Genomic DNA, 886,589 nt, shown 5'->3' with positions numbered 1-886,589 from the left:
ACACCGATATGCTCCGGCAAGCCGTAAGTAGGCTGTGAACCGGAGATTTCCGAATGGGGGAACCCACTATTCGTAATGGAATAGTGTCCATGACTGAATCCATAGGTCATGGACGGCAGACCCGGGGAACTGAAACATCTCAGTACCTGGAGGAAGAGAAAGCAAATGCGATTTCCCGAGTAGCGGCGAGCGAAACGGAAACAGCCCAAACCAGAAAGCTTGCTTTCTGGGGTTGTAGGACACTCCTTTGGAGTTACCAAGAAGAAAGGTAGGCGAATCGATCTGGAACGATCAGCCAGAGCAGGTAACAGCCCTGTAGCCGAAACCTTTCTTCCTCCGGAGTGGATCCTGAGTACGGCGGAACACGAGAAATTCCGTCGGAATCCGGGAGGACCATCTCCCAAGGCTAAATACTCCCTAGTGACCGATAGCGAACCAGTACCGTGAGGGAAAGGTGAAAAGCACCCCGGAAGGGGAGTGAAAGAGATCCTGAAACCGTGTGCCTACAAGTAGTCGGAGCCCGTTAATGGGTGACGGCGTGCCTTTTGTAGAATGAACCGGCGAGTTACGACTGTATGCAAGGTTAAGCCGTGAGCGGCGGAGCCGCAGCGAAAGCGAGTCTGAACAGGGCGAGTGAGTATGCGGTCGTAGACCCGAAACCGTGTGATCTACCCATGTCCAGGGTGAAGGTCAGGTAACACTGACTGGAGGCCCGAACCCACGCAAGTTGAAAATTGCGGGGATGAGGTGTGGGTAGGGGTGAAATGCCAATCGAACACGGAGATAGCTGGTTCTCTCCGAAATAGCTTTAGGGCTAGCCTCAGAATAGAAAGTCTTGGAGGTAGAGCACTGATTGGACGAGGGGCCCCTATCGGGTTACCGAATTCAGTCAAACTCCGAATGCCAGCGACTTTGTTCTGGGAGTCAGACCGTGGGTGATAAGGTTCATGGTCGAGAGGGAAACAGCCCAGACCGCCAGCTAAGGTCCCTAAGTGTGTGTTAAGTGGAAAAGGATGTGGAGTTGCTTAGACAACCAGGATGTTGGCTTAGAAGCAGCCATCATTGAAAGAGTGCGTAATAGCTCACTGGTCGAGTGACTCTGCGCCGAAAATATACCGGGGCTAAACACACCACCGAAGCTGCGGATTGATCTTACGATCAGTGGTAGGAGAGCGTTCTAAGGGCGGTGAAGTCAGACCGTAAGGACTGGTGGAGCGCTTAGAAGTGAGAATGCCGGTATGAGTAGCGAAAAAAGAGTGAGAATCTCTTTCACCGAAAGCCTAAGGGTTCCTGAGGAAGGCTCGTCCTCTCAGGGTTAGTCGGGACCTAAGCCGAGGCCGACAGGCGTAGGCGATGGACAACAGGTGGATATTCCTGTACCACCTCCTTTCCGTTTGAACGACGGGGAGACGCAGGAGGATAGGGAGAGCGCGCCATTGGATGAGCGCGTCCAAGCAGCAAGACGGCCGGATAGGCAAATCCGTCCGGTGGGAACGTCAAGCTGTGATGGGGAGGGAACTAAAGTACCGAAGCTCCTGAGTTCACACTGCCAAGAAAATCCTCTAGTGAGGAAAGAGGTGCCCGTACCGCAAACCAACACAGGTAGGCGAGGAGAGGATCCTAAGGTGAGCGGGAGAACTCTCGTTAAGGAACTCGGCAAAATGACCCCGTAACTTCGGGAGAAGGGGTGCTCCTCTGCCGAGGAGCCGCAGTGAAAAGGCCCAAGCGACTGTTTACCAAAAACACAGGTCTCTGCGAAGCCGTAAGGCGAAGTATAGGGGCTGACACCTGCCCGGTGCTGGAAGGTTAAGGGGATGCGTTAGCTTTTGGCGAAGCGCTGAACCGAAGCCCCAGTAAACGGCGGCCGTAACTATAACGGTCCTAAGGTAGCGAAATTCCTTGTCGGGTAAGTTCCGACCCGCACGAAAGGTGCAACGACTTGGGCACTGTCTCAACGAGAGACCCGGTGAAATTATACTATGCGTGAAGATGCGCATTACCCGCGACAGGACGGAAAGACCCCGTGGAGCTTTACTGTAGCCTGATATTGAATGTTGGTACAGCTTGTACAGGATAGGTAGGAGCCAGAGAAGCCGGAGCGCCAGCTTCGGTGGAGGCGCTGGTGGGATACTACCCTGGCTGTACGGACATTCTAACCCAGGACCGTGATCCGGTCCGGAGACAGTGTCAGGTGGGCAGTTTGACTGGGGCGGTCGCCTCCTAAAAGGTAACGGAGGCGCCCAAAGGTTCCCTCAGAATGGTTGGAAATCATTCGCAGAGTGTAAAGGCACAAGGGAGCTTGACTGCGAGACCTACAAGTCGAGCAGGGACGAAAGTCGGGCTTAGTGATCCGGCGGTTCCGCATGGAAGGGCCGTCGCTCAACGGATAAAAGCTACCCCGGGGATAACAGGCTTATCTCCCCAAGAGTCCACATCGACGGGGAGGTTTGGCACCTCGATGTCGGCTCATCGCATCCTGGGGCTGTAGTCGGTCCCAAGGGTTGGGCTGTTCGCCCATTAAAGCGGTACGCGAGCTGGGTTCAGAACGTCGTGAGACAGTTCGGTCCCTATCCGTCGTGGGCGTTGGAAATCTGAAAGGAGCTGTCCTTAGTACGAGAGGACCGGGATGGACACACCGCTGGTGTACCAGTTGTTCCGCCAGGAGCATCGCTGGGTAGCTACGTGTGGACGGGATAAGTGCTGAAAGCATCTAAGCATGAAGCCCCCCTTGAGATGAGATTTCCCTTACCTCTAAGGTAATAAGATCCCTCAGAGACGATGAGGTAGATAGGTCCGAGGTGGACGCGTGGTGACACGTGCAGCTGACGGATACTAATCGATCGATGACTTATCTAAATTGAAAAGCGGAAGCTAGACATACAACTATGATGTTTCGAGTTCGTTTGAATGTGCACTTATCCAGTTTTGAGGGTTCACCTCAACAATCCAAATGATGTGGTAGTAACGGCGAAGAGGTCACACCTGTTCCCATGCCGAACACAGCAGTTAAGCTCTTCAGCGCCGATGGTAGTCGGGTCGATCCCCGTGAGAGTAGGACGCTGCCACATTGTTTGTATATTATCATCATTTATGGGTAATATAGAAGATATTCCCACACTATCGCGGGGTAGAGCAAGATCGTAAACATCTTGAATTTGCTTCAATGTAGGTCTTGTGAGGAGCGTAAGCTTCTCCGAAACACCTTGCAACGCGACGAACAGTCGAACTGAAAAATTTTATGGGAACTACAAAAGAATTTCCCACACTATCGCGGGGTAGAGCAGTCTGGTAGCTCGTCGGGCTCATAACCCGGAGGTCGCAGGTTCAAATCCTGCCCCCGCAACCATAATATCCAATTAACTACGTCGATTTCACTTCTTTGCTAATTGGAAATAGGAGTCCTGTAAGGGCAACCATAATATCCAATTAACTACGTCGAATTAACTTCCTCAAGGAAGCCATTGTTCGACTTATTGTTATTACATAAACAGGTATTAAAGGTCCGGTAGTTCAGTTGGTTAGAATGCCTGCCTGTCACGCAGGAGGTCGCGGGTTCGAGTCCCGTCCGGACCGCCATTTGAATTGCATACATCAGCCTTAGGAAAATCTCCTAAGGCTTTTATTATGGATTTTTTTATTTACCTTCTTCAATTGGTATAATAATACTAATACATTAAAAGAGGTGGAGTTCTATGGATGAATTTTCATTTATTCAATCCATTCGTCCCTCTGCTTATCATCAGGAGTCTTTAATCAAAGGAATCAATGATGACGCTGCGGTGTTTGAACCGAAAGACAGGCAGGTTGTAACTTCCGTGGATACGATGGTAAATGGAGTGCATTTTTCCAAAGATACAATGGAACCTTTTCATATGGGGTTCCGAGCGCTTGCGGCTAACTTAAGCGATCTAGCGGCAATGGGAAGCAAACCGGCTTTTTATCTGGTATCCATTGTTGTTCCTGACCACTTTATTCAGCAGGAGCTTCATGAGCTTTATAGAGGTATGAGAGAGCTCGCTGAGGAGTACCGCATTGATTTAATCGGAGGAGACACGGTTTCTGGAAAAGAATTGACCATCTCCATTACGGTTATTGGTTATGTGGAAAAAGGGAAAGCCCGTTACCGTTCTCATGCGCAGCCGGGAGATCTTGTGTTTGCAACAGGCACGTTAGGAGATTCCCGCGGCGGCCTCGAGTGCTTATTGAAAGGATTTAACCCTTCTGAGAAGGGGATTATTTAGTAAAGCGGCACAGGCTGCCGGAAGCGCGGGTGGAATTCGCTGCTGCTTTAGCAGCTATCCCCGGGTCTGCTTAAATGACGTGAGTGATGGGATAGCGAATGAGGCGAATGAAATTGCTGAGGCGTCGCACGTCGATCTGCAACTTGACCTAAATAAAATTCCTCATTCGACGGCTTTGCGAACATTGTTTCCTGATGATTATCATCAGTGGATGCTCCGCGGCGGTGAGGACTTTGAATTGCTGGGTACTGTAGCGAAGGAAGATTGGGCGAGTGTACAAAAGGCGGCGGATGATTTAAAATTGCCAGTGCACGAAATCGGACACGTCGAAAAACCATCTTCCCAGAGTGGACAGGTTTTTCTTAATGAAAATGGACAAGTAACGACTTTGAAAAAAGCAGGATATACACATTTGCAGGGAGGAGAGAATTAGCTTTGGCCACGTTTGAAATCTACACATACTCTCCTGAAGAAACCATGGATCTGGCTGAGCGGCTGGGCGAAAAGCTCCTTCCGGGAGATGTTTTAACATTAGAAGGTGATTTAGGGGCCGGAAAAACAACCTTTACGAAAGGTTTGGGACGCGGTCTTGGAGTCAAAAGAACGATTAACAGTCCTACTTTTACTATGATAAAGGAATATCAAGGGAGGCTTCCCTTTTACCATATGGACGTTTATCGTCTCGAGGAAAGTGAGGAGGACCTTGGTTTCGACGAATACTTTTCAGGGGAAGGTGTCACGGTTGTGGAATGGGCGCATTTTATTGAAGAATACTTACCCACACAGCGGCTGGATATTGTGATTAACTCTATCAACGAATCGAAGCGGTTGTTCAAGCTTGAGGCTTCTTCCTCCCGTTATGAAGAGGTTTGTAAGGAGATAATAGGATGAATATTTTAGCCATTGATACGTCTAATTACGTAATGGGCATTTCGATTATGAAAGACGAAGTAGTACTTGGAGAGCTTGTTACGAACATAAAAAAGAATCATTCCATAAGGTTAATGCCGGCCATCGATGAGCTGATGAAGGAAACGAGTATGGCGCCTGAGGATCTGGATAGAATTGTCGTAGCTAAGGGACCGGGTTCCTATACAGGAGTAAGGATCGGCTTAACCACTGCGAAAACGATGGCGTGGGCATTGAATATCCCGGTCGTCGGCGTTTCGAGCCTTGAGGCAGCAGCAAGACAAGGCGCTTATTTTAATGGCTTCATCTGTCCTTTTTTTGATGCGAGAAGGGGACTTGTGTACACAGGTTTGTATGATTCTAAAATGAATGAAGTGAAGAAGGAAACCAATATAGGTATGCAGAATTGGCTGGAGGAGCTGAAAGGCTTGGATCGTCCGGTTTTGTTTATCAGCCAGGATATAGCGCTGCATAAAGAGCAGGTTAAAGAGATTCTAGGCAGCCAAGCCGTGATTCCAGAAGCGCCGTATCATTTTGCTCGGCCTTCACTAGTCGCGCTTGCCGGCAAAAATCAAAAGCCTGGGCCATTGCATGAGCTCGTCCCGAATTATCTGCGGCTGCCTGAAGCAGAAGCCAAGTGGCTCGCCCAGCAGGAGAAGAGCTGATGGCTTCAATCAGACCGATGGAAACAGAAGATATTGAAGAGGTTATGGATGTCGAAAAGGCATCATTTGCAGTTCCCTGGACAGAAGAAACGTTTCGTAATGAGGTGCTTGACAATCCTTACGCCCATTATTTTGTGATAGAGGAAGGTGGAAGGGTGTTTGGATACTGTGGTTTATGGCTGATCATTGATGAAGCTCATATTACCAACATTGCGATTCATCCGGAATTTCGAGGACAGAAATATGGCGAGGACTTGTTCCGCCGGACTTTTATGGAGGCCATTGAAGGCGGGGCGATCCAATTATCTTTGGAAGTCAGAGTCTCAAATACCGCGGCTCAGCATTTGTATAGAAAATTCGGAATGAAACCAGGCGGGATACGAAAACATTATTATACCGATAACGGAGAAGACGCGTTAGTTATGTGGGTGGGGTTAAAATGAACAAAGATCAATATTTACTAGCGATAGAAACAAGCTGTGACGAAACGGCAGTGGCCATTGTTAAAAATGAGCGGGAACTCGCAGCCAATGTGGTTGCTTCTCAAATTGAGAGTCATAAACGTTTTGGCGGTGTTGTACCTGAGATTGCTTCCCGTCACCATATTGAGCAAATAACAATTACGTTGGAAGAAGCGCTTACCGAAGCGAATCTTACCTTAGATGACATAGACGCCATAGCGGTGACTGAAGGACCGGGTTTAGTTGGAGCGCTGTTGATCGGCGTCAATGCAGCGAAGGCTGTCGCTTATGCCAAACAAAAGCCGCTCGTTGGTGTGCATCACATTGCCGGTCATATTTACGCCAATCGTCTTGAGAAGGAGTTTGAATTTCCGTTATTATCTCTCGTTGTTTCCGGAGGGCATACGGAGCTGATACTTATGAAAGAGCACGGCTCTTTTGAGGTGATCGGTGAAACACGCGACGATGCCGCTGGAGAAGCTTATGACAAGGTGGCACGAACGTTAAAGCTCCCTTATCCCGGGGGACCGCAGATCGATCAGCTTGCTCAAAAAGGCTCGGAAGTCATCGACTTTCCCCGGGCGTGGCTTGAGAAGGGCTCGTACGATTTCAGCTTCAGCGGGTTAAAATCAGCAGTGATCAACAAGCTCCATAATGCCAGCCAAAAAGGTGTAGAATACAAGCCGGAAGATGTGGCGGCAAGCTTTCAAGCAAGTGTGGTTGAGGTGTTATCCACAAAAACCTATAAAGCTGCCATGGATTATGGAGTGAAGCAGGTAATCGTCGCTGGAGGGGTGGCAGCAAACCGCGGCCTGCGGGCGATGCTTGAAGAAAAATTCGCCGGATCAGAGATCGATTTGATGATTCCACCGCTGCATTTATGCACGGATAACGCAGCTATGATTGCTGTGGCCGGCGCAGTTGCCTATCAACAGGGACACAGAGCGGGTTGGGATTTAAATGCAAATCCAGGCTTGGACTTAGAGCAGTACGGAGCAAGGAAGAACGAGTCTTTTCACCAATAGTGTCGAAAAAACCTTTATTTTCTGCCATTCTTAATTGAGAATGGCTTTTTTGTTAAGATTTCTTAAATGTAATGAAATGGCGCAGTGAAAGAAGTAGTATAAAAATTAGGAATACAAATTAAGGAAAGGGAGTGCTATAGGTGGAAAAGGCAGCCCTCTTAGTGATTGACGTGCAAAAAGCGGTCGTTGCAAATGCGTACAAACGAGAGGAAATCATCGGCCAGTTAAATGAAGTCATTCGTAAAGCAAGAGAAGAGAAGGTCCCTGTTATTTATGTGCAGCATGAAGATCCGGAAGGTCCTTTAGAAAGAGGAGAGTCCGGCTGGGAACTGCATCCTGAGCTTGAACAGCCGCTCCCATCTGAAGTCGTTGTCCACAAAAGTGTACCGAACGCATTCACCAAAACGAACTTACAGAAAACTCTTGAAGATATGGAAGTCACTCATGTGTATATCGGAGGCGCCCAGACCGATTATTGTGTTGATTCCACCTGCAGAGGCGCTTTTGATTTAGGTTATCACGTCACACTCATCACCGATGGCCATACGACCAATGACGCCGAGCACTTATCAGCTCCTCATATTATTGAGCACACTCAAAAAACGTTGAATAACTTCTGGGGACCCCAAGGATCCATTTCCTTGAAGAGCTCAGAACGGCTGCACTGGATGCAGGACAATAAATCAATCAAGTAAATAGAAAGAGAGCAGTTTCCTATAGGGGACTGCTCTCTTTCTATTTATACACAACCGTATATTTATTCAGTGGATAAGTTATGCACAACAGCTACGAAACAGGAAAGGAATCGCTGTCATTTTTGTGGATAAATGTATACTTAGTTGTGGATAATGTGTATAACCCTGTTGAGAATTATTATTTCAATGAAAGTTATCCACCTGGTCTGTGGATATAGCACACCAGACATACAATCTTATACACACTGCACATAAAAAAACCGTCTCAAACGAGGAGACGGATTAATCTTCATGCAGCTCTTCCCATTCTTCCATGAGCTGCTCGAGCTTTTCATTTAATTGGTGGTTGTCTTCTGTAATGGCAAGCGTTTGTTCATGATCTTGAAACACTTCCGGATCACAGAGGGCGGTGTCATTTTCTTCAAGCTTCGCTTCAATTGCTTCAATTTCACTTTCAATCTCAGCGATCCGGCGATTTCTTCGGCGGTTTTCCCGCTTCGCAGCTTTGTCCTGAGAAAAGGTATCCTTCGCCTGAGGCTCTTCTTTGTTCTTAGATTGCTCGTTTCTGTCTTGCTCCTCCAGCTTTTTCAGTTCGTACTCTTCCTGTTTCTTCGCAGCATAATAGTCATAGTCGCCGAGGAACATCCTCGTTTCATCCGGCTGCATTTCTACGACCTGGGTCGCGATTTTGTTAATAAAATAACGGTCGTGAGAGACAAACAACAGGGTGCCGGGATAATCGACGAGCGCTGCCTCCAGCACTTCTTTACTATCTAAATCCAGGTGGTTCGTCGGTTCATCGAGTACGAGAAAATTAGCTTTTTGCATCATCAGCTTGGCAAGGGACAGCCGCGCTTTTTCACCGCCGCTTAGAGCGGATACGGGCTTTAAGACATCTTCCCCGGAAAACAGGAAGTTGCCAAGCACGGTGCGGATATCTTTTTCATTCGTAAGCGGGTATTCATCCCAAAGCTCCTGAAGCACGGTTTTCTTCGGGTTTAAAATCGTCTGTTCCTGATCATAGTAACCGATCTCCACGTTCGTTCCCAGTTTAATATCTCCGCTGGACACCTGGAGCTGACCGAGAATGGTCTTTAATAGCGTCGTTTTCCCGACACCGTTTGGACCGACGAGCGCCACGGAATCGCCGCGGCTTAAGTCAAGGTTCAAATCGTGAAACAGGCTCGGTCCCTGCTCCTCGTATTGAAAGGCAAGATTCCTCAGCTTCAGTACGTCATTGCCACTTTTTTTGGCGACTTCAAAGCTGAATTTAGCGGACTGGCTGTCCTCTTTCGGTTTATAGAGCTTGTCCATTTTCTCCAGCTGCTTGCGTCTGCTTTGGGCACGCTTACTTGTGGTGGCGCGTACGATATTCTTTTGGATAAAATCCTCCATCCGCTTAATCTCTGCCTGCTGTTTTTCATAACGCTTCATTTCCAGCTCGAATTCCGCTTCCTTCTTCTGCAAGTAGTCACTGTAATTGCCATGATACTTTTTGGAGGATTGGAAGGCAATTTCATAAACGGTGTTTACGATTTTATCGAGGAAATAACGGTCGTGGGAGACGATGACAACGGCCCCGCTGTAATTCTGCAGGTAGCCTTCCAGCCAGGCGAGGGTATCGATATCCAAATGGTTCGTCGGTTCATCAAGAATGAGGACATCAGGAGCAGAAAGCAGAAGCTTCCCTAAAGCAAGACGGGTTTTCTGACCGCCGCTGAGGGTTGAGATCGGCGTGGCCCAATCTTTATCAGAAAAATTCAGTCCGTTTAAGACAGCTTTAATATCTGCTTCGTACTGATAGCCGCCCGAGGTCTTGAAGTTTACCTGCCTTTTATCATAATCACTGAGCAGCTGTTCGTACTTCTGCTGATCATTTAACAACACGGGATCCGCCATCTTTGCTTCCATATCCCGAAGTTCCGCTTCAAGCTTTTTCAAGCCGGCAAAGACCTGCTCCATTTCCTCAAAGATCGACTTGTCGGACTGGAGCCCGGTGTTTTGAGCTAAATAACCGATCGTCGTCTCTTTGGGTTTGAATATGTTACCGGAATCATGGCTGATTTCCCCGGCCATCATTTTGAGCAGCGTCGATTTGCCGGCACCGTTCCGGCCGACGATGGCGATCCGGTCATTCTTTTGTACTTCAAGCTTAATATCCGATAAAATTAACTCGGCGCCAAAGCGCTTCGTTACTTGATTTAATTGCATGAGAATCATGTCGTTTCACCTCAATGCCATAAGTGTATCTTATGTAGGAAGGAAGTAGCAAGGTTCGAGACTCCACTTTGTGAAATCTTTAACGACTTCCTGTTGATTTTTTGGTAGAATAAGAGTAGTCTTTCAGTTACCGAGATTGTGAAATTTTTTTGAACGAAGGAGTGAAGGAGATGGCTGATTTTACCCATTTCAACGAGCAAGGCCGGGCCAGAATGGTCGATATCTCTGAAAAAGGAGAGACCGTGCGGACAGCCGTTGCCCGCTCCAGTGTGCAAGTCAATGAAGTCATTTACAAAAAAATAACCACCAACGATATCGCGAAGGGCGATGTATTGTCTGTGGCCCAGGTGGCTGGGATTATGGCCGCCAAAAATACCCCGGACTGGATTCCTATGTGCCATCCGCTTCCTTTAAAAGGCGTCGATGTGACGTTCGACTGGGATACTGCACAGGGTGGGCCGGAGCTGTTAATCCGGGCTTCAGTTAAAACGAAGGGCAGCACGGGAGTAGAAATGGAAGCGCTAACGGCCGCGTCCGCAGCAGCACTGACGGTGTATGATATGTGTAAAGCTGTCGACAAAGGAATGGTCATCGGACCAACGTACCTGGAGGAAAAAACCGGCGGCAAAAGCGGCGATTTCAAGCGTCAGGACACATAGAGGAGGAGACGAAATGGATCTGGAACAAACTAAGATACCTCAGGCAACAGCCAAACGGTTACCGCTGTACTACCGTTTTTTAAACAATTTACATAGCCAGGGCAAAATGAGAGTCTCTTCGAAGGAGCTAAGTGAAGCCGTAAAGGTGGACTCGGCAACGATCCGCAGAGATTTTTCATATTTCGGAGCGCTCGGGAAAAAAGGCTATGGCTATAATGTAGAATACCTGCTTTCCTTTTTCAGAAAAACGCTCGACCAGGATGAGACGACCAAGGTTGCCTTAATCGGGGTCGGGAATCTGGGGACGGCATTCTTAAACTATAATTTTACGAAAAACAATAATACGAAGATCGAAGTCGCTTTTGACACGAACAAAGAAAGGGTCGGGCAGAAAGTCGGCGGCGTGCCCGTTGAACATATCGACGACCTGGAAAACAAGATCACCGATTTAACAGTGGCCATACTCACCGTACCCGCTTCAGCTGCCCAGGGAATAGCCGACCGACTCGTGGACGCTGGCGTCTCAGGCATCTTAAACTTCACCCCGGCAAGAATTACTGTACCGAACAGCGTGCGGGTGCACCATATTGATTTATCGATTGAGCTGCAGGCGCTCGTCTATTTCTTAAAGCATTACCCGCTCACCGGCGAGGAAGAGGAAGAAGAATAACCAAAAGGAGAACCGATTCGGTTGTCCTTTTTTTGTTTGAAACCCGAAATAAATGTCTAAACAATAGAAGGGACTATAGATGTGGAGGAACGGCTATGAAGAAACTTCCGAACAAATGGCTTGTTGTCGTATCGGTGCTGTTTGGGACATTTACGGTCATTTTAAACAACAGTATGCTGAATCCGACGCTGCCGCGGTTTATCGAGATCTTTGATTCCAATGCGGTGGCAGTCGGCTGGATCTTAACGATTTTTATGGTATCCATGGGAATGACGATGCCGCTGACCGGCTATTTTGGCGAACGATTCGGCAAGAAAAAGGTGTACATTACCGGACTTGCGATTTTCATTGCCGGTTCGTTATCCGGGTTTTTCTCACAAACACTCAGCATGGTGATCATCTCCCGGGCGATTCAAGGGATGGCGGGCGGCTTAATGATGCCGATCGCTATGGCGCTGATCTTTAATTCCTTTCCCCGGCACGAGCGGGGACTTGCGGTCGGCGTGTATGGGGTCGCAGCAATGGTTGCTCCGGCAATCGGCCCGACCATTGGCGGTGTGCTCATTCAATATTTGGACTGGCCGTGGCTGTTTGCCTTTAACATCCCGTTCGGTTTGATGGGACTCTTCTTGTCTGTGAATTTTCTTGAGCGGACAGAGACCGACCCTGAGAAAAAATTTGACCTCGGCGGCTTTCTCATCGTAACCCTTGGGATTGGAGCGGTGCTGTATGCGCTTGGCCGCGGCAAAACTCTAGACAGACTGACTGATCCGGTAAACTTGATCTTAATACTCGGAGGCATTGCCGCTGTCGTCGTGTTTGTCTTCTATGAAAACCGCCAGAAGGATCCACTGTTAAACCTGTCTGTGTTTAAGGTTCCGACTTATGCGGTTTCGATCGTGGCAACGTCATCGGCTTCGATCGGACTGTTCTCCGGGATTTTTCTTTTGCCGCTGCTCGTGCAAAACGTGTACGGCATGAACGAAATCATGACCGGTCTGTTGTTTTTACCAGCGGCTGCAGCGAGCGGCTTGTTTATGTCGATCGGCGGCCGGATCCTCGATAAAAAAGGGCCGAAGTTCGTCGTGCCGCCAGGACTTGCGATTATGGCTCTTTCCACCTTTGGCTTAGGCATGCTGAAGCTGTCGACGCCGTTCTGGTGGATCGTTGTATTAAACACGATCCGCGGCGTCGGCATGGGAATGGGCAATATGCCGGCAACGACTTCCGGTATGAATGCGATTCCTGAACAGCTTGTCGCTCAAGGATCCGCGATGAACAATATTATCAGGCAGGTGTCTTCTTCGTTAGGAATCGTATTTTTCTCGATCTATTACGAAGTGCGGCGCGCGCAGATCTCTTCGCTGCCTGATGTAGATATGCAGGCGGCCACTCTGCAGACGCTGAATGAAGCTTTTCTCGTTTCAGCGGTCGTGCTTGCGATTGCGATGCCAATTACGTTTATTTTAAAAGGTGTGGAAAAGGAACGCGGGAGCTGAGACTCCTGCTGCGTTTTTAATTTTGTGAGGACAGCTGGGAGAGAGTGTTTGCATAAAGGCTTGGAGTGTACCGATCTGACCAACAATAAGAAAAAACCTGCAGGAGAAGACTTCCTGCAGGTTATGATCCCTTATATTTTTCTTTCCACTCGCGGTGAAGAATGCCGTACAAATACATGTCATACGCTTCGCCGTCCCGGAGTATAAATTCACGGTGGGCACCTTCACGGGTAAAGCCGAGCTTTTCATACATTCGAATCGCGGCTGTGTTGTATTCAAATACAGTCAGCTGCAGCCGGTGCAGGTTCAACTCCTGGAACGCGTATTCCATAATAAGCTCCATGGCTTCTGTGCCATAGCCTTTCCCCTGGTTGAGCTCTTCACCGATGCCGATTGTCACCCAGCCGTTACGCTGTGACCAGAGGATGCCTTCAAGCTCGACGTAGCCGATAAACTTGTGGGCTTCCCGCATGGCAAAAAGAAAGTGGTTGTTATCCTTTGAAGCCTGATCGCGCCATTCCTGCAGAGTCGCAAAGGACTTCGGCTTCGGGGGCAGGGCATCAAAGCGTCTGAGGAAGCGGGAATCTGTATACCAGTTGGTTAAAATGTGTAAATCCTCATCGGACAGTGTCGTAAGCTTCAATCGTTCTCCGGCTAATAAATGGTGGGGCATACAGATTCTCCTTTGCTTCGTTATTTCATTGATTTCTGAATACGGATGTAGAGCTGCAGCAAGCGGATTGCGACCGCAATATTAAAGGTGGCAACCGCAGCCAGCAGCAGCGTGGTCACATTCCATATGGTTTCGTGGCCAGCCTGAGCGGCAATATACATAAAGCCAAGGGCTAAGCCAAAGTAAATGAAAGCCATATAGAGGGGTGAAATTCTCATACTACCAAAGGCCTCCAGTTAAGATGGTTTGCATTTGTTCCTGAATTTCGCGGATTTTTTCTTCCGGCAGATTAAACTGTGTCAGCACGACAAGCGAGTTCATCGCCATATGGGCAATAATCGGTGTAATAATTCGTTTTGTTTTTACATAAAGGAAGGCGAAAACGACACCCATGGCGAAATAAACAAAGAGATGGGTTACATCAAAATGGAAAAGCCCAAAGACGAGTGCCGAAATAATGACGGCCACAAAGAAATTCGTCCGTTTATAAAGCGAACCGAAAATAATTTTCCGGAAAATGATCTCTTCCAGAATCGGGGCAAACAGCACCGGGATAAAGATGAATAACGGGGCTTTACGGGCAATTTCCATTAAATTCATCGTGTTTTCAGAAGCGGAACTGATGCCGAACAAGCTTTCAATATAGGCGGCAATCATTTGTGAAAATAAGGCGAGAAAGACTCCGGCGACTGCCCACAAGGTAGTTGAGCCTATGCCGGCTTTGTCGCTTCGCATCGCTGCTTCCTTCATATCAGGACGTAAACTGGCTAGAGCAATAATCGTTGTTAACGCAAAAGTGATGACTGACCAGACGGCAAGCGCCTGATATTTATCGAGACCGGTACCGTTATAAAGCCAGCCGACTCCAACGATGGAAGAAAGCTGAGCAATGACTACATAACTGGCAATGATCCCCCAATAGCGTAATGGCATACATTCACGGCTCCTTTTCATAGTAAAAAAACCTATATAGATAAGAGGCGATTTGATTTTGTGCGCTCTTTTTCTTACTTTATGTATTCTATCACAACTTAAAAACCTGACGTAAGAATAAGGGTTTTCCATGGAAAAAAATATGTAGAAAATTTCGTTTGTTTTTACTTGAAAATCTAGAATGAATTGATTATTATAATAATTGTGTTAGCACTCTTAACTTGCGAGTGCTAACAAACGACAAAAACTGATAATACCTTATCGAGGAGGGTGTCCTAATTGTTAAAGCCATTAGGTGATCGTATTGTTATTGAGTTAATTGAAGAAGAACAAACCACTGCCAGCGGAATCGTGCTTCCTGATTCAGCGAAGGAAAAGCCTCAAGAAGGCAAGGTTGTTGCTGTTGGTACCGGCCGCGTGACAGACAACGGTGAAAAAGTAGCTCTTGAAGTATCTGCTGGCGATCGTGTGATTTATTCTAAGTTCGCAGGTACAGAAGTGAAGTACGAAGGCAGCGAATACTTGATTCTGCGCGAATCTGACGTACTTGCCGTCGTTCAGTAACTACTTAAGCACGTGTAAGACAATACATTGACATCGATACGAGATTGATAAGGAGGATATATAGTATGGCTAAAGAAATTAAGTTTAGTGAAGACGCACGCCGTGCGATGCTGCGCGGGTAGACACACTGGCAAACGCTGTAAAAGTAACCTTAGGACCAAAAGGACGTAACGTCGTTCTTGATAAAAAATTCGGTTCCCCGCTGATTACGAATGACGGTGTAACCATTGCAAAAGAAATCGAGCTTGAAGACAAATACGAAAACATGGGTGCACAGCTTGTATCTGAAGTAGCTTCCAAAACAAACGATGTTGCTGGTGACGGTACTACAACTGCAACGGTTTTGGCACAGGCTATGATTCGTGAAGGTCTTAAAAACGTAACTTCCGGTGCGAACCCAGTAGGCATCCGCCGCGGAATTGAAAAAGCGACAGAATTAGCAACTGAAGAGCTTCGCAAAATTTCTAAGCCGATCGAAGGCCGCGACTCCATTTCTCAAGTAGCTTCTATCTCTGCTTCTGACAACGAAGTAGGACAAATCATTGCAGAAGCTATGGAACGCGTAGGTAACGATGGTGTGATCACCATTGAAGAATCCAAAGGCTTCAGCACGGAGCTTGAAGTTGTAGAAGGTATGCAGTTCGACCGCGGATACGCTTCTCCATACATGGTCACTGACCAGGATAAAATGGAAGCGGTTCTTGAAGATCCGTACATTCTTATTACAGATAAGAAAATCAACAACATCCAGGAAGTTCTTCCTGTCCTTGAGCAAGTGGTACAGCAATCTAAGCCATTGCTTCTAATCTCTGAAGACGTTGAAGGCGAAGCTCTTGCAACACTTGTGGTGAACAAACTGCGCGGTACATTTAACGCAGTTGCTGTGAAAGCACCAGGCTTCGGCGATCGCCGTAAAGCAATGCTTGAAGACATCGCTACTCTTACAGGCGGTCAAGTCGTAACAGAAGACCTTGGTCTTGATCTGAAGAATACAACAATTGACCAGCTTGGACGCGCGTCTAAAGTGGTCATCACAAAAGAAAACACAACGATTGTAGAAGGTTCAGGAAACCCTGAACAGATTTCTTCCCGTGTTGCACAAATCCGTGCACAGGCAGAAGAATCCACTTCTGAATTCGATAAAGAAAAATTGCAGGAGCGCCTTGCTAAACTTACCGGCGGCGTAGCTGTCATCAAAGTCGGTGCTGCAACCGAGACAGAATTGAAAGAGCGCAAGCTTCGCATTGAAGATGCCTTGAACTCTACTCGAGCAGCTGTAGAAGAAGGTATCGTAGCTGGTGGTGGTACAGCACTTGTAAACATCATCAACTCTGTAGCCGGTCTTGAACTATCTGACGACGAAGCTACCGGCGCAAGCATCGTTCTTCGTGCACTAGAAGAGCCAGTTCGCCAAATCGTTCACAATGCAGGTCTTGAAGGATCCATCATCGTTGAACGTCTCAAAGGCGAAGCAGTCGGAGTCGGCTTCAACGCAGCTACCGGCGAATGGGTAAACATGGTTGATTCCGGTATCGTTGACCCAACAAAAGTAACACGTTCCGCACTACAAAACGCAGCTTCCGTAGCCGCAATGTTCTTGACTACTGAAGCAGTCGTTGCTGATCTTCCAGAAGAAGACAACGGCGCAGGCGGCGGCATGCCAGACATGGGTGGCATGGGCGGAATGGGCGGCATGATGTAATAACGCCCTAAATCCTTGCATCATAGGGTTTAAGAAAAATTGGATTTTGACTGGGATCAATACCGTTTACTAAATTTGCAAGCCTCTCAAGAGTTTATAAACTTTTGGGAGGCTTTTCTTTTGTCCTTAAATTTGTTAGAGATGCATGTGGCAAAGGGCTGAGTTTGAAATAATTGTTATTAAGTGACAAGGTTATCCCGAAACTGACTTTTCAAGTGTACGGCAGGATTGTGGAAGACTCAGTTTCGAGAGAACAAGTGTTAATTTAGAAAATGAAGGGGATATAGGTCTGATTATAGAAGGAATTTAATGAAGGGAGGAGAGGATGGAATTTAGCAATTAGGAGTTTAAGACGGAGCAGCAAAGCTAAAGAGGATATTATTATCACTTTGGAGGTGTTAGTAATGAAAGAAGGTGGTATTTTTGAAAATAAAACTTTCTAACCTAAGTAGTTCATTCTACGGTGAGGAGCAATATGGTGAAAGCAACTCAAATCATAAACTACATTATATGCACCCTTTTAAATATCTAATTCAAAAATATTATGAACAAAGGAGAACTGAAAATGAGAAAGCTCGTACTATTTCTACACGCATCGCTTGATGGTTTTGTAGAAGGGCCGAACGGTCAAATGGACATTGGCTGGATTTCCTACGATGCTGAATTGGAGAAACACGCGAAAGAAATTCTGAGTACTGCCGACACTGTTATTTGGGGACGTGGAACTTATCAGATGATGCACAATTACTGGCCATCTGTGTCTTCAAAACCATCTGCTTCGCAGCATGAACGGGATCATGCCGAGTGGATCGAAAAGACATCGAAAATCGTTTTTTCCAGGACCCTTGAGAAAGTTGAGTGGAACAATTCCAGACTGGTGAAAGTAAATGTAAAGGAAGAGATCAAGAACCTCAAACAGCAGCCAGGCAAGGATATGGTCATCCTCGGTAGTCCTAGGTTCGCACACTACCTTATGCAGCTTGATTTAATAGATGAGTATAAAATTACGGTTTCACCCGTCCTAATTGGCAGCGGGTTGCCGTTATTCCAAGGTCTCAAGGAGAAGATCAATCTTAAACTTATTGAAAACAAGACATTTGATTCTGGAGCCATAGGTCTCGTTTACCAGAAGGTTAGATGACCTTGTCTCCTAAAGTAGATTACACTAATCGAATTGCGTTTGCACAGAAAAGCAGCGGCAGTCTAGGTCTTTCGAGTTCCTAGTCCGTCGCTACATTTTTTTTACGAATCAATCTATTTCAGTTTGTCGGATGTTCTCGTTATGATTGGGCAGAATTATTTAATAAAGCAATCGGTGGCTTTTATTAGTTGGATATTTCTTAGTTGTATTGTTCTGGCAGGTCAAACAAGCTATCTTGACGAAACATAGACATATGAATTAGAAGATAGGAGGATGAACGATGGCAGAAATTTTATTGTTACACCATGTTTTAGGACGAACGAAGGGGATTGAAGCAATCGCTGATCAACTGAGAGATTCGGGGCATACTGTGCACGTCCCAGATTTAATTGATGGTCGCATATTTTCCTCGCTTGAGGAAGGCTTGGGCTTTGTTAAGGAAATCGGGTTTGAAGAAGTGAGGGCACGCGCCGTTCAGGCAGCCAGCGAGCTTCCACGCGATGTCGTGTATGCTGGTTTTTCACTCGGTGTCCCGGCAGCACAGCAGCTCGCTCAAACTCGTGAAGGAGCCAGTGGTGCTTTGTTTTTTCATGCATGTCTACCGACCTCGGAGTTCGAATCACAGTGGCCGATCGACTTGCCTGTGCAAATTCACGCTATGAATGCAGATCCTTTCTTCGTTGAAGATGGCGACATCAACGCTGCCCGTGACCTTGTCGATTCAGCCAATCACGCTGAACTTTTTTTGTACGAAGGTAAGGAACATCTCTTCACCGACAGCAGTTTACCGTCTTACGATGCAGAGGCGACGAAACTTGTAATCAAGCGGGTTCTCGACTTTCTAGCATAGTTGTTACTTTAGAGAAAGCACTTTTAAGATAAGAAAAATTTTCTTTCTTCTTACCATTACTTGCAAGCACGTGACAGTATTATGCTTTTAATGATTTTTTTATGGATGCTGACACTACTTATTAGAAAATGACACAAAAAAACTCACTATGATGAAAAGCCTCTCTACTAGTTGGGGGAAAATTCTTAGTCCAGAATATATCCGGAATCGAAAAGGCAAAGGGTAAAAAAGCTGGAATAGTAGTTTATATATCAGTATTCTCATAGTTATGGTAGTGATTTAATAAATAAGAAAGAACGGATAGATTTAAAATCAAACAGAGTCTCAACCCTTTAAAGAAGAAATAAATCTTAAGAAAAATGAAAATAGTATTTTACTAAACAATCCAATAGACTACTATGCGAGTGAATAGGCGGCATGATGTACACCTAAAACCTTTTCATCAGGAGAGTTATTATTCCTTCAACTAGAATTTAATAGTAAACATAAACTGAATAAGCTCTTCAATAGTTCAGAGACTTTTGAAGAGTTTATTTTCATCTGCAGATATCTAAACCATCTATGAATCATTACCTTTGCTCTCTTCTTAAATGAGGATAAATAAAGGAAAGAGAAAGACTAACCCCAATCCCTCATCTCAAACAAAAAACGGGCCGCTCTTCTTTATAAAGAGCGGCCCGTTTGTAAAATCTATTCTTCTTTCATTTCCGTTTTCAACTTCCGCAGCGGCTGTGGTGGGCAAGCCTTCTGGGTAAGACGGGAAACGATGATGATGGTAAGCAGTCCGCATACCATCGCAAGCGTACGGAATGGGAAGAGGACGACGCCGTCTTCGACCATTGGATACGGAAGAAATGCCGGCAATCCGAGAGCTGCTTCGCCTCCTCCTAAACGAAGGAAGAAGGAAACGCAAAGTCCTGCGATCGCTCCGTAGGTGTTGGCTTTTTTATCAAACAGTGCTGTCGTCAGCTGCGGGAATAACATACAGTAGACGAGGTCAGCACACAGATACCAGAGCGTGTACACACTGTCGATATTTAGGGCGACGATGGTTGCTGAGAGTCCAATAATGATAATAGATACGCGTATCGTACGCTTAATGTCTTTTCCAGTCGCTTTCGGTTTCACTAGCGGGCGGAAAATGTTCCATGCTGCCATGGAAGATGCGGAAAGAATGGAAGAGTCCATCGATGACATGACCGCTGCTGCTACGGCTCCGAGTGCGACGATTGCAATGCCGTATGGTGACATATAGTTGATGACGTAAGCGAGAATTTCGGAAGCGGCTCCAGGGCCTTCTGTTCCGTAGCTCGCCCAGTCAGCAGAGAAACCTGCGACACCGATCATAACGGCCGGTACGGCAAGAACAATACAGAGGATCCCGGCTGCAATGGAGAGCCACATCGCTGTATTTTCATTTTTCGAGGAAAGAACCCTTTGGAAATACACCTGCCAAGGAATACCCCCGAAAATGAGCAGCAATGCATAGTCCCACCAGTTCCAGTAAGAATTTCCCCAGTCCGGATCACTCCAGCCATTGAGCGGCGGGAAGAGATTCGTAAATCCGGCCATGCCTTCTTTGTAGGCTCCCCAAGCTTGACCGAGTCCACCGACTTCAGAGAGTGCAAATGGAACGACGAGGAATAGTCCGACGATAATCATGATGATTTGGGCTACGTCGGTGAGAGCAACGGACCACATACCTCCAACAAATGTATAGGCAATGGCAATAATAGCGGAGATGATGATGGATGTGGTGAAGTCCAGTCCGAGAATCAGGCCGAACGTTGTTCCAAGAGCAACGAGAATTGCAGCACTCCAGAATAGTTCTCCTAAGAGTGCAGGCAGGTAAAGAACCCCTGCAACTTTTTTTCCGAAACGTACTTCCAGTGGGTCGAGCATCGTCGTGAACTCGTACCTTCTCATTTTACGGGCGTAGAAAATACCTCCAATAATAAGGCTGAGTCCATACCCCCAAGGTGCCTGAGCCCAGACAATACCTGATGCGAACGTCGTCTCGGCTGTTCCTGCAATATATCCGCCGCCGACCCATGTCGCGGTCATCGTGAACATGGCGATCCACAGCGGCATTGATCGTCCGGCGACCATCATATCATTGGCGCTGTCCGATTTCTTCCCGGCGGTGATGGATCCGATGTAGAAGATGACAGCATAGGAGATAAACATAAATGCCAATGCTCCCCACTTCACATCGTTCCCTGTAAATCCTACATATAGTGCGACGATGAGAAGTAAACCTAAAAATCCCCATAATCCTGCTTTTTGAGCGTTAGTCTCCTGCTTTTTTTTGTCCTGCTCCCTGTCTGGCTTTGCAGATGGTTGAGGTTGCACGCAATCACTCCTTTGATTTATTTGTTTTGCTGCGAATCTGTTAAAAGGTAAACAGATCGATTTTAAAAAAGTAGAAACTCCACTAGAACCGGTTCTAGTTAATAAAATTAAAACGTTTAATAAATATTAAACAGTCAACGTCTATTACCTTAACGTAGAATAAATGTTTGTCAACTCACATTTCAGGGGGAATTGCGGCTCAGACTTATAGCGGCAAGGGATAGACAGAATTATAAAAAGTGAGAGAGGGAGCTGCGGTTCGACCAGTTTAGAGATTTTCGCAGTGCTGACACTAAAAAAGAATGAGCAGGAGTTGTTTACAACATAAAATCTCTATGATAGCATAAAAATTATTCAAAACGTTTTAAAAAAATTAAATAAAATAAACGAAACAACAAACGAGGAGGTACAATAATGAAACAAATGTTTATTAATGGAGCATGGGTAGACGCCCAATCCGGAAACTCAAGAGAGATCATCAATCCGTACAACCAGGAAGTTGTTGCGACTGTGGCTGAAGGGGATGCCGAAGATGCGAAGCTCGCCATCGCTGCAGCAAGAGAAGCTTTTGACAACGGCGAGTGGAAAGACACCCCGGGAGCGGAGCGCGGACAGAAAGTTCTCCGCATTGCAGAGCTGATTGAACGGGATAAAGAAGAACTTGCCGAACTCGAAACGCTCGATACAGGAAAAACAATGGAAGAGAGCCGCGCGGACATGGAAGATATCGCAGGAGTATTCCGCTACTTTGCAGGTCTTGCGGATAAAGATGGCGGCGAAGTGATTGAATCACCGATCCCGGACAGTCAAAGTAAAGTCGTTCGCGAACCGGTCGGTGTGTGCGGTCAAATCACACCTTGGAACTATCCGCTGCTTCAAGCAACATGGAAAATCGCGCCGGCATTGGCGGCAGGAAACACGATCGTTATTAAGCCTAGTGAAATCACTCCACTAACGACTGTTAAAGTTACAGAATTAATGGAAGAAACAGGGTTCCCTGAAGGAGTTGTCAATCTCGTGCTAGGAACGGGTGCAACCGTAGGCAACGAACTGGCAGAGAGTGAGAAGGTCGATCTAATTTCTTTCACTGGCGGGATTGAAACCGGAAAGAAAATTATGCAGACAGCGAGCGGAAACGTGAAGAAAATTGCGCTCGAACTTGGCGGGAAGAATCCGAACGTCGTATTCGCTGATGCGGATTTCGAAACAGCTGTCGACCAGGCGCTGAACGCCGTCTTTTTCCATGCCGGGCAGGTTTGTTCTGCAGGAGCGAGACTGATCATTGAAGATTCCATCCACGACCGTTTTGTGGAAGAACTCAAGGAGCGTGCGAAGCGGATTAAACTAGGGGACGGATTCAAAGAAGATACCCAGTCCGGACCGCTTATCACTGCTGAGCATCGTGACAAAGTCGAAAAGTATGTAGAAATCGGGAAGCAGGAAGGTGCGAAGCTGCTTGTCGGAGGAGCACGCCCGGAAGATCCAGAGCTTCAGGACGGCTTTTTCTACCTGCCGACGATTTTTACAGAATGCACGTCTGATATGAGAGTCGTACAGGAGGAAGTGTTCGGCCCGGTGCTAACCGTCGAGCGTTTCCAGACAGAAGAAGAAGCAGTGAATCTGGCAAATGATTCGATTTACGGACTTGCCGGTGCGGTGTTCACGACTGATATCGATAAAGCGGAACGTGCGGCAGCTAGTATGCGCATGGGTACTGTTTGGATCAATGATTTCCACCCTTACTTTGCACAGGCACCTTGGGGCGGATACAAACAATCCGGGATCGGTCGTGAGCTCGGCAAACCTGGACTAGAAGAATATACAGAAACGAAGCACATTTTCCGTAACGTGAAGCCTGAACCGATCCACTGGTTCAAGTAAACGATGACGATAAAATTTGATAAATTCTGAGGGGGTTCTACCTATGAGTGAAGCATACGATATTGTTGTAATTGGCGCCGGAAGTGCGGGATCGATCTTGGGCGACCGGCTGAGTGAAGACGGAAAGAAAAGTGTACTTGTATTGGAAGCGGGACGCAAAGACTATGCGTGGGACTTGTTGATTCAAATGCCTGCAGCGCTGCCGTTCCCTGCAGGGAAATCTCTCTATGACTGGAAATATGAGTCCGATCCTGAGCCTTACATGAATGGCCGCCGGATTAAGCATGCCCGCGGCAAAGTCCTTGGTGGTTCAAGCTCAATCAACGGCATGATTTATCAGCGGGGCAACCCGAAGGACTATGAGCGCTGGGGTGCTGACGAAGGCATGGACACGTGGAATTTCGCTCACTGCCTTCCTTACTTCAAACGTCTGGAGAACGCGCTCGGAACGGAAAAAGATGATCCCTACCGCGGCCATGATGGTCCCATAAAATTGGAGAAAGGTCCGGCGACGAATCCGCTGTTCCAAGCTTTCTTCAACGCAGCTGTCGAAGCGGGTCATTCCCGTACGGCTGATGTAAACGGTTTTCGTCAGGAAGGTTTTGGGCCGTTCGATAAGCACGTCTACAAAGGCCGCCGCATGTCCGCATCACGAGCATACTTGCACCCGGCGATGAAGCGCAGGAATCTTACGGTAAAAACGCGTGCATTCGTACAGCATATCGATATCGATGGCGATACAGCCCGTGGTTTGACGTATAAACGAAACGGAAAAGAGCACTACGTAAAAGCAGGAGAAGTCATCCTTTCCGGAGGTGCGATCAACACGCCGCAGCTTCTTCAAATTTCCGGAGTCGGTGATCCAGAACATCTTCGTTCAGTAGGCGTTACGCCGAAAGTAAACCTTCCTGGTGTAGGTGAAAACCTTCAGGACCACCTTGAAGTTTACGTTCAGCATTCCTGTCCGCTGCCAGTATCTGAGCAGCCGAACCTAAACAAAGCGCGGATGCCGTTGATTGGATTGCAGTGGTTACTAGGTCGGAAAGGGCCAGCGGCTACGAATCACTTTGAAGGCGGCGGTTTCGCCCGTTCGAACGACGATGTCGACTATCCGAACCTGATGTATCACTTCCTGCCGGTAGCTGTGCGCTACGACGGACAGAAAGCAGCAGTCGATCACGGGTTCCAGGTTCACATCGGACCGATGTACTCTGATGCCCGCGGCTCGTTAAAAATTCAATCGAATGATCCAAAAGCCCATCCAAGCATGGTGTACAACTACCTTTCAACGGAACAGGACAGACGCGAATGGGTTGAAGCTGTACGCGTGACTCGTGAAATCATGGCCCAGCCGGCGATGAAGCCTTATAATGGTGGAGAAATTTCACCGGGATCCTCCGTTCAGACCGAAGAGGAGATCCTCGACTGGGTTGCCGAAGATGCGGAAACCGCCCTTCACCCAAGCTGTACAGCAAAAATGGGACCGGCATCCGATCCAATGGCAGTCGTAGATCCGAAGACGATGAAAGTTCATGGTCTAGACAACCTGCGCGTTGTTGACGCTTCGGCTATGCCTTACGTTACAAACGGAAACATCCACGCTCCGGTACTCATGCTTGCAGAAAAAGCTGCGGACATCATTCGTGGTCAAAAACCGCTTGAACCTGAGCACCTTGAATATTACCAGCACGGAGTTCATCCAGCTGATGCCGGCACTGTAAAAGACTGATAACTGAATGACGAAACGATACGAAATCAGGGGCGTTGTGTATGCTCCTGATTTCGATTTATGGTATAGTAAGATCGGAAAGTGATAAAATTATATTAAATAAAATAAATGTTTAAAATAAAAGAACCAAAAGAAGTGGAGGCGGTTCTTTGGAAAAAAAGTCAGAAGAACTGATTGAAGAGGCGGAAGGAGCCGTCGTCAATTCGATTGCCGAAACGATGGACTTGTATGGAATCACTCCTTCAACAGGACGATTATTCGCAAGGATGTACTTCAAGCATCAGCCAATGACGCTCGATGACATGAAAGATGATCTTGGAATGAGTAAACCGAGCATGAGTATTGCTGTGCGGAATCTTCAGGAGATCAGCATTGTCAAAAAAGTGTGGCAGAAAAGCTCGCGCAAGGATTCCTTTATAGCGGAGAAGAACTTTTTTAAATATTTCTCTCACTTTTATGGAAACAAGTGGGAGCGGGAAGCCAAGCTGAACCTCTCTGCGATTGATTATGCAGAAGGGATTCTTCAGCAGGTGATGGACGACGAGGAAGCAGATGAAGAGACGATAGAAAGAGCGAAGGTTGATTATGAACAGCTTGAAGACTACCGGAAATACTGCAAGTGGCTCGAGCGGCTGGTCGATTCCATCGAGTCAGGAGAAATTTTCGACTTTTTGCCAGTGGAAGAAGCAGCTTCGGAGAAAAAGTAAATCAATGGAGAAATGAAAAGGGACGAGCGAGATCACTTTAATCGCTTTTCCCTTTTTTAGTAATAGAAGCATTATTAGGACAACAGCATTTATACATAAAATGGTTATCTTTTTAAAGCTCTTTTTCTCCTTGATCTTGACATTCTTTCTCGTGTTCAAACTTTTGCTTTTCCAATTCTAGTCTTTTTTCTTCGACCTCTAATTTCTTCTTTTTAAAGTCAAACTGGAGTACAAAATATAAAAAAATAAAAGTTAAACCAACAATTACCGAAATAAATAAAAACAAGTCCAAACGTATCTCCTCCTAGTATAAATAATTACTGAATCTGCCTTGCTTCTTTGTTCATTGAGTGTACGGATCCGTAATAAACACGAGCTATTATAGCTGAGCCCGTTATACTATTTACTCTACTTCTATAATACATAATTTTTTACAATCAAACTTCCAAAACCTACATTATTAATGCCTTATGCAAAATTTAACCAACTTTTTCTTATGATTAACCACCTCTGTTATCCAAAGGGATTGTGACTCCATTTTTAATAGTTTCGTCACTCTATCATGAACACTAATGGATTGCATATATTAAATGGATTAAAACATGAGATCAATGGTTCACTTTATCCCCACCTCCAACAGCCTATCCCTGATAAATCTTGCTATAATAGAAGAATAAATAACAATTCTTAATAAGGGAGGTGAATACTGTGAAAGATGTTCTAATCCAGTATATGAAACGTTTTTCCGACCTCAGTGAATCAGAATTAGTAAAACTGACAGAAGATGTTCCAGTTGCTGCTTTTAAGAAAGGAACGATCCTTTTACATCAAGGAGATGTTCCCCATAAATGCTATTTTGTTTTACAAGGGTGTGTCCGGCAGTACGCTGTCGATGCAAATGGAAATGAGAATACTTATAATTTCTTTACGGAAGAGCAAAGTGTAACGATCTTTAATCAGCATACTCCTGATAAAGTTTCTCCATATTCTCTTAGCTGTTTGGAAGACTGTACACTGGTTGCAGGTGATTTGTCTACAGAACAGGAAGCTTACGACATGCATCCGGTGTTAGAAGCGATGACTCGCAAAATGATTCAAGCAGATATGGGTGCTATGAGGGATGATTTCTCCTCTTTTATCTCTTCGACACCAGAAGAGCGATATCAAGCCTTGATGGCAAAAAGACCAGATTTAGTTGATCGTGTTCCCCAGTACCAACTCGCAAGCTACCTTGGAATTAAGCCGGAATCTTTAAGCCGTATTAAGAAACGGTCAGCAGCCAGCCACCTCAGGATTGTTGATTAGTAGTAGTCCATAGTCAATTTCCTTCCTTTCACCAATAACCATATACCAAAGCCTAATTCACCTATCAACATGGGAGCCATAAGAATTAATTCCAGCAGACCTGTAAAACTTTCCATCTGTGGCACGAAATTGTACATGAAATGAATCAGCGAGTAGCTGATGCCCGCTAAAATGACTAGAATGCTGATGACTTTTGGGATCTTTTTTGTATTCATTGTTACCAAGCCAACGGAGATAAGATGAAGCCCAAAAATGATTAATCCTAATGACCAGATGGCTTCAAAAGCTGTGAGTGAACTCATAGCCTGCAGGGCTGAAGTATCCGACGATATTCCTGACACTGATTGTTGACCAATACGAGCGGCTGTAAAAAGCTGTGCCACCGCAATCGCCAGAATTGCTGTGTAAAGTAATCGAAGCCCACCGGCTAATAAGGCGTAACTACGATGAAACGGCTTCAAGAACACATAAAAACCCCAGGCTACTACTACATCCGCAATGACAATGATCATCCATCCAAGTACCTCAAGACGAAACAACGATTGAGATGCTTGGATGTTTTTTAATGTAGTTACCGCATCTCCCTCAACGACCAATGAACTGTGAACATAGCCTTGGGCAAAAAAAGCCGCCAATGTCATGACCAGTAATGCGATCCCAGAAAAGATTGCTGCTTTCTGCTGCATGGTTTGGTGAGTTGTTCTCCTTGCTTTCATAAAACAACCTCCTCGAATTTGATTTCATAACTATTGTATTTTGTGTGAAGAAGAGTTTCATTGACTTAAATCAAGGAAGCTGAATTTTTTAGAGATTTTTTCAAAGGCATTTCATAAATGAATGGACATACGACCGGCAGGAACGTTTACCCTCCTTAAATAATAAATACACAAGGATAGAAGTTTGCTAGTTTCATTAAGAAAGAGGAGAGGAAGATCGAGCGCAAAAGGTTTTCTAGTTCAAAAAGTATTCTTGTCACAGCAAGTGAATTATGTATAAAATGAAACGACAGGTCATCAGATGTTTTATTACTTATTTTTTTGAAAGCGCTAACAGATTATGAATCTATGAAAGTTGAGGGATGTTCATGTTATTACTAGTCGCTTTGAGTGCAATTTTGGCTCCGTTCATTTTTTTAGTGCTCCTTCGAATGTCAGCTAAGAAGGGTATGTTCATAAGTGCGTTGATTGTTATTGCATTATCCTCATTCGTGTGGGGAATGAAAACGGATGCCATTGCCGCATCGGTTCTGCAAGGGGCTCATAAAACGTTGACGATCTTGTTTATTTTGTTTGGAGCCATTGTCTTGTTGAATACACTTCGCCATACAGGCGCGGTGAACCGTATTAATCAAGGGTTTAGAAATATATCAACAGATATGCGTGTACAAATTGTAATTGTAGCTTTTTTATTCGGGGCGTTAATTGAAGGTGCTGCAGGATTTGGTACTCCAGCAGCTGTAACCGGACCATTGATGGTTGCCTTAGGATTTACACCAATGGCAGCAGCGGCCATTGCTCTCATCGCAGATAGTTCAGCCGTGTCTTTTGGAGCGGTAGGAACTCCGATTCAAGTGGGGCTAAGTAATTTACCGGAGGCAGGGTTATCCTTTTATCAAGAGATAGGGGCTCAAATTGCATTTTTTGATTTATTTGCCGGTACGTTTATCCCGTTCATTCTCGTGGTCGTATTGACGGTATTCTTCGGGAAGAAAAAAGGTTGGAAAGATGCAATGGAGATGCTTCCATGGACTTTATTCATAGGACTAACTTACACTTTATCAGCATTTCTCTATGCTGTATTGTTCGGTCACGAGTTTGTTGCTATCTTAGCCTCACTTACTGGATTAGTCGTCGCAACATTTACAGCAAAGAAAGGGTTTTTACTGCCAAAGTCTTCGTGGCAGGATGCTCTTCAAGAGGATTTTGTCGTAGAAGAAAAAGCTTCCAGCATGGGATTGTTAACGGCTTGGGCTCCTTACTTGATGATTGTCGGGTTGTTGCTTATCACTAGAATTGTTCCTGACGTAAAAAATTTCACATTAAATTGGGTGGATTTGACGTGGACGAATATCCTCGGTGTCGATGAGATTACGTCCAAGTGGCAAGTCCTGTACTCCCCAGGCTCTGTGCTCGTGTTTGCTGCGGTGGCAGCGGTAGTGATTCAACGGAAATCTCTCCTTAATTTTTCAAAAGCGGCGAAGGAATCAATAATTTCTATGAAAGATGCAGCGTTAGCTTTAGCGGCCACATTAGCACTCGTCCAAGTATTTACAAACTCAGGGATGAATGCGAATGACCTGATCAGCATGCCTCAATACATAGCTCAAACCCTGGCTGGTGGATTCGGTTCCATGTGGGTGCTCGCAGCTCCATTTCTCGGAGAATTGGGTGCCTTTATTACAGGAAGTGCGACGGTGTCGACGCTGACGTTTTCCCCTATCCAATACAGTATTGCAGAAGAGACAGCGCTCGCGAAAGATACGATTCTCTCGCTGCAAGTGATTGGAGCAGCTGCGGGAAATATGATATGTGTTCATAATGTAGTGGCTGCAGGTGCTGTGGTTGGACTTTCAGGAAAAGAAGGCGATATCATTCGAAAAACGATTTTTCCAGCCTTGTTATACGGATTATTAGCAGGAATCGCTGCCTTATTCACAGCAGTTCTCTTTTAAGAGACCTTGTAAGTGAGGAAGAATGGCGGAATACATACTGATTGAGCGAAGAAAAGGGTCCGTGAAACCCCTCCTCATGCTTATAGTCGGAAAAGTGTAATGCTGAGTCTTTCCGGGAAAAGGGAGAAGAAGTTGGATAGATAGTAGACAGCTTTATTCTTTTGAAAAAGAGAAGCTCCTGTTAAGGACAAAAAGGAGGAAACATCAATGTCTGACCAAACCTCAGAAAATCAGGAAGCCATCAAGAAGATTAAAGACTTAATTAAAGATGAGAAGGTAGCGATGCTGACGACGGTATCGCCGGAAGGCAGACTCTTGTCCCGGCCGATGCATACGAAGGACGTAGAATTGGACAAGGAAGAGATCTGGTTCATTACCGAAAAGGATACAGAGAAATACCGGGATATCGAACGGAACCCTGCCGTTAACCTGGCTTATGCGGGGAACTCCTATGTGTCCATCAGCGGCACGGCTGAATTTGTCCAGGATGACAAGAAGAAGAAAGAATACTGGAATAAGATTGTCGAAAAAGTACTGAATACGTCTGCTGATGATCCGAATGTTGTACTGGTTAAAGTGACACCCGAAATCGCTGAATACTGGGAGTCCGGTATAAACGTGAAGACCGTGAAGGAATTCGTGAAAAAGATGGCCAGCAGTAAAACGATAGAAGAAAATAATGATTTAAAAGATACGGTCCACTTTGATGAAGACACGAAATAACTATCCTGCTGGGTAGAAAATGGGACGAACAGAGGCTCCACTTAAGCTGAATGCTTATGCGGGGCTTCTTTTTAACTTTTCGAAAAAATCAGTCGATTTTACATTGACTCCTCATTAAGTTTCATACATAATGATGTATTAATATAGAAGGTTCAACGGCGAAAATTGAAAGTAAGGATCACGGTGAACGAATTTTGATAAAACTGTGGAACGACTATGCTCTTCCGTCCTTTGAAGAAGGAAAGAAGGGCTTTTTTTACATAAAACTTGGATGGTGAATGATCAATGAGCAAGAAAAGGATCGTTGTCAAAATAGGGAGCAGCTCCTTAACCAATGCCAATGGAGGGTTAAGCACCGAAAAGCTACGTGAGCACGTAGATGCGCTTGCCCGTTTAAAGCAGCATGGGCATGAGGTGATTCTAATTTCATCCGGAGCGGTTGCAGCCGGATTCACAGATCTTGGCTATTCCTCACGTCCTGTTACGATTGCTGGAAAACAAGCAGCGGCAGCTGTCGGGCAGGGACAATTATTAAAAGGATATACGGAAGAGTTTAAAAGACATGGCATCGTTGCCGCACAATTACTGCTGACGAGGCAGAACTTCCTGCATAAAAAACAATATCAAAATGCATATGCAACCTTAGCTGAACTTTTAAAGCGTCATGTGATACCGATTGTAAATGAAAATGACTCCGTAGCCGTTGATGAACTGACCTTTGGTGATAACGACATGTTATCTGCGCTCGTCAGTGGTCTGGTGCATGCCGATTTTCTAATGATTCTCACAGATATCAATGGCATATATGAACAAAATCCACGAACACATCCAAATGCAAAAAAGTACACTTTCCTTCATGAGATCGAGGATCATTTAGTGAATGGTGCTGCTGGAGCCGGATCAAAAGTGGGTACCGGCGGGATGAAATCAAAAATAGAAGCCGCACGAACAGCCTTACGTTTAGGAGTGAAAGTATTCATTGGAGCGGGGTCAGGGGAGGAAAAACTGGTTGATATTCTCGCTGGAAAAGGGGATGGAACGTATATCGGTGACAGCTCTAAGTCCAGTATGAATCATGCGAAACAGTGGCTCTCGCTTCACTCCATTCCCAGAGGGAAAATTGAAGTGGATCATGGGGCGGAAACCGCGCTATTAAAGCACGGGAAGAGTCTTTTGCCTGCCGGGATCACGAACATTTTAGGTAACTTTAATATTCATGATGTCGTAGAGGTAGTGAACGTAAAGGGACAGCCGATTGGGAAAGGCAGTGTGAATTTCACTTCTACACAATTACTGGAAATTAAGGGGCTTTCAAGCACAGAGGCTATGAAAAAAGCTGATAGCAGCCAAAAGGTTGTGATTCATAGAGATTACTGGGTAAGTCAATGAGGAAAAAATCTGTGCAAGCTCATTCTGAGGGATTTTTTATGAAATGGGTGGAGGTTCTGTCCAGAATATCAAATGTTTTACCCAACAAGAAGGAGGCTCCTCATTAGTTGACCAAACTACTGAGGAGTCTCTTTCTTTGATTGTGCATCTATCGTTTTATATAAACAGCATGCTTCACGAATTAGAAGTGGAGGACTTTGATACAAAAGGATAAATCGGGTCACGTAAGAAAAACTCGTAGGTATTACCATCTACGATTCCGACGACCTTGTCACTGTTGTACAAGTCAATCATAAAACCAGCCATTTCTTTGGCCGTATGAAATTGAGGGACTGATTCATTGTAATTGAATTCCTCAACATCGATCGCTTGCTTAGCAAACTCCGTTTCTGTTGCCGCAGGTGCCAGTACTTTCGCTTTCAATTGAGCGCCTTTTGCTTCAAGCTCCTGGGCAAGACCTTCGGTAAAAGAGCTGACGAAAAATTTCGTTGCGCAATAAGTGACCGCATCCGCAACAATCGTGTAGCCGCCACCGGAGGACACGTTGATCAGCTGGGTGCCTTCCTTGTCCTGATAGTCACGAGCATAAAGGCTCGACAGAATCGTCAACGCTTCATTATTCAAGCGAAGCATTTTCTCGATTTTGGGAAGTTCCTGGTCACTGACCGCATCAAAATTTCCGAAGCCCGCATTGTTGATCCACGTTTCAATATCAAACTCTTTTAAGCTGTCGTACAATTTGTAGACTTCACTATTGTCAGAAAGGTCAGCAATACGGAGTTGTACATCCAGGGAAGAATCGATTTCATGAATGCTGGATGTTAACTCCTTCAGCTTTTCTTCTCTTCTCGCTGTAAGAATAAGGTTCTTTCCTTGCGCGGCGAAGGCTTTGGCTGTTTCATATCCAATTCCTGAACTTGCTCCTGTAATGACGGTGTATTTCATAACAGAGACCTCCTTTAAATTTGATAGGATGTAAGCTTACTTCTTAGGGTGCGCTTTAGTTGTGTCCGGATTAGTAGTGGTTCCACCGAACAACATCATCCAGTGGCAGCCTCGTTTTTTCAAATCCTGCTTTTGTCCCTTTGCCAAGAGAAATCAGCATGACAGGCTCATAGTCCTCTGGAACATCAAAGGCTTTTACGAACTCTGCTTCATCATACCCTCCCATTGGAACGGTATCATATCCTTTTGCTTTAGCCGCAAGCATAAGCTGCATAGCTACAAGTCCGCCGTCGATCATAGCAATGCGCGTCAATTTCGCTTCAGGAAAGTTTCCGTAGTTTTCAAGGATGCTGTTTACATACATTTCCTTCACATCCTCAGGCATGTTGCCTTTTTCAGCTATCTGGCTGTAGATTTGATCGGCATTTTTATAGGCCTTTTTATCGCCAAGTACAGCAATCACGACAGAAGCCTCAGTGATTTGCTGCTGGCCATTGGCAATAGGGGAGAGACGTTCCTTCTCCTTTTGATCCTCAATCACAAGAAATCTCCAAGGCTGCAGGTTGGAAGAGGACGGTGCAAGCATAGCGGTTTCCAGCAGTTCGCGGATCTCACTTTCATTGATTTTATAGTCCGGATCATATTGTCTAACGGATCGGCGCTCTTTTGCTATTGTTAAAAAATCGGTGTCTTCAAGTACTTTAGGCGCTTCGCTTGTTGTATCCAGATCTTTGACTTTATTTAAATATTCTTCTTTGCTCATGGATTTCTGAGTCATTAACCAGGTCTCCTTTATAAACTGTATTTAATACAAGAACAGTATAAGTTGATAACTGTTCTTTTGTCAACTACAGTTACTCGTTAAAAAAAAACGAAGCCATAAACGGTCGGTTTCGTTTTCAGCTGTCGAGAAAATCTCGGCAGCCAGATTTTTGGTTTCAATCAAGAAAAGCATGACAAAATGAAATGGAAATCGTAACGATGGAAGAACTTGTGCCAGAAAACCAAAGAAGTGAAAGGGAGTGAGAACGATCCGAAGAGTGATTCTTTATATCGGGAACATGGATTTATAGAATGAGAAAAGAGAAAGTGGAGCGTAGCTTTGCAGATTCAAAAGAACTGCATAAGTTGCGTTATGGCCGTTTGCGTGGAAAAGAAAAAGCTGAGGCCCGCTGGCTGTCAGCACATGAAAAAGATTGCACTCTATCGAGCAAAGGGGAGCGAGGTGAAGGAGAGTCTTTTTCTGTCTTTAAAACATACCAAGGGTCGAGGTACCTTCCACTCCTGCGGAAGAACGAGTGAGCCGAGATTGCCGAGCGTGGGTTTCGCGAGGAAGCTCGTCCGCGGAAAAGGAAGGGCCATCGCTCCTTTCGGTAAGAAAAACTTGTAGAAAACACGGGGTTCTCTACAAGCTGAAAATTAAACCAAAATGGTTTCGATTTATTTCTTCATGAGATCAGTTAAGGTTTTTTGTTCTAACCCTCCGAGAATCCACGTTTCCATTTCATCACGGAGTTCACAAAGCGCGTCCCTAGTGGAGGGGGCGAAGCATTCTTGGCTTTCCACACTTAAAAATTCTTTCGGAAACGTCTCCACCTTCATCGCTTCATAGACTTCTGCTAGAGTAATTTCACTCGGAGCTTTAACCAATGAATACCCACCGTCTCGTCCTTCTTTTGCTTGAATTAAACCGGCCTTAACAAGGTGGGTGAGAATCTTTCTTAAAAATTCAGATTTGGACTCAAGCTTTTCCGCAAGTTTACCACTGGGGCAAAGGCCTTCGTTATTGGCTAAAACAAGGAGAGCTTTAAGAGCCATGCCGAACCATCTTGTATTAGAAACTTTTTCTGCCATACGTTTCACCTCTTCGTTCTTCTCTATTTTGAGACATCTATAAAAGAAAGTCAAAGCTTCGAAGAGAAGGAAGGAGATAAGATGTTTCATTGGATTCCTTTTTCTTCCAACAAGTAATAGGCAGATCAATGAATCAGCGCTTGCTTACAACCCCTGCAGCAGCATACGATCCTGATCGCGGACCCGGTCAAACGCATTCACAAGCTCTTCCGGTACTAAGGTCCGCCCATAATCCCATGCATTTCGTTCAATTTCAGCTTGCAGAGCTTCTACTTCATCGTCTTCTCCATACCTCAGTGTTTTAAGATCGTGTTTATGTTTTTTGAAGGTTAAGTAGTAGCCGAGTTCATGGAAAACGATAATCTTTACGAGATTTTCCTCAGTTTCTTTCACCTTAATCTTGCTTATATATCCGTTTACTTGGAGGTAATTAAAGGTGAGGGTATTGGTAGATACGTTAAAGCTCATCGGAGCAGTCAATTTATTATTAATTTCATAGGTGATATCCAGGTTATGCTTCTGCACAATCTCATCAATGATTGTTTCAATATTCCATATGTACAGCATTGTCGTAAACACGCTCCTTTTTAATTTTTTCACGAGGATCACTTTTCCTATAATATACAGCCCCTTAAGGAAATTGAAAAGTGCTTCCAGCTTTTTACCCAAGAATTTTAGTAGTCCGGCAAATGGTTTACTTCTCTCTTGCTTTGAACAGATTACATAGCTTCCTATTATATTATGAAAATCATTCCGCTTCTGAAAAAAATGTTCTGAATCCATTTATTTAGACTTGCAAAATAATGTATAGGATTATATAATTCGTAATGATTACTATTTAATTAGACTATAGGAGTGAATTTTTGTGAAGAAGTTATTTTTTATGTTCTTACTGTTAATGGTTTTCGGAGTACTTAGTGCGTGTGCTTCCAATAATGAAGAGGATAAGTCTGCAGGCGAAGAGGGGGAAGAGGTACATAATAACGAAAACGGGGAAAAGCCAACGGTCGCCGTTTCGGTTGTGCCTGAAGCTACGTTTGTGAAGAAAGTCGCTGAGGATAAAGTCAATGTAGTGACCATGATTCCTCCTGGTAACAGCCCGGAAAATTATGAACCGACGTCTGAATTGATGAACGAATTTAGTGAAGCAGATGCGTATTTTTCCATTGGTGTTCCGACTGAGGAGGCAAACATTCTCTCTCAGAAAGACTTAAACAAAGATATGGAAGTCGTGAACTTGGCTGATGCAGCTGCTGAAAAGTATGAAGAACGTCAATTCCCTTCAGGAGAAAGAGATCCTCACGTATGGATGTCTCCGAAGCGGGTAGAAGTGATGGTCGACAAAATTACGGAAGAATTAGTAAAGCTGGACCCGGATAATGAGGATTTTTATAAGGAAAATGCAAGTTCTTATAAGGAAAAATTAGAAGCGGCTGACCAACAAATCAAGGAAACATTGAAACCAATGGAGCAGCGGACTTTCATTGTCTATCATCCTGCTTTTGGATATTTTGCTGAAGATTACAACCTGGAAATGGTTCCTCTGCAGGAAGAGGGAAAAGAGGCAGCTCCTAAAAAAATGGAGGAAATAATTGATCTTGCCAAGGAAAAAGATATAAAAACGATTTTTTATCAAGAGGAAATGAGCTCGAAACAGGCAGAGGCTGTTGCAGAGGCCATCGGCGGTCAAACGGAGCAAATTTCACCTCTGAATCCTAATTATATTGATAACCTGGAGAAGATGGCTGATACCTTCAAACGGGTGTTGGAACAATAAAATGAGAAACGTCATTGAGGTGAAAAACCTAACGGTAAGATATGATCAAGTGACCGCACTTGAGAATATTAACTTATCAGTTAAAGAGAATGAATTTCTGACGATCATCGGTCCTAATGGCGGGGGCAAATCTACTTTATTAAAAGCGTTGTTAGGACTGATCCCGATCAGCAAGGGGCAGATAACAACAAATGTGGATGGACGCGAGAAACGAGGAACAAAGCTTGGCTATGTTCCTCAATTCGCTGCGTTTGATCAATCCTTTCCAATTTCCGTATTTGATTTAGTACTGACAGGCAGGTTTCAAAAGAAAATCGGGCTTTTTCACAGGTATTCCAATATAGATAAGCAGGCGGTTAAAGATACTCTTCACCGGCTTGAGCTCGACCATTTAGCCAAGCGTCAAATAGGAGAATTATCCGGGGGGCAATTGCAGCGCGTGCTAGTAGCAAGAGCTCTTGTATCTCATCCTGCTATTCTATTATTAGACGAGCCGACAGCCAGTGTAGACAAAGCTTCCACTCAAAGCATTTACGACATCTTAAAGGATTTGCAAAAAGATATGACGATTATTGTTGTTTCTCACGATACGACTGTTGTATCCAGCTATACGGAAAAGGTGGCTTGCTTAAATAAACAGGTTTATTACCATGGCGATCCTGATATGCCTGAAGAAGCTGTACTTGCTGCCTACGGAAGTCATGTAGACTTGGTAACTCCCCATTCTCATCATGAACAGGAAAAGACACATCACAGCTTTGACAGGAGGGAGGGGTAGTATGTGGGAATCCATTTTTCACTATGCTTATCTTCAGAATGCATTGATTTCGGCTATTCTTACTTCCGTTGTTTGTGGGACGATAGGAACCATTGTTTTAGAAAAACGAATGCTGATGCTTACCGGTGGAATCGCACACGTTGCTTTTGGGGGGATAGGCCTTGGATATTTGGCCGGTTTTCCACCATTCATAGGAGCCGCGCTTTTTTCTGTTGGATCTTCTTTAGGTATAGGGCGGTTAAGTCGAAATGCCAAAAGAAATGCGGATATACTAGTCGGGTTAGTATGGTCAATGGGAATGGCTTTAGGTGTGCTGTTCATTTCATTTATGGACGGTTATCCCCCTGATCTGACTTCTTATTTATTTGGAAATATTTTAACTGTGCCGAGCTATGAGGTTAAAGCTATGATCGTCATTACGGTTTTAGTGGTTAGTGTCATTCTCGTCCTTTTTCACGCTTACAAAATTTATTTGTTTGATGAAGATTTTGCTAAGGTTCAAGGTGTGAAGGTAAATGTTTTGGAATATGTCCTTTTTATCCTGCTGGGGTTAGCCATTGTCGTTTTGATACAAGTCGTCGGGTTTGTCCTTATTTTTGCATTAATTACTTCTCCTCCAGCCACGGCCAAATTTTTTACTAAAAACCTGGGCGTTATGATGGCCGTTTCCGTAGGGATTTGTCTGCTGTTTACGATTGGAGGATTATGGTTGTCGTATTCTTTTAATATTCCATCAGGCGCGACGATCATTGTACTTTCCGGCTGCTGTTATTTCTGCGTATATTTCTTTAATAAAGTACTTTTATCTCGAAAAGCAGCTTGAGCTTTTGGCAGAAGTGAAAAACTCCAGGTAGAAAGATTATTCATCGATCTAACTATTGATTGGCAGCTCTACTGTTGAAAAGGGGTAAATAATGAGTGTTACTCAGCACAAAAAAGAAGCACCTGAAAATGTGAATTGCAAAGTCATTTCTGTTAGTGATACACGTTCAAAGGAGACAGACAAGAGTGGGAGATTCATTATAAATCTGCTAAAAGAATCCTTCCACACTATCAAAGATTATCAAATTGTACCAGATGATTATGAAGTCATTTTGGACGCTGTAAAGGCCGGGGCTTTAGATAAGAAAATTGACGTTATTCTAATAAATGGCGGCACAGGCATAGCTAAGCGTGACGTGACCATCGAAGTGGTCCAAGACTTAGTCGAGAAGCAGATTACCGGGTTTGGTGAGATTTTTCGTATGCTTAGTTATTTAGAGGATATTGGATCTGCAGCTATTCTGAGCAGAGCTGCTGCAGGTGTATATCTAGATACGGCTGTTTTTTCTATGCCGGGCTCTAGAGGAGCGGTCAAATTAGCAATGGAAAAACTCATCATTCCAGAGATATGCCACGTTGTAAGAGAAGTTCACCTTCATAGGAAAGAAAATAAATAAGGGAAAATTTCTGATAAGTCTTTAGTTTTCAGATCAGATTAAATCCCCCTCAATCGTTTGATTGAGGGGGATTTTCAGTTTGTCGAACAGTTACTCCCATTTTTATAGGAGAGGAAGGGGGGAGTTGCCTTGAGAGGAATAATAACAGCTTATAGAAAAACTATAGAGTTTCTCTACAAGCTGTAGTTTGTGTTCTCTTTCTTTTACTTCGTTTTCATTGGATTAAACTTAACAGGTTTCCATGTAATAATAGCCCCATGGAAGTGATGAGGATAATGGTATTTTCCTTCTTTAAAACTAATGTAAGGATCGATACATTTACTTATATCTGCTTCCTGGAAATTTTGATGAAGCAATTTACTGGAGCATTTTTTTATTAGCTCTGGATAAGAATCAAAGGTGTACTCTCTTTTTAAGGGGACTAATTCACAATCCGCACGAATTCCCAGCTCATAAAGCAGGTTGAGTAAATGAATATAATCTCTTCTTGGATGCTTGATGTTATAACCATATTGGTTTTCTAAATCAAGGTAATGGGGCTGTAAAGGACCTGTAGTCATTCCGATTAAACATCGCTTGGAAGCATGATTATTAATATTTATTAATGCTTGCTTGATTTCAAACATTCTATAAAAACAATTAATACCTAGGACGATGTCGTAAAGTCGGTTCCCGTGGAAATTCTCCCATTTTTCGTGTACGGTTAATAGATTTTTATCGTATTCTTGGGATTTTTCAACTAAATATTCCAAAACAGCTATCGAACTATCAACGACTGTTAAAGACTGGACTTGTTGAAGCATCGGAAAAGTATAATTTCCCCAGCCCGGCCCAATTTCCAGGACATGATCTTCACCGCTGATGAATTGAGAAATGCGGTGGAAAAATTGTGCTGCAAAAAGGTCAAAATCGTTGGATTCTTTCTTTTTGTGCATAAAGGTGCTCCAAAAAGATTCTTCAGCTTCATCACTTATCATTCTTTCTGGCAACTGGCCTTCCCAGTTTTTCATACCTTCTTGCCAAACGTCTTCGAAATTTATTTGGGGGATGATAGTTGGTTTCATTCGCTTCCTCCTTTTTATGCTGGTCCCAATACGGAGATTCTTATTCCGTGTAATTCACTATGAATGGCTGCATTCACACCATAGACTCGTTTCATTGTTTCTTTAGTAATGACTGCTTCTGGCGGGCCGGCGATCAACTTCTTTCCGTTGTCTACTAAAATGATAGAATCAGAGAATCTAGCCGCTAATTCTAAATCATGAAGGACAAGAATCACGGTATATCCTTCCTGTTTGGCAAGTGACTTAGCCAAGTTTAATACCTCAAATTGATAACGGATATCCAGCGCTGAAATGGGTTCGTCCATCATAACGATAGAGGTTTCTTGAGCTAGCACTCGTGCAATTGATGCTTTTTGCTTTTCTCCTCCGCTAATTTCATCTAAATAAGAATTTGATAAATCTGAGATTTCCAGACTGTTCAGGATTTTATTTACAATCTTAAGATCTTGTTCCCTTACTCCCCATGTTAGATGGGGTCTTCTTCCCAAGAGAGCATAATCCATTACGGTCATGGGAAAGGTTATACTTGTTAATTGGGGGACGATACCAATTAATTGTGCTCTTTCTTTTAATGAGCAGGAAAGAATATCTCGATCTTCAATGTAAACGGTATGTTTCTTAAGTGGATAAATTCCTGCTAATGATTTCAAAATGGTTGATTTTCCTGCTCCATTTGGACCGATAATTGTAGTAACTTTCCCTGTTTCAAAACAATGGGAGAACTCATCTACAACTGTCTTTCCTCCAATTTTGTTAGTTAGTTGGCGGGCTTCGATCATTATGCTTTAATACCCCCTATGCCCAATAATCTTTCTGTTTTCTCATTAGAAGGTAGATGAAAAACGGAGCCCCTAATACAGAAGTAATAATTCCCACCGGTATTTCTATCGGAGAAATAATCGTTCTGGCCAGCGTATCTGAAAGGAGCAGCAGAATAGCTCCGATGGTACTTGCACAAGGCAGGAGGAAACGGGTGTCTGTTCCTATAATCATCCTGCCAATGTGAGGAGCTACAAGTCCTATGAAGCCTATAATTCCGGTAAAGGCAATGGAGGCAGAGGCTATTAATGTGGAAAGTAATAAAGTCATTACCCTCAGCTTTTTTATATCTATACCTAAGGACTTTGCAATCTCCTCACCTGAAGAGAGGGCATTCAAGTCCCAGGAAAGTCTCCAAAGTATGAGGAAGGTGACTAAAACTAATGGAACTAAAAAATTTAACACTTCCCAGCTCGCCCCCCAAAACCCTCCCATTAACCAAACCATAAGGTCTTTTAATGCAGCATTTGAGGAGAAATATTGCAAGGAAGAGACCCCGGCTGAGAATAATTGTCCAATGGCTACCCCGGATAGAAGAAGTACAGTTGTTGATCCATTTTTTAAACGGGATATTCCATAAACGGCAAACACAGCTATACATCCAAATATGAAAGCATTCACTGCAATTACCCATCGTTCACTAGATACAATGTTAACCCCTAGGATGCTTGTACTAAGAACAATGGATAAAGCTGCACCAAACGCTGCCCCGCTGGAAACTCCTAAGGTGAATGGGCTTGCTAAAGGGTTGCGTAAAAGAGCTTGCATTAATACTCCGGCACAAGCTAGACTGATACCAGTAATGACTGTCATCAGTACTCGTGGTAGTCGAATGTGGAAAAAAATGTACTCGTTTGCGGACTGTTCTCCACTGGATAATATCTGCCATTGGCTAATCAGTTGGTCCTTCAAGTTTATTTCGACTGTGCCGATCCCTATAGAATAAATAAATGAGGCTAAGAGTAAAAAAGACAAGGCGAACAAGACTAGAAGCTTTTTCCTTGCAGCTTTTTTGTAGAGACGAGTTGAATCTAAATGCGCTGCGTTTTTGTCGGAGTTTAACATCGCGCTTAGTCTTCCTTAGGGGAATAATGCCAGGTTCCCTTGTATTCAACGCCCAGCCACTTCTCGAAATATTCTTCTAGATAATCAAACGGTTTAATATCCTGGAATTTTTTGGGGTATAAGTCTTTAGCTAATTGCAGGGCTCCGATAAATCTTTTGTTGGATCCTATTATATCTGTATGGTAAATGAAAATGTTTTTGGTTTTAGAGGCAGTTAACTGACTAACTGAGGTGTTGTCTATAATATTGTTATACACATCTTCAAACTCCTGATTATTTGAAGTTTCATATCCACCAAGCCAAGTCCCGTGTAATGTAAGTACATCTGGATCTTTCTTTAGAACGTATTCCTCATCCACTAAAACTGTTGTTGATGATTCTTGGCTGTTCCACTTTACGTCGGCAGCATCTTTCCCGCCAGCAAGGATCGTTGCATAGCCTTCTCCGACACCTGGATTTCCGGCTGTCGTCTGGCTCGGAAAAATACGATATCCTCCTTGAGAATTTAAAAAACCGACTGACAGAGCCATTACAGATTTTTTCTCCTTATCAGGAATTTCAGAGACGCGATCTTTTAGTAATGTCTCTAACCCCGTTTTCCACTCAATAAATTTAGCGGCTCTATCTTCCTTATTAAAGAGCTTTCCAAGCAGCCTTAATTCATCATTCATTTTTCCTGGGAGGTAATAGTCCAAGCGGATAACTGAAATTCCTGCAGGCTCTAATTGAGCTTCAAGAGTATTGTCTGGGCGGTTTGTATAGGTGAATACCACATCTGGATCCATACTAATGATCTTTTCAATATTGACTTCTGACGTTTCTCCTAAATCAGGAAGATCATCGTAATGTAAGTAAGGATTGTTTTCTAGAGTTGTGTCGCCTGTTGCGACCACATGGTTGTCAGCCCCCAAAATGGTTAATGCCTCTGCTATATTGCGATTTAATACGACAGCTTTTTCGATAGGAGCATCTACTGTAAATTCTTTACCGGCAGAGTCAACTGCAGTTATCGTATTTCCTGAATCTTTGTCTTTATTGTCAGTGGAAACCTTCTCTTCCTTACTATTACAAGCACTTAGAAATAATAAAATGAATAAAGATAATAAAGCGAATCTTTTCCACATTTATTGAAACTCCTTTCGCTGATCCATAGAATTTGCTTTGCAGCTTTACGTAAGCAATGGGGTCCATTGATGGACCCCATCTTTTTTTTCAATGTAACCCAATCCGGGAAATGGATAATGACAAACAAATAGCAGAATACCCTGCTCTTCTGCGAAATCTAAGACGGCTTTTCTAGTCTGTCGTCCTTTTTCAGGTGATTTTTCCAACCCAATATGAGAAGAGAGATGCCTGAGTGCTGCCGGGTCATTTAAAAGGTCTGATACGATGAACAGCCTTTGATTCTCCGAATATACCATTACAGAGAGGTGCCCATAAGTGTGTCCAGGAGTATGAAATAGTCTGATTCCTGGGTATAATTCCATGTCTTTGTGAATAAGGGTGATGGAATCTTCTAACATAGACAGAATGCTGTGTTCTTTAGAAGATTTATCCGCTGCCCACATTTCCCATTCTTCGACATGTAGATAATAAGTGGCATTGGGAAAGGCTGGCTTATCCTTTATGACGGCCCCGCCTATATGGTCTAAGTGTCCGTGGGTTAGAATGACTTCATCAATATCGTATCTGCTAATTCCGTGCTTATTTAAAGCTTGAATTAGCAAACCTGCGTCCTTGCATTCACTTCCAAACCCTGTATCTATTAGAATGTTTTTGTGATCTATTGAGATACAAATAAAATTCAAAGGGGCGTCAAACTCGGCAGGAAATTGGTGAGTGATATGGTCAGGAGTATTAGCGAAAAAAAACTCTTTAGTCACCGGCATTCCTCCGTCAGAAACCACCAAAGCATTTAATTCCCCTATACGTAAAGGATATGTTTTCATAGTTAAACCTCCTGTTCAAAATGAGAAAATACAATTTATTTAGATACTCTTTTTACAGTTTCTAATGTTTTTGGTACACCACTATACACATTGTTCTCCCTTTGAAAATACTCTCCATTAAAGGAATGACTGATTTTGCTAGTCAAGTCCTCATTGTTAAGCAAAAGTTCTATTAATAAAGGTACGTCAGTTGGATGCAGATCTTTATACCAAGTTCCTTTTGGATAGTCGATGACTACACATTTATCGTGGCATCGCCCGTTACAACGTGTGCGGGTCGTGTGTATTTTTTCGTCAAGCCCTTTAGCAGATATTTCTTCCCGAAGAGCGAGCGTTAATTCCTCAGCACCAGCCTTGTTACAGCTGCTGCCATTACAAATCATTAAGTGATGATTTGTATTGCTTAAATCCCATGTCGCCATTAAATAAACCTCCTAATTTCAGGGTAAATAGTAATGATTACGATTTATGATTAATGTATTACATTCTATCCTCATTTCAGGAGACATGCAACAGTTTTTAATCGCTATGAGCTGGATAGAACGTAATAAGGAGAATAGGGAAGCGCTGGTTATAGGTACTTTATTCTTGTTCTTAAGCCGATTAAGTGATAAATTAAGATCTAAAGGAATAAAACGTAATGATTACGATTTAGTATTTTGAATATAGTAGAGGTGTAAGTGAAACCATGAGTGATTATTTACTTAATTTACTAACTCGCCGGATTGTAAGTACGCTGCCTAAAAAACAGAAAGACATCTATACCTATGTAGTAAAGATTGAAGATGAAATAGCTGAAGAAGCTGCTACGAAAACAGAGTTTATGAACCGTCTCCAACATGACAATCCTCATGAGCTTGCAGCAGAACATTTTGGACTGACTTTATTTGAATTACTACAAATGATGAAAGAAATTGAGGAAGAAGTTGCTCGCCAGCTTATTCCGATGATGGAAGCTGTTGAGTGGATCGACTGCACCGATTTAGTTGGGGCTAAGTCGGAATTAAAAGAAAATCAAAAAGTATTTTTTGTACCACTTCCACAGTAAAGGAATGAGCCAGAATATTAAGGAGGGAACTAACATAGCTATCAAGATTTACAACACATTGACACGTCAAAAAGAGCTATTTCAACCGTTAGAAAAAGATAAGGTGAAGATGTATGTGTGTGGTCCGACTGTTTACAATTATATTCATATAGGTAACGCTCGTCCGGCGATCGTATTTGATACGGTGCGTCGCTATTTTGAATATTCAGGGTATACGGTTCATTATGTCTTAAACTTTACTGATGTTGATGACAAATTGATTCATGCAGCAAAGCAGCTGAACGAGGAAGTCACAGACGTCGCGAACCATTTTATTACAGCTTATAAAGAAGACGTCGGAGCACTCGGTGTAAAAGAAGCTGTCGATCATCCACGCGTCACGGAAAACATGGAAGGAATTATTCGTTTTATTCAAGGTTTAATGGACAAGGGATTTGCTTATGAGGTTTCCGGCGATGTTTATTTCCGTATTCGTTCGTTTGATCATTATGGTAAACTCTCACACCAATCTCTTAACGAACTAAAGTCGGGAGCAAGGGTTGAATTAGGAGAAAAAAAGGGAGATCCCTTAGATTTTGCCCTTTGGAAACGAGCGAAAGAGGGAGAAGTCTCTTGGAACAGCCCTTGGGGAAAGGGGCGTCCGGGATGGCATATCGAATGCTCGGCGATGGTCAAGAAATGCTTAGGAGATACAATTGATATTCATGCTGGCGGACAGGACTTAATCTTTCCTCATCATGAAAACGAAATAGCCCAATCCGAGGCGCATAATGGAAAGTCTTTGGCTCGTTATTGGATGCACAATGGTTATATCAATATTGATGAGGAAAAAATGTCTAAATCACTCGGCAATGTTATTTTGACCCGTGAACTAATGAAGAAACACGATCCGCAAGTCATCCGTTTTTTTATGCTGCTCGTTCAATACCGTCATCCGATCAATTTTAGTGATGAATTGTTAATAGAAGCCAAGAGTAGTTTTGAACGTATTAAAAATTCCTATAAGAACATTAAACATCGTAAAACGACATGTATGAGCCTAAAAGATGATCAACAACCTTGGCTGGAAAAAGTGCAGGCTTTTAAATCGCAGTTTATTAAAGAGATGGATGATGATTTTAATACGGCGAGCGCAATCACTGTATTGTTTGGATTAACTAAATCAGCAAATCTCTATCTTCAAGAACGACAAACACACAAAGATGTATTGGATGCTTTTGAGAGCACGTTTGAAGAACTGACCGGAGTACTCGGCCTGGATCTGGGTCTTCGGGAAGAGCGGGTGAATGAAAAAATTAACGCCTTAATTGAAGAGCGTAAGCAAGCCCGTAAGAACCGGAACTTTAAACGGGCTGATCAAATACGTGATGAACTAAAAGAACAAAACATTATTTTGGAAGATACACCTCAGGGAACACGTTGGAAAAGAGACACTCACGAATACAATGACTGTACGCCGGATCCCGGTGGCCAATTTTATGCAGCTGAAGAAGATGGTTTACAAGAGTAAATAGATTGTTTAAAATAAAGCGTAATGATTACAATTTGTGTTTTTGTAGAAATAACCACCTCAGATGAGTATATTACTTTTATGTAAGTAATAATTGCGAATTAGGAGGGCGGATCATGCTGGATGATTTATATCGAAAGATTGTAATGGATCATGCAAAATATAAACGGAATTTTGGGACACTGAACGAAGAAGGAGTTATTCATGAAATTCCTTATAAGAATCCTACATGCGGAGATGTCATGGTTTTATATTTGCGTGAAGGAGACAGTGGAATAGAAGAGTTATCATTCGAAGGCGAAGGGTGCAGCATTAGCATGGCTTCCTGCTCAATGATGACGGAGCTTTTGAAAAACCACACCGTCGAGGAGTGCCGCTATAAAAGACAAGCTTTTGAACGTTTAATTAGAAATGGTGAATTAGAGGATGAAGTCGATTTAGGCGACGCGGAGTCCCTTCAAGGAGTACACAAGTTACGCGCCAGGCACAATTGTGCGCTTATGCCTTGGCAGGCCTTTGATAAATGGCTAAAGGAGCAAGGACATGAATGAAATTGAATCCAGAATACCGGTTACAATCGTGACAGGATACCTCGGGTCAGGAAAGACTACTTTTCTTAACCACATCCTTAAAAACACAGAAGAAAAAGCTGCTGTTATTGTAAACGAGTTCGGGGATATAGGAATTGACGATCAGCTCATTGAGCAGACCAATGAAGAAATCATCGAAATTAATAGTGGCTGTATCTGCTGTAATGTTCGTAAAGACCTTATTGATACATTGTCCATGCTTTCTTTTTCCAAGAAAGAAAGCATGGTGGAGTATGACCGGGTTATCATTGAAACGACGGGACTTGCTGATCCTGCTCCAGTCGTACAAACATTTTTAATGGATAAGGATATGATTGAGGACTACGTTATTGACAGCGTCTGTACTCTGGTAGATGCTCAACATATTTCCAGGCATTTAGATCATCAAGGCGAAGCTTTGAGTCAAATTGCTTTCGCTGATACAGTGCTGGTCAATAAAATCGATTTGGTGGATCATGATCAGCTTGAACATCTGACCAAAAGATTAGAACGAATCAATCCTACAGCTTCCCTGTATTTATGCAGAAACAGCCAGATTTCTCTGGATAAAGTGTTGGATACTTATTCTTTTGATTTACAGGAAAAGATCAGTATTAATCCTGACTTCTTAAACGAAGACCACCATCATCATGAGGATGAAGTATCTTCCTTGTCTATCCGGGAAGACAAGCCGCTCAGTCTAAAAAAGCTTAATCTATGGTTTTCCTTTCTTGTCCAAATAGAGGGGGAACGGTTATACCGCTACAAAGGGGTATTGAATATAGAGGGGGAAGAAAAGCGTTATGTTTTCCAAGGTGTTCATATGCTTTTTGCAGGGGAAGCAGGGAGTGATTGGGGAAAGAGTTCTCGTCAAAGTGAACTTGTCTTTATCGGAAAGAATTTAGATAAAGACAGGCTTACAGAACAATTCAGAAAATGTGTGGCTGAATGAAAAAATTTTTGTATTTTTTAAATCGTAATGATTACTTTTAAAAGGGGGGTTCCATGAAAAAACATTACGATGTACTCGTTGTAGGAGCAGGTGCTTCCGGAATTGGCGTAGGAATTCTGCTGAAACAGATGGGGTGTGAAAGCTTCCGTCTTATCGACAGAGGAAAGATTGGCGAATCATTTCGAAGATGGCCGAAAGAAATGCGGTTTATCACTCCTTCTTTTCCATCACAGGGATTTGGCCAGACAGACCTGAATGCGGTAGCTCCGAAGACTTCTCCAGGTTACACACTAAATCAGGAGCACCCGACAGGAGAAGACTATGCAGAATACCTGGAATTACTCGTAAACCATTATGAACTGCCTGTAACGACTGACTTGGAAGTAAAAGAAGTGACCAAATTGGAATCCGGGTTATTCGAGTTGACGACTTCCAAAGGGACAATCACCAGCACGTTTATCATTTGGGCAGCCGGTGAATATCAATATCCGGATTGGGATGTGTTTCCGGGAGCAGAACTATGTATCCATAATAGTCAAATTCAATCCTGGGGAGAAATGGAAGATGATGACTATATCATTATAGGGGGCTACGAAAGCGGTCTTGATGCTGTATATCAGTTGAATCAATACCATAAAAAATCCCGGCTGTTGGCAAGAACCTCTACTTGGAAGCTTGACAGTAGTGACCCTAGTACAATTTTGTCACCTTATACGTTCAATCGTATCCGCGAATCACTTCCTGATAGAAGAATTAAAATATTTGAACATCACACCGTCCAGTCAGTTAGTAGAAAAAATGACATCTACTTTGTGCAAACAAGTGAAGGGGAAGAATTTACCACCTCTACGCCACCAATACTGGCAACAGGGTTCAAAGGAAGTACTTCGATCATTTCTCATTTATTTGACAGTGGCAGTCACGGGGAACCTTTAGTGAATAATCAGGATGAATCGACTCAATGTGAAGGCTTATTTCTATGTGGACCTGAGCTGCGTCACGACAGTCATGTGTTTTGTTTTATATATAAATTCCGCCAACGTTTTCCAGTAGTTGCTGAAGCGATCGGCTCTCAATTGAATTTGGATCTGGATATTCTGGATTTATATAAAAAAGAAAGCTTTTATTTAGACGATCTTACGGACTGTGGAGAGCGATGCGAATGCTGACAGATAAGAGTATTGAACCAGGAGGAACAATCGCATTGGCCGGGCTTGAATCTGTAGGGAAGTCAGCCTTGTTCAGACACTTAACAGGTGATCAGACTGGTGTAGAAACCAATGTCAAAGGGTCTACTGTAGTGATTTCTAAGGGAAGCATGAAAAGAGATTCCAGAATCAAAGTCGTGGATACACCAGGAATCCGCTTTAAAGATGACAGCATTACGACTCAAATGGCTTTAAACCAAATTAAACAGTTAGATGAAATTATTCTTGTGGTCAAAGCATCCAGTCTAAAAGAGGAGCTGCTTCTATTAGAAGAGCAATTGCAACTCAAAGGAAAAAAAGTCGTAGTTGTAGCTACTCACCGGGATAAGTTTCAGCCTAGTGAGGAAGATCAGCTTTTTATAAGGGACTTATTAAATGTTCCTATCGTTTGGTGTAACAGCCGTTCATTGAGTACGAATGAGCAGAATGAAATCTGGCAGGCTATCCAATGCTCTTCCAACTGGGAGCTGAACAATAATTTGTTATCATTTCTGCCTGCTCAACGAGAGGAGAAGCGTTCCAGCTGGCTGGAATCCTTGTTAAGTAAACAAGTGATTGGCCCTTTCCTGGCTTTAATCATGGTTTTATGTATGTTCGCGGGACCTGTATTTATCGCTTATTTACTGTCCAGCTATTTTCAACCTATCTCAGAAAGGCTTTTATTAAATCCTTTAAAAGAAGCTTTTATGAATTTCCCGGAATTTTTCCAAGTATTATTGATTGGCAAATATGGTGCTTTAACGCTCGGGTGGTACTCCTTTTTATGGGCTTTTCCTGTCGTTTTTCTAATCGGTTTAAGTGTGGCCGTAACAGAGGAGACAGGGGTTCAGGAACATATGACTCACGCGCTGAATCCATGGTTAAAGAAAATTGGTCTGACAGGGAGGGATTTGGTTCCCGTTCTTACTGGCTTTGGCTGCAATGTCGTAGCTGTCATGCAAAGCAGAAGCTGCAGCAGCTGCACAAGAGGAGCTTGTATTTCATTAATCTCCTTTGGGTCTGCCTGTAGTTATCAAATTGGAGCTTCGTTATCGTTATTTGGTTCAGCTGGCCATCCAGTTTTGTTTATCCCTTATATATTTGTTTTGTTTATTGTGGGGGCTGTCCATACAAGGATTTGGGAAAAAGGTTCCGCTCCTCTGACTCCTGTGCCATCCCTTCCATATTTGCAGTCTATTACGTGGAGAGGGATAAAGTTTCGATTAATGGGTATTTTGAAGCAGTTCTTAGGTCAAGCCATGCCCATTTTTATTATTATTTGTTTCATTGCTTCCCTGTTTCAATACATGGGAGTAATGAAAGGAATGGCTGCTCTCTTATCTCCTTTGTTAACACTGTTTTCGTTACCTGAGGAAGCTGCACCAGGTGTCGTGTTTTCTTTTTTTAGAAAAGACGGCATGATGGTCCTGAATGAAGGGCAAGGAGCTCTTCTTCAAACATTGGAAATATGGCAGATCTTTTTAATTGTGTACTTGGCTTCTACCTTATCTTCATGCTTGGTCACCCTCTTTTCTATATACAAGGAAATGGGGCTGAAACAAGCCGGCAGCGTATTGGTTAAACAAATGACAACATCGGTTGTCAGCACGCTCATCTTAGCTGTCTTTTTTTCTGCTTTATTTAAATAACTTTTAGGAGGAACAGAATGGAAAAGAAAATACCTGTAACCGTGTTGAGTGGATATTTAGGAGCAGGCAAGACAACACTTCTCAACCATATTTTAAATAACCGGGAAGGACTAAAGATTGCCGTCATTGTGAATGACATGAGTGAAATTAATATTGACGCTGATTTAGTAGAACAAGGGGGTCACTTCTCAAGGATCGAAGAAAATTTAGTCGAAATGTCCAACGGCTGCATCTGCTGTACTTTGAGGGAAGACTTACTGATTGAAGTCGAAAAGATTGCTAAGAACGGAAACATTGATTACATCGTGATTGAATCTACAGGAATCAGCGAACCTGTCCCTGTTGCTCAAACCTTTTCATATATCGACGAAGAACTAGGCATCGACCTTACGAAATATTGTCGTCTAGACACGATGGTTACGGTTCTGGATGCTTACCGGTTTTGGCATGATTATGAGTCCGGGGATCGTCTTCTGGATAGAAAACAAGCAGTCGGAGAAGAGGACGAGCGAAACCTTGCCGATCTGCTTATTGACCAAATAGAATTCTGCGATGTGCTTTTATTAAATAAATGTGACATGGTAACGAAAGATCAGCTCGATTCATTGACGAAAGTCGTTAGAACGCTGCAGCCGGAAGCTGAAATCATTCCTACCACCTACAGTGAGATTGAACTATCAAAAATTTTGGACACCCATCGGTTTAATTTTGAAAAGGCAAGCCAATCAGCTGGATGGCTTCAGGAATTAATGGCAGGTCCGGAGCATCATACGCCGGAAACGGAAGAGTATGGAATTCAGTCTTTTGTATATAAACGTCGGCTCCCTTTTCATTCCAAGCGTTTTTACGAATGGATCAGTCGGATGCCGACAGCAATTGTACGTGCCAAAGGGATAGCCTGGTGTGCGACAAGAAACAAATTGGCGCTTTTGCTCTCTCAGGCTGGACCATCGGTTTCTGTAGAGCCGGTTTCGTACTGGGTGGCATCACTCCCTAAAGAACAAAAAGATCGTACGATTATGCAAAACCCGGATATACTCAATGATTGGGATGTAGAGTATGGCGACCGAATGATCAAGCTGGTCTTTATAGGAGTAGAGCTTGACCAGGAGACAATCACAAAAGAGCTGGATCAATGTTTATTAACGCCTGAAGAAATGGATAGTGACTGGTCTGAATTGGAAGATCCATTTGTTTGGGAAGTGGGACCAGCCTACTAAAAGAAGAAGGTGTGGACATGATTTTATCAAGGCAGACCATTATCAAACATATAGAGGAAGGACAGCTGGTCGTCGAGCCTTTAGACTATGCTCACATTCAGCCAGCCTCTGTTGATCTCGAATTAGGCAGACATTTTATGGCAGTGGATGAACACACCACTGGTAAGCTTTCAATGAAGGAAAAAGCTTCCTACCGCGACATTTTTGTTGGTTCAGGAGAACCGATCATTATTCCACCGCATTCCTTTATGCTTGCGACATCGAAGGAGTGGGTGAAATTACCGAATCATCTTACAGCTTTTTTGGAAGGCAGAAGCTCCGTGGGAAGAATGGGATTATTCATTCAAAATGCTGGATGGGTCGATCCTGGTTTCGAAGGGCGGCTCACTCTGGAACTTTACAATTCTAACCGGGCTCCCATCGAATTGATAGAGGGACGGAGAATTTGTCAATTAGTGATTGCGGAGGTTGATGAGCCCACACAACCTTATAAGGGTAAATATGCTGGGCAAATGAGTACAACTGCAAGTGAAGTGTATAAAGATGAAGAGAATCATTTTTTTAGAAATAAATCGTAATTATTACATTTAAGGAGTGTTGAATAAAATGGCAAAGAAATCAAAAATTGCAAAAGAAAAGAAAAGACAAGAGATGGTGAAAAAATATGCGGAACTTCGTAGAGAGCTGAAAGCAAAAGGAGATTATGAAGCACTGAGAAAGCTGCCGCGTGATTCTTCCCCGACACGGTTAACAGGCAGATGTGAAGTAACGGGCAGACCTCGTGCGTATATGAGGAAATTTAAAATGTCACGCATTGCCTTTAGAGAATATGCTCACAAGGGTCAAATTCCTGGCGTTAAAAAAGCAAGCTGGTAACAGAAAGGGGTACAGTTATGTATCAATGGATCATCATAGGTGGAGGAATTCAAGGGTGCTGTGTAGCCACCCGCCTGCTTGAAGAGAAAGTGAACAAAGAAGACCTTTTAATCATCGACCCTTACCCGGATCCCATGCACATGTGGCGAACATTAACAAATAAAATTGGGATGCCTTATTTAAGGTCTCCTTCTGTTCATCACCTGAATGCCGATCCGTACAGCTTGGGTAAATATTCCCGTGCGAACGACTACGCGCAACCCTTTAAGGGAGATACGAACGTCCACGTTTGGACATGTTCAATCAGCACAGCTTAGACACAATGGAAAGTGTGGGGGTAAGCGAGTGTTGGAGACAGGGAACTGTAAACGGGATTTCAAGGGCTGATGATTTGTGGCAGGTCACCACCTCTGATGGTCAAAGCGTACAAGGGGAGCGAGTTGTGCTGGCTATGGGAGTGAATCAAAAGCCGCGCTACCCTGACTGGGCCAGTAAATTCGAAAGTACAGAGCTGTTAAGCCATGTATTTGAAATGGGAGAATCCCTTCCCCATGAAGGAGAGGTAGTTGTTGTGGGAGGGGGATGACAGCTGCTCATCTCGCCTTCACGCTGACAAATGTAAACTCTATTCAATCCGTTGCCTTAGTCAAGCGGCATCCTTTTAGGATTAAAGATTTTGACAGCGATCCTGGCTGGCTCGGTCCGAAATATTTAAAGAACTATCACCAAGTGGACTGTTATGAAAAACGACGAACGCTTATTAAACAAGCAAGACACACGGGTTCAATCACAAGGGAGCTTCACGTGAAATTAAAGCGGCAAATGAGAACAGGTAAACTTCATATTCATACAACGGAAATCGATCATGCTGCACCGATGAAGGATTCTGTTAAACTTGTGACGTCCAATAGAGAAACCATTATCGGAGACTATTTGCTGCTTGCTACGGGAGCCGAAGCAGACGTACCCGGAAAAGGTTGGCTGAAGCCAATCATTGACCAATTGAACCTTCCTTGTGCTCCTTGTGGTTTCCCTATTGTGAATTCTTCATTGGAATGGAAAGATGGGCTCTTTGTTGCTGGAGCTCTTGCTGAATTAGAGGTAGGACCTGTATCAAGAAATATTTCGGGGCTAGAAAAGCAGCAGATAGGATTGCGCAAACAGCATAGGGGGAGTAGAAATTGTCAGGTAAAGTACCAGTTACTGTGTTGAGTGGTTATTTAGGGTCAGGAAAAACGACATTATTAAATCATTTGCTGCACAATAAAGAGGATCGTAAAATCGCCGTCATCGTGAATGACATGAGTGAAGTGAATATTGATGCCAGTATGGTGAAGCAAGGCGGATTCAGCCGAACGGAAGAAAAATTGGTGGAATTACAAAATGGCTGTATCTGCTGTACTCTCAGAGAAGATTTAATTAAAGAAGTGGAGAAGCTCTCCCAACTTGATATCGATTATATTGTTATTGAATCGACTGGAATATCAGAACCGATTCCTGTGGCGCAAAGCTTTGTTTATGAGGATGAAGAGCTTGGAATTCATCTAGGTCAACACTGCCAATTGGATACGATGGTAACGGTTGTAGATGCAAATCGTTTTTGGGATGACTACCGATCAGGAGAAAGCTTGCTGGATCGTAATCAAGGAGCAGACGAAAGTGACGTAAGAGAAGTTATCGACCTGTTAATCGACCAAATCGAATTTGCCAATGTAATCCTTTTGAATAAAGCAGATCTAGTGAGTGAAGTGAATCGAGAGGAATTAAAAGCAATATTAAAACAATTGAATCCTGATGCACAGGTGATCGAAACTAGTTACAGCAAGGTTCCGCTGAACACTGTATTACATACAGGGTTGTTTGATTTTGAAAAGGCAAGTCAAGGCGCGGGCTGGATAAAGGAGTTGAATGAGGAACATGTTCCAGAAAGCGAAGAATACGGAATTGGCTCCTTTATTTATCGCAGGAAAAGGCCTTTCCACCCAGAACGCTGGATGAACTGGCTGGAAAAGTGGCCGGATGGAATTGTACGAGCTAAAGGGTTTTTTTGGCTTGCCTCGAGAAATGATATTTCCGGGTTGCTGTCACAGGCGGGATCGTCCCTTTCGATTCAAGGAGCGGGAAAGTGGATTGCCGCTTACCCTGAAGAGCAGCAAATGGAAGTATTAAAAGAGGAACCAGAAATAGCTGCGCGCTGGGATGAAGAATACGGAGATCGATTGACAGAGCTGGTATTTATCGGGATGAATATGGATGAAGAGCAAATCATTAAGGGATTGGATCAATGCCTGTTAACTAACGAAGAGATGATAAAAAACTGGAATGAAATGCATGACCCATTGCCTCCTTTTCAGGATGAGTCTTCCCTGGAATAAATAAATGGATAGCTGAACATGGGTGAGTTGTTACTGGAGAAAGTCCGGTAGTCAAAACGGTCTTACCCTTAGACAAAAGGTGGGAAGGGGGTGCGTCGTTAAGAGAGTTTATCTTTCAATGGAATCTCTGGTGAAATTCACCCCACCCTTAATCCTTATTTACAAATAAGGCAGTTAAATTGTGTCGAGTTTCTTTATTACTTCGATTAGTGAATGTGGCCGGCATGCTCCGATAACCTTTGGGCTAAATCTATGATTTCATCCCTGGCAGCTATCTGTTTTTCTTTCCAACTATTTTCAAGCATCGTAAAGCTTACTCCGGCAATAATTTCGTTTGCATGATTATATACTGGTGCAGCAATACAATAGAAGCCCATGGCCCCTTCTTGACTTTCACTTGCATAACCTTTTTCTTTTATCGTCTTCATTTCCTCCCAGAGGCTGTCTAAATTATCTAAGGTGTAAGGAGTTTTTGCTTCTAACTCATAAGGATATAGAGTTTTTAATTCCTCCAGGTCATATTTCGAGAGCTGGGCTTTACCTATGGCTGAGGCATAGGCAGGAAATTTCATACCTGGATAAGTAGCGAGACGAAGTGGGGAGCTGCCTTCTTTTTTAGCTAAATAAACAACATTTCCACCGTCTAAAATCCCTAATTGGATATTTTCACTTATTCGATCAATCGACTTTTCTGATTCTAAGTAAAACGATTGTAAGATATTAAATTGACGGAAATAAGCCGCACTAAGCCCGCCCAAGGATGGTCCTAATGAGTAGGTGTCTCCTTTTTCCTTCACAATCCACCCCAATGTCTCCAGCGTATTTAATAAAGAATACATGGTACTTTTATTAATCTCTAATTCTTTCGATATGTCGATTAACCGCAGCTTGGATGGCTGAGTAGCAATTAAATTAAGAATTCCATTGACTCGTTCTATGGCAGGTACCCAATATTTTTGTGCCATAGGATCCCCCCTTTATCATGATAGTTTAGTATAATAAACTTTGTGTTGTATTTTAACATATGGATGGAGAGACATAAAAAAGCATGGATGAAAACAGATAAGATGGTTTCACCCATGCTTTCTATGAATTTTACAATGGGACACTTTTAGTTAAGCTGGGTAAATAATCACTCCAACGAGGGTAATCACTATAATGACCAATGAAACAAGTGCTTCCCCTAACGTATACGTTTTAAAACCGCCACGGATGGAAAAACCGGAGAGTTTTGTAGTAATCCAAAATCCACTATCATTGACGTGACCGATACTGATTCCTCCAGATAATGCAGCCATTGCTATCCAGACTGGATGGACAATTCCTGAAGTAGCAGCACTTGCCATAATTGTCATTGCAGTAATACCAGCTACTGTTCCTGATCCTTGAGCTACGCGGAAAATAACTGCAATGAGATAGGTGATTAGTATGAGAGTGATGGGGGAGCTGGTGTTTTCCGACACCCCTCCAATTAAGGTTTTTCCTACCTCAGTCGTCTCAATGACCTTTCCAAGAGCACCTCCTGCTCCTGTAACAAGTAAAACAATTCCCGCTGTCTGCAACCCTAGAGAGGAGGCTTCGTCTTTCTCTTTTTTATCCATAGACTTAGATGCAATGACGTAAGCTAGAATCACACCGAACAGTAAAGCAACGATACGATTACTCAAGAAAGTAATAAAACCAGGGATTTCTGTTAGATTACTGACATATTCACCTTTGACTATGAAATCGAAAACGGTTCCGAGCAAAATCAAGATAATGGGTACAAGAATGGGCAAGAGAGACAGCAAGAAGCTTGGTCGTTGAGCCGGGCTCAATTGATCAGCTTTAGTCTTTTGTAATTTCATTTCTCCTTCCACATCTTTTTCATTATTCCACAATCCTTTATCTAAAATAAGGAAAAATACTTTCATAACAATTAATGAAGTAACCAGTCCGATAGATAACCCCGCGATTGTAATTACACCTAAATCCATATTCAGGATGCTGGCAGCTGCCAAGGGGTTCGGGGTAGGAGGGACTAAGGTATGGGCAGTGGCGGCACCTATAACTAATGCACCAATGGCATAAGGCAGCGGTTTATTTAATTCTTTCGCAATAGCTACCCCTAAAGGCACCAGGATAACAAAAGTAACATCAAAGAAAACGGGGATGGATAAAAAGAACCCTGTCAGACCTAGCGCATACATCGCCATTTTCTTAGGTGATTTTTCAATCATAGAATGGGCGATCGTGTGGGCTGCGCCCGAATCACTCATTAATTGTCCTATGATCACTCCAAAGCCGATGGGTAAACCAATTGCTCCCATCGTTCCACCGAAGCCTTCACCTATGGCATTCACCGTATCGACTAAACTTAGCTGCATGGCAATTCCCATATAAAGGCTACCGATAATCAAGCTAATTGCAGCATTGATTTTAAACAATAGAATAAGGATTAATATGATAGAAATAGTAATCAACAAATGCATGACAGCCATTGGCATATCTCCTTTTTGATTAGTAGTAAACGCTGTTGACACCAAGAAACCCTCTCTTGGTTATGTTTGCGCTTTCATTAGTTGTGTGATAAACCTCCCATCAACAGGCAATCCAAAGGGGGTTACCTATTGTGGGAGTGTTAGTTATGATCATTCTGTTGAAGAAACAAAGCTGATTGGCTGACCCTTTAGGACTTCTGCCAGCCCGGCTTCTTTATTTAGTTCAACTCCAAAGCCTGGTTGATCACTCACTTGTAATTTACCGTTCACGGGGATTGGTTCATCTTTGATTAACGGATAAAATTGTGGTTCAATTCGGTCAGCCTCAGGACTCATTACGATATATTCTGTAAAAGGACTATTTACTTTTGTAGTGACATAATGATGGCTGTAAACGCCACTTCCGTGAGGAATGACTAACTTGCCATAGCTTTCAGCCAGGTTGCCGATTTTTATTAGTTCTGTTAATCCGCCACACCAACAAACATCTGGCTGGATGATATCTAAATCACAATACTCAAGTAACAAACGGAAACCATATCGTGTGGCTTCATGTTCTCCTCCCGTCACCATGATGTTATTACCTGCACGTTTTTTCAGGTCTCTATAGCTCCAATAGTCATCTGGATTAAAACACTCTTCTATCCATTTGAATCCAGCTCGTTCAGAAGCTTCCATCAACTTTAACGAATAGGGAAGGTCGAGGGACATCCAGCAGTCCCACATGAGCCAAAAATCATCGCCAACTCGATTTCTCATGTCCTCGGCCATTGCAATATTCTTTTTCAATCCAGCTTCCCCGTCGGAGGGACCATATTTGAGAGGCATCTTTCCTCCGATAAAGCCCATTTCTTTTGCTAAATCCGGACGGGGACCTGTAGCATAAAACTCCAATTCTTTTCGCACTTTACCACCAATCATGGCATGAACGGGTTCTTCCCGCAGCCTTCCAAGCAAATCCCATAACGCAAGGTCTATAGCGGAAATAGCATTCATAACAAGCCCTTTTCTTCCATAAAACATCGTTGCACGATACATTTGATCCCACATTTTTTCCACTTGCTCTACGGGCTGGTCCAGAATAAAACGATCTAAGTGATTCATAATTATCCATGCCGCCGGGTATCCGCCTGTAGAAATACCAAAACCAACTTCTCCATTATCAGCTTCAGCCTCTACTACAATGGTCTTTAAGGCATTGATGCCAAAGCTTGTCCTCGTTTCTTTATACTCGGGGTAAATACTCATAGGGGTTGAAATTTGTTGAACAATCCAATGGTCCTTGTCTTGATCATGATAATCTCCACCGCCGCCTTCCACTACATAGGCTCGAATAGCGGTAATTTTACGTCCTGTAGTTCCCACGGACAATCCCTCCTAATTAATTCGTGTTATAAGATAAATAGACAACATGGGTTTGTAAGTATTCATTTAAGCCGTGCTTTCCATCTGCGCCGCCAATCCCTGATTTCTTCCAGCCTGCATGGAAACCTTGGATCGCTTCAAAATTTTCACGATTGATATAAGTCTCACCGAATTGCAGTTCTTTACTTGCTTTCATCGTCACATCCAGGCTTCTAGTGAAAATCGAAGAGGTCAGCCCATATTCACAGTCATTAGATAAGGCTATGGCTTCGTCTAAGTCCTGGAAAGTTGCGATAGGTAAGACGGGTCCGAATATTTCATCCTTCATTATAGCCATTTCATTATTCACATTTCCTAATACAGTCGGCTCATAGAAGTATCCTTTTTCTCTTTCTATGCGTTTGCCGCCTGTAAGTACTTTCGCGCCGTTCTCGACTGCTTCCTGTACCATCTTTTCCACTGATTCTAGAGATTCTTTATTTACAAGGGGTCCCATGTCTAAATCTGGATCTGAAAGAGGGTCCCCGCATTTAGTTTTTTGCATTTCATTCGTCACTTTTTCAATAAATTCATCCTTTACTGATTCATGGACATACACTCTCTCTGCGCAATTACATACTTGTCCGGAATTGATGACTCGGGATGCGACGATTGATTTGACTGCGAGATCTATATTTGCATCGTCCATAACAATGGCTGGAGCCTTACCACCAAGTTCTAAGGAGACTTTTGTAATGTTGTCGGCAGCTGATCGCATTACTTCAGAACCAGCATTATAGCTCCCTGTTAAACTAACCATCCCAACCTTAGGATTCTTGGCCAGCTCCTGGCCGATGGTTTTTCCACTACCTGTAACGATATTGATGACTCCTTTTGGCAAATTAACTTTGTCCAGGATTTTGGCAAACTCCATCGCATTGTTTGGAGAAATGTTACTTGGCTTCAGCACAACTGTATTTCCTGTAACCAAAGCCGGAGCTGCTTTACGAGCAATTAAGAAGAAGGGGAAATTCCAAGGAAGAATTCCTGCTGTTACACCGATCGGTTCTTTATGAACAAGGATATGTTCATCTTGTCGATCACTTTGTAAAATCTCTCCTTCAAAACGTCTGGCCCATTCAGCCATGTAATCGATATAATCTGCTGTAAATTCGACCTCTGTTTTAGCAAGCTCGATGGTTTTTCCCATTTCTTCAGAAATTGTTTCAGCTAAATCACTGACGTTATTTCTAATTTCAGAGGAGATCTTTTTCAAGTAGCCAGCCCTCTCGACAGCAGGGAGCTTTGCCCATTTCTTTTGTGCCTCTTCCGCAGAATCAATCGCTTTTTTAACATCTTCCAAACTACCTTTTGGTATTTCCGAAATAACCTCCTCTGTAGCGGGATTTATTACTTGATTTACCTCAGTGGAACTTGAATCAACAAACTCTCCATCAATGTACATTTGATATTTCTTTAGGGTTGATTTCATTTTTCTCCTCCTATTTAAATGGAATAATTAATGAACCGCTTACAATTTAACGTCTACATGAATATCCCGTAATACTTGGGAGACTATATCTTCGATTTGATCGATTTTTTCCTGACTTAAGGATCGTACGGGTGGCAATACATCGGTTGAAACTTCTATGCCCCTTAGCTTAATGGCCTCCTTTGCCACGTTCATAAATGGGGAGTCTAATTTATAAAGAAGGGGCAGCCTGGCTAAGTTTTTGTGAAAGTTAATCATTTGTTGGTAATCCCCTTGTTTGAAAGAATCATAGATCCCCACAGATAATTCAGGAGCAAAGGATGCCGTTAATGGGATAGAACCGTCTCCGCCTAGAGACAGAGTATTTAAAAAGTGATCATCATACCCTGAAAACACGGCAAAATCTTCTCTTTTCTTTTTAACTGACACTATTAATTCTCTTGTATGGCCAACCGATTGAACCGTATCTTTTATTCCTACAATATTAGGATAGGCTTGTGCCAGTTGTGAAACGAGTTCCGGAGAAAGGTCACGCCCGGTCAATTCAGGAAAGTTATAAAGGATAATAGGCAAATCAACATTTTCCGCTACTTCAGCAAAATGCTGGTAAAGGCTGTTTTCTGTAAGAGGAAAATAATAAGGGTTGATAACGACAACTCCGTCAGCACCTGCTTCGGATGCGTGGAGACTAAGTTCTATTGTTTCCAGAGTCCCTGGTGTCCCTGTCCCGATTAATACGGGAATTCGCCCATTTGTGTACTGGATGACAAATTCCGCTGCTTCTTTCCTTAATTCCTTAGACATTTGACTGAACTCGCCGCCGGAACCTAGAAAGAATAAGCCATCCACGCGGGAGTGAATTAAAAAATCTATTAAATTTCCCATCCCCGCTTTATCTAGCTGGCCGTTTTTATACAGAATAGTAGGGACCGGGGGGATGACCCCGTGAAATCTTGTTTTCATTTCGATGAACCTCCTAGATAGACATTTGTTATAAGTGCTGAGTATGCGCTTTCAAAATAAGGTGATACTAATTCACAACCTCCTTAGTTTAATATATAAAACCAAAGTTATAATACTGAACTTAATGTAACACAAAATTCAGTCTTTTATCAAACAGTTCTTTTAAATTTTTTCGGAAAAGGGATCAAATTAATAAGGAGGCAAAGAAGAGCAATCAGTCGAAAGGAGGGGAGATGAATCTGACTTTTACATTCAAATAGACTTTCAGTTAGTGGGGGAAAAGGTAGTAAAACTGGATCGGTTTCTTCTAAGGTTAAGAAGTTTGACTGATGATATAGAAAAACACAGCCGCCAAACATAGAAGCAGTTTTGTACCGTTTCACCCCCAGGCTTAAGTATCACATTAATCATCCGTGGCAGTGAACCACAGGAGAATGAAGTTTTTAACTAAATCACGTATAATTGTTCATAGAATTCTTATTATGATTCAACGGAAAGGACAGTTGGGATTGAGTACAAATAAATCTTTAGAGCGTTGTCTAATTCTAATTAATAAGCTCGCTGATTATCCAAAAGGATTGGGGATTACGGAATTATCCCATCATTTAGACATTCCTACAACTACGGTACACCGTATTGTTTCTACACTACTTAATTTTAATATGGTAAAGAAAGATATCAATACAGGGAAAGTATTACTAGGAATGCACATGGTTTATTTAGCTTCAAAAATTATTGATAGTATTGACCTTCGAGAATCAGCTAGACCATATCTAGAGGATTTGAGAGACAAAACGAATGAAGTGATCCATCTTTGTGTTCGGGAAAATGAAGAAGTCGTCTATATCGATAAAGTAGAAAGTAATCAAAAGGTAAAAATTGCTTCTAAAATTGGTTATCGTGCAAATTTACATTGTACTGGAGTTGGAAAAGCCTTATTGACTGGGTTGGAGGATGAAGAAGTAAGAAAAATATTAAAAAACAAAGGTATGACAAAATATACTGAGACTACAATCATCGATCCAGAACAAATGATCAAGCATTTACATGAAATTAAAAATAAAGGTTATGCCATTGATAACCTGGAGCACGAAGCAGATATAAGGTGTGTAGCTGCACCAATACTTGATTACACCAATAAAGTTATTGCAGCAATTAGTATTGCTGGACCAGAAACGAGGGTTACCAATCAAAAAATTGAGCAAGAATTAGCTCCATTAATCAAAGAAACAGCTCTCTCCATCTCAAAATCTTTGGGTTACATAAAGTGATTGCAATTTTCTGAATGTTGTTGACTTTCAAAAAAGTAAGCGTTAACATTTAAGGGAATCAACGTTCGATCAATTAAATTTCCGTTAAAAAACCTAAAATATTCAGCTTATTTAGGTTTTTTTAATACCACATAAACGGAAAGGCTTTCCGTAATACGGAAAATTTTTGATTCGGAATGGAATTATATGCTAAGAAGCCTAGAGAAGGGAGGCGCACGATAACTATTCGGTTATATTGAGTTATTTAAAAGAATCAACGATTTGGCGAATTATTTATTAGTGAATTTGAATTACTGGCTGACTTGTTTAATGAGAAGGTGAGATTGGTGAAAAAACAATTAACCCAAGGGAGGAAGATAATGATGAAAAGAGTATTATCTCTTATGTTAATCGTTCTATTGTTTGTAATTACTGGGTGCAATGCTTCCGGTTCAGCCTCAAGTCATAACAGTAATAAAGGCAGTATTTCTGATGGCCAAATAGAATTAATCGTTCCCTACGCAGCAGGTGGTGGCACAGATGCTGTAGCTAGATCTATCGCTAAAATAGCGGAAAAAAAATTAAATACTTCTATAGGAGTAGTTAATAAACCAGGTGGTGGTGGAGCTGTGGGTATGTCTGAAGGTGCTAACGCAAAACCAGATGGACACACGCTAACACTCGGAACAGTGGAGTTAACAACCCTCCCTCATTTAGGGCTAGCTAACTTTACATATAAGGATTTTACACCTGTTGCCCAACTGAATTTTGATCCGGCAGCTATTACCGTCCCTGCAGATGCACCTTATGATACTATTCAAGAATTTATTGATTATGCGAAAGAAAATCCTGGAGAAATTCGTGTAGGTGGCTCCGGAACTGGAGCGATTTGGCACTTAGCCGCGGAGTCTTTTGCTAAAGCAAACGGAATAGACTTAAAGTTTGTCCCATTTGATGGAGCGGCTCCTTCAATTACGTCATTACTTGGAGGGCATATTGAGGCGGTTTCAGTAAGTCCAGGTGAGGTCTTAACACAAGTAAAAGCTGGAAAATTGAAAACATTAGCAGTTATGTCTGATGAGAGATCAAAGGCACTTCCGGATGTACCGACTTTAAAGGAGGAAGGGGTTAAATCAGTAAATGTAGGAGCGTGGAGGGGAATTATTGCTCCAAAAGATACACCAGATGATGTAGTGAAAGAACTTGAAACCGCATTTTTAGAAGCCGCAGAATCTAAGGAATTCAAAAAGTTTATGGACAATAACGGATTAGGTATTAAGACGAGGAGCAGCGAAGAATTTAAGGAAGAAATGAGAGGAAGCAATGAATCATTTAAGGAATTAATTCAATCATTAGGTATTGCTAAGTAGTAAGAGGTGATGACGAGCTTGACTTAAATGGATCAGTTGTTCCTCTTCCTACCTGTTTATGTGAAAAAATATTATGAAAGTTGAATGTGGAGGACTTACTAAATGAAACCAAAAATTTACATTAACAAACCTATACCTTATGAAGTAGAACTTTATATTGCCACTCACTGTGATTATTATAAGCGAGATAAAAAATTAGATAGCACAGACAAACAATTTCTTGATGAATTTAAGCAGGTGGATGGCCTCTTAACCGCAGGGGAAAATATTGATGCTAGGTTATTAAACTCAGCCCCCGCCTGAAAGTAGTAAGTAATATGTCCGTTGGTTACAATAATTTCGATATAGTTGAAATGCGTAAGCGCAATATTTTAGGGACCCATACACCTCACGTTTTAGACAATAGTGTTGCAGATCTGGTATTTGGCTTAATGCTGTCCACAGCTCGGAGAATACCGGAATTAGACCAATATGTAAAGCAAGGGAGTTGGAAAGGTGGAGATGACTCCAACCTGTTTGGAATAGATGTCCATGGTTCCACTCTAGGTATTATTGGCATGGGACGAATTGGGAAAGTCGTAGCTCGGAGGGCAAAAGCAGGATTTAACATGAATGTAGTGTACCATAACAGAAACCAAAATCCTCAGATAGAAAATGAATTAGGAATAGCTTATCGAGAATTAGAAGACTTGTTAAGCGAATCTGATTTTGTATTACTGTTGGTTCCTTTAAATGAAAATACAAAAGAGTTTATACGCTTGGAGCATTTTAAATTAATGAAAAAGACGGCAATTTTCATTAATACTTCCAGAGGTCAAACAGTGAATGAAAAAGCATTAATCCAGGCGTTAAATGATAAAGAGATCCTGGCAGCCGGCTTAGATGTTTTTTATGAAGAGCCTCCAGCTTCGACCAATCCACTGTTAGAAATGCCAAACGTAGTATCGCTTCCCCATATCGGTACAGCTACTAGTAAAACAAGGGCTGATATTGCTATGTTAGCAGCTAAGAACTTAGTCTCTGTTTTAGAGGAAGGTTACTCAGAAAATATCGTAAAGGAGTTAAAACCAAACCGGTAGGATTAGATTATTGTATCAAACTATTTAAATGACTTAATAAATAACTTCTGTGCCTTCTCTTTAAGATTGTCTTTCTAAAATTATTCTTTCGCTGAAAAAAAGGGGGGAAATTGTGAAAAAGGAAAACACGATTATTAGTATAATAACAATTTTATTAGGTGGTTTTTTTTATTATTGTACGTTGGATTTTCCAGGTCCTACAGGTACGGAAACAGGGCCTGCTTTTATGCCGAGAATATACTCGATAATATTAATGGCATTGGGTACTATTCTTTTGGTTAAAAGTTTATTTTTTAAAAACGAAAATCCTAAACCAAAAGTTAAAATAATATTCTTGTATGTAGGCCTATTCCTCGTCTACGTTATTTCCCTCCCCTATATTGGGTTTTATGTCAGTACCGTTGCTTTTTTAATTTTTATCCTTTGGATTGGGAAAGTAAATAGAAAAGTTTATTTCATTTCTGTACCATTAGGGGCAGTTTTGTTTATTTATGTTTTTTTTCAACAATTATTAAATGTACCTTTGCCGCCAGGAATTTTAATATAAAGGAGGGATTAAATAATGGATATCATAATAACTGCAATTGGTAATTTTTCTGATTTCCACTCTCTATTAGCTATAATAATAGGTTGTGCGATAGGCATATCTATTGGAGCTCTTCCAGGCTTAACAGCAACTATGGGAGTGGCATTAATATTACCCGTTACTTTTAGTATGGAGCCCATTGCGGGGATTCTACTTCTCATAGGTGTTTATTTTGGGGCAATATATGGTGGTTCCATTGCAGCAATATTACTTAGAACACCAGGTACCCCATCTTCAGCAGCAACGGCTATTGCAGGGTATGAATTGACAAAAAGAGGGTTTGCCTACAAGGCACTCACTACTGCAACACTTTCCTCTAGTATTGGAGGAATATTAAGTGTATTCGTTCTAATATTTATTGCTCCACAATTAGCCAAATTCGCTTTAAACTTCAGCGCACAGGAAACCTTTGCTTTAGCGGTATTTGGTTTGGCTGTAATTACTAGTGTAGCAGGAAAATCTATGGTGAAAGGTTTAATTGTTGGAGCGGTAGGTCTTTTAATCTCCACGATTGGTACGGATCCAATGGGAGGCTTTCCCCGTTTCACTTTCGGAAACTATAATTTAACTGGAGGAATCAATTTTATTCCTGTAATGATTGGATTATTTGCGGCAGCTCAAGCTTTTCAATCATTGGAGGAGCTAATTTCAAAGCGGAATGTAATTCAAAAGGTGAAAAAAATATCATTAAAGTGGGAAGAGTTTAGAACTATTATTCTTACAATTTTAAGATCCACGGGTATTGGAACATTCATTGGAATGATCCCTGGGGCTGGTGGAGATATAGGGGCATTTGTTGCTTATAATGTAGCTTCAACCTTCGCTAAAAACAAAGATGAATTCAATAAAGGAAACTTAGAAGGTGTAGCTGCCCCGGAAGCAGCTAATAATGGTTCAACGGGCGGAGCCATGATCCCTTTATTGACTTTAGGGATTCCAGGTGATGCAGTTACAGCTGTGTTATTAGGAGCATTAATGGTGCAAGGAATTCAACCTGGCCCTCAGCTCTTTCAACAAAATGGAGAAATTGTTTATTCATTGTTTATAGGAATGATTTTAGCTAATGTAATGATCATGATTTATGGATTGCTTGGAATTCGTTTATTCGCTAAAGTACTAGCTATACCAAAAGCGATATTGACTCCTGTAATTTTAGTTTTATGTGTAGTAGGCTCATACTCCTTAGGGAATAGTATGTTTGATGTTTATGTCATGCTAATCTCAGGTATCATAGGTTATTTGATGCTGCGGTATGATTTTTCAGCATCACCTGTCATACTAGCTTTAATTTTAGGTCCCATGATGGAAGCAAGCTTAAGGCGGACATTAGTAATGAGTAATGGAAACATTTTTTCATTTTTTACAAGACCGATCTCCGCAATTTTATTAACACTAGCTATTATTGTTTTGGTGTTACCATTGATATTAAAATTATTTAAGAAGGATAAATTACTTAATGGCTCTGATGAATCCTCGAAAGCAATGTAGAGTGTCAATAAGGTCTTTTATTGATGAAAGCAGAAGGGAATAATCGCAAATTCAGACATGGGGTAAAACAAATACACGCAGGACTTCGAATAAATGTAACTATTATCTTTTAGGGCCTCAGCATCGATTTATGAAGGGATGCTGAGGTTTGATTTTTGTGTTAAATTTTGCCGATAATTGAATAATTGGAATAGATAGAAGGGAGCCCTAAGCAATACTATAAGTATTGCTTAGGGCTCCCAGTTACTACGTAAGTTTCATTATTTTTTTCAAAAGGGTGGAGAAGAGGGTCTTCCTTTTTTCAATATTAATTGTACTGAGGTACCTTCATCGCTTTACGCTGCTCATTTCTAATTGTTGCCTGGGCTGCTGCAAGACGTGCAGAAGGAACTCGGAAAGGGGAGCAGCTGACATAATCCATCCCTAAATCGAAGCAGAACTGAATCGATTCTTTCTCACCGCCATGCTCTCCGCAAATACCGGTTTTTAGTACAGGGTTTGCTTTTCTGCCTAGTTCCACGCCACTTTCCACAAGTTTGCCTACACCTTCCTGGTCTAATGATACAAATGGGTTTCTTGGTAGTACATTGTTTTCCACATAATGCTGAAGAAATTTTCCTTCTGCATCGTCTCGGCTATATCCAAAGGTGGTTTGAGTCAGATCGTTCGTTCCAAACGAGAAAAAGTCAGCTTTTTCAGCGATTTGATCTGCTGTAAGTGCGGCGCGGGGCGTTTCAATCATGGTTCCAATTTGGTAGTCGAATTCTTGGCCTGTTTCGTCTTTAGCTTGTTCAGCCATCTGATTGACCAGTTGACGCATTTCTTTTAGTTCGTTTACATGGCTGACCAATGGAATCATGATTTCTGGTTTTACTTTAATTCCTCTTTTCATTACGTTGGCCGTGGCATTAAAGATGGCCTTGACCTGCATTTCGTAAATTTCAGGATGGATCATGGCTAACCGGCAGCCCCTGAGCCCTAACATAGGATTCGATTCCTCTAAGAGCCTTACTTTTCGTAAAATGTTTTGCTTCTCTTGTAACTCGCTTGCGTCAGCGTTCTTCATTTGCAGCTTGGTTACTTCAATCAAAAGGTCTTCTTTATCCGGTAAAAACTCGTGAAGGGGAGGATCCAATAATCGTATCGTAATGGGATGTCCCTGCATCGTTTCAAAAATGGTCTCAAAATCCTGCTGCTGCATGGGCAGAAGCTTATCGAGAGCTTCTTTGCGTTCTTCCATAGTTTCAGAAAGAATCATGCTTTGCACCGTTGGGATCCGAGAGGAATCCATAAACATATGCTCTGTTCGGCAGAGTCCGATGCCGACAGCTCCAAATTCGAGTGCTTTTTGTGCATCGACTGAGTTATCAGCATTTGCCCTTACTCCCATTTTTGTTTCTTCATCGGCCCAGCTGAGCAGTAATTTAAATTCGTCCGAAAGCTCCGGTTCAATCATCGGAATTTCTCCAAGAAAGATTTCTCCTGTTGTACCGTCTATCGTAATGGTGTCGCCATGCTTTACAGTGGTAGATTCTACGTTGAATTGCTTGGAGTCTAAGTTAATCTTTAAGGATTCACAGCCGCATATACAAGCTTTTCCCATACCTCTGGCTACAACCGCTGCATGGCTTGTCATACCACCCCGACTTGTAATAGTAGCTTGGGAAGCCACGATTCCATGGATGTCCTCAGGTGTTGTTTCCGGGCGGACGAGGATTACTTTTTTCCCGTCTTTGGATAATACTTCGGCTTCATCCGCATCAAATACGACTTGGCCTGTGGCTGCTCCCGGGGAGGCGGGCAATCCGGCGGCTAACTTTGTCAAGTTGTGTTCAGGGTCGATGCGGTGATGAAGCAGCTGGTCGAGTTGATCAGGATCGACGCGTAAGAGAGCATGCCTTTTATCCATAATGTTTTCCCTTACCATTTCCACGGCGATTCGGATAGCTGCCTGGGCAGTCCGTTTACCTGTCCGAGTTTGGAGGATAAATAACTTTCCGCTTTCTACGGTAAATTCAATGTCCTGCATATCCTGGTAATGATTCTCTAACAGCTGACAGGTTTCAAGCAGCTGCTGATAAACATCCGGCATATCTTGTTCCAGCGAGGCAATGGGCTGAGGTGTTCGAATTCCTGCAACTACGTCTTCCCCTTGCGCATTAATCAAGTATTCGCCATAAAGTTCAGACTCCCCGGTGGATGGGTTGCGCGTGAAAGCTACTCCCGTACCAGAATCTTCACCCATATTTCCAAATACCATGCTTTGAATATTTACTGCTGTACCGAGATGACCGGGGATATGGTGAAGACGTCGGTACAAAACAGCTCGTTGGTTATTCCAAGAGTCAAACACCGCATTGATCGTAAGGAATAATTGTTCCCTTGGATCCTCTGGAAAGCTTTTTTTTGTATAGGTGAGTACAATGGTTTTGAATTCTTTGATCACTTGCTTCCAATCTTCAGCTGTTAGTTCTGTATCGGAATGGTAACCTTTTTCTTCGCGGGTATCTTCTAAGTGCCGTTCGAAGTAATAGTTATCTAAACCAAGCACAACATTACTAAACATTTGAATAAATCTGCGGTAGGAATCATAGGCAAATCGAGAATTGTTTGTAAGTTCAGCCATTCCTTCTACCGTTTCATCATTCATTCCGAGGTTCAAAACAGTGTCCATCATTCCAGGCATAGAATGTACGGCGCCTGACCGAACAGAAACAAGAAGCGGGTTTGTTGGATCCCCTAATCGTTTTCCGGTTTTTGCTTCGAGTGTTTGGAGGGCTTCGATCACCTGCATTTCTACTTGGGACGAAATGACCTGTCCTGCCTCGAAGTAAGCGTTACATGCCGCAGTAGAAATTGTAAAACCATAAGGAACCGGTAAGCCAATACGGGTCATTTCAGCTAAATTTGCCCCTTTACCACCTAGAAGTTCCTTTTCGCTGCTTCCAGCTTGATCAAACATGAACACAAATTTCTTATCCATTATGCAAAGCTCCCCCTTTTATTAAATAAGGCTAATATTAGATCAGCTGTCTCTTCTATTGCCTTATTAGAGACATCAATGATTGGACAACCGATTTTTTTCATTATGTTTTCAGCACACGTTAGTTCTTCAAGAATTCGATCGAGCGAAGCGTAATTGGAAGGCGAGGTAAATCCTAAATTTTTTAATCGTTGTTTGCGGATTTGATTTAATTTCTCAGGTGAAATGATCAACCCGACACATTTGTTTTTCGGGATCGAAAAAAGTTCTTGAGGAGGTTTGACCTCTGGGATGAGAGGCACGTTGGCCACCTTGAATTTTTTATTCGCCAGATACATAGAGAGAGGGGTCTTTGATGTTCTTGATACTCCAATAAGTACAATGTCTGCTTGTTTCAGCCCTCGTACGTCCTGTCCGTCATCATACTTCACGGCAAACTCGATCGCCTCCACTCTTTTGAAGTAGTTCTCATCTAACGTTCTCATTTTGCCTGGTTGACGATTGGGTTCCATATGAAATTTTTGAGTAAATGCATCCATCAGAGGATACATTAAATCAACAGCAATCACTCCTTCTTCTTCTGCCTGATGATCAAGATACTGCTTCAAATCCTGCAGGACGAGGGTATAAGCAATAATGGAATGACTGTATTTAGACGCTGTAATGACATTATTAATATCCTGTTTATCATCCACATAAGAAAAATGCTTAATCACTACATCCTGGCCAAAAAATTGACATGCCACAGCTTTTACCATTAACTCAGCTGTTTCCCCGACTGAATCTGACACGACGTACACCGTTTCTTGTTTAGTCACAATCAATCTCCCTATCTATAAGTAATAAATGAGGCAGCAGAAGACGAATGAAGTAAGCAATTTTTTGATATTCCTATAAGTTCTCCCTCCTTAGGTATGAATGAATATGACATACTAATAATTTTGATTCGCTTAATGTGACATACTATTTAACTGAATAGTATAGTATCATTATTTGTGACTTGTTACAACAAAAAGATCGATAATGTATGGAATTATTTTTTTATTGTAGAAGAAGAGAGGATAGAGAAATCTTATTTGTTTCAATCAAGAAAAGCACGACAAAATGAAATGGAAATCGTAACGATGGAAGAACTTGTGACAGAAAACCAAAGAAGTGAAAGGGAGCAAGACCGATCCGGAGAGTGGTTATTTATTTCGGGAAAATGGGTTTATAGAATAAGAAAAGAGAAAGCGGAGAGTAGTTTCGCAGATTCAAAAGAACGGCATGGGCTAACGTTTGCGTGGAAAAGAAAAAGTAAAGGTACAGGCGCTGATGGCAGCTGTCTGTCAGAACATGAAAAAGACTCTCCTCCATCTCTAGCTAGGGGGCTAGGTGAAGGAGAGTCTTTTTCTGTTTAAAGAATATCAAGCGAGGTCCTTCCACTCCTGCGTAAGAACGAGTGAGCCGAGATCGCCGAGCGTGGGTTTCACGAGGAAGCTCGGGCGCTCGTCCGCGGAAAGGGAAGGGGCGATCGCTCCTTTCGGTAAGAAAAAATCTTGTAGAAAAACACGGGGTTTCTCTACAAGTTGCGAACCTTTTAAAGGTTCACCTTTTTCGTGGCTGTCATGGTTTATAAGAAAAACAGCACAAAAGATTGGAGATAGATCTGCACCATCACATAAAAAGCAATCGCGTATTTATAGTTAAATAATAATCCATTTTTTATAATGCTCAGCCTGTTTACCGAACTCAAAATAATCGACGGTAAAATCAGTGGAGAAAGCATAATCGAAATCACGCTTCCTGACGTTATTCCAAGGACGACGATTTCTGGCGGGTAGGGCAGGTCCACGCCTTGCAGAATTCCAGAGACGAGTACAATAACCGTCAATGGACCAAGACCGATAAAACCTAAAATGATGACGACAAAAGGCAGAACCCACAGGAAGTTTAAGAAGGGTACCGCATCAGTGACATAAAAGAGACCATCAATAATGTATTTGCCATAGCCTGATTGGTTTACGGCATCAATTAAAAAACCGGCTGCTAATAAAATCGAGAACTGCTGGGCTTTGTCTGGAATGTTTTTAGCTGCATAGACTTTTCCGTTCTCGAAAATCGCCGGGATTCTTCTGCGAACGATAAAGTAGAGGAAGATCCAAGCTGTAATAACAATCGGGATAATAAGCAGCAGCTCTACTTTCCAAAGAGCATTGAGAACAAAGATGGAACCGAACAACGTGACAAATAGAAAGCCGAATTCGAGTGCATTTCGATGACCGTTCGTATCCTCTTCTTTCGACTTGGCAATTTTACTCAACTCCTCCTGGATGCCGGCGGTAAGATCTATTCCGTAATGACGTTCTTGAAAAGACGAGAAGAATACGGATAACAAGATACCAGCGAAGGAAATGACAAATCCCTGGAGAATGGATAAGGCTAACGATGCCCCCAGTGTATGAACAGCAAACACAAAGCTTGGAATGCTGATGACCCACATCGTTGTTAAAGAGAAGGCGCGGAGCAAGGCGGTACCTTTATAGTTTTCCCACGCTTCTCCTTTTTGACTGCTTAAGAAGTCATCGATCATGCTATAGACCATAGGAATAGCGCCAAATAACAGGAAGTACGAAATGATCTGGGTTATGACCATCATCCCAAAGTAAAATTTGCGGCTTGTATTGAGCAGGTTTTGAGCAAAGTTAATGACCGATTCAATGTATGGCTTTTCTTCTAATACCCAGCTGATCGCAGGAACGATGAGCAAGAGAGCAATCAATCCACTCATGACAGAAAATCCTGATACGGTTCCTTCTATAAGAGACGTACCTGCGGAAAGGTGAATGATTAAGGCAATGACCAGCAGCAAAAGCGAAATCCCGGCTTGTTTGACAGGCAGAAAGAAATAACCAAGTAAAAAAGCTGCCAGTCCGAACAGCGAGAGGGAGGTTGCAAGCACTTCAACTTCTGTAAAAGAAACAATAAAATGCATGATGACATATAAGCTGATAAACAAGGTATATCCTCGTTTTGCCATTTGTACCATAATTGAAGCTCCAATCCTCGTTCAAAGTAGTAACCGTACATATCGTAACATAGAGACCTTCCATTCGCTTCACTCGTGCATTTATAAGTTTAATAGGAGAAGAGATTGAAGATAGAGTTAATTACGATGAAGCGTTTTCAATGTCATCCTTACATGACAGTGTTAAGATAAAGCTATCAACAGAAAAGAGGTGTCTTTTTTGAAAAAAATCAAGTTAGGAAGCAGTGATCTGGAGGTAGGCGAGATTTCTTTAGGCTGCATGCGCATGAACAAACTAAGTAAAAAAGATGCATCGGAAGTCATAGAGAATGCGCTTGATTGTGGTGTGGATTTGTTTGATCATGCGGATATTTATGGCGGAGGGGAATCAGAATCCGTTTTTGCAGAAGCTATCAACATGAACGATGATGTACGTGAGAAGATGAAGCTGCAGACAAAGTGCGGAATCCGCAAGGGTTTCTTTGATTTTTCGAAGGAACATATCCTGGAATCTGTAGAAGGGAGTCTGCGCAGGTTAAAAACCGACTATGTCGACAGTCTTCTCCTGCATCGTCCAGACGCCTTAATGGAACCTGAAGAAGTAGCTGAAGCATTTACAAAATTAAAAGAGAGCGGAAAAGTACGTTATTTTGGTGTGAGCAACCAGAACCCAATGCAAATGGAACTGTTGAAAAAGTATTTACCGGAGGATTTGATCGTCAACCAGCTTCAGTTAAGTCTCGTACATACCCCTATGATTGACGCAGGTTTTAACGTCAATATGCAGAATGACCCTGCCGTTGTGCGGGATAGCAATGTGCTTGAATATTGCCGGTTGAACAATATCTCCATTCAGGCGTGGTCCCCATTCCAGCATGGCATGATTGAAGGGCCGTTTATCGGCAATGAAGCATTTCCTGAGGTAAACGCAAAGCTGCAGGAATTAGCAGAGAAAAAGGGAGTTACAGATTCAGCGATTGCGATCGCCTGGATTTTACGTCACCCGGCGAACATTCAGCCGGTGGTCGGCACGATGAATAAAGGCAGAATGCAGGACATTGCCAAAGCTTCAGCTATCGAATTAACGAGAGAAGAATGGTATGAACTTTACCTTTCAGCGGGGAATGACCTGCCTTAATTAATGCAGATGATAGACGCTTATCACTTTTTTTAAATACAACTGGAGGAGTTCATAGATTTCAAGGCGATTACCTTAATAGGTAGTCGCCTTTTGTCTTAGGCACCACCTATACAAGTAAGTAAGAAAAGCCATATATATAATTATAGACTTTAAGAAAGAGTGGTAATATGGCTTGCGTGATCATCGGTACAATCAGAATTAATAGTATAAGTGGCGGCGTTGTGAATTTTGGAGATGCGCTGTATATTTCCTCCGAAACGATAGAATTCGGACAAACAGGAAATAATACCAGCCCATTCACTCCAACTGGAGTAAATGACGGAGGAAGTGAAGCAGGTACCGATCCAAATATTACTTAGTAAATTCGGGTCACTTTTTAATAACACAGCAATTGTCAGAGAGTTATAGTTCCAAACAAGTTGGCCTCTTCCAATACCCTTGGTTGAGCCTTCTTTTGTTTTTATGTAGTCATTCCCTTTGATAGTTACATAGAGAACCGTAATCATCATTTCCTTGAGTCAAATCTGACTTATTTTAACCCTATATTGTTTTATATAAAATTCAGAATATTGATTATTATTAAAATATATATAAAGGAGGAAGCGGAGATGTCCTATACGGCAAGCTTACATTCATTCATAGAGGCTAATGGAGAGCACTATATTGCTCTGTTGAAAAAAATGGTTCAAGAGCCTAGTAAAGCTGGAGCAGAGGCAGGAGTGCAAAGAATTGTTGCTGAAAGGTTGGCCGGGAAAGGGTTTGAGGTGGACCAGTGGGAGCTCGATTATGAAACTCTTTCCAAACATAAGGAGTTTTGTGCATCTCGTTCAGACTTTAAAGGCAGCGAAAATGTCGTAGGTGTCCTGAAAGGAGATGGGGGAGGGAAGTCCATTATCCTGAATGGTCATGTAGATGTAGTTCCGGAAGGGGAGCAGGATCAATGGAGGATTCCCCTTATTCCGGGGAAGTGGAAGACGGGAAGCTTTACGGACGTGGTGCCACTGATATGAAAGGGGGAAACCTTGCTTCTCTGCTGGCGATGGAAGCCATTCAAGCCTCAGGTATCAAATTAAAAGGAGATGTGATTTTTCAAAGTGTAGTAGAAGAAGAATCCGGAGGTTCAGGAACGTTAGCTGCTATTGAACGTGGTTATCGTGCAGATGCAGCACTCATTCCGGAGCCCACAAATATGCGCATTTTTCCTAAACAGCAGGGTTCTATGTGGTTTAAAGTCCATGTGTATGGAAAATCCGCTCACGGGGGTACACGTTATGAGGGGGTAAGTGCCATACAAAAATCGTACAGGGTGCACGAAGCGCTTATCGACTTAGAAAGTGTAAGAAACCAAACTCTAGACAGCCCGCTTTATGAAGGAAATCCAATCCCAGTACCAATAAATGTTGGAGAAATTGAAGGTGGGAACTGGCCGTCCTCTGTCCCTGATCAAGTGACTCTAAAAGGTAGGATGGGGGTTGCTCCTGGAGAGTCAATGAGCAGCGCAAGACACCAATTTGAAAGCCACTTATCCCGACTTGCAGAGGTGGATTCCTGGTTTGAAGAAGCGCCTGTGGAGGTTGAGTGGTTTGGGGCGAGGTGGCTGCCGGGGGAGATTGAAGAGGACCATCCATTTTTAAGTATCTTAACGGATGTTTATCACTCTCAAACAGGAGAAGCTCCTGTTGTAAAAGCTTCACCTTGGGGTACTGATGGAGGGTTACTGACGGCCCTTGCCAATATTCCGACCGTAGTATTTGGTCCGGGTGAAACGAGTATGGCTCATTACCCTAATGAGTACATTGAAATGGATAAAATTTTTGCCACTGCCTTAATTATTGCGGAAACCCTATTGGAATGGTGTGAAGTTTCACGAGTAGAGGAGGGTGTTGGTAATGAATGTTGATGTATTGATTTTATTCTTGAACTGCATTTTGACTACGGTTATTTCATCAGTAGTGGTCATGTTCATTTTACGAAAACAGTACAAGCCCGCGATTCAACGACTTGAACGAGAACAAGAGGAACAAGCGGATTATCAAGATTCAAAATCGGTCAATGGTTAAATACTTTCTGGAGGTATCCAATAGATGACTACAGGTGTGTTTTTTGCTGTACTGGCAGTTTATATTTTAGTAGGCGCTGGAATTACCAGGCTGGTAAAAAGTAAAGATGATTTCTATGTCATGGGAGAAAAAGGGACGACCCTGTTAATTGTCGGTACATTAGCTGCTACCTATTTAAGCGCAGTAACCTTACTTGGGATATCGGGAACCTCTTATTCGGAAGGTCCCCTCGTGATTGCAGCTTTAGGGTCTTTCGGTGCCTGGTTAGGAACGTTAATTGCGGTGGTTTACATCGGTCGAAAGATGAAGGCGCTCGATTGCAAGACTATGCCTGACTTTTTCGATAAACGATTCAAGAATAAAACCGTAAGTGTGATCGCAGTATTAATCATGATTGTTGGGTTGTTAGGTTATGGAGTCATTCAACTGATTGGCGCAGGTCTTGTTTTAAGTGAAGTTACGAATATATCATTTCCTGTCATGATTGTTATTTTTACAGCGGCTTTATTGATCTTTTGTGCCCTTGGAGGCATGTATGGAGTTGTCATTACTGATACTTTGATGTTTTTTACCATGCTTGCCATTTCGGTTGTCATTGCTCCATTTATTATTGGAAAAGCAGGATTTGAAGAGATGAAGGCCCTGTCCGACACGATTCCGTTATATTGGACGATTGAAGGCGCAAAGGAACGTCCTTTAGGTTGGTCTATTTCCCAGTTTCTCGTCTGGATCCTGTTCTTCTCCTGTACTCCAGCTCTTGTATCACGTGTCTTCCCAGCTAAAAATGATTTTGTGATTTTGAAAGCTGCTGTCATCGGCGTTTTCTTTGCACCGTTTATGCAAGTGGTGGTCTTTATCGCTGCTGGAGGCATGCGTGTGCTTCAACCTGGAATTGAGAACACCGACAATGTGATGATTATTGGATTTTTAGAGCAAGTTCCTGATGTGTTAGGTGGAATTGGGCTAGCTGGGTTAATGGCGTCCATTATGTCTACAGCCTCTACGTTATTTGTTCTTGTTGGATTTGCTTTAGCTCGCGACTTGTATGAAAACTTGAGAAAAGAGCCCTTGAGTGAGAAAGATTCACTTAAGGTAGGTCGCTGGGCACAAGTAGTGGTAGGGATTGTGGTTTGTCTAATTGCTGTCAGCCGTCCTTCTGCAATTTACTGGATTTCGATATACGCCGGTGCAATCTTTGGAGTAGGCTGGCTACCGACGGTTATCGCAGGTCTTGAATGGAGGCGGATGAATAGTAAAGCGGCCATTAGCAGTATGCTCTCAGGTGTTGTTTCATTTATTGTTATTTCAGAATTAGCGAGCAGAGGGATCATTCATTTACCGGTTCACATCGATGCCTTAATGATTGCTTTCGCTATATCTACCCTTGTGCTGCTTGTGGTTGGCTTTGCAACCAAACCTGCTGCTCATGAGCTTGACTATTACAAAGAAATGAAGAAAGTTAACTCTTCTACTTCTACCATTAAGTCGTTTGCATCTGAGAAGAACGGGCTGGCTAAATTAAAGAAGCAGTACAAACAAACGATGGGAATTGCTGTGGCATTTATAGGGATATCCGTGGTGATATGGGGATTCTTTTTTCTAAAGCTTGGTTTATAAGGGGCGAGCATAATGAATGTGGAGAGATTAAAGCGTAGATTTAATAAAATGGCTGAGATTGGTGCGACTGAAAGAGGAGGAGTCCAGCGTCTCGCCTTAAGTGATTTAGATAAAGAAGCACGGGATCTTTGGATGAAGTGGGCTAGAGAAGCGAACTTCAATGTCCGCTTTGATGATTTTGGAAACATGTACGCACGGTTAAATGGTCGCTTTCCAGAGAAACGGCCGATTGTTCTTGGCTCACATTTGGACAGTGTACCTCAAGGAGGAAGGTTTGATGGTACGTTAGGTGTGCTTGTAGGGTTTGAGATTATGGAGAGTTTAAAGGAACGAGAGCTGGAGCTTCAGCACCCTGTAGAAGTGGCAGTTTTCTCAAATGAAGAGGGGGCACGCTTTCCCACTCCTATGTTAGGAAGCGGGGCAATTACCGGTGTTTTTACAAAGCAGCATGTGTATGATATGAAAGATAACAATGAGCTAAGGTTTGAGGATGAATTGAAAAGAATTGGATACCAGGGAGAAGAAACAAACCGTCTGAAGCAGGTAGAGGCCTTTATCGAATTGCACATTGAACAGGGGCCGGTCCTTGAATCGAGAACTATTCCTGTTGGGGTTGTAAAGGGGATTCAAGGATTATCGTGGCATCAAGTTCAGTTTAGTGGAGAGTCTGATCATGCTGGGACGACGCCATTGGATCATAGGAAAGATCCACTTCTCAGTGCAGTTAGAGCTGTTTATCGAATTAATAGCTGGGTGAACAGCTTGAATGATGAAACACTTGTTACATTTGGTAAATTCCATACAATGCCTGGTACAATCAATGTCATTCCAAGTGAAGTCACTTTTTCTATGGATATCAGGCATCCGGATCGATCGACTCTTCTTAATCGAGTGGAGGTGGCAAAAAGATTAGTAAGGGAAATAGCACTCGAAGATGACACGTTAAGCCTTTGTGAAGATCTATCCTTTATGCCTCCCGTCGATTTTGACCATTCCTTAATAGAAACTCTAAAGGAAAGCTGTGGTCATCAGGGGATCGAGTACTTAGAGTTGTTTAGTGGAGCAGGGCATGACGCCATGTATTTAAATCGCTTAGGCAGGACAGTTATGGTATTTACTCCTAGTACAGGGGGCAAAAGCCACTGCGAAGAAGAGGAAACGAGTTGGGAGGATATCAAGCTGGCCAGCGCAGCCATGGAACAAACCGTTGCTAAATTATCCTTATCACGTCAAGAAATAATTGACACTTAAGCCAATCTATATCTTTGCTATACTTTTTACTAGAAAAGGATATAGGTGATGAGATGCATGTAACCGAATTACAAGATAACCACTTATTTCGGGAAATCGTTGAACATTCGTTTGATGAGATTTTTGTAACGGATCATAAAGGAATTGTTTTGTATGTAAATGAAGCCTGTGAAAAGAATTACGGGATTGCAGCCAAAAAGTTATTGGGAAGAAATGTTGAAGATTTGGCTGATGAGCTTTTTACTCCTTCTGCTACTATTGAAGTCATCAAAAGAGAGCTTCCTGTAGAAATTATGCAGCGGACCACGAAGGGGAAGCGGTTGTTCGTCAAATCAAGACCCGTGTTCGATTCTACCACAGGGAACCTCATTAAAGTGATCAGCTATGCTAGAGACCTGTCGGATATGACAAAATTAAAGTCAAGAATTCACGCTCTTGAAAAACAATTGAAAGAGCATCAGCAGAATTCTCAGGAATCTGCTTTCACCGATGTTATTGCGGAAAGTAAAGGAATGCAGCAAGTGATCAAGTTGATGGGTAAAGCTGCTCGTACCGAAGCAACTTTATTGATCAGGGGGGAAACAGGCGTAGGAAAAACTGTGCTTGCAAAGAAAGTCCATGCGGTAAGTGATCGAAGTCAAAGTCTGCTTCACGAAGTGAATTGTGGGGAACTCCCTCAGCAAGTATTGGAAACTGAATTATTTGGAAACCCAGAGCACAGCTTAGAGGGACTGATACAACTTACGGATGGGTGTACGCTGTTTTTAGATGAGATTAGTGAGATGTCCTTAAGCTTACAATCCAAGTTATTAAGAGTGTTAGAAACGAAGCAGATTTTCACGAATAATAAAAACGTGAATATAGATATCCGGTTTATTTTTACGACTAACCAGGATTTAGAAAAACAGGTGAGGGAGGGACAGTTTAGAGAAGATCTTTACTATCGTCTCAATGTAGTGCCCATTGATGTGCCCCCACTAAGGAATAGAAAAGAGGATATTTATCCGTTGGCCCACCATTTTCTAAGGAAATTCAATGAAAAATATCACCAGCATAAAAAGATTTCACCTATTGTTATGAATGCATTTTATGAATATGAATGGCGTGGGAATGTTCGAGAAATGGAAAATCTTATTGAAAGACTTGTTATTACATCGGATACGAATGAAATCACGATCGATCAGCTTCCAACCATCATAAAAGCTGGATCGATCTCTCATGCGGATACATTGCCGGAGAAGCTGGAAGAATTAGAGAACTATTTAATTTTAGAAGCTTATGATCGATATGGGTCAAGTTATAAAGTCGCAGAAAGTCTTGGTATAAGCCAGTCGTCTGCAATAAGAAAAATCAGAAAATATATCACGGAGAAGGAAGCTGCTGCAGAACATAAGGGACGGTAGTCTAAAGTGTAAAATGATCAGCAGAAAGAATGTCCTTGAAAAAAGCACTTTCATTTTCTTGAAGAACCAAAACGAGGACAGGATATCCAAACTGTCCTCGTTTCCTTTTATTCTGCAGCCAATTCTTGTTGAGCAGCACTTTCTTCTGGTGCCTGTTCCACACGCTTAAGAAAAAAGGAAAGGACTAAACTAATCAGCCCGAAGATTAACATAGCAAAGTAGGCATCATTAATGCCCTGTATGGATGCTTCCATGATCATATGTTCTTTTGAGCCACTCACTGATCCGCTGCTTACCATCTCCTGCAGATGATCTTTTGTTCTGCTTGTCATAATCGTTACTAAGAGAGACGTTCCGATGGCACCGGCTACTTGTCTTGCGGTGTTGGAGATGGCGGTGCCGTGAGCGTTCAGGCTGGCAGGCAATTGGTTCAGTCCAGCCGTTTGAAGCGGCATTAAAAACAGGGCCATTCCAACTCTTCGTCCGGCATACATCAGGATGAGCGTTGTATAACTGATCGAGTCGGTCAAATTTGTAAAACTGTATGTCGTAGCCAGAACGATGGCAATGCCGATAATAGACAGCCATTTGACCCCAAACCGGTCAAATACTTTACCGATGGCAGGACTAATCAATCCCATCAATAACGCCCCAGGAAGCATGAGGGCGCCAGACTCCAAGGCCGTAAAGCCGCGTGCATTCTGCAAGTACAACGGCAGCAAAATCATGTCGGCATACATGACGACTGTAATCGTGCAATTAATAATGGTCGTCAAGGAAAACATGTTGTACTTAAATGCCTTAAGGTCAAGGAATGGTTCCTTTGAAGACAGCTGTCTTAATGAGAAAACAGCGACCATAACAAAGCCGACAACTAGTGAAACGATCACTTCCGTATTGGACCAGCCTTGCTGTCCTGCTTCACTGAATCCGTATAGAAGACCGCCAAATCCGATCGTAGATAAAAGCAAGCTCGTGAAATCCATTTTACTTTGGGTTGTTTCGGAAACATTTTTAAGAAATATAAATGCACAAATAATAATTACTACAACGAAAGGGATCATGCCGTAAAACAATACTTGCCATGGAAAATCATCAAGAATGTAGCCGGCAAGTGTCGGTCCGATTGCCGGAGCAAAGATAATCGCCAGCCCGACCGTTCCCATGGCCGTACCTCGCTTATGCGGTGGGAAGAGGGACAGCACTACGTTCATGAGTAACGGGATAATAATCCCGGTGGAAGCCGCTTGAATAAGTCGTCCGGTAAGTAAGACAGCAAACACAGGTGCCACCGCCGATACGATCGTACCAGTAAGGAAAATAAACATCGCAGAAAGAAACAGCTGTCTTGTGGAAAAGCGTTTCATTAAAAAGCCTGTTACCGGAATCAGAACCCCGTTAACAAGCATATACCCTGTCGTCAGCCACTGCCCTGTTGAAGCCTGAATATCAAATGCTTCCATTAAAGGCGGAAGCGCAACCGTCATGGTTGTCTGGTTAAATATCACAAAAAAAGCTCCCAAAATCATAATCGTTAAAATAGGGAGTTTCTTAATGGAATGTGTGTCTGTTGCAGCACTCAAGTCCATCCATCCTTTCATAACCACAGAAGATTTAATTTACACTATGTTGTATAGTAAACGTAATATAAACTAGATTATAGAACAGCCTACTATTGACTACAACAAACAATTATTTATCATGTGTTTATTAGTTTACAGAAATTTAAATTTTGTAGCTTAAATAGTTGATTTTTACAATCTTAGTGGAATAAAAGGGGAAGATTTTAGATGGATAAAAGAGTAGACCCTCGTGTGATCCGGACACGCCAGCTGCTGAAAGAGGCTTTTATCGAACTCTTGAAAGAAATGGACATTGAAAAAATCACTGTCAATCGTCTCGCAGAACGTGCCACAATTAATCGGGTGACGTTTTATTTACATTATCGGGATATTCCGGACATGCAGGAAAAGCTGGCAGATGAGATGGTTCAGGAGATTGCATGTGTATATGAATCCGCAAAACAGGAAGCTAACAAAACGACAGGATGGAAAGTGATCGAGAAAACTCTTGAGTATATAGCTGGAAATGCTGATTTTTATAAGGTTGTCCTTACTTCAAAGAACATCCCCATCTTTAGAGACCATTTATTAGCCTATTTAACAGAGAGGATTGTTTCGAGGATGGAAAGCAAGGATTCATACGCTCAAAAAGTCGGTATTGAACAAGATTTTTTAATTTGGTACGATTCCTCAGCCCTTATCGGGACGATCATTGCGTGGCTGAAAAATGACATGCCCTATACACCGGAATACATGGCTAAGCAATTTTATTTAATAAGGAACCGGGGAAGCAGTGTTGAGTATGGGAAAGACTAGCGTTCTGATGAATTGTTGAATTGGATATAGCACAGATAGCACGAGGGTTCTTATAAATGTAAAATATAATGACCTGAAAACCTTCGTACGAAATTTGATCGGCAGAGCAGCATGATCACAAAGATTGGTGTCGTTAAGCTCATTTGAGGGAATAACATTCAAATGGACGCAGAAACGTCAAAAATGATTCCTGTCTATTATTAGAAAGGAGAATCTCAATTGCATGCGTTTATTACTCCTCAAAACATTTATCACGGAGAAAACGCCATTGAACAACTACGGAAGATTTTACAAGATTTGCACGTTCAACAAGCCTTTGTATTAACCGATCCGATGTTGAAAAAATTAAAAGTGACTGAACCTCTTGAAACCATTTTGGAAGAAGAAGGAGTTCACTATCATTTATCTACCAATGTCGTTCCTGAACCGCCGCTTGCTACTGGAAATGAAGTGCTTCAGGAAATTCGGGAGACCGGGCCGGACCTTGTGATTGGAATCGGCGGCGGAAGCGCGATGGATCTCTCTAAAGCTGCGGCAGTGCTTGCAGAGCATGAAGGGACTGTGGAAGAATATCTAAATCTAACCGGGACGAAGGAAGTTCATTCTCCCGGTATCCCAACTGTACTAATCCCGACTACGGCTGGAACAGGTTCTGAAGTGACCGATATTGCTGTTTTTTCTTTAGAGGATACGAAAGATGTCGTGACGAACAAGTACTTACTAGCCAATTATGCTATTGTAGACCCGCAATTTACTTATTCACTTCCGGCAAAGGTGACGGCAGCAAGCGGGGTAGACGCTTTCACTCATGCGCTTGAAGCATTTACTTCCGTGAATGCGACACCAATGACAGATTCACTTGCATTAGACGCGTTGACACGGATTGTAGGGAATCTCCGCAGTGCGGTATGGAATCCAAAAGCGTATGAGGCACGTAAGGAAATGTCTCTTGGAAGTTTGATTGCAGGAATGAGCTTTTACAATGCAGGCGTGGCAGGAGTCCATGGACTTGCCTATCCACTCGGAGGTTTATTTAAAATTCCTCATGGTGAGGCGAACGCCGTGCTTTTACCTTATGTGTATCATCGGATCTGTCCTTCTTCCTTAGATAAAATGTATAAGCTGGGAGAGGTTTTTTCGATTTCCTATGAGGGGAAAGATAAAAGACAGGTCGCTTTGGAAGTCGTCCAGGCGCTGCATGAGTTGGTAAAAGACGTAGGACTTCCAACGTCGATTTCTGAATACAGCATCACAGAGGAAGACATTGAAGGCTTAACAATTAATGGCACGAAGCAGACAAGACTGCTTGCCCGCAGTCCGATGCCGTTTGATGAAAACAGCATTCGAAAAGTCTATCAACATTCGCTTCGGGGCTGGGAGTAAGACTTAATTTTAGAAACTAGAGGAGGAAAAAATCATGGGAGCAAATGAACGTCCGTTACATCTATTAAACTACATTAATGGGGAATGGCAGGGTGATAATCTGGAAACCTTTGATGTCATAAACCCAGCTACAAATGAATTAGTTGGGACGATGCCAAACGGGACAGAAAAAGATGTACTGGCAGCAATTGAAGGAGCCGATGCTGCATTTAAAGAATGGAAGAAGCTTTCTGCTGAAGAACGGGCCGCGTATTTAGAGAAAATGTACGCCCGACTGATTGAGAGAAAAGAAGAAATTGCTCAAGTCCTTACTGAAGAAAACGGCAAGCCTTTGAAGGAGGCTAGAGGAGAAGTCTTGTATGCGGCATCTTTCATTAAATGGTATGCAGAAGAAGGAAAGCGTGTCTATGGGCGTACTATTCCGTCGAAAGGCGAAGGTCAGCGCATTCAAGTGATTAAGCAGCCTGTTGGTGTTGTGGCAGCGATTACCCCGTGGAACTTTCCTGCTGCAATGATCACTAGAAAGCTCGCTCCTGCTCTCGCCGCAGGGTGCACTTTTATTGTTAAACCGCCAAAAGAAACTCCATTAACGGCAGCAAAGATTATGGAATGTGCAGAAGAAGCAGGTATTCCGCGCGGTGTGGTCAATATGGTTCTCACACCAAACGAAGCGTTCAGTGAAACGGTTCAGAAGAGTAAAGTCGTGCGCAAGCTGACCTTCACCGGGTCCACTGAAGTTGGTAAACTGCTGATGAAACAAAGTGCGGATACAATGAAAAATATTTCCCTGGAGCTCGGTGGGCAGGCACCGCTTATCGTATTAGATGATGCCGACGTAGAGACCGCTGTAGAAGGAACGATCGCATCAAAATTTAGAAATGCCGGCCAGACCTGTATTTGTGCAAACCGAATTTACGTGCAGTCCGGTATCTATGATGAATTCGTAGGTAAGCTTAAGGAAAAAGTTGCTGAATTGAAAGTAGGGAACGGCTTAGAGGAAGACGTGGACATCGGCCCGCTCATTAACCAAAAGGGGTATGACAAAGTAGTACGTCACGTAGAAGACGCCGTGGCAAAAGGCGCGGAAGTGCTTGTAGGCGGTAAAGGGCATCAAACCAGCGAACAAGATGCTCCTTTCTTTGAACCTACGCTGCTGATCAATGCAAAGGAAAATATGCTCTGTATGACAGAGGAGACGTTCGGCCCGGTCGTGCCTGTGCAAAAAGTGGAGTCTGATGAAGAAGCCGTCCGTCTCGCAAATGATACGCCGTTTGGCTTGGCTGCTTATTACTTTACGGAAAATATGAGCCGCGGTACGAAAATCGGCGAAGCTTTAGATTATGGAATTGTCGGCTGGAATCATGGTGCTCCATCCGCAGCCCAGGCACCTTTCGGGGGTACGAAACAAAGCGGCTTAGGACGAGAAGGCGGAGCGGAAGGTATCGAGCCTTTCCTTGAAACGAAGTATCTTTCCATTGGAATTAAATAAGTACATGGGAGGTACTGCTGGTCGAACTCCAAAGAGCATTAATTCACAGTAACTGTAGAGAGAAGGCACTATACGAATACTTCTAGTTAATTGGAATAAACCTTAATCTCTATCTAATAAAGGACTTGTTGAATGCTATATTCTCCAAGTCCTTTTTGTTATATAACTAATTAGCTGCATCGAGAATCGTATCATCTACTTCATCTATTCTATACATGATACGATACCATTAGATAAACCTAGGAGGAAATTACAATGACGAGAAAGCTATACTATGAAGATACTTACGTAACCGAATTTAAATCTAGAGTTGTAAAAATAGATGAGGATCATCACGGACTCTTTGTAGTACTGGAAGAGACAGCGTTTTACCCTTCAGGGGGCGGACAGCCTTATGACAAAGGGATGCTGGATGGAGTGGAAGTCATTGATGTGGAAGAAGTGGAGGGCGAGCTCCGTCATTATGTGAAGAAGGGGTTTCCGGCAGGTACAGAAGAAGTGGAAGGAAATATCGACTGGAAGCGGCGGTTTGACCATATGCAGCAGCATCTCGGGCAGCACATCATTTCAGCCGTTTTTGATGACCAGTATGAGATCCCGACCACTAGTTTTCATTTAGGAGAAGATACGGTGACGATCGATTTAAATACAAATAAGCTGTCAGGAGAACTTTTACAAGAGGCGGAGAAGCGGGTAAACGAAATCATTCGTCACAATCATCCGGTTGTAACTAAATGGATGTCTGTAGAAGAAGCTCAGGAGTATCCGCTTCGTAAACCACTTGCAGTAGAGGGCGATGTACGTCTTGTTATTATTCCTGAGATTGATTACAACGGGTGTGGAGGGACACACCCGAAGTCCACTGCAGAAGTAATGGCTGTAAAGTTTCTAGGTTGGACGAAGAGCAAGAAACAGGTCCGCCTGGAGTTTGCCTGTGGAGATCGGATTCTATCTAAATTTGAACAAAAACACCGAATTCTAACCGAAATGAAACAGCTTATTCCTAGACCGGAGGAGCAGTTGGTGGAAGAGGTGGACCAGCTGGTCAAAGTAAGCAAGGAAAAAGATAAGAAAATTACTGATCTTGAGGATCAATTGCTTCAGTACGAAGCGAGAGATATGATCTCAGTAAGCAATGGAGCTCAAGTAATAGAGCGCGTGTTTCAGGACCGCTCAATCAAGACGCTTCAGTCGCTTGGAAAAACGATTGTCGAAGAAGCGCCCCATGCTTATCTCATCCTTATAAGCGAACAGGAAGAACAGCTGCAATTTGTACTTGCCCGGGGAGAAGAGATCGATCGAAATATGAATGAAATTGCCAAGCAGACGATGCCGTTTATTCAAGGAAAAGGTGGAGGAAAACCGAACTTTGTGCAGGGGGGCGGTAAGCGAGTAATCGATGGAGCTGCTTTTGCTGAACAGGTAAAAAAACAATTGTAGGTTTCTGAAAGAGATGGTACTAATAAAATTCTTCTTTATAAGTTTTGAACAATAAATAATGACTTATCGATAACACTATCATTCATATATTTAAGGTTGTCTGGTGAAAGTAACACTCCAGACAACCTTTTTTTAATTAAAGAGTTATTTTAATAGATTGGCAATAGAGTTCGCTTTATCTTTTAATTTCGGAGCCAAATCAATCATTTTTTCCTTAGTGAGTCGATGGTAAGGTCCTAACAAACTGACAAATCCTATTAACTCATCTCTCTCATCCAGAATTGCAGCGGATATTCCATTTTCGCTTTCATCCCATTCTCTTAAAGTTAAACTAAAACCATATTTACGAATCCACTCTATTTCTTCTTTTAACTGGTTTGTTTCAGTAATGGTAAAAGAGGTGACTTGTTTTAAAGGTCGTTCCAGGATTAACTCAAGCTCCTCACTAGGTAATCGGCTCAATAGTATTTTTCCGTTGGACGTGCAATGTGAAGGCAAAAACTTGTTTACATAATTAATAGCCCGGATGCTGTAGGGGGCATCGATTTGATCTATGGTAAGCGTGCCGTTGTGTTTAGGGACACTTAAAAGGACTGTTTCATTGGTTTCATCTCTAAGCTTCTCAAGAATAGGACGCGCTCTTCGAATCAATGGTCCATACAAATTAGTTTTTGTAAATAAACGATAAGGTGCATATCCAAGTTGATATCCTTTGGTCACAGGATCTCTTTCTACATAGTCAAGGGATTCAAGGGTTTCCAGCAGGCGCCAGACAGTTGTTCGATTGAGGTCTGTTATTTCTGTGATTTGATTAATCATCATAGGAGTGGGACTGTCCGCGATAAGCTGGATAATAGTAGCGGCTCGAACGACAGATTGGATGGAATGATTTTTAGTAGTATTCATACTGAAATTATAGCGCACTCACTAAACCTTGTCATTAAAGGGCGTTTCACACACGCATAAACAAAAGTTCATAAATTTCAAAAAAGTATTGACCAACTTGAAAATACTGGTATATAATTTCTTCAAAAGTTCATTAAAAGAACAAATAGTTCATATTATGAACGGAAGAAGGTGTTTCGTTTGGTGTTGAAAACGCTTTATAAATAGAAAGCTTTCCTTCACTAATTTTAAAAAACACAATTTTATATGTGATGGCTGATCTCCTGGCATTAACGTTTAATGATTAAGTACGTAGGGGGAATAATAGTGAAGATGAAAGCTGCAGTAATGGAGTCTGTAGGTAGTCCGCTTCAAATTCAATGTGTTGATTTAAACAGCCCAAAAGCAAACGAAGTACTGGTGAAAATAGAGGCAACTAGCATCTGTCATAGTGATCTGAACGCATTAAACGACCCTGAAACTCCTACTCCGACGATTTTAGGTCATGAAGGTGCAGGTATTGTTCATGAAATCGGCCCGAATGTGAAACATGTAAAGGTAGGTGATAAAGTAGCCTTGAATTGGGTTCCTTACTGCGGTGTATGTGAGTATTGCACATCAGGGGATTTTCATTTATGCGAAGAGGCATTCGGACCAATGTTTAATGGAACTTTACTTGACGGGACAACTAGACTGAGCAGGAACGGAGAACGCATGTATCACCATTCTTTATTGTCCACATTTGCCGAGTACACTGTGGTTCCCGAGATGTCTTGTGTGAAATTACCAGATGATATGCCTCTTGCCCAAGCTTCGTTAATTGGCTGCGGTGTGGCTACAGGGTACGGAGCAGCTGTGAATGCGGCTCAAGTGAGACCAGGTACTACTGTAGCAGTATTTGGAATCGGAGGAGTAGGAATCAACGCTATCCAAGGAGCCGTTATTGCAGGTGCAGCTAAAATTATTGCGTGTGATGTTAAGCCAGGAAATCTTGAAATCGCTAAACAATTTGGTGCTACTCATACAGTTCACGTTGGAGAAGAAAAGGCAGATGAAGCGTTAAAAGAATTAACAGGGGGGATGGGTGTTCACTATGCTATTGATTGTTCCGGAAACACTAAAGCTACCGAAAGTGCATGGAACGGGGTTAGAAAAAAAGGCGTTGTAGTAGTCGTTGGTGCTTATAATGCTTCGATGATCGTCAACCTGCCGGCAGGAGGATTCCATCGTGTAGGTAAAGTATTAAAGGGGAGTTTTTACGGAGATATACAGCCTTTTCGAGATTTTGTTACCATTGCGAAGCTTTATTTAGAAGGTCGCTATAAATTGGATGAGCTTATCTTGAGCCGTATTCAACTCGAAGATATTAATCAAGTATTTGATTCTTTCCATGACCACAGCTGCGTGAATGTTGGCCGATCATTGATTGAGTTCAAAACGCAATCATTGATGCTCCCTAATGTAAGCGTTACCAAGAAAGTGGGCAGCTTCTATGCCTAAGTTGCGTCACGCCGTTTTCTGGCCGCCGTTTTTGCTGTTGATTGGAGCAGCTGTCCTCAGTCTTTTTAAGAAAGATGTGTTTGTTCAAGTAACGACTAGTGCAAATAACTGGGTCATTAATGAGATGGGGTGGTTGTTTAGTGTTGGCGGGTTATTGATGGTTGCTGGATGTGTGCTGGCTTATTTTTCTCCATTGGGCGATGTGAAAATTGGAGGAAAAGATGCGAAGCCAACTTTGGGGATGATGAGCTGGTTTGCTATCGCGCTTACGACCACAATCGCAACATTAACATTCTGGTCTTTGGTAGAGCCGGTTTATCACTTATCACAACCTCCGGCTTCTTTAGGGATCGAGCCTCATACTCCAGAGGCTGCAATGTTTGCTCTTTCAACAATGTATCTGCATTGGACGATCACACCATATGCGATTTATACCGTTCCAACCATTGTTTTTGCATTTTCTTACTATAATATGAAAAATCCATACAGTTTAAGTTCTCCTCTCGTTCCTTTACTTGGAAAAAGGGTGATGAGCGGGAAGGTTGGTAGTCTTGTAGATGGGATCTCCTTGTACACGTTAGCAACGGGAATGGCCGCTTCGATGGGAACAAGCATATTAAACCTATCAGGAGGGATCAATTACGTATCTGGGATTAAGAGTACCCCGGTCTTATGGGCAATTGTAGCTGGTGTAGTTATGTTTACGTTTGTAATTTCTTCCTCTACTGGTTTAATGAAAGGAATCAGATATCTTTCGAACATTAATATGAGAGCGTTCGTGCTGATTACTATATTTGTATTTATTGTCGGCCCAACAAGCTTCATGCTGAATGCAGGAACAGAAGCATTTGGAAATTTTCTTTCTAATTTCTTTGAAAAAAGTTTATTTACCGGAGAGTTATCCAAAGATTCTTGGCCGGGATCATGGACCACTTTCTATTGGGCGAGCTGGTTTGCCTGGGCAATGATTATTTCTTTGTTTCTTGGAAGAATTGCCTATGGTTATAAAGTGAAAACTGTGATTCTGGTAAATTTTGTTTTCCCTGCTATCTTTGGTGCCGTTTGGATAAGTGTCTTTGGAGGAACCGCTGTTTTTATGGATTTGAATGGTGGAGGGCTGACGGAACTTCTTACGTCCAGTGGTCCGGAAACTGTTTTGTACGGCGTGTTTGCAGCTCTGCCTTGGTCGAAACTAATCATTCCTTTCTTTATTTTTATCGTCTTCGTTACGTTTGTCACTGCCTGTGACTCAAACAATGCTGCTATGAGCGGCATCAGTTCACACGGGATTTCCCCGGAAAATCCTGAGCCTTCTACACTCATTAAAGTGGTTTGGGGAGTTACTGTCAGCATCATTTCGTGGACTATGATTAGCTTTGCTAATATTGATGGGGTTAAGATGCTGAATAACCTGGGAGGGGTGCCCGCATTGTTATTAGAATTAATTGTGTTTGGTTCTTTAATGAAAATTGCCAAAAATCCATGGGCGTATGACAAAACCAATTCTTATAGAGAAAATAACAACTTCATAGCGGAGGTGAGCGGAAAAGAGCAGACGAAAGAATACAAGGATGCGTCTATTTAAAGAAAAATCTATTTTCCAAATTATAGAGGAAAGGATGAGAAAAGAATGAGCGTGAAGAGCAAGAAATATGATGGTAAATTTGGTGAAGCATACGGTGGAGATCTGCCGAATGGAGTCCATATAAATGTGGTGTTGAGTGAAAGAGGAAGTAATGCTTATGCAGAAACGATTCGCTCATTGGCTAGTCCGTCCAAAGGACACGTTCCTTTTCTTGCCTGCTTAGGTGCAAATCAACTTGTAAGACCCACTACAATCGTAGTGAATAAAGTAACCCTTGAAGATGAAGAATATGGACGTTTTTTTTCCGGTGCGGCGCAGATCGGATTAAGCCAAGGAGTGCTGGACGCTGTTAAAGAAGGATATATTAGCAAAGAAGATATTGAAGATCTTGCATTGCTTGTTGCCTGCTGGGTTGATCCTGATGCCAAAGATGAAACTTCCATTCGTTTAAATTCAAGAAGGGCAATGTTTGATGCCATAGTCAAGGCGATCCAGCCGGTGACCGACACGTATGTACAACAACAACTTACTTTCTATGAAAGTGCTCGGAACAATTTCTATAAAGGCGATTGATTAAAGGGGGATAATTAATGAAAACCAGTACGGAGCCATTAAATCTATTAAACTATGTAAACGGTGAATGGACAGGTAAATACTCAGCAACCTTCTCTATCATCAATCCTGCTACAAAAGAAATAATTGGTACCATGCCTGATGGGACAAAGGAAGACGTACTTGGTGCTATTGAAGGAGCACAGGCCGCATTTGAAATATGGCGAAGATTCACTGCAGAAGATCGCTCCAATTATTTGGAAAAATTTTATCAGCGGATCATTGAAAGAAAGGAAGAGATTGCCCGAATCATTACTTTGGAGAATGGAAAACCATTGAAAGAAGCTAGAGGCGAAGTCTTATATGCTGCTTCCTTTGTTAAATGGTACGCAGAAGAAGGCAAACGAGTCTATGGAAAGACTATTCCTTCGAAAAGCAATGGTCAAAGGATTCAAGTTTTGAAACAACCTTTGGGAGTCGTTGCAGCCATTACTCCATGGAATTTTCCAGCAGCTATGATTACTAGAAAGATGGCTCCAGCCCTTGCAGCAGGCTGCACATTTATTGTGAAACCTCCCAAGGAAACTCCTTTAACAGCGGCAAAGTTAATGGAGTGTGCAGATGAGGCCGGCCTTCCAAGTGGTGTCGTAAATATGGTGGTCACACCAGATGAAGTGTTTAGTGAAACGATCCAAACAAGTGAGGAAGTTCGTAAACTAACGTTCACCGGTTCAACAGAGGTGGGAAGGCTGCTTATGAAGCAAAGTGCGGATCTAATCAAAAATATTTCCTTGGAATTGGGAGGTCAAGCTCCTCTTATAGTGCTGGATGATGCTGATATAGAAAAAGCGATTGAAGGAACGATGGCATCCAAATTCAGAAATGCCGGACAGACGTGCATATGTGCAAATCGTTTATACGTGCAGTCCGGGATCTATGATGCGTTTGTATCCAAACTAAAGGTTAAAATTGAGGAACTCCAGGTAGGAAATGGTTTGGAGGACAACGTAGATATAGGTCCTCTCATTAATCAGGCAGGTTATGATAAAGTAGTTCGTCACGTAGAGGATGCATTAAAAAGGGGAGCGAAGGCAGAAGTTGGCGGCAAAGGTTATCAAAATGACGTTCAAGATGCACCTTTCTATCCACCAACGCTCCTTCTGGAGGCAAAAGAAGACATGCTTTGCATGAAGGAAGAGACATTTGGACCCGTTGTACCGATCCAAAAAATAGAATCGGATGAGGAAGCCATTCGATTAGCTAATGATTCTCCGTTTGGTTTGGCCGCTTATTATTTCACAGAAAGCATGGCGCGAGGCACGAAATTCGCTGAGGCATTAGACTATGGAATTATCGGCTGGAATCATGGAGCTCCATCCACAGCTCAGGCTCCATTTGGAGGGATGAAACAAAGCGGCTTAGGAAGAGAAGGAGGATCAGAAGGTATTGAAGCCTTCTTGGAAACAAAATATTTATCTATTGGTATAGACTAAATGAAAAAAGGTTTCGCTCAAAATGGGCGAAACCTTTTTTTATCCATTGAGAATTTAATGGTTCTGTAAATATAAGTAAATTTTGTAAAGCGAAAAATTCAGGTTCACAGGTCCTTAATTCCTAGTAATTTCAAATATATGCGACATATTCAGCTGAATTCTCATTAATAATGAAAAAAATGACGATTCTTAGGAAGAATCTCCTAATTTAAACGTTTACACTAAGGTACATTCTCATAATAATCCATTAATCTTTCTCTCTTATAATTTTAGGTGTAAACCAAATGAAGGAGGGAAAAGTAGTGAAAAAGTTTCAAAAAGTGTCTGTCGTGTTTTTCATTTTTCTTCTTCTTGTTTCGAACTTATCACCATCAGTTTTTGCTGAATCGGGTCAAAAAGAAGAAACCGCTGATGTAAAAGCAACTTCTGAATATAGCCAGTATATTCAGAATGCAGATGGTGACCGTTTAGAGATTTCTGATGTCAACCCAGATCCAGTAACGCCGTTTCCTGGAGGGAGAGCGGGGTTGTATGACTGGGAGCAAGGGGAAACCTTAACGATTACTAGAGGGGAAGAAATCGCTGGCTGGGGAGTTACGCTCATTGTAGAGGATGGAAAATTAGTCAGCTACATCGACTATTACGGAAACCAGTTTTCTAGTGAACATCCGGATGGAAAAGCATTAGACGCAGGTGCAAGGTATATCAGCGGCATACATATTCCTGAAAATGGATATATTGTGTTTGTTGGAAATCCGACGACAGATAATTCAGGAAAAGATATGAGAAAAGAAGCGCTTGCCTTTGCCGAAAATCAATTAGGCAGGACGATCGAACTGAACGGGGTAGACATTCCTGAAAAAATTCCTGAAAAAAGGAAAACGTTAACCGATGAGACTTTATCCAAAGGCATCGATTATAAGGAAATGCAAATTTCCAATTTAGACAGCAGCGACATGAACGAAAGAATGAACATCGTGAAGGCTGACCTGAATAAGGATAATGTCCATATCACTACATCCTCTGCGTTAGATCGAGTAGTGGCAAGAGAAGAGGTTTTAAAACAAGCCCAGCGTGAGAAACTCCAGGGGACAGAAGTTGTCGCTGGTGTCAATGCTGATATGTTTAACATGCAGACAGGTATGAACATGGGACTGCAGGTGAAGGGACAATCCCTGTTAGTTAATCACTCATCCCCTTCGCAGGTAGAGATCCATCCCGTATTTGGAGTAGACGAAGATAATCAAGCCTTTGTTGATACTTTGTCTATGGAGGGGACGATCCAATATCAAGGAGATTATATCGACATAGACGGCTTGAATCGAAACGAGAATGCTCATAACAAGCTGATTCTTTATACACCAAAATTAACTCAATCAGGCAAGCTTGAATTTCAGGACCGAGATGGAGATTTTGTTAATGATGGGGCTCTTGCTGTTGTTAAAGGGATTAAAAATCCTGGCCAGTTAAAAGCGGGACAAACCTATCAAGGAACGATTGACAAGATTTATGATTCAGCAGAAGAAATTGAAATTCCAAAAGATGGTGTGATCATCGGAGGATTTAATGACAAAGCAGATGTCGTAAAGAGTACGATGCAAGAGGGTACGAAAGTTTCGTTTACCTTTAACCTTTATAAAGGGAAAGATCGTACGCTCGCCAACGATGTCGTCGTTGCTTCTTCAGGCTATAACTGGTTAGTGAAGGATGGAAAAGCTTTAACAAAAGAAGAACTTTTACAGAGTTATGGAAGCGCCCTAGTCACCGCCAGTAAGGCACGTACGGCGATTGGTGTGACAGAAAAGAATGAGGTGATTGCCGTAACCTTTGACCAGCCAAGTACACTTTTTGATGAGAGTGACGGCGTGAGTCTTACAAAAATGGCGGAAGAAATGGAGAAGCTGGGAGTTGTCAGCGCAGTCGGATTAGATGGTGGAGGCTCTACCGAAATGATTGCAAAGCGTGCAGGCTCTTCTAAACTATCGACTGTCAATCATCCAAGTGATGGAAGCTCACGCCCAGTTTCAAACGCTATCTTGTTTGCTTCTAACATAGGACGTTCACAGCATGTTGGACACATCTATGTAGATAAAGATATTACCATCTATAAAGGCGCACAATTTAAATTTGAAGCAAGAGTGACAGATGAGAACGGGCATACACTTCCTTCTGACTTTACTTCAGTGACATGGTCAACCGATGCGGGTGAGATCAATCCAGATGGTGTACTCACTGCTTCTGACCAATCCGTAGATGGGACAGTTACAGCGAAAGCTGGCGGTATCGAAGGAAAAGCAAACGTCCAAGTTACCGATACCATTGATAAGCTTGAATTCAAGCATAATGGAGACCTTATTGTCCAGAAGGGTGATGAAATTCATCTGGATTTAAATGCTTACTATAAAGGGAGCAAAATCTTAATTGATAACAAAGTTGCTGAATGGAAGGTCGATAAATCCATTGGGACGGTGAGTGATGATGGTGTCCTCACCATTACGTCTGAAAATGGTAAAGGGGAAATCACAGCTAAGATCGGAGACCAGGAAATCTCTTCATCTGTGATTGTCGGTTTAACCGAACAAATCGTCGATGATTTTGAAACGTATGATATTAGTGGATACCACTTATCAGGTTTCATGTTTGATAAAACACATTATGGAGGAATGGATAGCAATCCATCATTTTCCACTGAGCATGTGAAATCTGGTAACCGCAGTTTAAAGGTTTCCTATGATTCCAGCAAATGGGCAAGAAGGTATAATGGAACGATTAATATTGTTCCCCACTGGTATAAAGGCGATCATTGGACCGATGAACAAGCGGAAGAAATGTACCAGTCGTATAAAACTGATATCATGCCGAAGAAATTTGGTTTCTGGTTATACGGGGATGGAAAAGCCCCATGGGTACGTTTGATTTTTGACGTCAATGGTTCGAAAAAAACATTGGACTCGGTATGGAGAGTGGACTGGACCGGCTGGAAATACCTTGAGGTGGACATTCCTGAGTCGTGGGAGCTGCCGATTGTCTTTGACTACATGTATTCCGTTGAGACGAATAAGAACATCGATGATTATTCCGGAACGCTCTACTTAGATGATTTGAAATATATCTATACCGATCAGGAGCAGGATAATAACGGGCCGGAATTCTCAGACATCAAGCCATCTGCGAGCACCGTATATAAAGATAGCTTTGAAGTTTCCGCAACCCTGACTGATAATCTATCAGGAGTGAATCAAGACTCCATTCAGGCTTGGGTCGATGGTGAAAAAACAGATTATGAATATGATGCTTCAACAGGGAAAATCAGCCTGCAGGTGAAGAATTTAGCAGAAGGGGAGCATACCGTAAAGGTGGAAGCGGAAGACGAGGAAGGAAATCTATCTGTTCCAAGCCTTGAGCGGACGTTTACAGTAGATTTAAGTGAAGACACAACTCCGCCTGTCATTGATGATGTGGCCCCTGTTGAAGGTGTAAACGTTCAATCGAGAACACCTCGCGTATCCTTCAAGGGCAAAGACAGCCAAAGTGGAGTGAAAGAGGAAGACATTCATGTAATGATGGGTGATCAGAAACTGGATGTTTATTACGATGAGGCTACAGGAGACGGGTATGCACTTGGTAGTCAACCATTTAAAGATGGTCAGCATCACCTTACCATCACCGCAAAAGACGAAGCAGGAAACGAAATGGAGAAGGTGGATCGTACGATTACGATTGAGTCCCTTAAGCAGCCTGATGATCCTGATCATTTCCAGGTTTCCGTCATTCCTGATACGCAAGGGAACCGTTTTTCAGATGAAGTATATTCAAGAGTAGCTAAAGAAGATACACCTTTTGCCATTCATGTAGGAGATATTGTCGATACAGCCTTTAAAGACGAGTACGAAACCGCGGAAAAATACAAGGATATGCTTAAGAAACCATTGCTTATTGTACCGGGTAACCACGAATCTTTCCAAGGTAATCTTGATTACTACTATGAGTACTTTGGCAGCCCAACCTATCATTTGGAATATGGAAATACTTTATTTATTGGACTGAACACAGCTTACGGCCAAAGCATTTCCGTATCTGATTCCACGCAGTTCCATTACTTAAAGCAGGTTCTTGATAACAATGATAAGAAGAACGTCGTCGTGACGAACCATGTCTTGACGAAAGATGATTTCGAAACGAAGCATGAAATGAATCCAAAAGACGCCAAGCAGTTAGAAACAATTTTAGGAGATTATAAGAAGAATCATCCTGATTCGAATGTTCAAGTATTATTTGGCCATCTTCATACCCTTCAGGAATGGGAAGTGGATGGCGTGACCTACACGGTTACAGGGAACGCGGCCTCGAAGGGTTACGTTTCGAAGGAAGAAGGCAATCTCTTAGGTACAGGTCTATTAAAAGTAAGTGATGATCAGCTGAACTATAAGTTTAAGCCGTTGCTCACTGAAGTTTACATCGCAGATGACTCTCTTCGCAATAAAAAAATGAAAGTAGCAACGGGCACAAAACGATCTTTGAAATTGTTCGGGGATTTCCGGGAAGTAACGAGCAATTACATGGTAGAACTCACTCAATTCCCTAATGTCGAGGTTGAATGGAAGTCGAGTGATGAATCTGTTGTGAAGATTGATGATCAGGGAGAAATGAATGTCCTTAAAGATGGAACGGCTGAAATCACAGCGACAAGTGGTGAAAAATCAAGTACCATTACCATCGATGCCGTCGACCCTGAAGATGTATCGTTAGGAAAAATTATCATTCAAGGAGATGGAGAAATTACGGTTGGAGAAGAACAGCGTCTAGGTTTAACGGGAATTGATTTGTATGAGAATTCCTTTGCCCTTGATGGCAGTCTGGCTGATTGGACGTCCAGTAATGAGAACATTACGGTTAATGAAGAAGGCGTCATAACAGCTGAAAAAGCTGGAACGACAACCATTGAAGCTGATTATGGAAATCTAAAAGCTGCCACGTCCATCGAAATAAAAAGCTCTGAGAACGATGAAGACGACGGTGGTGAACATACAGGAGATAAACGGTTATCTGGTGATGACCGCTATGAAACAGCTGTAGAAATTTCAAAACAAGGCTGGAAGAAAGCAGATACAGTAGTGATTGCCCGCGGAGATAACTTTGCAGATGCTCTCGCTGGAGCACCACTTGCTTATAAAGAAGATGCGCCGATTCTTCTGACTTCAACGGACCGCCTTCTTACAAGCGTGAGAGAAGAAATCCAGCGTCTCGGAGCAACACACGCGATTATTCTGGGAGGAGAAAATGCTGTTTCCAGTTACACTGCGTACCAGTTGGAAGGAATTGGGCTGGATGTAGAACGAGTTCATGGAACCGATCGCTTTAAAACGGCAGCATACATTGCCGCCCGCTTAAATGGGAGTCCGGAACAAGCCATTGTAGTAAATGGACATAAGTTCCCGGATGCATTGTCGATTGCTCCCTACGCGGCTGAAAACGGTTATCCCATTCTTTTAACTGAGAAGGATCATTTGCCTGCTGCAACAAAGAATGTCTTACGCAGTGTGTCGCAAACCGTAGTGGCAGGAGGAGAAGGAGTCGTAAACAACGATGTCTTTAAGGAATTACCTCTAGGGAAACGCTACAGTGGCAAGAACCGATTTGAAACGTCTGCTGCTATTGCGAAAAACTTAAATAATACGGCTGAAACAGCCTTTGTCTCCACTGGCAATAACTTTGCGGATGCACTAGCCGGATCAGTGCTGGCAGCTAAATTTGATGGAGCATCCTTGTTAGTAAATAACGATCATGTCCCTGATAGCATAAAAGAAGCTTTTGATGATTTAGGCCCCACCAACATCTATATCTTAGGTGGACCAAACGCTGTAGGGGAAAATGTTGAAAAAGAACTTGGCTTTTCTGAACAAGAATAACGAACAAGCAGGCTGGAGCCAAACTCCAGCCTGTTTTTTTGTGTTCCTCATTATATAGTTTTGATGAAGGAAGTGTTCTAAATTCTTTTGTACGCTTTTTATCGAACTTATCTTCGTCAATTGTGAACAATTTTGGGATTTTTATGAAAAATAAAGAATAATTAGGAAGAACGTGATATGATTCTTTCATATCCTATTATTGCTTCAAGGATGTACATTTTTGAAAGCGTTTTATCAAACTAAAAGAGGTTGATGAAAAAGTGACAATGCAAGTGAAAGAAGCTTCCATTTTTGATCACATGGGAAACAAGATCATAACTGATGACCGGGAGATCGCGATTATCGCCAAAATGGAAGATCCAAAGATTGCTATATTGGGAAATGTGGTCAGTGATGAAGAATGTGAAGCGCTTATCGGTCTTTCCAAAGATCGAATGAACCGATCGAAAATCGGATCAAGGCATGAAGTGAATGACATGAGAACTAGCAGCAGTACCTTTCTTCCTGAGAACGAAGTTACGGCCAGGATCGAAAAGCGGATGGCGCAAATTATGAACGTACCCGTAACCCATGGAGAAGGAATGCACATTCTCAATTATCAACAGGGTCAGGAATATAAAGCCCATTACGACTACTTTAGAGCAAAAACGAGAGTAGTAAACAATCCAAGAATCAGCACGCTTGTCCTTTACTTAAATGATGTAGAAGAGGGAGGAGAAACCTACTTCCCGCATATGAATCTATCTGTTTCACCTCATAAAGGGATGGGCGTCTATTTTGAATATTTCTACTCCGATCCTGAAATTAATGAACGGACCCTTCACGGAGGCTCTCCGGTGACAGCCGGTGAAAAATGGGCAGCCACGATGTGGGTGCGGAGAAAGCAGTACAGGTAAAGAGACGGGATTGTGTTAAACACAAAGGAACCTTCCTAATAAATAAACTCCATTTATTCGCTTATTCAAACACCTTCAAAGCATTGGAGGTGTTTTCTTGTATGAAAACGTCTAATAAAGCTTAACTAGAGAGTATGATCCAGGCTGGGCTTTGTAGGACGCAGATCGTTCGTCCATTTGTAGAAATTTCCCAATGTTCCCTCTCCTGATGTATTGAAAATATACCCTTAATTTTTCATTATCCTTTAATGGTTAATCCTATTAAAATTAAACATATACAGGTAAGCATTCCTTTTAAATCTCTATTTTTGCATCTTGCTTTCCTATTCATCTCATAGTAATCTTGTGGTCTATTGAAAGGAGTGGGAGACCATGCCGAAAGTGGTCATCTTAGCTGAAAAGCCTTCCCAGGCCAAAGCTTATGCTGAGGCGTTTACGATACAGGAAAAAAATAAAACGTATATACAATTAAAGCCGGATGATACATTCCCCGCTGGAGCGACGATTACGTGGGGAGTCGGCCATCTTGTCGAATTAAAGGAACCTCATGAATACAAACCGGAATGGAAAAGGTGGAAGCTTGAGCAGCTGCCGATTGTTCCTGACCATTTTCTTGAAAAAGTTTCGAAAGGAAAGTGGGAGCAGTTCCAAGCCGTAAAAAAGCTGTTCCAGCAAGCAGATATAATCGTCAACGCAGCCGATGTCGACCGCGAAGGATCCAATATTTTTTACAGCATCCTCAGGTTAACCGGTGTTAAGGGAAAAAGAGTGCAGAGGCTGTGGATCAATTCTCTAGAAAAGGATGAAGTTCGGAAAGGGTTTAGGAGCTTACAGCCTAACGAAAAGGACTTGAGGTTATTTGATGAGGCAAAGGCCCGTCAAATCAGTGATTGGATGGTCGGGATCAACGCAAGCCGTCTGTTTACACTGCTTTTGCAGAAAAAAGGATTCCAAAACCACTTGACCATCGGCCGCGTGCAGTCTCCTACCGTTTACTTGATTTATCAAAGACATAAAGAAATTGAAAACTTTGTTTCAGAACCTTTTTATCAAATCGAGGGGCTGTTCCAAGCTGACAAAGGTTCTTATAAAGGCTTAGCTGAAATTAAGGATAAGGATAAAGCAAAAGTCCAGGCCCTGATGGACAAACATGATTTGAAGGAAGACGAGGATACGAAGGGAATTGTCCAAAGCATAGATAAAAAGACAAAGCATCAGAAAGCACCTAAGCTTCATTCGCTGTCCACTTTGCAAAGTGTAGCGAACAGACGCTGGAAATACACGCCATCGCACGTGTTAAAGACGGTGCAGAAGCTCTATGAGAAACGCTTTGTCTCTTACCCGAGGACGGACTGTAACTTTATAACGGAAAATGAGTTTAGTTATTTAGTTAAACATGTGAACCAGTACCAGGAGACTCTGAACGTTTCGTTTACCCCTGCTTCCCTTAAACCGAATAAACGGTATGTGAACAGCAGTAAAGTTCAGGAGCACTATGCGATTATCCCGACTAAATCGGTCCCCACACAAAAGAAGCTGAACGCATTAAGCCGTGAGGAGCGCAATATCTATCAGGAGATTTTAGCAACTACGCTTGCGATGTTCCACGGCGATTACGTGTATGAAGAGACTGTGATTTTTACAAATGTTCATGAACTTTTGTTTAAAACCACAGGAAAAAGAGAGGTAAAAAGCGGCTGGAAAGAGCTGTTTCCAAAGCCCGCAAAGCAAAAACAGGAGAAAGAAGCAATTCTGCCTGAGCTCCAAAATGGAGAACAGGTAGGGGCAGAGGTTCACATTAAAGAAAGCATGACGCAGCCGCCGAAACCCTACACCGAAGGTCAGCTGATCAACATGATGAAAACGTGCGGAAAGCTGATGGATGATGAGGAAGATGTAGAAATTTTAAAGGAAGTCGAGGGTCTCGGGACAGAAGCTACCCGATCCAGTATTATTGAAACGATCAAAACGCAGAATTATATTGAAGTGAAGAAAAATATCGTAGCGATCACAACTAAAGGGATCATGCTCTGTGAAGCGATCGAGGGAACGCTTTTATCCAGTCCTTCCATGACCGCAAAATGGGAATCGTATTTAAAGAAAATTGGAACCGGCGAAGGGTCTAAGCAAATGTTTATTAAGCAGACAAGTGAGTTTATCGACAAGTTAATTACAGAAACTCCAGGATCCATTCAACAGGTGCAAGTAAAAAGCACCGGGGAGAAAAATAACTCCAACAGTCCCATTGCGAAATGCCCTGCCTGTTCCAGCGGCATGATCATGGACCGGTATAAATTTTATGGCTGCTCCGCCTACAAAGAAGGCTGTAAAGTGACTTTTCCGAAGAGGTTAGCAGGCAAAGCGTTATCGAAAAATATGATCAAAACGTTGTGCGAGAAAAAACGTACGAAAGTGTTAAAAGGGTTCAAGGGAAAGAAGACGTTTAGTACAGCTTTAAAACTTGATGAGGATTATAAAATAAAATTTGATTTTGGAAAGCAGACCGAAAAATAATTTAAAAAGAGCAGTTCGCCAACTGCTCTTTTTTTTGACTATGAGAAGAATTAATCACTTGCCAATAACTCCATCAATTCCATCGCATTCGCTGTGTTTTCTGCATCTCTGCGTACAGCAGCAACCTTTTCTCCCTCATTGATCTCCATCCCGTCAAATAAGCGATTGTCTGGTACAACTACGCCGTATATATGGTCTGTTTGATTTTGTTCCGTAGTAGAATGAAGGAGCTTGTTATCTTGTACCTTCTTATTGGAGGATTCCAATTGTTCGAGCGGTTTGAACATGCCTCCCTGTACATGTTGTTCAAAAATGTTTTTATCCATAATGTACACATCTGGCCTTTCCGTTGCGAGAATCGCGACGCTTTTCTCTTGTCTTCCCCTATTCATGGCATCCCCCGACCCGCCAGGCAAGTAGTTAAGGGTGATTTTTACCCGTTGCCAATCAGGAAATTGAGCCAGCATGTTTTCTGAGAGCTGGTCTTTATCTGCTTCAGCATCGAAATAACCTCCGTATAACATAATAGATAGGTCTGCTGGAGGGAGGCTGGCCATGGCTTCCTGCTCCTGACGGTGATTGAGGAAGTTTTGGACAGCTATAATGCAGACAATGATCAAAACAACGGCGCCTAAGGTATGAAATTTATAATAATGAAAGAAATGGTCTGCTTTTCCCTGGAAGGATCGAAGTTCCTTCTGGGAATTGGAGCCGGGCTCCCTGTGCGACTTAATGACTTGATAGGCGTCATTAATTTTGTCTATATCAAAAGGTTTCGTCTTGTTGTCTTGATTTTTTTTATTAGCGTGCTCTCTTTTCACCCAGATCATGTATTGCTTATCGATTTCTTCATCTGAGGATTTCTCTGAAACTCCTAACGTTTTATAAGCCTCTTGAAGATCCAACTAAGACTCCTCGCTTTCTTTAGCTGACTTTTAGCAGCTCTTAAAAGGTAGTTCATTTATAAAGATAACGCAAATTGAAAACCTTTGCATTCTCTAAACAGGTTCATTTAGCGTGAAACATCATAATTTGAAGAGTATTTAAATAGCTGGTCCTAACTTTTAGCAAGTATAGAAGACCTCGCTATAGCTTTAACTATGGCGAGGTCTTTGTTTGAAGTTATATTTTCATTCCCACCTGAAAGTTCTGCTGGCAATGAAGAATGAGACCGTTAACCAGCCCGCTAACGTCAGCCAATGAGGCCAAAGCTCAAAAAATGAGGTTCCTACATTCATCGTTTCACGGAGAGCCGTGCTGAGATGAGAGATCGGGAGAATATTGACAAACGGCTGGAGGTATTCCGGCATATCGTTGATCGGGAAAAATACACCGCCTAAAAATAACATAGGAAAGGAGGCGAAGCCCGCAATAGGGCCGGCACTTTCCGGGTTTTTAGCAAGGCCGGCTATAATAAATCCGATGGCCATAAAGGCAAGCGTGCCCAGAATAACGAAGGTTAACAGTGCAAGCCAGGAGCCATTCACTTGAACATGGAAAAGCAGACTGGCAACAATCAGAACAAGTAAAGCCTGCAAACCATTTAATATCACCCGGGCCGTAATTTGTGCAGAAATAAATGTCGAGGCTTTAAGGCGCGTCCCTTGCATTCTACGGAGGATTCCGCGTTCACGCCAAGCAGAAATTTGGCCGGCGACGCCGTTCATATTATTATTCATAATCATCATAGCTACAATCCCTGGTACAAGGAAATCTATGTAACCGAGGTCCAATGACCGGACGCCTTTAGGTTGAACGGCTACAACTGGAGAGTAATTTTCAATGTTTTTACTGACTTGGTCTACCGCTGCATTGACGACAGTAAGTCCTAACTGTGAGGCTTGGGCATTCGTTTCATTGTAATAGACTGGCAGCTCAACCGGTTTCGATTGGCCGGATTGCAGACTTTCTCCGTAACCAGAAGGAATCTCCATTACGACCTGATAATCATCTTGTTTCAGTTCTTCCAAAGCTGCTTTGACGTCTTTCGTTTTATTCACTTCGATCGCTTGATTTTTCTTGAAGGTAGAGATCAGCTGCTGAGATTCCGGTGATCCATCATGGTCAATTACGTCCATGGAAATGGTAGTGCCGCCGCTGTTCCCGAGAAAGGATCCCAGAGTAAGCATTAGAATGATTGGAAAAAGCAGCGTAAAAAACAGAACCTGACGATTTCGTCCAAAAATCCTTAGCTGTGCTAAGGTTAACTGCCAATAAGCCTTCATTCTCGTAAGCTCCTTCCTGTCATATGTATAAAGACATCCTCTAAAGTTGCGGTTCTCGTCTGCAAGTCTTGTAGATTAATATTTTTTTCCTTGGATTGTTGAATTAAGTCAATCAGAGTCGCTTGCAGGTCGTTCGTATAGAGGACAAACCATTCCTGCCTTCGAGTGATCTGGGTAACTCCTTGGAAATCGTCAATTAACGACTCGTCCTCACCAGAGGCAAGCGTAAATTCAACAGCGCTATCTGATTGAAGCGCTCTGACTAAAGCCGTTGGCGTATCTAACGCAATTAAGTTTCCTTGATCCATAATTCCAATCCGGTCACACAAAATGTGTGCCTCATCCATGTAATGAGTGGAAAGCACAATGGTTTTCCCTTTTGCTTTCAGGTTTTCAATGATATCCCAAAGTGTTCTGCGCGCCTGAGGATCTAATCCTGTAGTAGGCTCATCAAGGAAAATAATTTTAGGATCGTGAATGATCGCTAAAGCAATCGCAAGACGCTGCTTCTGCCCTCCTGACAATCCTTTAATGCGATTCTTTTTCTTTTCCGTTAACAGCATCTCATCCAGTAACTCCGGAATCGATACGTGTCTTGGATAGAAGCTGGCATACAGTTCCATAATTTCATGAACGGTTAATAAATCAAATAAAGAAGTGGATTGGAGCTGGACACCAATGACTTCTTTTACATCGCCAATTTGTTTACGGATATCATATCCAGAAAGGGTGGCTGTTCCGCCATCCGGCTTTCGCAGACCGACAAGCATTTCAATTGTCGTAGTTTTCCCGGCACCATTTGGGCCAAGCAGACCGAAGACTTCCCCGGATTTGACGCTGAACTCAACGCCATTAACTGCGGTCAGCTCTCCATATTTTTTCACTAGTCCTTCTACCTGGATCATAGATTCTGCCATAATTTCAACTCCTTTCCTCTACACTATACTATGAATTCAGCAAAATTAGTTGAAGTGTTTTTTGTGTATCGTTCAATGGACTTGTCTTTTTCATAGAAAGGTGTAGTCTATCGCATTCTCAATTATTAACAGCAAGGTGTTGATTTTGAAGAGACTTTCTAGTGATCGATGAATTGAATAACTATTTCTTGTTGAATGTGCAACTAAAGACACAACTAGTCCGTAAATTTGTACAAAAGAAAGACAGACTTATCTACTGTTTTGAAAATAATAGAAAATAAAGTTAATTTCATGTTGAAAATAATGAACTATTCTTTTTATAATGAAAGCGCATACAAAATGAGTCGAAAGGCGTTTAGTGATGCTGAAAAATGTTTTGGACAGTGATAATCAAGCAATTAAATCTGTCATTCGATTAATTAAAGAAAAAGGCCCCCTTTCCAGGGTGGATATTTCTAAACAACTGAATATATCAAAGCCTACGCTTACCCGGATTATCGAGAAGCTGATGGAGGCAGATATTCTGAAGGAAAAAGGGCTTGCCGTTTCTACGGGAGGGAGAAGGCCCATTCTTCTGCAATTTAATGAAGATTGCAGCTATGCCATAGGCGTCGAACTGGGACGATCAGAAATAAAATTAGCTTTAACGAATCTTATTGGCCGCTGTCTTTTCTATTCCACAGCAACTGCAGCTTCAAATAGTTCGTTGACCACCATTTCTAAATTGGTTAAAACGTTGATGAAAGAAGCTATTAACGAAACAAACGTAAACCCTGCTTACATACTTGGAGTGGGAGTCGGAATGCCAGGTCCTTTCAATGAAAAACCGGATGGAACCATTTCTCCTCCTAATTTTTATGGACTGAGGGAAATTGCGCTTAAGGAGAAGTTAGAACAGGAATTACATTATCCAGTAACGATCGATAACGATGCAAATATTGCTGCACTAGCAGAAAAATGGTTTGGTGCAGGAGTGGACTCTTCCTGTTTTGCATTTGTGATGGCGGATGTAGGAGTCGGGACCGGGCTGGTCGTTAATCATGATCTCTATCGAGGGGAAAACGGAGAAGCTGGGGAAATTGGTCACTCAACGATTGATGTAAACGGGGAGCGCTGCGTGTGCGGAAACGTTGGTTGTCTTGAGACATTTGTGTCTATTCCGGCGATTCTAAAAAAACTAAAGAATCGTTTAGATGATGAGCGTACTGATTTATTTGCAGAGGAATTATCTTTAGAGTCTATCCCTAAAGCTCACCGCAATCATTCTTTGCTTGCAAAGGAAATACTGGAAGAAACAGGGTTCTATTTAGGGGTGGGAATAACGAATGTAATCAATCTTTATAATCCTGAAAAGATTATTATCGGAGGAAAGGTAGGGAAGCTTCATCCTTTGATTAGAGAAACCATAAGAAACCCCGTTAATGAACGTGTGATCGGATCTAACGGAAAACGTACCCCCATCGTTACTTCTACATTAAAAGGAGGGGTCGTCCAAGGGGCAGCTGCGCTGGTGATCCACCATACGTTTTTTCAATAGAAACCCAGTTGTGTAGAAAGGAGGACAAGGTGAGCTTCGTATGTTTATCTAAACGAGCTTTTAATAAATAATAAGGAGGGTTACATTTAGTGGGAAAGAATAAATGTTGTTATTGTGTGTGCCTGACCGGAATTAGCACGTTGCTATTTATGATCCTTTTGTGTATGATCCCGGCTCAGACATCAATCGTGACTGCGGCTACTCAGACAAATTTTTCTTCTTCCTTCGAAGAAAACGACCCCCAGCTTACGTGGGAAAACAGCGTGTTAGAAGATCCCTCAGGGAATAAGATGTCTTCAGGAGTAGACGGTAATATTCCGAGAGATTTAATTCAAGGTGATATTACTGACCATGTAACGAAAGTAACGGCAAGCGCAGAAAATCCACCTAACGAAATTGCAGCAAATTTAATTGATTATACTTCCCAAACGAAATGGTTAGCCTTTGAACCAACAGCATGGATTCAATTAGAGATGGATAAACCTATAGCAGTGGTAAAATATGCGCTAACATCTGCGAATGACTTCCCAGGAAGAGATCCGAAAGATTGGAAATTATACGGATCCAGCAATGGTAAGGACTGGGAGGAAGTCGATTCAAGGCAAGGTGAGGATTTCCCTGATCGTTTTCAACGTAAGCTGTTCGAATTTGCAAATGACCAGGCCTATCAATTTTACCGCTTTGAATTTACAGCGAACTCTGGAGATGGATTGACGCAGCTTGCAGAAATTGCTTTATCCAACGGAAAAGATAAACCTGCACCACCGCCTTCTGATATGAAAAGTCATATTGGTGATGGCCCTTCAAGCAGCTATACGGCAAAAATGAATGTAGGGTGGACTGGCTTACACGCCTTAACCTATCAAGGATCTCACCAATCTGACGACCGTGCCTATTCCTATAATAAGATATATGACGTGAACGTAAAGATTACACCGGAAACAGAGCTTTCCTATTATATCCACCCCCAGTTTATGGATAAGGACCAACTTGATTACTCCAGCACTTTCGTATCGATCGACCTCTTATTTTCAGATGGAACTCTCCTCAGTGATTATGATGCGAAAGATCAGCACGGCATAAAACTAACCCCCCGATCCCAAGGCAAATCAAAAACACTTTACCCGAATCAATGGAATTATAAAAAAGCTAACATAGGGAACGTCGTCAATGGAAAGACGATCGACAAAATTCTTTTGGCTTATGACAACCCAGAGGGCCCCGGGGTCTTTAAAGGAAGCATAGATGATATTAAAATCATCGCCCACCCTGAAGAGAAAAACTATTCCAGCCCTGTCGACTACGTAAACATCTTAAGAGGCACTAACTCTAACGGCACTTTTTCCAGAGGGAACAACTTTCCGGCTGTCGCTGTTCCCCATGGTTTTAACTTCTGGACACCGGTAACAAATGCAGGATCAACAAGCTGGCTGTACAGCTATCAGCAAAGCAACAATGAACAGAACCTCCCGGAACTTCAAGCTTTCTCGTTAAGTCATGAGCCAAGCCCATGGATGGGAGATAGGCAGACGTTTCAGGTGATGCCATCTGGGGAGAAAACTCCTACTGCTGATCGTGAGGAAAGAGCCCTGGCATTTAAACATTCCAATGAAGCAGCTAAACCAAGTTACTATGGAGTTACCTTTGAAAATGGAATAAAAACTGAAATGACCCCTACGAACCATGCGGCTATGTTTAAATTTACATTTAAAGAAGACCAATCCCATCTCATCTTTGACAATGTGACCAATGAAGGAGGTTTAAATCTTCAGGCTGATAACCAAACGTTAACCGGCTATTCAGACGTGAAAAGCGGTCTCTCCGCAGGCGCCACTAGAATATTTGTATATGCAACATTTGATCAACCTGTAGAGAAGAGCGGAAAGCTAAAAGGGAATAATAGAGACAATGTCGCGGGGTATTTTACTTTCGATACAGATAAAGAAAAAACGGTGAATATGAAAGTGGCTACTTCACTAATCAGCATCGAACAAGCTAAAAAGAACCTCGCTCAGGAAATTGGCAAGAAAGATTCTTTTGAAGCCATTCAAAAGAAAGCGGAAAATTTGTGGAAGGAAAAGCTGAATATTATTGAGGTTGAAGGGGCATCTAACGAGGAGTTAGTCACTTTATATTCTAATATGTATCGGCTCTTCCTATATCCGAACGCAGCTTATGAAAACACGGGTACTGTAAACCAACCTGAATACGAGTATGCAAGTCCTTTTTCAGAACCCGAAGGTGAGAGCACTCCTTTGGAAACAGGAGCAAAGGTCGTAAAAGGAAAGCCCTATGTGAACAATGGGTTCTGGGATACGTATCGAACAGCTTGGCCGGCGTACTCCTTATTAACCCCGCATGAAGCGGGGGAAATGATCGATGGTTTTGTTCAACAGTATAAGGACGGAGGCTGGATTTCAAGATGGTCGTCTCCCGGCTATGCGAATTTGATGGTAGGAACGAGCTCGGATGTAGCGTTTGCAGATGCCTACTTGAAAGGAGTTCGAAATTTTGACGTAGAAGCCTTTTATCAATCTGCCGTAAAAAATGCCTCGGTTGCCAGTGAGAATCCTAGTGTAGGCAGAAAAGGTCTGGAGACATCTATTTTTAATGGGTATACTAGCACGGCTACTGGAGAGGGCATGTCATGGGCGATGGATGGCTATATTAACGATTTCGGAATAGCCAACTTAGCTAAATCCCTGGCAGACAATGCCCGCAGAGGCAGTCAGGAGTATCATCGATATGAAGAAGATTACCAGTATTATATGAACCGGTCACAAAACTACGTCCACATGTTTAACCCAAACACGGGCTTTTTCATGGGAAAAGATCCGTCCGGAGATTGGCGATACACGGAAGACGACTTCGATCCTAAAGAATGGGGCGGAGATTATACCGAAACAAATGCGTGGAATATGGCTTTCCATGTTCCTCAAGATGGACAGGGACTCGCAAATTTGTATGGAGGAAGAAAAGCGCTCGCAGACAAATTGGATAAATTTTTTTCTACGCCAGAAACGGCTCAGCATCCGGGTCATTACGGTGGTGTGATTCATGAAATGCGTGAAGCGAGGGACGTGCGCATGGGGATGTACGGCCATAGTAACCAACCGTCTCACCACATTCCATATATGTACGATTACGCGGGACAGCCGTGGAAAACTCAGGAAAAGGTTAGAGAAGTGTTGTCCCGTCTTTATATAGGAAGTGAAATCGGTCAGGGGTATCCGGGGGATGAAGATAATGGGGAGATGTCAGCCTGGTATTTATTCAGTGCTGCCGGATTCTATCCTCTGCAGATGGGCATGCCTGAATACGCTATCGGTGCCCCGTACTTTGAAAAAATGACGATCCATTTAGAAAATGGTCATGACCTTGTAATTAAAGCTCCAAACGTAAGTGATAAAAATAAGTACATCCAGAATGTAAAATTAAATGGAAAAACGTACAATAAGCTTACTATCTCCCATAAAGACCTGACGGATGGTGCTACGCTTGAATTCAAGATGGGTGAGAATCCGTCAAGCTGGGGGACGAGTGAAAGAGCTCTTCCAACATCTATCACAGATACGGATACAAATGGAACATCTTTACTTCCTGAGCCAATGGATGATGAAACGAATGAATGGGTCAAGAATGGCGAAGCTGAAGTTAAAACTAGTGGCAAGGGTTCAGCGGAAAACTTATTGGATAACAATTCTGATACATCAATCTCATTACACGGTAAATTTCCCTGGATTCAATTCCATATTAAAAAAGGTACCCACAAAGCTAAGATGTACACGGTAACGAGTGCCAGCGAGGAATCTAAAGATCCCTCAAGCTGGGTGCTGTTTGGATCGAAAGACGCAAAACACTGGGAATTGTTAGATTTACGCCACAATGAATCCTTTCAATGGCGGCAATTCACTAAGCCTTTCCGTATTCAGAGACCAGGGGATTATTCCTATTACCGATTAGTAATGATGAATAATAACGGAGGTTCATCTACCTCACTCGCTGAGCTTGAGTTATTAAGTTATGACAAACTTACAGCTGAATTTTCAAAAGTAGACCAGTCATTAGAAAGCTTTGTATCCAACGGTAAATTACCTCGTTCATTAAAGAGCAAATTATCCAAGAGGTTAACGATAGCGGAGAAGCAATATAATAAAGGTCACGAATTTCGCGCTATGAAACATCTGGACCTCTTTATAAGAACAATAAATAAGGATAAAAAGGTTTCAAAAGAAGTAAAAGAGAAGCTCAATGGCGATGCAAACGCGCTAAAAGATTTGATAAAACGTCAATCGCCTCCATTCTGGAGACCAAAGCTATGGGATAAAGATCTGAAAAAGTTCAATTCCTCTCAGTTATCAAATATGCTGAAATCAGGGGATTTTAAATCTCACATGGAATTACACTTATTCGAGAAGTAAAACTTTGAGAATACAATACCAGGCAAAAGATAAAGACGGGAAGAGCCTTGCTAACAAATGTTAACAAGGCTCTTTTGTATACTTTATTAAGAACAAAAAAGTCAGAAGAAGTAGAAAAACAAACAAAACAATGGTAAAATATGTAACATAAATAGAGAGATGGGGTTGTGCTTTTGTCACTCATGTGAATAAACACTTGTTATGAAGGGATTAAATTCTCTTTGATCTACTTGAGACTATCCTACATCCAAAGAGTTCATTTGTTCTTAATGTCGAATGATGAAGCTTTGAGTTTATTCTCATGTCGAATACAGGAGGTTAAGGGTTTAATGATTCGAGTAATGGTTGTCGATGATCACGCTGTATTGAGAGATGGAATTGTTCATGTTATCAATTTAGAAGAAAATATGAAGGTAGTGGGGGAAGCTTCTGGCGGCGAGGAAGTAAAAGCGAAAGCTGCCCATGCAAAACCAGATGTCATTGTAATGGACATTCATCTTCAAGAAGAATGTGGTGTAGATATTACAGCTTATTTACAAGCCCATCATCCTGAGATTAAAGTACTTATGCTGACGGTGGCAGATGAAGATCATTATCTCCAGCGTTCCCTGGATGCTGGAGCAGCAGGCTACTTACTAAAGGAAATGACCAGTAAAGAATTAGTTTATGGAATCGTAAATGTTTGGAAAGGCCATTGTGTGATTCCACCCTCTATGACGAAGAATCTGCTTAAGAATTACAAAAATAGAAGGGATTCATACACAGGCGATCATCCGCTTACTCATCGTGAGAAAGAAGTGTTAATGGAATTAACCAAAGGATTAAGCAATAAAGAAATTGCTCGTACTCTTTTTATAAGTGATAAAACGGTAAAAATACACATTCGAAATATTTATAAAAAATTAGAAGTAAAAAGCCGCTCCCAGGTCATGCTGTATGCTATTCAGAAAAAGCTCATCCCTCCAATGAATGCCTGAGAGAATTGTTTTTGTAAGAAAGCCCTCTTTTGAGGGCTTTTTTTAATGTTGAATAAAGTACTAGTTCATCTAGTACCAACGGAATACGGGTGGGTATACGTCTTTTTAGTTAGTAAAATATTCCGAACGGATAATAGGTAGAATTTTCAGAATGATTAATAATGAGAATAAGGAACGAAGCAGTCAGTCAGGACGGAGGAGATTCATATGGCACGTTGGAAAGTATTAGATCGAATGATGCTTATTACTATTGTCGTCTGTCTCAGCTTAGTAATCGTTTCTCCCTATGTAATGAGCACACAGGCAGCTTTTACAGCTGGAGAAAATAGGACGATGTCCATAGCTGCTGCCCCTGTTTTTCCAGATACAGTGGAAAATAAAATTGTACATTTCAAGCAAACCATTGATGAAGCTGCTCGTATATACGAGCAGTTATTACATAAAAAAACGGGAGATTCCTTGATTGAAATATCCCAATCTTTTAACCAGCTGCAGACTGGATCTGAAACTTTTGTAGCTAAATGTAAGAATTTAGAAAAACAATACAATGAACTCCTTCATTTTTTTAGTGAATATGAAAATGTTCAAGCTCCTTTTTTAACTAAAGGAAGGCAGAAAATGAACATTCTATACAAAAAATACGAGAAGATGGATATTCAAATCCTGGAGGACAAAAGAGTTAGATGGGAAGAAAAGAAAAACAAGATTTTGAAAGAAATAGAAGAAGAAACAAAGAGAGTTAAGGGTGAAAAAGAAGAGAAGCTACAACATAAGAAAGATCAGAAAAGAGAAAAAGAACCATTAGATAAACCAGAGGAAAAGACAAAAACAGTGGATGCCCATCAAAAACCATCAGATAAGAAGAATTTAAAATCAAGAGGTCAAGAATTGAAAGAAGAGAAGAAGACAAAAACTGCGGATAAGCGGACTGAGGTTGGAGCTGAGAAAGAAGATACGACTCAAAACGCTAATGATCAGAAAAAGAAAGAAATTCAAGACGAAAAAACAAAGGAGAATTCAAATGAAAATCATGTGGAGATGGATGAAAAAAACCCTCTCTTTCCTTAGTGTTTTGTTAATTGTTATACTTGCAGTTTTTGTCATTGCGGTAAAAGCGAGCGGCGGGGAGCCAACAGTGTTTAACCATCAAATAAAGACGGTATTATCGGGTTCTATGGAGCCAGCTTTTCAAACAGGTTCAATTATTGCGATAGAGTTAACAAAAGATGCCCGCGAGTATTCAAAAGGCGATGTGATTACGTTTAAAGACAAGAATAAAAACCTGGTGACCCACCGTGTCGTGGAAGCGAAGCGGGTTAAACAAGAAGCGGTGTACAAAACAAAAGGGGATAATAACGACGGACCAGATTTAGATCCTGTTCTCTCAAAAAATGTAGTAGGAGAATACACAGGCTTTACGATTCCTTATGCGGGATATGTATTGAATTATGCCAGCTCCAAGACAGGTTCCGCTTTGTTAATGTTTGTCCCGGGTATGCTGGTGTTTTTATATGCAGTGATTTCTATAAGACATTCTATTATTGAATTTAAGAACGAACAGGAAACCGCCCCACCGAACCAATAAGCGGGATTACCTCTTATGTTCTATTACATAGGAGTGAAAAGATAAAAGGAGGAGTTTATATGAGTTTTTTCAAGAAAGTCAGCATGGGAATGGTAACGGCTTCACTAGGCTTATCTTTAATGGGAGGAGGGACTTATGCTTATTTTAGTGATACGGAGACCACCAATAACACATTCGGCCTAGGTACTTTAGATGTTTCTGTAGATCCGCAGGTGATTGTTGATATTGATAATCTCAAGCCGGGTGATCGTGTGCTTCGTGAATTTAAGCTGGGAAACGAAGGAACATTGGATATAAAGTCTATTAGTCTATTAACGAAATATAACGTATCAGATAGTAAGGGAGATAATGCTGGACAAGATCTTGGGAAACATATCCGTGTTAATTTTCTATGGAATTGGGACAAAGAAAGCGAGCCTGTTTTTGAAACGACGTTAAGCGAATTGCAGTCGATGGATCCTGATGTCGTGGCAAAAGATGTTTTTGATCCTTTATGGGAAAAGCATGGAGGTTTAGATGTTGGAGATGAAGATACGCTATGGGTGCAATTCGAATTCGTTGATAATGGCGAAGAACAGAACGTCTTTCAAGGGGACGATTTGAATCTGGAATGGAAGTTTAAAGCAACACAAACTGAAGGCAAGGACTACGAATAATGGATCATTGAAAATCTAAAAAGAGGGTGATTATCTTGAAGAAGAAAATAGTTTCATCGACGTTAGCACTCACACTTGCTCTGACGGGGCTCGGGGCTGGAGCAGGCACCGTACATGCAGAACAAAGCAAAGTAAAAATAAATAAGCAATATCAAACCCCTTCCTACATTATTGAGAAATGGGAAATGCCAAAGGTTCCATCAATAAAGAAGGTAACTCATTCTCCAGAAGACATTACATTTGCATTTCTTAACGCTCACAAAGATCAGTTTAAACTTAAAGGAAACATGCAGAATAAATTTAAAGTCGTGGAAACGAAGAAAGATAAGATAGAAGAAACGACCCATGTTCGTCTAGTTGAAGAGCACGAAGGTGTACCGATTTATGGATCTTCCCAAACGGTCTCTTTAAACGAGGATAAGCAAGTCAAAGCGTTCTTTGGCCAGGTAGTACCAAATTTGGATGAAAAAGACCTTAACGCGACCCCTGTACTTGCTGCTGATGAAGCAGAAGAAATTGCCAACGCTTCGATTCAAGAAAAAATAGGAGAAGTGGAGGCTTATGATGCTGAACCATCAGGGGGACTCTACTTTTATGAACATGATGGTGAATTCCATTTAACCTATGTCGTCAAGGCTTCAACTTCTACTCCTGAACCCGGTTATTGGCACTATTTTATCGACGCGATGACTGGAAAGATCTTAAACAGCTATAATGCCATTGATCACGTGAAGGCATTTGGTGAAGGTGTTCTTGGAGATAAGAAAATGTTCGAAGCTACGTATGCTGATGGAGCCTATCATTTATATGATTCAACGCGAGGAGAAGGGATAGATACTTTTGACGCACTACACCTTTCGCCCGACTGGTTTAACCTTTTTTCTCAGCTTTTAGGATATCACGGTGAAGAGGTAACCAGCGATCATAAGTTTTTCTCAGACCCTGCTTCTGTAGATGCTCATGTGAATGCTGCTAAAGTATATGATTACTATCAGTCTACTTTCGGCAGAGACTCTTTTGATGATGAGGGCGCAAGACTTATCTCATCGGTTCATGTTGGTGAGTCTTGGAACAATGCAGCTTGGAACGGTGTACAGATGATGTACGGGGATGGAGATGGAATCACCTTCCTTCCATTATCGGGAGGATTGGATGTCATCGGTCATGAATTGACTCACGCTGTAACGGATCGAACAGCTGACCTCGTATATGAAAATGAACCTGGTGCGCTCAATGAATCCTTGTCCGATATCATAGGTTCAATGGTGGACCGTGATGATTGGTTAATGGGAGAAGACATTTACACTCCTGGAGTGGAAGGAGACGGACTCCGTTCGTTGAAAGATCCTTCTTCTGTACCAAATCCGCTTGATCCAGAGAAAGGATATCCCGATCATTATAGTGAACTCTATACAGGGGACTTAGATAATGGTGGTGTGCATGTTAACTCTAGTATTAATAACAAGGCAGCCTATCTTGTATCCGAGGGCGGTACCCACTACGGTGTGAAAGTAAAAGGAGTGGGAAGAAAAGCAACCGAACAAATATATTACAAGGCGCTTACAGATTATTTAACGGCAACCTCGGATTTTAGTATGATGCGTCAAGCAGCCATCCAGGCAGCAGGAGATTTGTATGGAGAAAATTCAGAGGAAGTCACTGCTGTAGTAAAAGCCTATGATGCTGTAGGAGTGGAGTAAATCCGGCCCTAAAAGAATAATAGATTTTTTCTAGATGGAGGAACTAGTAAATTAGTTCCTCTTTTTTTATTCTTTCTCGAAGAGGGAGGTTCTCTGCAAGTTCAATAGCATAGAAAGCTTTTCGTGCCTCCGACAAATATTAGTCAAGGCGTTTGACTTTAAGGTAATATGATGATTCTATGGTAAAATATCCAATGTTTCTGAACTTAGAAGGTCGCCTATTTTGTAGAAAAAGAACTCCATGAATAAAGTTCAATTTATCATCCAGTTAAAAGGGTGAGTTCTCTTTACTGCAGCAATAGGTGAAGTGACATGCTAGACGTGAACTAAGAAGAAAAGAGAGTGAAAATCATGAATAAGATTGGTGTATTAACAAGCGGAGAAGACGCTCCAGGGATGAATGCCGCGATTCGTGCAGTCGTACGATCCGGCTTATATTATGGGAAAGAAATGGTTGGGATAAAATACGGTTTTGAGGGAGCCATCAATGGTAACATACAGGAAATGGATGCAGGCACTGTAGGTTCTATCCTTCAAAGAGGAGGTACCATCCTGCAATCGAGATTGTGTGAAGAGATCTCAACTGATGATGGACAGCGAAAAGCAATTGAAACATTAAAAAAGTCAGGCATTGATGCCCTTGTAATTATTGGTGGCAGAGAGGCATTACAAACGGCAAGAGAATTAGCGAATAAGGATTTTCCGTGTATAGGGATTCCAGCTACTATTGATAATGATATTCCTTGTATCGATGATTCCATAGGCTTTGATACAGCCTTAAATACGGTCATTGATTACATTGACCGTATCCGTGATACGGCTTCTTCCCACGAGAAAACATCGATCATAGAAGTGATGGGAAAGGATACCGGTGCCTTAGCATTATGGTCGGGCTTAGCTGGGGGAGCTGAGAATATTTTGATTCCTGAAAAGAAAGAAGACGCAGAGGATATTGTGGAACACGTGAAAAGCGGAGGCGGACGAACGAAAAGGTACAGCATCATTGTAGTAGCAGAAGGCATTGGCAGGGGAACCGATTTCAGCACCAAACTGAAAGAAGAAGCGGGTATTGATTCCCGAGTCATTGTATTAGGCCATACCCAGCGCGGCGGGGCTCCTACGGCTAGAGACCGGGCGTTAGCCAGTCGTCTAGGGGCTTACGCAATCGATTTATTGTTAAACAACGAATCGGGAAAATTGGCTGGATTTCATAATAATCAACTAGTGAACTATAACTTAGCGGAGGTTTTTACACAAAAGCCACGCATTGAGGAAAGTATGTATCATCTATCTAGAAGGTTATCTTTATAACAGAGAGTAAGCGGATCGTGATGCGTGAAGCTTGCAAGCAGTCATGGCAGTGTTACAGTTACAGTAGAAAATCATTCTTTTTAGAAAGGGTGGATATCATGAAAGTACTTGTCGTAGGGGCAAATGGTCAAATAGGTAAACACGTGGTTTCTTTAATTCAAGACAGTGAAGGTTTGGAAGCGAGAGCGATGATCCGCAAAGAAGAGCAGGCCGCTTCTTTTGAAAATCTAGGGGCGGAAACAGCAGTGGTCGATCTGGAAGATGACATCAAAACGATTTCAAAAGCAGCAGAAGGTGTAGATGCGGTTGTTTTCACGGCAGGTTCTGGTCCAAATACAGGGAAAGACAAAACGATTCTTATTGATTTAGACGGAGCTGTGAAGACAATGGAAGCGGCAAAAGCAGCAGGTGTGAAACGGTTTGTCCTGATCAGTTCATTTGATACGAGACGGGAAGCCATCCAGGCTGCTTCCGAATCCTTTGCTCCATATGTGGCTGCCAAGCATTATGCGGATGAATGGTTGAAGAGAGCGGACTTGGATTATACGATAATCCATCCCGGCAGACTTACTAATGACAAAGGAAAAGGTCAGGTTCATGCAGCGGTAGAAGTAGAGAGAAATGAAATTCCAAGGGAAGATGTGGCTGCTGTCATCGTAGCTTCACTAGAGAATGAAGCTTCCATAGGCAAGGAATTTCAAGTCGTGACTGGAAACACGAAGATTGAGGAAGCGGTCGCCTCTATTTAATAGCTGCATAAAGCATCAAAAAGGCAATCTGCCATCGTGGCAGGTTGTCTTTTTTATATCATATTGATCTCCAGTCATAGGTTTCACAGATGAGGGATTATCCTTCATTGTGATATAATATCACTCAAATGCTTCATAAAAAATACTGAGAAAAGCTTCAACTTACGAGAGAAAAGAGTTATGGATGAAAAGGTTTTAGTTTAAGCAAGGCGCTTAAACTTATTGAAATTTTTTGTACGGGAGAGGTCAAAATGAGCTCGAAATCGGATATGAAATTGTTCACTCTAAATTCCAACGCACCTTTAGCACGTGAAATTTCTGAAATTCTCGAGGTGCCATTAGGAAAAAGCTCGGTCGTCCGTTTTAGCGACGGCGAGATTCAAATCAATATTGAAGAAAGTGTGAGAGGAGCGGATATTTACTTAATTCAATCTACCTCTCAGCCTGTGAACGAGCACCTAATGGAACTGCTGATTATGATCGATGCTATGAAACGCGCGTCAGCAAGAACCATTAATGTTGTAATCCCTTATTATGGATACGCCAGACAGGACAGAAAAGCCCGTCCTCGTGAACCGATCACAGCAAAATTGATTGCGAACTTACTCGAAGACGCAGGGGTCTCCCGTGTCGTTACTTTGGATCTCCACGCTCCGCAAATCCAAGGTTTCTTTGATATCCCTGTTGACCAGCTGCTCGGTGTTCCAATCCTTGCAGAATACTACAAAGAACAAGGAATCGAAGACGTCGTGGTCGTTGCCCCGGACACGAGCGGTTTGAGCCGGGCAAGGAGAATGGCCAATATATTAGATGCTCCAATTGCTTTCATAGACAAACGACGACCTGAGCCCCATGCAGCTGAGGTCATGAATGTAGTTGGTTCTATCGAAGGCAGGAATGTCATTATTGTCGATGATATGATTGATACGGCGGAAACCATTATTCAAGCGGCCTCAGCTCTTACAGAAAGCGGGGTAAAGAATATTTACGCCTGCGGTACTCATGCGGTATTATCAGACCCTGCTGTCACTAAAATCGAGAATTCACCTGTAAAAGAACTTGTGTTTACTAACTCAGTTTACTTACCAGAGGAGAAGAAGATCGACAAAATGAAAACTCTATCTGTCGGGCCGTTGTTAGCGGATGCGTTATTAAGGGTGCAGCATGAGGTTTCAGTAAGTGCGCTGTTTAATTAAGACAATAAAGCTCGTGTCAGATGGCTTCTGCTTGTAAGCAGCGGCCATCTTTTTTTGTACGTAAAGTTAAAAGATCTTCACATGATAAGTGCCCCTTCTACCCATACTAAACGTAGGAGGAGTCTCATATGAAAATTGCTATCCTAACTTTAGGTTTTCTATTGTTCCAACCCTTTATGCATGTCAGTGCCCTATCTATAACTGATAATGGACAAGAAATTATACAAGTTGATCGACAAGATTTCTTGTTAAAATTAGAACCGTTCATTGATCAGGAAAAAACTCAGAAGTTTGTTGAAAAATTGGACAAACGAATTAGTGAGGATCCTGTTAATGCCAAGATAGGCGAGTCAGGAGAAATTATTTCAGGGGTAAACGGCTATAAAATCCACCAGAAGGAGTTAACAGAACAGCTATACGCATTTCTGTATAGTGGAAAGCAGGCGGAGATCAGAATACCGAAACTTGCTGTTCATCCGAAAGTAGATAGTGAACTGCTTGCTGAGATCCGTACGAAGCAGATCGGGCATTATGTCACTTATTTTAATTCCAACAATGAAGAACGCTCTCATAATATCCGGCTTGCCTCTGAAGCGCTTGACAGCCATGTTGTATTTCCAGGAGAGGTCTTTTCTTTTAATAAAGTAGTTGGAAAAAGGACGAAGGAAAAGGGCTACAGAAATGCCCCGGTCATTGTGAAAGGGGAAGTAACGGAAGGAATTGGTGGAGGCATCTGCCAGGTTTCTTCAACCCTGTTTAATTCAGTAGACAAAGCAGGGGTCAAAGTGATGGAGCGTTATTCCCACAGCAAACAAGTTCCTTACGTCCCGCCTGGCCGCGATGCTACAGTGAGCTGGTATGGTCCTGACTTTACCTTTAAGAATCAGTACAACCAGCCATTGCTGATTCGATCAAAGGTATATGGCGGTCAAATGAGTATTACGATCTACTCTTCTGAAGTGATTAATTATGATCCTCAAAGTGTGCCGGACGCCAATAAGAAGCTGCCTGAAGAAAGCGATCAATCGTCTGATCCTAAGTAACGATGGGTATTCTTGTACCATTAAACTAAAGGCTGCGTGGCAGTCAGAACTTATTTCTCATTTTCATATAACTTTTAATACGCCTTTCGTTCGTATGCTATGATATTCATTAATTGAAACGAACAAAGGAGGACCGCAGCGATGTTTACTTTAAGAAATGCGATACGTATGCGGTTAGAGGAAATCCAGGAAGAGAAAAAGCACCTGTGGGAAATGATTGATCAGCTCACTAATGAACAGCAGGAGCTCATCACACGTCTTGAACGCTTTGAGCAAAAAGGTGAAATCAAAGGAACATCGGAAGAGGATGAAACAAAGGTGAGCTCTGATCGTGGATCGGACGTGCTATCAGAAAAGCGAACAGGGTCCATGAAGGAAAATAGGAAATCCTTGAGCCCTGAATATGTCCTGCCTACAGACCCTGCGTCCTACTCAAAAGATGGCGCAAAAAGCATGAGCTACAAAGAATTAACGCAAATACTAGTGGCGTATGCAAAGAAACACCATAATCAGGTCGACCATGAAAAGTTCAAGCAGTACTTGAAGGATCACTATCATTTTACACCGGAAAACTTTTCCCATCTGGTTTGGCGGGCAAGGAAAGAGGATCCGCGGCTTCGAAGCTTAATCAGCGGAAATCGACAGGTGACGATATTAGAAAGCAGTAAAGAGAATGAATGAACGTCTGTATGAAAAACACCTCTCAAAGTCGTTGATACGACTCTGGAGGTGTTTGTTAATTTAATCACTTTATCGAATTTTTTCGCACCTCTGAATGGCTTTCCATTTGATCTGTTTTGTTTCTGTTGTAAAACCAGAGGATAATTTCGGTCAACACAATTAGAATGAGCGATAGACCAAACAAAGGCATGATTAATCCTAAAAAGGCCATCATAGCAATAAATCCTATAGAAACTCGCTTTGAAATTTGCGGCGGAGAGGATAGTTTTCCTTTCTTTTTTCGAGCCAGCCAGGTTTTCACTCCCATGAAAATGACGGTAAGAAAACTAAGGCACACTAAGAGATTAAGGACTTTATTCAACCAGCCAAATAGATGCCCTTCGTGAAGAGGAATCCCCCATGTAAACCATTTTTGTAAGATCCCGTAGTCTTCATAACCCACTGTAGAAATCATCTTGCCGCTGTATTGGTCAAAATAGGTGGTTACTTCTTGATATGGGCTCACATCGAGGCCTGTTACTCCACTATTGCTTCCTTTAGCAATGGTAAACACACCTTTTTCATCTTGGGGATATACGATAGAATATGGTTTTATTATCCCTTCTTTGTCTGCCTTTGCCATCAATGTCTCGATATTTATTCTTTGCGGTGCAGTAGTGCCTGAAGCTTCCGTTTCCTTCTTTGTGGCAGAACTAGGCTTCTCGTCTTTTCTGGTTGCCCAAGGAATTTCGTTTACTTCAGAGGTTGGTGGGTTCTGCTTCAATTCTGGAATTCCTATTGCCGGGTAATTATGTGCTGCAGTGTAGATCTTGTTTCCCATAACTGCAGACCACGGAAGCCCGGTGAAAATAATAATTAACATTGGAATTGTAATGATCGTTCCTATAAGGGCATGCCATTTTTTGAACTTTTGCCGTTTGTTCATTCGCTCTTTTCGCTTAAATACTTTTCCTTTAATAGTCATGTAGATCCCTGATAATAATAAGAAAACGGCCCAGCATGCGGCTAATTCCACTAAGTAGTTAACGAATGTGCCCCCTACGAATAGAGAACTATGGAAATTTCGCATAAAATTGGAGAACGTATATTTTGCATTCTGGCTGCCGACCATTTGATAGTGATCATCGAGAAATACATACTTTTGTTCTCCTTGATTATTGGTCAACGTCAAACGCAGGTTATAGGGATCCTCCAAGACGATGACTTTCGATAATGAATAATTTGGAAAACGGTCTTCCGCTGATGAAATTCCTTCATCAATAGTTAGCTGCTCTTCCTTTGTACTATTGTCAAAAAAGTAATGGTCATAGACAGCATTTTCAACATTGGTATAAAACAAGTAACCGATTCCGCTAAGCGTCAAAGTAATGAGCAGAGGTGTTATAAAAAGCGCAGCATAAAAGTGCCAGCGCCAGAAACGATTGTAAGTACCAGTATTCACTCTTTCCCCTCCATTATTGATTGATTGTAACGCGTTTATTTTATAGATTGTTTGTGAAGTTTGGATGAAGTTTTAAAAATATTGTCATTGCACATGTGCCTTTAGATCCTAGGACCTATAAAAGTGGAAAATTTCTTGTGAATACTTCGCAAAGATTTCAAATTTTTCATATATACTAATGTCGTTGGGCAAAGTTGAATGAAGGAAGGACAAGAAAACTTATATGACGAGAATCTCTTTATTAAGCTTCGTATGCCTTTTGTTTCTGCTTTCAGGCTGTAAAAATGAAACATTAAATCTCCCTGAACAAGCAGAAGACGCCGTACTAGTCTCTCATCTAAAAGACAGCGGGCTTTCATTCATAAATAAAGATACCGAAAGAGTGCTGGGCTCTGTGAAGTTGGATTCCGCCATTGCTGCTATGGTGAGGATTCACAAGTCTGAAATTGCATTTACAAGTAAAAATGAACATGTCCTATACTTATTAAATACTAAAAGTGGAAAGTTAAAAAAATGGGGAGATGTAGGTTCGGGAGTCAATGAACTCATATATAGCCCAGAGAACCACCAAGTGTATCTGGCCGATAGCGATAATAATCAAATTCAGGTTTTTGATACAGAGAGAGAAAAAGTAACCGTAAAGATCCCAGTAGGAAAGTTTCCTTTATCCATGACGATCGATCATAAGAAAAACCTTCTCTATGTACTCAACCAGCAGAGCTCTTCGATTCACGTTATTAATTTGAATACATATAAAGTGATCGATGAGTTTCCCACTCCTCATCTTCCTGAGGGGCTTCTATTAAAAGGGTCTAAACTATTCGTAGGTGGCCATGGTCCTGTTCACGGAAAATTAAACAAGTACGTATATATATTTGATCCATCTACAGGAGAAGAAGTTGGGGAAGTAAAGGTTGGTTTAATGCCCGTAAGTTTTTACAGTCCTTCCGACAGCTCTGAGGTCTATGTTGTTTGTCACGGGTCCAGTGAACTTTACAAATTTTCGGTGGCTGACCCTTCAGAAACCCATAAATTAAAAGTTGGGACGAATCCTTTTGAAGTGACGGGCAGCGATAAGCGGATTTACGTCTCCAGTATGGACAGTAACTCCTTGTCTATTATTAATAAAGATTCCTTTCAAATAACATCGAAAATTAATATCAGCGGGGGACCATTCTCAATTATTGAAGGGGGAATTGCTGATGAACATTCTGGTCGTTGATGATGAAGAAAATATGGTGCAGCTCATCAGTTCTTATTTAAAAGCACATCATTATCATGTGTATTCAGCAGGTGATGGCATTGAAGCAATTGATTTACTGAGGGAGAGAGCGATTGATTTAATTCTTCTTGACATAATGATGCCGAACATGGATGGCCTAACTGCCTGCCGGCAAATACGCGATTTTTCTAACATTCCCATTATTATGCTCACTGCAAAGAGCAACGAAGATGACCGTGTGACAGGTCTGAAAATGGGAGCGGATGATTACATTATAAAGCCGTTTAGTCCAAGAGAGTTAATGGCCAGAGTAGAAGCAGCTCTTAGAAGGACGCAAGGCTATAATAAAGGCAGTGAAGGAGTATTTCAGCGTGATGGGTTAACTGTTGATTTGAATGGTCATGTCGTTCAAGTAAATGGTTCAACGATCAATCTGACAAGGAAGGAATTTCTCCTCCTCTCCTTCCTGGTGCAGCACCGGGGCCAGGTTTTCACTAGAGAGCAGATATTAGATCACATATGGGGGTTAGAAAGTCTAGGCACTACCAGAACGGTGGATACCCATATTAAGACACTCAGGCTGAAATTAAAGACTGCTGGTGACTACATTCAAACGGTTTGGGGGGTTGGGTATAAATTCACTTAGACAGTTCATGAATGATATAGGATTGAAACAAAAGATTTGGCTGACTATCGCGGCTGTGTCGCTCATTACCGTTGTTATTAGTCTTGGGTTGACTTATTTTTTATATCAAAAATTTTATGTGGATGAACAAAAAGAACTGCTTTTTCTGCAAGGAAGAAACCTTGAAAAGATCTACATAAGTGAAGGAGAAGGAGAAGGCTTTCAGCAACGACTGAATTGGATCAACAATAATTCTAAAGCCCATACGATTTATACGAAGGATCCTATGAAATTAAGTGCAGCTCTTCCTTATGAAAAAAAACTGACGGAAACTCTTATCACTTTTAAAGAGAGACAGCAATTATTGAACGGACAAACCGTTACGATGGTTCGAAAACATCCAATGTTTGAGAAAGACATTTTAGCTGTGGCCATTCCGCTTAAGGATCAGGATGAACTTTCAGGTGCGCTTTTTTTGTACATGCCTCTCGAGGATGTGTATGGACCGTTTAAATCAATTCGGTTAATTTTAACAGCTGCTCTTTTAATTATTTTATTCGTTGTAGTTTGGGCAGGGAGGAAGATCGCAAGTCAAATCATTCAGCCGATTAAAAAAATGGAAACGATTTCGGAACGAATGGCGAATGGGGATTTTTCTAAGCGGATCGACACTACTTCTTCAGATGAAGTAGGGGCATTAGCTAAATCCTTTAACCGTTTAGCTGGTTCTCTAGAAGATGTTGAAAACCAGCGGAAAGAATTTCTTCAAAATGTTTCCCACGAACTTCGAACACCGTTAAGTTATATGCGGGGCTATACAGAGGCCATTTTAGAGGGAGTGGTGGACTCCGAAGAGGAACGACAAAGGTATCTTCAAATTATCCATCAAGAAACTGCACGTTTATCAAGGCTTGTCCATGATTTGCTTGATCTTGCCCAATTGGAAGGCGATTCCTACCCGATGAAGAAAGAACCTATTGCCTTTGCTCAATTAGTAGCTGATGTAGTGGAGCGGTTCAAACTTAGAATAGAAGAAAAAAATATAGATCTAAACTTACACCTTAATGAGGAGGCCATTATAGAAGGCGATTCAGATCGATTAGAACAAGTTGTCAGTAATCTGTTGGATAATGCGATCCGGTACTCAGAAGAAAATGCAAAAATTAATATTTCAGTGGACCTTTCCGGGGATGAGGTGACCCTGAGCCTTCAAGATACTGGGAAAGGCATTCCACAAAAGGATTTAGAAAATATTATGGATCGTTTTTATCGAGTGAATAAATCTCGAACAAGAATTGAAGGTGGGGTCGGCCTCGGTCTTGCCATCGTTAAGCAGATAATTTTGAAACACGAAGGGGACATTAGGATTCATTCAACGCCTGGGGAAGGAACGGTCATTGTTTTAACATTTGGTCCGCTTGATCTGGATAAATTCTAATAGGAAAGGGTTTTTTAAAATGAGAGGCATTGTTTTTGCACTTCTTGCCGTATTATTTATCTTGAGTGCGTGTGGAGGGAAAATAGAGACTAATATGTCAGAAAAGGTCCAGCCCTTTAGGTTTACGACTGAAGAACAGAAACAACTAAGTAATAAAGATTTAGAAGGCCAGTGGTGGGTTGCCGATACTATTTTTACAAGCTGTAAAACGGTATGTCCCCCGATGACAAGAAATATGGCTGCTCTGCAAAAGAAAGCCAAAAAGAAAGACTTGGATGTCCAATTTGTGTCGTTCAGTGTTGATCCTTCACATGACACTCCGAAACAATTGAAAAAGTTTGGGGATAAGTTTGGTGCTGATTATAGCAATTGGACGTTTTTAACGGGATACGATTTTAAAACGATTAAAAAATTCTCAATCAAATCATTTCGGAATTTAGTGGATCACATTTCAGGTTCAGATCAAGTCATGCATGGAACGAGTTTCTTTTTAATCAATCCAGAAGGGAAAGTCATAAAAAAATATAAGGGAACGAGCAATAAAGAGATGGATAAAATCATCAATGATTTAACAAAAGTCCAATAGAAAGTGGAGAGTCATTTTATAAAAAGGAAGTTAGTCGTATGGTTCTTTAGATAGCAGGCGTTAAAAGCTTCCATAGAAATTTCACTTACGCTTGTGGCACATCTAGTTTTGCAGGAACATGCAACCTTAACTCTCGGCTTCCCCTCCGTGTTGAATCATTTTGTGAAATAGTGATCATGATTAACTGGAAAGTTGAAGCTGATGCTTACATGAGAAATCCACCCCCTTACTTGAAAATGATTCTCAATATCATTATGATAAAGGTAATTACATAAAAGGGGAGCGAGAGCAATATGCATGATGTGATCATTATTGGTGGAGGACCAGCTGGGCTGTTCTCTGCGTTTTACAGCGGATTACGAAAAATGAAAACAAAAATCATCGAGAGCCATCCTTTTCTTGGTGGCAAAGTACACGTATATCCTGAAAAAATGGTGTGGGATGTCGGTGGTGTTCCGCCGCTTTCAGGTCAGCAGCTCATTGATCAACTCATTGAACAAGGAATGACGTTCGAGCCGGATCTTGCTCTAGGTGAGAAAGTGAATTCCATTGAGAAAGAGGATGGAGTGTTCAAAGTGTGTACGGATTCTAATCAAGAGCATTATTCAAAGACGGTGATTGTTGCAGTTGGTGGAGGGATTATTGAACCGAAAAAGCTTCAAATCCATGGTGCTGAGAAATTCGAGGTCAGTAACCTGCATTACACAGTGCCTTCGTTTCAACGATTTGTTGGGAAACGCGTTTTAATTTCTGGAGGCAGCCATTCGGCAATTGACTGGGCGAATGAACTGGCACCTCTTGCCGAGAGAGTCGAGTTAGTTTATCGAAAAGAAGAGTTAAAAGGGCATGAAGCGAGTATTGAGTTGTTGATTGAGCAAGGTGTACACTTGCATGAGCAGTCTTCGATTCAAGCCTTAACTGCAGCTCCTAGTGGGGACAGGATTGAGCAAGTAGTTCTTGAACATCCGTACGACGGTATTAAACAGGTGAAGGTCGATGAAGTAATCATCAGTCATGGTTTTAACCGGGATGCTTCTCTATTAAATGAAAGCCCTATTGACTTAGATCGCGTAGATGATTTCTTTATTAAAGGAACTCCTCTAAGTGCATCCTCTGTGCCGGGACTATATGCAGCAGGCGATATTCTTCATCATGAAGGAAAGCTTCATTTAATTGCCGGGGCGTTCCAAGATGCTGCTAATGCTGTCAATCTTGCCAAACAGTTCATTGATCCAGACGCAAATGCCCGTGCCATGGTTTCCTCCCATAATGAACGGTTAGATGATCACAATAAGAGGCTGAAAAAGCAGCGCATCGCTAATCTATAAAACAAGAAAAGACAGAAATGAGTAAAAACTCTGTAAACGGGTTTGTCGTATGAGGGTTAAGAAGTGTAGATGGGGTATAGAATTGGCTTTACTGGGGAATGTGTCCGTACTAGATTCAATGATCTTGACAATAAATATCGATAATGATAATCTTTATCAGTGTTAGAGAAAAAAAGAGTAGCCAAATAGCAGGCTACAATGAAAAAGTCGAATGTAGGAACCAACTATGCTTCTTTGGGTTCAAAAGTCTTGCAATCAGTTTCTTGTTGGGAAGAAGCTGTTTTGCCGGACTCACTAATAATAGAAATGGACGTTGCCCCACATTTTTCTCCATCTTCATTATGGACGCAATTCTTCACTTCACATAAAACATCTAAAGCCAATTCTTTCACCTCCTTATAATAACTATAACATACCTGCAACTACATAAAGAATTTGGTATATTTTGCAGAGGCAGGCTGATAAAGAAATAGGAAGAGCACCAGCGATATTGTCCTTAACTTTGCTTAGATTTGATTTTCTAACATATCCTTCATTTTAATGGTAGATTAGGCTTCATAGGTAAATATAAAAAAGACTGGTTAAGTCGCGTGAACGTGGCTTAACCAGTCTTTTTTTAAAATTTTCATACTAAAATTCAAGAAAATGTATGCGCTTTCAGTTATGATATATGAAAAGGAGGGGTGAACAAAAATGGAGCAAAACCCAGTTCATTATGATGGGCGTGGAAATTTAGATGAGAAGGTAATTCCAAAGGAGAAAGAAGTTCTTGAAATCACTGATGAAATGAGAAAAAATATAAGCGGAAACCCATTTGAATTAAAATAGATGCAGCTGGATTTGTCAGAAATGGCAAGTCCATTTTTTTGCGAACAAATAAATTGACCGGGAGCATTCGATCTTTTATGATAGTAAACGTGTTTTGATATCTTCAATTCAAAATATATAGCCAGACCAATACAAGATGGACCAGGGAAGGGGAAATAATTATGGCAAAAGTATTATATATCACAGCTCATCCACATGACGAAACAGCTTCTTTTAGTATGGCGGCTGCGACATCCTTTATAGATACGTATAAGAATGTAAACAAAGAAGACGAGGTTGTTCCTATTGATCTTTATAAAGAGAGCATTCCTCATATTGATGCGGACGTTTTTCAGGGCTGGGGCAAGTTGCAATCCGGGAAAGGCTTTGAAGAACTAAGCCTTGAAGAAAAAGAAAAGGTCAGTCGTTTAGCTGAGTTAAGTGAGCAGTTTATCGATGCCGATAAGTATGTTTTTGTTACACCTTTATGGAACTTTTCATTCCCACCGGTAATGAAAGCCTATATTGACGCTGTTGCTGTCGCAGGAAAAGCGTTTAAATATACAGAAGAAGGACCAATTGGACTTCTTACAGATAAAAAGGCGCTCCACATTCAAGCGCGCGGCGGCATTTACTCAGAAGGTCCGGCTGCTGGACTTGAAATGGGCCACCGTTATTTACAGACGGTCATGAATTTCTTTGGAGTGCCTTCATTTGAAGGATTATTTGTTGAAGGGCATGCGGCAATGCCGGATAAAGCCGAAGCTATTAAGCAGGATGGTATAGCACGTGCCAAAGATTTAGCCCATACATTTTAATGTAGAAAAAGGTTGTTGAGCCAGGCTCAACAACCTTTTTTTATGCTGCATTTTTCTTTTTGGAGTGACGATCATACTTGTTAGGATTCCTCATAATGACAATGAGGGAAAAGATACTTAAGATGCCCAGGAATAAGGCAGGAAATCCGCCAAGGTAGGAAAGGGTCCGAATTCCGCCTAAACCGAGCGTCGAGATGAAGATAAGCGCTACGGCACCGACGATAACCCCCCAAGTAATTTTGATAAACACCGGTGCTTCCTGAGAGCCTTCCGTTATTCCTGTTGAGCTGATACTTGCCATCGCGTTGGTCGTCGAGTCCGTTGCCGTGACAAAAGAAATCATAACCGCGACAAGATAAAGCAGGATGATTATCCCTGAGAATGGCAGCTGATCAAGCATGGCATAAGCCGCTGCTCCTGATCCTTGATCGGCAATGACAGCAGCTATATCTACCTTCCCGGTCATTTGGAAATTGATGGCTGTGCCACCTAGGACTGTCATCCAGATAACGCTGAAGAAACCGGGGATGACAAAGTTCATCATGATGACTTCTTTGACGCGGTATCCGTAGGCAATTCGTGCAAGGAATACAGCTGTCACTGGAGCCCAGGCCATCCAGTTTGACCAGTAAAATGTCGTCCAACCGCTCGCCCAGTCGTCGCTTGCGATTTCACCGGTAAATAAGGCTTTTTCAAAGAAGTGGGTGAGAAAGCCCCCGAAGGTTTCAGTTCCAGCACTGAACATATACACGGTCGGTCCGAGGATAATCAAGGCTGCGATAATGATGTAATACAGATAGATATTAAAATCCGCGAGAATTCGGATCCCTTTTAACAGACCTGTACTGGAAGAGATAATAAAAGCAATGGTACCGATGATCGTAATGATGATCCATAAGGTTTTGTCGTTATCGATGCCAAAGAGTGAATGAATGCCGCCTCCCATATTCATAACAGATGTCCCAAAGGAAGAGGAAATCGCAGCAGCAACGGCAAATAAAATCACCGCATCGACGACTACATTGATTTTGTCCTGGTTGTATTTTCTTAGTGCCGGTGATATTTGCGAACCTACACTAAAGGAACGTTTCATATTATAGTATGCGAATGCAAATACAATCGTAGGGAGTGAGTAGAAGGCGTAAGGGATAAATGTCCAGTGAAGATAGAGTGTTTCCATCGCAAATTTTGCCGCTTCTGTGGACATCGGCTCAATCCCGAGCGATTTTGGAGGGGAGGTTAAGTGAGAAATCGGCTCGGCTGTTCCCCAAAATAAGATGCCAGCAGCGATCGTTGTCGTTAAAGTGATAGCAAACCATGTTTTCCGCTTCAATAATGGTTTTGCTTCCTCTCCTCCGATTTTGATGTTTCCGAGCGGTGAGAAATAAGCAAGAATAACTAGAATCACACAAGTAACCCCGGCAAGGCTGAATACCCAGCCGATTTCGTGGGTCATAAAGTTTTGAGCTGCCGTCGTAACTTTTAAAAACCAGTCATAACTGACAAAGTTTAACACAATCGTAATCAATAACAAGATGAAAGCTGGTAAAAATACCGTTGGACGTATCATATGACTTTTTAGCTTATTCATATTTTTCCTCCTTGATTTTGAAACAATTGGGCTTCATAAACTAAGGATAAGCCCGGTTCGTATTGTTAGCGTTTTCATGAATCTGGACTAGCAGAAGGGCAAAGGACGTGCCTTCTCCTAGAAGTAAGTAAATAAAGAAGGCTGCTATCAAGCGGGGAAGGAACCTTCTACGCTTGACAGCCTTCTAATAGGGAAACAATTAATCTTCCAGTGGAAAGATCGTGCCTTTGTTCATAATGCCATTCGGATCAAAGGCTTTTTTCAACGTTTCCAGGATGTAATAGGAAGAACCGTATTCCTCCTTAATCCATGGTGTCCGGTGTTTGCCGACACCATGGTGGTGGACCATCGACCCGCCGGCATTAATGGTCTCTTCTACAATGATTTTGTTAATCGGGTAATGGTACTTCGTGATTTCTTCTTCAGGCTTGATATCAACCAGGTCATAATAATAAACGAAGTACATATTTGTGCCATTCATATAGCTGTGGGAGGAGTGGCCGCCGAGCATCGTAATATTCGGAATTTCTTCGCGGACTCTCTTAATGCAGCGGTCATAGATGTCGTGAATGACACCCCAGGATCCAGAAACTTCTGTTGTAAAACCGATGTTGTTGGTTTCCTTAATTTCTTTTCGTTCTTCAACGACTTTCGCCGGATCCCAGTTTAAGTTTTCAAACCAATTTTGGATGAGACTGCTGTCCACACGTTCACTCTCTCCGTATTTACTAACGATGTCCTCAATCGCTTGTCCGGTAGCTTCAGCAATAGGCTTTGGACCTTCTGCCATGAAGATCAGCACGCATTTGCCCTTAGAAAAATCAAAGTGATCCGCTCCGTCTTCCGGATCATACAGGCGGGCAACTGACGGACGATAGCCTTCCACCATCACTTCGCGTAAAATCTCAAACCCCGTTTTCATATCATCGAGCAGATACCCATAGTACTGGTTGTTCTCTGGTTTATATTTGAAAATCTTAACAGTGACTTCAGTGATGTAGCAGAGGGCTCCTTCGTTTCCGATGATCACATGGCGGATATCAGGACCAGCAGCCCGGCGCGGGATATTTTTAATTTTTGTAATTTCTCCATTTGGGAATACCGCTTCTACACCTACGACCATATCTTCAATACCGCCGTACAGTGTAGAAAGCTGGCCGATGCTTCGAGTGGCTACTAAGCCGCCCATTTGGGCAAGCGGTTTAGACTGTGGAGAATGACCGGTCGTTAAGCCTTGTTCACGCAATTGGTCTTCAAGTACTTCCAGTGGTACTCCGCATTTCACGGTGGCAAGCATGTCGTACGGATCGATATCAACGATGTTGTTCATGCTTGAGCCGTCAATGACTAAGGAGTTTTCTACCGCCGTTTCAAGGCCGCCTTCTGTAGCAGATCCCCCTGTCTTTGGCACAGCGTTAATGTTGTTTTCATTCATGTAGCTTAAAAGCTGGGAAACTTCTCCAGCGGTTTTGACCTTTACGACAGCTGCAGGGAGCGGCTGGGTATAAATACCGTGAATGGTTTCATATTTTCGGAAACGGTCGACGCTGTTATCTTTGAGCACAGCCTCGTCTGTAATGACTTGTTCCTCCGGTATGATCGCTTTTACGTCTTTCACGATTTGCTCTTTTGTTAATGGCATACATAAAACTCCTTTACATTTAGAATGGGTATGAAAATCGTTATCCGTTAAAAAAGGAATGCGCTTTTTTTAAGATTCCATCGGTGTGGTTCGAGATTTGCTGGTACACTTCCTCATTCATCTTTGTATAGAACTCGTGATTTTCCGGATGTGGGGAAAATGTATCATCTACGTCCACCATCTCTTCTATCGCTTCATGATAGCTAGGATAGATCTCCAGGGCGACAGCTGTGTTGATCGCAGCTCCTAAGCTGGCAGAGCCTTTGACCTTGTTTCTCATAGCCGGGAGTCCAAACACATCAGCAAACAACTGCATCATGAGATCCCCTTTGGCTCCACCGCCGGAAACAACGATCTGATCAAGCTCTGTATCTAGTTCTTGTATCATGTTGTCGACATTCGTCTTCATCGTCAGCGCAATGCCTTCTAAAATAGAGTGGTAGATATGTGCTCGCGTATGACGGCCGTCAAAGCCGAGCATCATTCCTTTTTTATACGGTTCATCTGCAGGGGAAAGCCAGTCCAGAACGGTCATCAGCCCATCACTTCCAGCAGGGACTTTTTCAACTGCTTCATTGTTTAAAAATTCCTCCGGGCTTAAGTGAAGACTTGCTGCTTTTTTGGATAATTCGTCTCCGAGAAGTTCTTTAAACCAGCTGACCGTCCACATGCCGCGTCTAATCCCTTCACTTTCATAAAGATATTCATTAGGGATGGCGGCAAAGTTCGTCCAAAAATGATTCGTCTCTTTAGGGTTCTCATGGCCGGTAATCATTCCAGCAATATATGTGCCTAAAGAAATTAAAGCGGTGCTTTCAGATAACACTCCTGCCCCTAAGGCTTCTACAGCTTTGTCATTTGCCGTTGCAATCACTGGAAGCTGTTCAGGCATCCCGGTCTCTCTTGCTGCTTCCTTTGTAATCTGACCTAAGACATTTCCGGGAAGTTTTAAATCAAACAGCATCTCACGGGGGATTTGGTAAGTGCGGAAGACTGCTTCATCTTCACTCCAGTCCCAAGTATCTGTGTCAATGGGCCACATCCCCTGGTAATTCCCAGCAGAATCATGAAGCTGCCCGGTCAGACGGTGGGTGATATAGCCGGATGAAGTAGTCACATATGAGACTTGTTCATCCAAATGTTCGTAGGGTTTTGACACGCGTCCATCCATCCAGCTCATAGCAGGGGAGGCGAGCGTGCCATCCTTTTTTAGAAGACAGCGGACGAATCGAATCGTACACAATCCAACTCCGATAATATCCTCTTTCCTGCCAGGGAAGCTCTCCATTGCCTGTTTACTTGCTTCACAAAGTGATTCCCATAAATCGTCATCCGGGTGTTCAACAATTCCCGGTTGAGGCAGGTTCATGGGCTTAAGGGGCTGTGTACCTTCGCTTACTACCTTTCCGTGTGTGTCGAAGATTACTACTTTTGTACTTTGGGAACCTCCGTCAATCCCGATAATGTAACGTTTTTTCATTGGTTTATCACTCCTTTCCGGTGAGATATGCGAAGCTAGCGGACGAGGTAGCCCCCATCAACAGCTAAAATATGGCCGTTCACATAGTCAGAAGCACGACTGGAAAGGAAGATGGCAGCACCCATTAAATCCATCGGTTCTCCCCAGCGGTTAGCAGGAGTATGAGCAAGCACTTTATTATTCGCCTCTGGATTATTTCTTGTTTCAGTGGTCAGCTCTGTCGCATAATAGCCAGGAGCAATCCCGTTAATTTGAATGTTATATTGGGCAAGTTCATCACAATACGCCTTTGTGAGCCCTGCTATGCCGTGCTTGCTTGCTGCATACGCCGGGGACCCTTGACCTCCGTGAAAGGAAAACATGGAACAGATGTTAATGATTTTCCCGCGGCGTTTTGGGATCATCGTTTTTGCAGCTTCGTGGCTGACTTCAAAAGCAGCTGTTAAATTGACTTGCAGCATAGGATCCCATTTTTCACGGCCAAAATCTTCAAAAGCAGCGACGGTATTCAGTCCGGCGCTGTTGACGACGATGTCAGGCGCGCCCAATGTTTCTACGCATCGCTCTATGACTCGTTTGGCTGCTCCATCTTCGGTAATGTCTACTTGCATAAATTCCATGTGTGTTCCTTCATTTTCAATTAAATCTTTCGTCGTACCATCATCCTCTGTAAGACTAGGGATGAAGATATTGGCCCCGGCTTTTGCCAGGGCGAGTGAAAAGGCTCGACCAAGACCGGAATTTCCTCCTGTAACAAGAGCGGTCTGTCCTTTCAAAGAAAAGAAATCCATTGAGAAATCCGTGATATCCATTTTCAGTACACCCCTCAGGTTGGTTTTATAGCACAAAAAAAGAGAGAAAAGCAGACTTCCCCAAGGGAAGTTACTTTTCTCTCCGCTCTAGTAACTTTAGCTGTTAATAGTATATGAGTCTATTGTCTGACTGTCAACCGCTGTTCTCCTCCTTAGCTTTGGGAGACGATTGTCCTTTTAACCCGTAAATCTTTTGTTGAAAGGACAAATAGGCTATAATGGCGTACAGAGAAACTACGGAATGAGGAGAAAATTATGAGGAAAAATGTGGAGCAGGCATTGGAAGAAAATCCGATTATTGCTGCAGTTAAAGATGATAAGGGCCTCGATGAAGCGATTCAAACGGAATGTCACGTGGTTTTTATATTAAACAGTGATCTCATCAATGTTGGCGAAATTGTGGAAAAGGTAAAGAATCATGATAAGCTGGCGTTTGTTCATATCGACCTGCTCGAAGGAACATCGAATAAAGAGGTTGCTCTTCAATTTTTAAAAGAAAATACAGATGTGGATGGAATTATCAGCACAAAAGCTCATATGGTTCATGCAGCCCGGGACTACGGATTCTATACGATTCACCGGTTTTTCTTAGTGGACTCGTTTTCCTTCCGCAGTATGGATAAGCAAATCGCTCAATCCAACCCCCACTTTATAGAAATTCTGCCAGGTATGATGCCAAAGGCCATCGGGTGGGTAAAGGAAAAAGTGAATATTCCGCTCATCGCAAGCGGACTTGTTTGCGAGAAGGAAGATGTGGTAAATGCCATTCAGGCAGGAGCCGTCGCGATTTCTTCCACAAATAATGTAGTTTGGTATTTATAAGAAGCAGCTGACATTTGTCAGCTGCTTCTTTTGCTTTGATGCAAAGGGGGATCCATCTATAAAGGATTTCTGAATGGAATTATTGAATAAAAAGGAGAATCACCTTTTGATCGATTAATCGATGGATCAATTCCATTAAAGGAGATGAAAAAGATGAAGGCAGTCATCCAAAATGAATTTGGGGATCCTCATGTCCTTACATTTACAGACGTGGAACGTCCTGAAATTGAAAAAAACGAAGTGCTTATTGAAATCGCCTATACTAGTGTCAACTATGCTGATATCAAAAAACGTGCAGGAAAGAAAGGAAAAGGTGTTTTTCCGTTTATTCTCGGCTTAGATGCGGCAGGGACAGTAGTAGAAGCATCTGCTGACTCTCACTTCTATAAAGGGGACCGGGTGATTGCTTTTCCGAGAAGTGGTTCCTATGCCGAGTATGCGGTGGCCAAGGAACAGTTAGTGTTCAAAATCCCGGACCAACTATCATTCGAACAAGCAGCAGCCCTGCCCACTGTATCAATGTTAAGCTACATTCTTCTTCATGAAATTGGCCAGGTGAAAGCAACGGACACCATCGTAATCCACAGTGCTGCTGGCGGTGTCGGCTCAATGCTTGCCCAATTTGCCAGAGCGGCCGGGGTGGAAAAAATTATAGGAACTGTCGGTAATTTGGCAAAAGAAGATTATGTTAAAAATTTAGGCGTGAACGTTGTATGCACGTATGACAACTTTGCTGAGGAAGTATTAAAACAAACCGATCATCGGGGAGCGCAAGTAATCTTTGACTCTGTTGCGGGGGAAGTGACCAGCAGGAGTCTGGATTGTTTAGCGCTCTATGGCACGCTTGTTCAATTTGGCAACAGCAGTGGAAAGGCAGGAACGTTCAAAACAAGTGATGTCCATAGCAGCTGCCGGAATATAAAGGGATTCAGCTTAGGCACAACAAGAAAACATGCCCCAGAACGATTGGCACCAGTTGCACAAAAAGTAGTGAAACGATTTGCTTTAAACGAAGTTGAGCTTCCTGTTGCACAGGTCTTTGATTTGAAGGAAGCTGAACTCGCTCATCAATTAATGGAAAGCCGTAATTATGCAGAGAAAGTTTTGTTAAAGGTATAAGAAGAGGGATTTAGAAACAGCATTCAGACAACTGGATAAGGAATATATTGTTAATTGGTAGGTAGTTTGTAATAATTGTTAGTAATCGATGGTTTTGGGGGGCATAGATGAAAGCAATTCGAGTGTTGCTGTACTATTTCATTGGTTTATTTGGAATCATTGGTGTAAGCATCATTCCCAAGGTAATGGAGGAGCATGGCTTTATTTCTCCAGTAGAATTCAGCCAAGCGTACTTTCATTTTTTAATCAGTCTGCCGCATCACGAGACGTGGGTGTACCACTTTGGAGAACGAAGTGAAGCCATCCTGCCTTACTTATTTCCACCCTATGTATATTCTATGAAGATATTTACCGGAGCTATTGCTTTTGGATTTGTAGCAGCATTATTATTAGGCATCGTGACGATGCTTTTACCAGCATGCTTTCGGAGAGTATTGATACGGTTATCTCAACTATTAGAAACCATTCCAGAACTATTATTTGCTTTCGGCCTTCAACTTTTCATTGTCTATATTTATAAGCAGACCGGTGTTTTACTTTTTCATTATGCCAATTATGAAAGAGAAATAGTGCTTCTTCCTACCTTTACGCTGTCGATCCTCCCTATGATTTCTTTTTATAGAATATTACTTTTTTATATGAAGGAGGAACAGCGGAAGGAGTATGTAGAGTTCGCGAGGAGTAAAGGGATCCGATCGTTTGCGCTGATTCTCAATCATATCCTCCGCAATTTGCTGCCGTACCTATATCAACATGGAAAGATCATTATTTGGTCGACGCTTTCCTCACTGCTGGTAGTGGAATACATATTTAATATTCACGGTCTGACGGCCTTTTTATTAGAAGATTTTCGGCCTATTGTTATAGCCGTAGCCCTTACTTTTCTTTTTACTCCTTTTTATATTTTGTTCTATGTCTTTCAAGAATGGGAGCAGAAGGAAGAATTCAAGCCAATATCTGTCGGCCCGGTATTCATGCCTTCATGGTCGATAAGAAGTGCCATCGCTCAATTAAACGGTAAGTCAGTAATCAGGACGGCAATGAAATGGATAAAGTCCATGCTGCGCTATTTAAAAAATAAAAAGGTACTTGGAGGACTCCTGTTTCTAGTTGGCTTTTCCTTATACAGCTTTATTTACTCAGCTTTAAAAAATAACGAGCTGACTCAGAAACGATTTCTATACGGTGAAGATGGAAAGATCTCAGATATTCCTCCACATCCGCCTTCTTCAGAATTTTTATTAGGTTCGGATCAATTTGGGTTCAGCATTGCCGATAAGATTGTCTTCGGAGCCAAATATACGATTCTCTTTGCAGCGGGAATAGCAGTTCTCCGAGTGATAGTCGGTTTCCTTCTTGCCATTCCCTATGCTTATTTTCTTCACGGGAAGTGGAAGCGAGTGATCGATCATATGGTGAATGTCTTGTACTTTCTGCCTTTAAGCATCTTAGCATATTTATTGCTTAAGCCTGTATTATGGGGATTTAAAGGGGACTGGCCGCTCGGTTATCATGAGCGTATGCTTTATGAAATCATTCTCCTCGCGTTATTAGCTGTACCTTTAGTTATGACTGCTATTGGAAATGAGATGAAGTTGATTTTGCAAAGGGAATATGTGACGAATTCCCATGTGCTTGGCGGGAGAGGCGTTCATGTATTCCGAAAACATGTCCTGCCGGAGATCGCCTCCAGGTTCGGCATCCTATTCGGTCGGCAATATATTCAAGTGTTACTCCTTTTTGTTCATTTAGGCTTGTTTCAATTGTTTTTCGGTGGAACTTTTGTCAACCCGCCTGACCCTCCCATGTCTGTATCGTTTGAATGGTCTGGTCTTTTAGGAGATGCTAAAAACCTTCTAATCACTGGCCCTTACTGGATGATCATTCCTGTGCTAGGTGCATTCATGGTCATTATTCTCACAATGCAGTTCATTGTAGAAGGGATCGAGGAAGTGCAAGCTGTACATTATCAAAAGACAAGGAAGGAGAATAAAAAAGAAGCCAACCGTACGTATTCATTAAGAAAATCGAACGATGAATCGTTTTTGTTTTATAACAAAAGCGGAACAGATGGGGATTAAACTTTTATCCGCTTTCTAGTGAATGAAGGAAAAAGAGTCTAAGATTAGAAATAAAAAGTACTTCACTATTGGAAGGGAGAATGAAGGATGAAGCAAATCATCGCTTTAGGCGGCGGAGGATTTTCTGAAGAACCGGAAAATCCACTTCTGGATGAATATATTTTGCACCAAGCTCAAAAAGAAAAGCCGAAGATCTGTTATGTGCCTACCGCCAATGGAGACTCGGATATTTGCATTTCATGGTTTTATGATTTCTTTAAGAAACAAAACTGTGAACCTTCTCATTTGTCCTTATTTAAACCACCTACACGAGATTTAGAAGGGTACGTGTTAGAGAAAGATATTATTTATGTCGGCGGAGGAAATACGAAAAATTTATTAGTTCTATGGAAGGAATGGGGCTTGGATTCAATCCTTAAAAAAGCATGGGAGCAGGGAGTTATTCTTGCCGGCATTAGCGCAGGATCCATTTGCTGGTTTGAAGATGCCATTACAGATTCCTATGGCGATCAACTGGAGCCTATCCGTTGTTTAGGGATGATAAGCGGGAGCAACTGTCCTCATTATGATGAAGAGGAAAAGAGACGGCCTGCTTACCATAAATTTATGGCCGAAGGGAAGGTAAAGCCCGGGATAGCAGCAGATGATGGTGTTGGTCTGCATTACATGGATCAACATCTGCACCGGATTGTAAGCTCGCGGCCAGAGGCAGGAGCGTACCACGTTTCTTATGAGGGTCAGAAAGTTAAAGAGGTACCGCTGGAGACGGATTATCTGGAGTGATAAACCTTTCAAGGATTATTTATTAGAACTGTCGAAGTAAACATAAATATATTCATTAAAGGAGGGATAGAATGATTCAAAAGCTCGGTCAAGTTATGCTTTATGTAGAGAATCAGGATGAAGCCGTCGACTTTTGGACGGATATAATGGGGTTCATGGTGATCGCTGATGAAAATGATGGTCAAGGAATGAGATGGATAGAAGTTGCTCCGTCTAAGGAGGCCGAAACAAGCCTTGTCCTGCACAATAAGGAATTGATTGCCAAAATGCAGCCGGAATTAAATCTTGGTACACCTTCACTCATGTTTTACTCCGAAGATCTTCAACCATTGCATCATAACTTGGTCCGTAGAGAAATCACGGTTGGAGAGATTGTAAACATGCCTTCTGGAAAAGTATTTAATTTTGCGGACTATGAGAATAATTACTTTGCAGTCATGGAAAAAAATGAAGACGTAAACAGCTGAAGAACTTTGTTAAAACTCTTCAGCTTTTTATTTCGCTTTGCAGCGTTTCAGTATAAAACCTTTAGGGACATGAGGTGATCTTATTTGTTAAACGAGGTTGGAAAGTTTGAAAGGGAAATAAGGATTAGAGACGCACAGCTCAATGATGCGCAGCCTATTCTGGAAATTCAACGAAGTGTCACTTCTGAAGAGAAGTATTTCATCACTGGTCTTAAGGAATTTAATAGAACAGTTGAGGATGTAGAATCATGGATTGATAAACTGCTTCAGAATGATAGAGAAAGAATATTAGTGGCTGACCTGGAGGGAGAAGTAATGGCATGGGCTGCTTTTCATTCGAACGATCGGAAAAAGCTAAAGCATACGGGCGCTGTTGCCATGATGGTTGGCGAACAGTTTAGAAATAAGGGCATTGGGAAGCAGCTGATAGAAGAACTATTAGAATGGGCCACTCATCATATTTTGATTGAAAAGGTATCCCTCGGTGTATTTTCAACCAATGAAAGAGCCATAGCCTTATATAAAAGCTTTGGATTTAAAGAAGAGGGGCGTAAGTTAAAAGAAATTAAGTTCGCAGAAGATCAATATGCTGATGATGTCTTAATGTATAAATTTGTTTAAGTTCCTGAGTATGTGAAGGATTCAGTTGCGTTATCTTTTGCGTTCGGCGGATCGAGGGGGGACAGAATGAACGAAGACTGGGAGAAATTTAAAGGGATGAAGGGCTGGCATTGGACAGGGATTTATGCAGGAAGAATGGATACGTTTTTTAAAAAGGATCTGAGTCTAATATGTGTAGACCCCGTCTTAGAGTTTAAGCATCCGTATTCCACAGGAATATGCTACTTTAAATTGGATTGGACTGAGAATGAACCCGGTGATCATCTGTTATTCGTTCACGCGCAAAAAACACCGGCACCAGTAAATTATGAGCAATCAGATCACCCGGAACAAAAGTATCTCATCTTGGATTCTGGTTTTTCTTGTGAACCCAATCTCGTAAAAAGATTGATTGGTTATGGTTTTGAAGATGAAGGGGGCATCTTTTTATCAGAGGTTGTGATGGAGCTTGAGGAACGCTTCATTACTATCAAAACCGGTGCAGTGATAGAAGTACATGTGACGGAAAAAAAGCCTGAGGGTTTGGGAGAATGCATCTTTTCTTCGTGAACAGCAGGATAAATGTCTCTTGGAAATATACGTGTTTAAACCTCCAACGAAAAGGAAACTAAGATGGAGTAGACTTTTCTTTTAAAGAGAAAATTCTCCAATAGGAGGGTAATCAAGATGAATATAATAAAAGGAAAACTTGGCCTGGGTACGGCACCTCTAGGAAATATGTACAAGGAAGTGTCTGAAGAAGAAGCCAGGAAAACAATCGATACCGCTTGGGACCAAGGAGTCCGCTATTTTGATACAGCTCCTTTCTACGGGGCAGGATTAGCCGAAATTCGTCTCGGAGAAGCTCTATCCCAACACAACCGGGATGATTATTTCTTAAGCACGAAAGTAGGCAGAGTCGTAGAAGAGGAAACAGAAGAAAAAGAAGGACTGTTTGCGTATGGACGCAAAAATAAAGTCAAAGATGATTACAGCGAAGATGGAACGCTTCGTTCCATCGAACAAAGTCTCGAACGTTTGAAAACGGATCGATTGGACTTTGTGTATGTCCATGATGTGTCCCCGGATTTTCACGGAGACGAGTGGGTTTCAAAATTTGATACAGCGAGAAAAGGAGCCTTCCGTGCTCTGACCCGCCTTCGTGAAGAGGGAGTAATAAAATCATGGGGTCTGGGAGTCAACCGGACAGAACCAATTGAAATTGCTTTGGAGTTGGAAGAAACCCGTCCAGATTTATGCTTGCAGGCGACTCATTATACGTTATTAAACCATGAACACGCACTGCTTAAGCTGATGCCGCGAGCCATCGAACAAAACGTCGGCATTGTCGCTGGTGCCCCTTACAGCTCAGGAGTGTTAGTGGGCGGAGATCATTACGAATATGAAAAGGCTCCCGGAGAAATTCTTTCAAAGACGGAGCGCATTAAACAGATCGCTGCAAAGCATGACGTAAGTATGAAAAGTGCCGCCCTTCAATTCTCCATGGCTCATCCTGCAGTAGCCGCAGTTATCCCCGGTACTACTCAAGCTGCCCATGTGAAAGAAGACGTGGCAGCCTTTAAGGAGAATATTCCAGCTGCTTTCTGGCAGGAATTAAGAGAAGAAAACCTTGTATCACCAAAGGCACCACTGCCAATAGATTAGTAGAGAAGGTCACCCTAGTATGGTGGCCTTTTCATATGAAAAGACGTTGATGGCAGGTCATACCCTTAACTGCCTGGTTGTTTATTTGATAAATTTGGAAAAAACGAAACCTTAACCCGCTATGGCCCGTACTTAAAGGAAGAAGGGGAGTGAAAAGGTGAAACCAGAGCGGCAGGATATGCCTGTTGTGTTTTATTACATTTTTTTAGTGCCTGCATTTCTATTCGTTTATTATTTATTTGATTCTTTTGGCGTGTTTTCTGTGATTATCGGCAGGTTCGTTGATTCGGAAGCTTTGAACCAGGAAGTGTTCCTTACATATAACTTAGTCTACTGGAGTATTTCTATCTTACTTACTGGAATTACGGCTTCTATTTTAGTTTTTGCCGGGTATGACCTGTATGGAAAATTTCGCAAATCACATGAATAATTTGTGCTCATTTCCTGCCGTAAGGATGGCTGGAGATGAGTTTTTTTGTGAATCACACAGGTTATTCTTCGATAGATCCTTACCGGAATGCTAAAGTACTACGGGCTCAATCCGAAGTGAAATATTCGTAAGATAAAAAATCAAGAGTCTGAAGGTTAAAATAATCTTTTAGAACAAAGGCTGCTCCGCCCATCGCACAAGCCGATTCACCCAATTGTGAAATTCGGATTTCTTCATAATTATTAATTTTAGAATGTAATTTATTTTTGATCTCTTCAACGACGTTGGGATTCTTATTGATTAAAGCTCCGTTTAGAACGATTCTCTGGGGATTAAAGATATTGATAATATTATTCAATCCATAGCTCAGGCTGCTTAAGTAATGATCGAATGGTTCTGCAAAACTCGGATGCTCGAGTAGTTCCGCAGGTGAGCTATTGTGGATTTTTTCCGGAAAATGATTCGATAATTTGTGTAATAACTCCTTCTCTGAGGCATACAACTCCCAGCATCCATGATTGCCACACGCACATGTCGGTCCATTAGGGTCAATGATCATATGGCCAACTTCTCCAGCAAAGCCTTGAAACCCTCGATAAATTGAAAAGTTATTAATAATTCCAAGCCCAATTCCTGAGAATAACGTGATGCAGAATAAATCAGAAATATTTTCAAAATAGACATGCTCTCCGTATGCACTCAAATTAGCATTGTTATCGATAAATACCGGTGTATGAAAGGTTTCTTCCAATCTTTCTTTTGCATGAACATTCGACCAATGATGTTTAGGGGTGAAAATGATTTGACTGTCATTATTAATGATTCCGTGGATCCCTACACAAACTCCTATTAAGCCTCTTGGCTTGTGTTTCTTATTAAATTTGTTGATTAAGGGTAATAGATGGATCTCTATTTCGTTAATTATCGTTTCAAAATTATTGTTAGTAATAGGTAAACAGATATGGTGAAAAGGGTTTCCTTTAAAATCTAAAAAAACGCCGCGGATCACTGTATCGTCAATATCGATCCCTATGCTGTAGCCTGCCTGGTCGTTCATTTCGAGTAAGATTGGCTTGCGTCCCAGTGTTACACTTTCTCCCACCTTTTGCTCCACCACAATTTCTTCTTGAATTAACTCATTGATTTGCACGGAAACGGTAGCTTTATTCAATCCTGTACGCCTCGATAAATCACTTCTGGAAAGAGATTTTTCTTTTAGGATGTGTTCTATTAAAATGCGGCGGTTCATCTGCTTTATGTAACTCGCATCTCCCTTACTCATTAGCTATTCAACTCCTTAGCTCTAGAATTTTTCAGTTAGGATAGATTTTAGCAAAACTTTAAATAAAGGACGAATTATAAAAAAGCGCGATTTGCTCTTGAAATATAAAACGCTTACATTTATCATAAACTCAATGATTTGTTTAGTAAACAAACTAATTATAATTTGGCAGAAAATGAAGACTTCTATTCCAAAAAAATGTGACCAGTCACTTTACATAATAAGCAGCACCCAGTCTTTGTTCATAATCTAGTAAGCTCTAACAAAAGTAATCCGTTCGTTTTGTCGTTTACACACGCTTTCGCGCTCTCTTTTTTTAAAACGGAGAAGCATTAAAATGATACAAGGAGGAAATAGTTATGGGTTGGATCGTTAGTAATCTCCCAATCATATCAGTAGTTATAGGAGTGGCATTGCTTTTATTCCTGAACATTCGCTTGAAATTCAATGGTCTGCTAGCATTACTGGTGGCCGCAATTGTCGTAGGTATATTAAATGGAATGAAGCTGACAGCGGTCGTTGAGTCGATCAAAGAAGGGTTCGGCAGTACGCTTGGTAGTTTGGCACTCGTTATCGGCCTTGGTGCTGTATTAGGGAAGTTGATGGTAGACTCCGGGGCTGCCCAGCGTCTAGCCACCACATTATTGAACAAATTCGGAGCAAAAAATGTGGAGTGGGCCATCTTAATCATCGGCGCCATCTTCGGGATTTCTGTCTTTTATGAGGTAGCTTTCATCATCCTGGCACCTCTTGTTATTAGTATAGCAATTGAGGCAAAAACCCCTTATATACGTTTAGGTGTTACGATGGTGGCAGCAGCAACGATGTCTCACAGCTTATTCCCGCCTCAACCAGGACCTACAGCTCTTGTTGATGCCTATGGTGCTGATATGGGAATGGTGTACATTTTAGGAATCATCGTATTCATTCCCTCTGTCTTATGTGCAGGGCTCATTTTACCTAGGTTATTGCGAAACATTGACCACCCGGTGCCGCCTCTATTGGAAAAACCAAAAGAATTTTCGGATGAAGAAATGCCTGGATTTTTAATCAGTTTATTTGTTCCTTTAATTCCAGCGATCATCATCACTGGTGCTACAATCTTCAATGTATTTATTAAAGAAGGTACATTTCTTTATGAAATTGTAAATTTTTTCGGAAGTGCTGAAATTAGTTTGCTGCTCGCAGTGTTAATCGCTATTTATTTATTCGGACTTCGAATAGGACGGAAAATGCCGGAGATTATGGAGTCATTCTCAGGGGCTATTAAAGGGATTGCTATGATCGTCTTTATTGTCGGGGGAGGAGGAGCTTTCAAGCAAGTCATTTTGGACACGGGTGTTGGTGATTATATTGCTGACCTCATGCAAAATACCAGCGTCTCTCCGTTAATCATGGCATGGTTTATAACAGCCCTGATTCGAATTGCTACCGGACAAGGAGTCGTATCCGCAATTACAGCTGCAGGGATCGTCGGACCGCTTGTTGATACGTTTGATGTAAGTCCTGTATTGATGGTATTAGCTACGGCAGCAGGAAGTAATACGATTACACACGTGAATGATGCCTCTTTTTGGCTGTTCAAAGAGTATTTTAACTTATCTATTAAGGAAACGTTTAAAACGTGGGGGCTTCTTTTGTTTACCAACTCAATTGTCGGTCTTGGTACAGTGTTGATTATTAGTTTATTTTTGTGAAAATTATACTTATATGGAGAGGTCCTAACCCATTTAGAACAAAATACATTAGTCGCGCCCTCTGACAAGTTTATGTCTCGGGGCGTTTTTTGTGGGTGTTAAAAATAGGATCGAAGTGCCTTACAATAACTCTTCAATACATTGCGATGAAAACGGATACAATTAGTTCGGTTGAGGTGATACTATGTTTTACAAGGAGGCGCAAAGAGTGATGATAAGCATCAGAAGTAAGAAAATTATTGATGAACTACTCAGTAATCCAAGTATTAAGAGTATCGATCTGGAAAAGAAATTAAATTTGACAAGCCGACAGCTTGGTTATAGTATCCAAAAGCTTAATGACTGGCTGATGTCAAACAGCCTTCCTGTAATAGAAAGAACAAGACAAGGTCATTTTCTTATTAGTGAAGATGTATTTATTGCCCTTCATGGTGAAAATTCTATGAAGCCTTCGCAAGTGCTAACGGAGCAGCAGCGTGTTTATATCTTAATTTTGATGGTCGTAAGCTCTCAAGAAGAACTTTCGCTCAACCATTTTACCTGCGAGCTGCTAGTCAGCAAGAATACAATTTTAAATGATTTAAGACAAGCGCAAGATTACTTGAATGAATATGAGCTCTCCATCCAATATACAAGAAAACACGGTTACCGCTTAAAAGGTAAAGAAATTCAAATAAGAAAACTATTTATTGGGATCATGCACGAAGTGTTGCAATTGAATAGCATTAAAGAAAAATTGAATGAAATTACCCAAATTAATGAAGGTGATATTCATAAATTCATAAAGCGTATTGAAAAAGTGGAGGACACATTAAATATAAAATTTACAGATGAAAAATTAGAAATGATGCCTTACATCATCATACTCATTCTTAGACGAGTAAACCAAGGAAAAGAGATCATCACAAATCCGATCAACTATGAAGATCTAGTAGATACAAAGGAGTATCAAGCTTCTGAAGAGATCTTTTGTGAATACCGGTCATTCCCGATTGCTGAGCGGTTGTTTATTACTTTACACCTTTTAACAACAAACGTTCATTCATCTGAATTAATCACAGAAGAACCAATACCTAACTTGATGCCCGCGATTAATGAAGTCCTTCATATGTTTGAAAAGAATGCCTGTATATATTTTCAAGATCGGCAGCAGTTATTAAACAGTCTTTTTCAACATATTAAACCTGCGTACTATCGAATCAAATACAATCTGACAGATACCACCCTTACGTTCCAACTGCCTGAGAGCAACGAATTTAAAGAATTAAACCATTTAGTTAAAAGGTCAATTGGATCATTAGAAAAGCTTATCGGAACCGAAATACCTGAAAGTGAAATCACCTATATTACGATGCTTATTGGCGGGTGGATGAAAAGACAGGGGAAAAGTATCGAAAAAAAAGTAAAAGCGATTGTCGTATGTCCTCAAGGAGTATCCGTCTCTAGGTTAATGTTTAATGAATTGAAAGAATTGTTTCCTGAATTTATTTTATTAGATTCCTTATCTATTCGCGAATTTGAAAATTATGACTTGGATTACGATTTAGTTTTTGCGTCAAGTTATTTAGAAACAGAGAAAAAGTTATTCTTAACGAAAGCATTTTTAAATGAAGAGGATAAGCGACGTCTTAAGAAACAGGTGATGCTTGAGACTAATGGTTATTTATCCAGTCAAATTGATATGAATGAAGTCATGGATATCATTAAAAGTCATTCAAGGATTGATGAAGAAGATGAATTATTAAAGGACTTACAAAATTATTTGAATCGGGACGATCAATCCTCCCTTAAACAAACGATAACTCCTAGTAGAATGAATCTTCTTGACTTAATAAGGAAGGATACTATTGTTCTTAAAAAGACAGTGGACTCGTGGGAAGAAGCACTAACAGTTGCTTCCAAACCATTAATTGATAATGGGAGCATTTCGGAGAGTTATTTAGAGGCTATGTTAAATAACAAGAAGGATCCCTATATTGTAATTAGTCCCCACGTGGCAATTCCTCACGCTTCACCTGAAGACGGCGTGCATGAACTAGCAATGAGCTTATTAAAGATAGAGGAAGGCGTAGATTTCCAGGGAGAAAGGATCCATTTGGTCTTTATCGTAGCAGCCATTGATCGAAAATTGCATATTCGGCCGCTTACTCAATTGACAAAACTTGTGACTAATGAAGATAGAAAAGCAAGAATTATTCATTCTCAAACACCTGAAGCAGTACAACTTAATTTACAACAAAACCAGAAATCATTTGAAAGGGGGTGAGAACAGTTGGATGTAATAGTTAACCCCAAGCTACGAGTAAAGGACTCAAAGGAAGCAATTGAACGATTAGGCGGGCAAATGTTAGATGCAGGATATGTGAAGGACAGCTATATCAATGCGGTTTTACAAAGAGAAGAAGTACTGCCGACGGGGTTAAAAACCGGGGAAACAAACGTAGCTATTCCGCACACAGATGTAACTCATGTGAATAGATCTGCTTTATGTATGGCTACTTTATTTGAACCCATAACGTTTCGTTTGATGGAAGACCCTGAACAGAAAATAGAAGTCTTCCTTGTGTTTCTTTTAGCAGTAAGTGAGCCAGAAGAACAGACCCAGTTACTAAAGAACCTAATTTCGATTTTTCAAAACAAGGAGCTGCTATCTGAAATGATAAATACAGACAACGAAAAGACGTTAAAGCAAAACTTACAATCTTCTTTAATCATGGTGTAAGCCCAAGATTATATAACATTTTACTAGGAGGAATGAAGGATGAAAACATTTAAGATCTTATCAGTTTGTGGTTCGGGGACGGTAACTTCATCGATGGTTGCAGAAAAAGTAAAAGAGGAAATGGAAGCGCGTGGTTTAAAAGTAACTACGAACGAAGGGAAGCCGACGGAAGCCTTAAGTTTTGCAGAAAGTGGGTTGTATGATTTGATCACGCATACAAGCCCTCTTCCTAAAGCTGACTATGGCATTCCGACCATTAGTTCAGTTAGCTGTTTGACAGGTATGGGAGAGGAAGAATTTTTTGATGAAGTAGAAGAAACGTTAAAGTCTCTGGAAAAGTAGCATTTCATTTAAAGAGTAAAGAAAGGAGTTTTCCATAATGCTTACTGCCTTGCAATCGTTTTTTGATGCTTTTGGAGCTCCAATCCTGGTACCGGTCATTATTGTGATCATTGCTTTTGTGCTAAAGGTACCTGCCAAAAAAGCTTTAATGGCTGGGTTATATGCAGGGATTGGCTTACAGGGGTTTATGTTAGTGCTCAATTCATTTACACCTATTATTTCTCCAGTTATTAAAAATATGGTGGAAATCACCGGGATAAATTTGCCTGCTTTTGACGTAGGTTGGCAGGCTACATCTATTGTAGCCTTCTCCACACAGCCGGGAATGTTATTCTTAGCCGTTGGTTTGATTCTGCAAACAGTCCTTTTCTTGGTGAAATGGACAGATGTTTTTCAGCCCTCTGATTTATGGAATAACTACTCTTATGCAATTTGGGGGTCAATGGTTTACATCGTCACAGATAGTATCATTTTATCTTTAAGCTGCATGATTCTCCTAAACTTGTACAGTCTGCTTATTGCTGAATTAATGGCGAGAAGATGGTCCACGTATTATGGCTACCCAAATGCCACCATTATTGCGATGCACAATATAGAAGCGACTATTTTTGGCGTAGTTACTGATCCATTACTAAATAAATTAGGTCTTCATAAAGCAAAGATTGATCCTGAATCTTTACAGAAGAGATTGGGTATCATCGGTGAGCCGATAACTCTGGGATTCTTCCTAGGTTTAATTATTGGGTTACTTGGAAACATAAATAGTCTAAATTCGATTGAGTCCTGGGGAAAGGTTGCGGTTGTAGGAATAGCTACTAGTTCTGTAATGGCTATTTTCCCAAAAGTCGCCGGGATTTTTTCACAAGCTTTTATTCCAATAACTGATGCTGCAAGAAAGTCTACTGCTAAAAAAGAAAAAGACTCCGGACGTGAATGGTATCTCGGAATAAATGATGCAGCAGGTTTTGGTGAACCAGCGACTCTCACATCAGGACTTCTATTAATTCCTTTTATGGTAGTGGTCGCGTTTATCCTGCCTGGCAATGAAGTAATACCGGTTGTAGATTTACTAGCGCTTCCGTTTATGGTTCAAGGGCTGGTCTCTATTACTAATGGGAATATGGCTAAAGTCGTCATCAATGGGATCATTTGGTTTGGTTTAGGTTTGTATATGTGTACTTACACCGCCCCGTTGTTCACAGATATTGCTACCAATGTAGGTATTAATTTACCTGAAGGCGCGCTTTTGATCACAAGCTTCAATATATTAGGAAAGCCATTAATGGGACTAATATTTTTGGCCTTTTTAAGTGCAAATCCAATATTTATCGGGATTGCAGTAGTTGCTTATTTTATCCTGTGGATTTTGTTTAGAAAGAATAAAACAGCAATATACAACTATCTGGATCGTCAAGCAGAGAAAAACAATCCGGAGATCAAAGAGGATGATATAGCATCAGAGGCTTAGCCATGTAAGGAGGAGAAATTATGAAAGGTAAAATGAAAGCATCAGTACTTCATGCACTGGGTCATTTTGAAAATGAACTTGTAGACATTCCGCAAATAAGTGAAGATGAAGTATTAATTAAGGTGAAATATTGCGGAATTTGCGGTTCTGATGTTCCCCGATCCTTGATTACTGGGGCAAGAAAATATCCGCTTATTCTAGGACATGAATTTTCAGGGGAGATAGCAGAAGTTGGAAGTAGAGTAGATGAGGTTAGAAAAAATGATAGAGTAGTTGTTGCTCCACTAGTTCCCTGTGGTGAGTGTGAACATTGCAGAGCAACAGACTACGGACTATGCGCTGATTATAACATAATTGGCACAGGAAGTAATGGGGCTTTTGCAGAATATGTTAAAGTTCCGAAAGAGCACGTGTTACCTATCCCAGAGCAGTTGGATTTTGAAAATGCTTCGGGAATTGAGCCTGCGACAATTGGTTATCACGGTTTACAAAAAGCAAATATTCAACCGGGTGAAACTGTGGTTGTAGTTGGCTGTGGATCGATTGGTCAATTAACCCTGCAATGGGCACATATATTTGGAGCCTCCACAGTTATTGCTGTTGATATCTCTGATGAAAAATTAGCCATGGCCAAAAAATTAGGTGCTGATATCACGATAAACGCGAAAGAAGTAGATCCGGTAGAAAGGATACGAGATTTGACCGGGGGCGGTGCTGAAGTTGTTGCCGAAACAGCGGGAAGTACGATTACCCAAGAGCAGGCAATCTTAGCTGCTAAGAAAAAAGGACGAGTTGTCTTTCTAGGAATCACGCATTCAGGACTGGAGTTAGCAGAAAAAACGATGGACCATCTGATGCGAGGTGAAGTAGTTGTTCAAGGGTCTTGGAATTCATACACTTCCCCTACCCAGGAATTGCGTGGAAAGCTGCTTTAGATTATTTAACTAAAGGGGAACTTAAATTTAAGCCTATGGTTTCCCATAAAATTGGAGTCTTTGAAACAGGGGAGTATTTACAAGGCATGGCAGATCGTACATTGCACTTTAACAAGGTGCTTGTTTCTCTTGAAAATTAATATACTCCTACGCTCAACACTTTAATTATTTAAATGAAAGGAGTGAAGCTAAAATGCTGGAAAATTTAAAAGAAGAAGTTTTACAAGCGAATTTGAGTTTACCTAAACATGATTTAGTTACTTTTACATGGGGAAATGTAAGTGGTATTGACCGCGAGTCCGGATTAATTGTGATCAAGCCAAGTGGAGTTAAGTACGAAGATTTAACGGCAGCAGATTTAGTCGTGGTTGATTTGGAAGGGAAGAAGGTCGAAGGAGAACTGAAGCCATCCTCTGATACAAAAACCCATGTAACTTTATATAGAAATTTTAAAGAAATCGGAGGTGTTGTTCATACCCACTCCACGTGGGCTACGACTTGGGCTCAGGCGGCATGCGATCTTCCTGCATTAGGAACTACTCATGCGGATCACTTCTTTGGTTCCGTCCCTTGCACAAGACATCTGACCGAAAAGGAGATAGCTCATGATTATGAGTTAGAAACGGGGCAGGTGATTGTAGAAACGTTTAATCATCGAAACATTAATCCGAACCATGTTCCTTCTGTTTTAGTCGAGAGTCATGGACCGTTTTCGTGGGGCGAGAATGCAAGTAAAGCTCTAAAAAATGCAGTTGTGTTAGAAGAAGTTTGTAAAATGGCTTACAATACATTTAACTTGAATTCTGAAAGGTCGGATCTTGATTACATGCTATTGAAAAAGCATTTTTTTAGGAAACATGGCAATAATGCCTATTATGGTCAATAATTTTTAAAAGACATGCGGCTGTCACGCCGCATGTCTTTTTTTAGTGAAGTCTACAATCCGTGTGTATATTTTTTATAGATATCGGTACCGTTTTTATCAAAATGATAAGTATCACTTGATAAAAATGATGTCCATAACTACTGCTCTGCTTCCTCATTTGCTACGCTCTAAATAACAAAAGCAAGGAGGAATGATTAATGAAAAAAACACTGCTCACGGGTTTATACGCCGGAGTGATTGGTGCAGTGGCAGCGCTAGCAGTTACTTATTTGTTAGGGACAGCAACGGGATTGTGGTTTGAGCAGCTTACGTGGTTCTCTATTGGTGGTGCAGCCATTTTGGCTAATATCATGGGTGCGCTTATTTTTTCGAAGTTTTTTAGAAAAACAAAAAGAGCTCGGGGGTACTATGCGTTGTTAACCTTGGGAGTTACTTTATTAATGACCATGAATGATCTGGCAAATCCACCAGCAGTAAAGTTCGGCATTATCGCGCATCCTGTGCATGCCGTAGTGGCTGTACTTACTATTTGGCTCGTGCCTGAATGGTTGAAAAGTGAAGATAAAACTGAGCGAAGTGTTCCAAGGCGATCCAATGTCGCAGAATAAAAAAGTAAAGCTGAATTTTCTTAATCTTGTGGTATCATGTGAGTAAAAGGATGAAGGAAGTAAATCCCATGTCAGGAATTAAACTGCCGCGAGAAACGGTTATGTTACTCCCCCCTTTGATTTCTTTGATTATGATCCCACAGCCTACGATTTACAACTATTTATTGTTTTTTATCTTCGCAGCCGCCCACATCATCAGCATCATGAATGAAAGACACCGCACATTTTATATCATTGTTCAACTCACTGTCATTGCCATGCAAGGAGCTTTTTTCAGTCCGTGGGAACTCATCTTTGGATTTTATCCTGCGATGGTGATGGGGATATACCCGACGTATCGTCAAATTACGAAGCTTACATTGCTCATGTTTGGATTCTTTTCAAGTGCTGCTTTGTTTTATTTTTCAACCACTTCTGACCATGTATTTCTTGGGTGGTATTCCCTCCTCCTGATGCTTTTCTGGCTTCCGTATATGGAAAAAATGCGGAGGAAATCGAAGGAAATGAGAATAAAGCTTCAGTGTGCGAACGGTGAAATTGAGCGGCTCATTAAGAATGAAGAGCGGCAGCGGATTGCCCGTGATCTCCACGACACACTCGGTCATACCCTTTCATTAATCACTTTGAAGAGTGAGTTAGTAGAGCGAATGATTGATCGAAATCCCAGCCAGGCTAGAGCAGAATCCCGTGAAGTTCAGCGAATATCGAGGTCTGTTTTGCTGCAGGTACGTGAGCTGATCAGCGATATGCAGACGATTGAGATTGATGAGGAGTGCAGTCGTGCCGTGCAGATTTGCAAATCTGCAGGAATCACCTGCCATTTGGAACAGCATGGACAACTGGAGTCCTCTCCAGTGATCCGCAATATTTTGAGTATGTGTGTAAGGGAATGTGTGACAAATGTAGTCAAACATAGTGCTGCGAAGGAATGTACCATTGTGATCAACAACAGCCCCGGAGCATGCACGCTTCAAGTGGAGGACGATGGAATTGGAATAGCGAAAAAGGATTATGGACAATTCGGCAGCGGTTTACTGGGCATGAAAGAAAGACTCCTTCTCATAGATGGACAGCTGGAAGTGTCTGGCAAGGAAGCGGAAGGGACTATCATAACGATTACTGTGCCTAAAGTTAAAAAATCAATGGTATCGGAGGGGATCCAGTGAAGCTTATCATTGCAGAAGACCAGGGAATCCTTCGAGGGGCCATCAGTCAATTACTGGCGCTGGAAGAAGATATCGAAATTATTGGCGAAGCAGAAAACGGGGAAGAGGCACTTCGATTGATTCGTGAAAAACCGGTGGATATCGCTTTGCTCGATATTGAAATGCCTTTAGTCAGCGGCTTGGACGTCGCTGAAAGATTAAATGAAGAAGGAAATGAGTGCCGGATCGCGATCGTGACTACTTTTGCACGAAGCGGCTATCTGCAGCGGGCAGTAAAAGCAGAAGTAAAAGGATATTTGTTAAAGGATATGCCTGTCTCCGACCTTGCCGAAGACTTAAGAAAAATTTATAAAGGGCAGCGTGTTTTCAGTCCTCACCTCACGTTTTCGATGATGGAAGAAATGAACCCGCTCACCAGACGGGAATCCACCATTCTCATTCACTTGAAAAATGGCGATTCAGTCAAAGAGATGAGTAACATTTTATATCTTTCTCCAGCAACGATCCGCAATTATATATCTGAAATCATCCAGAAGCTTGAAGCAAGAAATCGTATGGATGCCATCGCCATCGCTGAAAATAAAGGCTGGCTGACTAAAGAAACATTTTAAGATAAAAGAATTTTAAAGGAGGATGTACCAATGTATCAAACGATTGAAAGCTTTGTCAGTGAATATGAGCATGAACGGACGCTCACCTTGAATCTTTTAACGGCTTTAACCGATGCTTCCCTTTCCAAAGAAGTAGCTCCGGGCTATAGAACGCTCGGTTCGCTTGCCTGGCATCTCGTTCCTTCCGGAGGGATTCTTTCCCCAACCGGGTTGCGTTTTGAAACAACTGCTGAACAAAATGCGCCTGCCTCGGCTTCAGAAATTGCTCTGGCTTACGAGAAAACGTCTCAATCGTTAATAGATGCCGTGAAGAAGCAGTGGACGGATGCCGCTTTGCAGGAATCAGCTACCATTTACGGACAGGAATGGACGAAAGGATTCACACTTGCTGTCTTCTTGAAGCATGAAATTCACCATCGTGGTCAGCTGACGATTCTTATGCGTCAGGCCGGGCTCCCTGTTTCCGGTGTATATGGACCAACGAAAGAAGAATGGGCAGCAATGGGAATGGATTCACCAGGATAAAATGGAGATTTGGCAGTCTGTCTCAAAACCGGCAGGCTGCTTTGTCTGGTTTAAAAAACGAAGTGATGACTTGTTTTAGTGAGAATAAAATTTTGAAATAATTGGATATGAAATGATCCTTCATTCAGCTTACAATGGGAAGAAGAGGAGGGGAAATCATGTATTTGGGAGATATATGGATTCAAATTGTGATGCTGGGGATCCTCATACTTGTTTTTACCTTAATCTTCAAATGGTTATTTTCACGAAAACAGTAGAGCAGCTGGTGTCCGGGTTCATTTTTGCCATGCAAGGGGCTTTTATGGTATATTATCTTTAATCAAAACAAGAAGGGATGATGGGTGGCCGATGCGTAACTAATCTTATTTTTTATAAAGGTTGAAATCATATATTTCAAATCTTTGCGAAATAGGATTAGTCTGCCCCATTATCTATATACGGTTAAGCTATTAACGAATAGCTTGTTTGCTGTTGCACAGGTATGACTAATCCTTCCCAATGAATGGGGAGGATTTTTTTGTTCTCCCCTTTATGAAAGGAAGAGAATATGAAGGAACTAGTGAAATTATCCAATGTAAGTTATGAAATGTTGGAAGTGCCCTTACTTGACCAATTCAATGCAGCTGTTCAGCAAGGGGATGTTATTGGAGTCATTGGCAAAAACGGAGCTGGAAAATCAACACTGCTGCAATTATTGCATGGTGATCGGACTCCTTCAAATGGGCAAATTCAATGGCTAAGAAATGGCTTAGTAACTGTCATGGTGGAACAAGAAACCCAATCTCATTCTTTGGAAGATGCGATTCCCGGAGAAATGAAGCTGCTTGAGAAGTGGAACGTACCTTCTGTAGAGTATTCACAGTTAAGCGGCGGAGAGAAACTGAAAGCACGGCTGGCAAGAGGACTTGCTAAAGGAGCAGAACTCTTACTATTGGATGAACCGACCAATCATCTCGATGAATCCAGTTTAAACCAGCTTAAAAATGAATTTGCCCACTATCCAGGCACGATAATTTTAGTGTCCCATGACCGGTATTTTTTGGATGAAGTGGCGACTAAGATCTGGGCAATCGAAGAGAGGAAATTGATTGAACATAAAGGAAACTACTCGAGCTATATGGAGGTGCGAAAACAAAAACGGCTGACTCAGCAGCGTGAATACGAGAAACAGCAGAAAATGAAAGAACGGATTGAAGGACAAATGAACGAGCTGACGTCCTGGTCCAAAAAGGCTCATGCTCAGTCAACAAAACAAGAAGGGACAAAAGAGTATTACCGAAAAAAAGCGAAGAGTATGGATAAGCAAGTGAAGTCCAAACAAAAGCGTTTGGAAAAAGAACTGGCAAAAATCAATGCAGAGCCTGTAGGATCTGAGTATGATGTGCGTTTTTCATTACAAACTACAAACAAAACGGGTAAGCGTTTTTTGGAACTGAAAGATGTATCCAAATCGTTTCAAAACCGTCTTCTCTTTAAAGGCGTCAACTTGACCATTCAGCATGGAGAAAAGGCTGCTCTTACCGGCCCGAATGGCAGCGGAAAAACAACGTTATTAAAAATCATTATGCAGCTGGAGAAAGTGGAAGGGGAGATCTGGGTATCTCCCTCAGCAAATATTGGCTACTTAACACAGGAAGTCTTTGACTTGCCGCTTGAACAAACGCCGTCTCAGCTTTTTTATCAAGACTCTTTTGCGGAAAGGGGGAAAGTGCAAGCCTTAATGAAGCATTTAGGTTTTACGACCTCCCATTGGACTGAACCTATTGGAAATATGAGCATGGGCGAACGCGTCAAGTGCAAATTAATGGCTTATATAATAGAAGAAAAAGATGTACTCATTTTAGACGAACCTACCAATCACCTGGATCTGCCTTCCCGGGAACAGCTGGAAGATACACTGTCGGAGTATAAGGGCACAATGATCGTTGTCTCTCACGATCGATATTTTCTGGAAAAAACAACGCAGCACCGGCTTGTGATTACCGAACAACATATAGAAAAGCAGCTGGATGGAACCCCATCTCATAAAGAAGAAGGAGAAGAGCGACGCTTGCAGCTTGAAACTGAAAGACAGGAGATCTTAGGGAAGCTGAGCTTTATGACGCCGAATGATGCAGCCTATGCAGAACTGGATGAGAGGTTTAATGAGCTGACGAAACAAATAAATAAGCTTTCGTAAACGATTCATTTAGAAACTAAAAGCAGACCATCAAGGGAGAGGTCTGCTTTTTCATTTGATTTCTTATATGCTAAAAGCCGCAGGTATTCCGTAGTATTGGTTTTGTAAATAGTTGTGAAAGGACTCGGCATTTGGAATAATTGGAATTAATTCATGGTTTCTTGAAAGGAATTGGGATGAAGATCGAAGGAAGGAGCAAAGCAGATGGTCGTTGAATTGGAAAATGTATCACTTCGTCGAGGTGATCGATGGATATTAAAAAATATAAACTGGCACATTGAACAAGGGGAACATTGGGTGCTTCTCGGACTGAATGGTTCTGGAAAAACGTTTATTTTAAACTTGTTAAACGCCTATACGTTTCCAACGCAGGGAGAGGTGAATGTATTAGGTCTTCAATTCGGTAAAACGTACCTGGCGGAGCGTCTCCGAAAGCAAATTGGATTTGTTTCTTCTGCAATCCAGCAAAGGTTTCACGAAGGGGATAATGCGTTTCAAGTGGTCTTAAGCGGTGCATTTGCTTCGATCGGCCTTTATGAAAGACCCACAGAACAAATGAGAGAAAAAGCCATTCGGTTACTTGAAGAACTAGGATGCATGGAATATGCGAATCGGAATTACGAGACCCTTTCTCAAGGGGAAAAACAACGAGTATTAATCGCCCGGGCGTTAATGGCAGAGCCGTCTCTTTTAATTTTGGATGAACCGACAAATGGGCTTGATTTTATCGCACGCGAGAAGCTGTTGGGAGCCATTGAAGACCTTGCTGATCAAGCGAAGGCTCCAACGATGATCTTTGTTACTCATCACGTCGAAGAGATTTTACCCGTCTTTCCTAAGACGCTGTTATTAAAAGAAGGAGAAGTTTTTGCGAAAGGTCCAACAGATCAAATGATTACCAGTCAGCAGCTTTCCGGCTTTTTTGATTTACCGGTGGACGTAAATTGGGAAAACGATCGCCCGTTTTTGTCTAAGGTCAAATTCGAAAAGAATAAGCTGTATTAATGTGCCTCGCAAGCTAATCTTGAGAAAGGAGTTTCGTTCGTGACTGAATATACATACGACTCATTTGTAACCTCAGGAGATTTTACGTTACTGCGTCCGGTTTTTTTGACGATGCTTCTTTTCTCTCTCGGGCTTTTTTTCTTTATAGTCATTCCTAAACTGAGAAAACTCGTCAATGGCTTAGCAGTAACAGGGGTATCCATAGCTATGATCATCGTCTCAGCACAATTATTATACTTTAGTGGCATCATCGTGGACGAATTAGGGCTGGGCGGGGATATAACAGCTGCTAATCTATTTATTGCTATTTTAATCCTCGGAATGGCGAATCCGCTGCTATGGTTTTACACTTCTAAATAAAAAGCGACTTTCTAAATTAATGGTGAAATAGTGTTGAGATACCTGATCTAGTAGGGTATCTCTTAATCTTGTACAGGTCGTTTTTACCACTGTAAAAATAACAGCTTTACGACTTCGGCAAAACTCTTTAGAATGAAAGTATCAGAAATTTTAAAAAAATGACATGAAATTGTAATAATTATAGCAGCAGTCAATACGACAATGATCTTACTCTATGTTAAAGAGATGGCAAAGGTTGGTTCTTTAAGACTACCGACTACTTGAGGGAGAGATTGTTATGAGTGGTCTTTACAAAGTGTTAATTGTGGATGATGAAATGCTGATCAGGCAGGGCATCATTAATTATATTGATTGGGAGCAGGAAGGTTTTGAGATTGCCGGGGAAGCCTCGAATGGTATTGAAGCTCTGGAAGTCATGGAGGAAATCGAGCCTGATATCGTGATTACAGATGTAGTCATGCCTGGAATGGATGGAATTGAACTCGTAAAAGTGCTGAAAGAGAAGTATCCCAGTGTGGAAATTATCGTATTAAGCAGTTTTGAGAATTTTGATTACGTTCGTTCTACTTTTCAAAATGGTGTCGCAGATTATATTTTAAAGCCAAAGCTTAATGGCACGGAATTAATTAAAACGCTCCGGAGGATTCTGCCTCAACCATTGCCATTCAATGAAATGAAGCAAAGCTCTTCATCCTTAGAAGAACTGTTAAAAAAGAGGATGCTTGGTTCTTCGTTAACGAGCGGTGAAGAAGATGAATTACTCGAAGGGCTCCCTTACAGCCATTTCCGTTTTGCTGCCGCAACCGTTCTTGACGATCATGAAGCGGCTGATTTGGAAAAATGGAATCTCGAGTTAAGAGAGCGTGTGAATCATATTGAAGGCTTATTTATCCCTGTAAATGTAAGCGATACCACGATCGTTCTGCTTAATTTTAATTCAGACAAACTGTCTGATCTTCAACAAAGCTTGACCCGGCTTGCTGAAGACTATAGAAGAAGCGGTGCAAATATTTCCTCGTTAATGAGCGGATCGTTCACGTCCATTCAGGACTTAAAAACGGTATATGAAGACCAGTTGCTGAAACTGAAAGATTACTTATTTTATTTGGATGATCCCGTTCTCTTCTATGATTCTCTTCCGGTGTTGGAGAAACAACAAAAGTCGTTTAATTTAAGCCGGTTTATTGACAGCTTTAAGCAGAAAAAATTCGATGCAGCCATCTATTCCTTGGAAGAACACGTCAACCGTCTCATCCATGACTATACGATCGACATTTTTGAGTTTAAATCATGGCTTGAGAATATTATTTTCAACATTATCGTCTTATTAGGAAATATGAAATATGACGTAGATGAACTCGAGTCCTTAAAGTACCAGTACTTTGAGGAGATCAATGAAGCGAAGCATGCAAAAGGAGCCATCAGCTGTTTCCATGAGTTTCTGGAAAGAGTCAAAAGGATTGTCCAAGTAGAAACCAAAAAGAGCTGTCCGCCTAATATGCACCGGCTGCTTCAATACATTGATGAGCATTATGCAGAACCGCTTTCTTTAACGGTTTTGGCGGAAAATTTTCATTTTAATTCGTCCTATTTGTCCAGTTATTTCAGCACCCATCATAATGTTGGGTTTAGTGATTATTTAAATCAAGTACGCATAGAGAAGGCGAAGCAAATCCTGCAGTCTACTTCTGTGGCTGTCAGCCAGGTCAGTGACATGGTAGGATATTCAGAACCGAGTTATTTCTGTAAAGTATTTAAGCGGATGGAAGGATCGTCTCCTGGTCGTTACCGCAAGAAAACTCCAGCTATGAATTGAGGTCAGGCTATGGATAGGTTACTGGTTATCATTAGACGAAACAGCTTATTTCTCAAAATGTTTCTCGTGATGCTTCTTAGTATTGTAGCTGTTTCCGTTTTAATTACCTTCAGTACAATTCGTATGTCGAACAATTTATTTATGAATACCTTCAGCATTACAAACACGAAAGTACTGACACAAATCAAACAGCAGTTTGAAAACTTCAGCTATTCCGTTGTTTATACAGCGATGAATGTCGAGAACAATGGCACAATAAAACGAATGCTGACTAAGGAAAATTTAACATCTTTGGAAGCATCGAACTCTTTTTACACAATAGAAGAGCAGATGGAGCGGATGTATTACGACCATCCTAACGAAGCGAACATGATGATATTAGGGAAGAACGAACGGTTGTTTAATATGAAATACATGAACTGGCCGGTGCCCGCTGATACGTTAATTCATCACCGAATTACGCAGGAAACGAGAGCACATCCGAAAGAGATTCTCTATCAGTTTGTTCCGGCAGGCGAAATTACAAATGGCAAACCGATGATTGTAGCGACAAAGGCACTTATGGAGAGGTCTACTAACAATATCTATGGGTATTTATTTATTCCTATAAGGGAACTTGACTTGAGGACTTTTTATGAAGGATTCACGAGTAAAGGAAATGACGTGCTCGTCGTTAATGGCAGCGGGCAGATCATATCAAGCAATGACACGGATCTCATTGGTAAGAGAGAAAAGGAACTGCTTACACTTGCGCAAGACACGGAAGAGAACAGTCTGAAATATAAAAATGTCCACGTATTTGGCAAGGATTATATGTTGTTGACGGCTTCGTTACCTGCCCTGGATATGTATCTCGTGAACTTAGTTGATAAAGAAATGGTTCTTGAAAATTTAGTCGATACGAAAGAAATCGTTCTCATAAGCGCCGCTATAGTTCTGATCGCGGTCAGCATTGTATTTATCATTTCCAGACGGATTACGAATTCCTTAAGAAGACTAGTCAGACAGATTTCAAACATGGCGAAGTATGATTTCAATGTGCCCGTCGATGAAAGCGGAGGGTACGAAGCTCGAAAGATCGCCCATGCTTTTAACTATATGCTGAATGAACTGCAGGAGCACGTAGAAGTACTGCTGAAGACACAGAGAAACCAAAGAAAAGCAGAACTGGAAGCCTTGCAGCATCAGATTAATCCTCATTTTTTATATAACACCTTAACTTCTGTTAAATTTTTAGTGAAGGAAGGCAAGAAGCAAGAAGCATTTGACACCATCGATGCATTAATCCCGCTTTTACAAAATGCTTTAGGCAACGTTGATGAGACCATTTCCGTTGAACAAGAAGTAACCAATATCCATAATTATGTCCTCATTAACCAGATGAGATATGGGGATCGAATTAAAGTGAATTCGCTGATTTCCCCCGACTGTCTCCACTATCATCTGCCGAAGCTGGTCATTCAGCCTTTTATTGAAAATGCGTTTTTCCACGCCTTTACCGAGAAGAAACACGGCTATATTCAGATTATGATCGCCCAGCGGGACGACAAACTGGTCTGTGAAGTGATTGATACAGGGGATGGAATGAAAATTGATACTATGCGCCATAAAGGAAAGCGGCAGCTATTCAGTGGGCTCGGCGTACGGAATGTACATGAAAGGATTCAATTATTATACGGCCGTGACTATGGGGTGGAAATATCCAGTGAACTGAAAAAAGGAACAAAAGTAAAAATTATTCTGCCTTTGTTAGATGAAAATTCTAAAAATAATACCATAACTAAAAATAATCCCAAAAAACGTTTTCTTGATGGAGGGAACTTCTAAAGATAGTTAAATAAATTTCTAAAGATCGTTCTAACGGTCTTTTTTTTTGAGTGATAAGATTGAATCAAGCGTAATGATAGCGCTTACAACAATCAGGGGGGATATGAATGAGTAAGGTTTTTCAATTTAAGAAAAGTTGGATTTTATTAATTTCTATAGTCGCACTCCTTGCTTTGGCTGCATGTTCATCAGATGGTTCAAGCAGTGGTTCAGGTGGAGAGGAACCAGATAAGATTACGGCCTGGGCATGGGATCCGAATTTCAACATTGCTGCTTTGAATCAGGCTAAGAAAGCGTATGATGGCGATTTGAATTTGGAAATTATCGAAAATGCTCAGGATGACATTGTCCAGAAATTAAACACAGGACTAAGCTCGGGCACCATGAAGGGGATGCCAAATATCGTACTAATTGAAGATCAGCGGGCGCAAAGCTTTTTGCAATCATATCCAGATGCGTTCTACCCAATTGATGATTACATTAACCCAGATGATTTTGCCAAGTATAAGCTTGCACCTACGAGTCTTGATGGAAAGCAATACGGCTTACCCTTTGATACCGGGGTTACTGGACTATTTTTCCGTACGGATTATTTGAAAGAAGCAGGCTATACGAAAGAAGACTTAACGAATATTACGTGGCAGAAATACATTGAAATTGGAAAAGACGTCAAAAAGAAAACGGGTAAAGACATGATTTCTTTAGATCCAAATGACTTAGGACTTATTCGCGTGATGATTCAAAGCGCGGGTTCATGGTATGTGGAAGAGGACGGGAAAACAGTCAATCTAGTTGATAATGAACCGTTAAAGATGGCATTCAAAAATTATAAAGCGATGATGGAAGCGGATTTTGTGAAACCGAACTCAGATTGGAGCCAGTTTATCGCTTCATTTAACAGTGGCGATGTTGCGACGGTGCCAAGCGGAAACTGGATTGGACCTAGTATTGAAGCAGAGGATTCCCAAGCTGGAAAATGGGAAGTTGCGCCGATCCCTAAACTTGATATGGAAGGTGCGGTCAATGCCTCCAACCAGGGAGGAAGCTCCTTCTACGTATTGAATATTCCAGGAAAAGAAAAAGCGGCTAAATTCCTGGGTGAAACCTTCGGTGGAAACAAAGACTTCTATCAGGATCTTGTCACTGAAGTGGGAGCGCTTGGGACATATAAGCCTGCCGCAGATGGAGAGGCCTATCAATCTAAAAATGACTTTTTTAACGACCAACAGCTGATCGCTGATTTCTCTAAATGGACCGAAGAGATTCCAAGTGTCAACTACGGCATGCATACGTACGCGATTGAAGATATTTTGGCTGCAGAAATGCAGAATTATTTAAAAGGGAAAAAGCTGGAAGATGCCTTAACAGACGCTCAAGCCCAAGCGGAAGCTCAATTGAAATAAGGTGCACGTTCTTTCCGTAAAATTTAACGAGAAAACAGCAGCAAATTTTTAGGAAGAGAAGGACCTTTTTACTGCAATAACAAAGGGAGGGATTCTGAGAAAGGGACGTTTCCTTTCAAAGAATCCCTTTCTTTAAAAAAACCCTTCTCTTCCAGGTTAGGAGGATCGATGAATGAAAAAAACAGCGAAAAGCTTAAGTGTGCCTTACACAGCAAAAAAAGCACCGGCAGGCGGGCGTTTGAAAAAGAACTACATCGGATGGCTGTTTATATTAATCGCTACAATAGGAATCGGGTTGTTTTACTTTTATCCGATGATCCAAGCCCTGCTTCTTTCTTTCCAATCGGGTATGGGTGCGAACCTGGAATATGTAGGGCTGGATAATTACATCCGGCTGTTTAATGATCCGACCTTCATTGCAGCGTTAACAAATACATTTGTTTATTTGTTGATCCAGGTTCCAGTCATGATTGTTCTGGCTTTATTTTTTTCTGTGTTATTAAATGATGCTACGTTAAAATTCCGAGGGTTTTTCCGCACGGCTATCTTTCTACCGTGTGTGACTTCTCTTGTGGCCTACGCCGTCCTGTTTAAGTATTTGTTTGGTCTTAACGGTTTAGTGAATCGGTTTCTTATGGATTTATCGATTATTTCCGAGCCTTTGAACTGGCTGTCTGACCCTCTTTTAGCAAAAATTACGATCATAATAGCAATTACGTGGAGATGGACAGGCTACAATATGATCTTTTACTTATCGGCTTTACAAAACGTCGATCGCTCGATGTATGAAGCCGCTAAAATAGACGGCGCATCGGCAGTGCAGCAATTCTTTTATATTACAATCCCTATGCTGAAGCCGATTATTTTATTTACTTCGATTATTTCTACCATCGGTACCCTGCAGATTTTTGATGAAATCATGAATATTACCAATGGAGGACCAGGTAACGCTACGCTGTCTATCTCGATGTACATTTACAACCTCTCCTTTGAATACAGCCCTGATTTCGGATACGCGGCAACCGTTTCTTACGTCATTGTGATTCTGATTGTGATCCTATCCCTCATTCAATTTAAAGTGGCAGGTGATGATAAGTGAACATAGTAAAGAGAATAGCAACTTACGCGTTTCTAACGATTGCGGCGATTGTGTCGATTTTTCCATTCTTGTGGATGATCGTCAGCATGACTAATAAATCAGTCGATGTCACTCAGGGACGATTAATGCCGGGCACCTATCTTTTTGAGAATTTAAAAGTATTATTTGAAAATGTCCACATGGTGACGGCTTTAGTGAATTCGACCATCATTGCGGTGATCACTACTTTTCTTACCCTGTTAATTGGCTCGCTTGCCGGCTATGGGTTTGAAATTTTCCGGACACCGGGCAAGGACCGGGTCTTCAATATTCTCCTGCTGTCGATGATGATTCCATTTGCGGCGATCATGATTCCGTTGTACCGGTTGTTCGGGGGATCTCCTCAAGTCTGCCTTTTTTCGGGATTGATACATTGGCTGCAGCGATTTTACCAACGATCATCACAGCGTTTTTTATCTTTTTATTTCGTCAGAACACGAAAATGTTTGCAAGGGAATTAGTTGAAGCAGGAAGAATGGATGGATTAAGTGAAATTGGCATCTTCTTTAGAATCTATCTGCCGACAATGAAAACAACGTATGCAGCTGCAGCGATCATTGCTTTTATGAATAGCTGGAACAATTATTTATGGCCTTTAGTCGTCCTGCAGTCTCCTGAAAATCAAACGATTCCACTGCTCATTTCCAATCTGGGAGCAGGGTATACACCGGATTACGGGGTAATTATGAGTGCGATCGTGATTGCCACTCTGCCCACTGCTTTAGTTTTCTTCTTAATGCAGAAGCACTTCGTAGCCGGAATGATGGGCTCGGTAAAAGGCTGATCACTATTAAAATCTATTTGTTTATAGGAGGTAGGAACCTTGTCTCAACTTACTCACGATTGGGAAAATTTACAGGTGCTGCAACGCAGCCGCAAGTCTGAACGTGCTCATTTTATCCCATTTGAAGAAAAGGAAAGCGCCTTAACGTTCGATAGAAAAAAGGCTTCCTCATTTAAACTATTAAATGGGATGTGGAAATTTCATTATGCAGAAAGTCCTTTATCGGCACCCGATCAATTTTATAAGGAAAACTATGAAACTGGAAATTGGGATGATTTATATGTTCCTTCGTCCTGGCAGATGCACGGTTATGGGAGGCCGGCCTATACAAATGTTGTCTATCCATTCCCTGTCGATCCTCCTTATGTGCCGAGTGACAATCCAACCGGTTCTTATATCAGGGAATTCTGGCTTTCTGAAGAATGGATGGATAAACAGGTGACGATTCGTTTCGAAGGGGTGGACAGTGCTTTCCATCTTTGGCTGAACGGTAAGGAAATCGGCTATAGTCAGGGAAGTCGTACACCTTCTGAGTTTGACCTCACTTCCTATATGAGGGAAGGGCAGAATAAACTGGCTGTACGTGTCTACCAGTGGTCAGATGGTTCTTACATTGAAGACCAGGATATGTGGTGGCTCAGCGGGATATTCAGGGACGTATACTTGCTCGCTGCTCCTAATGTACATATCGAGGATTACTTTGTGAAAACGACTTTTGATGAAAATTACGAGCATGCGACGCTCCAGGTGGAAGCAGTCGTTGAAAATGCAAGTGATACCGATGTTTCCGGTTATAAGCTTGGGTATCAGTTACTGAATGAGAAAGGCAAGCTTACGCTGGATCAGGAAAGTGCCGGCATCTCCATTCCTGCCGGCAGTAAAAAAAAGCTCGTACAATCGTTTCAGGTCCACCATCCACTCAAGTGGTCGGCAGACGCTCCTTACTTATATCGCTTGCTGCTTTCCTTAACAAAAGACGGAGAGTTGAGTGAAGTCATCCCGTCTAAAGTAGGATTCAGATCCGTGGAGTTAAGAGATGGTTTGTTTTTAGTGAATGGAAAAGCAATCAAGCTGAAGGGGGTAAACCGCCATGATCACCATCCAGATTTAGGTCGTGCTGTCCCTTTGGAATGGATGGAGGAAGACGTGAAGCTGATGAAACAGTACAATATCAATGCTGTTCGGACGGCTCACTATCCGAATGATCCCCGATTTTATGATTTGTGTGATGAATATGGATTATATGTCATCGATGAAACTGACCTGGAATGCCACGGGTTTGATGTGATCGGTAAATGGGATGCTCTGAGCGATGATCCTGAGTGGGAAGCTGCTTACCTGGACAGAATCAAGCGGATGGTGGCCCGGGATAAGAACCACCCTTCGATCATTATGTGGTCGCTCGGAAATGAATCCGGCTTTGGCCGTAACCACGTGGCTATGGCAGAGTGGGTAAGAAAATTTGACGATACGAGACTTACTCATTATGAAGGTGAATGCCGCGCCATAACAAGGTCGGAAAGCAACTATGATCCCAAGAGAGACCCGGAAGCGTCTGATGTGTTTACAACGATGTACACCTCAGTGGAAGTCATGGACGCTCTCGGCCGGCGTGACGATTTAACAAAGCCTCACATTTTGTGTGAGTATGCACATGCCATGGGGAACGGTCCAGGAGGTCTCAAGGAATATTGGGAGACCTTTTACAACTATGATCGCCTCCAAGGCGGATTTGTCTGGGAATGGCTGGATCACGGCATCAGACAGGTCACTGCATATGGCCGGGAGTACTTTGCGTACGGAGGAGATTTTGGTGAAGAACCGAACGATTCCAATTTTGTCATCGATGGACTCGTGATGGCTGACCATACACCTTCTCCTGCACTGATAGAATACAAAAAAGTTATAGAGCCGGTGCTCGTGGAAACAGTGGATTTAGAAAAAGGAAAGGTGAAAGTCACCAACCGTTATGATTTTATTTCGCTTGATCATTTGCATGCTGTCTGGTCCATCCAAGCAGCTGGGAGGACTACGGCAAGCGGCGAATTGTCATTGAAGGACCTGGAAGCTCAGTCGAGTCAAGTGTTTGAATTGCCCTATGATCTCACCCAATTTCATGGGACTTATGAAGATCATTGGTTGAATCTTCATTTCACGCTTCGTGAGCCTGAAGCGTGGGCTCAAACCGGCCACGAGGTAGCCTGGGCACAGTTTGAACTGCCGGTCCAGAGAGGCGAATCTGTAGAGGATGCTGTTTCTACTTTTCGGCCACTAAAGGTAGAAGAATCCAACCAAAATCTAGTTGCTTTTGGCGAGGATTTTGTAGTCCGTTGGGAGAAACAGTCCGGGATATTAGCTGAATGGAACGTTCAGGGAATGGATCTGATTCGAACAGGCCCGAGTTTGAATCTATGGAGGGCACCGATTGACAATGATTTATGGGCACAAGTGCATTGGAAGGATATCCCTTCTATTAAAGAGTGGAAAGAATCAGGCCTGAACCGTCTTCAAGAGCGGATTGATTTTGTTACTCATCAATCTCTAGGAGAACATGAGCTTGAGGTTAAGGTGGGGGTTCGTGTGGCCCCGCCGGTTCTGGACTGGGGGATAGCCGCTACCTATACGTATGTGGTTCATGCAGACGGGGCAATGGATATCGACATAAAAGGTGAACCTTATGGAAAGCTTCCGCAGACCTTCCCGAGAATAGGTGTAAAGCTGGAAGTTCCAGCGATGCTTAATCATGTGACCTGGTATGGACGTGGTCCTGGTGAATCGTATGTAGACAGCAAAGAAGCAAACGCTGTCGGGGTGTGGAAGAAAAAAGCAGAGGAATTTTATACGCCCTATGTTTTTCCACAGGAAAATGGCAGCAGACACGAAGTCCGCTGGGCTGAGATGAGTAATCAGGCAGGAGCGGGCTTACAGTTCCAAGGAAAACCGAGTTTTGATTTCAATGCCCAGTATTATACACAAGAAAACTTGGAGCAAGCCAAGCATACTTACGACTTAGTCAAACAAGAGTTCTTAACAATTCTGATTGATGACAGGCAGCATGGTTTGGGTTCAGCTAGCTGTGGACCGGACGTTCTGGAGAAGTACCGGTTGAAAAGCGGACCTTTCCAGTTTGGGTTTCAAATGAAGCCCACTAAATAAAAGAACTGCCACTACTTCAAGACTTCACATCCAGACTGCCTGCTCCCTGTCCAGTACAGGATGGAGGCAGTCTTCCTTTGTATGCAGAATGGATCGTTAAGGAGGTGAACTTGCCGGTTTAAGAAGGGGATGCCAGTCTTTTGAACGAAACTCTTTGAAAAGGAGATAGACTGTCTATGAAATTGACACGTGTAGTTCGCCTGTTAACCTTATTGGCCATACTTTTTTCCATTGTCACTCCAGTCTCAGCTGACCGGTCTCCTGCTGTAAAGATCAAAGGCGGAAATTTGACGATGGCTCCCGGTGAATTCTCTGTACTTGAATTTTCGTCGAGGCATAAAGAATGGATGAAAGACTACTCCTGGGAAGTCAATAAAGAGAATGTAGTGGAAGTCGATGAAAAAACGGGAAGAGTGGATGCGCTTGGTACAGGAAAAGCGATCATTACTTTGCACGGAACTTTTAGAAATGGAAAGGTTTTTAAAGACCGGGCTCTCGTACGGGTTAAGAGCAGAGGAACACCCATAGTCGCACCGGTTAAAGAGCTTCAAAACAATAACCGGCCTGATTTCATGATGGGAGCAGATGTGTCCTCCTTATATAGAATTATGGAAGCTGACAAGTCCTTTTATAATCTTCAAGGGAAGAAGTCTCATTTGTTTGACATTCTCTCTGAAAACGGAGTGAATTGGGTTCGTTTGAGAGTATGGAACGATCCTTATGATCCCTTCGGAAATCCATATGGCGGTGGAAACAATAATTTGGATACGACCATCGCTTTAGCTAAACAAGCAAAAGAACGGGGGATGAAATTATTTGTCACCTTCCATTACAGTGATTTCTGGGCTCATCCCGGCCAGCAGATCAAACCGAAAGCATGGGAAGACCTGAACGGGCAGGAACTTGTGGATGCAGTCGGAGATTATACAACGGAATCCTTAGAAAAAATGAAACAAGCTGGTGTGTATCCAAATATGGTCGGGATCGGCAATGAGACGAACAGTGATATTTTAGAGCAGTCGTTTCACCTCACTTCAGAGGGCTACATGAACCCGCAGGCTGTAAACATCTTGAAAGCAGGAGCAGCAGCGGTCCGCAGGACAGATCCAAATGCGAATGATCCCGAAAAGAAAACGCTCGTATCTTTCCACTTAGCAAACGGAAATAATACGTGGCTTTATGAAAGTTTTGCAAAAGCCATGGAAAAAAATCATGTGGATTACGATGCGATAGGAGCTTCTTACTACCCTTCTTGGCACGGGACGTATGATGAAGTGTTATCGAACTTGAATCATATAACAGAAGAGTACGGAAAATATGCCTTTATTGCTGAGACTGCCTATCCTTGGTCAATTAAGCAAAACGCTGGAGATGATACGCCGCAAAATTTTAAGCCGGGGGACGTGAGTACGGTTGGTCTGGCTGCTTCGGTTCAGGGGCAGTCCACAGCACTCAGGGAAGTCCTTAATGTTGCCGCAAGTATTAAAGATAAGAAGGGCCTCGGTGCTTTTTACTGGGAGCCCGCATGGCTGCCTGGTAATACAACAGGCTGGGCCACTCCTTATGGAACAGGCTGGGAAACGGCCGGGTTGTTTGATATCAACGGTTATGCCCTTCCTTCCCTGAAAACTTTTCAATTAGTCCGAGGAAACCAGTCCGTACCAAAAAGTGCTGACGAGTATGAATACGGCTGGGAAACAGAAGTGGTAATTAATGAAGGCGGCAGTCTGGAGCTGCCGGCAAAGATCGCAGCTGTAAAATATAATGGCATGATGGGTGATACAAAGCGTACCATTACCAAACAGCCTGTAGAGTGGAACCAAAGGGATGTGGCCCAAGTCGATGTTCATACTCCGGGGGAATATATCGTCTTTGGCAGTGTGGCTGGTAAAAAACATCATGCATTTGCTCAAGTTATTGTAAGAGAATCAGATTCTGCCAAGGCGGATGCTCCAACGTTCAGTGTTCCGGATGGCAGCGACGTGAATGTCGTTGATGGAGACGGCTATTCTTATTCCACAAGAGAGGTGGTCAGAGGCGGCAGTTACATTAAGCTCTCGACGAAGACACCAAATGCAGGAATCTATTTTACGCTAGATGGAGCAAATCCAATTGATGGAACGGGAGCTACAAGGCAGCTCGTAGGGGCTCCTTATATCAAACCGTATGATTCGATCCGGGTCTATGCGGGACCTATTCAAATCTCGCAAAATGTTAAGGTTCAGGCAGCAGCAAAAAGAACCGGTTACCATTATGTTTCCGGACAGTGGGGTTCAGAAAAGGACATCCTTGACTACAGTCCGGTAGTAAGTCACAGCTATAAAGCTGTTTATGATTACCGGAATGACCTTCTGTTTAACGGAGGATTTGAAACTGGAAATTTAAAAGGATGGAAGTTAAAAAGTAACTCAGAGAATGCTCAAGTCATTACCCCGAATGATTACGTAACCTATGCCTATGCCGGGGATCACTCTTTTAAATTTTCCCTTGATCAAGGGGATAGAATGAGTTTAAGCCAGAATGTGCACAGGATTCCTGATGGCGAATACAAGCTTACGCTATACGCAAGAGGAGATAATCAAACGTCAGATCAGACAGAGATGCGGCTATCCGCGTTTACAAAAGGAAAACGATATACGAGCCATGTTGAGACTGCAGTCGTTCCAGGAGGTAAAATGATTTGGAGAAAGTATTCGGTTGAACATATCAAAGTAAAAAATGGGCAGCTGAAAATTTCATTCGATGCCAGGACAAGCAGTGCTTATACAGGTTATCTTGACCATGTTGTGTTAGAAAAAATGTAGGTGCAGCTGACTCCCTTGTTATTTGTTTAGGGAAAGCAAGGGAGGGCCTTCTTACGTTTAACCTAATTTAAAGGGAGAAAGGTGATCATATGGAGAAGAGATTTCAACCAGTGAGTACTAAGGTTCCAAATATGCTGCATGGGGCGGATTATAATCCTGAACAATGGGAACAGTATCCGGATGTATTAGAAGAGGATCTTCGATTGATGAAGCTCGCTAATTGCAACGTCATGTCTGTTGGTATTTTTTCCTGGGGAAAGATTGAACCGGAGGAAGGCGTTTTTCGTTTTGAGTGGCTGGACAACGTCCTCGACAAGCTTGCCGAGAACAATATCTATGCGTTTTTAGCTACACCGAGCGGAGCTCGCCCGGCATGGATGTCCGAAAAATATGAGGAAGTGCTTCGAGTGGGTGCGAATCGGGTACGGAATCTTCATGGGCTGAGGCATAACCATTGTTATACTTCTCCTGTCTACCGTGAAAAAGTTTCAATGATGAACAGCAAGCTCGCAAACCGCTATTCCAATCACCCGGCAGTGATAGGCTGGCACATCTCCAATGAATATGGGGGTGAATGCCACTGTGATTATTGTCAGGAGGCCTTTAGAGGCTGGCTGAAAAATAAATATAAAACGCTCGATCAATTAAACCACAGCTGGTGGACGACGTTCTGGAGCCATACATATACCTCCTGGTCTCAAGTAGAATCACCAGCTCCGCATGGAGAAACAATGGTACACGGCTTGAATTTGGATTGGAAGCGCTTTGTGACCGATCAAACGCTGGATTTCTACAAACACGAAATGAAGCCTTTGAAAGCGGTCAATCCAGACTTGCAGGTAACGACGAATTTTATGGAAGCTTTTGAAGGACTGAATTACGCAAAATTTGCGGAGGCACTGGATTTTGTCTCGTGGGATTCTTATCCAACCTGGCATGATCAGGAGGGGATATTGAACAGGCTGCATGGGTAGCGATGAATCACGATATGTTCCGCTCTATTAAAGATGGCCAGCCATTCCTGCTCATGGAAAGTACGCCAAGCCTAACGAACTGGCAGCCTGTAAGTAAGCTGAAGCGACCGGGAATGCATTTACTTGCTTCTATGCAGGCGGTGGCCCACGGTTCGGATTCAGTACAATATTTTCAGTGGCGCAAGAGCAGAGGCTCAAGCGAAAAATTCCATGGAGCGGTAGTCGATCATGTCGGAAAGGAAAATACAAGAGTCTTTCAAGATGTTGCTGAAGTAGGAAAAACGCTTGCACAGCTCGATTCCATTGTAGGGACGACGGTAGAGGCCGAGGCTGCCCTGATCTTTGATACGGAAAACAGATGGGCAGTCAAGGATGCACAGGGACCGAGAAACGAAGGCGTTCACTATGAAAAAACAGTTGCCGATCATTATCAAGCGCTTTGGAAGCAGGGAGTACCTGTCGATGTTATTGATATGGACAGAGATTTATCGAAGTACAAATTAGTCATTGCGCCGATGCTGTATATGACAAAGCCGGAGGTTGGGAAGAGGATCGAGAAGTTTGTGACAGAAGGCGGCACATTCGTTGCGACTTACTGGTCCGGAATTGTTGATGAAAATGATCTTACACATTTAGGGGGCTTCCCCGGCCCGCTTCGGAAAACGCTAGGGATTTGGTCAGAGGAGATTGATGGTTTATATGACGGCCAGACAAACGCGATTAGAGTAGAGGGAAATCGTTTAGGATTCAGCGGAGAATATACGGCTTATGAGTTGTGTGACTTGATTCATTTAGAAGGAGCGGAAGCACTCGCCTATTATCAGGAAGATTTTTATGCGGGCCGTCCGGCACTTACCGTAAACGAGTTAGGAAGTGGCAAGGCTTATTATGTTGCTTCCCGCAATAAACAGCCGTTCAATTTAGATTTCTTGTCTCATGTAGTCGAAGATATTGGGATTAAAAAAGCGATTGAAAGTAAACTGCCGGAAGGGGTGTCAGCCCATAGCCGCACAGATGGAGAAAATGAGTATGTGTTTCTTATGAATTTCGGTGCCGAGACGCAAGTCGTGGAACTTCCGGAGGAGCGGTTTACTGCACTGGTTAACGGAGAAGCGATTGATGGGAAGCTGGAGCTCCCCTCCTTAGGATTGTCACTTTTAAAAAAAGAAATCAAATAAAAAGGTTTTAGAGGGAGGGATTTCATGTTACAAGCAAAAAATGGAGAATTTTATTTAAATGATGAACCTTTTCAAATTCTCTCGGGGGCGATGCACTACTTTCGAACCGTACCGGAGCATTGGGAAGACCGTCTTCAAAAATTAAAAGCACTCGGTTTAAACACCGTCGAGACCTATGTGGCCTGGAATATCCACGAGCCGAAAAAAGGCGAGTTCAATTTTTCGGGCTTGGCTGATGTGGAGCGGTTTATTCAGGTCGCCGATGAGTTAGGTCTATATGTCATTATTAGGCCTTCTCCTTATATTTGTGCAGAGTGGGAGATGGGAGGGCTTCCTGCCTGGCTTTTGAAGGAAAAGGAGATCACCCTTCGCAGCAGTGATCCTGTCTATTTAAGTCATATCGCCGAATACTATAAGGTGTTGCTTCCGAAATTCGTTCCTTATTTATATCAAAATGGAGGGCCGATCATCGCCATGCAAATCGAAAATGAATATGGCGCTTACGGGAACGATCAGGTGTATTTAAATTTTTTAAAGGACGAATATGTGAAGCATGGCATGGATACATTTTTGTTTACTTCTGATGGACCGGAATTTATAAAACAAGGCTCTCTGCCGGAAGTGACGACGACGTTAAACTTCGGTTCTAAAGTGGATGAGGCTTTTGAACAACTGGAAAGGATGAAGCCCGGATCCCCGAAGCTCGTTGCTGAATTCTGGATCGGCTGGTTTGATTACTGGACAGGGGAGCACCATACGAGAGATGCGGAGGATACAGCCCGCGTCTTTAAGGAACTGATGGAGAAAAAGAGTTCAGTGAACTTTTATATGTTTCATGGCGGTACCAATTTCGGCTTCATGAATGGCGCCAATCATTATGATAGGTATTATCCTACGATTACCAGCTACGATTACGATAGCTTACTGACTGAAAATGGTGAGGTGACGGAAAAATATCGCGCAGTCAAACGGATACTCAGTGAATATACGAACGTTCCGGCAGACTATGAAAGCAAGCTTACATCTAAATCCTATGGCACCGTTTCTATGCAGGAATCTGTCAGTCTGTTTGATGCACTTCATCAAATCAGCAGCCGGATCGAACACCTTGCCCCTCTTGCCATGGAAGACATCAATCAATCATACGGCTATACGCTTTACCGTACGGAAATCAACCGGCACGGCGAATTAACAATGGGGATTGATGCGATCCAGGACCGGGGGTACCTCTACATTAATGGACAGTTTCAAAAGACGGTGTATAAAAATGATGAAGAAAAGGAAATGACTCTTTATTTTCCGGAGGAGAGCAACACGCTGGAAGTGCTGGTGGAAAATATGGGAAGGGCGAATTATGGCGAGCACTTAGCCGATAAAAAAGGATTAGTTTATAACCCTTGGCTAGGGGAGCAGTATTTTTTCAATTGGGAAATGTACGCAATAGAATTAAATACTCTGCCTGAAGATTTCATTGGTTCAGGGCAGCAAAGGTTCCCAAAATTTTTCCGGAGCACCTTTGATGCGGAGGGAGTTCATGATACCTTCGTCGATTGTGAAGGATTTACAAAAGGGAGTATATTTATCAATGGCTTTCATTTAGGAAGATACTGGAACCCAGCAGGCCCGCAGCAACGACTCTATCTGCCTGGTCCTTTATTAAAAGAAAAAAATAATGAAATTGTAATCCTTGAGCTGGAACATACGGATACGGAAAATATTCATTTGTATGATAAGCCTAAATTAAGTAAAAAGTAAGAAAGCGGGTCCATCTGAAGCTTGCAGAAAACCTTCGGGTTTTTTGCAAGCTTTGTAATTTGGATTTGTTAGTTTAATTATACCCATGTGGGGTAACTATATTATTGCAAGATAATTTTAGGAGGTGTAGGAATGTCTCACGAAAAATACCAATCGCTAATCCAGACTTTACATGATTGTATGGAAGCATGTAACCATTGTTACAATGCTTGTCTTCAGGAAAATGATGTGAAAATGATGGCGGAATGTATTCGGTTGGACAGAGAATGTGCAGATTTCTGCGGTTATTTAGAGCAAGCTTTAGGAAGAGGTACACCGTTTGCAGAAGAATTAGCCAGTGTTTGCGCCAGGATATGTGAAGCTTGCGGAAATGAATGCAAAAAGCATGATCATGAGCATTGCCAGAAGTGTGCGGAGGCATGCTTTACATGTGCAGATGCTTGTAAAGGTATTGCTTAACTACAGTCTCTATGAAACGATTCTGCCCAAACCAGTAAAGGGTTTGGGTTTTTATTTTTCTAACCTGCATGCTACAAGATGATCACCCCGATTAAAATTAAACCAATATAAAAGAGTTTTCGTCTGCTTGCTGTCTCGTTAAATAACAAAATCCCGATAATAGTGGTGGAGACAATAGATGCACCTGACCATATCGCATAAGCAATTCCAACTTCCATATATTGAACAGCAACTGTGAGGAAATAAATACATAAACCAAATAATAAAAAAGAGAGCAAGCTTGGGATCCACCGGCGGAAACCGGCGGATTTTTTTACAGTGATTTGGCCAGCAGCAGCTAATAATAAGGCAGTAATTAAATAAATCACGATGAAAACCTCCGTCGATTATACTCTAAATCCAAATGATTGACGTTTAGTCCAACTATTCCCGTCAAGATTAGAATGACTCCTATCCATTTATGAATCGAAATGGATTCCCCTAAAAACAATATGCCGATGACCGTGATGAGTAAAGTTCCTCCACCAGACCAGAGTGCGTTCATTAATCCGAGTCCATGGTTTTTAGTAAGTAGAATATACAGGACCAGGGCAAGAAAATAGCAGACGATGACCATGATACTTGCGCTTAGGTTAGTGAAACCATTACTGGTTTTCATCAATGATGCTCCCATAACTTCTAATACAATTGAAAGTCCAAGCCAGGCGTATCTTCTCTGCATAATCAGCTTCCTTCCAGATGAATAGACTGCTGTTATTTAGAGGATAACGCGTTTTGGTGAGATCATGTAATATGCGTTTTTTATTTTCACATAACCTATGGTTATACTTAATAGTAGAAGTGAATCTATGTAGTTGCTTTTTCACTTTGGCTAAGGATGATAAAAAGGAGGAGGAAGTTAATGCTGCTTCACAAATTGAAGTATTTTATCGAAGTCACGAGGCAGAAAAGTTTTACGAGGGCTGCAGAATCCTTGTATGTTTCCCAGCCGGCCTTGAGCAAACAAATGAAACAATTGGAAGAAGAGCTTGGTTTCCTGGTATTTAACCGTTCCGTAAGAGGGGTGGAGTTAACGGAGAAGGGGCGGGCGCTTTATACCGACCTTCTGCCGCTTTTTACTAAAATTGATCAAACCATTCATCAGTATCTGCACCATGATAAAATTCGCTTCGGCTCGACACCTTTTCTAAGCAGTTATTTTTTACACAACTATTATGACAAACTTCAGTATACGAACTTTCACGTGACCGTCATTAAAGATGACAGCAAGGATCTGCTTCCTCTTTTACAGGCACGGGAAATCGACGCAGCGATTATTCAAGGTGTTCCTTCGTCCCCTCAACTGTACTCCACTTTATTATTTCAAGATGACTTTTTAGCGGCTGTTCCGGTATCTTCTCCTTTGGCTGCCTATGAAGAAATAACGTTGGAACAATGTATGAGTGAAACGCAAATTATTCCGCCAGCCGGACCACTAGCCAAGCAGATTCAAGAATATAGGCGCAATAGAAATTTTAAAGGAAACATTTTGGAAACCCACTATCATGCGATGGCTGGATTCGTATCCTTAGGAATTGGGGTGGCTTACCTTCCAGAAATAATGGTTAAGCAAATTGAGTTTAAAGGGGTCGTTTTTTTACCAATAAAAGATAAACCGCTGACAAGAAACATGTATTTGTATGCGGTCACACCTTCTATGCTTGAGTTTTTACTAGGGAAGTTTCATAACAATGATTCATGATGGTTCAATCATTGCCATCCAATTTTTGCTCTGATGACTTAATAAAAGGACGGAGGATCTGGCTTAGAACTTTTAAAAAATTGGCATGAGGTGAAGTGATTGCTTTTTCCACCATAGGGAGATGAAGCGATTTTGTGACAAGATCAAATTGATGGTCATTTAAGTGTTCAAGCGCATTTCGTAAAGTCAGTGAGTAGTGATAATCTTTCAATAACTGCTTAGACAGCTTTTCATAATCGCCTTTTCTGCAAATATCAAGAGCTGCGTAAATCCCGCTTAATATAGAGCTAGTCTGGCCAAAGCCTAAAAAAGGTGTGAGGGCTCCCAAGCAGTTTCCCGTAAAAAACGTATTTCCAATGCGAGGGTAACGGCACCTTCCCACTGCATAATCGTTGATGGAATACTCTTTCTCAAAAGATAGTTCCTGGTTTAACGTCTTTGAAACCGCCGCTTTCGTTTCTTTCCAAAAGCTCTCTTTATTTGTCATCCATTGCTTTCCATATTGAGGATAAACTAAGGCCAAAGTTGCTTCAGATTCAGAGTGTGGGAGGAGGTAAGCCATTCCTTTCGGAGCGAATTGATTGTTAAACCACGTGTGTACTTCCGTCTTGATGAAATTTCCGTGCACAATGGCTATGGAAAAAGTGGATGTAAACGCCGTTTCAAAGGGTTGAATATGCTCCGTATCACAAGGATCTCCCGAAGCTAAAATGATAGGAGAGTATTCTTCAGCTAGCTCTTCGTGTGTGACGTGATGGTTGTAGTGAATCGTTGTGTGATTCAGCTGAGAAGCCATTTGCTTTTCGAAAGACTGCTCATGCGTGCCGCGCATATTAATAAAACCTAAGTTTCCTTCTATAAAAGCCGATTCATTTTTAGAATGAACGTGTATCTTTTGGATATTTGTCATAGGTCGTAAATGAAGCTCATGATTTTCGGAAAAATATTTCACGGCATCCTTAATAGGGGCATGAATAACAGGCGTCATTAATTCAGCAATAGTCACCTGAAACCCAGCCTCCCGTTGTTTTTCATATATATCAGCCGAAATTCCGTGTTTTTCCAGTGTTAAAGCACAAGATAGTCCGGCAAGTCCGGCTCCTATGATGGCAACTTTCATGAATCCTGCCTCCTTCACTCTAGTTTTTGTAAGCTAGGGGCTTTTATTCTTGTGGAAACTAAGTATATGAGTACTGAAGACATAAAAACAGCCTTCAACTCTTAATTTAAGTTGAAGGCTTGTGTTTTTGTCTTATTTCACTCTTACTTCAGAACTGATTTGCAGGTTGTAAGGATCTGTGTGTGGATTCAACTTGTAAAGGTCATCTACGGATAGTCCTTGATGAAGATTAGCAATGCTGTAGAACGTGCTGCCGGGACGGATGGTGTAGAATTCTTTGCTGTAGCCATCACTTCTGCTCACTCTAACTTCCTGTCCGGGATGAAGGTTTCGAGGTTCAATATTAGGGTTCAAGTCATACAAATCCTTCAAGGTTACTCCTGCATGAAGATTGGCAATACTTGTCAGCGTGCTCCCAGGAGTTACTGTATGAAATGCTTCTGCAGGCTGGTAATTGTCCGCTTTTTCTCCTGTTTGAAAGGTGATTTCCGTTCCTATTGCGATGTTAGTTGCATGTAAACCTGGATTCCATTCGTAGAGGTCATCAACCGTTACATTTTCATACTGCTGCGCGATGCTCCAAAGTGTATCTCCTTTATCAAAAGTTATTGTTGTCTTCTCCGCAGACACCGTGCCTGCCCCGAAGCCTATTGTCATTCCTAAGGCTAACAATGGGGCAAGGATTTTTTCTTTTTTCATTGTTTACCCCTCCTAATAGGAATTAAAAGATCTTACATATATTGTTTTTCGGTTTGTGCTGTAATCTAAACGTAAAATTCACGTAATAATTGAAACAATGATTTCATAAGGCGCCTGAATATCTGGATTTGGAGAGGAGATCAAAAGCTTGAAATCAATAGATGTGTCCTTTTTATGAGAAGCTGTGGACGAGTTCAGTCAGGCTTCTCATTTTTTATCTAATCGTCGGAATTGAAGGAATTATTAATTTTTTCTGAAAAATCTCTGGTAATAGAAAGAATTTTTCGTTAGGATAATAAATATCGAAATAGATTGTATACAATTTTTGAATACAATGGTGGGAAGCTTATGACAATGAAAAAAAATAATGAAGAATTAGCGTATGAAAAGGTGAAACGAGCCATCATGCTTAAGAAATTGCATCCGGGGCAGAGAGTAACTGAGGAATGGGTAAGCAATGAACTGCAAATGAGCAGAACGCCCATTCGTTCAGCTTTTAAGCGTTTGGAAAATGAAGGTTTAATCAAATTGGTCCCCAATAAAGGAGCGGTTGTTTATAATCCTTCTAATAAAGAGCTTGATGATGTGTTTCAGCTGCGCATCGTTCTGGAAAAATATGCGGCACAGTTAGCTGTTGCCAGCATGTCGCAAGCGGATGTGGTTTACATGGAGCGGTTATTAGAAGAAGAGGTGGAGGCATATCAAGCGAAAGACTTTGAAGCCTTTATGCGGGTCAATGGTTATATCCACGTCTATCCCGCTGAAATCTCCGGCAATAATTTTTTGCTTGAGGAAATTAAGAAGCTTAATCAATGGTCGGATGGTTACCTCATTTTAAAGGATGAATTTTATACGGTGCCTTTCGAAGAAGTAAAGTCGATTCCGGAGCATAATCGAATCGTCGATGCTTTTAGAAAAAAAGATGCGGAAGAGATGTGCGCGGCCATAAATGCCCATCTGTTATCCACACTCAAGGATTTATCAGAACGCCATTCAATATTTCAATAATTTAAAGGGGGAAGAGGTATGACCAAACATGCTTTTATTAAAACGTCTTTGCCAGGACCGATTGCAAGTGAGCTGCTCGAACGCCGGCACAACATTGTCCCTGATGCGGTGAGCTATGGGGTTCCGACATTTGCAAAGGAAGCCGAAGGAGCAAAAGTTACAGATGTAGACGGAAATGTGTTTATTGATTTTGCAGGAGCCATCGGAACGATTAATGTTGGACACGGTCACCCCAGGGTGAAAGAAGCACTGCATGATCAAGTGGACAAGTTCATCCATACAGGATTTAATGTCATGATGTATGAGCCTTATATTGCCTTAGCGGAAAAGCTTGCTGCCCTGGCACCAGGCGTTCATAAGAAGAAAGTCCTGCTGCAAAACAGTGGAGCGGAAGCGGTGGAAAATGCGGTGAAGGCTGCTCGTAAGTACACAGGAAGACAAGCAATAGTTACATTCTCAAATGGTTTTCACGGGAGAACTTTAATGACGATGTCCATGACTAGTAAGGTGAAGCCATATAAATTTGAATTTGGCCCCTTTGCTCCGGAAGTTTATAAGGCCCAGTTTCCTTATCCATATCGCCGGCCGCAGAGTATGGACGAAGCAGAATATACTGCATACATGATCGAGCAATTCCAAGATTTTCTCCTGAAAGAAGTCGCTCCTGAATCGATAGCAGCAGTGGTTATGGAACCTGTGCAAGGGGAAGGCGGCTTTATTGTGCCTGACAAAAAATTTGTTCAAGCGGTAAAAAGCTTATGTGAACAGCATGACATTTTATTTGTGGCTGATGAAATTCAAACCGGATTTGGCCGTACGGGAAAATATTTCGCATCTGAGCACTTCGATATCGTTCCCGATCTGATTACCGTCTCGAAATCACTTGGCGCAGGCACGGTCATCAGTGGTGTGATCGGCAGACAGGAAGTGATGGATGCGGCCAATGCTGGTGAATTAGGAGGCACTTACAGCGGTAATCCATTAGGGTGCCGCGCAGCGCTTGAAGCCATAGATGTCATTGACGAAGAAGGATTGAATGAACGAGCTTCTGATATCGGGCAAAAAGTAAAAAGTAAGTTCCGGAGTCTTGCAGAAGAGTTGGATTGTATCGGTGATATCCGCGGTCTAGGAGCCATGGTTGCCATCGAAATCGTCAAGGACAAGCAATCGAAGGCCCCAGCCAAAGAAATCACTGGGAAAATGATTGCCGACGCACAACAGCAAGGACTCCTCGTTCTAGGAGCAGGGGTGTATGGAAATGTCATTCGGTTCTTAATGCCGCTGGTGATTACTGATGAGGAATTAAATGAAGGATTAGATATTTTAGAAGCTTCGATAAGGAAAGTTTGGCAGGATGTGTCCCAATATTCCGTTTAAAATGGGAGGAATTTTCTTATGAAAGAAAAAGGAAAGCTGAAAAAGGTACTATCCCGATTTGATCTGCTATTTCTCGCTCTTGGTGCGATGCTCGGCTGGGGCTGGGTTGTATTATCTGGAACCTGGATTTCTTCAGCGGGATCCATCGGGGCAGTCATCGCCTTTCTAATCGGTGGATTGCTAGTTGTATTCGTTGGACTCAACTACGCTGAACTGGCTTCAGCTATGCCTAAAGTAGGCGGGGAGCATGAATATGTTCACCGGGCACTTGGAGAAAATATGTCGTTTGTCGCATCCTGGGCAATTACCTTAGGTTATGTATCGGTTGCGACTTTTGAAGCAGTCGCCTTGCCGACGGTTATTGATTACTTAATGCCTAATTATGAAGCTGGATATTTATGGACGATCGCTGGATGGGATGTTCATTTAAATTGGGTGCTGATTGGTTCCATCGGGGCGATCATCATCACAGCGATCAATTATATAGGCTTAAAACAAGCCGCTGTTATGCAAACCATCTTTACGTTAATGATTGTTGCGGTAGGTCTGTTATTAATCTTTGGTTCCGGCCTCCACGGGGAACCTGCTAACCTGTCTCCGTACTTTGTTGGAGGGATGGGCGGCATCATGTCAGTGCTCGTGATGGTCCCATTTTTATTTGTCGGTTTTGACGTTATTCCTCAAGTTGCAGAAGAAGCAAACCTTCCTCAGAGGCAGATCGGAAAGTTTTTAATCCTTTCTGTAATTGCTGCAGTCATTTTTTACTTAGCGATTGCAATTGGAGTCGGCCTGGGACTTAATCAAGGCCAGCTTGCGGATACTGAGCTTGCGACAGCTGATGCGATGGCGAGTCTGTTTGGGTCGGCGATGTTTGCTAAAATCCTGATCGTTGGTGGTGTGGCAGGAATTATTACCAGCTGGAACTCCTTCATAATTGGAGGCAGCCGTGTTCTTTATGCGATGGCTCAATCGGGAATGCTTCCGAGGTGGTTCGGCAGGCTGCACCCTAAGTATAATACTCCCTCCAATTCCATTCTTTTTATTGGTTTGCTTTCGATGCTTGCCCCGTTGCTTGGCAGGTCGGCATTAGTGTGGATTGTTGATGCCGGGGGATTGGGGATCGTTACCGCCTATTTCTTTGTAGCTCTCGCGTTTATTACCTTGAGAAAAAAGGAACCTGATTTGGCGCGGCCCTTTAAGGCAGCCAAGTCCCCGGTTTATGGATATTTAGCTTTACTTTTAAGCTTTGGGTTTATCGTGCTGTATCTGCCAGGTATGCCGGCAGCGCTGGTTTGGCCGTATGAGTGGATTATGGTCGCCGGCTGGGCTTTACTCGGGATCTTCTTCTTTATAAAAATGCAGAGCGGGGCTTACAAAGAAGCGGTAGAAGATAAATCAGAAGCCTTGTAAGCGAGTAATGAATGTAATAAAAGCGTCTAATTACAAGAGCGATTCCTAATCGAATCGTTCTTTTTTTAGTGACAATTTTAGATGGTTACCAAACAAACTTTTTGTTAGGATGAAAAAAAGTTTGTTGACAAATGATTATTCACAGCGTAGAGTTTATGTAGATTAAATATTCAAAAAAAACTAATATTTTCAGATTGGAAGAAGGTGAATCGGTTGGAACACATAAACGAAGAATTGGATTTTCTAAAATCGTTGATTAAAGGCATGGCCAATCATTTTGGGGAAAGTTGTGAAACTGTTTTATTGGATGTATCTAATCCTGAGGAATACGGCAGCGGTTTAATTGTGGCGATTGAAAATGGGCAGATCACTGGCCGGAAGGTGGGGGACACAGGAACCAATTTAGGCTTGGAAGTGTTAAGTGGAAAGGAGAATGACGGTGATAAACACAATTACATGACTCAAACGAAAGACGGAAAGATGCTGAGGTCGACTACGATGTACATACGAAATGATGAGGGAGTACCTATTGGCTGTATTTGTATCAATCTGGATATCACAGATCTTGTTATGGCGGAAAATACAATTAGACAATTCACGAGAACGGATGATATTAATACCGGAGTCAATGAGGTATTCGTAAATAATGTCAATGATGTACTAGAATTGTTAATTCAAGAGGCACAGGATTATGTAGGGAAGCCTGTGGCACGGATGAATAAAGAAGAAAAAATGAAAGGAATTCATTACCTGGATAGAAAAGGAGCTTTTTTAATAAAAAAAGCTGGAGAGACGATTTGTTCGTATTTCAGCATATCTAAATACACCCTTTATAACTATCTTGAGAAATCTCGTGAAAACGACTAAATCTTTAAAGAGCAGGTACCGGTCTTTTGAATGATTATCTTGCACGTATAATAATGCCCTGTTGTTGTGTTTTTTCCAGAATTTGTTGTTTCTAAATGGTTTCTTGACCTACATGAAAATAAAGGAGAGGAAATAATCATGAGTTCAGCGCAATTAACTTATTTATTAGTGTTTCTTGGTTTTCTCATTGCCATGATTGCTGTTGGGATTATCGTCAGCCGAAAAGTGAACAGCGGGGAAGACTTCCTCATGGGCGGACGGGGATTGACTACACCATTATTAATTGGGACGACTCTAGCCACGCTTGTAGGTACAGGATCGAGTATGGGAGCCGTTGGCTTTGGTTTCTCTAATGGCTGGGGTGGAGCTCTTTATGGTATAGGCGGAGCTCTGGGAATGTTTCTCCTGCTTCTCCTATTTGCGGACGTCCGAAAGTATAATTTCATGACTTTTTCTGAAGAGCTGAGCTTTTATTATGGTGCCAATAAATTTGTTAAAGGATTAACTTCCATAATTTTATATGTGGCATGCATTGGCTGGCTTGGTGCTCACATTATTGGCGGCAGTCTTTATCTGAGCTGGATTACAGGGGTTGATCCATTAACTGCTAAGCTGATCGTTGCAGTTGGCTTTGGATTATATACGCTTATCGGTGGATACCTAGCGGTTGTGTACACAGATGTTATCCAGGGAGTGATTTTATTTCTTGGATTTATTTTACTGACCGTACTATCGGTTATTAAAATCGGAGGCATCGGTGATCTCAATGCAAATGTTTCTCCTGAAATGAGTTCATTTTTAGGGCTGGAACAAATCGGTTTCATCCCAGCTTTATCCTTAGCGGTCGTCATTGCAGTAGGCGTGCTGGCCACCCCCTCTTACCGGCACCGGATTTATTCCAGCAATAATGAACGTACGGTTAGAAAAGGGTTTATCATAACTGGAATTCTATTTGCTCTTTTTTCTTTCTTCCCGGCCATTGTCGGTATGGCCGCCAATGTTTTGAACCCTGGCCTGGATTCAGGCTACGCGTTTCCTTATTTAGCTACTGAGGTCTTTCCTATTTGGATCGGAGCCGTAGTACTCATTGCTGGTCTCAGTGCCACCATGTCCTCAGGAAGTTCCGACTTCATTGCTGCTGTCACGATTCTTCTTAGAGATGTGGTTGAAGTTTTTACCGGGAGGCTTCCGAAGAAGGAAAATATGGTTTTATCTTCAAGAATTTCTCTAGTTCTTACCCTTTTGCTGGCTTTGTTTTTTACTTTATTCACCAACAATATCATCACCTATATATCTAATTTTATTTCCACAGTCATGTCAGGGTTATTTATTGCTGCTCTATTAGGAAAGTTTTGGGGCAGAGCAAACTGGCAAGGAGGAATTGCCAGTTTGATAGGAGGTTCACTCACGTCGTTTATTATCTTAAGCAATGAAAGTATGATGGCTTTTTGGGGGAATCCGATACTGCCTTCGCTTTTGATCGCTTTGGCCGCCAACGTAATCATCAGTTTGCTGTTTCCACCGCAGCAAATCACCAGAGAAGAATCCCTTCGATTGCTTGAAGAAGAAAGAACTAGATTAGATGAAGGAACTACGATTACACCCACAGACCATGTCGATGAAAAGTATGTAAAATAGGAGGTTTTCTTTATGCCTGGTACACCTTATATAGAAATTGATGAAAAAATTTTACGAGAAAATATTAGAGAAATGAGTCAATTAGCAAGCAGGAATCAAGTTGCTTTGAGACCCCACATTAAGACGCATAAGATTCCATCTATTGCCAAAATGCAGATTGCTGAGGGAGCAGTGGGGATCACGGTTGCAAAAATCTCAGAGGCAAAAGTAATGGCCAGTTATGGCATAGACGATATCTTTATCGCTTATCCAATCGTCACGGAGGACAAAGTGGAAGAGGTATGCGAGCTCAATAAAAACTTAAAGAATTTGCTCCTTGGTGTAGATAGTATCGAAGGAGCAAGAGCACTTAATCAAGGAGCCGAGAAGGCTCAACAGCATCTGCAAGTCCGATTAGAAATTGATAGTGGGTTGGCACGTACAGGAGTAGATCTTCATCAAGTTACCGAGTTAGCTGGAAAGATCAATGAGATGGAGTATCTGTCGCTGCAAGGAATTTTTACATTTAAAGGACCGGTATTCAAAGGGAAATCGACCACAGATTTACAGCAGGCTGGAATAGAGGAAGGTGAACTCATGGTAGAGGCAGCCGCTCAGCTGAAGCGGGCGGGTATTGAAGTAAAGGACATCAGTGCAGGCTCTACACCAACTGCTTCTTCTGTTTCTACAGTAAAAGGGGTTACAGAAATTCGTCCAGGAACTTACGTATTTAATGATTCCATGCAAGTGAAATTAGGAGTCAGTGATTGGCAGCATTGTGCTGCACAAGTGGTGACTACGGTGGTAAGCCGTCCCACTAATAAACGTGCGGTCATCGATGGGGGCAGCAAAACGTTTGCAACCGACGTACAGCCAGGTCATGCCCCGCTTAATTTAGAGGGTTTTGGCGAGATAATAAATTTCTCAGATTGTGTGTTTGCACGAATGAATGAGGAGCATGGAGTGATTCTAACCGAACATTCCAACCTTCAAATCGGAGACCAGGTTAGAATTATTCCCAATCATATTTGCAGTACCATCAACCTGCATAATTTTGTGTATTTGAATAATGGTGAAATGGAAGTAGAAAAAGTATCCATTGAAGCAAGAGGAAAGCTTCAGTAAAGGAGGGGGAAGATGTTAGATACACTCATTAAAAACGGTAAAATTATTGATGGCTCCGGTAATCCTTGGTTTTACGGAAATGTAGGGATTAAAAATGGGGAAATTGCATCTGTAGGAGCCAGTACTCCTGAAGCTAAGGAAATAGTGGATGCTGAAGGAAATATGGTTGCGCCCGGATTTATTGATGGTCACTGCCATTCGGATCTTATGATTCTTGATTATCCAGAAAGTGAAATTAAACTTCAGCAAGGGGTCACAACAGAAGTAGTCGGGAATTGCGGCTTGGCGCCAGTCCCCGTTAATCCACTGCACAAAATCGATCTGCAGAATTACGTTGAACCTGTGCTGGGAAAGGCGAATAAAGAATGGAAATGGCAGACGATCAGTGACTATTTCCACCAGCTGGATCAAAGCCTGCTGTCGGAAAATATCGCTTCTTATGTAGCACACGGTTCTTTACGGATCGCTGTTATGGGATTTGAGAACAGACCGCCAACTAAAGAAGAAATGAGAGAAATGAAGTTCATCTTGGAGGAAGGCATGAAGGCAGGAGCGATTGGATTGTCCATTGGACTTCTGTATTCTCCAGGGAGTTATGCAGCGAAAGAGGAACTGGCAGAATTATGTCAAGTTGTAGCCAGGTACAACGGGCTTTTTTCGACACATATAAGAGGAGAGGGAAATAATCTTATCCCTTCTGTGAAAGAAGTGATCTGGATTGCTGACAAAGCCAACGTTCCGCTCCATGTAAGTCATTTAAAAGCAGCCGGAAAACGAAACTGGGGCAAAGTGTGCGAGGCTATGGATTTAATTGAACAAGCGCGGAGTAACGGAATGGATGTCACGTGTGATGTGTACCCTTATTCTGCAGGATCTACGATGCTAACGACCTTGCTCCCCCCTTGGTCATTAGAGGGAGGATTAAATTCTGTATTAGGACGGTTAAAGGATCCGAAAGAAAGAATGAAGATCAAGCAGGAGCTTCTTCAAGAGCAGGAGGATTGGGATAACCTCGTTGTTTCTACCGGTTGGGAGAGTGTGATTATTTCCTCCGTCCATTCGCCAGGCTTAAAGAAATTTGAAGGTAAGACGGTGCTAGCGATCAGCGAGGAATCCGGTAAGAATCCAGTAGATCAAGCCCTGGACCTGTTACTCGAAGAAAATGGGAACATAGGAATTGTATTCTTTCATATGGATGAAACAGATATTAAGCACGTTCTTCGCTACCAAAACGCATTAATCGCGTCTGATAGTCTTACTTGCTATACAGGGAAACCACATCCCAGACTTTATGGAACATTTCCTAGAGTCTATTCCAAATATGTGAGGCAGGAAAGCATATTGACGGTTGAAGAAGCAGTAAGAAAAATGACTTCCTTTCCAGCCAGGAGATTCGGTCTTGGTAAACGGGGGTTATTAACCGAAGGCTATGCAGCCGATTTAGTCGTATTTGCTTCTGAAGAAATAAGCGATCAAGCCACCTATGCAGAACCGGCCCACTATCCTGAAGGCGTTGAATACGTTTTTGTAAATGGAAAACTAACGATGAAAGAGAAAACCCATACGTCATTAACGTGTGGCTGTTTTCTTCCACAAGCTTTGTGAGGTGATAAGAGATGATTAATGTAGAAGAAAAAATGAACGACTTGGGAATTCAGCTCCCTGAGGCGCCAAAACCAGGCGCCGTATATGTGCCAGCTAAAACCGTAGGAAACTTAATCTATACTTCCGGACAGGATTGCAGAGTCGATGGTACCTTGCTTTACAAGGGGAAATTAGGTTTGGATTTGACCGTTGACCAAGGCTATGAAGCTGCGAGACAGACCATGGTGAACTGCCTGGCTGTTTTAAAAGCGGAAATTGGAGATTTGGGCAGAGTGAAACAAATAGTGAAATTACTAGCGTTTGTAAATTCTGCTCCCGGGTTTGTAGAACAGCCTTACGTTATCAATGGGGCATCAGAATTACTGGAAGAAATCTTTGGCGATAAGGGTAAGCATGCTCGTTCAGCCATCGCTTCCAATGAGCTTCCCTTCAATACGCCTGTAGAAATTGAAATGATTGTGGAAGTGGAATAATGGAAAAGCCGTCTTAAGTTTTTCCTTTCCGTATTAGTAACCGGTTAATAAAAAAAGAGCGACTGTTTTAAATGGCAGATCTTGATACTCCGGCCCTTCTTATTCGTTTCGAGGATAATGAAGGGCCATTACTATTGCACACGAATGGTAAAGCGGCTGCGGGCTTCATGGCGTTCTATTGTTATGATCGGTTTCAGCTGAATAATGGTCATTTATAACATCTATATGCATGAATACTTGGTCTCTGCCATGGTAAATATGTTCATGCATGGCAGCCCGGGCCCGTTCCGCATCCTGTTCAGTGATGGCTTGTAATATCGTTTTATGCACTTCAAGTGAATGACGAAGCTGCCCCTCGTTAAACCAATAGAAAGAACGAAAGATCAGCGGTATCACAACTACCTTTGAGATATGGGAGTGAATGTGGTGGTTTTTCGATGCTTTTATGACAGCATCATGAAATTGGTGGTTAATCTCCAAAATCTCCTCAATGGTTATTTGGCCGGATGAAAGGTAATTAGTGATAGCTTGGTCATACAAAAGATTCGCTGATTCCATTTCCTCTATATCACGGGCAGTCCGGTGAATCGCTGCCTGAGAGGCGGCATACCCTTCCAGGAGAGTTCTTAACTCATAGATTTGCTGGACGTCCAGTTTTGTAAAATGACGGACACGCACGCCTCTTTTCATCGCTACAGTTAATCCTTCTGCTTCCAATTTTCTTAACGCTTCCCTGATGGGTGTGCGGCTTAACTTCAATTTTTCTGCAAGGTACTCCTCTGTTAAACGCATTTTTGGAGGGAATTCTCCATGCAAAATGGCCGTTTTAATATAATCATATGCATTCATGAACGAATCACCTCTTTTCTATTGTATACAAAAATCATAAAACGCTTCAATGTATGTAGCTGTCACCTGGTCATTTTCCTGTAAAATAAGGGCTTTAACAAAATAGTAATTAAGAAGGTTGAATTATTGTATACAACTTGTTAATCTTGAAGCACAATTTTCCTTAAACCCTTTTACCATCTAAAAAATGAAAGCGTTATCAAAAAATTGAAGACTTCATTGGCTGTATGACGAGAAAGGAAAGGGTGATACAGTTTGGAACAACCACGAGTGAAAGTTTTAGAGTTGGGGAGTTTAATTGCAGGTCCCTTTGCCGTCCGGGAGCCGAAATATCATTCAAGACTTCCAAATGAAAGAAAAGGAAAGGTTGAAGATTCCTGGCGTCGTACCAAAGATGAGTGGAACCCGGGGAGAAACGAAATGGCGTGGGCCGGAGTTAGGCAAACATACAGAAGAAGTTATGCGGGAATGGCTGGATTATGAGCCGGAAAGGATCAGCGAATTAAAAGAAAGAGGTGTCTTATAAGCGGGGGAAGAAACTCTTTCCGCCTTATTTTCTGCTTTTGTTTGTCTGAAAATTATGAAAAATAAGGAGTGATCTGTTCATGAATAAACCAAAGAAGGAACCTGTTAAGAACGGTAAGATATGGATAGTATTTGGCTTGCTGCTAGCGGTCATCACGCCGTGGTATTTTCCCACTGGGTCGTACAAGCCGTTGATTTTCGGCATCCCTTATTGGGCTTTTATTATTATCGGCGGTTCGTTTCTTCTTTCAGCTTTCGTTACCTATGTTCTTAAAAACCATTGGCAGCTGGAAGAAGATGATGAAGAGGAGGCGAAGTAAACGATGGAATTAGCGTTTGCCGGGTGGTCTGGAGTTTTCATTCTATTAATGTATGGTGCGGTTATGCTTGGGGTCGGTGTTTTTACTTATTTAAAAAACAGAAATGTTCACGAAAGTATGGATGAATATTATTTAGGGGGCCGCGGCCTGGGCGTCATGGTACTCTTTTTTACTTTCTTTGCGACACAATACAGCGGAAATACAGTCATCGGCTACCCTGCCACAGCTTACCGGCTCGGCTATGAATACCTTGTTTCTGTGCCTTACTTTATTATGATCATTGTAGTCTATTTGCTATTTGCGCCCAGAATGTATGTGATGGGGAAAAAATACAAGCTTTTGACGCCTGTGGATTGGCTGAATAAGCGGTTTAACTCCAAGTCTGTTTCTATTCTGGCTGCTTTTCTCATGCTCTATGCTCTCGGGAATTATTTACTGGAACAGTTCGTAGCGATCGGCCAAGGTGTCTCCGGATTAACAGGAGGAACGATTCCTTATCAAGTAGGTGTGGTGTTTTTTATCGTCATTATGCTCATCTATGGGTGGCTTGGCGGTATGAGATCTGTAGCCTACACGGATACGATGCAGGGGATTGCTTTATTATTCGGTGTCTTTATGCTTTTAATTGGATCGATTATTTACTTCGGGGGAATCCCGACCGCGTCCGACTATATGGAAGCTTATTCTCCTGAAAAATTGGGGTTCCAAAGGGGCCGGGGGTAGTGAATTGGTTTAGTTTACTTATATTAGTTGGAATTGGGGCCGCGGTGTATCCCCATGCGGTCCAGCGGATTTTTTCAGCAAAGAGCGAGAGGACGCTTAAGCGCTCATTCACCCGAATGGCATGGATGCCTTTTATTACAGCCGGGGTTGTTTTTCTTGTCGGGATTATTGGTGTGTCCGCCTTTCCTGATCTTTCTACGGCCCAGTCGGAACAAATCGTAGGAAAAATGGCCAGTGCTATCGCTAACCATAATCCGGTTTTTTATTGGGCTATGGTACTGTTATTTGGCGGTGTGATCGCGGCCATCGTTTCCACAGCAGACTCCGTCTTATTAACGTTTTCTTCGATCGTTTCGAAAGATTTGTATGGGGGAGTGATCAATCCCGAAGCCTCAGAGCAGAAGAAAATTTTAGCAGGCAAACTTGCAGGCGTGGCTGCTGTTGTGGTACTCGTCATGATCGCCTGGTTCCCTCCGGGGACTCTTTATCAGATTTTTGTGCTGAAATTTGAATTGCTTGTCCAAGTAGCGCCTGCTATGATCATCGGCTTGTATTGGAACAAACTACAAGCAAGAGCAGTTTTTGCAGGGATGATCGTTGGGACAATCTTAGCTTCTACACTGACTTTTGCTGGTATCACTTTCTTAGGCGTATTCAGCGGATTATGGGGTTTAACTGTCAACCTGATCATCTGTACTGTGGGTAGCCTGATTATGAGTGGATCAGCATCTGAATCAGAAGAGTGGGAAGAAAAAGTGGCAGAAATAAAATAAGGAGGAAGGCGTGATCCGAAGGAGGTCGCGCCTTTCGTCTGTCTTCAGGCTTTCATTAAATGCGAAGATCCATGCATTTACAAACTCTTTACTTGCATATATAAGTATATGCTTATATTATAATTATTGAGGTGGTGATGTCATGCAACGGACCGTTATTGAAATAGAAGAAGCGGCGCAGACGCTCAAGCTATTAGGAGACAAAACACGGTTAACGATTGTGGGTCTTCTTAAAGACAATGAATGCTGTGTCTGTGAGTTTGTTGAAGTTTTGAATATGAGTCAGCCTTCGATTAGTCAGCATTTGAGAAAATTAAGAGATACGAAACTGGTCAAAGAAAAAAGGAAAGGGCAGTGGATCTTTTATTCATTGAATACATCTCATGCCGCTTACCCTATTGTAGAGCAAGTATTAGAACATTTACCTGATCAGAGAGAAAAATTAGCGGCATTGGAGAAAGCCGGGCTGCGCATCCGGTGTGAATAGCAGGGAGGTTTAGTGGATTTGGCTATTTTAGCAACAGTGATTTTTATACTTACGTTAGTGTTTGTGATTTGGCAGCCAAGGAATCTTGGGATTGGCTGGTCGGCCTGTGGAGGGGCGGTAATTGCCTTGATCTTCGGGGTCGTCAATATGCATGATGTGTGGGCGGTGGCAGATATTGTTTGGAACGCCACGCTCGCATTTATCGCAATTATTATGATTTCTTTAATCCTTGATGAAATTGGCTTCTTTGAATGGGCCGCCCTTCACATGGCAAGAGTGGCCAAAGGGGACGGAAAGCGTATGTTCGTTTATGTCACTCTGCTCGGGGCGGTTGTGGCCGCTTTATTTGCTAATGACGGAGCCGCCTTAATTCTCACTCCCATCGTACTTGCGATGGTTAGAAATTTAAAATTCAAAGAAGCGATGATTCTCCCGTTTATAATGGCGAGCGGTTTTATAGCGGATACAACTTCGCTTCCGCTCATCGTTAGTAACTTAGTCAATATCGTTTCAGCAGATTTCTTTAATATTGGGTTTATTGAATATGCTTCACGAATGATCGTCCCCAATTTATTTTCTTTAGCTGCAAGTATTCTTGTGTTGTTTCTTTTCTTCAAAAAGAGTATCCCTGATCACTATGAATTGTCCCAGCTAAAAAGTCCAGGTGAAGCGATAAAGGATCACCGGATGTTTCGATTTTCTTGGTTCGTGCTTGCGATTCTGTTAATTGGTTATTTTGCTAGTGAACCGTTAGGAATCCCTGTATCAATCATTGCTGGGCTCGTAGTCGTCTTTTTCTTGCTGATGGCCAGGAGAAGTGCGGCTGTTAAAACAGCAGACGTTGTTAAAGGGGCTCCATGGGCGATCGTGTTTTTCTCACTGGGAATGTACGTGGTCGTTTACGGACTGCGTAACGCAGGATTGACGGACGTGCTGGCTCAGGTGATCCAGTGGACTTCTGAACAAGGGTTGTTTGCAGCGACAATATCCATGGGCTTTATTGCGGCAATCCTGTCTTCTGTGATGAATAATATGCCGACAGTTATGATTGATGCCCTGGCTATTTCGGGTACACATACTAATGGAACAATGAGAGAGGCATTAATTTATGCGAATGTGATTGGCTCGGATCTTGGACCGAAAATCACCCCTATTGGTTCCCTGGCTACACTTCTGTGGCTGCATGTTTTATCTATGAAAGGTGTCCGAATTTCCTGGGGTTATTATTTTAAAATCGGAATTCTTCTTACTGTTCCGACGTTGTTTATCACATTAACAGGCTTATACCTATGGCTGACCATTCTATAACATGACATGATAAAGGAGAATTGAAGATGACCGACAAACCAGTAATTTATTTTCTATGTACAGGGAATTCCTGTCGTAGCCAGATGGCCGAAGGATTTGGAAAAAAATATTTAGGTGACCAATTTGAAGTACTCTCAGCAGGGATTGAGGCTCATGGCCTGAATCCTAACGCTGTCAAGGCCATGGAAGAAGTGGATGTGGCCATCAGCGATCAGGAGTCTTCTGTGATTGATCGCGACATATTGAACAACGCGGCATACGCGATTACGCTTTGCGGAGATGCGAATGATAAATGTCCGATGACTCCGCCTCACGTGACAAGGTTTCATTGGGGGTTTGATGACCCTGCAAAAGCGGAGGGAACGGAAGAAGAAAAATGGGAAGTCTTTCAAAGAGTCCGCGATGAGATCGCTGCTCGTATACAATTATTTGCAAAAGAACAGAAATAATTGACGTGCATTGAACCACACTAAGGATAGAAAATTGAGAGCTCAATTACCAGGCAATGAAATGAGGAGGTTGATGATATGATTCACAAATCAATTATTCTTGGAACCGGTCCAGCCGGATTGACAGCAGCTGTGTACTTGGCGAGAGCAAATATGGAGCCGCTTGTCATTGAAGGACCTGAACCAGGCGGGCAGTTGACATTAACTACAGAAGTGGAAAACTTTCCAGGCTTCCCCGATGGAATCATGGGCCCGGAGCTTATGGATAATATGAAAAAACAAGCCGAGCGATTCGGTGCCTCTTTTAAAAGGGGATGGGTCACAGATGTAAATGTAGATCACCGTCCATTTAGACTAAGTGTAGATGGATTAGGAGAGCTGGAAACGCAAACGTTGATTGTGTCTACCGGGGCTTCTGCCAAGCTGCTGGAAATACCAGGGGAAAAAGAAAATATCGGCAAAGGCGTGAGTACCTGTGCCACTTGTGACGGATTTTTCTTTAGAGGCAAAAAAGTGGTCATTATCGGTGGAGGCGATTCTGCTATGGAAGAGGCGAACTTCTTAACTAAATTCGCAAGCGAAGTCCAAATTGTCCACCGACGTCATGAACTGCGAGCCTCTAAAATTATGCAGGACCGGGCGAAGGCCAATGAAAAAATCACGTGGGCCCTCAATAAAACCCCTGTTGAAATGGTTTCTGACGGAATGAAAATTTCCGGTCTTAAGGTCAAAGATAATGATAGTGGTGAAGAAGAACTGTTAGAGACTGACGGTATTTTCGTCGCTATCGGACATAATCCGAACACAGAATTCCTGAAAGGAAAGCTCAACATGGATGAGAAAGGGTATATTCTTGTGGATCCGGGCACGACGGATACGAATGTCCCCGGCGTTTTTGCCTGCGGAGATGTACAGGACCAGAAATACCGCCAAGCCATTACTGCGGCTGGTACAGGATGCATGGCTGCAATGGATACAGAACGCTTCCTTGAAGGCGAAGCATCTATTGATTGGAGTGAAACCTTAAACAAATAAGGTTTAAAAATGAAACAGAAATAATTTCAGGTTGTCGAGGTAAGTCTCGGCATCCTGATTTTTTATTGTTTCAAATGAAAGAGGAAGGATAATGACGATTCATCTCGAATGAGAGTAATAATTGGCAGAAAGGCCCAAGTGTTCAAAGGAGGAACGTATGAGAAACTATAAAATTGCAGTGATTCCTGGTGACGGAATTGGAAAAGAAGTCGTTCCAGTGACGATGGATGTACTTAACCATGCAGCCGAGTGTTTTCAAGATGCAGCCTTTACTTTTACGGAGTTTCCCTGGGGATGTGATTATTACCTGGAGCATGGAAAGATGATGGATGATGACGGCATAGAGCAGCTGGAGGAATTCGATGCGATTTTATTAGGGGCGGTGGGAGATCCTGAACGCGTCCCCGATCATATATCGTTATGGGGATTATTGATTAAGATCCGCCGGTCTATGGAACAGTCGTTGAACATCCGCCCTGCAAAATTTTTTAAAGGACTGGCTTCTCCGCTTGCCGATCCACGGGATTTCGACATTATGGTTGTAAGAGAAAATAGTGAGGGTGAATACAGTGAAGCAGGCGGACGCATACATAGAGGTCAAGATGAACTTGCTATTCAAAATGCAGTTTTTACCCGGAAAGCTTCAGAACGCGCGATCCGTTATGGATATCAGCTGGCAGGAGAACGAAAGGGAAAGTTAACGAGTGCTACAAAATCGAATGGCATTGTACATTCCATGCCGTTTTGGGATGAAATTTTTAAAGAAGTCAGTCAGGAATTTCCAAATGTGGAGGCGACTCAGCAGCACATAGATGCTTTAGCAGCTTTTATGGTTTCGAAGCCCCATGAATTTGACGTCATTGTTGCCAGTAACTTGTTTGGAGATATTCTAACAGATCTTGGAGGAGCAATCATGGGCAGTATAGGAATTGCGCCGGCCGCCAACTTGAATACGAACGGGGATCATCCATCTATGTTTGAACCTGTGCATGGATCAGCTCCCGATATATATGGACAAGGCATTGCCAACCCTCTTGGACAGATTTGGACGGCAAAAATGATGCTGGATCATCTTGGAGAATTTAAGATGGGGGAAAGCATTCTTGATGCAATTGAGTCAACGACAGCCGCTGGAATTAAAACTCAGGATATTGGAGGGGATTCCTCTACCGTTGAAGTAGCGAGGGAAGTGTGTGACCGGATAAAGTTTAAAGAGTGATGTCCAGGGAAAATGTTAACTAAACCGTTAAATCAGGAGGTTACTGATGTTTACCTTGCTTCCTAGTGAAGATCGTTCCACAATTGCTGTTGAGATCAACGGAGATGTAAAGGAAGAAGATGCGGAAAAGCTTGATCAGCACTTGCAAACGGCCTTTGGCGATGAAAAACCTTTCAATATTCTGGCAGTGGTCCATGATATTGGCCAAACCTCAGTGAAAGGGGTTATTGAAGCGTCCAAGGTTGATGCTAAACGGTGGGATCAGTTCGAAAAGTGTGCGATAGTAAGTGACAAGAATTGGATAGAGTTATCTTCGAAAGCGGGAAACTTTCTGCCCGGAGTGTCGATTAAGCATTTTGAAACTATAGAGGATGAATGGAACTGGATTAAGTAGCAAAAGCCCCTGTTATTTTATTTAAAAAATAGCAGGGGTTTTTTATGGTCGATTGAAACAATGAATCCCGGGAAGGTTCTGTAAGCTTTTTTATTCATAAGATTCGTGTCGTTAACGCAATATAACGATAGATGGTCAGTAGGAGGAAAAGAGGTTATGAAATTGAAAGCTGCAGAATTGTTGATTAAGTGTTTGGAAAAAGAAGGAGTGAAGTACATATTCGGTGTTCCGGGAGAAGAGAATATCGATTTAATGGATGCTGTTCTTAATTCGAACATTGAATTTATTGTGACCCGTCACGAGACGAGTGCTGCTTTTATGGCGGGCACTTATGGAAGGCTGACCGGAAGACCGGGTGTCTGTTTATCTACTCTTGGACCAGGTGCGACCAACTTGCTTACCGGAGTTGCGAACGCGAATATGGATCACTGTCCACTAATTGCGATTACAGGACAGGCAGGATTAAACCGTCAGCATAAAATTTCACACCAGTACTACGATCTTGTTAATATTTATGAACCTGTGACGAAGTGGAACGCCCAAATTAAAACCGCAGACATCATTCCGGAGGTCGTTAGAAAAGCTTATCAACTAGCGATGCAGGAAAAGCCCGGGGCTACTCATATTGATCTCCCTGAAGACGTAGCAGGCATGGAAGTCGATGCCCTCCCTCTTGAAATTACAGGTCATTCGCTGCCACAGGCTGACGAGACCATCATCGAAAAGGCGGCTGCGTTAATTTCGAATGCCTCTTACCCTTTGATTCTTGCAGGCAATGGCATCACGAGAGGCGGGGCCGCAGAACGGCTGCGCCAATTTGTCCAAAAAACCAACATCCCTGTCGTGCATTCTTTTATGGGGAAAGGAGCAGTCTCCTGGGAAAATGAGTTGAGCTTACTGACTGCAGGTTTAAGTGGAAAAGATTATATAACGTGTGGTTTTAAACAATCGGATCTGATCATTACCATCGGTTTCGATATGGCCGAAACGCCGCCGGAGAATTGGAATCCAGATGGGAAGACTCCTATTTTGCATATGGACACGGAAGAAGCTGAGATCGATGATCATTACCCTGTAGCGTTAAATGTAGTGGGTGATATCAAAGAAAATCTGGATCAGCTGATTCATGTACTGCCCGAAAAAGAACGGGAGCTTGACTGGGCGCGTGCGATACGAAGTCAGGCTCTGGCGGAACTGGACATGTTCAGAGAAGACCAAGGATTCCCGGTCAAGCCGCAAAAAATTATTTACGATCTCCGTGCGGTTTTAAAAGAAGACGATATCGCCATTTCTGATGTGGGCGCTCATAAAATGTGGATGGCGCGCATGTATCATACAGCCCTGCCTAATACGTGCCTGATTTCAAACGGTCTTGCTTCCATGGGAGTTGCCGTTCCGTCTGCGATTGCCGCAAAAATGGTGCACCCTGACAAGAATGTCGTAGCTGTTTGCGGAGATGGTTCTTTTTTAATGACAGGAGCTGAACTTGAAACGGCTGCCAGGCTGAATCTCCCCATTATTATTTTGCTGTGGCGCGATGAAGGATACGGGTTAATCGAATGGCACCAGTTGAAAAAATTTCAGCGTCCTTCCCATATCCGATTTGGAAATCCGGACTTCGTGCAGCTCGCGGAATCATACGGGTTTGCGGGAATAAGAATCGAATCAGCAGAGGAGCTCAAGCCAGCCTTGAAAAGAGCAATTGGACTTCACAAGCCGGTATTGATCGATTGTCCTGTCGATTACCGGGAAAATATGAAATTAACTGAGAAACTAAAAGACATTACGTGTGAATGAGGTGGCAGCATGAGAATTGGCTCTATTATTAATGGCAGGGAATTTAAAGAAGAAACCCGGGAAAGGATGGAAGTGCGGAATCCTTTTACTCAGGAACTCGTAGCTGAATTAGCTTTGGCGACAGAAAAGGATGTAAATAAAGCGGTGGAACAAAGCTATCAAACCTTCCACAAGAAAATGAAAAAAATGCCGGCTTACGAACGTTCCGATATCCTAAGAAATGCAGCAGATCTGTTACTGGAGCGGAAGGAATCCTTTGCTGAGATGATTGCAAAAGAAGCAGGGAAACCACTCAAATACAGCCGCGGAGAAGTCGAGCGTGCGGTGCAGTTGTTAAAATTTGCTTCAGAGAACGCCAAAGATCTTACGAGTGAAGTGATTCCGATGGATGCTGCCATTGGTGGTGAAAACCGGCTTGGATTTACAAAGAGAGTACCGCTAGGGGTCGTTGCAGCGATTACGCCTTTTAATTTTCCGTTAAATTTATCGCTTCACAAAATAGCACCGGCGATAGCAGTAGGCAATACAGTCGTGTTTAAGCCTGCAGAGAAAACCCCTGTTTCAGCTTATATGCTCGTTAAACTTTTACATGAAGCGGGACTTCCACAAGGTGCACTTAATCTTGTTATCGGAACAGGGGAAGAACTGGGGGATCCTCTGATTACTCATGATCAAGTTCATAAAGTGACGTTTACCGGCAGCCTGCCTGTCGGAAAGCATATTCGTGAGAAGGCGGGATTTAAGAAAGTTACCTTGGAGCTAGGCTCTAATTCACCCAATATTTTGTTTGAGGACGTGGAGGTAGGAGATGTCGTAAACGACTTAGTCAAAGGAGCCTTTGCTTTTTCCGGGCAGGTTTGTATCTCTGCCCAAAGAATCTATGTCCAAAAGTCCATCTATGACTCTTTTCTAAACGAATACATCAGGAAGACGGAATCCCTGAAAATTGGAAATCCCCTCGACGAAGAGACGGACTTCGGCCCGATGATCAATAAGGAAGCAGCAGAAAGAGCCAAGCTTTGGATTGATGATGCCGTCTCAAATGGGGCGCAGGTTGAAACAGGAGGGAAGCTTGAGGGAACGCTTCTTGCTCCAACCATCATGACCCACGTGAAAAGTGATATGAAAGTTATCGCAGAAGAAGTCTTTGCTCCGATCGTTTCAGTCATACCATTCGACACGGAAGAAGAAGCCGTGAAGCTTTCCAATGATTCCATATACGGCCTGCAGGCAGGGGTCTTTACAAATGATCTTAACCGTGCGCTCCGGGTAGCGGATCAACTCGAAATGGGAGGCGTATGGATTAATGAAATTTCAACCTACCGGCAGGATAACCACCCGTATGGTGGAGTGAAACAGAGCGGAGTAGGAAGAGAAGGAGTCAAATATGCGATTGAAGAGATGACTGAAATCAAGTTTATTGGGGTTCATTTGCATAAAAGGAAGTGTAATTAATTCAGTTTGCTCTCAGAAGAGAAAGCTTGCTTTTTCGAAAGGAAATGAGTGTCCAGCTAACGGATTCTTACAAACTTGGGAAGGGCATTTTAATTCGTCTTTTCTTAATTGAATAGTTCAAGAAATTTTAACAAAACCTAAGTAAAAAGGTGGGTTTGTATGGAATATGTAAAGGTTATCGCTCTTAAATTTATCATATCATTCAGCATCCTTTATCTAATTTTAGGTATCGCTTTCGACACGGTATTAGGTAATGTCTTTTTAATCACGCTCGTCTTAAGCATCGTATCTTTTGCAATTGGTGACTTATTGATCCTGCCAAGAACCAATAATACCGTTGCTACTGTGGCAGATTTTTTCTTTGGTTTTGTAGTGATTTATTTGATGAGTGCGGCTTTATCAACAGGTCTTAATTTGTTTATTCCTGCGCTGTTTTCTGCGATCGTTATCGCAGTCTTTGAAATGATGTTCCATAAATATGCGGCCGATCAATTGGATTTTGATGATTCAATGGATCAGAGCCGTACGGGAGCTGTGAACCTGGGAACAGAGTCCTCAGAGGAGCTGTTTCCATACAAGGATAATGACGATTCATAACTTGTAATCCCGGCCGAGGCCGGGATTTATTTATGGACAGCAAGATAAGAAAATTCATTCTTTAGTTAGAGCAACCCCGATAAAGAATGGCGGCAGGTTCTGTCTTATACTATAGAGAAGCTTGAAGTTTTCTATGGAAAAGGGATGAGGAGGAGCCTTTATGATCAAATTTGGGATCGTCGGCTGCGGGAGGGTAGCAAAGGTTCACGCAGAAGCCATTCACGAATCGGAACATGCCGAATTGTTTGCGCTATGTGATATTAATCCTGCGAGGCTCTCACATTTTGCAGAAGCTTACGAAGTTACTCAAATCTTCGATCAGTTTGAAGCAATGGCTGGTGATCCAGACATTGACGTGATTAATATTTGCACACCGAATGGGCTTCATGCTGAAATGGCTGTGTTGGCAATGAAAAAGGGGAAACACGTCATCATTGAAAAACCGCTGGCAACGACGGTAAAGGATGCGTCGCAAATTATTCAAACCGCCAGGGAATGTCGTGTGAAAGCGACGGTAGTCCATCAGAATCGCTTCAATCAAGCCATACAAACCACACGTAAAGCTCTCGAGAAAGATCGTTTTGGTGCACTTTCTTATGGGGCTGCTAGTATTCGCTGGCATAGAAGCCAAGGTTATTATAACCAGGATGCGTGGCGCGGTACGAGGAAAATGGCTGATGGCGCATTGATGAATCAAGGCATTCATACTATAGACCTGCTTATTTGGATGATGGGACCGGTGAAAAGGATAAGCGGAAAAGTGCTTACGAAGCTGAGAAATATAGAAATGGAGGACATAGGGACGGCCATTTTTGAATTTGAAAGTGGAGCTGTTGCGATCCTCGACGGAACCGTAACGGTTTATCCTGACGACCTCGGGGCAAGCCTGCATTTGTTTGGCGAGAAAGGTACGGTCTGTATAGGTGGAAATGCCGTGAATCGTATAGAAAAATGGCGTTTTTCAGAGGATTTTACTTTGGAAGAGCAAACGATGCTGAATCAGCAGAAGGCAGACCCACCAAGTGTTTATGGAGATGGCCATAAGCATGTAGTGAAGGACTTTATCCAATCACTTCATGAGGACAGAAATCCATACATTCCTCTTGAAGCAGGATTGAATGCTGTGAGGGCAATCCTGGCCATTTATGAATCTTCTAAGGATGGAAAAACAATTTTATTAAACAACAGTGCAAGCACTACAATTTCTTAAGTCGAAATTGAAGGAATATTAACTAAGGATGTAGGAATTTCGGCTTGTGTTCCGAATTTGAGAAAAGTGTTCCTAAATTAACAAGACTTTTATCATGAAAGCGTTTAAAATTAAGAATATTAAAAAATATCGGACATTTAACAGAGGAAGGGGTTAGTATTCATGGATAATCTCCTTAGAATCGGTATCATCGGAGTTGGTACAATGGGTACCGCTCACGCTCAATACTTGCAGCAAAGAAAGATCAATGGAGCTGAGTTGACGGCAGTAGTTGATATAGATGAGGATCGTGCGAAGTGGCTGGAAGAAAACTTAGATGAAAGCGTGCAAGTGTTTACGGATGTTGAAGCTTTCCTTGAATCAGGTCTTGTAGATGCCGTTATTATTGCTACACCACATTATGATCACCCGAAGCTTGCTGTTCGTGCCTTTGAACAAGGGCTGCATGTATTATGTGAAAAACCGGCAGGAGTCTATACGAAGCAGGTGCGCCAAATGAATGAAGGGGCAGCAAAAAGTGGGAAAGTCTTTTCCATGATGTTTAACCAGCGCACCAACCCCCTCTATCAAAAACTGCGTGATTTAATTCAGACTGGAGAATTAGGAGAAATCAGACGCATCAATTGGCTGATTACTAATTGGTACCGTTCGCAAAGTTATTATGATTCGGGTGGCTGGCGAGCCACGTGGTCTGGAGAAGGTGGAGGCGTACTTATTAATCAGTGTCCTCATCAGCTCGATTTGTGGCAGTGGATGACAGGAATGATGCCTAAGAGGATGCGGGCTTTCTGCTTTTTTGGAAAACACCGGGATATTGAGGTTGAAGATGACGTGACCGCATATGCCGAATATGAGAACGGGGCAACAGGTGTGTTTATTACAACAACAGGAGAAGCACCGGGAACGAACCGGCTTGAAATTGCTGGTGACAGAGGGAAGGTCGTTGTCGAGAATGGAAAGCTGGATTTCTGGCGGTTAAGGGTTTCAGAACCGGAGTTTAACCGTGAATATAAGGGTGGTTTTGGAGCGCCAGAATGCTGGAAAGTGGACGTTCCGATTGAAGGAGAAGAAACAGCTCATGCAGGAATAACCCAAAATTTTGTAAACGCTGTCAGGAAAGGGACGCCGCTCTTAGCGCCAGGAGAAGAAGGAATAAACGGCCTTATGCTTTCCAATGCGATGCAGCTTTCTACATGGATTGATAACTGGGTCGAACTGCCGATTGATGAAGATCTCTATTATAAGCATTTACTAGAAAAAATTGAATCCTCAACTGTTAAGAAATCCGCAGGAAGTGTGGCACTCGACGTAGAAGGAACCTATTAAACTATTTTTACTCAAAGGGAAAGGATCGTTATGGTATGAGTCGACAGGACGGAATGAATTATGCTCCCAAAGGCCAGGTCAATAAAGTAGTAGGTGAAGGGGATTTTCCTTTTGCGGCTGTTGCCTTAGATCATGGTCATATTTACGGTATGTGTAACGGTCTGATCGAGGCTGGAGCTACATTGAAGTGGGTATATGACCCCGATCATGAGAAGGTGGCGAAGTTTAAAGAGGCTTTTCCAGATGTGAAAGTAGCAAGCTCCGAAGAAGAAGTGTTAAACGATGACGAAGTTATGTTGGTGGCTGCGGCCGCTGTCCCTTCGAAACGGTGTGAACTTGGTTTGCGGGTGATGGATCATAAAAAGGATTATTTTACTGATAAAACCCCGTTTACTACGCTGGAGCAGCTTGAACAAGCAAAGCAGAAGCACAAGGAAACAGGCCGGAAGTATATGGTGTACTACAGTGAAAGACTGCATGTCGAAGGAGCTGTTTTTGCAGGGCAGCTGATCGAGGAGGGAGCGATCGGCCGGGTCATCCAAATCACCGGTTTCGGCCCGCATAGGCTGAATGCTCCGTCCAGACCTGATTGGTTTTTTAATAAAGAACAGTATGGCGGTATTCTTTGTGATATTGGAAGCCATCAGATTGAGCAATTTCTTTATTACACAAACAATGAAGATGCGCGTGTACTTGCGAGCAAGGTGGCTAATTACAACAACAAGGATTATCCCGAGCTTGAAGATTATGGGGATGCTACCCTCGTTGGCGTCAATGGCGCCACCCAGTATTTCAGAGTCGACTGGTTTACGCCTGATGGTCTTGGAACATGGGGCGATGGCCGTACATTCATTGTGGGAACAGACGGATATATTGAGATCCGCAAATACATTGATGTGGCTAAAGAAGAGACAGGAAATCATGTCTACGTCGTGAACCAGGATGGTGAGAAGCACTTTGATGTTAATGGGGAAGTCGGCTTTCCTTTCTTTGGACAGCTCATTCTTGACTGCCTGCACCGGACAGAGCATGCCATGACTCAGAAACACGCATTTAAAGCTGCAGAGCTTTGCTTAATTGCTCAGGAAGCTGCAATTAAAGTCGAATAAAAATTTATTAAAGGTGGGAAAGGCGATGAAATTTTCCGTTTTTACCGTAATGGCCCCGGATACTACGCCGGAAGAACTTGTCCGAATCTTGAACGAAACGGGCTACGATGGAGTAGAGTGGCGGTTTAAGGAGACACCGGAAGCCATGAAACAAGAAGAACCAAGCTTTTGGCGAAATAATCTGTGTACACTTGCTCCAGACGCTACAGAAGAAGAACTGACTGCTTTGAAAAAGCTCACGAATCAGCATGGGATTGAAGTTACAAGCGTAACCCCTTATTTAACAGCAGGAGACCTTGTTTCCACAGAGCATGTGCTGCAAGTAGCGCAGAAGCTTGGGGCTTCTGCAATCCGTCTAGGTGTTCCGAAATATGACCGTTCACAAAATTACAATGATTTGTATAAAACAGCTGTTGACTATCTACATGAAGTGGAACCGATGTGTCAGCAGTATGGAATTAAAGGACTGGTCGAAACTCATCATTTGACCATTGCCCCAAGTGCAGGGCTTGCTCATAGACTAGTAAATGGCTTTAATCCTGATCATATCGGTGTGTTGTATGACCCGGGAAATATGGTTCATGAAGGCTATGAAAATTATCGGATGGGCATGGAACTGCTTGGGGATTATCTCGGTCATGTTCACGTGAAGAATGCGAGCTGGCATGAGGCAGATAAGCATCCTGATGGCACAGTAGATTGGGAAGCCCGTTGGACGTTACTTGAAAAAGGTATCGTTGATTGGAAGCAGGTCTTAGCCGACTTACGATCCGTTGGCTACGATGGCACTATTGGAATTGAGGATTTCAGTGGTGAACTGTCGACACGCGATTCGCTTGCGCACCATATGAGTTCGTTAAAGCAGCTGTTAGCTGAAGTATATAGTGTTCAATCATAATGAGTAAAGGAAAGGACAGATGAAGATGAAATTCGGATGCTGCACAGAGGTTGCCAATGCTCCTGTTGTCCGTGAAGCTGGATTTGATTTTCTTGAATGTACGGTAGTGTCATTAATGCCTGAGAAAGAGGAAGAGTTTGAATCAATTCTTCGCGCTTACGAAGAAAGTGTTCTTCCGGTGGAGGTATGCAATATTTTTCTGCCGGGCTCCTTAAAGATTGTTGGTGAATCTGTAGATGAGAGTGCTATCCAAAGGTATTTGGAGAAAGCAATGCCGCGGGTAAAACAAATTGGAGCAGATACCATCGTTTTTGGGAGCGGTGCAGCACGGTCCCTGCCAGAGAATTTTTCCTATGAAAAAGGCGAGGAACAGATTATCCGTTTTTTAAACACAGCTGCTGATTACGCAGAATCCCTTGGTCTTACGATCGTCATCGAACCACTGAATGAAAAAGAAAGCAATATAATGAATACCATCCCGGAAGCAGTGGGTATGGCTGAAAAGATCAATCGAAATTCCATCCAAGTGCTTGCTGATTTTTACCATATGGAAGAGGAGCGTGAGGCTTTAGAGCATCTCGTAACCTATAAGAATTATATTAAACATGTTCATGTTGCTGATACTAATCGCCGCGCCCCTGGGACGGGGAAATACCCTTATAACAAGTTCATCAGCTGTCTTGACTGGTCCAATTATGAAGGCAGAATTTCAGTCGAATGCAAGTGGGGGGAGTTTGAACAGGAAGTAAAAGCAGCCGGAGAGTTTCTGCATGATTGCTTTAACAAGACAAAAATCTGAACGAAGTTCAGAGGAGGGTAACCGATGAATGAAAAGATGAGGGCGTTTTACCGGGTTACGGATGATGTAGGATCCCAGCATAATTTCCGGTACCACTCCCATGACCGTTTTGAGATTTACTTTTTTCATACCGGTCATTGTAAATACTTGATTGGCAATAAAGTTCATCATTTGCAGGAAAACGATCTGATCATCATGAACGGGCTGACTCTGCATTGTCCGAAACCACAGCCGGGCACAACCTATGTCCGCAGTGTGATTGAATTCTCAGCAGAGTGGGTTAAACCGGTTTTAAACCATTTGAATGTGCCGGAATTGTTAACCCCATTTAAAACGTTAAGTTATCCGTTGTTTCGCGGCGTAGCTGAAAAAGACGTGAATGAAATTAAAACGCTGATTAAAAATATTACTCTGCTCGATATTAACAGTCTGGATCGTAAGAAAAACAGTCTAGACGCACGGTTGAAGGAAGGAGAAGCCTCAGCGCTGCTTGTTCAGCTGCTCTTTAAGATCTATGAATTAAGTAAACTCAGGCTTGTCGAAACACCTTCCCATTCCTCGGAAAAAAGTGATCATGTCAACCGAATCCGTACGTGGATTGATGATCATTTCCAAAAGGCCTTAACTCTCGATAAAATCGCAGCCAGCCTTAACATCAGTAAATATTACATGGCGCGTACTTTTAAAGACAGTACTGGCTATACTATCATGCGCTACATAATGAACTGTCGTCTTAATCATGCGAAGTATCTACTTGAAATTTATCCAGCAAAATCTATTCTTGACGTTGCAGTGGAATCCGGATTTGATAATTCCTCCCATTTCAGCCGGTATTTCCGGAAACACGTAAACATTACTCCTACTGAATACCGCAATCAGAAAGCAGGAAGGTACCACTCGCACAGTGTTCCGTGATGCTGGAAATAGTAATTTGTTTTGAAAGCGTTGTCATCAGGGGGAGAAGATTTAGGAAAGGAGACTACTATGGCCAAAGATAGTTTGGATATCAATGTTGGTCCAGGGGCGAAGAGTCATGCGAACCGGGACGTGCAATCGATTAAACAGAAGAAGCGCAAGTCTCAGCTGACGTGGTACATTTTTTTAATTCCCAGTTTTCTAGGTATTTTGCTTTTTATGGCTTATCCAATCTTTGAATCGCTTCGCTTAAGCTTTTATCAATCAAACGGCACGATCGAGAATTTTACCGGACTTGACAACTTTAAGACGGTACTTACCTCAGGGCCTTTCTGGAATTCAGTTTGGAACACGTTTTTTATCGGAATCTTTCAGATCATCATTACCATCCCTTTAGGATTTATCTTTGCCTCACTTATTAATTCAACGCCAAAAGGACAGAACTTCTTTAAAGTAATTTACTTCCTGCCGAACGTCACATCGATTGTCGCTGCTGCCATGATCTTCGCCTTTGTATTGCACCCGGAAATGGGGATTGTCAACTATCTGCTTGATGCAGCGGGTCTTCCAACACCGAGCTGGCTGTCCGAGCCTTCGACAGCTAAATGGGGCGTGATCCTGCTTGCCGTCTGGCACTGGATAGGCTTTGTTATCATTATCTGCCTCGCGAATCTTCAAGCGATCTCACCAGAAATGTATGAAGCAGCCAAAATTGACGGAGCGAGCGGCCTCCAGCAATGGCTTTTCATCACCATCCCGAATATGGCCGGCACCTTTGCTTTTCTATTAATTACCGGCTGGATCGGTGCGATGCAGCGGTTTAACGAAGTATATGTTCTCGGCGGACCGAACGGAAGCCCGGCGAGGTCGATCCAAACCATGGGGGCCTTCATCTATGAGCGTGGTTTTACCGGCTTTGAGTTCGGCATTGCTTCCGCAGCTACGTACATTATGTTCGTCATCATTCTCATCTTTACGTTTCTGAATTTAAAAATATCCAATATGAAATTGTGAGGAAAGGAGACGGCTTATGAAAACCACCATGTCCCACAAGAAAATGGAACGGATCTCCACCTGGTTCAAATTTATTATTCTGCTCGTATTTGGTGCTTTGCTGATTGCTCCGTTTGTCTGGATGATTAGTGTCGGGTTCGATAAGACGGCAAACGTTACCATGCCGTTTCCGCCAAAGCTGATTCCAGAACAAATCTCAGGCTTTAACTATGGGATTGTTTTTGAAAATGGACGGCTGATCCAATCGTATATGAATTCAGCGATTGTGACGGTCAGTTCAGTTTTGATTAGTGTGTCAGCCTCGTTAATGGCCGGCTACGCCTTTTCCAAAGGAACGTTTAAAGGAAAGAAATTTCTATTTATTCTAGTGCTCTGTACGTTAATGATTCCGATGGAACCACGCTTAATTCCTCTGTACAAATTGTTTAATAGTGTAGATCTGTTAAACACGTTTTGGCCGTTAATTCTGCCACCGATAATCAACGGCATGCTGATCTTTTTATGCAAACAGTTTTTTGACCAGCTCCCCGACACGCTTAGGGAAGCCGCACAGATTGACGGGGCCGGAGAGTTTAAAATTTTCTTTAAGGTGTACTTTCCATTATCCGGACCGATTGCCGCTACGATGGTGATTTTAGCCTTCATTTGGAGCTGGAATGATTTTATGTGGCCGCTCGTTGTCCTGAATGATCAAGAGCTCCACACCGTTCCGCTTTATTTAGCCAGCTTTTCCTTAGAAAACGGCACAAGCCTCGGCGGCTTAACGATGGCGTTGGCCACGGTAAGTATCCTGCCAATCGTCGTTGTGTACTTATTTTTACAGCGCTACATTATTCAAAGCATTGCTTTGAGTGGGGTGAAAGGAGAATAACCAGCGTTTGGAAGCAGAACTTCGAAAGTTTGGGTTACTAAAAATTTTAGGGGGTAAAAACATGGGTAGAGTCCGAAGTTCCAAAAGTTTTTTCTTAATGCTTGCTTTCTTGATGGTCGTTGTTGCGGGTCTTGCCGGCTGTAGTGAAAATTCTTCTGGAGAATCAGGAGGCGATGGCAAATGGGCCGGTCAAACCATTAAAGTACAAATGATCGGTGACTTTGCGATGGAAGACTCCACGGATCCAATTACAGGAGAAAAGACAAAAGGCGTCCATGTGTTAAAAGAAGAATTTGAAAAGCAGCATCCGGGGGCAAAGGTTGAATTCATTCTTATGCCTTGGGAAGGATACACCGAAAAAACCCAGGCGATGCTGACCTCCGGGGAAGCCGATGTTTACCAGATGCCCGGGGTAGCAGATTTTGCTCCGCAAGGTGTGTTAGAACCGCTTGCTCCGTATATTGAAAAAGATGAGGATTTCAATTTGGATATCTTTATTGAGAACCAGGTAGAAGGATGGAAAGCGCTTGGGCCAGACAGCGATGAATTAAAGATTTATGGACTTCCTTTCTTGGGCGATGCCAGGTTCATTGCTTATGATAAGAAATTGTTTGACCAGTGGGGTGTCGACTATTTATCAGACCATCCTACGATGGACGAAGTAGCCGAAAAGGCGAAGAAGATGACTGGTAAAAACCCGGAAACAGGTGAACAGAATTACGGGATCTGGTTTAGAGGCGACTGGTCATCTGCATTTACACTGATTGATACAGCTGAAGGACAGAACGGACGCTGGGGAACAGGCTTTGCTTGGGATGAAATTAAATTCGAATTTAATTCCAAAGAAATGGTTAATGGTTTGAACTGGCTGCTGGATATGCAGGACTACGCCCCGAAAGGATTAGTCAGCAATCAGGGCAGTGAGAACTGGATGACAAAGGATAATAATATTGCGATTATGCTTAATCAGGGTCCTGGAGATACAGTAAAGCCAGCCTATGCTCAAGGACTGGAGGACCGTATCGGAATTGCTCAGGAGTTTAAAAACGATGAAGGACGGGGTGGTTTATTTGCCGGTAGTCCAGTGGCTATCGCAAAGGATAGTAAGCATAAAGATCTTGCTTGGGAATGGCTGAAATTCGCAACAAGTGATTTTGCACAGAAATATGTGTTTGAAGAAATGGGTCTTGTCCCATCTGTGAATTCCGCTTTGGAATGGGATAGTGTGAAGGAGCAGGATTTAATGCTTCCTGTCTTTGATGCAATGAAAACTCCTTGGACACCAAGATATCCATGGGGATCTGCCCAGCCTCGCTTTATCTTAACTTCAGAAATTGAATCGGCATTGACGGGTAAGCGGGATGCTCAGGCAGCTTTGGATAAGGCACAGAAGGAAAGCACCGAATGGCTGGAAAATCGATAAAAAAGGACGGATAAGAAGGGGATATGATCCTCCTTCTTCTTCCTTTTTATACGAATATAGGAGGATGAATGATGGATGCAGGCTTTTCAGGTGGGATATACAAAATTTGTGTTTGGATCATGCGTTTTGCCTGGCTTAACCTATTATGGATTGTCTTTACGCTTTTAGGATTAGTCCTCTTTGGTTTCTTTCCGGCGACCGCCTCCATGTTTGCTGTCGAAAGAAAATGGATCAGGGGCCAGGAGGATCTTCCGATTTTTCAAACGTTCTGGAAAGAGTATAAAGCTAGCTTTATAAAAGCGAATCTCCTGGGTCTGGTGCTGACTGCTTTTGGGATTCTATTAATTATGAATTACCGGATAGCAGGAGCGATGAACACTTTCACTGGTCAGGTTCTATCCTATCTTCTGCTGTTTATCAGCTTTATTTATGGAATGATCCTGCTCTATATTTTCCCCGTTTATTCCCATTACAAAGTAAAGGTTCTCGACTGCATCAAATTCGCATTTCTTGTGGGTTTTTCATCTCCATTAATGACGGTTATGATCGTACTAAGTGCAGTTTTGTATTATTTGATCAGCATGGCAGTGCCAGGGGTTATCCCCGTATTGACCGGCAGCTGCTTAAGCTTTACGGCTATGTGGTTTGCTCATTGCGCGTTTAAGAGAATTGAGTTGAAATCTGGTTACACGGAAGCGGGGAAGAAAAATGAATGAGGAGCGGACAGAATGGCTTTCTATGATGCTGAAAATAGCGGATCCTGTTCTTCATGCATTAAAAGAACAGAAATTAAAGAAAGTCATGCCTGTTGAAATGATCGAAGGAACAAATCGTGAAGATTTTACTTATTTAGAAGCATTGGCCAGGCTGCTCGTTGGAATGGCTCCATGGCTCGAAGCTTCGGTTGAAAGGAACGAAGAAGAGCTTAGATTGTCTTACTGCCATTTAGCAAGAGAGGCCATCGATGCAGCAACGGATTCTGATTCAGAAGACTTTATGAATTTTACTGAAGGAGGACAGACGCTTGTAGACACCGCGTTTCTCGCTCAAGCCCTTTTAAGAGCCCCTGACGAGTTATGGCAGAAGCTTGAGAGTCGGGTCAAGGATAACGTGATCCATGCGCTTAAAGAGACGAGGGCGAAAAAACCAGTCTTCTCCAATTGGCTGTTGTTCTCTGCCATCATTGAGGCCGCCTTGTTTAAAGTGGGAGAAGCAGATTGGGACCGGATGAGAATCGATTATGCCTTAAAACAATTTGATCATTGGTACTTAGGCGATGGCATTTACAGTGATGGTCCTGCATTCCACTATGATGCCTATAATAGTTTTGTTATCCATCCAATGCTGTTAGATCTTATCGAAACGATAGGAAGTGAATACCCGGACTGGGAAGAGGAAAAAAGAAAGATACAAGGAAGGTCGAAGCGATACGCCGCTATTCAGGAAAGACTCATTTCGCCAGATGGTACTTTTCCTCCTGTCGGCCGCTCAATTGCTTATCGCTGTGGTGCCTTTCAAAGCCTTGCCCGGCATGCTTGGAAGGACGACCTGCCTGAGGAGCTTGCACCGGCCCAAGTACGCAGCGCATTAACGGCTGTTATTCGAAAGTCATTGGGTGCACCCGGAACATTTACTCATGATAACTGGCTTACTATTGGATTTTCCGGGCATCAGCCGGGGATCGGCGAACGATACATATCTACAGGAAGTGTCTATTTGTGTACGGCAGTATTTCTTCCGCTAGGACTTCCTTATTATCACGAGTTCTGGACAGGTGACAATATGGATTGGACGGCGAAGAAAGCATGGGGCGGACAGGCATTCCAGATAGATAAGGCGTGGAAAGAAGAGCAAGTGTACGATTGATAGATAATGATACACAGAAGCAGCTAGCAATAGGGTGTAAAACATCCACGTGGAAACCAGGGCCGCTGTGAAACGATCAAGTGTCGGCGGAACTTCCTTTTTGGTTAAATAAGATAGCTCAATGTCTTCTGGACTCTCATTAAATTCCAGAAGGCATTTTTTCGTGATGAATTTTAGTGAACCGCTAAAGAAAACGCTTATTTATACGATATAGCTTGAAGAGAGATTTTTTTAACGTAAGGAGAGTTTTTGATGTTCAAGTTTCTTAACAAATTAAACAAGAATCACACAATGGAGTATGCCTACCAATGTCCGATTACGGCGAATCGCTATACTTTTACGAAGATGAATCGTGAAGATGTCATCCGTGTAGATCGAAACGGAAAGGATATCGACGAGCTTGTAAGCCCGGAAGTTGGAAATGATGAAAAGAAATTTAAGAGAGTTTGCAGAAAATATGTCAGCGAATCGGTGAAACCACAGTATCAGGGTTTAAAAATGGGCTGACCCGCCCCTTGACTAATAAAAGTTCCCATTGACCTAGTGTCAGTTGGGAACTTTTTTAATTCAAAGCCGCCCTTTTTTAATGAAACCTGGTATTGTGCTGGCTTCCTTACTTTCCTTTCTGCACCCGGACGATAAGTAATTCTTCTTCTAGTGATTCATTACCTAACTATTTGGATAAGTGATGTTAGCTAAAAGAGACGAGGACAAATTACTTTTAGTTTCCTTAAGAAATAAAAAAGGAATGAGATACATAGGACAAGAACATAGAAAAGGAGTTTTATAATGAGAAAATTCTTTTTAGGGATGCAGGACGAATTATTTATTATAGAGGAGACTGATCAAGGATATAATCAATACTCAAGACTAGAAGGCACCGAGCCGATTAGAATCGCAGTAGATCCCGGGAACAAAAACAGGGTCTACTGCGCTACTTACGGTCATGGCTTGTGGAAGAGTGAAGACGGCGGCAATAGTTTTCATGCCATCGGCCAGGTGAATTCTTACCATGAACCGATGAAAGGGCAAGGAATTAAATCAGCGCATTTATCTGCTGTGGCTGTCCACCCTTATAAAAAGAAGAATGGAAATCATATTGTATATGCGGGTACGGAGCCGAGTGCCCTCTATTTTTCAGAAGATCACGGAGAAAGCTGGACAGAATTCAAGGGAGTACAGAATCTGCCTTCAAAGGCAAATTGGCAATTTCCACCGCGTCCATTTACCAGTCACATCCGTTGGATTACTCCTGGCTTTGTGGATGAAAACCATTTAACTGCTTCCGTTGAATTCGGGGCGGTCATCCGTACTGCCAATCATGGAGAAACTTGGGAAGACCGTTCATTCCTTAGTCCGCTTGACGCCCATACGATTCTGGCGCACCCTGAACGTCCTGGACAACTGTATGCGGCTTGCGGCGATGGCTTTATGGCAGCCGGTCATTCTTATTCAGAAAGTGAAGACGAAGGGAAGACGTGGACGTATAAGAGTGAAGGATTGGAGAACCATCCTTATTTGTACAATATGGTACTCCATTCAAATGACCCGGAAGATCGCTTAGTATCAGCAGCTGAAAGTCCGCTTAAAGCTCATCAGTCCTCCTTATATTCAACGATATACCGTAAAAAAGGGGAGCAGGTTTGGAAGGAAGCTGCGGAAGGACTTCCAAAAGAAGGGGCTTACATTCACACGCTTGCAGCCGATCCTGTGGAAAACGGCATATTTTATGCGATGAATAACCTTGGATTGTTTCGCCTGAGCGCAGAGGATGACAGGTGGGAACGTCTAAGTGTGCAGTGGAAAGATAAATTTACATCCCAGCATCCGACAAGTTTAGTAGTCACTGAATAGTGCATTGTATAAAGGTGGCAGGAGAAAAAGTAATCATTCATAGTTAAGCTCAAACATACACTGGTAAAATATATGGCAAAATGCATTTGACACATTGATTGAGAACAATTATCATTATCATGAACTGACATTCCAAAAATGTAGGTGAAAATACATGGAAAATACAAAAACAGAGCTTGCTAGAATTATTCGTGAACGGAGATCCATTAAAAAAGGCTACTTGGATAAAGAAGTTCCAGAAGAGTTGATTATTGAACTGCTCGATGATGCACGCTGGGCACCGACACATGGCCTTCGTGAGCCGTGGCGGTTTATCTTTGTACCGACAGCTGAAACCGGGGATTTTGTGGAAGACTTAGTCCAAACCTTTCCTCGTGACATGCAGGAAAACCGCAGAAACTACTTCAGTCAGCCCGCTGCTTTCCTTATTGCTGTTATGCAGGAGGACCCACGCCAGAAACAGTGGGAAGAAAATTTCGGAGCGATCAGCTGCATGATTCAAAACTTCCAGCTTCTTGCCTGGGAGCGGAAGCTTGGAGTGGTTTGGAAAACCAATCCTCAAATTCACGAACCTCGCGTTCGTGAGCTTTTAGGTGTAGAACCAGGCGAAAAAATAGTCGGCTTTCTGCATCTCGGTTACTTTGACACAAAACCAAAAGCTAAAGATCGTACGGCTGTGGAAAACAAGCTCAGTATTTATAAAAAGAAATAGCCTTCTAAACATCCCTTCTTTTCATGAAAAGAAGGGATGTTTTTTTGGTTTTATCCCCGTTTCCATCCTTCTCTGTTCTTCTAAAGATATACGAATTCACTGCTTTTTAAATTATACTAATAAAATGTATATTATTGTAAAATAAACTCAAATAACGGGGGAAAATAACTATTTTTTTAAAAATATTATGTTTGAATGATAAAATGAGCGGATATTTGTAACTCGATGGAAATATAAAAGGAGGAAGTGAAATGGAGTGGCTAAAAAAATGGGACAGAGGCCAGACCCTCGTTGAAAAGTGGATTATCAGCTGGTCTATCATCGGCATGACAGTAGTGCTGTTAGCGAATGTCATCGCCAGGTCTTTTCTTGGCAATAGTCTGACCTATGCGGAAGAAGTGGGACAATTCTTTTTAATCCTTGTCACTTTTGTTGGGTTAAGCTACTGTGCCAGGAATGGAAGGCATCTGAAAATGACGGCATTCGTAGAGATGCTTCCATTTCGATTCAGAAAATACTTAGTTATTTTCACCACATTTTCAACGTCGGGTCTGCTATTTTTTCTTACGTATTATGGCGTTCGCTACACGTGGTTCCTCTATGATGTCGAACGTGTAACACCGGCTTTACGCTTTCCGCTTTATCTCATCATGTTATTTGTTCCGCTTGGGTTATTTTTTGGTGCGGTTCAATATGCGTATGAAGGGTACTTAAATATTCGTTACGCAAATCGTATGATAGACGGTACGCTTGCAATTTTTCCCGAGGAAAAGGAGGGGAACTAATGCTTTGGCTGCTACTTGGTATCATGTTTCTTTTTTTATTCCTCGGTTATCCGATGATGGTTCCGCTCTTTTTAGGTCCGCTTATCGTCGGACTAGTCTTTTTCCCTGAGCTGGATCTCATGGTAATGATTCAGCAGTTCACTTTAGGAATCAAAACATTTGTCCTTTTGGCAGTCCCTATGTTTATCTATGCCGCTGACATTATGGCTTCCGGCCGGACGTCAAGACGGTTATTAGATTTTGTAGGAAGCTTCCTCGGTCATTTACGAGGAGGGTATGCGATCACTACAGCGGCCGCATGTACGTTATTTGGTTCCATTTCCGGCTCGACTCAGGCCACCGTTGTCGCAGTTGGAAAACCAATGAGAGAGCGCCTTCTTGAAGTCGGCTATAAAGATAAACAGGCGATTCCCCTGATTATCAATGCCAGTGACCTCGCGCTTATTGTTCCACCGAGTATTGCGATGATTGTTTACGGAGTTGTATCTGGAACGTCCGTAGGTGAAATGTTTATTGCGGGTGTCATCCCTGGTTTAATTATCTTTTTCATGTTTGCGATTTACAGCTACACACTTGCTCGAGTCCAAAAGCTCGGCATACAACAGAAAGCGACTTGGAAGGAACGGGTAACGGCAACAAAAAATGCTTTGCTTCCACTTGGGTTTCCCGTGTTAATTATCGGAGGGATTTACGCTGGTGTATTCAGTCCGACAGAAGCCGCCGCAGTATCCGTATTGTATGCAATTGTTCTGGAAGTTTTTATTTATAAAGATGTGAAAATTAAACAGCTCTTTCAAATTGCTGAATCTACGGCTATTGTAACGGCTGCAGTTTTTATCCTTGTTGCTTCCGGTACGGCACTCAGCTGGATGCTTGCGTATGCGAAACTCCCGCAGGAAATTACTCAAGCCGTACTCGGCAGTGATCCGTCACAAACGTATGTCCTGTTTATTGTTGCCGTGTTTTTCTTTTTGGGCTGCATGTTTGTCGATCCACTTGTCGTCATTATTATTTTAACGCCGATTTTTTATCCAGTAGCAATGAATGCGGGCATTGACCCTGTTGCTCTGGGAGTTATTATTACGCTGCAGGCAGCTATTGGTTCAGCTACTCCTCCCTTTGGAGTGGATATTTTCACGGCCATTGCTGTTTTTCAACGGCCTTATAAAGAAATCATAAAAGGGATCTGGCCTTATATGATTCTCTTATTGCTAGCTTCAGCATTGTTTATCTTGTTTCCAGAAATTCTTACGTCTTATCAAATTTTTTACACCGAATAGGGAGGGAAGCGTTCATGAGGATATTGCTAGTCTTCCTTTCAACAGCCATGCTTCTAGCAGGCTGTGGCAGCGGCGGGTCGGAAACAACAAGAGGGGAGGATTCCCCGAAGTATGTATTTCGATTTGTCCATGAGGAATCCCCCTCATCCGTCCAAAACTCTTACGTGGAAGAATTTAAGAAAAAACTGGAGGAAAAATCAAATGGAGAAATTGCAGTCGATATTTATCCCGTAGGGCAGTTAGGAAATGCGGTTACTCAATTTGAACTCGTGCAAATGGGGGCCGTTGATTTCGCGATTGTTTCTCCAGGAAATATTGGAACCTTTGTACCGGAGTCACAGGTATTGTTATTAAACTTCCTTTTTTCCGATAACATGGATGTGAATAGAAAAGTATTAAATGAAAGTCCGGCATTGTATGATTTATTATCAAAAAAGTTTGAAGAAAAAGGAGTAAAGCCAATGTCTTATTGGACAGAAGGTTTTAACGACTGGACGTCTAATAAGCAGATGCAGCAACCTCAAGACTTCGAAGGAGTAAAATTCCGAACGATGCCGTCACCCTTAATTGTTTCATCTTATCAAGCTTATGGGGCGAATCCAACACCTGTTCCTTATGAGCAGGTATACAGTGGTCTTCAATTAGGCATGATTGATGGGGAGACGAATCCACTTTTTGCAATCGAACAGATGAAATTTTATGAAGTCCAAAGTCATCTCACCCTTTCCCGTCATTCGTTGTATACGACAAGCACTGTTGTCAACAAGGAGCGTTATGAACGTCTTCCGTCTAATGTGCAGAACATGATTGATGAAACGATAGAGGAAATGAAGGGTGAATCTTTTGAGATTCAAAAGGATTATAACCAAAAAGCACTAAAAGCAATTAAAAAGAACAGTTCCATTAAAATTAATGAATTGTCAGAAAGGCAGAGAAAAACATTTAAAGAGAAGGCTCAGTCTGTTCAAAAGGAATATGTAGAGAGAGTCGGTAAGGATGGGAAAGCAATTCTTGAGCAGCTGAAAAAAGATATTCAACAAGCTGAAAAAGAGACTGAATCCCAAAAGTGAACTTTAAGAAAAGGGGCTGGGTATAAAGAGTCTTAGCCCATATAAAATCCGAATGAAGGTGTACTTTTTACGATAACTTCACCATCGTTCGGATTTTTAGGTTAGTTGAACTTCCACTTCTTGTAAGGTAGTGGGAGCAAGGCCTCACCGACAGAAGATTTCCATTTCCGCAAGGCAGTTAAATGTGGCACAGGACATGCCGGTTTTAATCAAACTTCCTTTCCATGAACTCTTCCATAAAGCAGAAATCGCTTGTTTACGAGGACTTCTGATGTGCCGTTTCTGCTGAATTCTTCGCATTTCAATCGGGTGAAAACGAAGCAAAGGAAGCGATTATTTAGTCAGACTAGGAATTTCTCTCCCCTTCATTGTTCGTCTTTAGAGGAAAGGTTTTTAATTATGTCCCCGTCCCTTATCTTATGCATATTTTTCTGGATATGGGGTATGGGAAACTCAATACTTTCAAGGAGGAACAAAATGGATAAAAAGGTAGCCATTGTTACAGGAGGCGGTTCTGGAATCGGTAAAGCATCTGCGCTCCGTCTAGCAGAAGAAGGCTTTCGGGTAGGCATTATGGATGTAAAAGAACACCGCGCAATGGATGTTCAAGACAAGATTGTAAGTCTTGGTGGAGAAGCCATGGCCATAGATCTTGATGTGTCTGATGAACAAAGAGTGATTGCAGGGCTGGAAGAAGTGAATAAGCACTGGGGCAGGCTGGATGTAGTGTTTGAAAATGCCGGGATTAACGGTACATTTGCTCCTATTGAAGAGCTTGGGGCAGAAGAATGGGAAAAAACCATACAGATTAATTTAAAAGGTACTTTTCTTATGGTCAAACACAGTATTCCCTACTTAAAACAACGTGGAGGAAGCATTGTTATTACGAGCTCTGTAAATGGAACACGCACCTTTTCTAATATAGGGATGTCTGCTTATAGCACCTCTAAAGCAGGACAAGCCGCTTTTATGAAAATGGCAGCGCTTGAACTTGCTGCTTATAAAATTCGTGTGAATGCCATCTGTCCAGGAGCGATCCGTACAAATATTGATCAAAATACAGAGAAGAAAGGCCATCTGGAAGAAGTGGAAATTCCGGTTGAATATCCAGATGGAAAACAGCCGCTGGAAAATGGACCAGGATCACCTGAACAAGTGGCCGATCTAGTCTGTTATTTAGTTTCTGAAAAAGCAAGTCATGTCACCGGTACAGAGGTTTTTGTCGATGGGGCAGAGTCGCTGTTGTAAGTTGAAGATTGTTGGCACTACTGGGATGAAGCCATGACGAAAAGGCATTATTTTTCCCATTTTTTTGCTTAAATGAGTTGGAAAACACATGTGTGATGTTATACTTGAAGCAGTCACATTATTGCAGAATATTATTAACACTTCGGTAAAAGTAATTCTGTAAATTAGCAATGTGATGACGAGGGTAATTGAGTGAAATATCGAGTAGTGGGCAGTTTGGAAAAAGACTCCCAGTTAATTTTCTGCCAGCGGAACGAGGAATGTTTCTTTAACACTCAAGCCAAGGCCCAACTTTTTTTGGATGATATAAAATCGAAAGATGTACTGCCAAGAACTTATCATTTGGAGATAGAAAAGGTTTGTTCTTAAAATAGGGATCACACTTAATTAAAATAGAATAGGATTAGAAATCTAAAAAGCCATCCTCCTATCAAAGAGGATGGCTTTTTATTAATACCACTCAACGTAAGCTGGATTGTCATTTTCTTTGCTGTGCACCTTTACGCTCCTGTCTGTTCCATTAGTATCTGAAAGTTGAAGAGTTATTATTTTATCGTCCATTTCTTTATTCACATAATCTGTAATATCAATGGTGTACCAGCCTTTACTAGTAATGTCCATCGTTCCGATAGGACTTGCTTCTTCAGTTACAGCGGGCCTGGTATTCCAGGTGACCGTCTCCTCACTCCATTGGTCGCCTGTTAGACCGGTTAGGGTGACAGGAACCTTTGAAACAGTGCTGTCTGTAACACTTCTGTCGACGTAAAAGTGAAGGGAGGCATGGGTGACATTCGATTGAGTCATAGAGTTGAGGTTAAATTTTAATAGAGAAACACGGTCGTATTGGCTGCTGATGGAATCAAGCACGTCCTTTATTTCCAGCAGTGTGGAGCTTCCGTAATTTTCATCACCATTCGCACCGCTCCGGACGTAAGAGTCTTCTGCGATCGGAGTTGTTTGCTTACTCCATTCTGTAGTTAATTCTTTGTTCTCGTCATAGGCGGAAGCCCAATAATAACCTGGTTTGTTAACGTTGTTTACTTTGAAGCCAAGCTTGCCTTTTTTGTTCCCTAAAGATTCTGAACTAAAGGCTGCCTCTCCAGAAGGCTCGGTATTAATATTTACATATTTTCCGCTCAGCATTGTGAAACGTCCGCCTACATCAGCTTTCAAACCTTCGTTCGTTTCTTTATCCACGACTTTTAACTGGACGTTTCCTTTCGAGCCATCAAACTCCAAGGACGCACTATGGATAATCATTGGTTTTAGTTCGGTGCTTTTCGTTGTTGCTCGGGCTAAAAATGAAACTGGCCCAGTATTGCCGTTGACGTCCACAGCAGCTACTTTATAAAAATAAGTCGTATCAGGCAATAACCCGGTGTCGTTAAAATCAAGACCTCTGGAAGAACCGGCATAGTTTTCTTCGTTAGGGAAAAACCAAGGTGTAGTACTGCGGTAAATCCGATATTCTTCCACTTCCTGATTATCATAGGCTCTTCCGTAGGTTAGGGTAACGCTTTGGTAATCGAAAGGTACAGCGCTTAAGCGACCGGTTATCCTGGTCGGTGGCTTGGAGTCGGCAGGCGGCTTCCAATAGACCGCATCAGAACTCCATTCGGAGGGAAGATAACGAATCGTGTCATAATGGTGCAGAGCAATACCTCCGTAAGCAGCATCATTTCCGAAAGCGTTTTCAACTTTGTCAAGCTCCTGTTCCATATAGCTTCGCCCTTCTTCTCGGAAGCTGATCACTTCCGGATCTCCGCCGTCAGCTATATCCTTCGTTTCTACACCTAGTACAACAGAGTTAGGTTTACCGATTTCTTTTGCATAGTCAATTTCTCCCTGCGCCTGGGCAATAATTCCAGCAGATCCCTCAGCTTGGTCGCGGTAATCCATAATGGAAATATAATCAACAATGTCCTGAACATGCTGGGAGAGCCATTTTGTTGTTTCCTGACCACTTTTTCCCCAAGTTATGTTTTCCGCGTAAGATGAAGAATCATACCATCTAGGGATGGCAGCTCCTACATAGATTCCAGAACCTGCCGCTTTTTTGCGGTCCATAAAAGTCTGAAGCAGGTCTAAATATTGGCGCTGCAAGGAAGGTTTCTTGGTTTTAAACTCAGGTGCAATATAAGGTTCAATATCAATATTTACGCCATCAAATCTCTCATTCTCTTTAGATGAGATGTTGTAATTCAAGATATTTTCGAATTCTTTGATAGCAAGCTGGTGGTATTGTTCATAGGCGCCAAAGAAAGGGGGGTTGTGCCTCCCGCAATAAGCGCTTGTATTTTATAACCTTTTTCATGCGCCCAGCTGACTAGGTCTCGTACTTTTTCTCTTTCATCTTCGAGCATATCAACGCCGAAGTAGCGGTCTACTCCTAAATATAAGGTGGTGACGGGATCCTGACCGAAAGTTTTGGTGTCCTTGGCCATTGCGTCAAGCACCGTGCGGGATCCTTTATTATAGAGGAGATTATACGATGCATTTTCCCAAATCCACATCGCCCGATCCTGCTTTACAAATTCTGTAGTTTCATCTGATCCTTTACCAATATCCACGTAGGTTGTCATGCTGTAGCCTGTGTTACCGTAAACGTCTGTGGCTCGTGCTTCCAAACTAATCGTTTGGTCTTTCCATAATCCTTTCATAAAATTACTGCGCCATTCAAAACGACGATTTCGATATTTTTCCCGAACTGGTAACCAGCGGGAGCCATTGATACGTATTTCTACTTTTCTAATAGAATTTTCACTCTCTACATCAATGTCCAACCTGCTGTTTCTCGTTAACTGCTCGCCGTCTTTTGGATTTTTTATAATAACTTCAGGTCTGGAAGAGCGGGGATTGTTAATGGTTATGTTGATTCGATTCGACCAAATTGTATATCGGGTAGCGGTATTAGTGCCGGTAGCAAGAATTTCCACATTGCCATCATATTTTGAAGTGTCAAGATCGTAATACCAGGTTCCTGATTGATCATTCGCAGCTTCTGATTGCACTTGTACAGTATCAGAGGCATTGATGATTAATTGTATATTTGTAACTTCATGATAAGAGCCGGAGATGCGGACGATTTTTCCTTCGAGTTCAGCTCCGTCCTTAGGAGAATCAATACTTAAGGAAGGCTCCGCGAAGACGGAATTATTCAGAAAGCCTGAGGCAGCAAAAAGAGTAAGCAGCACGACCAAGATAAATAAACTTTTTTTTCGCCACATAGTTCCTCACATCCTGTTTTCTCTTTTTTTAGTTGTTTATTCCTATCCCCCTTTCATCGTTTTTATATAATGGCAAGTAAAAATATACTATAATTTGTCATTATTTAACACGTCCTTATATGGACCTTTAATATTTTGTTGAAAATATCAAGTGTTCATTATAATGTTTCGTATAAAACTATGAAAAAAAGAGGTATAATAGAACTATGAAATGAAAGTATAGCTTCTTTTTCGTAGACTCTCCTATCAGTCAGCAAGCTTACAAATTTTTGTAGCATGACATTACAGAAGAGGTGAGTGATATGAGAAAAAATGGACCTTTCGTTCTTCTAGTGACAGCCGCAGTTATCTTCAGTTTTCCGTTTGCCACTTTCGCAGCTAGTTCTCAGTTGATTACAAAAGGAAGCACGTCAAACAAAGTTGCTGCTTTGACCTTTGATGATGGAGCAGACGGTGCGAATATCCATCTCATCTTAGATGTTCTAGACCGGTACCAAGTTCCGGCAACTTTCTTTCTCACTGGCCAAGGTACTGAAAACCACCCTCATTCTGTAAGAGATATTGCCGACGCAGGTCATGAAATAGGCAACCACTCTTATTCCCACGCTGATTTTTCCACCCTGAATAATACGGAAATCAAACAAGAATTAAATGGAGCGGAAGCGGCTGTTAACCATATTACAGGCCATACGACGAAGCCGTTGTTTCGCGCCCCTTATGGTTCCGTGAATGCTTCTGTATTGAATGAAGTTGGTAGTGCAGGATATGCTTTTACCATTCAATGGACCATTGATACGCTTGATTGGAAAGGTCTATCCTCTGAACAGATTTCAAACCGGATTTTTTCAGGGATTCAACCCGGTGCGATTGTTCTCATGCACACTGGCGCAGGTGCACAAGGAACTCCGGCTGCTTTGCCTGGTATCATCCATGACCTTGAGGGCCGGGGGTACCAATTCGTCACCGTCGGACAGCTTCTAACTATGAGGGAAGACGTAATGATTTATACGGTAAAATCCGGTGATACTTTATACGGCATTGCTGGAATGTATGGATTGACAGTCAGGCAGCTGGCAGAAGAGAATCATATTTTAAATCCAAGCGTCATTCAAGTCGGACAAATGCTAACGATCCCGTTCTCTTCTCAGAAATTTTCACGCTATACAGTTCAACGTGGGGATACTCTTTATCGGATTGCTGTAAAGTATGGGGTTTCGGTAAAAGAGATTGCCGAGCTGAACCAGCTTGCTGATGTCAGTTATATTTCCGTGGGACAAGTGTTATGGATTCCTTCTTCATCATTTCTATATACCGTGAAACCGGGAGATACGCTTTACAGTCTCGCAAAAAGGTTTGGGACGAGTGTGGAATTTCTTGCTGCCTCCAATCACATTGCGAACCCTGCACTTATCATTAGGGGATCAGTTTTGAGAATTCCGAAGTGACAATCCTCGGAACTAACAAATTTTTAGTTGCTTTGCTTCGTGATCCTTGGGAAAAATAGATTCCGCTGCTTTAGCAGGTATGGGTCATGGATAATTGAAATTAATGAGAAGATCGACGGTTGTTTGAAAACCTTGGAGAAGAGAAGTAGAGGAAAATAGAGGAAGAGAGAATTTTTTATGGACTTTCACATAACGCTTATTACTAAAGAAGCCTAGCATCATTGCAGCTAAATAAAAGGACAAGGTCCCGTTCCTCGGGGGCCTTGTCCTTTTTATAGTTTTAAACCGCTGCGGCTTTTGAATCTTCGTAACAGGGTGTGGCTCTCAACCCGGGTAATTCCTTCTAAAGCATAAAGTTCGTTGTTAATGAACGATTCTAATTCTTTAAAGTCTTCCACTAATACATGCATATGAAGCGTGCTTGGACCGGTCATTTGGTAGCAGCTGGCTACATAGGGGTTGTTCGCCAAATTTTCGGCGACTTCCACTAGTGAACGGGGTTCGCAATCCACCTCAAAAAAGGCAGATACTTGTTTGCCTACTTTTTCGCTGTTAATCACAGCTGTGAATTTTTCTATAACTCCACAGTCGATTAACTGGTTGACTCTTGAACGCACGGCTACACGTGAGAGACCCAATTCTTTTCCGATATCTGCATAAGAAATACGGCCATCATCTATCAATAATTGAATAATTTTTTTATCTATCTCATCGATTTTTGATTTTGTTTGTTCCTGCATCGTTACCCTCCTTTAAAATCGATTTCCAGATTTTGTTTAAAAAGCAATGTTATTCGTCAAGATTTTAGCACTTTTAGAGAAGGGTTTCAAATTCAAAGCGAAAATAGTTAGAAAATAACGAAAAATAAAAATTTTTAGCAAAAAGGGGTTTCATTTTGATGGGGATTCGCTTATAATCTACAACTATAGAATTACCGTTTGTTAATTAAAAACAGAATTTTAATTAACTTTTGTAAGTGTTATCACGAATTTTGACTTTCTTAGTTAAAATTTAAAAGCTTGATTCTAAGAGAAAGGAGGTTGGTGAAATGGCGGGTTTAATCGTAAAACGATTTTTGCAGCTCCTGCTTTTGTTGTTTGGGATTTCGTTTCTTGTCTTTATGAGTATGTATATTGCACCAGGAGATCCGGCCACCATTATTGGCGGTCCGACAGCAACAGAATCAGATCTGGCAGCCATTAGAGTGGAGCTGGGATTAGACAAGCCGGTTCTTGTACAGTATTTCGACTACTTAGGAGGGGTACTGCAGGGGGATCTAGGTTATTCCTTCCAAAACCACCAGGCAGTCAGTGATGCGATTGCGACTCGTTTTCCACAGACATTAAATTTAGCTGTTGCCAGTATGATTGTTGCCATCCTTATCGGTGTCCCTGCAGGAATTATTTCTGCCATCAAACAAAATTCCTGGTTTGATTTTTCCAGTACGACGGTTGCGCTTGCTGGAATCTCCATCCCTAATTTCTGGCTTGGTGCAATGCTGATTTTAATTTTTTCAGTAAATCTTCAATGGCTGCCTGTAGGTGGACTGAATGCTCCGATTTGGACAATAGAAGGGTTGAAACAGCTGATTCTTCCAGCTATCACGTTAGGTACAGCGTCTGCTGCCATGATTGCACGAATGAGCAGATCCGCGATGCTTGAAGTGATTCGTGCGGATTATATTCGAACAGCCAGGGCAAAAGGTGTAAAAGGCAAAACTGTGATCTGGGTACACGCCTTAAGAAATGCCATGATTCCTGTCATTACTGTTATTGGCTTAAATTTCGGCTTTCTTTTAGGCGGGACAATTATAACGGAACAAGTATTTGCGATAAATGGAGTCGGCAGGTTGATGATTGATGCGATCGCTGCCCGGGATTTTCCTATAGTTCAAGGGACAGTCTTACTCGTTGCAACCTTGTTTGTGGTGGTGAACTTGGTCGTTGATATCGTATATGCATTCATTGATCCAAGAATTAATTATGAGTAGAAGGGAGAGGTTGAAGCATGGCTGGTACAAGTTCTATGTCAGAAGAACGCATTCAGTCGTCAACAGCTGATCAATCGAAAGAGAAGATTGTATTTACAACATTAAAAAGATTATTGAAAAACCGACTAGCTGTTTTCGGGCTGATCATCATTACTGTACAAGTCATTCTGGCCGTTTTTGCACCGTGGTTTTCAGCCTATGATCCCGTCAAACAAGATTTAGCGAGTGCGGAGCTTGGCATCGGTTCAGATGGGCACTGGCTGGGGACAGACAATTATGGAAGAGATGTGTGGACAAGACTCGTCTTTGGGGCAAGAATTTCACTCATTGTAGGAATAGCGTCCGTCACACTAGGACTAATTGGCGGGATCACGCTCGGACTGTTATCCGGGTATTTTAAAAAGCTGGATGCTGTCATCATGAGAATTGTAGATCTGTTATTTGCTTTTCCAGGCATTCTATTGGCGATGCTAATTATCGCGATGCTGGGAACGAGCTTGCTCAACGTCGTGATCGCTATCAGTATTTGGTCGGTTCCAACATGTGCCCGTATTGTCAGAGGGAGCGTGTTGTCTGTCAAAAATGAGGAGTACATATTAGCTATGAAGTCGCTTGGTGCAAGCCATACGAGAATCCTTCTTAAGCATATCCTCCCTAACTGTACGGCTCCCATAATCGTATTTGCAACCATGCGTATGGCAACAGCAATCCTTTCTACTGCTGCTCTCAGTTTTCTCGGATTAGGTGCCCAGCCGCCTACGCCGGAATGGGGAGCCATGATTGCCACCGGACAGGATTTCATGTTTACTTCTCCTCACTTAACGATTATTCCTGGTATTGCGATTATGCTGGTCGTGTTTGCTTTTAATGTTGTTGGTGACGGTTTACGAGACGCCTTGGACCCAAATATGGAATTGGAGAATTAATCTATTAGGAGGTTTTTTATTGATGAAATCATGCAAATGGGCTTGGTTTACAGCTTTTTTACTAGTGGTGTTTGCTTTAGCGGGGTGTAGCAGCAGTTCTTCCACAGAAGAAAGTGACTCAGGAAAAACCAATGTGGAACAGGAGCTTACTTATGCGACAACTTCTGATGTTGTGGGACTCTCCCCAATTGATACAAATGATTCTGTTTCCTCAGCCATGATCGAGCAAGTTTATGAAACCTTGTTTACCCGTGATCCTGAAACGATGGAGATTAAACCATTGCTCGCTGAATCGTATGAGAACCCGGATGATAAAACGTGGATCATCCACTTGAAAGAAGGAATTAAATTCCACGATGGCACACCTTTTAATGCAGAAGCTGTTAAATATACATTTGAACAGTTTAAAAGCGAAGAGCGGGCGGCTCCGCGGGCTTCTCTGCTTGAACCTGTAGAATCGATAGAGGCTAAGGATGAACATACCGTAGTTATCAAAACAAAGGAACCGTATGGACCTTTATTAGCTGCATTATGCCACACGAACGCGTCAATCGTGAGTCCTGAAGCAGACAAATCCGGCAAACTGAATAAGAATCCCGTTGGAACGGGACCGTTTGTATTTGAAGAATGGGTTCAGGGCGATCACGTTTCATTAAGAAAAAATGATGACTACTGGCAGGGTGCACCGAAGCTGGAGAAAGTAACGATGAAAGTCGTTCCGGAATATTCCACCGCTGTTTCCATGCTTCAGACAGGTGAAGTTCAGTTTATTGATGCGATCCCTACTGAACAGCTCCCTAGAATTGAGTCCATTAAAAGTGTAGAAACTCAGCAAAAAGAAGGTACGCCTGTTTATTATCTTGGGTTTAATATGAATAAGGCTCCGTTTAATGACTTGAACTTTAGAAAAGCTGTGTCTTATGCGATCGACCGTGAGGCTTATGTAAAGCAGCTTAAAGGGTTAGGGATAAAAAATGAAAGCATCATCGGACCAAAAGTGTTCGGATATGATGAAGAAGCTGCGGATGCAGGTTACAGCTATGATCCTGAAAAAGCGAAACAAATGATTGAAGATAATGGATTTAAAGGTCAGAAAATTACACTCTTGGCCGCCAACCGGGATATGTATATGAAGATGGCTGAAATCGTCCAGTCCCAGCTGACGGAAGCAGGGCTTAATGTTGAAATTGAAACGATGGAATGGGGCACATTTCTTGATACTACATCAAAAGGAGATTTTGAAATGACGTTCCTAGGCTGGTCGAACAGTACAGCCGACGGCAGCGAACTGCTTTATCCGAACCTTCATTCAGATAACATCGGGTCTTCCAACCGAATGGCTTATAACAATAAAGAATTCGACAAACTCGTCAATGAGTCCAGGGTTACAGTCGACCAGGATGTTCGTAAACAAAAGCTAAGTGAAGCGAACATGATTGCGGTTAAAGACGCGGTCTGGATTCCTATGCACCATGGTGTTGTGACAGCGGCTTACGATCAATCCGTGAAAGGATTGCAGATTGACCCGACTGGACAATGGTCCCTGTATAAAGTCCATAGAGAGTAGGGGTAGCATGGATGAACAACTATTAAATGTGAATGATTTAGTGACTTCCTTTCGAACAGCAGCGGGTAAGGTCTCTGCTGTTCGGGGGGTCTCCTTCTCAGTTAATAAAGGAGAAACCTTGTGTATTGTCGGGGAATCAGGATGCGGAAAGAGCATCACGACCCTGTCTGTGATGGGGCTTCTTCCTGCTAATGGAGAAATTACCAGCGGATCGATCCAATATAAAGGAGAAGAACTGACAACGAAAAAATCAGAACAAATGAGAAGGCTCAGGGGAAATGAAATTTCAATGATTTTTCAGGAACCAATGACCGCCCTAAATCCAGTTTTTACAATTGGCTATCAAATCATCGAGCCGCTTAAGCTGCATTTAAGACTGAATAAAAAAGAAGCGCGCAGCAGGGCCGTGGAATTGTTAGCTCAAGTGGGCATTTCCAATCCTGATAAACGCTTGAAGCAATACCCTCATGAGTTGAGCGGCGGGATGAGGCAGCGAGTGATGATCGCCATGGCCCTTGCATGCAATCCTTCGCTGTTAATTGCTGATGAGCCGACAACTGCATTGGATGTTACGATACAGGCGCAGATTCTCGATTTAATAGACAGTCTCAAAGAAGAGTTAGGCATGGGAGTGATTATGGTCACCCATGATATGGGAGTCGTAGCTGAAGTAGCGGATCGAGTTATGGTCATGTATGCCGGTGATGTTGTCGAAACTGGGACTGTTGAAGAAATATTCTCAAGCCCTGAACATCCCTATACTCAAGGGCTGCTTGCTTCAGTACCGAATGTGGATGACGCTGATGCCAAGCTTCAAGCTATTCCAGGTTCGCTTCCCAACTTAAATGAAAAGATAACTGGTTGTCGTTTTCATCCTCGCTGTCCTTATGCGATGGAGCAATGCAGTCAGGAAGATCCACCCCAATTTAAGATTTCCAGCCAGCATCTTTCGAAGTGCTGGCTTCAGCAGGAGGTGAAGGTCAATGATGCCAAAGGCAGAGCCTATTCTTAAAGTAAGTGATGTAAAAAAATATTATCCTGTCAAAAGCAGCTTCTTAAAAAGAACAATTTCAAACGTTCAAGCTGTCGAAAATATATCCATAGACGTCATGGAAGGGGAAACCCTTGGTGTGGTAGGAGAGTCCGGGTGTGGTAAATCCACATTTGGACGGACAATTCTAGGATTGGAAAGCCTGACGGCTGGATCTATCCAATTCCGAGGAGAAGAAATAGGGGGGCTGTCTGACCGCCAATTTATAAAATATAAAAAAGAAATGCAAATGATCTTTCAAGATCCCTTTGCGTCATTAAACCCCAGACAGCGTATTGGTGATGCTCTTGAAGAAGCCTTTATTATTCATACGAAGTTGAGTAAAAAGGAACGAAGAGAAAGAGTTAAAAAGCTGTTAGTAGAAGTTGGGCTGAAAGAGGAACATGTGGATCGGTACCCGCATGAATTCAGTGGAGGCCAAAGGCAGCGTATCGGGATTGCGAGGGCGATTTCTTTAAATCCTTCTTTCATTGTTTGTGATGAAGCCGTCTCAGCACTTGATGTATCGGTACAGGCTCAAATTATCCAGCTTCTGAAAGAACTGCAAACCTCCCATCAATTGACTTATTTATTTATTTCCCACGATTTAGGTGTCGTTCGCCATACGTGCGATCGCGTTCTTGTCATGTATTTGGGAGCTTCAGCAGAACTGGCATCTGCAGAAAAATTGTTTTCAGAACCTCTTCATCCATACACTAAAGCGTTATTATCTGCCATCCCAAGGCCTGTTCCGGGTAAAAGAAGAGAGCGGATAAAGCTTCAGGGAGAGCTTCCCAATCCAGCGGATTATCCAAGCGGCTGCCCGTTCCATACCCGCTGCCCGCTTGCTCATGAGCGCTGTAGAAAGGAACGACCGGAATGGAGAGAAGTAAAAGACGGTCATTTTGTTGCCTGCCATGAAGTTTAACAGTCAAAAACTCTTTCCTTTATGATAGGAAGGAAGCGCCAATTTTTTAGAAAAGGAGCTTGTAAGTGCAATGGACTTAGAATTAGATTACTTATACAACCCATATGAAAAGACTAGGAATACAACTATGTCCAGAAATGGTATGGTAGCTACTTCTCAGCCGCTGGCAGCTCAAGCCGGCCTGACGATCCTGCAGCAAGGGGGAAACGCGGTCGACGCGGCCATTGCCACAGCTGCAGCATTAACAGTGGTAGAACCAACTTCCAATGGTATTGGAGGGGACGCGTTTGCGCTCGTCTGGGTGAAAGATAAGCTGTATGGATTGAATGGAAGCGGGCGTTCTCCTGCCTCTATTTCTATTGATGCTCTCCATGAAAGGGGCTTGAATGAAATCCCTAAATATGGGTTTACACCAGTGAACGTTCCAGGGGCACCAGGGGCGTGGGCTGAGTTATCACGGAGGTTTGGGAAACTTCCTTTTAAAGATCTTTTATCGCCGGCGATTCGTTATGCGGAGGAAGGTTATCCAGTCACTCCGGTTTTAGGGAAGTTCTGGAAATCAGCAGCTGAGAAGTTTAAACAGACGTTGGACGGGGAAGAATTCGTCCACTGGTTTGAAACATTTGCTCCGGATGGAAGGGCGCCAAAGGCTGGTGAGATCTGGTCGTCGAAGGGTCATGCCGATACGCTGAGAGAAATTGCGGAGACTAAGGCTGAAAGTTTTTATCATGGCGAGCTCGCGGATAAAATGGATCGTTTTTCTTCGGGATACGGAGGGTTTCTTCGGAAGAGTGATTTAGAAAAATATGAACCGGAATGGGTCGATCCGATCCATGTCAACTACCGGGGATTTGATGTTTGGGAAATTCCGCCTAATGGTCAAGGCATTGTCGCCTTATCTGCCTTAAATATATTAAATGGACTGAAGGTTACTGAAAAAGAAAATGTGGATACATATCACAAACAAATCGAAGCACTTAAGCTTGCCTTTGCTGACGGACAGCAGTTCGTAGCGGATTCAGCTGCTATGGAATTTACTTCCGGGGACTTATTGAACGAAGCGTATGCTGATAGTAGAAGAAGGTTAATCAGCGAACGAGCGAGTATGCCGGCAGCTGGAGAGCCTCCTAAAGGCGGAACTGTGTACTTAGCAGCCGCGGATCGAGAAGGAAACATGGTTTCATTTATTCAGAGCAATTATATGGGATTTGGTTCTGGACTCGTCGTTCCGGACACAGGAATTGCCCTGCAAAACAGAGGGCATAACTTTTCAATGGACAGGACTCATCCGAACTGCCTGGCGGGTAACAAGAGGTCATACCATACGATTATTCCAGGTTTCTTAACTAGGAACAACCAAGCTGTCGGACCTTTCGGTGTCATGGGTGGATTTATGCAGCCTCAAGGCCATGTGCAGGTCCTCATGAATACCATTGACTTTCATTTAAATCCTCAGGCTTCGCTTGATGCACCAAGGTGGCAGTGGATGAAAGACAAGACGGTTTGGGTGGAGCCTGATTTTCCAAAACATATCGCCGAAGCTCTAAGCCGAAGAGGTCATAAGGTTGAAGTCCAACTGGAAACCGGAGCTTTTGGAAGAGGCCAGATTATTTGGCGGGATCCTGAATCGGGCGTTCTTTACGGAGGGACTGAAGCTCGTACGGATGGCACGATTTCAGCTTATTAGTTAAAGGAAAGGAGATGAAGCTGCATGCAGCAATGGAATCTCTTTAGCGCCTTCTTCCGAGTAGGAATGCTAGGTTATGGGGGAGGACCTTCCTCTATTCCACTTGTTCACAAAGAAGTGGTGGAGAAATACAAATGGCTGTCGGACGACGATTTTGGAGATATTCTGGCTTTGGGAAATTCTCTACCCGGACCGATTGCAACCAAAATGGCCGGGTATATCGGATACCGTGTTTCGGGAGTTATTGGAATGATGAATGCAGTACTCGCTACGATTCTCCCGACCATTATTATCATGATTGTCCTGATTACTTCCTTGAATAACCTTAGGGATCAGCCATGGGTGGCTGGAATGACTCAAGCAGTTGTTCCTGTTGTTGGGGTCATGCTTGCCAAGCTCACGTATGACTTCTTTAAAAAGGCAAAAATACAACTAGGATGGATTGTGACCATTCTCATAGGAACCGCTTCGCTTTTATTGATTGAATGGGCTGGCGTACATCCGGGAATCATTATTTTTGCCCTTCTTCTCTATGCATTAGTAAGGCCAATGAGACGAAAAGAAACAACGCCTATTAACCAACAGGAGCAATCATCATGAATTTGTGGAAAATATTTATCGCTTTTTTTATACCTGGAATTGTCGGTTATGGAGGAGGACCTGCTTCTATTCCTCTAGTAGAAAATGAAGTGGTGGACCGTTTTCACTGGATGAACGTCTCTGAATTCAGTGAAATGCTGGCAATGGCAAATGCATTGCCCGGACCGATTGCGACAAAGATGGCTGGCTTTATCGGATACCAGCAGGGAGGTATTCTCGGTTCTTTTGTTGGAGTGATCGCTACTGTCGGCCCTTCGCTGCTATTAATGATTGTCCTTCTAAGCCTGTTATATAAATTTAAAGATTCTCCTCGAGTGAAAACGATGACCAATTTAATTCGTCCAGTCATTGCTATTTTATTAGGAATCATGGCTTTTCAATTTTTTTATAATTCCTATGACACGGCAGGCTGGATGCAAACGGCTGGACTTATCCTGGTCAGCTTTCTCCTGTTAGAAAAGGTAAAACTGCATCCGGCTTTTGTGATTTTAGGCTCTCTCATCTATGGAGCCGTTTTTCTCAGCTGATCAACGGAGGAAAGGTGGCCGTGATGAAGGTGTTTTTATTCTTTGCAGGAATAGTAATCATTTGGACAGGGACCCAAATAAGGAAGAATAAAAGTACGGCTTTCCTCACAGGTAAAGGAGAGGTGTTTTGTCCTAAGAATGAGAGGAAGCTTGCCGGCAGGATAGGTGCAATCGTGATGGTGTATGGTTTTGTAATCATGGTCTCTGCTACTGCGATTGTATTCCACTTTGGAATGCCGGGATGGACGATCATCGTCCTCACGGGTGCTCATTTAGCTGCTGTCCTAATCGTACTTGGGTTGGATCAGGTTTGAAAGCACTTTCAAGATATGATCCAGCTGGAGCAACATTGTTTTAGTCTTTATAAGATCCGAATGCTGGCGAAATTGTTATGATAAAATTTCACCAGCATTCGGATTTTTTCAGGGAGTGAGACTTCTATCTATACTTTGGACAGTGAGCAGAACGAGGAGGTCTTACTTTTTCCTTTTTTTATTAAAAATCAAAAGAATGACAGCGAGCGCTATATAGATAAAAATCACCCACGTAAGCGTGTACATTCGATATTTGTTTGGACCATCTGAGAAAAACACGGGTCCAAGACCAAAGATGGTAACTCCCAAGTAGAGTACGGCAAATAACCCGTAAATAAATTTTTTTGACCGCATGAAAGGTTCACTCCTTCTGTTAACCTGCTTCTTTAATACGAGCAGGCATTTCTATAGATGTTTATGGTTGAAGTTGTTTGCTGGTCCCCTTTTGGTTACTGTTACTAAATTGACGGATTTTGGCAGCAGTAAACCTCTTTTTAGTTGTTTGAGAAAAATGGACTACCACTTACCCTCATGTAATGTTAGATGCAGTTAAAAATAGAACTCGGTTTAAGTGCCCTTCTTTCAGTCCAGCTGTGGCAGGCAAAAAGAATAGCCCACGTCGTTTACGTGAGCTAAAGAAGAGCTTAGCGGACTTCACCTTTCCAGGCTTCCATCCCACCTTCCATATTTTCTGCTTGTAATCCTTTTTCGTTCATAATATCCGCAGCTTTATCGCTTCGTCTTCCGGAGCGGCAGACTGTAATGTACTCTTTGGTCTTATCGAGATCTATTAATCTCTGCTCAATTTGGTCAACTGGAATGTGAATGGCATTAGGGATCTTTCCTTGTGTCACTTCCTCCGCCGTTCTTACATCAATAATGCTTACATTTTCAGACTTTCTTTTTCGTTCCACTTCTTCAGGTTTTATTGTTTCAGCCACTAGATCATCTCCTTACATCCCTTGTATTCATTTCACATTATTTCGCTTCACTCACGGTTAAGCGAGCGTAATGGACTCATCGGCGTATACTTCCTGGACGGCCTGAATGATTTCAACTCCTTCTTTCATTGGTCGCTGGAAGGCTTTCCGCCCCATGATCAGTCCCATTCCGCCTGCGCGTTTGTTGATCACGGCTGTTTTAACCGCTTCATTTAAGTCTCGTTCCGCTGAACCACCGCCTGAATTAATTAACCCGGCTCTTCCCATATAGGAATTGACTACTTGATAGCGGGTGAGGTCAATGGGGTGATCGGTCGTGAGTTCAGAATAAACCTTATCGTGCGTTTTGCCAAAGTTAACAGCTGTATAGCCGCCGTTCGTTTTTGGTAGTTTCTGCTTGACGATATCAGCTTGCAGACTGGCAGAGAGGTGAATGGCCTGGCCTGTTAAATCAGAGGCCAGGTGATAGTCATCGCCGTCCGTTTTAAAAGCAGGATTGCGCAGGTAGGCCCATAGTATGGTGGCCATACCGAGTTCATGTGCGTATTGGAAAGCCTGTGCTACTTCCTGAATTTGACGATCACTTTCCTCAGAACCAAAGTAAATGGTAGCCCCGACCGCTGCAGCACCCATATTATAGGCTTGTTCTACAGACCCAAACATGATCTGATCATGAGTATTCGGATATGTCAGCAGTTCGTTGTGGTTAAGCTTCGCGATGAACGGAATTTTATGAGCGTAGTCTCTCGCTACAGATCCAAGCACACCAACAGTGGATGCGACAGCGTTACAATCGCTTTCAATCGCTAACTGGATAATGTTTTCCGGATCGAAATAAATAGGATTTGGAGCAAATGAAGCACCGGCGGAATGCTCAATTCCCTGGTCCACTGGAAGAATGGAAAGGTACCCCGTTCCACTCAGCCTTCCGTGGTCAAACATGCTCTGCAGGTTTCTAAGTACAACAGGAGAACGATCTGTGGACTTGTAGACTTTATCTACAAAATCGGGGCTAGGGACATAGAGCTGCTCTTTTGAAATTGTACTGCACTCGTGGTTCAGTAAATCCTCGGCTTCATTTCCTAACAATTCTTCGGTCGTTGGCATCATGATACCTCCTTAATAGTCATCTACAGTGATTTATTCCCTTCGTATATGTCCATAAACGGAAAGATTTATTAAATCGTGAAAACAATCGATCTCGTTTTCAAAAAGAGAAAAGTGAAGAAGGAGAACTCGCTTTTCGTAAATTTTTTTAAAATAATGTTTTAGTAACATTTGTAATATTTGATTTGCTCACACGTAGTAAAACCTTATTAAATGAGAACTTTTGTAAATTGAGCATTGTAATAATTGAAGGATATTATGACAAAAACTCTCTAATCCCTTCAATTCAAGGGTTTGAAGCGTGTGCATATGGGAAGGTAAGTATCAAAGTAAATAATATAGTTTGCTTTTAGAAGGTGGTGGAATATTGAGTACAACCATTAAGAAAGAAAAACACTCCAGTCATCCGATTGGAAATGCAAAAGATTTTGTCGAAAAAGGAGTAAAAAAATCAGCCAAGGCAGTGAAGAAGACGGTGCCGCGTCTTACCCGAGTAATTAAGAAATCAGACGATCCTAAAGAAGCAAAAGAATATGCCACGGAAGAAATCAGAGACGAAATTGGAGATCAAATCCGCCATCAATTCAAAGAACAGCTGCAATCTGAAGCTGAGGAGTTATCAGAAAACCTGCAGGAAAAGAAGGAAAAGAATGCAGAGAAAGTGCATTCTAAGGCGCGGGAAGCCAAGGAGCAGCTTCAGAAAAATTTATTAAAGCTCCGTAAAGGTGTAGCTTCCTTTAAGGAATCCGGACAGGAATTGCAGGAAAAGATTGACGAGTCAATGAGTTCAGGCAGTAAAAACAGCTCTGCGAGATTAAACGGTGTCCAGGATATTAAAAGTGCAGCCAACTTAAAAAGCTATGCTGATATAAAAGGTGCCGAAGATATTAAGGGACCTGAAAATATAAAAGGGATTTCAAATATTAACACGTTAAGTTCTTAATTATCTGAAAGGAGAGATTGATTATGGCAGTACAAAAGTCAACGGATAGTTCAGGATTAGCCGAAGTGATTGACCGTATTTTGGATAAAGGGATCGTAATTGACGCATTTGCACGTGTGTCCGTAGTAGGAATTGAGTTAATAACTGTAGAAGCTCGTGTCGTCATCGCTAGTGTGGACACGTGGCTTCGCTACGCAGAAGCGGTAGGTCTGCTGCGCGATGAAGTAGAAGAAGAAGGACTTGGAAACCGTATCGGAGATCAAGATCGTTCTCAGCCGCAGCAATCTAATGAACGAAGTGAATTCAGTATTTAATGGACGAGGGCAGGGGTTATTCTCTGTCCCTCTGTTTTCTTAAAGGAAGGTGTATGGACTTTATGAAGATCATGGATGTCGTCAACGAATTTTTTTCAGAAAATATCGCACCGCCTCATAAAATCATCTCAGTCAAAAAACAAGAAGAAGGCTGGCGCGTTTTAGTGGAAGTGATTGAAGAAAAGGGTTACATGAAAAAGTATGCACACGATGAAATGATTGGTTTATATGAAGTGTTTCTTGACAGCAGTCAGGAAGTAACAGAGTTTGCCAGGCAGAGCTTACGGTTCAGGAGTCAGCTTGAGGAACAGGAAACGTAAGGCAGGTGAGCAGAGCATGACTAGTTTAACAGAAGTTTCCCAACCTTCATTAAGAAGCAGCAAAGAGGCTTTTAACGAGCCTGATCTAAAGAAAATTGTAAAGCGCTCGCTCCGCTATCTTTCCAGTGGTTATCCTGTTCATTTTACCGGTCCCTCCGGAGTAGGGAAAACGACCTTGGCTTTGCAGGTGGCCAAAAAACAAAAGCGCCCGATTATATTAATAAGCGGGAATACGGAGTTATCAAACGAGGATTTAATTGGTGCTTATACAGGCTATAAGCGTAAGAAGCTTAATGACAACTTCGTTCGTACTGTTCATAAAATAGAAGAAGATATTTCAGAAGAATGGACGAATGGGAGGCTTTACGAAGCCGTGAAGAACGGATATACGGTCGTCTATGATGAATTTACCCGTTCAAAGCCAGAAGTTAATAATTTATTTCTCTCTATATTAGAAGAGAATATCCTTCCATTGTACGGGACTAAAAGGACAGAATCCTTTTTGGACGTTCATCCGGATTTCTCCGTTATCTTTACAAGCAATCCAAATGAATATACAGGCGTTTACAAGCTGCAGGATGCCTTACTCGACCGAATCGTCACGATCCCCCTTCATCCACTTAACGAAGATACGGAAATAACAATTGTAGTAAACCAGACAAATATTGAAGAAAAGAAAGCGAAGTCAATCGTGCAGTTCGTCAATGAAGTAAGAAGCTTATGTGACAAGTCCATGCGGGAGCATAGCTTAAGCCTTAGAGCTTCGCTGATGATTGCTCAAGTTGTTCAACGCTATAACTTGAAAGTAGACGGGGACAATGAAGAATTTCAGGATATCTGCTTGGATGTCACTGTGTTTCCTTTGCAGAGATGCGTACAAACCGAGGAACTGGAAGAACTTGAAAATAAAATCTTAGAAAAATGCAAAAGCATATAGAGGATGATGAGTGTGGAACAGGAAACAGGTGTTTATATTTTTTGTGTAATTCAGACAGAAGAACCGAAAGATTTTGGGAAGATTACCTTTGACGGTAAGGAACGCGAAACATTTACAATTCATTATGAAGATGCGGCGATGGTTGCAGCAGAGGTTCCTATGAAAATTTATCATCCTAATAAGGATAATATTTTAGTTCATCAAGAAGTAATTTCTGCTGTTATGGGTAACGAAGAAACTGTCGTTCCGATTAGTTTTGGGAATGTGTTTCAATCCAAAGAAGATGTTGAAGTCCTGTTGAAAAACCTCTATCCTCAGTTAGCCAAACTCTTTCCCGAGATTAGAAATAAGATCGAGCTTGGTCTAAAGGTAGTCGGAAAGCGGGACTGGCTGAAGGAAAAGGTGGCGAAACAGCCGGGAGTTCAGGAACAGCAAGAGACAGTGTCACAGAAATCAAAAGAAGCGGGATATTTTGACAGGATCAAACTTGGAGAAATGGCACAGAACTTTTTTATATCCTTGCAAAAGGATTTGGAAAAAGCGATACACCTGCCATTAACAGATTTAGCTGAATCGGCGAAAGCCAATGAACCAATCGGTGAAAAAATGCTGATCAATGGTTCGTATCTGATCGATAGGGATAAAGAAAGCCAATTTGATGAAAAGGTAAATGAACTGCATGAGGAATGGAAAGATCGCGTCGATTTTAAATATACTGGCCCATGGCCGGCTTATAACTTCATTAATATCCAGCTGAAAGTAGAGGAAAATCCATGATTCATAAATTATTCACTTCCCCATTCAACCTCGTCGTTAAAGTAGGGGAAAAAGTGAAAGAAGAAGTGGATAAGGAATTGTATGATTTGGAGCATATCCAAAAAAAGCTTGTCCAGCTGCAAATGATGTACGAACTGGATGAAGTTTCAGAAGAGGTGTACAAAGCTAAAGAAGAAGAACTGCTTACGAGGTATGAAATTGCCAAAAAGCTCGAGATGGAACAATGGGAAGAGTTGACGAAACGTTAAGGGGTGCCTTTATCTATGAACAATTTGCTCTATTTATACGGAATTGTCCAAGCAGATACAGAAGAACTAGACTCAGTATTACCATTCAAAGGCATCGATGATCAGCATTACGTGTTTAAAAAAGAGTACGGCAGGTTAGCTGCGATCGTTTGCGAACTTAATGAACAAGAATACGGGGAAGAACAAATTAACAAAAAAACGCAGAATATGGAATGGGTTCAGGAAAAAGCCTTCCACCATCATGAGGCGCTCCTAAAGCTCCATGCTCATTCCACGGTTATTCCGATGAAGTTCTGTACGATTTACCAAAGTGAAGACAGCTTACGGAGTTTAATAGAAGCAAAAGAAGATACCTTGCACCAACTATTATCTCAGTTAAAGGGCAAGGAAGAGTGGAATTTGAAAATTTATTGTGTTCGGGACAAGCTCTTTGAGAAAGTGGCCGAAGACAATTTAACTATAGAAGAAAAGCGTAAAGAAATTGCAGGAATGTCGAAAGGCAGAAAATATTTAGAAACTAAAAAGCTCGACAACCTGATTGAACAAGAAGTGGAGAAGGAACTTACTGATTTTAGCCGGGGATTTCACAATCTGATCAGCCAGTACAGTAATCAAGAAGAGATTAAAAAGAATTGGAACAAGGACGTTACTGGAAAAAGTGAAGAAATGTGCTGGAACTGTGCTTATCTTTTGCCGATGGAGCAAGTTGAACCTTTTCTTAAAGAAATCACAAAGGCTAATGAGGAGAATGGGGAAGCTGGCTGGAACTTTGAAGCCACTGGGCCGTGGCCGGCTTATCATTTTGTGAATCTCTCTTAAAGCGAGGCATGAAGGCTATGACGGAACGCGAAAACTATGAAAATAAACAAATTGCTTTAATAGATATTTTGGATACAGTGCTGGATAAAGGAGTGGCGATCAAAGGCGACATTATGATCTCTATTGCTGGAATTGACTTAGTCTACTTGGATTTAAAGATCCTGATTACTGCTGTGGAAACTTTAGTCCAATCCAACAGAGATTCCGCAGCAATATCTTCTCAACAGTTTGAACGGGAAAAGGAGGATTTAACGCATGCAACAGAGCACACTTAACGAGCAGCCCTCTAAAAGCGGAAGAATTAATTTAGATCCGGAGGGTGCAGAACAAGGGCTGGCTCAGCTTGTTCTTACAGTCATTGAATTGTTAAGACAGCTCGTGGAGCGCCAGGCCCTGCGGCGTGTTGACGGAGGGACGCTCTCGGAAGAAGAGATTGAGCAGCTTGGACTTGCTCTCATGAATTTAGAAGTCAAAATGGATGAGCTGAAGGAGATTTTTGAGTTGGAAGAGGAAGACTTAAATATCGATCTTGGCCCATTAGGTAATCTACTATAGCAAAGGAGTGAGATCGATGGCTGTAGAACACCCTGCGGAATCCAACAGTTTAGTAGATGTATTGGAGACGGTTCTCGATAAAGGGGTCGTCATTGCAGGAGATATCCGGGTTGGTTTAGCCGATGTAGAGCTCCTGACAATCAAGATCCGTCTGATTATTGCTTCTGTTGATAAGGCTAAGGAAATTGGCATGGACTGGTGGGAAACGGATCCCTATTTAAATTCCAAGGCAGCAGAGCAAAGCAATGAAGAATTGGAAAAGCAGAACAAAGAGCTGCAGAAGCGGATAGAGGAGCTCGAAAAGAAACATGGAACAAACAGGCTTGTCTAACTAAGTAAAGGAGCGATTTACGTATGAGTGACAAATCAAGAAATAATAAAATGAGAAGAGCCATCTTAGGAGGAATCATCGGAACTGCTGCAGGTTTTCTGCTTAAGCCGGATTCAAATAAAGATAAACGATCGGAAAATAGCTCAGCAGGCGGGCCATCCGAAGGTTCAGGTGCACCCCCATCAGAAGCACCCCATACAAATCAATCAAAAAGAGCGCGTCTGAAAGAAAAGGGCAGAAGCATAAGTGAAAAAGCAGGTTCTGGTTTGTCTAGTTTAAAAGAGAAAACAAAAGAAAAATCCAAACAGACGGTTCAAAAGGTAACACCTGATAAAGATGATGAAAAACAATCTCCATCAAAAGAAAAAGAAGAACAACACTCCCGGACGCAGTCGAAAAATAACGAGTCAGAACAGAAGGAACAAGATATTTCCAATCAAACGCAGGCTGTAAAGAATGAGGATACGAAGCAAAAATCAGAAGCTTCTCTTGCGGAAAAGGAAGCAGCCGCAGCGACTGAAAATAAACAAAAGAAAGACAAAAAGCAAAAACCAGCATTTTTAAAAAATGAAACGAAGAAAAAGCAAAAACCGAAGCCGTCTACATCCACTAACGAAGAAGTAAAAACCACCTTATCCAATGATGATGATACTTCGAATTGACCGCTAGATTGAAAGGAGACAGACAGATGGATGATTTATTATTGACGTTTGTGAAGGCCGCAAACCAGCATGATTTTTCTCTTGATATCACTCTTAATATTAATGGGGCATTGATTTCGGGCACAACGATTTCAGCACAGCGCTATTTGGAATCTCTCTCAAATGTATTTGAAGAAGGAAATGAAGTATCTCAAGCGATAGGGGAAAAATTGAGTGCTTCCAGTCAGTCGGCAAAAGAAAATGGAGAAGACACGGCAGCTTTCATTCATTTGAAGAATGCTCAGGTATACAATGGTGATTCTCAGCCTACCCCTTCTGACAGTGAATTTCATTGGAGGGGAAAAATTGAGGAAGTCGACGGTTTTTTTCTAGGGAAAATATCAGTAGATGATAAGTAATAATAAAGAAAGAAACTGGGCGTTGGTCTGTGGAAGAGCGAAGTGATATTCCCCCGGGGCATAATAGCCAGCTTACAGAAAAACATTGGGTTTCTCTACAAGCTGAAAGGAAGGAGCTCTCCTTCCTTTTTTATTGGTCTAAGTTTCTTTCTCGGTAATTTTTAAAAATTTAGTTAGTTCACTGGATAAACTAAGTGAAAGTTGTTATAATTTATTGAAAGCCCTTACATAATAACTAAATGACATTGAAATGGCCAAGATCCCCTTGAGAAAGGAGTTTCTTTTTTTAATTAAACTACCATACTAGTATAGTGAAAAACCGACGGGAACGACGATTTATTAAAGATTTATATAAGGAAAGGATGGCTGAAATGATTAAGGTTGCAATTATTGGAACGGGTGCGATTTCCAGTCTCCACGCAGAAGGGTATTTGGCATTTAGCGAGAAATGTAAGATAGCTGCCCTTGTAGATATTTATCCGGAGAAGGCAAAAGCTTTAGCAGAAAAACATGAGTTGAACGCACGAATTTTTTCTGATTATCGAGAAGTTTTACAAGACTCCTCCATAGATGCTGTATCCGTTTGTACGCCTCCTTATACTCATAGTGAAATCACCGTAGCTGCATTGCGAGCCGGTAAGCATGTACTCGTCGAAAAACCGATGGCATCTTCCCTTCATGAATGTGACGAGATGAACGCAGCGGCAGAAGATAGTGGAAGAATTCTATCGGTCGTGGCCCAAAACCGTTTTAAGACGTCGGTGATGGGATTGAAGTATGTCCTTGATCACCAGATGATTGGCCCGGTTGCTCATGTGCAGGTGGATTCTTTCTGGTGGAGGGGGAAGAGCTATTATGATCTATGGTGGAGAGGAACGTGGGAAAAAGAAGGGGGAGGCTGTACGTTAAACCATGCGGTCCATCATATTGATATGCTGCAATGGATGATGGGACTGCCTGAGGAAGTGGTTGCCCTTTGCAGCAATCGTCTGCATGACAATGCAGAAGTGGAGGATTTATCAACGGCCTTATTAAAATATTCAACGGGAGCTCTCGGACAAATCACAAGCTCTGTTGTGCACCATGGGGAAGAACAACAGTTGATTTTTCAAGGAAGAGATGCCAGAGTCTCAATCCCATGGAAGGTAAGAGCCGAACAATCGAGTGAAAATGGATTTCCAACGAAACAGAAGAATGAATCCTTGATAGCCAAAATAGATGATGCCTACCAGCGTTTTCCTTCTTTAGAACATGAAGGACACAGCGGCCAGATTTCTAATTTTCTTCAAGCTATGACTGGAAATGAGAAGCTCTTAGTCGATGGTGTTCAAGGAAGAAAAACATTAGAGTTGATTATGGCAATCTATGAGGCGGCAAGTCTAGGAGAAAAAGTGACACTCCCGTTAGATGAAGAAAGTCTTTTTTATAAGCGGGAGAACGTGTTGAAGTATGCGGAACATTTCCACGAGAAGCATAAATCAATAGACAACTTCACGGATTCTACTATTTCTACCGGCGGCGAATATTAAAAGAAGAGGGTTGTTTATGATTCAGTTAACGAGCATACATCATGTAAGTTTAGCAGTCACTCATTTAGAAAAAGCGAAAGAGTTTTATGGTGAGAAGCTTGGGTTTACAGAACTGAAGCGTCCTGATTTTGATTTTCCAGGTGCCTGGTATCAGATTGGAAGCCAGCAGCTGCATCTCATCGTTTTTGAGAAGGCTGAAACGCTGAGATCAACGACTGAACTGGAATCTAAAGATGGCCATGTCGCTTTCCGTGTGGAGAGCTATGAAGCAACGAAACAGCATTTGCTGCAGGCAGGCATTGAAATACTTGAAAAGCCCACAAGTAAAAGCGGTTTTGCGCAAATTTTTTGTGCAGACCCAGATGGCAATTTAATCGAATTTAATGTCCCGCAAGCTGCATTGCTGTAGTGGAAGGGAAGATTACATAAAGGAGGTAACGAACGATGCTCCCTATTCATGATACTTTAAAAGGAAAAGTTGCCGTAATTACCGGCGGTGGAGGGGTCCTGTGCGGGTGTATGGCACAGGAGCTGGCAAGGCAAGGGATGAAAGTTGCTCTATTGAATCGAACCTATGAAAAAGCGGAGGCAGTAGCGAATGAAATTAGGAAGCAAAATGGGGAAGCCATGGCGATCCAATGTGATGTGCTTGATATGGAACAGTTAAAGAAGGCGGAAAGCGAAGTGATGAATAATTACGGAGCTTGTGATGTATTGATTAACGGGGCGGGGGGAAATCATCCGGAAGGAAATACAACCAAGGAAAACTTTCACTTATCCGACCTTGAAAACGAAGAAATCACCACATTTTTTGACCTGACGCGTAAAGGATTTGATTTTGTATTCAATTTAAACATTATTGGGACTCTCCTGCCTACACAGGTGTTCTCCAGGCATATGGTAGAAAGCGGTGGGACAATTATTAATATTTCCTCTATGAGTGCGCCAAGTCCCATGACGAAGGTTCCGGCTTATAGCGCAGCGAAATCTGGTATTGAAAATTTCACCCAGTGGGTAGCTGTCCACATGGCTGAAACCGGTATCCGAGTAAATGCCATTGCCCCGGGTTTTTTCCTAACGAAACAGAACAAGGCTATGCTTCAAAAAGAAGATGGTTCCTATACTGAACGGACAGAGAAGATTTTAGCCCACACACCTATGCGAAGACTCGGAAAGCCTGAGGATCTGCTGGGTACTCTGCTTTGGCTGGTGGATGAAGAGACAAGCGGATTTGTGACTGGGATTAGTGTTCCAGTAGACGGGGGATTTATGTCTTATTCAGGTGTCTAGAGGAATGCATTTTGCTTAGAAAGGAGTAGAGCTATGAAGTCCGATGGTTCAGCAGGAAAAATTTATCAAGTCATTGAGTGGATAACGAAGCTTGCTTACCTTCAGCTGCTCTGGCTTTTATTTTCGCTGGCCGGCTTAGTCATCTTTGGGTTTATGCCATCAACGATAAGTATGTTCTCGGTCATACGAAAGTGGCTGATGAACGATACAAATCTACCTGTATTTAGGACCTTTGCCACTACATTTAAGAAGGAGTTTGCAGCAGCAAACGGGCTGGGGCTGCTCATCGGAGCTGCAGGCTTCATTCTTTATATTGATTACCAGTATGTCAGCCGATTGGAGGGCCTGATGTACTTCGCTGCTATGGTGTTATTAACCATCCTCCTGCTTCTTTATTTGATCATGCTCATGTATCTTGTGCCGGTTTTTGTTCACTATCGATTAGCATTTAAGCAATATATGACACACTCCCTTTTTATAGGCATAGCGAATCCGTTGATCACTATATTAATGGCTGGAGGAGCTGCCGGGTGCTATTTGCTGTTTTTGAATATCCAAGGACTGATCCCGTTTTTTTCCGGCCCTGTATTTGCCTTCGTATTGATGTGGGGCAGTCTGAGAAGCTTTGCTGCTATTGCTGCTAAGCAGAAGAACAAAACAGCTGAAAAAGACGTCAACGTTCAAGGAAATGAACAGCTAACAAAAGTGAAAAAGCAAATGGTGACTTCTTCACCTGCATTCCGGAAGGAGTAATGGCCGGGATCCATTCAGGCTTCAATTAACATTGAGCGCACTGAAGATGGGTCATTCTAGCGTTATAAAAAATAGAATTTTTTGAAAATTATATTGAATGTCTAATTTTGATGTAATATAATAAATTTGCAACTACCATACTAGTATTCTAATATACAACTTGAGGTGAACGACATTGGCCGTTAATGAAGATAAAAAACGGATGAAGCAATCGACGAGAGATTATACATACGAGGTCTTAAAGGAAAAAATCTTAACGCTTGAGATTGAACCAGGGAAGAAAATTTCTGAGAAAGATATGTCTCAGAAACTGGGTGTCAGCCGTACTCCAATTCGTGAAGCTTTTCTAAAACTAGCTCAGGAGGAGCTTCTTGAAATTTACCCTCAGAGAGGCACATTCGTCTCTTTAATTGATCTGGATCATGTGGAAGAGGCAAGGTTCATGAGGGAAAGCGTAGAGCGGGCCATTGTCCGACTAGCCTGCAGCACGTTTACTAAAGAGCAGCTTTTTGAACTCGAGACGAATATCACGATGCAGGAAATGTGTGTGAAGCGTGACAACTATTCGACTCTGCTGGAGCTTGATGAAGAGTTCCATAAAATTTTATTTGCCGGCTGCAGCAAAATGAGAGTGTGGGAGACCATTCAGCAAATGAACAATCATTTTATCCGGCTGCGTGTACTCAGAGTGGGTTCAAATCTCAATTGGAATGTAATCGTATCACAGCACAAAGCGATTTTTGACCGTATAACGAACAAAGAGGAAGCAGAAGCTGAACAAGCGATGGCCGACCATTTGCAATTGGTAGCTATTGAAAAAAATACTTTAATGGATGCGTACCCTGATTACTTTAAGTAAAGAGTTTAAGACATGAGTTTCATAGCATTTATTATGTAAGCGCTATCAACAAAGAACTTGGAGACCAACAAGGAGGGGAAAGAAAATGGTCTTATTTGAAAGCGCTTTATATACTTTGTTTGTTTATTAGTTAAACTAATTGGTTTACAAATTGGTATTACTCATTCAATAAAGGAGGAGCAATATGATGAGAAAACGTTTGTTTACTTTGTTTGTCATTATTCTTTCAATTAGTTTGGTCAGCGGCTGTATGCAGAAGCCTTCAAGCGGAGAGGAAGAAGCCTCAGCTACAGACGATTCAGGGGTAACAAAGATCACCACCGTTCGAACACTCAAGGATGATACTAAGTTTAAGGATGGGCAGGACGTCAACGATAATGTGGTTACAGATTGGGCTAAGGATGAGTTGAACATTGACTTTGATACTCTTTGGACAGTACCAAGTGACGAACAATATAATACAAAAATCCGTCTGGCCATGTCTGCCGGAAAAGATCTTCCGGATGTTTTTCTCGTCTCAGATAATCAGTTGATTTCTGATCTAATTGAATCTGGACGAGTGATGCAAATTGATGAAGCGATAGATCAGTATGCCTCTCCTCGTTTAAAAGAAATTTTCCAAAAGTTCCCGAAAGCTTTTTACCCTGGTACTGTTGATGGGAAACGGTATGGGCTTCCTCGCTTCTCTGGTGGAAATGGCTCGGACTCGCTTCTTTGGGTCCGCCAGGATTGGCTCGATAAATTCAATCTTAAAGCACCTAAAACGATGGAAGAACTGGAGCACGTGATGGACGTATTTACGAACCAGGACCCTGATGGGAATGGTAAGGACGACACGATTGGATTAACTCTTGCTTCTAAAAATGGATTAGCGACCTGGCTTGCAGACGGCAGCTTCATTTTTGGAGCAGAAGGAGATTATGAGCCGAAATACTGGTCGGAAAATGAAGAAGGTAAGCTGGTTTATGGTTCCATCCAGCCTAATGCGAAGAAAGCTTTATCGAAATTGCATGACTGGTACACGAAAGGATACTTAGATAAAGAGGTTGGTATTTTGGATGAGCAGGCGGCTATTGAAAGCTTTATAGCCGGAAAGTCCGGGATCATTTCAGCTCCACCATGGGCAGATGGATGGCCGATTGCTGATGCTGAGAAAAACAACAAAGGGGCTGATGTCCAGCCTTATCCGCTTCCAAGTGGAGAAAATGGCCAGATCGGCCGTCGAGGAGAAGGATTAACTACGGGTCAATTCTTATTCAGTAAAGATTTTAAACATATGGATAAATTCTTTGAGTACTGGGACGCCATTTATGGATATACATTGGGTGATTCAAAATTCTTTGAAAAAGGGATGTTTGAAGACTATGACTACGTAATGAAGGACGGGCAGCCTGTCTATGATCAGAAAGTGATTGAAAACGTGACAGGTGAAGAAGTGATTGACCCTGGCAAATACTTCTTAACTACAGATGTGCCGACAGTTCCTTACATGCTGTATGACTTATTGGAGCAATTCCATGAAACTGGCAGAGAGCCGGAAAATCCTTACGAATACAGGCTGGCAGGAAAAAGCGAAGAATATATAGAAGCTGGAGCCATCGTTAATCAGCAAAATGATATTCGCATTGAAAATGATTTTAATGGACCGCCTACTAAAACGTTAAAAGAAAAAGGTGAACTGCTGGAAAAGATGGAGCAGGAAGTCTATGCGGATATTATCTATGGGAACAAGCCAGTAGATGCTTTTGATGAATTCGTGAATAACTGGAAGAACTCTGGTGGAGGGGAAATCACAAAAGAAGTCAACGAGTGGTACGAATCTGTACAACAATAAGTGAATGGCCCGGACAAATGCACTGTTTCCTTTGTTCGGGCTTTTGCTAAAAAGCCGTAAGGAGGAAACAAGATGGCGCTCAGACAGCCTCTGCCACAAGAGGAGCAAACGTCCAGTTTGAATGACAAACAAAGCAGACAATTTAACAAAAAGAAACCCGTACATCCTAAACCAAAGAAGAAAAAGCAAAAGTGGAATTTTAAAAGGACATGGCAGCTTCACGTCCTCGTACTCCCAGCTGTCATCGTAGCCCTGTTTTTTCAGTATGCCCCTATGGGTGGGCTCATCATGGCTTTTCAAGACTATAAGCCCTGGCTCGGCTTTCTGAATTCCCCATGGGTAGGTTTTCAACATTTTAAAACGATGTTTGAGTACGATGATGCGCGTCAGGTCATATGGAATACTTTAGTCATTTCACTATTGAAAATTATCTTTCAAGTGGCTGTTCCGCTTATGTTCGCTCTGCTGTTAAATGAAGTGCGTAAAATGGCATTCAAGAAATCAATTCAAACCATCATTTACCTTCCTCACTTCCTATCATGGGTCATTTTAGGCGGAATCCTAATGGATATGCTCTCGCCTGATGGTGGTTTAATTAACCAAATGCTAGGGTTTATTGGCATTGACCCGATCTTTTTCCTTGGTGATAATACATGGTTCAGACCGACGATTATTATTAGTGATATTTGGAAGGAAACGGGATTTAATACGATTGTGTTCTTAGCGGCTGTGACGGCAGTGAATCCTGTTCTTTATGAAGCAGCCATTATGGATGGCGCGAACCGCTGGAAGCAGACGCTTTATATTACAATACCTGCCATGCTTCCAATTATTATTGTTGTGGCCACTTTATCTCTTGGAAATATATTAAATGCCGGCTTTGACCAAATCTTTAACTTGTATAACCCGCTCGTTTATCAAACTGGAGATATTATTGATACGTACGTTTATCGAGTAGGTCTTATTAATGGAGATTTCAGCTATGGTACAGCGGTGGGGCTGTTTAAATCAGTGATCAGCTTTATCCTTGTCGTAATCGGTTACCGGCTTGCTTACAAATATGCGGACTACAGAATTTTCTAGGAGGTGCGCCTTGTGCATTATAATACGAAGGCTTATAGGATCTTTACCATTTGTAACTATGGATTTTTATTTGTAGCAGCCGTGCTGTGTATCCTTCCGCTCATTCATATTCTTGCCGTTTCTTTAAGTGGAAGTTCAGCGGCAGCAGGAAATCTAGTAAGGTTTATACCGATAGATTTTACGCTCGATGCTTATGACAAAACGATAGGGAACGAAAACTTTATTCGTTCCCTTATGCTTTCCTGCTCACGGGTCATTCTCGGGACTCTTGTATCTATGGGGTTAATGCTTTGTGCTGCCTATCCATTGTCGAAGACAGATAAAGAATTTAAAGGAAGAAAAATCTATACGTGGTTTTTTGTTTTCACGATGCTCTTTAATGGCGGGCTCGTACCTACGTATATTATTGTTACAAAATTAGGATTGACAGATACGATGTGGGCATTGGTGCTTCCGCATGCCATCAACGCCTTTAATATGATTCTGCTTCTAAACTTCTTTCGTACTTCAGTGCCGAAATCATTGGAAGAAGCAGCATTTATTGACGGAGCCAACCATTTTCAGATTTTCTTAAGAATTTATCTGCCGATTTCGGTTCCAGCTATTGCCACTATTTCATTGTTCACAATGGTCTTTCATTGGAACTCCTGGTTTGATGGGTTGATCTATATGACGGATGCATCCAACTATCCACTATCAACCTTTCTTCAAACCGTGATTGTCCAGCAGGACTTTACAAATATGAATGTGGACGCGGAGACATTAAGGAATTTATCGCAGCGGACTGTACAGGCGGCGCAGATCTTCATAGCCGCTTTACCGATGCTGATTGTCTATCCATTTATACAACGATATTTTGTGAAGGGAATTGTACTAGGAGCAGAAAAAGAATAATTCAAAACTGAGATGAAGGAGCACCCGGAAAAATGAAAATCACATTTCGCTGGTTTGGCAAAGACGATGACAGTGTGACGTTAAACCAGATCAAACAAATTCCCGGGATGACCGGAGTTGTATCAGCACTGTCTGACATACCTGTTGGGGAAGCTTGGCCGCTTAACAGAATCGTGGAGCTGAAGGAACAAATCACTTCCAAAGGGTTACGGTTTGAAGTAATTGAGAGTGTAAATATCCACGAAGATATTAAACTGGGGCTTCCCACTCGGGATACGTATATTGAAAATTACCAGCGTACGATCCGAAATCTTGCAAAGGCCGGCATCAAAGTCATCTGCTATAATTTCATGCCGGTTTTTGACTGGACGAGGTCAGATCTCGCCAAAGAATTAGCGGATGGATCAACCGTGCTCGCCTACGAAAAAGCGAAGATAGAGAATATCGATCCTATGATCCTGCTTGACCAAATGGAAAAGTCCTCACAAGGATTTTCGCTTCCAGGATGGGAACGGGAGAGGCTGAGTACCCTTAAACAGCTTTTCCGTATGTATGAAGGGCTAACAGAGGATGACCTGTTCGCTAATCTTCAGTATTTTCTTGAAAAGGTGATTCCTGTTGCGGAGGAATTTGATGTTAGGATGGCGATTCACCCTGATGATCCACCTTGGTCTGTGTTTGGCCTTCCTAGAATTGTTAAGAATCGGAATGATCTAGAGAGAATTGTCAATATGGTAGACAGCCCGCATAATGGGATCACCTTTTGTACAGGCTCTCTTGGTGCTAACCGCGTAAATGATCTGCCTGAAATGATTAAGTATTTTTGCAGTCGTGACCGCATCCCATTCGTCCACATACGCAACATCAAGCTTTTGGACAATGGCGATTTCTACGAAACAGCGCACCGAAGCTGTGATGGCTCAAATGACCTTTATGAAATAGTCAAAGCACTGTATGATTCAGGCTTCACTGGATATATGAGACCTGATCACGGCAGGATGATATGGAATGAAGATGCTAGGCCTGGATATGGTCTATATGACCGTGCCCTTGGCGTGATGTATTTGTCAGGCCTATGGGACAGCCTTCACTCTGCCGGAGTACCCGTGCACCCGTTTCACTACGAACATGGCTGTAAAAAATAAGAAGAGGAGGCAGGAACTGTGAGTCTACTGAAACAAAATATACAAAACTTAACTTATGCGGTTCATCCGGAAGATCGCACGAGCTATGACTGCTGGCTGGGCTACCAAAAGCTGAAGGATCAAAAGCTAGTAGAGCAGTACCTTAATGTATGCAGAGAGGTCATTATCCCCTCGCAATCAAAGATAATGTCTTCCGTGCAAGAGGAACTGACTAGAGGGATAGAGACTATGCTTGGAGCTGCCCCTGTTGTATCTCATGAACGCTCTGAAAATTCTTCGATTGTTTTAACGACCGAAAGTTCTCTTACCTCTGAGCTCAACGAGGAAGGGTATGTTATCCAGTCGAGGGAAGAAGGGGGCAGCCACTACTTGTACCTCATCGGCAGGCGGGAAAAAGGCCTGCTGTATGCTGCTTTTCATTTATTAAAATTCATGCAGATGAAACAAGAATTAAAGAATCTCTCTATCATGGAGAACCCTGTTAATGAAATCAGAATGCTTAATGAATGGGACAATATGGATGGCAGTATTGAACGTGGATATGCCGGGGGTTCGCTTTTCTACAGGGAAAATTCATTTACGGGACAGTTAGGAAGGATTAAAGACTATGCGAGATTATTAGCTTCTGTAGGAATTAATAGTATTGCGATTAATAATGTAAATGTTCATCAAGTAGAGACGAACCTGATCACATCGGCCTTTCTACCTGAGACAGCTCAGGTTGCTGAAATTTTCAGCAGTTATGGAATAAAAACGTACTTGAGCATCAATTACGCAAGCCCGATTCAAATCGGAGGTCTGGATACAGCAGATCCGCTTGATGAGCAAGTAAGATCCTGGTGGAAGGAAAAAACAAAGGAAATTTTCGATTATATTCCGGACTTTGGCGGATTTGTCGTAAAAGCGGATTCTGAACATAGGCCCGGTCCGTTCACGTATGATCGTAATCATGCAGATGGAGCAAATGTATTGGCGGAAGCATTACAGCCCTTTGGCGGACTTGTTTTCTGGAGATGTTTCGTCTATAACTGCCTGCAGGATTGGCGTGACCGGAGCATCGACCGTGCCAGAGCAGCCTATGATAACTTCAAACCATTAGACGGACACTTTTTAGATAACGTTATTTTACAAATAAAAAACGGACCGATGGATTTTCAAGTCAGGGAGCCGGTCTCACCGCTGATCGGGGTATGGAAGCAACCAACCAGGTAATGGAATTTCAAATTGCTCAAGAATACACGGGCCAGCAAAAAGACCTGTGCTATCTTCTCCCACAGTGGAAGGAAATTCTTGAATTTGATACGTATGCCAAAGGAAAAGGTTCGACCATCCAAAAAGTAGTCAGCGGGGAATTGTACAAGAATAAACATAGCGGCATTACAGCAGTATCCAACAGCGGAGATAACATAAATTGGACGGGACATCCTCTGGCGCAGGCCAATCTTTACGGATATGGACGCCTCATCTGGAATCCTGAACTGAAGGAGGAAACGATTACTTATGAGTGGGTAGTGAGGACGTACGGCAGTGACACCCAAGTGGTGGACACGATTACAACAATTCTTGAAGACTCCTGGAGAGTCTATGAAAATTATACCGCGCCTCTTGGAGTTGGGTGGATGGTAAACCCGGGCCATCATTACGGACCCAATGTAGACGGATATGAATATTCGGTTTGGGGAACGTATCACTTTGCTGATTGGAAAGGAATAGGTGTTGACAGAACAATGGAAAGTGGCACGAGTTTTACCTCCCAATATTTTAAAGAAAATCAAGATCGATTTGAATCATTGGACACATGTCCGGATGAACTGCTTCTCTTCTTTCACCATGTTCCCTACACCCATCGGCTGCATTCCGGGGAAACGGTCATTCAGCATATTTACAATACTCATTTTAAAGGTGTCGAACAAGTGGAGGACTTAAGGGACAGGTGGCTCAGCCTGCGAGGGAAAATCGACGACCGGAGGTTCTACGATGTATTGGAACGGTTTGATATGCAAAAGAAAAATGCAGTAGAATGGCGGGATATTATTAACACTTATTTTTACCGGAAGTCTGGAATGAATGATCGTGAAGATAGGAAAATTTATTGAGGTGCAAAACCCCTTTAGGAGGTGATTCTAAAGGGGTTTTTAATGTTTGAAATGGATGCACGAAACGGTGCCGTTTTGAATTCTCGCCACGTTCGTTACTTATACTTCTGTGAAGGAGGAAGCAGGAATAACATAAGGTAATACATAGATTAGAGGAGGAGTTAGCTTATGTTATTTATGAACCAGGAGAAAAATGATTTAGAGAGGTACGTATGTTTTTTACACATCCCAAAGACCGGCGGCAAATCTCTATGGGCAGTGCTGAAAGCTCAAGAAGAGGATATTATGGTCCGCCACGGCATGTTTTTTAAAAAATTTGATAAGCCATATACTTATTTAACGATGCTTCGGGATCCAATCGATCGGGTGGTTTCCACATATTATTATGTACATGGCTATGAAAAGTCAAAGATCTATCCAAAGGTCAAAGATATGGATCTCAAGCAGTTTTTGTCCTATATGAAGGATGAGAAAATCCAAAACCGAGTTTATCCTCAGCCAGAAGACATACGTAATATAAAATACCGTACGTCTAACCTTGCAACCCGCTATATTTCCGGTGGGGAACCGGACCATTTGGAGATAGCTAAGCAGAACATAGAACATCACTTTTCCTTTGTAGGTTTTACAGATATGTATGTGGAATCCTTATACTTACTGAGTAAGTGCTTTCCGTGGGAAATAAAGCCTTTTGCTGTGAAAACCAATGTTACTCCACATAGACAACCGCTGAACGAAATACCTGCAGAAGCAATACAATGGATTAAAGAATGTAACCGGGCGGATATCGAATTGTATCAGTGGGCCAAACAAGCTTTCTTGAAAAAGTTAGATCAGCTGGATACTTCATCTAAACAGGAACTTAAACAATGGAAGAAAGACTTACAATGGTAGAGGGTTAGTTAATTCCTGAAAAAACGCTTTTAAGAGCGTTTTTTTCTTTGAGTAAACGATGAAAATCTAGCAATTATTGTTTTTTATAGAAATGGACCTCTATAGCACACTCGCATTTCCACAATGCTGCATCTAATATAAAGAGCATGACTTTAACAAATTCAGAACTCTACCTTGAAGATAATTAAAGAATTGAATATATAGAATACAGCAGCATTTTTGAAGAAAGGAGGATTAAGTTGTCCTATTTAATTCTATCCACTTACCCTGGAAAAGGTTCACGCAACTCAGGAGATGACCTCATTGCTAAAAGCCTGATAAAACTAATAAAAGGAGTTAAAGGAAGGCACACGACAGTAGATATTTTGAGTCTTGTCGATCTAGAGCTGTCTTCACTCCCCAATTTAAAGAAGTATAAAGCCATTCTTTTTCCTGCTCTTCGTCCAACCCTTCAAGGATATCAAGCGGCGCCTCCAAAGCGAAATGACGTACTAAAACAAGCTATTAATCTTGGTGTCCCCGTTTACGCTATCGGGCAGGATGGAATGCTTATCCAGGCACTATAAAGCAGGCAAAGCAACTTGAACTTGATAAAGAGGAACGTGAACTGTTGTCGGGGATTTTTGGAGAGCATGATGAAGGGGTAAGTATGGGAGCTGTTTCATGCCGAGATAAATTCACAGAAGTATTGATGAAAAATAATGGCGTGGAATGTTTCGGGACGACCGGGGATTGTGCTTTATTTGATTTAGAACTTCTGTTCAGGAAACCGGTACTCCCGAAAAAAATTAACAGCATAGCTCTTTCGATGCCCCATATAAAGGAACATTGGCCAATGGCCTATCAACTGGCTCTTAGGCTTAAGGAGGAATTCTCATGCTACGTCTATTTAACTTTTCATGGCTATCATGGGAAATTAAGTGACCATATCGATCCAGAATGGACTTGTGAAGCCATTAAGGTTATAGACTTATCAGGCTCCTATAGACGATTATCTTTTTATAAACATGTCGACGTCCACGTAGGTTTTAGACTTCATGGTCATATTTGGTTTCTTAGACATAGAAAGCCAAGTCTTCTTATCGCAGAAGATGGCAGGGGACTCAGCCATTTGTATACAGTTAAGGGATTAGGATACTCTGCTGCTTCAAAAAAAGTTTTAAAAAATGCTGATGAAATTGTTGAAGTTGATCCTAAGCTCATTAAGGAAATGAGGGAAGAAGCACCTTCATTACAGGCTGTAGAGATGTTTAAAAAAGAGGTCAAAGAAGGTTACCCAGTCACCTGTCGTACCCTTGAAGAGGTAGACAAACTGTGGGTGGAAAAAATGAAGCCCTTTTTAGAATCACTTCCTTAATTAATCAACCTAAATATTGATTCGCCTTTCGTCAAATTAATCAATGAAAGGCGTTTTTGTTCTAATTATTAGTCTTCTTTCATACAATACATAATTCAAGCGATCAGGGGCTCAGCTTAAGGAGGGGTCGAGTGAATCAGCATGCCTTAAATCATTCTCGAGAATTTGTTACCCATTATTTTATGGATTGTGATGCTGCTCTGCTGTCAGGAAGTGTGGTTCGAGGTGAAGACACACCTTCTTCTGATTTAGATATTTTTATCCTGTCCACTCAATCTTTTCGAAAATCGTATCAATTTAAAGGCTGGCCGGTTGAAGTTTTTGTGCATAATCAGGACTCTTTATCGTACACGTATTTTCTTGAAGAACAGTACGGGGTGCCCTTAATCATGAGAATTGTCGCGGAAGGATTCATTCTTAAAGGAGAAAAGAAAGCGAATCAACTGATTACCGAAGCACAGCATTTATTGCAAAAAGGACCTGGTAAGTGGCCGGTTCAGACCATTAATGAGAAACGCTATATCTTAACTGATTTGCTAACTGATTTGGAGGGCTCTCACAGCAAAGAAGAAGATTTGTTTACTGTAGCTGCAATTACTGAAAAGCTTCACAAGTTTATTTTGAGAACAAACCAGCAGTGGATGGGGGAAGGGAAATGGATGTTTCGATCTTTAAAACGGTTTGATCCACAGCTTGCAAACCACTTCGCGAAGCAGTTGTTTCTTTTCTATCAAAACGGCGAAAAAAAACCGTATATTGATTTTGTAGATGAAGTTCTTGAACCATGGGGTGGAAGGTTATTTGAAGGATACACAGAGACTTAAGACGACTCAGCTGATGTGCAAATTACGTCTGAGGACGCACTCTTGAAAGTATAGCTTCATAGAATGGTGGACATAATAGCGAATAAGTATATTTCGCGTACGAGGAGAGGTTTGATTGGATCGAGAAACAATTCATGAGAAAATCCTGTTGTTGAAAGGGAAAATATGTTCAGGACAGATTTCGTTTAATGGCAATGATGATTATATTATCTTACAATTAGATAAAGTGAAAGAATCTGAAGATGGATTGGTAGATATGAATACTGTATCTTCTAGTTTAATCACTTTAATTCACGTAGCAGATCAAATGTAAAGCACCCGGAGGGGTGCTTTTTTATTTGGTGTTCCTTTAAGCTTCAAAGAAGGTTCTAAGGCAAAAGTAGTTGGAAAAGCCCCCTTACTTAAAGGAAAAAATAGGTTTATAATATAGATTGGACTCTTAAATGAGGACAGGCATCTAAGAGATATGAGATGAGGGATGTAAATGAAATCTGAAGACCGTTTTGACTGGTCCTTATTCTTTATACTATGCTGCTTCATTGCTGTAAGCTGTATAGCTCTTTTAAGTGCCCAGGAAAGCAGTCAATATCAAGAGAATTTCGTATTAAAACAGCTTACTTGGTATGGGGTTGGGGCGGTAGCCATTGGGGTTATGATGATCTTTGAACCAGAGGATTACCGTAAAATCAGCCCTTATTTATACATTTTCGGCCTTTTGTTATTAGGGGCGCTTATTTTAGCACCTGCTAGTATCGCGCCGGTTATCAAAGGACAGAAGAGCTGGTTTGTACTTCCTGGAGCAGGTTCTATCCAGCCGGCGGAAATTGTGAAAATCTTTACCATACTGATGCTGTCGAACATTATTGTCCTGCATCATGAAAAGCACCGGAATTCAACCATTAAACTGGACTTATTGCTGTTGGGTAAATTGATAGGTATTACAGCATTGCCTCTATTTCTAATCATGCAGCAGCCTGACTTAGGAACAAGTTTGGTGTTTATTGCCATCTTAAGCGGTATGATTCTAATCTCCGGAATACGATGGAAGCTTATTTTACCCATGTTTCTATCGATTGGGAGTGTAGGAGTAGCCATTTTGTGGCTTGTAGTTCAAGCTCCGGAATTACTTGATAAATACTTACACGTAAAACCTTATCAGCTTGGGCGGATCTATGCATGGCTGCAGCCTTTACAATATGAAGATGCAGCAGGGTATCAGCTCATAAAAGCTATGAAAGCTATTGGATCGGGTCAGCTTATGGGGAAAGGCTTTGGCCATCGGGAAGTCTATCTGCCTGAAAGCCACACAGATTTTATTTTTAGTATCATAGGAGAGGAATATGGGTTTTTGGGTGCGAGTATTGTTATCGTTCTCTTCTTTTTTCTCGTTTACCGGTTAACGACGATAGCGAATCACTCCAACAGCCCATTTGGCAGCTATGTTCTTGTGGGGATTATCAGCATGATCTCATTTCACGTATTCCAGAACGTGGGAATGTCGATACAGCTGCTGCCGATTACAGGGATTCCGCTTCCTTTTATCAGCTACGGCGGAAGTGCATTATTAGGAAATTTGATAGCTATGGGAATCGTCTTCTCTATTTCATTTCACCATCGAACTTATATGTTTGGGGAAGATTAGACCGAATTAAAAAGCTCCTCTACAGGAGCTTTTTTTATTGTGAATTTTCCCTCGCTGGACATGTGAATTCATTTAGTAGATGATCCAATTGTTGGGATACTTTTAAAATTTCTTCGTAATTTTTGCTTGATTGATAAGCTTCATACATCTTCCAGCGTATTTCTTCCACTTCGTTTTCCAACGTGCGCGTGTCCGTCATGGTTCGTGTCCTCCTTATGTGATCAAGCCAGCGTTTGATTTACTATTGATATTATAAAAAGAACAAATGTTCTTAGTCAATAGTTTGGATAAAAAATGGTTTAATTTTACAGAATTAGAGAAATATCGATTTTTTCCGCAGGGATGCTGAAAAAATTATGGGAATAAAGGTCACCTGAGCTTTTTTATAATGCCCACATCTAATCATGGAAAAGTATTTAAAGGTTTTTTTGTTTGCTATTAACTTATTAAGAATTTGCGACCTGCTTGCTTTATAAGCAGGGAATATTTACATATGACCAGTCATAAAGTGGAAAAGATTCGCATTTTGCTTATGTCTCTTTAATGGAAACGAGCGGAAAGGATGATCATAAGTGAAAACGAAAGAAAAGTGGCTGTACTTACCCGTGGAAGTCCAGGTAAGGGAATTAGAATCGAAATTGCTGCTTGCTTATTATGCGTTAAAAAGAGGCTACCGCGTTATTATTGGAGATCACAATATGGTGGAAGAAGCCGCTTCCGTTTATCCTGAAGGGATATTTTTTTTAAAGGGATATACTCATGGATACCGACAAACGGTCATCCAAAACATTTCACAGTTCGAACATGTCATTATTGAACTTGATGAGGAAGGGTTACTTCTGCATGACCCTGTGAAATATCTGCGTGACAGGATGAAGTTAAACATGCTCCATTTAGTAAAGAAAGAATTATGCTGGGGAAAGTACCAGAAGGAAGTGATTGCTAAGGCGTATCCTCAATGTAAAGAGAAGTTGTATATTACGGGAAATCCAAGATTTGATCTTCTCCTGCCAAAATTCAGGGATCTGCATAAAGATCAAACGGAAAAAGTCAAACAACAATACGGATCTTTTATTCTTATCAATACAAGATTTGCTAAATATAATACGCTTGCAGGTTTTCGGAGTGGCAAGCTTGATGCACATACCCAATATATAAAAGATATGTTTGAAGAATTTTTAACAATGATCAAGCATCTCTGTTCTTCCTGTGCGGATATAAATATTGTAGTCCGTCCTCATCCAAGTGAAGACCCTCAGCCGTATGTTCGAGCGTGCAAACCATATAAGAACGCTTATATAAGAAGAGAAGGAAACATTATTAATTGGATTTCTGCAGCTGAGGCTATGGTTCACAATGGTTGTACTTCAAGTATAGAAGCGTTTCTTTTAAATAAACCTGTCGTTACTTATATCCCCTTCACAAATGCAGAATTTGATGTGGATCTTCCTAATGATTTGGGGACAAAAGCTGCCCGGTTAGAGGATTTGGTGAATTTTTTAACCAATACTCGATTGTTAAAGGACGAATCGGAAGCAGCCTTGAAAAGAAAAACTGCGGTGCTTGACAAATTTTATAAAGCAGAGGAGGGCTTTTCTTATGAAAGCATTCTCCACCAATTAGATAATACGATCGTAGCTCCGCAAAAACGCAGAAAGTTGAAATACTCAACACTTACGTTGCCTAAGAATAAAAAGGCGAATGCGCTCTTTTCAGGGTTTACTGAAAAAGATATAAAAGAATTCTTTACAAAGATGGATACTGTTGAATCAACGGGGAGCAGGTTTGATATCAATAAAATCGGTCACAATGTGTTTGAAATTTCTTCATTGAATAGCAGATAGAAAGAGTGGTGAGAGTAGTAAATACCTTTGAAAAGAATTACTGGGACCTTTATTTCGATTTTCTTGACTGCTTCTCTTCGCTCTTATTTGATGGGTATCCAATCGCCATGCTGAGCCATTTTTATGGATTAATGAAAGACAATCGAACGATTACAGCTAAACTGCAGAGCAGTCAGCTTCGAAAAGCGCTCCAAAATGATCTTGATAAAGAAATCAGCTTTCAACATAAGTATGACAAGTATTTAACCAAACTGCCGAAAAGAAAACCGGGTAGTAAAAACCAGAATGGAAAAAAAGTAGTTCTGCACGACTTTAGATTAAGAGTGCCCGACCATATCCTTCAAAGGAATTTTAACCCCGCAGCAACTCTTCTTCTTAAAAGAAATACGAAAAACATAAAAAAAAATCTTGTGAAACATTCCATACCACTTAAAGGATTGGACAGTTATCTTCCAGCTTCACAGCATTCATTTAAAAGTTATCAAATGAAAGCGCAACATCTATTCAGTTCAATGGGGTACCACCCTGTTTTTTCTCATAAAGAATTCCAAAACCGCTTTATTATTGAAATTCCATCGATTGGAAAATACATCCAAGCCTCGAGGGTGTTTTTTGAAAGCGTCCCGGTCTCGTGCTTAGTCATCGGGGATACAAATACACCTGAAAGCAGAGCTATGAGTTTGGAAGCATTCAGGAGAGGGGTCCCCTGTATCTGCTTGCAGCATGGTGTGATAGGAGGCAGTTTCGGTTTCCTGCCAAAAACAGCAAGCATTATGGCTGTTCATGGCCCTTATGAATTGGAATGGTATAGGAAAAAAGGAGTTCCTGAATCTGCGGTAAAAATCACCGGGCACCCACGCTTTGATGAGATTACAAAAAGAAAAATGATGACTAGACGTGTATTCGAAAAGACGTATCCATTCAATCAGTCTCGCAAAGTAGTCCTGCTGCCTATTCATCATGAGGAGATTCAATTTACGAGAAAGCTGGTGGAGGCATTAGTGGCTACTGGCAGGCTGAATATTATCATGAAAACGAAAGTTGACACTCCTGAAACGGAAAAAATGTTCAAAGATTTTCCTGAGATCCGGAAAGCAAATAAATATAATCACCTCTATGATTTAATTTACCATGCGGATGCGGTGATTTGTTACAAATCAACGGTCGCATTAGAGACTCTGTTGTTTAATAAACCATTATTTATTTGGGAGCAGCCACTATTGTGTTCCATGGATTATTTTGATCCTTTTTCGAATTTCATAGAAAATGATCCCGTTCGTTTAACGAATAAGGTTACTAAATACTTGTACCCTGCAGCAAAAAAAGATCACGAGAAGCTACGAGAACTGATTCTTCCAGAGCTTTACACGGATGAGAAAGGAATAGCAGGAAAAAGACTTGCGCAATTAGTTCGATCCATAAGTTCATAGGCTGCACCTTCTTTATTATCACAGGCTTTTTCCTTACTCGGGAGGGAGCTTTTTTTTATCTCCACAAGATGAAGTAGGCCTTGTCTAGGTAAGAGTATATTATTCTCACCGATGCTCCCTTTAGGAATATAAATGGTAGTACTGAAAAGAATATACGAGCTTTGGGGTAGACGCTCCTTCTCTAATATTCAAATTATCTTAAAGGGAAGAAGAAGCTTATGTTTTTTAAAGACAAAAATGTTTTAGTTATTGGAGGTACAGGGACTATTGGCAGAAGTATTGTCAAGTCATTGGTAAAGCAATCGCCGAACATGATCAAAATCTTCAGCCGGGATGAGTATAAACAATACCATTTTCAAAATGAACTTGGAAAACTAAAGAACGTGAAGTTTTTATTGGGAGATATTAGAAATTATCAGCGTGTAGTTGAAGTAATGGAAAACGTGGACTATGTTTTTCACCTTGCTGCCATGAAGCATGTGACTTCGTGTGAATTCAATCCATATGAAGCCGTACTTACGAATGTACACGGAACACATAATATTGTGAAAGCAGCCACTGCACAAGGTGTAAAAAAAGTGGTGTTTACGAGTTCTGACAAAGCTATTAACCCGGCTAATTCATATGGTGCTACTAAATTGATCGCTGAACGGTTGATGACTTCTGAAGGAGAGGGAATGAGCAGCAGTCCTGTTTTTGCAAGTGTACGATTTGGCAATGTCATGGGTTCTAGAGGCTCTGTCATTCCTCTCTTTAAGAAGCAAATTGTTGAAGACCGAAAAATCACGGTTACAGATCGTACGATGACGAGATTTATGATGACCCTTCGACAAGCCACAGATTTAACAATGAAGGCATTGGAAGAGGCTGAAGGTGGAGAAGTGTTTGTATTAAAAATGCCGGTCATTTTACTCGGAGATTTATCTGACATCTTGATTGAAGAAATCAGCAAACAGCAGGGCTTGGACCCAAGTTCCATTAGAGTGGAAGAAATAGGAGTACGTCCGGGAGAAAAAATGTATGAAGAGTTGATGACTTATGAAGAATCTCTTACTGCTCTTGAGTTAACTGATATGTACGTAATCGGCAGACATTCTGGGCTTAATTCAGCATATGCACAGGTGAGGAAAGCTGTGCCTGGGACGTATAGCTCCAGTAATGAAACTCCTATTAAGAAACAAGAACTGTATCAATTATTAAAAGGAGAAGCATTCATCTAACGCAAGTAAAGAAAAACGGATTTGAGAACGTGGAAGCATAAATCTTAAGGTGCTCCTCGTATAATGTTCAGATGAATAATTTCAAGCGGTCAAAATAAGTATTCCTGTAGAAGGCAAAGAAGGAGTGGAAGACTTTTGAATATATTAGTCACTGGCGGGGCAGGTTTTATTGGAAGGTGGGTCGTCAAACGGCTGCTTGATGACGGCCATAAAGTCTGGGTCCTGGATGATTTTTCAAATGGAAGTTCTGAAAACCTTAGAGAAATGAGCCAGCATCCATCATTAATGGAAGTCATTAAGGGAGATATAAAAGATGTGGCATTACTTAAAAGCCTCTTCTTAAAGAAGTTCGATATTTGCTATCATTTAGCGGCCAGTATTAATGTCCAGGACAGTATAGATGATCCGAAAACAACGTTTGAAAACGATACAATTGGAACATTTAATATTTTGGAAGAATGTAAGCATCATCAGGTGAAAGTCGTATTTATGAGTACATGTATGGTTTATGCACCTGCTTCCAGTGCAACTGGAATTACCGAATTAGATCCTATAAAACCTGCGTCTCCATATGCGGGCGCAAAGATTGCAGCTGAAAACATGGTTCTTTCTTATTACTATGCTTATGGTCTGCCGACTACTGTCATACGTCCATTTAATACGTATGGTCCTTATCAGAAAACCGGCGGCGAAGGCGGCGTTGTAGCCATTTTTATTAAAAATAAATTAAATCAGCTGCCGCTGCAAATTTATGGGGATGGAAAACAGACGCGGGACTTGCTCTATGTGGAGGATTGTGCACGATTTATAGTAGTAGCGGGCTATGAACCGGTAGTTAATGGAGAAATTGTCAATGCTGGCTTAGGGCGTGACGTTTCCATTAACGATCTGGCTCAGTTAATCGCCCAGGACAGCAGTCAAATACAGCATGTGAAACATATTCACCCTCAAAGTGAAATCGCAAAGCTGCTCTGTAATTATGGGAAAGCGAAAAGATTACTGGAGTGGGAGCCGCTTTTCAGTTTGGAGGAAGGCATTAAACGAACAGAACAATGGATTAGAAATACAGGGGGCAGCTAATGAAAAGCAGCGACAAATTAGCGTTATTTGGCGGCCCGGCTGTTCGAAGTACTTATATACCTTATGGAAGACAATGGATTGACGACACGGATATTGAAGCTGTCATTGAAGTATTAAAGAGCGATTACCTTACGACGGGACCAAAAATCGAGCAATTTGAGCAAGCGATCGCCCATTTCGTGGGGGCGAAGTTCGCCGTAGCTTTCTCAAGCGGGACAGCCGCGTTACATGCGGCATGCTTTGCGGCCGGGATTAATGAGGAATCTCAAGTGATTACTTCTCCCATGACCTTTGCTGCCAGCGCCAATTGTGTACTTTATATGGGTGGAACTCCCGTGTTTGCGGACATTGACCCACATACGTATAACATTTCTCCAGCTTCTGTTAGAGAAAAATTGACCAGTAAGACAAAAGCCATCATTCCGGTTGATTTTACCGGTCAGCCAGCTGCCTATAAGGAAATCAGGGAGATTGCAAAAGAAAATAATCTAGTGGTTATCGAAGATGCTGCTCATGCAATCGGAGCAAAATACAAAGGCGCACCAGTGGGGTCTTTTAATGATATGACGATGTTCAGCTTTCATCCGGTTAAGCACATTACGACTGGTGAAGGCGGTATGATTACGACCAACAATGAGAGCTACTATCAAAAATTAGTGCAATTCCGGTCTCATGGAATTACTAGAGACTCAGCCAAGCTCTCGATAAAGGATGAACCTTATTACTATGAAATGCAGCATCTCGGATTCAATTACCGATTGACGGATTTACAGGCAGCTCTTGGGCTAAGTCAATTACAGAAGTTGGATCATTTTATTAAAAAGCGAAAACATATTGTTTCTTTATACAATGAATCATTTAAAGATCACCCTGCTCTTATTCCCCCCTTTCAAGCCAAAGAAGCAGAATCAAGCTGGCATTTGTATATCATCCGTTTGAACTTAAATAGACTCACAACAAGTCGAAAGGAAATTGTAGCAGCGCTTCACGGGGAAAATATTGGTGTAAATGTCCATTATATTCCTGTCCATCAGCATCCTTACTATCAAAATAAGGGCTTCCGAACCGGAGAATGTCCAGAGGCAGAAAAGTTGTACCAGGAGATTATTTCCCTCCCGCTGTTTCCGAAGATGACAGAGCAGGACGCGCAAGACGTCATCCATGCAGTGAAAAAAGTACTTGCTTATTATGCGTCAGCCCATAGTTAGGAGAGACAGAATCATGAATGTCTTCATAAGAGCGGATGCCTCAGTTGAGATTGGAACAGGTCATATCATGCGTTGTCTGACCCTTGCTGAAGAGTTAAGAGAAATGGGCTGCATCGTCTCATTTATTTGCCGCAAGCTTCCGGGAAATTTAATCACCTATGTGAAAAAAGTGAAGCAATTTCCCATTATTGAACTTCCACTCCCATCAAATACCTTTTCCCGCTCTACATCGCTAAATCATGCCCATTGGCTTGGAGCACACTGGAAAGAGGATGTTTCTCAGACCACCGCCGCTCTTGCTGAGAAAAAAGCGGACTGGATGATTATTGACCATTATGGTATTGATTATCATTGGGAAAGGGAAATTAAATCGTTTGTGAGTCGAATCATGGTGATTGATGACTTGGCTGATCGTGCTCATATTTGTGATGTCCTGCTCGACCAAAATTTATATAAAAATCCCACGGAACGCTATAACCATTTAGTGCCAAAAGAAACGATTCAACTATTGGGTCCCTCTTACGCCTTACTCCGTGCTGAATTCAGGGATGCACGAAAAAAACTCCGGAAAAGAAGCGGAAAAGTAAATAGAATATTAATTTCGTTCGGTGGAAGTGACCCGACGAATGAAACGTTAAAGGCATTGGAAGGATTCCTCCAATTACAGAAGCCGGAAATAAAAGTGGATGTCGTAGTAGGGGAAACGAATAGAAATAGAACGATAATCGAAACCGTTTGTCAGGAGCATCCGAATATAACTTTTCACTGTCAAATCGATTATATGGCTCAGTTAATGGCCGAAGCAGATCTAGCCATTGGGGCATTAGGAAGCTCCACATGGGAAAGGTGTTACTTAGAGCTTCCCTCTCTTGTTATTTTAGCTGCAGAGAACCAATATGGTCTGAGTGAGCAGCTTGTGGAAGAAGGCATCATCGTTAATTTAGGGCGTGCAGAGGATGTAAAAGCTGGATTAATCGCAATGGCGGTTCAGGAAATGATGAATGACCCTGAATCCCTTAGACACATGGCTTTAAATGCCCGAAACCTGTTTCCTGAAGAGAGTACTTCAGCGCTGTTAAGCATGTTCAACAGAAAAGGAGGCAGTTAGATGTCATGGACACTATAAAAGTGGGAGATCAGTATATTGGAACTGCTTATCCTCCCTTTATTGTGGCAGAGATGTCGGGAAATCATAATCAATCATTGGAAAGAGCTTTACAAATTGTAGAGACTGCAGCCAAATGCGGTGTACACGGCTTAAAAGTTCAAACCTTTACTGCCGAAACTATGACACTGGATTGTCCGCAGGAGGATTTTTTTATCCGCGATCCTAAGAGTTTGTGGAACGGGGAGTCCCTTTATAATCTGTATCAACAATCTCAGCTACCCTGGGAATGGCATCAGGCGATTTTTGATAAATGTAAGGAACTTGGAATAGTAGGTTTCAGTACTCCATTTGACGAGACAGCTGTCGACTTCTTGGAAACCTTGGACGTACCTTGCTATAAAATTGCTTCTTTTGAGAACACGGATCTTCCGCTATTGAGAAAAGTAGCGAGAACGGGGAAGCCTGTTATTCTTTCAACTGGGATGGCGACATTGACGGAGCTTGCAGAATCGGTTCAAACGTTAAAAGCAGCAGGATGCGACAAGTTGATCTTGTTGAAATGCACGAGCACGTATCCTGCTACGCCTGAAAATACCAATATTAATACAATCCCCAATTTAACACAAACCTTTGCCTGTCAGGCAGGTTTATCTGACCATACACTTGGAACCGGTGTCGCTGTAGCCAGCGTTGCCCTGGGAGCCACTTTTATCGAAAAACATTTTACTTTGTCGAGAAAAGAAGAAAGTGTAGATGCTGCTTTTTCAATGGAGCCGGATGAAATGAAAAACCTTGTCATCGATACTCATAACGCCTGGCAGTCCCTCGGGAGCATCGTATATGGTTCAACGAAGAGAGAAATACCATCAGAACAATTCAGAAGGTCAATTTATGTTTCTAAGAATGTCAAAGCAGGGACCAGGTTAACTAAAGAACACATAAAGGTCATACGTCCTGGATATGGGCTTCCGTCTAAATATTACGAGCTTCTTTTAGGTAAGAAAACCGTGGTGGACTTAAAAAAAGGGACGGCAATGAAATGGGAGTATGTGTTGGGGTCGTAGTGAATGAATAATTTTATTTGGAAAGTGAAAGGGAATTGCAAATGGACGTATATAGTAAAAATAAATGGTCGCTAGAATTTGATTTTATGCAGGCCTTCAGCAGCATGACTTATAAAGGGGTACCGCTCGTACTCCTGATAAGAACCTACTGGTTTCATAGAATTGAAGGAGTTAAAGAAGTTTTAAGAAACGCTAAAACTTTGAATTCTTTTCAAGTAAAGGTGCTTCATCGAAAACAATTGCAGCCGGAATTTGAAAAGATTATAAGGTTAGGGGTGAAAGATAAACCCTATAGAAAGAACAACAAAGGAAAGATTATTTTATACGATGAGTTGAATTTGCGGTTTGCACCTGAAAATTACTTACAATATTTTAATTCCAGCACGACAGAAATTTTGAGGTATGAAGGTAATGATGAAAGCCATCAATGGCTGCCCATTGATTATTTAACGAACTATACGATTAAAACAGATATTTTAATTAAGAAATTCCAAACACAGGCGCGAAGAATTTTCTCGAAGTATGTTTCCCACCCGATCTTTAAGCTGCCGAGCTTCCAAAAACATATACTCGATAGAGAAATTCCTGAGGTAATGCGGTATTTAACTAAAATAATGGTTTTCCTCAGCAAAAAGCCGGTCAGCTGTATCGTGATAGGGGGAGAAGGAGATTATTTCAGCAGAACTCTAGCTGTTGCTGCTAAAATCAAACAGATTCCGACTATCACTTTACAACATGGTATGCTCTCAGCCGACCGGGGATGGGTGCCAATCACTTCCCCGATTGTAGGCAGCTATGGAAATTGTGAACGATTGTTTTATCAGAATGCCGGAATTCCAGCTAATCGGATCGAAATCATGGGACATCCAAGGTACGACGGGATTTTCACGAATATCCCAAAAAAGAAAGCCGAGGTCTATAAAAAGCTTGGCTTATCTGTGCACAAGAAAACCGTATTAATAGCCACACAGTACATCTTGGATTTCAATCAATTAAGTGCACTTGTCAAATATTTATTAGAAGACAATGAAATTCAAATTGTTATCAAACCGCACCCGATGGAGTTACGTACAGGTAAGTGGAAGCGATATGAAGGTTTTAAAGCAAGATATAATACGATTCGTTTAATCGAAGATAGCTCTGTCTTGTACGATCTAATGCCGAACGTCGACCTTGTATGCGTGTATTATTCAACGGTAGGAATTGAAGCGATGTTGTATGGGACTCCAGTCGTTTATCTAAATAGAAATACCTTTGATGGGGCTAATTATGGTTTTATCAGGGGACTGATGCAGTCGGATTCTTTAGCTTTATCCAAAATCATTTTTAAACTATTGAGGGACGAAGAATATTATCAAAGAATAAAACTGAGCATTAAAAAGGTGATCGCAAATATTTACCCCGCTCAGCTATCCTGTGCCAAGCTGTCTGAACTCATTTATACGATGTCTGGAGTAAGAAGCTATGAAATACCGAAGTATTTGAAAAATCAAACCTTAATAAAAGGATCTGATTCCAGTATCTTTCTGATGGATGAAGGATTTAAAAGAGAAATTCCGGACCCTTCCTTGATCCAGAATCTTAAGATTAACTCTACTGAAGTTCAACAGCTTCCAGATAAAGTCATGAAAAAAATTCCTTCAGGATTTGTTCTTTATTCTGTGGAGCAGTTAGGTAAACTGAGATAAACTCGTCATTTGTAAGGAGGTCAAGAAATTGGGGAATGTCAAAATAATTGCGGAAATCGCTAATGCTCATCAGGGCTCTTTGAAGTTGCTTAAGCGCTTGGTAAGGGAAGCTTCCAAGACCGGCGCAGATGGAGTGAAATTTCAATGGTTTAAGTACGATTACTTAGCAACGCCGGATTACAGGCACTATTTGGATTACAAACAATTATTTATTGATCAATTCGGCTGGAGTGAAGTCATAGAACTTGCCAAAACCCTTGGTTTAGAAGTATGGGTTGATATTGTGGATGAATGGGGGTTCCAGCTCGTCCATCAATTAAAGAATAGGATAGATGGGATAAAAGTACCTTCAACGGTAATAAAAGCAGACATTTTAATAAAAGCTGCACAATTAAATCTACCTTTAATCATCGGGGTAGGCGGATGGTATTTAGAGGAAATAAAAGAACTAATGGATCAAATGACCCCGGAATTAGAGGGAAATGAAGTTATTCTGATGGATGGTTTCCAAGGATATCCAGCTCAAAAAGAGGATACTAACCTGAAAAGGCTCGAAAAATTAAAGAAACGCTTCCAATATAAAGTAGGATTCGCCGACCATATAGATGGAACAGATTCTTTGGCGCAGGAGCTTCCCGTGTATGCGGTTTTTGCAGGCGCAGAAATTATCGAAAAACACATAACAATCGATCGCAGTCGTAAAGGAATTGACTATTTCTCTGCTTTGGAGACCCATGAATTTAAAACGATGACCGCAAAGATCAGGGAAGCTGAAGTACTCTTAGGAAATGGGAGAATCACATCCCCTCAACGCGCTTATTTAAAAGATGCAGTTCGAATCGTTGCTAATCAAGAAATTCTTAAAGGAGAAATTCTTACATTAGAAAAGATTTCTTTTAAGAGGTGCCCTGCTGAAAATGCTTTAATGCCTCAAGATGCAAAGCGGCTTCTTCCCTCAATTGCTGCGGTTGATATCACTAAAAACACACCCATCATCTCTCCAAATTTAAAGCCGCTCAACATAATTTTAGTCGTCATTTGCCGGTTAAAATCAACACGTTTAAAAATGAAAGCTCTCCTCCCCATTAACGGAATCCCATCAGTGACTAGATGTCTACTTAATTGTCTGGAAGTGCCGGGGATAGAAAACATTGTCCTTGCTACTTCGACAGTAGAGCAGGATGATCCCCTTGAACAATTCACGATGGATGGAAGGGTAAAAGTTTTTCGTGGTGATCCCGAAAATCTTGTGGATAGAATTGTGCAAGCTGCAGACAATTATGGAGCAAATGTCGTTATTCGCGTTACGGGGGACTGTCCGGTGGTTTCTCCAAGCCTGCTTAACTATTTATTAAACGATCATCTGCAAAAAGGTGCGGATTACACTTGTGCAAAAGATCCTACAGTGGGAACAGCTGGGGATATTTTCACCGTTCAGGCTTTGAAGAAGTTACACCACTCTCCTAAACCTCTGTCGTACACCGAATACCTTCCTTTTTATTTTATGAATAACCCTGAGCATTTTTACGTAAATAAAGTAGGGCTGCCTGAAGAATTTGTTATTCCAGATGCCCGCCTGACCCTTGATGAGAAGCAGGATCTGGATATGTTTGAAGCTCTTTATAAAGGTTTGAATGTCGGGAAGAGGCCGTTACTTCTTCCCGAAATAAAAGACTTTCTCACCGCACATCCAGAGGTAGTAAAAATCAATAGCAGCATTGCCCTTAAGTTTAGGGATGATCAGGATCTCGTTCAAGAAATAAATGACCATACTAAACTTGATTTGTAAAGGAGTGCAGCCTCGTGGCTCAATTAATAGATTATGAGCTGATAACTATCAACGAGACTTACCTGTCCCTGCTTTTGAAATGGAGAAACTCAGACCACATACGCGCTCATATGTATAGTGATCATAGGATTACGATGGAAGAACATAGGAATTGGTATAGTAAAGTTCAAACGGATGATACGGTAATGGTGAAAGTCTGCTGTTATCAAGGATGTCCTATTGGAGTGGTAAACATCAATGACATCAACCGGAAGCATGAACGATGCTATTGGGGGTTTTATATCGGTGACGTGAATGCTCCAAAAGGGTCTGGAACGATGATGGGAATTCTTGCCCTGGATTTCATATTTAAAGAATTAAAAATAAGGAAGCTTTGTGCAGAAGTCATCGATTTCAATGAAAAAAGCTTCCATTATCATAAAAAGCTTGGTTTTGTTCCCGAGGGAAGGTTCAGAAATCATATTACTAAAAATGGCAATGAGGTAGACGTCATTCCGATGGCACTATTTGCTGACCGTTGGGAAGAAGCTAAGAACAACCTCTTATCCCGTCATTCATCATCTTAAGCAAAAAGCTGTCCCAGCATCCGCTGGCAGCTTTTAGCATGAGGAAGACAATGCTATGATAGAAGTAATTCATTGACCATTATCCATGGTAACGGAGGGGCTAAGATGTCCGACCACAACAATCATTCTTCTATCATTTCACTATATGAAAGCCAGCATAATGAGAAAGATCGCGTAAACTCTCATGATCACCAAACTCATCAAATCTTATATGCTTTGGAAGGTCACGGAACTTGCACATTGGATAACAAAACGTTCGGGATTGAACGGGACAGCTTTATCATTATTCCCCCATTTACAGAACACTCTATTACTGCCCAATCGAAAATGACGGTACTCGTTTTAGAGTTTGACGCCTGTGAGTTAAGTGAAGACGTTCAAAGCCAATTAATCCCTGAAGTCTTTCAAAGGTCAGTCGTAAAAAAAGTAAGCATGTTCGATAGCAGTGATTTACGGCAGCTGCTTAGAAAAATGTTGTACGAGCAGTCACACGGTGATAGGTTGTGGCAGCTTGCATTAAAGGTGTACATGTCTGAATTATTGTTTACGATAGCGCGGGCCGCACATGACTTTACACAGGCAGATACGAATTCGCTTCGTGCGGAGAGATTGAGAAACTACATTGACTCCCGTTATTTCGAAATCAAAAATGCTGAAGATATTGCTGATCGGATGGGGATGAGTAAACGCTATATCCAAAGCATTTTCAAAGAACAATATGAGCTGACTCCCATGCAGTATTTAACCGAAGTACGGCTTGGACTTGTGAAGCGGCTGTTAGTAGAAACGGAAAAAGATATTGTTTCCATTTGTTTTGAAGCTGGCTTTGAATCTCTCTCCACGTTTTACCGGTTATTTAAAAAGCAGGTAGGCGTCCCGCCGAATATGTACAGGCAGAGGCAAAAGTCTGTATAAAATTGAGTTCCGAAATTGAGAATATCGTTCCCTTACTAATAAGACTATGTTCACGAAGGTGTTTATACTGAACATAAGATCAAAGGAGGGGCTTAGATGAGTACTTTTAAAATTGGAATCATTATGAATGGAGTAACAGGAAGGATGGGGACAAGGCAGCACCTGATCCGCTCGATCGTGGCTATCCGTGAGCAAGGGGGCGTTGATCTCGGCAATGGGGACATCCTTATGCCGGATCCTGTGCTGGTAGGAAGAAATGAGGGCAAATTGAAAGCGCTGTCAAATGAGTTTGGGATTAATCGCTGGACTACAGACTTAACGGAAGCTCTCGCTGATGAGCATAATGTGATCTATTTTGATTCTCAAACGACTACACGACGTGAGGCAGCCATCAAACAGGCGATTGCCGCCAATAAACATATCTATTGTGAAAAACCGACGTCCACTTCTTTGGAAGGGGCTTTAGAGCTGGCTCGGTTAGCGCAGGAAGCAGGAGTGAAAAATGGGGTCGTGCAGGATAAATTATTCCTCCCTGGTGTTATGAAACTAAAAAGGTTGATTGATTCTGGCTTTTTCGGTGACATTCTTTCTGTACGCATGGAATTTGGCTATTGGGTGTTCGAAGGTGACTGGCAGGAAGGGCAGCGACCGTCCTGGAACTATAAAAAGGAAGCCGGCGGAGGAATTGTTGTAGATATGTTCCCGCACTGGCGCTATGTTTTAGACCATTTATTTGGTTCCGTAAAGGCTTTGTCCTCTCTTGTTGCTACCCATATAAAAGAAAGAGTTGACGAAGAAGGGAATACTTATCAAGCAACTGCTGATGATGCTGCTTATGCGACTTTTGAGCTGGAAAATGGTGTGATCGCCAGTGTGAATTCTTCCTGGGCTGTCCGGGTGGACCGTGATGATTTACTTACAATCCAAGTGGATGGAACCGAGGGAAGTGCTGTAGCAGGGCTTAGAAATTGTAAAACGCAGCACAGAGTAAACACTCCTAAACCAGTCTGGAACCCAGATTTAGAAAACACGATTGATTTCCAGGATCAGTGGGTGGAAGTTCCGGATAACCAGCTGTTTGAAAATGCTTTTAAAATTCAATGGGAAATGTTTTTGAAGCACGTTCACCAGAATGAGGAGTTTGATTGGGATTTGTTAGAAGGGGCAAAAGGGATGCAGCTGGCTGAGCTTGGCTTACAATCTTCAAACGAAAGACGGTGGCTGAAAGTGCCGGAATTAAAGGTAGGAGGAGGAAGCCGCAGTGAATCCTATATATCTACCTGATAAAAATGGAACAATCAGCCGATACTCGCTCGTTCATTCTACGCCATTAGCGGTACCTTCAAAAGCAAAGTTCACTTCACGGGTTGCTTATTCAGCGGCTCATGTCGTGGCTGATCCATTTGGAAGCGATGACCCTGTAGTAAACCCGGCGGTTGATTGGGAGTCTACGATGAAATACCGTCATTACTTATGGTCACTCGGGATGTCTGTTGCCGAAGCAATGGATACTGCCCAGAGGGGAATGGGCCTTGGATGGGGAGATGCGAAGGAACTGATTACTCGTTCCGCCAAAGAGGCAAAAAGTGTAGGAGGAGATATCGCATGCGGGGCTGGAACAGATCACCTTGCTCCACACCCTTCGGTGACGATTGAAGAGGTCATTCAAGCTTATGAGGAGCAGGTTGCGCACGTGGAGGCGTCCGGGAGCAAAGTGATCTTAATGGCCAGCCGTGCTCTTGCTGCATGTGCTCAATCCCCGGAGGATTACAAATATGTGTATGAAAGAATTCTCAGCCAGGTTTCCCGTCCTGTTATACTCCATTGGCTCGGAGATATGTTTGACCCAAACCTTGCTGGATATTGGGGACATAATCATGTAGATCAGGCGATGGACGTTTGCCTGGAAATTATCAGTGATCAGTCAGATAAAGTAGAAGGAATTAAAATTTCCCTGCTGGATGAGAAAAAAGAAGTCCAAATGAGAAGGCGTCTCCCTGAAGGTGTCCGCATGTACACAGGAGATGACTTTAATTATCCTTCTTTAATTGAAGGTGACGAACTTGGTTACAGTCATGCACTATTAGGAATATTTGATGCGATTGCTCCTGCCGCTTCCTCCGCTCTTCAGTACTTAGATGAAGGAAAGGAAGAACGCTTCAGGGAACGTTTGGATGCTACGGTACCACTTGCCCGCCACATTTTCCAAAAGCCGACGTACGCGTATAAAACAGGAGTGGTATTTCTCGCTTACCTGAACGGCCACCAGTCCCATTTCCGAATGATTGCCGGAGCTGAGAGTGCTCGTTCGATTCTTCATTTCACAGAGTTATTTAAGCTTGCGGACCAAGCGAATGTTCTGACAGATCCCGATCTTGCGATGCAGAGAATGAAGCCTGTTTTAGAACTGGCAGGAGTTTCACAAATGGAGGTTGTCAGATGAGTGAACTAGTAGATAGTAAACGCATCAGTTTAAACCAGATAACGACTGAAAACTGGTCCCTTCAGGAAGCGATTGAAGGGTGTGTGCGTAATTCTGTTCCTTCCATATCGATTTGGCGTCACAAAATCAGAGAAGTGGGCCTGAAGGAAAGTAAAAAGATGGTTGAAGATTCCGGTCTTGCTGTTTCCAGTATTTGCAGAGGAGGAATGTTTCCAGCAAAATCAGGCTCCGAAAGAATGGAGCGGATTGAAGATAATAAACGCGCCATTGAAGAAGCAGCTGAGCTTGGAACTGATGTCCTGGTGCTTGTCTGTGGTCCTTCTCCCCACAAAGATATTCAAGAAAGCAGGCGGTGGGTCAGGGACGGGATTGAAGCACTCATCCCCTATGCAAAAGAGCATAACGTAAAGCTTGGAATTGAACCTCTGCATCCGATGTATGCAGCAGACCGTTCTGTAATCACCACCCTTGGGGAAGCGAACGCTATGCAGCAATCACTCGGCTCTTCCTCAGTCGGCGTCATTGTAGATGTTTTCCACGTTTGGTGGGATCCATTCTTATATGAAGAAATTAAGCGGGCAGGCGGCACGATCTTAGGGTTTCACGTCTCTGATTGGAAAGTTCCGCTTCCAGATATCTTTAAAGGCCGTTCGATGATGGGGGATGGAGTCATTGACATCCCTGGAATTAGAAAAGCCGTCGAGGATAATGGCTATACAGGACCAATTGAAGTAGAGATTATAAACCAGGAGATCTGGGACCAGCCTGGGGATGAGACTTTAAAAGTCATGAAAAAACGTTTTGTCGAACATGTGTAGAGCAAGAAACGGCGCAGGCATCTGCTCCGTTTTCTTTGCCGTTAAAACTGCAGGGAGATGATGAAATGGATCAAACATGCAGAATTGCTTTAGTCGGAATTGCCGGCTATGGAGAAGAGTATTTAAAAGAACTCGATAAAGAAAACAGGCTTGATTGGATACAAGGGGTAGTGGATATTTATCCCGAGAAAAGCAGCTATTATGAAACGTTAAAAAAGCTTAAGGTTCCCGTTTATTCATCCTTGGACCAGTTTTTTGCCAATGAAAAAGCAGATCTGACCATCATTTCTACTCCGATTCATTTACATGCTGTTCAGGCAATTACAGCTATGGAGAACGGCAGTCATGTCTTATGTGAAAAGCCCATGACCAGCTCGTTAAAGGATGCCGAAAGAATGAGAGAAGTGCGTGATCGCACAGGGAAATTTACAGCAATCGGCTTTAATTGGTCGTTCAGCGAATCCGTAACCAACCTGAAAAAAGATATCCAGGCAGGAATATTCGGTAAAGCGGTTAAAGGAAAGGCTCTTGCTTTATGGCCAAGAAATGAAGCTTATTATAATCGCTCCAGCTGGGCGGGTAAAAAGTTTAGTTCCGATGGTGCACCTATTTTTGATAGTATCGCAAACAACGCGACTTCTCACTTTCTGCATCATTTGCTTTATGTGCTCGGGGATACTCAGAAGCACAGTGCAAAGCTCACCCATGCAGAAGTCGAGCTTTATAGAGTGAATCCTATTGAAACTTTTGATACGTGTGCTTTTCGAGGAAAGACTGAAAAGAATGTTGAATTGCTGTATTTAGCTTCTCATGCAGTTATCGACCAGCGGGGTCCACAGTTTGAGATGGAATTTGAACAGGCATCCGTAGTATATGAAGTCGGAAGTCCCATGAAAGCGGTATGGATGAGTGGGGAAGAAAAAGTGTATGGAGATCCGGAAAAGGAAAAACTTCACAAATTAGAAGTGTGTATAGAAGCAGTGCTGAAAGACAATCATGAGGTGCGTTGTACCATTGAATCAGCTTATTCCCATATGCTTGCGATCCAAGCAATGCATGAGGCTGTTCCTGATGTCCCATCTTTGCCGGAAAGTCTGATTAAAGTAGAAGAAGAATCGAAAGTATCCTATGTAGAGGATTTATTTGATGAATTCATGGAAACTTATAAGGAATGGAAGCTTCCTTCAGAAATGAAATTGAGCTGGACTTGGCCCAGTCAACGGGTGGATATTAGACAAGGCGCTTACACTTATTAAAGGTAGGACATGATTTAACGTCCCCTTTATAAAATGAAAGTATGAGGGAATTAGATTTGAATTTCATGTATCATAAAAAATCCGAATGATGGTGAACTCTTATGATTAAAAGTTCCCCCACATTCGGATTTTATTATGGCTTCCACACTTTTTATCACAGCCTCTATTGCTTAAGAAGGTACTCTTCGCCTGACATTTTTCATGATAAACCCGCTTTTGGGCAAAGAAGGGATTTCACGAAGACTGTAATGTAAATCCTGTTTAGGTAAATCGAAATCCAGCTCCTCAGCCATGAAGGAAAAGCTTGCCTTCAACACCTCAATTGTCGGCCATTCACCAGGGCAGCGGTGTCCTTGGTGGTAATCACCACCGCCTTGTGGAATCAAGTCGAACATCCCGCCTTTCTGTTTATGAAAACGTTCCGGGGTAAATTGTTCCGGATTTTCGTAAAGACGCGGGTCATGGTTCGTACCATATAAATCGAGCAGCACAAGCTGCCCTTTTTTAAAAGGGTATTGCTGCCATGTAAAATCTTTAACTGCTATAGCTCCTAAAAAAGGGAAGAAAGGAAAATACCGTCGCACTTCCTGAGTAAAGGCGCGTAAATAGTGTTCATCGTTAGAAATCCTTTTCCTTATTTCAGGATTTTCTCTCATAGCTGACGCCCCGAATACAATAAACCTTGAGATGGCTACCATCGGACGTAGAACGTTTAATAATTCTACAGAGGCAGTGTGAGCGTCCAGCAGTTCTCCATGAGTATCCCGGTGCACAGCCATCTCGTGGAGAGCGCTTCCTTCTTTAGAATCCAGTTCACCCTTCCTGCACTTTTCAATCAATGCTGCTGCCCAATCTTCCAGTCGTTTCCTTGCACGACGGCTTGCGAAATGGTCTGGCCCCAGTTTTGCCGCTCCTTCGATCAATTTATTAAAATCCTTCGCACGTTTCTTTGTTTCTTTACTTTCTAAAGGGACTCCAGCCCATTCACACGCTGTTTTTGTTAACAGCACAAGCATTTCTTCAAACAGAACCACTTTCTTCTCCGACTGCCATTTCAGCAGAGCCTGTTCCCAATGGTGGAGGGTAATCTCATGAAGAAGCTTTAAAGATTCTGGTGTCATGAGGGTCATAAATACGTTTTTACGCCGCCTATGTACATCTCCATCCAGTGTTTGAACGCCATCTTCTCCAAAGAGAGTTTTTAATACACGTGGCGGCATTGCGCTATTCCGCTGCATTCGTTCATTATCATAAAATAGCTTCGCGCCTTCTTCCCCGCTGAGAAGGGCTGTTTTGCTTCCGAGAATTTTTGTTTCATAAACATCCAAATGATGATTTTGAACCCGCTTCTGAATAAATTGATAACCATCTTTAAAAATGGCATAAGTGCGGTCAATACCTTTATCTTTAGGGACTTTTACAACCATTAGCAGTATACCTCCTTTAATGATGTCTTTCTAATTATCTCACATTCCCTTTCCTAAATGAGAATTAACCAAAAAAGTCGATGCTGATGGAACAGGGTGTTCATGCACAATAACGATTATTTTTTTATAAAAATTATAAAGTTGATGTTTTATTAAGAAAATATCGGGAACAAAAGGTTATGTAGAGTCTACATACTATATAAAGGAGGAGCTAAGTATGAGTGACGAGCATCAGAATAAGAAGCGAGAGCAGATGGAGAAATATAGTACAAATGACGAAGGCAAAATGACAACGAACCAAGGTCAGAAGGTCTCAGAGGATGAATTTTCTTTAAAAGCAGGTGAACGAGGTCCTACGTTAATGGAGGATTTTCATTTTAGAGAAAAGATTACACACTTCGACCACGAAAGAATTCCGGAACGTGCTGTACATGCGCGGGGTTTTGCAGCTCACGGCGTATTCCAGCCCTATGAATCAATGGAAGAATACACAGATGCCGGTTTCTTAAAAGATCCTGCCAAGGAAACACCAGTATTTGTCCGGTTTTCTACAGTTGCCGGTTCTAAGGGTTCTTCAGAAACTGTCAGGGACGTCCGTGGTTTTGCCACTAGATTCTATACTGATGAGGGGAACTTTGATTTAGTAGGGAACAACATCCCTGTATTTTTTATTCAAGATGCTATTAAATTCCCTGATTTGATCCATGCGGTGAAGCCGGAGCCACATACGGGCATGCCTCAAGCCGCTTCTGCTCACGATACATTCTGGGACTTCGTTGCTAACAATCAGGAATCAGCACATATGGTCATGTGGGCGATGTCCGACCGTGCGATCCCTAGAAGCTTCCGTATGATGGAAGGTTTTGGCGTTCATACATTCCGTTTAGTTAACGCCAAAGGGGAAGCACACTTTATTAAATTCCACTGGAAACCTGCACTTGGAACTCATTCCCTCGTATGGGACGAAGCACAGAAGCTTTCTGGTAAGGACGCTGACTTCCATCGCGGTGATTTAATAGAAGCCATCGAAAATGGCGATTATCCTGAATTTGAACTAGGCGTTCAAATTATAAAGGAAGAAGATGAATTTAAATTCGATTTTGATCTGCTTGATCCGACGAAGATCTGGCCGGAAGAAGAAGTTCCAGTCAAAATCATTGGTAAGATGACGCTGAATCGAAATGTCGATAACGTGTTCGCAGAAAATGAACAAGTGGCATTTCACCCTGGAAATGTTGTAAAAGGGATCGATTTCACTAATGACCCGCTGTTACAGGGACGTCTGTTCTCCTATACAGATACTCAGCTTAACCGATTTGGAAGTGCAAACTGGCATGAACTTCCTATCAATAAACCTGTCTGCCCGTTCCATAACAATCAACGCGACGGCTTCATGCGTCAAACGATTAACAAAGGGCAGGTCAGCTATCACAACAACTCGCTTGCTGATAACAAGCCGGAACCGGCTGCGGAAGAGGAAGGCGGCTATGTTCATTACCAGGAAAAAATTGATGGCCATAAAATCCGTGCCCGCAGTGACAGCTTTAAAGACCATTTCTCTCAAGCTACACTGTTTTGGAACAGTATGAGCGATGTAGAGCAAGACCACATCACAAATGCATTCAGCTTTGAACTTGGAAAATGCCAAAGCTCATCTGTCCAGCAGCAAGTGGTTGATATGCTTGCTAATATCAGCCTGGAGTTAGCCCAAAACGTGGCTGGAAATATTGGAGCAAGAGAACCACAAAGCGGAGGATCTAATGTGACAAAATCCTCTCCAGCTCTAAGTATGATGAATACGAAATTTAAGCCGAACACTCGTAAAGTAGCAGTGATTATCGACGATGACTTTAACGGTGAAGATTTGATGTCTGTCGTGAATGATTTGAAAGCTGAAGGCATCCAGCCGGAATTCATCAGCGATAAGCTTGGCGTGAAGAAAGCGAAAGACGCAGGGGAAGCGCAGGTGGATCATACGTTCTTAACTGCTGATTCCGTTCTCTTCGATGCTGTGTATGTAGTAGGTGGAGAGAACATCACAAAAGAATTCTTCACAACAGCAAATAACTTTATCAATGAAGCTTATTCTCACTATAAACCGATCGGTGCCACCCATAAAGGTGTAAAATGGCTGGAAAACAATCGGATCATTGGTAAAGCTGGAGTGGTGACCAGTGATGATATGAAGGAATTTGCGAGCCAATTTAAAGATGCTGTAGCAGCGCATCGCCATTGGGATCGCGAAATGGTTTATGTAGAACTGTAAAATATTTAGCAGCGGCTTAAAAGCTGCCGGGAGTTTCCTGGCAGCTTTTTTCTATGGTCAATAGATAGAAAGAACGGGTTGTTAGTTTTGAAAGAGTCATGTATAATCAAATTAATTAATTAAATGAATTAATTAAAGGGAGGGTGGACATGAAGGTTGGGTGTCATTTGTTTCCGTGGAATGAACAATTAGCTGGTGGAAAACTGCTTCAAGAGGAAGGGAAAAGCATTCTCAGCTGGATTAGACAACAAGGATTTAATGGAATCGAAACAGGTGCTCCTATGGTTCCTTCAGGGCAAGAGGAAGAAACTGCCCGGCTCTTGAAGGGAGAAGGGCTTGAGCTTGAAGCCTTACATATCGGAGTGCCATATTTCACTAAGGAATTCAAGGATGACATGATTCAGGAGGCTGCGAAACAAATCCAAAGAGTTTCAGTCACAGGTGCTAAACGTATGCTTTTTAGTACGTGGGGGGAAGAACGGAAAAGGGACGAAGAAATCACGAAGCTTGCTGACCATATATCCAATCTTGCCCGTTTGGCACATAAACATGGGATGGAATTTCACTACCACAATCATAATCATGAATTTATTGAGAATGAACGTGTCATTCGCCGTCTGCTTACAGAAACTTCTGCTACAGAAGTATCCTTTGCTCTTGATATAGGATGGGTGTACCGAGCAGGGATAGATCCGCTTGGTTTTTATAACGAATTTTCCGACCGCATTCATTATCTGCATCTGCGTGATGTTCTTAGAGATCAGTTCATCGAGATAGGAAGAGGAGAAATTGAATTTCACAACCTGCTAGCTGCTTTCAAAGCTACTAAAGGTAACAAGTCTGTCATGGTAGAAATGGAGCTGGGAACTGATTATGGAGGCAGTTGTGAAACAGCCGAGGGAATTACTTCGGTTGCTTTTGAAAACCTTTACAAAATTTTGTGAATGAGAAAAGAGGGATCCAATTGCGAATTGGGATTGTAGGAACCGGACGTACGATTGGAGTTGCTTCCGACCACTTAAAGGGGATTCAAGCAGTACCTGAGTGGGAGCTCGCTGCAGTATATGACATCGTCATGGAAAATGCGGAGCTGTGGGTCAATCAGCACGGGCTATCTAAGGAAGTGATCTGTGAAAGTCTTGAAGAGTTAATGGGAAAAGTAGACGCCGTTACGATTTGTACAGATAATCGATCACACGGAGCCATAGCGAGAGAAGCGTTTAAACACAACCTGCCCGTGCTTTGCGAGAAACCCTTGTCAATCAATTATGAAGAATCGTTAAAACTTGCTGAAGAAGCTGAGCTGGCAGGAGTGGTTAATTACATGGGCATGCAGTACCGTTATCATCCCTATGCCCAGCTCATTAAAGAGCAAATAGATCAGGGTGAACTAGGAGAAGTCTTTTCTTACCGTCACAAAATCGGCGGCGGGAGAATCGGCAACCCAAACGTGGGGTTAGAGTGGAGAATGAAAAAAGAAACTTCTGGAGCTGGGGCCATTGCTGATTTTGGTATTCATCAGATTGATTTGCTGAAGTACTTTTTGGAGGAGCAGTTCGGACCGATCAGGGAAGTCCAGGCAGAACTGGGTACTTATATTGAAAAACGCCAAGTCAACGAACAAGAAGTCGGTGAGGTTACGAATGATGATTTATCGGTGATGATCCTACGCATGACCAATGGCGCACTCGTTACTTTAAATAATTCCCGTCTTCTTCCCCAAGAAGGAGACGGACTGGAGATTGTTGGAACGAAAGCAGCTCTATCTATGGATCAGGAAGGACGCGTATTCCTTAGAAAGAGAAAAGATGATAACTCGTGGGCAGCGGAGAAGGAAATGCTAGAGTTTCAGGAGAAGCACAAATTTCCTGGACTTGCCCGGGGCAGACAATATCAGGAATTCTATGAAGCGATTACGGAAGGGAAAGCTTATAAGCTATCTTTTGCTTATGCTGCTGAAGCTGCAAGAATCATCGATGCTGGGCTTGAGTCAAGTCAGTCAGGAAAACGCATTCATGTTTCAAAATAATGATTAAGAAAAGAGGAATTTAACAATGAATCATGTGAAATCAGAAGTTGAAAATTTTCAGCTAGCTCCTTTATTTGATCCTGAAAAAGGAAAGTCTATTATTCGGCCGACAAATAACGAAGAAGGGTATTGGGCAGGGGCGCCAACTATATTATATGACGAAAAAGACAGCACATTTTATCTTTACTACCGCTTGAGAAATCCACGTGGCCACGGTGAGGATGAGCGTGGATATGAAGTCAGAATTGCGAGCAGTAAAGATGGTGAAGACTTTACAGATATTTGGAGCATCCACAAAAAGGAATTAAACTCAAGCTCTATTGAACGTTCGGCGTTAATCAAAGCAGCGGATTCCCACTATCGTTTGTATATCAGCTATGTCGATCCTGCAGATAACCGCTGGAGAATTGATGTAATCGAGGCAGCATCTCCATCAGAATTTAAGGCTGGCGACCGTCAAAAAGTCCTGCAGGCTTCTGATTATCCCGGCATTGAAGGAATCAAAGATCCTTATGTTGTAAAAGTCGACAACGGGTATCATATGTATTTTGTTTATGCCAAAGGGAATGAAGGAGCAGAAGTGAAGGACATGCATGGAACGGGGGATGTCCATAATACAGGACTAGCTGTGGCACCGACGGGTCTTGCGGTAAGCTCTGACGGCCTTCATTTTGAATGGACGGATAATGTGCTGCCAGTCGGTCATTCAGGATGGGATCAGTACCAGTCCCGTCTGACTACAATTATTCCTTATGGTGCTGGTTATACGGTATTATGGGATGGGAGCATCGGAGTTGAACAAAACTATGAAGAAAAGAGTGCTCTTGCAGTGACTTTTGATTTGAAAACCTTCGCAAAAGTCACTTATGAAGGACCTCATTTAGAAACAAGCCTGCAAAAAGCCGTCCGTTACGTCGATGGCCTTGTTCATGACAATCATATTTGGTACTACTATGAATACACCCGTGAAGATGGGGCGCACGAATTACGGCTGGCAAAGGTTGAACTATAGGCCGTCATAAGGTAAAAGGTGGAGATCGTGAATGCCATTCATTGGACAGAATACTTTACGAACAAAACAATTGAATAGATCGCTCGTTTTTCAAAGTCTGCTTCGGTTTGAAACCCCTTCAAGGCAGGAGATTGCTTCGTTTACTCAACTGACTCCTGCAACGATTACAAATATTATTGCTGCATTTAAGGAAGAAGGTATTGTCGTTGAACGGGGCAGCGTAGAGAAAAAGCAAAGAGGTGCCGGCAGGAAGACAGTATTGTTGGATGTAAACGAAAATTCCCGGTTGGTCGCTGGGGTGCATGTTCGAAGTGACCGCGTGGAGTTAGGGATTGTTTCCTTAAAAGGGAACGTTTTGGAAACTTCTGAGTTTTCGATTCCTCAAGAAATTAACGAGGAAGATTTTTTACAGCTGCTCGTCGAAAAGCTGACTTCTTTCCTGGCTGCCCATCGCTCGTTGGATGTATCGGCAATTGGTGTCGGAGCAGCAGGCCTTATCGATTTTGAAAACGGTCTTTTATTAGAAGCAGAGCAGCTTGGCTGGAAAGAAGTTGCTTTGGTGCAAGTGCTTCAGCACCATATGGATGTTCCGGTGTTCCTCGATCATCACGTCAGAGGAATGGCTTTAGCTGAAAAATTGTACGGATCCTGTAAAAACGAGACCGATTACTTGTGTGTGTTTATCGGTCAGGGGATTGGTTCTGGATTATGTCTTAAGGATGAAATTTACCGCAGTAACAAGACAGGGGCAGGAGAACTCGGCCATATGGTTTACCAGCCGGATGGCATCCCCTGCTGGTGTGGGAATAAAGGCTGCTTGGAAGGATATGCTTCCGAGGAAGCTGTAAGGCTGAAGCTGAATGCGAGATCGATTGATGAAGTAGTAACGGCGTGTAAACAGGAGGACGAAGCTGCATGGAAAGCTGTTCAGCAAGCAGGCAGTCAAATTGGTACGGCGCTCGTATCCTTCGTTAATATGGTTCATGTAAACCGGATTGTTATTGGAGGAAAACTGGCTGGCACTGAACTGCCTCTGTTAGAGACCATCCATCGGCATGTCAATGAACATTCCTTTCTTGCTAAAAAGCGTGAGATCCAGATCGAGTCGACTTCGCTTGGCAGCAACCTTGGAGTTATAGGAGCAGCAAGTATTGCCTTATTGTATGGAGTTATTTCTGCAGCGACTAATTACTCAAGAGGGTGAAAAAAGATGAATATCGGCTTTCTAACGAATTCGTTAGTAGAACAAGGATTGGATGATATTAATAAAATTAGTGAATGGGCGGCTGTTGAAGGGTTTGAATGCCTTGAAGTAGGACCCAATGTACCTTTTTCCAATTTAGAACAGGTCATTAAAGAAGGAAATATTAACATAGCAGCACTTACTTATTGCAGGAATTTTTTAAGCAGCGATGATTCGGAAGCTGAGGCTCATCAAAAAGAGTTAATTTACCGGATCAAAAAAGCAGGAGAACTGAACATCCCGATGGTAGTGACTTCAACTGGCATAGCGGATGTAGTTCCTTCACAGGAAGACGCAATCAATGCTATCCGAACAATGCCGGAAGCCAGTTTAGATAAAGTAGCCCGTCTTTTTGAAAAAGTGCTCAGGACGGCGGAGAAAGAAAATGTCAAAATTGCCTTTGAAAACTGTCCGCTCATGGGGAATATCGCGATCTCTCCTAAAACGCTGCGCTTATTGTTTGAAAAATTGAATTCTTCCCAAGCGGGGCTCGCCTATGATCCTTCTCATTTTGTGTGGCAGTTCATCGATCCCTACCTGCCGATTGCAGAATTTGGGGATCGCATCTTTCATGTCCACGCGAAGGACACAGAAATTAACCGTGATGATTTAAACAATTCTGGAATTCTTACTGATTTCAGCTGGTGGGATTATCGTCTGCCTGGGTTAGGTGAACTGAATTGGTCAAAACTGTTTCAGGAGCTGACAAAGAGCGGTTATCATGGTGTTATTAGTATTGAACATGAAGATCCAGTGTGGAGTGGAAACTTGGAAAGAACAAAGGAAGCACTCGTTTTTTCCAAAAACTACATTGAATATATTACAAGTAAATAAATCGGTTTAAGTCCTTCTAAAACCCGAATGATGGTGCCAAGATGTCGCCATCGTTTGGGTTTTTATGTCCCGAAGCAGTTCCTTCTGAGTATCGATGACTTCGAAAGTCCCCTGCTCTTTATTATTCATTTTGAGAAGGACAGCGTTTCATTAAGTCCATGGATTGTCATCGGTGCACTATTTAAGGTGTTTTTTCGTGGGTGCACGGTTCACCCCTGGTTTTTTCTGGTTTTGGGCGTTGAAAAATATGTTTCAAATATTTACACTAGTAGAAAGCATTATAATGGAAGCGGTTTATTCAATCTTTTCAATTCCGGTTTTTTCCCGTAAACTATGAATAAGAGAGTATGGAAGCTGGAGGAAAGAAAGATGGAGTATAAACCGATCCGACCTAAGAAAATTTATGAACAAGTGACAGATTCTTTACTGTACATGCTTAAATCTGGACAAATTAAGCCTGGCGATAAGCTGGAATCTGTAGAAAAGCTTTCGGAAAGATTTGATGTAGGACGCTCTGCCATTCGTGAGGCACTCAGTGCGTTAAGAGCGATGGGTGTACTTGAAATGCGCCAAGGTGAAGGAACTTTTGTGAAAACGTATGACCCATCCAGGTTTTCTTTGCCGATTTCGGTTGCTTTCTTAATGAAGAGAGAGAACATCAAGGAACTGCTGGAAGTAAGAAAGATTTTGGAAGTAGGTGCGGTTCATTCTGCTGCTTTGAATCGAACAGAGGAAGATATAGTCAAAATGAAAGCAGCGCTAAAAGCGATGAAAGCAGCTAAAGGAAGCGGCGAATTAGGAGAAAAAGCTGACCTTGATTTTCATTTGGCAGTCGCTAAAGCTGCGCAAAACCATATGCTCTATAATTTGATGAATAGTGTTTCCGAAATCATGATAGAAACGATGAGAGAAACGCGTAAACTTTGGATGATGTCTGAAGAGCGGACATTTACTCTGTATGAGGAACACCGGCTGATTTTTGAAGCGGTCAAGGGAAATGAGGCAAGCGAAGCTCAAAAACTTATGCATGAGCATTTAAGACATGTGGAAGAGGCACTGGCAGGATATTTAGATGTATAACAACGAAGGAAGCTCTGCATGAATGGAATAAGGTAGAGCTTTTTATTTAAAGTAAGTCATCAGATGACCTGCTTAATTTTATAACTGAGGAGGGTTTTTATATGAAAGTTTCTATTTTTATTACGTGTGTATGCGACATCATTTCGAGTGATGTTGGAAAAAACACGGTGGAGTTATTGGAGCGATTTGGTTGTGAAGTAGATTTTCCAGAGCTTCAAACGTGCTGTGGACAGCCGGCTTACAACAGTGGCTATGAGAAAAAATCTAAAGAAGCAATGATACAAATGATGAAGGCTTTTAAGGATTCTGAATATGTTGTTGCTCCATCGGGCTCTTGTGTAGCCATGCTGCATGAATACCCTCATGTATTTGCTTCTGAACCCGAATGGAAGGAAGCGGCAGAGGATTTGGCGTCAAAGTCGTATGAGCTTACGCAATTTTTTGTCGACGTGTTGGAGGTGGTCGATGTAGGATCGAAATTTCAAGGGAGCGCAACGCTGCACCCTTCCTGCCACATGACCCGTCTTCTTGGTGTTAGACAAGCCCCGCAGCTGATGCTTGAGCAGGTGAAGGGTCTTGAGTTAATCGAGCTGCCTTTGAAAGAAGACTGCTGCGGATTTGGGGGAACCTTTGCTGTAAAAAATGCCGCTATTTCTGAAGAGATGGTCAAAGAAAAAGCCTGCCACGTTGTCGAGACAAAGGCAGATTATTTAATTGGAGGAGACATGGGCTGCCTGATGAATATCGGGGGAAGATTAAGCCGTGACGAGCAGCCGGTTAAAGTCGTTCATATTTCAGAAATTTTGAATACTTACTAACGATAGGGGGAGCAAACCTTGGCTATAAGAATCAATGATGCTTCGTATAAAGAACGAATTCAGAAGGGAATTGAAAATGATTTTATGCGCGGAGCCGTTTCCTCTGCACAAGGCCGCTTTCGAAGCGGAAGATTAAACGCTGCAGAAGAACTTGGCAATTGGGAAGATTGGCGGACATTAGGGGAAGAAATTCGTACACATACGCTGCAGAACCTTGATTACTATTTACAGCAGTTAAGCGACCAAGTTGCCAAGCGGGGCGGGCACGTATTTTTTGCCCAGACGGCTGAAGAAGCCAATCAATATATACAAGAAGTCGTCCAAAAGAAGGAAAAGAAAAAAGTGGTCAAGTCGAAATCGATGGTTACAGAAGAAATTGGACTTAATGAGGCATTGGAGGAAATCGGCAGTGAAGTGGTCGAGACGGACCTTGGGGAATGGATTTTGCAGCTGGATGAAGATCCTCCATCTCATATCGTAACCCCTGCGCTTCATAAAAACAAAGAACAGATTCGGGAGACGTTTACAAAGAAAAAAGGCTATGATAAATCAGAAATACCTGAAGAGCTGGCTTCATTTGCAAGAGAGCAGTTAAGAAAAGAATTTCTTTCTGCTGATGTAGGCATTACAGGATGCAATTTTGCGGTTGCGGAGTCAGGGGCAGTCACGTTTGTAACAAATGAAGGGAATGCAAGGCTTGTCACATCGCTTCCGGAAACGCAGATTTCTGTTATGGGGATGGAAAGGCTCGTGCCTACCTGGGAGGAGCTTGATGTGCTCGTCAGTCTTTTGACCCGTGCAGCGGTTGGGCAAAAGCTGACAAGCTATGTAACATCCATTACGGGAACGAAATTAGAAAATGAAGTCGACGGGCCGGAAGAGTACCATCTTGTCATCGTTGATAATGGACGATCCAAAATTTTAGGTACTGAATTTCAATCCGCCCTTCATTGTATACGGTGTGCAGCCTGTATCAATGTCTGTCCGGTTTATCGTCATGTCGGCGGACATGCCTATGGCTCGGTTTATCCCGGACCAATAGGAGCTGTGCTCACTCCGCTCCTTGACGGATATGAGGATCATAAAGAGCTTCCATACGCCTCTTCATTATGCGCGGCTTGTACTGAAGCGTGCCCAGTAAAAATACCGCTTCACGAACAGCTCATCCGTCATCGTCAGATTATCGTGGAAAAAGAGAAGATGGCTCCAAAAGGCGAGCAGCTGATGATGGGCGGCTTTGCAAAATGGGCCTCCAATCCTGCGGCCTATAAACTGAGTACTAAGATGGCTGGGGCAGCGCTGAAACCGTGGACAAGGGATGAAAAAATCACTAATGGTCCCGGCCCCTTGAAAGGCTGGACCGATTCAAGGGATTTTCCTGCCCCTGGTAAGCAATCGTTTCGGAGTTGGTTCAAACAACGGAAGAAAGGGGTTGACCGGAATGACAATAACTAATCGTGATGCCTTTCTAGACCAGGTGGCTGCTAACCTTGGAAGAGAACGAAAAGTTGATGGGGTCGAACGGCCGGACTACAGTGTGCAGCCTCAATGGGAAGTATTTGAAGGACTCGATCCTTTTCAGCTGACAGACCGGCTGGAAGCTCAATGTAAAGCGATTCATACAACGTTAAAACGAACTTTAGCGAGTGAGCTGCCTCAAGCTCTTCGTGAGGTCGTTGCTGAATATGAAGGGAAGTCAGTGGTTGCTGCAGCAGATCCCGTAATGAGGAATATGGACTGCCCACTTTTTTTAACCATTTGAAGCAAAGAGGGATCGACCTTCATATCTGGAATCCTCAAGAAGGGAAGAAGAATCAGGAAATCGCTGAAAAGGCTGACGTTGGAATAACCTTTAGTGACGTAACCTTAGCTGAATCAGGAACGGTGACTTTATTTAATGATGCCGGCAACGGCCGGTCGATCAGCTTGCTGCCTAGAACTTATATCGCCATTATTCCGCAGAGTACCATTGTACCGCGGATGACTCAGGCGGCAAGACTTATCCATAGAGAAAATAGTCAAGGACATGACGTATCTTCTTGTGTGAGCTTTATAACCGGACCAAGCAACAGTGCAGATATCGAAATGAATCTGATTGTGGGGGTACACGGGCCAGTAAAAGTGACTTATATTGTCGTTGAAGATAAATAAAAAGGCTTGTGAATAGTTAAGCGTCAAGGATTCGTCACATTCGAACCGGATTCCTGACGCTTATCTTTCTATCAATGCTCCGCGTTTTGAATGGTTAAGAAAAGGGAATATTTTATTATTAATCTTTGTAAATGCTGTTGGATTTTCCTCAAAAAAATTCTGCTTTCACTGAATACAGCCTCTCGATGCAAGAAGTGGCCCCTCCCTCAAGCTTTACCGATACTTAACCCCTATCTTTAAAGAGTAAAATACTACCTGCTGTTTGTTTAGAAGCAGCTGACCATCCATCTAGAAGCAGTTTCCTGCGAGTAGCAAAGCCTTCCATTCATTTATTAATTACCTGTTATATCCAATGATCCACATACTTTGTCGGATGACGGTTGATGTAGTATAGTTATGGTGAATGTGATTTTTCAGAATAGAGTGTAAAAGACGAGAGGAGTACAACAAATGACTCAGCAAACATTTTTGTATCAACCGAGGATCGCAGACGTCTTGAAAAATATTAACCAAGTAATGATAGGGAAAGAAGAAGCGGCTCTTCTCAGCGTCGTTGCCCTTCTAGCCAAAGGTCATGTGCTTTTAGAGGACGTTCCAGGTGTAGGAAAAACCATGCTCGTACGTACACTGGCTAAATCCCTGGATTGTGAGTTTAAACGAATTCAATTTACACCAGATCTTTTACCTTCAGACGTAACTGGTGTGTCGATATATAACCCGAAAAAGCTGGAGTTTGAATTTCGTCCTGGTCCAATATTAGGGAATATAGTCCTGGCCGATGAAATTAACCGCACCTCACCAAAGACCCAGTCCGCTTTGTTAGAAGGAATGGAAGAGACAAGCATTACTGTCGACGGAGAAGGAATTCCACTAAGCGATCCTTTCTTCGTAATGGCAACCCAAAACCCGATTGAGTATGAGGGGACTTATCCTTTACCGGAAGCCCAGCTTGACCGTTTTCTTTTAAAATTGAAAATGGGGTATCCATCGCCAAAACAGGAGATGGAGATGCTGGCACGAACTTCTGAAGGTCATCCAATTAATGAAATTCGAGCAGTTATGACAAAAGATGAATTAATTGGTATTCAAAAAGAAGTTGATAAAGTATATGTGGACCAAACTGTTAATCGTTATATCGTAGAGATTGTAAAAGGAACGAGAGAACATAAAGGTGTCTACCTTGGAGTGAGTCCTCGTGGATCCATATCATTGATGAAAGCGGCCAAGGCTTATGCTTTTATTCATGATCGTGATTATGTCGTACCGGATGATGTGAAGTATTTGGCTCCGTATGTACTTTCTCATCGGATGATTTTAACTTCAGAAGCCAGGTTTGAAGGGGCGACAGAAGAATTTATTATCGAAGAGCTGTTATCAAGAACGACAGTCCCAGTCTCTAGGAACATTGGAAAATGAGGTACTCCACTCAATTTATTGTGAAGCTTTCGATCGTAATCATCCTTTTTGTCACCTTGTTTTCGTATGCCATGTTTCAAGGCGGGTTTGTCAGCTGGTTTCTCTTTTATGGGTTCCTGCCTTTCCTCATTTATATGGCTTGCCTGCTCGTTTATCCAATTCATCAATGGGAAGTGGAACGCCACCTGTCCAAAAGTGTAGCAACTGGCGGAGAAACCATTGATGTGGAAGTGACTTTGACGAGGAATTTTCCGTTTCCACTCTATTATTGTGTAATAGAAGAATACTTTCCTGATTCGTTGAAAAGGAAAGATACCCACCTTGAAAAATTTCGTCATATGGACAAGCCTGAGGATTTGAAGGAGCAAAGAAGGGTAACGCTCGTTTCATTTCCATGGTTCAAAAAGAAAATCGAGTATTCCTATTCATTGGAACGGGTGCCTCGGGGCGAACATGATTTAAAATCCATCCGGGTAAAAACCGGGGATTTTTTTGGATTTGTAAAAAGGGAATTCGTATATGAGACTGAGCAAAAACTGCTCGTGTTTCCTTATAAACGCAAGCTCAATATGATAGAAATGGTGTACAGCTTTGAGCAGGGAGCAAGTCCTTCCTTTCGGTTAAACGAAAAAAACAGCAACGTGGTGACCGGGGTAAGAGATTACATGCCGGGAGATAAGTTTGCCTGGATCGACTGGAAGACAACTGCTAAAAAGAATGAGATGATGACGAAGGAATTTGAACAAGAGAAAAGCGCTGATATATTAGTCATTTTAGATGCTGTTTATCATCCTTCCATGAACCCTCTAGCTTTTGAGGGAGCTGTTGAATTTACTGCTTCTTTGTTAGATGAGCTCCATAAACAGTCGTCACAGCTGGCTTTTATGACTTTGGGAGATGGAAAGCAGTTCTTTCCCTTTCAGCAGGATTACAAACATAAACAAATGATCCAGCGTCAACTCGCCAAAATCCGACCGCTTGGCCGTGTGCCATTTGCCCAGCAACTGGACCGGGAGCGTACCCAGCTGCCGAGCGGCATGATCACGATGATCATCAGTCATCATTTAGATGCCCAAACAGAGCAGGCTCTTCATAAACTTGCACAGAAATCCAGAAAGCTGCTGTTCTTTTATCTCCGCCCGCAGAGCCAGATGAGCTTTCAGGACCATCAGCTGATTAAAGCTTTGAAACACCGTGGAGTTGTAGTGAATGTGCTTTCGGAGGAACACTTAATTCAAGAAGAGTTTGGGGTGAACACCTAATGTTTAACCGGACAGAAGACCGCCCGTCACTAATCTATCAGCTAGCCATCTATTTATGTGGTTTTCTGCTGTTTTGCGAGTGGCTGCGGCCGCTTGATACGATCACCAATACTGAAGATACGACCGTTTTCTTTATTTACGCAGCTTTTTGCTTTTTTATTTCCTTTCTTCAATTAAATTGGTGGCTCTCAGGGCTGTTAAAGCTGATAGGACTTGCTTTCATTCTTGATGGATTGTATATTGCCGAACGCATATTCAGCAGGAATTGGTTTGGTGTATTGTACGATCAGGTGATCTACAATATTCAGGTGATTCAGGCTCAGCAGTGGTGGGCAATGACCCCGTTATTTAGAAGTCTTTTGTTTCTAATATTGCTTTGGCTTATGAGCTATTTGCTGTATTACTGGTTTGTTGTGGCAAAGCGCATGTTTTTCTTTGTCCTATTCACGATTATTTATGTAACCGTAATTGATACATTTACGGTATATGACGGCCACTGGGCGATCATCAGAACTTTTATCATTGCTATGATAGCTCTTGGGCTGTCGAGTTTTTCCTCAGAAATGGACAGGGAGTTCATCCATGTTTCCAGATTGAAGAAGGCTCATCTATGGGTGCTTCCGCTGCTTTCGGTCGTGCTTTTTTCTACGATCATAGGCTATGCATCACCTAAACTTGCCCCGCAGTGGCCGGATCCGGTCCCATTTATTAAGAGTGCTGCAGGAGGAGATGGAGCAGGCGGAAAAGGAACCATCCAAAAAGTGGGTTACGGGGAAAACGACTCGAATCTTGGAGGATCGTTTATTCAGGATGATACCCCGGTCTTCCACGCAATGGCTGACCAAAAGAGGTATTGGCGAATTGAATCCAAGGACGTCTATACGGGAAAAGGCTGGGAGGATTCGCTGGCCGAAGATACGAAAATGATGCCGCCAGGGAATATTACCTATCGGACTTTTACAGAGGAAGTGAAGACCGAAGAGCATACGGCGTATCTTTACTTTTCTGATCAAGCAAAATTCAACAAGCTGGTTTATCCTTATGGGGTAAAAGCTGTCGCCGGTTCTCCTGAAGAAATCGATTTAAGACTTCATGAAAATACAGGTGAAATTGATACACTGTTAAGCGGAGGCAACGGAGATGTCACCCAATTGAACAGCTATAGTGCTGAATACGAGGCACCTTCTTTTGAATATGACCAGCTTCGTGAATCGAGTACGGATGACCCGCAGCAAATAAAAAACCGTTACCTTCAGCTTCCTAAGTCTTTGCCGAAGCGTGTTGAAAAATTGGGACGGGAGATAGTCGCTTCTGAAGACAATCGGTACGATAAAGCAAAAGCAGTAGAATCCTATTTCTCTGCGAATGGTTTTGAATACTCTACTAAAAACGTAGCTGTTCCCGAAAAAAATGAAGATTACGTAGATCAATTTCTTTTTGAATCGCAAATAGGCTATTGTGACAACTTTTCAACTTCTATGGTCATTCTGTTACGAAGCCAGGGAATTCCGGCACGCTGGGTTAAAGGATTCACTGGAGGAGAACCGACCGGGGATACGGAGCAGATTAGAGGGAAAAATTACAATGTTTATCAGGTGACTAGTGGAAATGCGCATTCCTGGGTAGAAGTTTATTTTCCTGACGCAGGCTGGGTTCCATTCGAACCGACAAAAGGGTTTACAAACAATGCGGATTTTTATACCCAGGTCGATACTCCTGAACCTGATAATTCAGACCCCCAATCCGACAGCAGTCAAAAGCCCGAACAAAATGCCGGGAATCCAGCGCAAATTGAAGATGAACAAGCAAGCTCTGGAGGATTATCCCTTCCAACCTCAGAAGGTGGAGGTCATGTATGGATTTGGATTACTCTCGTGTTCCTTGCTGCCGCTTCGGCATTGCTTTACGTTACGAGATATCGATGGATTGCCGCGTATCTCATCAGAAAGTATCGTAGAAATGAAGAGAAAGAAACCTACGAAAAAGCTTACCAATTTTTGTTAAAGTTATTAGATCATAAAGGAATTAAAAGGAATTCCGGACAGACCCTTCGTGATTATGCAAGAGAGGTGGACCGGCGTCTGCAATCGAGCGAAATGCGCCAGCTCACTAATAGTTATGAAAAGGTGCTGTATCGAAATGAACAAGGCGGAGAACAATGGAAGAAAGTCACTGAATTATGGGAAAATTTAATTAAAAAAGCATTGTCTTGATTCCCGCTGCACCGGTTGGTAGAATGGTAGGAAATTAACGCATTCATCCTTCGTATATCCTCGAGAATATGGTTCGAGAGTCTCTACCGGGGCACCGTAAATGTCCTGACTATGAAGGTGGGAATCATAGTCATATACATGTATGGACTTGGATGGATTTCTGCCTTCGCTGATTATTGCTGAAGGCAGAAGTCCATTTTTTATTGTTTGACCATTGCACAATTTGTGCTTTTATTAAAAGATAGATCGTCGTTTGAATGACAAGGAACTAAAGAAAAGGAGCTGGAGAGAATGGAGCAAGTAGAAGGAATGATTCTCGTTCTTGACTTTGGAAGTCAATACAATCAATTGATTACACGCAGAATTCGTGAGTTTGGTGTGTACAGCGAGCTGCATTCCCATAAGATGACAGCTGAAGACATCAAAGCATTAAACCCAAGCGGCATTATTCTTTCAGGAGGACCAAACAGTGTGTATGGGGAAGGAAGCTTCCGTTGTGACGAAGACCTTTTTGAATTAGGAATTCCTGTACTGGGGATTTGTTACGGCATGCAGTTAATGACCCACCACTTTGGTGGTGAAGTGAAGCGTGCAGATGAGCGGGAGTATGGAAAAGCAGAGATGGATGTCATAAATGATTCTCTTCTCTTTCATAAAACCCCTCGTGAACAGACAGTCTGGATGAGCCATAGCGATAAAGTCATTGCCCCTCCAGAAGGTTTTCAAACGGATGCCACAAGTCCATCCTGTCCAGTAGCAGCTATAAGCAATAAGAAGACGAGCATGTACGGGGTGCAATTCCACCCGGAAGTGCGTCATTCCGAATACGGCAATGACCTCCTGAGAAGATTTGTGTTTGAAGTTTGTCATGCGAAAGATGACTGGACGATGGAGCATGTTGTAGAAATGGAAGTGGAGAAAATCCGTGAGCAGGTAGGCGATCGAAAAGTACTTTGTGCTTTAAGCGGTGGAGTTGATTCTTCAGTCGTGGCTGCTTTAATCCACAAAGCTATCGGTGATCAGCTCACTTGTATTTTCGTAGATCACGGTCTGCTTAGAAAAGGAGAAGCAGATGATGTCATGCGGACTCTTGGAGAAGGATTTCACATGAACATTATTAAAGTAGATGCACAAGAACGCTTCTTAAGCAAGCTGGAAGGAGTCTCTGACCCTGAGCAGAAACGTAAAATCATTGGCAATGAATTTATTTATGTATTCGATGATGAGGCAGACAAGCTTAAAGATATTGACTTCCTTGCGCAGGGAACGCTTTATACCGATATCATTGAAAGTGGTACGGAGACTGCTCAGACGATTAAATCGCATCATAACGTAGGCGGACTGCCGGAAAAAATGCAGTTTGATTTAATTGAACCGTTAAATACACTGTTTAAGGATGAAGTACGAGCTCTAGGCACAGAGCTTGGGGTACCTGAACATATCGTCTGGCGTCAGCCTTTCCCTGGACCGGGTCTGGCCATACGAGTATTAGGGGAAATTACAGAAGAAAAGCTTGCAATTGTAAGGGAATCCGATTATATCCTGCGTGAAGAAATTAAAAAAGCCGGACTGGACCGCGATATTTGGCAGTATTTTACGGTTCTTCCTAATTTTCGTTCGGTAGGGGTAATGGGAGACATGCGGACGTATGATTACACGATCGGCATCCGGGCAGTCACTTCCATTGATGGAATGACATCTGACTGGGCACGTATTCCCTGGGAAATTCTCGAGAAAATTTCCAACCGCCTTGTCAATGAAGTCGATCATATTAACCGGGTTGTGTACGATGTTACAAGTAAGCCGCCTTCAACAATTGAATGGGAATAACGAACATTTAACAGAAAATAAATAATTAATGTTCGGTTTTTAACTTGACGAAATCAAAGGACGACTGTAAGATATTTAAATATAAAGATGAACTAGAAACACCTTCGTATAATTTTGGGGATAAGGCCCATGAGTTTCTACCAGACCACCGTAAATAGGTCTGACTACGCTGGTGAATGGCTGAATTCAGCCATTTGAATCAGTGAAGCGTAGACACTCTTATCTTTGAGAGTGTCTTTTTGCTTTTGTAAGAACGGGGTTATCTTCTCAATCAAACGAAAGGGAGGAGAGAATAATGAAGAAATTTTTTCGTTTTGAAGAATTAGGAACAAATTATCGGACGGAGTTTATCGCTGGGTTAACTACTTTTCTGGCGATGGCTTATATTTTATTCGTCAATCCATCTACGCTTGCCCTTGATGGAATCGACCAGCTGCCAGAAGGCATTACAAGAATGGATAAAGGGGCGGTGTTTACAGCAACTGCAGTAGCTGCAGCCATTGGTACTCTTGTGATGGGCTTACTTGCCAAATACCCTATTGCTCTTGCTCCCGGGATGGGATTGAATGCTTTTTTTGCTTATACGGTTATGCTGGATTATCAAATCCCTTGGGAGACTGCGCTTGCCGGCGTGCTGGCTTCAGGTCTTATTTTTATTTTACTTACTTTATCTGGCTTGCGCGAAAAAATCATTAATGCCATTCCTGCGAATTTGAAACTAGCCGTTGGCGCGGGGATCGGTTTGTTTATCGCATTTATCGGCTTTCAGAATGCCGGAATCGTCGTAAACAGTGATGCTACACTCGTTCATTTAGGAGACCTTTCAGCTCCCGCTACATTGCTCGCTATATTCGGAATCATCGTTTCTGTCATTTTATTGGCGATGGGTGTTAAAGGCGGGATCTTTTACGGGATGGTCCTTACGTCCATTATGGGAATGATCACCGGGCTGATCGATATTCCTGGTGCGGTTGTCAGTTCAGCTCCAAGTGTCGCGCCAACTTTTGGCGAAGCATTTACCCACTTCGGAGACATTTTTACAATGAATATGCTCGTTGTCATCTTAACGTTCCTTTTTGTTGACTTCTTTGACACAGCAGGAACTTTAGTTGCAGTAGCCACTCAGGCTGGATTTATGAGAGATAACAAGCTGCCCCGTGCAGGAAGAGCACTCTTTGCAGATTCCACGGCAACCGTTGTAGGCTCCATTGTAGGAACGTCCACAACTACTTCTTATATTGAATCGACCGCAGGTGTAGGAGCAGGAGGCCGTACAGGTTTTGCTTCTGTAGTGACAGCAGGATTCTTTATTCTTGCTTTGTTTTTTTCCCCGTTGCTTTCAGTCGTTACCGAGTCTGTAACAGCTCCAGCGCTGATCATTGTAGGAGTGCTGATGGCAACTACGTTGAAAAATATTGATTGGGATCAGTTTGAAATTGCTGTTCCTGCCTTTTTTACAATAGCAGCGATGCCTTTGACTTACAGTATCGCTACAGGGATTGCAATTGGATTTATTTTCTTTCCGATTACGATGATGCTGAAAGGCAGAGGAAAAGAAATTCACCCGATCATGTATTTGCTTTTTGTAATTTTTGTTTTATATTTTATCTTTCTTGCATAAAAAAAAGCAGCTTCGGCTGCTTTTTTTGTTTATCTTCTACTTTTCTCTTACCTCTAATTTTCGTCAAGATAACGGACATTGACGTTTTTCTCTCTCGTGGAATCTGAAATGTACCGGTAGAGCTTAATGATTAACAAGCCATGTTTGTAAGAGGCATCAATACTATCACTGCGTACAGCAAAAGGAAGTTCAACGGTACGTTCGAATGCACCATCTGCGATTTCGTTTTTCAGCTGGCGCCCTCCTCGCTTATTGACTTCAATTTTTCCTCTTAAGGTAAGAGAAGCGTGATCGACAAAAACATCGACGTTCTTTGGATGTTCCAGACCAGGAAGATTTGCGATACATACGAGCTCATGATCGTATTGATAAAGGTTGATTTGCGGAATGGCCGGCTTCATTAATCCTTCAAATTCTCCCCAAAACTCCTGCCCGAAAAAACGATCCAAGTTCGATTTCCACTCACCAAATTGATTCATTGTGAACACTCCCTCATTTTGTCACAAATTGCGTTGAAAATGTATTGTATGAGTCTGAACTGATGGTATATAGTGTATGCATAATTGAACTTCTAGGTGAATGTCCTGGGGGACAGGGCACATCTCAGAAACATTTTATACAGGAGGTTGTGCGCATGCTCGATAATTCCCTCGTCATGATTGCCATCATTTTCACCGTTAATATTGTTTATGTATCGTTTTTTACACTCCGGATGATTTTTACGTTAAAGGGGCAGCGGTACTTTGCTGCCTTTATCAGCATGTTTGAAATCGTCATTTACATCGTTGGACTTGGTCTCGTACTGGATAATTTGGACAGAATAGAGAATGTCATTGCTTATGCTGTTGGGTATGGTACAGGGGTTATTGTAGGGATGAAAATTGAAGAGAAACTCGCGCTCGGTTACACGACGGTCAACGTAATTTCTTCAGATCCTGATATCGAATTCACAAGAATGCTCCGGGACAAAGGATACGGAGTCACGAGCTGGTATGCTTATGGAATGGAAGGTGACCGTTTGGCTATGCAGATTTTAACTCCGAGAAAGTATGAGTTAAAATTGTATGAGACGATTCGTTACATTGACCCTAAAGCATTTATTGTTGCCTATGAGCCGAAGCAGATCCATGGCGGCTTCTGGGTTAAACAGGTAAAGAGAGGAAAGATAAGAAATGCCCAACAAGAAAACAAACAAGAAGACAAACAAGAAGCGTTTTGAAGTGGAGGACAATGAAACCATCGATCAATGCTTAAAGAGAATAGAGATGGAAGGCTACGTACCGATCCGTCGGACAGAAGAACCTGTTTTCAGGGAAATAGATGAGAATGGCAAAAAAACCCTGGAACCCGTTGGAAGAACGATCGTTTTTCAAGCTGTTAAACAATAAACACGAACAATTTAAACTTTACATTTTTGAAATGTTCGTTATTTGCGTTGACATCGATTAGATAAACTTGATATGATGAAGGCAGAAATTGCATAAGGTACCTCATATAAGACGGGAATATGGCCCGTTCGTCTCTACCTGGGAACCGTAAATTTCCGGACTATGAGGGGAGACCGCGCATTTGATGAAGCTTCGTCTCATGATACACGTATGCCTGTTTATCCCCTCTCGCGTAGAGGGGGATAAGCAGGCTTTTTTCATTGGAATGTTTGATCAAATGAAGTTCTTATGAAAAATAAATATACTAGTATTTGTCGAAAAGAGGGGTAGGATGGCTGAAGTTGGCATTATTATGGGAAGCATATCAGACTGGGAAACAATGAAAGGTGCTTGTGAAGTGCTGGAAGAAATGGATATTTCTTATGAAAAAGAAATCATTTCAGCTCACCGTACACCTGAGGATATGTTCAGCTATGCAGAAGGTGCACGTGCGAAAGGGCTGAAAGTAATTATTGCCGGTGCAGGAGGAGCAGCGCATCTGCCAGGTATGGTAGCTGCAAAAACCACCTTGCCGGTTATAGGTGTACCTGTTCAATCTAAAGCGTTACAAGGACTCGATTCATTGCTCTCCATTGTGCAAATGCCTGGCGGCGTACCTGTGGCGACAGTAGCCATCGGAACGGCAGGGGCAAAGAATGCAGGGCTTCTGGCCGCTGAAATCATTGGAGCCTTCAATGAAGAGGTGGCTGACAAGCTTCAAACCTATCGATTATCCATGAAAGAAAAAGTCGAAGAAATGAGGGGCGATCTACATGGAAGTTAACGTGATCCGGCCAGGGGATACGATCGGAATATTAGGAGGCGGACAGCTTGGAAGGATGATGGCATTGTCAGCGAGGCACATGGGCTATCGGATTGCTGTAATGGATCCTGCCGAAGACTGTCCTTGTGCTCAGGTAGCAGATGAGCATATTGCCGCTGAATATGATGATATGGACGCGGCTGGACAATTAAGTGACATCAGTGATGTGATCACTTATGAATTCGAAAACGTGGATTTACAAGTCGCCCGCTTATTTGAACAGGCGGATAAACTTCCACAAGGAGCTTTTTCCCTGGAGGTAACTCAAAATAGGGAAAAAGAAAAACAAATCGCAGTAGAAGCAGAGCTTCCCGTTCCAGACTATAAAATTATCCACAGTGAAAGCGAATTAAAACAAGCTTTAGCTGAGATCGGTCTGCCTGCAGTCGTAAAAACAATCAGCGGCGGGTACGACGGGAAAGGTCAATGGAAGCTTGAGTATGAAGAACATTTAAAAGAAACAGATGCTTTCATTAAAGAAGGCGGCACGTATATCGTAGAGCAATGGATTCCATTTGATCTTGAAATTTCCCAAGTGTTTACGAGAAGTCAAAGTGGGGAGATCGCTTATTTTCCACTCGCCGAAAATATTCATAAGAACCATATTCTACACGAAACGAGGGTCCCTGCTTTTGTAGACGATGAAGTTCGTGAAAAAGCAAAAGCAGCAGTAAAGGTAATGGCTGAAAAAATGAACATCGTCGGAACATTTGCGGTAGAAATGTTTGTGAGAGATCAAGAGATTTATATTAACGAAATGGCACCTCGTCCGCATAATTCCGGACATTACACGATTGAAGCTTGTAATGTTTCGCAATTCGAACAGCATGTTCGCGCCATTTGCGGCTTGCCGCTGCTCCCGATTCATACGTTTCCAGCAGCAGTGATGATAAATGTCTTAGGGAAACACCGGGATATTTTAATCGACAAGCTGGAAGGATTCCAAGGCGTTCACTTTCACGATTATGGCAAAGCGGCTGTACGCACCAACCGTAAAATGGGACATATTACATTTATTGCTGATCGGTTAGAAGAAATAGATGAATTAATAGAGACAAATCAAATTCACTTGTGGTAAGGGAGAGAGAAAACAATGATCGAACGTTATACTAGGCCGGAAATGGGTGCCATTTGGACAGAGGAAAATCGCTACAGAGCATGGCTTGAGGTAGAATTGCTTGCTTGTGAAGCCTGGAGTGAGCTTGGAGTTATCCCGAAAGAGGACGTTGAAAAGCTCCGTGAAAAAGCTGGTTTTGATATCGAAAGAATTCATGAAATAGAAGCAGAGACCCGCCATGACGTAGTTGCCTTTACAAGAGCGGTCTCAGAAACTGTAGGAGAAGAACGGAAATGGGTTCATTATGGCTTAACATCCACTGATGTGGTGGATACAGCTCTTTCTTACCAATTAAAACAAGCGAATATTATTATCCGTGAAGACCTCGTTCGTTTTATTTCTATTCTTGCTGACAAGGCACGCGAACATAAACATACGGTCATGATGGGAAGAACCCATGGAGTGCATGCGGAACCGACGACTTTTGGGTTGAAAATGGCTCTTTATTATGAAGAAATGAAGCGCAATTTAGAACGTTTCGATCTCGCAGTACAGCATATCGGCGTAGGAAAGCTATCCGGTGCTGTCGGCACGTATGCCAATATCGATCCTTACGTTGAACAATATGTTTGTGAACAGCTTGGTCTAGAGGCTGCCCCTGTTTCAACACAGACACTTCAGCGTGACCGGCATGCTCATTATGTTTCAACGCTTGCATTAATAGCGGCGTCTATTGAAAAGATGGCTGTAGAAATACGCGGTCTGCAGAAGACAGAGACGAGAGAAGTGGAAGAATTCTTTGCTAAAGGGCAGAAAGGATCTTCAGCCATGCCTCACAAACGAAACCCTATTGGTTCTGAGAACATGACTGGAATGGCTCGGGTATTACGCGGCGAAATGCTGACAGCTTTTGAAAATGTTCCTTTATGGCATGAACGGGATATTTCCCATTCTTCTGCAGAGCGTGTCATCCTGCCTGATGCGACGATTACTGTGAATTACATGCTTAACCGTTTTGGAAACATTATGAAAAACTTAACGGTATTCCCTGATCGGATGCAGGAAAATATGGAAAAAACTTACGGGCTTATTTTTTCTCAACGCGTTTTACTGACTTTGATTGATGAAGGATTTGTCCGTGAGGAAGCTTACGATCTTGTTCAGCCAAAAGCTATGGAAGCATGGGAACAGGGAGTTCCTTTCCGTAATCTCATTGAAGCAGACGAACGGATTACTTCTGTGTTAACTAAAGAACAGCTGGATGCCTGTTTTGATTATAAGCATCATTTGAAAAATGTAGATCGTATTTTTGACCGTATCGGACTATAAGTGTTTCATTAATCCAAAAGAGGTGTTACGTATGAAGGGTTCATTGCTCTATGAAGGAAAAGCCAAGAAAGTCTACCACGTAGATGGCGAGCCTAATCAATTAATCTTATCCTATAAAAATGACGCTACTGCCTTTAACGGCAAGAAAAAAGACCGGTTTGAAGGAAAAGGACGTCTCAATAACTTAATCACATCTAAAGTCTTTGAATACTTGAAACAGAATCAGATTTCTTCTCATTTTATTGAGGCACTCAATGATACAGAGCAGCTTGTAGAAAAAACAACCATTATCCCGCTTGAAGTTGTCGTAAGAAATGTAGCCGCAGGCAGTATTACGCGGAGACTCGGCATTCAGGAAAAGCAGCCTTTCGAGCCGCCGCTGGTTGAACTTTTCTACAAAGACGATGAACTCGGTGATCCAATAATCAATGATGAACATGCTTACCACCTGACAGGGATCAGTGAGGAAGAACTATCACAAATCAAACAAATGGCCCTGAAAGTCAACAGCCAGCTGCTCCAATTATTCAAGGTGGCCAAGCTCAAGCTCGTAGACTTTAAGCTGGAGTTTGGCAGGCTGGAAGACGGCACGATTGTTCTTGCGGATGAAATTTCTCCGGATACGTGCCGCTTATGGGATTTGGATACAGGTGAAAAAATGGACAAAGACGTGTTTCGGGAAAGCCTTGGCGATTTAATTTCCGTCTATGAAACGATCCTACAACGACTGGAGGAAAACACATGCGCAAAGTAAAGATTTACATCACTCTTAAAGAAGGCGTGCTGGATCCACAAGGAAAAGCCGTCCAGAATTCTCTGCACTCGCTTGAGTATAAAAATGTCGGCGATGTCCGCGTTGGTAAATATATGGAAGTCATGATGGAGGATTCGGACGATATTGAAAACCAGGTGGATAAAATGTGTGACCAGCTCTTAGCCAATCCTGTTATTGAAGACTATTCCTTTACCATTGAGGAGGTTGTCTAAGTGAAATTTGCAGTCGTTGTTTTCCCAGGCTCCAATTGTGACCGGGATATGTACTTTGCTGCTAAGGATGCGTTAGGGGCGGAAGCAGAGCTGGTTTGGTATCAGGAAGCAGAGCTAGCAGACTATGACGCTGTACTTTTGCCAGGGGGCTTTTCATACGGGGATTATTTACGCTCAGGAGCGATTGCCGCTACAGAACCTATTGTTGCTCAAATTAGATCGGCAGCAGAAGCAGGGAAGCCCATTCTCGGTGTCTGTAATGGGTTTCAAGTGCTGCTTGAAATGGGACTTTTACCAGGAGCCATGCTTTCCAATAAGCATCTAAAATTCATGTGTCACTATGAAACTTTAATCGTAGAAAATGCAGATACGTTGTTTACGAATGAATATGAGGAAAAAGAAGAAATCAATATCCCCATCGCTCATGGTGACGGCAATTACTATTGTGATGAAGCGACATTACAACAATTGAAACAAAATCGGCAGATCGCTTTTACCTATAAAACAAATCCAAATGGATCGGTTGGGGACATTGCCGGAATCGTGAACGAAAAAGGGAACGTACTCGGAATGATGCCGCACCCTGAACGAGCGGTAGAAGAACTGCTTGGAAATGCCGACGGTCTTCGCCTGTTCCAGTCCATTTTGACACATTGGAGGAATCGCCATGCCATCAATGCTTGAGATCAGTCCAGAACAAATTGAACAGCAGCGTGCCTACAGCGAGATGGGGCTGAGTGATCAGGAGTTCCAATCGATTAAAGACATTCTCGGTCGACTGCCGAACTATACTGAAACCGGCCTGTTTTCTGTGATGTGGTCAGAACACTGCAGTTATAAAAACTCTAAGCCTTTGCTGAAAAAATTTCCGACAGAAGGCAGCCATGTGCTGCAGGGTCCTGGAGAAGGCGCAGGAATCATTGATATCGGTGATGAGCAAGCCGTTGTTTTTAAAGTTGAAAGTCATAACCACCCTTCTGCAGTTGAACCTTATCAAGGAGCGGCGACAGGGGTAGGCGGCATTCTACGTGATGTGTTTTCTATGGGAGCCCGTCCAATCGCCTTGCTCAATTCACTTCGCTTTGGATCATTGAAACATCCCCGTGTGAAGTACTTGTTTGAAGAAGTTGTCCGTGGTATCGCAGGCTATGGCAACTGTGTCGGCGTACCGACAGTCGGCGGGGAAGTTCAATTCGACGATGCGTACAACGGCAATCCTTTAGTCAATGCTATGTGTGTGGGATTAATTGATCACAAGGACATCCAAAAAGGGATTGCTGCTGGTGTAGGCAATACAGTGATGTACGTTGGAGCGAAAACCGGCCGTGATGGTATCCACGGCGCAACATTTGCTTCGGAAGAACTCTCTGAAGAGTCGGAGGAAAAGCGTCCTTCTGTTCAAGTCGGCGATCCATTTATGGAAAAGCTGCTCATTGAAGCCTGCCTGGATGTCATTCATCATGATGCATTAGTCGGGATCCAGGACATGGGGGCTGCCGGATTGACTTCTTCAGCGAGTGAAATGGCTAGTAAAGCTGGCACTGGAATGACGATGAACTTAGATCTAGTGCCTCAGCGTGAGACGAACATGACACCTTATGAAATGATGTTGTCAGAATCTCAGGAACGGATGCTGCTTGTCGTTGAAAAGGGCAGAGAAGAAGAAATTGCCAAGGTTTTCCGCAAGTACAATTTGGAAGCGGTAGCTGTTGGAGAAGTCACCGGCGATCAACGTTTTAAGCTGCTTCATCACGACGATGTCGTAGCAGATGTCCCGGTGGATTCGCTTGCAGAAGATGCTCCAGTCTACCATCAGCCATCGAAAGTGCCGGAATACTACAAAGAGTTTCAAGCCATGGAAACGTATCGTCCGGAAGTAAAGGATTATAAGGAAACCCTTCATGCCTTGTTGAAACAGCCGACGATTGCAAGTAAAGAATGGGTGTACGATCAATACGATTCTATGGTTCAGACAAATACGGCCGTTACACCTGGTTCAGATGCAGCAGTATTGCGCGTACGCGGCACAGATAAGGCGCTTGCGATGACAACGGATTGCAACTCACGCTATATTTATTTGGATCCTGAAACAGGCGGAAAAATTGCGGTAGCGGAAGCGGCGAGAAACATTGTATGTTCGGGCGGCCAGCCGCTTGGGATTACCGATGGGTTGAATTTTGGGTCGCCTGAAAATCCTGAAATCTTCTGGCAGATGGAAAAAAGCGTCGAAGGTATGAGTGAAGCTTGCAGGGCACTTGGTACTCCAGTCATCAGTGGGAACGTGTCTCTTTATAATGAGTCCTTCGGCGGGAAAGCGATCTACCCGACCCCGGTCGTCGGCATGGTCGGGCTTGTAGAATCTACCGCCCATATCACACGTTCAGCGATGAAACAGCCAGGAGATCTCATTTATCTGATTGGGAAAACTAAGACCGATTTTGGCGGCAGTGAATTACAAGGGTTGATCGAAGGGCGTCATTTCGGAAAAGCCCCTGAGTTAGATTTGACAATTGAAGGGAAACGCCAAAGCCAGTTGCTCGAGGCTATTCAGAAAGGCTTCGTTCAGTCCGCTCACGATCTCGCAGAAGGCGGTTTAAGTGTAGCTTTGGCAGAAAGCCTGTTTGACAATGAGTTAGGCTGTGAAGTGTTTGTAGAAGGGGAATGGACCTCCGCTCTATTTGCAGAAACGCAGTCACGTTTTCTCGTATCGGTTCAGCCGGAGCATCAGGAAGATTTTGAAGACATCTTAGAAGATGCTGCTTACATTGGGAAAGTGACGGCTGATGGAACGTACCGTATTTTTTCCGACCAGCAAGTAATTGTGGAAGAGCAGACAGCTAGGCTAAAACACACGTGGAAAGGAGCTATTCCATGCTTGGTGAAATCAAAGGGTTAAATGAAGAGTGCGGAATATTTGGCGTATGGGGGCATTCTGAGGCAGCCCAGTTGACGTATTATGGCCTTCATGCCCTTCAGCATCGAGGTCAGGAAGGTGCCGGCATTGTTTCTAGTGATGGAGAACATTTAAAGCTTGCAAAAGGGCATGGGTTGATTAATGATGTGTTTTCTCAAGAAAGACTCGAGGAATTAACCGGTCATGCAGCTATCGGCCATGTCCGCTATGCTACAGCAGGAGACGGAGGCTACGAAAACATTCAGCCCCTGCTGTTTCGTTCACAAACAGGCGGACTTGCTTTGGCGCATAATGGCAATTTAGTCAATGCCCAGGCTCTGAAAAACCAGTTAGAAGGACAAGGAAGCATTCTCCAGACGACTTCAGATACAGAAGTATTGGCTCACCTCATTAAACGGGCGCGCCACTTACCGATCGACGAAGCGATTATGGACGCGCTGACGATGGTTAAAGGAGCCTATGCGTTTTTAATTATGACTGAAGAGCAGTTGTTTGTAGCGAATGACCCAAGAGGGATTCGTCCGTTAAGTCTTGGATATCTTGGAGATTCATGGGTCGTGTCTTCAGAAACCTGTGCATTCGATGTGATAGGGCAAGCTACGAAAGAGAAATAAAACCTGGAGAGCTCGCTGTAATTGATCGAAACGGCGTGCAGTCCAAACGCTACTCAGCACCTATCCAGAGAACATTATGTTCAATGGAATATGTCTATTTTTCCCGTCCAGACAGTAATCTTGATGATAAAAATGTCCACGCAGCAAGAAAAAGAATGGGAAAGACACTTGCCAGAGAGGCCCCAGTGGAAGCGGATGTCGTGACAGGGGTTCCGGATTCAAGTATTTCAGCAGCAATTGGATACGCAGAAGAATCGGGAATACCATATGAACTCGGGCTTATTAAAAACCGCTATGTAGGCAGAACGTTTATTCAGCCTTCCCAGGAACTGAGAGAGCAAGGAGTGAAGATGAAGCTTTCCGCTGTCCGGGGCATAGTAGAAGGGAAGCGGGTTGTAATGGTTGATGATTCGATCGTTCGCGGTACTACCAGCAGAAGGATTGTAAAAATGCTGAAAGAGGCTGGAGCTAAAGAAGTTCATGTGCGAATCGCTTCACCACCAATCGTGAATCCTTGTTATTACGGCATTGATACGTCAACAAGCGGGGAATTAATTGCGGCCAACAATACGGTTGCAGAAATTGAAGAACAAATTAATGCGGACAGCCTAGCCTATTTGACACCGGGCGGGTTAAATGAAGCGATTTATCAAGGAGAAGAAAGTTTAGAACACGGTGGATGTATGGCCTGTTTCACGGGAAACTACCCGACAGAAATTTATCCAAATACGCTGCCACCCTATGAAAAGGCATAAGGAAAAGAGGGAAAAGGCATGAGTGAATCATATAAACAAGCTGGTGTGGATGTAGAAGCCGGCTATGAATCTGTCAATCGAATGAAAAAGCATGTGGCAAGGACAATGCGCCCTGAAGTAATGGGAGAACTCGGTGCTTTTGCCGGACTCTTTGACATTAGTTCCCTCCCTTATCAACGCCCTGTCCTCGTTACCGGAACAGATGGCGTCGGCACTAAACTAAAGCTGGCTTTTCAAATGGATAAGCACGATACCATTGGCTTGGATGTCGTGGCGATGTGTGTGAATGACATCGCAGCCCAGGGAGCAGACCCTCTTTTGTTCTTAGACTATATTGCTTGTGGGAAAAATGAACCTGCCAAAATTGAACAAATCGTCAAAGGAATCGCAGATGGCTGTGAACAAGCCGGTGCTGCTCTCGTTGGCGGTGAAACAGCTGAAATGCCGGGAATGTATGACTTGGAGGAATATGACCTTGCTGGATTTACAGTCGGAATGGTGGACAAAGAACAGTTAATTACAGGGAAATCGATAACTGCTGGAGACGCAGTTATCGGTCTCTCTTCCTCTGGTGTACATTCAAACGGTTTTTCTTTAGTACGGAGAATTATCGAAGAAAAACAGCTTGATCTTGGCCATATTTATGAAGGATTCACAAGACCTCTAGGAGTAGAATTATTAGAGCCAACAGAGATCTATGTGAAAAGCCTGCAGCAGCTTAAAGAAGCGGTTCGAGTAAAAGGTATCGCCCACATTACTGGAGGAGGCTTTGACGAAAATATTCCTCGTGCTCTTCCAGAAGACTTAGGAGTCAGGCTGGAGCGGGACAGCTGGGAAAAGCCAGCGATATTTCAATTTCTTAAGTCACAGGGAGAGCTGGCTGTGGAGGATATGTTTGGTGTATTCAATATGGGCATTGGTATGGTTGTTATCGTGAGTGAAGCGGATGCAGAAGCTGCCCTTGACGCTTTAGATCAAACACGGAATAAAGCTCAGATCATCGGAAAAGTCACAGCCCGGGAAGGAATAGAATGGATATGATAAATCTTGCCATTTTTGCTTCTGGATCCGGGTCTAATTTTGATGCGATCGTTCATGCGATAGAGAAGGGGGAACTCGACGCAAACGTTTCCTTGCTCGTTTGTGACCGGGTTGGCGCCCCAGTAATTGAAAAAGCCCAGCGTTATGAAGTGGATACAGTCGTATTTACCCCGAAAGTCTATAATGGGAAAGCAGCTTATGAAGAGGCTCTGCTTGCGGACTGCCGTGACAGGGAGATTGATTATATTATTCTTGCAGGGTATATGAGATTAATAGGGCCGACTTTGCTTAAGCCTTACGAAAACCGCATTATTAATATCCACCCTTCTTTGCTTCCTGCTTTCCCAGGGAAGGATGCGATCGGACAGGCGGTCTCTAAACAGGTGAAAATCACCGGAGTCACCGTTCATTTTATCGATGACGGGATGGATACAGGCCCTATTATTGACCAGGAAGCAGTAAGAATAGAAGATACCGATACAGAAGAGGACGTCAAACGGAAAATTCAAGCAGTTGAACATGAACTGTACCCAAAAGTAATTCAATCTTTACTGGTCAAGGAGGATGCCAAATGAGTAACAAGAAGCGCGCACTAGTAAGTGTTTCTAATAAAGAAGGTCTAGCTGATTTTGCGAAAAGTCTGAATGAACTAGGGTTTGAACTTATTTCTACCGGGGCACGAAGCGAGCGATTGAAGAGGCTGGGATTCCCGTTCTATCAATCTCGGAAGTTACCGAATTCCCTGAAATTATGGACGGACGCGTCAAAACACTGCATCCTTCCGTGCATGGCGGTTTGCTTGCCAAACGAAACAACGAAGACCATATGCAGCAGCTGGAAGAGCTCGGGATCGAAACGATCGACCTTGTCGCAGTTAACCTTTACCCCTTTAAAGAAACTATTGCTAAAGAAGGAGTAACAGAGGAAGAAGCCATCGAAAACGTCGACATTGGGGGTCCGACTATGCTTCGTTCTGCAGCTAAAAGCTTCCAGGATGTTGCTGTGGTTGTCGATCCTGCTGATTATGATCTGGTGATTTCTGAATTGCAAAACGGTGAGCTTTCCTATGAAAACCGCCGTAAATTAGCGGCTAAAGTGTTCCGCCATACAGCAAACTATGATGCTATGATCGCTGAGTATTTTTCTAAGAATACGGAGGACCTGCATCCAGAAACTTATTCCGTTACTTATGAAAAGGTTCAATCTTTGAGATATGGGGAGAATCCTCACCAAACGGCTTCTTTTTATAAAAAAGCGAATTACAACGGAGCATCTCTTGCAAACGCTGAACAGCTGAATGGAAAAGAGCTATCCTACAACAATATTCAAGACGCGAACGCTGCTCTTGAAGTGGTGCTTGAATTTGAAGAGCCAGCAGCTGTAGCCATGAAGCATATGAATCCTTGCGGGGTTGGAACAGGAAGTGGGTTAGCAGAAGCTTTTCAAAAAGCGTATGAGGGCGATCCGATCTCTATCTTTGGTGGAATCGTCGCACTAAACCGGGAAGTGGATCGTGAAACAGCGGCCAAGCTTAAGGAAATTTTCTTGGAAATTGTCATCGCCCCTTCTTTCAGTGAGGAAGCGATGGAGCTTCTGACTCAGAAGAAAAACCTCAGACTGTTGAAAGTAACGATGCAAAAACCAGAAGGTCAGCATCATAAGCTAACAAGCGTGCAAGGTGGACTGCTCGTGCAGGATACAGATGAAGGATCTCTTGCTGATGTTGAGCTTGAAGTGGCTACGAAGCGGGAGCCAACAGAACAGGAGCTGAAAGATCTTGAACTTGGTTGGAAAGTAGTCAAGCATGTGAAATCAAATGCGATCGTCGTCGCAAAAGCTGATCATACCTTAGGCGTTGGCGCCGGGCAGATGAACCGCGTTGGTGCAGCTAAAATTGCTCTCGAGCAGGCAGGTGAAACGGCCAAAGGAGCGATCCTTGCCTCTGATGCATTTTTCCCAATGCCTGACACGGTTGAAGAAGCAGCCACGGCCGGCATTACCGCAATTATCCAACCAGGCGGTTCTAAGCGTGACCAGGATTCTATTGATGCTTGTAATGAAAACGGCATTGCAATGGTCTTTACTAAAATGCGTCATTTCAAGCACTAACTAGGAGGGAAGGATATCATGAAGATCATGGTAATCGGCCGCGGCGGCCGGGAACACAGTCTTATACAGGCACTTGCTAAAAGCGAGCAGGTAGAAACCATTTATGCTGTACCGGGCAATGCAGGGATGGAAGCAGAAGCCAAGAGGATAAACATTGAAGAAACCAATCATACTGAGCTCGTTTCCTTTGCTGAAGAAAACGACGTCAGCCTTACGATTATCGGCCCGGAAAACCCGCTGCTGGATGGCATAGTCGATGCGTTTCAAGAAGCTGGTCTCCGTGTTTTTGGACCGACAAAAGCAGCAGCTTTAATAGAAGGAAGCAAGCATTTTGCCAAACAGCTGATGATGAACTATGACATTCCTACAGCTGCCTATGCGGCGTTTACAGATGTGAACGAAGCAAAACAATACATTCAGGACAAAGGGGCGCCTATTGTCGTAAAAGCGGATGGCCTTGCCGCCGGTAAAGGAGTCGTAGTGGCTGAAAGTGTGAAGGAAGCGTTGGAAGCTGCCGAAGACATGCTTGTCAACGGTCAGTTTGGAGAGGCAAGCCGGGAAATTGTTATTGAGGAATTTCTAGACGGTGACGAGTTCTCTTTGATGGCCTTTGTTAATGGAGCAGAGGTTTATCCTATGGTGTCAGCTAAAGATCATAAACGAGCCTTTGAAGCTGATAAAGGACCAAATACCGGCGGAATGGGGCATACGCTCCTGTACCTGATTTGCCTGATAGCTCTTATGAACAGGCGGTTCGTTCTATACTAAAACCAGCGGCTGAAGCCCTTATGAAGGAAGAGAGACCTTTCACTGGAATCTTGTATGCAGGGTTAATTGAAACCACTGACGGCCCGAAAGTTATCGAGTTTAATGCCAGGTTCGGCGACCCTGAAACACAGGTTGTGCTTCCGCTGTTGAAAAACGATCTCGTACAGGTTTTTTTAGATGTGCTAAATAATAAAGATCCGGAGCTCTCCTGGTCAGACGAGGCCTGTGCTGGAGTAGTTTTAGCCTCAAGCGGTTATCCAGGGAAATATCAAAAAGGACGCCCTCTTCCAATCTGGAAGATGAACCCGAGAGTTGCAATGGTCCACGCAGGGACTGAGAAAGAAAACGAACAATATGTATCAAATGGCGGCCGCGTGCTGCTCGCAGGAGCTACAGCGCCATCATTGGGCAAAGCTTTAGATTATGTATATGAACAAATGCAGGTGTTTGATGGAAGTAAGGACTTTTACTACCGGAGAGATATCGGTCTTTCCTCTATTTCCTCGGCAAAAAGAAAATAATAAAGAGAGGACGAGTCGTGAGGCTCGTCCTCTTTGTAAGTTAAAACTGTTGATTTTCTTCCATTTCATTGTACACTGCAGTAAGCGGACAATAACGAACAGCGCCTTCAGCGACTTTCATAGCTGCAGCAATGACTAACAGCGGATGAAGTGCAGATTCTTCCTTTGTTTTTGACCTCATTATTAAAAAAGTCAGCATACTCAGCCCGCACGTCATGCGAACCATAGCGTTAACAATGCCAATATTGGGTTTCATTTCTCCTACCTCCTTCTCCTGTGTTACCATAGAAAATAATGAATAAGGGAGGGTTCTCCATGAATGAACAGCGCTTTCGGTGGCGCAACCGCCAGCTGCGGGAACATACGGCCGTAATCGATGGCAAACTTGCACCGACCAAACTCATTAAACAGACAACTTATTTGAATGTTTACCTTAAACAATGGGTAAATGGACATATTTGGATATATAACGACCGTATCGTCTATACCGGCAAAGAGCTTCCCGCGAATCTGGATGGAACGGAAGTGATTGATGGACGAAGCACTTATGTTGTTCCAGGCTACATCGAACCGCATGCGCATCCGTTTCAATTATATAATCCCCATACATTAGCTGAATATGCAGCTCAGACAGGCACCACAACTTTGATTAATGATAATCTCATGTGGCTTTTTTTAACAAAAAAGGGGAAAGCGTTTTCCTTGCTGGAGGAATTCATGAACCTTCCTGCTTCTATGTATTGGTGGGCCCGTTTTGACTCGCAGTCGGCATTGAGGGAAGAAGATAAAGCGTTTTTCGATGATCAGGTGCTTCCTTGGCTCGAGCATGATGCGGTTATTCAAGGGGGAGAACTTACTGCCTGGCCGGATGTCCTCTATGGAGGAGATGACCAGATGCTTCACTGGATGCAGGAAACGAAACGCTCACGTAAGCCGCTGGAAGGTCATTTGCCCGGGGCATCAGAGCAGACACTTGTCAAAATGAAGCTTCTGGGAATTGATTCGGAGCATGAATCCATGACCGCCGATGAAGTCATCAGCCGTTTGTCGCTGGGATACCAAACAGGGCTCCGGTATTCTTCCATTCGACCTGATCTCCCTGATATTCTAAAAGGTTTGAAAGCGAAAAACTATACGCATTATGACCATATGATGTACACAACCGACGGATCAACCCCTGGTTTTTATCGTGAAGGACTGATCAATCTTTGTATTAAGATTGCTATTGAAGAAGGAGTGCCGGAAATGGATGCTTATATGATGGCCTCTTATCAGCCGGCAAGACACTTTGGGATCGAAGAGCGAGTAGGAAGTATTCTGCCTGGGCGAGTAGCCCACCTCAATTTTTTAAGTGATCCAAAAGATCCCACGCCTCTCTCAATTCTTGCAAAAGGGGAATGGGTGAAAAAAGATGGGGAAGTGGTCGGAGAGTCAACGAAAATAGGCTGGGTCAAAAATGACATTTCTCCGCTGAAATTAGATTGGGAGATGACTGATGAGGATCTGCAATTCTCTATGCCCATTGGAATGGAAATGTTTAATGATGTCATCATGAAGCCGTACGCCATTGATATCGATGCTTCTGTTGAAAAAATTCCCGATCATTTAGATGAGGCATTTCTTACTCTTATGGATCGTGATGGCGAGTGGAAGGTCAACACGCTTCTGAAAGGGTTCACGAATTCGCTCGGTGCTTTGGCAAGTTCTTATTCCAATACAGGGGATTTAATCTTAATAGGGAAATCAAGGGAAGATATAAAACTCGCCTTTGCTCGTATGAAAGAATTAGGAGGCGGGATCGTCCTTGTGAACGAAGGAAAGGTGGTCTTTGAACTTCCACTTCCTCTCGCCGGGGTGATGTCTGATCTTCCTATGGAGCAGTTGATTAAAGAAGAAGCAAGGCTCAAGAAGCACTTAAAATCATTTGGTTTTGCTTTTGAAGATCCCGTTTATACCTTACTTTTTCTTTCGTCTATGCATCTTCCATTTATTAGGATTACGCCGCTTGGACTCATGAATGTGAAAAAGAAAGAAGTACTGTATCCGTCTATTATGAGATAGAATAGAGGATAGACTACAGGGATAAGAGGAAGTGTTACAATGAAGAAACACATAGGACTAGCTGTATTGCTTCTTTCACTTTTACTAATGGCAGCATGCAGTAAAGGAGAAGAAAAGGAGAGCACCGATGCTCCAGAAGGAAAGGTAACGGCCCAGGAAAAAGAGAATCCAGTTGATGAAGAGACTGCTTTTTCTCAGTTTACGTACCCATTAACCGGAAAACCTGCTGAGGAGAAGCCTAGCCAACGAGTAATTGCTGTGATGGTTAATAATCATACAAAAGCTCGTCCGCAAACAGGCTTGAGCCAGGCTGATGTGGTGTATGAAGTTCTTGCTGAAGGGGAGATTACAAGGTTTGTGGCGCTATTTCAAAGTCATATTCCGGATAAGATCGGTCCGGTTAGGAGCGCACGGCCTTATTTTATGAAGCTTGCCCAAGGGTATGACAGTGTTTATATTTATCATGGAGCGTCAGTAAAGATCAACCAGTTCGTTGCCAACAGTGGCATAGATTTCTTGAATGGTTCGATGTATGATAACAATGGCTGGCTTTTTATGCGTTCCAACGACCGCATGCCACCTCACAATTCCTATTTGTTAACGAGTGGGATTGATAAAGCAATCCGTGCTAAAGGTTACAACCAGGCAAAAGAGATGGAAGCTCTTCCTTTTGGCAGTGAGGATGAATTGAAGCAGGGGCAATCTGTACAAGATGTGACAATTACTTACTCCAACCAGCCGCAGGAGGTCGTCTCATTTACGTACGATTCCGAGCAAAAGCAGTTTCTCCGCTCTAGTGATGGAGAACCAACAGTGGAAAAGGAATCAAATGACCGCATTGCTGTAGACAATATTTTTGTTGTCAAAACAAGTCACCAAGTTATCGACAGTAAAGGACGCCGTGAAGTTGATTTAACTTCGGGCGGAAAAGGGTATTTGTTTTATAAAGGACAAATGATGGAAGTGAATTGGAAAAACGATCAAGGGCGGATTCTGCCATACCTTGACGGGCAGCCGCTCAAATTTGCTAAAGGAAAAACATGGGTCAACATTGTACCAAATGACACAAACGTTGCAGCCCAGTAGTGAGGGGGAAACCATATCCATGCAAATTGATAAACTAAGAGGAAAAACATTGGATCAGTTGTTTGAAGCCATTTTGTCTTTGGAAAATGTAGAAGAATGTTATGAGTTTTTTGATGACCTCGCAACGATGAACGAAGTCCAGTCGCTCGCACAGCGTCTGGAAGTAGCCCGCATGCTCAGAGAAGGATTTACTTATCATAAAATTGAAACTGAAACGGGTGCTTCTACGGCAACGATCTCACGCGTGAAACGTTGTTTAAATTATGGTAACGATGCATACACGCTGGCACTTGATCGTGTGGAAGAGAAGAAAACGAAATAAGGATAGGAAGAGGGGCTGTCAATGATGACAGTCTTTTTTTGTGCATTATTTGCAGAAAGCTATGTTGTCTTTTCATTGCTTCGGAACTGCTCGAATCTCTTTCTTTGCCAATAGATTCTCCTTTCAATGTTAATTCCTCTTTCCTGTCGATTCCTAACCTTAATTTTTGCTATAATAAGTGAATGGACTATTAGGTTTTTGGAGGATGGAACTGTGTATAACGTTAACGATTGGGAGCATGTTTTTAAGCTGGACCCAAACAAAGAAATTTCAGATCAGGATTTAGAAGCAGTGTGTGAATCAGGAACGGATGCCATCATTGTCGGTGGGACAGATGACGTTACTTTAGATGATGTCCTGCATTTGCTTGCAAGCATTCGGAGGTATGAAGTTCCTTGTATATTGGAGGTTTCGAATTTAGAATCCATAACGCCAGGCTTTGACTTTTACTTTATTCCTATGGTGATGAATAGTGAAGAAAAAAAGTGGATGATGGACCTTCAGCACGAAGCGGTAAAAGAATACGGAGATATCATGGATTGGGACGAGATGCTTGCTGAAGGATATTGTGTGTTGAATCCGGAGGCAAAAGTGTTCACACATACCCATTGCAGACTTCCTGATTCTGATGATGCAGTCGCTTATGCCAGAATGGCAGAGCATATGTTCCATCTGCCGATTTTTTACTTAGAGTACAGCGGGAGTTATGGAGAGCCTGATCTGGTGAAAAAGGTGTCCCGTGAACTGGATAAGACTACTCTTTTCTACGGAGGCGGCATTCGCTCTAAGCAGCAGGCAGCAGAAATGAAGGCTTACGCGGATGTCATAGTCGTAGGAAATATCATATACGAAGATCTAAAGGCTGCCCTTCAGACAGTAAAAGCGGTCAAACGTTAATTAGAAAGAAAAAGGATGGTGCCACATGACGCAAGCAGCACATGCTTTACTGAAAGGTTTAAACGAACAGCAACGAAACGCGGTGACCCATACCGAGGGACCGCTCTTAATTATGGCAGGAGCCGGAAGCGGGAAGACAAGGGTTCTTACTCATCGGATTGCTTATCTATTGCAGGAAAAAGACGTTTCACCAAGAAACGTACTGGCGATCACTTTTACGAATAAAGCAGCCCGGGAAATGAAGGAACGTGTCGAATCGTTAGTAGGGCAGGAGGCGGAAAAGATCTGGATGTCTACGTTCCACTCCCTTTGCGTTCGGATATTAAGAAGAGATATAGACCGGATTGGCTATGATCGGAATTTTTCAATCCTGGATTCCAGTGACCAGCTGTCCGTCATCAAGCAGGTACTGAAGGAAATCAACCTTGACCCTAAAAAATGGGATCCAAGGGCGATGCTCGGTGCCATCAGCAATTCAAAGAATGAATTGTTAACTGCAGACGATTATGCCAACCAGGCTGGGAACATGCACGAAGAACAAATCGCTGAAATTTATAAAAGCTACCAGAAAAAACTGCGTAAAAACCAGTCTCTGGATTTCGATGATTTAATTATGCAGACGCTTTCGTTGTTTGATCAAGTACCGGAAGTGCTTGAATACTATCAGCGTCGTTTTCAATACATTCACGTGGATGAATACCAAGATACAAACCATGCCCAGTACCAACTCGTCAAACAGATAGCAAGCCGCTACAAAAACCTTTGTGTAGTCGGCGATTCTGACCAATCCATCTATGCCTGGCGTGGAGCTGATATTCAAAACATCCTTTCCTTTGAAAAAGACTATCCGAATGCTCAAACGATCTTGCTTGAGCAAAACTATCGGTCAACCAAGCTTATTTTAAATGCAGCCAACCAGGTGATCGATAACAATTCAGGAAGAAAACCGAAGCGCTTATGGACAGACAATGATGGCGGGGAGAAGATCCGTTACCATGAAGCAGGGACTGAACGGGAAGAAGCACTGTTTGTGACAGACAAAATCGAAGAACTGATCCGCCAGGGCAAGTATAAATACTCAGACGTAGCGATCCTGTACAGAACCAATGCCCAGTCCAGGACGGTTGAGGAAACATTCGTGAAAGCAGGCGTGCCTTATCAAATGGTGGGAGGCACGAAGTTCTATGATCGTAAAGAAATCAAAGACATGCTTGCCTATTTGCGTCTCATTGCAAATCCTAACGATGATTTAAGTTTTCAACGGGTTGTCAACGAGCCCAAAAGAGGCGTAGGAAAGACGAGCATGGACAAAATGGCTGCCTACGCCGCTGATCATGACATTTCTCTTTACGAAGCAGCTGCTGAAGTTGATTTTGTTGGTGTCAGCGCAAAAGCAGCGAAATCGATCATGCAATTCCGCACAATGATCAAAAACTGGACGCAGCAGCAGGAGTTTTTATCAGCAACAGATATGGTACAGGAAGTGATTTCAAAAACAGGCTATGAAGAAATGCTCCTGAATGAAAAAAGCATTGAAGCACAGAGCCGCCTGGAGAACATTGAAGAATTTAAATCAGTAACAAAAAACTTTGAGGAAAACAGTGAAGATAAGACGCTGATTGCTTTCTTGACCGATTTAGCATTAATCGCGGATATAGATACGATGAATGACGATCCTAATAGTGATGACGCGGTCACGATGATGACGCTCCACTCGGCAAAAGGTCTGGAATTTCCGGTCGTCTTTCTCGTAGGACTGGAAGAAAACGTCTTTCCGCACAGCCGGTCGATCATGGATGAGAACGAAATGGAAGAAGAACGACGTCTGGCTTATGTCGGCATTACCCGGGCAGAAAAGGAATTGTTTTTAACCCACGCCAAAATGAGAACGTTGTTTGGGCGAACGAATATGAATCCTGTGAGCCGGTTTATCGGAGAGATTCCTGAAGATCTCCTCGATGGAAAAGAAGAAAAGGAACCACTGCCATTCTTCAGCCAGAAGAACACAGAGGCACCTTCTGCATCAAAACCTAAAAAACGCGCAGCGAAGAAAACCGGTCCTAAGTCGTCTACAGGAGGCGAAAAAATAGGCTGGCAGCCTGGGGATAAAGCGAAACATAAAAAGTGGGGCGAGGGAACAGTCGTCAATGTGCAGGGAGAAGGAGATGCCATGGAGCTTGATATTGCTTTTCCTGCGCCAACTGGGATCAAACGTCTTCTTGCTCGTTACGCTCCGATCACTAAAGCTTAAGGGAAGTGGCAGACATGGATAAACAAGAGGCGAAACAAAGAATTGAAGCCTTAAGAAAAGAATTGGATCAATACAATTACGAATACCATACGTTGGACAACCCAAGCGTATCTGATTATGAATATGATCAGAAAATGCGCGAGCTGATTGATCTGGAAAAGGAATTCCCTGAATTCATCACGTCCGATTCACCTTCCCAGCGCGTAGGCGGGGAACCTCTGGAAGCTTTTGTGAAAGTAGATCATCGAGTGCCGATGCTGAGTTTGGGAAATGCATTTGACGATCAGGAGCTGCGTGATTTTGACCGCCGTGCCCGTGAAGGCACAGAGGAAGAAGTAACTTACGTCTGTGAATTGAAAATTGACGGCCTTGCTGTCTCGCTCAGTTATGAAGACGGACTATTTGTACGAGGCGCGACGCGGGGGAACGGTACAACAGGGGAAGATATTACGAAGAACTTGAGAACGATCCGCAGTATTCCCTTACGCTTGAAACAGCCCGAAACCCTCGAGGTCCGGGCGAAGCATTTATGCCGAAAAAGTCGTTTGCCGCCTTAAATGAAGAAAAGGAAGCAAACGCTGAAGAGCCTTTTGCAAATCCAAGAAACGCCGCCGCAGGAAGCCTCCGTCAACTGGATCCTAAAATCGCCGCTAAACGAAATCTGGATATTTTTCTTTACGGAGTCGGCATCTGGGAGGATGACACGTCAACCTCCCATAGTGAAAGACTCGAGCGGCTGAATGAACTTGGGCTGAAAACGAACCAGGAATGGCAGAAATGCGGTAACATTGATGAAGTGATTGATTATGTTCACAGCTGGGTGGAAAGACGTCCGGATCTTGATTACGAAATCGATGGCATCGTAATCAAGGTGGATCGCCTTGATCAGCAGGAAGCTCTAGGATTCACGGCTAAAAGTCCAAGGTGGGCGACTGCCTACAAATTTCCTGCCGAAGAAGCAGTCACCAACTTGCTTGATATCGAATTAAGTGTCGGACGTACAGGTGTGGTGACGCCGACTGCCATTCTCTCGCCTGTGAAAGTGGCGGGTACCACTGTTCAGCGTGCCTCCTTGCACAATGAGGATTTAATACGTGAAAAGGATATCCGTATCGGGGATACAGTGGTCATAAAAAAAGCCGGAGATATTATTCCGGAAGTCGTCCGGGTGGTTGAGGACCAGCGTAACGGGGATGAAGAACCATTTGCGATGCCGGAACGCTGCCCTGCCTGTGAAAGCAAACTCGTCAGGCTGGAAGAAGAAGTCGCCCTGCGCTGTATCAATCCTAATTGTCCAGCCCAGCTTCGTGAAGCGCTCATTCATTTTGTCTCAAGAAATGCGATGGACATTGAAGGACTCGGGGAAAAAGTAATCGCCCAGCTATTTAAGGAAGAGCTGATTCATAATATCTCTGACCTTTATAAACTTGAAAGAAATGAACTGTTACAGCTTGAGCGAATGGGTGAGAAATCTGTGCAGAATCTGCTTACAGCTATTGAAGGATCTAAAGAAAACTCACTCGAGCGGCTGCTTTTCGGTCTTGGTGTAAGGTATGTAGGTACAAAAGCAGCAGGCACGCTCGCACAGCAATTCGAAACGATGGACAGGTTGATGAAAGCCGACGTAGAAGAGCTCGAAGCCATTCCTGAAATTGGCGAGAAAATGGCCGACTCTATTTATCGTTATTTCCACAAATCACAAGTCATTGAACTGATTGATGAGTTACGGAACCTTGGTTTAAACATGGAGTATAAAGGAATCAAAAAGAGCGAGCAGGCCGCGGATTCACCGTTTGCTGGCAAAACGATTGTTCTTACGGGCAAAATGGAAAATTATACGAGATCAGAAGCGAAAAACATGATTCAGGAGCTCGGCGGAAGTGTAACAGGCAGCGTCAGCAAAAACACTGATCTCTTAATCGCTGGTGAGGATGCCGGATCAAAATATAAGAAAGCCGATGAGTTAGGAATTGAAATATGGGATGAAGAACAGTTTAGCAAAGCTTTAACGTAATGGGGAGTGGAAACGATGAGAAAGATACACGCACTCTTGCTATGTGCTCTGCTGATTTTAAGCGCGTGTACGCCCGTCTTTGACAACAAACAGAAGGTCGTCAAAGAAACAAAGGACGAAAGCAGCAATCAGACGGCGATTATACCTAGTTACAGTGCACCCGAGAATGACTATAAAATGATTTTGTCAAAGGACAGCCCGACTACGTCAGCTGCAAGAGGGTTAACGACAAACCAGATGGGCAACCGTCTGGATATTGCGGAGTTTGAAGACGGCCTGAGGCGGCACTCAAAAGAGTATTTTGATCCTGATAAATACTATTTTCAACCGGGCCAGTATTTGGATTACGACACGTTGATTGAATGGCTTTCCCGTGAATCCGAGGATAATCCGGAAGGCTTGAATCCTAAGCTCAATGAAGACAAAGCAAAAGAAAAAGACTTCCGAAAAAATCCTAAGTATATCTCCAATATTGTGGAGCAGGACTATCTCGTAAAAAAGGATGATAACGTCGTTAATGTAAAAGGCGTTACAATCGGAATTTCCATGCGGTCGGTGTATAACTTTTCGGTGGATGGCAAGGAATACACAGAGAAGCACAGCAAAAGTGAGCTGTTAAGTAAGGGCAAAGCTTATGCTAATGAAATTCTAAAGCGTCTGCGTGAACGAGAAGAACTTCAGGATGTTCCGATTATGTTTGCGATTTATCAGGAGGAGACAGCCCAGGCGAAAGTACCCGGCAGTTTTCTTGCTAAGTCGTACGTCAAGGGCTCAGATATGACGGCAGGCAATTGGAAAGCTATTAAGGAAGAAAATGTGCTGTTTCCTTCAGACCAAGCAGAGAAGGACCATTTTGAAGATGCCCAGTTGTTTTCTGAGTTCCGCGCGGAAGTGTCAGATTACTTCCCGAATTTCGTCGGAATGATCGCGAATGGGTTTTATGTAGATAACGAATTGAAAAAGGTGAAGATTAACATCCCAATTCAGTTTAATTCGCAATCAGAAGTCGTAGGGTTTACTCAGTATGTCCATAGTCTGGTGATGGAAATGTTTGAAGATCATTATGATATTGAAGTCAATATTTACAGTATGGATCATCAGGAAAGCGTGATTGTGAAAAAAGCAGGCGAAGAAGACGCCTACGTTCACGTTTATCAATAAACGAAAGCCGCAGTGATTTCCCGTCACTGCGGTTTTTTTATCCCCCACAATTGAGGGAGTTAGATTTGCTGTCCCTGCTGTAATACGATAAAATGATCAATGGAAACGCTTGCTGTGGTAATTTTCTTACAATTGAAAAGCGTCCATTCCCATATCATTTCAAGGAGGCGGTTTTAATGGTAGTTTCTTATAAACACGAGCCATTTACCGATTTTAGCGTTCAAGAAAATCGCAGTGCCCTGGAGTCAGAACTTAAGAAAGCTGAATCTGAACTAGGAAAGGAATACCCATTGATTATTGGCGGAGAAAGAATCATGACTGATGAGAAAATCAAAGTCGTCAACCCGGCCAATAAGAAAGAAGTCCTTGGATATGTCTCAAAAGCCAATCAGGATTTAGCAGAGAAAGCACATAAAATCGCTGATGAAACATTTGACTGGTGGCGTAAAACAAAAGCCCCGTTCAGAGCAGACATCTTATTCCGTGCAGCAGCTATCATTCGCCGCCGTAAGCACGAATTCACCGCACATCTTATTAAAGAAGGCGGAAAACCTTGGAAAGAGGCAGACGCAGATACCGCAGAAGCCATCGATTTTATGGAATATTACGGGCGTCAGATCTTAGAGATTGATAAAGGGGCTGCCGTCAACTCTCGTCCGATTGAGAATAACCGCTTCCATTACATCCCTCTTGGAGTAGGAGTCGTCATCTCTCCGTGGAACTTCCTGTTTGCCATTATGGCAGGCACGACTACGGCAGCGATGGTGTCTGGGAACACCGTCTTACTTAAACCAGCCAGTGCGACACCTATTATCGCTTATAAAATGATGGAGGTTCTTGAACAAGCAGGTCTTCCTGCCGGAGTCATTAACTACATTCCGGGAAGCGGTAAAGAAGTGGGAGATTATTTAGTAGACCATCCACGTACACGGTTTGTGAGCTTTACAGGCTCGCGCGAAGTGGGAACACGCATCTTTGAACGGGCGGCTAAGGTTCAGCCTGGGCAGCAATGGCTGAAACGTACGATCATAGAAATGGGTGGGAAAGATACGATTGTTGTCGATAAAGATTCTGACCTTGAACTCGCTGCGGATGCGATCACTTATTCCGCATTCGGCTTTTCGGGACAAAAATGTTCCGCTTGTTCACGTGTAGTCGCTCATGAAGAAATTTATGATGAACTTGTAGACCGTGTCGTTGCGAAAACCAAAGAAGAAGTGGCCTATGGGGACCCTGCAAGCTACAGCTCTTATATGGGACCGGTGATCGACCAGGCTGCTTATGACAAGATCCTGGATTATATTAAGATCGGAAAAGAGGAAGGGAATCTGAAAACGGGAGGCAAGGGAGATGACAGCAAAGGCTGGTTTATTGAACCGACCGTTTTTGCCGATCTTGAGCCAAATGCCCGGATAATGCAGGAAGAAATCTTTGGTCCCGTTGTTGCGTTTGCAAAAGCGAAAACGTTCGATGAAGCGATCGAGATTGCCAACAATACGGATTATGGCTTAACAGGAGCTGTCATTACGAATAATCGTGCACACATTGAACAAGCCCGTGAAGATTTCCACGTCGGAAACTTATACTTCAATCGTGGGTGTACAGCAGCGATTGTAGGCTACCACCCATTTGGCGGGTTTAATATGTCAGGCACGGATTCTAAAGCAGGCGGACCTGATTACCTCATTCATCATATGCAAGGAAAAACGACCTCTGAAATGCTTTAAACGATCTCTTGCTTCACATAGGAAAGTCAATTACAAAACCAGCTTATGGAGAAACCTTATGGTTTGTCTGTAAGCTGGCTTTTTTAATCCGCTGAAGCTGTTTGAAATAAGACTCTCCTTCTCTAGTTGATCCTTGCCAAATGGAAAGGCTGTTTTGACAGGCAGCGGTCGTTATCTTCTGTTGCCTAACAATTTGCTGAAAATAATATGAGGATTAATGTAAAAAAAAGCCGGGAAACTTTCTCCGCTGCTTATGAGCTTCTCTTTAAATAAAGAGAGGTTTTTAATAGTTTAAAATGAAAAGCTCACTTTTCCGCGGGATAGGAGGGCTCTTTTCTAAAGGCCAGCCAGTTCGATTTTAAGCTGGCATAGCTTCCCACGGCCCCGTAACCGTAGAACCATCCCATGAAAATTCCGGTTGCCAGATCGCCGCGGTGGCTGTAAAAAATGGAAATGATTAGTCCTAATACTAAAGCAATCGTCGGAACCGCAAATTTAGGTACCTTTAAGAACAGCTTAATGAATTCTGTCAGTATCATAATCACAGGAATGGCTATGACAGCATCCCATATGTTCGTATGAATGGTCGGGAAGTCCATAGAACTGCCCCTTTCTTTCCTTTTTAATAGTATCAGTCTGGAAAGATACATTATTCATCGAGGATCTCTCTTTAAATAACATAAGCATGTTTTTTATTTCAATAGGAAAGAATAAGGGTAACGGTTCAATAAGGAATTGAACTTTTTTTTATTAAATTTGATGAATAGATATTGTTTATTTCTCGAATATATGAGTATATATGTAATTTTACTGCATATTTATCCAAATATTAAATTTATGTAACAATTTTTGCAATGTTCTTACATCTATATTATGATATGGTTGTATCTGTGTTTGACTTTTTTTGCTTCTATGACTTTAGAACTACTATTCAGAATTATTGAAAAAATGCATAGAAGTGCATACAACGAGGATTGGAGGTGGGAATGTGTTTGAACTAGCAGCTGCGGCTGGATACTCTATTGCAGGAGCAACATGGTTCTGGCTGTTTGTCCCGATGCCACTATTACTCATACTATCGATCATTACACTTTTTACTAGTGAAAGGAGCGAATAACGAAACATGGATATGGCAACGTTGATTACGTTCATCGTTTATTTAGTAGGTATGCTGCTCATTGGTTTTGCCGCATATCGTCTTACAAGCAATTTATCTGATTATGTATTAGGAGGTCGCCGATTAGGACCTGGTGTAGCAGCACTAAGTGCAGGTGCATCTGATATGAGTGGGTGGCTGCTCTTAGGTCTGCCTGGTGCGATTTATGCTTCAGGATTATCTTCTGCCTGGATTGGTGTAGGTCTTGCCATCGGTGCTTACTTAAACTGGCAGTTTGTCGCGAAACGTTTACGGATTTATACGGAGGTCGCTAATGATTCGATTACTATTCCGGATTACCTGGAGAATCGATTCCGCGATCATTCACACATTCTCCGAGTGATCTCTGCATTTGTCATTCTTTTATTCTTCACCTTCTACACCTCTTCCGGTATGGTGGCCGGTGCGAAGCTGTTTGAAGCTTCCTTTGAGCTAAGCTATGAACAAGCCCTTTGGATTGGTGCTATTGTAACCATTTCTTATACATTCCTAGGCGGATTCTTAGCTGTAAGCTGGACAGACTTTGTTCAAGGTATTCTTATGTTCCTTGCTTTAGTTACGGTACCTATTGTTGCTGTACAGGAGCTTGGAGGCTGGAGTGCAGCGACAGATGCAGTTGGTAACATTGACCCTGCACACTTGAACATGGTTCAAGGTGTTGGAGCTCTCGCTATTATTTCATCTTTAGCCTGGGGTCTTGGTTACTTTGGCCAGCCGCACATTCTCGTTCGTTTTATGGCGCTGCGCAAGCCGCAGGATGTGAAGAAAGCGCGCTTTATCGGAATGGGCTGGATGATCCTCGGTCTTTATGGCGCGATCTTTACCGGATTATTTGGTCTCGCGTATATTAACACGCAGGATATTAGTGCCCTGGATAGCTTTGGCGTAGAAATTTTAAATGAAAATGGCGTTCAAATGCTGGCAGACTCTGAGAAGATCTTTATTTCCTTCTCTCAGCTTTTGTTCCATCCAGTTATTTCAGGTATTTTGCTAGCTGCGATTTTATCAGCTATTATGAGTACCATTGACTCTCAGCTGCTTGTTTCTTCCTCTGCATTAGCGGAAGACTTCTATAAAGCCATCTTCCGTAAAAATGCGTCAGAACGTGAACTTGTATGGGTAGGACGTGTAGCTGTGGCGGGAATTGCCTTAATTGCTATACTGCTAGCAGGAAATCCTGACAGTTCCGTACTTTCCCTCGTATCTTACGCATGGGCAGGATTTGGTGCAGCTTTCGGTCCGCTGATCATTCTTTCTCTGTTCTGGAAAGGTGTGACCAGAAATGGTGCCTTAGCCGGAATGATAGTCGGTGCAGCTACGGTTGTAATCTGGGGAGACTTCCTGAGCGGCGGGATCTTTGACTTGTATGAGCTTGTGCCAGGTTTCTTTTTAAGTGCCATTGTCACGATTGTTGTCAGCTTAGTGGGAACACCGCCTAAAGAGGTCGTCGAGAACTTTGAAGCGGCCAAACACTATAAAGCTAAATTATAAAGAAAAGCTAGAACTTCCAGTCCAGCTGGAAGTTCTTTTTTTACATTGGAGCTCTTTAGAAAAGTACTAAGCAAATATGTTAAGATGAATAAGGTGTAAACCTGTACGTTGCTAACCGATGATTGTTTTTGGTATGATCATATATTATGTGAGTGCGAATGGAGGTAACAGCATGTCCCGAATAAGTAAAGAAGAAGTTGTACACGTTGCTCATCTGGCTCGATTAGCCATTTCCGAGGATGAAGCCGACATGTTTACGAAGCAGCTTGATGACATTATTACGTATGCTGAGCAGTTAAATGAGCTAGATACTGAGGGCGTCGAACCGACTACCCACGTCCTGGATTTAAAAAATGTCCTGCGTAAGGACGAGCCCAAAAACTGGATTTCAAAAGATGAAGCACTAAAAAATGCACCAAAGCAGCAGGATGGCCAGTTTAAAGTGCCATCCGTACTGGAATAGGGAGGTCCAATGATGTCTTTATTTGAATATACATTGCGAGAGCTTCAAGAGAAGCTACATAATAAGGAAATTACCGTCACTGAACTCGTCGACGAATCCTACAAGCGGATTGGCGAAGTCGAAGACCAGGTAAAAGCTTTTCTTACATTAAATGAAGAAGCAGCACGTGCCCAGGCAGCTGCCTTAGATGAAGAACGGGGATCAGCAAAAGCCAAGCTTTTCGGTCTTCCCATCGGGGTTAAAGATAATATCGTCACTAAAGGATTGAGAACGACAGCGGCGAGTCAGTTTCTTGATAACTTTGAGGATCCGCTTTATGATGCCACCGTTGTAAAAAAATTGAGCGACGCGAAGTCTGTGACGATTGGTAAATTAAATATGGACGAGTTTGCAATGGGGTCTTCCAACGAAAACTCCAGTTATTTTGCTACGCGTAACCCTTGGAATACGGAATACGTTCCTGGTGGTTCAAGCGGAGGATCTGCTGCAGCTGTAGCTGCCGGAGAAGTCCCTTATTCATTAGGCTCTGACACAGGTGGCTCCATCCGCCAGCCGGCAGCGTACTGTGGAGTAGTAGGGCTGAAGCCTACATACGGCCGTGTGTCAAGGTTTGGCTTGATTGCTTTTGCTTCCTCTTTAGATCAGATTGGACCGATCACAAGAAACGTCGAAGACAACGCCTTCCTATTAGAAACGATTTCCGGTCATGATCCAATGGATTCTACATCCGCGAATGTCGAAGTGCCGAACTTTACAGATGCTCTAACAGGCGATGTCAAAGGGTTAAAGATTGCCGTTCCAAAGGAATATTTAAGTGAAGGGGTTACCCCTGAAGTAAAAGAAGCCGTGCAATCTGCACTTAAACAGTATGAAGAGCTCGGAGCGACCTGGGAAGAGGTTTCACTGCCTCATTCCAAATATGCCTTGTCTACGTACTATTTGCTGGCTTCCTCAGAAGCCTCTGCCAACCTGGCCCGTTTTGACGGGGTGCGTTACGGCAGACGGACAGAAAATGCGGAGACGATGCTGGATATGTTTAAACGTTCCCGTGCCGAAGGATTTGGCGACGAAGTGAAGCGTCGGATTATGCTGGGTACCTTTGCCTTAAGCTCTGGTTATTACGACGCATATTATAAAAAAGCCCAGCAGGTAAGAACCTTAATTAAAAATGACTTTGATAAAGTATTTGAAAATTATGATGTGATTATCGGGCCGACAACGCCGACACCTGCCTTTAAAGTGGGAGAAAAATCCGATGACCCGTTAACGATGTATGCCAATGATATTCTTACCATTCCGGTGAACCTCGCTGGTGTTCCGGGAATTTCCATCCCTTGCGGATTTTCCAATGAAGGGCTGCCGATCGGCCTGCAGATCATTGGCAAGCACTTTGATGAACAAATGGTGTACCGTGCAGCTCATGCCTTCGAACAGGCAACTGATTTCCATAAACAACGCCCGTCCCTTGGAGGTGCGCAGTCATGAACTTTGAAACAATCATAGGACTGGAAGTGCACGTAGAGTTAAAAACCAATTCAAAAATCTTCAGTCCATCGCCCAATATGTTTGGCGACGAACCGAATACAAATGTCAACCCGATTGATCTCGGCTATCCCGGTGTCCTGCCTGTCCTCAATGAAGAGGCTGTCAATTTTGCCATGAAAGCAGCGATGGCATTAAATTGTGAAATCGCATCGGATACAAAGTTTGACCGGAAGAACTATTTTTATCCAGACAACCCGAAAGCTTACCAGATCTCCCAATTCGACAAGCCGATTGGGGAGCATGGTCATATTGAGATCGAAGTGGATGGAGTGAAGAAAAAAATCGGCATTACCCGGCTGCACCTCGAAGAAGATGCAGGAAAGCTGACGCACAGCGATGATGGTTATTCACTCGTTGACTTCAACCGTCAGGGAACGCCGCTCATTGAAATTGTGTCTGAGCCGGATATCCGCTCCCCTAAAGAAGCTTATGCTTATTTAGAAGCATTGAAGAACATTATCCAGTACACGGGAGTTTCGGATTGTAAGATGGAAGAAGGTTCGCTGCGTTGTGACGCCAACTTATCTCTTCGTCCAATTGGGCAAGAAGAGTTCGGGACAAAAACGGAGCTGAAAAACTTGAATTCCTTCTCATTTGTTCAAAAAGGGCTGGAGTTTGAAGAAAAACGCCAGGAGAAAGTGCTTCTTTCCGGCGGAGAAATCCTGCAGGAAACGCGCCGTTTTGATGAACAGACAAAAGAAACCCTTCTGATGCGTGTCAAAGAAGGCTCTGACGACTACCGCTATTTCCCGGAACCGGACCTTGTGCCGCTCTATATTGATGAAGCTTGGAAAGACCGCATTTTTCAGCAGATTCCTGAGCTGCCGGATGCGCGAAAGAAACGCTATATTGAAGAGCTGGAGCTTCCTGCTTACGATGCAATGGTGTTAACGAACAATAAAGAGCTTTCCGATTTCTTCGAAGAAACGATTGCCAATGAGGGTGACATCAAGCAAGCTTCGAACTGGCTGATGGGCGAAGTTTCCGCTTATATGAACAAGCATCAGAAAGAGCTCTCTGATTTAGCCTTAACACCGAAGTCTCTCGCTAAGCTGACTCAGCTGCTTGAAGATGGCACGATTTCATCCAAGATTGCTAAGAAAGTCTTCAGTGACCTTGTGGAAAAAGGCGGCGATCCTGAGAAAATAGTAAAAGATAAAGGACTCGTCCAGATTTCTGATGAAGGTCAGCTGACTGAGATTATTACGAAAATTCTTGATCAAAACGAACAGTCGATTGAGGATTACAAGAACGGGAAGGACCGTGCGCTCGGATTCCTCGTCGGCCAGGTGATGAAAGAAACGAAAGGCCAGGCGAACCCGCCAATGGTCAACAAAATCCTTCTTCAAGAAATGGATAAACGCTAGGCTGTTCATCGTAAAAGTTATGGGAGATCCAAGAAAGCACGCATTCTTATGCGTGCTTTCGTATGGATGGGGACAAATAATCATATAATACTTTAGTGTTTTCAAATAAAGGAAAAAGAGCTATGATATACCTTGGAGCATGCCTGATGAGGGGGTCATACTATGAAACGTGCCCGAATTATTTATAACCCGACCTCTGGAAGAGAAGTAATCCGTAAGGTCCTGCCTGATATCCTTCAGCGATTTGAGCAAGCAGGATACGAGGCGTCCGCTCATGCTACTACTTGTGCTGGGGATGCTGTGAAAGCAGCCCAGACCGCAGTTGAGCGGGAGTACGATGTGGTGGTCGCTGCCGGCGGAGACGGAACAATTAATGAAGTCATTAATGGAATTGCCGAACAAAATCCAAGACCTAAGCTAGGAATCATTCCAGTCGGGACAACCAACGACTTCGCACGTGCGCTCTGCGTACCGCGAAACATTCATAAAGCTGTCGATATTATTCTCGAGGATTATACTACTCCGCTTGATATCGGCCGCGTCAACGACCAATATTTTATGAATATTGCCGGGGGAGGAAAAATTACTGAACTCTCCTATGAAGTGCCAAGTAAGCTGAAGACGATGCTTGGACAGCTTGCCTATTATTTAAAAGGCATGGAGATGCTGCCATCCATCCGCCCAACATTTGTCGAGATTGAATATGATGGCAAACTCTACGAGGGAGACATCATGCTGTTTCTCGTATCCAATACTAATTCCGTTGGGGGATTCGAGAAGCTTGCTCCTGAAGCAAGAATGGATGACGGGCTATTCGATCTGATGATCATTGAAAAGATGAACGTCGCTGAATTTGTCCGGCTTGCGACGCTTGCCATTCAAGGGAATCACTTGAACCATCCGAAGTTTATTCAGAAAACAGCCAGTCGGGTGAAAGTAAAGACGGAAGAAAAAATGCAACTCAATATTGACGGGGAATTTGGTGGATTATTGCCCGGGGAATTTGTCAATTTGTACAAACATATCGATTTTTTTGTCCCACGGGAGAAATTCTCCAGTGATACCGAGCAAAAATGTTAGAAAAGATGCTGCTGTTGCAATAGAAACAGCAGCCTTTTTCGTGTCCTTGTTATAGGTATGGTAAAATCAGAGAACAAGATGATGAAAAGGACGGATCTACATGGCTAAACCAAAGCCTCCAGTACAAAAAAATGAAACGATTGAGCTCGCTTTTGAGGATTTGACCCATGAAGGGAATGGGGTAGGCAAAGTAAACGGTTATCCTTTGTTTGTTCCTTACGGGCTGCCGGGTGAAAAAGCGAAGGTGAAGGTCGTAAAAGTGAAGAAAAACTTTGGCTTCGGAAAGCTGCTGGAAGTCCTAGAGGCGAGCGAAGAACGGGTGGAGCCGCCTTGTGACGTTTATCTTCAATGCGGCGGCTGCCAGCTTCAGCACATGAGCTATGCGATGCAGCTTGAGATGAAGCATAAACAAGTAAAAGACGCGCTGAAGAAAATCGGTCATTTAGAGCACGTATCGGTACACGATACGATAGGAATGGACGACCCGTGGCGCTACCGGAACAAAGTGCAAATCCCAGTCGGTGAAAAAGAAGACGGCGAACTGATGACCGGTTTCTACCAAAAGCGCAGCCACAAGATCATCGATATGGACACCTGCTTAATTCAGGATGAAAGAAACGACCGCATGGTAGAAACTGTCCGGCGTATCGCTACCCGACTCGGCATATCGGCTTACGATGAAGAGTCCCACCGCGGGATGCTGCGGCATGTTATGGTGCGGACCGGACAGGCTACAAAAGACATTATGGTCGTACTCGTTACGAAAACAAAGCAGCTTCCGGAGCAGGACAAGCTGATTGATGAGATCAGAGACGCCTTTCCCAATGTTAAATCGATCATCCATAACATAAACAGCGGCCGAACCAACGTCATTTTAGGCAAAGAGACGAAGGTGCTCTTTGGAGATGAGTACATCTATGACATGATCGGCGACATCAAATTCATGATCTCGCCAAAATCGTTTTACCAAGTCAATCCAACCCAGACGAAGAAGCTGTATGACCAGGCGCTCGCTTACGCGGACCTGCGCAGCGGCGAAACCGTGATCGACGCTTACTGCGGTATCGGCTCCATATCGCTTTTCTTAGCCCAGGAAGCCAAAAAAGTGTATGGCGTGGAAGTCGTCCCGGAAGCCGTTACCGATGCAAAGAAAAACGCTAAACTGAACCGGATGGAAAACGTCGAGTTTTACGTCGGCCAGGCTGAAGAGATTATGCCGTGGTGGCGGAATCAAGGACTCCGTCCCGACGTAATTGTCGTAGACCCGCCAAGAAAGGGCTGCGACGAAAAGCTGCTCGAGGCCATGATCGATATGGAGCCGGAGCGGATTGTCTATGTTTCCTGTAACCCTTCCACGTTAGCCCGTGATTTGCGTGTGCTTGAGGATGGGGGATACGCGACTCAGGAAGTGCAGCCGGTTGATATGTTTCCGCAGACGAGTCACGTTGAATGCGTTTCGCAGATTGTTTTAAAAGAAGCAGGAACCCAGTAAGGGTTCCTGCTGTTATTCAGTTGTTGAAGTGGCAAAACTATAATGAATTTTGAACTTACCGTCTTTCTTTACGTCAATACGATTGACTAGACGATGTAATGCTTCTGACGTTAACTCATCAAAGCTTAGGAATCTAAGCAATTCTTGCTTGAGTTGGCTTATGTTATCAACGACTTGTTCGTTCTCAATAGATTGAAGTAGCTCATTCTTCTGTTCAATAAATTCATCGATTTCTTTGTTGTTAGCTTCAACATTGTCCCGATAATCTTCTTGCGAGATGAGCTCATCAGCCAGTAGGTTTACAAATTTCCTCTTTCTTTTCCTCAAGGTATCAATTTGTCTGTCCAATTTAGTGATTTGTTTTTCTGCATCACTTCTAGACTTTTTGTTCTGCAGCTCAAGTTGTTTAACGTATTCTTCTTTGTTGATATCTTCCATGTGCTTTTTGATGTCAGTTATGATGGTGCGCTTCAGAATGTCTTCTTTAACAGAGTGGCTACTGCAAGCTTTTTTGCCGTAGCGTCCGTAACTTCCGCATATATAGCCTTTGCGGTTGCTTCGATACCACATTCCTTTTCCACAATCAGCACAGAAAAGTAAATTTGTAAACAAATGCTTTTTTGGAGCTGGAATTTGTTTGGACCTTAGCTTTAGTTGTTCTTGAACTGCATCGAACACTTCCCGTGAAATGATGGCCTTATGGGCTTCTTTCTGAACGATTTGATTTTCCTTAGCCACAATTTTTCTTTTTTTACTTGTTACACTAACTGTAGTGGTTCTTCCTTGAACTAAATCACCAACATAATGAGGATTAGTTAGTATGAGCTTGATTGTTGATTCATTCCACTTATCAGATGCGTTTTTCTTTCCAGCTACATCTGCAGGTGTTGGTACATTATCGTTATATAGTCGCCTGGCTATACCATCGCGTCCACTTCCACTTAAGTATTCATCGTATATCCTCTTAACTATTTTCGGTGTATAATCATCTCTGATATAAAGCTTTCCATTTTTAACTTCATATCCATACGGTGGATTTGATCCTTTAAAGAGGCCTTTTTTAGCCCTAGTACGTAACGTTTCTTTGACCCTATTGCTTGTGTTTTGTGACTCTAGTTCATATATCCAAGCGTAAAGTCCATACATATCTGTTTTATCTTCTAACGTTTTGATAGCATTATCTAACGTTATGATGTGAATGTCACTATTTTGGCAAAGATTCTTAAATTTATAAGAAAGTTCACCATTCCTTGCAAGGCGAGAAAGTTCTTTAGCAAGAATAATATCGAACTTCTTATCTTGAGCATCTTCAATCATCTTTTGAAAGCTCTTTCTTTTTTCGGTAGTTCCTGTTTGGACATCTACATAGAATTCGTAGATGTCCCATCCTTGCTCTTCAATATATCTATAGAACAATTCTTTTTGGTACTTTAATGATGCTTTTTGTTCTTCTTTATCTGTTGAAACTCGAATGTACACAGCACATCTCATATTTTTACATGTCCTTTCTTCTCGATTTGAGATGTAGCAGTGTTTACCTTATTAGCATTATGGACAAGATCCTCAATTTTATGATGAATAATCAGGTTCATTACCGATTTAAAGTCTGTGTCTTTATCGGGAGAGTAAACCCGATCAACAATGAATGTGTTCTTATTTACCACATTGATCACCTCCTTCTAGGATAATGAGGTTCACGTTGTGTTGATCAATGAATGAAATGAATTCAGACGTGACTACAAAATTCCGGCTAATTCTGCTAAGTGATTCAACAATGATTGTGTTGACTAGTCCATTTTCTACCAAGTGTAAAAGTGCACTTGAACCAGAGCGCTCATTTAATGGTTTAACACCAGAGGTGTTAGTATCTACAATGATATTTAGTTTTAGTGAATTGTGTTTGGCATAATTTCTTCCATTGGATTTTTGTAATTCTAATGAGTGTTTAGAGTTGTTAGTTGAACGAACATAAAGCACAGTGTTGTTATTCATATGTAATCATCCTTTTCATTTGTAATAAAAAAAGCACCGCTAACCATCTCTTGAAGAATTTAGACTTCTCCAAAAGATTAATTAGCGGTGCTTCCGCATTGTATTGTATTTAGTTTTTATGAATACCTTATTTATACATTAGCTTATTCAATATTGAATGGCTAACATAAGTACAAAAAATTCTTATATTTTAGTGTTTAATTTTTCGGTTTTCTGACCATAACGTTAATAACCCATTCGATGTTATGACCAGAAAAGTATTAATCGCTCATTAAACAGGATTTGTTCTTCTGTTTGTTCAACAGAGCGTTTCCATGTTTCAAGCGTTTGAAGCCAATCTGATAGCACAAACTTACTTTCTTCAATCATTTGATGTAAGTTTGATGTCCACTTTTTAGTTAAGTCTGCTAATACATCATCATGAATTTTATTTGCTTGATAGTTAACTTTGCAGTTTGGGCATCGATAAACCAGGTATTCTTTACTTTTCCCCTTAGGCGAATTATCTTTTGACTGTAACAATGAGTTGCAATGATAACAGGTGATAAGGTTTCGAAGGAGAAAAGGTGTGTCTAACTTACCGTATTTTTTCTTGTACCTTTTAACTTGTGTAACTACTGCAAACATTACAGGGGAGATAATCGCTTCATGGACTTTGAAAAGATCATCATCTCTTACATTATTTTCTTGGCTAGAGGTGTTAAATTGCTTTACATTCCAACTCAGATGGCCAGCGTATGAATTATTCTTAAGGATGTAATCAATTGTACTACTTCGCCATTTACTAATGTGTTTTGTTTTCACGTTGTTATCAGTTAGAAAATCAGCTATTTTCTTGTTGGAATGCCCCCAAGAAGCGTAGTCAAATATCTTAGAAACAATTGGCGCATCTATGTTAGGCTTTAATACCCCTTCATCTAAATCATAACCAACGGGAGAACGTGCACTAGGTCGAATCTTATTTGATAGCATGCTGAATTGTGCATCTTTAGCACGCATTGATTTAACATTGGATTCTTCTGCAGCAAAGACAAATTTTGCTTGGGTAAGTGGGTCATGTGGATCCCATTCACCAGACGATTGAGTGCTATAAAACTTCACATTTGGATATCGTTCTTTTAACGGTTGATAAATTTCTTGGTAGAAATCAAAGATATTTCGACTTAAACGAGATTCATCGTAGAAAATTATAGCATCAACATCTTTGGCATCAGAAAGCAATAAATTTAAGTTCTCTCGTCTTGCGGCATTTGTACGGTAAGCACTAACTGCTTTATCATAACGCCAATGTTTGATTGTGATTCCTTCTTGATTTGCCTTTTCTGAGATCATTTTCTTCTGTATTTCCTCAGAATGATTTGTCTCTTGCTTCTTATCTGACACTCTAAGGTAACCTACACCAGTTTTGCTATGTTTCACACTAAACGGCTCCTTTATCAAAAGTTAGTGAGTACATATTGATTTCGAGGAATTCATGGTGAATTAGAATTTTTTTAATCAATAGCTCAATTAAAGAAGTTACATCGGTATCAGATAGTTTAGAGACGGCTTTATCCGCTAGTTCTGTTAAAGTATCTATTTCGTTCTTTAATGATTGTAATAGAACTATCTCTTTCTCAATTGCATTTATTTTATATTCGTTGTTACGGATCTGCTGCTCCAGTTTCTTGAAATTGCTATCGACTTTAACAAAATTCTGACTAGTTATGCTCAGCACATTCCTATTTAAAATAAGTTCCTGATGTTTCTTTTGATGCACCAGGTTGTCTAATGTGCCATTAAAGTGCGTCCTAAAGATTGGTTTGTATTTTGCTAAAGCGAATTGTTTAGTCTCATTTAAGATGGTTTCATGTATAACATGATTAAGTTGATCAAGTTCAATATCAATCTTTTTGTGACCAGCACTACATACAAAATATGCTGAACTTCCAAGGGGCTTCATGAATTTCATCTGTTTGTTACAAACCCCGCAAGTTGGTATGGCTAGAATCTTTTCTTGAGCACGTAAAACAGCATATTCATACTCTTTGATGAATTGGTTGAGTACAGTTTGTGCCTTCTTAAACAAATCAAGTGAAATGATCGCTTCTACATGATTGAGTGGGTCATAACCATAGTCAGTGATACAGTATGCTGCATAAAAAGGTCTTTGCAAAATTTTTATCACTGTTGAATGACTGTTTAGTTTCTTGCCGTAATTCTTCAAAATTGAAACAAACTCTTCTTTATTTTTTATTTGACTGAACTCCTCAAAGAGGTGTTGAATAACCTTACTTCGTTTTCCATCCTTGATGAAAGTGACTTTTCTCCTTTCACCTTCAATGTTTTCCTCTTTCCGCTTGTATCCAATTGTTTCTCCGGGATATCTTTTTAGTCCATCGGATGAACGCTTTCCAATGTTTTTACCTCCTTGCTGGCTGAAGATCCCATAAAAACTTTCTATGCTTGAATTTTTGTTGAAGGGAATTTCATTAGAAGCTGTATAAATCACTTCCACATTATGTTTGTTGATTAAATCGTTGAATTTAGCTCCTTCATAAAAATCCCTGGAATGTCTATCTCGAGCATAGATGAAGATTAATTTCACTTTGTTTTCTGCAACTAAACTGCATAGTTTTTTTAAAGCTGGCCGATTATTAATATCATTCTTAGTTGCTGAAACATTGAAATCTTCAAGGTAGAGTACATCATCTTTATTTATGTTTCGAGCGTGGATTGCTTTGTTTGAAGCATCAATTTGTTCTCGAAGATTTTGTGATCCAGTACTAACTCTTGAATAGACTACAATGAGTTTTTTCTTCAAATTATTGACTCCCCCCTTTGTACCTGAACCTTCTATCTGCTGATGCTAAAAGCTTTGCTTTGACAGAAAGATCAATGTCAAGCTCGTTAATTAATAATTTGGTAACGAGTTTTTGTATCCAAATAGCAGATTCACCAGGCAGGTCTTGAGAATAAGTGATTTTTGAAATTCTTGATTTTCCCATATGAACCCCTCTCCTCTTTCAAGTTGGTTATATACATACTTGACAGGCGAGGGGTGGTTTATACTTACTTGCCTTTTAATGGTGCTTGATCTTCAGCTTCTATCAAGTCCAGTTTTAACTGAAAAGTACTTTCTGTATTCTTCTCATTTACATATACTAAAGGAACGAGAACTTTTTTTGGTTGTGACCAAGGAAAGTCGTATTTCTCGAAAGCCTCATTCATTTTTGCACTTCCCTTCCAAAGCTCGTAATCTAGCATAAACAATATGTTAGGACATCTTATGCTTAGCGCAAGAGTTACATCTTGAGCATTTTATGATTTCATTTTCTTTCAAACTTATTTGAAACTCCTTTCTAGTAACACAAAACAAAAAAAGCACGCAAGGAACATGGTCACCGAACCCTAATGGGTTGGTAACGACATGTAACCTAGCGTGCTTCGCTTTAAGTTACTGATAAGTTTATTGAATTATTTGTATCTTATAGCAAAAGGAAAAAGATTGCAAGAATTATTTTAAAAGAAAATATTTTTCACATTGGATATCTTTAAGAATCAAAACCAGTTTAATGATTTTAAGCTTAATATTCATAGATCTACCGTGAAGGTTAGTGTCCTTTATCCATCTGGATAAATTGACGATTTAACGATGTATCAAACCTTTCAATGTTCTTGGGTATAGTTGAAATATTATATAGTGATACCTGTTTAAAAAGTAAATGCTCGGGACAATGTGGCCCTCGACGTAGAATACATAATTAAAGTTGTCATACAAAAAGTCAGATTTTATTAAAATATGCTTTATATAACCAATTAAAGTTTTAAATTATCTAATATCAACTAAATTTTAGGTTATGAAATATGGTTCTTTTTTATCATATGGAGGTTTTTTACAGTAATTGTCGAACTACATAATTAAAGGTCTACATTTTGTTCTGTAAGACTAATCATAAACATTTAAGGGACTGATAGCTTCAATCTGAATAAATATCTTCATCAATACACAGAAAAGTCTTTGATAATGTATTTTATAAAAGAGGTGAACTATATGTTTATTATAGATAGAAAGAGTAATAGAATAACAAAATTAAACCAGAAGACATTTTCTGAATTAGGTTTTAGGGAAAGGGATCACTTGCAGGAGTGGATTGCAAATAATCCTGAGTCAATAGGAGAGGAATTACTTATTATACAAAAAGAATTTAATGGATTCCATGATACGAATGAAAGGCTCGATTTATTAGCATTAGATAAACAAGGAAACGTAGTAGTCATTGAGAATAAACTCGATGATTCTGGAAGAGATGTGACATGGCAGGTCTTAAAATATGCCTCTTATTGTTCAAGCTTAACCAAAGAGCAAATTAAAAGTATATATCAAGATTATCTAAATAAGATTTCCAAGAATGAGGAAGCAGAAAAGAATTTAATAGAGTTTTTTGAAGTGGAAGACTATCAAGAGATAGTAATAAATAAGGGTTTAACACAAAGACTAATTATTATTGCAGCTAACTTTAGAAAAGAAGTAACCTCTACCGTTTTATGGTTAATGAATTACAAATTAAGAATTCAGTGTTTTAAGGTTACTCCATATCAAATGGGGGATCAACTACTATTAAATTTTGAGCAAATAATTCCAATGAAAGAAGCAGAGGAATATGTAATTAATATGGCAGAAAAAAATCAGGCAGATATAAATATTCAAGAAGAATCCAAAACTAGGCATAACACTAGAATTCTATTTTGGAAAAAACTATTACCACATATAAATAAAAAAACAGAGTTATTTAAGAATATAAGTCCATCAAAAGACAACTGGATTGGAGCTGGTACAGGAATTTCATCTGTTTCTTATAATTTTGTAATGTCTAGAAGTTATGCCAGAGTTGAAGTTTATTTACAAAGATCGGTAAAGGAAGAGAATAAATTTATTTTTGAAGAATTAGGGAAGTTTAAAGATTCGATCGAGAATAAATTTGGTGACTCACTTACTTGGGAGAGACTAGATAATAAAAAAGCCTCTAGGATTAAATATCAGAAAGACGATGTGAACATTTATAATGAAGAGGATTGGGAAGATATGATTAATTTCATGGTTACATCAATGCTTAATCTAGAAAATGCTTTTCAAAAACCTATAAGTGAAGTAAGGAGTAAATTAATTTCAAAGTTGAACACTGATGAAATATAAAACATGTCCTAACATTTATCTATGTAAGTCTAGTTTTAATTAGAGAACAATATTGTTCTACATATTCCTTGATACGAGAGAAGCTTTGTTTAATAAGTATTGTAGAATTGTCATTTGTAAAAAATGCACAAAAAAGGGTTTTTCTTATGTTAAAATAAGGAAAAAGAGGGGGGTTACAATTGAGTACTGTTAAAGGGAATGTACTAGAACAACTCTATTACAATAACAAAGCAATATTAAATTCAGAAATTGAATCTTCACTGATAAAAGAGATTATTAATTGCATAAAGAATAAAGATAATATCTTAGTCTGCTATCCGAACCCCCAATATATTATTTCTCTCATTATTCAAGTAGTTTTAAGAAATGAAATAGAGAATTTTAAATACAATGAAGATCCATCAAAAAGGACAACAATATTGATTGTATCTAAAAATAAAGAGTTATTAAACATATTAAAAGATATCTATTTGAGTAAAGAGTGTATTTTTGAAATCTGTAAAATTCAACATAAGTTCCTTATGGAGAATAATATTTTCTGTAATATTGATAACCCTTACTATGCCAAGCTCTATTGGAAACATATCCTCAATAGATATTATAAAAATGATATTCCCGAAAAAATACCTTTACATTATATATATCCAATATCCTATGGTTATCATACATTTAGTCAATTATCTAGGGGGGATATGAATAAGGTTGGAAGAAAAGATAATAATCAAGATTCTACTTTTTTTATTACATCTAATAGCAACATAATCAACTCCAATCAAGTGAATTATGATTATGTAGTTATTGACTATTCAACTATTGATAAGAATATTCCAGATTTTCCAAATGGAGCGCTAAGCTTTTTCAAAAAACCATTGGATGAAAAGGTTATTTATTTTAATAGAAAGAAAAATGTTAAAAATTATTTAATAGGTAATGAGATTTTAGAATATTACAATTCAACTGATAGAAATAATGATACTTCGTTTTTTACTACTAATACAGAAATGATATCTTCTACAAAAATTTCAAACGTAAATATTGAGTACGTTAAAGCTGATTTTGAACACGAATTAGAAAATGCTTTTCATTTATTAATGAGATTAATATACAAGAGATTTGATTCTTATGATTTGAATCTCCTTAGAACATTACTTTACAACATAATGAAATTGCCGGTCGAAGGGTTACATATGATAGCATTGCAAGATTTGATCCATTTTTTGATACAATTAATGATTTAATAAAGGAACTTAAAGAGAGCGATAACAGGTATGAAGATGATGATTTTGAACAAATAATTCAATGTTTGGAAAATATATATAATAAATATAATCTTGATATGTTATGTCCAAAATACGAAGCAATAAGAAAAATTATAGATTCAGAAAGAGCAAAACAAAGGTCTGTGGGTATCATATCATCCAATAAAATAAGAAATATTGCTTTAAAAGAAAAGCTTGCCTCTACGTTTGGAGTGGAAATTGGAAAATTAGAGGACTTAGGAATTAGGTTTTTTAATAAAAAGAAACTAATTAATAAACAGCAATTTATCGATAGTGATACTGTCGTCATGCTTTCATCAACAAATGTAAGTGATTTTAATATATTCAATAACTTAGAAGAATTAAAAATACATGTATTACTATACAAAATTGAAATTACCGAGCTTCTTAGAAAATTTAGTAGATTAAAAGAGATTGACAACAAAGCACTTTCATTTATTAATCCAATAGATAGGGAAGTACTAATTACTAATAATATTTATAAATATTTCTTTAATAGATTAAAAAAGCACGTAGCAATACAAGATACTTCAAACTCTCATGGTGATTCAAGCATAACTGAATTGAGTAATCTTATTAAAACTGATAAAAAGATACCTTTAAAAAGAAGTGTCAGAGATTATAAGGGTAATAACGTTGTTTTTGCTAAATTAGTTGAACTAGAAGGAAATGGAGCGATGTTTTTTAGGAAAAATAGTAAAGTGAGATATCTAAACAAAAAAAAGAAAAAAATAATAATTAAAAAATTATTAGAAATTAAAAATGAAGATGAGATTGTATTAATTGACAATGATTCTAGAAAAGAATTATTTAACGTGTTTATAAATAATTCAAAAGTTGATAATCAAAGCATAAAGAATCACCACTTAATAGAAGAGTGGAGAGAAAAATATGAAGATAAGTATGTTTCTCTAAAATATAATGATGAAAAATTATTTAAAGAAATGAAAGAACTAGGTTGGGACAAGAGTACTAAGTCTATTCTAAGTAACTGGCGCAGTGGATATAGCTTTGGGCCAAGGGATTTAAAGGATCTTGAGATATTAGGAAAAGCATTGAATATAGAAGCTTTTTCAGAAAGAGCAAATGACTATCATGACGCAATGTCTAGTATAAGGGTAGAAAGAAGAGTGGCTGCTAGGTTATTAAACAAAATTATCTATTACTCTAAACGAGCAATTAATAATGAAGACTTAGCGTTTTTATCAAAGTATAATCTTTCATTTGATGATGTAACGAGTGCTGTAAAAGTAAGAAAGGTCATTGGTGTCTCTAAAAAGGTTTATAAAGTAAAACCATCAGAGGTTGGAATTCTATTTGAGTAAGTAATTGGGGGGAGTTATCGTGTCAAAAGAAAAAAGAGAAAATTACAAAGAAGTTAGAAAAATAGTACTTGATGAATTAAAAAGGGATCTTATTGGTCCTAGTTATGATCAACCAGATATTATAACAGAGCCACCTACTCAATCATATCTAACAGGAATATTGTTCCCACTAGAGTCAGCATTTGAGCAGGAAGAAGAAGAAGAACTTGAAGATGCTTTTCATATGGGGGAAGAGAATCTAAAATCAATAGAAAAAGGGGAATACAACCCTACAGAAGATGATAATGAAAAAGGAATTGAAAAGAATAAAACTTTTAAACAGCAAAATTCAATTGGTGTAAAGTTTTACGTCATGGATACAGTGAAGGAAATAAATGTAAAGTGTGCTTGGGGCAAATATAATAAAGACAAAAAATTTATAGAAGAGAAAGATAAAGAGATTCCTATATGGGTAAGGGAAATCTCAACTTCAATACATCAAATAGATATTGAAAATTATAAGGAACCGATTGAAGTATCATCAGGGGTGTACTTAATTCTAAAAAAAATGCGCATTAAAGAAACAAACAACCTCTTAGTTTCTATATTTCTTGTGAATAGAAATATAGATAAAAATAGTAATAACGCTTTGTATCAAGTATCTATGGAATTGTCCCATGATTCAGGTGAAAAGATTTTCTTGTCTGAAAATAACGCAAGAAAAGATACTTCAAACTTTGATGAATTTCTTTACAGGAATAAACCTGTTTTTGCAAAAGGTTTTGGTTGTGCTGTAGAGTGGGATGATTATGATTCAACTTACGCTAGAAAGTTAAAAACTGAATTTATACCTGGACATGAAGTAGCAAGTATGAGTACGGAATTGCCATATGATGAAAATTTTGGGGATGTCAGCGATGATTATTTCTCAATTAAACAACTTGCGGAGGAAAGAGATAGAGATGTTGTTATTGAAAAACTAACTAATTTAGCAGACAGGTATGAAAACTGGATAGAAATATTACCTCTCAAAGAGGTTGAAGATCAATGTTCAGCAAAAAAAAGCATAGAACAGTGCTATGATTCACTATCTAGAATAAGAGAAGGTATAAAGATATTAGGAGAAAATGAGGATGCATTTAATGCTTTTGTGTTCATGAATGAAGTTATGCATACTCAAATAAGCATGAAGAATTTTGCTAAAAATAAAGAAAGCAGATCTCTAGAAGAAGAATTAACAAAGGAAAATTTTAGTTGGAGGCCATTTCAGTTAGCATTTATTCTTTTAAATTTAAGTGGAATAGTTAAGCCAAATTCAGAAGACAGAGAAATAGTAGATTTGTTATGGTTCCCAACGGGTGGAGGAAAAACAGAAGCATACTTGGGCATAGCTGCATTTTTGTTAGGTTTTCGCCGTATTGACTCAAAGAATAACCAAGAGTACAACAAAGATGGTGGAGTTACCATTATTTTAAGGTATACATTGAGGCTACTAACTACTCAGCAAAGAGATAGGTTGATGAGGGTTATATGTGCTTCAGAGTATATTAGAGCTAAACGAGTTAACAGTAAAGTACCAATGGGTAACTCGGAATTTTCAATAGGGTTTTGGGTAGGAGGTCAGGTCACAACTAATAAGTTCAAGGACTTAAAGGAAAGCAACTATCAAACTGTCAGTAAGGTATCGGCAGAGTATAAAAAATTAGAAAAACAGGTTATTGAATGTCCGTGCTGTGGAACGAAAGAGCCACTGTATAAGTTCCTTCCAAATAGAGATACAAGTACCGAAAAATTTGGATTGAGAATTTATTGCAGAAATACTAATTGTTATTATTCTAACCATCACATACCTGTCTATCTAATTGACGAAGAGATATATAGAAGAACGCCTAGTGTAATTATTTCTACAGTAGATAAATTCGCGCGTTTACCGTGGGATGAGAAAACAGGTGCATTGTTTGGGAAAGTAAATAGATATTGTGATAAATGTGGATATATTGCACAAGGTGAAGATCATCCAAGTTTTCATAGAAACCCTAGTGCTAAAGTGATGGATGTGAAGCCGTTCTATCCACCTGAGTTAATAATTCAAGATGAGTTACATTTAATTACTGGACCTTTAGGTACAATTTATGGTGCATATGAAACGGCTATTGAAGAGTTATGCACAGTTAAAAGTAATGGAGAGAGTATAAAACCAAAATATGTGGCTGCTACTGCAACAATTAAAAATGCAGATGAACAAGTGAAAAGGATTTTTGGAAGAACAGAATCAAGACAATTTCCTCCAGCTGGACTAGAAATAGAAGATTCTTTTTTTGGTCGTGAAATTAGCGTAAAGGATAATCCTTTTAGATTATACTCTGGTATCTGTGTATCAGGACAATCAATGAAAACAGTTTTGTTAAGAGTTTACGCTGTATTATTACAAGTTACTGAGAATTTATTAGATGATCCAAAATATAAAGATTATATAGACCCATATAGAACATTAATTGGCTATTTTAACAGTGTTAGGGAATTGGGAGGAGCAGTTAGACTTTTAGATGATGACATTAGGAAAAGAATTCAAACTCTACAAAAGAAGTATAGATACCCTAAGCAAAGATTTATAAACAGAAACGAAGAGTTAACTTCACGAATTCCCTCGTATAAGATTCCTAAAGTATTGGAGTTGCTTGATCGTGAAGTAGGAAACAATGAGTTAGATGTTGCTTTAGCAACAAACATGATATCGGTAGGGATGGATGTAGACAGGTTGGGTTTAATGGTGATTACTGGTCAACCAAAACAAACGTCTGAATATATTCAAGCATCTAGTCGTGTTGGGAGAAATAAACCTGGTTTAGTGGTAACTATATATAACCCATACAGGCCAAGGGATCTATCTCACTATCAAAACTTTAAAGGATATCATAGTAGGTTATATCATTATGTTGAGGGAACTACTGCTACCCCATTTGCTTCAAGAGCAAGAGATAGGTCATTACATGCTATTGCAGTTTCAGTTTTAAGAATTACAGAAAGTTTACTTGCTAAGAATGAAGATGCTGGGAATGTCAGAAACATTGATCTAGGCTTTTTAAGAAACCTTATCAGTGAAAGAGTAAAGGTAGTTGATTCAAGAAGTAGAGTAGATACAATAAATGATTTAAACCGATTTTTTGATGGATGGATACATTTGAGCTCAGTCCATGAAAATCTTCAGTATTATTTTTATCCAAATAGTAAGTATGCAAGAGTGAACAACTTAATTAGATTGTTAGGGAGATACTCTGAGAAAAAGGAAAAGCATGAAAAACAGACATTGGACTCTATGCGACAAATAGAAGGAACTTCTAAGCTTTATGTATATGAAGGGTGGATAAATGATGAAGAATGAGGTTGGAGAAGTTAGGCCAGGTCAATTAATTACCACCTATGGTCCAGGGGCGATAATGGACTCAGTTAACGATTCACTTGTTATTTTAGATTTGAATTATTGGGATAATGCCTATGAAAAGATTTATGATCGAAGACTTGCTCAATTTTTAGGTAAAGATTTCTTCAAGAAAATCCCAACTAGAGGAAAGCAAGATTTACCTTCAATTCCTTTTCCAAATTTTCATGTTTGCAGTAATAACAAATGTAGAAGATTGTTCGATATTAGGGAAAACTTTTTAATGGGAGAATATTTAAAAAAAGGTCCAGTTTGTCCTGATTGTAGCTGGAAAGCATATCCTGCTAGATTTGTAGTGTCATGCGCTGAAAGGAATCACTTAGATGACTTTCCGTGGAGATGGTGGTCACATGGGAAAGAGGAAACCAGTTGTAGAGGAAAGTTGACTCTTACAAGTTCAGGAAATACTTCGAGTCTTGCGTCTTTAGGCGTTGGATGTGAATGTGGGGCTTGGGAGCCAATGAAAGGAGCTACACAAGAGAGTTCTTTCTCAGGTTTAAGATGTACTGGTAATCATCCACATAGACTCAATAAGAAGTCAGTATGTAACTCAAGTGTTATACCATTACAAAGAGGAGCATCGAATGTATATTTTCCTGCCCTAAGAAGTGCTATTTCAATTCCTGAGAAGGGGGACAGAGGTTTTCAATTAATTGTCGAATTTGAACAAGAAATTCGTGAGTATGAAGAAGATTTTGGAGAGAAGGGTTTAGAAAAGATTTATGAAAGAAAATTAATGGAACAAGAAATATTTAATTCATTAGAGGATTTTTTGGATCGGTGGGAAAAGTATAAAAAGTTTAATGGTGATGAATTGAATAAGTATGAACAAATTAAACAAATTGAATATGAAGCTCTTACAAATTTTAATGATAAAGTAGATTTAAAGGATTTTAAGGCTGAAGTTGTTCCAGTACCTTCAGATTTAAATCCATTTTTTAATAAAATTGTAAAAGCACATCGATTAAAAGAGATTTTGGTATTACTAGGATTCATGAGAAATGAGAGTCCTGAACCAGATGTAAAGGAACCAAAAAGTATTGTCTGGCTTGGGAGTTCGTCTAACAGTAATTGGTTACCAGCAGTAGAAGTACATGGGGAAGGTATATTCATAGAATTTAACAGAGAATCAATAAATAAATGGTTAGACGAAAATAAACTAGTAAATAAAAGATCAAAAAAATATTCAACATTATATGAAGAGTGGTTAGAGTTAAAAGGGTGGGAAAACCAAACTGAAAAAGATGCTGTGTATGTTTTGCTACATACGTTCTCCCATTTGTTAATAAAGCAGTTAGCTTACCAATCAGGATATTCATCCGCCTCTATAAAAGAAAGAATATACTATAGTGAAAAAATGGCTGGTATTTTACTGTACACAGGAAGCACTGATCAAGAAGGTTCATTAGGTGGACTAGTTGAAATGGGCGATATTGCGAAGTTAAGGAAGTTAATCCTTGATTCATTAGAAGAAGCCACATTCTGTGCTAGTGATCCAGATTGTTCTGTACAAGAACCAACAGAAGATAATCATTTAAACGGAGCATCTTGTTTTGCTTGTACTATGATGGCTGAAACTTCATGTGAAACAGGGAACCGTTTATTAGATAGATCCTTAATTATAGAAACTATGGATAGTGAAATTAAGCCGTTCTTTGAAGGGATAATATGAAAAATCTTACTAAGTTATTAGTATTATATGAAGAAATTAATGACTATATTGATACTATAGAAGAAGATTATGTAGTTTTGAGTGAAAATAACAATAAGGATCTACATCTTTTAAATCATATCAGAAAACTTTTTCCCGCTTTGTCTCCTTTAGAGGTAAGTAGTTTATTATTTTTAATTAAAATGGGAAGAGAAAACCATAAAAATTCAGAAAATAAAGTTGAAATTGTGGGAACTTATCCTAGCGATTTAGATGTTAATCTAAGACAGACAGTAAGTGTAGTGAGGCAACTAATACTAGAAGCAGAAAAGAGTATCCTAATTACAGGATACTCTATTTCAGAGTTTATTAATGAAATAATAGAGTTATTAATAAACAGAAGTAGACAAGGGGTAAAGGTGCAGTTTTTTATTGATAAAGGAATTAACGCGCGAGCTTTTTTTAATCGTGATATTAATAGTACAAATTTTAAAATATATCAATATAGGAGAAACGAAAACTTCTCATCTTTACATGCGAAAGTAATTATGGCAGACAACAAAAGAGCTTTTGTATCTTCCTCAAACCTCTCTTATAATGGAATAGTTAACAATATTGAAATTGGTACTCTTATTTCGGGAGAGAAGGTAAATTCAATTGCAGAACTATTTGAAAAATTATTACTTAAAGACATGTTCGTTAAAATAACATAAACAATTTTAGGAGAGAAATATTAATGATAGTTTTAGATTTATTTTCAGGAGCGGGAGGACTTAGTGAAGGGTTCCACAATGAAGGGTTTAAAATAGTGTCTCAAATTGAAAGAGACAAATGGGCTTGTGAAACTTTAACAACAAGAACTATTTTTCATTACTTGAATAAAAATAAAGATTTAGATACATATTTTGAATATATTAAAATTGCTAACGACTACAAAAATATTAATGTAAGTAGACGCTTTATTTTTGAAAAGTATCCCGAACTTAAAGAAATTTTATCTTATGAGATTTTAAATAAAAAATTCGGGAATCCACAAAATGATGAAGAAGCGACTTCATTAAAAGAAATTACTAAGCTGATAGAAAATTCATTAAAATATAATGATGAAAACAATATTGACCTTATTATTGGGGGCCACCATGCCAAGCCTATTCAGTAGTAGGTAGAAGTAGAATGAAAGAATCCGCTGAGAGAGACTCTAGAAATTTTCTTTTTTATTATTATCTAAACTTAGTGAAAGAGTATAGCCCAAAAGCATTTGTTTTTGAGAACGTCCCCGGGATTCTAACAGCTAGAAAGGGAGAAGTGTTTCTTAAAATAAAGGAAGAATTTGAAAAAATTGGTTATACACTACTTAGCGGTACAACTAATATTGATAAAAACAATGTCATTGACTTTGGTGAGTTTGGCGTAGTTCAAAAGAGAAAAAGGGTTATTCTTTTTGGGTTTAAAAAGGAGTTGAACTTGAGTTATCCTAATTTTCATTCTGATAGGTTTCAATGGAGTCATGACTTGAATACTTATAACATTCTTAATGACCTTCCTTCATTACACCCAGGAGAAGGAAGTGATCATAAGCTATCACTCTATACCAATACCGATATTAAACTAAATGAGTATCAAAAATATATGAGGAAAGATTCAATCGGAGTAATGAATCATAAGGCAAGAAAGATACAAGAAAGAGATCGAAAAATATATGAATTATCTATTAAGTTAGCAGAGGAAGGGAATCAGTTAAAATATCCAGATTTACCAACGGAATTAAAAACACATCAAAACGAAAAGTCCTTTTTAGATAGATTTAAAGTCCATCCATTTAACTCAATGCCTCATACAGTAGTAGCTCATATCTCTAAAGATGGACATTATAATATTCATCCAGACTTAAATCAATGCCGTTCATTAACAGTTAGAGAAGCTGCAAGAATACAGGGATTTCCTGATAATTATAAATTTGAAGGTCCAAGAACTGCACAGTTTGTTCAGGTTGGAAATGCAGTACCACCGTTAATGTCTAGAGTTATAGCTAAATCAATAAAAAAAATGCTACTTAAATAAATTTGTAAGGGAAGGGTTGAATTGTGAATAATAATTTTTTTATTAACATACTAAAAGACAAACGTGTTAATTGTTATTCTACTTTAATTAACATGAGAGTTAAAGAATATATAGATTTAGTTAAAGTTTCTCACCAAAATAGAGGGGGTTAGAGGGACAAAGGGAGGCACTAAAAACAAAAACAGCAATAAGAATTCGAGATAGAATGAGAGAAGATATTATTAAAGGAGCTATTTTACCTCCAGTAGTCATAGGTGTAGTTTTGCCTGATGAAAAATTTGACCAATTATCTGAATTAGATAATAAAGAATATGACAAACTTATAAATATTATTAATGATTCCTCATTAGATCGAGTATCTATTATTGATGGAATGCAAAGAACAACAGCAATAATTGATGCAATAGAAAAAAATGAAGAAGTGGAACACAATACACTTAGAGTTGAATTTTGGTTAGCTGCTAACACAAATAGCCTTATTTATAGAATGTTAATTCTTAACACAGGACAAGTTCCATGGAATTTAAGAAGACAAATTGAAGTTGTATTTGGATCAATGATAGAGGAAATAAGGCAACAGGTGAATAATATAAACTTAATTGAAATTAATCAAAATGGCATAAGGTCACAAGCAGGTGATTTTCAAGCGAATCAACTAGTTGAATTGTTTTTAGTATTTGGTTCTAGAAAAGAGAAAATTGATACAAAGGAACGTTTAGCAGATGAATTTACAAGATTAGATTTTGTTGAAGCTACTTCTGAAAATGAATTTATTGATATATTCTATGGGGTTTTAGAGTTTCTTGGTTTACTTGACAAGTTAATTTTTAATTATGAATTGGAAGGTATTCCTGAAGAAGATAAATCATTATATAAGTTCACAAAAGGAAAAGACCTATTCAGTAGTCAAACTGTCAGAGTAGGGTTTATAACAGCTTTTGCAATTGAGATACTTGGTAGACCAGGAATTGAAAGAACTAAAGAACAACATTTTTCTAGATGGAATAAAATTAATGAAAACTTCAAACAATTGACTGATAGACTAGAATCTATGGATAATGAACAACTTGGAGAATTCTTAGACTTAATGACACTGAACCAATCAATATTAAAAAGAAGTTCTAAAGTTGGGGACTTTGAAAGGGAGTTTTTTAGAGAGGCATTTAAGGTTTTTATCGAAGAAGATTTCATGTTGACATCTTTAACACCTTGTTGGAGGGCGTATTAAAGAATGTCTAGAAAAACAAAAAACAGAAACGAAATGAATAAAAACGTTTTTGATATATTCCTTAATTATATGGATAACTTTGAAATTGAAATAGATTATACGGCTAGTAGATGGATTTACTTAAATCAAGATGATAAAGATTGGTGTAAGGGAATTGATATTTACAGCCAGTTTAATCTTTTACCAAGGGTTTATTCTGTTTTATTTAAATATAATGAAGAAAATTATTTAGCAATAACAGGGTTGGGTAAACTTAATGATTTTGATCCCATAATTCAAGTAGATGAAGTAGAGTTAAATGCAGGAATCTTTATGACAATCATTAATGAGGTTTATGTGCCTTTGAAAAAGAATGCAGATAAATATGAAATATATAATTCTGTTTTATCTCAACATGAAGATTCTAGTTATAATGGACATGATTTTACAGACTTAAAAAAATTCTTTGAAAGTATTTATATTTACAAGATAGGAAAAGATTCACTTTTCTATGATTTTTCTCTCGAAAAAATCGTCACATATGTACTATATAATAATTCACAAGAATTATATTTGGATTTTTCTACTCAGACATTAAATCAATTAAATAATTTAATTTTTAAGGTCCAGAATGAATTACCTTTTAACCATATTTGTAATAGCTTGCTTAGTGTTCAATGGAAGGATTCATTTTTAGAAGCTTATAAATGTATAGAGTCAATTTTTCATTTTGAAGCTTTAACAGATTTATATAAGAAGAGTAATACGACATTAGATATATATGATTTTACAAAGTTAATAGACCTTGAGATTGGTTGGCGACCAAAAGAAATAGACACTTTAAAAAGAATTTTTGAGAAAGTGAATTCTACTCCAATAGAAATTATAAAGGAGTTAAAGAGTCAGGATCAAAAAACTATGAGCGATTATAAATGGTTCTATCAAATTAGAAATTCAATTGTACATAGCAGGCCATCAATTGAAGAGGTATTTTTTGAAAATAGTGAGTGGGATAAGCTTATTCAAGCAACTATACATATTATTGAACAGTGGAACAAAATAAACAAGATATCTTAGCAAATGCTAATAAGGTAGTCACTAAAAATGGTTATATAGTCAAATTTTGTTTTTTAGCTTTATAGTAAGTCATAATTTAGGTGGTGATTTTGTGGGAAAACTAAATGAAATTGGATGGTTCAAAATCTCAACTGAAATCCGCATGGATGAATTTAAAGAGTATGCAGAGAGCGTGCAAGCTTTTTTAGAGCAACAAATAAAATTAATTGAAGAAGATTATGATAAGAGAGCAGATGGATTGTCTGATAAAGAAAAAGAAGAGCTTTTTGAAGGTATGTATGAGAATGATTTTTATAATTTTAATAAATCATTTCCAAACATTTTAAGAGAATCTTTATTTATTTCTTGCTATGCCTATCTGGAAAAAGAGTTGATGAACCTTTGTAAATTCATAGAAAAAAGAAATGATTTTAAAATAGATTTAGCAGATCTCAAACATAATGGAATTATTAAAGCTCAAGTTTTTATAAAAAAGGTAGCGGAAGTAAATTTCCCAGAAGAAACTAATTCATGGAATAAGATTTTAAAATTTAATATCATAAGAAATCATTTAGTTCATGAAGGTACTAGCACAATAAAAAAAGGTACAAGAATATTTTATGCGTGCAGAGATTTAGGAACACTCACACTTGAACATAGATTTTCAAAAGAAGAAACACAGGAGGATTTTTATCACCTAGAATTAACTCAGGACTTCAGTTTGGACTTTATTAGAACTGTTTCTGAATTCTTTTCGGAATTATATAAGGCATTTGATAAAAAATAAATTCAAGTAAGTGAAGGCTTTAATTTAATCTCACCAAATTAACCTTTTTATAATAAGAGGATACCACTCTTATTTTTAGCTTTTATTGTTTTAGGTAAACACTACTACACCATTATCTGCGACCGTTATTCAACCCACGTGGAGTGTGTCGCCTGGCTGAAAAGAATATAGAAGAGAATAAACGAAAGTTCCGGGAGTTCGTCACGATTTCCGGAACTTTATTTTTATGGAAAGCGGCCGGCAAAATATTAAATAGTAACAAATTGATCGGGATAAGATAAGCACTGGATATTAAGAATGAAGAAATGGTCGAGATCTTTAAGCTGGATGGTATGATGTTATGAAGAAGTAGAATATATTGGAAACGAGGATGAAAAATGAATGTAGATTTTAAAAATTATGGATTAGGTAAAGATATTCTAAAGGCTCTAGCAGGATTAGGATATCATACACCCACAGATGTGCAAGATCAGGTTATTCCACATGCCTTAACGAATAAAGATCTCGTGGTGAAATCACAAACGGGGAGCGGAAAGACGGCATCATTTGGAATCCCAATTTGTGAGAAGGTGTCATGGGAAGAGAACAAACCTCAAGCTTTAATTCTAACCCCAACGCGAGAGCTGGCTGCACAAATAAAAGAAGATATCACCAATATAGGGCGATTTAAAAGAATTAAGGCCACTGCCGTCTATGGGAAGCAACCGTTCCATAGGCAAAAGTTAGAGCTGAAACAAAAATCTCATGTTGTAGTAGGAACACCTGGACGGGTGCTCGATCACCTTGAAAAAGGGACGCTTTCTACCCAAAAACTGGATTATCTTGTGATTGATGAAGCAGATGAAATGTTAAACATGGGTTTTATTGACCAAGTAGAAGCCATCATTCAAAAACTTCCCGAGGAACGGGCGACTTATCTGTTTTCTGCTACATTACCAGAAGATATTGAAGAGTTGAGTCGTCATTATATGAGACAACCTCTTCGTATTGAGATAGAGGCAGATGGAATAACAACGGATAATATTGATCACTCGTATATTAATGTTCCGGAAGAGGATAAGCTGTCACTCTTAAGGAAAATCACAACAGTGGAAAACCCGGATCGATGCATCATTTTTTGTAGAACGCAAGAGCGTGTAAATCAAATAATGGGGGAATTAGACCGCATTCATTATCCAGTAGATAAATTACATGGTGGCATGATTCAAGAAGATCGTTTTGAAGTCATGGACGATTTCAAAGAGGGAAAATTTCGATACTTAGTCGCCACAGATGTTGCTGCTAGAGGCATTGATGTGGAGAATATTACCCACGTTATCAATTTTGATATGCCAGTTGAAAAAGAAAGCTACGTTCATAGAACGGGACGGACAGCACGGGCTGGAAGGTCAGGAAGAGCTATATCGTTTGTGACACCGAATGAGGGAGAGCTTTTGGAGAGTGTCCAAGGCTATATTGGGTTCTCAATACGTGAAGTCGATCCACCTTCGAATCAAGCTGTCGCCAAAGCGAATGTTGATTTTAAAGAGAAATTGGAGAAGAGCCCGGCTGTAGAAAATGATAGAAAGACTCATTTGAATAAAGATATTATGAAACTTTATTTTAATGGCGGGAAGAAAAAGAAAATCAGAGCGGTTGATTTTGTAGGGACCATTTCTAAAATAGAAGGCGTTTCTGCAGAGGATATTGGAATTATTACAATACAGGAAAACTTTTCGTATGTGGAGATATTAAATGGCAAAGGCCCGCATGTATTACAGACAATGCAACATACCCCTGTAAAAGGAAAGAAACTTAAAGTACATGAAGCAAGGAAGTAAAATAAGTGCCTCTCACTCCTGGTATTCATTTTTCTAATTTAAAAAAGAAGCTTCTCAAATATGTTGGATAGTAGTAAAGAGCCTGCAAAAAAAGGTTCTTTACTAGTTTCATTTGAACTATCAAGAAAATAGTAGTTATGAATAACGACTTATATCATATCTTATCCGGAAAATTATTTACGAGTGCAGTATTTATATTATTAACAACTTTAACCTTACCGAAGTTTTAATACACTCAAATGAACGAAGTGAGGATACGGTCAGAGACAGCTCTCGTTCATAATTTAATAGTGAAGTCATTCCAGCCTGAATTCCTGGTGACGAGGAGGTAAGGCTGTCGTTTTATGGGTAAGGGATCAGCAGCCACTCAATCGTGAGTGGTTTTTTTCTATTCTAATAAATAATGAGTTTAGAATTTTTTAATCATGGCTTAAGAAGGAATTTAGAACCCTTCGCTACGATAGGATTTGTAAGGTGGCTGACCAAAGGGGGAGGATGACTTACAGCATTCAGCTGTCTAAGTGTTAAGCACTGGTAAGTCCTGATGTTTGTTTTGAACCAATTTTGTCAGCATGGGCAGCAACGTATGGTTGAGTCGTTTTACTATGGGAGTTAATAACTAAGGAGTGGATAGAAATGTGTCATTGGGGTGTTTTTCCACCATTCATTTTCTTTTTCTTCATCGTTTTTACAGGCATGTTTGTAGTGAACATTGTAATGTGGCGGAGGAGAAGGTGGGGCTGGTATAATGGATCCCGCCAAAGAGGCGGACAAGCTATTCTGGAGCGGCGTTTAGCTAAGGGAGAAATTGATGTGGATGATTATAAAAGGTTGAAACAAGTTTTAGATGAAGATTAATCGAATTTAACCTGGTTGTTAAAGAGCCTTCTAATTGGAAGGCTCTTCATTGTTTTTCTAAAAATGACCTTACCTAAATAGGAATTAGATGCAATAATTTTTGGGGTAATGGGAACCATGGTGAAAGTGTTCTAAAACGAATCCTTTATCTTCTTTGGTCCTGTATTAGCAGGCTTCGATGAGTTAACTTAGTACTTTATGAAGGTCTACTATTTACTGTTGAATGTGAAACTAAATATACTTTTGAGCTTCCCTCGTAGTGTCCTGCCATTAAATTGAATCGTTTAAAAAGGTAAAATATTGTATGATTATGTTATAAGAAACATTAGACTTTTGTACCAGCTTTTTTAAAAGCTTGTTAGAGAGAGGAGTTATCTTGAAAAGGAATTTCTATATACGCTCTTGCATTTCAAGTGAAAGAGATACTGGAGGATACGGATGAGATTTAATAAAATACGAGTAAAGATATTTTTAGCGATGCTTTTATCAACGTGTATTCCTCTTATTATCACGTCAGGAATAATTAGTTACCAGATTTCTGACAGCATAAAAAAAGATAATCAGTTAGCGAATCTAAGCGTTGAACGGGATCTAAAAGGGCATATATCAGATTATTATCAAAGCCTTAATGAAACCGCTTACTCAATTTACTACAATAATGAATTATTACAAAGTTTGAGAAATGGAAAAGATTATCAACCCAATAATAGTTACTATTACGATGCCCAAAAGGATATTCAACAGTTTTTCCTGAATGTGTATAACAGTTCCAGAGTTAAAGGGATATTAGGAATTACATTACTAGATAAAAATATGCATTATATTAATTCTTTTACTCCTAGAGGTTTGTATGGGTTAAATAATCAATATCTTGAAAATGTAAAAAAATCAATAAAAGACAAAGATTTTTCAGAGCCTATTATCCATATCAAATATGAAAACATTTATAAACGGCCAATGTTACAATACATATTTCCTGTCTCCTATATGGGTAATCGAATAGGGGCGTTGGTGATTGATATTGAAGAAAGCTATTTTCGTAATATGGTAGAAAACTATAACGTTTTTTATAATGGAGAAATTTCTCTAACCCGTGCACATACTATTATTTATCACACTGATCGTTCTTTAGTTGGGAAGAAGATGAGTAATGATCTGCGTTCAAAAGATATGAATTATATTAATTCTTCTATAACTCCTGGTTTGAATTTACGATATCAATATCAAACAGATCCTAAACATATATTCTTTCGAAAAATCGTTATCATTATCGTGGTTTTAGCTTTTTTGGTCACTGTGACAATATCATTTCTCTTAAGTTTCACGATTACCAATCCAATTATCAAGCTTCATAAAAAAATGGCTAACCTTCAAAAGGGTGACTTTGAGACAAGGGTTGAGGTCCATTCTAAGGATGAAATTGGTGATTTAGAAATGCAATTTAACAATATGGCTTCAAGAATCCAACAATTAATTGAACATGACTTTAAACTACAACTGACTAATAAGGAGACACAGATTCGAGCCCTTCAAGCACAAATTTCCCCACACTTTTTATATAATACTCTTCAAACAATGTCGAATATAGCAACTATGAATAATAGCCCGGAAATTAAGATCATGTGTCAAAGTTTAGGGAATATGTATCGCTATAACATGAATCTGCAGGATGAATTCATTAATGTTAGGAAAGAAGTTATGCATATTCGGAATTATTTAGTGATTATCAACAAAAGATTTCCTGAACTTATCCGCGTTCATATCAAAATGAAGCCTCAGCTGAACAATCTGCTCATACCTAAACTAATCTTACAACCACTGGTTGAGAATGCAATTGAACATGGGTTAATACCATCACGTCGAAAGAAAAAATTACTTAAAATTTACCTTGAAATTGATGAGAAAAATAAATGGTTAAAAATAAATATTTTGGATAATGGAGTTGGAATTTCTGAAGAAAAGTTAAATGAAATCCAAAACAATTTGCAATTGGATGGAAACAAAGAAGGTAATTCTATTGGATTATACAATGTTCATACCAGAGTGAATTTATTATGCGGCAAAGAATACGGACTGTCCATAAAAAGTAAATATGGTGCTGGAACGCTTGTAACTATCAAATTACCATTACAAAGGGGGAGTGAGCATGAAAATTCTAATCGTTGATGATGAACAAGCCATACATAAACAACTCACCGATGAATTACCGTGGTTAGAAGCAGGATGGGAGTTGGCAGGGCATGCATATAATGGAGAGGAAGCCAGCAGTCTTGTTGAAGAAATGCATCCAGATATTATCATTACCGATATTAAAATGCCATTAAAGAATGGTTTGGAATTCATGGAACATTTAAAAACATTCAGCTTTAAAGGAAAAGTAATTGTATTAAGCGGATATGGGGATTTTCAATACTCAAGACCTGCATTTTTACTGGATGCATTTGAGTATTTGTTGAAACCAGTAAAAGTAGCTGAAATGGTAAATATATTGAGTAGGGCAGAAGATGAAATCAGGAAACAATCTCAAGATTTTGTAGAACATATTCAAGAACAGAAAACTTTAAATAAAGGTTTAGTGTTAATGCAGGATGAATTTCTAAGTGAAATTGTATTAGGTTCGATTAAAGATGAAAATGAAATAATAGTAAGAGGCGAAGAGCTCTATATAAATTTCACAGAGAGTTCCTATTCGCTTATTGTTATGAAATTAATTAATTTTGATCAAGTGGTAGAGCAGAATTATAGTGGAGATCGTTATAGTTGTTATTATGCGATTAGAAATATTATTCGTGAGTGTTTAGATCATACAGAAGGAATTAGTTTTCGATATTTAAAAAACTCCAATGAATTTATTTTTGTTTATCCTAGCGAAACAAATCATAAGATGAAAATTGAGAAAATTATTTCGTCGTTATTTCATGCGTTTAGTACCTACCTCTCGTTAGTGGCTTATTGTGGTATTAGTCGAATAAAAAATAAGTTGGATTCTATTCCCATTGCTTACCAAGAGTCAAATGCAGCTATTAATAATATTAAAATATATCTTAACAATCAATTAATGTGGTACAACACAGATTTATTAGATAAAAATACTGAAGTATTAGAGGAGTGGAAAGAAATTCATCATCTTTTCGACTGTTTAGTCAAGGAAAGGCCACTCTATAGTAAACATGAATTAATATCTAAATTAAATGGTGTCATGGGGGAAACTTATTTATCAGAGACTGATGGCAACCATTTACGAAAAGCAATACATCCATTAATAAATACGTTACAGCAATCATCAAATCACTCGCTGGATTTTTCTATACTAATCAATAAATTAGAAGTGTTTCTAACAGAATTGAAAATAGAAGAAGTCAGACAATTACTAATATCCATCGTCTATAGACTGCTGGAATATAACAAAGATGGTGCGCATGCATATGGAAAAAACCTAATTGAAATGACAAAAAAATATGTAGAGGACAATTATAGTACCGTTAATTTAGAGGTTATATCGGATAAATTCTATGTGAACAAAAATTACTATTGCTCATTGTTTAAAAAAGTTACAGGAGAGAATTTTTCTACCTATTTGAAAGATGTACGAATGAATAAAGCAATGAAATTGCTAGTAAACAGTGATCTGAAAACCTATGAAATTTCTGAGATCGTAGGATATCGTGATCAGCGTTATTTTAGTCAGGTTTTTAAAAAATATGTCGGTATAAAGCCAACGCAATATCGAGTTAAGCACCGTTAATATTAACGGTGCTTAATATTTTTAACAAATAACTGAATTTTTTCACATTTATACACTGAAGCTATTTATCTATAATTGTAAATGTAAACGATTTCAATATTCCGATAAGGGGAGGATTTTACTAATGAAAAAGAAGTATTTATTTACCTTATTTATATGTGCTATCTCATTTTTTGTCTTAATTGGATGTAGTAGTAAATCAAAAAGCGCTTCTTCTGGTGGAGAGGGGGATGGAAAAGAACAAGTCACTCTTGATTACTGGGCATCTTGGAATCCAGGATCAGTGGAAGAAGAGAAAACACTTGCTAAAATCAAAAAATTTGAAGAAGAACATCCTAATATCAAAATCAATGTAGAACTACTTACCTTTGATATGATGCATGATAAGTTAATAGCATCCATAAGTGCTGGAAATCCACCAGATATCAGCTGGGGGTTAAGTGAATGGTTTGGTGAATTAAATCGAATGGGAGCATTACTAGATCTTACGCCTTATTACAATGAATGGTCTGACAAAGGGAAGTTAAATCAAAATGTTATGGACTCTTTAACGGTCGACGGAAAAGTTAAGGCGCTTCCTCAGTACTTAGGAATTCGGGCCCTGCTTTATCATGAAGATATGTTAAAAGAGGCTGGCTATGATGCCCCGCCTGAAACTTGGGACGAACTTTTAGAAATGGGTCCAAAGATCAAAGAAGCTACGGGGAAAGAAGCATTTGGAATCACTGGAACAACAGTTCGTTCTAGTCAAGAGCTGCTTATGTACTTAGCTCAAAGTGACGTATCAATTGCCCAAAAAATGGATGATGGCAACTTCAAAAATACTTGGGCTGATAATCCGGAGGAAATGAAAAGGGCAACGGAAACATTCCAGTTTTATAAAGATCTGTTAAACGAAGGTGCTATACCAGAAGATTCAAAAACATGGGGATGGCAGGAACTTGATACTAATTTCGCTATAGGAAAATATGCAATGAATGTTGATGGATCGTGGATGAAAGATAGAGAAGCGGAAAATCCGGATGAAATGGCAGATGTTAAAATCGCGCCACCACCTTACAATACAAAACCAGCGACTTTCTTAGAAGTGAGCCCGCTTTATGTTTATGGAGCAACCGAACATCCAAAAGAAGCCTGGGAATTTGCAAGCTATATTTTGAGTGAAGAATGGCAAAGTGATATAAGACCAACAAATTCACCGCGAACAGATGTTGTAAGTGACAGCCAATGGGGAGAAGGTTTTACCAGCCTTACGGATACAGGTGTAGTATTCCCGGAAGTGCCATTAGGAGGCATTACGCAGGCAATGCAGGATTCAATCGCTAGACTACTTCTAAAAGGTGAAGATCCACAAGATGTTGCAGAATGGTTATCAAAGGCCATCAATGAAGACTTGAAGAAAAACGGCATTCTAAGTGAATGATTAAATCAAAAATCAGGCATAGATAAGGGGATCTTACTATGCTTGATTTTTCAAAAAAATTACTAGAGAAATATCAGAATGAAAGGTGATCGATTTGGAAACTGAACAGAAAATAAAACAGTATCAAAATCAGACATTTCGGTTCAGGGAATTGAAAAGAGAGCAGAAGAAAAAGCTTCAAGCATACTGGTTCGTTTTGCCGGCTTTAGTATTCTTTTTGCTGCTCATAGCTTACCCCCTTGTAAAAGTGCTTGTAGATAGTTTTCAATATAAAACTCTGTTGAATCCAGGACAATCTGCATTTGCAGGATTTGCAAATTACCTAAACGTTATCAAAGGTGAGTACTTCTCTACTGCATTATGGAATACCGTAATATGGACTTTTTTATCGGTAGCAGGGGAGTATGTTTTAGGAATTACCTCCGCTTTAGCTCTCAATCAAAATGTAAAGGGCAGAGGATTTTTTAGAGGAGTCATAGTCATTCCATGGGTCGTCCCTATTGTAGTTGCAGGAATGACATGGCAATGGATGCTCGCTCCAGATTATGGAATTATTAATAATTGGTTAGTAAACATCGGAATTTTGGATGAGCCGTATTACTGGTTAGGTGAGACAGATACAGCGTTACTAACCGTAACATTTGTGAATATTTGGAGAAGTTTTCCTTTCTATACGATTAGTTTGCTTGCAGCTCTCCAGTCTGTGCCAAAAGAATTAATTGAAGCCGCAGTTATCGACGGAGCAGGAATACGTACTCGCTTTTTTAAGATCATATTGCCGCAGCTGAAGTCTGTTTCACTAGTATTGATATTTATTCACATAATATGGACTGCAGTAAACTTTGAATTTATTTGGATTATGACTGAAGGCGGACCATTACATGCCTCTGAAACATTACCTATCCAAATCTATCGTTTAGCAATGAAAGAGTTTAACGTTGGCGCTGCATCATCTTTAGCATCGATTATGCTTGTAATGATGATTATCGGCTTTGGAGCCTATTTTCTCATTACAACCTTAAAGAGGAGAAATATTAAGAAAAGGAGTGAGATGACATGATTCTAAATAAGAGACAACGATTTTGGACTAAAATTGTCACCTATGCTGTTTTACTTTTTTTCGCTGTTTATTGTTTATTTCCATTTATATGGATGACGGTTACAGCGCTAAAGCCAATCGATGAAATAAGATCTAGCAAACCATCATTCTTAATAGACTCTCCTACTTTAGAAAATTTTAAAAATGTTTTGTTCAATACAGGGTTTTTAACATTCTTTAAAAATAGTTTAATTGTTTCAGTAGCTGCTACAATTATTACTTTACTTATCTCCATTTTTGCTGGATATGCACTGAGTAGATTTATGAGATTTAAAGGAATTAAGGCTACGGGTGGAGCAATGTCTTTATCGCAAATGGTCCCCCCAGTACTCCTTTTAATACCGTTATACGTTTTAATGCAGCAATACAATTTATTAAATACGCACTATTCATTAATTTTGGCTTACACCACATTTATGGTGCCGTTATGTACTTTTATGCTGAAAGGATTTTTTGACAGCGTTCCGTACGAGATGGAGGAAGCCGCTGAAATTGATGGGTGTTCCAGAGTAAGAATTATCTTCCAAATTGTATTACCTATTTCTATCCCTAGCTTATTAGCAACCTCTTTATTTGCTTTTGTGAATTCATGGAACGAGTACATGTTTGGGTTCGTGTTTATTAATGATGAAGCGCAACGGACATTAACTCCCGGGATTACTTTATTTAAAGGACTTTATACAACCGATTGGGGAAGTATTATGTCTGCATCGGTATTAGCCGTTATACCAATTGCTGTGATATTCATGTATTTGCAAAAATACCTAATTGAAGGAATGGCTGCTGGTTCAGTAAAAGGATAAGAAAGGATTAGTAACATGTCCCATCTAATAACAATAGAAGAAAATGGAATGGAACTTATTTTTGAGATAACTGATGAGAAAGATGTGAGATTTCTTCATTTTTCGACAGAGTCAACTCCGGATTTTGGAACTTGGCCAGAAAAGAAGAAGGAAAAGTTTCGTTTAGTAGAAATTCATTTTTCAGGTGAGAATCAAAATGATCATCATGGTTCAAAGCATACAGGCACCAATCCAGGCAAGCTGTTAAAATTCGTTGATATGTATGATACTCACAATGGATTGGGACGCAAGATCACCATCGAGCAGAAGGATGAAAGCAAAAATGTAAAAGTAAGCAGTGTGTTTCAATTTTTTAATGGGATTCCAGTCATAAGATCATGGACAGAAGTTGTTAATGAAGGTGAGCAATCATATGGAATGGAGTATGTATCATCGTTTGCATTAACCGGGATTGATAAAGAAGGAATCTCTTCTAAAGAAGAAAAGGTTCGTATTCATGTTCCTCATAATACTTGGTTCGGAGAAGCGCAGTGGAAAAGTTACAAGCTATCAGATTTAGGGTTTTACTCTGTTAACGAGTTTTCAATGAAACGATTGTCTTATCATAGTACCGGAACTTGGTCGACGTCCCAATATGCGCCTGTTGGTTTTGTTGAAAATATCGAAACAGGTACAGGGTTGATGTGGCAAATTGAACATAATGGATCTTGGCATTGGGAAATCAGTGACATGTCAAACCTATTATACCTCCAATTGAGTGGACCAACAGAACAAGAAAACCAATGGTATAAAGAATTAAAACCTGGAGAGTCTTTTGTTTCAGTTCCGGTAGCGGCAGGGGCAATAAATGGAAATATCGAAAAGGCCATTCAGGAGATGAATGAATACCGCAGAAAAATTCGCAGGAATAATGAAGACAATTTGAAGCTGCCCGTTATTTTTAATGATTATATGAACTGTTTATTTGGTGATCCCACAACTGAGAAATTGATACCACTCATCGATGCAGCAGCTGAAGCAGGATGTGAGTACTATTGCATTGACTGCGGCTGGTATTCAGATGGTTTCTGGTGGGATGGTGTCGGAGAATGGCTGCCTTCAGAAGATAGATTTCCAAATGGAATAAAAGAGGTCATCGACTATATCCGCGCAAGAGGTATGGTACCAGGATTGTGGCTCGAATTAGAAGTTATGGGCATAAATTGTAAATTGGTGGATGAAGTCCCATCCAATTGGTTTTTTCATCGTCATGGTAAAAAAGTAATCGATCATTCACGCTATCAATTAGATTTTAGGAACGATGAAGTTATCCAATTTGCTGACTCAGTGATTGAACGTCTTGTAGAAGATTATGGAGTCGGATATATAAAAATGGATTACAACATCAATGCAGGGGTGGGCACTGAGTTAGGAGCAGATAGTTTTGGAGATGGATTGCTGGAACATAACCGTGCTTACCTACACTGGCTTGATAGAATATTTGAAAAATATCCTGATCTTGTTATTGAAAATTGTGGAAGCGGCGGCATGCGTATGGATTATGCATTATTAAGTCGGCACAGTATTCAATCAAGTAGTGATCAGACGGATTACTTAAAAAATGGGGTGATCGCTGCAGCTTCCTCTTCACTTGTTACTCCTGAGCAATGTGCAGTTTGGTCGTATCCTTTAAGAGAAGGTGATAGGGAAGAAGTTATATTTAATATGATAAACAGCATGCTTGTGCGCATTCATCAAAGCGGACATTTGGCAGAAATCACTGGTCAACGATTCGAATTAATAAAGGAAGGGATTAATTACTATAAAAAAATTCGTAAGGATATTTCAAATGGAAAACCATTCTGGCCACTGGGTCTGCCAAACTTTGAAGACGATTGGGTAAGTTTTGGTATAACCAATGGTAATTCTAAATATATTGCCGTTTGGCGTTTAGATGGAGATAAGGATATAAAGGAAATTCCGATCCCCTCTCTCCAACATTCCAATGTTTACATAAAGGTAGGATACCCATTAGAAGAACAAAATGTAAATTGGAATTGGAATCAAGTAAAAAGCTCCTTAAGTGTACAACTCCCGTCAAGGAAAAGTGCCAGATTGTTTGAAATTACAGTCAACTAGGATTAGTTCTTCACATTCCCATTTTAGTAATAGGTTAGAAAAATAACCACCACTTAAATATAAATAACTTTCCATGAAGACCACCACCTTAGATAACCTATGAAGGAACTTAATGTTGTTTCATAGGTTACTCTTATAGGACCACCCCCATATTAAGTTTAGGAAGCAAAAAAATAATAAGGAGCGTATCCATGAAAAAGATTTTTATCAGTTTGTTATTATCTGTAACCCTGATATTTAGTGGACTTAGCATTATACCTTTGAAGACTACTGCTGCAACTAACCCCCAGTTGAAGGTTGATTTATCAGTAAACAAGGGTGAAATGTTAAACGGAGGCGCAGGTTTCCTCTATGGAATGAGTGAACCCAATGTTCCTGACATTAATACAATTATCCCTCTTAAACCTAATACAACAGTTCAAAAAGCCCCGGATGGATTACAACACCCGAATGGTGATGCGTTAAAGGTTTCAGATTATTTCCTTGAAGCTGGTGGAGAACAAATACAGATTTACGTCCAAGATATTTATGAACAGTGGCCGTATGAATTTACTGGTATTCCAGATTATCTTGATAAAGTAGAATCAGTTGCTAAAAAAGTAGTGGAGAATCCGAACAAAGATAAATTCGTTTATGTACCATTTAACGAGCCGGATCATATATGGTATGGAGGTATGAGTGCTGAAACTCAAAAGCGTTTCTTCTCCGATTGGAAAACAGTTGTCGAAAAAATTAAGTCTATTGATCCACATGCCCGCATAGCTGGACCGAACTTTGCAAGCTACAATGAAAGCGTTTACTACAACTTTTTTAAGTTTGCAAAAGAGAATGATGTCTTGCCGGATGTTGTAACATGGCATGAATTAGGTGATGATTTCTTCTCTGGTTGGAACTCAAGATACTCTCAGTATCGTTCTATTGAGAAAGAGCTGGGATTTGGACCTCTAGAAATTAGTATCAATGAATATGCCCGCCCGAGAGATCCTTCTAATCAAGGTGCTCTATTGCAATTCCTGGCAAAATTCGAGAGAAGTAAAGTGCTCGGATCCTTACCATATTGGCACATGTCTGACAATTTAAATGATTTAGTGGTAGAAAATAATAAGGTTAATGGTGCTTGGTGGTTGTATAAATGGACTGGTGAAATGAAGGGTAAACAAACTGTTCAAGTAACCCCGCCAAATGAAAATGCTTTCGGGTTAGAAGGAATAGCTACGCTTGATCGTTCCAAAAAACAGGCGCAAATTGTATTCGGTGGTAAAAACGGAAGTACGGATATTGCAATTGAGGGAATCGATAGTCAAAAGTATTTTGGAAATAAAGTTCATGTTACCGTGTGGGAAAGTCCTTGGACCGGGTTTGATGGTGCTGCCGCAAATCCAACTGTTGTTCATGAGAAAGATTATTCAGTAACTAATGGTCAAATTAATATTTCCATATCTGATATGAACGAAATGTCTGCTTATAAAGCCATAATTACTCCTGCCACTGCAAAAACGACCTATCCTAAACAGCCATGGAATAAAACATATGAAGCAGAAGATGGAACTTTAAGTGGTAAATCTACTATATATGATCTGGAAAACAGCGGCGCTTACATTGAATGGCCAACTTCCGGAGGTAAGCAAGTAGGAGGGATTGATGATCAAAATAGCGGTGTGAAATTTACAGTAAATGTACCTGAAGACGGCAAGTACTTAATGGATGTCTATTACGGTAACGGTCCACTTGGACCAGAAGAATCAGTTGCTGATAGGAGAAAAACAGCAAAACACTTATTAACTGTTGATAACGAATTAACAAAAGAAATTGAATACCCGGCCAATGTTGGTTTTAAATTTATTGGGGTGAAGAAAGTGTATTTAGATCTTAAAGCCGGTGAGCATACATTAAAATTTTCCGGGATGCCAGTTATGCAGGATGGACAATTAACAAGAGTAGCTCTTCTTGATAGAGTAGACCTTACTTATACAGGTGAGTATAAGGGTGCGGTAATCCCGGACACTCATAGATATGAGGGTGAGTATGCTGAATTAAAAGGAAAATCCAGAATAGAAACTAAGAATGACAATTATAGTGGTACAGGTTATCTGGATCTATCTCAGGACAAATCAAGCGTTATGTTTGTCGTGAATGTTGAAAAAAATGGCTACTATGAAACGAACCTTAGATACTCAACTAGCAGAGGAAACAGCAAGGTGGATTATTATATAGACCGTAAAAAAGTAAAAGAATTGAAGCTTGATAGAACTGGTTCAAAAGATGATTGGGAGACTCATTCAGTTATTCGTTATTTAAAAGCAGGAATTAATTTAATTGAATTAAAGAATGCAAAACATAATCTCAACATTGACTATCTAAATGTGAAGGAAGCTCCCAATGCTGCAAAAGGTTCGATTAGCGTAATTGAAGCTGAAGATAAAGGAAATACTATTGCCGGTGCAGCCAAAGTACAAGAAAATCCTTATGCATCAGGAGATAAACATGTTGGTTTTATTGGGAAAGGAGCAGAAAATTATCTTCAGTTTAATAATATCACTGTGCCCAAAAGCGGAAAGTATAAATTAGTTGTACATTACTCTAACAACGAACAAAAAGGGAATCACAGTTACAATGCAAATTTAGTAGAAAGGCATGCTGAGATTAGTGTTAATAAACAGGATGCTGAAAGAATCTATTTTAAAAATACCTACAGTTGGGAAACCTTTAGATCTATTGTTTTAGATGTAGACTTAAAGAAAGGAAATAATACGATAAGGTTTAATAATGATACGATGTCTCCGGATTACGAACAATATGCGCCAGATATCGATAAAATTGAAGTTGCTCCTGCTGAAACCTCGGAACCTTCTTTAATGGTACATGGACCACATACTGTAAAAGTAAATGATTCGTTTAGTCTATCTTATGCAGTTAATGATGGAACAGAAAAGATTCGATTTCTGAAAATGAATTTGAAATATGACCCGGAGAAAATGGAATTTGTTTCGGTAGTACCTTTAAACAAAAAACTGCACATAAAAACTACAAAATCAGGCCGCACTGGTGAGGTCAATATTTATATTAAAGGTGCACCTGGACATTTTTTAAGAAACCATGATTTGTTTAAAGTAAATATGGCAGCGAAAGAAACTGAAAAATCAATGACAAACATTAAGATTACCGATATTGCTCTGAAGAATAATAGAAGGAAAGTAACTTTGATTGATCCTGTTACGCAGTTTATACATTTATTCGATGATGTGTCTGAAATTAACATTATCGGAAAAAATGGATTACAATCGATAACCGACAATCGTGGGGCGCTGCAACTTTCAGCAGAAGTAAAGCCTGCGAACGCTGATCAGTTAGTAAACTGGTCCGTTACAGACTTAGATGGAACGAATACAGAACTTGCTACAATTTCTTCAGAAGGCTTACTTTCGGCTAATAACAAGGGTCTGAATGGTAAAGTGAAAGTTGTTGCTGAGGCAATGGACGGTTCAGGGACTTCAGCGGATAGGGTAGTGGAAATAAAGAACCAGTTAGTATCAGTAAACGGAACTCCATTTGGAAAAAATCCGCCATGGGCACCAGGTGGAGAATTCGATAAAGCATTTGATGGAGACATTCATACATTCTATGATTACAGCAAAGCAAATGGGGGATATACTGGAATTGATTTAGGTGAAGATAACCAGGCGGTTGTAAAGGAATTTAGATATTATCCTAGAGCCGGATACACTGAAAGAATGGTGGGAGGAAAAATTCAAGGATCAAACATTTCTCCAACTGAAGGATTTGTTGATTTATATACTATTAATTCAAATCCCGAACTTAGCTGGAATGTGGTCCAGTTAACAACCGACAAATCCTATCGTTATCTACGTTATGTTAGTCCAGATGGTGGATATGGTAATATTGCTGAACTGGAATTCTTTACTGAAAAATAAATGAATTACCGGGATTGGCTGCCTTAGAACTCCCATTGAAATAAATCCGAGGAGAAATAAAATTCGCCTCGGATTTATTTTATTATTTTGATTAGTAGTAGGTTAAAGTGAAAATTCTATTTAAGCGATGGATTTGACAGGAGATAAAAGTAACTGTGATTGTTAACTCAACTAAATACAAGATATCTGATTTATTCATGGTTTTGGATATCTTCTACAGAAGTAAAAATATAAGATGAAAACCCATTCCATATGTACCATCTTTTCGTTTATGTACACTCTCCGCCCACATGCATAGGATAGTTCTAGACCAATGAAGGGATTGACGAACATGTACTATGCTCCTCAAAATTACCAATACCCCAATCCTTATTATGCTCAGATACCCATCTATAACGATGGAAGGTATGGCTATTGGCCACAGCCTTATCCGGCACCGTATACAGACGGCTTTTATGACCCTGATGACCAGAGAATCAGGTTAAAGGATTACGGTCCAAACCCGTTCACCGTAAATATCAATAGGGCAACGAAGCAGAACAATACGTATCGGACGGCGCTATGGACAGGAGATCATCTCCAGGTGACGTTAATGAGCATTAATCCAGGCGAGGATATTGGCTTGGAAAAACACCCCAACGTGGACCAATTCTTACGGATTGAACAGGGCAGGGGAATTGTGCAAATGGGGAAGAGGAAAAATGATTTAAGCTATCAAAGAAAGGTTCAGGATGATTCGGCGATCATGATTCCGGCAGGGACCTGGCATAACGTAACGAATACCGGGAATATGCCGTTGAAGCTGTACTCGATTTATGCCCCCCTAACCATCCTTTTGGTACGGTTCATAATACGAAAGCGGATGCGGAAGCAGCGGAAGAAGGGCACGGTTACGGAAATTAAAAAAATGGAGCAGATACCGATTAGTCGGCAATCTGCTCCCATGTGTTTAAAAGAGAGTCCGGTTATGCTTTATGGGCCAATAAATCTTTGTTTGCTTTTAAATCAAAGCGGTCGGCGTTCATCACTTTCACCCAGGCTGCTACAAAGTCACGGACAAACTTTTCTTTATTGTCGTTCTGGGCATAGACTTCCCCATAAGAACGGAGGACAGAGTTGGAACCGAAGACGAGGTCAACACGGGTGGCTGTCCTTACGACTTCCCCCGTTTTACGGTCACGTCCTTCGTAAACGTTGAAGTCCGCCGGTTTCCACTCAATTCCCATGTCAAGCAGGTTCACGAAAAAGTCGTTTGTGAGTGTACCGACTTGGTTTGTAAATACGCCGTGCCGGGAGTCTTTATAGTTTGCACCAAGCACGCGCATCCCACCGATCAATACCGTCATTTCTGGTGCGGACAAGCCTAGCAGCTGAGCCTTGTCCACTAATAGTTCCTCTGGACTGAGCGTGTATTCTTTTTTCTCATAGTTGCGGAATCCATCAGCCATCGGCTCTAATACGTCAAAGCTGTCCACGTCAGTCTGGTCTTGTGCAGCATCACCGCGTCCAGGGGCAAATGGAACAGTTACGTCAACTCCGGCGTCTTTGGCGGCTTTTTCTACAGCTGCACTGCCGCCAAGCACGATTAAATCGGCAAGGCTGACTTTTTTATCGAGCTTGTTCTGAATCGTTTCATAGACGGAAAGCACTTTTTCAAGTTGTTCCGGTTCGTTTACTTCCCAGTCCTTCTGAGGGGCAAGTCGGATGCGTGCCCCATTTGCGCCACCGCGCATGTCTGAGCCGCGGTACGTGCTGGCAGCGGCCCAGGCAGTTTTTACAAGCTCGCTTACGGTCAGGCCGGAATCAAGAATTTTTTCTTTTAAGTCAGCGATTTCAGCATCGGTTAATTCATAGTTTACTGACGGGATCGGATCCTGCCAAATTAAGTCTTCCTCGGGTACTTCTGGTCCAAGGTATCGTGATTTTGGCCCCATGTCACGGTGCAGCAGTTTAAACCACGCACGTGCGAACGCATCGGCAAATTCATCCGGGTTCTCATGGAATCGGCGGGCAATCTTTTCATACACAGGATCTGTACGTAAGGCCATATCGGCAGTGGTCATAAATGTAGGAACACGGATTGATGCATCCTCGGCGTCTGGTGCCAGGTGTTCCTCCTTAGGGTTTACCGGAGCCCATTGATTAGCACCAGCCCGGCTTTTTGTAAGCTCCCATTCGTAACCGAATAACAAATCAAAATAGCCGTTATCCCAAGTCGTCGGGTTCGCGGTCCACGCTCCATCTACACCGCTTGTAATGGCGTCGCGGCCTTTCCCGCTTCCGTGGGTGCTTCTCCAGCCTAAACCTTGTTCTTCAATATCAGCTGCTTCCGGCGCTGCTCCGACATGTGCTTCAGCGTCGCCGGCACCGTGTGCTTTACCGAATGTATGGCCGCCGGCAGTAAGTGCGACGGTTTCCTCATCGTTCATTCCCATTCGGGCAAAGGTTTCCCGGATGTCATGCGCGCTTGCCTGCGGGTCCGGATTACCGTTTGGACCTTCAGGATTTACATAAACAAGTCCCATTTGCACAGCAGCAAGCGGACTTTCAAGCTCGCGGTCTCCTGAGTAGCGGTTGTCCCCAAGCCATTCAGTTTCTTTTCCCCAATAGACATCTTCTTCCGGGTGCCATACGTCTTCGCGTCCTCCCCCGAAACCAAAGGTTTTCAGTCCCATGGATTCAAGTGCAACATTGCCGGTAAGAACGAGTAAGTCGGCCCAGGAAATCTTGTTTCCGTATTTTTGTTTAATCGGCCATAATAGACGGCGTGCTTTATCCAGGTTGGCGTTATCCGGCCAGCTGTTAAGCGGAGCAAAGCGCTGGGAACCAGTACCTCCGCCCCCGCGTCCATCACCTGTCCGGTATGTGCCGGCAGCGTGCCAGGACATACGGATAAAGAGTGGCCCATAGTGCCCGTAATCGGCCGGCCACCAGTCCTGGCTGTCCGTCATTACATCTTTAAGGTCTTGTTTTAGCTCGTAATAGTCGAGGTTATTAAACGCTTCTGCATAGTTAAAGTCTTCTCCTAAAGGATTGGTCTTTTTGTCATGCTGATGCAGGATGTGCAGATTCAGCTGGTTCGGCCACCAGTCTTTATTCGTTGTACCTACTTTAGTGGTGGTAACAGCACTTTCCTCCTGCGTTTTTTCATGTGATACCGGGCATTTCCCGGCCTGAGTGTCTTGCATTTCATGCTTGTCCATTCATCATTCCCCTTTCTGTGTGAGTGAATAAATTACAATGGCTCTTAGATTATAATTATAATAAATTACGAGATAAATTGAAAGGGAAATGACCTAATTTTCAAAAAACGCTTACATTAGAGAAGCATATACTGAGCGATCACGCCGTTTATTTTGAAATGGTTTATTAAAAGGTAGAGTCCTAATGGAAAGGCAGAATAACAGTGAAATCTCTTTTGTCTTTTACTATTTCATTAAAAAAGCTTAAAGGACACTGCCTTTAAGCTTTTCTACTGTTTTTTTTATAAGAGAAATAGTACATGCTGAGCGGCCACCATAACACACAGAAGATCGGGTAAACGGCCCAGATCTCATGGGGTGTGGAAATAGCATTGACAGTGGAAAAAAAGAGGGTGATCCATAGACTTCCGTGAATGGAGAATTGGAAAAACGTTTTTCTTTGAGCATGATATACGGATAACGGCCACCATAACACAGCAAAGACTGGATAAACAGCCCACGGATAAGTGGAAGAAAGCACAAGGTTTAAGATTACATAATAGAGAATGATCGATAAGCTTCCCGCCAAAGCGGTGGTCAACGTTTTGGCCTTTTGGCCAAGTGATACGAGAATCGGCCACCACAGGATAGGAAAGACCGCATATAAAAACCATGGATAATGAGGTGTCTGGACGTAATTTTCAACGATTAGAAATACGATGATAGCTGCACTATAAAAGTAAGCGAGCTGCTTCTGCCCGCCTTTTTTAATGCCGATGACCGTGATCGGCCAGCATAACACGGCAAACGAGGGATAAAGAAACCAAATGTAATCCGGGCTTGTTATAAGGTTCGTCATCATAAAAAACACTATACAAAGGATGCTTCCTGCAACGGCAAAGCCTGTATCTAATTTACTCACCAAGATTCCTCCTTTATTTAGATCGAACCCAGCTGAAGTACATTGTCAGCGGCCACCATAAAACGGCAAACGTTGGATAAACAAACCAGATTTTATCAGGAGTATAATAAAAATTGATAAACAGAAAGAGTGCAATAATCAGTCCGCTGCCCCAAATGGAATACCAAAGATTTTCTTTTTTCATGCTTCTCTTGACCGGCTGTTTGATGCCCAATTCCTGGCGAAGCTCCTCGATATCTCCAAAGTCGACGATGGCTTTGTTGATGGCATCTTCTTCATCTTTGCCTTGCTTCATTAAATCCAGAACTTTTTCCTCGAGATTTTCAAGAACTTCATATTTTACCGCTTCTTTCTGCTCACTTTCAGGCACATCTTTAAAAAGATGCTCAACGTGGCTGTTTAACTTTTTCATTCCAATCCCTCCATAAATAAGTCCATGATTTCTTTTGTTTCTTTCCATTCTGCTATCATTTCTTTTAAGTACGCTTTGCCAAGCGTAGTGATTCTGTAATACTTGCGTTTTCCTCCTTGAGAAAAATTCCCATAATACGATTCAATCAGTTCTTTTTTTACGAGTCGCTGAAAAACTGCATACAAAGTGGCTTCTTTTATTTGAAAACGATCATTCGTGCGGCTGCTTATTTCCTTGGAAATTTCATAGCCATAACGATCCTCTTCGAAGATCAGCCGTAAGATGATCGAGTCCAAATGACCGCGAATGGTATCGCTTCTGATCATAGGTTCACTTCCTTGTTTGACTATTCTATCTGATAGAGTAATCATAATTGATATTACTCTATCTGTCAAAGTAATTTTTAATAACAAATAACAAAAAAATATATTTGTCATTTGTTATTTTGTTTGTTATGGTAGTTTTGCAGGAGGTGAAGGACTTCAAGTCGACAAGATGAAAAAAAGAAGTGTTTTAAGTAAAGAAGAGATTCTCCAGTGTGCAGAGACAGTGTTTAGAAGGTTCGGTCCAAATAAAACGTCAGTGACTGATATCGCGAAAGAATTGAACATTAGTCATGGAACCATTTATAGACATTATCCGAGCAAGGAGAAGTTAAAAGAAGCAACGACAGAAAAGTGGCTGAACGAGGAAATCATTACCCCGCTCGAGCAATTGCTTGAGGAGCATTACGAAAACAGTGCTCAGCGTTTAAAACAATATATAAACAAGCTGGTGAATTTAAAACATCACTTCGCCTTTGAAGATCGGGAAATGTTTAAGATGTATGCGGAAGTTACCGAGCAATCTGCTGGTCTCATTCACTCTCATCTTGATCAGATTTACAAGCATCTTACTTTCATCATCGAGGAAGGAATGAACTCCCGGAAGTTTCAAAGCTTTCAAACGAGCCGGGAAAATGCAGTAGCCGTTTTTCATGCGACAGAACGGTTTCACCATCCTGCCCATGCTTATGAATGGAAGGAAGAAAAAACTAAGCAGGAATTTGAACAGGTCTGGTATTTGATTGAACGAGGAATTATATTCAGAGGAGGAAACCCATGAATAATCAATTAGCAGGAAAAACGGCGATCGTTACCGGAGCTTCAAGAGGTATTGGAAAACAAATCGCAGAGCAGCTTGCTGCTCTTGGAATTAAGGTAGCTGTGAATTATAGCAGCAGTCCTCAGCATGCGGAAGAAGTCGTAAGGGGCATTAAAGATAACGGCGGAGAAGCCATTGCAGTAAAAGCGGATGTCGGCAAGGTGGAGGAAATTAAGCAGTTGTTTGTGGAAACAAAGCGAGCCTTTGAAAGAATTGATTTCTTAGTTAACAATGCAGGCGTGATGGCTACAAAGCCTTTAAGCGAATTTACCGAAGAAGAGTACGATAAGCATTTCAATGTCAATGCGAAAGGAACGTATTTTGCCTGCCAACAGGCATTGGCTGAAATGGAAGACAGGGGACGGGTGATTAATATTTCTACTTCTGTTAATGGACAGATGTTTCCGGGGTACAGTGTTTATGCGGGAACAAAGGGAGCTGTAGAGCAGTTCACCCGCCAGCTGGCAAAAGAATTCGGGAATAAAGGGATCACCATCAACGCGGTTGCCCCAGGACCGGTGAACACAGAACTCTTTACGGCTGATAAATCAAAGGAGCAAATCGAAGGCATGAAGCAGATGAATGCTTTTAAACGATTAGGGGAGCCGGAAGACATCGCCAATGTTATCCAGTTTCTCGTCAGTGAGGAGTCCCAGTGGGTGACAGGTCAGACGTTACGCGTAAATGGCGGATTTATTTAATGAAACGGAACAAGGCACCTTCCTTAAATGAAGGTGCCTTGCTTCATGACCTTTCAGAAGTACACTCAATAATTAAACGACACTCCCTTTAGTGGAATTTGAATCTAATACATCCGGATCCGCCACGAAGTTGATCGGCACATTTACGCAGGCAAGATCCCCGTTCTGCTCCCCGAAGCCCATGTTTCGTTTCGTGGAAAGAAAGAAGTCCGTCTGCTGAAGGCCGGCGAAAGCAATGGTGGAAGAACGGTCGAGTACATTTACTTTAAAACCTAAAATGTTGACGACAGAAGGTGCAAACATAACTATGATTCTTCCCACCTTTCAATATTTAAAGGTTTTGCTGTTTCCCTGGTTATGGATGCGTCATCGATCACATCACGATCATCCACTAAGTTTCTTAAGCCTGAAAAGGAACTGCTGTCTCCATAATTACTGCCAAACCCCTGATTTTTCTTATCCGAGTTGTGCCATTCTGCAAGGATATTCTGCCCTACATTCACGGCTGAAGCATTTTCAAAGGAATTAATTTTGAAATTGAAAATATTAATAACTATAGAAGGTGCAGCCAACCCAAACCCCCCTTTATATTTACCAAGTATATGTAGGTAAATCTTGTTTATGTGGAATCTTCCCGTGGAGGTGACTCCTATCGATCCTAAGCAGTTAAAGCAGTGGATGGAATTGGCACAGTCTTTCCAGGGCCAGGATTTCTGGAAAGGTGTGTTCAATGAAGATAATGGAAAACAAATGATACAGGATTTCCAGCAGGAAAATACCCGGGCGAATCAAGTTCAGCCACAGACCCATTCCCACCAAGATCTGCACGCTCACCCGGCTGCTGACTTTCCTAAGTATGAGCTAAGTAAAAGCAAGGATTATTTATACGTAGTCGTTGAGCTTCCGGGAATTCAAAAAGGGGACGTAGAATTGGCCTTTGCAGGAGAGCAGATCTTGGTTAAAGGCAATGCAAAGCCAATAAAGCCGGAAATGACAGTGATTCAATCTGAAAGATATGTCGGAGAGTTTGAACGAATTATTACACTTCCTGAGCCCGTGAATGAAAGTGATATCCAGGCAGAATTCAAAAACGGGCTGCTTGAGGTGAAAATGGGGAGGTTCAGAAGAAATCATAAGCCCATTCAAATTAAATGAAGCACAACCCCTCCTCCAATTGAGAAAAGGGGTTGTTTTTGCTGTTATCCTCCGCCATCGACGCCATCACCATCATGAATAATTGAAATGCAATCGTCCATGACCACGCCATCTGCCAACTGTTCCCCAAATCCTTCCTGTTCTTTATTCGATACCACCTTTCTAGTGATTTTGTTTTGTCCAAAGGAGATGGTACAGCCGAGTCCAGCTGTGTTGACCTTGAAGTGAGGAAGGTTGATTTCCTGAGCAAAAAATTTAATGTCCACCAGTCCTTTCCGTTGTTTTACTCATATTTCTTCCGTTGGTTGATACACTTAAAATGGGACTAGTTTTTGAAAATATATATTAACCAATATATGAAGGGTGTATATAGAGCATTCATTAAATTAAAGGAGGGGGCAGGCATGGGGATTCTGAAGTGGTTTAAACTGCACAAGCATCTGGGTGAAATCCGCGATCTTAAGGATAAAGTCGCTTCCCTCAACGAAGAAATTACGGGGTTAAAGATGCATCTCCAGGATCAAAAACCTCGCCCTCACTATATAGTTGAGCAGCTGATTATTGAAAAATATGAAGTACATAACAGCTTTGGAGCTCTTGGGATTAAAGAACTGCAGGGAACCCTCAATATTGGAGCGAACTATGGCGGCGAGCTGCCTGAAGATCTCGGTGAAATCATGAAAATGAAAGAAAAGGAAGTGAACAAGGCTAAACAATGGGAGGAGCAGGAAAGCTCTCCGCAGGATATGCCAAAAGTTAATATAAAAGCGAAAGAAAAATGAGGCTCTGGGAAAAACCCGAAGCCTCATTTTTGTTATTGAAGTTTTTGCTCATAAGCAGGATGGTTCTTATTGTCGTTTTCTGCGAGTGCTTTTTCTCCTGCTTCTAATACTTCGATGATGCGGTCGACATCATACACACTTCCGCGCCATATGCCGCCGCTGACTTTTTGCAGTGCTGCCCAGAGCCGTGTATCATCAGGAAGCTGATCGGCAGGGAAAATGTCTTTATTCTGTGTTCTTTCTGCTAAAATGACACTTCCTTCTTCAGGGGACGCAGGGTGTTCTTCGGTTCCTAAGAAGTGGAGGTGGCCGCTTAAATTCTCCGTATCGATATATACTTCAACAACATCTCCATCCCGGAGCTTGCCGATCGGGCCTCCGGCGAGACCTTCAGGACCGATATGGCCGATACAGGCTCCGGTGGAGACACCTGAGAATCTGGCATCTGTCAGAAGCGTGACGTATTTCCCGTAAGATAAGTGTTTTAAAGCAGAAGTGAGCTGGTACGTTTCTTCCATTCCTGTTGCCATCGGTCCACATCCGGTAACAGCCATGATATCGCCTTTTTCTATTTTTCCGTTTCGGATGGCTTGAATGGCTTTTCTTTCACTTGTAAACACTTTGATTTTATTCTTATGATAATAAATTCCATCGGCATCAATCATCGTTGGGTCAATGGAGGTCGATTTAATAATTGATCCTTGCGGTGCAATATTTCCGACAGGGAAGGTGACCGTCGGTTTGAGTCCGCGTTCCTTTGCTTGAGGAGGGGCCATAATGACGTCGTTTGCTGCAATGCCATCTGCTTCTTTCAAGCGTTTCTTCATTTCTTCCCGCCGTGACGAATTCTCCCACCATTCAAGGTTTTCACCGAGCGTTTTTCCTGTCACTGTTAATACGTCTAAGTGAAGCAGACCGAGTTCCCGTAAATGGAGCATCACTTCCGGAACGCCGCCAGCTAAATAAGCACGGATGGTCGGATGATAGTCGGGACCATTTGGAAGAACGCTTACAATTCGCGGCGTTTTTAAATTCACTTCATGCCAATCCTCCACATCAGGCAGGTCGCATCCAGCCGCGTAAGCGATTGCAGGAAGGTGCAATAGAAGGTTGGTCGAGCCGCCAAAAGCTGCGTGAACGACCATCGCGTTATGAATCGATTTGTTCGTAATAATATCTTTTGTAGTCATGTTTTCATTAATCATCTGGACTGCTGCTTTCGCGGATTGTCTGGACATTTCCTTCCATATCTCCTGACCAGATGGGGCAAGGGCTGCATGTGGGATCGACATGCCTAACGCTTCGCCTACGACTTGTGAGGAAGCAGCCGTCCCTAGAAATTGGCACCCTCCGCCAGGAGTGGCACAAGCTCTGCAGCCAAGCTCAGCCGCTTCTTTTAATGAAAGCTCATCATTCGAATAACGGGCTCCTATCGTCTGTACTTTCCCAGCGTCTTCTCCAATCGCTGGAGGAAGCGTCACTCCTCCTGGAATGATCACGGTTGGCAGGTCATGCATGGATGCTAAAGCCATCATCATGGCAGGCAGGCCTTTATCACAAGTAGCGATGCCAATCACAGCTTTTCTAGTTGGTAAGGAACGAATCAGACGCCGGTAGACTTGAGAGGCATCATTTCTATAGGGAAAGGAATCGAACATTCCTGTAGTCCCTTGGGACCGGCCATCACAGGGATCACTGACATAAGCAGCAAAAGGGACTCCTGCTGATTGGCTGATGACTTGAGCCGCTTCCTTCATCAGCATATCGACTTCCCAGTGGCCAGTATGGTAGCCGAGCGCGATCGGCTCTCCTTCAGAATCTTTAATACCGCCTTGTGTACTTAACAGCAGCACTTGTTTTCCGTTTAATTTGTCAGGTTCCCAGCCCATTCCTACATTTTGAGAGAGGCCGAATAAATCGCCGCTCGGTGAATTGCGAAGCATTTGGTCGGTAAGCGGTAAAGCGCCTGATGGACCAGGGGCTTTTGTGCGTATATCGGTAATTTCCGTTTGTTCCAGCTGCATCAGATCTTCGAGAGTATGAGACACGACTAACACTCCTTAAATAAATAAGTCATTTGTGTAATGATTATGAATTTTTCGAACAAATTTGTCAACTTTATAGAACATAATTTTACATTATAAAACAAATTGAATGATAGCGATTTCAAAATTCGCTTGCTATTATTTTTTCTTTAAGTTATTATGACATTAATTAGTTCATCCAATGAACAAACTTAGTTTTGTACTTTAAATCAAGGGGGTAGTTTTAGTCATAACCCAGAGAGAGACCGTTGATTAGTAGGAAGTTCAGCTATTTATGAAAACGCTAACAAAGGAGAGGGGATTTACATGTTAAAACGTACATTATGGTTGCTGGGAATGGTTTTATTGATCTTTACTACGGCTTGTCAAGGCTCCGGTGACTCTTCCGCCAGTGGGGATTCTGAAGGTGGCACGACGCTCACTCTTTGGCACATTGAAACAGGGCCATCCGAACAGGCTTTGAAAGACGCGGTTAAGAGATTTGAAGATTCTCATGATGGAGTCAAAGTAAAAATCGTGCAACAGGAAAATGATCCCTATAAAACGAAATTATCGGTAGCCATGGGTGGAGGAACACCGCCGGATGTCTTCCACTCCTGGGGTGGAGGCTGGCTTGAGAAATTTGTGGATGCCGGACAGGTAGCTGATCTGTCAGGAGATATCGATACTTCCCGTTTTGTACCTTCCGCTTTAACACCAGCGACGTTTGAGGACAAAAATTATGGTGCACCACTGGCTATGGATATTGTCCCCGTCTGGTATAACAAGGAGATGTTTGATAAGTACGGACTGGAAGAACCTGAGACTTACGAGGATCTATTAAACATAGCAGAAACGTTGAAATCAAACGACATTATCCCATTTTCTCTAGCAAACAAATCGAAATGGCCGGGTTCTTTCTATTATATGTATTTAGCTGAAAGAATTGGCGGACCGGAGTTATTTAATGAAGCCTTTAATCGTGAAGGCAGAGGATTTGATGATGAAGCTTATGTGGAAGCGGGCAAAAAAATCCAGGAGCTCGTAAAAATGGATGCCTTTCCTGATGGATTTAACGGCATGAACTTTGATACAGGGCAATCCCGTCAGCTCATGTATGCAGAAAAAGCGGGGATGATTATTCAAGGAAGCTGGATGCTCGGTACGACAAGAGCAGACATGCCTGATTTTGAAAAGAAAATGGGATTCTTCCTATTTCCTTCCGTAGAGGGTGGAAAAGGTTCAAAACAGGACATTGTCGGTGGGGTAAGTCCAGTATTCTCTGTATCTGAGAAAAGTAAACACAAAAAGCTTGCTAAAGAACTCGTTAAAGAACTTACGAGTAAAGAAACAGCCCAGCAGCTGGCTAACGAAGATGGAGCCATCTCTGCCGTAAAAGACGTCGAGTATGAAGATGAATATGTGCAGAAAATTAGTAAAGTCTTAGAACAGTCTGAATATTTACAGACGTTCTATGATCAAACGCTTCCTCCAGAATTGGCAGAAGCTCACTTGGATACCACCCAGGCGTTGTTTGGACTATCTATGACTCCTGAAGAAGCCGCTAATAAAGTTGAGGAAAAAGCAAAAGAAGTATTGAAATAGTCAATTTATGAAAACTACATCAAGTAGGAACCGCTGCTTGATGTAGTTTTCTCATCCTAAGGGAGGTGACGTTCTTGCAGGAGCATGCGAGACAAATGACTACGGAACGACCGTTAGAGAATGAAGCACAGCAAAAAACGTCTGAAATTTCAGATAAAAAAGTAAAGCAGCTGCGCTCGAAGAAAAAACGAAACGAAATGTTTGTCATTATTGGCTTTATGGCCCCGGCGCTATTAATCTATGGGCTTTATGTCGTTTATTCAATTGGTATGACTTTTTATTATAGTCTATTTGAATGGTCAGGGATCGATAACAACATGGTATTTACCGGTTTGCAAAATTATATCACTCTGATCAGTGACAGCGTATTTTGGACTTCTATGCAGAATAACTTCCTGCTGGTAGCTGCTTCTTTACTGACTCAGCTGCCTCTAGGTCTAATTATGGCATTACTATTGTTCAGTCCTGTTAAGGGAATGAGGTTCTTCCGATCGATTTACTTTATGCCGTTTCTCATGTCCACGGTAGCCATCGGGATCTTGTTTATCTACATCTATGACGGGAACTTTGGATTAATTAACCAGGTTCTTGGTCAATTAGGGCTGGAATCGTGGCAGCACGGCTGGCTTGGTGAAGAAGGGACAGCCATCTGGGCAGTAATTGCAACGGTCTGCTGGCAGTTTGCTCCGTTTTATATGATTTTATTTAGAGCGGCCATTGTAGGGATCCCGGAAGATCTGTACGAAGCAGCGGACATTGATGGAGCAAATTCCTGGAAGAAATTCCAGAACATCACCCTTCCGTTGCTGATGCCGACCATTGTGACGTCCGCGATTCTTTCTATTATTGGTTCGTTGAAGTACTTTGATTTGATTTATGTCATGACAGATGGCGGACCCAATAATTCTACAGAATTGATGGCGACGTATATGTATGAGCAAACCTTTACGAATTTCAACATGGGGTATGGCAGCAGTATTTCGTTTTCTATGTTCATCATTGCGTTTATTGTAACTGCGATCATCATCTTCTTTGAACAGAGAAGGAAAGGGGCGAATTAGCGTGTTAAAAAAATTGAATCAAATTCCCCTCTATGTGTTAGCTATTGCCTTGCTTTTATTTACAGGGGTTCCTTTCTTCATTATGGTGAGTGCCTCGTTCAAAAGCCAAATTGAATTTATGGGTTCTCCCTGGGCACTGCCTGAAAACTTTTCCTTTGAGAACTATCGATTATTGTTTGAATCCGACTTTTTCCATTTCTTTTTAAACAGTGTGATTGTTTCGGTCATATCGGTTGTTGCTGTCATTGTGCTAGCTGCTATGGCAAGCTATCCGCTGGCAAGAATGAAGTTCAAGCTGAATCGTCCGTTGTTTCTTCTGTTTCTCGTTGGGATGATGATTCCTATTCATACAACGTTAATCCCGATTTTTCTTTTAACGAAAAATCTCGGTTTGTATGATACGATTTGGGCGCTTCCTGGACCATACATCGCTTTTGCCATTCCTGTTTCGATCGTGATTTTCACCCAATTTCTGCAGGAGCTGCCAAAGGAACTGGAAGAATCAGCAAAGATGGATGGATGCGGTCATTTTCGCTTATTCTGGCGCATTTTGTTTCCACTCTTAACTCCAGCGGTTGCAACAGTAGCAATCTATAATTTTATACAAATATGGAATGAATTTGTCTTCGCACTCGTCCTGACGAATTCTGAATCGAACGCTACCCTTCCGTTAGGACTGAGAGAATTTTACGGCCAGTTTTCCGTGAATGTTCCTGGGATCATGGCTGCACTTACTTTAGGTAGCCTTCCGCTTCTATTGGTCTATTTACTCGCGCAAGAGAAAATTGTCAAAGGAATTGCTGCTGGATCTGTGAAGGGATGATCTGTGAATAATGAAAGCGAGGGAATATAGATGTCTACAATCGAAAATCCGATATTGCCAGGATTTCACCCGGATCCCTCTATTGTAAGGGTCGGGGATGATTACTACATTGCAACGTCCACCTTCGAATGGTTTCCTGGTGTGCAGATCCATCATTCAAAGGACTTAAAGCATTGGCGCCTGCTGACTTATCCACTTACCCGTCAGTCTCAGCTCAACATGATAGGGAATATTGATTCTGGCGGGGTATGGGCTCCCTGTCTAACTTACTCAGACGGCAGGTTTTATTTAATTTACACCGATGTAAAAAGCCGCCGTGGAGCATTTAAAGACACTCATAATTATTTAGTCACTGCTGAGAATATTGATGGACCATGGTCTGATCCTGTCTACTTAAACAGCAGTGGTTTTGATCCATCGCTTTTCCATGAGGACGACGGGTCTAAGTGGCTCGTGAACATGATCTGGGACCACCGGCCTGGCACGAATTCGTTTGCCGGGATCGCACTTCAAGAATTTTCTGTCGAAGAGAACAGGCTCATTGGTCCGGTGAAGAATATTTTTAAAGGAACGAGTGTCGGCTTGACAGAAGCTCCTCATATTTACAAAAGGAATGGCTATTATTATTTGATGACCGCAGAAGGCGGAACCGGCTATGGCCATGCGGTGACGGTGTGCCGTTCGAAAAGCCTGGAGGGTCCTTATGAAGTCGATCCGGAAAACCCGGTTTTAACCTCAGATAGATCTAAAAGCATGCTGCAGAAAGCGGGCCACGGAAGTCTTGTGGAAACCAAGTCAGGGGAATGGTACATGGCACATCTATGCGGCCGGCCAATTAAAGAATCGCAGTGTGTCTTAGGCCGGGAAACGGCCTTGCAGAAATGTTATTGGACTGGTGACGACTGGCTTAGAGTAGAAGGAGGTCCTTATCCAAAAACTTCGGTTTCAGGGCCGGCCCTGGAAAGCTTTGAATTTGAAAAAGAAAGTAAAAGAGACGATTTTGATCATGATGAGCTTTCATTACACTGGAATGCTTTACGGCGTCCTTTTACGGAAGATTGGATCTCGTTGACAGAGCGGCCCGGATATCTGCGGTTGAAAGGCCAGGAATCCATGAGTTCTATGCATCGCCAAAGCATTCTAGCACGCCGGTTGGACAGCATTCACGCCAATGTTGAAACAAGTGTGCAATATGAGCCGGAGCACTTTCAGCAAATGGCTGGACTGATTTTTTACTACGATACGAAAGATTATGTTTATTTGAGAGTGACCCATCATGAAGAACAGGGCATGTGCCTCGGGGTTATTCAATCGAAATACGGCCACTATGAAGAGCTGCTGGAAAAGGAGATCACCCTGCCCGGGCAAACGAGCTATTATTTAAAAGCTTCGGTTACCCATGAGTGGTTATCGTTTTATTATTCCTTAGACGGGGAGAACTGGGACCAAGTAGGTGAAGCAATCGATTTCAGCCATCTGGCGGATGATGATCCGGACTATGTCCGTTTTACTGGTACATTTGTTGGTCTTTGTGCACAAGATTTAAGCGGTCAAGAAAAATGCGCGGATTTCGATTATTTTATTTATGATTCCGAGCAGTCTTAAATTTTATCAGAGGAGAGATCAAGCATGCCATACGAGCCATTTTTTAACGCCCACCATTCGCCTGTTGGAGCATTTGCAAGTTTTACATTAGGTTATAAAGGAGCAAGCGGCGGTTTAGGGATCGAACTAGGAAAGCCTGCCGATGAGAATATGTACATAGGTCTGGAAACGGAAGAAGGAGGGACATACCAAGCCTTTCCTTTCTTTGGGGATACAGAAGAAGACCTGGCCCGGTTTGCTGTCGGGAACGACCAGACGGAAGGGGATCAGTCACTGATTACCCATTTCAGCGATGAAGAGATTCAAAGGGATTTTAATGCAGGAACGGACACGTGGCGGGCAGGAGATTTGGAATTTACGATCTATTCTCCGGTAAGAGAAATTCCGGATCCTGAGGGCGGAAACGTACAAAACTTAAAAGACACGATAGTGCCGGCTGTTTTCGTGGAAGTCACAATCGATAATCGTAACCATGCGAAGAAACGCAAGGCATTTTTCGGTTATCAAGGAGAAGATCCCTATTCAGGAATGCGGAGGATTACAAGCAGTGGAATCCAAGGAATCGGGCAAGGAAGAAGAACCGCGATAGTTACGAACGATGCTGCTGCGAAAGCAGGGCTCGGGTTTACGATTGATAAAGTTTTAAACGTCGAGCATGAATTTAATTTAGGATTTGGACTTGGCCTGTGCGGCGCCATAGTTATAGAAGCAGAAGCCAATGAAAAGAAAACCTTTCAATTGGCTGTGTGCTTTTACCGCGATGGCTACGTAACGAGCGGGATTGACACTACCTATTATTACACCCAATATTTTTCCTCAATTGAAGAGGTGGCTGCTTACGCGCTCGATCGATTTCAGCCTTTAATCGATCACTGCCGGTCAGGGAATCAGTTGGTGGATGGGCAAAAGTTAACAGACGAACAGCGGTTTATGATGGCGCACTCGATTAAAAGCTATTATGGAAACACTCAATTCCTTGAAAATAATGGGAAACCTTTATGGGTTGTAAATGAAGGTGAATACCGGATGATGAACACATTTGACTTGACTGTGGATCAGTTGTTTTATGAATTGAAAATGAGTCCATGGACGGTAAAAAATGTATTGGAGCAATTCACAGACCGGTACAGTTACAAGGACACTGTTTTCTTTCCAGAGACTAAAGAGCAGCACCCTGGAGGAATCAGCTTCACTCATGATATGGGCGTGGCTAATGTTTTTTCAGACCCCGGTCGTTCTGCTTATGAATTTGCAGGGATCGACGATTGCTTTTCTTTTATGACCCATGAAGAGCTCGTGAACTGGCTGTGCTGTGCCTCTGTTTATGTATCGCAGACAGGGGACGAAGCGTTTGCTGTCAAGCATAAAGAGGTGCTGGTCGAAGCCTTCAACAGTATGCTCCATCGTGACCATCCAGAACCAGAACAAAGAAATGGCTTAATGGGACTGGATAGTTCTTATACGAAAGGAGGCGCTGAAATAACGACCTATGACAGCCTGGATGTATCCTTAGGTCAGGCAAGAAACAATATTTATTTGGCGGTCAAGTGCTGGGGGGTCTATGCGGCGTTAGAAAAGCTGTTTCAAAAGCTTGAGCTTTCAGACCTTTCCCGTGAAGCAGGCCGTCAATTAAGAAGCTGTGCGGAAACGATCACGAGTGAAATGACAGAAGAGGGTTACATTCCAGCCGTAATCACAGAGGGCAATACCTCCAGAATCATCCCTGCCATTGAGGGACTAATCTTTCCTTATTTTACCGATTGTAAGGAGTATCTTAAGGAAGAAGGTGAATTCGGAACGTTTATTCAGGCGTTAAAAAAACATATAGAAAATGTCTTAAAGCCCGGCGTATGCCTTTTTGAAGACGGTGGGTGGAAAATATCTTCAACGAGTGACAATTCCTGGTTAAGTAAAATCTATCTCTGCCAGTTTATTTACCGTGAGATTCTCGAATTCCCTTGGGGAGAACAGGAAAAGGCTGCGGATCAAGCCCACGTCAAATGGCTGACCCATCCAAAGCTGTCCTATTGGAGCTGGAGCGACCAAATCATTGCTGGTGAAATATCCGCCAGCCGTTATTATCCTAGAGGTGTTACTAGTATTTTATGGCTGTTGGAAAAATAGAAAGCGAGGGACTATAATGAAGGCGCTTATTTTTCAGGGAGGCTGGGAAGGACATGAACCAGCCCAGGTTGCTGAGATTTTAGCAGGGATCTTAAGAGAAGAAGATTTCGATGTGACGGTTACTGATACGTTAACGACGCTGGAGGAAGAGGACTTAACTGCTTATGACTTAATCGTTCCTAACTGGACACAGGGCTCGATCACAGAGGAACAGCTGACACCTTTACTCCATGCGGTTGAGAACGGTACGGGACTTGCCGGTCTTCACGGAGGACTTGGAGATTCGTTCCGGATGGCTACCGACTACCAGTTCATGGCAGGTGGGCAGTGGGTCGCTCACCCCGGCAATGATCTGATTAAATATAAGGTAACGATTAAACATTCGGATGATCCATTAACGGAAGGAGTCGAGGACTTCTACGTCGAATCTGAACAATATTACATGCATGTGGATCCTGCTGTTAACGTACATGCTGTCACCCGATTCCCGGTTGCTGATGGGCCGCATACTCCGAATGGTCCTGTTGATATGCCCGTCGTATGGACGAAAAAATGGGGAATGGGAGACGTTTATTACTGTTCTCTTGGACACGTAGCGAATATTGTCAGCATGCCTGAGGTGATGCAGTTGATGAGAAATGGATTCAAATGGGCAGCCCGTAAAAACGATCAAGGCAGGAAAGGCGTGGAAGGCGAATGAGTGGAGTAAAGGTTGGTCTAGTAGGCTGTGGAAATATCAGCAGCATCTATTTGGAAAATGCGGTGAAATTTGAATCATTTGAGATAAGCGCGTGTGCTGATGTCGATTTGGCTAGAGCAAAGCAAGTGGCGGCAGAGTATGGGATAACGAAAGCAGTTTCTGTAGAGGAAGTGCTGCACGATCCTGAAATTGAGCTTGTGCTCAACCTTACCCCGCCTTCTGTTCATGCAGAAATCGCCATTCAAGCTTTGAATTCGGGGAAGCATGTTTATAATGAAAAGCCTTTATCAGTGACGAGAAGCGATGCGAAGGAAATTTTGGCAGTTGCTGAAGAACAGGGACTCTTCGTCGGAAATGCACCTGATACTTTTCTGGGTGGGGGACTTCAAACCTGCCGGAAAATTATAGATGATGGGCTTATTGGCGACCCGGTTTCAGCAACGGGATTCATGATGATCCCCGGCCATGAACGGTGGCATCCGAATCCAGAATTCTTTTACCAGCCTGGTGCTGGTCCGATGTTCGATATGGGGCCTTATTATCTAACAGCGCTTATCTTTTTAATGGGACCAATCAAACGGGTGACTGGATCGGCTAAGATTACTTTTGCTGAACGGACTATTACGAGCGAACCGAAGTATGGAGAGAAGATCAAAGTCGCAACGCCTACTCAAGTGAACGGGGTGCTTGATTTTGAAAGCGGCGCCACGGCGTCCATTATTACGAGCTTTGATACTTGGCATCATCAACTTCCGCCTATTGAAATCTACGGTTCGAAAGGAAGTCTTGTCGTACCTGATCCAAACCATTTCAGCGGTCCGGTATTTATCAGAAAGGCTGGAGACAAGCAATGGTCAGAGCACCCTCTGACTCATGGATTTACTGTTAACAGCCGTGGTATTGGAGTAGCGGAGTTTTGTCACGCAGTGAAAAACGAAAAAAGTCCTAGAGCAAACGGAAACTTAGCGTATCATGTCCTCGATGTGATGCAGGGGATCTATGATTCTTCTGAAGAGGAGTGCCACTATAAGCTGACGAGTTATTGTAACCAGCCAGCTCCATTACCAGCAGCTATTTCAGAGGATAACTTTGACCGATTATTAACTGAAGAAATGCTGACGAAATAATAACCGGTCGATTAACAAGGGAGGAAGGCCTCGTGAGCGATTTTATAAATATTGGAATGATCGGTTACAAATTCATGGGAAAAATGCATAGTCATGCTTACCGTGATCTGCCTTTTTATTTTCCTGAAAGTCCTACACCAAGACTGCGGGCACTTGCAGGCAGAGACAAAACCTCTGTAAAGAAAGCTGCAGAGGAAATGGGATGGGAAAGTGTTGAAACGGATTGGCGCAGACTGATTGAACGTGAAGATATCGATGTAATTGATATTGCAACGCCGAATTATACTCATGCAGAAATCGCCATTGCCGCCGCTGAAGCCGGCAAGCATATCATTTCAGAGAAGCCGTTGGCGCTTAACGTGGAGGATGCCCGTAGGATGTATGAGGCAGTTCAGAAAAACGAAATTGTCCATATGATCTGTCATAATTACCGTTTTGCTCCGGCTGTTCAATACGCACATCAGTTGATCAAAGAAGGGAAGCTCGGGGAAATCTACCACGTTCGCGCTCATTACTTGCAGGATTTCATTCTTGATCCTTCCTTTCCGCTTGTCTGGCGTTTGAAAAAAGAAGTGTCCGGAAGCGGGGCACTCGGAGATATTGGTGTTCATAGTGTGGACTTAGCGAGATTTCTCGTCGGGGAAATCACAGAATTAAGTGCGATGCTGCATACTTTTATTAAGCAACGTCCGATTCCGGATGCTGAAAGCGGCTTAAAAGGTGACACCAGCAACGAGCAGTATGGCGAAGTTACCGTCGATGACGCGTCTGCTTTTCTCGCGAGGTTTGAAAATGGGGCGATGGGAATATTTGAGGCGACGAGAATGGCCGGGGCAATCGAAATAAAAATAAATTCGAAATCAATGGGGAAAAAGGTTCCATCCGCTGGGATATGGAGAGAATGAACGAGCTTGAGGTTTATTTAACGGATGACCCAGCTGGACTTCAAGGATTTCGCACGATTAATTGTACAGAAGAGGAGCACCCGTATGCAGGAGCTTATTGGCCACCAGGGCATATTATCGGCTATGAACATACGTTCATTCATCTTATGCGTGAATTCCTGATGGGGGTCCGGGATCAAAAGCAACCGGAACCAAATTTCAAAGATGGACTCATCAACCAATCCATTATGGATGCGATAGAAAAATCTGCAAGTAGTAAAAAGTGGGAGCAAGTTTCCCTTTAGAAAGCTGAGAAGCAAGCAAAGAGAGCAAAGTGCAGATATTCCTTCTATTTTCAGAATAATCTTACTTGACTGTCTACGAATCTGGCTATATATTGTAACTAATGCTTCCTTACTTATGAAAGCGTATCAATTTTGGAAGAATGATAGATTGCTGCGCGGGTCATAAGTTTTCTGTCTACTTTCACCTTTGAGTGAAGTAGATGTTTTTTGCCTATATATGAGAACGGAGTTTTATATTATAAAACGAAAGGTGGAAGCCATGAAGATTATCAAGTTTAAAACCAAAGATGATTCTAATCAATTAGCAGCAGTGAAAGAGGATGGATCGATTTATCCTCTCCCTTATGAGGATTTTCTCCACATCATTGAAGAGGCTGAAAAACATGCAGAAACTTGCCTGTCGATTGTGAAGAAGGCAATTGAAGATGCAAAGCCTATTCAACAAAAACCTGCCGATCTCCAATTAATGCTTCCGCTAGATGCTTATGAAGTTTGGGCATCAGGAGTAACGTATCTCAAAAGTAAGAACGCAAGAAATTATGAAGCTTATGAAGGGAAGGAGGAAGTCAGCGACTCTTACTATGACAAAGTTTATGATGCAGAACGGCCGGAAATTTTCTTGAAATCAACTGGGCGCAGAACGATTGGACCAGATAAACCGGTGTATTTAAGGAACGATTCTGATTGGCAGATCCCAGAACCTGAACTTGGTCTAGTCTTAAATAAACATGGCCGAGTCGTCGGATATACTGTTGGCAATGACATGAGCAGCCGTGATATCGAGGGGGAAAATCCTCTGTATTTACCACAAGCGAAAATTTGGAAGCACTCCTGCTCTTTTGGACCGGCCATTCGGTTAGCCGAGACTGTTGAAAATCCTTATGACCTGACGATAACGTGTAAAATCAGCCGGGGCGGGGAGAAGATCTTTGAAGAAAGTGCGAGTACTTCCCAGCTGAAAAGGAAATATGAAGAGTTAGTCGAATATTTAAAACGAGACAATGAATTATTTGATGGAACGGTCCTGTTTACGGGGACGTGCATTATTCCGGCCAATGACTTTACACTTGCTGATGGAGATTTGATTGAAATTACGATTCCTGAGGTAGGGACACTGAGTAACCCAGTTGAAAAACTAGTCATTCAGGATAAAACAGCTATTTTGTAATCCCAATTCTATTTAGGAGGTATTCTTATGAAAACGACTATGGAAACTCGTACATTCTTAAACTACATCAATGGAAAATGGAGTGAATCTTCTTCCAATGAAGTCACGGAAAGTAATAACCCGGCCAAGCCGAACGAAGTGGTAGGAAAAATCCAAAGCTCCACGAAGCAGGATTTGGATAATGCCGTTCAGGCGGCAGAAGCAGGGCAAAAGAAATGGAAGAAGATGACTGGTGCGGAACGTGGCAATTACTTGTTTAAAGTCGCAGACATATTGGAACAGAACTTAGAAGATATCGCAGAGACAATGACTAGAGAAATGGGAAAAACACTGCCGGAAGCAAAAGGAGAAACGGCGCGTGGTGTCGCGATTCTTCGATATTACGCTGGCGAAGGAATGAGGTCTGAAGGGGATGTGATCCCTTCCACAGACAGTTCAGCGCTCATGTTCAGTAAACGGGTTCCACTTGGAGTTGTCGGAGTGATCACGCCGTGGAACTTCCCTGTAGCCATTCCGCTCTGGAAATCAGCTCCTGCTTTAATCTATGGGAATGCAGTTGTGTTAAAGCCAGCTACAGAGGCTGCGGTTACGGCAGCCAAAGTAATCGAGTGCTTTGATAAAGCAGGATTTCCTGAAGGTGTGATTAACCTGGTAACAGGCAAAGGTTCCGTCATCGGACAAAGGATTGCAGAAAATGAACAGATAACGGCTGTAACGTTTACGGGATCGAATTCAACCGGTCAGCATATTGGAAAAACAGTTGCTGCACGAGGTGGAAAATACCAGCTGGAAATGGGCGGCAAGAATCCGCTCATCGTAGCAGATGACTGTGATATCGATTTAGCTGTAGATGCAGCGATCAGCGGAGGATTAAAGTCAACCGGCCAGAAATGTACGTGCAGCAGCCGGGTGATCGTCCAGGCAGGCATCTATGAAAAATTCAAGCAGAAACTGATCGCTAAAGTAGAAGAGATTACCGTTGGTGATGGGCTGAATGAGAATACTTGGATGGGTCCTTGTGCTTCCAAGGGTCAGTATGAAAGTGTCCAGGAATATATTAAGATCGGTCAGGAAGAAGGGGCGGAATTAATTTTTGGAGGACGCCCGATCAATGATGAGGATGGGGGATATTATCTTGAGCCTGCTATTTTCGATCATGTCAGTACGAATATGAAGATCGCTCAAGAAGAAATCTTTGGTCCCGTGCTTGCTCTGATGAAAGTAGACACGGTTGAGGAGGCCATTGACTTAGCAAATGATGTGGACTTTGGACTGAGTGCTTCCATTTTCTCTAAAAATATTGATCATATCTTATCGTTTATCGATGATATCGACGCCGGGTTAGTCCGCATCAATTCAGAAACTGCCGGGGTGGAATTACAGGCACCATTTGGCGGGATGAAAGCGTCCAGCTCTTATTCAAGAGAACAGGGACAGGCGGCAAAAGAATTCTTTACTACGATGAAAACGGTTTTTGTAAAAGGATAAGTTCCTGACTTTCAGCTTGCGGAGAATTCTTATGGGTTCTTCCGCAAGCCTTTTTAAAAGGTGCTGGGAAGAGTACAAGCTGCCATTTCTTTTACTTGAAGGTGAGGATCCAAAAATGCACCGGGACAAAAGAATTTTATCCATTATAAAATCCGAATGAAGGTGAACTTATTACGATAAGATTTCACCCTCATTCGGATTTTTTAGGTAGTTTTAAAGTGGGAGAATATCTGCTCTGATAGAAGACTTCTCTTTCCGCAAAGGATCATGTCCAACCCTTTTTGGAAGTTAATACATCTGGGCAATTCCGCTTTCCAAGAATTGTTCTGTAATAAAAGCTGCCATTCCAAGCGGAGAAGAATGGGTTGCCAATTGGGAAAAGGACAAGTTGATGCCCTCCTGATTAAATTCCTTGGATTGGGACAGCATCGTATCCTGAATGACAGGTTTTAACCACTTTTCTGCCATAGTGAGCCGGTTACCGATGATTACCTGTTCCGGGTTAAAGGTGTTAATCATGTTTAAAATGCCGACAGCCAGATATTTACCGGCTTTTTTAAATAAATCAATCACGTACTGGTTTCCTTCTTCCGCCATTTGGATGAGCGCCTCTAAGGAAAGGGAGCCGTTTGTGTCCTTTAAACCAAGGGACTCAGCTTCCCTGAGAATCGCCTGCTCAGAAGCATAGAGTTCCCAGCAGCCTTGGCGTCCGCAGCGGCACTGTCTGCCTTCGACATCGATCACCATATGGCCAACTTCACCAGAATATCCTTTTAAACCACGGTACAGCTCATCGTTTAAAATAAGCCCGGCACCGATTCCGATCCCCGCACTGATGTAGATCAAATTTTCGTGTTCCTGACCACATCCATATAGCTTTTCTCCATAAGCGCCGGCATTTGCCTCGTTTTCGATAAGAATCGGGATCGAAAATTCTTCTTCAAGAATTTTTTTCAAAGGGACGTGGTCCCACATTAAGTTCGGTGCGAGCAAAATATCCCCATCATGGTCTACGATGCCTGGGACGCCGATGCCTATACCTACAATACCGTTAGGACTGCTGGGAGCTGCTTCTCTTAATTGGTAGATCATATCTTTTATGTGAGCGATAATGTCTTTCTGGGAAAGGTTATGGATCGTTATTTTTCGTTCTTCGACTATCTTTCCTTTCAAGTCTGTAAGCACGCCCAACAAGTAATTCACACCTAAGTCGATACCGATGGAATAGCCGGCAAATTGGTTAAAGAGCAGAATAACTGGCTTTCTTCCACCTCTTGACTTTCCCATTCCCGATTCACTGATCAGCTTTTCTTCAATTAATTCACTTACTAACGAAGATACCGTCCCGCGATTTAGTCCGGATTTTTGCGAGATCGCTGCTCTTGAAATAGGGGCGTGGTTACGAATCATTTTCAGTACGATCGATTTGTTAATTTTCTTTACTAATTTCTGGTTGCCCGTTTCTGGCATTTGTGTTTCTCTCCTCATCATTTGACTAATCTCCTTTTATTATAAACTTTGTAATGATGAACTTCATATATTCGAAAAGGCTTTTGTAATAATTTCATTATAAACTTTGTTCATTAATTAGACAAACAAAGGTTAGCAATGATATAATCGAGACTACAAGCAATGAATGACTTGAGCCTGTTTTGGGACGATTCAGCCAGGGAGGAAGCAGGTGTATTTGAAAGCGCTGTCAAACGGCAGGGGTGTTTCCGTTTCATTTACGCAGTTCTTGATCAGACCCGTTCCCTGTGTATGGTATCGGCAATTCTTTACATACTTTGAAGAATACTTGTGAAGGCTTCCATGAGCAGGTACCCTTTTCAAAGCAAAAGATCCCTGATTATTTTTCTTAAGGAGGAATAAAAATGAGTTATTTTAATGAAGTAAGTGCAGTGAAGTATGAAGGGGCAAATGCTACGAATCCTTTTGCTTATAAGCATTATGATGCCACCGAAAAAATCGGGGGCAAGACAATGGAGGACCACCTGCGCTTTTCAGTCGCTTACTGGCATACGTTTACAGAAAATGGATCTGATCCATTTGGGGTCGGGACTATGGAAAGACCATGGGACCATTTAACAGGTATGGATTTGGCCAAAGCCCGTGTTGAAGCAGCTTTTGAATTGTTTGAGAAGCTTAACGTTCCTTTCTTCTGCTTTCACGACGTTGACATTGCTCCTGAAGGAAATACGCTCGCTGAATCCAACCGCAACATCGATGAAATCGTTTCTATGATCAAAGATTACATGAAAACGAGTAAAACAAAGCTGTTATGGAATACAGCAAATATGTTTACTCATCCTCGGTTTGTGCATGGAGCAGCTTCCTCAAATAATGCTGATGTCTATGCTTATGCGGCGGCGAAAGTGAAGAAGGGTCTTGAAGTAGGCAAGGAACTTGGTGGCGAAAACTATGTATTCTGGGGTGGACGCGAAGGCTATGAAACTCTCTTGAATACTGATCTTAAACTTGAACTTGATAATCTCGGCCGTTTTTACCATATGGCTCTTGATTACGCCAAGGAAATTGACTTTACGGGACAATTTCTTATCGAACCCAAACCGAAGGAACCAACGAAGCATCAATATGATTTTGATGTGGCCAGCGGGCTTGCTTTTCTCGAGAGATACGACTTGGCTGATCATTTTAAATTCAATATCGAAGCCAATCACGCCACTTTGGCAGGACATACGTTTGAACACGAACTTCGCTACGCGCGGGTGAACGGAATGCTTGGCTCCGTAGACGCGAATCAGGGGGATACACTCCTGGGCTGGGATACGGATGAATTCCCGACAGACTTGTACTCTACGACTCTAGCAATGTATGAAATTTTGAAAAATGGCGGATTAGGAAAAGGCGGATTGAATTTTGACGCTAAAGTCCGCAGAGGTTCTTTTAAACCGGATGATTTGTTATACGCTCATATCGCCGGGATGGACAGCTTTGCTATCGGATTAAAAGTGGCTCACAAATTAATTGAAGACCGGGTGTTTGATGATTTTATAGACAATCGTTACAGCAGCTTTACCCAAGGTATCGGGAAACAAATAGTCGACGGGAAAACGAATTTCCACTCATTAGAAGAACATGCGCTTCAATTAGGTGAAATTGAAAACCAATCCGGCCGGTTAGAATGGCTGAAATCTGTGATCAACCACTATTTATTAAGTGTAAACGTGCCCGTAGGCATGAAGTAAAACTAGATCGGGGCGCTCTCAAACAGTACGTTTTTGAGTGCTCTTTGCTTTCGAGGAAAGGATGATCCGATTGAAGTATGTTATTGGAGTCGATTTAGGAACAAGTGCAGTAAAGGTTCTGCTTGTTAATCAAGCAGGTAGGATTACAAAAGAAGTTTCAAAGTCCTATCCACTCATCCAGGAAAAAACCGGATATAGTGAGCAGGACCCTGAGCAATGGGTAGAAAAAACATTAGAAGGACTTAAAGAACTGACTGGATCTCATGACGTGAATCCTGCCGATATTGAAGGAATCAGTTTTGCCGGACAAATGCACGGTCTTGTACTTCTGGACCGTCAACAAGAAGTCCTCCGCCATGCGATTCTATGGAACGATACACGAACGACAGAGCAATGCCGGAAAATCTATCAGGAGCTAGGCGAGGAGCGTCTGCTTACGCTTACCAAAAACCCGGCCTTAGAAGGTTTCACTCTGCCTAAACTGCTCTGGGTAAAGGAAAATGAACGAGAGATTTATAACGAAGCTTCTACCTTTCTTTTACCGAAAGATTACTTAAGATACCGGCTGACAGGCAGGATTAACTGTGAATATTCCGATGCAGCAGGAACCTTGCTGCTGGATACAGCAAAAAAAGAATGGAGCAGCGAAATCTGTGATGTCTTTGAGCTGCCGGTGAACCTGTGCCCACCGCTGGTTGATTCAGGGGATTGTGTTGGGACGTTAACAGAAGAAGCTGCCCAAGTTTCCGGACTTTCCGAGAATGTGAAAGTCTTTGCTGGAGGTGCTGACAATGCCTGCGGCGCCATTGGGGCAGGCATTTTATCTGAAGGAAAAACACTGTGCAGCATTGGAACGTCCGGAGTGGTTCTCTCTTATGAAGATTCAGCGGATCTCGATTTCTCAGGAAAAGTCCATTACTTTAACCACGGAAAAAAGGATGCCTTTTATACGATGGGTGTTACTTTATCTGCGGGGTACAGCTTGAGTTGGTTTAAACAAGTATTTGCCAGTGAAGAAAGCTACGAGGAACTGCTTCAAGAACTTGATGCTGCGCCATTAGGCGCTGGAGGACTTTTGTTTACCCCTTACCTCGCAGGGGAACGGACCCCTCATGCCGATGCAGACATTAGGGGAAGCTTTATTGGGATGGACAGCGCCCATACGAAAAAGGATTTCGTTCGATCAGTGGTTGAAGGGATCACATTTTCTTTAAATGACTCGATACAAATTTTCAGGGAGCAGGGGAAAACCATTGATAAGGTCGTTTCCATAGGAGGCGGGGCAAAAAATGATACGTGGCTTCAAATCCAGGCTGATATATTTAATGCTCAAGTTGTCCGCCTTGAAAGCGAACAGGGACCTGGTATGGGAGCGGCGATGCTGGCTGCCTGCGGATGCGGCTGGTTTTCGACGCTGGAAGAGTGTGCCGGAGCTTTTGTTGAACCAAAAGATATCGTTTCCCCTGTTTCAGAAAATGTGGTTGCTTACCGAAATCTGTATCGTTTATATCAAGAGGTTTATACACAGACGAAGGAAATAAATAAGGGATTAGCCGCGTTTAGAACTTAATACAGGCTGCATCCTCAGCACAAAACAGCGAGGATGCCTTTAGAGCGTCTTATCGATCGTATAAAAGAAGCCGAATTGGATGATTTTAACGTTCAATTCGGCTTCTTTTTATGCCCTGCTAAAAGTCAGCCATTCTTTAGTGACCTCTTCAACAAGCGGCTCTTTCCTTTATTCACTAATCACGCCGCAGGCGATCCGTTTACCTGCATCTCCAGAAGGCTGCGATTTATAGTCATCGGCACCGGAATGAATGACGAGGGCTGTGCCTCCCTCTTTCAACAAGGAGTTCTTCTCTCCTTTTTTCAAAGTAACTTTTTCATTTGTCACTTGCTTTTGAATCGAACCCTCCGCGCCAACGTTAATATTTTTCAGATCACCGGCATGCGGGCCGTCTTCTGATTTCGTTCCGTGTGAAACATCTGCAGGGTTAAAATGCCCGCCGGCCGACTTAAAGTCCGGCTGTTCACAAGCGCCTTTTTCATGAATATGAAATCCATGTTCTCCTTCTGGCAATCCTGAAGCTTCTAAATCTATTTGTACACCTTTGTCTTCTTGTTCAAGAGCAGCTGTCCCGACCTCTTTTCCCTCTTTATCCTTTAAATGAACGGTGAGCGTTTCCTGTCCGGCTTCCTTTTCTCCCGAACTGTCATTATTTTCAGAAGCATTTTCTTCGTCGGCCAAACTCTCAGAGTCTCCTTCACCTTCACCACTTGAATCTCCGCATGCTGCGACGAGTAAAAGTACTAATAAAGGTAGTGAGAAATAGATCCAGCGCTTCATACACACTCTCCTTTTTTTGTTGGTATGGTAAGAACCTTCCACTTAGTGAAATAAATGTAAACCTCCAATGATTAAATTAAATCTTAATTCCTATGAAAACGCTTAAGAAGTAGTGCTTCTCTATTTAGGAGACACGTCCTAGGAATTCTTGGCTTTTTTTGGAATCTTCAAGAAAAATTTACATAATCGTCATGATTTATCCCATAATGGGGAATAACACTTTCTGTTCAACTTGTAATAATTGTAATCACTTCGTAAATGAATTTTAAGCGTAGTTTTAGGAGAGGAGGATATAGGGTAATAAGTAAGTTATTTACCTGTTTTCCTATTAACCTTTAAGGAAGGTGAGTTTCAATGAAAGGGATTATTCTAGCTGGAGGAAGCGGAACAAGACTTTCTCCAAGTACAAACAGTATGAATAAACATTTACTTGCCGTATATGACAAACCGATGATCTATTACCCGCTGTCCATTTTAATGCTGGCGGGAATAAAAGAAATAATGATAATCAGTACTCCAGAGGATATTCCTAGGTTTGAAAAGCTGCTTGGAGACGGAGGATCTCTTGGAATCTCTCTCCATTACGAAGCACAGGAAGAACCAAGAGGAATTCCTGATGCCTTTGTTGTTGCGGAAAATTTTATAGGAAAAGATAATGTCACGCTTATCCTCGGCGATAATATTTTCTATGGGCAGGGATTAACCAACATCCTGCGAAAAGCTGTCCAAAAACATACGGGAGCTACTGTTTTTGGATACAGAGTAAAAGATCCGCACAGATTCGGAGTGGTTGAGTTCGATGAACGTCAGAAAGCAGTGTCTCTTGAAGAGAAGCCTGATGAACCAAAATCGGATTTTGCCGTTACCGGTTTGTACATCTACGATAATAAAGTCGTGAAAATGGCCAAAAAGCTCAACTTCTCTGATCGAGGAGAGCTTGAAATTACGGATATCAACAAGAATTACCTGGAGAAAGGAAAATTGAATGTCGAGCTTTTAGGAAGAGGGTTTGCCTGGCTTGATGCAGGCACGCACGATTCTTTGTTTGAAGCTTCCGAGTTTATCAAGAATATTGAAAAGCGTCAGGGATTTAAAGTGGCTTGTTTAGAAGAGATTTCCTACTATATGGGGAGCATTTCTAAAGATAAGCTTAGAGAAATAGGAGAAGCTATGAAGAAGACAGACTACGGCCAGTATTTGCTTGAAATTGCCGATCGGAAGCATGTGCAGCAATATTGGGATGTGTCTGCAGACAATCCTATGCTCGGAGTGATCGAAAATGACTAAGCAGCCTGCTTTATTAATTACAGGCGGAGCCGGATTTATCGGCTCCAATTTCATCCATTATTATCTAAGTGAGCACGCGGATGCCAGCATTGTGAATATCGACAAGTTGACCTATGCCGGAAATCAGACCAATCTGTCTGGAATAGAGGACGATCAAAGGTATCACTGGGTACACGGAGATATCGCAGATGAAAAAGTAGTCAGCGATGTTTTTAAGAAATTTGATATTCAAGGAGTCGTTCATTTTGCAGCAGAATCCCATGTAGATAAATCGATCGCCAATGCTAAACCGTTTATTATCTCGAATGTGTTAGGAACCGGCACGCTGCTTGAAGCGGCTAGACAGGATTGGGAGGAAAAAGGAATGCTGGACAAGCGTCGGTTTCATTATATTTCGACAGATGAAGTTTATGGTTCATTGGGAAAGGAAGGAACGTTTAATGAACAGTCCCCTTATAATCCCAGTAACCCATATAGTGCTACGAAAGCCGGTGCGAACATGCTGGTAAAGAGTTATTTTACAACATACGGCATGAATGTTGTGCTTTCCAGCTGCTCCAATAACTATGGTCCGAGACAGCATAAAGAAAAATTAATTCCAACCATTATAAGAAAAGCATTGGCTCTTGATCCTATCCCCATTTATGGTACCGGGGAAAATGTAAGAGACTGGCTTTATGTAGAGGATCACTGCCGTGCGATTGACCGGATCTTTCACGATGGGGCGACGGGGCAGATCTACAACGTTGGAGGCAGGAATGAACAAACCAATCTGAAGCTTGCAAAATTAATTTGCGAAGCACTTGATGAAATAAAACCAGATTTGACCGCCCACGCAGATATCCATCATTTTAGTGAGTTAATTACGTTTGTAGAAGATCGTCCAGGTCATGATCTAAGGTATGCTGTCGATGATTCGAAAATAAGAAATAAGCTTGGCTGGAAGCCTTCGGTGAGTTTTGAAGAAGGACTTCGCAGAACGGTAGAGTGGTACGTAAATCAGCCTGGAAAGGTCGTCCAATGATTTCAGTGGTAGTTCCGGTTTATGGATGCCGGAATTGCTTAGAAGACCTCTGCACAAGGATCCATTCGACAATGGTAAGCATACCGTCAGATTATGAAATTCTGCTCATTAACGACAGCAGCCCTGACCAGGCGTGGGACAAGATTCAGCAGTTATGCAGAAAGAACTCTAAAATCAAGGGATTTGATTTATCAAGAAACTTTGGCCAGCATCATGCCATTACAGCCGGACTTGACTATACTCAGGGAGACTGGGTCGTTGTCATGGACTGCGACCTGCAGGACCAGCCGGAAGAAATTAAACGGTTATATGATAAAGCGCAGGAAGGGTATGAAGTGGTTTTCGGAGCCCGCCAAGTTCGTCAGGACGGTTTCTTTAAAAAGTTCTCCTCCAAGGTCTTTTACAAAGTCTATGATTATTTGACAGAAAGGTCTTCGGATTACACAATTGCCAACTTTAGTATCTGTTCCCGCATCGTCATCGACAGCTATAGAGAGATGAGAGAGCAGAATCGGTTTTTCCCCTTATTTGTGAAGTGGATGGGGTTTAAGACAGCGAGAATTCCTGTGAAGCATGGAAAGCGGGAGGAGGGCAAGTCGTCCTATAACTTGAAAAAAATGATCACTTTAGCGACCGATGTAATTATTTCACAGTCGAATAAACCGCTGAGGTTGTCGATTCAATTCGGCTTTCTTATGTCGCTTGCTTCATTTATTTATGGCTTGTATTTGTTTTTCAGATACTTCTTCCTGGCGGAGCCTGTTCAGGGATGGACAAGTGTAATGGTGTCGATTTATTTTATCGGCGGAATTATCTTTTTTAATTTTGGCGTGATCGGATTGTATTTAGGGAAAGTATTTAATGAAACAAAAGGACGTCCGCTCTATATCGTGCGGGAACAATTAAACTATGAAGAGCATAAGGGGGTTCAGGATGATTGACTATTTGAAGCCCACACCATGGGACAAGCGCACATTTCATCTTCCTACTTTTGAATTAACCTCTGATAAAGAAGAAGCATTGCAGCAGACCATTCATAAAGAAGGTCATTTCACCTTGAAAACGGATCCTCTAACGCCTAAAGAACCACTTAGAAAATATGGGTTTTACTATGTAGATACGTTACTGGAACCAAGGTGCAGGAAGGAAGATTTTCTCATTACCAAAAGAGACGGCACTGCCATTGCACGGGAAGGAAGTCCAGAGCGTGCCATGCAGATTGCCGAACAAGTTTTTGTACACGGACGCTTCCACAGGGATGAGCAAGTCCCCTCTGAGCTTGCCAATCTTAGATACAAAAGGTGGCTTGGCGACTTAATTGAACAAAACCAAATTTATTATTTGTATGCCTATGATCAATCGGCAGGTTTCGTAGGCTATAGTGAAAACAAGATCTTGTTGCTCGGACTGGACCCGGCATTTCAGGGGAAGGGGTTAGCCAAACCTTTTCTAAGCTTGGCGTGTGCAAAGCTGCTTGAAAGCGGGGTAGAAGAGCTCATCACATCTGTGTCAGCGATCAATCTCGCGTCGCTTAACTTGTTTCAGACTGCAGGCTTTCATTTGGTCAACTCCATCGACGTCTACCATAAATTAAATGGAAAGATCGAAGCGGTGTAGTCATGGGATACTTGTATATATTTGGAACGATCATATTTACAGTTTACGGCCAGTTGATGCTGAAGTGGAGAATTGAAAAATTCGGTAGTCTTCCTCCTGCTTTCATAGATAAGCTGATTTTTTTATTTAAACTGCTCTTAGACCCGCTTATTCTATCAGGGTTTCTCTCTGCGTTTGTGGCTTCGATTTTTTGGATGGGGGCGATGACGAAATTTGATATCAGCTACGCATACCCATTTATGAGTCTATCCTTTGTGCTGGTGTTTTTCTTCTCCATTTTTTTATTTCAGGAGCCGGTTACAGTTACAAAAGTACTGGGATTAAGCTTAATTGTGTTAGGAATTCTAGTAACGAGTCAATCTTTGTGAGGTGTTGAATAAATGATTCCCTTTAATAAACCATGCATTGTAGGAAAAGAACAGGATTATATTCAGCAGGCAATTGCACAGAATCGAAAGCTTTCAGGGAATGGACCATTTGGAGAGAAGTGCAGGCAGTGGCTTGAGAAGCGGCTTGGATGCGAAAAAGCCCTTCTTACACCTTCATGCACACATGCTCTGGAGCTTGCAGCTCTGCTCGTTGATGTAAAGCCTGGAGATGAAGTCATTATGCCTTCCTATACATTTGTCTCGACAGCTAATGCATTTGCTTTGAGAGGAGCTGTACCGGTATTTGTCGATGTTGAACTGGCAACGATGAACATGGATGTGAACTTAATTGACGAGGCCGTCACAGAAAAAACGAAGGCCATCGTCATTGTCCACTATGCAGGAGTTGCCTGCGATATGGAGAAAGTGATGGAGATAGCGGAAAACTATGACTTATTTGTGATTGAGGATGCTGCCCAGGCTTTATTAAGTACCTATAAAGGAAAACCACTTGGCACATTTGGACAATTCGGGACGCTTAGTTTTCACGAAACGAAAAATTATACTTGCGGTGAAGGCGGAGCGCTTCTTATTAACGATTCTCACTACGTAGAACAGGCTGAAATCCTGCAGGAAAAAGGGACCAACCGATCCCAATTTAAACGGGGTCAGGTTGATAAATACACGTGGCAGGAAGTGGGATCCTCATTCTTGCTCAGCGAGCTGAATGCTGCTTATCTCTATGCTCAATTGGAAGAAGCTGATGAGATTTTTCACAACCGGATGAAGACATGGAAACGTTACAAAAAACAGCTTGAGTCCTTAAGGGATCAAGGTATAATCGCCATCCAGAGGATCCCGGAAGAATGCGGACATAATGCCCATATGTTTTTCATAAAGACGGTTGGTGAAAAAGACCGTTCAGCGCTGATGTCTTATCTTGATGAACAAGGAATTATGGCGGTTCCTCATTACGAGCCTTTACACTCATCCAGAGCAGGACGGGAATACGGCAGGCCTCATGGGGAAAACCAATTTACAACTGAAGAAGGTGCACGTCTGTTGAGGCTGCCTCTATATTATGGAATGGAGAAAGAAGATGTTGAGTATGTGGTCCGTCATATCCAGAAATTTTTCCAGAAATAAGGGGCTTGCACTTGCAAGTCTCATTGTCCTCGCTTACTTGATGCCTTATTACATTCTTGGAGAGGATACTCATATTCGTATCCATGACAACCTTGATTCAAATATCGTCTGGTACAAGCTGCTTGCAGAGAGTGGACAAATCTTTGCATCGCCAGGAGAGAGGCTTCCGAATGTAATTAATGGACTTCCGCGGAGCAGTCTATCTTCTGCGCTGGACTTAATGCCATGGCTGTATGTATGGTTTAAGCCGTTCACCGCTTATACGATCAATCAAACCCTTATGCGGTTCGTTGCTTTGTTTGGGATGTACGGCATGCTCTTATTTTTACTTCGTCCCGATAATCAAAAGGTTTTTTTCCGGTGGATGGCAGCTGGCGTAGCGGCAGCCTTCGCTATCCTGCCTTTTTGGCCATCCGGGGCGTTATCGATTGCCGGCCTGCCTGCAGCTTTTTTAGCTTTTTTATACATAAGAAAATACGGAAAGCACGCACCTAAGTTCGCCTGGGGCGTGCTTGTCTTCCTGCCTTTTCATTCCAGTCTGATCCTTACATTCGTCTTTGTGCTTGCGTTGATGGGGGCACTCTGGCTGTTTGACTGGATTAAGGAAAAACAAGTGAATAAAGCATTCTTCCTGTCTCTGGCAATCATGAGTACCATTTATCTCGCCAAAAATTATCTATTGATTGCTTCCATGTTTATCGGAGAAGGGTTCACACCGCACCGCCAGGAGTTCGACCTTGGGCACAATTCCTTTATGGATACCCTTCGCTTGTTTAACAAAAATTTTGTCCTTGGTCATACTCATGATTTAACGATTCATCAGCAGGTCATCATGCCTGTAGTCTTTGCTGCTTTAATAGTCGCTTTTGTAAAAAAAATTAATGATCTTCCACTTGTCCAAGTGCTGATCATGAATATCCTGCTTTCACTTTGGTATGCCTTCTGGTATTGGGAAGGGTGGAGAGTACTGAAGGATCATTCGATGCTTTTGAATACGTTTAATTTCAGCCGTATACATTTTCTGCATCCATTTCTTTGGTATGTAGCCTTTGCTTTTGCATTAGTCATAATCGCGAAGAATGTAAAGGCTGGGAGAGCGATTGCTTTAGTCTTAATTATTGTTCAGCTTGCGCTGTTATTTCAACTAGATGAGGAATTTAAATACTCGAAGCTCGGGACTCCGACGTTTGCTGAATTTTATTCGAAGGATTTATTCGATGATATTAAAGCCTATATCGATAAAGATCCGTCTGATTATCGCGTGGTTAGTGTGGCGATGCACCCGACAATTGCTCAATTTAATGGAATGTACACATTGGATACGTACAATGTCACTTATCCACTTGCCTACAAGCATAAATTTCAAAAAATTATCGGCCCGGAACTTGCTAAAAACAAATCGTTGAAGAACTATTTTGATACTTGGGGCAGCAGGCTGTATATGTATGTAGGGGAGCTCGGGGAGGACTATATGTTCTCAAAACACAGCAAACAAGTGATTGACCATTTAGATATTCGAACGAAGCCACTAGAGGAGCTGGGAGGAGACTATATTTTATCAGGTCTTCCGATAAAAAATTATAAGAGTCTTGGATTGTCTTTTGAGCATGCTTTTCAAAATGAGCAGTCCCCGTGGAAGGTTTATCTCTATAAAATTAAGTAGCAAAGAAGGGGACACATTGTTTAGAAAATTCCAATCTGAAGATGAAGCACATAAGGCAGGGAAAGTCAGCCCTCATCTTTCGCTCTGAATGACTGCTTTGGAAAGCGAAGGTGATTGCTAAGCGTCGCATCGTTTATAAATAATGAAAGAAAACCCGTACCCTACGTCATTCACATAGGGTACGGGTTTCTTCTGAATAAAGTGTTTTAGTCTTAGCCCCTTAATATGAGCAAATTTAATTGATCCATTTCACAACTTCCTCATAGTCACGCCGGCTTTTTGGAGGCTGTTCCCCATTCCGGTACCCAAAGGCGGCCATGACGGAGATGCTGAAGCGCCCATTCTCCAGGAGCCCTTCTTCATCAAGCAGCTGATTCATTTCCTTCCTGTTAAAGCCTTCAATCGGACAGGAATCAATTTCAATTTCCGCTGCTGCTGTCATCATATTAGCAAGGGCGATATAAGTTTGCTTTGATGCCCAGTCGTAAAGGGGACGGTCACCTTCAAGCAGCTCAAAATCCGTCTCCTGGAATTCTTTAATACGCCCAATAAATTTTTCTATCTGCTCTTTCGGCATTTGTTTGACTTTTGTAAATTGGTCCTGTAAGTACTCGGAGTCATATTGAGTGTCCTGTCTTGTTCTTGCGAGAAAGATAACGAAATGACTGGCATCCGGCAGCTTGCCATATGCTCCCCAAGCTGTGTTCCGAATCTTTTCTCTCAGTTTTTCATTTTGTACAACGACAAAACGCCATGGCTCGAACCCGAAAGAGCTTGGGGACAAACGGCCAACTTCTAAAATAAAACGGAAGTCTTCTTCGGGAATTGTTTTTTCAGGATCAAATTGCTTGGTCGCATGCCTGAATTCTGCTGCTTCAAGAATGGCTTGCTTCTTTTCGTGTTTATCCATTATTATGCTTCCTCCTAGATACAAGTTGATCTATTAAAAACTATCATATTCAGGAGCAGCTTTCATGGATTCCGTCTCAGAAAAGTATAGGAGGCTAAAAAGCTCCTGAGCCGCCACCACCACCGCCAACTCCAGCACCCCCTGCGCCAGCTCCGCCACTACCAGCTGCAGAGACTGTTTGGTTCGCATCATCGAAATTCCCATAAAGGGAAGCAGCTAAAATGACGTACACAGCCGTATCACTATCTGGGGCAGAGGGGCTGAGCTGATTGGGAAGCGACTTTCTGCCACTACCAATGGCAACGAGGGTCAGTGGTATATTCTCTTGTTCCTCCTGGAGATGGTTATCTGATTTCCACTCCTTTAAAATGCTAAGCCCTTTTACTGTTTTAGGACGATAAAAAACAGCGAATGCTAACAAAAGCACTGCCATGAAAATGGAAAATAGCATCCAAGGTAACAGCCCGTAAATAATAAAGGTAATAGCCAGTGGCAGAAGGAGAATCCCTGCTATAGCTGATACCCAGCGTAATTTTCCTTGGCGCTGGTACAAATGATGACCGGCTGCCTCCTCCTGGACACTTCTTTTCCATGAGCTGAAATTATTACGGTATTTGGAATGGTTGCCTTTCTTTTTTGTATAGGCTTTAAGGTCATTCATTGTGAAAGTATTCCCATTGCCAATTTCATCAAATAACCATTGAATTAATACGGATTCATGTTTATGCTCGGTGTTGCGGTTAACTACTGAAAATTGAGTCTCCGTTACTTTTTTTACATAGCCTTTGTAGACAAGATCAAGTAAAGCGGCAGTTAAGGATTTCGGAGTTAATACGCCGCTGTTAATAAAAGAAATGGTCGCAGGAATACTCATTTGGTCAAAAGTGACCGGCTTTCTCTCGAGCTCCCTTTTAGTGTCCACATGGTTCCGGTAAGCGAAAATGAACAGCCCTATGGCAACGAGTATTGTTAAGCCCGCAGCGTACGGAGCAGTGTCTTGAAGCAGCTTGGTACGCGTTTGTTTGGCAGCAGCCTGTTCCTCCAGCCTCAGTTTATCGTCCTTCATATCATCAAGGATCGTACCTTCGTTGATGGAAGAAGCTTGAGGGAACAAAGAAGGAGGATAGGCCGCTCTTATGTCTCCGTTCTTTCCGTCGGGAACTGTGCCCATTTGAAAATGAACAGAGCCGTTTGAATCAATAGTCTCTGTCTGATATGCCTGGTCGTAACCGAGGGCTTTTACGTCTTGGACAGATTTGGGGGATGAATGGTAATGGATAGCTCATGGTAAGTGGACTCATTACTTTTGTCAAAAAATGGCCAGTAAAACTGGGCCGCATCTGAATAAACTTCTACACCATTTTCAATCGTATAACTTAACGTAATGGTTACGGATTCGTCAGAACCGCTGCGATAAACCTTATAAAAAGAACCGTCTTTCTTGATTTTTAAGCTCCTGCCTTTTTCTTCTGCTTTAAAATTCTTTATTGCCGTTCCTTTTTTAGGAATGAGGGTACGGGTAATGCCATTAAATTGTCCTTCAAAAGAATACGTATGTTGTTCCTGAACCTTTACATTGCCATCTTCCTGCAGATAAGCATCAATCTGCGTTTGGTCAATGGAAAAATCTACAGCTAACGCTTTTAAAGGAAACAAAAATAACATAGTCAGCAACGGGATGATAAAAGCCAACTTCTTCATCGCTCTTCACCTGCTTTCTGATTTACTTACGAAATAAGAGCAGGGCTGGTTTCATTTTTTCCTAAATAAGAAGCCTAACCTTTTCCAAGGTTAGGCTTCTTATTGTCGAAAAAGTCATCTCTAGTTCCTGGGAGAAGGGTACAGGGAAATCTCGCTTTCCGGGTGCCTACAGAACGTAGGACAGGTCGATGCTCCTTTATAGGGAGTTCCTTCGTTTTCATAAGCTTAGCTGACTGATTATTATTCAAATTGGATTAAGAATATATTACGGTTTCCCATCAGAGAAAGCAGCTTAGATGTCTTTTAACTGCCAAGGATCAGCCTATGAAGCGTAGTCAACTCCTGCTGGTAAAGATGAGTCGTAGCCCCGGAAGAAAGCGGTTTTTGCTTTCTGAGGAGGCTGTGGACATGCCCGCGGAAAGCGAAGGATGTTGACGAAGCGGCAACTCCATGGATGGCTTTAAAGCGCTTCTGTCACAACCCTCCGGTTTATGCAGCTTGATCCTGATCGTAAAGACGATCGACCATTTCTGTTTTAAATCCAAATAAATAAGTAAGGGCAAACCCACCAATGTAGGAAATGACTAAACCAATGATATAAGACAAGTATTTTCCTTCCGCGATAAGAGGAATCAACGCGACCCCTGAAGGGCCGACAGTAATAGCGCCGGTATTGGTTAAGGCAAGAAATGAACCTCCGAACCCAGCCCTAAACAAGCGGTTAAAAACGGCCGGCCAAGTGGAAGACAGACACCATAAATGAGTGGTTCCCCAATTCCAAGAATCCCAACTGGCAGAGCGTTCACAATGGTTTTGCGCAGACGCTTATCTTTTGTTTTTAGATAAATCGCAATTGCCGCACCTACTTGACCACCTCCAGCCATAGCGAGGACTGGTAATAAGGTTGTGTAGCCGACATTTTCAATTAATTCAAGATGTACAGGTATCAGTCCTTGGTGAAGGCCGACAGTAACAAGCGGGAGGAAGGTAGCAGCAAGGACAAACCCTCCAACAATTCCGCCGATTTTCAACATGACGTCTACAAGGAACCAGGTGATTCCGTTCATAATTAATCCAGCCACTGGCTGAATGATAATGACGGTGAGGAGTGCACCAATGATGATCGTAATGAGAGGAGTGACAATCAGGTCAAGACTATCAGGCGTGCGCCTTCTTACAAACTGCTCAATTTTTGCAAACAGATAAGCAGCGATAATGACTCCTAACAGTCCTCCGAGCCCAGTGCTTACTTTTAAACTTAATCCAAATAAATGCAACGATTCTATTTCACTTAATGCCGGGGCGTAAATAAGCAGACCTGCGATTCCCCCAGGACAGGGGTGCCTCTGAACTCTCTTGCTGTATTGATCCCAACGAAAATTCCTAAGCTTCCAAATAAAAGACCGCCGATCGATTTTAACAGGACGTACCAATCCGATTCCAAAATGGATGGATTAAGGACACCGGCTTCCGGATTGGCAAGATTTAATAGTAAATTAGCAATCCCGAGGAGCAGTCCTGAAGCGACAAACCCGGGGATGAGGGGAACGAAAATATTCCCTACGTGGCGGAGCATTTTTTGTACCGGAGACGTTTGTTTGGCTTTGTAGGAAGCTTTTGTATCGGCGGCTAAATCCAATTCCTCCTCATCAAAATCTTCGCCTTCCATACCTGTAATATCCCGAATTCAAAGGCTACTTTGGAAACTTTTCCAGGCCCTAATACAATCTGGATGGTTTGGTCCTCTACAATGCCCATGACTTCATTCAACTGTTCTATTTTGGTTCGTTCGACCTTCGAATAATCTCTCACATTCACTCGTAATCTCGTAATACAATTCGTAAAGCTGAGAATGTTTTGTTTTCCACCAAGATGGGTGATCAGTGTTTCAGCAAGCTCTCGATTGTTCATCTTTACAACCTGCCTTTCTATTGAGTTATCGCTTGACGGACGAATCCTTTCGCTGCCTCTAAGCATTTCTCGGCTTGTTCGCGGCTGCATTGTCTTTCAATCATGACGATGGCGACTTTTGGTTTGTTTTCAGAATCGATTAAATACTGCTCTGCTTCTTCAGGGCTGATGCCTGTAGCGATGGAAATGATATTTTTTGCCCGTTCCACGAGCTTTTGGTTCGTTAATTGCACATCTACCATAAGATTCCCGTAAACTTTTCCGATCCCTACCATGGTACCAGTTGAAATCATATTGACCACTAGTTTTTGAGCTGTCCCGGATTTTAATCGGGTTGAACCTGTGACTACTTCCGGCCCAGCTAAGACTTCAATGGCAACATCTGCATAGCGGCTGATTTCAGCATTTTTATTACAACTGACAGCAGCCGTATGGGCATGTAAGTCGCGGGCATATTTCAATCCGCCCACAACGTAAGGTGTTCTGCCGCTGGCTGCAAGTCCGATAACTGTATCTTTTGCGGTGAGTTTTAGTTCTTTCAAGTCTTTCACTGCTTCTTCAGGATGGTCTTCTGCTCCCTCCACAGCTTTCATAATTGCTCGTTCCCCCCCGGCGATTAACCCTCTGACTTGTTCAAAATGGGTACCGAAAGTAGGCGGGCATTCGACGGCATCGAGTATTCCAAGCCGTCCGCTCGTACCAGCTCCTAAGTAAATCAAGCGACCTCCGCGGTTAAAGGAGTCCACCACCAGATTGACGACTTTTTCAATCTGACTGATTTCTTTTTCTACTGCGATGGGAACTTGTTTGTCTTCTTCATTCATTACTCGTAGAAAATCTTTTGTGGACATCTCGTCTAAATTCATGGTATGCGGGTTTCGTGTTTCTGTAGTCAAATGGTTAATCATGACTGCGTTGTACCTCCTTTTTCTCCGCTTTGCTGGATAATCTCATGCGTCCTTTTCAAATGAAAAAGGGCATCATCGTATTCTTCGTGGGCGCAGGCCGTATAAAGGATATCGATCACATTAAGTGTCGCCATTCTTGAACTCATCGCGGCACTGCGGAAATCATCTTCATTAGCAGCTACAAACAATACCGCATCCGCTAAAGAGCTGAGTTCTGTATCGGCATATTTCGTTACGGCTATGACTTTTGCCCCCTGGCTTTTGGCGATTTGAATACATTCAATGACTTGCTTCGTAGCACCTGAATAGGAAATCGCGACGGCTACATCTTCTGCTTCCAAATTGACTGCAGATACTCTCTGCATGTGAAAATCACTGTAAGCTGTACAGGGTTTGTTAATTCTCATAAACTTCTGAACGGCATCTGAGGCAATTAAATAGCTCGAGCCTACGCCGTACAAATCTATCTTTTTAGCGTTTACCAAATAGTGAAAGGCTTTCGTCAGCTGTTCGATATCAAGCAGCTGCAGACTTTCGGTCAGCGATTGGATATTATTATTCGTGACAACAGTCATAATATTTGTTAAAGAATCACCTGGTTTTAATTCATGCTTATCCATGTCATGCATATTTAAAATGGACAGATCCCCGGCAAGCTTAAGCTTGAAATCCTTAAATCCTCCAAACCCAAGAGTTTTACAGAATCTTAGAACCGCAGAAGGACTGGAGAAGCTTTCCGCAGCAACTTGCTGAATGGACATGGAAACCACATTTTCAGGGTGATGTAAGATGTAATCCGCAACTACCTTTTCCGCCGGCTTTACAGTAGAAAAGGACTCTCTTACTTTATATAAAACTCCATTCATAATGGAACACCTCAATTGAGATCATTGTATTAAGCGCTTTCAGTAAGTATAGCATTTTTAGAATAAAAAATCGTTGATATTAATTTTTATGAAATAAAATTTCAAATCTAGGTATAAATCGTTGTGCATCGTTTTTTTATAATAAAGGCGGCTCGTAATTGAACGGTTTATGAAGAGGAAAAGATAAAAAATCTTCATAAGAAAAGCCTGGAGCAATTTGCTCCAGGCCATTCTTTATTGAACTATGGTTTAAGAATTACTTTGATGTTGCCGTCTTCTTTTTTATCAAAAATGTCATACCCCTTTGCGGCATCTTTGATATCGAGCGAATGGGTGATGATGTCGGTCGGATCAAATTCTTTATTTTCAATCATGTCATAAAGTTCAGGCATCAAGTGGATGACCGGAGCCTGACCCATCTGCAAGGAAACGTTGCGGGTGAAAAAATCTCCTATAGGAAAACCGTTAGCTTCAGTTCCGTAAACGCCCGTCAATTGCACTGTCCCGAATTTACGGACAGCCTGAGAAGCAGTTTTAATAGGGCTGATGGTGCCGAACTGATTATCGAATTCAGAACCGAATTCTTTGTTCGGTGGAACGGTGCCATCCATGCCTACACAATCGATCACTACATCGGCACCGCCTTGGGTATCCTCGTGAAGTAATGCGCCGATATTTTCTTCATTTTTAAAGTTATAGGTTTCCACATCATTTGTCCTTTTCGCGTGCTCAAGACGATGGTCGACCTGGTCTACGGCGATGACTCTTTCCGCTCCTTTAAGTCGAGCAAATTTCTGAGCCATTAAACCGATCGGACCGCTTCCGAGAATAATCACTTTATCCCCTTTTTTAACGCCGCTGTGTTCCACGCTCCAATAAGCAGTCGGTATCACATCGGATAGGAAGAGAACACTTTCATCCTCTAATTCACTTGATTCTGGAACTTTAAACGAAGTAAAATCCGCATACGGAACACGCAGGTACTCTGCCTGACCGCCGGGGAAGTTTCCGTTAACCTCGGTGAAACCAAACAGGCCTCCGCGTTCATCGTGAGGGTTGGATTCATCGCACTGACTTTCCATCTGGTTTTTGCAATAGAAGCATTCCCCGCACCCAATGTTAAATGGAATCACAACGCGGTCGCCTTTCTTCAGCGTTTTTACATCAGGGCCGGTTTCTTCTACAATTCCCATTGGCTCATGACCAACTACGTAGTCAATATCAGGTTCGATCCCGCCTTTATATAAATGAAGATCAGATCCGCAGATTCCGCTTGCTGTAATTCTGACGATCATATCACTATTTTCCTGTATTTCAGGAGTGGCTACTTCTTTTACCTTCATTTGTTCTTTGCCTTGATAAGTGACAGCTTGCATTCTCTCACATCCTTGTTGAAGTTTTATTTCCTTATTGCCAGGAAAAATCTGAATTAAACTTGTCCTTAGAACACGAACTGGATGTGGAGAGAAAAAAGATTTGCTGTTATAGGGATGAAGGAGCAATTAATTTTTTGTAAAAATTTTTCCAGAAGAGTATGATTGATTTAGATTTCACAGGTTATTTTTGAGTGGAAAGGGAACATAGAAACTAAAACTAAAAGGAGCTTACATAAGGAGTGGGAGTATGAATTTTGTGGCGATTGATTTTGAAACAGCAAATTCCTCAAGATCAAGTGTCTGCTCAATTGGATTAATAGAATATGAGCATGGACGGCTTGCTGATGAATATTATCGTCTTGTCAAACCAAAACGTAATTATTTTCATTCTATAAATACAAGTATCCACGGGATTACAAAAGAAGACGTGCGGGACGAAAAGGAATTTAATGAATTATGGGGAGAAGAAATTAAGGAGAAGCTGGAGGGGAAGTTTGTGGTTGCTCACAACGCCAGTTTTGACATGAGTGTTCTTCGCAAGGTGCTTGACGATTATCAAATCTCTTATCCTGAACTGACGTATAACTGTACCGTCAATCTGGCGAAGAAAACGTGGCCGCATTTAAAGAGCTATAATTTAAAATCACTGGCGAAGATGCTGGGTATCCATTTCGAGCATCACCATGCATTAGAAGATGCTCAAGCCGCAGCTATCATATTAATGAAAGCCTGTGAGCATCATAAAGTAGACAATGTGCAAGAGTTGCAGGTGGCAACGAATACGATAAATGGGAGGATCTATCCATCTGGGTATGAGCCGGCCAGACTAACGAGAAAAAAGAGCTCTCCTTCAGCTAAGGATTTCGTGGCTGCAACGTCAGAGTTTGATGTGGATCATCCAATGTACCAGGCAACCTTTGCTTTTACTGGAACCTTGCAGTCTCTCAAAAGAAGGGAAGCCATGCAGAAAGTAGTCAGTTTTGGCGGTTTATGTACGGACAGCGTTCAAGCGAATATCGATTACTTAGTAGTAGGCAATCGTGATTATTTGAAATACAAACAAGAAGGGCAGAAAACAAGTAAGCTGAAGAAAGCAGAAGCGTTGAGAGAGGAAGGGCTGAATATCGAAATTATTACAGAAGAGAAATTCCTGCAGCTGCTGGGCTGATTCGTTTCCATATTGACCATAAAACTTCTGTTTATTCATTAAATAGGAGTTTTTTTGCGGGTAAAAAGTTGGGTCAGATCACAAATAAAAGTACCATCGAATCATTTTTCCGAAAATTCAAAATAAAAGTTGACTTCAAAAAACCTCTCGTGTAACATCTTTATTGAATTATTATAAAACTTAGTTTTATATTATAGAACTAATGATGGGAGGTTTTCGATTGCGAAAGCAAGCACTTATTCGTTTGAGAACGTGCCTCACGATTCGAAAAGCAGGGGGTGAGTGGAGTGGATCGAACAAGGGAGACGATTGAAAAACTCGGATTTCCCGGAAAAGACTGTCATGAGCTTCCTACTTCTACTAAGACATTTCCTGATGGGGCCCAATATCGAATTGAAATTCCCAGTGTGGAAGGAGTAAATTCACTGCATGCTGTATTGGGAGCTTCCAGCAAATACCAAGTGCCGATTCACAGAATCTCTCAAGGCAGCGGAATTATGTTATACACAGATCAGGAGTTAACCGACATGGTGAAGCTGGCGAGAAAAGAAAAACTCGAAGCAAGTTTATTCGTGGGTCCGCGCGGTGGCTGGGATATTACAGCCATGCCCTGGTCAAGCGCAGGAAAGATTGCAGGACAGCGTGTGGAAGGAATGGACCAGCTCGTCTATGCTATTGAAGATATTAAACGGGGGTGTGAAGCGGGGCTGCGTAGTATTCTCGTAGCTGATGAAGGTATATTATGGCTGGTGAATGAATTTAAAAAGCTAGGTGAGCTGCCGAACGATCTTATCGTTAAAGTATCCGTGCAGATGGGACAGTCGAATCCAGTATCCATCCGTTTGATGGAACAAATTGGAGCAGGAACGTTTAATGTGCCAACGGATCTCACACTCTCACGGCTGGCGGCTATCCGGCAGGCGGTAGATCTGCCATTGGACATTTACGTTGAAGTGCCGGACGATATAGGTGGCTTTATTCGTCATTTCGACATTCCTGAAATCATCAGAGTTGCTGCCCCGGTTTACATTAAGTTCGGTTTGAGGAATGCTCCTAATATTTATCCATCGGGCACACATCTGGAGGATACTTCCATTGCATTATCGAAGGAGCGGGTAAGGAGGGCTCGCGTTGGATTTGAAATGATCCAAAGGTACGCGCCCCACTTAAAAATGTCAGAGAAAGGCGCAAAAGGTCTTGCCGTTCCAGTGGAAGGACAGTTATCTTCGACCTTGCGTTAATGTTTTTCTGCTCCGGCTGGCGATTCATAAACTAATCATAGATGTGTTAATATAATCCTAACCATATTTTTATAAGGGATGAATGAAAATGCCAATTATTCAGTCGGTCGAGCGTGCACTGAAAATATTAGATTTATTTAATGAATTTGAACCTGAACTGAAGATTACTGAAATCAGTAACCGTATGCATTTAAATAAAAGTACGGTTCATTCATTATTAAAAACACTACAAGAACATGGATACATTGAAAAAGTCAGTGAAAATGGAAAATATAGACTCGGTATGAAATTATTTGAAAGAGGCAACTTTGTAATTTACAACTTAGATATTCGTTCCGTTGCAAGAAAAGATTTGTTGGAGCTTTCGAGAAAAACAGGTCATACGCTGCATTTAGTGATATTAGAAGGAAAAGAAGGCGTTTATATCGATAAAGTGGAAGGGACATCTGGGAACGTTCAATATTCACGAATCGGTCGCAGAGCGCCAGTTCATAGTAGTGGAGTCGGGAAAACACTTGTGGCTTTTAGGAAACAGGAAGAAATCGACGCTATTCTGGATGGGTATCATTTTGAGAAGCGTACAGCTAATACATTAACGAATAAACCTGATTTCCTGAAAGAGTTAGAGAGAATTAGAGAACGCGGCTACGCCATCGACCGTGAGGAGAACGAACCTGGAATCAGCTGTCTGGCTTTTCCAATTTATAATCACACCGGAGAAGTAACAGCGGCCTTCAGCCTTTCCATGCCTACCCCTCAGTTGAATGATAAGCAGCTAGAGCAGTTAGTACCGATGATGAGACAAACTGCTGAAAGAATTTCCAAGCAGATGGGTTATCGGCAGGGCGCTTCATAATGTTGAAGATGTATTGAATAACCTTAGGTTTTCTTTGCGTATATGATGAAACGAAGTTTTATTATATAGAACTTTTGCGGGTGTTCATTAGCAGATTTCCTCTGAAAAGAAGGATAGGCTCCTCCTATTAGCGATATAAACTGGACTCTAAAGTGAATGTGAATCTATGGATAAGCAGGTGTTTCCCGAAGGTTCTAACCATGCAGAAATTACCAGATAGCACACAGCCTTACTTATTGTGCTAGCTGTATTTCTCATGCATTAAAACCGTATAAAAGTAATTTTGAAAGCGCTGTCTTTTTGCCGTGGTCCTTAATTGAAGATTTAGGAATACGGGTTGCCGGTGTACATTGGGAAAAGTTTCATCACTTTTTAGGAGGGGCTAAATTGGAATCTACTGCATGGTTGATTATCGTTGCCTGCTTTGGTGTTGCTTTACTTTTATTCCTCGTCATGAAAACGAAGCTTCAAGCTTTTGTAGCTTTAATGGTCGTAAGCTTTCTCGTAGGACTTGCCGTCGGAATGCCTCCCGAGAAAATTATCCAGACATTTAAAGACGGGATGGGCGGAACACTCGCTTTTATAGCTATCATTATCGGCTTAGGAGCGATGTTCGGAGAGGTGTTGAAGGTTTCAGGTGGAGCCGAACGGCTTGCTTTAACCCTGCTGAATAAATTTGGGGAAAAGAAAAGTCCATGGGCTCTAAGTATTGCAGGCTTGATTATTTCAATTCCTGTGTTTCTTGATGTGGCACTTGTCATATTAATGCCTATTCTTTACAGCTTAACTAGAAAATCCAACAAGTCGCTGCTTTACTATGGAATACCTTTACTTGCCGGTTTAATCGTAGCTCATGGGATGATCCCGCCCACTCCCGGCCCCATTGCTTCCGCTTCCTTAATAGGAGCAGATCTTGGCTGGGTAATCTTATTTGGGTTAATAGCGGGGATCCCGGCGATGATTTTGGCTGGCCCCATTTTTGGTGACTATATTTCGAAAAAAGTTCATCTGGGCATCCCGGAATTTATGCAGGAACAGGCAGCCGCCCTGTCAGAAAAGGAAGAAAAAGGGGAGGTCATATACAATGGGAAGGAATTGCCGAGTTTCTGGAATGTCATTTCCATTATTCTCCTGCCGATTATTTTAATATTGTTCAGCACGACCGCTGACGTACTGCTACCTGAGGAGAGTACTTTACGAAGTGTGCTTGTATTTATCGGGCACCCTTTCGTAGCGCTTACGATTGCAACATTATTAACCTTCTATATTTTTGGTACTAAGCGAGGATATTCCAAATATGAAATACAGAAGCTGACAACTAAAGCTCTGGAACCTGCCGGGATTATAATTCTTGTTACTGGGGCAGGAGGGGTGTTCGGCGAAATGCTGGTAGCCTCAGGGATAGGAGATGTCTTAGCTAATGCTATGGAAAAAACAGATCTCCCTCTTGTTGTTTTTGCTTTTATAACTGCGGCTGTAGTCCGGGTTGCCCAAGGGTCTGTTACTGTATCCATGGTAACTGCATCCAGTCTAGTTGCACCGCTGTTAAGCTCATTTGATGTAAGTGAACCAATGAAAGGCATTTTAGTCATTGCGGTCGCCTCCGGGGCAACGATTGCTTCGCATGTGAACGACTCGGGTTTTTGGATGGTGAACCGCTATTTCGGAATGACTGAAGGTGAAACGTTAAAATCTTGGACAATCATGTCAACGATCGTCGCACTCGTTGGTTTTGCCGTTTGTCTTCTGTTAAGTTTATTTGCCTGATTTCAGTTTAATTTGGGTTTATGAATGCATAAAGAGGAAGGTATTCTTCTTATGCTGCCAATCATTTCATTAATAAAAAGGAGTGGAAGCATGAAAATCACTGATGTTCAGACTTATATCGCCGGGAATGGGTGGAAAAACTGGGTGTTTGTGCAGGTGGATACGGATGAAGGTGTTCACGGAATTGGAGAAGCCACCTTAAATGGTTTTGGGAAAACTGTAGAAGCTGCAATTCATGAGTTGAAGCCTTATGTCATTGGTCAGGACCCGTTTAATGTAGAAAGCCATTCTTTAAAGATGTTCAGGGATGTATTTTCGGATGGCGGGCAAATTCAAGGAGCGGCGCTTTCGGGTATTGAGTTTGCCTGCTGGGATATTATGGGGAAAGTTTTGGAACAGCCGGTGTACAAACTGCTGGGAGGAAAGTGCCATGACAGCTTGAGAGTATATGCAAACGGCTGGTACACAAGCGGTCCCCGTACACCGGACAATTTTTATCACCTGGCTAAGCAGGTTGTGGAAAAGGGCTACACGGCGTTGAAGTTTGACCCATTTGGATCTTCCTGGAGAGCGGTAGAAAGGGGAGACTTCCAATTAGCGCTCGACTTGATTGGGGCGGTCAGAGAAGCAGTAGGAGATAAAGTCGATGTGCTAGTAGAAGGACATAATCGCTTCAGCGTTCATACTGCATTGAGGTTTGCTGAAAAGATGGCTGAATACGAACCTACGTGGTTCGAAGCCCCTGTGCCACCGCAAAGTGTATCTTCAATGATTGAAGTAGCCAAACGTAGTCCGGTTCCGATTGCTTGCGGGGAAGATTATTATTGTAAGGAGCAATTCGCCGAACTGCTTTCTCATAATCAAGTTCACATTATCCAGCTTGAGCCTCAATTTATGGGGTTAACTGCTGCCAAGCAAGTAGCAGGAATGGTCAATGCTTTTAATGGAGTCACTGCCCCGCATAGTGCCCAAGGGCCCTTGTGCTCCATCGTATGCGCTCATTTAAATACAGCTACGCCTAATTTTTTCATTCATGAAATTTTTGAAGACTTTAACGAGCCTTGGACGAAAAATATTCTTACAAATACTGTGGATATTAAAGACGGGTACATTCAAGTCAGCGATCGTCCGGGATGGGGAACCGACTTGAATTTAGACGAGATCAGCAAGCATCCTTACAAACGCGAAAATTTTCTTCCTTTGTTCAGGGAAGGCTGGGAAAAACGTGAACCGGTAAAAGGATTTTAATGAATTGTGAGCTGAAGGAACTTCCAATAGGGAAGTTCTTTTTTTATTGTCTGGGAAAGGAGAGGCGACGCATTTTCACACTTGTAGGCAGATGCACATATGATTGGCATTAAGAGGTGGTGAAGATGAAGAACATTCACGCGGGGCATGATCCTTTTGCCATAGAACGTGAAGAGTGGAAAAAGAAACAGCTTAGAAACCGATTTAAACAGGCACTTACAATTGCTTCTCCCATTTTCATATTAATTTTGTGGGAATTTTTGTCGCGAACAGGAATGGTCGATGCGAGGTTTTTTCCACCGCCTTCTGAAATTGTAGGAACGTTTCTATTAATGGGTACCAGTGGTGAGTTATTTCACCATATTGGCATCTCGTTGTTTAGAATTTTGGCCGGCTTTTTGCTGGGGGTGATTCCGGGAGTGGTTCTCGGCCTGCTTATGGGCTTGTATTCACCTATCCGGCATTTCTTTTCACCGTTGATCATGGCGTTAATGCCCATTCCAACTCTCGCTCTTCTTCCGATTATATTAATCCTCTTTGGAATTGGGGAGGTATCGAAAATTGTGACCATTGCAGGAAGTGTATTTTTCCCTGTGGTCATTAATACCGTGGCAGGTGTTGTCAATATTGATCGGATATATTTAGATGTAGCTCGAAATTATGGAGCAGGATCGAAGGATTTTTTCTTTAAGATTGCTCTGCCGGGATCACTTCCCGTCATGATCGAAGGTATTCAAATGGGGCAGGCCATTGCCTTATTAACCATTGTAGCAGCAGAAATGATGGGAGCAACATCAGGTATTGGTTACTTAATATGGACGTCTTACAGTGCATTTCTGCTTAAAGAGATGTATGTCGGTTTAGTGCTCATTTCTTTCTTCGGTTATCTATTCTCACTCATACTGAGAGCGTTTCAAGTTAAGTTACTGCCATGGAAGTAAGGGAGTGGTAGGAAATGAGAGAAAAGCCTAAGATTTCGCTTCAGAACTTAACAAAAGTGTTCTATAAAAAAGGCAGCAGTGTGACGGCTCTGGAGGATATTTCCCTTGATATTGAAGATGGGGAATTTGTTTGTCTAATTGGACCGAGCGGGTGTGGAAAAACGACTTTGCTGCGCATACTGGCAGGGTTGGAAAGTCCCAGTATTGGTTCATATGAGATCAATCAGGGGGAAAAGAAACGTCCTTTGCAATCGATGGTCTTTCAGGAACGAGGGGTTATCCCCTGGCTGACAGTCGAGGAAAACGTTGCGTTTGGGTTAAAGATGAGACACCTCCCGAAACAGCAGGTGAAAGAAAGAACTGCTTATTACTTAGCAAAAGTCGGTCTGGATAAATTTGCGAATCTTTATCCAAAAGAGCTCTCTGGAGGGATGAAGCAAAGAGTAAGCATCGCCAGAGCTTTTGCGAATGATCCGGAAATTCTTTTAATGGATGAACCGTTTGCCGCCCTGGACGAACAAAATAAATTCATTCTACAGGAAGAACTGCTGAACATATGGTCAGAAACTAAAAAAACCGTTTTGTTTATTACTCATAGTATTGATGAAGCCCTTCTGCTGAGTGACAGAATTCTATTGATGAGTGCCCAGCCTGGAAAAATCGTTGAGGAAAAATCCATTGATCTGCCGCGGCCGAGAAGTATGGAACAAGTACGCTCCGATCCGGCGATGGCGGACTGCTTTGTTGAGATTTGGAACCACCTGTATGACCAAGTACAAGGCTCAAGAATTTGAGCAGGAGGATGGAAAATCGTGAAATCTTTGAAGAAGTTAGTATGTGCACCGTTATTACTGAGTGCCTTAATCATCGCCGGCTGTAGTTCAAATACTTCTACATCTAATGAAGGAAGCGGGCAGGAAAATGAAATAAGTGAAAATAATCCTTCTGGTGATTTAGCGCCTTTAAATGAAAGAGCGACGGTTGTCATAGCCGAGGATGGGGCAGCTTCTGGAGCTGGTTTTTACATTGCGAAAGAAAAAGGCTATTTTGATGATTACAATATTGATGTTAAATTTACGAAGTTTGCAAATAGTGACGACATGCTCCCGGCATTGGCTGCCGGAGAGGTGGATATTGCCGGAGGAATTTCTACAGCTTCATTCTTTAATGCGATTGCTCAAGGCATTGATGTGAAAATCGTTGCCGATAAAGGGCATTATGTTCAAGGAGATTCATATTTTTCATTTGTTATAAGAAAAGATTTACAGGATAAAATTAAGACATATCAGGATCTTAAAGGAAAGCGAATCGCTGTTTCCTCAAAGAATGCTGTAGATGACTACATTTTTCATAAAATGTTAAAACATGCCGGTCTCTCTGAGAATGACGTAGAATTCGTTCTTATGTCAGACTTCGGAAATATGCTCGCCTCCATGGGAAATGGATCCATTGATGCGGCTTTACAAATAGAACCGTTGATCACACAAGGCATTGAACAGGGGGTTCATGTGCGTTTTGGCGATGCTACTGATTTTGCACCAGAGGCGCAGATCGCGATGGTTCTCGCTTCTCCTAAGTTCATTAATCAAGAGAGCAATATTTCGTTAAGGTTTATGGCTGCCTATTTAAAAGGAGTGCGCGACTATAATGATGCCTTCCTAAAGGGAGAAGGCAAGGAAGAAGTCATTCAAATCATGACCGAGTACACAGCACTGAAAGATCCTGAGCTTTGGGAGAAAGTAGCGGTAACGGGGCTGAATCCGGACGGAAAAATGTTCGTTGATGATATTAAAGCCCAGTATGACATGTATCAGCAGAACGGGGCTACGAGGGGGACGTTTGATTTCGATAAATCCATCGATACGTCGATTACAAAGAGAGCAGTAGAGATAATTGGAGAATATGAAAAGTAAGTAAAAGCAGGACTCCTAACCGGGTCCTGTTTTTTTATTTAGAAATACTTCCAGTAAAAAGGTACAGGAAGGAAAGTCTTTCTAACAAAGAATTCCAATAGTATTCGATCTCTGCTCAAAGTAAAACCATGAATTGAATGCTGCTTTTAAGTAAGTCTATGATTTAAAAAAGCTGTGATATAATCCATTTAGAGGTGAATCAAATGGATGCAAGACCAGAAGTTAAAGGCATCAAAGTAGACGCTGATACAAGATGCGACCATTACCATACGGACGTTGATATAGTAGCGATTAAATTTTACTGCTGTCAATCCTATTATGCTTGTTACAGCTGTCATGAGGAGCTTGCAGGGCATGCTGCTTTAAGGTGGCCGAAAGAAAAATGGAACGAGAAAGCTATTCTATGCGGGAAGTGCTCCCGGGAATTAACCATTTTGACTTATATGGAGTCCGAGCGCTGTCCGCATTGCCAACACCCGTTTAATGCGCGCTGCAGCTATCATTTTCCCCTCTATTTTGAAATGGAATAATGATGAGGAAGGATTCTTATTATGCTTCGCTTTGTTCACTTGGAGCCAGTTTTATACTAATAGTGGCGTTCTTGTTAATAAAATTCATTCAATGAAAGCTCGTATCAAAACGCACCCCATTCCGGAAATGATAAAAGCAGCTCACTACTAAGGTGAGCTGCTTTTATCACTTCTGATTCTTTTGACTTAGAAAGGGAGTTGACAAATACATAGATTGCAATTATAGTTCATATTGAGTGAAAGTGATAATCATTATCATTTAATTACCATGATCTTACAACGCTATGGAGGCTCTATGGTTTTTATTTGTAAGATACATAGATAAAGGAGAAGATCACCATGAAGAAGTTCATTATTCCGTTTTTATTGCTGGCTGCCGCTTTATTAACTGCATGTGGCGGGAATAAATCCGAAGAGTCTGCTAGCAGCAATTCCTCTTCAGATGACGCAAAGAAAGAAACCATTACATACCAATCAGAGGATGGCCCTGTAGAAGTTCCTGCTGATCCTAAACGTGTCGTCGTACTTTCCTCTTATGCAGGTAATGTCATGGCATTGGACGTGAATCTAGCAGGGGTCGATTCCTGGTCGAAAATGAATCCCCGTTTCCAGGATCAATTAAAAGATGTGGAAGAGGTTTCAGATGAGAATTTAGAGAAGATTATAGAATTAAATCCAGATCTCATTATCGGCCTTTCCAATATTAAGAATAAAGACAAACTTAAAGAAATTGCGCCTACAGTTACCTATACCTATGGAAAACTGGGATATTTGGAACAGCACATCGAAATTGGCAAACTACTAAATAAAGAAGAAGAGGCAAAAGCCTGGGTTGAAGATTTTAAGCAACGATCGAAAGACGCAGGAGAAAAAATCCGTGAGAAAATTGGAGAAGATGCTACAGTATCAGTTATCGAGAATTTCGATAAACAGCTCTATGTATTTGGAGATAATTGGGGCCGGGGAACTGAGATTCTTTATCAGGAAATGAATTTAAAAATGCCGGAAAAAGTAAAAGAGATGGCTTTAGAGCCGGGGTACTATGCGATTTCTCCTGAAGTGCTTCCAGAATACGCCGGGGATTACATCATTTTTAGTAAGAACCCTGATATAGAAAGCTCTTTCCAGCAAACAGAAACGTATAAGAATATTCCAGCAGTGAAAAAGGGACATGTGTATGAAGCAAATGCAAAAGAATTTTATTTTAATGACCCGATTACACTGGATTATCAGCTCGATTTCTTCAAAAAATCATTCCTTGGTGAATAATAAACGCTTCAAGATAACAGTCAGCCAACCGAAGAAGAGGTATGTTCCTCTTCTTCATTACTTTTTTCAAAGAAAGATGAGAGGATTATGAGCGATCATCGTCATTCAATTTCATTCATTAAAATTAGCTTGTCCTCGAGCGTCTTCATAGTATCATTTATTGCAGCTATGGTGTTAGGTGCGGCGGATACGAGTTTAAAGGAAGTATGGTTTGCGATTTTTTCCAGCCGATCTTCTGAATCTATCACGATGCTCAGGGAACTCCGTCTTCCGAGAGAGCTTGGGGCATTATTGGTGGGGGCGGGACTTTCTGTGGCAGGGGCAATCATGCAGGGATTAACGAGGAATCCCCTTGCAGATCCTGGTTTGCTTGGGTTAACAGCTGGTGCTAATGCAGCCCTTGCTGTCACACTCGCTTTTCTTCCCGCTCTTAATTATTTTGGAATTATGATTGCCTGCTTTATTGGAGCTGCTATCGGGGCTGTGATGGTATTTGGCATTGGGGCTTTAAAACAGGGAGGCTTCTCACCGATTCGGATTGTGCTGGCTGGGGCTGCAGTATCGGCTTTTTTATTTGCGATAGCACAAGGAGTCGGGTTATATTATAAAATTTCCAAGGACGTATCCATGTGGACAGCAGGAGGATTGTTAGGGACGACGATCGGGCAGCTGAAGCTCCTTTTTCCTTTTATTGCTGGTGGACTGGTCGTTTCCTTCCTTTTAGCAAGACAGCTCACTATTCTCAGTTTAAATGAGGAGTTAGCAGTTGGACTGGGACAGAAAATTACCCGAATTAAGTCTATTCTATTTGTAGTTATTATTTTGCTTACTGGGGCATCGGTATCCCTTGTAGGAAATATGGCTTTTATCGGACTCATGGTTCCCCATATTGTACGTGCAGTATTCGGGACGGATTATCGATCTGTTCTTCCGATGTCTGCCGTGTTTGGAGCAGCCTTTATGCTGATTGCGGATACTCTAGGACGAACGATTAATGCTCCTTATGAAACACCAGTGGCAGCGATTATTTCGATTATGGGCTTGCCATTCTTTCTCATTATCGTACGCAAGGGAGGGAAAGAACTGGTATGATTGATCCTTCCATATTGAAAAAACAAAGAACCGTTTTAATGGTTTTTTCCGTCCTTATTATTTTAACGGCTGTTATTGGATTAGGTATGGGATACTCTTCAGTGTCCTATAGCAGAATTTTCCCCACCATTTTTGGGGAGGGGACCTTCAAAGAGGAATTCGTGCTGTTTTCTATCCGTCTTCCGAGAATCGTTATGACCATGCTTGCTGGCATGGCTCTCGCGGTATCAGGCTCTATACTGCAAGGCATTACCCGGAATGACTTAGCTGATCCCGGCATTATTGGAATTAATTCCGGGGCAGGAGCAGCCGTGGCGATTTTCTTTTTGTTCTTTCCAGTGGAAGCAGGAGTATTTGTTTATATGCTTCCTGCTGCAGCATTTTTCGGGGCATTGATTACAGCTGTGTTTATTTATATCTTTTCTTATCAGAAGAGCGTTGGTTTACAACCGGTGCGCCTTGTGCTTGTAGGAGTTGGTTTTTCAATGGCGCTGTCCGGCGTCATGGTTGTACTTATTTCTTCAGCAGAGCGGGAAAAAGTAGCTTTTATTGCAAATTGGCTGGCGGGCAGTATTTGGGGAACGGATTGGCCTTACATAATGGCTGTTCTTCCTTGGCTTGTCGTATTAATTCCATTTACGTTATATAAGGCGAATCGGATCAATTTATTAGCATTAAGTGATTCTGTTTCTGTCGGTGTCGGCCTATCCATAGAGAAAGAGCGGCTTATTCTATTGCTCGCCGCTGTAGCGTTAGCGGCATCAGCTGTATCTGTAACGGGAGCGATCGCTTTTATCGGGTTGATGGCTCCCCATCTTGCTAAATCTCTGGTGGGTCCTAGAAACCAAGTCTATCTCCCAGTTGCCATTCTCATTGGTGGGTGGCTTCTGCTTTTAGCGGACACCATTGGACGGAATCTCGCTCCACCAGAAGGAATACCTGCAGGAATTATGGCTGCATTGATCGGGGCTCCGTATTTCGTTTATCTATTGCTGAGAAAAGTATAGAGAAAAGAACGCTTCTTTATTAATTGGGAGGAAGATGAAGCTCCGCTGGCTGAGTAGGCAGAGGTTAAGTTAGAGGAGGTTTTAGTAAAAATAAATTTCGCCGCGAAATTTTGAATGTAGTCCTTCGCAATCCCGCCGCGAAAATGAATAGTCAGCCTTGAGTAGAGCTGCTTGGTTGAATGACCCGCACAGACTTCCGTTCAATTAGGTCGGTGGTCAGCTTGTAATGGTGATTGATTTTTTCACCGCCAAGCACCTGGAAAATTAAATGGACAGCAAGCGACCCAGCTTCATATTTAGGCTGTTGAATGGTTGTGAGCGGTGGATGTACGTATTCAGCAAGCTGAATATCGTCAAAACCGATCATTGAAATATCATCAGGAACTTGGATGCCTTTTTCCTTAAATGCCTGCATACCGCCAATCGCCATTTCATCATTTGCGTAGAAGATCGCTTCAGGCAGATCATTTTGCGCGATTAAAAGCTTCGTCGCCCGGTAGCCTCCACTTCTTGTGAAGTCACTGACTATCTTCCATTTTGGCTGGTAGGGAATGTGATTGTCTTCAAGCGCTTCCATATATCCCTGAAATCTAAGAATATTGTCATGGGAATTAGAAGGGCCGCTTACATACGCAATTTCTTTATGGCCGCGTTTAATTAAATACTCAGTTGCCAGGTAACCGCCATGGACGTTATCCACCTCTACTTGATAAATGGACTCGCTTTCTAAATGGCGGTCGAGTACAACAATAGGGAAATTGTGCTTAGCGGCCTCTAGTGCGATTTCGTCACTAATGTTGTGGGCGAGAATAATGGCTCCATCGACTCGCTTTTCTGTTAAAAATTTAGCCGCTGTAGATTTTGAACCTCCAATAGAACTACAGGCAATTAAATCGTAGCCGTTTGCCGTCGTTACATCTTGAACGCCTTTGATCAATTCAGAATAGAACGGACCGGATAAATCGGTTAAAATTAAAGCGATCGTGTTGGTTTTCGTGCGTTTTAAGTCTGATGCCAAACCGTTCTTTTTATAGTTTAATGTTTTTGCGGCTTCTTCGACTTTCTTCTTCGTCTCACCGCTTATTTTGCTGCTTCCATTTAATGCATAGGATGCAGTAGAAATTGCTACTCCAGCAAGTTTAGCTACATCTTTGATAGTTGCCATACGTTTGCCTCCGTGTCTTCTAAACTTTCTTACATCTTATCATACTAAGGACTTACGTTTTGACGAATAGGAAGCCAGTGCAGCACGTCCTGAATGGACCGGTCCCAGTACTCCCAGTTGTGGTCTCCTGGTCCAAAGTTCGTCTCATAATTTAGGCTGGTTTCCTGGAGCTTTTCATGAAACCGCTGATTGTTTTCGTATAGGAAATCTTCGGTTCCGCAAGCTTGGAAAATCTTTGGTTTTTTTCCTTCACGCTCGTCCAGTTCCTCTAACTTTGCCATAGGATCATTGAGAGTATTCGTTACGTTTTCATTGCCAAATACATGATAGAGCGACCGGCTCTTATCGTTATTTTGGCTTCTTACGTCTTTGAGATAACCTGCCAGGTCAGTCACGCCAGATAAACTGGCGATGGCGGAAAATTGATCGGGGCTGTTTAACCCCCATTTCAAGGCTCCAAATCCTCCCATGGAAAGACCGGCTACAAAGGTGTCCTCCCGCTCTTCAGAGATAGGGAACAGCGATCGGGTGACGACGGGCAGTTCTTCTGTTAAAAAACTCCAATAGCGTTCGCCATATTCCATATTTGTATAGTAACTGTTACCGACTTCCGGCATCACCACCGCTAAGTTGAGATCAGCCACATACCGTTCAATCGAAGTAAATCTCGTCCAAATTGTATGGTTATCACTAAAACCGTGGAGCAGGTAGAGAACAGGGAATTTTTCATTCTGTTTGTTGTCAGCCTTTTCCAAAGGGGATTGAGGTAGTAATACCGTCATTCCCATACTTTTCGATAGAATTTCAGAGCCGAATTCACATTGAAGCCGTGCCATAAACTGCCCACCTATCCTTTCTTCCTTACTTAATACCTGACATGTTGAAGCCTTCGACAATGTATTTTTGGAAAATGATAAAAATAATGAGAATCGGAATGACCATAAAGGTAGCTCCGGCCATTTGTAAACCATAATTGGTCACGTTCTGGTCCTGCAGAAGGGCTAATCCTACAGAAAGTGTATAGAGAGATTCATCATTTGCAATGATTAATGGCCATAAGAAACTGTTCCAGGAAGCAATAAAGGTTAAGATGACTTGAACGGCAAGAACGGGTTTAGATAATGGAAGAATTAATTTAAAGAAAATATAAAATTCTCCCGCTCCGTCCAGCCTCGCTGCTTCGATTAAGTCATCTGGAATGGTTTCCATGAACTGACGGATAAGAAAGATGTTAAACGCTGCAATTAATCCCGGAAGGATGATCCCTGCCATTGTATTGGTCAATCCCATTTTGTTCAGGATTAAGTAAGTAGGGATCATTGCTACCTGTCCTGGAATCATCATGGTCATAAGGACAATTCCAAACCAGATTTCCTTTCCCCTGAATTGAAATTTTCCGAAGCCGTATCCAGCCATTGTATTTAACAGCAAGCCGAACATGGAAAAAACTACGATAATTAAGGTATTGATTAAATACACGTCGAAATTCAAATTTTGAAACAGTTCAAAGTAATGGTGAATCGTTGGATTCTTAGGAATTAACGTAGGTGGAATGCTTAAGACTTCCCGTTCATTCTTAAATGAGCTGAGGATCATCCAGATAAAAGGAAGGGAAACGAGTAATCCTCCAACAAACAGCACCCCTGCAATGATCGATCTTTCAAAATTGTTTTTTAGTTTCATATGGATCACCTCACATCTGTTAATCTGATTTTCTAAGCTTAAATTGAATCAAAGTAGCGGTAATGACAAAAGCAAATAATATAAAGGAAGCCGCTGCCCCGTATCCAAATTGGTTGGATTGGAAACCTTCCTGGTAAATGAATAAAGCCATTGAATTCGTCCCGTTCAGCGGTCCGCCATCTGTCATGACTAAAGGCTCTTCGAAGAATTGCAGCCAGCCGATCAAAGTTGTGACGGTTACGAAAAAAGTGGCAAAGCTCATCGATGGAATCGTAATATAGCGCAGTTTCTGCCAGCGATTCGCTCCATCGATATCTGCTGCTTCATATTGCGTATTTGGTATCGACTGCAAAGCAGCTAAGAAAATCAGCATACTGACACCGTTACTTTTCCAAACGGCTAAAATGATCAGTGAAATCTTGGCAATAAACGGATCGTCCAGCCAAGGAACTGCGTCCATATGAAGCAACGAAAGCAAATAGTTAAGCAATCCGTATTCCTTGTTGTATAAGAACCCCCATACGACGGCAATCGCAACGATGTTCGTAATGGAAGGCATATAATAAATAATTCGGAACGTAGTTGATAACCAGTTGCTTACAAAATTCAAAAATAAAGCGATTAAAAAAGAACTGATTACAGCCAATGGAACACCAATAATGACATAAAAAAATGTGTTTCCAATAGCCTGGAGAAACGATTTGTCTTTAATAAGGGCCAGGTAATTTTCAAAGCCCGTAAAATTAACCTGGGACCAGTTAGCCAGGCCCATAAGGTTCATATCTGTAAAGCTTATCCCTAGTGCAATAAAGATGGGCAGTATTGAAAACACTAAAAGAAGCAGAACTGCAGGTCCGATAAATAATAAGGGGGTCATCCTGGAACTTAATTTATGCATGGTCTTCCTCCCACCAGTAATGAAATGAAGCAGGGTGCAAGCGCAGGCAATCTGCGTGCACCCCTTATGTGAACGATCTTAATTAAGAATTTTCTCTGCTTTTGATTGGTAATCCTTTATTGCCTTATCTACATCGGCTCCGCCCCGGTTAATTTGTTCAAGGGTTTTGAGTAACTCCTGGCCAAGACGCTCATATTCAGGAATCAAAGGTAAGGCCTGTGTGGACTCCAGCTGCTCTCCGAACGTACTTACCTTCGGATCATCAGCCAGTGCCGGGTCATCCCAGGAGGCTTTATTAGCAGGCAGTTCACTGTTCGTTTTAAACCACTCCACTTGTGTTTCCGGGTCAGCCATCCAGTTAATGAAATCCAAAGATTTGTCAACTTTATCAGAATTATTGAATACAGCGAGGTGTGCGCCGCCAATCATAGATTTATTGTTTTCCGCTTTCGGCATCACATGAACATCCCATTTTCCATCAATTTCAGGGGCACGGTCTTTCAGCGTTTTGATATCCCATGGACCACTGAAGAACATTGGTTTTGAACCGTCACTGAAGGACTGGAAGAATTCTTTTCCTTCTCCTGTTTGGGAATAGCCTTCTTTATAATAGAGGTGGTGGAGCTTCACAGCCTCCTTGAAGGATGGCTCTTTAAAGTTTTCGGCTCCTTTGTCAATGTCATAATCCCAGCCTTGCTGCCAGGCAAGCATAAATGGAAACTGCGGGTCGGTTGCCGGCATGTCAAGAGCATATTGGCCATCTCCACGAGCGGCCAGTTTTTCAGATGCGTCAATCATATCATCCCACGTTTCCGGACCGTTTGGATAACCGACTTCTCCAAGAATATCTTTACGGTAGTAAAGCAAGCGGGTATCTACGTACCACGGTATCCCGATTGTCTGGTCTTTGTATTGAGTAGTTTCAATCGCACTATCATAAAAGTTATCAGGGCTTAAGTTATCGTAGTCTTTAATGTGGTCGGATAAATCAAGAAAAGTTCCAGCTTCTGCAAATTCAGCTACCCAGGTCGTCCCGATTTGCAACACGTCCGGTCCTTTCCCGGAAGCGACAGCAGTCAGCAATTTATCATGAGCATTTTCCCATGGAATCACTTGCACATCCACTTTTACTCCGGATTCTTTTTCGTAGTCTTTTACAAATCCTTTTAAAGCTTTTGACATCGTCCAAACTTTGATCGTGTTATCATCTGAACCTTCTCCTGATGAATCAGAGGAACAAGCTCCAAGCACAAGCATGACAGCGAGCATTACTCCTGCAATTAAACCGATTCGTTTTTTCCCCACAACACCGCACTCCTTTTTAAAAGTAATCATAATTTTTCTAAAAGTTGTTCCATTTGTGATCCTGGTGACTTACCGGTTTTTCTGAAAAAGCGACTGAACGTCACCCCTCTCGTCCAAATTTAATTGAAACGTTTCTATAACCGTATTATAATTTAACGTGTAACCGTTTTCAACTGTTCTTTTAAAATTTCTGGAGATTTACGAGTAATTACCTTATTAATAGGATTTTTGAAAATTATTCATTCTTTTCTCTTTTTCTTATAATGGTTGAAACGTTTCACTAATTTCGTTATATTAATATTGAAACCGATTACAAATTTCGAAAGAAAACAAAACAATCATGTATTTATAAGGTGGAGGCGTGACGATGAGAGATGACTTCCTTAAGCAATTATTAGAACGAATGACGCTGGATGAAAAAATAGGACAGCTGCTGCAATTGGCGACACCGTTTTTTAAAGGATCGTCTTCAGAAGGGCAGATTACCGGCCCGCTGGAAGGAATGGGAATCACGGAAGAAACAGCCCAACATGCGGGATCGGTTCTAGGCGCTTCAGGGGCGGGGGAAATTATGAATATTCAAAAGCGTCACCTGGAAGATAATCGTCTGGGAATTCCTTTGTTGATGATGTCAGATGTAGTTCACGGGTATAAAACGATCTTTCCTGTTCCATTGGCCATTGGCTGTTCGTGGGATCTTGATTTGGCGCGGCAAAGTGCTGAGATAGCAGCGCGGGAAGCTGCGGTATCAGGTATCCATGTTACTTTTGCTCCTATGGTGGATTTAGTTCGTGACCCGCGGTGGGGAAGAGTGATGGAAACTACCGGGGAGGATACTTACTTAAATGGAGAGTTTGCTAAGGTACAGGTTGAAGGCTTTCAAGGGGAGAATCTTTCCTCGAGTTTGGAGCATGTAGCCGCTTGTGTGAAACATTTTGCAGCATACGGAGCTGTAGAAGGCGGAAGGGATTATAACACGGTTGACATGTCAGAACGCCAATTAAGGGAGGTTTATCTGCCTGCTTACAAAGCAGCCCTTGATGCCGGCTGTGAGATGGTCATGACGGCTTTCACGACAGTTAATGGAATACCTGCTACCGGAAATAAAGAGTTGATGAATGACTTATTAAGGAAAGAATGGGGCTTCGAAGGTGTTGTGATTTCGGATTGGGGTGCGGTTAAAGAGCTTATCCCTCACGGAGTTGCGGCAGATGAATCTGCGGCTGCGTTGAAGGCGATTACGAGCAGTGTGGATATCGAGATGATGACCGCTTGCTACAATGATCACTTGAAAGAATTGGTGGAAAATGGTTCTGTGCAGGAATCGCTCATTGATCAATCCGTGATGAGAATTCTCGAGCTCAAGGAAAAATTAGGATTGTTTGATAACCCCTATCGCGGTGCGGATGAAGAAAAGGAAAGAGAACTTGTATTTTCGAAGGCTCACAGAGAAGTTGCGCGCCGCTTGGCTGGGAAGTCCAGTGTACTCTTGAAAAACGACGGAATCCTGCCTCTAAATAAAAAACAAAAGATTGCCTTGATTGGACCTTTTGCTAATAATAATGATGTTCTTGGGCCGTGGTCCTGGCTAGGTTCAAAAGAGGATGCAGTGACTATGAGACAGGGATTTCTCTCTAAGGTTTCTTCTGATCAGCTCATCATTGCTGAAGGCAGCGGAATTGAAGCAATGGAAGAAAAGGAACTGCAGGAAGCTCTTGAGGCTGCTGAAGAGGCAGATATCCTTGTACTTGCGCTCGGAGAAAAATCAGAAATGAGCGGGGAAGCAGGCTCCCGCACGAATATTAAGCTGCCAGATGCCCAGTTGAAGTTGCTGGAAAAGCTCGCGCGAACCGGGAAACCTGTGGTGAGTGTGTTATTTAATGGACGTCCGCTGGATTTGACTGAAGTGAAGAAGGCTTCTGATGCGATTCTTGAAGCCTGGTATCCTGGTTCTGAAGCCGGTCAAGCAGTTGCTGATTTACTGTTCGGAGATGTCAACCCTTCTGGAAAGCTGAGTATGTCTTTTCCTGCCAACGCTGGACAAATTCCTGTTTATTATAATAACTACAATACCGGTCGTCCAAAAGATGCCCCGGATGCTCAAGAGCGGTTTGTGTCTCAATATTTGGATAGTGAGAATGAACCGCTGTATCCTTTTGGTTTCGGATTAAGTTATACATCCTTCTCTTATGACGATATTCAGATTTCCTCATCTGCAATGACCGGGAATGAAACCATTCAGCTTTCAGTTAAAGTAACGAATACGGGTAAGCGGTTTGGAGAAGAAATTGTGCAGCTTTATGTTCAGGATTTGGTCGGAGAAGTCATTCGTCCGTTAAAGGAACTGAAGGGATTCAAGCGGATTGCCCTCGACCCTGGAGTATCGGAAACGGTGACTTTTGAGTTGACTGAAGAACAGCTCCGTTACCACCATTCCAATCTAGAATACGCGAGCGATCAAGGTGATTTTATTGCTTATATAGGCTCGAACAGCCGTGATGTCACGGGCGTTAAGTTTCAATTAATCTAGCACTGGAGAGATGTTGTGATGATAACGAAAAGTACCAATTATCGCCTGCAGGCGGGAGATCTTTCGTTTGATTTTCTAAAGAGCGGAGATCTTTTACAAATCAAGCATCATACAATTATGATAAACCAATTATTGAGCAATCCGATTGATGGGTCCTTAAATAATTTATATCTGCGAATCTTTGAAAATGAGCAGATTACAGCTGTTCCATTGCTGGGAATTCAGTCAAACAGCACACTTAAAATGGCTGAAGACCACGTGAAATGGGAAGGGAAAGTTCAAAATATCGATTATGAAGTGGTTTTTCACCTGTCGGATCGGGCTGTCTGGTTTTGGGAAGTGAATGTGGAGGGCAGTGGGAAGAAGATTGATTTAGTTTACGGGCAGGATTTAGGATTAGCTGAGGAAGGAGCCATCCGTGCTAACGAGGCTTATGTTTCCCAGTATTTAGATCACGCGGTTTTTGAAGATGAACAGAAAGGTTATGTCATCTGTACAAGACAAAATCAGCCCCAAGCGGAAAAATTTCCTTATCTTCAGCAGGGGTGCCTGCAAAAGGCGTCCGGCTATTCAACAGATGGCTTCCAATTCTTTGGTCTTTCTTATAAAACAACGAATCGTCCAGAGGCGTTGTCAGAACCTCACCTCGCTGCTCAAAACTATCAATATGAATTTGCTTATTCCGCTTTACAATCTGAACAAATTCAATTAAACGGAAAGCAGCAGGTCGTTTTTTACGGCTTGTATCGAGAAGATCATCCAGACGCCGTTACAGAACCAGAGTTCTCGCGGCAAATCGAAGAGGCTTGGGAGATTGTCTGTAAGAAACCTCGCGAGGAAGGGCGGATTGTACCGGATGTTTCAATCAAACCGGAGATCGGACAGCCTGTGCAAAGCCTGGAGTTAACTTCGGATGAAATTGACCAGTATTTCCCGGAAAGGCAGCTGGAAGAAACTTTGTCAGGAGACGTATATTCTTTTTTTAAGCCGGACTATGAACATGTGGTTTTGAAAAAGAAAGAAGAGAAAGTGGAACGTCCGCACGGCCATATCCTGTTAAACGGCTACCATGACAGCGATCCTGAAGGGACGTTTGCAACGACTTGTTATATGTACGGAGTGTTTAATTCCCAGGTCGTTGTAGGGAACTCAAATATGAATAAGATGATGAGCAATGCCAGGAATCCATTGAATATTATGAAAACCTCCGGGCAGAGGATTTACATCGAGCGTGATGGTCAGTACCGGCTGCTTTCCATGCCATCTTTATTTGAAGTGGGATTTAATTATGCCAGGTGGTTTTACAAATTAGAGGACGACCTCCTTATCATTACAAATTTTACAAAAGCGGCCCAGCCTCAATTACAGCTCGAAGTCAATTCTGTCAAAGGGAGAAACTACCGTTATCTCGTGACGAATCAACTTACAATGAACACGAACGAATATGAGGTTCCCTTCGAATTGGAGCAGCGTGATAACGTTCTTGTATTCAGGGGTTCTGAAGGGGCGGACAGCCGGTCGGTCCATCCGGATCTGTGTTATCAGCTTGAAGTAAATGGAGGGGATATGAGAGTAAGTGACGAATCCTTCCTTGCTGATGGAGTGGAAGCGGGGGAAGCTTCCCTTGTCGTGCTTGAACTTGAAGCATCATCCAGCTGGCAGTTAACGATTCAAGGTTCTTTGAATGGAATGCTGGATAAAGGTCAAGTCCTAGATTTTGAAAAGGAAAAAGTGCAATATCAGGCATACTTTAAACAAGTAATGAGAAGATTTCGGTTATCAATGCAAGGAGCAGGGGAAGAAGGCTTGGAAAAATTCAACGCATTAGCCTGGTGGTACACTCATAATATGCTGGTGCATTTTTCTTCTCCGCATGGTTTGGAGCAATATGGAGGAGCGGCGTGGGGAACGCGGGATGTCTGCCAAGGGCCGGCAGAGTATTTCTTAGCCACTCAAAACTATGATGCAATCCGTCATATTATCCGAACTGTGTACAGTCATCAGCATAAGGAAACCGGTGATTGGCCGCAATGGTTTATGTTTGATGCTTATGAAATGCAGCAATTTGACAGTCACGGTGATGTTATTGTGTGGCCGCTTAAAGTGGTGGGGGATTATTTGCGTGCCACTGGCGATTACGCCATTCTTAAAGAAGAAACAGCTTATGTGAGCACACAAACGGAGAAAACAACCGAAGAAAAGGAAACAATCCTTGCCCATATCCAAAAAGCGGTCGATTACATTAAGAATCACTTGCTGCATGATACGTACTTGTCTTCCTACGGTGACGGAGATTGGGATGATACGCTGCAGCCTGCGAATCAGCAATTGAAAAAATTTATGGCAAGCAGTTGGACCGTTGCCCTTACTTACCAGACCTTAAAACAACTAGGAGATGCACTTGTTAATGTAGAGGCAGGTACAGCGGAAGCAATGAATGAGCTAGCTGAAAACATTGAAAAAGACTACAGAACTTACGTCATGAATAGAGAAGTTATTCCTGGATTTATTTATATGGAAAATCAAGAAGAAGCCCGTCCGATGCTTCATCCGGAAGATTTGGAAACGAGTATTGATTTCCGGCTGCTTCCTATGCAGAGGAGCATGATCAGTGAATTGTTCTCGCTTGAAGAAGCGGAGAAACATTATGAGCTGATCAAGCGGCATCTCACTTTTCCTGATGGTGTCCGTCTGATGAATAAACCTTCCAACTACACTGGAGGGGTCAGCACTCATTTTAAACGTTCAGAACAAGCGGCGAATTTCGGGCGTGAGATTGGTCTTCAATACGTTCATGCCCATATACGTTTCGTGGAAGCAATGGCAAAGCTCGGAAAAAGTGAAGAAACATGGCAAGGGCTTTCCATTATTAATCCGGTAAAAATTCAAGAAGTTGTTCCAAACGCGGAAATGAGGCAGAGCAATACTTATTTCAGCAGTTCAGATGCTAAGTTTCATACACGTTATGAAGCTCAGGAAAAATTTGGCCGTCTGAGGGAAGGGGCTGTTCCCGTTAAAGGAGGCTGGCGGATTTATTCCAGCGGACCGGGGATTTACATGAATCAGCTGATTTCAAATGTTTTAGGAGTTCGATTTGAAAAAGGGGACCTTATCATTGATCCTGTTCTTCCTAAGGATTTAGATGGGCTGGAGTTTGAGTTTGAGTTAAGCGGTTTTCCGGTAACTTTTGTATACCATCTCGAACAAGATGTAAAGACCATTGAAGTTAATGGCAAGCAGATTACACTAGAGCAGATTGGCAATCGTTATCGTCAAGGCGGTTTTATCATTAAACGGAGTGATTGGGAACCTATGCTTTCTGAGGACAGCAACATCATCGATCTCTATTTATAAATCAGTTCGATAAAGGCTAAAGAGCCTGTCACCGTTTGGGGGCAGGCTCTTTACATGATTAAGCGTATTGTTTAAGAAGCTGATACATTTGTTTTCCTTCATCGTTCAGGATGTTCCCGTTACCGTGGCAAGCGGAACACTCTTTTTCGTAGCTGGTCTCTTCAACGGCAAGTTTCCATGCTTCAGTGCCTCTGGCGTGGTTCATACGCTGGTAATGGTCGACAATCATATTGGCTTTGCTATCATCGTATTCCTCATATTTTCCATAACCGTTACAAACAGGGCAAAGATCGTACCATTTATTAAATGATTGAATCTGCAAACCGATCACTTCCTTATTTTTTATTGTAAATTAAGAATGATTTTACGAAATATTCAGATTAATTACAAGGAGTAAATGCCCTATTGGGAGAAATAAAAAAGAAAAAAAGTCGCTGGACCAAGATGTTATCCTATTATATGAGGCATGATGGAAGACAGAACAAGATGACAGGATGAAAATTACATGTATTTCTCGTAGAAGTGATGACGAAAAAGAGGGGAGAGAATCTATGTACTTATTTGAAATAGAAAAGTGGGCATGGATAAAGGCGGGTGTAGTACTCGTCGTATTCTTTAGTCTCTTCTTTATTCTTACCTGGAGCATCAAAAAGAAAGTGGGAATTAAGGGGAAGACGAAATATATGACCGATCATCATAAAACGTTAACTGTGTTCATAGGAATCCTTTTCTTAGTGCTTGTCTTTTTGAATGAATTTATCTTTCGTAGCAGTTTTCTATACTATTTTTGGATAGGATATGTCATTCTTATTCTTGGGCTGCAGGCTTATATGGAGTGGAAATATCACGAGAACCGTCGGGCTTATTTCCTCCCCCTGAGTCAGCTTTTATATAGTGCGTTGTTTCTGTTGCTCATTCAATGGATCTATTATTAATCATCTGCACTTCTGGAAAAAAGCGGGCGGCTGGGACACATGTACTTTAGCTATTCTAATCTCCAGATGATGAAATTTTTGTGTTAGATTTCAGCATTGTTTGAATTTAGAACAGCTGCTATTAATTATGTCCCAACCTCGTGATGTTACGATAAGGATTCCAACATCAGTTCCATTTCTTCGCGAATGACCTTCCATGCTTCAGATGTCGTATCCGTCAGCATGAAATGCTCTGCTGAAGAGAGTTCGATTAATTTGATGGGATCGCCGGCTTCTTCACAAGCCCGGTAATAATTATGGCTGATCCCGACAGGAACATTCACATCAAGACTTCCGTGAACGAGGAGCTGAGGAACGTTCAGCGGCACGAGAGCAATCGGAGAAGCCTCTTTGTAACGCTCCGGTGTTTCTTCGGGAGAACCGCTAAGCAGTTCAGCAGTTGGATTATTAGGGCTGGCAGACAAAGTTTCGTCCCGGTATTGATGGACCTTATACATGGATTCTAAATCAATCACGCCGGCGAGACTGATGGCTCCGGCAACGGGGAGTGGATTGGGCGTGTAGGCGAGCTCGCTATCGCTGCTTAGCTTAGTACGTCCGGCTAACCATAATGCGAGCTGCCCTCCTGCTGAATGCCCTATGGTTACTACTTTCTCAAGGTCCAACTGGTATTCTTCGGTCAAATGGGTAAGGTAATCGCAGGCTTTGGCAGTATCCAGTAACGTATTCGGCCAGCCTGCTTCCTTTTGGCCAACCCTTCGATATTCAATGTTCCACGTCGCCCAGCCATGTTTCGTTAAGTCTTCGGCTATCTCCCTCGTTAATTCAAGGCTGAATGCTTGGCGCCAAAAGCCTCCATGTATAACGATAGCAACAGGGTGGGGGCCTTTAGTATCTGGCAGCCGGAGTTCTCCGAATTGACTGGGGTTGTCCCCGTAAAAAAATTTGTCCATAACGTCACCTCTCTCCCTTTTAATCATTTACATTATCTCATAGTTTACAACGGTGACAAAGGAGTTACATGATAAAAGTAGAAAGTATAGTGCAACGATTAAAGGAGGAGGAGCCATGGGAAAAAGAATCGTGTTTATAGGCGACAGTATTACAGAAAGCGGGAGGTTTGAAGATCCTGAAGGTATCGGCACTGGCTACGTACGAATGATTGCAAAGGAGTTAGACCCGCGCCACATGATTATGAATAAAGGGGTGGGAGGAAACAGAATTACGGATTTAGCTGACCGCTGGGAAGAAGATGTATTGCGGGAATCTCCAGACGTCGTATCGATTTCTATTGGGATTAACGATGTATGGAGGCAGCTTGATTCTCCGGAGATGGAGCAGGTTAGTCCTGATGACTTTAAAACCATCTACAGAAAGCTGTTGACTGAAACCAGGGAACGAACTTCAACAGTCATCGTTCTTATGGAGCCGACGATCATTGAGGAAGAAGCCGATTCTAAAGGTAATTTAATGCTTCTTGACTATGTAAAGGCAATCCGTGAGATGGGTGAAGAATATGATGCATTTGTAGTCCCGGTTCATGAAGTATTTATTAATCATCTGCTGCATGAACGGCCATCTAAGCTCACTGTAGATGGAGTCCATATGAACAAGGCGGGGAATGAACTGATGGCAGAGACCTGGCTGGAATCAGCAGGGGCTTTACTATAATGAAAGCGCCTTAAGGAAAAAGATTTTGAAATCTTTCGCCTTAAGGCGCTTTTTTACCGTTTATTTGTTAAGCCTGAAATGAGCATTTAACTGACCGCGGAGCATCTGTTCTATCATATGGTCCTTGTTGTCGTTCGCCATATCCCTCTTTATCTCATAAGTTTGGACGCCTTCTTCCCGTTTATCAGCTATCTTCATTAGTGTCTCTATATCAGCAAAGGAATATTTTCGAGTCCCTCTTTTTGTTCTTTCCGGAAAAATTAATTCTCGTTCCTCATAATAACGGATCTGCCTGACAGATAATCCGGTTAATTCGTTTACGGTGCCTATAGAAATCACTTTTTTATCCTTATAAGAAGACATAAGCTTACCTCCCTGAAATTTGAAGCGGTCCGTCAGTTTATTGTTATAAAAACTAACATGTATCGCAGGTGGATGATCGGCTTCGGTCCATATTTTTCACTAAAATTTCCAGCTCTGTCAGTGTCATTGATTGTGCGGATTCATCCGATTCGTGGAGGACGCCGCCTGCCACCAGTCTGTTAATGTAATGCTGCTTCATCTTTTCGACAGAAAACCGTAAATAATTCATTTTCATTCTTACACCTCTTTTTACGAGTAATTTACAAAAGCAGGGCAGCAAAGAAAACATCTTTTGAAAGCAATTATGTTAAAGTAAAGCTTGGATAATCAGGATTATCATCTTGATTATCTATATGATAATGCAGGAGCGCATCAATGTCACTTGATATGTTAGATTTTCTTACATTTAAAATCTGCGAATGCTCCATTAATGTAAGGAAATCTTACATGTGCGCTTGAATCCGGTTCCAGCTAAAGAAATAACGTCAACATTAGATAAATCAATGAAAAATAGGGTAAGGACTATAGAAAGTCGTGAAGGTTGAGAAGGGGGAAAGAAGATATGTGGATGAAACACTCTTTTTTTAAATACATAACAGGTCTAATTCTTATCCTAATTTGCATTTATTTCCTGGAGAAGCTTCATTTCTTTAATCCAATACAGACCATTGTTAACACGCTGTTTTTTCCAATCATTATCGCAGGTTTTCTATTCTACATTCTCCGTCCGGTTGTAAGGGTACTGTCCAGTCAGAAATACATTCCTCCTGCTGTGGCTATTCTGCTCGTGTTTGCTGCCATTATCGGGGCAGGTTATCTCGGGTTTAATCTTCTCGCTGATACGATTGAACAGCAGGCTTATAAATTATCCAAGATTCCGGATCAGATTAAGTCCACCGCTGAACAGACAAAAGAACAAATTGAACGTAATGATATGGGGATTATTTCGAGTGATGCTTTGATCGGGAAAGCTACAAAAGTGTTTAGTGAGATCACGAATATGATTGAGAATAATTTAGCTGATATTCTCTCGGCGTTAACGGGAATGACTACCGTTATCATCATTGTACCTTTCGTGCTTTTTTATTTTTTGAAGGATGGTCACCGCTTAATCCCCTTTTTAGTAAAGGTGATTCCTCAAAAGCACAAAGGGGAAGGGAGAAAAATTTTAACAAAGATAGACGAAACGCTCTCCGCTTACATTATCGGCCAAATAACAATCGCAGTAGTAGACGGGATACTCGTATATGTCGGTTACCTTATCATTGGGTTGGACTATGCTTTGCTGCTGGCGATTTTTGTAGTCATAACAGCTGTTATTCCTTTTTTCGGGCCGATAATAGGCACGATACCTTCATTAGTGGCCGGCTTAATGCAGGATCCTATGATGGGGCTGTATGTGGTTCTCATCATGGTGATTGTTCAGCAAATTGAAGGAAGTCTGGTAGCTCCGGTCGTACTTGGGAACAAGCTTAAAGTTCATCCTTTGACGATAATTTTCCTGTTGATTGTGGCGGGGGCTTTGAAAGGCTTTATTGGCATGGTCATTGCCGTTCCTTTATACTCAGTACTAAAAGTGATCGTCGTTAATCTGTATCAATTTTATAAGCTCAGAACGCTTTAAAGGATACTTGCGATCACTCCTTTAGTGATTTAAACTAGTGCATTTATGCAGCATTAGCTGAAGCTGACCGTTCTATGAAAAATATGATCATGTTGTAAATGGTGGAGACACTAATGGTGAGCCCGTTGAACGGCAGGCATTTTACTTTTGATTTGCAGTTATTTATTTTACTATGGTTTAAGCAGTCAATATCGCTGATCGAATTGACAGAGAAGTAATTGAGACAACCAAGATGAAGGAATATGGAGGAAATTACATTGGACTCTATGACATTTGTATTGTTCGGGGCAACAGGGGATTTGGCAAAAAGGAAAATTTATCCTGCCTTGTTCAATTTATATATGGATCAATCATTACCAGCGGCCATGTCCATTATCGGTCTTGGGAGAAGAGAGTGGAATAATGAGCGGCTTCAATCTCATGTGAGAGAAGCGGTAACGGCCCATTGCAAGCGAGAAATAGATGAAGAAAAATTACAAAGCTTTCTTGAGGCGCTTCGGTATTGCCGATTGAACATTACGAACCTGGAAGATTTTGGCCGCTTGCATGATTTGATTAAGCAGCGGGAAGAGGAACTAAAGCTGCCCGAAAATCGTTTATTTTACTTATCTGTAGCCCCTAAGTTTTTCGAAGGTATTGCAGCAAATATTAAAGAGAGCGGTTTAAGCAGTACAAAAGGATGGAGAAGGTTAATCATTGAAAAACCATTTGGGAATGATTTAGAAACTGCTCGGCAGCTGAACAGAAAGCTGAGCCGTTCTTTTAATGAAGAAGAAATTTTCAGGATTGACCATTATCTCGGAAAACCGATGATACAGAATCTTGAAACGCTTGAATTTGCGAATCCTGTTCTTCAGTCACTATGGAATAACCAATATGTTTCCAATGTGCAGATTACTGCAAGTGAAACGGTTGGAGTTGAAAAACGAGCTGGCTATTATGAACATGCCGGGGCCGTGCGGGACATGCTGCAAAATCATATGCTGCAAATGCTGATGATGACTGCGATGCATGTACCTCAGAAAATCAGTCCTAAGGATATCCGTGAAGTAAAAAGAAAAGTAATGGATGCTTTAGTGCCTTTAAATGCTTCCACTCTAAAGAAACAAGTAGTCAGAGGTCAGTATACCCGAGGTGAAGTGGACGGCGAGCTTGTCGCAGGCTATACGGAAGAAGATGGAGTCAGCAGCACTTCCAAAACAGATACCTTTGTAGCGGCTAAACTGCTCATTGATAATGATTTCTGGAGAGGCGTTCCTTTTTATTTACGGACAGGCAAACGTTTGGAACAAAAGTCTACTCGAATTGTCATTGAATTTAAAAACCCTTTGAAAGATCTATATAACAACGAAGAGGAGTCTACATCTCCTAATTTGTTAACCATTGAAATTAATCCGAATGAGAGTATTACTCTTCAACTGAACAGTAAAAGTTTAACGAGAGATGGTAAAATTGAGCCTGTCCATATCAACTTCTCAGCTAAGGATAAACACCTTCCGGAAGCTTACGAGCTTTTGATTTTTGATGCATTAAAAGGCGACCCGACCTTTTTTGCTCATTGGAATGAAGTTGAATTGTCCTGGAAATGGATCCAGCCTATATTGGAAGCCTTCGAAAATGACTTAATTCCTTTAGAATACTATGAAGCAGGAACTATGGGGCCAAAGGCTGCCGATCAATTGGTCAACGATGATGGGTTTAATTGGTGGTAAAGAATTGAATTTGGAAATAAAGGAGAAAGACTTATGAAGATTGGATTAATCGGCTTAGGAAACATGGGGTATAATTTAGGGCAGAACTTAATGAATAACGGAAATGAAGTATTCGCTTACGATGTTAACGCTGAGTTTGTGAAACGTATCGGAGAAAAGGGAGCTCAAGAAGTATACAGTTTGAAGGAACTGGCTTTATCTTTGGAATCTCCGAGAGTGATCTGGCTGATGGTTCCTCATACGGTTGTGGATGATCTAATTGAGGAGCTTGTTCCTCTATTAAACAAAGGCGATGTACTCATTGACGGTGGAAATACCTTTTATGAACATACCGTTCAAAGAAATAAAAATTTAGAAAACAGAGGCATTCATTTTATTGGCACCGGAGTTTCAGGAGGGGAAGAAGGAGCCTTAAAAGGTCCGTCTCTTATGCCTGGAGGGCAGAAAGAAGCTTATGAAATCGTCCGCCCAATTTTTGAATCCATAGCTGCGAAGGTAGACAATATTCCATGTACGACCTACATCGGCTCGGACGGAGCAGGGCATTATGTGAAAATGGTTCATAATGGAATTGAATATGGGGACATGCAGTTAATTTGTGAAGCCTACTATATTTTAAAGTATGTAGGGGGCCTGTCTCCTGAAGAACTCCATGAAGTGTTTACTGAATGGAACAAAGGAGAACTTGACAGCTATTTAATAGAAATTACGGCAAACATCTTTACTAAAGTAGACGATAAAACAGGAAAACCGCTTATTGATGTTATCCTTGATACTGCCGGCCAAAAAGGTACAGGGAAGTGGACCAGTGTCAATGCTCTTGAGCTGGGAGTTCCTCTGCCGATAATTACGGAGTCCGTTTTTGCACGGTTTATTTCTGCTATGAAGGAGGAGCGGGTAAAAGCAAGCAGGATTTTAAATGGTCCTGATATCCCTGATTTTACTGGCAATAAAGAGGACTTAATTGAATCCGTTCGTCAAGCTCTTTATTTAAGCAAAGTCTGTTCTTACGCTCAAGGATTTGCGCAGATGCGTGCAGCTTCTGAAGAATATCAATGGGAACTTGAATATGGAAAAATCGCGATGATCTTTCGAGGAGGCTGTATTATTAGAGCACAGTTTCTCCAGAAAATTAAAGACGCTTACGATCTGGATCCTCAATTAAGCAATCTTTTATTGGATCCGCATTTTAAAGAAATTACAGATCGTTATCAGTCGGCTCTTAGGGAAGTTCTCTCCATGGCGATCAAGAATGGCATTCCGGTTCCGGCACTGTCCAGTGCACTTGCGTATTTTGACAGTTATCGTTCGGAAAGGCTGCCTGCCAATTTACTGCAGGCTCAGCGTGATTACTTTGGGGGTCATACGTACCAACGAATTGATGAAGAAGGTTCGTTCCATACGAATTGGCTCGACAATTAAGATTTTAATAAAGACCACCAGTCATCAAAAAGCTGGTGGTCTTATTATTATTCTTCACCAAATAATAGGACTCGGGCAGGTGCGGCTTCAGGCTTGAGCGGTGCAGCTGCCATCTGGTATCGTCCGGGTGAAATGTCTTTTAAACGCAGTCCTTCAATCACGATAATACCGGCATTCCTTCATATACGGGTGCAGTAACATCAAACATCTTCATAGTATAAACTCCCTTATTCATTGAATTCTTTCATGGCCGGAAGGACTGGATGATTCCTGCTGGGTGGTTTTCTCAGTTGATTTTGTTCGTATTTTTAGCTTTTTCTGCAGCTTTGACAACCTCGAGGACTTCTTTGCCAAATCCAGCTTCCATTACAGCACTGTAAGCACCTTCAATTAAAGGAGCGTCGGCAATCTTTACTTGGTTCTGAACCTCCTCATCCAGCATATCAATGGCCATTTCGGCGTTCATTACTGAACTACCAAAATCGACGAGCACAGCAACACCTTTCCCTTTGTTTGCTTGTTCAATGGCCTGCTGGATTTTTATAGCACTTGTCCCCATTTCTTTTTCATCTGTGCCGCCAGCATCAATGACGGTGACTTCGGGCTGCGCTTCAGAAAGCATGGTTTTTAACCCTTTAGAAATATCGGGACTGTGTGAAACGATAACTAAACCGACCATTTCCATTACTATTGTTCCTCCTTTAATACTGTGACTAAGGAGCTTAGAATATAATAAGCGGATTGAGCCCCTGCATCCTGTTTTCCAACCGATTTTTCTTTATAATAAGCTGCCCGCCCTTTTTTAGCTTCAAACCCTTGTACTTCCTCAAGGGAAGCTTCAGCTTTTTCCCTCAGGTTGTCCAAATTGGAGACGTTTTCAGTTTCTAAAAATTCGGTGACGGGCTCAAAGACATCGATCATTGTTTTTTCACCAGCTTCTGCTTTACCGCGTTTTTTCATACTGTCAACGGCGCTGCGAAATCCTTCTGTAAGCTGTTTCAGGTCGGGATTCTCTTCACCGGCCAAATGTGCCCCCAGTTTCATAAAAAAAGTCCCGTATAAGGGTCCCGAAGCACCGCCTATTTTTGAGAGTAGTGAGGTGCCGGCGCCTTTAAGCACTTTTCCTACATCGCTGGTATCCTGATCAAGCTGTTCGACGGCAGCCTGGAAGCCCCGCCCCATATTCAGGCCATGGTCACCATCCCCAAGGGTCTGATCTAATTGAGTTAACTGTTCTTTGTTTGCTTCGATCTGCCTGGCTGATTCATGAATCCATTTTCTTGCGGTTTCTGCCTTCATAATCAGTGACCTCCTCTGCTAAATAGTGAAAGCAATGGTCTTGCTTGGTGCTTGCAATTGTGTTTTAAGCTCGTTGTCCAATTTTAGAATTGTAATGGAAGCCCCGGCCATTTCAAGGGCGGTCATAAAATTACCAACTTTAGTATCTGCGACCGTTATTCCTTTGTTTGTCAGCAAATCATGCAGATGATTGTTTAGAATATACAGCTCCATCAGCGGAGTAGCTCCCATACCGTTAACCATTAACGCTACTTCATCTCCCTGCTTTAACTCAAGTTCAGGCATTACTTCGTCAAGCAGTTTTTCGCTGAGCTGATCAGCGGAGGGCAGGTCCGTTTTTTCCATGCCTGGCTCGCCGTGAATTCCAATCCCGACTTCTATTTCATTGTCACCAAGCTCAAATCCTGGATTACCTGAACCGGGCACTTCTGCGGGATATAATGCAGCACCAATTGATCGTGTATGCTGGATTACCCTGGCAGCTAATTCTTTTACTTCTGATAGGGAAGCTCCTGAAGCAGCGGCAGCACCGGCAATTTTGTGCACAAAAATTGTTCCTGCCACACCGCGTCTTCCTGTCGTATGCGTGCTGTCTTCCACCGCCACGTCGTCATTTACCGTTACATATTCCACGTTGATGCCTTCGTCTTCAGCCATTTCTGCAGCCATTTCAAAGTTCATGACGTCGCCTGTATAATTTTTTATGACAAGCAGAACACCTTTCCCTTGATCAACTGCCTTAATCGCTTCAAACACTTGATCAGGAGTAGGGGAAGTAAAAACTTCACCGCTGACAGCAGCATCGAGCATTCCTTCTCCTATGTAACCTGCATGGGCGGGTTCATGTCCGCTACCGCCGCCGCTTACAATTCCAACTTTATCAGGGGAAAGTTCTTTTCTGACGAGAACAGTCGTATCCTCTAACCTTTTTAATTGGTCCGGGTAAGCTTTTACGAGTCCGTCAAGCATTTGATCAACCATTTGATTTGGTTCGTTCATTATTTTTTTCATAAGTATCCCTCCTTAGATAATGTTCTTATACCCTTTCTATCCAATAAATAAAATGATTCAAGCATGGAAATTGTTCCATGTTATATTATTAGGCGATGCGCACACAATATAAAGGCTTCTGACTATATGTATAGAGGAGTGTATTTTGCGTGAAAAAAAGAAATGTTCAGTGGTTGCCAATGATCGCTTCTATAGGTATTGGAGCAGCAACTTACAGCATGATGACCGGCCAATCAGGTCAATTGCAAAATGTCATGCCCGGGGTTGCTTCGATGCTCAGTGCCGGACAAAAAAACCGCCAGCATCGATAAATGAAAAAAGCTGCCGAAACGTTCGGCAGCTTTTCTGCTCTAGTAAGTGTCCCTGGAGCTTAAATAGATAGTTGCTGATGAATTTTAAGCTGTTTTACTTCCTTCTTTTGATTGTTGCAATTCAAGTTCTGCTTTATCCTGTCGCAGAGTTTTGTAGAGTGAGTAAACCATGAGCAGCATAATAAAGGAAAAGGGCAGTGCTGCTGAAATTAACGCGTTTTGCAAAGCTTGCAATCCCCCTGTGTAAAGAAGCACTGCTGCTATGGCAGATTGAGCCACTCCCCATACAAATTTGACGGTTTTCGGTGGATTAAGTGATCCATTAGTGGTCTGCATCCCTAAAACAAAGGTGGCAGAATCCGCGGAAGTGATGAAAAAGGTACCGATTAACATCATGGCAATAATCGACATTACTACACTTAACGGGAAGTGATCAAAAACAGCAAAAAGTGCTTGTTCATCAGGCAGGCTTGCTATATCTGCGCCGCCTTTTTGCGTTTGAATTCCTGTTGCTCCAAAAGCGCTCATCCATAAAAAGCTGACAACCGAAGGTACTAAAAGAACTCCGGATAAGAATTCACGAATGGTTCTTCCTTTTGAAACGCGGGCAATGAAGATGCCGACAAATGGGGACCAGGCTATCCACCATGCCCAGAAAAAGACTGTCCAGTTCAAAACCCATTTGTGTTCATCTTCATTATTCGGCGCTATCCGCATGCTTTCGCTTGCCAGGCTTGACACGTAGGATCCAAGCGTGTCTGCGAAGGTGTTAAATATATAGAGAGTAGGGCCGATGATCAGCATAATTGCGAAAAGAATGGTTGCAAGGATCATGTTGGCGTTACTCAAATATTTAATTCCTTTGCTTAGACCAGTGTAAGCCGAAAACATAAACAGAATCGTTACAACGACAATGATCACTAATTGGAGCCAGAATTGCTTTTCAATATCCAGAAGAAAAGTGAAGCCACCGTTAATCTGGGCGGCTCCGAACCCAAGAGTGGTCGCGACACCAACAATTGTGGCAAACACAGCAATGACGTCTATGGCTGTACCCCATGGTCCTTTCATTTTATCTCCGAAAATCGGTTCAAGGGTCGCACTAATCAGTCCTGGTTTATTATGCCTGAACTTAAAATAAGCGAGCACGAGAGCTACGATTGCATAAATGGCCCAGGCATGAATACCGTAGTGGAAGAAGGTAATCCTCATAGAGTCTCTGATCGCTTCCGTTGTTCCGGGTTCTGCCGTTGGAGGAGTCTTTACATAGTGGGAAATAGGAGAAGCTGCCCCGTAAAAAACCAGGCCGATTCCCATACCTGCGCTGAACAACATCGCAAACCAGGTGGAATAGCTGTAATCGGGCTTATCTTTGGGTTTGCCTAGTTTAATCTTTCCATAAGGGCTGAAGATTAAATAGACGCAGAAGATAACAAAGAGGGTCACAATCATTAAATAATACCATCCGAAATGAGTGGATATAAAGTTCATCACATTTCCGGAAATGGTTTCGAAATTCTTAGGGGCAAAAATTCCCCAGAAGGAAGCAGCTAATGTAATGGCTAAGGTGATCCAAAAGACTGAAGTTACTCTTTTCATGGTTGTCTCCTTTCTGAAAAGTCCTGTTTGCTAACTTGTAGTATGATTATCCTATACCCATAGTATGGAAACATAAACAATATTCAACGCGTTTTGACAGATTTTGAGGTAGTGAAAGAAGAAACCGTTGATGAATGATCATAGCTCCCTTTTTAAGGAGAAAAGTCAATGACAACAGATGTTTCTCTAACCATCTTCTATTGGCAGAACGGTTAAGAATGATTGACAAAAAATCGCCAGCAATGAATGAACAGCAGACGGAAACCTTTCTATCATGTCTCATTTTATTCTGGGGTTCATTCAAGAAAGGGGTACATATTTTTAAACTGCGAAGCAGCTGGCAAGTCACATATGTAATTTGTTTTTTTGAAACCGTATAGAGGGCTGATTTATTGACAAATAGGAGGAAACGTAATAATCTCAATAACAACGTTGTTATCAAAAAACGAAAGAAGGATGCCGGTTGACTGGGGACACAAACCGTTTGACTTACCGACACTTGGCGGGATTTTTCATTCCTTTAGGAATTTCCGGAAGTTTAACTTCCATCACCCACGTAATTATTAACGGGACTCTAAGCAGAGGGGATAATGCAACTTTTATCATCGCTTGTTATGCAGTTGCTTTTGCGTTATTTGGAATTATTGAACGGCCCATTATTGTTTTCCGACAGACAAGTTCTGCATTAGTCCATGATCAATCTTCCTTTAGGATGCTTTCTAGATTTATGATGTATGCTTTGGGAATAATTGTCGCAGTCAGTCTTATCATGATTTATACCTCTGCAGGCAGCTGGGTGTATATCCGTTTGTTTCAGGCGGATCAAAGTATGGTTGAGACGATCTCCAATACGTTTAAAATTATTGTGTTTGTAATCATTCTTTCTGGAATAAGAGGGATTTACCAAGGTGTGATCATCAACCGTTTTGCGACAAAGTGGATCTCCATTATGGTTGTTATCCGGCTGGCAGTAATGTTTCTGGCTGCCTATTTGTTCGTCACCTTTCAGTATATAACGAGTGCAACCGGTGCGATTTTATTCCTTACAGGGATGTTTGTGGAGTGTTTAATGAGTATTTGGAAAGGCCATGCCCTACTTAAGCCTGCTTCCTCATCAAATAAACACCATGCTTTAAAAAAACGGGAAATTTTTAATTTCTACCTGCCGCTTGTCTTTTATTTTGTCGTCCAGACAGTGGTGGTACCAATTATCTATGTGTTCCTCGCGAAGACAGATAACATTGAAATGGGAATTGCTTCCTTTGCTCTAGCCTTCAGCATTACACAAATGCTCTTAAGCTTTTTTATGTACACTCATCAATTAGTGCTTCAGCTCTATCTTAATAACAAACAAAAAGTCGTAAAATTTATGATCATTTTGAGTATACTTCCTTCCATTTTACTGGCTGTTCTATGCTTTACTCCGGCAGGACTATGGTTTATGCAAACTGTTATGGGGGCAGATATGGAGCTTTCTGTGACGACTTTGGGAGTATTGAAGTTTTTTATGATCAAAACACTAGTGTTTCCCTGGGTGGACTTTCTAAATGGTTTTCTCATGCTCTATCGAAACACAGGGAAGATGATGGTGGCGCAGGTGGTGAATCTGGCCACAGTGATTGGAGTGCTCATGTATTTCGTTTTGTATCACCCTGAATGGAATGGAAAAAGCGGCTCCTTGGCCGCATCTGTTGGGGAACTTGCCGGCCTTATCCTTGTCGCTGTGATCGTAGTTAAAATGCTGGAAAATAAAAGAAGAGGAAAGGAAAAGCGTTACGCAGCAAGTGGTACATAAAAAAAGCCTCCTTCCGAATTTTGGCCTGTGATATAATGCTAGACAAATAGGGAGGGGAGAAGCTTGAGTGTACAACCATTTTATCGAAATTTTAAAATTAAAAATAAAATCTTTTCCATCTCTCTCCTGCTTTTATTGATTTTCTGCTTAATAGGAATGGTCACCTACCAGTATTTCACCACCCTCTATGAAAAACGCATTTACCAGGAATCCGCAGATATGCTTCAGCTGTCTTCTTCAGTTCTTGATGAGGAGCTGAATAAAGTAGAAAATTTATCTTTCCAAGTCAGCACGGATGTGCTCATTCAAACCTATTTACAAACCATAAATGAAAGTGAAGTCAGCTATGAACTTTATCAGACAAAAACAAGACTTCTTGGAAGGCTGCTCGACTTTGCTTCGACTAAGAAATATATTTCCTCTATGCAGGTGATCGATGCGAATGGAGAGAAATATACGACGGGCTATAATACCAGCGTGGAGAACGACCCTGGAAAGATTGGCTCGCTTCTGTTGAATACGAAAGGATCAAATGTGTGGACAAACATTGAGGGGGCAAATGCCATATCCTCTGCCCGATTGATCCGCAGAAAAGAGAATTTGGGTTTAGACAATTTAGGAAAACTGATCATTTCTATTGACATGGATGAATTTGTTAATAAAACATTAAACTTTTCACCTAATAAAAACTTTGTCATTACAAGTAAGGATGAAATTTTTTATCAACGAGATGAAGATAAGTGGAAGATTTCTGACTTTCAAATCAACAATAATGGAAACGGTTACATGGTGAAGGAAATCAATGGAAGCGACTATTTATTGACGTATACGCATTCCCGCTTTTCCGATTTGAATTATTATCACCTGCTTCCTTATGAAGATATCACCAAACAGACTAGAACTATAAAAAGGATTATGATTATCTGTTTTCTGTTTATGTTAACGTTGACTATTTGGCTGAGCCGGAGGGCTGCCCAAAATATCTCAAAGCCGCTGGAGGATTTATCAGCTGGGATGAAGCAAGTTGAAAATGGAAATTTCGAAGTTCCAACAACCTCGTATCATGATGATGAAGTAGGTCAGCTGCACCACAATTTCAGAGTGATGCTGAATAAAATCAATGAATTAATCAAAGAAAATTATACGAAGCAGCTCATGATTAAAGAGACCGAATATAAGGCCCTCCAGGCCCAGATTAATCCCCACTTTTTGTACAATACACTCGATTCCATCAACTGGCTTGCCAAAATCAATCAGCAGAAAAAAATATCGGTTATGGCTGAAAATCTGGGCAGCATGATGAGGAATATTATAAGCAAGAAGGAAGCTACGATTACAGTCCAAGAAGAAATGGAAATTGTGCGGAACTATATTACGATACAAAAGTACAGGTATGAGGACCGTCTTGATTTTACGTTAACGACTGATCCTGAATTTGATAGGGTTCAAATTCCAAAGCTTACGATCCAGCCTGTGGTGGAAAATGCCATACAGCATGGGCTGGAGGAAATGGTAACTGCCTGCAAAGTAGACGTGGAATTGAGACAGCAGGAAGAAGATTTGCTGATCATGGTTTCCGATAATGGACCAGGAATTGAGGAAGATAAGCTTGAAGGTATTTATCGGGGTGAGATTAAATCCAAAAGCTCTGGCATCGGATTAAAGAATATTAATGAGCGGATAAAAATGATGTTCGGGGAACGATATGGACTCACGATTGATAGTAAGTTCGGCCAAGGCACTACGGTCAATCTTTTAATTCCATTGGTAACGGAGTGAGGGTGTATGTACAAAGTCTTGTTAGTGGATGATGAAGTGAATATTTTAGAAGGTATTGCGGCTATTGTCGATTGGAATAGTTGTGAAACAGAGCTTGTGAAAAAGGCTTCTAATGGACAAATGGCCTATGAACTGATTAAGCAGAACCCCCCGATATAGTAGTTACGGATATCAAAATGCCAGGCTTAAACGGGGTGGAATTAATACAAAAGGTACATAAGGAATTTCCCCAAATGAAATTCATCGTTTTATCAGGCTACGACGAATTTGATTTTGCCAAGACTGTAATGGAATGTAATGTGAAGCATTATCTTCTAAAGCCAAGTAATGAGGAAAAAATTGAAGAGGCTTTAAAAAGTGTGGTTAATGAATTAAACGAACTTCAGGAAAGAGACGATTTTTTGGAAAACATGCAGCAGCGTCTCCAGCTGATCCTTCCAAAAGCAAAAGAGCAGTTTTTGAAAGATTATATTACAAATAAAAAGTACGGAGAGCAGGATTGGGCATACTTCAGCAGTCTGTTCGGCATGGATACGGAAAAAGAAGCCTTCCGCCTTGTGGTAATGGTGGTCGATGGTACACCGTCAGTCGATTATGAATGCCAGCTGGCATTAAAGGAAATGGCCGCAGAGGAAATTGGGCAAACCTATACCATTTCGATGGCCACAACGATTGGTGAACGAATTGTTCTGCTGACAGAAGACAGAGATGTTGAAGATTTAATGGAACATATAAAGAAAACAAAAGAGATTTTCCGTAATTTCTATCAGCAGGAATTCACTACTTCGATCAGTGATCCTGGAAGCATCAGTCAACTCAGAAAAATGTATAATGAAACGCTGCAGTGTTTAACGAAACGGTTTTACTTGGCTGAAGGCAGTATGATTATGGTCCAGGATTTAAAAACAGACGAGCAAGGGTTTGACGAGCTTCAATATGATCATGAGGATTTGATCCTGGCTGTCAGAAGTGGAAATCTGGAAGAAGTTCAGCAATATCTACGCCGCTTTTTCACCCAGATGGAACGAGAACAGCTTGCTGTTCCGTTAGTAAAATCTCATGGTTTGGAATTATTTATGACGATTACTAGACAAGCTGAAAAAGAAGATATGGATCATTTGTTCCAAGACATGATGCATTTTCATCAAAACCAATCCTTTCACGAGATGAAAGCTTTTATTGAAGATGCAGCTGCGAAAATTACTCAAGAGCATTATGAGAAAACGAAGCAATCTCAAAGCCATCTCATAGATCGAGTCACCGATTTTGTCGTTGAACATATCGATGATGAAAATCTCTCCCTTGCAAGAATTGCATCAGAAGTTCTATATATGAACCCTGATTATTTGGGGAAACTTTTTAAAAAACAAAAAGGGGAGCGCTTTTCAAACTTTCTTATTCAGCTGCGAATTAATAAAGCCATTGAGGTTATTGAACGATCGGATAGTGTGAAAGTGTTTGAAGTGGCCGAAACAGTCGGATTTGGAAATAATCCTCGCTACTTCGGCCAGGTGTTTAAGAAATATACGGGCATGACGCCTTCGGAATATAAAAATTTGAAAACTTAACGGGAGCTTATAGAGACGATCTCTATAAGCTGTTTTTATGACACAGACAGAGAAGTCGGTTTTTTTAACATAAATATCTGAAAATTTTATTTATTGAAAAAAGAATGAAGATTATTATAGAAACAGATCAACAGAAAGCGCTTTCAAAATACGAGGAAGGGACTTGATCTTTATGCATCATAAAAAATTATGGTTCAGCTTCGTTCTGACAATGGTATTAGCAGTAATCCTTTCCGCTTGTTCCAGCGGTTCTAAAGAAGCTTCGGGAGACAGTGGAGAAAGTGATGATGGAACGGTTACGTTAAGGATGACATGGTGGGGATCCCAAAGCAGGCACGATCAGACACAAGAAATTATTAAAAAGTTTGAAGAGGAAAATCCTGATATTAAGATCGATGCTGAGTTTACAGGCTGGGACGGCTATTTTGAAAAAATGGCAGCCCAGGCGGCCGGGAATAACCTTCCGGATATTATGCAGCAGAATTTTGGCGAATACTTAACGCAATATGCAGACAAAAATTTACTTACTGATCTTACTCCTTATGTAGAAGACGGAACGATCGACGTAGACGGAGTCAGTGATACGGTTATGAAGTCGGGAAAAAAGAATGGCAAACTACTCGGGATTCCTACAGGTACGAATGCATTGGCTGCCTTTTATAACAAGGATATGCTCGATAAGTCAGGAGTGACTATTCCTGAAAGTGGAGAATGGACTTGGGATGACTACATGCAAATCAGTGAAAAGGTTCATGCGAAAACAGGTAAATACGGGACACGTTTAATGGACCCAACCGTCGCGTTTGAATATTACTTACGAGAAAATGGCAAGAAGCTGTTTAATGAAGACGGATCTGCGCTTGGTTATGAAGATGATCAGCTAATGGTGGATTATTTCAACATGAACAAAGAATTGGTGGAAAAAGGTGCTGCTCCTGGATATGAAGTCATTCAGCAAATCAAAGGGGTGGAGGACGAACTGATCACCCGCGGCGAAGCAGCATTTGATCTTCGCTGGTCCAACCAGGCCACAGCACTGGACAGTGCTTCAAACGGAAAAAATATTCAAATGACTCTTATGCCAGGTGAAAACAATGACCAAGGCATGTATTTAAAACCGGCAATGCTGTGGTCAATTAGTAAAAATTCCAAACATAAAGATGAAGCTGCTAAATTCATTAATTTCTTCACAAATAATATTGAAGTGTATAAAATTGCAGGCTCCGACCGCGGCGTTCCAATTAAAGAAGAAATTCGTGAAGAAATGAAATCTGATTTAAGTGATACCGATAAAAAGGTCTATGAGTACATCGATAAAGTAACTAAACATAGTTCACCGATCGATTCGAACTACCCGCCTCAAGCATCTGAAATCATGGCTTCCCTCCAAAAGATAGATGAATTAGTCATGTATGAAGAGCTCACTCCAGAGCAAGGGGCAAAGCAATTCAGAGACGAATCGGAAAGAATACTTTCACGATAAACGAAGGTCACTGACAGATGGTCCTGAGATGTTCAGGGCCATTTTCTTTAAACGATTTTGTCCGGCTGCCTTTACGGGGATTTAAATTTTTATAGAAAGAGTTGAGGACGATGCTACCAGAAAAAGATGATTTGAATAAAGTCCAGCAAACACAGCCGCCGACCCGACATACTAAACAAAAAAAAGCTGGAGGTTCACCATCCGGTAAGCCTCTTAAAACCGGTAATAATAACGTGGCTGGTTATTTGTTTATCTCACCTTTCCTTATAGGATTTTTGGGACTGACGCTTTTTCCAATTCTATATTCCTTATATTTGTCGTTTACAGATTTTGATTTAATGGGCACGCCGCATTGGATCGGCTTGGATAATTACGTTCGGATGTTTACTAATGATCCCATGTACTGGAAAGCAATGAAGGTTACTTTTTTCTATGCAGGAATAGCGGTGCCATTCCGTCTCGTATTTGCCTTACTTGTTGCCCTTGCTTTAAACAAAGTAGTCGAAATGGTCGGTCTGTACAGAACGCTGTTGTATCTGCCTTCTGTTGTTGGCGGAAGTATCGCCGTATCTATTATGTGGCGGCAGTTATTTGGTAACGATGGAGCGGTGAATTCCATATTATCGATGCTTGGTTTCCCGACTCACTCGTGGCTTGGGGATCCCGATACGGCCATTTGGACGTTGATCCTGCTTTATGGATGGCAGTTTGGATCATCGATGCTGATTTTCCTTGCAGGACTCCGGAATATTCCGAAAACATATTATGAAGCGTCCAGTGTGGATGGTGCGGGTCCAATCCGACAGTTTTTTATCATTACTTTGCCTTTGCTGACACCTGTTATATTGTTTAATACCATCATGCAGGTAATTCAAGGATTTATGGCTTTTACACCGAGCTTTGTCGTAACGAACGGGGGTCCTGTAAACAGTACCTTGCTCTATGTGCTCTATATGTACCGCCGGGCGTTCGAGTACTTTGATATGGGTTATGCTTCAGCGATGGCCTGGGTGATGCTTGTGATCATTGCGATCTTCACAGCCCTGATCTTCAAAAGCTCCGAACATTGGGTTCATTATGAGTCAGACAGTAAATAGAGGAAGGAGAAGTCTCCATGAAAAATAATAAAACGAAAAAGACCATTCAGCACGTATTAATGGCCCTGTTTTCCATGATTATGATTTACCCTTTAGCCTGGATGGTCAGCAGTTCATTAAAGGAAAGCTCTCAGGTGTTTGTAGATGCTTATTCCCTTATACCCGAGGAACTGCATTTTGAAAATTACATCGTTGGCTGGCAAGGCTTCGCTGGGATCACATTTGGTAAATTCTTTATTAATTCAACAATTATCTCCGTCGTGGCGACTGTGGGGAGTATCGCATCCTCTACAATTATTGCTTACGGATTTGCGCGGATCAAATTTGCCGGGAAAAGAATTTGGTTCGTCTGTATGATGGCTACAATGATGCTGCCATTTGAGATGGTAATGATTCCGCAATATATCATGTTTAATAAATTTGGATGGATCGATACTTACCTTCCATTAATCCTCCCCACATTTTTTGGTATTCCATTTTTCATTTTTCTTATCATGCAATTCATCCGGACAATCCCGAGGGAATTGGATGAAGCAGCAAAAATCGACGGTTGTAATTCCTTTGATATCTTTATTCGAGTTATCGTACCCCTGGTAGTGCCGGCCATGATGACCTCCGCTATCTTCTCTTTTTATTGGAGATGGGACGATTTTATGGGACCACTGATCTATTTATCGACTCCAGAAAAGTATCCAGTTTCACTGGCGCTTAAATTGTTCTCTGACCCTAACTCGGTGACGAATTGGGGAGCGATGTTCGCCATGTCCACTTTAAGTATTCTGCCTATATTTATCATTTTCTTTATCTTCCAGCGCTATATAGTGGAAGGAATAAGCTCAAGTGGTATGAAGGCGTAACTTGACTACACGTCATAAGGGTTTCTATTTTTTAATAAAAGAGGTTGAAGTTATGAAAAAATATGCAATTTGCGGCGTAAGCAATCGGGCAATCGGAATGTTTATCCAGCCAATGGTTAAAAAATTTTCCGCTTCAAGCAGAGTTGTGGGGCTGCTGGATAGAGATTCGAAGCGGTTTACTGTGTGTAAGCAAGAGGTTCCGGAAGTGAAAGATGTGCCTGTGTATCAACATGATGAATTTGACCGCATGATAAAAGAGACGAAACCAGATGTTGTCATTGTGGCAAGTCGTGACGATACACATGTGAACTATATATTAGAAGCACTTGCTCATGACCTGGATGTGATTACAGAAAAACCAATGACTACGACAGCGGAAGACAGCAGGAGGGTGGTAGAAGCAGAAAAGAGGAGCAAAGGGAAGGTCACCGTTACTTTCAATTATCGATACAACCCTTATCATATGAAAATAAAAGAATTGATCCAATCCGGAAAGCTTGGCCGTATTACTTCAGTGGATTTGAATTGGTATATCGATACTTATCACGGCTCCAGTTATTTTCAACGCTGGAACCGCAAGCGGGAGTATTCAGGAGGATTATCCATCCATAAAAGCTCGCACCATTTTGATTTGATTCACTGGTGGCTGGATCAAAAGCCCGAAGAAGTGTTTTCATTCGGTGCCTTGAATTATTACGGACCGGAAAGTGAATATAATCCGCTAAAGGAAGACGGCCGCAACTGCAAAACGTGCCATGTAAAAGATGATTGTGCCTATTATAGAAGATGGAACACGCGAAGTGACCAACTCTTTGTCCAGGATGATCATATTGCTTCTGATGAGGCAAGAAAAGAGAGCTATACCAATTACAGACCTGATCAATGTATTTTTGATTCGGAAATCGAAATTGAAGATACGTACACCGCGACCGTAAAATATGACCGGGGAGCGCTATTGAGCTACTCTATTAATTTCTCTCTTCCTTATGAAGGGTACCGGTTAGCGATAAACGGAACGAAAGGAAGGTTGGAGACGAAAGAGTTTCACGCGCCTTCCAGGGTTCCATTCCCTGTTCCAGAGCAAACGATTGAATATTTCCCTTTGTTTGGCGCGAAGGAAACCATTCAAGTTCTCACCCAGCAGGGAGGACACGGAGGAGGAGATCCAGTTATACAGGAGGATTTGTTTATCGGAGAGGACCCGAAAAGAAGCTTTACAACACTATCAGGGAGCCAGGATGGCGCATATGCGGTAATGACGGGGGAAGCGGTCTGGCGCTCGGTAAAGGAAAAACGGGCTGTAACGATAGATGAACTGTTTACTGCACCTTCATTCACGTGATGAACGACTGGGGATAGGGAGGTTGTTAAAATGCAAATGGGAAGGTTGCTGACAGGTGTACTTGCTTTCTGCCATTGGGTGACTCATTTTGCTCTCTTAAATTTAATGTGGGCAGGATGTACGCTTCTGGGAGGAGTGATCTTTGGAATCGGACCGAGTACGGTTGCCATGTATAGTGTTACGAGAGAGGTTGTTACAGGAGATGAGGAGGTAAAACTCTTCAGCCATTTCTGGAAGACTTTCCGCCAAGAATTCTTCCGGGCCAATGGTCTTGCCGTAATTCTTATCTTTCTTGGACTGCTCTGCTATTTCGACTTGCAATTTTTTCGTCAGTTTGAAGGGGAAGTCTACCATCTGCTCTCTTATGTAATGGTTTTAGCTTCTCTATCCTTTATTATTATGCTTGTCTATCTGCTGCCTGTGTATGTTCACTTTCGATTAACTATCTTTCAATCTATTAAACAGGCGCTGTTCATAGGGTTTCTTCGCCCGGCAAATTTAGTGATTAGTGTAGTTACAGCTTTGACGACCTATTACTTCTTTATCTATTTCCCTGGGTTTATTCCGTTATTTGGTTTTACATTGTTTGCCCATTTGAACATGTGGCTATCCATGAAGTGTTTTACAGAGATTGAAGAAATGAAAATGGAACAAAAAGCAGCATAATGATAAAGTAATATTATGTCATTTGAACATGGTCCAATCAGGGAAACCTTAAAGGGCCATGTTTATTTCTTTTCATGGGAGAAGGGTTATTTTTATGGCCATACTATTTATCTTCTTAAACATTATCGTACCGGTTTTTATCCTAATAGGACTTGGAGCTTGGATGCACAAAGTTTTTAAGCTTGATTTGTACAGTCTTGCTAAACTGAATATTTATTTTCTAAGTCCTGGATTTGTATTAATAAACTTATATGAATCTGACTTCTCATTCAGCTTATTAGGAAAAGTTTTTGGTTTTTTTATCGTATTCATCACCCTTTTGTATCTCGTGGTTCAAGGAATAGCAAGGGCTGGGCAATACAGTAAGAGCGTCCGCGGGGTTTTTACGAACAGTGTAGTACTCTATAATTCTGGAAATTATGGAGTACCTGTTAATGACCTTGTTTTTAATGGGAACCCGTACGCTGCTACGATTCAGGTCATTGTCATGACCTTCCAAAATGTGTTGTCGTACACGTTTGGGATCTTTTCTTTAAAAGCCGTTGAAGAAGGCAGGTTTCAAGCATTAGTCGGCTTGCTTAGAATGCCAGCGATCTATGCGATGGCTTTAGGGATCCTGCTGAACGTTCTTCCCTTTCAACTGCCTGATTTTCTACTGCAGCCCGGTGAGTATATTGCTAATGCGATGATCGGGATGGCTTTGCTCACTCTCGGTGCACAGGTGGCGCAGTTGAAATTTAACCCCAAATTATTACCTGTCTACATAAGTGTTGGGATTCGGTTGATTCTCGGCCCCATCCTTGCATGCGGGATTATCTGGCTGTTTGGTTATGATGGAATGCTTGCCCAGGCCCTGCTTATTTCATCGGCCATGCCAAGTTCGGTAAATAGTGCTATTATCGCCCAGGAATTCCGGAATGAACCTGAGCTTGCTGCGCAAATCGTTCTTGCTTCTACCATTTTTAGTATGATAACTGTAACGTTGACAATCTACTGTTCACACATCATTTTTTCATAAGTAACGAGAAAAGGAGAAGGTGGATTCCTGGTGACTTCGTTAAATGATTATTTAGAGCAATTGTACGATCAGACAAGAGGAAAGATGATTCTTAATGTAACCGAAGACAAAAAGAGAGTTAAAGATCAACTAAATGGTTTGTTAGGGGAGTTTGATTACGCTCCTGAATTTGCGGATGCATTAGAAGAACACGTTGAATGTAGTGATTATTATCGTGAGCGTCATACCTTAAATACGATAGAAGGTTTGAGCACAGATGTGTACGTGTTGACACCTAAACAAAGGAAGAAGAACTATCCGGCTGTTCTTGCATTACATGGCCATGGAAGCAGCAATAAAGAAATCTCCGGTGTGGATACGAATAATCATAGTGCTCAGCATTTTGCCCTGTCTTTAGTGAAAAGAGGCTTCAAAGTTTTTGCGCCTCAAGTGGCAGGGATAGGCAGCCGTATGCTGAAACAGGATGTAAAAGAAAATAAAAGCAATTCCTGTTATTCAATGGCCGTTCATTTGCTCATGTGCGGGAAGACGCTTGCGGGGTTGAGGGTAGCAGAAGCGCGCCGGCTGATCGATTATATGTGTACCTATCAGGATGTTCAGGAAAATAGAATAGGGATCATGGGATTTTCCGGAGGGGGTGTGATCAGCGCCTATACATCAATGCTGGATGAACGAGTCCATGCAACCGTATTAAGTGGATGCTGTAACACCTACAAGGGAAGTATTCTTTCTATCAACCACTGCCTTGATAATTATATTCCGGATATTATAAATCTGGGAGAGATGCCTGAGCTCATAGGGGCGATTGCACCTGGGTTTCTGTTTGTTGAAGCAGGCAGGTATGACAAATTGTTTCCTTTCCCTCACACGGAGGAAGCATTGAATACGATCGGTTCGATGTATGAAAACAGCGGCGCTGCCCCTAATTTCAGCTCGGAAGTATTTAACGGAGGTCATGAAATTTCTGGGCATAAGGCTCTGGATTGGTTACAATTAGTCTTAACGTGAGATGACACTTAATAATAAAGGGAGAAGAAAACGTTGAGAAATACTCCTGTACTGCCTCAATGGAAATCGAACCGTCTGATCTTGAGAGCATTATGGCCAAGTGATGTGCTTGATATTTTTCATTTACGGATGGATGAGCGTTTATTTCAATACTTGGACCGTTCCCCCTATGAAACAGTTGAGCAGGCAAGTGAGTTTATTAAGAACATTAATGATGGCGTTCATTATGGTCACTGGTTCATGTGGGCACTAGAACACAGAGGAGCAGGAAAAGTAATTGGAACCGTATGCTTATGGAATTTTAATCCTAATGAACAAGCTGCCGAGCTTGGGTACGAACTTCATCCGGATTTTCAAGGAGAAGGGTTGATGCAGGAAACAGTAAGAACTGTTCTCCATTATGGATTTTCAACTTTAGGGTTAGCGGTTGTCTTTGCATATACAAACGCCAATCATCTAAAATCGATTCGATTATTAGAAAGGAATCACTTTAGGAGAAAGAGGTTTATAGAGGAAATGAATAAGAAAGGAACAACCAGCCTAATGTCTCTCTATCAATTGCAGAAGGAGGATTTTGAGCCTTTTAATTAGGTGGAGTATCTAATAGATGATGAAGGTGCTGTACTTTTGAATCATCATCAAATAAACCTTGATCAATCTCTTCCAAACGGCTTTCAATACATTTTCTTTCATGCGGGGCTAAGGAAAGAACGTTGTTCCTGCTGATTTTTCGAAAACCGAAAGGCATATCTAAGTATTGCAAATAAATATACCTTGTACCTTGGCTTACTGAAGTACAGTGTATTCTCAATTCGCTGTCTGCGGGGAAAAATTTATCGTTTCCAAACCCATCTTGAAGCAAGATAAGACTCATATTCATACACCTCTTCTAATGGAAGCTTTCTATCTTAATGGGGAGAAAAATGGATTGTACGTTTAGAAACTCTGGAGCCCGCTCTTTATTTATTTAAAAAGGTTCTAAAGTCCCGAAAACCAAATTTCAGCCAGAAAAAATTCTATTTTTTCAATAAAAATTATTTTTATCCTGAGTAGTATAATATACCCTTTGCAAGAAAAAATTAACTTTTAATAGGCAGGAGTTTATAGTTTGTAAGACTATAAGTCTGCTATTCTTTATGAAATTATACTAAGGATAAGGAAGAGGAGCAAATGGATTATACATTTATTGATTCTGCTGACGGAGTAGAATATATACCAAATCAGACCCAGTGGAAGCCTGAGCAGGGAATTTTTAATATCAAGCCGTATAAAGTCCAATTCCCTAGAGAGAAAATAGCTTTACGTTCCTGGACGATGTGGAGGTACAAAGAAGCACTGCCATTTCACGATCAGCGTTGTTTTAACATCTCGTTAGGTGAAGGAGGGACCCCTTTACTTCCGTTAAATGCGGATGACCCTAATATACTTGTGAAATTAGATTATTTGATGCCTACAGGTTCTTTTAAAGATAGAGGGGCAGCTGTTCTCATTTCAAAGGCAAGGGAGCTTGGCGTAAAGGAAGTTTTGGCAGACAGCAGCGGTAATGCAGGCACAGCCATTGCCGCGTACTGCGCACGAGCTGGAATAAAGAGTTATATCTATGTACCGGAGAATACATCAGAACGCAAACTTGCTCAAATGAAAGCCTATGGAGCAGAGATCCATAAAATTGCCGGATCACGGGAGGATACCGCTATTGCGGCGAAAAGAACGGTGGAAGAAGAACAGCTCTTTTATGCTTCTCATGTTTACAATCCTTTTTTCCACGAAGGAACAAAGACCTTTGCTTTCGAAATTTGGGAGCAGATGAATTACCAAATCCCTGATCAGCTAATCCTTCCTGTAGGAAATGGAACGCTGCTGCTCGGCGCATATATCGGTTTTCAAAATCTATTGGAAAGCGGAATGATTCAGCGTCTACCCAAGCTTGTAGGAGTACAGGCTGAAAATTGTGCACCGATCGCACAAGCCTTTCATAGGAAGAGGGATATTAATCCTGTAAGCAACACTGGGACCTTAGCAGAAGGAATAGCGATTGCCGATCCTGTCCGTGGAAGTCAAATTATGAAGGCGGTAAAAACGACAGGCGGTTCAATTATTACCGCTAGAGAGAACGAAATAGAAACGGCAAGAGGGGAGCTTTCGAGTAAAGGTTTTTATGTTGAACCAACGACAGCCGCGACTTATGCCGCCTTTAAGAATTACAAGCAAGCCAACCTTTCAAAAGAAGCAAAGGTTGTCATGTCCCTGTGCGGATCCGGACTTAAGAAATAAAAAACGAGCCAAGTCATGAGGGCTCGTTTTTTATGGATGTTCCAAAAATGGCTGCTTGCTGATCTACATCTTCAGCTGTGAATGAACTTCCGTTCCACGAGAGGGCAGTCTGAATCAGCCCCAGACCGTCTGCGCTATATCTTCCAGCGATTCTTTGCAGAGCGTATAATTCATACACGCCATCCCCTTGGAAATCTATCGGATAGAGTCTGTTTAATCCTGATACCCAGCCATTGATCGGAGTAGTTAATTTTCCACTGGTGTCATAGATTTCAGATAGATATTCATTTCCACGTCCGCTAATATCAATGATAAATTGTAATGCCAGTGTATTGTTGATGACCTCGACTTTATAGTAGTCTTTGTAAAGGACGTCATAGTTGAATTCTCTGTTGAATTGTTCAAAATCAAAGAGAAGTTTTGGTTTGTTTTCTACAAAGGAATACGCATAATAAAAGCCATATCCCCCGCTGCCCCCAGAATCGATACTAATTAAAATATCATCCACACCATCACCAGTGAAGTCTCCTAAAAAAAGCGTGGGCTGGTAGCCCTCGTTCGTTTTTAATGGAACAGAAAAGAATTGGTTTGTCTTCCCATCTTGAATGATTAAGGTAATGTCCTGGACGAAAGGACTCGATGAATTCTTTTGTCCGACTAGATAAACATTGTCTTGAATGTAGTCCCCATTTACATCTCCTTGTTGAAAAGCGAGAATATAGGATTCCCCATTAGGCTCCCTCATTGCATAGGGGTGAAAATAATTGTACATGGCGTCCTCCAAAATACCGGTAATTTTCCGGAATAGGTTTTACACCATATTATGTTTCAGGGTCCATAGTTGGTGAATGCTTTACGTGTATCAGGAAAAAGGTTTATCCCTTCTAGTGCGACGGGTATTCATTTGTTAAATAGTGGTAATTTACTGTTTCTTTAAATGTACGCGTAAAGGTGGTGCCGTGATGTTCCGTCGATGTCTTCCCCTATTTATTAGTATGTGGTTCGTTCTTCTCAACCTCTCTGGCTGCAATACCGAAACTACGAATGCAAATGCAGATCATTATTATTCTTTTGACAATAAAGAAGTAAAGCAGCAAGTGGCAGATTTAAATTATAACCCCCAGCTTCCAGTCAAGCTTCCTTTTGATCCAAGTAAAATTTCAGCAGCTTCAGGGAAGAATGGTTTGTTGATGATTCATTTAAGGAACCAGACCATCGGTTTTGTAGACATTCATATTAAGAAGGGAAAACCTGAGGAGGAAATTGGAGGGAAACAAGCTGAAACACCGGCGGGGAAAAAGGTGTCTTACTATGAAGGTTCTAATGGGAAACATGTATTTTGGAATAAAAATAAAATTTCTTATGAGATCACAAATCTTTATAAAAGTCGTTCCCGATCTCTTACAAAAAAAGAATTGCTAACGCTGGTTGATCTTTTTCATTAATGCTTCCTATTTCTTTCCTTGCTGAATTCAAGTATTCTTTGAACGGGGATAAAAAGTTTAGAGAGGAGAGAAACAATGGAAGTAAGAGAGATTCATACCATGGAAGAGATCAGACAGGCCTACCCGGTAATGAAGCAGCTGCGCTCCCATTTGCTGGAAGACGAATATATAGAGTTAGTACAGGAAGCGATGGACAAGGATATGTATCATATGGCTGCGGTGTTTATAGAAGGTGAAATAAGTGCTGTCACGGGTTTTAAACCGATGATTACTCTTTATTACGGCCGCTTTGTCTGGGTTTGTGATCTAGTGACTGATGAGCGTACGCGCTCACAGGGACATGGAGGAAAATTGCTCTCTTTTGTAGAAGAGTGGGCAAAGCTAAGAGGATATGAGGATATAGCGTTATCTTCCGGGCTGCAGCGTGAAAAAGCCCACCGCTTTTATGAAAATAAAATGAACTATAAGAAAGTAAGCTATGTTTTTAAAACGGCTTGGAAACAAGAAAAAAAGCATGGTTCTTAAATCAAGCAGCCATGCTTTTGAATTTCTATATTTTGTAGAACCCTTCCTGCTCCAGAAAATTCGCAGCTTCTTTATAAGAATTAAAGGTTCCTTCCAGGTTTTCCTCTGCATAGACGTTATACCCATCTTCTTCCCTCATTAATACTAATCCGTAGTCAGCATCATTGATCCACTCTTCCATCACTGGATCTTTTTCGGAAGGAGAAAGAGAAAGAGATTCTATAGACCTAGTAATGACTGCGCGTAAGTGGTCGGCACGGTAATCCTTAATGTTCAACATTCCTTTTTCATCGGAAGGATATTCGTCTAACAGCCCTGTATAAACAAATCCGTTTCCGTTGGGATGTAAATGATAGACGACGTTCTTTTTATCATAAAGGCTGTCTTCATAATGAAAATTGACTCGTCCGAGTGAAATTTCCTTTTTTGTTAACTCATTAAATTCTTCGATGACAGCAAGCTTCTGTTCAAATGTAAGCATCGAATCCTCCTTAGTCAGCTAGCCGTGTTTAGCAGTAGTCTATTATAGCATAAACTTACTCTGTTAGATAAGAAAAGCTTGTTTTTCATCGTTGTCCATGATATAGTAATCTGGCGATGAGCTGTTTGCGTAAGACGAAGTATATGCTTGAAAAAGCTAAACGGCGAATGTGGTCGTCGGTATGTTCGCGGCAAAAGTAAAAGCTTTCCCCAATAGGCGGGAAAGCTTTTTTAATACCTTATAAAGGGTGAGCAGTGTGTACTTAACCGTCGAAGAAACTGCAGGTTATTTAGATCTTCCCGAAGAATATGTACTCCAAATGATACGCCAAAGAAAAATAAGAACGGTAAGTGATGGCGTTCAAGTGTTAATTAATAAGAATCAGTTTAGTAATTATTTTGAACAGCTGGAGATGTACAGAGAATGGCTGCGCGCCTATTTAAGTGAACCCATCCCGGAGGATCCGGATGTTAAAGACGAAGATTAAAGAATAGAGAAAGCCATCTTTACAGCAGATGGCTTCAGGCTGCCGAAAATGTTACTTCTTTTTTCTAGGAGGTGAAGGGCCCCTTTACTTACGAAAAGTACACTAGATCAGAAGTGCCAGAAAACCGTAACACGTCATTTGTGGGAATGAGAAGAGTTTCGGTTGAACTGTTTTTCAAATGAAGGTAAGTAGAGTTATCGAATGCGGAAAGAGAAAAAGGAAAGTAGCTTCGCAGAGAACTGCATGGACTGCTCTGTTGCCTTTTACGCGGAGAGGAAAATGTGCGGCAACAGGCGTTGTTGACCACCGCCTGACAGAATATGAAGAAGACTGCCCTCTATCTGGCAAAGGTGAGCTAGGTGAAGGAGAGTCTTTTTCTGTCTTTAAAGAATGCCAAGGAGCGAGGTCCCTTCCACTCCTGCGGAAGAACGAGTGAACCGAGATCGCCGAGCGTGGGTTTCGCGAGGAAGCTCGGGCGCTCGTCCGCGGAAAGGGAAGGGGCCATTGCTCCGGGCGTTAAGAAAACTTGTAGAAAAACACGGGGTTTCTCTCCAAGCTGAAAGCCATCTGTTCCGCAGATGGCTTTTTTGTATGCATTTCTAAATAAGATAAAGAATTAAAATTCTTTGACGGCAATTGCTTCTATTTCCACTTTTGCTCCTTTAGGAAGCCGGCTCACTTCAACTGCAGCTCTTGCGGGGTAAGGTTCGCTTAAATAACTGGCATAAATTTCATTCACCGTTGAAAAGTCATCCATCGAATCAAGATAAATATTTGCCTTGGCAATATGGCGGTAGGAGAGTCCCGCTTCTTTTAGAATTCCACCAATGTTTTGCATGACTTGTTCCGTTTGTTCTTTAATATCTTCAGAGACAAATTCCTGAGTGGATGGGTCTAAAGGAATCTGACCGGAAATAAAGATCATCTGGCCAAGATCCACCGCCTGTGAGTAGGGTCCGATTGCAGCGGGTGCTTGATTTGTAGATAGTGTTTTAAACATTTTTCAGCCTCCTATCGGCAGAGTTTTCATTCATCCTATCATGTTCCTCTCTAATTCCAAAACCAAATCCCTTTCTAATACTTAGAAGAAGCTTTACGACCAAACTATCATTTCATCAAATTTTCGCCGAGGCAGTAAATTTGGCGGATTCATAAAAAAATGAAGGAATTCTTTTATTTATCTCGTCTATACAAATGAGAACAAAATAGGAGGCTGAGTAATGATAGAGGTTAAAGGACTGGAGCATTCGTTTTATGTCGGTAAAAAGAATCAGCGGCAGGAAGTACCGGTGCTGAGAAATATTAATCTTCATATAGAACAAGGGGAAATAGTGGCGGTAGCAGGCAAAAGCGGTTCAGGGAAGTCAACCTTGCTTAATTTGCTGAGCGGCTACATCAAGCCTGTAAAAGGTGAGATTCATTTATTTGAAAGGAATGTAACGAATTTTTCTGAGACACAGTGGGCAGAATTTCGAGCGGCTCACTTAGGATTTATTTTTCAAAGCTTTCAGCTCATTCCGAGTATGACAGCTTTCCAGAACGTAGAACTGCCCTTAGTTATGAAAGGGATGAATGAAAAAGAGAGGAAAAAACAAGTTTTTCATATATTGAAGCGTGTCGATTTGGAAGGCTTGGAAGGACATTACCCTTCCGAGCTGTCCGGCGGGCAGCAGCAGCGGGTTTCCGTTGCCCGGGCTTTAATCGTCAACCCTCCGATTATTTTTGCAGATGAGCCTACGGGGAGTCTTGATCAGGAGACAGAAAAATCACTATTGCAATTCATAAAACAATTAAATCAGGAAGAAGACATTACATTTGTGATGATTACCCACGATGAGGAAGTGGCCGCTATTGCTGATCGAACGATTCGTCTAACTAATGGAACTGTACATGCAGAAAAGGAGAAGAGCTTATGAAATGGAAGGATAAGCGGAAGTTCATCCATCAGAATATGAAAAAAAATAAATCGCGGGTGTTCATGACCACTTTGGCGACTGCCATCGGTTGTGCTTTTTTAATTGTCTTAGCTTCGGTAGGATTTGGCGCCCAACGGTTCATCGTTCATGACCTTTTACAAGACCGTTCGCTGACTTCTATCGAGATTCATGGAAAAAAGGCTGAGGAAGAGGGAGATGTTCAAGGAATTACCAATAAGGATATTGAGAATTTCGAGCAGTTGGACCACGTAAAAGCTGTTTCACGAAAGCTGGTTTTACAGAATCCTGCAAAAATAAAATTGGATGATTTTCAATCTGAATTGCCTGTAAGTGTCGTCGACTATCCTTCAGAGATAAAAGCAGGATTTAAACTGGATAAGGGCCGTATGCCTGAAACGAAGAATGAAGTCGTTGTAGGTTATCATTTTAAAAGCGCACTCCATTCAGCCAAACTAAATGGGGAAGAATTGAATGAGGCTGACATCCTTGATGAGAGTGGGGAAGTGAAAGAACAATATCAATACCAGGGCAAATTACTAGGCAAACAAATCGAAATGCAAGTAAGACAGTGGAAGAGTGGAAGTATGAAGACGAAAACGATTCCGCTTAAAGTAGTAGGTGTGAGAGAAGAGCCGGCTAAAGATTGGGAACAAGATAATGGAGTGCTCATATCAAAAGAAGTACTTAACCAAGTAGAAAAATTCACAGGTACTCCTCTTGGAGCTGTCATTACTCCAGATATGAGTTCTGAAGAGAAACAGCATATCGAAGGGTTGAAGGATAGAACCTATAATGGAGTAAACGTCATTGCTGATGATATGGAGAGTGTGGACGCGCTTTCAAGCCAACTGAAAGGCAAAGGGTATTATATTTATTCTGTTACGGAGGAATTAGAGCAAGTAAACCTAGTCTTTGCAGTAGTAAAAATAGGTCTCGGCCTCATCGGATTAATCGCCTTAGTAATTGCCTCAATAGGAATATACAACACGATGTCCATGGCGGTTACGGAAAGAACACATGACATAGGAATTATGAAAGCTATTGGCGGCAAGCCGCAATTAATTCGAAACATCTTTTTAATGGAAAGCAGTTATATAGGCTTCATGGGCGCTGTTGTTGGAGTAGCTGCTGCTTACCTTGTAAGCTTTGGGGTGAATCAACTCATGCCGGTGGTGATCAAGCAAGTATTCGATCAAACATCGGAGCAAGCGATTCAATTATCTTATATTCCTCCTTATCTCGTGCTTATTTGTGTGGCGATTAGTATCGGGACAGCCATATTATCAGGGATAAAGCCGGCAAATAAAGCGACAAGAATTGATGTTTTAAGTGCGCTGCGAAGAGACATCTAAACGGTTATCATAATTATAGCTTGCAGATTCACTCTGTAAGCTTTTTCTTAGTTCCCGGGGTATTGCACCTTGCACTTAGCTCATGCTATTTAGGGCTATGCCAGTTCGATACAAGTCTGTTAATAGTCATCTATAGTTCAAACAGTATAAAAAAATTCTCGAAATTTGAAACCATTTTACTGTAGATTCGTACTAAAACTATAAGCGATTTACAAGCTTACTAGTACTAAACTAATAGAAAAGTATAATTTTTCATTAGTCAGTTCATGGGAATTTATTGTTGAATGGTGTATGATAATAGCAGAATCTATCATACTTACATGGTTAATTATTGGAATCGGAGGAGTGAAAAATATGGCTATTTCTTTACAGAAAGGGCAGCGCATTGACCTTACCAAAGGGAATGCAGGACTCTCAAAAATAATGGTAGGACTCGGATGGGACCCTGTCCAGTCAAAAGGCGGCGGTCTGCTTGGCAGTCTGTTTGGAGGCGGCGGTCCGGAAATTGACTGTGATGCTTCTGTGCTCATGCTTGAAGATGATAAATTTACCGAAAATCAAAATCTTATTTATTTCGGCAACCTTAGAAGCAGGGATGGGAGTATTCAGCACACCGGCGATAACTTAACGGGGGAAGGCGAAGGAGACGATGAGCAGATTATAGTCGACCTTGATAAAATCCCTTCCAAAGTCAATAAATTGGTGTTTGTGGTAAATATTTATGATGCCGTAAAAAGAAAACAGGATTTCGGGATGATTCAAAATGCTTTCATCCGTGTGGTCGACACTGGAAACCGCAATGAACTTCTAAAATTTAACTTAACAGACAATTATGCAGGAAAGACTTCCTTGATCGTATCTGAAATCTATCGTCATGAAACGGAATGGAAATTTGCTGCAATTGGCAATGGAACGAATGACCGCGGTTTAAAAGATATCGTGAAACGCTACGCATAAAATAATTATTAAAAAGGAGAGAGCTTAAATGGCAGTTTCATTATCAAAAGGACAAAAAGTCGACTTAACAAAGACAAACCCAGGACTCACTAAGGTTACCGTAGGCTTAGGCTGGGATACAAACAAATATGACGGCGGACATGACTTTGACTTGGATGCCAGCGTATTCTTACTTAATGCACAGGGAAAGTGTAATTCAGATAAAGACTTTATCTTCTATAATCAGCTCGAAGGCGGGGCGGGCTCTGTTGTACATACAGGCGACAACCGTACCGGTGAAGGAGAAGGGGATGACGAGCAGATCGATATTAATCTTCCTGAAGTCCCTTCCTCAATTGAGAAGATTTCTTTTGTGATTACTATTCATGAAGGGGAATCCCGCAACCAAAATTTCGGACAGGTTTCTAATGCATTCGTCCGTGTTGTAAACAAGGACTCCAATGAAGAATTAATCCGTTATGATCTAGGGGAGGATTTCTCTATCGAGACTGCGATTATTGTAGGAGAATTATACCGTCATAGCGGAGAATGGAAGTTCTCTGCTGTAGGTTCCGGTTATCAAGGCGGTCTGGCACGGATCGCCAGTGACTGCGGCTTGGAAATCGGTTAATGCTTGATGCAAGAGGGACAAGCTCCTTCTTGCTTTTCTTTGCAATCTTTGATTGAAGGAGGATCTGCAATGGCAGTGCAATTATCAAAAGGACAGAGAATTGATTTAACTAAATCAAATCCCGGCCTGACGAAAGCGATCATTGGGCTTGGCTGGGATATTAATAAATATCACGGCGGGGATGATTTTGACCTGGATGCTTCTGCTTTTCTTGTGAACGAGCAGGGAAAGTGTGAACATGATCAGGACTTTGTATTTTATAACAATTTGGAGCACCCGAGCGGAGGTGTCCTGCACACAGGCGATAACCGTACGGGAGAAGGGGAAGGTGATGACGAACAGCTCGTTGTCGAGTTTTCAAAAGTGCCTTCTCACGTGGATAAAATAGGAATTGCTGTAACGATTCATGAAGCAGAAGCCAGAAGCCAGAATTTTGGCCAAGTGAGCAATGCATTTGTACGTCTGGCGGATGAAGCGAGTCATGAGGAGTTGCTCAGGTTTGATCTTGGTGAAGACTTTTCTATCGAAACAGCGGTAGTCGTTTGTGAGTTGTACCGGCACAATGGAGAGTGGAAGTTCAATGCAATTGGGAGCGGATTCTCAGGCGGACTGGCTTCATTATGCCGGAATTACGGGCTGGAGGTTTAAATGTTCTTTAAGCCAACAGTTTCCCGTTATGAACTAGGAGGAATTTAGAAGTGGAAATTATACATCAAATATTATCAACCTACGCATCCTTTTTTAACTGGGAAATGTGGGGAGAAGTTCTCACAGATCCAGTAGCCTGGGGATATATAGGAACCCTGGTAGTTCTTGAAGGATTGTTATCGGCTGATAATGCTCTTGTCTTAGCGGTTATGGTTAAGCATCTTCCGAAAAAACAGCAGAAAAAAGCTTTGACTTACGGGCTGTTTGGTGCTTACTTCTTTAGAGTGTTGTTTATTGGATTAGGTGTCTACTTAGTCAAATTCTGGTGGATCAAATTACTAGGGGCAGCCTATCTTGCCTGGCTCGTCATTAAATACTTCTGGAAGGGCGAGGATGATGATGAAGCAGGAGCCGTGAATAAAAATGGCTGGGCCGCCCGCACCTTTGGCTTGTTTTGGGCGACAGTTATTTCCGTGGAAATTATGGACCTGGCTTTTTCTGTGGACAGTATTCTGGCAGCTTTTGCGGTTTCTGAAGAAGTGTGGATTCTTTTCCTTGGTGGCGCACTCGGTATCCTTATGATGAGAACAGTAGCCAAGGTCTTTCTTGTCCTAATTGATAAAGTTCCGGAATTAGAAACGACTGCTTATGTATTAATAGGAATTATTGCTGTGAAGATGGGGTTGAGCACGTTTGACGTTCATGTGCACCATTTGGTCTTCTTCAGCGTATTGATCGCAGCCTTTTTAATTACATTTGTTGTGCATTACTTTAACACTAAATCAGGCAAACATGAGTCAGATTCACTTAAAGAAGTGGCTGCCTCTAAAGAGAAATAGAGGGACTCATGTGGGAAGGGGCATTTAGGTCTCCTTCCCTTTTGATTCTAACGAGGTGTGAAATGAGATATTTTAATTGGTTATCTGCTCTAGAAGAGTCAGGGATCTTTTATAAAAAACCAGAAGTGATTTCGAAGCATTCTCCTAAAGAGGAACTGGCCTTTGCTTTAGGGGGGACGCTATACATGCCTGCTACACGTTCTTCAATTTCACAGATTGTTTTGAAAAAGAAGTATCCTGAGCTTAGCTCCATGGTTATCTGCCTGGAAGATGCCATTGGTGATGAAGAAGTTGCGTTTTCTGAAGAAAATGTGGTGGAACAAGTTTTAAAACTCTCTGAGTCTTACGCGAACCACGAGCTTTTGCTGGAAGAGCTGCCTCTAATTTTTATTCGTGTCCGGGATGCAGGGCAAATGAAATTTGTAGCAAATCAATTAGGAGATTCTCTTAAGATGATCAGTGGATTTGTGTTTCCAAAATTGAGTACAAATAATGTGGAAGATTACTTTTCTGCGTTAATTGAAATCGTAGAAGAGCATCAGGAACCTCTTTACGGCATGCCAATACTGGAAACGCCGGATCTGCTTGATAAAAAGACGAGATATCAGCGGTTAACAGAGCTTTCCGAAAAATTTCAAGTTTATAAGGATTACATTTTGAATCTAAGAATCGGGGCTACCGACTTATGCGGGCTTTATGGAATTCGAAGGAAGTACAACACAACGATTTATGATATTTCACTGATCCGTGATTTTATTGCAGATCTCATTAATTTCTTTGCTAGAGATTTTGTTATTTCCGGTCCTGTTTGGGAATATTTTGACCAGACTTCCAGAGTGTTAAAGCCTGAGCTGCGAAAAACTCCCTTCTACAAAGAATATGGAGAGGCGGGGCTTGAATACCGTTCCCATCTGCTGAATGAATATGCAGATGGATTGATCAAGGAAACCATTCTTGACCTGGAAAATGGTCTTGATGGCAAGACAGTTATCCATCCTTCTCACTTGAATATCGTACAAAGTCTCTATGTCGTTTCAAAAGAAGAGTATTTAGATGCCTTAAGTATTTATCACCATTCGGAACGGGAATCCGGGGCTGTTAAGAGTACGTATTCGAATAAAATGAACGAAGTAAAACCTCATAGGCGCTGGGCACAGAAAATTCTTTTAAAATCTAAAGTATTCGGGGTGTATCATGAAAAGTACAATTACATCGATCTACTCACAAAAGAAGAAGACACTGCCGATCCTGAAGGACATGAACGTAGAACTGCAAGTCAACGAGAATCCCTTTGACCTTTCGTTAGACCAATTGTTTACCATGGCTGCCAGAGTCAATAAGAAGCGTGCCTTTTTATTTGTCAGTGAGCTTCTCGGGAAGCATATTCCCGTGAAGCCGTTCGTTCCATTAGTCACTTCCGGTTTGCTTGCCCTTTTATACGCTGAAAGGAATAATAAAGCAGATATAGAGACTAAGGCCATTCTCTCTGATTTTTTGTCAGACGATGATGAAAGGTTGGGCCAGGCTTTTTCCAAACTTAAAGATCAATTGGCACATTTCCAGGAAGATGTGTTAGTCATAGGGTTTGCGGAAACAGCGACAGCCCTCGGGCACGGGGTCTCAGATATGCTGAGGGGAAGTGCTTATTTGCATACAACTCGTGAAGACTTGCCACATTCTCCTTTAGTTACGTTTGAAGAAGAACATTCCCATGCTGTAGATCAGCTCTGTTACGCGAAACCTGAATGGTTACAATCAGATAAACCCGTGATCCTTGTCGATGATGAAATTACGACGGGGAAGACAGCCATTAACATCATTAACGAGATGCATTCCAAGTTTCCAAGGGACGAATATACTGTTTTATCTATTTTAGACTGGAGATCAACCGATGACCGTCGACGGTTCAGTGATATCGAGAAGGATTTAGGAATCACCATTCGATCTTATTCGCTATTGACTGGAGAAATGAACTTTCGTGGAAAAAGTTTAAGTAAAGCTTCCTATTCTTATGGTCCGCGAATGGAAGATCCTCCAAAGTTGGATTTTCAATTCATTGACGTATCTAATTTTTTTCGGAGCAGTGATTGGTTGAAGTCAGTAGAGGGAAATCAATCTATAGAAAAGGATTATATTCATGAAACAGGAAGGTTCGGCTTAACCGCGGATGATCATGATTCTGTGACAGCTGCTTGTAAAGCTGCCGGTGAATACTTACGGTCTGTACGATCAACTAGCGGGAAAATCCTTTGTCTTGGCGCGGGGGAGCTCATGTATCTGCCGATGAGAATGGCGGCTTTTATGGGAAAAGAAATCTATTTTCATTCGACAACAAGAAGTCCGATTCATCCAGTGGATAAAGAAGGCTATGCGATACGGAACGGTTTTACCTTTCCGAATCCGGAAAATTTTGAGATCCAGCATTTTCTCTACAATATTCCAAAGTCTACCTATGAAGAGCTGTTCTTTTTTACAGAAAAACCCGTTAGTAAGGCATCCATTCAGCCTATAGCATCTTTATGTGAAGAGTGCGGCATTGCGAAACTTTACGTAGTGTCTTTAGCTAAAGGAAGTGATGACCATCGTTGAAATAAAACACACCGTTAAAGGAAGCTATTCCAGTCAGGACGTGATTTTTTTATTAAAAGATCTCTCAGAGGTGAGGATGGAGAGATCAACGGAAGAGAGAGAGAGGGCAATTCAGCAAGGAGTCCATTATTCTGAAATGCTCCCCGTCGAGTATGAACCAACGGATGAATATCTTCAGCTGTTTTACCGTTCTCTAAAAGAAAATAAACAGCGGGTAGCTCTTGCAGCAGGAGTGGTAGCCGAGCAGATCTTGGAGAAAAAAGGGCGGCAAACCGTCCTCTGCAGTTTGGCTCGAGCTGGAACTCCCATCGGGGTTTTAATTAAACGCTATATTCTTTTTAAATACAATGTCGATCTCCCTCACTATAGTATATCGATCATCCGGGACCGTGGAATCGATCGTAATGCACTTCACTATATCGAAAGAAATCATCCCGGCCTTTCGCTGATGTTTATCGACGGGTGGACAGGAAAAGGTGCCATCACTCAGGAACTCATAAAAGCACTGACGTCCTACAACCGTTTATTTAAGACAGAGCATTCATCAGAGCTTGCGGTTCTTGCAGATCCGGGCTATTGTTCAAGCCTTTACGGAACGAGGGAGGACTTTATCATTCCAAGCGCCTGCCTTAATTCTACGATTTCCGGACTGGTCAGCCGTTCTGTGTTAAATACCCAATGGATTAATCCAGATGAATTCCACGGAGCAAAGTATTATGAGGAACTGAAAGCGAAAGATCTATCAAATTATTATGTCGATACAATTAGTCAAGAGTTTCCGGAGATAAAACCACTCGTAGAGGCCCGTTTAACAGAAATTAAACAGAACTTCACCCCTCCGTCTTGGGAAGGACTTGCCTCCATAAAAAGAATTCAAGAACAGTTTGACATTGAGGACATCAATTTGGTTAAACCTGGCGTAGGGGAAACGACGAGAGTGCTCCTGAGAAGAATCCCTTGGAAAATACTAATCAATCCGTCAAGTGAGCAAGACTTAGCTCATATCCTCATGCTGGCAGAGGATCGAAACGTGACGGTGGAGGAATTTTCCGATATGGCTTACGCGTGCTGCGGAATCATCAAACCATTGGAGAAAAAACGATGAAAGCCTTTGCCAGTGATTTGGATCGTACATTAATTTTTTCCAAAAAAATGCTGGAGCAATTCCCTTCGCAGGAACCTGTCGAACTGGTTGAAAGGTACGAGGGAAAAGAGCTTTCGTATATATCTACAAAAACGAAAGAGCATCTGCTGCAGTTGAAAAATGAGGTTTGTTTTCTCCCGGTCACGACTAGAACAACGGCTCAATACAGACGTATTGATCTGTTTCAGCATGAGATCAAGCCTGAGTTTGCGATTACTGCAAATGGAGCCGTCATTTTGAAAAACAATCATGAAGTGGCGGAATGGTCTGAAAAGATGAGGAAGGATCTCACTTCCCTTCCTTCCCTGCAAGAAGTGATGCAGGAGGCGGAAGCCTTGCCGATCTATGACTCTGTGAAAAAAGTGAGAGTAGTGGAAAATTACTTTTTTTATTATATCGTAGATCCGACTATAATAAATCACGTAGATCCTCAAACTTTGCAGGCATGGGGAAGAGCACGCCGTTGGCAGGTCTCTTGGCAGGGCAGAAAAATTTATTTTATACCAGAAGTGATCAATAAATGGCGTGCAGTTCAATACTTAAAAGAGCAATTAGGATGGACAGCGATTGTCTCAGCAGGGGATTCCTATTTAGATCAACCACTTGTCCAAAACGCAGACAGGGGAATCGTACCTAAGCACGGGGAGTTGCTGAACAGCCAAATGCAGCTTTCTAGTACTCGCTGTCCCGGGATAAAGGCATCTATTGAAATTACTAAGCAAGCCATAGAAGGATTACTCAAGAAAGAAGTCGACCTCACCTAGAACGACCTCGCTAAATTTGCAAGAAAAGGGGTGTACACCTTGGGTGATTATCAAAGCATAACCATACATCGCGGCCCCATCAAAGAGGATCGCTGGAAAGATGTACTTCATCATCAACTACCTGAAAGAGATGTTTATGAAAAAGGTCATACGCTGGAATTCACAGCCCTTTCAGGAAGGATTTTAGGCACTTCGTATGATGAAACCGAGTATTTTATGATGCTTCATGAATTATACAAAAGGGATTCCGTGCACATTTTGAATGAAGAGTTAAATAAGCGGATTGCTCCGGAAACCTTTCAAGCGGTGCAAAAAATACTCATGATTAATCAGGAAGAAAAAGGACTATCGACCAACAGGTTTGTAGCCTTTCTAGATGGAGAACAACTGACTCCAAAGCATCCCAATCCGGTGATGAACAAGCATATCCGCTTGTCGTTAATGAAAGTGCTTGATAAATTTAATAGTAGTCATGAGAAGGGGTTTACGGACTCTCAATTCCGCAGAGTTCTGGTGGATCTTGTGAAGTGGTCCTGGAACCACTTGGACGTTTGGCTGCAAGAAGTAAACATCGAAGAAGAGATGCCTCACGTTATATGGTATGGGGAAGCTTCGCCAAGCCAGCTTTATTTCTTATATTACTTGATGCTTATAGGCTGTGATGTGCTGATCTTTCATCCTGAAGCTAAAGACCAGTTTGCTGAACTGGATGGAAAAGAAGAGATTTCCAAGACGTATAAGTATCCGGCTAGAACGGAATTACAGCCCTTTCCTACAGAAGAACCGAAACGTCAGTCAACGGTAGCTTACCGTTCATCTCAGGAAATGGATCATGTCCTTCACCATGAAGGATCAAGTCTATATAAACCTTGGCAGTTCAGAAACCATATTCCAAAATCAGTTACACTAAAAACTACCTATGATGAATTGTTTCTTATTGCTAAAGAAAAAGCGTTTATCCGGCCAAATTTTGAAGTGGATAAACAAATGGTTCAAGTACCTAATTTATTTGCGAAAGTTATGGGCGTATCCACTAACTCAAAGGAATACTGGGACAGAATTCAAACGTTAACAGATTTGAAGGAAACGGAGCTGGTTAAGAAGTTTCCTTTCACAGATGAAGTCAATGCCAATTACCAGTTTCATTATCAGGACGCTGTCAACGAAAAAGGAATTATTGAGCCTGACCAGTTAATGAATACCAATGTGTGGCGGTACCAGCATCTTCCAAGCGGTACTCAAAGGGCAATGGCGGCAGCGATTTCAAGAATTTGCGAAAAGCCAAAACTGCTGCCAAAAGCGAATGAATCAGTTCAAGATGTGCGGCATTATTTATTTGCTCAGGCAACCAATCTTCCACCTGCTATCCAGCATCTCGTGCAGACTTTTGATTATTCTCAAACTGTACCTAAGCTGATTCTTTATAATACAGAGATGAACGGCACGCTTGCCCGTTCAGATGCAGCCGTCTTACTGTTTTTGAATGAAATTGGTTTAGATCTGTTAATCTATAACCCTCCGGGCCACAATTGCATTGAACAATTTATTGAGAAAAAAGAATTTGACACGCATTGGCTTGAGGAAATGTCATTTGGACAGGAATTTAAAGAACCTACATTTATGAGAAAATTCATTAATTCTATCATTAAGTAAGGGAGAGGAACTTATGACCAATTCAAATGAAAGTGCAATTACAACGCTTGAACAAAAGGAAGAAATTACAGAATCGAAAGCAGATGATTACAGAGCGCAGTTAAGAAAGGAACCGGAAGTACAGCAGCTTTCCAACGAGATCGACCCTAAAGATCAAATCGCTTTACTGGAATTTGGAAAGGAGCCTGCTTATGAAATTTCCCAGTTCTCTGATCGAATTCTTTCGATGATGAGGACTAACAGTGTAACTGACTCAGGGGTTATGTTGACGCAGCTCGGAAAAATCATGGATAAATTCGATAAAAAAGATTTTGAAGAAGAAAAGAAAGGGCTCTTCTCAAAAATATTCAAACGCGGCAACGATATGATTGAAAAAATCTTTGGGAAATATCAGACCCTTGGCGGGGAGATCGAAAAGGTACACACAGAGATTTCTAAATACAAAGATGAAATGACGAAATCAACTCAAACCCTGGATGAGATGTATGAAAACAACATTAACTATTATATGCAGCTGGAGAAATACGTTGTCGCAGGGCAGATGAAGATCGAAGAACTCAAACAGATTGTCCCTCAATACGAAGAAAAAGCTGCTAATGGAGATCAAATGGCCCAAATGGAATTGGATACATTGAAAAATGGGATCCAAGCTCTTGAGGAACGTGTGTATGATTTGGATATGGCCCGTATGGTAGCTCTCCAGACGGCTCCACAAATTAGATTGCTGCAGCGAGGGAATACGAAATTGATTGGAAAGATTAACTCGGCGTTCATCATTACTATCCCTATTTTTAAGAATGGAGTGATCCAAGCTGTAACCGCTAAACGGCAGAAGCTTGTTGCAGATTCTATGAGTGAATTGGACCGTCGTACGAATGAAATGTTGAAAAAGAATGCTGAAAACATTGCCAGTCAAAGCTCAGAAATCGCACGCTTATCCGGTCGACCGAGTGTGGATATTGAAACCATTGAAGAATCTTGGAATACAATTGTTAAAGGTATGGAGGAAACACGAGCGATTGAAGAAGAGAATAAAAAGCTGCGTGAAGATGGAACCCGCAGGATAATGGAACTTCAGGAAAATATGAAGCAAATCGGCCAAAAGTAACCATTAAGAACAGAAAGGTGGCTGAGTTCATCTTCTGTTCTTTTTACATGATTGAAATAAATCCCAGGTTTTATTAAAACTTTATCAGGCAATTCATTACTAAAGGGGTTGATGATTTGGATTATAAATTGAAGCTGGAGCAGCAGATTGAAGATTTGAGAGAAGTCATGTATCAAATCTATTACAGCAACCCTCAGGATGAAGAATTGCTGCAAATATCTCAAGAGCTGGATGGTCTGTTGAATAAATGGCGAGATTCCACGAGAGACCGTTAATTGAGTCCCTCCCGCTGATTCAATATAGCTCTACTTGAATGAACCGCAAGCCTGTGATACAGTTTTATCAATGCCATTCCATAACGCATAAACGACTGCGGGAAACTTAACCATTTCATATGGAATGGCAGGCCTACATATATTAAACCGGTCCTAACTAGAGGATCGGTTTTTTTTGGTTCAGAAGGCGTACCTGAGGGAGATATTCTGCTGTTGGGACCTTCCAAAACAACAGGTACTGTAATTTTACGAAACGAAGTTTATATCCAATTCGTATCAGTAGTATCTAAGCTCATGGGGGATTTAAACTTGAATAATCGTACTTTTATTGTATTAGACATTGTTTGTTATGTAGTTTTTCCTTTAGCTGTCTGGCACCTGACCCGTGATGTTATCGGCGATTACTATGCCATGCTCTTGTCTACAGTGCCTGGCATCGTTTATACGATTTATCGTTTTCTTGCTCTTAAAAAAGTGAATGTATTTGGGATTTTTATGATAAGCAACCTGGTAATTGGCACCTTGATCGATGTGCTTGCCGGTTCTGCTTTACAGTTATTGTGGAATAATGTGGTCTTTGCTTATGTGATGGCTGTCTTCTTTTTGCTGACTATGCTGGCAAGAAGACCTCTCGCATTATATTTTCTGCTTGATTTCACAGAATTGCAGGGATATGATCGTAAATTCAGCTACAAACTGTTTCATAAAAAAAGGCTTTTTGTGCTCCTGAATCTAATAACTTTAGCTTTTGCCTTGCAAAATATTATCCTGGCCACAGTGAAATTCTGGCTTATTAAAGAGTACGGTGTTGAAGCGTTTGATAAAGGAATTATTCTTAAGCAGGCTTTAAGCTGGGGAATATCCATAGTCATTATGGCAGGTTATGCCTATACCGGCAGAATAATTAATCAAACCCCTCATCTGATCCGAGAGGTCCAGGAAGAAATGAAAAATAGAAAGGAAGCCTGAAAAAGTTCCTTCTAATTTAGAAATGCTGTTAAAGTCTGTCGTTGATGCTCACGAATCGCTTGTCGGTGGTTGCTTGCCGCTCGCACGGCCTCAAGCTCCCTTGGTCAGAAGATCACTTGACCAGGTGGGTCTTCGGCTCGCGCTGTTTTCGCAGGCGTCACCACCGCCCGCTCATCGTGGAATCAACAGTGGCCAATCTAAAAAGAGTGATTCCCTTGGATTTAAAAAGGAAAATTTTCTTCATCCATTCATCGACCTCATTTTACTTCGTTTTCATTCCTGCAAATCGTAAAATATGCTGGTGTTTTTGAAAAAGCGGGAGTAGACATCCTGCATAGGAACATTCTTAAGCCTGGAAATCTGCTTGATGGAAGAGTGGATCATTTTGGGATGGGTAAGTTCTCCGGAAAATGGTCCTGCAAACGGCCAGGGACCGTCTGTTTCTGCCATCATTAATTCTATTGGATAAGATTTAATGATCCTCTTTATTTCTTCCTCGTAAAGACAATCTGGGGTAAACGACACGAAGTAGCCGTTTTCCTTCATCCTTTGCAAAATTTTTTCAGATCCTTTAAACCAATGAAAATGGGCGTTGGAGACAGAATACCTTTCTAGTAAGTCACAGACAATTTCAGCATCCTCATAAATGGCGTGCAGGGCAATGGGTTTACCGGTTTTAGCGGCATACTTTACGAAAACTTCCAGAATTTCAATGTAGGAATTAAGAGAAAGTTGTTTTTGTTCTTTCCGCAAGTAGTAAGGAAGACCGACTTCACCTATTGCAACTATTTCATTCTTTTTTCGTTCGATCAGGGAAAAGAGCTTTTGCAGCTCAGCTTCTTCAGGCAATGGCTGTTCAGGATGAAAGCCTGCGGCTGGCTTTATCTTCTTATTTTGCTTACTGTATTCAAGGTTGGTTAAAGCAGACTGGTAGTCGGTCGAGACAGCAATTACCTTCTCAACCTTGTACATATCAAGCTCATTTAATAGTTGGTTTCTTTCACACTCTTCGTACATATCTAAGTGGATATGAGCATCTATAATCGCATTCTTCATTAAACTCACCTCAATTCCTGATAGATTTCCCGTTTCCATTCTAAAAACTCCTGCGATAACATAAGCGATTGTTCTCTCGGTCTTTCGAAGGGAATGGTGTAGATTTTTTTAATTTCTGCAGGACTTGTGGAAAGCACAAGGATTCGGTCAGAAAGGTAAAGCGCTTCTTCAATATTATGGGTTACAAACAGGACCGAATGCTTATGGTGCTCCCAAATCGATAGCAGCCACTTCTGCATTTCCAGCCGCGTCAACTCATCCAGGGCAGAAAAAGGTTCATCCAGACACATCAACGGCTGTGGACTTAACAGACAGCGGATAAAGGAAGCGCGCTGTTTCATGCCGCCGGATAGCTGGCTTGGGTAGGCATTCTCATACCCTTCGAGACCAGCAGTCTTAACCATTGCTTTCGCCGCAGACTGATCCTGTTTTCCCGAAATTTCCTGGCCGAGCTGAACGTTATCAAGGATGGTTCTCCACGGAAATAATGAAGGGCTCTGCGGCATATAGCTTATGTGTCCTCGTTTGCCGGTGATATTCTGATCATTTAACAGGATGTTGCCGCAATCAGGTTGGTATAACCCGCCAATCAGGTGAAACAGCGTACTTTTTCCACTTCCGGAAGGACCGATCACGGATACAAACTCACCTTCGTGAATGGTAAACGATAATTTTTTTATTATCATTTTTTCATCGAAGGATTTTTGGAGGTTATTTACGATTAGTTCAGCCATTTGCTTTTTCACCTTTCTTCTGCTGCCATTTCGCAGCCCGCCTCTCAAGTAAAGAAATAACAAGGAAGAATAATAAACTCAGCAGCATAATTAAAAAAATAGCGACAAACACACGATCGGTATGAAAGGAAGAGGAAGCTAAAGTCATATAGACACCGATGCCATTTTTAGCTCCCAGCCATTCAGAAATGACAGCCCCCATTACACTATAAGTAGCTGAAATTTTTAATCCGGAAAATATAGACGGAAGGGCATGCGGCCATTCCAGTTTTGTGAAAATTTGTGCTTTTGTAGCTCCTGCCATTTTCATATAGTGCATAAGCTCCTGGCTGGTCTGTCTTAAACCGTCCATTGCTGCTACAGCGATCGGAAAAAAACAGACGAGTACGATGACGAGGATTTTGGGAAGCCATCCAAAGCCAAACCAGATTACGAGCAATGGGGCTAGCACAATAATGGGAATGTTTTGCGATAATATCAAAAGCGGATATAAAGCTTCCCTTACCGCGGGAAGCAGGTGCAATACGAACGCTGTTAGCAGTCCGATGACTGTTCCAGTTAAAAAACCAAGCAGTGTAAGGACAATCGTAGAATAAAGATGGTGCTTATAAGAGGGCCACCCGTTGATTCCTTCATGCAAAATATCTGATGGTGCAGGTAACAGCCAGGCTGGCACGTTAAACAAACGGCATAAAAATTCCCAAATGATAAGGAAAAGGATGAGGACCGTAATGGGTCTCCATCCTCTTTGAAATAGTAATCTCAACGGTATTTCTCCGTGAGCTGATCCATAGAAGCACCACTTGGCTGGTACAGCACTTTTATCTGGGATATTACGTTTATACTGCCTTTGGCAATCATGGCTTCATTCATCTCTTCAATCAGCTGAAAGATATCGCTTAAGTTTCCTTCAATCGTAGTCTCCAAAGGGTGGACTTCGTGCTTCAATCCTGATTTTTGGATGCATGAAATAGCTTCATCCACATAAGAAATCACATCTTCTCCGCCTTTGGTTTTAGGAATAATTTGTATACTTACTAATGAGTCCGCCATTACGATTCACTCCTTATTTTCTGGCAGGAATTGATTGGTGAACGCGTCTTTTGCGTTTAATTGTTTGTCCAATAAATCATGGTTGTACATCCAATCCGCATAATTTTGCCAGACTTCTTCCTTCTGAATTCCCCATTGTGAGGCATCATCTTTATACTTTGGTGAGAGCCACTTCTGGCTGGCTTTTACGAGCTCAGGGTCAAGGTCAGGTACGGCATCGATTAGAATTTCTGAGGCTTCTTCAGGGTGGTCGATGGAATATTGATACCCTTCCGATACGGCTTTCATAAAGGCTTTAACGGTATCGGCATGGTTGTCAATCATGCGTTCGCTAGTCGTGAGCACAGGGGTATAATAATCAAGCTTCTCGGAGTAGTCCGTTAAATAGAGCATATTAAGCTCTTGATTGCGAAGCTCTGCTTCAACGCCTGTCCATCCATAGTAGATCCATGCGAAATCGACATCTCTTTTGACAGCAGTAAAAAAGTCGGTGTTTCCCATATTTACGATATCTACTTTGTTCACATCGGCGTTTTCCTTTTTCATAATGGAGGAGATGACCGCCTTCTCTACAGGTGCCCCCCAACCGCCATAAGTTTTACCTTCAAAATCCTTAGGTGAACTAATCTTTTTTTCTTTCGGAGACGCAAATCCTGAAGTATTATGCTGAATGACAGCCCCGATAGAAACGATCGGAATGTCTTGTACACGAGCCTGTGTCAAAGCTTCCTGCGCACTGATTCCAAAGTCAGCTTTTCCGGAAGCAACGAGTTGATCAGCACCGGTTTCTCCCGGCATCAGAATTTCCACGTTGAGTCCGGCCTCTTCAAAGTAACCCTTCTCTTTTGCGACATAAATGCCGGTGTGGTTTGTGTTCGGCGTCCAATCAAGGACTAGTTTCACAGACTTGGTCTTTTGGCCTTCCCCGCTTGAGGACTGGGAGGCATGGTCGTCACCAGAGCAGGCAGCAAGTCCAAAAATGAGGATTGCCAAAGAAATTAGTAATTTGTTCATCTTTCATTCTCCTTATGTTGTTAACCTACTTAAGAATACCTGGTGGAACCCATGAGCATATAAAAAGCACCCTGGAACCTTTGCCTAGGGTGCACATGATTATAAACGATAAGTCGTTCATTATGTTTCCTACGCTGGTATAAACCAGGTCAGGTTCCAAGGGTCAGTATCTATCGGATACAATCTCAACCAGCTTTACTGGTCCCCCTACATTTATCTTCATTTAGTTGGTTAACTATTTAGTAATCATCTAAAACTCTGCCATAAATAAGAATTGATTTCAAGTGATAACTAAGACTTGAGTCTTAGTGGCGTTTATTCAGCCAAAGGACACCGGATTTAGCTAAACGGGGCAGAAGTCCTGTAACTGGTTTTTGCAGCATATTTCCGAATCCGTCTGATTTACCAAGAGATCCCAATGCGCCTTTCAGTTTGAGCGGCTTTGGTTTCTGAGGAGTTTCGCCTCTTAAAACAGATGAAAGGATGTCCGCAATTTGTTCTCCCTGCTGTCCTGCCAGCTGGGCACTAGGCGAATGCTCAGAGGAGGCGCAATCGCCGACAATGTAAACATTCGGCCGTTTCGGTACTTGATAGAATTCATTGACTACTACTTTTTCCTGAGTATCTTTTTCAACAGGGAGTTCTCTTGCCAGATGGTTTGGACGGACGCCAGCAGTCCAAATAGTGACGTCATTAATAAAGCAGATTCCATTGTTGCAAACCCCGTCTTTTTCCACATATCCTACATTGGCATTATGCAGAACTTCCACATCATTTTTAGCAAACCATTCTTCCACATAATCTTGAATTTTTGAATCGAAGGCTCTGAGTACGGTCTCACCGCGATCCAGCAGCCGGATGTTTAAATCAGGTCGGCTTTCCCTGATTTCCGAAGCTACTTCGATTCCGCTGAGTCCTGCTCCTACCACAGACACTTTGCCGTAAGCTTTCAGTTCACTGACAGCAAACCCGGCTTCTCTCGCTTGAGAGATAGATTGGACGCTTTTTGTAAATTCTTTAGCTCCCTCAATCCCGTGGTAGTTGTCTTCACAACCCAGTGCTACAACGAGGTAGTCATAGGAAATGGGTTCATGCGGCTCTTCAACGAGCACTTGGTCTTTATCTGTATCAATCTTTTTAACTTCGGAGTACACATAATCGACCTGCTCATGAGCAGGAAATTCGAGGCGTACATTTCGATCGGATTCCGTACCCGCAGCAATTCCGTAAAATTCTGTTTTTAATGAATGGTATGGATTGCGATCTATGACAGTAATTTGAATATCTTCAGGCAGACCTTGATCTAGTAGAGTGAGAAGAATTTTAATTCCTCCATAACCGCCGCCTAATATCACGAGTTTCTTCATTAGTTATAACCACCTTTTGTGCCAGCTGAGTTGTTTTTTCATTCAAATGGATGATGCTTTTTCAGTAACCGCTTACTCCTGTCTTCCATCTTAAAGAGTACCAAAAATTGAAACATAAAACTAGATATACCTCGATAATTTACGCATTTTCCAAATAATCAGGCAGGCAGCCTATTAAAAAGTTTTGAAAGTGAGGAATCGGGAATGAGTCATTTAGATGGGTAAATCGTCATGGAAAATTTTTATGAAGGGGAGATCACACACATGCACAAACAACAATCCATCATTGAAGAATCATTAACTGCTTTATTAAAGGATGAGTCATTTCTGCCTGATCTCCAGGAACAGACTAGAGATCAAGCTTTTAAATCCTTAGTGGCTATATTATCCACACCTAACCATATACATAAATCCTTTTTAAGGGTGGCTTTGGAAAACGGCATGATTATACGCGTGCCGGCTTTTCGAGTGCAGCATAACGACACTGTTGGTCCTTATAAAGGAGGAATACGTTTTCATGAATCAGTAAATGAAGACGAAGTAGCTAATCTTGCAAAGCTGATGACGTTGAAAAATGCGCTTCACGAACTTCCATTTGGCGGGGCTAAAGGTGGCGTGGTGATCAATCCTAAGGACTACTCTAATAAAGAGTTAAATTTGATATGTAAGAAGTATGTACAATATTTTGACGATATTTTAGGCCCGGATAAAGATATTCCTGCGCCTGATGTAGGCACCGGAGAACGGGAAATGGACTGGATGATGGGAGAATTTAAAGGAAACCATCCCGGCACAGAATACCGGGGCAGTTTTACTGGGAAGAGCATTGTCAATGGAGGATCACTTGGAAGGAGACAAGCTACAGGGAAAGGTGTCTATTTTACTTTTCGCTATATGATGCATGACTTTCTTCATAAGAATAAGCAATGGCTTTCTGAGACGGACAACCGATTTGCCAAGACTGCACTGGCGCATGCCGATCAGCCTTTAACTATGGCTGTACAGGGTTTTGGGAATTTAGGTTCTGTTGCAGCTTTAGAAGCTTATCACTGTAATTATCTTCAAAATAAAATCGTCGCAGTCAGCGACCAAAACGTAATGCTGTATAATGAGTCAGGTCTGGATATCCCTGCGCTCGTTAAACATGCGGAGGCCAATGACGGAGATTTACCCCGTACGGAAGAGGAGTTAGGAAAGAGTAAGCTTACAGCACAGATTAAAGATCGTGATGATTTGCTTGAACTTGATGTAGATGTCCTTATGCTTGCTGCATTGGAAGACCAAATTCACGAAGGAAACGTTAAAGATATTAAAGCCAAGTTGATTATTGAAGGTGCGAACAGCCCGATTACAGAAGAGGCAGACAAATATTTAGCTGACAGAGGGATCTTGATTGTACCTGATATCCTCGCAAATGCCGGTGGTGTTATCGTTTCTTACTTTGAATGGGTTCAAGGAAGGGAAACGCAATTCATGGATGAAGATGAGGTTTATGAACGGCTTTATGACAAGCTGCGTCATACGATGGATACCATCTATCCGCAATTTTTTGGTGATCCATTTCCTCTAAGACAGAACTGCTACATTCATACCGTGATGAAGATATCCACCATTATGTACCGACAGGGAAATCTCTATTAATTCAATTAAGAAGCACGGCGCTGGCCGTGCTTTTTTATGCGGATTTCTTTATTTGGAAGAGCCTATCTATTATGATGAGAATGATATCAATCCGTTCGGGAGAGGGACTTAGAATGAAGGAAATATATAGTGAGATTATTCAGTTCAGAGGCAGCCATTATGATTTCGGCAGAGAGCAGGGGAGAAGGTTAAAGGCATCTTTAACCGTTAGGAACAGGGAAAAGCAGTGGAAAGTGCGCATTCCCCGCTTCCATGTAGCAGAACAAGAAGTAAAGACAGCCATTCAAAGATTTGCTCCCGGGATTTGGGAGGAGCTTCTTGGTCTTAGGGATGTGCTCGAATGGCCGATGGAAAGAATCATGATGGAATTCGGCGGGTACAGGATCGGTTATAAAAAATCGGGATGTTCCATTATGACAGGCAAAGGATTTCTAATTAGAAATTATGATTATATGCCGAAAACTTATGAAGGTCGTTACAGCTTTTTTCAACCGGATGATTATGGATACGCTATAGCAGGGCCTACCCAGAGGATCACCGGACGAATGGACGGGATGAATGAGAAAGGCTTGGTCCTTGGGTACAACTTTATGCACCGCAAGAGGCCGGGGCTTGGGTTTATATGCTGCATGATTGGAAGAATGGTCTTGGAATCCTGTGCAGATGTTGAAGAAGCTGTACATATGCTGAAAGAAATTCCGCACCGCCACTCGTTCAGTTATACTGTATTTGATAAAAGCGATCAAACTTTCATCGTCGAAGCATCCCCGCGAGGAGTAGAAGTAAGAGAATCAAATTATTGTACCAATCATTTTGAGATTCTTACGAAGGAAAATCGCAACCACCTTACCGATTCCTATAAGCGTCTAGCAGCTATGAAAATACCTGAAGCTGAACTCCTCGAAGTAAAAGATGCTTTTCGATTAATGAACGGTGTGGGGCAAGGTGTTTTTTCGAAGCAGTACCGTAATTGGGCTGGAACGATTCATACCTCTGGTTACATGCCTGAAGAAATGAAAACACTATTTGCTCTTGGAGGAGATCAAGAGCCGGTCGAGTTTGATTTTGCCCAATGGCTGAATGGCGGCGATGTAAATCGTTCCACAATAGGTGGGGAAATAGATACAGACCTTCCATTTGTACATATGGACGAAGGAGCTTTTTGGACAGGTAGAAAGTGAATGGAAAAGCTTTCGCTATGATAAGCGGAAGCTTTTTTTATATGAGTGATTAAAATTCCATGTTTTTCAAAAAAAGAAATGGGTATTTAACTACTGTTATTCTTATTGAAGGAGGAATTACTGTGCCCATCACTCCCCAGCAAAAAGAAAAGTATGTTCCTAGTTCCACTGACCATGAGCATGTGAAAGCTAATCTGCAGCGTCTAAAGGAAAATAAGGAGAAAATCCAACAGGATCAAAAATCCTATTATGACGATGAACAGGATGATCGGGATAAGAAGAATTATTATAAAGAAATTGATTTTTCCAGTTCGAAAAGCGATGAACTTAGAGAATCATTAAGTCAGCTGCTTCGAGATACGCACAAGAAAAAACTTTCCTACGATCCTAGTGAACATCTTTATCCATGGGTGGATTTACGACCTGACGGGGAGTTGATGAGTATTTATTCCGGCCAAAACAGAAAGCCTGAAGACGTGATTCAGGAAGATTTTGAAGCCTCCCTACAGAGGGAGGAACAACTAATAAAGACGGCTGAATATCCGGATCAGTTGAATATTCAGATGCTTGAGGCTGTGGCAAAGCTTAAGTATAACTGTGAGCATTCTGTACCGCAGTCGTGGTTCGATGAACACGAGCCCATGCGTGGGGATCTTCATCATTTATTCACCTGTGAGCCGTTGTGCAATTCCATCCGCAGTAATTATCCGTATCATGATTTTTCTGACTACAAACCCGGCAGTGTAAACGCAGAAAGAATTGAAGACAGCTGTGGGAAGGCTGAGAATGAATTATTCGAGCCTGAGCACGGGAAAGGGACAGTAGCACGGGGAGTGTTGTATTTCCTCCTTAGATATCCAAATGAAATAGAAACAAAACACTTGCAGGGCTTGGATCTTGAGCTGTTAATGAAGTGGCATAAGAAATTCCCGCCGGCCCTGTATGAAAAACATCGGAATCAGGCCATATATGAGGAGCAGGGAAACCGTAACCCCTATATCGATCACCCTGAAAAAATGGGAGAATTAAAATAAAAGAATTGAAATCAGCCCATATTGCAGAGTGTGTTTCTCCTGCGGTATGGGCTTTTCAAGAATAATGAATTTAAAGGTAATGTCGTCGTACTCCAACCTTTCGGTCCTGTCACGATAGGCTGTGGCAGCAAGAAAAGATAGGAACCTTTCTTCTTTTTAAATAAGGTAAAAAATAATGCATTTCGGGTGAAAAGAGTCAATGGCTTCGATTGATCATTACCACCAGAAAGGAAAGAAAGGCCCAAACGCACGAATACCGAAGAAGGGAAATCCGAATAACCCAAAGGGTCCAAAGAATGGAAAGAATCGATTTTGTCCCGCTTGTGAGGCTTGCGCTTGTTGAACATTTTGATTTGGCATGATGACGTACATTTTTTCGTCGTCATAACTATGAAGCATTCCCTGATAAACCGAACCATCCTGCATCTGAATCTGGATAAATTGGTATAGATGCTGCTGGCAGGAATCTTTCATGTTTTTGGGACTACCCTGATAATGACTTGAAGATTCGTGATCTCTGTAAGTTTCCATGGAAACACCACCCATTTGAAAGATACACCTATCTTATTCTTTGGGGGTAAAATGGTGTTTGGCCCAATGGATGGATTTCTAATGGTAGAATAAGAGCAGGAGAACAAAATAACGAAAAAGAGGTGTTAGCAAATGATTCGTGTAGCTTTACTAAGCAAGTGGCACGTTCATGCAGTTGATTATGCAAAACAAGCACAGGATCACCCGAACCTTTCCATCGAAGCGGTTTGGGATGAGGAAGCAGCAAGAGGACGGGAATGGGCAGAGGAGCTCGGTGTTGATTTTATAGACCGCCTGGAGGACATTTGGAATGATTCATCCATAGATGGGGTAATTGTTACCACACCTACTTCTATGCACAAAGAAGTCATTACAGCTGCAGCTGAGCATGGGAAGCACATTTTTACTGAAAAGGTATTGACTTTATCGGGACAGGAATGCAGAGAAGTGCTGGACACCATTGAAAAATGTAACGTGAATTTTATGATTTCATTGCCACGATTAACGGAAGACTATTACATATACGCTCATGATACGATCAACGATGGCAAGCTGGGAACTGTCAATATGCTTCGCTGCCGTGTCGCTCATAATGGAGCGGTAGATACTAAGAATCATCCAAACGGATGGCTTCCAGGAAGGTTTTTTAATGAAGAACAATGTGGGGGAGGAGCATTCATAGATTTGGGCGCACATCCCATTTACCTTGCGAACAGGCTGCTTGGCCAGCCCTCTGCAGTTTCTGCTCGGCTTAAATCATTGCTTGGACGAGGTGTAGATGACCATTCCGCAGCTATCGTAGAATATCAATCCGGCGCTCTTGCTTCATTGGAAACCAGTTTCTTATCCAGCGGGAGCCCCTTTCAATTAGAAATTTATGGAACTGAAGGCACGATTTTAATTGAGGATAAACACATACGTATGAAAGGAAATGGCCGCACTGATGAGTGGATTGAACCAAAACGTCCAGCTCCTTTAGCTATGCCTTTAGAGCAGTGGGCAGCAGCGATTGAAAATGGGGAGGATGTATCAATTTCAATGCAGGATGCTCTCCATTTAACTTTGATTAATGAAGCTGCCGCTCGTTCCCATCAGGAAGGGCGGAGAGTGACCATAAACCAATGAATGAATTTCCATAATAGGGATTACACTATTCAGCAGTCTGTGTATGAACAGACTGCTGATTTTTTATAGAAGTTAAGATTTCCATTAGAATCTGAAAAGGCTGTCGAGTACAGCTCCAACAGCCTTATAGTCGTATTATTTTGATTCTTCTGCTGCGTCCACGGTATGTTTTAATAACATGGAGATGGTGACTGGACCAACCCCGCCAGGGACAGGGGTAATAGCACTTGCCTGCTGATAACAGGAATCATAGTCAACATCACCGATATTTCCCTTGTTGTAACCAGCATCGAGAACCACGACTCCTTCCTTCAGCCATTCTCCTCGAATGTATTGTGGTTTTCCAATAGCCGCCACCACGATGTCAGCACTGCTTAAAACAGCAGGCAAATCTTTCGTATGGGAATGACATGTCGTTACCGTAGCATTTTCATTCAGCAGCAACGCGGATACGGGTTTGCCGAGGATTGGACTTCTTCCTACGACTACAGCATTTTTTCCCTCAGCTGAAATACCGTAGTAATGAAGGATTTCCATGATAGCTGCTGGTGTACAGGAAGGATATTTTCCAAAACCGAAAGCGGTTTGACCATAGCCTGTGCTTGTAACCCCATCCACATCTTTCTCGATGGCAATACTTTCAAATGCTTTCCGTTCATCGATGTGGGAAGGCACAGGATGCTGAAGAAGAATTCCATGGACAGAAGCGTCATTATTCAATCGCTCAATCGTGTTCAAAAGTTCCTCCGTGTCAATATCTGCGGATAAATGGATCTTTTCAGATTTAATCCCGAGTTTTTCACATGCATTCCCTTTCATCCTTACATACGTTTCTGATGAAGGATCTTCTCCAACTAGAATAGTAGCCAGACAAGGAGTGATTTCATACTCGTTTTTCAGGGTCTCTACGCGATCGGCCAGTTTCTTACGGATATCCTGCGAAACTTGTTTACCATCTAAGATTACTTTTTCCATTTACTTAACTCCTCCCTAACGGACAAAATAATAGTGCTGAAATAATAAAAGAGATAAGGAAATTTGTTGTTCCTTATCTCTGCCCAGACGACCCGACGTATAATGAAATGCAGTTCCCATGTGGTTGTTTCCACTGTTGTCGTCAGTTACTGCATCGTGCTCTTGCTTTTCTCTAAAATATCATAACATAGGATTTCATTCAATTCACTTTCTATTATTTTTCGCTTAACAACAGCTTGAGACCGATAAGCAGAAAGATACTGCCCTGAATCATATTAATTTTTCGTCCTATGTTGGACTTCTTGTCTAACCATTTTTTAAGTTTTTCTGAAAAAATACTAATAGCTGAAAAAATAACGAATGCCTGAATCAAGAAAAGTACACCAAGAAGGAGCATTTGAACAGGTACATGTCCTAGATTTCGATCTACAAATTGGGGAAGTAAAGCCAGGAAAAATAAAGATACTTTTGGGTTAAGCAGATTCATTAATATACCTTTCTTATAAAGAGCTGAATAAGAAGCTTGTTTTGCTCCATTCAGTTCAAAGGAGCTTTGCTGGGAACGGAACGACTGCCAGGCTAAATATAAAAGGTAAACGGCTCCGGCTGCTTTTACAAGATTAAATATGAGAACAGAATGGTAGACTGCTGCTGAAATACCTAAGGCAGCTGCTGTAATATGTACGATTAAACCAGAACAAAGTCCAAGGGAAGTGGCAATGCCCGCTTTCTTTTGCTGTGCGATGCTTTGGGCGATGACAAATAGGTTATCCGGTCCCGGCATCACGGTTAAAATGATGGCCGCGCCTAAGAAAGATAAAGTTAGCGCTATGTTCATACTCGATTTCCTCCCAATAAAGTTATAAAAAATCACTCCTCCATGAGAGAAGTGACTTCTAATAGTAAAATAGTATAAATAATAGCGGGATTAATCAAGCATAAGAGTATTCGTGGTCCACAAGCGCATGTTCATATTCAAAAAGCAGGGCGTCAAAAATCGTGTCCCACGATCTGCCTAATGCATACTGCCTGGCTTCATATCCCATCAATTTCAGCTTCATACGGTGCTCGATTAGTTGGGATACAGCTTGTACGAAATCATCTGTTTTCCCAGGTTCACAAAGAATCCCTGTTTTTTGGTCTTCAATGATTTCCTGCACTCCACCTGCACGGGCTCCAACTACAGGGGTTCCGCTAGCCATTGATTCCAGGACTACATTTCCAAACGTTTCGGTAGTTGAAGGAAAGACAAATAAACTTGAGCTTGCATAGATTTCTGCGAGTTTATTTCCTTTCATGTATCCCGTGAAAGTCATGTTGCCTGGAGCTTCAGCCTTTAACTGTTCATACATAGGACCGTCCCCAACTACCATCCAATGCACTTGTTTTCGAATGGATTCAGGAAGGCGTTTAGCTGTTTCCATTAAAATATGCAAGTCTTTTTCTGGAGCAAGGCGTCCGACATAGGTGAGGAGATAAGGTTCAGTAATCTTATACTCTTTTTTTAGTCTGGCTGGGTCGCTGATTGGGTGGAAGTGTTCACAATTGACGCCACGGCTCCATATATGAAGGTTCGTAAATCCATGGCGGAGAAGTTCCTGCCGGGTGTCTTGAGAGGGTACAAATGTTTTTCTAAAGGAATGGTGAAACCAGCGCATGTATTTCCATATCCATTTAGACATAAATTGCAAGTCATAGTATTTTAAGTAATCATCGAAGTTTGTGTGGTAGGAGCCAACAATTGGAATTCCTAACTTCTTGCCATAATATAATCCGGCTAACCCAATATTGAAAGGTGTCGCAATGTGGATAAGGTCAGGATGGAATGATTCCAGCTGCTTTCGAATTGAATACACATTAGGGATAGCTAATCTGCATTCCGGATACAAATGAAAGGGAATGCTTTTAAATCGGTGGATTTCACTTGAGTACAATTGATGTTTATTGGCTTTTGGAACAAAGATTCGATAACTAATGTCTTTACGCTCCAAGTAATCAACATACCTTTGCAGCGTTCGGGCTACGCCGTTTACCTGTGGTGTAAACGTATCTGTAAAAATAGCGATTCTCACGTTCTTTCCCCCTTGTCTTTATTTGTCCCATACCTCTCCTTATTCACGTTTTATTATAGAGAATATTTATGTAGCTAGTATCAATCCCATGTTAATTTGACAAGGATTTTACTTTATATTTATGAAGTCTTTACGATTTTTCCAATTGCTCGTTGATATATTCAAGAAATTGACTTTCCAGAAGTGGAAAGTCTTTTTTTATGAAGTAGTTATCTAGTTCCATAGTATTGTTTTAGGAGGAGTAAATATTCTTAATTTTTCTCAAAATTATTTTATTAGGTTGAAGTGTTAAAATGCTGCAGAAAGCGATATAGCAGGTTATTTGCAGGTGTGTAATTTTGACTATACGCTCTAAAATAAACTGATAATGGTTATCAATTACTATTGACGATGATAATCATTTTCAATTAACATGGCGTTGCGTTACCTTATCTACTCTTATGAGTAAGCTGGGGGATGAAGTCTATTCCTTATTTATTCAGGAATGTAAGGATAACTTTAAAGAATGCATTTAATCCTTTGAAGGAGTTCTGCAGTCACGTCTGATTATATAAGCATGAAATGCTCTTAATGATAAAGCTGATACAGGTCTAGTGAGGAGATGAAAGAATGCCGACACAGTTAAACCAACCAACCATAATTTCAAATATAGAACATTACGATGATTCCTTCCTTCATCACGGAAAAGAGGGATTGGACGCTTTTCAACTGCAAATGCAGCAAGTCAGCACGAAACTGCAGCAGGTGTTTGCCTCAGCCGATCAACCGTTTGTTGGAAAAAGTCACCAAACGATTAGAAAAGAGATCGAACAAATGATGGACTTTTCAATGAATGGCAGTCCATTAGAAAGTGTTCTTGATGAAATAGAAGATCCAATTTTGAAAAATGGAATTTTCGTTTCCCATGAAAAAAGCATGGCGCACCTTCATTGCCCGCCGCTGCTTCCTGGGATAGCTGCCGATACGATCATATCAGCCTTGAATCAATCTATGGATTCCTGGGATCAAAGTCCGGCCGCCACCTATGTAGAAGCAGAACTTGTTCATCGATTAAAAGAAATGGCTTGTTATCCAAAGGAAGCTGACGGCGTGTTTACAACTGGAGGCACCCAGTCTAATTACATGGGAATCCTGCTTGCGAGGGATGCCTTCTGTGCAGAATACTGGGGAGTTAATGTCCAGCAGCAAGGACTTCCTGAGGGATTTCAGCGGTTAAGAATTTTGTGCTCAGAGGAAGCTCATTTTACAGTCAAGCAGGCCGCTTCACAGCTTGGTCTCGGGGAACGAGCTGTGGTTACCGTGGCATCGGATGAAAAACATCAAATATCTTTGACGAGGCTTGAAGAAGCCTTGGCCAGGCTGGAGAAAGAAAACGCGCTTCCCTTTGCTATCGTAGGAACGTGCGGAACGACCGATTTTGGAAGTATAGATCCTATGGCTGAGTTAGCAGAAACAGCGAGAAAGCATAAAATATGGCTTCACATAGACGCAGCTTTTGGCGGGGGCTTAATGCTCAGCCATAATCATTTTCAAAAGCTTAACGGCTTGAACCAAGCTGATTCGATGACCATTGATTTTCATAAGATGTTTTACCAGCCAATCAGCTGTGGAGTTTTTCTAGTGAAGGATCAAACTAACTTTGCTTCTCTCTGTCATCACGCTGACTATTTAAATCCATTAAAAGATGATGAAGAAGGGATCTTAAATTTAGTAAATAAATCAGTACAGACCACTAGAAGGTTCGACGCTTTAAAAGTATACATCACCCTTAAAACGATCGGGAGCAGGAGACTTGGGAACATGATTGATTCTACCCTTGAAATGGCCAAGTATGCTGCTGATTATATAGCTGGGAAAAATGAGTTTGAAGTGGAAAACAGAGACCCAGAATTAAATACGGTCGTGTTTCAATACCAGCCTTCCGAATCAAGGGATTACAGTTCTTTAAATCGGCGCATCCAGCAGGAAATGCTGCAACAGGGAAAAGCAGTGCTTGCTAAAACAACGATCAATGAAAAGACTTTTTTGAAGTTTACGCTGCTGAATCCACGTACGAGACGTGAAGATATTGAAACGGTGGTTGGAGAAATAGAGAAGGTTGGAAATACACTTGTGAATGGAGGATTTAAATGATTAATGCAAAAGAATTAGCTGAAAAGGCAACCATACAGAGCTTCTTAAACTGCTATTTACGAGAAACAGGAAATTATCGTGAATTGCATGAGCATGAAAATTCTATTCCCGTTCCTGCTTCAGAAGAAATCGCAGGAATCGCTGCTTCCAAGCTTGAACATCAGAAGATAGAGCTCATCATTCCAATAAAGTACTGGTCGTTGACAGACCGTCATTTGTTTCATTTCCCCATTTATTATCGTGGTGAAAAAGAGGACAACCTGATTCCGGTTGATTACGTGACCCTCATTTCTCTGATTATCAAGGAGCTTCAGATCGAAAATGACGGCACCCTGGCAGAAGATGAACTCATGCTTCGGGCAATCTTGAGCTGCCAGAAGATAAAAACCTACGTGGCGGAGAGAAAAGAGGATTCTGATAAGCTTTGTGACGAAGATTTTGAATACATTGAGGCCGAACAATCCCTTATCTTTGGGCATTTGCTTCACCCAACTCCTAAAAGCCGGCAGGGGTTAACTGAAAGAGAAGATGAGGTCTATTCCCCTGAACGAAAAGGGGAGTTCCAGCTGGATTATTTCTGTGTAAACAAATCCCTCGTAGTCGAAGATTCCAGTACGGACACGACTGCTCATGAAATCATCTTTGAAGAGTTAAAAATGGATGCTAGTGTCAACCAGAAGTGGCTCAATCAGTTATATGCAGGTGGTGAGGAAGTATTAATCCCTGTTCATCCCCTGCAGGCAAAGCATCTTCTGCAGCAAAGTGAAGTGCAGGAGCAGATAGAAGCTGGAATGCTTACGTACTTAGGACCGCTCGGAAAAATATTCACAGCAACATCTTCTTTTAGAACGGTGTACAGTCAAACATCCAAGTATATGTATAAATTCTCAGTACCTATAAAAATAACGAATTCTCTTCGAGTTAACCAGCCAAAGGAATTAGCCAGAGGAGTAGAAGTGTCCAGGCTGATGAATACAAGACTAGGGGATGAATTGGAAGAGAACTTTCCGGATTTTCATATTATAAAGGATCCTGCGTACGTGTACCTGACTGATGGGCTCGCTGGATTTGAAGTCGTTATTCGGGAAAATCCGTTTTTCGAAGCAAGGCGACAATCCTCTCTTGTAGCTGCCCTCTGCCAGGATCACGCTTATGGAGGAGGCACAAGAATTGCTTCCATTATTAACAGCATTGCTGTGAGAGAAAATCGCCAACTGGAGGCTGTCAGCTTGGATTGGTTTGAAAAATATTTAGACATTACGCTGGAGCCGCTGCTTTGGCTTTTTCATACGTATGGAATTGCACTTGAGGCTCATCAGCAAAATTCGGTCATTGCTTTAGAACAGGGGTATCCGTCTAAATTTTATTACCGTGATAACCAAGGCTACTATTTTAAGGAGTCTACAGTAGATAAGCTGTTTGATCTGCTGCCTAATTTAAATGAACAAAGCGATACGATCTGTTCAGATGCTGTTGCAGAAGAAAGATTGCGTTATTACTTTTTCTTCAACCATCTATTTGGATTAATTAATGGTTTTGGTTCTAATGGATTAATCGCAGAAAGCAAGCTGCTGGAAGCGTTACGAAGCAGACTGGAACGTCACCGGGAGCTGCAAAAATCGCCAGAGCTATTGAAAAGTCTGTTAGAAATGGACAAACTGCCTTGCAAAGCTAATTTGTTAACGAGATTTTATGATATGGATGAACTGGTGGGGCCACTCGAGTCTCAATCGGTGTATGCTTCAGTAAGCAATCCGCTTGTGAAGAAGGTGAAAGTTAACCATGGTTTATGATTACGAGATGTTTGATCAGAAATTGCAAAGGACAGTAGCGTTTCGGAAGGTAGCGTTTGAGAAAGATGCCGAGCTCATCCATAGCTGGATGCTGGAAGAACACGTACATCCTTTTTGGCATCTGAATATTCCCTTCAGTGAATACAAAGAACATTTACAAAAAGCTATAAATGATCAACATCAATCGCTGTATATTGGTTTTTTAGATGATCGCCCCATGAGCTATTGGGAAGCATACTGGGTAAAAGGGGATGTGGTGGAAGATACGTATTCTCCCATGCCTTATGATCAGGGAGTCCACCTTTTGATCGGTGAACAGGAATTCTTAGGAAAAGGGCTTTCTCTGCCGTTGCTGAGAGCCATGGTACAGTATCAATTTCAAGAATCGATGACGAACAAAGTGATTGCTGAACCTGATATCCAAAATGAAAAAATGATTCATGTCTTTAAAAAATGTGGTTTTAAACCCATTAAACCTATTGAACTTCCTGACAAAACCGGTTTGCTTATGTTCTGTGACCGCAATGATTTTGAAAAGAGGTGGCCGTATGACAAACTCTATAAGCAGGTCAACTGAAATATACGATGTCATTGGCGTAGGTATTGGCCCGTTTAATTTAGGAATGGCCGCGCTGCTTGAGCCTGTGACGGACGTAAAAGCTCTATTTCTTGAACAGAAAGCTGAATTTGATTGGCACCCAGGAATGATGATCAATGGAACAACGCTGCAAGTACCATTTCTTGCTGACCTTGTCAGTATGGCAGATGTCAGCAGTTCCTATAGTTTTCTACGATATTTACAGGAACACAACCGTCTCTATCAATTTTATTTTTTTGAAAAATTTCACATTCCAAGAAAAGAATACAACCATTATTGCCGTTGGGTAAGTAACCAGCTTGCGTCCTGCCGTTTTGGGATGGAAGTGCAGTCTGTTTCCCCTTATGTGACTTCTACTGGAGTACGGCTTTTTGAAGTCACCGCCTGGAACTTTGAAACCGGGACCGAAGACGTTTATTTAACGAAGCATCTGGCCATTGGTATTGGTTCAGTACCTTCTGTTCCAAAACCATTTGAGGATGCGCTCGGAAAAACAGTCTTTCACACTGCGGATTATATGCATAAGAAGTCAATTTGCAGGGAGGCGCGTTCAGTAGCTGTCATTGGCTCAGGGCAGAGCGCAGCAGAAGTCTTCCTTGATGTAGCTAAACAGCAGGAGGAAGACCGTTTCTCCGTGCATTGGTTTACGCGTTCTAAAGGGTTTTTCCCAATGGAATATTCGAAATTGGGCTTGGAATATTTTTCTCCTGATTATACCAACTTTTTTTATGAACTTCCTCAGGAGAAAAAAGATGCGCTTCTTCAAGAACAAGACCTGCTCTACAAGGGAATAAGCGCGGATACTATTGCAGAAATTTATGATTACCTTTATGAAAGATCAGCCTGTAATGAAACGCCTGATATCGAACTCCAGGCCATGACAGAGATGGCAGGGATCGAGAAAGTTGAAGATACTTGGAAGCTTTATGGATGGCAGAACGTAAAAGAAGAAAAATTTGAAGTTGAAGCGGATGTCGTAATTCTTGCCACAGGGTACAGGGAAGCCATTCCCCGTTTTCTCAGTGCTATGAAAGAATTTATAGCATGGGACGAAAAAGGACGTTACCAAGTGACAAAAGATTATTGCTTAAAAACTCATCTGGAAGGAAGCCAGGAATTATTCATCCAAAATGGAGAAATGCACACGCATGGCGTTGGAGCTCCTGATTTAGGTTTAGGGGCGTACCGCAATTCCGTAATTATTAACCAGCTTGCAGGAAGAGAAGTCTATTCAGTATCTACGGATACGGTCTTCCAAACGTTTGGGCAGGGAAGTTCTTCCAAAAAGAGAATAACAGTCCCATCCTATTAGAATAGCAGATCAGTTTAAGAAAGAGGGGATTCCATGTTTCTAAAAAATGAGCTCGAAAAAGTATTAACAGAAGAGAGCTGGCAGACGGCGAACAAGAACTTGCTTGCAAAAATGCTTGCTGAATATATGTATGAGGATATGATTACCCCTGAGGTGCTCGCTGAAAAGGAAAACAAGATTCATTATGAATTAGCTGTGTCTGATAAGAAAGCGTACCGTTACACTGCCTACACTCGCTTTTTTGACAGTTTTGATGTGATTGAATCGAGCATCGAGGTGATTGAAGACGGAACACAGAAAAAAGCGGATAATGCGATCGACTTTCTGCTTGATCTTAAACCTGTAATAGGGATGAGTTCAGAAACTGCTGCTCATTTGATTAAGGAACTAAATGCAACATTGATCGCAGATGCTCATTTGCTGCAAAAGGATGATAAGTCTGCAGACGAGTTACTCCACACAGATTATGCGGACTTAGAGGGATACATGACGGGGCACCCGTGGATTACTTATAATAAAGGAAGAATCGGGTTTGGTTATGACGATTATCTTGATTATGCACCCGAGAATCATAAGCAAGTCCGGCTTTCGTGGGTAGCTGTTCATAAATCAATTACTTCTTTTCAAACGGTCACTCATTTCAGCGCACAGCAATTAATACAGGAAGAGCTAAGCGAGGAGGAAAAACACTCCTTTGAGAATGAACTGCTAAGCAGGGGGAAACAGCTTGAGGATTATTACTACCTCCCTGTACACGAATGGCAGTGGAAAAATATGATAATTCCGCATTTCCCTCTTGAACTAGCTAATGAATCCATTGTTCCTTTAGGGGAGGGAGAAGATTGGTACCTGCCTCAGCAGTCGATCCGTACCTTCGTGAATGTATCAAATAAAGAGAAGCATCATGTGAAGGTGCCGATGAGTATATTAAACACGCTTGTCTATCGCGGTCTTCCTGCAGAGAGGACGTTGGTTGCCCCTAAAGTAACGGAGTTAATTAAAGGAATATATCACAACGATTCTTTCTTAAAAGAAGAGTGCCGAGTGATTTTACCTGGAGAGATCGCAAGCTTAAATGTCGACCAAAAGCATTTCGCCCAGTTGGAAGGAGCCCCGTATCAATACTTAGAAATGCTTGGAGCTATATGGAGGGAAAGTATTTACACGTATTTGGAAGAAGGGGAGCAGGCCATCACTTTAGCTGCACTTCTCCATATCGATCATCAAGGGAAGCCGTTTATAAAAAGTTTAATCGAAGCTTCTGGATTAGAAGCGGAAGAATGGATGAAGCAATTTTTTAAAGTAACCATGGACCCGCTGCTCCATTTTCTTTATCAGTACGGAACAGTCTTTTCTCCGCATGGTCAAAATACAATTCTCGTCATTAAGGATGGAAAACCGCACCGTCTGGCTGTAAAGGACTTTGTTGATGACGTCAATATTACAGATCAGCCCTTCCCTGAACTTGATCAGGTGACGGATGAGCTGAAATCGGTGCTCAGGAGTGAACCACCGGAAGGACTGACTCAGTTTATTTTTACGGGGCTGTTTATCTGCCATTTACGTTATCTCAGCCACATTGTGGTGAATCATGAATTAATGTCCGAAGAGATCTTTTGGGGACTTCTTGCAGAGTCTATCCATCAATACCAGCACAGCTTCCCGCATTTACAGGAGAGGTTTGAACTGTTTGATTTCTTTAAACCTGAAATGACGAAGCTCTGCCTGAATCGTAACCGAATGGTGGATTACGGTTATTCTGATGATGACGATCGTCCTCATGCTTCTGAATATGGAAAAGTAAAAAATATCCTGTCGTTCTTTCAAGTAGAAGAACGGGTGTAAGATGTAATTGAATCTTAAGCTGCTGGGTAAATGCTCGGCAGCTTTTTTATTTCCTAATTTTTATGAAAGGGATCTCATGCATTTCAGTGCTAATCTAAATCTTTGCTTAGTTTTTGAAAAGTCACTTCACGTAAAAGGATGATACAATAAGCGTTAGGAGACTGTAATCGTCTAATTTTTGATCCCGATCATCTTCAGATATGATGTTAATAACCTGGTAGGTAACGATAAAAGGTGACGAACTACAGGTGCGGGAAACTGGATTCGAGAACTTTACCTGAAGACAGATCTGAAAGGAGAAAGCTATGAAGAAACGAATCATCATGGCTGCTATCATACTAGTACTCATCGTAAGCATGGCATCTACAGTTCCAGGAAAAGAACAATATGTAGACTGGGCTGTTGACCAGGCGAGGGAACGAATTGGGGGAGACAATCCATTTCTTGGCGCCGGTATTGAATTAGCCGGGCCACAGATTATCAGTAATCACACGGAAGAAAGCTATTACTTTGTTTGTAAAGTATATAAGACTGAAATTATGGGGAAACAAGTCAAGGTTATTGGAATTTTCCATTCTTTTATTCCGGTTTCTAAAAATGGGTAAGGAAAATAAATGAGGACTATAAGAGCAATCTTATAGTCCTCAAGTTTACTACCATTCCGGTTTTAATTGTTCAGCAACTTCTTCGTTCACAGCCCCCGGGCCACCAAGGATATAAAGTTTTTCTATGCTTAAATCATTGTAAGCTTTTGCGATGCTGTCAGGAATTTGATTTTGTTTTACCAGGAGGGCGGCAGCATTCTTTTTCGCTGCAAGCACGGATCCGGTAAGAGCGTCGGCAAATTCATAACCTGTGCTGACAAAGGCTGTATTGCCCGATTCGTATAATTCGTTCACAACCTTTGCTGCTGTCTCGAAGCGATTCGTTCCGGCATAGCGTTTCGCATCAGGAAGCATGGACATAACCTTAGGACCCACTACGCCCTCTCCTCCAATTACGATGGAAGAATCAATATTGGTAAGCCCTAATTCCGTTTTTTCAGGAATTTTATTTTCTTTGCTCAAGAGAATAGGATAGCCATGTTTGGCTGCATAAGGGGCTGCAGCTAAAGCATCAGCAAATCGATCACCATTGACGACGATCGCTTTTTCTGGTTGTCCATCCAAACGTGCCGCGACATTAGCGGCTGTTCCGAAGCGTGTGTCCCCGTAAATCCGTTCAACGGAGAGCCCTAAACCGCTGAGTTGATATTGGACATGACTGGAGACAGCATTTGGTCCTCCTAAGATAATCGCGTGCTTTGCTTGAAGCCGGCTTACTTCTTCACGAATTGAATCGTCTAAATACTCGTTATGGCTAAGCAAAATAGGCGCATCTTCTTTATAGGCAAGTGGGGTACCGGCGAGTGCATCCGCAAAAATATCCCCACGGGCAATAACTACTGTATCTGCCTGTTCCCAGCCTTCTTTTGAAATTTCAACAGCTGTTTCATATCTATTTTTTCCAGCAAGCCGTTTTTCACCGAGTAAGCTCTCTACGTTGTAAGCGGCTACTGTACCAGATACTTCATATCCTGCTAGAAGCATAGGTTTGTCGGTAGGACTATCCTCAGCAGCAATGAAAGTCAATCCTTCTGGAGCGCTGTCGCCTTTGATCGCTTCATCTTCTGAAGAAAAGTCTCTCGTTGAAAAATAATTGACGAAATATGGCTTCTCGGGGTTATCAATGTTGTACACCATAATGCCTCCTTGTCGTTCCAATCCGATAAAGGCATAAGTTTTCCCATTGATCTTACCTACTTCGGCGGATTCAGGTTCTGGCCCTTTATCGTCACTGCGGCTTTTGAAACCATTGTCATCATTATTCGTATTGAAGTATTCAGGGCGGGCATCTGCAATGATATTTTCAAATTCATCTCCGCTGTCGTATACTTGTTGAAATTGATCTGCCTGGTATATAGAAAAGGAACGGCCGCCAAAGCTGTACAGTGCTTCATATTCATCGTCTTCATTCAAGCCGTTTGCGGTCGTGACATGAAGCCTGCCAAGCTGGTCATCGTCAAACAATCCATTTTCAACCATTTTATCTAATTCGTCCTGGTTGAACCCTTCATAAAAATCAGCATTTAAATGAACGTCTTTCCCGGTATCTTCTTCTAAATCCCCGACGCGTGTTTCTTCGGAGTAACCGTCATAATCTCTAGAATCTCCTTCATTTGGTGTAATGATATAGGTTTTTCCATCTACTGTATAAGATGCAATAGCGTCTGGCTGATACATACCGAGTACGGGCATCGGCTTCATGTTAATCGAATTCGTATCATTGGAAGCGTCCAGTGCGTTTCTTTCGAGCGAGTGGTCTTTGAAACCCAGGCCATGTACAGCTGTAAACTCACCATTCATTAAATCCAGCTCTGCAATCGCGTTGTTTTCTTGTAAGGATACATAAGCTTTTTTGTTATCATCGCTCACAGTTATATATTCCGGTTCAAAATCTTGTGCAGCTGTCGCTTCAGGTCCAAAGGTACGAACATTGTCATCAACTTTGCTGTTATCAAGATTTTTAAAGCCTGCCGTTGCTACTTTTCCGTTAGCAGGACCGGAGCTGATGTCAATGATCGATACACTGCCCTCCGGATCTTTAGTATAGTCATCATTGGGTTCTGCTTCATTTGCAACTAATAGTTTGCTTCCATCGCTTGTAAAAGTAAGCATGTCCGGCAGTGCTCCAACTTGATAGGATGCAATTAATTCACCATCTGTATTAAGGAAAACGACTTCACCATTTTCTGTCTTTGTGTCATTCACAATGGCAACAGCAATAAAATCATTATCTGGGTGTACGGCTACACTAGTTGGCCCATCAACGCTGAAATCACCAAGAGCCAAATCAGCGAACTTTACCCTTTTAAATAAGGAGATCTCACCTCTCTTTTCTGTGTCAGAAAGATCCAGTATGTCAAGAGCATTTGCATCTCCATTGATAGAAAAGGCACGCTGGTGTTTTTTATCGTACTCTACAATTTCCGAGCCTCCACTATCAAGTTCAGCGCCACTATCGTATCTGCCTGCAAATGAAATGGCCAGCTCATCCTTGTCGCTATGGTATGTAGAAATAGATTCTGCTGGGGAAGCAGCAACGGCAGATGAAGAGAATAATGCTGCTGTCAGAACTGTTGATAATACGAACGAGGTTTTCTTCATTATTTTTCCTCCTTCTAATTCAAGTTACCTACAACTATGAAAGCATAATATGAAGACTAGATTAAATGAATTTAAAACTTTGTAAAACTAAGAATTTTTGTCGATTTATTTTGGGACATGCATTTATAGAATTGGCCATATATTAAACGAAGAGGTGGTCGTCTATGGATGCGGTTCATATTTTTATCACTACATTTACTACGACTATTGGAGCATTGCCGGTATTACTGATCAGGAATCTATCTCATAGATGGAAAGACAGCCTGCTCGCATTTACAGCTGGAATTATGGTGGCGGCTTCTACATATGGATTAATTCCATCCGCATTAAAGCTTTCTAGTATGTCGGTGTTAGCAGCTGGTATTTTGCTCGGTACATTTACTTTGATGTTATTGGAAATTGTGGTTCCCCATCATGACCTTCAGCATTCGAAAAATAACAGGCATGTCAATATTCATTTATTTTTAATAGCGATGGCCCTTCATAATCTGCCCGAAGGCATCTCCGTTGGAATGAGTTATGCAAGTCATTACAGTGACCTTGGTCCTGTAGTGGCTTTTGCCATTGGCTTGCAGAATCTGCCTGAAGGTTTTTTAATTGCTCTGTTTTTATTCATGCAAAGTGTTAGAGGGGTAAAAATGGTTATCCTCGTTTCAGCAACTGCTATGGCTGAATTTCTGGCAGGAATGGCAGGGTTATACTTTGGAGAAAGCTTTACTTCTTTAGTTCCGTACGGTTTGGCATTTTCTGCAGGAGCTATGCTTTTTGTTGTTTATAAAGAACTTATTCCTGAAAGTCACGGGGATGGAAATGAACGAACTTCGACATTCTCGTTTATCCTTGGCTTTCTAATTATGACGGTTTTAACTGTAAATCTGCGATAACTAAAGAATTTTTCATTAATTTTTTGTAAAAGTAAGAAAAAACCCCTGTATAAGTATAGGTTTTTTGGAATGTTTTTAAGTTAAATAATGGAAAATTAAGTCCGGGGAAATTCTCTGCTAGTGACTAAAGTTTTAGGAGGTGGGGATATAATTAGTCCTTGCCATTTATGTTACTTTTTTTTTACAAGGAATTAAAAAATAGATTCAAAATAAATCAAATTAGAAATCGGGGGAATCGTGGAAAGTTGCCTTAAGATACATATTTAATATATCTTTTATTTTAACACGCTAACGAAATAGAGGAGGGAGATTAAATTACACATTTGTTACATAACTTTATTTATTTGTAATAGAAAACGCTTTATTTACCAAATCCTTCCGAACTTTTATTACAGTTTATGACATTTATTATTCGTCAATAAACGAGCGTTTCTTACTATCTTCGTAATACTTTACTACCTATTCACTGTATACATTGTATGATAATCTTATCCGTGAAATTGTTCATCTCATTTGAATAGGAGGTGACGTATGGGAAGGATTCCTAGCCATACTGCTGTGGCCATGGAAGAGGTTATGATCCATTCGTTACAGAGAACATGGAGGAACGAGTCACTTGTCAATGAGGCAGCTGCATTTATTCGATATAAACGGGAGGAAGGTTTCTCGTTTTCTGCCTTAACTTACCTTCATAGCGAGATGTTTTTCAATCCGACCGAATTAACTTCTCTTCATTCTTCAGCAGCTGTGGAAGTGTTAATCCTTGCCTTGGATATTTTTGATGATTTGCAGGATCAAGATACCCGGGATAAGCCCTGGACTCAGTCCCCTTACGCTTCAACTATGAATATTGCTACAGGTCTGCTTATGTTAAGTATGAATATTCTCCATAAAGCTCCTGTGGAAGAGAACATCAAAGAAAGGTCTCTTTCGCTTTTACATCAACAAGTTCTAAAAGCTGTTCAAGGACAGCATCAAGACTTAGCAGCTGACGTTCAATCCGAGGATGGGTATTTGCAAATGGTTAAAGAAAAATCTGGTTCACTAATGGCATGTGCTTCCCTGTTAGGGGCTGTCAGCGCTACTAAAAAGCAGTTTGAAATTATCAAACGTTATTCAGAGTACTTAGGAATTGCTGCACAGCTGAATAATGATCTCCATGACGTTCTTAGAGTAGATGAAAAAAATGATTTACTTCATAAGAAAAAAACTCTACCTATCCTTTACTTGTTACAAGAGAAGGAGCCGCAAGCTCAATGGATTAGAGATTATTATAGAGGAACGATTACGAAGGAAATGCTGTTAGAGAAGAAGAACCAGTTGTTTCAATGGCTTGAAAATTCATCATCTTTGAAATACACAAAAGTAGTAAAAAGGCTTTACCAATTAAAAGCCGTTCAACTTGCCGATGATTTAGAAGCTGAGAATGAATGGAAAGCAAAGCTGAGAAGTGTCTTGGAAGACACTTAAGTCGATGGTTTTAAATAAAGGAGGAAAAATCATGTTAAAGAATATGATGGAATATGTAGGGAACCATCCCAATCTTCTTGAGAAATTGGAGAACGGGCAGCTTAGTCTCGTAGGGGTTTCCGAACTAGAAAAAACGGCTCTGCTTGATGTATTAAGAGACGAAGATCAAAACGGCTTAAATATCGAAATGTGCTACTGGAAATAAATAACCTGAGAAAAAGCCAGAGTCCTTCTGGCTTTTTCTTATCTATTGTGTCAGGGGGAAGGGTATGAAAAAAGTAGACAACAAGAAACCGATCTTTTTTTTTGCGGGTATTTGCTTAATCGCACTTTATTTAATATACGTTACTCTTTCCGTTACGTATGCAGGGATTGATGTTAAAAAAACAGAAGATGATCAGTGGAAGATTACTGCTGTAGACCAAATAGGATGGGCTGAAAAGCGAAAGGTTGAACCGGACGATATCGTCCTTGAAGTAAACCATCAGCCCCCTGAATTCTACTCCTCAATTAAGAAATATGGGGTCATTGGCAAATTGGATCAGTTAAAGGTCTTGAGAGACGGAGAAGTGTTGGAATATAAAGTTCAGGAACCATTGAATTACAACACTTTGCTCTATCACACGGTCATCCCTTTTCTAGTGTTTACTGTATTATTTGTCTTGTCGGTATATATTTATTATAAAAAAAATAATGAAAAGCTCTCTCTTTACCTGATCGCGTTGCTGCTTGCAGTAGGATTGGGTTACTTAAGTGCCGGAGCCTCTGCACGTACGGATTATATCGGAAGGTTTATGAATGGGTTTTCCTTACTGTGTGTTCCAGTCCTGTTTTTGCATTTTTATTATCAATACTTTGCCAGATACAATATTAAACTGATTCAAGGGCGTCTGCTGCTGTTTCTTTACATCATCAACTTGACCACTGTACTTTTAGATACGATTTCTATGTTTGTTTTCATCGGTGGTGTCTATTCCATTATTCGAAACCTTCAGCTGATGCTGTTTTCTTTAGAAATGCTGCTTGGTTTATTCCTGCTTTTGTATTATTATTTTCGTTTCAGAAAAACCATACATAAGCCCATTTTTCAAAATACGATTTTTAGTATTATCATTTCTTTTTTTCCATTTATCTTTTTGACGGTGCTTCCTAGTACGATCTTTGGGGTGGAACTGCTTCCTCCTTCAGTGACTGCTGCATTTTTGATTTTTCTGCCGATCTTTTTCTTTTATTTGGTTATGACAAACCGAATTTTCGATATTGACTTTATTAACAGCAGACTTCGCTATTACTCCCTTGTTTCTTTACTTTTAACGACGATTATTGTCGGTCTCTTTGTATTTTTTGTGAATTTAACTTGGATTCAGTGGGCGAGACTGATGATCATTATTTACGTCTCCATGGTCGTTTTTTTCTATTTAGAGGAAAAGCTGAACTTACGACCATTATTGTTCAGGGACAAATTTAATTTCCAAATGAGTATTGACCGTTTTGCAAAGGACTTATCCAAGATCGTCAAACGGGAAGAACTGGATCTAAGATTAGTAGAAGAGATCAGGGATGTGCTGCCTGTAAATTCAGTATCTCTATTAACTTATCGAAAAAAAGATGGCTTTGTGAAACTGGAAAATGGGGACTATGAATTTCCAATCCAGCTTATAAAAAGTTTTCTTCATTATAAACAAGCGGAGCTTAAGACGAGTGATTCTTTCTTCGTTGACCAGGGGATATGCTACGTCATAAGTGAAAGGCAGGAATCAATCAGACTTCTTTGGATCGACCAAAAAATTAATTATACGCCTTTCAACCAGGATGAACAAAGGTGGTTGAAAACTTTATCCCATTATACAAGCATGGTCTATGAGAATTTTCTGCTTATTGAAGGAGTAACGGAAGAATTAAAACAATCCATGCATCAGCAGCAGGATACTCCAGCTTGGATGCTGCGTTTACTGTTTAATTTGTCGGAAAAAGAGAGGTCCAGGCTTGCCAGTGATCTTCATGACTCTGCTTTGCAGGAGCAATTAGTGTGGTACCGGAAAATTGATGAATTTATCGAAGATAAGAGTTTTCCAGTCCACTATACTCCACATCTCGAGCAAATACGTGAAGGATTGCTTGGTGTCGTTCAGCAGATCAGGGAAACCTGTACCCTGCTAAGGCCTCCTTTTCTAAAAGAAACCGGGGTAGTAGAAGCGCTCACTTATTTAATACACCGGCATCAGGGGAGAGAACAGTTTGAGATAACGTTTACTTCCAGTCATTTTACTGCGAACCTGGGGGACGATCAGTCCCTTACCATCTACCGTATTGTACAGGAACTTATCAATAATGCATCCAAACATTCCAAAGCAAGTAAAGTCACCTTAGATTTAAAAAGTGAAGGCGAATTAGTCATTCTTAACTATGAAGATGATGGAGTGGGTTTTCAAAATGATCCTGCTAATCAATCTTCCAAAAGTATGGGCTTAGCTGGGATTAAACAGCGTGTAAACAGCATGCAAGGCAGTATGGAAATGTTTTCTTCCGGTGACGGAGTCGAAATTGCCATTCTTCTCCGGGCGGATTTACGGATGAAGAATTTCTTTGAAGTAATGTAAGGAAAGGAAGATAGGTATGATAGAAATTCTATTGGTGGATGATCACCCTTCTGTAGGAGCGGGGACGAAACTCATGATTGAGAAAGAAGAAGATATGATTGTAACGAATGTGGAGTCTCCAGGGGAGGCACTTGAAATCATTGGAAAGAAAACGTTTGATATTATGCTGCTTGATCTTAGAATGTCGGGAATGAATGGAATTGAATTAAGTAAGAAAATGCGTTCAACAGGAAATGAGAACCCGATCCTTATTTATACCGGCTATGATATTGGACCGTATTTCAATACGTTAGTTGAAGCGGGGGTTTCAGGATTTATTAGTAAAACCGAATCAAGAGAGAATCTGATTCAGGCCATTCGATGCGGCATTCAAGGGAAATCAATTGTGCCTGTCTCCTTATTCGCTCAGCTTCGAAAAATGGAAGTACGTGTGGAAGAGGAAAAACAAAGCAAGGATATGATGGAGGAGGTTTCCATAACCTCTAAAGAACAGGAAATTTTGAAAGAAGTAGCAAAGGGAAAAAGCAACAAGGAAATTGCTAAAGAATTTTTCAAAAGCCCTCGAACCATCGAATATAATCTGACAGAAATCTTTAAAAAGCTGCAGGTGAAAACGAGAGCCGAAGCAGTACTGAAATCGAAACAATGGGGCATTCTTCCAGAAGAAATAGATTAGAAAAAGCCACTTCAAGTACAAAGGAAAGAATCATTCGCTCCTGATGGCAAAATGAAAATCTTGAGGAAAGAGGATGGTTTCCCCACAACGCTGACGTGCAGAGAATTTCTCTGCACGTTTTTGTGTACAGAAGTGCGGACTAAGCTATGGAAATACCCAATGAAAAAAAGGCTGTCGAGAACTATCCCGACAGCCTTAAATGAATTCAAAACAGCTTATTCTTTAGCGCTTTTCCAATACTTATAAGCGTGGATAGAGTAACCGTTATAAGAAGAATATTTGCTTAAATTATCTTCTACAGTATGAAGCTGTTTTTTCATTTTTTCTTTTCCTTCGTCATGGAATGTGATGTCCTTATTTTGAACATCTTTCATTTCCACGGAAATAATAATATCCTTTCCTAGTTCGTCTGCATACTTCACTTCGTCTTCAGCCATGTCCACGATTCCGCCTGAACCTTCAGCGAAGTCTCTAAAGGCCATCACAGAAGCATGGTCGACCGTTTCGATGACCCATTTATTAAATGGTGTGTCCGGGTGACCAGGAGTCTTCGTATCATCAAACCACATGGCTAGATCCATACTGGACTCTAAATTTGCTTTATTCGTTTCCTCTTCAAACATAGTAATATTTTTCATCCAGGATTTAAGAACTTCCTGCTCGTTAGAAGTCCATTGCGGGTTTACATACGGTTCAATATCCAAGTGTATTCCTGTGAATTTCTGACTGTCAGCAGACTGGCTGTTGTAGTCTTTTACATAGTTTACAAGCTTTTCAATATGAGGTTTTCCTTCTTCAAGTGCCCAAGTAGGGTGCCCGCCCATGGCATGAACTTCAATTCCTGCTTTTGTCGCTTTCTCTACGAAATCCTGATAAGCACTAAACGGCTGAGTAAGATCCAGTCTTGTATACAGCATATTAATATTTTTTTCTTTAGCAAATTCGATAATGCTGTCCTGCTCGGAAATCAAGGTGTCTGCGTGCCAGATGTACGTGCCCCGTTTTTTAGTATCCTCAGATTCCGCTGAAGGCGTTTCCTTTTCAGCTGCCTTCACTTGATAGGATTTAAAGTTATCAATGGCTTTTCCTACATAAGAGGACCATTTGCCAAGGTACTCATCGATCAACGAAAGATGCATGTCCATGTCATCTACGCCTTCCTCATAAAAGGTCGTGTAATCGTCTCCGGTATCCTTCAATGTAACACCGACCATGATTTGTTTCCCTGCTTTATCTGCTGCATTCAGCTCATCTTTTACAAGAGTGACAATGCCATTGTCCCCTTCCAGTGTATCCCGATAGGCAAGAATGGCCGTATGGTCAAAATGTTTAATTAGCCAGGTGCTGAACGGGACGTCACTGTTTCCCGGGGTCGGGGTGTTGTCCAGCCAGAAAGGAATTGAAGCACTAACTTCCAAACTGCTGTCAGCGGTCTGCTCGTTTATGAATGTGACATTATTCTTCCATTGCTTCCTTACATCTTTTGCATTACTGTACCATTCACTTAAATATTGAGGTTGAATTTTAAAGTGAACCCCTTTAAATTTTTCATTCTTGGCTGCGGACTGGTTATAATCCTTTACCCATTGGATGAAGGATTTTATTTTACCTTGGTTCTCTTTCAGCGCCCAAGAAGGTTCTCCATTTAAAGCGTGAACAGCGATCCCATTATTGGATGCTTTTTGAATAAATTGTTGGTATTGATCTGCTGGGATGTCGGTATTGGCTTTCAAGTAAAGAACATCGATATCGTTTGATTTAGCTTTAGATAATAGGTTATCCGTTTCTTTGTTCCATTCTGATTTTTCTACCCACATCGCTTTATGGTGTTGATCAGGATTTGAAAAACCTGCTAAAACCCAGGAAAAACTGAGTAGAAGAATCAAGGGGATCATCGTTTGCTTCATTATTTTACCCTCCAAGTAGAATTTTTTACCAATCGTCTTCTTTAAAAGTACCGTTCAACTTCGTTTGGTATGTGCGCGTTTCGTTTCGGTATGTCCGGGGTTTCCCTGAGGATCAAGGGCAAAAAAAGTAAGCGTTTCATTTATTGTAAGCTTGGTCTTTTTATGATCCATGCACATTTCGCAAAGTTTGGAAAAAATCCAAAAACCGGGTCTGAAAATGTGGGGGTACCGAAATAGAAATTCGGAGTTCCGAACTTTAGTTTTCGATGAACGTACGGTTGGTCCGTGATAGGTTAAATGTGGGCAAAGAAAATGACAATTTCAAGTTAACCGTTTGGTATTAATTTTTCAACTGGTAATTTATTGGGAATATTTCAGGAGTTTTTATGAAAGGGGGAAGAAAAAGGTGAAGTGGAAGGGTAAAGCAGCTGCCATATTACTCGTGATTATTGGAATTGGGAGCTATGTGTTTCTCAGTACGCAATCTGTAACAGAGAGCAAACAGATTCAAGACGGCACACACATCAAATTCAAGACGTCAGATAAAAAAATTCAAATCTACAAGGATGGATCATGGTCTCCATTTTTTATAAAAGGAGTAAATCTTGGAGCTACTTTACCTGGACATTTCCCAGGTGAGATGCCCATATCGAAAAAAGATTATATGAATTGGTTTCAGATGATTCAAGATATGGGGGTCAACACCATACGCATTTATACCATTCATAAACCTGTGTTTTACGAGGCGCTTGTGGAATTCAACGAGGATAATAAGGACGATCCACTCTATTTCATGCAAGGCATATGGTCTCCCGTCAACTTGATGAATAAAACTAAGAATGCCTCTTCAGAAGAAGTTACAAAAGCATTTAAAAAAGAGATCGATCATGCTATTGGAGCTGTTTATGGAAGTGTGACGCTTCCGGATAATCCTGGAAAGGCTAGTGGAAAATACACAGCGGATGCAAGCCCGTATTTAATAGCTTGGCACGTTGGGACAGAATGGAATCCTAAAATTGTGAAGAGTACCAATCAAAAAAATCAACAAGCAAAAGTTTTTAACGGATCAAAGATATCGGCAAAGAAAGCAGCTTCTCCATTCGAAAGCTGGCTTGCCGAGCTTCTGAACTACACGGCACGAAAAGAAGCTATTAAGGGCTGGCAGCATCCGTTAACATTTACGAACTGGATCACCACTGATCCTCTTGAACATCCGAATGAACCTCTACCGAGTGAAGATTCCGTAAGTGTAGATGCCACTCATTTAAACGTGGAAAATTGGCAGGCGGGTTATTTTGCTTCTTTTCACGCTTATCCTTACTATCCGGATTTTTTAAACGAGACGGATAAATATGAGGATGTAAAAAATAGTCAAGGTAAAACAGATACTTATAAAGGCTACTTGCAGGATCTAAAAAAATATCATAAAGATATCCCCGTCATGATTACAGAATTTGGTGTTCCTTCATCACTTGGTAATGCACATTTTGGAAATCTTGGTCGAGATCAGGGCGGCCACAGTGAGAAGGAACAAGGAAAACAAGATGCCGCTTTATTAAAAGAAATTCACAACGAAGGTTATGCAGGAGCCGTTCTGTTCAGCTGGCAGGATGAGTGGTTTAAGAAAACATGGAATACAATGCCATTTGTCAAATCGAGCAGCAGACCACGCTGGTACAATGATTTATCTCCTGAAATGTCCTTTGGTGTGCTTGCGATGGATCCTGAAAAGACAGATGAAATTAAAATTGACGGCAAGCAGCAGGACTGGGAAAAGCTGCCGGATGATGAAAAGCAAAAAATGGATGTGTCTTCCAATACTATTAATCGTATGCAAGTGAGCCATGATGAGGGATTTGTTTATATCACAGCTAAGCTGGCTCGCTCCTTTGAGCCTGAAGAAGATACGCTCTACTTTGGAGTTGACACGATTGACGGGGGAATTCAGCAGCCTGAGCAGCTGAAAGGAAAGAAACTAAGCAAAGGTTTGGAAACATTAATTCATCTAGGAAAAGAGGGAGAAATTCGCATAGCTTCTGATTATGATTTCCACCAGCGTCTCTACGAGGAAGCCGATTCCACTTGTAATAACAACAATTGCTTTGAACCGTGGAGATTAGCGGTTAGTCATAAATTAGAGCCCCCGCAAGCCAATATGTCGCTTCCGTTTAAAGAAACTGTCGTCGGAAACATGCAAAAAGCACAATTGGACAATCCGAGTGCACAGGCTCTTTGGCAAATAAAAGACGACATCATTGAAATGAAAATCCCCTGGGCGTTGTTAGGATTTTCAGATCCTAGCAGACACCAGGTTGTGAGTTATAAAGAAAAATCTGCGAATGCTGAAAAATTACCTATGGCCACTGCCAAAGGCATTACATTCGTGCCGTGGATGGTAAAAAAAGAGAGCGGAGTCGAGGACTACGCTGGAATGGATACCATTCAAGTATCTGACTTTGAAAGCTATCAGTGGGACAACTGGGACAAGGTAAAGTACACAGAACGGAAAAAAGCAGGCTATAAACTATTAAAAAAAGCATTTCAATCAATAGATTAGCGGAAGGAGGAGGATATTATGTTTGTAAATCTAGAGCTAGCTATGGGAATGGCTGTCATTCTGCTCACTCTTATGGCAGTGATCATGGCGATTACTTTGACAATAAAAATCGGCAAGATAAGAAAAGAAAAGAAAACCCAGGAGTGTCTTCAGAAACATCAAAATTATTTAGATTACGTACAAACAGCTATGGACCTTAGAGAGGACATTCAGCCGCCGGCAAGTGCCTTAAATAAATTTGAAAGGAAAGTCTTTCAGCAACTGCTTTCCGAATGGATTAATCGATTATCAGGAATACACAAGGAAAAACTCATTCAATTGTGTGAGGATATGGGACTGACAGCTTTTAATCTTAAACGGCTGAACAGTTCGATGCATATTAACCGCATCGATGCAGCTTACTATCTTGGGACGATGAGACATACACCTGCAGTTCCACATTTGTTCACGCTGCTCCGAAAAAATAAATTTGACTCTACTATTTACATCATCGGACGCTCCATTGCCCAGGCTTCAGAGAAGCCGGAGGAAGTGGGAGAGATGCTTGAATATCTGGCGGACGGTAAGAAGAGTACGTACCAGCTCCTTGCTGATATTGCGAAAGAAGCGTCAGTCGATTTAAAAGAGTGTTATTTCAGGTTTCTCACTTCCCAAAACCCTGCTCTTATAAAAGTCGGACTTATAGGTTTACGGGATGAAGTGGGGCCGGAAGTACCTGCCTCCGTTAGGAAATTAATGACTTCTAATGACAAAGCTACTAGAATGCTGACCATCCAAATCCTAACAGCATCCATGGCATTGTCAGCGAAAGAAGTAGTTACCCTTGCGAAAGCGACCGACGACCAGGTACGGATGCTGATCTTCGAATGGATCGGCGAAACGGAACAGCTTCGGTTTACTGAACTTCTGGAGGAAGGACTTCACAGCCGCAATCTTGAGGTAGCAAGGACTTGTGCAAAGAGTCTGCTTGGACTTGGCAACGTTGGGTTTTCGATTCTTTGTAAAGCAGCATTGGAAACGGACAGTGCCTCAGGCTCAAAAATCGCTTTGGATGCGGTCCACGAAGAACTTGACCAATATGAAAACGCTGAAGAAGATGTCGAGCAACTAAATCATTTCAACCAAAAGCAGTTTCTGTATAAAAAATTCTTCGGAAAAGATCGTTCGCTTGTGGAAGCTATATAACTTGAAAGGAGCATTCGATGAGAGAGATTCTACTGGCTTATGGAGTATTCGCGATGTATTACGTCCTGGCCATCAACAGCATTTACTTCACTATCATTCTCTTTTCGTTCAAGAAGATATTTGGAATTATTAAAGGAACGGTTTATTCAAAATATGAGTCGCTTTCGGGCTCCAAGCAAGTCCCGCCGATTTCAATACTTGTTCCGGCTTTTAATGAAGAGCTCACGGTTAAGGAAAATGTACGCTGCCTGCTTGCTCTTCACTACCCGGAATTTGAAGTCATTGTCGTAAACGACGGTTCCTCTGACGAAACGTTGAACGTATTAATTGATGAATTTAAACTCGCTTACAAAAAACCTTCAATGGTTAAGAAAATCATTAAGACAGCCGATGTCCGGGGAATCTATTACAATCCTGATTTTCCAAATCTGTACGTTGTGGATAAAGAAAACGGCGGAAAAGCAGATTCTTTAAATGCAGGAATCAATGTTTCGAATTATTCGCTTATTTCTTCCATCGATGCAGATTCCCTGCTTGAGCAGGATGCTCTAATCAGAATTGCGAGAAAGTATATGGAAAATCCCGAAGAATCCGTCGCTATTGGAGGGAATGTCAGAATCGCCAACGGCTGCCACATAGAAAATGGCATGGTGAAAAAAGTAAAGCCTCCAAAGAAACTGCTCCCTATGCTTCAAACCGTGGAATATATGAAAGCCTTTCTAGGGGAAGAATCGGATGGAGCGCGATCAATGGATTAATTATCGTTTCTGGTGCATTTGGTGTTTTCAAGAAAGAATATGTCATCAAAGTCGGCGGATATCGAGGCGGCTACCCTGGGGAAGATATGAACATTATCATCAAGCTTCACCGGTATATGCTGGATAATAAATTGCCTTATAAAATTGATTTCTGCCCGGATGCCGTTTGCTGGACGCAGGCGCCGGATACCTTCAAGGTTCTTGGCAGTCAGCGTAAACGCTGGGGCCGCGGAAATCTGAAAAATATGCTTGAAGAAGGCATGTATATGTTTATGAGGCCGAAGTACAAAGTAATGGGATGGTTAACCATTCCTTACAATATAATTTTTGAAACGCTCAGCCCTTATTTTAGAATTACTGGTTTTTTGGCACTTGTCGGCTACAGCTTAATGGATATGTCAGGTTGGAAGATCATGGCTGTGTTTGGATTAATCAACGTTTTATACGGTACCCTGCTTGGATTAGGGTCGTTGTTGTTAGAAGAAATGGCGTTTCAAAGGTATCCAAAAATTCGACACTATTTCAAAATGCTGTTTTATACGATCCTCATGTTTTTTGGATACCGCCAGCTTGGGATTTTATGGCGCTTTCTAGGACATATTGATTTTATGAGAAAGAACAACTCATGGGGTACCATGGTGCGAACCAGCTGGGATGAGGAAAACAAAAAGTCAGCATAACCATAAGGGAGGTAAAGGAGAATGGCTCAAAAGGAAAATGTAGGTTCAAGGATTATTCAAACCTTTAACCATTTTATTCAAAACTATCAGGCAAACAGCGTTTCATGCGGCGTTATTATCTGCAGGGCAGACTTGAACCAAGGCTGGGTGGATAAATTAAAAAACCATCTGGAACAAGAGGAACAAGAAGTAAAAGTTCAAGTCAGCTATGACCGTGCTGAAGGTATGGCTGGAATCATCCTCGATGGCTGCAGTCTTGGATTTACTCATTATTACTCTCTCCATGTTAAAGAATATTTGGAAAACCATGACAAGCTTAGAGGACCTATATTAGTAAACAGCTTCACAAAAAGCCGGGAACAATCCGAGCAAATGCTGTTCAGCATGATATGGGAACTGGTAGAGAGTAAAGCCACACAACATGATATTCGCATTTATTCAAGTCAGTCTGGAACAGAAGATTGGAAGCCATCCATCCTATTAGTAGACAGTGATGACAGTATTCATCAGTTGTTAAAGTCATACTTCCAAAGAAAAGGTTACATCATTCATACAGCTGTTGACGGTAAAGAAGGGATTGAAAAATATGAACAGATTCTTCCTGACCTCGTCATTACTGAAATCAATCTTTCTGCTTTAAATGGGTATCAATTTATTAATCAAATTAGAAATATTGATACGTATACAAAAGGTTCCTCTGAAATTATGGTGCTGACAAACAAGCAGCTTGAGCATGATATTAAGCGGACTTTTGAATATGGAGTTTCGGAGTATATTACGAAACCATTCTCGCTTATTGAGCTCGAAGCACGTATTAAGAAAGTTCTTGAAAATAAAGCAGAAGCAGTAAGTGAATAATAAATTCTATGAAAAGGGGACTTTGAAATGGGATATGTTGAACAACTTAAGCAAAAAATTGATGTGAAGAAAGTTAATGTAGGAGTAGTTGGCATGGGATATGTCGGATTGCCGCTGGCGGTAGAAATGGTGAAAGCCGGTTATACGGTCTGTGGAATTGACCTGGATGAAGATAAAGTTCAATCCCTTCAACAAGGTGAATCCTATATTAATGACGTTTCAGATGAGGATCTGCAGCATTGTCTTGCTACCAACCGCTTTCTCCCAACGACGAATTACGAAGTGGTAAAAGAATTAGACGCAGTCAGCATTTGTGTTCCGACCCCTTTAAGTGAAAATCAGGATCCTGATACTTCCTATATTACCGGGGTAATAGAGAATATGAAGCCTCATATGAAAAAAGGCATGCTCATTACTTTGGAGAGTACGACTTATCCTGGAACTACAGAAGAACTTATTTACAGGGAATTTCACAAAATGGGTTATGAATCCGGAAAAGATATTTTCTTATGCTATTCCCCGGAGCGTGTAGATCCTGGTAATGAACAGTTCAACACTCAAAATATGCCAAAGGTTATGGGAGGTATGACTGATACGTGCAGCGAGCTTGGTGCCGAGCTTTACGGCAATATGCTGGACAATGTGGTACGCGTCTCTTCTCCTAAAGTGGCCGAAATGTCAAAGCTTCTGGAAAATACATTCCGCAGTATTAATATTGCCTTTGTCAATGAAATTGCCATGATGTGTGAGCGGATGGATATTGACGTATGGGAAGTCATTAATGCAGCTGCAACCAAACCATTTGGATTTATGAAGTTTCAGCCAGGACCTGGAATTGGAGGTCACTGTATCCCGCTTGATCCTATGTATCTATCATGGAAGGCAAAAGGATTCCGCTTTTATAGTAAATTTATTGATCTTGCCCAATCTATTAATAACAACATGCCGGAAGTCGTAACAGGGAAGACTTCTCAAGTCCTTAACCTGTACGGTCGTTCCATCAATAGCTCAAAGATTCTCATTCTTGGGATGGCTTATAAGCCGAACATTAGTGATTTGAGAGAGTCTCCAGGTCTGTACCTTTATGAAATCTATAAAGAAAACGGAGCAAACGTAGATTACTATGACCCACATGCTCACAGCTTCATTGGTGGAGACGGGGAAATTGTTCATTCGGTTTCTTATAACAAAGAGAATTTCAAACAGTATGACTGCATGGTTCTAGTGACTAATCATAGCGACTTTGATTATGTAGAGCTAGCTGAACTTGGAGTACCGATCGTTGATACACGAAATGCGTTTACTGAATTTGATAAGCCGCATATCCACAAGCTTGGTACGGCGACGAAAGTAAACAAGCGTCATAATTCTATTGCATTGTAACTCGGGGCCTTTTTTTCACCATCACTATTAATGTAAGGGAGATGAAGACATATGTGCGGAATCATTGGTTATATTGGTACGAAACAGACACAAAACATTCTAACTGCAGGGTTAAAAAAGCTTGAGTATCGAGGTTACGATTCAGTAGGGATAGCAGTTCATGACGGTGAATCCGTTCATGTAAGAAAAACAGAAGGAAGACTTTCTGATCTTGATAGTCAAGTGAAAGAATCTCCAGTTGCAGGGACTGTAGGGATTGGTCATACACGGTGGGCGACGCATGGACGCCCATCGAATGAGAACTCCCATCCCCACACCGATTCTCAAAAAGAATTTGCTGTTGTTCATAACGGAATCATTGAAAATTACCTGCAAATTAAAAAAGACCTGATTGAAAAAGGATATAAATTTCAATCAGAAACTGACTCCGAGGTAATCTCCCACTTGTTCTCTGATCTGTTTGATGGAAATATGGTATCTACTATTCAAAAAGTAGTTCGTGAGCTTGAAGGTGCCTATGCACTAGGGATTGTTTCCCAATATGAACCTGAAAAGCTCTATGCCGTACGGCAGGACAGCCCATTAATCATCGGGGCTGGCGAAGAAGAAAACCTCATCAGTTCAGATATTCCAGCAGTATTAGAATATACTCGTGACGTGTACATTCTTAACGATGGGGAAATGGCCGTCATTACTCCTGAAGAGGTCACTCTTTTAGGAGTAGATTCCGGGAATTCGATTCAGCGTGAAATATTTAAAGTCAACTGGGATATGGAACAGGCCGAGAAAAATGGTTACGATCATTTTATGCTGAAAGAAATTTTTGAACAGCCGAAAGCTTTGGAAAAGACGATGACAGGGCGCTTAAATAAGGAAGCTAAACAAGTTGAATTTGAAGAATTAAACTGGACGCATGAACAAATCAAAAATTGGAATAAGATTTCTATTGTCGCTTGCGGAACAGCTTATCATGCCGGCCTGATCGGTAAGCATGTGATCGAAGAATTAACAAGAATTCCAGTAGAGGTCGAAGTAGCTTCTGAATTCCGTTATCGAAATCCGATTATTGATGAAAAAACACTCGTCATTGTAGTCAGCCAATCCGGAGAAACAGCGGATACTCTAGCAGCATTAAGACAAAGCCAGCACTTAGGTGCCCATGTACTTGCGATTACGAATGTAGTAGGAAGTTCTATTGCTCGGGAAGCGGATGAAGTCATATTAACTATGGCAGGACCGGAAATTGCGGTTGCTTCTACGAAAGCTTATACGACTCAAGTGCTGTCGTTTTATCTGTTAGGCATTTACCTTTCCGAAGCCAAAGGAACTTTAAATGATGAATTTAAGGAACAGCTGGTAGAGGCTATTACAGCCATTCCGGAGAAAATAGAAGAAATTCTTGAACATACCAAAGGAATTCAATGGTACGGAGAATCCATCAAAGATGCAGACAGCGTGTTCTTCCTTGGGAGAGGAGCAGATCATGCTGTATCTCTTGAAGGATCTCTTAAACTTAAAGAAATCTCTTATATTCATTCTGAAGCGTATGCAGCGGGCGAATTAAAGCACGGGACTCTTGCTTTGATTGAAGAAGGGACTCCTGTAGTGGCATTAATGACTCAAGAAGCTGTAAGTGAGAAAATGCTCGGAAATATTAAAGAGGTAAAAGCGCGTGGCGCACAAGTTCTTGGTATTGCGGTTGAAGGAGATATGAAAATCTGGGATTACGTAGATGAAACGTGTTTCATCCCAGCTGCTTTCTCCATTCTTACGCCTTTATTAACCGTAATCCCACTGCAATTAATTGCCTATTACACTTCTTTAGCATTAGGTAATGATGTAGACAAGCCTAGAAATCTAGCTAAGAGTGTGACGGTGGAATAAATGACGTTAACAGCAGAACGCAAAGAGACGCGTTTGGACAAGGATACTTTACTGGAAATCATGGAAGGAATTCATGAAAAAGTGGAGAAAAACCAAATCCAAAACGATCAGCAAATGATGAAGGAAGTCATGCAAGGGCTGGAGCCAATCTACCAGGATCATCATATTAACACTCGTCGTCTTGCCTAATAAAGAGGATGAAAAGAATGGAGGAAATATCGTGATGCAGAGATTCGCCGTCATCTTAGCGGCAGGAAAAGGGACACGAATGAAGTCGGATTTGCCGAAAGTTCTTCATACGATATGCGGCCAGCCAATGGTTCAGCATGTGATTGATCAGTTAACGGCCACCGGTGTTAAAGAAATCATTACGATCGTTGGGCATCAAAGTGAAATGGTGAAAAATAAGATCGGTCCTTCAGTTCACTATGCTTTTCAGGAGGAACAGCTGGGGACTGCTCATGCCGTAAAAATGAGTTCCAGTCTTCTGGAAGATAAAAAAGGAACAACCTTAGTAATCACAGGAGACACTCCGCTCATTACCAGTGAAACACTGGAAAGATGCTTTGATTATCATGAAGAGTCTAAAGCAGCGGCTACTGTGATCACGATGTCTCCAGAGGATCCTTCCGGTTATGGCAGAATTGTTCGAAATGATCAAGGCGGGGTAGAGAGGATTGTCGAGCATAAAGATGCTGATGAGAAAGAACTTCAGATTCAAGAAGTGAACACAGGCATCTTCTGCTTTGACAATGAGCTCTTATTTGCGTCCCTTGAGCAAGTTTCTTCCGATAACAGCCAGGGAGAATATTATCTGCCTGATGTCATCGAAATTCTTAAAGAACAAGGCCGAAAGATTGCAGCGATCGGAGTTCATAACCTTGAAGAGGGATTTGGAATCAATGATAGAACTCAACTGGCGAGAGCAGAAAAAATCCTTCAAAAGCGCATCTTGGTTGGACATATGAAAAATGGAGTAACGATTATTGATCCCGATTCGACGTATATAGAAACAGAAGTAACCATAGGAAAAGACACCGTAATTCAACCACATTCCTACCTGAGAGGTCATACGAGGATTGGAGAAAAGTGTGTGATTGGTCCGAACGTAGATTTGATCGACTATCGATGTGATCATAATACTAAAATTCAAAACTTTTCAATGACCAACGACATCAGCGCCATTCCATATGTTTAATTCTAGGAAAGGAGGAGGATCTTTCAGGGCGTTCGTCCTGAAGGATCTTTCTTTATAAAAACTATGAAACGACTAAAAAAACACTACAAGCTTATTCCTATAGCCGTGCTTATTATTGGGATCGTTATATATGCAGCGGTACAATTGTTGGAAAAACCAAAAACGACAGCCACTTGGATATGGGATGTTTCCCAAATCAAAGGGAAAGAAGAAGAAACCATTGAATTTGCGAAGGACAAGAATGTGAATCTCATTTATCTGCATGTAAGCCTAAAGAAGTTTGATGAAGAAGCTTACCAGACTTTTATTAAAGAAGCGAGTTCAGAAAATATTGAAGTCTATGCTCTTGGAGGCGATCCAAGCTGGGGACTTGAGGATAACCGGAAAAGCCTGGATAAGTTTGCGGATCGTATTAAAAACTACAACGATGAATCCCGGAAAGATCAACAGTTTAAAGGCGTGCATTTAGATATTGAACCGTATCTGCTTCCGGAATGGGAAAGGAACCAGCAGGAGGTCGTAAACCAGTGGGTTGGTAATATGGAGTACTTGAAGGACAAAATAAAGCAGGGAACAGATTTGCACGTCAGTGGCGATTTTCCATTTTGGTTGAATCAAGTGGAAGTTGCGAAAACTCATGAAAGCCTAGGTGAATGGATGGTCGGGCACTTGGATTCCATTACAATCATGGCTTATCGTGATTCAACTAATGGGAAAAATGGAATTAAACATCTTGTGACTCCTCTAGTTGAAACGGCAGCCAATCAGAAGAAGTCAGTGATTATCGGAGTAAATGTCATTAATACGGATGAAGGAAAGCATACTACGTTTTACGACAGCAGTCCGATCAAAATGAACAGAGAACTGAATGATTTAAAGAAAGAATTCAAAGGTCATCCTGGTTACGGAGGAGTAGCCGTTCACGACTATAGTCACTGGAAAAAGTGGATGAAGCTCAATAGCTGAGCTTCATTCTTTTTTTGTAAAATAGGAAGGTAATCCTATGATTCTGGTTATTTAATATCAGGAACTAATTCCCTCCCAGTGCCCTTTTCCTCATAGGATTCATGTATAATGAAAGAGGTAACAAAAGATAAAATGTAACGAAGAAAGGTGGAATTACGTGAGTAGGTTTGGCTTAAGATGCGCAATGATAGTCCTATTTTCATTTATTATTTTATCAGGGACTTCGAATGCAGCTGCAAAGAAGCAGGAAAAACCGATAGAAAGTTTTAAAAAGGAATCCGAGAATATTCAGCGGGAAGATTCAAAAATCTCCCTGTCTACGCAAAACGTTGAGTCAGTAAGACTTGACAACGTAAAAGACAGAGAAATCGTCCTCAGATTAAAACAGGATGCTGACTTGAATTTTTCTACATACCATGTGGTGAACAAGCAGGAACTCAATAAAAAATTCAGCCTGGTGACGGTACAAGTTCCTGACTCATATGATTACGAAAAAACGCTCAGGAAATTGAAGAGTCTTAAAGAAGTAGTTTCAGCTGTGCCCAATCATTATTATCATACAGACTTTTTACCTAAGGATACATATTACAAAGATAATCAAAAATACTTACATTTAATTGGAATGGAAGACGCATGGAATATCTCAAGAGGAAGTAAAGAAGTAAAGGTGGCAGTCATTGATACGGGTGTAAGTGAAAATCATCCTGATCTTAAAGGCAGACTTATAGAAGGGTATAATGCTACTTCACCGGGAAGTTCTCCTAAGGATAATGCAGGTCATGGTACACAAGTAGCCGGAATTATTGCAGCTAATACGAATACCCGCGGCATTACAGGAATCGCACCGGGGATCTCCGTACTGCCGATAAAAACCGGTAAAGAAGACATTTTGTCTGTCGATGCGATTGTCAAAGGAATTTATTACGCGATTGATAAGCATGTCGATATTATTAATATGAGCTTTGGTGGTTATGAATCAAACGAAGAAATCGAAGCTGCTTTGTGGGATGCACACAAGGCAGGAATTACTCTAGTTGCCTCAGCAGGGAATGATGGCAGTTCTACGGTCGAATATCCTGGTGCGTACCCATGGGTCATCGCCGTTGGAGCAACTGATACGAGAAACGGGAAGTTTGTTAAGGCCGGCTTCTCTAACTACGGTGGTCATTTAGATTTAATGGCACCAGGAGTGGAGCTGTTCAGCACGAGCTTAGATGGTTCGTATGATTTTAAGAGCGGTACGTCATTTTCTGCTCCAGTTGTGAGTGGTCTGGCAGCTTTAATCAAGACAAAACATAAAGACTGGACACCCTCTCAAGTTGAATTTGCCCTTGAATATGGGACAGATTCGATGAGTAAGCAGGAATTTAACAATGAAACGGGCTTTGGTGAAGTCAACGGGGAGAAGGCAGTGTCAGCGTCTTTAAAGAATATTGGAGAGGATCGAGCAGGTTTTTCCCTTAATAGCGCAGAGCTTATGACAGAGCTCCCTTTTTCAAAAGAAGGATTAAACTTTCCAAATGATCAGGACCTGTTGAAACTTGAAGTGAAATACACAGGAAAGGCGTCTGTAACGGTAACTCATCCGGCATCATTTATGGACCTTACCGTCCGTCTCTATGAAAAGAAGGATGGAAAACTCTACAAAACTTTGACAAGCGATCAAGGTTTACAAGGAGAACCTGAACAGTTCACCTTTGATATAAAGCCTGGGAGCTACTATTTAGGAATCTCAGATTATTATGGTAACTGGTCGAAACAGAAGTACAAAGTAGAAGTACAAAGACAGCTTGACCAGCCTGAGCGCCTGAAAGGAAACAGCAGGTATGCCACCGCTGCTGCCATTTCTAAAAAAGGATGGGATAAAGGGGCGGAAGCTGTAGTCTTAGCAACGGGTGAAAATTTTCCCGATGCTTTATCCGGTTCTCCTCTTGCTTATCAATTAGATGCTCCGATTCTGTTAACACGGACTTCTTATTTAGTCACTGAGGCAAAAAAGGAAATCGAGCGGTTAAAAGCTAAAAACGTATATATTCTGGGAGGAGAAGGGGCTGTCTCAGAAAAAGTAGAAAACACCTTGGAGAACATGGGGCTGAGTGTGACCAGGATTTCCGGCACGAATCGTTATGAAACATCGGCAGCTATTGCTGAAGAGCTCTTATCGATGCAAGGGAAGGATCACTTTGATAAAGCCATCGTTTCCTATGGTGAAAAATTCCCGGATGCCTTGTCATCTGCTTCTTACGCTGCCCGAAATGGTTATCCAATTCTCCTTACTGAGAAGGATGAGCTCCCAGCTGAAACAGAACGAATGGTAAGAGGAGTCCCGGAAACCATTGTTGTTGGAGGTGAAGGAGTCGTCAGTGAGGAAGTTGTTCAGGAACTGCCAAACGCTCTACGCTACGCAGGTACAAATCGTTTTGCCTCTGCAGCTGCTCTTCTAAACGGAATGCAGGTAACTTATCAAGCTGCAATAGTCGCAACAGGTTACAATTTCGCGGATGCGTTAACGGGCTCTGTATTGGCAGCTAAGTTGAATGAACCCATTCTCCTCGTTAAGAAAAACGAAATACCTGCTGAAATTCTTAATTATATAGACAACACCGGTATAAACAAATTTACGGTTCTCGGCGGTGATGGGGCCGTTAATCAAGAAGTAGGTGCACAACTGCTGGAAAGAATGAATTAAATGTAAAACCGCTCCTCTTTCGGGGAGCGGTTTTATTATGGAGAATGTCAAGTGTTCGTTAATGAAGAAAGGTACTCAAAATAAGAAAATGGTTGGATTTTATTCCTGCCGAGGTTACTTCACTAAGAAATAGGGTACACGGTATTTGGAAGTTAAATGATAAGGAGGAGACTACATTGGAACAAACGCAAACGATTAGTTTACCGCGGATTGGTGAAAGAGCTCCGGAATTCAAAGCTAAAACTACTCACGGAGAAATTTCTAATCATGATTATGACGGCCAATGGTATATTTTATTTTCCCATCCTTCTGATTTTACCCCTGTGTGTACTAGTGAATTTGTGAGTTTTCAAAAGATCTATCCTGAATTAAAAGAGATGGGGATAGAACTGTTGGGGCTGAGTATTGACAGTGTCAGTTCGCACATTGCCTGGATAAGGAATATTGAAGAGAAACTGGACACGAAAATTGAGTTCCCCATTATTGCAGATTTAAATAAAGAAGTAGCTGCGAAGTATGGCATGGTTATGCCAGAGAGTAATAATACGGAAACTTCACGAGCTGTTTTTGTGATCGATGATAAACAAATGATCCGCTCCATCATTTATTATCCACTGACGATCGGGAGAAATATGAGGGAGATTATGCGCCTTGTCCATGCATTAAAAACCTCTGATGAGCATGGCGTATCTACGCCTGCGGACTGGAGTCCAGGGGATAAAGTAATTGCTCCTCCACCCAAAACGAAGGAAGGAGCAGAGGAACGACTTAACAGCAAAGATTATGAATGTGTAGATTGGTATTATTGCAAAAAGGATATAGATGAATAGAAACATGCTGCCTTTCAAGAAACTGTCGAGCGATGCTCGACAGTTTCAGCTTGTAGAGAAACCCGTGTTTTCTACAAGCTTTTTTTCTTACCTTAAGGAGCGATTGCCCCTTCCCTTTCCGCGGACGAGCGCCCGAGCCTCCTCGCGAAACCCACGCTCGGCGGTCTCGGCTCACTTGTTCTTCCGCAGGAGTGGAAGGACCTCGCTCCTAGGGATTTTTTAAAGACAGAAAAAGACTCTCCTTCACCTCGCTGCCCCTAGCTGGATGGAGGAGAGTCTTCTTCATGTTCTGACAGGCAGCTGTCATCAGCGCCGGTTCCTTTACTTTTTCTTTTCCACGCAAACGGCAATAGCGCAGCCCATGCCGTTCTTTTGAATCTGCGAAGCTGCGCTCCACTTTCTCGACAGTTTTTTTACGGCATTTAATAAGGAAACGGGCCGGATCATAGCAGATAACCAGTTGTCGTTTAGTTATCTACGAGTCTTTTTACTTCTTTCATTTGGTCAAGGTGACGTAATTCATGCCAGCCAATAAACTCAACCCATTGTTCTAAATCCAGGTCTCCAAATGCGGGATGCGGATAGGTGTGACTGCGAAGTGTCTGCCTGTCCTTGTTATGAATTAGAAAAAGAGTAGCTTCTCGTGTGTGTTCGAGCCCTTCAAGAGCCTCCTGGGTGGAGGTAAACCTTCCATTCGGACGCACAGACTCTGGGGCTTGAACTTTGTAAGTGCGGTTTTTTGTCTTATGCAATGGTTTACTGGAGGTTTTCTTAACCTCTCCTTTTTTAATGGATTGATTAATTTGTTGAATGATTACCTTCTCCATTAAATAAAGATGCTCTAATATTTCAAGCATTGACCATGACTCAGAATCAGGCTTTTTTACCGTCTCTTCTTCAGGGATACTATGAATAAAATTAAGAACTTCTTCTCTTTTTTCTTCTAGTCCATACATAAATCATATCACTCCCAATAAATCCTATTTCCTGAAGTTTATCACACGGAAAGAACACATTGTATTTAAAATGCTTAAGCTACGCAGAGAGTTTTCATATTTTCTATGAGCTTAGAATAAAAGTTAAGCATGTCATTTTTTAAATGGAGGGAGTTAGAGTGAGAGAAAGTAAGTTATATCAGAAAGAGCAGATACACGATAAACACATTGTCCCGAACTGGGTCTTAAAAGAATATGAGAGTTTCCACCGAGTGGTCACAGATAAAACTTTTCCTTGTTACTTCGGAATGTCAGCGGAAAAGCGTGGGGAACTGCGTTATTCTTATATTACTCATCAGGACTGGAGTCACCTTCCCCATACATTGGAAGAGTTCATTCTTTTGGCAGAACGGAATTCCCCCCGTATTCGACATGGTTTATTCTTATTCGTAGAACCAGAGGTACAGGAGCAGTCGATTGATTATTACAGGGAGTATTTTTGGAGGATTCTTCAATATTTACATGAGGAGGACTCTAAACCATGGCCAAGTGATTATCCAAAGGATCCAGATCATTACTTATGGGCTTTTTCTTTTGGTGGGAGCCTTTTTTTGCTTTTGGTAATGCTCCTGCCTATAAGCAGAGGAAAACAAGGGATTTAGGAAAAAGTTTAGTGATCGGATTTCAGCCAAGACGAATATTTGAAGGACTGGAAGGGACTACACCAGGCGGCCACATGTCCCGGGAAAAAGTCAGAGAACGTGTAGAACAATGGGATCAGCTGCCTAAGCATCCGAATATCAGTCATTATGGAGATCCGGAACATAGGGAATGGAAGCAGTATTTTATCGGTGATGACGTAGAGCCTATGATAGGGAAATGCCCCTTTCGGCATAAACAAGCTCACATTAATAAAGTTAAAAAATGATAAATGTGAGGATATTGTGAAGTAGGTTTCAAAGCAGGGGCATTCGGTTATCTGGTAAGTGAACAATACCCCTTATGTTCAGCATATTGAGGAGAGGAGACATATCAAAATGTCGAAACAGCTTAGAAAAGGGTTAATTCAGCGTCGAACATTTTTGATTAGAGAACTGTCAAACTCACACATTTACAAGAATAATGATAAACAAAAGCTTTTTGATATGACATTTCGTGAACTTGAAAAAGAATATTCGTATTTACACCGTCACTCGTCCAATAAACAAAAAATTGTCCAATGAATAAAAAAGGATGACCGACAAGGTCATCCTTTCCTTATGAAACGGTTCTCATCTGTTTTTTTTCCGCTTGATCATCCTTTTCCTTCTGCTTTCTAAATATCGTTGCAATAATAGGACCTGATATATTATGCCAAACACTAAAGATAGCACTTGGAACAGCAGCTAGCGGGGAGAAATGAACGGCAGCAAGGGAAGCTCCAAGACCAGAGTTTTGCATTCCTACTTCGATAGAAACGGCCCGTTTCTTAGCTGGTTCCATTTTAAACAGCTTTCCTAGACCATAACCAGCAGCATATCCTATAACATTGTGCAGAACAACGATTGCGAAGATGAATGCCCCCGTTTGAGCAATCTGTTCCTGATTTACTCCAATGACCGCTGCGACTATTGCTACAATGGCGATCACGGATACAAGAGGAAGCACTTTTATTCCAGCTTCCACTTTATTTCCGAGAAGAGCTTTAACAATAAGTCCCAGCACAATAGGTACAATCACTATTTTTACAATCGATAGGAATAATGCCGAAGCAGATACCGGCAGCCATTGACTGGCAAATAATAATATGAGAGCAGGTGTAAGAAAAGGAGCAAGCAGTGTTGAAACTGCCGTAATTGAAACAGATAATGCGGTATCTCCCTTAGATAGATAAGTCATTACATTAGAAGAAGTCCCACCAGGACAGCACCCTACTAAAATAACCCCGACAGCCACTTCTTTTGAGACGGGCAGTACGGAAACAAGTAAAAAGGCAATCAAAGGCATCATAACAAACTGAGCAGCTACACCTATAGCTACGTCTTTAGGACGCTTAAATACCTCCTGGAAGTCATTTTTTGACAAAGTCAATCCCATACCAAACATGATTATTCCTAATAATGGAACAATGTAGGGGGCAATCCAAGTAAATCCTTCCGGAAAGGCGAAGGCTAAAATGGCAAAAAGTACCACCCACAAGGCAAAGGTGCTTCCTACAAAGCTGCTGATTCTTTCTAAGCTTTTCATTTTTTCACTCCTTATCTATGTAAATATAATTTCAAATTATACTCTCTTTTCAGAACATTTGAACCATTATGTCAGGGAAAAAAATGAAAAGAAATACTAAAACTTTATGTACGGAGTATTTATCTTTAATCCGACTAAAACACCATGTATAATATGTATTAATAAAGGAGGAAGGTATTTGAGTATTCCAAAACCGCTCGTGCAACTTAATCAAGCTTTTATTGTTATAAGTGTTTTGGCCGCTTTGTTTTCTTATAAAACAATACTCGTTATTCCATTTGCAGTAGGTGTGTACACGCTGTTTACTAAACATAATCCAGTTATTAAAGCTGGGAAATGGTTTTTAAGAAAACCCGCTCACCACTACGTTCCAGAGGACAAAGACCAACAGTTGTTTAACCAATGGATTGCAACGATCAGTCTCGGATTAGCTCTGATTTGCTTTTACGCAGGCCAGCCTTTACTAGGGTATGCCTTTGCATTGATGGTCACTGGGGCTGCGGGAGCTGCCCTTTTAGGCTTCTGTATAGGTTGTACAATACGTTATCGATTTATGATGTGGAAGTACAAACGATCGCGTACTTCTTCTGAGTAAACACGCCTGCACAAAAACAAGTGATACAGACGGAAACCCGAACCATTTACGTATTGGTTCGGGTTTCCTTATTTCAGCTATACATGTGTACGTACCACTTCGTCTACATTCTCCGCTTTCAACCAGGGTCTTCGACTCGTGCTCTTACTGAATTTGTTTGTATTGACTACACTTTCAATCGTCCTTTGATTTATACGATTTTCATAGTTGTCTTTTAATAGTCCTAGTTCTGTCCATAGTCCTTTGTTATTACAAGATTCATATAAAAAAAGCTGGAGAAAATGATTTCTCCAGCTTTCCTTCTTTATTTTGATTCTTCTTTTTCTTTATCCGCTTTTTCTTTCTGCTCGCTGTCCATAAATCGTAGTAGATCGCCGTAAACAACTTTATCGGAATAGTCGAGTTCTTTATCCGCTTTTTCTTTTAGAGGTGCGCAGGTTTCTGCCTCAATTTCTTTCTCTGTTGATTTGTCATAACATTTGTTGCCTTCAGCAGCATACACATACTTATCGGTAACAACACTGCCATCACGAAGAATAGTAAAGTCTTCCCGGTTTTTAGAGAACAAGTCTGTGCCAAACTGGACATCATTCTTCTCATCAATTCCAAGCAAGTGAAGGATGGTGGGTTTCAAATCAATTTCTCCACCAACAGTATGCATATCTTTCCCTTTCATACCAGGGATGTGAATGATCAATGGTACTTTTTGAAGCTGGACATGCTCGAATGGACGAATATCTTTACCAAGGATCTCACTCATGGCACGGTTATGGTTTTCAGATATACCATAGTGATCCCCATAAAGAACGAAGATCGTATCTTTGTACTGTCCATTTTCTTTCATAAGCTTGAAGAACTTTTTAATGGATTCATCTTCATATCGAACCGTTTGGAAATAACGGTCTACAGAACCATCTCCGGTGTTCGCAGGTTCTATCATTTCCATGTTCTTATTATTGGTAATATAAGGATAGTGGTTCGTCATCGTAATAAACTTGGCATAATAAGGCTGTTTTTCCTTATTTAACATAGGCATGGACTGTTCGAAGAATGGAATATCCTTCAGTCCATAGTTTACAGAGTTCTCGTCTGTAACGTGGTATTCCTCTTTAGAATAAAACTTGTCATAGCCAAGGGTTTGATACATGACATCCCTGTTCCAGAAACTGTCATGGTTTCCGTGGAAGACAATTGGATTGTATCCATTATCCTTTAATATCTCAGGTGTTGCATTATATTCATTGCTGGCATTTGTTGTATATACGGCGCCACGCGGCAAGCCATACAGAGAGTTGTCAATTAAGAACTCTGCATCTGAAGTTTTACCTTGTCCGGTATTATGATAGAAGTTATCAAAGTAAAAGCTGTCATCGGCAAGATCGTTAAGGAACGGCGTAATCTCCTGCCCGTGCAGTTTACGGTCCATGACAAAGTTTTGGGTGGACTCCAATGAAACAAGTACGACATTCTTTCCTTTTGCTTTCCCGAAGTATTTACCGTGCACACCCATTTTCCCTTGCTGGGAGTTCACGTAGTTCAAGATTTCGGTCAATTCGTTACTATCTGCGAATACACGGCGTGATGAAGTTTTAGCCGTCATGACACTATCATAGACGTGATAATTATAGATTCCTAGAAGTTTTACTAGTTTTGCTCTGTCAAACGTACGAACGAGCAGTTGTGGACGTTCTACCTCAGCAAGGCTTAAATTCACTGCTGCAAACCCAAGAACAGCTGCATAAACCATTGCAATTGTACGTTTGCGGAATTCCATCGCTGGACGTGTTTTTTTACGCATTACCCATACGAGAAGGATAACAACGTCAATCCAATAAAGGATGTCCATTGGATGGGTAAGGGCTTTAGTGCTTCCGCCAAGATCTCCGAAGTTTTTATACTGCATGAGAACGGGTAATGTAATAAAATCATTGAAAAATCTATAATACACTACATTGGCATACAACACGAAAGACATAAGGAAATAAATCGTCATAAACGCTTTATTTCGTTTTTTCGGTGAAAAGAAAAATGATAGTCCTAAAAAGAAAAGAATAGAACTAATCGGAGTGATGACTAATATGAACTGTTGAATACCATTTTCAATATCTAGAGTAAACGCTGTTTGTAAGGCATAGTAGGTTTTTGCCCATAGGAACACTATGGCTGCTGCAAAGAAAACCCACCCTTTGTTTAAAAGTTGTTTTTTGTCCTGATTCATGATGAACCTCCTAAATTATTCTTTCATGAATTGTATAATAATATAAATTAACAAAAATTTTACATTAAGTAAACAAGTAAGAAGAACTAAATTATGAAAGATTTGTTACAATGTACTCTTATGAAACTTAACCCATTTTACACACGTATAAACCTAAAAGTCAAAACAAATTTAGAAAGGGGTAGATGATATGACAACATTTTCCATTAATGATTTTGTATCCCAAACGAAGCAGGATGATGCAGAGAATGAATTTTTTGAGCTGGAAACCCCTAGAATACTAGAAGTAAATTTAACCGATCGTGTATGGGCGAAAGCAGGTTCCATGATTTCTTATATTGGTCAAATCAAATTTGAACGTGAAGGAATCCTCGAGCACGGAGTTGGGCGGATGTTTAAAAAAGCCTTTTCCGGCGAAGGAACTTCATTAATGAAAGCAGAAGGTAGCGGACGTCTTTACTTAGCCGATCAGGGTAAGAAAATTACTATTTTTGATTTGAACAATGAATCGATCACTGTAAATGGAAATGACCTGCTGGCATTTGAGCCTGGTATTGAATGGGACATTAAGTTAATGAAGAAAGTCGCCGGGATGTTATCTGGTGGTCTCTTTAATATTACGCTGCAAGGTACCGGGCTGGTGGCTGTCACTTCTCATTATGAACCGTTGTCTTTACTTGTTAGTCCTGGAGAACCAATCATTACGGATCCTCATGCCACAGTTGCCTGGTCCGGCCATCTGCAGCCGGAATTTCGCACGGATATCAATTTGAAGACTTTTTTTGGCAGAGGTAGTGGAGAATCGATACAAATGGAATTTTCCGGCGAAGGATTTGTCATTGTCCAGCCTTTTGAAGAAGTGTATTCGGAAGGACGAAATTCATGACTTAATGAACCGATGTTACAGGTGGTGCAACCGCCGTCATTTTATTTCCTCGACAAACATACATTAATTAATAAAAAAATTTCGTGCTTCTTCCTTTACTTCAGAACGAAATCATTGTAAGATGAGAACTATCAAAATAATAACGGAAACTTCTTATCCAGAGAGGCGGAGGGACTGGCCCTTTGATGCCCGGCAACCATCGATTCAATCACTGATTGAAGAGAACGGTGCCAATTCCTGTAGGATGTGTAAGCATCCTAAGAGATGAGAGGATCGTACGGATATTACGACCCCTTTTCTTATTTGGATAAGAAAAGGGGTCTTTTTGGTAGTTTAAACCGTCCAGCTCTCGAATGAAGAAGTTGCGTTAACGAAAGGAAAGATGAGGATGGCGACAGCGATTTTTGGTGCAGGATGCTTTTGGGGAGTAGAAGCCTTCTTTGAAAGGTTTGAAGGGGTAACAGCCACTGAAGTGGGGTACACAGGCGGAACTGTACAAAATCCAACATATGAACAAGTGAAGACTGGAGAGACAGGGCATGCAGAAGCTGTGAAAATTACTTACGACCCTTCTATCATTACTTTTAATGAACTGGTAAACATATTCTTTGAAGCCCACGACCCAACCTCCAAGGATCAGCAAGGTGCAGATATCGGGCATCAGTACCGTTCAGTTATTTTTTATAACGATGCAAGTCAAAAATATATTGGAGAAGAAAAGATTAAAGAATGGGGTCAAAAAGGAATTTTCAAACGTCCAATTGTGACAAGATTGCAGCAAGCAGACACTTTTTATAGAGCTGAGGAATACCACCAAAAATATTTTCAAAAAAATGGATCAGTAGCTTGCGGGATTGGCTGATCAAGCAAAGAGCCTTCGAACGGCTCTTTTTTTATTGAGCAATTTAAGCAGGTTACGTGAAAAGAATTTTGTCCTATAATTAGCTATGGACAGTTCGTAACTTTTAAGGAGAGATACATATGCGGCTATATGTGGCGCTTGGAGCTTTAAGTTTAATATGGGGATTATCGTTTGTTTTTATCAAGTGGCTGGTCGAACCAGCAGGGCTGTGGGGTACTGTTTTTATTAGGTGTACTGCTGGAGCTGTGGTAGTACTTCCGCTTCTATGGAAAAACAGGCGGGAATTCATTCGACGGGTACCGTATCAAGATTTGTTGGTAGTAGGAGTGTTTAATGCAGGACTCCCTTGGGGACTAATTGCCCTTAGCGAGACACAAATCAATAGTACTACTGCCGCTGTACTTAACGCTTTAACTCCTATTTGCACAGCTTTTATCGGCTTTTTGTTTTTCTCAATCAAGCTGAAGCCCCAGCAGTGGGGAGGGGTGGTTCTTGGGTTTCTAGGAATTCTCGTCCTTATGAATTTTGAGGCAGGGGAATTATTGAAAGAAAACTTTATTGGGATGGGAACGATGATCCTTGCTGCGATTTGTTATGGATTCTCTTCCCAGTACACAAAGAAGAACTTACAAGAAACTGGAGTTTTGTTGATTGCTGCATGCACATTAACTGTCGGAGCCATAGTCGGTCTCATAGGCATGGGAGTAACTGGTTCATTTAAGGCATTTGTCCATGTGCCATTTTTAGATCCGAAAGTATTAATTGCCATTATTGGTCTAGGTTGTTTTGGCTCAGGGATCGCTCATTTACTTTTTTATTATCTCGTTACAAGAGGCAGTGCGGAGTTTGCTACTTCAGTTACGTATTTAATTCCAATTACAGCCATGATTTGGGGCTTTATCTTATTGCATGAACAACTAACAAGCCGCCTGGCTCTAGGATTAGTAATTATCTTTACCGGAGTTTACTTGGCTGGCAGAAAATCCGTCCGTTTCAGGACGGCCATTAAATCAAAAAAAGCCGGCTGAAACCACAAAAAAGCAGCATTAATTAGCTGCTTTATTTCGTATATCTGTTCGCATAGCTGCTGGCTACGATAGAATCAGGTTTGATTTTGGGTTCGATGCCCAGGGATTCGATTCTTGCAATCATTTCATTTACATAAACACGGGTCCTGTTTCGGTCCCCTGCACCAATATCGATATGGCCTTCCATAGTAAAAGTCGAACCTTTATAAATATAAGGAAGGATCAGGTCAATAAGCTGATTAATTTTGTCCGGAGTAAATAAGGCAGCTACTTCTTCCGTTAAAGTGGTCTCAAAAGAGATTCTTTCATGAAGGACGGTCATTTTTCTTGGTATTTTCACTTTACGGAAACAGGCCCATGCCCCTTTTCCTACCCTTTGAATGACAATTCCAGTGATGAATAATGTATAGTCACGGTGGATTTGGGAATCTGTACCTAACATGAGCCTGTAATTTCCTAAGGGGTCCGAGCTTACAAAGCGATAGATATGTTCATACACTTCTGAAAAATTCATCTTGTCCCGGGCAATGTTCTGAAAAGTAAGTTGCTGGTCCACTTTAAACACCTCAGTAATAGAAATGATCTTTCTGTTATTTCAAGCAGTATTACTAGTAAATGGTGATCCGTATAATGTATGAAAGTGTCAACTGCAGTAAAGATCTTACCCATAGTGTATGTTGTTTTTATTCATTCGTCTGGATGATCCCGGCTCATATCCTATTTCATTCGCTGTCCATAACAATTTCCCTTCACAAAGAGCGTAGCATTGCCTTCTTTTTTCAAAACCTTAACAATTTGTCCGGTTAAGTAAGGTTTAATATAAGATAGTATGCCTAGTGTACTTCTTATTATTCAAATCCCTCACTTTATCCTTGATTACTATCAACATATGAAAAAAAGAAGAAATCATTCCTTTGTAAGGCTTATCTGAACACTTAAGTTAGAAAACAAACACCCAAAAGAGAATGACAATAATAAGAAATGTTATGGCATAAATCAGTGTAAGAAGTGGAATACTTGAATGCTTATCCGCTTCTACCAGGCTCTTTACTTCTTCTTCCTTGGATTTTTCTTCTCTATTTAACACGCGTCTGGCGATCCAAAGAGTTCCTATTAAAGCCGCCGCACAAAGAATGGCGATAATCAAATAGTAAATGGAGTTCATTCTTCTCCCCTCACTTCCTCCGTAAGTATTTCCATTATAAAGGGAATTCCTTCCGTAAAGCGAAAAGTTAGTTTATTTATGCGTAATAAAGGTAATAGACGTTGAAGCCTAGAAATGAATATTATAATGAATTCATAATCCAGGGTGGGAGGCTGCGCAATGTATCAATCTTTGAACGGGTTCTTTGCTTCCTGGGAATTTGAATGTGATCAAACAAAAAAGTTGTTTCAATGTTTATCTGATGAAGCTTTGCAGCAGAAAATCACAGCAGATGACAGAGATTTAGGGAGAATCGCCTGGCACTTAATTATTTCGATAAAAGAGTTAATGAATCACACAGGATTAAATATTGAAGCACCCGAAGAAGAGGAAATTATTTATTCAGCTTCCGTCATCATTCAAGAATACGAAAATACGTGTGAATCTTTAAAGAAAGAGATTTATACGCAATGGACAGATCAATCTTTACAAGAAAAGAATTCACTGTTTGGCAAGGAAATGCCCAATCGTTTTTTTCTCATGACCCTGATTCGTCATCAGATCCACCATCGGGGCCAGATAACGGTGTTGATGCGTCAAGCTGGTTTAAATGTCCCTGGTATCTATGGACCATCCAGAGAGGAATGGGGCGCATTAGGAATGAAAGTCCCTAAAGTATAAAAGTGGAAATCTTTTATTATTGAAAAATTGGCGGTGGCACTGTTTTATTCATTTATTTGAAAATAGCGACTTGAGTTTCACTACATAGCTGACAATACATGCTTTCTCTCTGTAACTGTTTCATTCAGTAAGGAGGAAAGCTTCTTTTTTTGGGGCTGATCTGCACATGCTTTCAGCGGCTGCGATTAAAGGACGAATTAAAGTCGTTGTTTGTTCTTAATCGATCCCCTACTATTTATGGTAACTGTAAGAGAAGAGTAGGAGGGAAACGAATGGAAACGATTGAAGAACTCGAATTAAAAATGTGTCAGCCATCCAAAGAACTTATTCATGATTTATCCCAGCTTCAAGGAGATATCATGATTTTGGGAGTGGGAGGGAAAATGGGGCCGACTTTAGCGATGCTTGCTAAAAACGCGGTCCGCTCCGGGCAAGTGAATAGAAGAATTATTGGGGTTTCGAGATTTTCCAGCGGTTCATTACAAGCGGAGTTGGAAGACTTCGGAATCGAAACGTTAAAAGCTGATTTATTACAAGATGAAGAATTGCAGGGTCTTCCTGAAGTAGACAATATTATTTACATGGCTGGCAACAAATTCGGTACCAATGGGAACGAGCATTTTACTTGGGCTATGAATGCCTACTTGCCGGGAAGAGTGGCAGAAAAGTTCAAAAATTCACGGATGGTTGCTTTTTCAACTGGCAATGTGTACCCTCACAGTTTGGTTGGACGAGGAGGATCCTCAGAAGAAAATAGGCCCGGGCCAGTTGGCGAATATGCACAATCCTGCTTGGGCAGAGAAAGAGTATTAACCTATTTTTCGCATGCTTATCGTATGCCACAGGTCCATTTTCGTTTGAATTATGCTATTGACTTAAGGTACGGCGTGTTAGTTGAGATAGCAAAAGCAGTAATAGAGGAGCGGCCGATTGATCTTGCTATGGGATTTGTGAATGTAATCTGGCAAGGAGATGCCAATGAAATGGCATTACGCTCTTTGCTCCACTGCGATTCTCCGCCATTAACCCTCAATATTACTGGACCAGAAACCCTTTCTGTCCGCTGGTTAGCAGAGCGATTTGGAGAACAACTTGGAAAAAAACCAATGTTTTCAGGGGAAGAGCAGGAAAAAGCACTTTTAAATAATGCTTCACGCTCTCATCAGCTGTTTGGCTATCCAAAAGTATCGATTAGGGAAATGATTGAATGGACAGCAGAGTGGCTGAAGCATAATGGCGAGCTTCTGGGCAAACCAACTCATTTCCAGGAGAGAAAGGGGAATTATTAATGTCCTTTGCAAAGCTCGACCTTCCTTTGAAGGAACTTCTATTAGAAGGCTTGGTCATTCCTGCGCACCCTCTAGCATTAAATAAAGATCGCACCCTTAACGAGCCCTATCAACGGGCGCTTACAAATTATTACTTAGCAAGTGGTGCTGGTGGAATAGCTGTAGGTGTCCACACGACCCAATTCGAAATCAGGGATCCGCAAATCAATTTGTATGAGAAGGTGTTAAGACTGGCTGCTGAAGAAGTAAATAAAGCCTCTCTAAACCAACCTATTATTAAGGTTGCGGGGCTTGCCGGTCCATTGTCTCAGGCAGAAAAAGAAGCGGAAATCGCTCTTGAAGAGGGGTATCAATTAGGCTTATTAAGCATGGGGGGATTAAAACATCTTTCAGAAAAAGAACATTTAGAGAGAGTCAAAGAAGTAGCTTCCATTATCCCCGTGTTTGGATTTTATTTGCAGCCGGCAGTAGGCGGCCGGTTATTTAGTTATGAATTTTGGCGAGAATTCGCAGAGATTCCAGGGGTTGAAGCGATTAAGCTTGCCCCTTTTAATCGATACGCTACCCTGGAAGTTGTGAGGGCGGTATGCCATTCAACACGTTACCAGGAAATCGCTCTCTACACCGGGAATGATGATCACATTGTCGCTGATTTATTATCCGATTATAAATTTAAGGTAGGCAGCGAAGTGAGAACTAAAGGCTTTGCAGGGGGACTGCTTGGTCAGTGGGCAGTATGGACAACGAAGGCAGTGGAGTTGTTGGACCAAGTAAAAAAAGCCAAAAAAGAAGGTCTCATCCCTCAAGAGCTGCTCATATTGGGAAATGAACTGACAGATGCAAATCGTGCGATTTTTGATGCCGGCAATGATTTCAAAGGAAGCATTGCTGGAATAAACGAAGTGTTGAAGCGTCAGGGATTACTTAAGGAAAACATCTGCTTAAGTGATCACGAAACATTAAGCCCGGGCCAATGGGAGGAGCTCTCTCGTGTTCATCGTGTCTACCCTCATTTGCATGACGATGAATTTGTAAAGGAAAACGTGCAGCAATGGTTGGGAAGTCTGTCAATGAACAGTAAGGAGGGAAGAGCTTGCAAACCTTAAGTGAACCGAGGTTTTTTTATTCCTATGACCAAAGTAAAGAAATCACCAGGCTCTCTAAGGAAATGTGGCCCGAAGAGGTAAATGAATTATTGAACCGGGCGGATTTGGCCTGTCAGAACACCTTCATTTTTACTCATCGATGGGATATGGAACGTTGTGAAGAGCCGGTCCATTTTACAGAGACCATCGATTGGACGTATCAATGGAACAATGATTTTGAATGGACCGTAAATTTAAATCGTTCCCGCTTTATGGCTGAACTGGGGCAGGCTTACTGGTTAACTGGGGAGGAACGCTTTGCTTCTGCCTACATCCGGTTGTTAAAAGATTGGATTTCCCAAAACCCTTTAACGATAGAGGAGATCCATCAAAGTGCCAGCTCACATTACAACGTCAAAGACACTTGGAGAAAGCTGGATAGCGGAATTAGAATAACAAATTGGCTTAAAGGGTATGTTTGTGTATCTCAGTCCAGTCTGTGGGGGGAAGCGGAGGAACGGATTTTTTCTGAGTCAGTCCACATGCATGGCAGATATCTGGCAATTGCTTACACTCCCCACGATAAGCAAAGCAATTGGGGCTTTCTTGAGACGAATGGGTTGTTTCAAATTGCTTTATTATTTCCTGATTTCGAGGAGTCAACAGACTGGTTACAGTTGGCCGCCGAAAGGCTTGAGAAGATGTGCCGCCTTCAAGTGTTTAGTGACGGGATGCATAACGAGCAAAGTCCTATGTATCATCACGAGGTGCTCCACTGTCTATTTGAACCCGTGTTGCTCAGTAAGCTCAATAATATCACTTTACCTGAGACAGTCATTGTGTCTTTAGAACGCATGTTAACAGCTTCGCTGGCTATGGTTAAGCCGAACGGACACCAGCCGATGTTAAGTGACAGTGATGATACGGATATTCGTGATATCCTGACGCGTGGAGCCCAGTTTTTTCAGCGTGGTGATTTAAAAGCCCAAGGGTATCCGGTACTGGACTTTGATAGCCTCTGGTATTTTGGGAAAGAGGGGGCTGAACATTATTCGGCTCTTGAATCAAAAGATCCTCTTTTTGTGTCTGCTTATCTTCCGCAAGCGGGCTTGTCTATCTTAAGAAGTGAGTGGTCGGACCAAGGGAATTATTTATTATTCGATGGTGGGCATATGGACATTATTCAAGCTCATGGGCACGATGATTTTCTACATGTGGAACTTGCTGCCGGCGGCAAAGAGTTTCTTGTCGATACGGGAAGATACACGTACAAAGAGAATCCATTCAGAAAATATTTTAAAGAATCTTTTCAGCACAACACAACGAGTGTTGATGGGAAAAGCATTTCTAACTATGTGGATTCCTGGAACTGGGACCAGACAGCTGTCCCCGTAAATCAATTTTGGAACAGCACAGCACATTTTGATTATGTGCAGGCTGGCCATAATGGCTACATGAGGCTTGAAGATCCTGTCCAAGTTCAAAGGCAGCTTTTATTTGTTAAACCAGATTATTGGATCATACTCGACAGCTTCCGCTCGCACAAAGAGCATTTATATACCCAGCACTTCCATTTAGCTGAAGAAATTAGTCTGACTGTGGACGAGAGTTCCGGTTCCGCGACTATGAAACATAGCGAGGGCCAGGGATTATCAATGAAATGGCTCGATCCCGTTCAAATAACGGGAGGAGAATGTTCAATTTCCAGGCATTACAATCAAAAAACACAGTCAAAGAAGATTAATGCTCAACTGAAAGGGAGCGGGTTGACTCAACTGTTTACGATCCTTTCTCCTTTTTACGAAGAACCGGATATTTCCATAAAAAAAATGGAGGTACGGGATACCCGCGGCAATAAAGTTCCTCCAAATAAGGCAGCAGCCATTGAGATTAAGACAGCGGACGGTTCAGATACTGTACTGTTTTCCCACCAGGGGCCAAATAGCTACCAATTTGCTGATACCCACTTAACGGGGGAAGTTTTGCTTGTAAAAAGAAGAAATGGCACAGAACAAACATGGACGGTTAAAGTCTGATGTCTTTATTAGGAATTCCCAATTCGTTTTCGATACTGGGTTGGGGTGATTCCTATATATTTTTTAAAGGTTTTTGTGAAATGGGGATAGTCACCATAACCAATGGAATGTGCAATTTCGTATGTTTTATAAATCGGATTGTTAAGAAGTTCTTTCGCTTTATTAATTCTAAGCTTCGTGATGTATTGTTTATAACTGATTCCCATTTCTGCTTTAAATTCCATGCTGAAATAGGAAGGAGACATTTGGATGGTTCCAGCTACTTCTTGTAAGGACAGTGATTCTTCTCTAAAGTGGGTGTCGATGTATTTAACTGCTGTTAGAATGCTGTTTCTATGGCCGATATTTCTCGCAGCTTTGATTTCTTCCATAATCCTGCTGCAAAGGTTATTAACTTCCAGCTTCATCTGCTCTCCTTCATTTGAAAACTCCGACTCGTTAAACGCATCGAAGGACGTCAGCGAATCGTTTTGTTTGATGAGCTCTCCTTTCAAGTGGGCTAACAAGTCCAGGTATAAATTTTTTAGAAGCGGCGAATCCACATGTGAAAACACCTCTTTGTGAAAGTCTTCAATAATAGCTTCACTGTCTTTTTCCTCTAACAGCCACACTCGTTCAGCTAGTTGCTCTGCACTCGATTTAACCATCCAGATCCATTTGCTTCTTGATTTCGCACCTTCCTGTTCTTTCTCCAGTTCCTCTCGTACTTTTTCTAAACTTTGAAGAAATTGATCCGGTTTTAACGGCTTTAAAAGAAAGTCCACCACTCCACAACGCAAGGCCGTCTGGGCGTACTCAAATTTATCATAGCCTGAAATAATAATAAATTTTGCTTTGGAATTGGTTTCTTTTACTTTTTGGATAAAAGACAGTCCGTTCATCTTTGGCATACGGATATCCGTTATAATTAAGTGAGGAGCAGTCTCTTCATTAAGTTGAAAGGCTTCCTCTCCATCTTTGGCTTCCCCCACGATAGTAAATCCTGTGGAATGAGATTGGATTAAAGCGGAGATACTGCGTTTAATCATTTTCTCATCATCAACTACGATCGTCTTATACATCATTACGCCTCCTTTTTATTGTGGACATGGTCAAAAGGCAAAATAATTTGTATCACGGTTCCTCTTTCATTGGATTGATTGATATGAAGACCATAGGAATAACCAAAATTGGCTGAAATCCGCTTATGAACATTAATTAAACCAATCCGCTTCGTAGTTTTGTTTGCGGAAGGAGGATCTTCGTTATTTTCAAAAGATGTGTTGAAGACGGCCTTTGTTTTTTCATTCATTCCTTTACCTTGATCAACGATATAAACGTTATAATGAGAAGCTTCTTTAACCCCGTAAATCCCGATGAAATTAGGCTTAAGCTCATAATCTTCATACCCGTGAATGAACGCATTTTCAATAATTGGCTGAAGTGTCAGTCTGGCGGTTAATACATGTGAAATTTCAGAATCATCAATATCGAACACTACTGATAAATCTTCAAATCTTTCCTTTTGGATATCTAAATACGACTTGATTTGTTGAATCTCTTCCTGCAAGGTAACAATCGTTTTCGTATTGCCCACGTTATATCGGAACATGTCGGCAAGCGACGTAGTCATACGGCTGATCATCATCTGGTTTTCAATAATGGCATAAGAATTAATAATTTCCAGCGTGTTGTAGAGAAAGTGTGGATTGATCTGGGACTGCATGGCTTGGAGTTCAGATTCGCGATTCTTTAATTCTAATTCACTTTCTTTCATTTTCGAATACTGAACCGCAGCCATCAGTCGATTAAGCTCACTGGTCATCGAGTAAAAGCTGTCATACAGATCACTGATTTCATCCTCTTTATGAATACGTGGAGGCTTCGTTTTCTTAATATTTAAGTCTCCGAGCTGGGCCTTTTTCATCAACTTCTGCAGTCCGGTTAACGAATAAGTGACCGATAGAGAAAAACCTCCCACAAATAAGAGAGCTACTCCAATTAAAAGCAGTCCGATCCACATAGTGGAATTACGCAGAGAGATCAATTCATGCATCACATTTCTCATCGGTACGGTCGCTACCATTGTCCAATTCGATTCCGGTGAATGGTCATATACTTGCAGGGTATTCAATACACTGCTTCGATTGATAAAAAACTGAGGTTCCTGCTGCTGTTCGTTTTTCCTTTCATATGTAAACGTCTGGCCAAGCTGTTCGGTATCTGGGTGATAAATGATTTTGTTCTGCTTATTAACGATCCAAACGTTGTCAAAGTGACTTAAGGTTACTTCATTTATAATGTTGGCGATTTGGTTAAGGCGGAGGTTTACGACAAGAAGGCCGGTGTTTGCATAGGTGTTCTTGTCATAGACTTTTCTTACAATTGTAAGAACCGGGGTGGAGTGAATGAAATCAATATTCAGGATTTGATAGCTGTCCAGCTGATCGGCTTCTTCCCATAACTGGATGTTTCTGCCTTTGATTTCATTCATATTTAAGAAATCGCTGACGTGGATGTAGTTGTTCACTTGCAGTCCGTTTTGGTTAATCAAGGAAATGCCGTAGATATCCGAACGACCTTCCAGAATATCACCAAAAGCTTCATTCTGAATTTTATCTGTAAGTACATATTTGTCATAACGATCAGTCGATTTGGAATCCAGCTTCAGGAAGGATTGCACTTCAGGTTTGGAAAGAAAAGGGACGGTGGCTTTTTCTAAATCATTTAAATAAAAGTCTAAGTATTCATTCGTCTGCTTTAACAAATATTGACTGTACTGCACAGCATTGTGCTCAATTGTGGAAGTGGATCTTTCATACCAAATATATCCCAATATTAGTAATGGAGCACAGACAAATACAAGAATAATAACGATCAATTTCGAGTTAATAGAACGATGATTGAACGAGAATGTCTGCATTCGCCATCCCCCTGATTATAAAATTTAGAATATTGTTTATTTTCATTTTATTGAAAAAAACACAAACTTTCAAATGAAATTCCATTTCCGTTCTCAGAAAAAAGACCTACAATTAGCTTGTAAACGTTACCAATATATTAGAGGAGGATTTATAGTGGCTAAGAAAAATTGGGGTTTATCTATTCTTTTGGGAATCATGGCCTTTATTCTCGTACTAGCCGGTTGTTCGAGTAAAGATGACAAGGAAGCAAGTGCTACTTCAGACGGTTCTACAACGGAAATAACCTTGGGTTTTTACTCCTCAGGCAGTGCGGATGAAAAAATGAATGAACTAATTAAGAAGTTTGAAGAGCAGCACCCAGACATCAAAGTCAAAACACAGAATGCTCCCTACCAGCAATTCTTCCAGAAGCTTGATACGCAGATTGCAGGAGGGAATGCTCCTGATGTGTGGCTATCCGATGGTGTTTTTGTTCAAAAATACGCAGAACGTGGGGCAGCGAAGGATTTAACAGAATGGATTAATAACGATTTAAACAAAGATGATTATTATGGTTTGGACTTCAATAAAGATTCTGATGGAAAATATTGGGCCGTACCGCAAGGGATTCAAATAGGTGCCTTGTTTTACAACAAGGATATGTTTGATAAGGCTGGTGTAGACTATCCCGATGACAGCTGGACTTGGGAGGATCTGAAAGAAGCCGGCGCGCAACTTTCTATTGATTCAACAGGAAAAACAGCAAATGATTCTGGTTATAACGCAAATAGCGTAAAGCAATATGGCCTCACATTTTTTAATATTACCGAGGGCTGGATGCCTGTACTTAAGTCGTATGGCGGGGGAGTACTTGATGAAGAACTGCGAAATTCTATCGTTGACTCTCCTGAAAATAAAGAAGCTGTAAATTATATCGTAGACGGAATGCAGCGAGGGATTTTCACTGATCCATCCGATTTACAGGCATTTCAAAGTCCTATGGCTCCTTTCCCAAGTCAAACAGCTGCGATGAGAATAGGGATTTACGCTCGTGCCCTTGCTGCCAATGAAACGGGCGTAAACTATGATGTTACCGTTCTACCTAAAGGTCCAGATGGAAAGCGTTTCTCTCCAGTAATTGCTAACTCCTGGATTATCAGCAATAGTGCTTCTGATGAAAAAGCTAAAGCTGCCTGGGAGTGGATCAAGTATTGGGTTTCTGAAGACGAAGTACAGAAGGAATGGGCGGCACTTGGTGAAGCAGTACCGGTGAAAAAATCAGTAGCTAATTCAGATTTATTCCTTGATTCAGGGGAGAAGCCTGATAACAAACAAGCATTTCTGGACAGCTTCGATTTTGCAGGTACATTAGACGTCAATGCTGTATGGTCTGAATGGGTGAAAAAATTTGGTGACAACATCGATCGTGCCTTTTTAGGTGAAACTTCTGTAGATGATTCCCTTGAACAAGCGGATAAGGACGTTCAGAAAGTACTCGATGAATTTTATAATAACCAATAATAAACGAAACCGATAAAGAGAGAGTGTAGCTATATGATGAGATCATTATTGATGAGACTCGGAAAGGCTCGCGAACGAACACACACAAAACCTTTTAAATTAAGCAATGAGGGTAAATGGGGAATTCTGATGATTTCCCCATACCTCATTCATTTTATTGTATTTATTTTATTTACGATGTTTGCTTCCCTGTATTTTAGTTTTTCCCATTACGATATGCTCAACGCTCCCCAATGGGTTGGCCTGGAAAACTACACGAAACTTGTAAATGATACAGTCTTTTGGAAGGCGTTAGGGAATACCGTTTATTTTACCGTTTTGTTTGTTCCAGCCCAAACCATTCTTGCCTTAATTCTTGCTTCTGCTTTAAATCAACAATTAAGAGGCTTGAAGCTGTATCGGATGGCTCACTTTATCCCGGTCATTTCCTCCTGGACAGTGGTTCTTTATGTAGCGGATGCTATTTTTAACCCTAGATTCGGTTTAGCCAATGATCTGCTGCTCAAACTTGGCATGCAGCCGCAACAATGGTTGAACGACGAACATCTCGTTATTCCTGTACTTGTTGTCGTAGCGGTTTGGAAAGGAATCGGTTATATGATGGTTATTTTTCTAGCCGGCCTGCAGAATGTGCCCGAAGACTTGTATGAAGCAGCAGATATTGAAGGAGCAGGTGTGCTGCAGAAATTCAGGCATGTAACGATTCCGCTGATTTCAGGAACTACATTCCTCGTTTTGGTGCTCAGCACCATTACTACTTTTCAGGCGTTTGAACAGATTTACGTAATGACAGGAAATTCTGGAGATATCACCGCAGCAGGCGGACCAGATAACTCAAGCATGGTACTGATGCTGTACTTGTTCCAGCAGGGCTTCGCATTTTTGAAAATGGGTTATGCATCTGCCATCGCTTGGATCCTCTTTATTATGTTATTTATCATTACCCTCATTCAGGTCAAATTGCAAAACAAGTGGGTGCACTATGAAAAGTAGAGATTGAATCTAACCTTAGAGGTGTGGATATATGAAAAAGCCGAACAAAAAAAGAAAAATTGTAAGCTATCTTGTCATCACATTAAGTGCGATTCTAATGCTTACTCCGTTTGTAACTGCAGCCTTAAATTCTTTGAAATCTTATTCCCAGTACACAGCTATCCCAGTGGAATGGATTCCTAATCCTTTCCACTGGAAAAACTATTTAGAGGTTTGGCAGATGACGGACTTCGCCCAATACGGCTTAAACAGCATGATTGTTACCGTATTGTCCGTGGCAGGAGCTTTACTCTCCTGCTCTATGGTTGCCTACGCTTTTGCCAGACTCGATTTCCCTTTCAAGCAGTCTTTGTTCCTCATGGTACTGGGTACATTAATGATTCCACCTGTTGTCATGATCATCCCGCAGTTTATAATTTTTAAAAACATGGGATTTCTTGACACTCTTGTCCCTTTATGGCTGCTGGAATGGCTCGCTCAGCCTTTTGGTATATTCTTAATGCGTCAGGCGTTTTTAGCAATTCCAAAGGAGTATGAAGAAGCGGCAAAGCTTGATGGGTGCTCTCCTTTTCAAACGTACTGGAGAATCTTTCTGCCAATGTGCAAGCCGCAGCTTGCAACGTTGACGATTTTTACGTTTATGACCAAGTGGAATGAGATCATGGCTCCAGTCATTTATCTGTCTTCAGAAGAAAAATTCACTTTGCCGATTGGAGTGTTATCGATGTCCGGTGCCTGGTTTGGACAGGAACAATACTTAGTGGCAGCAGCCTTGATGACCCTTGTACCTATTTTGATTGTGTTCTTATTTACAGAGAAATTCTTTGTAAAAGGGGCCAGTTCATCTGGTCTGAAATAGGATAATTCCATTTGATAGGATGTGGGTGAAAGTGAGTTATAAAGTGCTGGTTATTGGGAAAGAAAGCACATTTAAAAAAGTGAAAACCATTGGCCAATCGTACACTCAGCTGTCTTTTGTTCCACTAGATCCCAATGAGGACATGGAGTCAGCACTCATGCAGATACAATGGAACCATATGGATGCGGTTTTATGCACGAGTCCCCTGCCTGATCGTCATCCTTTTAGAGAACTGGTGCGGGGACTGCCTGTATTTTTTGTGCGCTATACTTCCACAGCTCTCTACGCTTCGCTGTTCCGCTGTATCTATCAGCAGAATTTAAGTTCTCCACTTCAATTCAGTGTCGATTTTTTTGGAGATGAAGATATAAAAGATCATTTGCGGGAAGAAGGTATTCTTGGACAGCATCTGGTTTTAAAAGTTTGTGAAAATTGCTATACAAGTAGAGAGGAACTTACGAAATACCATTATCAATTATGGAAATCAGGAAGCGTGCAGGTGGTCATTACGAGTCATCCTGAGGTATCCGACAGTTTGAAAGCATTAAACGTAAAAACTTTTCTAATGTCTCCTTCCCAGCAGTGTATCCGCTCCACACTCGCCGGCATGGTTCAAAAATTGAAAACCAAAAGCCGTGTTCCTTCTTCATCTGCATATCGTTATGAAGATGAAGCTTCCCTGCAGGAATTGAAAAAGATTGGGATAAGCGGGGCGACGATTCAAAAGCTCTACAAGTTGTGTCTTTCACTTGGAAGCAGCCGGCTGACGACGGCAGAATTAGCTAGGGGGTTCTCCATTACGATGAGGAGTGCCAGAAGGATTTTGACAACACTCGAAGATCATAACGTTGCTCAAGTTATTGGCGAGGAGCAGCTTCATACGCGAGGACGCCCGAGGTACGTATATCATATCGATTTTAACTACTTCCACAGCATGCAGTCTCTTGTACCTGCATTCGGATAAACGTCATGAAAAGAGGGAATGATTATTCAGTTTATTATTAATACGGTTATGTTGGAAAAAAATCGCTGGACATCACATAAAACTCCGTCGATCAACATTAGCGACTGGATGGGAGAATTTCAAAAGGGAGGATTCTCGGGGGTCGAGCTCTGGGAAAATCATGCGCGGGAAGCGAACCAGCCGGAAAATGAACGGCTCTTGGAAAACAAATCATTGATAAGAATTTTAAACTCTTACGCGGGATTTGGAGACGAACAGGAAATTGAACGAAGAGAAACTGTGCAACTCGCCAGGGAATTCGAAGTAGAAAAAGTGAAATTTAATTTAGGAGATGATTTCAATCGGATCGAGCAGTATCTTAAAAATATTGAATCGCTTAGAGTACAGCTCCCTCAAGAATGCAAGCTTCTGTGTGAGTGTCATCCAGGGACTGTAATGGAAGATCCTGTGTATGCGGCAAAGGTGTTGGAGCGGCTCGGATCGGATCAATATGAGGTCATCGTTCACCCATTTCTTCCCGGGACGAATCTTACGCGTTGGTTCGATTACCTTGGCCCGCTCATTACTCATGTTCATGTCAGCTGCTACGAAGATCATAGGTTTCATCTGCTTAAAGAAAGAATGGAACTGGTAAAAGAACGGTCTTCTATTCTTCAAGCAGAGGGGTTTGACGGGACTTTTTCTTTTGAATTTACTAAAGGAGTAGCCGTGGAGGACGAACATTTACAGAAAATCTACGCTAATGCGCTGGATGATAAAGAATGTGTACACTCCTTATTTCCATCATAAGGAGTTATTTTTATAAGCAGAAGGGATGCGATGGAGTGGTTTATTCTGTAGTCATTGTCGGGGCGGGAATCATTGCAGAGGAGCATATGAGATCCTTGCTTGAAGTCCCTGAGGTTGAAGTAACTGCAGTGGCAGACATTAATGAAGAAAAAGTGGAAGCGATGAGAACGAGATATGCGGTAACTGGTTATTTAGATTACAAGGAAATGGTGAAGAAGGAAATGCCCGACATAGCCATCATTACTCTGCCGCATTTTCTTCATAAAGAGGCTGCGGTCTTTTGTGCCTGTCAAGGAGTGCACTTACTCTTAGAAAAACCGATGGCTGTCTCCACTTCAGACTGCCAGGAGATCATAGATGCTTCTACACAAGTACACGTACTTGTCGGTCATATTCAGCACTATTTTGCTGAAAATATTAAAGCCAAAGCGCTAATTAAGAGCGGTCAACTAGGCAGATTAATCATGGTAAATGAAACGAGGTTCATGAATTACTTTGTCTCTGAGCGGCCTTCATGGTTTCTGGAAAAAGAGAAATCAGGCGGAGGAGTGGTCATGAACCTTGGGGCCCACTCGATTGACAAAATTCAATGGATGCTTGATACGAATTTCTCAAGTGTTATTTCAAAGCTAAGCTATGAAAGTGAACAATTGGGGATCCAGAGTAACGTAGAAGGAAGCTCAAGTATTTGGCTGAAGACGAAGGAGGGGCTTCCGGTTACTATATCGATTTCAGGCTATCATGGGCCACCCACACAAATCACTGAATTTGTTTTTACAAACGGAATCTTGAAAGTTGAGCTTGGAAAGGGGGTTTGGATTAGTCAGTATGACAATTTTGAACAAATTCCTGTCCCCGACCATCCCTCTCCATTTGTACTGCAATTTTATGAGCTTCTAAATGCTGTTACTAAGAAGGAAGAACTCGAAAACTCAGGATTATACGGTCAATCGATTGTAAAAGTTATAGAAGCTGTATATCAATCGGATAAGGAAGGAGGACTTATCCATATATTATAGGAGGGATGATTATGGAGGTTTGTTTTAAAGGAAACCTAGAAGAAATATCGGCTGGCTTACACTTGGTAGCTGACGAAATTGGCTTGGAGCTGAAGGAGACTGGAGTATTAGTAGAAGTTGAACAGTGGAAAGAGAATAAGCTCGAAATTTATTTCCATCATGACCACGGGTATATTCGTTATAATAGACCGATCCATTTCTTTCGTGCGATCGGTTTATTTATTCAGCAAGCGTCTGAACAGCCAAGTTTTCATCTTTTGGAAGTGCCAAAGTTTGAGACAAACGGAGTTATGCTGGACTGCTCTAGAAATGCAGTCATGAAAACGGACCAAGTGAAAATACTTATGCGTAAAATGGCCGTAATGGGACTGAATATGCTGATGCTTTATATGGAAGATACATATGAAATAAAGGAACAGCCTTATTTTGGTTATATGAGAGGAAGGTATTCCCCAAACGAGCTTGAGGAATTGGATGATTACGGTTGGAAACTGGGGATTGAAGTCATTCCAAGTATTCAGACGCTGGCTCACCTTTCTACTTTTTTACGCTGGCAGGCTAACAATCAGTACAAAGACACGGATGATATTCTCTTAGCCGGAGCAGAAACAACTTACAAGCTGATCGATGAGATGATTCAAGCTGCTGCTGCTTCTTTTCGTACGAATCGAATTCACATTGGTATGGATGAGGCCCATTTCTTAGGAAGAGGCAACTATTTAAATGATCATGGGTTTGTCCCAAGCTTTTCGATTATGGAGGAGCATCTGCAAAAAGTGATGAAATTAATAATGAAACAAGGGTTGTCACCTATGATGTGGAGTGACATGTATTTTCGCATGGCTTCTTCTACAGGGGACTATTACGATGAGGAGGCCGCAATACCGTCAGCTGTCGTGGAAGGAATGCCTGAGGGGATGCAGTTTGTCTATTGGGATTATTACCATGAAGAAGAGGAGGTTTACGAGCGGTTTTTACAAACGCATAAGGAATTTGGTCCTCCTCCTGTCTTTGCAGGAGGAATTTGGACTTGGAACGGGGTGGCAGTGAATTATAAGAAGACGTTTCAAACGACCAATGCTGCTTTAACTGCTTGTAAACGGGAGGGGATTCAAGAAGTATTTGCTGCCTTGTGGGGAGATGACGGAGCAGAAACGGATTTAATGACAGGTTTATTAGGAATGCAGTTGTATGCAGAACACGGCTATTCGAACGATCTTGACATGGAAAAGCTGCGTAAGAGATTTAAGTATTGTACGGGAGCTGAGATGAATGCTTTTATCGTACTTGGAGAACTGGATCAGCCTGTGGGCAGCGCTGAGCAAACCGCGCTCGAGCCTGAAAATCCTGCAAAATACATCTTGTGGCAGGATCCATTGCTTGGGCTTTTTGATGAGCATTTAAAAGGTTTGAAGCTCCGTGAATTTTACGAAGGTTTGGAGAAAAGACTGTGCAGGTGGCAGAAGGAAGCTGGACAATGGGGCTGTTTATTTCGTGTCCCGCTGGCGCAGGCTGCTGTGCTTGCAGGAAAAAGTGAACTCGGGATCGAGCTTAAAACAGCTTATGATCAAAAGGACATGAAGAAGCTTGCAAACATCGCACGGAATAGACTTCCTCTGCTAATAGAACGTATCGAATCCTTGAAGAGTGTTCACTATGACCAATGGATGGAAAGAAACAAACCATTTGGGTGGGAAGTACTGGAAGTAAGATACGCTGGACTATTGTCAAGAACAGAAACGGCTCTCCATCGAGTGAATAGTTTTCTAGAAGGTTCTATCGATTGTATTCCAGAATTAGAAGAAAAACGTCTTCCTTTTTCTAACCACAATCACCGCACTTCGTATGTTAGAAGTAACCGCTACTTAGATATTTTCTCAGCCAATCGAATGTAAAACCATGTAGAACTTACGGACTAAATGATGAACTTGTCCTTTCGACTTATATACAAGCGGCCGAATTCACCCGATGATTAGAAATGGATGGTGCTTTTCCTGTCATCCTAAATCTATCAATTTAAAGGAGTGTCCACTCGCATGCGTGCCGTGAAAAGCTTTTTCGTAGTGTTTGTCAGTACGTTAATGTTATTTGGAGGAAGTAGTGTTACCAAAGCTGCCCCGGTTTTATCCGTACAAGATGCCATGAATGAATCGAATGGAACAGATGTAACATTGGAAGGTTACATTGTAGGAGTGCCGACTGCAGTAGACTATGTACAACAAAGTGATTTTACGAGTAATTATGCTTTGGCTTTAGCTGATGACCCAGATGAGACCTCTGTAAGTAATATGATTTTAGTGAAATTGGATTCTGAATATCGCAGCGAATTCGGCCTTCAAAACCATCCTGAACATATGGGTGATTACCTTCGGGTAAGTGGGACGAGAGACGATTACTTCAGTCATGAAGGTGTAGAATACGTGACTTCCATTGAGACGGCATCCGATGGCTCCGGTAGTGGGAATGATGGAGACACCGGCGGAAGCGGAGGTACATACGATGGGAGCTATTATGATAGTGTGGAAGGAATGACAGGGCAAACGTTAAAAAATAGTTTGAATGATTTAATTGATCAGCATGCAGAATTAACTTATGACGAGGTATGGGACGCCTTACGTCATACAGATGAAGACCCGGCCAATACCAGCAACGTTGTCCTCCTCTATTCTGGCCGTTCTCAATCTAAATACACCAATGGCGGCGGCGTAGATGAGTGGAACCGTGAACATGTATGGGCCAAATCCCATGGTGACTTTGGTACAGCGATGGGACCGGGAACTGACCTCCATCATTTAAGACCAACAGATGTAACGGTAAATTCAAGCCGGGGAAATCTGGATTTTGATGATGGTGGATCAGCCGTATCAGAGGCCCCTGGGACATACAGTGACTCTGATTCCTGGGAACCCCGCGATGAAGTGAAAGGTGACGTGGCACGCATGATCTTTTACATGGCTGTACGGTATGAAGGGGAGCATTCAGGTGAACCAGATTTGGAAATATCAGACTATGTGAACACTTCAGGTGCTCATTTAGGGAGACTATCTACTTTGCTTGAGTGGAATGAAGAAGATCCGGTAAGCGATTTTGAAAGAAACCGGAACAATATCATTTATGATGACTATCAGGGAAACCGCAATCCATTTGTAGATCATCCAGAATACGCAGACATGATTTGGTAATACAAAAGCTCAGCCCTTATTGGCTGCGCCAGGCTGTCGAGAAGTCTCGGCAGCCTGATTTTTTGTTTCAATCAAGAAAAACACGACAAAATGAAATGGAAATCGTAACGATGGAAGAACTTGTTCGAGAAATCCAAAGAAGTGAAAGGAAGTGAGACCGATCCGGATAGTGATTATTTATATCGGGAGAATGGAGTTATAGAATGAGAAAAGAGAAAGTGGAGCGTAGCTTTGCAGATTCAAAAGAACGGCATGGGATGCGTTATTGAAGTAAAGGAACAGGCGCTGATGACAGCTGTCTGTCAGAACATGAAAAAGACTCTCCTCCATCTAGCTAGGGGGGCTAGGTGAAGGAGAGTCTTTTTCTGTTTAAAGAATATCAAGGAGGCGAGGTCCCTTCCACTCCTGCGGAAGAACGAGTAAGCCGAGATCGCCGAGCGTGGGTTTCACGAGGAAGCTCGGGCGCTCGTCCGCGGAAAGGGAAGGGCAATCGCTCCTTTCGGTTAGAAAAACTTGTAGAAAAACAGGGAGTTTCTCTACAAGCTGGGGCAGCCTTTATTGGCTGCGCTTTTAATGTGTTTTCTTTGACGGTATATCTGAAGGAACTGCTTTTTGAATAAATAACGAAACAACAAAACCTAGAACTGCTACCCCGAAAGCTGTAATATAAACGAATTCTACCCCTGAAACGAAAGCCTGGGTTAAAACTTGGGGAGAATCAGGGTTTTCTGCATTCGCTAAGTAGTGATCCTGCTTTGCCGTCATCAGGCTGATAAAAACAGAAACACCGATCGCCCCTGCTACTGGCTGCAGTGTATTCATAATAGCGGTTCCATGTGGGTAAAGCTGCTTAGGAAGCTGATTAAGTCCATTTGTCTGGGCCGGCATCATAATAGCTGAAATCGACAGCATGAGGAAAATATAGCAGATAATAATCTGCCAAAGAGATGTATCGATACCTACTCTGCTTAATGTAAAGAGAGTGACCATAAGGATCGCCATGGCAGGAATGATTAATTTCCTTGGGCCGAATTTGTCAAACAGTTTTCCCATGACAGGAGAGAACAACCCATTTAGTAAGCTTCCGGGAAGCAGCACAAGCCCGGCTGTAGCAGCTGTTAAAGCAAGTGGTCCCTGCATGAACATAGGCAGGATGATTTCAGAAGAAAACATCGACATCATAATAATGATGAAAATCACCACTGATAAAGTAAACATTGGGTATTTAAACACGCGTACGTCAAGAAGTGGTTCTTGTAAGCGCAGCTGGCGGAGCGTGAATAGGATTAAACAAATCAAGCCTGTTACGATCAAACTGTATACTTTAGGCTCAAGAAAGCCTGCATCTCCTTCTCCTGCAAAGCTGAAACCAAGTACAACGCCCCCAAACCCAATCGTTGAGAGTATTATTGAATAAATATCCGCTTTCGGCTTCGTGACTTCGCCTACATTTGCCAAAAATTTAAAAGCAAACAAAATGGAAAAGACCGCAAAGGGTATGACAGTAATAAATAAATAACGCCACCCTAGATGCTCGACAATAATCCCGGATAATGTCGGACCGATGGCAGGGGCAAACATGATGACTAGCCCAATCATCCCCATTACTGATCCTCGTCGTTCAGGAGGGAAGAGAAGTAAAAATGTGTTGAATATGATCGGAATTAACAGTCCTGTTCCTACCGCCTGCAAAAGCCTTCCAATAAGCAGGATGCTGAAGTTAGGTGAAAGAGCACAGACCACGGTTCCTATAGTGAAAATAGTCATCGTTCCTAAAAACATCTGCCGTGTTGTAAAGGTCTGAATTAATAGAGCAGAGACAGGAATCAACACTCCCATTACAAGCATAAAACCCGTGGCCATCCACTGGACTACTGGTGCTGACACGTGGAATTGATCCATTAAAGTAGTAAGTGCAATATTTAAGAGTGTTTCGTTTAATATTGCAAAAAACGCTCCGATAATTAATGAAATCATCACTGGCATTACGCTGAAATTAGGATCGTCAGCTAAAAATTCATACGTCTTTCCTGATTCGTTTTCGTTCATATTCCCCCTCCTTAACAAAAAAATCCTGATACTCACAAGTATTAATTATAAAGGATAAAAGACGATGCTGAATAGGGAGAATGATTTTAGGAGCATCAACGTATGATTATATTTTCTACATTTCGGCTGGTGCTTCGATTCCAAGGAGCGACAAACCTTCTTCTATTATAATAGAAAAGCAGTACACCAACGTCAGCCGTTTTGATTCTTGTGAGCTTCCAATAATTTTTACTTCAGAGTAGTATTTGTTAAATTGCTTGGCCGTATCAAGGAGGTACTTGGCAACTTTAGAAGGGTCGTAGTCATGATAAGCCTGTCTAATGACCTCTGGGAAATGGCGGAGCTGTTTAATGAGCGGCCAAGCTTCCTGTTCATTTAGTGATGTGTCTGCACAAGCAATGTCAAAAGTTCCGCGCTTAAGAAGGGAGCAGCTGCGGGCGTAAGCGTACTGAAGATAAGGGGCTGTATTCCCTTCAAAAGTGAGCATATCCTCCAAGGAGAACTCGACATCATTTCTTCGATGCTGCTTTAAATCGTGAAATATGACCGCTCCGACCCCAACCTTTCTAGCGGTCTCCGCTTTATGAGTCAAGTGAGGATTTTTCTTCGTAATATTTATTTTTGCCTGCTCGACCGCCTTTTCTAAAACTTCCTGTAAAAGCACCGTTTTTCCCTTACGAGTGGACATTTTCTTCCCATTTTGAAGCATCATTCCAAAAGAAATGTGCTTAATATTTTCCGCCCAGGGGAACTTCAATTTTTCCAGAACGTGCTTGATTTGTTGGAAATGAAGCGATTGTTCATTTCCTACTACGTAAAGTGCTTCGTTAAAAGCATAGCTCTCGTAACGATCAATAGCCGCAGTCAGATCACGTGTGGCATAAATGGAGGTTCCATTACTTTTGCGGATCAGACAAGGGGGGAGCCCAAATTCATCCAGCTGAACGACCTTTGCTCCCTCAGACTCTTCCAGCAGTTGAGAACGGCTCAACTGATGAACGACGGTCTCCATTTTATCGTTATAATAGGCTTCCCCGCGGGTAAGGTCAAAGGAGATTCCAAGAAGATTATAGATATGATTAAATTCGGCTAATGAAACTTCCTTAAACCATTTCCAGAGTGAAACGGCTTCTTCTTCCTGGTCCTCCAGCTTTTTAAACCATTCTCTTCCTTTTTCAACAAGCTGGGGATCTTGTTGTGCCTGCTCATGAAACTTTACGTAAATTTTTGTTAATTCAGGAATGGGGTCTTGACGGATTTTTTCTTCATTTCCCCATAGCTTATAAGCCGCCAGCAGTTTGCCGAACTGGGTGCCATAATCTCCAATGTAATTGATTTTTACACTTTTATATCCGCATTTTTCTGCAAGATTAGCTAAAGCATTGCCAATCACAGTAGAACGCAGATGTCCCATGGAAAAAGGCTTGGCAATGTTGGGAGCAGACATATCTAATACGACAGTTTTACCTTTTCCAAAGGAGTGGCTTCCATAATTCTTTTGCTTTGATAGCATTTGCTTGAAGGTGTGCTCACTTATAAACTCCTGGTTGAGAAAGAAGTTAAGATAGTTCCCTGACGGGCGTACTTCCTGAAGGATTTCATGATCGATTTGGGAAGCGAGATCCTCTGCAATGGCAGCAGGGGATTTTTTAAAAACTTTTGCAAGCTGGAAGCAGGGAAAGGCAACATCACCTAAATCGTCCTGTTTTGGAAACTCTAATTGTTCAAACACCCATTCGCGGCTGAATGGTTCTCCCAGCAGATTTGATAATTGCAAAGCAATGTAATGTTTTTCCATAGATAAGCCTCCTTAAATATAAAAAACCTCGTCTCAAGAAAGAGACGAGGTTGACGCCCGCGGTGCCACTCTTATTTACAGCTTAACAGCCACTCGAAGTTAATAACGGGGGTCTCCCCGGCCGGTTCCTACTCAATTTCGGAAAGGCTTCTCAAAAGTCCGCTTCACTGAATTGCACGGTTCAGGCTTTCACCATCCCTGACTCGCTTCTGCCGCTTTGTTCAGTTACTCTCTTTATCATTGAATTTAGATATTGTTCAGATTATATCGGAACAAAAGAAGGAATGCAATACCTTCTCAGCCTCCCGGAAATAAATCAATGAACGAATGATGTTAAAAAGGACTGATATAATGAAAAAAAGAGGTGAAACAATGGAAAAACCAACGTCCAGCCAAGAGGCTCAGACACGTATTCAAACAGAAAGGCTGATTTTAGTCTTTGTTTCACAGCCAGGTTGTTCGGTTTGTCAAGGACTCCTTCCACAAGTGGAAACTGTACTAGAAGAATTCCCTCTTATTCCATCGATGTATATCGATGCAACGGAACTACCTGAGGCAGCCGGCCAATTGTCAGTCTTCACAGCCCCTGCCGTGCTGGTGTTCGCAGATGGGAAAGAATGGTTCAGAAAAGCACGGTTTGTACCTATCGAAGAGTTAAAAGCTCAGCTAACAAAAGTAAATCAACTCGTAAATGAGTAAATCTCTATTTTTCATTAGAGATTTACTTTTTTATTGATGTAAGCCCTGCCATGACAGACTTTTCGGAAAATTATCTCTATTGTATCTATTAGGACAATCTAGTATTTTTCAAAATACACTCTCCATTTAAAAGCATTAGAGAGAATTATTTGCGATGAGAGCCACTGAATATCAAATATCTCGCCATGAAATCGTTTACACTCACTAATTGGCGTTTATAGGCATGACATGCAAAAAAGCCCTTGAATCAAATTTTGCTAATGTTATGATGTTAAACGTTATGAAAGAGCGAACAAATGATGCGAACAAAAACTCGAACGGGAGAGATGAACTCATATGATCAAACAAACGATTGCTTTTCTTGGTGCAGGTTCAATGGCCGAAGCGATGATTTCTGGTATGGTAGAATCCGGTAAGATTCCAAAGGAGCAAATCATTGTTACAAATAGAAGTAATCAGGATCGTTTAAATGAGATTCACGATAAATATGGAGTAAGAACAGTTTTGAAGGACGAATTGAATTACGCTGAAGTGGATCAGTTCATTTTAGCTATGAAACCAAAAGATATCGAAGCAGTGCTTGAGGATATTAAGGAAAAGATTCAACCGGATCAAGTACTGGCCTCTGTACTTGCAGGAATTTCAACTTCTTATATGGAAGAACGGCTGAACGAAAACCAGCAAGTGATCCGTGTTATGCCTAATACGTCCAGTATGCTGCGGGAATCAGCTACGGCAGTATGCCCGGGGAAATACGCAGCCATGGATAATGTCGTCGTCGCCAAAGAATTACTTGAAGCGATTGGCCAAGTCTTTATCATTGAAGAAGATAAGATGGACGTCTTTACCGGCATTGCAGGAAGTGGTCCGGCTTACTTCTATTATTTAATGGAGCACATTGAAGAAACGGGCAGTGCAGAAGGAATGGATCGTGAAACACTCCGTGAAATTGGTGCTCAAACGTTACTTGGAGCAGCAAAAATGATATTAGAGCGTGAAGAAAGCCCTTCTGAACTTCGTGAAAATGTGACTTCCCCAAATGGAACTACAGCAGCCGGACTTGATGCTTTAAATAGAAATGGCGGAGGGGCAGCAATTTCTGAGGCAATAAAAGGTGCGGCCAGCCGTTCTAAGGAATTAAGTAAAGAACTAGAAGGATTATTAGTAGGATCGAAGTAATCGAATAAAGGAACACGATTAACCAATCGATGCAAAAACGATGAATTAGGAGTGATAAGTTGACTAAACAAAAACAACGTGTCGTAATAAAAATAGGAAGCAGTTCTTTAACAAGCGCACAGGGCGAAATCAGCAGAAGAAAATTAGAAAAGCTTGTAGATGAGGTCGTACGATTGAAAGATGACGGACACGAAGTCTTACTCGTTTCCTCTGGAGCGGTAGCAGCGGGTTATCGTAAACTTGGCTGCCTGACACGCCCAAGCACTTTACCGGAAAAACAAGCGGCGGCGTCCATTGGGCAGGGACTGTTAATGGAATCTTATTCCGACCTGTTCCTTTCACATGGCTATATTGGCTCACAGATTTTAATCACTCGCAGTGACTTCTCTGATGAAAATCGTTATAACAATGCGCGGAATACGATCAACGTATTACTCGAACGTGGAATTATTCCTATTATTAACGAAAATGATACGATCACGATCGATCGTCTTAAATTTGGCGATAACGATACACTTTCAGCAAAAGTAGCGGGTCTGGTAGATGCTGACAAACTCATCATCCTATCCGATATTGAAGGTTTATATGATGCAGACCCACGTAAAAATCAAGATGCTAAGCTGCTCGATAAAGTTTATGACATCACCCCGGAAATCGAAGCGGCAGCTGGTGATCCAGGCAGTTCCGTGGGTACGGGCGGCATGAAGTCCAAGATTGATGCTTTTAAAATTGCGATGGCTTCTGGTATCAATTCCTTTCTTGGTAAAGCAGGAACACCAAATGTCGTGTATGATGCGGTTTATCACAATGCAACAGGCACTTATTTTGAAACGAAGCCTGAACACGAAAATTTAGATCAGAAAAAACAGTGGATTGCGTTTAACTCTGGTCCAGAAGGTGAAGTGATTATTGATCACCGTGCAAAAGAAAGCATTGTCGAAATGAAGAAAAGCCTTCTTCCTATGCACGTTCACCATGTAAACGGTCGTTTTAAGTCTGGAGCCGTCGTACGAATCCATGATTTAGATGGAGAAGAAATTGGACTTGGAGTCGTTAACTATTCGTCTGAGAAACTAAAAGAAATGATCAGCCTGACAGAACCTGAACTCGAGTCTTATGCAAAAGCTGCAATTGAACGAAAAGACTTTGTTTGTCATTTAGAAGTTTCCATGCCCGTTGGTGTTTAAATTACTCAAGGAGGTCTTTGATGACACAAATTAAAAGTAATGTAAACGTTGAGCAGCAAGCGATTGAAGCAAAAAAAGCAGCCAAAAAGCTGCTAACCCTTTCTGAAGCAGAAAAGAATGAAGCTTTACATCACTTGGCTGACGTTTTAGAGCGTGAATATGAAACCATCCTCGCTGCCAATGAAAAAGATTTGAAAAATGGCAGAGACCAGGGGTTCACGGAAGCGTTCATGGATCGGTTGTCCTTATCTAAAGAACGAGTTCATGATTTCGCCAATGGCTTGCGCGAGGTTTCTGAACTAAATGACCCGACTGGAAACGTACTTTCAGACTGGACCTTGGATAATGGTCTGCAAGTTCAGAAGGTGACCGTCCCGCTTGGGGTCATTGGAATGATTTATGAAGCAAGACCTAACGTAACGGTTGATGCGACTGGCCTTGCCCTGAAATCCGGAAATGCGATTATTCTAAAAGGTGGTTCTTCTGCGATCAACTCCAACCAAGCCATCGTAGAAGTGATGCACAAAGCTCTTGAAGAAACAAAGCTGCCAAAAGAGGCTGTACAGTTCATAGCTTCTACAGATCGTGAGGCAACGAATCAATTGTTTACGATGAAAGAACATGTGGATGTTCTCATCCCTCGTGGAGGAGGTAAGCTGATTCAAGCCGTTGTAGAAAATGCGACTGTACCTGTCTTGGAAACAGGGGTAGGTAACTGCCATATTTATGTTGATAAATCAGCGGATGTAGAAAAAGCGATCTCGATCATGATTAATGCGAAAACCGATCGCCCTGCTGTCTGTAATGCGGCAGAAACGCTGATCGTTCATAAAGACTGGCTTGAACAGCATGCGGCTGTTTTGAACGAAGCATTTAAGCAGGAAAACATTCAAGTACACGCAGATGAACATGCTCGCAGTGTCATTGAGAACGCGCTTCCTGCCGGCCATGAAGACTGGGCGAATGAATATTTAAGTACCGATATCGCTGTAAAAACTGTTGAAGATATTGCAGATGCTATTGCCCATATTGAAACCTATGGAACAAAGCATTCTGAAGCTATTGTCACCGAAGACGACGAGGCTGCTGAAACCTTTATGAAGCTTGTAGATGCGGCTGCCCTTTATCATAATGCATCTACCCGTTTTACGGACGGCGGAGCATTAGGTTTTGGTGCTGAGATCGGTATTTCTACGCAGAAACTTCATGCCCGTGGACCGATGGGGCTTCCTGCCCTAACAACTATAAAGTTCCTTATGAAAGGGAACGGACAAATCAGGTAAAATATTTTTTATTAATCACCCCTTCCAATAGGAAGGGGTGATTTGTTTGTGAATCCAACCAGCTGACTGACTATGATATAGTGGTTTAGGGAAGGGGAGATGAACGTGATTCTGGCTACTGATCGGCTCGTTCTTCGCCAAATGAGTGTATCTGATGCCATCCATTTACTTGAAATTTTCAGTGATCCTGCAGCTATGAAATATTATCCTTCTACGAAAAACAGAAGTGAGACTCTCCAGTGGATCGAATGGAACCAATTGAATTATCAAAGGTATGATGCTGGCCTATGGATAATTGAGAAAAAATCCTCAGGGGCTTTTATTGGTCAGTGTGGCATTGTTCCGCAGAGCATAGAGGGAAAAACTGAATTTGAAATTGGTTATTTGTTTAAACGATCTTATTGGGGAAAAGGATTTGCTTCAGAAGCAGCGATGGGTTGTAAATACTATGGTTTTAATGAACTGTTATTGCCCAAGCTCATTTCCTTGATTGACATAAAAAATAATCGATCTGTTAAAGTTGCTGAGAGAATAGGCATGCGTTTAGAAAAGAATGTAGTCAAGTGGGAAAAAATGAACCACCTTTATTCTGTGTATAATAGGGACAGAGGTTGATTGCCAGCCTGTTTTCAATTAAGATTTCAAATGGATTACTATTTATGAGGAGGACATCATGAACGATTTACTAAAAATGAAGGATAAAACAATTGTAATTATGGGTGTAGCCAATGCCCGGAGCATAGCGTGGGGTGTTGCCAAGTCTTTGCACGAAGCTGGAGCGAATCTAATTTTTACATATCGAAAAGAAAGATCGATGAAGAAGCTGGAAAAATTATTGGATGAACATCAAATAGAGACAGGCTTAGTAGTGCAATGTGATGTGAACCAAGATGCCAGCATCGAGGAAGCCTTCAGCCAGATCGGGAAAAAAGCAGGAACGATCCACGGCATTGTTCATTCGATAGCGTTTGCTCATGCTGAAGACTTGAAAGGAGATTTTATCAACACGTCAAGAGAAGGATTTGCTTTTGCACAGGATACGAGCGCTTACTCTCTTATTGCCGTAGCCAAAGCAGCAAGGCCTTATATGACAGAAGGCGGCGCCATTATTGCCATGAGTTATCTAGGAGCTGAACGAGTGGTCGGAGGCTACAACGTGATGGGCGTAGCAAAAGCTTCTCTAGAAGCAACGGTCAAATATTTGGCTAGTGAGGTTGGTGTGGATAACATTCGTGTTAATGCGATCTCGGCAGGTGCAATTCGTACCTTAGCAGCTAAAGGGGTCCCTTCTTTCAATCAGATCCTACATGAAATTGAAGAAAAAGCTCCGCTAAGAAAAAATGTTACTCAGGAAGAAGTGGGAGATATGAGCCTTGCTATGCTCAGCCATTTGTCCAGGGGAGTCACAGGGGAAATTGTTTATGTAGATTCTGGTTATAACATTCTCGGGTAGTCCATATAAAAAAAGAAGGACCAGCCTTGTTCACTAAATTGATAGATCTTACGTCTTTGCTTAAGCTGATTCGTGTTAAACTGAACGTAATTTGCAGCAAAAGCAATGGGATGGAGGGATAGAATGTCAGGTCAAGCTGTCCAGCGCTTTCGGATAGCCGGTTTGGTCGAGGGCGGGTCATTGTTGTTTCTTTTATTTATTGCCATGCCGCTTAAATATTTTGCAGGTCTTCCAGAAGTAGTAACAGTTGTAGGATCGATCCATGGCTTTCTTTTTATTACGTATTTATTTGTAATTGCCTACACCACTATTAAAATCCGCTGGTCAATGCTTTGGGTATTAGGTGCCTTCATTGTAGCATTCATACCATTTGGAAACATTTGGCTGGACCAGCGGGTGAAGAAAACATTTGTATGAAAAAAATAAAACCTAGCGGTTGAGCGCTAGGTTTTATTTTTTAATCCATACTTGAGCAGCGTGTGACAGGCAGATTGCTCAGCGGACGAATTGGATCCAGGCAGGAGATTGCGCAGAAGCAATTTAAGTCTACAGTAATACACACGCGAGTGGAATAGAAGTCCGTGACGCCTTCTAGCAGGCTGCAAAGTCCATCTTTACGAACACAGTTTTGAGATACACTTGCATCGTAAACTGGCTGCAACAGTTCAAGCTGTACACAGGTGTCGCTGCCCTCTACGAACTTACAGGCTTTGAAAACTGGAGTTTCGATGCAGTCGTAAGTCCCGTTATCACGCACAAGTCCTGTTCCGATAAATGGTTTGCAATCGCAGTAGAGCAAAAATGGAATCGTTGTTGCATTGTTTCCGTTCGTTCCAGAAGGTGATAGAAGCTCAGCAATGGATTGGTCACATCCAGTAGAACAACAATCGCGGTCAGCCACTTCATCCTGTGCATCGATAATAGCGCGAACTACATCTTTTACACAAGCTTTGCTATTTGAGTGACAACTCATTAGTTATTTCTCTCCTTTTGTATTGGTGTTACGTAATCATTCTATGTGGAGAGGAATAAAATGCTTGTATAATAGTCTATTTTTAGTAGATTGGGTGAAGGATGAAAGAAATTTTTTCAATAAACTAGTACAATTGCCAAGTCATCCTAAGCACGGGGAACATAGTCTATACCATATCTATCCACAGTTAGATATCATGAATTTTACCACACTGTGAATTTCCCTAAATAAAACGCTAGCTGCCACTAGCGTTTTATTAATTAGCTGAAAAAATGCTCCCTTTATATAATGATAAAAGGAGCATTTTTGTTATTCGTTCATTGTTGCAAGTGCCTGGGCAAGCGTAGAGGTGATGGGTATATTTTTGAAATCAATCCCCAGTTGGACCGCTGTTTGAGCGATTTCCGGCCGGATACCGGAAAGAGTGACATTTACTCCAATGAGCTTTAATCCTTGCAGCAGTTGAAAAATCTGGTGGGCGACCATCGTATCGACCATGAATACCCCGGATAGGTCAATAAATAAATGACTGACTGCTTTTTTCATGCAATCCTGTAAGGTATTTTCCAGAATGGTGGCTGCTCTGGCTTCATCAATTTCCCCGACAAGAGGTAAAAGCGCTTTTCCGTTTGTTAAATCGATAACGGGGGAGCTGTTATCATTAATCACGTGCTGCTGTTCTTCCAGCTGTTTCTCTGTGTATTTAGATTTTTCTTCTGTAAAGCGCAGCAACGCCGTATCGAACACTTCAATAATGGTCGATTTCCATAAATCAATTTTGTGTTGAGGCTCGTTACGGTTTTTACTAAATATTTCAATGAATTCCAAGTATTGATTTCTGACTCTGATAAACTCTCTCATGATAAAATGGGTGGGAGTCCTCAAATGTCCATCATCTGTAGCAATTTTATAGAGCCACTGGTCAAAATCTTTGAGAAATACCTGCTTTTCCTCAATAAACACTTTACATACATGCTGGTGAAATTCAAAGTTCTGTTTTTTTAAGTTCCGGATCACTTCAGGATCTCTTGAGGCATACACGCCTGTGGGGTCACTTTTATCTAATGATTCGTACCACTCTTTCGTAAGCTTCTCTGCCTTGTCCATAAGATAATGATATAAATCTTTATTTCTCTGCATGTTGTCCCCCCTGCTTCCGGTAAGTTATTAATTATATTATATATTGATAATGGAAGGATTACGATAGAAAATAAGATTAATCACACGAAAAAAAGGGAATGTGCATTTAATGGGATCAATTTTTGATAAGTTTTGTTGAAATGACTTCTTTCATGCATGATTGCTTCGACATTTAAATATGTTGATATATGGATGAAAAGGAGTATGATTAAACTACAGAGAAAAGTCATCAAGGAGGAATGATTATGGCTTGGGTACATTTAATTCTTTCTGCCCGGTTTATTTTTATCGCATTTTTCTCAATAACTGCTGTCAGTTTGCTTTCTTTTCAATCGTTTGCATTTTTTCAAGCCTTTTTAGATTTTTTTGATTTTTTTCATAAGAAATAATTTTGTATCCATTGGGAACAGTCCCAATGGTTTTTTTATTTTCTGCGTATTATGGAATGGATAAGAAAACCCAAGGGTAAAACAATAAAAAAAGGAGGAGAAGGACGTGCCATATTTTTTAAAAGGAATTCTCTTTTACGTGTTTACCTTACTATTGCTTCGTCTAGGCGGAAAACGAACGATCTCGAATTTAACCCCCGGGGAAGTCGTTGTTATGATTGCGCTCGGCAGCTTAATGGTTCACCCATTAAAAAGCCATAATATTTGGATTACGTTATTTGGAGGTTCAATCATTATTGCTGGAGTTTTAACGGTATCGATTGCAGAAGTCCACATTCCCTTTCTCAAAAAGTTTATCCAAGGAGAGCCAGTGGTGGTCATTGAAAGTGGCAGAATACTTCACCAAAATTTAAAAAAGCTGAAGATGACCGAGGAAGAATTACGAATGCAGCTTAGAATTCATAATGTCGCTTATGTGGAAGATGTAAAAACGGCTACATTTGAAGTCAGTGGGAAATTAGGGGTAGAATTCGCCACAACACATTATGAAGAATTGCAAGCTTTGAAACAGGAGGTCCAGCGGCTTTCATTACTGGTTGATCCTGAGCATAAGAGTGAGGATTATGAGGAAAAGACCATTGAGAAAGAATCTATATTTTCTAACGTAAAGAAGTGAAAGAGAAGTTTACATAATTTATGCACACTGGGGCATTCTGTGAAGAGGAAAGGGGGCGAAGGATGATGGACAATCAGCAAATCGAAGCGTGTATTCAAGAGTGTGAAAGTGCAATTACCCATTTGAATCATGCCATGACGAAGATGGGGGAAGCAGGACAGAATGAAAAAATGCAGCATGCTGTAAAAGATTTAGAAGAATGCATCGAGGAATGCAGAGATATGCTGCAATAAACGCGCAATGGTTAACTTCATGACCAGGCTGCCGAGATTTTCTCGGCAGCTTTTATTATGTTTACAAATCGCAGCAGTTCATCTATTTATTAAATGAATGGTCATTCAATTTTTGTTGAGTTTTCAGAATTATCGGTATAGAATGAAAAGTACATACTAACTGGTCAGTATGTATGAATTGAAAGGAGTTCTGTTCATTGGATTTTCAGCATTCATCCAAAGCAAAAGAGTATCAGAAGAGAGTCCAAGCTTTTATGGAAGAGCATGTGTACCCAAATGAGAAAGTTTTTGAAGACCAACTGAATGCTCAAGAAACTCGGTGGGCAGATGTGCCTCCGATTATTGAGAAGCTGAAAAAAAGAGCCAAAAACGAGGGGTTATGGAACTTGTTTCTGCCGGACCATACATATGGGGCAGGATTGTCTAATGTAGAATACGCACCTTTATGTGAGCTGATGGGACGTTCACTAATTGGACCGGAAGTATTCAATTGCAATGCACCGGATACGGGAAACATGGAACTTCTATACCGTTACGGAAGCGAGATCCAAAAAAGTCAATGGCTCACTCCATTGCTGAATGGCGAAATACGCTCTTGTTTTACGATGACAGAGCCTGATGTTGCCTCCTCTGATGCAACAAATATAGAAGCTCATATCGAAAAAGATGGCGATGAATATGTTCTGAACGGCCATAAGTGGTGGTCATCCGGAGCTGGTGATCCACGGTGCAAGCTGGCTGTTTTTATGGGGAAGAGCAATCCTGCGGCTCCAAGACATGAGCAGCAATCTATGATTCTTGTGCCTATGGATACCCCGGGAATTAGTGTGAAACGGATGCTGCCGGTTTTTGGCTATGACCATGCTCCTCATGGCCATGGAGAAATCGTTTTCGACGATGTCCGTGTCCCCGCTGAAAATATGATTTGGGGAGAGGGAAAAGGCTTTGCCATAGCTCAAGGTAGACTTGGTCCGGGGCGTATCCACCATTGTATGCGTTTGATTGGGGCTGCAGAGAGAGCGCTTGAGGATTTGTGTAAGCGCGTTCAAAAACGCGTTGCCTTTCATAAGCCATTAGCTGACCAAGGAGTAGTAAGAGAATGGATTGCAGATTCGCGTATTGAATTAGAACAAGCAAGACTGCTTACTTTAAGCGCAGCGAGCAAAATGGATCAGGAAGGAAACAAAGCAGCGAAAGCGGAGATCGCTATGATTAAAGTGACGGCACCAGCAGTGGCATTAACAGTGATTGACCGGGCAATTCAGGCACACGGGGCTGCAGGAATCAGCGATGATTTTACATTAGCCGCCCAATGGGCTAACGCAAGAACACTGAGACTGGCGGATGGTCCGGATGAAGTACACAGAAGGCAAATCGCAAAAATGGAATTATCCAAATATAAGGAGTGATTCAATGAGTGTGAAAGACCTCTTTGACTTAACAGGAAAGACTGCGATTGTGACTGGAGGGGGAAGAGGGCTCGGCGAACAAATCGCGGACGGGCTGGCTGATGCAGGAGCTAACTTGGTGATAGCTTCCCGTAAGAAAGAAGTCTGTGATCAAGCAGCTGAACGTTTAAAAAATAAACATGAAATTAAAGTTCTATCTCTAAAGTGCGATGTGACCAGCCGGGAGGATGTTGAACATTTGGTTCAAAGCACAGTAGATGAATTCCAAACCATAGATATTCTTGTCAATAACAGTGGGGCTACGTGGGGGGCACCGGCTCTTGAAATGCCTGTGGAAGCTTTTCAAAAAGTGATGAATGTCAATGTTACAGGAACGTTTTCAGTCTCTCAAAGGGTAGGCGAAATAATGGTAAAGCAGCAATCCGGAAAGATTATCAACATCGCTTCTGTAGCAGGGCTTGGTGGAGTCGATCCGCAGTTTATGGATACTGTTGGATATAATGCCAGCAAAGGAGCAGTCATCACTTTTACGAAAGATCTTGCTGTTAAATGGGGACCCCATAATATTCAAGTCAACGCGTTAGCTCCCGGTTTTTTTCCAACGAAAATGTCAGAAGTGGTCATTGAGAAAGGGGGAGATTTAATCTTGGAACGCACACCACTAGGAAGGTTTGGTTCCGAAGAAGATTTAAAGGGAGCAGCCCTGTTTCTTGCTTCTTCTGCTTCTAATTACGTTACCGGCGATGTACTTGTAGTCGATGGAGGGATGCATGCCTATTGCTAATGAGCAGACCAACTGCTTCCTGTAATAGATTTCACTGGATAAAGAGACTCAAAAGGGCGGTTTAGGATGAAAGAAAAAATGGTCAAGACAAGTATTGCTTTATTCGGAACCCAAGGTTTTCGGGAAACATCCATTCAGGACATCGTAGAAGCTAACGGAATAACAAAAGGAACGTTTTATTATTATTTTAAAAGCAAAGAAGACATGCTTGTTCATATTCATGAGTCCTTTATCAATCATTTATTGGAACAGCAGCAATCCATTTTAGAAGATAGACATACATCCAACCGTCAAAAACTGAGTGAGGTTGTCAGTATGCTGATCAATAATATACGTACCAATGCGGACAGTGCTATGGTCTTCTTTCGGGGGATGCGTCATTTAAGCACGGAAAAACCAAGGAGATTATGCCGAAACGGACTTTGTTCCAAACAAAGGTCCAGTGGATAGTAGATCAGGGAATTTCTGAGGGGGAATTTCGTTCCGACCTACGGGCGGACATGCTTTCCTTTGCAATTCTTGGCGTTGCCAATTGGAGTTACTTTTGGTATGAACCTGAAGGAGAAGTGAAGGAGGAAGAGTTAACAGATATTTACATGAAAATGATTTTAGAAGGAATTGAGGAGGCGTAATAAGAGATGATAAACCTTGCTGTTATAGGTGCGGGAGCAATGGGACATCAGATTGCTATGTTGGCAGCATTGGGAGGATATTCTACAACGCTGCATGATGTTAAGGAAGATTCTTTAGAAAACGCGAGCGAAAAGTTGAATAAAATTATGGACAAATGGGTTAAGAAAAGCAAGGTTACCGAAGCTGAACGAACGGAAGCTTTTGAACGATTATCCTTTACTACCACTTTAGAAGAAGCAGCCCGGGAAGCCGATTTTATCATTGAAGCTGTGACTGAAAGGCTTGAGGTAAAGCGGGAAGTGTTCACCAAGCTCGATCAAATTGCCCCTCCTCACACCGTGCTGGCTACAAATTCCAGTACAATAGTCAGTTCTCTTCTAGCTGATGCAACCCGCCGTCCGAAGCAAGTATGCAACATGCACTTCTTTTTCCCGCCACTCGTAATGGATTGTGTCGAAATTGTCAAAGGAGAACATACCTCAGAAGAAACGGTACAAAAGTCAATCGAAGTCTGTGAACGAATGAAACGGACAGCAGTTTTGCTGAAAAAAGAAGTATCAGGGTTTGTGGCCAACCGCCTGCTGCTCGCTCTTCAAAAAGAAGCCATGCACTTGTATGAGGAAGGATATGCCGACTTTCAGGACATTGACAAGATTGCCAGGAAAGCACTGAACCATCCCATAGGTCCATTCGAACTGATGGACTTATCCGGAATCGATGTTGGCTATTATGTGATGCAGCAGCAATACGAAGAATCAGGTAACCCGCAAGACCAACCATCAGAAACACTGCTTAATAAAATGAAGGCAGGAGAACTAGGAAGAAAAACAGGCCGAGGATTTTATTCATACCATTAAAAAACAATAGTATTGGGAGGCAGAAAGTATGCATGAATTAGAAGTGAACGTAAGATTTTGCGAAACAGATTTATTAGGACATGTGAATAATAATAATTTTTTTGTTTATATGGAAGATTCACGAATTCAATTTTTTAAAGATTTAAACTTGGTAGCAGACGATTGGAATTTCATCCTTGCATCTACTAAATGTGATTTTATTAAACAAGTCTACTTTAACCAGACGCTGCTGATTCAAAGTCACGTCATGAAAATTGGAAACACAAGCTTTCATCTGGAACAGGATATGTATGAAAAAGACTCTGGAGAGTTAGTTGCTAAAGGCACCTCGGTAATTGTGCAGTTTGATTTTCACAGCCAGAAGAGTGTGCCGCTTACAGATGAAATGAGAGCGGAGCTTGAGTACCACCAATTAGCAACGAATTAGGAGGTGCAGGATGGTACGAACAGAAAACACACAAAGCGTTCGGAAAGGGGAAGAATTAGACACACGAGTATTGGAAGAATTTTTGAAAGCTCATGTAGCTGGTTTCCCTGATAGTCATTTGGAAATTCGTCAATTCGGGGCAGGACATTCAAATTTAACCTATGAGTTAAAAGCTGGAGATTGGCAGTCTGTACTGCGCAGGCCTCCTAAAGGTCCAGTGGCTCCTAAGGCGCATGATATGAAAAGAGAATATTCGCTTTTGAAAGCGGTACATCCCGTTTTTCCATTAGCACCAGCACCCATTCTGTTTAATAATCAATTATTTAAATTTCCTTTTTTTCTTATGGAAAGAAGGAAAGGCATTGTTTTTGATAGCGACATTCCTAATGAATTGCTGTCTTGTCCTAATTTAGGTGAAAAGCTGTCAGAGACCATGGTTGAACGCCTTGTAGAGCTTCATACCATTGATTATCAAAAAACGGACTTAGCCGCGATGGTTAAGCCTGAAGGATTTATGGAGCGGCAGGTGCATGGCTGGATTCAACGATTTGAAAGGGCGGGAACGGACGATGTCGATTCAGGGTCACGCGTAATCCAATGGTTGAAAAATCATATTCCTGAGAATACGGAAGCTGCTGTAATTCACTATGATTATAAGTTTAATAATGCCATGTTTGACTCCACGGATCCATGCAAAATGACGGGCTTATTCGATTGGGAAATGGCGACTGTTGGGGATCCTCTAGCTGATTTAGGGGCAGCGATGAGCTATTGGATTGAAGATTCGGACCCAGAGCTGTTAAAGAACGGACTGGGCAAACCTCCAGTTACCGTTAAAAAAGGGTTTTATACAAGAAGGAAGTTTATAGAGCGATACGCTGAAAAGAGTGGACGAAATATTGATCAAATTAAAATTTACTTGACCTTTGCTTATTTTAAACTTGCAGGGATCGTCCAGCAAATCTATTACAGGTATAAAAATGGACAAACGAATGATCCAAGATTTGCACATATGAATCAATTTGTAAATGCTTTACTTAAACAGGCTGAACAGCAGGCCGGTCTATCCTAATGGGAAAGTTAAGGTGACCTTTAAAATAGAGGATTTTCAGCTGATTTATAATAAGTGTTTTTTCTGTCATTCCTGGCCCAATTCTATTTTTAGCATTTCTAGTTAGAGCAGACATAAATCGACATTAATTTCCCGGGAAATAAGTACGACAGCTGCTCATGAGAAAGATTCGCACAATCAATCATTTTAAAACTGGGGGGGAAGAAAATGAATGTTAATGAAAATGAACACCTTATCGTAAATATTAATGGTCCTGTCATGTCTTGTGTATTAAATCGTCCTGAAAGTTTAAATGCTTTTTCAGATGAAATGATTGCTGCCTTACAGAGAGCTTTGAAGACTGCGGCAGATAAAGAAGATATAAAGGCTGTCATCCTTTCAGGGTCAGGACGCGCTTTTTCGGCTGGCGGAGATATCAAAAACATGGACAAAGCTTCTCCAAAAGATATCTATGACCATGTAGGAAAATTAAATGATGCCGTACTTATGATCAAAGAAATAAATAAACCCGTAATTGCTGTTGTTCATGGCTATGCGGCCGGAGCTGGTCTGAACTTGGCCCTCGCCTGTGATCAGATTCTCGCGGGTGAAGAATGCAAATTCGTCTTAAGCTTTGCTCAAGTAGGATTAGCAGCAGACGGAGGAGGGTCCTATTTTTTAACAAGATTGTTAGGTCCGTATCGAGCTAAGGAATTACTGTTTCGTGCAGAGCCTATTCCAGTAGAAACCGCACTGGAATGGGGGTTGGTCAATCAGGTAATCCCGCTTTCCGACTTGGAAGAACAGGCAGTAAACTATGCCATCGAGCTTTCTAAAGGGCCGGGACAGGCAATTGGAATGATGAAAAAGCTGGTAAATCAAGCTGAAAATTCGGAACTAGCCTCTATCTTGGAGCAAGAACGGCTTGCCCAGACACTTATGGTTACTACTGAGGATCATAAGGAGGGAATACAAGCCTTTCAAGAGAAACGACCTCCTGTTTTTACAGGGAAATAAAAAAGCTGAGCGCTGTGCTCAGCTTTTTTATACACTATATGTTTCGTTTTTATCGTTGGTTATAAACATATGTCCGGGAGCATGAGTGATCATGATTTCTGGTTTCATTTGCATAGCGATAGCCTGTGGAGTTACACCGCACGCCCAGAAAACTGGTACCTCATCTTCTTTCACAGTTACGGCATCCCCAAAGTCCGGCCTGTTAAGATCGTGAATCCCAATAGAATCGGGGCTGCCGATATGTACTGGCGCTCCATGTACGGAAGGGAAGCGGCTGGTAACTTGTACAGTTCTTACGAGATCTTTTTCTTTCACCGGCCTCATACTGACCACCATAGGACCGTGAAATCTACCGGCGGGATTACAAGGGATATTCGTCTTATACATGGGGACGTTTTTCTTTTCTTCAATATGCCGGATGAAAATGCCATTGTCTAACAAGGCTTGTTCAAAAGTAAAGCTGCATCCTAGTAAAAAGGTAGTAAAATCCTCTTTCCATAAGGACGTAATCGACAGTCGCTCTTCGTGCAGGTTTCCGTCATAGTACACGCGGTAGCGGGGCAGATCTGTTCGCAAGTCGGCTTCAGGGGCTACGGTTTCCGGGACAGCCGAACCTGTATCAGTAACTTCAATGACGGGGCAAGGTTTGGGGTTTCTTTGACAGAATAGTAAAAAATCATATGCCATATGTTTAGGGATAATAACTAGATTGGCTTGGATAAACCCATGACACATGCCTGCAGTTGGTTTCGTCCACTCCTCATCACGAATTAATCTTCTCGCTTGCGCAGGAGTAATCATTGAGACGTCCATTTGAAAACATCCCCCTTTTATTTAAAATAACTTAGGAATTCCTTCAATCAACGAAACGCCGCCCATATAAGCCATGGCGATTACTATGAGTCCACCAAAGACAGTCATCCACAACGGATGTTTATAATTACCGACTATTCTGGATTTATGAGCAGCCAACAGCATGACTCCTAGTGCAATCGGTAAGATTAAACCATTCAGTGAGCCCACAAGGATGAGTATTTTTACCGGTTTTCCCACGGATACGAATACTAAAGTAGAAACAACAATAAAGCCTACGATAAATGACTTATGGTATTTTTCAATAGTTTTACTAAACGTTCGAATAAAGGACACCGAAGTATAAGCCGCCCCTACTACCGAAGTTACAGCCGCCGCCCACATGATGACACCGAAAATTTTATAACCTATGTTTCCTGCTGCAGCTTGAAATACAGAAGCGGGTGGGTTGTCCGGATTAAGGGTTGTACCGGCAGCTACGACACCTAATGCAGCCAGGAAGAGGAAGATTCTCATAATAGACGCAATACCAATCGCTGAAATAGAGCTTTGGTTTACATAGCGGAGGGATTCTTTCCCTTTTACCCCGGCATCAAGAAGACGATGCCCTCCGGCAAAGGTAATGTAACCCCCGACGGTTCCACCGACAAGGGTAATAATCGCCAAGAAGTCAATAGTATCTGGTGCTACTGTCCTTAAAGCAGCTTCTGCTACAGGAGGTTTTGCAGAAAACATGACGTATATAGTAAGTCCTATCATGATAAAACCAGCAATTTGAGCAAAACGATCCATAACCTTGCCAGCTTCCCTCACAAGAAATATCGCGACAGCTACGATGCCGCTTAAAAAAGCTCCTAATTCTGGAGAGACGCCAAATAATACATTGGTTCCAAGTCCAGCTCCAGCAATATTTCCAATATTAAAGGCAAGGCCGCCTGCGACGATCAGGAAAGCAAGAAAGTACCCTAGTCCAGGCAAAAGACTATTCGCAATATCCTGTGCCGGACGTTCAGCAATAGCAATGATCCGCCAAATATTCAACTGCGCTCCCATATCAATGATAATCGAAGCGAGGATAACAAATCCGAAGCTTGCAGCCAGCTGCTCGGTAAAATGGGTAGTTTGAGTTAAAAAGCCCGGGCCAATGGCGGATGTTGCCATTAGGAAAGCAGCGCCAAGAAGAAGACTAGTTTTCGATTCTTGTTTCATAGTTGTAACTCCTTTCTAATCATTTAATACGTTACTGATTTTAGCTGCTTCGATGCCCGACTCCTTGAGAGCCGAGTTGATGTAATTAGCAAACTCTAATGCATGGGCACCGTCCCCGTGTATGCAAATCGTATCTGCTTCAATGCCAATCTCTTCATTTTGAAGGGTGTGTACTTTCTTTTCTTTTACCATCTTGATTACCTGGTTTACGGCTTGTTCCTGATCAGTAATGAGGGCATCAGGTTCTCTGCGGGAGGTGAGTGACCCATCGCTTTGGTAGGTACGATCAGCAAAGACTTCGCTTGCTGTAATCAACCCGGTTTTCCTCCCTGCCTTGACTAGTTCACTCCCGGCCAATCCAAAGAGAATAAGAGCTGGATCTACTTTATAAACAGCTTCCGCAATAGCCTCAGCTAAATCTTTCTGCTTAGAGGCGCGGTTATACAAAGCTCCGTGCGGCTTTACGTGCTGGAGCGAGCCTCCTTCTGCCTGGACAAAACTTTGAAGGGCACCGATTTGATAAACGACCATATCATAGGCTTCTTGAGGTGTAATATCAATAAACCTTCGTCCAAAACCCGCCAGATCAGGCAGCCCGGGATGGACTCCGATGCCAGTGTTTTTCTCAATGGCAAGCTGCACCGTTTTTCTCATAATGGAAGGGTCTCCTGCATGAAATCCACAAGCAATGTTTGCAGACGTTACGTAATCAAGGATTTCCTCATCCTGACCAATTTGATAAGTACCAAAACTCTCGCCCATATCACAATTAATATCTACTTTTTTCATTTTCTTATCCTCCTAACGATATTTGAGTTTAATTCCTTGGGCAAGCTGTTGGATCAGTCGTTCTCTTTCCAAGAACAGCTGCTGGGCATCTTCATGGGAAATCATCGTAAATTTGATTTTTTCCCCAGGTTTTAATTGCGCCATTTTCGGTAAATCCACACTTGCTACTTGAGCTATTTTTGGATAACCGCCGGTGGTTTGACGGTCGGCAAGGAGTACAATTGGATTTCCTTCAGAAGGAACCTGGACTGTTCCAAAAGCAACCGCTTCTGAAATCATATTTTGTTTATTCGCTGTTTTCAGTGGGACGCCTTTCAGCCGGTACCCCATACGATCCGATTTTGTATCGACGGAAAAAGCTTCAGATACCAAGGCAGTTTGGCTCTCTTTTGTGAACCAGTCAAATTCTCTTCCTTTCATCACACGAATTTGGTTGGAGTCTGCATGCTTTGGAATAAATTCTGTTGCTACATACCAATCCATAGCCTTCCAATTAACGTTCCCTGCATATTCCTTCAATTCTTTTAACATACTTGAGGAAAACTCGGACATTTCAAGAGTAGAAAGGAGATCATTTTTTTGAAGTGCTCTGCCTTCATATCCTCCAATTCCTGCTCGTAAATAAGTGGATGTACTATTCATGATTTCAGGAACAGCATATCCTCCTGCAACAGCAAGGTACGACCGGCAGCCTTCCTTTATATTTCCAAACCGGAGTTCACTGCCAGCTTTTATGTAGATGGGACGCCAGAGGCCAACAGGTGAACCATCAATCATCGGCGAAGAATTGCCCCCGCAGATCGAGATTAGTGCATCTTCCTGAAATTCCAATTCCGGGCCAACCAAAGTTATTTCTAAAGTCGGGGAATTGCTGTTGTTTCCTACGAGCAGGTTTGCAATTCGATGGGCTTCAGGATCCATGACTCCGCTCGCGATTACCCCGTGTTTCTGATAACCGAAACGTCCGAGATCCTGCACAGTAGTCAACATTCCTGATTTGACAACTTTAATCATGTTCCCCCTCCTTATACTTTTCATAATCTGCTTTAGAAATAGGAATGAATTTGATCCGGTCTCCAGCATTCAGCAAAGAAGGAGGGGTGTCCTGTGGACGGAATAGTTCCAGCGGCGTGCGGCCGATTAACTGCCATCCTCCAGGTGTTTCAATGGGATATACCCCTGTTTGATTTCCTGCGATGCCTACCGATCCTTCAGGGATTCGTTCGCGCGGGTTCTCTCTCCGTGGAGCAGCAATTTGTTCATCCATTCCGCCTATGTATGGAAAGCCAGGAGCAAATCCTATCATATAAACAAGATATTGTCCTTTTGAATGAATATCGATGACTTCTTCCGGATGTAAATTGTTGGTTTGTGCTACAAACTCTAAATCAGGTGCAAATTCCTCTTCATAACAGACAGGAATCTCCACTGTCCTAGCTTGAACTGATTCTGTATCTCGTAGGTTTGTCAGCAGGCTTGATAATTCTTTACATACCCAGTCATAGGGAAGGATAGAAGAATCGGAGGAAAGCTCTGATACTTTTACAGGATCATAGAAAACCGTAACCGTCGTAAAGGCAGGAACATACTCAATGAACCAATCGAACTGACTGTTCTCCAAAATGAGCGTAATCTGCTGAACCCTCTTATGAGTCAATTCGTTGATTGCATGGCCGATTTGAATAATGACAGCTTGGTCTCCCAGGGGGGAATATTCTAAATTCAAGGATCGTACCTCCTTAATGAAATCGATTCTGATATTTCAGAAAAAAATAACTGTTCTCATGCTATCCTATTTTTAAAAAGCTTTCAAACTAAAGTTAAACATGAAACAGAAGCCTTTTCATCGGGATTTATAGCATAGTTAATTTCCCTAAAATGTAAATTTATAAACTATTATAAGTCAAAATATTCACCGAATAAGCCAATGAAAGGACGCTTTCGAAGAATCATAAGTCAAACGACTCAACTTATTTGTTTTCAAATAGGTTTAGCTCCATTATTTGGCAGCTTTAACGAAGAGTAAATAACAATACGTTTTAAGGGGATAAAGATGCGGTAAATAAAGAACACGAACATCATAAAGAGGAGGAGGATAAGAAATGCCTTGGGATACAAATGATTATCCGAGTTCTTTAAAAAATCTGGATACAGCTGTACGAAATAAAGCTATAGACATTGCAAACGCCATGCTGGACCAAGGATATAATGAAAGCCGGGCGATCCCGATTGCGACGGAGCAAGCGAAGGAATGGTATGAAAATGCCGGCCAGCAGGAGATAAAACAGGTAGAACAGATGAGTAATAAAGATTTAAGAGGAAGAGATGCGGATGATGAGGAGTCAAGCCGTCCAGAACTTCTTGACAAAGGGGAGCATGTAGTTCCCCATGAAGACGGCTGGGCAGTACAGGCAGCAGATGCCAAAAAACCTGATAAAGTGTTTAAAAGGAAAGAAGATGCTGTAGATCGTGCAAAAGAGGTCGCAAAAAATAAAGGAACACCTATCATTATTCACGATCAAGATGGAAATATTCAAGATCAATCCTCTTATGAGGAATGAAAAGCAGGCATGTCTTTTCTTAATCAATCGTGGTATGGTGGAGGGAGTATGGGATACGAAAAAGGTTGGAGTGGATGAAAGATGACAGGACAGAATAGAAAAGACATTTATCCTGGTCTCGAAGTAGATATTGTATTAAAAAAGGACCAAAGAACAGGAAAACTTACCCGGGGGTCGTAAAAGATTTACTTACAAATTCGCCTTCCCACCCGCATGGAATTAAGGTGAGATTAGAGAACGGTCAAGTAGGCCGGGTAAAACACATTTATACGTAATCATTGATCCTGACTCAAAGAACCATTTCTTGAGTCAGGATTTTTTTGGAAGATAAAGGGTGAATGTTGATCCCGAAGCAGAAGTTTTCTTTAACACAAGGTCCCCGCCATGTGCTTTGGCAAGCAGACGGCTAAAGGGGAGGCCAAGACCAAGGCCGCGGGTTGAAAGTTTCTTTTGGGAGCCGCGGTAGAATCGTTCGAAAATTAGCGATTCCTCCTCAGGAGGGATTCCAGTGCCGCTGTCTTTTACGTCCACCGTGATCCAATGGTTTTTACTCAACGCTAACTTGATTTCAAGCTTACCATCCTTCCCCATAGCTTGCTTGGCATTTATAAGTAAATTGATGAGCACTTGCTTGATCCTATTCTCATCGATAACAGCTTCAATTGGAGGAGATGGCATAGTTAATTCAAGCGGTGGCCATTTCTCGGTGGACTGCCATTGTTTCTTTATCTCCTTCAGTACTTTCTGAAGCTCATGAGTACTCGGAGAGATCGGCAAGGATCCTGAAACAAAAGTGTTAAAGCTGAGTAAGTCAGCAATCATCGACTGCAGGCGTTCAATTTCCTTTAAAGATAAACTTAAATATTCTTTGGCTTCATCTTGATCGACAATCTCATCTTTCACTGCCTGGATAAGACCACTGATGGAAGTCACGGGAGTTTTTAAATCATGTGTCACTCCAGCTAACAACTCATTTCGCATTTGTTCGAGGGTTTTCAGCTTTTGTGCCATATCTTTGAAAGCGTTCGTAAGATCTATCAGCTCTTTTTCTTTAGGAGCAGAGAGATCAATCTCATAATTTCCTTCACTTACTTCTTTGGCGGCAAGAACTGTTTCGTTAATGGGCTTGGATAGACGTTTCGTTAAGTAATAAATGACAAGCCAGCCAAGCAGTCCCAGACTGATTAACATGACAGCGAGCAGCCGGTATTCTTGATTAATACTTGCTAGAGAGGATTTTCTTTGTGCAAGAATAACATAGCCGATCGTATCATTGTCGTTCTTTATCGGTTCAGCTACGACATACGCCTTGTCGCCATCGTTAAGGATAACGACGGATTGACTGTTTTTGTAGATGGAAGAGGGGATTTCCTGGTTAAGTCTCGTAAACTCATTTCTTTTTTTGTTACTGACGATGATTTTACCTTCCTGGTCGACTACTACAGCTACAGGAAGTTCTTTCAGCTCTAATGAATCAATTCGTTTAGATAAGATCTCAGAAAATAGCGGCCCGGCTAAAATTCTTCCCTTAGTATTTACAATCCGGTCAGCAATTTCTTCTGCGACTACATGAGTGAGTTTCAAACGGTTTTCAACTGTAATATGCCGAATCCAAAATAGAGAAGCTGCTGCAATGATTCCAAGACCGATAAGCAATGTGATTAAGTATCGGTTTGTCCAATATTGCAAAATGGTTTTTGGTTTATTTTTTTGTTTGGACACTCAATTGATACCCCAATCCACGTAGTGTTTTTATTGATCCTTCACTTTCCGTCCATGGTTTCAAAGCTTTCCTAATTCTCTTTACAGATAGATCAACAGCTCTGTCGCTGCCTTTATAATCCATTCCCCATACTTTGTCCAGCAGCTGTGCCCTTGAGAAGGTCTGATTTGGATGTTCAGCCAAAAAAATGAGCAAATTCCGATCTCTTGGTGTAATAGAAAGTTCGTTGCCAGCTAAAGTAATTTGATGAGATTCGGTGTTGATATGCAAGGATCCATAGCGAAAGCTCCGACCGTCGTTTACCATTACGGAAGGTCTGCGTAAAACGGCTTGAATACGTGCGACCACTTCTTCGCCGATAAAAGGTTTGCTTATGTAATCATCAGCGCCTTCCTGAAGTCCTTTCAGCCGTGAATCAATTTCGCTAAGAGCGGTCAACATGATGATGGGGCAAGAGCTTTCGCTGCGGATGTCATGCAGAATGGACCATCCATCTTCATCTGGAAGCATAACGTCCAGCAGAACCAGGGAAGGGCGCTCGCTTTTAAAAAGCTTTCTTGCTTCCGCACCAGTAAAGGCTTGACTGACAAGAAAATGATTCTTTCTTAAATAGGCTGTTAATACTCTTGAAATAGTTGGTTCATCTTCCACAATTAGTAATCGATTCATTAGTCTGCTCCTTTGTTGTTATTATAAAAGAAGAATAGAGAAGAAAAAACCGCTACACGTGGAAAGTATAGCGGCAAATCCATGAGTATTATAATTGGTTTATCATGGTACCAACCTGATCTGTATTGGATGAACGAGGAGAAGTCTCAATTTGGGTATCATTTTCTTTATTTCGATGCACTCCCCGTTCAGGAAGTTCAATACCGAGGTCTTTCAATTTTTGTTTCGCTTCTGCTTCAGTAATTTTCCCGGCTTTCATTTGTTCCCGAATGTTTTTTAACTCGGTCCTTTGTTCTTCCGTCAGATTTTTCAGGAATTTTCCGTGGTGGTGATGTCCACGGAAATCGGGAAGACCTAATTCCTGTAGTTTCTCTTTTGCTTCTTCTTTAGTGAGAGTACCATTTTTCACCTGTTCTTTAATTTCTTCCATTTTTTTCTTAGTCTCTTCATCAAGTTTTTTCCATGGATGCTGAGGAAGCTCTATTCCGAGTTCTTTTATTTTTTCTGCGGCTTCGCTTTCGGTCAGTTCCCCACTCTTTACTTGCTCTTTAATTTCTTTCAGTTTGTTTTTTGTCTCTTCATCCATTTCCGCAAAAGGACCTTTTGGAATGTTCACTCCGAGAGCTTTTAGTTTTTGTTTTGCTTGTTCTTTAGTGATTTCTCCATTCTTAACCTGAGCTCTAATTTCTTGTACTTTTGCTTTTGTTTCTTCATCGAGAGAGTCGAAAAAATGACCCTTTCTCTTTTGGGATTGTTCATCTTCCTTGCTTTTGGAGGAAGCATTTTCATCCGTGTCAGCTGCAGAGGAATCGTCTGTGTAGGCGTCATCCGGGATTTGAACAGATGCAGCGGATACTGCCGTTGGAATTGCCACAGCAGCAGCTAATGCTCCCATAATCAACTTGCTTTTGAAAAAGTTTGGCATGCTTAAAAAACCTCCTTTTTATTATCTTACGGTGCCCATGCTATCCCTCATATATGTCAAAGGGATGTCAAAATGAAAAAAATAATGAAAAGGGTAAGGAAATTTTAAACTGACCATTTAGGGGAAGCTCATCTTTGTCTATGTGGTGGGAGAAAGGGGGATGAAGGACAGACTTTTGGAAAAAAAGAACTCCCTATTAAAGGAAGTTCCGCCTTCTTATTTCATTTGCACGTAGTCGCGATAAGGCATTTCAATTGTAAAAAAAGCACCATCATCATCTTCTATAGAAGACAGGATCGTATAATTAGTTCCGAAGATTTCTTCCATAGCAAAATCTCCATTATCAAAGGGTTCGCGATCAATAGAGAAGCCTGTATCCAAAATCTTATGTCGATCCTCTTCGGTTAAAGTGCTGATCTCACGAAGGATTACCATAGGGCGGATAATCGTGACATCGTAAGCATCCTTTATTTCGTCGTGATCTATTTCTAAAGTAACAAGTTTCTTAGCGTCCCCAAGCATCTCTTCCACAAATTCTTTAAATTCGGAAAAGTCGAGCAGGAAATGGACATCTTCAGGTTTTAAACGTCTCAAATATTGGGACATCTTGTATTCCTCCTTAATCTTACATACCTATATTACCATGAGGATAAGAGATTAAACCTTGTTAAATTGGAAAAGCGGACCAGACGTTAGTCTGATCCGCTTATTTTGTAAATCGGAATACATGAATTTTTTTATTTTAAGTTCCTTGTTCATATACAAGGTTTTATAGACCTGATAAACGCCGCGGTCAAATTCTACATGGTAGTTTTGCAACTTAAACGACGCAATCCCTACCTCTATTGCATCCTTACAGCTCCGAAGCTGATCCAGTGTGAATAAGTTGTGTTAAAACATAGCAGAATGCCAGTCTCATACACATCACTCTTTTCTTCAATGTTCCGACATACCTTTTAGCGAAGGCACTAATAACATAGTATAATATGTTATTGTTCTGTTGTCAATAGTACGGCGTACTGCTAATTTTACTACCACATATGCCTCGTCTATACTTTAACGATCGTGCGTCCAATTGTCTGGCCGTTAAGTATTTTTTCAAGAGTTTCAGGTACTTCCTCAAGACTAACTTGAGATTTCATTTTTTCTAAAGAATCCGAAATGTTTAAATCGGAGGCAAGCCGATCCCATATGTCCTTTCTGATATCCATAGGGCATTGAACAGAATCAACACCAATTAAAGCTATACCCCGCAGGATGAATGGGTAAACCTCTGTTGGTACTTTAGTGCCTGCTGCCAGACCGCTGACAGCAGCGGCCCCAAAATACTTGAGCTGGGATAATACAGCTGCAAGAGGTTCACCGCCGACAGGGTCGACGGCAGCGGCCCACTTTTCCTTGTCCAATGGTTTAAGTTTGCCATCAAATACTTCTTTTCTGGATATTACTTTGGCTGCGCCTAATTCTTTTAAAAAGTCTGTATATGATTCACTGCCCGTACTCGCTTCAACTTCATATCCTTGTTTCGCAAGCATAGCAACAGCCATGCTTCCAACCCCGCCGGTCGCTCCTGTTACTAGTACGGGACCTTTCTCGGGAGTTATGCCATAGTGCTGGAGACGTTCGATTGATAAAGCAGCCGTAAAGCCTGCTGTTCCGTAGATCATGGACTGCTCAAGTGTAAGTTCCTGAGGAAGAGGCACGATCCATTGTGATGGAATTCGCGCATACTCACTATATCCTCCAAAGTGATTCACCCCAATTTCATAACTGGTGGCAATGACCTGATCTCCTTTCGAAAATTGGTTGTCTGTTGATTCAACTACTTCTCCAGCGAGATCAATCCCGGGGATGACTGGGTAATTTTTTACTAAAGGGTTGTTCGGTTGAGCAACCATTCCATCTTTGTAGTTGACACTGGAGTAATGAACGCGAATCAGCACGTCACCTTGAGGAAGATCTTCCGTCATCAGTGTTTCCATTCCTGCCTGGACAGATTCACCTTTCTCTCTAATTGTATAAGCCTGAAAGGACGGCATTGTTATCCCTCCCAAAATTTTTGATCATTATCTAGTTCGTTTAGGGCGGAAATCCTCTTTATACTTTTCTTCAGTAGAGGAATCGTTTTTCGTTTTTTCTCCGCGTTTGTGTTCCTGTTCTTCTTTTTCTATATCTTTATTTGGCAGCTTTTCATCAAGCTGGTCTTTTTTCTGCTTTTCATCAAAACTCTGGTCATCTTCGGCTAATCGGTTACGCTTCTCATCATTTTTTTTATCAGCCATACCATCACCTCAATGTAGGTTTGTTAAAGGTAACGTTCCACCATTAAGCTCTTCATAAACTAGGCTGAAAGTCTAAGAAACCCAGATCAGAGAGTCATGATCCGGGTTAAGAAGAAAAAATATTTTTAAATTTTTGTATGAATTGCTGAGCTGCAGGAGCACGGAATAAGTAATCGATTGTCGTGCTGATGATAAGGCCGTGGATGACCACTCCTAGGATTGAAAAAATAACGATGATGATCTGTCCGCCTGCCGTTTCCGGCTCAAAACCGGTCCTTCCAAAGAAGGTAAGGGAAGTAACAGCACACTTCCACGCTTCATGATAGGAATTCAGGTTCTCCTCCATAAGCTTTAAAGGAATGATCAGAAGGAACACCAGGAAAAAGGTAAAGCTTGCGACTAAAGATAAGTGCTGTTTTCTCAGAAATCTTATAAAAGGCTTTGTATAATATCTGGTAATGGATTTGAGGCGTAAAAGGTGGAGGATCCTTGCAAATCTGGCAAACTGAAATACAGCATCCAACGGAATGGCTGCGATCACGATGAACGGGTTTTTCTTAACAAATGTCCATTTATTTTTACTTTTGAAAAAACGGTATAGAAAATCGATAAAAAAGATCGTCCATGTCGTCCAAACGATGTAACCATCATAATTTGTATTTTTCCATATCGTCGCTACGGACAATCCTGCCAGGCAGACCATGAATAATTCATATAGGGTTTTTGATGGTTTTCGATTAATCAGTTTCATCACGGCCTCCTTGCTCAAGATTCTTCTGTTATTATAGCACCCTTATGTGGAAGAGGGCACGGCGAAGGAATCATAGTTGAAAGACGTTCTCCTAATTATTATTAGAAAGTGATAGCCAGCCTTCTTTTTCATGTTTTCGACTTCAAAAGAGCTTAATCGGTTGAGAATGTCTATTAATCTCAGAATATGGTATTCTCTTAGTATCGAAAAGATACAAAAGGGGTCGAAAACGTGAGAATGTTATCCGCTTTAACGGGGTCGACTTTGTTAGTAATCGGAGCTGCCCTTCTTTTATTATTCCTGCTTCCCCGTCTTGATCAAGCCTTTCAAACAAGGACAAGCCATACGAAAGAGGTTCCTATGCCAACCTCTCTTCACCCGGTTGTAGACGATAAAAAAGAAGAACTCATTCAGAAAACAGCAGATAAAGGAATTACAATTGTGATTACAGATGGATTCCGCTCAGAAGAGGAGCAGGATCGCCTGTATGAACAAGGACGCTCAAAAGAGGGGGATGTGGTCACAAATGTGAAAGGTGGAGGCTCTTATCACAATTACGGTCTTGCCATAGATTTTGCATTAAAAAAGAAAAATGGAGAAGTCATATGGGACATGAAGAGAGATGGAAATAAGAATGGGAAGTCCGATTGGATGGAAGTGGTGGACACGGCAAAATCCCTCGGCTTTGATTGGGGAGGCGACTGGGCTTCATTTAAAGACTATCCTCATTTACAAATGGATTTTGATTTATCCATAAGAGAGCTGAAACGGGGAGAGCGCCCGCAGGTAAAAGCCTTAGCCGAAGAAAAATAGTCCTCTAAACAGTCAGGGCCTTCAAATTACTTGTGTCATTTTTGCTTCAGTGACCCTCCAGCTTACTTCTTCATGAAAAGGCTGTCGAGAAAATTCTCGACAGCCTTTCATTATTATTCGCGATATTCTTCATAAGGTTTAATCATGGCATGGATCGTTTGGGTATAAGGCATTTGTAAATGAACTTCTTTTCCTAATCTGAGTGCCCCTCCATGCAGGTGCTCCACTTCTAATGGAAGGCCTTTTCTGCGGTCCTGATGCATGGAGGAGGTAGCCTCCTCATTTAAATTCTGAAGACGTTTGAATGCTGTTTCTACGTGTTCATCTGTTAGTGATATTTGATGGCCGTTTGCGAGCTCTTTCATTTCTTCGAGCATGCGCTTAGCGATGAGGAACGTTTGCGGGTAGGTCCGTATTTTACCTATCGGCTGGTTTACAGCAGCTGTGATCCCTGAGAAAGCTGTAATAAACATGTATTTCTTCCACATTTCTTCCAAAATATCGGTGCTGAGCTTGGCATTCATATTTGCCTGCTTGCAAATGAAGGCAAGTTCTTCGCATATTTGCTGCTGAGAAGGATGGAGCGGGCCGAAAACCAGGTCGTGAAAAGTACTTGTATGAACGACATGACCCTTATCATCCAAAGTAGCGATAATGTAAGAAAGGCCGCCGAGAACTGCTTCCTCCCCGAGTTCCTCTTGAAGAATATTAATATGCTCCATACCGTTCAGGACAGGAAAAACTTTTGCACCTTTGTCAACGAGCGCCTTGAGCCATTCCAGTGTTCCGAATAAGTGATATCCTTTTACCGCTAAAAAGACGAGATCCGCTTCTTCTATTTCATCTGGACTCTCTGCAATTACAGGGGTACCAGGCATCTCATAGTCTCCCATTTCACTATGAAGCTTCATCCCATGTTGACGTAATTGCTCAGCTCTCCCTTCACGGACGAGATTCACAACTTCATGGCCGGCCTCGCTCCATCGCGTCCCAAAATAAGCTCCCAGCGCTCCGGCTCCTAATACGACTATTTTCATTTCTTTCCACCTCCATTAAGTATTTAAATCCATCATAGCACGGTTGGATGCGATTACATGATGAAATACTCAGCTGATCTCTGTATCTTCACTTACAGGTGATTTCTGCTCTGAAGAAAAAATTGAAGTGACTACCCGGTTCATTTCAACAATGTCTTTAATATAGGCATCCAAATAGTGGATCATATCATCGGAGCCTGTATCTTTTAGAACTTCGTGGTAGTGTTGTTCATTTTTAAAGAAGGATTGGCCGAGTAACAGCTCTTCTCCTTCTTCCACTTCAATAAAGTTTAACAGCCCCATCGACCCTTGTCTGCCAGTGAGCTCTTCGGCGAAAAAAATATGGTGATCAAGCGCACCATGTGATTGTAAAATATCTCCTGATTTTTCCGCTATTTTAATGAAAAGAGAAAGGTCCTTTTTCTTTACCCTGAATATGCAGATCACGGTGTACATGCGATTCTCCTCCTGTATATCTTAGTGTTCATGCTTAATAATGCTCATTATTCAACTTTTTGCTCGGTTCTCATGGATAAGGCACCATCAATCAGAAGCACCAGGGCTGTAATGGAATGCATCAGCCAGCCAACGATTGGTATTGCACCTACCATGCTCGTAATTAGACCTAAAATACTGCCGCTGCTGAATCTCTGCTCCCTAATAGAAAAAATTAGTGTAATAAGATGAAGGACGAACATAAACATCAAAGCTCCCCACCCAGTACTGAGAATAAATAAACCCCCGGCGACAGGGATGGCAAGCAAGGCTTCAGCAATTCCTGTAATCCATTTAAGCAATGTTGAGATCTTCATGACAAAGCTCCTAACCTACTGGGATTCAGAAGCAATCTGCCAGCGAATTCCATAAGGATCTTCGAGACGGCCGAAATAACTTCCCCAGAACATTTTCTCAAACGGCATGAGGGTCCGGCCGTTTTCTTTTAACTGATCAAATGCTGAACGTGCTTGGTTTACAGTGGGGTACTCAAGCACCAGCTCTATGGAAGAGTGATTCGTTTCCCCTTTTGCTGCATCCGCAATATAGAATTGCACTCCTCCAGCCTCAAAAACTAAATGCATCACCTTACCTTTAAGATCAGGTGCCGCATCAGGCATTTCGTCATACGTTTGGATACTTAAAATTTCCCCTCCTAAAGCGTTGATATAAAAGTCTGCTTGTTCTCTTGCTTGTGAGGAGAAAAGATAAGGAGTCAGCTTTGCCAATATAAGACATCCTCCTTCATAGTATTCTTTAATAGACTTTCGACATTATTCCGGAGGATTCCTTTGTTTACTAGGTTGGAATAAATTAGAAAACCCGCAGATTGGAATTCTGCGGGGAAAACTTATTTTGTAGCTTTTTGGAGTTTTTGGATCATTTTCAGTGATTTTCCAGTTCCGATGGCGACAGATTCTAAAGGACTTGGTGCCATATGTACTGGGACAAAGATTTCGCTCGCCAGCCAATCCTGCATGCCATTCAGCAGTGCACCACCACCAGTCAGGATAATACCTCGGTCTACGATATCACCGCTCAACTCAGGTGGGCATTCCTCCAGGGTAGAACGGATCGTTTCAAGTATCTGCTCCAGAGATTCTTTGATGGCAGATTGGATTTCCGTGGAGGATAGTGTAATCGTTTTTGGCAGTCCCGTAACCATATCTCTGCCGCGTACCTCCATGGTCTGCTCAGGGTGGTCGATCAAAGCATAACCGATTTCCATTTTAATCTGCTCTGCTGTCCGTTCACCGATGAGTACATTATACGTCTTTCTGACATACTGAGTAATTTCTTCATCCAGAACATCACCACCGGTACGCATAGACTTACAGGAAACTACGCCGCCGAAGGATATAATAGCTACTTCACTCGTTCCGCCTCCAATATCGACAATGACGTTAGCGATTGGTTCGTCGACAGGAAGGTCTGCTCCGATAGCAGCTGCTATCGGTTCTTCTATTAAGTGGACGTTTTTTGCGCCATAGCTTTTTACTGCATTATGGATCGCCCGGCGCTCTACGGAAGTAGAACCAGAAGGGGTACAGATGACTACTGTAGGCTTTCTCATGGAAATACCCGATTTTTTTGAAACCTTTTTGAGCAGCTCCTTCAGCATTTGAGCGGTCATATCATAATCAGCGATCACTCCATCACGAAGAGGACGGACAGGAATGATGTGCTGCGGGGTTTTTCCGACCATTTCTTTCGCTTCTTTTCCAACAGCAACCACGTTCTTTGTTTCCGTATTATAGGCTACTACGGAAGGCTCATTTAATAGAATTCCTTTTGATTTAGAATAGATGAGTATATTAGCAGTACCAAGATCAATACCAATTTCAGCATTTGACAACATAATTAGTCGTACCTCCAAAGATGACATATTCTCCTATAAAACTTCTCTAATTCTAGATGGTTTATGGGGTTTATTCAATAGGTATTTCATGGAATTACAGAGAATTAGTTATAAAGACATAGAACCATGTATAATAAAAGGAACATGAATTAGAGGGGATTTTCCAGTGATGAATCAATTTTTAAAGCATGAAACGATCTTGAAGCGGTGTAAAAAAATAAATCAATCGTATGAGATAGACCCGCATTTTTTTGACGGCATCGTAGATGATCTGCTGGATAGTGAATTAGGTACAGAGGATGTGATTTTGGAAGGATTCCAAAAGCTTCTCGGTGAAGTCGATCACGAAATTGGCCGAATGGAACATTTTTCGGATTTGCAGCCTAATTGCTTCAAAGGCTGTGCGTTTTGCTGCTACTTTCCAATAGTGATCAGCAGAATGGAAGCAAAGATGATGTTTACATCCATCGAAAGGATGCCTAGTGAACGAAAAGAGGCGATTTATCGTCATTGGGAAGCTTATTACGAGAAGCATAAACATAAATTAGCAGAAGGAATGAGCATGGATGTTCAATCTCCTGAAACTAAGCTCGCTTATAAGCAATTGAATCTGCCGTGTCCCATGCTTGATCCGGAAAATCAACTGTGCATGGCCTATGAAATCAGACCAGTCCCATGCCGTACGTATTTAAATTACAGTGATCCTTTGGTCTGTGCTGAAAATCATCTGCCAATGGAACCGTTCAGCTATGAATTTCTCTATGACTTTTACTTTAGTGCTATGAATGAACTTCTGCAAGCTCTTTATGAAAATGGGGAAGAATTGAGTGTGAACTATCCCGAGGACGCCTGGAAATACGACTATCTTCCTGCCTGGGTGGCACAGTGGAGAGAGGGGACTTTAGATGAGCTTTAAGCTGCGATCGCTAAACTTAGGAAAGCCGGAGGTTTATCAAACCGACCAAGGCAAATTAGAAAGCGCGTACCGTAAGAAGCCGGTTCAGCACCCTGTTTATTTAACAAAGCTTAACTTTGAAGGGGATGAACAGGCGGATAAAAAGCACCATGGCGGGTTAGATAAGGCCGTCTGTCTCTATCCCGCTCAGCATTACCACTATTGGGAAAATGAGTATGGGCGTTCCTTTTCATATCCTGCATTCGGAGAAAATATTACCGTGGACGGTATTGAAGAAAAATCGGTTCATATTGGGGATGTTTTTCAATTAGGCATGGCGAAATTACAAGTATCAGAGCCGAGAAAACCTTGCTATATCATAGCAAGGACCCATGGTATTAAGGATTTTCCAGCGAGAGTTACTAAATGCGGCTATACAGGGTTTTATCTGAGAGTCATGGAAGAAGGTCACGTCCAGGTGGGCGATGAAATGGAATTAATCCGTGAGGATCCATCAAAAGTTACTATTAAACAAGTCAATGATGTCAGATATAATGATCGTAACAGCCGCCGGAAAATCGAGCGGATCGTAGCAGTAGAAGCTTTAGCGGACGGACTGCGTCAGTCTTTGGAGAATCATTTAGCAAAGCTTTAATCTCCTGACAGAGGGAAGAGGTGTGAATATGGATTTTGGGAATATTATCGAGGAAAAAATTAAGCAATCCATCGCACGCGGAGAATTTGAGAATCTTCCGGGCAAAGGGAAGCCGCTTCCTAAAGATGAGCTTGCCTATGTACCTGATGAACTGCGCAACAGCTATCGAATTCTAAAAAACGCTCACATGCTTCCGGAAGAAATGCAAATCAAGAAAGAAATTGTAGAGATTGAAGCATTAATAAAGGTGTGCGAAAATCCCGAGCAGGAAGAACAGTATGAAGAGCAGCTTTCTGAGAAGCGGCTGCGATTTAATATCTTAATGGAGAAACGGAAAAATTCGCGGGCATTCAGTCAATACCGCGGAAAAATCAATAACAAATTTGGAATTTAGCACAGTTGGAAACAGCTGTGTCTTTCTTTTTTTCGTTAATGAGTGATTACTCACTTTACAAATGGTGCGAGTTGAGTGATAATGGATGTGAGTAATCACTCACTTAACAATAAAGGAGGATCATTTATGGAAGCTGTTGTGCAATTAAAGAATATTTCCCATCAGTTTGATGAGCGATGGATTATTAATGATATTGACATGGAAGTAACCCGGGGAGAAATCTTTGGACTGCTCGGTCCTTCAGGAGCAGGGAAAACGACTCTTGTTAAAATGATGACAGGTATATTGACACCTACACAAGGAGAGGTGTTTGTTCACGGTGAAAAAATGCCATCATTGAACCAAATGAAACAATATGGGTTTATGGCTCAATCGGACGCGTTATATCAAGAGTTGACAGCAAGAGAAAACCTGGATTTTTTTGCCTCCATTTACCACATGGATAAAAAAAAGAAGAAAAAAAGAATTGAGGAAGTTATGGATATGGTTGATTTGCTCCAAGACCTTGATAAAGTAGTTGAAAACTACTCAGGAGGAATGAAGAGGCGGTTATCATTGGCTATTGCGCTCATTCATCAGCCGGATCTAATTATCTTAGATGAACCGACAGTCGGGATCGATCCTGTCCTGAGGCAGTCCATTTGGAATGAACTCAATCACCTAAGGGATGCTGGAGTTACGATTATTGTAACGACTCATGTTATGGATGAAGCAGAAAAATGTGATCGATTAGCCATGCTGCGTAATGGGAAAGTGATCGCTTCTGATACACCGGATCAATTAAAAGCTAAAATAAATGCATCGACTATTGAAGAGGTCTTTTTACATTACGGGGAGGTGGAAGTATGAACACTTGGACCGTTATGAAGAGAATATTAAAGCAATTTCGCAGGGATAAACGCAGTATGGCATTAATGATTGCAGCTCCCATGTTCGTTCTGACACTGATGTGGCTGGTATTGGATAACCAGGATGATTCTCTGGACATTGGAGTGGTTGACGTACCGGATCAAGTGGCCGAGCAGCTGGAGACAGATGATGTGGACCTTCATACTTTCTCGGAAGAAGAAGCGGAAAGTCAACTGGAGGATGCTTCGCTTGATGCTGTTATCCAGTGGAAAAACGGTAAACCATTTTTAACCATCGAGGGAAGTGATCCAAATACCGCCGGGTCGGTGCAAAAGGCTGTCTCTCAGGCATTTGCACCTGATACGAACCGAAACGTAGAGGTCGACTTTCTTCACGGGTCTGAAGACTTGAATTTATTTGATTATATAGGACCTGTATTAATTGGATTTTTTGTATTTTTCTTTGTCTTTATCGTCGGCGGTGTGTCATTCTTACGGGAAAGAACACAAGGAACGCTGGAAAGAGTGCTGACGACACCTTTAAAAAGAAGTGAACTAGTGCTGGGTTACCTAGGCGGCTTTGGCATCTTTACTATATTGCAATCCTTATTAATAGCAGCCTTTTCCATCTATATTCTAAACGTATATATGACTGGAGCTTTTGGCTATGTTCTATTAGTGACCTTCCTTTTAGCTTTAGCAGCACTCAGCTTAGGGACTTTACTTTCAGCATTTGCCAAAAACGAATTTCAAATGATCCAGTTTATCCCGCTTGTCATCGTTCCTCAGGTTTTTTTCTCAGGTCTTTTTCCAGTAGAAGGTCTGCCTGTGTGGCTGCAGGCTGTTGGTAAGATTATGCCGCTTACTTTTGGAGCAGAAGCGCTGAGAGGGATTATGCTCAGAGGCGAGGGATTTGTGGACTTTCAAGTGGATGTATACATTCTAGTAGGGTTTGCGCTTCTTTTTGCTCTATTGAATATATTCGCGTTAAAACGCCACCGCAGTCTATAATAAAAGGAGATTACTTGCCTGGGAGGCTGTTTTATGGAGAACCATCATGATTTATTAAAAATGCTCGAAGAAGAAGGAGAGGGGAAACACATCACCCCGAAACAGGCACAAATTCTGCAGGCAGCAGTAGAAATTTTTGCTGAAAAGGGTTATGCCTCTTCTTCCACAAGTGAAATTGCAGCAAAAGCAGGAGTAGCAGAGGGAACCATTTTTCGTCACTATAAAACAAAAAAGGATCTATTAATTTCCATTGCCACACCTGTCATGACAAAATTTACCGTCCCTTTTTTCGCTTCCCAATTCGCGAAACAAGTATTTGATGAACCTCCTGCAGGGTTTGAGCAGCTACTGAGAAATTTGATCAAAAATCGGTTTGAATTCGCTAAGGAAAACATTCCTCTTCTTAAAATTATCCTGCAGGAGTTTGCTTTTCATCAAGAGCTGCAGGAGAACTTTCAACACGTTTTTAAGGAGGAAGTGTTTCCAAAATTCGAGCGGATGCTTGAATACTTTAAGCAGAAGGAGCAAATAATCGATTATCCTTCACCTGTCATTATCCGGTTAATGATGTCTACGATTGTCGGGTTTATTATTACCAGATTTCTTATTCTCCCTGAGGAAGACTGGGATGATGAAAAAGAACTTGAGCAGACGATTCAATATATTCTAAATGGTTTATCTATGTAAGATACAAACCATCCTATGATAACCCATTGTATGCTTCTACAAGACTGGAGGGCTTTTCAAATGTGCGGACGTTACACTTTATTAGAAGAGGAGAAAGAAATTCAAACTGAATTTGATATTGAAATTCCTATTAAGGACTATCAACCCCGTTATAATATTGCCCCTGGTCAGAAGGTATTGGCCATTATCCATGACGGTTCTAAGAAACGCGCCGGGTATATGCATTGGGGATTGGTTCCTTCATGGGCCAAAGACCCAAAGATCGGTTATAAAATGATTAACGCAAGAAGTGAGACGGCGCATGAAAAGCCTAGTTTTAAGCGCTTAATGACTTCCAAACGCTGTTTAATTGTTGCAGACAGCTTTTATGAATGGAAAAAAACAGACAGTGGTAAACAGCCTATGCGCATTTTTCCAAAAGGTCGTCAGCTTTTCGCATTTGCAGGCTTATGGGATCACTGGAAGCAAGAAGAGGAAGAGCGGTTTACGTGTACGATTTTGACTAAAGAAGCGAATGAATTCATGAATGAAATCCACCAGCGGATGCCGGTGATCTTACCAAAAAGAGTAGAAGGGGAGTGGATAACTCCCGTTAAATGGTCACCAAGTCAGGCGCATACGTTCATTGAACAGCTTACAATGGATGAACTTGAAGCTTATGAAGTCAGCCAGTACGTAAACTCCGCTAAAAATGAGGGACCTGAATGCGTAGAGCCTCTAGCATAAGAGGATGGGGATATTTCATCTGAGCTTCATATCTGCAGGGAGAGAGTATAGAACCGAATAGGACTAACAACAATGAATCGTGTCCGAAAATAAAGAACCCCGGGGCCGGCAGTACTGCCAGCCCGGGGTTCTTTTTTAACCGGTCTGCCGTTTTTTCGCTTCTTTTTGTTCCGTTTTAGCCACTTGCAGGAATTTGTTTGTTTCAGACGCCACTACTCCAGAGAGAAGCAGCAGGCCAATTAAATTCGGAAAGGCCATTAATCCGTTCATTACATCCGCAAATTTCCAAACGGTATCTAAATGAGCAATAGCTCCTACTAAGACAAATAGTACAAAGACAATTTTGTACAATCCTAGTCCGCGCTGTCCTGTTAAGTATCCGAAGCATTTCTCTCCGTAATAAGACCATCCGACAATAGTGGAAAAAGCAAAGAAGATTAAACCAATGGTTACAATATAGGCTCCTGTATTTCCAAGAAAATGTTCGAATGACGTCGTGGTCAAATCAGCACCATCCAGATTTCCGTTGTACTGCCCGGCCATGACAATGGTTAAGCCGGTCATACTACAGACAATAATCGTATCAATTAAGACCTGGGTCATCGATACAAGCGCTTGTCTGCCGGGATAATCTGTCCTTGCTGCCGCAGCTGCGATAGGAGCAGAGCCGAGACCAGCCTCATTCGAAAATACACCGCGTGCTACCCCGTAGCGGACTACAGTTCCAAGCAGACCACCGCCGACAGCATTAGCTGTAAAGGCATCACTAAAGATTGTTCCAAACGCATCAGGTACCAATTCGAAATTAAGTATAATAATAATTAGTGCCCCGATAACATAAAATAAAGCCATGATCGGTACAAAAAAGGCAGTGACTCGTCCTATACTCTTTATCCCGCCTAAGAGAACTAACCCTGCAAAGAATGTCAGAATAATACCAGTTACCCATGTCGGTACACTAAAGGTCGTTTCCATAACATCTGATACGGAATTGGATTGCACCATATTTCCAATACCAAACGCGGCAAAAGCGCCGAATAATGCGAATAAAACTCCCAGCCATTTTGCTTTCAATCCGCGTTCTAAATAGTACATAGGCCCGCCGGCCATCTGGCCTTGATGATCTGTAATTCGATATTTAACAGCGAGTACAGCTTCGGCGTATTTTGTTGCCATTCCGAATACAGCTGTCACCCACATCCAAAATACCGCTCCTGGACCACCTAAAAAAACAGCGGTAGCTACACCGGCGATGTTCCCTGTTCCGATGGTTGCGGCAAGTGCAGTCGTAAGCGCCTGGTAGTGGGAAATGTCCCCTTGCTCGTCTTTTTGCTGCTTGCTTGGTACAAAAGCCAATTTTAAAGCGTAAGGCAAAGCTTTAAATTGAAGAAAACCTAAACGAAGGGTCAAATACACTCCTGTTCCTACTAGTAAAATTAATAGCACAGGCCCCCAGACTACTCCACTAGCCCAATCAAGAAAATTATAAATTGCTGATCGATCTTCCATTTAGTTTCCCCCTTACAGACGTATAGTAAAAATTTTGTCTGTATATAAAATATTCCGAAAATTATCCGGAAAAGTCAAGGGGGATCAAAGAACTTGATGGTGTTTAGTATGGGACAGTTTGGGAAAAAATTACCTGAATGGTGTATAATTTTAATGAAGAGGTCTGTTTTTTTCGATATAATTCGATCTAGAAGAGATACTAAAAATGGGGGAGAAGCGATGAAACGTCTATTATTTATTTGTTTAGGAAATATATGCCGATCTCCGATGGCAGAAGCTATTTTTAGAAAAATGATCATCGATGAGGGACTGGAAGATAAAATATCCGTGGATTCTGCGGGGATCGGTCACTGGCATACTGGTTCTGAACCACATGAAGGAACGAGGAAAATCCTTGATGAACACAGCATTCCCTACGATGGAATGACTGCAAGGCAAGTGACAACTGAAGATTGGGATCAATTTGATTACTTAATCCCTATGGATAACAAGAATTTAAGTGATTTAAAATCGATTCGTGTGAAAAATGGAGTAGTCGTCAAAAAGCTGATGGATTATGTGGAGACTGAGGAAGAAGAAGTGCCAGACCCTTATTTTACCGGAAACTTCGATTATGTTTTTAAACTAGTGGAAGAAGGATGCGCAAATTTATTAACAGCTGTAAAAAAAGATCTTAATCAATAGGGAGGAAATTTTATGGGACAGCAAAAATTATGGACAGGAATGGTTGTAGGGGCTTTAATCGGTGGGACAGCAATGCTGTTTGACAGAGAGACAAGAGAATATGTGATGAACAAATCCTGTACTACTGGCCGTGCGTGTAGAGATTTTGCCAAGCACCCTTCCGAGCTTATTCACTCCGTAAGACTAAACTATGAAGAGCTTTCCCAGAAATTTAATGAAGGAGCAGATACGCTTCTTCGCACTTTAAATAAACTGGAAGAGATCTTGAACAAAGTCAGTGATATCGACAAGGAAGTTGAAAAACAGCTCCGTGCTGTAGATGGTTCACAAGAAGCTTCGTAAATCGATGCTGGAGGGAATATCATGAATAAGGTTATGGACATTGGGAAGTCACTGATTACCCGCTTTGGTGAAGACGATATATTCGGGCTGGCTGCACAACTTGCCTATTTTTTTCTGCTATCGTTACTGCCATTTATGATATTCCTGATCACCTTGTTGGGCTATTTGAACATTGAGGAGGAGCGGGTGCTTGCACTGATAAGTACGTATGCACCTCCTGAAACCTATGATCTATTATCCGAAAATCTTATGACGCTTCTGCAGGACCAAAATGGCGGCCTGCTTTCCATTGGGATTATCGGAACTTTATGGGCGGCTTCAAATGGAGTGAATGCGATTATAAAAGCATTCAACCGCGCTCATCAAGTCGATGAAAACCGTCCTTTTTTTATCACTAGAATCATTGCGATTATTTTAACGATTGCCATGGTCATTGTTATCAGCATAGCTTTTCTGCTCCCTGTCTTAGGCCACGCTCTTGGAACGTATGTATTTTCTTTCTTTGGTATGTCTGCAGGCTTCTTAGCTATATGGAATGCGTTACGCTGGGTTATTTCTTCAGTCATCTTTTTTATTGTGCTTTCTTTCTTGTATGTAATGGCCCCAAACAAACCGGTAAAATACCGGGACACAGTGGTCGGCGCTGTCTTCGCCACGATCGGCTGGCAGCTTGTTTCATTACTGTTTTCATTTTACGTTAGTAACATGGGCAACTTCTCAGCTACTTATGGAAGTCTTGGCGGGGTCATCGTGTTGATGATTTGGTTTTATCTATCCGGAATCGTTATCATCACCGGTGGTGAAATCAATGCACTTATCTACAGAAGAAGAATTTCCCATTCCTAAAGGCAGGAAAACTTTTTCCTGCCTTTGTAAAGTAAATGGAAACGACGAATGCTTGCTGGGGACCTCTGTGGGACTCTGCAAGATTTTTTTGCCGCTAAGGGGAGAAGGTGTGAATAAAGGTCGATCCTTTAAATTATCTGTACTTACACTATGAAAGGCTGCTTGATGTGAATTATTTCAAAAGTCGAAGTCCATTTAATATGACTAGAATGGTGCTTCCTTCGTGCCCGATTACTCCTAACGGCAAATCAAGAGCTTGAAGGAAATTGCTGATAATCAGCAGCATGATCATCCCTATAGAAAACACGACATTTTGTTTGACAATCTTGTTCATGCGAGTGGAGAGCTGGATAGCTTTAGTGATTTTGGGCAGGTCGTTTTTCATTAACACGACGTCAGCAGTTTCCAGGGCAACATCAGTTCCTTCTCCCATAGCAATACCAACGTTAGCTGCGGCTAGAGCAGGTGCGTCATTGATTCCGTCCCCAACCATAGCTACTTGTTGAAAATGGTGTTTTAAACGTTTTACTTCCTTGACTTTTTCGTCGGGCATACATTCAGCGATGTAATGATTAAGTCCGGCCTCTTCAGCGATGGCTTTTGCTGTCGTTTCATTATCTCCGGTTAGCATCACCGTGTAGATTCCTCTGCTTTTTAACGTTTCTATAGCCTGCTTTGTCTCTTTGCGAACCGTATCCTTTAAAGCAATAAGACCTGCAATAATTCCTCCTCGCTCTATAAAAACGATCGTTTTACCTTCACTTGCGAGTCCCTGGGCGGCTCCTCCCATGAAATTCCTGCTTTGTTCATTGCCGACGAAGTCTCCTTTACCGATCTTCCATTGAACTCCTTGAATACTTGCCGTAACCCCTTGCCCACTGACATCCTGCATATTCTCAATCGTTAATTCAGGAAGGTTTTTATCAGCTGCATAGAGTACGATTGCTTGAGCTAATGGGTGGTTTGACTCTTGTTCGATAGCTGCGGTTACCGCCAGCAATTCATTTTCATCTGCGTCGGGATCAACTAAGAAATCAGTCACTTTAGGTTTGCCGTTTGTCAGCGTGCCTGTTTTGTCAAAAGCAATGGCGTTGATGTGGGCTAAGTTTTCCAGGTGGACGCCACCTTTATACAACACTCCATTTCTTGCTCCGTTAGAAATGGCAGAAAGTGCAGCAGGCATGATGGACGCTACAAGGGCACAAGGCGAAGCTACTACGAGAAGAATCATAGCCCGGTAAAACGTATCCATCCAGCTCCAGCCAAGCAGAAAATGAGGGAGAAATAACATGAGAGCCACTACGCTTAAAACGATTTTCACATAATTGCTTTCAAAGCGTTCAATGAAAAGTTGGGACGGTGATTTTTCGTTTTGAGCTGACTGAACCATCTTAATGATTTTTTGAAAGAGGGTATGATCGGTAGTCTTCGTAATCTCCACGATAAGGCTGCCGCTGATGTTAACCGTGCCTGCATAAACCTCTTGAGAAAGCTCTTTACTTACTGGGACTGATTCGCCGGTAATGGTGCTTTCATCAACCGAGGATTGTCCTTTTACCACTCTTCCATCCGAAGGCACTCTTTCTCCGGCTTTAATTAGAATTTGATTACCGATCTCAAGCTTTTTTACAGGGACTTGTTCATAGCCTGCCCTGGTAATCAGCAAGGCTTCTTCAGGCTGAAGCTTCATGAGCGATCCAATTTCTTTTTGGCTTTTGTTTAATGTATAAGTTTCCATGGCTCCGCTCAGCGCAAAAATAAAAATTAACACGGCTCCTTCTGTCCAGTAACCAATCGATGCAGAGCCGACAGCCGCAAGGATCATAAGTAATTCAACATTTAATTCACGTTCATGTAAGGTTTCTTCCAACCCTTCTTTTGCTTTTGCAAACCCTCCGATCACATAGGCGCACACGTATAGGAAGACTTTAAAAGAAATAGGAAGATAAGGTTCTCCAAGCCATGCAATGAGGATAAGTAATCCACTGAAAAGGGCACCAGCCAGCTCCCCGTGTTCTTTTACCGAAGAAAAGCGAGACGGGCTGTTACTGCCGGCAGAAGGGGTCAGAGCCTGAATGGATCGAGTTTCGGAAGTCATATTCTCAACTCCTTGATTTTAATTGATAATGATAACCATAATCATTTACTGTATAAATCCTTATAATCCCATTTAAACAATTGATTAAAATTAATTCTAAATTATAATAGTTTTAAATAATGTATGTTCTTATCTTATCAAATGTCAGGGGATAGTCAAGAATTTTTATTCAAGCCATGATGAGAATAATGAAGCAGGACAGTTGCGACAAATTCATGAAAGTTGCTATATTGGATAGGTGTGAATTTATATAGTTGGAAGGGGAAAATTTAATATGCGCAAAGCATTTATACTTACTTTATTGGTTTTAATGACAGCAGCAATTGCTGCCTGTGGAAATAAAGAGGATTCTCAAGCATCCGGGCAAAAGGAAGACTCTTCTCATTGGAAAGAAATTAAAGACAAAGGGGAGCTTGTAGTAGGCACTTCAGGAACGTTATTTCCTGCCTCTTACTACCCGGAAGGAGGAGAGCAGTTAACTGGGTATGACGTTGAAGTGATGAGGGAAGCTGCGAAAAGACTAAACTTAGATTTAAAATTCCAGGAGTATGGTATTGATGGCTTGCTGTCTGCTATGAAAAGTGGAAGAGTTGACATGGTCATTAACGACATGGAAATCACGGAAGACCGAAAAAATGAATTTACTTTTAGTACGCCTTATAAATATTCATATTCAACAATGATTGTGCGTCAAAGTGATTTATCCGGCATCAAGACATTAGAGGATTTAAAAGGGAAAACACATGGCGGAGGAGCCACCACCGTATTCTCAAAAATCGCGGAACACTTTGGGGCTAAAACAAAGACATATGGCAATGTGACTAATGATGTTTATCTACGCGATGTAGAAAACGGACGTACCGATTTTATTATTAATGATTATTATTTACAATCTCTTGCCTTAAAAGCAATGCCGGAAATTAAAGTGCAGCTGCATCCTGATTTGCAATTTCATCAGACTGAATCAGCTATTGTTATGCCAAAAGAAGCAGGCCAAATGAAGAAAGATGTTGATGCAGTGATTAAGGAAATGCGTGAAGATGGTACACTAACGAGAATTTCCAAGAAGTTTTTTGGTGGAAAAGACGCATCTAAAAAACCCGAACAGGACATCCGGGAAATTAAGGGATTAGACCTGTAAGGGAAGTTATGTTAGGTATTGATATTCGCCAGTTTGAACTGGAAAAGCTGTTTGTGCCAGAACGTGCGTGGGAAAATCTTCCGTTTGTATTACAAGGTGTACCTTTCACATTACTCGTGGCCATTTTAGGTATGATGTTAGGAATGGTAATCGGATTCTTTCTGGCGCTCGCTCGAGGATCAAATTCTATTCTGCTGCGAGGGCCGGCGCGTCTATACATTTCCTTTATGAGGGGAACTCCAATATTAGTTTATTTGTTTGTCCTTTATTTCGGCTTGCCGGTAGTCGGCCTTACACTTCCGGCTGTCTTGGCTGCAGTTATCGGGTTTGGCACAAATAGTGCGGCTTATATTGCAGAAATTAACCGTGCTTCTTTAAATAGTGTTTCTGAGGGGCAGTGGGAGTCATCACGCGCCCTAGGATTCAGCTATTGGCAGGCTTTGAGAAGAATTATCGTACCTCAGGCTGTCAGGATTGCGATTCCACCACTAAGTAATGTATTTCTTGATCTGCTTAAAGCTACTTCGCTGGCAGCGATGATATCTGTTCCCGAAATTCTGAATAAAGCACAGATTGTCGCTGGCCGTACAACAGATTCCATGACCATGTATATCTTAGCTGCATTGGTATACTGGCCGTTAACGATGGTGTTTGCGTTCTTACAGGATTACATGGAAAAACGATATAATAAGTATCTTTAAAGTGAAAAAAGGATCTGTGACAAGAGTGTCCCGCCCATTATAAAATCCGAATAAAGGTGAACTTATTATGTAGAGGTTTCACCATTATTCGGATTTTGTATGGTTGCATAGTACGAGGAGGATTAAGAGTGTAAAGAAAGTTCGATTAAAATCGGCATGTCCTGTGACGATTTTAACCGGACCTGCGTCCTATCGGTCCGCGAAAAGCGGAGTTTATTTCTGTTTTGGAATTCCCGGCTTTATAAAAAAAAGAACATCATCTTAGATAGAAACGGTTTATTTTTATTCCTCCTATGAAGTTGTTTTCAGTAGAAAACGCTGAGATAATAAGTGAGAAAAGTGATTGATTAAAGTAGGAAATGGGAATGGATAGTATTGATAAAATGAACCTCTTCTTGTAAAGTCTTTTCCTTTACTTCAAAAAAGAGGATAGGTATGCTATAATTCGTAATGATTATTATTTATTAGGAGTAATGACAATGAGGTTATCCCCAATCGTGACCTTAAACGATGTGTCTTTTAAATATGAGAGGGAATGGGTAGTGAAAAACGTCCGTCTGTCCATAGAACCAGGTCAATTTCTGGGACTTGTCGGTCCGAATGGATCCGGGAAGTCTACCTTAATCAAACTAATGCTGGGATTGCTAAAGCCGGACAAAGGAACAATTCAGCTGTTTGGCAAGCCCATGAAAGACTTTAAGGATTGGAAGGAAATAGGCTTTGTATCCCAAAAGGCGAACAGTTTTAATTCAGGCTTCCCTGCGAGTGTGCTTGAGGTTGTTCAGTCCGGACTTGTCTCCAGAATCGGAACGCTGCGGTTCTTTAACCGCCATCATAAAGCGAAAGCAATGGAAGCTCTCAGGCTTGTCGAGATGGAAGAGTTTGCTCAATCAACGATTGGCGAGTTATCCGGTGGCCAGCAGCAGCGCGTATTTATTGCGCGTGCCCTGGTGAGCGATCCGAAACTGCTCATTCTTGACGAACCGACAGTGGGAGTAGATAAAAAGCACGTAGCTGACTTTTACGAATTGCTGCGTAAGCTTAACGATGAACAAGGGATCACTTTATTAATGGTTACTCATGATATCGGAACGATTACAGAGCACGCCACTCATGTTGTCTGTATGAATAAATCCATTCATTATCATGGCGCTTCTGAAGACTACAAAGAGTTTAGTGATGAGGAGCTGAACAGCCTTTATGGTCATCCCGTGCATAAGCTGACCCACAACCATGAATACGACGGGGTGGAGCATCTATGATCGAAAGCTTTTTACATTACCAGTTTTTACAGAATGCAGCTTTAACCGGTATACTTATCGGTATTATAGCTCCTCTATTAGGAGTATTTATCGTTGTGAGACGGTTGTCGCTCATTGCTGATGCTTTATCACACATTACATTAACCGGCATTGCAGCAAGCTTATTATTGGAAAAACGGGTTTCTGCTATTCACGATTGGAATCCGGTTTATATGGGAATGGTTTTTTCAGTTGCTGGTGCGGTATTAATTGAACGGCTTCGAAAGGTTTATAAGCATTATGAAGAATTGGCGATTCCAATCATATTATCTGGAGGTATCGGTCTCGGGGTGATCTTAATTTCCCTTGCCGACGGATTTAATACTGATTTATTCAGTTATTTATTTGGAAGTGTGACGGCAGTCAGCAGATCTAATATGTGGACGGTATTCATTATTACGTTTTTAGTAGTTGGAATAGTCATTATTTTCTATAAGGAATTGTTTGTACTTTCTTTTGATGAAGAGCATGCTTCTATTTCTGGAATCAATGGGCGGATGATCCATTTGCTATTTATTGTCATGGTAGCTGTGGTGATTGCAGCTTCGATGCAGGTGGTAGGCATCCTTTTAGTCTCCGCTCTTATGACCCTTCCTGTAGCTTCGGCTCTAAGAGTGTCCCAAAGCTTTAAACAAACGATCGGCCTTTCAATCCTGTTTGGCGAAATTTCCGTGATTGCTGGATTGATCTCGTCCTATTATTTAAGTGTTCCACCAGGAGGAACCATTGTCGTGCTTGCCATAATGATTTTGGTCTTTTCAATGATTTATAAAAAAGTAAGAGCTCATTATTGGATAAAGGGTGAGGCTATATGAAGCTCCAAACGGCTTTAGATAAACTGAAAGAAAAAGGGTACAAGCGCACAAAGCAGCGGGAAAGAATGCTCGAAATTTTTATCGAACAGGACCAGTATATTGCAGCAAAAGAAATCCTTAGGCAATTCCAACAGGACTTTCCTGGAGTAAGCTATGATACAATTTACCGCAACCTTTATTTGCTTACGGATGTGGAGATCCTTGAAGCGACAGAGCTTGGAGGAGAAAAGCATTTCCGGCTGGGTTGTGAAACACATGGACATCATCACCATTTTATATGTACGGACTGCGGAAAAACTAAGTCCATTCATTTCTGTCCAATGGCTGAAATCGAAGAAAATTTATCGGGTTACCAAATTGAAAATCATAAATTTGAAATCTATGGAAAGTGTCCACAATGCAGTTAACCTGCGATGTTATTTCGCAGGTTTTCTTTTTCGGATCAGGGAGTAATGGTTACTATTTAATGAGAATGGATTTCTGATGGTAAGGGGGAGAAGAATGAAGAGATATGTAGGAATCCTGGCTGCTTTGTTAGTTATTTTTATAAGTGCAGGATGTGGAAGCAGTGAAGAGACGACATCTGATAATAAGAAGGATGTATTGACGATTAAAACGACCCTTTATCCTCTACAGTATTTTACAGAGAGAATTGCCGGGGAGGAAGCAGAAGTAAGTTCCATTCTGCCGCCGGGGACGAATGCTCACACGTATGAACCGACGACAAAAGAAATGGTGGATATGGCAGATGCAGATGCATTTATCTACAATGGAGCAGGATTAGAAAGTTATGCCTCTGACATTTCTGATGTCATTAAGCCTGAAGGTGTAAAAATTGTAGAAGCTTCTAAAGGAATTGATTTATTAAAGGATACAGAAGAGCATCACCAGGAAGGTGAGCATGAGCACGAAGATCATGATCATGAGCATGGAGATTACAATCCTCACGTGTGGCTTGATCCCGTACGTTCCATTCAAATCGCTGAGCACATTAAAGAGATGATGATTGAATTAAAACCATCCTCTGAGGAAAAATTTAATCAAAATTTTGAAGCTTTGAAATCAGAGCTGCAGGAATTAGATAAAGAATTTGAAACACTTAAAGATGAACCGAAAAAAGACATAGTGGTCTCCCATGCCGCTTACGGCTATTGGGAAGAAAGGTATGGCATTCACCAACAAGCGATTGCCGGCATCAGTTCGACCAATGAACCTTCCCAGAAGGAACTGGAAGAACTTATCCATTTTGGAGAAAAACATGATGTCAACTATGTATTATTTGAGCAGAATGTAACGCCGAAAGTCGCTGAGGTTGTCCAGAAAGAACTAGGAGCAAAAGCACTTCGTCTGCATAATCTGGCCGTTCTGACTGATGAAGATATCAAAAATGAGGAAGATTATTTTACTTTGATGAAGCATAATAAAGAAGTATTAAAAAAGGCATTATCCCAATAATCCCTTTTCATCAAGTGGAGGAAACAATTAAGCGCAGCTGGCAGTTTGAAATCTGTCACAGCTGCGCTTTTTTCGAGAAATTCTTGTGCTTGCTTACCCAGGAATTAAGCTGCCTGGCTCTTTTTCTGACCCTGAACAGCTGCAGTAGCCACCAGCACCAGGAACAGCAGGGCAACGATAATATAAAAAAATGAAAGACCAGGCAGCCACTCGATAATGGCTCCTGATAGAAAGGGTCCGATAATGCTTCCCAGACTAAAAGCCATCCCACAAAGGATATTTCCAGCAGGCAGCAGTTCTTGTGGCAAGAGGTCCGTCATATAGGAGATCCCAAGAGAAAACAGTGAGCCTGCAAATAATCCTGCAATTGAAAAACTAATAAACAGCATAGCGGCTGACCTTTCAAATAGAGCGGCAAATAAAAAGGCAGCGATTCCACCTGATACGGCAAGAAGAATAACTTTTTTACGTCCGATTCGGTCACTTAACGTACCTAAAGGAATTTGGGAAAGCAAACTCGCTGCTGCAAAGCATGGAATGATGAAAGACAAAACGTTCACATTATGTCCGATACGAAGCCCGTATACAGGGAAAATCCCATGAAGGGTCGCTTCTAAAAAACCATAAGCGAGCGGTGGCAGAAAGGCGACCCAGCCGAGGGAAACTGCCTGTTTAAACCTTTTTATTGAGCTTGTGTTATGAATTGTGGTATGGTCATTTTCAGGAGTTTCATTATTAATCCATAATAAGCCCAGCCAAACAGCGAGACTTAATCCAGCTGACAAAAGAAAAGGAACATAAATACTGATGGACAATAAATTAGTCATCAGCGGCCCGGCAGTGAATCCCAGGCTGAAAAAAAGACCATAATAAGCAATGTTCCTTCCTCTAGATTGATGATCGGAAGATGCGGTAATCCATGTTTGTGTTCCGAAATGGAGAATTTGATCTCCAATCCCAATGGTCAGTCTCAAGATAAACCAAAACCATAGAGACTGCCATAGAGGAAACAGGAAGAGGGAAAAAAGGACCAGCGCTCCTCCGAACATGATAATGGGTTTATACCCAAATTTTCTCAAAGGTTTTTCCATGAATGGTGAAGAAATTAATATACCTATGTACAATGCTGTTGCATGAAGGCCGTTAATGGAAGAAGAGATTCCTCTTTCTTCTAATATGACGGCAAGTAAAGGCAGCAGCATTCCTTGTGAAAATCCGGAAATAGTCACGAGACTTATGAGCGTCCAAAAGCGCTGGCGTATTGAGGCCAAATGGCAAACCTCCTGTCGGTTATCATACTTTCCCATCGTACCGAAGGATTGAAGTCGAAGCAAGACTTACCTATTGAATGCGTTAGTTCTTAGCCGAAATCGGTTAATATATAACTATAGGCCTATATAATCTTATACTAAGGAGAGGATAACTATGGATTTTTACTTAAAAGAAAATGGCGTACGGACTTCATTTGAATATGGGCAGCTTAACATATCAGGCGATGAAAATGATGGGTTTCGTCCTTTCCAGCTGATGGTATCCTCGATCGCAGGATGCAGCATAGGGGTGTACCGCAAGATCTTAGATAAACAGCGGATTCAGTTTGAAGACATTAAAGTAACGGCAGATGTAGAGCGAAATCCCGATGAAGCGAACCGAATTGAGAAAATCAAGCTTCACTTCGCGATCAAGGGCTATCATCTGAATCCTGATAAGCTGCTGAAAAACTTGGAAATTTCACGTAAAAATTGCTCCATGGTCCAGTCGGTGGCAAATAGTATTGAAATTGAGGAAACGCTTGAGTGTATTGAATTAAGCAGATAAACGAAAGGGCCTTATCCAGCTTTTGGATAAGAGCTCTTTTTTCATGAGAGGAAATCATTGAAAGACATTTTGGATTAATCTTAGTTGTTACTCATGCGGACCGGTAACAATTGCTTTCGGATGAAAATTCCATTGGAATTGGAACGCCTCCGTTCAGTTTTTTAACTACCGTTTTCTTAAAGAATGTTGCATAGGGGAGGGCGAACTTTCACAAGATAAGAAAAAAGAAAGGTGGCCCCACGCACATGAAAGTAAAGTGGCTGTCATTACTCGTTCTTATTGGTTTCCTTTCACTTATGACAACCGATTCTATATCGGCGAAAGATAAAGAAAATCAAAAGGACTCTTCCATACCGAATCACGTTCTCAATATTTCTAAAGATAACACGTTTCCTAATTCTACCGACGATCAGGAAATACTGGAAGCGGAAGAATTAACGAAGGAGCTTATGAAGGAGACGGATATTCGCATCTCCAACCCTCAGCTTATAGGTATGCTGAATGAAACGACACTAAAGCCATCTCCCTTGCAATTGGCTATAGAGCTGAAATTTTTCTTGGAAGATGGCCGTTAGCTTATGAATCAAAGGAAACAAATATCAATTGGGAATACCAGGAAATCAACACCAACCAGTTGGACAATCACGGTGGGAATTTAACAGAAAAGATCAGTTACAATCAGAAGGAAGAAAAGCATATCAAAGGTGGTTTGACAGCTAAGATAAGTCATGGAGAACAAATGAAAAAGCTGATTCTTCTAGAAGCTCAGAAGAACACGAAGCTTCCTCTCTCCTTTCATACAGTCATTGGAAGGGGAACTAAGCAAAAGAATACGTACGCAGTTCCGGTAAACAAAACCGCTCTTCTTCATGCTTATGCTCCCGCTGTTAATGAAAAAGGAGACGTAACCTTTGGGGATGTGTATATTAAGCTGAAGGGATCAAAAAAATATTTAACTGTAAAGAATGTCACCCGTCAAGGAATTGGCGCATGGATTCCAATTCAAGATCATATCAGCTTTTCTTTTGAACTAAGATAAATCCTGGTTCTCATCTGAATACGATTGATAATGAACGCGCTGCTCAGGCATGGCAATGTTATGATCATACATTGCTTCAGCCAGGATACGGCGCGTTTCTTTCGCTGCTGTCCAGTAAACAAGATCTTCCACTAGGCCGGTTACAGTATATTGAAATCCTTGATAATTATCATTCAAAGAAGTCACGCCATATACTTGAAAAGGTTCAATCGGCTTGTCTGCTAGGTCTTTTTTTAAATACCCATCCAGCTCTTCGTTCATTTTCGCACAGGCTTCCTCCAGCACGCTCATTGCTTTTCTCGGATCTTCCCTGAAATTGGTCGTTACTTTTTCAATGACCCTCATGTGATTGAAATTATAGTTCTCTATCGTATCGATCTGCCCGTTACTGATGGTCAGTAAACGTCCGCTCCATTCCCGGATTTTGAGAAAGCGAAGTCCAATTTCTTCTACTGTTCCGTGAAAGGTATTGTTTAATGTAATGAAGTCCCCTTTGTGAAGTTGTTTTTCATATAAAAGAAACAGACCTGCAAACACATCTTTAATCAGGCTTTGGGCTCCGAAACCGAGAATGATTCCGATTACCCCTGCCCCTGCTAATATTTTTCCAATGTGTATGCCCCAAATGGATAGAACAATGACGGTAAAACCAATCACTGCTGCATAGCTGAGGAGCGAATTGACCATGGACTCCAGGGTTTTTTCTGTTCGTTCTGCAATAAAATCTGTTTTCTCAAAAAATGAATGAATCGCTTTTCGAAGCAAAACGACAGCTATAAAAATGACGACAGCAGCAAGAATAATTTTAAAGGTTTTACTTTCTTCTAAAAATTGGACGGTATCGTGCCAGGTTAATTCCACGTAAATTCCTCCGATTTGTTCACTGTCCATCATGGGAGATGGACAATCTTTTAATACATGTATTATGATGGGAGAGGATATTGAATAGTAAAGGAGTTAATTATGGTACAGCAAGAAAGACTTTCGGATTTGAAAGCGCGTTTATCAGAGTTTGTAAATAAATTGGACGCCCTTGACCCAGAAGAAGCTTCTGTGGAAGATGTTGATCGATTAATCGCTATGCTGGATGAATTAGAACGTCAAATGGATGATTAAATCAGCCTTCCTCAGTAGTATTGTACAGACGAAGGAGGAATTTGTCAGCCTCCTCTTTAATGGATTACTTAGAGTCTAGGGAGAGGAGAGTATCAGATGAATGCATGGATTTTTTACTTATCTCCAATTTTTGGATTTTTATTCATGCTTACCTTAATCATGACGTTTGTAGCTAAGGCGGCTGGCCGAAAAGTATCAGGTTTAATCAAAGGGATATTTTTCGGTTCACTTGTTATTATTATCGCCATGTTTACTTATATCTCTCTATGATTTATTCCAACCCTCCTCATAAGACAGGAGGGTTGATTTTTTGTATTCCTTCCTTTATCATGGTAAATCGCTAATGCATAAAAAGAAATGTAGATCGTGGAGAGGAGATTGTATTATGGCTTCGGCAGTGATTGTATCTGTCCTGGTACTCACTATTTTTAGTCTTTTACGAGTCAACGTAATTATTGCCATCTTAGCCGCAGGTTTAACTGCAGGATTAATGAATGGTGAATCGTTAAAGGATTCGCTGGATATGTTAATAAATGGGATGGGAGATCAAGCAAGTGTAGCTTTGAGTTATATTCTGCTAGGGGCATTTGCTGTTTCCATTGGTTATTCTGGAATTACAAATATTCTTGTCAATTATCTGCTTCGGGTATTAAAAGATAAAAGAACCTTAATGGTATTGGTTATTGCGGCAGTAGCCTGCTTATCCCAGAACTTAATACCTGTTCACATTGCATTTATTCCTTTACTTATTCCACCGCTGTTAAAGTTATTTGACCAAATGGAGCTTGACCGCAGAGCGGTAGCTTCAGCCCTTACGTTTGGTCTTCAAGCTCCTTACGTTATGATTCCCGTTGGCTTTGGTTTAATTTTTCACCAAACCATTCAGGAAGCCATGGCTGCAAATGGAGTAGAGGTAACTATTCCAACGATTGCCAAGTCATTATTGATCCCTGGTTCTGGAATGATTATAGGATTGCTGATTGCTGTATTTGTTACCTATCGTAAAAAACGAAAACCGATGCAATTACAACCTGATTTTCAGCCCGTTAAGGACGTTGCGGATGCGACAAATTCAAAAGCAGGATTTACAAAAAAACACGCTTACACTATCGGAGCGATTTTGGTTACTTTAGGTATCCAAGCGATCTGGGAAAATTTAGTGATTGCAGCACTCGCCGGTCTTATCGTATTGTTTGCTTTCCGTGTAGTTCCTTACCGTCGAGGCGATCGCGTGATGACTGAAGGAATAGGCATGATGGGGACTATTGCTTTTGTTATGCTGGTTGCGGCTGGGTATGCGAATGTCCTTACCGAAACTGAATCCGTTTCAGCATTGGTGGAAGCAAGTTCCAATTATATGGGAAATAACCAAGCTGTGATTGCCTTTATCTTATTACTAGTTGGTTTAGTCGTCACCATGGGTATTGGGTCTTCATTTGCGACGGTCCCAATCGTAGCTGCGTTGTTTGTTCCTATTTGTGCAAGTGCAGGATTTTCCCCGTTAGCTACAGCTGCTTTAATTGGTACAGCCGGTGCTTTAGGAGACGCAGGCTCACCTGCTTCTGACAGTACACTTGGGCCGACATCCGGCTTAAATGCGGACGGCAGACACAATCACATATGGGATACGTGTGTTCCTACTTTTCTTCATTACAATATCCCGTTATTTCTATTTGGATGGATAGCTGCACTAATACTATAACCTGGACAAGTGGTGAATATTCCCACTGGACTTTGCCAATATTTCTTGACTGTTCACACATACTAGGAAAAAAGCGAGTGGTCACTGTGTGGAAATATTTACTGACGATGATGTTGATTTTCACCTTCCTTCTGCCAAACTCGAGCTACGCAGAAGGATTCGGTTATGTGAAAAGTAAAGATGGATCAATTCCTGATGTAGGGAGATACGGTCCTACGATAGAAAAATACGATGGATTTTATGCTGATCGTTCAGGAGATAAAGTCGTGTATCTTACGTTTGATAATGGCTATGAGCAAGGATATACAGGGAAAGTATTAGATATTTTAAAGAAAGAGGAAGTTCCTGCCACTTTTTTTGTAACCGGACATTATATCCAAAGTGCCCCTGATTTGCTCAAACGGATGGCTGATGAAGGTCATTTAATCGGGAACCATTCATGGTCCCATCCAGACTTTACAAAAATCACAAAAGGAAAGATGAAAACAGAGCTGGAAAAAGTCGACCAAGCTGTCAAAGAATTAACGAACCAGGAAGTCATGACATTTGTCAGGCCGCCTCGCGGCACATTTAACGACCAGACTTTAAAATGGGCGAAAGAGTTTGGCTATACTCATGCTTTCTGGTCGATTGCTTTTAAGGATTGGGAAACAAACAATCAAAAAGGCTGGAAATATGCCTACAACAGCGTATTGGATCAGATTCATCCAGGAGCAGTCATCCTCCTTCATACTGTTTCGAAGGACAACGCCGATGCCTTGGAGCAATTAATTAATGAATTACGCAAAAGAGGCTACCATTTCGGCAGCTTAAATGATTTAATGGTAAAAAGGATGCTTCCTTACCCGATATGGGCCTTATAACATCATGAAAACCGTCATGTCCAGAGCATGGCGGTTTTCTTAGCATTACATAAATGGATGACTTAAAGCTGGAAAAAATTATTGTAGGAAAATGATGAGTAAAGGTGTACATTGTCGGGTATTCATGAAGTAAAGCGTCGTTTATTGTCAAGGGGGTTAGTTTTTTGTGGAAGGAATCGTTTAAAGCCAAGAGTTTCTATGATTTTGACTATACATTACGACGGTGGGCCTTTGACCCACTTACCAGGATGGACCGGGAAAAGCGAATTGTATATGTACCGGTTAAATTAAATGGGGAAGGTCATATTGTACAGGTACAGGGAAAGGGAACAACTTCTGAGCCTGGCTTTGAAGTCTCAAGTGACAGTATGGAACATCGCGATCAGCTGATTGAACATATAGGGGAGCTTTTTCAATGGGATCGTGACCTTGAAAAAGTTCACGAACACTTCCTGGATACAAATCTCGCCCAGTTATTTAATGCTCATCCAGGCACCCCCATAGTAAAAGATTTTCATTTGTATGATTGCCTCGTCAAGGTCATTATCCACCAGCAGCTAAATATGAAGTTTGCTCATACGCTCAGCACACGTTTCGTTAGACAATTTGGTTATGAAAAAAATGGAGTCTGGTTTTATCCAGAGCCTGAAAAAGTGGCAGGTCTTCCTTATGATGCTTTGAGAGAATTGCAATTCAGTCAAAGAAAAGCTGAGTATGTAATTGACACCTCACAATTAATAGTGGAAGGGAAGCTGGACTTAAAAAGATTAGCTGCAGAAACGACGGAAGAAATCATCACATCTTTAACGAAAATAAGAGGAGTTGGCGCTTGGACAGCTGAGAATTGGCTGATGTTTGGAGCAGGGAGAGAAGACCTGCTTCCAAAAGCAGATATTGGAATTCAAAATGCCCTCAAATTTTATTTCGACCTCGATCGCAAACCAACGATTTCCGAGATAACGGACGTCAGTCAAGGCTGGGAGCCATTTCGAAGCTACGCTTCCCTGACTCTCTGGAGAAGTATAGAGTAAAGTGCACCTAATTGATAGTCATAATTTGAAAGTAAAGCTTGTATATTGAAAGAGAATGGAAATTTTTGAAATTATGGCATTGAATTCATTTTAAAATATTCAAAATTTTCCCGGGATGCGTTATAATAAATACCGTGTTGGAAAATATTGAACGGTAAAAGGAAAGAGGTCTTAATATTGGTGATAAGAGAAAGGTATTCTGACCATGTTCATAGTGGAGAAATCTTGGATGTTCTAAGCCTGAATGGGACCCCGGCATGTCTAGTCGATCTAAGGCTGCAATTAGTTATGCTGAACCAGGAAATGCAAGAACTTCTTCAACTAGACGAAACGGAAAAGTCATTCTCTGAATGGATCACTGCTTTCCGGATTTTTGACCAGTCCGAAATTCACAAAATGCTTCACCAGTTTATGACTGAACAAACTCGTGAATCGTCCGTTCATATCTCCACTCGAAACAGCTTAGAGCGATTGTTATTTAAAGGTGTGCACTTATCGAACGGACAGATTATTATGACTATTTCGCCAGACCAACACCAACAAGCGTCTGCAAAAGAGATTCACGAAAACTATGGGTCGCAGGTTCCACTTGATTACAAGCACCCTTCTGCAGCAAGGATGCAGACCCTTCACCTTTCCAACCCTAAGGATTCGCAGTTTAAGCACCGCATTACCCACTTAGTGGACAAGTTTCCTCATGGAATTGCTTTGCTGAATTACAATTGGGATGTGCTATACGCCAATCCTAAGATGGAAGAGCTTACAGGTGTGAAATTCAAGGAGAACTACGGCAGAAAGCTGTGGGAAGTTCATTCGATTGCAGAATATTACCTATTCTTTCAACATATTTTAAGAGCGATGGAAACTCAGACTACAGTAGAGTTTGAAGGATTTATAGGGGAGACGAAGAGTATCGTTCACATGACCGTTCATCCCATGGAACAGGGAATTACGGTGTTTGCCAAAGATATCACCAAGGACAAACAGCACCTTCAAGCCCTTAAAGATTCAGAAGAACGTTTTAATATGCTGGCCAACAATATCAAAGACGTGATGTGGATTTGTGACAGTTCTCTTGAGAATGTGTATTATCTCAGCCCTTCTTTTAAGAAGATGTTTGGGATGGCAAGAAGAAATGTTCCAAGTGTTCAAACGGTTATCAATAAGGCAGTTCATGAGGAAGACAGAGCCCTCGTTAACGAATCGTTTAATGCCATGAAAAAAGAAAGAGTACAGCTTGACTATCGTGTCAAGCATCCAACAGGTGATATTAAATGGATTCGAACGAAAGGATTTCCATTAAGAAGTGATGAAAAATGTTATGTTGTTGGTATTCATGAAGATATTACTGAATTTAAAGAAATGATTAAGCTTCGTGAAAGATCCCAGCAGCTTTCAACGATCACTCAGATGTCTGCAGGAATAGCCCATGAAATAAAAAACCCGTTGACTGCTATTAAAGGCTTTCTGCAAATTGGAGCCGCTAATCCAGCTTTACGTGACAATTATCAGGATATCATCCTGGATGAAGTCAACCGCATCGAATCAATTGTTCAGGACTTTATGATGCTTTCCAAGCCTAAGTCTTCCATTCAGTTAGAGGAAGTGGAACTGAAGCAGGTGATTGATTACGTTACAAGACTGCTTCAAGGGGAAGCGGACACCAAAAAAGTGCGCTTATTCTCCAGCTGTCATTTTAACGAACATTCGATTTATACAGAACCTAAACGGTTAAAGCAGATTCTTTTAAATATCGTTAAGAATGCTTTAGAGGCAGTCGAAGTAGGGGGAGAAGTACAGATCAATGGAAAGCAATTAGAGGATGAGCTAACGCTTTCCGTTATTGATAATGGCCAAGGGTTAACAGAACAGGAACTTGCTAAGATTGGTGAGCCTTTCTTTACCACTAAAGAGAAGGGAACCGGCCTTGGTGTAATGGTGACCAAGAAAATGGTTGAGGATTTGAACGGAAGTATTTATTTTGAAAGCGAAAAAGGGAAAGGTACAGAAGTTACGGTCGTACTGCCAAAAGTACATGATAGTGAGTATTGATTCGAGTCCAATGAAATGTTGAAACAAAAGGGGATTAGGTTCTTTGAATGAATGGAAGAGAACTTATTTATGGGTTGTACCTCTGGCATGGTCGGTGGTTTTTGCATATCAGCAGGCCTCCGGCTTTATTTCTCTTCAAATGGCGGAAGCGATTCTAAACTATTTTCTGGCCGGATTGTTGGCCGTGTGGTGTTTGAGAGGGAAGAACCTTCCCTCTTTTTTTGATCAAGTACTAGCTGTATTATGGGTAGTTTATATTATGGTCCTCCATAATTACTGTACTTATCTTCCATTTTTCTCAGACAGCTTTATTCATGGACAGTTCCAACCAAAAGAGAGCCTTTACGGGGTTAATCTTCATCCATTTGCGACCATTCAGCTGACTTTTGACCGGACGGTATGGCTTCCATTAATGGTCAAGCAAATTGTCGGGAATGTGCTTCTTTTTATTCCGCTATCCTATTTTATGTTACGGCTTGGGATTGTGAAGAACGCTTGGGAAGCCTTGGCTGCTTCTATACTTACCACTTGTTTTATAGAGTCTGTACAGTTTTTATTTTCTTACATCCAATTGCTGGATCGTTCTACGGATGTGGATGATGTGTTATTAAACACGTTTGGAGCTTTACTTGGCATCATGCTTTACTATACAATGGTTTTTACTCGAAAGGGTAAAAGTAAAACATAGAAGAAGTAACGGTAGACTGCTGAATTCATGCAGCCTACCATTTTTTTTACCCAAAATAGGAGTGTTTAGACTGTTTTTTAATTTAGGGAAAATTGAGAAAGTGATAAAGAAATCGGGCCGAACTACGGATGAAAATTGTGAATATTTTGCCTTGAAACGTTTCCAAAAAAGAAATGTATTTTTTACAGGCAAACCTGTTTACAAACCCATTTTTGGGCTCTATAATCCCGTTTGTACCGTTATTTGATTCGTAAACCAAAAGCAAGCAAGTATGGATATAAAGGAGGCTTTCTGATGCTGAAAAAATTATGGTCATTCTTACTCATCAATGCAGGTGCGCTTTGTGTAGCAATAAATGTACACTTCTTTCTCTCTCCTAATGATTTAGCAACGGGCGGAGTCAGTGGTTTATCCATTGTATTAAATAAGGTGTTTCCTGATTTGTCTTTAGGATTAATCATGTTAATCCTGAATATCATTTTATTTATTGTCGGAATCATCTTTTTAGGCTTTCAATTTGGAGCAAAGACGATATATGCAAGTTTGGCTTTATCTTTTATGGTTTGGGGACTTGAAGCATTATTCCCTATGCACCAGCCACTAAGCGACGATCTCTTGATCCAGCTGATCATCGGACAAATGATTGCTGCGTCAGGGATGGCTATAGTTTTTCATCAAGGAGCTTCCACTGGGGGAACGGACATCCTGGCGATGATATTAAATAAATATTTCTCTGTGGAAGTAGGAAAAGGTGTGCTGTTTTCTGATATTGCTATTGCCTTTTCTTCCATGTTACTCTTCGGTCCAGCTGTCGGAATGTATGCGTTCTTTGGGGTAATTCTGAATGGTTTAGTCATTGATTATACCCTCCAGCAATTCGACAATAACAAAGAAATCGTCATCATTAGTCAGGAAAGCAGACTCGTCCGCGAATTTATTGTCCATCAATTAGGAAGAGGGGCAACTATTCATCAGGCAAAAGGTGCCTTTAATGAAGAGGATAAGGAAGTCATCACGACAATCTTAAATCGAAAAGACTATACCCGATTGAAAAAATATATGTCTGCGGTGGATGCGAGAGCCTTTATTACTGTTCATTCGATGAATGAAATTTTAGGACAGAATTTTAAACGTCTTGCTTAACATGCTTGGAGACGAACCATCTCTCATCTGCAGAAAAGAAAAAAGCCGTAAAAGCTGAAAAGCTTTTACGGCTTTTTGTGTAATAGCGCCATTTTAGCATGTTTATATTTTTTAACGTTTGTAAATAAATAAGAACCGTTCAGCAGCAATAGAGACAAAATTACGGCTGCAGCCAGCTGCCAACTCGTTGTTAGGTAAGATAAATCCTAAGCATGCAAGAGCAAGGACAGAATAAAGAGTGAGGAGCATCTGCCAGGTTTTCCGTGTATGTTGTCGATCCATGTCATTTCACTCCGTGCGTTTTTTTTAATCATAGTACAGGTTGAATAGTCTGTCAATTTACTGAACTCAATTTGATTGACCTAAGGAAACTTTTATATTTAAATAATTTTGAAAATTTGTTATACTAGGTTTGCTATGTAGTGATGATAGGATAAAAGGAGGAGATGTGAATAATGAACCGTGAAGAGCTTATTGCTCCAGAGCAGTATAATATTGTTAAGGAAGTAGAGAAATACGCCGCGGAACCTGATCGAAAGGCGCTGTTGTGGCTGGATGATAAAGGTCATGAAATGGAAATTACATATAAAAAATTAATAGAGAATGCCAATAAAATTGGAAACGCTTTCTTGGGAAGTGGTCTCAGCCAGGGGGATAAGATCCTTGTCATGGTTCCCAGATTAATTGAAGCGTATCAGGTTTATTTGGCCGCTTTAAAAGCTGGCCTCGTAGTGATCCCAAGTTCTGAAATGCTTAGAACCAAGGACCTTCAATATCGTATCTCCCATGGAGAAGTCAATGCAGTTGTGAGCTATCTTCCTTTCGTCAGCCAGTTCGAAGGAATTAGAGAAATGAAAGCAATAAAAGCTTTTTCAGTTGGAGGCTCAGCTGATGGCTGGATAGACCTTGATCTTCTGATGAACGATATGGATCCGCATATGGACATGGCACCGACAAAAAGCCAGGATATGGCTTTTCTTTCCTATACTTCTGGAACGACCGGCAATCCTAAAGGGGTGGTTCATACACATGGATGGGGGTTTGCCCATTTAAAGACGGCGGCTTATAAATGGCTGGCTATTGAAGATAAAGATACGGTGTGGGCGACCGCCGGACCAGGCTGGCAGAAATGGATTTGGAGTCCCTTTTTGTCTGTATTAGGTACAGGGGCAAGAGGATTAGTTTATCAAGGGAAGTTTGACCCGAAGGTTTACTTGTCCTTAATGGATAAACATGAAGTCAACGTGCTGTGCTGTACTCCTACAGAATATCGATTAATGGCCAAAGTAGATAATCTGGACGAATATCGTCTTGCCGCTCTTCATAGTGCTGTGTCTGCAGGCGAGCCGCTGAACAGAGAAGTGATTGACACCTTCCAGAATTACTTTAATGTAACTGTCAGAGATGGATATGGACAGACTGAAAATACGCTGCTTGTCGGGATTATGAAGGATATGGAGGTTAAGCCGGGATCCATGGGTCGTCCTACCCCTGGGAATCAAGTAGAAATAATTGATGAAATGGGAATCCCAGTAGATGCGGGCGAGGTAGGAGATATTGCTGTTCACTTAGATACACCAGCTTTATTCAAGGAATATTATAAAGACCCGGAGAGAACGAAAATGTCGTACCGCGGTCATTATTATGTGACAGGAGACCAGGCGAAGAAAGATGAGGACGGTTACTTCTGGTTTGAGGGGCGAAGTGATGATATCATAATAAGCTCTGGATATACGATCGGCCCATTTGAAGTCGAGGACGCTCTTGTTAAACATAAAGCTGTTCAGGAGTGTGCCGTAGTAGCAAGCCCCGATGAGGTAAGAGGCAGTGTTGTGAAAGCCTACATTGTATTACAAAATGGGTATAAAGGGGACGAAAGTCTAACGGAAGAGCTGCAAAATCACGTCAAAGAATTAACTGCTCCGTACAAGTATCCTAGAAAAATTCAATACATTCATGAGCTTCCTAAAACAACTTCAGGGAAAATCAGGCGCGTGGAATTGCGAAAACAAGAAAATGTAACTTTGTAAATGGTTATTCTAGTAGGAGGAATACTCGTGAAACTATTAAAAACCATTACCTGGGTTATTCTTCTTGGGGGTATAATTGCTTGTATACCAACTAGGGTTTACAGTCCTGAATCCGAAAAGGAAATAGATCAATCATCTTTTCGCTTTAAAGAACAAGTCATTGACCGGACGCGAATATTATAAGAGGAATGATTTAAACATTTGTATCGAGCCATTAGGAAGCGGATTCCTAATGGCTCAAATTATTAGGAGGGATGAGAGCATGATTAGACAAGCTGTCGCTGCTGATAGCCAAAAGCTGCAGCCATTACTAAACACTCTTGGCTATCCTGCATCTTTAGTATCCATTAAGGAAAGAATGGAACGTATTGTTCAACACTCCGACTATATGACCTTCGTTTTTGAAGAAAGAGAAGAGCTTCTCGGTATGGTGGGGATGTCATTCAGCCTTGCCTACCATAAGGATGAACCTCATGTTCGAATTATTGCTTTCGTTGTTTTGGAAAATGCACAGGGAAAAGGTATAGGACGTAAGTTAATGAAACAAGCAGAAGCCTGGGCACGGCAAAAAGGAGCAGGAACGCTCATGCTTAACAGCGGTAATCGTAAAGAAAGAGAAGAGACTCATAACATTTACAGGCATATGGGATTTGCGGGTACAGCCACCGGTTTTTATAAAAACATTTCCCTTTAAATCATTTATTAACGGGCTGCCATTTTTCAAATAGAGGTCCATGTTTGCCATGAACGGGATCTTGATCAGGAAATGGAGCCCTCTCTATTTCCTGTTGGCCCTGTTCAAAATCCACTTGGTTTTCAGTCTTAATGTCATAAGATGAACCAAAAGGATACGCGCCTACTACTTCAAAGTCATCTGTGGAATCCATAAGTTTGTGCCCAACGCCTGCAGGAATAATAACAACATCTCCTTTAATCATCTTTTGTTCCTTGCCTTTTTCCCCGCCAAGCATGATTATCCCACTTCCGGAAGTGACCCCGAGTACCTCATGGCTGGTACTGTGATAATGGTGGTAGTCATACACACCTCCCCGCCAGCTGTTTTTCCAGTTATTTCGATTGAAGCACGCCTCGACTTCCTCAAACAATGTTTCCTTATAGAACAAAACCGGATACACAGGATGATTCGGAATCAATCCATGACTTTCTTGAAAGTTGTAAGAAATGGGCTTATTCAAGCCGCTCACCTCCTTCATTTTCTTATAAAGTAATAACCGTTTTACAGAATTATGAAACTATTTGCTTAAATAACTCGTATATAATAATAGAACAAATCTTAAATAGGGAAAAATTACATATTATAATGGTTGTAAAAGATTGGGAATTTAAGGGAGTTATTAAATGAGGTGAAAATATTGGGGAAAAGATTTTTTTATGTTTCAGGGATCATAGTTCTTGTTGCATTATCGATTATTTATATAAATCAACGCTATTTTTTTAACCCGTTTGACTTTACTAAAGATCGTATTACTTCCCACAATTGGAGCGACTATCAGCGCCCGCTGACGATGACTTACATCGATTTTAAAGAGGAGCGGAAGAGTTATAAGATTGAAAATGAACAAAAGATAAGAGAAGTATTGGCCGCCCTTAAAAACAGTTCAAATATGAACAAGAATGCTGCTGATGGAGAGCTGCAGGGAGGATTAACACTGAAGAGCAATAATGATAACTTGTTACAGGTACTGTTTTATTCGAATCATTGGGAAATTCTAAAGAATGACGCCAAAAAATTCAAAATTTCAGAGCCCTTGGAAAACCTGGTCATTAATAAGTATTAAAGTCCGCATACGATGCGGGCTTTTATTTATTTCCTAACCATATCGGAATGTAATATACTGAAAAAGGACATGAATAAGGCAGATGGGAAGTGATGAAATGAATAAGTGGTTCACCCACATTTTTAATTCGTTTGCTGGGATTTTTTTGATAATTGAAGGCGGTTTGTATATCTTTATGAATAACAAAGATGGGGCACTTCATCTGCGAAGTATGATCATGACGATTCTACTGATATTGGCATGGGGAATATCTTATCGAAAACAGCTGGTAAGTGAAAATCAGAATGCCTGGCTGATAGTGACCATAATCATATTAATTCCCATGATTCTTCCATGGCTGTTTTTTATTTAATGGTTAGCAAAAATAGCTGTACCTCTGAATAATAGCTTCGACCCTGCCTCTCTTCTCTCACTTTAACTCTCCCTGTAAAACTAAGAAATGACAAGCAATTTGTCGTATTCTCTCAATAATTGTTGAATTCGTGTTAATTTTCCTGACATTAGGGTAAGACATATACATACCCCGTTCGTATTAAAGGATCCCTTTTGGTACAATGAAAAAGTTGCATTTTCCCTCTTCTGCTTTCTTATCCTCGAAGTATGAGTCCGCGAAGTTCGTTCAAACTAAGGTTAATGAAAAATGTTTTGGTTATCAAAGAAAGGATTGAGAATCTCTTGAAAACAAAGTTAATAGACTGGCCTACGTTTATAGGCGCGTTGTTCTTATTGTTAGCCGTTACGATTCCTCTCGTTCTTTTCCCTGAAGCGGGGAAGAAGTTCGTAGGGGACGCAAACTCCTTTTTGACCGGTAATTTTGGTGTTTTGTATATGGTGATGGGGCTTTCGGTATTTGCCTTTCTTGTTTATGTTGCATTTAGCAAGAACGGGCAAATTAAATTGGGCGATGAAGGAGAGAAGCCTGAATTTAATACGTTTTCCTGGGCGGCGATGTTATTTGCCGCTGGTATTGGATCCAGTATTCTTTATTGGGGAACAATTGAATGGGCGTTTTATTATCAAGGACCACCCTTTGGACTGACGCCTGAATCAAAAGAAGCCATCCGCTGGGCGTCTGCTTATGGAATGTTCCACTGGGGACCAATTGCCTGGGCTATTTACACACTGCCGGCGCTGCCAATTGCTTACTTTTATTATGTCCGTAAGAAGCCGGTACTTAAAATCAGCGAAGCCTGCCGTCCTGTCCTTGGTGATCGTGTTGACGGCCTGCTTGGGACTGTAATTGATGTATTGTTTATGTTCGGCCTGTTGGGCGGGGCGGGTACTACGCTTGCTTTAGGTACGCCGATGATTGCCCAGGGTGTTACCGATCTTACAGGACTGCCTGCTAATCTTGGTCTGAAGGCAGGGATTATGCTGCTTTGTACAATCATCTTTGCGATTAGTGCTTATTCTGGTTTGAAACGCGGCATCAAAATACTTAGTGATATCAATTTGTGGCTTGCGTTGTTTATTCTTGCCTTTATGTTTATTTTTGGTCCGACTCGTTTTATTAGTGAAACGACGGTCAACGGGATCGGGATTATGGCGGATAATTTCTTTAAGATGGCTACCTGGCTTGAACCTTTTGGCAACCTTAATCAATTTAATGAAACTGATTTTCCTGAATCCTGGACTATCTTCTACTGGGCATGGTGGCTCGTATATGCCCCATTTGTGGGCTTGTTCGTTGCTCGAATTTCCAGAGGGAGAACCATCAGGCAGATGGTGCTTGGAACGATGATTTACGGAACAATTGGATGTATCCTGTTTTTCGGAATTATGGGGAACTTTGGTCTTTATCTGCAGCTTACCGGTTCGTTTGATGTGGTCGGTTTTATGGATGCGAACGGCACACCTGCAACGATTATAGAAATCATTAATCAGCTTCCGCTGGCTAAGTTAATGGTGCTTCTGTTTACGATTCTTGCGATCATTTTCCTGGCCACGACATTTGATTCCTCTTCTTATATCCTGGCTTCAGTAGTGCAAAAAAATGTGGAAGGGGAGCCATTGAGGTGGAATCGCTTATTTTGGGCATTTTCCTTATGTTTAATGCCGTTAGTTCTCATGTTTTTAGGCGGATTGGATACGCTGCAAACTGCAAGTATTGTTGGTGGTTTTCCACTCCTTTTCATCATGTTCCTCCTCGCCTGGTCTTTTATTAAGGCATCTAACCGGGATATCAGGGCGTCGGATGATTATGAATCACCAACGATCCATATTAAAAGATGGAAAAAGCGCCCGAAAAAAAGGAAGCGTTCTGCTTTGGAAGCATTAGAGGATGTAAAACAAAAAGAGTAGACTAATCCCCGCATTGAGCGGGGTTTTTTTGTGGAAGAAGAAGGAATAAATACAAGATAAGACTTTTGCAGGAAAGATTATTGTCCGATGGTCTGATGATTCCATAGCATCTCCGTTTTACAATGAATGCACGAAAGGAAGATTAACTTATGCCTTCATACATTTGCAAGACTTGCGGAGTTCAGTATGCCCCCTCAGAAAAAGAACCAGAGCACTGTATTATTTGTGAGGACGAACGCCAATATGTTCCTAAGTCTGGACAGAAGTGGACAACGCTGGAAAGTATGCAGCTTCAGAGTTTTCATAATGAATTTAAATGGGAAGAACCTCATTTGTTCAGCATTACGACTGTGCCTGAATTTGCGATCGGTCAAACCGCCTATTTCATTCAGGATGAAGAGATGAATATTCTATGGGACTGTCTTACTTACCTTGATGACGATACGATAGAACGCATTCGCTCCATGGGGGGTATTGATGCGATTATACTTTCCCATCCACATTATTATTCGACTCAGGTTGAATGGGCGGAGGTCTTTGATGCCCCCATTTATATCCATGAAGATGATAAACAATGGGTACCTAGGGAGAGCAGATGGATAGAATACTGGGCAGGAGAAACTCTTGAAATTTCCAATCAAACTGCAATTCATCGATTGGGAGGACATTTCCCAGGTGGAGCAGTCTTGAATTGGGCGGCAGGGAACAACAAGCAGGGTATTCTCTTGACTGGAGATATTATTCAAGTGGTGGCAGACCCGGGATGGGTAAGCTTTATGTACAGCTATCCAAACCTTATTCCGCTTCCTGCTTCTACCGTTGCTCAAATAGCAGCCAAAACGGAAGCCATCCCTTTTAACCGTGTCTATAATGCCTTCCATGGACTGATTGAGGATGGAGCGAAGAGAGCGGTTGAACAGTCCGCAAAGCGTTATATCAACGCCTTGATAGAGGAATAATCTGCTTACATTTGTAAATAAGAGAGCGGGGATACCATATGGAAATCTCCACTGTCACTTAGAAGCTGAGACACGATATGCAAGTGGTCAGACCCTAATAATACGAGGATCCGATCCTGGTTTTCAGCTATCCTTGTCAAATTAGCAGTTATAGCGAGATCTCTTTTATACCATTGCGAAAGCCACTGTACACCGAGAGGATGGTGTCTGTCTCCGGCTTGGGCAAGCTTAAGATACATGCGCTGAAGCTTGTGGCTGTAAGCAGGCTTGTTTATTGACTGAAGGGTGTGTAATAACGTTTCGTTATTTTCTCCATCCTTTAGTTCTGATTGAAGCTGTAAAATTACCTCAAGTAATTCCTGCTGCTCGTTCTTCAGCCATGAAAAGACCGTATCCAGGGAAGGAACGGACATTTCCACCGGCTCATCGACTGGATAAAGCTTGGAATGGTTAAAGTGAGCGGCCAGCCGAAACCCAAGCTGTTCACTTTCGTCATAACTTAAAGGCCCATTATTATGCAGGAAAGCAGCATAATTTTTATTGAGTTCCTCATCGACTAAAAATGGTTTTTCTACCGCAATTTTTGTCGGCCGGAAAGCTTTGAGGGATTTGATAACCGAATGGATGTCCTCTTGTTGCAGATTTACGATCTCAGGTGAAAGCGCTAAATGAGGACATCCTAATAATGAGATTATTGGTTTATCCATCCTTTTCCTCCTCTCTCGTGTGAAAATAAGGCAGTATATATTCGCCGAGTTCCTGCATGACATCTACTACGGGGCGTTTATTCCTTGAAAGTCCTAACATAATGTGGTTAACTCCAATTTTACGGTATTCCTCCAATAGGTTCAGAAGCGCATTTCTGCCGAGACGGTAACCGGCTGGAATTTTCTCCCGAGGGGCATCAGGGTCGTCCTCAAGCTCTAAGGGGAGAGGCATAATAAATGGCGAAAATCCTTTGCCCTTCCGTTTTGAACGATAACTGGAAATCGTCTCAGCCTGCCGTTCAGGGGACTGGGGATAGAACATCCAGCCGTTTCCATGCTCAGCGACCCAATCCAGCGTCTGCTGGCAGTATCCTGTCATAAAAACAGGGATCTCTTTTAATGGTTTTGGCACAAGATTTGCTTTATCAATTTTGCCAAATTTAGATTCAAGATTTGGAAACTCATTAGCGAGGACCTCTCTAAAATAATAAAAAGCTTCCCTGAACCATTCCCCGCGCTCCATGATGGGTACTCCTAATCCTTCAAAATCTTTTCTACGATCTCCTGATGAAATTCCTAGCATAAGTCTGTCTGGAAACAATCGATCGATGCTGGCTGCTTCCTTAGCTGTACGAAGCGGATGTCTTAAAGGAAAGACGATTGCAGCGGTTCCTAATTTAATTGTCCTTGTTTGTGAAGCCAGGTAGGTTAAATAAATCAAGCTGTCAAAGATCTGGCCGGTTGCCGGATCCTCAAAAGTTGGATCCTCCAGCATCACATCCTGGAGCCATAAGCACTGAAAACCAAGCTGTTCAGCGAGCTGAGCTCGTTCAACCTGGTGCTCCATAGTCGGAGGTGTTTGAATATAATTTTCAAGGGGAATGGTCAATCCAAGCGTCAATTTATCTTTTTTCAGCATTGTACGGTAGCCGCTATGAGCGTTAAGCATTTGTAAAACCTTCCTCCATGTAAAACTCTGTGTGTCTATTATAGGGAAAGACAAGAGGAAATAGCCAACTGGGTGCTTACCTTCATGTTATTTGAAAAAAACCAATAAGAAAAGCTGCCGAAATTTTCGGCAGCTTGTCAGCTGGAGAGCTGTCATAGTGCGTTAGAGCATGTAAATCATTACATATAGGATGCCAGCAAGAAGAGCAGCACCCCCGAATCCATAGATAAAATCTGTTGAATCATACTGAGCACTTTTTTTCATGCTGAAATACCCCTTTCTATGATATAAATAGTAGTTTGTTTAAAAACGAATTCCCTTTATTTTACTTATTCTACTTAATAGACGAATTCACCTTCCAAAAAGTTTCATTTTTATTACAAAAATGTATCATTAATATTTCTCCGTGCTATATTTTTGTTACAAAACATCCAAATATATGTAAAATAATAGGCTATTTAAATGATGTCAACAATCCAGCTGACAAACATGCATTTAGATTTTATTGAATAGACAGCTGTAACCGCTTTAAAATGAATGTACAAGCCAATCGAATTGAAATATTAAAGGAGGAAATTTAAATGGCTGAACAAAAAGCGGGAGCAAGAGCCCGCGTACAGAAGTTTGGCAGCTTCCTGAGCAGCATGATCATGCCGAATATTGCGGCATTTATTGCCTGGGGGCTGATTACGGCATTATTTATTCCTGATGGCTGGACGCCTAACGAAGATCTAGCTAAATTAGTCGATCCAATGATCTTTTACTTACTGCCTTTATTAATTGCTTTTACCGGTGGTCGTCTAATTCATGGATTACGAGGAGGAGTCGTGGCAGCAACTGCTGTCATGGGGGTTATCGTCGGACAGGCAGACACGCCAATGTTCCTCGGTGCCATGATCATGGGGCCGCTTGCCGGTTTTGCCATAAAAGGCATTGATAAGTTCTTTGAAGATAAAATAAGATCAGGATTTGAAATGCTGGTCAATAACTTCTCGGCAGGAATAGGGGCAGCCATTCTTGCTGTTGTAGGTTTCTATCTTGTCGGTCCGGTTGTAGAAGGAATTACGACAATTCTCGGAGCAGGCGTTAAATTCCTGATTAATGCAGGACTGCTGCCATTAGTTAATATATTTATAGAACCTGCGAAGGTGCTGTTCTTAAATAACGCAATTAACCATGGAATCTTAAGTCCGCTTGCTGTAGATCAGGCTAATGAAGTTGGAAAGTCCGTTCTATTCCTGCTTGAACCAAACCCAGGCCCTGGCTTTGGAATTCTGCTTGCTTTCATGTTCTTTGGAAAAGGCGTTTCCAGACAAACGGCGCCAGGCGCAGCCATTATCCAGTTCCTTGGCGGTATTCATGAAATTTATTTCCCTTATATTTTATCTAAGCCGCTTCTTATTTTGGCAGCGATGGCAGGTGGTGTGGCAGGTACAGCTACGTTTGTTGCATTCGGGGCAGGACTCTCCTCTACACCATCACCCGGCAGTATCATTGCGCTGCTGCTATTAACTCCTAAAGGCAATTACGTAGGAGTCATCCTGGGAGTGTTAATCGCAACGGCAGTTTCATTTATCATCGCTTCAATTATTCTGCGCTCCTCTAAACAGGAAGAAGAATCTGATTTGTCAGCGGCTACCGCTCAAATGGAACAAATGAAAGGGAAGAAAAGCCGTGTGTCCGGACAGCTTGGTGGAGAGAGCAGCGAAGAGAAAGCTGCAGATTCATCAGCGGTAGAACGAAATACGGAAGAAATTCCTTCCGTGGACGTAAAAGATGTAGATAAAATTATCTTTGCCTGTGACGCTGGTATGGGCTCAAGTGCGATGGGGGCTTCTCTACTCAAAAACAAATTTAAGAAAGCAGACATTGATATTGATGTAACGAATATGTCCATCAATGATCTGCCATCCGATGTGGATATTGTCATTACCCATAAGGATTTAACAGAACGGGCAATGCAGAAGGTTCCAAGTGCCCACCATATTTCTGTTGAGAACTTCCTCAACAGCCCGAAATATGACGAACTGGTGGAAGAATTGAAACGTGAGACTTCAGAGACAGCAGAACAAAATACAGAAGAAGTTCCTTCCGTAGACGCAAAAGATGTAGACAAAATCATCTTTGCCTGTGACGCTGGTATGGGCTCAAGTGCAATGGGATCATCCCTTCTTAAAAATAAATTTAAGAAAGCAGGCATTGATATTGATGTCACCAATATGTCTATTAATGATCTGCCATCAGATGTAGATATTGTGATTACCCATAAAGATTTAACAGAACGGGCGAGACAGAAGGTTCCAAGTGCGCACCACATTTCCGTTGATAACTTTCTCAACAGCCCGAAGTATGATGAGCTTGTTGAAGAATTGAAAAAATAAGTAGTCATCTAAGAAGAGCCTGAAATCATTCAGGCTCTTTTTGCGTCAAGTTATTAAATGTTGTCATCATCTTGTGTGCCTAAAATGCATTATCTCTCTATTGTTTTGCTTAAAAAGGAGCAGTACGATGATAGTAGCAAGGTATTAATGGACGTGATGTACGGAAGAAGGGAGGGATAGGATGTATATTCCAGCCAGGGAAAGAAAAGTAATCGAATTACTACTGGAATCCCAATATGATGTACCGATAAAGCAAATTGCAGATAAATTGGATGTAAGTGCAAGAACGGTCCATAGAGATCTTAAAGGCGTAGAGCAAGTGCTGGAGACCCACGGGTTAACACTTAAAAAGAAGACGGGAAGCGGTCTTGCTATTATAGGTTCTGAAGAAGACCGGAACCATCTTAAAGAAGCCATAAGTGATCAGAGGGCGGTGGATTATACCCCTGAAGAGCGGCATGTTCTCATATTATCAAGGCTGCTCGAGGCACGCGAACCAGTAAAGTTAATGACCTTAGGAACCGAGCTTGGGGTAACTGTCGCAACAATTAGTCATGATTTGGATAAAATTGAAGAGGATTTGACTGGTTTTCAGCTGGATTTGGTCCGGAGACGCGGATACGGGGTCGAAATTCAGGGGAAAGAAGCAAATATTCGTGAAGCAATCAGCTATTTAATTATGCAGCACCTGAACGAACTGGATTTTTTAAAGCTGTTAAGGGAACAAATTCAAGGGTCGTCCTCGGCTACAGTAGACACAGTGTCTGATCATCTGCTTGGGCTTGTTAATAGGGAGACCATTGCAAGAATCGAACAAACCATTGAATCCATTCGCCCTGTCTTGACTTACCATTTAGCTGACAGCGCTTATATTGCCTTAGTCATTCACTTGTCACTTGCGATTGAACGGTTGCAGCAAGGGGAATACATTCGTATGGAAGAAGAATATTTAGCCAGGCTCAGGTCAACAAGAGAATTTGAAGTAGCCGGCCAACTGATCGACCAGCTGGAGGAAATATTTGAACTCGAAATCCCTGAAGCTGAAACGGGATATATTACGATGCACCTGATGGGAGCTAAAGTGCGGTATGACCAAAGTCTCCCTCTAGAAGACAGTAGTTTAAGCGTAGCTTTTAAAGCCAAACAGCTGATTGAATTTGCTTCTCAGGAGCTGAACCAAAATCTTCACCAATCCAATCAGCTGTTAAATGATTTAGTTGTCCACCTAAAACCAAGTTTGTACCGGATCCAGCATAATATGGATATTCAGAACCCTTTAACCGCTCAAATCGAACAAGACTATCCTGAGTTATTTGAAATGCTTGAGCGTGCAGTAGCTGCAATCTTTCCTTCTCTGGTCTTTCCTAAAGAAGAGACAGCTTATTTAGTCATGCACTTTGCTTCTGCTATGTTAAATATGTCGGAAGCGCAAGCCTTTAATGTAATGGTTGTCTGTTCAAGCGGGATTGGAACGGCAAAAATTCTAGCAGCAAAATTAAAGCAGCAATTTCCGGAAATCCAGGAAGTCGATCATCAATCATTGTTTGATTTAGAAAAGATTGATGTGGATGACTATGACCTGATGGTTTCGACAGTTCCGCTAGCCGATCAGGAAAATTATGTACTCGTGAATCCGATGCTGCCAACAGCCGATGTCCACCGTCTTCAGCACGCACTTCGCCGTGTCAAGATAACAGGCCGGATGAAAAAACTTGAGAATGAGACCATCTCTGAATCCAGTGATCAAACGCTGCAGACCATTCAGCAGTCTGTCTCTAAGATTCAAAAGTACGCGGAAACAGTAAGTGAATTGCTGCGTTTTTTACAAGTTGTAGAAGTGCCGCAAGGGAACAAAGAAGACGTCTTAAGATTTGCATGCAGGAACCTGGCAGAGAAAGGTGCACTCCGTGATGCTGATTCTGTTTTTTACGCATTACTAGAAAGGGAAAAAATCGGTGGTCTTGGTATCCCCGGAACCGGGGTTGCTTTATTCCATACGAGGAGGCCTGATATTTCAAATGTTTCTTTTTCAGTGCTGACTCTTTCCGCTCCCATTAGCACAAAAGGAATGGATGGAGAGATGATGCCTGTGAATACGATAATCGTCATGCTTGCACCAGAGGATGCATCTAAAGAAGCTCTTGAAGTGCTGAGCTATTTAAGTTCTATTCTTGTCGAAGACCCAGCGAGTTTGGAAATACTTGAATCTCATGAAGATGAGAGCATTACCAGGTACATTTCTAATCAGCTTCATCAATTTATTAAAAATAATCTATCATCATAAGAAGAGGAGAATGAATCATGTCTGAAAACATTTTAACTGCAAAAACGATTGAACTTGGAGCCGATTTTTCATCCAAAGAGGAAGCCATCCGTTATGTTGGCGCAATGCTTCGTGATCAAGGGTATGTGAATGATGAGTATATCGGAGAAATGCTTGAACGTGAAGAAGTCACTTCCACTTATATGGGAAATTACGTCGCGATCCCCCACGGAACAGAGGCAGCTAAGAAGGATGTTTTAGAAACGGGTCTTGCTGTAGTCACCGTTCCAGATGGTGTAGATTTTGGAGGAGGAAATATCGTAAAATTGCTGATTGGAATTGCAGGAAAAGGAAACGAACATTTAGAAATCCTTTCTCAAATTGCGATTGTATGCTCCGAAGAAGAAAACATTGACACGATATTAAATGCCGATTCAAAAGAAGAAATCCTTTCTTTATTCAATGAGGTGAACTAAATGAAGGCTGTTCATTTTGGTGCAGGAAATATAGGCAGAGGTTTTATTGGAGCTCTTTTAACGAAAGCAGGTTACCATACGACTTTCGTGGATGTGAATGATGCATTAATTCAAGCAATAAATGACAAAGGTACGTATGAAGTCCAACTTGCCGGCAGCGATGATTCCATTCAAGTGAGTGATGTATCCGGAATCAACAGCAGTAAGGAAAAAGAAGCGGTGATCAAGGCTATTACGGAAGCGGATCTAATTACCACAGCAGTTGGTCCGGCTATCTTGTCGATCATTGCTCCGCTTTTAAAAGATGGTCTAGCTCTGCGCAGTGAGGAAGTCAATGTCATAGCTTGTGAAAACATGATTGGCGGAAGTGAACAACTGAAATCGTACGTTCTTGATCATGCGGATGAAGCAGAAGCAAGTACGATTCAATCGAATGTCGGATTTCCTAATGCTGCTGTGGACCGGATCGTCCCTGACCAGAGCCATGCTGATTTATTAACCGTTAAAGTGGAGCCTTATTTTGAATGGGTTGTAGAGACGGCGCATATTAAAGGGCAGGAGCCAAAAGTTGAAGGGATGACTCTTGTTGAAGATTTGACTCCTTATATTGAGAGAAAACTCTTCACCGTAAACACGGGACATGCGGCAGCTGCCTATCTCGGCCGCTATAAAGGACACAAAACGATTAAGCAGGCAATGGACGATCAAGATATTCTTACTAAAGTAAACGGTGCTTTAAAGGAATCAGGAGCAGTGCTCATTGAGAAATACGGCTTTACTCCTGATGAACACCAGAAGTATATTGACACGATTATTGGGAGGTTCCTAAACCCGGATCTTTCCGATGAGGTAACCCGTGTCGGGCGCGGCCCAATTAGGAAGCTTGGGCCAAAAGATCGTCTCGTACGCCCGGCTTCTGAGTATATGAAATGGACTGGAAAATCTCCCGATTATTTAGCTGAAGTGATCGCGGCTGCTTTGTTCTATTCAAACGAGGCAGACGAGGAGGCTGTAAAGCTTGAAGAAAAGGCAGGTCAACTGGGACGATTAGGCGCATTTAAAGAAATTGCCGAATTAAGTGATGAAGCTCCGCTTGTTCAAGTAGTAGAAGAAAAGTTAAAACAGCTTGCATAACAGAAAAAGCCTCCTGTATATAGGTTGTCAGGCTGTCGAGAAGTCTCGGCAGCCTGATTTTTGGTTTCAATCAAGAAAAGAACGACAAAAATGGAAATCGTAACAATGGAAGAACTTGTGCCAGAAAACCAAAGAAGTGAAAGGGAGTAAGAACGATCCGAAGAGTGGGGATTGATACCGGGAAAACGGATTTATAGAGTGAGAAAAGAGAAAGTGGAGCGTAGCTTCGCAGATTCAAAAGAACGGCATGGGCTGCGCTATTGCCGTTTGCGTGGAAAAGAAAGAGTAAAGGAACAGGCGCTGTTGACAGCTGCCTGTCAGAACATGAAAAAGACTCTCCTTCATCCAGCTAGGGTGAGCGAGGTGAAGGCGAGTCTTTTTCTGTCTTTAAAGACATACCAAAGAGCGAGGTCCCTTCCACTCCTGCGGAAGAACGAGTGAGCCGAGATCACCGAGCGTGGGTTTCGATCGGGCGCTCGTCCGCGGAAAGGGAAGGATAGGGTGTGTTTATTTACTGTCTACTCATTCATTCGTTGATTTCTAAAGGCGTCAGCTGGAATGCATCGACGTCAGCAATCCCACGATTGGTAATTCGCAGCGATGGGATAACGGGAAGGGCAATTAAGGAAAACGTCATAAAAGGTGCATGAATCGTGCAACCTAGTTCTTTCCAAGCTGCATCTAATTTTTCCACTTGATGAGCTACAGTTTCCAAAGGCTGATCGGACATGAGACCGGCAATGGGCATGGGTACGTTAGCGATCACTTTGCCATCCATCACAGCAGCCATTCCTCCTCCTTGCTCAGCAAGCAGGTTCGCTGCAACAGCCATATCTGTTTCCGATACACCCATGACAATTAAGTTATGACTATCGTGAGCGACAGTAGAGGCTACGGCACCGCGTTTCAAATGAAATCCTTTCGTAAAGCCATGTGAAGTCTGCCCTGAACTGTGGTGGCGGTCAATGCAGGAGAGACGAATGATGTCCTGATCGGGGTCAGCTTGAATAACACCATCCTCAACAGGAAGCTCTGCTTGATTTTTAACGGTTCTGGCGTTATTTTCGATAACCTCAATCACTTGCACGCTTGTTTTTCCAGATTTTTTTGATGCCGGCATAAAATCTTCAGCTGTCAGCTTGTGTTTAATATGAACCGATTGCTTAGCTTTAAGCGGGTATTCATAAGCTGGAAATGGGACCTGGTAATCACCGTCATCAAATACGACTTCGCCGTTAATGACTACAGTGGATGGCTTCATTTCTTCCAAGCTGTCCATTAATAAGATATCGGCATACTTCCCGGGAGCGATGCTTCCGAGAGTATCTCCATAATTAAAATAATTTGCAATGTTGATGGTGGCCAGTTTTAAGGCAGTGAAAGGGGAAATGCCTTCTTCAATAGCACGTCTGACCACATGGTTTAAATGTCCTTTTTGAATAAGGGTCTGCGGATATACATCATCGGTGATAAGAGACATATGATCAGTTGGCATATGGTCTTCAGTTATCACCGGCGCAAGCTGCTTAACGTCCTGCCAGGCCGAACCTTCCCGTATCATCACATGCATCCCGAGTCTCAGTTTTTCCAATGCCTGCTCTCTTGTAACCGTCTCGTGACAGGACGTGACTCCGGAGGCGATATAAGCCTGAAGCATGCAGGGGTCTTCGGCAGGCATATGCCCGGTTACTGTTTTCCCTTGCTGAATCGTAGCATCAATTTCGCCGGCCATTTTTTCATCTCCATGAATGACGCCGGGAAAGTTCATGACTTCGCCAAGGCCAGCTGTATTTTCCCATTGCAGTCCTTCTTTTATGTGCTCCACCGTTAATTCTGCTCCGGAATCCTCCAAGTGTGAAGTAGCCGGAACACAGGAAGGAATGGTCGTAAACACTCTTAGAGGAAGCTGCTGCCCCTCCTCGTGCATCCACTTTACTCCTTCCAAACCAAAAACGTTGGCAATCTCATGGGGGTCCATGAAAATAGTCGTGGTCCCTTGGCGAATGGCAGCTTTTGCAAATTCTTTGACAGACATCATCGTACTTTCTACGTGCATATGTCCATCGATTAAGCCGGGAGTTATATATCTGCCATTCGCTTCTATTACTTTTGTTTCTTCTCCGTTAAGGTGGTCAGCATCACCAATATAAGCAATGCAGCCTGCTGTAACAGCAATATCCGTATGGGGGAATTGTTCATTTGTGTGGACATTAACGAGGGTGCCGTTTTTGATAATCAATTCTGCTGTTTGTTTTCCCATAGCAGTGGCTGCCAGTATTTTTCTTTGAGTTTGTGATATGGACATCGTTCCATCCCCTTTTTATTAATGGTGATCCTATGTGAATCTTTTCTCTATCATGTATGGTTCGTATGGGTGACTAGTAAGATGATCGTTTTTATTTCATATCGTAGAGGACGCTGTCAGGTGCCGTCTATAATCTTAATTCTGAGCAGGTACCCAAGTAAACATTAACAATGAAGCCGTTAACTTTTAGGGTTGCGGTATTTCTTTAAAACCTCTTTAATTTCCTCGTGGTGGTCATCAATAAAACCTAGGCCATAGTGATAAGACCCATTTAATTTTTTCGTCCAGATCACTTTGGCAGCAAATTGAAGCTGAATATTTGCGATCGTAGTCCGAATTAATAATTGTAGATTATCTCTCATAGGGATGCGGAGAGGAGAAGCTATTTTGAGTCCACCAGTGCTGAGATCCACGATCGTGCAAGGTCCTTCTGAGGAATTCAACGGGGTATGTTTTACCTTGATTATTTTGAAATGGGCAGGGACAGGTTCTTGAAATTCATAGCGCAGAGTTTCCTGACGACGATAACGCATACGTTTCCCCCTTTTGCTCAAGGTTGTAATAGAAATTAACAAAGTTCCTATTAAAAAGCAATCTATTTGTTATTTATTCTAACATTCTGAAATCCTGGGGGTAAGGAGCTGTTATTTATTATAAGAATATTTTGATATAATAAGATTAGTATCGGTTAATCAAAGAAATACAATTGTCTCTTCAACAGAAAGGGGAAAAATGATGCAGCAATTCAAGCCTGTGTGGGATTTAGATGCGATTTTTGAAGGAGGGAGTGCCTCTCAGCAGCTACATAAATACATTGAAAAAACGGAGGAAGAAATCCGAACACTGCAGATGATGGTCGAAGCTTTTCTTCCTCCTAAGCAAGCGGAGCCTCCTGACTCCATGGAAGAAATCATTCATGTAATGCAGGAAATTACGAAAAGACTAGGAGAGTTTGGTGCCTACGTGAGCTGTTTAACGGCTCAAGACGTGTCTGATCGAAAAGCCAATATCTTAATGTCTAAACGGAGTGAACTCGGGGCGCGCTTTGAAAACATATTGACTCAGTTTGATCAAAAGCTTGTACAAATTAAAGAAGAGGTTTGGAAAGCATTGTTAACCAGTCAACCCTTTAATCATGTGGCGTTCGTTTTGAATGAACGAAGACAGCTGGCCATGGACAAGCTTGATGCAGAGAAGGAAGCACTCATTAATGATTTAGCAGTGGATGGTTACCATGGATGGGAGCAGATGTACGATGCCCTCGTCGGCCAGATGAGTATAAATGTGAATGGAGAAGAGCTTTCGGTCGGTCAGGCAGCGAATAAGCTGAGTTCCTCTGACCGCCATGTACGAAAAGAAGTTTTTAACAAGCTCCAGGAGGCGTGGGGAAAGAAGGAAGACTTATTTAGTGAAACCCTTAATCATATGTCCGGCTTTCGTCTGCAAATGTATGCACGAAGAGAGTGGACGAACTTATTAAAAGAGCCGCTGGAAATGAACAGAATGAGCGAAGAGACGCTCACGACCATGTGGGATACGATTAAGAAATATAAGTCGCATTACGTGAAGTACTTGGAAAGAAAAGCAAAGCTTCTTGATATTGATCAGCTCAGCTTTTTTGATGTAGAGGCTCCTATTGGGTCAGCTGAAGAAACGATGAGCTATACGGAAGGAGCTCAATTCATCATCGACCAGTTCAGGCAATTCAGCCCTAAAATGGCAGAATTTGCGGAAATGGCTTTTGAAAAGAGATGGATCGAAGCGGAGGACCGGGCAGGTAAAAGGCCGGGGGGTTTTTGTACGAGCTTCCCGGACAGTAAAGAGACGAGAATCTTTATGACCTACTCAGGCACACCTTCCAATGTGGCTACTTTAGCTCATGAACTAGGTCACGCTTACCATCAGCACGTGATGAATGATATGGCCATTCTAAATCAAGGCTATGCTATGAATGTCGCGGAGACAGCGTCCACCTTTGCTGAAATGATCGTGGCTGATGCAGCCGTAGAAAAAGCGAAGACTGAAGAAGAGAAACTCGTTCTTCTTGAAGATAAAGTCCAAAGAAGTGTGGCTTTCTTTATGAACATTCACGCAAGATTCTTATTTGAAACGAAGTTTTATGAAGAGCGAAAGAGTGGAGTACTTCCGGCGGACCGTTTGAATGAGCTGATGATCGAAGCTCAGAAAGAAGCTTATTTAGAGACGCTGGAGGAGTATGATCCGTCCTTTTGGGCTTCAAAACTCCACTTTCACATTACAGATGTACCATTTTACAACTTTCCTTATACCTTTGGCTACTTGTTCAGTTTAGGCATCTATGCAAAAGCGAAACAAGAAGGTCAAAGCTTTGAAGAAGATTACATCTCCTTGCTTCAGGATACAGGAAGAATGACGGTAGAAGAGCTTGCTGAAAAGCATTTAGATGTTGATTTGACGAAACCGGATTTCTGGGAACATGCCCTGGAACTTGGGCTTAAGGATCTTGAAGAGTTTATGAAGTTAAGTTCTTAAATGAAAGGGGAGAAGCTAGTGGAAACACGTATTCCTGAGGAAGAAAAAGAGCAGAGGGTAGCTGAGCTTAATGGATGGAAACTGGAAGATGAAAAATTCATTGTAAAGCGGTATCGCTTTAAAGAATTTTTAACCGGGGTCCAGTTTGTGAATCAAGTCGCGGAGTATTCTGAAGAAATTCAACACCACCCTTTTATCAGCATTGATTATAAAAGGGTCACGATGAAGCTGACTTCTTGGAATGCAAAAGGGCTGACCGAGCTGGATTTAGATTGTGCAAAAAAATATGATCAGATGTATGAGCAAATGGTAAAAGAACAATAAGAGTCTGGACAGAAGTGTTTCAAATCCAAAAATCCGAACTATTCTGCGCATCCCGTTGAGGCATGGAGCAGAGTAGTTCGGATTTTTATCGTTTGACCTTAGCGTTGGACATTCCAAGGTCGTTTCCATCTATTTCCTTATGAAGCAAGCTCAGATTTGGACTGGCGTTTCCTCCGTTGGGATCTTAAGAATTGGGAAACAATTATTATCAGTAGAATCAGCTGTCCTAAGGCAGTTTCCCAAGTAGGGTAAAAACCAATCAAGTCGATGCTGCCTATTGTAGTAAGCGGATGTACAGGGAGGAGGTCTGTGATTTGCAGAGCATGTATGCTGACTCCTGTAAATTTTAAAGCAATAAAGTAAATAAGCAGGCTCGCTGCAAGAAAGAATGGCCGAATAGGGATGCGCACGCTTAATTTTATTAAAAGAAAGCCGATGATAAGAAGCACGAGCAAGGCTCCGCCCATGCCGGCTAGTAAAGAAGAGAGCTTGATAGAAGGTGCCATTCCTAAATAAAATAGGATTGTTTCTGCTCCTTCTCGGAAGATGGCAACGAAGGTTACAAGAGCCAGCATCCAGCTTGCACCTGTTTTCATCACCTTTTGCAGCTGTTGATTTACATATTGGTTCCAAGCTAATACATTTGATTGTTTATGCAGCCAAGCCCCGACCGTAATCATCATAATAACTGCGATGATACCGGTAATACCTTCAATCATCTCCCGGTTAGTTCCTGCCTGCATACCGGCGAAGGCAAGCGTCAACACTACAGCCAATCCTGCACTTAATAAAAGACCAATCCCGAGGCCGCTCCAAACCCATACTTGTTTATTGTGATTTCCGGTTCTTCTTAAATAGGCGAGGAGGGTCGCAATAATTAAGATGGCTTCCATCCCTTCACGAAATAGAATAAAAAAAGCATCCCAGGCAGAATAACTGCTTTCTTCAGCATAGGGCTCAAGATCTGACCTCATTTCACGAATTAACTCTATCGCTTCTGAGTCATCAGGATTTTGTGAACTTAGAATGGTCAAAACCTTTGTCATCGTGTTTTCAGTTTGATTATAAGTGCTTTGGGATTTAGTGAGAACTTTTCCCTCTACTTGCGGCCAAAATTGAATGAAATCTTCCATTTGGGCAGCCGCCTGGTCATATTGCTGATTTCCTATGGACGTTTCAACTTGTCCCAATGTATCGATCAGGCCAGTCAGCGAGACTTCTTTATTTGTTTTGGCATTATTATCTAATTTTCCGTCTGTATAGTCTTGAATGGTCTGTCTAAGCTCAGAAACTGCATCGGCTGCTTGTTGTTTTTGTACAGGGGTTTTATTTAAAGCGACCCGGACCATACTCATTTTAGTTTCTATGGTTCCATATGCGCCCACATTTGTTTCTCTAATCGGTTTTTCCAGTGCTGTCCATTCTTTTACAAAGGACTGATTTAGAGTCTGTGCTTTGCTGAAATGATCCTGCTCAATCTGAGCTTGGATTTGATCCAGACTCTTAATGAGTCCAAGCACGGACTCTTTATCTACACTCGTATCACTTTTTGAAGCGGCATTTAAATAGTCATCGGTTGATCTTGCTAAACTAACAATCGAATCATACAGCTTTTTTTGAGGTACAGGTTTTTCCTCTAAGAGCTTCTGAGAAGCTTCCAATTGTTTTGAAATCTGTGATGCTTTGTCTTTCATGTCCTGCCTGCGTTCAGTATTTTCCCAAGCTTTTTCATAAGCAAGAAGTGTTTGTTTAAGAGTTTCATAGTCTTCACTCCTTACTTCAACCAGCGCGTCTCCTACAGCCGGCATTAGATCCGATTCTCCGGGGCTTTCCTCAGCATACCCAGAATTTGAATGACTAAATACCGTAAGGAGGAAAATCAGGGTGAAGAAAGATAGCAGGCTCCGTTTCTTTATATCCATTGTGTTCATCCTTTCAGATGGTGCTTGAATTAAAATAGTGAATCGCCGATGTATCCACCTTTCTTCGTTCCTCCTGGGCAGGCAAAAACAGCTGATCCAATATGCCGGATATATTCATTTAAGTGATCCGATTGTGCCATGCGTTTCTGAATAGGGACAAATTGTTTGAATGGATCTTTCTGAAAACATAAAAACAAAAGACCTGCATCCAATTGGGCCCGTGCAGGATCCATTTCACTTGAATAAGAATACGAGCGGCGTAATATCTTCTGTGATCCGTCGCCTCGTCCCAGCCTTACATGAGCGTCCATGGGTATAGCGGGCTTGCCGTCACTATCTTTCTTATCTAATTTGACGTCGTCAAATTCTTTTTCCTGTCCTAATGGTGCCCCGGAGACCTTCTCTCTGCCGAAGGTCGCTTGCTGGTCCTTTAAATGAGTGCGGTCCCATACTTCCAACAGCATACGAATGCGGCGCATGACCATGTAGCTGCCATTCTTCATCCAGGATGCTTCTGCGCCGTTTGACCACACAATATTGTTAAAGTCTTCTTCTGTATTTGGATTCACCGTACCATCCTTAAATCCAAATAAGTTTCTAGGAGTACTGTCCTTTTTTCCTGACTGCTGACTCCGAAGAAAGCCCGATTGCATCCACCGGAGGGTTACAATACCACGGCCGATCCTGAGCAGATTCCTGATCGCATGAAAAGCGACCTGCTGATCATCCGCACATACTTGCACACAAAGGTCTCCACCGGTCCATTCCTTTTCAATTTCATCTCCAGGAAAGGAGGGGAGAGCTTGGAGCTGATTTGGTTTTTTGGCAGCCAGGCCAAATCGGTCGGAGCCTTCTTTTTCAAAAAAACTGCTTCCGAATCCATAAGTAAAGGTAATTCTTGAAGCTGATAACCCTGTAGCTTCTCCGGTATCTTCAGGGGGGATATAAAGATTGTCGGAATAATCACCGATCAGGTTTCCCATGGCCATTTTCTCAGAAGCAACCGTCCATTCTTTGAATAAGTCACGGATATCGGCTAACTTATTTGTTGTAATGTCCATTGAAATCAGGTACACATACGTCTGCTGTTTAGTCATAATGCCTGCCTGGTGCTTTCCATAAAAGGGGATTTGATTCTCTGCAGCAGCTGGTTTCTCGCTAGACGTTTTACCAAGTGCAGTGATCGAACCAACGCCGCTTGCGCCGATCAGCAATCCCAGCCCGCCGGCACCTGTCCTGTAGAGCATTTCTCTGCGGGTGATTTTCTTTGAATGAGGTGTATGATCATCTTTCATATTGTCCATTCCTTTCCTGATGATAAACGAGGGAAAGCCGCTAGATGAATCATCCAGCGGCAGGGGGCTGTTATTTTTCAAGTACAATCCCGATTTGAGATAAAGGTTCGGCAAGTGCATCGATTGACTTGCTTAGCTTTTGAGTATCCTTATCTGAAAGATCTGTGTACGATACGTAACCGTCCCCTTTTTTATACTGGTTCAAAGCTTCATAGACTTCATCAAATCGCTTCTCAAGAGTAGAGGCGAGTTCCTCGTCCTTTTCTTTTATTACTGGATTGAGTAATTCTACTATTTTTTTGGAGCCGTCGACATTAGCTGCAAAGTCGTACAGATCAGTGTGGGAATACCGCTCCTCCTCGCCGGTGATCTTAGAGGAAGATACTTCATTTAACAAATCTACGGAACCTGTTACGAGCGTTTGAGGAGATACTTCGGCAAGCTCAATCTTTGCTCGCAGGGATTTCACATCATTTAATAGCTGCTCCGCGTATTTTTCAGCTCCATCGGTCGTATTATCCTCCCACAGGATTTTCTCGATCTTGTGGTAGCCGGTCCATTCATCTTTTGGAACATCGCCTTCACGCGCATCGATCTTAGGGTCTAAATCTCCGAGGGCTTCAGCAATTGGTTCAATCCGCTCATAAGGCATACGGGCCTTAGGATATAATTGCTTTGCTTTCTCCAAATTGCCTGCTTTGACAGCATCGACAAACTTAGATGTATCTTCAACAAATGTATCTGTTTGAGAGAGCCCATACTGACGATACGCTTCTACAGCCTCATCTAATTTCTTCTGAGCGGTGGTGCTGCCTGCATCCGTCTGTTCAGTTGTTTGATCTGCTGAATCTTTTTCTTCTGCTTCACCGGATTGATCTGAGCTGCAGCCGGCAAATAACAGGACTGGCAGTAATAAAGTAATTGTTGTAACTTTTGAAAAATACATATGTAAAATTCCCTTCCAAATGATAATGATTTTCAATATCTGTAATCCATTATACTGATAATCCTTCTCAAGTAAAGACCCTGCTATTAATAATCTACTTATTATTAGCAGGTTTTGTATAATAAGACTAGTAATCTTTTTGGAAAGGACGTGGAAAGATGAAGGAAAACTGGGAACGTGTAAAGGTAAAGCCGTCCATTCCGGTGGAAGAAATTACCGAGAAAGTAAGGGAAGAAACCGGAAGGGAAGTCCTCATGATAGAAGAGCTTACAGGAGGGCTAAGTCACAGCAATTATAAATTACAATTTCATAAATCTCCTCCTCTAGTAATCCGGGTAACCAGCAATAAGGATCGGTTAACAATGGAAAGACAGCTTCACAGCCTTTTAAGGGATGTTCCTGAAGTTCCCTCTTTCTTTACAATCTTTCAAATAGGGGAGAATTGGGCCGGGCTGATGGAGTGGAAAGAAGGAAAGCAATTGAAACATTTATTTTATCAAGGCGATAACCAGTCAAATGAACGCCTGGGCTACTCAGCGGGTGAGCTTCTGGCAAGGTTTAGGAACATTTCTTTTGAAAACAGCGGTTTTTTTGATGCAGCCCTGAAGGTGGAAGAACCTTTTCATCTGGAAGCGGAAAGTTATAGGCAGCTTTTGGAAAGTTTTCTACAGGATAAGGTAAAGTTATGGATCGGACCGGAATTACAGAGCCGTATCATCAGCTATGCTTCACGCCAAGTGGAGCTGTTGAAATTAGACGATTCCGGTCCCGCTCTTGTACATGGAGATTTTAACGGGCTGAACTTACTAGGGGATACGAATAGTGTAACAGCAGTACTTGACTGGGAATTTGCGTTTTCGGGTTCGATTTATGTAGATATAGGAAATTTTATTCGTTATGAGAACTTTCCAGAGTATCAGGCTTGTGAAAGAGGGTTGATCAGCGGACTGAGAGATTCCGGTATCTATTTACCAGAAGAGTGGAAGGAAATCGCACGTCTGGTAGACTTACTAGGTTTATGCAGCATGTTAAACTTGGAACATCCTGCACCCAACCGCTTCAAGGATTTGAATCGGTTGATTGAGCAGACCATATATGCGTAGGAGGTGCCTTTTATTCCTATAATAAAAATGTCAGTTTGGATAAATGTTCCGGTTGAGGAATGCTTTGACCTTGCCAGGAATATCGGGCTTCATCCGTTCACAGTCCCTCAGACTAAGGAAAAGCCGATTGCAGGAAGAAGGGAAGGACTTATTGAAGCGGGGGAGATGGTAACTTGGCGTGCCCGTCATCTTGGTGTGACACAGACATTAACCTCACTTATCCAATCGATGAACCGCCCTTACCAATTTGTGGATGTCATGGTGAAAGGCGCCTTTCGCTCATTCACTCATGTCCATTTATTTGAACAAAAGGGAGAAGGTACAAAAATGATTGATATTCTCCAATTTGAATCTCCTTTTGGGCATATTGGAAAACTAGCTGATAAGCTTTTTTTGGAACGTTACATGCGGAAGTTCCTCACAATAAGGGCGGTTAATCTCAAAAGGATAGGGGAAAGCTTGAAGCCATAAAAAATCCGGAGAAGTAACTCTCCGGACGTCTCATACTTGAAGGATCTGCGATTCTGTAAACAATTTAATTTCAGAATCAGCGTGAGCATAGCATGTCACTTCTTCTTCGGTAAAAGGATGGACAAAGGTGAGTTTTGCTGCATGAAGGGCCTGTTTATGACTGATTTTTGCTTTTCCTCCATAAAGATCGTCTCCCATCAGGGGATGTCCGATATAGCTCAAATGCACTCTGATTTGGTGGGTTCGTCCTGTTTTAAGCTGAAGCTTCAGAAGGGTTGCCTTCCGCTCAGGATTATATTCGATGACTTCATAATCAGTCTCCGCTTCCTGCCCGGTCTTTGAGACTCTTCTTCTTACAGGGTGATGGCGGTCTTTCCCTATCGGTTCGCAGATTGTCCCTTGTTTTGTCTTTACTTTCCCTTCTACCCAGGCTAAGTAGGTGCGCTTGATTTCCCGCTTTTTTAATTGATTGCCAAGCGTCGCAATCGCCAGGTCATGTTTTGCAAATAAAAGGGCTCCGGACGTATCTCGATCCAGCCTGTGCACATATTTTGGGGTTGCTTCTATTCCATTGGATTGAAAATAAAAAGCAACACCATTGACCAACGTACTTGTATTCTCGGGTGTATTCGGGTGGGTGCCGATGCCGGCGGGCTTATTTACGACAAGCAGATGATCATCTTCAAAAACGACATCGATGTCCATGTAAGCCGGAACGACCTCCAAGGGCTGCGGTTCAAACAGCCGTATCCGGAGGATATCTCCGTCATGGACTGTATGGGTCTTCCAATGAGGAATTTCGTTATTTAACGTCACACCTCTAGTGGATCTGAATTTATGCAGCAGCTTGCGTGGCACATTCCATTTGTTCCTTAGTACTTGTTCTACAGTTGATCCATCCCATTTAGCAGGGACAATGATTTCAAACCATTCCCCTTTTCTTGTTGTCTGTAACATGCATTCACCTTAACTTTCTATCCGATTTACAGCCACTTGCTTTCATAAGCGACCCGCGCCAATTCTACCCTATTTTTGATGTTTAATTTTCTCAATACGCTTTTTAAATGATTCTTTACGGTATTTTCCGTAATATGAAGCTGCGAAGATATTTCTTTGTTCGTCGCCCCAGAAGCTGCCAGCTTCATGACTTCAATTTCACGGCTGGAAAGTGGAGGCTTTTCCTTAGGCTCCGAACCCATAAGTTTAGAAAGCGTATCGTCAATAAACGCTTTTGAAATCCTTCGTCCGTCCAACACAGCTTCTATGTAAGCATCCCATTCATTAGGACGGGTATTTTTTAAAAGATACCCCTGAGCTCCTTCTTTTAAGGCTTCAAATAAATGGGTACTATCTTCGGACACGGTTAAAATAATGATTTTACTCTCTGGAAGCTTCTGCTTAATCGTACGTGTAGCTTGAAGGCCGTTGCATTCCGGCATATGAATATCCATTAAAATCAAATCCGGATGCAATTGCTCTGCCAAGTTTACGGCCTCTATTCCATTGACGGCTTCACCAATAATTTCACAGGACGAAGAAGCAGAGAGGATGTCCCGAATGGCTTCCCGCGCATGCTCGTGGTCATCGGCAATTAATACTTTATAAGTTGTCATGCTTCATTGCTCCTTTTGCTTCAATTGCAGAACGGTCCGTTCATCTTTACGCTGTAACTGCAATTCCCATCCGAGATGAAGCGCACGCTCTTTCATAATCTCCAGACCGTAGCGCTCGTTAGGTGAATGTGGACTGCGCCATTCTACGCCATCATCCACAACTTTAATGTAGTTCACCTGTTTATCTTTAAAAGACGTGACATTAACAAGGGTTACTTGCCGGGCATGTTTAATAATGTTCATACATGCTTCTCTTAAAATACTGTAAAGTTGTATTTTTTCCTCCAATGAAAATTCTTGTTCGTCAAGCGTCCACTGCTGCTCCCAATCCACATGCGGAAGTTCCCTCCAAAGCAGTTCTTTTAAGTCATTTAAGGCATCTCTCCACTGGCGGAAATCCGGGGTTCGTAACTGGTTAATTGAATCTCTTACATTGGCATGGATATCATCCAGGATCCTGTTGATTTTATCAAGTTTTTCTTTTTCCTCCGTTTGGATTGTCTGTGTTTTGACCGATAATAAGAAAAGGGATTGGGAGATTGAATCGTGGAGCTCCCTGGAGATGGCCTGGCGTTCTCTTAAAATGGTCTGCTTCGTTTTTTCTTCTTCCAGTTCTACCTGGTTCTTTTCCAATAGAAGGAACAGCCGCTGATTCACAAGAAAGGTTACTGCGAGCACGATTACGGGGGAGAGCCAGTTTCCGGCATTCATAGATAAAAAAGTGAGAAGCCACTCGTGGCGGACATATTCCCAGATGCCGATAATCAGTGCGGGTGCAATCACGATTGCCCATTTTATTTGCTGATAGGACATATTGCATTTTCCTTCTTCCATTCTGTACTTTTCTCTATTGTAATGCCTTTCATTCATAGGGGAAAGGGCTTACGAAAACTAGAGATATGTTTAAATTACATTAAGATCGTGTAAAAAGGGACCAAAAGTGTTGATAAACTTGTTATTATGTTATACTAGATAAGTTGAAATAATTTGTAATTCGAAAGAGGTGTGTGCTATATGCAACACAGAAATGATATTCGCAACATTGCGATCATCGCACACGTTGACCACGGAAAAACAACATTGGTAGACCAGATGCTCCATTACTCTGGTACTTTCCGTGAAAATGAACACGTGGACGAGCGCGCTATGGATTCCAATGATTTGGAAAAAGAGCGCGGCATTACAATCCTAGCTAAAAATACCGCCATCAATTATAACGATTCTCGAATTAATATCCTTGATACTCCAGGACACGCGGACTTCGGCGGGGAAGTTGAACGTATCCTGAAAATGGTAGACGGTGTTTTATTAGTTGTCGACGCTTATGAAGGCTGTATGCCTCAGACGCGTTTTGTTTTAAAGAAGGCTCTCGAACAAAAGCTGACTCCAGTAGTGGTATTAAACAAAATCGACCGTCCGAATGCGCGTCCGGATGAAGTTGTGGATGAAGTCCTCGACTTATTTATCGAGCTCGGAGCTGACGATGAACAGCTGGAATTCCCTGTCGTGTATGCCTCAGCTTTAAATGGTACTTCAGGAGATGAGCCTGAAGACCAGCAGAAAACCATGGATCCGATCTTTAAGCTGATCATGAACAACATTCCTGCACCTGTAGATACGAAAGAGGATCCACTTCAGTTTCAGGTGACATTGCTCGATTACAATGATTATTTAGGTCGTGTCGGCATTGGACGAGTATTTAACGGTACTATTAAAGTGGGTCAGCAGGTTTCCTTAATGAAAAAAGACGGTTTCGTGAAGAAGTTCCGGATCACGAAGCTATTTGGATTTATTGGCTTGAAGCGGATTGAAATTGATGAAGCAAAAGCTGGAGATATTATTGCGATTGCTGGTTTAGAAGACATTAACGTAGGAGAAACGGTCTGCTCACCGGATCATCAGGAAGCAATGGAAATTCCACGTATTGATGAACCGACGCTGCAAATGACCTTCCTCGTTAATAACAGCCCATTCGCTGGCCGTGAAGGAAAGTATGTTACTTCACGTCAAATTGAAGAACGTCTGATGACGCAGTTGGAAACCGATGTGAGTCTTCGTGTGGATCCGACGGATTCTCCAGATGCATTCACTGTATCTGGACGTGGAGAATTACACCTTTCTATTCTTGTTGAAAATATGAGAAGAGAAGGGTTTGAACTGCAGCTTTCCAAGCCAAAAGTAATCATTAAAGAAATCGACGGTGTCACATGTGAACCGGTCGAAAGAGTTCAAATTGATACCCCTGAAGAATATCAAGGTGCGGTCATGGAATCCATTGGGTACCGAAAAGGTGAAATGCAGGACATGGTCAATGATGGAAACGGCCAGGTACGTCTTGAGTTTCTCGTGCCTTCCCGGGGATTAATCGGTTATTCGACTGAGTTTATGACCCAGACCCGCGGATATGGGATCCTTAACCACACGTTTGACGGCTATGCTCCGTTAACAAAAGGTCAAGTAGGCGGACGTCGCCAAGGAGTACTCGTATCTCTTGATAAAGGAAAAGCTTCCACTTACGGCATTATGAATCTTGAGGATCGGGGTACTATCTTTGTTGAGCCTGGAACAGAAGTTTATGAAGGGATGATCGTCGGGGAACACAACCGTGAAAATGATCTGACCGTAAACATTACGAAAGAGAAACACCTGACTAACGTCCGTTCCGCAACAAAAGACACAACAACAACTATTAAGAAAACGCGTAAACTGACTCTTGAAGAAGCCATCGAGTATTTAGATGATGACGAGTATTGTGAAGTAACTCCGGAAAATGTACGGTTGCGCAAAAAATATCTGAATAAAAACGAACGTGAAAAAGCAGCGAAAAAGAAAAAACTGCAAAATGCTGACGTTTAATAAAGCGAAAGCTTCAAAAGCCCTGAGGGTTTTTGAAGCTTTTTTGTTATCAATGTATCACATGGTAGAGTTCGTAGATAAGCAGAAAACAGTCGCATCTATTGCTTCATCAACATTTGAGAAGGCTTTATTTGAAAGCGGTCATTTGCTAATAAATTATAAAGGAACTTCGATTCGTCGAAGTTCCTTTACGTTATAACTAATCATAATCGATCTTATTATTTCCTCACATTCACTTGACTTTCCTGATGACCATGAATGTCTTCCTTTGGTTTTTCGTAGTGCACTTTAACAGTATAGTCCCCTGCAGAAGGGAAGGTATATGTGCCAGTGTATTCACCATCTTCGTCTTCCTTCGCGTCCACGTATTCGTGTTTGTCCATTTGATAAGAACTGATTTCAAATCTGACCTGTGCTCCAGTAAATGGTTTCTCACCATGCTTGATATGTGCCGTCAGCTGTGAGGGTTTGCCTGTTTTAAATTCGGCATCGTTCATAAAATGAACGGTATATTCTTTTCCTTCTGAATGCTTATGATCATCCGAATGCTCTTCCTCAGTATTCCCTTTTTTTCCATGCTCTTTTCCAACTTCCACTTCTACGAGCGGCATAACGTGGACATCATTAGCAGTAGTGTGGGCGTATACTTTATAAGTACCTTCTGAGTCAAAAGAGTAAGTAATTGCATAGGCGCCATTTCCCTGGTTCTCAGCCTCGATCATCTCTGAGGTGTCCTGCCCGTCAGATTTTTTCCAAATTTCAAATTCCACTTTTTCCGCATCGGTCACTTCTTCGCCATCCTGAGTGACGATTGCCTGAATAGTTGTTTCTTTATTTACAGGAAGAGGTTCTTCGTCGAATTTGACCTCAACATGAGGCTTTGTAACTGCTCCTTCATCAGTATCACCCGTCTGATCCTTCACTTCCTGGGAACCACAGGCAGCGAGCAGGAGAAGGAGAACAGTAAATAACCCCGGCATAATAAACTGCTTCATCATAACACTCCTTTTATACAATTGCTCCACTGATAAGAATAGCATGACTAAAGCCTTTTCACTATGACCCGACCGGGCTATTCATTTGTACAAATTCTGAAATTTTCTATTTTTTAATTACCCTTCATGTTCCATAAAAAAACTGTCCGTGAATGACGGACAGGGTCAAGCTTCCCATTCATACGTATAAAAACGTTCATTGGTTACCCACTTCATAGCCTCGGGATCATTTGTCTTTATTCCTTCATCGAGCATTTCTAGCATTCGGGCGGTTTGAGATATGTGAGCTCTCATGGCATTCAATTTTTCTTCCTGGACATCACGGATATCGTTTACGACATCAGGTTCACCTAGATTTTCTTCGGTATCTCTTGCGAATGCAAGTGCATGAAGTTTTGGTCTATTGGATGGATCGATTTCCTGGAGTGCTCTAACAACCGCTCGTGCAGTTGCTTCATGGTCCGGGTGTACGGCATAACCTGGGTAAAAACTGATGATCAATGAAGGATTAAGCTCATTGATTAAGTCCCGTACGATCCGAGTAAGCTTTTCGTCATCTTCAAATTCCAACGTTTTATCACGTAACCCCATCATACGTAAATCGTTAATTCCCATCGCTTTGGCTGCTTTCTGTAATTCATTGCGGCGGATATCAGGAAGGGACTCTCTGGTTGCAAAGGGAGGTTTCCCTAAATTCCTTCCCATTTCGCCAAGTGTTAAGCAGGCATAAGTAACCGGTGTACCTTGCTTTCTATGTGAGGCAATGGTTCCTGATACCCCGAATGCTTCATCATCTGGATGGGGGAATATGACTAATACTTGAGTTTCCTTTTCTAACATAGTGGACACTCCTTAAAAAAAGGATTTCTATTTTAACATTATTACGTAAACGGAGATGTTTTTAAAGCTATTTGTTTGTGAGGGCAGGGAGGAGGGAATGGACTGCAGAAAAATAGAAGGCAATGTTTATAAAATGATAGAACGCCGCCCTGGGATAGGCGGCGTTCTATCATTTATTTATTGCTGTTATCTTCTTTATTTCGTTGAAAAGCTTTTTGTGATAAGTGTTTGAATACTTTCGAAGAGGTATCAACGGTTTTTCCAATGGCTTCTGTGCCTTTTTCCGATGCTTTCTTCACTATTTTTCCGGAAGAATCGACGGTCTTGCCAATTAGCCCGCCTTCACCAGTAACCGATTTGATGACTTTTCCTGACGTATCCACGGTATTACTGACAAATTTGTTAGCCTCTTTTGCTGCTTCTTTAACGAAGCCATCCTCTTTATGAGCACTGCACTCCTGGCATTTTTGATGATTTTTCTCATCTGAACACAAAATCATCACACCCTCCTTCAAGAGTTTTGCACTACATTTCTATGGCTATGCGAGGAGTGGCGAAATATGTGTAATTTTACAAAATGAGACTAACGATCATTGGATAACGATTCATACTCGCTGGGACGGTATTTACCACAACGCATACAACGGCGGGTAACGACATCGATCTTGTGGTATCCATTGATGGCGCAGCGGATACGGCCGAAGAAAAATTTAATTTTTTTAAACATATTGGCAGCCTCCAATTAATAATAAATGGTAAAAAATATGAATAGAGCAAAACGAAATAAAGTTTGAGAGATTAATGTTCTTTATAAAGGATAGTCTCATGAAACAACTTACGATAAATGCTTTTACTCATGCATTTGTTTATCATTACCAATATTATCAACCAAACTACTATAATAGTCAACACGTTCTTTATAAAGAAATATTATATGACAAATTGTGACAGTTTAACAAAAAGTTTAGATAGTTGAGTTTAGAATTTATTTAATAATGATGAACATTTGAATATGAAAAAAGGTATAACCGACAGAATTACGATATTATCCTGTTTTTTGATGAAGGAAATTTCAGTATAGACATGAAAGGGAGGACTGCAAAACAAAAGCTTTTAAACCAGAATAAAAACCCCTTCGCCATCCGGCAAAGGGGTTTTTAATTAATACTGATCCATTTGTTCTGAATCAGGGGAGTTAAGTCCGCTGTCCATATTCGTATAACCTACATAGCCAAAGCTGATCACGATCAACAAAAGAATAGCAAATAATAACTTTCTCATTACTTAAGCCTCCATCATTTTCTTCTTTACTATATAGACGGCAAGCCTGGCATTCACCCCTGCAAAAAATGCAGAAAAATGTTGAAAAAAATCAGGTAAAGCTTTGAACATCTATTCGTAAAATTTTTCCTATTATATTTTATCTATTTTAATAGACGATTTCAATGGCTAACTTCACTTTATGAAACAAGCTTTAAGCCGACGACCCCAACAAGGATGCATCCAATAAATATTAATTTTTTTCGGTTGGCATTTTCTTTAAATATGACGATTCCGACAAGCACTGTTCCTATCGCCCCAATCCCCGTCCATATACTGTATGAGGTGCCGATAGAAATCTCTTTTAACGCTAAAGAAAGAAGATAGAAGCTGATGCCAAACGAACAAATTGATAAAATCGTTGTTTTAATAAATCGAAATCCTTCAGATAACTTAAGGAAGTACATGGCGATCATTTCACTTACGCCTGCTGCTATTAAAAATACCCATGCCATGCGGCACACCTCCTATTCCACTTCTGCATTGGCAGAGCGCTCATCGGCAAGCTTTAAGCCGATGATGCCAAAGACCAAAATTCCAATAAAAAAGACCTTCCCAGCGCCCGCTTCGTCGCCTAGGAATGCCATATCAATAATTGCCGTGCCCGCAGCCCCGATTCCAGTGAAAATTGCATAACCGGTGCCAATTTCAATTCTGCGCAATGATTTTGTAAAAAAGTAAAAGCTGATGAATAAGCAAATAACGGTCAATATAGAGGGGATAGGCTGGGAAAACCCTTCAGACAGCTTCAGTCCTATTGCCCAGCCTATCTCAAACCCAGCTCCAAGTAATAAATACACCCAGGCCATAATCATTCCTCCAATTCTGGATGCTTAATGCCTAACCAGAAGATTTCCCAGCTTGCTGATTGTCTTTTTTCAAATACGTCCTTGTCGTAAAAATTTTCTTCAAGAAACAGTCCGTCAAGAAGAGTATAAAAGGAAGAAGTGAGGGTTTCTGTAGGTAACGGCCGCACCACCCGATCCTTTTTCCCTTGTTCAATGACTGGACGAATCAATTTCGTCATTTCATTCTCCACCTTTAGAAACACCTGTTTGATCTCTTCTGTAAACTCCTCTGGTGGAAAAAAGGTGACCCGTTTAAAGAATAGCCCTTCCATTGAATTAGACATGTGCTTGATATATAAATCATATAATTGGTGTAAACGGTCCTGTATGGAGTTATTGGCAGAAAGTGTGGTGATAGAATCTAAATATTCCATTTCCCGTTTTGACACGTCCTCCAAAACCCCTAAAAAAATAGCCTCTTTACTATCGAAATGATTGTAAAGCGACGGCTTCTTAATTCCAACTTCGTCTGCAATATTTGCAAGGGAAGTGTGCTGGTACCCATATAGGGCAAAACACTTTAACCCTGCAGCAATAATGGATTCTCTTGTCATAGGCATCCCCACCATTCGGTTGACTAACTAACGTTCGTTAGTCTTAATGTAACATGGAATGATTTCCTTGTCCAGAGGTAAATCAGAGGATTATTCCTGTTCCTCACCTGTTTTTCGACATGTTTAAACAAAGGTTAATAGGGTTATAGGTATAGTAGCAGAATTAATAAATTCCTATTTGTACATCGTGTCTTTAATAAATGAGGAGGAGACCTTTAGGTGAATAAGTACAAATTAGATCGTTATGAAGGAGCTTATGCGATATTAATCCAGGAAGATAATCTGAATAATGAACTATCTGTTTTAAAGGAGAGGCTTGTAGCTTTTGCTGTGCCTGGAGATGTTTTGGCCATTGAGTTTGATAGTATCGGCAATTTCAAACAAGTGGAACGGATTAACAAAGCGATTCAGCCGCTTGCAAAAGGCGTTGAAAAAGCCTGAAATCACCTGAAGGTAACCATTTCCTTCAGGTTTTTCTATGTTATTGCAACGTTGATTCATCCTGCAATCCTCAAAATCCCCTAATACCTGTGCTATAATACATACAAACAAACGTTCTTTTAGGAGTGGAAAGTATGGAAGAACTGTTGAACGGTTTAAATGAGGCTCAGCAGGAAGCTGCTGCCTCAACAGAAGGATATATACGTGTAATTGCAGGGGCGGGTTCTGGAAAAACGCGTGCTTTAACCCACCGCTATGCTTATATTGTGGACGAACTCGGAGTAGAACCTTCAAACATCCTGTCAGTGACCTTTACGAATAAAGCAGCAAATGAGATGAAGCGGCGTGTGAAAAAACTGATTGGCGGGGAGCAGGATACCGGTTTTATCACGACCTATCACGGTTTTTGTGTAAGGGTGCTGCGTGAGGATATCCATCGGCTCTTTTATCCAAAAAACTTCACCATTCTCGATGTGGAAGATCAGAAGATCCTTTTAAGAGAAATTTTTGAGGACATGGAATTAAAGATGAACGACAAAACCTTTAAGAGGATCCTGGATAAACTGGGTATGCTGAAAGGAAATACGCATTATGTTCACCAGCTGGTCATGAGAGGGGAAATGCCCGTGGCTGAGGAGACTGGTGATTTGGACAGCCAAATTATCCAACGGTATTTAAAAAAACAAAAGCGGGTGTTCGGCCTGGATTTTGACGACCTGCTGAACTTTACTTTTGTATTGTTTGACCAATATAAGGAAGTGCTCGAAAAATGGCAGGAGCGATTGTTTTACATCCAAGTAGACGAGTTTCAAGACAGCAGCTTAAAACAGTTTGAACTGGTGAAGATGCTTGCAGAGAAACACGGCAACCTGTTTGTTGTAGGTGACCCTGATCAGACGATTTATGAATGGCGGGGAGCTGATCCGAAATATATGGTTGATTTTGAAAGTTATTTTAAGGACACACAGACGATCTTTCTAAATCGAAATTACCGCTCAACGCCCGAGATTCTTTCACTGGGAAATTCCTTGATTCAAAACAATTATTTCCGTGTTGATAAAGATATGGTTACCGAAAATCCTCATGGATTAAAAGTGGTTCATTACCACGGGAAAGACGAGTTGAAAGAAGCGAAGTGGGTCGTGCAGAGAATAAAGGAGCTCATAGATAAGGAAGGTGTGTCGTTAAAGGAAATCGCGGTGATGTATCGAGCCAATTATCTTTCCCGATTTATTGAACAGGAACTCATCCATGAAAATATTGAATATACGATTTTCGGTGGTTTTAAATTTTTTGACCGCAAAGAGATTAAGGATGCCCTCGCTCATCTGCGCATGGTGGCTGTGGGGGACGATCTTTCTTTTATGAGAATTGTCAATGTGCCGAAAAGACAGATAGGAAAAAAACGCATGAAGTTTTTACGCGAAACAGCCGAAAGGGATGGGTTAAGTTTATATGAAACGTTAAAGAAATATGCGGAACATCCTCACCTCAGAAATACAGGGGCCAAAGACTTTATCCAATCCATAGAAACGTTAAAAGAGCGGAGTGAGGAAGGGTCGATTTCTGAATTGCTGCAGGAAGCTTTACAGCGAACAGGCTATGAAGCCTATATTCGGGAAGATGGAGATCAGGATAGACTTGATCATTTATCTGAGCTTCTGCATTCCATTGTGCTTTACGAACAATCCCTGGGAGAGGAGCTTTCTCTTGAAGAATATTTGCAGATGATCTCGCTTTATACAGATGATGATCGTGATCATCAGCAGGAGTCCGTGAAGATGATGACCATTCATACAGCCAAAGGACTTGAATTTCCTTACGTGTTTGTTGTAGGGATGACGGAAAATATACTGCCTAACGTACGGGCTTTGAGACAGCGGAAAGAACGGGCTTTGGAAGAAGAACGACGGCTTGCTTATGTAGCCGTAACCCGTGCTGAAAAAGAGCTTTACTTAACGGAATCGGAAGGTTTTCAACATGGCGGTTTGAAGAAATACCCTTCCCGTTTCATATTTGAAGTCGATGAAAATTTATACAACCAAGTGGGCGACATTGACCCCGCTTTACTAGAGGAAGCGAGAGAATTTATTCGTTCTTCCTATCATGTAAAGGAAATGGAACAAATGGAGGGGTACAAAAAAGGAGTAAGAGTAAAACATCCTGTCTTTGGAGCCGGAACCATTGAGGATATTGACTGGAAAAAGAACACGTACTTGATTTTCTTTGACCAATTAAAGGCACCGAGGCCGATCAGCAGGAATTTTAAAAAACTTGAGAAGATAGAGAAGTCGTAAAGGAGTGGTCAATGTTGGATATACCTGGTCCCCTTTGGGTGGCGTCCATTTCCACCTATTTCATTTGGGTGATGATCATTCTAATCGCCCGCTGGATTTTCGTCCTGTTTTTTAAACGCGAAAGCTCAAAGAAAAGCAACAGGAAAACGAGAGTCTATCAAATGCTGCACAGCCTCGTAAATTGGCTTTCCCTTTATGGAATCCTCGTGTTTACGCTGTTTCATTTCAGGAGTACAGGGTGGATGTTCCAGTCTGTTTTTAACATCGGTTCAGAGCCTGTTTCCATCTTTTTATTGGTCATTGCTTTTTTGATTATTTCCTTGACGAACCGAATATCTCTCCTTGTAAGAAGCTACCTTTTCCCCGGCGTGTACCAGCGTTATGAACTGGACCAGGGGATTCAATTTACATTGGATAAAGCGTTTCATTACCTTATCATGATTATTGCCATTATGATTAGTCTTTCTACGGTGGGATTTGAATTAAGTGCCTTGACCGTATTCGCAGGTATTGTAGGAGTTGGACTAGGGTTTGGTATGCAAAATATTGCTTCAAATTTTATTTCAGGAATCATTCTTTTGTTTGAGCGCCCGATCAAAGTAGGGGACCGGGTGGTTGTCGATGAAATCATTGGAGACGTAGAACGGATTAATATGCGGGCAACGGTTATAAAAACGCTCGACAATGAGCACATTATCGTTCCTAACTCCTACTTTCTTGAAGAGCATGTAGTCAACCGATCCTACAGTGACAAGGTGATCCGTTTGGTTATTCCGGTCGGCGTTGCTTATGGAAGTGACGTTCCGCTCGTCCGGAAGGTATTGCTGCAGGCAGCCGAACAGGAAGCGGCTGATTCACCGACGGTAAAAATAGAGCCGGCACCATTCGTCAATTTTAAAGAATTTGGAGATTCTTCTCTGAACTTTGAATTATTTGTTTGGATTTCAGACCCCGAGCATATGATTAGAATTCGCAGTAACCTTAATTTCCGCATCGATGCCATCTTTCGGGAAAACTCTATTGAAATTCCTTTTCCACAGCGTGATTTGCACGTGAGAAGCATCGACCATAAAATAATAAAGGAGCTTTCAGGAAAAGAATAGAAGAAAACAGTTCAGTGTTGAGTCAGGAGCCTCAATATTGAACTGTTTTTTTATGTTGGTTTACTCCATTACTGGCATGAACAGGGGGCCGTTCTGCCTTTTTCTCCACCTAACAGAGACTTCAAGCAGCCCATTTTTGTAAACAGGACTAGTGGAGCTTTAACTCATTCATTGGGCTGTGAAAATATTTTCGCTTCTTGGAGATAGATTATCCCCGCCATACCCTGTTCTCCCTTCAAGATTAACGAAGCAGGGGATCACCGTATACTGCACTCCTGGTGTGGCGTTGACATTGAAAGCTAGAATGAACCTCTGCTTTGAATTATCCATAGGTGTAATCATTGCCATATTGGGAGTGAGGCTGTTCGTTGGGAGAAGCATCATATCATTTCTTCCAAGAGTGGCAATATCTGCGGGTCTGTCTAAATTATTTCGGATCCAGTAGTTCGAAACATTTGTTGCCGATTGTAAGTCTACAGGCTGGTCATAAACGAGTTCAATTTGATTGGGTGATCGTTGAATAGCTGAAAGAAGAATAGGATGGGGCATCTGACGGTAGTCCTGCTGGACGGCTGGATAAGATCCGGGCCAGTAAGGCATATAATTGTAATACATGGGTTCGTTCATCTCCTCAATAACTTCTTAAGACGATACGTATTGTATGTTACTGCCCTGTACCAGGTGCCTATGCCCTATCATTTTTAACATTTTTTCGATTGAATAAGACCCATGAAGCAAATTGTATTTCACAAAAAAAGCATAATAAAAGAATGGGATTTAATTTTCAACCCCATCCTTTTATTTCTGCACTATCCGATTTGTCATACAGAATGGAATGCTTTTTCACTTCATTTAAATCGAATTGGCAATATCAATCGCCCGTTTCGTCCGGTCTTCTTTCTTACTGCTGGTATACTCAAGCTGATAGAGAACGTCATCCTCACTGTTATACCATTCGACAAATACATAGTCCTCTTTTTCCTGAACACCAGCTACAGCGCCTGAATTTAGAGGGATCTGGAGTTCAGACTCCTGAATAATATCATCTGGCTGAAAGATCGACCGAACCATTACTTTCTCTTCCTCACTCTTTTGGTAATGCATCCTTACTTGTTTGTTGTCTACTGAAGCTTTTACCGACTTTGGAGTAAACGGAAGCTCTTCCGGGAAGCCTGCAACATCCTGTTCCTCTTTGGAAAGGGATTGTAAAGGAGCAGCGACTTTGTCAGGATATGCTTCTTTTAAATCCTTTAGGGATAAGTTATCGGATGAACACCCCGCAAGCAAAAGCAGGGTCGCCAGGAATAATAGTTTTGTCTTCATCTATCGTCTCTCCTTACAAAACATTAAAGGGAAGCCACCACCATATTTTAGCATAAATATTACGGATTAAGGCTGAATTCATTGGGGAAACCAGTTAGTGAGAAAGATGTTGCAAAAAATTAATAAAATCTGAAACTATTTATCTAGCTCACTCGTAGTATAATAAGAGGGATTCAACGACGTAAGAACCGTAGAGATAAAACTGACGAAGAATGCCCAAGTCATAAGAGTGAATTGATACACTTCATTTGGAAATCAGATCAACAACATGAGGAAAGGAAGATATCATGGGAACTGTTAACATCCGTTCATTTCAAGAAAGTGATTTTTCTGCCATCCAACAGCTTAATGAAAAAGAAGAATGGAATGGTCTTGTGGATCGGGCACAGGACACATTGTATTCGTGGATCAATTCTGAACCCGCTCTTATAGCAACCGATGGAGAAGAAATCATCGGCTATCTGCGTGGTCTGACTGATGGACTCGTAACCTTGTTTATTTGTGAGGTTTTGGTTCGTGAGGATTATCGCAATCAAGGGATTTGCGAACAACTCATTCAGGCGGCACATGAATGTTATCCTCGAACACGAGTGGAGATGCTGGCTGCCAGTTCTTCGCAAGAGTATTATGCTAAGAAGGGTTTCCGCCCTTTTTACGGTTTCCGCAAATCAGCGGAAGAAATGCATGCAGGAAGAGTGAACTCCTAATCGAAAGCCCCTGGCCAATGCCAGGGGCTTTCTTTATCATGCTTATTTATCGACGTAGTGGGCAAGCTTGGCAGAAAACGATCTTGGCATGACCTTTGCTGCTATGGAAAGGGTTTGGTTAAGTGTCCCTGGGATAACTACTCTCTTTCCTTTCACAAATCCAAGGAATCCGGATTTTGCTACTGCTTCAGCAGACATCGTCGTGTTTACTAATTTCGTATTTTCTGCGTTTGCCCGCTTGAAAAAGTTTGTTTCCGTAGCTCCAGGGCACAAGGTTGTCACAGTTACCCCGGTACCTTGCAATTCCTCAACGAGCGCTTCTGAAAAAGAAAGAACATAAGCTTTTGAAGCATAATAAACTGCCATTCTTGGTCCGGGCTGGAAAGCAGCGGTACTCGCCACATTGAGGATGCCCTTAGGGATGTCAAAAAGCGGGGCAGCTTTAATGTCAGGCAGGAACAGGTGGGTTAATTCAGTGAGAGAAGCGACATTTACTTGCAGCATTTGCTGCTGTTCAGCAAGAGGAAGTTCGTCAAACTTGCCATTCAGTCCAAAACCGGCGTTATTAACAAGAACTTGAACGGTATGGCCGAGTTCTTTCACTCGATTGTAAAGCTTCTCTGCACCTCCTGTTTTAGAAAGGTCCTGGGCGATGACAGTAACCGGATGGTCATGTAGTTCATTCTTAAGAGCAATAAGTTTGTCTTCAGATCTGGCAACAATAATTAAATTGTAGCCTGCTTTGGCAAATAAATGAGCTAATTCGTATCCAATCCCGCCGGAAGCACCAGTGATTAATGCGGTTGGTTTCATAAGAATCTCTCCTTTTTTGTAGCCATCATTATTCCTTATTCTATACCCTTACCCGTCTGCTCACAAATATTTCACCAGGCTGGTAAGAAGAAATGATACACTGGGCAGATGGTTGACAATATTGTGTGAATTTTATACACTGTTTGAAAGTGTAGAGACTAGTATAGTAAGAGAATGAGAGAAGCAGAGTTGAGGAAGAGGATGAGCAGAGCATAGTGAGCTTAGGGAACGACGGACGAAGGAGCTGTCTAATCGCCTTAGCCGGTTTCGCATAACTTTTTTTCATCCCCCTTAGATACACCTCAACGTCTCATTCTCCATACCCAATATGGAGAGGTGAGCCTATGACCACATATCAGAATTTTGTACGGGATGCTGATCATTACCGTACCATTCCTGTAACACAATCCTTTTTTACCGATACTTTAACACCTATTCACATGTTTCACGCCCTTCAGGAGGAAGCTGTATATATGCTTGAAAGTCAGGATCCTGAATCCCCCTGGTCCAATTACTCGTTCATCGGTCTTGATCCGATGATTGAGATCAAGCAAGAAGGGGAGCCTTTTGTGATCCATGACTTTCATACGAAAGAAAAGCAGGAGGAAGCCTCGTTAAAAGCAGCTTTCCAAAAAGTCGTAGACGTCCTGCAAGTAAAAGAAGCGGAAGTTCCACTTCCTTTTAAAGGCGGCGGCGTCGGATATATCAGTTATGATGCCATATCTGATTATGAACCTGTCCCGAGAGCTGTGGAAGACGATTTGAACTTATCCAATTATCATTTATTATTTTGCCAGACATTAATTGCCTATCACCATAAAACAAAAGAAACTACGATTCTTTCTTTTTCAAGGCTGAATGAAGAAACTGAGCTTGATACAGAGTTTGAGAACTCGATGAAGCGGATTAAGGAAGTAAAAAGAAGGCTGACTCATCATAGCTTTCTACCTGATCTGATGCTTGGAAATGAACAGGGAGAAGCAAAGGATTTTCAATTAAAGAGTAACTATGAACCAGACAAATACAAAGCTGATGTGGAGAAGATTAAAGAATATATCCGCGCAGGGGACATTTTTCAAGCCGTACTCTCGCAAAGGTTTCAGTCCTCCACGAACTGCACAGGGTTTCAGCTTTATCGCGTGCTGAGAAAAGTCAATCCATCCCCTTATATGTTTTATTTGAAATTCCAGGGGCTTGAAGTAATCGGCAGTTCGCCTGAGCGGTTACTTGAAGTTCAGGAAGGACAGCTTGAGATTCATCCGATTGCAGGCACACGCAAACGAGGGAAAACCGAGGAAGAAGACCTTGCGCTTGAAGAGGATCTGCTGGCTGATGAGAAGGAACAGGCGGAGCACCGCATGCTCGTCGATCTCGCGCGGAATGATATCGGGCGTGTTGCCAAGTTCGGATCGGTGCAGGTCCCGGAATATATGACCATCGGCCGTTTCTCCAAAGTGATGCACATCATCAGCAAGGTCACAGGGACTTTGAAGGAGGGCGTGTCACCGATTGATGCTTTAATTGCCTCCTATCCCGCGGGTACTTTGTCCGGGGCGCCGAAAGTCAGAGCAATGCAAATTCTAAGAGAACTGGAACCAACGCCGCGTCAGCTATATGGGGGGGCATTGTCTATTTAGGCTTTGATGGAAACATCGACTCCTGCATTACGATACGGACGATGACACTCATCAATAACCAAGTTTACATCCAAGCCGGAGCGGGAATTGTAGCAGATTCCGACCCGGAAGCTGAGTTTCAGGAAACCATTAATAAAGCCAGTGCCTTGAAAAGAACTATTCAATTAGCAGAGCAGGTATTTGAGCAGAGCCGAGAAGGAGTGGAGACGAAATGAAACAAACGTTGAGCAAAGTCGTAGCTGGAGAAACTTTAACCGAACAGGAAGCTTATGAAATAATGGATACGATTATGAAAGGCAAGGTCACCACGGGGCAGTTAATGAGCATGCTTAGTGTGCTTAGGTACCGCGGAGAAACGGTGGAGGAAATGACCGGGTTTGTCCAGGCAATGAGAGCAAATATGACGAAGCTCAGCATAGAAGATGATCGAATTGTGGATACGTGTGGAACCGGGGGAGACGGAGCGTCAACCTTTAATATTTCTACAGCCGTTTCCATCGTACTTGCAGCCATGGGTGTAAAAGTAGCTAAGCATGGGAATCGTAAAGTATCCTCGAAAAGTGGCAGTGCAGATGTGTTAGAGACGCTTGGAGTACCAATCGACACGACACCTGAGCAAGGAATGAAAGCATTAGAGGAAAATGGCATGACCTTCATGTTTGCCCCGCTTTATCATCAAGCGATGAAACATGCAGGTCCTGCCCGTCAGGAACTTGGGTTTAGAACGGTGTTCAATTTACTTGGACCTATGGCTAATCCTGCTAATGCAAAGCGTCAGCTGATCGGCATTTATGATACAGCTTATGCAGAAAAAATGGCAGAAACACTTCATAAGATTGGCTCGAAGCATGTATTGTTAGCCACGGGAAGAGACGGACTGGATGAAATTACAGTGACAGGGACCACCGACCTTGTCGAGCTTAAGGACGGAGAAATCCGCCGTTTCACTCTTACACCTGAGGACGTAGGTTTAAAAACCGGCAAGCTTGAAGACATTCAAATCACGCGCACAGAAGAAAGTGCAGCCATTATTAAGCAAATCATAGAAGGTACAGCCAATGAAAGTGCCACAGCGATTGTCACAATGAATGCTGCAGCAGGCCTCTATGTGGCAGGCAAAGTGAAAGATCTAAAAGAAGGGGTAGAAGAAGTAACGAAAGCCCTCAAATCCGGCACAGTGAAACAGTATTTCTATACCATCACCGTAGCAAAGGAGAATCGCCAATATGCTTGAAACGATCCTAGCTATCAAAAAACAGGAAATCGAACAACTTTATCTACCCGAAGAACAGCCGGCCGAGCACGTTTCTTTCAAGAACTCCCTGCAGAATTCTCCTTATTCAGCCGGCCTGATTGCGGAGGTGAAAAAAGCTTCTCCATCGAAGGGGATTATCCGCGAGGACTTTAACCCGGTAAAGATTGGTCACGATTATGATAAAGCTGGCGTGCAAGCCATTTCTGTCCTGACTGACCAGCACTTTTTTCAGGGTCATCGCGATTTTTTGACGGACATTAAGAAAGTGGTGAGAGTCCCCGTTATGCGTAAAGACTTCATCATAGATGCATTGCAAGTGATTGAAAGTTCTTATATTGGTGCCGATGCCATCCTGCTTATCGGTGAAGCTCTGGAACCGAAGAAGCTTCATGAGCTGTATTTACAAGCGGAAGAGCTTGGTCTTGAAGTACTTGTGGAGGTGCACAGTGAGGAGACGCTTGAAGGAGTATTAAAGGAATTTACTCCCCAAATTCTCGGTATTAACAATCGTGATCTTCATACGTTTGAAACGAAGCTTGAGCAAACCGAACGCATGGCGAAGCTTGCACCAAAAGAATCGCTGCTCGTATCAGAAAGTGGAATCTTTACCTATGATGACCTCCAGCAGGTTGTCAGTTATGGAGCAGATGCGGTGCTCGTCGGAGAATCTCTAATTAAGCAGGATCATATTGGTCAAGCCGTAAACACGTTAATGAACGGGGTGAGGGTATGATTAAGGAACCAGTAGTCAAGCTGTGCGGCAACCGCTCCCTCAGTGATCTTGTTAAAAGCAGCTCGGCCAGTGCCTCACACCTGGGATTCATTTTTGTGCGTCAGACTAAGAGGTATGTCCGCCCGGAAAAGGTGGGCCAGTGGTTGAAGCACGTACGTCCAGCGCAGAAGCTTGTTGGTGTATTTAAAGAGCCGACCATTGAAGAAATAGAAGAGGTCCTTACGTTTGTGCCGCTGGATGTCATTCAGCTTCATGGCAATGAAACGGTTTCGGAGATTTTAAAGCTGAAGGAAACGTTTGGTCTCCCTATATGGAAAGTGATTCATCACCAGGATAATGGGTTAAAGCAGATGTATGTGTTTCAAGGCGTAGCGGATGGCTATGTGATTGACTCTAAAGTAAATGGAGCTTCAGGAGGCACAGGGGTCGCTTTTGATTGGAAGGCCGTTCCTCAATACCGCTCTTTAGCTCAGTACCAGGATGTTCCTTTTCTCGTTGCTGGCGGAATTAATCCCGGTAATATTGGGAAGTTAATGGATTACCAGCCGGAAGGGATCGATATTTCGAGCGGCATAGAAACAAATGAAGAAAAGGATTTAGCGAAGATTCAAGCAATCATGAAAGAGGTGGACCGCCATGTTACAAGTGTTTCCTGATGTGAAAGGAAGATTTGGAGATTTTGGAGGAAAATACGTCCCGGAGACACTCATGGGACCGCTGCAGGAGCTGGAAGATGCCCTTAATGAAGCGATGGATGACCCGCAATTTATTGAAGAATACCATCACGTTCTTGAGGAATATGGTGGACGTCCGACGGCGCTTTCCTTTGCCGGTCAACTGACGAAGCAATTAGATGGTGCAAAAATCTATTTGAAAAGAGAAGACTTAAATCATACAGGAGCCCATAAATTGAACAATGCGATCGGTCAGGCTCTCTTAGCCAAACGAATGGGCAAGGAAAAAATCATCGCAGAAACCGGCGCCGGTCAGCATGGAGTGGCATCCGCCACAGTAGCAGCCAAGTTTGGCCTTGCGTGCAAAGTATTTATGGGCGAGGAGGACATCCGCCGTCAGGAATTGAATGTCTTCCGTATGAAGCTGCTCGGGGCGGAAGTGATTCCTGTCTCCAGCGGGAACGGTACCTTAAAAGATGCCACTAATGAAGCGATCCGCTATTGGGTAGCCAACTGTGAGGACCACTTTTATTTAATCGGTTCTGTCGTGGGGCCCCACCCATATCCGAAAATGGTCCGTAACTTTCAACGCGTCATCGGAGATGAATCCAAACGACAGTTCCTCGAAGTCGAAGACCGCCTGCCTAACCGGATTTACGCCTGTGTCGGTGGTGGAAGCAATGCGATGGGAATGTTCTATCCGTTTTTAGAAGACGATGCGGAGCTGGTTGGAGTAGAAGCTGCTGGAAAAGGAATCGACACACCTGAACACGCAGCGACGTTAAGTAAAGGTACGCCGGGAGTGATTCATGGTTCCCTTACTTATTTAATGCAGGATGAAAACGGCCAGATTACCGAGCCCTATTCCATTTCTGCCGGACTTGATTATCCAGGTATTGGACCTGAGCATGCCCAGTTGTTTCAATCGAAACGCGTCCGTTATGAGGCGGTCACTGATCAGGAAGCACTTGATGCATTGAAGCTTTTGACGGAAACCGAAGGCATCATTCCTGCCATTGAAAGTGCTCATGCACTTGCCCAGGCTTTTAAGGAAGCTGGCGGAATGGACAAAGAGGATACGATATTAATTAATTTATCCGGCCGTGGCGATAAAGATATGGCAACACTCATGCAGCGGCTTGAGGAGGAGGTCTAGGATGATTACGAAAACTTCTTTCCAAGGGAAGCTTACGAAGACCAAAGACTTATTTATTCCTTTTGTCGTAGCGGGAGATCCAACACCGGAATTAACGATTGAATTCGCCCTCCGTCTACAAGAAGCAGGAGCCGATGTTTTAGAACTAGGAGTACCCTATTCTGATCCGCTTGCCGACGGACCTACCATTCAGCGAGCTGCCAAGCGCGCGCTTGACTCAGGAATGTCACTGAGAAAAGCGATCGAACTTGTTCCCCAATTAAGAAAGCGCGGAGTAGAGATCCCTGTTGTCATATTCACCTATTACAATCCTGTCATGCAGCTTGGCCACGATGAATTCTTTGCTATGCTCAGTGAAAATGGGGCAGAAGGAGTACTTGTACCGGATCTGCCATTCGAAGAAAGCGAAGACTTCCGCAAGCAGGCAGAAGAGAATGATGTAGAATTTATTTCACTCGTTGCTCCGAATTCTGATCAGCGGATTCAGAGAATCGCAGAAAAAGCGAAGGGTTTCCTTTACTGTGTATCCACACTTGGCGTTACCGGTGAACGTAATGAAATGTCTAAGGAAGTGTTAACGTTCATTGAAAAAGTAAAAGAATACAGTCCTGTGCCTGTGGCCGTTGGGTTTGGAATATCGACGAATGAACACGTCAAGCTTGTGCGGGGGCATGCGGACGGCGTCATAATCGGCAGTAAAATCATCCGCCTGATCGAGAATGAACTGGATGGACTGGAAAAAGAACAAACAGCTGCTTTAGACCGATTCACGAAGGAGCTTCATGAACTCGTAAAGTAAGCCAGCAGCAAGAGCAGAGAGGAGTTGAGCAGAGATGATTTACATGATCGACCATTATGACTCATTTACGTACAATTTAGTCCAGTATCTAGGTGAATTAGGTGAGGAAATTGTTGTCAGAAGAAATGATGAAGTAACTCTGGAAGAAATCGAAGAGCTTGATCCAGCGCTGATCTTTTTATCGCCCGGCCCTTGTTCTCCGGATGAAACAGGGGTCACGATGGAAGTCATCCCCTACTTTAAAGGCAGAATCCCTATGTTTGGCGTCTGCCTTGGTCATCAGGCAATCGCCCAAAGCTTTGGCGGTAAAGTCGTGCGTGCTGACAAGCTGATGCACGGCAAATCTTCAGAAATTCATCATGATGGAGCGGGGATTTACAGCGGATTAAACAATCCGATGGAAGCAATGCGCTATCATTCGCTGATCGTTACATTAGAAGACCTCCCAGAGTGTTTTGAAATAAGCTCAGCGACGATAGAAGGTGAAATTATGGGCCTTCGTCATTTAGATTACCCGATAGAAGGCGTTCAGTTTCATCCCGAATCCATAGGGACTAATGATGGCAAAAAGCTTATAAGAAACTTAATCACTCAGCGTGCAAAAGCTCTCATTCGATAACCGTCTCTTCAGGAGGCGGTTTTTTTAAAATTTAAGGATTGAATCTGGATAAATAAGGGAAGAGCAGTACTGTGGATTTTATGTGCTTTTAGAAAATGAAAGAGGAGGATTCACTAATGTCTGCCAAAAAGGTTTTAATCGTTACCGGTGATGCAGTCGAAGCCCTGGAAGTCTATTATCCTTATTTCCGCTGTCAGGAGGAAGGTTTCGAAGTCGATATCGCAGCTCCTCATCAGAAAAAGCTAAACACCGTGATACATGACTTCGAGGATTGGGAAACGTACACTGAAAAAAGAGGCTATATGGTGGATGCCAACAAGCAGTTTGCCGATGTCAATCCGAACGAATATGATGCCTTGATTATTCCAGGAGGACGTGCCCCTGAACACATTCGCATGGACGAGCATTTGCCCGGCATTGTCGCGCACTTCTTTGAAGCAGACAAACCGATTGCTGTCATGTGCCACGGCAGCCTCGTACTGACAACGATTGCGGATGTAGTAAAAGGACGCAAGCTGACCGCATATTCCGCATGTAAACCGGAAGTGGAAAGTATTGGTGCGCACTACATGGATGAAATGGACTATGTCGATGAAAACCTCGTCTCCGGCCATGCCTGGCCAGACCTCCCGGCAATCATGAAAGAATTCGTCAAGCAGGTGAAAGGTACGAAAGTCAACTCTTAACATTGAAATAAGCCTTGCAACTGGCTTCGTTTCAATTAAATGGACAGACCAGATGATAGAAAAGCTGGTCTGTTTTTTTATTCTATCGAAAGAAGTAAACAGAAGATTTGTAGTTCCGTTATAATAGAAGATAGTTTGAACGGTTCGGAGGTGTATAATATGGGTTTAGTTTACATTGGTATCTTTTTTGCCGGACTTGGCATCTTCTTTGTCGGCATTGGCTTTCTATGGGCCGTTTCTCTATATAATAAGAAATTGAAATCAGAGAAAGGTGAAATAGAAGATAAATCAAACAGCCACAGCAAATGAAATAACGCCTCGCTAGTCTTTAATCGTTGCCTGCGGGCAGCGTTCTTTCAATAGAAGGATGAAGGCATCCCTGTCCTTTGGTGAGATTAACGCCATGCTAGTTCCTGTGAGAATTTCAATGCGCTTAAGCGAAAGAGCTGGAGCGGAAAGTGGGTTTGTTGTTTTCCGGATAGAGGTCACAGCAGAAAACGGAACTGCTTTACGGAACGGCCCGAAGCGGATCACCAGTGCCTCGTCTGTTAATACATAATAGGTGGTTAACATCATCCAGCTGATAAAGCCAGGGATTCCAATTCCAATTAAAATGATGAAGAGACTGCCCCACAACCCCAGCCACTCTGTAATTAAACCGTAAATAACGCTGACGATACAACTAATTAAACTAACCCAGAGCAGTAACCCAAGCCACAAATCCTGCTTAGATGGATATTTCATAAATAACCCCCTCCTGTCTCTTATTCATACGAGATAGAAAGGGGAAGTTTCAAACTCTTTATTTGCGATAGGCTTTGAAATAAGCAGCTGCTGTTTCGATGATGACGGTTGCGATAAAAACGACAAGCACTCCCAGCTTTGCTTGCTGCCAAATAGTCTTGGCTGCAGCATAAGCCTCACTGCCAATTTTGAATCCAGCTGCATCAGAAAACTGCTGAAGAAATTCCGGATTCCACAATCCTCCATACTGAAGCAAAAATACTCCGAGAACAAGTATAACCAGATTAATGAGGAGAAGGGAGGCGGCTAACTTTTTCGTCCATTTTCCTATGAGCAGCTTGACACACTCTTTAAGAATGCCAAGTCCAATGATGATGATGATAAGGACCAGGAAGCTTGAATAATGCTCGAGGTTGAAAAAAGGTACGATGGTAACCAGCTGATCATTTGCAAAAACAGGCAATCCTATAAAATCGTTGGACTGGATGACAAAAATAAGAACGAATACTGAAACGATAATTCCAAAAATCGTTTCGCCTTTTTTGATTTGTTTTTTTCGATCCGGGACCGCTGGCAGCTGAGACGGCGACCATTCCTGGCTTCGTTCTTTCTTCAGTTCGTCAGGAACGATACCCTTGTACTCCATTAAGGCAAAAGCAAGCGTCACCCACGCAAATGCCTGCGGCCCAACTTGAACCAAGGAAACGATGTAGTCGACAAAGTAGCTGAGAATGTCCATGGGATTAATAATGGCTTCAATGATAAAAACGCTGCTAAGCCCTACAAGTGCGGAAACGAGTACAATTTTCAATATGATTTGATAAAAATAAAACAACTCCGGGCTGATGAGGTATCTGCGCTGTCCGCCATATTTTAAAGCAAGTTCATGAGGAGGACCAAGCTCCAGCAGAACGGCTTCCACATCTTTTTCGCTCGGGTTCTGGTCCGTACCTCTCTCCAGAAGCATATCTTCTATTAAACTCCGTAATTCCTCTCCAATATCCGACCGTTGGGACTGTGGCAGTCTGCGCATGACCGAATAAATATACCTCTCAATCATCTCCATATTCGTTCTCCTCCTCATTTATTAACCCTTCCATGCTTGAAGCTATCGTCTTCCACTCATCACACAACCGTTCATATACCTCTTTACCAATTTCACTCAGCAAATAATATTTCCTTGGCCGTGATTCGTTTGTATCCCACTGGCTCTTAAGCAGTCCTTGCTTTTCAAGTCTGCGGAGTAAAGGGTAAAGCGTCCCTGGTTCTACCTCAATGCCCTTTGATTTTAAGGTGGTTACGAGGGAATATCCATAATGCGGGTCTGAAAGCTGGCTAAGCACCCCAATGGTGATCGTACCTCTACGTAATTCCTGCAACAGTTTATCTACGTGTTCGTTTACATCGCTCATTTCATCAGCTCCTGTATGTATTATACTGTATGACACACACTATTGTAAATGGCATAATGTTATTGATGATAAAATATGTTTCTGCCTACAATAAAAAACCCTTGCTACGAAAGCAAGGGGGGAGGATTGATGGTTAGTCTTCTTTATTTAATTCTTCCGTCATTTGGTTTACGAGTTCTGGGCGGCCATGAAACTGAGCTGGAGTATTTTGGAACAATTCAATTTGAAAGCGGCCCTCCTCATAAACTGCGACCAGTGTATGGTGGGTGTGGAAATCTGGATTGAGTCCTTTTTCGCCTGGAGGAATCATGCCAGCGATCGCTCGAACTAGGGCAACGTCCGCACTTAAGAATTTCACCTCTTTTATTTTCGTCACAAACGGAGGAGTAGGATGAGTGTCAAAAATGGGGGTTAAATGTTTGAGAATGGCTGCCGTCCCAAATTCCTGACTGCCGTCAAACCCGATCATTTCACCGTCTTCGGAAAACAACTCAGCCATTCCTTCTGCATGTCGGTCATTCCATGCTTGAATGAGCCGGGAATATACGTTTTGGACTTGGACTAATTTTTCTTCCATAAGTTCCTCCTCATAAATCGTAGTCTGCTTTCATTTTAGCATGGGAAAGCAGGGGATTGAATTTAAAGGAAACAACATTTTCACGCGATCCAAGCAGCACTATTTCGAAAGCTGAATTGCTTTTTCATATAAATAGCGAATGGGACAAAACGTACAGGGCATATACATAACTACTTCAAAGGAGGAATGGACAAATGGAGTTGTTTACAGGAGCGGCCGCAGCCCTTATCCTTGGATCGATGTCTTACGGCGTCTATGTTTTCACAAAAAAAGAGAAAACCGTCGTCTTAGAACCGAACAAAATTAAGTATGTGTTCTCAAAGTCCAGCAAGTCGCCTAAGGAAAAGCTGATCGAGGTTATTGATAAATCCAAGGAGTCACTAGATGTTGCCATTTTTACCTTTACTGAAAAAGAAATCGCCGCTCATATCTGCAAAGCCACTAAAAGAGGCGTGAACGTCCGCGTCATCACCGACAGGAACCAGACAAGGGATATTCCGAGACAAAAAGAAAATGTAGAGAAACTGATGGAAGCAGGCATTCCCGTCAAAGTGAACGATCATAACGGTCTCATGCATTTGAAGATCACGATTTCAGATAAACGTCTAACCACCTCAGGATCCTATAATTTCACCTACACCGCCGAAGAGAAAAACGATGAAGTCATGCTCGTAATTAAAGACAAGGAAATGGCGGAAGAGTGGACGAAGAAATTCGACAGCATGTGGAATGACAGCATCCAGTTCAGCAATTACCTCGCTCAGCCTGAAGAAAAATCCGCCTAGTCAAAACCGTTCAACCTCTCTAAAGAGATTGAACGGTTTTTTACGAACTCACTAAGGAGAGAATTACTTTATTTTCGTCTTATAGACTTAATAATTATCCTGAAAAACTAGCAGGAAAAGTATTGCAATCATAGGGGGATGAAGGTATAATTTTTCTTGTCGCATCATTTATATACGGGGCATTAGCTCAGCTGGGAGAGCGCTACACTGGCAGTGTAGAGGTCAGCGGTTCGAGCCCGCTATGCTCCACTACCCGGAAACCCTTGATATATAAGGGTTTCTTTTATTTTCTGAATAAGTTTCCATCGTCAAAAACAGGTGAATATTCTATTTTGGTCATGAATTGGTCATGAATTAAAATTTTACACTTTTTTGACTTGGTTTTAGTTAAAAAGAGCCTCATGTATTTTGTCAGCTGCTTCTCTTTGCATGTTAGGTAGTAAATGACTATAGGTATCTAATGTTAATCGAACATCGGAATGCCCAAGGCGTTCAGATACTACTTTAGGATTTACGTTTTGTAATAGCAAGATCGTTGCGTGAGTGTGGCGCAAATCGTGAAATCGGATCTTATTCAAGTTCGCTTTGTCAGTAAGCCTTTTGAAAGTACGAGTTAAATTACTGGGATTAATAGGGCTGCCTAATTCTGTGCAAACAATTAGATTATGGTCATTGTAAATATCTTCAATGAGAGATCGAGAGTTATCCATTTTTCCCTTATGCTTTTTGAGCAAATGTATTGTCTCATCGGGGAGGGTAATGGTACGTTTTCCGGACTTTGATTTCGCTCCAGATTTTAACTCTTTCCCGTCATGAGATAACGTTTGTCTAATCATTATTAATTTTTTGTCCCAATCTAAATCTGTCCATCTAACCCCAAGTATTTCACCTTGACGCATTCCTGTTGCGATGGCTAAATGGAATGCCATGAATAAAGGATCACTTTCAGCAACATTTAGAAATTTATGAACCTGATCAATGGTCCAGACGGTGACCTCATTTTTTGAAGCTTTTGGTCGCTTAATGTTTTCTGTAGGGTTTTTAATAAGAAGCTCCCATTCTACGGTTTTCTTTAACGAGTCTTTAACGAGCGTATGGATTCTTTGGATTGTTGTACCTGATAAGCCTTTTTCATTAGATAAGAAACTGTAAAAGTTATTAATCATCATTGGGTTTAGTTTTGATAAACCAATATGACCAAGAAAAGGGGAGATATGCACATCAACAAGAAGTCTGTACGATTCAAAGGTGGATGTTTGGACGTTCATTTTTTTATCATCAAGCCATAAGGTTAAAAATTCTTTATATAGCATTTTGGATGGCTCGATATATAGACCTTTATTATATTGTGCAATTACTTCATTTAAAGCTTGAGTGGCTTCCCTTTTGGTCTTAAAACCTCTTTTTTTCTTCTGATTTAATCTGCCGTTCGGTTTCTTTCCTAATGAGACTACGTAGTACCAGGTAGAACCATCTTTTTTTACAGATCCTTTCATTCACACAACCTCCATAAATTACGTATTGGAGAATGTGTAGTAAATTACTACACCTCTCATGAAACGATTGAGATGCAGCAGTGTTTGCCATATCTCAATCGTATGTTTAAGAATAGACCATGTCAATTTTTAGCCTGGTAGGTTTTACATCAATTAAATGCTAGGTGTCTCTCCATTTAACCAACTGATAAATATTTTTTTAGAGACCTTAATTCTCGCTCCTACTCGTACAACATGAAATTCTCCTGAATTCGCTAAATTATAGGCTTGCCTTCTTCCAATTGATAAGATCTCTTGGATATCGGAAACGTCTAGCACGTCTGGATAATTACTTAAGTTATTCATTAGTGGCTCCTTTGATTTTTTATATAAGTAATAGGAAACGATTAAGCTGTCATAGCTGTCATGGCTGTCATAGCTGTTAATTTAATCTTTGGTGAAAATGTAAGTTCTTTGAATTGCCTTTCGTTTATAGCTAAAACTGATTCCTAAAGAATTCAACATTTTTTCATTACGCACAATTTTATCTTTTAAATTAACTATGGATTGGATAATTTTGAAATCTTTTTCTCCATACTTCTTTTGGTATAAATCTTTTAAATCATTGAATAATTGGGTTGGAGTAGTTACTAACGGATTGGGACTTTTCTCAATTATCTCTATTAGAAGCTGAAGAAAAATATTTTTTTCCATAGCGTCCTCAACTTTAAACTCATTATTTTCTTGGATGAGTGTGTTGAAGTAGTTACTTGGTAACCCTAATTGTTCTTCGCAGCAAGTTATCCATCTGATAAAGTCAATAAACCGAGATGAAGTTTTTATCTCACTAGAAGGGAATTTTTTTAAGGCATGAGAGAGTATAGAAAATAATCCGCCTAAAATATAGGGAGTTTCTTCATTTAATGATTTCATTAATTCGGAAGAACTTTTTAAATCTTTAAGCTTGGGAAGTTTAATGTAAATCATTCGACTAAGTAAATCATTCTTATCGGTAAGTTCTTCGATACTGTTGAGAACAATAGGTCTTACTAAACTATAGTAGACCCCCTCTAAGTCAGAGAATAGCTTGCGGGTTGAAAAACTACTCGTAGTAGACAATTTGCACAGCCAGTCTGCCTGATTCCGACTTATTTGACTAACATTGTCAAATGTTACTAAATGTTGTCCTCTAGCCTGAGCAAATAAGTTCTGTTCACTTTTAGGAATCGTAAGTTCAGTTGTTTTTGAAGGATCCAAAAGTAGTTTTATTAACTTTGTCCTAAATGTCTTAGCCGTGCTTTCTCCACCTTGAAAGTATAAGACAGGATATTTATCTGTAGGCATATATACGGAAAGTAAGAAAGATATGACCAGCATAAATTCTTTTTCATCCAAACCTAAATAATGTCTCAATCTTAATAAATCTTTAGGATTTCTCCCTTTAGGGAGAGGCATGGATGAATTATTGTTATCCATCTGAAAGATTAAAGGGGAGTTCCTAGTGACTTTCCACCCTGAAGTTGATATCTCTATCTTATTACCTTCTTCATCATTTAAGTTAATATAGATCTTATTGTCGTGGTGTCCAACTCTGCTTGCAATGCTATGCCGTTCAGTTAATTTGAAGCTGTATAGGGCTTCTAATTGATTTAATGTTTGATTTAATGCATTTACTTCAAGGAATGAATTATTCTCTTGATTGAACATGTACATTAACCAATTCTTAAATGATGTACTTCTTAGAGGTACAAAATTATTAAGCTGATTGTTAATGACGAAAATCTCTTCTGTTTCGCTTTTTATTAGTTTGGAATGTTTTTCTACTAATTTAAAAGCCAGAATCGCTTGTTGTTTTGGATTGTCTGTGGGCACAAGATAAACTCCTTACATTGGTTTAATTAATTTTCCCCTTGTAAGAGATTCCATAAAATCACTTATAATGTAAAAGCAATTAGATTAATTTACTGGAAGGGGCGTAGTTAATATTTCATAGGGCAAAGTGTATTTTGAACAAAGTTTAGTTTAATCTACCAAGCCTCCCTTCTTATTAGATATAAAAAACCCAAAGTTAACCTACGCACATTAAACGTAAGAATACTTTGGGGTTATGCCCTTTATTATTTAATTTGATAACTTGAACTCTGTAGAGATTAAACTAATACCCATAGTTGAATATGATATAGGTGGATTTAGGCAACAGTTTGAAAGCCAATTGATCCCGCAATTATTAGGAATTCATTCCAAAATTGCATCCGTGTAATGATATAATAATAGATATTCATACTAGGAGGCGAAACTCTATGGTTCAAATGAATAAGAAAAACAAGGATCTATTCAACCAATATAAAGACTCAATGTTAAGATCCAGATCATTGGAAGAGGTCCAATTTAATTACAATAATTTGAGCCACTTGTTAGATGGCCAAAAAAGTGAAAATCAATCTATTATAAAGAAGATGAAACAAGATGATCTCTTGCTCTATAAAGATTTAAAAGAGAAAATGTTAGCTGCCACGGATAAGTATGAAGTAGTCTATTACGAAAACAAAATTCATAAACTACTTGATAAGTTAGATAATAATAACGATAAAATAATCACGTGATTACCCGTGATGTTTTTCTAAGTATGGCATCTAACTGCTTGGTTTGAGTATCCATAACCAAACTTTGGATTGCCTCATCCCTTTCGTATTTCTCTTAATTGCCGCAATGAGAATTCAAAGAAAGCATTATATTCTAATGTATGCTGGGTCTCATTATGTTTATATTTCATTTTTTGTATCCTCCATTAAATCTCTTTTTACTTTTTCTAAAAATTGATACCCGTTCCCTTGGCCACAGTTGGCAAAACAGATCCACCCACCGTGATTAGGACTAAATGCAAAAGAGTTATTATGATCCTCGTGAAAAGGACACAAGCCAGTTAACCAATCTGAATTTTGTTTCTTTATATTCAGTACATACTTCGAAAAATAGTTATACCAGTTAACATTTTCCCCATGGTTGTAATCGTTTTGTTGGGGTCGGGATTGTGCTTTTATTTGAGCAGAAATTTTTTGATCCAACCAATTTGGTAATCGAGCAAACGCTGCATCTTTGGGGTGGATAATAAATTTGTACTTATTTCCACTCGAATGTAAGGATGGAGGAGCCACCACAAATTTCCCTGTGCTTTGAAAATCTACTTGGGAAATAGGACTGCATGATTTAAGGTGGGGGGAATGTTTAAAATAAACATGGTATCCACGATTAGTTTTTGCTACTGGTGTGTTAGGAAATGCTCCATTCTTCTTTAAATTCAATAAAGCCTCGGTAGAGTCAATATCTAAAATATCAACTTTGTGACCTGTAAGAATCCCTATGTTTGTTCGATTCGAAAACTCAATTAACTTACCTCCTTGATAAAAACCATTTATGATTTCCTCGGGTGTGAGAATTTTTTTATTCCAATTTTTAAACAATGGGATCTTGCCCATAACTGGAAAGGGGTACAATCCGATTTTTCGATAATAAAGAGCGTGTTTTATTATTGATTTTCTCTTCATTTACTTCTCCCCTCTTTGGATTTAGAACAAAAAAATACCCCTAAATGGACATACGAAGGACATCGTATGATCATTTAGGGGTATCCCTTTTTTGAATATGTAGTTTGTTTTCGTTAGTATAATTAAAGCACAAGAAAAAAACTAAGTCAAACGATTTTTCAAGTTCAGGCGTTTGCCGATATGATCAAACGCTTAATAGAGAACGCTATAGTTTTACACATATGGTTGGTAAATCAACATTTGGGAAGAATTTTTCATTTAAACTATTAATACAAAAACCAAGTAAATTTTGCTCAATTAACATTAATGAAAATAGCACGTGGCAAAAGTAATGTTGGTCGGTGTTTTTACCCTGGTGAGGGAATTAAAATGCTCTTTTAAAGGAATGTAATTCATTGTTATCTTGAATTCAAGTCTTCCAGAATAGGGCAGCATTCTGGAGTAAGAGGTTACTATGTTTAATCCAGAAAAGGCTATATTGTCAATGAACACGATAGTCTTGATTCTTGAAGGATTGTACGGAAATACTCTTATGATTTATGAGATAATGATGAAGGAAACAGTTTTACAATTTTGTCTTTAAGAGGTGTAGTATGTCCAAGGCTGATAATATGCTCGCTATTTTATGGTTGCTAAAAACGAAAAAACGGATGACTGCTAAACAATTGGCGAATGAACTTGAGATCCATATTCGAAGTGTCTATCGCTACATTGATTCGTTGTGTGCCAGCGGCGTTCCAATTATAGCTGATTCCGGGCATAACGGTGGGTATTCTTTGCTTCATGACTTGACTAAAGCTCCACTTTTTTTTGACATAGAGGAACAAAAGGCACTTGTCCATGCGTCCAAATTTGCGGAAGAGGCTGGTTACCCCTACGGTGACGCATTAAATCGAGCGGTTTCCAAGCTGAAAAGATACACAAATCCGAATCAATCAGAGGAAATTGACCGTCACGAAAAGGGAATTGATGTGATTAGTCCTAAACCTGATTTTTCTTTGAATTCGTTTCTTCAGGATTTGGAAATATCAGTGGCGGATGGCAAAACTCTCACCATAGTGTATCAAAAAGGATACCAAGCCTCCTTGAAAGAACGTCGGGTTGATCCATATGGATTGACGTATTGGAATGGAAAATGGTACATCATTGCCTATTGCCATTTGCGACGTAATATACGCAGCTTTCGAGTGGATCGCATTCAATCCCTATCCACTACAGATGCTATATTCAAAAAGCCAGAGAGTTTTTCAAGTCGTCAGTTTTTCCTTCAAAATCTTTTACCTGATTGGGAAAATCAGAATCAACTACTGACGATTTGCATTCAAGGTGCTCCGCATGCCATTAATGATCTATGTGATCACTGGTTGTTTGGACACGCTCTTGTGGAACGATCAAAAGATCGGGTTTATTTTAAACTAGATGAAAGTGCCATTTCGACTTACGTTCCAAATTTTTTGCTTCTTTATGGAACAGCTGTTGAAGTTTTAGAACCAACTTTTTTAAAGGAAAAATTAGTTGACACTGTTTCAAAATTACTTCATCATCACCAAAAATCCGAACTTGACTGACCGTAGTTGTCAGTCAAGTTGTTTTATAGTAAGACAAGGTCGTCAGATTAAGGGAATGAATACTCGATCAAACAATCTTACTTTTTGGAAGGTGATGAAATTGAAACTACTGCAAATTAGACTTTTGGTCAAAGATTTTAGAAAAAGCGTTTCGTTTTACAAAAATCAGCTGGAATTGCCAATTAGCCTGTATGAGGAAGACATGGAGTATGCCCTCTTTAACACGGGAGAAACCAAAATTGAGCTTTTACCACGAAATATGATGGCTGAAGGAGTCGGTGAAGGAAATAAACCTGTAGATGCGGATACACAATCATCATTCTTATTTCAATTTAAAGTGGAAGATGTCGATAAGGCTTACAAGCATCTTTGTGAAAAGGACATTTTGTTTGTGAACGAGCCTCATGAACGTACAGAGTGGGGCGCTCGAATTGCACATTTGCGTGATCCAGATGGAAACTTGATTGAAATTTATACAATGCTGGGGAGAGACGAATAATAAGGGTGTTTTAATTTTCTTTCTGTGTACGTAATTGTTTGTTTAAATGGGGCGTGCTTTTATTCCAAAGTGCGCTCTTTATAAATAATGCCAAAGTAGAATAATGTAGATTTGTTCTTTTGAAAAATTGATACTCTCGGTATTTCGTCACTAGGCGAGAATTCAAGGGGGTATCCCACAAAAGGGTATTTAAATTATTTAGTGTACATATCTCCGATTGGGTAAGGTTAATGTGTTATTAATTTAACGATTCGTTGGTATAAAACCCTTTTAATATCTCGAAATCAAGTCTTCAGTTAAATGGGGCGATTCTGAAACAAAGGAATTGCTCTCTTTATTGTATTGGGCAGGATTGTGGAAGACTCAGTTTCGAGATAATGTAATGATTGAAAAATTATTTGAAGCTGAATATATATAACTATAAATTTTAATGACCTGATGTTATCTAATTAAGTAACTTCCGTTCTTAATGGAGGACCGCCAACAAATAAAGTTTTAAATTAAGCGCAGATAAAAAAGTGGCAATCTAGAAGGCTATTTGCCTGTTCTCAATTGCCACTTTTTATTGAACGATCAAACCCTATTAGTATGAATTAAAATTGGTAACCAACTAATATGCTAAATCACCAGAACCCTCCATCTGAATGAATAATTTGGCCTGTAATCCATTCAGATTCTTCACTTGCTAAAAAGACAATCAACTTTGCAGCATCTCTAGGTTCACCAATTCGGCCCATCGGGAATTTCGGCAATAAGTTTTCCCTCAATTCACTGTTCATCCATCCACTGTTAGTAGGCCCCGGGTCTACGGCATTAACCGTGATTTTGAGTGGTGCTAATTCAAGAGCGACTGATTTAGTAAAAGTAGAAACAGCACCTTTTGTTGCTACATAAGCCAAATTCCCAGGCTCGGGTGATTTGTCTTGACCTGACACCATGTTAATAATTCGACCACCATGTTTCCCTTCAATATGACGAGCAAACTCAACCGACAAAAGACAAGTCCCTCTAACATTCACGCTATAATGAGCATCTAGAATGTCTGCATTTATGGAATGAAAATCCACGTTAACGGAATGTGTTGCATTATTTACAAGAATTGAGGGAGAGCCGAGTTTATCATGAACTTCATTAAGCAGTTTCTTTGGGGCATCTGGTTGTGAAAGATCCAATTCCATAGATTCACATCGTACTCCAAAGTTGCGAATCTCCTCAATAAGATGTTTCGACCAATTGGAATCATCATCAGTAAAATACTTCATTTCACGATCATAATTAGACCAATGAGTAAAAAAAATGTCTGCGCCTTCTTTAGCTAATTCTCGACATATTCCAGTCCCAATACCTTTTACTCGACTAGCGCCAGTAACAATTGCGATCTTATTCATTAATCGTTTCATAAAAGAAAGCATCTCCTCACGGAAACGTTGAGAAAAGGGCTATGGGAGATGTAAGTTAACCAAACAAAAAGCGAATACCTAAAATAGGCACTCGCTTGGCGTGTTTATAGCACATGAACCCAACGATCCTATAATGGTGTAAAATTAAATGGATAATATCCCCTGTAAAAAGGGGCAACAAATCCATTCGATTACTTAGCCATTAAAGGATATCTCCCATTAAAGTTCATGCTCCTTTCGTACATCTCCATACTTATATGATATCATAATTACCATTTTAGTAAAGATTTCGAAAAAATATCTTGTGTGATGTGGAAGATGAATGCTTATTATAGAAGGAACATTTACCTGAGGTGTTTATGTTCAAGTACATGTAAAAGAAAATTATTATTATCTTGAAGATGAATTTTCCAAAAAAGGGGGCTTTTGTTTAATATTTAATCCAGCAGACAATAGGAAGGGAAGGTGTTTGAAGTGGAAGACAGTTATTATTTAATTAACGCATTTACAAAAGAGCCGTTTAGGGGGGACCCTGCAGCATTGATTTTAAACTAGATTGGACTACTATCGCCAATCGAAGATGGAGATTTACGCACCGCAGTGGAGTATCGACCTTTGAAGGTCAGTTGCTTCCTGCTATAATAAGTATAGATAAACGTATGTATTTTTGACCTCGTTTACACGATTATAGGAGGTATGGAGAATGGGTGAAATTAAAGCTGTAAGCATGAAAGAAAATAGTCGTTCAAAAGAGGTCGTCCGAATTGGTGCAGCTACTTCAGCATTCTCAACACAAGAGAGTGAAAAATGTATTCAAGATGCTGTGAAAACCAGCCAAGCACTTTTAGATAAACTTGCAAAATTACCTAAATTAAGTGATAAAAGGGCAAAGTAAAACGTTAAAGAGTTCTCATGTCAGAATGAGAACTCTTTTTTTAATGGAGTAAGAGAGCTCTTGAAATCCTCTGTTTTTAGTGTAAAATTACACTAAAATGACTTGGTGGAGGGTATTAATGATGAATTATAAAAAAGCAGTAATTATGGTAGGTGCTATCTTGCTAATCGTTGGTGCTCCATTGATTATTTATGATGGATTACACGGTAATTTTATTCGGGACTATCTAATGGAAAAGCAAGTTAAGAATTACTTAATTTCCAAGGGGTATGAAGTAAAAGATATATCATCCATTGAGGCAGATTATAATATGAAGCTTAATACCAAAAAGGTTAAAGGAACATTTGCTATTGTAGTTTTCAAAGATGAACCTGAGGAAAAATACCGTTATATAAAAATGAGGAAGTCAGGAGATATACATCAAGAATGCAGTTACTATGATGAGAATACAGGAGCTTATGAAAATGACTTTACTAAGAAACGCAAGCATATGTTGAAGAATTGTTATTAATGACAAAATTATAGGTGCGGATGAAAGGGTTTAGATTCCTAACCATTCCTTTTGGTTTGAAAAAGTTGATATACATAGTCATTAATATGCCTAACAATACTCATAAATTTAAAAGAGCCTACCATTTGAAAGATAGGCTCTTTTGTATGCTGCATCATTATAAAGCGGTTAAGGGAAAATGACGTGTCCATTCTTATCATTTATCTTTATTTGATAGTCGTTGTCTTGGATAAACTGCTTGCCTTCTTTAGAACTTAAAAATTCATTTATCTGGTCTTTTATTTCTGCGATCGCTTTCTCTTTATCCTGGCTTTCGGAGTTTAGTGTTGTGCTAACTACAATATTGAACATTTGGTTCTGCAGGGAAGCCCCGATTGTTTTTACATGTAAATCTTTTTGTCCAGCAAGGGCAATGGCCAATGGTCGGCTCAGTTGACGGGCTTTTTCGCCTTCAGCCAATTTTTCCTTATCCAAGATATTTACGTTTACGTTGTAATTCCCAAAATCGACGGTTTCAATTTTTGAAGGTAGCGCAGAATGGACTATCTTTTCATCCGTTTGAAATCCCCATGCTTCGACTGTTAAGGAATGATTCGGAAAATTGAGCCCAACGCTTTTATATGGAATGTTTTCTTTGGAAAGATCTTCTTCCACATAGCTGGAGAGCACCCTTGCGCTTCTTACTGGTTTATCCAGTAATGCCCAATCCTCATAAGTGACATCTTCAATGGATGATCCTTCCACATACCGAAAGACCTCTACGTTGTATTCCTTTCTATGATACTTTTCAAGAAGTGCAGCAACTTTTTCTTTAACAGCCGAGTAGTTCTCATCAAAGCTCTGCTTATCTTCTCTTATCCCTACAGGAAAGCTTTTAGATTGAGGGATATAAAAAGCTAAACCAATGGAATAACCCATATTATTAAGTTTTGATATGATATGTTTCTCTTCGTTTATGAGCTCCTGACTCTTTTGAATTGTAGTCGGTTGTTTTTCTGAGTAATGAGCTACTTTGACAGAATACGCATCCAAACCTTTATCCTTTAACAGCGTTTGGGTTTTGGCTTGAATTTCATTTTTTACTTCTTGAAAGTAGTCGTTGCTTCCTTGCACTTCAATGAAATAAGTTTTTTGTTGAATGTTTGAATTTACTGCATGGATCTTGTATTTTTCTGATCTCAAATAGTCCCGAATTTCTGTCACAGGTTCCTCCCCATCAAATAGAGATCCAATAATCGGGAAGTTAGCCATAACATTCGAAATGGAAGGAGAAAAGAGGGTTGATCCCATAAGCATTCCTAGAAAAATCACTGCAGCTGAAGCTGCATATACAATTCGTTTTCTTTTGTTTGATTTAGTTTGAATGGATTCTTTCACGCTTCTTTTAATTCGCTGGTGGATGATCTCGTTGTAATAATCTTCTTGATAATGTTTTTTGCCCTTCTTAAATAATTCTTCCATTTAAATCAACCCCTCTCGTATGATTGGATGGGATTTCAATTTCTCCCTACCTCTTGAGAGTCTTGTCTTGATTGTGTTTTCCTTTTCGTTTAATGTCTCACTTAGTTGTTCGATAGGCTGGTCATGAAAGTAGTAGAGGATGAGGACTTCCCGATATTTCACGGGCAGAGAGAGCACCGCTGTTAAGATTCGTTCCTTCTGATTTTGTTTCACATATGTCTTTTCCGTGCTTTCCGTATGCTGCTCTTTTTCAAAATACTTTAATGGATATTTTAACTGAGCTAGCTTTTTCCTTCTTAAAATATCTTTGGACCGGTTGGCCGTGATGCGATAGATCCAAGAGGAAAGAGCAGCGTCTCCCCGGAAATGATGGTATTGACGATACACTTTTATAAACACATCCTGGGAGATATCCTCAGCCATTCCTTTGTCTTTAACATAGGAATAGGCTAATAAATAGACTTGCCTAGAATATGTATCCATAATTTCATCTAATAGATCGTCCATTTCTTCATCGGGGACATTTTCTTTCCTTTGAAATGACATTTCTTCCACCCTTTTCCCCTCCTTTTTATTACGACTCATAACTCCACTCGCAGGTTTCAAAATATATTCTTTAATATTAAAAATTTTAGTTTGTATTAATTTAATAATGAATCAATCATAAAACATTTTTCTAAATTGCTTTTTGTAAAAATATAACATGATAAATGAACATTACTACTCCCACCGCTGAAAAAACATACCAAGTAACCATGCTTGGTGTATTCTGAAGCAGAATACCTCCTAACATACTGCCGATGGGTCTCCCTAATCCATCGGAAATTTTACTAATTCCAAAGTAAATCCCCATATTTCCACTATTATCTGCATAATTTGATATAGATGTATCTATAATTGGAACAATGATCATTTGCCCAATGGTTAATACAAAAACTCCCAAGATTAAAGCAGTAAACGTATGAAATAGACCTATAATAGAAAAGCAAAATATAAAAGAAACAACGCCTATTAAGACAAATATTTGTCTGTTTTTTGTCTTAGATAACCAAATTCCAACAGGATACTGTAAAATAACTCCTGTTATTCCGTTAATGAGAAAGAGTATTTGTATATGATTGGTAAATTGTTTTGTGTAGTCAGGTAATGAAACAAAGAGTTGGGCAAACAAAATATAATATAAAACCATAAAAATAATTAATCTCATAAATCTTTTATTCTGAAAAGCCTGTTTAAAATCTAGGAATGCTTTCCCCTTATGGATGGGAGATTGGGGGGAAGTTCCTTTTATTAAAGTAATTAAACCTATACTTCCTAATAAATATAGAACTCCAGCAGTGATAAAAATTACATTTATTGAACCTGTCCAAATGACAACACTAGCAAGTAATGGACCTACAAGAAGTCCAGTTTTGGTAGCACTACTTCTTAAAGAAGATAATTTCGGTCGTTCAGAGGGGGTTCCTGAACTCATTAAAAGGGCTTGCAAAGATGGTCCAGCTAAACCACCCCCGATCCCCGCAATACCTGCAGAGATAGATAAAGCTATAAAATTCCCTGTTACCCCTAGAGATAAAAAGCCTATTCCTCTAATGAGTTCACCTATTGAGCTTATTTTTTTGTAACCAAATAGATCACCTGCTGCGCCAAAGGCTATAGGTGTGATTTTTTGTGTGAAAATATATACACCGGTTAAACAACTCGCTTGAAATAATGTAATACTATGGACATCAGTCAGAACGGGAAACATTGGCATAGCGATGTAACCACCGGTAGATAGTAAAAATATTAACGCTGCAATAATAAATACCTGTTTATTCATTAATATACCTCCTGTGAAAAAGTGTAAAGGAGGAATTTCTATTTTAGAAACGAATTATTATGATAATATCTATTTAAATGTTAAATAAATAGGAGGAAATATGAATACCGAACAATTAGAAACTTTTATTACTTTAGCTAGAACGAAAAATTTTACTCGTACCTCTGAAACTATGAACGTTGTACAATCTACAATTACAATAAGGATAAAACAATTAGAAGAGGAAGTAGGGAAAAAGTTATTTGTGAGAGGAACAAGAAACGTAGAAATAACGGAAACCGGAAAAGCTTTTTACAATTACGCAGAACAGGCATTAAATCTTATAAATGAAGGGGTGGAACTTGCAAGAATTCAACCTACTTATAGAAGACGACTTGTTATTGGGGGGCTAAACTCTATATGGGATACTCCAATATTTAATAATATCCAACAATTTAAGGGAATTAATCCAGATACTGCGATTCGATTAATTACAGGACATTCTAGTGAATTGATTGAGAAAATTTTATACGGCTTAATAGATGTCGGTTTTGTCTATCAACAGCCACATTCTCCAACTATTCATTTTAAGGAAATAGGGGAAGACGAAATATTACTTTGTGGAAATCCGGGAGTAGCTGAGAAACTGGGAAGGATAAAACAACAAGATTTATTAGAACTCCCTTATATTCACTATAATTGGGGAAATGAGTTTTCTGAATGGTTTAGGGACAACATAGGAGAGCATGAGAATGTTAAATACAGAGTGGATCATTCAGGATTAGCTTTACGTTTACTTTTGGATGGAGAAGGAATCGGTTTTATGCTTAAAAGCATTGCGAAGAATCACCTTATAAACGGAGCACTAACTCAAATTTCAATGGAAGGGATTAATAAAATTCCTAATCGGAAGATATTTATGATTTTTCCAAAGAAAAAAAATCTATATGAAAAAATAGGAGATTTTACTGAATATATTCTTGATAAGAAGTATAAGAGTTAAACTAGCAAGAATTTTCAACTAGAAATAACCTCTCTTTGTTTTAAGGTGCAATGCTCTAAGAATCACTTCGAGACGCCCTTCATATAAGTTATCTATGAACTGAACCACATTTGATAACCTTTAAACGCACTTTCTAGAAGGGCGTTTAGCATGTATAACTTCTCGATGGGAGGTAACTATGGAAAATGACAAGCATAAGAAAAAAATTCAACAGAAATACCGAATGGAGATTAAGAAAAAAAGACAGAATAATAATACACATATTTTCCTCATTGTGATCGCTATTGTTGTTCTACTTCTTGCAATTATTTCTTTGTATTTAGGTGTTTTAGGTGATGGTTCTGAATTTCATCCGCGGACATAAAAATCTAACAAGCAGTCGAATCATTTAAATATTTCAAAGGGAACTTCATTAAGGAGTTCCCTTTTTTTATCAAAATTGTATATTCCCTTCTTATTTTATTTCCCTTTTGGAACATACTGATATTGAGGTGATTCAATTGGGACGAAAACGATCCATATCGTTTGGTTATTTTCCAATATTATTATTTCTTGCAGGGTTTTTGTATTTAATTATGATAATTGAAATGCTCTTTGCTTGGCTTGCATCATTATCTGGAATAGCTTGGGTGACGATTGCAACTATTAGCATAACTATAATCATGGTGATTCATGTGGTTCGAATGCACAAAAAATCAAAAGAAGAGAAGATTAATAAACTTAAAGCTGAAGAAGAAGCTGCTAAGAGAAAACTTTTATTGAGAAGGCAAGGTACTCTTACACAATTAAAGAGAATGAAACCGTTAGACTTTGAATACTTTATTTGTGATTTGTTTACGCAAATGGGCTACGATGCGCAAGTAACAAAGGCAACAGGAGACGGTGGAAAAGATATTGAGTTGAGGAAAGGGGAGTACAGTGCGATTGTGGAATGCAAACGGTATGATAAAACAAAAGTGACAAGACCAAAGATACAACAATTCCACAGTGCAGTATTGGATTGTAAAGCCGAAAGGGGCTTTTTCATTACTACAGGAGAATTTACTTCTCAAGCAAGAAATTATACGTTCGATAAACCAATTGAACTAATTAACGGACACCAGTTGGTGAAAGTTATTGAGAAGGTTACTGATAACCAATGTACATTTGATAACTTTGGAAATATTATCAAGGAAATATAAAAGGTAATATACCGTATTTCGGTAAATTATGCGATCCTGTTAATTATAAACATAATTATCGTGAATCTAATGAAAAGTAAAACATATATAAGACGTAAGCACCCTAAATCCCAAAAAAAGGATTTTTTGTGTGAAATAAGGTATAGTAAAAGAAAAAAGTCATTACAGGAGGTTAGTATGAAGAGATATTTTATCCTTTTCATCACTGTGGTGTTAATGGCAGGCTGCTTTAATGCTAAGGAAGTTGGTAGTGTAAAAGGTAAAGGGAATGAAGGAGTAAGACCGTTTATGGTTACTGATAAAAGTAACGGTGTTTATTATATTAGTAAGTTTGTGGGAGTTCCGCATCGTTTTGGAATGATTAATGTGCCTACAACAACTAATGATTCTGTACCTATTTATCTGTACTTTTGGGGAAATGAAGAAGAATATACAGGAAAAGATGTAAAAATAAAGCTAGAACATTTAGCTTCAGAAAAAGAAATTGTATTGGAGAAAACAATTAAAGCTCTTAAGAATGGTAAGATAGAAACGCCTCCAAGTGAAAAATCAGGAGTTATAAAGTTAAATGGTACTAGTGGTATTGCTGAAAAGCCAGTTGGCTTTATTACAAGTAAAGTTGAATTTCCGAATGTAGGAACATGGAAATTGAAAATTAGTAAAAATAAAAGATTACTGGGGAGTATGAATATTGAGGTTACTGAAAACGACACAGGATTGGAAAGGTTGAATAAAAACTAAGAATAGTGAGTGTACATTTCGAGGGCTTATATCTCATATAAAGATATGCTCTCAATTTCATTTGATTTTAGAAAAATATATTCTTTTTATGTCTAGACAAAATTAGGTATATGTTAAAATTAAAGTATGGAGGTGGCTTCGATGGGTCTTACACTAGAAGCTAAGGAAAGATTAGTATCAAAATTGAACAAGCTGCTTGAAAATCCAGAAAAAAGATCATCCACTAGGATGTCTAACTACGGTAATAAATTTCATGGGGAAGGCAAGCAAACAAAAAATACCCTCGACCAGCAATATCAACTAAAGGACCTGTAATTTATCATCGTGATAAAAAACATGAGGTCATGTTAGAAAAAGTAGAAAAGTACTTCGTCAGAAAAAATTAGTTGATATTCCTTTTTTTCTTAGGATCATCTTTAAATTATTGATTATTCTATAGGATGAGGTGGGTTATGAGTGATGAAAGTAAAAAGGAAAAGAAAGTGAATAGTTCTTTTCCGCGATGCAATAAAGACAAAATTTCGAGAAAAGCCATCGAACCATTGGAAACATAAGAGAATGAGAGAGCTGTTAGATCGTTTATTTCATTGATTATTTTAGTAACAAATATACGGTAGAAGTGTGTTTTCTACCTTCATAGGACATTTTACGAAACCTGTCCTACATTCCGGTGCACACCCAACATTTAAAAAGCTCAGCACCGTATTTCCTTTAGATTTAAACTATGATATGATACATACTAATCAGAACAATTACATAATTTTCAACGGGACACCCCGCGATAAAAGAAGCTTGTTATAGCTTTATTTTGTTGCGGGGTGTTTTCTTTGTAAGGAGGAAATTAATTGAGTGAAAATGAAATCAAGAGAAATCTTTTTATCTTAGGGCAGAACGGAAGTGGAGTGAAACTGGCAAATTTCGAGTTAGAAATGCTCGCGTTCTTAGCAAAGCAAAAGATTTTAACATCTAGACAATTACATCTGTACTATTCTCATTACCATAATTTATCTTCAAGTTCTTTTCGAGGGAAATTATGGAGGTGGAATAACAAAGACGTGATTGAGACGAAAAATATAACTGCTAAACAAAGGTGGGGAAACGAATATAATATTGTAAGGATTGGGAAAAAAGGTGTGAAAATCCTTATTGAAGAAGGATATTTATCGCCTCAATGGGAGAACATTAATATCCGCCAATTCTTTTCCATTAAAAATTATGATCACTATATTGCCACCCAAGAAGTTGTTTTACAAACTTTGCTTCATTCAAAGGGAATCTTTTTAGATAGGAAAAATATTATCTCTCTTCCGACAGATAAGTACTCCCATATTATTGAGAATAGGAAAATGAGAATTCTACCAGATTGGATTCTCCAAAAAGATAAGAATTTTCTAATGATAGAATTAGATACGGGAAATGAACCTACGAGCACGTTGCTAGAGAAGGTGAAAAAATACATAGAAGTTGCCCAGGGCATGAGCAACAAGAATATAACTGTTCTTATCACATTGTTAGATGATTCGATGCCGACTCAAAGGATATACAATAACAATGGAGTAAAGAGATTAGCCAATATGAAAAAAGTATTTTTATACCTAAGAAATCTACATATGCCAAATTTTAAACTATATGTAAGCTTTCTAAAAGATGCAGCTGAAATAGGATACTACGCCTTATACGGCAATATTCCCATTCATGAACTTGAATTAGATGCTGCAAGGTATGCGTTACATGAGATCCACCCATTATTTGAATATACTTTTAAGGAAGTAGCCAATTCAGATATTTATTTTAATAAAGTTCCAAAAGAATTCTATGCTGATGTAATTTATGAACTTATAAATAAGAAAAACAACTCTTTTGAAACGGTATTGTTTGTGTTTATAGAACGGAATAATATCCAAATTTTAGATCGAATAAAATACCTTTCCGATGCCATTCAAAATCAACGATTCAAAAGGAAGGTAAGTAAAATTGTAGGCTTCTGCATTCGTGAAAGTGATAGAGATGAGATCGTAGGTGCCAAAATCCCTCATCTATTGTTAGGTGATTTTGACACATGGGTTAGGGACTTAAATTTACCTCCTAAATTCTTTAAAACGCGAACTCCATACAGTTTAGAAGAGGTGGAATTTGAAGAGTAGATGGAGGACTTTAACCATTGAAAAATTTTCTGCATAAATAAGAAATAATAAAAAGGAGGCAGTTCCAAGTCTGGAACTGCCTCCTTTTGTATAGAGAAGGGTTATATATAGGTTATATACGTATTATATATACGTTATATATAATATGACTATGATATGTATATCTTATTCTATGGTGAATCAAAGGTGGAATCATGAATTACGTGTGAGATCTTAATATTCATTGTTTCCCCGTACAAGTAGAATAGCTTCTTCATTGACAACGTCGTATCTTTTCAAAGCTTCAACTATGCCAACCCTCTGTTCTTTAGATTCTGAAAGAGAAAATTTATCCATTAGTTCTCTTTTTCCATTAAAGTAATGATCTTGAACTAATTGTACATAGTGTCGATTAGACATACTTTGAGAAAATCGGCTAAAAAAGGTGTGAAAATCCTTTAATTTAGAGCAGTCTATAATAAATTCGAAATCATCCAATACTGTATCTAGTGTACTTCTAAAACGATCTTTCTTCCAAAATTCTTTATCTTTAGAAACAACTATTAAGTTTGGTTCATCAATTACTGGCAATCCATAATCTGACCTATTAAGATTTGGGATGTATTGCTCTACATTAATTTGTTCCACTTGAATTTCATCTAACGTACCTAAAATGTTTACTCCAAATGGCCTTGGAAGAAGAAGGTAGCATTCTCTATCATAGCCAATTCCAATTAAGTATGAACGATCATGAATTGAAGGTAAGCGATTTAAGCGTTGGAAGGCTTCTTCGTGAGTGATTAAATTATCTTCTCCTTCATCACACTCCCCGGATATCAAAAGATTTATAATCCCTTGGTTTTTTTCTAACCTTTTTTTCTCTTTATATTCCTCCGGATGATTCTTTTTAAATTTCTTTTCTTTGACCCATTCGACCAACTTAATTAGGCCATATAAGGTGAAGAGTGGGGAAAATAAAAGGTAAAACAGAGCGTATAAAAATATTTTGCCTGCTCTTGTTTGGGATGCAGCTGTAAGATATACAAACAGACATACAATTAACGTTCCGATAACCATAAAGGTGACAGAGAATACAAAAGCATAAATAAATAATCGAAATGCAGTTAATTCTGGAGAACCATGAGCGATAACTCCCCATTTATCCAATAGATCTACAATTCCAACAAATTTTAGGGAGGGGTAAACTGCATCCTTCCAAGAAAACGCAATTAGTAATGCTCCTAAGATACCTACAAGGCCCCAGAAACCAGTAAGTTTTCCCCTATAATAGGATAGGGCAGAATCGGCTAAATGCAGCAACGAATTCATGTAACACACCTTCCTTTTGTATTATTTTTAGGATGCTAAACAGGTAAAATTGTTAGGAGCTAAATACGAGATATCCTATGCTTATTGCTGTAACGAAAATCGCTAGAATAACTACGATCTTATCCAATATTTGAAGTTTCTTTTCAGAGAGTAAAGATAACATGGTTTCTCACCTCGATTCTGTTTGATTTCTATATATGCATTGAAGTTTTGCTTTTCTCCAAGATCCAAATTTTCTTACATAGGTGGCGGCATAAGGAAGTTTGTATTTTTTTGCGTACCTGTTCCAATTGTTCATGGTAGTGAATTCAAATTTATTCTGCTTTGCTATTTTCATCAGGTCTTCTTTTCTGTAGTTATACCGTATAGGTTGATTCGCTAGCCTTTTAATGTCTTCCCACTTATAAAATTGAATTAGTGTTAAATAAGAAGGAAGCTTCTGATCTTTGGCATAGGCATCCCAGTTCTCTTTTGAAGTTAAGTGTTGTTTATGGACCTTAATAATCTCTTCAATTTGATTTAAAGAATATTTCTTCTTTCTCTGATAAGGAGTGACATTTAACTCTTTTTTAACTTGAGTCCAGCTTGAAAAGACAGATATATAAACTTTTGCTTTCGGAAGCGAATTCTCTTTTGCAAAGCGATCCCATTCTTTAATGGTAGTAAAGTGGCGCAGATGATTTTTAGCAATTTGCAATAATTCTTCCTTATTATAGGTGGAAGTGTCATTTATTGATAAGAGTTCTTTTAACCGTTTCCAAGTACCAAAAGTTCGAATGAGAGAAGAGGAGCTCGGTAACTCATTCTCTCGAGCATAATTATCCCAGTGACGAACGGATGTCATTTCGTTTCTATGCATTTGGAGAGTTTCTAGAAGTTGAGTCCTTTGCATTTTATACCTTCTTTACTTATTAATGGTCATCGATATAGGGCAGAATTTCCCCATCAAATAAAACAGTATACCGTCCCCAGCCTTCTTCATTGATATACCAGCATACTCGGGAAGCTAATAATCCTTTTGACTTGTGAGCGTGCAGAGGATAGGGAGAACGATAAACATTTGATTCTAATTGAGCAAGAGAGTCATTTACCTTGAAAAATCGAGATTTATATTTGGTTATTATCCAGCACCCAAAAGTCTGATCGGAAGAAGTAAACCAAATGGCATCGTTACGTCCGGATAGAACATCAGGTGAAATAGGGTAGTTGCTATTTTCGTTTAGACTCATCTCTTCATCATTAGATGTGGAATAGTCTGTATAATAACCATTTTCTAATAATGCGTAGTCCTTTTCGTCCGATTCTTCGAAAAAAGGTTGGGGCTCATCATAAATGTAATCCGGACAGATATACACAGTCCGTGGATGATCAGGGTCTATTTTTTCATAGACACCACACTCTCCTGTTATGGAATCGAATAGAGCACAAGAAGTTCGGCAAGTTCTCTTAATTAACTTAGTCATCATGTCACCTCATCGATATTTATAATATTATTTAGTATAATATATTTTCAAATTGTTATCAATAAGTTTGATTGCTTTAGTAACAAGACCTATGACCCAGTTGATTTTGCTTAGTTCATCCAAGGGACTTAACTAAAAACACAATCTAGGACTTTCCGGATTCACCAGTAAACTATATAGACATTACGCCATAAGAAAAAGCTAGGGAACTTTTCCCTAGCCAGTTGTCCAGCATTTACTTAAATGATAATAATGTACAAATTCGATTCAATTTCACTTCCTTTTTCAATGTTCGGTATTTACTGTGTAAGCCCACTCTATATGGGAAGAAGGTATTTTTTCACTCTGTAGCCTTTTTTGAAAAAGTAGTAAGCAGAAATATATTAGTCCCTGATTATATGTTTATATCTGAGGTTATATGTATGTTATATATGTGTTATATGCATGTTATATATAATATATATATAAACTTCATGGTGATTTTTTCGATATAGGTTATTTTTATATAAAAAATATTATCTATTTTGAATAAACACATAGATATTTTGAATGCGTTATGTTATAGTGAATTTGTATTCTAGTAATACACAAATTTCATAAATAAACGGGAAGACCCCGCAATAAGTAAAACCAAATGGTTTTATTTCATTGTGGGGTCTTCATTTATTTTAAGGAGGAATTTTAAATGTATGAAAAGAAAAAGTACTTTTTAAGTACGGGCAATAATGGCAAAGGAGTGAAATTTGACGATTATGAAATGGAATTGCTCACTATTCTGACAAAGCACAGGTACTTAACTTCATTGCAGCTAAGGGATTATATGCAATCATTAACCGATATTAGTAATAGTGGGTTCAAAAATCGGTTATATAAGTGGGCTCACAAACGTGTAGTTGCTTTATATAATGTCAAGAAAGATAGTGATTTAGTTTACTATTTTGGCGGACCGCACAACAGGGTGACTATCACAAAACGTGGAGTTAAATTTTTAATAAAGCATGGATATTTGGAAGAAGAATGGGCAGGAAAGATACATACTTCTATACCGACACCTCGGATACAAGATCGTTACTTATGCGCTCAATCACTGGTAATTCAGATATTAATGGAATTTAAAGACTATCCTGGATTTATTTCTTCAAGTTCCATTGAGAGAAGAAAAAGTTATTTAATTGACCCCGATTGGGTTATAGAAACAAATACTCAACTTTTGTTAATTCAAGCAGATGCCGATGAAAAATACTCTGAGATTAGGCATAAGATACAGGGGTATATACAATTTGCTCAAGAAAACCCAGAAGTAAATATAAACGTTATGATTCCGATAGTTGACGGAACTATAGGAAGCTTGAAATTTTATCCTGGCAAGAGAGGACGAAGAGTTACAAACTTTAAAAAAATTATTAGTGAAGAGTTTGATGGTACATTGCCCAATCTGAAGTTTTATGTCTCTCAGTATTCAAAATCATATGCTATTACAAGGAACATCCTTAAGTAGGATTCTAAATTGCTCAACCTGTTTATAAACTTTGCCACTTGTCCTTGCTTACATCAAAGAGAAAGATCCTATATTTTAGCTCCTAAAATACAATCCGTGTATGCAACTCCATACACGGATTAAATTAATTTTTAAATAGGTGGTATTATACTTTGTGGGCAACTTAGAAAATTCATTTGCTTTGTTGCATCTGTTGTGGGTTATCGTATTTGAATTAGTTTCGTAGTAATTTATTCACAAAGGCAATTATTTTATTAATAGTCTTGCATATTAATTGGTAGATTTTTGTATAATGGAGATACATAAAGAAAACAAGTGTGGAAAGGAAAAAATAATGAATTTTATAAGTTTAAAAGACTTACCAAAAAAAGTATATAAATTTATGCCCTATCACAGATTAAACAACCTTTATATAACTGGAAGCATTTTTATTAACCATTTAAACAATTATTCAGAAAAAAAACTGGGGAAAGAAATAGGAGACGATCTGGAAGGTCACTTAAATAGTGATATCTATATTGAGGACTATACTTTTTCAGACTCTTCAAAGGATAATAGAAACAAAAATTTAGAAAGAACTATGAAAGAGAATGGTTTTATCGATCATGACTCAACAAGCACAATAACAGTCAAACAAGGAAATTTTCACCAAAAATTAATTGATAATAACTACTTTGTTTACTGTGTGTGCTTAACATCAGATCCTAAAGTAAAAAATGAATTTGGAGGGTCTACTCAGGTTATTTATGACTTTCCCTATTATATTAATTCACTAAATAGATCCTTAGAAAAAGAAGGGATAGAAATTTTTGATTGTGGTGCTTGCGAATATATCACCGCTAGAAAACAGGTATTTGATCAAAAGACTAGAGATTTTATCTGTAAGAAGCCTTATTTAATCAAAGATGAAAGATACTCCTATCAGCTTGAGTACAGGGTACTCTGGAGGTATAAAAACAAAAAAAGAATTAATAAACCATTGCTAATCCCAGCAAGGGAAGCAATAGATAACTATTGCTACCTTACCAATAATTAAAACAAATTAATTTGGGTATCATTTCTTTGTATTATACTTTTAACTCACTTAGAAAAACTGCAATTTCAAAAGCAAAGATGTTTAATTGAGGTTATTTGTAGAAATTCGTGAAAATTGGTTTCTAAAGAAGGTTCTAGATTTATAAATTCACATTATGAGAGACGGAGAGTTTTTGCGATTTACCTCTTTTAGAAAATTTGGTATGATAAAGACAGAAAAAGGATACACATAAGAAAAGGGACCACAGCTCGCAGCTGTGGTCCCTTCGATGGCAGCTCTAAATAAGTTGCAGCCTAGTTGAAAAATAGACTCACCCGCATTCATGTCAGAATAGGGAGTCTATTTTTTATGCACACAATCACCACAACCAGCAATGACCTCAAAGAAATAAAGCCGATCATCACCATTAGCGATTCCTATACGCCCTCTTAACTACTCATACCCATGTTCCCGTAGCATCGATTCTCCAATTGTGCCCCACTCATTTACCTTAATTCTGAGTAGGTGTTCCCACTATACGAAAAAGTTCGTAAATGTATATAAATTTTCGTGAACATTCATAAAGTTATTTTGATTATTAGCGAACGAGTAGAACTAACAAAAAAATTAAAGAGAACCATTTCGTAAACGTGTACTTTTATGAACGGTGTTAATTTGGAAATAGGCGGTTATTTTGAAATCAAGTCTTCAGCAAAACGGGCAGGATTGTGGAAGACTCAGTTTCGAGATATAAGAAGAAAATACTTGAAAAAAAGAGATTAGTTTTTATTTAACTTAAGTAAAGTGACTTTTACAGGAGTAACAGACTAGGATAAAATCTGTTCAAACTAAAGCAGGAGTTAATACGAATAAAACATGACTAGCCTTGGTACTTTTGTTTAAGAACCGATGTTTAATATTAGGAGGGATTCTTACCACATCACCTTCATCCAAAAAATATTCTACTCCTTCAAGTTCAACATAAACTCGACCATTCATAACCACAGCAATTTCTTCCTTTTCCTCATGCGAATAGTGACTCTTTGTAGTACTCGAATTGGCATTTAAATCCATCATTAAGAGTTCAATGGGGGCCTTCATAAAATCAGGAGTTAAAACATCATAAACAATATGTGAACTATCTTCACGATAAACCTTATTTCGATCATGTTTCCTAGAAATCAGAGAGTCCGTATTAATTTCATTAACAAAGAGGGTAAAAAGTGGAACATTTAATGCGCTTGCAATCAGTTCTAGTACATTTAATGAAGGGTTTCCTTTCCCCCGTTCAATTTGGCTTATAAGTGAGGTGCTGATCCCTGCATAATCAGAAAATTCTCTAATTGTCATACCGGTTCTTTTACGATAAGTAAAGATTGTTTGTCCAAGAAAAATATTGTTCATAGCAAGTTCCTTTTTTAATATATTGTTTGTTTTCGCAATTTTTTGCTGACATATTAAACATGGATAGATAACTCTTTCATCCATTACACATATGACCTATACTAATGCTTGTATTTGAAACATTATTGTAAACGGAGAAAGGAGGGTCGGCATCTAGATCACCATTCTATTACAAAAATATATAGGTAATAAATGGGTGAACAGACGTCTTTTAATTTTATTTAAGATTATTAGATAAAAGTAATTACAGTTAGAAACAAACTTTATTTTATAATATCAGGAGGTATTTCTATGAGTGATAAATATCCATATACTATGAATCTCGACACAAAATTTGATTTTCTTGAATTGATTGATATCAATTCGCTAGTTAAGGAATGTAAGGATGAATGGTATAATCAGACGCTATGCCAAGTTAACGATTGTGTAGTGCGTCTGGGTGTTATGCAAGGTGAGTTTCATTGGCATAAACATGACCAGGAAGATGAATTATTTTATGTGATTGACGGCCATTTCATTGTTGACCTAGAAGATCGTTCAGTGGATCTTTATCCTAATCAGGGCTTTACAGTACCTAGAAATGTGATTCACAAGACACGCGCGCCAGAACGCACAGTTATCCTTATGATTGAAGGGGCTGGGGTAGTACCAACGGGTGATGAAGCATGAGTGAATAAGATTAGATTAGAAGTTAAAAGCCGGTATCTTCAAGTAGAACCGGTCTTTCTTACGAATTCTTAATAATATTATCTCTCTTTATTTGATCAGATAGAGGCAAATGGATACCACCTGGTCAAGCAACTTCCCACGCTTAATTATCAACGATGTTACATTATTAATTGAATAAGAGGTGATTTGTACTATTTACCTACAATATATAACCAATCTTAATGCACTTACCTTAAAAGATATGTTTTAACTTTTTTAATGATGATTATCCCGATGAACACCATAGTAATGAAAAGTAAAAAGGTTACTTGCCAGCCTCCTGCATGCAAAAACACACTAAATGTAAACAAAATCCCTAACCAACGATGAATTTGAAGAACTTTTCGCTTTTTTTCTTTCTTTATCATTCTAATACCTACTAATACCAGCGCAGCTAAACATGCAAGACCTATCCACCCTGATGCTACTTTCCAAATATCGTCATTGAAGTGTAGGAGGAAGTAGATGCCATGAGCAAGTGCCGTAAAAAAAGTCGTTACGCCAAATAAAATATGATGGAAGTACACATATTGAAAAATCCTCTTGGTAGGGCGGGATTGGAATAGATGTGAATGTTTCTTTTGCCTTGCCTTGAGTACAAAAAGTGTAAAAGCAACTAAACCAGTCCAAGTTGAAAAAACACCTAACCAATTACTCTGAGTTACTAGCTTAATTCCCTTCCAGGTCAAGGATCCAGAGTGTTGAATAAAGATAAAAGTCCACAAAAACGATAGCACGATAAGTAAGCCGTTAATTATTTGTGTGATTAATGAACTGTACTTCATTTCTAAAAATCCTTTCGAAAAATTCTGTAATAAATAAAAATATTGTTAATTCATCACTAATGCATCTGAGACGGTTCAAAATTGGAAGGATACAAATCAAGAATACTTATATGTTCATCGTGGATTTAAAAGGTAATAGCAAAATCAGAACAAGATATATATAGACTGATACCAGGAGAAAAAGCTCATCAGTACTTGAACTATAGAGTATAGCTTTGGATGATGCATTTCATATAAAGCAATTGTATCCCTAAGTAAAATTCAAAGGACTTGGGCGGGGAAATGAAGCTTTTAAAAAAGCTTCATTAGTTTTATAGGTATTCAATTATAGGGCGCCATTATTAAATAGATAGGAGGCGTCCTTTTCCTATTTAGTTCTTAATGGAAAAGTAGTCAATGTTTTAGAATATTTGATTATTAAATATTCCTTTACAGGAATATTCCTTATGGTGTATATTTGAACATAAGATGACACACCCTCACCAAAAGGTTGTAGGTTACGTGTCAAATATCCATAAGGAGAGATTTATTATGGCAAAAAATCATGAATCAGGAAACATCATCACAAATGTTGGGGAGAAAGATTTTACTCTGGAACGTGTATTTGATGCACCACGAGATCTCGTTTTTAAGGCCTTCACGGATCCTGAACATGTATCTCAATGGTGGGCACCTGCTGGGTTTACGATGCCTGTATGCACAATTGATCTTCAACCAGGCGGGATATGGCACTACTGTTTTGAATCTCCAGAAGGTGAGAGACACTGGTCTAGAAGTGTATATAAGGAAATCATCGAACCTGAGAAGATTGTCTATACTAGCACCTTATCAGATGAAAAAGCTAATCCAGTAGAAAGCCCTCTGCCTGAACATCTTGCTACGGTAACATTCGTTGAAAACAATGGAAAAACCAAACTTACAGTCAATATACAATTGCCGTCAGTTCTAGATCTTAAAGCGACAATGGATATGGGCATGATGGAAGGGCTAAAACAAACAATAAATAATTTGGAGGAGCACTTAAAAGTCGTGCGGTAAACAATGTATCACTTAAATCAGATATGAAAGAAGAGACGACCATGAATAAGACATTTAAGACGTTATCTGAACCGAACCGTTTACACATAGTAGAACTGTTGAAAAAGGGCCCTCTTTCCGTGGGGGAAATTGCCGAGAATCTTGAACTCAATCAACCACAAACATCCAAGCATCTGCGTGTGTTAATGAATGCAGGACTTGTAGAGGTAGATGCAATTTCCAACCGTAGAATCTACAAACTGAAAGGTGAACCTTTCCAAGAACTTGACACTTGGCTTAACTCCTTTCGCTACATCTGGGAGGATAGATTCGATCGTTTAGACGATTACCTACATGATCTACAGAAAGAGGATGGGAGCTTTAATGACAATGACCAGTAGACTTGCGGAATAGTATACCGAATGTTTAGTAAGTGTACTATTGGCAATATAGGAAAAGCCACTTAATTTAGGTGGCTTTTCCTATGGTATTTTTTGGAAGTTTATGTCAGAAAATTATATTTATTGTATTATTTTGGAGACTTTTTCATAAGACAGAACACCATCCGTCATACGATGAAAGGTTTGCTGGTTCATGATCTCGTCACTAATCGTTTTTAACAAGGTTACGGTTGCCCTAAATGGTCCTGACCCACAACTGAGTCTTTCAATCCCAATATTGGATAACTCGGGTAAAGAGGGTATTTCGGATCCAGCCAATAAATTAATGGGACATGAAATTTCTTTCCTGAGGTTTTGAATGATTTCTCGATCAAATAAACCAGGAATAAATATACAATCTGCTCCTGATTCCTCAAACCACTTGGCACGTTTAATAGTCTCTGCTAATCGTGTTGAAGGATCTCCAATGTTGAGCCAGTACGTATCCGTACGTGCATTAATAAACAATGTGCCATCCTCTTTGGAATCTGAAAGCCTTTTAATAGCTGCTATCTTTTCCATTTGTAAGGAAAGATCGCATAGTGGACGATCAGGGTTTCCTGTACCGTCTTCGATATTTATACCGACGGCTCCAGACTCTATTATTTTTCTCGCTGTTTCCACGACCTCCTTAACGTTTCCGCCATACCCTGATTCAATATCTGCACTGACAGGGATATTGACAGAATCGACTATAGATGAAATGACGTCGATCATTTTTTGAAGTGGGATATTTTCTCCATCCTTAAATCCCAATGCAGCTGCAATTCCAGCACTTGTTGTTCCAATCGCCGTAAAACCACTTTCTTCGAACATCTTTGCGCTTACGGCGTCCCATGCATTTGGAAGGACGAATGTTGATGACTGTCGATGAAGTTGGTGAAAGTTTTCTACCTTTAAAGCTCGATCTTTGTTTCTCATAGTGAAAGGCTCCTTTCAAGGTGCTAGATTTTGATGTATCTTTGTTCCTTATATCCATTGTAAGTGAAGGATAGTTCAACTATGATCGAAATATGAAATACAAATAGGAGATGAATTCAGATGGCTGTAAATCCAAATGTGGCTGAGATAGCTTCTCTTCTTGGGGAGCCATCACGTGCAACGATTTTAACTAGTCTAATGGATGGACGATTTCATACGGCAAGTGAATTGGCATATATGGCTTCAGTTAAACCCCAGACTGCTAGCTTTCATCTTGCAAAATTGGTGGAGGGCAATCTTGTAATATTCGAAAAACATGGTCGCTATCGTTATTATCAACTGTCTAATCAAGAAGTAGCAATTATATTGGAATCCTTTCTTTCTATTTCACGACCATCTGAAGTGCGTTCATTCAAGCAATCTACTGAAGCAAAGGCTCTTTACCAGGCAAGAACATGCTATGATCATTTGGCAGGCCGTTTAGGGGTAGATCTTACCGATTCAATGGTAAAAAATGATTTGTTGGAAAAGGATAATGATCTATTTGTTGTAACACAAAAAGGAGAAAAATTCTTAACGGATTTCGGCCTTGATGTAGCTAAATTAAGAAAAAAACGTCGTTCATTTTCACGAGCGTGCTTAGATTGGAGTGAACGGCATCATCATTTAGCAGGAGCCTTAGGTCAAGGACTTATGACACGACTTTTTGATTTAGGTTGGATTGCAAGAATACCATCCACTCGTGCGGTGAAAATCACGGATAAAGGAAAAAAAGGATTTAATAAGCATTTTCAAGTACATATGGACAAGTAGGAAGAATCTATGAAATACAGGGTTAGTACAGAATAATTGGCATAATAAGATAAATTTCTAATCAAATAATAACGAAATGAACATCGGTGATTTTTACTGTTGCTATTATTTTTGCTTTCAATTATTTTGAGATGCTGGATTATAACAACTTCAGAAATATATTAGGAGGTTTTTAAATTTGAATAATATTAATGTAGCTCCGGATCTTGTTCCAGAATTACTCATTACCGATATAGAAACAAGTTTGGATTTTTGGTGTGATTTATGTGGATATTCAATACGTTACGAACGGAGAGAAGAAGGCTTTGCTTATATAAAATCCGGAAGCTCTCACGTAATGCTTGAACAGAAAGGTCTCTCAAGAAATTGGACAACTGAAAAAATGGATCATCCCTATGGTAGAGGCGTCAATTTTCAAATAATGGTAAATTCCATCGATTTAATAATCCAGCGATTGAGACAAAATGGGTGGCCGCTTTTCATGGATCCAGAAGAGAAATGGTATCGTAGGGGAGATGGAGAAGTTGGTGTCCTTCAATTTCTAGTCCAAGACCCTGATGGCTATCTCTTGCGATTTTCAGAACATCTTGGTGAACGTAAGAGGTGAATCTATCTTACAAATCGAAATTGATTTAATCCCCATTTCAATCTTCTACGAATGGGGACAGTTATCTGGAAGATCTGATTCTAAGAGTTGTAATAACGTTGTTTAACATTCCATATACAAGGTTTTTAAATCATTTTCAAAATTGCAGATCCCCCTTGACAATGAGAAAGCAATGTTTTACATTTGTGTTAGTCACTAATGACTGACATTTTTTATAATTGAGGTTATGCAAATGAAAGTAAATAAAAAACAGGATACTTCTGAGAAGATTATGATAGCAGCCATAGACCTTATAGCTGAAAGAGGGTACAATGGTGTGTCAACTGAAGAAATCGCCAAAAAAGCTGGGTTTAGCGAGAAAACGCTTTTTAGACATTTTAAAAGTAAGCAAAATTTATTAGAGGCGGCTTTTCACCGCTATCACTATGGAGTCGAAATGAGAGAACTTTTTAGTAAGGAGCTCGTATGGGATCTTCATATAGACTTGATTATGATTTGTCAGAACTATCATCGTATTATGTATGAGAATCGAAAGTTGGTCCAAATTAGTTCAAGAGAACGCGATAACCTTCCAGGTTTTCAGGAAGAGACACACAAGCATCCTCAACAGTTAAAAGAATTCCTAACCGAATATTTCAAAGAGATGTATAACAACGGTAAGATCATAGAAACAGATATTGAAAAACAGGCTGTAGCTTTTCTTTATATGAATTATGGGATAGCAATTGGAAGAATGAATGAAGATCCAATATTAGATTCTATTGCCATTGAAAGCTTGATAGAGAATAGTGTATCCGTATTTGCTAGGGGTTTAACCCCCTAGTCATTTTTAAAAGAATTAATGTCAGTCAGTAGTGACGGTCTTTTTGGGTGTTGTTATTAAGGAGGTATGAGAAATGCCGCATGATGCTAAGGACCAAACAAATGAAAAGTTGATGCGCATACTCGTATTGACACTTGTTATCTCTGTTATGAGCGCCACGATGTTTAATATCGTGCTTCCTGAGATAGCATCGGATTTAAACCTTTCGTATGCACAGGTTAGCTGGGTATCATCGGTCTATATGCTGATTTATGGAATCGGAACAGTTATTTATGGAAAGCTGTCTGATATCTATAAACTAAAAAATTTACTAACATTCGGCCTGAGTTTGTTTGCAATGGGTTCACTGGTTGGTTTAGTAGCTCAAGCTTATTGGATGGTCCTATTTGGAAGGGTTGTGCAGGCAATTGGAGCTGCTGTTATTCCAGCTGCAGCTATGATTATACCTGTTCGCTATTTTCCGCAGGAAAGGCGGGGGTGGGCATTAGGGATGGTTGCTGCTGGCTTGGCTCTAGGAAGGGTTCTTGGACCTATTGTTCCTGCTTTTATTACGAGTGTGGCGGATTGGCGGTGGTTATTCTGCTTGCCTCTATTTACGCTTTTTCTACTCCCACTCTATAGGAAGTATTTACATGATGAGGAAAGAAACAGCGGAAGTATTGACTGGATTGGCGGGGTGCTTTTGGGGGATCTGTGGCACTTTTACTCTTGTCCGTTACAGAAGGCGGATGGCTGCTTTTGCTTGGAACAATGACCTTACTCTTCTTCTTCCTTTTAAGAATCAACCGTACCGCAGAACCTTTTGTTAAACCTGGTCTGTTTAGTAATAAACGTTACTCACTGGGGTTGCTGATTACTTTCTTAGCTAGTGCAAGTGGCTTTTCGCTCCCATTTTTAAGTCCTTTGTTGTTATCAAGTGTCAACCATTTATCCGCTGAGTGGATTGGTGTTGTCATGATACCAGGAGCTGTTATAACCGCATTATTGAGTAGAAAAGGTGGTCAACTGGCAGATCGTAGAGGAAATCCCATTCTTTTTTTCATGGCGTGCACATTTCTGCTTATCAGTTTTATTTTGTTGTCCACTTTTGCTGGATTAGGGCCTATTAATATAGCTGTCATTTTAGTACTAGGAGACCTAGGGCAAGCGTTTGTGCTTGTGGCATTGGCCAATTCTATATCTAGAACATTAGCGAAGCGAGAAACCGGTGTTGGTATGGGCTTCTTTCAAATGTTGAATTTTATGGCTGGTTCTGTTTCAGGAGCTGTTTACGGCAAAGTTGTAGACATGGGTGCGAGTTTTACAGTAAACCCATTGAACACACATTCCGAAGCGTTCGTTTTCAGTAATATTTATATCGTATTAGCAGGTTTATTGATTGTCGTGTTATTGCTTTACCATTCTCAATTTAGCAAAAAGGATAAACATTATTCTAATGTACAGCAACATCCTGAGGTTGAGCAGTTATCATCAGAGTAAAATAGTTGTCATAGAGGGCTCTAAGTGAAGTAGTCTATATGGGAGTAAATACGGGGGACATTAGCCGATGTGAAGTGAAGACAAACCAGCAAAAGTTATGTCCTTTTAGAGAAACAAGGCAGGGTATGACTCAAGACGTAGACGAACACTGTTGACAAATATTGAATATCAAAATGGTTTCGCATAATAAAGCAAAATTTTTATTGGAGGTATTTAAAAATGAGTAAAATAGCAATTATTCTTGGAAGTACACGGCCAGGTCGGAATGGTATGGCCGTCGCCCAGTGGGTATATGAAATTGCGAGTCATCGTAACGATGCTACTTTTGAAATCGTAGATATTGCAGATTATCATCTGCCACTGCTTGATGAACCAAAGGGCGCAGCATCAGGGAGTACACAAAGGAACATACTAAGGCGTGGTCGGAAAAAATAGATACGTTTGATGGTTTTATTTTCGTAACACCTGAATATAATCACGCAACTTCACCTGCTCTTATGAATGCGATCGATTACTTGTATAAGGAATGGAATAATAAAGCAGCTGGTTTTGTCGGATACGGGGCTGCTGGTGCTACGACTGCCGTTGAAAATCTTCGAATGATGATGGCTGAGATTCAGGTTGCTGACGTACGTGCTCAGGTCCGGCTTTCTCTCTTTACCGATTTTGAGAATTTCAGTAAGTTTAAACCTGCTTCCTATCAAGAAAAAACGCTCCATGCCATGATGGGTCAGGTAATCAACTGGAGTAGAGCATTGGGTGCACTTCGGTAAGTAGGAATTTTCTTTCAGATGTTATTCCAATAATATTATGTCTAAAAACTGGAATCTCCAAGAAGTGGATAGCCTGAGATCATAGATGAGATTTAATCCAATATAGTAAATTTTTCTTATTAAATGTCTTTTTTCAACAATTGGAGCCTTTCCTTCTATAATTACATAGGGATGTTTCGATTAATCTGAAGTTTTGCGCACAAAAAAACCCGTTTGAAGGGGTGAAAACTCATTAATCGGCTATCTCTTATGTTTATTTGTCCTCTGATGCATTGCCCTGGAAGGAGGAAGTCGCGGCTTCGAGTTAATAAATAGAAATCTTAAATAGAAATTAATCTATTATAGTTAACTTATCGTATTAATGGAGGTTGGTAATTTGAGTTTTTGGATTTGGATAGCAGTAGCTATAGCTATCATCAGTGGGGTAGTCGGTGGTGATTTTAGAAACAAGAGGTAAAATAACACATGTAATAAAGGTCGTAAATAGTGAAAATAACGGGTTCGTTAGCATAGAATCTAACTAATTCTTGGTAAGAAGTCTTCAATAAACGGTCAGATTATAAGACTAAGGAATCGTCTCTCTAATATAATAATGCATAAGGAGTTGTTCTATACTATGAATCACGTCAGGAACAAAATTCAAAACAGTAAAACACTCTTAGGTCCTTTCCCAACATTTGAAGTCCAAGAGACTCCTGATTCTCCCTACGAATTATTCTTAAATTGGTTTCAAGTTGCATATGATCATGATATTCATGAACCTCATGCAATGACTCTTTCTACAGTAGATAAAGATGGCAATCCTGATTCGAGAGTACTTATACTTAAAGATGTTGATGAAGAAGGGTGGTATTTTTCTACTAGTACTAATAGTGAAAAAGGTAAACAATTAATGACTACCTCTAATGTTTCCTTGAACTTTTATTGGTCATTAATTGGTCGACAAATTAGAATACGTGGTAATGCAATAAAGATGGATAAAGAAACAAACGTTAAAGACTTTTTGAACCGTGGAAAGGTAGCGCGTGCTATTTCTTTAATTGGTAAACAAAGCTCAATCTTAGTAAAACAAAGTGACTTTGAGGAGGCTTTGTCAGATCAACTGTCTAATTTGGAAAATAATCCTTTGGAAGTTTCTGATTCTTGGGCCCTTTACATAGTTAGGGCTAATGAGGTTGAATTTTGGCAAGCAGATGAAAAAAGACAGCATCTTAGATTAAAGTATTTTTTGAAAGGGGACCATTGGATAAAAAAATTGTTATGGGCATAAGCACTAACGGGCAGTATTGCGTAGGACTCGATTTCGAGGGGTTTGTGAGAGTGAAGGGTCGTTGGGGAAGGATTAGCTTTCTTGAGGGGGAACTGGCAAGCCTCCTCAAGTAAGCCTTGCGGGGTCTTGCCTCCTCCCTTCTCCCGCGGGGGTCTGCATAAATTAATAAAGTCACTTGCCAACCTCTCAAAATTGGAGGGCGTTATTGAAATGGTTAAACTTATCTACCCTATTAACCTATCATTGGACGGTTACATGGAAGGTGAGCACGGCAATATCGAGTGGTAGATCTCCGATAACGAGGTGTTTTCGTTTTGGACTGATTTCCAGTGGCCGATTGGCACCTACCTATACGAACGTCGAATGTACGAATCGATGTTGTACTGGGAGACGGCGAGCGTCAAAAAAGGCGATTAACTGATGGAAATACGGGAATTCGCGCAGATTTGGAGAGCTGCTGAGAAGATCGTATATCCAATAGACACTTCAGTCGTCTCCAAGCACCAGGACTAAAGAATCTTCAGAAGCCAACATTACGAGTGGGGGCTCCGAGCTTGCTGCGCAGGCGATGAGCGAGGGACTGATCGATGAATGTCATCTGCTTGTTAATCACGTCGTCTAGGGTGGGGGTAAGCGTGCATTGTCGTAAAACCTTCACATATGGCTCGATCTGCTCGTTGAGCGCCGCTTCCTAAGCGGAGTTTTTCATCTTCTCTACCGCGTGATCGTCTGACCGTGATCCTACATGGATGATTTAGAATAGATTTTTGACATTTTTATGCAATGTATTTCTTAACGTACGATTTTCTTGTTTAGTGAGATGACCCCAGGTCATCAAGTATGTGTAAGGAAAGAATTGATGGATCGAGTGCGTTTATAGAGAGTCGAGCATCTCCCTTTTCTGTTCTTTGTTCAATGAAGAATTTTCGACTACTGACATTGAATGTAGGTATATTGAGAGGGATCGCTGATTCGGTGTATTTTTCAGGTTTGTCACGGATCTCGAATATCTCTGGGAAGTGTTCGATCGTGAAGGTGTTGGCTTTGGCCGGCCAAGTCTACGGCTTCCTGCAACATGACCAGAGGATTGCAGGAACGGATTAACAATTTGCCACTGACAATAACACAACTTTTCTAACTAGCCTTAAATTATATAAACGGAGGTAAAATCAAGATGACATACATTTTTTCTAATTATCATGCTGAGAATGACCGCGACGTTCAACCATTCGAAGCCCACGCAACCGACAAGGACCTCGAGTACCTGCGCGTGCGACTGGCCGCAACACGATTGCCGGAAGCTGAGACGGTTTACCGCACCGCGCCAGACCCTTATCGATGGGAACAGGGCGTTCCTCTTGCTGAACTCATGGACGTCGTGAACTACTGGCGCACCGGGTACAAGTGGCGTTCATTTGAAACGCGCCTCAACCAGATCGGCCAGTTCCGCACGACCATTGATGATCTGGGAATCCACTTCCTGCATCGACGATCCGCCCGCGCAGATGCCACTCCTCTAATCTTGACGCACGGCTGGCCAGGCAGCATTGCTGAGTTTACCCATGTAATAGACGAACTGGCAGATCCGAAAAACGCAGACGCACCAGCTTTTCACGTCGTAGTCCCGTCGCTTCCAGGTTTTGGTTACAGCGACAAGCCGGCCACCACCGGGTGGGGAACTGAAAAGATCGCGGCTGCATGGGTGGAACTGATGGGAGGCTCGGCTACAGCAAGTTTGTAGCCCACGGAGGCGACTGGGGTGGTGTAATCACCACGGTCCTCGGAGGCAGGTTCCCGGCACACGTTCTCGGCATCCACACAACGTTGGCGCAGGCACCACCCGGGTTGACAACGGATGGGCTGACGGCGACCGAGCGCAAATGGGCCGAGGAAACCAGTGAATTCTGGAGCCAACGCGCGGCGTACGCTAAGCAGCAGGCAACCCGACCGCAGACCATCGGCTACTCGCTCGTCGACTCACCGGCGGGGCTTCTCGCGTGGATCCTTGACAAGTTCGCTGAGTGGACAGATACCGAAGACAGCCCGTTCGAGACGATTTCAAGAGACCGCGTTCTTGACGACGTCACCCTGTATTGGCTGACGCGGACCGGCGCATCGTCGGCGCGCATTTACTATGAAAGCCACGGCGGTGTCAACTCGCTCGACCCCGAACTTCGGGTCGATGTCCCCTCATCAATCACTATGTATCCCCGCGACATCGAGAAGTGTCCGCGCACTTGGGCACAGGAGCGATACCGACAGATCGTCAGGTGGAGGTCGCCTGAAAAAGGGGGACATTTCCCATCACTGGAGGTTCCCGAGTATTTCGTTAAGGATCTACAAGAAGGTCTCGCGGCAGTACTGGCCGCTAGCGGTAGTTGATTATGACGTTGTTCTGAGGAGATAGGGGGTACTGCCAACATTTTAACGAAAATGTACGCTAAGCCCTGAATTGCGTCCGACTTGGCGTTTCTCCTTACTCTAAGCTCACCCGACAAACTATAATAAGAGTGACCCGTAAAAAAGTAGTGAAGGACTAGAAACTTGTGTTTATCAGATTATATGGCAAACCCATTGGTCAATATTGGTCAATATAGTTTGAATGACAAAAAGTGTACCACTGAATGGCAAATTGTTAACCACTTTATACGGAATGATTAAAGACAAAAAAACATAGTTATTGAAAAACAAAATGTTATACAATTTTGACAAATTATAAAAGTACCAGTCTTCCGCAATCGGGCTATAGTACGTACCCGTTTGGGAATTATGAAAAGGGATTTATTCATTATGATTGAACTAGCACTTGTACCATAATTACTTATAACAGATATAGAAACCAGTCTGAATTTCTGGTGTGATTTATGTGACTTTTTAATACTGTATGAACGTAGGGAAGAAGGATTCGCTTATGTAACAGCTGGAAATGACCACACTATGCTTGAACAGATAGGGGTATCTAGAAACTGGATAACAGGAGAACTAGATTATCCTTATGGTAGGGGTATTAATATCCAAATTACGGTTGATTCGACCGATGCTATCATCGACCATTTAACGCAGAGAAAATGACCTCTTTTCATGGATTCAGAAGAAAAATGGTATAGTAAAGGGGTGAGGAAGTTGGGGTTCATCAATTTTTAGTCCAAGACCCCGAGGGTTATCTATTACGATTCTCAGAACACCTAGGTGAACGAAGTTTGTAAATCGTTAGACAATGAATGAGCGAACAGAGTGACTTAACATTTTCAGTTAAGTGATAGCGTATATGGAAAAATCAAAAGCCTAATTCCTTGAGCTTTGTAAATCTGTATTTTCCTAACGATTATCATTGGTAAATGCATTGACGATAAGTGGTAAACCTGGTGGCAATCGCTGGTAATAAAACATTATAGAAGTGGTAGACTCTTATGGCAGTAACCACAAGTGAACCGTAAACTTACGTTCATTCACATAACTTTAAAGCTCTGATGTTAAAAGCAGCTGTCCTGCATTTTCACTTACTGTAATTACACTACATATTGTACGGCATCGGTTTTGGGGCAGCGTTAATTTCTGCTTTCCTTATGAAAACTTTTATTAGAAAATCTGAATCAAATGTATCTTCAAAAGATAAAGGTGATAGAGGAGACAGGAGATTAGGAATGGTGATTGGCATATTCGGTTCACCATTTTTAGTTACTTCAATAATTTTTTAATAGCGTCGGTAAAAGTAGTTTAAGAATTGGAATTAATGGTGAATTATCTTGAAATCAAGTCTTCCCGTATCTTGGGCTTTTCTAAAATAACATCTTATTTCAAAAAAGCAGCGCAACTCCTGAATTCAGAAGTTGCGCTGCTTTTTTGAATGGAACATTTATCAAGAAGAAATATCAACTTTAATAGGATCCAATTCTATTGGAGCGTTCGAACTGAAAATTCCAAAGGGAACCATAAGCGAATATTCCTTGAGATCGAAATTTGATTCAAGTTTAAATGTTGACTGTAAATGCAATTCACCTTGATTAATAATTTTTCCATTATTACCGTAGATAAGTGAGTCGTCTTTTAAAGCTTCATACTGAGCTTGACCATCTCCTTCTGCAATTACGTCTTCAGACCGGATAAGCTTAATTTGGTTGGCGAAATTAAGAAAGTTATCTTTCTTTAATTTTTCTTGGTTCACATTTTTAAGGTAATAATCAATTGTTAACTGTCGATGGTTCATTTGAACATTTTCTACCACTATTTTGTATCCAAATCGCTTGCTCTGGATTTCAAAGGTAGTCTTCTGGAAAGGTTGTATCGTATCAAATTCATCTCTGCTTACTTTAGGATGAATCACAATATAGTCATCTTTCTCGTTAAGTGTACTTGTTAAAAGAGATTGCTCCTTCACTTTTATAGATCCCTTGGTTTCATTTACATCTAATGTTTTACCGATGCTCCTTTTTTCCAATTGGTTTCCCTGGGCATCCACCACGTCAAGACTAAAGCGGTCATCTTCTCCGATTGGTGGCCGGGTGGTTGTGTAATTAAGAATGGTCGTAGCTTCTCCTTTGGTTATGGAATTAAGACTAAAGGAATAGTCTCCTTTGGTTGTGGTAGCATGTTCGTCTATTTTTATTTTTTCTGGAGTTCTTTGTTCAATGGGGATGTCGAATTTCCATGTTCCTTTCTTACCTAGGATGGAAGTAAAGGTGATCGGCAGAGTAAAGTCCTCGCCTATGGATTTGCGTTGCTGAAACTCCATGGATCCGACAAACCCTTCCTCTGTTTCTTTTAATTGACTCATGGAACCACCCCATTGATTTTGTTCATCTCCATCAAATAAATAATAACTATAACCAGCTTGTGGACTGTTTTTTCTGTCCATAGCCTCTATTGAAAGCTGGTCGGATGTTACTTTAAACGTAATACCAAGTAGGGTGTTGTCATAATAAGCACTGGTTATGGTTACGTCTACACCGTTACTTGTGGCTGTTTCATTAAGTTCTGTGACTAACTGTTTACTGAATAATTCACTCCCGACAGGAAAGGAAATTTCATCATAAACAATTTTTAATAAAGGGACTTTCGCAAGGACTTCGGTTATGGGTGAAAAAACTAATCCAGAGACAAGGACCAGCGAAGCAGCAGCCGATGAGACCATGGCAGGTAACTTCCAATGCTTTTTATTGGGAGTTTCTTTTTTACCTGCTTGAATGCCGTTTGTAATGACCTTGTCTAACTCTTCTTCAGGGACTTCGATTGAATTCCAACGTTCATCAAACCAATCTTTTTTCATCGATATTCACTCCCCCTAACACCTTTTTTAGTTCACCTTTGGCACGATGAAGGTACGTTTTAATGGTTCCTTCTGGTTTATCCATGATTTCAGAAATGCTTTGAATGGACTGGTCATGAAAATAAAATAGGATAATAACCGTTCTGTAATGGTAATCAAGGGTAGTAATCGCTGAAATTAAGTCAATTTTTTCTTCTACCTCTATGGATTCTTTCCCTTGAAAGTTAGAGAAGTCATCCGTAAGAACAACCTTCTTTTTCTTTTGAAGGACATCATAAGCCGTATGTATTAAAATCTTCATCAGCCAGGCGTTAAACAACTCAGGCTTCTTTAACTGAGCTAAAGACACAAAGGCTTTGGTAACAGATTCCTGTACTATGTCGAGGGCGTCCTCTTTATTTCTGACATAGAGCCAAGCCGTTTTATAAAGTTTTTCTCTTTGTTCTTTAATTAATGATTCAAAGGCATCTGCATTACCTTTGATAGCTTTTTTTACTATCTTTTTGTGCACCAATGTGTCACCTCCTTATTTATATGAGGGAGCAGCCCTTTGAAAAGTTTCAATATTTTTCATTTTTTTGAACTATGATAGACCTTAACATATAAAACTTGGATATAATCTATGAAAGTTCCAGATATATTTGACTGTAGGAGGAAATATACGTATTGGAATTGAAGAGGAAAATAGAGGTATCTCACTATTTCGATGTAGGTAGAAATCCAATCATATTTGAATTTATCTCGAAATCGAGTCTTCCGGATAAGGGGCTAATCTTAAATAATGGTTGGTTCCCATTTCAGACGAAAATATTGAACTAACTGAGCAGTATTATTTAATAACAAATTGTTTAAGGATAATTAAAGTTTTAAGGAGGAGGATTTAAGTGGATGAAGTAAGATTAAGGCTTATTGAAGAAAAGGATTTACCGTTTGTTCAAGAGTACATATCTAAAAAAGAAGTAGCTGATCCCACAAATATACCTCATCCATATCCAAAAGATGGAGCAAAAGAGTGGTATGAATTTGTTATAGAAGAATATAAAAAAGGAAGACATTACCCTTTTGCTATTTTATGTAATGGAGAATTTGCAGGGAGTATTTCCGTCAGAAAAGATAATGATAGAACGGGAGCACTTGATTATTGGGTGGCAATACCCTTTTGGAATAAAGGGGTTGGAACAACAGCGGCACAGAAAGCAATTGGATTCGGAGTAAATGAATTAGGATTAGAAAAGTTTGATACTTGCTGTCTTGCTAAAAACATTGGTTCTGAAAGAATATTGAAAAATAACGGCTTTAAATTTGTTGAAGAATTTGAGGTAGGAAAAGGTGATAAGCACGAAGGGAAAATTGCTAAATTATATAGGTTGATTATCTGCAATTCTTAATCGCGCTTATTAAGCAAACGTGTGGGATATTTTAATATTTGCTACAAGATGTCTCGAAATCAAGTCTTCAACTATATGGGGCGATTACTCAATAGAATACTCGCTCTTTTACATATGGCACCTGTGAAATTTTAGCTTCTTTTCTGATGGGCACGTTAGTTTAACAAATGTGAAACTCTCACCAGTCAATAAACGTATCTACACATAAGACCCTAAAGGAGGATCAGGAGATGAAATCTTTGTCCAAATTACACTTCCAGATGAGAAAAAAATGCCTGTTGGAGTTTTAGATAAAGTATTAAGTAAATATTCAGAGACAGTTTACTGTAAAACGTGTTATAAAAAATAGCCTTATTATTCTAGCAAAGGGTGGGTTATTTAAAGATTTAATCAGAGATATCTCAGAATCAAGTCTTCCTGTATTCGGGGCAATTCTCCAATTAGAGGAAGCCACTTTTATTTTCTAAATCTAAAAAGAATTTGAGGAGGAAAGGAAGAAATAGTTTTATTAGGGTACATGATTATTTGTGTAGGAGTGCGTATCTGGGGCGATTATACAATACTAGGGTAGGTTCTTGGTTCCAATATTATGTGTAGAAAATTCATTAACAATGAAATGAGGATAACAATGCTTGCTAGAATAATTATTTTTACATTGATAGGTTTAAGCATGATCATTTCGGGGTTCCTTGTTTGGAAGAAAAAGAAGTATGGTTTAATAGCGGGTTACACAGAGGGTAGTGTAAAGAATAAAGAAAAATTCGGAAAGTTAAATGGTATATTCTTAATAATAGTGGGACTAATTACTATATTATTTGGTTTACTTGCAGAAGTTCTAAATGTTGGCGTATATCTTGCCTGCATATTTATATTTGCTATTACTCAAATTATTTTAAGTAATCGAGTAGATAAATCGTAAGCGCAGCAAAATTTGGTTTTTATATACATTAAGATATCTCGGAGTCGAGTGTTCCAGAAACGGGGGGCTTTAGTTTAATAAGTCAGTAAATTCGAAAAGGACTTCCGTAAAATTGGAAGTCCTTCTTTGGTTAATAGTAAAACTAAACTTTTTCAGAGTTTAATTCGTGTTGGGCGTAGTTATTTGGCTTGCGTTTTTAATTTTCAATGGTCTTAGGAATAAAAAACAATTTCACTAACGCCAGTATAGATGAAATTAAGAATATCCACTTGTAACCAATAAAGTTTATCGTGCTTCCCAAAAATGCTGGTCCAATTATTGTTCCAACTGTCATAACAAGAATACTTGAGCTAAACCCTTTAGCAGGATAGTGTTTAAAGACCTCTGAACTCCAAATAGGCAAGTATGCTCCATAAAGCATAAATGTCACCCCAAATAAGAACCCTGAGATGCAAATGAATATCCAAGAATGCGAGTAAAATAAAACGAAGATGCTGAAGCCATAAACTAAAATTGTAATGGACAGTGATCTCTTAAATCCAAATAACCTTATTAAGTCACCAGCGAATAGACCAGCAAGGCCACCAGTACCGGTAATTAAATAGAATATCGCATTAGAGTTATTAAAACTAAAAAGCTGTTGAACAAAATCTGCGGCGTACGTCCAATAGGTTGCCTGAGTGATGCCGAATAGAATACATGCCATAAATAATGAGATAGTGTTACTATTAATAAGTTTCAATAACCCAAGTTTATGATTTACACTATGGGAATTTTTTATAATATGGTCGGCAGGGATATAATATTTAGCCCATATCATTAATAAAAACCCTACTATGGATCCAATAATCCAAGTAGTTTGCCAACTTCCGTCAAGTAAAATGTATAAGAGAGCTATCGCCCCCAAACCCAATGATGCTCCAGTACTTATAATTGCTAACGAGCGTTTTTGTAAAGATATTCTTACATGACGACTTACACTATCTGAAAAAGGTGACCAGGAAAGACCAGGACTCATTCCGGCTATAATACATGCTAACGAGAAAATTAAGCGATTATTGGTTATAGAAGCAGTTAATAATCCAACTGAACCAAGGAAGATTCCTGAAAGTATAAATGGTTTAGGACCAAACTTTGAGACAAGAAACATTACAAGTATGGCACCGATTAAGTACGCAGCATAAGATAAACTAGATATAACCCCAGAGTACCAACCTCTAGGTTAAAAGTTGATTTGAATTCAGGAAGCAATAATCCGTACCCATACCTAGCCCATCCGTACCCTACAGCTAAAGTCATCATTCCTATTATAGAGATAGGAGGAAGACTATTTTCAAGTATTTTTACCTCTCTCAAATTATAACCTCCTAAATATATTTTTGACGGTTATAGTATAACCTTTTAAAATGTAATTAGCAAGTTAGAATTGGGGGGATTTTGTGGCTGTAAGTAATGCAGGTAATATTAGAATCGTAAGTGGTGGTAATCTAGGCTTAGATTTCATTAATACTGCAAACTATAAAAATGGAGAAATCGTTGAAGAATGGTTATTTAATGTTAGCGATTTCATTGATTGGGCAAGTCACTTGAATATAGGAAACAACTTTTCTGCTGATCTAAATAATAGTGATGAGAGTTTTTTTGAAGATATAATTCAATTACGGTTTTCAATGTATAACATTGTTACAGCTTTAATCAATGCAAGAGAGGTTAATGAACAAGACGTTACTATATTTAATAATTGGCTTAAGAGAGCAAATAGTTCATTGGAAATTAGAATAGATAAATCTGGTGATATAGTAGAGGGATATTCGACTAATAGAGATTTAGAGTCTTTACTATACCCTGTAGTTCATTCGTTTAAAAACCTCCTTGAAAGCAATCACATAAAAAAAGTTAAGCAGTGTAGTAGTGATGCCTGTAATTGGCTTTTTATAGATAATACAAAAAATAAGAGTAAGCAGTGGTGCACTATGGATGTGTGTGGGAATAGAGAAAAAGCAAAAAGACACTATAGGGCTAAAAAGAATAAAAATTAAACTGGGAAAGGTTTTAGAGAAAATTCCTTATATAAATAGCTCCCTATAAGAGGGAGCTATTTATATAAGGAATATCAAAAATCATAAAAATAAATAACTATATTCGACTAGTGTAGAATCTTGTTCTAACGAGGGCACTAAACTGATTGAAGATGTCCTTTTAAAATATGGTTGATGGGGAAGATATCTCGGAATCAAGTCTTCCGCTAAAGGGAGGCGATTGTTCAATATGAACAATCGCTTTTTTGCTAGCGGGCAGTTAGTTGAAGATTTGATTTTGTGATATTATTTCTGAACGTTTTCTAGCTATAGTTGAGTAATTGATATAATTTTGAAATAATTGGAATCACCGTAACAAATAATAGGAACCTACATTCTTTCTATAATGTTAAATAGCGAAGGAGTGCACTATTTTGTCCGAAGAAAAGAAACAGATGCATTTTTATTTGACGATAGGTTATATAGGTGTTTTGTTCTTTATTCTCACTGGACTTAGGTTGATAATGATAGGTGACTCTATGGGTCAAACTCTTGCGCTAGCGAGTCTACTTTTTACCGGCGGGTTTTGGAGATATATTGAGAGGAAACTCATTCCTAAGACCAAAGAAAAACGCATTATTAAAAGTATTTTTATAAGCCTCTTAATCATTGTATTCTTAGGTGGTTGCTATTTGTTATTCAGGTAATCTTATCTTGAAATATAGAAGTAAGACCGAAACCATTTCATGATAATTAAGTTAGAGATCAAATAGAGTAATCGTAAATCGATTATTTAAGTAATGTGCAGAATTAATTTGGAGGTTCTATATGCTAAAAGAGGCGACAATATCAGAAGTAAAAGAAGCTGCTCACCTTGCTTTACTGCTTTGGCCAGATCACACTTTAGAGGAATTTATACAAGAAATAATGCACCTTATTGCTCAGCCTGATGCAACGGCGATTTTAGCTTATCATAGCAGTGAAGCAATTGGGTTTGCACAATGCCAACTGCGATACGATTATGTGGAAGGGACAAGTTCAAGTCCGGTAGGATATTTAGAAGGACTTTACATAAAAGAAGCCTTTCGTACACAAGGCTATGCTAAAAAATTAGTTAGTGCTTGTGAGAATTGGGCAAAGAAAAAAGGTTGTCATGAGTTTGCAAGTGACTGTGAATTAGAAAATGAAGAAAGCTTAGCAATGCATCTTAAATTGGGATTTAGTGAAGCAAATCGAATTATTTGTTTTAAAAAGAGATTATAAGATGGATGTAGATTGAGGTTTCTTCAATCAGCCAGCTACTTATTGTTTATTCAAGAAATGGGTGCAATTCTGAAACGAATGATGTCTGTTAACTTTTTCGGAGCTATGGTTCAATTCATTAAATTCACTCCATTTACAAGCATAGTTGGCATCATACTTGGGATAAAAAGCTTAAATAAAGAAATGGAAAAGAAAGTAGTACCTGTTATTACACTTATCATTGGTATAATATTCCTTTTAATATTTCTTCTCTTCTTACTCGGTTTTTCCTTTGGTGGGTAATTTTACATCAGGGATAAAGACAAAGTATTATTTTGATTTCGATTCTTCACGGGGGAGATTATTAAAAAGAATAATGCTTTGTTAAAGGTTCGAGTAGTAAGGTGAAGATCCACTCCTGTTTCCGTAAACAATGTCCCCAACGACTTCAATTTTCTCGCGTGAATATGGGTTCATAGAAAGTGTCATTATTTTTATCCCTTAATTTGATATGAAAAACTGGCAGAGTCCTTCTTGTTCACTTTGAACATGGTGGTCTTGTTTACGTTTTTCTATCTACTTGCTACACTAAGTACCAAAACTCAGGTGTTATCATGCCCCTCGCCCCATTATTAAAGTTAGCTAATGTTTCATTTTTAAAAAATTCAACCTCTGAGGTGAGTAATGTATGTTCCAATGGCTGACAGAAATCGAGGAACCTGTTATGAATAAAAGTAAGGATATTCATAGTGATATAAAGATAGAAAGATTAAGCGAGACTAAGGATATCTATGAAATTTCGGATGTTTTTTTATTCATTGCTTCATCAGGTATTATATTTAATATTAACTTCCTTATAGCCCTACCTACTCCTACAAAGTTTTCGTTGAATGTAATCTTAAATGAAATCGCGCCACATTTTCACAAAGTACAATTGATAAAAACGAATGATAATATTACAACAATCAACCTTAAATTTCTAAAGACTCATTCACAAGAACTATTAAATAAAGCACTAGATGAACAATCACCAGACAGCATAATAAATGATATTTATCGAACCAATAAGCTATATAAGATTCCGAAACATGGATTAAATCTTAAATATTATAAAGTTCATTGTGAATACATACAACCTGTTACCCTTCAAAACTTTGATAGGGTCATGGACTTCATTGATAGTTCTTTTCTAAAAAGTGGTGAGCCATTTTCCTTAAGAACCTCTGGATGGATACTAGAAGAAGAATTAAAAAATTCAATCGCGATTAGAGCTTTTTCCTCCTTTTCCAAAGAAATTATCTTGGTCGTCAATTCCGCAGACGATACTGTTGTTTTTGTGGATATATATAAATGATTGAACTACAAATGAGAGGATTATTAACACTATTATCCTTTGAGATTTTAAATGCGAAATCTCGATATCGAATTTTACATAAACAGGGGCTTTCCTTGAGGAATGAAATTAGTTTAAGTGAAGGAGAGAAAACAAATATGAATAATGTGATAAGGTCGCTTTCAAGGCACGAAATTGAAGATTGTATTGATTTGTACATTAAAGTTTTTAACTCCAAGCCCTGGAATGAAGAATGGTCGTACGATATTGCACGGGAAAGGCTTACAGATATGTATAACACTCCTAAGTTTTTAGGATTAACGTTATATCAAGGTAGTGAACTAGTTGGGTTCATTGGTGGAAACAAGAAGCGCAAACCACAAGAGATTGTATTTTATATTGCTGAATTGTGTATTAAAAATGATATACAAGGAAAAGGATTGGGCTCTATGCTTTTAGAATTTCTAGAAGAACAGCTAAGTGAGGATAAGGTTTCAAGCATTTATTTGCTTACTTCAAATGATGGACTTGCTGAGCGTTTTTACATAAAGAAGAATTACGAAATGAATGAGAATAGAATTGTTATGAGGAAGACGTTAAATTAATTATTAATTACACTCAGGTTCGAAAAATCTCAATATCTAATCGTAAACAACTAAAGCGATTATTCACAAGAATAGACGCTTAGGGAATACTGCCTTAGGTTTAAAAAATGGTTTTAGTGATCTTTTTTTGAAACAATTGGAAATATATATAAGTTAAATTTCTGTAGTGCTATTAATTTTGTGGGTTTCCAGGTGTGGTGTGATGATAAAATCCCCCGTGCCTATTGTAGCTATATCCTGTTTTTTGTGAAAAATCCAATTATTACAGTTACGATACCTGCAAAAAACATACAGAATCCGAAAAGTCCTGCAAAGACTCCTCCTCCAATTCCGCCTCCCAAACCTAAAAAAGATAGGATAAGGATAACAGGAGAAACTATAGTAATAATAATCCCTGTTATGATTCTATTCTTTTTTCTCTTAGGGATAATTAAAAGTAGTAATAAAGCTATTATCGTACCAACTATAAGCCCTATGAGTAGAATTAAAAGTCCTTCCATTTATCCCCATCCCTTTCTTGATCGTTTTTATAATATTACTAGTGTTGCCGATGTAAATTAGAATGTTAATGTTGTCTAAAACTCATAGAACAAATTATTTCCATAAAAAACCTTCCAAAAAATAGGACTACTTCTTAAACTGTATTATTACGTAGCTAAATTCAATCTTCACTGTAACCCGATGGGATTGAAACCCATGTAATAAAAATAGAATCAACCAGAAACATCCCAGGTGACTTGCTTTTGAAGTCAATAACCCCATTACTAAACTCCATATAAGTAAAATTAAGTAGATACTTTGGTCACTTTAATTTTCTGCCAAGGCACCGTTGGCGTAAAGTTTGAAATAAGGAGTGCAAGTATCCCGTTGATAATAAAAGCTACTTTTATCTTTTCCGTATATATCCATATCCTGTCTAATATATTATCATTCTACAATACTTATCCATTTCTATAAAATGGAAACCAAACAAAAACAAATCTCACATAGAACCGGGAGTTTTAAGTACTATTTTATTAATTAAAACTGGGATGATTATTATTGGAACCCTGATGACTATAATCTTCGAGAAAGTAGCCGGGTTTCTTCAAAGAGATTGAAGTGAGGTGATCTTAGTTCATGGATGGGAAAACAAAATAGATATAGTGTAATTTCTGCTAATTAAGATTTAACGATTGCTTAAAAGAAGATTCATTCAAAACTGTTGATATTATTAAATTACTGGGCTGTCGCTAAAAGGTTATACAAAGATATATTGAAATCAATTCTCGTTAATCGAGGTAGGATCCCTTAGTTCTTTTCATCAAGTTACATGATACGATCTAATTGGAAAGGACCGGTTTCTCTTTTAAGATAAAAAATCCATATTGATAAATGACAGCTATGACAGCTATGACGACTAAATTCTTTTGTATTATAAATAGAGAGTTATGGCAAACACTGCTGCTGACAATTTGGTCATATTTTGGTCATACAATATAGATATTTATAGGTAATTACCGGTTATTACATATGAAGAAAAAACATTGTAAACCTTTATATAGCAAGGTGTAAGGACACTTTAAGAAATTAAAGGAAAGTTTACTTACCAAACTGGCAGAGAAGGAAGCTGGTCAGTTCTCAGAAAGCTAGTAATGCCAACTATTTGAACCAAAAAGTGATAAATGGTCGGGTACAGACTCCACGAGTTTTCACCCCACGACTTTACATAATAGCCACTTTTCTTTTGAGTAAGCAAACTCATTAGAAAGGTGGCTTTTTTGTGCTTATCAGATATGCCATGAAGGAGTTTATTATCGAGCGTGATTATCAGAACTTGTCTAAAACGACTATCAAGGCTTATGAAATGTTATTTGATACATTCATGAGCTGGGCTCAAGAGAATGATCTGGAGAGAATCCAAGATATTAACACTAGGACGGTAAAGAGTTTTCTCTCCTATTGCAAGAATGAAAGGAACAATAACCCCACCTCACTTAATACGAAACATAGACAGCTGAAAGCCTTCTTTAATTTCCTTGTGAGTGAGGACCTTATGGAAAGCAACCCAGCTGACTCCATTAAGAAGGTTAAAGAGGATATTCGTATTAATACCTACACAGACAGTGAAGTTAAAGAGATTTTGTCCTATCTCAGAAGAATCAAAAGGAGAGAGGACACTCTTTATGCAATAAGAAACCACACTATTTTTCTCACACTTATTGGTACTGGCTTGAGGGCTTCTGAGCTTACCTCATTGAAGTGGTCAGACATAGACCTTGTTGAGCGTAACTTAAAGGTGTTTGGCAAGAACAGAAAGGAGCAAACTGTTCCACTCTCAGAAGCATTGGTAAGGGAGCTGAGCTTCTGGAAAGAATATTGCTTGAACAAATTTGGCGAATTATCTCCCTATGTATTCGTTACTCAGCAAAATAAGCAGTTTTCTGTTAATGGTCTTAAGTGTTGGTTTAAGAGACTAGCAGAGATTATGGAGTTTCCGCAAACACGCTGTTCAGCTCATTCATGCAGACACTATTTTGCAAAGAAATGGATTCAGAATGGAGGAGACATTTCGACGCTGTCTAAGGTGCTTAGACATACCAGCGTAAAGACTACTGAAAAGTATCTCCATTGGTGGGGTAATGAGGTGGCTGAGGATTACGACAAATTCAATGCTTTGAAGGGGTTGAACATATGAACTTATCTGAAATGGACTGGCAGGAGTTGATTGAATACGCTAAGGAGCTTGGCTTGAGCAAGAAAGAAATTAGTGAGTTTCTTAATGAGAATAAGGGTGGAAGTATTAGAAACTTTGAAGATGATGAATTACTAGATTATTGAACACAATAAAAGAGCTACCCCTCTGAGTTTGGCGACTGGAAGGGATAGCTCTCACTACTGGAGGACTCTGGAAGTCCTCTCTTTTGTATTTTACCAAGAGGGTGAAGCCAGAGCAACCTCCACACTCTGGAGGAATATTAATGAAGGAACTAAGACGTTATTCAAGTTTTGAGAGCGTCTCTGAAATGGATAGCTACATTAGTAAAGCTTTAGAGGTCCTTGATCTAGCAGAATTAGACAGGGGTCTATTAAGGTTGCTTGCAGGTCATTCTTGTAAGGTTGTAGGGGTGAGCTGGTTCAAGGTTCAAACCATGGCTGACTTACTAGAGGTAAGCTACAAGTCTATTCAGAGAGCATTAAAACGATTAATAGAGTTAGGAATTATCCAAAGAATAAGGACCATTAGAGCTGTTTCTGGTGGCTTTGGAAGTTCTTTAACCTATCGAGTTGACCTATCGGGAAGAAGCCACAGAGTCAGCTCCAGAGCGCTCTCATAAGGGATTGAAACGCAGAGAAACATTTAATTTAAAAGCATTTAATAAAGATCTTAAATACATACGACAACAGGAAGAATTAGACTTCTCATATTTAACTGAGTTTGTTCCTCAAGAGTTTATCCAAGCAGTAAAACCATTTGTGAAGGCTGAGGAAGCTTTCTCATTGTGGGGAAAAGTACAAGCTGTTTCTAAGAGGATGGCTCCTGAGGTTATGGAGATCATTGAGCCAGCTATCAGAGCGTTTAAGTCCTCTGTAATGGCATACAAAATGAAGCGTGTTAAGAAGGGCTTTGGAGCGTACTTCTGGGGAGCTCTCCAAGGTGTGTTTGCAGTGGAGCAAAGGAAAAGAGTAAGGGAGAATATGTTTAATTGGCTGGAAATTAATTAGTAAATAATTCCTTATTAGTGGTACAATTTAAGAGTGAAAATTGTCATAAGGAGTGGTTAATTGAGTACAGCATGGATAAGTATTATTGTTAGTGGTGCTTTGAATGTTAGCTTTTTAGTAATCTATTTTTTAACCTTGCGTGAAAATAAAAAAATGGTTACTGAAACACGAGAAATGACTGAGGAAGCACGTTTAACAAGAGCACAATCTTACAGACCAGAAGTATTTGTTTACATACGAGAAGTTGCTTATGGTCTTTACTTTACTATTGAAAACATTGGAACTAGGCCAGCTTTTGATGTCTATTTAACGTTAGAGCCATTGTTTAGCACCTACACTCAGCTAGAAGGACACACGATTTTTTTCAAAAAGAAGAATGATAGAAGCATAAGAAATGTAGAAAAATCAATAAAAGTAATAGCTCCCGATCAAAAATTTGAGTCATATGTAGGGTTAAGACCAGAAATATTAAAAGAAGGTGAAGATACAAGAGAAAGAGAAACTTTAGATAGATCAAGCCTAGAGAGTCCTGTGAAGATCACTTATTTAGACTCTGAAAAGCTAGAGTACAAAGATGAGTACCTTATTTCACTCTATGACTTTGCAAAGATAGAGGGAACTAGGGAAGCTGGACTTGGTGATATTACTAATGAATTGGCTCGTTTAAGGACTGAAATTTCTAAGATAAGAGGAGAGCGTTAATGGAACCTTTCTCATTTTTATTAATGTGGTTAGAAGAAATACTACAAGTGCTATCGTGGCTATTAGGTGGATTAGTCTGGTTAGTTGGTAAGGTCCTTGGTGGCATAGTTATTGGTGCTTCTGGTTTTGGAGTAGCTTTATTGGTTTATCGCTTTCGTTATTATCATGTTTCAAGGGGAGCTATTAAGGATAATATTTCATCATTCTTAAAAAGTAGGAATGGACCGAGGGAAAAAGATGTTTCTCACAGTATTCACACAATTGATAACCCAGATGGAGAATTAATTACAGAAAGCATTTATCCTACTACTAAAGGTATTACAGAATGGATTAGAATGACTGGCGAAGTCTTTGATAAAAACAGGTGGGGATTTAGGTATGATGAGGAATTTATTACTGACATTCTTGAAGATATGATGTTTGAAGGTTGTGTTGGGGAAGTAATTGATAAGAAAACTCATGAAGTAATTGGCTGGAGTTATGGTGGTTTTTGTGACAGAAGAGAAAAACTTAATTTCCTTAAAAAAGTAAAAATAGATGGAAATTATTCTAATGGATTTACCCTTAAACAAGGTGAAAAAATGTTTAGTTTTTCCAAAGACCAAATAAATAAAATTCTAATAGATATGACGAATGATAAAAATTTAATTATCCTTGAGAAGAGTAGAGCGTTTGCTTTCAATTGTAGATACTCCAAGAGAGCTAGTAGGTTAATAAATGAAATTGAGCATTTATTTCCAAGCTTATGTGAGGAGAAAAACGAATGAAAAACCTGAGTAGGAAAATCTATGTCTTACTTGGAATCATTTTTCTTTTTATGATTCTCTTCCTACCTATCTTTGTGAATTGGCTCATGAGTTTTAGCTGGTTTAAAGTTTATGGACAAGAGAGCGACTGGATAAGTTTCTATGGTAGTTATCTTGGTGGTATTTGTGGGGGCTACTGACTCTTGGAGGAGTGTTGCTGACGTTAAACCACCAAGATAAAACCAAGGAACAAACTGAGTTAGAAAGCGAAACTAAGGAATTGCTTAAAGCACTCCCAAAACTACATCACCTTGAGGGTTTACTGGAATTAATGAGAGATGAACTTAAGCAACTTTTGAATAAAGAAGCAGTAGGAAACAGCAAATTTATTAATGAGCTTTTTGTTCCTCAAATTAAAGAATTAATAGATGAATACAATCAATATTCAACCTTCTTGGAAGGGGTGAATACAGACAAATTATTACCTAACACCTTGAGAGAAATAAATGAAATTAAAGCGCATTTAAGAACAACCCATCTAATAATAGATTATGCTTTGGCTGAAAGGGAACTTGAGGTTAAAGGTATTGAAAATTTAGAAGATAATTCTTTTAAAAATCATGCCTTGAAACAAGTTACAGAAACTCTCAAACTTCTTGAAGCGACAACAAAAGCAATAAGAGAAAGAGAAAACTATGGTTTATGACTGAAGTGGGGGTTTGTAAGTAAACACCTCACCAGACAAGCGCTGGCAGAGTTCTTCAAAGTCATTATCAATTGGTTCATTCGTAAATTTAACCTCAGAAGCTGGCAGGGTTTTGTTACTGTAAGTTTCCTCGTTCAGTAAGAGCTCAGTATGAATTGATTTGGACCTCCAAGTGCTACCGTCTAATTTGTTCCTGGCATAAATGAACATAAAAAATCTCCTCCTTTACTTAGTAATCGTATTGAGGAGGAGCTTTGGTGTCACTAAATCAGAATAGATCAGCTACCTTGTCAGAATCAGAAGGTAAATCCTTATCAATTTTCTTAAGTAAATCCTTAATCATTCCCCTTAGCTTCTGAATGTTTGTTGAGAGTGCTCCATCATATGAAGCCCTCGTTTGCTCCATAAAACGGTAATTTTCAAGTTGAGTAAGCTTGTTTTCAATTTCCATGATTTCATCTTCGTAGGTTTTCAAGATACTTTGTTTTTCATTGCTCATACTGGTAACCTCTTTCCAATTCAGAATAAGATATTATTCTCCATTGTGTAAGAAATTCCCTTCTAGAAAGATGAGATAATTTCTAAAATAATCCTTCAAGCCAGCTCACAAGTTTACCCCAGAACGAGAACAAAAGTATGAATCCAATAACTAAAGAGGTTAGAGCACCAGTGATTATCGGGTGCTTTGAAGCAAAGTTCTCCTTCTGAGATGGGCTGGTATGGTTATGACCAATATTAGAGTTTTTTATTTTGTTCTTATCTCCAATTTTAATGCTCATTGTCTATCATGACCTATCTCGCTATCTTCAATTTTGTTTTTATCTCCAATTGAAATAGAGTTATCATAGATAACATTAATGATGTAATTCTGAATATCTTGAGTAACTTCTGAAGGTACGCTAGGGTTGATATGTCTAATTCATCTAAGTTATCAAATTCCTTTTCCAGCTTTAATATTATTTCGATTAATTTATTGTTTATCTGAGACACTACCGCTTGAAGTTTATTTTTATCGTATTCGACGTTTGCTTTCGTAACTATTATCTCTTGTGTGCTTGGTAAACGGTCATAAAGTTCAACTGGAAGTGGTTTATGTAGTGGATCTTTACTTTTTAAGCTTCTATCTATTGCTGGAAAACCATCTTTTAATTTTAATTCGAGTAAATCCTTTTTAAAATCAGGGCCTAAATGTTCGACAGTTAATATTTCGTTATTGTATGGAATTTTTTCTCCAGTTTTCCTAGAAAGAAAAGTGTACTATCCTGTTACAATTCCTTCTAATATTCTGTACTGTGGAACCATAAATGAATATTTGTATCCTTGAAGTTCACTGTTAATCCAATAATTAATTTCCTCATTTTCAAGATCAGAGAGAATAACCTTTAACCTCATAAGTACGCTCTCAAGCTTATTTTCCCCACTCACTAAGTCCTTTAGAATTTGACTTCTTGCCATTCAATCAATCCTCCATGTATTGGAATTTAATGCTTACCACTATTATTAGCATTTTACTAGAAATTATTCTAGTCTAATAGCTTTGAGCTGGGACCTCTAAGTGTGCTGGTTAGGTGAAATTGTTACGGGAATAAAGAGGGGAGTGGCTCTTGAGGTGGCTAATAAGTTGAATAAATTTTTAGACCCTGCCACCTCCACAGTCACCTCCCCAGCTTCCCCAGAAATGGACTATCATTCTCCCATTAATCACCCCTAACAACCTCCAGAGACCCACCTCACTACCTTCCATGAACCTACCCAGTAAACTCACCAGCCAACTCCTCAGCAACCTCCAAAGCGTACACACAAGCACCTACAAAAAACACTGAATACATAACAGTTTCCAGCTCCATAACACCGTAAAGAGCCTTCTTCTGAATATGCAAATCAGTGAATAATAAGTGCATAAATGGGGTGTTTCATGAGCCAGTCACACCAGAGCCTACTATTAAGCAATTCTTGTGACCACATTCCTTGTAGTAAAGTGGGCTAGGAGTTCTAAATAAATTTTAAGTTATTTTTACTCAGTCTTTGGATCTATTTGTTGTTATGTGGTTAATGTAATTTTGTGAATTTACTTCACACCATAGTTTGATAAAGTTAACTAGAATAATATAGAGAATATTTTTAAATAATTGTAGGTGATATGTTGAAGATCTCAATTCTTATTATTTTTGGTTTAGTGTTTTTCTTTACAAGTACTGGATTTGAAGCAGGAGAAGATCTATACCCTCTAATAGATAAATGACAGGTATGACGACTATGACAGCTAAATTCTTTTGTAATATTTGTAGTGAGTTATGGCAAACACTACTGCTGATAATTTGGTCATATTTTGGTCATGCATTAAAGATTTTTATAGGTAATTAGCGGCTATTGCTTAACCTGAAAAACCTTTATAAACCTTTATATAACAAGGTTTAAGGACACTTTAAGAGATTAAAGGATATTTGACTTTCCAAACTGGCAGTGTAGAGGTCAGCGGTTCGAGCCCGCTATGCTCCACTACTCGGAATAAGAGCCCCTGAAAGCTGCATTAAGGCGCAGTCTAGATGGAAAAATAGACTCACATTCGTGTCAGAATGGGGAGTCTATTTTTTATGCTTACATTCTGTAGATTTTGTGACTTTGTTTCCTACTTAGCTATCGATAAATATATAACTCTAATTAATGTCACGTTCCAATATCAGAGCTACTTGATGTTCATCATTTTGGTCTTTATTATTCACCCATTGTCCCTGCAGCGTTGATTTTTTTTGCTTAACTCCTGGATCAGCTGTGGCCTTAAACTTCGTTTTATATCTATCAAAAAAGTTCTTGATAGATACATCTGTAAATGGAATAGCGTTATTCACAACATCTCCCCCTTGGATTATTTTATTTTGATATATTAAGCATATGGCTGTAGCTTATTCAGAAAGCCAACGATTACAATCAAAAAAATTGATAAATTTCTGAACTCCTTTAGAAGTCGTTTATACTTATAACGTAAGTTTGACAAAGGCTAATCTTTCTTTTATAATTCGAAACATGTCGAAATATAATAATAAAAACCTTAATCAATTTAGTGAAATGTTTAAAGCACTTTCTAATGTTCACCGGTTAAACATTTTTCTTTATTTAGCTGAATACTGTCATCAAGGTGAATTGAGCACAGAGAAAGAAATGCGGTTAACGGTGGGGCAATTAGGAGAAAGGTTAAATATTGCTCCATCCACGGTTTCCCATCACCTTAAAGAACTGAGGCGTACTGGATTAATACGCATGGACCGTCAAGGTAAAAACATTGAGTGTTGGGTTGAAGAAAAAACTATTGACCGTTTAGTCGCGTTTTTTCAAACATCTAAAGGGAGGGAATAATTTTTTCGTAAACAATTCGATAATTTTCGAAATATAGAATTATAAAAGGAGGGTTGTAGATGTTTCAGCTATTGTTTAGTGGCCTGGTTATTGGTTTTGTCTCATCCCCCACTTGCCCAAGTAATGGGGAAGAAATAAAACATGGTACGAAGTATGGGCTGACTTCCTCTCTTGTAGTCGGTCTAGGCGCCGTGACAGGAGATGCAATTGTTTTATCAGCTATTTTACTTTGGCTCATGCCGTTTATTAGTACAGAATCTATTCTTGTAACTTATCTTTGGCTTTTTGGGAGTATCGTCCTCTTTTATGTTGCGTGGGGAATCTTCAAAGAAATTAGTACGGTACAAGGAGTAAAAGAAAAACGGATGAGCGAGATCATGAACCCGGCACGGCATTATTTAAGAGCGTTTTGGATAGGGACAGTTATCACTACCTTTAACCCTTTTACTGTCATGTGGTGGATGGGCCTGCTTATACCAATCGTAAATGATGAAGATAATATCTCGTTGGTTTACCCGGTGTCTATTTTAGCAGGGGCTTTACTATGGTTTGTTTTATTAGCTGTACTTTTACATCTTGGGGAAAGGTGGTTAAATAAAAAGAAAAGACAAATTATCCTTTTAATAAGTGGGCTGGCCGTTCTGGGTTACAGTGTTTATTTCTTTATTCAATTCGTAAATCAACTTTTATAAAAAAAGACTGGAGTAGGTTTCTAAGAATTGTCCTCAAAATGGTTCCCTACACAATGATTAAGGAGTCCACTTTTATATTAAAAGTGGACTCCTTAATCAATTCGTTCAATTTCTATAGGTTCTCACAAAATTGGTTGAAAACATAAAAAATTAAGTCATTACCTATTGTAAGACGATACTATTTAGTGGGAAGACGCTTTAAAAGAGAGTAATTAAGGATACATTGATTTTAAGACTTCATGAATTGGTGCTAGGTAATCGGACCAGAACTAGCAAGTGTTTGTGCTGAAATTTGTGAAGCTTGAAGAAATGAATGTAAAAAGTACGACTATGATCATTGTCAAACATCTGTCGAGGCTTATTTCAATGTGCAGAAGCATAGAAAAGTATTGCATAGATTCTTTACTAATAGAGAAATAACTAATACTAGCACTTGTGCTAGTATTAGTTCTTGTAGTAATGACGTTTAATTATACCCCTATGAGGTATAAAGTAGAATGTACTCATTGAAAAGGATTGGAGGGGCTGCAGTGACACAAGAACACCATAATAATAAGCATGAAAAACATCATGAGCATGGTGATAAGGAACATGATCATGAAAGTCACGAACACCATGGACATGAGGGTCACGATCATGGAGCGATGGTTGAAGATTTTAAGAAAAGGTTTTATATTTCTTTAATCGTAACTGTACCTATATTAATCCTGTCTCCTATGATCCAGAATTTTATTGGTCTGGATTTTGTATTTCCCTATGATCAATATGTTTTATTTGCATTAGCAACTTTTGTATTTTTCTATGGAGGCTGGCCTTTTATTTCGGGAGCTATAGATGAATTAAAACAAAAGAACCCTGGTATGATGACTCTGATAGGGTTAGCGATTGTTGTGGCATATGTGTATAGTTCTCTTGTGGTTTTCGGATGGTCAGGTAGAAATTTCTTTTGGGAGCTTGCAACATTAATCGATATCATGCTGCTGGGTCATTGGATTGAAATGAAGTCTGTAATGGGAGCTTCAAATGCTTTACAGGAATTAGTGAAACTAATGCCTAATGAAGCTCACCGATTAGAAGAGAATGGGGAAACGGAGGACGTTCCCTTAAATGAACTTCATTCAGATGACCTTGTTCTCGTAAAACCAGGAGAAAAAATCCCGGTGGATGGGAAAATTACAGATGGGAAATCAGCTATTGATGAATCGATGCTTACGGGAGAATCTGTACCTGTGGAGAAGGGGACGGAAGATGAGGTTATCGGTGGATCAATAAACAAAGAAGGCAGCCTTACGATTCAAGTGAAGAAAACAGGGAATGATACGTATTTATCCCAAGTCATTGAGTTAGTACAAGAAGCTCAGAATTCAAAATCCCGAGCTCAGGATTTCGCTAACCGGGCTGCCAAGTGGCTATTTTATTTAGCTCTGGGCGCAGGGATAGTAACATTTATTGTTTGGATCGCTATAGGGTACTCTTTTGATGTAGCATTAGAACGTATGGTAACTGTTATGGTAATCACTTGTCCACATGCTTTAGGTCTTGCAGCACCGCTTGTAGTAGCGGTTTCGACTTCGCTGTCAGCTAAGCAAGGGTTGTTAATAAGAAATCGGACTCAATTCGAAAATGCAAGAAACATCGACGCCGTCATATTTGATAAGACAGGTACGTTGACTAAAGGTGAATTTGGTGTCACGAATATTATTTCAAATGAACATGAGGAAAATGATGTAGTGTATTGGGCAGCAAGCGTCGAGCAAAATTCCGAACATCCTTTGGCTAGAGGTATTCTAGAAAAAGCTCGTGAACAAGAGATATCCCTTGGTAAAGTAGAGGATTTTGAATCCATTACAGGCAAAGGATTAAGAGGCTCTGTTGACGGGAGAGAAGTAAAAGTCATGAGCCCGGGTTATATGAAGAATGAAGGGATTTCATATGATACGGATTCCTTCAATGAACTATCGAAAGAAGGCAAAACAGTGGTCTTTGTTTTGTTAGAGGATCAATTTATAGGAATGATTGCTCTAGCAGATATGGTCCGAGATTCAGCAAAAGAAGCGATAGAAGAACTGAAATCAAATAATATTCATTCTGTTATGCTCACCGGGGATAACCAAAAAGTAGCGAACTGGGTCGCCAAACAACTGGATATTGAGGAAGTCTATGCCGAAGTTTTACCTGATCATAAATCTGATAAAGTGAAAGAAGTCCAATCCCAGGGGAGAAAAGTTGCCATGACTGGAGATGGAATTAATGATGCTCCAGCTTTAGCGACAGCAGATGTAGGCATAGCTATTGGAAGTGGCACGGATGTGGCTGTAGAAACGGCAGATATCGTACTTGTAAAAAGTAACCCCAAAGACATTGTTTCCATTGTAAGGTTATCTAAAAACACGTATAAGAAAATGGTACAGAATCTGTGGTGGGCAGCAGGTTATAACATATTTGCAATTCCTTTAGCAGCCGGGGTATTAGCTCCTATTGGTATTGTACTTAGCCCTGCGGTGGGAGCCGTTTTAATGAGTTTAAGTACGGTCGTTGTTGCCATTAATGCGAAATTGTTAAGGGCAGACTAATTAAACCCGAGGCAAGGAATTTTCTTTGCCTCGGGTTTATGATCAATGATGTTCTGGAATATGATCAATTTTTGGCACATCTATTAACCAGTTGCCAACCAATAAAAAGCTGCTCAAAAGAAGGAAAACAAGGAATGGTTTGAGGAACCATTTTTTCGATGGTATGGATTGGTCAGAATAAGTAGTACATGCTAATAATGGGAACAAGATCAGGGAACAAACATCTAATGTTATAAAAAGCTTTATTAGGGTGATAGATTCAGAAATAATGGTCATCTCACCTAGCATAGCCCCATCATCCCACTCATTAATCCAGCTGAGATCCCTTCAATACAGTAAATTAACCCTAACTTACAGGTGCAAATCCCTCCTATAAAAGCCCCTGTTGATAAGCCTAACAACGTAGAATAGAATAAATCACCTTGAAAAATCGATCCAAGAGTGACTCCAATTACAAGTCCAATACTTGTCCCGAAAACCATCGAGATGACCATTCGCTGGGAGTGATGCAGAGATGCCTGGTATCTTCTTGACAATACAAGGGAGAAAATCACCTTTAATAATAAGGAAAAAACAATGAACACTTGAAAATAACTCATTCCTATTCTCCTCTGTTTTATTATCGTCTCTTTTCCAATGTATGATGTTTACATGATAATTATGGGTGTCACTGTGCTCTTATTTAAATCAGCTCTAGAGGACTACAATGAAGAATGTACGCTTTGGAAAATCAGATGAAGGTGGATTTACAGGGGCTCTTTATGATTTTGAAGATCAACGGTTGTAGTAACTTGTTTAACTGAAAATTATCTAAAAAAGTCTTGCTGAACTATTATATTTATATTTGGCATGGAAAAATACTCGTAGTAATCATTTATTATCAATAAACTAAGTTTATCCTTGGACCAAGCGAGATCCTTATGGCTTGCTTAATTTTTATCATCATTAAATTATCCTCATTCCATAAATAGGGAAGGGAAAATCTTAAACAATTGGATTTGTCTCTTTTACTAATAGGTAGAGCAGGTTTGTGAAAGACTCAGTTAAAATGTATTGGGGTAATATCAAATAATATATAACTAGCAAATCATGTTAAAATTATAATCGTTAATGATTACATAATGCATTACAAGGGAGAAGAGTAATGAATGATATTTTAAGGCTTATTGCGGCGTTAGCTTTGGGCTACCTAATAGGCAGCCTTAATACAGCGGTAATTGTAGGGAAAATATATGGTAAAGACATAAGAAGCCATGGAAGTCAAAGTGCCGGGCTTACTAATACGTTGAGAGTACTTGGGAGATCTGCTGCAACTTTTGTTCTCTTAGGAGATATATTAAAAGGGATAATTGCTTGTTATGTTGGACTATTCCTTGACGTAACCTTTTATTCTGGAGAGGCTAAAGATTCCTTATGTCTTTTAACGGCAGGTGCAGGAGCAGTGATAGGGCATAACTGGCCGATATATTTTAGGTTAAAAGGAGGCAAGGGAGCTCTTACTGCAGTGTCAGTACTGTTTATGGCTGACTGGTTTATAGCTCTTTTAGGGCTAGTGGTCTTTGTAATAATAGTAGTTTTAACACGTTATGTTTCTTTAGGTACAATATGTGCTACCTTGGGAATTGTTGCTATTTCGACCATCCCTGTTTTTGGGCATTCTGTATATTTTAATCTATTTGCCTTCCTAATGGCGGTTATGGTTATTTTCAAGCATAGGAAAAATATACAAAGGCTACTCGCAGGTACAGAAAACAAACTAACGTTTTAATTCTTAACTAATAAAACGGAAAGTCACATTATTTATGACATAATGGAATACTTTACGAAAATTCGAAGGGATAATAGAAAAATGACGGTAAGGTAGACGAGATGAGTTCAGATGAATTCCTCAGTAATATGTATCTTACTGATTTTTTTGGGTGAATTGTTACTACCAATTTACAAATCAAAGTAATAATTTGTAGTAATACAGTATCTTCTTTAGAGGTATTTCCATATTATCCTTTAAATGACTGCTAAATTTATTAAATATAAGTAGTGAGTTATGACAAACAATACTGCATACAATTTGGTCATATTTTAATCAAACAATATTTATAGGTGACTCCCGGAGATTACGTTTTGATAAAAATCATTTTAAATCTTTATATAGCAAGGTTTAAGGGCACTTTAAGAAATTAAAGGGTAGTTTACTTTCCTTTCCCAACTGGCAGTGTAGGGGAGCGGATATCGAGGCCCGCTATTGTGCCACTTGACAAAACCTTTGCAACCGCAAGGGTTTTTCTTATGTTCTGAGTGTCGATTAAAGATTCGATCAAGCTTTTGTTCCATGTGAGAGTCTTTTTATTAAGCCATATTATCATTTATCCACTGCCTTTTAGAAGGAAAAGACGAAAATGCTCTCCATGAAAAAACTGCTCTCAAATAGAGAGCAGTTTTTTTGCTGATCAGTTCGCGTACTTAACTGCTTATGTTATTAGAATGAAAAGATTACTAAGGTTTCTTTATTCACAACCAATTCCATCCCCATCCCGGTCAAGGTGTGGACCATAGCCAGGATCTCCTTTACGGACTGGTGCAGCTCCAGCATTACGGGCAGCTGTACAGTTTTCAAAATACGTATTACTGGAATTTGAAGAGGTAGTATGATCAGAAGAACTAGAAGTCGATGCTGTGACTGTAGAGTTTAAGTCATCGACTTTTGCCTGCAAAGAGCTCTTATCATCCTTAAGCTTTTTAATAGTACCCTCCAGCTCATTAATGCTACTGCTCAGCTTTTTATTTTTTCCTTCCAGATTGCTTACCTTATCCTTAAGCTCGCCAGTATCCTTGTCATAATTGGCAGCTTTATCATTCTTCTCAGCGAGCTGGTCTTTGGTTTTTTGAAGTGTCTTGTCCAGTTCGTTCTTAGTTGCTGTAAGATCGTCCAATTGTTGTTTTAGCGCATTTGTTTCTTCACTAAGAGTTTGATTTTTGTCAATCAGTTCTTTATTTTGATCTTTTTGAGCGGATAATTCTTCAGCTAATCCATATTGCGTTCCAACGCCCACCAGAATAAGGCTCAAAACTATTACTGGAATAATAAACTTTAATGATAGCTTTGTATCCTTGCCTTTTCTTTTCTTTGCAAAATGAAGAATAAGATAGATCACTGCAATAAAAAATACAATAGCACCGACATAAGCTAAGAAATCCATAATTTATTCCTCCTTAATGTTTTGGTGTTTTGGGTATTTTTTCCATTATTAATAATTTTACTATGAAATTAAAAAGTTGTATATAATAGTCAGGGAAAAAATGGATTTTAAATAGTGTAAAATGGATGGTTCATAACCATACGTAATTATAGAAAACAAAATAAAGATCGGAGCATACATCTATTTGTAAAAAATGCTCTTCTTAAAGAAAAAAAAGAACGGACTCCATTCGTTCTAAAGACTCACCAGGAAAATAAAATAGTTACATCGTTGTTACTATCCTATTTTCCGAGGTGAAGAATGAATAATCAATTAGTTCTGCCAAATACACAAGAAGCAAGTCCTTACCAATCAAAAAGTCTTCAGCGTATCAAAAACACATATATGAGACCTAGAATCGTAATATTTATCCCTGCTCATAATGAAGAGAAGTCCATAGAGGATTGTTTAGCAGGAGTGAAGGACCAAAAGGTGCCTGCTGGTGTAGAACTGGATGTCCTCGTCATTGCTGATCATTGTTCGGATGCTACCGAACAAAAAGCGCTAGAGGCAGGAAAGGAATTTGGCTTGAACCTCAGGGTATTAAGAACGGAAAACAATAAGCAGCGAAAGGTCGGAGCACTGAACGCTGCCTGGAAAAGCATATATGGAGACCTGCTCGATATTTATAATAAAAAGCTGACGGAATACCAGGAATATTATAAGGAATCCGTTAAGGCGATCCTGGGAATGGATGCTGACAGCCGATTGGCACCCGGGGCTCTGCTTGCTCTTTGGGAAGGTTTGATGAGTGCGAGAAATATCGGCGGTGTGATGGCCAAATATACGATGAGAATGCCAAAGAAGAAGAGCTTCATTTTTAAAGACGATGTTCATTATGAGGAAAAGCTATCTTCTGGGGAGTATGGCGGACCGGCTGCGCGCTGGTGGACCCATCAGCAAAAGCAGGACATGGCCGGCTGGCTGCTTGATTTGCAGTATCGAGGAGGTAGTACGTACGTTCTCGGCGGGCAGGCAACCTTGTTTAGACCGGAAGCCTTACAGGATGTCGTCGATGAAAACCGACTCGACGGCCCGTGGCAGGACGATAGTGATGTAGAGGATATGCTCCTCACCTGGCAGCTCCAGAAAAGGTGGAAAACCTTAATCAGTCCGTCTGCCCGCTGCTTTGTTGATTCGATGCGGACGTATCATACGTTTAGACAGCAGCGAAATAAATGGCAGGGAGGAACCGTAGAATTACTGACCAATTCCGATATTGGGGTTCAGTCAAAGCATAAATGGAAATTGTGGAGGTCTCAATTTAGAACGCTGCTAAATTTAATGATTCGTGTGTTATTTGTGGTTTTATTAGGGACGGCTCTTGCCACGGATCAGTTTACTTGGTCGTGGTTGTGGTTAATTCCAGTGGGAATTGCAAGTTTCTTAAATATGATTATGGCAGCAAAAACGCCGATGCACAGAAAGATTGATGTCTTGCTTGCCGCCTGTTTAATTTCTCCAGAGCTTTATCTTTGGGCGAATTTAATTACGTTCGGACAGGTATGGCTGAACAAACTTTCTACAGATAAGAAGGATGGGTGGGCAGTGCAATACAATGCTGAGAGGGGAAATACTCATAGTAAGCTTGGTCAGGGACTGCTTTTAACCTTTTTGGCAGGGGCTGCGATGACATATGCCTGTATCAAATACCGAACTATCCTTACAGATAGCTTGGTCCAGCAGGCACTCGAACCTTATCTTACATTTGGATGGCGCATTCTTACGATTTTAACGATCTACACTTCTCTATTAATGCTGTACAAAATCTGGACGTTACGAGGAAAACATACAGCGTAACCATTGGTGGGAAATAATAAAAGACATCCGCTGCTCTTAATCGAGTGCGGATGTCTGTTATTAGCAATGGCTGATCTCTTTACTTACATTTTTTTTCTCACAAACCGTTCCATCCGTTCCATCGCTTCATCCAATTGATGAAGGGAAGTAGCATAAGAACAGCGGATGTAGCCCTCGCCGTTTTCTCCAAACACGTCTCCAGGTACGACCGCTACCTGCTCTTCTTCCAGCAGCTGCTCGGCAAATTCACCGGACGTCAAGCCGGTTGCCTGAATGGAAGGGAAGGTATAGAATGCTCCTCCTGGGTTTGGGCAGCTCAAACCGATTTCATTTAAACTGCTGACAATAAAGTTCCTTCGTTGCTTATAGCTTTCCATCATGTCCTGGACGCTCTGTCTGCCATTTTTCAAGGCTTCCAGTGCTGCATGCTGGGCCATTGTAGGAGCACACATCATCGTGTACTGGTGGATTTTTACCATGGCGGCAATAATTTCAGCAGGACCTGCAGCATACCCCAGACGCCAGCCCGTCATAGCGAAGGCTTTTGAGAACCCGCTGATTAATATCGTCCGTTCCTGCATCGATTTTAGCGCAGCAAAGCTTGTATAATCGTCGTCATACGTAAGCTTGGCATAGATTTCATCAGATAGCACGAGTAAATCGTGTTTTTCAATAACCGCAGCAAGCGGCTCCAACTCTTTCTTGTTCAAGTAAGTTCCTGTTGGGTTATTCGGGTTGCAAAGGATGATGGCTTTCGTGTTTGGTGTTATGGCTTCCTCTAATTGTTCTGGCTGAAGCTTAAAGTCATCCTCTGCTCGAGTTTGGATCGTAACAGGAGTCCCGCCGGCAAGCGTGACAGTTGGTGTATAAGCGACAAAGCTTGGTTCTACAACGATCACTTCATCACCTGGATTCACGATCGCTCTCAGAGCGAGATCAATCGCCTGACTTGCGCCGACGGTGACGATAACCTGGTCTTCGGGATTATACGTTACGTGATAGTTCTGTTTCAGAAACTGACTGATTTCCTGGCGTAATTCAATCATTCCGGCATTTTCTGTATAAGACGTGTAGCCTTGTTCTAAAGAATGAAAGCTGTGTTCAATAAAATTCCACGGAGTGACAAAATCCGGTTCGCCCACTCCGAGGGAAATGACGTCTTCCATCTGAGCGGCTAAATCAAAAAAGCGCCGGATTCCTGATGGCTTTAAGTCGGCTACTTGTTTCGCTATGTAAGAGGTCGGGCTCATTGTCATGGTGATACCACGATTCTCTTATCATCATCGTCATCATCCTGTAAAATGATGCCGTCATGCTTGTATTTTTTCAAAATGAAATGAGTGGTTGTTGATAAGACGGAGTCGAGAGCGGACAGCTTTTCGGAGATGAAATTCCCAATTTCCATCATCGTGCTGCCTTGGACAGATACGGACAGATCATAAGCTCCCGACATTAAATATACAGCCTTCACTTCTGGGAAACGATAGATTCGTTCAGCTACTTTGTCGAAGCCTACACCGCGTGCAGGAGTGACTTTCACATCGACCATTGCGGTAACCTCTTCAAACTGCATCACTTTTGCCCAGTCGATCAGGGTGGAATACCCGAGAATCGCTTTTTCTTTCTCTAATCTCTGGATAAGCTCCCTGATTTCGTCAACTTCTTTGTTCATGAGTTTAGCAATTTTTTCTACTTCTAAATTGGCATTTTTCTCAATGATTTTCAGCAGTTCAATTTCAACTTCATTCATGTTAACACCCTCTTCGTCAGTATAGATGTGTTCTATTCTAACAATATTATCAGACAAACTAAAACTTATTTTGTTCATTTCCATGATTTGAAAAGTTTGGTTGGTGGTATTGTAGTTTTTAAATACTGAAAAGGAGTGGTAGATCGTGAAGAGGGAAATACCAGAGGTCACCTTAAACGATGGCATGAGGCTTCCTGCCATTGGATTTGGTACATACAATTTGAATGGAAATGCCGGAGTTAATGCGATTACAAGCGCAATCGATACAGGTTACCGATTGATTGATACCGCCTATAATTACGAAAATGAAGGGACGGTCGGAGAAGCGGTCCGCCGCAGCTCCATTCCGAGAGACCAATTGATCATCACTTCGAAATTGCCGGGGCGGTACCAGGAGTATGATAAGGCGGTGCCGGCCATTCAGGAATCGTTGTACCGGGCCAAGCTTGATTACTACGACCTTTATTTAATCCATTGGCCGAATCCTAAACAGGGCAACTATGTGGAAGCGTGGCAGGCTCTGCTTGATGCGAAAAAGTGGGGACTGATTCGTTCGATAGGGGTGTGTAACTTCCTTCCTGAACACTTGGAGGTTCTTGAAAAAGAAACAGGAACAAAACCAAGCATAAATCAAATTGAACTTCATCCGTTTTTTAATCAGGAGGAGCAGCGGAGCTTTGATGAAGAGCATCACATCCAAACCGAATCATGGAGCCCATTAGCACGGGCGAAGGATATCCTAAACAATGAAACGCTTGAAAAAATGGCGAGAGACCATAACAAAACGGTTTCTCAAATCGTGCTGCGCTGGCACTATCAGCTTGGGTCGATCGCCATTCCTAAATCGGCATCTCCAGAGAGGCAGGCTGAGAACATTTCAATTTTTGACTTTTCATTAAGTGAAACGGAAATGGGAAGAATCGCTGAATTGACACGTCCTGACGGCAGACTGAATGATCAGGACCCAGCCACCTATGAAGAGTTTTAACCGAGTAAAAAGCATGTCCCAGAGAGGACATGCTTTTTTTATTTCACTAAACGGATTCGCGCGTTTTTAACTTGTTTGTCAGACTGTGAAGCTGTTCCAACAGCTGCTCATATTCTTCCTGTTTAATTTGGCAGGATTCGATTTCCAGCCTCACTTTTTCCGTGATTGCTTCTTTTTGGTCGATTGCTTTTGATTCAAGAGCCACACAAACGCTTCGTTCATCTGACTTCGAGCGCTCTTTAGCTATCCAGCCTTTTGATTCCATTCGTTTAATCATCGGCGTTAACGTTCCTGATCCAAGGCTCAGCTTTTCGCCTAGTTCTTTAAAGGTCATGTGGTCCTTCTCCCAAAGCGCAAGCAGGACAAGATACTGAGGATACGTAAGACCGAAAGATTGCAAGGCTTTTGTGTACAGTTTGTGAAATTGGCTTCCTGTTTCATAAATAGCAAAGCAAAGCTGTTTGTCTAAAGTTAAGAAATCCTTCAAACGGTTCATCCTTTTTTATTGTAAGTATTCAGCGAGATCTTTTTCGATTTCTTCAGGTTTTGTCGTCGGGGCATAACGCTTCACGACTTGCCCGTCTTTATTAACGAGGAACTTTGTAAAATTCCATTTGATTTTTTTAGAAAGAACCCCTTTTTTCTCATCTTTTAAATAAGTAAATAAAGGATCCTCCTGATCCCCGTTGACATCAATTTTTGCAAACATCGGAAATGTTACGCCGTAATTCACTTTGCAAAACTCCGTCGTTTCTTCAATGTTATCAAACTCCTGGTTATTAAACTGATCACATGGGAAGCCGAGAATCTCTAAACCTTCTTCCTGATGCTTTTTATAAAGCTCCTGTAGGCCTTCGAATTGAGGGGTGAAGCCGCACTTACTGGCCGTGTTCACAATGAGCAATGCCTTCCCTTGATAATCATGAAGCGTTTGTTCTCCGCCATCAGGCTTTTTCACTGTAAAGTCATAAACAGTTGTCATCCTTCTTTCTCCCCTTTACGGTTTTATTTAGTTGTGAACGATTTAATTGTACACGATTTAAATAACCACAGCAAAAATAAATACTTCCCTCCAACGAAAAGCTCGCAGCAAAAAGTAAATTACTTTTTGCTGCGAGCCTGATGTCCATTATTTACGCTGCGTTTCTTTTTCTTCAAAGTCTTTGAGAGAAGATTCGGGCGTGAACGGAAAGAATTCATCACTTCTCTTGTATTCAGCCGTGTTTGGTGTTCCTGTGGATTTATATCTTATATGAAATTCTTCCTGGAATTCTGCAGGGTCCTTGCTGGATGGTGATTGCTTCATGTCGGAAATCCAAGATTCAAATTTATATGTACCGCGGTCGATAATCTTGCAGAGATCCTCCAGGGTTTGAGTTAACTCATTAATACAATCTAACCCATTCCTTAAAATGATGCCCTTTTCTTTAGCTTTTTCAACGGAGTGTTCAAGTCTGTAGGTCTTTTCTTTGTAGCCAAATTCAATAAAGCAACTGCTGCGATCCCAATTAAAATGATAGTTCTCAATCTTTAAACGCTTAATTGCCCGTATAAGCCTTTTTTCACTAACATGCTGTTCTTTATGTGGAATCAACCTAAACATAAGATTTTTAAACATCTTATTCCTCCACCTTCCTTATTTTGACTGATTCTCTTAAGCAGATGCCTTATTCTATTAATTTCTACATATCGGATGGAATTCCTTTTTTATACAGATAAAATTCTCAATAAAAAACAGAATTCAAAAAAAGACTGCCTATATTTCCCGGAAAATAAATCGTTGAGAGTTGTTACAGCCTTGAATAGCGGAGATAAAATAATGTAAAAAGAGTAGAAACACCTTTCAATATTTTGTCATGATTTCATTCTGTTGGGAAATGAGTCCGTGCTATAATTTAAGTAACTATTTACTAAAATTAACTGAGGTGTTAAGTAGAGATGAATAAATATTTACGAGTTTTCCTATTACTTATTGGTTTTGTCGGCACAGGAATTATGCTGTTAAATGGCTGCAGTCCCAAAGAGGAAGCCGCCAAAGAATATTCCGACTCAGCTACCGGGGACATTCGTGAGGAAACGAAGTCTGTGAAGGTGCTCCCTGATTTTTTAACAAATCAGTCGGAAGATTTAGGCAGGATCTACAAAGCGGTTGCATCTCATAAAGAAGTCGTTGAAAAAATGCCTTGTTTCTGTGGTTGTGGAGAATCAGTCGGACATAAAAGCAATTACGACTGCTTCGTCTATTCTGATCCATCGGGAGAGAAGATTGTCTGGGACGACCACGCAACGAAGTGTGGGGTTTGTCTTGAAACAGCAGTAGAAGCTATTAACCAATTTGAAAACGGAAAATCAATAAAAACCATTCGTAAAGAAATAGAAGCAAAATACGAAGAAGGCTATGCGGAGCCGACTCCTACTCCTTCTGTTTCGTAAAATTCTTTGTGTGAAATCTCTGCTCGAAAATAGGCTCACAGTCTGAATCTGCTTAGAACACTAAGTCTTTCAAATGGTTGAAAACCAATGTGATCGTAGGAACAATTCACACCCATATTCCACAAGACATAGAACCCTTAAAAACTGTCGAAAAGATCTTCGGCAGTTTTTTTATGCATGTTACTCATCCAATCTAGAAGAATTCTTTTTTCATACGGGGGTTAGCTTTATAAAACGCTTTTTTCATCCTCCATTCAACTATTCCATAAATGATAAGAGTAAGGAGTATGAGACCAAAGTAAACAACAATCACTGAATTAGGAAGCGTATTCAAGTCCCCAGCAGCGATTTTTATAGACAAATAGAGTAAGAGGAGAAAAAATAACAAGGTCTGGGCTGCTGTTAACGACAGATAAGAGCGAAAAAGGGCATAGAGCTTGAGACTTATTTCTTTTGGGTGGTTCCCGTGGTAGCGGTCAAATTTAATGAAGCGGAAGGCCTTGAATCCTAAAAAAAGTAAAATAGAAATCACCGGCAGTAGAAATAACGTGTATTTGGTCCCGTAACCGTCCGGGGCTCCGGCCGTATTGAAATGCATGGGAACTTTATCCGGCACCTTGTTCCAGTATAGGAAGACGATGATCCATTGAGTTAATAATGCTGTTCCTGAGAGAAGATCCAACAGGAGCTCATGGGTGATCCGTTTATTCTGCTGACCGAAATGATCTTCCAATCTTAAGCCTCCATTCAACTTGTATCCGTGACTGACTTTTAATTATTTACACATGTATTGTATGGATGAGTCAGTCTAACTCTTCTAATTATCTCATATATTTCCAATAGACAGGAGGGGAAAAGTTGGATAATCGAGAGGATTTTTATACGTATGGCGATCTGACATACCCAAATGACATGCTTCGTATTGTACGAAATGGTCTGAAGAAAACACCGGATCCTAAACGAGTGATCATCATTGGCGGGGGGATGGCGGGGTTGGTTTCAGCTTCTTTGTTAAAAGATGCCGGTCATTCGGTGACCATCCTTGAAGGTAACGACCGGATCGGGGGAAGAGTATATACCCTGCGTAAACCGTTTTCAGAAGGGTTGTATTTAGATGTAGGTGCGATGCGTTTTCCTGAGACGCATGATCTAGTCGCCGAATACGTAAAGAAATTTCATTTGCCGACGAATGAATTTAGAAATAAAAATGACCTTTACTTAGTCAATGGAGTGCAGACGACAGTTGAATATTATAATGAAAATCCCAATGTATTTAACATCCCTCTTCCGGAAGAAGAACAAGGGAGGACGGCCGTTCAGTTGTTGAGGTCTGCTGTCCAACCTTTTCTTGACCTCTATCAGGATGCGGATCCTAAGGAGCAGGAAAGGTTGCGGAAGAAATTTAATAGTTATTCTTTTGATGACTTTTTAAGATTTAATCCCCTGGGCACTTCCCTCTCACCAAATGCGATTCGGCTTGTAAAAGTGGTGCTCGGGATTGAAGGATTCCCTAATTTATCGTTTGTAGATATATTATTAGATATTGTTCGTACCGTTTTTAATGAAGACTTGAAATTTTATGAGATCACAGGGGGGAATGATCAGCTGCCACTGGCTTTTGTTCCGGAGCTGCAGTCAAATCTTTATTACTATCAGAAGGTTCATCAAATTGTGCAGCAGGAAAATGGGGTTACGGTGACTTTTAGAGACCGGAGGACCAATCAATACCACAGCTTGGAAGCAGACTATGTAATTAGTACGATTCCTTACTCAGTCCTTCAATTTGTAGACATTTACCCAATCGATTCCGTTTCCTTTCGTAAGTGGAAGGCCATCAGGGAACTCACCTATGTATCCTCTATTAAAATTGGATTGGAGTTCAATTCGAGGTTTTGGGAAGAAATGAAAATAGGCAATATTATTACAGATCTCCCACTGAGATATACGTACAGTCCGAGTCATAATATAGGAGCACAAGGACCTAGTGTCATGCTTGGAAGCTACAGCTGGGGCCAGAACGCCATGTTGTGGAACAGCCTTCCGGAAGAAGAAAGAATAAGAGAGGCCCTGTTTGGATTATCGAAGATTTATGGAAACCGAGTCTATGAGGAATTCAACCGAGGAGCTTCTTACAGCTGGAGTCAAAACCAATTTTCTGCGGGGTGTTTTACCTTATTTTCTCCTAATCAGTCCACTGATTTTTCCTGGGAGCTTTATTTACCTGAAGGACGCATTCATTTCGCTGGCGAGCATACTTCTGCCTTTCATGGCTGGGTGGAAGGTGCGATTGAGTCAGGAGTTCGTGCTGCATATGAAGTCAATGAACGAGATTAAAAAAGCGCGTGGTAAAACGCGCTTTTTAGTGCAAGAAGCTTAAAGCCCTTCGCAAACGACTCCATCGTGATCTCTGCCATCTAACCGGTGAGGGTCAGATTTTGGTCCGCCTGCTGCTTCATAAAAGGCTTGCGCTTCTTCTTGTGAGGAAAAATCGCTGCAATCCCGGTCCGGGCCATTGGGATTATAACGCACAGAGGGTGAAGAGGATTTTTTTCCTTCTTCCGTGTCCTTTGTATTTTCACTGGACTGCTCCTTTGCAGGGGCTTCCTTATCTTGAAAACCGCTGTCTTGGACATAGCCTTGTACACTCCAGATGCCTTTTTTCTCTTTTTTGGCACGATTTTGGGCTTTTATATACTCTTTCGCGTGGGTATAGGGCGGATCGTACACGTAAGCGTAACGAGCCAGGCCTTTTTCCAATAACATTTGATTAAACATATGGCCATCTACCCATACATACCCAAGCAACCGCCCATACTTGTCCCGCTTCGGGCCATCGTATTCAAGTTGAATATCCTTCCCTGATAGTGTTTCTTTCGCAAAAGCACTTGCTTCAGGTCCGAATTTTTGCACAGGTTTATTAGGATGGACCGTTTCAGGCGTGTCTACGAGCAGCATACGGACCGTTTCTTCTTTGCCGTTTAAGCTGATATCAATTGTATCGCCATCAACCACTTTTGTGACAGTAGCTGTAACTTTTTCTTCCTCGTTGGTTTGGGTGGTTTCTTCATGTCCTGAATTACCTGAAGATAAAGAAGAAGGTGCGCAGCTAGTAAGGAACAGCATTACCAGCACAAAGGACGAACTGACCAGTAATGAAGCGTGTTTTCCAGGTATCCATTTATTAAATCCGATAAGGATGATCAGAAGAATGAGTATCGTAAATCCAGACAAAGCCTTCACCTCATTTAAAATTGGCAGACACAAAAAAATACGCCTAAGACGTATTTTGATAAATATGTATCCGTAAGAAAAATTTCACTTCTTCATTATATCCTCACTTTTTACGATGTGAAACCAACCATCGAACTAAAATTCAGGTTAATCAGACAGAGAGGATACATATAGTCTTGCCAGGGCAGCTTGCCCTGACAATAAACTGTCAGAGACTTGCTTATTAATAAAAACAAGCAGCTCCAATAATTACTAACAAAATAAACAATACAACGATTAGCGCAAAACCGCCGCCGTATCCGTAGCCCACAATTTTCACCACCTTTAATCAGTATATTGTATTGTATGAAATGAATGAAAAAGGAGGGAAGGTGTTTGCCTAAAGGTGTAGAAAAACTATTTTGGATGCGTTCTGAAATAATGAAATGCCCCAGCTTAAAGCTGGGACATTTATTGATGGGGACTTAATTTGCCTGGATTTCTTTTTTCTCCCTCATGACGGTTTGAGCTGATGTGGAGGTTATAGAATCTTCTACATACTTTTCTTTTTTTCCTATCCAGAATTTCATGAGTAATAAATAAACTATACCAGCTGGGAGAAGCCCTAAAAACCAGGATAAATCAACATTGATGAAAGAAAACGCTGTACCTGCAGTAATGGCAATGATCGCTGCAGGATTCCACCCTTTGAAAGAGGAAAATAAATGAGCTGTCTCATATAATTTCTCCACATTGTAATGACCTTTATGGATAAAGTAATAATCGATGACCATAACTGCGAACACTGGTCCTAAGAATGCGGAAACGATGGAAATAAAGACAGTAAAGTAAGAAGCACTCATGATCCACCACGGACAAGTGAAGACTCCGAGGAGACCGATGATCACACAGGCTTTCTCCCAGGATATGTTGAAAAGATCCATGGCTACAAATACGGTAGGTGTAATGTTAGCGACAAGATTAGTTGTAATTTGGGCTAATGCAATGACGAGTAAGATAATCAGACTTGCCATGAAATTTGATATGTACTCGGAAATAATATCAACGGGGTTCCATATCCCAACGGCCGCTGCTCCTAAAACCCCGACGAGGGGGAGCAGGATCATTGGCGGTACAATCCCGATAATATGGGAGCCGATGAAGGTTTTACCTGATATTTTTTTAGGGACATAACGCGTGTAATCAGACACATTTAAGAAGAGCGCTGAAAACTGTCCGAGTAACACGGTCATCGCAAGCCAGAACGGAATGCCCCATGTTCCTTGTATGTCAGCAGTTTTTTCCACTTGGAACCCAAAGGTTGAGAGGAATAGGAAAATCATGTAGATGACACCAAGCATGATAATAATCGCCCCGACAATCTCGATCCATTTAATAGATTTGATTCCTTTGGCAGATAAATAAATCTGCAGTGCCTGAAAGCTAAAAAACCAGATCCAAACATTACCGAACCCTGTGATATCGAGAAAGATATGATTCAAGGCTTGTGCACCTAACCACGTTTGGACGCCATACCAAAATAATGCAGGAACTGCCCGAAGAAGTGAAGGAACTTTTGCTCCGGCGGGTCCAAACGAAGAACGAAGCTGTACCACCATCGGTATCCCATGCTTCCATCCGACTCTACCGTTTAAAGCAAACAAAAGAGCGGCTAATAGGTTTGCCAAAATCAATGCTGCAAATGCCTGATACAAATTTAGTTCTCCGAATGGGGGAATCATACTGGATCCTAACATAAACGAACCGACCATGATGGCGTCTCCCCACCACATCGCAATGTAAGCTTTTGGACCTAAAATACGGTTTTTTTCTTTAGTAATCGGCAGCAAGCTATAATGACTAGTCATAATTTCCTCCTTTTATTGATTACTCAGCAGCTCAGCCATTCCATTGAATAATTTGTGCAATGATTAAAAAGATAAGGCTCGTACCTGTCCACAATCCAAAAAGGGGAAGGTAAAACTTAACCCACTTCTGCCACTTCACTCCAGCTAAGGCAAGAGTGGCCATAAAATAACCGGAAGTAGGAAACAAGATGTTGCCTAAACCATCTCCGAATTGATAGGCAAGTATGGCTGTCTGCTTCGTAACCCCTATAAGGTCTGCCAGCGGAGCCATTATAGGAATTGTCACTAAGGCTTGTCCGCTTCCTGAAGGGACAAGAAAGTTGAATAGTAATTGCACAATAAACATTCCAATGGCGCTGAATATAGAAGGAAAATGGCCGACAAGTTGACCGAGTCCGAAGACGATCGAATCCATGATATGAGCGTCTTCCATAATGACGGCTACTGCTCGAGCCACCCCTACAATAAATGCCCCTAGTAAAACACTTTTAAAGCCATCATTGAATCCTTCACATATTTCACTTGTAGAGAGTCCTGCTACCAGACCTACAACGATACCCATGATGATAAACAACCCTGACATTTCCATCATGAACCAGCTGTGCTTCAGCACTCCGTAGACAAGGATACCGAAGAATAGCAGAGCGGTTATGGAAGCTAGCTTCTGCCTGAGGGTGGCTTGATAGCGATTCGTACTTTGTACGGTTTTGTAAAGCTTGCGTTTTTCATAATCGTCCTCATAAACAAGACTTTGTTCAGGGTCACGTTTAATTCTCCTTGCATATCGGAGCACATACAAGATACCGATAACTACCATGATCATAAAAGCGGCCAGGCGGAGACCTAATCCGCTGTAAAGAGAGAGTCCGGCCAGCTTCTGTCCTAATCCTGTGTTAATGGGGTTTAAAAAACCTGCAGTAAACCCGGCCGTTGTGGCGCAAAGAGCTATGGCTGCAGCGATGATCGAGTCATAGCCCAGCGCGATCACCAGAGGCAGAATGACAGGTACATAAACGAGGCTGAGCTCCTGTGTTCCTATTAAACTGCAAATCAATGAAAAAACGATCATCAGCACAGGGATAATGGCAAGACTTTTTTCTGTGAAGGTTCTCGTTAACGTATCAACGGCAATTTCTATAATGCCGGTTCTTCTTAATACCATAAACATTCCACCAATGATAAATGTGAAGAATACCACACTTCCTGCACTAACCAGCCCTTTAGGAAATGCGAGCATGAAATCCGTGGGAGAAGTTGGGCTTGGGGTTACTGTATGAAATGAACTAGGATCAATGGTCGTCCTTCCTTCAGGTCCACTTATTCTGTCGTACGTACCTGCTGGAACGAAATAAGTCGTAATGGCTGCCACCATACTAAACAAAAATAAAATCACGTAAATGTGCGGCATCTTTAAACGATTAGTGAAGACGGAGAGTTCATTTTCCGGACGTGGATCTTCTTTAGCAGTTGGATTTTGCAATCCCATTTACATTCCTCCTACATGACTTATGTCAACTTTTCTAACATTGTATAGGAACCTGGAAAGGAGGTCATTAGATATTTTAGACATATTTTTGCTGGATATTTAGATAAATAAGACAAAATTTTCGAAAAAATGCAGGAGGTAAGGATATCGATTATTTATTTGTGTTAGGTTTTCTTACATATATATTGAATGAAAAGGGTGGAAGTCGTAATATAGAAGAAATTCATATGCAAGTTTCGTATATTCTCAATAATCTGGTTTGAGGGTCTCTACAAGGAACCGTAAATTCCTGGCTACGAAACGTATGGTCGCGGGGCTGTGCGTTTTGCGGCCGGGTTTTTGTTTTGTCCATTTCATCTGTTTCTATCATCTGAAAATTTAATCGGGGGGTCTTTACATGAGTCGGATGCTAATTAAGAATGCTGAAATCATTACAATGAATGAGCGTGAAGAGGTGATAAAAGGAGATGTTCTGATCCAGGATGAATTCATTATTAAAATGGGTCAGAATCTTAATGACGAGGTCGATGAGGTCATTGATGCCGAGGGGCGAACTGTAATTCCGGGGTTCGTTCAGACGCATATTCATCTGTGTCAGACGCTTTTTCGCGGCAGGGGGATGACTTGGAATTGATGGAATGGTTGGAAAAGCGGATCTGGCCGCTTGAAGCTGCACACGATGAAGAGTCGATTTATTATTCGGCCATGCTTGGTCTTGGGGAAATGATTGAAAGTGGAACGACAACAGTGGTGGATATGGAGACGGTGCACCATACGGATGCTGCCTTTCAGGCGATATCAAAAAGTGGAATTCGTGCCCTTTCGGGAAAGGTGATGATGGATAAAGGTGGCGGAGTTCCGAGTAATCTCCAGGAAAGTACTGAGAAATCTCTTCAGGAAAGCGTTGATTTGCTGAAAAAGTGGCATATGCATGATGGCGGGCGGATCCAATACGCATTCTCACCGAGGTTTGCGATTTCTTGTACCGAGGAGCTTCTTAGAGAAGTAGCGAGATTGTCCAAGTTTTACAATGTTTATGTCCATACGCACGCTTCTGAAAATCAAGGGGAAATTCAAATGGTAGAGGCGGAGACAGGAATGAGGAATGTGGTGTACCTTGATTCTCTTGGTCTTGCTAATGAACGGTTGATTTTAGCTCATTGTGTTTGGCTGGATGAAATGGAAAAGAAAATCATCAAGGAAAAAGGTGTGCATGTCAGTCATTGTCCTGGTTCAAATTTAAAGCTTGCTTCCGGAATTGCTGATACTCAGGATTTAGTCAATCGGGAGATTTCATTGAGTTTAGGGGCGGATGGCGCTCCTTGTAACAATAATTTAGATATGTTTAACGAGATGAGACTGGCTGCTCTTATTCAAAAACCCTTTCATGGACCTGCAGCCATGGACGCGAAAACTGTATTCAGGATGGCAACCATAGGTGGTGCCCGGGCGATTGGCCGTCAACATGAAATAGGCAGCCTTGAAATTGGGAAAAAGGCAGATTTAGCGATATTGAATCTGCGTCAATTTCATACGTATCCAAGTTTTAATGTAGATCCCATCTCGAGAATTGTTTACTCCGCTACCCGGGCAGACGTGGACATGACCATGATTAATGGAAAAGTAGTTATGGATCAAGGGAAACTAAAAACGATAGACAAAGAACTTGTATTAAATGAAGCGGATAATTCGATTAAGCGTCTAGTCAAGCGATCGCCAGTTCTAACGTAAGTGTTTCTTCCTGCGGAAATTAATCCAGTTTCCGGATGGAATTTCTTCAAGTGCTGCTGCTTGTTCCTCTGTGAACGTATAAACATAACCTTCTTGATCGTTATTTGCATCTGCAATCCAAACGCGGTCATAGTGGTTATTGGTGCTGCCTGGTTCATGACCTTCGAGGGTATCGAATTGCCGCAGACCTTCTTCTGTAATTGTGAACCATTCGCCCGTAATTTTGTTTTTATCGTTTAAGACGACGGCTGGGTATCGGCCGACATTATATAAACATCCATGAATGGTACCTGGTTCGCTTTTTAATAAATGTGGAACAGCGATGTGATGGTTGGATTCGCCGTTTAGAAGAGTACCGTAAACGAAGACTTGATAGCTCATGGAATCAACCTCCTTTTAGAATGTTTAGTTACTCCGTCTAAAAGCAGCGGCAGGAATTATTCAATTTACACAATGACAAATTCCTCCATACATTTTATGATCTATATAAGCTGAGTAGACATTACATGTTGTGTTAATTAATATAACATCTGTACAGAGGAGATTCATATAAAAAAATTTCGCTTTAATTTTTAGAATATTAAAAATATGAAAGGGAGAAACAACTATGGATGATATTCATCAAATCTTTCCAGAAGCAGAAACTGGTGATGTATTAGCTACTATCGTCCACGTTGAAGGATCTGCTTATAAAAAAGAAGGAGCGATGATGCTTTTTAAACAAAATGGAAGTCAGGTAGGTATGATTAGTGCGGGATGTCTGGAGGAAGATGTAGCCGAACGAATCAAACGGAATGAGTCAAAAGATGCTGAAATTATTGTTTATGACATGAGAGGCTATCGTGATTTGATGTGGGGAGAAGGATCAGGCTGTAATGGCTTGATTCAAGTATTGCTCGAACCTATTACTGATGTGTTAAGTAGTCAGTTAACTAAATTAAAGGTACTGCTTGAGCAAGGGAAGAAAGTCACGATGTATAAAAAACTGCCTATCGGCAACAGCGAAGTGAAAACCCTTTACAGAGCAGGCGAGGAGTATTTCGGAGATAACGACTACTTTTCCGGGAAAAGTTTAGAAATGACCTCACAAAAATTCGGTAAAACAAAAGAAGGAGAAAAAGAAGTTTACTTTCACTGTTTTCAGCCTAAGGAGAGGCTGATCGTTCTGGGGGCAGGCAAAGATGCCATTCCATTAGTAGACATGGCGTCCAAAACAGGTTTTTCAGTTATAGTAGCAGACTGGCGTCCAGCCTTATGCACGAAAGAGCATTTTCCTGATGCTGATGAGAGAATTGTAGGTTTTCCAACAGACTTAGTAAACAAAATTCAATTTTCTCCCAATGATTTTGTTGTTCTGTTGACCCATAGTTTTCAAAAAGATAAAGAACTGCTCTCTTATTTAATAGGGAAAGAATTGAAATATTTAGCAGTATTAGGATCTAAACAAAGAACGAAACGGCTGTTAGGAACGGATGTCCTTCCGCCTTTAATCACGACTCCAGCCGGTTTATCGATCGACGCTGAAGGAGCAGATGAGATTGCCATCAGCATTATTGCTCAATTGATTCAAGTGTCTAAAAAATCTAAGGTGGTGCTTCATGAATCGGGATAAGGTCGGTATTTTTCTGGCTGCTGGAAAGAGCAAACGTATGGGACGTAATAAGCTGAGTCTTGTCCTGGAACGAACGACTATTGGCAGCCATTCCTTTTCGAAGGCTTTATTTTCGGAACTCGATCATATTTACGTGATTACTCAAGAAGGGGATTCCCTCAATTGGATGGAGCCTGCATTCCTTTGTGAACCTTACCGTTCAAAATGGACACACGTAGTATGCCCGAGAGCGTGTGATGGCCAGGCCTATTCACTCCAGGAAGGTATCAGAAGAGCTCAATTCTTTAAGGCCACACAAATTGTTATCCTGTTGGCCGATCAACCCTTTGTCACTCCCGCTATGATTAATGAGTTATTAAAGAACTATCGAGAAGGGAGAGAAGAAGACCCTCCTTTTCATTTCGTAGCTTCTGCTTTCCATGGAGTCATTCAGCCGCCTTTATTGATCGATTATACATTGTTTCAAGACTTGTTTACTCTATGCGGAGACAAAGGGGCTAAATGCCTCCTTAACAAAAAGCTTGCTGCTCAAGGGAGGAAGATTGAATATGATCAATGGTGGATGTTCTTTGATATCGATACGGAGGATGAGTATCAATGGATAACGGAGTTAGGTCCGGCTTATCAACTCAATTAAGCAATCCTAATCAGTTGTACACAAAGGTCTGGCATCCCGGAAGTGTAGAAGAAGCATGGAGGTTAAAAAGAAAATTTGGTGAACATGCGGCTTATATTGCTGGGGGTACTGTTCTTCAGCTTATGAGAGAAAAGGGGATTGCGCTGCCGGGTCAGTTCATAAGTCTAGCTTCTATTGAGGGGATGAAAGGGATAGATAAATCCACTGGGAATCTTATTATCGGGGCACTGACCAGCCTGAAGGCATGCCAGAAACATCCTTCCATAAGGAAGAGTTGGCAGGTTCTTTCTACAGCTATCGATCAGGTTGCTTCTCCAGCTGTGAGAAATCAGGCTGCTATCGGTGGGAATGTAGCTTATGGGATTGGAGATCTTATTCCGGCACTGCTCGTAATAAATGCACATATTTCCTGGTTTGATGGAAAGGAAATGCACGTAGAGTCTTTACATGATTTTGTGTCGATTCCTAAACGAAGGGATGAATTAATTACGGCGTTTTTCCTTCCGATTCCTTCTGCAGAAGGAGAAATCCTCCATTTTTATAAAAAGGTTGGGCGCAGGGAAGGTTTCATTCCATCTCTAGTGACGGTGGCCGGCAGTATTAGAATCGATTCCAATCATAAGGTCACTTCGGCCCGCTTCGCCATCGGAGGAGGGAAGTACTTGCCGCACCGGCTTGAAACGTGTGAAAGCTTGCTTCTAGGCAAACAACTTGACGACAAGAGGCTTTTGCTGCTTGAAAAAGAGATCATTCGTACTTATCGTCCAGCCCCAACGCCTTTTACATCGGGTGAATACTGTACGCAGGTCGCAGCTAACCTCATCGTATCGGAGCTGGAAGAATGGATAGCTCAGATAGAAAGGAGTTAACAAATGCAGCAGATTTCTCAATATCGTCAGCGGGTAAGACCGGATGGACAAGGAAAAGTCACCGGGGATCTGCGTTATTTAAGTGACCTTTCATTTGATTCTATGCTGTATGGAAAGATATTAAGAAGCGCTTATCCTCACGCCAATATTCTTAACATTGATACATCAACAGCAGAAGAAATGGCGGGTGTAAGGGCTGTTATTACTCATAAAGATATTCCAGAACTTAATGGGTTTGGCATTATTACCCCGGATCAACCCGTGCTTTGTGAAACGCGTGTACGTTTTATCGGTGATGCCGTAGCTGCTGTAGCTGCGGACTCCCTTGAGATTGCTGAACAGGCATTACAAAGGATCCAAGTTCACTATGAAGAGCTGCCTGTTATTGATGAGATGGAAACTGCCCTGCATGAGGAGACGATGCCCATCCATGACAATGGAAACATCCTTCACGAAGCTGGCTGCCAGCAGGGAAACATGGGTGATGGTTTTGAGAATTGCAAAGCAGTGGTAGAGGAAGCTTACCTTGTTCCAAGGCAGATGCATACCTATATGGAAACAGAAGGCGGAGTCATTGTTCCAGAACCTGGGGGAGGGATAACGGCCTATGTAGGTACACAGCATGGGTATAAGGACCGTTTTCAACTATCGAGGATATTAGCAATCAAGGAAGAGAGCATTCGCGTAGTATCCAGTCCAATGGGCGGCTCGTTCGGCGGGAAGGATGAATTAAATATCCAGCCTTACGGAGCTCTTCTTGCTTTGAAGAGTGGTCGTCCAGTTAAAATTCATCAAACGAGAAAAGAATCCATGATTTCCGGGTTAAAAAGACATCCGATGAAAATTATGATGAAAACCGGAGCTGATGAGCAAGGGGTGCTGCAAGCTCATCAAGTGCGGATCCTTGCTGATACAGGTGCTTATGCAACTCTCGGGCCGGCGATACTGGACTTTGCTGTTGAACATGCTTCAGGACCTTACATCATTCCCAACATAGATATAAAAGGAAAATCAGTCTATACGAACAATGGGGTTTCCGGTGAATTTAGAGGGTTTGGAGGCAATCAAGTTACGTTCGCACTAGAGGGGCAAATGGATCGGCTGGCAGAACAACTTGGTTTGACTCCGCTAGAGTTACGAAAAAGGAATGTTCGTAAAGAAGATGATCTCGGTCCGCTAGGCCATCGAATTGCTCCAACAAGCGGGGCGGCACAAGTGCTGGACGCCGTTTCTGAACATAACAAAGTTCGCGGGAAAAAATACTATTCCAGCAGGAAGAAGCGAATAGGAACAGGAATATCGATCACGATGCATGGAGGCGGGCTTGGTTATGGACGTTTAGATCCGGCAGGGGGCGGATGTCATTGATGCCGGATGGAAAAATAGAAATTGCGTTTGGATTCGAAGAGGCAGGTCAAGGCATTTTAAACGTCATCGAAACCCTGGTGACAGCGGAATTAGGGATCGATGACAGTGACCTGTCCATCGTTCTCGGGGATACAGCAAAGGTTCCTTCTTCTGGATCGACAACCGCTTCAAGAGGGACAAGCATGGTATGGCAGGCGATGCAAAGAATGAAGCCTCAGTTCATAGAACGCGTCTTAAACGCTGCTGCAAAGCTGACTCTTTATTCACGTGAAGAACTAATGCTTGGCCCAGGGGGGATTTTTCCTTCTGATGAAAAAAGAGGATCACCACTACTCCTTTTTACGGATTTGGCCGAGGAACTTGGAGATAAGGAGTGCATTTCTATATCTACTGATTTTCAGTTTCCTACCACTCCAGATCCCGTTGACGGCGGACACTTTTTATATACCTTCAGTGCTGTACTAGCCGATGTAGAAGTAGATTTGTTAACTGGAAGAGTACGTGTACTTACGTTAGATCAATTTATTGCAGCAGGACCGGTAGTAAGTGAAATTGGCTACCGTGGTCAAATTGAAGGTGGAGGCATAATGGCGCTGGGATACACGCTGATGGAAGAGGCGTTAATGGAAAAGGGCCGGTATGTTACAGAAAACCTTGATGATTATTTAATCCCAGGTATTCAGGATTTGCCGATCCACATGAAGGTCGATCCGATCGAAGCTTTGGCGGAAGGCGACCCTCATGGCCCCAGGGGAGTCGGGGAAATCGGTACCGTAGGAGTAGCTCCAGCTATTGCGAAAGCTATTCATGATGCAACCAATCATTGGGTCAATTCCCTGCCTGTTTCTCCGGAAGAAATATTATCAGCTGTAAAGGAGAGAAAATCACAATGGAAGACTATGAAGTTGTGAACCCTAAGGAAGACATAACTGCTCCTGCTATTCAAGTTACGATTAATGAAGTATCAATAGAACTTCATGTAAGTCCGACAGAGCGTGTCGTCGATATTCTCAGGAATAAACTGGGGCTGACAGGAACGAAAATTTCCTGTGGGATTGGCAGGTGCGGCGCTTGTTCCATCCTTGTCGATGGAAAGCTGATGAACTCCTGTCTCCTGCTTGCATATCAAGTGCATCAATCGACAATTAAGACGATTGAGGGAATGAAAGTTGAGGAGCAGCTTCATCCGATCCAACAAGCCTTTCTTACGGAAGGAGGTTTTCAATGCGGTTATTGTACACCTGGGATGATCATGGCTGTCGATTCTTTGCTGAATGAAACGACTTCTCCATCGGAAACAGAAATAAGAGAGGCTTTGTCTGGGAATTTATGCAGATGTACAGGCTATGGAGGAATAATCAGGGCTGTACAAAGCCTGGCGGAAATGAAAACAGATAAATCTTAATAAGAATATTATTGCTTTATTATCATGAGTTATGTTTTAGTCATTGAAAAATGATAGCCTCTTCACTAAGAACTAAGACAAATTGTATGTATAATTCGGAGGGTTGGAATATGTCAGATCAATATCAAGGTTTTATAAACGAAGAGCTGAGATTGGTCAATAAAGGCGGTGGAGAATTAAGCGGCCGTACCTTCTCGGTAAAGGATGTATTTGCTGTAAAAGGACATAGTAACGCAGCAGGAAATCCAACATGGTTGGAGACACATAAACCCGCTGTCTCAAATGCCCCGGTGATTGATCGCTTGTTACTTCGTGGGGCGGAGCTTACTGGAATAACACATACGGATGAGCTGATGTACAGCTTGAATGGAGAAAATGTCCACTTTGGAACGCCTATAAATCCAAAAGCACCTGCCCGCATTCCCGGTGGATCTTCAAGCGGTTCAGCTGTAACTGTGGCTGGAAATGAGGTGGATTTTGCGCTTGGCACAGACACAGGGGGATCCGTACGTATCCCTTCTTCATACTGTGGTCTATTTGGATTTCGTCCTTCTCATGGAGCTATTGATATGACTGGAGTCATTCCTCTTGCTCCGAGCTTTGACACTGTAGGATGGATGGCTGGAAAGGTACAAGATTTATATAAAGTCGGAAAAGTAATCTTGAAGTCTAGTGAGAAGAAGCGAACGTTCTCACGAATTATTTTAGGAGAAGATGCTTGGGAGCTTCTGGATGTACAAACAAACAATGCTTTTTCAGAGGTATTGGAGCATTTGCATACGATCCATGGACATCTGGAAACTGTCCGGCTGTCATCAAAAGGGCTGGACAGCTGGTTCCATACGTTCAAGCATATTCAAGGATGGGAAATCTGGCAGCAGCACGGAGCATGGATAGAAGAAGAACGTCCCGTATTTGGACCAGATATTGAAGAGCGTTTTCAGTGGGCAAGAACGGTTACTGAGGATGTACTAGCCGATGCATTCTCTCACCGACGGTCGATCACAGGCATGTTGAAGGAATTACTTGGTGAGGATGGACTGCTTGTGATTCCAACAGCTCCCGGCGGACCCCCTAAACGAAATACCCCTGGTCATCTATTGCAGAATGTGAGAGGGAGGACGATGCAGCTTTCTTGTATTGCAGGGCTTGCTGGTCTGCCTCAGGTTACTTTGCCTCTGGTAGAGGTACAGGGACTGCCGGTGGGATTATCAGTAATTGCGAATGAACAGGAGGATGAAAATCTCCTCGAGTGGGTGTACCAGACAATGCCAGAAATTTCGCCTGTCGTAACAGAAACCAGTTAGCCCTTTTTTCATAAAAAGTCCGCGTCCGTTTGTTACGAAACGCGGATATTTTTATGACGTTAACCACCTTCCTTGTGGGGGGGAAGTGGATGCTGCATCTGCATAGTAAACCAATTGTCCCCTTGAAAAAGTAGCATCTATCCGGCAGGGAAACGTATGATCCATAAACAAGGTAGGCTTATGTTTTGCATAATGATTCTTTTCAGTGACAGTAAATGATTGTTTAAGGTTAATGACGGTTAAATCGGCGTCAGCTCCTCGTTCAAGTTTTCCTTTCCCGCTGAGCTTGAAGCGGCGGGCGGGATTGGCAGAAAGTAAAGCTGCGATTTTTTCAAAAGCGATATCGTATCTGAGGGCTAGCTCCATCATCGAAAGAAAGGTGAATTGGCCACCCGTAATGCCTCCCCATGCGTCCATTAAACCAGTAGATTTTAGAAGAGGCGGACATGGAGAATGATCAGAACTAATCATATCAAACTGGTCGGATTGCAGCAGTTGGATAAGCCGCTGCTGTTCTTCTTCACTTCTTAGCGGCGGAGCGCATTTTGCAATGGCTCCTTTATCTGCTAAATCCAGCTCATTAAAGAGAAGGTAATGACTGCAGGTTTCAACAGTTAAATCAAGACCTGCACGTTTCGCACACCCTATTTTCTCCACCGCTGCCTGACTGCTGATATGTACGAAATGGAGGGGACAGCCAGTCAATTCAGCGTAGTGAATCGCACGTTCCACAGCTTCTACTTCGGCTTTGATTGGACGTGTTGCTGTATAATCCTCTGCTGTAACCTCAGGTTTATTTCGTAGTTGTTCTGTTAAGTACTGTATGATTGGCCCATTCTCTGAGTGAAGGGCAAGCACTTTACCGGTTTTGGCTATTTCATGCATTCCGTGCAGCAGAGTGGCATCGTCTACAGCTTCAAATTCTTTATTTCCAGTAGGGGATAGAAAAGCTTTAAAACCTATGACCCGAGAAGGGACAATTTTTGGAGATGGTGTTCATTTCCTGGTACCAGACCTCCCCATAACCCGAAATCAATCAATGATTTCTGCTGTCCGATGGCTGCCTTTTCGTTTAAAGCTTCTGGTGTAGTCGTAGAAGGGATGCCATTTAAAGGCATGTCAAAATAAGTTGTTGCTCCGCCGGCTGCCATCATATAGGAGCCGGATGAAAAACCTTCCCAATCCTCGCGTCCTGGTTCATTGAAATGGACATGTACATCGATCATCCCCGGAAAGATGTACGTTCCTTCAGCATCATAGATTTCCTTGGCTTTCTGGGATAGATTTTTATGAATCGTCGCTATTTTTCCATCTTTGATTCCTACATCCTGTTTATCGATCCCATGCCCTGTGACAAGATCGCCATTCTTGATGATCAAGTCTAATTCTTCCATTCTGCTATCATCCTTTCATAAGACAAGCGGTTTCTTGGAAGAACCTGCTTCTATTGCCCGACCGGTTCTCTATGGATCAATGAGTAGGAGTCTAGAGCGGCTTGAAGGGCTCTTCCTGTGTGAACTCTTACTCCATGGCGGATCAGTACGGCTTCTAATGCGCCTAAAGTAAAAAGGATATTCTCTTTCCTGCAGCTATACCCCATTGTTCCGATTCTCCATATTTTTCCTTGTAAAGGACCGAATGAACTGGCAATTTCGATGCCGAATTCTTGAAGAAGCATTTGGCGGACAGACTCCCCATCGACTCCTTCAGGAATATTCACACAAGTGACTGTTGGCAGCTTGCAGCTCGGGCTGCCGAATAACGTTAATCCCATAGCTTCTAACCCGGATACTAGAGCATTCTCATGAAATTTATGCCGATTAAACCGGTTTTCCAGCCCTTCTTCCAATACAATTCTCAATCCTTCCCTTAGCGCGTATAACATAGTCGTTGCTTCTGTATGGTGATTCAATCTTCTCGAGCTCCAGTAATCTTGTAGCATGCTTAAGTCTAAATAGTTGCTTCTAATGATCGGATGATCGCGTTCAAGCTCCTGTTTGCGGTCCTCAGCAGTCGATATGCCTCTTTCTACTTTTTTACGGGCAGTTATGATTTCCTCAATTCGTTCATTGTAAGTAATAGGTGCCATCCCGGAAGGCACGGATAGACATTTCTGGGTACCGCCAACGAGCCCGTCAATAAACCATTCATCCACTTTCAAGTCTGTTCCTCCGATGGAAGCAACGCCATCGACAGTAAAGAGAACGTTCATTTCCCTGCATGCAGCACCGATCTTTTCGAGAGGCTGAAGACGTCCGGTTGATGTCTCCCCATGTACGAGAGCTACAATTTTCGGATGCACTCGCTTGATTTCCTTGATGACATCAGCTGGGTCAAATACATCTCCCCATGTGCATTCCATAGTGTGAACTTCAGCTCCATGCCGTTCGCAGATTTCAGTTAGCAAGTAGCCGAATCTGCCGAAAATAGGTACGAGAATTTTATCGCCTGGTTCTATAATGCTGCATAGCAAGGCTTCCATGCCTGATCTTGACGTTCCATCAACTGGGAAAGCCCACTTGTTTTTCGTTTGGAAAATATGTCTCAGCATTTCCATTACTTCGTTCATAATCTTAGTAAAAGCGGGATCAAATTGGCCGACTACAGGCGTGCTCATAGCCCGTAATACCCGCGGATCAACTTCGACAGGTCCCGGGGTCATAATCGTGCGGAGTGGTGTGTTTAAGTCCGAGTAGGTCATAGGGGAACTCCTTTCGTTATTAGTAAGCTAACTGGTACAGCATTCTTGTTAATACTTGAATGCCTTGCTCCAAAAATTGAGAAGACGTAAATTCTTTTGGTGAATGACTGATCCCATTCTTACTAGGAACAAACAGCAATGAAGAAGGACAGAAAGAGCCAAACATTTGCGCGTCATGACCAGCTCCGCTGAACATCGATTGATAGGAGAGGTTTTCTTCCCGAACGGCTGCTGCCATTTGTGCTTGAAGATCTTGATCCATTTGAACCGGGTCTGCTTCCAGCCATGTATGATAAGAAAGAGCGAATCCGAAATGATCAGCTTTCTGATGAAAATGGTCAAGGACTTCTCTGCAAAATTGGTCCAACATTCTTTTCTTGTAATGACGGACATCCAGAGTAAATGTGACCTCCCCGGCAATGACGTTGGAAACATTGGGCGAAGCGGTTAATTTTCCTGTCGTTGCGACCAGGTCAGAGTCTGCCTGTTCTGCTTTGTCAGTCAAATAGGTAATAAACTGTGCCGCCAATACCATCGCGTCCTTACGGAAATGCATCGGTGTTGTTCCGGCGTGATTACTCTCTCCGGATAGCTTTATCGTGTAACGACGCTGTCCTGCAATATGGCTCACCACTCCGATAGAAGTAGCTGTTTTCTCTAACACAATCCCCTGTTCGATATGGCATTCCAGAAAACATTCAATGTCTTCGCGTTTAGGATTTTGATACGTTTCAGGATCAAAACCAGCCGCCTTCATTGCTTCTAAAAGGGAAACGCCATTATGATCGTTTTTGCCGACAGCATCCTGCAAGGAATAGTTTCCGGTGATATTTCCAGAGCCCCAAAAAGTAATTGGGAATCTGCTGCCTTCTTCTTCACAAAGGGAAACAATTTCAATTGTTTTTCTAGGGTGTCCAAATTGCTTCCTTAACTTTTGGACGGCTGAGTAGCTGGCCACAATTCCGTAAACCCCGTCATATATGCCTCCGTTCACTACAGTATCAATATGCGAACCTGTTAAGATGCAGTTAGAATCAGGGTTTGTACCCTCCAATCTTCCAAATAAATTTCCTACACTATCATAATAAGTTTCTAGTCCGGACAATTCCATTTTCTTCTGTAATGCGTGCTGAGCTTCCATCCATGGCTCAGAATATAGAGGACGAGTGACGCCTCCGCTCTTGGACTGACCAAAGGAGCCCAGCCATTTAACTAAGTCTTCGGCTGTATCAGTTACTGCCGTGCTGGTTTCTCTTTTTGATGCCATCAATTAGCCCCCATTCCATGCTCTCTTAAAGCCGTTATGGCCATTATGCTTATCTTAATCGTTAGTGTATCAATTGGAAATGGATCAATCATTGGTAATTTTGTGATAAATAGAAAGAATTTTTGTGCAATTTAAATAAATTATCTAAAAATTATGATAAAATATCTGTTAAACTCTCAAGTAGTGAAAGGACTGGTGACCATGAAGGTATCGAAGGTTCTCGATGTACCGGCACTTCAAGGTGCTCAGGTCATAGCAGGAAGAGATGGCCTGGAAGAAGAAGTGCTTCATGTGAATATGATGGATGCTCCAGATATTGCTCGGTTTTTAAAACCTAATGAAATGCTGGTGACGACAGCTTATCATGTGAAAGAAGACCCTCATTCATTAGTGAAATTAGTGGAGCACATGAAAAGAGAAGGGTGTGCTGCATTAGGAATCAAAACGAAAAGATTTCTAAAGGAAATCCCCGAGGAAGTAATAGAGGCAGGAGACCGGCTATCCTTTCCTATAATCGATATCCCTCTTGAACAATCGCTGGGCGATATTGTCAATGAGATTTTAAGCAGCATTTTAGATAAAAGGACGAATGAACTGCGGTTTGCTCTCGAAACCCATAAACAGTTTACAGATCACGTCATGAGTGGGAGAGGAATTAAAACACTCATTAAAAGCTTGGCTAAAATGATTGAATACCCCGTTGTATTGCTGGATCAATATGCAAAGCCGATCGCTTACTCCCAGCCTAATGATCTCACAGCAAAAGTGATGCAGGATTTATACTTTAAAGATTCTTCCATCTTATTTCCTGATACTTCATTTTTTACATTTTCTACACTGCCTGATCAGGCTACCTATTCAGCCTTTTTAGTTTATACCCATGAGAAAAAAGCCGGTTTTCTGCTTGTGTTGGGTGAAATAAAGCCGGATGATCACTTTTCTTTGTTAACAATTGAACAAGCGACCAATGTTATTTCCTTTGAAATGATGAAAGAAAATGCTCTCAAACAACATACAAGACAGGCTAAGAATGATTTCTTCTTTAATTTTACGGAAGGCTTATTTACATCGAATGCAGAGGTGATTAACAGGGCAAAAGAGTTTTCTCTTGATAGTGAACAAAACTATATGTGTGCCATTGGAAAAATGGAAGAGCATGAATGGACGACTAACTTTACACAAAGCCGCAAGGAAATGGACTCGATCTATGAGTATATCGAAGATGAAATTGTCCGGTTATCATTGTCCACCCATCTATTTACAAAGGGAGAGCTTTGTGTCTTGTTATTTGAAGTGCATGATTCCATTGACAATGTGAACGCTTATGCAAAAAGTTCGTTGAAGTTAGTTCAAAAGCAAGTGAACCAACGGTTTGGACGTTCGTTGTCTTTTGGGTAAGCAATATCTCAAGAGGGCTGATCAATGTGAACAGTGCTTTCAGGGAGGCTTTAGATGCTCTTAAAACTGGTGAAGCTGCCGGCAAATACCAGTTTATTCAGTTGTACCAGACCAAAGATGTCATGGAATTAATGCGGCTCCTGCCAAAGGAAGATTTACAGGAATTCTATTCCCACTCCCTTTATCCCCTTCAGGTGAGAGGCTTCGATAAAGACGAAACCCTTCTGCAGACCTTATTTGTCTATTTAGAAACACACTGTCAGATTTCTGAAACGGCGAAACGGTTGTTTGTCCATCGTAATACTGTCGTCTACCGAATTGAAAAATGTGAGGAATTATTAGGGAAGAGTGTCTCTGATTCTGAAATCACTCTCCAGTTAAGGCTCGCCTTAAGAATTAAAAAACTACTGGAGCAGAATTAAGGAATAATTGTAGCTGTTGCATAGTTTTGTGAAAAAGAATTAGTGAAACTGTCTAAAGACATTTGTCAGAATATTGGATAAACTCATAGTACTCATAGAAATATTATTGATATTCTATAAGGAGGGTGGAGATGCCCAGCCTGCAAAGTCTAAATGAAGCGAATGAGAAAAATTTTACAAATTGTTTAAGCGGAATTTTTGAAAACTCCCCTTGGGTAGCCAAAAAGGTACTCAAATTCAGACCCTTTCACTCCGTCCATCATCTACATGAACGGATGGTTCAAATTGTTGCAGAATCCCCTTTAGAAGAGCAGCTGGAATTAATTCGTTCCCATCCGCACCTTGGAGCAGCCGGCATTAATATGAGTGAGGACTCAGTAAATGAGCAGCTGCAGGCGGGGTTAAAGAACCTAAGCCAGGAGGATAATGACAGCTTTCAACAACTGAATCAAGCTTATTTAGAGAAGTTTGATTTTCCATTCATATTTGCTGTCAAAGGAAAAGATAAATCGACTGTCCACAAAGTTCTGGAGGAAAGATTAACTCGATCACCAGCGATAGAGTTCGAAACGGCTTTATGTGAAATCTATCAAATTGCTATGTTCCGGCTGGAAGATAAACTTTCTATAAAAGGAGATTCTGTCTATGGACAAAGAACGTGAAATGTTTTACGGAAAACGTGATGTTTTTGCATATCGTACATATTTAAAGCCGCTGAAAGATGTCCGGCGTATTGAAGAGTCCGATTTTAACGGAAAGAGCAATGTTGTGTTTGGCATAAATGTGAGTGTCAAAGTTGGCGGGGAGCAATTTCTCCCGTCGTTTACACAGGGAGATAATTCGATGGTTGTAGCGACAGATTCGATGAAAAATTTCATTCAAAAACATTTAGGCAGTTATGAAGGCTGCACGATCGAAGGATTTCTTGCTTATACAGCACAAGCTTTTCTTAATAAATATTCTCATTTTGAAAGTGTAGAGATGAAAGGAGAGGAAATTCCTTTTGAATCTGCTCGGGCACTTACATCAACCAGGCTTACAGAGAGTGATGTCGTCTTTAAGCATTCGCGTAATGAGACCGTAGCAGCTTCTTGTCATTACATCCGCAAGGAAGAAAAAATTTTATTGAAAAGTCAGCAGAGCTCTTTATACGATTTACAGTTAATAAAGGTCAGCGGGAATTCTTTTGTTGGTTACATTCAGGATGAATATACTACACTTCCGGAAGATGGCAATCGACCGCTGTTTATTTATTTAAATATTCATTGGCAGTATCATGACAAAAAGCTTGCTTATGGGGAAGAAGCAGAAAGCTACGTAGCTGCCGAACAAGTGAAGGATATCGCTGCTTGTGTGTTCCATGAACAATCTACACCTTCTATCCAGAACCTTATCTATCATATTGGTCTCCGTATATTAGCTAGATTCCCTCAACTAAAAGATGTAACATTCGAATCTCAAAACCGGACCTGGGAAACAGTTGTTGGGGAAATTCCCGGATCAGCGGGAAAGGTCTATACAGAACCGCGTCCTCCCTATGGCTTTCAAGTCTTTACGGTTACACATGAGGACCTTGTTCATCATGAAGGTTCCGCACTAGAGTCTCACAGTACTTATTAAGGAGGAACGTATGACTGGCTTAACGACGCATGTGTTAGATTTATCCCATGGGCTTCCTGCTTCTCAGGTGAGAATTGATCTTTTCCGTATCGACGAAGATGATCGGGAGTATTTAGGAACCAGCCGGACGAATGAAGATGGACGTCTAAGCCATCCCTTATTAAAAGGAGGGGAGATGGAACGAGGAATCTACGAGGTTGTTTTTTATATCGGTGAGTATTTCCAGAGAAAAAGAAAGGAAAGAAATGAACCTCATTTTTTAACGACGGTGCCTGTCCGTTTTGGAATCAGTGATCCTTCTCAACCTTATCACGTCCCTCTGCTCGTATCGCCGTGGGGATATCAAGTCTATCGAGGAAGTTAAAATAAATGAAAACAAGATGTAAGAAGGCGTCTGCCTCTTACATCTTGTTTCGTTAACTGTCGGTATTCTCATCCTTCCATTATAATAGTTATTCCCACCTATTTTTTGTAAAAAATCTATTATACAAACTAAATAATTATTTGTTTAATAAAAAAAGCCACACCTTTCACAGGAAGTGGCTTTTGGAATAAAGGTGAAGCTTTATGGAAACTGTATGCTAGGATAAATCCTGAAGCTCATCAAAGTAGACATCAATGAGTTTATTTTGAGGTTTATTCACGAGCACATAAACGAGTACGTCTTTTTTCTGCTGGTTTTCATTTTCCAATACAAATTTGAAGTTAAATTGTTCTCGGTTGTCAGAAATAAAAACCTTCCCGTCATATTCATACTCGGTAAGATTCCAGCCTGGATATTTTTTCGCTGTTTCTTCAACAGCCGTTTTGCCCCACTGGGCATATTCCGGCTGTCTGGCAAACCCAGAACTGAAGGCAAAAGCAAGAATAGAAATGACGATTAAAAACGCAGCTCCTCTGAAATGAGAGTGTTTCATAAGCTTCCTCCTTTCTATATCATTATCGTTCGTTGGAAAAGATGTTTTATACTTATGAATTCAGTAAAAGCTATAAGGGAAACAGGCGTGAACTTAGGGGGGAAAGAGGCTCTGCCAAATGGGTTTTGTCTACTGTAGATAAGGGAAATAAAAACAAAATAAACGGAAGTAGCAGTGGTGTCAGGAGGTTTTGGCGTGCTGTTTTCAGGAACAAAGATAACCGATCTTTCTAAAGCTTCCCTCGTCATTCTAATTCTTGGTTTCTTTTCAGCGGGAGCTTGCTTTTATATATTTTCAGAGCTGGCAGAGGATGTTTTGGAACATGAGAAATTTATTGCTGATCAAATGGCAATCGATGTTGTCAGTCATATGAAGACGCCCTGGCTAGATACTGCAGCGGGCTGGATTACGGAAACAGGCTCTGTGATGTGGCTGACGGTTAGTTCTGTTATCGTCATTCTTTATTTAATCTACTTTTCAAAATTAAGTAAATGGGTTCCCATTTTTTTTGCAGTCACAATGGCTGGAATCAGTACACTTACTAAAACCCTGAAAGCTTTTTTCGCCCGGCAGCGTCCGGAAATAGTAGCGAAGTATGATGCTACAGGTTTCAGCTTTCCGAGTGGTCATTCCACAGGTTCAATGGTGTTTTATGGATTTATTATTTATTTAATCATCATCAGTCCTATAAAAAAACAATGGAAATATACGTTCGCTGTCTGTTTATCGGTTTACATTCTACTCATTGGTTTCAGCCGTGTATACTTAGGAGTTCATTATTTCACCGATATTCTAGCCGGATTCACTTTTGGTTTTATCTGGCTGGCTGTATGCATAGCCGCTCTGGAGCTGACCATGTGGAACCAGCGAAGAAGAGATCGAAGGACAACAAGCAGGACAAACACAATTATGAAATAGAAGGAGGAGTTCTAATGTTATATATCCTGGCGATTTTTGTTCCGCCTTTAGCCGTTTTGTTTACAGGAAAGCCGTTGAAAGCCCTGCTTAACCTGCTGCTCACCTTGGTTTTTTACGTACCTGGAGCTGTACATGCTGCTGTTGTAGTGAAAGGTCATTATGACAGTAAAAAATAAATAGCTTTTGAGAAGCATGGAATCTTTTCATGCTTTTTTAATGATCGAGGAGAACATGAGATATAAAAAATGCAAAGAGTCACCAAAAATATTAAGTTCCTTGAAGAAAGAAAAAGCCGGATTCCGCTTATAGAATCCGGCTTTTTTAAAATTACAGCTTGTTATACACCGCGTTTATTTCCCCAAACGAGGGCATGGACTTGCGGCAGCACCCGCACGCGGTTAAGTTTGGCAGATGCGACAACCTTGTCAATCAGCCATTCATACTTGTCTAACAACTCACTGGCAAGCGAAGCGGGTTTATTTTCTTCCAAATCGTCATTTCCGACCTGCAAATAAAAGTCCACATCAGGGTAGCGTTCATGCACAAACTCGGCGTATTTTAGATCTTCATCATTAAAGATCACTACTTTGAGACTCGTGTGTGACAGGCGGTCGTGATCCTTTAATTTTTGTAAAATATCATCCAGAACGGTCCAGTTAGTTTTCATCATAGAACTAGGTGGTTTAGGAGAAATCGTCAAATCATCGATCAATGGAAACCAATCCTGCCAGCGGCTTCCTTGTGTTTCCAAGGCAACTTCAATTCCTTGCTCATGGAGGGGAGTAATCAGCTCGCTAAGCTTAGCCAAAAGCGCAGGGTTGCCACCGGAAATCGTCACGTGGTCGAATTGGCTGCCGCCGACCTGATAGAGTCTTTCGATGATTTGGTCTGCTGTTAAGCGTTCGATTTCTTCTTTTGCACTGCCGTCCCAAGTAAAAGCGGAATCGCACCAGGCACAGCTGTAATCACAGCCGGCTGTTCTGACAAACATCGTTTTCCGGCCGACGACCATCCCTTCACCTTGAATGGTTGGTCCGAAGATTTCCAGTACTGGGAATTTATTCATGTTCCATCCACTCCCGTCTGACCTCTGCATAGCTTGTCGGCGTTTCAAAAAGCTTCACAAATTCGACACGGGTTTCATCATTTCTTAACGCCTCGACCATCTTTTCATAAATCCAGACGACCATATTTTCTGCTGTTGTATTCATATTTGGGAGCGTCTCATTTAAATAGCGGTGGTCGAGATGAATTTCAATTTGCTCTTTCCAGATTTTTTTAATATCGCCAAAATCCATAACGATCCCGATCTCATTAACAAATCCGCTGATTCCGAAGATCACTTTATAGGTGTGGCCATGAAGATTTTTACATTTTCCTTCGTAGCAATGAAGGTGATGGGCGGCATCAAACGTGAATTCTTTGCTTACTAATACGCGCTTGCTATGGTATTTGAGCTCGTGGCGTTTGATATCCTGATCAATCTTTTGCAGATTTTCTACAATAGTAAACCCGTACATCAGCCATTTACCTCCTCAAGCTTTCTCAAGTAAGTTTCCAGTCCATTTTGCCGCAGCTTGCAGGCTGGACACTCTCCGCAGCCATCACCGCGAACTCCATGATAGCAGGTTAGCGTATTCTCCCTGACGTAATGGAAGGCATCCAGATCATCCGCGAGTTCCCAGGTCTCTGCTTTATCGAGCCACATCAGCGGAGTGTGAATAACAAATTCATCGTCCATGGACAGGTTTAATGAGACATTTAATGATTTAATGAACACATCCCGGCAGTCAGGATAACCGCTGAAGTCTGTTTCACATACTCCGGTAACCACATGTTTGGCGCCGATTTGCTTAGCAAGAATCGCTGCAAATGATAAAAACAGTAAATTCCTTCCTGGAACAAAAGTAGAAGGCAGACCCCCGTCTTCTTCAGCATCTTTAACTTCTATATCGTCCCGCGTGAGGGCATTAGGGGCAAGCTGATTTAAAAGGGACATATCCAGCACATGGTGCTTGACGTCTAAGTCTTCAGCAATTTCTTTGGCTACGTTTATTTCTTCGTTGTGCCGCTGGTTATAATCAAAGGTTACAGTTTCTACTTCTTCATATTTTTTTAGAGCCCAGAATAGACACGTCGTACTGTCCTGGCCGCCGCTGAATACGACAACGGCTTTCTCGTTTTTTTTCATAAAAAAATTCTCCTTTCCACAGAAAAAGAGAATTCCACTCACCCAAAAACATAAAAAAATCATACCTAAGGCTAGGTATGGTCTATCCTTAGTTTTTTATAGAGGGTGTAGCTAGGAACCTCTCCTGCACGTGTGGCAGATTTATATTCAATGACTAACTTCATCTAGTATAACAAATAGGAGGAAAAAGGAGAAGAGGTACGGACATCTTTTTTTGATATCCGTCAGGCACTGCTTCTCAGCTCCTTCACTTCTTCTTTCAATTTTTCAGTATCGTAGTTGTCTTCGATATTCTTTTTCATTTTAATTCCTAGAGCTGCAATGGTAACGAGAATAACACTTAAGATCAGCAGATTTCCTGGTTTTAATGTGAGCATACTGGAACCAAATAAACCGAGCATAAGCGATCCGGGGATAGTGCCGACGAGTGTGCCGAGCGTGTATTTCCAATCCTGCACCTCCGTTTTAGCACAGATGTAGGTTAACAGATCGAAGTTAACTGCGGGGATGAGACGAAGCATCATCACGGCCTTCAACCCATTTTTCTCGAGCTCCTTTTTGAGCTGGCTGAGATTCCGGCAGTTCGATAATTCCACGCTTTTACTTGCATATTTCAATGCAGAAAATGACACAATTCCGCCTAAAGTGGTTCCTATGACAATATAAACCGCTCCCAAGTATGGGCCGAATACAAGCCCGCAGGCAACAGCCACAATGGATAAAGGAATTAAGGTAAAGGGTCGCAGGATAAAAATCAGCATAAAGACGAACGGAGCCCAACCGTGTAGCTGTTTCATCCAATCAGCAACTGTTTTCGGTTTAATGTGAATAAAGAGCTGGTTGATGAGCACAATCAGGCCAGCGGCAGAGAGTAATATGAGTATTTTTATGATAAAGCTTTTCAGCTGACTGCTATTCATTAAAATCTCCCTTCTATACGCATATTTTTTTTACTATATGTTTCCACCTTTCTAATGGAACGAAACGAGAAATAAATGGAATGCCTTGAATGCATCCACTTTTCAGACGGCAAAAAAACTTCAAATTTTTCTTTGAATATGTGTTGACATCCATGAATGATTTTGTATAATTATAATCAATTATTAATAAAAATACATTCGACGATGAAGAAAGTACGTAAAAAGCGAATCTCAGCGAGCCGGGGTTGGTGGAAGCCTGGCGATTCAAATTTACGGAAACGCACTTCAGAGAAGTTCGGTGAACATCAGTAGCCAGAACCGGGATCACCCGTTAACAGTTGGAGCAGGTCTACACACTAGACAATGAGAGTGGTACCGCGGATAACAAACACTATGTCCGTCTCTTACATGATAAGAGACGGCTTTTTTAATGGATTATACAGAAGGAGGCAGCTAGTAATGACAAAACCTAAAGTAGTATTAGCGTATTCAGGTGGATTAGACACTTCGGTGTCCGTAAAATGGATTCAGGAGAAATATGGTTATGATGTGATCGCTCTTGGTTTGGATGTAGGAGAAGGAAAGGACCTGGAAACGATCCGTCAGAAAGCTCTTGATGTAGGTGCAATTAAAGCAATTATGATTAATGCCAAAGAGCTCCTGGCAAAAGAGTATCTAATGCCGGCTCTTAAAGCAAATGCCCTGTATGAAGGGAAATATCCATTATCTTCAGCATTGTCCCGTCCGCTAATTTCGAAGCTTTTGGTTGAAGTCGCGGAGCAGGAAGGGGCCGTAGCTGTCGCCCATGGATGTACAGGAAAAGGAAATGACCAGGTACGTTTTGAGGTTTCCATCCAGGCTTTAAATCCGAATCTTGAAGTGATTGCTCCCGTAAGAGAATGGGGCATGACTCGTGATGAAGAAATTGCTTATGCAGAGAAAAAAGGAATCCCGATTCCGGTCAACTTGGATAATCCGTTCTCCATTGATGCCAATATTTGGGGGCGTGCTTGTGAGGCTGGAGTGCTTGAAGATCCTTGGATGGAAGCACCTGAAGCCGCGTATGCGTGGACGAATCCGATTGAAAATACGCCGGATCAGCCAGAGACAATTGAGCTGGAATTTGAAAAAGGAGTTCCAACTGCTCTCAATGGCCAGGTGATGGAGCTTGTGCCGTTAATTGAAAAATTGAATGAGCTAGGTGGAAAACATGGCGTCGGACGGATCGATCATGTGGAAAACCGTCTCGTAGGCATTAAATCAAGAGAAGTATATGAGAACCCTGGCGCTATGATTTTGATTAATGCCCATAAAGAATTGGAATATTTAACGTTAACGAGGGAGGTTTCCCAATCTAAGGCGCAGATTGATCAGCAGCTGTCGAAAGTGATTTATGACGGTCTTTGGTATTCACCACTGCAGCCAGCCTTATCCGCTTTTGTAGAGGAAACCCAGCAGGTCGTTACCGGGACAGTGAAAGTGAAGCTGTTTAAAGGGCATCACCAAGTGACAGGCAAGAAATCTCCTTGCAGCTTATACAACGAAGAACTTTCTACGTATTCCAAACATGATGCCTTTGATCATAATGCTGCTGTCGGTTTCATTAAGCTGTGGGGTCTTCCGACAAAAGTTCACGCCGACGTGCATAGAGCGGAAGGAATTACCGCAAAGAAGGTGCCGGTGAGCGCCCATGAGTAAGCTCTGGGGCGGCAGATTTACTAAGCCTACAAACAAGCTGGTCGAAGAGTACACCTCTTCGATTGGCTATGATCAACAATTAGCTATGCAGGATATAAAAGGCAGCCTTGCCCACGTGGAAATGCTCGGTAAATGTGGAATTATTACGCTCGATGAAGCATCCCAAATTAAACAAGGACTGCAGCTTGTGGAGAAGAAGATAGAAAATGGCGAAGCATCTTTTCATGTAAGTGATGAAGATATTCATATGAATATTGAACGAATGCTCATAGAGGAAATCGGTCCCGTGGGAGGGAAGCTTCATACAGGTAGAAGCCGAAATGACCAGGTAGCGACAGATATGCATCTTTATTTACGAGAGAAAACAGAATACTTGCTTACGCTCCTTAAAGCTGTCCAATCGGCCATTGTTACCCAGGCGGAAGCAAACGTGGAAACGCTGATTCCAGGCTACACGCATCTTCAGCGTGCTCAGCCGGTATCCTTTGCGCATCATCTGCTTGCTTATTTCTGGATGTTTGAAAGGGATAAAGAACGGCTGAAGGACAGCTTAAAGCGGGTAAACTGGTCGCCTCTGGGGGCAGCAGCCTTAGCTGGCACGCCTTATCCGATTGACCGGGCTATGACCGCAGAAGAGCTCGGCTTTGATCGCGTGTATCCAAATTCGCTTGATGCAGTCAGTGATCGGGACTTTATTCTTGAATTTTTATCAGATGCATCGATTTTAATTACTCACATTTCCCGGCTGTCAGAAGAATTAGTCTTATGGAGCAGCCAGGAGTTTGATTTTATTGAACTCGACGATGCTTTCTGCACGGGCTCAAGCATTATGCCTCAAAAGAAAAACCCGGATGTTCCTGAACTCCTAAGAGGAAAAACGGGACGGATCTATGGAAGCCTGATGGGATTACTGACGCTTCTTAAAGGCCTTCCGCTTGCGTACAATAAAGATATGCAAGAGGATAAAGAGGGGATGTTTGATACGGTTGATACCTTGGATGGTGCTCTTTCATTATTAGCTCCTATGCTTGAAACGATGGATGTCAAACAGACTAATATGAAACAGGCGGTACAGGAGGATTATTCAAATGCAACGGATATTGCTGATTATCTAGCAATAAAAGGCATGCCTTTTCGACAAGCCCATGAAGTGATCGGCAAAATTGTCTTATACGCCATTGAGAACAAAAAGTATTTACTTGAATTAACCATAGAGGAATACCAGCAGTTCTCTGAACTATTTGAAGCTGATATTTATGATAAATTGGCACCGGATCAAGTAGTAGCTGAGAGAAACAGCGAAGGCGGTACAGGATTTAAGCAAGTCGAATATCAATTGGGACTTGCCAAGCAGCATTTACAGCAATAATCGTCAATGATGAGCAAAAAGCATAGGATTCAGAAGAAAACCCGAATCATTTTACATATTGGTTCGGGTTTTCTTTCTTCATCCATGAGTGAAGCATCCCCATTCGTCAACATCCTTCACTTTTCTTTTAATGACAAGGAGTGATTTTTTCTACAAGTTGATCTTTACTTTAAAGAAGAGGTCTTTTTTGTTTAGCAAATAATAGGTTTGAGAATTGAAAAAAAGGCAATTATAAAAGTACTATACAAGTATTAGAAGAGAAAGGAATGGAGCCTATGGCTAAACATGTGGAGGCTTATTTTCACACAGAGAACGATGCAGAAAGTGCAAAAGCCGATTTGCAATCTCTTGAAATTGAACATGAATTCATTGAGGCAATTCCAGACGACAGAGATTTAAATACCATTGTACCTGTCGGGGGCAGCAGTCAGTTTGGCGGAACGGCTAATATTTCAAGCGTGATGAATACGAAGGATATTATGGATGACCCGGACGGCCACTTAACCCATTTGCTGCAATTTGAAGTAGATGAAGATCGCTATGAGGAAGCTCTGTCAATCATTAAACAGCACATGGGACATATGGATCAGGATCATTTATAAATAATCTGTACAATTAGGAGTGTCAGTATGGAAGAGCATGCCACGTTAAATAAAAAGGAACAGCTGCTCAAACATTTCAAGGGATCCATAGATTGGGTCCAAGCTTTAAGCAGCATCGCCGAAGAGAATTGGCGCCTTCCAATCGAACCGGGGAAATGGAGCGTAGCTGAGGTCATCAGCCACCTCGTCGCCTGGGATAAATTCGTGCTTAACCAACGGATCCCTTATTTATTTACCCACCAAGAGATGCCTGCTGCCCCAGATGTTGAAGTGGTGAATGAAGAAGCTGCCATTCAGGCAAGGGCTGAGGAGAAGGAAGACACGATTGAACGGTTTTGTGAGGAGAGGCGGCATTTCGTCCAAGTTCTTCATCATTTTGAAGAGTCTGACTTTGAAAAGGAAATTCTCATCCGCTCTAAACCGATGACTCTCTATGATTACTTATTAGGGTTAGCCGAGCATGACAATCATCATTTTACTCAAATCGCCAAATTAATAGAGATACCTCCCCAGTGAGGTATCTCTATCTTTGCGGGATCATTTGTATTTGTACTTTTCCTTACATATAAAGACTGGCTAAGAAAATACCAAGCGATTCCTGATAGATTTCATCAAATTGACTAAGGGGGAGCGGGTTCAGTCCACTTCCAAGTTCAACAGTAAAACCAGGACGTCTCCAAACCATAATAAACCAGTCCTTGTAACCCGCATAGCTGTCAACGTAACGAATGGGTTCATAACCGCTTACACGGGAAAATTCACTGACAATCGTTTGCGCTCTCGGTGGTTCAAGGTCTTCATACCCCCAGTAGATCACTTCTCCCTGAGTGTGAAAGGCCAGTAATTTTTCGAATTGACGGTTTCCGGCTAGCTCTGCCATTGCGACGGCTTCAGGTTCTGTCAATGGTTCATATCCGGGAAAATCACGAAAAGATGGTTCGTTCGGCTTTCTAGCGGCTTCTACATCCCATTTTGCGGGATACTGATTATTTAAATCAACGCCTCTAATATTCGCTTTCCACCCGGAAAAGTCTTCACTTCCTCTATTGATTCGAAGTGCTTCTTCTCCAAAAGGTCCTGCCGGCGGCCCGTTCAGCACTAGGTCCACACCGTCTGGGTCTACCATTGGCACAACAGATAGCGTGACTTGGTCGTAAAAAGAATAAATCGAAAGCCCTCTAATCGTTTCCTGGTTTGTTAAAGCCAGCAGGAAGTCATTTAGGAAATGCATAATAATGGCTGTTGTGATCCATTCATTAGCATGGAAGGATCCGTCCCAGTGGATGAACTTAGACCCGCGGCCAATTTGTAATTCTTCGAGTGGCTTTCCCATCACACTGCTGCCAATCATCTCCTTTCGAATGAAAGGATAGAGTTCATACAGCTGATTGAGATGAGAGGAGAGTGTTTGAAAATCATAGTTCTGGTTTCCGCTTATGATTCGATAGGTGACTCGTAAAGGCACATGGAGCGTTTGGCCGATTTGCAGGTTATTTGGATTTATATCAGGATTAAGTAAAAATAAGGTGTCGATAGAAATTCGTCTGTTGTTGGCCACTGCCCAAAGCGTGTCGCCGGGTTTGATACTGTATGCAGAAACACTGTACCCTGGAATTTTAACCGTTTGTCCAACGGAAAGCCCCTCTGGAGAAACAGATGGATTGGAATCGATAATGAGCCGAAGCGGCACATTGAATACGTGGGAATAATACCAAAGAGTATCGCCTTTTCTTACTTGTACATCCATGTGGAACCTCCTCAAAGCCTTCTTTTTTCATTATATGGAAATAGGGAACAGCACATGAATTGAATCAAAGGTTCACAGAAAAAAGATACACCTCATTTTGCTGGGTGTATCTTAAATAAATTATAGGCTGTTATCGATAGCTGTAATTAACCGCTGTTCGATATTTGCTGCCAGCTTTTGTAATTCAGGGTCGTTAACCATTTCAATGAGTGCGGTTGGTTTGGGCATGCCGATTTTAATCGATCCATTGTCTTCGTAAACGACAATCTTGCAAGGGAGAAAGTATCCGACAAGCTGATTTTCAGAAAGGACTCGTTCAGCTTCTTCAGGGTTACACACCTCGAGTACACGGTAAGGCTGGTTAAAATCCAATCCTTTATTATTGAGAGTCTCCTTGATATCAAAATGCCACAGCACTCCGAACTGATCCTGCTTTAAGCTGTCTTCAAGAGAAGTAACTGTCTCTTCCAGAGAACGATTGGATTCGACGGTGTAGTGAAACATATTATTCAGCTCCTTTATTATTTTATACCCCTATATGTATATTATAACAATGAAATTGCCGGAATAAAACGACGAAGGCGGGTGCGGTTTTCAATAGCCTACTAGTACCATAATGGGTCATAGCGACATAGAATAAACCAATTAAGAACGAAAAAAGAGGAACCAGCTGTTTCCATTGTAGTTCCTAATTAAATATGATACATTGAAGAAGTAATTCCGAGTTAAACGATTGGAATTATTGACTATAAGGGGTTGAATGAAATGGGAGTTGAATTCGTCGACCTTTTTAACAAATGGGCGAGTTCATATGATGATACTGTAGCCGGGGGCGATCCAGAGTATTTGGAGGTCTTTGAAGGCTATGATAAGATGCTTGAAGAGTTAGCTGATCTCGCTGTGTCTCCTGTTATGGAGTTCGGTTTAGGAACGGCTAACTTAACGAGAAAGATCGTCAGGCAGAATAAATTAGTAATCGGTGTAGAGCCTTCAGAAGAAATGAGAAGGATTGCTGCCTTAAAGTGTCCGGAAGCGGCCATATATGATGGGGATTTTATGAATTTTCCCAACCTGTCTACACCAGTACACTCAATTGTAAGCTCTTTTGCTTTTCACCATTTAAATGCGTTAGAGAAAAAGGCGGCAATCAAGCGGTATTTTCAATTGCTTGAGCCTGAAGGCAGGATCATTTTTATCGATACGTTGTTTAAAGACCAGAAGCATAAACAAACGCTGATCAATGAGGCTGAAAAATCCGGCTATTTAAATTTAGCACAGGATTTGAAGGAAGAATACTATGCCTATGTAGAAGAACTTAACGAGATGTTTTTAAAGGCAGGTTTTGAGGTAACGTTTAAACAACTGAACAAATATGCCTGGTTAATCCAGGCGCAAAAAGGAGATGGATGACATGCCACAAATGAACGTGGAAAGCTTTAACCTTGACCATACGAAAGTAAAGGCTCCATATCTTCGCCTTGTAGGAGTAACAGAAGGGGAACATGGCGATAAAATTTATAAATATGATTTAAGAATTAAGCAGCCGAACCAGGAGCATATGAATATGCCTGCGCTGCACTCATTAGAACACTTAATGGCAGAGAACAGCCGTAATCACCACGACCGGGTTGTTGATGTTGGACCTATGGGATGCCAGACAGGATTTTATATTTCCATTTTGAATGATGACAGCTATGACAATATTTTAGCGGTCATTGAAAAAACGTTAAAAGATGTGCTGGATGCAGAAGAAGTACCCGCTTGCAATGAAGTTCAATGTGGATTTGCCGCGAGTCATAGTCTTGAAGGCGCTCAAGAGCTTGCCCGCGAATTGTTAAATAAACGTGATGAATGGACGGAAGTTTTCCAATAAGCGGAGGTTGAAGCAGCATGAGCTACGTGACAAACGTACAGTCGTTAGTTGGTAATACGCCAATGATTGAACTGACACATTCGGATATTCCGAACCAAGCTCGTATTTTTGCGAAGCTTGAATTTATGAACCCAGGCGGCAGTATTAAAGACCGTCTGGGTTTAAAACTGATTGAAGATGCCTTAAAGCGCAAACTCTTGAAGCCGGGGGGAGTCATTATTGAGCCAACGGCAGGAAATACAGGGATTGGCCTTGCTATGGCAGCCATCGGAAAAGACTTTAAGGTCATTTTTGTGACACCGGAAAAATTTAGTGTGGAAAAGCAGACGCTTATGCGGGCGTTAGGAGCAGAGGTTATTAATACACCAACGGAAAAGGGCATGCGGGGAGCCATTGCGAAAGCTGAGGAATTGAATAAGGAAATCCCAAATTCATTCAGTCCACAGCAATTTCATAATTCGGCTAATCCTGATACCTATTACGAAACCCTTGCTCCTGAAATGTATCTTGATATGAATGGGGAAATAGACGTATTTATAGCAGGATCAGGAACGGGCGGTACGTTTACCGGAACGGCCCGCTTTCTGAAAGAAAAAAACAAGAACACGAAAACGGTAATTGTGGAACCTGAGGGCTCAATTCTTAATGGAGGAGCACCCGGGTCTCATCGTACAGAAGGAATTGGAATGGAATTTCTGCCCCCGTATATGGATAAGGGCTTATTTGATGCGATTCATACCATTCCTGATGAGATTGCTTTTCAAAGGGTAAGGGAACTCGCATTAAAAGAAGGATTGCTTGTTGCCAGTTCTTCTGGTGCTGCCTTTGAAGCAGCTCTCCGGGAAGCAGAAACAGCACGACCGGGAACGAAAATTGTCACCATTTTTCCTGACAGCAGCGAACGTTACTTAAGCCAGGGGATTTATGAGGAGGAGAATGAATGAGAAAGAAGACACGATTAATACACGGTGGAATTACCGGAGACGAAAAAACAGGAGCGGTTTCAGTACCGATTTATCAAGTGAGTACGTACCGCCAGGATGGTGTTGGACAGCACCGCGGCTATGAATATTCACGAACAGGAAACCCTACCAGGTTTGCTCTTGAAGAGTTAATAAAGGAATTGGAAGGTGGATATGCTGGGTTTGCTTTTGGCTCAGGGATGGCTGCAATAACCGCGGTGCTTATGACCTTCAATCATGGAGATCATGTCATTTTTACCGATGATGTCTATGGGGGAACGTACCGGTTAGTATCTAAAGTAATTAACCGCTTCGGTTTAGAAGCAAGCTTTGTAGACACGAGTGACCCCGCAACCATCGAAGCCGCTGTTACGGATCGGACGAAGGCCATTTATGTAGAAACACCGACGAATCCGCTTCTGAAAATCACTGACCTTAAGAAGGTGTCGGAGCTTGCTAAGTCGCATGACCTTACATTTATCGTTGATAACACCTTCAGCACTCCTTACTGGCAAACCCCAATTAATTTTGGTGCCGATATCGTTCTTCACAGCGCGACAAAATATTTAGGCGGACATAGTGATGTCGTTGCTGGACTTGTCGTTGTCAATTCCCAAAAGCTGGCAGATGAAGTGCACTTTGTCTTAAATTCTTCTGGAGGCATTCTTGGACCACAGGATTCCTGGCTGTTAATGCGCGGCATCAAGACGCTTGGGATCCGAATGGAAGAAATTGAGGACAATACGCGTCAGTTTGTTGAGTTTCTTCAAGGTCTGCCGGAAGTTGAGAAAATTTATTATCCTGGGTTGTCGAACCATAAAGGATCTGATGTCCATAAGAACCAGGCCGCAGGCAGCGGTGGTATGATTTCGTTTGATGTTGGAAGCGGAGAGAAAGCAGATCAAGTCCTCCGAAACGTTCAATACTTTACGTTAGCTGAAAGTCTGGGAGCAGTGGAAAGCCTGATTTCCGTTCCAGCCATGATGACCCACGCCTCTATTCCGAAAGAGCGCCGTCAGGAACTGGGGATTTCTGACGGATTAATCCGTGTTTCCATTGGTCTTGAAGATATTGAAGACTTGAAGGAAGACTTTCTACAGGCGTTAAGAAAATAAATTAAGATTTGGCATTTTTCATTGAACCTTGCAGAGAATCGTCAGGATTTTCTGCAAGGTTTTTTGTGGTGATTTTAGAAAACATTGAAACGCACCCTCCTCTTTAGAACATCACTTAAAGTTCGTATATACATAAGATCCTAAGCCAAACTAAGATGGAACTATGAAACAGGAGTGTGGATGATGGATTTCACTCATTTAAAAAAACAATTAGAGGAGCGCCAGCATGAAATAGAACAGCGGCTGCTCAACTCAAAAAGTTTAGGCTTAGACAGAGGCTTTGCCAGTGATATGTCTTCAGGCGAGTTGTCTCAATATGATAACCACCCCGCGGATTCTGGCACGGAACTGTATGAAAGAGAAAAGGATATCGCTCTGCTTGGCCACTTAAAAGAAGAGTTATCAGATATTACCTATTCGCTTGCACAGATGGAACAGGGAACCTATGGCATTTGTGAAGTGACAGGGGAATCAATTCCTTTCGAACGTCTTGCAGCAATGCCTACAGCAAGAACAACGGCAGATGCGTCTCCAAATCAGGATGTTTTTACTGATCGTCCTGTCGAAGAGGAAGTGATTGAAAATATGGAAGAGGAGTATGGAACGGATCAGGCTGAGTACGAGTATAATGAGCAGGATGCCTATGAACAAGTGGCTTCTTTTAATCAAACTAGTATGACCTATGATGATTCTTCATTAATGGATAATGAAGACGGGGTGGGTTATGTAGAAGAATTTGAACCTTTTGTTTCAACAGATATTGACGGTTATACAGGTGATGAAAATATTCACATCGAACGAAATATTCATTATGACCGGTATATGGATGAGAAGGATGAAGAAGAAAGTTAAGAAGTAAGTAAGACTGACTTACTTCGACAGTCTTATTTATAAACGTATAACGTGATAGCAGATGAAAACCAGAACTTCCAATTTTATGGAGGTTCTGGTTTTGTACAATCACCAGCAGGTAAAATAAAACTCTTCTTATAAGACCGCTAGCCCCAGGAATAAGTATTTTTTCCATTGCGATACCTTTTTTAGCGAATTTAAAAATATGTAGGATCTAAAATTATTCTACAAGTTACTCATCTAAGATAGAAAAAGCTTGCAGAAAACGTATTTCTGCAAGCCTAATCTCTTAAGGAACGCCTTTCAATTTTAATAACCTACTTCCACGGCAGCATTGACGATGTACATCATATCATTGTTGTCTCCCTGGTCTTCAAGCTTTATTCCACTAGTAGTCAGCATGCCGCCATCCATTATCTCTATATTCACCTGACCGTAAGGGATCGTCTTTTTCACTTTTTCTTTATCTAATTGGTCTTTATCGCACGGGAGAGCAAGCTTCACATTTACCTTCATATTATCTAAAGAATGGTTAGGAAGCAGGTTTTTTATCCCCGGCATTGAATTGGAACGGACAGCATTGTTTACTGCCCGTACGGCCGCATTTGTAATATCCTGTCCGTGTACATCTGTCCCCATTCCGGTTTCAATAAATACAATTTGATCCATGATTACTCATCCTTTCTGAAATAAATGGACAGAGGCCTGAGTTAAGACACTCCTTTTTCAGGTTGAATTGGAGATTCCAGTTCAATTTCTGCGAGTGTCTGTAAAATGGTGCTATGGACGAATGCGGGAGTTTGTTTTAGGATTAACTGGCTGACTTCATAAGGCTTAATTCCTTGGAGTTCATCAACTTCAATAAATAGACTTTTCAATTCCTCGAGTGATTCCAAGGTTAGAGCAAATAAAGAAATTTCCTTAATTAACCGTTCTCTATGCTGTCTTCGCAGGATGAAGTCATCTATTGATGCTTGAATTTCCATTAATTCCTGATCTGTAACATCTGTTTGCTGCTTTTTAGAATGCAGCTCGTGACCATTGGCGAATGAGAAAGAGACATGTATATCCTTATTGATTTTTACATCATAATCAGCAAATACATCCGTAAAGCTCTTCAGATCCATCCATAGTTAGCCCCTTCCATACAAGATTTGTAAAACCATTCCCTTTTTTGAGACGTGCAAACATCTATCCACCATTAATCCTTGCAAAACGAATGTGATTTTGAATCGTCCATTAAAAAAGCCTGCGAAAAACAACTGTTTCTCTGCAGGCAGGCTACTTACGATTATTCGGTGCAAAAGCTTGTTAGGAAGGAGTGTTATGGAGGGCAGGTTGAAAGTTATGCATCATCCACATGCCGGTATCTTCAAACCCGAGCCGCTTATAAATCCTTCCTGCTTCTGGATTGTCATAAAATAAGCAAAGCATTTTACCTTCTTGTAATAGGTCAAGACACAATTTAGTCATGCACAAGCTGGCGTAGCCTTTTTTGATATGATTCGGATGAGTACAGACTCCGATTACCATAGCAGACAGTGAATTTTCCGCTGTGGTGGAGGCAGACGAAAGAACTTCATTGCCGTTCTTCAGCAGGTAAGTACGCGCTGAACCGCTCTCCATACCACGCTTCATGCTTTCTTTTCGCCGGTTGTTTTTCTCGAATTCTGAGATGAGGTTATAAAGGTCGTCAATAGCAGGAATATCTTCAATGCCGGCAAGTGATACTTGCTCTAAAGGAAGGTCGGTATTCAGGAAATCACTTTTTTCGCACTTTGCGTAATATAAGGTACGTGTTCTCGGTTGTTTGTTTTCCAAATAAGGCAGGATGTGCTCAGTGATCGATTTTAATCCAGAAAGCTCGGTAAATTCAGGATCTTGATTGATAATCTCAGCAAATTCTCTTCCTGAAAAAACGGTGTTGGAATAGGCGATATAATTGCTGTGGTATTTAAGCAACACGGCTTTCAAACGTCCATCTTCCGTAAAATCTCCCCAAAGCTTTTGAAAATCCTGATCAAATCCAAAATTTTCAATGTCTCCAATCATAAACAAATTTTCTGCGGGCTTTTCAAATAATAATTCCTGACACCGCTCACGGTCCGTTTCCCTTAATTGTCGAATCATACCGAATCCTCCCTTTGGTAAAAGTGTTATATATTCTAACAGATTATTCACAAAACACAATAAGTTCAGATTAGAAAAATTTCCTCAAGTTCCTTTAGATTTAGCAAAATGGGTCAAACTAAGGGAAACAGGAGGGATTTGATTTGAAAAAAAATCTGTGTGTACTCTTAAGCTGCATGCTCGTCAGCGGTTTATTTTATCCTATCCAGGCTTCAAGCCAGTATGGAATTAAACATAAAGATCAAGTAACTCAGGATTGGGAAGTTCACGTGGACTATCCCATTTTTCAACAGCTCGAGAATAAAAAGCTGCAAAACGAAATTAATAAAAAAATTATTCAGAAACTGGAAGATACATCAAGAGAAATTTCCAGCGCTGCCGAGGAAATGAATGGCTTTCCTGTTTTATATTATGAAGAAAGTTCAGTGATTAAAAACGAAGAATTCTATTCAGTTATTCTCACTTCTCATATTTCTAAAGGGAACAATTATAATTCCACAGTGACTTCGATTAATTTCATGAATCAAAGCAATGGAAAGGTCGTTGGGCTGAAGGACCTTTTTCAGATGGAAGAATTAAATAAACAAGTGAGAAAGGAACTGGCGAAGGAACCGGATACTTATTTCACTAAAAGTTTTGCGGGCGTAAGGGAAAATACGGCTTTTTATATAAGAGGAAAGCTGGTTACCCTTATTTTTAATAAGTTTGAAATTGCTCCAGGTGTGTATGGAACGCCTGAAATACAAATTCCATTAGAACGACTTAAAAGAAAAGATAATGAAACGTATGCCCCTTTTCCTTCGATCACTTAAAGTCGTTGGTCGCTTTTAAAAAATTACCCACAAGAAAAAATCCCCTGTTTACAGGGGATTCTCTAATTTACACACATTATCCACATCCGTGTGGATAAAACTTATTCACAAGTACTTCCAGGACCGTATAGTGGTATTTAAAGGCTGTTAATGTTTTATCCACTTTGTGCACAGGGATGTGGATAAGTTAAGCTTGTAAAACTTCCTCACTGTTATTCTGATCTCCATAATAGTGGAACAAATACTGTTCTTTTGAGATGACGAAGAGGTCATAAACATCGTTTTCCCGGTTAATCCAAGATAATACTTCAGGGTATTGGTCGTTTGCAGCCGCTGCATAAGGAATTTTTAAAGCGGCTTTCATGGATCTAGTGTTGGTGCGCCGTATTTTCATAAAAACACCTTCGATGCCAAGCTGAAAGAACAATTCTTCAAAGAAGGATTCTTTCGCTGGTTTGTTATATCCTTTTCCAAAGTATGGCTGACCGATCCAGGTGGCTAAAAAACCTTTATTTTCATGAATATCAAATAAATTGATGGTTCCGATTGGCTGACCCCATTCATCAAGGATGGTACGTGAAATAAGCTCCCCCCGATCCTCTGCTTCTAAAGTCTGCTTCGTTAAGAAATAAAATTCATCAGTCGATGCGGCTTTGTGACGGACAAATGGAAACACTTCCGGATGGCTCATTAACTCAAATAAGACCGGGGCGTCATGTAACTCACGCTTTTTTAGCATAAAAAATCCCTCCTTATGAATAGAGGAGGGTAGTCTGAACGTAAGGAAATTATGCGCTCAGTTTGTTCAAACCACCCTCGAATTTTTATCAACAGCTCACAAAAATTCGGGGTGGGAATCGAACCCACTAGAACCAGCTCAGCTGGTGGCGCACCATTTGCCTTCCCTTACTACTTACTGATTATATTTGCATAATCATCTAAGCTTATAATAATCGATTTTTTTAAAAAAGTGAATGAATTTTTTTGTAAAATTTATTAAAAAATTGACACCTGTTTTTGCAGGCCAGGCTTAGGTTGTAAGGGCTTTATTAACCAGGGCGGATCACTCCTGGATATAGACGATTTTTCCATCAATCATCGTCCAGATTGGTTTAGACATAAACTCGAATGGATGACCGTTCCACAAGACAAGATCTGCATCCTTCCCTTTCTCAATTGAGCCGACTCGATCGTCAACTCCGAGGTTTTTAGCTGGAGTAATGGTAATGCCTCTCAGCGCATCCTCGATATCCATGCCTTCCCGGGCGGCGAGGGCTGCACAAATATTCAAATATTGAATAGGGGTATAAGGATGATCGGTCATTATCGAAACTTTAATACCGAAGTCGTGCAGAACCTTATACGTCTGCCACGTCTTGTTTCTTAATTCGATTTTTGACATCCGGGTAAAAGTAGGACCGACAGAAACCTGCAGGTCGTCCCACGCGGATAACTCATCGACAATGAGGTGTCCTTCCGTACAATGTTCAATGCGTAAATCCAAATTGAACTCTTTAGCGAAACGAAGGGCAGTAATAATGTCGTCAGCCCGGTGAGCGTGGATTCGGACAGGAATTTCCCGATTGATGGCTTGAAGAATCGGTTTAATTCTTAAATGGTTTGGGTGTTCGCTTTCCATTGCCGCGTAGAAAGTTTCCCTTAATGTACCCATAATTCCTAATCTGGTAATGGAAGCGTTTTTTGACTGCGAATGAATTCTTTTTGGGTTCTCACCCAGAGCAAGCTTTAACCCCGCTGTTTCTTTGACAATCATTTTATTAATTGTGTGACCGACAGTTTTGATAACGGACGTTGTACCGCCAATCATGTTCGCACTTCCCGGCATAATATGAGCAGTCGTAACACCTGCTTTGCGTGCATTAAAAAAAGCGGGATCAAGCGGATGTGCTCCGTCAATGGCTCTCAAATGTGGGGTGATTGCTTCAATCGTTTCATTGGCATCACTTCCTGCCCAGCCAGTCCCTTCATCATAGAGACCAAGGTGGGTGTGAATATCAATGAAACCAGGGTAAAGACAGGCTCCTTTGCCGTCGATTACTTCAGCATCAGGAGGAACGGACAAGTTCGCTCCAAAGACTTTTATTTTTCCATCTTCAACGTGTACGCTCCCATTAGGTATTCGGGAAGAGGTGACGGGATAAATCGTGACATTTGTAATAACGGTATTCATAAACATCGAGCCTTTCAGTGGTAGTATTATTAGTATACGGAATAAAAGCATTTTAGCTATAAAAAGAACGAAGCTTTCTTTTAGGCTTCGTTCCTCAGAGGGGCTATTCCTTCTTTAGAATGGAGCTTAGAGCTGGTTTTAATTCAGGATACTTAAACCGGTAGCCATTTATGACCGCTTTCCTGGGCAGAACGGCCTGTCCATTGAGAAGCAGGGTGCTCATTTCTCCCAAGGAAGCTTTTAGAGCGAATCCAGGCACTGAAAGCCAGTGAGGTCGATCGAGCACATCTGCCAGCGTCTGTCCAAAATCTTTGTTTCTTTTTGGATTTGGAGCGGTGGCATTAACGGGACCTTTGAAGTCGTTATTTTGGAGGATAAAGTTAATTAACTCTGTAACATCATCAACGTGGATCCAGGACACCCATTGTTCGCCCGTACCTAGATTTCCACCCACCATCCATTGGTAAGGAAGCTTCATCATAGGTAAAACTCCAGCTTCACCAAGAACGATGCCTAGTCGCAGGTAAACCGTTCTTATGCCTCTCTTTTCAGCTTTTGAGGCGCGCTCTTCCCATTCTTCAGCTACATTAGCCAGAAAGTCTGTGCCTGGGGATTCAGTCTGTTCGGTAAACGATTTTCGGTTGGATTCTCCGTAATACCCAACTGCAGAAGCATTTATAAGTACCTCAGGTTTATGTGGTAAAGAGTCGATGATGCTTATGATTTCTTCAGCAGCCTGGATACGGCTGTCCATAATCAACCGCTTCCGCTCTTCTGTCCATCTTCCTCCGCTTAATGAAGCACCGGCAAGGTTAATAAAAGCGTCAATTTCCCCGAGTTCATCCTCAGGATGGAAATCATCTTTTAACCAGCCTAAGTGAGTAATTTTATTGGAATCTTTATGCTTTTCGGGACTGCGTGTAAGTATGTACACATGGTGCCCTTCCTGAGTGAAAAGTTGAGAGAGACGGCTGCCTACAAAGCCTGTTCCTCCGGCGATTGCAATCTTCATCATTCATTCCTCCTCGAATGTCTGCCAATCGGTTCTTTTATTATAGCGGTTCTTATCACTGCTTGCTGAGTTATTACTCATGCTAAAATAGAGGAAAGAGGTGAAGCAAATGGCTAAAATAACTCGTATTACTACGCAGAAAAAGCATAAGAACCGCTATAACATCTACTTGGATTATGGGGATGGGGAGGACTATGGTTTCAGTGTCGATGAAGATGTCCTCGTCAAATACCGGCTCCAGAAAAACATGGAGTTAGATAAGCCGACCATCGAAGCCTTAATCCAAACGGATGACGTTCATAAATCCTTTACCCTTGCACTCAACTATTTAAGCTACCGGATGCGCTCTGAAAAAGAGATTCGTGATTATTTACATAAAAAAGAAGTAGAGTCGGAGCACGTGGACGAAGTCGTAGAGCGGTTAAAGGATCATCAGCTGCTTGATGATCAGGAATTCGCCAATTCTTTAGTGCGCACTCGTGTAAATACATCAAGCAAAGGTCCCTTGCTTGTAAAGAAAGAACTGCAGGAAAAAGGTATACACGTCTCTCAGGCAGAGGAAGCCCTTCAGTATTATCCGTATGATAAGCAGTATGAGAAGGCGATGAAATTTGCGGAAAAAAAAGCAAAATCTGAGGCAAGGAAATCATTTAAACAGCTCGTACAGACCATTCAGCAAAACCTTGCTCAAAAAGGATTTAAGGGAGAAGTCATTCAGGAAGTGCTCGCCAACCTGCCCGGTGAAGATGAAGATTCGGAATGGACGGCTGCTGAGTTTCAGGGAGAGAAGCTGTTGAGGAAACACGCCCGGAAGTACAGTGGATTCGAGTTAAAACAAAAAGTGAAGTCTGGGTTATACCGTAAAGGGTTCGACAGAGAGGTCATTGATCGGTTTATTGAAGAAAAATGTGACGAATAAAAGTCTTGCCGAAAAAAAGGAAAATACACTGTTATACCGAACAGATTAGTGTATACTATACACTATGACAAAAGAACTATGGGAGGATCAGTGATGATCTATAGAAAGAGAACTTATACGATTAATCCGGAACTGTACGAGCGGTTTACCCAGTTCTTCCATGAGTATCTCCTTCCTAATCAGCTTGGTCATGGGGCAAGACTTGTCGGAAGATATACTACACTTGACCACACGGAAATAACGGCCATTTGGGAATATGATTCTTATGAGCACTACGAAAAAATCATGGAAAAAATCCGTCAGTCCGAACTCCATCAAAAAGCTCAGAAAAAAAGAAATGAGCTGGGAAATTTATTTATTGACTCAAAGGAAGACTTTCTTGAAGCGACAGGGGAGTATCATTTTTCCAAGCACATTGTATCTGTATCTGGTTATATAACCAATGCAAGTGGTGAAGTGCTCCTAGTGAAAAATGAACACAGACCCGATACCTATGAACTGCCGGGAGGACGCATGGAGCAAGGCGAAACTTTGGAAGAAGCCATTCATAGAGAGATTCTTGAAGAAACCGGTGTAAATGTGACCATTACAGGGCTGACAGGGATCTATCAAAATCTTACGCAAGGAATTGTCTGTATCGTTTTTAAAGGTACTTATCAATCTGGGGAATTAAGGGTGAATCCGGGAGAGACGGAAGATGTCCGCTTTCAATCCTTAACAGACGATAATTTATTGCAGTGGATTACAAGAGAAAATTTCAAAATCCGCGTGACCGATGCTCAAACAAATGAAGGAATATCTATGGAAAGTTACCAAGTCCGCCCATATGAACTGCTTCACCGGATGGAATGGTAAAAAATCCGCTCGCGTTGATGTCTAACGCAAGCGGATTTTTTAAATGAGTCCTTGATTTTCTAAATCTTTTATAGCTTCATGAACGTGATCGACAACCTTTGCAGCTTTCTGCTGGACTTCAGGGTGGGCTGTTGACATCGCGTAACTGTGTGGAATATTTTCAAACATAGAGATGTCATTAAATGAATCTCCAATACAAACGGTTTCCTCAGGTCGTATTCCGATTTTACTTAACAAAGAAAGGATGGCATTACCTTTGTTGATTGATTTAGGCATAATATCTACACAAGACTCGTGGGAAATGAAGCTGTCCAAATCATTGCCAAAGCGCTGATCAATACGTTTGTAAGCTTCTATTACATCGTGTTCCTTACCATGAAGAGTAATTTTTGAGGGAGCAATCGTTGTACCAAATTCCTCGGCCATTTTCGGGTGAATAATAACGTCATGCAGCAGCTGTTCAGAAATAAGCTCAATCCACTCATTGTGCTCAGCAGAGTACGTTTTGTCAGCAGTCGAAACGGTTTTTATTAAAGGCTCAGGTTCGATTTCAGTCATGATTTTTCGAGCAAGACTGCCTTCAAAAGTTTTAGAATGAATATGGGTGTCTTCGCGGTCATAAATGAAGGCTCCATTTTGGCTGATGCGGTGCCCTGCGACTCCCATGCGTTTTAAAATTTCTTTGATTTCGTGATCCATTCTCCCTGTCGCAACAGCAAGCTGGACATTATTCATCACCAGCTTTTGGATGGCTGTCACATCTTCTTTCTTAAGTGTGTGGTTCATTCCAAGCAGGGTTCCGTCCAAATCACTGATAAACAGCTTAATCATTGGGAATCCCCCTTTCTAACAGTTGTTTTAACACTTTAAAGATTGTATAATACGTAAGCGTTTTCGTGCAAAATAATCGGTTTGCTTGGAGACCGGCTTGTAAAAATAACTGAAGGAAGATAGGATAAAGATGAATGAGGACTCACCATGACCCAGGTGAAATGTAGTGGAGGCTATTCAGCATGGAACAGCAAGTGACTATTAAAAAAGTATTAAATAATAATGTTGTGATCGCAGACCACCCTTCCTATCAGGAAGTGGTCCTTATTGGCAAGGGCATTGGATTTAACCGAAAGCAGAAAGACCAAATCTCTTTAAACAAAGCAGATAAGACTTTTCTGTTAAGCAGTGAAAAAGAAAAAGAACAATATATGAACCTGCTGCCTCACATCGAAGAAAGCTTAATTGATTTTATGAACGATATCCTCATTCATATCGAACAGCGTATGGGCCAGGAGCTGAATGAACATATTCACGTTGCTCTGACAGACCACCTGGCATTTGCCATAAACCGGGCCAAACAGAATATGCAGTTTTCCAACCCATTTTTATTGGAAATCGAGTCGCTCTACCCTAAAGAATACCAAATCGCTATGGAAGTGGTTACGATGGTGTACGACAAAATGGGGATCCAATTTCCAAATGGCGAAGTAGGGTTTATTGCCCTCCATATTCATAGTGCGGTCACGGATAAGACGTTAAGGGAAATCAACCGCCATAATCAGCTGATTACCCAGATGGTTAAACTAGTAGAGGACACAATGGGAATCACCATAGATAAGCACAGTGTTGATTACCACCGCCTCGTCCAACACCTGCACCGGGCTGTTGACCGTGTTTATCAAGAGGAAAATATTGGCGATGAGATTCGGCTTGCAAAGATGTTGAAAGAAGAGTACCCGGTGTGCTACAATTTGGCATGGAAGTTAATAAAAGTGATGCAAAAACAGTTGAATAAGCCTGTAGATGAATCGGAAGCCATTTATTTAACCATTCATTTGCAGCGGTTGACACATAAATCCTAACGTTACGTGTTACTGACACGATCAGGCATGAGTATCGGAAGATTTTATAGTTATCCTAAGGGAGAAGTGTACCCTTATGTATAGCTTAAGAATCTTTGATGCTCATGCCTTTTTTAATGCCCTACGGTAGGTATGTGGTCATTTATCCAGGGTGAATTTCCAGCTTTCTGATCGTCACTGGCAAAAATTTATGGCTTATCCGTATCGGCTGATGGAAGCTGTCCGTCCCTTAGGATAAAAATGAAACCGTTTTATTTATCTGATAATTTACAGAGCTTTCTGTCACTGCTCACAAATCATTGCATAAGGAGGAAATTACATGTTCAAAAATGCCTTTGGAACTTTGCAAAAAGTCGGTAAAGCTTTAATGCTTCCTGTTGCCCTTTTACCAGCAGCGGGGATTCTGCTTGCCTTTGGTACGAGCTTTGCCCAGGATAGTTTTGTAGAAAAGGTTCCTTTTTTTGGAACCCATTGGGTACAACTGCTGCTTCAAATCATGTCTGAGGCTGGAGGAATAGTTTTTGACAACCTGCCATTACTGTTTGCCGTAGGGGTTGCTATTGGTTTAGCCGGGGGAGACGGTGTAGCCGGCCTGGCAGCAATTATCGGTTACTTAATTATGAATGTCGTTATGGGGGTTCTTGGCGGAATTGATGCTAACATGACTTCCGATCCTGCTTTTGCAAATGTACTTGGAATTCCTACTCTGCAAACAGGAGTATTCGGGGAATTATTGTTGGGATCCTCGCATCTTCCATGTATAAGCGTTTCTTTAATATTCAACTGCCGCAATTTCTTGGGTTCTTTGCGGGAAAACGTTTCGTTCCGATTATTACAGCTTTTGCTTCATTATTTTTAGGAATTATTATGCACCTGTTCTGGCCATATGCCCAGGATGGTTTAAACGCACTATCGCACTTGATGCTGGATACAAACCGCACAGTGGCAGCTTTTGTGTTCGGTGTGATTGAACGTGCTCTGATTCCGTTTGGGCTTCATCATATTTTCTACAGTCCGTTTTGGTTTGAGTTTGGTAATTATACAAACGCAGCTGGGGAAGCAGTCCGTGGAGACCAGGCGATCTTCTTTGCACAATTAAAAGATGGCGTCGATTTCACAGCAGGAACGTTTATGACAGGAAAATTCCCATTCATGATGTTTGGGCTGCCTGCCGCTGCTCTGGCTATTTACCATACAGCAAAACCAGAGCGGAAAGCAGTAGTGGGAGGGATTATGGCTTCCGCAGCACTAACTTCTTTCCTGACTGGGATTACTGAACCAATTGAGTTCTCGTTCTTATTTGTTGCCCCTGTGTTATTCGGAATTCACACTATTTTTGCAGGTCTATCCTTTATGGTGATGCAGATTCTTGGCGTGAAAATAGGCATGACCTTCTCTGGTGGTTTGATTGACTTTATTTTATTCGGTGTTATGCCAAACCGTACCGAATGGTGGTGGGTCATCCTTGTAGGCTTGTGCTTCTCTGTCATTTATTACTTTGGATTCAGGTGGGCAATTCTTAAGTTTAACCTGGCTACTCCAGGACGTGAGGATGAGGCTCAGGACAGCGAAGATCAAGGAGAAGTCGGTGATCTTCCGTTTGAAATTTTAGAAGCTATGGGTGGACAGTCGAATATTTCCCATTTGGATGCCTGCATCACCCGTCTTCGTGTGTCTGTTAACGACAAAGGCGAAGTCAATAAAAACCGTTTGAAAAAGCTTGGCGCTTCCGGCGTTATGGAAGTCGGTAACAATATTCAAGCCATTTTCGGCCCTGTGTCGGATACACTACGCGGGCAGATGCAGGATATCATTGATGGAAAAACACCTCGTGCCAACGAAGATACAGCAGAAATGGTGAACGATGTGAAAAAGGCAGAAACACCTATTACAGTCGGGGATTTGTCCTTTGTGAGTCCGATTAAAGGAAAAGTCATTCCGATTACTGAGGTGCCGGATCAAGTGTTTTCTGGTAAGATGATGGGAGACGGCTTTGCAATTGTACCGGAAGATGGTAAAATTATTTCGCCGGTTAATGGTAAAGTTCTTAATGTATTCCCAACTAAACACGCGATCGGTCTCGAAGCAGAGAACGGTATGGAAATTCTCGTTCACATCGGCATTGACACTGTAAGTTTAAAAGGGGAAGGCTTTACTTCCTTGATCTCTGAAGGGGATGAAGTAAAACAAGGACAAGCACTAATGGAAGTTGATCTCGACTATATCGAGAAGCATGCAGCTTCTACAGTCACTCCTATCGTGTTTACCAACCTCCATGAAGGTCAATCTGTTCAGGTGAAAGCCTCTGGTGAAGTGAATTTTAACGATCCAGATATAATTGAGATAGCAAATTAATAGAAATATGAAGGAGAGAAAGAACATGGCAGAACAAACGATGAAAATAACTTCAGCAGACGGTGTCCACGCACGCCCAGCAACCGCTCTTGTCCAAGTGGCAGGCCGGTTTCAATCAGAAATCAACCTTGAGTATAATGGCAAATCAGTCAACATGAAGTCCATTATGGGGGTTATGTCCCTGGGTATTCCTAATGGGGCAGAAATTAAATTCACAGCGGAAGGCTCTGATGAGCAGGAAGCGATTGAAGCTGTTGTTGCGAAGACAAAAGAAGAAGGCTTGGGAGAGTAAATCCAAGCTAAGCCGGTCCTTATGGGGCCGGTTTTTTTCATAAAAAAAGACTCTCCTTCAATGAGTCCTTGAAAGAGAATCCCTTTTAAATGGTACGTTATCGATCGATATAAATCGCTTCACGGCGGTCGTCTTCCTGAAAAATCTGCTTAGCAACTACGTCTGGGGTTTTCATTCCGGAAGGATCTTTTACGTGGTCACTTTCATCCCAAAAAGGTGTGTTCATGCCGCCCATATATACGGCGGTCGCAGATAATGGTTCGTTTTCCCATTCTTTGTGCAGGCTCTCGGTAAACCCGCGGACGGCAAATTTACTTGCACAGTACACACTTTCATTTGTTTTTCCGCGCAGTCCTGCTGTGGAAATAATATTTAGCACTCTGCCCTCTGCAAGCTTAAGCTTAGGAAGAGCCATTTGCGTCATCAGAACCGTTCCTAATACATTTGTGTGAAGCATTTGGTCCATTTGTTCTTTGCGGTAGGAAGCAAGGTCGCCGAAAATACCGATTCCTGCATTGTTTATGAGGATATCGATGGACTCCAGCTGCTTTAAGCACTCTTCCACGGAAGCTGGCTCTGAGACATCGCAAATTAAGACTTCCGCTTTGCTTCCGCTTTCCCGTAATTCCTTTTGAACTAAGAGTAGTTTTCGTTCGGTGCGTCCAGCTAAATAGACCGTGTGACCGGCTTTCGCGTACTGTTCCGCTAAGGCTTGCCCGAGTCCTGATCCCGCTCCTGTAATTAGCACATTACCCATTATCTCAACTCCTTACTTTTTCTATTGTGAAGAATCCTTGATAGAATGTAAAATAGAACGAAATGATTAGGAGGATCATCATGGAACGAAGATACAGCCAGTACACCACAGAGGAATTAAGATCTGAAATTGCTGAACTGACCGAAAAAGCTCAGAAAGCAGAACAACTGGGGATGGTCAATGAGTTTGCCGTGCATGAGAGAAAGATTATCATGGCAAAATCTTATATGCTCGACCCAACCGATTTTAAAGCAGGAGAAATTTATGGAATTGATGGAGATCCCGAGCACAAATTTTATATTGAATACATGAATGGCATTTTTGCCTGGGGCTACCGGTTTAATCCGAAAGAAGAGGAGCGGAAGAGCGGGGAAGAGGAAGCCCTCCCTATTGCTTTACTGGAGTAAAGGCAGAGGGGATGTTTGGTTTCGCTGAATTCATTTTTCCTTAAAATTTAGTGGATCGCTGAATTCATTCTATTTGACTGATTAATTGTGATATCGCTGAATAAATCTCGTTATCGCTGAAAAAAACCTGATATCGCTGAATAAATCTCGTTATCGCTGAAAAAAACCTGATTCCGCTGAATTAATCTCAATATCGCCCGAATCAATCTTGTTTCACCCAAAATAATCAATATCACCGAATCATCCCAATTTCCGCTAAATTCAATAACGAAGAAAAAGAGCGCCTCTTTAGAAGAGACGCTCTTTCGTTTAGGACCGTTTTTTAACTTGCACTTTGGTGATCTGGTCAGATTGGGTTAATTCTGTTTCTCCATTCACCAAATTACTCAAGTGTTTAGGTCCGCGATGAGGTTTCTGGGAAGTTTCTGCGATTGGTCTTGATTTGTTATGACCCACGCTTATTCCTCCCCAGCTGGTTAATATCGCGCTCTCTGGAATGGGCGGCCCGCTCCTGAGGGCGATTATTAATAGTCCCGTTTGGACGTAAAGCTAAATGTTCGCTTTGATCGTCAGGGGAATGGGACATTTTAACATTAGGAAAGTTCTTTGCTTTATTTCGCATTGGATACCCTCCTTAACGTGTCTCATGAGGAGACATTTATAGTGTGTGCTGATCCATCCTTTCTATGTGGTACAATGGAGGTGTAATCATTGGAAGAACGAGGTGATCTTTGATATGGAGGAAATTTTTGCACGCCTGGCGGAAAGGCTGTATAAAAAGAATTCTCATTTGGATATTGACCAGGCCAGAAGCTGGATCGAACTGCTGTGGGAGGATTTTGAGTCCACACGCGCCAAGGCAGGACATGAGTATCAAGGAAAGCAGGTCACCGAGCAGATTGTTACGCAATGGATTGATTTTTACGGACCGAAGCTTCATGAATATATAGCGACAAATCCAAAGTACAAAAAGCTTTTTGAAGACCAAGGACGCACTCATTAGAAAAGCCGCCTGCTAAAAGCAGCCGGCTTTTTGTTATCCTTTCGAATTTGCCATCGGTCCGAGTTTGCTTTGCAGTTTTTCTTCTGTAAATACCCATCCTGTATAAGAATTCAGGATTTTCATGTCGTCCCCATGCTCATCATCGATTTGCGCAAGAGCAACGAACGGGTAGCGCCCTTTCGAACGATAACGTAAATCAATAAAACGAACTTCCGTGTATTCATCAAAGTAGCTCAATTCATAACGGTAGACAGGAGAAAAGGACAAAAAGGCTTTAATGTTATGATCTGTCAACGCTTTTTGGATGACAGGATCTTCGTAATCAATGTGTTTGTTCACAAATTCATCCAGAATGGTAATGTGTCCATTCTCTGCACGGCCGACGTAGTAATTCGTTGGCGTGGTTATAGCTATTCTCCACACGTTCTGCTGCAGCGTCGGTGACGTTGCGATTTGTTCTACCGGATCAAAATGCTCATGGATAAGTCGGACAAGTTCACGTTTATCAAAATATCGTTTAACATAGTACAAGGCAATAACAAAATAGATGACGAGCCACAATAAACCTGGATCGGCACCTAAGTTCCAGGCGACGATACCGGCTAAATGCATCGTGAAAATATAAGGGTCAAATGTATTGATGAAGCCGTATGCGACCCACCTGTTAGTGAAAGGCCGGTAAGCCTGTGTCCCATAGGCATTAAATATATCCACAAAAACATGAATAATGACAGCCAGAAAGCTCCATAACCACAAGTGAAGAAAATTTACTTCCGGCACAAACAAATAAATAAGCGCTGGAATTCCCAATCCCCAAAGGATGACAGCAGGTATTGAGTGTGTGATTCCCCGGTGATGCCGAATGTAGATGGCATTGTTTTTCAGCTTCAGGACTGTGTCGATATCGGGAGCTTGTGAACCGACCATCGTTCCCACTAATACGGCGTTAAATAACGCTGGATCCGCTTGGATGGCTGGGTCAAGTGTTGCAAGTCCTCCGAGCGCCACTCCCATTACGACGTGTGTACCTGTATCCATTACCGCTTCCTCCTTTGGCTTGACCGTACAAATGTAGTTTATCACGAAGGATGATGAAAGATGAAGAATGAGCAGAGAGTTCAGCATATTGTTGAAGATTTTGACGAAAATAAGTTTAGAGATTCTTTGATCAACTGGTTTAAGACGGAGCAGAGAACGTTGCCATGGAGAGATAACCAAGATCCCTACAGAGTCTGGATATCAGAAATTATGCTCCAACAAACTCGAGTTGATACTGTAATTCCGTATTTTAATAATTTTTTAACAAAATTCCCTACTCCTGAAGCGTTGGCAGAAGCAGACGAACAGGAAGTGTTAAAAGCCTGGGAAGGTTTAGGGTACTATTCCCGTGCGCGAAATTTGCAAAACGCTGTGTGTGAAGTCGTTGAGGCGTATGGAGGGATTGTACCTAGTGATCCTGATGAATTAGGAAAGCTTAAAGGGGTCGGCCCCTATACTAAAGGAGCAATCCTCAGTATTGCGTATGATCTTCCGGAGCCAGCGGTTGATGGGAATGTGATGAGAGTACTGTCGAGAATTCTTAAAGTGGAGGATGACATTGCAAAACAAAGCACGAGGAAACTTTTTGAAGCTATGGTTTACAGGCTCATTTCCAAAAGTGATCCCTCTTCCTTCAACCAGGGTATGATGGAGCTTGGGGCGTTAATTTGTACCCCTAAAAGCCCATCGTGTCTTTTGTGTCCGGTACAGGAGCAATGCAGAGCCTTCTCAGAAGGTATTGAAACTGAGCTCCCTGTCAAGTCTTCGAAAAAGAAACAGAAAAAGCTTCCCTTCGTTACACTATTCGTTCAAAATGAAAGCGGTGAAGTATTAGTGGAAAAAAGGCCCGACCAAGGTCTTCTCGCTTCCATGTGGCAGTATCCAATGGTTCCGCTCACTGATGTGGACGAGGCAGATGTACGAACTTGGTTTTACGGAGAATACGGGCTTACCCTTGAAATAGGGGAATCCATTGATAAAGTAAAACACGTTTTTTCACACTTGATTTGGGAAATGCAAGTCGTTCCTGCTGTTGTAACTGGTGGAGAGCTTGATCGGGAAAGGGCAGAATTTGTCGACTCTAAAAAAATTTTCGAGCTGCCGTTTCCAGTCTCTCATCAAAAAATCCATAAACATATTAATCCGTAACGGAATGAGTGCCGCTGTCCCAATGGGCTTCCTTCATCTGAAGCCCGCCGCGGCGCTTAATTTCATTGTTAATTTCTCGTAATAAAGTCGTCCCTTCTTCGTTTAAAAAGGGAGCTGCCTGAGAGAGGGCATAGTGAAAATAGCCTAGCTCCTTGTCCTGCCATTTCTCCTTCGACTCCATCGTTAATTCGGACATATCCCGCCCAGCATACATGAAAATCCCTCCTTTACCTCTTTACTTTGTGTAACAACCAGTGAAATATACGTTCATCTCATTGAAGAGGTAAATAAACCTATAAAACTACCATATACAGGATGTAACGAAACTGTAATGTAACTGTAACGAAACCTTTTCAGCCCTGTTATGACAATAGTTTTAAGAGATTTGTAGACTTTTGTTTAAGTTTGGGACTATTTACAATAAAAACGAATTTATGAATAATAGGAAGCAGAGTAAATTTCGTAGGTGGATTTGGGAGAGTAAAATAATTTTCATAGTACATATAAAGAGAGGGATTTTATAATATGAATAAGAAAAAAATGGCAACTGCTGTATGTGGGACGATTGTTGGAGCTTCACTTTGGGGAGGAACTGTATTCGCGGATGAATCTCATAAGGTAGAGCCTGGCGATACACTTTGGGGCCTGAGCCATAAATTTGACGGTTCTGTATCCCAACTGAAATCCTGGAATGGTCTTAACAGCAATATTATTTACGTAGGTCAAAATTTAGTTGTAAGTAAAGATTCTTCAAATCATAAGTCTTCAAACAGCCATTCAACTTCAGGCAGTACATATACAATTAAATCTGGTGATACACTTTCTGCGATCGCTAGTAAATACGATGTATCTGTTAGAAATTTGATGGATTGGAATAACTTGAATTCTTCCCTTATTATTACTGGAGATAAACTGACAATTAACGGTAAATCAGTTCAATCTTCTTCTAAGAAGGAAAGCAGTCATTCTTCAAATTCTTCCCATTCTTCAAATGCAAGCGGAAGTGAGTATGTCGTTCAATCCGGTGATACACTTTGGGGCATCTCTAATAAATACGGCGTGAGCGTATCCAGCATTAAAAGTTGGAACAACCTATCAAGTAACACGATTTACGTTGGGCAGCGCCTGAGCGTAAAAGGTGAAGCTACACAAAGTACTAGCAACTCTGGAAGCAGCCATTCAAGCGGTTCTAATCATAGTAGTTCCTCAAATTCTGGAGTTTCAAACTCCGGATTGATCCAAGAAGCTAAAAAACTAATGGGAACTCCATATGTTTGGGGTGGAACTTCTCCGTCCGGGTTTGACTGCAGTGGTTTCATTAACTATGTATTCCAAAAAGAAGGCGTGAACCTTCCAAGAACAACAGCGGCTATTTATGCAGACAATCGTTTGTCTTCAGTCGGCCGCAACAGCCTTCAAGTTGGAGACCTTGTTTTCTTTGAAACGTACAAGCCTGGTGCTTCCCACGCTGGTATCTACGTTGGAGGTAACCAATTCATTCACGCTGGTTCTTCCCGCGGAGTAGAAATCAGTTCACTTTCCAATCCTTATTGGAGTCCTAGATATATCGGAGCGAAACGCTTCTAAATTAAATAAAAGCTTTCAAAGGCGCTTCTTCATGAAGCGTCTTTTTATTTTGCGCTTTCCACCAAGTGATTATGCTGTGCAAGAAAAAATTAAAGGTTTTTTGAATGAAATTTTAAATACCTGTACAAAATAATTTTTGCGGAGGTGATAATCATGGCTAAGCAACCAAAACAAAACAAAACAGCTGCTGGTACAAACGCTAAGGAAGTTAAGCAACAAAACCAACAAGCTGCTCAAAAGCAAAACCAACAACAGTATGGTACTGAAGCTGCATCTCAAACTGATGCACAACAAGTGCGTGAGCAAAACCAAAAATCTCAGGCTAAGAAAAAATAACGTCTGGATTATTTGGTAAGGCTTGTCAGGCTGTTTAATTAGCCTGTATCAATCCCCCGAATTTCTAAGAAGTCGTCCAACTTTGGGCGGCTTCTTTTCATATATATAGACGAGATCACCAGTCTAAATGTTTTCATTCCAGAAAAATTGTCGTTATAATAGACAGAAGATAAAGCTACGGAATAAAGCAAGGGAGGGGAGATCATGCCCGGCCCAGAGTCTGGAAAAAGAATTGAAATACAAAGTTATAAACATAATGGAAAAATTCACCGCATATGGGATAGTACTACTGTATTAAAAGGTACTAGAAATGTAATTATCGGGGCCAATGATCGCACAACCGTCACGGAAAGTGATGGGAGGAGATGGATAACCAGGGAGCCTGCCATCTGTTATTTTCATTCAAGGCAGTGGTTCAATGTTATAGGTATGCTGAGAAATGACGGGGTTTATTATTATTGTAATATCAGTTCGCCGTTTATATATGAAGAGGAAGCGATTAAATACATCGATTATGACCTCGACGTGAAAGTTTTCCCAGATATGACCTTTAAGCTGCTTGATGAGGATGAATATGCTCAGCATAAACAGGAAATGAATTACCCGCATGTCCTGGATCGAATTCTTTACAATAATATTGACACCCTGGTCAGATGGATAAGGCAGCGTAAAGGACCGTTTTCTCCTGAATTTATAGACCAGTGGTATGAGCGTTACTTAACTTATCGTTAATTGGGAATGCGCACTTCTGAGAAGTGCGCATTGATTGTGGGTTGAAGAAAGTAGGTGAGTCAATTGGATAGTATCCGCAGATATTTAAGCTTTGTAAAACCATATAAGGGTAAAATCTTGATTACAGTGCTCATTGGAATCATTAAGTTTTCTATTCCTTTATTAATGCCTTTAATCATTAAATATGTCATCGATGATATCATTAATCAGGATGCGCTTGCCCAGTCGGAAAAACTGGACCATCTTCTGCTTTTAATGGGCGGCGCGTTTTTAGTATTTATGATTCTTCGTCCCCTGTTGAATACATCCGACAGTATATGGCCCAATGGATCGGCAGTCACATTTTATATGACGTGAGAGATAAATTGTTTGACCACATTCAACGCTTGAGTTTGAAATTTTATTCAAAAATGAAAACGGGGGAAATCATTTCCCGCGTGATTCATGATGTGGAACAGACAAAGACATTTGTAATTACAGGATTAATGAACATTTGGCTCGATATGATAACCATTGTCATCGCGGTCATCATTATGTTGACGATGGATCCGTGGCTGACCCTCGTCTCAGTGATTCTTTTTCCTTTTTACGGATTTGCCGTGAAGTACTTTTATGCCCGGCTGAGAAAGTTAACGCGTGACCGTTCTCAGGCGCTTGCCCAAGTCCAAGGGCATCTCCATGAACGAGTGCAGGGTGTCCCTGTTATTCGAAGCTTCGCACTTGAAGATTATGAGCAGGAACAATTCGATAAGCAGAACACAAACTTTTTAAGGAAGGCGATTACTCATACGAATTGGAATGCTTACACCTATTCGGTAACGAACACGATTACGGATTTAGCGCCTTTGCTCGTTGTCACTTTTGCCGGGTACCAGGTGATTACAGGGAATCTTACTGTAGGGACCATGGTCGCTTTTGTCGGCTATATGGACAGGGTTTATAATCCTTTACGCCGGTTGGTGAACTCAGCCACCGTACTCACTCAGTCGATTGCGTCCATGGACCGGGTATTTGAATTTCTTGATGAAGATTATGATATTCAGGATAAACCAAATGCAGAGCCTCTGGATAAAGTGGATGGAAACGTCACGTTTGAGCACGTTTCCTTTAGATATGATGAGGAAGAGCCGCTCGTATTAAACGACGTGAGCCTTGAGGTTGAGCAAGGGGAAACGATCGCTTTCGTAGGCATGAGCGGAGGAGGTAAATCTACATTGATCAGCCTCATTCCCAGGTTCTATGATGTAACTGACGGCCGAATTCTTATCGATGGGCAGGACATTCGTGAAGTGCAAGCCCGTACGCTGCGGGATAAAATCGGTATGGTGCTGCAGGACAACATCTTGTTCAGTGAATCCATTGCCATGAATATTAAAATGGGCAATCCTGATGCGACTGATGAAGAAATGTTTGAAGCAGCCAAAGCCGCAAATGCCCATGATTTCATTATGAATCTGCCTCACGGGTATGAAACTCTAGTGGGGGAGAGGGGAGTAAAACTTTCTGGAGGTCAGAAACAACGAGTAGCTATCGCGCGTGTATTTCTTAAAAATCCACCGCTGCTCGTGTTAGATGAAGCAACGTCTGCACTGGATTTGGAGAGTGAAAGCCTCATACAAGGAGCATTGGAAAGACTTGCTTCAGACAGAACGACTTTCATCGTCGCTCACCGCCTGGCGACCATTACTCATGCCGACCGTATTGTCCTAATCGAAAACGGAGAGATTGTAGAAGCCGGTCCTCATGAAGAACTGATGAGCCGGCAGGGAAATTACTACAATCTTTATCAGGTTCAGCAGCTTGATGATGATAAGAAAGAATATTTAGGGACGTAACAAATCCTTAACGAGAAAATATAAAGTAAAAAGGAGCCTTATTCAAGGCTCCTTTTTTTAAGTCTTAATATAATCTTCTTTATGGTGAGTCTGGTAACTTTTTAATAACCGTTTCAGCTTTTCTAATTGATAATAGTATTCCATCAGCTGGGAAGCTAAAGGAAGAAAGACAAGCTTGTCAGGGTTGTTGGTTTCTTCATACACGTGCATCAGCCGGTCGACAAGCAGCGGAATATCGGGTTCTTCAATTTGTCTTAATGACTGCTTATGCGTCTGTTTTATCCTTCCTTTTAAGCTGAGTACTAATTTTTCGTGAGCATTGATAAGCTTATCCAGTTCGCCTACCAGCGCATCCTGGAACTCGTCCGGAATCTGCTCGATCTTATGCTCTAAGCGGTAGAATGCTTTGACGACATCGAAGGATTTCTTTGTCGTCGTAATCAGCTGCCTGAACAAGACGAGCTTCCTGCCTTTTGAAAAGCGGCTGCCTTTGAAATAAGTGCGCTCTTCTTCATACAGGAGATAGGTATGATCAATCCAGCGGAGGTCATCCTGAATTCTGGTAATTTCATACTTCAAAGCAGGCTGATCAGACAGCTGCCGGGTCGTTACTCTAAGCCATTGCAATATATCTGTAGTGGACACGTCAATTTTTCTAAACAAACGGGTTTCATATTTTGGCGGTACAAACACAAGATTGACGACGAAAGCAGCCAGAATCCCGAGGAGCATCGAGGAGAATCTAGCTGAAGCAAAATGAATAAAGGTTAAGTCTGTTGTATCCATTAAAGCTATGACCGCAACGACTGCCAGCGAAATCGTGTTTTCATTCATTTTTAAATTCGTCGTAATGCCGATAACTACAATAATCGCAAACGCAGCAATAAATGGATCATTACCAAGTGTAAATACCGCAACGACAGCAATTAAAGCGCCGATGGTATTCCCTTGAATCTGTTCAATGATCGATTGGTACGAGCGATAGATTGACGGCTGGATAGAAAAAACAGCCGCGATGGCCGCGAGTAATGGAGAAACAAAAGGGAGTAAGTCTGAGATATACAACGCTACAGCAACAGCTAACCCTGTTTTCATCATGCGGGCGCCGAGTTTCATAGGCAACATCATCCTTCAAAAATAGCATTAACGCCAATTATTATATAACAAGTTCCTTGAGAAAGGGATACATTTTTTTACGTACCCTTGAGTTCATTATTGTTAACCTGGTAGCAAAAATTTAGCACAGGTAATAAGGAATGTAAAAGAATTCAACCAGTGGCAGATTGCATATAAAGGTTGGATGAAATTATTCTCGTTTGGAGGGTTTCATTAATGGCAGAAGAGATTAACAAAGAAGGGAGCAAAGATATGGAACGCAGCGTGCCGGAGCTCTTTAAGAACGTCGGGACACTCCCGGGGGCTGTTTCTTCCTTTTGTTTACTGAGGGTTTTTATTCTGCACCCACTTTATTAAAACAAAAAAAGAGACTATTGCACGCAGCAATAGTCCGTTCCTCGAGAGGAAGGAGGCAGCAGACGATAATCTGAGCCTATGAAAAGGGAAAGAAATGAAAACAATGATCATAATTCGTGGGAATTTTCAGAATTATGAATATATAATAGCATAGGTATCGTTTTTTCGCAATGGTTTAACGGAAATTTCCATACAAAAAACCCGGAGAAGATACTCCGGGTTCATTTTTTAGAGTTGAGCCATTTCCGCAAATGTTTCTTCCACTGCTTTGAGTGTTTGTTGAATGTCCTTATCAGTATGGGCTGTGGTCAGGAACCAAGCTTCATATTTAGAAGGCGCAAGATTAATACCTTTTGCAAGCATTAATTTGAAGAAGCGGGCAAATTGTTCTCCGTCTGTTTGTTCTGCTTGTTCGTAATTAGTGATTTCACTGGTTGTAAAGTAAACGGTCAGTGCTCCTTTTAGGCGGTTGATTTTTACTGGCAGTTGATACCTTTCAGCATGGTGAAGAATACCTTCTTCAAGCATGCTGCCAAGCCTGTCCAGTTCTTCATATACTCCCTCTTGCTGAAGCACTTCTAAACAAGCGATCCCTGCTGACATCGAAGCGGGGTTCCCAGCCATGGTGCCGGCTTGATAAGCGGGGCCGAGTGGAGCGACTTGCTCCATGATATCTGCGCGGCCCCCGTAGGCCCCGATAGGCAGCCCCCCGCCAATGATTTTACCCATCGCTGTCATATCCGGCTCCACATCAACGAGCTGCTGGGCACTGCCATAGGTAAACCGAAAAGCTGTAATCACTTCGTCGTAAATCACTAAAGCTCCGGCACTATGTGCCTGTTCATTAACAGCTTCCAGAAAACCAGGGGCGGGTTCCACGATCCCGAAATTTCCTACAATCGGCTCAACGAGGACTCCAGCGATTTCGTCGCTGTAACGATCGAGTGCTTTTTTAAAAGATTCGATATCGTTAAAAGGCACCGTAATTACATCTTGTGCAATGGATGCAGGTACTCCGGCAGAATCTGGTGTCCCTAAGGTAGATGGGCCGGAACCGGCAGCGACGAGTACGAGGTCAGAGTGGCCGTGGTAGCAGCCGGCAAATTTAATGATTTTATTCCGTCCCGTATAAGCCCTGGCTACTCGAATCGTCGTCATTACCGCTTCAGTCCCTGAGTTGACGAAGCGTACTTTATCAAGGGAAGGAATGGCGTCTTTCAACATCTTGGCAAAGGTATTTTCGAGCTTGGTCGGCGTTCCGTAAAGCACGCCGTTATGTGCGGCCGTTGTAATGGCCTCCGTAATATGAGGGTGGGCATGTCCAGTAATAATTGGCCCATAAGCCCCTAAGTAATCAATGTATTCATTGCCATCCACATCAAAAAAACGTGAACCTTTTCCTTTTTCCATATAGACAGGGGTTCCACCGCCAACTCCTTTATAGGCACGTGATGGAGAATTCACACCGCCGACAATATGGCGCTGGGCTTCTGTATATAAGTGTTCGGATTGTGTGTGATTCATTCTTTCTACCCTCCAGTTGTTCAAGCATTCATGTCCCATTGTAGCATGGACAACGGTCCTTTAGTGAAATCTTGAACAAAAAATAACTCTCCTTGCTTTAGAGCAGGAGAGTATTTTTCATCTATATAATTAAAGTTTACCAAACGTACGCAGCACCAACGATAATTAGAAGGATGAAAAGAACAACGATTAGAGCAAAGCCTCTACCATATCCGTAACTCATTTCATTTCCCCCCCTTCCTCGATTTACAACATCATATGTCAAATGTCTAGGTCGTGAATGTGCATCTGCCTAGTTGTGCGGAAAGAGTAGGGTGGGGTAGGGTAAATCCGGCATAAAATCATCGGCATGGACATAAAAGGTAGAAGGGGCTAGTACTAGAAATTTTCTTCTTTTCTCAGTAAAGGGGCATGCCAATGATTCCATATCTTCTTTTGATTTTTTCACTATTGGTCATTACATTCAGCCTGCGGCAGATTTTTATTTCTTTGGAAATGGAACAGAAGATCTTTTCTTTTCACTTGTTTTTGTCGGTCATTCTTCTCTACACCATTATTACAGTGGGATTCGGAATCGTGTATAGTATGCTTGCCACAGCTGGTCTCGAAATCTTTCATGATCCTGCAGAAACCAAACCGCTCCTATGGTGGGAAGAATTATCGAGGAGCATGTATTTCAGCGGGGTGACCTTATTTACGGTAGGCTACGGAGATTTGCTTCCGCTTGGCTTCGGGAGATGGATCGCGTTGTTCGAGGCGATGATAGGATATGCCCTGCCTGCTGCTCTAGTGATGAAAGTATGGAGTGCCAATAAGCAAAATAGCTAAGGTTGGCACTTTGCGGATAGATAAGGTACGCTAGAGATACATATTGATTAGGAGGGATTTTTTAGGTATGACAGTTGAAACAGGCAAAAAAGCACCAGATTTTACGCTACCTGCAAACAATGGCGAAAACGTATCCTTATCTGACTACAAAGGCAAGAACGTCGTGCTCTATTTTTACCCGAAAGATATGACTCCGGGATGCACAACGGAGGCTTGTGATTTTCGTGATAAGCACGAGAGCTTTGCGGATGTAGACGCAGTCATTCTTGGGGTCAGTCCTGATCCAGTGGCCAGCCATGAGAAATTTATTGACAAGCACGATCTTCCGTTTCTGCTTCTTGCTGATGAAGATCACAAAGTAGCCGAAGAGTACGGGGTATGGAAGCTGAAGAAAAATTTCGGCAAGGAATATTATGGCATTGAACGGTCTACGTTCATCATCGACAAGGAAGGCAACTTATCTGAAGAGTTCCGTAAAGTAAAAGTGGAAGGCCACGTGGAAGCTGCGTTGAATTATATTCGAGAAAAATTAAACTGAATTGGTTAAGCCCTGGCTTAGGTCAGGGCTTATTTATTAAACGATTCTTTTGAGTAATTCATGAATAATCATTATGATAGAAAAAAGAGGAGGGAAAAAGATGAAAGTTGTCTCAGCAATTAAACGAGTACCCGAGCATATCCAGAAACGTTTAACTGATAAATTTTCCAGCGTTGAATTTTTATTTTGTGAAGGCATTGAAGAGGCAGAGCATCATTTACCCGAAGCAGACGTTTTTATTACATATGGAGAAGACCTGGGAAGCGAAAGGATTAAGAAAGCAGAACGCCTGAAGTGGGTTATGGTGCTGTCTGCAGGGCTAGATAAGATGCCGTTTGAAATAATCGAAAGAAAAGGCATTACCGTAACAAACGTCAGGGGAATTCACGCAGAACCTATGGCTGAATACGCGCTTTCGATGCTTTTGCAGGCTTCTCGTTCAGCTAAAGCGATGTATGCCAATCAACAAAAGCATCATTGGGGACGCAGCCTTACCTTTAACGAAATTAATCACCGGACTATGGTATTGATTGGTACAGGCGCGATTGCCCAGGAGACAGCGAGACTTGCTCAAGCGTTTCATATGAAAACGATCGGGATATCCAGGTCAGGGGAAGCGAAGCCCCACTTTGATGAAACACATAAAGTGGATGAGTTGAGCGATCAGCTTCCGCAGGCTGATTTTGTAGTAGCGGTTCTGCCGAGTACGGAAGAGACGAAATACTTATTGAACGCTGCACACTTCCAGCTCATGCCGGAACATTGTATCTTTCTAAATATGGGCAGGGGAGATCTCGTTGCTTCAGACGATATTTTACTTGCAGTCCGGGAAGGGGAAATTTCTCATGCGGTTCTTGATGTATTTGAACAAGAGCCTCTACCAGAAGACCATCCTTTCTGGGAGGAAGAAAATATAACCATTACCCCGCACATTTCCGGTCATTCGCCGCAATACATTCCGAGAGGGTTTGATATTTTCGAAGAGAATCTCGAGCGCTATGTACAAGGAGAATCTCAGCTCGTTAATTTAATTGATCCTAAACGGGGGTATTAACATGAGAATTTATACTAGGTCTGGGGATAAAGGTAAAACTTCGCTTATTTATGGAGAGCGTGTAGCTAAAAATGATCTGAGAGTGGAAGCTTACGGGACATGCGACGAGACAAACTCAGCCATCGGGCTTGCCATCAGCCACCTGCATAAGGAAGAGTGGGAAGGAAAAGATGAATTCCTGAATGCGATGCACAAGATTCAGACGATCCTGTTCCACGTGGGAGCAGAGCTTGCAACGCCGAAAGGAAAAGATGTAACGTGGCAGCTGAAGAAAGAGCATATTGACCATTTGGAAAATCTGATCGACAAATGGGATAAAGAGCTTCAGCCTTTAAAGAATTTTATTCTACCGTCAGGAAACGAAGCATCCGCAGGCCTTCATTTAGCAAGGACTGTGGCCAGGAGAGCGGAAAGAACAGCGGTTGCCCTCGGTGAGGAGATGGTTAATCCGCTGGTCGTTTCCTATTTGAATCGTTTGTCTGATTTGCTGTTTGTAGCAGCAAGATATATCAATCATCAGCTAGGAGGCAATGAGCTGCCTCTGCACCCTGATGTGTAACGTTTTCCGTTTAACTTTTATTGACAATCCCTTCATAAACAGGTTACACTAATTATAAAGATTCTAATTTAATAATATTCTAAATCAAGAGTCAGTTAATGAAAGCGAGGTGCATGGCTGTGTCTGACCACCGACTTCAAGAAGCAATTGATACATTAAAAGATTCAGGTGTCCGAATTACACCACAGCGTCATGCGGTGCTTGAATACCTGCTGAATTCTATGACTCACCCTACAGCTGATGAGATTTATAAAGCATTGGAAAGTAAATTTCCCAATATGAGTGTCGCAACGGTTTACAACAACCTGCGCGTATTTAGAGAAATCGGCCTTGTCCGCGAATTGACTTATGGGGATTCTTCGAGCCGGTTTGATTGTAATACGACCGATCATTATCATATTATTTGTGAAACATGCGGCAAAATTGTTGACTTTCACTATCCAAGTCTCAATGAAGTGGAATCATTAGCTGAACAGGTGACTGGATTTGATGTAAGTCATCACCGCATGGAAGTTTACGGAACTTGTTCTCAATGTAAAAACAAAGCGGCTCACTAATAACTGAAAGCATTTACTGCTTTCAGTTAATTTTATTTTCTATAAAATCACCCCCGTCTCGCACGAGTACGGGGGTTACGTATGTTCATTAAGACTGCTGTTTTTTATAGCGTTTTGAATTGTATTTCTCATCAAATTCTTCGCCTTCCAGCTTCTTGTCCATCGTCAGCGGCTGATTGCAGTGCATACAAGCATCCACGCGGCCGAGCATTTTTGTCGGCTTTTCACAAGAAGGGCAGATGATTTGAATGGTGCGGGTTGAAAGCATGCCGATCCAGAAATAAACGACGGTGCTAAGTCCGATAAAGCCCATCCCTAATATCATAAACACGGCCATCAGCCAGGCTGTCTCTTTAAACACGAGTCCAAGATACATAACGCCAAAACCAACAAAGATTAACCAGAACGCAAAGGAGCGGATTTTATTAATTTTGCTACTGTATTTTAAAGCCACACCGCGTACCTCCTTTATCTCTTCATTCGTAGTATAGCATAATTTACCTGTGGGATTATAATTTGAAAAAAAGGATTTTTTATGAACGTATCGAATAGGAAAGTGAACAGAATTAGAATGTGGGGGAAGAGTAATGGAGGATGTATTACGCCCGATTTATCAAGAAAGGGCAAGTCAAGCGAATACATTAGGTATTTTGATTTTAGAAAAGTTCAAGCCGATAAGTCCGGTTACGGATAACTTTGATGTGATTTTATTTATTATCGTAAGGGATGCCGAAGATTCTTGGTATGTAAAACATTATGAATTTGACGAAAAGTCTGCTGCGATGCATATTGTTGATGAAAAATTATTAAAACACTGGATTGATACAAGTTCATATAGACGCGCGATCGAGTGGATCATCAATGGCGCGATTATCTTTGAGCGGAATGAATACGTGACGGATCTTAAAGAAAGGCTGCGTTCCTTCCCGCAAAAAACGAGAGACTTAAAGAAAGCTATCGAATTTGCCAAGCTGATTCGAAGCTATAGTGAATCAAAGGATTTATTTGAATCTGAACAATATTTAGATTCCTTCAGCCGGATGGTTCACTCGCTTCATTACTTAGCGCGGCTTTCGATTATTGAAAAAGGTTTTCATCCGGAAGTGACCGTCTGGAACCAAGTGAGAAGAATTGAACCGGAGATCTATAAACTCTACCAGGAATTAATTGAAAGCGACGAACCGACAGACAAACGCGTGCAGCTCATGCTGCTTGCTGTGGAACATGCGATCAGTAAGCGGGCCCGCTCCAGTGCCAAGCATCTGCTTGAATTAATGGAAGAAAATGAGGAGGCGTGGGCTTTTGGGGACTTGAAAGTCCATCCTGAAGTGAAAGAGTATGCCCTGGATCTTTCTTCGATGGTGGAATACTTAGCAGAAAACGATTTTATTGAAGTCGTCCTGCAGGATACAAAAGGACCAAGTATTTACCACCGTAAATATAAAGTGAAAAGCAGCCACGAGCTCTATTCTTCCTAAGAAATTCATCGTCATCACTAAAAACGCGTGGAGCCCTGTGTGGGAATCACGTGTTTTTTTATTGGCGCTGCATTGATCTGAGGCAAAATGAAGGAAAAGATAGCACTTCAATACCTGCTTAATGGAAATTATAATTTTTTGTCGAAAAGTTATTGACTACCTCCAGAATTCCATGCTATATTATTAAACGTCGCGTTAAGACAACGTGGCAAAGCTTAACAGCAAAATAAAATCATGGAAATTAAATATTGACTTTCATTTAAAGCCATGATATATTAATTAAGTCGCCATTTTGAAGCGGCAAACATTGATCTTTGAAAACTGAACGAACCAACCAGTACGTCAATTCATTCTTTCTATTATATAGAAGGAATTCAAACAAAGCACACACGATGTGCACACGAGCTTTAGGACCTTCAACGGTGTTGAAGGCAAGCGCTGTCAAAAGCGCACAGCTTTTCAATTTTTTTTGGAGAGTTTGATCCTGGCTCAGGACGAACGCTGGCGGCGTGCCTAATACATGCAAGTCGAGCGCGGGAAGCGAGCGGATCCTCTTCGGAGGTGACGCTCGTGGAACGAGCGGCGGACGGGTGAGTAACACGTGGGCAACCTGCCTGTAAGACCGGAATAACCCCGGGAAACCGGGGCTAATGCCGGGTAACACCAACCTTCGCATGAAGGAGGGTTAAAAGATGGCTTCTCGCTATCGCTTACAGATGGGCCCGCGGCGCATTAGCTAGTTGGTGAGGTAACGGCTCACCAAGGCGACGATGCGTAGCCGACCTGAGAGGGTGATCGGCCACACTGGGACTGAGACACGGCCCAGACTCCTACGGGAGGCAGCAGTAGGGAATCTTCCGCAATGGACGCAAGTCTGACGGAGCAACGCCGCGTGAACGATGAAGGTTTTCGGATCGTAAAGTTCTGTTGTTAGGGAAGAACAAGTACCGTGCGAATAGAGCGGTACCTTGACGGTACCTAACGAGGAAGCCCCGGCTAACTACGTGCCAGCAGCCGCGGTAATACGTAGGGGGCAAGCGTTGTCCGGAATTATTGGGCGTAAAGGGCACGCAGGTGGTTTCTTAAGTCTGATGTGAAAGCCCACGGCTCAACCGTGGAGGGTCATTGGAAACTGGGGAACTTGAGGACAGAAGAGGAGAGTGGAATTCCACGTGTAGCGGTGAAATGCGTAGATATGTGGAGGAACACCAGTGGCGAAGGCGACTCTCTGGTCTGTCTCTGACGCTGAGGTGCGAAAGCGTGGGTAGCAAACAGGATTAGATACCCTGGTAGTCCACGCCGTAAACGATGAGTGCTAGGTGTTAGGGGGCTTCCACCCCTTAGTGCTGAAGTTAACGCATTAAGCACTCCGCCTGGGGAGTACGGCCGCAAGGCTGAAACTCAAAGGAATTGACGGGGGCCCGCACAAGCGGTGGAGCATGTGGTTTAATTCGAAGCAACGCGAAGAACCTTACCAGGTCTTGACATCCTTGGCCCACCCTAGAGATAGGGTTTTCCCTTCGGGGACCAAGTGACAGGTGGTGCATGGTTGTCGTCAGCTCGTGTCGTGAGATGTTGGGTTAAGTCCCGCAACGAGCGCAACCCCTGACCTTAGTTGCCAGCATTCAGTTGGGCACTCTAAGGTGACTGCCGGTGACAAACCGGAGGAAGGCGGGGATGACGTCAAATCATCATGCCCCTTATGACCTGGGCTACACACGTGCTACAATGGATGGTACAAAGGGCAGCGAAGCCGCGAGGTGTAGCAAATCCCATAAAACCATTCTCAGTTCGGATTGCAGGCTGCAACTCGCCTGCATGAAGCCGGAATCGCTAGTAATCGCGGATCAGCATGCCGCGGTGAATACGTTCCCGGGCCTTGTACACACCGCCCGTCACACCACGAGAGTTGGCAACACCCGAAGTCGGTGAGGTAACCTTTTTGGAGCCAGCCGCCGAAGGTGGGGCCAATGATTGGGGTGAAGTCGTAACAAGGTAGCCGTATCGGAAGGTGCGGCTGGATCACCTCCTTTCTAAGGAATATATATGGAACGTACTCGGTTGGTTGTTCAGTTTTGAAAGATCAAGTGATCTTTCTTACGTGAACCTTGAAAACTGGATAAGAAATCAATAGTTTCATCAAGTGATGGAGCTAGTGATGACAAGACATTCAACGAACATCGAAAGAAACAAACGTCTTTTCACAGATAGTTAAGTGAACAAGGGCGCACGGTGGATGCCTTGGCACTAGGAGCCGATGAAGGACGGGACTAACACCGATATGCTCCGGCAAGCCGTAAGTAGGCTGTGAACCGGAGATTTCCGAATGGGGGAACCCACTATTCGTAATGGAATAGTGTCCATGACTGAATCCATAGGTCATGGACGGCAGACCCGGGGAACTGAAACATCTCAGTACCTGGAGGAAGAGAAAGCAAATGCGATTTCCCGAGTAGCGGCGAGCGAAACGGAAACAGCCCAAACCAGAAAGCTTGCTTTCTGGGGTTGTAGGACACTCCTTTGGAGTTACCAAGAAGAAAGGTAGGCGAATCGATCTGGAACGATCAGCCAGAGCAGGTAACAGCCCTGTAGCCGAAACCTTTCTTCCTCCGGAGTGGATCCTGAGTACGGCGGAACACGAGAAATTCCGTCGGAATCCGGGAGGACCATCTCCCAAGGCTAAATACTCCCTAGTGACCGATAGCGAACCAGTACCGTGAGGGAAAGGTGAAAAGCACCCCGGAAGGGGAGTGAAAGAGATCCTGAAACCGTGTGCCTACAAGTAGTCGGAGCCCGTTAATGGGTGACGGCGTGCCTTTTGTAGAATGAACCGGCGAGTTACGACTGTATGCAAGGTTAAGCCGTGAGCGGCGGAGCCGCAGCGAAAGCGAGTCTGAACAGGGCGAGAGAGTATGCGGTCGTAGACCCGAAACCGTGTGATCTACCCATGTCCAGGGTGAAGGTCAGGTAACACTGACTGGAGGCCCGAACCCACGCAAGTTGAAAATTGCGGGGATGAGGTGTGGGTAGGGGTGAAATGCCAATCGAACACGGAGATAGCTGGTTCTCTCCGAAATAGCTTTAGGGCTAGCCTCAGAATAGAAAGTCTTGGAGGTAGAGCACTGATTGGACGAGGGGCTCCTATCGGGTTACCGAATTCAGTCAAACTCCGAATGCCAGCGACTTTGTTCTGGGAGTCAGACCGTGGGTGATAAGGTTCATGGTCGAGAGGGAAACAGCCCAGACCGCCAGCTAAGGTCCCTAAGTGTGTGTTAAGTGGAAAAGGATGTGGAGTTGCTTAGACAACCAGGATGTTGGCTTAGAAGCAGCCATCATTGAAAGAGTGCGTAATAGCTCACTGGTCGAGTGACTCTGCGCCGAAAATATACCGGGGCTAAACACACCACCGAAGCTGCGGATTGATCTTACGATCAGTGGTAGGAGAGCGTTCTAAGGGCGGTGAAGTCAGACCGTAAGGACTGGTGGAGCGCTTAGAAGTGAGAATGCCGGTATGAGTAGCGAAAAAAGAGTGAGAATCTCTTTCACCGAAAGCCTAAGGGTTCCTGAGGAAGGCTCGTCCTCTCAGGGTTAGTCGGGACCTAAGCCGAGGCCGACAGGCGTAGGCGATGGACAACAGGTGGATATTCCTGTACCACCTCCTTTCCGTTTGAACGACGGGGAGACGCAGGAGGATAGGGAGAGCGCGCCATTGGATGAGCGCGTCCAAGCAGCAAGACGGCCGGATAGGCAAATCCGTCCGGTGGGAACGTCAAGCTGTGATGGGGAGGGAACTAAAGTACCGAAGCTCCTGAGTTCACACTGCCAAGAAAATCCTCTAGTGAGGAAAGGGGTGCCCGTACCGCAAACCAACACAGGTAGGCGAGGAGAGGATCCTAAGGTGAGCGGGAGAACTCTCGTTAAGGAACTCGGCAAAATGACCCCGTAACTTCGGGAGAAGGGGTGCTCCTCTGCCGAGGAGCCGCAGTGAAAAGGCCCAAGCGACTGTTTACCAAAAACACAGGTCTCTGCGAAGCCGTAAGGCGAAGTATAGGGGCTGACACCTGCCCGGTGCTGGAAGGTTAAGGGGATGCGTTAGCTTTTGGCGAAGCGCTGAACCGAAGCCCCAGTAAACGGCGGCCGTAACTATAACGGTCCTAAGGTAGCGAAATTCCTTGTCGGGTAAGTTCCGACCCGCACGAAAGGTGCAACGACTTGGGCACTGTCTCAACGAGAGACCCGGTGAAATTATACTATGCGTGAAGATGCGCATTACCCGCGACAGGACGGAAAGACCCCGTGGAGCTTTACTGTAGCCTGATATTGAATGTTGGTACAGCTTGTACAGGATAGGTAGGAGCCAGAGAAGCCGGAGCGCCAGCTTCGGTGGAGGCGCTGGTGGGATACTACCCTGGCTGTACGGACATTCTAACCCAGGACCGTGATCCGGTCCGGAGACAGTGTCAGGTGGACAGTTTGACTGGGGCGGTCGCCTCCTAAAAGGTAACGGAGGCGCCCAAAGGTTCCCTCAGAATGGTTGGAAATCATTCGCAGAGTGTAAAGGCACAAGGGAGCTTGACTGCGAGACCTACAAGTCGAGCAGGGACGAAAGTCGGGCTTAGTGATCCGGCGGTTCCGCATGGAAGGGCCGTCGCTCAACGGATAAAAGCTACCCCGGGGATAACAGGCTTATCTCCCCAAGAGTCCACATCGACGGGGAGGTTTGGCACCTCGATGTCGGCTCATCGCATCCTGGGGCTGTAGTCGGTCCCAAGGGTTGGGCTGTTCGCCCATTAAAGCGGTACGCGAGCTGGGTTCAGAACGTCGTGAGACAGTTCGGTCCCTATCCGTCGTGGGCGTTGGAAATCTGAAAGGAGCTGTCCTTAGTACGAGAGGACCGGGATGGACACACCGCTGGTGTACCAGTTGTTCCGCCAGGAGCATCGCTGGGTAGCTACGTGTGGACGGGATAAGTGCTGAAAGCATCTAAGCATGAAGCCCCCCTTGAGATGAGATTTCCCTTACCTCTAAGGTAATAAGATCCCTCAGAGACGATGAGGTAGATAGGTCCGAGGTGGACGCGTGGTGACACGTGCAGCTGACGGATACTAATCGATCGATGACTTATCTAAATTGAAAAGCGGAAGCTAGACATACAACTATGATGTTTCGAGTTCGTTTGAATGTGTACTTATCCAGTTTTGAGGGTTACACAAAAAAGTTTGTAAATTCCCTTGAAAAATTTATAAAAGGACAATATAATATATCTTGTCCCTTTAAAAAAGTACATTTAGAGATCTGGTGGTGAAGGCGAAGAGGTCACACCTGTTCCCATGCCGAACACAGTAGTTAAGCTCTTCAGCGCCGATGGTAGTCGGGTCGATCCCCGTGAGAGTAGGACACTGCCAGGTTTCAACTGTTCCACCGTAGCTCAGTGGTAGAGCAATCGGCTGTTAACCGATCGGTCGTAGGTTCGAATCCTACCGGTGGAGCCATTCTATGGAGAGCTGTCCGAGCTGGCCGAAGGAGCACGATTGGAATTCGTGTAAACCGTTACCACGGTTTCGAGGGTTCGAATCCCTCGCTCTCCGCCATAAATACACTTTCCTAATAGCTGGCCCGTTGGTCAAGTGGTTAAGACACCGCCCTTTCACGGCGGTAACACGGGTTCGAATCCCGTACGGGTCACCAATTTATTTTAAGCCAGCTAGCGGTATTTCGCTTAAGCACGACCGCACTCCGGAGGATTAGCTCAGCTGGGAGAGCACTTGCCTTACAAGCAAGGGGTCGCAGGTTCGAGCCCTGCATCCTCCACCATTTTCGCAAGATTTCACCGAAACACCTTGCAGCACGACGAACAGTTGAACAGAAACATTTTTATGGGAACAACAAAAGATATTCCCACATTATCGCGGGGTAGAGCAGTCTGGTAGCTCGTCGGGCTCATAACCCGGAGGTCGCAGGTTCAAATCCTGCCCCCGCAACCATAATATCCAATTAACTACTTCGATTCCACTTCTTTGCTAATTGGAAATAGGAGCCCTGTAAGGGCAACCAGATTAATTTAAATATGGTCCGGTAGTTCAGTTGGTTAGAATGCCTGCCTGTCACGCAGGAGGTCGCGGGTTCGAGTCCCGTCCGGACCGCCACTTTACATAGAAAATCATTGTTTATCACATAATCGGCTCGGTAGCTCAGTCGGTAGAGCAACGGACTGAAAATCCGTGTGTCGGCGGTTCGATTCCGTCCCGAGCCACCATTTATCCGACTTGCAAACATGGGGATACAAGTAGGAAGTCCAGAGAGATGGACATAGTTATTTAAATATGGAGGGATAGCGAAGTTGGCCAAACGCGGCGGACTGTAAATCCGCTCCCATCGGGTTCGTAGGTTCGAGTCCTACTCCCTCCACCATTACATCTTAGGGGTATAGTTCAACGGTAGAACAGCGGTCTCCAAAACCGCCGATGTGGGTTCGATTCCTACTACCCCTGCTTTTCATTATGGCGGCTATGGCGAAGGGGTTAACGCACCGGATTGTGGCTCCGGCACTCGAGGGTTCGATTCCCTCTAGTCGCCCTTTAATAATTTTATTACGCTTTGGGCCATAGCCAAGCGGTAAGGCAACGGTTTTTGGTACCGTCATGCGCTGGTTCGAATCCAGCTGGCCCAGCCATTTGCGGGAGTAGTTCAGTGGTAGAACACCACCTTGCCAAGGTGGGGGTCGCGGGTTCGAATCCCGTCTCCCGCTCCATTAATTTCATTCATTTTTCATTTGTTTATGAATAAGATATAATATTAATGATTTTTCAATGGCGGCATAGCCAAGCGGTAAGGCAGAGGACTGCAACTCCTTTACCACCGGTTCGATTCCGGTTGCCGCCTCCAATTATTTGCCGGTGTGGCGGAATTGGCAGACGCGCACGACTCAAAATCGTGTTCCTTCGGGAGTGTCGGTTCGACCCCGACCACCGGTACTCATTAAAACGAAATAATGATTTAATCAGAAGACAGGATTACTCAAATCCTGTCTTTTTTATATATGCCAGCTTTTTCAACTAAAGTTAAAAAATGCTGTTGTTTTCCTAATTTAAAAGGGATAAGATTAAAACGTACACGGATTAACCCTGATCTTCACTTATCCTCTTTTTTACTCTCTCTTCACCGTAGTACATAGGCAAAATGGAAAGCGGATACATGGAAGCTCTCGGCAGTTTATTTATTAAACCTTAGGAGGTCATTATGGGACGTTTAGTACATTTTGAAATTCATGTAGATGATATGGAGCGGGCGAAGAAGTTCTATGGTGAAGTATTTGGCTGGAAATTTGAAGACTGGAGTGAATTTGCCGGCATGCCTTACATGGGGGCTGTGACTGGCGATGAGAATGAGCCTGGCATCAACGGGGCGTTGATGCAGCGCCAAAGTGCTCCTCCAGAGCAGAACCAGCCTATGAATGGCTACACTTGTACGATGGCCGTAGAGGATTACGATGTGACAGAAGCAAAAATCACTGAAAACGGCGGCACGGTTGCGCTGCCAAAGTATGCGCTCCCTGGTATGGCTTGGCAGGGATACTACCTGGATACAGAAGGAAATGTATTTGGCATCCACCAGCCGGACGAGAACGCAAAATAGAATGATAAAGCAGACGAAAGGCTTCAGCAGAAATGCTGGAGTCTTTTTCTATCAAAGGGAACATAAAATACACATTGTTCATATTAAGTTTATATTTCTTTGCTATGATCCTCATGTACTCATTTTTAGGAGGAATATTAATGGAACATTTATTGAATAAGAAGCGAGGTTCTACTCAACCGGAATTAGCGGTTGAAGCAAAAGGACTCGTAAAAACATTTGGTAACAACCGGGCCGTTGATGGGGTGGATTTGAAGGTTCCTACTGGTTCGATCTACGGGGTACTTGGTCCGAATGGAGCTGGCAAGACGACGACAATTCGGATGCTGGCCACTTTACTTCGCGCCGACGGAGGGTCTGCGAAAATCTTTGGACATGATGTAGTAAAAGAACCGCAGATCGTGCGGCAGTTGATCGGCGTTACCGGACAGTATGCATCGGTGGATGAGTCCCTGACAGCTATGGAAAATTTAATGATTTTTTCGAGACTTTTAGGACTCAGCCGGAAAGAGGCACGCCGCAAAGCCGTGGAGCTTCTTGAGGAATTCGGCTTAACAGAAGCTGCGAAGCGTCCGTTGAAAAATTTCTCCGGCGGGATGAGGCGCCGTCTTGATTTAGCTGCCAGTCTTATTTCCCAGCCCCCGCTGATTTTTCTTGATGAACCGACGACGGGACTGGATCCGCGTACGCGAAATCAGATGTGGGATACAATCCGCAGATTAGTGAAAATGGGTTCAACCGTGCTTTTGACGACCCAGTATTTGCAAGAGGCCGATGAATTGGCGGACCGGGTTGCAGTCATTGATCGTGGAAAAGTCGTGGCAGAAGGAACGGTTGATGAATTGAAATCTTCGATTGGAAGTTCCTCTTTACAACTGACCATTCAGGATGCAAAGGACATCGACGAAGCTCGGAGAGTTGTGGAACAAGTGCTGCAGGCACAATCGAATGTACGTCCTGAAGCAGGAGTTATTACAGCCCCGATGAACGATGCCGACAGGGCTACCGACTTATTAATCAAGCTTAGGGAAGCAGGGATTCACTTAACTGAACTAAGTGTGCAGAAACCAACACTTGATGAAGTATTTCTCACAATCACGGGTCACGGAGTGGATCATTCTTCCAATGATATTCAGGAAGATGCAGAGGAGATGAGTGTATGAGCACGAGTACAATAAAGCCTGTTTCACAGCGCCGGTTAAAAAATAAAACCAGCTTTCGCCAGTCCATTCGCAATTCACTGACGATGGCCTTTCGAGGTTTGTTAAAAATCCGGCGGACGCCTGAGCAATTATTTGATGTTACGTTGCAGCCGATCATATTCACCCTCATGTTTACTTATATTTTTGGCGGCGCCATTTCAGGAGATGTAAAAAGCTATTTACCTGTTATTATTCCGGGAATTCTTGTTCAGACGGTGATCACGACATCGATCGTTACGGGTGTCCAATTGCGGGAAGATATGGACAAAGGGGTGTTTGACCGGTTTAAGTCGCTGCCGATTGCAAGGATTGCCCCGCTGGCAGGAGCACTCTTGGCAGATACTATCCGCTACACGATAGCGACGGTGCTTACATTTGCTATGGGCTATGTGATGGGCTACCGGCCAGAGGGTGGAATTGAATTTGTCTTATTAGCAGGTCTACTAGTGATTGTCAGTTCGTGGGCGATCAGCTGGATCTTTGCGTTTTTTGGAGTCATCGCAAGAACCGCTTCCAGTGTTCAAGGGATCTCAATGATCGTGTTATTTCCGCTGACGTTTCTGTCGAATGCCTTCGTACCGGTAGAAACGATGCCGGATTGGCTGCAGTGGTTTGTGAAGATTAATCCGATTTCCCATCTCGTCTCTGCAGTCCGGGAACTTGCCAACTCTGGAAGTGTCGGCTGGGACGCAGGTATTTCCCTCTTGGGAGCGGCCGTAATTGTGGCTGTTTTTGCGCCGATTACTGTGCGGGCTTATATGCGCCGTACTTAAATAGGACTGATTTGGCTTAAAAAACCCTGGTCAATGAACCAGGGTTTTTTTGTATCTCTAAAAATGTTTTCGCTGAATTAACTGGGATATCCCGATAAAAAGTTAGAATCGCTGAATTAACTGAGAAATCGCTGGAAAAACACTAGAATCGCCGAATGAACGGGGGAATCGCTGGAAAAATTCTAATATCGCCGAATTATCAGGATTCCCGCTGAAAAAAATCAAATTCCGCTGAATTATCCTGATTTCCGCCGGAATATCTCATATTCCGCTGAATTACCAAAAATATCGCTGAAAAAACTAGTTTCGCTGGAATATCCCGATTTTCGCTGAATCACATCACTTCCGTCCCATCCCATCATTATTAAAAAAAAAGCATTGAAAAACGACACTAATGTCGTTATAATAAATTTAATAAAACGACATCAGTGTCGGTTTGGAGGCGGAAAAAATTGAAGAGATTAGCGAGCAATAAAGGCTACGTCACATTAATGTCAGCCCAAGCTATATCCAGTATTGGTGATTGGCTTAGTATCGTAGCGGTCATCACCCTTGTCGGCTTGAAGTGGGAGGCTTCGCCTTTTGAGGTTTCACTCGTCATTTTATGCCTTGCCGCCCCAATGGCTCTGTTCGGTCCGGTGGCAGGGACGATCGCGGATCGTTTCAGCCGTAAAGCATTAATGATCACTTCCGATGTGATTCGTGCCGGTTTAATTCTTGTTTTAACGATAGCAGGGAGTCTTTGGGTCGTGTATCTTTGCTTGTTTTTGACCGGGATTTTTTCCGCTGTATTCATTCCGGCGAAAAACGGAAAATTAAAAGAGCTTGTGGAAGAGAGAAGTATGAAAAGTGCGATGTCCATCACTTCCATGATTGATTCAAGCACGAAGATCCTAGGACCGCTCTTGAGCGGAATCTTTGTAGCATTGATTGGGGCAAAGCCGGTATTTATCGTCGATTCGGTGACATTTGTGTTATCAGCGATATGTATTGGTTTCCTGCCGGCAGCTGTTAAGGCAGTACAAGAAGAAAAGAAAGAAGCAGGTAAGAGCTTTAAAGAGGAGTTTCTAGCAGGCTTGAGTTTTATTAAAAGTAATCGCGTCATTATGGTAGGGATGTTTTTCTTAGGGATCAGCCTATTGATCCTGCAGCTCTCAGACTCCCAAATCATTGTTTTGATCAGAGGATTGACGACTGCTTCCCCCGATTTATTTGGCTATATCGTGACGGCAGCGGGTGCAGGAACCTTCCTTGCCGGACTACTCCTTACGAAAAAGACAGATTATCAAGCGTTTCCTTTAATGCTGGCAGGAGTTTGTGGAATAGGCATAAGCTTTGGTATGATGGCCGTACTTACATTTTATGATCTGCAATTATCGGACCTGTGGGGGCCGATCCTTGGTCTTTGCGCCGGGTTTGCGGCAGGACTTGTCTTTGTACCTTTTCAAGCGGCGGTGCAGACGGATACCCCTGTACACATGACGGGAAGAGTGTTTGGTGTCGTCAACAGTGTAACGACGACGGCAACCATTATCGGACCGTTGCTTGGAGGATGGCTCGCTACTTTGATCGGAGTGGTTCCGACGTTTTTAATCACAGCCACTTTGTTAGTAGTGCTTGCTCTAGCAGGGTTCGTTACAAGAAATAAACTGGAAATGGGGAAAAGTGATGGCGCCGAAGGTAAGCAGAGAGTACCTGGAGAACCGGCGGGCTGATATTTTAGCTGCCGCCAGGGACGTATTTATCGAACATGGCTATGAAAAAACAACGATGGCTCATGTGATGGAAGCAGCGAAAATCAGCAGAGGCGGACTCTACCAATATTTTTCAAATAAGGAAGAATTATATGAAGCGATTTTAGAAGAGAGACTTGCTGAAGTGGTGGAAGAAACTGAGAAACTATTAGAAAATGAGGTTTCTTCTTATTGGGATCTACTCATGCAACGGTTATTTGGGGACTGCATGAAGCCGGATGATCGAATGGACCCGCTCATACCGAGCACGCTGGAATTTTTTATTACAGGAAGAAGTGAGGAGCGGAGAAGGGAGTATGGACGAAAACGTTATGCTTATGGGGTCAAATTATATGCTGGCGTAATTCAAGCCGGCCAGCAGCACGGAGAATTCAGTAAGCAGTATGACGGGGAGTTGTTGGCACGTTCCATTATTGCCTTCACAGATGGATTGGCTCTTGACCATGCTATTCTTGATGATAAAAAGGAACTCCAATTAAAACAGCAGTCACAGCTGATCGTAGATTTCTTACAAGGAGCGCTTAAAGTGGATTATGATTCATAGAAGGGAGGAGGACGATGAAACAAGAGCGGCTGATAGAAAAATTTGATCGTCAGGCAGATAAGTATGAGCGCAGACGAAGGAAGGAAACGAAAAACCACTGGAGGAGAAAAATTTTTACTTCAGCCAGGGGGAAAACTCTGGAAGCAGCCGTCGGGGCAGGGATGAACTTTGCCTTTTTACCTGCCGACATTGATTACACAGGCGTCGATTTCAGTCGCGAGATGTTGAAAAGAGCAGAAGCTGCTGCTGGGAACTATCCTTTTACTTCCCAATTTATTCTTTCTGATGTTGAAGCGCTTCAAGTACCAGAAGACTCCTTTGATACCATCATCTCCTCGGGTACATTGTGTGCTTACCCTGAACCAGGGATAATACTAAATTTGTTTCAACAATGGTGTCGACCTGAGGGGCAGGTTTTATTAATGGAGCACGGGTTGTTTGATTCCGCTTCTTTAGCCTTCCTTCAGAAAATCGTTGATCCCGTGGCCCATTCATGGCTCGGTTGTCATCAAGACAGAAACATTCTAGAGCTAGTTTCTAACTCGAAACTGAAAATTGTCCGCCAGGAAAAAGGCTTTCACGGGGCATTGAACCTAATCTGGGCGAAACCGTAAAGAAAACCCGTTCTCCAGCTATTGGGAAAAAGAGATGTTTTATTCTGCTTTTGCAAACATTTCCACGAGCAGTAAGGAAACAGCACCTAGAGCTGTTCCAAATTTACCTAGATTTGAGAAAACAATCTCTGTTTCTTTGGCTTCTTTTGTTAGAGCTTTTCTTGTGATCGTGGCTTTAATTGGATCGAGAAGCAGGTCGCCTGCATTTGCCAGACCGCCGCCAATCACGATACGTTCAGGGTTCAATGTGTGAATCACATTCGTCAAGCCTGTTCCTAAATAAACCCCTGTTTCTTCAAAGATTTCTTTGCAAAATGCATCTCCTTTAACCGCTTCTTCATAAATCACTTTTCCTGTTATGTCCTCCTCCTTAAAAGAATGAAGAGAGGATTCAGGGTGCATGGACATAGATTTTACGGCTCTTTTTACTAATGCCGGCCCTGCAGCAAGCGTCTGTAGACAGCCGTAATTCCCACAATCGCAAAGGGGTCCGGACAAATCAATGGTCATATGTCCAATTTCCCCTGCAATTTGGTGTTTGCCTCGAAACAGCTTGTTATCGATGACGATTCCAGCGCCAATTCCTCTGCCAACATTCACAGTAATCACGTGTTCCGAATTGCTTCCTTTTCCAAACCAGGCTTCTCCAAGCGACAAAGCACGAGCATCGTTCTCCACTTTAACAATCAGATTGAACTTTTTTTCCAGCACTTCTTTAAAGGGGATATTCCGTAAGTCCAGGGAAGGTGCGTATGTGGCAATTCCGGCATCAGCATCAACTACACCGTGCATGCCGATGCCGATGCCAATGACTTTCTCCTGGCTTTCTGGATGAGCTGAAAAAATCGATTCGATGGTATCTGTAGTCAGTTCAATTAGTAATTGTTCGGTAATGGAGGCTGGAATGTGATGGATCGCAGAATCATAGGATTTTCCATTCAAATCGGCTATCACAGCCCTTAGCCATTTAGGGCCGATATCAAGACCAATGACAAAAAAATTGGATGCATTGATCATCAGCATCGTTGGTTTGCGTCCACCACTTGATTCGCCTTGATTGCTTTCTATAACAAGTTTACTTTCTATTAATTCTTTCACGATACTGCTCACGGTAGGAGGGGTAAGCTTAGTCTGCTTAGCAATATCTGCACGGCTGATAGGGCCGTCCATTCTAATCTTATTTAAAATAATGGATTTGTTTAAAGATTTCATCCAATGAAAGCTTCCTCGGATTTGTGTACTCATCTATGTCCCTCCAGAGATCAAATAAACCGTTAATTTTGTATAGGGATTATTATAACATAATTAAATTAATTAACTAACTGTACAATCTTTATAAAAAGACTTAGAGCAGCACGCTCTAAGTCTTAATTACTTTTATCCTTCAGCATGGCCATTGTTTTTCTCACATACACATAAATCAAATACCCTACACTCACTATAAACAGGGCACAGAGTACCACCCAGACATAGCTTAAGTACTGCGGTGCAACTATGCTAACGACCGCAACTAAGGCTGCAGCAATGATAAAGAAAGTAAGCAGTCTTGCAATCATCATGAATCCCTCCAGGTCGTCCAATAAATTACACTTATTATAACGTTTCCGTAACGGATTTGTCGAAGCTGACAGCATTTTTCAAGCGAAGAGTTCCTGCTCAATTACCAGGATTCACAAATTTTTCATAACTTTGTTACTAAATTGTGAAACAGTGAGCAATTGAGGTTCAAATAGACCAGAAAGTGATATTCTATAAGTGTAAGGAAGATACATTACTTCTTGTGAAATGCTGAACAATTAATATGGATGGAGAAGGGAGCGTTTAACAATGTTTGTTCAATTTTTGAGAGACAACAAAGTAGTTGCTGGGGTGCTTGCCGTCCTACGAATTTATTTAGGCTATGAATGGATTACTGGGGGACTTCACAAAATCAGAGATGGATTTGATGCTACTGGATTTCTTCAAGGGGCAATCGCTAATACAGGAGGGGAACACCCAGCTGTCCAAGGCTGGTGGGGAACGTTTCTTGAACATGTAGCTCTTCCAAATGCCGGTTTATTTACCTTTTTAGTCATGTGGGGTGAACTTCTTGTTGGTATCGCTTTAATTCTAGGTATCTTTACTAACTTCGCTGCACTTATGGGAATTATCATGAATTTTGCTTTCTTATTCAGCGGTACTGTAAGCACGAACGGTCAAATGATTCTGCTCACTGTGTTTCTCCTAGTTGCTGGTTACAATGCCGGCCGTTATGGACTTGATCGCTGGGTCTTGCCATTTGTTAAAAACTATACACATCGACACATTCATCACCGGAAAATTCAGGCTGTATAACGAATAAGGGTCCTGGCTGATTGCCAGGACCCTTATTCTAATGAAACAGGAGGAAAAGTCCGCCGGCAAATAGAGCAGCAGAGCCAGTGAGCAGAGCGATCTTAGTGGGACGGTTAGCTTTGTGAAAAAGTTTAAACCACATAAGCCTCACCTCGCTTAGAGTCTTTGGTTTACTTACGTTTTTGGTCAACTAAAGGTTTCGTTTTTCCAAAAAGATTCAATGCTGATCCGCATTTTTCCACCAGGAAAAAGTGGCATAAAGTCCTATGAGGCAGGTGGACAGAATAATCAAGGTGCTGCTTACTTTCAAAGGGCTTTCTACACCGGTCATACCTGAAAATAAGGCGGGAATAGCCCAAGGGAAATAATCTCCGTATCCAATAGCCCCGATAATCTGCGACAGTAATACCATAATAATGATAAAACCGAGAGGAGCGAGGTAGCCCCGGCCGTAACTGGCAAAAAACGCGACTGGGGTGCTGAGTGCAATCGTAAAAAGAGCTGTGAGCGCATATTGGTAGAGTCCATGAGCCATGACTGCCTGATTCAAACCAGGCAGTTGAATGAGCGAACCTAGCAGTATACCTAATGCAAATACATAAATAGAGAAGACGATACAAGTGATGAACACTGCCGTAAATTTTGCCACAATAATGACCCAGCGGGGAAAAGGCAGGGCGATGAGGTCTTTAATTGTTTCATCCGTATATTCTCGGCCGAACGCCCAGCTTGTGATAAACCCAAAAACGATTACCCCACCGACGGCAATGATTTGGGCCAGCATGCTTAAGAGTGAGGGCCAGTTGGCTTCTCCTGCAATTTCTGCTTTGGCCCCTAAGAGCCCTGAGCTCTCAGCAAGATCAGGATTTTTTAAGACAAACATGAAAAATGCACTCATGAGAGGACCGAGAGTAAGAGCGGCTAACGTAATCCAAATCATTTTTGATTTTATGATTTTCAGAAGCTCAGTTGTAAGTGCTGCTTTATAATATTCCATGGAGCTGTTCCACTCCTTTCCCTGTAATCACTCTTAGAAAATAGGCTTCCAAATCTTCTTCTTCTACAGTTAATCGAACGGGCGGAAGTTGATGTTCGGTCAGCAGGCGGGCGATGTTTTCCGGCTTTTTAATAGCTTCGGGCTGATAGGATTCTATGAGCCCTTCTTTATTTTGCTGCCAGGAGTACCCCGATTCACTGAGAAGGCGTCCGGCAGCTGCATTATGACGAGTATGGATCACAAGCCGCTCTTTAAGCAGACGGTTCAACTGCTTTGCTTTGACTTCATCCACTAACTTTCCTTCGTGGATGATTCCGATTTGGCTGACTGTTTTTGAAATCTCGCTTAACAAATGACTGGATATGAAAATGGTAATGCCATGATTCTCAGCTAGATCAAGAAGTAATTCACGAACTTCAACAATCCCTGCCGGGTCCAGTCCGTTGACGGGTTCGTCTAAAATAAGTATTTCCGGCTGGTGCAGCAAAGCTTTCGCTATCCCTAACCGCTGGGCATTCCCCAGGGAAAGATGCTTCGCTTTTTTATTGACATAAGCCGTTAATTTTAATTGTTCACAAACGTTATGGACGGCTTGTTTATTTTCGACCAGTCTCAGACGGCGGAATATTTCAAGGTTTTCTTTCACCGTCAATTCCGGATACGCACGAGGAGTTTCAACCATATATCCGACTTTTTCCCAAATGGAAGGATTCGCTTGAACTACTTGTTTACCGTCAATATAGCAGCTGCCCTCGCTAGGTTTAATCATCCCCAAAAGCATGCGGATCATGGTCGTTTTTCCGGCACCGTTTAATCCTAAAAAGCCGTAAATGGTTCCTTTTTTAATGCTGATGGACACTTGATCAACGGCCTTTAACCCATTATAGGATTTGGTTAGTTGATTCGTTTGAATTGCATATCCCATTCATTTCACTTCCTCTTCTATTAACCCTTCCACCAGCAAGTCGACATGGAGCTCAATCGTTGCCCGGTAGATATCTTCACCGATCTCTTTTTTGTGTAAGGTAAGCATGAATAATGACCGGAACAACCCTGTTACAAGTTCAGGTTCATATTTAATAATTACGCCTTGTTGCTTCCAATTGGTAATAAGGACGGAAGAAGCTTGGTTATCCTCCTTTAAATGGTTGGCTAATTTTTCTTCAGGAATTTTTCTGGATAGAGCATTCATATTGTCTCCTAGATATATTTGACGCATTAAAGGATTCTTTTCCACCATTTCGATAGTCGTCAGGAGATGCTGTTTAATCACAGATTTTGGATTGCTGCTATTGGTGACGTCTAAATTGTTCAAAAAGTTCTTCACTTCTTCTTCTTCGTTCGCGAGAATATCAAAGTAGAGCTCTTCTTTCGATTGGAAAAATTTATAAAATGTACCAGCAGCTATTCCGACTTTTTTCGTAATATCCTGGATGCTCGTTTTTTGAAGACCAAACTGACAGAAAAGCTCACGGCCTTCTGCCAAAAGCGCTTGCTGGATGTGCTGCTTTTCTTCTTGTTTAAATCCTTTAGGCATACTAAAACCTCCAAAGTGAATATATGAATTATTTTATTTTTTATTCACAATATGATTATAAATCAAGCTGAATGATCCTGCAAGATCTATTTGACCGAATGGATATTCCGTGTTAATTGTTCAGGATAAAAAGTCCTGAAAATTCTAACGGTGATAAAATAACCAGTATGATAGGTACTTGGTGGTGTATTTTATGATAGTAAAGATGGATTATTTTAACTAAAAATGGTTTTAATATGCAAAAATTAGGAAATTTATCAGTGAACAAATTTTTTAGGAGGAGTGTTTCCATGTCAACTGCAATTCGTGAAAGGTTAAGCTCTGAGGGTGTTTCGAATTTGCGGACGGCTGCTGTACTGGAGTTTACGGAAGAGGTTTTTGAATCAGATAACTATCGGACCCTGGAAGTACTCACCCCAGAATTGCATTACCTGTATATCGTAAATATCAATGACCGCACGTTGACGATTTTGACCATTTCTGAAGATTTGGCTGTTACAAAGGAAACCTTGTTTACGGACCGGATTATATCCATGAAGGAATACTTTGACGACTATAGCCTTGTAGATAACACACCTCCTCACAAACTGGAAATGGTATTCTTAAATGGAACTAAGATTGAAATTGAACCTGGCTTGTCCAAACTTCATGCTCAGAATTATCAGGAACCGTCCATTGTTAATCAGGTGAGTGAAGAGTTTGAACATTTAATTGCTGCCATAAAAAACACAATTATTCTCTAAGAGAAAAGGAGCCGGGGTATCGGCTCCTTTTTTGTTAAACAGGAAAAGGTTATTTAGAAATAACGGGGCGTTTTGTTGATTAATATGTATTTACACTGTAGCTGGAAACTCCATAATTCTGATCATCGATATTTATGTACCAGTAGTCGAGATCGGTGTAGTTTTTATTCTCGTCGTAATATCCGTAGCATTGCACCCACTCGTATTGATCTCCTAATGTATTGCCTTGGTTATAACTGCCTTCCCGGCCGAAAATAATTTGGTCGCTTGCCCCTAGATATTGATAATTTCCGTAACCATCGGAAAGGGTGGCACCCCCGCGCAAATCATAATAGGCTCCGCCGGATCTCGAGCAGCGCCAATGGTTTCCCCATACTTTGTAATTCATGACCGTAATCGAATACAGCCATCCTGAGCCACCACCGCTTGATAAATATATGCCGTTTGGATTGCTGTCTTTGAGAGCAAATTCTGTCCATTGCCCCCGATCCCAATAACCAAAATTATCATAACCGTAAGAATTCGAGCTGAATTGATAAACAACTTGGCCATCGATCAAGTGAGTACCGTCACTATTTGTTTGTGTCGCACCGTTGTAAATATAGACATGTGAGTTTGCCATCTATAATTTCCTCCTCTTCATTTTCACATTGACTTTATAAGAAAGCGCATATTAAAGGTAGCTTTATAAAATTCTTTCACCGAGTTTTCTTCAATGGCTTTATTAAAATGGTGTTTGGCCTCCTCAGCCAACTCATTCAAAGGTGAATTTGTGGAGAGCTGCAGCAGCTCGTCAATATGAGAAATCTTGGTCTGTACCTGGCTTTTTAGTTCTTTTTCAGGATATTGGCCTTTAGGATAGCGGCCGCTGAGGGCATCGGTCGCAATTCCTCTTATCAGCTGTGCGATCCGCTGTTTACGTTCGAGTGGTGTTTTCGGGTTTTTTATAGTCCCAGCAGGGATGACGCTTCCGTTCCCTATGTACGTGACTATTGATTTTACGGTGTTTTCCGGAATAGCATCAGATTTCAACTGTGGTTCTGCAGGCGTCTTTTCATAGTCTAAGTCATTGATCATTTCATATAATTTGCCTTCCACTTTCATGACAGGCTGGGGTTTATGTACGATCTCTCCATGCGAAGCTTTCGCATGATAATCTTCATTCATGCTCGCTTCTATACCGGATACCTTTTTTTCTCCTTTCTTTTTTTCTTGATTCCAAAAGCTCTTTAAGAAGTATCCATCTGCATCAGCTTTCGTTAACCCAATACTGCAGACAGCTGCTAATAAAAAAGCGATCGTAAGAAAAACGAGTTTCTTTCTCATAGTTCCTCCTATTATTGAAAAAACTGGAATGGAAATCGGTCAATTTGCAGGGGATATTCTTCATACATAAGTGTAACAAAATCCTATTCCTGGAGAAACTCTTCGATTTAAATAAGTAACGTCCAGCAAAAAGAAATCACTTATCTGCAGGATAAAAGCAGACAATGAATTTGGGTCTGTGATACAAGAGTATTAGTCAATATAAAATCCGAATGAAGGTGAACTTAGTACGATAAGACTTCACCCTCGTTCGGATTATTAGGTTCATTCAACTTCAATTTCTTATAGGTGATGGGACCATGGCCGCTCCGACAGAAGATTTCCCTACCCTTCATTGTTCGTCTTTAGAAGGGGGATTTATGTCCCGGCCTCTACTTCAAAAATTAATGATCGGTATTTGTGCCCCCAAGCTCTTTTCCAAGCAGAACTATGGACTGGTTGATACGCCAAATATAGTAGAGATGATGAATTAAATCACCTTTAGACTGGTGTCGTCCTGGTGCCAGACGTTCAATGGCTTCCCGTTCTTTTTTTAAGGAATAGTGCTTTGGAGCGTGGGCTTTTCCTCTGATCAAACGTTTTAAATGCTCTAGATTATGACTCGTTTTTTCTTCAATGTCTCGGAATACTTCGATTAACTCGCCGGGATAATCAAATTCTTTTTGGTAGGAAGAGGCTACGAGATGCTTCGCATAGTAGTTCATCGCCGTAAAAATGGTGATCCATCTTGATATGCTTGACTGGCTGAACATACCGGGGCGCTGGAGAAGGGACTGTGCTTCATCCTTAATGACCTGCAGGTTCTGGTCGAGTGTAAAGGCACGATCTGCAAGCTTTTTAACATTTACCGGCTCGTGAAAACGTTTGACATAATCCCGGATGTAGGGTGACAGTTCATCAATGTAATCCACCAGTGCATCATCGACTTTGTCTCTTGTGCGCTTGGGTAAAATGAATGCAGATACACCTAAGGCTATGGCAGCTCCTGCAATAGTGTCGAGCACGCGGGCTCCGAGGAGAGACAGGCTGATTCCTCCGAGCAGCAAATCATACATAAAGGCAATCAGCATCGTGATGAACATACTCATTAATGTATAGGATACAGAAAATAGATAAAAGGCAAAAAACACCTCTACAAATAGTAAGCCAATTTCAAGCACAGAATGTCCGGAGACGAACTGGGCCAGGAAAAAGCCAATAACAGCTCCGATTACTGTGCCCAAGGAGCGCTGCAGTCCTTTCACATATGTTCTTCCAACGGAGTCCGTACCTAACTGCACAATAAATGTAGTCAGTACAACCCAGTAAGGCTGAGCAGGAGAAATTAAATACCCTACCACAATGGCAATTCCGCCAGCGATTAATGCTTGAATCGCTTTTTTTGTAGTGGGCTTGAGTCCCTTCTCTTCTTTCGAGTCTGTTTCTTCCGCTTCCTTTTCATCCTCTTGATCTTCTTTTGGCGTTCTCTTTAAGTGTAAAGAGGTTTGAATGGAAGCCGCTCCTTCGATTACGTGGTTGGCAATGGACTCAATTCTCCTAATTAAATAGAGCCATCCTTTAGAAGCAGTTTCCGCTTGATGAAGTCGTTCAGCTAAATCCAGACGCAACGCTTGCACCGCTTTTTCTGCTTCCTGTAAGTGCTGTTCTTTATAATTTTGAGCAAGAACTTCCGCGTCTCTTAATGACTTTACGACCCAAATCAGCAGTTTTTTTAATTCTTCCGCTTCCAATGCCTCCGCTTTTTTTAATTGCTGTACTGAATCGGTGAGCGTCTCCATCAGCATTGCAGTATCAAACACGTACAGACGCAGTTGAGAAGTGCTGAGTCCGGGCCACACCTGCCGCACATCTTGATCGCTTAAATCCACAGATACATTCCGGGCGTATTCACCTAGTTTGGCATTGTTTTTCTTCAAACTTTTCAAACGCTTTTTGCTCGTCTTAGGATCTTCCATTAAGGAGATGAGGATTTGAAAAGTCAGGTTTGCCTGAATGTGAAAGGAACGCATGCTGCCTTTTAATATTTGCGCTGAATCCTTGAAAATAACAAAGTTATATAAGAAGGCATAGCAGATCCCTATCGCCACGCCCAGATAAAACCACGGCAGCTGGACGGGGGAGAGCTTAAGAATGGAAGAAAAATAAAGAGTCATAAATCCAATCATGCCAAGTGAAAAATATCGGCTTCCATACTTAGAAAAATAAAAGGCGCAGAATATTACCGCTACCATTACGGTACCTATCAAAATAGCGTTGCTTGACAGTAATGAACCTGCGGTAATCCCCAATGAAGCGGAGACGGCTAGCAGAACTGTTGTCAGTTGTTTCTTTTGCTTTGTATCATCCATCACAACCATGATGCCCATTAATCCTGCCATACCGGATACTATGGCTGGTGTAAAAAGAGATTGTCCACTTCCATGCAAAATCAAAAGAGTTGTAAATATGGCTGAAATAAGACTGATTGTTGCTTTGCCCGCTTGATTTAATCGTTTTCGGCCAGGATCAGCAGCAAGAAATCTCGACAGCCAGTAATTATTTCTATGAAGGTGTCTAATGGTTATCAACCCTTTTTACTTTTTTCTTACTTTCTAATGGTAAGTGGAGGAAGAAATCAATTCAACTAATTACGTTTAAGGGATGAAAAAGGGGGAGCATAAAAAAGAGGGAAATGATCATCCTAAGGAGTAATACTAATCTTTAAGTTCCAACCAATGCAGATAAAGTGAACTAAAGAACCCTCCAACATGGAACCATAATTCGAAAGCAGCTGGTTCGTTTTTAATTAGGAGGAGGTGGAGAGCAAATGGATGCCAAATTTCTTTTAGACGTCTTAAACTTTTCCATTGATGCCCTTAACTTGATCGCTTTTCTTATTTTCTCAACAATCCTCGTTTTCCAGTCGAATCGTAAACCGGACAAATAGGAAGAAAGAGATAATTATCGTGTATAAAACTCATTCAACATGTGGAGAACGTTACGTTCATCTGCATGTTTTTTATTGTGCCCTTTTCAGAACAAATAAGGATCACTCTTGTTAAGTGATCCAATTGTCTAACTGGTATAGAAAAAACTGTAATAAATACCTGTGATGAGTAAATAAAGGCAGATTAGGACGAGGACAATAAGCAAGAGGGTAAATCCTTTTTTTGTCGTACTTACGACAAGCGCATTATTTGGGTCGAATAAATAACTCCATAGGATAAGTCCAATTAAGGCAAGCATACATATACCGAGGAATAAATTGATCAATGAGCTCCCTCCTTTCAATTTCACAGAAAATAGCTTATGTATGGAAAGCTAAAGTGCTAAAGGTTATCCATAAAATGATTCTATTGAACTAGTTTAACATTACGTATCTATACGTATACTATGATTAATTTAACGAGGGTTGCAGGTCCCTTATAAATCTATGTAAATATAAAGTTAAAATTTCGACAAAAAAACGTAAATTTTTTATTGCACTGATTTGAGAGGATTGTTATAATTACAAATATCACTTTGAATGACTCTTCACAATGTCTTTTGAAGGGATCATTTTCTGAATTCCCCTCGGAGTTGGGGACATGTAAAAACGAGGCTAATGAAACTATTTAAACGCGGGTGTAGTTTAATGGTAAAACCTCAGCCTTCCAAGCTGATGACGAGGGTTCGATTCCCTTCATCCGCTCCATAGATCTTTTCACAAAAGATCTGCTGCATTAATATATTTATAACTACGTGAGCCAACGCAGTGTTTCGTTTATTGACCAACGAAGCATTGCGTTTTTTACTGCTGGAATTCGGATACATCCTTTACTAGAAACTGTTTAATTGGAGGAATATCTATGAACCATTTACAGAAACAATTACAGCAAATCGATGGAAAGAGCTATAAAGCGTATAAGCAGATTCAAGGAGCTTACTCTTTTCCAGATTACGAATTATTGATTGATTACGTACAAGGGGATCCTTTTGCCGCTCCATCCAAGATCAGAGTAAAGGTACCTACCCAGAAAAGATCTATCAAACAGGAATGGAAGCAGGATTTATGGCGAAGGATGTATGTAGAAGATGTGATCAACCGGAAAGTTGCGAAGACACTTTCCCGGACACACGCTAACGTCAAAGGATCAGGGAAAAGTGGCATGGTAGCGATTGACAGGCCGGGACAGGAGATAATCGATAGAACGGCTGTCACCATCAACGAAGATGATGTAACGATTTGTTTAACGGTAGGACTTCCTGCCAATGGACGGCGCATCAATGGAAAACAAGCAGAAAAGCTTTTTTTCACAGTGCTGCCAGATGTTCTGAAGGATTCTATATTTACGATTAAAGAGGAAGAAATGGAGAAGGCGAGCCAGCTGGCAGACCAGCACCAGGCAATACGGAAAGAAATGAAAAAGAATGATTGGATCGCATTTATTGCCAATGATGCTGTTCTCCCACGGGAGAGTGGCATTAGCGACAGACCTATGAAGCAGGCGGTTCCATTTAAAAGCCCGAAAGAAAATGAAGTTTCTTTTTCCATCCCTCACAGAGAGGAGCCGCTCACTGGAATGGCGTTGAGCAAAGGAATTGTTCTCATCGTCGGCGGCGGTTATCATGGAAAAAGTACCCTGTTGAATGCAGTAGAACGCGGGGTGTATCCTCATATCAAGGGTGACGGAAGAGAATACGTTCTGACCGATCCAAATGCAGTGAAAGTACGGGCAGAGGATGGTCGCCAAGTGAGCGGGGTGGATATTTCGCCTTTCATTAAAAATCTTCCGCATGGCACTGATACCTCTCATTTTTCCACCGAAAATGCGAGTGGAAGCACGTCACAAGCTGCTAATGTCATAGAAGCTCTTGAGGCCGGAGCCGGGAGCCTGCTCATTGACGAAGACACAAGTGCCACCAATTTTATGATCAGAGATGAACGCATGCAAAAGCTCGTAGTGAAAGAAAAAGAGCCGATTACTCCTTTTATTGATAAAATTCAACAAATGCGCGATGATTTGGATGTCTCGACGGTTTTAGTTATGGGGGATCCGGCGATTATTTCCAAGTCGCAGACGATGTGATTATGATGGACCAATATCTCCCTTACAATGTAACGGACGAAGCGAAGAAAATTGCCAGTGAATACCCGAGCAAGCGTCAGTCAGAAACGGAACAGCATTTTGGAGAGCTTTCTGAAAGAGCCTTTCTTCCGCAAAGTATTCAAGCGAAAAGAGGAAAAAAAGAAAAAGTCCAGGCTAAAGGACGCACCTCAATATTGATGGGAAGAACCGAGATCTCACTTGATAGCGTAGAACAGCTGGTAGATCCTTCCCAAACCCGTCTCATTGCTGATTTACTCATGCATCTCGATAAAAAGAATGCTCTTAGTAACGAGCGTTCTTTAAACGAATTGTTGAATGATATTGAAGAACAGCTGGACAAGCAGGGATTAGCTTCTATTGCTCCATTTAAAGATCAGCACCCAGGAGAGCTTGCCCGGCCAAGACGTTTTGAGATTGCCGCTGCACTTAACAGGATGAGAACGGCTAAAGTGAAAAACCTATAATGGAAAGGAGGAGCCAGGGTGGTTGATTTTCATCAATTTAAGCAGGAAGTTATTGATTACAGTAAAGAAATAGGTGTAGATAAGATTGGGTTTGCCTCGGTGGATGTATTTGGAGAGTTAAAATCCCGTTTACAAACGCAGCAGGAATTTGGTTATCAGTCCGGATTCGAAAAAGGCACGATTGATGAGCGGACTGAACCAGTACGTTTACTGCCGGAAGCCCAGTCCATCATTTCTATTGCCCTGGCTTACCCTTCCAAAATGAGCGACGCCCCAAAAAGCAGAAAAGGGGAACGGCGGGGTATTTTTTGCCGAGCTTCTTGGGGAAGAGATTACCACGATGTCCTTAGAGAGAAATTAAATAAAATTGGCTCCTTTTTACAAAAGCATTTTCCTGAGGTACAAATGAAATCCATGGTAGATACAGGCGAGCTTTCAGACCGAGCTGTAGCTGAGCGGGCAGGAATAGGCTTCAGCGGTAAGAATTGCGCCGTTATCACTCCGGAGTTTGGTTCATATGTATATTTAGGAGAAATTGTTACCAATATTCCATTTGCTCCTGATGAACCTGTGGAGGATAGCTGCGGAGATTGCAATATCTGTGTAGATACCTGCCCAACAGGGGCGCTCGTTCAAGGCGGTCAGCTGAATGCTCAGCGCTGTATTGCCTTCCTAACTCAGACAAAAGACTTTTTGCCGGATGAATTTCGTACTAAAATCGGTAACCGCTTATATGGGTGCGATACATGTCAGACGGTTTGCCCAAAAAATAAAAAGAAAGATTTTCATAACCATGTGGAATTTGAGCCTGATCCTGACGTGGTGAAGCCGAAGCTGATACCGTTATTATCCATTTCAAACCGTGAATTTAAAAACACTTATGGGCCTATGTCCGGTTCCTGGAGAGGGAAAAAGCCAATTCAGCGGAATGCGATTATCGCGCTCGCCCACTATAAAGAGCAATCATCTGTACCTGAACTAATCAGGCTGATGAACGAGGATCCACGACCGGTTATACGAGGAACAGCTGCCTGGGGATTAGGAAAAATAGGGACAGCAGAGTGCTTTGAAGAGATTGAAAAAGCTATGGAACTTGAGAAGGACGAACAGGTGGTCTATGAAATGAAAAAAGGACTAGAATTTCAGAAAATTTGACCATTTGTACCTTTTCATAGAGAAGGGACTTTTGTATAATAGAAAAAAATGTTAAAGAAGGGGTTAACGTATGAACCACCGTTCTTTTTTGTACTACAACTCATTTGATACCCCTATAGGGACGATGACGGTACTTGCAAATGATGAAGGAGTCTGCCGGATCGATTATGGAGATTATGATGAGCGGATGGCTGCCATTCAGGCTTGGAAAAAGAAACATTTCCTTAATGGCGAACTCGTATATGATCCTGAACAACGGTATGTGGAGCAGACACGAAAAGAGATTGATGAATATTTTCAAGGTAAGAGAACGGAGTTTACGGTTCCGCTGAACTGCTATGGAACGGATTTCCAAAGAAGAGTTTGGAGAACGCTCCTTCACAGCGTTCCTTTCGGGGAAACGCGTTCTTATAAAGATATAGCAGAGGCGCTTTCAACTCCAAAAGCCGTCAGGGCAGTTGGAGGAGCGGTTAACCAGAACCCATTCTCCATTATTGTTCCCTGTCACCGAATTATTGGCAGTAACGGAAAGCTTGTCGGCTATGCAGGCGGTTTGGAGAAGAAACAACAGTTGTTAACCTTTGAAACGGATCATGTCGTTGTAGATGCAAAGCAATAAACCATCCTTACTCAGAGGAGAAGGATGGTTTTTTTGTATGGATTCCTTTCTTACATCATAAGATGGGGTAGGGGGGATGAGCTATGGAAACAACGACTAGGAAGCTGCAATTGTACTGGGAAAAAATCATCGATCAGCTGGAAACCCAATCTGAAGAAAAATGGCTAACAAAAAAAATAGAGGGATTCAAAGAGCGCGGCCAAATGCTTGAGCGTTCTACCTTTCATATAAAGCCTTACCACAGATTTCGCTATGATCAAACATCCGAGCTTCAGTACATGCTTACCTTATCCTTATTAATTAAAGATCAGCGTCATTATTTTTTGGAAGAAGGGATCTACCATGGCAAGGCCGTCTTTGAAAAAGACAAGCTCGCCAGTCAAATGATTAAAACAGAGGAACCTTCAACGGAAATGAACGTCAAGGAAACCAGCTTTGTCGATAAAGAAACAAGTCAGCGTGTCCGCTTTAAATATAATCGCAGGGAAGCTGTCCGCTATGCTGAACGCTGGTGGGACAGCTATAATCCTTCTTACCATCATTTTGAAGTGGATTGTACCAATTATATTTCACAGTGTCTGCGTGCTGGCGGAGCTCCAATGTGGGGGATGTCAAACCGAAGTAAAGGCTGGTGGTACAGTGGCAGCAGCTGGAGCTACAGCTGGGCGGTTGCTAATGCGCTCCGCTGGTACTTAAGCGGCTCCAGACAAGGTTTGACGGCGACGGAAGTTTCCAGTCCTGAGCAGCTTTCGCTTGGCGATGTGATTTGTTACGACTTTCAAGGCAATGGACGTTTTGACCATAACACGATTGTAGTCCATAAAGATACGCAGGGCATGCCGCTTGTCAACGCCCATACGACTAACAGCAGACACCGCTATTGGAGCTATTTAGATTCAACAGCCTACACACCTGACATTCAATATAAATTTTTTCATATTGATGGTTAGAAGGTATGATATAATAGTCAAGTTGACTATGTATTTTTATAGAGGTGAACTTGAATGCCGAATCATATCGTACTGTTTCAACCTGAAATTCCAGCCAATACGGGGAACATAGCGAGAACCTGTCTTGCTACAGACACAAGTCTTCACTTAATACGGCCCTTAGGTTTTTCCACAGATGATAAGATGGTCCGCCGCGCCGGTCTTGACTATTGGCAGGAAGTGACCATTCATTATTATGATTCCATAGAAGATCTATATAAAACGTTTCCTCACGGAGAGTATTTTTATCTGGAGAATTTCGGCACGCGGTCCTATGCCGATTTTGATTTTAATAAGACTGACAAGGACCTTCTTTTTGTGTTTGGAAGGGAAAGCAATGGCATTCCCCGCGAACTGCTGGCCGGTCTTGAAGACCGTTGTCTGCGGATTCCGATGACAGAAAAGGTACGTTCTTTGAACCTTTCTAATACGGCTTCTATCATTATTTTTGAAGTATTGAAACAGCAGGGGTTTCCGAATTTAATAAAATGACCTTTTGAGGAAGGTAAAATGGGTCAGCAAAGAAGACACCTCCAAAATCCATGATCGATTTTTGGAGGTGTTTTTCTAATAGGAACAGGAAGATAGAGGGACAGGATTTAATTCCTGCGGCGGGAAGAACTATTATTGAGTCTTAACGTAAAGTAAATCACAATTCCTCCTGTGAAAGCGCCTAATCCTGTAGATAATCCTAAGCGAAAACCACTAATTATATAAACTACTACGAAAATGACGATCACAAGGATAATAGGTCCATACCATTCTTCCAATTGATCCCCTCACTTTTTGATTTTCTCGTTAAAATGGTCAACCCTGGTCCAGCTTAAAGAAACGAGTGGTTCCCATAGAAAAATCGCACCCGGCTCAGGGTGCGATTTTTTAAGTATTTATTTTTTTGGTGATCCTGCTTTCTCATCGTAACCCGCAGCAAAGATGGAAACGAGGTAGGTTACACAGACGAGAATGATAATCGTAAGCTTCATGCTGGCTGCCTCCTTTGTAATCAATACAGACAAGCGTTTCTGCTTGTTATTATACCTCAAATTGTCATTCATGTGAATTCCAGCCGGAAGAAAATGCTTCCAGTTCAAGAAATATTCCACTTCTCTAGCCATCCGCCTATACGAAAAATAGGTGAAAGACATATGGTGAAGAGTAGGTGAATAACCAGGAATTGAAATGGGGGAAGAGAATGGATCAATTTCAATACCAATATCCTTACCATCAGGATTTTTATTATGTAGATGAAGAACGACAATTCCACGGACCAGGTTACGAAGGAGAAGACAGCCGCTTCTTTGGGCTTCCATTTGTTGGAGGGTTTTTAGGCGGATTCTTAGGCAGTGCGATTGCCAGACCACCGATCTATGGGTATGGTGGATTTGGTTACGGAGGATTTGGATATCCTTACGGTGGTTTCGGGTACCCTGGATATTTTTGGTAAGAAAAAAGTCGCCTGAACAAGGCGACTTTTTACATAGAGTCCGGTAATGGAAGAGATTCAGGTGCTGGTAAGGGATCAGGGTTTACCGGCTCAGGGTCCGGAGTCGGTTCCGGCTCTGGTTCAGGTTGAGGTTCTGGCTCTGGTTCTGGGTTCGAGGTGTCTCCACCGTTATTTGATCCATCATCCTGATTCCCCTGGTCGTTATCCTGGTCATTTTCATCACCGACGCCTGTTTGGTCATCAGGTTCTTCTGAAGGCTGTGAGCTGTCAGAGTCATCGTTTTCAGCGGGAGGACTTGATTGAGAACCCCCATTATGATGGGCAGGGGGTGAATAACTATCGCTCGAGGAATTTCCTGACGAGCTCCAGCTGTCCGCTTCTCCCTGACCGCTGCCCGTCTCTTCTGTATCAGCAGCAGGACTGCTCTCTTCATCTTCTTCTGTAATGATTTCCTCTTCAGTAGGTACATCTTCTGTTTCCTTTATTAAGGAATCGGATTCTATCTCATCAAAGGGTTTTGCTTCTTTGTAGTCAGGAACCTTTTCTTCAATTTCTTTCTGGCCGTCTTTCATATGTAAACGAAGCTCTGCTTCTTCGTCTGGCGTGACGTTCGTAAACGAACCAGAAGTTCCGCAAGCCGATAGGAAACATAATGGAAAGAAAAGAATCAGTGGTATAACATGCACTTTCACCGGCGTACTCACTCCTCTCTAGGTAATTATTTATTGGAAATTTAAGGGTATGCAGACAAGCTTTGCCTACATTATACCATAGCTCCAAAAGCCATGGATGATAAAAAGGATGCCCAATTTGGACATCCTCTAAGCTGCTTTGTTAGAAGTTTGTTTTATCAAGAACTTCTCCCTGGGATTCATACCCTTGCATATATTTAATGCGGCGCTGTGCGGAAGTTTCGTTTACTTGTTCATCGGCATGGTAGGAGGAGCGAACCATAGGGCCGGCTTCACAATGTTTAAAACCTTTTTCCATCGCGATCTGTTTTAGGTCCTCGAATTCATCAGGATGGTAGTAGCGTTCTACATTTAAATGCTTTTTCGTAGGCTGAAGGTATTGGCCGATGGTCATGATATCAACATTGTGAGCTAAGAGATCATCCATCGCTTGAAGAATTTCTTCTTTTTCTTCTCCAAGACCTACCATCAAGCTGGATTTAGTAGGCGTATTCGGGCGAATCTCCTTGACCCGGCGCAGCAGCTCTAAGGAACGGTCATACATAGCGCGGGCACGTACACGCTTCGTCAAGCGTCTGACAGTTTCGATATTGTGGTTGAAAATGTCCGGTTCCCCACCCATTAGAGTATGAAGACTATCGTAGTCTCCTTTCATGTCAGATGGAAGAATCTCTACGGTACATCCAGGTACACGGCGGCGGATAGCCCGGACTGTATCAGCAAACACGGCAGCCCCTCCATCATTTAAATCATCACGGGCAACAGCGGTAACGACTACGTGCTTCAGTCCCATAATTTCAACGGATTCCGCTACACGTTCCGGCTCGCCGAGGTCCAGTTCATTAGGAAGACCGGTTTTGACGGCACAGAAGCGGCATCCACGTGTACACGTATCCCCGAGAATCATAAAGGTTGCTGTTTTTCTTTCACTCCAGCATTCGTGGATATTAGGGCACCTTGCCTCTTCACAAACGGTGTTGAGCTTTTTATCACGCATAAGCTTCTTTAAGCCTGTGTAAGATTTATTCGTGTTGATTTTAATTTTGAGCCACTCAGGCTTCCTTATGTATTCATTCTTTTTAGACATATACTAACGTCCACTCCTTTATTAGCGTGCGTAGTTCCAATCATCATTATTGTAACGTGTTTCAGCGATCTTATAAACCTCATCCCACTGGTCACTAGTTAAGTTAAAGGGTTCGAAATTGATTCCTAAGCCTTTTTTAAAACCTTGTTCAAAAGCGGTTTTCGTATCTTCAAAAGAAACTTCACCATCAAGGATTGTGTTGATTGCGACAGCTTTATCACTAAAAGCGCGCTTTGCGCGTTCTTTTACCCGATCATTTTTATAAATAAACATATCGAATAGTTTTTCATCATCAACATCAATAGGAATGGACCCGTGCTGGAGTATGATGCCTCTTTTTCTAGTTTGGGCACTGCCGGCTGCTTTCTTTCCGTCCACAATCAGCTCATACCAGGAGGGTTCCTCAAAACATACGGCAGACCCAGTAGTACCCAGCTTTCCTTCCGGAACAGCAAAATCAGCGTGAATACCAAGGTTTCTAAACCCTTCTAAGAGGCCTTTAGAGATAACCAGATACGCATCTTTCACTGAAGGAGGCATTTCCGGGTGATCTTCTGAGACAATGACGCTGTATGTTAGTTCCTTATCATGTAAAACAGCACGTCCTCCGGTTTGCCGGCGCACGAGTTCAAATCCGTGACGTCTAATCCCGTCAAGGTCAATTCTGCCTTCGACTTTTTGGAAGTATCCAACTGAAAGACCTGCCGGATCCCATCCGTAAAAACGCAGAACTGGAGGGATTTTTTTATCGCGGTGCCAGTTCATAAGCGCTTCATCGAGCGCCATGTTCACTGCAGGTGTGCAGTATCCGGAATCGACATAATACCATGTTTCCATCATGTTGACCTTCTTTCCGAAATGTATTCCTTTACCTAGTTAAAATATACAGAATTCATTCTATCAAGGGTGAAAGGGAGTGTCAAAAGGTGATAGAATCATTAATAATCCAGTTATTAACAGCACAAGCAGAAGACGTCAATTATGCAAGTAGTGTAAACTGAGAAGAGGAGGCGAGTCCAATGAACCAAACGCTATTGTCTTGTATTCTTTTCTTCCTCAGCGCAGTTATTTGGGCAGTCCTGGCCTTTGTGTTTGAAGATTTGCGCTGGCTTAATCTACTTTTATTTGCTATTTTCTTAGTTTTGGCAATTGCCCAATTGAATCGGTATAAGCATGACAGTGAATTGGAAGACGATAGTGACTGATCCATTTGATCAGTCACTTATTTTATTTTTGTTCCTATTATACGTTGGAAAAAACACAGTCGTGGACAGGCTTGAACATTTGCTCATTCCCTTTAAGACGCCTTCTTCATTCTATAAACTGCACATGAATTGTTATGAGAGTGCATAGAATGTATTAAATTTCGTCTGTTATGACGGGGGAGGTCGCTAAGTGGATATTTTAAAGAAGATACAAGACCACCGGGAGCAGGAAGAAGAATTAAAATGGGAAGGCACTTTTGCTGAATATTTAGGTATGTTGAAAGAACGTCCTTATTTAGCCCAGTCTGCACATTCCCGTGTTTATAATATGATTAAAAACGCGGGCGTTGTTGAAGAACATGACCATAAGCGCTATAAGTTTTTTGATGAGGATATCTATGGTTTGGATACGGCAATGGAAAAACTGGTGGAAGAATATTTTCATCCGGCAGCAAGAAGGCTTGATGTCAGGAAGCGGATTCTATTACTCATGGGACCAGTCAGTGGCGGGAAATCAACGCTCGTCAACTTATTAAAGAGAGGACTGGAGAAGTATTCTCATACGGATGAAGGTGCTGTGTTTGCTATAAAAGGCTGTCCGATGCACGAAGATCCATTACATTTAATACCGCATCATTTAAGGGAAGAATTTGCACAGGAATATGGCATTCGCATTGAAGGAAGCTTGTCCCCACTCAATACGATGAGGCTTGAGAAAGAATTTGGCGGACGAATCGAAGATGTTCTAGTTGAACGTATTTTCTTTTCTGAGGATAAACGTACAGGCATTGGGACATTCAGTCCATCTGATCCTAAATCACAGGATATTGCTGACTTGACAGGGTCTATTGACTTTTCCACGATTGCCCAGTACGGCTCTGAGTCAGACCCACGGGCTTACCGCTTTGACGGAGAATTAAATAAAGCCAACCGAGGGATGATGGAATTTCAAGAAATGCTGAAGTGTGATGAGAAGTTTTTATGGCATTTACTGAGTCTTACTCAGGAGGGCAACTTTAAGGCCGGACGTTTTGCTTTGATTTCAGCTGATGAACTCATCGTTGCTCATACGAACGAGGCGGAATACCGGTCGTTCATTGCTAACAAGAAAAACGAGGCGCTTCATTCGCGTATGATTGTTATGCCTGTTCCATATAACCTTAAGTACAGCCAGGAAGAAAAGATTTATGAAAAAATGATCCGTGAAAGTGACATCCGGGATGTACACATTGCGCCTCATACGCTGAAAGTTGCCGCTATGTTCTCCATATTGACAAGATTAAAAGAATCTAAAAAAGCTTCGGTCGATATTTTGAAAAAACTGAGACTTTATGATGGAGAAATATTGGAAGGTTTTAGTGATGTAGACGTCGAGGAGCTGAAAAAAGAATTTTCGGATGAAGGAATGAGCGGCATTGATCCACGTTACGTGATCAACCGGATTTCTTCCACGATTATTAAGAAGGAAATGACATCGATCAACGCGCTGGACGTACTTCGTTCGCTTAAAGACGGTTTAGACAGTCATGCTTCTATATCGAGTGATGATAAAGAAAGATATCTGGAATTCATTTCGTTGGCAAGAAAAGAATATGATGAGATCGCCAAGAAGGAAGTTCAGAAAGCATTTGTCTATTCTTATGAAGAGTCAGCAGTGACATTGATGGATAACTATTTAGATAATGTGGAAGCCTATTGCAACAAAGCGAAGCTTCGTGACCCTCTCACAGGTGAAGAGCTTAATCCGGATGAACGGTTAATGCGTTCGATTGAGGAACAAATCGGTGTATCTGAAAATGCTAAAAAAGCGTTCCGGGAAGAAATTTTGATTCGGATCTCAGCATACGCCCGTAAAGGGAAGAAATTTGATTACCAGTCTCACGAACGTTTACGAGAGGCCATCCAGAAAAAGCTGTTTGCTGACCTGAAGGATGTAGTAAAAATTACAACTTCTACGAAAACTCCGGATGAACAGCAGTTGAAGAAGATTAACGAGGTGGTTGCTACTTTAGTCGATGAGCACGGATATAATTCCAGCTCTGCAAATGAACTCTTGAAATATGTAGGAAGCCTGCTGAATCGATAACTTTATTAACGATAGCCTTTCCGTGATTTCCTGCCTTCACGGAAAGGCTATTATGTTATAATTGCCCCAAATTATTAAAAGTAGGTGGGGACAATGTCAAGGAAGTACTACGCAATTATTGATGTCGGCTCTAATACAATGCGACTTGTAATTTATTTACGGGATAAAGGGGGACGGCTGCGTGAAATTGAAAACGTTAAAGCTGTCGCCCGGTTAAGAAATTACCTGCTTTCTAACGGGACTTTATCGGATCAGGGGATTCAAAAGCTGATTACAACCTTGAACAGTTTCGAGGAAGTTACGAGTTCTTATGAGCTGGAGGAAATGGTTTGTGTAGCTACTGCAACGATTCGTCAGGCCACAAACCAGACTGAGATTCTGCACAGAGTGACAAATGAGACAGACTTTCATATGCGGATTCTTTCCGAACATGAAGAAGCCTTCTATGGTTACTTAGCCGTAGTAAATTCCACGCCTATATCAGAGGGTATTACTGTAGATATCGGCGGGGGAAGTACTGAAGTTACATATTTTAAAAATCGTAAGCTGATTGAGTCTCACAGCTTTCCGTTCGGAGCATTGACGTTGAAGCAGGATTTCTTTAAACGAGATCTTCCTACAGAGGCAGAATTTTCAGAGCTGCGTCATTATCTATTGGAGGAGTTTCATTCTTTGCCTTGGTTAAGGGACAGAAAAGTTCCCTTAATAGGAATCGGCGGCGGTGCTCGAAATCTTGTTCAAATCGATCAAAATTTAAAGGAATACCCGCTGGCAGGTCTTCACCAATACAAAATGAAGGATAGTGACCTTTCTTTTGTGAAAAATTATCTTTTCACGCTTCCGATGAAAAAATTGCAGAAGGTGGAGGGGTTATCAAAAGACCGGGCGGACATTATCCTTCCTGCTACTGAAGTTTTTCATTCTCTTTACGACACTGTCCAGGCTGCCGGCTTTATTCTCAGCCGTAAGGGTTTAAGGGACGGGGTTTTCTTTGAGCAGCTGACCCGGGATATGGGAACATCGGTTTTTCCAAATGTCCTGGAAGAAAGTATTCAGGAATTAATTAATGATTTTGAACTTAATATCGCCCAAATTCATCACGTACAGCATTTAGCTTATGAGCTTTTTCACCAACTCCACGAAAAAGGAATCGGTTCATTAACTAAAGAAGATTGGACAGAAGTGAAAAGGGCGAGTTATGTATTTAATCTGGGGGAATATATTGATAACGAATCGAGCTCCCAGCATACTTTTTATTTGCTCGCAAACCGGACCATTGACGGGCTGATGCATATTGAGAGACTGCGCCTTGCTCTGCTTGCTTCATTCAAGAATAAAACCATTTTCAAGCAGTTTTTAAACCCTTATAAGAAATGGTTTCTGAAGTCTGAACGGAAGAAGCTCCGGCTGCTTGGTGCGCTCCTTAAATTTTGCTACAGCCTGGACAGTACGAGACGGCAGACGGTTCAAGATCTCTATGTAGCCAGTCATGATGGCGAGCTTCACATCACTGTTTACTGCACCGGGGACTGGATGCCGGAGGAGTACCAGTCAGAAAAGCAGAAGAAACATTTGGAAAAAGCATTAAAAAGGTCGATTGAGCTTTCCTTTGTAGAGCAAGAAGCCGAGATGGTGTAAGTGTTACCTTCACAAAATGTTTACTAGTTCTTTACAAAAAATTAATATGACGCTTAAATTCGTCAATTAATCTTTAAATGAGACAACAATCGTAAAGGGTGTGTAGGTATAATATGGTTTCTGAAGAAAAGACAAAAGAATTAGACAATCCGCTCTATTATAATAATCGCGAACTAAGCTGGCTCGCCTTTAATGAGCGAGTTCTTCAAGAAGCTCAGGATAAGGACAACCCTTTGCTTGAAAGACTTAAATTTCTTGCAATTTTTTCCTCGAACTTAGATGAATTTTTTATGGTCAGAGTGGCCGGGCTGAAGGACCAGGTGAAGGCTGGATTTAATAAACCCGAGAATAAAGCAGGGTTGACGCCGAAGCAGCAGCTGGCAAGAATTGCTTCCATTAACCATGAATTAGTGGCCCAGCAATATGATGCTTTCCAGGAGATGAAGCCTGAGTTAGAAAATGAAGACATAACGCTGCTTTCCCTGGAAGATTTAACTAAGGAAGAAATCAACCGGATGGAGACGTATTTTGATGAAGAAATCTTTCCAGTTCTCACACCGATGGCTGTCGATGCTTATCGGCCTTTTCCTATGCTGTTGAATAAATCCATCAACCTGGCTGTAGTTTTACAGGATGCCTTTGAAATGGATGACAGGGTTACTAAAACCGCTATTGTACAAGTGCCGGCAGTTCTAAATCGGTTTGTTCAAATTGATCATGAATCGAAACATCAGTTTATTTTGCTGGAAGAGATTATCAGCCATTTCATCCATAAGTTGTTCAAAGGATATATTGTACAGTCCATTACGGAATTCCGCATTACACGGAATGCTGATATGACGATCCATGAAGAAGGTGCCAGGGATTTATTAAAGGAAATTGAAAAGGAATTAAAAAAACGCAAATGGGGAGCTGCAGTCAGGCTGGAGGTCCGGGAAGGAAAGTATGATGAAAAAGTCGTCCGTTTTCTGCTCAAAGTTCTGGAAATTCATAAAGATGATTTGTACATTACCAACGGCCCGCTCGACTTAACCTTCCTGTTTAAATTTCATAAGACACTCTCCCAATATAAGGATCACCTCGTTTATGAAACGCTGATGCCCCAGCCTCCACGTGATTTGGAAGGGGAAGATGATATATTTGAAGCTGCAGGCAGCAGGGATATCTTCCTGCACCATCCTTTTGAATCTTTCGAACCTGTGGTGGACTTTGTTTCAGAAGCTGCGGACGATCCGTATGTCCTTGCCATTAAGCAGACGCTTTATCGTGTAAGCGGGGATTCCCCCATTATTGAAGCTTTAAAACGGGCTGCCGAAAACGGAAAACAAGTAACTGTGCTAGTAGAGCTGAAAGCACGCTTTGATGAAGAAAACAATGTGCAATGGGCTAAAGAGCTTGAGATGGCTGGATGTCATGTCATTTATGGGATGACTTATTTAAAAACCCACAGTAAAATAACGTTAGTTGTCCGTAAGCTCAATGAAAAAATTGAACGTTTCGTTCATCTTGGTACAGGGAATTATAATGATCAAACGGCTACGCTTTATACAGATATGGGCTTAATTACGTCTAAACGGAAGTTTGGAATCGACGCGACAGATTTCTTTAATTATCTCAGCGGTTATACTGAAAAACCACGCTATCATCATGTATCGATGGCGCCTTTCGATATCCGTAATGATTTTATCCGGTACATTAACAATGAAATACGTTTCCAAAAGCAGCACGAGAATGGCAGGATTATCGCTAAAATGAATTCCTTAACCGATAAGGCTTTAATTATGAAGCTTTATGAGGCATCCCAGGCAGGTGTGCAGATCGACTTGATCATTAGAGGGATCTGCTGTCTCCGTCCTGGGATAAAAGGAGTAAGTGATAACATCCGGGTGATCAGTATAGTCGGTCGTTTCTTAGAACACAGCCGAATCTTTTTCTTTCATCACAATGGAGATGAACGAATGTTTTTGTCCTCTGCAGATATGATGACGCGTAATATGGCGAAGAGAGTAGAACTTTTGTTTCCGGTTTATGAACCAGCGGTCAAGCGGCGTTTAAACAAGATTTTATCTTTGATGCTGCGTGACAACGTAAAGGCCAGGGAACAAAAAAATGATGGAACTTACCGGTACGTGGAGCCCAAGAAGGGCGAAGAACGGATCAACAGCCAGATGAAGCTTTTTGAACGCGCTTATCGTGTACTTGAAGATGAAGAGTGACAAATTCATACAACTTTCGTGGAAATGAGAAAAAGACGTACCAACTGGTGCGTCTTTCTTGTTATAATAGAAATGTTGTTAAGCTTCAAAAAATAAGTGTAAAATGTTGAATATGTAGTCTATACAATTCTATAATAGGTAATGGGTTTTGCAAACGTTTACGATTCAACAATAGTCAACAACTACTTGGGGGTATTACACGTGTCTAATCAAGGCTCCAACGAAGAAAGATTTTGGGAAAGCTTTCATGGCCCCAACATGGGGTATATTGAAGAGCAATATGAAAAGTATCAAAACGACCCATCCTCTGTTGACCCTTCCTTAAAAGAAGTATTCGACAAGCAGGGTGCGCCTGATTGGATGAAGTCGGAAGAGACTGTCCAAACCAATGGAGCTGCTGCTCCTTCATCAGCAGATATTTCAAAGGTCACCTCAACAATGAAACTTGTTGAGGCTATTCGTCGTAATGGCCATCTGCAGGCTAATATTTATGCGGTTGGAAGCGATGAACGACCAAAAACAAAACTGCTGGATCCCGATTATTATGGCTTAAGCGATGAGGATCTAAAGCAAATTCCAGCCGAATGGGTATGGCCAAACTCACCTGTAGAATTAAAAAATGCGTATGAGGTTGTGCAAACCTTGAAAGAAAGGTATGCAGGCACGATTTCTTTTGAGTTTGATCATGTCAATAATGATGATGAACGGCAATGGTTACAGCAGAAGGTCGACTCAGGAAACTTTCAAGTTAACCTGACCAATGAAGAAAAGAAGATATTATTAAAGCGTTTGGCAAGAGTCGAAGGATTTGAAAATTTTCTGGCAAAGACCTTCGTTGCCCAAAAACGTTTTTCTATAGAAGGCCTGGACATTATGGTTCCGATGTTGGATTATCTCGTTCATTCAGCCTCTACGGATGAGATCGATAACATAATGATGGGTATGGCTCACAGAGGCCGTTTGAATGTACTTGCGCACGTACTCGGAAAACCTTACGACATTATTTTTTCTGAATTTCACCATTCTGCAGATAAAGAACTTGTACCATCTGAAGGTTCCATGGGAATTAACTACGGCTGGACAGGTGATGTAAAGTATCACTTTGGAGCTTACCGTAAGATTGAAAGCGGGGAACAATCTGCTACCCGTGTGACGTTAAGTCACAATCCTTCCCACTTAGAATATGTGAATCCAGTTGTAGAAGGCTTTACTAGAGCTGCTCAAGATGATCGCAGTCAACGCGGCTATGCACAAATGGATCAAGATGAAGCCGTTGGCGTCTTAATCCACGGTGACGCAGCATTTATCGGCGAAGGCGTAGTAGCTGAGACATTAAATATGAGTGACCTGCCAGGATATCGGACTGGCGGTACCATTCATATCATTGCAAATAACCTTGTAGGATTTACTACGAATCGCAGTCATGGACGTTCTACACGCTATGCAAGTGACCTGGCAAAAGGTTTTGAAATTCCGGTCATTCATGTGAATGCTGATGATCCGGTGGCTTGCTTATCTGCCATGGCTTTTTCCTATGAGTATCGCCAGCATTTTCATAAAGATGTATTAATCGATTTAGTAGGATACCGTCGCTTCGGCCATAACGAAATGGACGAGCCTCGTGCCACCCAGCCTCAGCTTTATCAGGAGATTGATGATCACTCTACTGTGGCGGCAATTTTTGAACAACAACTGCTTAAAGAAGGTGTTGTCGAAGAAGGGGCTCTTGACGAGTATAAAGAAGCAGTAGAAACGAAACTTCGTAATGTTTATAACGATATGGGTGAACATGAAACAGAAGAACCTGACGTTAAAGAGCGTCCCGGTGCTGTTGAAAGACCACTTGATGAAATTGAAACTGCCATCGATTTAGAACGTCTCCGCAGTTTGAACGAAGGAATGCTGAAGCGTCCAGAAGGTTTTAATGGTTTCAAGAAGCTCGAAAAAATCCTTCAGCGCCGTGGGAAAATGCTTGATGAAGGAAACAAAGTGGACTGGGCAACGGCAGAAGCTCTGGCATTTGCCTCTATTTTGGAAGATGGTATTCCGGTTCGTATTACAGGGCAGGATACCGAACGAGGTACATTTGCTCATCGTCATATGGTGCTTCATGATGTAGAGACAGGGGAAACGTATTGTCCGCTTCACGGGCTGGAACAAGCGAATGCCTCTTTTGACATTCATAACAGTCCTTTGTCAGAGGCTGGTGTGATTGGATTTGAATACGGCTACAGCGTACAGGCTCCTGAGGCACTGGTTTTATGGGAAGCTCAATTTGGTGATTTTGCCAATGCGGGACAAGTGATTTTCGACCAGTTTGTAGCTGCAGGAAGAGCCAAATGGGGTGAAAAATCCAATATGGTTTTTCTTCTTCCTCACGGCTATGAAGGACAAGGACCTGAGCACTCCAGTGCACGGCTTGAACGATTCCTGCAAATGGGAGCTGAAAATAACTGGACAGTTGCGAACGTAACCTCTTCCGCCCAGTATTTTCATCTATTACGGCGTCAGGCTGCGCTTAGTAATCAGGAGGAAGCGCGTCCATTGGTACTCATGACGCCTAAGAGCCTGCTTAGAAACCAACGGGTAGCTGTGGAAGGCTCTTACTTCAGCGACGGAAAATTCCAGCCTATCCTTAGACAACCTGGCTTAACGAAGGAAACGAAAAAAGAGAAAGAAAAGGTAAAATCCTTGCTGCTCGGAACTGGAAAGATTATGGTCGATATAGAAGATGCGGTTGAAAAAGCCGAAAACAATAAATTCGATACCATTGATGCCGTTCGGATTGAACAAATCTATCCATTCCCAGAATCCATGCTTGCTGACATTCTCGAAACCTACCCTAACTTAGAAGAACTAGTCTGGGTTCAGGAAGAACCGCAAAACATGGGCACTTGGTATTTTGTAGAAGGAATCCTTCATAAGCTGCTGAAAGAAAATCAGATTCACCGTTATGTAGGACGTCCGCATCGTGCTTCACCATCTGTTGGTGAACCAAACATCCACAAAACTGAACAGAATCGTATTATCTATGAAGCTCTACAGATGTCTAAAGGAGGAAATTCAAATGAAGGAAATTAAAGTTCCTGAATTAGCTGAATCAATTACAGAAGGTACGATAGCGGAATGGCTTGTAAAAAAAGGGGATCAAGTTGAAAAAGGCGACCCAATTCTTGAACTGGAGACCGACAAAGTTAATGTCGAAGTGAATGCGGATGCCAGTGGAGTTATTTCCGAACTTCTTAAAGACGAAGGCGATGACGTAGAAGTAGGCGATGTTATAGCCAAGGTCGACGAAAATGGCGAAGCGGGAAGTTCCAGTGAAGAAGACTCTCAAGATAAAGAAGAAGAGCAGCAGGAACAACCAAAGCAGGAAGAAAAGCAACAGAAAGAACCGGCGGCTGAGAAACAGGAGAAAGCTGCTGATCATGAGAATAAAGGGGAAGTTATTGCAACTCCGGCGGCTCGTAAAAAAGCTCGTGAGCTAGGCATTGATCTCTCTGAAATTTCTGCCCGCGATCCACTGGGACGCATTCGTCCGGAAGATGTAGATGCAGCGGCTAGCGGAAGCAAGCAGGAAACGAAACAGGAAGCTCCTAAACAGGAAAAGAAAGAAAAGAAACAGCAGCAAACCAGTGAAAAAACAGAATTTACAAAACCGGTGGAAAGGGAGAAAATGTCCCGGCGCCGTCAAACCATCGCTAAACGTTTAGTGGAAGCACAGCAGACTTCTGCAATGCTTACAACCTTTAACGAAGTGGATATGACCAATGTCATGAAGCTGCGTAGTGAACGTAAAGAATCTTTCTTGAAAAAGCATGACATTAAACTCGGATTCATGTCCTTCTTTACAAAAGCAGCTGTCGGTGCTTTGAAAGAATTCCCATTAATCAATGCAGAGATTCAAGGGAATGAAGTCGTGAAGAAGAAATTCTATGATATTGGCATGGCCGTTTCAACAGACGAAGGACTTGTAGTCCCTGTTGTTAGAGATGCGGATCGTTTAGATTTTGCCGGTATTGAAAAAGAGATCGCTCAGCTTGCAACCAAAGCCCGTAATAAAGAATTGCAGCTCGACGAACTACAAGGTGGTTCCTTTACGATTACAAACGGGGGTATCTTTGGTTCCATGCTTTCCACACCAATCTTGAATTCTCCTCAAGTAGGAATTCTTGGACTTCACAACATCGAAAAGCGTGCGAAAGTCATGCCGGATGATACAATTCAGGCCCGTCCGATGATGTATATTGCTTTATCCTATGACCACAGAATTGTGGATGGTAAAGAAGCGGTTCAGTTCTTGCGCCGTATTAAAGAAATGATTGAAGATCCATACGATCTGCTATTAGAAGGTTAATGGATTAAACCCCGCTGGCAACTGCCTGCGGGGTTTAAGTTTGGTAAGAAATGTTTACCAATTAAAATCGCCCGTAGAGAGTTTACTTCAGGTCCTGGTAATTTAAAGAGTTCTTCTTGCTAATTGTTCGAAAGCGATTTATCATAAGTAATAGAGTGTTTTTGAAACTAAAGACGAACCTATTCGTATGACAACTAAGACTTAAGAAAAGAGTTTTGCTCTATGACTATATTTGTAGAATTACTGGATGGATCCTATGATTTATTGTTTTTGTCCATTTATCTAAGTTTATTAATGACGATCGCTGTACAAACCATTTGGTCCCACATGGTACACGAACCATCTGGATGCCTTTCGACTCGGCAGGTAATCGCCGATACACGCAATATTGAAGTGAAAGAACGGCGATATGTTGTTCTGCCTGATAATGAAATGGTGCAATGGCTCCAGCGAACCGTTAGAAGGAAAGAAGACTCCAGCGATGATGACCACTGCCTCTATATTTGATTAAATCGTATTCAAATATAGAGGAGGAAAATATAATGAAAAAAATGCTAGGAATTATGAGTGTAGTTGGATTATTGCTTGCCGGCTGTTCTCCGCAAAGTGCTGCGAATGGAGATGGATTTTTTGGCAAATACCTCGTTCAGCCATTTATCGATTTAATTAAAGTGGTGGCTGATGCTTTTGGAGAGAATTACGGGATCGCGATCATTTTAATTACGCTTGCTGTTCGTTTTGTTCTCATGCCTTTTATGCTGAAAACATTTAAAAACAGCCAGGATATGAAATTCAAGATGGAAGCTGTCAAACCGGAGATGACCGATATTCAAAACCGGCTGAAAGCGGCAAAAAGTCAAGAGGATAAACAAAAAATCCAGGCAGAAATGATGACTCTTTACCGCAACACCAACATTAATCCTCTAAATATGGGGTGTCTGCCATTAATTATTCAAATGCCTATTCTCATGGGATTTTACTATGCGATACGCGGCTCCCATGAAATCGCGACGCATTCGTTTCTTTGGTTTAATCTTGGACAACCTGATATAGCGATGGCGATCGTGGCGGGGATTCTTTATTTTATTCAATACAGAGTTTCCATGCTGGGGATGACGGAACAGCAGCAAAAACAAATGAAGCTGATCGGCCTGCTTTCTCCTGTTATGATTTTGTTTATCTCTTTTTCGGCACCAGCAGCCTTGCCATTGTATTGGGCAGTTGGAGGTCTTTTCTTAATCGTGCAAACTCTTATATCGAAAAAACTTTATCAACAGCCCGTCCCGGCCAAATAATAGAGTCAGCCTGATGCGAGTCCAGCATCAGGCTTTTTTATGGGCATGATCCCATTTCTTACTTGCGCACGAATAGACAAGACTGGTTTAAGGACACCAGCCTGACCAAATTATAGGAGGAAAACACAAAATATTCAGTTATATTAGATTTCGTTTCATCCAATCACGTGGACCTGCATACGATAGAGTAATACTCGACTAGGAGGGGAAATGATGGAAGATGAGAAAAGTTTCGTAATCGCCGAAGACGACTGGTCCCTCCATCGGAAAGGCTATGATGATCAGCGGCGACACCAGGAAAAAGTGAAAGATGCAATGCAGAAGCAGCTCCCGGATTTAGTTACAGAAGAAAATATTGTAATGTCGAATGGAAAACGTGTCGTTAAGATACCTATACGTTCGCTTGATGAATATAAAATTCGTTACAATTATGATAAGAATAAGCACGCTGGTCAAGGCGAAGGCGATAGTGAAATTGGTGATGTTGTCGCTCAAGCCCCATCCAAAAAAGGCAAGCCGGGAGATGGAGAAGGTGCAGGAGATCAGGCTGGTGAAGACTATTACGAAGCTGAGGTATCTTTAGCAGAGCTTGAGGAGGCATTTTTTAAGGAACTTACCTTACCTAATTTAGATGAGAAAGAAAGAGACACCATCATTCAAACAGATTATTCTTTTAGTGATATACGTAAAACCGGGTTAACTGGTAATATCGATAAGAAAAGAACTATGCTTGAAGCTTATAAGCGGAATGCTTTGGGCGGAGAAGCAACTTTTTCTCCCATTTATCCTGAAGATCTTCGATTCAAAACGTGGCAGGATGAGGAAAAGCCTGAATCAAAGGCTGTTGTCATTGCCATGATGGATACGAGTGGTTCGATGGGCCAATGGGAGAAATATATGGCGAGAAGTTTTTTCTTCTGGATGAATCGTTTCTTGAATAAAAACTATGAAACGGTCGATGTGGAATTTATCGCTCACCATACACAAGCAAAAGTGGTAAGCGAAGAGGACTTCTTTTCAAAAGGAGAAAGCGGAGGAACCATTTGTTCTTCAGCCTATCGAAAAGCGCTAGAGCTTATTCATGAAAAGTACTCACCTGCCCGCTATAATATTTATCCTTTCCACTTTTCAGATGGAGACAATTTGACTTCTGACAACAAGCGATGCGTCGCTTTAATAAATGAGCTGTTAAATGTTTCACAAATGTTTGGCTACGGGGAAGTGAATCAATACAACCGTGCGTCCAGTTTAATGCAAGCTTATAAGTCAATTGATCACCCGAAATTCAGGTATCATATCCTTCGTAAAAAGGCAGATGTATTCCATGCGATGAAAGGGTTTTTCAGTGAAGAAGGAAGTGTAGAGGTTCCGAGCTAATGATGAAACCTTAAGATTGGGTTGAATAATGAAAAAACAGCTGAACACGAAAAAAGCCGAGCTTGAGGCAGCTCGGCTTTTCTCGTAGCAGCTATGATATTTGTGGTGAATCGTTATGATATGAAGAATACACTACTTATTATAGGGAAGGAATGTCCATTTGTAAACCTTTTCCCTTAAAAACATGAAATATTTACTACTCTTTAACATAATTACATAATCGATTGTGAACGAGAAGATTATCGGATACAATGAAAGTCACAAAAGGAGGCGATACGGGTGAACAAAAAAATAGGATTCCTAGGATGTGGCCAAATGGGACAAGCAATGATTCACGGCATGGTGAAAGCTGGAGTCGTCCCGGCAAATCAAATAGCTGCTACGGCCATAACTGATGAAACCATCGACTTTGTAGCTGAGGAGTATGGCATTAATATTACGAGCGATAACAAGAAGCTGGCACAGGAAAGCGATATTTTATTCCTTGCTGTAAAGCCTTATATTTATAAAGAGGTTATTGAAGAAATTAAGGATGAGATTGCCAAGGATACTGTAGTCGTTACTATTGCTGCTGGCGTTACACTTGAAGCCACGAAAAAAGCCTTTGGCTTTAATGTGAAAGTGATTCGTTCTATGCCGAATACCCCTTCACTCGTTGGCGCCGGGATGAGTGTACTTTGTCCAAATGAATTTGTAACAAAAGAAGAACTGGCTGACGTATTAGAGATTGTGGAAAGCTTCGGTGAAGCAGAAGTTATTGCCGAAAAACTGATGGATGTCGTCCCTTCTCTTAGTGGTTCTTCTCCTGCATTTGTCTATATGTTTATCGAAGCGATGACGGACTCTGCTGTTCAGCAAGGTTTTCCACGCGATAAAGCATACAAACTGGCATCTCAAGCTGTCATGGGAGCTGCAAAGATGGTGCTCGAATCAGGCAAGCACCCTGGACAGTTGAAGGATGACGTATGTACTCCTGGTGGCGTTACGATTGATGCGGTAGCGGCGCTTGAGGAGTCAGGGTTGCGCAGCTCAGTTATCCAAGGGATGACCGCATGTACGAATCGAGCACGAGAGCTTTCGAAAGGTGAATGAAGGGTAAATAAAAACCAGACATGCTGAACAATACCATGTCTGGTTTTCGTATCGTTTGAAACCTTTTATCGAAAAGACTCGTATCTAGTAGGGAAAGTGTTTGATTGAGGAGGGAGAGTAATGAGGGAGCCGAATCAACGGATTTCGGAGCGTGCCTTACTGTTATGGAGAATTTATGGCGGCATTCAAACAGGAGCAGTTGTGATTGCTGCAATTGCCTTGCAAATTATGATCCAATTGTGGGATTGGCCGGCATGGCTGGTACTGATTCCTTTGGGACTGATCTTGCTTTTATTGATCTTTTCCGTATGGCTGATTCCATCCATTCGCTGGAAAAGGTGGAGGTATGAAGTCAGCGATGTAGAAATTGAACTTCAACATGGGCTTTTCATTGTTACAAGGACGCTTGTCCCGATGGTCCGCGTCCAGCATGTGGATACTGAACAAGGTCCATTACTAAGAAAATACCGCCTGGCAACGATTAGTATCTCCACAGCAGCCACTGTACATAAGGTTCCAGCTCTCGACGAAAGAGAAGCTGAACGTCTGCGGCAGTCGATTTCATCTTTAGCAAGGGTGGCGGAAGAGGATGTCTGAATATAAGAAGCTTCATCCCATTTCTGCCATCATTAATTTTTTTAAAGGAATAAGAGAGGCTATATTTCCCCTTATAGTCATTGTTTTTTTAAATGGAAATTTTTCCGGAGGGTCACCGAATTGGTTTTCGCTTGGTATTTCTGCCGTTGTTTTAATTGGTGTACTGTTGAGTGGGATATTCAGATGGATTCGTTTTACATATCGAATTGAAGAAGGAGAACTACGAATTGAATATGGCCTCATATTTAAGAAAAAGCGCTACATTCCGATTGACCGCATCCAAAGCCTTAACTTTTCTGAAGGGATTTTTCACCGGCCGTTCGAGCTTGTAAAAGTCTCCGTAGAAACCGCAGGCGGTTCAGGAGGCAAGCAAAAGGCCGAAGCTGAATTAACGGCCATTAAGCGATCGGAAGCTGACGAGCTTGAAGCAGTTATCTTTCAAGAAAAGCAGGGCCATAAAAGAGAACCAGATCGTACAGAAAACGGGCAGGAGCGGGAACTTGTTTTTGAAATGAAAATGAAGGATTTATTGATTATGGCGATTACCTCAGGAGGAGCAGGTGTCGTATTATCAGGGGTAGGTGTGTTTTTCTCTCAAATAATGGATTCTCTCCCTTTAGGTATGATCTATGAGCAGGTAAAAGGGTGGCTGCAATTTGGCGTTCTCGTGATTGCTAGTGCCGTTTTCTCAGTCCTGTTAATTGCTTATGGAGCGGCGATCATTATGACCATTTTCAGGTATGCGAATTTCTCTGTATTTCTAGATCAGGATGATGTTATTATCACTCGAGGTCTCCTGGAAAAGAGGCAGATGACTATTCCAAAAAATCGAATCCAGGGACTAAGAATAGATGAAAATTTGATCCGTCAGCCTCTAGGGTTTGCTTCGCTTACACTTATAAGTGCAGGGGGGTCCGTGAAAACGGAAGCGGAGCAGCAGCTAAAACTATTTCCTCTCATCAATAGGAGGGAATTGAGTAAAGCTCTAGGGAGGATTCTGCCTGATTATCAAATAGACGCCCACTTGAAGCGGCCGCCGAGGCGTTCCCTTCGTCGCTATATATTGAGAAAGTCATGGTTGACATGGATTCTAGCCATTGCCGCGGCTGTTCTCTTTTGGCCATTCGGTGTCATGGCATTGGTGGTACCTGTGTTCTTCACGGTTTTAGGATGGCTTTCTTATCTTGGTACAGGGTTTTCTTTAGTAGAAAAACAATTGACCATCAGAAACAGGGTGTTTTCCCTGCGTACGTATGTGATGAAAAAATATCGTATTCAATCGGCGGAGACTGCGCAAAGCCTCTTTCAAAAACATGCGGAGCTCAAGAGTGTCCGCGTTGTAATGAAATCAGGTGCCGGCGGGGCACAGGCCGAATGCTTATACTTAGAACGTACGGATTGCGATTCCGTTATGGAGTGGTACCGTCCCGATCAAACGCAAGCTTAATCCGCTGGAATAATATATTATATGAAAAAGCACAAGGGATATGGAGGGTCCTTTGTGCTTTTTGTTAGTGTTTTTTGATTGTTCGTTATGTATGGGTAATTTGGGTGAAGCGTAGAAGTATATTTTAATAATTAAGTTAAAAACGAACATTAAATACATATCTGTTGAACTATGTACGGAAAGTGAATATAATAGCGAGTGTGATTTTATAGGAAAGTCAGGTGTCTGGATTGTTCAACCGATTTAAATTAGAAGAAAACAACACAAGTGTAAAAACTGAAGTGCTTGCAGGAGCGACTACCTTTTTGACGATGGTTTATATTATCGTAGTCAACCCTGTCATACTTAAAGGAGCAGGACTGCCGCTGAATCAAGTATTTATGGCAACAATTATCGCAGCGGTAATCGGTACATTAATCATGGCATTAGCAGCCAATTACCCAATCGCTATTGCACCGGGGATGGGTATGAACGCTTACTTTGTTACGGAGGTTACCCAGCAGGGGGTTGGTTATTCAACGATATTAGGAACTGTATTTATAGCAGGAATCCTGTTTGTCCTTCTTAGTTTAACAAGCCTTCGGGAAAAGCTGATTACTGCAATCCCGCCATCATTAAAATATGGGATCACCTCAGGAATCGGTTTGTTTATCGCATTTTTAGGGTTGAGAATGTCTAATATTATTGTAGGAAGTGAGGAAACTCTTGTAACCTTAGGTGACTTATCGGAACCGGGTACGCTGCTTACAATTGCGGGACTCCTCATCACTTTGGCGCTCGTTACTAGAAATGTAACCGGTGCCTTATTCATTGGAATGATTTTAACTTCCATCCTTGCCTTCATGACTGGCCAGTTGAAGATAGATGGATTAGTATCTGCACCACCAGCGCCGGTGTTTTGGGATGTGGATCTTTCCGGTGTATTTTCAAATGGACTTTATACAGTCGTATTTGCCTTCTTATTAGTAACCATTTTCGACACGACAGGAACTATGGTAGGCGTAGCTGAACAAGCAGGGTTCCTGAACAAGGATGGCAGCCTTCCAAAAGCCCGGGCTGCTCTAATGGCCGATGCAACAGCCACGACGGTAGGCTCAATGTTTGGAACGAGTCCTTCTTCTGCGTATATTGAATCATCGACGGGTGTAGCAGCAGGAGGACGGACGGGTCTTACGACTATAGTGGTTTCCGGCTTGTTTATTGTGTCCATGTTCTTTTCGCCGGTTATTGCGGCAGTATCAGATTTAGCGGCAATCACTGCGCCTTCCCTAATCATTGTCGGCTGCTTTATGATGAAGGGGCTGGCTAAAGTGGAATGGAGCTCATTTGATGATGCTTTCCCAGCTTTTATCATCATTCTGACTATGCCGCTTACTTCAAGTATTGCTACCGGGATTTCCATAGGGTTTATTTTATATCCATTCGTCAAAGTCGTAAGAGGGAAAGCAAAGTCCGTGCATTGGCTGTTGTATCTGTTTGCGCTTATTTTTGTACTGCAGTTGATCTTCTTCCCTTCCCACTAGTTAAATGAATGCCTAAGGCTGTCGATTGTCTCGGCAGCTTTTTTTATTGGATTGGCTGTCAGGAATGAAATCCTCTTTGATTCTAATTATAGGCATCACAGTATAAATTCTGTATTCTGTGACAGGATATGGATAGGTGATGACAATGGCATTTATGAACTGGTTATTTAAGAACCGCAAAGATAGAGTAGTGGACAGTTCAATAAGAGAAGAATCAAAGGACCCCGTACAGCCATGTTCTGGGAATCTGTCCAAAAATGTGGATTATTTGTTAGAGGAGTTTAAACATACCGATGATTTAAAAATTCGTGTGCTTAAAAATGGCAAAGCTGCTCTGCTCTATTTTGATTCGTTAACTGATCAGGAGAAAGTGCAGGAGAATATCTTCGCTCCTCTGGAAATGGGGAGAATCGATGATATCTCAGAGATTCCTAATTCGAAGGTTACAGAAAATCTGGAACAGGTGATTATCACGCTTCTCCGCGGCCATGCTGTCTACCTGGAGGAAGGCAGAAAGAGGGCGTATCAATTTAATGTCACCTCGGCCTTTAACCGCACTGTTGAAGAACCGGCTAATGAAAAGATCATTCGCGGTTCACATGATGGGTTTGTAGAGAACTTACTGATTAACATTAATCTAGTCCGAAAACGGATCGAACATAGAGATTTAAAAGTGAAGTACTACAAGCTGGGAAAAAAAACTAATACAAACATTGCATTAATTTATATGGAAGGAATTACAGACCCTGTTGTGCTGCAAAAGATTGAGACGAGGCTGAAGGATATAAGTGCAGATATGATCCACAGCCCGGGGTATGTGGAGGAATTTATTGAAGACAGTACGCTGTCTCCATTTCCGCAAATGCTGAATACAGAAAGACCTGACAGAGTAACCGCTAATATCATGGAAGGGAGGGTGGCGATCCTTGCCGAAGGAAGCCCGACATGTTTAATTGCTCCTTCGACTTTTTTTATGTTTTATCAGTCTCCGGATGATTACAACATGCGCTGGTATACCGGCACCTTTGTCCGCTTAATTAGACTGATGAGTTTTTTAATCGCTGTAGGGTTTCCAGCATTTTATATTGCCATCGTCAGCTTTCATTTTGAAGTGATTCCTGATGAATTGATTATCCCGGTAAAGAGCTCGATTAACGAAATTGCTTACCCGCCAATTATGGAAGCCTTTGTGATGGTGGTCATTATTGAACTCATTCGTGAAGCGGGGATCCGCTTGCCTCAGCCGATCGGACAAACGATCGGTATCGTCGGAGGTCTCGTCATTGGGGATGCTGTCGTTAGAGCGGGGCTTGTATCCAACTTAATGGTTATTGTTGTCGCATTAACTGCCATCGCATCATTTGTGGTGCCCTCAAACGAATTGAGTACGACACTCAGACTGTTAACATTTCCGCTCATTATACTTGCTGCTACTTTAGGTTTTCTTGGCATTGTATTTGGTCTGTTGTTTATCATAATCCATTTAGTTAAACTGGAATCTTTTGGTGTCCCTTATTTTGCCCCGGTTGCACCGCTGCGCCTGGCGGATCTTAAAGATACCTTTGTTCGAATACCACTTTATCAAATGAAAAAACGCCCGAAGGATGCTCACCCGATGCAGCCCGTTGCAATGGATTCATCAAGGGAGTGGAAAAAACGTGAGCAAAAAAAGCAACCAGACAACCAGTCAAATCAACAATCCTGAAACTCCAGGATCAAAAAAAGGGCTTAAAACGAAACAGAGTCCTCCTGAATTTAAACAGAAGCTTTCCCGACGCCAGTACTTTTTCATGATTATTCAAACGCAGATTGGAGTCGGGATTTTAAGTATGCCCTATGATTTACACAAGGCTGCAAAACAGGACGGTTGGATTTCCTTAATCATTGCTGCTGTGCTGATCCAGGCCGTAATTTTTATTCTGTGGTTAATAGGCAGAAGCAGTCCGCAGGATAACTTTTTTAAAATTATGGAAAATACGATGACGAAATGGGTGGGGAAATTTTTCTCACTTATTTACGTAGTTTACTTTCTTAGTATTGGAGTCCTGATTCTGCTGTTGTTTGGACGGATGATCAGTTTATGGGTACTTCCGAGCACACCATTTTGGGTGCTGGCTTTTCTCATGGTTTTAATCTGCTTGTACCTTAATTCAGCAGATTTATTAGTTATGGGGAGACTGTACACAGCTCTGTCCTTCTTACTGGCCATGCTGCTCATTCTTATGATCTACTCCTTAAAAGAAATTCGGCTGGTGTACATTTTACCGATCGGTCACAATGGTTTGGGACCGATTATTAAAGGTTCCCATGAAGCGATCCTTTCCTTTTTCGGCTTTATCGTATCACTGGTGTTGTTTTCAGAAGTAGAAGGGAAGCCTAAAGATAAACTGAAGACTATTTTTCAAGCTCACTGGTTTGTCGTTTGCTTTTATTTATTTATTGTAATGGTCTCGTTTACATTTTTCAGCACTAACGAAGTAGGATTGGTACCTGAGCCGGTGCTGTATATGCTTAAATCCTATGAGTTTCCAATTGTAGCCCGGGTGGATTTGTTTTTTATTTCGATATGGATTGTATCTGTGGCTACTACGTTTTCTACGTATTTGTATATGTCATCGCAAGGCCTGTTATCAATTTTTCATTCTAATAGAAAACAGCTAAGTAGAATACTCGTGTCCCTCATAATCTTCAGTTTTGCCTTTTTTATTGGGTACGATATGAAAAAAATCGAAACGTTTACGACGTACGTCGTAAACTCCGGCTACTTTTTCTCCATCGGTTTCCCTGTACTTATTTACCTTTGTATTAAAATACGAAGTTTATTTAAAAAGAAGGGGGGAGCTTCATGAAAAAAGCCCTGTGCATGCTGATTAGTTTGTTCCTGCTTACCGGCTGCTGGGACCAGCGCCAATTTAAAGATATAAAATTAGTGTTGACAAAAGCATTTGATTTAACTGAGGATGGGGATTTGCATGAAACGGTGTCCATTCCTTCTGTTCAACGAGGAGGAGAGGGACCTGGACCAGAACATATTCAAATCGTTTCTGCGGAAGCAGATAATGTAAGGGAAGCACGCGAGAGAATTGATGAAATGATCTCCCAGTCCTTTGACCCGTCCAAGCTGAAGGTCATTCTGCTCGGAGAAGAGCTTGCCCAGAAGGGAATATACCCGATCTTAGATGATTTTTACCGCAATCCGAGAAATAATCTGAACGCTTATCTGGGGATTGTTGAAGGTGAGGCAGGAAAAGCGGTTTCGATAAAAAATCAAACCGAACCGAGAATAAGCACTTACATTAGCGGTATCCTTGAATCTAACATTACATCGACTCACTTCACCGGAAAAAACCTGCAGCTCATTTGTTCTGATTTGTTATCACCAGGAAAGGATTTTACGCTTCCTTATTTAAAAGTATTGGAAGAATCTCAGTTGATTAAGTATGATGGTCTCGCGTTGTTTCATGACGAAAATTACACTGGTGTTCATTTAACACCAGAACAATCCCTGCTCTTAATGCTTCTTGAAGGCTACCGGGGCCAATATGCCAGAATTACAAAAAAAATCGGTAAAGAAGGCGACAACCCATTGCTGGATTATATAAGCATTAACGTAATGAAAGCTGATCAAAAGCTTAAAATCGATGCTAAAGACAGTGAAGTAAAAGTCACCGTTCGTTTAAATCTGAAAGCAAGAATAGTCGAGTATCCTAAAAACCATTTGGATTCGTACAGTAAAGTAGAAAAAGTCAATAAAAGACTGTCCGAGGTATTGACGAAAGATGCAAAAGAAATCATAGATATCGTCCAGGAAGCGAACAGTGATGTGTTTGGTATCGGACGGCGGGTGATGGCTTATAAACCTGATGTATGGGACAGGCTGGATTGGAATGAGGAATTTCCTGACATCGAATTTGAACCTAAGGTTACTGTTGAAATTCAAGAGCTTGGGATTATTAATTAAATTATTTGAAACCTTTCATTGGGGCCATTCGTCTATATACTAGAGTGAAAATGAAAAGGCTTAGCTTGTGGACAAAGAAGCTGAAGCCTTTCATTAATAGATGATTTTACCTCCCTAGGTAAAGCACCCGGCGGCTGACCACTGCCGGGTGCATTTTTTTTACATAAATTCTCAATTTCAAGCCAGACTACTATCGATAACGTTATTAAGGAGTGAGTAGTTTGAAAGTAGTCTGGATGTGGATGGTTATCATTATGGCTTCAGCCGTATTGTTTGTGCAGCACCCGGCTGAATCTCAAGCGCAGTCGACAGCAACTTACACAGTGAAATGGGGAGATTCGTTGTGGAAAATTTCTAAACGCTATCAAATTGGTTTATCTGAGATTATTAACGCAAATCCGCAGATTGCAAATCCCGATTTGATTTACCCCGGGCAGAAGGTCACAGTGCCATTAAAGAAACAAGTGAAATCCATTGAACAGCAGGTAATTGACTTAACCAACCAGGAGCGGACCAGCCGCGGACTTCCGGCGTTAAAAGAAGATTGGCAGTTATCCAGAGTGGCACGTTACAAAGCGAGAGATATGGCGAGCAATGGATACTTCTCTCATACATCCCCAACTTATGGGTCGCCATTTCAAATGATGAGTGATTTTAATATCTCTTATCGAAGTGCGGCAGAAAACATAGCGGCAGGGCAGAGAACAGCTCAAGAGGTTGTCAACGGATGGATGAACAGCTCTGGACATAGAAAAAACATTCTGAACCGGAACCTAACTCATATTGGAGTAGGTTATGCCAAAGGCGGCAGCTATGGTACTTACTGGTCACAAATGTTTATTAGTAAGTAAACAACATAGGGAAGTAATACAGCCTAAAGACATTGTCTTTAGGCTGTCATGATGATTGGATAAAATTCTAATTTCATTTACCTAGTACCTTATGGTAATTGTTACATAATTTTAAAAAAAATGATGGTAAATGCTTGTTATTACAGGGAATGGACAAAAAAGAATAAAGGAAAAGTATTAGTAAGAAGATTCGCTCTATTAATATTCCCTTGCAAGACGTCTGACAACCTGTTAAAATCCTTTATGGAAACCAATGATGAAAACACTTTCATTGTCGAAAAGAGACGACTTATTACAATTGAGGAGGAACAAAGTGTGGATATCCTACTAGGTATCGTGGCAATTGCCGTGATTCTCGGAATTGCATTTCTAATGTCTAATGATCGAAAGAACATTAACTATACTGGCGTCATCGTTATGTTAGTGGCACAGCTGATTACTACGCTGGTGATGTTTAAAACAGAGGTTGGACGAACAATTATTGATGGAGTGTCATGGGTATTTAACAAGCTGATTAAATATGGTTCAGCTGGAGTAGATTTCGTTCTTGGAGGAATTGCGGTTAATGACGGCGCTACTGTTTTCTTCTTTAACGTACTTTTATTAATTATTTTCTTTGCAACCATCCTTTCTGTACTTACGTATTTAAAAATACTTCCCTTCATTATTAAATATATCGGCCAGTTTATTTCCTATATTACCGGCCTTCCAAAAGTGGAATCTTTTAATGCTGTGAACAGTATCTTCTTCGGCCAGTCTGAAGCGATCCTTGCAATTAAGTCCCAATTCTCTCATTTAAGTGAAAATCGGCTTTATATCGTAAGTGCATCAGCTATGGGCTCTGTATCTGCTTCAATCGTAGGAGCTTATATTAATATACTTCCTGCAGAGTTTGTACTGGTGGCTCTTCCGCTTAATATGTTTAGTGCGCTGATTGTTGCTTCATTAATCTCGCCTGTTAAAGTTTCGAAAGAGGAGGACCATGTAGATATTCACGAAGTGTCCAATGCGAACAGCTTTTTTGAAGCCATGGGGAACGGAGCATTAGATGGCGGGAAAATTGCTTTAATAGTTGCGGCTATGCTGATTGCCTTTATTGCTTCTCTTGACTTAGTGAACGCTGTATTCTCATCTCTATTTAATGGGTTTACTTTACAGGAAGCATTAGGATATGTGCTTGCACCAATTGGACTTCTTATGGGAATACCAGCTGGTGAAGTCATTGATGCAGGGGCCATTATGGGAACTAAAATTGTGACGAATGAATTTGTGGCTATGCTTCAATTTAAAGACATGGTTCCTTCAGTATCAGAAAAAACAGTTGGAATTGTTACGGTCTTTCTTACAAGCTTCGCTAACTTTTCCTCTATCGGGATTATTGCCGGTACAGTACAGGGGATTGATCCTGACAAAGGAAGAAAAGTTTCCGGTTTTGGAATGAAGCTGCTGATCGGTGCCACTCTAGGCTCTATGTTATCTGCTACGATGGCAGGACTTTTCCTATAAACCATCAAGAGGCTGGGACACACGTGTTTCAGTCATACTAAATTCCGAATGAGGGTGAATTGTTTATCATACCATTTCATCTTCGTTCGGATTTTTTGTATTTTACACGCTGTTGCCTTTCTCCCTTAAAGTGCAAACTGTGTTTTGTCTTCCTGCCCGTCATGAACTTAAAATAAAGAGGAGTGTTAAACCCGCATTCAGGAATGAATGCGGGTTTTTTCTTGTAGTTTTCTACAAAATATTTTTTGTGCCGGAGACAAACATTCCTTTGCTTTTAACGGTCTGCTCGACGCAGGACTGCTAATAGCAGGGTTTATTCCCCAAACGGTTACTTAGAACGAACGAGACTTATGAATTTCCCATATCCTTCATTGTTCATCTTTAGTTTAGGGCTCTAATGAAGGGCCGGCTTCTTTTTTATATTTCAGCCTGCGCGCCCGTTTTTTTTGCAGGATAAGCATTCTGCAAAGTAGACAGACTGCACCGGCTGTTAGTCCGATAATTAAGCTCATCCAATATCCAAAAGGGCCGAGCGAAGAATGGGTGGCCAGCAGATATCCGCTTGGGAGACCGATCACCCAATACGAAATAAAGGCCATGACGAGTGTAATGTTGACGTCCTTGTAGCCGCGGAGAACTCCTTGTATAGGGGCTCCGAAGGCATCTGATAACTGAAAGAAAATCGCATAGTAAATAAAGTGCTTTGTCAGTTCAATGACTTTTTGATTAGAGCTGTAAAGGCGGGCTACCTGATCATCCAGGACATATAAAATTACCCCAGCAATGATAGAAAAGCCTACGGCCAGAATAATCCCCAGGTAAGAATAAGTTTTCGCATCCCGTTCACGCTTAGCACCAGCTTCAAATCCCACTGCAATAGTAAGCGAAAATGCTATGCTAAGCGGAATCATATATAAAAAAGAAGCAAAGTTAATAGCCGCCTGATGGGCTGCGATTGTATTCGTGTCGTAGGCAGTCATAAAAAATGTAACCGCGGCAAAAATACTTGTTTCAAAGAAAATGGCAAAACCAATGGGGATTCCGATTGTTAATTGTTCCCACCATTCTTTAAGGGAGGGGGCAATCCTTGTTGACATCAGGTGATAACTGGTTAACGGTTTAACCTTGGCGATTACGATCAAAATAATGATTAACGAAGTCCAGTATGTGAGAGCAGAAGCAAGGCCGGCACCTATTCCTCCTAGAGCTGGAAGGCCGAATTTTCCAAAGATCAATACGTAATTGAATAGAATATTGACCGGAAGACTTAGTAAAATGATGAACATAGAAATCCTTGTTATACCGAGAGCATCGACAAATGACCTTAAGATATTGAACACAAATAATGGTATGATTCCTGTTCCAAGTGTGATTAAATAATATTTAGCGACATGGCTCACTTCAGGATCTATATCTAATAAATGGAGCGCTGGATCTAGCAGGAAATATCCAGTGATGCCGACGGTTACAGCAAGTATTATCGCAAGGTACACCCCTTGAATGACGGATGGCGCAATATCTTCTTCCTTCTTTGCTCCTTTTAATTGGGCGACAATTGGAGAAATCGCCATAAGAATCCCATTCAATCCTGTAAATACCGGCACCCAGATACTTGAACCGATGGCGACACCGGCAAGCTGGTTCGGCCCTGCTTTCCCTGACATGATCGTATCGAAAAAATTCATTGAATACATACCTATTTGTGTAATGAGGATAGGCGTTAAAATGGTTAGCAGTAACTTTATTTTTGCTTGAATCGTGTGAGTCTCATACATAAGTATCTCCTTTTTGATACAATTCCATAAGAACACGAGGATTATAGCACATTTATCTATTGAAACCCAGCTACATCCATCGAAGAAAGGACGTTGAAAGCTGCTATGAAGAATAAGCGGATACTCTTTACCGGCGGAGGAACAGCTGGTCACGTCATCGTAAATCTGGCTCTTATTCCTGAATTTCAGAAACAGGGATATGAAGTAGATTATATTGGCTCGTATGAAGGAATTGAACGGCAGCTGATAGAATCCATTTCAGGAGTGACCTACCATTCCATTTCCACTGGGAAACTGCGAAGATACATGTCTAAAGAAAACTTTAAAGATCCTTTTAAAGTCATGAAAGGGCTACTCCAGTCGATTGGTATTATTCGAAAGAGAAAGCCTCGCGTAGTTTTTTCAAAAGGGGGATTTGTTTCTGTCCCGGTGGTTGCAGCAGCGAAGCTTAATCGTGTACCAGCAATTATTCATGAATCTGATTATACGCCAGGACTAGCTAACAAGCTGTCTTTCCCTTTTGCACACAAAATATTGGCTACATTTCCAGAGACGATGCAGCATCTGCCTGAAGAAAAAGGCGAGTACATCGGTGCGGTTGTCCGGGAAGAGCTCTTCACAGGAAATGCTCGAAAAGGACTGCAGCTATGCGGGTTTACGAGTCAAAAGCCTGTCCTTATGGTTATGGGAGGCAGCACGGGTTCAAAGAAGATTAATGAGGCGGTTCGCAGTAATTTAGAACCCTTATTAAACGATCTTCAAGTCATCCACGTTTGTGGAAAGAATAATGTTGATCCTGCTTTTAATCATCGTGGGTATGCTCAGTTCGAATACGTGAAAGATGAATTGAAGGACCTTTTTGCGGCGAGTGATTTCGTAGTTTCAAGAGCGGGCTCCAATTCTATTTTTGAATTCCTTGCGTTACGAAAACCGATGCTTCTCATCCCACTCTCAAGAAAAGCGAGTCGCGGGGACCAGATCTTAAATGCGGATTCTTTCGTTAAGCAGGGATATGCTCATAAATTAGAAGAAGAGGATCTATCGAATGAACGTCTGCTTTCGGAAATCAGACATTTAATTGATGATAAAGAGGCCATGATTCAACAAATGGAAAATTATCAAAGTGAAAAAACGAAGGAAAGAGTGGTTTCCCTCATTCAAAATGCTCAAAAATAATGAAACCTGCAGTGGCGGTCGTCACTGCAGGTTCTTTATTTTGCAGCAGTTTTGTCCTTGCGCTTCTTAATGCTTAGAAATATGATGCGCCTGCGTTACAATAGAGAAGATCATGAATATTTATGGGTAAAAAAATGCAGGTTGGGAGTAGATAAAGTGGACACTCATATATGCCGTTATTGTTTCAAAGAAATAAAAAGCAGAGATGAACTGGTGACCGCGTCCAGCTGGTTTCGGATTCGTCCTTATCACTATCGCTGCTTTCAGCTTCTTGAAGAGGATACACGAACGGTTGCTGGAGCATGGACTCCGATTAATGGGACTGTTGGACTCGTAACGGTTTTCATTATGCTGGGATTATCAATCCTCATGCTGTCGACTTCGCTGCTCGGAGCGGTAGGAGATCTTATCGGAGTGCTGGCTCTATATCCTGTGCTACTGAGGATATTGTCATTCATTGCTATTGAAAGCAGAATTCCAGGGAGAAAAAAGAACAAATAATCAATAGGGGCAGGAATAACCCGGTTCAAAATCGAAGGAATTACATGCAGTAGTACTCAATTGCTTTACAAACCTGAGGAGGATTTATATGAGTAAAATGGGATTACAGCTTTATTCGATAAAAGAGGAAGTAGAGCAGGATTTTTTAGGGACCATTTCAAAAGTAGCTGACCTTGGTTATGAAGGTGTCCAGTTTGCAGGCTTTTTTGAAACGCCTGCAGAAGAACTGCGGACTTTGCTTGACCAGAAATCGATTGAGCCGGCAGGTGCACATATAAGCATTGACTTATTACGCGGTGCCCAGTTGCAGGAAACCCTTGAATACAACCGGGAAATTAATAATTCGTTAATCATCTGCCCTTTTCTCCCGGAAAACATGAGGCAGAATGCAGAGGATTATAAAAATGTCGCAGATCTGCTGAATAACATTGGGGAAAGGTGTAACAAAGCAGGATTTACTTTTGCCTACCATAACCACGCTTTCGAATTTGAACCTCAAGGTGCCTCGACTGGATTTGAAATTATTTGGAACAATACCGATCCGGAGTACGTCAAGATGGAACTCGATTGTTTTTGGGCCTTATACGCCGGCCATGATCCGAATGAGTTGATTCAAACGTATGGAGACCGGATCATTTCTTTACACATTAAAGATATTACAAAAAAAGGAAATCAACAGATCAGTACAGAAATTGGTCAAGGAAACTTAGATATAGCTGAAATTATTAACACAAGTAAAAATAACGAGGTAGAATGGATGATCGTGGAGCAGGAGCATTATGAAATGGATCAGATGGAGAGCTCCAAAGTAAACGCCGAGAACTTAAAAGAGCTTTTAACTGCAAAGTAATAGCCCGATCGCAAGTGATAAATGAGTAGAAAAATGCTTTTTGTCTAACTCTTCATCTTTCATGTAAAGATCGAATAAAGAATTCTCTTTCCCGAGTCAGGGGAGGAGAATTCTTTTTAAATGCATTTTTATGATAATTAGTAGATTAAATAAAATTGCCGCCTTAACCGACTCTTTAAGATCGAACCTTCTCGGCAGAAGGTAAAAATGTAAGCGGATAGATATTTGTTGCTCCGGTTTCTTTTTTATGGTATCGTAAATTTCGTTGCTTCGAAAAAAACAACATGAGGGCCTGCTTGAAACGTCATTCCATTTATAAGCTGAAGGGAGAATGGCAAATGACCGATCAACATCCTGATTTTAAGCTAGAGCTCGACCGTCTTATATTTACTAAAACGTATATGGACCATCTTATTACTTCGCAGGAATTCGGACAAGAAGCGTTAAAGCAGCGGCAGGAAGACGTTTTGGAAAAGCTCGATTTTAAGGACAGCAGTCTTCGTTACCAGGAAATGCTCACACACGCAAGCTTCATGAAAATGTCGAGAGACCAGTTAGAACACCTCAAACAACTACGAAACAAACCTTACTTTGCCCGCATTGATTTTCATCGAAAAGAAAAACCAGATCAGGAAATCTTCTACATTGGAAAAGTCTCATTATTTGACCGTGAAACCCAGAACCCTATTATTCTGGATTGGCGTTCCCCGCTTGCCAACGTCTATTATGAAGGAAGACTTGGGGATGTGAGTTATGAAGCTCACGAAGGAGAAGTTTACGAAGGAAGCGTCTCTTTAAAACGTCAATATCAGATTGAACAAGGTGAATTGCAGAGCTTCAGGGATATTGATATGACCACCAAGGACGAGCTGTTGCAGGATTCCTTATCTCAAACTTCAGAAAACCGCCTGACCGAAATCGTCTCTACCATTCAGGAAGAACAGAACCGTGTCATTCGGGCAGACCTGAGAAAACCAATTATTGTCCAGGGCGCTGCAGGGAGCGGAAAAACTACCATTGCTCTACACCGCATTTCGTACTTTTTGTATACGATGCGGGAAATTTTTAAACCGGAAGAGATGCTGATTTTAGCCCCCAATCGTTTATTTATTCACTATATATCAGAGGTTCTCCCGGAATTAGGAGTTCACAAAGCGAAGCAGTTTACCTTTATAGACTTTGTAAAGCATGTGACGGGTTTAACCTGGATTGTGGTAACTCCGCAAGAGACGCTTACCGATGCGATTGAACAAGGAAATGAAGAGCTTTGGATGGCTGAATATAAGGGCTCCAAAGCTTTTAAGGAAGTCATTGACCGCTATGTCCAAATCGTAAAAAAACAGTACGAAGTGGATCAGGATTTTTATTTAGCCGGATTCAGAATTAAGAGCGGAAAAGCAATCAAACGGCTGTTTGTGGAAGAGTACGATTATTTTCCTTATGAAGTACGGGTCCAAAAGATAAAAGCCGTCCTGCAAAGTGAAGTGCGCCGCAAGAAAAAGCAGATTCTTTCAAGTCTTGCAGCCAAATACGACGAGGAGCTGGATCATGCCCTCTTTGGAATGAAAGATCCTGAGAAAAGAAAGGTGAGAGTAAGCTACTTAATTACTCGTAAAGAAGAGCGGTTAAAAGAGGTAAAGAAAGAAGCACGTACCGCTGTGGCAAAATATATGAAGCAGTATCCTAAATTCAAACTGGTTCAGCTTTACCGGGACTTGTTTACAGAAGAAAACTTTCGCCAAGCAGCTCTTCATGACGCCAACCGTTTAAAGCCTTTAAAGAAAAAAACAGAAGAATATCTGCGGAGAAAACAGCTGCAAGCAGAGGATTTAGCTCCGCTCTTATATATGAAATCTTACCTGAGCGGACTTCATAAAGATGATCAGATGAAAAAAATTGTTATAGATGAAGCTCAGGATTACAGCTACTTTGAAATTTTCAGCTTAAGAAGAGCTTTTCGGACAGATCTTTTTACAATAGTAGGCGACTTGGCTCAGGGGATCTATCGATATCGAGGGCTTAAAGATTGGGACACATTAATGAAAGACGTGTTTCCAAAGGCCACATACCTTACGCTGCAAAAAACGTACAGAACCACGATTGAAATAATGGATGCTGCCAATCAATTGCTGGCGTTAATGCCTGAACAGCTGCCAAAAGCGGAACCAGTTGTCAGGCATGGAGAGAAACCGATTTTTGCTCCGCTCACACAAACTTGGACGAAGTATGTGGGCGAAGTAGTACAAGAGCTGAAGGGACAAAATATGGCCAGCTTCGCTGTGATAACCAAGACATGGAAAGAAGCAGAACTAGCGGCTTCCACATTAGCAGAAGCCGGGCTTCCGTTTCAACTGATGGATGAAGAGCAGGGGATGGGAGACTGTATGGTGCTCCCTGCTTACCTGGCTAAGGGTCTGGAATTTGATGTGGTGTTTCTTTATTGCAAGGAGCACGCTTACCAGTTGAATGAAATGGACATCAAGATGTTATATGTCGCCATGACCCGCCCTCTGCATCGTTTATTCTTAATAGGTGAAAATCGGGAAACCTTTCTGCTTTCCAAGATCGCCTCCGCTTTGTATAAGGAAGCGAGCTTAGACGTTTAAGAGGGAAGTGAAGGCGGGTATTTTATCCACATGCTTTAATTTCATAAGGAGTGGATAAAATGAGTTTAGCAGAAGCTGCAACGTTAAGTAATGGAATAAAGATGCCATGGGTGGGGCTTGGCGTTTATAAAATGGACGACGGCGAGCAGGTTGTTAAAGCGGTGAAATCAGCATTAAGCCTCGGTTACCGGCACATTGATACAGCTTCTTTCTATGATAATGAAGAAGGAGTTGGAAGAGCGATTAGGGAAAGCGATGTGCCCAGGGAAGAATTGTTTGTCACTACAAAAGTTTGGAATGACGAACAAGGCTATGATGAGACGCTTCGTGCTTTTGAACGCAGCATGAATAAATTAGGCCTTGATTATCTGGATCTCTACTTAATCCACTGGCCTGTTGGCAGTAAGTTTAAGGAAACTTGGAAAGCCATGGAAAAGCTATACAAAGAAGGAAAAGTAAAAGCTATCGGAGTCTGTAATTTTATGCAGCATCATTTGGAGGAATTAATGAAAGACGGGGAAATTAAACCGATGGTAAATCAGGTTGAATTCCATCCGGCTTTGTATCAAAAAGAATTGAGCGAATTTTGTCATCAACATGAGATTCAAATGGAAGCATGGGCACCTTTGGCAAGAGGTAAATATTTTGATGCAGCCATTTTAAAACAGCTGGCAGAAAAATACAATAAAACCCCGGCTCAAATCATGTTGAAATGGGATCTTCACCATAATGTTGTGACGATACCTAAATCGGCAAACAAAGACCGCCAGGCTCAAAACGCAGATTTGTTTGACTTTGATTTAAAAGATGATGAAGTTCTTCGCATCAATGAGCTTCATAATGGAGAGCGGATTGGTTTCCATCCAGATGAATTTAACAATCAATAATTAAAAAGGGGCTATGACAACAGTGTTTTAGCCATTATAAAATCCGAATGAAGGTGAACTTTTATGTAAGATTCACCATCATTCGGATTTTTTAGGTAGGTGAACTGCAAATTTAATTCCCGTCATTACTCCTGACAATTGTCTTTAAAAGGGGGAGCATGGTCGATCCGATAGAAGGTTTCTTTTTTTACAGGTCTACAAGACGCAAATCAGTTCAATGTTGGCACAGGATATGCCGGTCCTATCAAACTATTGACTCTTCGGATAGCAAAGTTTGCTTGCGAGAGTTAAGAGGTGCTGTTCCTGCTTGTCCACAATCTACATTGGCGAAAACGGGGACTATGGCCAGCGTAGGAAATACACGTAGACTTCTGCGGGAGGGAGGCAACGGGAAGACCCCGTAGTGCGCAGCACGAGGAGGCTCGCCAGCCGTCCGCAAAAAGCGAAGTGTATTTGCGAAGCGTTCCCTCAGAACCATCGATGGATTCGGAATTTCCTGATTCCTCATTGTTCGTTTTTAGAGGGAATGCTTTAAATCTTGAACTCAGCCCCTTTATTTCTCTTTCAGGAATCCGGTCAGTCTGCAAATATTATCTGATCATAAGCTCGTGGTGTTACACTTGAAAAACCTTTTTATTCAGTAATCCCGTGCCGCAGTAATTTAAAGCTGACTTTAAACTCTGGATTAATGTCTGGAATGATTTGCCGCAGCTCTTTTTTACTCAGCTGGTCGTTACGATTTTCGCTATTGTAGGCTCTTCCAAAGCCAAGCGGATCTACCTGTGCTTCTTTAAAACTGGTCGTAAGTTGATTTAGTTTTTCTGTGATTTTATTCTCTACTTCCTTTTCAATATCTTTTACCATTTTCTTTTGTTTAAAGTCAAGGTCTTTTGAACTTTCAAGCAGTCGTGCTTTTAATTGTATTTTTACTGTAGGATGCGCCGCTTCTCCTTCTTTGGTGGAAATGTGAATATTACTGTTAATTTCACTAAATGACAAAAACAGGGGATCATTTTTATATTTTTCTTTACTAATGGATCTCAAATACTTACTAAATGTCTTATTAGAAAGCTGAATCTGAAATTGTCCTTTCTTTAAATCATTCTGCATCAGCATCAGGTAAAAAACGTCTTGGTCAGGAATCTCTCCAACGAGCTGATCATCCTTTAACAGGCCGAGCCCTTTAATGACCACTTTATTATTTTCTTTACTCATTAACGGCAGAACAGGATCAATTCCTTTGTCGCTGAGAATATGGTTGAATTCATGGAGTGAGCAATCCGGGATGAGTTCTCTTTTAATGCTTTTCTCAACAAGCCGCTGGACATAGGTGCCCATATTTGGGGAGTCCTCTGTATTGATAGAATTTAATAAACTGGATGCCCTATCATCCGCTATGACGATATACCCCATATCGGAAATCTTTGCATCTCTTGAGAGGGTATCCATATACCTCATTAATCCTTCCTCTGCTATTTTTCTCCCATACATATCTAAACGAATCTGCCCGGAAACAAGCTTATGGCTCGTTTTTCTGTCCGCATTTAAGCGGACTCCTTTAAGCGTCTCCCCTTCACTTGAAATTACTTGTGATATATTAGGGGAAGAAGGATTGAACTGATAAATAACAAGGGTTCCGCTGATTTTATTGTCCTCAAGCTTGTCATATCCTGCAGATGTGATAATCCCCAGCTGTTCAATATAATTTTTCGGAAGACAACCGCAAAGCAGCAGGAATGTAGAAAAGATCAGGAGGAATTTCATTTTGCCCGCCTCCTTTTAAAAAGCTTTTTGAGTAAAAGTGCTGAATAAATAATAAAGGGATAAACGAATACAACCCAAAAGCCGATTCTGGCAGAGACATCCGTAACTTTGTTAATGTCCAGACGGTATTCAATGAGTATCGAAGTAACAAATAACAGGCCGCCAATTACGTACATCATCCATTTGTCTGGTGCACCGAAGCTCCTTTTCAGGACACGAATCATCATCCAGAAAAGGATGATCATATTAGGAAGTACGACTACCATCCACACGGAAACGGCTATGACATCAAACCGTTCGATAAATGAAAAATGGATGATTTTGAACATGGACAAGGTTGCCCAGACGGATTCCTGCAGCTGACCGGGGCTGAAGTATCCAACCGAAACGACGGTAACAAGGAGGACTAATAAATTGGTGGCGAACACGCCTGCATGAACAGGCAATTTCACATTTTGTTTATTCTTTACATACGGATAGATAAAAAATAATACTTCCATTCCAAGAACAGTAAAGGTCGTTTTATAGGCGCCTAGCAGAATATCTTTATAATTAGTGAGTCCAATAGGAGTAAAGTGGCTGAAATCCATTAACGAAATAGGCTTATATAAGGAAAATACAAGCCAAATCGTGGCTATAAAAAAGATAAAGCTGACCCCTACTACTACGCGTATTCCTCCGAGAAGACTGTAAATGATGAGAAAAATAAGAGCTAGACTCATCAGCCAAGTAGGCATTTCGGGAAAAACGAATACTTGAACAACTTCGATATAATTTTTTAAAACAGAAAGTGTCGTAGGGAATAAATAAACGAGATACATCAAGGAAAAAAACATACCGATCCATTTTCCAAATACATCTTCCTGAATCCCTAAAATATCCGCATTGTCATATTCTTTAAGGACGAAAAGCATCACTGCTGCAACAATGTGCAGACCAATAGATGCAATGATGATGGAGATCCACGCGTCTACCCCGGCTTCCAAAAAAATGATTCTCGGTACCCCCATAAGTCCTGCGCCTATTTGTACGGTATGAATAACGTAAAACAAGTAAAAAGCTTGGATTTTAGTGTCGTTCGTAATGGTTAAATTAGTGTTCATTTAGACTCTCCATTTTTATGCTCACTCGCTTCAGCTTCGCTGTATCTTTCTACATCTTTAGGCATGACGTTCACCGGCCGCCGGGTATTCTTTTGGAAAGGCATGCGAAAGATGGAATCATTAAAATCCTTAGCTTGAAAAGGGTACAAGGGAGATAAGTAAGGGCGGCCAAGCGATTTCTGTTTGAGCAGATGGATAGCTAAGAAGCTTAAACCAAAAAAAATGCCAATCATCCCCCAAAAGCCTGCCAGTAAAATCATCGGGAAGCGGATGATGCGGACAGCTGTCCCCATTAAATAACTGGGAGCTGTAAAGGAAGCAAGAGCGCTTAAAGCAACAATAATGATCAAAATGTTACTCGTAAATCCTGCTTTAACAGCCGCCTGACCAAGTACAATACCTCCTACGATACCCATTGTTTGTCCTACCTTAGTCGGGAGCCTTGCCCCTGCTTCTCTCAGCAGTTCTATGAGCAGTTCAAGCATGATGGCTTCAAATACGGGTGGAAAAGGGACTGTCGATCTGGACTGGCCGAGGGAAACAAGCAACGTTGAAGGTATGATTTCATAATGATAGGAGAGCGCAGCTACATACATAGGTGTTAATATTATGGATATGAACATGGCTGAGAACCTAAGGAGGCGGATAAATGTCCCCATGTTCCAGCGCATATATACATCTTCCGTAGATTCAAAAAAGCTGAACAGCGTCATTGGTCCAAGCAATGCCGATGGACTCTTGTCGACTAATACGCCTACACGCCCCTTCGCCAAAGAACTGCAGAAGCGGTCGGGCAGCTCAGTGAAAATGAGCTGCGGGAAGACAGTGCTTGAAGAATCCTCAATATATTGTCCGAGAACACTTGTATCTTCGATTTGGTCCACTTCAAGTTTGTCGATCCTTTCACGAAATGCATTAACATTTTCATCATTGGCAAGCGATTTTAAATAAACCAACCGAATTTCTGACTTGAGTCTTTCTCCTACAAGAAATTTCTCGACGACTAAATCATCGGTATCCATACGCCAGCGGAGTACGTTAAGGTTCGTTTCTAAGGATTCTGTAAACGCGATCTGAGGACCGAAAACGAGGGACTCAGTTTCAGCGCGGGCAAGCTGCCGCTTGGATTGTTCAGGAAGAGAAAATAAAACCGTATATTTCGCTCCTGGGATGTAGATGGATACGGCCCCGTGGATGAGCTCCTGAGTCGCTTTATTCATACAGTCGGTCACTTGGCTTACCGCAATGGGGATTCGGTTTTGCAAGTCGTTTATGGACCATGGTCTTCTCGCCTGCATAAGAGGAGTTAACAATTCTCTTTCTAGTGTTTCTTTGTTTACCTGGTAAGAGATAAAATGAATGACGATCTCCTGGCCTTTGATATGAAAGACTTTCTTGACAAGATCCGGGCTGTAATTGAATTGTTCCTGCATAGCGTCATCATAGGCTTGCAAAGTAAGCGGAAGCTGTTGAGTCATTTCTTCACCTTCTGTTGAAGTTTTGATGCCATTAGTATGCGGAAAATGAGAAACAATATTTAATTAATTGGTGATTCGTTTTCTATAAAAAATGGAGGGGAAGGATACCAAATTTCATGAAAAGGATAAAAAAGGAGATAATGAAGAAAAAGGGGTGAGATGATTGGAATTGCAATTGGTTGAAGTTTATATCCCTCATCATCACTTTGAAGCCATCGATGAAAAGCTCAAGGAATTTGACCATCAATCCTATTGGCTTTCTACTGAATCAGAGGAAAGAATGCTCGTTAGAATTTTAGTAAAAACAAGAGATGTAGAAGAAATTCTGAATTACCTGGAAGGGGTCTCAAACGTAGTAGAAGGCTTCGAAACGATGCTTATTCCGGTACAAACTTATTTTTCCAAAGAAACAGTCAACGAGGGTTCAAAGGATGAAGAAGAATCGAAAGAAAAAGAAAAAGAGAACGCCAGGCTGCTGCGCGCCAGCCGGCAGGAATTGATTAATGCTGTAGAAAAGAACGGAAGAGTTACTTGGAATTACTCGCTGATGATTATTTTATCCGCTATTGTCGCGACCGTTGGTTTTCTTAAGGATAGTGAAGCAGTAGTTATAGGGGCTATGGTGATTGCACCAATGATAGGGCCGGTCATTGCGGTTGCTTTTTCTGCGGTGCTTGGTGATTATAAGCTGTTAGGCAAAGCGGCCATTACATCCTTGTATGGTATTATTATTGTTTTACTTATTTCTGTTATTTTTGGCTATTTTTCCGACCTTGGCATGAATACGGATCAATATTTGGACCGGACGAAAGTGACGATTATTGATATCTTTCTAGGTGTAGCTTCTGGTGCCGCTGGGGCATTGGCGTTTTTAAACCGCTTGTCTGGAAATCTCGTCGGCGTCATGGTGGCCGTAGCTTTACTTCCACCAACCGTCGCGATGGGGATGTCGCTTGGGGATGGCTCTTTTTTGCATGGATACGGAGCATTTCTTCTATTAACCGTTAACATTATGTCGATCTTGCTATCCGCTGTGATTATTTTTTCGATTAGCGGAATTCGTCCTGTACGATGGGTGGAGGTTCAGAAAGCGAATGTATCACGACCACTGTCCATCGTTTTCGTCGCGGTTATTGTCCTTATCCTTGCCTTTGTTATTATTATTGGTAAAAATGTCAATGCATAAAGATGAATATTTTTTAACACTTTTTACGTAAGAGTGGTTGAATTAATTTTTTGAAAATTATATAATTAATAATCATTAACACAAAGGAGGTCACGATCATCATGGAGAATCAACAAGCTACTTACACAGTTAATTTCATAATGATCGTGACTTGGATATGAGCAGGAAGTTTTGTATTTAACTCAATCATTCTGGTCACTGTTTTGCGTGACCGCTGCCATATGTTTATGAAGCATACGTCTGGGGACGTATGCTTTTTTTGTGTCTTTTGGTGGGATGCCGTTCTCGATTGGAAGAGGACTGTTTCTATAAATACTTATGAGGAGGATAACGATATGAAACTGAATGTGGTGATTCAAGAATGGAACGAAGATTGGAAAGAAAGCGGTTAGCAATGGAATACAACTGAAGGGCGGAGAAGAGTATGTTTAGTGTTTTATTTAAGTTAGGCTGGTTTTTTAAAAAATATTGGAAACGTTATACATTTGCGATTATTGCATTAATTATTGTGAGTGCGATTGACTTGCTGCCTCCTAAACTGGTGGGGATGGCTATTGATGAAATCCAATTCAACTCATTAACAATGGATAAACTGCTCCACATCCTGTTGATTTATGGCGGTCTCACAGTTGCCAGCTATACGATATCCTACTTATGGGATTACACGCTGTTTAGTGGAGCTATGATTATGGAAAAGACGATGCGTTCACGTCTAATGAACCACTTTTTGAAGATGACTCCAACTTTTTTTGGTAAAAATCGCACCGGGGATTTAATGGCCCGTGCGACCAACGATTTAAAAGCATTGACGATGACCGCAGGATTTGGAATATTAACGCTCGTGGATTCTACCATTTTCATGATCCTGATTATTATGATGATGGGGTTTACGATCAGCTGGGCACTTACTTTAGCAGCACTGATCCCGCTGCCGGTCATGGCTTTAGTTATGAACCGTTACGGTAAAGTGATTCATTCGCGATTTATGGAGGCACAAAATGCCTTTGGAGAGATGAATAATAATGTTCTTGAATCGGTAAGGGGCGTAAGGGTGCTTCGCGCTTTTGTCCAGGAGGAGAACGACGAAAAGCGGTTTCAGGATATGACAGAGGATGTCTACGACAAAAATGTCCAGGTCGCAAAGGTGGATGCTCTATTTGAACCTACCATTCAAATTCTTGTAGGACTTTCTTATACGATTGGGTTGGGTTACGGTGCTTCTCTCGTTTTTCATAACGCGATAACCCTTGGTGAAATGGTTTCATTCAACGTCTATTTAGGTATGCTGATCTGGCCGATGTTTGCAGTTGGAGAGCTCATTAATGTGATGCAGCGAGGAAATGCTTCGCTTGATCGTGTGAATACGACTTTAAATTACAAGCCGGATGTAGCTGCTCCTTCCAAGCCGAAACGACTTGACCAGCCCGATGAAATATCATTTAGAAATGTCTCTTTCCAATATCCCGAAGTAGAATCGAAGGGACTTGAAGATATCAATATAGCGGTAAAACGAGGAGAGACACTTGGAGTTGTGGGGAAAACCGGCTCTGGAAAGACAACATTACTACGTCAGTTGTTAAGGCAGTACCCAGGTATTGAGGGGGCTCTTCAAATTAATGGAGTAAATCTTGAAGAGCTGGATTTGGAAACGACACGCTCATGGATTGGGTATGTACCGCAGGATCAGATTCTGTTTTCCAAAACCGTTCGTGAAAATATTCAGTTCGGGAAGCAGGGGGCAAGTGACGAAGACATATTCCGAGTACTCGAACTTGCTCACTTTCTTGACGATATCAAAAGTCTGCCGGAAGGATTGGATACGAAAGTTGGGGAAAGCGGTGTTACGCTTTCTGGTGGACAGAAGCAGCGGGTTTCCATAGCCAGGGCCTTCATTATGGAACCGGAAATACTCATCCTTGATGATGCGATGTCTGCCGTTGATGGTAAAACCGAAGCGAACATTATTGATCAACTGCGTGATCAGCGAAAAGGAAAAACAACAATTATTACGGCTCATCGTTTAACCGCTGTCACCCATGCGGATAAGATTATCGTGCTTGAGGATGGAAAAATTGTCGAAGAAGGAACACATGAAGAATTAATGAACCGGATTGGCTGGTATCAGACACAATTCGAGAGACAGCAGTTAAGTGAGGTGAGATCATGAAAAAACAGCCTTCTACTGAAAGAAAACTGTTTATGTATGCCTGGAAATTCAAGAACAGCATCCTTATCGGACTAGTATGCTTAATTATTGCAGTGGCACTTGAACTCACTGGTCCATTTATAGCGAAAAGGCTGATTGATCAGCATATTGTGGGAATCGAAAACCAGTGGTACCAAGTCGAACAATCCGATCGATATACGGTAGAATACAAAGGGAATTTATATAAGCGCAAAGACAGGCTCGACCAAAACGATGATGCTTCCCAACCAGCGGCTATCGTTCAAGTGAAGAGAGCGTATTATTTTGTTAATCAGGAGGTCCCAATGCAGGGGCAACGAAGCTTGCAAGGCGACCAATTAACGATCAAGTCACCAGATAAAACGGTGACTGCCAAAGCTGAGAGACTGTCTCTGAGCACGTTGTATCAGTTTTTTAAACCTGAACAGCGGGCAATTTACTGGCTGTTAGGTATTTATGTAGTCCTCTTGTTAATCGCTGCAGTATTTAAGTTCTCCCATACGTTTATTTTACAAAGGTCTTCTAATCGAATCATTCGGAAAATGCGGGATGACCTCTTTGCTCATTTGCAGAGGCTGCCTATGCAGTACTATGTGAACCAGCCTGCAGGCAAGGTAGTAGCTCGCGTGACTAATGATACGGAAGCGATTAAGGAGTTATACGTTCGCGTACTAGCTACGTTTGTCACAAGCTTTTTCTACATGGCAGGCATCTATGTAGCGTTGTTCTTATTGAATGTAAAGCTTGCCTTAATGTGCTTAGCCCTGATTCCTGTTCTATATGGATGGATGAAGCTGTACAAATACCTTGGTGGAAAATACAATACTGTGGTTCGTTCTACGGTCAGTGAAATGAATGGCAATATTAATGAAGCGATTCAAGGAATGCCGATAATTCAAGCTTTCCGTCAGGAAAAACAAACCTCTAATGAATTCGAGGAGCTTAACGAAAGGCATTTTACTTATCAGAGGAAATTAGTTCGGCTAAGTGCGCTTACTTCTTTTAACTTAGTAAATGTGCTCCGAAATATAGCCTTTGTCGGGTTTATCTGGTACTTTGGCTCCGCTTCATTAGGTGTGGAAGGGTTGGTAACGGTCGGTGTCCTTTATGCTTTTGTTGATTATTTAAATCGACTATTCCAGCCCATTACCGATTTGGTAAACCAGCTCCCGCAGTTGGAAGTCGCCCGGGTATCCGCAGGCCGTGTGTTCGAAGTTCTTGATGAACACGGTGAATCCGTAGAAACAAGGGAGCTGGAAAGGTACAAAGGGCATATTGCTTTTGACCATGTATCGTTTGCCTATGAAAAGGATAATTACATTCTGAAAGATCTATCCTTTGAAGTAAAAGCCGGACAGACAGCCGCTTTTGTTGGTCATACGGGCTCTGGAAAAAGCTCGGTCATGAATTTGTTGTTTCGTTTTTATGACCCTCAGCTTGGAAAAATAACCATTGATGGAAAGCCGATAAAAGATTGGTCGCGCCAGCAGGTGCGCAGTCATATGGGGATCGTTTTGCAGGACCCGTTTATCTTTTCAGGTACGATTCTTTCAAATGTTACGATGAATGATTCTTCGATTTCCCGGGAAATGGCAGTGTCTTCCTTGAAAGCTGTCGGAGCAGATCGATTTATAGAAAAGCTTCCGGATGGCTATGACTCTCCTGTAAAAGAAAAAGGTGATTCTTTGTCAATGGGGCAGAGGCAGCTTATTGCATTTGCCCGTGCTCTGGCTTTTGACCCGGCGGTGCTTATCCTTGATGAAGCAACAGCAAATATTGATACAGAAACTGAACAGCTGATTCAGGAAGCTTTAGAGGTCTTAAAAAAAGGGAGAACAACCCTGGTCATTGCTCATCGCTTATCTACGATACAGCAAGCTGAACAAATCTTCGTCCTTAATCATGGTACAATGGTTGAGCAAGGGACACATCATGAACTGATTGCAGAAGGCGGACACTATTATCAAATGTACCGCATGCAGCAAAAAGGCTTGAAAGCTCAGGCGATGTAGTTCCAGACTCCATTTATTTGGAGGAGGGAAGAAATGAAGGATCGTAAAGATAAAGATGACATCATAGATGAAGATTTATATGAAGAGATTGACGAAGAGGAGCTTTATGAGCTTGTCCAAAAGGAGAAGGAAAAAGCGTGGGAGCGTGCGAGAGCCCGGGAGAGACGAGCATCGTCCAAACGCCCTTTTCCCAAGTGGGCATTTTGGTTAATTGCTGTCGTAATGGTGCTCAATCTTCTGGCCGTACTGCCTGCTACTTTCTCCATTCCTGCGATCGATTTTTTAAAGACGTCAGCCCAGCTTTCAGCAAACAAACAGATCGATGAGTACCAAAGATCGATTGTCGTTGTCGAAGCAGGTGAGAGTAAAGGGACAGGATTTTCCTTTACAGCAGATGGAAAGATTTTAACGAATCATCATGTGATAGAAGGAGAAAAACGGATTTCTGTTGCTTTTAAGGAGCAAGGTTTGTTTCAAGCAGAAGTCATTGGTGATTACCCGGAAATCGACTTAGCGGTTCTGGATGTTAAGGAGGATGAGCTGCCTCATCTTGCTTTAGCCGAAAAAACCGCTTTTAAAGAGGGGAACATTTCTATTTTATAGGGAATCCTCTAAAATTCACCGGAATTGCCAATGAGGGTACGATCCTTGATTATACAAAACTGGAGGACTGGTCAAAGCCAGTGCTTATGCTCGATGCACCCGTGTATTGCGGTAATTCGGGAAGTCCTGTAATCAATAAACAGGGGGAAGTAATCGCTGTAGTGTTTGCAACGATGCGGGATGAAGAGGCAGGAAGAGTCGGCCTTGCCGTTCCCATTGATTACTACTTTGAGAAAAAAGACAGGAAACAGAACAAGCCCTGAGCAGTAGCGCTCAGGGCTTGTGCATTTAGCTCGTCTCTGCTTCCGGCTCATTCACAGGTATTGGGTTAAATGTAAGCAATTCTGAAAAATGAATGACGTTATAGGTCATTTTTACAACTTGTTCATGCACTTCTTCGGTTGTGATTTCGGAGGAGTTAACGAGAGGTTCCGTACAGATGGCACTAGATTCTGGAGGCATCGTGAAGCCTAACATGGATAGACGGTAGTGTATCGATTGGGCAGCAAGTCTCGCCCCGCCATCTCCTCCATCAGCAACAATGACTCCCCCTACTTTATTGTAAAATAATCCTTGTCCTCGTCGGTTTTTCATATGGTGATATCCTTGCAGCCGTTCCAATATTAAGGATGCAATGCTGCTTTTATCACCCATGGCGATCGGAGTTGCAAAGAGAACGATGTCTGCTTCAAGAATTTTTTCAAAAATAAATGGCCAGTCATCATTACTATCAACCGTGCTTGTAATTCCGAAGTTAATATGAAAGTCACGCAGGTGAATTCTCTGGATGTCTATTTTTTCTTTTTGGAAGAGGATCGCAGACGCCTGGAGAAGTTTTTCTGTATCAGTTTCTTTGCTGCCTTTTTCTAAGCTGCAATTGAGTAAAACTGCATTCATAGCTTCACCTCCTTTAGGGTAGTCACTTTGGGTTTAACCCTTATTCCCGTCTTATAAACTATTAATTATTTGAGGATAAATAACCACCTTGTTCTAGTCCTAAAGTAATGTTATGCGGATATGAGGCCGCGTTTTGGTTAGTATAGGCAGGTTAGAGAGTCTTAAGTCCTGTTTTTTGAAATGATTATTTAACAAAATGTAAATCCACTGTGGTGGAAGATAAAGTCTGTTTACAGTAAAATAGTCATGCTCTCTACAATACCAATAACTTTGCCACCCTTTTTAAAAAAGCTTAGAAACACGGGTTGATACAATTTTGTAATAAAAATGAAATTTTCTTTTAAAAATACACCCAAAAAATAGTTGGAAAAGACGAACCAATTTAGTAGCTGGAGGTGATAAAGGTTGATCAGACGTCTGTTCCAAAAGAACAACACCTCTCTTGATGTGCAAGTCGTTGCTGCGAAGCAAGGAGACGAAGATTTGCGAAACGAAATTCTCAAACAGTATCAACCTTTCATTGCCAAAAGTGTTTCTGAAGTGTGCAAAAGATACATTGATCCAACCAAGGATGATGAATTCAGCATCGGCCTCCTGGCTTTTAATGAAGCGATCCAGGCCTATTCTGCCGAAAAAGGAAGTTCATTTCTCTCCTTTGCCAGACTGGTGATCAAACGAAAAGTTATTGATCACATTCGTAACGAGCAAAAGAAGCCTCTAGTCAAATCACTGGATGAACCTTATGAAGATGAAGAACAAATGGAAAATCCCTCAGAGGTAGCCGCAGCGAAGGACCGCTATCAAATGGAAACGGAAGCGTGGCTCCGCAGGGAAGAGATTCTTGAGTTCAAGTCCCACCTTCTAAGGTACAAGCTTACATTTGCAGAGCTGACAGATGCCTCTCCTAAGCATAGAGATGCCAGGGCTTCTGCTGTGCAGATTGCGCGTATTGTTTATCAAGACGAGCATCTTAAAACGCAAGTGATAGACAAAGGACGCCTTCCGATTAAAGACTTAATGGGAAAGGTGGAGGTCAGTAAGAAGACGCTGGAGAGAAATCGTAAATTCATCATTGCTATGGTGCTTATCCTTGATGGGGATTACGTGTATCTGCAAGATTACCTGAAGGGGGTGGGTGTGTGAGAAAAGGTATTGTTATGGAACAGAGCAAGTATTTTACTATCGTTATGACCAATGATGGGGCTTTTTATAAAGCAAAGCCTATTCGTGCAGAGGTGGGGATGGAAGTCCATTTTCTACCATTAGTAGAGCCTCAACAGCAGAGAAAATGGACGTTTCTCCTCGGTGATCGGCATATGAAAGTGATAGCGATTGCGCTCGTTTTATTAATAGCCTTCCTGCCTGTCTATCTATGGTATGGAAGCAATAAAGCTTATGCTTATGTAAATATTGATATTAATCCAAGTGTAGAGCTTAAAGTCAACGACCATATGAAAGTGATTGACATCCAAACGTTGAATAGCGACGCGGAAGACCTTGTCTCGCATTTGAAGAATTGGAAAAAAAGGAGCGCTTCTGAAGTAGCGCTTGAAATGATTCAGTTGAGTAAAAAGTATGGATATATGAACAGTAAACAAGAGGTTCTGATCGGGATCAGCTACCTTCAAAGCGAACATAAGCAGGATTTTAAAAGCGAAATCGAGACTTATTTAAGTACTCAATCCAATGCGATGACGATTGCTGCGTATGATGTTCCGGATAAAGTAAGAAAACAAGCCCAAAAAGAACGGGCTTCTGTGAATGAAGTCATGGCCAGAACAATCGAAGAAGGTACTAAGGCTGTGGCAAATAAAAGCGTGTCGCAAACTGTTGAAATTGAAGACGATGATAAAGCCATTATTCAATCTTTTTATCACAAGGACCATGATTCAAAAAAGAACGAAGCTGAGGATCAGACGAATCCGCCAGCGACACCTGTGGAGAAGCCTGAAATCGTTTCTGGGAAAGAAAATGAAGAGAAGCCTCAGATAGAAAACCAATCTTTTAACCCTGACAAACAGAAGGAAGAGAAATTAAAAGCACCTAAATCTGACCAGGGGCCAAAAGCAGAGAAAGATTCATCCCTGCAAAAAAAACATAAACAAAGTCCCAATACACATAAAAATGAACGAAACCATGGACATTCGAAGTCCAAAAGCCACGCTCCTCTCAGGGATGAGAAAGCACCGATGAAGAGACAGAATCATAAGACGAATCGACAAGGTCCACACCACTTTAATAACCATCATAAATAGAACACTTCCAGTGGTGAAGTGTTTTTTTATTGGAAAAAAGGTGAATAGATAGGTAAGCTCTTATGAGGAGGAGAAGACAATGAATAAAGAGTTACATGGTGTTAAGGACGGAAGGCTCGCCGCATGTCCAGATTCTCCTAACTGTGTGTCTACTCTAGCCCAGAATCCTGAAAAAAGAATGGACCCGCTGCCTTTTTATAAAGATACTTATACAACAAAAGAGTTGTTGAAATCGATCCTCCATAGTATGGATCGTGCATCGATTGAAATGGAAACCTCAAATTACCTTCACTGCTTATTTACAACGAGAATCTTTCGGCTTAAAGATGATGTCGAATTTCTAATCGATGAAAAGAATAAACTGGTTCATTTCCGCTCTGCCTCAAGGAAAGCCTATTCAGATCAAGGTGTTAACCGTAAACGCATGACAGAAATTGCTGCCATTTATGTGCAGCGGACTCTGGATGGACCTGGTTTATAATTCCGTTTGAGTTACCATATTAAAATAAAAACAGCTGTTCAGATAATATGTCTGCCAGCTGTTTTAGTCTTTTATTAATCGATCGTTTTGATTTCCTAATAACCCGTAAAAAAACATGTGGGTTAATTCTTCAGCAAGCTGTCCGTCCTGTTTATTCTTTTGAAACAAGTCTGAACGGCTGCGCATAGTTTGGAAATACATGTCCACGTAAAATAAAATAGATTTCACAGACAAATCTGGATGAACGGCCCCTTCTTTTTTTCCTTGCTCAATTAATTCAATTAATAATGGGATGGTGGTTGTTTCAGCTAATTCATTTACAAAGCTTTGTATTTCCGGCTGGTCGGACATCATGGTATTTAAAAAATCTGAGTCCATGTGCAAGATCTCTTTTTTATTAGAAATAAGGCAGCCTATTTTATCTCTGAAATCCCGACTTTCATCTTCCAAGACAGCACGAAACTGATCAATTTGCTGATAAGCAAACTGTTTGACTGTGGCGAAAAGCAGTTCGTCTTTCCCGCCAAAATAATTGTAAATGGTGACTTGGGAGACTTGGGCCTTTTTTGCAATTTCCTGAATGCTGACCTTCTGAACTCCGTGTACCGAAAACAGCTCATATGCAGCTTGTAAAATATTGTTCTTCTTTCTTTCAGTCCGTCTCTCGAATCCATTCACAAGTTCCACCTCTTTCATCTCATCATACATTGGGTTTTGAAGTAAATCAATTCAAACATTTCATAATATAATGAACCCGCAAAGTCTGTGAAACTTTACAGGTTTAATTCCTTTTCAGTACGATAAAATAGAAAGCAAAACTATTGCAAAGAGAGGAAAGTCAATATGTCCAAGCTTGATTTATCCCAATTCGAAAAAAAACTGATTGTCCGCAATCTAAAAGCAGAGGATATCGAACAAATCTTTGAGCTTCAGGAAGTTTGCTTTCCTAATATGGAGCCTTGGAAAAGAGAGCACTTGGAAAGCCACCTGACTTATTTTCCTGAGGGACAGTTTGTCGTAGAATACGATGGGAAAATCATTGGAAGCTGTTCCAGTTTAATTGTTAACTTTGATGAATACGATGATAAACATACGTGGGACGATATTACAGATGAAGGATATATCACGAATCATGATCCTGATGGATACAACCTGTATGGAATAGAAATCATGGTCCATCCAGAATTCCGCGGCATGAAGATCGGTAGAAGATTATATGAAGCACGGAAAGACCTTGCCCGCGAGTTAAATTTGAAAAGCATTATCATTGGAGGACGAATTCCGAATTACCATAAGTATGAAGATGAAATGACACCCCGTGAATACGTAGAGGAAGTGCGCAGTCAGAACA

Annotated in this window: 813 protein-coding genes, 18 tRNA genes, 5 rRNA genes, 34 pseudogenes, 8 riboswitches and 2 other annotated features (2 of these 880 running past the window's edge); of the genes and pseudogenes, 625 read left to right on the top strand and 245 right to left on the bottom strand. The window is 41.5% G+C overall.

Features of this window, described 5'->3' with window-relative positions:
* The 11 genes from MUN89_RS21280 to MUN89_RS21235 all read left to right on the top strand — a co-directional run.
* Window positions 1–2,856, top strand: a 23S ribosomal RNA gene (locus MUN89_RS21280) (it extends 64 nt beyond the left edge of the window).
* 98 nt (window positions 2,857–2,954) lie between these two features.
* Window positions 2,955–3,068: ribosomal RNA gene (rrf, locus tag MUN89_RS21275) — 5S ribosomal RNA — on the top strand.
* 201 nt (window positions 3,069–3,269) lie between these two features.
* A tRNA-Met gene (locus MUN89_RS21270) sits at window positions 3,270–3,346 on the top strand.
* Between the two features lie 153 nt (window positions 3,347–3,499).
* Window positions 3,500–3,576, top strand: a tRNA-Asp gene (locus MUN89_RS21265).
* Window positions 3,577–3,692: 116 nt separating this feature from the next.
* Window positions 3,693–4,241 (top strand): thiamine-phosphate kinase, encoded by a 549-nt coding sequence (gene thiL / locus MUN89_RS22055; protein WP_318036106.1) that lies wholly within the window; start codon window positions 3,693–3,695, stop codon window positions 4,239–4,241.
* Between the two features lie 79 nt (window positions 4,242–4,320).
* Window positions 4,321–4,674, top strand: coding sequence for an AIR synthase-related protein (locus MUN89_RS22050; RefSeq protein ID WP_318036105.1), 354 nt, complete (start codon window positions 4,321–4,323; stop codon window positions 4,672–4,674).
* 2 nt (window positions 4,675–4,676) lie between these two features.
* Entirely contained in the window at window positions 4,677–5,132 is a 456-nt protein-coding gene (gene tsaE / locus MUN89_RS21255) for a tRNA (adenosine(37)-N6)-threonylcarbamoyltransferase complex ATPase subunit type 1 TsaE (RefSeq protein WP_244710212.1), read from the top strand.
* On the top strand, window positions 5,129–5,815 hold the full coding sequence (gene tsaB, locus MUN89_RS21250; protein ID WP_244710210.1) for a tRNA (adenosine(37)-N6)-threonylcarbamoyltransferase complex dimerization subunit type 1 TsaB: 687 nt from the start codon (window positions 5,129–5,131) through the stop codon (window positions 5,813–5,815). Before tsaE ends, tsaB begins: the two co-directional genes overlap by 4 nt.
* The gene (rimI, locus tag MUN89_RS21245) at window positions 5,815–6,258 is read left to right on the top strand and encodes a ribosomal protein S18-alanine N-acetyltransferase (protein WP_244710208.1); all 444 of its coding nucleotides are present in this window, start codon (window positions 5,815–5,817) and stop codon (window positions 6,256–6,258) included. Before tsaB ends, rimI begins: the two co-directional genes overlap by 1 nt.
* Complete coding sequence (gene tsaD, locus MUN89_RS21240) at window positions 6,255–7,301, top strand: tRNA (adenosine(37)-N6)-threonylcarbamoyltransferase complex transferase subunit TsaD (protein WP_244710206.1); 1,047 nt, start codon at window positions 6,255–6,257, stop codon at window positions 7,299–7,301. The genes rimI and tsaD overlap by 4 nt, the downstream gene beginning before the upstream one ends.
* A gap of 140 nt (window positions 7,302–7,441) precedes the next feature.
* A complete protein-coding gene (locus tag MUN89_RS21235; protein ID WP_244710204.1) occupies window positions 7,442–7,996 on the top strand; it encodes a cysteine hydrolase family protein in 555 nt (184 codons plus the stop codon).
* A gap of 282 nt (window positions 7,997–8,278) precedes the next feature.
* Here the strand turns inward: MUN89_RS21235 and MUN89_RS21230 are convergent, their stop codons facing one another.
* Entirely contained in the window at window positions 8,279–10,216 is a 1,938-nt protein-coding gene (locus tag MUN89_RS21230; protein WP_305852432.1) for an ABC-F family ATP-binding cassette domain-containing protein, read from the bottom strand.
* A gap of 170 nt (window positions 10,217–10,386) precedes the next feature.
* Here MUN89_RS21230 and moaC point away from each other — a divergent pair, with 170 nt between their 5' ends.
* From moaC to MUN89_RS21215, 3 genes are all read left to right on the top strand, one after another.
* A complete protein-coding gene (gene moaC / locus MUN89_RS21225; RefSeq protein ID WP_244710202.1) occupies window positions 10,387–10,875 on the top strand; it encodes a cyclic pyranopterin monophosphate synthase MoaC in 489 nt (162 codons plus the stop codon).
* 13 nt (window positions 10,876–10,888) lie between these two features.
* Window positions 10,889–11,545, top strand: coding sequence for a redox-sensing transcriptional repressor Rex (locus tag MUN89_RS21220; protein WP_244710200.1), 657 nt, complete (start codon window positions 10,889–10,891; stop codon window positions 11,543–11,545).
* 95 nt (window positions 11,546–11,640) lie between these two features.
* Window positions 11,641–13,044 carry an MDR family MFS transporter gene (locus MUN89_RS21215; RefSeq protein WP_244710198.1) on the top strand — a complete coding sequence of 468 codons (1,404 nt, stop codon included), beginning with the start codon at window positions 11,641–11,643 and terminating at the stop codon, window positions 13,042–13,044.
* Window positions 13,045–13,165: 121 nt separating this feature from the next.
* Here MUN89_RS21215 and MUN89_RS21210 read toward each other — a convergent pair whose 3' ends face one another.
* From MUN89_RS21210 to MUN89_RS21200, 3 genes are read right to left on the bottom strand one after another with little or no spacing between them, the layout of a single operon-like run.
* Window positions 13,166–13,717, bottom strand: a complete 552-nt coding sequence (locus MUN89_RS21210) for a GNAT family N-acetyltransferase (protein ID WP_244710196.1) — start codon at window positions 13,715–13,717, stop codon at window positions 13,166–13,168.
* A 20-nt stretch (window positions 13,718–13,737) separates the two neighbouring features.
* Complete coding sequence (locus MUN89_RS21205) at window positions 13,738–13,935, bottom strand: YdiK family protein (protein WP_244710194.1); 198 nt, start codon at window positions 13,933–13,935, stop codon at window positions 13,738–13,740.
* 1 nt (window position 13,936) lies between these two features.
* Window positions 13,937–14,650: a CPBP family intramembrane glutamic endopeptidase gene (locus MUN89_RS21200; protein ID WP_244710193.1), complete on the bottom strand. Its 714-nt coding sequence runs from the start codon at window positions 14,648–14,650 to the stop codon at window positions 13,937–13,939.
* A 279-nt stretch (window positions 14,651–14,929) separates the two neighbouring features.
* Here MUN89_RS21200 and groES point away from each other — a divergent pair, with 279 nt between their 5' ends.
* The 4 genes and pseudogenes from groES (at window position 14,930) to MUN89_RS21175 (ending at window position 18,907) form a co-directional block, all read left to right on the top strand.
* Window positions 14,930–15,214 carry a co-chaperone GroES gene (groES, locus tag MUN89_RS21195; protein WP_244710191.1) on the top strand — a complete coding sequence of 95 codons (285 nt, stop codon included), beginning with the start codon at window positions 14,930–14,932 and terminating at the stop codon, window positions 15,212–15,214.
* Between the two features lie 65 nt (window positions 15,215–15,279).
* Window positions 15,280–16,916 (top strand): annotated as a pseudogene (groL, locus tag MUN89_RS21190) (chaperonin GroEL).
* A 565-nt stretch (window positions 16,917–17,481) separates the two neighbouring features.
* Window positions 17,482–18,057, top strand: coding sequence for a dihydrofolate reductase family protein (locus tag MUN89_RS21180; protein WP_244710189.1), 576 nt, complete (start codon window positions 17,482–17,484; stop codon window positions 18,055–18,057).
* A 280-nt stretch (window positions 18,058–18,337) separates the two neighbouring features.
* Complete coding sequence (locus MUN89_RS21175; protein WP_244710187.1) at window positions 18,338–18,907, top strand: dienelactone hydrolase family protein; 570 nt, start codon at window positions 18,338–18,340, stop codon at window positions 18,905–18,907.
* A 690-nt stretch (window positions 18,908–19,597) separates the two neighbouring features.
* On the opposite strand, the gene MUN89_RS21170 is transcribed toward MUN89_RS21175, so the two are convergent.
* Window positions 19,598–21,259, bottom strand: coding sequence for a high affinity choline transporter 1 (locus tag MUN89_RS21170; RefSeq protein WP_396266065.1), 1,662 nt, complete (start codon window positions 21,257–21,259; stop codon window positions 19,598–19,600).
* Window positions 21,260–21,673: 414 nt separating this feature from the next.
* Here MUN89_RS21170 and betB point away from each other — a divergent pair, with 414 nt between their 5' ends.
* From betB to cudC, 3 genes are all read left to right on the top strand, one after another.
* Window positions 21,674–23,140 carry a betaine-aldehyde dehydrogenase gene (gene betB / locus MUN89_RS21165; protein WP_396266064.1) on the top strand — a complete coding sequence of 489 codons (1,467 nt, stop codon included), beginning with the start codon at window positions 21,674–21,676 and terminating at the stop codon, window positions 23,138–23,140.
* Window positions 23,141–23,183: 43 nt separating this feature from the next.
* Window positions 23,184–24,869: a choline dehydrogenase gene (betA, locus tag MUN89_RS21160; RefSeq protein ID WP_244710185.1), complete on the top strand. Its 1,686-nt coding sequence runs from the start codon at window positions 23,184–23,186 to the stop codon at window positions 24,867–24,869.
* Window positions 24,870–25,018: 149 nt separating this feature from the next.
* The gene (gene cudC / locus MUN89_RS21155; protein WP_244710183.1) at window positions 25,019–25,576 is read left to right on the top strand and encodes a choline uptake/conversion transcriptional regulator CudC; all 558 of its coding nucleotides are present in this window, start codon (window positions 25,019–25,021) and stop codon (window positions 25,574–25,576) included.
* A 112-nt stretch (window positions 25,577–25,688) separates the two neighbouring features.
* Here cudC and MUN89_RS21150 read toward each other — a convergent pair whose 3' ends face one another.
* The gene (locus MUN89_RS21150) at window positions 25,689–25,868 is read right to left on the bottom strand and encodes a hypothetical protein (protein WP_244710181.1); all 180 of its coding nucleotides are present in this window, start codon (window positions 25,866–25,868) and stop codon (window positions 25,689–25,691) included.
* A 416-nt stretch (window positions 25,869–26,284) separates the two neighbouring features.
* On the opposite strand from MUN89_RS21150, the gene MUN89_RS21145 reads away from it, so the two are divergent.
* Window positions 26,285–26,881: a Crp/Fnr family transcriptional regulator gene (locus tag MUN89_RS21145; protein WP_244710180.1), complete on the top strand. Its 597-nt coding sequence runs from the start codon at window positions 26,285–26,287 to the stop codon at window positions 26,879–26,881.
* Here MUN89_RS21145 and MUN89_RS21140 read toward each other — a convergent pair.
* Window positions 26,878–27,597 (bottom strand): DUF4386 domain-containing protein, encoded by a 720-nt coding sequence (locus tag MUN89_RS21140; RefSeq protein WP_244710178.1) that lies wholly within the window; start codon window positions 27,595–27,597, stop codon window positions 26,878–26,880. The two genes, MUN89_RS21145 and MUN89_RS21140, sit on opposite strands and share 4 nt — an antisense overlap.
* A 368-nt stretch (window positions 27,598–27,965) precedes the next feature.
* On the opposite strand from MUN89_RS21140, the gene MUN89_RS21135 reads away from it, so the two are divergent.
* The 3 genes from MUN89_RS21135 to proB (MUN89_RS21125) all read left to right on the top strand — a co-directional run bounded on the left by MUN89_RS21135 (window position 27,966) and on the right by proB (MUN89_RS21125) (window position 31,664).
* Complete coding sequence (locus MUN89_RS21135; protein WP_244710176.1) at window positions 27,966–29,552, top strand: L-lactate permease; 1,587 nt, start codon at window positions 27,966–27,968, stop codon at window positions 29,550–29,552.
* Window positions 29,553–29,759: 207 nt separating this feature from the next.
* On the top strand, window positions 29,760–30,275 hold the full coding sequence (locus tag MUN89_RS21130; protein ID WP_244710174.1) for a pyridoxamine 5'-phosphate oxidase family protein: 516 nt from the start codon (window positions 29,760–29,762) through the stop codon (window positions 30,273–30,275).
* A gap of 285 nt (window positions 30,276–30,560) precedes the next feature.
* Window positions 30,561–31,664, top strand: a complete 1,104-nt coding sequence (proB, locus tag MUN89_RS21125) for a glutamate 5-kinase (protein ID WP_244710172.1) — start codon at window positions 30,561–30,563, stop codon at window positions 31,662–31,664.
* A 174-nt stretch (window positions 31,665–31,838) separates the two neighbouring features.
* On the opposite strand, the gene MUN89_RS21120 is transcribed toward proB (MUN89_RS21125), so the two are convergent.
* Both MUN89_RS21120 and MUN89_RS21115 read right to left on the bottom strand, forming a co-directional pair.
* Window positions 31,839–32,609, bottom strand: a complete 771-nt coding sequence (locus tag MUN89_RS21120) for an SDR family NAD(P)-dependent oxidoreductase (protein WP_244710170.1) — start codon at window positions 32,607–32,609, stop codon at window positions 31,839–31,841.
* A 70-nt stretch (window positions 32,610–32,679) separates the two neighbouring features.
* Window positions 32,680–33,387: a nitroreductase family protein gene (locus MUN89_RS21115; RefSeq protein ID WP_244710168.1), complete on the bottom strand. Its 708-nt coding sequence runs from the start codon at window positions 33,385–33,387 to the stop codon at window positions 32,680–32,682.
* Between the two features lie 278 nt (window positions 33,388–33,665).
* On the opposite strand from MUN89_RS21115, the pseudogene MUN89_RS22150 reads away from it, so the two are divergent.
* Window positions 33,666–33,813, top strand: a pseudogene (locus MUN89_RS22150) (IS5/IS1182 family transposase); the annotation flags it as partial.
* Window positions 33,814–34,049: 236 nt separating this feature from the next.
* On the opposite strand, the gene MUN89_RS21105 reads toward MUN89_RS22150, so the two are convergent.
* Entirely contained in the window at window positions 34,050–34,463 is a 414-nt protein-coding gene (locus tag MUN89_RS21105; protein WP_244710166.1) for an RrF2 family transcriptional regulator, read from the bottom strand.
* A 144-nt stretch (window positions 34,464–34,607) separates the two neighbouring features.
* Window positions 34,608–35,042 (bottom strand): hypothetical protein, encoded by a 435-nt coding sequence (locus tag MUN89_RS21100; protein WP_318036104.1) that lies wholly within the window; start codon window positions 35,040–35,042, stop codon window positions 34,608–34,610.
* Between the two features lie 286 nt (window positions 35,043–35,328).
* Here MUN89_RS21100 and MUN89_RS21095 point away from each other — a divergent pair, with 286 nt between their 5' ends.
* The 4 genes from MUN89_RS21095 (at window position 35,329) to MUN89_RS21080 (ending at window position 38,457) form a co-directional block, all read left to right on the top strand.
* Complete coding sequence (locus MUN89_RS21095) at window positions 35,329–36,240, top strand: metal ABC transporter solute-binding protein, Zn/Mn family (RefSeq protein WP_244710164.1); 912 nt, start codon at window positions 35,329–35,331, stop codon at window positions 36,238–36,240.
* A 19-nt stretch (window positions 36,241–36,259) separates the two neighbouring features.
* Window positions 36,260–37,018 (top strand): metal ABC transporter ATP-binding protein, encoded by a 759-nt coding sequence (locus MUN89_RS21090; protein WP_244710162.1) that lies wholly within the window; start codon window positions 36,260–36,262, stop codon window positions 37,016–37,018.
* Window position 37,019: 1 nt separating this feature from the next.
* Window positions 37,020–37,841: a metal ABC transporter permease gene (locus MUN89_RS21085; protein ID WP_244710160.1), complete on the top strand. Its 822-nt coding sequence runs from the start codon at window positions 37,020–37,022 to the stop codon at window positions 37,839–37,841.
* 91 nt (window positions 37,842–37,932) lie between these two features.
* Entirely contained in the window at window positions 37,933–38,457 is a 525-nt protein-coding gene (locus tag MUN89_RS21080) for a MogA/MoaB family molybdenum cofactor biosynthesis protein (protein WP_244710158.1), read from the top strand.
* A gap of 203 nt (window positions 38,458–38,660) precedes the next feature.
* Here the strand turns inward: MUN89_RS21080 and MUN89_RS21075 are convergent, their stop codons facing one another.
* From MUN89_RS21075 to MUN89_RS21050, 6 genes are read right to left on the bottom strand one after another with little or no spacing between them, the layout of a single operon-like run.
* The gene (locus MUN89_RS21075) at window positions 38,661–39,521 is read right to left on the bottom strand and encodes a class I SAM-dependent methyltransferase (RefSeq protein WP_244710156.1); all 861 of its coding nucleotides are present in this window, start codon (window positions 39,519–39,521) and stop codon (window positions 38,661–38,663) included.
* Window positions 39,522–39,535: 14 nt separating this feature from the next.
* On the bottom strand, window positions 39,536–40,300 hold the full coding sequence (locus MUN89_RS21070) for an ABC transporter ATP-binding protein (protein ID WP_244710154.1): 765 nt from the start codon (window positions 40,298–40,300) through the stop codon (window positions 39,536–39,538).
* A 16-nt stretch (window positions 40,301–40,316) separates the two neighbouring features.
* Window positions 40,317–41,405, bottom strand: coding sequence for a FecCD family ABC transporter permease (locus MUN89_RS21065; RefSeq protein ID WP_244710152.1), 1,089 nt, complete (start codon window positions 41,403–41,405; stop codon window positions 40,317–40,319).
* A 5-nt stretch (window positions 41,406–41,410) separates the two neighbouring features.
* Window positions 41,411–42,529: an ABC transporter substrate-binding protein gene (locus MUN89_RS21060; protein ID WP_244710151.1), complete on the bottom strand. Its 1,119-nt coding sequence runs from the start codon at window positions 42,527–42,529 to the stop codon at window positions 41,411–41,413.
* Window positions 42,530–42,574: 45 nt separating this feature from the next.
* Window positions 42,575–43,354, bottom strand: coding sequence for an MBL fold metallo-hydrolase (locus tag MUN89_RS21055; protein ID WP_244710149.1), 780 nt, complete (start codon window positions 43,352–43,354; stop codon window positions 42,575–42,577).
* A 35-nt stretch (window positions 43,355–43,389) separates the two neighbouring features.
* The gene (locus MUN89_RS21050; protein WP_244710147.1) at window positions 43,390–43,776 is read right to left on the bottom strand and encodes a (2Fe-2S) ferredoxin domain-containing protein; all 387 of its coding nucleotides are present in this window, start codon (window positions 43,774–43,776) and stop codon (window positions 43,390–43,392) included.
* A 266-nt stretch (window positions 43,777–44,042) separates the two neighbouring features.
* Between MUN89_RS21050 and MUN89_RS21045 the strand changes: the two genes are divergently transcribed.
* The 13 genes from MUN89_RS21045 to MUN89_RS20985 all read left to right on the top strand — a co-directional run bounded on the left by MUN89_RS21045 (window position 44,043) and on the right by MUN89_RS20985 (window position 54,740).
* Window positions 44,043–44,402 (top strand): hypothetical protein, encoded by a 360-nt coding sequence (locus MUN89_RS21045; RefSeq protein ID WP_244710145.1) that lies wholly within the window; start codon window positions 44,043–44,045, stop codon window positions 44,400–44,402.
* Between the two features lie 34 nt (window positions 44,403–44,436).
* The gene (cysS, locus tag MUN89_RS21040; RefSeq protein WP_244713990.1) at window positions 44,437–45,912 is read left to right on the top strand and encodes a cysteine--tRNA ligase; all 1,476 of its coding nucleotides are present in this window, start codon (window positions 44,437–44,439) and stop codon (window positions 45,910–45,912) included.
* Window positions 45,913–46,028: 116 nt separating this feature from the next.
* Window positions 46,029–46,463, top strand: coding sequence for a Fe-S cluster assembly sulfur transfer protein SufU (gene sufU, locus MUN89_RS21035; RefSeq protein WP_244710143.1), 435 nt, complete (start codon window positions 46,029–46,031; stop codon window positions 46,461–46,463).
* The gene (locus MUN89_RS21030; protein ID WP_244710142.1) at window positions 46,456–47,433 is read left to right on the top strand and encodes a CobW family GTP-binding protein; all 978 of its coding nucleotides are present in this window, start codon (window positions 46,456–46,458) and stop codon (window positions 47,431–47,433) included. The genes sufU and MUN89_RS21030 overlap by 8 nt, the downstream gene beginning before the upstream one ends.
* 53 nt (window positions 47,434–47,486) lie before the next feature.
* Window positions 47,487–48,602 (top strand): NAD(P)/FAD-dependent oxidoreductase, encoded by a 1,116-nt coding sequence (locus tag MUN89_RS21025; protein ID WP_244710140.1) that lies wholly within the window; start codon window positions 47,487–47,489, stop codon window positions 48,600–48,602.
* Window positions 48,596–50,269 (top strand): nucleoside recognition domain-containing protein, encoded by a 1,674-nt coding sequence (locus MUN89_RS21020; RefSeq protein WP_244710138.1) that lies wholly within the window; start codon window positions 48,596–48,598, stop codon window positions 50,267–50,269. Before MUN89_RS21025 ends, MUN89_RS21020 begins: the two co-directional genes overlap by 7 nt.
* A gap of 17 nt (window positions 50,270–50,286) precedes the next feature.
* A complete protein-coding gene (locus tag MUN89_RS21015) occupies window positions 50,287–51,489 on the top strand; it encodes a GTP-binding protein (protein WP_244710137.1) in 1,203 nt (400 codons plus the stop codon).
* A gap of 17 nt (window positions 51,490–51,506) precedes the next feature.
* A complete protein-coding gene (dcd, locus tag MUN89_RS21010) occupies window positions 51,507–52,067 on the top strand; it encodes a dCTP deaminase (RefSeq protein WP_244713988.1) in 561 nt (186 codons plus the stop codon).
* Between the two features lie 28 nt (window positions 52,068–52,095).
* Window positions 52,096–52,365 (top strand): 30S ribosomal protein S14, encoded by a 270-nt coding sequence (gene rpsN, locus MUN89_RS21005; protein WP_244710135.1) that lies wholly within the window; start codon window positions 52,096–52,098, stop codon window positions 52,363–52,365.
* Window positions 52,366–52,382: 17 nt separating this feature from the next.
* Window positions 52,383–52,682, top strand: a complete 300-nt coding sequence (locus tag MUN89_RS21000) for an FAD/NAD(P)-binding protein (RefSeq protein WP_244710133.1) — start codon at window positions 52,383–52,385, stop codon at window positions 52,680–52,682.
* Window positions 52,661–52,951, top strand: coding sequence for an NAD(P)-binding domain-containing protein (locus tag MUN89_RS20995; RefSeq protein WP_244710132.1), 291 nt, complete (start codon window positions 52,661–52,663; stop codon window positions 52,949–52,951). The genes MUN89_RS21000 and MUN89_RS20995 overlap by 22 nt, the downstream gene beginning before the upstream one ends.
* Complete coding sequence (locus MUN89_RS20990) at window positions 52,948–53,577, top strand: NAD(P)/FAD-dependent oxidoreductase (RefSeq protein WP_244710131.1); 630 nt, start codon at window positions 52,948–52,950, stop codon at window positions 53,575–53,577. The genes MUN89_RS20995 and MUN89_RS20990 overlap by 4 nt, the downstream gene beginning before the upstream one ends.
* Window positions 53,547–54,740 (top strand): GTP-binding protein, encoded by a 1,194-nt coding sequence (locus MUN89_RS20985; protein ID WP_244710130.1) that lies wholly within the window; start codon window positions 53,547–53,549, stop codon window positions 54,738–54,740. Before MUN89_RS20990 ends, MUN89_RS20985 begins: the two co-directional genes overlap by 31 nt.
* Before the next feature lie 206 nt (window positions 54,741–54,946).
* Here MUN89_RS20985 and MUN89_RS20980 read toward each other — a convergent pair whose 3' ends face one another.
* The 5 genes from MUN89_RS20980 to MUN89_RS20960 all read right to left on the bottom strand — a co-directional run bounded on the left by MUN89_RS20980 (window position 54,947) and on the right by MUN89_RS20960 (window position 61,019).
* Window positions 54,947–55,705, bottom strand: a complete 759-nt coding sequence (locus tag MUN89_RS20980) for an IclR family transcriptional regulator (protein WP_244710129.1) — start codon at window positions 55,703–55,705, stop codon at window positions 54,947–54,949.
* 150 nt (window positions 55,706–55,855) lie between these two features.
* A complete protein-coding gene (locus MUN89_RS20975) occupies window positions 55,856–57,262 on the bottom strand; it encodes a GntP family permease (protein ID WP_244710128.1) in 1,407 nt (468 codons plus the stop codon).
* A gap of 108 nt (window positions 57,263–57,370) precedes the next feature.
* Entirely contained in the window at window positions 57,371–58,585 is a 1,215-nt protein-coding gene (rhmD, locus tag MUN89_RS20970; protein ID WP_244710127.1) for an L-rhamnonate dehydratase, read from the bottom strand.
* 16 nt (window positions 58,586–58,601) lie between these two features.
* Window positions 58,602–60,056 (bottom strand): aldehyde dehydrogenase, encoded by a 1,455-nt coding sequence (gene aldA, locus MUN89_RS20965; RefSeq protein WP_244710126.1) that lies wholly within the window; start codon window positions 60,054–60,056, stop codon window positions 58,602–58,604.
* 39 nt (window positions 60,057–60,095) lie between these two features.
* Window positions 60,096–61,019: a dihydrodipicolinate synthase family protein gene (locus tag MUN89_RS20960; protein ID WP_244710125.1), complete on the bottom strand. Its 924-nt coding sequence runs from the start codon at window positions 61,017–61,019 to the stop codon at window positions 60,096–60,098.
* 434 nt (window positions 61,020–61,453) lie between these two features.
* Here MUN89_RS20960 and MUN89_RS20955 point away from each other — a divergent pair, with 434 nt between their 5' ends.
* From MUN89_RS20955 to MUN89_RS20935, 5 genes and pseudogenes are all read left to right on the top strand, one after another.
* Window positions 61,454–62,290 (top strand): IclR family transcriptional regulator, encoded by an 837-nt coding sequence (locus MUN89_RS20955; protein WP_244710123.1) that lies wholly within the window; start codon window positions 61,454–61,456, stop codon window positions 62,288–62,290.
* Between the two features lie 326 nt (window positions 62,291–62,616).
* On the top strand, window positions 62,617–63,639 hold the full coding sequence (locus MUN89_RS20950) for a tripartite tricarboxylate transporter substrate binding protein (protein ID WP_244710122.1): 1,023 nt from the start codon (window positions 62,617–62,619) through the stop codon (window positions 63,637–63,639).
* A 102-nt stretch (window positions 63,640–63,741) separates the two neighbouring features.
* Window positions 63,742–64,718 (top strand): annotated as a pseudogene (locus MUN89_RS20945) (2-hydroxyacid dehydrogenase).
* A gap of 112 nt (window positions 64,719–64,830) precedes the next feature.
* Window positions 64,831–65,265 carry a tripartite tricarboxylate transporter TctB family protein gene (locus MUN89_RS20940; protein ID WP_244710120.1) on the top strand — a complete coding sequence of 145 codons (435 nt, stop codon included), beginning with the start codon at window positions 64,831–64,833 and terminating at the stop codon, window positions 65,263–65,265.
* Between the two features lie 15 nt (window positions 65,266–65,280).
* The gene (locus tag MUN89_RS20935) at window positions 65,281–66,792 is read left to right on the top strand and encodes a tripartite tricarboxylate transporter permease (RefSeq protein WP_244710118.1); all 1,512 of its coding nucleotides are present in this window, start codon (window positions 65,281–65,283) and stop codon (window positions 66,790–66,792) included.
* 307 nt (window positions 66,793–67,099) lie between these two features.
* Here MUN89_RS20935 and ppdK read toward each other — a convergent pair whose 3' ends face one another.
* Window positions 67,100–69,775 carry a pyruvate, phosphate dikinase gene (gene ppdK / locus MUN89_RS20930; protein ID WP_244710116.1) on the bottom strand — a complete coding sequence of 892 codons (2,676 nt, stop codon included), beginning with the start codon at window positions 69,773–69,775 and terminating at the stop codon, window positions 67,100–67,102.
* A complete protein-coding gene (locus MUN89_RS20925; protein ID WP_244710114.1) occupies window positions 69,775–70,593 on the bottom strand; it encodes a pyruvate, water dikinase regulatory protein in 819 nt (272 codons plus the stop codon). The genes ppdK and MUN89_RS20925 overlap by 1 nt, the downstream gene beginning before the upstream one ends.
* A gap of 177 nt (window positions 70,594–70,770) precedes the next feature.
* Between MUN89_RS20925 and MUN89_RS22145 the strand changes: the two genes are divergently transcribed.
* Window positions 70,771–71,175, top strand: coding sequence for a hypothetical protein (locus MUN89_RS22145; protein WP_396266063.1), 405 nt, complete (start codon window positions 70,771–70,773; stop codon window positions 71,173–71,175).
* Between the two features lie 212 nt (window positions 71,176–71,387).
* Here the strand turns inward: MUN89_RS22145 and MUN89_RS20915 are convergent, their stop codons facing one another.
* A complete protein-coding gene (locus MUN89_RS20915) occupies window positions 71,388–72,803 on the bottom strand; it encodes a hypothetical protein (protein WP_244710112.1) in 1,416 nt (471 codons plus the stop codon).
* A gap of 199 nt (window positions 72,804–73,002) precedes the next feature.
* On the opposite strand from MUN89_RS20915, the gene MUN89_RS20910 reads away from it, so the two are divergent.
* The 7 genes and pseudogenes from MUN89_RS20910 (at window position 73,003) to MUN89_RS20880 (ending at window position 80,254) form a co-directional block, all read left to right on the top strand.
* Complete coding sequence (locus MUN89_RS20910) at window positions 73,003–73,920, top strand: aldo/keto reductase (protein ID WP_244710111.1); 918 nt, start codon at window positions 73,003–73,005, stop codon at window positions 73,918–73,920.
* 170 nt (window positions 73,921–74,090) lie between these two features.
* The gene (locus MUN89_RS20905) at window positions 74,091–74,282 is read left to right on the top strand and encodes a spore germination protein (RefSeq protein ID WP_244710109.1); all 192 of its coding nucleotides are present in this window, start codon (window positions 74,091–74,093) and stop codon (window positions 74,280–74,282) included.
* A gap of 249 nt (window positions 74,283–74,531) precedes the next feature.
* Window positions 74,532–75,823 (top strand): annotated as a pseudogene (locus MUN89_RS20900) (peptidase).
* A complete protein-coding gene (locus MUN89_RS20895; protein WP_244710107.1) occupies window positions 75,813–75,983 on the top strand; it encodes a hypothetical protein in 171 nt (56 codons plus the stop codon). The pseudogene MUN89_RS20900 and the gene MUN89_RS20895 overlap by 11 nt, the downstream one beginning before the upstream one ends.
* A 24-nt stretch (window positions 75,984–76,007) precedes the next feature.
* Window positions 76,008–77,600 carry a sodium:solute symporter family protein gene (locus MUN89_RS20890; protein ID WP_244710105.1) on the top strand — a complete coding sequence of 531 codons (1,593 nt, stop codon included), beginning with the start codon at window positions 76,008–76,010 and terminating at the stop codon, window positions 77,598–77,600.
* A gap of 12 nt (window positions 77,601–77,612) precedes the next feature.
* Window positions 77,613–78,851, top strand: coding sequence for a Zn-dependent hydrolase (locus tag MUN89_RS20885; protein WP_244710103.1), 1,239 nt, complete (start codon window positions 77,613–77,615; stop codon window positions 78,849–78,851).
* 53 nt (window positions 78,852–78,904) lie between these two features.
* Complete coding sequence (locus MUN89_RS20880; RefSeq protein WP_244710102.1) at window positions 78,905–80,254, top strand: sigma-54 interaction domain-containing protein; 1,350 nt, start codon at window positions 78,905–78,907, stop codon at window positions 80,252–80,254.
* A gap of 107 nt (window positions 80,255–80,361) precedes the next feature.
* Here the strand turns inward: MUN89_RS20880 and MUN89_RS20875 are convergent, their stop codons facing one another.
* The gene (locus MUN89_RS20875; protein ID WP_244713986.1) at window positions 80,362–81,843 is read right to left on the bottom strand and encodes a DHA2 family efflux MFS transporter permease subunit; all 1,482 of its coding nucleotides are present in this window, start codon (window positions 81,841–81,843) and stop codon (window positions 80,362–80,364) included.
* Between the two features lie 201 nt (window positions 81,844–82,044).
* Here MUN89_RS20875 and MUN89_RS20870 point away from each other — a divergent pair, with 201 nt between their 5' ends.
* The 4 genes from MUN89_RS20870 to MUN89_RS20855 all read left to right on the top strand — a co-directional run bounded on the left by MUN89_RS20870 (window position 82,045) and on the right by MUN89_RS20855 (window position 86,944).
* Window positions 82,045–82,632, top strand: coding sequence for a TetR/AcrR family transcriptional regulator (locus MUN89_RS20870; RefSeq protein ID WP_244710100.1), 588 nt, complete (start codon window positions 82,045–82,047; stop codon window positions 82,630–82,632).
* 219 nt (window positions 82,633–82,851) lie between these two features.
* Complete coding sequence (locus MUN89_RS20865; protein ID WP_244710098.1) at window positions 82,852–84,015, top strand: iron-containing alcohol dehydrogenase; 1,164 nt, start codon at window positions 82,852–82,854, stop codon at window positions 84,013–84,015.
* Window positions 84,016–84,049: 34 nt separating this feature from the next.
* Window positions 84,050–85,504, top strand: a complete 1,455-nt coding sequence (locus tag MUN89_RS20860; protein WP_244710096.1) for an NAD-dependent succinate-semialdehyde dehydrogenase — start codon at window positions 84,050–84,052, stop codon at window positions 85,502–85,504.
* 255 nt (window positions 85,505–85,759) lie between these two features.
* Complete coding sequence (locus MUN89_RS20855; RefSeq protein ID WP_244710094.1) at window positions 85,760–86,944, top strand: alanyl-tRNA editing protein; 1,185 nt, start codon at window positions 85,760–85,762, stop codon at window positions 86,942–86,944.
* A gap of 144 nt (window positions 86,945–87,088) precedes the next feature.
* Here the strand turns inward: MUN89_RS20855 and MUN89_RS20850 are convergent, their stop codons facing one another.
* A complete protein-coding gene (locus tag MUN89_RS20850; protein WP_244710092.1) occupies window positions 87,089–87,850 on the bottom strand; it encodes an IclR family transcriptional regulator in 762 nt (253 codons plus the stop codon).
* Between the two features lie 312 nt (window positions 87,851–88,162).
* On the opposite strand from MUN89_RS20850, the gene MUN89_RS20845 reads away from it, so the two are divergent.
* The 7 genes from MUN89_RS20845 (at window position 88,163) to MUN89_RS20815 (ending at window position 102,278) form a co-directional block, all read left to right on the top strand.
* Window positions 88,163–89,329 carry a Zn-dependent alcohol dehydrogenase gene (locus MUN89_RS20845; protein ID WP_244713984.1) on the top strand — a complete coding sequence of 389 codons (1,167 nt, stop codon included), beginning with the start codon at window positions 88,163–88,165 and terminating at the stop codon, window positions 89,327–89,329.
* Window positions 89,322–90,914 (top strand): BCCT family transporter, encoded by a 1,593-nt coding sequence (locus MUN89_RS20840; protein ID WP_244710091.1) that lies wholly within the window; start codon window positions 89,322–89,324, stop codon window positions 90,912–90,914. The genes MUN89_RS20845 and MUN89_RS20840 overlap by 8 nt, the downstream gene beginning before the upstream one ends.
* Window positions 90,915–90,959: 45 nt before the next feature.
* A complete protein-coding gene (locus MUN89_RS20835) occupies window positions 90,960–91,487 on the top strand; it encodes a formaldehyde-activating enzyme (protein ID WP_244710089.1) in 528 nt (175 codons plus the stop codon).
* 17 nt (window positions 91,488–91,504) lie between these two features.
* Complete coding sequence (locus tag MUN89_RS20830) at window positions 91,505–92,959, top strand: NAD-dependent succinate-semialdehyde dehydrogenase (RefSeq protein WP_244710087.1); 1,455 nt, start codon at window positions 91,505–91,507, stop codon at window positions 92,957–92,959.
* 302 nt (window positions 92,960–93,261) lie between these two features.
* Window positions 93,262–98,868, top strand: coding sequence for a cell wall-binding repeat-containing protein (locus tag MUN89_RS20825; RefSeq protein WP_244710085.1), 5,607 nt, complete (start codon window positions 93,262–93,264; stop codon window positions 98,866–98,868).
* 266 nt (window positions 98,869–99,134) lie between these two features.
* Window positions 99,135–99,764 (top strand): 2OG-Fe(II) oxygenase, encoded by a 630-nt coding sequence (locus MUN89_RS20820; RefSeq protein WP_244713982.1) that lies wholly within the window; start codon window positions 99,135–99,137, stop codon window positions 99,762–99,764.
* 372 nt (window positions 99,765–100,136) lie between these two features.
* Window positions 100,137–102,278 (top strand): type IA DNA topoisomerase, encoded by a 2,142-nt coding sequence (locus MUN89_RS20815; RefSeq protein WP_244710083.1) that lies wholly within the window; start codon window positions 100,137–100,139, stop codon window positions 102,276–102,278.
* 50 nt (window positions 102,279–102,328) lie between these two features.
* Here the strand turns inward: MUN89_RS20815 and MUN89_RS20810 are convergent, their stop codons facing one another.
* From MUN89_RS20810 to MUN89_RS20800, 3 genes are all read right to left on the bottom strand, one after another.
* Window positions 102,329–103,183, bottom strand: coding sequence for a J domain-containing protein (locus MUN89_RS20810; RefSeq protein ID WP_244710081.1), 855 nt, complete (start codon window positions 103,181–103,183; stop codon window positions 102,329–102,331).
* A 225-nt stretch (window positions 103,184–103,408) separates the two neighbouring features.
* Entirely contained in the window at window positions 103,409–104,503 is a 1,095-nt protein-coding gene (locus tag MUN89_RS20805; protein WP_244710079.1) for an ABC transporter permease, read from the bottom strand.
* Window positions 104,500–105,420 carry an ABC transporter ATP-binding protein gene (locus MUN89_RS20800; protein WP_244710078.1) on the bottom strand — a complete coding sequence of 307 codons (921 nt, stop codon included), beginning with the start codon at window positions 105,418–105,420 and terminating at the stop codon, window positions 104,500–104,502. Before MUN89_RS20800 ends, MUN89_RS20805 begins: the two co-directional genes overlap by 4 nt.
* A 361-nt stretch (window positions 105,421–105,781) precedes the next feature.
* On the opposite strand from MUN89_RS20800, the gene MUN89_RS20795 reads away from it, so the two are divergent.
* The 12 genes from MUN89_RS20795 to MUN89_RS20740 all read left to right on the top strand — a co-directional run bounded on the left by MUN89_RS20795 (window position 105,782) and on the right by MUN89_RS20740 (window position 121,276).
* On the top strand, window positions 105,782–106,957 hold the full coding sequence (locus tag MUN89_RS20795; RefSeq protein WP_244710076.1) for an ROK family transcriptional regulator: 1,176 nt from the start codon (window positions 105,782–105,784) through the stop codon (window positions 106,955–106,957).
* Window positions 106,958–107,145: 188 nt separating this feature from the next.
* The gene (locus MUN89_RS20790) at window positions 107,146–111,378 is read left to right on the top strand and encodes a GH92 family glycosyl hydrolase (protein WP_244710074.1); all 4,233 of its coding nucleotides are present in this window, start codon (window positions 107,146–107,148) and stop codon (window positions 111,376–111,378) included.
* A gap of 329 nt (window positions 111,379–111,707) precedes the next feature.
* Window positions 111,708–112,355: a response regulator gene (locus MUN89_RS20785; RefSeq protein ID WP_244710072.1), complete on the top strand. Its 648-nt coding sequence runs from the start codon at window positions 111,708–111,710 to the stop codon at window positions 112,353–112,355.
* Window positions 112,356–112,562: 207 nt separating this feature from the next.
* Window positions 112,563–113,423: a DUF4047 domain-containing protein gene (locus tag MUN89_RS20780; RefSeq protein WP_318036103.1), complete on the top strand. Its 861-nt coding sequence runs from the start codon at window positions 112,563–112,565 to the stop codon at window positions 113,421–113,423.
* On the top strand, window positions 113,377–113,940 hold the full coding sequence (gene sipW, locus MUN89_RS20775) for a signal peptidase I SipW (protein ID WP_244710070.1): 564 nt from the start codon (window positions 113,377–113,379) through the stop codon (window positions 113,938–113,940). Before MUN89_RS20780 ends, sipW begins: the two co-directional genes overlap by 47 nt.
* A 59-nt stretch (window positions 113,941–113,999) precedes the next feature.
* The gene (locus MUN89_RS20770; RefSeq protein WP_244710068.1) at window positions 114,000–114,596 is read left to right on the top strand and encodes a CalY family protein; all 597 of its coding nucleotides are present in this window, start codon (window positions 114,000–114,002) and stop codon (window positions 114,594–114,596) included.
* Window positions 114,597–114,631: 35 nt separating this feature from the next.
* Complete coding sequence (locus MUN89_RS20765) at window positions 114,632–116,296, top strand: M4 family metallopeptidase (protein WP_244710066.1); 1,665 nt, start codon at window positions 114,632–114,634, stop codon at window positions 116,294–116,296.
* Between the two features lie 351 nt (window positions 116,297–116,647).
* Window positions 116,648–117,607, top strand: coding sequence for an ATP-dependent 6-phosphofructokinase (locus MUN89_RS20760; protein ID WP_244710064.1), 960 nt, complete (start codon window positions 116,648–116,650; stop codon window positions 117,605–117,607).
* Window positions 117,608–117,705: 98 nt separating this feature from the next.
* Complete coding sequence (locus MUN89_RS20755) at window positions 117,706–118,356, top strand: SDR family oxidoreductase (protein WP_244710062.1); 651 nt, start codon at window positions 117,706–117,708, stop codon at window positions 118,354–118,356.
* Window positions 118,357–118,607: 251 nt separating this feature from the next.
* On the top strand, window positions 118,608–119,552 hold the full coding sequence (locus tag MUN89_RS20750) for a ribose-phosphate diphosphokinase (protein WP_244710060.1): 945 nt from the start codon (window positions 118,608–118,610) through the stop codon (window positions 119,550–119,552).
* 128 nt (window positions 119,553–119,680) lie between these two features.
* Window positions 119,681–120,595: a VanW family protein gene (locus MUN89_RS20745; protein WP_244710058.1), complete on the top strand. Its 915-nt coding sequence runs from the start codon at window positions 119,681–119,683 to the stop codon at window positions 120,593–120,595.
* A gap of 141 nt (window positions 120,596–120,736) precedes the next feature.
* Window positions 120,737–121,276, top strand: coding sequence for a hypothetical protein (locus tag MUN89_RS20740; RefSeq protein ID WP_244710056.1), 540 nt, complete (start codon window positions 120,737–120,739; stop codon window positions 121,274–121,276).
* 64 nt (window positions 121,277–121,340) lie between these two features.
* Here the strand turns inward: MUN89_RS20740 and MUN89_RS20735 are convergent, their stop codons facing one another.
* The gene (locus tag MUN89_RS20735; protein WP_244710054.1) at window positions 121,341–122,717 is read right to left on the bottom strand and encodes a PepSY-associated TM helix domain-containing protein; all 1,377 of its coding nucleotides are present in this window, start codon (window positions 122,715–122,717) and stop codon (window positions 121,341–121,343) included.
* 223 nt (window positions 122,718–122,940) lie between these two features.
* Here MUN89_RS20735 and MUN89_RS20730 point away from each other — a divergent pair, with 223 nt between their 5' ends.
* The 5 genes from MUN89_RS20730 (at window position 122,941) to MUN89_RS20710 (ending at window position 127,916) form a co-directional block, all read left to right on the top strand.
* On the top strand, window positions 122,941–123,939 hold the full coding sequence (locus tag MUN89_RS20730; RefSeq protein WP_244710053.1) for a YncE family protein: 999 nt from the start codon (window positions 122,941–122,943) through the stop codon (window positions 123,937–123,939).
* Window positions 123,920–124,585, top strand: coding sequence for a response regulator transcription factor (locus tag MUN89_RS20725; protein ID WP_244710051.1), 666 nt, complete (start codon window positions 123,920–123,922; stop codon window positions 124,583–124,585). The genes MUN89_RS20730 and MUN89_RS20725 overlap by 20 nt, the downstream gene beginning before the upstream one ends.
* A complete protein-coding gene (locus MUN89_RS20720) occupies window positions 124,566–126,002 on the top strand; it encodes a sensor histidine kinase (RefSeq protein ID WP_244710049.1) in 1,437 nt (478 codons plus the stop codon). The genes MUN89_RS20725 and MUN89_RS20720 overlap by 20 nt, the downstream gene beginning before the upstream one ends.
* Window positions 126,003–126,021: 19 nt before the next feature.
* On the top strand, window positions 126,022–126,588 hold the full coding sequence (locus MUN89_RS20715) for an SCO family protein (RefSeq protein WP_244710047.1): 567 nt from the start codon (window positions 126,022–126,024) through the stop codon (window positions 126,586–126,588).
* Between the two features lie 293 nt (window positions 126,589–126,881).
* A complete protein-coding gene (locus tag MUN89_RS20710) occupies window positions 126,882–127,916 on the top strand; it encodes an NAD(P)/FAD-dependent oxidoreductase (protein WP_244710046.1) in 1,035 nt (344 codons plus the stop codon).
* A gap of 224 nt (window positions 127,917–128,140) precedes the next feature.
* On the opposite strand, the gene MUN89_RS20705 is transcribed toward MUN89_RS20710, so the two are convergent.
* Window positions 128,141–128,299: a DUF1540 domain-containing protein gene (locus MUN89_RS20705; RefSeq protein ID WP_244710044.1), complete on the bottom strand. Its 159-nt coding sequence runs from the start codon at window positions 128,297–128,299 to the stop codon at window positions 128,141–128,143.
* 310 nt (window positions 128,300–128,609) lie between these two features.
* Here MUN89_RS20705 and MUN89_RS21895 point away from each other — a divergent pair, with 310 nt between their 5' ends.
* Together MUN89_RS21895 and MUN89_RS20700 are read left to right on the top strand one after the other, a co-directional pair.
* Window positions 128,610–128,744: a hypothetical protein gene (locus MUN89_RS21895; RefSeq protein WP_256464008.1), complete on the top strand. Its 135-nt coding sequence runs from the start codon at window positions 128,610–128,612 to the stop codon at window positions 128,742–128,744.
* Between the two features lie 161 nt (window positions 128,745–128,905).
* Window positions 128,906–129,541, top strand: coding sequence for an FMN-dependent NADH-azoreductase (locus MUN89_RS20700; protein ID WP_244710042.1), 636 nt, complete (start codon window positions 128,906–128,908; stop codon window positions 129,539–129,541).
* A 40-nt stretch (window positions 129,542–129,581) separates the two neighbouring features.
* On the opposite strand, the gene MUN89_RS20695 is transcribed toward MUN89_RS20700, so the two are convergent.
* The 4 genes from MUN89_RS20695 to MUN89_RS20680 all read right to left on the bottom strand — a co-directional run bounded on the left by MUN89_RS20695 (window position 129,582) and on the right by MUN89_RS20680 (window position 135,066).
* Window positions 129,582–131,132 (bottom strand): BCCT family transporter, encoded by a 1,551-nt coding sequence (locus tag MUN89_RS20695; protein ID WP_244710040.1) that lies wholly within the window; start codon window positions 131,130–131,132, stop codon window positions 129,582–129,584.
* Window positions 131,133–131,331: 199 nt separating this feature from the next.
* On the bottom strand, window positions 131,332–132,774 hold the full coding sequence (locus MUN89_RS20690; RefSeq protein ID WP_244710039.1) for an FAD-binding oxidoreductase: 1,443 nt from the start codon (window positions 132,772–132,774) through the stop codon (window positions 131,332–131,334).
* 40 nt (window positions 132,775–132,814) lie between these two features.
* Window positions 132,815–134,254 (bottom strand): FGGY-family carbohydrate kinase, encoded by a 1,440-nt coding sequence (locus MUN89_RS20685; protein ID WP_244710037.1) that lies wholly within the window; start codon window positions 134,252–134,254, stop codon window positions 132,815–132,817.
* Between the two features lie 35 nt (window positions 134,255–134,289).
* Window positions 134,290–135,066 (bottom strand): SDR family NAD(P)-dependent oxidoreductase, encoded by a 777-nt coding sequence (locus tag MUN89_RS20680; protein ID WP_244710035.1) that lies wholly within the window; start codon window positions 135,064–135,066, stop codon window positions 134,290–134,292.
* 255 nt (window positions 135,067–135,321) lie between these two features.
* Between MUN89_RS20680 and MUN89_RS20675 the strand changes: the two genes are divergently transcribed.
* The 9 genes from MUN89_RS20675 to MUN89_RS20635 all read left to right on the top strand — a co-directional run bounded on the left by MUN89_RS20675 (window position 135,322) and on the right by MUN89_RS20635 (window position 143,033).
* Window positions 135,322–135,888 (top strand): glycerol-3-phosphate responsive antiterminator, encoded by a 567-nt coding sequence (locus MUN89_RS20675; RefSeq protein ID WP_244710034.1) that lies wholly within the window; start codon window positions 135,322–135,324, stop codon window positions 135,886–135,888.
* A gap of 153 nt (window positions 135,889–136,041) precedes the next feature.
* Complete coding sequence (locus tag MUN89_RS20670) at window positions 136,042–137,007, top strand: quinone oxidoreductase family protein (RefSeq protein WP_244710032.1); 966 nt, start codon at window positions 136,042–136,044, stop codon at window positions 137,005–137,007.
* A gap of 107 nt (window positions 137,008–137,114) precedes the next feature.
* Window positions 137,115–139,088 carry an ABC transporter permease subunit gene (locus tag MUN89_RS20665; RefSeq protein ID WP_244710030.1) on the top strand — a complete coding sequence of 658 codons (1,974 nt, stop codon included), beginning with the start codon at window positions 137,115–137,117 and terminating at the stop codon, window positions 139,086–139,088.
* 87 nt (window positions 139,089–139,175) lie between these two features.
* Complete coding sequence (locus MUN89_RS20660; RefSeq protein ID WP_244710028.1) at window positions 139,176–139,871, top strand: Type 1 glutamine amidotransferase-like domain-containing protein; 696 nt, start codon at window positions 139,176–139,178, stop codon at window positions 139,869–139,871.
* A 71-nt stretch (window positions 139,872–139,942) separates the two neighbouring features.
* The gene (locus MUN89_RS20655; RefSeq protein WP_244710026.1) at window positions 139,943–140,338 is read left to right on the top strand and encodes a VOC family protein; all 396 of its coding nucleotides are present in this window, start codon (window positions 139,943–139,945) and stop codon (window positions 140,336–140,338) included.
* Between the two features lie 84 nt (window positions 140,339–140,422).
* A complete protein-coding gene (locus MUN89_RS20650) occupies window positions 140,423–140,959 on the top strand; it encodes a GNAT family N-acetyltransferase (protein WP_244710025.1) in 537 nt (178 codons plus the stop codon).
* Window positions 140,960–141,025: 66 nt separating this feature from the next.
* Window positions 141,026–141,508: a hypothetical protein gene (locus tag MUN89_RS20645; RefSeq protein ID WP_244710023.1), complete on the top strand. Its 483-nt coding sequence runs from the start codon at window positions 141,026–141,028 to the stop codon at window positions 141,506–141,508.
* 117 nt (window positions 141,509–141,625) lie between these two features.
* Window positions 141,626–142,603 carry an aldo/keto reductase gene (locus MUN89_RS20640; protein ID WP_244710021.1) on the top strand — a complete coding sequence of 326 codons (978 nt, stop codon included), beginning with the start codon at window positions 141,626–141,628 and terminating at the stop codon, window positions 142,601–142,603.
* 157 nt (window positions 142,604–142,760) lie between these two features.
* Window positions 142,761–143,033 carry a hypothetical protein gene (locus MUN89_RS20635; protein ID WP_244710019.1) on the top strand — a complete coding sequence of 91 codons (273 nt, stop codon included), beginning with the start codon at window positions 142,761–142,763 and terminating at the stop codon, window positions 143,031–143,033.
* Between the two features lie 106 nt (window positions 143,034–143,139).
* Here the strand turns inward: MUN89_RS20635 and MUN89_RS20630 are convergent, their stop codons facing one another.
* On the bottom strand, window positions 143,140–144,315 hold the full coding sequence (locus MUN89_RS20630; protein ID WP_244710017.1) for an ROK family transcriptional regulator: 1,176 nt from the start codon (window positions 144,313–144,315) through the stop codon (window positions 143,140–143,142).
* Window positions 144,316–144,674: 359 nt separating this feature from the next.
* Here MUN89_RS20630 and MUN89_RS20625 point away from each other — a divergent pair, with 359 nt between their 5' ends.
* The 24 genes and pseudogenes from MUN89_RS20625 to MUN89_RS20510 all read left to right on the top strand — a co-directional run bounded on the left by MUN89_RS20625 (window position 144,675) and on the right by MUN89_RS20510 (window position 176,113).
* Window positions 144,675–146,012: a gluconate:H+ symporter gene (locus MUN89_RS20625; protein ID WP_244710015.1), complete on the top strand. Its 1,338-nt coding sequence runs from the start codon at window positions 144,675–144,677 to the stop codon at window positions 146,010–146,012.
* A 211-nt stretch (window positions 146,013–146,223) separates the two neighbouring features.
* A complete protein-coding gene (locus MUN89_RS20620; RefSeq protein ID WP_244713978.1) occupies window positions 146,224–148,278 on the top strand; it encodes a BglG family transcription antiterminator in 2,055 nt (684 codons plus the stop codon).
* 6 nt (window positions 148,279–148,284) lie between these two features.
* On the top strand, window positions 148,285–148,734 hold the full coding sequence (locus MUN89_RS20615; protein WP_244710013.1) for a PTS sugar transporter subunit IIA: 450 nt from the start codon (window positions 148,285–148,287) through the stop codon (window positions 148,732–148,734).
* A 39-nt stretch (window positions 148,735–148,773) separates the two neighbouring features.
* Window positions 148,774–149,076 carry a PTS sugar transporter subunit IIB gene (locus MUN89_RS20610; protein WP_244710011.1) on the top strand — a complete coding sequence of 101 codons (303 nt, stop codon included), beginning with the start codon at window positions 148,774–148,776 and terminating at the stop codon, window positions 149,074–149,076.
* 37 nt (window positions 149,077–149,113) lie between these two features.
* Window positions 149,114–150,544 carry a PTS galactitol transporter subunit IIC gene (locus MUN89_RS20605; RefSeq protein WP_244710010.1) on the top strand — a complete coding sequence of 477 codons (1,431 nt, stop codon included), beginning with the start codon at window positions 149,114–149,116 and terminating at the stop codon, window positions 150,542–150,544.
* Window positions 150,545–150,564: 20 nt separating this feature from the next.
* On the top strand, window positions 150,565–151,479 hold the full coding sequence (locus tag MUN89_RS20600) for a galactitol-1-phosphate 5-dehydrogenase (protein WP_244710008.1): 915 nt from the start codon (window positions 150,565–150,567) through the stop codon (window positions 151,477–151,479).
* A 193-nt stretch (window positions 151,480–151,672) separates the two neighbouring features.
* Window positions 151,673–152,365, top strand: coding sequence for an L-ribulose-5-phosphate 4-epimerase (locus MUN89_RS20595; RefSeq protein WP_305852431.1), 693 nt, complete (start codon window positions 151,673–151,675; stop codon window positions 152,363–152,365).
* A 197-nt stretch (window positions 152,366–152,562) separates the two neighbouring features.
* The gene (locus tag MUN89_RS20590; protein ID WP_244710006.1) at window positions 152,563–152,973 is read left to right on the top strand and encodes a hypothetical protein; all 411 of its coding nucleotides are present in this window, start codon (window positions 152,563–152,565) and stop codon (window positions 152,971–152,973) included.
* A gap of 68 nt (window positions 152,974–153,041) precedes the next feature.
* Complete coding sequence (locus MUN89_RS20585; RefSeq protein ID WP_244710005.1) at window positions 153,042–154,139, top strand: ATP-binding protein; 1,098 nt, start codon at window positions 153,042–153,044, stop codon at window positions 154,137–154,139.
* Window positions 154,136–154,750: a response regulator transcription factor gene (locus tag MUN89_RS20580; protein ID WP_244710003.1), complete on the top strand. Its 615-nt coding sequence runs from the start codon at window positions 154,136–154,138 to the stop codon at window positions 154,748–154,750. Before MUN89_RS20585 ends, MUN89_RS20580 begins: the two co-directional genes overlap by 4 nt.
* Before the next feature lie 30 nt (window positions 154,751–154,780).
* On the top strand, window positions 154,781–155,275 hold the full coding sequence (locus MUN89_RS20575) for a DinB family protein (RefSeq protein ID WP_244710001.1): 495 nt from the start codon (window positions 154,781–154,783) through the stop codon (window positions 155,273–155,275).
* 547 nt (window positions 155,276–155,822) lie between these two features.
* Complete coding sequence (gene abc-f / locus MUN89_RS20570; RefSeq protein WP_244710000.1) at window positions 155,823–157,454, top strand: ribosomal protection-like ABC-F family protein; 1,632 nt, start codon at window positions 155,823–155,825, stop codon at window positions 157,452–157,454.
* 204 nt (window positions 157,455–157,658) lie between these two features.
* Window positions 157,659–158,459, top strand: a complete 801-nt coding sequence (locus tag MUN89_RS20565) for an ABC transporter ATP-binding protein (protein ID WP_244709998.1) — start codon at window positions 157,659–157,661, stop codon at window positions 158,457–158,459.
* Between the two features lie 39 nt (window positions 158,460–158,498).
* A complete protein-coding gene (locus MUN89_RS20560; protein WP_244709996.1) occupies window positions 158,499–158,819 on the top strand; it encodes a hypothetical protein in 321 nt (106 codons plus the stop codon).
* A gap of 277 nt (window positions 158,820–159,096) precedes the next feature.
* On the top strand, window positions 159,097–160,635 hold the full coding sequence (locus MUN89_RS20555) for a response regulator transcription factor (protein WP_244709994.1): 1,539 nt from the start codon (window positions 159,097–159,099) through the stop codon (window positions 160,633–160,635).
* A gap of 9 nt (window positions 160,636–160,644) precedes the next feature.
* A complete protein-coding gene (locus MUN89_RS20550) occupies window positions 160,645–162,462 on the top strand; it encodes a sensor histidine kinase (RefSeq protein WP_244709992.1) in 1,818 nt (605 codons plus the stop codon).
* A gap of 107 nt (window positions 162,463–162,569) precedes the next feature.
* Window positions 162,570–163,865 (top strand): ABC transporter substrate-binding protein, encoded by a 1,296-nt coding sequence (locus tag MUN89_RS20545; protein WP_244709991.1) that lies wholly within the window; start codon window positions 162,570–162,572, stop codon window positions 163,863–163,865.
* Window positions 163,866–164,037: 172 nt separating this feature from the next.
* Window positions 164,038–164,964: a carbohydrate ABC transporter permease gene (locus MUN89_RS20540; RefSeq protein WP_244709989.1), complete on the top strand. Its 927-nt coding sequence runs from the start codon at window positions 164,038–164,040 to the stop codon at window positions 164,962–164,964.
* Window positions 164,961–165,787: pseudogene (locus MUN89_RS20535) on the top strand (carbohydrate ABC transporter permease). Before MUN89_RS20540 ends, MUN89_RS20535 begins: the two are co-directional and overlap by 4 nt.
* A gap of 39 nt (window positions 165,788–165,826) precedes the next feature.
* Window positions 165,827–168,943: a beta-galactosidase, LacZ type gene (locus tag MUN89_RS20530; RefSeq protein ID WP_244709987.1), complete on the top strand. Its 3,117-nt coding sequence runs from the start codon at window positions 165,827–165,829 to the stop codon at window positions 168,941–168,943.
* Between the two features lie 176 nt (window positions 168,944–169,119).
* Window positions 169,120–171,747, top strand: a complete 2,628-nt coding sequence (locus MUN89_RS20525) for a glycosyl hydrolase 53 family protein (protein WP_244709985.1) — start codon at window positions 169,120–169,122, stop codon at window positions 171,745–171,747.
* 89 nt (window positions 171,748–171,836) lie between these two features.
* Window positions 171,837–173,899, top strand: a pseudogene (locus MUN89_RS20520) (beta-galactosidase).
* Between the two features lie 24 nt (window positions 173,900–173,923).
* On the top strand, window positions 173,924–175,654 hold the full coding sequence (locus MUN89_RS20515; protein WP_244709983.1) for a glycoside hydrolase family 35 protein: 1,731 nt from the start codon (window positions 173,924–173,926) through the stop codon (window positions 175,652–175,654).
* Window positions 175,655–175,786: 132 nt separating this feature from the next.
* Window positions 175,787–176,113 carry a four-helix bundle copper-binding protein gene (locus MUN89_RS20510; RefSeq protein ID WP_244709982.1) on the top strand — a complete coding sequence of 109 codons (327 nt, stop codon included), beginning with the start codon at window positions 175,787–175,789 and terminating at the stop codon, window positions 176,111–176,113.
* A 71-nt stretch (window positions 176,114–176,184) separates the two neighbouring features.
* Here the strand turns inward: MUN89_RS20510 and MUN89_RS20505 are convergent, their stop codons facing one another.
* Window positions 176,185–176,481 (bottom strand): DMT family transporter, encoded by a 297-nt coding sequence (locus tag MUN89_RS20505; RefSeq protein ID WP_244709980.1) that lies wholly within the window; start codon window positions 176,479–176,481, stop codon window positions 176,185–176,187.
* Window positions 176,478–176,834, bottom strand: coding sequence for a DMT family transporter (locus MUN89_RS20500; RefSeq protein WP_244709978.1), 357 nt, complete (start codon window positions 176,832–176,834; stop codon window positions 176,478–176,480). The genes MUN89_RS20505 and MUN89_RS20500 overlap by 4 nt, the downstream gene beginning before the upstream one ends.
* Window positions 176,835–177,014: 180 nt before the next feature.
* On the opposite strand from MUN89_RS20500, the gene MUN89_RS20495 reads away from it, so the two are divergent.
* The gene (locus MUN89_RS20495) at window positions 177,015–177,854 is read left to right on the top strand and encodes a LysR family transcriptional regulator (RefSeq protein WP_244709976.1); all 840 of its coding nucleotides are present in this window, start codon (window positions 177,015–177,017) and stop codon (window positions 177,852–177,854) included.
* A gap of 4 nt (window positions 177,855–177,858) precedes the next feature.
* Here MUN89_RS20495 and MUN89_RS20490 read toward each other — a convergent pair whose 3' ends face one another.
* The gene (locus tag MUN89_RS20490) at window positions 177,859–178,974 is read right to left on the bottom strand and encodes an NAD(P)-binding protein (RefSeq protein ID WP_244709974.1); all 1,116 of its coding nucleotides are present in this window, start codon (window positions 178,972–178,974) and stop codon (window positions 177,859–177,861) included.
* A gap of 132 nt (window positions 178,975–179,106) precedes the next feature.
* Window positions 179,107–179,673, bottom strand: a complete 567-nt coding sequence (locus tag MUN89_RS20485) for a LysM peptidoglycan-binding domain-containing protein (protein ID WP_244709972.1) — start codon at window positions 179,671–179,673, stop codon at window positions 179,107–179,109.
* Window positions 179,674–180,021: 348 nt separating this feature from the next.
* Between MUN89_RS20485 and MUN89_RS20480 the strand changes: the two genes are divergently transcribed.
* From MUN89_RS20480 to MUN89_RS20445, 8 genes are all read left to right on the top strand, one after another.
* Entirely contained in the window at window positions 180,022–180,681 is a 660-nt protein-coding gene (locus tag MUN89_RS20480) for a GntR family transcriptional regulator (RefSeq protein ID WP_244709970.1), read from the top strand.
* A gap of 18 nt (window positions 180,682–180,699) precedes the next feature.
* Window positions 180,700–182,058, top strand: a complete 1,359-nt coding sequence (gene gabT / locus MUN89_RS20475; protein ID WP_244709968.1) for a 4-aminobutyrate--2-oxoglutarate transaminase — start codon at window positions 180,700–180,702, stop codon at window positions 182,056–182,058.
* 18 nt (window positions 182,059–182,076) lie between these two features.
* Window positions 182,077–183,468, top strand: coding sequence for an APC family permease (locus MUN89_RS20470; RefSeq protein ID WP_244709966.1), 1,392 nt, complete (start codon window positions 182,077–182,079; stop codon window positions 183,466–183,468).
* A gap of 213 nt (window positions 183,469–183,681) precedes the next feature.
* The gene (locus MUN89_RS20465) at window positions 183,682–184,335 is read left to right on the top strand and encodes a helix-turn-helix transcriptional regulator (RefSeq protein ID WP_244709964.1); all 654 of its coding nucleotides are present in this window, start codon (window positions 183,682–183,684) and stop codon (window positions 184,333–184,335) included.
* A gap of 138 nt (window positions 184,336–184,473) precedes the next feature.
* On the top strand, window positions 184,474–185,973 hold the full coding sequence (locus MUN89_RS20460) for a sodium:solute symporter family protein (RefSeq protein ID WP_244709963.1): 1,500 nt from the start codon (window positions 184,474–184,476) through the stop codon (window positions 185,971–185,973).
* Window positions 185,974–185,985: 12 nt separating this feature from the next.
* Window positions 185,986–187,077 carry an alanine racemase gene (locus MUN89_RS20455; protein ID WP_244709961.1) on the top strand — a complete coding sequence of 364 codons (1,092 nt, stop codon included), beginning with the start codon at window positions 185,986–185,988 and terminating at the stop codon, window positions 187,075–187,077.
* Window positions 187,078–187,089: 12 nt separating this feature from the next.
* Complete coding sequence (locus tag MUN89_RS20450) at window positions 187,090–188,682, top strand: N-acyl-D-amino-acid deacylase family protein (RefSeq protein ID WP_244709959.1); 1,593 nt, start codon at window positions 187,090–187,092, stop codon at window positions 188,680–188,682.
* A gap of 11 nt (window positions 188,683–188,693) precedes the next feature.
* Window positions 188,694–189,155 (top strand): RidA family protein, encoded by a 462-nt coding sequence (locus MUN89_RS20445; RefSeq protein ID WP_244709958.1) that lies wholly within the window; start codon window positions 188,694–188,696, stop codon window positions 189,153–189,155.
* Window positions 189,156–189,320: 165 nt separating this feature from the next.
* Here MUN89_RS20445 and MUN89_RS20440 read toward each other — a convergent pair whose 3' ends face one another.
* Window positions 189,321–190,004 carry a GntR family transcriptional regulator gene (locus MUN89_RS20440; RefSeq protein WP_244709956.1) on the bottom strand — a complete coding sequence of 228 codons (684 nt, stop codon included), beginning with the start codon at window positions 190,002–190,004 and terminating at the stop codon, window positions 189,321–189,323.
* A 394-nt stretch (window positions 190,005–190,398) separates the two neighbouring features.
* Between MUN89_RS20440 and MUN89_RS21890 the strand changes: the two genes are divergently transcribed.
* The 31 genes from MUN89_RS21890 to MUN89_RS20295 all read left to right on the top strand — a co-directional run bounded on the left by MUN89_RS21890 (window position 190,399) and on the right by MUN89_RS20295 (window position 219,466).
* The gene (locus tag MUN89_RS21890; protein WP_256464007.1) at window positions 190,399–190,530 is read left to right on the top strand and encodes a hypothetical protein; all 132 of its coding nucleotides are present in this window, start codon (window positions 190,399–190,401) and stop codon (window positions 190,528–190,530) included.
* 79 nt (window positions 190,531–190,609) lie between these two features.
* Entirely contained in the window at window positions 190,610–190,849 is a 240-nt protein-coding gene (locus MUN89_RS20435) for a hypothetical protein (RefSeq protein ID WP_244709954.1), read from the top strand.
* Between the two features lie 3 nt (window positions 190,850–190,852).
* Window positions 190,853–191,572, top strand: a complete 720-nt coding sequence (locus MUN89_RS21885; RefSeq protein WP_256464006.1) for a sodium:solute symporter family transporter — start codon at window positions 190,853–190,855, stop codon at window positions 191,570–191,572.
* A complete protein-coding gene (locus MUN89_RS21880; RefSeq protein WP_256464005.1) occupies window positions 191,572–192,345 on the top strand; it encodes a sodium:solute symporter family transporter in 774 nt (257 codons plus the stop codon). The genes MUN89_RS21885 and MUN89_RS21880 overlap by 1 nt, the downstream gene beginning before the upstream one ends.
* A 142-nt stretch (window positions 192,346–192,487) precedes the next feature.
* Window positions 192,488–192,832, top strand: a complete 345-nt coding sequence (locus MUN89_RS20425) for an ArsR/SmtB family transcription factor (protein ID WP_244709952.1) — start codon at window positions 192,488–192,490, stop codon at window positions 192,830–192,832.
* Window positions 192,833–192,844: 12 nt separating this feature from the next.
* Window positions 192,845–194,140 carry an arsenic transporter gene (locus MUN89_RS20420; RefSeq protein WP_244709950.1) on the top strand — a complete coding sequence of 432 codons (1,296 nt, stop codon included), beginning with the start codon at window positions 192,845–192,847 and terminating at the stop codon, window positions 194,138–194,140.
* Window positions 194,141–194,166: 26 nt separating this feature from the next.
* A complete protein-coding gene (arsC, locus tag MUN89_RS20415; protein ID WP_244709948.1) occupies window positions 194,167–194,589 on the top strand; it encodes an arsenate reductase (thioredoxin) in 423 nt (140 codons plus the stop codon).
* An 81-nt stretch (window positions 194,590–194,670) separates the two neighbouring features.
* Complete coding sequence (gene trxB, locus MUN89_RS20410; protein WP_244713973.1) at window positions 194,671–195,624, top strand: thioredoxin-disulfide reductase; 954 nt, start codon at window positions 194,671–194,673, stop codon at window positions 195,622–195,624.
* A gap of 157 nt (window positions 195,625–195,781) precedes the next feature.
* Window positions 195,782–196,843 carry a tartrate dehydrogenase gene (locus MUN89_RS20405; protein ID WP_244709946.1) on the top strand — a complete coding sequence of 354 codons (1,062 nt, stop codon included), beginning with the start codon at window positions 195,782–195,784 and terminating at the stop codon, window positions 196,841–196,843.
* A 46-nt stretch (window positions 196,844–196,889) separates the two neighbouring features.
* Entirely contained in the window at window positions 196,890–197,237 is a 348-nt protein-coding gene (locus MUN89_RS20400; protein ID WP_244709944.1) for a SpoIIAA family protein, read from the top strand.
* 156 nt (window positions 197,238–197,393) lie between these two features.
* The gene (locus tag MUN89_RS20395) at window positions 197,394–199,034 is read left to right on the top strand and encodes an acetolactate synthase large subunit (RefSeq protein ID WP_244709942.1); all 1,641 of its coding nucleotides are present in this window, start codon (window positions 197,394–197,396) and stop codon (window positions 199,032–199,034) included.
* Between the two features lie 9 nt (window positions 199,035–199,043).
* Window positions 199,044–200,489, top strand: coding sequence for an aldehyde dehydrogenase family protein (locus tag MUN89_RS20390; RefSeq protein WP_244709940.1), 1,446 nt, complete (start codon window positions 199,044–199,046; stop codon window positions 200,487–200,489).
* Between the two features lie 159 nt (window positions 200,490–200,648).
* Complete coding sequence (locus MUN89_RS20385) at window positions 200,649–201,086, top strand: DUF2512 family protein (RefSeq protein ID WP_244709938.1); 438 nt, start codon at window positions 200,649–200,651, stop codon at window positions 201,084–201,086.
* Between the two features lie 160 nt (window positions 201,087–201,246).
* Window positions 201,247–202,296, top strand: coding sequence for a Gfo/Idh/MocA family protein (locus MUN89_RS20380; protein ID WP_244709936.1), 1,050 nt, complete (start codon window positions 201,247–201,249; stop codon window positions 202,294–202,296).
* A 162-nt stretch (window positions 202,297–202,458) separates the two neighbouring features.
* Entirely contained in the window at window positions 202,459–203,622 is a 1,164-nt protein-coding gene (locus MUN89_RS20375) for a Gfo/Idh/MocA family protein (protein ID WP_244709934.1), read from the top strand.
* A gap of 35 nt (window positions 203,623–203,657) precedes the next feature.
* Window positions 203,658–204,731 (top strand): Gfo/Idh/MocA family protein, encoded by a 1,074-nt coding sequence (locus MUN89_RS20370; RefSeq protein ID WP_244709932.1) that lies wholly within the window; start codon window positions 203,658–203,660, stop codon window positions 204,729–204,731.
* A 25-nt stretch (window positions 204,732–204,756) separates the two neighbouring features.
* On the top strand, window positions 204,757–205,629 hold the full coding sequence (locus MUN89_RS20365) for a sugar phosphate isomerase/epimerase family protein (protein ID WP_244709931.1): 873 nt from the start codon (window positions 204,757–204,759) through the stop codon (window positions 205,627–205,629).
* Window positions 205,630–205,648: 19 nt separating this feature from the next.
* Window positions 205,649–206,428 carry a sugar phosphate isomerase/epimerase family protein gene (locus MUN89_RS20360; protein WP_244709929.1) on the top strand — a complete coding sequence of 260 codons (780 nt, stop codon included), beginning with the start codon at window positions 205,649–205,651 and terminating at the stop codon, window positions 206,426–206,428.
* A 24-nt stretch (window positions 206,429–206,452) separates the two neighbouring features.
* Window positions 206,453–207,343: an AraC family transcriptional regulator gene (locus MUN89_RS20355; RefSeq protein WP_244709927.1), complete on the top strand. Its 891-nt coding sequence runs from the start codon at window positions 206,453–206,455 to the stop codon at window positions 207,341–207,343.
* 69 nt (window positions 207,344–207,412) lie between these two features.
* The gene (locus MUN89_RS20350; RefSeq protein WP_244709925.1) at window positions 207,413–208,357 is read left to right on the top strand and encodes a carbohydrate ABC transporter permease; all 945 of its coding nucleotides are present in this window, start codon (window positions 207,413–207,415) and stop codon (window positions 208,355–208,357) included.
* Window positions 208,358–208,373: 16 nt separating this feature from the next.
* A complete protein-coding gene (locus MUN89_RS20345; RefSeq protein WP_244709923.1) occupies window positions 208,374–209,228 on the top strand; it encodes a carbohydrate ABC transporter permease in 855 nt (284 codons plus the stop codon).
* Window positions 209,229–209,289: 61 nt separating this feature from the next.
* A complete protein-coding gene (locus MUN89_RS20340) occupies window positions 209,290–210,651 on the top strand; it encodes an ABC transporter substrate-binding protein (RefSeq protein ID WP_244709921.1) in 1,362 nt (453 codons plus the stop codon).
* Between the two features lie 68 nt (window positions 210,652–210,719).
* The gene (locus MUN89_RS20335) at window positions 210,720–211,367 is read left to right on the top strand and encodes a YesL family protein (RefSeq protein ID WP_244709919.1); all 648 of its coding nucleotides are present in this window, start codon (window positions 210,720–210,722) and stop codon (window positions 211,365–211,367) included.
* Window positions 211,360–212,517 carry a DUF2264 domain-containing protein gene (locus tag MUN89_RS20330; protein ID WP_244709918.1) on the top strand — a complete coding sequence of 386 codons (1,158 nt, stop codon included), beginning with the start codon at window positions 211,360–211,362 and terminating at the stop codon, window positions 212,515–212,517. Before MUN89_RS20335 ends, MUN89_RS20330 begins: the two co-directional genes overlap by 8 nt.
* A 252-nt stretch (window positions 212,518–212,769) precedes the next feature.
* A complete protein-coding gene (locus MUN89_RS20325; protein ID WP_244709917.1) occupies window positions 212,770–213,024 on the top strand; it encodes a hypothetical protein in 255 nt (84 codons plus the stop codon).
* Between the two features lie 282 nt (window positions 213,025–213,306).
* Window positions 213,307–214,371, top strand: coding sequence for a beta propeller repeat protein (locus MUN89_RS20320; RefSeq protein ID WP_244709915.1), 1,065 nt, complete (start codon window positions 213,307–213,309; stop codon window positions 214,369–214,371).
* Window positions 214,372–214,525: 154 nt separating this feature from the next.
* Window positions 214,526–215,083, top strand: a complete 558-nt coding sequence (locus MUN89_RS20315) for a nitroreductase family protein (protein ID WP_244709913.1) — start codon at window positions 214,526–214,528, stop codon at window positions 215,081–215,083.
* 251 nt (window positions 215,084–215,334) lie between these two features.
* Window positions 215,335–215,868 carry a TRAP transporter small permease gene (locus MUN89_RS20310; RefSeq protein WP_244709912.1) on the top strand — a complete coding sequence of 178 codons (534 nt, stop codon included), beginning with the start codon at window positions 215,335–215,337 and terminating at the stop codon, window positions 215,866–215,868.
* Window positions 215,868–217,148 carry a TRAP transporter large permease gene (locus tag MUN89_RS20305; RefSeq protein WP_244709910.1) on the top strand — a complete coding sequence of 427 codons (1,281 nt, stop codon included), beginning with the start codon at window positions 215,868–215,870 and terminating at the stop codon, window positions 217,146–217,148. Before MUN89_RS20310 ends, MUN89_RS20305 begins: the two co-directional genes overlap by 1 nt.
* Window positions 217,149–217,162: 14 nt before the next feature.
* Window positions 217,163–218,218, top strand: coding sequence for a DctP family TRAP transporter solute-binding subunit (locus MUN89_RS20300; protein WP_244709909.1), 1,056 nt, complete (start codon window positions 217,163–217,165; stop codon window positions 218,216–218,218).
* Between the two features lie 477 nt (window positions 218,219–218,695).
* Complete coding sequence (locus MUN89_RS20295) at window positions 218,696–219,466, top strand: SDR family oxidoreductase (protein WP_244709907.1); 771 nt, start codon at window positions 218,696–218,698, stop codon at window positions 219,464–219,466.
* Window positions 219,467–219,916: 450 nt separating this feature from the next.
* On the opposite strand, the gene MUN89_RS20290 is transcribed toward MUN89_RS20295, so the two are convergent.
* On the bottom strand, window positions 219,917–221,671 hold the full coding sequence (locus MUN89_RS20290; RefSeq protein ID WP_244709905.1) for a CBM96 family carbohydrate-binding protein: 1,755 nt from the start codon (window positions 221,669–221,671) through the stop codon (window positions 219,917–219,919).
* Window positions 221,668–222,693, bottom strand: coding sequence for a hypothetical protein (locus MUN89_RS20285; protein ID WP_244709903.1), 1,026 nt, complete (start codon window positions 222,691–222,693; stop codon window positions 221,668–221,670). Before MUN89_RS20285 ends, MUN89_RS20290 begins: the two co-directional genes overlap by 4 nt.
* A 302-nt stretch (window positions 222,694–222,995) precedes the next feature.
* Between MUN89_RS20285 and MUN89_RS20280 the strand changes: the two genes are divergently transcribed.
* Window positions 222,996–224,138: a LysM peptidoglycan-binding domain-containing protein gene (locus tag MUN89_RS20280; RefSeq protein ID WP_244709902.1), complete on the top strand. Its 1,143-nt coding sequence runs from the start codon at window positions 222,996–222,998 to the stop codon at window positions 224,136–224,138.
* A gap of 272 nt (window positions 224,139–224,410) precedes the next feature.
* Here the strand turns inward: MUN89_RS20280 and MUN89_RS20275 are convergent, their stop codons facing one another.
* Entirely contained in the window at window positions 224,411–224,878 is a 468-nt protein-coding gene (locus MUN89_RS20275; protein ID WP_244709900.1) for an Lrp/AsnC family transcriptional regulator, read from the bottom strand.
* 308 nt (window positions 224,879–225,186) lie between these two features.
* Here MUN89_RS20275 and nikB point away from each other — a divergent pair, with 308 nt between their 5' ends.
* The 9 genes from nikB to MUN89_RS20230 all read left to right on the top strand — a co-directional run bounded on the left by nikB (window position 225,187) and on the right by MUN89_RS20230 (window position 233,707).
* A complete protein-coding gene (gene nikB, locus MUN89_RS20270; RefSeq protein WP_244709898.1) occupies window positions 225,187–226,128 on the top strand; it encodes a nickel ABC transporter permease in 942 nt (313 codons plus the stop codon).
* A 35-nt stretch (window positions 226,129–226,163) separates the two neighbouring features.
* On the top strand, window positions 226,164–227,054 hold the full coding sequence (locus tag MUN89_RS20265; RefSeq protein ID WP_396266122.1) for an ABC transporter permease: 891 nt from the start codon (window positions 226,164–226,166) through the stop codon (window positions 227,052–227,054).
* 22 nt (window positions 227,055–227,076) lie between these two features.
* Window positions 227,077–228,621: a glutathione ABC transporter substrate-binding protein gene (locus MUN89_RS20260; RefSeq protein ID WP_244713970.1), complete on the top strand. Its 1,545-nt coding sequence runs from the start codon at window positions 227,077–227,079 to the stop codon at window positions 228,619–228,621.
* A gap of 7 nt (window positions 228,622–228,628) precedes the next feature.
* Window positions 228,629–229,633 carry an ABC transporter ATP-binding protein gene (locus tag MUN89_RS20255; RefSeq protein WP_244709895.1) on the top strand — a complete coding sequence of 335 codons (1,005 nt, stop codon included), beginning with the start codon at window positions 228,629–228,631 and terminating at the stop codon, window positions 229,631–229,633.
* A complete protein-coding gene (locus tag MUN89_RS20250; protein WP_244709893.1) occupies window positions 229,605–230,579 on the top strand; it encodes an ABC transporter ATP-binding protein in 975 nt (324 codons plus the stop codon). Before MUN89_RS20255 ends, MUN89_RS20250 begins: the two co-directional genes overlap by 29 nt.
* Before the next feature lie 70 nt (window positions 230,580–230,649).
* Window positions 230,650–232,266: a gamma-glutamyltransferase family protein gene (locus MUN89_RS20245; protein WP_244709891.1), complete on the top strand. Its 1,617-nt coding sequence runs from the start codon at window positions 230,650–230,652 to the stop codon at window positions 232,264–232,266.
* Between the two features lie 24 nt (window positions 232,267–232,290).
* Complete coding sequence (locus MUN89_RS20240; protein ID WP_244709889.1) at window positions 232,291–232,866, top strand: chromate transporter; 576 nt, start codon at window positions 232,291–232,293, stop codon at window positions 232,864–232,866.
* A complete protein-coding gene (locus MUN89_RS20235; RefSeq protein ID WP_244709887.1) occupies window positions 232,863–233,393 on the top strand; it encodes a chromate transporter in 531 nt (176 codons plus the stop codon). The genes MUN89_RS20240 and MUN89_RS20235 overlap by 4 nt, the downstream gene beginning before the upstream one ends.
* Window positions 233,394–233,416: 23 nt before the next feature.
* A complete protein-coding gene (locus MUN89_RS20230) occupies window positions 233,417–233,707 on the top strand; it encodes a hypothetical protein (protein ID WP_244709885.1) in 291 nt (96 codons plus the stop codon).
* Window positions 233,708–233,869: 162 nt separating this feature from the next.
* On the opposite strand, the gene MUN89_RS20225 is transcribed toward MUN89_RS20230, so the two are convergent.
* From MUN89_RS20225 to MUN89_RS20215, 3 genes are all read right to left on the bottom strand, one after another.
* Window positions 233,870–234,061, bottom strand: a complete 192-nt coding sequence (locus MUN89_RS20225) for an alkaline shock response membrane anchor protein AmaP (RefSeq protein WP_244709883.1) — start codon at window positions 234,059–234,061, stop codon at window positions 233,870–233,872.
* A gap of 290 nt (window positions 234,062–234,351) precedes the next feature.
* Window positions 234,352–234,648, bottom strand: a complete 297-nt coding sequence (locus MUN89_RS20220; protein ID WP_244709881.1) for a rhodanese-like domain-containing protein — start codon at window positions 234,646–234,648, stop codon at window positions 234,352–234,354.
* Window positions 234,649–234,705: 57 nt separating this feature from the next.
* On the bottom strand, window positions 234,706–235,758 hold the full coding sequence (locus MUN89_RS20215) for a class I fructose-bisphosphate aldolase (RefSeq protein ID WP_244709880.1): 1,053 nt from the start codon (window positions 235,756–235,758) through the stop codon (window positions 234,706–234,708).
* Window positions 235,759–236,122: 364 nt separating this feature from the next.
* Here MUN89_RS20215 and gvpQ point away from each other — a divergent pair, with 364 nt between their 5' ends.
* The 28 genes and pseudogenes from gvpQ to MUN89_RS20075 all read left to right on the top strand — a co-directional run bounded on the left by gvpQ (window position 236,123) and on the right by MUN89_RS20075 (window position 258,259).
* A complete protein-coding gene (gvpQ, locus tag MUN89_RS20210) occupies window positions 236,123–236,698 on the top strand; it encodes a gas vesicle protein GvpQ (RefSeq protein ID WP_244709878.1) in 576 nt (191 codons plus the stop codon).
* Window positions 236,699–236,721: 23 nt separating this feature from the next.
* A complete protein-coding gene (gene gvpA, locus MUN89_RS20205) occupies window positions 236,722–237,012 on the top strand; it encodes a gas vesicle structural protein GvpA (protein ID WP_244709876.1) in 291 nt (96 codons plus the stop codon).
* 62 nt (window positions 237,013–237,074) lie between these two features.
* On the top strand, window positions 237,075–237,332 hold the full coding sequence (gvpO, locus tag MUN89_RS20200; RefSeq protein ID WP_318036102.1) for a gas vesicle protein GvpO: 258 nt from the start codon (window positions 237,075–237,077) through the stop codon (window positions 237,330–237,332).
* 16 nt (window positions 237,333–237,348) lie between these two features.
* The gene (gvpN, locus tag MUN89_RS20195; protein WP_244709872.1) at window positions 237,349–238,269 is read left to right on the top strand and encodes a gas vesicle protein GvpN; all 921 of its coding nucleotides are present in this window, start codon (window positions 237,349–237,351) and stop codon (window positions 238,267–238,269) included.
* A gap of 6 nt (window positions 238,270–238,275) precedes the next feature.
* Window positions 238,276–239,046, top strand: a complete 771-nt coding sequence (locus MUN89_RS20190; RefSeq protein WP_244713968.1) for a GvpL/GvpF family gas vesicle protein — start codon at window positions 238,276–238,278, stop codon at window positions 239,044–239,046.
* Entirely contained in the window at window positions 239,043–239,294 is a 252-nt protein-coding gene (locus tag MUN89_RS20185; RefSeq protein ID WP_244709871.1) for a gas vesicle protein GvpG, read from the top strand. Before MUN89_RS20190 ends, MUN89_RS20185 begins: the two co-directional genes overlap by 4 nt.
* Before the next feature lie 15 nt (window positions 239,295–239,309).
* Complete coding sequence (locus MUN89_RS20180; protein WP_244709869.1) at window positions 239,310–240,113, top strand: GvpL/GvpF family gas vesicle protein; 804 nt, start codon at window positions 239,310–239,312, stop codon at window positions 240,111–240,113.
* Window positions 240,114–240,130: 17 nt separating this feature from the next.
* On the top strand, window positions 240,131–240,388 hold the full coding sequence (locus tag MUN89_RS20175; RefSeq protein WP_244713965.1) for a gas vesicle protein: 258 nt from the start codon (window positions 240,131–240,133) through the stop codon (window positions 240,386–240,388).
* Window positions 240,369–240,668 carry a gas vesicle protein K gene (locus tag MUN89_RS20170; protein WP_244709867.1) on the top strand — a complete coding sequence of 100 codons (300 nt, stop codon included), beginning with the start codon at window positions 240,369–240,371 and terminating at the stop codon, window positions 240,666–240,668. Before MUN89_RS20175 ends, MUN89_RS20170 begins: the two co-directional genes overlap by 20 nt.
* A gap of 16 nt (window positions 240,669–240,684) precedes the next feature.
* Window positions 240,685–240,999, top strand: coding sequence for a gas vesicle protein (locus MUN89_RS20165; RefSeq protein ID WP_244709865.1), 315 nt, complete (start codon window positions 240,685–240,687; stop codon window positions 240,997–240,999).
* Window positions 241,000–241,022: 23 nt separating this feature from the next.
* A complete protein-coding gene (locus MUN89_RS20160) occupies window positions 241,023–241,661 on the top strand; it encodes a hypothetical protein (protein WP_244709863.1) in 639 nt (212 codons plus the stop codon).
* A gap of 26 nt (window positions 241,662–241,687) precedes the next feature.
* Complete coding sequence (gene gvpU, locus MUN89_RS20155) at window positions 241,688–242,059, top strand: gas vesicle accessory protein GvpU (protein WP_244709861.1); 372 nt, start codon at window positions 241,688–241,690, stop codon at window positions 242,057–242,059.
* Between the two features lie 371 nt (window positions 242,060–242,430).
* A complete protein-coding gene (locus MUN89_RS20150) occupies window positions 242,431–243,588 on the top strand; it encodes a Gfo/Idh/MocA family protein (protein ID WP_244709860.1) in 1,158 nt (385 codons plus the stop codon).
* Between the two features lie 16 nt (window positions 243,589–243,604).
* On the top strand, window positions 243,605–243,997 hold the full coding sequence (locus MUN89_RS20145) for a VOC family protein (RefSeq protein ID WP_244709858.1): 393 nt from the start codon (window positions 243,605–243,607) through the stop codon (window positions 243,995–243,997).
* Between the two features lie 35 nt (window positions 243,998–244,032).
* Window positions 244,033–244,878, top strand: coding sequence for an SDR family oxidoreductase (locus MUN89_RS20140; RefSeq protein WP_244709856.1), 846 nt, complete (start codon window positions 244,033–244,035; stop codon window positions 244,876–244,878).
* 33 nt (window positions 244,879–244,911) lie between these two features.
* A complete protein-coding gene (locus tag MUN89_RS20135; protein ID WP_244709855.1) occupies window positions 244,912–245,631 on the top strand; it encodes a YesL family protein in 720 nt (239 codons plus the stop codon).
* A 202-nt stretch (window positions 245,632–245,833) separates the two neighbouring features.
* Window positions 245,834–246,490 (top strand): GntR family transcriptional regulator, encoded by a 657-nt coding sequence (locus MUN89_RS20130; RefSeq protein ID WP_244713962.1) that lies wholly within the window; start codon window positions 245,834–245,836, stop codon window positions 246,488–246,490.
* A gap of 184 nt (window positions 246,491–246,674) precedes the next feature.
* Window positions 246,675–248,324: an extracellular solute-binding protein gene (locus MUN89_RS20125; protein WP_244709853.1), complete on the top strand. Its 1,650-nt coding sequence runs from the start codon at window positions 246,675–246,677 to the stop codon at window positions 248,322–248,324.
* Between the two features lie 72 nt (window positions 248,325–248,396).
* Complete coding sequence (locus MUN89_RS20120; protein ID WP_244709851.1) at window positions 248,397–249,407, top strand: ABC transporter permease; 1,011 nt, start codon at window positions 248,397–248,399, stop codon at window positions 249,405–249,407.
* Window positions 249,408–249,419: 12 nt separating this feature from the next.
* A complete protein-coding gene (locus MUN89_RS20115) occupies window positions 249,420–250,301 on the top strand; it encodes a carbohydrate ABC transporter permease (RefSeq protein ID WP_244709849.1) in 882 nt (293 codons plus the stop codon).
* Window positions 250,302–250,333: 32 nt separating this feature from the next.
* Complete coding sequence (uxuA, locus tag MUN89_RS20110) at window positions 250,334–251,446, top strand: mannonate dehydratase (RefSeq protein ID WP_244709848.1); 1,113 nt, start codon at window positions 250,334–250,336, stop codon at window positions 251,444–251,446.
* Between the two features lie 39 nt (window positions 251,447–251,485).
* Window positions 251,486–253,542 (top strand): annotated as a pseudogene (locus MUN89_RS20105) (alpha-glucuronidase family glycosyl hydrolase).
* 168 nt (window positions 253,543–253,710) lie between these two features.
* Window positions 253,711–254,436 carry a sulfotransferase family 2 domain-containing protein gene (locus MUN89_RS20100; protein WP_244709846.1) on the top strand — a complete coding sequence of 242 codons (726 nt, stop codon included), beginning with the start codon at window positions 253,711–253,713 and terminating at the stop codon, window positions 254,434–254,436.
* 239 nt (window positions 254,437–254,675) lie between these two features.
* Window positions 254,676–255,002: a hypothetical protein gene (locus MUN89_RS20095; RefSeq protein WP_244709844.1), complete on the top strand. Its 327-nt coding sequence runs from the start codon at window positions 254,676–254,678 to the stop codon at window positions 255,000–255,002.
* A 44-nt stretch (window positions 255,003–255,046) separates the two neighbouring features.
* Window positions 255,047–255,793 carry a polysaccharide pyruvyl transferase family protein gene (locus MUN89_RS20090; RefSeq protein WP_244709842.1) on the top strand — a complete coding sequence of 249 codons (747 nt, stop codon included), beginning with the start codon at window positions 255,047–255,049 and terminating at the stop codon, window positions 255,791–255,793.
* 131 nt (window positions 255,794–255,924) lie between these two features.
* Window positions 255,925–256,617 (top strand): nucleotidyltransferase domain-containing protein, encoded by a 693-nt coding sequence (locus MUN89_RS20085; protein WP_244709840.1) that lies wholly within the window; start codon window positions 255,925–255,927, stop codon window positions 256,615–256,617.
* 115 nt (window positions 256,618–256,732) lie between these two features.
* The gene (locus MUN89_RS20080; protein ID WP_244709839.1) at window positions 256,733–256,930 is read left to right on the top strand and encodes a hypothetical protein; all 198 of its coding nucleotides are present in this window, start codon (window positions 256,733–256,735) and stop codon (window positions 256,928–256,930) included.
* Between the two features lie 171 nt (window positions 256,931–257,101).
* A complete protein-coding gene (locus tag MUN89_RS20075; RefSeq protein WP_244709837.1) occupies window positions 257,102–258,259 on the top strand; it encodes an FtsW/RodA/SpoVE family cell cycle protein in 1,158 nt (385 codons plus the stop codon).
* A gap of 34 nt (window positions 258,260–258,293) precedes the next feature.
* Here the strand turns inward: MUN89_RS20075 and MUN89_RS20070 are convergent, their stop codons facing one another.
* Window positions 258,294–258,458, bottom strand: coding sequence for an aspartyl-phosphate phosphatase Spo0E family protein (locus MUN89_RS20070; protein WP_244709835.1), 165 nt, complete (start codon window positions 258,456–258,458; stop codon window positions 258,294–258,296).
* Between the two features lie 373 nt (window positions 258,459–258,831).
* On the opposite strand from MUN89_RS20070, the gene MUN89_RS20065 reads away from it, so the two are divergent.
* The 15 genes from MUN89_RS20065 (at window position 258,832) to MUN89_RS19995 (ending at window position 276,688) form a co-directional block, all read left to right on the top strand.
* The gene (locus MUN89_RS20065; RefSeq protein ID WP_244709834.1) at window positions 258,832–260,103 is read left to right on the top strand and encodes a surface carbohydrate biosynthesis protein; all 1,272 of its coding nucleotides are present in this window, start codon (window positions 258,832–258,834) and stop codon (window positions 260,101–260,103) included.
* 5 nt (window positions 260,104–260,108) lie between these two features.
* Window positions 260,109–261,533 (top strand): glycosyltransferase family protein, encoded by a 1,425-nt coding sequence (locus tag MUN89_RS20060; protein WP_244709832.1) that lies wholly within the window; start codon window positions 260,109–260,111, stop codon window positions 261,531–261,533.
* A 218-nt stretch (window positions 261,534–261,751) separates the two neighbouring features.
* On the top strand, window positions 261,752–262,753 hold the full coding sequence (locus MUN89_RS20055; RefSeq protein ID WP_244709830.1) for an SDR family NAD(P)-dependent oxidoreductase: 1,002 nt from the start codon (window positions 261,752–261,754) through the stop codon (window positions 262,751–262,753).
* Between the two features lie 135 nt (window positions 262,754–262,888).
* Window positions 262,889–263,833 (top strand): dTDP-glucose 4,6-dehydratase, encoded by a 945-nt coding sequence (locus tag MUN89_RS20050; RefSeq protein WP_244709828.1) that lies wholly within the window; start codon window positions 262,889–262,891, stop codon window positions 263,831–263,833.
* Window positions 263,833–265,041, top strand: a complete 1,209-nt coding sequence (gene pseC, locus MUN89_RS20045) for a UDP-4-amino-4,6-dideoxy-N-acetyl-beta-L-altrosamine transaminase (protein WP_244709827.1) — start codon at window positions 263,833–263,835, stop codon at window positions 265,039–265,041. The genes MUN89_RS20050 and pseC overlap by 1 nt, the downstream gene beginning before the upstream one ends.
* A gap of 13 nt (window positions 265,042–265,054) precedes the next feature.
* The gene (pseG, locus tag MUN89_RS20040) at window positions 265,055–266,149 is read left to right on the top strand and encodes a UDP-2,4-diacetamido-2,4,6-trideoxy-beta-L-altropyranose hydrolase (RefSeq protein ID WP_244709825.1); all 1,095 of its coding nucleotides are present in this window, start codon (window positions 265,055–265,057) and stop codon (window positions 266,147–266,149) included.
* Between the two features lie 5 nt (window positions 266,150–266,154).
* A complete protein-coding gene (gene pseI / locus MUN89_RS20035; protein ID WP_244709823.1) occupies window positions 266,155–267,213 on the top strand; it encodes a pseudaminic acid synthase in 1,059 nt (352 codons plus the stop codon).
* A gap of 41 nt (window positions 267,214–267,254) precedes the next feature.
* Complete coding sequence (locus MUN89_RS20030) at window positions 267,255–268,901, top strand: capsular polysaccharide export protein, LipB/KpsS family (protein ID WP_244709821.1); 1,647 nt, start codon at window positions 267,255–267,257, stop codon at window positions 268,899–268,901.
* Between the two features lie 28 nt (window positions 268,902–268,929).
* On the top strand, window positions 268,930–270,690 hold the full coding sequence (locus tag MUN89_RS20025; RefSeq protein ID WP_244709819.1) for an N-acetylneuraminate synthase family protein: 1,761 nt from the start codon (window positions 268,930–268,932) through the stop codon (window positions 270,688–270,690).
* A 14-nt stretch (window positions 270,691–270,704) separates the two neighbouring features.
* Entirely contained in the window at window positions 270,705–271,256 is a 552-nt protein-coding gene (gene pseH, locus MUN89_RS20020) for a UDP-4-amino-4,6-dideoxy-N-acetyl-beta-L-altrosamine N-acetyltransferase (protein WP_244709817.1), read from the top strand.
* 105 nt (window positions 271,257–271,361) lie between these two features.
* Complete coding sequence (locus tag MUN89_RS20015) at window positions 271,362–272,171, top strand: AraC family transcriptional regulator (protein ID WP_244709815.1); 810 nt, start codon at window positions 271,362–271,364, stop codon at window positions 272,169–272,171.
* 96 nt (window positions 272,172–272,267) lie between these two features.
* Window positions 272,268–273,455 (top strand): Gfo/Idh/MocA family protein, encoded by a 1,188-nt coding sequence (locus tag MUN89_RS20010; protein ID WP_244709813.1) that lies wholly within the window; start codon window positions 272,268–272,270, stop codon window positions 273,453–273,455.
* The gene (locus tag MUN89_RS20005) at window positions 273,433–274,614 is read left to right on the top strand and encodes a dihydrodipicolinate synthase family protein (protein WP_244709811.1); all 1,182 of its coding nucleotides are present in this window, start codon (window positions 273,433–273,435) and stop codon (window positions 274,612–274,614) included. Before MUN89_RS20010 ends, MUN89_RS20005 begins: the two co-directional genes overlap by 23 nt.
* Entirely contained in the window at window positions 274,611–275,432 is an 822-nt protein-coding gene (locus MUN89_RS20000; protein ID WP_244709809.1) for a sugar phosphate isomerase/epimerase family protein, read from the top strand. The genes MUN89_RS20005 and MUN89_RS20000 overlap by 4 nt, the downstream gene beginning before the upstream one ends.
* Before the next feature lie 65 nt (window positions 275,433–275,497).
* Complete coding sequence (locus tag MUN89_RS19995) at window positions 275,498–276,688, top strand: Gfo/Idh/MocA family protein (protein ID WP_244709807.1); 1,191 nt, start codon at window positions 275,498–275,500, stop codon at window positions 276,686–276,688.
* Between the two features lie 170 nt (window positions 276,689–276,858).
* On the opposite strand, the gene MUN89_RS19990 is transcribed toward MUN89_RS19995, so the two are convergent.
* A complete protein-coding gene (locus MUN89_RS19990) occupies window positions 276,859–278,115 on the bottom strand; it encodes a cytochrome P450 (protein ID WP_244709805.1) in 1,257 nt (418 codons plus the stop codon).
* Between the two features lie 217 nt (window positions 278,116–278,332).
* Here MUN89_RS19990 and MUN89_RS19985 point away from each other — a divergent pair, with 217 nt between their 5' ends.
* The 15 genes and pseudogenes from MUN89_RS19985 (at window position 278,333) to MUN89_RS19915 (ending at window position 297,890) form a co-directional block, all read left to right on the top strand.
* Complete coding sequence (locus MUN89_RS19985; RefSeq protein WP_244709803.1) at window positions 278,333–280,381, top strand: catalase; 2,049 nt, start codon at window positions 278,333–278,335, stop codon at window positions 280,379–280,381.
* Window positions 280,382–280,530: 149 nt separating this feature from the next.
* Window positions 280,531–281,325, top strand: coding sequence for a sugar phosphate isomerase/epimerase family protein (locus MUN89_RS19980; protein WP_244709801.1), 795 nt, complete (start codon window positions 280,531–280,533; stop codon window positions 281,323–281,325).
* Window positions 281,322–282,410: a Gfo/Idh/MocA family protein gene (locus MUN89_RS19975; protein WP_244709799.1), complete on the top strand. Its 1,089-nt coding sequence runs from the start codon at window positions 281,322–281,324 to the stop codon at window positions 282,408–282,410. Before MUN89_RS19980 ends, MUN89_RS19975 begins: the two co-directional genes overlap by 4 nt.
* Window positions 282,411–282,435: 25 nt before the next feature.
* Window positions 282,436–283,422 (top strand): hypothetical protein, encoded by a 987-nt coding sequence (locus MUN89_RS19970; protein WP_244709797.1) that lies wholly within the window; start codon window positions 282,436–282,438, stop codon window positions 283,420–283,422.
* A 31-nt stretch (window positions 283,423–283,453) separates the two neighbouring features.
* Window positions 283,454–284,626, top strand: a complete 1,173-nt coding sequence (locus tag MUN89_RS19965) for an ROK family transcriptional regulator (protein WP_244709795.1) — start codon at window positions 283,454–283,456, stop codon at window positions 284,624–284,626.
* 6 nt (window positions 284,627–284,632) lie between these two features.
* Window positions 284,633–285,499: a sugar phosphate isomerase/epimerase family protein gene (locus tag MUN89_RS19960; RefSeq protein WP_244709793.1), complete on the top strand. Its 867-nt coding sequence runs from the start codon at window positions 284,633–284,635 to the stop codon at window positions 285,497–285,499.
* A gap of 369 nt (window positions 285,500–285,868) precedes the next feature.
* Window positions 285,869–286,579: a FadR/GntR family transcriptional regulator gene (locus MUN89_RS19955; RefSeq protein WP_256464004.1), complete on the top strand. Its 711-nt coding sequence runs from the start codon at window positions 285,869–285,871 to the stop codon at window positions 286,577–286,579.
* A 101-nt stretch (window positions 286,580–286,680) separates the two neighbouring features.
* Window positions 286,681–287,397 (top strand): (Fe-S)-binding protein, encoded by a 717-nt coding sequence (locus tag MUN89_RS19950; protein WP_244709791.1) that lies wholly within the window; start codon window positions 286,681–286,683, stop codon window positions 287,395–287,397.
* 18 nt (window positions 287,398–287,415) lie between these two features.
* Window positions 287,416–288,852 carry a LutB/LldF family L-lactate oxidation iron-sulfur protein gene (locus MUN89_RS19945; protein ID WP_244709789.1) on the top strand — a complete coding sequence of 479 codons (1,437 nt, stop codon included), beginning with the start codon at window positions 287,416–287,418 and terminating at the stop codon, window positions 288,850–288,852.
* A pseudogene (locus tag MUN89_RS19940) lies at window positions 288,839–289,548 on the top strand (LutC/YkgG family protein). Before MUN89_RS19945 ends, MUN89_RS19940 begins: the two are co-directional and overlap by 14 nt.
* A 450-nt stretch (window positions 289,549–289,998) precedes the next feature.
* Complete coding sequence (locus MUN89_RS19935) at window positions 289,999–290,964, top strand: AAA family ATPase (RefSeq protein ID WP_244709787.1); 966 nt, start codon at window positions 289,999–290,001, stop codon at window positions 290,962–290,964.
* Entirely contained in the window at window positions 290,961–292,226 is a 1,266-nt protein-coding gene (locus MUN89_RS19930) for a DUF58 domain-containing protein (RefSeq protein ID WP_244709785.1), read from the top strand. The genes MUN89_RS19935 and MUN89_RS19930 overlap by 4 nt, the downstream gene beginning before the upstream one ends.
* Window positions 292,226–294,439 (top strand): DUF4129 domain-containing transglutaminase family protein, encoded by a 2,214-nt coding sequence (locus MUN89_RS19925; protein ID WP_244709783.1) that lies wholly within the window; start codon window positions 292,226–292,228, stop codon window positions 294,437–294,439. Before MUN89_RS19930 ends, MUN89_RS19925 begins: the two co-directional genes overlap by 1 nt.
* 30 nt (window positions 294,440–294,469) lie before the next feature.
* A riboswitch (purine riboswitch) is annotated at window positions 294,470–294,571 on the top strand.
* A gap of 159 nt (window positions 294,572–294,730) precedes the next feature.
* On the top strand, window positions 294,731–296,269 hold the full coding sequence (gene guaA / locus MUN89_RS19920) for a glutamine-hydrolyzing GMP synthase (protein ID WP_244709781.1): 1,539 nt from the start codon (window positions 294,731–294,733) through the stop codon (window positions 296,267–296,269).
* Between the two features lie 84 nt (window positions 296,270–296,353).
* A riboswitch (purine riboswitch) is annotated at window positions 296,354–296,456 on the top strand.
* A 108-nt stretch (window positions 296,457–296,564) separates the two neighbouring features.
* On the top strand, window positions 296,565–297,890 hold the full coding sequence (locus MUN89_RS19915) for an NCS2 family permease (RefSeq protein WP_244709779.1): 1,326 nt from the start codon (window positions 296,565–296,567) through the stop codon (window positions 297,888–297,890).
* Window positions 297,891–297,943: 53 nt separating this feature from the next.
* On the opposite strand, the gene MUN89_RS19910 is transcribed toward MUN89_RS19915, so the two are convergent.
* Entirely contained in the window at window positions 297,944–298,369 is a 426-nt protein-coding gene (locus MUN89_RS19910; protein ID WP_244709777.1) for an Hsp20/alpha crystallin family protein, read from the bottom strand.
* 155 nt (window positions 298,370–298,524) lie between these two features.
* Between MUN89_RS19910 and MUN89_RS19905 the strand changes: the two genes are divergently transcribed.
* From MUN89_RS19905 to purD, 14 genes and pseudogenes are all read left to right on the top strand, one after another.
* Window positions 298,525–299,109 (top strand): DUF2179 domain-containing protein, encoded by a 585-nt coding sequence (locus MUN89_RS19905; protein WP_244709775.1) that lies wholly within the window; start codon window positions 298,525–298,527, stop codon window positions 299,107–299,109.
* Window positions 299,063–299,278, top strand: coding sequence for an NETI motif-containing protein (locus MUN89_RS19900; protein WP_244709773.1), 216 nt, complete (start codon window positions 299,063–299,065; stop codon window positions 299,276–299,278). Before MUN89_RS19905 ends, MUN89_RS19900 begins: the two co-directional genes overlap by 47 nt.
* A gap of 82 nt (window positions 299,279–299,360) precedes the next feature.
* A riboswitch (purine riboswitch) is annotated at window positions 299,361–299,461 on the top strand.
* Between the two features lie 148 nt (window positions 299,462–299,609).
* Complete coding sequence (gene purE, locus MUN89_RS19895) at window positions 299,610–300,101, top strand: 5-(carboxyamino)imidazole ribonucleotide mutase (RefSeq protein ID WP_244709771.1); 492 nt, start codon at window positions 299,610–299,612, stop codon at window positions 300,099–300,101.
* Window positions 300,091–301,218, top strand: coding sequence for a 5-(carboxyamino)imidazole ribonucleotide synthase (gene purK / locus MUN89_RS19890; RefSeq protein ID WP_244709769.1), 1,128 nt, complete (start codon window positions 300,091–300,093; stop codon window positions 301,216–301,218). Before purE ends, purK begins: the two co-directional genes overlap by 11 nt.
* Before the next feature lie 15 nt (window positions 301,219–301,233).
* Window positions 301,234–302,526 (top strand): adenylosuccinate lyase, encoded by a 1,293-nt coding sequence (gene purB, locus MUN89_RS19885; protein WP_244709767.1) that lies wholly within the window; start codon window positions 301,234–301,236, stop codon window positions 302,524–302,526.
* 31 nt (window positions 302,527–302,557) lie between these two features.
* On the top strand, window positions 302,558–303,280 hold the full coding sequence (purC, locus tag MUN89_RS19880; RefSeq protein ID WP_244709766.1) for a phosphoribosylaminoimidazolesuccinocarboxamide synthase: 723 nt from the start codon (window positions 302,558–302,560) through the stop codon (window positions 303,278–303,280).
* The gene (gene purS, locus MUN89_RS19875; protein WP_244709764.1) at window positions 303,268–303,513 is read left to right on the top strand and encodes a phosphoribosylformylglycinamidine synthase subunit PurS; all 246 of its coding nucleotides are present in this window, start codon (window positions 303,268–303,270) and stop codon (window positions 303,511–303,513) included. Before purC ends, purS begins: the two co-directional genes overlap by 13 nt.
* A complete protein-coding gene (gene purQ, locus MUN89_RS19870; RefSeq protein ID WP_244709762.1) occupies window positions 303,514–304,197 on the top strand; it encodes a phosphoribosylformylglycinamidine synthase subunit PurQ in 684 nt (227 codons plus the stop codon).
* A complete protein-coding gene (gene purL / locus MUN89_RS19865; protein ID WP_244709760.1) occupies window positions 304,181–306,409 on the top strand; it encodes a phosphoribosylformylglycinamidine synthase subunit PurL in 2,229 nt (742 codons plus the stop codon). Before purQ ends, purL begins: the two co-directional genes overlap by 17 nt.
* A pseudogene (purF, locus tag MUN89_RS19860) lies at window positions 306,385–307,796 on the top strand (amidophosphoribosyltransferase). The gene purL and the pseudogene purF overlap by 25 nt, the downstream one beginning before the upstream one ends.
* Before the next feature lie 18 nt (window positions 307,797–307,814).
* Entirely contained in the window at window positions 307,815–308,837 is a 1,023-nt protein-coding gene (gene purM / locus MUN89_RS19855; protein WP_244709758.1) for a phosphoribosylformylglycinamidine cyclo-ligase, read from the top strand.
* Complete coding sequence (gene purN, locus MUN89_RS19850) at window positions 308,834–309,412, top strand: phosphoribosylglycinamide formyltransferase (RefSeq protein WP_244713955.1); 579 nt, start codon at window positions 308,834–308,836, stop codon at window positions 309,410–309,412. The genes purM and purN overlap by 4 nt, the downstream gene beginning before the upstream one ends.
* Window positions 309,409–310,946, top strand: a pseudogene (purH, locus tag MUN89_RS19845) (bifunctional phosphoribosylaminoimidazolecarboxamide formyltransferase/IMP cyclohydrolase). The gene purN and the pseudogene purH overlap by 4 nt, the downstream one beginning before the upstream one ends.
* Before the next feature lie 18 nt (window positions 310,947–310,964).
* Window positions 310,965–312,235: pseudogene (purD, locus tag MUN89_RS19840) on the top strand (phosphoribosylamine--glycine ligase).
* Window positions 312,236–312,275: 40 nt separating this feature from the next.
* On the opposite strand, the gene MUN89_RS19835 reads toward purD, so the two are convergent.
* Window positions 312,276–312,491 carry a YgaP family membrane protein gene (locus MUN89_RS19835; protein WP_244709756.1) on the bottom strand — a complete coding sequence of 72 codons (216 nt, stop codon included), beginning with the start codon at window positions 312,489–312,491 and terminating at the stop codon, window positions 312,276–312,278.
* A gap of 59 nt (window positions 312,492–312,550) precedes the next feature.
* Here MUN89_RS19835 and MUN89_RS19830 point away from each other — a divergent pair, with 59 nt between their 5' ends.
* The 8 genes and pseudogenes from MUN89_RS19830 (at window position 312,551) to pruA (ending at window position 323,754) form a co-directional block, all read left to right on the top strand.
* Complete coding sequence (locus tag MUN89_RS19830; RefSeq protein ID WP_244709754.1) at window positions 312,551–314,296, top strand: adenine deaminase C-terminal domain-containing protein; 1,746 nt, start codon at window positions 312,551–312,553, stop codon at window positions 314,294–314,296.
* A 39-nt stretch (window positions 314,297–314,335) separates the two neighbouring features.
* Complete coding sequence (locus MUN89_RS19825) at window positions 314,336–315,382, top strand: DUF3048 domain-containing protein (protein ID WP_244709752.1); 1,047 nt, start codon at window positions 314,336–314,338, stop codon at window positions 315,380–315,382.
* A gap of 19 nt (window positions 315,383–315,401) precedes the next feature.
* Entirely contained in the window at window positions 315,402–315,704 is a 303-nt protein-coding gene (locus MUN89_RS19820; RefSeq protein ID WP_244709750.1) for a YerC/YecD family TrpR-related protein, read from the top strand.
* A gap of 213 nt (window positions 315,705–315,917) precedes the next feature.
* The gene (locus tag MUN89_RS19815) at window positions 315,918–316,601 is read left to right on the top strand and encodes a heptaprenylglyceryl phosphate synthase (protein ID WP_244709748.1); all 684 of its coding nucleotides are present in this window, start codon (window positions 315,918–315,920) and stop codon (window positions 316,599–316,601) included.
* Between the two features lie 25 nt (window positions 316,602–316,626).
* On the top strand, window positions 316,627–318,852 hold the full coding sequence (gene pcrA, locus MUN89_RS19810) for a DNA helicase PcrA (RefSeq protein WP_244709746.1): 2,226 nt from the start codon (window positions 316,627–316,629) through the stop codon (window positions 318,850–318,852).
* A 92-nt stretch (window positions 318,853–318,944) separates the two neighbouring features.
* A pseudogene (gene ligA, locus MUN89_RS19805) lies at window positions 318,945–320,866 on the top strand (NAD-dependent DNA ligase LigA).
* Window positions 320,867–320,881: 15 nt separating this feature from the next.
* Window positions 320,882–322,027 carry a CamS family sex pheromone protein gene (locus MUN89_RS19800; protein WP_244709744.1) on the top strand — a complete coding sequence of 382 codons (1,146 nt, stop codon included), beginning with the start codon at window positions 320,882–320,884 and terminating at the stop codon, window positions 322,025–322,027.
* A gap of 176 nt (window positions 322,028–322,203) precedes the next feature.
* Window positions 322,204–323,754, top strand: a complete 1,551-nt coding sequence (gene pruA, locus MUN89_RS19795) for an L-glutamate gamma-semialdehyde dehydrogenase (protein ID WP_244709743.1) — start codon at window positions 322,204–322,206, stop codon at window positions 323,752–323,754.
* Window positions 323,755–324,059: 305 nt separating this feature from the next.
* Here pruA and MUN89_RS19790 read toward each other — a convergent pair whose 3' ends face one another.
* Complete coding sequence (locus tag MUN89_RS19790) at window positions 324,060–324,353, bottom strand: hypothetical protein (RefSeq protein WP_244709741.1); 294 nt, start codon at window positions 324,351–324,353, stop codon at window positions 324,060–324,062.
* A 389-nt stretch (window positions 324,354–324,742) separates the two neighbouring features.
* Here MUN89_RS19790 and MUN89_RS21875 point away from each other — a divergent pair, with 389 nt between their 5' ends.
* The 7 genes from MUN89_RS21875 to rlmD all read left to right on the top strand — a co-directional run bounded on the left by MUN89_RS21875 (window position 324,743) and on the right by rlmD (window position 332,348).
* Window positions 324,743–324,871, top strand: a complete 129-nt coding sequence (locus MUN89_RS21875; RefSeq protein WP_256464003.1) for a hypothetical protein — start codon at window positions 324,743–324,745, stop codon at window positions 324,869–324,871.
* 6 nt (window positions 324,872–324,877) lie between these two features.
* Window positions 324,878–326,401: a sodium/proline symporter PutP gene (gene putP / locus MUN89_RS19785; protein WP_244709739.1), complete on the top strand. Its 1,524-nt coding sequence runs from the start codon at window positions 324,878–324,880 to the stop codon at window positions 326,399–326,401.
* A 172-nt stretch (window positions 326,402–326,573) separates the two neighbouring features.
* The gene (gatC, locus tag MUN89_RS19780) at window positions 326,574–326,864 is read left to right on the top strand and encodes an Asp-tRNA(Asn)/Glu-tRNA(Gln) amidotransferase subunit GatC (RefSeq protein WP_244709737.1); all 291 of its coding nucleotides are present in this window, start codon (window positions 326,574–326,576) and stop codon (window positions 326,862–326,864) included.
* 12 nt (window positions 326,865–326,876) lie between these two features.
* On the top strand, window positions 326,877–328,349 hold the full coding sequence (gatA, locus tag MUN89_RS19775; protein ID WP_244713953.1) for an Asp-tRNA(Asn)/Glu-tRNA(Gln) amidotransferase subunit GatA: 1,473 nt from the start codon (window positions 326,877–326,879) through the stop codon (window positions 328,347–328,349).
* On the top strand, window positions 328,346–329,776 hold the full coding sequence (gatB, locus tag MUN89_RS19770; protein ID WP_244709736.1) for an Asp-tRNA(Asn)/Glu-tRNA(Gln) amidotransferase subunit GatB: 1,431 nt from the start codon (window positions 328,346–328,348) through the stop codon (window positions 329,774–329,776). The genes gatA and gatB overlap by 4 nt, the downstream gene beginning before the upstream one ends.
* 162 nt (window positions 329,777–329,938) lie before the next feature.
* On the top strand, window positions 329,939–330,856 hold the full coding sequence (locus tag MUN89_RS19765) for a diacylglycerol kinase (protein ID WP_244709734.1): 918 nt from the start codon (window positions 329,939–329,941) through the stop codon (window positions 330,854–330,856).
* A gap of 100 nt (window positions 330,857–330,956) precedes the next feature.
* On the top strand, window positions 330,957–332,348 hold the full coding sequence (rlmD, locus tag MUN89_RS19760; protein ID WP_244709732.1) for a 23S rRNA (uracil(1939)-C(5))-methyltransferase RlmD: 1,392 nt from the start codon (window positions 330,957–330,959) through the stop codon (window positions 332,346–332,348).
* A 12-nt stretch (window positions 332,349–332,360) separates the two neighbouring features.
* Here the strand turns inward: rlmD and MUN89_RS19755 are convergent, their stop codons facing one another.
* The 6 genes from MUN89_RS19755 to MUN89_RS19730 form a co-directional block, all read right to left on the bottom strand.
* Window positions 332,361–333,827, bottom strand: a complete 1,467-nt coding sequence (locus MUN89_RS19755) for a recombinase family protein (protein WP_244709730.1) — start codon at window positions 333,825–333,827, stop codon at window positions 332,361–332,363.
* Between the two features lie 174 nt (window positions 333,828–334,001).
* Window positions 334,002–334,340: a recombinase family protein gene (locus MUN89_RS19750; RefSeq protein ID WP_244709729.1), complete on the bottom strand. Its 339-nt coding sequence runs from the start codon at window positions 334,338–334,340 to the stop codon at window positions 334,002–334,004.
* A 243-nt stretch (window positions 334,341–334,583) separates the two neighbouring features.
* The gene (locus tag MUN89_RS19745; RefSeq protein WP_244709727.1) at window positions 334,584–335,759 is read right to left on the bottom strand and encodes a recombinase family protein; all 1,176 of its coding nucleotides are present in this window, start codon (window positions 335,757–335,759) and stop codon (window positions 334,584–334,586) included.
* A 1-nt stretch (window position 335,760) separates the two neighbouring features.
* Window positions 335,761–337,143 carry a recombinase family protein gene (locus tag MUN89_RS19740; protein ID WP_244709725.1) on the bottom strand — a complete coding sequence of 461 codons (1,383 nt, stop codon included), beginning with the start codon at window positions 337,141–337,143 and terminating at the stop codon, window positions 335,761–335,763.
* A gap of 1 nt (window position 337,144) precedes the next feature.
* Complete coding sequence (locus MUN89_RS19735; RefSeq protein WP_244709723.1) at window positions 337,145–337,327, bottom strand: hypothetical protein; 183 nt, start codon at window positions 337,325–337,327, stop codon at window positions 337,145–337,147.
* A gap of 64 nt (window positions 337,328–337,391) precedes the next feature.
* Window positions 337,392–337,550, bottom strand: coding sequence for a hypothetical protein (locus tag MUN89_RS19730; protein ID WP_244709721.1), 159 nt, complete (start codon window positions 337,548–337,550; stop codon window positions 337,392–337,394).
* Between the two features lie 823 nt (window positions 337,551–338,373).
* On the opposite strand from MUN89_RS19730, the gene MUN89_RS19725 reads away from it, so the two are divergent.
* The 20 genes and pseudogenes from MUN89_RS19725 to MUN89_RS19630 all read left to right on the top strand — a co-directional run bounded on the left by MUN89_RS19725 (window position 338,374) and on the right by MUN89_RS19630 (window position 369,002).
* Window positions 338,374–339,516: a DUF4268 domain-containing protein gene (locus MUN89_RS19725; RefSeq protein WP_244709719.1), complete on the top strand. Its 1,143-nt coding sequence runs from the start codon at window positions 338,374–338,376 to the stop codon at window positions 339,514–339,516.
* A 179-nt stretch (window positions 339,517–339,695) separates the two neighbouring features.
* Window positions 339,696–342,121: pseudogene (gene drmE, locus MUN89_RS22140) on the top strand (DISARM system-associated protein DrmE).
* A gap of 19 nt (window positions 342,122–342,140) precedes the next feature.
* Entirely contained in the window at window positions 342,141–345,482 is a 3,342-nt protein-coding gene (gene drmA / locus MUN89_RS19715) for a DISARM system helicase DrmA (RefSeq protein WP_244709718.1), read from the top strand.
* The gene (drmB, locus tag MUN89_RS19710; protein WP_244709716.1) at window positions 345,469–347,211 is read left to right on the top strand and encodes a DUF1998 domain-containing protein; all 1,743 of its coding nucleotides are present in this window, start codon (window positions 345,469–345,471) and stop codon (window positions 347,209–347,211) included. Before drmA ends, drmB begins: the two co-directional genes overlap by 14 nt.
* Window positions 347,208–347,903 (top strand): phospholipase D-like domain-containing protein, encoded by a 696-nt coding sequence (locus MUN89_RS19705; protein ID WP_244709714.1) that lies wholly within the window; start codon window positions 347,208–347,210, stop codon window positions 347,901–347,903. Before drmB ends, MUN89_RS19705 begins: the two co-directional genes overlap by 4 nt.
* A gap of 23 nt (window positions 347,904–347,926) precedes the next feature.
* Complete coding sequence (locus tag MUN89_RS19700; RefSeq protein ID WP_244709712.1) at window positions 347,927–348,349, top strand: DNA cytosine methyltransferase; 423 nt, start codon at window positions 347,927–347,929, stop codon at window positions 348,347–348,349.
* A 14-nt stretch (window positions 348,350–348,363) separates the two neighbouring features.
* On the top strand, window positions 348,364–349,251 hold the full coding sequence (locus tag MUN89_RS19695) for a DNA cytosine methyltransferase (RefSeq protein WP_244709710.1): 888 nt from the start codon (window positions 348,364–348,366) through the stop codon (window positions 349,249–349,251).
* A gap of 205 nt (window positions 349,252–349,456) precedes the next feature.
* Window positions 349,457–350,479, top strand: a complete 1,023-nt coding sequence (locus MUN89_RS19690; RefSeq protein ID WP_244709709.1) for a hypothetical protein — start codon at window positions 349,457–349,459, stop codon at window positions 350,477–350,479.
* 3 nt (window positions 350,480–350,482) lie between these two features.
* On the top strand, window positions 350,483–351,535 hold the full coding sequence (locus MUN89_RS19685; protein WP_244709707.1) for a hypothetical protein: 1,053 nt from the start codon (window positions 350,483–350,485) through the stop codon (window positions 351,533–351,535).
* A gap of 91 nt (window positions 351,536–351,626) precedes the next feature.
* On the top strand, window positions 351,627–352,301 hold the full coding sequence (locus tag MUN89_RS19680) for a hypothetical protein (protein WP_244709705.1): 675 nt from the start codon (window positions 351,627–351,629) through the stop codon (window positions 352,299–352,301).
* Between the two features lie 377 nt (window positions 352,302–352,678).
* On the top strand, window positions 352,679–354,121 hold the full coding sequence (locus MUN89_RS19675) for a DEAD/DEAH box helicase (RefSeq protein ID WP_244709703.1): 1,443 nt from the start codon (window positions 352,679–352,681) through the stop codon (window positions 354,119–354,121).
* 636 nt (window positions 354,122–354,757) lie between these two features.
* Entirely contained in the window at window positions 354,758–354,979 is a 222-nt protein-coding gene (locus MUN89_RS19670; RefSeq protein WP_244709701.1) for an SHOCT domain-containing protein, read from the top strand.
* A gap of 438 nt (window positions 354,980–355,417) precedes the next feature.
* Window positions 355,418–357,145, top strand: coding sequence for a sensor histidine kinase (locus tag MUN89_RS19665; protein WP_244709699.1), 1,728 nt, complete (start codon window positions 355,418–355,420; stop codon window positions 357,143–357,145).
* Complete coding sequence (locus MUN89_RS19660; protein WP_244709698.1) at window positions 357,126–358,724, top strand: response regulator; 1,599 nt, start codon at window positions 357,126–357,128, stop codon at window positions 358,722–358,724. The genes MUN89_RS19665 and MUN89_RS19660 overlap by 20 nt, the downstream gene beginning before the upstream one ends.
* Before the next feature lie 124 nt (window positions 358,725–358,848).
* Window positions 358,849–360,147, top strand: a complete 1,299-nt coding sequence (locus tag MUN89_RS19655; RefSeq protein ID WP_244709696.1) for an ABC transporter substrate-binding protein — start codon at window positions 358,849–358,851, stop codon at window positions 360,145–360,147.
* 151 nt (window positions 360,148–360,298) lie between these two features.
* On the top strand, window positions 360,299–361,207 hold the full coding sequence (locus tag MUN89_RS19650) for a carbohydrate ABC transporter permease (protein ID WP_244709695.1): 909 nt from the start codon (window positions 360,299–360,301) through the stop codon (window positions 361,205–361,207).
* A complete protein-coding gene (locus MUN89_RS19645) occupies window positions 361,204–362,049 on the top strand; it encodes a carbohydrate ABC transporter permease (protein WP_244709694.1) in 846 nt (281 codons plus the stop codon). The genes MUN89_RS19650 and MUN89_RS19645 overlap by 4 nt, the downstream gene beginning before the upstream one ends.
* 48 nt (window positions 362,050–362,097) lie before the next feature.
* A complete protein-coding gene (locus MUN89_RS19640) occupies window positions 362,098–364,167 on the top strand; it encodes a glycoside hydrolase family 36 protein (protein WP_244709693.1) in 2,070 nt (689 codons plus the stop codon).
* Between the two features lie 191 nt (window positions 364,168–364,358).
* Window positions 364,359–368,099, top strand: coding sequence for a CBM35 domain-containing protein (locus MUN89_RS19635; protein ID WP_244709692.1), 3,741 nt, complete (start codon window positions 364,359–364,361; stop codon window positions 368,097–368,099).
* 331 nt (window positions 368,100–368,430) lie between these two features.
* A pseudogene (locus MUN89_RS19630) lies at window positions 368,431–369,002 on the top strand (cupin domain-containing protein).
* 62 nt (window positions 369,003–369,064) lie between these two features.
* On the opposite strand, the gene katG reads toward MUN89_RS19630, so the two are convergent.
* From katG to MUN89_RS19610, 4 genes are all read right to left on the bottom strand, one after another.
* Window positions 369,065–371,302 carry a catalase/peroxidase HPI gene (katG, locus tag MUN89_RS19625; protein ID WP_244709691.1) on the bottom strand — a complete coding sequence of 746 codons (2,238 nt, stop codon included), beginning with the start codon at window positions 371,300–371,302 and terminating at the stop codon, window positions 369,065–369,067.
* A gap of 259 nt (window positions 371,303–371,561) precedes the next feature.
* Window positions 371,562–372,203: a hypothetical protein gene (locus tag MUN89_RS19620; RefSeq protein WP_244709690.1), complete on the bottom strand. Its 642-nt coding sequence runs from the start codon at window positions 372,201–372,203 to the stop codon at window positions 371,562–371,564.
* Between the two features lie 13 nt (window positions 372,204–372,216).
* Entirely contained in the window at window positions 372,217–372,615 is a 399-nt protein-coding gene (locus tag MUN89_RS19615; RefSeq protein ID WP_244709689.1) for a permease prefix domain 1-containing protein, read from the bottom strand.
* Window positions 372,612–372,941, bottom strand: a complete 330-nt coding sequence (locus tag MUN89_RS19610; RefSeq protein ID WP_244709688.1) for a PadR family transcriptional regulator — start codon at window positions 372,939–372,941, stop codon at window positions 372,612–372,614. The genes MUN89_RS19615 and MUN89_RS19610 overlap by 4 nt, the downstream gene beginning before the upstream one ends.
* A 169-nt stretch (window positions 372,942–373,110) precedes the next feature.
* On the opposite strand from MUN89_RS19610, the gene MUN89_RS19605 reads away from it, so the two are divergent.
* Together MUN89_RS19605 and MUN89_RS19600 are read left to right on the top strand one after the other, a co-directional pair.
* Entirely contained in the window at window positions 373,111–373,719 is a 609-nt protein-coding gene (locus tag MUN89_RS19605) for a TetR/AcrR family transcriptional regulator (RefSeq protein WP_244709687.1), read from the top strand.
* On the top strand, window positions 373,716–374,459 hold the full coding sequence (locus MUN89_RS19600; RefSeq protein ID WP_244709686.1) for an SDR family oxidoreductase: 744 nt from the start codon (window positions 373,716–373,718) through the stop codon (window positions 374,457–374,459). The genes MUN89_RS19605 and MUN89_RS19600 overlap by 4 nt, the downstream gene beginning before the upstream one ends.
* Window positions 374,460–374,531: 72 nt before the next feature.
* On the opposite strand, the gene MUN89_RS19595 is transcribed toward MUN89_RS19600, so the two are convergent.
* Window positions 374,532–374,762 (bottom strand): hypothetical protein, encoded by a 231-nt coding sequence (locus MUN89_RS19595; protein WP_244709684.1) that lies wholly within the window; start codon window positions 374,760–374,762, stop codon window positions 374,532–374,534.
* A gap of 2 nt (window positions 374,763–374,764) precedes the next feature.
* The gene (locus tag MUN89_RS19590; protein ID WP_244709682.1) at window positions 374,765–375,031 is read right to left on the bottom strand and encodes a hypothetical protein; all 267 of its coding nucleotides are present in this window, start codon (window positions 375,029–375,031) and stop codon (window positions 374,765–374,767) included.
* Between the two features lie 49 nt (window positions 375,032–375,080).
* Between MUN89_RS19590 and MUN89_RS19585 the strand changes: the two genes are divergently transcribed.
* On the top strand, window positions 375,081–375,614 hold the full coding sequence (locus MUN89_RS19585) for an Hsp20/alpha crystallin family protein (RefSeq protein WP_244709681.1): 534 nt from the start codon (window positions 375,081–375,083) through the stop codon (window positions 375,612–375,614).
* Between the two features lie 44 nt (window positions 375,615–375,658).
* Here MUN89_RS19585 and MUN89_RS19580 read toward each other — a convergent pair whose 3' ends face one another.
* Window positions 375,659–375,880 (bottom strand): hypothetical protein, encoded by a 222-nt coding sequence (locus MUN89_RS19580; protein ID WP_244709679.1) that lies wholly within the window; start codon window positions 375,878–375,880, stop codon window positions 375,659–375,661.
* A 138-nt stretch (window positions 375,881–376,018) separates the two neighbouring features.
* On the opposite strand from MUN89_RS19580, the gene MUN89_RS19575 reads away from it, so the two are divergent.
* Complete coding sequence (locus MUN89_RS19575; RefSeq protein ID WP_244709677.1) at window positions 376,019–376,396, top strand: hypothetical protein; 378 nt, start codon at window positions 376,019–376,021, stop codon at window positions 376,394–376,396.
* A 32-nt stretch (window positions 376,397–376,428) separates the two neighbouring features.
* Here MUN89_RS19575 and MUN89_RS19570 read toward each other — a convergent pair whose 3' ends face one another.
* On the bottom strand, window positions 376,429–378,444 hold the full coding sequence (locus MUN89_RS19570; RefSeq protein ID WP_396266062.1) for a YjhG/YagF family D-xylonate dehydratase: 2,016 nt from the start codon (window positions 378,442–378,444) through the stop codon (window positions 376,429–376,431).
* Window positions 378,445–378,747: 303 nt separating this feature from the next.
* Here MUN89_RS19570 and MUN89_RS19565 point away from each other — a divergent pair, with 303 nt between their 5' ends.
* From MUN89_RS19565 to gucD, 10 genes and pseudogenes are all read left to right on the top strand, one after another.
* Complete coding sequence (locus tag MUN89_RS19565; protein ID WP_244709675.1) at window positions 378,748–380,025, top strand: extracellular solute-binding protein; 1,278 nt, start codon at window positions 378,748–378,750, stop codon at window positions 380,023–380,025.
* Between the two features lie 74 nt (window positions 380,026–380,099).
* Window positions 380,100–381,086 (top strand): carbohydrate ABC transporter permease, encoded by a 987-nt coding sequence (locus tag MUN89_RS19560; protein ID WP_244709673.1) that lies wholly within the window; start codon window positions 380,100–380,102, stop codon window positions 381,084–381,086.
* 1 nt (window position 381,087) lies between these two features.
* A complete protein-coding gene (locus tag MUN89_RS19555) occupies window positions 381,088–381,909 on the top strand; it encodes a carbohydrate ABC transporter permease (RefSeq protein WP_244709671.1) in 822 nt (273 codons plus the stop codon).
* Window positions 381,910–381,939: 30 nt separating this feature from the next.
* Window positions 381,940–383,514, top strand: coding sequence for a glycoside hydrolase family 43 protein (locus MUN89_RS19550; protein WP_244709669.1), 1,575 nt, complete (start codon window positions 381,940–381,942; stop codon window positions 383,512–383,514).
* 24 nt (window positions 383,515–383,538) lie between these two features.
* Window positions 383,539–385,638, top strand: coding sequence for a glycoside hydrolase family 52 protein (locus MUN89_RS19545; RefSeq protein WP_244709667.1), 2,100 nt, complete (start codon window positions 383,539–383,541; stop codon window positions 385,636–385,638).
* Between the two features lie 13 nt (window positions 385,639–385,651).
* Entirely contained in the window at window positions 385,652–386,338 is a 687-nt protein-coding gene (locus MUN89_RS19540) for a ThuA domain-containing protein (RefSeq protein WP_244713949.1), read from the top strand.
* The gene (locus tag MUN89_RS19535; protein WP_244709666.1) at window positions 386,335–387,465 is read left to right on the top strand and encodes a Gfo/Idh/MocA family protein; all 1,131 of its coding nucleotides are present in this window, start codon (window positions 386,335–386,337) and stop codon (window positions 387,463–387,465) included. The genes MUN89_RS19540 and MUN89_RS19535 overlap by 4 nt, the downstream gene beginning before the upstream one ends.
* A 56-nt stretch (window positions 387,466–387,521) precedes the next feature.
* A pseudogene (locus tag MUN89_RS19530) lies at window positions 387,522–388,654 on the top strand (Gfo/Idh/MocA family protein).
* A 259-nt stretch (window positions 388,655–388,913) separates the two neighbouring features.
* Window positions 388,914–389,822 (top strand): fumarylacetoacetate hydrolase family protein, encoded by a 909-nt coding sequence (locus MUN89_RS19525; RefSeq protein WP_244709664.1) that lies wholly within the window; start codon window positions 388,914–388,916, stop codon window positions 389,820–389,822.
* A gap of 27 nt (window positions 389,823–389,849) precedes the next feature.
* A complete protein-coding gene (gucD, locus tag MUN89_RS19520; protein ID WP_244709662.1) occupies window positions 389,850–391,310 on the top strand; it encodes an alpha-ketoglutaric semialdehyde dehydrogenase GucD in 1,461 nt (486 codons plus the stop codon).
* Between the two features lie 288 nt (window positions 391,311–391,598).
* Here the strand turns inward: gucD and MUN89_RS19515 are convergent, their stop codons facing one another.
* Window positions 391,599–392,801, bottom strand: coding sequence for an ROK family transcriptional regulator (locus MUN89_RS19515; RefSeq protein ID WP_244709661.1), 1,203 nt, complete (start codon window positions 392,799–392,801; stop codon window positions 391,599–391,601).
* A gap of 383 nt (window positions 392,802–393,184) precedes the next feature.
* Here MUN89_RS19515 and xylA point away from each other — a divergent pair, with 383 nt between their 5' ends.
* Together xylA and xylB are read left to right on the top strand one after the other, a co-directional pair.
* Window positions 393,185–394,519: a xylose isomerase gene (xylA, locus tag MUN89_RS19510; RefSeq protein WP_244709659.1), complete on the top strand. Its 1,335-nt coding sequence runs from the start codon at window positions 393,185–393,187 to the stop codon at window positions 394,517–394,519.
* Between the two features lie 70 nt (window positions 394,520–394,589).
* Complete coding sequence (gene xylB / locus MUN89_RS19505; protein ID WP_244709657.1) at window positions 394,590–396,089, top strand: xylulokinase; 1,500 nt, start codon at window positions 394,590–394,592, stop codon at window positions 396,087–396,089.
* Between the two features lie 168 nt (window positions 396,090–396,257).
* Here the strand turns inward: xylB and MUN89_RS19500 are convergent, their stop codons facing one another.
* A complete protein-coding gene (locus tag MUN89_RS19500; protein ID WP_244709655.1) occupies window positions 396,258–396,869 on the bottom strand; it encodes a superoxide dismutase family protein in 612 nt (203 codons plus the stop codon).
* A 354-nt stretch (window positions 396,870–397,223) separates the two neighbouring features.
* Here MUN89_RS19500 and rfbA point away from each other — a divergent pair, with 354 nt between their 5' ends.
* The 7 genes from rfbA to MUN89_RS19465 are packed head-to-tail and all read left to right on the top strand — an operon-like array spanning window position 397,224 to window position 403,974.
* On the top strand, window positions 397,224–398,156 hold the full coding sequence (gene rfbA, locus MUN89_RS19495) for a glucose-1-phosphate thymidylyltransferase RfbA (protein ID WP_244709654.1): 933 nt from the start codon (window positions 397,224–397,226) through the stop codon (window positions 398,154–398,156).
* Window positions 398,149–399,180 (top strand): dTDP-glucose 4,6-dehydratase, encoded by a 1,032-nt coding sequence (gene rfbB, locus MUN89_RS19490; RefSeq protein WP_244709652.1) that lies wholly within the window; start codon window positions 398,149–398,151, stop codon window positions 399,178–399,180. Before rfbA ends, rfbB begins: the two co-directional genes overlap by 8 nt.
* A complete protein-coding gene (locus tag MUN89_RS19485; protein ID WP_244709650.1) occupies window positions 399,177–400,121 on the top strand; it encodes a glycosyltransferase family 2 protein in 945 nt (314 codons plus the stop codon). Before rfbB ends, MUN89_RS19485 begins: the two co-directional genes overlap by 4 nt.
* Complete coding sequence (locus tag MUN89_RS19480) at window positions 400,114–400,797, top strand: GNAT family N-acetyltransferase (RefSeq protein ID WP_244709648.1); 684 nt, start codon at window positions 400,114–400,116, stop codon at window positions 400,795–400,797. The genes MUN89_RS19485 and MUN89_RS19480 overlap by 8 nt, the downstream gene beginning before the upstream one ends.
* 2 nt (window positions 400,798–400,799) lie before the next feature.
* A complete protein-coding gene (locus MUN89_RS19475) occupies window positions 400,800–401,165 on the top strand; it encodes an EamA family transporter (RefSeq protein ID WP_244709647.1) in 366 nt (121 codons plus the stop codon).
* A 12-nt stretch (window positions 401,166–401,177) separates the two neighbouring features.
* Window positions 401,178–402,311, top strand: coding sequence for a dTDP-4-amino-4,6-dideoxygalactose transaminase (gene rffA / locus MUN89_RS19470; protein ID WP_244709645.1), 1,134 nt, complete (start codon window positions 401,178–401,180; stop codon window positions 402,309–402,311).
* On the top strand, window positions 402,265–403,974 hold the full coding sequence (locus MUN89_RS19465; RefSeq protein WP_244709643.1) for a DUF6044 family protein: 1,710 nt from the start codon (window positions 402,265–402,267) through the stop codon (window positions 403,972–403,974). The genes rffA and MUN89_RS19465 overlap by 47 nt, the downstream gene beginning before the upstream one ends.
* A gap of 235 nt (window positions 403,975–404,209) precedes the next feature.
* On the opposite strand, the gene MUN89_RS19460 is transcribed toward MUN89_RS19465, so the two are convergent.
* The 7 genes and pseudogenes from MUN89_RS19460 to MUN89_RS19425 form a co-directional block, all read right to left on the bottom strand.
* The gene (locus tag MUN89_RS19460; protein WP_244709641.1) at window positions 404,210–404,884 is read right to left on the bottom strand and encodes an NAD(P)H-dependent oxidoreductase; all 675 of its coding nucleotides are present in this window, start codon (window positions 404,882–404,884) and stop codon (window positions 404,210–404,212) included.
* 94 nt (window positions 404,885–404,978) lie between these two features.
* Window positions 404,979–406,055, bottom strand: a complete 1,077-nt coding sequence (locus MUN89_RS19455) for a DUF2207 family protein (RefSeq protein ID WP_396266061.1) — start codon at window positions 406,053–406,055, stop codon at window positions 404,979–404,981.
* A gap of 68 nt (window positions 406,056–406,123) precedes the next feature.
* Window positions 406,124–406,585 carry a DUF2207 domain-containing protein gene (locus tag MUN89_RS22135; RefSeq protein ID WP_396266060.1) on the bottom strand — a complete coding sequence of 154 codons (462 nt, stop codon included), beginning with the start codon at window positions 406,583–406,585 and terminating at the stop codon, window positions 406,124–406,126.
* A 489-nt stretch (window positions 406,586–407,074) separates the two neighbouring features.
* Window positions 407,075–408,496, bottom strand: a pseudogene (locus MUN89_RS21860) (PTS transporter subunit EIIC).
* Window positions 408,497–408,513: 17 nt separating this feature from the next.
* Window positions 408,514–409,404, bottom strand: coding sequence for an N-acetylmuramic acid 6-phosphate etherase (murQ, locus tag MUN89_RS19435; RefSeq protein ID WP_244709635.1), 891 nt, complete (start codon window positions 409,402–409,404; stop codon window positions 408,514–408,516).
* Entirely contained in the window at window positions 409,401–410,270 is an 870-nt protein-coding gene (locus MUN89_RS19430) for a MurR/RpiR family transcriptional regulator (RefSeq protein WP_244709634.1), read from the bottom strand. The genes murQ and MUN89_RS19430 overlap by 4 nt, the downstream gene beginning before the upstream one ends.
* A gap of 242 nt (window positions 410,271–410,512) precedes the next feature.
* On the bottom strand, window positions 410,513–411,646 hold the full coding sequence (locus MUN89_RS19425) for an alcohol dehydrogenase catalytic domain-containing protein (protein ID WP_244709632.1): 1,134 nt from the start codon (window positions 411,644–411,646) through the stop codon (window positions 410,513–410,515).
* 247 nt (window positions 411,647–411,893) lie between these two features.
* Here MUN89_RS19425 and MUN89_RS19420 point away from each other — a divergent pair, with 247 nt between their 5' ends.
* The 12 genes from MUN89_RS19420 to MUN89_RS19365 all read left to right on the top strand — a co-directional run bounded on the left by MUN89_RS19420 (window position 411,894) and on the right by MUN89_RS19365 (window position 424,678).
* Window positions 411,894–412,814 carry an exonuclease domain-containing protein gene (locus MUN89_RS19420; protein ID WP_244709630.1) on the top strand — a complete coding sequence of 307 codons (921 nt, stop codon included), beginning with the start codon at window positions 411,894–411,896 and terminating at the stop codon, window positions 412,812–412,814.
* 287 nt (window positions 412,815–413,101) lie between these two features.
* On the top strand, window positions 413,102–414,055 hold the full coding sequence (locus MUN89_RS19415) for a U32 family peptidase (protein ID WP_244709628.1): 954 nt from the start codon (window positions 413,102–413,104) through the stop codon (window positions 414,053–414,055).
* Between the two features lie 88 nt (window positions 414,056–414,143).
* Window positions 414,144–414,911 carry an IclR family transcriptional regulator gene (locus MUN89_RS19410; RefSeq protein ID WP_244709626.1) on the top strand — a complete coding sequence of 256 codons (768 nt, stop codon included), beginning with the start codon at window positions 414,144–414,146 and terminating at the stop codon, window positions 414,909–414,911.
* Between the two features lie 387 nt (window positions 414,912–415,298).
* On the top strand, window positions 415,299–416,678 hold the full coding sequence (locus MUN89_RS19405; RefSeq protein ID WP_244709624.1) for a GntP family permease: 1,380 nt from the start codon (window positions 415,299–415,301) through the stop codon (window positions 416,676–416,678).
* A gap of 90 nt (window positions 416,679–416,768) precedes the next feature.
* The gene (locus MUN89_RS19400) at window positions 416,769–417,926 is read left to right on the top strand and encodes a mandelate racemase/muconate lactonizing enzyme family protein (protein WP_244709622.1); all 1,158 of its coding nucleotides are present in this window, start codon (window positions 416,769–416,771) and stop codon (window positions 417,924–417,926) included.
* Window positions 417,927–418,051: 125 nt separating this feature from the next.
* Window positions 418,052–418,867, top strand: coding sequence for an ABC transporter permease (locus MUN89_RS19395; RefSeq protein WP_244709621.1), 816 nt, complete (start codon window positions 418,052–418,054; stop codon window positions 418,865–418,867).
* 14 nt (window positions 418,868–418,881) lie between these two features.
* Window positions 418,882–419,661 carry an ABC transporter ATP-binding protein gene (locus tag MUN89_RS19390; RefSeq protein WP_244709619.1) on the top strand — a complete coding sequence of 260 codons (780 nt, stop codon included), beginning with the start codon at window positions 418,882–418,884 and terminating at the stop codon, window positions 419,659–419,661.
* A gap of 15 nt (window positions 419,662–419,676) precedes the next feature.
* A complete protein-coding gene (locus MUN89_RS19385; RefSeq protein ID WP_244713947.1) occupies window positions 419,677–420,780 on the top strand; it encodes an ABC transporter substrate-binding protein in 1,104 nt (367 codons plus the stop codon).
* Window positions 420,781–420,983: 203 nt separating this feature from the next.
* Entirely contained in the window at window positions 420,984–421,310 is a 327-nt protein-coding gene (locus MUN89_RS19380) for a CHY zinc finger protein (RefSeq protein WP_244709617.1), read from the top strand.
* 339 nt (window positions 421,311–421,649) lie between these two features.
* Entirely contained in the window at window positions 421,650–422,579 is a 930-nt protein-coding gene (locus MUN89_RS19375; protein WP_244709615.1) for an iron-hydroxamate ABC transporter substrate-binding protein, read from the top strand.
* Between the two features lie 87 nt (window positions 422,580–422,666).
* Complete coding sequence (locus tag MUN89_RS19370; protein ID WP_244709614.1) at window positions 422,667–423,671, top strand: FecCD family ABC transporter permease; 1,005 nt, start codon at window positions 422,667–422,669, stop codon at window positions 423,669–423,671.
* The gene (locus tag MUN89_RS19365; protein WP_244709612.1) at window positions 423,668–424,678 is read left to right on the top strand and encodes a FecCD family ABC transporter permease; all 1,011 of its coding nucleotides are present in this window, start codon (window positions 423,668–423,670) and stop codon (window positions 424,676–424,678) included. The genes MUN89_RS19370 and MUN89_RS19365 overlap by 4 nt, the downstream gene beginning before the upstream one ends.
* 151 nt (window positions 424,679–424,829) lie before the next feature.
* Here the strand turns inward: MUN89_RS19365 and MUN89_RS19360 are convergent, their stop codons facing one another.
* From MUN89_RS19360 to MUN89_RS19340, 5 genes are all read right to left on the bottom strand, one after another.
* The gene (locus MUN89_RS19360; protein WP_244709610.1) at window positions 424,830–425,843 is read right to left on the bottom strand and encodes a LacI family DNA-binding transcriptional regulator; all 1,014 of its coding nucleotides are present in this window, start codon (window positions 425,841–425,843) and stop codon (window positions 424,830–424,832) included.
* Between the two features lie 44 nt (window positions 425,844–425,887).
* Window positions 425,888–426,679, bottom strand: a complete 792-nt coding sequence (locus MUN89_RS19355; protein ID WP_244709608.1) for an alpha/beta hydrolase — start codon at window positions 426,677–426,679, stop codon at window positions 425,888–425,890.
* A 25-nt stretch (window positions 426,680–426,704) separates the two neighbouring features.
* Window positions 426,705–427,526 carry a carbohydrate ABC transporter permease gene (locus tag MUN89_RS19350; RefSeq protein WP_244709607.1) on the bottom strand — a complete coding sequence of 274 codons (822 nt, stop codon included), beginning with the start codon at window positions 427,524–427,526 and terminating at the stop codon, window positions 426,705–426,707.
* Between the two features lie 19 nt (window positions 427,527–427,545).
* Window positions 427,546–428,424 carry a carbohydrate ABC transporter permease gene (locus MUN89_RS19345; RefSeq protein WP_244709605.1) on the bottom strand — a complete coding sequence of 293 codons (879 nt, stop codon included), beginning with the start codon at window positions 428,422–428,424 and terminating at the stop codon, window positions 427,546–427,548.
* A gap of 78 nt (window positions 428,425–428,502) precedes the next feature.
* Window positions 428,503–429,729 (bottom strand): sugar ABC transporter substrate-binding protein, encoded by a 1,227-nt coding sequence (locus MUN89_RS19340; protein WP_244709603.1) that lies wholly within the window; start codon window positions 429,727–429,729, stop codon window positions 428,503–428,505.
* A 367-nt stretch (window positions 429,730–430,096) separates the two neighbouring features.
* Here MUN89_RS19340 and bglX point away from each other — a divergent pair, with 367 nt between their 5' ends.
* The gene (gene bglX, locus MUN89_RS19335) at window positions 430,097–432,259 is read left to right on the top strand and encodes a beta-glucosidase BglX (RefSeq protein ID WP_244709601.1); all 2,163 of its coding nucleotides are present in this window, start codon (window positions 430,097–430,099) and stop codon (window positions 432,257–432,259) included.
* Window positions 432,260–432,277: 18 nt separating this feature from the next.
* Complete coding sequence (locus MUN89_RS19330) at window positions 432,278–435,613, top strand: GH36-type glycosyl hydrolase domain-containing protein (protein ID WP_244709599.1); 3,336 nt, start codon at window positions 432,278–432,280, stop codon at window positions 435,611–435,613.
* Window positions 435,614–435,671: 58 nt separating this feature from the next.
* On the opposite strand, the gene MUN89_RS19325 is transcribed toward MUN89_RS19330, so the two are convergent.
* Window positions 435,672–435,944: a hypothetical protein gene (locus tag MUN89_RS19325; RefSeq protein ID WP_244709597.1), complete on the bottom strand. Its 273-nt coding sequence runs from the start codon at window positions 435,942–435,944 to the stop codon at window positions 435,672–435,674.
* A gap of 220 nt (window positions 435,945–436,164) precedes the next feature.
* Here MUN89_RS19325 and MUN89_RS19320 point away from each other — a divergent pair, with 220 nt between their 5' ends.
* Entirely contained in the window at window positions 436,165–436,548 is a 384-nt protein-coding gene (locus MUN89_RS19320; protein ID WP_244709595.1) for a DUF4181 domain-containing protein, read from the top strand.
* A 146-nt stretch (window positions 436,549–436,694) separates the two neighbouring features.
* Here MUN89_RS19320 and MUN89_RS19315 read toward each other — a convergent pair whose 3' ends face one another.
* The gene (locus tag MUN89_RS19315) at window positions 436,695–437,501 is read right to left on the bottom strand and encodes an alpha/beta hydrolase family protein (protein ID WP_244709593.1); all 807 of its coding nucleotides are present in this window, start codon (window positions 437,499–437,501) and stop codon (window positions 436,695–436,697) included.
* Window positions 437,502–437,616: 115 nt separating this feature from the next.
* Between MUN89_RS19315 and MUN89_RS19310 the strand changes: the two genes are divergently transcribed.
* Window positions 437,617–438,219 carry an SGNH/GDSL hydrolase family protein gene (locus MUN89_RS19310; RefSeq protein ID WP_244709591.1) on the top strand — a complete coding sequence of 201 codons (603 nt, stop codon included), beginning with the start codon at window positions 437,617–437,619 and terminating at the stop codon, window positions 438,217–438,219.
* A 60-nt stretch (window positions 438,220–438,279) separates the two neighbouring features.
* Here MUN89_RS19310 and MUN89_RS19305 read toward each other — a convergent pair whose 3' ends face one another.
* A complete protein-coding gene (locus MUN89_RS19305; protein WP_244709589.1) occupies window positions 438,280–438,582 on the bottom strand; it encodes a MerR family transcriptional regulator in 303 nt (100 codons plus the stop codon).
* A 52-nt stretch (window positions 438,583–438,634) separates the two neighbouring features.
* Window positions 438,635–438,817, bottom strand: a complete 183-nt coding sequence (locus MUN89_RS19300; RefSeq protein WP_244709588.1) for a Fur-regulated basic protein FbpA — start codon at window positions 438,815–438,817, stop codon at window positions 438,635–438,637.
* A 327-nt stretch (window positions 438,818–439,144) separates the two neighbouring features.
* Here MUN89_RS19300 and MUN89_RS19295 point away from each other — a divergent pair, with 327 nt between their 5' ends.
* The 3 genes from MUN89_RS19295 to gndA all read left to right on the top strand — a co-directional run bounded on the left by MUN89_RS19295 (window position 439,145) and on the right by gndA (window position 443,340).
* Complete coding sequence (locus MUN89_RS19295) at window positions 439,145–440,206, top strand: AI-2E family transporter (protein ID WP_244709586.1); 1,062 nt, start codon at window positions 439,145–439,147, stop codon at window positions 440,204–440,206.
* Window positions 440,207–440,463: 257 nt separating this feature from the next.
* Complete coding sequence (zwf, locus tag MUN89_RS19290) at window positions 440,464–441,918, top strand: glucose-6-phosphate dehydrogenase (protein WP_244709584.1); 1,455 nt, start codon at window positions 440,464–440,466, stop codon at window positions 441,916–441,918.
* Between the two features lie 33 nt (window positions 441,919–441,951).
* Entirely contained in the window at window positions 441,952–443,340 is a 1,389-nt protein-coding gene (gene gndA, locus MUN89_RS19285; protein WP_244709582.1) for an NADP-dependent phosphogluconate dehydrogenase, read from the top strand.
* Between the two features lie 47 nt (window positions 443,341–443,387).
* Here gndA and MUN89_RS19280 read toward each other — a convergent pair.
* From MUN89_RS19280 to dhaK, 4 genes and pseudogenes are all read right to left on the bottom strand, one after another.
* Window positions 443,388–443,513 (bottom strand): annotated as a pseudogene (locus tag MUN89_RS19280) (cyclase family protein); the annotation flags it as partial.
* 113 nt (window positions 443,514–443,626) lie between these two features.
* Entirely contained in the window at window positions 443,627–444,025 is a 399-nt protein-coding gene (dhaM, locus tag MUN89_RS19275; protein ID WP_244709580.1) for a dihydroxyacetone kinase phosphoryl donor subunit DhaM, read from the bottom strand.
* Window positions 444,026–444,027: 2 nt separating this feature from the next.
* Window positions 444,028–444,639, bottom strand: coding sequence for a dihydroxyacetone kinase subunit DhaL (gene dhaL / locus MUN89_RS19270; protein ID WP_244709579.1), 612 nt, complete (start codon window positions 444,637–444,639; stop codon window positions 444,028–444,030).
* A gap of 18 nt (window positions 444,640–444,657) precedes the next feature.
* Complete coding sequence (dhaK, locus tag MUN89_RS19265) at window positions 444,658–445,650, bottom strand: dihydroxyacetone kinase subunit DhaK (RefSeq protein WP_244709577.1); 993 nt, start codon at window positions 445,648–445,650, stop codon at window positions 444,658–444,660.
* 179 nt (window positions 445,651–445,829) lie between these two features.
* On the opposite strand from dhaK, the gene MUN89_RS21855 reads away from it, so the two are divergent.
* Window positions 445,830–445,961, top strand: a complete 132-nt coding sequence (locus tag MUN89_RS21855; protein ID WP_256464001.1) for a hypothetical protein — start codon at window positions 445,830–445,832, stop codon at window positions 445,959–445,961.
* An 84-nt stretch (window positions 445,962–446,045) separates the two neighbouring features.
* Here MUN89_RS21855 and MUN89_RS19260 read toward each other — a convergent pair whose 3' ends face one another.
* Window positions 446,046–447,560 carry a glycine betaine uptake BCCT transporter gene (locus tag MUN89_RS19260; protein ID WP_244709575.1) on the bottom strand — a complete coding sequence of 505 codons (1,515 nt, stop codon included), beginning with the start codon at window positions 447,558–447,560 and terminating at the stop codon, window positions 446,046–446,048.
* A 463-nt stretch (window positions 447,561–448,023) separates the two neighbouring features.
* On the opposite strand from MUN89_RS19260, the gene MUN89_RS19255 reads away from it, so the two are divergent.
* The 12 genes from MUN89_RS19255 to MUN89_RS19200 all read left to right on the top strand — a co-directional run bounded on the left by MUN89_RS19255 (window position 448,024) and on the right by MUN89_RS19200 (window position 460,764).
* The gene (locus MUN89_RS19255) at window positions 448,024–449,355 is read left to right on the top strand and encodes a multi antimicrobial extrusion protein MatE (protein WP_244709573.1); all 1,332 of its coding nucleotides are present in this window, start codon (window positions 448,024–448,026) and stop codon (window positions 449,353–449,355) included.
* A gap of 63 nt (window positions 449,356–449,418) precedes the next feature.
* Window positions 449,419–451,134 (top strand): cache domain-containing sensor histidine kinase, encoded by a 1,716-nt coding sequence (locus MUN89_RS19250; RefSeq protein WP_244709571.1) that lies wholly within the window; start codon window positions 449,419–449,421, stop codon window positions 451,132–451,134.
* 6 nt (window positions 451,135–451,140) lie between these two features.
* Window positions 451,141–451,293 (top strand): response regulator, encoded by a 153-nt coding sequence (locus tag MUN89_RS19245; RefSeq protein ID WP_244709569.1) that lies wholly within the window; start codon window positions 451,141–451,143, stop codon window positions 451,291–451,293.
* 17 nt (window positions 451,294–451,310) lie between these two features.
* Window positions 451,311–452,702 (top strand): response regulator transcription factor, encoded by a 1,392-nt coding sequence (locus MUN89_RS19240; RefSeq protein ID WP_244709567.1) that lies wholly within the window; start codon window positions 451,311–451,313, stop codon window positions 452,700–452,702.
* Between the two features lie 172 nt (window positions 452,703–452,874).
* Window positions 452,875–454,185 carry an ABC transporter substrate-binding protein gene (locus tag MUN89_RS19235; protein WP_244709566.1) on the top strand — a complete coding sequence of 437 codons (1,311 nt, stop codon included), beginning with the start codon at window positions 452,875–452,877 and terminating at the stop codon, window positions 454,183–454,185.
* A 110-nt stretch (window positions 454,186–454,295) separates the two neighbouring features.
* Complete coding sequence (locus MUN89_RS19230; RefSeq protein WP_244709564.1) at window positions 454,296–455,282, top strand: carbohydrate ABC transporter permease; 987 nt, start codon at window positions 454,296–454,298, stop codon at window positions 455,280–455,282.
* Between the two features lie 17 nt (window positions 455,283–455,299).
* Window positions 455,300–456,139: a carbohydrate ABC transporter permease gene (locus tag MUN89_RS19225; protein ID WP_244709562.1), complete on the top strand. Its 840-nt coding sequence runs from the start codon at window positions 455,300–455,302 to the stop codon at window positions 456,137–456,139.
* Between the two features lie 52 nt (window positions 456,140–456,191).
* Entirely contained in the window at window positions 456,192–457,481 is a 1,290-nt protein-coding gene (locus MUN89_RS19220) for a Gfo/Idh/MocA family protein (protein ID WP_244709560.1), read from the top strand.
* Between the two features lie 30 nt (window positions 457,482–457,511).
* Window positions 457,512–458,147, top strand: a complete 636-nt coding sequence (locus MUN89_RS19215) for a YesL family protein (protein WP_244709558.1) — start codon at window positions 457,512–457,514, stop codon at window positions 458,145–458,147.
* A 94-nt stretch (window positions 458,148–458,241) separates the two neighbouring features.
* Entirely contained in the window at window positions 458,242–459,165 is a 924-nt protein-coding gene (locus MUN89_RS19210; protein WP_244709556.1) for an AEC family transporter, read from the top strand.
* A gap of 30 nt (window positions 459,166–459,195) precedes the next feature.
* The gene (locus tag MUN89_RS19205; RefSeq protein WP_244709555.1) at window positions 459,196–460,173 is read left to right on the top strand and encodes an alpha/beta hydrolase family protein; all 978 of its coding nucleotides are present in this window, start codon (window positions 459,196–459,198) and stop codon (window positions 460,171–460,173) included.
* 33 nt (window positions 460,174–460,206) lie between these two features.
* A complete protein-coding gene (locus tag MUN89_RS19200; RefSeq protein WP_244709553.1) occupies window positions 460,207–460,764 on the top strand; it encodes a GNAT family N-acetyltransferase in 558 nt (185 codons plus the stop codon).
* On the opposite strand, the gene MUN89_RS19195 is transcribed toward MUN89_RS19200, so the two are convergent.
* On the bottom strand, window positions 460,757–461,047 hold the full coding sequence (locus MUN89_RS19195; protein ID WP_244709551.1) for a hypothetical protein: 291 nt from the start codon (window positions 461,045–461,047) through the stop codon (window positions 460,757–460,759). The genes MUN89_RS19200 and MUN89_RS19195 overlap by 8 nt on opposite strands.
* 296 nt (window positions 461,048–461,343) lie before the next feature.
* Here MUN89_RS19195 and thrC point away from each other — a divergent pair, with 296 nt between their 5' ends.
* Window positions 461,344–462,447 carry a threonine synthase gene (gene thrC, locus MUN89_RS19190; protein ID WP_244709549.1) on the top strand — a complete coding sequence of 368 codons (1,104 nt, stop codon included), beginning with the start codon at window positions 461,344–461,346 and terminating at the stop codon, window positions 462,445–462,447.
* Window positions 462,448–462,460: 13 nt separating this feature from the next.
* Here the strand turns inward: thrC and MUN89_RS19185 are convergent, their stop codons facing one another.
* Window positions 462,461–463,219 carry a VCBS repeat-containing protein gene (locus MUN89_RS19185; protein ID WP_244709547.1) on the bottom strand — a complete coding sequence of 253 codons (759 nt, stop codon included), beginning with the start codon at window positions 463,217–463,219 and terminating at the stop codon, window positions 462,461–462,463.
* 190 nt (window positions 463,220–463,409) lie between these two features.
* Between MUN89_RS19185 and MUN89_RS19180 the strand changes: the two genes are divergently transcribed.
* The gene (locus tag MUN89_RS19180) at window positions 463,410–463,892 is read left to right on the top strand and encodes a hypothetical protein (protein ID WP_244709545.1); all 483 of its coding nucleotides are present in this window, start codon (window positions 463,410–463,412) and stop codon (window positions 463,890–463,892) included.
* Between the two features lie 75 nt (window positions 463,893–463,967).
* Window positions 463,968–464,417 carry a GNAT family N-acetyltransferase gene (locus MUN89_RS19175; protein WP_244709543.1) on the top strand — a complete coding sequence of 150 codons (450 nt, stop codon included), beginning with the start codon at window positions 463,968–463,970 and terminating at the stop codon, window positions 464,415–464,417.
* A gap of 25 nt (window positions 464,418–464,442) precedes the next feature.
* Here the strand turns inward: MUN89_RS19175 and MUN89_RS19170 are convergent, their stop codons facing one another.
* The gene (locus MUN89_RS19170) at window positions 464,443–464,898 is read right to left on the bottom strand and encodes a hypothetical protein (RefSeq protein ID WP_244709541.1); all 456 of its coding nucleotides are present in this window, start codon (window positions 464,896–464,898) and stop codon (window positions 464,443–464,445) included.
* Window positions 464,899–465,154: 256 nt separating this feature from the next.
* On the opposite strand from MUN89_RS19170, the gene MUN89_RS19165 reads away from it, so the two are divergent.
* Both MUN89_RS19165 and MUN89_RS19160 read left to right on the top strand, forming a co-directional pair.
* Window positions 465,155–465,385 (top strand): excisionase family DNA-binding protein, encoded by a 231-nt coding sequence (locus tag MUN89_RS19165; protein ID WP_244709539.1) that lies wholly within the window; start codon window positions 465,155–465,157, stop codon window positions 465,383–465,385.
* Between the two features lie 178 nt (window positions 465,386–465,563).
* Window positions 465,564–465,821, top strand: coding sequence for a hypothetical protein (locus tag MUN89_RS19160; protein ID WP_244709537.1), 258 nt, complete (start codon window positions 465,564–465,566; stop codon window positions 465,819–465,821).
* A gap of 180 nt (window positions 465,822–466,001) precedes the next feature.
* Here the strand turns inward: MUN89_RS19160 and MUN89_RS19155 are convergent, their stop codons facing one another.
* On the bottom strand, window positions 466,002–466,385 hold the full coding sequence (locus MUN89_RS19155; protein ID WP_244709535.1) for a RidA family protein: 384 nt from the start codon (window positions 466,383–466,385) through the stop codon (window positions 466,002–466,004).
* A 220-nt stretch (window positions 466,386–466,605) separates the two neighbouring features.
* Here MUN89_RS19155 and MUN89_RS19150 point away from each other — a divergent pair, with 220 nt between their 5' ends.
* The 14 genes from MUN89_RS19150 (at window position 466,606) to MUN89_RS19085 (ending at window position 480,230) form a co-directional block, all read left to right on the top strand.
* Window positions 466,606–467,301, top strand: coding sequence for an ABC transporter ATP-binding protein (locus MUN89_RS19150; RefSeq protein WP_244709533.1), 696 nt, complete (start codon window positions 466,606–466,608; stop codon window positions 467,299–467,301).
* On the top strand, window positions 467,298–468,674 hold the full coding sequence (locus tag MUN89_RS19145) for an ABC transporter permease (protein WP_244709532.1): 1,377 nt from the start codon (window positions 467,298–467,300) through the stop codon (window positions 468,672–468,674). The genes MUN89_RS19150 and MUN89_RS19145 overlap by 4 nt, the downstream gene beginning before the upstream one ends.
* A 354-nt stretch (window positions 468,675–469,028) precedes the next feature.
* Window positions 469,029–469,631: a TerD family protein gene (locus MUN89_RS19140; RefSeq protein ID WP_244709530.1), complete on the top strand. Its 603-nt coding sequence runs from the start codon at window positions 469,029–469,031 to the stop codon at window positions 469,629–469,631.
* A gap of 28 nt (window positions 469,632–469,659) precedes the next feature.
* Window positions 469,660–470,241 carry a TerD family protein gene (locus tag MUN89_RS19135; RefSeq protein WP_244709528.1) on the top strand — a complete coding sequence of 194 codons (582 nt, stop codon included), beginning with the start codon at window positions 469,660–469,662 and terminating at the stop codon, window positions 470,239–470,241.
* Window positions 470,242–470,310: 69 nt separating this feature from the next.
* The gene (locus MUN89_RS19130; RefSeq protein ID WP_244709526.1) at window positions 470,311–470,889 is read left to right on the top strand and encodes a TerD family protein; all 579 of its coding nucleotides are present in this window, start codon (window positions 470,311–470,313) and stop codon (window positions 470,887–470,889) included.
* 50 nt (window positions 470,890–470,939) lie between these two features.
* Window positions 470,940–471,728: a TerC family protein gene (locus MUN89_RS19125; RefSeq protein ID WP_244709524.1), complete on the top strand. Its 789-nt coding sequence runs from the start codon at window positions 470,940–470,942 to the stop codon at window positions 471,726–471,728.
* 62 nt (window positions 471,729–471,790) lie between these two features.
* The gene (locus MUN89_RS19120; RefSeq protein WP_244709522.1) at window positions 471,791–473,023 is read left to right on the top strand and encodes an HpcH/HpaI aldolase/citrate lyase family protein; all 1,233 of its coding nucleotides are present in this window, start codon (window positions 471,791–471,793) and stop codon (window positions 473,021–473,023) included.
* The gene (locus MUN89_RS19115) at window positions 472,923–474,317 is read left to right on the top strand and encodes a phosphoribosyltransferase family protein (RefSeq protein WP_244709520.1); all 1,395 of its coding nucleotides are present in this window, start codon (window positions 472,923–472,925) and stop codon (window positions 474,315–474,317) included. Before MUN89_RS19120 ends, MUN89_RS19115 begins: the two co-directional genes overlap by 101 nt.
* Complete coding sequence (locus MUN89_RS19110; protein WP_244709518.1) at window positions 474,304–475,422, top strand: cysteine protease StiP family protein; 1,119 nt, start codon at window positions 474,304–474,306, stop codon at window positions 475,420–475,422. The genes MUN89_RS19115 and MUN89_RS19110 overlap by 14 nt, the downstream gene beginning before the upstream one ends.
* A complete protein-coding gene (locus tag MUN89_RS19105; protein WP_244709517.1) occupies window positions 475,383–476,225 on the top strand; it encodes an HAD family hydrolase in 843 nt (280 codons plus the stop codon). The genes MUN89_RS19110 and MUN89_RS19105 overlap by 40 nt, the downstream gene beginning before the upstream one ends.
* Window positions 476,226–476,264: 39 nt before the next feature.
* Window positions 476,265–477,878: a YceG family protein gene (locus MUN89_RS19100; RefSeq protein WP_244709515.1), complete on the top strand. Its 1,614-nt coding sequence runs from the start codon at window positions 476,265–476,267 to the stop codon at window positions 477,876–477,878.
* 13 nt (window positions 477,879–477,891) lie between these two features.
* Window positions 477,892–478,986, top strand: a complete 1,095-nt coding sequence (locus MUN89_RS19095; RefSeq protein ID WP_244709513.1) for a toxic anion resistance protein — start codon at window positions 477,892–477,894, stop codon at window positions 478,984–478,986.
* Between the two features lie 116 nt (window positions 478,987–479,102).
* Window positions 479,103–479,261 (top strand): aspartyl-phosphate phosphatase Spo0E family protein, encoded by a 159-nt coding sequence (locus MUN89_RS19090; protein ID WP_244709511.1) that lies wholly within the window; start codon window positions 479,103–479,105, stop codon window positions 479,259–479,261.
* A gap of 309 nt (window positions 479,262–479,570) precedes the next feature.
* Window positions 479,571–480,230 (top strand): VC0807 family protein, encoded by a 660-nt coding sequence (locus MUN89_RS19085; RefSeq protein ID WP_244709510.1) that lies wholly within the window; start codon window positions 479,571–479,573, stop codon window positions 480,228–480,230.
* A 273-nt stretch (window positions 480,231–480,503) separates the two neighbouring features.
* Here the strand turns inward: MUN89_RS19085 and MUN89_RS19080 are convergent, their stop codons facing one another.
* The 6 genes from MUN89_RS19080 to MUN89_RS19055 form a co-directional block, all read right to left on the bottom strand.
* Window positions 480,504–481,325, bottom strand: a complete 822-nt coding sequence (locus tag MUN89_RS19080; protein WP_244709508.1) for a TatD family hydrolase — start codon at window positions 481,323–481,325, stop codon at window positions 480,504–480,506.
* Window positions 481,292–482,020, bottom strand: coding sequence for an ABC transporter ATP-binding protein (locus tag MUN89_RS19075; RefSeq protein ID WP_244709506.1), 729 nt, complete (start codon window positions 482,018–482,020; stop codon window positions 481,292–481,294). The genes MUN89_RS19080 and MUN89_RS19075 overlap by 34 nt, the downstream gene beginning before the upstream one ends.
* Window positions 482,013–482,786, bottom strand: a complete 774-nt coding sequence (locus MUN89_RS19070; protein ID WP_244709504.1) for an ABC transporter permease — start codon at window positions 482,784–482,786, stop codon at window positions 482,013–482,015. The genes MUN89_RS19075 and MUN89_RS19070 overlap by 8 nt, the downstream gene beginning before the upstream one ends.
* Window positions 482,783–483,073, bottom strand: coding sequence for an MTH1187 family thiamine-binding protein (locus tag MUN89_RS19065; protein WP_244709502.1), 291 nt, complete (start codon window positions 483,071–483,073; stop codon window positions 482,783–482,785). The genes MUN89_RS19070 and MUN89_RS19065 overlap by 4 nt, the downstream gene beginning before the upstream one ends.
* A 6-nt stretch (window positions 483,074–483,079) precedes the next feature.
* The gene (locus tag MUN89_RS19060) at window positions 483,080–484,087 is read right to left on the bottom strand and encodes an ABC transporter substrate-binding protein (protein ID WP_244709500.1); all 1,008 of its coding nucleotides are present in this window, start codon (window positions 484,085–484,087) and stop codon (window positions 483,080–483,082) included.
* 109 nt (window positions 484,088–484,196) lie between these two features.
* A riboswitch (TPP riboswitch) is annotated at window positions 484,197–484,306 on the bottom strand.
* Window positions 484,307–484,392: 86 nt separating this feature from the next.
* Window positions 484,393–485,454 (bottom strand): NAD(P)/FAD-dependent oxidoreductase, encoded by a 1,062-nt coding sequence (locus tag MUN89_RS19055; RefSeq protein WP_244709498.1) that lies wholly within the window; start codon window positions 485,452–485,454, stop codon window positions 484,393–484,395.
* A 264-nt stretch (window positions 485,455–485,718) separates the two neighbouring features.
* On the opposite strand from MUN89_RS19055, the gene MUN89_RS19050 reads away from it, so the two are divergent.
* The 3 genes from MUN89_RS19050 to MUN89_RS19040 all read left to right on the top strand — a co-directional run bounded on the left by MUN89_RS19050 (window position 485,719) and on the right by MUN89_RS19040 (window position 489,310).
* Window positions 485,719–487,095: a Glu/Leu/Phe/Val family dehydrogenase gene (locus tag MUN89_RS19050; protein ID WP_244709496.1), complete on the top strand. Its 1,377-nt coding sequence runs from the start codon at window positions 485,719–485,721 to the stop codon at window positions 487,093–487,095.
* Between the two features lie 113 nt (window positions 487,096–487,208).
* On the top strand, window positions 487,209–488,276 hold the full coding sequence (locus MUN89_RS19045; protein WP_244709495.1) for a C45 family autoproteolytic acyltransferase/hydrolase: 1,068 nt from the start codon (window positions 487,209–487,211) through the stop codon (window positions 488,274–488,276).
* A gap of 122 nt (window positions 488,277–488,398) precedes the next feature.
* A complete protein-coding gene (locus tag MUN89_RS19040) occupies window positions 488,399–489,310 on the top strand; it encodes an endonuclease I family protein (RefSeq protein WP_244709493.1) in 912 nt (303 codons plus the stop codon).
* Between the two features lie 216 nt (window positions 489,311–489,526).
* On the opposite strand, the gene MUN89_RS19035 is transcribed toward MUN89_RS19040, so the two are convergent.
* The gene (locus tag MUN89_RS19035) at window positions 489,527–489,841 is read right to left on the bottom strand and encodes an LSm family protein (protein WP_244709491.1); all 315 of its coding nucleotides are present in this window, start codon (window positions 489,839–489,841) and stop codon (window positions 489,527–489,529) included.
* Window positions 489,842–489,973: 132 nt separating this feature from the next.
* On the opposite strand from MUN89_RS19035, the gene MUN89_RS19030 reads away from it, so the two are divergent.
* Window positions 489,974–490,966 (top strand): Gfo/Idh/MocA family protein, encoded by a 993-nt coding sequence (locus tag MUN89_RS19030; protein WP_244709489.1) that lies wholly within the window; start codon window positions 489,974–489,976, stop codon window positions 490,964–490,966.
* 135 nt (window positions 490,967–491,101) lie between these two features.
* Here the strand turns inward: MUN89_RS19030 and MUN89_RS19025 are convergent, their stop codons facing one another.
* From MUN89_RS19025 to MUN89_RS19015, 3 genes are all read right to left on the bottom strand, one after another.
* A complete protein-coding gene (locus tag MUN89_RS19025; RefSeq protein ID WP_244709487.1) occupies window positions 491,102–491,941 on the bottom strand; it encodes a bifunctional 5,10-methylenetetrahydrofolate dehydrogenase/5,10-methenyltetrahydrofolate cyclohydrolase in 840 nt (279 codons plus the stop codon).
* Between the two features lie 74 nt (window positions 491,942–492,015).
* A riboswitch (ZMP/ZTP riboswitch) is annotated at window positions 492,016–492,101 on the bottom strand.
* 54 nt (window positions 492,102–492,155) lie between these two features.
* A complete protein-coding gene (locus MUN89_RS19020; RefSeq protein ID WP_244709485.1) occupies window positions 492,156–492,779 on the bottom strand; it encodes a LysE family translocator in 624 nt (207 codons plus the stop codon).
* Window positions 492,780–492,873: 94 nt separating this feature from the next.
* Window positions 492,874–494,013: a glycosyltransferase family 4 protein gene (locus tag MUN89_RS19015; RefSeq protein ID WP_244709483.1), complete on the bottom strand. Its 1,140-nt coding sequence runs from the start codon at window positions 494,011–494,013 to the stop codon at window positions 492,874–492,876.
* A 609-nt stretch (window positions 494,014–494,622) separates the two neighbouring features.
* Between MUN89_RS19015 and MUN89_RS19010 the strand changes: the two genes are divergently transcribed.
* From MUN89_RS19010 to MUN89_RS18985, 6 genes are all read left to right on the top strand, one after another.
* A complete protein-coding gene (locus tag MUN89_RS19010) occupies window positions 494,623–496,146 on the top strand; it encodes a pyridoxal phosphate-dependent decarboxylase family protein (RefSeq protein ID WP_244709481.1) in 1,524 nt (507 codons plus the stop codon).
* Window positions 496,143–497,939, top strand: a complete 1,797-nt coding sequence (locus MUN89_RS19005) for an IucA/IucC family protein (RefSeq protein WP_244709479.1) — start codon at window positions 496,143–496,145, stop codon at window positions 497,937–497,939. Before MUN89_RS19010 ends, MUN89_RS19005 begins: the two co-directional genes overlap by 4 nt.
* Window positions 497,940–497,961: 22 nt before the next feature.
* The gene (locus MUN89_RS19000; protein WP_396266121.1) at window positions 497,962–498,516 is read left to right on the top strand and encodes a GNAT family N-acetyltransferase; all 555 of its coding nucleotides are present in this window, start codon (window positions 497,962–497,964) and stop codon (window positions 498,514–498,516) included.
* Entirely contained in the window at window positions 498,488–499,849 is a 1,362-nt protein-coding gene (locus tag MUN89_RS18995; protein ID WP_244709478.1) for a lysine N(6)-hydroxylase/L-ornithine N(5)-oxygenase family protein, read from the top strand. The genes MUN89_RS19000 and MUN89_RS18995 overlap by 29 nt, the downstream gene beginning before the upstream one ends.
* A 33-nt stretch (window positions 499,850–499,882) precedes the next feature.
* Complete coding sequence (locus tag MUN89_RS18990) at window positions 499,883–501,694, top strand: IucA/IucC family protein (RefSeq protein ID WP_244709476.1); 1,812 nt, start codon at window positions 499,883–499,885, stop codon at window positions 501,692–501,694.
* 305 nt (window positions 501,695–501,999) lie between these two features.
* Window positions 502,000–502,299, top strand: a complete 300-nt coding sequence (locus MUN89_RS18985; protein WP_244709474.1) for a DUF4359 domain-containing protein — start codon at window positions 502,000–502,002, stop codon at window positions 502,297–502,299.
* A 48-nt stretch (window positions 502,300–502,347) separates the two neighbouring features.
* On the opposite strand, the gene MUN89_RS18980 is transcribed toward MUN89_RS18985, so the two are convergent.
* Window positions 502,348–504,900 carry a choice-of-anchor I family protein gene (locus MUN89_RS18980; protein ID WP_244709472.1) on the bottom strand — a complete coding sequence of 851 codons (2,553 nt, stop codon included), beginning with the start codon at window positions 504,898–504,900 and terminating at the stop codon, window positions 502,348–502,350.
* Window positions 504,901–505,064: 164 nt separating this feature from the next.
* On the opposite strand from MUN89_RS18980, the gene MUN89_RS18975 reads away from it, so the two are divergent.
* The 5 genes from MUN89_RS18975 to MUN89_RS18955 all read left to right on the top strand — a co-directional run bounded on the left by MUN89_RS18975 (window position 505,065) and on the right by MUN89_RS18955 (window position 510,530).
* Complete coding sequence (locus tag MUN89_RS18975; RefSeq protein ID WP_244709470.1) at window positions 505,065–505,784, top strand: ZIP family metal transporter; 720 nt, start codon at window positions 505,065–505,067, stop codon at window positions 505,782–505,784.
* A 531-nt stretch (window positions 505,785–506,315) separates the two neighbouring features.
* A complete protein-coding gene (locus tag MUN89_RS18970) occupies window positions 506,316–507,254 on the top strand; it encodes a polyprenyl synthetase family protein (RefSeq protein WP_244709468.1) in 939 nt (312 codons plus the stop codon).
* Between the two features lie 31 nt (window positions 507,255–507,285).
* A complete protein-coding gene (comX, locus tag MUN89_RS18965) occupies window positions 507,286–507,459 on the top strand; it encodes a competence pheromone ComX (protein WP_244709466.1) in 174 nt (57 codons plus the stop codon).
* A gap of 64 nt (window positions 507,460–507,523) precedes the next feature.
* Window positions 507,524–509,854, top strand: a complete 2,331-nt coding sequence (locus MUN89_RS18960) for a sensor histidine kinase (RefSeq protein ID WP_244709464.1) — start codon at window positions 507,524–507,526, stop codon at window positions 509,852–509,854.
* 16 nt (window positions 509,855–509,870) lie between these two features.
* On the top strand, window positions 509,871–510,530 hold the full coding sequence (locus MUN89_RS18955; RefSeq protein ID WP_244709462.1) for a response regulator transcription factor: 660 nt from the start codon (window positions 509,871–509,873) through the stop codon (window positions 510,528–510,530).
* A gap of 215 nt (window positions 510,531–510,745) precedes the next feature.
* Here MUN89_RS18955 and MUN89_RS18950 read toward each other — a convergent pair whose 3' ends face one another.
* The gene (locus tag MUN89_RS18950; protein ID WP_244709461.1) at window positions 510,746–512,437 is read right to left on the bottom strand and encodes a hypothetical protein; all 1,692 of its coding nucleotides are present in this window, start codon (window positions 512,435–512,437) and stop codon (window positions 510,746–510,748) included.
* Between the two features lie 406 nt (window positions 512,438–512,843).
* On the opposite strand from MUN89_RS18950, the gene MUN89_RS18945 reads away from it, so the two are divergent.
* The 11 genes and pseudogenes from MUN89_RS18945 (at window position 512,844) to MUN89_RS18895 (ending at window position 527,425) form a co-directional block, all read left to right on the top strand.
* The gene (locus tag MUN89_RS18945) at window positions 512,844–514,994 is read left to right on the top strand and encodes a hypothetical protein (protein ID WP_244709459.1); all 2,151 of its coding nucleotides are present in this window, start codon (window positions 512,844–512,846) and stop codon (window positions 514,992–514,994) included.
* Window positions 514,995–515,012: 18 nt separating this feature from the next.
* Window positions 515,013–516,179, top strand: a complete 1,167-nt coding sequence (locus MUN89_RS18940) for a hypothetical protein (protein WP_244709457.1) — start codon at window positions 515,013–515,015, stop codon at window positions 516,177–516,179.
* Between the two features lie 17 nt (window positions 516,180–516,196).
* A pseudogene (locus tag MUN89_RS18935) lies at window positions 516,197–517,617 on the top strand (glycosyltransferase family 2 protein).
* Window positions 517,618–517,638: 21 nt separating this feature from the next.
* Window positions 517,639–518,475, top strand: coding sequence for a response regulator transcription factor (locus MUN89_RS18930; RefSeq protein ID WP_244709455.1), 837 nt, complete (start codon window positions 517,639–517,641; stop codon window positions 518,473–518,475).
* Window positions 518,476–518,502: 27 nt separating this feature from the next.
* Window positions 518,503–519,858: a nucleotide sugar dehydrogenase gene (locus MUN89_RS18925; protein WP_244709453.1), complete on the top strand. Its 1,356-nt coding sequence runs from the start codon at window positions 518,503–518,505 to the stop codon at window positions 519,856–519,858.
* Between the two features lie 51 nt (window positions 519,859–519,909).
* A complete protein-coding gene (glmS, locus tag MUN89_RS18920) occupies window positions 519,910–521,742 on the top strand; it encodes a glutamine--fructose-6-phosphate transaminase (isomerizing) (protein WP_244709451.1) in 1,833 nt (610 codons plus the stop codon).
* On the top strand, window positions 521,743–521,931 hold the full coding sequence (locus tag MUN89_RS18915; RefSeq protein ID WP_244709449.1) for a hypothetical protein: 189 nt from the start codon (window positions 521,743–521,745) through the stop codon (window positions 521,929–521,931).
* Window positions 521,932–521,965: 34 nt separating this feature from the next.
* The gene (glmU, locus tag MUN89_RS18910) at window positions 521,966–522,940 is read left to right on the top strand and encodes a bifunctional UDP-N-acetylglucosamine diphosphorylase/glucosamine-1-phosphate N-acetyltransferase GlmU (RefSeq protein WP_244713943.1); all 975 of its coding nucleotides are present in this window, start codon (window positions 521,966–521,968) and stop codon (window positions 522,938–522,940) included.
* Window positions 522,941–523,003: 63 nt separating this feature from the next.
* Window positions 523,004–523,906, top strand: a complete 903-nt coding sequence (locus MUN89_RS18905) for a hypothetical protein (RefSeq protein ID WP_244709447.1) — start codon at window positions 523,004–523,006, stop codon at window positions 523,904–523,906.
* 157 nt (window positions 523,907–524,063) lie between these two features.
* Window positions 524,064–526,595 carry a cell wall-binding repeat-containing protein gene (locus tag MUN89_RS18900; RefSeq protein WP_244709445.1) on the top strand — a complete coding sequence of 844 codons (2,532 nt, stop codon included), beginning with the start codon at window positions 524,064–524,066 and terminating at the stop codon, window positions 526,593–526,595.
* Window positions 526,596–526,771: 176 nt separating this feature from the next.
* Window positions 526,772–527,425 carry a peroxiredoxin gene (locus MUN89_RS18895; protein ID WP_244709444.1) on the top strand — a complete coding sequence of 218 codons (654 nt, stop codon included), beginning with the start codon at window positions 526,772–526,774 and terminating at the stop codon, window positions 527,423–527,425.
* 208 nt (window positions 527,426–527,633) lie between these two features.
* On the opposite strand, the pseudogene MUN89_RS18890 reads toward MUN89_RS18895, so the two are convergent.
* Together MUN89_RS18890 and MUN89_RS18885 are read right to left on the bottom strand one after the other, a co-directional pair.
* Window positions 527,634–527,840 (bottom strand): annotated as a pseudogene (locus tag MUN89_RS18890) (transposase); the annotation flags it as partial.
* Between the two features lie 52 nt (window positions 527,841–527,892).
* Window positions 527,893–528,381 (bottom strand): DinB family protein, encoded by a 489-nt coding sequence (locus MUN89_RS18885; protein WP_244709442.1) that lies wholly within the window; start codon window positions 528,379–528,381, stop codon window positions 527,893–527,895.
* Window positions 528,382–528,539: 158 nt separating this feature from the next.
* Here MUN89_RS18885 and MUN89_RS18880 point away from each other — a divergent pair.
* A pseudogene (locus tag MUN89_RS18880) lies at window positions 528,540–529,288 on the top strand (YqcI/YcgG family protein).
* A gap of 109 nt (window positions 529,289–529,397) precedes the next feature.
* Window positions 529,398–529,583: a Fur-regulated basic protein FbpA gene (fbpA, locus tag MUN89_RS22130; protein ID WP_396266059.1), complete on the top strand. Its 186-nt coding sequence runs from the start codon at window positions 529,398–529,400 to the stop codon at window positions 529,581–529,583.
* Between the two features lie 34 nt (window positions 529,584–529,617).
* Here the strand turns inward: fbpA and MUN89_RS18875 are convergent, their stop codons facing one another.
* Window positions 529,618–530,586, bottom strand: coding sequence for a bile acid:sodium symporter family protein (locus tag MUN89_RS18875; protein ID WP_244709440.1), 969 nt, complete (start codon window positions 530,584–530,586; stop codon window positions 529,618–529,620).
* 178 nt (window positions 530,587–530,764) lie between these two features.
* On the opposite strand from MUN89_RS18875, the gene MUN89_RS18870 reads away from it, so the two are divergent.
* Window positions 530,765–531,181: a DUF4395 domain-containing protein gene (locus MUN89_RS18870; protein WP_244709439.1), complete on the top strand. Its 417-nt coding sequence runs from the start codon at window positions 530,765–530,767 to the stop codon at window positions 531,179–531,181.
* Window positions 531,182–531,485: 304 nt separating this feature from the next.
* Here MUN89_RS18870 and MUN89_RS18865 read toward each other — a convergent pair whose 3' ends face one another.
* Window positions 531,486–533,399, bottom strand: coding sequence for an LTA synthase family protein (locus MUN89_RS18865; RefSeq protein ID WP_244709437.1), 1,914 nt, complete (start codon window positions 533,397–533,399; stop codon window positions 531,486–531,488).
* A 190-nt stretch (window positions 533,400–533,589) separates the two neighbouring features.
* On the opposite strand from MUN89_RS18865, the gene MUN89_RS18860 reads away from it, so the two are divergent.
* From MUN89_RS18860 to MUN89_RS18850, 3 genes are all read left to right on the top strand, one after another.
* On the top strand, window positions 533,590–534,285 hold the full coding sequence (locus tag MUN89_RS18860; protein ID WP_244709435.1) for an AIM24 family protein: 696 nt from the start codon (window positions 533,590–533,592) through the stop codon (window positions 534,283–534,285).
* Between the two features lie 150 nt (window positions 534,286–534,435).
* Window positions 534,436–534,556, top strand: a riboswitch (SAM riboswitch).
* A gap of 117 nt (window positions 534,557–534,673) precedes the next feature.
* A complete protein-coding gene (gene msrA, locus MUN89_RS18855; RefSeq protein WP_244709433.1) occupies window positions 534,674–535,147 on the top strand; it encodes a peptide-methionine (S)-S-oxide reductase MsrA in 474 nt (157 codons plus the stop codon).
* A gap of 119 nt (window positions 535,148–535,266) precedes the next feature.
* On the top strand, window positions 535,267–536,175 hold the full coding sequence (locus MUN89_RS18850) for a DMT family transporter (RefSeq protein ID WP_244709431.1): 909 nt from the start codon (window positions 535,267–535,269) through the stop codon (window positions 536,173–536,175).
* A gap of 31 nt (window positions 536,176–536,206) precedes the next feature.
* Here MUN89_RS18850 and MUN89_RS18845 read toward each other — a convergent pair whose 3' ends face one another.
* Together MUN89_RS18845 and MUN89_RS18840 are read right to left on the bottom strand one after the other, a co-directional pair.
* The gene (locus MUN89_RS18845; protein ID WP_244713941.1) at window positions 536,207–536,689 is read right to left on the bottom strand and encodes a ribonuclease H-like YkuK family protein; all 483 of its coding nucleotides are present in this window, start codon (window positions 536,687–536,689) and stop codon (window positions 536,207–536,209) included.
* Window positions 536,690–537,115: 426 nt separating this feature from the next.
* Entirely contained in the window at window positions 537,116–537,340 is a 225-nt protein-coding gene (locus MUN89_RS18840; RefSeq protein ID WP_244709429.1) for a hypothetical protein, read from the bottom strand.
* A gap of 159 nt (window positions 537,341–537,499) precedes the next feature.
* Between MUN89_RS18840 and MUN89_RS18835 the strand changes: the two genes are divergently transcribed.
* The 4 genes from MUN89_RS18835 (at window position 537,500) to MUN89_RS18820 (ending at window position 542,410) form a co-directional block, all read left to right on the top strand.
* Entirely contained in the window at window positions 537,500–538,000 is a 501-nt protein-coding gene (locus tag MUN89_RS18835) for a DinB family protein (protein WP_244709427.1), read from the top strand.
* 272 nt (window positions 538,001–538,272) lie between these two features.
* Entirely contained in the window at window positions 538,273–539,289 is a 1,017-nt protein-coding gene (locus MUN89_RS18830; protein ID WP_244709425.1) for an NAD-dependent epimerase/dehydratase family protein, read from the top strand.
* Window positions 539,289–540,395 (top strand): dihydrodipicolinate synthase family protein, encoded by a 1,107-nt coding sequence (locus MUN89_RS18825; protein ID WP_244709424.1) that lies wholly within the window; start codon window positions 539,289–539,291, stop codon window positions 540,393–540,395. The genes MUN89_RS18830 and MUN89_RS18825 overlap by 1 nt, the downstream gene beginning before the upstream one ends.
* Complete coding sequence (locus MUN89_RS18820) at window positions 540,383–542,410, top strand: alginate lyase family protein (RefSeq protein ID WP_244709423.1); 2,028 nt, start codon at window positions 540,383–540,385, stop codon at window positions 542,408–542,410. The genes MUN89_RS18825 and MUN89_RS18820 overlap by 13 nt, the downstream gene beginning before the upstream one ends.
* A gap of 8 nt (window positions 542,411–542,418) precedes the next feature.
* On the opposite strand, the gene MUN89_RS18815 is transcribed toward MUN89_RS18820, so the two are convergent.
* On the bottom strand, window positions 542,419–543,474 hold the full coding sequence (locus MUN89_RS18815; RefSeq protein WP_244709422.1) for a response regulator: 1,056 nt from the start codon (window positions 543,472–543,474) through the stop codon (window positions 542,419–542,421).
* The gene (locus tag MUN89_RS18810) at window positions 543,474–545,312 is read right to left on the bottom strand and encodes a sensor histidine kinase (RefSeq protein ID WP_244709421.1); all 1,839 of its coding nucleotides are present in this window, start codon (window positions 545,310–545,312) and stop codon (window positions 543,474–543,476) included. The genes MUN89_RS18815 and MUN89_RS18810 overlap by 1 nt, the downstream gene beginning before the upstream one ends.
* Window positions 545,313–545,508: 196 nt before the next feature.
* On the opposite strand from MUN89_RS18810, the gene MUN89_RS18805 reads away from it, so the two are divergent.
* The 9 genes and pseudogenes from MUN89_RS18805 to MUN89_RS18765 all read left to right on the top strand — a co-directional run.
* Window positions 545,509–546,813, top strand: a complete 1,305-nt coding sequence (locus MUN89_RS18805) for an ABC transporter substrate-binding protein (protein ID WP_244713938.1) — start codon at window positions 545,509–545,511, stop codon at window positions 546,811–546,813.
* 51 nt (window positions 546,814–546,864) lie between these two features.
* Window positions 546,865–547,806 (top strand): carbohydrate ABC transporter permease, encoded by a 942-nt coding sequence (locus MUN89_RS18800; RefSeq protein WP_244709420.1) that lies wholly within the window; start codon window positions 546,865–546,867, stop codon window positions 547,804–547,806.
* 31 nt (window positions 547,807–547,837) lie between these two features.
* Entirely contained in the window at window positions 547,838–548,665 is an 828-nt protein-coding gene (locus tag MUN89_RS18795; protein ID WP_244709419.1) for a carbohydrate ABC transporter permease, read from the top strand.
* A gap of 31 nt (window positions 548,666–548,696) precedes the next feature.
* The gene (locus MUN89_RS18790; protein ID WP_244709418.1) at window positions 548,697–549,629 is read left to right on the top strand and encodes a helix-turn-helix domain-containing protein; all 933 of its coding nucleotides are present in this window, start codon (window positions 548,697–548,699) and stop codon (window positions 549,627–549,629) included.
* A gap of 18 nt (window positions 549,630–549,647) precedes the next feature.
* Window positions 549,648–550,418: a sugar phosphate isomerase/epimerase family protein gene (locus tag MUN89_RS18785; RefSeq protein WP_244709417.1), complete on the top strand. Its 771-nt coding sequence runs from the start codon at window positions 549,648–549,650 to the stop codon at window positions 550,416–550,418.
* A gap of 35 nt (window positions 550,419–550,453) precedes the next feature.
* Complete coding sequence (locus tag MUN89_RS18780) at window positions 550,454–551,437, top strand: Gfo/Idh/MocA family protein (RefSeq protein WP_244709416.1); 984 nt, start codon at window positions 550,454–550,456, stop codon at window positions 551,435–551,437.
* A gap of 11 nt (window positions 551,438–551,448) precedes the next feature.
* Entirely contained in the window at window positions 551,449–553,332 is a 1,884-nt protein-coding gene (locus tag MUN89_RS18775) for a beta-N-acetylhexosaminidase (protein ID WP_244709415.1), read from the top strand.
* A 141-nt stretch (window positions 553,333–553,473) separates the two neighbouring features.
* A complete protein-coding gene (locus MUN89_RS18770) occupies window positions 553,474–554,619 on the top strand; it encodes an endonuclease (protein WP_244709414.1) in 1,146 nt (381 codons plus the stop codon).
* A 185-nt stretch (window positions 554,620–554,804) separates the two neighbouring features.
* A pseudogene (locus tag MUN89_RS18765) lies at window positions 554,805–554,970 on the top strand (IS5/IS1182 family transposase); the annotation flags it as partial.
* A gap of 219 nt (window positions 554,971–555,189) precedes the next feature.
* On the opposite strand, the gene MUN89_RS18760 reads toward MUN89_RS18765, so the two are convergent.
* Window positions 555,190–556,668: an MDR family MFS transporter gene (locus MUN89_RS18760; protein ID WP_396266058.1), complete on the bottom strand. Its 1,479-nt coding sequence runs from the start codon at window positions 556,666–556,668 to the stop codon at window positions 555,190–555,192.
* Between the two features lie 115 nt (window positions 556,669–556,783).
* Window positions 556,784–558,466, bottom strand: a complete 1,683-nt coding sequence (gene argS, locus MUN89_RS18755; RefSeq protein ID WP_244709413.1) for an arginine--tRNA ligase — start codon at window positions 558,464–558,466, stop codon at window positions 556,784–556,786.
* 37 nt (window positions 558,467–558,503) lie between these two features.
* Window positions 558,504–558,716 (bottom strand) — a binding site (T-box leader).
* Window positions 558,717–558,838: 122 nt separating this feature from the next.
* On the opposite strand from argS, the gene MUN89_RS18750 reads away from it, so the two are divergent.
* From MUN89_RS18750 to MUN89_RS18720, 7 genes are all read left to right on the top strand, one after another.
* Window positions 558,839–559,165 (top strand): thioredoxin family protein, encoded by a 327-nt coding sequence (locus MUN89_RS18750; protein ID WP_244709412.1) that lies wholly within the window; start codon window positions 558,839–558,841, stop codon window positions 559,163–559,165.
* A gap of 336 nt (window positions 559,166–559,501) precedes the next feature.
* On the top strand, window positions 559,502–560,344 hold the full coding sequence (proC, locus tag MUN89_RS18745) for a pyrroline-5-carboxylate reductase (RefSeq protein ID WP_244709411.1): 843 nt from the start codon (window positions 559,502–559,504) through the stop codon (window positions 560,342–560,344).
* A 59-nt stretch (window positions 560,345–560,403) separates the two neighbouring features.
* Window positions 560,404–561,531, top strand: coding sequence for a glutamate 5-kinase (gene proB, locus MUN89_RS18740; protein ID WP_244709410.1), 1,128 nt, complete (start codon window positions 560,404–560,406; stop codon window positions 561,529–561,531).
* Between the two features lie 20 nt (window positions 561,532–561,551).
* Window positions 561,552–562,814, top strand: a complete 1,263-nt coding sequence (locus MUN89_RS18735) for a glutamate-5-semialdehyde dehydrogenase (RefSeq protein WP_244709409.1) — start codon at window positions 561,552–561,554, stop codon at window positions 562,812–562,814.
* Between the two features lie 99 nt (window positions 562,815–562,913).
* The gene (locus MUN89_RS18730) at window positions 562,914–563,429 is read left to right on the top strand and encodes a GNAT family N-acetyltransferase (protein ID WP_244709407.1); all 516 of its coding nucleotides are present in this window, start codon (window positions 562,914–562,916) and stop codon (window positions 563,427–563,429) included.
* Window positions 563,430–563,487: 58 nt separating this feature from the next.
* Window positions 563,488–564,267, top strand: coding sequence for an enoyl-ACP reductase FabI (gene fabI / locus MUN89_RS18725; protein ID WP_244709406.1), 780 nt, complete (start codon window positions 563,488–563,490; stop codon window positions 564,265–564,267).
* Between the two features lie 123 nt (window positions 564,268–564,390).
* Window positions 564,391–564,684 (top strand): DUF3817 domain-containing protein, encoded by a 294-nt coding sequence (locus MUN89_RS18720; protein WP_244709404.1) that lies wholly within the window; start codon window positions 564,391–564,393, stop codon window positions 564,682–564,684.
* Between the two features lie 40 nt (window positions 564,685–564,724).
* On the opposite strand, the gene MUN89_RS18715 is transcribed toward MUN89_RS18720, so the two are convergent.
* Window positions 564,725–565,240, bottom strand: a complete 516-nt coding sequence (locus MUN89_RS18715; protein WP_244709402.1) for a CotY/CotZ family spore coat protein — start codon at window positions 565,238–565,240, stop codon at window positions 564,725–564,727.
* Between the two features lie 309 nt (window positions 565,241–565,549).
* Complete coding sequence (locus tag MUN89_RS18710) at window positions 565,550–566,380, bottom strand: STAS domain-containing protein (RefSeq protein ID WP_244709400.1); 831 nt, start codon at window positions 566,378–566,380, stop codon at window positions 565,550–565,552.
* 245 nt (window positions 566,381–566,625) lie between these two features.
* Here MUN89_RS18710 and MUN89_RS18705 point away from each other — a divergent pair, with 245 nt between their 5' ends.
* The 11 genes from MUN89_RS18705 (at window position 566,626) to MUN89_RS18660 (ending at window position 573,856) form a co-directional block, all read left to right on the top strand.
* A complete protein-coding gene (locus MUN89_RS18705) occupies window positions 566,626–566,769 on the top strand; it encodes a hypothetical protein (protein WP_244709398.1) in 144 nt (47 codons plus the stop codon).
* A 106-nt stretch (window positions 566,770–566,875) separates the two neighbouring features.
* Entirely contained in the window at window positions 566,876–567,445 is a 570-nt protein-coding gene (locus tag MUN89_RS18700) for a DUF421 domain-containing protein (protein ID WP_244709396.1), read from the top strand.
* A 62-nt stretch (window positions 567,446–567,507) separates the two neighbouring features.
* Entirely contained in the window at window positions 567,508–567,678 is a 171-nt protein-coding gene (locus MUN89_RS18695; RefSeq protein ID WP_244709395.1) for a hypothetical protein, read from the top strand.
* 197 nt (window positions 567,679–567,875) lie between these two features.
* Window positions 567,876–569,087, top strand: coding sequence for an acyl-CoA dehydrogenase family protein (locus MUN89_RS18690; protein WP_244709393.1), 1,212 nt, complete (start codon window positions 567,876–567,878; stop codon window positions 569,085–569,087).
* A gap of 4 nt (window positions 569,088–569,091) precedes the next feature.
* Entirely contained in the window at window positions 569,092–569,871 is a 780-nt protein-coding gene (locus MUN89_RS18685; RefSeq protein WP_244709391.1) for an SDR family oxidoreductase, read from the top strand.
* 66 nt (window positions 569,872–569,937) lie between these two features.
* Window positions 569,938–570,321: a TetR/AcrR family transcriptional regulator gene (locus MUN89_RS18680; protein WP_318036101.1), complete on the top strand. Its 384-nt coding sequence runs from the start codon at window positions 569,938–569,940 to the stop codon at window positions 570,319–570,321.
* Entirely contained in the window at window positions 570,279–570,503 is a 225-nt protein-coding gene (locus MUN89_RS22045) for a TetR-type transcription factor C-terminal domain-containing protein (protein WP_318036100.1), read from the top strand. The genes MUN89_RS18680 and MUN89_RS22045 overlap by 43 nt, the downstream gene beginning before the upstream one ends.
* Before the next feature lie 6 nt (window positions 570,504–570,509).
* Window positions 570,510–571,361, top strand: a complete 852-nt coding sequence (locus tag MUN89_RS18675; protein WP_244709389.1) for a 3-hydroxyacyl-CoA dehydrogenase family protein — start codon at window positions 570,510–570,512, stop codon at window positions 571,359–571,361.
* Window positions 571,362–571,389: 28 nt separating this feature from the next.
* On the top strand, window positions 571,390–571,788 hold the full coding sequence (locus tag MUN89_RS18670; RefSeq protein ID WP_244709388.1) for an acyl-CoA thioesterase: 399 nt from the start codon (window positions 571,390–571,392) through the stop codon (window positions 571,786–571,788).
* Window positions 571,789–571,798: 10 nt separating this feature from the next.
* On the top strand, window positions 571,799–572,860 hold the full coding sequence (locus MUN89_RS18665) for a phosphotransferase family protein (RefSeq protein ID WP_244709386.1): 1,062 nt from the start codon (window positions 571,799–571,801) through the stop codon (window positions 572,858–572,860).
* 207 nt (window positions 572,861–573,067) lie between these two features.
* On the top strand, window positions 573,068–573,856 hold the full coding sequence (locus MUN89_RS18660) for an enoyl-CoA hydratase/isomerase family protein (RefSeq protein ID WP_244709384.1): 789 nt from the start codon (window positions 573,068–573,070) through the stop codon (window positions 573,854–573,856).
* Window positions 573,857–573,883: 27 nt separating this feature from the next.
* On the opposite strand, the gene MUN89_RS18655 is transcribed toward MUN89_RS18660, so the two are convergent.
* From MUN89_RS18655 to pxpB, 5 genes are read right to left on the bottom strand one after another with little or no spacing between them, the layout of a single operon-like run.
* Entirely contained in the window at window positions 573,884–574,669 is a 786-nt protein-coding gene (locus MUN89_RS18655) for a putative hydro-lyase (RefSeq protein ID WP_244709382.1), read from the bottom strand.
* A 21-nt stretch (window positions 574,670–574,690) separates the two neighbouring features.
* Window positions 574,691–575,878, bottom strand: a complete 1,188-nt coding sequence (locus MUN89_RS18650) for an NRAMP family divalent metal transporter (RefSeq protein ID WP_244709381.1) — start codon at window positions 575,876–575,878, stop codon at window positions 574,691–574,693.
* A 15-nt stretch (window positions 575,879–575,893) separates the two neighbouring features.
* Window positions 575,894–576,667: a LamB/YcsF family protein gene (locus tag MUN89_RS18645; RefSeq protein WP_244709379.1), complete on the bottom strand. Its 774-nt coding sequence runs from the start codon at window positions 576,665–576,667 to the stop codon at window positions 575,894–575,896.
* A 12-nt stretch (window positions 576,668–576,679) separates the two neighbouring features.
* A complete protein-coding gene (locus MUN89_RS18640) occupies window positions 576,680–577,681 on the bottom strand; it encodes a 5-oxoprolinase subunit C family protein (RefSeq protein ID WP_305852430.1) in 1,002 nt (333 codons plus the stop codon).
* Window positions 577,674–578,393, bottom strand: a complete 720-nt coding sequence (pxpB, locus tag MUN89_RS18635; RefSeq protein WP_244709377.1) for a 5-oxoprolinase subunit PxpB — start codon at window positions 578,391–578,393, stop codon at window positions 577,674–577,676. The genes MUN89_RS18640 and pxpB overlap by 8 nt, the downstream gene beginning before the upstream one ends.
* Before the next feature lie 376 nt (window positions 578,394–578,769).
* Between pxpB and MUN89_RS18630 the strand changes: the two genes are divergently transcribed.
* Window positions 578,770–579,228 (top strand): DUF2188 domain-containing protein, encoded by a 459-nt coding sequence (locus tag MUN89_RS18630; protein ID WP_244709375.1) that lies wholly within the window; start codon window positions 578,770–578,772, stop codon window positions 579,226–579,228.
* An 81-nt stretch (window positions 579,229–579,309) separates the two neighbouring features.
* Window positions 579,310–579,503 (top strand): annotated as a pseudogene (locus MUN89_RS18625) (YwbE family protein).
* 34 nt (window positions 579,504–579,537) lie between these two features.
* Here MUN89_RS18625 and MUN89_RS18620 read toward each other — a convergent pair.
* From MUN89_RS18620 to MUN89_RS18590, 7 genes are all read right to left on the bottom strand, one after another.
* Window positions 579,538–580,950, bottom strand: coding sequence for a HAMP domain-containing sensor histidine kinase (locus MUN89_RS18620; protein WP_244709373.1), 1,413 nt, complete (start codon window positions 580,948–580,950; stop codon window positions 579,538–579,540).
* Complete coding sequence (locus MUN89_RS18615) at window positions 580,931–581,620, bottom strand: response regulator transcription factor (protein WP_244709371.1); 690 nt, start codon at window positions 581,618–581,620, stop codon at window positions 580,931–580,933. The genes MUN89_RS18620 and MUN89_RS18615 overlap by 20 nt, the downstream gene beginning before the upstream one ends.
* An 88-nt stretch (window positions 581,621–581,708) precedes the next feature.
* Window positions 581,709–582,545 (bottom strand): hypothetical protein, encoded by an 837-nt coding sequence (locus MUN89_RS18610; protein WP_244709369.1) that lies wholly within the window; start codon window positions 582,543–582,545, stop codon window positions 581,709–581,711.
* Window positions 582,546–582,761: 216 nt separating this feature from the next.
* Window positions 582,762–583,151: a hypothetical protein gene (locus tag MUN89_RS18605; protein ID WP_244709367.1), complete on the bottom strand. Its 390-nt coding sequence runs from the start codon at window positions 583,149–583,151 to the stop codon at window positions 582,762–582,764.
* A gap of 443 nt (window positions 583,152–583,594) precedes the next feature.
* Entirely contained in the window at window positions 583,595–584,584 is a 990-nt protein-coding gene (locus tag MUN89_RS18600) for an oxidoreductase (RefSeq protein WP_244709366.1), read from the bottom strand.
* A gap of 27 nt (window positions 584,585–584,611) precedes the next feature.
* Entirely contained in the window at window positions 584,612–584,827 is a 216-nt protein-coding gene (locus tag MUN89_RS18595) for a hypothetical protein (RefSeq protein ID WP_244709364.1), read from the bottom strand.
* A 106-nt stretch (window positions 584,828–584,933) separates the two neighbouring features.
* On the bottom strand, window positions 584,934–585,578 hold the full coding sequence (locus tag MUN89_RS18590) for a hypothetical protein (RefSeq protein ID WP_244709362.1): 645 nt from the start codon (window positions 585,576–585,578) through the stop codon (window positions 584,934–584,936).
* A 237-nt stretch (window positions 585,579–585,815) separates the two neighbouring features.
* On the opposite strand from MUN89_RS18590, the gene MUN89_RS18585 reads away from it, so the two are divergent.
* Window positions 585,816–586,391 carry a M15 family metallopeptidase gene (locus MUN89_RS18585; protein ID WP_244713929.1) on the top strand — a complete coding sequence of 192 codons (576 nt, stop codon included), beginning with the start codon at window positions 585,816–585,818 and terminating at the stop codon, window positions 586,389–586,391.
* 113 nt (window positions 586,392–586,504) lie between these two features.
* Here MUN89_RS18585 and MUN89_RS18580 read toward each other — a convergent pair whose 3' ends face one another.
* From MUN89_RS18580 to mreBH, 5 genes are all read right to left on the bottom strand, one after another.
* Window positions 586,505–587,428 carry a ketopantoate reductase family protein gene (locus MUN89_RS18580; protein ID WP_244709361.1) on the bottom strand — a complete coding sequence of 308 codons (924 nt, stop codon included), beginning with the start codon at window positions 587,426–587,428 and terminating at the stop codon, window positions 586,505–586,507.
* 69 nt (window positions 587,429–587,497) lie between these two features.
* Window positions 587,498–587,884, bottom strand: coding sequence for a DUF1428 family protein (locus MUN89_RS18575; protein ID WP_244709359.1), 387 nt, complete (start codon window positions 587,882–587,884; stop codon window positions 587,498–587,500).
* Window positions 587,885–587,931: 47 nt separating this feature from the next.
* Window positions 587,932–588,240: a hypothetical protein gene (locus tag MUN89_RS18570; RefSeq protein ID WP_244709357.1), complete on the bottom strand. Its 309-nt coding sequence runs from the start codon at window positions 588,238–588,240 to the stop codon at window positions 587,932–587,934.
* A 15-nt stretch (window positions 588,241–588,255) separates the two neighbouring features.
* Window positions 588,256–588,651, bottom strand: a complete 396-nt coding sequence (locus MUN89_RS18565) for a VOC family protein (protein WP_244709356.1) — start codon at window positions 588,649–588,651, stop codon at window positions 588,256–588,258.
* A gap of 122 nt (window positions 588,652–588,773) precedes the next feature.
* Complete coding sequence (gene mreBH, locus MUN89_RS18560) at window positions 588,774–589,781, bottom strand: rod-share determining protein MreBH (protein WP_244709354.1); 1,008 nt, start codon at window positions 589,779–589,781, stop codon at window positions 588,774–588,776.
* A 169-nt stretch (window positions 589,782–589,950) separates the two neighbouring features.
* Here mreBH and MUN89_RS18555 point away from each other — a divergent pair, with 169 nt between their 5' ends.
* The 7 genes from MUN89_RS18555 (at window position 589,951) to MUN89_RS18525 (ending at window position 594,997) form a co-directional block, all read left to right on the top strand.
* Window positions 589,951–590,697, top strand: a complete 747-nt coding sequence (locus MUN89_RS18555; protein WP_244713927.1) for a YkgJ family cysteine cluster protein — start codon at window positions 589,951–589,953, stop codon at window positions 590,695–590,697.
* Entirely contained in the window at window positions 590,687–591,331 is a 645-nt protein-coding gene (locus tag MUN89_RS18550) for an MOSC domain-containing protein (protein WP_244709352.1), read from the top strand. The genes MUN89_RS18555 and MUN89_RS18550 overlap by 11 nt, the downstream gene beginning before the upstream one ends.
* Window positions 591,332–591,359: 28 nt before the next feature.
* Entirely contained in the window at window positions 591,360–591,725 is a 366-nt protein-coding gene (locus tag MUN89_RS18545; RefSeq protein ID WP_244709350.1) for a DnaJ family domain-containing protein, read from the top strand.
* A 126-nt stretch (window positions 591,726–591,851) separates the two neighbouring features.
* Window positions 591,852–592,574: an ABC transporter ATP-binding protein gene (locus MUN89_RS18540; RefSeq protein ID WP_244709348.1), complete on the top strand. Its 723-nt coding sequence runs from the start codon at window positions 591,852–591,854 to the stop codon at window positions 592,572–592,574.
* On the top strand, window positions 592,571–593,584 hold the full coding sequence (locus MUN89_RS18535; protein WP_244709346.1) for an ABC transporter permease: 1,014 nt from the start codon (window positions 592,571–592,573) through the stop codon (window positions 593,582–593,584). Before MUN89_RS18540 ends, MUN89_RS18535 begins: the two co-directional genes overlap by 4 nt.
* Before the next feature lie 33 nt (window positions 593,585–593,617).
* On the top strand, window positions 593,618–594,271 hold the full coding sequence (locus MUN89_RS18530) for a TetR/AcrR family transcriptional regulator (protein ID WP_244709345.1): 654 nt from the start codon (window positions 593,618–593,620) through the stop codon (window positions 594,269–594,271).
* A gap of 60 nt (window positions 594,272–594,331) precedes the next feature.
* Window positions 594,332–594,997, top strand: a complete 666-nt coding sequence (locus MUN89_RS18525) for an SOS response-associated peptidase (RefSeq protein WP_244709343.1) — start codon at window positions 594,332–594,334, stop codon at window positions 594,995–594,997.
* A 135-nt stretch (window positions 594,998–595,132) separates the two neighbouring features.
* On the opposite strand, the gene MUN89_RS18520 is transcribed toward MUN89_RS18525, so the two are convergent.
* Window positions 595,133–596,506: an alanine/glycine:cation symporter family protein gene (locus MUN89_RS18520; RefSeq protein WP_244709341.1), complete on the bottom strand. Its 1,374-nt coding sequence runs from the start codon at window positions 596,504–596,506 to the stop codon at window positions 595,133–595,135.
* A gap of 219 nt (window positions 596,507–596,725) precedes the next feature.
* On the opposite strand from MUN89_RS18520, the gene MUN89_RS18515 reads away from it, so the two are divergent.
* The 3 genes from MUN89_RS18515 to MUN89_RS18505 are packed head-to-tail and all read left to right on the top strand — an operon-like array spanning window position 596,726 to window position 598,378.
* Entirely contained in the window at window positions 596,726–597,190 is a 465-nt protein-coding gene (locus MUN89_RS18515) for a low molecular weight protein-tyrosine-phosphatase (RefSeq protein ID WP_244709339.1), read from the top strand.
* A gap of 12 nt (window positions 597,191–597,202) precedes the next feature.
* Complete coding sequence (locus MUN89_RS18510; RefSeq protein ID WP_244709338.1) at window positions 597,203–597,532, top strand: YtxH domain-containing protein; 330 nt, start codon at window positions 597,203–597,205, stop codon at window positions 597,530–597,532.
* A 21-nt stretch (window positions 597,533–597,553) separates the two neighbouring features.
* On the top strand, window positions 597,554–598,378 hold the full coding sequence (locus tag MUN89_RS18505; RefSeq protein WP_244709336.1) for a YihY/virulence factor BrkB family protein: 825 nt from the start codon (window positions 597,554–597,556) through the stop codon (window positions 598,376–598,378).
* 172 nt (window positions 598,379–598,550) lie between these two features.
* Here the strand turns inward: MUN89_RS18505 and MUN89_RS18500 are convergent, their stop codons facing one another.
* Window positions 598,551–600,476, bottom strand: coding sequence for a heavy metal translocating P-type ATPase (locus MUN89_RS18500; protein ID WP_244709334.1), 1,926 nt, complete (start codon window positions 600,474–600,476; stop codon window positions 598,551–598,553).
* A gap of 274 nt (window positions 600,477–600,750) precedes the next feature.
* On the opposite strand from MUN89_RS18500, the gene MUN89_RS18495 reads away from it, so the two are divergent.
* From MUN89_RS18495 to MUN89_RS18470, 6 genes are all read left to right on the top strand, one after another.
* Complete coding sequence (locus MUN89_RS18495) at window positions 600,751–601,617, top strand: transporter substrate-binding domain-containing protein (RefSeq protein ID WP_244709332.1); 867 nt, start codon at window positions 600,751–600,753, stop codon at window positions 601,615–601,617.
* Window positions 601,618–601,625: 8 nt separating this feature from the next.
* Complete coding sequence (locus MUN89_RS18490) at window positions 601,626–602,318, top strand: amino acid ABC transporter permease (RefSeq protein ID WP_244709330.1); 693 nt, start codon at window positions 601,626–601,628, stop codon at window positions 602,316–602,318.
* A gap of 479 nt (window positions 602,319–602,797) precedes the next feature.
* On the top strand, window positions 602,798–603,580 hold the full coding sequence (locus MUN89_RS18485) for a metal ABC transporter ATP-binding protein (RefSeq protein WP_244709328.1): 783 nt from the start codon (window positions 602,798–602,800) through the stop codon (window positions 603,578–603,580).
* Window positions 603,577–604,434 carry a metal ABC transporter permease gene (locus MUN89_RS18480; RefSeq protein ID WP_244709326.1) on the top strand — a complete coding sequence of 286 codons (858 nt, stop codon included), beginning with the start codon at window positions 603,577–603,579 and terminating at the stop codon, window positions 604,432–604,434. Before MUN89_RS18485 ends, MUN89_RS18480 begins: the two co-directional genes overlap by 4 nt.
* Window positions 604,431–604,841 carry a Fur family transcriptional regulator gene (locus tag MUN89_RS18475; protein WP_244709325.1) on the top strand — a complete coding sequence of 137 codons (411 nt, stop codon included), beginning with the start codon at window positions 604,431–604,433 and terminating at the stop codon, window positions 604,839–604,841. Before MUN89_RS18480 ends, MUN89_RS18475 begins: the two co-directional genes overlap by 4 nt.
* Window positions 604,842–604,935: 94 nt before the next feature.
* Window positions 604,936–605,889: a metal ABC transporter solute-binding protein, Zn/Mn family gene (locus tag MUN89_RS18470; RefSeq protein WP_244709323.1), complete on the top strand. Its 954-nt coding sequence runs from the start codon at window positions 604,936–604,938 to the stop codon at window positions 605,887–605,889.
* A 104-nt stretch (window positions 605,890–605,993) separates the two neighbouring features.
* On the opposite strand, the gene MUN89_RS18465 is transcribed toward MUN89_RS18470, so the two are convergent.
* On the bottom strand, window positions 605,994–607,160 hold the full coding sequence (locus MUN89_RS18465; protein ID WP_244709321.1) for an MFS transporter: 1,167 nt from the start codon (window positions 607,158–607,160) through the stop codon (window positions 605,994–605,996).
* Between the two features lie 154 nt (window positions 607,161–607,314).
* Between MUN89_RS18465 and MUN89_RS18460 the strand changes: the two genes are divergently transcribed.
* Both MUN89_RS18460 and MUN89_RS18455 read left to right on the top strand, forming a co-directional pair.
* Complete coding sequence (locus tag MUN89_RS18460) at window positions 607,315–607,707, top strand: OsmC family protein (RefSeq protein WP_244709319.1); 393 nt, start codon at window positions 607,315–607,317, stop codon at window positions 607,705–607,707.
* Window positions 607,708–607,952: 245 nt separating this feature from the next.
* Window positions 607,953–608,746, top strand: a pseudogene (locus tag MUN89_RS18455) (YfkD family protein).
* Here MUN89_RS18455 and MUN89_RS18450 read toward each other — a convergent pair.
* The gene (locus MUN89_RS18450) at window positions 608,738–609,640 is read right to left on the bottom strand and encodes a mechanosensitive ion channel family protein (RefSeq protein WP_305852429.1); all 903 of its coding nucleotides are present in this window, start codon (window positions 609,638–609,640) and stop codon (window positions 608,738–608,740) included. The pseudogene MUN89_RS18455 and the gene MUN89_RS18450 sit on opposite strands and share 9 nt — an antisense overlap.
* A gap of 69 nt (window positions 609,641–609,709) precedes the next feature.
* On the opposite strand from MUN89_RS18450, the gene MUN89_RS18445 reads away from it, so the two are divergent.
* The 8 genes from MUN89_RS18445 to MUN89_RS18410 all read left to right on the top strand — a co-directional run bounded on the left by MUN89_RS18445 (window position 609,710) and on the right by MUN89_RS18410 (window position 617,341).
* Window positions 609,710–609,862 (top strand): SE1561 family protein, encoded by a 153-nt coding sequence (locus tag MUN89_RS18445; RefSeq protein ID WP_244709317.1) that lies wholly within the window; start codon window positions 609,710–609,712, stop codon window positions 609,860–609,862.
* Window positions 609,863–609,958: 96 nt separating this feature from the next.
* Window positions 609,959–610,132: a hypothetical protein gene (locus MUN89_RS18440; RefSeq protein ID WP_244709316.1), complete on the top strand. Its 174-nt coding sequence runs from the start codon at window positions 609,959–609,961 to the stop codon at window positions 610,130–610,132.
* A gap of 115 nt (window positions 610,133–610,247) precedes the next feature.
* Window positions 610,248–611,564, top strand: coding sequence for a Na+/H+ antiporter family protein (locus MUN89_RS18435; RefSeq protein ID WP_244709314.1), 1,317 nt, complete (start codon window positions 610,248–610,250; stop codon window positions 611,562–611,564).
* A gap of 107 nt (window positions 611,565–611,671) precedes the next feature.
* On the top strand, window positions 611,672–612,427 hold the full coding sequence (gene pdaA, locus MUN89_RS18430) for a delta-lactam-biosynthetic de-N-acetylase (RefSeq protein ID WP_244709312.1): 756 nt from the start codon (window positions 611,672–611,674) through the stop codon (window positions 612,425–612,427).
* A gap of 164 nt (window positions 612,428–612,591) precedes the next feature.
* A complete protein-coding gene (locus MUN89_RS18425; protein WP_244709310.1) occupies window positions 612,592–613,458 on the top strand; it encodes a DNA-3-methyladenine glycosylase family protein in 867 nt (288 codons plus the stop codon).
* A 180-nt stretch (window positions 613,459–613,638) separates the two neighbouring features.
* Window positions 613,639–615,510 (top strand): ATP-binding protein, encoded by a 1,872-nt coding sequence (locus tag MUN89_RS18420; protein ID WP_244713921.1) that lies wholly within the window; start codon window positions 613,639–613,641, stop codon window positions 615,508–615,510.
* Window positions 615,511–615,553: 43 nt separating this feature from the next.
* On the top strand, window positions 615,554–616,198 hold the full coding sequence (locus tag MUN89_RS18415) for a VanZ family protein (protein ID WP_244709308.1): 645 nt from the start codon (window positions 615,554–615,556) through the stop codon (window positions 616,196–616,198).
* Window positions 616,199–616,492: 294 nt separating this feature from the next.
* Window positions 616,493–617,341: a YitT family protein gene (locus MUN89_RS18410; protein ID WP_244709306.1), complete on the top strand. Its 849-nt coding sequence runs from the start codon at window positions 616,493–616,495 to the stop codon at window positions 617,339–617,341.
* 111 nt (window positions 617,342–617,452) lie between these two features.
* On the opposite strand, the gene MUN89_RS18405 is transcribed toward MUN89_RS18410, so the two are convergent.
* Window positions 617,453–617,623: a hypothetical protein gene (locus MUN89_RS18405; protein WP_244709305.1), complete on the bottom strand. Its 171-nt coding sequence runs from the start codon at window positions 617,621–617,623 to the stop codon at window positions 617,453–617,455.
* Window positions 617,624–617,796: 173 nt separating this feature from the next.
* Here MUN89_RS18405 and mbcS point away from each other — a divergent pair, with 173 nt between their 5' ends.
* Window positions 617,797–619,371, top strand: coding sequence for an acyl-CoA synthetase MbcS (gene mbcS, locus MUN89_RS18400; protein WP_244709303.1), 1,575 nt, complete (start codon window positions 617,797–617,799; stop codon window positions 619,369–619,371).
* A gap of 262 nt (window positions 619,372–619,633) precedes the next feature.
* The gene (locus MUN89_RS18395; protein WP_244709301.1) at window positions 619,634–620,065 is read left to right on the top strand and encodes a GNAT family N-acetyltransferase; all 432 of its coding nucleotides are present in this window, start codon (window positions 619,634–619,636) and stop codon (window positions 620,063–620,065) included.
* Window position 620,066: 1 nt separating this feature from the next.
* Here MUN89_RS18395 and MUN89_RS18390 read toward each other — a convergent pair whose 3' ends face one another.
* Entirely contained in the window at window positions 620,067–620,576 is a 510-nt protein-coding gene (locus tag MUN89_RS18390) for a cupin domain-containing protein (protein WP_244713918.1), read from the bottom strand.
* 168 nt (window positions 620,577–620,744) lie between these two features.
* Between MUN89_RS18390 and MUN89_RS18385 the strand changes: the two genes are divergently transcribed.
* From MUN89_RS18385 to MUN89_RS18370, 4 genes are all read left to right on the top strand, one after another.
* Window positions 620,745–621,170 carry a hypothetical protein gene (locus tag MUN89_RS18385; RefSeq protein WP_244709299.1) on the top strand — a complete coding sequence of 142 codons (426 nt, stop codon included), beginning with the start codon at window positions 620,745–620,747 and terminating at the stop codon, window positions 621,168–621,170.
* A 97-nt stretch (window positions 621,171–621,267) separates the two neighbouring features.
* Complete coding sequence (locus MUN89_RS18380; protein WP_244709298.1) at window positions 621,268–621,522, top strand: hypothetical protein; 255 nt, start codon at window positions 621,268–621,270, stop codon at window positions 621,520–621,522.
* 323 nt (window positions 621,523–621,845) lie between these two features.
* A complete protein-coding gene (locus tag MUN89_RS18375; protein WP_244709296.1) occupies window positions 621,846–623,471 on the top strand; it encodes a BCCT family transporter in 1,626 nt (541 codons plus the stop codon).
* A gap of 149 nt (window positions 623,472–623,620) precedes the next feature.
* The gene (locus MUN89_RS18370; RefSeq protein ID WP_244709294.1) at window positions 623,621–624,430 is read left to right on the top strand and encodes an MBL fold metallo-hydrolase; all 810 of its coding nucleotides are present in this window, start codon (window positions 623,621–623,623) and stop codon (window positions 624,428–624,430) included.
* Window positions 624,431–624,435: 5 nt separating this feature from the next.
* Here the strand turns inward: MUN89_RS18370 and MUN89_RS18365 are convergent, their stop codons facing one another.
* Together MUN89_RS18365 and MUN89_RS18360 are read right to left on the bottom strand one after the other, a co-directional pair.
* Window positions 624,436–625,137 carry a DUF5694 domain-containing protein gene (locus tag MUN89_RS18365; protein WP_244709292.1) on the bottom strand — a complete coding sequence of 234 codons (702 nt, stop codon included), beginning with the start codon at window positions 625,135–625,137 and terminating at the stop codon, window positions 624,436–624,438.
* Window positions 625,130–626,086: an LLM class oxidoreductase gene (locus MUN89_RS18360; protein ID WP_244709291.1), complete on the bottom strand. Its 957-nt coding sequence runs from the start codon at window positions 626,084–626,086 to the stop codon at window positions 625,130–625,132. Before MUN89_RS18360 ends, MUN89_RS18365 begins: the two co-directional genes overlap by 8 nt.
* A gap of 581 nt (window positions 626,087–626,667) precedes the next feature.
* On the opposite strand from MUN89_RS18360, the gene MUN89_RS18355 reads away from it, so the two are divergent.
* From MUN89_RS18355 to MUN89_RS18335, 5 genes and pseudogenes are all read left to right on the top strand, one after another.
* Complete coding sequence (locus MUN89_RS18355) at window positions 626,668–628,467, top strand: PTS mannitol transporter subunit IIBC (RefSeq protein WP_244709289.1); 1,800 nt, start codon at window positions 626,668–626,670, stop codon at window positions 628,465–628,467.
* A 181-nt stretch (window positions 628,468–628,648) separates the two neighbouring features.
* A complete protein-coding gene (locus MUN89_RS18350) occupies window positions 628,649–630,751 on the top strand; it encodes a BglG family transcription antiterminator (protein ID WP_244709287.1) in 2,103 nt (700 codons plus the stop codon).
* A gap of 17 nt (window positions 630,752–630,768) precedes the next feature.
* Window positions 630,769–631,206, top strand: coding sequence for a PTS mannitol transporter subunit IIA (locus tag MUN89_RS18345; RefSeq protein WP_244709285.1), 438 nt, complete (start codon window positions 630,769–630,771; stop codon window positions 631,204–631,206).
* Window positions 631,207–632,340 (top strand): mannitol-1-phosphate 5-dehydrogenase, encoded by a 1,134-nt coding sequence (locus tag MUN89_RS18340; RefSeq protein WP_244709283.1) that lies wholly within the window; start codon window positions 631,207–631,209, stop codon window positions 632,338–632,340.
* A 180-nt stretch (window positions 632,341–632,520) separates the two neighbouring features.
* Window positions 632,521–632,781, top strand: a pseudogene (locus MUN89_RS18335) (transposase); the annotation flags it as partial.
* A gap of 85 nt (window positions 632,782–632,866) precedes the next feature.
* Here the strand turns inward: MUN89_RS18335 and ade are convergent.
* Both ade and MUN89_RS18325 read right to left on the bottom strand, forming a co-directional pair.
* A complete protein-coding gene (ade, locus tag MUN89_RS18330) occupies window positions 632,867–634,645 on the bottom strand; it encodes an adenine deaminase (protein WP_244709281.1) in 1,779 nt (592 codons plus the stop codon).
* Between the two features lie 179 nt (window positions 634,646–634,824).
* The gene (locus MUN89_RS18325; protein ID WP_244709280.1) at window positions 634,825–635,178 is read right to left on the bottom strand and encodes a PilZ domain-containing protein; all 354 of its coding nucleotides are present in this window, start codon (window positions 635,176–635,178) and stop codon (window positions 634,825–634,827) included.
* Window positions 635,179–635,377: 199 nt separating this feature from the next.
* On the opposite strand from MUN89_RS18325, the gene MUN89_RS18320 reads away from it, so the two are divergent.
* Window positions 635,378–637,156 (top strand): M3 family oligoendopeptidase, encoded by a 1,779-nt coding sequence (locus MUN89_RS18320; protein WP_244709278.1) that lies wholly within the window; start codon window positions 635,378–635,380, stop codon window positions 637,154–637,156.
* 18 nt (window positions 637,157–637,174) lie between these two features.
* Entirely contained in the window at window positions 637,175–637,480 is a 306-nt protein-coding gene (locus MUN89_RS18315; RefSeq protein ID WP_396266055.1) for a 4a-hydroxytetrahydrobiopterin dehydratase, read from the top strand.
* Between the two features lie 137 nt (window positions 637,481–637,617).
* Here MUN89_RS18315 and MUN89_RS18310 read toward each other — a convergent pair whose 3' ends face one another.
* From MUN89_RS18310 to efeO, 3 genes are all read right to left on the bottom strand, one after another.
* On the bottom strand, window positions 637,618–639,288 hold the full coding sequence (locus tag MUN89_RS18310; protein ID WP_244709275.1) for an FTR1 family iron permease: 1,671 nt from the start codon (window positions 639,286–639,288) through the stop codon (window positions 637,618–637,620).
* Window positions 639,289–639,431: 143 nt separating this feature from the next.
* Complete coding sequence (gene efeB / locus MUN89_RS18305; RefSeq protein WP_244709273.1) at window positions 639,432–640,697, bottom strand: iron uptake transporter deferrochelatase/peroxidase subunit; 1,266 nt, start codon at window positions 640,695–640,697, stop codon at window positions 639,432–639,434.
* A gap of 70 nt (window positions 640,698–640,767) precedes the next feature.
* On the bottom strand, window positions 640,768–641,643 hold the full coding sequence (gene efeO, locus MUN89_RS18300; RefSeq protein WP_244709272.1) for an iron uptake system protein EfeO: 876 nt from the start codon (window positions 641,641–641,643) through the stop codon (window positions 640,768–640,770).
* Between the two features lie 158 nt (window positions 641,644–641,801).
* Between efeO and MUN89_RS18295 the strand changes: the two genes are divergently transcribed.
* Window positions 641,802–642,746, top strand: coding sequence for a phosphotransferase family protein (locus MUN89_RS18295; protein ID WP_244709270.1), 945 nt, complete (start codon window positions 641,802–641,804; stop codon window positions 642,744–642,746).
* Between the two features lie 27 nt (window positions 642,747–642,773).
* Window positions 642,774–643,217 (top strand): SRPBCC family protein, encoded by a 444-nt coding sequence (locus tag MUN89_RS18290; RefSeq protein ID WP_318036098.1) that lies wholly within the window; start codon window positions 642,774–642,776, stop codon window positions 643,215–643,217.
* Between the two features lie 30 nt (window positions 643,218–643,247).
* Here MUN89_RS18290 and MUN89_RS18285 read toward each other — a convergent pair whose 3' ends face one another.
* The 3 genes from MUN89_RS18285 to MUN89_RS18275 are packed head-to-tail and all read right to left on the bottom strand — an operon-like array spanning window position 643,248 to window position 645,643.
* Window positions 643,248–644,174 carry an RluA family pseudouridine synthase gene (locus tag MUN89_RS18285; protein WP_244709268.1) on the bottom strand — a complete coding sequence of 309 codons (927 nt, stop codon included), beginning with the start codon at window positions 644,172–644,174 and terminating at the stop codon, window positions 643,248–643,250.
* A gap of 26 nt (window positions 644,175–644,200) precedes the next feature.
* On the bottom strand, window positions 644,201–644,830 hold the full coding sequence (locus tag MUN89_RS18280; RefSeq protein WP_244709266.1) for a response regulator: 630 nt from the start codon (window positions 644,828–644,830) through the stop codon (window positions 644,201–644,203).
* Window positions 644,831–644,833: 3 nt separating this feature from the next.
* Window positions 644,834–645,643: a sensor histidine kinase gene (locus tag MUN89_RS18275; protein ID WP_244709264.1), complete on the bottom strand. Its 810-nt coding sequence runs from the start codon at window positions 645,641–645,643 to the stop codon at window positions 644,834–644,836.
* Window positions 645,644–645,844: 201 nt separating this feature from the next.
* On the opposite strand from MUN89_RS18275, the gene typA reads away from it, so the two are divergent.
* Window positions 645,845–647,686, top strand: coding sequence for a translational GTPase TypA (gene typA, locus MUN89_RS18270; protein ID WP_244709262.1), 1,842 nt, complete (start codon window positions 645,845–645,847; stop codon window positions 647,684–647,686).
* 218 nt (window positions 647,687–647,904) lie between these two features.
* Here typA and MUN89_RS18265 read toward each other — a convergent pair whose 3' ends face one another.
* The 6 genes from MUN89_RS18265 to MUN89_RS18240 form a co-directional block, all read right to left on the bottom strand.
* Window positions 647,905–648,711, bottom strand: a complete 807-nt coding sequence (locus tag MUN89_RS18265) for a FixH family protein (protein ID WP_244709260.1) — start codon at window positions 648,709–648,711, stop codon at window positions 647,905–647,907.
* 135 nt (window positions 648,712–648,846) lie between these two features.
* Window positions 648,847–649,521, bottom strand: coding sequence for a bacillithiol biosynthesis deacetylase BshB2 (gene bshB2 / locus MUN89_RS18260; protein WP_244709258.1), 675 nt, complete (start codon window positions 649,519–649,521; stop codon window positions 648,847–648,849).
* Between the two features lie 173 nt (window positions 649,522–649,694).
* Window positions 649,695–650,021: a hypothetical protein gene (locus MUN89_RS18255; protein ID WP_244709257.1), complete on the bottom strand. Its 327-nt coding sequence runs from the start codon at window positions 650,019–650,021 to the stop codon at window positions 649,695–649,697.
* Window positions 650,022–650,981: 960 nt separating this feature from the next.
* Entirely contained in the window at window positions 650,982–651,296 is a 315-nt protein-coding gene (locus tag MUN89_RS18250) for a DMT family transporter (RefSeq protein WP_244709255.1), read from the bottom strand.
* Window positions 651,297–651,308: 12 nt separating this feature from the next.
* A complete protein-coding gene (locus MUN89_RS18245; protein ID WP_244709253.1) occupies window positions 651,309–651,650 on the bottom strand; it encodes a DMT family transporter in 342 nt (113 codons plus the stop codon).
* Window positions 651,651–651,652: 2 nt separating this feature from the next.
* Window positions 651,653–652,243, bottom strand: coding sequence for a TetR/AcrR family transcriptional regulator (locus MUN89_RS18240; RefSeq protein WP_244709251.1), 591 nt, complete (start codon window positions 652,241–652,243; stop codon window positions 651,653–651,655).
* Window positions 652,244–652,462: 219 nt separating this feature from the next.
* On the opposite strand from MUN89_RS18240, the gene MUN89_RS18235 reads away from it, so the two are divergent.
* The 3 genes from MUN89_RS18235 to MUN89_RS18225 all read left to right on the top strand — a co-directional run bounded on the left by MUN89_RS18235 (window position 652,463) and on the right by MUN89_RS18225 (window position 656,084).
* Entirely contained in the window at window positions 652,463–652,684 is a 222-nt protein-coding gene (locus tag MUN89_RS18235) for a DUF3006 domain-containing protein (protein WP_244709249.1), read from the top strand.
* 134 nt (window positions 652,685–652,818) lie between these two features.
* Complete coding sequence (locus tag MUN89_RS18230; protein WP_244709247.1) at window positions 652,819–654,981, top strand: ATP-dependent helicase; 2,163 nt, start codon at window positions 652,819–652,821, stop codon at window positions 654,979–654,981.
* A gap of 11 nt (window positions 654,982–654,992) precedes the next feature.
* Window positions 654,993–656,084 (top strand): mechanosensitive ion channel family protein, encoded by a 1,092-nt coding sequence (locus MUN89_RS18225; protein ID WP_244709245.1) that lies wholly within the window; start codon window positions 654,993–654,995, stop codon window positions 656,082–656,084.
* A 168-nt stretch (window positions 656,085–656,252) separates the two neighbouring features.
* Here MUN89_RS18225 and MUN89_RS18220 read toward each other — a convergent pair whose 3' ends face one another.
* Window positions 656,253–656,711, bottom strand: coding sequence for a hypothetical protein (locus MUN89_RS18220; protein WP_244709244.1), 459 nt, complete (start codon window positions 656,709–656,711; stop codon window positions 656,253–656,255).
* A 225-nt stretch (window positions 656,712–656,936) separates the two neighbouring features.
* Entirely contained in the window at window positions 656,937–657,407 is a 471-nt protein-coding gene (locus tag MUN89_RS18215; RefSeq protein ID WP_244709242.1) for a hypothetical protein, read from the bottom strand.
* Window positions 657,408–657,694: 287 nt separating this feature from the next.
* On the opposite strand from MUN89_RS18215, the gene MUN89_RS18210 reads away from it, so the two are divergent.
* Window positions 657,695–658,114 (top strand): GNAT family N-acetyltransferase, encoded by a 420-nt coding sequence (locus tag MUN89_RS18210; protein WP_244709240.1) that lies wholly within the window; start codon window positions 657,695–657,697, stop codon window positions 658,112–658,114.
* 42 nt (window positions 658,115–658,156) lie between these two features.
* Here the strand turns inward: MUN89_RS18210 and MUN89_RS18205 are convergent, their stop codons facing one another.
* Window positions 658,157–658,927, bottom strand: a complete 771-nt coding sequence (locus tag MUN89_RS18205; protein ID WP_244709239.1) for an SDR family NAD(P)-dependent oxidoreductase — start codon at window positions 658,925–658,927, stop codon at window positions 658,157–658,159.
* Between the two features lie 344 nt (window positions 658,928–659,271).
* On the opposite strand from MUN89_RS18205, the pseudogene trpE reads away from it, so the two are divergent.
* The 9 genes and pseudogenes from trpE to MUN89_RS18160 all read left to right on the top strand — a co-directional run bounded on the left by trpE (window position 659,272) and on the right by MUN89_RS18160 (window position 666,795).
* Window positions 659,272–660,779: pseudogene (gene trpE / locus MUN89_RS18200) on the top strand (anthranilate synthase component I).
* Entirely contained in the window at window positions 660,776–661,798 is a 1,023-nt protein-coding gene (trpD, locus tag MUN89_RS18195; RefSeq protein ID WP_244709237.1) for an anthranilate phosphoribosyltransferase, read from the top strand. Before trpE ends, trpD begins: the two are co-directional and overlap by 4 nt.
* A complete protein-coding gene (gene trpC, locus MUN89_RS18190) occupies window positions 661,791–662,552 on the top strand; it encodes an indole-3-glycerol phosphate synthase TrpC (protein WP_244709235.1) in 762 nt (253 codons plus the stop codon). Before trpD ends, trpC begins: the two co-directional genes overlap by 8 nt.
* A complete protein-coding gene (locus tag MUN89_RS18185) occupies window positions 662,549–663,208 on the top strand; it encodes a phosphoribosylanthranilate isomerase (protein WP_244709233.1) in 660 nt (219 codons plus the stop codon). The genes trpC and MUN89_RS18185 overlap by 4 nt, the downstream gene beginning before the upstream one ends.
* A complete protein-coding gene (trpB, locus tag MUN89_RS18180) occupies window positions 663,189–664,382 on the top strand; it encodes a tryptophan synthase subunit beta (protein ID WP_244709231.1) in 1,194 nt (397 codons plus the stop codon). The genes MUN89_RS18185 and trpB overlap by 20 nt, the downstream gene beginning before the upstream one ends.
* A gap of 1 nt (window position 664,383) precedes the next feature.
* Window positions 664,384–665,181 (top strand): tryptophan synthase subunit alpha, encoded by a 798-nt coding sequence (trpA, locus tag MUN89_RS18175; protein ID WP_244709229.1) that lies wholly within the window; start codon window positions 664,384–664,386, stop codon window positions 665,179–665,181.
* 34 nt (window positions 665,182–665,215) lie between these two features.
* Complete coding sequence (locus tag MUN89_RS18170; protein ID WP_244709228.1) at window positions 665,216–665,800, top strand: anthranilate synthase component II; 585 nt, start codon at window positions 665,216–665,218, stop codon at window positions 665,798–665,800.
* Window positions 665,801–665,916: 116 nt separating this feature from the next.
* On the top strand, window positions 665,917–666,486 hold the full coding sequence (locus MUN89_RS18165) for a DJ-1/PfpI family protein (protein WP_244709226.1): 570 nt from the start codon (window positions 665,917–665,919) through the stop codon (window positions 666,484–666,486).
* Between the two features lie 159 nt (window positions 666,487–666,645).
* Window positions 666,646–666,795, top strand: coding sequence for a hypothetical protein (locus MUN89_RS18160; RefSeq protein ID WP_244709224.1), 150 nt, complete (start codon window positions 666,646–666,648; stop codon window positions 666,793–666,795).
* A 12-nt stretch (window positions 666,796–666,807) separates the two neighbouring features.
* Here the strand turns inward: MUN89_RS18160 and MUN89_RS18155 are convergent, their stop codons facing one another.
* The 4 genes from MUN89_RS18155 to MUN89_RS18140 form a co-directional block, all read right to left on the bottom strand.
* Window positions 666,808–667,230: a PH domain-containing protein gene (locus MUN89_RS18155; protein ID WP_244709223.1), complete on the bottom strand. Its 423-nt coding sequence runs from the start codon at window positions 667,228–667,230 to the stop codon at window positions 666,808–666,810.
* Between the two features lie 58 nt (window positions 667,231–667,288).
* Entirely contained in the window at window positions 667,289–668,296 is a 1,008-nt protein-coding gene (locus MUN89_RS18150; protein ID WP_244709221.1) for an HAAS signaling domain-containing protein, read from the bottom strand.
* The gene (locus tag MUN89_RS18145; protein WP_244709220.1) at window positions 668,283–668,642 is read right to left on the bottom strand and encodes a PadR family transcriptional regulator; all 360 of its coding nucleotides are present in this window, start codon (window positions 668,640–668,642) and stop codon (window positions 668,283–668,285) included. Before MUN89_RS18145 ends, MUN89_RS18150 begins: the two co-directional genes overlap by 14 nt.
* A 133-nt stretch (window positions 668,643–668,775) precedes the next feature.
* Window positions 668,776–669,219: an SgcJ/EcaC family oxidoreductase gene (locus MUN89_RS18140; protein WP_244709218.1), complete on the bottom strand. Its 444-nt coding sequence runs from the start codon at window positions 669,217–669,219 to the stop codon at window positions 668,776–668,778.
* Between the two features lie 194 nt (window positions 669,220–669,413).
* Here MUN89_RS18140 and MUN89_RS18135 point away from each other — a divergent pair, with 194 nt between their 5' ends.
* Window positions 669,414–670,004, top strand: a complete 591-nt coding sequence (locus tag MUN89_RS18135) for a phospholipase D-like domain-containing protein (RefSeq protein ID WP_244709216.1) — start codon at window positions 669,414–669,416, stop codon at window positions 670,002–670,004.
* A gap of 176 nt (window positions 670,005–670,180) precedes the next feature.
* Window positions 670,181–670,253 (top strand) — tRNA-Ala (locus MUN89_RS18130).
* Between the two features lie 134 nt (window positions 670,254–670,387).
* On the opposite strand, the gene MUN89_RS18125 is transcribed toward MUN89_RS18130, so the two are convergent.
* From MUN89_RS18125 to MUN89_RS18115, 3 genes are all read right to left on the bottom strand, one after another.
* Window positions 670,388–671,500, bottom strand: coding sequence for a site-specific integrase (locus MUN89_RS18125; RefSeq protein WP_244709214.1), 1,113 nt, complete (start codon window positions 671,498–671,500; stop codon window positions 670,388–670,390).
* A 153-nt stretch (window positions 671,501–671,653) separates the two neighbouring features.
* Entirely contained in the window at window positions 671,654–671,845 is a 192-nt protein-coding gene (locus tag MUN89_RS18120; RefSeq protein WP_244709213.1) for a helix-turn-helix domain-containing protein, read from the bottom strand.
* An 81-nt stretch (window positions 671,846–671,926) separates the two neighbouring features.
* Complete coding sequence (locus MUN89_RS18115; protein WP_244709211.1) at window positions 671,927–673,351, bottom strand: hypothetical protein; 1,425 nt, start codon at window positions 673,349–673,351, stop codon at window positions 671,927–671,929.
* Window positions 673,352–673,779: 428 nt separating this feature from the next.
* Here MUN89_RS18115 and MUN89_RS18110 point away from each other — a divergent pair, with 428 nt between their 5' ends.
* Window positions 673,780–674,082, top strand: coding sequence for a hypothetical protein (locus tag MUN89_RS18110; protein WP_244709209.1), 303 nt, complete (start codon window positions 673,780–673,782; stop codon window positions 674,080–674,082).
* Window positions 674,083–674,241: 159 nt separating this feature from the next.
* Here MUN89_RS18110 and MUN89_RS18105 read toward each other — a convergent pair whose 3' ends face one another.
* A complete protein-coding gene (locus tag MUN89_RS18105; protein WP_244709207.1) occupies window positions 674,242–675,024 on the bottom strand; it encodes a bifunctional DNA primase/polymerase in 783 nt (260 codons plus the stop codon).
* A 593-nt stretch (window positions 675,025–675,617) separates the two neighbouring features.
* Between MUN89_RS18105 and MUN89_RS18100 the strand changes: the two genes are divergently transcribed.
* The gene (locus MUN89_RS18100; RefSeq protein WP_244709205.1) at window positions 675,618–676,592 is read left to right on the top strand and encodes a helix-turn-helix transcriptional regulator; all 975 of its coding nucleotides are present in this window, start codon (window positions 675,618–675,620) and stop codon (window positions 676,590–676,592) included.
* 100 nt (window positions 676,593–676,692) lie between these two features.
* Window positions 676,693–677,091: a VOC family protein gene (locus MUN89_RS18095; protein WP_244713914.1), complete on the top strand. Its 399-nt coding sequence runs from the start codon at window positions 676,693–676,695 to the stop codon at window positions 677,089–677,091.
* 623 nt (window positions 677,092–677,714) lie between these two features.
* Here the strand turns inward: MUN89_RS18095 and MUN89_RS18090 are convergent.
* Window positions 677,715–678,491, bottom strand: coding sequence for an SDR family oxidoreductase (locus MUN89_RS18090; RefSeq protein WP_244709203.1), 777 nt, complete (start codon window positions 678,489–678,491; stop codon window positions 677,715–677,717).
* Between the two features lie 703 nt (window positions 678,492–679,194).
* Here MUN89_RS18090 and MUN89_RS18085 point away from each other — a divergent pair.
* Together MUN89_RS18085 and MUN89_RS18080 are read left to right on the top strand one after the other, a co-directional pair.
* Complete coding sequence (locus MUN89_RS18085; protein WP_244709201.1) at window positions 679,195–679,386, top strand: hypothetical protein; 192 nt, start codon at window positions 679,195–679,197, stop codon at window positions 679,384–679,386.
* A 118-nt stretch (window positions 679,387–679,504) separates the two neighbouring features.
* Entirely contained in the window at window positions 679,505–679,897 is a 393-nt protein-coding gene (locus MUN89_RS18080) for a DUF3139 domain-containing protein (RefSeq protein WP_244709200.1), read from the top strand.
* 168 nt (window positions 679,898–680,065) lie between these two features.
* Here MUN89_RS18080 and MUN89_RS18075 read toward each other — a convergent pair whose 3' ends face one another.
* The 3 genes from MUN89_RS18075 to MUN89_RS18065 form a co-directional block, all read right to left on the bottom strand.
* A complete protein-coding gene (locus MUN89_RS18075; RefSeq protein WP_244709198.1) occupies window positions 680,066–681,358 on the bottom strand; it encodes a DUF4179 domain-containing protein in 1,293 nt (430 codons plus the stop codon).
* Entirely contained in the window at window positions 681,359–681,904 is a 546-nt protein-coding gene (locus tag MUN89_RS18070; RefSeq protein ID WP_244713912.1) for a sigma-70 family RNA polymerase sigma factor, read from the bottom strand.
* A gap of 130 nt (window positions 681,905–682,034) precedes the next feature.
* Window positions 682,035–683,180 carry an MFS transporter gene (locus MUN89_RS18065; RefSeq protein ID WP_244709196.1) on the bottom strand — a complete coding sequence of 382 codons (1,146 nt, stop codon included), beginning with the start codon at window positions 683,178–683,180 and terminating at the stop codon, window positions 682,035–682,037.
* Window positions 683,181–683,280: 100 nt separating this feature from the next.
* Here MUN89_RS18065 and MUN89_RS18060 point away from each other — a divergent pair, with 100 nt between their 5' ends.
* The 6 genes from MUN89_RS18060 to MUN89_RS18035 all read left to right on the top strand — a co-directional run bounded on the left by MUN89_RS18060 (window position 683,281) and on the right by MUN89_RS18035 (window position 688,228).
* Window positions 683,281–684,162 carry a LysR family transcriptional regulator gene (locus MUN89_RS18060; protein WP_244709194.1) on the top strand — a complete coding sequence of 294 codons (882 nt, stop codon included), beginning with the start codon at window positions 683,281–683,283 and terminating at the stop codon, window positions 684,160–684,162.
* A 178-nt stretch (window positions 684,163–684,340) separates the two neighbouring features.
* Entirely contained in the window at window positions 684,341–684,526 is a 186-nt protein-coding gene (locus MUN89_RS18055; RefSeq protein ID WP_244709192.1) for a hypothetical protein, read from the top strand.
* 106 nt (window positions 684,527–684,632) lie between these two features.
* The gene (locus MUN89_RS18050; protein ID WP_244709190.1) at window positions 684,633–685,343 is read left to right on the top strand and encodes a restriction endonuclease; all 711 of its coding nucleotides are present in this window, start codon (window positions 684,633–684,635) and stop codon (window positions 685,341–685,343) included.
* 177 nt (window positions 685,344–685,520) lie between these two features.
* Window positions 685,521–686,084 carry a hypothetical protein gene (locus MUN89_RS18045; RefSeq protein ID WP_244709188.1) on the top strand — a complete coding sequence of 188 codons (564 nt, stop codon included), beginning with the start codon at window positions 685,521–685,523 and terminating at the stop codon, window positions 686,082–686,084.
* A 141-nt stretch (window positions 686,085–686,225) separates the two neighbouring features.
* Window positions 686,226–686,399 carry a hypothetical protein gene (locus MUN89_RS18040; RefSeq protein WP_244709186.1) on the top strand — a complete coding sequence of 58 codons (174 nt, stop codon included), beginning with the start codon at window positions 686,226–686,228 and terminating at the stop codon, window positions 686,397–686,399.
* A 530-nt stretch (window positions 686,400–686,929) separates the two neighbouring features.
* Entirely contained in the window at window positions 686,930–688,228 is a 1,299-nt protein-coding gene (locus MUN89_RS18035; protein WP_244709184.1) for a replication-relaxation family protein, read from the top strand.
* A 213-nt stretch (window positions 688,229–688,441) separates the two neighbouring features.
* Here MUN89_RS18035 and MUN89_RS18030 read toward each other — a convergent pair whose 3' ends face one another.
* The 3 genes from MUN89_RS18030 to MUN89_RS18020 form a co-directional block, all read right to left on the bottom strand.
* Window positions 688,442–689,536, bottom strand: a complete 1,095-nt coding sequence (locus MUN89_RS18030) for an MFS transporter (RefSeq protein ID WP_244709183.1) — start codon at window positions 689,534–689,536, stop codon at window positions 688,442–688,444.
* Between the two features lie 169 nt (window positions 689,537–689,705).
* A complete protein-coding gene (locus MUN89_RS18025; RefSeq protein WP_244709181.1) occupies window positions 689,706–690,233 on the bottom strand; it encodes a hypothetical protein in 528 nt (175 codons plus the stop codon).
* 214 nt (window positions 690,234–690,447) lie between these two features.
* Window positions 690,448–691,002: a hypothetical protein gene (locus tag MUN89_RS18020; RefSeq protein WP_244709180.1), complete on the bottom strand. Its 555-nt coding sequence runs from the start codon at window positions 691,000–691,002 to the stop codon at window positions 690,448–690,450.
* A gap of 682 nt (window positions 691,003–691,684) precedes the next feature.
* On the opposite strand from MUN89_RS18020, the gene MUN89_RS18015 reads away from it, so the two are divergent.
* Together MUN89_RS18015 and MUN89_RS18010 are read left to right on the top strand one after the other, a co-directional pair.
* Entirely contained in the window at window positions 691,685–692,497 is an 813-nt protein-coding gene (locus MUN89_RS18015; protein WP_244709178.1) for a hypothetical protein, read from the top strand.
* Between the two features lie 274 nt (window positions 692,498–692,771).
* On the top strand, window positions 692,772–693,533 hold the full coding sequence (locus MUN89_RS18010) for a hypothetical protein (protein WP_244709176.1): 762 nt from the start codon (window positions 692,772–692,774) through the stop codon (window positions 693,531–693,533).
* A gap of 822 nt (window positions 693,534–694,355) precedes the next feature.
* Here the strand turns inward: MUN89_RS18010 and MUN89_RS18005 are convergent.
* Complete coding sequence (locus MUN89_RS18005; protein WP_318036142.1) at window positions 694,356–694,916, bottom strand: helix-turn-helix domain-containing protein; 561 nt, start codon at window positions 694,914–694,916, stop codon at window positions 694,356–694,358.
* 291 nt (window positions 694,917–695,207) lie between these two features.
* On the opposite strand from MUN89_RS18005, the gene MUN89_RS18000 reads away from it, so the two are divergent.
* The gene (locus MUN89_RS18000) at window positions 695,208–695,585 is read left to right on the top strand and encodes a cupin domain-containing protein (RefSeq protein WP_244709172.1); all 378 of its coding nucleotides are present in this window, start codon (window positions 695,208–695,210) and stop codon (window positions 695,583–695,585) included.
* Between the two features lie 227 nt (window positions 695,586–695,812).
* Here the strand turns inward: MUN89_RS18000 and MUN89_RS17995 are convergent, their stop codons facing one another.
* Entirely contained in the window at window positions 695,813–696,409 is a 597-nt protein-coding gene (locus MUN89_RS17995; protein ID WP_244709171.1) for a hypothetical protein, read from the bottom strand.
* 531 nt (window positions 696,410–696,940) lie between these two features.
* Here MUN89_RS17995 and MUN89_RS17990 point away from each other — a divergent pair.
* Together MUN89_RS17990 and MUN89_RS17985 are read left to right on the top strand one after the other, a co-directional pair.
* Complete coding sequence (locus MUN89_RS17990; RefSeq protein ID WP_244709169.1) at window positions 696,941–697,447, top strand: SRPBCC family protein; 507 nt, start codon at window positions 696,941–696,943, stop codon at window positions 697,445–697,447.
* A 41-nt stretch (window positions 697,448–697,488) separates the two neighbouring features.
* Window positions 697,489–697,827 (top strand): ArsR/SmtB family transcription factor, encoded by a 339-nt coding sequence (locus MUN89_RS17985; protein ID WP_244709167.1) that lies wholly within the window; start codon window positions 697,489–697,491, stop codon window positions 697,825–697,827.
* 120 nt (window positions 697,828–697,947) lie between these two features.
* Here MUN89_RS17985 and MUN89_RS17980 read toward each other — a convergent pair whose 3' ends face one another.
* The gene (locus MUN89_RS17980; RefSeq protein WP_244709165.1) at window positions 697,948–698,787 is read right to left on the bottom strand and encodes an isocitrate lyase/PEP mutase family protein; all 840 of its coding nucleotides are present in this window, start codon (window positions 698,785–698,787) and stop codon (window positions 697,948–697,950) included.
* 120 nt (window positions 698,788–698,907) lie between these two features.
* On the opposite strand from MUN89_RS17980, the gene MUN89_RS17975 reads away from it, so the two are divergent.
* From MUN89_RS17975 to MUN89_RS17940, 9 genes and pseudogenes are all read left to right on the top strand, one after another.
* The gene (locus MUN89_RS17975) at window positions 698,908–699,600 is read left to right on the top strand and encodes a helix-turn-helix domain-containing protein (protein ID WP_244709163.1); all 693 of its coding nucleotides are present in this window, start codon (window positions 698,908–698,910) and stop codon (window positions 699,598–699,600) included.
* Window positions 699,601–699,778: 178 nt separating this feature from the next.
* A complete protein-coding gene (locus MUN89_RS17970; protein ID WP_244709161.1) occupies window positions 699,779–700,207 on the top strand; it encodes a bleomycin resistance protein in 429 nt (142 codons plus the stop codon).
* 232 nt (window positions 700,208–700,439) lie between these two features.
* Complete coding sequence (locus MUN89_RS17965; RefSeq protein ID WP_244709159.1) at window positions 700,440–701,030, top strand: TetR/AcrR family transcriptional regulator; 591 nt, start codon at window positions 700,440–700,442, stop codon at window positions 701,028–701,030.
* Between the two features lie 73 nt (window positions 701,031–701,103).
* A pseudogene (locus MUN89_RS17960) lies at window positions 701,104–702,509 on the top strand (MFS transporter).
* 219 nt (window positions 702,510–702,728) lie between these two features.
* Window positions 702,729–702,944: an NADPH-dependent FMN reductase gene (locus MUN89_RS22035; RefSeq protein ID WP_318036097.1), complete on the top strand. Its 216-nt coding sequence runs from the start codon at window positions 702,729–702,731 to the stop codon at window positions 702,942–702,944.
* Window positions 702,896–703,282, top strand: a complete 387-nt coding sequence (locus MUN89_RS17955; RefSeq protein WP_318036141.1) for an NADPH-dependent FMN reductase — start codon at window positions 702,896–702,898, stop codon at window positions 703,280–703,282. The genes MUN89_RS22035 and MUN89_RS17955 overlap by 49 nt, the downstream gene beginning before the upstream one ends.
* 616 nt (window positions 703,283–703,898) lie before the next feature.
* Complete coding sequence (locus MUN89_RS17950; RefSeq protein WP_244709157.1) at window positions 703,899–704,552, top strand: pyridoxine/pyridoxamine 5'-phosphate oxidase; 654 nt, start codon at window positions 703,899–703,901, stop codon at window positions 704,550–704,552.
* Between the two features lie 1,174 nt (window positions 704,553–705,726).
* Entirely contained in the window at window positions 705,727–706,293 is a 567-nt protein-coding gene (locus MUN89_RS17945; RefSeq protein ID WP_244709156.1) for an epoxide hydrolase family protein, read from the top strand.
* Complete coding sequence (locus MUN89_RS17940; protein WP_244709154.1) at window positions 706,251–706,934, top strand: hypothetical protein; 684 nt, start codon at window positions 706,251–706,253, stop codon at window positions 706,932–706,934. Before MUN89_RS17945 ends, MUN89_RS17940 begins: the two co-directional genes overlap by 43 nt.
* A 1,477-nt stretch (window positions 706,935–708,411) precedes the next feature.
* Here the strand turns inward: MUN89_RS17940 and MUN89_RS17935 are convergent.
* Both MUN89_RS17935 and MUN89_RS17930 read right to left on the bottom strand, forming a co-directional pair.
* Window positions 708,412–709,818: a DUF4179 domain-containing protein gene (locus MUN89_RS17935; protein WP_244709152.1), complete on the bottom strand. Its 1,407-nt coding sequence runs from the start codon at window positions 709,816–709,818 to the stop codon at window positions 708,412–708,414.
* A complete protein-coding gene (locus MUN89_RS17930) occupies window positions 709,799–710,332 on the bottom strand; it encodes a sigma-70 family RNA polymerase sigma factor (RefSeq protein WP_244709151.1) in 534 nt (177 codons plus the stop codon). Before MUN89_RS17930 ends, MUN89_RS17935 begins: the two co-directional genes overlap by 20 nt.
* Window positions 710,333–710,702: 370 nt before the next feature.
* On the opposite strand from MUN89_RS17930, the gene MUN89_RS17925 reads away from it, so the two are divergent.
* Window positions 710,703–711,206, top strand: coding sequence for a GNAT family N-acetyltransferase (locus MUN89_RS17925; protein ID WP_244709149.1), 504 nt, complete (start codon window positions 710,703–710,705; stop codon window positions 711,204–711,206).
* A gap of 628 nt (window positions 711,207–711,834) precedes the next feature.
* Window positions 711,835–712,125 carry a DUF3784 domain-containing protein gene (locus tag MUN89_RS17920; protein ID WP_244709147.1) on the top strand — a complete coding sequence of 97 codons (291 nt, stop codon included), beginning with the start codon at window positions 711,835–711,837 and terminating at the stop codon, window positions 712,123–712,125.
* A 196-nt stretch (window positions 712,126–712,321) separates the two neighbouring features.
* On the opposite strand, the gene MUN89_RS17915 is transcribed toward MUN89_RS17920, so the two are convergent.
* Complete coding sequence (locus MUN89_RS17915) at window positions 712,322–713,323, bottom strand: MFS transporter (RefSeq protein WP_256464031.1); 1,002 nt, start codon at window positions 713,321–713,323, stop codon at window positions 712,322–712,324.
* 241 nt (window positions 713,324–713,564) lie between these two features.
* On the opposite strand from MUN89_RS17915, the gene MUN89_RS17910 reads away from it, so the two are divergent.
* The 4 genes from MUN89_RS17910 to MUN89_RS17895 all read left to right on the top strand — a co-directional run bounded on the left by MUN89_RS17910 (window position 713,565) and on the right by MUN89_RS17895 (window position 717,323).
* Window positions 713,565–714,164, top strand: coding sequence for a CGNR zinc finger domain-containing protein (locus MUN89_RS17910; protein ID WP_244709144.1), 600 nt, complete (start codon window positions 713,565–713,567; stop codon window positions 714,162–714,164).
* 807 nt (window positions 714,165–714,971) lie between these two features.
* Entirely contained in the window at window positions 714,972–715,406 is a 435-nt protein-coding gene (gene aac(6') / locus MUN89_RS17905) for an aminoglycoside 6'-N-acetyltransferase (protein WP_244709142.1), read from the top strand.
* 703 nt (window positions 715,407–716,109) lie between these two features.
* Window positions 716,110–716,739 (top strand): hypothetical protein, encoded by a 630-nt coding sequence (locus MUN89_RS17900; protein WP_244709140.1) that lies wholly within the window; start codon window positions 716,110–716,112, stop codon window positions 716,737–716,739.
* Window positions 716,740–716,876: 137 nt separating this feature from the next.
* Window positions 716,877–717,323 carry a GNAT family N-acetyltransferase gene (locus MUN89_RS17895; RefSeq protein ID WP_244709138.1) on the top strand — a complete coding sequence of 149 codons (447 nt, stop codon included), beginning with the start codon at window positions 716,877–716,879 and terminating at the stop codon, window positions 717,321–717,323.
* Between the two features lie 230 nt (window positions 717,324–717,553).
* Here MUN89_RS17895 and MUN89_RS17890 read toward each other — a convergent pair whose 3' ends face one another.
* Window positions 717,554–717,823 (bottom strand): hypothetical protein, encoded by a 270-nt coding sequence (locus MUN89_RS17890; protein ID WP_244709137.1) that lies wholly within the window; start codon window positions 717,821–717,823, stop codon window positions 717,554–717,556.
* 1,280 nt (window positions 717,824–719,103) lie between these two features.
* Between MUN89_RS17890 and MUN89_RS17885 the strand changes: the two genes are divergently transcribed.
* From MUN89_RS17885 to MUN89_RS17855, 7 genes are all read left to right on the top strand, one after another.
* Window positions 719,104–720,000, top strand: coding sequence for a tyrosine-type recombinase/integrase (locus MUN89_RS17885; RefSeq protein WP_244709135.1), 897 nt, complete (start codon window positions 719,104–719,106; stop codon window positions 719,998–720,000).
* Window positions 719,997–720,143, top strand: a complete 147-nt coding sequence (sinI, locus tag MUN89_RS17880) for a DNA-binding anti-repressor SinI (protein ID WP_244709133.1) — start codon at window positions 719,997–719,999, stop codon at window positions 720,141–720,143. The genes MUN89_RS17885 and sinI overlap by 4 nt, the downstream gene beginning before the upstream one ends.
* 140 nt (window positions 720,144–720,283) lie before the next feature.
* The gene (locus MUN89_RS17875) at window positions 720,284–720,640 is read left to right on the top strand and encodes a helix-turn-helix domain-containing protein (protein ID WP_244709132.1); all 357 of its coding nucleotides are present in this window, start codon (window positions 720,284–720,286) and stop codon (window positions 720,638–720,640) included.
* Between the two features lie 4 nt (window positions 720,641–720,644).
* On the top strand, window positions 720,645–721,028 hold the full coding sequence (locus tag MUN89_RS17870; RefSeq protein WP_244709130.1) for a hypothetical protein: 384 nt from the start codon (window positions 720,645–720,647) through the stop codon (window positions 721,026–721,028).
* A gap of 60 nt (window positions 721,029–721,088) precedes the next feature.
* A complete protein-coding gene (locus MUN89_RS17865) occupies window positions 721,089–721,730 on the top strand; it encodes a hypothetical protein (protein ID WP_244709129.1) in 642 nt (213 codons plus the stop codon).
* Window positions 721,731–721,753: 23 nt separating this feature from the next.
* Window positions 721,754–722,497 carry a hypothetical protein gene (locus MUN89_RS17860; protein ID WP_244709127.1) on the top strand — a complete coding sequence of 248 codons (744 nt, stop codon included), beginning with the start codon at window positions 721,754–721,756 and terminating at the stop codon, window positions 722,495–722,497.
* A gap of 193 nt (window positions 722,498–722,690) precedes the next feature.
* Window positions 722,691–723,182, top strand: coding sequence for a hypothetical protein (locus MUN89_RS17855; RefSeq protein WP_244709125.1), 492 nt, complete (start codon window positions 722,691–722,693; stop codon window positions 723,180–723,182).
* A gap of 268 nt (window positions 723,183–723,450) precedes the next feature.
* Here MUN89_RS17855 and MUN89_RS17850 read toward each other — a convergent pair whose 3' ends face one another.
* The 3 genes and pseudogenes from MUN89_RS17850 to MUN89_RS17840 form a co-directional block, all read right to left on the bottom strand.
* A complete protein-coding gene (locus tag MUN89_RS17850) occupies window positions 723,451–723,681 on the bottom strand; it encodes a hypothetical protein (RefSeq protein WP_244709124.1) in 231 nt (76 codons plus the stop codon).
* Window positions 723,682–723,974: 293 nt separating this feature from the next.
* Window positions 723,975–724,637: pseudogene (locus MUN89_RS17845) on the bottom strand (AbiTii domain-containing protein).
* 1,202 nt (window positions 724,638–725,839) lie between these two features.
* Window positions 725,840–726,031, bottom strand: a complete 192-nt coding sequence (locus tag MUN89_RS17840; protein ID WP_244709122.1) for a hypothetical protein — start codon at window positions 726,029–726,031, stop codon at window positions 725,840–725,842.
* A gap of 175 nt (window positions 726,032–726,206) precedes the next feature.
* Here MUN89_RS17840 and MUN89_RS17835 point away from each other — a divergent pair, with 175 nt between their 5' ends.
* The 3 genes from MUN89_RS17835 to MUN89_RS17825 all read left to right on the top strand — a co-directional run bounded on the left by MUN89_RS17835 (window position 726,207) and on the right by MUN89_RS17825 (window position 729,801).
* On the top strand, window positions 726,207–726,536 hold the full coding sequence (locus MUN89_RS17835; RefSeq protein WP_244709120.1) for an ArsR/SmtB family transcription factor: 330 nt from the start codon (window positions 726,207–726,209) through the stop codon (window positions 726,534–726,536).
* 59 nt (window positions 726,537–726,595) lie between these two features.
* Window positions 726,596–727,228, top strand: a complete 633-nt coding sequence (locus MUN89_RS17830) for a LysE family translocator (RefSeq protein ID WP_244709118.1) — start codon at window positions 726,596–726,598, stop codon at window positions 727,226–727,228.
* A 497-nt stretch (window positions 727,229–727,725) separates the two neighbouring features.
* Complete coding sequence (locus MUN89_RS17825) at window positions 727,726–729,801, top strand: heavy metal translocating P-type ATPase (protein WP_396266049.1); 2,076 nt, start codon at window positions 727,726–727,728, stop codon at window positions 729,799–729,801.
* A gap of 281 nt (window positions 729,802–730,082) precedes the next feature.
* Here the strand turns inward: MUN89_RS17825 and MUN89_RS17820 are convergent, their stop codons facing one another.
* Window positions 730,083–730,400, bottom strand: a complete 318-nt coding sequence (locus tag MUN89_RS17820) for a hypothetical protein (protein WP_244709114.1) — start codon at window positions 730,398–730,400, stop codon at window positions 730,083–730,085.
* Between the two features lie 545 nt (window positions 730,401–730,945).
* Between MUN89_RS17820 and plsY the strand changes: the two genes are divergently transcribed.
* The gene (gene plsY, locus MUN89_RS17815) at window positions 730,946–731,569 is read left to right on the top strand and encodes a glycerol-3-phosphate 1-O-acyltransferase PlsY (protein WP_244709112.1); all 624 of its coding nucleotides are present in this window, start codon (window positions 730,946–730,948) and stop codon (window positions 731,567–731,569) included.
* A 736-nt stretch (window positions 731,570–732,305) separates the two neighbouring features.
* On the opposite strand, the gene MUN89_RS17810 is transcribed toward plsY, so the two are convergent.
* Complete coding sequence (locus MUN89_RS17810) at window positions 732,306–732,998, bottom strand: excalibur calcium-binding domain-containing protein (protein WP_244709110.1); 693 nt, start codon at window positions 732,996–732,998, stop codon at window positions 732,306–732,308.
* A 300-nt stretch (window positions 732,999–733,298) separates the two neighbouring features.
* Here MUN89_RS17810 and MUN89_RS17805 point away from each other — a divergent pair, with 300 nt between their 5' ends.
* Entirely contained in the window at window positions 733,299–734,837 is a 1,539-nt protein-coding gene (locus MUN89_RS17805) for a glycosyltransferase family 2 protein (protein ID WP_244709109.1), read from the top strand.
* An 83-nt stretch (window positions 734,838–734,920) separates the two neighbouring features.
* On the opposite strand, the gene MUN89_RS17800 is transcribed toward MUN89_RS17805, so the two are convergent.
* Together MUN89_RS17800 and MUN89_RS17795 are read right to left on the bottom strand one after the other, a co-directional pair.
* Window positions 734,921–736,087 (bottom strand): aminotransferase, encoded by a 1,167-nt coding sequence (locus tag MUN89_RS17800; RefSeq protein WP_244709107.1) that lies wholly within the window; start codon window positions 736,085–736,087, stop codon window positions 734,921–734,923.
* A 2-nt stretch (window positions 736,088–736,089) separates the two neighbouring features.
* The gene (locus tag MUN89_RS17795; protein ID WP_244709105.1) at window positions 736,090–736,587 is read right to left on the bottom strand and encodes an Lrp/AsnC family transcriptional regulator; all 498 of its coding nucleotides are present in this window, start codon (window positions 736,585–736,587) and stop codon (window positions 736,090–736,092) included.
* Between the two features lie 145 nt (window positions 736,588–736,732).
* Here MUN89_RS17795 and MUN89_RS17790 point away from each other — a divergent pair, with 145 nt between their 5' ends.
* Window positions 736,733–737,575, top strand: a complete 843-nt coding sequence (locus tag MUN89_RS17790; protein WP_244709103.1) for an aldo/keto reductase — start codon at window positions 736,733–736,735, stop codon at window positions 737,573–737,575.
* A 46-nt stretch (window positions 737,576–737,621) separates the two neighbouring features.
* Here the strand turns inward: MUN89_RS17790 and MUN89_RS17785 are convergent, their stop codons facing one another.
* The 3 genes from MUN89_RS17785 to MUN89_RS17775 form a co-directional block, all read right to left on the bottom strand.
* Complete coding sequence (locus MUN89_RS17785) at window positions 737,622–738,071, bottom strand: MarR family winged helix-turn-helix transcriptional regulator (RefSeq protein ID WP_244709101.1); 450 nt, start codon at window positions 738,069–738,071, stop codon at window positions 737,622–737,624.
* A 6-nt stretch (window positions 738,072–738,077) separates the two neighbouring features.
* The gene (locus MUN89_RS17780; RefSeq protein WP_244709099.1) at window positions 738,078–738,557 is read right to left on the bottom strand and encodes a glutathione peroxidase; all 480 of its coding nucleotides are present in this window, start codon (window positions 738,555–738,557) and stop codon (window positions 738,078–738,080) included.
* A 147-nt stretch (window positions 738,558–738,704) separates the two neighbouring features.
* On the bottom strand, window positions 738,705–739,193 hold the full coding sequence (locus MUN89_RS17775; protein ID WP_244709098.1) for a hypothetical protein: 489 nt from the start codon (window positions 739,191–739,193) through the stop codon (window positions 738,705–738,707).
* Between the two features lie 320 nt (window positions 739,194–739,513).
* On the opposite strand from MUN89_RS17775, the gene MUN89_RS17770 reads away from it, so the two are divergent.
* Window positions 739,514–740,008 carry a PCYCGC domain-containing protein gene (locus tag MUN89_RS17770; protein WP_244709096.1) on the top strand — a complete coding sequence of 165 codons (495 nt, stop codon included), beginning with the start codon at window positions 739,514–739,516 and terminating at the stop codon, window positions 740,006–740,008.
* A 193-nt stretch (window positions 740,009–740,201) separates the two neighbouring features.
* Here MUN89_RS17770 and MUN89_RS17765 read toward each other — a convergent pair whose 3' ends face one another.
* Window positions 740,202–740,741 carry a DUF1648 domain-containing protein gene (locus MUN89_RS17765; RefSeq protein WP_244709094.1) on the bottom strand — a complete coding sequence of 180 codons (540 nt, stop codon included), beginning with the start codon at window positions 740,739–740,741 and terminating at the stop codon, window positions 740,202–740,204.
* 125 nt (window positions 740,742–740,866) lie between these two features.
* Here MUN89_RS17765 and MUN89_RS17760 point away from each other — a divergent pair, with 125 nt between their 5' ends.
* On the top strand, window positions 740,867–742,342 hold the full coding sequence (locus MUN89_RS17760; RefSeq protein ID WP_244709092.1) for a flavin monoamine oxidase family protein: 1,476 nt from the start codon (window positions 740,867–740,869) through the stop codon (window positions 742,340–742,342).
* A gap of 39 nt (window positions 742,343–742,381) precedes the next feature.
* On the opposite strand, the gene MUN89_RS17755 is transcribed toward MUN89_RS17760, so the two are convergent.
* The 4 genes from MUN89_RS17755 to MUN89_RS17740 all read right to left on the bottom strand — a co-directional run bounded on the left by MUN89_RS17755 (window position 742,382) and on the right by MUN89_RS17740 (window position 746,572).
* Window positions 742,382–743,239, bottom strand: coding sequence for a thermonuclease family protein (locus MUN89_RS17755; protein ID WP_244709090.1), 858 nt, complete (start codon window positions 743,237–743,239; stop codon window positions 742,382–742,384).
* A 223-nt stretch (window positions 743,240–743,462) separates the two neighbouring features.
* The gene (locus tag MUN89_RS17750) at window positions 743,463–743,561 is read right to left on the bottom strand and encodes a YjcZ family sporulation protein (protein ID WP_244709088.1); all 99 of its coding nucleotides are present in this window, start codon (window positions 743,559–743,561) and stop codon (window positions 743,463–743,465) included.
* A gap of 142 nt (window positions 743,562–743,703) precedes the next feature.
* On the bottom strand, window positions 743,704–745,086 hold the full coding sequence (locus MUN89_RS17745; RefSeq protein WP_244709086.1) for an NCS1 family transporter: 1,383 nt from the start codon (window positions 745,084–745,086) through the stop codon (window positions 743,704–743,706).
* A gap of 31 nt (window positions 745,087–745,117) precedes the next feature.
* Window positions 745,118–746,572, bottom strand: a complete 1,455-nt coding sequence (locus MUN89_RS17740) for a YfcC family protein (protein WP_244709084.1) — start codon at window positions 746,570–746,572, stop codon at window positions 745,118–745,120.
* Window positions 746,573–746,788: 216 nt separating this feature from the next.
* Window positions 746,789–746,888: riboswitch (purine riboswitch) on the top strand.
* A gap of 81 nt (window positions 746,889–746,969) precedes the next feature.
* Here MUN89_RS17740 and MUN89_RS17735 point away from each other — a divergent pair.
* Window positions 746,970–748,303: pseudogene (locus MUN89_RS17735) on the top strand (5'-deoxyadenosine deaminase).
* On the opposite strand, the gene MUN89_RS17730 reads toward MUN89_RS17735, so the two are convergent.
* Window positions 748,295–748,684 carry a gamma-glutamylcyclotransferase family protein gene (locus tag MUN89_RS17730; protein WP_244709082.1) on the bottom strand — a complete coding sequence of 130 codons (390 nt, stop codon included), beginning with the start codon at window positions 748,682–748,684 and terminating at the stop codon, window positions 748,295–748,297. The pseudogene MUN89_RS17735 and the gene MUN89_RS17730 sit on opposite strands and share 9 nt — an antisense overlap.
* A gap of 226 nt (window positions 748,685–748,910) precedes the next feature.
* Here MUN89_RS17730 and MUN89_RS17725 point away from each other — a divergent pair, with 226 nt between their 5' ends.
* The 6 genes and pseudogenes from MUN89_RS17725 (at window position 748,911) to MUN89_RS17700 (ending at window position 755,501) form a co-directional block, all read left to right on the top strand.
* The gene (locus tag MUN89_RS17725) at window positions 748,911–749,915 is read left to right on the top strand and encodes an XdhC family protein (protein WP_244709080.1); all 1,005 of its coding nucleotides are present in this window, start codon (window positions 748,911–748,913) and stop codon (window positions 749,913–749,915) included.
* Window positions 749,902–750,552, top strand: a complete 651-nt coding sequence (locus tag MUN89_RS17720; RefSeq protein ID WP_244709078.1) for a nucleotidyltransferase family protein — start codon at window positions 749,902–749,904, stop codon at window positions 750,550–750,552. Before MUN89_RS17725 ends, MUN89_RS17720 begins: the two co-directional genes overlap by 14 nt.
* The gene (locus tag MUN89_RS17715) at window positions 750,513–751,421 is read left to right on the top strand and encodes an FAD binding domain-containing protein (protein ID WP_244709076.1); all 909 of its coding nucleotides are present in this window, start codon (window positions 750,513–750,515) and stop codon (window positions 751,419–751,421) included. Before MUN89_RS17720 ends, MUN89_RS17715 begins: the two co-directional genes overlap by 40 nt.
* Window positions 751,422–751,424: 3 nt before the next feature.
* Window positions 751,425–753,700 (top strand): annotated as a pseudogene (gene pucD, locus MUN89_RS17710) (xanthine dehydrogenase subunit D).
* Entirely contained in the window at window positions 753,679–754,194 is a 516-nt protein-coding gene (locus MUN89_RS17705; RefSeq protein ID WP_244709074.1) for a (2Fe-2S)-binding protein, read from the top strand. The pseudogene pucD and the gene MUN89_RS17705 overlap by 22 nt, the downstream one beginning before the upstream one ends.
* A gap of 110 nt (window positions 754,195–754,304) precedes the next feature.
* Window positions 754,305–755,501: an amidase gene (locus tag MUN89_RS17700; RefSeq protein ID WP_244709073.1), complete on the top strand. Its 1,197-nt coding sequence runs from the start codon at window positions 754,305–754,307 to the stop codon at window positions 755,499–755,501.
* Between the two features lie 51 nt (window positions 755,502–755,552).
* Here the strand turns inward: MUN89_RS17700 and MUN89_RS22030 are convergent, their stop codons facing one another.
* The 4 genes from MUN89_RS22030 to allC form a co-directional block, all read right to left on the bottom strand.
* Window positions 755,553–756,386 (bottom strand): amidohydrolase family protein, encoded by an 834-nt coding sequence (locus tag MUN89_RS22030; RefSeq protein WP_318036096.1) that lies wholly within the window; start codon window positions 756,384–756,386, stop codon window positions 755,553–755,555.
* Window positions 756,387–756,460: 74 nt separating this feature from the next.
* Complete coding sequence (locus tag MUN89_RS22025; RefSeq protein ID WP_318036095.1) at window positions 756,461–756,895, bottom strand: amidohydrolase family protein; 435 nt, start codon at window positions 756,893–756,895, stop codon at window positions 756,461–756,463.
* A gap of 50 nt (window positions 756,896–756,945) precedes the next feature.
* Complete coding sequence (locus tag MUN89_RS17690; RefSeq protein WP_244709071.1) at window positions 756,946–758,202, bottom strand: pyridoxal-phosphate-dependent aminotransferase family protein; 1,257 nt, start codon at window positions 758,200–758,202, stop codon at window positions 756,946–756,948.
* 19 nt (window positions 758,203–758,221) lie between these two features.
* Window positions 758,222–759,469, bottom strand: coding sequence for an allantoate deiminase (gene allC, locus MUN89_RS17685; protein WP_244709069.1), 1,248 nt, complete (start codon window positions 759,467–759,469; stop codon window positions 758,222–758,224).
* 201 nt (window positions 759,470–759,670) lie between these two features.
* Between allC and MUN89_RS17680 the strand changes: the two are divergent.
* From MUN89_RS17680 to uraH, 3 genes and pseudogenes are all read left to right on the top strand, one after another.
* A pseudogene (locus MUN89_RS17680) lies at window positions 759,671–761,289 on the top strand (PucR family transcriptional regulator).
* 131 nt (window positions 761,290–761,420) lie between these two features.
* Window positions 761,421–762,909: pseudogene (gene pucL / locus MUN89_RS17670) on the top strand (factor-independent urate hydroxylase).
* 10 nt (window positions 762,910–762,919) lie between these two features.
* Entirely contained in the window at window positions 762,920–763,273 is a 354-nt protein-coding gene (gene uraH / locus MUN89_RS17665; RefSeq protein ID WP_244709064.1) for a hydroxyisourate hydrolase, read from the top strand.
* Window positions 763,274–763,490: 217 nt separating this feature from the next.
* Here uraH and MUN89_RS17660 read toward each other — a convergent pair whose 3' ends face one another.
* Entirely contained in the window at window positions 763,491–763,826 is a 336-nt protein-coding gene (locus MUN89_RS17660; protein WP_244709062.1) for a DUF3889 domain-containing protein, read from the bottom strand.
* A 195-nt stretch (window positions 763,827–764,021) separates the two neighbouring features.
* Here MUN89_RS17660 and MUN89_RS17655 point away from each other — a divergent pair, with 195 nt between their 5' ends.
* Together MUN89_RS17655 and MUN89_RS17650 are read left to right on the top strand one after the other, a co-directional pair.
* Window positions 764,022–764,744, top strand: a complete 723-nt coding sequence (locus MUN89_RS17655) for a phosphatase PAP2 family protein (protein WP_244709060.1) — start codon at window positions 764,022–764,024, stop codon at window positions 764,742–764,744.
* 14 nt (window positions 764,745–764,758) lie between these two features.
* The gene (locus tag MUN89_RS17650; RefSeq protein WP_244709058.1) at window positions 764,759–764,920 is read left to right on the top strand and encodes a YqaE/Pmp3 family membrane protein; all 162 of its coding nucleotides are present in this window, start codon (window positions 764,759–764,761) and stop codon (window positions 764,918–764,920) included.
* Between the two features lie 161 nt (window positions 764,921–765,081).
* On the opposite strand, the gene queE is transcribed toward MUN89_RS17650, so the two are convergent.
* From queE to MUN89_RS17630, 4 genes are all read right to left on the bottom strand, one after another.
* On the bottom strand, window positions 765,082–765,810 hold the full coding sequence (queE, locus tag MUN89_RS17645) for a 7-carboxy-7-deazaguanine synthase QueE (protein WP_244709056.1): 729 nt from the start codon (window positions 765,808–765,810) through the stop codon (window positions 765,082–765,084).
* On the bottom strand, window positions 765,803–766,264 hold the full coding sequence (gene queD / locus MUN89_RS17640; RefSeq protein ID WP_244709055.1) for a 6-carboxytetrahydropterin synthase QueD: 462 nt from the start codon (window positions 766,262–766,264) through the stop codon (window positions 765,803–765,805). The genes queE and queD overlap by 8 nt, the downstream gene beginning before the upstream one ends.
* Window positions 766,264–766,935 (bottom strand): 7-cyano-7-deazaguanine synthase QueC, encoded by a 672-nt coding sequence (gene queC, locus MUN89_RS17635; protein ID WP_244709053.1) that lies wholly within the window; start codon window positions 766,933–766,935, stop codon window positions 766,264–766,266. Before queC ends, queD begins: the two co-directional genes overlap by 1 nt.
* A gap of 82 nt (window positions 766,936–767,017) precedes the next feature.
* Window positions 767,018–767,063, bottom strand: a riboswitch (PreQ1 riboswitch).
* A gap of 96 nt (window positions 767,064–767,159) precedes the next feature.
* On the bottom strand, window positions 767,160–767,855 hold the full coding sequence (locus tag MUN89_RS17630; RefSeq protein ID WP_244709051.1) for a TVP38/TMEM64 family protein: 696 nt from the start codon (window positions 767,853–767,855) through the stop codon (window positions 767,160–767,162).
* Between the two features lie 192 nt (window positions 767,856–768,047).
* Window positions 768,048–768,263, top strand: a binding site (T-box leader).
* 51 nt (window positions 768,264–768,314) lie between these two features.
* Between MUN89_RS17630 and MUN89_RS17625 the strand changes: the two genes are divergently transcribed.
* From MUN89_RS17625 to MUN89_RS17610, 4 genes are all read left to right on the top strand, one after another.
* Complete coding sequence (locus MUN89_RS17625) at window positions 768,315–769,553, top strand: argininosuccinate synthase (protein ID WP_244709049.1); 1,239 nt, start codon at window positions 768,315–768,317, stop codon at window positions 769,551–769,553.
* The gene (gene argH / locus MUN89_RS17620; protein ID WP_244709047.1) at window positions 769,546–770,922 is read left to right on the top strand and encodes an argininosuccinate lyase; all 1,377 of its coding nucleotides are present in this window, start codon (window positions 769,546–769,548) and stop codon (window positions 770,920–770,922) included. The genes MUN89_RS17625 and argH overlap by 8 nt, the downstream gene beginning before the upstream one ends.
* Window positions 770,923–771,197: 275 nt before the next feature.
* On the top strand, window positions 771,198–771,524 hold the full coding sequence (locus MUN89_RS17615) for a hypothetical protein (protein ID WP_244709045.1): 327 nt from the start codon (window positions 771,198–771,200) through the stop codon (window positions 771,522–771,524).
* Window positions 771,525–771,551: 27 nt separating this feature from the next.
* The gene (locus MUN89_RS17610; protein ID WP_244709043.1) at window positions 771,552–772,040 is read left to right on the top strand and encodes a DinB family protein; all 489 of its coding nucleotides are present in this window, start codon (window positions 771,552–771,554) and stop codon (window positions 772,038–772,040) included.
* 43 nt (window positions 772,041–772,083) lie between these two features.
* Here the strand turns inward: MUN89_RS17610 and MUN89_RS17605 are convergent, their stop codons facing one another.
* Window positions 772,084–773,271, bottom strand: a complete 1,188-nt coding sequence (locus tag MUN89_RS17605) for a M14 family metallopeptidase (protein WP_244709042.1) — start codon at window positions 773,269–773,271, stop codon at window positions 772,084–772,086.
* A 120-nt stretch (window positions 773,272–773,391) separates the two neighbouring features.
* Window positions 773,392–773,775, bottom strand: a complete 384-nt coding sequence (locus MUN89_RS17600) for a DUF302 domain-containing protein (protein WP_244709040.1) — start codon at window positions 773,773–773,775, stop codon at window positions 773,392–773,394.
* A gap of 261 nt (window positions 773,776–774,036) precedes the next feature.
* Here MUN89_RS17600 and MUN89_RS17595 point away from each other — a divergent pair, with 261 nt between their 5' ends.
* From MUN89_RS17595 to MUN89_RS17575, 5 genes are all read left to right on the top strand, one after another.
* Window positions 774,037–774,681: a class I SAM-dependent DNA methyltransferase gene (locus MUN89_RS17595; protein ID WP_244709039.1), complete on the top strand. Its 645-nt coding sequence runs from the start codon at window positions 774,037–774,039 to the stop codon at window positions 774,679–774,681.
* A 1-nt stretch (window position 774,682) separates the two neighbouring features.
* Window positions 774,683–775,144: an S-ribosylhomocysteine lyase gene (locus MUN89_RS17590; protein ID WP_244709038.1), complete on the top strand. Its 462-nt coding sequence runs from the start codon at window positions 774,683–774,685 to the stop codon at window positions 775,142–775,144.
* A 17-nt stretch (window positions 775,145–775,161) separates the two neighbouring features.
* On the top strand, window positions 775,162–776,088 hold the full coding sequence (locus MUN89_RS17585; RefSeq protein ID WP_244709037.1) for a PLP-dependent cysteine synthase family protein: 927 nt from the start codon (window positions 775,162–775,164) through the stop codon (window positions 776,086–776,088).
* Window positions 776,085–777,221, top strand: coding sequence for a bifunctional cystathionine gamma-lyase/homocysteine desulfhydrase (locus MUN89_RS17580; protein WP_244709036.1), 1,137 nt, complete (start codon window positions 776,085–776,087; stop codon window positions 777,219–777,221). The genes MUN89_RS17585 and MUN89_RS17580 overlap by 4 nt, the downstream gene beginning before the upstream one ends.
* A gap of 180 nt (window positions 777,222–777,401) precedes the next feature.
* Window positions 777,402–778,073, top strand: coding sequence for a TraR/DksA C4-type zinc finger protein (locus MUN89_RS17575; RefSeq protein WP_244709035.1), 672 nt, complete (start codon window positions 777,402–777,404; stop codon window positions 778,071–778,073).
* A gap of 309 nt (window positions 778,074–778,382) precedes the next feature.
* Here the strand turns inward: MUN89_RS17575 and MUN89_RS17570 are convergent, their stop codons facing one another.
* The 3 genes from MUN89_RS17570 to MUN89_RS17560 all read right to left on the bottom strand — a co-directional run bounded on the left by MUN89_RS17570 (window position 778,383) and on the right by MUN89_RS17560 (window position 780,203).
* The gene (locus MUN89_RS17570) at window positions 778,383–778,742 is read right to left on the bottom strand and encodes a Lin0512 family protein (RefSeq protein ID WP_244709034.1); all 360 of its coding nucleotides are present in this window, start codon (window positions 778,740–778,742) and stop codon (window positions 778,383–778,385) included.
* A gap of 41 nt (window positions 778,743–778,783) precedes the next feature.
* Entirely contained in the window at window positions 778,784–779,200 is a 417-nt protein-coding gene (locus MUN89_RS17565) for a hypothetical protein (protein WP_244709033.1), read from the bottom strand.
* 184 nt (window positions 779,201–779,384) lie between these two features.
* Complete coding sequence (locus tag MUN89_RS17560; protein WP_244709032.1) at window positions 779,385–780,203, bottom strand: GNAT family N-acetyltransferase; 819 nt, start codon at window positions 780,201–780,203, stop codon at window positions 779,385–779,387.
* A 143-nt stretch (window positions 780,204–780,346) separates the two neighbouring features.
* On the opposite strand from MUN89_RS17560, the gene MUN89_RS17555 reads away from it, so the two are divergent.
* Window positions 780,347–781,015 (top strand): DUF3298 and DUF4163 domain-containing protein, encoded by a 669-nt coding sequence (locus MUN89_RS17555; RefSeq protein WP_244709031.1) that lies wholly within the window; start codon window positions 780,347–780,349, stop codon window positions 781,013–781,015.
* Between the two features lie 187 nt (window positions 781,016–781,202).
* Here MUN89_RS17555 and MUN89_RS17550 read toward each other — a convergent pair whose 3' ends face one another.
* The 3 genes from MUN89_RS17550 to MUN89_RS17540 form a co-directional block, all read right to left on the bottom strand.
* Complete coding sequence (locus tag MUN89_RS17550; protein WP_244709030.1) at window positions 781,203–781,754, bottom strand: GNAT family N-acetyltransferase; 552 nt, start codon at window positions 781,752–781,754, stop codon at window positions 781,203–781,205.
* A 324-nt stretch (window positions 781,755–782,078) separates the two neighbouring features.
* Entirely contained in the window at window positions 782,079–783,206 is a 1,128-nt protein-coding gene (locus MUN89_RS17545) for an amidohydrolase (protein WP_244709029.1), read from the bottom strand.
* Window positions 783,207–783,309: 103 nt separating this feature from the next.
* Window positions 783,310–784,221 (bottom strand): TIGR01777 family oxidoreductase, encoded by a 912-nt coding sequence (locus tag MUN89_RS17540; RefSeq protein ID WP_318036094.1) that lies wholly within the window; start codon window positions 784,219–784,221, stop codon window positions 783,310–783,312.
* Between the two features lie 106 nt (window positions 784,222–784,327).
* Between MUN89_RS17540 and recX the strand changes: the two genes are divergently transcribed.
* Both recX and MUN89_RS17530 read left to right on the top strand, forming a co-directional pair.
* Entirely contained in the window at window positions 784,328–785,137 is an 810-nt protein-coding gene (recX, locus tag MUN89_RS17535) for a recombination regulator RecX (RefSeq protein WP_244709028.1), read from the top strand.
* 93 nt (window positions 785,138–785,230) lie between these two features.
* The gene (locus MUN89_RS17530) at window positions 785,231–785,992 is read left to right on the top strand and encodes an NUDIX domain-containing protein (protein ID WP_244709027.1); all 762 of its coding nucleotides are present in this window, start codon (window positions 785,231–785,233) and stop codon (window positions 785,990–785,992) included.
* Window positions 785,993–786,031: 39 nt separating this feature from the next.
* Here the strand turns inward: MUN89_RS17530 and MUN89_RS17525 are convergent, their stop codons facing one another.
* The gene (locus tag MUN89_RS17525) at window positions 786,032–786,823 is read right to left on the bottom strand and encodes an HAD family hydrolase (RefSeq protein WP_244709026.1); all 792 of its coding nucleotides are present in this window, start codon (window positions 786,821–786,823) and stop codon (window positions 786,032–786,034) included.
* A gap of 182 nt (window positions 786,824–787,005) precedes the next feature.
* On the opposite strand from MUN89_RS17525, the gene glcT reads away from it, so the two are divergent.
* The 4 genes and pseudogenes from glcT to MUN89_RS17510 all read left to right on the top strand — a co-directional run bounded on the left by glcT (window position 787,006) and on the right by MUN89_RS17510 (window position 790,495).
* Window positions 787,006–787,848 carry a glucose PTS transporter transcription antiterminator GlcT gene (glcT, locus tag MUN89_RS17520; protein ID WP_244709025.1) on the top strand — a complete coding sequence of 281 codons (843 nt, stop codon included), beginning with the start codon at window positions 787,006–787,008 and terminating at the stop codon, window positions 787,846–787,848.
* Between the two features lie 319 nt (window positions 787,849–788,167).
* A pseudogene (gene ptsG / locus MUN89_RS17515) lies at window positions 788,168–789,609 on the top strand (glucose-specific PTS transporter subunit IIBC); the annotation flags it as partial.
* On the top strand, window positions 789,586–790,203 hold the full coding sequence (locus MUN89_RS22125) for a PTS sugar transporter subunit IIA (protein WP_396266120.1): 618 nt from the start codon (window positions 789,586–789,588) through the stop codon (window positions 790,201–790,203). The pseudogene ptsG and the gene MUN89_RS22125, both read left to right, overlap by 24 nt.
* Window positions 790,204–790,228: 25 nt before the next feature.
* Window positions 790,229–790,495: a phosphocarrier protein HPr gene (locus MUN89_RS17510; protein WP_244709024.1), complete on the top strand. Its 267-nt coding sequence runs from the start codon at window positions 790,229–790,231 to the stop codon at window positions 790,493–790,495.
* A gap of 97 nt (window positions 790,496–790,592) precedes the next feature.
* Here the strand turns inward: MUN89_RS17510 and MUN89_RS17505 are convergent, their stop codons facing one another.
* Window positions 790,593–791,252 (bottom strand): SDR family NAD(P)-dependent oxidoreductase, encoded by a 660-nt coding sequence (locus MUN89_RS17505; protein WP_244709023.1) that lies wholly within the window; start codon window positions 791,250–791,252, stop codon window positions 790,593–790,595.
* An 80-nt stretch (window positions 791,253–791,332) separates the two neighbouring features.
* Here MUN89_RS17505 and MUN89_RS17500 point away from each other — a divergent pair, with 80 nt between their 5' ends.
* The gene (locus MUN89_RS17500; RefSeq protein WP_244709022.1) at window positions 791,333–791,659 is read left to right on the top strand and encodes a YfhH family protein; all 327 of its coding nucleotides are present in this window, start codon (window positions 791,333–791,335) and stop codon (window positions 791,657–791,659) included.
* A gap of 309 nt (window positions 791,660–791,968) precedes the next feature.
* Here the strand turns inward: MUN89_RS17500 and MUN89_RS22120 are convergent, their stop codons facing one another.
* On the bottom strand, window positions 791,969–792,115 hold the full coding sequence (locus tag MUN89_RS22120; RefSeq protein ID WP_396266047.1) for a YpzG family protein: 147 nt from the start codon (window positions 792,113–792,115) through the stop codon (window positions 791,969–791,971).
* Window positions 792,105–792,281: a small, acid-soluble spore protein K gene (sspK, locus tag MUN89_RS17495; RefSeq protein ID WP_244709021.1), complete on the bottom strand. Its 177-nt coding sequence runs from the start codon at window positions 792,279–792,281 to the stop codon at window positions 792,105–792,107. Before sspK ends, MUN89_RS22120 begins: the two co-directional genes overlap by 11 nt.
* Before the next feature lie 114 nt (window positions 792,282–792,395).
* On the opposite strand from sspK, the gene MUN89_RS17490 reads away from it, so the two are divergent.
* Window positions 792,396–792,662, top strand: coding sequence for a YfhJ family protein (locus MUN89_RS17490; protein ID WP_244709020.1), 267 nt, complete (start codon window positions 792,396–792,398; stop codon window positions 792,660–792,662).
* A 33-nt stretch (window positions 792,663–792,695) separates the two neighbouring features.
* On the opposite strand, the gene MUN89_RS17485 is transcribed toward MUN89_RS17490, so the two are convergent.
* On the bottom strand, window positions 792,696–793,700 hold the full coding sequence (locus tag MUN89_RS17485; protein WP_244709019.1) for a metal-dependent hydrolase: 1,005 nt from the start codon (window positions 793,698–793,700) through the stop codon (window positions 792,696–792,698).
* Between the two features lie 60 nt (window positions 793,701–793,760).
* Between MUN89_RS17485 and mutY the strand changes: the two genes are divergently transcribed.
* On the top strand, window positions 793,761–794,849 hold the full coding sequence (mutY, locus tag MUN89_RS17480; protein ID WP_244709018.1) for an A/G-specific adenine glycosylase: 1,089 nt from the start codon (window positions 793,761–793,763) through the stop codon (window positions 794,847–794,849).
* Here the strand turns inward: mutY and MUN89_RS17475 are convergent.
* Window positions 794,839–795,063 (bottom strand): cytosolic protein, encoded by a 225-nt coding sequence (locus MUN89_RS17475; RefSeq protein ID WP_244709017.1) that lies wholly within the window; start codon window positions 795,061–795,063, stop codon window positions 794,839–794,841. The two genes, mutY and MUN89_RS17475, sit on opposite strands and share 11 nt — an antisense overlap.
* A 311-nt stretch (window positions 795,064–795,374) precedes the next feature.
* Here MUN89_RS17475 and MUN89_RS17470 point away from each other — a divergent pair, with 311 nt between their 5' ends.
* From MUN89_RS17470 to MUN89_RS17455, 4 genes and pseudogenes are all read left to right on the top strand, one after another.
* The gene (locus MUN89_RS17470) at window positions 795,375–796,436 is read left to right on the top strand and encodes a C40 family peptidase (RefSeq protein WP_244709016.1); all 1,062 of its coding nucleotides are present in this window, start codon (window positions 795,375–795,377) and stop codon (window positions 796,434–796,436) included.
* Window positions 796,437–796,589: 153 nt separating this feature from the next.
* Window positions 796,590–796,772: a gamma-type small acid-soluble spore protein gene (locus MUN89_RS17465; RefSeq protein ID WP_244709015.1), complete on the top strand. Its 183-nt coding sequence runs from the start codon at window positions 796,590–796,592 to the stop codon at window positions 796,770–796,772.
* A 204-nt stretch (window positions 796,773–796,976) separates the two neighbouring features.
* Window positions 796,977–797,504 carry a nucleoside tri-diphosphate phosphatase gene (gene ntdP, locus MUN89_RS17460; RefSeq protein ID WP_244709014.1) on the top strand — a complete coding sequence of 176 codons (528 nt, stop codon included), beginning with the start codon at window positions 796,977–796,979 and terminating at the stop codon, window positions 797,502–797,504.
* A gap of 63 nt (window positions 797,505–797,567) precedes the next feature.
* Window positions 797,568–799,339 (top strand): annotated as a pseudogene (locus MUN89_RS17455) (ABC transporter ATP-binding protein).
* A 57-nt stretch (window positions 799,340–799,396) separates the two neighbouring features.
* On the opposite strand, the gene MUN89_RS17450 reads toward MUN89_RS17455, so the two are convergent.
* Window positions 799,397–800,455, bottom strand: a complete 1,059-nt coding sequence (locus MUN89_RS17450) for an FUSC family protein (protein WP_244709013.1) — start codon at window positions 800,453–800,455, stop codon at window positions 799,397–799,399.
* Between the two features lie 180 nt (window positions 800,456–800,635).
* Between MUN89_RS17450 and MUN89_RS17445 the strand changes: the two genes are divergently transcribed.
* Complete coding sequence (locus tag MUN89_RS17445) at window positions 800,636–800,812, top strand: hypothetical protein (protein WP_244709012.1); 177 nt, start codon at window positions 800,636–800,638, stop codon at window positions 800,810–800,812.
* Window positions 800,813–801,040: 228 nt separating this feature from the next.
* On the opposite strand, the gene MUN89_RS17440 is transcribed toward MUN89_RS17445, so the two are convergent.
* Window positions 801,041–802,336, bottom strand: coding sequence for a glutamate-1-semialdehyde 2,1-aminomutase (locus MUN89_RS17440; protein ID WP_244709011.1), 1,296 nt, complete (start codon window positions 802,334–802,336; stop codon window positions 801,041–801,043).
* Window positions 802,337–802,472: 136 nt separating this feature from the next.
* Window positions 802,473–802,601, bottom strand: coding sequence for a YjcZ family sporulation protein (locus tag MUN89_RS17435; protein ID WP_396266045.1), 129 nt, complete (start codon window positions 802,599–802,601; stop codon window positions 802,473–802,475).
* A 152-nt stretch (window positions 802,602–802,753) separates the two neighbouring features.
* Between MUN89_RS17435 and MUN89_RS17430 the strand changes: the two genes are divergently transcribed.
* From MUN89_RS17430 to perR, 5 genes are all read left to right on the top strand, one after another.
* Window positions 802,754–803,164 carry a potassium channel family protein gene (locus MUN89_RS17430; RefSeq protein WP_244709010.1) on the top strand — a complete coding sequence of 137 codons (411 nt, stop codon included), beginning with the start codon at window positions 802,754–802,756 and terminating at the stop codon, window positions 803,162–803,164.
* Window positions 803,165–803,231: 67 nt separating this feature from the next.
* A complete protein-coding gene (bcp, locus tag MUN89_RS17425) occupies window positions 803,232–803,702 on the top strand; it encodes a thioredoxin-dependent thiol peroxidase (protein ID WP_244709009.1) in 471 nt (156 codons plus the stop codon).
* A gap of 100 nt (window positions 803,703–803,802) precedes the next feature.
* The gene (locus MUN89_RS17420; protein ID WP_244709008.1) at window positions 803,803–804,756 is read left to right on the top strand and encodes a D-2-hydroxyacid dehydrogenase; all 954 of its coding nucleotides are present in this window, start codon (window positions 803,803–803,805) and stop codon (window positions 804,754–804,756) included.
* A gap of 1 nt (window position 804,757) precedes the next feature.
* Window positions 804,758–805,315: a cob(I)yrinic acid a,c-diamide adenosyltransferase gene (locus MUN89_RS17415; RefSeq protein ID WP_244709007.1), complete on the top strand. Its 558-nt coding sequence runs from the start codon at window positions 804,758–804,760 to the stop codon at window positions 805,313–805,315.
* Between the two features lie 113 nt (window positions 805,316–805,428).
* Window positions 805,429–805,872 (top strand): peroxide-responsive transcriptional repressor PerR, encoded by a 444-nt coding sequence (gene perR / locus MUN89_RS17410; protein WP_244713906.1) that lies wholly within the window; start codon window positions 805,429–805,431, stop codon window positions 805,870–805,872.
* Window positions 805,873–805,960: 88 nt separating this feature from the next.
* Here the strand turns inward: perR and MUN89_RS17405 are convergent, their stop codons facing one another.
* Complete coding sequence (locus MUN89_RS17405; protein ID WP_244709006.1) at window positions 805,961–806,326, bottom strand: YgzB family protein; 366 nt, start codon at window positions 806,324–806,326, stop codon at window positions 805,961–805,963.
* 133 nt (window positions 806,327–806,459) lie between these two features.
* Here MUN89_RS17405 and MUN89_RS17400 point away from each other — a divergent pair, with 133 nt between their 5' ends.
* From MUN89_RS17400 to MUN89_RS17285, 24 genes are all read left to right on the top strand, one after another.
* A complete protein-coding gene (locus tag MUN89_RS17400) occupies window positions 806,460–807,350 on the top strand; it encodes a nucleotidyltransferase-like protein (RefSeq protein WP_244709005.1) in 891 nt (296 codons plus the stop codon).
* 466 nt (window positions 807,351–807,816) lie between these two features.
* A 16S ribosomal RNA gene (locus MUN89_RS17395) occupies window positions 807,817–809,383 on the top strand.
* A gap of 176 nt (window positions 809,384–809,559) precedes the next feature.
* Window positions 809,560–812,479: ribosomal RNA gene (locus MUN89_RS17390) — 23S ribosomal RNA — on the top strand.
* Window positions 812,480–812,644: 165 nt separating this feature from the next.
* A 5S ribosomal RNA gene (gene rrf / locus MUN89_RS17385) occupies window positions 812,645–812,758 on the top strand.
* The 16S, 23S and 5S rRNA genes sit together here with 14 tRNA genes alongside, the layout of an rRNA operon.
* Before the next feature lie 9 nt (window positions 812,759–812,767).
* Window positions 812,768–812,842, top strand: a tRNA-Asn gene (locus MUN89_RS17380).
* A 6-nt stretch (window positions 812,843–812,848) separates the two neighbouring features.
* A tRNA-Ser gene (locus MUN89_RS17375) sits at window positions 812,849–812,941 on the top strand.
* A gap of 22 nt (window positions 812,942–812,963) precedes the next feature.
* Window positions 812,964–813,038, top strand: a tRNA-Glu gene (locus tag MUN89_RS17370).
* Between the two features lie 50 nt (window positions 813,039–813,088).
* A tRNA-Val gene (locus MUN89_RS17365) sits at window positions 813,089–813,164 on the top strand.
* 93 nt (window positions 813,165–813,257) lie between these two features.
* Window positions 813,258–813,334: transfer RNA gene (locus MUN89_RS17360), tRNA-Met, on the top strand.
* 85 nt (window positions 813,335–813,419) lie between these two features.
* Window positions 813,420–813,496, top strand: a tRNA-Asp gene (locus tag MUN89_RS17355).
* A gap of 34 nt (window positions 813,497–813,530) precedes the next feature.
* Window positions 813,531–813,606: transfer RNA gene (locus MUN89_RS17350), tRNA-Phe, on the top strand.
* 69 nt (window positions 813,607–813,675) lie between these two features.
* A tRNA-Tyr gene (locus MUN89_RS17345) sits at window positions 813,676–813,761 on the top strand.
* A gap of 9 nt (window positions 813,762–813,770) precedes the next feature.
* A tRNA-Trp gene (locus MUN89_RS17340) sits at window positions 813,771–813,841 on the top strand.
* A 12-nt stretch (window positions 813,842–813,853) separates the two neighbouring features.
* A tRNA-His gene (locus tag MUN89_RS17335) sits at window positions 813,854–813,926 on the top strand.
* A 22-nt stretch (window positions 813,927–813,948) separates the two neighbouring features.
* Window positions 813,949–814,023: transfer RNA gene (locus tag MUN89_RS17330), tRNA-Gln, on the top strand.
* A 3-nt stretch (window positions 814,024–814,026) separates the two neighbouring features.
* Window positions 814,027–814,101, top strand: a tRNA-Gly gene (locus MUN89_RS17325).
* Window positions 814,102–814,161: 60 nt separating this feature from the next.
* A tRNA-Cys gene (locus MUN89_RS17320) sits at window positions 814,162–814,235 on the top strand.
* A gap of 7 nt (window positions 814,236–814,242) precedes the next feature.
* A tRNA-Leu gene (locus MUN89_RS17315) sits at window positions 814,243–814,324 on the top strand.
* Between the two features lie 265 nt (window positions 814,325–814,589).
* A complete protein-coding gene (locus MUN89_RS17310) occupies window positions 814,590–814,985 on the top strand; it encodes a VOC family protein (RefSeq protein WP_244709004.1) in 396 nt (131 codons plus the stop codon).
* A 140-nt stretch (window positions 814,986–815,125) separates the two neighbouring features.
* Window positions 815,126–816,148 carry an ATP-binding cassette domain-containing protein gene (locus MUN89_RS17305; protein ID WP_244709003.1) on the top strand — a complete coding sequence of 341 codons (1,023 nt, stop codon included), beginning with the start codon at window positions 815,126–815,128 and terminating at the stop codon, window positions 816,146–816,148.
* Entirely contained in the window at window positions 816,145–816,960 is an 816-nt protein-coding gene (locus MUN89_RS17300; protein WP_244709002.1) for an ABC transporter permease, read from the top strand. The genes MUN89_RS17305 and MUN89_RS17300 overlap by 4 nt, the downstream gene beginning before the upstream one ends.
* 452 nt (window positions 816,961–817,412) lie before the next feature.
* Window positions 817,413–818,675: an MFS transporter gene (locus MUN89_RS17295; protein WP_244709001.1), complete on the top strand. Its 1,263-nt coding sequence runs from the start codon at window positions 817,413–817,415 to the stop codon at window positions 818,673–818,675.
* Complete coding sequence (locus MUN89_RS17290; RefSeq protein ID WP_244709000.1) at window positions 818,629–819,258, top strand: TetR/AcrR family transcriptional regulator; 630 nt, start codon at window positions 818,629–818,631, stop codon at window positions 819,256–819,258. The genes MUN89_RS17295 and MUN89_RS17290 overlap by 47 nt, the downstream gene beginning before the upstream one ends.
* A gap of 14 nt (window positions 819,259–819,272) precedes the next feature.
* Window positions 819,273–819,872, top strand: a complete 600-nt coding sequence (locus MUN89_RS17285; RefSeq protein WP_244708999.1) for a class I SAM-dependent methyltransferase — start codon at window positions 819,273–819,275, stop codon at window positions 819,870–819,872.
* Between the two features lie 39 nt (window positions 819,873–819,911).
* Here MUN89_RS17285 and MUN89_RS17280 read toward each other — a convergent pair whose 3' ends face one another.
* The gene (locus MUN89_RS17280; protein WP_244708998.1) at window positions 819,912–821,117 is read right to left on the bottom strand and encodes an ROK family transcriptional regulator; all 1,206 of its coding nucleotides are present in this window, start codon (window positions 821,115–821,117) and stop codon (window positions 819,912–819,914) included.
* A gap of 122 nt (window positions 821,118–821,239) precedes the next feature.
* Window positions 821,240–821,431 (bottom strand): hypothetical protein, encoded by a 192-nt coding sequence (locus MUN89_RS17275; protein WP_244708997.1) that lies wholly within the window; start codon window positions 821,429–821,431, stop codon window positions 821,240–821,242.
* A 268-nt stretch (window positions 821,432–821,699) separates the two neighbouring features.
* Here MUN89_RS17275 and MUN89_RS17270 point away from each other — a divergent pair, with 268 nt between their 5' ends.
* Window positions 821,700–822,206, top strand: a complete 507-nt coding sequence (locus MUN89_RS17270) for a DoxX family protein (RefSeq protein WP_244708996.1) — start codon at window positions 821,700–821,702, stop codon at window positions 822,204–822,206.
* A 217-nt stretch (window positions 822,207–822,423) separates the two neighbouring features.
* Here the strand turns inward: MUN89_RS17270 and MUN89_RS17265 are convergent, their stop codons facing one another.
* The 3 genes from MUN89_RS17265 to MUN89_RS17255 are packed head-to-tail and all read right to left on the bottom strand — an operon-like array spanning window position 822,424 to window position 824,740.
* Window positions 822,424–823,203: an ABC transporter permease gene (locus MUN89_RS17265; protein ID WP_244708995.1), complete on the bottom strand. Its 780-nt coding sequence runs from the start codon at window positions 823,201–823,203 to the stop codon at window positions 822,424–822,426.
* Window positions 823,190–824,128: an ABC transporter ATP-binding protein gene (locus MUN89_RS17260; RefSeq protein WP_244708994.1), complete on the bottom strand. Its 939-nt coding sequence runs from the start codon at window positions 824,126–824,128 to the stop codon at window positions 823,190–823,192. Before MUN89_RS17260 ends, MUN89_RS17265 begins: the two co-directional genes overlap by 14 nt.
* A complete protein-coding gene (locus MUN89_RS17255; protein WP_244708993.1) occupies window positions 824,129–824,740 on the bottom strand; it encodes a TetR/AcrR family transcriptional regulator in 612 nt (203 codons plus the stop codon). It lies immediately after the preceding gene.
* 290 nt (window positions 824,741–825,030) lie between these two features.
* Between MUN89_RS17255 and MUN89_RS17250 the strand changes: the two genes are divergently transcribed.
* Window positions 825,031–825,483 carry a hypothetical protein gene (locus tag MUN89_RS17250; protein WP_244708992.1) on the top strand — a complete coding sequence of 151 codons (453 nt, stop codon included), beginning with the start codon at window positions 825,031–825,033 and terminating at the stop codon, window positions 825,481–825,483.
* 79 nt (window positions 825,484–825,562) lie between these two features.
* Here MUN89_RS17250 and MUN89_RS17245 read toward each other — a convergent pair whose 3' ends face one another.
* From MUN89_RS17245 to MUN89_RS17230, 4 genes are all read right to left on the bottom strand, one after another.
* Entirely contained in the window at window positions 825,563–826,105 is a 543-nt protein-coding gene (locus MUN89_RS17245) for a hypothetical protein (RefSeq protein ID WP_244708991.1), read from the bottom strand.
* Window positions 826,106–826,128: 23 nt separating this feature from the next.
* Entirely contained in the window at window positions 826,129–826,809 is a 681-nt protein-coding gene (locus MUN89_RS17240) for a hypothetical protein (protein ID WP_244708990.1), read from the bottom strand.
* Between the two features lie 383 nt (window positions 826,810–827,192).
* Entirely contained in the window at window positions 827,193–829,376 is a 2,184-nt protein-coding gene (locus tag MUN89_RS17235) for an FUSC family protein (RefSeq protein WP_244708989.1), read from the bottom strand.
* A gap of 487 nt (window positions 829,377–829,863) precedes the next feature.
* Entirely contained in the window at window positions 829,864–830,061 is a 198-nt protein-coding gene (locus MUN89_RS17230) for a hypothetical protein (RefSeq protein ID WP_244708988.1), read from the bottom strand.
* Window positions 830,062–830,408: 347 nt separating this feature from the next.
* Here MUN89_RS17230 and MUN89_RS17225 point away from each other — a divergent pair.
* From MUN89_RS17225 to MUN89_RS17200, 6 genes and pseudogenes are all read left to right on the top strand, one after another.
* Window positions 830,409–830,482, top strand: a tRNA-Gly gene (locus MUN89_RS17225).
* 154 nt (window positions 830,483–830,636) lie between these two features.
* A pseudogene (locus tag MUN89_RS17220) lies at window positions 830,637–832,342 on the top strand (ABC-ATPase domain-containing protein).
* A gap of 18 nt (window positions 832,343–832,360) precedes the next feature.
* Complete coding sequence (queG, locus tag MUN89_RS17215; RefSeq protein ID WP_244708987.1) at window positions 832,361–833,497, top strand: tRNA epoxyqueuosine(34) reductase QueG; 1,137 nt, start codon at window positions 832,361–832,363, stop codon at window positions 833,495–833,497.
* A 70-nt stretch (window positions 833,498–833,567) separates the two neighbouring features.
* Window positions 833,568–834,116, top strand: a complete 549-nt coding sequence (locus MUN89_RS17210) for a methylated-DNA--[protein]-cysteine S-methyltransferase (RefSeq protein ID WP_244708986.1) — start codon at window positions 833,568–833,570, stop codon at window positions 834,114–834,116.
* 83 nt (window positions 834,117–834,199) lie between these two features.
* Window positions 834,200–835,066, top strand: a complete 867-nt coding sequence (locus MUN89_RS17205; protein ID WP_244708985.1) for an amidase domain-containing protein — start codon at window positions 834,200–834,202, stop codon at window positions 835,064–835,066.
* A gap of 54 nt (window positions 835,067–835,120) precedes the next feature.
* Complete coding sequence (locus MUN89_RS17200) at window positions 835,121–835,597, top strand: tRNA (cytidine(34)-2'-O)-methyltransferase (RefSeq protein WP_244708984.1); 477 nt, start codon at window positions 835,121–835,123, stop codon at window positions 835,595–835,597.
* A gap of 107 nt (window positions 835,598–835,704) precedes the next feature.
* Here MUN89_RS17200 and MUN89_RS17195 read toward each other — a convergent pair whose 3' ends face one another.
* Both MUN89_RS17195 and MUN89_RS17190 read right to left on the bottom strand, forming a co-directional pair.
* Window positions 835,705–835,875, bottom strand: a complete 171-nt coding sequence (locus MUN89_RS17195; RefSeq protein WP_244708983.1) for a hypothetical protein — start codon at window positions 835,873–835,875, stop codon at window positions 835,705–835,707.
* A 117-nt stretch (window positions 835,876–835,992) separates the two neighbouring features.
* Window positions 835,993–836,220, bottom strand: a complete 228-nt coding sequence (locus MUN89_RS17190) for a hypothetical protein (protein ID WP_244708982.1) — start codon at window positions 836,218–836,220, stop codon at window positions 835,993–835,995.
* A gap of 77 nt (window positions 836,221–836,297) precedes the next feature.
* Between MUN89_RS17190 and MUN89_RS17185 the strand changes: the two genes are divergently transcribed.
* Entirely contained in the window at window positions 836,298–836,549 is a 252-nt protein-coding gene (locus MUN89_RS17185; protein WP_244708981.1) for a hypothetical protein, read from the top strand.
* A gap of 29 nt (window positions 836,550–836,578) precedes the next feature.
* Here MUN89_RS17185 and MUN89_RS17180 read toward each other — a convergent pair whose 3' ends face one another.
* The 3 genes from MUN89_RS17180 to MUN89_RS17170 all read right to left on the bottom strand — a co-directional run bounded on the left by MUN89_RS17180 (window position 836,579) and on the right by MUN89_RS17170 (window position 839,168).
* On the bottom strand, window positions 836,579–837,241 hold the full coding sequence (locus MUN89_RS17180; RefSeq protein WP_244708980.1) for an outer membrane protein assembly factor BamD: 663 nt from the start codon (window positions 837,239–837,241) through the stop codon (window positions 836,579–836,581).
* Window positions 837,242–837,383: 142 nt separating this feature from the next.
* Window positions 837,384–838,328: a lipoyl synthase gene (gene lipA / locus MUN89_RS17175; protein WP_244708979.1), complete on the bottom strand. Its 945-nt coding sequence runs from the start codon at window positions 838,326–838,328 to the stop codon at window positions 837,384–837,386.
* Between the two features lie 21 nt (window positions 838,329–838,349).
* Window positions 838,350–839,168, bottom strand: a complete 819-nt coding sequence (locus MUN89_RS17170) for a lipoate--protein ligase family protein (protein WP_244708978.1) — start codon at window positions 839,166–839,168, stop codon at window positions 838,350–838,352.
* A gap of 179 nt (window positions 839,169–839,347) precedes the next feature.
* Here MUN89_RS17170 and MUN89_RS17165 point away from each other — a divergent pair, with 179 nt between their 5' ends.
* The 18 genes from MUN89_RS17165 (at window position 839,348) to MUN89_RS17080 (ending at window position 863,479) form a co-directional block, all read left to right on the top strand.
* Window positions 839,348–839,533 carry a hypothetical protein gene (locus tag MUN89_RS17165; protein WP_244708977.1) on the top strand — a complete coding sequence of 62 codons (186 nt, stop codon included), beginning with the start codon at window positions 839,348–839,350 and terminating at the stop codon, window positions 839,531–839,533.
* Window positions 839,534–839,723: 190 nt separating this feature from the next.
* Window positions 839,724–841,619 (top strand): PrkA family serine protein kinase, encoded by a 1,896-nt coding sequence (locus tag MUN89_RS17160; protein WP_244708976.1) that lies wholly within the window; start codon window positions 839,724–839,726, stop codon window positions 841,617–841,619.
* Window positions 841,620–841,712: 93 nt separating this feature from the next.
* Window positions 841,713–843,257 carry a Ppx/GppA family phosphatase gene (locus tag MUN89_RS17155; RefSeq protein ID WP_244708975.1) on the top strand — a complete coding sequence of 515 codons (1,545 nt, stop codon included), beginning with the start codon at window positions 841,713–841,715 and terminating at the stop codon, window positions 843,255–843,257.
* Between the two features lie 113 nt (window positions 843,258–843,370).
* Window positions 843,371–845,473: an RNA degradosome polyphosphate kinase gene (locus tag MUN89_RS17150; protein ID WP_244708974.1), complete on the top strand. Its 2,103-nt coding sequence runs from the start codon at window positions 843,371–843,373 to the stop codon at window positions 845,471–845,473.
* A gap of 201 nt (window positions 845,474–845,674) precedes the next feature.
* Window positions 845,675–848,554: a 2-oxoglutarate dehydrogenase E1 component gene (locus MUN89_RS17145; RefSeq protein WP_256464000.1), complete on the top strand. Its 2,880-nt coding sequence runs from the start codon at window positions 845,675–845,677 to the stop codon at window positions 848,552–848,554.
* The gene (gene odhB / locus MUN89_RS17140) at window positions 848,541–849,830 is read left to right on the top strand and encodes a 2-oxoglutarate dehydrogenase complex dihydrolipoyllysine-residue succinyltransferase (protein WP_244708973.1); all 1,290 of its coding nucleotides are present in this window, start codon (window positions 848,541–848,543) and stop codon (window positions 849,828–849,830) included. Before MUN89_RS17145 ends, odhB begins: the two co-directional genes overlap by 14 nt.
* A gap of 222 nt (window positions 849,831–850,052) precedes the next feature.
* Window positions 850,053–850,337, top strand: a complete 285-nt coding sequence (locus MUN89_RS17135; RefSeq protein WP_244708972.1) for a hypothetical protein — start codon at window positions 850,053–850,055, stop codon at window positions 850,335–850,337.
* A 35-nt stretch (window positions 850,338–850,372) separates the two neighbouring features.
* A complete protein-coding gene (gene yidC, locus MUN89_RS17130) occupies window positions 850,373–851,125 on the top strand; it encodes a membrane protein insertase YidC (protein WP_244708971.1) in 753 nt (250 codons plus the stop codon).
* A 213-nt stretch (window positions 851,126–851,338) separates the two neighbouring features.
* Complete coding sequence (gene yhbH / locus MUN89_RS17125; protein WP_244713902.1) at window positions 851,339–852,502, top strand: sporulation protein YhbH; 1,164 nt, start codon at window positions 851,339–851,341, stop codon at window positions 852,500–852,502.
* A 279-nt stretch (window positions 852,503–852,781) separates the two neighbouring features.
* The gene (gene proC, locus MUN89_RS17120) at window positions 852,782–853,594 is read left to right on the top strand and encodes a pyrroline-5-carboxylate reductase (RefSeq protein ID WP_244708970.1); all 813 of its coding nucleotides are present in this window, start codon (window positions 852,782–852,784) and stop codon (window positions 853,592–853,594) included.
* Between the two features lie 120 nt (window positions 853,595–853,714).
* Window positions 853,715–854,191 carry a PH domain-containing protein gene (locus MUN89_RS17115; protein WP_244708969.1) on the top strand — a complete coding sequence of 159 codons (477 nt, stop codon included), beginning with the start codon at window positions 853,715–853,717 and terminating at the stop codon, window positions 854,189–854,191.
* Window positions 854,184–855,638 (top strand): PH domain-containing protein, encoded by a 1,455-nt coding sequence (locus MUN89_RS17110; protein WP_244708968.1) that lies wholly within the window; start codon window positions 854,184–854,186, stop codon window positions 855,636–855,638. Before MUN89_RS17115 ends, MUN89_RS17110 begins: the two co-directional genes overlap by 8 nt.
* Before the next feature lie 230 nt (window positions 855,639–855,868).
* Window positions 855,869–857,161 carry an NCS2 family permease gene (locus tag MUN89_RS17105; RefSeq protein WP_244713900.1) on the top strand — a complete coding sequence of 431 codons (1,293 nt, stop codon included), beginning with the start codon at window positions 855,869–855,871 and terminating at the stop codon, window positions 857,159–857,161.
* A gap of 139 nt (window positions 857,162–857,300) precedes the next feature.
* Window positions 857,301–858,866: a spore germination protein gene (locus tag MUN89_RS17100; RefSeq protein ID WP_318036140.1), complete on the top strand. Its 1,566-nt coding sequence runs from the start codon at window positions 857,301–857,303 to the stop codon at window positions 858,864–858,866.
* Window positions 858,820–860,010: a GerAB/ArcD/ProY family transporter gene (locus MUN89_RS17095; RefSeq protein ID WP_244708967.1), complete on the top strand. Its 1,191-nt coding sequence runs from the start codon at window positions 858,820–858,822 to the stop codon at window positions 860,008–860,010. The genes MUN89_RS17100 and MUN89_RS17095 overlap by 47 nt, the downstream gene beginning before the upstream one ends.
* Complete coding sequence (locus MUN89_RS17090; protein WP_244708966.1) at window positions 860,007–861,122, top strand: Ger(x)C family spore germination protein; 1,116 nt, start codon at window positions 860,007–860,009, stop codon at window positions 861,120–861,122. Before MUN89_RS17095 ends, MUN89_RS17090 begins: the two co-directional genes overlap by 4 nt.
* 254 nt (window positions 861,123–861,376) lie before the next feature.
* The gene (gene safA, locus MUN89_RS17085) at window positions 861,377–861,973 is read left to right on the top strand and encodes a SafA/ExsA family spore coat assembly protein (RefSeq protein ID WP_244713894.1); all 597 of its coding nucleotides are present in this window, start codon (window positions 861,377–861,379) and stop codon (window positions 861,971–861,973) included.
* Window positions 861,974–862,288: 315 nt separating this feature from the next.
* The gene (locus MUN89_RS17080; RefSeq protein ID WP_244708965.1) at window positions 862,289–863,479 is read left to right on the top strand and encodes a NupC/NupG family nucleoside CNT transporter; all 1,191 of its coding nucleotides are present in this window, start codon (window positions 862,289–862,291) and stop codon (window positions 863,477–863,479) included.
* A gap of 386 nt (window positions 863,480–863,865) precedes the next feature.
* Here MUN89_RS17080 and MUN89_RS17075 read toward each other — a convergent pair whose 3' ends face one another.
* A complete protein-coding gene (locus MUN89_RS17075) occupies window positions 863,866–865,254 on the bottom strand; it encodes an MATE family efflux transporter (protein ID WP_244708964.1) in 1,389 nt (462 codons plus the stop codon).
* Between the two features lie 105 nt (window positions 865,255–865,359).
* On the opposite strand from MUN89_RS17075, the gene MUN89_RS17070 reads away from it, so the two are divergent.
* The 5 genes from MUN89_RS17070 (at window position 865,360) to MUN89_RS17050 (ending at window position 871,274) form a co-directional block, all read left to right on the top strand.
* Window positions 865,360–866,430: an undecaprenyldiphospho-muramoylpentapeptide beta-N-acetylglucosaminyltransferase gene (locus MUN89_RS17070; RefSeq protein ID WP_244708963.1), complete on the top strand. Its 1,071-nt coding sequence runs from the start codon at window positions 865,360–865,362 to the stop codon at window positions 866,428–866,430.
* A gap of 69 nt (window positions 866,431–866,499) precedes the next feature.
* Window positions 866,500–866,931 (top strand): hypothetical protein, encoded by a 432-nt coding sequence (locus MUN89_RS17065; protein WP_244708962.1) that lies wholly within the window; start codon window positions 866,500–866,502, stop codon window positions 866,929–866,931.
* Window positions 866,932–867,019: 88 nt separating this feature from the next.
* Window positions 867,020–867,781 carry a sugar phosphate isomerase/epimerase family protein gene (locus MUN89_RS17060; RefSeq protein ID WP_244708961.1) on the top strand — a complete coding sequence of 254 codons (762 nt, stop codon included), beginning with the start codon at window positions 867,020–867,022 and terminating at the stop codon, window positions 867,779–867,781.
* 338 nt (window positions 867,782–868,119) lie between these two features.
* Window positions 868,120–870,387, top strand: a complete 2,268-nt coding sequence (helD, locus tag MUN89_RS17055; protein WP_244708960.1) for an RNA polymerase recycling motor HelD — start codon at window positions 868,120–868,122, stop codon at window positions 870,385–870,387.
* A gap of 59 nt (window positions 870,388–870,446) precedes the next feature.
* Window positions 870,447–871,274, top strand: a complete 828-nt coding sequence (locus MUN89_RS17050; RefSeq protein WP_244708959.1) for an aldo/keto reductase — start codon at window positions 870,447–870,449, stop codon at window positions 871,272–871,274.
* 633 nt (window positions 871,275–871,907) lie between these two features.
* On the opposite strand, the gene MUN89_RS17045 is transcribed toward MUN89_RS17050, so the two are convergent.
* The 3 genes from MUN89_RS17045 to MUN89_RS17035 are packed head-to-tail and all read right to left on the bottom strand — an operon-like array spanning window position 871,908 to window position 875,619.
* Window positions 871,908–873,038, bottom strand: coding sequence for a Ger(x)C family spore germination protein (locus MUN89_RS17045; RefSeq protein WP_244708958.1), 1,131 nt, complete (start codon window positions 873,036–873,038; stop codon window positions 871,908–871,910).
* Window positions 873,035–874,141: a GerAB/ArcD/ProY family transporter gene (locus MUN89_RS17040; RefSeq protein WP_244708957.1), complete on the bottom strand. Its 1,107-nt coding sequence runs from the start codon at window positions 874,139–874,141 to the stop codon at window positions 873,035–873,037. The genes MUN89_RS17045 and MUN89_RS17040 overlap by 4 nt, the downstream gene beginning before the upstream one ends.
* Window positions 874,138–875,619 (bottom strand): spore germination protein, encoded by a 1,482-nt coding sequence (locus tag MUN89_RS17035; protein ID WP_244708956.1) that lies wholly within the window; start codon window positions 875,617–875,619, stop codon window positions 874,138–874,140. The genes MUN89_RS17040 and MUN89_RS17035 overlap by 4 nt, the downstream gene beginning before the upstream one ends.
* Window positions 875,620–875,782: 163 nt before the next feature.
* Between MUN89_RS17035 and MUN89_RS17030 the strand changes: the two genes are divergently transcribed.
* The 5 genes from MUN89_RS17030 to MUN89_RS22020 all read left to right on the top strand — a co-directional run bounded on the left by MUN89_RS17030 (window position 875,783) and on the right by MUN89_RS22020 (window position 881,868).
* Window positions 875,783–876,805 carry a TIGR00341 family protein gene (locus tag MUN89_RS17030; protein WP_244708955.1) on the top strand — a complete coding sequence of 341 codons (1,023 nt, stop codon included), beginning with the start codon at window positions 875,783–875,785 and terminating at the stop codon, window positions 876,803–876,805.
* A 424-nt stretch (window positions 876,806–877,229) separates the two neighbouring features.
* Window positions 877,230–878,972: an ABC transporter ATP-binding protein gene (locus MUN89_RS17025; protein ID WP_244708954.1), complete on the top strand. Its 1,743-nt coding sequence runs from the start codon at window positions 877,230–877,232 to the stop codon at window positions 878,970–878,972.
* On the top strand, window positions 878,969–881,002 hold the full coding sequence (locus tag MUN89_RS17020; RefSeq protein ID WP_244708953.1) for an ABC transporter ATP-binding protein: 2,034 nt from the start codon (window positions 878,969–878,971) through the stop codon (window positions 881,000–881,002). Before MUN89_RS17025 ends, MUN89_RS17020 begins: the two co-directional genes overlap by 4 nt.
* Window positions 881,003–881,035: 33 nt before the next feature.
* A complete protein-coding gene (locus MUN89_RS17015) occupies window positions 881,036–881,605 on the top strand; it encodes a trypsin-like peptidase domain-containing protein (protein ID WP_318036093.1) in 570 nt (189 codons plus the stop codon).
* Complete coding sequence (locus tag MUN89_RS22020; RefSeq protein ID WP_318036139.1) at window positions 881,602–881,868, top strand: S1 family peptidase; 267 nt, start codon at window positions 881,602–881,604, stop codon at window positions 881,866–881,868. The genes MUN89_RS17015 and MUN89_RS22020 overlap by 4 nt, the downstream gene beginning before the upstream one ends.
* Window positions 881,869–881,893: 25 nt before the next feature.
* Here MUN89_RS22020 and MUN89_RS17010 read toward each other — a convergent pair whose 3' ends face one another.
* Window positions 881,894–882,502: a flavodoxin family protein gene (locus MUN89_RS17010; protein ID WP_244708952.1), complete on the bottom strand. Its 609-nt coding sequence runs from the start codon at window positions 882,500–882,502 to the stop codon at window positions 881,894–881,896.
* A 405-nt stretch (window positions 882,503–882,907) separates the two neighbouring features.
* On the opposite strand from MUN89_RS17010, the gene sigI reads away from it, so the two are divergent.
* The 3 genes from sigI to MUN89_RS16995 all read left to right on the top strand — a co-directional run bounded on the left by sigI (window position 882,908) and on the right by MUN89_RS16995 (window position 885,238).
* A complete protein-coding gene (gene sigI, locus MUN89_RS17005; protein WP_244708951.1) occupies window positions 882,908–883,645 on the top strand; it encodes an RNA polymerase sigma-I factor in 738 nt (245 codons plus the stop codon).
* Window positions 883,642–884,757, top strand: coding sequence for an anti-sigma factor domain-containing protein (locus MUN89_RS17000; protein ID WP_244708950.1), 1,116 nt, complete (start codon window positions 883,642–883,644; stop codon window positions 884,755–884,757). Before sigI ends, MUN89_RS17000 begins: the two co-directional genes overlap by 4 nt.
* Before the next feature lie 79 nt (window positions 884,758–884,836).
* A complete protein-coding gene (locus MUN89_RS16995) occupies window positions 884,837–885,238 on the top strand; it encodes a DUF1499 domain-containing protein (protein WP_244708949.1) in 402 nt (133 codons plus the stop codon).
* 63 nt (window positions 885,239–885,301) lie between these two features.
* Here the strand turns inward: MUN89_RS16995 and MUN89_RS16990 are convergent, their stop codons facing one another.
* On the bottom strand, window positions 885,302–885,916 hold the full coding sequence (locus MUN89_RS16990; protein ID WP_244708948.1) for a TetR/AcrR family transcriptional regulator: 615 nt from the start codon (window positions 885,914–885,916) through the stop codon (window positions 885,302–885,304).
* A 165-nt stretch (window positions 885,917–886,081) separates the two neighbouring features.
* On the opposite strand from MUN89_RS16990, the gene MUN89_RS16985 reads away from it, so the two are divergent.
* Window positions 886,082–886,589 carry the 5' portion of a bifunctional GNAT family N-acetyltransferase/carbon-nitrogen hydrolase family protein gene (locus MUN89_RS16985; RefSeq protein WP_244708947.1) on the top strand. Its footprint extends 1,055 nt past the window's final position, so 508 of the gene's 1,563 nt are visible here — the first part of the coding sequence; the start codon lies at window positions 886,082–886,084; the stop codon falls past the right edge of the window.

It is taken from the genome of Halobacillus salinarum (assembly GCF_022919095.1).
Lineage (GTDB): Bacteria > Bacillota > Bacilli > Bacillales > Halobacillaceae > Halobacillus_B > Halobacillus_B salinarum.
This window is presented reverse-complemented; position numbering and strand designations above follow the sequence as displayed.

Excerpts from the sequence above, each read along its gene's own strand:
- thiL (WP_318036106.1), top strand. The coding sequence starts at position 3,693 with ATGGATGAATTTTCATTTATTCAATCCATTCGTCCCTCTGCTTATCAT.
- tsaB (WP_244710210.1), top strand. The coding sequence starts at position 5,129 with ATGAATATTTTAGCCATTGATACGTCTAATTACGTAATGGGCATTTCG.
- rimI (WP_244710208.1), top strand. The coding sequence starts at position 5,815 with ATGGCTTCAATCAGACCGATGGAAACAGAAGATATTGAAGAGGTTATG.
- tsaD (WP_244710206.1), top strand. The coding sequence starts at position 6,255 with ATGAACAAAGATCAATATTTACTAGCGATAGAAACAAGCTGTGACGAA.
- MUN89_RS21230 (WP_305852432.1), bottom strand. The coding sequence starts at position 10,216 with ATGATTCTCATGCAATTAAATCAAGTAACGAAGCGCTTTGGCGCCGAG.
- moaC (WP_244710202.1), top strand. The coding sequence starts at position 10,387 with ATGGCTGATTTTACCCATTTCAACGAGCAAGGCCGGGCCAGAATGGTC.
- MUN89_RS21220 (WP_244710200.1), top strand. The coding sequence starts at position 10,889 with ATGGATCTGGAACAAACTAAGATACCTCAGGCAACAGCCAAACGGTTA.
- MUN89_RS21215 (WP_244710198.1), top strand. The coding sequence starts at position 11,641 with ATGAAGAAACTTCCGAACAAATGGCTTGTTGTCGTATCGGTGCTGTTT.
- MUN89_RS21210 (WP_244710196.1), bottom strand. The coding sequence starts at position 13,717 with ATGCCCCACCATTTATTAGCCGGAGAACGATTGAAGCTTACGACACTG.
- MUN89_RS21205 (WP_244710194.1), bottom strand. The coding sequence starts at position 13,935 with ATGAGAATTTCACCCCTCTATATGGCTTTCATTTACTTTGGCTTAGCC.
- MUN89_RS21200 (WP_244710193.1), bottom strand. The coding sequence starts at position 14,650 with ATGCCATTACGCTATTGGGGGATCATTGCCAGTTATGTAGTCATTGCT.
- MUN89_RS21180 (WP_244710189.1), top strand. The coding sequence starts at position 17,482 with ATGAGAAAGCTCGTACTATTTCTACACGCATCGCTTGATGGTTTTGTA.
- MUN89_RS21175 (WP_244710187.1), top strand. The coding sequence starts at position 18,338 with ATGGCAGAAATTTTATTGTTACACCATGTTTTAGGACGAACGAAGGGG.
- betB (WP_396266064.1), top strand. The coding sequence starts at position 21,674 with ATGAAACAAATGTTTATTAATGGAGCATGGGTAGACGCCCAATCCGGA.
- betA (WP_244710185.1), top strand. The coding sequence starts at position 23,184 with ATGAGTGAAGCATACGATATTGTTGTAATTGGCGCCGGAAGTGCGGGA.
- MUN89_RS21140 (WP_244710178.1), bottom strand. The coding sequence starts at position 27,597 with ATGAAAGCAAGGAGAACAACTCACCAAACCATGCAGCAGAAAGCAGCA.
- MUN89_RS21135 (WP_244710176.1), top strand. The coding sequence starts at position 27,966 with ATGTTATTACTAGTCGCTTTGAGTGCAATTTTGGCTCCGTTCATTTTT.
- MUN89_RS21130 (WP_244710174.1), top strand. The coding sequence starts at position 29,760 with ATGTCTGACCAAACCTCAGAAAATCAGGAAGCCATCAAGAAGATTAAA.
- proB (WP_244710172.1), top strand. The coding sequence starts at position 30,561 with ATGAGCAAGAAAAGGATCGTTGTCAAAATAGGGAGCAGCTCCTTAACC.
- MUN89_RS21120 (WP_244710170.1), bottom strand. The coding sequence starts at position 32,609 with ATGAAATACACCGTCATTACAGGAGCAAGTTCAGGAATTGGATATGAA.
- MUN89_RS21115 (WP_244710168.1), bottom strand. The coding sequence starts at position 33,387 with ATGACTCAGAAATCCATGAGCAAAGAAGAATATTTAAATAAAGTCAAA.
- MUN89_RS21105 (WP_244710166.1), bottom strand. The coding sequence starts at position 34,463 with ATGGCAGAAAAAGTTTCTAATACAAGATGGTTCGGCATGGCTCTTAAA.
- MUN89_RS21085 (WP_244710160.1), top strand. The coding sequence starts at position 37,020 with ATGTGGGAATCCATTTTTCACTATGCTTATCTTCAGAATGCATTGATT.
- MUN89_RS21080 (WP_244710158.1), top strand. The coding sequence starts at position 37,933 with ATGAGTGTTACTCAGCACAAAAAAGAAGCACCTGAAAATGTGAATTGC.
- MUN89_RS21075 (WP_244710156.1), bottom strand. The coding sequence starts at position 39,521 with ATGAAACCAACTATCATCCCCCAAATAAATTTCGAAGACGTTTGGCAA.
- MUN89_RS21070 (WP_244710154.1), bottom strand. The coding sequence starts at position 40,300 with ATGATCGAAGCCCGCCAACTAACTAACAAAATTGGAGGAAAGACAGTT.
- MUN89_RS21065 (WP_244710152.1), bottom strand. The coding sequence starts at position 41,405 with ATGTTAAACTCCGACAAAAACGCAGCGCATTTAGATTCAACTCGTCTC.
- MUN89_RS21060 (WP_244710151.1), bottom strand. The coding sequence starts at position 42,529 with ATGTGGAAAAGATTCGCTTTATTATCTTTATTCATTTTATTATTTCTA.
- MUN89_RS21055 (WP_244710149.1), bottom strand. The coding sequence starts at position 43,354 with ATGAAAACATATCCTTTACGTATAGGGGAATTAAATGCTTTGGTGGTT.
- MUN89_RS21050 (WP_244710147.1), bottom strand. The coding sequence starts at position 43,776 with ATGGCGACATGGGATTTAAGCAATACAAATCATCACTTAATGATTTGT.
- MUN89_RS21045 (WP_244710145.1), top strand. The coding sequence starts at position 44,043 with ATGAGTGATTATTTACTTAATTTACTAACTCGCCGGATTGTAAGTACG.
- sufU (WP_244710143.1), top strand. The coding sequence starts at position 46,029 with ATGCTGGATGATTTATATCGAAAGATTGTAATGGATCATGCAAAATAT.
- MUN89_RS21030 (WP_244710142.1), top strand. The coding sequence starts at position 46,456 with ATGAATGAAATTGAATCCAGAATACCGGTTACAATCGTGACAGGATAC.
- MUN89_RS21025 (WP_244710140.1), top strand. The coding sequence starts at position 47,487 with ATGAAAAAACATTACGATGTACTCGTTGTAGGAGCAGGTGCTTCCGGA.
- MUN89_RS21020 (WP_244710138.1), top strand. The coding sequence starts at position 48,596 with ATGCTGACAGATAAGAGTATTGAACCAGGAGGAACAATCGCATTGGCC.
- MUN89_RS21015 (WP_244710137.1), top strand. The coding sequence starts at position 50,287 with ATGGAAAAGAAAATACCTGTAACCGTGTTGAGTGGATATTTAGGAGCA.
- dcd (WP_244713988.1), top strand. The coding sequence starts at position 51,507 with ATGATTTTATCAAGGCAGACCATTATCAAACATATAGAGGAAGGACAG.
- rpsN (WP_244710135.1), top strand. The coding sequence starts at position 52,096 with ATGGCAAAGAAATCAAAAATTGCAAAAGAAAAGAAAAGACAAGAGATG.
- MUN89_RS21000 (WP_244710133.1), top strand. The coding sequence starts at position 52,383 with ATGTATCAATGGATCATCATAGGTGGAGGAATTCAAGGGTGCTGTGTA.
- MUN89_RS20995 (WP_244710132.1), top strand. The coding sequence starts at position 52,661 with ATGTTCAATCAGCACAGCTTAGACACAATGGAAAGTGTGGGGGTAAGC.
- MUN89_RS20990 (WP_244710131.1), top strand. The coding sequence starts at position 52,948 with ATGACAGCTGCTCATCTCGCCTTCACGCTGACAAATGTAAACTCTATT.
- MUN89_RS20980 (WP_244710129.1), bottom strand. The coding sequence starts at position 55,705 with ATGGCACAAAAATATTGGGTACCTGCCATAGAACGAGTCAATGGAATT.
- aldA (WP_244710126.1), bottom strand. The coding sequence starts at position 60,056 with ATGAAATCAACCCTAAAGAAATATCAAATGTACATTGATGGAGAGTTT.
- MUN89_RS20960 (WP_244710125.1), bottom strand. The coding sequence starts at position 61,019 with ATGAAAACAAGATTTCACGGGGTCATCCCCCCGGTCCCTACTATTCTG.
- MUN89_RS20955 (WP_244710123.1), top strand. The coding sequence starts at position 61,454 with ATGAAGTTTTTAACTAAATCACGTATAATTGTTCATAGAATTCTTATT.
- MUN89_RS20935 (WP_244710118.1), top strand. The coding sequence starts at position 65,281 with ATGGATATCATAATAACTGCAATTGGTAATTTTTCTGATTTCCACTCT.
- ppdK (WP_244710116.1), bottom strand. The coding sequence starts at position 69,775 with ATGGATAAGAAATTTGTGTTCATGTTTGATCAAGCTGGAAGCAGCGAA.
- MUN89_RS20915 (WP_244710112.1), bottom strand. The coding sequence starts at position 72,803 with ATGGTACAAATGGCAAAACGAGGATATACCTTGTTTATCAGCTTATAT.
- MUN89_RS20905 (WP_244710109.1), top strand. The coding sequence starts at position 74,091 with ATGGCTTGCGTGATCATCGGTACAATCAGAATTAATAGTATAAGTGGC.
- MUN89_RS20895 (WP_244710107.1), top strand. The coding sequence starts at position 75,813 with ATGAATGTTGATGTATTGATTTTATTCTTGAACTGCATTTTGACTACG.
- MUN89_RS20890 (WP_244710105.1), top strand. The coding sequence starts at position 76,008 with ATGACTACAGGTGTGTTTTTTGCTGTACTGGCAGTTTATATTTTAGTA.
- MUN89_RS20885 (WP_244710103.1), top strand. The coding sequence starts at position 77,613 with ATGAATGTGGAGAGATTAAAGCGTAGATTTAATAAAATGGCTGAGATT.
- MUN89_RS20880 (WP_244710102.1), top strand. The coding sequence starts at position 78,905 with ATGCATGTAACCGAATTACAAGATAACCACTTATTTCGGGAAATCGTT.
- MUN89_RS20875 (WP_244713986.1), bottom strand. The coding sequence starts at position 81,843 with ATGGACTTGAGTGCTGCAACAGACACACATTCCATTAAGAAACTCCCT.
- MUN89_RS20870 (WP_244710100.1), top strand. The coding sequence starts at position 82,045 with ATGGATAAAAGAGTAGACCCTCGTGTGATCCGGACACGCCAGCTGCTG.
- MUN89_RS20860 (WP_244710096.1), top strand. The coding sequence starts at position 84,050 with ATGGGAGCAAATGAACGTCCGTTACATCTATTAAACTACATTAATGGG.
- MUN89_RS20855 (WP_244710094.1), top strand. The coding sequence starts at position 85,760 with ATGACGAGAAAGCTATACTATGAAGATACTTACGTAACCGAATTTAAA.
- MUN89_RS20850 (WP_244710092.1), bottom strand. The coding sequence starts at position 87,850 with ATGAATACTACTAAAAATCATTCCATCCAATCTGTCGTTCGAGCCGCT.
- MUN89_RS20845 (WP_244713984.1), top strand. The coding sequence starts at position 88,163 with ATGAAAGCTGCAGTAATGGAGTCTGTAGGTAGTCCGCTTCAAATTCAA.
- MUN89_RS20840 (WP_244710091.1), top strand. The coding sequence starts at position 89,322 with ATGCCTAAGTTGCGTCACGCCGTTTTCTGGCCGCCGTTTTTGCTGTTG.
- MUN89_RS20835 (WP_244710089.1), top strand. The coding sequence starts at position 90,960 with ATGAGCGTGAAGAGCAAGAAATATGATGGTAAATTTGGTGAAGCATAC.
- MUN89_RS20830 (WP_244710087.1), top strand. The coding sequence starts at position 91,505 with ATGAAAACCAGTACGGAGCCATTAAATCTATTAAACTATGTAAACGGT.
- MUN89_RS20820 (WP_244713982.1), top strand. The coding sequence starts at position 99,135 with ATGCAAGTGAAAGAAGCTTCCATTTTTGATCACATGGGAAACAAGATC.
- MUN89_RS20815 (WP_244710083.1), top strand. The coding sequence starts at position 100,137 with ATGCCGAAAGTGGTCATCTTAGCTGAAAAGCCTTCCCAGGCCAAAGCT.
- MUN89_RS20805 (WP_244710079.1), bottom strand. The coding sequence starts at position 104,503 with ATGAAGGCTTATTGGCAGTTAACCTTAGCACAGCTAAGGATTTTTGGA.
- MUN89_RS20800 (WP_244710078.1), bottom strand. The coding sequence starts at position 105,420 with ATGGCAGAATCTATGATCCAGGTAGAAGGACTAGTGAAAAAATATGGA.
- MUN89_RS20795 (WP_244710076.1), top strand. The coding sequence starts at position 105,782 with ATGCTGAAAAATGTTTTGGACAGTGATAATCAAGCAATTAAATCTGTC.
- MUN89_RS20785 (WP_244710072.1), top strand. The coding sequence starts at position 111,708 with ATGATTCGAGTAATGGTTGTCGATGATCACGCTGTATTGAGAGATGGA.
- MUN89_RS20780 (WP_318036103.1), top strand. The coding sequence starts at position 112,563 with ATGGCACGTTGGAAAGTATTAGATCGAATGATGCTTATTACTATTGTC.
- sipW (WP_244710070.1), top strand. The coding sequence starts at position 113,377 with ATGAAAATCATGTGGAGATGGATGAAAAAAACCCTCTCTTTCCTTAGT.
- MUN89_RS20770 (WP_244710068.1), top strand. The coding sequence starts at position 114,000 with ATGAGTTTTTTCAAGAAAGTCAGCATGGGAATGGTAACGGCTTCACTA.
- MUN89_RS20760 (WP_244710064.1), top strand. The coding sequence starts at position 116,648 with ATGAATAAGATTGGTGTATTAACAAGCGGAGAAGACGCTCCAGGGATG.
- MUN89_RS20755 (WP_244710062.1), top strand. The coding sequence starts at position 117,706 with ATGAAAGTACTTGTCGTAGGGGCAAATGGTCAAATAGGTAAACACGTG.
- MUN89_RS20750 (WP_244710060.1), top strand. The coding sequence starts at position 118,608 with ATGAGCTCGAAATCGGATATGAAATTGTTCACTCTAAATTCCAACGCA.
- MUN89_RS20745 (WP_244710058.1), top strand. The coding sequence starts at position 119,681 with ATGAAAATTGCTATCCTAACTTTAGGTTTTCTATTGTTCCAACCCTTT.
- MUN89_RS20740 (WP_244710056.1), top strand. The coding sequence starts at position 120,737 with ATGTTTACTTTAAGAAATGCGATACGTATGCGGTTAGAGGAAATCCAG.
- MUN89_RS20730 (WP_244710053.1), top strand. The coding sequence starts at position 122,941 with ATGACGAGAATCTCTTTATTAAGCTTCGTATGCCTTTTGTTTCTGCTT.
- MUN89_RS20725 (WP_244710051.1), top strand. The coding sequence starts at position 123,920 with ATGAACATTCTGGTCGTTGATGATGAAGAAAATATGGTGCAGCTCATC.
- MUN89_RS20715 (WP_244710047.1), top strand. The coding sequence starts at position 126,022 with ATGAGAGGCATTGTTTTTGCACTTCTTGCCGTATTATTTATCTTGAGT.
- MUN89_RS20710 (WP_244710046.1), top strand. The coding sequence starts at position 126,882 with ATGCATGATGTGATCATTATTGGTGGAGGACCAGCTGGGCTGTTCTCT.
- MUN89_RS21895 (WP_256464008.1), top strand. The coding sequence starts at position 128,610 with ATGGAGCAAAACCCAGTTCATTATGATGGGCGTGGAAATTTAGATGAG.
- MUN89_RS20700 (WP_244710042.1), top strand. The coding sequence starts at position 128,906 with ATGGCAAAAGTATTATATATCACAGCTCATCCACATGACGAAACAGCT.
- MUN89_RS20695 (WP_244710040.1), bottom strand. The coding sequence starts at position 131,132 with ATGAATAAGCTAAAAAGTCATATGATACGTCCAACGGTATTTTTACCA.
- MUN89_RS20690 (WP_244710039.1), bottom strand. The coding sequence starts at position 132,774 with ATGCCATTAACAAAAGAGCAAATCGTGAAAGACGTAAAAGCGATCATA.
- MUN89_RS20685 (WP_244710037.1), bottom strand. The coding sequence starts at position 134,254 with ATGAAAAAACGTTACATTATCGGGATTGACGGAGGTTCCCAAAGTACA.
- MUN89_RS20680 (WP_244710035.1), bottom strand. The coding sequence starts at position 135,066 with ATGGATATCACGGATTTCTCAATGGATTTCTTTTCTTTGAAAGGACAG.
- MUN89_RS20675 (WP_244710034.1), top strand. The coding sequence starts at position 135,322 with ATGAGGAAAAATGTGGAGCAGGCATTGGAAGAAAATCCGATTATTGCT.
- MUN89_RS20670 (WP_244710032.1), top strand. The coding sequence starts at position 136,042 with ATGAAGGCAGTCATCCAAAATGAATTTGGGGATCCTCATGTCCTTACA.
- MUN89_RS20665 (WP_244710030.1), top strand. The coding sequence starts at position 137,115 with ATGAAAGCAATTCGAGTGTTGCTGTACTATTTCATTGGTTTATTTGGA.
- MUN89_RS20660 (WP_244710028.1), top strand. The coding sequence starts at position 139,176 with ATGAAGCAAATCATCGCTTTAGGCGGCGGAGGATTTTCTGAAGAACCG.
- MUN89_RS20655 (WP_244710026.1), top strand. The coding sequence starts at position 139,943 with ATGATTCAAAAGCTCGGTCAAGTTATGCTTTATGTAGAGAATCAGGAT.
- MUN89_RS20645 (WP_244710023.1), top strand. The coding sequence starts at position 141,026 with ATGAACGAAGACTGGGAGAAATTTAAAGGGATGAAGGGCTGGCATTGG.
- MUN89_RS20640 (WP_244710021.1), top strand. The coding sequence starts at position 141,626 with ATGAATATAATAAAAGGAAAACTTGGCCTGGGTACGGCACCTCTAGGA.
- MUN89_RS20630 (WP_244710017.1), bottom strand. The coding sequence starts at position 144,315 with ATGAGTAAGGGAGATGCGAGTTACATAAAGCAGATGAACCGCCGCATT.
- MUN89_RS20625 (WP_244710015.1), top strand. The coding sequence starts at position 144,675 with ATGGGTTGGATCGTTAGTAATCTCCCAATCATATCAGTAGTTATAGGA.
- MUN89_RS20620 (WP_244713978.1), top strand. The coding sequence starts at position 146,224 with ATGATAAGCATCAGAAGTAAGAAAATTATTGATGAACTACTCAGTAAT.
- MUN89_RS20610 (WP_244710011.1), top strand. The coding sequence starts at position 148,774 with ATGAAAACATTTAAGATCTTATCAGTTTGTGGTTCGGGGACGGTAACT.
- MUN89_RS20605 (WP_244710010.1), top strand. The coding sequence starts at position 149,114 with ATGCTTACTGCCTTGCAATCGTTTTTTGATGCTTTTGGAGCTCCAATC.
- MUN89_RS20600 (WP_244710008.1), top strand. The coding sequence starts at position 150,565 with ATGAAAGGTAAAATGAAAGCATCAGTACTTCATGCACTGGGTCATTTT.
- MUN89_RS20595 (WP_305852431.1), top strand. The coding sequence starts at position 151,673 with ATGCTGGAAAATTTAAAAGAAGAAGTTTTACAAGCGAATTTGAGTTTA.
- MUN89_RS20590 (WP_244710006.1), top strand. The coding sequence starts at position 152,563 with ATGAAAAAAACACTGCTCACGGGTTTATACGCCGGAGTGATTGGTGCA.
- MUN89_RS20585 (WP_244710005.1), top strand. The coding sequence starts at position 153,042 with ATGTCAGGAATTAAACTGCCGCGAGAAACGGTTATGTTACTCCCCCCT.
- MUN89_RS20575 (WP_244710001.1), top strand. The coding sequence starts at position 154,781 with ATGTATCAAACGATTGAAAGCTTTGTCAGTGAATATGAGCATGAACGG.
- abc-f (WP_244710000.1), top strand. The coding sequence starts at position 155,823 with ATGAAGGAACTAGTGAAATTATCCAATGTAAGTTATGAAATGTTGGAA.
- MUN89_RS20565 (WP_244709998.1), top strand. The coding sequence starts at position 157,659 with ATGGTCGTTGAATTGGAAAATGTATCACTTCGTCGAGGTGATCGATGG.
- MUN89_RS20555 (WP_244709994.1), top strand. The coding sequence starts at position 159,097 with ATGAGTGGTCTTTACAAAGTGTTAATTGTGGATGATGAAATGCTGATC.
- MUN89_RS20550 (WP_244709992.1), top strand. The coding sequence starts at position 160,645 with ATGGATAGGTTACTGGTTATCATTAGACGAAACAGCTTATTTCTCAAA.
- MUN89_RS20545 (WP_244709991.1), top strand. The coding sequence starts at position 162,570 with ATGAGTAAGGTTTTTCAATTTAAGAAAAGTTGGATTTTATTAATTTCT.
- MUN89_RS20540 (WP_244709989.1), top strand. The coding sequence starts at position 164,038 with ATGAAAAAAACAGCGAAAAGCTTAAGTGTGCCTTACACAGCAAAAAAA.
- MUN89_RS20525 (WP_244709985.1), top strand. The coding sequence starts at position 169,120 with ATGAAATTGACACGTGTAGTTCGCCTGTTAACCTTATTGGCCATACTT.
- MUN89_RS20515 (WP_244709983.1), top strand. The coding sequence starts at position 173,924 with ATGTTACAAGCAAAAAATGGAGAATTTTATTTAAATGATGAACCTTTT.
- MUN89_RS20510 (WP_244709982.1), top strand. The coding sequence starts at position 175,787 with ATGTCTCACGAAAAATACCAATCGCTAATCCAGACTTTACATGATTGT.
- MUN89_RS20500 (WP_244709978.1), bottom strand. The coding sequence starts at position 176,834 with ATGCAGAGAAGATACGCCTGGCTTGGACTTTCAATTGTATTAGAAGTT.
- MUN89_RS20495 (WP_244709976.1), top strand. The coding sequence starts at position 177,015 with ATGCTGCTTCACAAATTGAAGTATTTTATCGAAGTCACGAGGCAGAAA.
- MUN89_RS20490 (WP_244709974.1), bottom strand. The coding sequence starts at position 178,974 with ATGAAAGTTGCCATCATAGGAGCCGGACTTGCCGGACTATCTTGTGCT.
- MUN89_RS20485 (WP_244709972.1), bottom strand. The coding sequence starts at position 179,673 with ATGAAAAAAGAAAAAATCCTTGCCCCATTGTTAGCCTTAGGAATGACA.
- MUN89_RS20480 (WP_244709970.1), top strand. The coding sequence starts at position 180,022 with ATGACAATGAAAAAAAATAATGAAGAATTAGCGTATGAAAAGGTGAAA.
- gabT (WP_244709968.1), top strand. The coding sequence starts at position 180,700 with ATGACCAAACATGCTTTTATTAAAACGTCTTTGCCAGGACCGATTGCA.
- MUN89_RS20470 (WP_244709966.1), top strand. The coding sequence starts at position 182,077 with ATGAAAGAAAAAGGAAAGCTGAAAAAGGTACTATCCCGATTTGATCTG.
- MUN89_RS20460 (WP_244709963.1), top strand. The coding sequence starts at position 184,474 with ATGAGTTCAGCGCAATTAACTTATTTATTAGTGTTTCTTGGTTTTCTC.
- MUN89_RS20455 (WP_244709961.1), top strand. The coding sequence starts at position 185,986 with ATGCCTGGTACACCTTATATAGAAATTGATGAAAAAATTTTACGAGAA.
- MUN89_RS20450 (WP_244709959.1), top strand. The coding sequence starts at position 187,090 with ATGTTAGATACACTCATTAAAAACGGTAAAATTATTGATGGCTCCGGT.
- MUN89_RS20445 (WP_244709958.1), top strand. The coding sequence starts at position 188,694 with ATGATTAATGTAGAAGAAAAAATGAACGACTTGGGAATTCAGCTCCCT.
- MUN89_RS20440 (WP_244709956.1), bottom strand. The coding sequence starts at position 190,004 with ATGAATGCATATGATTATATTAAAACGGCCATTTTGCATGGAGAATTC.
- MUN89_RS21890 (WP_256464007.1), top strand. The coding sequence starts at position 190,399 with ATGAGTGGAACCCGGGGAGAAACGAAATGGCGTGGGCCGGAGTTAGGC.
- MUN89_RS20435 (WP_244709954.1), top strand. The coding sequence starts at position 190,610 with ATGAATAAACCAAAGAAGGAACCTGTTAAGAACGGTAAGATATGGATA.
- MUN89_RS21885 (WP_256464006.1), top strand. The coding sequence starts at position 190,853 with ATGGAATTAGCGTTTGCCGGGTGGTCTGGAGTTTTCATTCTATTAATG.
- MUN89_RS20425 (WP_244709952.1), top strand. The coding sequence starts at position 192,488 with ATGCAACGGACCGTTATTGAAATAGAAGAAGCGGCGCAGACGCTCAAG.
- arsC (WP_244709948.1), top strand. The coding sequence starts at position 194,167 with ATGACCGACAAACCAGTAATTTATTTTCTATGTACAGGGAATTCCTGT.
- MUN89_RS20405 (WP_244709946.1), top strand. The coding sequence starts at position 195,782 with ATGAGAAACTATAAAATTGCAGTGATTCCTGGTGACGGAATTGGAAAA.
- MUN89_RS20400 (WP_244709944.1), top strand. The coding sequence starts at position 196,890 with ATGTTTACCTTGCTTCCTAGTGAAGATCGTTCCACAATTGCTGTTGAG.
- MUN89_RS20395 (WP_244709942.1), top strand. The coding sequence starts at position 197,394 with ATGAAATTGAAAGCTGCAGAATTGTTGATTAAGTGTTTGGAAAAAGAA.
- MUN89_RS20390 (WP_244709940.1), top strand. The coding sequence starts at position 199,044 with ATGAGAATTGGCTCTATTATTAATGGCAGGGAATTTAAAGAAGAAACC.
- MUN89_RS20385 (WP_244709938.1), top strand. The coding sequence starts at position 200,649 with ATGGAATATGTAAAGGTTATCGCTCTTAAATTTATCATATCATTCAGC.
- MUN89_RS20380 (WP_244709936.1), top strand. The coding sequence starts at position 201,247 with ATGATCAAATTTGGGATCGTCGGCTGCGGGAGGGTAGCAAAGGTTCAC.
- MUN89_RS20375 (WP_244709934.1), top strand. The coding sequence starts at position 202,459 with ATGGATAATCTCCTTAGAATCGGTATCATCGGAGTTGGTACAATGGGT.
- MUN89_RS20370 (WP_244709932.1), top strand. The coding sequence starts at position 203,658 with ATGAGTCGACAGGACGGAATGAATTATGCTCCCAAAGGCCAGGTCAAT.
- MUN89_RS20365 (WP_244709931.1), top strand. The coding sequence starts at position 204,757 with ATGAAATTTTCCGTTTTTACCGTAATGGCCCCGGATACTACGCCGGAA.
- MUN89_RS20360 (WP_244709929.1), top strand. The coding sequence starts at position 205,649 with ATGAAGATGAAATTCGGATGCTGCACAGAGGTTGCCAATGCTCCTGTT.
- MUN89_RS20355 (WP_244709927.1), top strand. The coding sequence starts at position 206,453 with ATGAATGAAAAGATGAGGGCGTTTTACCGGGTTACGGATGATGTAGGA.
- MUN89_RS20350 (WP_244709925.1), top strand. The coding sequence starts at position 207,413 with ATGGCCAAAGATAGTTTGGATATCAATGTTGGTCCAGGGGCGAAGAGT.
- MUN89_RS20345 (WP_244709923.1), top strand. The coding sequence starts at position 208,374 with ATGAAAACCACCATGTCCCACAAGAAAATGGAACGGATCTCCACCTGG.
- MUN89_RS20340 (WP_244709921.1), top strand. The coding sequence starts at position 209,290 with ATGGGTAGAGTCCGAAGTTCCAAAAGTTTTTTCTTAATGCTTGCTTTC.
- MUN89_RS20335 (WP_244709919.1), top strand. The coding sequence starts at position 210,720 with ATGATGGATGCAGGCTTTTCAGGTGGGATATACAAAATTTGTGTTTGG.
- MUN89_RS20330 (WP_244709918.1), top strand. The coding sequence starts at position 211,360 with ATGAATGAGGAGCGGACAGAATGGCTTTCTATGATGCTGAAAATAGCG.
- MUN89_RS20325 (WP_244709917.1), top strand. The coding sequence starts at position 212,770 with ATGTTCAAGTTTCTTAACAAATTAAACAAGAATCACACAATGGAGTAT.
- MUN89_RS20320 (WP_244709915.1), top strand. The coding sequence starts at position 213,307 with ATGAGAAAATTCTTTTTAGGGATGCAGGACGAATTATTTATTATAGAG.
- MUN89_RS20315 (WP_244709913.1), top strand. The coding sequence starts at position 214,526 with ATGGAAAATACAAAAACAGAGCTTGCTAGAATTATTCGTGAACGGAGA.
- MUN89_RS20310 (WP_244709912.1), top strand. The coding sequence starts at position 215,335 with ATGGAGTGGCTAAAAAAATGGGACAGAGGCCAGACCCTCGTTGAAAAG.
- MUN89_RS20305 (WP_244709910.1), top strand. The coding sequence starts at position 215,868 with ATGCTTTGGCTGCTACTTGGTATCATGTTTCTTTTTTTATTCCTCGGT.
- MUN89_RS20300 (WP_244709909.1), top strand. The coding sequence starts at position 217,163 with ATGAGGATATTGCTAGTCTTCCTTTCAACAGCCATGCTTCTAGCAGGC.
- MUN89_RS20295 (WP_244709907.1), top strand. The coding sequence starts at position 218,696 with ATGGATAAAAAGGTAGCCATTGTTACAGGAGGCGGTTCTGGAATCGGT.
- MUN89_RS20285 (WP_244709903.1), bottom strand. The coding sequence starts at position 222,693 with ATGTGGCGAAAAAAAAGTTTATTTATCTTGGTCGTGCTGCTTACTCTT.
- MUN89_RS20280 (WP_244709902.1), top strand. The coding sequence starts at position 222,996 with ATGAGAAAAAATGGACCTTTCGTTCTTCTAGTGACAGCCGCAGTTATC.
- MUN89_RS20275 (WP_244709900.1), bottom strand. The coding sequence starts at position 224,878 with ATGCAGGAACAAACAAAATCAAAAATCGATGAGATAGATAAAAAAATT.
- nikB (WP_244709898.1), top strand. The coding sequence starts at position 225,187 with ATGGCGGGTTTAATCGTAAAACGATTTTTGCAGCTCCTGCTTTTGTTG.
- MUN89_RS20265 (WP_396266122.1), top strand. The coding sequence starts at position 226,164 with ATGTCAGAAGAACGCATTCAGTCGTCAACAGCTGATCAATCGAAAGAG.
- MUN89_RS20260 (WP_244713970.1), top strand. The coding sequence starts at position 227,077 with ATGAAATCATGCAAATGGGCTTGGTTTACAGCTTTTTTACTAGTGGTG.
- MUN89_RS20255 (WP_244709895.1), top strand. The coding sequence starts at position 228,629 with ATGGATGAACAACTATTAAATGTGAATGATTTAGTGACTTCCTTTCGA.
- MUN89_RS20250 (WP_244709893.1), top strand. The coding sequence starts at position 229,605 with ATGATGCCAAAGGCAGAGCCTATTCTTAAAGTAAGTGATGTAAAAAAA.
- MUN89_RS20245 (WP_244709891.1), top strand. The coding sequence starts at position 230,650 with ATGGACTTAGAATTAGATTACTTATACAACCCATATGAAAAGACTAGG.
- MUN89_RS20240 (WP_244709889.1), top strand. The coding sequence starts at position 232,291 with ATGCAGCAATGGAATCTCTTTAGCGCCTTCTTCCGAGTAGGAATGCTA.
- MUN89_RS20235 (WP_244709887.1), top strand. The coding sequence starts at position 232,863 with ATGAATTTGTGGAAAATATTTATCGCTTTTTTTATACCTGGAATTGTC.
- MUN89_RS20230 (WP_244709885.1), top strand. The coding sequence starts at position 233,417 with ATGAAGGTGTTTTTATTCTTTGCAGGAATAGTAATCATTTGGACAGGG.
- MUN89_RS20225 (WP_244709883.1), bottom strand. The coding sequence starts at position 234,061 with ATGCGGTCAAAAAAATTTATTTACGGGTTATTTGCCGTACTCTACTTG.
- MUN89_RS20215 (WP_244709880.1), bottom strand. The coding sequence starts at position 235,758 with ATGATGCCAACGACCGAAGAATTGTTAGGAAATGAAGCCGAGGATTTA.
- gvpA (WP_244709876.1), top strand. The coding sequence starts at position 236,722 with ATGGCAGTACAAAAGTCAACGGATAGTTCAGGATTAGCCGAAGTGATT.
- gvpO (WP_318036102.1), top strand. The coding sequence starts at position 237,075 with ATGAAGATCATGGATGTCGTCAACGAATTTTTTTCAGAAAATATCGCA.
- gvpN (WP_244709872.1), top strand. The coding sequence starts at position 237,349 with ATGACTAGTTTAACAGAAGTTTCCCAACCTTCATTAAGAAGCAGCAAA.
- MUN89_RS20190 (WP_244713968.1), top strand. The coding sequence starts at position 238,276 with ATGAGTGTGGAACAGGAAACAGGTGTTTATATTTTTTGTGTAATTCAG.
- MUN89_RS20185 (WP_244709871.1), top strand. The coding sequence starts at position 239,043 with ATGATTCATAAATTATTCACTTCCCCATTCAACCTCGTCGTTAAAGTA.
- MUN89_RS20180 (WP_244709869.1), top strand. The coding sequence starts at position 239,310 with ATGAACAATTTGCTCTATTTATACGGAATTGTCCAAGCAGATACAGAA.
- MUN89_RS20175 (WP_244713965.1), top strand. The coding sequence starts at position 240,131 with ATGACGGAACGCGAAAACTATGAAAATAAACAAATTGCTTTAATAGAT.
- MUN89_RS20170 (WP_244709867.1), top strand. The coding sequence starts at position 240,369 with ATGCAACAGAGCACACTTAACGAGCAGCCCTCTAAAAGCGGAAGAATT.
- MUN89_RS20165 (WP_244709865.1), top strand. The coding sequence starts at position 240,685 with ATGGCTGTAGAACACCCTGCGGAATCCAACAGTTTAGTAGATGTATTG.
- MUN89_RS20160 (WP_244709863.1), top strand. The coding sequence starts at position 241,023 with ATGAGTGACAAATCAAGAAATAATAAAATGAGAAGAGCCATCTTAGGA.
- gvpU (WP_244709861.1), top strand. The coding sequence starts at position 241,688 with ATGGATGATTTATTATTGACGTTTGTGAAGGCCGCAAACCAGCATGAT.
- MUN89_RS20150 (WP_244709860.1), top strand. The coding sequence starts at position 242,431 with ATGATTAAGGTTGCAATTATTGGAACGGGTGCGATTTCCAGTCTCCAC.
- MUN89_RS20145 (WP_244709858.1), top strand. The coding sequence starts at position 243,605 with ATGATTCAGTTAACGAGCATACATCATGTAAGTTTAGCAGTCACTCAT.
- MUN89_RS20140 (WP_244709856.1), top strand. The coding sequence starts at position 244,033 with ATGCTCCCTATTCATGATACTTTAAAAGGAAAAGTTGCCGTAATTACC.
- MUN89_RS20135 (WP_244709855.1), top strand. The coding sequence starts at position 244,912 with ATGAAGTCCGATGGTTCAGCAGGAAAAATTTATCAAGTCATTGAGTGG.
- MUN89_RS20130 (WP_244713962.1), top strand. The coding sequence starts at position 245,834 with ATGAAGCAATCGACGAGAGATTATACATACGAGGTCTTAAAGGAAAAA.
- MUN89_RS20125 (WP_244709853.1), top strand. The coding sequence starts at position 246,675 with ATGATGAGAAAACGTTTGTTTACTTTGTTTGTCATTATTCTTTCAATT.
- MUN89_RS20120 (WP_244709851.1), top strand. The coding sequence starts at position 248,397 with ATGGCGCTCAGACAGCCTCTGCCACAAGAGGAGCAAACGTCCAGTTTG.
- uxuA (WP_244709848.1), top strand. The coding sequence starts at position 250,334 with ATGAAAATCACATTTCGCTGGTTTGGCAAAGACGATGACAGTGTGACG.
- MUN89_RS20100 (WP_244709846.1), top strand. The coding sequence starts at position 253,711 with ATGTTATTTATGAACCAGGAGAAAAATGATTTAGAGAGGTACGTATGT.
- MUN89_RS20075 (WP_244709837.1), top strand. The coding sequence starts at position 257,102 with ATGAAATCTGAAGACCGTTTTGACTGGTCCTTATTCTTTATACTATGC.
- MUN89_RS20070 (WP_244709835.1), bottom strand. The coding sequence starts at position 258,458 with ATGACGGACACGCGCACGTTGGAAAACGAAGTGGAAGAAATACGCTGG.
- MUN89_RS20055 (WP_244709830.1), top strand. The coding sequence starts at position 261,752 with ATGTTTTTTAAAGACAAAAATGTTTTAGTTATTGGAGGTACAGGGACT.
- pseC (WP_244709827.1), top strand. The coding sequence starts at position 263,833 with ATGAAAAGCAGCGACAAATTAGCGTTATTTGGCGGCCCGGCTGTTCGA.
- pseG (WP_244709825.1), top strand. The coding sequence starts at position 265,055 with ATGAATGTCTTCATAAGAGCGGATGCCTCAGTTGAGATTGGAACAGGT.
- pseI (WP_244709823.1), top strand. The coding sequence starts at position 266,155 with ATGGACACTATAAAAGTGGGAGATCAGTATATTGGAACTGCTTATCCT.
- MUN89_RS20030 (WP_244709821.1), top strand. The coding sequence starts at position 267,255 with ATGGACGTATATAGTAAAAATAAATGGTCGCTAGAATTTGATTTTATG.
- MUN89_RS20015 (WP_244709815.1), top strand. The coding sequence starts at position 271,362 with ATGTCCGACCACAACAATCATTCTTCTATCATTTCACTATATGAAAGC.
- MUN89_RS20010 (WP_244709813.1), top strand. The coding sequence starts at position 272,268 with ATGAGTACTTTTAAAATTGGAATCATTATGAATGGAGTAACAGGAAGG.
- MUN89_RS20000 (WP_244709809.1), top strand. The coding sequence starts at position 274,611 with ATGAGTGAACTAGTAGATAGTAAACGCATCAGTTTAAACCAGATAACG.
- MUN89_RS19995 (WP_244709807.1), top strand. The coding sequence starts at position 275,498 with ATGGATCAAACATGCAGAATTGCTTTAGTCGGAATTGCCGGCTATGGA.
- MUN89_RS19990 (WP_244709805.1), bottom strand. The coding sequence starts at position 278,115 with ATGGTTGTAAAAGTCCCTAAAGATAAAGGTATTGACCGCACTTATGCC.
- MUN89_RS19985 (WP_244709803.1), top strand. The coding sequence starts at position 278,333 with ATGAGTGACGAGCATCAGAATAAGAAGCGAGAGCAGATGGAGAAATAT.
- MUN89_RS19980 (WP_244709801.1), top strand. The coding sequence starts at position 280,531 with ATGAAGGTTGGGTGTCATTTGTTTCCGTGGAATGAACAATTAGCTGGT.
- MUN89_RS19970 (WP_244709797.1), top strand. The coding sequence starts at position 282,436 with ATGAATCATGTGAAATCAGAAGTTGAAAATTTTCAGCTAGCTCCTTTA.
- MUN89_RS19965 (WP_244709795.1), top strand. The coding sequence starts at position 283,454 with ATGCCATTCATTGGACAGAATACTTTACGAACAAAACAATTGAATAGA.
- MUN89_RS19960 (WP_244709793.1), top strand. The coding sequence starts at position 284,633 with ATGAATATCGGCTTTCTAACGAATTCGTTAGTAGAACAAGGATTGGAT.
- MUN89_RS19955 (WP_256464004.1), top strand. The coding sequence starts at position 285,869 with ATGGAGTATAAACCGATCCGACCTAAGAAAATTTATGAACAAGTGACA.
- MUN89_RS19950 (WP_244709791.1), top strand. The coding sequence starts at position 286,681 with ATGAAAGTTTCTATTTTTATTACGTGTGTATGCGACATCATTTCGAGT.
- MUN89_RS19935 (WP_244709787.1), top strand. The coding sequence starts at position 289,999 with ATGACTCAGCAAACATTTTTGTATCAACCGAGGATCGCAGACGTCTTG.
- MUN89_RS19930 (WP_244709785.1), top strand. The coding sequence starts at position 290,961 with ATGAGGTACTCCACTCAATTTATTGTGAAGCTTTCGATCGTAATCATC.
- MUN89_RS19925 (WP_244709783.1), top strand. The coding sequence starts at position 292,226 with ATGTTTAACCGGACAGAAGACCGCCCGTCACTAATCTATCAGCTAGCC.
- guaA (WP_244709781.1), top strand. The coding sequence starts at position 294,731 with ATGGAGCAAGTAGAAGGAATGATTCTCGTTCTTGACTTTGGAAGTCAA.
- MUN89_RS19915 (WP_244709779.1), top strand. The coding sequence starts at position 296,565 with ATGAAGAAATTTTTTCGTTTTGAAGAATTAGGAACAAATTATCGGACG.
- MUN89_RS19910 (WP_244709777.1), bottom strand. The coding sequence starts at position 298,369 with ATGAATCAATTTGGTGAGTGGAAATCGAACTTGGATCGTTTTTTCGGG.
- MUN89_RS19905 (WP_244709775.1), top strand. The coding sequence starts at position 298,525 with ATGCTCGATAATTCCCTCGTCATGATTGCCATCATTTTCACCGTTAAT.
- MUN89_RS19900 (WP_244709773.1), top strand. The coding sequence starts at position 299,063 with ATGCCCAACAAGAAAACAAACAAGAAGACAAACAAGAAGCGTTTTGAA.
- purE (WP_244709771.1), top strand. The coding sequence starts at position 299,610 with ATGGCTGAAGTTGGCATTATTATGGGAAGCATATCAGACTGGGAAACA.
- purK (WP_244709769.1), top strand. The coding sequence starts at position 300,091 with ATGGAAGTTAACGTGATCCGGCCAGGGGATACGATCGGAATATTAGGA.
- purB (WP_244709767.1), top strand. The coding sequence starts at position 301,234 with ATGATCGAACGTTATACTAGGCCGGAAATGGGTGCCATTTGGACAGAG.
- purC (WP_244709766.1), top strand. The coding sequence starts at position 302,558 with ATGAAGGGTTCATTGCTCTATGAAGGAAAAGCCAAGAAAGTCTACCAC.
- purS (WP_244709764.1), top strand. The coding sequence starts at position 303,268 with ATGCGCAAAGTAAAGATTTACATCACTCTTAAAGAAGGCGTGCTGGAT.
- purL (WP_244709760.1), top strand. The coding sequence starts at position 304,181 with ATGCCATCAATGCTTGAGATCAGTCCAGAACAAATTGAACAGCAGCGT.
- purM (WP_244709758.1), top strand. The coding sequence starts at position 307,815 with ATGAGTGAATCATATAAACAAGCTGGTGTGGATGTAGAAGCCGGCTAT.
- purN (WP_244713955.1), top strand. The coding sequence starts at position 308,834 with ATGATAAATCTTGCCATTTTTGCTTCTGGATCCGGGTCTAATTTTGAT.
- MUN89_RS19835 (WP_244709756.1), bottom strand. The coding sequence starts at position 312,491 with ATGAAACCCAATATTGGCATTGTTAACGCTATGGTTCGCATGACGTGC.
- MUN89_RS19830 (WP_244709754.1), top strand. The coding sequence starts at position 312,551 with ATGAATGAACAGCGCTTTCGGTGGCGCAACCGCCAGCTGCGGGAACAT.
- MUN89_RS19825 (WP_244709752.1), top strand. The coding sequence starts at position 314,336 with ATGAAGAAACACATAGGACTAGCTGTATTGCTTCTTTCACTTTTACTA.
- MUN89_RS19820 (WP_244709750.1), top strand. The coding sequence starts at position 315,402 with ATGCAAATTGATAAACTAAGAGGAAAAACATTGGATCAGTTGTTTGAA.
- pcrA (WP_244709746.1), top strand. The coding sequence starts at position 316,627 with ATGACGCAAGCAGCACATGCTTTACTGAAAGGTTTAAACGAACAGCAA.
- MUN89_RS19800 (WP_244709744.1), top strand. The coding sequence starts at position 320,882 with ATGAGAAAGATACACGCACTCTTGCTATGTGCTCTGCTGATTTTAAGC.
- pruA (WP_244709743.1), top strand. The coding sequence starts at position 322,204 with ATGGTAGTTTCTTATAAACACGAGCCATTTACCGATTTTAGCGTTCAA.
- MUN89_RS19790 (WP_244709741.1), bottom strand. The coding sequence starts at position 324,353 with ATGGACTTCCCGACCATTCATACGAACATATGGGATGCTGTCATAGCC.
- putP (WP_244709739.1), top strand. The coding sequence starts at position 324,878 with ATGGATATGGCAACGTTGATTACGTTCATCGTTTATTTAGTAGGTATG.
- gatC (WP_244709737.1), top strand. The coding sequence starts at position 326,574 with ATGTCCCGAATAAGTAAAGAAGAAGTTGTACACGTTGCTCATCTGGCT.
- gatA (WP_244713953.1), top strand. The coding sequence starts at position 326,877 with ATGTCTTTATTTGAATATACATTGCGAGAGCTTCAAGAGAAGCTACAT.
- gatB (WP_244709736.1), top strand. The coding sequence starts at position 328,346 with ATGAACTTTGAAACAATCATAGGACTGGAAGTGCACGTAGAGTTAAAA.
- MUN89_RS19765 (WP_244709734.1), top strand. The coding sequence starts at position 329,939 with ATGAAACGTGCCCGAATTATTTATAACCCGACCTCTGGAAGAGAAGTA.
- rlmD (WP_244709732.1), top strand. The coding sequence starts at position 330,957 with ATGGCTAAACCAAAGCCTCCAGTACAAAAAAATGAAACGATTGAGCTC.
- MUN89_RS19750 (WP_244709729.1), bottom strand. The coding sequence starts at position 334,340 with ATGAATAACAACACTGTGCTTTATGTTCGTTCAACTAACAACTCTAAA.
- MUN89_RS19735 (WP_244709723.1), bottom strand. The coding sequence starts at position 337,327 with ATGGGAAAATCAAGAATTTCAAAAATCACTTATTCTCAAGACCTGCCT.
- MUN89_RS19730 (WP_244709721.1), bottom strand. The coding sequence starts at position 337,550 with ATGAATGAGGCTTTCGAGAAATACGACTTTCCTTGGTCACAACCAAAA.
- MUN89_RS19725 (WP_244709719.1), top strand. The coding sequence starts at position 338,374 with ATGTTTATTATAGATAGAAAGAGTAATAGAATAACAAAATTAAACCAG.
- drmB (WP_244709716.1), top strand. The coding sequence starts at position 345,469 with ATGATGAAGAATGAGGTTGGAGAAGTTAGGCCAGGTCAATTAATTACC.
- MUN89_RS19705 (WP_244709714.1), top strand. The coding sequence starts at position 347,208 with ATGAAAAATCTTACTAAGTTATTAGTATTATATGAAGAAATTAATGAC.
- MUN89_RS19700 (WP_244709712.1), top strand. The coding sequence starts at position 347,927 with ATGATAGTTTTAGATTTATTTTCAGGAGCGGGAGGACTTAGTGAAGGG.
- MUN89_RS19695 (WP_244709710.1), top strand. The coding sequence starts at position 348,364 with ATGAAAGAATCCGCTGAGAGAGACTCTAGAAATTTTCTTTTTTATTAT.
- MUN89_RS19690 (WP_244709709.1), top strand. The coding sequence starts at position 349,457 with ATGAGAGAAGATATTATTAAAGGAGCTATTTTACCTCCAGTAGTCATA.
- MUN89_RS19685 (WP_244709707.1), top strand. The coding sequence starts at position 350,483 with ATGTCTAGAAAAACAAAAAACAGAAACGAAATGAATAAAAACGTTTTT.
- MUN89_RS19675 (WP_244709703.1), top strand. The coding sequence starts at position 352,679 with ATGAATGTAGATTTTAAAAATTATGGATTAGGTAAAGATATTCTAAAG.
- MUN89_RS19670 (WP_244709701.1), top strand. The coding sequence starts at position 354,758 with ATGTGTCATTGGGGTGTTTTTCCACCATTCATTTTCTTTTTCTTCATC.
- MUN89_RS19665 (WP_244709699.1), top strand. The coding sequence starts at position 355,418 with ATGAGATTTAATAAAATACGAGTAAAGATATTTTTAGCGATGCTTTTA.
- MUN89_RS19660 (WP_244709698.1), top strand. The coding sequence starts at position 357,126 with ATGAAAATTCTAATCGTTGATGATGAACAAGCCATACATAAACAACTC.
- MUN89_RS19655 (WP_244709696.1), top strand. The coding sequence starts at position 358,849 with ATGAAAAAGAAGTATTTATTTACCTTATTTATATGTGCTATCTCATTT.
- MUN89_RS19645 (WP_244709694.1), top strand. The coding sequence starts at position 361,204 with ATGATTCTAAATAAGAGACAACGATTTTGGACTAAAATTGTCACCTAT.
- MUN89_RS19640 (WP_244709693.1), top strand. The coding sequence starts at position 362,098 with ATGGAACTTATTTTTGAGATAACTGATGAGAAAGATGTGAGATTTCTT.
- MUN89_RS19635 (WP_244709692.1), top strand. The coding sequence starts at position 364,359 with ATGAAAAAGATTTTTATCAGTTTGTTATTATCTGTAACCCTGATATTT.
- katG (WP_244709691.1), bottom strand. The coding sequence starts at position 371,302 with ATGGACAAGCATGAAATGCAAGACACTCAGGCCGGGAAATGCCCGGTA.
- MUN89_RS19615 (WP_244709689.1), bottom strand. The coding sequence starts at position 372,615 with ATGAAAAAGTTAAACAGCCACGTTGAGCATCTTTTTAAAGATGTGCCT.
- MUN89_RS19610 (WP_244709688.1), bottom strand. The coding sequence starts at position 372,941 with ATGATCAGAAGCGATACCATTCGCGGTCATTTGGACTCGATCATCTTA.
- MUN89_RS19605 (WP_244709687.1), top strand. The coding sequence starts at position 373,111 with ATGAAAAAAAGAAGTGTTTTAAGTAAAGAAGAGATTCTCCAGTGTGCA.
- MUN89_RS19600 (WP_244709686.1), top strand. The coding sequence starts at position 373,716 with ATGAATAATCAATTAGCAGGAAAAACGGCGATCGTTACCGGAGCTTCA.
- MUN89_RS19595 (WP_244709684.1), bottom strand. The coding sequence starts at position 374,762 with ATGTTTGCACCTTCTGTCGTCAACATTTTAGGTTTTAAAGTAAATGTA.
- MUN89_RS19585 (WP_244709681.1), top strand. The coding sequence starts at position 375,081 with ATGTGGAATCTTCCCGTGGAGGTGACTCCTATCGATCCTAAGCAGTTA.
- MUN89_RS19575 (WP_244709677.1), top strand. The coding sequence starts at position 376,019 with ATGGGGATTCTGAAGTGGTTTAAACTGCACAAGCATCTGGGTGAAATC.
- MUN89_RS19565 (WP_244709675.1), top strand. The coding sequence starts at position 378,748 with ATGTTAAAACGTACATTATGGTTGCTGGGAATGGTTTTATTGATCTTT.
- MUN89_RS19550 (WP_244709669.1), top strand. The coding sequence starts at position 381,940 with ATGTCTACAATCGAAAATCCGATATTGCCAGGATTTCACCCGGATCCC.
- MUN89_RS19545 (WP_244709667.1), top strand. The coding sequence starts at position 383,539 with ATGCCATACGAGCCATTTTTTAACGCCCACCATTCGCCTGTTGGAGCA.
- MUN89_RS19535 (WP_244709666.1), top strand. The coding sequence starts at position 386,335 with ATGAGTGGAGTAAAGGTTGGTCTAGTAGGCTGTGGAAATATCAGCAGC.
- MUN89_RS19525 (WP_244709664.1), top strand. The coding sequence starts at position 388,914 with ATGAAGATTATCAAGTTTAAAACCAAAGATGATTCTAATCAATTAGCA.
- gucD (WP_244709662.1), top strand. The coding sequence starts at position 389,850 with ATGAAAACGACTATGGAAACTCGTACATTCTTAAACTACATCAATGGA.
- MUN89_RS19515 (WP_244709661.1), bottom strand. The coding sequence starts at position 392,801 with ATGATGAGGAGAGAAACACAAATGCCAGAAACGGGCAACCAGAAATTA.
- xylA (WP_244709659.1), top strand. The coding sequence starts at position 393,185 with ATGAGTTATTTTAATGAAGTAAGTGCAGTGAAGTATGAAGGGGCAAAT.
- MUN89_RS19500 (WP_244709655.1), bottom strand. The coding sequence starts at position 396,869 with ATGAAGCGCTGGATCTATTTCTCACTACCTTTATTAGTACTTTTACTC.
- rfbA (WP_244709654.1), top strand. The coding sequence starts at position 397,224 with ATGAAAGGGATTATTCTAGCTGGAGGAAGCGGAACAAGACTTTCTCCA.
- rfbB (WP_244709652.1), top strand. The coding sequence starts at position 398,149 with ATGACTAAGCAGCCTGCTTTATTAATTACAGGCGGAGCCGGATTTATC.
- MUN89_RS19485 (WP_244709650.1), top strand. The coding sequence starts at position 399,177 with ATGATTTCAGTGGTAGTTCCGGTTTATGGATGCCGGAATTGCTTAGAA.
- MUN89_RS19480 (WP_244709648.1), top strand. The coding sequence starts at position 400,114 with ATGATTGACTATTTGAAGCCCACACCATGGGACAAGCGCACATTTCAT.
- MUN89_RS19475 (WP_244709647.1), top strand. The coding sequence starts at position 400,800 with ATGGGATACTTGTATATATTTGGAACGATCATATTTACAGTTTACGGC.
- rffA (WP_244709645.1), top strand. The coding sequence starts at position 401,178 with ATGATTCCCTTTAATAAACCATGCATTGTAGGAAAAGAACAGGATTAT.
- MUN89_RS19465 (WP_244709643.1), top strand. The coding sequence starts at position 402,265 with ATGTTGAGTATGTGGTCCGTCATATCCAGAAATTTTTCCAGAAATAAG.
- MUN89_RS19460 (WP_244709641.1), bottom strand. The coding sequence starts at position 404,884 with ATGGATAAACACGAAAAGAAGCAAGCCATTCTTGAAGCAGCAGAATTC.
- MUN89_RS19455 (WP_396266061.1), bottom strand. The coding sequence starts at position 406,055 with ATGGGCACAGTTCCCGACGGAAAGAACGGAGACATAAGAGCGGCCTAT.
- MUN89_RS22135 (WP_396266060.1), bottom strand. The coding sequence starts at position 406,585 with ATGAAGAAGTTGGCTTTTATCATCCCGTTGCTGACTATGTTATTTTTG.
- murQ (WP_244709635.1), bottom strand. The coding sequence starts at position 409,404 with ATGATTAACCATTTGACTACAGAAACACGAAACCCGCATACCATGAAT.
- MUN89_RS19430 (WP_244709634.1), bottom strand. The coding sequence starts at position 410,270 with ATGAATGGAGTTTTATATAAAGTAAGAGAGTCCTTTTCTACTGTAAAG.
- MUN89_RS19425 (WP_244709632.1), bottom strand. The coding sequence starts at position 411,646 with ATGCAAGCTGTCACTTATCAAGGCAAAGAACAAATGAAGGTAAAAGAA.
- MUN89_RS19420 (WP_244709630.1), top strand. The coding sequence starts at position 411,894 with ATGAATTTTGTGGCGATTGATTTTGAAACAGCAAATTCCTCAAGATCA.
- MUN89_RS19410 (WP_244709626.1), top strand. The coding sequence starts at position 414,144 with ATGCCAATTATTCAGTCGGTCGAGCGTGCACTGAAAATATTAGATTTA.
- MUN89_RS19400 (WP_244709622.1), top strand. The coding sequence starts at position 416,769 with ATGAAAATCACTGATGTTCAGACTTATATCGCCGGGAATGGGTGGAAA.
- MUN89_RS19395 (WP_244709621.1), top strand. The coding sequence starts at position 418,052 with ATGAAGAACATTCACGCGGGGCATGATCCTTTTGCCATAGAACGTGAA.
- MUN89_RS19390 (WP_244709619.1), top strand. The coding sequence starts at position 418,882 with ATGAGAGAAAAGCCTAAGATTTCGCTTCAGAACTTAACAAAAGTGTTC.
- MUN89_RS19380 (WP_244709617.1), top strand. The coding sequence starts at position 420,984 with ATGGATGCAAGACCAGAAGTTAAAGGCATCAAAGTAGACGCTGATACA.
- MUN89_RS19375 (WP_244709615.1), top strand. The coding sequence starts at position 421,650 with ATGAAGAAGTTCATTATTCCGTTTTTATTGCTGGCTGCCGCTTTATTA.
- MUN89_RS19370 (WP_244709614.1), top strand. The coding sequence starts at position 422,667 with ATGAGCGATCATCGTCATTCAATTTCATTCATTAAAATTAGCTTGTCC.
- MUN89_RS19365 (WP_244709612.1), top strand. The coding sequence starts at position 423,668 with ATGATTGATCCTTCCATATTGAAAAAACAAAGAACCGTTTTAATGGTT.
- MUN89_RS19360 (WP_244709610.1), bottom strand. The coding sequence starts at position 425,843 with ATGGCAACTATCAAAGATGTAGCTAAACTTGCTGGAGTAGCAATTTCT.
- MUN89_RS19355 (WP_244709608.1), bottom strand. The coding sequence starts at position 426,679 with ATGGCACGGCTTCAATGTGAATTCGGCTCTGAAATTCTATCGAAAAGT.
- MUN89_RS19350 (WP_244709607.1), bottom strand. The coding sequence starts at position 427,526 with ATGAAACTAAAAAACAATTTTGAAAGATCGATCATTGCAGGGGTGCTG.
- MUN89_RS19345 (WP_244709605.1), bottom strand. The coding sequence starts at position 428,424 with ATGCATAAATTAAGTTCCAGGATGACCCCCTTATTATTTATCGGACCT.
- bglX (WP_244709601.1), top strand. The coding sequence starts at position 430,097 with ATGAGAGATGACTTCCTTAAGCAATTATTAGAACGAATGACGCTGGAT.
- MUN89_RS19330 (WP_244709599.1), top strand. The coding sequence starts at position 432,278 with ATGATAACGAAAAGTACCAATTATCGCCTGCAGGCGGGAGATCTTTCG.
- MUN89_RS19320 (WP_244709595.1), top strand. The coding sequence starts at position 436,165 with ATGTACTTATTTGAAATAGAAAAGTGGGCATGGATAAAGGCGGGTGTA.
- MUN89_RS19315 (WP_244709593.1), bottom strand. The coding sequence starts at position 437,501 with ATGGACAAATTTTTTTACGGGGACAACCCCAGTCAATTCGGAGAACTC.
- MUN89_RS19310 (WP_244709591.1), top strand. The coding sequence starts at position 437,617 with ATGGGAAAAAGAATCGTGTTTATAGGCGACAGTATTACAGAAAGCGGG.
- MUN89_RS19305 (WP_244709589.1), bottom strand. The coding sequence starts at position 438,582 with ATGTCTTCTTATAAGGATAAAAAAGTGATTTCTATAGGCACCGTAAAC.
- MUN89_RS19300 (WP_244709588.1), bottom strand. The coding sequence starts at position 438,817 with ATGAAAATGAATTATTTACGGTTTTCTGTCGAAAAGATGAAGCAGCAT.
- MUN89_RS19295 (WP_244709586.1), top strand. The coding sequence starts at position 439,145 with ATGTGGATGAAACACTCTTTTTTTAAATACATAACAGGTCTAATTCTT.
- gndA (WP_244709582.1), top strand. The coding sequence starts at position 441,952 with ATGAAGATTGGATTAATCGGCTTAGGAAACATGGGGTATAATTTAGGG.
- dhaM (WP_244709580.1), bottom strand. The coding sequence starts at position 444,025 with ATGGAAATGGTCGGTTTAGTTATCGTTTCACACAGTCCCGATATTTCT.
- dhaL (WP_244709579.1), bottom strand. The coding sequence starts at position 444,639 with ATGAAGGCAGAAACCGCAAGAAAATGGATTCATGAATCAGCCAGGCAG.
- dhaK (WP_244709577.1), bottom strand. The coding sequence starts at position 445,650 with ATGAAAAAAATAATGAACGAACCAAATCAAATGGTTGATCAAATGCTT.
- MUN89_RS21855 (WP_256464001.1), top strand. The coding sequence starts at position 445,830 with ATGATCGCTTCTATAGGTATTGGAGCAGCAACTTACAGCATGATGACC.
- MUN89_RS19260 (WP_244709575.1), bottom strand. The coding sequence starts at position 447,560 with ATGAAAAGAGTAACTTCAGTCTTTTGGATCACCTTAGCCATTACATTA.
- MUN89_RS19245 (WP_244709569.1), top strand. The coding sequence starts at position 451,141 with ATGTACAAAGTCTTGTTAGTGGATGATGAAGTGAATATTTTAGAAGGT.
- MUN89_RS19240 (WP_244709567.1), top strand. The coding sequence starts at position 451,311 with ATGCCAGGCTTAAACGGGGTGGAATTAATACAAAAGGTACATAAGGAA.
- MUN89_RS19235 (WP_244709566.1), top strand. The coding sequence starts at position 452,875 with ATGCATCATAAAAAATTATGGTTCAGCTTCGTTCTGACAATGGTATTA.
- MUN89_RS19230 (WP_244709564.1), top strand. The coding sequence starts at position 454,296 with ATGCTACCAGAAAAAGATGATTTGAATAAAGTCCAGCAAACACAGCCG.
- MUN89_RS19225 (WP_244709562.1), top strand. The coding sequence starts at position 455,300 with ATGAAAAATAATAAAACGAAAAAGACCATTCAGCACGTATTAATGGCC.
- MUN89_RS19220 (WP_244709560.1), top strand. The coding sequence starts at position 456,192 with ATGAAAAAATATGCAATTTGCGGCGTAAGCAATCGGGCAATCGGAATG.
- MUN89_RS19215 (WP_244709558.1), top strand. The coding sequence starts at position 457,512 with ATGCAAATGGGAAGGTTGCTGACAGGTGTACTTGCTTTCTGCCATTGG.
- MUN89_RS19210 (WP_244709556.1), top strand. The coding sequence starts at position 458,242 with ATGGCCATACTATTTATCTTCTTAAACATTATCGTACCGGTTTTTATC.
- MUN89_RS19195 (WP_244709551.1), bottom strand. The coding sequence starts at position 461,047 with ATGAGTCTTATCTTGCTTCAAGATGGGTTTGGAAACGATAAATTTTTC.
- thrC (WP_244709549.1), top strand. The coding sequence starts at position 461,344 with ATGGATTATACATTTATTGATTCTGCTGACGGAGTAGAATATATACCA.
- MUN89_RS19185 (WP_244709547.1), bottom strand. The coding sequence starts at position 463,219 with ATGTACAATTATTTTCACCCCTATGCAATGAGGGAGCCTAATGGGGAA.
- MUN89_RS19180 (WP_244709545.1), top strand. The coding sequence starts at position 463,410 with ATGTTCCGTCGATGTCTTCCCCTATTTATTAGTATGTGGTTCGTTCTT.
- MUN89_RS19175 (WP_244709543.1), top strand. The coding sequence starts at position 463,968 with ATGGAAGTAAGAGAGATTCATACCATGGAAGAGATCAGACAGGCCTAC.
- MUN89_RS19170 (WP_244709541.1), bottom strand. The coding sequence starts at position 464,898 with ATGCTTACATTTGAACAGAAGCTTGCTGTCATCGAAGAATTTAATGAG.
- MUN89_RS19160 (WP_244709537.1), top strand. The coding sequence starts at position 465,564 with ATGAAGGTAAGTAGAGTTATCGAATGCGGAAAGAGAAAAAGGAAAGTA.
- MUN89_RS19155 (WP_244709535.1), bottom strand. The coding sequence starts at position 466,385 with ATGTTTAAAACACTATCTACAAATCAAGCACCCGCTGCAATCGGACCC.
- MUN89_RS19150 (WP_244709533.1), top strand. The coding sequence starts at position 466,606 with ATGATAGAGGTTAAAGGACTGGAGCATTCGTTTTATGTCGGTAAAAAG.
- MUN89_RS19145 (WP_244709532.1), top strand. The coding sequence starts at position 467,298 with ATGAAATGGAAGGATAAGCGGAAGTTCATCCATCAGAATATGAAAAAA.
- MUN89_RS19140 (WP_244709530.1), top strand. The coding sequence starts at position 469,029 with ATGGCTATTTCTTTACAGAAAGGGCAGCGCATTGACCTTACCAAAGGG.
- MUN89_RS19135 (WP_244709528.1), top strand. The coding sequence starts at position 469,660 with ATGGCAGTTTCATTATCAAAAGGACAAAAAGTCGACTTAACAAAGACA.
- MUN89_RS19130 (WP_244709526.1), top strand. The coding sequence starts at position 470,311 with ATGGCAGTGCAATTATCAAAAGGACAGAGAATTGATTTAACTAAATCA.
- MUN89_RS19120 (WP_244709522.1), top strand. The coding sequence starts at position 471,791 with ATGAGATATTTTAATTGGTTATCTGCTCTAGAAGAGTCAGGGATCTTT.
- MUN89_RS19115 (WP_244709520.1), top strand. The coding sequence starts at position 472,923 with ATGAAAAGTACAATTACATCGATCTACTCACAAAAGAAGAAGACACTG.
- MUN89_RS19110 (WP_244709518.1), top strand. The coding sequence starts at position 474,304 with ATGACCATCGTTGAAATAAAACACACCGTTAAAGGAAGCTATTCCAGT.
- MUN89_RS19095 (WP_244709513.1), top strand. The coding sequence starts at position 477,892 with ATGACCAATTCAAATGAAAGTGCAATTACAACGCTTGAACAAAAGGAA.
- MUN89_RS19080 (WP_244709508.1), bottom strand. The coding sequence starts at position 481,325 with ATGGAAACGGGAAATCTATCAGGAATTGAGGTGAGTTTAATGAAGAAT.
- MUN89_RS19075 (WP_244709506.1), bottom strand. The coding sequence starts at position 482,020 with ATGGCTGAACTAATCGTAAATAACCTCCAAAAATCCTTCGATGAAAAA.
- MUN89_RS19065 (WP_244709502.1), bottom strand. The coding sequence starts at position 483,073 with ATGGCGGACTCATTAGTAAGTATACAAATTATTCCTAAAACCAAAGGC.
- MUN89_RS19060 (WP_244709500.1), bottom strand. The coding sequence starts at position 484,087 with ATGAACAAATTACTAATTTCTTTGGCAATCCTCATTTTTGGACTTGCT.
- MUN89_RS19055 (WP_244709498.1), bottom strand. The coding sequence starts at position 485,454 with ATGAAGAAACTCGTGATATTAGGCGGCGGTTATGGAGGAATTAAAATT.
- MUN89_RS19050 (WP_244709496.1), top strand. The coding sequence starts at position 485,719 with ATGCACAAACAACAATCCATCATTGAAGAATCATTAACTGCTTTATTA.
- MUN89_RS19045 (WP_244709495.1), top strand. The coding sequence starts at position 487,209 with ATGAAGGAAATATATAGTGAGATTATTCAGTTCAGAGGCAGCCATTAT.
- MUN89_RS19035 (WP_244709491.1), bottom strand. The coding sequence starts at position 489,841 with ATGGAAACTTACAGAGATCACGAATCTTCAAGTCATTATCAGGGTAGT.
- MUN89_RS19030 (WP_244709489.1), top strand. The coding sequence starts at position 489,974 with ATGATTCGTGTAGCTTTACTAAGCAAGTGGCACGTTCATGCAGTTGAT.
- MUN89_RS19025 (WP_244709487.1), bottom strand. The coding sequence starts at position 491,941 with ATGGAAAAAGTAATCTTAGATGGTAAACAAGTTTCGCAGGATATCCGT.
- MUN89_RS19020 (WP_244709485.1), bottom strand. The coding sequence starts at position 492,779 with ATGAACATAGCGCTAACTTTATCTTTCTTAGGCGCGGCCATCATTTTA.
- MUN89_RS19010 (WP_244709481.1), top strand. The coding sequence starts at position 494,623 with ATGCCGACACAGTTAAACCAACCAACCATAATTTCAAATATAGAACAT.
- MUN89_RS19005 (WP_244709479.1), top strand. The coding sequence starts at position 496,143 with ATGATTAATGCAAAAGAATTAGCTGAAAAGGCAACCATACAGAGCTTC.
- MUN89_RS18995 (WP_244709478.1), top strand. The coding sequence starts at position 498,488 with ATGACAAACTCTATAAGCAGGTCAACTGAAATATACGATGTCATTGGC.
- MUN89_RS18990 (WP_244709476.1), top strand. The coding sequence starts at position 499,883 with ATGTTTCTAAAAAATGAGCTCGAAAAAGTATTAACAGAAGAGAGCTGG.
- MUN89_RS18985 (WP_244709474.1), top strand. The coding sequence starts at position 502,000 with ATGAAGAAACGAATCATCATGGCTGCTATCATACTAGTACTCATCGTA.
- MUN89_RS18980 (WP_244709472.1), bottom strand. The coding sequence starts at position 504,900 with ATGAAGAAAACCTCGTTCGTATTATCAACAGTTCTGACAGCAGCATTA.
- MUN89_RS18975 (WP_244709470.1), top strand. The coding sequence starts at position 505,065 with ATGGATGCGGTTCATATTTTTATCACTACATTTACTACGACTATTGGA.
- MUN89_RS18970 (WP_244709468.1), top strand. The coding sequence starts at position 506,316 with ATGGGAAGGATTCCTAGCCATACTGCTGTGGCCATGGAAGAGGTTATG.
- comX (WP_244709466.1), top strand. The coding sequence starts at position 507,286 with ATGTTAAAGAATATGATGGAATATGTAGGGAACCATCCCAATCTTCTT.
- MUN89_RS18960 (WP_244709464.1), top strand. The coding sequence starts at position 507,524 with ATGAAAAAAGTAGACAACAAGAAACCGATCTTTTTTTTTGCGGGTATT.
- MUN89_RS18955 (WP_244709462.1), top strand. The coding sequence starts at position 509,871 with ATGATAGAAATTCTATTGGTGGATGATCACCCTTCTGTAGGAGCGGGG.
- MUN89_RS18950 (WP_244709461.1), bottom strand. The coding sequence starts at position 512,437 with ATGAAGCAAACGATGATCCCCTTGATTCTTCTACTCAGTTTTTCCTGG.
- MUN89_RS18940 (WP_244709457.1), top strand. The coding sequence starts at position 515,013 with ATGTTTGTAAATCTAGAGCTAGCTATGGGAATGGCTGTCATTCTGCTC.
- MUN89_RS18930 (WP_244709455.1), top strand. The coding sequence starts at position 517,639 with ATGGCTCAAAAGGAAAATGTAGGTTCAAGGATTATTCAAACCTTTAAC.
- MUN89_RS18925 (WP_244709453.1), top strand. The coding sequence starts at position 518,503 with ATGGGATATGTTGAACAACTTAAGCAAAAAATTGATGTGAAGAAAGTT.
- glmS (WP_244709451.1), top strand. The coding sequence starts at position 519,910 with ATGTGCGGAATCATTGGTTATATTGGTACGAAACAGACACAAAACATT.
- MUN89_RS18915 (WP_244709449.1), top strand. The coding sequence starts at position 521,743 with ATGACGTTAACAGCAGAACGCAAAGAGACGCGTTTGGACAAGGATACT.
- glmU (WP_244713943.1), top strand. The coding sequence starts at position 521,966 with ATGCAGAGATTCGCCGTCATCTTAGCGGCAGGAAAAGGGACACGAATG.
- MUN89_RS18905 (WP_244709447.1), top strand. The coding sequence starts at position 523,004 with ATGAAACGACTAAAAAAACACTACAAGCTTATTCCTATAGCCGTGCTT.
- MUN89_RS18885 (WP_244709442.1), bottom strand. The coding sequence starts at position 528,381 with ATGTATGGACTAGAAGAAAAAAGAGAAGAAGTTCTTAATTTTATTCAT.
- fbpA (WP_396266059.1), top strand. The coding sequence starts at position 529,398 with ATGTCGAAACAGCTTAGAAAAGGGTTAATTCAGCGTCGAACATTTTTG.
- MUN89_RS18875 (WP_244709440.1), bottom strand. The coding sequence starts at position 530,586 with ATGAAAAGCTTAGAAAGAATCAGCAGCTTTGTAGGAAGCACCTTTGCC.
- MUN89_RS18865 (WP_244709437.1), bottom strand. The coding sequence starts at position 533,399 with ATGAATCAGGACAAAAAACAACTTTTAAACAAAGGGTGGGTTTTCTTT.
- MUN89_RS18860 (WP_244709435.1), top strand. The coding sequence starts at position 533,590 with ATGACAACATTTTCCATTAATGATTTTGTATCCCAAACGAAGCAGGAT.
- msrA (WP_244709433.1), top strand. The coding sequence starts at position 534,674 with ATGGCGACAGCGATTTTTGGTGCAGGATGCTTTTGGGGAGTAGAAGCC.
- MUN89_RS18850 (WP_244709431.1), top strand. The coding sequence starts at position 535,267 with ATGCGGCTATATGTGGCGCTTGGAGCTTTAAGTTTAATATGGGGATTA.
- MUN89_RS18845 (WP_244713941.1), bottom strand. The coding sequence starts at position 536,689 with ATGAATTTTTCAGAAGTGTATGAACATATCTATCGCTTTGTAAGCTCG.
- MUN89_RS18840 (WP_244709429.1), bottom strand. The coding sequence starts at position 537,340 with ATGAACTCCATTTACTATTTGATTATCGCCATTCTTTGTGCGGCGGCT.
- MUN89_RS18835 (WP_244709427.1), top strand. The coding sequence starts at position 537,500 with ATGTATCAATCTTTGAACGGGTTCTTTGCTTCCTGGGAATTTGAATGT.
- MUN89_RS18830 (WP_244709425.1), top strand. The coding sequence starts at position 538,273 with ATGGAAACGATTGAAGAACTCGAATTAAAAATGTGTCAGCCATCCAAA.
- MUN89_RS18825 (WP_244709424.1), top strand. The coding sequence starts at position 539,289 with ATGTCCTTTGCAAAGCTCGACCTTCCTTTGAAGGAACTTCTATTAGAA.
- MUN89_RS18815 (WP_244709422.1), bottom strand. The coding sequence starts at position 543,474 with ATGATGTATAAGACGATCGTAGTTGATGATGAGAAAATGATTAAACGC.
- MUN89_RS18810 (WP_244709421.1), bottom strand. The coding sequence starts at position 545,312 with ATGCAGACATTCTCGTTCAATCATCGTTCTATTAACTCGAAATTGATC.
- MUN89_RS18805 (WP_244713938.1), top strand. The coding sequence starts at position 545,509 with ATGGCCTTTATTCTCGTACTAGCCGGTTGTTCGAGTAAAGATGACAAG.
- MUN89_RS18800 (WP_244709420.1), top strand. The coding sequence starts at position 546,865 with ATGAGACTCGGAAAGGCTCGCGAACGAACACACACAAAACCTTTTAAA.
- MUN89_RS18795 (WP_244709419.1), top strand. The coding sequence starts at position 547,838 with ATGAAAAAGCCGAACAAAAAAAGAAAAATTGTAAGCTATCTTGTCATC.
- MUN89_RS18785 (WP_244709417.1), top strand. The coding sequence starts at position 549,648 with ATGATTATTCAGTTTATTATTAATACGGTTATGTTGGAAAAAAATCGC.
- MUN89_RS18775 (WP_244709415.1), top strand. The coding sequence starts at position 551,449 with ATGGAGGTTTGTTTTAAAGGAAACCTAGAAGAAATATCGGCTGGCTTA.
- MUN89_RS18770 (WP_244709414.1), top strand. The coding sequence starts at position 553,474 with ATGCGTGCCGTGAAAAGCTTTTTCGTAGTGTTTGTCAGTACGTTAATG.
- MUN89_RS18760 (WP_396266058.1), bottom strand. The coding sequence starts at position 556,668 with ATGAACGAAAACGAATCAGGAAAGACGTATGAATTTTTAGCTGACGAT.
- argS (WP_244709413.1), bottom strand. The coding sequence starts at position 558,466 with ATGGAAAAACATTACATTGCTTTGCAATTATCAAATCTGCTGGGAGAA.
- MUN89_RS18750 (WP_244709412.1), top strand. The coding sequence starts at position 558,839 with ATGGAAAAACCAACGTCCAGCCAAGAGGCTCAGACACGTATTCAAACA.
- proC (WP_244709411.1), top strand. The coding sequence starts at position 559,502 with ATGATCAAACAAACGATTGCTTTTCTTGGTGCAGGTTCAATGGCCGAA.
- MUN89_RS18735 (WP_244709409.1), top strand. The coding sequence starts at position 561,552 with ATGACACAAATTAAAAGTAATGTAAACGTTGAGCAGCAAGCGATTGAA.
- MUN89_RS18730 (WP_244709407.1), top strand. The coding sequence starts at position 562,914 with ATGAACGTGATTCTGGCTACTGATCGGCTCGTTCTTCGCCAAATGAGT.
- fabI (WP_244709406.1), top strand. The coding sequence starts at position 563,488 with ATGAACGATTTACTAAAAATGAAGGATAAAACAATTGTAATTATGGGT.
- MUN89_RS18720 (WP_244709404.1), top strand. The coding sequence starts at position 564,391 with ATGTCAGGTCAAGCTGTCCAGCGCTTTCGGATAGCCGGTTTGGTCGAG.
- MUN89_RS18715 (WP_244709402.1), bottom strand. The coding sequence starts at position 565,240 with ATGAGTTGTCACTCAAATAGCAAAGCTTGTGTAAAAGATGTAGTTCGC.
- MUN89_RS18710 (WP_244709400.1), bottom strand. The coding sequence starts at position 566,380 with ATGCAGAGAAATAAAGATTTATATCATTATCTTATGGACAAGGCAGAG.
- MUN89_RS18705 (WP_244709398.1), top strand. The coding sequence starts at position 566,626 with ATGGCTTGGGTACATTTAATTCTTTCTGCCCGGTTTATTTTTATCGCA.
- MUN89_RS18695 (WP_244709395.1), top strand. The coding sequence starts at position 567,508 with ATGATGGACAATCAGCAAATCGAAGCGTGTATTCAAGAGTGTGAAAGT.
- MUN89_RS18685 (WP_244709391.1), top strand. The coding sequence starts at position 569,092 with ATGAGTGTGAAAGACCTCTTTGACTTAACAGGAAAGACTGCGATTGTG.
- MUN89_RS18680 (WP_318036101.1), top strand. The coding sequence starts at position 569,938 with ATGAAAGAAAAAATGGTCAAGACAAGTATTGCTTTATTCGGAACCCAA.
- MUN89_RS22045 (WP_318036100.1), top strand. The coding sequence starts at position 570,279 with ATGCCGAAACGGACTTTGTTCCAAACAAAGGTCCAGTGGATAGTAGAT.
- MUN89_RS18675 (WP_244709389.1), top strand. The coding sequence starts at position 570,510 with ATGATAAACCTTGCTGTTATAGGTGCGGGAGCAATGGGACATCAGATT.
- MUN89_RS18670 (WP_244709388.1), top strand. The coding sequence starts at position 571,390 with ATGCATGAATTAGAAGTGAACGTAAGATTTTGCGAAACAGATTTATTA.
- MUN89_RS18665 (WP_244709386.1), top strand. The coding sequence starts at position 571,799 with ATGGTACGAACAGAAAACACACAAAGCGTTCGGAAAGGGGAAGAATTA.
- MUN89_RS18660 (WP_244709384.1), top strand. The coding sequence starts at position 573,068 with ATGAATGTTAATGAAAATGAACACCTTATCGTAAATATTAATGGTCCT.
- MUN89_RS18655 (WP_244709382.1), bottom strand. The coding sequence starts at position 574,669 with ATGGACGTCTCAATGATTACTCCTGCGCAAGCGAGAAGATTAATTCGT.
- MUN89_RS18650 (WP_244709381.1), bottom strand. The coding sequence starts at position 575,878 with ATGAAACAAGAATCGAAAACTAGTCTTCTTCTTGGCGCTGCTTTCCTA.
- MUN89_RS18645 (WP_244709379.1), bottom strand. The coding sequence starts at position 576,667 with ATGAAAAAAGTAGATATTAATTGTGATATGGGCGAGAGTTTTGGTACT.
- MUN89_RS18640 (WP_305852430.1), bottom strand. The coding sequence starts at position 577,681 with ATGATTAAAGTTGTCAAATCAGGAATGTTGACTACTGTGCAGGATCTC.
- MUN89_RS18630 (WP_244709375.1), top strand. The coding sequence starts at position 578,770 with ATGCCTTGGGATACAAATGATTATCCGAGTTCTTTAAAAAATCTGGAT.
- MUN89_RS18615 (WP_244709371.1), bottom strand. The coding sequence starts at position 581,620 with ATGAATCGATTACTAATTGTGGAAGATGAACCAACTATTTCAAGAGTA.
- MUN89_RS18610 (WP_244709369.1), bottom strand. The coding sequence starts at position 582,545 with ATGCCAAACTTTTTCAAAAGCAAGTTGATTATGGGAGCATTAGCTGCT.
- MUN89_RS18605 (WP_244709367.1), bottom strand. The coding sequence starts at position 583,151 with ATGTCCCAATATTTGAGACGTTTAAAACCTGAAGATGTCCATTTCCTG.
- MUN89_RS18600 (WP_244709366.1), bottom strand. The coding sequence starts at position 584,584 with ATGCCGTCCTTTCAGGCTTATACAATTAGAGAGAAAGGTGAATCTGTC.
- MUN89_RS18595 (WP_244709364.1), bottom strand. The coding sequence starts at position 584,827 with ATGGCTGATAAAAAAAATGATGAGAAGCGTAACCGATTAGCCGAAGAT.
- MUN89_RS18590 (WP_244709362.1), bottom strand. The coding sequence starts at position 585,578 with ATGAAACTGATTAATCGAAAACCATCAAAAACCCTATATGAATTATTC.
- MUN89_RS18585 (WP_244713929.1), top strand. The coding sequence starts at position 585,816 with ATGTTATCCGCTTTAACGGGGTCGACTTTGTTAGTAATCGGAGCTGCC.
- MUN89_RS18580 (WP_244709361.1), bottom strand. The coding sequence starts at position 587,428 with ATGAAAATAGTCGTATTAGGAGCCGGAGCGCTGGGAGCTTATTTTGGG.
- MUN89_RS18575 (WP_244709359.1), bottom strand. The coding sequence starts at position 587,884 with ATGTACACCGTGATCTGCATATTCAGGGTAAAGAAAAAGGACCTTTCT.
- MUN89_RS18570 (WP_244709357.1), bottom strand. The coding sequence starts at position 588,240 with ATGAAGATCTCAACATTGCTTAAATGGATTACAGGAATTGCTGAAGCC.
- mreBH (WP_244709354.1), bottom strand. The coding sequence starts at position 589,781 with ATGTTGTCAAATGCTGAAATTGGTATTGATCTTGGTACTGCTAATATA.
- MUN89_RS18555 (WP_244713927.1), top strand. The coding sequence starts at position 589,951 with ATGAATCAATTTTTAAAGCATGAAACGATCTTGAAGCGGTGTAAAAAA.
- MUN89_RS18550 (WP_244709352.1), top strand. The coding sequence starts at position 590,687 with ATGAGCTTTAAGCTGCGATCGCTAAACTTAGGAAAGCCGGAGGTTTAT.
- MUN89_RS18545 (WP_244709350.1), top strand. The coding sequence starts at position 591,360 with ATGGATTTTGGGAATATTATCGAGGAAAAAATTAAGCAATCCATCGCA.
- MUN89_RS18540 (WP_244709348.1), top strand. The coding sequence starts at position 591,852 with ATGGAAGCTGTTGTGCAATTAAAGAATATTTCCCATCAGTTTGATGAG.
- MUN89_RS18535 (WP_244709346.1), top strand. The coding sequence starts at position 592,571 with ATGAACACTTGGACCGTTATGAAGAGAATATTAAAGCAATTTCGCAGG.
- MUN89_RS18530 (WP_244709345.1), top strand. The coding sequence starts at position 593,618 with ATGGAGAACCATCATGATTTATTAAAAATGCTCGAAGAAGAAGGAGAG.
- MUN89_RS18525 (WP_244709343.1), top strand. The coding sequence starts at position 594,332 with ATGTGCGGACGTTACACTTTATTAGAAGAGGAGAAAGAAATTCAAACT.
- MUN89_RS18520 (WP_244709341.1), bottom strand. The coding sequence starts at position 596,506 with ATGGAAGATCGATCAGCAATTTATAATTTTCTTGATTGGGCTAGTGGA.
- MUN89_RS18515 (WP_244709339.1), top strand. The coding sequence starts at position 596,726 with ATGAAACGTCTATTATTTATTTGTTTAGGAAATATATGCCGATCTCCG.
- MUN89_RS18510 (WP_244709338.1), top strand. The coding sequence starts at position 597,203 with ATGGGACAGCAAAAATTATGGACAGGAATGGTTGTAGGGGCTTTAATC.
- MUN89_RS18505 (WP_244709336.1), top strand. The coding sequence starts at position 597,554 with ATGAATAAGGTTATGGACATTGGGAAGTCACTGATTACCCGCTTTGGT.
- MUN89_RS18500 (WP_244709334.1), bottom strand. The coding sequence starts at position 600,476 with ATGACTTCCGAAACTCGATCCATTCAGGCTCTGACCCCTTCTGCCGGC.
- MUN89_RS18495 (WP_244709332.1), top strand. The coding sequence starts at position 600,751 with ATGCGCAAAGCATTTATACTTACTTTATTGGTTTTAATGACAGCAGCA.
- MUN89_RS18490 (WP_244709330.1), top strand. The coding sequence starts at position 601,626 with ATGTTAGGTATTGATATTCGCCAGTTTGAACTGGAAAAGCTGTTTGTG.
- MUN89_RS18485 (WP_244709328.1), top strand. The coding sequence starts at position 602,798 with ATGAGGTTATCCCCAATCGTGACCTTAAACGATGTGTCTTTTAAATAT.
- MUN89_RS18480 (WP_244709326.1), top strand. The coding sequence starts at position 603,577 with ATGATCGAAAGCTTTTTACATTACCAGTTTTTACAGAATGCAGCTTTA.
- MUN89_RS18475 (WP_244709325.1), top strand. The coding sequence starts at position 604,431 with ATGAAGCTCCAAACGGCTTTAGATAAACTGAAAGAAAAAGGGTACAAG.
- MUN89_RS18470 (WP_244709323.1), top strand. The coding sequence starts at position 604,936 with ATGAAGAGATATGTAGGAATCCTGGCTGCTTTGTTAGTTATTTTTATA.
- MUN89_RS18460 (WP_244709319.1), top strand. The coding sequence starts at position 607,315 with ATGGATTTTTACTTAAAAGAAAATGGCGTACGGACTTCATTTGAATAT.
- MUN89_RS18450 (WP_305852429.1), bottom strand. The coding sequence starts at position 609,640 with ATGATGGACAGTGAACAAATCGGAGGAATTTACGTGGAATTAACCTGG.
- MUN89_RS18445 (WP_244709317.1), top strand. The coding sequence starts at position 609,710 with ATGGTACAGCAAGAAAGACTTTCGGATTTGAAAGCGCGTTTATCAGAG.
- MUN89_RS18440 (WP_244709316.1), top strand. The coding sequence starts at position 609,959 with ATGAATGCATGGATTTTTTACTTATCTCCAATTTTTGGATTTTTATTC.
- MUN89_RS18435 (WP_244709314.1), top strand. The coding sequence starts at position 610,248 with ATGGCTTCGGCAGTGATTGTATCTGTCCTGGTACTCACTATTTTTAGT.
- pdaA (WP_244709312.1), top strand. The coding sequence starts at position 611,672 with ATGATGTTGATTTTCACCTTCCTTCTGCCAAACTCGAGCTACGCAGAA.
- MUN89_RS18410 (WP_244709306.1), top strand. The coding sequence starts at position 616,493 with ATGCTGAAAAAATTATGGTCATTCTTACTCATCAATGCAGGTGCGCTT.
- MUN89_RS18405 (WP_244709305.1), bottom strand. The coding sequence starts at position 617,623 with ATGGATCGACAACATACACGGAAAACCTGGCAGATGCTCCTCACTCTT.
- mbcS (WP_244709303.1), top strand. The coding sequence starts at position 617,797 with ATGAACCGTGAAGAGCTTATTGCTCCAGAGCAGTATAATATTGTTAAG.
- MUN89_RS18395 (WP_244709301.1), top strand. The coding sequence starts at position 619,634 with ATGATTAGACAAGCTGTCGCTGCTGATAGCCAAAAGCTGCAGCCATTA.
- MUN89_RS18380 (WP_244709298.1), top strand. The coding sequence starts at position 621,268 with ATGAATAAGTGGTTCACCCACATTTTTAATTCGTTTGCTGGGATTTTT.
- MUN89_RS18370 (WP_244709294.1), top strand. The coding sequence starts at position 623,621 with ATGCCTTCATACATTTGCAAGACTTGCGGAGTTCAGTATGCCCCCTCA.
- MUN89_RS18365 (WP_244709292.1), bottom strand. The coding sequence starts at position 625,137 with ATGGATAAACCAATAATCTCATTATTAGGATGTCCTCATTTAGCGCTT.
- MUN89_RS18360 (WP_244709291.1), bottom strand. The coding sequence starts at position 626,086 with ATGCTTAACGCTCATAGCGGCTACCGTACAATGCTGAAAAAAGATAAA.
- MUN89_RS18355 (WP_244709289.1), top strand. The coding sequence starts at position 626,668 with ATGGCTGAACAAAAAGCGGGAGCAAGAGCCCGCGTACAGAAGTTTGGC.
- MUN89_RS18350 (WP_244709287.1), top strand. The coding sequence starts at position 628,649 with ATGTATATTCCAGCCAGGGAAAGAAAAGTAATCGAATTACTACTGGAA.
- MUN89_RS18345 (WP_244709285.1), top strand. The coding sequence starts at position 630,769 with ATGTCTGAAAACATTTTAACTGCAAAAACGATTGAACTTGGAGCCGAT.
- MUN89_RS18340 (WP_244709283.1), top strand. The coding sequence starts at position 631,207 with ATGAAGGCTGTTCATTTTGGTGCAGGAAATATAGGCAGAGGTTTTATT.
- ade (WP_244709281.1), bottom strand. The coding sequence starts at position 634,645 with ATGTCCATATCACAAACTCAAAGAAAAATACTGGCAGCCACTGCTATG.
- MUN89_RS18325 (WP_244709280.1), bottom strand. The coding sequence starts at position 635,178 with ATGCGTTATCGTCGTCAGGAAACTCTGCGCTATGAATTTCAAGAACCT.
- MUN89_RS18320 (WP_244709278.1), top strand. The coding sequence starts at position 635,378 with ATGATGCAGCAATTCAAGCCTGTGTGGGATTTAGATGCGATTTTTGAA.
- MUN89_RS18310 (WP_244709275.1), bottom strand. The coding sequence starts at position 639,288 with ATGCCGGCTGTAGGAGACGCGCTGGTTGAAGTAAGGAGTGAAGACTAT.
- efeB (WP_244709273.1), bottom strand. The coding sequence starts at position 640,697 with ATGAAAGATGATCATACACCTCATTCAAAGAAAATCACCCGCAGAGAA.
- efeO (WP_244709272.1), bottom strand. The coding sequence starts at position 641,643 with ATGTATTTTTCAAAAGTTACAACAATTACTTTATTACTGCCAGTCCTG.
- MUN89_RS18295 (WP_244709270.1), top strand. The coding sequence starts at position 641,802 with ATGAAGGAAAACTGGGAACGTGTAAAGGTAAAGCCGTCCATTCCGGTG.
- MUN89_RS18290 (WP_318036098.1), top strand. The coding sequence starts at position 642,774 with ATGTCAGTTTGGATAAATGTTCCGGTTGAGGAATGCTTTGACCTTGCC.
- MUN89_RS18285 (WP_244709268.1), bottom strand. The coding sequence starts at position 644,174 with ATGTTACAGACAACAAGAAAAGGGGAATGGTTTGAAATCATTGTCCCT.
- MUN89_RS18280 (WP_244709266.1), bottom strand. The coding sequence starts at position 644,830 with ATGACAACTTATAAAGTATTAATTGCCGATGACCACGAGCATGCGCGG.
- MUN89_RS18275 (WP_244709264.1), bottom strand. The coding sequence starts at position 645,643 with ATGTCCTATCAGCAAATAAAATGGGCAATCGTGATTGCACCCGCACTG.
- typA (WP_244709262.1), top strand. The coding sequence starts at position 645,845 with ATGCAACACAGAAATGATATTCGCAACATTGCGATCATCGCACACGTT.
- bshB2 (WP_244709258.1), bottom strand. The coding sequence starts at position 649,521 with ATGTTAGAAAAGGAAACTCAAGTATTAGTCATATTCCCCCATCCAGAT.
- MUN89_RS18255 (WP_244709257.1), bottom strand. The coding sequence starts at position 650,021 with ATGATTTTGTGTTCAGATGAGAAAAATCATCAAAAATGCCAGGAGTGC.
- MUN89_RS18250 (WP_244709255.1), bottom strand. The coding sequence starts at position 651,296 with ATGGCATGGGTATTTTTAATAGCAGCAGGCGTAAGTGAAATGATCGCC.
- MUN89_RS18245 (WP_244709253.1), bottom strand. The coding sequence starts at position 651,650 with ATGGCCTGGGTGTATTTATTACTTGGAGCTGGGTTTGAGATAGGCTGG.
- MUN89_RS18240 (WP_244709251.1), bottom strand. The coding sequence starts at position 652,243 with ATGACAAGAGAATCCATTATTGCTGCAGGGTTAAAGTGTTTTGCCCTA.
- MUN89_RS18230 (WP_244709247.1), top strand. The coding sequence starts at position 652,819 with ATGGAAGAACTGTTGAACGGTTTAAATGAGGCTCAGCAGGAAGCTGCT.
- MUN89_RS18225 (WP_244709245.1), top strand. The coding sequence starts at position 654,993 with ATGTTGGATATACCTGGTCCCCTTTGGGTGGCGTCCATTTCCACCTAT.
- MUN89_RS18220 (WP_244709244.1), bottom strand. The coding sequence starts at position 656,711 with ATGAACGAACCCATGTATTACAATTATATGCCTTACTGGCCCGGATCT.
- MUN89_RS18215 (WP_244709242.1), bottom strand. The coding sequence starts at position 657,407 with ATGAAGACAAAACTATTATTCCTGGCGACCCTGCTTTTGCTTGCGGGG.
- MUN89_RS18210 (WP_244709240.1), top strand. The coding sequence starts at position 657,695 with ATGGGAACTGTTAACATCCGTTCATTTCAAGAAAGTGATTTTTCTGCC.
- MUN89_RS18205 (WP_244709239.1), bottom strand. The coding sequence starts at position 658,927 with ATGAAACCAACCGCATTAATCACTGGTGCTTCCGGCGGGATTGGATAC.
- trpD (WP_244709237.1), top strand. The coding sequence starts at position 660,776 with ATGAAACAAACGTTGAGCAAAGTCGTAGCTGGAGAAACTTTAACCGAA.
- trpC (WP_244709235.1), top strand. The coding sequence starts at position 661,791 with ATGCTTGAAACGATCCTAGCTATCAAAAAACAGGAAATCGAACAACTT.
- MUN89_RS18185 (WP_244709233.1), top strand. The coding sequence starts at position 662,549 with ATGATTAAGGAACCAGTAGTCAAGCTGTGCGGCAACCGCTCCCTCAGT.
- trpB (WP_244709231.1), top strand. The coding sequence starts at position 663,189 with ATGTTACAAGTGTTTCCTGATGTGAAAGGAAGATTTGGAGATTTTGGA.
- trpA (WP_244709229.1), top strand. The coding sequence starts at position 664,384 with ATGATTACGAAAACTTCTTTCCAAGGGAAGCTTACGAAGACCAAAGAC.
- MUN89_RS18170 (WP_244709228.1), top strand. The coding sequence starts at position 665,216 with ATGATTTACATGATCGACCATTATGACTCATTTACGTACAATTTAGTC.
- MUN89_RS18165 (WP_244709226.1), top strand. The coding sequence starts at position 665,917 with ATGTCTGCCAAAAAGGTTTTAATCGTTACCGGTGATGCAGTCGAAGCC.
- MUN89_RS18160 (WP_244709224.1), top strand. The coding sequence starts at position 666,646 with ATGGGTTTAGTTTACATTGGTATCTTTTTTGCCGGACTTGGCATCTTC.
- MUN89_RS18155 (WP_244709223.1), bottom strand. The coding sequence starts at position 667,230 with ATGAAATATCCATCTAAGCAGGATTTGTGGCTTGGGTTACTGCTCTGG.
- MUN89_RS18150 (WP_244709221.1), bottom strand. The coding sequence starts at position 668,296 with ATGGAGATGATTGAGAGGTATATTTATTCGGTCATGCGCAGACTGCCA.
- MUN89_RS18145 (WP_244709220.1), bottom strand. The coding sequence starts at position 668,642 with ATGAGCGATGTAAACGAACACGTAGATAAACTGTTGCAGGAATTACGT.
- MUN89_RS18140 (WP_244709218.1), bottom strand. The coding sequence starts at position 669,219 with ATGGAAGAAAAATTAGTCCAAGTCCAAAACGTATATTCCCGGCTCATT.
- MUN89_RS18135 (WP_244709216.1), top strand. The coding sequence starts at position 669,414 with ATGGAGTTGTTTACAGGAGCGGCCGCAGCCCTTATCCTTGGATCGATG.
- MUN89_RS18125 (WP_244709214.1), bottom strand. The coding sequence starts at position 671,500 with ATGAAAGGATCTGTAAAAAAAGATGGTTCTACCTGGTACTACGTAGTC.
- MUN89_RS18120 (WP_244709213.1), bottom strand. The coding sequence starts at position 671,845 with ATGAATAACTTAAGTAATTATCCAGACGTGCTAGACGTTTCCGATATC.
- MUN89_RS18110 (WP_244709209.1), top strand. The coding sequence starts at position 673,780 with ATGGTTCAAATGAATAAGAAAAACAAGGATCTATTCAACCAATATAAA.
- MUN89_RS18105 (WP_244709207.1), bottom strand. The coding sequence starts at position 675,024 with ATGAAGAGAAAATCAATAATAAAACACGCTCTTTATTATCGAAAAATC.
- MUN89_RS18100 (WP_244709205.1), top strand. The coding sequence starts at position 675,618 with ATGTCCAAGGCTGATAATATGCTCGCTATTTTATGGTTGCTAAAAACG.
- MUN89_RS18090 (WP_244709203.1), bottom strand. The coding sequence starts at position 678,491 with ATGAAACGATTAATGAATAAGATCGCAATTGTTACTGGCGCTAGTCGA.
- MUN89_RS18085 (WP_244709201.1), top strand. The coding sequence starts at position 679,195 with ATGGGTGAAATTAAAGCTGTAAGCATGAAAGAAAATAGTCGTTCAAAA.
- MUN89_RS18080 (WP_244709200.1), top strand. The coding sequence starts at position 679,505 with ATGATGAATTATAAAAAAGCAGTAATTATGGTAGGTGCTATCTTGCTA.
- MUN89_RS18075 (WP_244709198.1), bottom strand. The coding sequence starts at position 681,358 with ATGGAAGAATTATTTAAGAAGGGCAAAAAACATTATCAAGAAGATTAT.
- MUN89_RS18070 (WP_244713912.1), bottom strand. The coding sequence starts at position 681,904 with ATGTCATTTCAAAGGAAAGAAAATGTCCCCGATGAAGAAATGGACGAT.
- MUN89_RS18065 (WP_244709196.1), bottom strand. The coding sequence starts at position 683,180 with ATGAATAAACAGGTATTTATTATTGCAGCGTTAATATTTTTACTATCT.
- MUN89_RS18060 (WP_244709194.1), top strand. The coding sequence starts at position 683,281 with ATGAATACCGAACAATTAGAAACTTTTATTACTTTAGCTAGAACGAAA.
- MUN89_RS18055 (WP_244709192.1), top strand. The coding sequence starts at position 684,341 with ATGGAAAATGACAAGCATAAGAAAAAAATTCAACAGAAATACCGAATG.
- MUN89_RS18045 (WP_244709188.1), top strand. The coding sequence starts at position 685,521 with ATGAAGAGATATTTTATCCTTTTCATCACTGTGGTGTTAATGGCAGGC.
- MUN89_RS18040 (WP_244709186.1), top strand. The coding sequence starts at position 686,226 with ATGGGTCTTACACTAGAAGCTAAGGAAAGATTAGTATCAAAATTGAAC.
- MUN89_RS18030 (WP_244709183.1), bottom strand. The coding sequence starts at position 689,536 with ATGAATTCGTTGCTGCATTTAGCCGATTCTGCCCTATCCTATTATAGG.
- MUN89_RS18020 (WP_244709180.1), bottom strand. The coding sequence starts at position 691,002 with ATGATGACTAAGTTAATTAAGAGAACTTGCCGAACTTCTTGTGCTCTA.
- MUN89_RS18015 (WP_244709178.1), top strand. The coding sequence starts at position 691,685 with ATGTATGAAAAGAAAAAGTACTTTTTAAGTACGGGCAATAATGGCAAA.
- MUN89_RS18005 (WP_318036142.1), bottom strand. The coding sequence starts at position 694,916 with ATGAACAATATTTTTCTTGGACAAACAATCTTTACTTATCGTAAAAGA.
- MUN89_RS18000 (WP_244709172.1), top strand. The coding sequence starts at position 695,208 with ATGAGTGATAAATATCCATATACTATGAATCTCGACACAAAATTTGAT.
- MUN89_RS17995 (WP_244709171.1), bottom strand. The coding sequence starts at position 696,409 with ATGAAGTACAGTTCATTAATCACACAAATAATTAACGGCTTACTTATC.
- MUN89_RS17990 (WP_244709169.1), top strand. The coding sequence starts at position 696,941 with ATGGCAAAAAATCATGAATCAGGAAACATCATCACAAATGTTGGGGAG.
- MUN89_RS17985 (WP_244709167.1), top strand. The coding sequence starts at position 697,489 with ATGAATAAGACATTTAAGACGTTATCTGAACCGAACCGTTTACACATA.
- MUN89_RS17980 (WP_244709165.1), bottom strand. The coding sequence starts at position 698,787 with ATGAGAAACAAAGATCGAGCTTTAAAGGTAGAAAACTTTCACCAACTT.
- MUN89_RS17975 (WP_244709163.1), top strand. The coding sequence starts at position 698,908 with ATGGCTGTAAATCCAAATGTGGCTGAGATAGCTTCTCTTCTTGGGGAG.
- MUN89_RS17965 (WP_244709159.1), top strand. The coding sequence starts at position 700,440 with ATGAAAGTAAATAAAAAACAGGATACTTCTGAGAAGATTATGATAGCA.
- MUN89_RS22035 (WP_318036097.1), top strand. The coding sequence starts at position 702,729 with ATGAGTAAAATAGCAATTATTCTTGGAAGTACACGGCCAGGTCGGAAT.
- MUN89_RS17950 (WP_244709157.1), top strand. The coding sequence starts at position 703,899 with ATGAATCACGTCAGGAACAAAATTCAAAACAGTAAAACACTCTTAGGT.
- MUN89_RS17945 (WP_244709156.1), top strand. The coding sequence starts at position 705,727 with ATGACATACATTTTTTCTAATTATCATGCTGAGAATGACCGCGACGTT.
- MUN89_RS17940 (WP_244709154.1), top strand. The coding sequence starts at position 706,251 with ATGGGTGGAACTGATGGGAGGCTCGGCTACAGCAAGTTTGTAGCCCAC.
- MUN89_RS17935 (WP_244709152.1), bottom strand. The coding sequence starts at position 709,818 with ATGAAAAAAGATTGGTTTGATGAACGTTGGAATTCAATCGAAGTCCCT.
- MUN89_RS17920 (WP_244709147.1), top strand. The coding sequence starts at position 711,835 with ATGCTTGCTAGAATAATTATTTTTACATTGATAGGTTTAAGCATGATC.
- MUN89_RS17900 (WP_244709140.1), top strand. The coding sequence starts at position 716,110 with ATGAATAAAAGTAAGGATATTCATAGTGATATAAAGATAGAAAGATTA.
- MUN89_RS17895 (WP_244709138.1), top strand. The coding sequence starts at position 716,877 with ATGAATAATGTGATAAGGTCGCTTTCAAGGCACGAAATTGAAGATTGT.
- MUN89_RS17890 (WP_244709137.1), bottom strand. The coding sequence starts at position 717,823 with ATGGAAGGACTTTTAATTCTACTCATAGGGCTTATAGTTGGTACGATA.
- MUN89_RS17885 (WP_244709135.1), top strand. The coding sequence starts at position 719,104 with ATGAAGGAGTTTATTATCGAGCGTGATTATCAGAACTTGTCTAAAACG.
- sinI (WP_244709133.1), top strand. The coding sequence starts at position 719,997 with ATGAACTTATCTGAAATGGACTGGCAGGAGTTGATTGAATACGCTAAG.
- MUN89_RS17875 (WP_244709132.1), top strand. The coding sequence starts at position 720,284 with ATGAAGGAACTAAGACGTTATTCAAGTTTTGAGAGCGTCTCTGAAATG.
- MUN89_RS17860 (WP_244709127.1), top strand. The coding sequence starts at position 721,754 with ATGTGGTTAGAAGAAATACTACAAGTGCTATCGTGGCTATTAGGTGGA.
- MUN89_RS17850 (WP_244709124.1), bottom strand. The coding sequence starts at position 723,681 with ATGAGCAATGAAAAACAAAGTATCTTGAAAACCTACGAAGATGAAATC.
- MUN89_RS17835 (WP_244709120.1), top strand. The coding sequence starts at position 726,207 with ATGTCGAAATATAATAATAAAAACCTTAATCAATTTAGTGAAATGTTT.
- MUN89_RS17830 (WP_244709118.1), top strand. The coding sequence starts at position 726,596 with ATGTTTCAGCTATTGTTTAGTGGCCTGGTTATTGGTTTTGTCTCATCC.
- MUN89_RS17825 (WP_396266049.1), top strand. The coding sequence starts at position 727,726 with ATGTACTCATTGAAAAGGATTGGAGGGGCTGCAGTGACACAAGAACAC.
- MUN89_RS17820 (WP_244709114.1), bottom strand. The coding sequence starts at position 730,400 with ATGAGTTATTTTCAAGTGTTCATTGTTTTTTCCTTATTATTAAAGGTG.
- plsY (WP_244709112.1), top strand. The coding sequence starts at position 730,946 with ATGAATGATATTTTAAGGCTTATTGCGGCGTTAGCTTTGGGCTACCTA.
- MUN89_RS17810 (WP_244709110.1), bottom strand. The coding sequence starts at position 732,998 with ATGGATTTCTTAGCTTATGTCGGTGCTATTGTATTTTTTATTGCAGTG.
- MUN89_RS17805 (WP_244709109.1), top strand. The coding sequence starts at position 733,299 with ATGAATAATCAATTAGTTCTGCCAAATACACAAGAAGCAAGTCCTTAC.
- MUN89_RS17800 (WP_244709107.1), bottom strand. The coding sequence starts at position 736,087 with ATGAGCCCGACCTCTTACATAGCGAAACAAGTAGCCGACTTAAAGCCA.
- MUN89_RS17795 (WP_244709105.1), bottom strand. The coding sequence starts at position 736,587 with ATGAATGAAGTTGAAATTGAACTGCTGAAAATCATTGAGAAAAATGCC.
- MUN89_RS17785 (WP_244709101.1), bottom strand. The coding sequence starts at position 738,071 with ATGAACCGTTTGAAGGATTTCTTAACTTTAGACAAACAGCTTTGCTTT.
- MUN89_RS17780 (WP_244709099.1), bottom strand. The coding sequence starts at position 738,557 with ATGACAACTGTTTATGACTTTACAGTGAAAAAGCCTGATGGCGGAGAA.
- MUN89_RS17775 (WP_244709098.1), bottom strand. The coding sequence starts at position 739,193 with ATGTTTAAAAATCTTATGTTTAGGTTGATTCCACATAAAGAACAGCAT.
- MUN89_RS17770 (WP_244709096.1), top strand. The coding sequence starts at position 739,514 with ATGAATAAATATTTACGAGTTTTCCTATTACTTATTGGTTTTGTCGGC.
- MUN89_RS17745 (WP_244709086.1), bottom strand. The coding sequence starts at position 745,086 with ATGACTAGTCATTATAGCTTGCTGCCGATTACTAAAGAAAAAAACCGT.
- MUN89_RS17740 (WP_244709084.1), bottom strand. The coding sequence starts at position 746,572 with ATGGGATTGCAAAATCCAACTGCTAAAGAAGATCCACGTCCGGAAAAT.
- MUN89_RS17730 (WP_244709082.1), bottom strand. The coding sequence starts at position 748,684 with ATGAGCTATCAAGTCTTCGTTTACGGTACTCTTCTAAACGGCGAATCC.
- MUN89_RS17725 (WP_244709080.1), top strand. The coding sequence starts at position 748,911 with ATGGATGATATTCATCAAATCTTTCCAGAAGCAGAAACTGGTGATGTA.
- MUN89_RS17720 (WP_244709078.1), top strand. The coding sequence starts at position 749,902 with ATGAATCGGGATAAGGTCGGTATTTTTCTGGCTGCTGGAAAGAGCAAA.
- MUN89_RS17715 (WP_244709076.1), top strand. The coding sequence starts at position 750,513 with ATGGATAACGGAGTTAGGTCCGGCTTATCAACTCAATTAAGCAATCCT.
- MUN89_RS17705 (WP_244709074.1), top strand. The coding sequence starts at position 753,679 with ATGGAAGACTATGAAGTTGTGAACCCTAAGGAAGACATAACTGCTCCT.
- MUN89_RS17700 (WP_244709073.1), top strand. The coding sequence starts at position 754,305 with ATGTCAGATCAATATCAAGGTTTTATAAACGAAGAGCTGAGATTGGTC.
- MUN89_RS22030 (WP_318036096.1), bottom strand. The coding sequence starts at position 756,386 with ATGCATGAAATAGCCAAAACCGGTAAAGTGCTTGCCCTTCACTCAGAG.
- MUN89_RS22025 (WP_318036095.1), bottom strand. The coding sequence starts at position 756,895 with ATGGAAGAATTAGACTTGATCATCAAGAATGGCGATCTTGTCACAGGG.
- MUN89_RS17690 (WP_244709071.1), bottom strand. The coding sequence starts at position 758,202 with ATGACCTACTCGGACTTAAACACACCACTCCGCACGATTATGACCCCG.
- allC (WP_244709069.1), bottom strand. The coding sequence starts at position 759,469 with ATGGCATCAAAAAGAGAAACCAGCACGGCAGTAACTGATACAGCCGAA.
- uraH (WP_244709064.1), top strand. The coding sequence starts at position 762,920 with ATGACTGGCTTAACGACGCATGTGTTAGATTTATCCCATGGGCTTCCT.
- MUN89_RS17660 (WP_244709062.1), bottom strand. The coding sequence starts at position 763,826 with ATGAAACACTCTCATTTCAGAGGAGCTGCGTTTTTAATCGTCATTTCT.
- MUN89_RS17650 (WP_244709058.1), top strand. The coding sequence starts at position 764,759 with ATGTTATATATCCTGGCGATTTTTGTTCCGCCTTTAGCCGTTTTGTTT.
- queE (WP_244709056.1), bottom strand. The coding sequence starts at position 765,810 with ATGAATAAATTCCCAGTACTGGAAATCTTCGGACCAACCATTCAAGGT.
- queD (WP_244709055.1), bottom strand. The coding sequence starts at position 766,264 with ATGTACGGGTTTACTATTGTAGAAAATCTGCAAAAGATTGATCAGGAT.
- queC (WP_244709053.1), bottom strand. The coding sequence starts at position 766,935 with ATGAAAAAAAACGAGAAAGCCGTTGTCGTATTCAGCGGCGGCCAGGAC.
- MUN89_RS17630 (WP_244709051.1), bottom strand. The coding sequence starts at position 767,855 with ATGAATAGCAGTCAGCTGAAAAGCTTTATCATAAAAATACTCATATTA.
- MUN89_RS17625 (WP_244709049.1), top strand. The coding sequence starts at position 768,315 with ATGACAAAACCTAAAGTAGTATTAGCGTATTCAGGTGGATTAGACACT.
- argH (WP_244709047.1), top strand. The coding sequence starts at position 769,546 with ATGAGTAAGCTCTGGGGCGGCAGATTTACTAAGCCTACAAACAAGCTG.
- MUN89_RS17615 (WP_244709045.1), top strand. The coding sequence starts at position 771,198 with ATGGCTAAACATGTGGAGGCTTATTTTCACACAGAGAACGATGCAGAA.
- MUN89_RS17610 (WP_244709043.1), top strand. The coding sequence starts at position 771,552 with ATGGAAGAGCATGCCACGTTAAATAAAAAGGAACAGCTGCTCAAACAT.
- MUN89_RS17605 (WP_244709042.1), bottom strand. The coding sequence starts at position 773,271 with ATGGATGTACAAGTAAGAAAAGGCGATACTCTTTGGTATTATTCCCAC.
- MUN89_RS17600 (WP_244709040.1), bottom strand. The coding sequence starts at position 773,775 with ATGTTTCACTACACCGTCGAATCCAATCGTTCTCTGGAAGAGACAGTT.
- MUN89_RS17595 (WP_244709039.1), top strand. The coding sequence starts at position 774,037 with ATGGGAGTTGAATTCGTCGACCTTTTTAACAAATGGGCGAGTTCATAT.
- MUN89_RS17590 (WP_244709038.1), top strand. The coding sequence starts at position 774,683 with ATGCCACAAATGAACGTGGAAAGCTTTAACCTTGACCATACGAAAGTA.
- MUN89_RS17585 (WP_244709037.1), top strand. The coding sequence starts at position 775,162 with ATGAGCTACGTGACAAACGTACAGTCGTTAGTTGGTAATACGCCAATG.
- MUN89_RS17580 (WP_244709036.1), top strand. The coding sequence starts at position 776,085 with ATGAGAAAGAAGACACGATTAATACACGGTGGAATTACCGGAGACGAA.
- MUN89_RS17575 (WP_244709035.1), top strand. The coding sequence starts at position 777,402 with ATGATGGATTTCACTCATTTAAAAAAACAATTAGAGGAGCGCCAGCAT.
- MUN89_RS17570 (WP_244709034.1), bottom strand. The coding sequence starts at position 778,742 with ATGGATCAAATTGTATTTATTGAAACCGGAATGGGGACAGATGTACAC.
- MUN89_RS17565 (WP_244709033.1), bottom strand. The coding sequence starts at position 779,200 with ATGGATCTGAAGAGCTTTACGGATGTATTTGCTGATTATGATGTAAAA.
- MUN89_RS17560 (WP_244709032.1), bottom strand. The coding sequence starts at position 780,203 with ATGATTCGACAATTAAGGGAAACGGACCGTGAGCGGTGTCAGGAATTA.
- MUN89_RS17550 (WP_244709030.1), bottom strand. The coding sequence starts at position 781,754 with ATGCTAAAAAAGCGTGAGTTACATGACGCCCCGGTCTTATTTGAGTTA.
- MUN89_RS17545 (WP_244709029.1), bottom strand. The coding sequence starts at position 783,206 with ATGAATACCGTTATTACAAATGTCACGATTTATCCCGTCACCTCTTCC.
- MUN89_RS17540 (WP_318036094.1), bottom strand. The coding sequence starts at position 784,221 with ATGATGAAGATTGCAATCGCCGGAGGAACAGGCTTTGTAGGCAGCCGT.
- recX (WP_244709028.1), top strand. The coding sequence starts at position 784,328 with ATGGCTAAAATAACTCGTATTACTACGCAGAAAAAGCATAAGAACCGC.
- MUN89_RS17530 (WP_244709027.1), top strand. The coding sequence starts at position 785,231 with ATGATCTATAGAAAGAGAACTTATACGATTAATCCGGAACTGTACGAG.
- MUN89_RS17525 (WP_244709026.1), bottom strand. The coding sequence starts at position 786,823 with ATGATTAAGCTGTTTATCAGTGATTTGGACGGAACCCTGCTTGGAATG.
- glcT (WP_244709025.1), top strand. The coding sequence starts at position 787,006 with ATGGAACAGCAAGTGACTATTAAAAAAGTATTAAATAATAATGTTGTG.
- MUN89_RS22125 (WP_396266120.1), top strand. The coding sequence starts at position 789,586 with ATGGAAGTCGGTAACAATATTCAAGCCATTTTCGGCCCTGTGTCGGAT.
- MUN89_RS17510 (WP_244709024.1), top strand. The coding sequence starts at position 790,229 with ATGGCAGAACAAACGATGAAAATAACTTCAGCAGACGGTGTCCACGCA.
- MUN89_RS17505 (WP_244709023.1), bottom strand. The coding sequence starts at position 791,252 with ATGGGTAATGTGCTAATTACAGGAGCGGGATCAGGACTCGGGCAAGCC.
- MUN89_RS17500 (WP_244709022.1), top strand. The coding sequence starts at position 791,333 with ATGGAACGAAGATACAGCCAGTACACCACAGAGGAATTAAGATCTGAA.
- sspK (WP_244709021.1), bottom strand. The coding sequence starts at position 792,281 with ATGCGAAATAAAGCAAAGAACTTTCCTAATGTTAAAATGTCCCATTCC.
- MUN89_RS17490 (WP_244709020.1), top strand. The coding sequence starts at position 792,396 with ATGGAGGAAATTTTTGCACGCCTGGCGGAAAGGCTGTATAAAAAGAAT.
- MUN89_RS17485 (WP_244709019.1), bottom strand. The coding sequence starts at position 793,700 with ATGGATACAGGTACACACGTCGTAATGGGAGTGGCGCTCGGAGGACTT.
- mutY (WP_244709018.1), top strand. The coding sequence starts at position 793,761 with ATGAAGAATGAGCAGAGAGTTCAGCATATTGTTGAAGATTTTGACGAA.
- MUN89_RS17475 (WP_244709017.1), bottom strand. The coding sequence starts at position 795,063 with ATGTATGCTGGGCGGGATATGTCCGAATTAACGATGGAGTCGAAGGAG.
- MUN89_RS17470 (WP_244709016.1), top strand. The coding sequence starts at position 795,375 with ATGAATAAGAAAAAAATGGCAACTGCTGTATGTGGGACGATTGTTGGA.
- MUN89_RS17465 (WP_244709015.1), top strand. The coding sequence starts at position 796,590 with ATGGCTAAGCAACCAAAACAAAACAAAACAGCTGCTGGTACAAACGCT.
- ntdP (WP_244709014.1), top strand. The coding sequence starts at position 796,977 with ATGCCCGGCCCAGAGTCTGGAAAAAGAATTGAAATACAAAGTTATAAA.
- MUN89_RS17450 (WP_244709013.1), bottom strand. The coding sequence starts at position 800,455 with ATGAAACTCGGCGCCCGCATGATGAAAACAGGGTTAGCTGTTGCTGTA.
- MUN89_RS17440 (WP_244709011.1), bottom strand. The coding sequence starts at position 802,336 with ATGAATCACACACAATCCGAACACTTATATACAGAAGCCCAGCGCCAT.
- MUN89_RS17430 (WP_244709010.1), top strand. The coding sequence starts at position 802,754 with ATGATTCCATATCTTCTTTTGATTTTTTCACTATTGGTCATTACATTC.
- bcp (WP_244709009.1), top strand. The coding sequence starts at position 803,232 with ATGACAGTTGAAACAGGCAAAAAAGCACCAGATTTTACGCTACCTGCA.
- MUN89_RS17420 (WP_244709008.1), top strand. The coding sequence starts at position 803,803 with ATGAAAGTTGTCTCAGCAATTAAACGAGTACCCGAGCATATCCAGAAA.
- MUN89_RS17415 (WP_244709007.1), top strand. The coding sequence starts at position 804,758 with ATGAGAATTTATACTAGGTCTGGGGATAAAGGTAAAACTTCGCTTATT.
- perR (WP_244713906.1), top strand. The coding sequence starts at position 805,429 with ATGGCTGTGTCTGACCACCGACTTCAAGAAGCAATTGATACATTAAAA.
- MUN89_RS17400 (WP_244709005.1), top strand. The coding sequence starts at position 806,460 with ATGGAGGATGTATTACGCCCGATTTATCAAGAAAGGGCAAGTCAAGCG.
- MUN89_RS17310 (WP_244709004.1), top strand. The coding sequence starts at position 814,590 with ATGGGACGTTTAGTACATTTTGAAATTCATGTAGATGATATGGAGCGG.
- MUN89_RS17305 (WP_244709003.1), top strand. The coding sequence starts at position 815,126 with ATGGAACATTTATTGAATAAGAAGCGAGGTTCTACTCAACCGGAATTA.
- MUN89_RS17300 (WP_244709002.1), top strand. The coding sequence starts at position 816,145 with ATGAGCACGAGTACAATAAAGCCTGTTTCACAGCGCCGGTTAAAAAAT.
- MUN89_RS17290 (WP_244709000.1), top strand. The coding sequence starts at position 818,629 with ATGGCGCCGAAGGTAAGCAGAGAGTACCTGGAGAACCGGCGGGCTGAT.
- MUN89_RS17285 (WP_244708999.1), top strand. The coding sequence starts at position 819,273 with ATGAAACAAGAGCGGCTGATAGAAAAATTTGATCGTCAGGCAGATAAG.
- MUN89_RS17280 (WP_244708998.1), bottom strand. The coding sequence starts at position 821,117 with ATGAGTACACAAATCCGAGGAAGCTTTCATTGGATGAAATCTTTAAAC.
- MUN89_RS17275 (WP_244708997.1), bottom strand. The coding sequence starts at position 821,431 with ATGATGATTGCAAGACTGCTTACTTTCTTTATCATTGCTGCAGCCTTA.
- MUN89_RS17270 (WP_244708996.1), top strand. The coding sequence starts at position 821,700 with ATGTTTGTTCAATTTTTGAGAGACAACAAAGTAGTTGCTGGGGTGCTT.
- MUN89_RS17265 (WP_244708995.1), bottom strand. The coding sequence starts at position 823,203 with ATGGAATATTATAAAGCAGCACTTACAACTGAGCTTCTGAAAATCATA.
- MUN89_RS17260 (WP_244708994.1), bottom strand. The coding sequence starts at position 824,128 with ATGGGATATGCAATTCAAACGAATCAACTAACCAAATCCTATAATGGG.
- MUN89_RS17255 (WP_244708993.1), bottom strand. The coding sequence starts at position 824,740 with ATGCCTAAAGGATTTAAACAAGAAGAAAAGCAGCACATCCAGCAAGCG.
- MUN89_RS17250 (WP_244708992.1), top strand. The coding sequence starts at position 825,031 with ATGTCAACTGCAATTCGTGAAAGGTTAAGCTCTGAGGGTGTTTCGAAT.
- MUN89_RS17245 (WP_244708991.1), bottom strand. The coding sequence starts at position 826,105 with ATGGCAAACTCACATGTCTATATTTACAACGGTGCGACACAAACAAAT.
- MUN89_RS17240 (WP_244708990.1), bottom strand. The coding sequence starts at position 826,809 with ATGAGAAAGAAACTCGTTTTTCTTACGATCGCTTTTTTATTAGCAGCT.
- MUN89_RS17210 (WP_244708986.1), top strand. The coding sequence starts at position 833,568 with ATGAACCACCGTTCTTTTTTGTACTACAACTCATTTGATACCCCTATA.
- MUN89_RS17205 (WP_244708985.1), top strand. The coding sequence starts at position 834,200 with ATGGAAACAACGACTAGGAAGCTGCAATTGTACTGGGAAAAAATCATC.
- MUN89_RS17200 (WP_244708984.1), top strand. The coding sequence starts at position 835,121 with ATGCCGAATCATATCGTACTGTTTCAACCTGAAATTCCAGCCAATACG.
- MUN89_RS17190 (WP_244708982.1), bottom strand. The coding sequence starts at position 836,220 with ATGGCTAGAGAAGTGGAATATTTCTTGAACTGGAAGCATTTTCTTCCG.
- MUN89_RS17185 (WP_244708981.1), top strand. The coding sequence starts at position 836,298 with ATGGATCAATTTCAATACCAATATCCTTACCATCAGGATTTTTATTAT.
- lipA (WP_244708979.1), bottom strand. The coding sequence starts at position 838,328 with ATGTCTAAAAAGAATGAATACATAAGGAAGCCTGAGTGGCTCAAAATT.
- MUN89_RS17170 (WP_244708978.1), bottom strand. The coding sequence starts at position 839,168 with ATGATGGAAACATGGTATTATGTCGATTCCGGATACTGCACACCTGCA.
- MUN89_RS17165 (WP_244708977.1), top strand. The coding sequence starts at position 839,348 with ATGAACCAAACGCTATTGTCTTGTATTCTTTTCTTCCTCAGCGCAGTT.
- MUN89_RS17155 (WP_244708975.1), top strand. The coding sequence starts at position 841,713 with ATGTCAAGGAAGTACTACGCAATTATTGATGTCGGCTCTAATACAATG.
- MUN89_RS17150 (WP_244708974.1), top strand. The coding sequence starts at position 843,371 with ATGGTTTCTGAAGAAAAGACAAAAGAATTAGACAATCCGCTCTATTAT.
- odhB (WP_244708973.1), top strand. The coding sequence starts at position 848,541 with ATGAAGGAAATTAAAGTTCCTGAATTAGCTGAATCAATTACAGAAGGT.
- MUN89_RS17135 (WP_244708972.1), top strand. The coding sequence starts at position 850,053 with ATGACTATATTTGTAGAATTACTGGATGGATCCTATGATTTATTGTTT.
- yidC (WP_244708971.1), top strand. The coding sequence starts at position 850,373 with ATGAAAAAAATGCTAGGAATTATGAGTGTAGTTGGATTATTGCTTGCC.
- yhbH (WP_244713902.1), top strand. The coding sequence starts at position 851,339 with ATGGAAGATGAGAAAAGTTTCGTAATCGCCGAAGACGACTGGTCCCTC.
- MUN89_RS17115 (WP_244708969.1), top strand. The coding sequence starts at position 853,715 with ATGAGGGAGCCGAATCAACGGATTTCGGAGCGTGCCTTACTGTTATGG.
- MUN89_RS17110 (WP_244708968.1), top strand. The coding sequence starts at position 854,184 with ATGTCTGAATATAAGAAGCTTCATCCCATTTCTGCCATCATTAATTTT.
- MUN89_RS17100 (WP_318036140.1), top strand. The coding sequence starts at position 857,301 with ATGACAATGGCATTTATGAACTGGTTATTTAAGAACCGCAAAGATAGA.
- MUN89_RS17090 (WP_244708966.1), top strand. The coding sequence starts at position 860,007 with ATGAAAAAAGCCCTGTGCATGCTGATTAGTTTGTTCCTGCTTACCGGC.
- safA (WP_244713894.1), top strand. The coding sequence starts at position 861,377 with ATGGCTTCAGCCGTATTGTTTGTGCAGCACCCGGCTGAATCTCAAGCG.
- MUN89_RS17075 (WP_244708964.1), bottom strand. The coding sequence starts at position 865,254 with ATGTATGAGACTCACACGATTCAAGCAAAAATAAAGTTACTGCTAACC.
- MUN89_RS17070 (WP_244708963.1), top strand. The coding sequence starts at position 865,360 with ATGAAGAATAAGCGGATACTCTTTACCGGCGGAGGAACAGCTGGTCAC.
- MUN89_RS17065 (WP_244708962.1), top strand. The coding sequence starts at position 866,500 with ATGCTTAGAAATATGATGCGCCTGCGTTACAATAGAGAAGATCATGAA.
- MUN89_RS17060 (WP_244708961.1), top strand. The coding sequence starts at position 867,020 with ATGAGTAAAATGGGATTACAGCTTTATTCGATAAAAGAGGAAGTAGAG.
- helD (WP_244708960.1), top strand. The coding sequence starts at position 868,120 with ATGACCGATCAACATCCTGATTTTAAGCTAGAGCTCGACCGTCTTATA.
- MUN89_RS17050 (WP_244708959.1), top strand. The coding sequence starts at position 870,447 with ATGAGTTTAGCAGAAGCTGCAACGTTAAGTAATGGAATAAAGATGCCA.
- MUN89_RS17045 (WP_244708958.1), bottom strand. The coding sequence starts at position 873,038 with ATGAAATTCCTCCTGATCTTTTCTACATTCCTGCTGCTTTGCGGTTGT.
- MUN89_RS17040 (WP_244708957.1), bottom strand. The coding sequence starts at position 874,141 with ATGAACACTAATTTAACCATTACGAACGACACTAAAATCCAAGCTTTT.
- MUN89_RS17035 (WP_244708956.1), bottom strand. The coding sequence starts at position 875,619 with ATGACTCAACAGCTTCCGCTTACTTTGCAAGCCTATGATGACGCTATG.
- MUN89_RS17025 (WP_244708954.1), top strand. The coding sequence starts at position 877,230 with ATGTTTAGTGTTTTATTTAAGTTAGGCTGGTTTTTTAAAAAATATTGG.
- MUN89_RS17020 (WP_244708953.1), top strand. The coding sequence starts at position 878,969 with ATGAAAAAACAGCCTTCTACTGAAAGAAAACTGTTTATGTATGCCTGG.
- MUN89_RS17015 (WP_318036093.1), top strand. The coding sequence starts at position 881,036 with ATGAAGGATCGTAAAGATAAAGATGACATCATAGATGAAGATTTATAT.
- MUN89_RS17010 (WP_244708952.1), bottom strand. The coding sequence starts at position 882,502 with ATGAATGCAGTTTTACTCAATTGCAGCTTAGAAAAAGGCAGCAAAGAA.
- MUN89_RS16995 (WP_244708949.1), top strand. The coding sequence starts at position 884,837 with ATGAATAAAGAGTTACATGGTGTTAAGGACGGAAGGCTCGCCGCATGT.